Source organism: Phytohabitans flavus (assembly GCF_011764545.1).
GTDB classification, from domain to species: Bacteria; Actinomycetota; Actinomycetes; order Mycobacteriales; family Micromonosporaceae; genus Phytohabitans; species Phytohabitans flavus.
In genome coordinates, this window is record NZ_AP022870.1 from 6443582 (window position 1) to 7366327 (window position 922746).

The window sequence follows — 922746 nt, forward strand, 5'->3', positions numbered from 1 at the left end:
CCGCCGCTTCCTCAACGTGTACGGTCCGACCGAGACCACGGTCACCGCGACGTGGGCGCTGGTCCACCCGGAGCGCCCGGTGACGCTCGGTTTCCCGCTACCCACCTACACCGCCGTCATCCTCGATCCGGCGGAGGGGAAGGTACTTCCCCGCGGCGAGATGGGCGAGATCGGCATCGCCGGGATCGCACTGTCGAGCGGTTACGTAAACCGGGACGACCTGACCGAGCGGGCGTTCGTCCGGGACTTCATCGGGATTGACGGCAACCCGTCGGGCAGGATCTATCGCAGCGGTGACCTCGGCCGCGTCAACGACAGCGGCGAGATCGAGTACCACGGCCGCATCGACTCGCAGGTGAAGATCAGGGGCTACCGCATCGAGCTGACGGAGATCGAGTCAGTCCTGTTGCAGGTCCCGGGGATCGCGCAGGCTGTGGTCACCACTTTCGAGCCGGAGCCGGGTGAGGTGGAACTCGCCGCCTACTACAGCGCGCGCCGGGACTCCGGCAGCCCGGACCGGGAAGTCATCTACGATCATCTACGCGATCGGCTGCCGCGGTACATGGTTCCGGCGTACCTCGACCAGCTCGATGTCCTTCCGACGCTGCCCAGCGACAAGGTCGACCGCAAGAGGCTGCCGCCGCCAGCGAGCCGGCGCAGCCTCGCGACCCCCGACAGCCATGTCGAACCCACCACGGGCGCGGAAAAGACCCTCGCCGAAGCGCTGGCCCACGTTCTACACATCGATCAGGTATCGGCCGACGCGAACTTCTTCGACGACCTGGGCGCCAACTCGCTGTTGCTGGCGCGGTTTTGCAGCCGGGTACGGCAGCACAGCGACCTGCCGTCGGTGTCGATGCGCGACGTGTACCTGCATCCGACGGTCAGAAGCCTGGCCGCCAACCTCGCCGAGGTGGCACCCGCCCCCACCGCGCCCCCGCCCAGCGCCCCGAGTGTGCCGGCCGCGCGGGCGAGCACCGCCCAGTACGTCCTTTGTGGAGCATTGCAGTTCCTTCTGTTCGTCGCGTACGCGTGCCTCAACGCGGTGATCCTGGTGGGCGGGTACGACTGGATCGCCTCGGCCACCGGTCTGATCGAGATCTACCGGCGGTCGGTTGAGTTCGGCAGCGCGGCGTTCGCGGTCATGTGCGCCGTTCCGATTCTGGCGAAGTGGACGCTTGTCGGTCGCTGGAAACGCCAGCAGATCCGCGTCTGGAGCCTGGCCTACGTCCGCTTCTGGACCGTCAAGACGCTCATCCGGACCAACCCGCTCGTCCTGTTCATCGGTTCGCCGGTCTACTCGCTGTACCTGCGAGCGCTCGGCGCCCGGGTCGGGCGCGGCGTCGTGATCCTTTCCCCGCACATGCCCGTCTGCACGGATCTGCTCACCATCGGCGACGGCACCGTCATCCGCAAGGACGCAGCGTTCAACTGCTACCGGGCCAACGCCGGCGTGATCCAGACGGGTGCGGTGACGCTGGGCAAGGACGTGTACATCGGCCAGCAAACGGTGATCGACATCGAGACCTCGATGGGCGACGGATCGCAGCTCGGCAATAGCTCCTCCCTGCACGAATCCCAGGCCGTGCCCGCCGGCCAGCGGTGGCACGGATCCCCGGCGCAGCCGACCGAGGTGGACTACCGCGCCGTCGGCCCGGCCAGGTGCGGCAGGCTGAGAAGATTCAGCTACGGCTTCTTCCAGGTGCTGAACGCGCTCGTCCTGTACATGCCCATCGCGACCGGCGGTCTTGTCGTGCTGCTGTCCGAGGTGCCACACCTCAGCCAGCTGATCGGCCCGGGCCACGAGGCCGCGACATCCTGGGCTTTCTACCGCGACCAGTTGATCTTCTCGTCTGTGCTGTTTTTCGGCCTACTGATCACCGGACTCGTCACAGTGGTCACCGTCCCACGCCTGTTGAACCTGGCGTTGCGGCCCGACAAGGTGTATCCGCTGTACGGCTTCTACTACTGGCTCCAGCGGATGATCTCGCGCATGACCAATGCGAAGGTCTACGTCTCGCTCTTCGGCGACAGCTCGTACATCACCACCTATCTCCGCAGCATCGGCTACGACCTGTCTCGCGTCGAGCAGACAGGGTCGAACTTCGGCATGAATGTGGAGCACGACACGCCGTTCCTGAGCACGGTCGGCACCGGCACCATGGTGTCCGATGGGCTATCGATCATGAACGCCGACTTCTCGAGCACCTCCTTCCGCGTAACGCGCGTGGCGATCGGGCCGCGAAACTTCCTCGGGAACGCCCTCGTCTTTCCCTCGGGGAGCAGGACGGGCGAAAACTGCCTCCTCGGCACGAAGGTGTTAATCCCGCTCGACGGCGACGTCCGGGAGAACGTCGGGCTGCTCGGCTCGCCGAGCTTCGAGATCCCCCGGTCGGTCCAGCGCGACAGCAGTTTCGACTACTTGAAGGACGGAAAGGTGCTGCGCCGCAAGCTCGCGGCCAAGACCAGGCACAACACTGTCACCATCGCGCTGCACCTGCTCGTACGGTGGTTCCACCTCTTCTTCATCACCCTCCTCGCGCTCGTCGCCGTCGACGTCTTCCATCGGTTCGGCCTACCGGCGATCGCGGTCGCCGTCGTCGTCAGCCCCTTGATCAGCGCGGCCTTCTTCACGTTCGTGGACCGTGCCGTCACCGGGTTCGGGCCCCTGAAACCGAGATTCTGCTCGATCTACGACATCGCCTTCTGGCGGCACGAGCGCTACTGGAAGGTGCCCGCGATGCGCTATATCCAGATGCTCAACGGAACCCCGTTCAAAAACATCATCTGGCGGCTGCTCGGGGTCCGCATCGGCCGCAGGGTCTTCGACGACGGTTGCTGGATCACGGAGCGCAGCCTTGTCGCCATCGGAGACGACAGCACCCTCAACGAAGGAAGCATCATCCAGAGCCACTCCTTGGAGGACGGCACCTTCAAGTCCGACCACATCACCATCGGCGCCAACTGCACGCTTGGTGCCGGCGCGCTCGTGCACTACGGCGTGACGATGGGGGACGGCGCCGATCTCGGGCCTGACTCCTTCCTCATGAAGGGCGAGGAGATCGCACCGTACACGCAGTGGCTCGGAAACCCGGCCAGGGAAAGTCGAGACGTACGACCGGTCGAGCTTGCGGGAGTCGCATCCTCGCTCGCCGCTGCACCAATATCGCCCTTGTCGCTTCAACAGCACCAAACCGCGGCCCGCCGCATCACCCACGAGGCCCCGCGTCCGGAGAAGGATCAGCGCGAACCAGAGCCGACGTGAGGATGACGAGCTGCTGGGTCGCCCGGGTCATCGCGACGTACCTGTCGACCGCTCCTTCGACGCCTTCGCCGAACTTCTCCGGGTCGACGAGAACGACAAGGTCGAACTCGAGCCCCTTCGACAGCTCCGGCGCCAGCGACTGGACGCGGGACGTCGGCTGGAAGGTGGGGTCGCCGATGACGCAGGCGATTCCCTCGGCGTGCGCGGCGAGCCAGGCGTCGAGGATCGAATCCAATTCAGAAGCGGATCCGTGTACGACGGGGACGCCGCTGCTGCGGATGGAGGTCGGCACGTTGGCGTCCGGGAGTACGGCCCGGATGACCGGCTCGGCTTCCAGCATGACCTCTTCCGGCGTCCGGTAGTTGATGGTCAGGGTGGCCAGGGCGATCCGGTCGAGCCCGATGCGCTCGAGCCGTTCCTGCCACGACTCGGTAAACCCGTGCCTGGCCTGGGCGCGGTCCCCGACGATCGTGAAGCTCCGGGACGGGCAGCGGAGCAGCAACATCTGCCACTCCGCGTCGGTCAGCTCCTGGGCCTCGTCCACGACGATGTGTGCGAACGGTCCTGCGAGCAGGTCAGGGTCGGCGTCGGGCGGTGGGGTCTCGTCGACCAGGGCGTCCCGCATGTCCTGCCCGTAAAACATCTTCATGACGCCTTCGCCGTCGTCATAGGCTTCGGACTCGATCAGGTCGTCGACGACCGTGGCCATGTCCGCACGTTTGGCGGCGACAGCGGCGTCGTGCTTGCGCCTCCGCCGTGACGCCTCCGGGTCGCCGAGCCGCTGCCGCGCCGTGTCCAGCAGCGGCAGGTCGGACACCGTCCAGGCCTGGGCCTCCGCGCGCTGCAGCTTCCGGACCTCCTCTGGGCTGAGCCAGGGAGCGCACTTGCGCAGATAGGCGGGTACCGACCACAGGTCGCCGACGAGGTCGGCCGCTTCGAGCAGCGGCCACGCGCGGTTGAAGGTCGTGAGCAGCTCCCTGTTCTGCCGCAGCGACCTGCGCAGCGGCTCCTCCGGTTCGTCGCCGTCGTACTTGTCCATCAGGATCGTGAGCAGTTCCTCCCAGATCTGCTCGCGCGCCTCGTTGTGCGGTGTACCAGGTTCGCGTGCGTCGAACGCGTCGGCCCAGTCGTTCGCACTCAGCCGGATGTCCGACTCGTGCGTCGTAACCGTCATCCCCTTGCTGGGCGGCTCCTCGTAGAACCTGACGGCCGCCTCGATCGCCTTAACCAGACCCGCGGACGACTTCAGCAGAGCCGCCTCCGGGTCGGTCTCGACCGCTGCTCTGGCCCCTCGGGGACCAGGTCGCGCAGGGTACAGATCTGCACGTCCTCCTCTCCGAGGCTGGGCAGCACGTCGGCGACGTACGCCAGGTAGGGGTGGTGCGGACCGACGAACAGCACGCCACCCCGGCGGTGGCCGAGGCGAGGGTCGGAGTAGAGCAGGTACGCGGTGCGGTGCAGAGCGACAACGGTCTTCCCCGTGCCCGGACCGCCGTCGACGACGAGGGCGCCGCGCGATCCAGCGCGGATGATGGCGTCCTGGTCGGCCTGGATGGTGCCGAGCACGTCCCGCATCCGGGGCGACCGGCTGGTGCCCAGGCTGGCGATGAAGGCGGACTGGTCGTCGAGCGCGGCGGCGTGCCCTTCGAACCCCTCGTACGTGAACACCTCGTCCCAGTAGTCGCTGATCCGGCCCTTCGTCCAGCGGTACCTGCGGCGGCTTGCCATACCCATCGGGTTGGCGTGGGTCGCCCCGAAGAACGGCTCGGCCGCCGGCGAACGCCAGTCGAGCAACAGCTGACCGCCCGTGCTGTCGGTGAGGCCTCGCCGTCCGATGTACACGGGCTCGGGGTTGTCCGCGCTGACCATATGTCCGAGGCAGAGGTCCAAACCGAAGCGGCGCAGTGTGCGCAGGCGAGCGTTCAGACGGCGGATCTCCTGGTCCCGGTCCAACGCCCGCCGGCCTTTCCCGCCGGGCGCCTTACGCTCGGCATCGAGGCGGGCGGACAGGTCGGCGAACGACTGTTCAAGGCTCTCCGCGATGGCCACGAAATGCTGCTCATCGCGCGCGATCAGCGCCGGGTCGGCCTTGGATGAGAGGTTTTCAGGAAGGTCGAACACACTCATGGCACAACTCCGATAAAGACGATGTCCCGGGCTCGCGGGAGTGCTCGCCGCTGCTCCCGCCGGAGACCGGTCGGGCCTTGGCGGCCCTCCCTGCCAGGTCCGTGGGTGGTCGGCCGCAGGGCTGCAAACCTTCCGCGACTTCCCGTTTCCGCAGGTTCTGGCCTCGGCCGACGATTGTGCGCCACGACCCCGGTCTTGCCGCAAGCCCCCGGTGCGCTATACCTTAGAAAGGGCAGGGAGTGCGTTTCTTTTCCCGGCGCTCAAATCGTGGCGAGCTCGATCCGGATTTCCTCGCGGTTCTTCTCCACGAGGTTTACGACGTAGTCCCGTTCTCCGGGCAAGGCCTCACTGGTCGGTCGGGATCGATTCGACGCTCGCTTCGGTGAGCTGCCAACCACGCAGGAGCGCGACGATACGCAGGGCGTGCTCGATCAGCGCGGTGACAGCCCGCAAAGCGCCTTCGCGGCTGGAAGACGTCACGAGCAGACTCGCCATCGTGCCGCCCGGATGAGCGCCGACCCGCCGATCAAGCACCGTGACGACGTCGCCGGCGGGCGTCACAGCTTCGTGGGCGCGGTCCAAGAGATCGTCGAGCGCGTCCGCCGCATCGAGAGACTGCGACCGGGACAGCGGCAATGTGCTGGCAGGTGGGGCGATCGACACGACCACAAGCCATGGAAGGTTGACAGACGGCCGGGGCCCTCCGGAGTCAGTCTGGGCCAGCCGTGATGCTGGCCAAGGGGGGTCAGCCGAACCGGCCATGGACGTAGTCGCTCGTACGCGGATCCTGCGGCTCGTTGAACATCGCGTCGGTGGGGCCGTGCTCGACGATGTAGCCGGGTTTGCCCTGCTCCGCGAGGAAGAACGCGCACCGGTTGGAGACGCGGGCCGCCTGCTGCATGTTGTGGGTGACGATGACGATCGTCACCTCCGCGACGAGTTCGGCGATGGTTTCCTCGATGACCCGGGTGGAGGTCGGGTCGAGCGCCGAGCACGGTTCGTCCATGAGGAGCACCCGCGGGCGGATCGCGAGCGAGCGGGCGATGCACAGCCGCTGCTGCTGGCCGCCGGAGAGGGCGCCGCCCGGCTGCCGCAGCCGGTCCCGGACCTCACGCCACAGCCCCGCCTTGGTCAGGCACTCCTCGACAAGGTCGTCCTTGTCGTTGCGCCGAACCCTGGCACCGGTGAGCTTCAACCCGGCGACGACGTTGTCGTAAATCGACATAGCGGGAAACGGGTTCGGCTTCTGGAACACCATGCCGATCTGCCGCCGCGCCTCGGTGATCCGCCGGGAAGCGGCGTAGATGTCCTGCCCATCCAGCAAAACCTCGCCGGCCATCGCGGCGCTTGGGACAAGCTCGTGCATCCGGTTCAGGATGCGCAGGAAGGTGGACTTTCCGCATCCCGACGGGCCGATGAGGGCGGTGACCTCGCCAGCCCGCATGAAGAGGGTCACCCGGTCAAGCACCCGGTGGTCGCCGAACCAGGCGGTGATGTCGCGCGCGTCCAGCCCGGCGAGCGCTTGGTGGCGGCCGGCGGCCGGCGGCTTCCCGGAGTGCCCGCGGGACCACTCGATGGTGTCGCCGTGCCGGGGCACCAGGGGTTCCGGTTCGACCATTGTGTCGGCGGCGGAACCGCTGCTTCGTACGACGTGCATTGTGTTTGTGTCTTCGTGCTCATTCACGGTACAAACGTCCTTCTCTTACGTGCCTTACATGAGGTTGGGCAGCAGCCGGGCGATCTGATCGGCGGTGGCGACGCTGAAGAAAACCAGCACCGGAACGGAGATGGTCCACACCTGCCAGCGGCCCCAGTGCAGCCGGATCCAGGTCAGTAGCACGGACGCGGCCACCAGCGCCTGGCCCCACAGGACGAGCTGCATCCAGGCGAACTGGTCGATACCCAGCGCCAACTCCGCCGTCGAGAGGTCACGCCTCGTCAGCGGCATCGGCGGCGTGGGTAGCGCCGAAGAGGTGAGGTCGGCGTCGACGCGGAGCACGCCGGAGGGCAGCAGCGGTGAGCCGTCGGCGGTGGTCAGAGTCAGGCGGCCGCCACCAGCGGCGAGAGCCGGTGGGAACGGGTCGCCGCCGCGGCGCACGCCCAGCACCCGGAAGGTCGACACACCCTGGCCGGTGGTGACGGTGAACGTGTCACCCGGGTTCAACCTGGACAGTCCGCGGAACGGACCGCCGTACGCGGTGGCCCGGCCCATGATCACCGAAACCCCAGACTGCCCCGGCATCGGCGTGTTCCGCAGGTGACCCGGCCCCTTCTGCAGGACCGCCCCGGTCGTGCCCTCGAAGACCACCTCCCGGAGGTTGATCTGCGGGATCGAGAGCACCGCCACCGGGGTGCCCGGCGTGAGCAGCTTCTCCGCGTCATCCGGCCGGGTGGCCGCGACCGGCGCCGTACCGAGCGCCAGCTCCTTGCGGAAGTTCGCGTACTCGGTGTACTGCGCCCGGGCGTGGTGCAGGGAGGAGAACACCCCGATGTACAAGGCGAAGAACATCACCACGACCGAGAGCAGGATCAGCATGTTCGCCACCATGCGCCGGGCCGACGGCGGCGGCTCGTCGTTCGCCGGGCGGCGCGCTGGAGGGTCGTACGGCGGCTCGGTCATCGCGGCGTCGCTGGACGGGTGCGCCGCCGGCCGGCCGTCTTCGATCGTGGCGGTCATCCGCGTGCCTCACCGGATGCGGTACTGAGTACACCCAGCGCGCGCAGCCGGGCGCGGCGTCGACCCATCACCGTCAACAGGACACCGACGACGATCAGCCCCACACCGGCACCGACGAACCCGATCAGGTTGGCGCCGGTCCGCGGCAGCGAGCCACCTCCGCCACCGTCGGATCCGTCGCCACCGCCCACCGGCAAGGTGGCGACGATGGTCACCGTGAAGGCGAAGCTCGCGCTACGTTTCGACGTCTGTCCCTTGAACGTGAGCGTCTTGCGGCCCGCGCCGAGATCGGCCGGGAGCGAGAGGTCTCGCCGAGCGGTACCGTCCTGGCCGGCGGTGACAGTGCCGAGGTCACGCGACGGTCCGAGGGACATCGCGACCCGCTCGCCACCGGCGAACCCGGTGCCGGTGCAGGAGAGCTGATCACCCGGGTGCAGCGTCGGGTTCTGCCCCAGCGCGGCGCCGCCGGCGCCGGTGCACGCGAGGCTGGCCTGCCCCGGTGGCATGGTGTGCTCCGGGACGGTGACCCTGACCGACTGCCCGTCGCCGTCCTCGGCTCTGGCGCTCGGCGCCGCGCCAAGCGCGCCCAGGCCAACGGTCAGGACGGCTACCGCGGCCAACAGGGTTCCCTTGGCAGGCCTGCGGCCGAAGCGGTTCGCGTGTCGGTTCGGCATGGTCGGGCTCCTCAATCCGGGTTGGTTGCGGCGGGCGGAGCGGCCTCGCCGGCACGGTCGGCGTCTGTCTTGCCATTGCCAGCTGGGCGGCTGCCGTTGCTGGCCGCGACGGGAGCGAGCTCGGCGGGGGCCTCATCGCCCGGCGGCTCGAAGAGAGCATCGAGAGCGCCCTTCTCAGCCGGCGCGTCACCGGCGGCCGCACGGCGGCCCCGTGCCTCCGCCGCGGCGAGCTTCGCGTTGAAACGGCGGCGGCTCCAGCCCAGCCACCACCACAGGCCTACGACGAGCGCGACGAGGATCAGCAACAACACGACCTGCGGCCACGGTGTCGCCCACAGCCCAACCGTTTGCTCGACCGGCTGGAGTGGAGTGGGCACGGCGGGCGCGTCGGGCAATTGCACCGGTGTGACCTTCACGTGGGCCTTCAGCGGCCCAGCGGGCAGCACGCCGGTCATGCGGGCGGTGACCCGTACGGCGTCCCCGGGCAGCAGCTCCTCAAGGGTGGCCGGCGTCGTCTCGGCCTCGGTGCCGAATGGGCTCGTGACGGACACCGCCTGCGCGCCGGACAGGCGTACGTTGCCGGTGTTACGCACCGTGTACGCGATGGTCGCGCCACCACCGCCGAACGGATTGGCGGTCCCGTCGTAGGTGGTGGACACCGCCTCCACGCCGAGCGCCGCGGTCAATGGCCCAGCGACGCGCAGGTAGGCGGCGACCGCGATGCGGCTCTCCCGGCCGACCTGGGTGCCCGGCACCCTCTGGGTGATCGAGGCGATCACTCCGCCCACGTGGTCGCCGGGCGTGGCGTTTCTCGGGACCGTGATGGTGAACGGCTCGACCACCCGGGTCCGCGGCGGCACCCGCAGGCTGGCGTGGGGAAGGCGGGTCCAGGCGCCGACGTCGGTCGCCTTCACGTCGGCCGTGGCCACCCCGATCGCCCCTTCCGGGGTGGTGATCCCGTCCGCGGCATATACCCGGAATGTGACCGGCACGGTGCTGAGGTTGGTGATGCTGACGAAGTCGCTCACCACCGCGCCCGGCTGTAGGCCCTCGTACGAGAAGCGGGTGCGCCCATCCGGGCCCTTGGCGTTGGCCGGCGACACGGCCCACCGCGTCACCGCTTCACCGGACGGGGGTGTCGACTGTGGACCCTGGCCGGCCGGCGGCGACGGGCTCGGTGCCGGCGCAGCGACCGGCACGGGTGGCCGGGCCACCGGCGCGGCGGCCGCTGCCGATGCCGTGCTGGCCAGAAACACCGCGACGACCGGTAGCAGGTACCAGCCGCGGTATGCCCGCCGACGATTGATCATCGAAGGTTCCCCTCATATGCCGATGCCGGCCAGCGAAGTGGCCGGATCGGGTTCGCGCCTGCAAGGGCGGCGGAGTGGAAGAGGCAGGCAGTGTGACGACCTGCCCCTTCCCCCGGTCGCTACTTGCTCAACAAAGTGACGGTCAAGGTGGCTGAGTAGTCACCCGCCGGCGTTTCCGCGGGAACCTGGAGGTTCAGGGTCCCACCAAGGGTGCAGGATCCGGCGCCCTTGCCGGCGTCCGCCGTGGCGAGCGTGGCCGTCTCCTTGATGCCGGGGTTGCCCGCCGCGACCGGGTCACCCAGCTCCACGTCGTTGGCCGCGTTGGGCTCGATCACCGCCGGCTCCCAGCCCAGGTTTTCGCCGCCGAAGGAGCCGTCGTCACCGCTGAAGTCAGTGGTGAAGCCGGTCAGGTCCCAGCCGGCGAGCTGGTCACGGTCGTCGTTCACCGTGATCTCGCTCAGTTGGCCCTCGAACGCCAGCTCCTGGCCGGACACGGGCTCCAGGTCCACCGGAGCGCCGCCGACCTCCAGGGTGAGCTCTCCGTCGCCCTCGCTCGGAGGGACGGTGACGTTGAGCTGCTGGTTGCCCGACCCGCCACCGTTGCTCTCGGTGATCGTGACGGTCACCTCGCTCGAGGTGGACGGGGTGAAGTCCTCGGGGTCGGCAGGCGTGAACTTCGCGGTTAGCGAGTGCGCACCCACCGGCAAGCTGGCTACCGTCAGCGTGGCCTTCCCGCTGGCGACGTCGTCGGTGCCCAACGACGCCGTACCGTTGAGGAACTCCACGCTGCCAGCAGCACCGGTTCCGGTCACCGTCGCGGTGAGGGTGACCGGCTGCCCGGCCTGCGCGGTGCTCGGCTGGGCCTCCAGGGAGGTCGTGGTCGTGACCGGCTCGGGGTCCTCGCCGCCGCCCTCGATCACATTCCAGGTGCCGCCCTGAAGGTCGACGTGGATCCAGGTGGTCGCTGCCGCGAAGGGTACGAACTCGTCGTTGTAGCAGAGCAGGGCAACCATGTGATCGCCGGACGTCAATCCGGTGTCCCGGAAGAGTTGTGCGAGACCCCCGATGCCGAAGGCGTCCAACTGCCCGGGCGGCGGTGGGTCGTCCGTCAGGCCGAAGAGGTTCGCGGACAGCTGAGCACCGGTCGGGACGGGAGGTTCCTCCTCAAGCGCGACCTGAATGTTTGCTGCCAACCGGAAGTCGGCAGGACAGGGGTGCTCGATCGTGTACCCGCCCATCGACGGGGCGGTGGTCGACCCGCTCGTCGGATTGATGATCAGGCCACCCGGGCCGTCGCCGACGTCAGCCTGCGCGCCGGTCGGCCCGAGCAGCACCGCGCCGGCCACGACTGCGCAGGCACCGACAAGCGCCGAAGCGCGGCGTCTGCGCCGGCCCCGGTCAGTCGTAGTGCCCCCGTCAGGCGTTGCCGCGCTTTCGCGACGCCTCGGAGCTGTAGTGTTCATTGACGATAGTTCCCCACTTCCTATCTCGCGGCCCACGCCTTGTGCATGGGATGCTTGGTTTTGAAGCCGGTCATGGGTGGTGCCGGATGCACCCGGCACCACCGTTATGCCGACGCCAATCAGACGAGGACGCGCCAGGTGCCGGCCTCGACGTCGATCTTGATCGCGTTCACGTTGCCCCGGACCCACTCAAAGGCATCGTTGTAGCAAAGAACGTCGATCTCGTACCAACCAGTGGTGATGTCGTTGGTGAGGACGGTGAAGATGAGGGCGTCATCCAGGGTGCCGCTCGGCTTGGCCGTGGTCGGGACGAAGTTGCCACTCAGGAACTTCGGCTCGCCATCCTGCTGTAGCGCGACGACTCCCGAGGCACGGTAGTTAGACGGGCACGCCTTCGTCGTGGAGAAGGTGGCCACCGGGGCGGTGGTGAGCGCACCACTCTTGGGCGAAAGAGTGAGCAGGCCCGGCAACTCGAAACCCCGGTGCTTGGAGCCGTGGGCCTGAGCCGCCGTGGGGGCGGCGATTACGGCCACGGCCGTCGCCACGGCGACACCGAAGATCGCGAGGCTGCGGCGGATGTTCCGAATCTTCATTAAGGTACCCTTCTTTTCCGTAACGGGATGCACCCTCTGTGCATCCACGCAGGCCTATGTTTGGCTATCCGCGCCAGAGTGCCTGGCCAGCGTGGGAATCGCTGGCCAGGCACTCGGGGGTGAGTCAATTACGGACGTTTGTTGCGAATTACCACTGGGTGGTGTTGAACGCGCGGAGAGTCACGTCGGTCACATTGCCGCAGCGACCCGCCGGCAGCAGGCCGAAGCCCCACGAGGTGATCGTGCTGGTGCGGCGGCACAGGCTGAACGGGGTGTTGCTGGTGTCGACGAAGATCTCCCAGAGGTCGTTCAGGTAGCCGGTGCCCGCACCCGCGGTGGTGGCGGCGAACGGGATCACGTGGAAGACCTCGCGGACAAGGATGGAGTGCCAGTTCGGGTTGAGCTGGAGGCCGTTGGGGGTGAACGGCGAGATGGTCGGGCCAACAGGCTGACCGGGCGCCGGGGTAGCAGCGACGCCGAACAGCACGGCGCCGTTGCGGCGGTCGATCGGGGTGCCCGCGCGGGCCTGCTGAGCGAGGAACTGGGCGATGGAGTACGGCATGATCGCCGCGTTGTCCGCCGCGACCGCCGAACCGTCGTGCTCCTGGACGGACAACAGGCCGGGGCCGTACGTGTCCTTCACGTGCGGGGGAAGGGCGGTCGCGCTGAAGCCCATCGCACCGGCGAAGAAGGTACGCGTGCCGGAGCCGGACTGCGGAACCAGCAGGTGGACCGCCGTGGCGCCGGGCGCCGGAAGGTCAGCCGGGTTGGCGACGTCAACCGGGTCGTAGGTGATGCCGTTCGTGGCGGTCACCGGCGTGCCGGCGCTGTACATGGTCTGCAGCTGCCCCAGCGTGAAGACGCCACCGACGACCGAGGCCGGGCCCCGCGCGAAGCCAACGGCGTCCAGGCCGAACGGGACGTACTGCAGCAGACCGGTGGGGCTCTGCTGGGTGGTGGCGGAGGGCCGGCTGGAGGAACGGGCGTACTCAAAGCACCGCGTGTTGAACGGGGGGTTGCCGACCCCGCCGAAGTAGGTAGCCGCCGTGCTGGCCGGGTAGCCAGGGAGACCGCTCAGCGACCGGCGCAGAGCCGTCACACCCTCGGAGGAGCCGTTCGGCCGGGTGATGGGGGGGCAGAGCACGGTGGCCGGAGAAGCGACCGCGTTCTTGACCGTGATCGTGTTGTGGACCGGCAGCGCGTTCCACGAGCTGAACCCGATCACGCCCGCGAGCGCGTTCGTCACGTCCTGCGTGGTGTCCGAGCCGCTGCCGTCGATGTTGATGGGCGACGTGGGACCCGACGGGTCCGCGGCGGCCGGGCCGGCCATGCCGACCATGATGCCGGCGGCCAGGGCGCTTACGCCCACGGCACGGATGAAGCTCTTCAGCTTCATGTGTTCACCCCTTTCAGGGCTAAGAACCTTGCTCGATCTGTTTGATCGAGCCACGACAATCCTTACGATCGACAACGGTGGCTAGTACCCGTTTTTGGAGTCGGGTTGGCAATTCCACGGACACGCCAATATTAAGAGGAAGTAACAGGGGGTGGGCGACTCGTAGCCGGTAGCGCTGATGACTAGCTTCACTTTGCTTGCCACCCTTCCCCTCTGACCCGCCGGACGAGAATGGATGCATCGGTGCGGTGAGATGGGTCACCATTGACTACTGTCAAATGCACATGCGGCAGTAAGCGGCATGGTTCTCATGGCTCTCCTCCTCCGGACACCCGGGTACGGCGGAACGGCCGGACCAGGAAGGTCGGAGGGTGTCGCAGCACTATTCCGCCGAGGCTGACGCCAGCAGCGGAGATCAGCGCGGCGACCAATACCCAGCGGATGGCGCCCAAGGCGTCGTTGGGGGTCGACCCGGCGGCAAGAGCAGGAGGTGGCTGGCTCACGGTGCCACCGGGCGGCACCGCGCTCGGGCTGGCCGTCGCCGGTGACGCCCCGGCGCTGGGCACACCGGCCCCATCATCCGAATCGTCGTCGCCGCCCGTCGGACTCGGAGTCGGACTCGGGCTCGGCGTCGGGCTAGGCGTGGCCGCGGCGAGATCGCGGAGCGTCTGAGCCGCGGCCCGTGTCTTCGCCCTCAGGCTTTCGGTGAGTGGCAGATAGCCGGGCGGGAGCTGGCCGATTTCTACACCGGAGGTCTGGCCGGCGCCAGCGGCGTGGTCCAGCAGCGCGGCGGCATCACGCAGCGTCGCCGGGTCCCTGTTGGTGCGTACGGCGGCGTAGACGATCTGGGTGAGCGGGTAGCCGCCCGACCCCGCGGCCGCGGGGTCGACGCGCAGCAGCCCGGTGCTGTCCGCTTTCGCCGCAGCCACGGCGGCGGTCATGCTGGCCGCCGATGGGGCGACGCAGTCATCGCCTTCGGGGGAGCACAGGCCGCCGTCTGCAGCCCATAGCGGGCGCTAAGCGATGTGGAGGTAAACGCCCAGGCGAAACGATCGCCCAACGGCCATGGACCTGGCTTGTCCCACCATCCTTGAGCCCCGTCGGGTGCCTGCGTGGTCGTGTTCCAACTGCCGACGCCGTGGGTGTAGGCGCGCTGCACCTTCACCGCGGCATCTTCAAGGTTGAGGGCGTACGGGATGTACTCGACTGAGTTGACGCACAGGTCCGGCCTATCCGCCGGAGTGTCGTTGAAGCGGGTGCACATCGGGTCAGCGCGCAGATAGCCGCTGGCCGGCGGTGGATCGCCGAGCTTGAGCGATTGGTAGTTGGGGTTGACCACCATGCCGCCCTCGTCGGGCTGCCCACCCAGCCAGGCCCGGGTGCCCGGATCGGACTGGATCCAGGCCCAGACCGCTCGGTTGACGTTCGACTGGTCCGCGGTGGTCATCGGCGCCGTCGTATTCGTGAAATTAACTGAGCGAACGACGTCGGGGTTGAGCTGCAGCCACTGCGGGTCGAAGGTGACATTTCCGGGCCCGTATATGTGCTTCATCCATGACGGCGTGACGAATTTTGACGAGCTTGTCATCCCGCCGGGCAAGTCGCCCTTGTAGGACTGGGTCAGCGTCTTCGCCAGTAGCTGCGGGCTGATGCCGAGTCGCTGAATCTGGTGGGTCTCGGGGCCTGCCCTCACGTCCATCCGGAAGGCGAGGGTGGTGCTGGTGACCGCGACCGGGGCGTAGATCAGCGGCGGGCCCTGGTCGGCGAAAACGATGGGTTGGGTGGTGAAGGCGAGCCCGGCCGCGCCGGGCAGGTTGCTGGCAAGCTCGACGACGTTGGTGGCGTCCGGGGTAGCAGTGAAGTCGTAGACCGAGCCGCCGTTCTGGCACAGCGCCGGCTGCCATGACGTCATCAGCGCTCCGACCAGCTCCGTGCCCACCGTCTTCCGCTGGGCGGTGCCCTGAGGACAGATGAGGCTGGTCGGCAGGAAGCTCAGGTGGACCTGCATACGCTGCGCCCAGTTGCTCGCGCTGAGCGCGGACTCCTTAACACCCAGACCGGTTCCACCGATGCCGGCTTGGGGGGTGCCGTCGGGCGCAAACACGCCGCGGGGCACGATGACCAGCCAGCAGCCCCGCGGAGCTCCGCCGGCCGCGGGGTCCCGGTCGCCGCAGCCCAGCCCGCTTGCCTGCCGCCCGGTCTGCATTTCGAAAGAGACCTGGCCAGTGCCGTCCGAGGAGGTGGCCGCGACCGGGACCTCGTTCGTCGACTGGGCCTGGTAGTAGGTCCGCAGCGACTCCTTTTCCAAATCATTCGGATCTACATCGTCGAGGTAGATCTTCAGATCGGGATTGCCGACCGGCGTGAACGGAACGTAGTACCCCAGTGGATCGGTGACGGACTGGCGGTCCGGCTTGGAAGGCTCAGCCGGATCGCACTGGACCCCGCCTGATGGGCATTTGCTGCCCGAACGCTCGTCCTGAAAGGCCGCCGTGTTAGGGCCTGTGGGCAGGTTCTTTCCGTCGAAGCCACCCCACTGGCAGGCCTCGGGATCCGGGCCGGTGGGAGCGTCACCCCAGCACTGCATGATCTGCAGGTAGTCACCTATAAGGCTGCTTGGGCTGGTGTTCGTTGGGGGCCGCCGGTCCAGGTGATCTGGACGCTCTGGTGCGTAAGATCCTCCGTCTGGCCGACGGTCACCGCCAGATCCTTGTACTTGGCCTGCACATCCTCGTAGAAGGCGTCGACGCCGCTCTTCTCGCGCGGTGCGGCGATGGTCTTGTTGTCCGACCGGACGACGCCGTCGGCCCACTTGACGGTGACCGCCGAGTCGGTGGTGCCGAACCCGGTGATCGGGTCGATGGCGGCCTCGGCCGGCTGGGTCGGGCCGAGCGGGTCAACGATCGCCAGCGCTGTCGCCGCCACCAGGGCGGCAACGCCTGCGGCGACCCTGCCACGGATGCTTCTGCGGCTGGTCATGCCGGCCCTCCGGGCATCGTGAAGTCGTCGGAGCGGCGCTGCCGGCGCCGCGCGCCGGCCTGGGCGATCAGCGGCGGACCCAAGGCGAGGGCGAGCAGCAGCGCACCGGCCAGCACCATGAGCGCGACGCGGAACCCGGTGCCGAGGCCCGCCTCGGCGGGAACCGGCTGGCCGACCACATTGAGGTCGCCGGTGTTGGCGCCGCCACCCTGGCCGCAGTCCTGGGTGTCCGGGTCACAGGCGCCCTGTTGTGCGATGGGGCCGCTGCCCGGGTTCGGCGTCGAGCCGCTCGGGCCGGCACTAGGTCCGCCGGTGCTGTTGTTGCCACCTGGGCCACCGCCGCCCGGACCGCCGCCCCGTTGTTGTTGTTATTCGGGGTGTTCTGGTTCTTAGCGCCGCCTGTGCCGGTCGTGCACTGCAACGGACCCTTCTTGTCGCAGTCCGGTGGCCTCGGGTCCGTCCTCGCCAGCGTGTTGGTGCCGTCGGTGGAGAAGGTCGGGTTGTTACAGGACCGGATGGCGATGTTTCCCACCTTCGCCCCGGGGATCTTGCGGAGCTGGTCGAAGCCGGCCTGGACCAGGTTGATCGGCAGCGCCGAGTAGCCGAGGGAGTTGACCTGGGTCTGCCCCTGACACAGCGCGTACTTGCCGAAGTCGGCAATCGTCTCGCCCTTGGCAGTGGTCATCGGATTGTTGAGCGAGACCGGCAGGATCATGTACGAGTAGCCCGACAGCGGGTAGGTGCGCGGATCTGTGTTCGTGTAGACGTCCGACAGATCCTGCGTCAGATATACGTTCGGGTCGTTCTTGTTCAGATTGATCTTGGCTTTGAGCAGCGATACGGCGACGTGACCCGCGGTCGGCTCGGTGTAGTAGTTGCCGTTGTTGAGCATCTTCGCCACGGGGAAGTTGGCCTGGATGGCGTACGAGTACTGCACGTAGCCGATGGCCCCCAAAGCCTGCGGCTGGGCCACATAGCCGGAGACGCCGAGGTCACCGGCCTGGGCCACCATCCCCCGGCCGGGCACGATGGGATACACCGAGGTCTGGGTGCACGGGTTGCGGCCCGCCGCGGCGCAGTACGAGTTCCACAAGGAGCGCTGCGTGGCGTACATCCACTGGGTGAACTGCGCGGTGGACCCGGAGCCCTCCGACCGCACCACCGGGACGATCCGGATCGCGGGCAGTCGCAGCCCGGGGTTGTCTGCCGCGATCGCCGCGTCGTTCCACATCCGGATGCCGCCGGTGAAGATCTTGGCGATATTCGTGCCGGACAGCCGCAGGTTGGTGACCCGCTGGTTACCGATCTTGAGGTTGTACATGAAGGTGGTGCCGCCGGCGGTGACGGGCATGTAGGCGAACGGGTGGGCCTGGGTGGGTGGCACGTCCAGGTTGTTGCCGTCCTTGATCCCGTATGGAATGTCGGATGCGGCCCAGTCGACCGTGCCGGCCCGGAACTGGTTGCGGCCGTCGGATGAACCGGTGCCGGCGAAGTTCACGGTCATGCCGAACTGGTTGACGTTGCGCCGCCAGGAGTCGATCGCGTTCTGCGACCAGGTCGACCCGGCGCCGTTGATCGTCACGTACGCGGCCGCCGCTGCTGGTGGCCGCACAAATACGCCGACACCAGCGGCGAGCAGCAGCGTGCACGCCACCGCGAGCCAGCGATGCAGGCGGCCGGGGTGGGACGTGGTGATCATTGGGTTTCTCCATGCGATGTGCTCGACGGGAAGGAGGCCGGGCTAGCCGGGTAGGCGCCGGCGGTAAGTCGGGAGCGTCCGGCGAACCGCTTGAGGTCGCGGCGGGACGCGGCGGCACGGCGGCGGCGCTGGCCTGCGGTGAGATCGCCCGGAGCGCGACCACCGATGAGGCGGGTGATGGCGAACAGCAGCACGACCAGCACCATGAGCGTGAGGGCGGTGCCGAACCCGCGAGCCTTCATGTCTGGCATCGGGTTTTGCACCAGCGTGTAAGCCAGCAGCGGGAGGCTCATCATCGGCCCGTGCACGGGGTCTGTGTTTACCTGCGCGGTCGCACCGGCTGTGATCAGCACCGGGCTTGTCTCGCCGACTCCCCGGGCGGCGCCGAGGATCACCGCCGTCGCCAGCCCGGACCGCGCGGTCGGCAACGTCACGTGCCAGATCGTGCGCCACTGACCAGAGCCCAACGCGTACGACGCTTCGGTCAGGCTGCCCGGTACCAGACGGAGCACCACGTCGGTCGCCCGGATGATGATCGGCAGCATGGTGACCGAAAGAGCCAGCGCCGCGGCGAGGCCGGACTTGTCGAGCCCGAAGATCAGGATCACCGTGGCGAAGATGAACAGGCCGGCCAGCAGGTCCGGCAGCGCGGTCATCGCCTCGACCACGGTGCGCACGAACCGGGAGAACCGCCCCGGGATCTCGTGCAGGAACACCCCGCCGAGCAGGCCCAGCGGCACCGAGATGGCCAGCGCGAGGCCGAGCTCGATCAGGGTCCCGATGATGGCGTGCCTGATGCCGCCGACGGTGAGCGGGTCGAGCGGGCCGGCGTTGCGCATGTCCTGGGTGAAGAAGTTGAGGTGGGTCAGCGCCCCGAAACCGCGGTAAAGGGTGTAGAGGAGGATGAAGAGCAACGTGCCGAGCAGCACGACGGCAATGGAATGCACCACCACCGTCGAGACGCGGTCCACCATTGCCGGCCGGTCTTCGTCGAAGGAGACCAGCAGCGCATACGTGACGACGAACAGCACCCAGCTCACGACGATGTAGCCGAGCACGCCGGTGAAGGGGCCTAGCTGGATCCACAGTAGACCCGTCGTGGCGAGCGAGGCCGCCAGACCGCCGATGAGGGCGAATACGTCAGTATTGCGGACTCCGCCCAGCGGCCGAGGACTCTGGTGGGCGTGCGGACGGCGGCGGTCGGGGACCGTGGTGCGAGGCGGGGTCACCGTCGTCGTGCGCGCTTCGCGCTCGGTTTCGGTCTCGAGCAGTGTCATCGCCTCAGACCTCGCTCACCGCGCCGGACCGGGAGCGGGCCACGATGGACGCCGCGATGAAGTTGACGATCAGGGTCATCACGAACAGCGCCAGTCCGGCCGCGAACAGCGCACTCAGCGCGAACGGGCTCGACTCGCCATAGTGAGTGGCGATCAGGCTGGAGACGCTGGAGGTGCCGTTTTCCAGGATGCGCGGCTGGATGACGAACACCGGCGAAATGATCATGACTACCGCGATCGTCTCGCCCAGCGCCCGGCCGAGGCCGAGCATGGTACCGCCGATGATCGCGCCCTTGCCGAACGGCAGCACGACGCTGCCGATCATGCCCCACCGCGTGGCACCGAGGGCGTAGGCGCCCTCTCGCTCGCCGGGCGGTGCCTGGCTGAACGCCTCACGCATCACCGAACAGGCGATCGGCGCCACCATCAGAGCCACCACGAGGCCGGCGATGAACGTGCTCGACGTGTAGACGGTCTCCGTCGCCAGCGGATCGTGCCGGGTGGCGCCATGGACCCTGAAGATCGGGATCCAGCCGAACCAGTCGGAGATCCACCGGGACAGGCCGAGCACCTCCCACTGGAGGAAGAACGCTCCCCACAGCCCGAAGACCACGCTTGGCACGGCGGCCATCAAGTCCACCGAGGCGATCAGGAAGCCCCGCAGCCAACGTGGCGCGAACTCGGAGATGTAGAGAGCCACGCCCACCGCCAGCACCGTGGCCACCACGATCGCGACGAGCGCGATCAGGATCGTGCCGACGATGACCGCGGCGATGCCGAACGCGCCACTGTCCGGGTTCCACTCCTGCGTGGTGAGGAAGCTGGGCCCGGCCTTGCGCAGCGCCAGAAGTGCGCGGTATGCGAGGAACGCGCCGACCAGCGCCATGATCACCAACACGAGCGCGCCGCCGCTACGGGCCACGCCGCGGAACACCCGGTCCGAAAAGCCGAGGTTGGTCTTCAGACGCCGCGGCTTTTGCGTCGCCTGATCTTCCGGGCGAGTCGCTACAGCACTTGTCACGACTGGCCCTCGGACGTGTACCGCGAGGGCGCCGGCCCGCGCCGGTCACGCAATGCGCGGACCATGTCGGTGACCTCGGCGTCGGCCACGGCGTCGACGAAGCGCTTCGCCGCGTAGCGCGCGGTCTGCTCCTGCTCGTAGCGCTTGCCCGCGGCGACCGGCGTGTCGTCCAACTCCCCGCGCCAGCTGAAGTCGCCCGTCACCGGGTCGGGGAACGTGCTGAGCACGAGCCTGCCGGAGCCGGCCTGGACCTCGCGCACGGCGTGTCGGCACAGCTCCGGGGAGGCGTATCGGAACACGCTGCGCGCCAGCTCGCGATTGTTCGCCGTCATCAGCCGCCACGAATACCAACCGCCCACGGAGAGCCGGCCTCGACGTCTCGGCACCGCCGCGGCCTCGGCCAGCGGCTCGGCTGCGTCTACCGAAGTGGCCCACGCCGGCACAGGGGCGGCAAGCGGCCACCCCAGCCAGTTCGGGGCCGCGGACGGCGGCAGCAGGTGCACAAAAAACCGAACGGGTGCCGCCATCGCGCAACTCCAGTAAGTCAGAAAGTGGCGGTGCCACGGATCGCGCATTCGCTCCCCACCTACTGCTATTGGTGCCTCGCCTCCGGGGTTTCCGGTCAGGACGAGGGCGAGGCGTCCCTATAGTGACTGCCTCTCCGCATAGGGACGACCGTAATCGAGCGGTAGGCGGGAGCCCACGGAACGGAGTTAAGCAACAGGTGAACATCCGACGAGCAGGGGAACCGAGTCCCGCAAGCCAGGCGTCTGAGAAATCTTGGGTGATTCAACCCAATCCGCCTACGCTCGCCCTACGCGTCTCGACGACCGGTCTAGCCTGGGAGGGCACCGTCGATCACCGCCGCGAGGGTCGCCCCGGCCGTGCCGCCAAGCGCCGCTCCGAGCAGCACGAGAATCGCTATCTCCCGCACGACCAGGCCCGCCACCTGCGTACGAAGCAAGCCCTGCACCCGCAGGTCGGCCAGCTCGGCACGACGGTCGCGCACCGCCAGGAGGCCGACGTCGCCCACCACGAAGGCCGCGGCTAGCACGATCAGAGCCGTGGCCGCGGTGTCGATCCATCGGTCCTGGAGGGACACCGGTACCCCGAACAGGTCGCCGACGACCGAGCCGTGCCACACCAGCGTCAGCAGCAGTTGCAGCGTGAGCGCGCCACAGGCGATCGCGACCGCGGCTACGCAGAGTGCACTTCGGCCCGGAGTCCGCAGCAGATGGACGATCGCCGCCCGCAGCCGGCCGCGGGCATGCAGACGCCGAGGTGGTGGGCGGCGCGCCGGCTGACCCGAGTGCGCGGCCTCGCTGGCCCGCCAGACCGGAACCATAGCGGCGATGAGGCCGACAGCCACCGCGATCGGCACCGCCAGCAGGGGGTGCAGCGGCATGACCGGTACGTGCGAGGCGACGGCCACCAGCCAGACGAGGAGCGCGCTGAGCAGCCCCGCGGCGAGCGCGAGCAGGCCCACTTCCGCCATCAGGTGGCGCCGGATCTCACCCGGCAGTAGGCCCAGACGGGCCTGCTGTCGCAGCTCTGGAGCCAAGGTACCGGTGGAGGCGACGGTCGCGTTCGCCACCGCGAGCCCGCACACGAGCAGCACCGCGAGGAGCAGGATCCTGCTCTTGAGCTCCAGTGCTTGTACGTTCACCGCGGCGGCGGACTCGCGGTACCACGTCTCGGTGACGCTCAGCTGGGGCCGGCCGTGCTGACCAGCCGGAACGGTGACCGTGACCTGGGCCGGCGTCGCGCCGAGGGTGACGCTGACCTGTAGGCCCGTCGCCCTGCGGATCTCGTCGGCGACCGTACGGACCCGCTCTCGACCGAGCGCATCAGTGCCGGTGACGCCCGCGACCCGGACCCGGACAGCGCTGACCGGGGCAGCCTGGTTCACGTTGCTGAAGACCGCGGGATCCGTGAACGCGTCGATCCGGCTGAGCGGCATGAGCATCGTCGGAGCCCCAGCCGGATAGCCAGCCGGGTTGGTGTTCGGGACCAGCTTGCGTCCGCCGAGGGCTCGTCGCGTCGCGGGGTCCGCGCCGGGCAGGGACTGGGCCGAGAACGCGGTGACGCCCCGCCTCCCGGCCGACATCCCGCCCGGGTCGAATATGCCCACAGTAGACATTAGAGGGAGCGCCGTGCCCGGCAACGCCGTGTGCGCGACGAGCTGTCGCGCGGCGGTGTCGGAGGCGTCGACCGGAGGCATCCGGAGCTTGGTGCCGTGCGGCTGCCACGTCTTGGGCGGCGGAGGCGGCTGCGGCGTCACCGAGACTCGGCCGTCGGCGTGGCCGACGTAGTCCACCGAGGTGCTGGTCCAGAACGCGTCGACCAGATCCGGACGGCCCGAGGTCAGCGCCTCGGTAACCAGCTGCTGGTAGGCCTGCGCCGAGGTGACGGTCCGGGTGGACACCACCGTTTCCCGCGACTCGGCCAGCAGGCGGTCGATCTGCGTGGCGCTCGCGCCCGCTTCGATAGCAGCCGCCACCCGGTCCGGAAGCTGGGCGACGACAACCTGGTCCTGGTCGTTGTCGGCCAACGAGCCGGCGCGGATGACCGGGATCGCCGCGCTACCGTCAGCGGATGTGTCCTCGGGCAGGTACCGGCCCGTACTGATCGCGTTGTCGATGTCGTTGAGGGCCGCCTCGGCAGCCGGGTCCACGGCGGCCACCAGCGTCGGAAATGTCCACGTGTCCGCCACCGAGGGCTGTGACACGCCCTGTGCCCATGCCGACGCCGCTCCGGTCCGGGTGGACCAGCAGGTGCCAGCGCGGCGGGTCTGGACCGCGAACGGGTCGGCACCCGGCTGGAGGTCCGGGTACGGGAAGCGCACAAGGCAGTCCGGGTCCGAGGTGACGTAGGTGACGGCGACGTCCGGTTGAACGATCTTGCTCAGGCCCTGATCGGTGGTGTGTGTAATGGTCGCGGTGTACGCGGCCGGTGCCCGCAGCCGCTCCTGGGGTATCGGTACCGCGACGTGCACCGTCTGAAGGATGTAGCCGACCATGGCGATCGGCGCTGCCACCTCGACGCCGGGCGTCCGCTGGATCTGTCGAACCTGCCTGAGTGTGATGCCGCCGTAGATGTCCTGCCACTGGCGCGGGCGAAGCAGGCTGCCGCCGCCGGCCTGCTCGGTGCCACTGGCGGCCTCCGGAGGAAGGACCAAGAGGTCGTACGTGGCAGATGAGGCCGGCACCGCGGCACCGGCGATTTCCAAGCGTTCGACCTTCGTACCGCCGAGGATCGTGAACGCGGTCGTCGCGCCGGTGATCGCCAGTACCAGGGCCAGTGTTCGCCACCGTTGGGAACGCAACCGGCGCCACGTCAGCCAGAGCGCCGCAGGGCGGACACCGCTCTTCCTGACCGATCTTCGACGACCGATGCTCATCGGCAGCGAAACCTCCCGTGCAACCGCGGCCTACCGCAAATACCGTGGCGTGCGCGGACACGCGTCGGCAAGCATCGAACGGGGTGTTCGCGACTCGGTCACCTGGTCGTCACCGGAGAGCCGGGCGACTGGGAACAGACGGCATGGTAACGGTTGCACGAGTGTCCACTAAGGACTCACCCGAAAGGCCACAGTGGATCTATGGCCAGGTCAGAACACAGGTGCCGACCGCTTGATCCAATGCCGGGCCGCGTCCCGCGCGGCTGGGCCGGTATCGGCGGTGGTGTCATCGACGACCACCCCCTCGCGCAGGCGCACCACGCGCGGACAGCGGGCGGCCACCGCGTCGTCAGTGGTGGACAACAGCAACGTCATCCCATACGTCCCGGTCATCCGCTTGAGCAGATCCAGGACCTCGGTCGCCGCCCGGTGATCCAGGCCAGCGGCCGGCTCATCGGCGATGACCAGTCGTGGCCGGTTGGCCAGGGCACGCGCCAGCACCACACGCTGCCGCTCCCCGTCCGACAGGTCGGAAACCTCTGCCGCTGCCCGCTCAGCCAGGCCGACCGCGTCGAGAACGTGCAACGCACGCTCATACGGGTCGAAGCTGACCTTCTGGTACAGCAACGGGAACATGATGTTTTCGACGGCTGTGAGCGCACTCATCAGCCTCGAGTCGTGGGACACCACGCCGATACGGCGGCGGAACCGCGTGGCCTGCCGGCTGGAGAGGGCCTCGAGGCGGACACCGTCGACGACGACGCTGCCGGTGTCCGGCCGGTCCTGGGCGGAGGCGAGCCGCAGCAGTGTGCTCTTGCCGGAGCCGGAAGGCCCCGCGAAGGCGACCGCCTGACCGGGGGTAATTGACAAAGTGACGTCTTCGACGGCGGCGACGGTGCCGGCTCGGCGCCCCTGCCCATCGGCCACCCCCGCGTGACGCGATGCAGCCGCACGTTGGCACCCGATCCCGGAGATGAGGATTCGACATCGCCGCGAGGCGGCTCGCGATGGCCAAAGATCGGTATCCCCCGCAGCAGGGCCATGGGGTCAATAATGCCTCACGGGGATCAAGCTATTCGAGCCTCCCGGCGCAATTTTTACGGCCAAGATCCGCCACGGCGGTAAATCTCCTGGTCATCGAGCCTTCTGAGAAATATGGGCTTTGTGGCGACCGAGTTTCGCTCGCGCCGGCTGATCTGTTAGAGGACGCTCGCGCATTCGGTCATCGCCTCGTGCGTCGAGCCCGGGGTGCCCAGGTAGGACTCGCGCTGGTCACCGGCCCTGCCAGCCTCCCTCCAACTGCTCAGGAGCCCTAGGATGGCCAGGTGCCGTACTCGCATGCGTTGCTGGCGCTCCTAGCCGAGCGTGACGGGTACGCGTGGAGTCTGCGCAGCGGGATCGAGGCCGCCCTGGGCGACGACTGGGTCGGCGCCTCACGCAGTCACGTCTATACGATCCTCAAGCAGCTGCTCAAGAACGGGCTGGTCACCGCCGCGCCGCAGCCGAGCACCGACCATCGGCCGGACATCACCAGGCATGCCATCACCGAGGCGGGCCGAGCCGAGCTGGCCCGGTGGATGGACGAGGCGACAGTCCGCAGTGCGGGCTACCGCGACGACTTCCAGATCAAGGTCATGGCAGCGGCCCTGCACGGAGCGGCGGAGATACGCCGGGTCTGTGACACCCAGCGCCGGGCCCGGCTGGAGGAGTTGCAGGTGCTGCACGCGTTGAGAGAAGAAGAGGCCGCGGCGGACGGCCTCGGCACCTGGACTGTCGAAGTCGCGATCAACTACCTCAACGCCGACCTGCTCGCGGTCGACTCGGCCGAATCCCGAGCGGAGCAGATCGCCGAGGAGATCCCCAAGCTGCTCGCGCCGTTCCTCGGGACCGGTGGTGACTCCACATCGGCTGCCGAGAGCGTGCGCAATAGCGCCTGACTCCGCACTGACGTCAACATTAAGTGCCGCGCGCCGTTGATTTCCTGTTACACATTCTTAAACTTTGCATGGACCTGCAATTGCCATCTCGGCTCGCGAAACATGTTCTCGCCTGCCGATAGCCGGGAAGCGCCTCATGGCTCGATCAAGCGATCGGGTACAGATCTTCGGCCATGAAATCGGTGACGAATGAAGCCACCGCCGGGCCGTCAGACCAGGCTCTGCTCCCTGGCAGCGAGGAGGCCCTGGGCCGCGAGCCGGTCGGCACGTTCATTGTCGGCGTGCCCGGCGTGGCCCTTGACCCAGAGCCACTCGACCTGGTGCCGGCTGGCCGCGGCGTCGAGGCGTTGCCACAGGTCGGCGTTCTTGACCGGTTGCTTGCCGGCCGTCAGCCAGCCGTTGCGCTTCCAGCCCGGCAACCACTTGGTGATGCCGTTCCGCACGTAGGTGCTGTCCGTGTGCACGCGCACCACCGCCGGCCTGGTCAGGCTCTCCAGTGCCTGGATCGGGGCCATCAGCTCCATGCGGTTGTTGGTGGTGGCGGTCGCCTCGCCGCCGCACAGCTCCTTCTCGTGGGCGCCGTACCGCAGTAGCGCACCCCATCCACCCGGCCCTGGGTTGCCACTGCACGCGCCGTCTGTGTAAATGTCTACGACTCCCACACGGGCAACCTACCGAAGGGAGCCGCGGCTCAGGCGCCCACGAGGTCGAACTGTTCCCATGTCCCGATGGCTGTGACGGAGGCGATCAGCGGCCCGGCGCCCGCGTTGCCCGCTTGGACATAGCGGTTGTTGGCCAGGGCGCGCAGGCTCACCGACCCGTTCGAGTTGCGGATGAGCTGGAACGTCTCCCACTGGCCCACCGCCGCCCGGTTGGCGATCAGCGGCGCCGCGCCGGCGTTGTCCGCGCACACGTACAGGCCGTTGACCCGCGCGCGCAGGGCCACGTTTCCACCCGAGAGCGTCACCAGGTCGAACTGCTCCCACGGCCCGACCGAGGTGCGGTTGGCGATCAGCGGCGCCGCGCCGGCGTTGTCCGCGCACACGTACAGGCCGTTGACGCGGGCGCGCAGGCTGACCACACCGGTCGGCGGCTGCGGGTTGCCACCGCCGACCACAGGCTGGGTCGGGCGGGTGGGCGTGAGCGCGATCTGGCCCTTGAGCATCCGCCCACCGTCGGCGGTCAGACGCAGGTAGTAGTCGGAGGAGCAGGCGGTGCCGTCCTCGTCGAGCGCGCGGCGGCCGAAGTTGGTCGGCTGCATCGCGGCGCTCTCGGCGGTCTTGGCGATCTGGTTGCCCTCGTTGTACTCGTCGAACATCGAGATGTAGATGCCCTGGCACCCGACGCGAACCATGTTGTAGAAGTGCCGCCACATGAAGTCGCCGTGGCGGCGGTGGCCGGACGACAGGTCGCCGGGCATCACGCAGGGCTGGTAGTCGATGCCGAGGCGGTTGCACTCGGCCTGGTCGCCGACGTTGACGTTGTTGTAGTACGAGTCGAGGTCCGCCGGACTGCCGGCGCGGCCGACCATCCAGGGCGAGATCATGTTGAACGCGCGGTAGACGTCGCCGAAGCCGGGGCGGGAGTCGCTAACGCCGGTGCGCCACCAGGTGGGCACCCCGCCGATCACGTAGCAGCCCTGGCTCTTGAACCAGTTGATGACGTCGAGGCAGGCAGCCGGGGCAAAGGGGCGCCCGGGGTCGTTGAACCCGAAGCCCCAGATGCAGACGACCGGCTTGCCGTTCTGCATCGCGTAGGCCGGCGACGACGTGTACGCCCGCATCTTCGTGGTCCAGTCCGTCTTGATCTGGGCCTGCATGCTGGTCCAGTTCGTGACGTCGTACATGATGTAGAACTTGCGCCCGAACGCCTCCGCCGCCGTGCGGACCTTGGCCGCCATGGCGTCGCGGATCGCGCCCTCGCCGCCGAACGGGTTGAACCGCTGGAGCGCCGCCGTGTCGCACCCGTACTGCTGCATCCACCGGAAGTGGGTGTCCACGGTCTGCTGGTCGTACGACGAGAAGAGCCGGGCCGGCTGCCCGTTGCCGAGGTTGGCGTACGCGGTCTGGTAGCTGGCGGTGTACTCACGCATGTCCGGCCACGAGATGATCGCGGTGTTGCTGGGCGACGGGGCCTGTCCCCAGTTTTGGCTCCAGTGCCACCAGCCGTTGATGGGTGAACCGTCGCCCACGGCGGCGAACCAGCCCTGGTACCCAACGGTGATCTTGCCGACCACGTCGCCGGGCGGGCTGGCCGCCTCGGCTGGGGCCGGGGAAGCGACGGCCGAGGCGCCCGCGGCGGCGAGCGCGGAGCCGGCAACGGCGGAGGTCAGGACGCTGCGGCGCGAGATACCCATCGACGACTCCCAGTCTTCGACATAGTTAAACCAATGAATTTAACGATCCCGAAACTAGGCCGAAACTCGGCCGCCTGTCAAGACAGACGCCGGATGTCTTGACGTTTTGCGCGAACCGCGCGGCCGGTCAACGCAGCAGACCGGCAGCTATAGGTCCGATGTCTGGCGGCTACGCGCGCCACGCAGGCGGCGACCCTGCGCATGCCGCTCGCCGCAAAGTGTTCTGATGGTGGTGCTGACACCGGTCGGGGGACGCTTTGGGGGAATCGGATGATTATCGAAGCGCGCTTCAACGGCCCGCCCGGCTCGGGCAACGGCGGCTACAGCGCCGGTCTCTTCGCCGCCTCGCGCGAGCCCGGCAGCGCCGACCCGGAGGTAACGCTCCGCATGCCCCCGCCCCTCGACACCCCGCTCACCCCGGCAGACGGAAAGATCCAAGCCCCGGACGGCGCCATCGTGGCCGAGCTCGCCGCAGCCAGCGCCATCACCGTCACGGTCCCTCCGATCGGGTACGCCTTGGCGGAAGAGGCCGCCACTCGCTACGCCGGCTTCGCCGAGCACCCATTCCCCACCTGCTACGTCTGCGGCCCGGAGCGCCCCGACGGCCTGCGCATCTTCCCCGGCACGCTCGACGACGGCACGACCGCCGCCCCCTGGACGGTCCCTGACGGTGTCTCCCACGCGGTGGTCTGGGCCGCCCTCGACTGTCCCGGCGGCTGGACTGTCATCCACAGTGGCCGCCCGTACGTGCTGGGCCGGATCGCGGTACGCGTGGCGCGGGTGCCGGCACCGGGCGAGCGGTGCGTGGTGCGCGGCGCGCTGGCCGAGAGCGAGGGCCGAAAGGCGCTGGTGCACACGACGCTGTACGGCGCGGACGGCGACGAGGTAGCCCGGGCCCGCGCCACCTGGATCGCCATCGCCCGCTGAGTTTCGGCAGGGCCGGGCCCGGGCGGTGTTCGGCGCACCGCCCAGGCCCGGGGCTGCTCGCTGCTCTCAGCAGGTCAGGTTGCCACCAGGCGTGGTGCCGAGGATCTGCACGAACCGCTGGTAGTTGTTGACGCGGCTCTGCACCTGGGCGGGGTTGCGACCGTTGCACTCCAGCGAACCGTTGATGCTCCGGATGGTCTCACCGAAGCCAGCACCGTTGACCATCGCGTTGTGCGGGGTCATGGTGCCGGGGCCGTTCTGGGTGTTCCAGTACCAGAGGCCGGTGCGCCAGGCGACCGACGCGTCCTGCTGTACCAGCCACGGGTTGGTGAGCAGGGGCAGGCCGAGCGCGTCGCCGGCGGCCTTGTAGTTGAAGTTCCAGCTCAGCTGGATCGGGCCGCGGCCGTAGTACGCGGCCTGGCCGGCCGGGCAGCCGTACGGCTGGCTGGCGTCGCAGTAGTGCGGGTAGTTAGCGGTGTTCTGCTCCACGATGTGGACGAGGCCGCCGGTCTCGTGGCTGACGTTCGCGAGGAAGGCGGCCGCCTCCTGGCGACGGACCGTGTCGCTGCCGGTGCGGGCGAAGGCGGGGTACGCGTTCAGCGCGGCGACCAGGCCGGAGTACGTGTAGAACGAGTTCCGGCTCGGGAACATCTGGTTGAACTGCGCCTCGCTCACCACGAAGCCGTTGCCACCACCGGGCGGGGGCGTGGTGACCGGCGGCTGGCCGCTGCACGTGTACGGGTCCCAGTACCAGGTGCTGATCGTGGGGTCGTAGCCCGGGTTGTCGTGCTCGGCGATGTAGTACTGGCCGTTGGTGTACCGGACGATCGAGCCGGTCGTGTACCACTGACCGGCGACCCAGTTGGGGTAGTTGCAGGCGCCCGGGTTGGGCGGCGGGGTGGTGCCGCCGCACGTGCCCTGGTCGGCCCAGACGCCCGTGGTGCCGGGCGGCGCCTCGCCCTGGGTCCACCACTTGGCCAGCCAGTTGCGGCCGTTGTGCGAGGCCGTCATCCCTCCGGTGTAGACGGACGACGCCTGCCACGGCGCCGCACAGGCGGCCGCGGACGCGCTGGTGATCGGCACGATCGCCGCCAGCGCACCCCCGATCACCAGTGCCGCGATCGTCGCGATCGTGCGCACCTTGAACACAGGGTCACCTCCTCGATGTGTGGTCGTGACGTTCATCGATGAGGTGAGAGCGTAACACGATAAATAAACTTTCCTAACAATTACGAACGGACGGCCGTCAGCGCTGCGGATACAGCGTCCGCGGCGGGACACTCGACGTGCGGCACCACCCCGCTGCCCTCCCAACTCGCACCGGTGACGGCGTCGGTCACGTACCCGATGGGCACCTGGCCGACGACGGTGGGCGCGAGCCGGATCTCGGTGATGTGGTCGGCGGCGCCGGGCGTCCGCTCGCCCACGACGGTGACCCGACCGCGCTCCCTCAGGTGGTACGCGAGCGCCTCGCCAGAGGAGAAGGTGCGGCCACTGACCAGCACCGCAACCGGGACGTCGGCGGGCACCGCCGTGCCGTCGGGTAGGTCGGGCGTCCACCACTGGCGGGCGTGGTTGCGGTATGTCACGTCGGACAGGTGCGTCGCCCGGTCGCCGAGCAGCCGGCCGGCGATGTAGGCGACCGTCTCCGGGAAGCCGCCGCCGTTGGAGCGCAGGTCGAGCAGGATGCCCGTGGCGCCGCGGGCGAGCGCGAAGGCGCCGTCGAGGTAGGGCTGGGCGAGGCGGAGCGCGTCGAAGCCGTCGACCCGGATCAGGCAGGCATCACCGTCCACCCTGGACACTTGGCGCACCTGGGCAGCCGAGAGGCCGACCACGGCCGGGTCGGGCTCGGGCCAGCCGGGCGCGACCTCGTCGGGCGTACGCGTGCCGGCCGGGTCGAAGTGGAGCAGCAGGTGCCGGGCGTACGGCCAGGCGACCCGCTCGATCTCCGCACACGCGGCGGCGGTGATCGGGTCACGCCGCCCGCCGAACTCCTCCTCCAGCACGGTGGCCAGCCGCTCGAAGCGCTCGTGGGGCGGCGGGAGCCGGCGCAGCCAGCCGGTCAGACGGTCGATCAGGTCGGAGATCATGCGGCATACGGTAGGGCTGATCAAAACCAGCCCGGCACCAATCCCCCAGCCAGCCCGTTCCGAATCGCTTTCGTGAGCACCGGGACCGTGATCGCCGGCCGATACCGGCTGAGGGAGGCGATCGGAAGTGGCGGCATGGGCCAGGTCTGGTTGGCCGCCGACGACATGCTGGGCCGCAACGTGGCGGTCAAGGAAGTGACCGCGCCCGACTCGGGACACTTCGCGACGGTGCGGCAGAGCCTGCGCGAGGCCCGCTCGGCCGCTTCGCTCAACCATCCCAATGTGGTACAGATCCACGACATCCTGCACACGGACCGGCCGTGGATCGTGATGGAGTACGTGCCGTCCCGCTCGCTGTACGACGTGATCGTCCGCGACGGGCCGCTCAGCCCGCGCGACGCGGCGCGGGTGGGACTCGGCATGCTCGCCGGGCTGCGGGCGGCACACCGTGGCGGGATCATCCACCGCGACGTCAAGCCGCAGAACGTGCTTGTCGCCCACGACGGACGGGTGGTGCTCACCGACTTCGGCCTGGCGGTACGTGAGGGCGGGTCCGGCCAGGCGGAGGCGCTGATCGGCTCGCCGCAGTACATGGCACCGGAGCGGGTGCGCGACGGCGCCTCGACGCCGGCCACGGACATGTGGTCGCTCGGCGCGACTCTGTACGCCACTGTGGAGGGACGAGCCCCGTACCAGAGAGAAACGACGCCCGCGACGCTGCTGGCACTGGCCGGCGAACCGCCGGATCCGATGCGCCGGGCCGGTCCTCTGGCCCCGATCCTGCTCCGCCTGCTCGAACGGGACCCGGCGCGGCGCGCGGACGCCGACGAGGTGGAGCAGTGCCTGCGGCCGATCGCGGAGGGCGTGCCGGAGCCGGCCGAGCGTTCGCCGGACGAGGCCGCGCTGGCCCGGCTGACCCGCATCCAGCTCGCGGTGGCCAGCTTCGTGCTGGCCGCGACCGCCACCGTCGCCGTCCTCCTGGCGGTCGGGTGGTCATAACCCCAACCCGAGTACCCAATTGAGCTTTCTCTATCGCTCGGCACGCGCCATATCCTGCGGCTGCCGGTTGCCCCGGCGTTCCCTCGGCCCTGGGAGGTCGCGTGAGACCCTCGTCGATCCTGCGTGTGATGGCGGCCGTGCCGCTCGTGGCGGCCGCGCTGGCCGTGCCAGCGGCGCCGGCCGCCGCCGTGGCAGCCGCCCCGGACATCTCCCTCGCGAACGTCAAGGCGCACGTCCAGCAGTTCCAGTCGATCGCCACCGCGAACGGCGGCAACCGCCGCTCGACCACCGCGGGATACACCGCGTCGGTGAACTACGTGGCGAACCGGCTCACCGCCGCGGGCTTCACGGTGGTGCGGCAGAACTGCACCTCCGGCTGCACCGCTGGCGCCGGGCCGAATGTGATCGCGGACTGGCCGGGCGGCGACCCCAACAGCGTGTACATGTTCGGCGCGCACCTCGACGGTGTGGCGGCCGGCCCGGGCATCAACGACAACGCCTCCGGCTCCTCGATGCTGCTCGAGCTCGCGCTGACGCTCGCCGCGACAAACCCGAGCCTCACGAGCCACCTGCGCTTCGCCTTCTGGACCGACGAAGAGCAGGGCCTGAACGGGTCGGAGTTCTACGCCAACACGCTGCCGACCGCCGAGCGGACGCGGATCCGTGGGTACTTCAACTTCGACATGGTCGGCTCCACGAACGGCGGTTACTTCATCAACCGCATCACGTCCGGCGTCGGCCAGGTGCTGAAGGCGTACTACGACTCGATCGGCGTGCAGACCGAGGAGAACACCGAGGGGGCGGGGCGCTCCGACGACGCCTCGTTCAACGCGATCGGCGTACAGACGTCCGGTGTCGCGGCTGGCGCTTCGCGAGTCAAGACCGCCGCGCAGGTGGCCAAGTGGGGCGGTACCCAGAGCGCGTTCGACCCGTGCTACCACCGCGCCTGCGACACGTACCCGAGCAACATCTCGGACACTGTGCTCGACCGGGCCGGCGACGCCGCGGCCTACGCGCTCTGGACGCTCGCCACCGGCACCGCGCCGGCGACGATCTGGTCGGACACCTTCGAGACGGCCACCGGCTGGACCACCAACGCCTCCGGCACCGACACGGCCACCGCCGGCGCATGGGAGCGAGCCGACCCGGCCGCCACCACGTCGAGCGGCGCCAAGCAGCTCGGCACCACGGTCTCCGGCGTAAACGACCTGGTCACCGGCCCGCTGGCGGGTACCGACGCGGGGACGTACGACGTCGACGGCGGCACCACGAGCGCCCGCTCGCCGGCCATCACGCTCCCCAGCGAGACGCTCACGCTGTCGCTCTCCTGGTACCTGGCGCACGGCAGCAACTCCTCCAGCGCCGACTTCTTCCGGGTGTCGATCGTCCACAGTGGTGGCACGACCGCGCTCTTCACCCAGCCCGGTGCGGCCACCAACCGCAACGGCGCCTGGGCGACCGGCAGCTGGAACATCTCCGCCTACGCCGGTCAGCAGGTGCGGGTGCTCGTGGAGGCGGCGGACGCTTCGGGCGCGAGCCTTGTCGAGGCCGGCGTCGACGACGTGCGGATCACCAGCTCCTGACCCGCGGCTCAGGGTGACGGGTGCAGGCCCTCGTGCCGCACCCGCCACCCCTCGGCCGGAAAGCCGGGCGTCTGACGGGCGCCGTCCCAGCCGGCGGCCATCAGCGCCACCGCGGCGAGCAGGCCGCCGTTGCCGGGCAGGTAGATCGGCAGCGACGGGGTCTGGCGGTTGTGGCCGTTGGGCAGGTGGGTGTTCTTCGCGACCGGCATCAGCAGTGCGTCCAGCGCGGTCTCTGTCTCGCCGAGCCGGGCGGCGGTCATCGCGATCGCGGGGTAGTCCCAGCCCCACGTGCTCGGCCAGTCCCATGTGGACATCACCGAGCGGAGCGTGGCCCGCATGACGTCGGGGTCGATCAGCTCGGTGGGTGGGACGACGCCGAGGGCGTACAGCATCGAGGGGTGGTCGTCCACCAGCGTGTACGGGGAACGTCGATCGCCGTGTACACGCCGTCGCGCACGTGGGGCGGGCGAGGTGGTCGGCCACCTCCGTCCACAGTGGCTCGGGCGGCAGCCCGAGGCGCACGCGCCACTCCTGGGCGACGCGCAGGCCCCACGCCCAGTACGCCAGCTCGAACGTCGGGTTGGTGGCGGTGGCGCGAATCTCGCTGTACGACTCCTGGGCCGGCACGAGCGGCGGTCCGAGCTGGTAGCCGTGCTCGCCCTTGGCCGCGTACGTCGCCATGAACGCGGCCGACTCGAAGACGATCTCGGCGTACCGCTCCAGCATCTCCCGCGTGCCGGTCGCCCGGTGCACAAGCTCGGCGAGGTGGATCGGGTGCGGCTGCTGCCAGATGAGGAACGGGCCGATCGGGCTCGGGCTCTCGCGCCCGTCCGGGCCGACCTGCTTGGGCCAGCGGGCACCGGCGCAGCCCTGGCGCTGGGCGGTGGCGCGGGCGCCGGGGAGCACCGAGGTGTACCAGCCGAGGCTCCGCTCCAGCAGCTCGGGCCGGCCCCAGAGGGCGAAGTGCGCGGCGTGCCACCAGTGCATCTCGAGGTGGAAGCGGCCCCGCCAGCTATTCACCATCAGGCCGGTCTCCTGCGGCGGCAGCGAGCCGGCGCAGTGGATGCGCGTGAGGTACTGGGAAAGCACGATCCGCCGTTCGAGCTCGGCGGCCCGCGGGTCGGTGCTGCCGGACAGCTCGACCGCGCCACCGCTCTCCCAGAAGGCGGCCCACGCCTCAACCGAGGCCCGGACGCACTCCTCGAAGCCGGCCGTCGCGCCGAATCCGACGGTCATCTCCAGCAGGTCCTGGCCCGAGACGAGCAGCTCGTGCGGCCCGGTCTGGCGCACCGAGCCGCCCGCCGAGAGCGCTACGTCCACTGTGTACCGCGTGTCGTCGAGAACGCGGTCCACCCTGCACCCGAGCCCGATCGGGTACAGGGTGGACGAATGCGCGTCCGGCCGGGCCCAGTCGGCCGCGACGCTCCACGACTGCGACCCGTACGGGAACGCGATCCGCACCGCCAGCCCGGACCCGAGCAGCGCGGAGACGACCCGTACGGCGAGCACGTCGCGGTCGGGGTGGCAGGCCGTGGTGACCCGCACAGGAGTGCCTCGCAGGAGGAACCGGCTCTCGATGACGCCGGTCCACAGGTCCAGCCGCTGGCGCACCTCGGTCACGTCCCCAGGTGCCACGGGCTGTCCATCCAGGACGAGCCCGATCCGGCCGAGGTCGAGCCGGTGGGGGTTGTTGCGCAGCCACGACTCGGCGAGCGAGGCCGGAGCGTCCCCGGTACCGGTCACCGCACCGCGCATGTCCACGTAGGGCACCGGGCCGCGCGGCGTGTCGTACCACCGGTAGGTGTCGGCCAGGTCGAGACCCTCACCGCCCGGCATGCTGTGCCAGCCCCACTGGGACATGGTGGCCAGCAGCGTCCCGGGCTCCGGCCCGTCCCGGTTTTCCACCGGGTACAGGTCGGGGAAGGTTTGCAGTCCGGTGACGTCGACAGTGCAGCAGAACTCGCCGTTGCCCACCGACAGCGGTGACGCCGGCTCGAACCTGGTCACCTCCACCGCATGCCGCCCGACAAGCTCGCGCCGATCGATCGACGTCACCGGACTACCCCCCGTCTACTTGATCGCGGCTTCGACCTGCTTGGCGAACTCGTCCGCCGCCTCGGCCGGCGTCTTGCGGTTGAAGAGCACCTCGTCGTTCAACCGGGTGAGGATGTTGGGCGTGTCGGTCGAGCCCTCCGGGCCGATGACCAGCGGCTGGCCCATCGTCGGCGTCGCCGCCTCGATGAACTCGGCCTGTGCCTTCTGATCCTCGTTGAGCGCCGGGAGGATCGCCTTGAGCACGTCCCCGTTCGCCGGGATGCCCCGGTCGGTGAGGATGAGCTTGCCGGCGTCCTCGGTGTTGACCAGGAAGTCGACAAGCTTGGCGGCTTCCTTCGGGTGCTTGCTCTTCGCGTTGATCGTGTAGACCTGCGATGCCTGAAGCCACATGCCCTTCTGCTGGGCGCTGCTCTCACCGGGGTAGCGCAGCAGCTTCAGCGGGTGCCCCGATGCCTTGCGCAGCGCGCCGATCTGGTTGCTCCAGTCGACCTGCATGCCGGCGAGACCGCGGCCGATCAGCGACTGCTCGGGCGAGGGCTGCGTGGCCAGCTCGGCGGTCGTCGCGGCGGGCGGCGAGGCGCCGGCGTCCCGCAGCTTGGTGGTCAGCGTCCACCACTCGACAAGCGTCTGCTTGCTGATGCCGAGCTTGCCGTCCGGCGTGTACAGCCCTTCGCCCCGCTGGCGGGAGTAGACGTCGAGCGTGTCGCTCTTGGTCGGGTCGGCCACACCGTAGGTGCCCTTGGGTGACTTCTTCGCCACGTCCGTCGCGATGCGGACGAAGTCGTCCCAGGTCCAGGTCGCGTCGTCCGGCAGCGGCACGCCGGCCTTCTCGAAGACGACCGGGTCCGCGATGATCACCGGCGTGTTCACACCGGTAGGTACGCCGAACTGCTTGTCCTCGAACTTGCCGTTGCCCAGCGCGGCCGCGTCGATCTTGTCGGTCTTCAGCTCGCCGCTCACCCGGGACAGGTCGAGCAGCGCGCCGCGCCCGCCGTACTCCCGGGGGTAGGCGCCGCCGAGCGTGATGACGTCCGGACCCCGCCCCGAGGCGACCTCGGTGGCGAGCTTGTCGAAGTAGGCATTGAAGTCGGCGAAGTCGCCGGTCACCTTGATGCCCGGGTTCTTCGCCTCGAACGCGGCGATGACCTTCTTGGTGGTCTCCGCCCGGTCGTTGTTTCCCCACCAGGAGAAGCGGAGCTCCACCGGGCCGTCGCCGCTGCCACCACCCGAGTCGTCACCGCAGCCGGCGGCGGCGAGGAGCGTGGCACCGGCGACTAAAGCGGCGGCAAGGCGCCATCTGATTCTCATCTGAAGGTCCTTTCGTGGGTTGGTTAGAACGATTCACAAAAGGCTGGGGCGAATCACTTCAGGCCCGTCGTGGCCAGCCCCTGGGTGAGGTAGCGCTGGCCGGCGAGGAAGAACCCGAAGATGGGTGCCAGCGCCACAATGGACATCGCGAAGAGTTGCCCCCACGCGCTCTCCCCCTGACCGTCCAGGAAGGAGTTGAGCGCCACGGGTGCCGTGTACAGGTTGGGGTCGGTCAGGAAGATCAACTGGCTGAAGAAGTCGTTCCAGGTCCAGATGAAGGTGAACAGCGCGGACGTGGCCAGCGCCGGCAGGGACAGCGGCATGATGATCCGCCAGTAGATGCGGAAGTGCCCGCACCCGTCCATCCGCGCCGCCTCGTCCAGCTCGCGCGGCAGGCCCCGGATGAACTGCACCATCAGGAAGATGAAGAACGCGTCCGTGGCGAAGAACTTCGGGACGATGAGCGGCAGGTTGGTGTTGATCCAGCCCAGCTCGGAGAAGAGCACGTAGCGCGGGACGATCAGCACGTGGATCGGCAGCATGAGCGTGGAAAGCATCATCGCGAAGAAGACGGCCCGCCCGCGAAACTTCAGCCGCGCGAACGCGTACGCCGCCAGCGAGCAGGAGAGCAGGTTGCCGACCACCGAGAAGAACGCGATGACCGCCGAGTTCCACAAGTAAAAGTGGAACGGGTGGGCGAGCGCGGTCCAGCCCTCGGTGTAGTTGGCGAAGTTGGCCTCGCTGGGCCAGATGGACGGGTCGCGGAAGATCAGCTCGGTCGGCTTGAACGAGCTCGACACCATCCACAGCAGCGGGTACAGCATCGCGATGCCGAGCACGATCAGCAGCGCGTGCTTGCCCAGCCGGCGGGCCCGGCTGGTGCTTCCCGGTCCCGACGGGCGGTCCGCCTGCGCGTCCACCGCCGGCCCGGCCGGCAGCATCGTGTCAGTCGCCATAGAAGACCCACTTCTTCGCGAAGAGGAAGTTGACGCCGGTCAGCACCGCGATGATGACCAGCAGCACCCAGGCCAGCGCGGATGCGTAGCCCATCTCGAACGAGCCGAAGCCGCGGTCGTACAGGTAGAGCGTGTAGACCAGCGTGGAGTCGACCGGTCCACCGAGGCCGCCGCTGACGACGAACGCCTGGGTGAAGTTCTGGAACGCGTCGATCATCTGGAGCACGACGTTGAAGAAGATGATCGGCGTCAGCAGCGGCAGCGTGATGCGGAAGAACTGCGACACCGGGCCAGCCCCGTCGACCGAGGCCGCCTCGTAGTACGACGTGGGGATCTGCCGCAGGCCAGCCAGGAAGATCACCATCGGCGCGCCGAACGTCCAGGCGTTGAGCGCCACGAGCGTGCCGAGCGCGAAGTCCGGGTTGGCGATCCAGCTGGTGCCCTGCAACCCGACGAGGTCGAGGAGCTGGTTGATCAGGCCCTCGCTGCCGAAGATTTGCCGCCACAGGATCGCGATCGAGACGCTGCCGGCGAGCAGGGACGGCAGGTAGTACACCGAGCGGTAGAAGGCGAGGCCGCGCACGCCCCGGTTGAGCAGCATCGCGAGCGCGAGGGCCAGGCCCAGCTGGAGCGGCACGGAGACGAAGACGTACTCGAACGTGACGACCAGCGACTTGTGCAGCCGGGTGTCGTCGAGCATGCGCTGGAAGTTTTCCAGGCCGATCCACTCCGGCGGGCTGAGCAGGGTGTAGTCGGTGAAGGAGAGGTAGAGCGAGGCGAGGATCGGCCCGATGGTGAACACGGCCATGCCGATGAACCAGGGCAGCAGGAAGACGTACGCGGCACGGTCCTCCCGCCGAGTCCCTTTGATCTTCAGGCTGCGCTCGCTCATCGGAGCACCCTTCGGTCTGTGAACGAGTGGGGGTCGACGCTTCTCGCCGTGTCGCAGGCCCTCACTCCGGAGCTGAGTAACCAGTTTCTAACAGAGCCATAATCTGCTGTCAACGATCAGTTGTCACGTTTCAATGAAGGACAAACCGGGCAGCCATCGCCTCGGGTGACGGCCTGGCAACCGATTGCCAGGCCGTTCGAGTAACCGGTATCTTGACCCGGCGACAACGTTCGCGCTGGATATGGGCACCCAGGAGCGGCGGCATGAGTGAGCGAAGCGAGCGAATCAACAGGCACAGCGTCATTGGTTGCTCATGCCCGCCCGCAGCGAAGCGAGGACGGGCATGAGTCTGGATGCAGGCGACACCCACCGAAGTAAGCCGCGGGCTCGCCGCGGCGGCGTCCGGCGCGATCCGACGGCCGCCACGATCAGCCGGGTCGCGGACGCGGCGGGGGTCTCCCGCGCGACCGTCTCCCGGGTGATGAACGGCAGCACCACGGTCGCTCCCGAGCTGGCCGCCCGCGTGCGCGCGGCCGCCGAGGCGCTCAACTACGAGCCGAGCCTCCTGGCCCGCAGCCTCGCGCTGGGGCGCACGAGCACGGTCTCGCTGATCGTGCCGGACCTGGCCAACCCGATGTTCCAGGACATACTGCGCGGCCTCAGCACCGCCGCGGGGGCGCACGGCCACCGCCTGATGGTCGCCGAGTCCAATGAGAACGCCGAGGCCGAGCAGATCCTGGCGGTCGAGGCGCGGCGCCGCTCGGACGGGCTTGTGCTCGCCTCATCCCGCATACCCGAGCCGCAACTGCGGGCCTTGCACGAGCGGCTCGCGCCGCTCGTGCTGCTCAACCGGGAGATCCCGGGCACCGCGGTCCCGTCACTCTCCGTCGACTACCACGCCGGCATTCGCGCGATCGTCGCCCACCTTCTCGGGTACGGTCACCGCCGCCTCGTGTACCTCGCCGGCCCGCCCGCGAGCACCTCCAACACCGACCGGCTCGTGACGCTCCGCGCGGAGGCGGCCGGCAGCCCCGGCTTCGACCTGACCGAGCTCGACTGCGGCTCCACCTTCGAGACGGGGCACGCGGCGGCCCGGGCGGTGCTGGCGACCGGCGCGACAGCGGTGGTGGCGTTCAACGACATGGTCGCCTTCGGTGCGCTGAGCGGGCTGCACGAGCTGGGCGTCTCGGTGCCCGGACAGGTCTCCATCACCGGCTTCGACGACATCCCGTTCGCCCGCTACACGACACCGCCACTCACGACCGCCTCCATCCCGAAAAACGAGCTGGGAGGCCAGGCGTGGGAGCGGCTGTGGGCGCTGATGAGCGGCGCTTCTCCGGGCTACGACGCCCGCTTCCAGCCACGCCTTCTAGTACGCGACACGACGGGACCGGCACCAGCGTGAGTCTAGAGTGGATAGAGGTACGCGGGGACCGCCTCGTGGCCTCCTCTGGTGAGGTCGTCACGCTGGCCGGGGTCGGCCTCGGCGGCTGGCTCAACATGGAAAACTTCATCACCGGCTACCCCGGCACCGAGTCGCAGCAGCGCAAGGCGTTGCGGCGTGCGCTCGGCGAGGAGGGGTGCAGGCGGTACTTCGACCGCTTCCTCACCGACTTCTTCGACGCGGCGGACGCCCGGCACCTCGCCTCGCTCGGGCTCAACTCGGTGCGGATCCCGTTCAACTACCGGCATTTCGAAGACGACGACCGACCGTTCGCGCACAAGGCCGAGGGGTTCGCCTGGCTCGACCGCGCGATCGGGCTCTGCGCGGACGCCGGCCTGTACGCGATCCTCGACCTGCACGCGGTGCCCGGCTTCCAGAACCAGAACTGGCACAGCGACAACCCCACCCACTGGGCGTCGTTCTGGACCCACCGCCACTTCCAGGACCGGGTCGTACACCTGTGGGAGGCGCTCGCCGACCGCTACCGCGACAACCCGACCGTGGCTGGGTACAACCCGGTCAACGAGCCAGCCGACCCGTCCGGTGAGGTGATCGGCCCGTTCTACGCCCGGTTGGAGCGGGCCATCCGCGCGGTCGACCCGCGACACGTGCTGTTCCTGGACGGAAACCGGTACTCCACCGATTTTTCCGCCTTCACCGAGCCGTTTGCCAACACCGTCTACACAGCACACGACTACGCGTTGCCCGGGATGGCGGCCGGCAGCGAGTACCCGGGGATGGCCCGCGGCGAGTACTTCGACCGCCAGGTGGTGGAAGAGACGTTTCTGCGGCGCACAGAGTTCATGCGCCGCACCGGTACGCCCATCTGGATCGGCGAGTTCGGCCCGGTGTACACGGGCGACCCGGCGGTGGACCAGTCGCGGCTGCGGCTGCTGCGCGACCAGCTCGACATCTACCGGGCGCACGGTGCCAGCTGGGCACTGTGGACGTCCAAGGACATCGGGCTGCAAGGCCTGGTGTACGCCGACCCGCAGAGCCCGTACCTGCGCCGGATCGCCCCGGTGCTGGAGAAGAAGGCGCGGCTGGGCGTCGACTCGTGGGGCGGCGTCGACACCGGGATCCGCGACGTGCTGGGCCCGATCGAGGAGCTGTTCGCGCGCGAGTTCCCGGACTTCCAGCCGTACCCGTGGGGCCGCCGCGCCTGGGTCAACCTGCTCGTGCGGCACATCCTGCTGGCCGAGCCGATGGTCGGTGACTTCGAGCGCTGCTTCGCCGGAGTGACGCCGGACGAGGCGGCGGAGCTGGCCGGCTCGTTCGCCTTCGACAGGTGCGTGGTGCGCACGCCGCTCGCCGACGCCCTGCGCGACCACCTGGCCGCCAGGTCAAGGTTGGGCTTGGAACGCGGGCCCGGCAGCGAGGGTCGTGGTCGGCCGACCACGACCCAGGGGTGAGCTTGCCCAATCGCGGAGGGTGAGGCCGCGGGAGCGACGGTCTGGACCCCCGCGGACATCGCGGTAGCTCAATCTCTTTCGTTCGTACCTACGACCGAAAGACCTTAGTCCGGGCGGTTTCTTCAGCCCGGACCCGCGCGGGAGATCGTGATCCGGAGGAGCAGGCGCTTGTCGCGCTCCATCGCGGCGCGGTAGTCGTCCCAGTCCGGGTGCTCGCCGGAGATGCGCCGGTAGTAGTCGACCAGCGGCTCCATCGCCTCCGGGAGGCGAAGGACCTCGGCGGTGCCCTCGACGTAGACCCACTCGCCGTAGAAGCTGTCGGGTAGGACGCACAGCACCACCCGCGGGTCGCGTTCGGCATTGCGGACCTTGACAAGCTGGTCGCGGGCGCTGATCACCACGTGACCGTCACCGTCGACACCGGCGGTCACAGGCGTCATCTGCGCCCGCCCGTCCGCGTAGTAGGTGGTCAGGACGGCCTGATGGTTACGGCTGATGAACTCGCGCGCCTTCTCGATTTCCACGACCCCCAAGGCTACGGGGCGATGAGCTGAAAGAGCACGTGATCCTGCCAGCTGCCGGCGATGCTGAGGTACTGCGGCGCCAAGCCGTAGCGCACGAAGCCGTTTCGCTCAAGCACCTTCTGGGACGCCAGGTTGTGCACCAGCGTGCCGGCCTGGAGCCGGTGCAGCCCGATCTCCTCGAACGCGAGCCGCGCGATCAGGGCAGCCGCCGCGGTGGCCACGCCGCGCCCGTTCGCCGCCTGGGCGACCCAGTAGCCGAGGTGGCACGACTGGAACGGGCCGCGGACGATGTCGTTGAGGTTGATCCGGCCGACCATCTCGCCGTCGTCGAGGATGACGTGCGGCACGGCCGTACCCCGCTCGTACGCGGCCAGCCCGGTCTCGACGATCGCCAGCTGGGCCTCCACCGTGAAGTAGTCCTCGGCGCGCAACGGCTCCCACGGGGCGAGGAAGTCGCGGTTGGCCCGGATCAGGTCGGTGATGGCGGGTACGTCGTCGAGGCGCACGAGGCGGGTGGTCACAGTCACGGAGACACATTCTCCACGCCGGGCGGCATCATGGAAGCAATGTGGCGGTGGTGGGAGCGGTGGCGGCGCCGCCGGCGGGAGCGCGGGCGCGGCACGGGTGCACAGGCGGCCGCGCTCCCCGAGGAGCCGATGCCCCCGATCTCGCGACGCTCGCGCGGCTCTGGCGGCTGGCGGAGGCACCCACCGTCGACGTCGTCCGAGGGTTGCCCGCGCTGCTCGAACACCCCGACCCGGAGGTAGTGACGGCGGCCGAGGAGTTCGCAGGGACGGCGTCCGGTCCGGTGCTCTCCATGCTCTGGGGCCGGCACGCGTTCACCCCTCGGATACGCGAGCTCCTGCTGGACAATCCGCTGCCCCTGCCGGACGACGCGGTGAACGTGGCATGGTCGGTGTGGCTGTACACACCGGACCGGCGGGTATGGGAAAAGATCGACGGCCGCACCGCCACCCACGCGGAGCGGCGGGTGAGCCACATCGTGCTGGGATTGGCGACGCCGGCCGAGACGTGGGCCGCGGCCCTGAGCGGAGGTACGTCCGACGTCGTCGTAGCGCACGCGATGACGATCTGCCGAGACCGGGGGTACGCGCCCGACGACCCGCTGGAACGGGCGGCGCTGTTCGTGTTGACCGGGCAGGCGGCGCGATATCGCGAACTCGACCCCGAGAGCGTGCTACTGACCCACGCCTACCAGCGCGCGCCGCAGCGGTTGCGCCGCCGGCTGCGAGCCTCGATGAGCGAGCTCGAGGGTATCGACCTGGTCGGGGTGGTGTGCGGCGACGGGCGGCGGGCGATGACCGAGACCGAACGCGATTACCTGGTCCGCGGGCTGACCAGCCGGCGCGCGTGGGAGGAGCTGTGGCGGCTCGTGCTTCACCTCCCGCTGGCGCAGGCGATCCCTGTGGCCCGGATGTTCGACGGCTGGCGCCCAGCGGAGAGCCGCGACCGTGCCCTCTTCGACTGCCTGCTCTCCGTCCAAGAGCGCGATCTGCGCCGGCTGTCAACGCAGGCCCAGGCGCTCTTCGAACGGCCGCCGCACCTGCTGCGAAAAGCGATTCCGAAATACCTGGACCGGGCCGACCCGGTCATGATCGACCTGCTCCGCGCGCGGCTAGCCCATCGCAACGGCGACGCCGCTTCCTGAGGCGCCAGCGGTCGGTCAGGCCGGCGGCGAAGCCACGAAGGGGCCGGCGGTCAGGATGGCGCGGCACACCTCGCGCTCCGGCTCGGTGCTCGCCAGCAGGTACACCTCACGCAGGTTGCCCTCGTGGTAATAGGTGAAGTGGTCGATGATGCTGCCCACCATCGTGCGTACCGTCGACTCCAGCTCGCCGCCGGCCACACCCGTACCGAGCAGCGGGATCAGCACGCTGCGGACCGAGTCGACCGCGGCCAGCCGCTCCGCCTCGACGAGTACATTGCTGACGCACCGGCCGATGTCGGCGACCTGCCGATAGCCCTCGCCCGGCTCGCCCCGCACGGCGGCCACGTGGATGATGTGCCGCACACGGTTGCGCCCGGCCAGCTCGCCCGAGCCGGTGGTGACGACCGACCCGGCGGCGACCGGCACGCGGCCGGCGACCTTGCGGGACAGCTCCTCCGCGATGGTGTCCTCCACGACCCGGCCCGCGCTGTCGTGCTTCGCGCCGTCAAACCGGATGATCGCCGAGATGGCGTACTCCTCGAACCGCGACATCCTCATGTCGGTGTTTTCCGAGTTGACCCATACGTCGGCGATCTGCACCCGGCGGATGTCTCCGGTGATGAAACCGACGAACGTGTCCGCGCGGTACCGCTCCCCCACGAGGCGGTAGACGAACGTCTGGCTGAAGTGGATGAGCGCGAGCCTTCCGCCTGACTGAGCGCGCACTCGGGCCGGTGGGCGCCGCGCTGGTAGCCCGTCGGCGATCCGCTCCCAGGCGTCCAGCCACGGGCGGAGGGAAGCCACCGGGATGCCGAGCGCGCGCAGCATATCCTCGTACACATCGGCGGGTGGCAGCCGAATCCCCCGCAGGTAGGCGTCGAGCGTGCTCGGTGCCTTGTTCGTCCGCCGCCCGAGGTCACGCACGGACAGGTGCACCTGGCCCTTGCGGGCGCCACGCCGCCGCAGCTTCATGAATGCCTGCGCGAGGTCGTCCAGCGTGTGGAGGCGGCTCGGGTCGGGTGACCGCTCTGCGTGGGTCATCCGCCACTCCCGTCGTCCGGTGCCCGCGCGGGTGCCTCCCGAGCCATCGCGGACATTCGCGGACAGCCGGAATACGGCATCCGGAGGCACGTCGCGGCCGATGCTCTTTCCACGCGAAATTGTCGCACTGCCGGGAGATCGGCGTCACCAGCCGACGCTCCAGGCAGCGGCAGGAGGTGTGCGAGATGCGTCCACGTCGATGGCCGAACAACCGGCTCCAGGACAGTCACGCCCTCGATCACGGCCCGGTCGCCGCCGTGATCGTCGAAATCGTCCGTTGGTTGGTGACCATCCTGCTGACCAGTTGGGGGTACCTCGAATGAGTCCGGCGAGCACGAGCTCGAATGAAAGCGTCAGCCAGTTTCCGGCCGGCCGGGCCGACCGACAGCGACTCAACGTGCGAGGGCTCACCGAGCTCCTCGCCGAGCTGGTCGGCGCCGACGCAAGCGATGTCATCGTCCTGGCGATCGTCCCCACCGACCGGCGGCCGCCGGCCCCCGAGCGGGGCCACCGACCCGAGCCCCGGCAGCGCATCCACCGCCCGGTCGGGCTGTCCAGCGCGAAGGAACGGCAGCCCGCCGACGCCGCGTGGGCGAGCCTGACCGAGCGGGAGCGTGCGGTCGCACTGCTGGCCGGACACGCCTTGACAAACCAGCAGATCGCGCACCGCCTGAAGATCTCGCCGCACACCGTGAACTTCCACCTTCGGCAGGTCTTCAAGAAGCTCTCGATCGAGTCCCGGGTGAGCCTCGCCCGGATCGTCCAGACGCGACCGTCGGTCGTGGAAACGACGGGAGCACGATGAAGTTCTTCGTCGTCGACGCGTTCACCGGCAACGCGTTCTCGGGCAACCCGGCCAGCGTCGTCCTGGTCGACGGTGACTTTCCGGCGGACGGCTGGCTACAGGCGGTCGCCGCCGAGTTCCGCCACGCGGAGACCGCGTTCGTCCGCTCGTGCGGTGAGCGCGTGTGGGACCTGCGGTGGTTCACGCCGATCGTCGAGATCGACCTGTGCGGGCACGCCACGCTCGCGACCGCGCACGTACTCGGCGGCGACAACACCTTCCGGACCCGCGGCGGCGTACTGCGGGCACGGACGTCGGAACCCGGCTGGGTGGAGCTCGACTTCCCGGCCGACCCGACCGAAGCGGTGGAGCCGACCGCGCAGCTGCGGGCGGCGCTGGGCGGTGCCGAGGTCGTGGCGGCCGGGCGGGGCAAATACGACCTGCTCGTTCAGGTGGCTTCGGAGGAGCACGTGCGGCGGCTGCGGCCGGACACCGAGGCGCTGGGCCGCATGCCGTACCGCGGCGTCCTCGTCACGGCCGCGGACGGCACCGCGAACGGCGTGGTGAGCCGCTGTTTCTACCCCGCGGTGGGTACGCCGGAGGATCCGGCCGCCGGCTCGGCGCACTGCACGATCGGCGGCTGGTGGTTCGAGCGGCTCGGCGTCGAGGAGGTCGCCGCCCGGCAGCTCTCCAAGCGCGGCGGGGCGCTGCGGGTGGCCCGGCGCGAAGGCCGGGTCCTGCTCACCGGCCAGGCGGTCACGGTCATGCGCGGCGAGCTGGTCGGCTAGCCACACCCGTGCAGCGCGGTGACGAGATCCTGGGTGGTCGCCGTCACCGCGCACCGCCGGGCGGCGTAGTCGAGCGCCATCAGGTGGTCCTCGGCGCTGAAGTCCGCGACCGCGTCCGCGACGAGAAACGGCTGGATGTCGTGCGAGTACGCGTCGCAGGCGGTGAGCAGGCAGCCGATGTGCGCGAAGACGCCGCAGACGACGAGTTGGTCCCGGCCCATCGCGGCAAGCTGCGCGGCGAGCCCCGTGCGGTGGAACGCGCTGTACCGGTACTTGGTCACCACCAGGTCGCCCGGGCTCGGCGCGATCTCGTCGACGATGCCTCGCGCCTCGGTCGCGTCGGACATCCCCTCTCCCCAGACGTCGTAGAGCAACCCACGGTCGGCGCGGGACATCCGTCCGGGTTGGACGGTGAACACCACGGGGATGCCGAGCGCCGTCGCCACGCCGCGCAGCGTGCCGATGTTGGCGAGCAGGTGATTTGTCGGCGAGCGGTCCGGCGGGAAGAACGAGACGAAGTACCGCTGCATGTCGTGGATCAGCAGTACCGCGCGGCGCGGGTCAGCCCGCCACGCCGCTGGGCCGGGGCGCAGGTGGGCAGGGGTCGGCATCGGGTACGGCACGATCGTCGGGATCGGCATCGGAAGGCTCCCTTCGGGTTCGGGGCGGGTGCTCCCACCCGTACAACCAGTCCTGATCGGACAGTCCGGCGGCCAAGAGCCGGCGGTCCCGCTGGCGCTGTCGCAGTCCGTCGGGGAGGTGCAGGCGCTCGGCGTTCTCCCGCACCGCGGCCAGCACTTGGTCGACGCGCGGGCGGCGCAGCCGTTCGTACCGCGCCAGACCGTCCGGGCCGCCCAGGCAGGCGGCGAGCGTGGCGGCGTCTTCGAGCGCCTGCGTCGCGCCCTGCGCGAGGAACGGCAGCATCGGGTGCGCGGCGTCGCCGAGCAGCGCTACCCGGTCCCGGTACCAGCGGCGCGGGGCTGGCCGGTCGAAGAGCCCGTGGTGGACGAGGCGGTCGGCGGCGGCGATCAGTGCGCGTACGTGCCGGTGCCAGCCCCGGTACGCGTCCGCGAGCCGTCCGGCATCGCCCCGGGCGTACCCGTCCGGTGACCAGGCGGCCTCCACTGTGGCGACGAGGTTGACCGCACCGGAGCCGCCGACCGGGTAGCAGACGCAGTGCTGTCCCGGGCCGAGCCACACCGTCACGCGCGGTGGCCCGGCGAGCCACGGCAGCCGGGCGGCCGGGACCAGTGCGCGGTAGACGGCGTACCCGGTGAAGCGCGGCGCGTCCGCGACGACGCCCCGCCGCACCACCGAGTGGATCCCGTCGGCACCGACCACGATGTCCGCGTCGTACGTGCCGCCGTCGGCGAAACGCAGCCGGGCGCCGTCGGGCGACCCGTCTACGCCGACGCACTGCCGTCCGAACTGGACGGTGCCGGCGCCGCACCTGTCCACGACCGCGCGCAGCAGCATGCGGCTCAGGTCGGTGCGGCGCAGCGCGTAGTACGGGGCGCCGTACCGCTCCGCCGCCGCGGCGCCCAGCTCGGTCCGGCCGATCAGCCGGCCGTCCTGCCACCGCCGCAGTTCCAGCGCGGCCGGCGTCGCCGCGACGGCCCGCAGCGCGGGCCCGAGCCCGAGCCGGTGCAGCACCCGCGCACCGTTCGGCGAGATCTGGATCCCGGCCGCCAGCTCGGGCAGCCCGCCGGCCCGCTCGAACACCACACATCGCATGCCCGCCAAGGCGAGCGAGGCGGCGGTCGCGAGGCCGCCCACCCCCGCGCCAACCACGGCGATCCGCATCTCCGTACCCCCCCCGGATTTGGCGTGTCAGTAGTAGCGCAGGGCCTTGTCCCAGTCCTCGTCGTCGCGGAAAAGACCGCGCGGCTTCATCACGTCGGCGGAAGCGGTCAGCAGGGAAACCGGCACGAGTGCGCCGGGCGGCAGGGCCACCACCTCGGCCTCGATGCCGTAGGCGCGGTCCACCGCCGCGACGAGCGCGGCGACGGCGGGTGCGCGGTACCGGTCGGCGACCTCGATCTCGACGCGCAGGTGGGCGCTCCCGGCACGGGCCCGCCAGAACAGCACGCCAAGCTCCGCCGGCAGGGCGAAGACAAGCTCCTCCAGGCCGGTCTGGGTGAGCGGCACGTCACCGACGCGGCAGTCGAAGGCCGTACGCCCCAACACCCGGACGGTGGGCAGCCACCAGCCGCAGGCGCAGGCGTCGTACGCCACCTCGACCTCGTCCTCCATGTTGTAGCGGAGCAGCGGCATCGCCTCGCGGAAGAGCGGCGTGACCACGAGCTGGCCGCGGCCCTCCGGCGTGGTACGGCCGGTCAGGGGGTCGTGCACCTCGAATAGCGCGCGGTCGGCCCACAGGTGCAAGTGGCCCGACGGGCACTCGCCGGCGAGGCTGCCGGTCTCGGTCGCGCCGTACTCCTCCACCACCGGAGCGCCCCACAGCTCGGCGATCCGGTCCCGGCGGGCGCGGCTGAGTGGCTCGCCGCCGACGAAGAGCGCCCGCAGCGCCGGAAAGTCCCGGTCGGCCTGGTAGCCGGCGGCTGCCGCTGCCGCCGCCCACAGCAGCGTGTCGGTCGGCAGCGACCAGGTCACCGTGACGTCCAGGTCGTGCAAGACCCGGACCACCCGGGAGTACGGCATCGCGAGCGAGCGGTTGTCCGCCGGCACGACCGTCGCGCCACACATCCGGGCGGCGGCGTGCGCGAGGTGCCCAGTGATCATGAGGGCGTACGGCGTGCGGACGAGGAACATGTCGCTCGGCTCGATGGCGATCCGTTTGCGCGCGAACCGCTCGGCCAGGTCCAGCCAGTCCCCGGCGGTGTAGTACGACGACGTCGGCGCCCCGCTGCTCCCGCTCGACTCGTGGTACGTGGCGAGGTCGGCGCGGTCGACCGCGAGCAGGCCGAACGGGTACGCCCCGCGCAGGTCCGCCTTCGTGGTCAGCGCCGTCTCGTAGAGCTCGGCACGGTTCGCCGGCACGTCCCCGTCCCGCGTCCGGTAGAACGGGGACCGCGCCGCCGCCCGCAGTGCCTCCGCCAGATGTGTGTCCTGGAGCCGGGTCAGCTCCGCGTATCCGCACCAGTCTCCGATCCGCGGCCGGTCCATGTCGCCTCCTCTCCCAGCAGCCGGCGCGCGTTCGCCGACATCACCAGCTCCCGGTCCGCCGGGTTCATCGGGACGGCCGCGAGCTTCACGACCTCCACGCGCGGGTGCTGGAGCGGGTACTCGGTGCCGAACACCACCCGCTCCGCGCCGAGCCGCCGCAGCGCCAGCCCGGCGACGGCCGTGTAGCAGCCGGACGTCTCGGCGACGATGTTCGGGCAGGGCGCGATCTCGGCCAGGCCGCTCGCGTCCAGTCCCGTGTGTCCACAGTGTCCGTACACAAAGGTCACCTCCGGAAACCGCCGGGCGAGGGCCACCAGGTCCCCGGCCTGCGTGCCGGGTTGGGCGAGGCAGACCAGGTACACCGGGTGCCGGGCGGCGGCCGCGATCTCGACGAGCGCGCTCACCGCCGGGTCGTCGAGACGAAACCCGTGCACCGCGGGCGAGATCTCCAGCCCTCGGTAGCGCGGCGCGCTCGCCCGGTACGCGTCGACGTCCCGGCACGGGTCGGCGAGGAAGAACGGCAGCAGCCGGCCGCCCGTACCGCCGCAGAGCGCGAGGGTGCGCTCGTTGTCCGCCGCCACCTCGCTGCGCCCGCCGTGGGCCACCTGCGCGGAGAGGCGGTCGAGGTCCAGCAGGCCGCCGGCGGAAACAGCGGCCCACTCGATGCCGGTACCGTCCATCGCCGCCAGCAGCGCGGCCGCGGCGTCCGGACCGGGCCCCAACCTGGCGTGGAAGTCGAACATCTTCACTGCTCGTGGCAGAACTCGTCGATCGGGTAGCCGACGTGGCGTTCCCGCTGCGGCAGGTAGCCCAGGATCCGGTCGCCGGGCTGGAGCGCGGTCGAGTTCAGCACCGCCGCGCCGGGCCCGAGGATCCGGACGTGCCAGTCGTCCTGCACGATCACGTTGACCGGCTCCCCCTCGTCCGAGACCGCGTCGATGGAGAGCAGCGGGCGGGTCTCGATCTTCACGCGCCCGACGATCGCGTGCCGGGTACGCCCGTCCGCCCCGACCGCCAGCACGCTGTCGCCCGCGCTCAGCTCGCTCAGGTACCGGGTGTGCGTGGGGTCGGCGAGGGTGTACGACATGATCGCGCCGGCGTTCACCCGGAAGGGGCGCGTCGGCATGTACGGCAGCGGGTGGGTCTCGCTGACGCAGAGCACCATTCCCTTGGCCCGGGAGCCGACCAGGATGCCCTCGTCCTTCTCCAGGTAGGTACACGTGTCGACGCAGGCCCGTTCACCCATGCCGGCGTGGGTAGTCCCGGTGACCGTGAGGGTGACCAGCTTGAGCGCTTCCGGCTTCTTCGTCACGACGTCCCGGAGGCGGGCCGCCTCCCCCGGAGCGGCCGGTGCCAGCATGAGCCCGCCCGGCCCGTGTTCGAGGACGCCGAGGTGGACGGGCGCGTCGGCCACCCGGTCCATCGCGGTGATGATCAGCCCGGAGGCGTCCGCCGCGGCGGCCAGCACGATCTCCAGCGGGATGTTGGTCGGGTCCCGGAAGCGGAGCACGGTGTACTCGTCCCGCCGTACGCTCGCGCACGCCAGCTCCAGGCTTTCGGAGTCGGTGACCTCGACGTACGCGCCGAACCGCCGCTCCGGGTGCCGCTCGGCCAGCCGCTGCGGCGTCCCGTGCACGGCGGGGTCGACCACCACCAGGTCGGCTACGCCGAAGTCCGCCGGCAGGTCGGCGCCGGAGGGCAGGAGCACGCGGGTGACCGTCGGCGGCAGTGGGGCCAGGTCCGCGGGATCAGCCGCGACGATCGCGTCGAAGCCGTGGTGGAGCGCCTCCTGGCAGAGCGCCGCCGCGGAGTCGCCGGCGGACCGGATGTCGAGCCAGCACTGCTTCATCGACTGTGCTCCTCTCATCGGGCCCCTCCTGGAGCTGAGTAGGTAGCGCTCGCACCGGACGCCGCCGTGCGGTCGTGGACAAGCGCGGCGACGCGGCGGGCGGCCACCGCCGGATCCGCGGCGGTGAAGACGAGGCGCCCGGCGGCGATGCCGCCCGCGCCCGCCCGCATCGCGTCGGCGAGGTGGCGCATGACGTCGTTCGCGCCGGGTGACGGGGCGCCACCGGCGGCCAGGACCGGTACCGGGCAGCTCGCGGTGACCGCCGCGATCCCGGCCGCCGAGGCGGGCAGCGCCGACTTGACCAGGTCCGCGCCGAGGTCGGCCGCGATCGCGGCCGCGTGCGCCACGAGCTCCGGCGCGCGGCCGTCGGCGATCTGCGGTCCGCGTGGGTAAAGCATCGCCAGCAGTGGTACGCCCCAGCGGTCGCACGCCTCGGCGACCGTAGCCAGATCGGCGATCTGCTGACCCTCCGTGGTGGACCCGACATTGACGTGCACGCTCACCGCGTCCGCACCGAGCCGCAGCGCCTCCTCCACAGAGGACACGAGGTACTTGGCGTCCGGATCGGGTGCGCGGCGCGTACTCGCGCTCAGGTGGACGATCAGCGACAGCGACCGAAACCAGCCGACTTCGACGTGCCGGAGCGCGCCCTTGTGCATGACGACGGCATCCACACCGTTTCCGGCGAGCTGACCGATCAGGCGGTTGAGCTGCCCGTTCCGTGTGATCGGGCCATCCGTCACGGAATGGTCGAGTGGCACCACGAAAAGGCTCGACGAATCGTGCCGGTACAGCCGCTGTAGCCGGATACGGCAACCGACCACGTTATTGACAGTCATTTCCGCTCCCCGTAGAGCACAATTAGCGTCATGCCAAAAACCGTAGGTGCGCACCCGGTCTGCGCCCACTGCGCGAATGAGTACCGCGTGTTTGAGTAGTGGCCGGCGCGGCACGGGAAATGACACCGTCGCGCCATGACCGATTTTAGGTCCATAGTGGCGAATGGCGCGCCGGCGTTTGCGCTGCTGTCCCGCCCGCACTCCGGCCGTGAACAGCTGGAAGTCTTCGTTGGCGACCCCGTCGAGGTGGCTACCCTGGCCGACCTTCCGGCTACCGGGCCGCACCTGCTCGCCATCGTGCCGTACCGGCAGATCCGGGAGCGGGGTCTGGCCTGTGTGGACGACGGCGAGCCGCTGGTGGGCATCGAGGTGAGGGAGCACGGGAGCCTGCCAATCGAGGAGGCCCTGCGGTTGCTCCCCACCGGCGACGTACACCTCGACGGCGGCGACTTCGACGTCGACGACGCCGCGTACGAGGCGGTGACCAGGCAGGTGATCGCCGAGGACATCGGCCGGGGCGCGGGCTCCAACTTCGTGGTGCGGCGGACCTTCCACACCGCCCTGCGGGACCCGTCGACGCGGGCCCGGCTCGCCGTCTTCCGGCGCCTTCTCGCGGCGGAGACCGGCGCCTACTGGACGTTTCTCGTGCACTGGAACGGGCGCACGCTCGTCGGTGCCACACCCGAGTGCCACGCCCGCCTCGCGGATGGCGTCGCCACCATGAACCCGATCAGCGGCACCTACCGCTATCCCGAGTCCGGCCCCACGCCCGCCGGCCTGCGCCGGTTCCTGGCCGATCGGAAGGAGACCGAGGAACTCCTGATGGTGGTCGACGAGGAACTGAAGATGATGGCGCGGGTGTGCGAAGGCGGCGGGCGGCTGCGTGGCCCGTGGCTGCGGTCGATGTCACGCCTCGCGCACACCGAGTACACCATCTCCGGACCGTCCAACCTGGACCCGCGCGAGGTGCTCCGGCTCACCATGCCAGCCCCGACGGTGACCGGCAGCCCGCTCGCCAACGCCTGCCGTGTGGTCGCCGAGCACGAGCGCTCCGGCCGCGGGTACTACGGTGGCGCGCTGGCGCTGATCGACCGGCACGGCATGGACGCGGCGCTCCTCATCAGGGCCGCGGACATCGGTTTGGACGGCGCGGTCCGAGTCGCTGTAGGCGCAACACTGGTGCGGCACTCGAACCCGGCGGCGGAAGCGGCGGAGACCCGCGCCAAGGCGGAGGCACTACTGCACGCGCTCGGCGGGCGGCACCCCGGCGCGACGGGCGGCACCGGGCGCGTGGCGCCCGTCGGGTACCGGCTCCGCCGGGCGCTGGCCGAACGCAACCGGGGACTGTCGGGTTTCTGGCGCGGGCGGGACCGGCCCCGCCCGGCGCCGGCGCTGGCCGGCCGGCGGCTGTTGCTTGTCGACGCGGAAGACGACTTCACCGCGATGCTCGCCACGGTCGCGGCGTCGACCGGCCTGGACGTACGGGTGCAGCGATTTGACCGGGATCTGCCCATCGACTCGGATCTCGTGCTCGTCGGTCCCGGCCCCGGCGACCCGCTCGACCACGCGGATCCTCGGATCGCCCGGCTCCACGAGATCACCCGGGGCCTCCTCGTGGCCGGTACCCCGTTCCTCGCGGTCTGCCTCGGTCACCAGGTACTCGCGGACGAGCTCGGGCTGCCCATGCGCCGCCTCAAGACACCGCGACAGGGCCTACAGCAAACGATTTCGCTCTTTGGCCGGCCGGAGCGGGTCGGTTTCTACAACACGTACGTCGTGACCAGCGGGGCCGACCGCGCGTACTGCCCGTTCACCGGCGATCCGGTCAGCGTCCTGCGCGATCGGGCCAGCGGCGTCGTCCATTCGTTGGCCAAGCCCGCGTGCGGTCGACACAATTTCACATGGAGTCCGTACTGACAGAAAACGGACCTGCGATTCTCCGCCGAATGATGATCGAATTGGTGACCGAGGCAGGAAGAGTCACCACGGCCGCGCCGTCCAGTGCACAACGACTGTCTTCATCCGGCGGCCCCGGAGCGCCGTACGGCAAATGACCGAGCTACGGATGGCGTAAGTCGGGTCCACTGAAGGGTTGCTTAACTCGATCATTTACGTCTATAACAATCTGCGCTTAACGTTTGCCGTACAGATCCCCGGGGGGTGGATCCGCTGACGACTTTCGGTCGCGATCGACAATTGGCGATCTTGCGAAAGACGTTCGCTGACACGGCACGGGGGTTGGCGGATGTGTGGTTTTGACCGGTTCCGCCGGCATCGGCAAGTCACACCTGCTGCGCGCGGCGGTCGAGGAGGCCCGGCGGGCCGGGCTGGCGGTGGCGACGCGCGCGGCGTTCGAGCTGGACCGGGCGGCACCGTTCATCACGCTCGCGTCGGCGCTACAGCAGATCGTGCCGGCGACGTCCGCGTTCGAGTGGATCGCCGAGGCGGGTGAAAACCAGTTCCAGACGCTCGACCGGCTGTCCGGCGCGCTGGAGGACTTCGTGGCGGGGCAGCCGCTGGTGGTCGCCATCGACGACGCACAGTGGACGGACGAGTTCAGCGCGCTGGCGGTGCGCGAGCTGGTGACCGCGCTGGCGTCGTCGCCGGTACGGTGGCTGTTCGCCCGCCGGCCGCTCCAGGAGGGCACTCCGGGGCAGCAGCTGGTGGAGCGCCTGATCCGGGACGGCTCGCAGGAGCTGGTGCTGGGCCGGCTGGACGAGGAGGCGGTGGCCGAGCTCTGCTCGACGGCCGTCGAGGCCAGGGTGGACAACACGGTGCTGGCGCTGGCCGCCGGCTGTGACGGCAACCCGTTGCAGCTGGAGCAGCTCATGCGGGCACTGCTGCGGACGCGCCAGCTGCTGGTCCGGGACGGGGTCGCCACGGTTGTCGGCGACCAGCTGCCGTCGAGCTTCATCACGATCGTGGACCAGACGATGAGCGGCCTGCCGGCGCAGACGCGACGGATGCTGGGGGCCGGGAGCGTGTTGGGCAGCCGGTTCGCCGTGGACACGCTGGCGCGCCTGCTGAACACCCGGCCGGCGGAGCTGCTGCCGTCGATCCAGGAGGCCACCGCCGCGAAGGTGCTGGTGGACGAGGGCGACGACCTGGCTTTCGCGCACGACCTGGTCCGCCAGGCCATCTACGGCACGCTCGGCGGCGCGGCCAAGGCGCTATACCACCGGGAGGCGGCCGCCGTCGGCCGGGAGGAGGACCGCTCGCCGGTGGAGGTGGCTGAGCACCTGCTCAGGAGCGGCCGGTCCACCAGCGAGGCGGTCACCATGCTGCACGACGCCGCGCTGGAGGTCGCCCCGGCGGCGCCGAGCACCGCCGCCGACCTGATGGTGCGCGCCCTCGACGTGCTCGGCGACGACGATCCGGGCCGCCCCGAGCTGGTCGCCGACACGGTACGCCTGCTCGCCTTGGCCGGCCGGCTGGAGAGAGCACAGCGGCTCGGCGAGGCGGCGCTGCGCGCGGGGCTCGTGCCAGCGACCGAAGCGGCGCTGCTGCTCGGGCTGGCCGAGGCGTTCAAGCACGCGGGCCGAAACCGCGCCGCGGTGGCGTACGCCTCCGACGGGCTCAGCTACCCGGATGTACCGGAGGCGGTGCGGGCCAGGCTCTGGGCGGTCCGCGCACATGCCGTCTTCTACACCGGCGACCTGTCCGGGACCGACCGCTCCGGCTCCAGCGCGTACGCGTCCGGGATGGCCGCCGAGGAGTACGGCGCGGCCGTCTTCGGGCTCGCCGCCCGCAGCCTCGCCGCGCAGGCCGAGGGGCGGCTCGACGATGCGCTTGCGCACGCCTCCGAGGCCACGGAGATCGCCGACGGGGTGCGGGGTGAGGCGGCGCACTGGCACCCGCGGATCTGGCTCGGCGACGCCCTCGCCGCGCTTGACCGCTTCGACGAGGCGTCCGCCACCTTCCGCCGTGGGCGGGAGGAGTCCGAGCGGCTCGGCACCGCCTGGTCGACGCCGCTGTGGCACTACTACCACGCTGCCCTCCTGACCGCCGAAGGGCGGCTCGACGAAGCTGTCGCGGAGACCGACGCCGGCGTCGAGATCGCCGAAAACCTCACCGCGTACGCCCTGGCGGTGCCCCTGCTGGCCGGACTGGCCCGGCTGGCCGTCCTGCGCGACGAGACAGCACAGGCGCGCGGGTACATCGACCGGATGCGCCGCTGGATGGCCGACGGCATCACCACCGCGCCGGAGGACGCGACCTGGGCCGAGGGCATGGTCCAAGAGGCGTCCGCGGGCCCGGGCGCGGCGCTACAAACGCTCGTCACGATCTACGACGCGATGCCGGACCGGTCGCTGCTGATCATCCAGGACCCAGGCGCTGCCGCCACACTGGTGCGTATCGCGCTCCAGGCCGGCGACCCCGAGCGGGCCGAGATCGTCGTCACGGCGGCCCGGTCGCTCGCCGGACGCAACCCCGCGGTGCGCGGCCTCACCGCGGCCGCCGCCCACGCCGAGGGCATCTTCGGCCGCGATCTCGGGCTGCTCCGCGAGGCGGCCGACGGATACCGCGATACCCGTCGCGCCCTGGCCCACGCCGCCGCTTTGGAGGACGCCGCGGATGCGACCGCCGATCCGGCCGAGGCCCGCGAACTGGCCGAGGACGCGCTGACGATTGCCACCGAGTGCGGCGCGGAACGGGCCCGCCGCCGGCTGGAGCAACGCCTGGGCACGCAGCCGCCCCAGCAGCAGCATCCGGCCGCCGCGTCCGTCCTCGCCCGGCTCTCACCGGCCGAGCAGCGGGTGGCCGTGCTGGTCGCGACGGGGCGGAGTAACCGGGAAATCGCCGGAGACCTCTTCCTCTCTCGGCATACCGTCGACAGCCATCTACGAAAAGTATTCACCAAACTTGGCATCAACAGCCGCACCACCCTCGCCAGGCTGGTCGGCGAGGGAGGCACTAATAGCGCAAGCGCGTGATGCCGTAATCGGCCGCCGTCCCCAACTATTGCCTGGTGACACCGTCGTCACCGGGTCTCCGACAGGGGGTGGGCCTCTTGGCTACGCCAGCACCACGTACCGAGGTACTCGTGGTGGGAGCCGGGGCGGTCGGTGCAATTCTCGCTTTGGAATTGGCACATCATAATGTCGCTTCCATTGTGGTCGAAAGGGCGGTGACCGGGCCGTACCATCCTGGTCTGGACTTTCTGGCCGGCCGCAGCATGGAGTTGCTGCGCCGGCTGGGGCTGACCGCGCTGATCCGCGAGCACGGCGTCAGCCCCGACCTTCCGACCGGACTGGAGTGGAGCCAGGGACTCGACGACCCGCCGATACTCGTCTCCCCCGGCGAGTCGGCCACCGCCCCGCTCGACGACGGGAGCCTGCCGGTCGAGCGCCACCAGCGGGTGTCCGGCGCGAAGCTCGCCTCGAAGCTGCGCGACGCCGTACGCCGCCACCCCTTGATCGACCTGCGCGAGGGCTGGACGTTCACCGGCCTCCGCATCGAGCCTGACGGCGCGGTCGCCGAGCTCGTCGAGGGTGGCACGGGCGACCGCCACTTCGTCTCGGCGCGACATGTCGCCGGCTGCGACGGCGCCCACAGCACCGTACGGCGGTGCCTCGAGGTGCCGATGGAGCAGCTTGCCGCACCGGTACGGCACTGCTCGGTGTACTTCCGGAGTGAGGACCTCACCCGCCGCTTCGCCCGGCGCGGCCTCTCCACGGTGATCGTCGGCGGCGTGGCGCTCGTGGCTCGGGGCGACCACGACACCTGGGTCGGCCATCTCGGCCTCGCGCCAGACGAGCCGATCACCACCGACCCGGTCGCGATGCTCCGCGTGATGCTCGGGGTGCGGCTCGACCCGACCGAGGTGCTCGGCGTGACCCAATGGGACGACTCGCTAGCGGTGGCGGCCACCTATCAGCGCGGTCCCGCCTACCTGGTCGGGGAGGCCGCGCACCGCTTCCACCCCGTCACCGACAGCGCGGACATCAGCATCGGCGACGCGATCGACCTCGGCTGGAAGCTCGCCGCGGTTATCAACGGCTGGGGTGGGCCGGGCCTGCTCGCCAGCTACGAGCTCGAACGGCGCCCGCGCGCGTTGATCGACCGGGAGATGCTGGGCAGAGCCTTGGAGACAAGACGAAGATTCAGCCGGCTGGCCAAGGCCGGCGCGACCCGCGAGCTCCTCGCGGAGGTGTTGCAACAGGAGCCGGACCTGCTCGGCACCACCGGCTTCCAGATCGGTGACCGGCTCGCCTCCTCGGTCATCTGGACCGACGACCGTCCACAGTGGCCGAGGCCGGACCAGGTACCGCCCACGATCTCGCCGGGTGGGCGGGCGCCGGCCGTATGGTTCGGCGACGGCTCGCACCTCTTCGACCGGCTGGGGCGCGAGCTGACGCTCGTGGACCTTACCGACGACGGCGCCGGCCGGCACCTCGCCGCCGCCGCCCAGGAGCGCGGGATCCCGATGGCGCACCTGGTCGCGGCGGATCCCGCCGTGTGCGCGCGGTGGGACCACTGCCTCGTGCTCGTACGGCCGGACCTGCACGTCGCGTGGCGCGCGAATGCCGTGCCCGACGACTGGGACCCAATCCTCGACCTGGTCACGGGGCGCAAGACCACGTGAATACGTCATGTGTCAGACCGGACTGTCCGGACAGGCTCAGGCCAATCCGTGCGGCATCGACAGAGGGCAGGTCTGATGACCCTGGCGATCTCCACCCCCGATCTGATCCACACCGTTGTTGGTGAGTGGCACCGGCGCCTCTCCACCACCCACTCCGCGAAGCGCAGTCACTGGCGCACAAAAATCATCTATTTCCAGTCCGTCTCCTGGCTACTCGCGATGTCGCCGGGCATCCGGCTCAGCTGGCGGCGGATCGTCGAGGCGGCCAGCCCGCAGGGCAGCCGCAGCACCTTCTACGAAGTCGCCGGGGCGCATGCGCGACATCCGCTGATCGAGGATTTGATCCGGGACGGCCGGCTCGACTCCATCCAGCTCGCGCTCTGCTACCGCCGCTCGGACGCGGTGGCCCAGCTCGTCGACGAGACGAAGGTCTGGTCCTTCTGGCCGTACCGGGAGCGCCTCCTGGCCAGGTTCGCCGCCGAGCCCGCGCCGGCCGAAGCGATGGAGGCCGCGCTCGTGGAGGCGCTGGCCGCCTGGGCCAGCCGCAATCGAGGGCTGGCTGCCGCGCTGGACCACGCGCCCCCGGCCTGCGCGGCCGAGGACCTGATGATCATCAAGGGCGGCCGCGTGGCGGCGTTCCGCGCGACGAACGAGCTGAGCGACATCATCCGGCGTGCTATTTGATAAAAGAACCACGCGTTCACGTCATGCCAAAGGCGCGCCGCCTCCGGAGACTCGGCCTTCTCCCCTCGAGAAGAAGGGTCGGCATGAGAGACAAGCGATCCACGACCTGGACCAACCCCTCCACGCCCTCGATCCGGTACGGGCTTCTCGCCCGCTTCTCCGACTGGTGGTGCGGGGGCCGTGACGGCCGGAAGGGCATCCCCTCGGTGCCGCAGGACGCCCGGCCGGGCACGCCGCAGGCCGAGCTGAGCACGCCATGGATGATGTTTCTCGGCCAGCTCGGCGTGGCCCGGATCGAGAAGGAATGGGTCACCTTCCAGCTGGCGGCAGTGGGCCTCGAGGCCAAGCTGCGCGACGCCAACACCCGGCGGAGCGCGCTCGCCGGGGAGCCCGCCCTCGCCGCCCACCGGCAGGCGGTCGATGGAGAGATCGCGCACCTCGAAGAGCAGATCAAGATCGGGCTGCGCGTGACGCAGCGGCGTGCGCGGATGATCGAGGCGTACGTGCGGCGGCGGTGCGCGGCGTACCTCACCCGCCTCGTCCGCGAGCACCCGGACGGCGCGCGGCTCAACCAGCTCATGCGCCCGCGCTGGCCGGAGCAGGTCGACTGGGCCCGGGTCAGCCTGGGCCCGGAGCTGCCCACCCCGGTCGCGCGGGCGGGTGTCCTGGGCGTGCGGGGTAGCTGACGGGAGGTCACCGCGCCAGGCATCCAGAGATCTTTCGGGCTCGGGATCACATTCAAGTTCTTAAGATCGATATTTGCCCCGGTCCGCGTCAGTCGCAGACCGCATGCTCCCGCGGGCACCGCGCAGGTCGGCGGCTCGCTGGCGCTCGCCGAGACCCCCGACCTTCGCTGCCGGGTCCGCGGTCCAAGCCCAACCCCCGGGGTTCCTCTCCCGCAGCCTGTCGAGCTGGGCGCGTGGCCGCACCCACGGCAGAAACACGACCACGACCTTGGCTCCGGACGCGGCCCCCTGCCGCCAGGGTGCTGGGCGCATCGATGCACCCAGCTCGACAGGCATTCAGCCGCGACACCCCGGCAACCGCGCGAAGGGGACCGTGGACCCGGCAGCGAAGGTCGCGGTCGGCCGACCGCGGCCTGGGGGCCGAGCTTGCCAACCGCGAAGGGCGAGGCCGCGGGAGCGACGGTCCGGACCACGACGGACGCCGCGGTAGCTCAATCTCCTTGGTTTTGGATCTTTATCCAAGACACGAGGCGTCAGGCAACCCACTTGATACCCCCGGGGTATGGGTATGCTCGTGGGCATGAACACGCCAACCAGGATGGCCGGCTACGCCCTCGGGCTAGCGGCGGTCTTCGCCGCGGCCCTAGGCGCCGGCAAGGTGGTGGGCGGGCCGGATCCGGTGCCGCCGACGGCTGCCCACGACGGTGGTGGACATGGGGAGAGCCAGGGTGGCGGCCACGACAGCGGCGCGCCCGAGGTGCCGGGCGGCCTCCAGGTCGCCCAGGACGGCTACCGGCTCACCCCGGTCGACGGGGGACTGCCGGTGGGCCAGGCGGCACCGTTCCGGTTTCGGATCGTGGGGCCGGACGGCGCGGCGGTGATGGACTACACACCGACGCACGACAAGGACCTGCACCTGATCGCAGTGCGTCGCGACCTGACCGGCTTCCAGCACGTTCACCCCACGATGGCGGCGGACGGCACCTGGTCGGTCCCGCTCGCGGCGGACGCACCGGGGCAGTACCGGATTTTTACGGACTTCCGGCCGGCCGCCCGCGAGGAGGCGCTCACGCTCGGCGTGGACGTGCCGGCGCGCGGCGACTACCGGCCCGCCCCCTGCCCGCACCGACGCGCTCGGTAACCGTTGACGGCTACACGGTGACGCTCGCCGGCGACCTCGTGCCCGGCACCGCGTCGAAGCTCACACTCAGCGTCAGCGAGGGCGGCCGGTCGGTCACCGACCTCCAGCCGTACCTGGCGGCGTATGGGCACCTGGTGGCGCTGCGCGACGGCGACCTCGCCTACCTGCACGTACACCCGGACGGCGAGCCCGGCGACGGCAGGACCGCCCCGGGACCGGACATCACGTTCTACGCGGAGGTCCCGTCCGCCGGTGCGTACCGGCTGTTCCTGGACTTCCAGCATGCTGGAGAGGTGCGGACGGCGGCGTTCACCGCGGTCGCGGGTGGCGCCGAGCTGCCACCGGCGCCTCCGGCACCGGGACACGACGACGACGGGCACAGCCATGACTGAGGGAGGAGGGCGCGTGACAAACCTCATCGAGCTGGAAATAGGCGGCATGACCTGCGCGTCCTGCGCCTCCCGGATCGAAAAGAAGCTGAACCGGATGGGCGGGGTGACCGCGACGGTCAACTACGCCACCGAGAAGGCGGCCGTGACGGTCGCCGACCCAGCCGTGAGCGTCGCTGACCTGATCGCGACCGTGGAGAAGACGGGGTACACCGCCGCCGTCCCGACCCCCGAGCCCGAAGCTCCCCGGGAGACGGACCCGCTCCGCACCCGGCTGCTCGTCTCGCTGGTGCTCACGATCCCGGTGATCGCGCTCGCGATGGTGCCGGCCTGGCAGTTCGAGTACTGGCAGTGGCTCTCGCTCACGCTCGCCGCCCCGGTCGTCGTGTACGGCGGGCTGCCGTTCCACCGCGCCGCCTGGACAAACCTCCGGCACGGCGCGGCGACGATGGACACGCTTGTGTCGATGGGGACGCTGGCCGCGTTCGGCTGGTCGGTGTGGGCGCTGTTCTTCGGGACGGCCGGCGAGCCGGGGATGACCCATCCGTTCCGGTTCGCGATCGAGCGCGGCGGCGGCTCCGGCAGCATCTACCTGGAGGCCGCCGCCGGGGTGACTGTGTTCATCCTGGCCGGGCGTTACTTCGAGACCCGGGCCAAGCGCCGCGCCGGTGCCGCGCTGCGGGCGCTGCTGGAGCTGGGCGCGAAGGACGTCGGGGTGCTGCGCGGCGACACCGAGGTACGGATCCCGGTGGGCCAGCTCGCGGTCGGCGACCGGTTCGTGGTCCGCCCGGGTGAGAAGATCGCTACCGACGGCGTCGTGGAGGAGGGTTCCTCGGCCGTCGACGCGAGCATGCTGACCGGCGAGTCGGTGCCGGTCGAGGTGGGCGTTGGCGACGCGGTGGTGGGCGCGACGGTCAACGCGGGCGGCCGCCTGGTGGTGCGCGCGACGCGGATCGGTGCCGACACCCAGCTCGCCCAGATGGCCGCGCTCGTCGAGCGGGCGCAGACCGGCAAGGCGCAGGTGCAGCGGCTTGCCGACCGGATCTCCGGGGTCTTCGTGCCCATCGTGATCGCGATCGCGGTCGGCACGCTCGGCTACTGGCTGGGTACCGGCAACGGCGCGACGGCCGCGTTCACCGCCGCTGTGGCGGTGCTGATCATCGCCTGCCCGTGCGCGCTCGGCCTGGCCACGCCCACCGCGCTGCTTGTCGGTACCGGGCGCGGCGCCCAGCTCGGCGTCCTGATCAAGGGCCCGGAGGTGCTGGAGTCGACTCGTACCGTGGACACCGTCGTGCTGGACAAGACCGGCACGGTGACCACTGGCCAGATGACGCTGGTCGACGTGGTGGCCGGCGAGGGCGAAGACCGCGACGAGGTGCTGCGGCTGGCCGGTGCGGTGGAGGCCGGCTCCGAGCACCCGGTCGCCCGCGCGATCGCCAAGGCCGCCGCCGAGCAAGGCTCGCTCCCCCGGTCGAGGGGTTCCTGAGCACGCAGGGCGTCGGGGTGCGGGGCACAGTGGAGGGGCTCGGTGTAAGTGTCGGGCGACCGGGCGCTGACCAGCGCGTACCAGATGATCTCGCGGCGGTGATGGCGACGGCGGAGGCCGCCGGGCGGACGGCCGTGGTGGTGGCTTGGGACGGCCGTGCCCGTGGCGTCCTGGCCGTGGCCGACGTGGTCAAGCCCACCAGCCGGGAGGCGGTGGCCGCCCTGCGGCGGCTCGGCCTCACGCCGGTGCTGCTCACCGGCGACAACGCGACGGTCGCGAAGGCGGTCGCCGCCGAGGTTGGCATCGACGAGGTCGTCGCCGGGGTGCTGCCGGCCGGCAAGGTCGATGTGGTCAAGCGCTTGCAGGACGAGGGCAAGGTCGTCGCGATGGTCGGCGACGGCGTCAACGACGCCGCCGCGCTCGCACAGTCCGACCTCGGGCTCGCGATGGGCACCGGCACCGACGTGGCGATCGAGGCCGCGGACCTGACGCTGGTACGCGGTGACCTCACCGCCGCCGTCGACGCGATCCGGCTCTCACGGCGCACCCTGCGCACGATCAAGGGCAACCTCTTCTGGGCCTTCGCCTACAACGTCGCCGCCCTCCCCCTCGCGGCCGCCGGCCTGCTCAACCCGATGATCGCCGGCGGTGCCATGGCACTGTCGTCGGTCTTCGTGGTCAGCAACAGCCTGCGGCTGCGCGGCTTCACCGGGTACGCCGCGCGGTCCCGGCCCTAGGTTTCAGGCCGGAGGTTCTATGAGGCCGATCGTGTTTCCGTCCAGGTCGGCGAAGGCCGCGATGCGCCCCATACCGGGTACCTCGACCGGGTCGAGCCGCCGGGTCGCCCCGAGCTGCTCGGCCCGCTCGACCGCGACCGCCACGTCTTCGACCGGGAAGTAGACCGCGATCCCGGTGTACGGGCTCTCGGGGCCGGCCTGCCCGATGCCGCCGCTGGGCGCCTCGGGGACACCGACCAGGGCGTACGTGTCGTCCAACACCGTCACCGGCCAGCCGAACAGATCCTGGTAGAAGCGGCGGGCACGGGGCGCGTCCGGCGACGAGATGTCGAACCACGCGGGCTGGGTCATGAGGGGGCCTCCTGGTGACTTGAAAGATCGTTCGCAGGTGGGACCCGGTCGCTGGGGCAGAATCGTCTCTCGTGAGCGAAGTTTTTCTCGAGGACGCCGACCTCGCGTACGCCCGCTCCGGGGACTCCGGCGCCTTCACCCGCCTTGTCACGCCACTGCGGGCGGAGCTGCACGCGCACTGCTACCGGATGCTCGGCTCCGCCCATGACGCCGACGACGCGCTCCAGGATGCGCTGGTACGGGCCTGGCGCGGGCTGTCCCGCTTCGAGGGGCGTGGCTCGCTGCGCTCGTGGCTCTACACCGTGGCCACCCGCGCCTGCCTCGACCTCGTGGAGGGCCGCGGCCGCCGAGCGCTCCCGGTAGACCTCGGACCGTCCAGCGAGCGGGTCGTGCTCGGCGACACCCCGATGACCGAGGTCGCATGGCTCGGCCCGTACCCCGACACCGCCCTCGCCGACGGTCCGGCCGGACCCGGCGCGCGGTACGAGCAGCGCGAGGCGGTGGAGCTCGCGTTCGTGGCCGCGCTCCAGCACCTGGCCCCCAACCAGCGGGCCGCGCTGCTGCTCTTCGAGGTGCTCGGCTTCACAGTTGCCGAGATCGCCACCACGATGGCCACTTCCACCACCTCGATCAACTCGGCGCTCGCGCGGGCCCGCCGGGTCGTGGCGGAGAAGGTACCGGCACTCAGCCAGCAACGCGCGCTCCGGATGATCGAAGACGCTCGCCTCCGCGAGATCGTCACCGGCTACGCCACCGCCCTGGAGCGCGGCGACGCCGACGCCCTTGTCGCGCTCCTCACCGAGGACGTGACGTGGTCGATGCCGCCGCTGGAGCACTGGTACCACGGCCTGAAGGCGGTGACCGACTTCGCGGTGCGGCTGCCTCTGGCCCGCTGCGGCTCCTGGCGGCACATCCCGATCAGCGCGAACGGCCAGCCGGGGGTCGCCCTCTACCTGTGCGGCGAGGGCGCCGAGGCGTTCACGGCATGGTCGATCAACGTCCTCACCCTCCGCGGCGACCTCATCTCGGAGATCACGTCCTTCGTGGACGCTGGCGACTTCGCCCTCTTCGGCCTGCCGCTGCGCTACAGCACCGACCGTTAACCAGATGCGCGGTACGGCGGTGATCCGTACCGTTCTGGTGGAAGACAGCCCAGCGGCGCACCGGCATCGCCGACCGCGTTCCGCGCGTTGGGGTCTTCGCCAAATGGCAAAGCCGACAGGCCGAGGTTCGAATCCTCTTTCACAGGGCAGCCCCGCGCGACCCTGCCCGCGAGGGCGGCGGTGGTGCGGCCCTGCGGGCTTGCGACCACGGTCGCAGACGCCCCCGCAGCGCCACCGTAGGGTGGCGCGGGGCTCGCTCAGGCCTATGTGGACGCAGCGGAGGTGAGAAATGGCAAGGGTCACCGTCATGGATTGGGAGCGGCGGGTGCAATTCACCGACGGACGCTTCGACAAGGTGCTGGCTCCCGGGCGGCACCGCTACAACCGGCACCGTTCCAGCCTGCTCACCGTCGACATGCGACAGCGCAGCACGGTCGTGCCGGGCCAGGAGCTGCTGACCGCCGACGGCATCACCGTGAAGGTGTCCGTCCTGCTGGCCTGGCGCGTCGCGGACCCGCGGGCGTTCCTCACGGCGTCGACAAACGCGGAGTACGACCTCTACACGGCGGCCCAGCTCGCCATCCGTGACGCGGTCGCCGCCACGGCCTTCGACGACCTGCTGGCCGACCGCGGCCGGCTCTCCGCCGGCCTGGCCGAGGCGACCGCCGCGTACCTGGACGGCCTGGGCGTCGAGCTGATCTCGGCGGCGGTGAAGGACCTCATGCTCCCCGGCGAGCTCCGCCGCGCCGCGACGGAGACGCTGCTCGCCCGGGAGCGCGGCAAGGCCGAGCTCGAGCACGCCCGCGCCGAGGCAGCGTCGCTGCGTACGCTCGCGAATGCCGCACGGCTGCTGGAGGACCACCCGGCGCTGCTCCAGCTCCGCACGATCCAGGCGGCCGCGAGCCCAGGCACGACGGTCGTCCTCACGCCAGACCCGAGCTACATCCCCGTACGCCGGGATAACACGGCGCGGTGGTGGCGCCAACGACTGGCGCCACCACCGCGTTCGTTAGCTAGGAGCTGAGGTCGTCACGAGCGGCGATCGCGGCCGACATGACCGCCTGCCGCTCGTCGCCGGTGAGCCGGCCCTCCTCGGCCCAGCGGATCGAGACGCGCCGCACCTCGCCGATGAACCTGTCGTGGTTCGGGAAAGGTGCCGCTGCCCAGACCGCGTCGAGCAACGTCGTGCCGTCCGCGCCGGCGCGGTTTGGTACGCCCGAGTCGTGCGTACCGAATACCACGGTCGGCTCGTGGCGGCGGAAATAGATGTGCTGTGCCTGGGTGTCGCCGACGTACAAGGGACGGAGCGTGTGCCCGTTCGTGGTGAAGGTCCCGCCGCCCGCCGGCGTGATCGCGTGCCCAAGTCCGCCGTCGAGCTTGACGTCCTTGTATAGCGAGAACTGCCGGTACGCCGGGTCGGCACTCAGCGCGGGCAGCAGGATCGGCCCGTTGAAGATGGATTGGGTGTCCGGCCGGTCGAGCGCCTTCTCCACCCGCAGCTGGAAGGGCAGCGACACCCGGATCGTGTCGCCCGTGTGCCACAGCCGCCGCAGCCGCAGGTACGTGCCGGGCTCCATCTGGCCGCGCCGCTCGGTGCCGTTGATGTACACGCGGAAGCCGGTCGCCCACGACGGGATGCGGAGGTGGATGTCGAGCCACCCCTCGCCCGTGATGGTCAGCGTGCTTTCCTCCTGCCGGGGGAAGTCGGTCACCTGCGTGACGGTGAAACCGCGCGCTGCCCAGTGCAATGTGGACCCGACGTAGAGGTTGACGTAGAGCGCGTCGTTCTCCGCCGACCGGAAGTAGATTGACTCCTGGTACTTCGTGTGGTTTTCCAGCCCGCTGCCACCGCAGCAGGTGCCGGTATTGCCGAAGCCGCGCACACTGCCCGGAGTGAGCGGGAGGAAGTACGTGACGCTGGGGTTGGTGGTGCTGTCCACGTCCCGCCGCGAGCCGAGGATGTGGTTGAGCAGCGTCCGCTCGTAATAGTCCATGTATGTCGGGTCGGGGTCGTGGAAGAAGAGGTTGCGCGCCACTTTGAGCAGGTTGTACGAGGTGCACGTCTCGGCGCCGTTACCGGCGATGGAGTTGGCGATGTTGCCACGTGGCTGGAAGAGCTCCGCGTTCGTGTTGCCGGCGAGGTCCGGTGTGGCCGGCCAGGTGCCGCTTGTGCCGCCGTGCGCGTACATGCGGTGCGGTACGACCATCCGCCAGAAGTTCTCCGCCGCCTCGTAGTACTCCGGCTCGTCCGACTGGTCGAAGACCCGCAGGTAGCCGAGGAACTGTGGCACGTGTGTGTTCGCGTGGAGCCGGGTGAGCACGTCACGGTCCTCGACGCAGGCGCCGAAGAGCGACTGCCGGTTGTCGAAGCACTTGGCGGCTGCCAGGTAGCGCTCCTCGCCGGTGATGGCGTGCAGGTCGGCCATGACCTCGTTCATCCCGCCGTACTCGCCGGCGATGTAGATCGACCACATCCGGTTGAGCGTCTCGCGCGGCAGCACGGAGAGGCGGCTGTGCACCCAGTCGCCCATCTTGGTCACGATGTCGCGCGCCTGCTCGTTGCCGGCAAGCAGGTACGCGTCGAGGAGGCCCCGCATGATCTTGTGGCAGGTGTAGTAGGGCGCCCAGATTGTCGGGTACGTGGCGAATGACTCCAGCCGCACGAACTGCGTCTCGGGGTAGGCGGCGAGGAAGCCGGGGTGGCTGTAGAGCCCGCTCGCAGCCAGCGCGTCCTGGCATTTCCCGAGCTCGGCGACGATGTAGTCGACCTTGTCCCGGAAGACCGCCTGCCGCGTCGAGGCGTACGCCTGGGCGAAAAGCGTGATGAGGTGGCCGCTGTAGTGGCCGCGAAGGTTGCCCGTCGCGTCGTCCCAGCCGCCGGGCGGCGACGATCCCGCCGGGGTCGGCAGGCCCGCGGTCACCCGGAAGTTGTGCAGGACCCGGTCCGCGGGGTACGCGACCGCGAAGGCGAGCACGCGGTCCCGCTTCTGCGCGAAGACGGTGCCGTCCTGGAGCGTCACCTGGTCCAGGGCGAAGGGCTTGACCCGCCAGCTCGGGTTCTGGTCCAAGAAGTCCGCCTGGGTGAGTGACTGCTCCGTGGGAGCAGCATAGGAGGTACCGGTAAGGGCAGGTCCGATGACGGCACCGACGCCTACCGCGCCGGCCGCCCTGAAGAGTCCACGTCGGTCGATTGAAGCCATGGCAAGCCTCCCTAGCGCTATGTGTTAGCGCGAACATGCCCGGCTAGATCAGTAGCCTAGCGAAGGATCTCCTCGGCCGGAAGGGCTAGAGATCTCTTCGATGTTTCCTGCTCAGCGGGCAGGTAGGGCAAGATCGATGCCCATCACCGTCCCCCCCCGGCGCGAGCGGGCTTGTCAGCCGGCTACTGTCCGAATCTGGACTGCGCGGGCTGGTGCCAGAGCGTAGTTGTGAGGGGGGTACCGCAGCACCAGTTCGAGACGCTCCGGCTGGAGCGCCGTTGGGAGTCCCAGGATGAGCGACGCTTTCACCGTCTACAGTGATGCCCTCCGCGGCGTCCTCGGCCGCGCCTGGTGGTCCGTCTGGCCACTGTCGACCCGGCACGCGGCAGGCGACGTGTGCTCGGTTGTCGGCGGGCAGCTGCTGAAGGCTGGCACGCTGGGGTCACTGGGCGTTCCCACACAGACTGACAGTTCCGACTACCAAGACTCCCTGGTGTACGACAGCGAGGGCTCCGTCGCTGTGACCATGAAGGGGTCCGGCACGACCGACCCGATCTTCAAGGTACTCACCGAGGCGGACGCGGGCGGCCACCTGCGCTTCACCCGCGAGCGCAGCGTGTTCGCCACGTTCGTCGGCATGCGCGAAAGCGGCCTCCGGGATCCGTACACGCTCGCGCAGCCGCTGGTAGAGCTCTACTTCCGAAACCTGTGGCGGCCGGAGTGGGTGGCGGTCACCCATGTGCTGACGGCGACCGCCGCGACGGTTCTCCTCGCCGAGGATCGCCAGGCCGAGGCCGAGCTCCGGCTCGCGGTGGGCCTCGCAAGCGGGCCGCTACAGGTCGCGGACCTGGCCGGACAGGTGTCGTTGGCGCGCAGCGACCGGATGGGGCTGAAGTGGCTGGGGGACGCTGACGCCACCCCGTTCTGCCGGGTAGTGCGGGTTCGCGACTCCTGGTGGCGCGGCGTCGACGCCGACTTCGCGCCACGGCAGAGGCCCAAGGGGTTGGCGCCCGAGGAGATCCCGTCCGCCTCCTGGACCAGGCCAGGGAGCGGCCGGACGAGGTCGTCGAGACCCTGGAGCCGGATGTTCCGCTTGCGGGCTCGCCGGTGGGTGGCCCCGGGCCCGCCCAGTCCTGAGCCGGAGCCGCGCGTGGGCATCGTATATCTACAGGTAGGCGCCGAGCTGGACCAGGACGGCCGCCATCCGCTCCGGCTGGGCACTGTGGACCCCGGTCAGGCCGCTATGCCTGAGCTGACGGCCTGCGGCACGGTGCCGGCGGGAGCCGGAGCAGGCGCTGACGACAAGCAGCTGTACGAGCTGCTGACCTGGGACGCGGAGCCCGAAGTCGCCGGCCTGCTCGAAGGCGCCCAAGCCGTGGTCCTCGACGTGCGGGCGGAGAGCCTGCGGCAGCTTCCCTGGGAGCGGCTGACCCGACCGACGACATCGGCGCACCGCGACCTCCCCTTCCTCGATCCGTACCGCCCCTGGTCCCGCGGGCGATGGGAGACCGCCAAGGACGTCGCCGTAACGCTCGGGCCGCTGCGCCTGCTCGTGGTCGTCTGCGACCCGGCCGACGCCGGCCTCCAAGCGGACGAGGAGCTCGACGGCATCCACAGGGCCGTCGAAGACCTGACGGGCCGCGTCCACCTCGAGGTGGTCGACAGCCCGGAGAGTTGGTCGGTCCTGGGCGAGCAGATCGAGCAGCGGGCTCCGCACGTCGTCCACCTGATCGGACACACCCGCCAGATGGCGGCCGACGCGGCGATCGAGTTCGGGTACACCCGGGACGGTGAGCGCCGCACGTGGGAGCTTTGGGCCGCCATGCTGCGGCAAAGCTGGCCGGCTGGTCCACGCCTTGTGGTGCTCAGCGCCTGCCGCACACACCAGCAGCAGGAGGCCTCCAGCGGCGTACGGTCGCTGGCCGATGCCCTGCGGGCCCAGGTCCCGGCGGTGGTCGGCATGGACGGCGACATCCAGAGCGCGGCGGCTGTCCAGTTCGCCCGAGGGCTGTACGGCCACCTGGCCGCGGGGCACACGGTCGACGCCGCTGTGGCGGCCGGCCGCCTGCGCATCTACAACGCGAACAGTCATCAGCCGGACTGGAGCTACCCGGTGCTGGAGACCGGGTCGCCGGCCGGGTTGGCCGTGCCCGTAAGGCTGGGCGTGACCGAGGAGAAAGAGCGGGACCTGCGCCAGATAGGCGAGTTCAAGAAGCTCGCCCGCTTTGTCGACCGGGCGGAGCAGCGCCGCCGGACCTGGTGGGCGATCGATGCGGAGGGCCTGCCGACCATGGCGCAGGAAGGGCCCGCCGTCCTCATCACCGGCCCACACGAGTACGGCAAGACCTGGCTGGCGCACTCGTCGCTACTCACCTGGTCCCTGCGCGGCCGGCGGACCCAGTACGTCGACCTCACCGGCGCGAGCCGGGACTGGCTGGACACCTTGCGGGCCCTGCGCGACGGGATGCCCGGCTGCGAGCTGTCCCAGCCGCTGCCACGCGAGGCCTTCGGCTCGTTCACCGCCCGCCTCAACTGGCTCGTGCGGCAACCGCCCACGGTCGGCATGCCCAGCGAGTACGCGGCGCCGGAGGACGACGAGTACGCCCGATTCGACCCGGACGCCGGCCAGGCCGCAGCCCGGATCGCCACCATCTTTCGCGACTTCCAGAAGGCGCTGGAGCGCTACGCGGCCGAGCATCCGCTGGTCCTGGCCATCGACGGAGCCGAGGAGATCCGTGAAGAGTCGTGGCGGGACTACGTCCTGCCGCTGCTGATCCGCCCGTTGGCGCAAGGGCTCGCGCGGGTACGGCTACTCCTGATCTTGCCGGACCACGTCCTCGCCAGGCGGATCCAGGACGACGAGTTGCCCCGGATGCAGCGCATCGGCCTCGGCGGCTTCCCGAAGGCCGAGCTGCCCCGCATCGTCCGTGAGTACGGGATCCGCAACAAGTGGGAGGACGACGACACCAAGGCCTTCGTCGGGCTTGTCCAGCAGGTGGCCGGATCGGGCATTGCGCCCGAGGCGCTGAAGCAGATGGCCAAGACCCTCCAAATGCTCAAGGTCGGCTTTCGATGAGCGCCCCGGTGCCGGACGTCAGCGCGGTCCTCGAACGCGCCGCCAGCGGCGAGTCCTTCGCGGCTATCCGCCGGAGCCTCACTCCGCCCGGGTGGTCGACAGTGCTGGCCCGAGCCGCGGTGGCGGAGCGGTTCGACGCGGAGCTGTACACCGGGACCCTGGCCGGGGAGGCGGCGCCGGATCTCGACGTGCTGGTCGAGATCGGCCTTGTCGAGTCGGTCCCCGGTCGACCCGGCTGGTACCAGCTGGCCCCGAGGACCGCGCGATCTGGTCGGCGGAGCTGCCGGAAGACGAGCGGATCGGCCTGACGTCGCGCCTCGCCGAGGAGCATCTGCGCCGCGGCGACGACCTGGAAGCGCTGCGCCATCTGGTACTGGCCGATCCTCGCCGCGGCATCGAGCTGCTCGACCGGCTCTTCGACGCCGCCGACGAGGCGATGGACCTGCCCAGGTGCCAGGACGTCCTGCGCGCCGTGCAGCCCGAAGGGCGCTCGCTCGGCTCGGAGATCGCCGCCGTGCTGGCCGACCGCACCGCGTACCTCAACGCCCGATCGTTGTGGCTCCAGGACTACTACCAGTCCGCGCTGTTCCTGCCTCCGCCCAGCCTGCGGGAGCGCGCCGCCGGCCTGATCGACGGCAAGCCGAGCCGGGTGTGGCAGCTCGCCGGCCAGGGTGGGTTGGGCAAGACGATGCAGGTGCGGTGGCTGCTGGCCCGGCACTGGGTGCCACGGCCGGCCAGCATTCCGTGCGCCCGGGTCGACTACGACGCCGTGGACGCCGTGATGTGCGCCCGATACCCGTTCCTCACGCTGGTCCTGGTCGCCGAGCAGCTCGCGCCGCAGCTTCCACGAAACCCGTTCTCGTCGCTGCTGCGCGCATACGCGCCGTTCCTCGCACTCGCCCGGCTCGGCTCGCCGGGCCGTGACGACATCGACGCCGTCGAGGCGCGCAAGGCGAACGAAGCCGTGCCTGAGCTGTTCGTGGAAGGGTGCCGCGCGGCCGGCGACCGTACGATCGTGGTCGTCCTCGACACTCTCGAAGAGCTCTCGTTGCGGTACCCGCAGGAGACCGTGGAGCTCGTCCGGCAGCTAGCGGCAGTGGCCGAGAAGGTGAAGCGGCTACGGCTCGTGTTCGTCGGGCGCTACGCCATCCCCGCCGTCCGGCAGTCGTTCCCCAACGTCACCGACGTCCAGGTGGCCGCGTTCGACCGGGCGCGGGCCGACACATACCTGGAGAAGGTACGCGGCATCGCCGATCCCGAGCGCCGCCGCGACCTGGTGAGCCGCGCTCAAGGTGTGCCGTTCGTGCTGGCGCTCTACGCCGACCTGGTCACCCACGACCCGGATGTCGTCCTCGATGAGGTGCACGACCGCGACCCCAGCTGCTGTACCTGGTCGACCGGGTGATCGACCGGATACGGGAGCCGGTCGTCCGGTGGCTGGTGCGGTACGGCTGCGTCCCGCGCCGGCTCACCCTCGACTACGTGCGGGAGGTGCTGGCGCCGTTCGTGGTCCGTACCGCCTCGGGTGACACAAGCCTCGACGACCCGCTGCTCGACACGATCCGCGAGTGGTACGGCCGGCCGCTCTTCCGGATCGACCTCGGCGACCTGCGGGCGCGGCTGGAGCAGGGCTGGCGCGATCTCGAACGGTATGTGAGCACGTCGTCCTGGATCACCCCAGCGCCGGGCGAGCCGAGCGCGAGCACGTACGTGCTGAAGGCCGAGATCCTGGCCCCGCTGCGGGCCATCCTCGCCGACCGGCTTGTCCTGCGTGAGCTGCACAGCGAGTCCGCGCGGTTCTACCTGGCGCAGGCCGAGGGCGACAGGTCGCGACGAGCGCGCCACATGCGCGAGGCCGTTTACCACCTCGTGCAGGCCGGCGCCGAAGACCTGACGCAGCAGTGGCGTGGCATGGTCGATGTCCTCCGCGAGGAGGGCGACCACGCGGGCCTCGGAGCCCTCTGCGCGGAGTTCCTCCGTTCGGAGTACATCGACGAGCAGGGCCGCACGCGGCACCGGCACGACGGACAACCACTCGTCCCGCCTTCGCTCGCCATCGAGGCACGGTTGTGGCTCACCTACGCCGTACTGGCGAGGACGCTGCGGGAAGGACTATCCAATCAGGACTTGAGGTGGCCGGAGCTGCCCTGGGAGCCCGTCCCGCGCAGACCCGCGGCCGGCTTCATCCCCATGTTCGACGGCCTGGTGACGCCCGCCTGGGTCGTTGCGGCGCTCGACGACCCGCGGCGCCATCAGCTGATACTCGCGGCCGTTGACCTCGTCCGGGCATCGCTCGCCCTCCGCCGGGGAGAGGTCGAGCTGGCCACAGCGATCAGCCAGAGGTGGCTCCAGCGGGCGGGAGACATCGGGCTCACCTTCGGGTTCGTCGGCGTGTGGGCCGTACGCCAGGCCGGCGGGGACGAAGTGGACGTGCTCGAGCGGGTGACGAAGCTCGCCCTCGACTACCGCCGCCCGGCCGATGCCACGCTCACCTGCTCGGCGCTCGCCGACCAACTCGTCGCGACCGGCGACGTGGATGGGGCGGTGAGCTGGGTACGGCGCACGGCGACCGCAACCGGGCAGCTGTGGGACCGCTACCTTCGGCTGCTCACCGCGCGTGGCACGCCTGAGCGGGCGATCTCCAGGGAGCTGCCGGGCGAGGCAGACCAGCTTGCCCGCGCCGCCCAGCAGCGGGCGCGGGCCGAAGCACTGCTGGCCCTGCGCCGGCCGGCGGACGCTCTCGCGGCCCTGGCGTCCTCTATGGACGAACTCAACGAGCTGGTGCCGGACATCCGGGTCAGGCTGCGGGAGCAGGCGGAGTGCTTGAGCCTGATGGGGCGGGTGCACGGCAGCCTGCTCAGCCTCGACCAGGCGGCCTCGTCGTTCGAGCAGGCCACCGGCCTGTGGCGCGAGCTTGGCCATCCACACGGCGAGCTGCGCACCGTGCGACACCATGCGGAGGTGCTGCTGCACGAGGCCGGCGACGTCGCGGGGGCCCTGCGGCTGCTGGAGCAAAGCCGCGTAGACGTCGGCCGTCCCGATGAGTCGACCGGGATCCGGCTCCTGCTCGCCGAGGCACGAAGCCGCTCGGGAGATATCGGGGAGTCGCTGGCGCTCGTGGACGCGGTGCTGAACGAGGGCGACCGGGCGCGGCCGTCGTACCAGCGGCAGGCGATGGCGGCGATCGTCGGGCTCATCGCCACCGGTGACGTCGAACGCTTCGGCCCCCGCCTGATCGAGGCAATCGTCAAGATCCAGCCGCCGGCAGCCGGGCTGCGGCTCCTCGAAGAGCTGCGATGGTCGCCCGCCAGGTCTCACCAGGGGGTGGCGCGCCAACTCCTGGCGGCGGTCAGGCCCGAACCGGACGGCTCCCCGCGCGAGCACGCAGTGCACGACCTCCAGCGGGCGTACTGTCTGCGCGCGCTCGCCCAGGACCACCTCGGCGAGGTACAAGACCTGCTGGAGCGGGCCGTCCGCGAGTCGGAGTCCTCCTTCCTCGCGTGGGAGGTCGTCCGCTCCTTCGGCGGCGAGGCACCGGAGTCCGCGTACGACGCGGCGGACGTAGATGGGCTGGACGGCATGCGTGCGGCGGTATGGCGCCTGCGGAGGGCCGAACTCGCCGCCACGCCGGACACCGGCGACCTCGACGAGGCCGATCGCCTGGCCCGCCAAGCGGCCGAGGTGTTCGAGACCGTTGCGAGCCGATCCTCGTGGCCGGCGGAGGCGCTGAGCCTTCGTGCCCTGATCGCCGCGCGTCGAGGTGAACGTGATGTCGCACAGCGGCACCTCGATACGGCCATGGCGCGGTACAGCCGGCTGGGCAACGTGCGGGGCGGGGAAGCCGCCCGGCGCGCGATCGCTGACCTCGCCGCGCCCGCGAATATTGGGGCACGGCAGCGCCCCGACGACGAGCTGTTGATCAGTCCTGACCTGCTGCCGTCGGCGCTTCGGCAACGGCTGGAGGATCCCGGATCGCGCCCGTCGCGGGGCATGCTCAGGGCCGCGGTGCTCGGCGCCGACGAGTCAGTCGGCGATCCCGTCCCGATCGACCGGGCCGTCCGGGTCGAGTCCGTCAAACCCACGGTGCTCGCGCTGCCGTGGGAGAGCGTCGCAGCCAGGGTCTACCGTTCGATCCCGGCGGAAGCGTCGGTTGGAAGGGACCGTGCCTGGGTCCGGTCGTTGCTGGAGCGCCAGGGCAACACGATGCCCGAGCGCCTGCGCGCCGTGGCTGAGGCCGCGGCCATGGACGACGCCGAGCCGCTGGACCCGTTCCTGCGCCGCGACCTTGAACGCGCGATCGACGCCAGCCAGCGGCGCAAACGCCGGGTGCTCATCATCAGGGCCGACCGCGAGGTGGAGTCGTCGTGGGGGTACGGCTCTGTGGGGCAGGGCCTCGACCTGCGCGACAGCTACCGCCGGATGGGCTGGGACACGGTGCAGGTACGCACCGGGGGGATAGAAGACGCCGCCATCGCCGGCCTCGCCCCGCTGGTCATCCACATCCAAGCGCGGTTGGAGGTCACCGGCGCGTACGGGTGGTTCGACATGACGTCGGAGGACATCGCGGTACGCGAAGATGTGAAGTCGGCGGGAGGGGGTGCCGGCATCTTCGACACCGACATCATCCGGTGGCTGAATGCATTCCGGGCGTCAGCCAAACCCGGCTACCCACCACCGGTCGTGGTCCTGGACCCGCTCGTGCCGCCGTCCGGCGACATGGTTCCGCCGCTGACCGCCCGCAACCTCCTCGCCGCCGGCGTATACCTCGACGGCGCCGCGATGGCCGTACTCGCCACCGGTTTGGTTGTCCGGGGCGACCCGGTCGCGCTTCAGGCGAGCTGGTTGGAGGGAGTCCAGCAGGGGATCCCGCTGCTGGACGTGCTGGCGAGCATGCAGCGGTACACCGACGACCGGTGCCCAGCGGCGCTGTTCGCGCCGAGCGCGACGTTCACCCTGGCCAGCTGAGGTCGGGCCGGATGCGCAACCTGCGGGCCATCATCGAGAGCCTGGACGAGGACCTCTCCGCGTGGCGGGACGGCGCGGCGCAACCGCCCCTCGACAAGCACGCGAGCCAGATCGAGGGAGTCGTCGAGCAGGTGTCGACGGCACTCGCCGCACTCCGGCCGGCGCTCGACGATGCCGGGTCCGCGTCGCTGGTGACCCAGTCCGTGCTCGACTACCACCACATCTGGGACTTCTTCCGAGGCAAGCTCGCGCTCCGGTACGTTCCGATGTACCAGCCGCTGCTCGCGGCCGCGGACGACCTCGCCTGGGCAGCGTGGAGACCGGTACGCGACGCCTTCCGCGCCCATACCGGTACCGAGCTACGCGAACCGCCACTCGTCTACTTCTCCCGGTCGGCGGTGCCATTCGCCGTGCCCAGGGGCGATGACTACCGGGACCTGCTGCCCCGCGGCGGGATCTATACGGAGGAGGCCGGCAAGGTCGCCTCCGCCCTCGTCGTCCCGGTGGTCAGCCTGCCGTGGCACCGCACGAACTGGCTTCCGGTAACCCTGTCGGTCGCCCACGAGGTCGGCCACGTGGTCGTCGCCGACCTCGGCCTGGATCCCTGGCTGACCGACCGCCTCGCCGCCGCCGGCCTGGCCGAGGACCGGGCGGACGCGTGGCTGGCCTGGCGCGAGGAGGTCTACGCCGACATCTTCGCCGCCGTTGTCTGCGGCGGCGCGACGGCGCTGTCGCTGCTCGGTCAGCTCCGCGCCGAGGACGCGGAGCAGCCGCCGCAGGCGCCCTGGGGCACCTACCCGCCGGCCTCGCTGCGGGAGCGGATCATCCGCGAGGTAGCGAACCGCCGCGGCGACGCTCCACCGTCAGCGCCGGCTGTGAGCGCGGGCGATTTCGCGACCGACGTCCCGGCCGTCGTCACCGCCCTGCTCGACGAGAGCCTTCCGGGAGCGGGGCGGCTCGGCGACCTTTTCTCCACCGTGGACACCGTCGAGACGCGGGATGACGCGGACAGGTTGGCGCGCGGACGGGACATGGGAGCGAGCGAGATCCGCGCCCTGCTGGCCGCCGCCACAAGGGCGTTCGAGGCCGCGCCGGACGACGTCGACCGGCTGGTCATGCAGCGAGCGGCGTTGACGGCGGCAGCCCACGCCCGGGAGGTCGGCCGGCGCAGCCGGCCCCGCCAACTCGCGGATCGGCTCGCGGACCGCGACCGGAAAGCGGGCCAACAGCTTGCCAGCCTCCTCGCACCAGTACCGACCCCGCACCGCACCCTCAGCCGGGGCCCTGTACGGCGGTCCGCGTGAGTTGTGGCAGCAGCCACGGGGCAATCCACTGCCGTACGCCCTCGGGGGTGAAGTGAAGGCCGTCGCTGCGGATCTGCACACCGCCCGCGCGCCAGGTGAACTTTCCGTCCGGGCAGACCCTTCGGTTGAGGTCGATCACGGTGGCGTGGTGCTGCTCGGCGGCGGTACGGAGCAGGCGGTTCCAGGCGTCCACCCGTTCCGGCTGGTCCTCGGGCCAGAGCCGGCCGTCCGGGCGTTCGGCCCGCCGCGTGTACGGAGCGGTCAGGATCACGACGTGGGCTAGGCGGGCGGAGACGATCTGGATGGCCTGCTTCAGCTCGCCGGCCAGGTACGCATCGAAGTCCGGTTCGCCGACGTGCTGGTACCGGCCGTGGAGCTCGCGGTCCATCAGCTCCCAGCGGTCCAGCAGGATCACGGCCAGGTCGGGGTCGTCCGCCTGGAGGCCCTGCCGCCAGCGGCGATCCCAGTGCTCGCACCCCGGGTAGTTGGGGTGCGGCTCCCCGATGTACCGGATCCGCGGCAGCCGCGCGATACCGCAGCCGGCCACGCCGCGTACACCGATCTTGATCGCCTTCTGTGGTGGCAGGTAGGCGGCCAGGGACCAGGACACCGAGTCGCCGAAGAACGTGATCCGCGGTTCTTTGCCGGGCCGGCGGCCCGCACGGTGCATCGGGGACTGTTTCGCGGCGACGGCGGGCTCGACGTTCAGGGCGATCGGCGCCGCCGGTGGCACGGTCGGGGGGATCGTCACTACCAGGCCGATCACCGCCGCGGCGGTGATCGCGCAACCAGCGAACGCGGCGGCCGGCCGAGGGCGCAGCCGGGGCCAGCGTCCGCTGCGGACGGGCAGTTCCAGCAGCCGGTACGAGAGTGCCGCCACCGCGAGCGTGGCCACGCACCGCAGGGCGAACAGTCCCGGCCCGCTCACGCCGGTGCGTCCGGCGTCAAGCCAGGCGAACAGCGGCCAGTGCCACAGGTAGACGCCGTACGAGATCCGGCCAAGCAACACAAGCGGCGGTAACGCCAGCAACCGCGCGGTAGGTGCACCGGCGGCGACGACCGCGTGCGCGATGACCGCGGCCACGGCGATGGCGGCCACGGCCAGACCTCCCCGGTACAGCCAGGCCGCGCCGCCGTCGGCGTACACCAATAGCCAGACGATGAGCGCGGCGCCGGCCGCGGCGGCGATGCCGAGCCGGCGTTGGCCTGAACGGGTTGGGGGCACGTCCACCCGCCTTGCCAGCAGCACGGCGAGCGCGCACCCGATAAGCAGGGCGGCCGCCCGCGTATCCGTGCCGTAGTAGACGCGGTCGACACGGTCCGGCCGGTACGACAGAGCGGCGGTCAGCGCGGACGCCCCGGCGCCGCCGACACAGACGGCCAGCAGCAGGGCGCGGCGCCGGCCGCTGAGCGGGCGGGTACGTACGGCGCGAACGGTCAGCAGGCCGGCCAGCACCAGCGGCCAGAGCAGGTAGAACTGCTCCTCGATGCCCAGCGACCAGGTGTGCTGGAGCGGCGACGGGGCGCCGGTGGCGGTGAAGTAGTCGCCGCCCCGGTCGGCCATCCGCCAATTCGCCACATAGGTGAGCGCGGCCACCGTGTCCCAGCGCAACGCAGGCAGTTCCTGCGGCGGCAGCAGCCACCGAGACACGATCACGACGGTGACCACGACCAGCAACAGGGCCGGGAGCAGGCGCCGGACCCGCCGGCCCCAGAACGCGAGCAAGCCGATCGTCCCGGTGCCGGCATGTTCGTTCAGCAGCAGCGACGTGATCAGGTATCCGGAGAGGACGAAGAACACGTCGACGCCGAGGAAGCCACCGGGCATGAAGCCGATTCCGCCGTGAAACGCCAGCACGGCGGCGACCGCCAAGCCACGCACGCCGTCAAGGGCCGGCCGGTACGCAAAGCGACCACCAGATTCACCAGACACCGCGCGTGCTTGCCCGCGACCTCCGACTTCATGCCGCCCCGGAGCCGTACCCCGCGCGGCGCGGCCCGCCGCCACACGGACCTGCTCGGTGCCAATCTGGCCGAACTCTCCCCCGGAACCGCCACCGACCTGGCCGTCGCCAATTATCATCGTTTGTGCTATTAATCCGGACCTGGCTTCCCGCTTGGCGTTGAGGTACCGGACTCGCTAGGCCAGGAGGAGCTGAACGTGAGCGACCAAGTGTGGAAAGCGCTCGACGAGGTGATCGCCGATGTGGTTGCTCCGCAAGCGCAGCCGGTGGACGAGCAGGGCGCATTTCCGAGCGAAGCCGTGGAGGCGCTGGCTGAGGCGGGCGTCCTCGGCGCGACGGTCCCGACCGCCGCTGGTGGAATGGGCTTCGGCCTCGCCGACGCCGCCAGAATCGTCGACCTGTTGAGCCAGTCCTGCGGCTCGACCGCGATGGTGACCATGATGCACTTCGCCGCCGTGCCCGTTCTCGCCGCACACGGCCCGAGGGAGATCGTCGACAGCATCGCGGCGGGCCGGCATCTGAGCACCCTCGCCTTCTCCGAGGCCGGCTCCCGCAGCCACTTCTGGGCTCCGGTGAGCACGGCCGCCCCGGCGGAGGACGACCGGATCGTGCTCGACGCGCGCAAGAGCTGGGTCACCTCCGCCGGCCACGCGGACAGCTACGTATGGTCCAGCAGGCCGCTCGCGGCGGACGGACCCATGACGCTGTGGTTCGTGCCGGCCGCGACCACCGGCGTGCGGGTGGCTGGGCCCTTCGACGGGCTGGGGTTACGCGGCAACGGATCGCGGCCCGTCCATGCCACGCAGGCGACAATCCCGCGGTCCGCGATGCTGGGGGCCGACGGCACCGGCCTGGACCTGGCGATGCAGCTGACCCTGCCGTGGTTCCTGGTGCTCAACGCCGCCTTCAGCGTCGGCCTGGCGGAAGCGACAGTTCGCGAAGCCGTCAGCCACCTGACGACGGCGCGCCTGGAGCACCTCGATCAGACCCTTGCGGACCAGCCGACGGTACGCCGGGACATCGGGTTGATGCGGCTGCATACGGACACGGCGCGGGCGATGCTCAGCGACACGGTGACAGCGGTGGAAGCGGGCCGCGACGAGGCCGGCCTGCGAGTGCTGGAGGTCAAGGCAGTCGCCGCGGAGACCGCGATCGCGGTGACCGACCTCGCCATGAAGGCCTGCGGTGGCGCGGCGTTCCGGAAGGATCTCGGCATCGAGCGCAGGTTCCGCGACGCCCGCGCGGCGCGGGTGATGGCGCCGACGACCGACCAGCTGACCGACTTCGTGGCCCGGTTGAGCTGTGGCATGCCGATGCTGGCCGGTGCCTGATGGGCCCGCTCGTCATGGGCGCCGTCTGTTACGACCCGAAGGTGGTCACGATCTGGACCGGCTTCCGGCGCTGGTTCGTCGAGCGAGGCCTGCCGTTCGACTTCGTGCTGTACTCCAACTACGAACGGCAGGTGGAGGACCTGGTCGCCGGTCACATCCAGGCCGCCTGGAACTCGCCGCTGGCGTGGGTCCGGGCCCGCCGACTCGCGTCCGCCCACGGGCTCACGGCGCGGCCGCTGGTCATGCGTGACACCGATCGGGACCTCACGACGGTCATCGTGGTCCGTACCGACAGCGCGGCCGAGAAGCCCGCCGACCTCGACGGCCGCACCGTCGCCACCGGCGCGGTCGACTCACCCCAAGCCACGCTGATCCCGCTGGCCGGCCTGGCCGAGTTCGGCGCGGAAGTCACCGTGCGCCGCTACGACGTCGGCGTCGGGCTGCACGGCGACCACATCAGCGGCGAGCGGGACGCGGCACGCGCGCTCGCGGCCGGCGAGGTTGACGCCGCCTGCCTGCTCGATGCCTCGCACCTGACCTTCCTGCGCGAGGGCACGCTGCGCGCCGGCGCCACGAGGGTGATCGGCCAGATCGGACCCTATGACCACTGCAACATGACCGTCGTCGACACCGCGCCCGCCGCGCTCGTCGACAGGTTCGCTGAACTCCTGCTGGGAATGAGCTACAGCGACGCCCGGCTGCGCCCGCTGCTCGATCTGGAAGGGCTGCACTCGTGGGAAGCCGGGCGGGTGACCGGCTACGAGGTGCTGGAGGCCGCGGCGGATCGTCTCGGCTTCTACGGGCCGGAGGGGCAGATCCTCGCGGCCGACTACAGGCCGTGACAGAGCGGCGGCTCGACCTGGGTGGACTCGGGCTCGACCGCGGCGCACACCTGCTCCTGCGCCGCACGCTGGAGCCGCTGGCACCGGGAGACCGGCTTGCCGTGGACGGCCGCGCGCCGGCCCTCGCGGTCCATCTTGGCGCCTGGTGCCGGGCCGAAGGCCACCGCCTGGAGTCACCCGCTCCGGGCCTGGCCGAGCCCCCGGTCGCCGTCGTGGTCCGCGGTGACCGGGACGACGAACGCTGGATGACCGCGACGCGCGCGGGCGCGCCAGGTGACGTCGTCCGGCGCCCACCGCCCGAGTGGGGCCTGGCGGCGCGGGGCGCCCTGGTCGAGGCGGGCGGCCCGGAGCCAATGTTCGATCTCGACGATCGCGACCTGCTCTGGGCCGACGTCGCACCACGGTTGTACGCGCACGCGGCGGCGCGGCAATGGGATCCGGCGATGGCCATCCCGTGGAACGAGCCGTTCCAGGTGCCCGACGAGGTCGAAGCGGCCGTCGTCCAGGTGATGACCTACCTGACCGAGAACGAGCAGGCCGCGCTCATCGTGCCCGCCCGGTTCCTCGGCCGGATACATCCGCACTTCCGCGAGGTCGTGCAGCTTCTGGCCGTACAGGTCGCCGACGAGGCGCGGCACATGGAGATCTTCACCCGGCGGGCGCTGCTCCGACACGACGAGCTGGGCACCTCATCGGCAGGCGGCCGGGCCTCCCTGTTCGCCCTCGTCGAGGAGACGGACTTCGCGCTCGCATCGTTCCTGCTGTCGGTGCTGGGCGAGGGCAGCTTCGTCGACCTACTCGCGTTCTTGGAACGGCACGCGCCCGACCCGGTCACCCGCCGGGTGGCGTGGCTCGCGATGCAGGACGAGCGGCGTCACGTCCTGTTCGGCGTGGCCCACCTGGCACAGCACGCGAAGGCTGACCCGAAGGTGCGGGACCGGCTCCGTGCCGCGATCGAACGCCGTTACGACGCGTTGCGCGACACCGCGGGCCTCAACGCCGAGGTCTTCGACTCGCTGGTCCTGCTGGCCGCTGGCGGCTGGAGCCCGGAGCAGATCGAGACCGGCTACGCGCGGGTCCAACGGCTGGAGGCGGACATGGACCAGGGCCGACGCCGGCGCCTCGAACGGCTGGGATTTCCCGCCGACGAGGCCGAAGCGCTATCGGCGCTACACACCCGAAACTTCATGTAGCGACGCGAATCACAGTAAATCCTATTGCCCTATAGATATAGTAGAGAACATGGATGGGTTGCCGTTTCACTCAAGGCGCGGGACCGACCGCGCCAGCGTGCTGGCCGCGACGTTCGGCGACGGCATCCCATTCGACAAGGCGCCGGCCTGATGTCCGCCACAGTCCGCTACGGCGACCCCGCCGCCACCCTCGGCGTACTCAATGACGTCATCAGCTTGCAGCTGGCACACCGCTCGGTCCGAAAGTTCGGCACGCGCGACGTCACCGACGACGAACTGGCCGCGCTGGTCGCCGCCGCGCAGTCCGCGCCGACCTCCTCCAATCTCCAGTCCTGGAGCGTGGTGGCCGTCCGCGACCAGGACCGCAAGACCCGGCTAGCCGCGCTCGCCGCCAACCAGGCATTCATCGCGCAGGCGCCACTCTTCCTGGTGTGGGTCGCCGACCTCAGTCGGGCCAACCGGCTGGCCACGCGCGCGGGTGCGGAGGTCGCCGCCACGGACTACCTCGAGGCCACCCTCCTCGGCGTCATCGACGCGGCACTGGCCGCCCAGAACGCGGCAGTGGCAGCGGCCTCACTCGGCCTCGGCACCGTCTTCGTCGGCGCGATCCGCAACCACCCCGAAGAGGTCGCCGCCGAACTGCGGCTGCCGCCACACGCGATGGCCACCTTCGGCATGGCCGTCGGCCCACCGGACCCCACCGAGCACGCCGGCATCAAACCCCGCCTGCCACAGGCCGCGGTGCTGCACCAGGAGCGGTACGACGCCGACACCGCCGACGCGCACATCGCCGCGTACGACGAGCGGCTTACCGCCTACAACAGCCGGTACGGCCTGCCCGGCAACTGGAGCGACCGGGTACTCGCCCGACTCAGAGGCCCAGCATCGATGGCCGGGCGGCACCGGCTGCGGCAGACGCTCGAACGCCTGGGCCTACCCTCCCGCTGAGTCCGCAGCGTAGTCCTAACTGGATACTCGTCAGACCTATCATGCTGACTTGGTGGATCTTGTCTGTCTCGCGGAGTTCGACGTGCATCGGTGTAGGCTCGCCTGCGCGAGTGACGACGCGTCTTACGGAGGCCTTCTCGGTGGAACCTCGTAGCGAAGATCGCCCCGGGGTCGGTCTGCGAACCGACGTGGCGCACGGCGCACGGATCTACGACTACATCCTGGGCGGCAAGGACAACTTCGCCGTCGACCGGGAGGCCGGCGAGAACTCGTTGCAGCTATGGCCGGCGTTGAGGGTCCACATGCAGGCCAACCGGTCCTTCATGCACCGCGTGGCGCGTTTCCTGGCCGCCGAGTGCGGGATCCGGCAGTTCTTCGACATCGGCACCGGACTGCCGACATCACCGAATCTCCATGAGATTGCGCAGTCGGTTGACCCGACCGCACGGGTGGTCTACACCGACAACGATCCGCTGGTACTCGCGCACGCGCGTGCTCTGATGCTCGGGACAGCCGTGGGGCGCACGGCCTACGTCGATGCGGACATGCGCGACCCCCAGGCGATCATCTCCGCGCCGGAGTTCCTGGAGACCCTCGACCTGAAGCGGCCGGTCGGGCTCCTGCTGATCGCGGTCGTGCACTTCATCGAGGACGACGCGGAAGCACTGCGGGTCGTACGGCAGATCTTGGACGTGCTTCCGGCGGGCAGCTATCTGGCGATGTCCATCGCGACCGATGAATTCGACCCGATCCCGCTGGCCGAGGTCCAACGGGAGTACAACAGGCTCGGTGAGACCCTCGTCTTCCGCGACCGTCCCACGGCGCTGGCATTCTTCGACGGCTTGGACCTGGTCGAGCCAGGGCTGGTCCAGGTGCACAAGTGGCGCCCGGACGGGTCCGAGGCCCCAGGGATCGCAGACAAAGACATTGCCATGTACGGGGCGGTCGCGCGTAAGGCATAGCCCAGCACCCGGCGTCGCACCCTGCTCAGGGTGGCGGATGTCAAGCCGTTGACGTGCGGCTTGCCAGGTAGCTAAGACGATCATGGACCCGATTCATGGTGCGGTTATGATCACTTGCTGTGGCAGCCGAGATCGGTGGCATCGACAGGACTGACGCTCTCGCGAAGCTGCGGGACGAGGGTTTCGTCGTGCTGCGGGCGTTGTTGCCCGATGCACAGCTTGCTGCGGCTCGCGATCACGCGAACGACCTTCTCCGCGGGCAAGCCTGGAGCGACAACGATTTTGACGGCCGACGGACTCGACGCGTCTACTCCCTGCTGAGCCGCGTCGGTGCTCTCGAACCGCTGCTTCTCCACCCCGAGGTGCACCGCCTCGTCACCGCTCAGCTGGGTGAGGTCTACCAGTTCGGCATGCTGTTCCTATCTGCCGTCGATCCGGCACAGGGAGCCCAGCCGCTGCACTTCGACGCGGGCGTCTACCCCCTTCCCCGGGAGGTGGAGGCGGAGACCAACGTCATCTGGGCCCTCGACGATTTCACCGCCAGCAACGGCGCCACCCTGATCGTTCCGGGCAGCCACCGCTGGGCCGCTGGGCGCCGTCCGCAGCCGCAGGAGCTTGTTCCAGCGGTCATGCCTGCTGGCAGTGCGCTTGTCTATAGCGGTCGCCTGTGGCACGCCGCCGGGCGAAACAGTGCCGAGACCACCCGCCGGGCGCTGATCTGCGAGCACGTCCTGCCGTGGCTCCGTCCCGCCGACAATCACATCCTGGCCACCGGCGTCGACGTGCTGCGGAGTCTCGCCCCCGGACTTCGGCGCCTAGCCGGAGTAGCCCCGGCGACCGACTACCTGGGTTTCGTCGCCGGCCAAGACCCTGAGCAATGGCTGCGGCAAATCGCTTCTGGCTGACAGCTCATTTCGCTGGCGGCTGGGTGAAAGTCGCTCAGGCTCCGATTGCGACAACGGCCCGCGGGTGCTCGGCACAATCGCTGTGCGGCCCGTTACTCGTACCGGTACTTCAGCGCGTCCGCCTCCGCCTGCTCGATGTCAGCGATCGTCAGCTCCGGCATCCGCAGCTGGGCCAGTGTCACCTCGGCTGAGGTCGGCTGGGCGTCCGCCGGCAGCCACTGATCCGGCTTCCAAGCCGCGCCGCGCAGAAGCGCCTTGGGGCAGTGCGGGTAAACCTCCTCGATCCCCAGCACCAGCGCACTGGCCGGCGGCTTGCCCACGGCGGTCAGCTGCGACAGCAGATCTGGGCGGGTGGAGACGCAGGCCCGGCCGTTCATCCTGAGCGTCGTGGTGCGCCCCGGGATGACGAACAGCAGCCCGGCCCGTCCGGTGGCGACGACGTTCTGCAGGGTGTCCAGACGCTTGTTGCCGGTCGCGTCCGGTATCGCCACCGTCCGTGAGTCCAGGACGGCGACGAACCCGGCAGGGCCGCCGCGCGGGGAGACATCACAGTTACCCTCGGCGTCCGCGCTGGCGACCAGGACCAGCGATGCGCAGCCGATCAACCGCCGGGTCTGCTCGGTGAGTTCGGTCATCTGCTTCCGCACGGCCGCGTCGCTGGGGAGCTCGTAGACCCGGCGCAGCGCCTCCTGGTCGGGCACGGCGTCAAGGCGCAACGAGTCGAAGGCACTGGTGGCGAGGTCTTGTTTCATCCATCGACCCTAATGGGCCGACCTGGCTGACGACCCAACCAGATCACTATCTGCCAGAACCTTGACGCAGGTTGCGACGCAGCGGTGTCGAAGCCGCTGCGGCGACGGCAGCCGCAACCGCCGCAGAGTGGTGATCGGCGCATCGTGATCTGCCGCGATCCGCGCGTTAAGGAATGTGATGGTGGGTGCCGGACTCGTGAACGTGGCGGAAGTGGTGGGTCGTTCCGGGTCTCGGTGTTCGGGGAGGTCACTGCATGGCGGTGGCGGGCGGGTGGTCGAAGGAGGCCGGGCAGCGAAAGACGTACAAGGCGTAGCCCCGGCCGATCGAGACGTCGGTGGGGTTGGACGAAGTGCCCGCTGGATCCTGCAGCGGCCGCCAGCTGCCGCCTGTGCCGTGCCATTCGCTGGAGTCGGCGGTAAACAACAGCGTCATCGCGGTGCCGCACTCGGCGCAGTCCATCGGTTGCGGATCGGTCAGTGACCAGTTGGCGAAGCCGCCCACCTTCCAGCCTGGCGCCAGCGACAGGTCGAACTGGTAGCTGTGCCCGTCCTCGGCTTCGTCATCGTTGGCGTCTTGCTCCCATGCGGTGATCTGGGCGTCCAGTTCGTCGGGCAGGAGCCTGCCGTACTGATGCTCGCGAATCTGTTCCGGGTGTACCGCGCAGGGCGTCGGTAGGTAGGAGTCGCTGACGACCGGCGGTTCGGGAGGCGTGTTCAAGGTGTGGGCGACGTCGCTGCTACGGCGCCAGTACAGCCGTACCCGCGGGTTGTAGCCCTCCTCTGGGTGATCGAGCGGGCACCACAGCACCTGCAACAGGTCGGTACCGTCCGGGCCGACAAAGTCGGGAATGTCGCGGCGGTAGAGCTGCGCCACGGGGACCAACGGGATCGGCTGGTTTACCAGGTCTTGTGGCTCGGAGAAGTCGGCGTCGGGCAGTTCCGCCTGCTCATCGTCGGTCAGGTGGTAAGGGGCGCCGGTCGCCGCTGCTCGCGCCTCTGCCGCCGCGTAGATCTCCCGGCGGCGGCGGACGGTCGCCGGTGTTTCGAGCTCGAAAGTGTCGTGAGTACCGCCGTCGCCGCATACTGGCCACGCCTCATCGGCCGGCCAGAGCAGGGGACCGCCGACCGAGCTTTCAGCGGTCGTCGGCCGACCGGGTCGGGGATGCAGCCGTGTCGCTGTCGCCGAGTGCTCGCTCAACGCTGGGAAGAGGGCCGTGATGTCAACCGGTCGCGGCGGCGTGGTGCGAGTCATGGCCGATGATCTTAGCTAGAGACTGGAAACGACGAGGTCCATGCAGTCGGCCAAGCCCGGCAGGGTAGCCGGATCTGCCGCTGTCCGCTCGTGGCTCTGTTACTCGCTGTCGAAAGCCGTCCATCGTGATCACCGAGAACTGCACCCAAGCAACCGCCTGGGACGGTCGGTCCGCCGATAACTGCCCAGGCCTCCTCCATTCGTCAATGGCGGGGTTGTGGATCTCGGTCAAGGGCTCGGCCTGATGCCGATGACCCCTGCCCTGTTCGATGAGCTTCGGCGGGGTGACGAGGTAGACCCGCAGTTCACGCCTGCTCGGCTGTTTCCACCGCGCTTCGAGGTGATGCTGGCCGCCTGGTCGGTCGTCGACCCGGTGGCGTATGTCGAGGCGGAGTACTTCGGTGTGATCGGCTCACAGTTTGCAGCGGTATGGCAAGGCGGCACTCTGGTCCTGGGCCCGCTAGTGCTGACTGAGGACGAGCCCTGGCCCGCTCCGGGCTGGTCACCAATTTCGCAGTCGCTTCGCCACTTGGGCGTGTCCGCCGACGGACATTACGACGAGTTCGACGCGATCGGCCTGGGCCGGCATCGCCATGTGGAGGACTGGCTGCCGACACGCCCCCAGCCATAGGCGTACGCGAGCACATCGACAGCGATGCTGCCGTCACGGCATCGCGCGTCAGGATCCGGACGCACTCGATTCGGAGTACCGGACTAGGACGACGTTGTCGACGCACACCGCGTCTGCGCCGGTGGCGTTGCCGTGCTCGTCGACTGGAACGGCCACGACTTCCGATAACTCGTAGCGTCGATCGCCGGACGCTAGCTTGTGTCGCCGTGGACGTTCGTCGGACCGCCTCCCGACCCTTGCCCCAGAGGCGCCGGGCTGCCAGATGGACAGTGGCCGAGGCAGGGCCGGATCGGCCTCAACGGTGATGTCAACCCGCGCGTTCCTAATGTGTGTGGTCGGTCGATAAGGCGGTTCCTGCAGGTACGACAGGGTGCCCGGTCGTGCCTCATCGTCGGCCAGGATCTCGAACCGCTTCCAGGTGGCGATCAGTGCGCCGAAGCGAGTCGACGCGGCAGTGGGGGCGACGACCCATGTGAAGCTGGGAAATGTGATTGGGCGGGACTGGCCCGGCGACGGCCACTCTGATCCGCGCCACGATACTGCTCGCTGCGGTGGCGTCTTCGTTGCATCGGCGTCGGTGATCCGCAGGCGGATCTGTGCCGGTGGCGGCTGCCCGATCGCCTGCCCCAGCACACCGGCCTCAGTGAGCAGACGTTCCACCAGCGGCGCCGCGTCAGCGATGTCGGCGCGGATGCGGGCCGCCTCGGCGTCCAGGCGCTCCTGGTATCTGTTGTGCTTTCGGTCCTTGTCCGGCGGCCGTCGAAGATTTGGCTGTGGTGGTGCCTCGCCACGTTCTTCGAGGCGCATCTCCGAGGCGGATATCGCGTTCCGGAACGCGTTACCGAGGTCGATCGCAGCCGTCGTGACCTGGCCGTTGATCCGGTCCCACGCGACCTTGGCTGCCATAGGCCGGCCTAGCGCAATGGCGCACAGCATCAGATACCGTTCGGCGACCGCCGTCTCCAGCAACGAACGGGCCGCCGCGGTGGCCTCCTGGAACCGCCCACGGGCAATGGCGAACTCCTCGGCGCGGCGTTGCGGGTCGACCTCGGCAGCAGCATCCAGCAGGCTGCGCATCCCGGCGTTGAGCGCTGCTTGGTATCGCTGTCCTAGCACTTCGTCGAGGCGATCCTCGATGCCGCTCAGCCGTTGCTCCACCTGCGCGAGACGGTCACTGATCCGGTTTTCGCTCTCGGCCAAGGCCCCGAACAACTCACTGGCGAGCCGACCCAGCTCCGCCTTGCCAGTCAGCGCACCGACCAGTTCCTGCACACCGTACCGTCCCACCAACAGCACGACCGCGGTCAACGCCTCCATGCACTCATACAACACCCGCGTTGGTTCTTACCAATCAGTCTGTCGGGAAACCTGCACCTGCGGTGGCAACGCCGAGAAGCGCTGATCAAGGTCATAACTTGCGGTCAATTTCACGCCGGTCTTCCGGTTCACTCCGACGGAACCGCGCTCGGACCACCAGCGTGCGGTCGCTTGATCATCGCCGCGTGGTCCAAGGCGCGGGCCGCGTCTGCTGGCACTGATGCCGCATAGCAGCAAAAGGCTGCCGGCCAACCGCACCTCTACTAGCGGCATTGCAGTGTCGTTCAGGCAGCGGCGTAGCTGCTGCCACTGAACCTGTTCGGGTAGCGGGCCTCCGGTGCGCCGACCGGCGGCGACGGCTGTTCGACGTCGCCGGTCAGGCGTCGGCTGCGGGCCCAGGCCAGAAACGTGCAGGATCTGCGCCGGCACCGCCGCGGAGGTCACACAACGTGAGTCACTGGTGTGACCCACACGTGCCCCACACGAACCGAAGGCGCATAGCCAAACGGCTATACGCCCAGCTCACGAGTGGTGCGCCGCCAGGGACTCGAACCCCGAACCCGCGGATTAAGAGTCGGCGGTCGTCAGTGCAAGCTCCGCCCGGCGGGTGTCAACCCGTCCGTTTGATGCTAACCGGTCCGACTCGATGGCACAACATCGTGCCGTCTGGTCCGTGTGGTGCCGGCCGTTACGCGGCGTCCGAGCACACGACGAGCACACGTGGGTGCGACGGTGCGCGGGCGCCGCGGAGCATGGCCCGTGGCGGGCAGTAGGACGACCCTCGGCTCACCCCAAAGGGTGGTCTACTCAACGCTCTATCGCTATGCGGCCTTCGTGGGCGTTTCGGCGATCAGGTCGCTACGCCCGGCCTCCTGCGGCCGGCTGCTGTGGTCGCGGCGGTAGAGCGTCGAGGACGAGGCGCGCCGTAGCCTCGGCCGCGGTGTGCGCTACTTCGGGTAGGACGGCGGTGTAGGTGTCGGCGGTGAACGCGAGGCTGGCGTGGCCGAGCATCTCCTGCACGACCTTCAGGTCCACATGCGCGGCCAACGCCAGCGTGGCGGCGCCGTGGCGCAGGTCGTGGAACCGGACCGGCGGCAGCCCGGATGCGGCGACCAGGTGATGGAAACGGTGAGAGAGCCAGTCCGGCCGCACCGGCCGCCCATCAGCCAGCGTGAACACATGACCGTCCGGACGCCAGCACCGCCCCGCACCCTTGACCAACGCATGCTGGCGGCGCTGGTGTTCGCGCAGCACCGCGACCGTGGCCGCGTCGAGGGCGACGACACGTTCGCCGGCCGGGGTCTTGACCGGTCCGATGTGGACACGGCCGTTGATCTGACACACCTGCTGGTGCACAGTCAGAGTTCCGCCCTCCAGATCGAGGTCGACCCACCGCAAACCGCAGATCTCGCCACGGCGCAACCCACGCAAAGCGGCCAGCCACCACAACGCGAACAACCCATCCCCACTCACCACCGCCAGGAACACCGCCAACTGGCGCACATCCCACACGGCCACGACCGGCCGCCAGCCATCCTGCCGCCAGGCCGCGACCCGCGCCGCCGTCCACGGCTGGGGCCGGTGGCGGACCGGCCGGGGCAGGACGACCAGCCGGGCCGGGTTTACCAGCAGCAGTTGGTCGCGGACGGCGACGTTCAGGGCGCGACGTAGAGTCGCGCGAATCCGTTGCACCGTCGCCGCAGTAACCCGCCCACCGCCACCGGGGCTGTCCGCCATGATGCACGCGAACATCTGCTCAACCTGGGCCACGGTCAGCTCCGCCAACCGAAAGCCACCCAACTGTGGAATCAGGTACCGGTCCACATGCCGGCGATAACCCACAAAGGTCGACGGCCGCACCTGACCAGGCAACGTACCCAGCCAGTACTGCAGCCAGGCGGCCACCGTCCAGCCGTGCCCGGCGTCCTCAGTGGCCAGCACCGCGTCCCGAGCCTGCCGGGCGGCGTGCGCGGTGGCAAAACCGCCGCGACGCACCCGAACCCGCCGCCCACAGCGGGTGATCTGAACAGTGAAGTACCAACTGCCGTGGGCAGGGTCGGCCAACCTGCGGCAACCGCACCCCCGCCCACGCCCACCCTCGTCGACACACCCGCATCGCCGGTACACACCGACGGTCTTACTAGTGGCCATCACAACCACCTCCCTGAAAACGTCGAAACAGCTGCCACCCCCACCCTCACAAATCCTGCGAAGACTGCAAATCGGGCGAATCTACGTCTGTCTCTACCAAGCATCGAACCTGGTCCCGCCCTGGCCAGAACATCAGGTCCGACTCAGCCCCAACAGACACCGAGCAGGCGCCACATCCGCCACTTTTCCGTAAAGCAAGATCAACGCGCCGTCGCCCAGCAAGCACGCGAATCCGCCCAGACGAGCCGACCACAGCGCGTCACAACCCAGCCCACGCAAGCCCCGAATCGACTCACTCACCTGCCGAAGAGCGCTCGTGATCATGTTGGATTGGCCGACGAAGTGGGTTCGTCTCGGCCTGCCAATACGGACTCTAAGGGTCGAGCGGTTAAGGCAGTCCAAGCCGAGCAGACAAGACCTAACTCTCCTCAGAACTTCGCGTGTCGCGCGCCGTCACATCGAAGCCCAGGTCGATATTATCTGCAAGGATATTGTCGGCAACAACGGCCAAGGACTGAAGTGCGCGTTTCGGATCAGTCTGAATCTCAGGATAGCGCTCCAGCGCGCGGACTTCCATTACGGAGAGACTTCGGGCGACGATGATCGGACCTGAGACGTCTTGATATTTGATGACTAGAAGAGATCCCACGCGCAGGCAGGCTTCTGGTACGTTCGTGAGAGATACGATAAGCTGCTCTACTGCACTCGCGGTCTTCGAATCTACGTCTGCTATTTTCATTTCTAGACTGGAGAGCACTAATGCGCGCTCTACGCGTGCTAGGCGATCGCGAACTTCGCTAGAAGACGGGCGCCCCCTTAAGGTCGCCAGCGCGCGACGCCAAATCGATCCCCGGAATGTTTGCTCGTCAATTGGCCCCTCGTATCCCAACAAGTCCGCCAACTCATCCAACGCAGCCAGAACCTTTTGCCCGACCGCGTCATCGTCCGTATCGAGATAAGCATCCACAGATATGGAGATCGGAGTATCGATTGCCTCACTCTTGGATTCCCAAGCTTTGCTTATGGTTGGGTCTGTGCGAATCGCTTCTGTCAGATCCATAAGCGCAGCCGCCTCTCGATCTGTAGCGTAATAGAGACGACCACGCTCAACGAGTGCCTCAACTCGTGCCAGGGACGACAGCGGGGCATCAGTCAGAAGTTCGGTAAGGTATTCGCTACATTCCTGGCTCTGGTCGTCTACCGCTGCCAGGAGTCGCTCTCCCCATCGGACAACCTCCAGGTGGTCTGCATCGCGGCCCGCATCGCGTAGCATTTCTGCCCAGCGACGTGCTGCCGATGCGCCTGATTTGGCGGCGGCGACGGCAAGTATCAACGATTCTGGAAGAGTCTCGTCGGCCGCCAGACACAGGCGATGGTAGCTTTCTTCCGAGCGATGGTAGAACCACTCGGCGTTTAGCCATTCATTGTTGGCGCCTAACGAATTACGCCACGCTTCATGAGCTGCAGCCAACCGCGAGTGCGATTCGCGCCACCGTTTTGGCGATTGTGTGCGCTGTATGCGTATCATCGGAGACCGCACGATATCATGGTATTCGTATCGGCCCGCACGAGCCGCGACAAAGGGGAGTGCGCAAAGCCAACGAAACGGTGTTCGGGCATCGTCTACGCCTGTAAGTACGCCTAGGATGTCGGCGTCGACACGGCGAGGCAGGGCACCTAGCAAAGCTGCCTCTCGGCGCTGGGGTTACCCTCCCATTTTAGGAAGCGTTCGACTGCCGGACCACTTGGATCACCGACATCGGACGGATCCCGAGGACGACTCTCGGCAAGCAACGCCACGAGTAGTGGCAGTCGGCCAGACACTGCGATGATCGTCTTGACCACGCGTTCGTCGGTGACTCCCTTTAGCTTCAGCAGCCGACGAGCTTCCTTTTCGGTAAACGACACAAGCCGGATTGGAGCGATGATGTCCAGGTAGTCCGACCACCGGTCGGCGTCAAGGGGGTGCCGGCCGGAAATTGTCAATACCAGATTTGCTGGCAACTCCCCGAAGCGACCCTCCAAAAGTTGGATAATCCAGGTTTCGAGAAGGGGAGAAGTTCGTTCATAGGTATCGAAGAACAAAGCGATGGCACGCTTCGCCCCAGCCCGAGCAAGACACCGGACGAACGCGGGCGTCAGCTCCTCAACTGGATTCATTAGTAGGCGGACGTCCCTGCTATCGGACAACTTGCGAGTCAGGTAGATCCTGACCTGTTCGGCAGCGTCAGCCGCCTCTTCGGCATTGACCAAATCAACAATCGGTGCCGCGCCAGGAATGCCTTTCGACGCGTGCAGTGCCACCTTCACTGCTGTCCGCGTAAGACGACCCCAAGCGTCCAGCGGAGCTTGTGGGTCTCGAACCAGTTGATCTCTCTGCTTAAGGTACTCCTCGTATCGATCTCTGAAGTCGCGAAAATCACGCCCAAGCTCGGAGGCGAGGGTGGCCATCACCTCAGGCACATCGAACGAATACTCGTCGATATATGCCGAGAGTGCACCTCGTTCGGAAACCAATCCCCGTAGCTGGCGAACGAGAAAAGTCTTCCCAACGCCACCATCGCCATGGATACCGAATAGTAAATGGCGGCTTTCGTCGTCTACTGACAGATCGAAGCTGCGCTTGAATAGGTCGATCTGATCTTCGCGGCCGACGAATCCAGCCCGCTGCCGGCGTCGTACGAGGTCTTGGAAAGATACGGACTTCCTTGACAAGTCGGCCTCCTTCAAGTCTTCCGCTCTCGCGTGGACCTCGTGCCTCCAAGTTAACACCCCTGTCTAGATTGTTCCTCGCCCGCCGCCTTGCCATGCCCGTACGACGAGTTCAACAAGATTTGCTCACCTTGCGCTCCCATGCCCACTCGATCACTTGTCGGATAGAAGCAACGACGCCACGATTGAGGCGTAGGCAGCCACGAGAATACGGAGGCTCTCGTCTGTGTGCGATCTTTCTTCTGCGGTGCGCTTTGGTTCACTCTCATGCCGCGTGGTGGGCGCCGTTGTATCGGATCTACGTGTACACGCCGTGCGCGTACTCGGCCGGCCCGACGGTGAAATCGTGGGGCGCCGCTCGCGCAGCAGGGCGTAGCGGTCCGAGAACACCTCGATCGCCTGCGGCAACGAGCACGCGATGAGGTCCCGGATCGCTTGCAGGGCGGGCAGGATCTGTCGCGTAACGATCATCTCGTCGATCTCGCCCCAACCGCCCGGATCCATGGCGCACATCATCGCGGCCCAGGGGCTCAACTGTCACGCGCCAGTCGGCACACGTGTCCCACCGTAGGTCTCGACTGCCGCGATCGGTTCGCGAACGTCGATCGCGGACGTGCAGCCAAATCAGGCCATCCGCATCTGCCGCGACTCGCGCGCTGCGGAGCGTCATCCTCGCTGGAGTTGGGGGCCGCGGGCGTGCCGCCGGTGTACGGGTGCGGTTTCAGCGTGCTTGGCGGCGCCACGCGACCGTTGATCTTTGTCGATGTTGACGGCGTGTTTGTCCCTTTCTGGGGCGGGTCGGCCGGCACACGCCGTTCCAGCTGCGGGGTAAGAAGCGCTGTCGACGGCTTCGGCAATCCGCTGCTGGATCGGCTCGATCCGGCTGACGGCGAGCGTCTGCTCGCCCTGCCGGGCGAGCTGGTCTGGGCGAGCACGTGGATGGCGGCGGCGAACGAGATCGTCGCGTCGCGGCTCGGCCTCCCGGTGCTTTCGGTCGTGGACTGGCCGGATGACGACGAGGAACCGGGGCGTGGTGTGCATTGGAAGACCGTGCACCTGACGCGGTGGGCGGCCGGACGTGCGTTCGTCTGGCTCGATGATGAGACCACGGACGCCGACCGGCGCTGGGTTGCCGCGCACCACGCGCAGCCGGCGCTGCTGCGCCGCGTCGACCCGTTGCTAGGACTGACCGACGCCGACCTTGCCGCAGTACGCCAGTGGCTCGAACAGCGCGAAGAGACCGGTTGATCAGCTGCGCGATGCCGCGAGTCGTGGATCTCAGTAGTTCTGCCGTTGTGCGGGTGGGGATGCAGTGATGCCGCCGCTGATCCAGCAGAGGATGAGGGTTGCGGTGAGGCTGATCGGGGCGAGGGTTTGCCAGAAGGGGGCGTGGGCGACCTCGGCCGGTGTTTCGGCAGCGATCAGGCCGCCTGGGTCGACCAGCACGGTGACCGTCCGGCCCTTGGTCAGTTCGTCCCGGCTGCGGCAGATCCGGCCAGGTATGGCAACGGCGTTGGCGCGCTGCAAGCGGTAGCAGTGCTCCTCGTGTCTGCCGTAGTCGATGACGTCGTGTTCCACGACTTCCGCGATCACCGGCTCGCCCCGCAGGGCGAGCACCGTGAGCCGGGGCGCCTGCGTCATCGTGATCATCCAGAAAAAGGACGCTATGCCTGCGGCCACGGCCAGTGTCTTGACCGCCAGCGATGCGGCCGTCCACACGCTGGGGGTCCACACCAGCAGGCACACCGTCAATTCCGCGGCGACCAGGCCGGCGATGGCTACCCAGGACGGCCAGCCGGCGAGGTCACCGACAGCCGCGATCAGGCCGGGCACGGTCAGACCCGCGCACAACACCAGCCGTCTGTCGCGTCTGGTACGGGGGTAGGTAAGCCAGCGGGCCACAGCGTGGATTGTGCGGCGGGCTCGCAAGGGCGCGTCTGCCAAGACGCTCACATCGCGTGCCCGACCGCCTGTGTGTGCGTTCCGGCCGGCCGGAACGCACACGCATGCCGGCCGAGCGGATGCGAGGGGGTCAGTCGGCGGTTGGGCGGATTTGCGCCTGGTCGATACCGGCCGCGCGTAGCTGCTGGACGAGGATTCGGATCATGGTGGCTGCCATGAGCGGCATGACGCCGTCCTTGCAGTCACAGTAGATTCTCGGACCCGCTGGGTGGTCCTGGGGATCTGAGACGTTGTTCGGTGAGTACGTGCGCCAGCTGTCGTCGGCTTTGACCCGCTGCCAGAGCTCATCCTCGGTGGAGTACTCCCGACCGTCGGCGGTCACCAGCATGAATCGTTTGCCGGCGGCGGCCAGCGCGACCTTCGCGGTTTCCGGGTCGGTGGACACGACCTGGACCGAGAAATCCTGACCGAGCAGGACCCCACGCTCGTCGAGCGTGATGGCAAACGTCGACGGGTCAACCCCGACGCCGCCGGCGCGCAGCGGGTACTCGGCCGCGATCGCGCGATACATCCACGACCGGGCATCCTCGGCGAAACCGTGCTCACTGTGCTCCGCGCTGATCCTCCAGTGCACCTGCGCGGAACCCGCCGCCGCGGCCGCGATCTCGAACCACGCCTCCGCTAGCGCTGTGTGCACGCGGCGCGGACCGCCGCGCAGCCGTTTACGTCGAAGATGCTTGCTGGCCAGGTCGAAGGCGACCTCGGGATCGGTGACGTCGAACAACGGCCGGTACCAGTCGGGAAAGTCACCGAACCGGACCCGCGTCCCACCCTCCTCGGACATGCCGCCATCCTGACAGCCGCTAACCAGCCCTAGCGGCCCGCAAACCCACCGTGCGGTGGGCCACCGACGCCGGCGCAACCTGCGCCGCGCGACCCGGGTGGGACCTGATCCGGGCCGACGGCGGCATGGAGCTGCCGTGGTCAACCCGACCCTCATCCTCGGGCCGGCCCTCGCGGCCGCGTGCGCTCCTCGCCACGCTGATCAAGATGATGCTGCGCGGGACGGTCGTTGCCCCGCCGCGGGTTCGGCATCGCCGACCTGCGCGATGTAGCCGACCTGTACCTGCGCGCGATACCGCCTCCCGGGGGCCGCCGGGCAGCGCTTCCTGGCCGTCGTTGCCGGGCCCGCGTTGAGCTACCTGGAGGTGGCCGGGGTGCTGGGCCGCCGGCTCGGCGACCGGGTCTGGCGCGTGTCGACCGAGGGTGCGCCGGGAGCCGAGCCGCTGCGGCCGATCATCCACGACGGCCGCGCCGAGAGGCCTCGGCTGGCCGGCCCCGCGACGCCGAGACCACGGTCGTGGAGGCCGTGGGGAGCTTGTTGCAGGACTAGGAATTTTGCCCGGTACCCCCGGGCCGCGTTCGTCTGAGCATGGTCTGGACAACACATCCGACCTGCGAAGGAACGCACATGAAGCGCATCGTTCCGTCCCTGGCCGCGCTCGGCACGACGCTGCTGATGGCCGCCGGGGTCCTGCTGGGCGGCCCGGCGGCGCCGGCCGCCGCCGGCCCCTTCGACGCGGGGGAGGGCGATCTGGGCGGCCCGTCGTCCCTGTTGCTGGAGATCCGCCTGAGCTTCTCCGGCCAGCTACTCACCGTGCACGGCGACAGCACCGCCAGTGGGGCCACTGTCGACGTGCACCGCAAGGTCACCACCGCTGACGGGTTGGCGCAGCGTAACCAGTTGTGGCAGTTCCTGCCCGGCGTCGGCGGGCAGGACATCCTGTGGGGAGCTTGGGGCCGGCTGCGCAACGTCAACTCCGGCAAGTGCCTGGACATGCCCGGCGGTGACATCGACGGCGAGCGGTTCACCCAGGTGGCCTGCGAGGTGGCCACGCAATGGCAGGCGCGCGAGACCAGCCCGGGCTCCAAGCGGTTCAGCCTGCAGGCGGCCGGCACCAACCGCTACCTCGGCATCAACGAGGCGTTCTGCGTCGCCCCGGACAACACCCGGCTGCGTAGCAAGTTCGAGACCGGCAACGACTGCGCCGACTGGACGATCGTGCAGATGGGCGGCGACGCCTTCTTCCTGGGCAACAGCTACAACGCCGGCCTGCGTATCGACAGCAACGACCCGGCCAACGGGTGGAACACCCCGGCCCGCCTGAAGCCGGCCAACGACCAGAGCCCGACCCAGCGGTGGTATTTCCAGCGGGCCGGCAGCACAGCGATCACGCCGCCGCCGAACATTCAGTGGACCGGGCCGGGCTGGGCCGCGCTGTACCGGATCGTAAGCGTCCGAGGCAACGACTGGGACCACGCCACGTGCCTGGGCACCCACGGCGACCAGCCGGCCGTCGGCGCCGTCGCCGACACCTGGGCCTGCGGCATCAACGGCGTCAACCAGACCAACCAGCTGTGGATCATCGGCAACACATACACCTACCCCTACGGTCACACTATGATGAGGGACGGGGTGAGGTCGCTGAACCTTGAGCCTCGCGGCGCCGACTTCGCTATGATGAACTCCGCCATGCTGGCCCCCGACCGCAACATCGAGAGCTACCCGGTGCTCTCGGCCGCGGACACGTTCGCCCCGGTCAACGGGTCCTACCTGCGAATGCTGGAGCAGAAGGCGCCCTATGCGCTGCCGGGCTCCCAGACGTGGCGACGGGCTGGGCTGCCCACGCCGGCGCCGCCCAGCACACCCAGCGGCGACGGCGGCTCGGGCCCGCGCTGCACCGGCTTCGCCGCGCTCCTGTGCAACTGGGCGTGATATCACCGTGCCGGGGCCACGACTCAGCGGCCCCGGCATCCGGCTTCATCGACCCCCTGCTGTGACCGGCACCGTGAACCGGTCCGGCTCGCACCCGGCCAGGTCGGTCAACTGGTGGCGGCTAGTCACGCCGGCCTTGCCGTACATGTTCGACACGTAGTAGCCGACCGTCTTCTGGGTGACGAACAGCGCCTCGGCGATCTGCGCATAGCTCATCCCCCGCGCGAGCAGCACGAGCACGCCCCGCTCACGCTCGGTGAGGGCCACGCGGGGCCGGCCGGCCGGTCCGCGGGCGGCGCCTGCTCCAGCAGCGCCCGGACCCGCTGGGTCTCCCCGGCCGCCCCGAGCCGTCGGTAGATCTCTGCGGCCGAGCGCAGCGCCTGCTGGGCGGCGGCCCGGCCCCCGGGTCGCCCAGGCGTAGTCGACCAGCATGCGGCCGCGGTAGTAGGTCAGGTTGATGGCGGGATCGTGGGCGGCCCGCCACGCCATTCTGACCCGACGCGACCATAACAAGCGATCGACCCGGGTGACGCATAACGAGTTGGTCGACGGACGCTGGACCGTTACGGGCCAGCAGAAAATCGAGTTGCCTGGTCCCGTCGTCTTGCGATGCCGCCAGGCCGCGACGGCATCCTGTGGCTACGTGCCGGCGACCTCTGGCTCAACATCCAGGCATGAACACGCCACCACAGCGCCACCTCGCTGGCCAATTCCTCATCTGTCCAAGTGGTCGTTGACCTGGTCGAGCAGTCCGCTGGGGCACTCGTGCTTCGAGCCCGGTCTCGCGCTCGCCGGGGCAGTGTCCACAGTGCAGGACCCTGTCGAGGCGTGCACATGGTCGATACCTTCGTCGGGCTTGCGGACGCCGCGCTAGGCGGCTGTACGGTGGTGATCTACCTGCTGGTGCGCCGCCTCAAGTGCGTGTCCGAGGCATGTCCGGCGGTGACGTTCGTTGAGCAGGTAGAGGATCTGCCACGGCCACACGCGCGGCGAACACCGCTGCTGCAACAGATCCTGGCCAAGATTGCGGTGGCGCTCGCCGCCCGCCCGGCGGCTCGGCCTTCCAGTCGCCAAAGACACCCTGCTACGGCTCGCGCCGCCGACCTGACGGCACTCTGCCGTGCCAGCGGCCCTCCGCCGGCCCTCCACCGGCGAAGTCACCATGCACCGACGACCACCCCCTACCAGGGCTGATCGCCGCAGCTGGCCACCGCGATGGCGGGCGCCACTGCCCGGGGGATATCCCTGGAGGCGATCTCCTGACGGTCGCGACAGAGATCTTCCGAATCGCGGCGCCGCGCGCCCTCAATTGACGGCGTCAGCCTCGTGGAGCAACGCTCGCGGCGTCTTCGAAGACCAGCGGGTGCGGCCGCTCTCCAGGGTAGTACCGAACCACTGGTCGCGGGGTGCCTGGGCGCAGTGCGGGCGCCAGAACACGGAAGACTTCCTCTACCACAGGGCCGGCATAGTCTCGGTAGTCTGCTGTGGCCAGAAGCCACACTCCGCCGCCTGACAGCTCTTCGACCTCCTCAAACGCCTTCGACTGCCGCAGGCCGTCCAACCCGCCGACCTTCGACACGAGCTCCTTGGGAACGATAGTGAGCCACGAGTACCCGCGGAGAAACTTTCGGCATTCGTTGACGGTGTATTCCGGCTCCCGGTACTCGCGTTCGTACTCCTGCGGGCGAAGTCGGTCTTCGAGCGCAGTCTGCCCGCTTGTCGAATACGCGTATGCGACCTGCCCGAATCCCGGGTCGAGCCGGTCGGCATACGACCACATGACGTCGAGCCACTCCCGCTGCAGACCAGGCCCAGCCACGCGGTCATTGAAGCGGTCCTCATCCACCACCGCGTGTAGCCTCAGCCAGTTGGGTGACTGCGCCGCGCGGCGCACCGTGAGAAACAGTGACCACCCAGACCGAAACCCCGCCTCGTCAAGCTGACCGATTTCCAGGTCGACACTTGATGGAAAGTCCTGCAGCTCCTCCTTAAGCCATCGCAGCCCAGCATCGGAGCAGATACGCTCAGTCGCCTTGGCAGGAGCGTCCACCCTTTCCCGGCTAACCTCGACCGTCCCGTACAACAAGGCGGTTTCACCGAGAGAACCGTGCGGATCCGCCTTGTTGGCGGCCACCCGGGCAGGAAGGGATGCCAGCTCCTTTCGATGCTCTGCAGCCAGGCGTTGCGAAACGCCGTCGAGCCAGTCGAAGGCGACGTCTGCAAAGTTACCCGCGGGGACGTCGACATTCAGCTGCAGATCCAGCGGCAATCCGGCCACTACCACGCTTCCCTCAGGTCTGCCTTACTCCGTCAATGCGCTATTCTGCCCCGCGCAATCCTACGGAACCCCCACGCGGCCCGCGACGACCACGTCGCGAGGTTGCTGGCGAGCTCCCGCAGCCGTCTCATCCGAGCCTCCATCGTGGATGCTGGCAGCTTGATCGCGACCGCAGAAGAACGCTTATGGTGTTTCGACATCTCCGACGCGCTCCAGCCCCAATGGTGCGCGCTCACACCGAGATCCTGCTCACCCTCGCCGACGACCTGCGCGCGCTGGGTGACCTAGGCTCCTGCAAGTCCTACCTCAGCTATCAATCAAGCCGAGGAGCCCAGGGTGACATGGAAGCCAGGAGGCGACCTGAGCGTACGGCGCCACTTCGACCCGACAGCGCAAGGCAGCGTTGCCATGTCGGATTGATTAAACATCTCGATGGTAATGATCAGTCGACATCAGCATGACCGCAACCTTACGCGACTGGCCACGTGCGCTGCCCCCCAAAAAAAAGACCGAATCACTCATCACAAAATCCCTTCACTGCAATTTGCGAGCATTATCAGTTTTCGATATCAATCCGCACAAAGGCGTCTCGGATCTGCCCAGTACTGACGAGCCGGCCCAGAAGGTCCGTTGCAGTCTCAATACCCCCGCGCTCAAATATCACAAGATCAGCACATTGAAAGTACGAGCCATCGAGACATTCCCCCGTAACTTTCCACCGGTCCATAAGGCGTCGAATTTCAGCCAGTGTCAACAGAGTTGCAGACCAACGACTTCCGTCGTCGAGAGCGACCTCCACGTCCACATTTTCGACAACGGTCAGAGCCGGTGCGCAGGACAAGGACGAGATCAGCGATGATGGCGGCGCGGGCATGACTCACTTCGGGCGATCAGCATGGCGTTGAGAACCTTGATGATCTTCTGAGCCGGTCATGCCCGTCTTGCTGCCACCAACATCGGCGCTTCTACTCCAAGCCTCACAAGCCAGACACCGTCACGACTTTGCCGGGGCCCTGGGGACCACCCTGTCACCATTCCCAGTGACGCTGCGCCGAACGGCCAGTTCGACCACCAAGGCACGGCCCTCCTCGCGGTACGCCCATGCGCAGGCATGCGGCGAGCGAGGGCACGGTGACGGGGCACAGCGAGCGCTTCGCGGCTAAATGAGGATGCCTGCCCGCGGCGGCGGCTCGACCGAGGTGGCGACGTGGGTTAAGCAACCGTCGGCCGGCCCTTCAGGGCGCGAGGTCTAGCCGACGTTCATGGGTGCCGTTCCTTGGCCAGCATCCACAGGTACTTGTCGACATCTCGAGGCCGCGCGACTCGCGGCGGAAGAGCCGTTCACGCTGTCTGATGCGGTTGCTTCGCCGTGAGGCCGATCATCCAGGACTGACGCGCGGTGAGTCGCAGCCTGGCCCAGATGGTTCGTTCGATGCCCTCGTGTGGGTGACTGCTCCGCAGCGTGGGACGATGCGCGTCGGAGTCTCGTAGCGTGCCAGCATGGCCGAGCCCGAGTCCCTCAACGCGCCCGTGGCAAGCTATGTACCGGACGCCAATGACATGGAGAAGCAGGCGGCCCACGACAAGATGATGGCGCACATCCGGATAGTCGTGGACCAGGCACCACCACTATCGGACGAGCAGATCTCGCTGCTACGAGAACTGCTCTCCGGTCCGAAGCCGCATCCGTCACGGTTTCGCCGATGGCAGGTGAAGCTCTCCTGCGGACACGGACTACCCACCGAATCGCTGGACGACAACCCGCCCCAGCGTGCGCTCGACTGCACTGAATGTGGCGCGGCAGGCCGGATCGTGGTGGCATTCCAACCACTCGACCGATCAGGTGAACCTCAACCGGACCCGACGACGGCTCCGCGGCTTCCCCGCCGTCGCACCCGAGCCGAGCTAGAGGCACAGATCGCCGACCTCCAAGCGCAGCTGGCCCAACAGCGCGACACAGAACACCCGTAGCCAAACACGCCGCACCGTTCTGGCCGTCAGACGCTCACGTCATTTCTTTCGTTTGGCACGGCAGTCGTGTTCCGCAGCCGGTTACGGTTGGCCGCCAGCGTCATGCGTCTGTCGTGTCTGCGGGACGGGGTTCGGTGTCGACTGCGGATCGGCGGAGGCAAGTGCCTGACCCCGAGCACGATACCCGGTATCAGACCGACGAGGCCCGTGGTGGTGTTCTGGGGTCACCGCGCGGCCTGCTCTCGCTGATCGGTTGCGGTCACTCGGGGAACGGTGTGAGGGCGCGGGCTCGGCGCTTGCGGGGTTGGGCGTCCCTAATCGTCTTCCCCGTGGTCATGGTCGAGGTCCGTCAGGTTGAGCGTGCTGGCGTTGACGCTCAGGGGAAAAGTCGCCGGTGAGCCGGCCACGCACCTGGGCGGCGGTCGCCGACCATGTGGCGGTCAACGTGGCGCCGACGTCATGGCCGACTACGCCAGCACCGCCCCACACCCTTGACCAACGCATACTGGCGGCACCGATGTTCGCGCAGCACGGCGATCGTGGCCGCGTCGAGGGCGACGACACGTTCCCCCGCCGCCGTCTTGACCGGTCCGATGTGGACACGCCCCAGGCACCGAAACCTACGCAGCCGCAACCGATGGATAGCAGGTCAGGCTACACATCTATGAGCGCGCATACAATTAGGCCTTTCCAGGGCCTTCCATGACCTTCTCATCGGCGAGCTGTGGCGAATCAACCCATTCGTAGGACAGATCCCCGGCCACAATCCAGAGTGAGCCACCCGTCATTTGAACCTCATGGCTAAAGCCTTTCTCATGCGGCAAGATCTCATCCAGCTGGACATCACCGAGCCGTCGCGTATCAGGCCGGACATTGCTCTTTCTGGGTTCGGCCGTTATCGAGGTCGAGAATTCGACAACGTCCGCATAACGAATCGCGAGCCCTTGGTCGTGCTTGAATTGGTTTGGCGCAAACCGAATTTCCAGGCAAACGCTGTCGTTCCGATCAGTCAGCCACGCTTCAGCCAGCTTTAGATCTTTAATGCATCTCGACCCATAGAAATTGTAATGATCCTCGTCCAGAGCAAACCTTCTTGCACCTTCTGGCAAGTCGGACTGGATTGCAGGAAGTTCACTTAGGTATAGCTCTGGGTCAAGCGAGTATCCCTTGTGCCATCCATCTTCCACGATAGCTTCGACTCGAATGAATCTCATTAGCAAGCATCTCCCGGAAGCGGCCGCTTCCACTTGTCGCCAGTAACATCTTCATGGCCCTTCGGTTTGATGACCCCCATGGCCCTCATCTTAGTAATGGCGGTGTCTCTGATCGTGTTGTAAACACCCGTGGGCATACCTTCCGGCGCGCCGGTTAGTCCGTGCTTGTTGAAGAAGCCCTGGCTTCCAAAGATGCCGACTTCGCTGCCCCTGTGGTAGACGTGAATCTCAAACCCTGCGTTTCCACCTCGGGATACGAAGGTATCCATCCGCCCCGTATACCCCTGTCCGAAACTCAGCGGATCCATCGGATCGTTGTGGACCAGAACGGGTATGTTACCAGCTAGAACATAGTAGGTGTGGATGTCGGCTACTGTCAGGTTGTGCATGTGCCGGGCAGCGACGAAGTTCCTGACGGCTGTGATAGTGGCCGTCTGTCCGTCCGAGGTTCGGGCGTGTTCGCCGGGCAAGAGCTGGCTGGCGTTGACCCAGCTGTTGCGAGTGAGGCTCCAGAACGGGTGCTCCGCGGTGGTGTGTAGTACCGAGGCACCGCCCCAGGGAGCGAGATGGTGAGGTCGGTCAGGTCGTGGTCGAGGTTGAGGTGGACCGCCGTTACGGCTTTGGCCTCGGTGCGGCCAGTGATCGGGTCGGTCGCGACGACCTCTTCGCCGACTTCCACGTCCTCGATCGGTTTGGTGGAGCCGTCTGCCATGAGTACGTGGGTACCGGGTGCGAAGCTGTTGGCGCGTTTGCAAACCTTGGCGAGCTCGGCGGCTCGTTCTGTGGCGCGGGCGGCTTTTATGCCGCCGGTTGCCCAGCCGATTCCGGGGATGGTGGAGATGGCGGATAGTCCGGCGCCGCCGAGGTCTCCTTCGGCGAGGTAGATGGCGCCGTCGATGGCGTCGCATGGTTCGCCGATGAAGGGAAGGAGTCCGCAGATCGCCAGGGCCCCGTGGGTTGCGGTGGCGCCGTCTGAGGCTGGGCGGGTGACCGGGGTGGACCTTGGTGGTGTTTGGTCGTTGGCGATGTAGCAGCCGCTTCTGCCGCAGAGCTTCCGTGGTCCGGTTGTGGTGGTGGTGCATCCGCCGCGTCCGCAGTAGGTCTGCTGGGTGGGTGGGGGGTTGAGGCATTTGCCGCCGCAGCCGTCGTTGTCGCCTTTGACTTTGACGTAGTCGCCGTTGTGGTCTACGTAATCGGCCCCAGGACCGCAACGGTCGTCGGAGCAGGATTTCATCCCGGTGGGGTCGCTGAAGGTGATGGGGTTGTTTTCGCTGTAGGTGTAGCCGTTCCATTGTTGCGGGTCGGCCCGGTCCATGATCGGGTCTACGGAGATAAACCGACCTATGGCTGGGTCGTACTCGCGGGCGCCGACGTGGGTGAGCCCGGTGGCGGTGTTGATGGTTTTGTTGAGGAAGCCGCGGTTGTCGGGCCAGGCGGAGATGACGCCTCGGGTGTCGCCGTACGGGGTGTACTGGCGCCAGGTGGGTGTTTGGGCGGTGTTGTTGAGGTAGAGGGTGGGTGTTCCTTGGCGGTCGGTGATGGCGAATTTGTAGTTGGTGCCGGTTCCGGTGCGGATGGCCTGGCCGCCGCCGGGCAGGTTGTAGTAGCGGACGCCGGTGATGGCTTGGGTGGTGGTGTTGAGGGTGAGTTGCTGGCCGGGTAGGTAGAGGGTGGTGGTGCCGGGGTCTTTCTGGAGTAGCAGGTTGCCGTCGGTGTCGTAGAGGAAAGTGCTGTTGCCGGCGGTGCTGCCGTTGATGGCGGTGAGTTGGCCGGCGTCGTTCCAGGTGAGGGTTTGGTTGCCGTTGCCGGCGTTGCGGCTGGTCGTGTTTCCGGCGCTGTCGTAGCCGTAGCTGGTGGAGCCGGGTGTCGCGCCGGTGGTGGAGGTGCTGGTGAGGGTGTGCGGCTGGCCGGCGCCGTTGCCGTTGTAGGTGTAGTTGGTGGTGGTGTCGGTGCCGCCGGTGGTGGAGTAGCGGGTCTGCTTGGTCCGGTAGCCGGCGGGGTCGAATTCCCAGCCGGTCCAGTAGGCGCTGGTGCTGCCGAGGTTGCTGCCCACCATGGCGCGGCTTGTCGGTGTTGGCTCGGTGGCGCAGTTGTCGGTGGCGGTCCAGGCCTTGGTGAGCCGTTGCAGGTTGTCGTAGCGGAAGCACTGGGTCTCGGACGTGCTGGCCGAGCCGAGCCGGGTGGAGACCTGCCGCAGGGGGTTACCGACCTTGTCGTAGTCGTAATGCTGTTTGTCGACCTCGTCGGTGCCTATGCGGGTGACGAGTTGGTCGGTGAGGCGACCTGTGTGGTCGTCGTAGGTGTTGGTCACGAAGGCGCGGTTGGGTTGCGCGCCGCCGATGGTTTGTTGTTCCACCCTGCCCCAGGCGTCATAGGTGACGCCTTCGGAGTATTGGCCCAGGTTGCCGCCGAGGATGCTGGGAAGATCGAAGACGGTCGTGTAGTCGTGGTTGAGTGTCTCAGCGGGAAGCCCGCCCTTGTGGAAGTTCTGATCGTGCATCCTTCTGAGTACCGCGGCGCCGACATGTACCCGAATCCGGTACGGACCGGCCGTCCGCGACCTGGCGGGCCCCGCGGGAAAGTGTGGCCCCAACTGCTCGCCTTTCTCGTTGTGAGCGCCCTCGCCATCGGCGGCGTCGTTGTTGGCTACCGCTACATCAAGGAGGATGCCGCGCGGGCACCGGAGCCCATCGCGCCTGTCCTGGCGCCGTCGGAGGCTGAATGCGTCCAGATCAGGGACCTGTTCGCGGCCTGGCTGGACAGCGACCCACCGATCACCATCGAACTGACTGGGCGCCTTAGCGTCGAGACGATCGGCGCCGTCCTAGCCGGCGGCCAACAGTTCACGGCCGGTATGGACACCTTGCCGGCAGAACTGGCCCCGAATCTGCGCGATGCCGTCCAGCGGTACAACGAGGCAGTGGAGGCGCTGAGCAAGGAGCTTTCGGATGGCCCGGCCAACACGTCGCACGTCGAAACCGTGTCGTCCCTGGCCACGTTGATCCACGCTCAATACACATCCTTCAGCCGGAAACATTGTGGGTAGCCACTCGCCGCTGCCCTACGGATGCCCCTGATGTACGCCGTAAGCGTCGTCGCGATTCTGTCGAGCGCTGACCAACCTCTGGCCGCGAACAGCGAGGCTTGGCTGTTGAGCGAGTACACCTGGGGCTGCCACGTTGCCAGGATCCGGTATGCCCGCACCTCAATCCGTAGTGGGCGGACGACGACCCACCAGCACCGCGCGCGTCCACGCGACCGCCTCGAAGTCCGGCACGGCACAGCCCAATATCCGTCATGAAACCAGGCCCGCCAGCCGCCAGACCTGGATGCTGTGGAGGCCAGATCAGCCGTGGACCTTCGCGCTGAACACTCGGCGAGACGCAGAAGCGAGCGGCCGCTTTTCTGTCATGCCGATGTCTGTGCATCTGACCATTGCGGACACAAAGGCCACAGCCTGCGCGCAGTGTCAGCCCTCGTAGCGGATCGCCTTCGCTGCCTCCGGGCTGCCTTGAGATACGCAGGTACCCACGCCAAGGCGAGTACCCACTCTTACGACCGCACGACCGGACGGCGCGGGTGCGGGCGGGCAGCACGTTGCGGCAGTCCTGATCGACCGTTCGGCTCATTCCGCCAGCTGGCACCGCCCCAGGGCGGCGGACAACCTTTGGCACTCCTTAATATCCGCGGGCTCCACCTGAGACCCCCACGGGAGGAACCCCTCAATGCTCAGCCACTTTGCCCGGCGCTGGCTCGCCGGGTTGGGTGTCGTAGGCGCGCTCGTCGCCGCCTCCGCCGCCCCCGCCTCCGCCGCGGCCGACCCGTTCGAGGTCATCGCCCAGGACATGCTTGCCACGGCGGACAGCTTCGGTTTCGCCTACATCTCCGCCCAACCGACTGACTGGGAGCATCCGCACCAGTTCGGCCGCACGACCCTCGACATGGACTACTCCGGCATCTCTGCCTTCGCGGTCCTCGTGCAGCCAGGTGAGGGCTGGGGCTGGGCGTGTGAAACCTCGGACAAGGTCGTGCACTGCGAGACCGAGCTCGCCGAGAGCGACACTCCCTGGCTCGGAATTCAGGCAGCGGGCTTGCCCACCGCCACGCCCGGCCAGTCGGGTCAGCTGAAGTTCGCGATGACCTCCGGTGGCCACACGGTCCGGACGACCTCCACCGTCACCATTGCCGAACGCGTCGACCTCCAGACCGCCTCGGAGGTCACCGTAAGCGGTGCTCCGGGCAGCCTGGTCGGCACGCCGGCGACCGTCCGCAACGGCGGCGAGGCGACCATCCGCGGTGCCGTGCTGGTGATGGGGGGCGACTACCTCTTCCAGTACGCGGGCAACTTTTCGAACTGCCAGCTGATCGACACCGCGGGTACACGCTGCACCTTCGACGAGGAGCTGGAGCCGGGCAAAAGCTACCGCCTTTCCGCCGCGCTGCCCTTCCAACTCCACAAGGACGCCCGGACGGGCGCCAACCTGCTATCCACGAGCCGCTGGTGGACCAAGGACGACTGGGAGCTGGTCAGCCGGGACTTCCCGCAGGACGGCGAGCCGGGCACCGGCACGAGGCTGCGCCTCGTGGAGGACTCCGGGTCAGCTCGCTGGGGCGGCAGACCGATCCGGACGAGACGAACAACTTCACCCAGATCTCGGTGAAGGTGACCGGCGACCAGCTGGCCGATCTGCGCGCCGAGGGCGCGACGGCAAGTGGCGAGAAGGACGATGTCGTCCAGGTGCAGCCGTCCTTCACGAACCTCGGCCCAGCCATGCTCGAGTACTACGGCGAACCGGTGTTCCGCGTCACGATCCCGGAGGGCACCACGGCGGTCGAGGTCTCCTTCGACTGCCAGCCGTACACCTCGGACGACGAGTGGGACCAGTGGAACGCCAAGTGGGGTGAACCGGGCGCCAGGGAGTACGCCTGCCTGGCGACCGAGACCCCGAAGGGCGTCAAGAACCTGTACAACTTCGGCCTACGGATCGACGACGTCGTTGCGGACGCATCGGGTGCCGTCTCCGTCCGGCTTGCCGGCGACCCGAACAGCGAAAACGACAGCGCGAAGATCGTCATCAACCCGACCAACGCGGGCGGCGGCAACGGCGACGGCGGTACCGGCGGCGGTGACGGTGGCCCACTGCCGGTCACTGGCGCGTCCACCGGCCTGTACGCCGGCATCGGCGGCCTGCTGCTCGCCGCCGGCATCGGCGGCTACCTGCTGGCCAAGCGGCGCCGCACCCGCTTCGTCGCCTAATCCAGCCACACCAAACGGTGCCCCGCCGACCACCCGGTCGGCGGGGCACCGCCGTCTCCACCACCCAGACGCCGACGCCAGCAGGACATGCCAGCTGCGCCGCGTCACCAGGGTCTCCCAACAATCGACGCGCGATTGCGCCCGGCCGGTTCGAGCACCAAACGCCTCGCCCCCGGCTCGCCCGCGCCGTCAGGCCAGACACGAGCTGCCCGACTGGCTGGTCCCAGCGACCCAGTACCAGCGGGCCGGACCGCATCCGCTTACGCCGCGATCCCGGCAGTGCGCACCCTGGTCATTGCGACCCGCTGCAGCAGGCGAGCAAGGGCGTCCAGGTGGTATCCGCTGGGAACGGTGAAGGCGAGTGTTGGCGGCGCCTCGGCCGGTCGGGAAGGTCCGATTTCAGGCCTGGGCCGCGCCGTCCAGACTCAGTCGGATCCGTGCATGTGACAGCAGCAGCTCCGCGGTCGCGGTCACCGCTGCCTGGGCCGCCTGCCGGAACACCGTCCAGTAGGTGTCGGCAGTGGTCACACAACTGGCGTGGCCCATATCGTGCTGGATCACCTTCAACGGCACACCAGCCGCACCCGCCAGGCTCGCCGCCCCATGCCGCAGGTCATGCAACCTGACCGGCGGCAACCCCAACTCCTTAACCAAAGCCGCGAAACGGCGGGTCAACCAGTCCGGCCGCACCGGCCGCCCATTCGCGTGCAGGAACACACGGTCCCGCGGCTCCGGCGCCCGACCCCGTTGCGCCTTCTGCGCCCGCCACAACTCCCACAACACCTCCACACTGGCCTCGTCCAACGCAAGCACCCGCACCCCGGCGGCGGACTTCGGCGGCCCCAGATACTCCGTGCCGCCGACCACGACCACCTGTTCTCGGATTGTCACCCGCCTACCGGGCAGGTCCACATCGGACCAACACAGGCCGGCGAGCTCACCCCGCCGCGGACCACGTAGACCGACCAGCCACCACAACGCGAACAACCGATCACCGCGAACCGCTTCCAGGAACCGGGCCAGATGGGCTACGTCCCACACCGCCACCGCCGGCCGGATTCCCGTCCGCTGCCACGCTTCGACGCGTTCGTCGTCCCACACCACCGCATGCGGGCGGGCGCCGTTCGGCAACCGCAGCCGCCACGCCGCGTTCGTACCCACCAAGCCCTGCCGGCGGGCCTCATTCAACGCACTGCGCAACACCGCCCGGATCCGGCCAACCGTCCCCGCCGCGATCAACCGACCACCCCGCACCCGGGTCCGGCAGATCCGATCCATCGCCCGCTGCACCATCTTGGTCCGCAGCTTCGACAACCGCTCCAACCCCAGCTGCGGGATCAGATGCTGATGGACGATCGTCTGGTACGAGCGCAGCGTCGACGGCCGCAACCGGCCCGCACACTCCGACAGCCAAAACTCCAACCACCGCCGCACCGTCCACATCCGGCCGACCGCCTCCGGGCCTGGCAGCCGCAGCAGCTCCCAGCAGGCCCGCTCCGCCTCCGCCCGGGTAGCGAACCCACCCCGGCGCACCCGCACCCGACGCCCGTCCACACCATCGACCTGCACCGCGAAGTACCAGCGCCCATGCCCGACCTCCGCCAGCAGCGCGCACCGCGCCCCCAGTTGCCGGCCGGTCTCCGGGCTACGGCAGCCGCACCGCTTGAACACGCGACCGCCGCTGCCGTGTCCTGTAGTCGTCAAGGTTCTCTCTCTTCTGGTCTGAGAGCGAACTCGCAACCCACAGGCCCGAGGTACAAGACCCCGGCAGCACACCATCCGCGATCCGCCGCGCCCACGGCACGCAGGGCAAGGCCAGCACGGTCATAAAGGCACACAACGTGAGTCACCGGCGTGACCCACACGTGCCCCACACGAACCGAGGGCGCATAGCCAAACGGCTATACGCCCAGCTCACGAATGGTGCGCCGCCAGGGACTCGAACCCCGAACCCGCGGATTAAGAGTCCGCTGCTCTGCCAGTTGAGCTAGCGGCGCTCGCTGACAACGGCAGCAACCTTAACACGGCCCTCGGTGCCGGTTCCAACCGGTTCGCTCGGCACGCCGGGCCGAGTGGCCGAAGCGACACACGCCCTGATCTGGCAGGGTGCTGGACTGGCCACTGGCGGGAGCGCGGGTGGTGCACCATAAACGCTGAGCGCGGCGAGCGCTCTCCAAACCACCAAAGCTGGCACGAGGCCGAGGCCGGGGCGAGCCTTGAAACCGAACGGGGTCGACATGAGCAAGCGCATGCGGGGATGGTGAAGGCTGCCGTGCTGGCGGTGCTGGCTCCGCTGGCTCTCGCCGCCTGCGGAGGCGGCGGTAGCGGTGACACGCCCCGGTTCGTGTCGGGGACCACCGCGGGCCGGTGGCCGGTGCTTCGGCCAGCCCCAGCGCGGCGGCGGAGCAGCCAGCGGCCTTCTCGTTCTCGATCACGCCGGCGGCCAACGCGAAGGGCCTGCCGGTGAGCGCCGAGATCGGCCTCAAGCTCGACGGTGCCGAGGTCACCGCCGTCACGCTGGCCGAGGCGGGCGGTGGCAAGGTGTCTGGCACGATCCGCGACGACGGTACGTCCTGGGTGCCCAGCAGCCCGCTGAAGTACGGCAAGAAGTACACGGCGACCGTGACCGCGTCCAAGGGTGGGGCCTCGGCCACCCAGACCACGACGTTCACCACGATGGGTGAGCCGGGCAACCGGGTGGGCACTGGGCTGTACCTCTTCGACGGCAAGACCTACGGCGTGGCCATGCCCGTGGTCGTGGAGTTCCACCCGGGCGTCCCGAAGAAGGATCGGGCGAGCGTGCAGAAGCGCATGTTCGTGAGCACCGACCCGCCGCAGCCGGGGCGTGGCACTGGGTGTCCAACGGCACGCAGGCCTATTACCGCGCGCCGGAGTACTGGCAGTCGGGTACGAAAATCACCGCGCGTATCGCGCTGGGTGGGCACCCGATGGGCTCCGGGAAGTATGGGGACACGGACCGCAAGGCGACCGCGAAGATCGGTGAGCGGTTCGAGATAAAGGTCGAGAACAAGACCAAGAAGATGACGGTCCTCAAGAACGGCAAGGTCGTGAAGACGCTGCCGGTGAGCCTGGGCAAGAAGGCCACACCCTCGGCCAGCGGCACCATGGTGGTGATGGACAAGAAGGAGCAGACCGTCTTCGACACCACCGACGACCCCAACCCCGCCGACCGGTACCGGGTGGACATCGCCTTCGCGCAGCGGCTGACCTGGAGCGGGCAGTACATCCACGCGGCACCGTGGTCCGTGGCGCAGCAGGGCCGGACCAACGTGTCGCACGGCTGCGTCAACGTCTCCACCGAGAACGCCAGCTGGCTCTTCAGCCAGACCAAGATCGGTGACCCGGTGACCGTGACGGGGACCGAGGAGAAGCTGGCACCCGGCAACGGGTGGACCGCGTGGAACATGAGCTGGAAAGAGTTCATCAAGGGCAGCGCCCTGCCAGTAGCACCATAAATGTCAATAAATGGGGCGAAGTCGAGTGTTCAACACCACGGCATGAAACCAGGATTTGGCGGAGCCCGTCATTAGAGGAGGATTGACCCCTGCGCCTGGGTACTGAGCGCAGGGGCATCGACAACTTGCGAGGGAATCATGGCAGCGATGCGATCGCACCGACGTACGCCGAGCCGGAAGTCCGCGTGGCGCGCGTTGTCCGCCGCGGCGCTGGCCGGCACCCTCGCCCTGCTCACCGCCTGCGGCAGCGACTCGCCCGCCGCCTCGTGGAACGACGGCAAGAACGAGGGCGGCGGCCAGCAACAGCAGCAGCAGGAAGACAGCGGGCCTAAGCAGGGCGGCACCGTCACAAGTCCGGCCGCGGACGCGAAGGACGTGCCGGCATCCACGCCGATCGCGTTCACGCTGGAAAACGCGAGCAACCCCACGGTCGAGCTCAAGAGCGCGAGCGGCGAGAGCGTCAAGGGCGCGATGCAGGAGGACGGCAAGTCGTGGCTGCCCGAGGGGGCGCTCGACTACGGCACCAAGTACACGGCGACGGTCAACGCGACCGGTGCGGACGGTAAGCCGACGTCGAACAGCAGCTCGTTCACGACGATGGCGAAGCCCAGCAAGGTGGTGCGGGTCTCCAGCTTCCTCGGCGAAAACCAGGTCGTCGGCGTGGGCATGCCGATCATCGTGCAGTTCGGCCGCGCGGTGCCGAAGGACTACCGCGACGACGTGCAGGCGCGCCTCTCCGTGCAGTCCACGCCGGAGCAGGAGGGCATCTGGCACTGGATCAGCCCGACCGAGGTGCACTACCGGCCGAAGACGTACTGGCAGTCCGGCACCAAGATTTCATACAAGATGCAGACCGGCGGGCTGCCGATGGGCGACGGCTACTACGGGCGCGCCGACGTCAGCGTCGAGATCAAGATCGGTCCGTCGTTCATCATGACGGTCGACAACAAGACCAAGAAGATGACCGTCACCAAGGACGGCAAGGTCATCAAGACCATCCCGGTGAGCCTCGGCAAGCCGAGCACGCCGTCGTCCAGCGGCACCATGGTCGTCATCGAGAAGCAGCGCAAGACCGTCTTCGACACCATGGACGACCCCAACCCGGCCAACCGCTACCGCACCCCGATCGACTTCGCGCAGCGGCTCACCTGGAGCGGCCAGTTCATCCACGCCGCGCCCTGGTCGGAGGGGAAGCAGGGCCGGGTCAACGTCTCGCACGGCTGCGTCAACGTCTCCGAGGCGATGGGCGGCTGGCTCTTCGGCCAGACCCGCATCGGTGACGTGATCACGGTGAAGAACACCGAAGAGAAGCTTGAGAACGGCAACGGCTGGACCGACTGGAACATGAGCTGGGACCAGTACGTGAAGGGCAGTGCGATCCCCTACAACGGGTAGGGGATCGGCACCAAAGAGGGTGACTGAGGGGATTTGAACCCCCGACACCCGGGACCACAACCCGGTGCTCTGCCAACTGAGCTACAGCCACCACGTCAGCCACGCCGGACACGCCGGTGCGGTGCGCCGACCAATGATAGCCATACCCTGGCCCGATCCGTCGACAGGGTAAGCGCCGAACCTCAGAGGGTCGCGGCGATCGCCTTCGCGGACTCCACGTCCGGCCCGGGCAGCGGCACGAAGATCGTGCGGCGGTAGTACTCGAGCTCGCGGATGCTCTCCCGGATGTCCGCGAGCGCGCGGTGGGCCAGCCCCTTGGTGGGCTGGCCGAAGTACACCCGGGGGTACCAGCGCCGACACAGCTCCTTGATCGAGGAGACATCGATCATGCGGTAGTGCAGGTGGGCGTCGAGCCGGGGCATGTCGCGCGCCAGGAACCCACGGTCGGTGGCGATCGAGTTGCCGCAGAGGGGCGCGCTGCGAACGTCGGGCACCCACTGGGTGATGTACTCCATGATCATGTCCTCGGCCTCCAGGAGTGAGACCGCCGAGCGACGGACTTCCTCCGTGAGGCCGGATTTTTCATGCATGTCACGGACAACATCGGGCATCGCGGCGAGCGCCGCCTCGTCGGCGTGGATCACCACGTCGACGCCATCACCGAGCACGCGCAGGTCAGGGTCGGTGACCAGCGCGGCCACCTCGATCAGCGCGTCCTTACCAAGGTCGAGCCCGGTCATCTCACAGTCGATCCAGACCAGAAGATCAGCCACGGGGTCAGCCTACGCGCCGACGGTCCTCCATCACCCTGGCCGAAGCGCCGTTACGCTGCTGAACATGCCGAAAGCCATCCGGATCGCCACCGTCACGGCAATCGCCGCCGCGGTCGCAGCCTTCCTGGAGTGGTACGGCAACCGCCATGACTTCTTCGACCTGCGCATATACGTCAGCGCGATGCGGTGGTGGGCGGATGGCCACCCGCTCTACGACTACGTCCAGCCCGACCGGGTGCAAGGGGAGCTCTACTTCACGTACCCGCCGTTCGCCGCCGCGCTGCTCCGCCCGCTCGCCGAGATCCCGATGGGCGCCACGATCGCCATCTTCCTGATCGGGACCGCGGCGGCGATCTGCGTCACCACCTGGTGGCTGGTGCACCCCGTCGCGCTCCGCCACGGGCAGCCGCCGTGGTTCGTGGCGGGGATCGCCATCCCGCTGGTGTTCGTCATCGAGCCGACCCGCGAGACGTTCGCGTTCGGCCAGATCAACATGCTGCTGGTCGTGCTGATCCTCGGTGACCTGCTCCTTCTGATACCCAGAAACTCGCGCTGGGCCGGGGTGGGCGTGGGGCTGGCGACGGCGCTCAAGCTGTACCCGGGAATCTTCATCGTCTATCTCCTGGCCGCACGGCGCTGGCGCGCCGCGATCGCCGCGAGTGCGGCGGCGGCCGGGGCCACCCTGCTGGCGGCGGCGATGGCGCCGCGGGACTCGTGGCAGTTCTGGACGCACGAGCTGTGGGCGACCGACCGGGTGGGGCGCACCGACTACACCGCCAACCAGTCGCTGTTCGGCCTGCTCGGCCGCGCCGCGCTGCCCGCCGAGCCCAGCCGGCTCGTGTGGCTCGGGCTTGTCGCGATCATCGCGGTGTACGGCATCCGCCGCGCCGCCCAGGCCGCCCGTGCCGGCGACGAGGTCGCGGGGCTCGCGCTGGCCGGGCTGGTGGGGGCGCTGGCCAGCCCGATCGCATGGACACACCACGTGTACTGGTTCGTGCCGGCCTTCGTCGTGCTTATCGACGCTGGCCTGCGCGAACGCGACCTGAGACCGCGACTCGCGCTGCTGGGGATGGCGGCCGCCGGCTTCCTGGTACTGCTGCGTGGCGTGGTCTCGTTCGACGACTGGGGTATCGCGCCGCTGCCGACCGACACGGTGGACGAGTTTGTGCGGCGCAACGCGTATGTGCTGCTCACGCTCGTGTTGATCGCCGTCCTGCCGGTGCGAACCGGGGTGCTCGATTATCGCAGACGCGGGGCGAAATGGACAGATCTACCTAGCCATGCCCGAGTCGGCTAATCTGTCCTTAACAGACAAGCTCCTCATCCTCCCCAGAATCAACAAGCACACCGTTTCCCCCGGTGAGGGTGGCCCTCCGCAAACGGCATGTGGAGGGCCACTCACCGTGTTGCGTGCTCAGTCGCGGTTTCGGCGCGCGGTGGGCGGGAGAGCGGCGGCACCGATCTGTCCGTGGGCAGGCCGGCGGCGGTCTTGCGGCGGCGGGTGGAGCGGGACCCGGTGCCGAGTGCCCCAGCGCATTGGCCAGGTCAGCCGAGCCAGGCAGGTCCGGACCGATCGGCCCGGCCTCTTCGGCGTCAGCCGCGTCCGGTCCCGAAGGCTCGCCACCCGCGCGCTGTCCCGAAGCCCCGCGGAAAGCTCGCCGTCCCGGGAGCCCTCGGCCAGCTCGCCGCCCCGAAGCCTGGCCGCCAGAGGCCAGCGCAGGGGCAGCCACGACAGCGCCTGCGGCCGGGGCGGGCAGGACGGGGCCTGGGGCACGACAGTGGCGCCTGAGACCGCGCCAGGCGGGACGGAAGCCGAGGCGTAGGCAGGAGTCGCGGCGGGCGGGAGTGGAGCGCCAGGGGCGGGCAGCGGGGCCGGGGTGATGGACACGCTGGGCTGAGGTGGCCAGGCCAGGATCGGCTGTACCGGCATCGGGGTTGGTGCGGCCCACCCCGGACGAGCCCCTGCGGCGACCGGCGTCGGAGCCAGCGTGGGCGGGGGCAGGACGTCGGCGAGGGTCGCCGGGCGGGCGCGCGCCGGCCGGCGTACCGGCCAGGCCAGCGTCGCCACGCCGAGCACGATCAGGGCCGCCCCCGCCACCAGCAGCCCCCACGTCGCGGGGGCGAGCCAGCCGGGATGTACCTCCACGCCGAGGTCGACCGTCACGCCGGCGCTCGCGTCCCGGTGCTGCATGGCCGTCCACAGCGCACCGCCGACCAGCAGCACCGGCAGCCCGATGGTGAGCAGCAGCAGGCCCGCCGCCGTACGCACGATCCGCATTACCCGTTCCCCCTCGTCAAGCCGGGGGACAAAGCCCCCTGCTCAGGAGAACGAGCCGAAAAGCCTCACGACGCCCGGCGGCTCCGAGTAAACGCCAAGCCGCCGAGGACCAGGCCACCCAGGCCAGCGACAAGCGCCACGACGGCGAGGATCAGCGGTAGGCCGTTGTCGTCCTCCTCAGGTGCCGCCGAGGCGCCAGGAGGGGCTGACTGGGCGGCGGAGAAGCCGGAAGACGTGGAGACGAGGGTGAGCACCGGGGCGGGATCCTCCGGCTCCTCGGCACCCGGCCGCGGCTCCTCGATCCACCGGGAGACCTCGTTGTCGGAGTACGTCTGGAGGGCCTTGAAGACCATCTTGTCGACGTCGGGCAGCGGGCCCATCGACACCGGAAACTCCATGAACTCGCCGGGCTTGACGCCGCCACCAGCCGCCGCGGTCCAGGTGATCTTCGAGACCACCTCGCTGATCTGGCTGCCGTGCACGTCGACCGGCGGGTCGACCTTGCGCCGCTCCACCGCCGTCGTCCAGCCGGCCACCGGCATGACCGAGACCGAGCCGACCGGCGCGTTCTCGGGGAGGACCACCTCCAGCTTGACCGTGGCGGCGGTGTCGCTCTCGTTCGGCACCCGGAACGCCAGCCGCGCGAAGCCGCCCTTCTCCGCCTCCTGTGGATTGACGGTGACGTGCGCTGACGCCGGCGCCGCGAGCGCCAGCAGGAGCGCGGCGGCGGCGCCGAGTACGAGAGCAACGCGTTTCATCGGGAACCCTTCTCCTAGCTCACCGGCACGGTGGCGGTCACCGTGGCCTGGTCGATATCGGAAATACGTACCGTGAACTTGAGCTGCCAGTCGCCCTCGAGCGGGAGGGTGATCTCACCGGTGGCGTGGTTGTCGGTGAGCGGCAGCAGCGGGATGTCGACCGGCGCCACGTCGTTGGCGGGCAGCGCGGCGGTGCCCTTCCACTCGACCACCGGCAGCGGCTTGTTCGCCTTGTCGTAGGCGTAGAGGTGGACCGAGTTGTTGCCCTTCTTCGCCGGGTCGACGTCGACCTGGAGCTTGAAGAGGTTGCTGTCGAGCGTGGCGGAGTAGAAGCCGGGCCCGCCGAGCTCCTCGTTCGCGGAGGCGGTGCGCGCCGGGGTGGTCTGCACCAGCACCGCGGAAAGGCCCAGCACGACGGCGGTGACGGCAAGTTCGACACCGACCGTGCGACGCAGCCGCCGCGGTCCGCCGTCACCAAGCCGGTCGCGGACCAGCTTGCGGGAGTACGCGGCGACGGCCACCACGGCGCCGAACAGCACCACCTTCGCGATGATCAGTCGGCCGTACGTCGTCGACACGAGCGCGTCCGGCGTACCCACCTCGATCAGCGCCTGCACCGTTCCGGCCAGCACAAGCGCGGCCACCGCCAGGGTCGCCCAGCGCGACCAGATCGGCAGGATCGCCCCCAGCTCGCGGTCGTTGGCCTGGCGCAACAGGAACGCGAACAGCATCACCAGCCCGCCCAGCCACACCGCCATGCTCGTCAGGTGCACCGCGTCGACCACCACCGAGACCGCCGCGACCGGTGAGGCGGCCGGGTGGCCGGCGACCGGCCAGGTGATGACGGCCGCCCCGCCCAGTACCGCCAGCAGGATCTGGTCGACCCGGCCGGTCTCGCCGCGTAGCAGCGGGCGGAGCAGCAGCGCGATCGCCACCAGCAGCCCCAGCCGGATCAGGTGCGCCGTACCGAACGTGCTGGACAGCACATTTCGGAGCCCGCTGCCGTCGACGTCGAAGAGCCCGCCGCCCGTCGTGTACGGCACCTGGAGCCAGATTCCGGCGAGTGTGGCGAGTGTCACCAGCCCAACGCCAGTCCAGACCACATTCCCCGGGCCGCTGCGCGAGAGCCGGGTCGGCCACAGCAGGCTGATCACCAGGACCGGGCCGACAAGCAGGACCAGGCCGGCGTACCCGATGTAGCGCGCCACCTTCGTACCGGTGGCCACCGCCGGGTCGTCGCCCTGCTGGTCGGCAGTGTCGCTGGGCGTGGTGGAGGGGGCGCCGACCGAGTAGGTGAATCCGCCCGCCACCGGGTGGCTGTCCGCCGAGATCACCCGGTAGCTGACCAGGTACGTCCCCTGCGCACCGGTCTCCTGTATCGGGATCGTCACGACCGCACCGTCGAAGCTTGCGTCGCCCTGGTCCACTCGCTTGCCGTCCGGGCCGATCACGCGCACCCGGTCGGGCACCTTGCGCACCGACTCGCTGAAGGTCAGTACGACTTCGGTCGGCGCGGCCTGGAGCACGGAGTTGCCGATCGGGTTGCTGCTGGCGAGCACAGCGTGGGCGCTGGCGGGGGAAGCCGGAAGCGCCAGGGTGGCGAGCGCGCCGGCGAGGATGGCCAGCACATAAAGCGGGAGTCGCGAGGCTACGGACCTCGGCCCCGACGGCGGACGAGCGCCGAGCGACGGAGCGTGGAAGGCACAGCGGGGGGCGCGGCGGGTCATGCCGGCCATAATTTCTGAGCCGGGCGCGCGAACGCGAGCCGGGTCGCATAGCCGGTCATGGCTGTGTAGTCGTTGGACGGCCGGAAAAAGTTCCCGGAGGGGCACACATCCTTTTTTCAGCCATCCCGCGTACCCTGAGGTGCCGTGATTCCTGCCCAGCGTGATGGCCACGCCGCCGATGAGTGGGTGGATGCTGCCCGCCTCGGCGACCGGTTCGCGCAGGCGGAGTTCGTGCGGGTCACCCAGGTCGAGGTGTGGCGGTTCGTCGCCGCGCTTGTCGATCCGGGCAGTGCGGACGATCTGACGCAGGAGACCTACCTGCGGGCGTTCCGGGCACTTCCCTCGTTCGAGGGGCGTTCCAGCGCGCGTACGTGGCTGCTCGGCATCGCCCGCCGGGCCTGCGCCGACCACGTCCGCACCGTGGTCCGCCGCCGCAAGCTCGACGAGCGGCTAGCCGTGCAGGCGGCGACCGACGGCCCCTACCCTGACCCGGCCGGCCAGTTCGGCGCCGCCGACCTGCTGCGGCGGCTGCCAGACGAGCGGCGCGGGGCGTTCGTGCTTACCCAGGTGCTCGGCTTGTCGTATGCGGAGGCGGCGGACGTGGAGGGCGTGCCGGTGGGCACCATCCGCTCCCGCGTCGCACGCGCCCGCGCCGACCTCGTGGACGCGGTCGGCGACGCGCTCGCGAGCTAGGGCGCCACCACACCGAGACCCACGGCATACGCCGCAGAAGCAACCTCCAGAAACCGTAGGACGACTAAATGAATGTGACCGCCGCGAGCACGCCCGTTTCGCCCACATTTATGAGTAGATGGCGTACCGCGCAGCCCTGGCTCGGCACGCTGGTTCGCCTGGGCCTCGCCGCCGTCTGGCTGGCCGCCGGCGGTGCCAAGGTCGGCGACCTCGCGGGGTCCGGCCGGGCCGTCAACGCCTACGACGTGATGCCCTACGACCTGGCCAAGGTGATCGGCGCCGCGCTCCCCTTCGTCGAGCTCGCGCTCGGCGTACTCCTCGTGGTGGGCCTCGCCACGCGACTTGCCGCCGGCGTCTCGGCGGCGCTGTTGGTGGTCTTCATCGCGGGTATCACGCAGGCGTGGGCGCGCGGCCTGCAGATCGACTGCGGCTGCTTCGGCAGCGGCGGGCAGCTCGCCGCGGGCCAGAGCCCCACCTACGGCCCCGAGATCCTGCGCGACCTGGGCTTTCTCGTGCTAGCCGGGTTCCTCCTGATCTGGCCCCTCACCCGTTTGTCCATCGATAGTTGGCTGGAGAAGAAATGAGTTCCAGGGCCGGGCAAAAGCAGGCCTCGCGGGCGGTACGCGACTACATCGCCCGGGAGAAGCGGCGTACGCGCACGCTGTGGGCGACGATCGCGGCGGTGGCGGTGCTGGTGATCGCCGGGCTGATCGGCTGGGGTGTGGTGGCGAGCCAGAATTCCGGCGGGTTCACGCCGCCGCCGGGCGCGGTGGAAAACGGCACCGGCATCAAGGTCGGCAGCGGGCCGGTCCAGATCGACATCTACGAAGACTTCATCTGCCCCGTCTGCGGGCAGTTCGAGCAGCAGACCGGCGGCACGATCGACCAGCTGGTCGCCCAGGGCAAGGCCGCTGCCGTGTACCACCCGGTGGCCTTCCTCGACCGTGCGTCCAGCACCGACTACTCCACCCGGTCCTCGGCCGCTTCCGGGGCCGCGGCGGAGGGCGGTAAGTTCCGGGAGTACGCCAAGGCGCTCTTCGCGCAGCAGCCGGCCGAGGGGAGCGCCGGCCTCAGCGACGACCAGCTGATCCAGATCGGCCGGTCTGTCGGCCTCGGAGACGCCTTCGCCCAGGCGGTACGGGACGGGAAGTACAAGCCGTGGACGGCACATGTGACCGACGCAGCGAGTGGGGACCGCGTAAACGGCACACCCACCGTGCGGGTGAACGGCAAGGACGTCCAGCCCACGACACAGGCGATCCAGGCAGCGGTCGGCTGAGAACGCTCGTCTGCGCGGCGGCCGCCGGTGTCCTGCTCGCACTGGCGGCACCGGCCGCGGCGTACGCGCACGGGGGCGACGCCCCGGACGCCACCAACTACCGCACGGTGGTCACGTCCGCGCCGCCGATGGAGGGGCTGACGGTACGGGCCGTCGAGGCGGGCGCCCGGCTGGAGCTCGACAACCGCACGGGCCGCACGCTCGAGGTGCTCGGCTACGACGGCGAGCCCTACCTGGAGGTACGCCCCGACGGGGTGTACGAGAACACGCGCTCCCCCGCCACGTACCTCAACGAGACGCTGGCCGGTGACGCCGAGCCGCCGCCGACCGCCGACCCGACCCAGCCGCCGGAGTGGCGGCGCGCCTCGGACGAGCCGGTGGCCCGCTGGCACGACCACCGCACGCACTGGATGAGCGCGGAGCCGCCGCCGGCCGTGCGCGCCGACCCCCGCCAGGAGCAGCGGGTACGCGACTGGGTCGTGCCGCTGCGCGACGGCGTGTCCACGATGGAGGTACGCGGCACGCTCGACTGGGTGCCGCCGCCGAGCCCCGGCGTGTGGTGGGCGTTCGTCATCATCGTCGGCGCCGCCGTGGCCGCGCTCGGGCTGTGGTCGCGGGCCCTGCCGGTGCTGGCCGGGCTGGCCGTCGCGCTGGGCCCGCTCGCCATCGGGTACGCGGTCGCCCGCGAGGTCGACGCCGGCACCACCGGGGTCGGCCGCGTGCTGGTGGGGCTGCTGGTCGGTCAGGTGTGGCCGGTCGCCACCGCGCTGGCCGTGATCGCCGCCGGCGTGTACGCGTTCCGCCGCCGGCCGGCCGCCGACTTCGCGCTCGCCATGGCCGGCACCTGCGTGGCCGTCTTCGCCGGTGCCGCCAACGCGGCGGTGTTCGCCCGCGGTGTGGTACCCGTGCCATGGTCGCCAGGGCTCGCCCGGCTGGTGATCCTCGCGGTGATCGCGGTCGGCGGAGGCATGGCGGTGGCGGCCGCCCTGCGCATGCGCGAGGCGGCGCGTGCGGCAGCACCTGAGCCGGAGCAGGAAGAGCCGGCTACCTCGTAACCGCGAAACCGTACGGCAGCTCCAGCCGGTGCCGGGCGAGCAGCTCGGAGTCGGTCAGCAGCTCACGCGTGGGCGCGTCGGCCACGATCCGCCCCTCGTCGAGGATCACCGAGCGATCGCAGAGCTCCAGCGCGTACGGCAGGTCGTGGGTGACCATCAGCAGCGTCACCGGCAGCGACCGCAGGATCTCGGCCAGCTCGCGCCGGGCCGCCGGGTCGAGGTTGGACGACGGCTCGTCGAGCACCAGGATCTCCGGGCGCATCGAGAGCACCGTCGCCACCGCGACCCGCCGTCGCTGCCCGAACGAGAGGTGGTGCGGCGCCCGGTCGCGGTGCTCGCTCATCCCGACCGCGGCCAGCGCCTCGTCGACCCGGGCGGTCAGCTCGGCGCCGCGCAGCCCCAGGTTGGCCGGACCGAACGCGACGTCCTCGCCGACCGTGGGCAGGAAGAGCTGGTCGTCGGGGTCCTGGAAGACGATGCCGACGCGCCGGCGGATCTCCGCCAGCGTGCCGCGGTCGCGGTCGACGGTCAGTCCGCCGACCGCGACCGTTCCCCCACCAGCGGTAAGAATGCCGTTCAGGTGCAGGACCAGCGTGGTCTTGCCGGCCCCGTTGGGGCCGAGCAGCGCCACCCGCTCGCCCCGGCCTATCGAGAGGTCGACCCCGCGCAAAGCCACGTGCCCGTCGGGGTACGCATACTCGACTCCACGCACGTCCAGCGAGAGTGGTTCAGTCATCGGGGCCCCGGGGAGATCTGGAGCGCGGCGGACGATCTTCTTGAGTGATCATCCCAGGATCACCGCGGTCCCCGCGATCGCTGCTGCCGCCACCGGCAGGGTAGCGGCAGCCAGCCACTGGCCCCGGGTGGCCGCCCCGACCGCGAGCCAGGCGGCGGGCATCCGCCCCTCGTATCCGCGGGCCACCATCGCCAGGTAGACCCGCTCGCCCCGCTCGAACGCGCGCAGGAAGAGCGCGCCCACTCCGGTGGCGAAGCCGCGCAGCTGCCACAGGAAGCGCGGGTCGTCCCCCGCGAGATCCGCGCGATCCGCATCCGGCGGGCCTCGCCGCCGAGTACGGCCAGGTAGCGGAGCATGAACGTGGCGATCTGCGTGATGATCTGCGGGCAGCGCAGCCGGTCCAGGCCGACGATCAGGTCACGCGTCGTCGTGGTCGCTGCCAGGATCAGCGACAGGAGTACGCCGAGCGTGCCCTTGGCCAGGATGTTGAAGCCGCCGTACAGGCCGTCGCGGGACAGCTCCAGCCCGAGGAACGTGACCTTCTCGCCGGCCGCGATGAACGGCAGCGCGACCGCGAGCAGTACGAACGGCACCTCCACCAGCGAACGTTTGGCGAGCCAGCCGGGCGGCACCCGCCCGATCGCGGCGAGGATCGCGACAAGTACGGCGTACCCCGCGAAGGCCCAGAGAGCCTCGCGCGGGGTGATCACCACTACCACGGTCGCGGAGACCATCGCCGCGATCTTCACTTCGGGCGGGAGCCGGTGCAGCGGGGTGTCCCGGTCCAGGTGGAGGACGTGCGCGTGGCCGGCGCCCACGCCTAGCCCTTCCGCTCCCCGGCCTCGGCCGGGGAGCGGCGGCCGCGGGCCAGCCAGAAGAGGCCGCCCCCGATCGCGAAGGTCAGCAGCACGCCCGCCACGCCGGCGAGGCCGGTCGAGACGTACGCGTTGTCGATGCCGCTGATCCCGTAGTCGGCGAACGGGCTGTCCGCCGTCTCGCTGTCCTTCGCGTTCTGCGCCATGCACGAGCCGCCGGTGATCTCGTCGTTTTCGTCGACCGTGCAACCCTTGGTGGAGGCCGAGTCGAGCCCGTCCGGCGAGCCGGATGCGAAGTTGCTCACCACGCCGGCGAGCAGCAGCGCCACCAGCAGGCCGCCGAGGATGAACCAGGTCGTCTTCTTCACGCCGCCACCCCTTGCGCGGTCGCCGGCTGAACCCGCTTGAGGCCGCGCAACGCGTACACGAGATCGGGCCTTGTCTTTGCCACGGTCATGACGGTGACGGCCGCGATCAGGCCCTCACCGATGCCGATGAGGATGTGCGTGCCGGCCATGATGCCGGCGACAGAGCCGAGGCCGTAGTGCTCGAGCTCCGTGGTGCCGCCGAGCGCGTACTGGAGCACGAAGCTCTGCGACGCGGCGACGACCGCGACCACCGACGCGACGAACGCGGTGATTCCGAGCCCCGCCGGCGTACGCGGCAGCACCCGCAGGAGCAGGAAGATCAGCAGGTACGCGACCGCGGTGCCGACGAGCGCCATGTTGGTGACGTTGGCGCCGAGCGCGGTGACCCCGCCGTCGGCGAAGACCAGCGCCTGGACGATCAGCACGACCGACACGCACAGCGCGCCCACCCAGGGGCCGACCAGCAGCGCGGCCATCGCGCCGCCGAGGAGGTGGCCGCTGACGCCTGGCAGTACCGGGAAGTTGAGCATCTGCACGGCGAAGATGAACGCCGCGACAAGGCCCGCCATCGGCGCGAGCCGGTCGTCGAGGTCACGCCGGCCGCGCGAGACGCAGTACGCGAGCGCCACGAGGGCGATCACTCCGTATATGGCCGATACGGGGCCGTTGAGCACCCCGTTCGAGATGTGGAGCGCGACAGCTTCCATGGTCGGGAGCTTATTTCCGCTCCTGCTTTCTTGCCAAGACCTGGCAATAAGCCATGTTCCGGTAGTGTTCGGGACATGACCGAGACATCTCGCCTTGCCCCGGTGACATGGCACCGGACTTCGCACTAACCACCGACACCGGCGAGACGCTCTCCCTCAAGGAGCTGCGCGGTCGCAAGGTCGTGCTGTACGCGTACCCGGCCGCGATGACGCCCGGCTGCACCAAGCAGGCGTGTGACTTCCGCGACTCGCTGGCCTCACTCCAGGCCGCTGGATACGAGGTGGTCGGCATCTCGCCGGACAAGCCGGCCAAGCTGGCGCAGTTCCGCGAGCGGGACGCGTTGACCTTCCCGCTGGTGTCTGACCAGGACAAATCGGTGCTGACGGCGTACGGGGCATACGGGGAGAAGCAGCTCTACGGCAAGACCGTCACCGGCGTGATCCGGTCGACGTTCGTCCTCGACGAGGAGGGCCGCGTCGAGCGGGCGCTCTACAACGTCAAGGCCACCGGCCACGTCGCCAAGCTCCGCAAGGACCTGGGGCTGGACTGAGTAGACTCCTTCCCGTTGCGGGAGTGGCGTAATTGGCAGCCGCGTCAGGTTTAGGTCCTGGTGTCCGAGAGGACGTAGGGGTTCGAGTCCCCTCTCCCGCACTGGATCTCACCAGTAAACCGGCCGTTCGTAGATGACCGGCAGGATGAGGGTATGGCGATCCGGTTCGAGCTTGACCCTGCCCTGACGTCCGCCCTGCGGGAGGCGGTCGTGTCACTCTGGACGGACGTGACCAACGCGGGCGGTGCGGTCGGCTTCGTGGATCCGGTCGCGCGTGACGAGGTGCTCCCCACGGCCGATGCCGCCTTCGCGGCGATCGACGACGGGCTGGATCGGCTGCTCGCCGGGTACGAGGGCGAGCGGCTCGTGGCGATGCTGATCTTCGTGGACAACCGGTTCGTGCTGAAGGACCACTGGTGCACGCTCAAGCGCGTGATGGTCCACCCCGACTGCCAGGGGCGGGGTACGGTGTCGCGCTCATGCGGGAGGCCGAGCGGCTGGCGCGGCAGCTCGGGCGGGAGGCGCTGCACGTCACCGTGCGAGGCGGGCTCGGGCTGGAACGGTTCTACGCCGCCCTCGGGTACAAGGAGGTCGGCCGGCTGCCCGGAGCGCTGCGGGTAGGTCCCGGCGACGACCGCGACGAGACCCTGATGTGGCTACCACTGCGTTAGCAGCTAGCGGCAGCGCGTCCGAGCTGCTGGTCCACGACGGCGGCCGCGGGGGCGAGTGACGGCGGCGCCTCGGTCGTGGCCTTCGGTGAGGGCGAGGCCGACGGCTTGCGCGCCGGCGTCGGTGTGGGCTTGGACACGGGCTTGGCCGCGCCCGCGCCGTACAGCCGGACGTTCGTCTTCTGCACCTGCTCCGGGGCCATCTTGATGCCCGTGGCGGTGGCCTGCTGGCCGTACACGTCAGTGACCCGGATCGTGTACGGGCCGGGGCCGAGCCCGCTCTCGTAGATCCAGTAGTTGTAGTCGGCGCGTTCAGTCGCCCGCCATGCCGAGCCGGAGCGGACCTCGACCGAGCGGAGCGGGTTGCCGTGGTTGGCGACAAGCACGGCGAACCAGTACCGGGACGCGCCCTCCTTGATCCGGAAGCTGAGCGGGCCGGGCACGGTCGGGTTTGTGGCGGCCTTGTACGAGACCGACACCACCCCGTCGACCGGGTTGGCGATCTTCGCGAACGCCTCCTTGCTCAGGTCGAGGTGGCCAGGCTCGCACTCGGGACACTGGTCCATGATCAAGACACGGACCTTGCCTTTGGGGCCGGTGACGTCCAGGTAGCCGCCGCAGGCCGCCCCTGCGGAGTACTCCGACGGGCCGAGCGCGACATAAAGGTGGTCGTCCGGGGCACTCACGAGCGAACAGTTGCCGCCCGCACCCCGGAGTCGTAGAAGGTCGCCTTGCCACGGTGGACGGTGTTGCCGGTAGGCGGAGCCGCGCAGGCCGGCGACGGACCCGAGCGCAGGGTCAGCACAGCGGCTGTCACGGCCGCGAGTAGGACCGCGACCCCGACGAAGACCCAGCGGCGACCGACAAGCACCGCCAGATGCTGCCGGACCGCGGTGCCCCAGGGCAACGGCTCTAAGCGAGACCTAAGCCAAGGGCATTGCCAGTGAATGAGTTCATGCATAGAGTCAGGCTGTGAATGACACCGACGGCGTAGTCGGGCTGTTTCAAGGCGTCCGGCTCACCCCGACGCAGCGGCGCATCGCGCACAGCCTGGTGCAGCACGCGTCCTCGGCGGCATTCCTCTCGGCGGCCGAGGTGGCCGACCTTGCCCGGGTGAGCCAGCCGTCCGTAACCAGGTTCGCGATGGCCCTCGGCTATGACGGCTTCCCCGCGCTGCGCCGCCGGCTGCGCGAGCTCACCGGCAACGGCGCTGTGGCCGCACCCCCCGAGGCCGGCAGCGAGGTGCAGCAGGCCGTGCGCGGCGAGATGCGCCACCTCGACCGCTTGGCCGTCCAGCTCGCCGACCACGCAAAGCTCACCGCCGCGGGCGCGCTGCTCGCCGCGAGCCGCCCCTGCCGGTGCTCGGCCTGCGCGCCGCCGCGCCACTTGCCGCCTATTTCGCGTACTTCGCCACCAAGGTCCTGCCCGACGTGCGGGTGCTCGACTCCGGCGGCAGCCTGCTCGACGACCGGCTGGAGCAGGCGCGGTCGGCCGGCGCCACGGCACTGCTCGCGGTAGTGCTCCCCCGCTACCCGCGCGAGTCGCTCGACGCACTGCGCGACGCCCGTGCCGCCGGGTTGTCCACTGTGGTCATCACGGACTCGCCGATGAGCCCCGCGGTCGAGCACGCCGACGTGGCGCTCACCGCCGCGGTCGGTACCCAACTCGTCTTCGACCTGCACACCGCGCCGATGGCGCTCTCCATGGTCGTGCTCCAGGCGATCTGCGACGCCGCGCCGGGCGACGCGCAGCGGCGGCTGGAGGAGTTCGAGCAGTCCGTCACCCGCCGCCAGATTTTTGTGACCTGAGGGGGAACATTGCCGACCGTCAGAGCCCCACGGGGAGTCGAGCGCACCGCTCGCGGCTGGCCGCAGGAGGCCGCCATGCGGATGCTGATGAACAACCTCGACCCCGACGTGGCCGAGCGCCCCGAAGACCTCGTCGTGTACGGCGGCACCGGCAAAGCCGCGCGGGACTGGCCGTCCTACCACGCGCTGGTGCGTACGCTCGGCACGCTCGGTGACGACGAGACGATGCTGGTGCAGTCGGGGCGACCGGTGGGCGTCTTCCGCACACACGAGTGGGCGCCCCGCGTGCTGATCGCCAACTCCAACCTCGTCGGCGACTGGGCCACCTGGCCCGAGTTCCGCCGGCTGGAGCGGCTCGGCCTGACCATGTACGGGCAGATGACCGCCGGATCCTGGATCTACATCGGCACGCAGGGCATCCTCCAGGGCACGTACGAGACGTTCGCCGCGGTCGCGGCCAAGCGCTTCGGCGGCACGCTGGCCGGCACGCTCACGGTCACCGGCGGCTGCGGTGGGATGGGCGGCGCGCAGCCGCTCGCGGTGACGATGAACGGCGGCTCCTGCCTGATCGTCGACGTCGACCCGACGCGGCTGGCCCGCCGGGTGGCGACGCGGTACCTCGACACGGTCGCAACCTCTTTGGACGAAGCGGTGGCCCTAGCCACGCAGGCCAAGCGCGACCGGAAAGCACTCTCGGTCGGGGTCGTCGGCAATGCCGCGGCCGTCCTGCCCGAGCTGCTCCGCCGCGGCGTCGAGGTCGACATCGTCACCGACCAGACAAGCGCCCACGACCCGCTGAGTTACCTGCCGCTCGACGTCGACTTGGGCGACGCGCCGGACTACGCCGCCAAGAAGCCGGAGGAGTTCACCGACCGCGCCCGCGCCTCGATGGCAAAGCACGTGGAGGCGATGGTCGGCTTCCTCGACGCCGGCGTCGAGGTCTTCGACTACGGCAACTCGATCCGGGGCGAGGCGCAGCTGGGCGGCTACGGGCGCGCGTTCGCGTTCCCCGGCTTCGTACCGGCGTATATCCGGCCGCTCTTCTGCGAAGGCAAGGGACCGTTCCGGTGGGCGGCGCTCTCCGGCGATCCGGCCGACATCGCCGCCACCGACCGCGCGGTGCTGGACCTCTTTCCGGAGAACGAGTCGCTGGCCCGGTGGATCCGGCTGGCCGGCGAGCGGGTGGCGTTCCAGGGGCTGCCGGCCCGGATCTGCTGGCTGGGGTACGGCGAGCGGGACCGCGCCGGCGTCCGCTTCAACGAGATGGTGGCCGACGGCACGCTCAAGGCGCCGATCGTGATCGGGCGTGACCACCTCGACTGCGGTTCGGTCGCCTCGCCCTACCGGGAGACCGAGGGCATGGCCGACGGCTCCGACGCGATCGCCGACTGGCCGCTGCTCAACGCGCTCGTCAACACCGCCTCGGGCGCCTCGTGGGTCTCCATCCACCACGGCGGCGGTGTCGGCATCGGACGGTCGATCCACGCCGGCCAGGTCTGCGTCGCGGACGGCAGCGCGCTCGCCGGCCAGAAGATCGAGCGGGTGCTCACCAACGACCCCGGGATGGGCGTCATCCGCCATGTTGACGCCGGCTACGAGCTGGCCGCGGACGTGGCGGCGGAAAAGGGCGTGCGCGTCCCGATGGGCGAGTCGTGACGGGCTTCAGGGAGCTGTGGGACCAGCTCGCCCCGATCGGTCGCGACCCGGGCAGCGGCGGCTACCTGCGGTACGCGTGGGAGCCGGCCGAGCTGGCCTGCCGCGACTGGTTCCGGGCGCAGGCGGACGCGCGGGACATGCCCGTGGAGGAGGACGGCAACGGCAACCTCGTGGCCTGGCGCGGCGCCGGCGACGGGCCAGCCGTGCTCACCGGCAGCCACTTCGACTCGGTACCGCACGGCGGCGCCTACGACGGTCCACTGGGGATAGTCAGTGCCTTCCTGGCGCTGGACCGGCTGAGCGACAAGCCACGCAAGCGGATCGGCGTCGCCGCCTTCGCCGAGGAGGAGGGCGCCCGCTTCGGGGTGCCGTGCCTCGGCTCCCGGCTGCTGGCCGGCGTGCTCGACCCCGACCGCGCCGCCGCGCTGACCGACCGCGGCGGCAGCACCCTCGCCGAGGCCCTTGGCCGCACGCCAACGGGACGCACAGACCTGCTCGATCGAGTGGGCTGCTTCGTCGAGCTGCACGTCGAGCAGGGCCGGGCGCTGGGCGAGGCCGCCGTAGGCGTCGGGAGCGCGATCTGGCCGCACGGCCGGTGGCGGCTCGACTTCACCGGGGAGGGCAACCACGCCGGTACCACCCTGATGGCCGACCGGCACGACCCGATGCTCACGTTCGCGTACACGGTGCTGGCGGCCAACAAGGAGGCCCGGCTCAGCGGCGCGCACGCCACGATGGGGCGGGTGGCCGTGGAGCCCAACGCGACAAACGCCGTGCCCTCCCTGGTCCGCGGCTGGCTCGACGCGCGCGCCGCACAAAGCGAGACGCTCCAGGCGCTCGTCGAAGCCATCCACAAGCGGGCGGTGGAGCGGGCTACCCGGGACGGCACCGCGGTGTCGCTGACTGAGGAGTCAGTCACACCCGAGGTGGCGTTCGACGGCGGGCTTGTGGCACGGCTCGCCCGCGTGCTGGAGGCGCCAGTGCTGCCGACCGGCGCCGGACACGACGCGGGCGTGCTGTCGGGATACGTGCCCACCGCCATGCTCTTCGTCCGCAACCCGACCGGCGTCTCGCACTCGCCGGCCGAGCAGGCCACGGACGCCGACTGCGAGGCCGGCATCGACGCGCTGGCCCGTGTCCTGGACGAACTGTCATGACGACCTACCACGCGGAGCTGGCCTGGCTGCCCGACGGGCCGGCCGCCGACGTGCTCATCGAGGTGGACGGCGGCCGCTTCTCGGCGGTCGCCCCAGGCGTGTCCCCATCGGCGGGCGCCCCCGGCTGGCGGGGCTCACGCTGCCCGGCCTCGCCAACGCCCACTCGCACGCGTTCCACCGTGCGCTGCGCGGCCGTGTCCAGGGCCGCGGCACGTTCTGGAGCTGGCGGGACATGATGTACCAGGTCGCCGCCCTCCTCACCCCGGACAGCTACCGCGCGCTCGCCCGCGCGGTGTACGCGGAGATGGCCCTGGCCGGCATCACCTGCGTCGGCGAGTTCCACTACCTGCACCACAACACCGGCGGTACCCGCTACGCCGATCCCAACGAGATGTCCGCCGCGCTCGTCGAGGCGGCGGCCGAGGCGGGCATCCGGATCACGCTGCTCGACACCTGCTACCTGACCTCCACAGTGGACGGCAAGCCGCTGGCCGGCGTGCAGGAGCGCTTCGGCGACGGCGACGCGGCGCGGTGGGCGGAGCGGGTGTCCGCGTTCACGCCACCGGCCCACGCGCGAGTGGGTGCGGCAATCCACTCCGTGCGCGCGGTACCGGCCGAGCAGATCCCCACGGTGGTCGAGTGGGCGGCCGCCCGCGGGGCACCGCTGCACGTCCATCTCTCCGAGCAGCGCGCCGAAAACACCGCCTGCCTCGCCCACCACCGCCGTACGCCGACCGAGCTGCTCGCCGACGCGGGTGCGCTCGGGCCGCTCACGACGGCGGTACACGCCACCCACCTCAGCGACTCCGACCGCACCGAGCTCGGCGACACCGATACTGCCGTGTGCCTCTGCCCCACCACCGAGCGCGACCTCGCCGACGGCATCGGCCCGGGGCGGGCGCTCGCCGACACGGGCAGCCCGCTCTGCCTCGGCAGCGACAGCCACGCGGTGATCGACATCTTCGAGGAGGCCCGCGCGGTGGAGATGGACGAGCGGCTGCGCACCGAGCGACGCGGCCACTTCTCCGCCAACGAGCTCGCCCGTGCCGCCACAGTGGCCGGGCACGCCGCGCTCGGCTGGGCCGACGCGGGCGCGATCGCGGTCGGCCAGCGGGCCGATCTGGTGACCGTACGGCTGGACACCGTACGCACCGCCGGCACCGGCCCGCACGGCGCCTTCTTCGCTGCCACCGCCGCCGACGTGGCACACGTCATCGTGGACGGCCGCGAGATAGTCCACGATGGACAGCACCTGCACCTTGACGTGGCACGTGCTCTCGAGGACGCCATCGTATGAACCTCCTCATCGACAACATCGGCGAGCTCGTCACCAACGACCCGGCTCTGGGCCGCGGGCCGCTCGGCATCGTGCGGCGCGCGGCCGTCCTCATCGAGGACGGGATGGTTGCCTGGATCGGCCGTGCGGCCTACGCGCAGCCCGCGGATCGTCGCCTCGACGCCGAGGGCGCGGCCGTGCTGCCGGGCTTCGTGGACAGCCACGCCCACCTCGTCTTCGCTGGCGACCGGGCACCCGAGTTCGCCGCCCGCATGGCCGGCGAGACATACACCGGCGGCGGCATCCGCACCACCGTCGCGGCCACCCGCGCGGCCAGCGACGACGACCTCCGCGAAACCGTCGAGCGCCTGCGCCGCGAGGCGCTGCGGCAGGGCACCACCACGATCGAGATCAAGAGTGGGTACGGGCTAAGCGTCACCGACGAGGCGCGCTCCCTCCGGATCGCCCGCGAGTTCACGGAGGAGACGACGTTCCTCGGCGCCCACGTGGTGCCGAGCGAGTACGTGGACCGCCCGGACGACTACGTGGGCCTGGTGTGCGGGCCGATGCTCCGCGCCGCCGCGCCGCACGCCCGCTGGATCGACGTCTTCTGCGAGCGGGGCGCCTTCGACGCCGACCACTCCCGCGCGATCCTGACCGTCGGGCAGGCGGCCGGCCTCGGCATGCGCGTGCACGCCAACCAGCTCGGGCCCGGCCCGGGCGTGCGGCTCGCGGTCGAGCTGGGCGCGGCCAGCGCGGACCACTGCACGCACCTCAGCGGGTCCGATGTGGACGCTCTGGCCGGCTCGTCGACGGTCGCGACGCTGCTACCGGGTGCCGAGTTCGCCACCCGCTCGGCGTACCCGGACGCGCGCCGCCTCCTCGACGCGCAGGTGACCGTCGCGCTCGCCACCGACTGCAACCCCGGCTCCTCGTACACCACATCCATGCCCTTCTGCATCGCGCTCGCGGTACGCGAGATGGGCATGACCCCCGGGGAGGCGGTCTGGGCCGCCACCGCCGGTGGCGCACAGGCGTTGCGCCGCACGGACGTCGGCGTCCTGCGGCCCGGCGCGAGGGCCGACCTGATCGTGCTCGACGCGCCGTCCCACCTGCACCTGGCCTACCGGCCGGGCGTACCTCTCGTCCGCCACACCGTGCACAATGGAGTGCCTTCGCGATGACCGTCACCGTCCAGCCCACCGGCATCAGCGCGGCCGACGTCGCAGCCGTCGCCCGCGCGCAAGCCCCGGTCCGCCTCGCAGAGTCCACAGTCGACTCGATGGAGCGCAGCCGCGCAATCGTCGACGGCATCGAGCGCGAGGGGCGGCCGGTCTACGGCGTCTCGACCGGCTTCGGCGCGCTCGCCAACACGTTCGTGGCGCCGGAGCGCCGGGCCGAGCTCCAGCACGCGCTGATCCGCTCGCACGCGGCCGGCGTCGGCGAGCCGATGCCGCGCGAGGTCGTCCGGGCGATGATGCTGCTGCGGGTGCGCTCGCTCGCGCTGGGCCGCTCCGGTGTCCGGCCGCTGATCGCCGAGGCGCTCGTCGACCTGCTCAACCACGATGTCACGCCGTGGGTGCCGGAGCACGGCTCGCTCGGCGCCTCCGGCGACCTGGCACCGCTGGCCCACTGCGCGATGGTGCTCCTAGGGGAAGGGTGGGTACTGGACAAGTCGGGCGCCCGGGTCGACGGCGGTGAGGCGCTGCACCGGGCCGGGCTACGGCCGGTCACGCTCTCCTCGAAGGAAGGGCTCGCGCTGATCAACGGCACCGACGGCATGCTCGGCATGCTGCTGCTGGCGATCGAGGACGCCGGGCACCTCTTCACGATGGCCGACCTGACCGCCGCGCTCGCGATCGAGGCGATGCTCGGCACCGACCGCCCGTTCCAGCCGGAACTGCACGCGATCCGCCCGCATCCGGGCCAGGCGATGTCCGCGGCCAACATCCACCGCCTGCTCCAGGACTCCGGGATCATGGACTCGCACCGCAACGACATGGCGCACGCCGTGCAGGACGCGTACTCGATGCGGTGCGCTCCCCAGGTGGCCGGGGCGGCCCGCGACACGCTGGCGTTCGCGGTGCAGGTGGCCGAGCGCGAGCTGGCCAGCGTGGTGGACAACCCGGTGGTGCTGCCGGACGGGCGGGTCGAGTCGACCGGCAATTTCCACGGCGCGCCGCTCGGCTTCGCGGCCGACTTCATGGCGATCGCCGCGGCCGAGGTGGGCGCGATCTCGGAACGCCGGGTGGACCGGCTGCTCGACGTGTGCCGGTCGCGGGAGTTGCCCGCGTTCCTCTCGCCGGACCCGGGCGTCAACTCCGGCCTGATGATCGCCCAGTACACGGCGGCCGGCATCGTCGCGGAAAACCGCCGGCTCGCCTCGCCCGCCTCGGTCGACTCCCTCCCGACCTCGGGGATGCAGGAGGACCATGTCTCGATGGGCTGGGCGGCCACGGTCAAGCTGCGCCGGGTCCTCGACAACCTGACCAGCCTGCTCGCGGTCGAGCTGCTCTCCGCCGTACGCGGCCTCCAGCTCCGCCAGCCGCTGCGTCCGTCGCCGGCCGGCGAGGTCGCGATCGCGGCGGTGGCCGACTTCGCCGGCGAGCCAGGACCGGACATCTTCTTGGCCCCGGTGCTGGAACAGGCCCGCGCCGCGTTACGCGATCGTGCGCTCCTCCGGGCTGTCGAGGCGCGAGTTGGGCCACTTGCCTAGCACCCACAGGACATTTTAAGGTTTGGCCGGCTAGGGTTGGCCTTCGTGAATCCTCGCTGGCGCGGACGCGTCACCGCCCTTTCGCGCCACTCGCTGCCCAGGTTTCTTCTCCTGGCTGGCGTGGGCTTCGCGTTCGACCTCGGGCTGCTGACTCTCCTGCACCACTTCACGTCGCTGCCGAATGCTGCCTCGGTCACGATCGCCTTCTGGGTGACGTATGCGCTCAACTTCGCACTAAACCGGCACATCGCCTTCCGGGCGCACGAGCGCTCGGTCGGGCCGCAGCTGGCCCGTTTCGTGCCGCAGGTGCTCGGCGACTACGTGCTGACGCTCACCGCGGTGCTGGCGCTCCAGGCGATCGGCCTCAACCTGACCGTCGCCCGGATCGTGGCCGGCGGCACAAACCTGATCTTCAACTACGTGCTCTACCGGTGGTGGACGTTCCAGCGCCGAGCACGCACGGCCGCAGAGCCCGAGGCGACTATCGAGGAGTCACTGGGAGAGTCTTCGCGATCACCTTTGCCAGTGCCCGGAAGGCCTTACCACGGTGACTGATCGCGTCCTTCTGCTCGTCGCTCAGCTCCGCGTTCGTCCGGTCCTGCCCGTCTCCTAGGAAGATCGGGTCGTAGCCGAAGCCGCCCTCACCACGCGGCGTGCGGATCAGGCGGCCCGCCTGGCGCCCCTCGACAAGGTGCTCCTTGCCGCCGGGCAGCACCAGCACCGCCGCGCATACGAACGCCGCGCCGCGGTGCTTGTCGGGCACGTCGCCGATCTGGGCCAGCACCAGGTCGAGGTTGGCCTTGTCGTCGCCGTGCCGGCCGGACCAGCGGGCGCTGAAGACGCCGGGCATGCCGGAGAGCGCGTCGACCGCCAGGCCGGAGTCGTCGGCGACCGTCGGCAAGCCGGTGTACCTGACCCCCTCGCGGGCCTTGAGAAGTGCGTTCTCGCCAAAGGTGAGGCCGGTCTCGGGCGCCTCCGGGTACGACGGCACGTCGGCCAGGCCGACCAACTCGACCGCGTGCGCACCGAGCGCCTTGTCCAGGATCCGCTGAAGCTCCAGCAGCTTCTTCGCGTTGCGGGTGGCGAGCAGCAGCTTGGTGCCGGATCCCTGCGAAGCGTTCTCCTGGGGTCCGGTCATGAGAGCGCCGCCTGCTGAAGCTCGGCGAGCTTGCCGCAGCCGGCCACGCCCAGGTCGAGCAGCGCGTCCAGCTGCGCCCGGTCGAACACACCGGACTCGCCGGTCCCCTGCACCTCGACGAAGTCGCCCGCGCCGGTACAGACGATGTTCATGTCGACCTCGGCCGTCACGTCCTCGTCGTAGCAGAGGTCGAGGCGTGGCTGGCCGTTGATCACGCCCACGCTCACCGCGGCCACCGAACGGTGCACGGCGTCGCCCGGCTTGCCGGCCAGCAGCCCGCGCTTGGCCATCCAGGTGACCGCGTCGTGCAGCGCCACATACGCCCCGGTGATCGCCGCCGTACGCGTACCACCGTCGGCTTGGAGCACGTCGCAGTCGAGCACGATCGAGTTTTCACCCAGCGCCTTGAGGTCGATGCAGGCCCGGAGGCTGCGACCGATCAGGCGGGAGATCTCGTGGGTACGCCCGCCGACCCGCCCCTTGATGCTCTCCCGGTCGGAGCGGGTGGTGGTGGCGCGCGGGAGCATCGAGTACTCCGATGTGACCCAGCCGAGCCCAGAGCCCTTGCGCCAGCGCGGCACACCCTCGGTCACGCTCGCGGTGCAGAGCACCCGTGTCGCGCCGAACTCCACGAGGACCGAGCCTTCTGGATGGATGCTCCACTGGCGGGTCAGCGTCACCGGCCGCAATTCGTCGGGCGCGCGCCCGTCCGGTCGTCCCATGGTCACACCTTATGTGCCGGTGCGACCGCTCCTCCGCCGACCCAGACGCGCCTATCAGCTGGGCTTGCCGGTGGTCGCGCCGGCCTGATGCCCATCGCCGAACATCGCCAGCGCCCTCTTGATGTCGGACTGGATCGCCTCGTCCATGTCGTTGGCGATGCCGCGCAGGTCGTACCACCACTCCGCGATCGCCATGCGGGCCAGTGAGGGCACCAGATCGCGCGAGCGGCGGTACAGCCAGGCGCTGCCCTGCGTCGCCATCCAGTGGATGCGGGCGAGGCGGCTGGGCGGCGGGTTGCCCGGCTCGGGGTCTGGGCGGCGGTGGATCGGGCCGCCCTGGGCGGCGACCAGGTCGAAGAACGAGCCGGCCAGCAACCGGTGCCCCCGCTCGCCGGGGTGCAGCCGGTCGACGCTCCACATGCGAGGGTCGTACGCCTCGGGCAGCAGGTTGAGGTCGAGGTGCACGCCGGGCACCCGGGCCGCGACGGCGTGGGTGACCGCGTTGACCGCGGCGATCCGGCGGGACAGCGGCTTGGCCAGCGGTCCCGGCAGCCCGAAGACCTGGCCGGGGTCGGGGAAGCACGCGCTGAGCACGAGCGCACCGGAACGGTGCAGCGACCCGATCGTCTTGTCCATCGAGTTGCCGATGGCGGTCACGTCGAAGCCACGGCGCAGCGTGTCGTTGACCCCCACCAGCACCGCCGCGACGTCCGGCTTGTGTTCGAGGGCCGCCGGCAGCTGGTCGTTGGCCACGTCGGCGGTAAGCGCACCGCTGACCGCCAGATTGTGGAAGGCGACATGCCCGGGCGGCGCCAGACCGTCGGCCAGCAGGGCTGCCCAGCCCCGCCAGCTGCCGTCGGGCATCGGATCACCGAAGCCCGCGGTCGTGGAGTCGCCCAAGGCGACGAAAGTCAACACACCGTGCTCCCCGCTGAGACCTCCGCGCCGTGCGCGCGAAGGAAACCCTCTACCGCGGCGGGCCAGGAGAACTGCTCGGCCCGCGCTCGTGCCGCTGCGCGCCGCACGCTCTCCGGGCGGTCCAGCAGCTGAAGTACGCCTTCCGCGAAGGCCGTGCCGGTGCCTTCCGCCCCGACCCCTGCCGGGCCGACCACCTCGGGAAGGGCGCTCGCAGCGTTGACGACGACCGGGCTGCCGACGGCGAGGGACTCCAGCGCCGCGAGGCCGAACGTCTCCACCGGACCGGGCGCCACCACCACATCGGCGGAGGCGAGCAGGTTGGCCACGTCGTTTCGATCGGCCACGAAGCCGAGAAAGCGGACCGGCAGCCCGGCGGCTCGCTGCTCCAGCGCCTCGCGCCGCGGCCCGTCGCCGACCACCACGAGCACCGCAGGTATGCCAGCGGCCCGCAGCGCGGCGACGGTGTCGACCGCGATCTCCGGGTGCTTTTCACCGGAGAGGCGGCTGCAGTGCACGAGCAGCACCTCGTCGTCCGTCGCGTACTTGGCCCGCACGTCGTGCTCGCGGCGCCTCGGGTGGAACGTGTCCAGGTCGACGCCGAGCGGCACCTCGACGAGGTTTTCCACGCCCAGCCTGCGGAACTCCGCGGCCGCCCACGCGGTGGTGCAGACGATCTTGTCGTACGCCCGCGCGGTGCGCTTGTTGGCCAGGTCGGCGAAGCCCACCCGGATCTGCTCCGGCACGCCCCACACGGTCAGCAGGCCGGCGAGGCTCTCGTGCGACACCATCATCGACGGCACGCCGCGGTCGCGGGCCCACCGCCCGGTCCAGCGCAGCGTCGAGCGGTCGGAGACCTCGATGTAGTCAGGCTCCAAGCGGTCGAGCAGCTTGGTCAGCCGGCGCCGCCCGGTGATCAGCAGGCGGTACCCGCCGCTGCCCGGCACCTCCGGCCCGGGCAGCGTGATCACCCGGCCGTGCGGCGTCATCTCGTCGGACATCTCTGGGCCGGGCACGATCATCACCGGCTCGTGGCCCGCTGCCAGGTAACCCTCACCAAGGCAGCGAAGAGCCGTACGGAGGCCACCGGAACGGGGCATGACAAAGTTCGCCAGGCGAACGATCCTCACCATGCCTCCTAGTTCGCTCGCTCACGCGGCGCTGAAGGCGACGTCTTCCGCCGCCCCGAAACCCAGACTTCGTCGGCGGGGCGGCTCAGTCCAGACGCCGCCGTGCCAGCTCGCTCGCTCACGCTGCCACCCGGACGTGGCGGGTGACTCCGGGGCTCGCCAGGATCGACTCGTAGTGAGCGATCAGCTCGTCCCCGACCGCGCTCCAGGTGCGCCCCTCGACGCCCGCTCGGGCGTTGATGCCGTACTGCCGGCGCAGCTCACCGTCCGTCACCAGCTCGGCGACCGCGCCCGCGAGTGCGTCTTCGTCCTCGGGTGGCACCAGCGTGCCGTTTACCCCTGGCGTCACCAGGTCGACCGGCCCGCCCGCGGAAGGGGCGATCACCGGCAGCCCGCTGGCGAGCGCCTCCTGGATCGTCTGGCCGAACGTCTCGTGCGGTCCGGTGTGCGCGAAGATGTCGAAGCTCGCGAAGAGCCGGGCCAGCTGGGCGCCGTGCCGGGTGCCGAGGAAGACCGCCTTGGGCAGCGCCTTCTCCAGGTCGCGCCGAGCCGGGCCGTCACCCACGATCACCACGCGCACACCGGGCAGCTCGCTGGTCTTGGCGAGCAGGTCCACCCGCTTCTCCGCGGCCAGCCGGCCGACGTACCCGATCAGCACCTCGCCGTTGGGCGCCAGCACCTTACGCACCAGCTCGTTGCGCTTGGCGGGGTCGAACCGCACGACGTCGACGCCTCGCTGCCAGAGCCACACCCGCTGGATCCCGTGCGCGACAAGGTCAGCGGCGGAGCGGGTGGACGGCGCGAGCGTGCGGTCGGCGCCGTTGTGTACTGTCCGCATCCACTTCCACACGGCGGCCTCGCCCCAGCCGACATACGTGCGCGCGTAGGCGGCCACGTCGGTCTGGTACACCGCTAGGCAGGGCATCCGCCGCTGCTGAGCCAGGGCCACACCGCGCGCGCCGAGCAGGAACGGGCAGGCGAGATGGACCATGTCCGGAGCGTGCGACACCAGCGCCTCGGTGAGCTTGGGTCCAGGCAGCCCCAGCCGGAGGCTGCGGTAGCGCGGCAACGGCACGCTCGGCACCCGGATCACGGGGAACGGGTGTGCGCCAGTCAGGCCCCGCGTCGACGAGGCCGGGGCCGGAGCGATCACCAGAGGCGTGTGACCGCGCTTGACCAGGTGCTCAGCGATGCGGACGACGGAGTGCGCGACGCCGTTGACGTCCGGGGGGAACGACTCCGCGATGATCGCTATACGCATGGCCTCACCGTGGGGTTCGCGACGGTGCTTCAGGCTACACCCAACTGACGCATCGGCGAACAGTGGAGCAAACTTTCAGATCTCGTAACGAGATCCAGGTCGAACGATCTCCAGCGGGCCGGTGAAGGCCGCCGATGCGGCGTCCAACGTATCCGCCTCGCTTCCCCACGCCGAAACGAGATGCGTCAGTAATAGCTGGCCAACTCCGGCCTTCGTGGCCACCTCGCCGGCCTCGCCACCGGTCAGGTGCAGGTCTGGTGGGTTGTCCATGCCATCGAGATAGCTCGCTTCACAAAGGAACAGGTCGGCGCCGAGCGCGAGCCGAAGGAGGGCCTCACACGGTGCTGTGTCAGATGAATACGCGAGCACCCGCCCCTTAGACTCCAGCCGCACCCCGTACGTCTCCACCGGATGGTTGACCCGGTCGACGGTGACGGTGAAGGGTCCGATCGGAAACGTGCCCGGCTGAAGGCCGTAGAACGTGTACACGTCGTCCACCGGCCCTCGTCCTGGCTGTACGCCGCCGCGATCCGGTCCGGCGCTCCCGCCGGCGCGTAGACGGGGATGGGCGGCAGCGGGCCGGAGGGGTCGTAGCGCCGCACGACGACGTAGGTACACGCGTCGAGCATGTGGTCGCAGTGCAGATGTGTGAGAAGGATCGCGTCGACGGCATGCAGTCCGGCGTACCGCTGGAGGGCGGTGAGCGAACCTGAACCGAAGTCGATCAGCAGCCGGAAGTCGTCCTCTTCGACGAGGTACGCCGAGCAGGCGGCCTCGGGGCCCGGAAAACTGCCGGCGCAGCCCAGGACCGTCAGTCGCATCCTGCAGTCCCAGTGTCACGCTCGGCTATCGAGAGGCCCTCGGCGGTTGGCCCGAAGATCCTTACCGTCGAGTCTGTCACGGTGCGCAGCCTACGCCGTGACCAGGGCGCGACAGAAAGAACTGATACATCATGTCGCCAAGGTGACATTGCATGTGGGGATCATGGGATTTCTGTAATGCGTCGCGATCACCGTTACGCGGAGTGATACGGCCCCGTTGCACACGGTGAGCCCGGTCCCCAACGCGCGAGGGCTGCTGGCCATGTGGCGAGGCAGCCTGCCGCCCACGTGGTACGAACCATCGTTTATCGCCACGGGTCTGGCCGGTATCGGGCTGACGGTGGGCGCGTTCATGTCCATCCAGCGCCGCCGCCTTCCCTGGATCATGCTGACTCTCGCCACGATCCCTCTGGTTGCCTCGGTGGTGCTTACGGTACGCGCGGTCTAGCCCCCGCGGTGCCCAGGTTGTACCGCACGGACGGGCAGGAAAGCGAGGGCTAGGAGGCAGACGGCCCTTACGCCCAGAGCTGGCCTTCGAGGGCGTCTTCGGCGTCGGCCAGGGTGCCGCCGTACGCACCGGTGGACAGGTACTTCCAGCCGGCGTCGGCGACCAAGAACGCCACGTCCGCGCGGCGGCCGGCCTTGACCGCCTCGTGCGCCACCGCCAGCGCGGCGTGCAGCACCGCACCGGTGGAGAAGCCCACGAACAAGCCCTCGACCTCGACAAGCTGCCGGGTGCGGAGCACGGCGTCCCGGGTGCCGACCGAGAAGCGGCGGGTCAGCACGGTCGCGTCGTACAGCTCCGGGACGTAGCCCTCGTCGATGTTGCGCAGGCCGTAGACAAGCTCGCCGTAGCGAGGCTCGGCGGCCACGATGTCGATGCTCTCGACCTTCTCCCGCAGGTACCGCCCGGTGCCCATCAGCGTGCCGGTGGTGCCCAGCCCGGCGACGAAGTGGGTGATCGATGGCAGGTCGCGCAGCAGCTCCGGACCGGTGGTCTCGTAGTGGGCGCGGGCGTTGGCCTCGTTTCCGTACTGGAAGAGCATGACCCAGTCGGGGTGCTCGGCCGCGATCTGCTTGGCCGTGGCCACCGCCTGGTTGGAGCCCCCGCCGCCGGCGAGAAGATGATCTCAGCGCCATACATGCGGAGCAGCTGGATCCGCTCGGTGGAGACGTTTTCCGGCATCACGCAGACCAGCCGGTAGCCCCGCAGCTTGGCCACCATGGCCAGCGAGATGCCGGTGTTGCCGCTCGTGGGCTCCAGGATCGTGTCGCCCGGCCGGAGGCGGCCCGCCTCCTCGGCGGCACGCACCATGAAGAGCGCCGCACGGTCCTTGACCGAGCCGGTCGGATTGCGATCTTCGAGCTTTGCCCACAGGCGCACCGGTGGCGCCCCTTCGGGCACCACCGGCGACAGCCGGGGCAGGCCGACCAGTGGGGTACCCCCACACGCGTCCAGCAGGCTGTCGTATCGCGCCATCGCGCGCCGCCTAAAGGTTGTTGCCGAGAATCGCGGCGGCGGCCGCGAACCCGAACGCGCCACCGGCCACGGCCGGCAGGATGGTCACGGTGTCGCCGTCGGACAGCTTGGTGTCCAGCGCGCCGAGGAAGCGGACGTCCTCGTCGTTGACATACACATTCACGAACCGGTGCAGGCCACCCTCTTCGGTGACGAGCCGGCCGCGCAGGCCGGAGTGGCGCGAGTCAAGGTCGGACAGGAGATCGGTGAGCGTGTCTCCACTGCCCTCGACGACCTTCGCGCCGCCGGTGTAGCTGCGCAGGATGGTGGGGATGCGAACCTCGATGGCCATGACAGGAAACTCCTCGGAAAAGATCGACAACGGTTGACGGCGACGAGTGCTCAGCGATCGGAACACTCGTAGTCGACCGTTGCCGGGCTCTGCCCGAACATGTACGTCTGGACGGCGTGCGGATCCACGGTCGCATCAACGATCCGGACGGGCTCCTCGGTTACGGCGCCGTCCACGATGCGGAACGAGCGGATCTCCTCGACCGCCGGGTCGCGAGTGGAGACAAGCACGTAGTGCGCATTCGGCTCGCCGAGGGCCAAGGCGATCCCGCTGTCGCTGCGGGACGGGTATGCCTCGGTCGCGGTATGGGAGTGGTAGACGACCACCGGCTCCTCGTCGTGATCGTCCATCTCCCGCCACACCCGCAGCTGCTCCATCGAGTCGAGCTCGTAGAACGTCATCGAGCGGGCCGCGTTTTGCATCGGGATGTGCCGGACCGGCTTGTCGCTGCTAACCGGGCCCGCGACGACGCCGCACGCCTCGTCCGGGTGGTCCCGGCGGGCGTGGGCGAGGATCGCGTCGACGATCGCCCGGTCGATGGTCAGCACGACCACAGCCTACCTTGCGTGGCAGCCGTCAATCCGTGAGCTGAATCCCATGACTCGGCTCCGCGCTCACTCGCTGTCGCCGAGTTGTGCTTGGCGCAACAGCGCCGACGCGGGCGGGCTTGCCGGGCGGCCGGCGGGCAGTGCCACCCAGACCCGCCAGGTGTACGCCGAGGTCCCGGTCAGCGGCACGGCCCGCACCTGGGTCGGGCGCTTGTGCGCGATCGGCCGCGGCACGACGGCCACGCCCAGCCCGGCACCGACGAAGTCGAGCAGGCTGTGCACGTCGTTGACCTCCACCGCCACGCGCCGGGAAATCCGCCGCTCGGCGCACTCGTCCTCGGTCATCTCGCGGGCACCGAAGCCGCGGTGGAAGTCGACGAAGATCTCCTTCTCCAACTCGTCCCAGTCGACCGCGGGTCTGTCGGCGAACCTGTGTGCCGGGTGGCAGACCACCATCATCGGCTCGGCGGCGAGCGGGATCAGCTCGAGCTGCTCGGGTGGCTCGCCGTCGGTGGCGACGAACGCCATGTCCAGGCGGCCGGACCGCAGGTCGGCGCAGAGGTCGGCGGAGGCGCTCTGGCGCAGCATGATCTCGACATTGGGGTGCCGATCGCGGAAGTCGGCGAGCAGCCGCGCGACGTCGACCACGCCCAGGCACTGCTCGGCACCGACCGCGAGCGTGCCGCGCAGCAGCCCTTGGACCGCGGCGACCGCCTGGCGGGCGGCGTCGGCGCTGGCCAGCGTCCGCCGCGCCTCCGCCAGCAGCGCCCGGCCGGCCTCGGTCAGCTCGACCCGCCGGGTGGACCGCACGAACAGCGCCGCGCCCAGCTCCCGCTCCAGCGAGCGGATCGACGCGGAGAGCCCGGACTGGGCCACCCGCATCCGCTCCGCCGCCCGGGTGAAATGCTGCTCCTCCGCGACGGCGACGAAGTACTCCAGATGCCGCAGCTCCACGATTGAGCAGTCTATGCGCTCAATCTCAGCACTTTCTTCTGTTGGATCGCGCGCTCGGACCGGTCCAGGGTGTTGGCATGGAGTATCGCCGCATCGGAGATGTCGAGGTAAGCGCGATCGGACTCGGCGGCATGCCGATGTCCATCGAGGGCCGGCCCGACGAGGAGCGTTCCGTCCGTACGATCCACGCCGCGCTCGACGCCGGCGTGACCCTGATCGACACAGCGGACGCGTACCACATGTACGCCGACGAGGTCGGCCACAACGAGACGCTCATCGCCCGGGCGCTGGCCAGCTACGGCGGGGACACGTCGGGCGTGCTCGTCGCCACGAAGGGCGGCCACCTCCGCCCCGGCGACGGCAGCTGGACCAAGAACGGCTCGCCGGACTACCTCAAGTCGGCCTGCGAGGCGTCGCTCAAGCGGCTGGGCGTCGACGTGATCGGCCTGTACCAGTTCCACCGCCCGGACCCGAACACGCCGTACGAGGAGTCGGTCGGCGCGATCCGCGACCTGCTCGACGCCGGGAAGATCCGGATGGCCGGCATCTCGAACGCGAACCCCGAGCAGATCCGGCTGTCCCAGGAGATCCTCGGCGGTCGGCTGGTCTCGGTGCAAAACCAGTTCTCCCCCGCGTTCCGCAGCTCGGAGCCCGAGCTGGAGCTCTGCGACGAGCTCGGCATCGCGTTCCTGCCCTGGTCTCCGCTGGGCGGCATCGCCCGGGCCGGCGAGCTGGGCAGCCGGTTCGCCCCGTTCGCCCAGATAGCGGAGGCGCACGGGGTCAGCCCGCAGCGCGTGTGCCTGGCCTGGATGCTGGCGAAGTCGCCGGTCGTCATCCCGATCCCCGGCGCCAGCCGCCCGGCGAGCGTCCAGGACTCGGTGGCCGCCGTGGACCTGACGCTGACCCCGGAGGAGCTGGCGACCCTCAGTCGATGAGGGCGTTGAGTAGGGACTCCTGGAGGTAGCCCAGGTACGCATACACGGAAAGCTGGAAAACGCGGGACGAGGCCGGGTCGTGCAGCACGGCCTCGTCCAGCTCTTCACCCAGGTCGGTCTCGGCCTTTATCTCCAACCGGACGCCCATCGCGAGCCGGGCGTCGTTGAGCGCGCGCAGCCACGCCTCGGCGGTGTCCCAGTCGAGCCGGACCTCGCCGCCCCCGTCCGAGGGGAGGACGGCCAGGATCGCGCCGGCCTGGTCGATCTTGCTGGTCTTGAGATCGCCCTCGGTGTACCGGCGGAACTCGGCCGAGTTGTGCGGATCCTCCGGATAGATGTCCGGGAAGAGCCGCTCGACCACCGGGTCCTCGTGGTCGAAGCCCTCGCTGAGCAGCCCCACGACCTCCGAGGCGACCTTGCGCAGCACGCGCACCTCGTCCGGGGCGAACGAGGCCACGCAGTGTTCTCCATACCGACGGAACATGCTCACGAAACTCGATGGCCCTTCAGGCTTGGTCGACCGTGGCCCACAAGCCGTACGCGTGGAGCTGCGAGGCGTCGTGCTCCATCCGCTCCCGGGCACCGCTCGACACCACGGCCTTGCCCTTGTGGTGCACATCCAACATCAGCTTCTCGGCCTTGTCTTTGCTATAGCCGAACAGCTTCTGGAAGACCCAGGTGACATACGACATCAGGTTGACCGGATCGTCCCACACGATCGTCACCCATGCCCGGTCCGCGACCGGCACCTCGTCAATGTCCGGAGTCTCGACCGGCGCAACCTGTGGAGCCGCCATGCCCCCCATCGTGCCACCGCCATCGCGGAACCGAGGAACACCAAAGTCCTGCTTTGCGCTGAATGCGCGGATTTAGTAGCTGCAACTCGGCAGGATAGAGCCTCAGGCCAACAGGATCCCGTGGTCGACCGCCTCGCTGAGCAGGCCGCCCAGCGACCGATGTACCGCCTCGAACCGCCGCGCCACCTCGGCGAGCAGCTCCAGCTCCACGCCGCGCACCGCCTGCTGAAGCCAGGTACGGGTGTGCCCCGGTCGGCCCGGTCGGGCACGGCCCAGTACTGGTAGCAGGCGCCGGACAGGGCGACGCCGAGCGGCGGGAGGATCGCGCGATCGGCCTCGTCCCGGTACGCGGCCAGCGCGGTGACCGCACCCGTGCCGGTGATCGCGGCGACGCCACCGGTGCTGGTGACGAGCAGGACGCGGGCCAGGTCGGAGGCGCCACCCTCGCCGGCGACCTCCCTGCGGACGGCGAGCGCCACGCGCCGGCGTACCCCCTGGGGTGGGATCTCGCTGAGCACCTGGGTGAGGGCGTCGTCCAGGATGCGGTCGACGGCGGCGTCGCACTCGGCGACGGCCCGCAGCGAAACCGCGTGCATCTCGCGGTCGAGCGCGCCGGGCAGCCCGGCTGAACCGACCCCGAAGACGATCTCCTGCACCCCGCGCAGGTGGACGTTGGCCAGCTCGATCGCGAGCCGCTGCCGCACCGTGTGCGCGGCGGCCACGCAGGTCCGGTCGAGCCACTCGGCCCAGCCGGACTCGTGCGCGCTGGCGGCCACCCGGACCGTCCCGTACGCACCGGGGAGCATCGGCGGGTTGGCGCTGGCCCGGGCGAGCGCCTCGGCGCCCGCCCACTCGACCAGCGCCCGCCGCAACGGCCCGACGCCGACCATGTCGGGACCGGCGTCGAACGCGGCGGCGGGGTCGTCGGGCCCGGCGCGGAACACTGTCGCCCCGGACTCCGTCAGGCGGCCGAGCAGGTCTCGCTCGGCGGCGGTGGGCGACCCGCCGGCCGCCGGCGCGTGCACCAGCGCACCGGCCCGGCGGACAACGTCGAGCAGGATCCGGGTGCCGGCCATGTCCAGTGTGGACATATCGGGCGCACGGATCAGCGTGAGATGCCGCAGCAGCGGGTCGGGCAGCGACAGCTCCACCCGCCGAGGTGGCCGGACGAACCCACCCGACCTCGGTCCCGCCAAGTCGTACGGCTGTGGAAGGCGGGCACCTGGCAGGTACGCCCAGGCGGCCACCCGAAGCCCCGGCTGCACCACCAGGTAGGCGCTTTCGGGCAGGTCCGGCGCCGGTCCGGACGCGCCGAGCAGCGCGTCGAGAAGCGGGCCTCGGCCGCCACCGGCCACCACCACCGCCGTCGGCTCGTCCGGCACAGGCTCTACCGGGTCGACACGGAGCCGGATACCGCGCCGACCCCCGGCGCCCGGCTCGGCCCCCACCGAGTCCACCGCGCCAGCTGATGCCGTCATCTACGCCTCGCCTTCCAGAAGCGGCCGAACTTCCGAGCTTCGCAACCCATGCGGCGCGTCCGTCCACAAGCGCGCCATCCGCGCATCGGAACGGTATTGGCCCGGGGAAGCACGCGGCAGTAAGGCCACTACTCAGCGCTGACCGGTCCGCTACTCAAGTTGGCACATCTGGCGGTCGGCGGGTCCTGAAGCGGCTCTATATGCTCCGCGAGTGGGTCCGTGGCAATTCGTCGGCCGAGCCCATGAGCTGCGCCGCATCGTCGCCTCGGCCACGAGTAGTGACCACCGCGGCATCATCCTGAGCGGCACCGCCGGCATCGGCAAGACCCGCCTGCTGCGCGAGGCGGTGAGTGTCCTGCCCGCCGAGCGGTTCGCGGTCTGGACCGCCACGGCGAGCATCGCGGTGTCCGGGCTGCCCTTCGGCGGGCTGGCCCAGGTGCTCCCCGGCGACCAGCCGGTCGGCATGTCACCTTCCGGCCTGCTGCGGTGGGCCGTCGACGCGCTGCACGCCCAGGCCGCGGGCCGCTCGATGGTGCTCGCGATCGACGACGCGCACCTGCTCGACCCGTCGTCCGCCGCACTTGTCTACCTTGTCGCCCGCGACGCGCACGCGACCGTGCTTGGCACGCTGCGCACCGGCGAGCAGGTGCCGCTGCCCGTACGGGCACTGTGGACCGACGACCTTGTCGACCACGACGAGCTCACCCCGCTCTCCGCCGCCGACACCCGCGCGCTGCTCGTGGAGATGCTCGGCGGTCCGGTCGACACCACCTCGGCCGACCGCCTCTGGCGCCTCTCGACGGGCAACCCACTGCTGCTGCGCGAGCTGGTGATCGCCGCCGCGGCTGGAAACGAGCTCACCCGGCTGTACGGGGTGTGGCGCTGGACCGGCGAGTTCGACCTGGCGCCCCGCCTCACCGACCTGATCGACGCCCGCATCGGCGACCTGAGTGACGAGGTGCGCGAGGTGATCGAGCTTGTCGCGTTCGGCGAGCCGATCGGGCTGTCGCTGCTGATCGCGGCGGCCGGCGAGGCACCGGTGGAGAGCGCCGAGGAGCGCGGCCTGATCCGGGTCGCCGCGAGCGACCGCCGCCACCACGTGCGGCTGGCCCACCCGCTGTACGGGGAGGTGGTCCGCCAGCGCTGCCCGGTCACCCGGGCCATGCGGCTCAAGGCACGCCTCGCCACGCTCGTCGAAAGCGCCGGCACCCGCCGCCACGACGACCTGCTGCGGGTCGCGGAGTGGCGGCTCGACTCGGGCACCGCCACCGATCCGGTGATGCTGCTGCTGGCCGGCGCGCAGGCGTTCAGCCGGTACAACATGCATCTCGGCGCCCGCCTCGCGCGGGCCGCGCTGGACAGCGGCGGCGGCTTCGACGCGGCCGAGATGCTCGCCGTGATCCTGGTCTTCATGGACCGGTCCGAGGAGGCGCTGCCGGTCATCGAGTCGGTGCGCGACGAGATCGACTCCGAGCAGCGGCGCAGCCGGTGGCTGGTGGCGCGCGGCCTCGTGTCGTACTGGGGCTGGGTCGGGAGTCCGCTGTGGACGAGCTCGCGAAGGACGCGCCGACCGTCGACGACCCGGGCTTCCGGTCGCGCGTGCACTCGTTCGAGGCGACCATGCGGCTGCACCGCCTGGAGGTCGCCGAGGCGTGCCGGATGTCACAGTCGATCGTGGACAGTCCCGCCGCGCCGGTATCCGCCCGCAGCCTCGCCGAGTGTGTACTCGCGCACGCCCACGCCGCCCGCGGCCAGCTCGCCACCAGCGAGCGGATCACCGACCAGGTGCAGGCCGACGCGCCGCTGTGGCGGGCCGAGATGCCGTACCTCCAGCTCGCGCTCGAGCTTGCCCGCGGCACCCGCCTCGCGATCGGCGGCAATGTGGACGGCATCGACGCGATCGTGGCCGACGAGTTCGCCGACCTGGCCGACGCGGGCGACTTCCGGCTCGGCTCCGGCTACCTGTCGGTGCTCCGCGCCCAGGCGGCCCGGCTCCGAGGGCGATCCGCCGAGGCCCTTCGCGGCAGCCTCCAGGCCTGCGCGGTGCTCGCCGGCAGCCGGGTCTTCGCCGGCCTCGCCCACGCCGAGCGGGCACATGCCGCCGCGCTGCTCGGCGACGCGGATGAGGCGCAGGCGGCGATGGCCGACTCCGACCAGACCCACCGCCCCGGCATGGCCATCCTTTATCCGTGGCGGGAGCAGGCGCGGGCCTGGGTGGCGGCCTGCGGCGGCGACGTCGAGCAGGCGATCACCGCGCTTGTGGCGCTCGCCGGGCGGCTGCGCGGCGACGGCTTCGCCGGCCACGAGTCGCTGATTCTGCACGACCTGGTCCGGCTCGGCTGCGCCACCCTGCCGATCGGGTGGCCGGACGGCGAGGCGCAGACCGTCGCCGAGCGGCTGGCCGAGCTGGCGACCGTGGTGGACGGACCGCTCACCGCCCTCATGGCCCGGCACGCGGCCGCCGCCAGCGACGGCGCCGAGCTGCTGGCGGTCGCCGACGCGTTCGCCGACCGGGGCCTGCTGCTCTTCGCCGCCGACGCGGCCGCGATGGCGGTGGTCCGGCTGCGCGCCACCACCGGCGCCGAGCGCTCCGAGGCGAGCGCCGGCCTCGGCGACCTGCTCGCCCGCTGCGACGCCCTCAGCACACCCGCACTGCGGGCGGCCCGCCCGGCGCTCACCGATCGGGAGCGGCAGATCGCCCGCCTGGCGGCGGCCGGTCTGGCCAGCAAGCAGATCGCCGACCAGCTGTTCCTCTCCACCCGAACGATCGAAAACCATCTCCAGCGGGTGTACGGGAAGCTGGGCGTGACCAGCCGAAGCGAGCTTGCTCACGCCCTACGCGCTTTGCCGGAACAATAGGCTTGAGGCGTGACCGCCCTGCTGACCGACCACTACGAGCTCACAATGCTCAGCGCCGCCCTCAAGGACGGCACCGCCAGCCGCCAGTGCGTCTTCGAGGTATTCGCCCGCCGCATGCCATCCGGCCGCCGCTACGGCGTGGTCGCCGGGACCGGGCGGCTTGTCGACCTGATCCGGGACTTCCGGTTCAGCGAGGCCGAGGTAGACCACCTGCGCCGCCATGGCGTGATCGACGACGAGACCGCCGCGTGGCTGTCCGGCTACCGCTTCACCGGCGACATCGAGGGGTACGCGGAGGGCGAGCTCTTCTTCCCCGGCTCCCCGATCCTGACGGTGAGCGGCACGTTCGCCGAGTGCGTGCTGCTGGAGACGCTGACCCTCTCGGTGCTCAACCACGACAGCGCGATCGCCGCGGCCGCCGCCCGCATGGTCACCGCCGCCCGCGGTCGAGCGGTGATCGAGATGGGCGCCCGTCGCACCCACGAGGAGGCCGCGGTTGCCGCCGCGCGGGCCGCGTACCTGGCCGGGTTCGAGTTCACGTCCAACCTCGAGGCGGGCTTCCGCTACGGCATCCCCACCGCCGGTACCGCCGCGCACGCGTTCACGCTGCTGCACGACGACGAGCCGACCGCCTTCGCCTCACAGGTGGCCGCGCTGGGCAAGGACACGACGCTGCTCGTCGACACGTACGACATCACGCAGGGCATCCGCAACGCGATCGCGGTCGCCGGCCCTGAGCTGCGCGCCATCCGCCTGGACTCCGGCGACCTCTCGGTGCTCGCCCAGCAGTCCCGCGACCTGCTCAACTCGCTGGGCGCCACGGAGACGAAGATCATCGTTTCCGGTGACCTCGACGAGTACGCGATCGCCGCGCTCGCCGCCGAGCCCGTGGACATGTACGGCGCCGGCACCGCGGTCGTGGTCGGCTCGGGGGCACCCACCGCCGGCCTTGTGTACAAGCTCGTCGAGGTCGACGGCCGGCCCGTGGTCAAGCGCTCGGAAAACAAGGCCACGGTCGGCGGGCGCAAGACCGCCGTGCGCCGGCACAAGCCGACCGGCACCGCCACCGAGGAGATCGTGGTCACCAAGGGCACGCCCGACCGGCAGCTTGGCGACCGCCTGCTCCAGCGCCCGTACATCGTCGGTGGCGAGCCCGCCGACCTCCCCACGCTGGCCGAGTCGCGGGCCCACCTGCGCCAGTGCCTGATCTCGATCCCGTGGGAGGGCCTCAAGCTCTCCGGCGGTGACCCAGCCATCCCCGTCGCCGTCATTCCCGCGTCCTGAAAGGTTGTTTCCATGAGCCGTGCGCTCATCATCGTGGATGTACAGAACGACTTCTGCGAAGGTGGCTCCTTGGCCGTCGGCGGCGGTGCCGCCGTGGCGGCCGGCATCTCCGGCGCCCTGACCAACGGCCCGTGGCAGCACGTCGTGGCGACGAAGGACCACCACATCGAGCCCGACATGCACTTCGGCAACCCGCCCGACTACGTCGACAGCTGGCCAAGCCACTGCGTGGCCGGCACGGCCGGCGCCGACTTCCATCCCGCCCTGGCCACCGGCCGCATCGAGGCCGTGTTCCTCAAGGGCAAGTACGCGGCGGCGTACTCCGGCTTCGAGGGCCACGACGACGAAGGCACCGGCCTCGCCGACTGGCTCCGCGCCCGCGACGTGACCCAGGTCGACGTGGTCGGCATCGCGACCGACCACTGCGTGCGAGCCACCGCACTCGACGCGGCCCGCCAGGGCTTCGAGACCACGGTGCTCGTCGACCTGACCGCCGGCGTCGCGCCCGCGACGACCGAGGCCGCCCTGCGCGAGATGAAGGCAGCCGGCGTCAAGCTCACCCCCTAGGCAGATCAATCCCAAGAGAAAGATTCGAGCTACCGCGACGTCCGCGGTGGTCCAGACCGTCGCTCCCGCGGCCTCACCCTCCGCGCTTCACAGTCCAATTCCGGCCTTGCGGCCGCCGGCGGCCCTGCCGACTTCCTTGATCGGCCCCGTCGCACGCGTCCGTGGCGAAAACGCGCCCCTCCAGAGCCTGGCGCGTAATTGGGCACAGGCTCGATGTCAATCCCGCCGCGAGCGGCTGGAATTCGCCTGGCATCGACGCGCAGGCACCATCGGTTGCCGGGTTTGCCCCATATATTCTTTTGCGAATGTAGATCTAGAACGTCTTGTGTACTATATCGACCCTAAACGTTCTAGATCTACTTCGATCCGACCGCAACGACCAAGCTGGCGGACTTGACGAACAGCGCACCGCCAATTACGCGCCAGGCTCTCCAGGGGCAATTTCTCGCCACGGACGCCCCGCTCCCGCACCCGCCGCGCTTCACACCCTTTCGCCTCCGGCGGGGATCCCGGCCTCCGGGACGGCGCTTTACCACGGCCGGCTCCGCCTGCCGCCAGGGCGACACTTTCTGGCGATTTGTCCGCTGATCGCAAGGTCCGAGCAAGCCGTTCCAAACAGATCGAGGTACGCAGCTGTGCCTATAACAACAGCTCCGTACCACGGTCTGCTTTCGCCGCCGCGAAAGGCGGGCATTTCGGTCGTGCTGGCCGCGTGGGCGTGGCCACTAGCCGGCCGAAGGCCGCCTTTGGGGAAACCTATGGCTGCTATGGCAGCAACAAGTTTCCCCAAGCCCGACGAGGCGCTGTCCTGGCGCGGAGTTCTGGTGATCGTTCGCCCAGAATCCGCGCCATCACCGGCGGGTGGCACGCATGTTGCGATCTCGCCGGTGATCGTTCGCCCGATACCCGTACGACACGTTGTGAAGCGCGGAGGGTGAGGCCGCGGGAGCAGCGGTCCGGACCACCGCGGACATCGCGGTAGCTCATATCAATGTCTTGAAATGAATCTAGGGGAGTTGTGGCCTCTACGGCGCACGAACTCCCCTAGGGCCTGTTGGACCGGGCTAGCGGTCGATCTCGGTCGAGGTGTCTTCCTGGTAGGAGGCGCCGCCGCGGGATTCGCTCGTCAGCGGCTTCGCGCCGCCCTCGGGCGGGGCCGCCAGCTGGTGGGAGCCGGCCGCCAGGTGCGGGAACTTCGCGTCGAAGGCCGGGCGCTCCGAGCGGATGCGCGGCATGCGGTCGAAGTTGCGCAGCGGGGGCGGCGAGGAGGTGGCCCACTCCAGCGAGTTGCCGTGGCCCCACGGGTCGTCGACCTCGACCACCGGGCCGGCCTTGTACGACTTCCACACGTTGTAGAGGAACGGCAGCGTGGACGCGCCCAGCACGAAGGACCCGATCGTGGAGATCGTGTTGAGCGTGGTGAAGCCGTCGTCCGGCAGGTAGTCGGCGTAGCGGCGCGGGAAGCCCTCGTTGCCCAGCCAGTGCTGCACCAGGAACGTGGCGTGGAAGCCGATGAAGGTCAGCCAGAAGTGGACCTTGCCGAGCCGCTCGTCGAGCATGCGGCCGGTCATCTTCGGGAACCAGAAGTACACGCCGGCGTACACCGCGAAGACGATCGTGCCGAAGAGCACGTAGTGGAAGTGGGCCACCACGAAGTACGAGTCGGAGACGTGGAAATCGACCGGCGGGCTGGCCAGCAGCACGCCGGACAGGCCACCGAAGAGGAACGTCACCAGGAAGCCGATCGCGAAGAGCATCGGTGACTCGAACGTCAACTGGCCGCGCCACATGGTGCCGATCCAGTTGAAGAACTTCATGCCGGTGGGGACCGCGATCAGGAAGCTCAGGAAGCTGAAGAACGGCAGCAGCACCTGGCCGGTGGCAAACATGTGGTGCGCCCACACGCTCATCGACAGCGCGGCGATGGCGATCATCGCGCCGACCATGCCCTTGTAGCCGAAGAGCGGCTTGCGGCTGAAGACCGGCACGACCTCGCTGATGATGCCGAAGAACGGCAGCGCGACGATGTACACCTCGGGGTGCCCGAAGAACCAGAAGAGGTGCTGCCAGAGCATCGGGCCGCCGGTGGCCGCGTCGAACACGTGCGCGCCGAGGATGCGGTCGGCGGCGAGCGCGAAGAGCGCGGCGGCCAGCAGCGGGAAGACCAGGATCGCGAGCAGCGCGGTGATCAGGATCGACCACGTGAAGATCGGCATCCGGAACATCGTCATGCCGGGCGCGCGCAGCGTGAGGATCGTGGTGATCATGTTGACGCCACCGAGGATCGTGCCCAGACCGGAGATGGCCAGGCCGACGATCCACATGTTGGCGCCCACGCCGGGCGAGTTGACCGCGTCGTTGAGCGGCGCGTACGCGAACCAGCCGAAGTCGGCGGCGCCACCCGGCGTGACGAAGCCGGCCAGGGCGAGCGTGCCACCGAACGCGTACAGCCAGTAGGCGAAGGAGTTGAGCCGCGGGAACGACACGTCCGGCGCGCCGATCTGGATCGGCACGACGAAGTTGGCGAACGCGAACACGATCGGCGTCGCGAAGAACAGCAGCATGATCGTGCCGTGCATGGTGAACAGCTGGTTGTACTGCTCGGGCGAGAGGAACTGCATGCCCGGCCGGGCCAGCTCGGCGCGCATGAGCAGCGCCATCAGGCCACCGATCATGAAGAACACGAAGGACGTGACCAGGTACATGATCCCGATCTGCTTCGCGTCCGTTGTGCGGAGGATGCGGGCGAATGCGGAACCCTTGACCGGCTCTCGGACCGGCCAAGGCCGAGTCACGATCGGCTTCGGTGCGACGGTGGTCACGCAGGGCCTCCGGAGGTGTGCTGGCTCTTCATCTGGCGATCCAACGGGCAGGATAGTCCTCCGCCAGCAGCCTCCCACTACGGGGGTTAGTAGCAACGCCCCGAGACGGACTAGTGCGGCCCGACGAGCTCCTTGTAGTGGTCCGCGAAGATGGTGCTGCCGCGCCGGCGCAGCAGCGGGTCGCGCAGGGCCGGCGCCACGTCGCGCAGCCGGTCGCGGTCGTGGGTGCGCTCCAGCACCCAGCGCGTGCGCGGACGGCGCCGCCGCTCGTACTCACCAAGGGCCTCGGCCACCGTCGCCGCCCGGCGCACCGAGTCGGCGAGCACCACGGCGTCCTCCAGCGCCATGGCGGCACCCTGGGCGAGCGTCGGCGCGGTGGCGTGCGCGGCGTCCCCCACCAGCACGACCGGCCCCTGCGACCAGCGGCCGATCTCGACCTCGTCGGTGACCGCGACCTGCACCTTCTCCACCGCGTCGAGCACGGCGGGCACCGGCCCGCCGAAGCCCTCGAAGAGCTCCCGCACGCGCGCGAGCGGGTCGGACGGCGCGGCGGTGCCGGCCTCGTCGGCGTAGCAGAAGAGCCGCCCGCCACCCATCGGCATCACGACGAACGCGGCCCGCTTGCCGAGCACCGCCGTCCACTCGCTGATCTTCGGACCGCCGGTCACCACGCTGCGGTACATCACCTGGCCCACCGGGACCGCGGCACTGCCCAGCGCGGCCATCACGCGCACGGACGAGCGCCGGCCGTCGGCGCCGACCACCAGGTCGTACTCCGCGCTGGAGCCGTCACCGAACTCCACCTTAACGGTCTCGCCGGCCACCGCCTCGACGCGGGTCACCTCGGTCTCGTGCCGCACCGCGCCGCCCGCACCGCTGAGCATCACGCGGTGCAGGTCGGCCCGGGGCAGCGCGCGGCACTCGCCGACGCCGTCCCACAGCTTGACCAGGTCGACCTCGCAGAGCTCGCGCCCGCGCACATCGAGGAAGCGCTGCCGCGTCACCACTTCGCCGCAGGGCCGGACCGGCGCGTCGAGGTCGAGCACGCGCAGCGCCCGCGTCGCGTTGCCCGGCAGGTAGATACCCGCACCGGCCACAGTGGACGCCGGGAGCTTGTCCACCACCTCGGGGCGGAACCCGGCGAGACGCAGTGCGCGGGCAGCTGCCAGGCCGGCAATGCCGGCACCGACAACGAGGATCCGCAGGCTGGATCCAGGCATGTGCGAACGCCTCCGGAGATTTGCCACCCCCGCGCCGGGGGTAGGGCAACGCGTTGAAGCCAAGAGACTACTCGGAGCGACCGGCCAAAGGTAGGCCCCGATCGCGTCTAAGAGTAGTCCCCCCGCCACGCAATTGCGCTACGCAAGTCTCACGGTTTGACCCACGGCGTCCCGACAAAGACGGACACACCGTCACCTTTGGACGCGCGCGCCGCCTCCGCGCATCAGCGCCTCCACCTCTTTTAGGCTCGCCATCGAGGTATCGCCCGGCGTGGTCATGGCAAGCGCGCCGTGGGCCGCGCCGTACTCGACCGCCGTGCCGAGGTCTCCGGTCGTGATCAACCCATAGATGAGGCCGGACGCGAAGCTGTCGCCGCCGCCCACCCGGTCGAGGATCTCCAGCCCCGGCCGGTGGGTCGCCTCGGCGAAGGTCCCGTCGGCCCAGGCGATCGCGCCCCAGTCGTTGACCGTCGCGCTGCGCACCGTCCGCAGGGTGGTGGCCACGACCGCGAAGTTGCCGTACTCCTTCGTTACTTCCTCGATCATGCGACGGAAGTTGGCAACCTCCAGCGTGGACAGTGACTCGTCGGTGCCCGGCACCTCGAAGCCGAGCGAGGCGGTGAAGTCCTCCTCGTTGCCGATCATCACGTCCACGTACCGCGCGAGCCGCCGGTTGACCTCCTGCGCCCGCTCCTTGCCACCGACCGCCTTCCAGAGGCTGGGCCGGTAGTTCAGGTCGTACGAGATGACGGTCCCGTGCCGGCGCGCCGCGGACATGGCCGCCTCGATGACGTCCGGCGTGGTCTCGGAGAGCGCGGCGTAGATGCCGCCGGTGTGCAGCCAGCGGGCGCCGAGCGTACCGAAGATGTGGTCCCAGTCGACGTCGTCGGGGCGGAGCTGGCTGGCCGCGCTGTGCCCCCGGTCGGAGGTGCCGACCGCGCCCCGCACGCCGAAGCCACGCTCGGTGAAGTTGAGGCCGTTGCGCACCGCGCGGCCGATCCCGTCGTACGGCAGCCAGCGCACGAAGGACGTGTCCACGCCGCCCTGGAGCACGAGGTCTTCGAGCAGCCGTCCCACCTCGTTGTCGGCGAACGCGGTGACCACCGCCGTGCGCATGCCGAAGCAGCGGCGGAGCCCGCGAGCCACGTTGTACTCCCCGCCGCCCTCCCAGGCCCGGAAGCTACGGGCAGTGCGCACCCGCCCCTCACCCGGGTCGAGACGGAGCATGATCTCGCCGAGCGAGACGAGGTCGTAGCGGCACTCCTGCGCCGGCCGGACGCTCAGCATCACTTGCCTCCTGTCTTTGCCGTCAGTGCGACAGCCGTCGCGGTGAGCCGGGTGACCTCGTCCCACTTGCCGGCGGCGAGCAGGTCGGGCGCGACCATCCAGGTGCCGCCGACCGCGAAGACGGCGCCGAGCGCGAGGTAATCGGGCAGGTTTGCCGTATTCACCCCGCCGGTGGGGATGAACCGCACAGACCGGAAGGGGGCCGCCAGCGCTTTGATCATCTTGGCGCCGCCGAGCTGCTCAGCCGGGAAGAACTTGACGATCGAGAGCCCCGCGTCGAGCGCCATCTGGATCTCGGTGGCGGTGGCCGCGCCTGGGTACACCGGGAGGCCGGCCTCCCGGCAGTGGGCCACGACCGCCGGGCTGAACCCGGGGCTGACCACAAACTTCGCCCCCGCCTCGACCGCCGCGTCGACCTGGGTCGGGGTCAGCACCGTGCCGGCGCCGACCAGCAGCTCGGGGTTTTCCGCCATGATCCGGATGGCCTCGGCGGCCGCGTCGGTGCGGAAAGTCACCTCCACGCTGCGCAGGCCACCCGCGGTCAGTGCCGCGGCGAGCGGCTCGGCACCGCCCACGTCCTCCAGGACCACCACCGGCAACAGCCGAGCGGCGCCGATTGCTTGTTCAACATGACGAACGCTGGTCACATCCTCGACCATAATCGAAAGCATGACGCCGGGCCAGCCAGTCAAGTCAGCCGATCGCACCCTCGAGGTGTTGGAGGCGCTCGCCGCATCACCCACCCGCCGCTCGCTTGTCGAGCTCTCCCGCGCGCTCGACATCCCCAAGAGCAGCCTGCACGGCATCCTGCACACGATGGCCCGGCGCGGCTGGGTGGAGACCGACCCGACCGGCACCCGCTTCGGCCTCGGCGTGCGCGCACTGGAGGTCGGTGCGGCGTACCTCGACGCGGACGACGCCGTGGGACTTGTGTCTGGGGTGCTCGACGATCTCTCCCGGCAGTTCGGCGAGGCCACGCACCTCGGCCGGCTCGACGGCCCGGACGTGGTCTACCTGGCCAAGCGCGAGTCGGTGCACCGGCTGCGGCTGTACAGCGCGATCGGGCGCAAGCTGCCGGCCCACGCCACCGCGCTGGGCAAGGCACTGCTCGCCCGCCACCCCGACCCGGACGACCAGCTGCGCTGGCCGCTCCCCGGCTGACCGGCCACACCATCACCGACCGGGACGCACTCCACGCCGAGCTGGCGCAGACGCGGGTACGGGGGTACGCCGTCGACCGCGAGGAGAACACCGACGGCATCGTCTGCTTCGCGATCGCGGTACCCCTCGCCGACCCACCGGCCGACGCGATCAGCATCTCCGTGCCGGCCGCCCGGATCGGGCCGGAGAGCGAGGAGCGGATCGCCAGCGCACTCAGCCGAGCCATGGATCAGTTAAGGGCCGCGCGCAGCATGTTTTCATAACCATGAATATGTCCTAACCTCATGGGAGCGCTCCCGTCCGACCCCACCCGGACCCCACCCATGAGAAGGAGCACCCATGAGACGCCCGATACGCGCGTTGGCCGCGATCGGCCTGTTCATCGCGGGCACCGCCGCGGTCGTCGCTGTCGCCACGCCTGCGCAGGCCGACGTCCGCATCTGCGAGCAGTTCGGCTCGACCACGATCCAGGGCCGTTACGTCGTGCAGAACAACCGCTGGGGTTCCAGCGCTGAGCAGTGCATCAACGTGACGGACACCGGCTTCTCGATCGTGAGCCAGCAGGGCAGCGCGGCGACCAACGGGGCGCCACTGTCGTACCCGTCGGTCTTCTTCGGCTGCCACTACACCAACTGCTCGCCGGGCACCAACCTCCCGATCCAGGTCAGCCAGATCAGCAGCATCCCGACCAGCATCGGCTACACGTACGCGAGCGGTACGTACAACGCGTCGTTCGACATCTGGCTGGACCCGACACCGCGCCGGGACGGGGTCAACCAGATGGAGATCATGATCTGGTTCAACCGCCAGGGCCCCATCCAGCCGATCGGCTCCTCGATCGGCAACGGCACGGTCGCCGGCCGCACCTGGGACGTATGGCGTGGCAGCAACGGCTCCAACAACGTCATCTCGTACGTGGCGGCGTCGCCCATCAACAGCTGGAGCTTCAACGTCCTGGACTTCGTCAACGACATCCGCAACCGCGGCGCGATCACCAACTCCTGGTACCTGACCAGCATCCAGGGCGGCTTCGAGCCGTGGAACGGCGGCGTCGGGCTCGGCGTCAACTCGTTTACGACGACCGTCAACCAGGGCACCCCGCCGACGAGCCCCCCGCCCACCAGCGTGCCGCCGACCACCCGCCCGCCGACGACGCCCCCGCCGGGCGGCGGTGGCGCCTGCCGGGTCGCGTACACGGCGAACTCGTGGAACAACGGCTTCACCGGCAACGTGACCGTGACCAACACGAGCTCCAGCACGGTCAACGGCTGGACGTTGGGCTTCTCGTTCCCGAGCGGCCAGCAGATCACCAACAGCTGGAACGCGAACGTGACGCAGAGCGGCTCCTCGGTGAGCGCGCGGAACGTCAACTACAACGGCACGATCGCCCCGGGCGCCAGCGCCTCGTTCGGCTTCCAGGGCACGCACGGCGGCACCAATGGTGCGCCCACCGGCTGGACGCTGAACGGGACAGCCTGCTCCTCCTGACCTAGCTCACGCCACACTGATCGGGGCGCCCTCGGGGCGCCCCGATCGCTGCGCCGGAGTGACCCGGGTCAGGCGGCCGTCGGGTAGGCGCGGCCCATCACCTGGCGCAGCTGGGCCGCGCCGGTCACGGTGAAGCGCTGGCCGGCGGCCAGGCGTAGCTCCAGGCCCCGGCCCTGCTGGGCGGCGCGGGAGGCGGCCGCCGCGAGGGCCGTGACGATGCCGTCGTTGACGGTCGGCACGCGGACAAGGTCGATGACGATCGGAGTGGCCCGCTCGTCGACGATGTCGGCGAGCGCGTCGTGAATGCTGGCGGCAATGGTGGCGTCGAGCGGACCTTCGGCGTAGACCAGGGCGGCCTCGCCGAGACGGATGACGGTGAAGTGGGACAACGCCCTCACCCCGGGGCCAGTTGGCTGGTGTCTTCCACGGTACCCATCTCGCGCCCATGCGATACCGCCGCGACGCGGCCACAATTGCGACTATGGGCGACCGGCTGGACGAGTACCGCCGAAAGCGCGATGCCAAGCGGACGCCGGAGCCGGTGCCCGCGCGGCGCCCGACCGCGGGCGGCGACGACATGTTCGTGATCCAGCAGCACCACGCCCGCAGCCTGCACTGGGACTTGCGGCTGGAGCGCGGCGGCGTACTTGTCTCCTGGGCCGTGCCTCGTGGAGTGCCCCGCGACCCGGCCCGCAACAACCTCGCCGTGCAGACCGAAGACCATCCGATGGAATACAAGGACTTCCACGGCGAGATCCCGGCCGGTGAGTACGGCGGCGGCCGGATGACGATTTTCGACCACGGTACGTACGAGACGGAGAAGTGGCGCGACGGCGAGGTGATCGTGACGCTGCACGGCGAGCGCGTCTCCGGCCGATACGTGCTGTTCCGCACCGACGGCAAGAACTGGATGATCCACCGGATGGATCCGCCGCCGGCCGGGTTCAGCCCGATGCCCGACCATGTCGCGCCGATGCTGCCGGTGCGCGCGGCGAAGCTGCCCGCCGACGACGAGGCGTGGGCGTACGAGCTGGCCTGGGAGGGCGTGCGCGCGGTGACCTACGTGTCCGGCGGCCGCCCGCGCCTGCTCGGCGGCGACGACAAGGAGATCACCGCGTCGTACCCGGAGGTGCGGGAGATGGCCGAGGCGCTGGCCCCGACCGAGTGTGTGCTCGACGGTGTGATCGTGGCGTTCGACTCGGACGGGCGGGTGAGCGAGGCGGCGCTGCGCCCACGCGTACGAGTCACCGACGGCGCCGCCGCTCGCCGGGTGGCGTCCCGGGTGCCCGTGCAGTACCTGGTCTTCGACCTGCTCTGGGTCGAGGGCCGGGCCACCGTGGACCTGCCGTACGCCGAGCGGCGCGAACTGCTGACCGCACTCGACCTGGCCGGGCCGCACTGGCAGGTGCCGCCGCACTTCACCGGCGGCGGCGAGTTTGCCCGGCAGGCCAGTCGCGAGCAAGGCGTCGGCGGCGTGGTAGCCAAGCGCCTGGACTCGCCGTACCTGCCGGGCAAGCGCACCCGCCAGTGGCTAGAGCTCCCCTGAGAGGGTGCGCAGATATGTGGCGACGCCGCTCATGTCCCTGTCGCCCAGCGCAGCGGCGACCGCGGCGGTGGCCACGCCGAGGTTGGCCTCCGCCTGCGGCATCCGCGCGCCTACCCGCGCGGCGAGCTGCCGTACCAGGTCGAGGTCCTTCGCCACCAGGTCGAGGCTGAACGCGACAGGCACCTCGTCGGGCCGCTCGAACGCCGCCCGCTTGTACGACACGAATGCCGAGCCGATCGCGCTGTTGGCGAACACCTCGTACGTGGTCTCGCGCGGCACACCGGCACGCTCGGCGAGTACGAGCGCCTCGGCAAGCGCCTGGTTGAGCCCCAGCACGACGGTGTTGATGGACAGCTTGACGATCGCGCCCGAGCCGAGCGCACCGACGTGGAAGACCTGGCGGGCAAGCAGGTCGAGGACGGGACGCACCCGGTCGACCCCCTCGGCGGGTCCGCCGACCATGAAGGTCAGCTGCCCCTTCTCCACCAGCGCGATGCTGCCCGACACCGGCCCGTCCAGCAGCGTGGCGCCGCGCCCGGTGACGAGCGGCTCGACCCCGCGTACCGTCTCGGGGTCGATCGTGCTGCTCTCCACGACGACGACCCCCTCGCGGAGGCCCGCCGCGACGCCGTCCGGGCCGTCGTAGGCGGAGCGCACCGCCGCGTCGTCGGCGAGCGACACGAGCACGACATCGGCCGCCGCAACCGCCTCGCGGGCAGTGCCGGCTACCGCACAACCCGTCGCCGCGGCCTTGGCCGGGGTGCGGTTCCAAACCACTACCTCGGTGCCGGTCTCGCGCAGCCGGACCGCCATCCCGGCGCCCATCCGCCCGACGCCGATGATCGCAACCTTCAAAGAACTCACTTGAGAAGCCAGCCTCCGTCTACGGGCAGGTTTACGCCGTTGATCGCCCCATTGCGGAGCAGGAACACCACGGCGTCGCGGACCTCGTCCATGGCCGCCAGCCGGCCGAGCGGCGTACGCGCCACGACGTGGTCCAACGGCTTACCCTCCCAGTACGGGCTGTCGCCCACGATGCCGGGGTGAATGCCATTGACCCTGATCGGGGCGAGTTCGGAGGCGAGCGTGTGTACGAGGCCGACCACGCCGCCGTTGACGGTGGAGACCGTGGTGGATCCGGGGTACGGCCGCTGCATCGCCTGCCCGCCGAAGATCACCACCGAGCTTCCGGGATGCATCTTCGGTACCAGTGCGTGCACCACCTCGGTGTAGCCGACCAGCTTGAGCGTGACGAGCCGGATCGCCCGCTCGATCACGTACTCGGCGGCCGTGTTGTGGTCGCGCTCGATCGCGGCCAGCACGAGGTGGTCGACCCGCTCAACCCCGGCGAGCGCGTCGGCGATCGTCGCCGGCTCGGCCAGGTCGAGCGCCACACCACGGGCGCCAACCTCCTTGGCCACCCGCTCGGCCCGGCCCGAGTCACGGCTGGTCAGCACGACGTCGTCGCCGAGGTCGGCGAAGAACCGGGAGACCTCCAGGCCGATGCCCGCCGAGCCACCGACAACAACAACACTCATGAACTCTCCTCCTTGTGGAGCGCGTCCCGCAGGTACGTCCAGTCGCGGGCGAAGCGGTAGGAGTGGCGGGGCGGCGGCTGTGGCGCCTGCGTCTCCAGCCACCGCACGGGGCCGTCGCCGGCGTTCGCGAAGCCGTGCACGCAGCCGACCCCGGCGAAGGCCACGTCACCCACTTCGAGGCGATAGGTCTCGCCGTCGAAGGTCGCGTCGGTGGCGCCTTCGAGGATCAGGTACGTCTCCTCGAACGGGTGGTCGTGTGCGCCGGCCACGCCGTCCGGCTCGTACTGCACCATGAACATCGTCGACAGGTCGGCGCCGAGGTCGCTGTCGACCATCATCTTCACCGTGATGCCGCTGTAGACGAGCAGCGCGGTACGCATGCTGGCCGAGACCGCGAGCAGGTCCTGGCTCTGCTTGCCCGGGTCCATGTGCTGCGGCGAGATGTGGCCGAACGACTGGGTACGCGGGTCGCGGGTGTCCACCGGCAGCACCGGTCCGGGGGCCGCCAGTGCCACCGGCAGCGTGTCGCCGTCCAGCCGCCCGCGCGGCTGCGGCGCCTGCATCTGCGCCCACCGGGCCGGCTCGTCGCCGAGGTTGCGCCAGGCGTACGGCACGCCGGTGTTGACGAGGCCGTAGTCGCCGGGCTCCAGCCGGTACGACCCGCCCGGTGTGTCCATCACGGCCGAGCCGCTCAGCAGGAACACCGACTCCTCGTACCAGTTGACCTGGCTGGGCACCGAGGCACCCGGCGCCAGCTCGCAGACCGCGAAGCCGGTGTGCACCGCGCCCAGCACGCTCTCGTCCACGATGGACCATCGGGCGAAGCCGCCGGAGACGGCGGTGAAGGCCGCCTCCGACGCCCGGCGCACGACGTGACGAGATGTCACGCCGGTACCGCCTTCTTGTCCGCCACCGCGCCCAGCAGCCGGTCGCGGGAGTTGTCCACCAGCACGCGGGCCCGCTCGACGTCGGCCAGCAGCTTGCCGTCCCGCTTGCGGAACTGGCCGGCCACCAGCACGGCCTCCACATTGGACACATCGGCGCACAGGGTCACCGCGGTGACCGCGTCGTGCACCGGCACCATGTTGATGCCCCGCGCGTCGATCAGCACGATGTCGGCCTGCTTGCCCACGGTCAGCGAGCCGGTACGGTCCTCCAGCCCGGCCACGTGCGCGCCGTTGAGCGTGGCGATCTCCAGCATCTGCCGAGCGGTGAGGTGCCCCTCGGCCGGCTCGTTCTTCTCCCAGTAGATCGCGTTGCGCCGGGCCCGGTCGGTACCGAACGCGCTGCGGATCTGGGTGAACATGTCGCCCGGCACCGTGGTCACCACGTCGACCGAGAGGCTGGGGCGCAGGCCGTGCTCGATGGACTTGGCCACCGGCGGCCAGCCGTGCCCCATCTGCACCTCGACCTGCGGGGCCACCGAGATCGTGCCGCCGGTACGGGCGACGAGCCCCCACTCCTCTTCGCTGAAGTAACAGCAGTGGATGTACGTGGTGTCGGGGCCGAGCAGGGCCAGCTCGTCGAGCTGCTTGATCATGCCGAAACGGCCGGCCAACCGTCCCATCGCCACGTGCACGGTGATCGGGATGCCGAGGTCGCGGGCCATCTCCCACTCGGCGCGTACGACGTCGTCGACGCAGAAGCCGGGGCCGCGGGTGGCCAGACCCATCGTGAGCAGCCCGCCGGAGGAGGAGAAGTACGTGTCCCGGATGCGGCGCACGTCGTCCTGTGGGATCACGATCCGGCTCTCGAACCAGTAGTCGGCGAGCGACGTGTTCGCGCTGCCGTACGCGTACTGCGCCCGGATCCCCGCCTCCTGGAGCCCGCGGATGCCGGCGTCCGGGTGGTCCGGGGTGTTGTTGATGTGCGACCAGTCGACGAGCGTGGTGATGCCCGCGTTCAGGCACTCCAGCGCGCCGGCCAGGTTGCTCGCGTACACGTCCTCCGGCGTGTAGACCGGCGCGAACGTGTCCAGGATGTCGACGAAGTAGTCGTCCAGCGTCGCGTTCGGCGCGACGCCGCGGATCGCGGTCTCCCAGGTGTGCCGGTGGGTGTCGACGAAGCCGGGGATGACGATTCGGCCGGCGGCGTCGACCACCTCGGCGTCGGCCTCGATGCGCGGCTCGATCGCGGCGATCTTGTCGTCTTCGATCAGTACATCGCCCTGCGGCAGGTCGCCGAGCAGTGGGTCCATCGTGATGATATGGCCGCCGCGGAGCAGGATACGGTTCGGCATAAGGGGACTCCCTAGTAGGCAGACAGCCTTCTGATTGCCTCGGTGACCTTGCCGACGGTCGGGATCACCTCGGCTTCGAGTGAGTCGGCGAACGGCAGTGGCACGTTGGCGCCGGCGACCCGCTTGATCGGGGCGTCGAGCAGTTCGAAGCCCTCGTCGGCGACGACCGAGACGACGGTGCCGCCCCAGCCGCCCTGGTACGGGTTTTCCTCCACGACGACGAGCCGGGAGGTCCGCTCGATCGAACTCAGGACGGTGCGCATGTCGAGCGGGATGAGGCACCGCAGGTCGATCACCTCGACCGAGATGCCCTCGCCGGCCAGCTGGTCGGCCGCCTTCAGCGACAGCGACACAGTGGAGGCCAGCGCCACGACCGTGACGTCGGTCCCCTCGCGTACCACCGATGCCTGGCCGAGCTCGATCAGGTGGCCTTCCGGTGGGCGCGTCCCGGAGCCCGCGAGCAGCGCCTTGTGTTCGAAGAAGACGACCGGGTCGTCGCTGCGGATGGCGGCCGCCATCAGGCCGACCACGTCGGACGGCGTGGACGGCGCCACGATCTTGAGGCCGGGGATGGCGAACGCCCAGTTTTCCACCGCCTGCGAGTGCTGGGCGCCGAAGCCCAGCCCGCCGCCGTTGGCCGTGCGCACCACCAGCGGAACCGTCACCTGGCCGCCGGTCATGTACCGCGCCTTCGGGATCTCGTTGGCGAGGTAGTCCCAGCAGCAGGCCAGGAAGTCGCTGAACATGATCTCGGCGATCGGCCGCATGCCGGTCATCGCCGCGCCCATGGCGGCGCCGACGATCGCCTGCTCGGAGATGGGTGTGTCCCAGACGCGCGCCGGCCCGAACTCCTTGAAGAGCCCGACCGTCGTCTTGAACACGCCCTCCGCCGCGCCGATGTCCTCACCGAGGCAGACCACGCTCGGGTCGCGGCGCATCTCGCGGGCGATGCCCTCGGCGACCGCGTCCCGGTACGTGAACTTCTCCTTCGTCACGTCCGCCATGCCGCTCCCCCGTCCGCCCAGACGTCGGTGAAGGCCAGCGCCGGCACCGGCTCTGGCGCGTTCTTCGCCGCCGCGATCGCGGCGTCCACAGTGGCCGCCGCCCGGTGGTCGCGGTCCGCGACCGTCTCCGGTGGTACGCCGAGCGCCTCCAGCCGCGCCCGGGCCACGTCGAGCGGGTCATGCTTCATCCACCGCTCCACCTCGTCGGCGGGGCGGTACTTCGCCGGGTCGGCCCGGCTGTGCCCGAAGTGGCGGTAGGTCTGCGCCTCGATCAGCGTGGGCCCCTCGCCCTTGCGTGCCCGCTCGACGGCCCGCGCGACCGTCTCGTGCACGACCACCACGTCGTTGCCGTCGATGATGTCGGCCGGCATGTTGTACCCGGCGGCCCGATCGGCGGCCGGGTTGGGCACCGCGGTCACCGCCTCGATCGGCGTGTACTCCATGTAGAGGTTGTTCTCGCAGACGAACAGCACCGGCAGCGACCACACCGCGGCGAGGTTGAGCGCCTCGTGGAAGGCGCCGATGTTCGTCGCCCCGTCGCCGAAGAACGCCACCGCCACCTGGCCGCTGCCGCGCAGCTTCGCCGACCACGCCGCCCCGGCCGCCATCGGCAGGTGCGCGCCGACGATGGCGTACGAGCCGAGCATGCCGTTGGTCGCCTTGGTCAGGTGCATCGAGCCGCCCTTGGCCTGGCACAGCCCGGTGGCCCGGCTCATCAGCTCGGCCAGGCACTCCTCCGGCGTCGCGCCGCGGGCAAGCGCGTGGTGGTGACCCCGGTACGTGGCGAAGACGTAGTCGTCCGGGCGCATCGCGCTGCTCGCACCGACCGCCACCGCCTCGTGCCCGGCGGCCAGGTGCGTGGTGCCCTTGACCAGCCCGGACATGAAGAGGTCGTGCGCGGCCTTCTCGGTGCGCCGGATCAGCACCATCTCCTCGTACGCGTCGAGCAGCTCCTCCGGCGTCATTCGCCACTCCCGTTCAGGGTGTTGAGGTGGGACTGAGCCTCCCGGACCGAGGGCAGCGGGCCGTCCACTGTCCAGTACCGGCGGCCGGCGATCAGCAGCTTCTCGGCGGGGAATTTCGTGATCACCTCGCACCCGTCGGCGGTGACCACGACCTCCTCCTCGATCCGGGCCGCGGAGTAGCCGTCGCCGGCCGGCCAGTACGTCTCCAGCGCGAAGACCATGCCCTCTTCGAGCACCTCGGGATGGTCCAGCGAGACGAGCCGGCTGAACACCGGCTTCTCCCAGATCGCGAGCCCGACGCCGTGCCCGTACTGGAGAGCGAACGCGGCCATCTCGTCCGGGAAGCCGAACTCCTCCGCGCGCGGCCACAGCGAGACGATGTCGGCGGTCGTCGTGCCCGGCTTGACCAGCGCGATCGCCTGGTCCATGTACTCCCGGCACCGGGTGTACGCGTCGCGCATCCCCCGCGACGCGCTGCCTACCGCGAAGCAGCGGTAGTAGCAGGTGCGGTAGCCCATGTGGCTGTGCAGGATGTCGAAGAACGCCGGGTCGCCGGGGCGGATCAGGCGGTCGCTGTACACGTGGGGTGGGGCGCGCACCGCTCGCCGGAGATCGCGTTGACCCCCTCGACGTACTCGCTGCCGAGGTCGTAGAGGACCTTGCTGACCAGGCCCACGCACTCGTTCTCGCGCACGCCCGGCCGGAGGAACTCGTACAGCTCCTCGTATGCCGCGTCGACCATCGAGCACGCCTGCGCGAGCAGGCTGATCTCGTCGCGGGTCTTGATCCGGCGGGCTTCGAGGAAGACCTGCTGGCCGTCCACGACGGTCAGCCCTTCGGCCTGCAACGCCGCCAGGATCGGCATCTCGATGAGGTCGACGCCGATCGGCGCGTCGGCGACGCCGTGCTCGCGCAGCACGGTGGCGACCTTCCTGGCCACGTCGGCGGCGATACCCGCGTCCGGATGGAACGCGCCCCGCAGCGTGGAGATGCCGGCCCGCGCCCGCTCCTCGCCGTCGAGCCAGGGGTTGTAGAGCTGATGGTGCCGGGCGGCGGAGCCGAAGTCCCAGATCACCGGCTCGCCGCCGCGCGGGAGCACGGCAAACCGGATGAGCTTGTCCATCGCCCAGGTGCCGATGTGCGTTGACGTCAGATAGCGGATGTTGGCGAAGTCGAAGGTGAGCAGCGCGCCGAACTCCGACGCGTCCAGCTGCGCCTTGAGCCGGTCAAGGCGCTCACGGCGCAGCCGATCAAGGTCGACTCGCTCTTCCCAGTCGACGGCATTCGTACCGAACGTGCGGATAGCCACCGCGTCCTCCTCACTGAGGCGACACCCCAAGTGAAGGACGTGTTAAGGGCTCGTGTCAAGCGTCACTTAACGGCTGCCCGGGCCCCGGCGGAAATGTGGAGCGCAGCGGAGCATTTTCGTTGGGTGGGTGTTCAGTGGATCAGGGCTCTTCGTGCACGTACCAGACGCCAACCGCGGGCGTGACCCCGTCGTTGCGGTACCGGTGGGGGTACTCGACGCGAACGAGACCGCGTAGCCGGGGCGCAGCAGGTGCTCCTCGAAGCCCAGCGTGAGGGTCAGCTCGCCCTGGAGCAGAAACCCGTACTCGAAGCCGGAGTGACGCATGAGCTGGTCGCCGCTGGACGAGGTGCCGCCCGGCGCGTACGTCACCAGCAGGAAGTCGATCCGCGTGCCGGGCAGGTGGCCGAGGCGCTCCCAGGTCACGCCGGAGTCGAGCCGGAGCACCTCGCGCGCTTCAGGCCGGACGATCGGGCCGATGCGGTGCCCGGCCGGCTGACTGAGCCCGTGCACCGCCTGGAGCACCGCGCCGGAGAGCGGCCCGCCGACCGGCCCGCGATCCGCCGCCGGGGCCGACTCCGCCTCGGCGCCGTCGAAGACGTCCTCGACGGAGATCTCCAGCGCCTTGGTGATCGCGTACAGCGTGCTGACCGAGGGTCGACTCTTGCCCGTCTCGATCTGGGAGATCAGGCTCGCCGACACGCCCACCGCCCGCGCCAGGGCGCGCAGGCTCATGCCGTGGCGCTGCCGCGCCTCGCGGATGCGCTCGCCGACCGGTGGGAGTGCAGTGGTCACGCACCGCATCGTACAGCCCTGCTGAACAAAGTCATGCGGGCCATTGATCGCTTTGAGTCATACAATAGCTACTCACCGGATATGGAGGTGGGCGTGGCCGGCGACAAGCGGTACACCCCCGTCCCGGCGTGCGCGCACTCTTCATCGCCGCGGCGGCGCTGTCCCTCCTATTCGGATACATAGGACTTCACCAGTACATGGGGGAATCGGCCCGGTTCACCGACGTCCTCTACAACGCGCTCCAGCTCTTCGTCCTCGGGTCACCGATGACCGACGACGGAGGCCCATACCCGATACCCCTGGAGATCGCCCGCTTCGCCGCGCCCGGCGTCACGTTCTACGCACTTGTCGAGGCGCTGCGGCTTGTCTTCGCCTCGGAGGCCGAGCGGCTGCGCGCGCGGCGGGCGCGCAACCACGTGGTGATCTGCGGCCTTGGACCGGTGGCAACGACCTTGTCCCGGCAGCTCAGGGCAGCCGGCCACACGGTTGTACACATCACCGACAGCCCCAGCCAGGCCATCGGCAGGGGCCGGCGCTCCCTTCTCTGCGTGGTGGGCGACGCGCGCAACCCGGATGTACTGCGGGCGGCCGGCGTCGCGCACGCCAACGCCGTCTATGCCTGTGCGGAGGACAGCGCGACGAACACGGCCATCGCGCTCGCCGCCGGCCGCCGGCAGCGCGGCGAACGCCCGCTGGCCGTCTACGCCCAGGTGCAGGACCCTGAGCTCTGCCTCGCGCTCCAGGCGCGGCACCTGGGCACCACCGAGCCGCCGGCGATCCGGCTCGACTTCTTCAACGTCGACGACCTGGCCGCGCGCCATCTGCTGGCCAAGGAGCCGATCGTTCCCCCGCTCGACCGGCCACCACGGTTCCTCGTCGTCGGCGCCACGGCGTTCGGCCGCGCGATCATCGTGGAGCTGGCCCGGCAGTGGCGGGTGCTCGCGCCGGCCGTGATGTGGCGGGTCGAGGTGGCCGTCGTCGACGACATGGCGACCCAGGTGATCGACGAGCTGGGCTTCCGGTACCCGTTTCTCAACAAGGTCTGCGACCTGCGGCCGTACGACGGAGACCTGCTCACCGTGCTGGCCGGGCCGGACGCCCCGGAGGTGCCCGACCGGGTTTTCATCTGCGACGACGACGAGCAGGTGGCGCTGAAGACCGCGCTGATCGCCGACCGCCTGTGGCGGGGTGGGCCCGGCACGGTGATCGTCCGGCAGGACCAGCTCGCCACCCTCCAAGCCGCCTTCGACGGGGCCCGGGACGAGCGACTGTTCGACGAGGTGTCCGGCACGCTGCGCCTCTTCGGGGTCGTCGACGCGGCGTGCGATCCCGGCCTGATCCGCGACGACCTCGGTGAACGCCTCGCCCGCGTGGTCCACGAGACCTACCTGGTCGCCCGGCAGCGGCGCGGCGAGGGGCCGGACGAGACCCCGTCCATCGCGCCCTGGCAGCGGCTGCCCGACCGGTACAAGGTCGAAAACCGCGCCCAGGCCGCCGACATCGGGCGCAAGCTGCGCGCGATCGAGTGCGTCCTCGCGCCACGCGTGGCGGCCGGAGGTGAACACACATTCACCTCCCAAGATGTGACTCGACTCGCCATCATGGAGCACGAACGTTGGCTGAGCGCTCGGCTGCGCGAAGGCTGGCGGTTCGCCGAAGAGCTGGATGACGACCGTATGCTCCACCCGGGAATCCGCAGGTGGGATGACCTGCCGGACAGCATGCGGACGGTCAACTCGGACGCCATCCGCGAGCTGCCCGGGATGCTCGCCGACTACGGCTTCCGGATCGTCCGGATGAGGGAAGGTTCGTGAATGGCGCGCATTGGGATAACCGGACACGCCCGGCTGGTGGGCGAGACCACCGAGCTCGTGTACGGCGCCGTGGTTGCCGCCCTCCGTCCCTATGCGGGCTCCAAGCTGCACGGCATCACGTGCCTGTGCGACGGCGCCGATCAGATCTTCGCGCGGGCGGTGGTCGACAGCGAGGGCGCCCTTCAGGTCGTCCTGCCTGCCGCAGACTACCGGGACAACATCATCGATCGCGACGACTTCGACCACTTCCTCTCCAAAGCGATACAAGTCGCGACAATGCCCTTTCGATACTCCAATCGGCAGGCATTCCGCGCGGCGAGCGAAGAGCTGCTTCGCCGCAGCGACGTGCTCTTCGCCGTCTGGGATGGCGAGCCCTCCCGCCAGCTTGGCGACACGGCGGATGTCGTCGCGGTGGCCCGAGACCTCGGCGTGCCGGTGGTTGTGGTGTGGCCGGCCGGCGCCCAGCGCCTGTGAGCGGCTATTCGCGCAGGACCTGGCTACGCGAAAGGACCCAGGTGGTAGACACTATGGCGGTGGATTCTCCCTCGTCCTCTTCATCGCGATGCCCGGAAGCACGATGGGCGCCCAAGCCACGTGGACTGACATCGAGGAGATCAAGCACCACCTGTACATCCCGGTGGCGGGTGAGCTGGGCGAGCAGCTCGGCATCGCGGTCGACCTGCGAATCGAAAAGGACAAGACCAGCCAGGGGATGATCCATCAGTCGATGTTCAACGAGGCCCTCCTGGCGCCGGTCTACATAGCCGACCTTTCCGGAGCGAATGCCAATGTCTACCTGGAGCTGGGCGCCAGGTGGGCACTGCGTGACAACGTAACGGTGCTCACCTGCCAGGACCTGGCGCACGACATCAAGTTCAACGTCTCCGCCAACCGCGTTATCCGGTACGGTCGCGGGCCCTCCGAGATAGAGCTGGCCCGGCAGCAAATCGTCGCGGCGATCGTGGAAGGGCTGCGGGGTAAGCACATCGACAGCCCGGTCCGGCAGAACGCGGCTGTCGTGAGTGTCAGCCAGACGGAGTTGGCAGGCTTGCGGTCGGAGGTGGCGAGACTCCGCGAGGAGCGCGGTGAGGAGCTTGTCGCCGCCGCCCTGAAGGCCGACCACGAAGAGCGCATACGACTGCTGAATATGGCGCTCGACAGCAATCCGGGAAACTATCGGGCGCATTTCCAGCTCGGCGTCTCCCTGCGCATGCAAGGCGACTCCGCGGGAGCGCTGACGCACCTCCAGCGGGCGACACGGCTCAATCCGGAAGACGCGCACATCTGGCAGGAGCTGGGCGTCACCCAGAGCCAGCACGGCGACCTGGACGAGGCGATCGAGTCGTTGAAGCAGGCGCTGTCCGTTGACCCGACCTCCGCCGAGGCACACTCAAACCTCGGCGGCGTCTACCGCCGCAAGAGCAGATCAGACGACCCGGCAAAGCCACTCGACACGGCGATGCTGCGGCTGGCCCGCGATGCCTACCAAGAGTCCGCGAAAATCAACGCGAGGGACACGTACCCACTGCTGAACGTGGCCAAGCTCGATCTCCTCCTCGCTGGCCAGGACGCCGATCACCGGCACAAAGCCCTGGAGACCTACCGGACCCTCGAAGACCTGGCTCGGTATACCGCTAGGACGGAGGGTGACAACGACCCGTGGCGCTGGTTTGACCTGGCGGAAATCCTGGCGGTAAACGGAAAGCCGGGTGACGCGGTCGAGGCGCTGAGCCAGGGCTTCGCTCGCCTGGAGGAAAACTACTGGGGCACGGCGGCTCAGTCCGCGAGCGCACCGCTACGGGATTTCATCGTGACCGCGGCATTGCCCGAGGATCGCGTCTCGTCGGTTAAGGCAATTCTGGAGGAGTACGAGAGCCGCCTCGGCTGAGCGTCACTCCAGGTGATATCGCAGCCATCGCAGCTGGCGGCGCACGTGCACAGCCTCGCCGCCCTCGTGGTGGTTGAACGGGTACGCGTAGAGCACCCGGTCGTCGGCGCCGTACTGGTTGTACGCCGCGTACACCGTGCTCGGCGGGCACACCGTGTCGCGCAGCCCGGTGCCGAAATGCGCGGGCGCGTTGGCGCGACGGGCGAAGGCCACACCGTCCATGTAGGACAGCGTGCGCCGGGCCGCCTCCTCGGCCTCCCGGTGCACCGCCAGGAACGTGACGATCTCGCCGTACGGCGCGGCGTCGGTGATGTCGATCGCGCGCTGGACATGGCACATGAACGGCGCCGTGCTGAGCAGCGCGGCGAGGTCGCGCACGAGCCCGGCGACCGCGAGCGCCAGCCCGCCGCCCTGGCTGTTGCCGGCGACGGCGACCCGCGCCGAGTCGACACCGGGTAGCGCGCGGACCGCCTCCACAGCGCGTACGGCGTCGGTGATGAGCCGGCGGTAGTAGTAGTCGTGCGGGTCGAGGATGCCGCGGGTGACCGGCCCGGGCCCGCCCAGCGCGGTGCCGTACGGGTCGGGGGTGTCGCCACCGGTGCCGTACTGCCCACCCTGCCCCCGGGAGTCCATGAGCAGGTGGGCGTACCCGGCTGCCGGCCAGGTGAGCCGCTCGTGGGGCAGCCCGCGGCCGCGCCCGTACCCCAGGTACTCCACCACCGCTGGGATTGGATCGTCCACACCGGCCGGTCGCGTGTACCACGCTCGGATGGGATCACCGCCGTACCCGGCGAACGTGACGTCCCAGGTGTCCACAAGCGACAGCTCGTTCCGGTACGGCCGGCAGTCGACGAGGATCGGCTTGGCAGCCGCCGACTCCACAGTGGAGCGCCAGAAGGCGTCGAAGTCGGCCGGCTCGGGCACGTCCGGCGCGTACCGCTCCAGCTGGCTCAGGGGAAGGTCGAAGAGCGGCATCAGGCGGCCCGCCCCAAGGGTGCGGTGCTCTCCCGGACGATCAGCTCGGTGACGAGGTCGATCCGGCTGGTGGCCAGCTCCTCGCCGCGGGCCAGGTCGAGCAGCATCCGGGTGGCGGTACCGGCCATGTCGCGCAACGGCTGGTTGACCGTGGTGAGCGCCGGGCCGACCCAGGTGGCCACCGGCAGGTTGTCGTAGCCGACCACGGACAGGTCGCGCGGCACGTCGAGGCCGAGATGGCGGGCCGCCCGCATCACGCCCATCGCCTGGATGTCCGAGCCGGCGAAGATGGCCGTCGGACGGTCGGGGCGCTGGAGCAGCTCCAGGCCGTGGTCGTTGCCGCTGTGCGCGGCGAAGTTGCCGTATCGCACCAGGTCGGGGTCGACCGCCACGCCGGCCTCGTCGTGCGCCGACCGGAAGCCGGCGACGCGGGCCCGGCTGCACAGCACGTCCTCCGGACCGGAGATCACGGCGATCCGGCGGTGCCCCAGCTCCAGCAGGTGGCGGGCGGCGAGCAGGCCGCCGTTCCAGTTGTTGGAACCGACGGTGGGCACCGACGCGGACGTGGCGCTGTCGGTGTCGACGACGACGAACGGGATCCGCTGCCGCAGGAGCTGGCGCTGCTGGGCCTTGGTCAGGTGGCAGAGCACGAGGACCACACCGAGCGGCCGCCGGGCGAGCACCGTGTCCAGCCACTGCGCCGACGGGCTGTGTGCGCCGTCGAGCTGGGAGAGCACGATGTCGACCTTGGCGCCGGCGGTCACCGTCTCCACGCCCTTGATGATCTCCATCGCCCAAGCCGTGTCGAACTCGTGGAAGACCAGGTCGACCTGCTGCGAGGTGGCCTGCTGGCGGTTGGCGCGGCGGCGGTACCGGTGACGCTCCAGGCTGGCCTCGACGCGCGCGCGGGTCTCGGGCGCGACGTCCGCGCGCCCGTTGAGGACCTTGGACACGGTCGTGACGGAGACGCCGACCTCACCGGCGATGGTGGCGATCGTCGCGGATCCGGGCTTGGCGACCGGACGGGGAACGGTCATCGAAAACTCACGCAGCCTACTCGGAAAGTTTCGGCAGACTCCGCCACGGACGGCCCGACCTTGGCCAGCCTCGCCAAGGCCGGGACAGCCACGCCCAGGCATGACCCACAGGACCATACACCAAGTTGACCATTGCAATCGACCCTCTTGACATCGATCGCTACCGACGCCTAAGTTGCCGCCATATGTAACGGAGTTGTTGCGGAAATTTTCGAGCAATCAACTCCTCCGACGCGGCGATTCGCGCCCCCAGACATCGAAGGGGTGGCATGGCAGGCCAGGTACCGGTCGAGACGGAGTTCGCGCCCGCGGCAGCCCGGTGGCGCGACCCGAAGCTGCCACCGGCCGAGCGGGCCGAGGCGCTCCTGCCGTTCATGACGCTGGAGGAGAAGCTCGCCCAACTCGTGGGCGTCTGGGTGGGCGCCGATGCCGACGGCGGCGGGGTGGCTCCGCACCAGGCCGACATGGTGGACGGCGCGCCGTGGAGCGATCTGATCCAGCACGGGCTCGGGCAGCTCACCCGCCCGTTCGGCACCGCACCGGTCGACCCGGTCCTGGGCGCCCGCTCGCTGGCGGTCTCCCAGGCGGAGATCGCGGCCGCGAGCCGCTTCGGCATCCCCGCGCAGGTGCACGAGGAGTGCCTGACCGGCTTCGCCACCTGGCGCGCGACCGCGTACCCGACGCCGCTCTGCTGGGGTGCCGCCTTCGACCCGGACCTTGTCGAGGAGATGGCCGGGCAGATCGGCCGGTCGATGCGTGCTGCCGGCGTGCACCAGGGGCTGGCACCGGTGCTGGACGTGACCCGCGACTACCGCTGGGGCCGTACCGAGGAGACCATCGGCGAGGATCCGTACCTGGTCGGCACCGTCGGCTCCGCGTACGTGCGTGGGCTGGAAGGCGCCGGCATCGTCGCCACGCTCAAGCACTTCGCCGGCTACTCGGCGTCCCGCGGCGGCCGCAACCACGGGCCGGTCTCGATGGGGCGGCGAGAGCTGGCCGACGTGGTGTTGCCCCCGTTCGAGATGGCGCTGCGGCTCGGCGGTGCCCGCTCGGTGATGAACTCGTACGCCGAGGTCGACGGCGTCCCGGCCGCGGCCGACGTGGCCCTGCTGACCGGCCTGCTCCGCGAGGAGTGGGGCTTCACCGGCACGGTCGTCTCGGACTACTTCGCGGTGAAGTTCCTGCTGACCCTGCAAGCCGTCGCCGCCGACCCGGTGCACGCCGCCGCGCTCGCCCTGCGCGCCGGGATCGACGTCGAGCTGCCCACGGTGGACGCGTTCGGACCCGCACTCGTCGAGGCGGTGCGGTCCGGCGCGGTGGACGAGGGACTGATCGACCGGGCCGTGCGCCGCGTACTGGCGCAGAAGGCCGAGCTCGGCCTGCTCGACGAGGACTGGCAGCCACTGCCCGACGGTGTGGCGGAGCTGCGCTTCGACGACGAGGCGAGCCGCGACATCGCGCTGCGCCTGGCCCGCCAGTCGATCGTCCTGCTCCGCAACACCGGCGGTGTGCTCCCACTCGCGCCCGGCGCGCGGGTCGCGCTCGTCGGCCCGGTCGCCGACGACCCGCTCGCCATGCTCGGCTGCTACGCGTTTCCGACCCACGTCGGCGTGCGGCACCCGGACCACGAGGTCGGCGTGGAGATTCCGACGCTGCGGGCGGCCCTAGAAAGCCTGCTACCCGGGCTCGCGTACGTGCCGGGCTGCGCGATCACCGGCGACGACCGCACCGGCATCGACGGCGCCGCGGCGGTCGCGGCGGAAAGCGACGTCTGCGTGGTCGCCGTCGGTGACCGCGCCGGGCTATTCGGGCGGGGCACGTCGGGCGAGGGTTGCGACGCCGCCGACCTGCGCCTTCCGGGCGTCCAGACCGAGCTGGTACACGCGGTGCTGGCCACCGGCACGCCCGTGGTCCTGGTGCTGCTCTCCGGCCGGCCGTACGCGCTCGGCGCCGAGTTCGACGGCGCCGCCGGCATCGTGCAGGCGTTCTTCCCCGGGCAGCGGGGCGCGGCGGCGCTCGCCGAGGTGCTCGCCGGCAGGGTCAACCCGTCCGGGCGGCTGCCGGTCAGCATCCCTCAGGACGCGGGTGGGCTGCCGACCACGTACCTGGCGCCGCCGCTGGGCCGACGTACCCAGGTGTCCTCTGTGGACCCGACGCCGGCGTTCCCGTTCGGGCACGGCCTCAGCTACACGACGTTCGAGTGGTGCGACGCCGCCGGCGATGCCGAGTGGCCGGTCGACGGCGAGGCGAGCGTACGGCTGACGGTCCGCAACACCGGCTCGCGCGCCGGCACCGAGGTTGTCCAGCTCTACCTGCACGACCCGGTCGCCCAGGTCACCCGGCCGGTCGTCCGCCTCGTCGGGTACACCCGGGTGCCGCTTGGGCCGGGCGAGGCAGCGCGCGTGTCGTTCACCGTCCCCGCCGACGTCGCCGCCTTCACCGGCGTGCACGGCCGGCGCGTGGTCGAGCCCGGTGACGTGGAGCTCCGCTTCGCCCGGTCGGCCGGCGAGATGGTGGCCGCGGTGCCGCTGCGCCTTGTCGGAAGCGAGCGCGAGGTCGGCCATGAGCGCCGCTTCCAGGCCCTGGCGCGGGTCGATCGCACCGCGCCGGTACCGCGGCAAGCCGTTCGGGAGGGACACGGCGGGGAGGGCGCTGCATGAGTACTCCGAAGATCCTCGATCCGCCTCCGACAACCTTGGCTGAACCGCCTCCGCCGCCTCCCGTGACTCGCAAGGTCCGCAAGGGCCGGCAGAGCTGGCGGCGGGCCATCCGCCGAGACTGGCAGCTCTACTCGCTGGCGATCCTCCCGCTGCTGTTCTTCGTGATTTTCCGGTACCTGCCGATGCTCGGAAACGTCATCGCGTTCCGGCGGTTTCGCCCGGGCGGCAGCATCTTCGGCGAGCGCTGGGTCGGCCTCCGCTACGTACGGATGTTCCTCAGCGATCCGACCTTCTGGGATGTGTTCACGAACACGCTGATCCTGGGCGGTCTGACCCTCCTCGTCTGCTTCCCGCTGCCGATCGTGCTGGCGCTGCTGCTCAACGAGGTACGGACCCGCTACCTCAAGCGCTTCGTCCAGTCGGTTTCCTACCTGCCGCACTTTCTGTCCATTGTGATCATCGCCGGAATGCTCATGCAGATGCTTTCCATCGACGGCGTGGTCAACCAGATCGTGAACGCGCTCGGCGGCGAACCCACAGCGTTCCTTCAGAAGCCGGAGTGGTTCCGCACGATCTATGTCTCCTCCGAAGCGTGGCAGACCGTGGGTTGGGGCACGATCCTCTACCTCGCCGCACTCACCACCATCGACAACGACCTGTACGAGGCGGCCCGGATCGACGGTGCGGGCCGCTGGCGGCAGACCTGGCACGTGACGCTGCCCGGTATCCGGCCGACGATGATGACGCTGCTGATCCTCAACATCGGCACGTTCATGGCGGTCGGCTTCGAAAAGATCCTGCTGATCTACAACCCGCTCACGTATTCGACCGCGGACGTGATCTCCACGTACGTGTTCCGCGTCGGCATCGTCTCCGGCAACCTCAGCTACGCGGCGGCGATCGGCCTCTTCGAGGCGTTGATCGGGCTGACGCTCGTGCTGTCGGCGAACTTCATTTCCCGTCGCACAGTGGGGACGAGCCTGTGGTGACCCTCGGCGCGCTCAAGCGGCCGACCCGGCGAAAGCGAGGGATCCGGCCCACTCGCGGCTACCGCGCCTTTCAGGTGGTCAACGCGATCATCCTGACCGGCGTCGTGGTCGTGACGCTCTACCCGTTCCTGAACATCGTGGCCCGCTCGCTGAGCGACCAGGCCAGCATCATCTCCGGTGAGGTGAATCTCCTCCCGAAGGGGTTCAACCTCACCTCGTACGAGCACGTGATGTCCGACCCCATGTTCTGGAGGAACTACCGCAACACCGTCTACTACACGTTTGTCGCCACCTGCGTCGCCCTCATCCTCACCACCACCTACGCATACGTCCTGTCCAAGAAACACCTCAAGGGCCGGACGTTCCTGGTCGCCGTCGCGGTCTTCACGATGTTCTTCAACGGCGGCCTGATTCCCAACTACGTCCTGGTCACCAGCCTCGGCCTGAAGAACTCCGTCTGGGCCATCGCCCTGCCGAACGCCATCAGCGTCTTCAACCTTCTCGTCATGAAGGCGTTCTTCGAGAGCCTGCCGGTCGAGTTGGAGGAGGCGGGGGCCGTCGACGGCCTCAGCACGTACGGGATTCTGCTCCGGATCGTGCTGCCGCTGTCCAAAGCGATCGTCGCGACGATGGTGCTTTTCTATGCGGTCTCCTTCTGGAACTCCTGGTTCGCCGCGTTCCTCTACATGGACAAACAGGAGCTCTTCCCGGTCACCGTCTACCTGAGAAACCTCATCGCGGGATCGACCGGTGCCGAATTCGCCGGTGCGATCGCGGAGACGGACGAAGCGCAGGTCGGCGCCACCATCAAGGCCGTGACCATCGTGCTCACCACCCTGCCGATCCTGACGGTCTATCCCTTCATCCAGCGGTACTTCGTCTCCGGCATCATGCTCGGCGCCGTGAAGGGTTAGCCGTCCTGCCACCGAAGTATTGATTTCCTAGAAAGGACGGTGTGATGTTCGTACAATCCCGGCGTCGCGCTGCGGCCGTCGCGGCCGGCGCGCTCGCTCTCACGCTGGGGCTAGCGGCCTGCGGTGACGACAGTGATCCCAGCGAGGAGGTCTCCGCCAACCGCGCCGGCGCCATGGAGGACTACAAGGTCGGCGACCAGTTCAAGGCGACCGAGCAGGTCTCGTTCTCGATGCTCTACAACAACCACCCGAACTACCCGCTCAAGAACGACTGGCTCTTCTGGCAGGAGCTGACCAAGCGGACGAACGTGAAGCTGGAGCCGTCCGCGGTACCGCTGAGCGACTATGAGCAGAAGCGCAGCGTGCTCATCAGCGCGGGCGATGCCCCACTCATCATCCCGAAGACGTACCCCAACCAGGAGGACGCGTTCGTCTCCTCCGGCGCGATCCTCCCGGTAAGCGACTACATCGACCTGATGCCCAACTACAAGGACAAGGTCGCGAAGTGGAACCTTGGGCCGGAGATCAACACGCTCCGGCAGGCGGACGGCAAGTACTACCTGCTTCCGGGCCTGCACGAGAAGCCGTGGCAGGAGTACTCCCTCGTCGTCCGCACCGACATCCTCCAGGAGCTCGGCCTTCAGGAGCCGAAGACCTGGGACGAGGTCTACACGATGCTCAAGGCGATGAAGGCGAAGTACCCGGCCATCTACCCGTTCACCGACCGGTACAGCCAGCCCAAGCCGACCGGCAACCTGTGGAACATCCTCGGGGCGTCCTTCGGCGCGCCGGGCGGCTGGGGCTTCCAGCACGCCATCTGGGACGCCGCCGCCGGCAAGTACGTCTACACGGCGGCGAGCCCGCAGTGGAAGGCGTGGGTCGAGTTCCTCAACAAGCTCGTGTCGGAGAAGCTGCTCGACCCGGAGAGCTTCACCCAGACCGACGACCAGGCGCGGTCGAAGCTCGCCACCAGTAAGTCGTTCGTGATCACCGGCAACGCGCAGGGACTCGTCAACGACTACCGTCCGGACCTGGCGAAGAACCCGGCGGCGAAGCTCAAGAAGATCCCGCTGCCGATCGGGCCGGCCGGCGAGGTGAACCCCCAGTCGCGCATGGAAAACGGCGTCATGATTTCGTCGAAGGCCAAGGACAACAAGAACTTCGTGGCCATGATGCAGTTCATCGACTGGCTGTTCTACTCGGACGCCGGCCAGGAGTTCGCCCGGTGGGGCGTCGAGGGCACCACGTTCGTCAAGGGAGCCTCCGGCAAGCTGGAACTCGCCCCGGACGTCAACGTGATCGGCCTGCGCCCCAACGCGCCGAAGCACCTGCAGAAGGACTTCGGCTTCTACAACGGCATCTTCGCGTACGGCGGTAAGCCCGAGCTCGTGCAGTCGTTCTTCTCGCCGGAGGAGCAGGAGTACCAGGCGATCGTCGGTGCCCGCCAGCCGGCACCGTGGGTGGTGCCCCCGCCGGCGCCGTTCAACGACGAGGAGCGCGAGCAGGCGACGCTCTGGGAGACCACGCTGCGCGACTACGTCGACCAGCAGACCCTGCGGTTCATCCTCGGGCAGCGGCCGCTCGGCGAGTGGGACGCGTACGTGAACGAGCTGAAGACCAAGAACATGGACAAGTACATGGAACTCCAGCAGAAAGCGTACGACCGGTACAAGAAGGAACACGGCTGATGGGGAGGGTCCGGCCGCGCTCATCGACGAGCGCGGCCGGGCCGCACCGCGAGGAGGACGGACGATGAGTACGGCAGCCGCGCGTGAGCGCCACTTCGGCAACGGACCCCTGTCCCAGGGCGCGGCCCTGGTCTACACGCTGCTTGTCGTCGAGCTCCTGGTCCTGCTCACGTCGCTGCCCGGCCTCGTGCCGCTCGTACTGCTCAGTGCCGACAGCAGCAACATCCCGCTCGCCGCCGCGTGCGCGCTCCCGATCGGCCCGGCGCTCTCCGCCGCCCTCTACGCCCTGCGGCACCGCAGCAGCGACCTCACCGACCTCCATCCGGCGGCGGCGTTCTGGCGCGGGTACCGGCTCAACTTCCTGGGCAGCCTGAAGATCTGGCTGCCCGGCCTGGCGTGGCTGGCCATCATCGGGCTCAACCTCGCCAACTTCGGCGCCGCGGACGTACCCGGATGGTGGGCGGCGCTGCTCGTCGCGATCGCGATCGCGGTGGCCCTGTGGCTGGGCAACGCCCTGGTGATCACCTCGCTCTTCTCCTTCCGGACCGTCGACATCGCCCGTCTGGCGCTGCTCTTCCTCAGCCGCGCGCCGGGCGTGACGCTGGGCAACGCCTGCCTCGTGGTGCTGGCGGGCCTGCTGACCGCGGTCACCTCCGAGGCGGTACTGATCCTGCTGGGCTCGGTGTTCGCACTCGTCCTGCTGCTCACCTCCCGCCGGATGACCACCGCGATCGAGAAGGAGTTCACGGCATGAGCGCCCTTCCGCCGACATCCAAGGTGCCGTACGGCGGGGACTACAACCCCGAGCAGTGGCCCGAGGACGTGTGGAAGCAGGACCATCTGCTCTTCGACGCCGCCCGAATCGACACCGTCACGCTCGGCGTCTTCACCTGGGCGCAGACCCAGCCCGCCCCGGACGTTTACGACTTCACGACACTGGACCGGATCGTCGAGCGGGCGGCCGCCGAGGGGCGCCAGGTCTGCCTCGCCACCGGCACCGGCGCGCTGCCGCCCTGGCTGGCGAAGGCGCACCCGGAGGTCAACCGCACCGACTTCGAGGGGCGGCGCCACCGGTACGGCCAGCGGCACAACGCCTGCCCCAGCTCCCCGGTCTTCCGCCGCCTCTCCGCCGAGATGGCGCGCCGCATCGCACAGCGGTTCGCCGGAAACCCGGCGGTCATCGCCTGGCACGTCGGCAACGAGTACGGCGGCGCCTGCTACTGCGACCTCTGCGCGGCCGCCTTCCGCGGCTGGCTGCGCGACCGCTACTCCACTTTGGACCGGCTGAACGCGGCGTGGAACACGACGTTCTGGTCGCACACCTTCACCGACTGGGACGAGATCGAGCCACCCTCGGCGCTGACCGAGCACTGGCGCGGGCCGGACCACACCGCGTTCCAAGGCATCACCCTCGACTACCTGCGGTTCATGTCCGACGCCATGCTCACCAACTTCCAGGACGAGAAGCGGGCGATCCGCGAGTCCGACCCGGACACCCCGGTCACCACAAACTTCATGGGCATGTACCGGCCGATCGACTACCACCGCTGGGCGCCGCACCTCGACTTCGCCTCGTGGGACAACTACCCGCCGGACGACACCTCGCAGGCACGCATGGCGCTCACCCACGACCTGATGCGCGGGCTCAAGGACGGCCAGCCGTTCTGGCTGATGGAGCAGACGCCGAGCTTCACCGCGTCCCGCGACGTCAACCCGCTCAAGCGGCCCGGGCTGATGCGGCTGTGGAGCTGGCAGGCGGTGGCGCACGGGGCGGACGCGGTGCTGTTCTTCCAGATGCGCGCCTCCCGGGGCGCCTGCGAGAAGTACCACGGCGCGGTCATCGGCCACGCTGGCCGCTCGGACACCCGGGTCTTCCGGGAGGTCGCCGACCTCGGCGCCGAGCTGGAGCGGCTGGGCGGCATCACGCTCGGCGCGCGTACGCCCGCCCGGGTCGCGCTGCTCTTCGACTGGGACAGCTGGTGGGCGCTGGAGATCTCGGACGGCCCGTCCCGCCTCGTCCGGTACCAGCAGGTGCTGCTCGCGTACCACCGGGCGCTGTGGGACTCCGGTACCGACGTCGACGTGGTGCCGGTGACCGCCGACCTGTCCCGGTACGACGTGGTGATCGCCCCGGCGCTGCACATGGTCAAGGGCGACCTCGCGGAGCGGCTGGAGCAGGTGGCGTGCCGCGGCGGGTCGGTGGTGACCACGTTCCTGTCCGGGCGGGTGGACGAGGACGACAACGCGTTCCTGATGGATGTGCCCGGCCCGCTGGGCCCGCTGATGGGGATCCGGGTCGACGAGTGGGACGCACGCGGCCCGAAGTTGGTCAACCCGGTGCACTTCGACAACGGCCCGGTGGTCGACGCGCGGCTCCTCTTCGAGCTGGTGATCCCGCAGGGCGCGGACGTCGTCGGCAGCTACCGGGAGGACTTCTACGCCGGCACCGCGGCGGTGACCCGCAACGTCTTCGGCGCCGGCTACGGGTGGTACGTGGGCGCCGGGCTGGACCAGGCCGGGGTCTCCTGGGTGATCCGGCAGGTGCTCGACTGGCACAACCTGAGCGGCCCGTACCCGGACGTGCCCGACGTGGAGACCGCGGTCCGGGTCACCCGCGACGGTACCCATCTGCTCTTCCTGCTCAACCACAACGCCGAACCGGTCGAGCTGGTGGCTCGGGCGGGCGGCGTCGACCTGCTCACCGACCAACGCGTCCGCATCGGACAGATCATCCGGCTGGACGCGCGCGGGGTGATGGTGCTCCGTCAGTAGATTTGGCGGCCCTTGGCGTCTGGTTCTCCGGACTTGCGGTGGAAGTAGGTGTTGATCTGGTCGCGCCACTCCGCCGCCGACCGGACCTGCTCGTCGAGGCGCTCGCGTACCCGCGCGTCAAGCTCGGGGTCGACCTGCCCGGCGAGCCGCTCCCACAGCCGCCGCATCTCGACCGCCCGCTCGGCACCGGCGAAGTGTGTGTCGTAGATGTGCTGGATCACCGTCGAGCCGCTGTGCAGCACGTGCTCGTACGGCACGTGGTGGAAGAAGAGCAGCAGCTCGTCGGGGCAGCGCTCCAGCGACTCGTACACGTCCGACCACGGCTGCGGGTACTGGCCGGTGAAGCCGGTGCCGGTGGCGCGCGTACGGTCGACGCCCACGCCCTCCCGGTCGGCGAAGTGGTAGGTGCCCCACGGCGTGTACTCGTACCCGTCCACGTCCGGGCCATAGTGGTGGCCCGGACGCACCATGAAGCCCACGCCCAGCGGCGCGGTGTACGACTCGTACGTGCGCCACGAGTCGTCCAGGATCGCGTGCAGCGCCGCCCGGTCCACGTCCGGGCCGAGCGCCAGGTCCACCCACTCGTCCAGGATGGACAGTGGGTCGAGTGTGGGATCCCAGGCGAGGCGGCCGAAGGCGTAGAGGTTGGCCTGGGCGAGCGGGTGTCCGGTCCAGAAGGGGTCGTCGCCGACGTTGGAGACCGCGACGAGTTCCCTGGCGAGCCCGGCCACATCCGCCTCGCTTGTCAGCCGGAAGCCGAGTATCTCGCTCCACATCGGACCGAGATAGACCGCGTGCCGCTGCTGTCCGGTGTACTCCTGCGTCACCTGAAGCTCGACCGCGACGCTGGTGGCCGGCATCGCGGCGATGACCGGGGAGACCGGCTCGCGTGTCTGGAAATCGATCGGTCCGTGCTTGACCTGGAGGATCGCGTTGTCCCGAAACTTGCCGTCCAGCGGGGCGAAGTGGTCGTACGCCGCACGCGCCCGGTCGGTCGAGCGGTCCCGCCAGTCCTGTCGGTGGTTGTAGACGAACGCGCGCCAGTGCACCACGCCGCCGAAGGGCGCCAGCGCGTCGGCGAGCACGTTCGCACCGTCCGCGTGGCTGCGCCCGTACCCGAACGGGCCGGGCTGCCCCTCGGAGTCGGCCTTGACGACGTAGCCGCCGAAGTCGGGGATCGCCGCGTACACGCGCTGGGTGGTCTGCGCCCACCACCCGCGCACGCCCTCGTCGAGCGGGTCTGCGGTGGGCAGCCCGCCGAGCATCACCGGCGCGGCGAAGCTGACCGAGAGGTGCACGCGGATCCCGTACGGCCGGAACACCTCGGCGACCGCGACGACCTCGCCGAGCCGGTCGGTGAGCAGCCGCGCCTCGGTGGCGTGCACGTTGACGTTGTTGATCGCGACGGCGTTGATCCCGGTGGCCGCAAGCAGGCGGGCGTAAACCCGCACCCGGTCGAGGTCGCGCGGCACGCCGTCCCGCCAGAAGATCGAGCCGCCCGAGTACCCGCGCTCCACCTGCCCCATCACCGGGTGTACGTCGATGTTGTCCCAGTGGTCGAGCATCCGCCGCCGCATCGCGGGGACGTGCCGCTCCACCGGCCACTCGCCGGCGAACGCGGCCTCGCCCAGCCGCACGACGTGGAAGAAGCCGTAGAGCAGCCCCGCCGGCGCGTCCGCGAGCACGACCGTCACGCCGTCCCGCCGGTACAGGGCGAAGCCCTCGTCGCCCAGCCTCTCGCTGCTCAGCCTCAGGATCAACTCGGCATCTTCTGTGACAGTGGTGCCGACCTCCTCGCGCACTGTCTCCACGAGGCGCCCCGCTCCGTGCACAGCAACCCGGCGCGCCTTGATCGCCTGCAATGCCCGCGGCGGCAGCCAGGCCGAATGCGCGGCGGCCAGCTTGTCGATGCTCACGGAAACCTCCCCGATACGGTTTCCGTAAATTTACCGGAATCTCAGTCCATGCCGGAGTACCCCTTGGGCGACTCCGGCTCCGGCACGCCCTCCGGGCCTCCGTCCTCCTCCTCCGCGAAGGTGACGGAGTCGTGCTCGTCGGCGAAGTCTTCGTCCTCGGTCTCGTTAGGGTCACCGATGGGCGTGTTGTCCGTATCGGTCATCGTTCATCCATACCCGCCGCCCGGCCGGTTTGAACTGACAGCGGCCCGGCGCTGGTCAGGCGCGTTCCAGCACGACGACCGGGATCTGGCGCCCGGCCTTGCCGGCCCGCTTCTCGTAGTCCGCGTACCCCGGGTTGACGACGAGCATGCGCTCCCACATCCCGGCCCGCTCCTCGGCCGTTGCGTCCCGGGCCTGGGCGGCGAAGATCTCGGTACCGACCTGCACGGTGACCCGCGGGTCCGCGCTGAGGTTGAGGTACCAGGCGGGCTGCTCCGGCTTGCCGCCGTTGGAGCCGACCACCACGTAGCTGTCGCCATCCCGGTCGTAGATCAACGCGCTCCGGCGGAGCTTGCCCGACCGCCGGCCCCGCGTCGTCAACAGGAGGGTGGGCCAGCCGTAGTGCCGGTGTCCCTTGCGACCGCCCGAGTCGACGTACGACCGGATGTGCCGGTTGACCCACCCCACTGGGCTGTCAAAGATCTCCTCGCTGGCGTCGCTCACCGGGCCAATTTAGCCCTGCCCGTCGCCGGACCGGCTGAGGAAGGTGGCGATCTGCTCCTCCGTGGCCTCCTTGCTGATGTCGAGGCTGGCCAGCAGGCCGGTGCCGTTTTCCTGCTCCAGCAACGCGAGCAGCATGTGCTCAGTACCGACGTAGTTATGCCCGAGCCGCAGCGCCTCGCGGAAGGTCAGCTCCATGACCTTCTTGGCCTCGCCGTCGTACGGGATCAGGCCTTCGACCGGGTCGCCGCCCGCGGGCAGGGCCGCGGTCGCCGCCTCCCGGACCCGATCCAGCGGCACGCCCTGCTCGATGATCGCCTTGGCGGCCAGCCCGTCGGGCTCGGTGAGCAGGCCGAGCACGACGTGGATCGGCCCGATGTTGGCGTTTGCCGCGGCGCGGGCGGCCTCCTGCGCGGCCATGACAGCCTGGCGGGCGCGCGGGGTAAACCGGCGGAAGCCCTCCTCAGGGTCCATCGTGAGCTGATCGCCCTTGCCGACGAACCGCTTCTGGGCCGCCTGCTTGGTCACCCCCATGCTCTTGCCGATGTCGGTCCAGGAGGCACCGGACCGGCGGGCCTGGTCGACGAAGTGGCCGATGAGGTGGTCGGCGACCTCGCCCAGGTGCTCGGCGGCGAGCATCGCGTCGGTGAGCTGCTCCAGCGGCTCGCTGTGCACCGTCTTGATCGCGGCGATGAGGTCGTCGAGCTTGATGGCTGTCGTCATGCCGTCAACCCTAGGTTGACGACATGCGTGCGTCAACCTTAAGTTGACGCCTATGTGGCGGACCGGACCCATCAAGTGGTGGACAGCGATATTGAGCCAGGCGAGCCGTCAGCAGGACGATCCGCCTCAGCGGGATTCCAACTGGGCGTTGAGCCAGCTGAACATGCGCTCGTCGGTCAGTTGGCGACCGAGCGGCTGGCAGTGCAGGTTTGCCCCCTCGGCGGCGGTGAAGTCGACGAGCTCGGCGCGTTCGCCGAGCAGCTTCGCCAACTGCTCCGGCTGCCCAGGCCAGAACTGCTCGCCCTCCGGGTTTGTCACCATCACCGGCGTCTCGATCCGGGCGATCGTCTCCTCGTCCAGTGAGTAGCTGCGTACTGCGCTGAACAGATCGAACCAGTCGTTGCGCGACCCGTACGGGCGGCTGCGGTAGGTCAGCGTGCGGCGCAGGCCCGGCAGCAGTGTGGCCACCCGCATGTCCCGGTTGAACGCCTTCCGCTCGCCACCCTCAAGCAGCCCGCGCATGCTGTGGCCCAGCGCCTGCATCCAGCGGGTCGACACGTCCACGACGCCCGGGTCGGCGACCGCCGCGACGAACCGGTGCTCGTACGCCAGCGCCCGCGGCACCCAGTAGCCGGCCTGGCTGAGCCCGTACGCCATGAGGCGCTCGCCATCGACGTCGGGCCGGGCCACGAGCGTGTCGACCACCGGCGTGAGCACGGCCTCCCAGTCCGACCGGAAGGGCACGCCGCGCTGGAACAGCATCGACTGCTGCCCCGGCCCGTCGTACATGAACGCGTTCCACCCGCGGGCGAGCGCCCCCGCCGCGCCGCTGCTCCAGAGGGCGCTGATCGCGGCGTCGCTGCCGTTGGTGAGCACGAGCGTTGGCCGTGGCGCGCCGGTGGCGTCGGGCCGCAGCAGGTAGCCGGGGAGGGTCATGTCCTCGTACGGCACGTGGATGCGTACGTGCGCGCCCTCGAACGAGTCGACGAACCCGTCCCAGCACGCCCGATGCGCGAGGAACGCGTCGAGCAGCCCGTCGTCGTCGCCCTCGGCGTAGTCGTCGACCACGCAGGCCCAGTAGGTGGCCGCGCGCAGGTAGGCCCGTCCCGCGCCGCGAAGCTCGCCACGCGATCGCTGGCTGTCGGCCGACACCCGGGCACGCCGAGCGGTCGACGTCCACTCGCGCCGCCAGTCGACCCGACCTCCGACCCGGTCGATCGTGGCGAGCACCTCGCCGACCTCACTGCCGCCGTAGGGGGCGCGTCCCAGGATCACGCGGGTCTGGTAGTCCAGGTCCCGGTCGCGGAAGAACCCGCGCGAGAAGGCGTGGTTATCCGACATTTCACCAACCTAGACCCGCCGGAGTAGCCGCAGAGGCCACTTCGCCTCCTCACGCCTTGACGGCCGTATGAGCTATAGCTCTATAGTGCTAGGAGCCTAGTTAAAGTAGGGAATTGTGATCGACTTCCATCTGGACCTCCGCTCCGGGGTGTCGCCGTACCAGCAGCTGGTCCAGCAGGTCCAGCGCGCGCTCCGGCTCGGCCTGCTGTCGGTCGGCGACAAGCTGCCGACGGTCAAGGAGGTCGTGGCCAAGCTCGCGATCAACCCCAACACCGTGCTCAAGGCCTACCGCGAGCTGGAGCACCTCGGCCTTGTCACGCCCCGGCCGGGGTGGGGACGTTCGTGACCCGCTCCCTGGCCGACGAGTCGCTGGCCGCGCACGAGCCGCTCCGCGCGGAGCTGCACGCCTGGCTGGCGAAGGCCCGCCGAGCGGGTCTCGACGCGGAGAGCATCGAGGCCCTTTTCATGACCACCTTCCGAGAGGCCACAGAGGTGACCCGATGACACCGGTCTTGCGTTCCGACGGCCTGACCAAGCGATACGGCCGTCGTCCCGCCCTGACCGAGGCGACGCTGAGCATCCCCGCCGGGCGGATCGTCGGCCTGGTGGGGCCCAACGGTGCGGGCAAGTCCACCCTGCTCAACTTGACCTCGGGCATCATCGCCCCGACGGCGGGCACGATCGAGGTGCTCGGCGCCCGGCCTGCGGCGAGCGCGACGCAGTTGGCGAAGGTGGCCTTCGTCGCGCAGGACACCCCCGTGTACGCGGGCCTGTCGGTCGCCGACCACCTGCGCCTCGGCGCGCGGCTCAACCCGAAGTGGGACGCCGCGCTCGCCCGCCGGCGGGTCGAGCAGGTCGGTCTCGACCCCGCGCAGAAGGCCGGCCGCCTCTCCGGTGGGCAGCGGGCCCAGCTAGCCCTCACGCTCGCCGCCGCCAAGCGCCCACAGCTGCTGATCTTCGACGAGCCGGTTGCCGCGCTCGATCCGCTGGCCCGCCGGGCGTTTCTACAGAGCTTGATGGAGTTCGTCGCCGAGCTCGAGGTCACGGTCATCCTCTCCTCACACCTGCTGGCTGACCTGGAGCGGGTGTGCGACCACCTCGTCGTGCTGGCCGGTTCGCGGGTCCAGCTCGTCGGCGACGTCGAAGACCTGCTCGACGTGCACAAGCGGGTGATCGGGGCCCGGGGCGAGCTGGACGCCCTGCCGCCCGGCATCGAGGTCATCCAGGCCGACCACACCACCCGCCAGAGCACCCTTGTCGTCCGTGACACCACCGGCGTGCTCGCCCAGCTCGTTCCCGCTGCGGACGTGGAGCGCATCGACCTCGAGGACATGGTCCTCGCCTACCTGACCCGGGCCGCTCGCGTCACCGCCGGCGCTCCCATCCGCGGCTACGCCGAGCAGCCCTTGGAGGCACAACGATGATCTGGCTCACCTGGCGCCAGTTTCGCGGTCAAGCGCTGATCGCGCTCGCCGCCCTCGCCGCGTTGACCGTCTTCCTGGTGCTCCTCGGCCTGCGGATCCGCGACACGTACGCGGCGTACGTCACGGACTGCGCCGCCGCCTGCTCCCTGAGCAGCGCCCGCGATGCCATGGAGGATGCCCACTTCGGCCCACTGCTGCTCAGCGGCCTTCTTGTCGTGCTGGTGCCGGCGCTCATCGGCGCGTTCTGGGGTGCGCCGCTCGTCTCTCGCGAGATCGAGACCGGTACCCACCGCCTGGTGTGGAGCCAGAGCATCACCCGTACCCGCTGGCTCGCGGTCAAACTCACGTTCGTCACGCTGGCCGGCATCGCCCTGGCCGCCGCGCTGAGCCTGCTGCTGACCTGGGCCGCGAGCCCGTACGACGAGCTGCTCGCCGGCCGCTTCGACCCGCTGCTCTTCCCGACCCGCAACATCGTGCCGCTGGGGTACGCCGCGTTCGCCGTCACCGCCGGCACCGCCATCGGCCTGCTCACCCGCCGCGCCATCCCGGCGATGGCCATCACGCTCGCGGTGTTCGCCGTGCTCCAGATCCTGGTGCCCACAGCGATCCGCCCGCACCTGCGGCCAGCGGTCACCGAGTCGGTGGCATTCACGCCGGACACGAGGGTCACCGAGTTCAGCGCCGGGAATTCCGAGGGCGGGGGCGTCACCATCAACGGGTACCAGGGCACGATCCCCGGCGCCTGGATGATGTCCAACCGCGTCCCCCTCTTCGACGCGTCCGGCGAGCAGGTCACCCGCGGCGAGCTCGGGGATTGCCTGACCGGCGAGCTGGACCGGGACATGGCCTGCCTCGCCCAGATGAACCTGCATTTCACCGTGAAGTACCAGCCGGCAAACCGGTACTGGACCTTCCAGTGGCTGGAGTTCGGCGGGTACCTGCTGCTGGGTGGCGCGCTGGCGGCCTTCGCCTTCTGGCACATCCGCCGCGGCCTCAGCTAGCGGGATGCTGGACGAAAGTCGTGACCAGGCCGGTCAGGAATCGAGAAGCACAGGTCAGCCCTGCCTCGTAGCGTTCTGGCCATGGACATTTCCCTGAAGTACACGTTTCTGGAAGTCGATGACCACGAGGCCGCGCTGGCCTTCTACCGCGACGCCCTCGGGCTGGAAGTGCGCCAGGACGTCGCCATGGAGAACGCCCGCTGGCTGACCGTCGGGCCGCCCGCCCAGCCCGAGCTCGGCATCGTCCTGACGACCGTGGGCGTGGGCCGCCCGGCCGACGACGCGGAGACGCTCAAGGCCCTGCTGGCCAAAGGTTCCCTGGCCGGCCTGGTGCTGGAGGCCGACGACGTCGACGCGACGTTCGAGAGGCTGCGGGCATCTGGAGCCGAGGTCCTCCAGGAGCCGATGGACCAGCCGTACGGCACGCGGGACTGCGCGTTCCGCGACCCGGCCGGTAACCAGGTCCGGATCAACCAGCGCTCCAAGGAGTAGCAGCGTTTCGGGCGGGCGCGCGGCCGACGGGTAAGGGTGGGTGGGCCCGCCAATCCCGGCGAATCGCGGTCGCGCGCCGCCCGTGGTCGCTATGGTCGACTGGCATGACGTCGCAACGGATTGGTGTTTCCACCGTCCGGCTGGTGGTCAACGACGAGCCACACGAGCTGGAAGTCGACAACCGGATGTCCCTGCTCGACCTGCTTCGTGAACGGCTCGGTGCCACCGGTACCAAGAAGGGCTGTGATCATGGGCAGTGCGGGGCGTGCACGGTGCTGCTCGGCGGGCGGCGAGTCAACTCCTGCCTGATTCTCGCGGTGGCGGCCTCCGGCGCCTCGGTTACCACGATCGAGGGCGTCGGGGACGGTACGGAGCTGCACCCGCTCCAGCGGGCGTTTCTGGAGCACGACGGCTACCAGTGCGGCTACTGCACACCCGGCCAGATCTGCTCCGCGATCGCCATGATCGAGGAGGCCGCGGCAGGGTGGCCGAGCGCGGTCAGCGCTGACGTGGGAGCCGCCAAGGTGAGCCTCGACGGCGAAGAGATCCGCGAGCGGATGAGCGGCAACCTCTGCCGGTGCGGTGCGTACGTCAACATCGTCGCCGCGATCGCCGACGTGGCCGGGGGTCGGGCGTGAGGGAGTTCGAGTACGTGCGGGCCGGCGCGGTCGCGGAGGCGGTCCGGCTCGTCGCCGCGGACCGCGACGCCCGCTTCCTCGGCGGTGGCACCAACCTCGTCGATCTGATGAGGCTCGGCGTCGAGCGGCCGGGCCTGCTCGTCGACGTGTCCGGCCTGCCGCTCGACCAAGTGACCGAGACGCCCGACGGCGGTGTCTACATCGGAGCGATGGTGCGCAACAGCGACGTCGCCGCGCATCCGCTGATCCGCGAGCGCTATCCGGCGCTAGCCCAGGCGATCCTGGACGGCGCGTCCGGCCAGCTGCGCAACATGGCCACGACCGGCGGCAACCTGTTGCAGCGGACGCGATGCGTTTACTTCACCGACCCCACCAAGCCGTGCAACAAGCGGCAACCGGGATCCGGCTGTTCCGCCATCGAGGGCGACCACCGCAACCTCGCGATCCTCGGCGCGTCACCGCATTGCGTGGCCACCCATCCGTCGGACATGGCGGTGGCGCTCGCCGCCCTCGACGCGCGCGTCGACGTGACCGAACCGCGGGGCGGGATGCGCACGATCCCGCTCGGGGATCTCTACCGGCCGCTCGGCGACCGGCCGGATCAGGAGCTGACGGTGCCCGAGGGCACGCTGGTCACGGGCGTGGCGCTGCCGCCGTCACCGCTGGCGGCCCGCTCCCGATACCGCAAGGTACGCGAGAGGGCCTCGTACGCGTTCGCGATCGGCTCCGTGGCCGCGGCACTCGACACGGCCGACGGCACGGTACGCGACGTGCGGATCGCCCTCGGCGCGGTCGCGTCGCGTCCGTGGCGAGCCCACACCGCCGAACGGATCCTGATCGGCGGCCCGGCCACCGAGGCGGCGTACCGGTCGGCGATCGACGCCGAGCTCGCCCACGCGCAGCCGTTGCGAGACAACGCATACAAGGTGCCGCTCGTGCGCACCATCGTCGTACGGATGCTCGAGGAGCTGGCGGGATGAGCGTCGGCGAAGCCGTGGTCCGCATCGAGGGCCGCGACAAGGTGACCGGCGCCGCCCGGTACGCCGGTGACATCCCGGTGGCCGGCTTCGCCTACGGCTGGGTGGTGCAATCCACCATCGCCCGTGGCCGTGTGTCCAGTGTGGATGATGGCGAAGCGCTTGCCCGACCCGGCGTCCTGGCGGTGCTGCATCACGGCAACGCACCGCGGCTCGGCGAGGCAGACGACGCGACGTTGCTGGTGCTTCAGGACCCGCGGGTACCCCACCTGGGGTGGCCCGTGGCGCTTGTCGTGGCCACCACCGCCGAGGAGGCCCGCGAGGCCGCCGCGACACTGCGCATCGAGTACCAGGTGGAGTCGCACGACGCGGCGTTCAGGGCGGAGCACCCGCGGATGTACGTCCCGGACCACATCAACCCGACCTACGAGACCGAGACCGTCAAGGGTGACGTGGATGGCGCGCTGGCGACAGCGGAGGTGGTGGTCGACGCGACGTACACGACGCCGGCCCAGCACAACAACCCGATGGAGCCGCACGCCGCCGTCGCCGAGTGGCACGACGGGCGGCTCACGGTGCACGACTCAAGCCAGGGCGCGTACGCGGTCAAACAGGCGCTGACGAGGCTGTTCTCGCTCCAACCCGACGCGGTGCGGGTGGTCTCCGAACACGTCGGCGGAGGGTTTGGCAACAAGGGCACCGCGCGCCCACACGTGGTGCTCGCCGCGCTGGGCGCCGCCGCCGTCGACCGTCCGGTGCGGGTGGTACTCACCCGGCCGCAGCTGTACGCGCTGACCGGCTACCGGACCCCGATCGTGCAACGGGTACGCCTCGGCGCGCACCGCGACGGGCGGCTTGTCGCCTTGGACCACCTGGCCTCGTCGCAAACCTCCAAGGTGCTTGAGTTCACCGAGCAGACCGCGCTGATCTCCCGCTCGATGTACGCGTCCGGCGCGCTGCGCACCCGGCACCGCGTGGTCGCGCTCGACGTCCCGACGCCCCGCTGGATGCGCGCGCCCGGCGAGTCGCCCGGCTCGTTCGCGCTCGAATCGGCGATCGACGAGCTGGCCATCGCGTGCGGCGTCGATCCCGTGGAGTTGCGCATCGCGAACGAGCCGGAGAGCGAGCCCGCCTCGGGCCTGCCGTTCAGCAGCCGAAACCTGGTCGCCTGCCTGCGCGAGGGCGCCCGCCGCTTCGGCTGGTCCGGGCGTGACCCGCGGCCCGCCCTCCGGCGTGACGGCCGTTGGTGGCGCGGCACCGGCGTCGCCGCGGCCACCTACCCGGCCCGCTCCAACCCGTCGAGCGCATCGGTCACCGCCGAGGACGACGGCCGGTTCACCGTACGGGTCACGGCCGCCGACATCGGTACCGGCGCCCGCACGGCGCTCACGCAGGTGGCCGCCGACGCGCTCCAGGTACCGATGTCCGAGGTCACCGTCCTGATCGCGGACAGCGACTTCGGGCCCGCGTCAGTGGCCGGCGGATCCAGCGGTACCGCATCGTGGAGCTGGGCGGTCGTGGCCGCGTGCCGGGATCTGCTCGCCCAAGGCGCGGCCGCCGGCACCACGGCGCAGGCGAACACCGGTAAGGCGGTTGCCGCCCGCCCGGACCTGGCCAGACACGCGTACGGGGCGCACTTCGTCGAGGTGGCGGTGGACCCGCACACCGGCGAGGTCCGGGTGCCCCGCATGCTCGGGGCATTCGCCGTCGGCCGGATCGTCAACCCACTGACGGCACGATCGCAACTGATCGGCGGCATGACCATGGGCCTGTCCATCGCGCTGCTGGAAGAGTCGACGATGGACACCCGCTTCGGCGACTTCGTCAACCACGACCTCGCCAACTACCACGTCGCCGCCAACGCGGACATCCAGTCGATCGAAGCCGTTTTCGTGGACGACCCCGACGACCAGCTCAACCCGGTCGGCGTCAAAGGTTTGGGCGAGATCGGCATCGTCGGCGCCACCGCCGCACTGGCAAACGCCGTCTGGCACGCCACGGGCGTCCGCCATCGCGATCTGCCCATCCGCCCCGACCGGGTACTCAACGCCACCTACGCGGTGTGAGACGGTCGTGAGTCGTCTCAGCTGAGCTGCTCGGCCAGTCCGACGACGATGCCCTCGGGACCGCGGATGTAGCAGAGCCGGTAGATGTCCTCGTATTGCGCCACCTCGCCGACGAGTTCCGCACCGTGGGCGCGCAGGCGGGCAACGACGTCGTCGATGTCGTCGACGGCGAACATGACGCGACGAATGCCCAGCGTGTTCGCCGGCGCGTCCTTCGGCTCAGGGCGGATCACCTTCGGCGTGTGGAACATCGCCAGCTCGATCCGGCCGTGGCCGTCCGGGGTCCGCAGCATCGCGACGTCCTGCCGGACGTCGTCGATCCCGATGACACGCTCCACCCAACGTCCCTCGATCGGCCCCTTGCCCTCCAGCTCCATGCCAAGCTCGACGAAGAACGCGATAACAGCGTCGAGGTCTTCGACAACGATGAGGACGTTGTCCATCCGCTGGATCGTCATGCTGGGTCTCCTCGTGTGGGTACGGCCACGGATGACCGCATCTACCCCTAGACGGAGCCGCCAAGCCGTTCTCGACATCCACTGCTGCTGAACGCTGCGGGAATGCGGTAGCGCTCGATGAGCGCATACATAAGCAGAAGACGTGCCCTGACCTGGTGTTTCGTTGGTGGAGCCGAGGGGACTCGAACCCCTGACCCCCACACTGCCAGTGTGGTGCGCTACCAGCTGCGCCACGGCCCCAACGTCCCCGGTCTCCCGGGCACCCGCGCAATATTACACACCCCTACCCCGCCGGTCATCTCGCAGGTCCCAACACGCAGGGCCCCCAATGGGTGCGCTCAGTTGAGGGCGACGTCCGGCGGGAAGTGGGCGACCGCGGCCAGGATGCCGCCCTGGCGGCGAAGCACCATCGGCCACAGGTCGTCGGGGCGCTCGACGAACGCGTCGCCCGGCAGCGCGTCGAAGACGAACCACGAGCCCGACGAGATCTCCTCCTCGAGCTGCCCGCCCGACCATCCCGAGTAGCCCGCAAAGACCCGGATGCCGGCGAGGCTGTCCTGGAGCGACTCGGGGTCGACAGAGAGGTCGACCGTGCCGATGGAGCCGGACACGCGATGGAAGCCGCGGGCCCGCCGTACGCCTGGGTGGGTACGGGCCAGGCAGATCGCGGACTCAGGCTGTACCGGGCCGCCCTCGAAGAGGACGGCTGGGTCCCGCGCCATCGTGCCCCAGTTGCCGAGCACCTCGGAAACGGGCACCTCGGTGGCCCGGTTGAGTACCACGCCGAGCGCACCGCCGGGCTCGTGCGCGACCAGCAGGACCACGGTGCGGTCGAAGTTCGGATCCTTCAGGGCCGGGGTCGCGACCAGTAGCTGCCCGGTCATCGACTCCATCGACCGCCCCCGATCCGCTGCCCCTCTCCGTGCACGGACGCCCCCGCTACTCGTGAGGGCCAGGAAAACAGGACTTGTGCGCCATGCATCGCACCATAGCTTGCGCGTCTACCACTGGTTAAGGTCTCATTCGTGAGCCCGCACGCTGAGTTTGCCGTGATCGGTGGTTCTGGCCTCTACGCCCTACTCGACGGCGCGACAGAGTTCACCATCGACACGCCGTACGGTCCGCCGTCCGACCCACTCACCATCGCCGAAGTGGGTGACCGGACCGTGGCGTTCCTCCCCCGGCATGGGAAAGATCACCGCTATCCGCCACATCGCATCCCCTACCGGGCAAACCTGTGGGCGTTGCGCTCCATCGGTGTACGCCAGATCCTGGCGCCCTGCGCGGTAGGTGGCCTGCGGCCGGAGTTGGGGCCGGGTACGTTCGTGATCCCCGACCAGCTGATCGACCGCACGAGCGGGCGCACCCAGACGTACTACGACGAGGGCGCGGCGCACGTCTCGTTCGCCGACCCGTACTGCCCGGTGGGACGCGAGACTGTGCGCGGCGCGGCCGAGCGGCACGGCATCGCGGCCGAGCCGACCGGCACGATGGTGGTGGTCGAGGGGCCGCGCTTCTCGACGCGGGCCGAGTCGCGGTGGTTCACGGCGATCGGCGGCACTGTGGTCAACATGACCGGCCACCCAGAGGCGGTACTCGCCCGCGAGTTGGCCCTCTGCTACACCGCGATCGCGCTCGTCACCGACCTCGACGCGGGCGTGGAGGGCGGCCACGGGGTCACCCAGGAGGAGGTCTTCCGGGTCTTCCGGGAAAACACCGACCGCATGCGTGGCCTGCTCCTCGACACCCTCACCGCACTCCCGGCCGATCGCGGCTGCCCGTGCGGGGACGCGCTGGAGGGCATCAAGCTACCGTTCGAGCTGCCGTAGCCGCCGCGACCGTCGCAGGTGGACGGTCAGGTCTCGCCGCCGATGTCCGTCTCGTACGCCTCGTAGACCAGGTCGGCCCCACGCTGGCGATGGCGGGACAGCTCGCGCAGGAGGTCGCTGGAGCACGCCCGCAGCTCCTCCACCGACGGCCCGGGCTGGTCCACCTGCCGCTGCAACGCGGACATCGCGGTGGCCACGGCGGCGTGCTCGCGGACCAGCACATGGACGCCGTGGGCGAGGCGGGGCGCGTGGTCGAGCAGCTCCGCGTACAGCCCGTCGGGCCCCTCGGTCAGCACGATGTGCTCGGCGAACGCACCGCGCAGCCCGAGCAGCCGCGTGCTGACCCTGGGTCGCCACCCGGGATCACCGGCGGGCGCGGCGAGGGCCCGCGCGAAAGCCTGGATGCTGTGCAGCAGCGCGACGCGATGCCGCCGAGCGACGGCGAGCGAAGCGGCGCTTTCCGCCGCTGTTGAGTAGGACTGTCCTGCCAACATGACGCACCTCCCGCCACGGGCTATTAGGAGATGGTCGCTCCACGCTCACTCTGTGTCCAGAGCCCGGCGCTGGCTCATCCAACCCACGAGAAACACCCGCATCAGGTACAACATGGGCCGGCTACGGCGGGGCCCAGGAAGCGAGAAGCGGCGCCATCGCCGGGGAGCGACGCCGCAACGGACCGCACGAACCGCAACCACCGCACGTGGGGCGTCCGGGGCTCGGCCCCCGGAGCAGACATAACAAGCGCCCCTGTCCGCGTTCTCCGCGGACAGGGGGCGACCAGGTGCTTGTGGAGGTGCCGGGAATCGAACCCGGGTCCTTCGGCGCATTGTCAGGGCTTCTCCGAGCGCAGCTCGCTGTGTCTCTACTCGGCCCCTCCGATCACGCGAGCGAGTCGGTGTGACGGGCCCAGTCGCTGATTTATCTCACCGCACGAGCCCCGCGACCGGGCTCGGTTGGCCAGCCTTCTAGCTGATGCCGGTTACTGGACCGAAGGCGATTCCAGACCGACAGACTCGCTTACTCGCCTCAGGCGGCGAGAGCGAAGTCAGCGCGCTTGGTGTTGGCGCTTATTGGTTTCCGACGACCGATTCACGAGACGACGTCGGCTTCCTCGGCTCGCTTCCCCTGCCGCAACGTACGAAGTCGAAACCAGTCACCCCCTCGAAGGATCTCCAGACAGATAGCCTAACGCCTCCGGCAACCGGATACATTCCGCCCGCGCCGGAGCAGGGCCTGTCTGGCGGATCTTTGTGGGGCTGCGGCGGGTCCAGACGACGACCAGCGGCACCGGACGAAAGGCCACATACAACACCGGTATGCGACCTTCCGCCCGCCACCCCTGGACCGCCGCCTGGACCTCGCCTCGCACCCACAAGACCCACCAGACAGGCCCTAGGAGCAGGCCTTCCCATCGACCTCGCAGGACGTGGGTCCGCTGTCGCCCAACGCGGAGCTGACCTCGAACTGGAAGGTCAGCGAGGCCGCCGCGGCGAGGGAGCCGCCGGTGAAGGTCACCCTGCTGCCCTCCTGGCTGAACTGCGCGCCGCTGACGTCCGTCACCCGGGCTCCCCTGCGCAGGGTGACGATCACGGCCCACTGCTGCGCCGCCCCCTGCCCGCTGTTCTGGACGGTCACCTCGCCTTCGAACCCGGCGCGGAGGAGCCCCTGCTCGGTGGTCTCGTACGCCGCGGCGAGGACCGGCGTAGCCGGCGCCGTCGTGCCCTCCTTGGGCGGTGCGGTGGTCGGTGTCCGGGATGGGGTGGGAGTGGCCGACGGGCTCTTGGACAGGCTGGGTGACGGCGCCCCGGTACCCAACCCGGCGACAGCGCCCGGCGCGGTGGTGCCCGGCGGCGGCGCCGACGGTGGCAGGGCCGCGTCCTCGGTCTGGGTTGCGGCGGCCGGCTCCTCGTCGCCCGTCTGCGTCAGCGCGGCCACGACCACGATCCCCAGCAGCAAGAGCGCGGCGGTGGAAAGGGCCACCAGCCGGCGGCCGCGGCGCCGGCGTTTGTCCGGAGCGACGAATGGGATCACTTCGGTGACCGGCTCGGCCGGGCTGCCTGGCATCGGCGCGTTGAGGTCGACGTCCTGGAACGCCAGCCAGTCGAGGATCGCCGGCAGCCGCTCGTGCAGCACCCCGCCGTAAGCGGCGCGCACCTCGTCGCGCTCCTCGTCCTCCCACTCGCCGTAGACGCAAGACTGGCGGAGGGTCAGGGTGGCGCCGTCTGGTGTCGGCGTCAGCTCCCAGACCAGGCGGGTGCTGAGCTCGTCGTTGCCCCAGAGCATCGCCAGCCGTCGCTGCCCCTCGACGCCGGTCACCTCGGCCTCACCGACCGGCGTGAACCTCGGCAGCTCGAGCCACTGGGACAGCAGCTTCTCCTCGGTCAGCGCCCGCCAGATCCGCTCGGCCGGGTGCTCGAAATCGACATCCATCCGGATTTCGCTCACCCGGAGACCTTACAGACAGGCGCAACCCATCACGGACCCCCGCTGCCTGGTAATACGGCCCGCAGCGGCCTTACAACCCCGCGCAGTCTTCGCCATCCACCTGGCAGCTGAGTGGCTGAGCCGGTCCGAGCACATTGAGTGCCACCTCGAAGACCACTCTCGCCGATCCACCCCCGGGCACCGACGAACCGCTGAAGGTCCACGCCGTACCGCTCGGGCGCGGCTGCGGTCCCTCCACACGGTTCACGATCGCCGGCAACGGCACGGTGATGGTGAGCGTCCAGCCGTCGGACTTCGCACCACCGGTGTTCCGGACGACGACCTGGCCGCGGTAGCTCAGGAGCTGGTCGCTCGACACCGTGGAGTAGCTGGCGGACAGTGCGGCGGGCGACGGAGCGGCGGCCGTAGTCCGCTCGGCGCGTGGCGACGGGCTCGGCGGCCGGGTCGTGGGGGATCTGGTGGGGGCGCTGGGTGTCGCGGAGGGCGAGGCGCTCGGCGGGCGCTGGGTGGCGTCGATGGCCGTGGTGTAGGAGGACGCGACCGTGGTCGACGTGAACGCCGCCGGAGCGCCGCTCGTCTCGCTCGCACGGGCCTCGGCGGGCGTGCTGGTCTCTGACGGCAGGTTGGCGAAGAGCGCGGCCACCATCCCGATCAGCAGCGCGGCGGCCCCGATCGCCAGAAGCTGCTTGCGGCGGTCCGGCTTGGGCGCGACCGGCTCGGCCAGTCGCGGCGGTCGCGGCACGACCGCGTCACCCTTTCCGACGAGCCCATCGAGTACGGCCGGGAGCCGCTCGCCGAACAGCCGGTCGTACGTGGACACGAGCGCCTGGCGCCGCACGCTGCCCCGCACCCCGAGGAACCCGGACTGGCTGACCATCAGCAGGCACCCCTCGGGCCTGGGCTTGAGCTCCCAGGTGACCCGAGCGTGCAACTGCTCGCCCTTCCACCGCATCACGAGCCGGCGCTCGGCGGAGACCTCCAGCACCTGCCCCGAGATCGGACCGTCGAAGCCCGGCAGCGACTCCGGCAAGAGCTGGAACTGGCTGCCCTGGATGGGCTCGAGGTCGCCGGGGATGAACCAGCGGGTGAGCTGCCGCCGCTCGGTGAGTGCCCGCCAGACGATCGCGGGCGGATGGCCGAAGTCGAAGTCGATCCTGATTTCGGTCACCGAGGCACTATAGGGCCTGTTACTCCATGCCCTTCCCACGCCGGCCCATCGCACGGGTGATTTCCCGGTCGGCGTCCCGCTTGGCGAGGTCCTGGCGCTTGTCGTACGCCTTCTTGCCCTTGGCGAGTCCGATCTCGACCTTGGCCCAGCCATCCGAGAAGTACACCGAGAGGGGCACGAGCGTGAGACCGCTCTCCTTCAGCTTGCCGACCAGCCGGTCGATCTCGATGCGCTTGAGCAGCAGCTTCCGGGTGCGGCGGGGCTCGTGGTTGGTCCAGGTGCCCTGGACGTACTCGGGGATGTGCATGCCGTAGAGGTAAAGCTCGCCGCCCTTTTCCTGGGCGAACGCGTCCACCAGGGACGCGCGCCCGGCCCGGAGCGACTTGACCTCGGTGCCGGTGAGCGCCATGCCCGCCTCGTAGGTGTCGAGGATGGCGTAGTCGTGCCGCGCCTTGCGATTCGACGCGACGACCTTACGACCCTTTTCCCTCGGCACCGCGCAATGGTACAGCTCAGCAAAGGCAACCCGGCAGCCATTTGAGCGGCTGCACGGGGGTGCCGGCCGTACTCCTGTCACAACGGACGCAACAGTACAAAAGAAATCGCCGCTCCCCGGCAAGACGAGGAACGGCGATTACGGAGAGTGGCGGGAACTAGACCCGCAGGTAGAACCGGAGCGTGACCCATGCGGTGACCGCGCTGACCAGCGCACCGACGCCGGCCATCAGCGGGAACATCAGCAGCACGTCGGCCCAGCTCAGCGGCGTCAGTAGCTCGGTCAGGTCGCGTAGCGAGCCGTCGAGCAGGAACAACTTGCCCAGGAACAGCCCGACGAACGCGATGATCGAGCCGATGAGGCCGGCGACCACCGCCTCGAGCACGAATGGTGCCTGTATGAACCAGTTCGAGGCGCCGACCAGCTTCATGACGGCGACCTCGCGCCGTTTGCTGTACGCGGCGACCTGGATCGTATTGCCAACCAGGAGCAGTGCCGCGATCGCCATGATCGACGCGGCCAGCAGTGCCATGTTCTGCACCGACCCGAGGATGTTGAAGATCTTGTCGAGCAGCCGCTGCTGGTCGACGATCGTCTCGACGCCCTCGTTGTTCTTGTACTTGTCGTTGATCTGCTGGAACTGCTCCGGGTTCTTCAGGCGCACCCGGAAGGACTCGGGCAGCTGGCCCGGCTTGACGGCGTTGACCAGGTCCGGCGCGTCCGCGTACATGGTCTTGAACTTCTCGTGCGCCTGTTCCTTGGACTCGTAGATGACCTCGGCCACCAGCGGGTCGGACTTGAGCGCGTTGTCCAGATCGCTGCGCTGCTGGTCAGTGACGTCGTTGTTGAGGAAGATCGCCACTTCGATCTGGTCGTAGTAGAAGTCCTTCATGCTGTTGACCTGGAGGTACATCAGACCACTTGCACCCAGCATGGCCAACGAGACGGCCAGGGTGATGATCATGGCGACCGTCATGGTGACGTTGCGCCACAGCCCGACCAGGACCTCGGACAGGACGTACTTAAGGCGCTGCATTGAGGGTTCCTTCGCTGGGTAGGTCGGTGCGACTAGCCGTAGACGCCGCGCGCCTGGTCGCGGACGATCCGGCCACTCTCGATCTCAACGACCCGGCGCCGCATCTGGTTGACGATGTTGGAGTCGTGGGTGACCATCACGACCGTGGTGCCGGTCCGGTTGATCCGGTCCAGCAGTCGCATGATCTCGATCGACGTGTCAGGGTCCAGGTTTCCGGTGGGCTCGTCGGCCAGCAGGATCAGCGGCCGGTTGACGAAGGCCCGCGCCACCGCCACACGCTGCTGCTCACCACCGGAGAGCTCGTGCGGGTAGCGGTGCTCCTTGCCGCCGAGACCGACGAGCTCCAGCACCTCGGGCACCACCCGGCGGGCGACCGCCTTGGTCTTACCGATCACCTCAAGCGCGAACGCGACGTTCTCATACGCGGTCCGGTTGGGCAGCAGGCGGAAGTCCTGGAAGACGCAGCCGATCGAGCGCCGGAAGTTGGGGATCTTCCAGGAGCGCATCGACGTGACATCCCGGCCGTTGACGACGACCCGCCCCTGGTTCGGCGTGACCTCGTGCAGCAGCAGCTTGATGATCGTGGACTTGCCGGAGCCGGACGGACCGATGAAGAAGACGAACTCGCCCTTCTCGATCCCGACCGACACCTCGTCCAGAGACGGCCGGGACGCCTTCGGGTACGTCTTCGTGACGTGCTCGAGCTGAATCACGGGTCAGGAGTCTACGCGGTGTAACCAGATAGCCAAGTCCACCCTGCACCGGTTCGCGCGCAATGACGTAAAAACCACGGGAGGTTGAACCCTCGACGTGGGCCGCTAGGCCGACCCGCTCTCCCGCTCCCGCTGCTTGCGCCAGCGGACGCCAGCCTCGATGAACTCGTCGATTTCGCCGTCGAAGACCGAGGTCGGGTTGCCCGTCTCCTCCTCGGTCCGCAGATCCTTCACCATCTGGTACGGGTGCAGGACGTACGACCGCATCTGGTCACCCCACGAGCCGGCCGCGTCGGCCTTCAGGCCCTCCATCTTGGCCAGCTCTTCCTGCCTCTTCCGCTCCAGCAGGCGGGCCTGGAGGACGCGCAGGGCGGACGCCTTGTTCTGCAACTGTGACTTTTCGTTCTGGCAGGTGACCACGATGCCGGTGGGGATGTGTGTGATCCGGACCGCCGAGTCGGTGGTGTTCACGCTCTGTCCACCAGGCCCCGACGATCGGTACACGTCGACCCGCATCTCGTTTTCCGGGATGTCGATGTGGTCGGTCTGCTCGACGACCGGGAGCACCTCGACGCCGGCGAAGCTCGTCTGCCGACGGCCCTGGTTGTCGAACGGGCTGATCCGCACCAGACGGTGCGTGCCCGCCTCGACACTCAGCGTGCCGTATGCATACGGCGCCTTGACCGCGAAGGTGGCCGACTTGAGGCCCGCCTCCTCCGCGTACGACGTGTCGTAGACCTCGGTGGGGTAGCCGTGCCGCTCCGCCCACCGCAGGTACATCCGGAGCAGCATCTCGGCGAAGTCGGCCGCGTCGACCCCGCCGGCACCCGCCCGGATGGCGACGAGGGCCTCGCGAGAGTCGTACTCACCGGAGAGGAGGGTGCGCACCTCCATCTCCTCGACCGCCTTGTGCAAGCTGGCCACTTCCGTGCCGACCTCGGCGACAACGCCTGGGTCGTCTTCGGCCTCGGCCAGCTCCAGCAGCACTAGGGCGTCGTCGAGCCGGCGGCGCAACCCCTCCAGCTTTCCGATCTCCCCGTTGACATACGACAGCTTCGAAGTGACCTCCTGCGCCCGTGCCTGGTCATCCCACAGGTCGGGGGCGGACGCCTGCTGCTCAAGCTCGGCTTTGTCCCGCCGCAGCCGGTCGAGGTCGACAACGGCCTCGATATTGCGCAGGGTGGCGTCGAGGGTCTTGAGCTGGTCAGCGAAGTCGGCAGCGGTCACAACAATCAAGGATAGGCCGTCAGGCTCCGGGTGCCGTCTTCAGCCACGACAGGGCGGCCCGGTGGTAGGCCACGGCGAACTCGAGTGCCGCCGAGCCGTAGTTGTCACCCCCCTTCTTAACCTCCTTGGCCTGCTCCCGCGCGGAGGCGAGCGCCTGGGTGTGATATTCGGTCGCGCCGGAGTAAAGGTCCTTCAGCTGAGTGGCGGCGTGCTGCTCGCCGAAGGCCACGCGGAGGGCGTGCGGGTTACGCACGGCGTCGCGTCCCGGCGGCTCGGCCAGCCACCGCCCGAAGGCGCGCTTGCCGGAGGCGGTGATCGCGTACGGCTGACTCGACCGCGGTCCCGGCTTGCCGAGTCGGACGTATCCGGCGTCGGCCAGGGCGGGCAACTCGCGGTAAACCTGGCTACGCGTCATCGACCAGAACGGACCGAGCCGTCGCTCAGCCGAGGACATCAACTGGCCGCCAGTCATCGGTCCTTCGTGGAGCAGCCCGAGAAGGGCCGCCGCGGTGGGGTTGATTGCAGTTTCTGCCATGCCCTCCACGCTGCCACTTTGTCGCCGCCGCGTCCAGGATTTCGCATGATCCGCAGGGCGATATCCTCCACTGTGCACTGTCCGTGCCCGACAGTCCGGTGAGGACGAGTAGCGAGTTGATCACGAGAAGTGATCATCCTGCCCGGCGCGGGCTCGGCAAGGCATCCCCGATGTCTGGCCAGTCTTCCATCTCGGGCGGTAGGTCCATGATGGATGGGACCACTGTGGAAGGAGTCATTGTCGGTGCCGGTGTGACGGCAGCGACGGGCGGTGTGGCCGTAGCGGCGGGGCCGGCGGGTGCGGTGCCACTCGAGCCGCCGCCGGCGACGAGAAGCGTGCCCACGACGGCGATCGCCGCGACCGCCGCCGCACCGGCGCCCGCCAGCACGACCGGCACCGCCCGGCGTCGTTTGGGCGGCGCGGGCGCGGGCGCGGCCATCGGCATCGCCGGTACCGGGACCGGCATCGGCACCGGCTCGGTGTTGGCGCCCGGCCACGGGCTCTCGGTGCCGTACGCCGCGCCGAGCTCGATGGCGGTGCTCATCCCGGCCACGGGAATCGAGACCATCCGCCCCACGTACGCCGAAGCGGGCGAGACCGGGCGGCGCGCAGCGGCACCCATGTCACCTTCGCGACCGCCGCCGCGGCGCCGGCCGGGCGGGGCCACCACGTGATCTGGTCGGCCGCGAGGGCCGGCAACGGGGGTGCGCCGTCGAGCGCCGGCTCCACGCCTCGCAGCCGCGCGGCGACGAGCCGGGCGTCCGGTCGGCGCGCGGGGTCGGGTGACAGGCACTCCTCGATGACCGGCCACACGACCGGCGGGAGGCCGGGCGGCGGCACGGCCGCGCACATCCCGTGGCGGCGCAACACCTGGAGCGGACCCCCGCCCCGGAACGGACTCCGGCCGCAGAGGAGTTCAAAAAGGACGATGCCGAGCGCGTAGATGTCCGCGGTGGGCGACGGAGCGGCCCCACCGACCACCTCCGGCGCGGCGTACTCCGGAGTGGCGTGGATGGAGACCGGCGGGGTGCCGTCCATCCGGCGCGCCACGCCGAAGTCCACGACACGCACAGCCCCGCCGTCCGCGGGCACGACGAGGTTGCCCGGCTTCACGTCCGCGTGGACGATGCCTTGATCGTGCAGGTACGCGAGCGCGTCGGCCACCTGCGCCACGATGTTCGCCGCGATCGCCGGCGGCACCGGCCCGTCCCGGCGGACCCGCCTGCGCAGGTCCTCGCCGTCGACCAGGTCCATCACGATCGCGAGCGCGCCACCGGACTCGACGAGCCGGTGCGGGCGCACGACGGACGGATGCTTGATGGCGGCGAGCAGCCCGTACTCCTCCTGGAAGCCCCGGACCAGCTCGGGCTCCTCGGCCGCTTCAGGACGCAGCATCTTCACGGCCACCAGCCCCCGGTGACCATGTCCACGGCTCGCCACACGGCGCCGATCGCGCCCTGTGCGATCTCCCCCTCCAGCCGGTAGCGGCCGTCCAGTACCCCGTCCATGGATGAGACGCTATGGCGGGCAGCGGCACGCCTGGGGTGGCGCGACACGTCTTTGGCACGAACCAGGGACTGGCGACTCGCCGCCGGCTGCGAGAGGGTGAACTTCCGTGACGTCACCTCTGGTGCGATGGCTCGCCGGCCTCTCCCCGACGAGCTCGCCGCGATCCTGACCCGCCGCCCGGAGGCGTTGGACCGGCCGCAGGTGTCCAGTTTGAGCGCTCTGGCCGGCCGGCTCCAGGATCCCGACGCGGTGATGATGACCGCCGGTGCGCTGCCACTGCCCGCGCTACAGGTGGTGGAGGTACTCCAGGCTTTTGGTGGGCCGCTCGTCGGGCTCGACCAGCTCGCCGCCACGCTCGGGCGCAAGCCGGACGACCCCGAGCTGGCCGCCACGCTCACCGTGCTCGCCCAGCGCGCCCTCGTCTGGCCGGACGGCGACGAGCTGCGCATGGCCGGTCCGCTGTGGAACGCGTTCGAGCACCCGCTCCACCTCGGCCCACCGGCACGCCGCCTCTTCGAGGGCGCCCCGGTCGCCGACCTGCACGAGATCGCCGCGGCGCTCGGGCTGCCCCGCGGGCGTACCCGAGCAACCGCCCTGGCCGACGTCTGCGCCGCGCTGGCCGACGGCGAGCGGGTGCGTTCGGTGGTCGCGTCCGCCCCCGTCGCGGCGCGCGACCTGCTCGCGAAGGTCGCGTGGGACGGCCCCCTGGTGGTCATGGGCATCTACGACCGCCCGGGCAGCGGCCCGCTCGCCTGGGCGGTGCGCCACGGCCTGCTGGTCTCGGACGGGTGGCAGCACGCGCAGATGCCGGGTGAGGTCGGGATGGCGTTGCGCGGGCCGGACTGGCGAGCGCCGTTCGACCCGCTGCCGCCCACTCCTGATCTTGTCGGCGTGCCGCCGGAGGCGATGGAGCGCGAGGCCGCCGCCGCGGCCACCACCGCGGTCGAGCAGGCGTCCGCGCTGCTCGGCGCGGTCGCCGCGGCGCCCGTCGCGCTACTCAAGGCCGGCGGCGTCGGTACCCGCGAGCTGCGCCGGCTGGCCAAGTCGGTCGGCTGCGGCGAGCCGGAGGTACGGCTGTGGCTGGAGCTCGCGTACGCGGCCGGCCTGGTCGGCGTCTCCGAGATGCGGGTGCTGCCCAGTGAGGCGTACGACGAGTGGTGTGCGGCCGAGCCCGCCGGCCGCCTTGTGCCGCTGCTGCGCGCCTGGCCGCACCTGCCTGCCGCGCCACTCGCCGGCGACGGTACGGCCGCGCTGACCCGGGACGCGCTGGGTATGGCCGCGTACGACCTGCGCCCGGCCCTGCTACAGGCCGCGGCCGAGCTGCCCGGCGGTCAGGGCGCGGCGGCCGGGCTCGCGGAGGTGCTCGGCTGGCGGCTGCCAATGCTTTCCGGGGACGCCGCGTTACTCGACGGGCTGTGGCGGGAGGCGCACCTCGTCGGGGCGCTGGCGCACGGCGCGCTGACGCCGCTGGGCCGGGCGCTCCTCGCGGGTGACTCGCCGGAAGCCGCGGTCTCCGCCCTGCTGCCGCCGGCGGTCGCGGAGGCCGTGTTCCAGAACGACCTCACGGCCGTCGTGCCGGGTACGCCCGCCGCGGCACTCGCCAGCCTGCTGGACTCGGCCGCGGTCCGCGAGTCCGGCGGGGGCGCGGTCACGTGGCGCTTCTCACCCGCCTCGGTACGGGCCGCGCTCGACGCCGGCCACACGCCGGACCGCCTGCTCGCCGACCTCCGGGCCGCGGCGGTCGGCGGCGCGCTGCCCCAGGTGCTGGAGTACCTCGTCGGCGACATCGGCCGCCAGCACGGCCGGATGCGCGTACGGGCGGTCGGGTGTGTCGTACGCGCGGATGATCCCACGCTGCTGGCCGAGATAGCCGGCGCGCGGGCGCTACGCCCGCTCGGGCTCACCGTGCTGGCGCCCACGGTGCTCGCCAGCGCGCTGCCGGTGGCCGAGACGCTCTCCGCGCTGCGCGCCGCTGGGTACGCGCCGTCGGGCGAGGACGCGGACGGAGTCGCCACGGTGGAACGCGCGCCGCGCCACCGGGTGCCGGCACCGCGCCGTGCGGAGCGCAACCGCCCGCCCCGTACCCCGGCCGACCTCGCGGCGCTGGCGGAGCGACTGATTTCGTCCCATGTGGACAGCGACGAGGCGGCCGTGTCCCGTCCCACCCCGATGAGCGTCGCGCGAGCGGTGCGCGACCACGCGACGCACCTCAGCACCGCACAGCGGCTGCTGCTCATCGGGGCGGTCAGTCAGGGCACGCCGATCGAGATCTCGTACACCAACGGCGAAGGCGAGTCGACCCGCCGCGTCATCGAACCTGCGGAGCTGGACGGGCCGAAGCTAACGGCCTGGTGCCAGCTCCGCGAGGACGAGCGCGTCTTCCTCCTACCCCGCATCGAGTCGGTGTCCGCGGTCTAGCCGCCCAGGCCTAGCCCATATGGGGGTAGGTGTGGTCGGTGGGCGGGACGAACGTCTCCTTGATGGTCCGGGGCGACGTCCACCGGATCAGGTTGTGCCAGGAGCCGGCCTTGTCGTTGGTGCCGCTGGCGCGCGCGCCGCCGAACGGCTGCTGCCCGACGACCGCGCCGGTCGGCTTGTCGTTGATGTAGAAGTTGCCGGCGGCGTAGCGCAGGGCGTCGGAGGCCCACTCGATCGTCCGCCGGTCGGTGGCGAAGACCGAGCCGGTCAACGCGTACTGCGCGGCGCTCTCGGCCTGCGTCACCACGTCCTCGAAGCGGGCGTCGTCGAAGACGTACACACCGAGGATCGGACCGAAGTACTCGGTGGTGAAGACCTCGTGCCCGGGGTCGGTGCACTCGACCACCGTCGGCCGCACGAACCAGCCCTCGCTGTCGTCCGCGGTACCGCCGGCGATCACCGTGCAGGAGGCCGAGTTCTTCACCAGGTCGAGGGCGGCGGCGTGCTTGGCGAACGCCCGCGCGTCGATGACCGCCCCGCCGAAGTTGGCGAGGTCGGTGACGTCGCCGTACGTCAGCGAGTCAGCGGTGGCGGCGAGCCGGTCGCGAACGCCGCCCTCCCACAGTGACCGCGGCACGTACGCCCGCGAGGCCGCCGAGCACTTCTGCCCCTGGTACTCGAACGCGCCCCGCACCAGCGCGGTGACGAGCGCGTCCGGGTCGGCGCTGGAGTGGGCGATGACGAAGTCCTTGCCGCCGGTCTCGCCGACCAGGCGCGGGTACGACCGGTACCCGGCGAGGTTCTGCCCCACGGCCTGCCACAGCGTCTGGAACGTCCGGGTCGAGCCCGTGAAGTGGATGCCGGCCAGGTCGGGGTCGGCGAGCGCCACCTCGGACACCGGGATGCCGTCGCCGGTCACCATGTTGATGACGCCGGGCGGGAGGCCGGCCGCTTCGAAGAGCCGCATCGTGAAGTGCGCGGCGAACTGCTGCGTCGGCGAGGGCTTCCACACCACGGTGTTGCCCATCAGCGCGGGCGCGGCGGGCAGGTTGCCAGCGATGGCGGTGAAGTTGAACGGGGTAATCGCGTACACGAAGCCTTCGAGCGGCCGGTGGTCGAACCTGTTCCACACGCCCGCCGAGGAGAGCAACTGCTCGCCGAGGAGCCTCTGTCCGAAGTGGACATTGAAACGCAGGAAGTCGATGAGCTCGCACGCCGCGTCGATCTCCGCCTGATACACCGACTTGGACTGGCCGAGGACCGTAGCGCCGTTGAGCGTGTCCCGCCACGGGCCGGCGAGGAGGTCTGCGGCGCGCAGGAAGATGGCCGCCCGATCGTGGTACGACAGGGCCCGCCACATCGGCGCCGCCTTCTTCGCGGCCGTCACCGCCGCCGAGGCATCCGCGTTGGTTGCGTTGTGGGTGACACCCAGCACATGCCGGTGCCGGTGCGGCTGCACCACCTCGATCGCCGCGCCGCCGGCCATGCGCTGCTCACCGTCAACGGTCATCGTCAGCTCCGCGCGCTCGCCGGCGAGTTCGGCTATGCGGCGCTGGAGGCTCTCGCGCTCCGGGGTGCCGGGGGCGTAGGTGCGTACCGGTTCGTTATGCGGTTCGGGTACGACGAAGGCGGCGTCCATGGCGGGCTCCTGTCAGGATCTCTGCGTTGTTCCATCCTTACATGTCGTGCCGGCCGTGGCGGCGCCTCTGGGCAGGTGCCGCGGGCGCCGGCGGTTCGGGCGTGCCGCGTACGCTAATAAGCTGCCCGGGTGAAGGGGAGACGATGACCGAGAAGTCGAGTGTCACCGAGGCCGCGCCCGCCGCGTCCACCGATACTCCCGCGCCGGAGGGCCCACCGGCGTTCGGCGCCACCGTCCTCGCGGTCATCGCGCTGGCCTGGCTCGCGGCGATGATGTGGTCGTCACACGCCGAGATCACCTCCGGTGAGGGCACGCTCGCGATCACGTCGGCCGCCATGGCACTGCCCACCGTGATCTCCGCCGGCCTTGTCGCCGGGGCGGCCGCCAGCCTCGCCGTCGGCCACCTGCTGCGCCGCCTGCGCGTGCTGCTGCGCTTCGCCGCCTCGGTCGGCGCCGGCCTGGCCGTCGGCGTCATCGCGGCGATCGTCGTGATCACCAGCTACGGCGGTGGGGAGGCCAGCACGGTACTCGCCGGCACCGTGGCCGCAGCGGTCACGGCCGGTGGGGCGCTCGCCGCCGTGCGGGCCCCCGCGGTCGTCGGCGCGATCGTCACCGCCGGGCTGGTGGTCTTCGCGGTCGAGCAGGTGCTGGACAACTTCCAGCCCAACCTCATGTCGCTGTACGGCAGCACGGACGACCCCTCCTCTCGGCTCAGCGCCTCCGGCTGGTCCGCGCTCACGATCGCGGTCTGCACCGGCCTCGCCGCCGCGCTGGTCGCCTTCTTCTACCTGCGCCGGGCGGTCCGGCGGGCGGGTGCCGACGCGGTGGCGCCGAAGTGGCCGGCGTACGCGATCGCCGGCGCCGGCCCAGGCCTGCTGCTTGTCGCTGCGGAGTTCATCGTCCGCACGCTCGGCGCGGACGTGCTCGCCCTGGCCGGCTCGGTAAGCGAGGCCGACGCCACGGCACAGCAGATGATGGACAGCTCGCGGGTCAACAACGCGCTGGTGGTGCTCTTCGTAGGCGCGATCGTGGCGATCGTGTCCTTCGGCCGGACGCTGCCGAAGCGCATGGATTAGGCGATCGTCTCCAGCTCGCTCACGTCGTACCACTCCAGCTCGTGGTCTTCGGCACTATCCACGGTGAACTGGGCGTCCTCGTCGCCGGCCAGCGCCTCCTCGACCGTGTCGACCGCCGCCGCGATGTCGTCGACCGCGCCCTCACCGTCGATGTGGACTGCCGCCACCGAGGCGAGCTGGATCGGGCTCGTCAGCCGCACCTCGCTCGACCCGAGCTCGCGGTCCTCCCGGGTGATCGCGCCGGGCGGCAGGTCGGCCGAGACCACAACGCGCCGGCGCGGGGCGGCAGGATCGTGGCGGAGCAGGCGGAGAGCGCCCTGGGCGGCGCGGGTGAACGCGACGTACTCCAACTCCTCCTCGTCGCCCTCCGCGTACCACTCGCGTAGCGCGGGCGTTACGGCATGCGCCTCGGACCCGTTGATCTCACCTCGCTCGCGGAGCGACGAGAGCATTGCGAGCGTCGCCGGGAGGTACACCCGGATGAGCTGATCTGACACGCGTTGACCCCCGGGCCTCGACCCCCTTGTCGCTAGATGTCCTACACCCTCTGGTTGATCAACTGTGAACCGGGGCGGTAAGTGGGTCGGCCGGCCGCGTGACCAGGCCCTCCGCGGTCTCCACCGGAAAGCCCTCGCGGATCCAGTACTCGATCCCGCCGATCATCTCCTTGACCGCGTAACCCCGCCGGGCCAGCTCCAGCGCCGCCTTCGTGGCGCCGTCGCAGCCGGGCCCCCAGCAGTACGTCACGACGGGGCGGGCGCGGTCGAGGAGGCGGTCGCCGCGTACCGGGATCATGGCGCGGGGCAGGTGGACGGCGCCGGGTATGTGGCCCTGCCGCCAGGCGGTGAGGTCGCGGGTGTCGACGAGCGTGAAACCCGGGTCACCGCCGGCCAGCGCCGCCTGGACGTCGGAGACATCGGTCTGGAACGCCAGCCGGGCTTCGAACCAGGCGATGGCTTGCTGGTTGGTCATGGCTTTGACGGTACGGATCCGATGCGGTTGGCCACACCGCTGTCGCACGGCGTTGGGGTGCTCTGACCGTCGCCTCGCCGGTACTCTCGGCTGATGTCCGTGGAATCACCGGTTCTCGACGCCACCGACTGGCGAATCCTCGACGCACTCCAGGACGACGGGCGGACGAGCTTCGCGGACCTCGCCCGAGCGGTGGCGATGTCGCCGAGCGCGGTCGCCGAGCGGGTGCGGCGGCTGGAGGAGTCCGGCGTGATCACCGGCTACCGCGCCACGATCTCGCCGGAGCGGGTCGGCCTTTCGATCATGGCGTTCGTGCGCCTGCGCTACCCGACCGGCAACTACCGGCCCTTCCACGCGCTGCTCGACTCCACGCCCGAGATCATCGAGGCCCACCACGTGACCGGCGAGGACTGCTTCGTGCTCAAGGTCGTGGCCCGCTCGATGCGCCACCTGGAGGAGGTCGCGGGCCGGATCAGCGGCTTGGGCGCGGTCACGACGAGCGTGGTGTATTCGAGCCCACTCGCGAGTCGTACGGTGGATTCGCAGGCTGTCGATGGCAAACTGAAGCAGTGACCTCCCGGTTTCTGCTGCTCTCGGACGTGGCGGCCGAGCTGAACGTCTCGGACTCGCAGGTCTACCACATGGTCCGCAGCGGCGATCTCCCCGCGATCAAGATCGGCGGGCGCGGGCAGTGGCGGGTGGAGAGGTCGAAGCTGGAGGAGTACATCGAGCGTAAGTACGCCGAGACCGCCGAGTGGGTGCAGCAAAACCCGCTGGTCGAGTGAACCCCGCCGGGGTTATCCACAGGGCATTGAGGGTCGTTGACGCATGGTTGGTGGGTGCCGGAAACTGAGGGCCAACGGAGGCAACCGAAGGCAAACGCAAGATCGCTAACACTGATCGGAGTGTTGCATGATCGCCAAAGTTCGCCCTGCCATCCGGCTTCGCCCCGCACCGGCCCTCGACCCGCCGTTCGACGACGACGCCGCGCCGCAGCTGTGGGACCAGCTTCCCCTACAGCTCGACGGCGCCGCCCGGCACCGCCGGCACGCCCCGATCCCCGTGCCGCGCGTCCGCTCCGGCGTCCCGACCCTCCCCGCGCGGGTCACCGACGACTCGACGGCGCCACCCGCTTCCGCGCTTGCCGACGCCTCGATGGAGGCCAAGCGCGCCGCCCGCCGCTTCCTGGACGTCTGCCTAGAGATCTTCAATGGCTACCGCCCGATCGCGCACATCCGCGGCCTTACGGGATACAACGCGACAGCGATCGTCGAGCAGATGGCCGCCTGCCTGGACCGCGCCGACGGCCTCCGCCGCACCCACGACCCGGGCCGCGCCCTCTCCCGCGAGCACAGGTTCGTGATCCTGCGGCACCTGCGCGTGTGCGAGCCGAGGGCCGGCGTTGCCGAGGGAGCGGCGGCACTGGCGCTGTTCGGGCGCACGTGGGCGCTGGCGTTCCGGTTGGAGCGCAAGCGCGGCAGGTGGCACTGCGCCGCCGTCCGCCTGGTCTGACCCCCGCTCCTGGTCTCGCGCCGCGGCACGCACGCCGGCCTGGGTTCGGCTATCGCTGGCGGCGGCGCGCATCACCCCCAGGGCGCTCATCTGCGCACGCGGGCGGTGGGCGCCCCGGGGCTCCAGCCTCTCCCCGTTGCCGATCCGCGACGACCCGCTGGCCGCGCGGGCAGCGACGTAAACGGCGAAGGTCCCCGGCCACCGTGCGGCGGCTGGGGACCTTCGGTCGAGACGTGCTGTCAGGCGCCGGCGGCGGGGGCGCCGTGGCAGCGCTTGTACTTCTTGCCGGAGCCGCAGGGGCAGGGAGCGTTACGCGACGGACCGGCACCGCTAGAAGCCTGACCGGACGACGGCGACGGCCGGCGGCTGGCAGCGCGCTGCGGGGCCGGGCCGCCCAGGCCCAGTGCGGGCGCCGCATCCTGCTCCTGCTCGATGAAGACGGCGCTGTCGCCGGCCGCGCCGTCGATCGTCGGGGCGGAGTACTGGAGTGGCTGCTGCGGGCGCTGGCGGCCGAGGCCCTTGGCGCGGATCTCGACTGGGGCGTCGTCGCGCATCGGCATCGGTGCCGGGCCGGTCACGCCAGGGGCCGGTGTGGCGGGCGCCGCCTCCTCGACCTGGACATCCAGGTTGTAGAGGAAGCCGACGGTCTCCTCCTTGATGCCGTCCATCATCGTGGCGAACATCGCGTAGCCCTCGCGCTGGTACTCCACCAGCGGGTCGCGCTGCGCGTACGCCCGCAGGCCGACACCCTCCTGGAGGTAGTCCATCTCGTACAGGTGCTCGCGCCACTTGCGGTCGATCACCTGCAGCAGGACCATGCGCTCCAGCTGGCGGACCGCCTCGGTGCCCAGCTCCTCCTCGCGCCGCTCATACGCCGCGTGCGCGTCGTCCTTGAGGCGAGCGGTCAGGAAGTCGGCGTCCAGGTTGTTGCGCTCGCCGCCGGCCTCCTCCTCGAGGTCTTCGATGGTGACGCCGACCGGGTACAGCTGCTTGAGGCTGGTCCAGAGCTGGTCGAGGTCCCAGTCTTCGGCGTAACCGTCGGCGGTGGCACCCGCGACGTACGCCTCGGTGACATCGTCGATCATGTGGCGCACCTGGTCGTTCAGGTCTTCGCCGTCGAGCACGCGCTTACGCTCGGCGTAGACGACCATGCGCTGCTTGTTGAGCACCTCGTCGTACTTCAGGACGTTCTTGCGGGTCTCGGCGTTCTGGCCCTCGATCTGGCCCTGTGCACTCTTGATCTGCCGAGTGACCATCTTGGACTCGATGGGCACGTCCTCGGGGATGTTGAAGCGCTCCATGACGGCCTCGACCGCGCCGGCCCGGAAGCGGCGCATCAGCTCGTCCTGAAGCGACAGGTAGAAACGGGACTCACCCGGGTCACCCTGCCGGCCGGAACGACCGCGCAGCTGGTTGTCGATGCGGCGGGAATCGTGGCGCTCGGTGCCCAACACATACAGGCCACCGGCGGCCGCGACCTCCTCGGCCTCGTCGTCGCAGGCCTGCTTCCACCGCGGGAGGATCTCCTCCAGCGCCTTCTGGTAGTCGTCCTCGTGCTCAACCGGGTCGAGGCCGCGCTGGTGCAGCTCGTTCGCCGCGAGGTGCTCCGGGTTGCCACCGAGCAGGATGTCGGTACCGCGGCCGGCCATGTTGGTGGCCACGGTGACCCCGCCCTTGCGGCCCGCCTGCGCGATGATCTCGGCTTCCTTCGCGTGGTACTTCGCGTTGAGCACCGCGTGCGGGATGCCGCGCCGGCGCAGCATCTGGGAGAGGATCTCGGAGTTTTCCACCGAGACCGTACCGACGAGGATCGGCTGGCCGAGGGCGTGCCGCTCGGCGATGTCCTCGACGACCGCGTTGAACTTGGCCTTCTCGGTCTTGTAGATGACGTCCGGCCGGTCGATACGGACCATCGGCCGGTGGGTCGGGATGCTGACCACGCCGACGTTGTAGACCTTGTTGAACTCGGCGGCCTCGGTCTGCGCGGTACCGGTCATGCCGGAGAGCTTCTCGTACAGCCGGAAGTAGTTCTGCAGGGTGACCGTCGCGAGCGTCTGGTTTTCCTGCTTGATCTCGACGTGCTCCTTGGCCTCGATGGCCTGGTGCATGCCCTCGTTGTAGCGGCGGCCGTGCAGGATGCGGCCGGTGAACTCGTCGACGATCAGGACCTCACCGTCGTTGACGATGTAGTCCTTGTCCCGCTTGTACAGCTCCTTCGCCTTGATGGCGTTGTTGAGGTAGCCGACGAGCGGGGTGTTGACCGACTCGTACAGGTTGTCGATGCCCAGCCGGTCTTCGACCTTGGCGACGCCGCGCTCGGTGATCGCGACGGTCCGCTTGGCGTAGTCGACCTCGTAGTCGCCCTCGCCGTCCTTGCCGGACTGGAGCCGGCCAACGACCGAGGCGAACTCCGAATACCAGCGGGCGGACTGCTCAGCCGGGCCGGAGATGATCAGCGGGGTACGGGCCTCGTCGATCAGGATCGAGTCGACCTCGTCCACGATCGCGAAGTTGTGGCCCCGCTGCACGAGATCCTCGCGCGACCAGGCCATGTTGTCGCGCAGGTAGTCGAAGCCGAACTCGTTGTTCGTCCCGTACGTGATGTCGCACTCATACGCCGCGCGATGCTCGGGCGAAGGGCGGTTGGGCAGGACCACGCCGACGCTCAGGCCGAGGAACCGGTGCACTCGCCCCATCCACTCGGCGTCGCGCTGTGCCAGGTAGTCGTTGGCCGTGACCACGTGGACGCCCTTGCCGGAAAGCGCGTTGAGATACGCCGGGAGCACGCAGGTGAGCGTCTTGCCCTCACCGGTCTTCATCTCGGCGATATTGCCGAAGTGCAGCGCGGCGCCACCCATCACCTGCACGTCGTAGTGCCGCTGGCCGAGCACCCGGGAGGCCGCCTCACGGGCCGTCGCGAACGCCTCGGGGAGAAGGTCATCGAGGGTCTCGCCGTCGGCGATGCGCTGGCGGTACTGATCAGTCAGCTCCCGCAGCTCAGCGTCGGTGAGGTCGGTGTACTCATCCTCGAGCGAGTTGACAGCGTTGGCGACCGCCTTGAGCCGCCGCAGCATTCGGCCTTCGCCTGCGCTAAGGATCTTTTCCAGAATCGACACGGGTCAACGCTCCCCTTGGACAGTCTGCCGAACCATCGTAGGCGCACCTTCGGCGCAACTGTCAGCCACGTCTCCGGCGATCACGCCAAAGCGGACATTTTGCCTTAGACGCTGTGCGTATTCGGTTATGCCCGCCGCGAACGGTACGGCAACATGTCGGCGTGGGGGCACAAGCGAACGGCCAACCGGAGATTAACGATCAAGGGCTGATACTTCGGCCATGGCGGGCGGAGGATGCCGACGCGGTCCACCGGGCCTGCCAGGATCCGGCGATCCAACGCTGGACCCGGGTGCCGTCGCCCTACCTCCTCGAACACGCCCGCTACTTCGTCACCCAGCAGTCCGCCGCCGCGTGGCGGGAAGGCACTGGTGCGCCGTTCGCGGTGATCGACCCCGATACCGGCGACCTGCTCGCTTCCTGCGGCCTCGTCACGATCGACCGGGTGCTCGACTCGGCCGAGGTGGGCTACTGGACCGCACCCTGGGCCCGCCGCCGGGGCGTGGCCACACGCGCGATCCGGGCGGTGTCCCGGTGGGCCTTCGAGTCGCTCGGCCTGCGGCGAGTGGTGTGGCAGGCACGGGTCGGCAACCACGCCTCCCGGCTCGTCGCGCTCCGCGCCGGCTTCAGGGTCGAGGGCTACCTGCGGATGGCCGACGACGGCGGTGACGGCTGGGTGGGCGCGCTGCTGCCCGGCGACCCGATGGCCCCCGTGCTCGACGAGTCGGTGGTGCGCCGGGCACGCCTGTTCAACGGTCCGCAGCCGGTACTCGCGGCAAAGGGCGGGCTGCGGCTGCGCCCATTGGAGCCACGCGACCTGGACGCGTTGGTCGACGCCTGCCGCGACCCTGAGAGCGTGCGCTGGACGACCGTGCCGGACCCGTACGAGCGGGCAAATGCCGAAGACTTCGCGCTCCGCATCGCGCCCCTGAAGTGGGTGCGTGGGGCGGGCGTGGTCTACGCGATCGCCGATACGGATGGGGCGTGGGTCGGCTCGATCGACCTGAACATCTCGGCTGAAGACCCGTTCGTCGGCGAGGTCGGCTACCTGGCCGCCCCCTGGGCGCGCGGCCGCGGATACACTCCGGCGGCCCTGGCCGCCCTCTGCGACTGGGGCTTCAAGTCACTGGACCTGGCCCGGATCGTCTGGCGGGCACACGTGGGCAACGTCGCCTCGCGGCGGGTCGCGGAGAAGGTCGGGTTCGCCTTCGAGGGCACGCAGCGTGCCGCCCTCGCCCAGCGCGGCGAGCGCCGGGACGCATGGGTTGGAGGGCTCGTCCCGTGATCGTGATCCACGCCGACCACGTACGGCTCCGCCCGTTCCACGATCGGGACATCGACGACCTCGCCGCCGGGTACGCCGAGCCGAACGCCCGGACGTACACCCGGGACGACGCGGCGCACTGGATCACGCACGGCGCCCCGTCGGCGTGGGCGGCCGGCGGTGCGGCGTACGCGATCGCCGACCCGGCCACCGACCGCCTCCTCGGTGGGGTGGGCGTCAGCCGGATCGTGCCGGAGCGCAGCCAGGGCGAGATCGGTTACTGGGTCGCACAGTGGGCCCGCCGCCGCGGCGTGGCGACCTCGGCCGCGCGGGCGCTGGCCGCCTGGGCGTTCGACCGCGGCTTCAGCCGCCTGGAGCTGCTCACCGACCTGGCCAACGCGCCGAGCCAGCGGGTCGCGCTCGCCACCGGGTTCCAGCGCGAGGGGGTACGCCGCAGTGGCGGCCAAGGCTTGAACGGCCGGTACGACCTCGTGGTCTGGGCCCGCCTCGCCGGCGATGCGCCCGGCCCCACCAGGCGGCTGCTGCCCGACCTGCCCGGCGGTGCGCTCACCGACGGCGCGGTGACGCTACGGCCGGTCTGGCCGGGTGACGCCGCCTTCCTGCACGCCCTGCTGTCGCTGCCGGACGTGGCTGGCACGAGCCTGCCGCCGATCGTGCCGGACCGCGAGGAGGTGGAGCTGCGGTGCGCCCGCGCCGAGGGGTGGTGGCTGGCCGGCGAGCGGGCCGACCTGGTCATCGCCGACGCGGCAACCGGGACACCCGTGGGCACCATCGGCCTTTACTACGAGGACCCGCGTACGGCCACGGCCGGCATCGGCTACGCGATGCTTCCGGCCTGGCGGGGCCGTGGCATGCCCACCCGGGCCGTCCAGCTGCTGTCCCGCTGGGCGGTCACGCAGGCTGGCATAGGGCGGCTCACGGCGGGCACCCTGCCGGGGAACGCCGCGTCGCAGCGGGTGCTGGAGAAGGCCGGCTTCCGGCGGGAGGGCTACCTCCGCGGACGGCTGCCCGGCCTCTCCGGCACCCGCGTCGACGACGTCATCTACGGCCTTCTCGCCGCTGACGTGGCGCGGGATCAGGCGGACAGGGCGATGATCCCGTAGTCGTAGCCCTTGCGCCGGTAGACGACGCTCGGCCGACCGTTGTCCTTGTCGAGGAAGAGATAGAAGTCGTGCCCGACGAGCTCCATCTGGAAGAGCGCGTCGTCGACGGCCATCGGCTCGCCCGGGTGCTCCTTCTCCCGGACGATGCGCCACGGCTGGTCCTCGTCGTACTCCTCCAGCGGAGTCGCGACGGCCGTGGCGGCCATTGACCCATCTCGTGCGGCAGCCGGGGATTCGTTGGCCCACGAAGTGGGCAGGCCCGCCGTCGCCGCGGCGACGGAGACGGGAGTGTGGCGGCCGCGGTGCACCCGCCGCCGGTCAGCGGCGCGGCGCAATCTGGTGTCGAGCTTGGCGATCGCGCTGTCGAGTGCGCCGTAGAAGTCCTTGGCGCAGGCCTCGGCCCGGATGACCGGCCCTCGTGAGTAGACGGTGATCTCGACGCGCTGGCAGTAGTCCGACTGTCGCCGGTTTCGCTCGTGGAATAGTTCGACGTCGACCCGGATGAGCTTTTGGTCGTAGCGCTCGATCTTGGCGAGTTTGTCGCCTACGTGTACGCGGTAGTGATCGGGCACTTCGACGTTGCGCCCCTTGACGACGATGTCCACGCGTGACCTCCCCCACGATGGTTCTGTGGTGACGTCACCGGCCGGTTGCCGGATGACGATGAAGGATTTGCGCCTCCTCTCCGGCTGCGAGGGACAGGACGGTTGCGCCTGTCCATCCGGTGGTTGAACCGATGCTCATACCCCGGTTAAGAAGAAACTAACTCCTGCGGGGCGAGTAGTCACGCCCTCATTCAAGACCGTTTCGAGAAGATTCGCCCAGCGAGCACGATGTGCTGAAAGGCCCCCTACTGGCCGTAACGCAACTGGGTGGCTGCAAGTATCGCAACTCGGTCGACGTGCACGCCGGCCGATCTCAACTCCCGGCTCACCGCGGCCAGCGTGACGCCGGTCGTGACGATGTCGTCGACCACCACGACCGCCCGCCCGGCGGCATCGCGGCGCAGCGCCGGCACCCGGCCCGTCCTGATCCGAAAGGCCGACTCCGCCGCCGCGGCCCGGTCGGCTGCCCCGAGCTCCGCCGAGTCGGGGCGGGGTAGCGCGCGTATCGGCTGGGCCACCGCCGTGGGCCAGCCCGCCTGCCCCAACCGCTCCGCCGCCCGCCGGGCCAGCCGCAGCATGTGGTCACCGTGCCGGGCCCGCGCGGCCTTCGCGGTGGCCGGCACCGGCACCAGGAGTACGCCGCCACGGGCGTCGCCCACAGCGGCCGCGACGACATCCGCCAGCAGTGCGCCCAGCGGCACCGCGAGACCGTGCCGGCCGCGTTCCTTGTACCCGAGCAGCACGTCCCGCAGCACCCCGTCGTACGCCCCGAGCGCAGTGCATGGTGGCAGGCCGGGCGGCACGGGAGAGGGCGCGGTCGGACCGGGGCGGAGCCGCTCCAGCTCGTCCGAGCAGGGTGCGCAGACGCCGTACCGCAGCGGGACCCGCTCCGCGTCGCACCCCGCACACCCGGCCGGCAGTACGAGGTCGACGATCCCCGCCCAGCCGGACACGCTCAGTCCAGCAGGAAGAAGGGTGAGGTCACCTTGTCCGGATCGACCTCACCGGGGGCGCCCACCACCTCGTCGGCCTCGATCGCCGGCTTGTCGCCGGCGAGGTCGAAGGCGGCGTCCTCACGGGAGTACATCACCTTGGTGGTGCTGAACTCGGAGGCGACCGGATCGTCGGGGTACGCCACCAGGTGCGTCACGGTGCCGCCAGAGTCGCCGTACTGGCGCTGCGCGAGCGCTCCGTCGACGCTCAGCTCCCACACGGCCGGCTTGTTATCCTGCCCGGCGCCGGCGAGCGCGACCTTGGTCTCCTCACTCCAGTCGACCGCGGACACGTTCTTCAACGGGGTGGACACCCGCCGGTTCGACTTGTTTTCCACCTGGACCGTGACGCCGTCCCTGGAGATGCCGAGCACATGCACCTGCCCCCCGGCCAGGACCGCGATCTGGCGGCCATCCGGAGCGGCGCTGACGTCGGCGACGTCCTCGTCGATCCCGGCGGGCAGCGCGACCCGCTCCAACTGGCCGTCCGGCGTAAACCGCCAGAGCTTCTTGTCAGCGACCACGAGCCCGACGTTCATCGGGGCCTTGAGCCAGACCGGCCGCCCCATCGACGCGAACCCCAGCGCACTCGTCTCAGGCGGGCGGACGCTGTCGCCCACGGCCGTGACAAGCCGCAGCTTGAACTTCCCACCCTGCTGGATCACGAGCGCCGCGGCCGTCCGCAAGCCCTCGTCACTCGTCTCGCGGGCCAGGGCGGCCGAGACGACGCCCTCGTTGACACCCTTGGTGAGCAGGAGCTGCGGCAGCGGCTGGCGGCCGCCATCCGGTGAGCCCTTGAGCCGGTAGATCTTGCCCTCGAGGATCGCGAACCGCTCGGGCTGCGCCTCTTCCAGCTCCGGCCCTTCGGGCGCTCGGTTCGCGGCGTTCACGTCGTAGAACGCCGCGTCCCGGGTGAAGACCCGGGCCTTCTCGCCGTCCAGCAACAGCTGGAGGTCCACCTCCACGTACTGCCGAAGCGACCACATCAGCTGCTGGCCCAGCTGAAGAACCATGTCGATGTTGCTGGTACCGGGCGGCGGCTCGGCTGCGGCCGCGTTCAAAGCCACGTCCAGCCGATCCTTCGGGTAGGGCACGTTCTGGTTGCTCTTGGTATCGCTGCTGAGCGGGCTGACCGCCGGTTCGAGCCATGCCGACGGGCCGCTGATCAGCCAGTCGACGATCCTGGTCGGCTGCCGCCCCTTGTCCAGCTCGCTGGCCATGTAGCGGCTGTCCGGCACCAGCGTGGTGCGGTCAAGGCTCCAGAAGTAGATGGTCTGCGGGATGAAGTACGTCGACGTCAGTGCTTCCGCGTTCAGCAGCAGGTCCTTCGGGGGATCCGTGACGAACCAGGTGTTGTCGCCCTCGATGCCGCTGATGGTGAACTGGACCGTCGAGTTGGTGAGCTCAGGCGGGCCGACCGAGCCATGCCCGTCGAGCACGCCGACCTGTTCGACGTTGAGGGTGACCTTCCAGGTCTCCTGCCCCACCTCGGTGTACGTCGCCGGCTCACGGAGTCGGATGACGTTGATGCTGACGCCCCGGCCCACTTTGGAGCGGGCGCTCTCCGACACGTACCCCCTGATCCGCTCCGCCATCTTGTCCGGCTCGCCGGCGCCGGCATTCAGGAAGTTGGCGGTGAAGGTCTCCTTGGTGGTCGCGGCCTCGCGCGTGGGCGGGCTCACACCGGCGCCGCCGCTCGTCTGTTTTCCGGGCTTGGGACCGGGCCCGATGTCCCGCACCGCGGTCTCGTCGGGTATCCCGCAGCCGGTCAGGCCGACCGCGAGGGCCGCCGCGAGGGTGGCCAGGATGATCCGCCGCCTCACCCGGTCACCTCCAGTGTCGGGGGTCGTACGTCGACGGTGTGCCCGGGCACGGCGTCGGGCGGTACGAGTCGAAGGGGCGAGGAGGTCAGCCGGTCGCCCGCCCGCACCGGGAGCGTCAGCCGGAACTGGGCGCCCTGGGCCGGCGCGCCCCAGGCCTCCAGCCAGCCGCCATGCAGCCGCGCGTCCTCCAGGCTGATCGAGAGGCCGAGGCCGGTACCGCCGGTCTGCCGGGCCCGCGACGGGTCAGCCCGCCAGAACCGGTTGAACACGAGCTTTTCCTCGCCCGGACGCAGGCCGATGCCGTGATCCCGGACGGTCACCGCGACCGCGGCCTCGTCGGCGCCGAGCGCCACGGACACCGGCCGTCCCTCGCCGTGCTCGACCGCGTTGCCGACCAGGTTGCGCAGGATCCGCTCGACCCGGCGCGGATCGACCTCGGCGATCACGGGGGTCTCCGGCAGGCTCAGGTCGATCAATACGCCGGCGCGGGAGCTGAGACCATCCAGCCGCTCGACGACGCGGCGCACGACGGGCACCAGGTCGGTCGGCTCGGCGTCGAGCATCGCGAACCCGGCGTCGAAGCGGCTGATCTCCAGCAGGTCGGTGAGCAGGCCCTCGAACCGGTCGAGCTCGGCCTGGAGCAGCTCGGCCGCGCGCGCGACCGTCGGGTCGAACTCGTCCCGTTCCGCGAAGATCAGGTCAGCCGCCATCCGCACGGTGGTCAGCGGGGTACGCAGCTCGTGCGATACGTCCGAGGTGAACCGCCGTTGCAGCCGGGACATCTCCTCCAGCCGCACGATCTGTCTTTGCAGGTTTGTCGCCATCTGGTTGAACGAGGCGGCCAGCAACGCCAGATCGTCTTCGCCGTGCACGGCCATCCGCTGGTCGAGCAGGCCGGCGGAGAGGCGCTGCGCCGTGCGGGCCGCCACCCGCACGGGCCGGACCACCAGCCGCGTCACCAGCGCGGAGAGCACGCCGAGCAGGATGACCAGCGCGCCACCGGTAAACAGCACCATCGTGCGGATCTGTCCGGCGGTCTGGTCCTCGGTCGAGAGCGGAACTATGTAGTAGAGCTCCACCGGGCCGAACCCCGTGGGCACCGGGGAACCGGTCACGAGGTATTTGGTCGGGGCCGAACCGAAGTCATGGGTGCGGATCTGGTCCGAGACCCAGCCGTCGACCGCCACGCGCCGCGCGAGGTCGGGGCTGATCAGCGGGGAGACGTCGACCGACTGCGCGGGTTTCAGGTACGGGTGCCGGCTCGCGGTAAGCACCACGATCGCGCCGCCCTGCTCCGGTCCGCCCCGGGAGAGGGTGCTGACGATTTGGCGGAGGCTCGTCTGGACCTGCGGGTCATACGCCTGGTTGAAGGAACTCAACTGCTCTGCCGCGTAGTCGGTGTCGACTCGGAGCTGCTTCAGCGCGGCGTTCCTCGTACGGTCCAGGAGGATGTTGGTGCTCTGCGTGGCCACCAGGTAGGCGAATGAGCTGACCAGCACGCTCGACGCGACAAGCGTGATGGCGACGATCCGGAAGTGCAGCGACCGGCGCCAGGTGTGGTGCAGCGGCCCCGCGATCACCGCGCCCCGGCGCGCCACCCGCCGCCACAGATCGAGGGCAGCCTCCAGCGCCCGCGCAGTCAGCGCGGTTACGGAGCGTGTATCGGCAGCCACGGCGACACCAGGCTATCCGGTCCCCGCCTTGTAGCCCACGCCGCGCACGGTCAGGATGATCTCCGGCCGCTCGGGGTCCGGCTCGATCTTGGCGCGCAGTCGCTGTACGTGAACGTTGACCAAGCGGGTGTCGGCCGCGTGGCGGTAGCCCCAGACCTGCTCCAGGAGCACCTCCCGGGTGAACACCTGGCGCGGCTTGCGAGCCAGGGCGACCAGCAGGTCGAACTCCAGCGGCGTCAGCTTGACCTCGTCACCGTCGCGGCTGACCGTGTGGGCCGGCACGTCGATCGTGATCTGGTTGCCGGGCGGGCCGATGGTCAGCAACTCGGGCGCGGCGTCCTCGCCGCGGCGCAGCCGGGCCCGCATCCGGGCCACGAGCTCCTTGGGCTTGAACGGCTTGACCACGTAGTCGTCGGCGCCGGACTCCAGGCCGAGCACCACGTCAACGGTGTCGCTCTTGGCGGTGAGCATCACGATCGGAATGCCCGATTCGCCGCGAATTGACCGACATACGTCGATGCCGCTCATGCCCGGCAGCATCAGGTCGAGCAGCACGATGTCGGGCCTGTTTTCCCGGAAAGCGGCCAGTGCCCGCTCACCGTCAGCGACGAAAGACGGCAGAAAGCCCTCGCTGCGCAAGACGATGCCAAGCATCTCGGCCAGCGCGGGATCATCGTCGACAACCAGTACCCGTGCCCTCATGCGTTCAATATTCCACCTCGTGTCAGATCCATGGGACCGCCCTCACCTGGGGTTATGACAAATGGGACGATCCGTGAGCGAGCACTGGCCTCACGGGCGCCCGCGGCAGAGCAAGGACGTCCACGGTCGAAGCCGCACGGGTTAGCCGAGGTAGCGGGCCCGTGCCAGGATGGCGCAGTGCTGCTGCCGCTGCGCCCGCTCACCGTCGGCGAGCTGCTCGACGCCGCGGTGTCGCTGTTGCGTGCGCATGGACGGGCGTTGCTTCCGGTGGCCGCCGTCCTGGCCGCGATCGAGCAGGCGATGCTCGCCCCGCTGCGGCTGGCCGCCGATGCGGAGGCCCCGGCTTACCTGCCCGACTTCCCCCAGCTGCGCGAGCTCGAGCTCTACTGGGTGCTGCTCGCGGCCGGCGCGGCCACCGAGGTCACGATCATCGCGCTGCTGGGCGGGCTGACCGCCCGGGCCGCCGGTGCCGACGTGCTGGGGCAGCGGCCACGGGCCCGGGATCTCCTGCGGCCGAAGGGCGGCCGACTGGGGGCGGTGGCCGTGGTCGCCGTCGTGGCCGGGGCGGCGATGTTCCTCGCCGCACTCGCCGGTCCCGCCTGGTTCCTCGTGTACGGGCTGTTCGGGCTGGTCGCCCCGGCGGTGGTGCTCGACCGGCTCGGCCCTGGACGCGCACTGTGGCGGTCCGCGACGCTGGCCTCCCGGGCCGGCCTGCGCGCGGCTGGGATCCGCATCCTGGGGTACGTGGCGTGGCTGGCCATCCGGGTGGCCCTGGGCCTCGGGGCGTGGGCCGCCCTCGACCTGCTCAGCCTCGGCGGCGCGGAGTGGACCGCCCTGACGAGCGCGCTGGCCTGGATCCTGGTCAACACTGTGGCCTACCCCACGCTCGCCTGCCTCGACGCGGTGCTCCACCTGGAGACCCGGATGCGCACCGAGGGCCTGGACATCCTGCTCTCCCGCGCCGGCCGCCGCGGCCCGCTCACCCCGGCGCTGCTGGGAGTGGCCCGTTGAGCAGATGGTGGACCGAGGCCGTCGCGGCGTTCGGCGACGTGGTTCCGCTACCGCTGGCCGCGCTGGGCCTGCTGCTCGCCGCCGCCCTGATCGGTGCCGCCTGGTACTGGTGGCCGCACTGGGTGCCGCGCCGCTTCCCCCGCCTCCGCATGCCCCGGATACGGCTGCGCAGGCCGCGCTTCCACTGGCCCTTCCGCCGCCGCAAGCGGGACGCCCAGGAGGCGGTCCAGCCTGCGCCCGAGACCCCGGATACGGAGCTGCCCGACCTGCCGGTGGCGGCGTTCGTCTCGCTGGCCGACCGGTTCGCGGCCCAGGGCCGGTACGCCGAGGCGGTCCGCGAGCGGCACCGGGCCATGGTGCGTGAGCTGATCGAACGCCAGGTGGTCGAGCACCGCCCAGGGTGGACCGTCGCGGAGCTGGCGGGTGCGGCCGCCCGTGCCCGGCCGGTGGTCGACGCGCCGCTGCGCGCGGCCGGCGGCGTCTTCTCCGAGGTGTGGTACGGCCAGCGCCCCGCCGGCGCCCAGCATGACCAGCGGATGCGCGAGCTGGCCGACCAGATGCACCGGGCGCTGTCATGAGGAGGTGGCACCGGTTCGCGATCCCGCTGGGCGTGGTGGCGCTCGTCTTCGCCGTGACCGGTGTGGCGTACTCGGTGAACGAGCCCGACCCGAGCGACCCCGAGTTTCTCAGCCCCATCAGCGTCGACGGGATCGGTGGGCAGCGGCTGGCGCAGGCGCTCGCCGACCGGGGCGTACGCGTGGAGCGGGAGACCCGTACCCCGGACGCCCTCGTCTCGGCGAACCAGGGGGACGCGACCCTCTTCGTGCCGGTGCCGCGAGTGGTGCACCCCGACTACCTCGCCATGCTGCGCCTGTTGCCGCCGAGCACGCGCATCGTGCTCGTCGACCCCGCGCGCCAGGCGCTGGACGACGCGTCGATCCCGCTCGCGCTGGTCGGCCGGCGGTGGGCGGCCCGCGCGGTGGCCCCCGACTGCGCGGTGGACGAGGCCCGCGCGGCCGGACCGGCGGCGGCGCTGCGCCAGCGGTACAAGGGCGACGGCGTCCACTGCTACGACGCCGGGGTCGTCCGGGTGAGCTGGCAGCGGGCCGACCTCATAGTGATCGGCGCGAGCGACCCGTTCCGCAACGACAGGATCGGCGAGCACGGCAACGCGGCGCTCGCCACCGGCCTGCTCGCCACCCGGCCCCGCGTGGTCTGGCTCGACCTGCACAAGCTGGAGCCGCCGCCGGGCGTCGTCGACGAGCCCGGGTCGTCCGACGGCGTGCCACCGTCGCTCGGCGAGGACCCGCGCGACGGCGAGTACACCGAGGACGGGGGTGAGGGCACGCCCGGCGAAGAGGGCGACGGCTCGGGCTCCGACAGTCAGGCCGGCGAGGGCTCACGTGACAGCCCATCCGCATCCGATGTGGACAGTGAAAACCCATTGTGGAACGCCTTCCCCCCATGGTTCTGGGCGCTGCTGATCCAGCTCGCGCTCGCCGCGGTGCTCCTGGCGCTGTGGCGGGCCCGCCGGCTCGGTCCGCCGGTGACCGAGCCGCTGCCGGTGACGGTACGGGCGGCGGAGACCGTGCACGGGCGGGGCCGGCTCTACCGGCGAGCCAAGGCGCGTGGGCCCACCGCGGACCTCCTTCGGGCGGCGGCGCGGGACCGGCTCACGCAGCTGCTCGCCCCGACCGCCGGGGCGTCGCTTGTGGACGCCGCCGCCGCGGCGGCACGGTGGGACCCGGAGCAGATCGAGGGCCTGCTGGACGGGCCCACCCCGGAGAGCGACGATGACCTGCGGCGCCTCCAGTCCGACCTGGACGCGCTTGTCGAAGCCATAAGGAGAGCACGGTGACCCTTCCCGCGGGATCCGACGATGCCCGCGCCGCCCTGCACCGGCTGCGCGCCGAGGTGGCCAAGGCCGTGGTCGGCCAGGACGCCATCGTCACAGGCATGGTGATCGCGCTGCTGTGCCGGGGCCACGTGCTGCTGGAGGGCGTGCCTGGCGTGGCCAAGACGCTGCTGGTACGCACGATCGCCGCGGCGCTCGACCTGGACGCCAAGCGGCTCCAGTTCACCCCCGACCTGATGCCCGGCGACGTCACCGGCTCGCCGGTCTACGACCCGCGCAGCGCGGTCTTCGAGTTCCGCACCGGCCCGGTCTTCACCAACCTTCTGCTCGCCGACGAGATCAACCGCACCCCGCCGAAGACCCAGTCGGCGCTGCTGGAGGTGATGGAGGAGCGCCAGGTATCCGTCGATGGCATGCCCCGGCCGCTCCCCGAGCCGTTCATCGTGGCGGCCACCCAGAACCCGATCGAGTACGAGGGCACGTACCCGCTGCCGGAGGCGCAGCTGGACCGCTTCCTGCTCAAGCTGAGCGTGCCGCTGCCCAGCCGGGACGAGGAGATCGGCGTGCTGCGCGCGCACCACGCCGGCTTTGACCCGCGCGACCTGAAGGCGGCCGGCGTGCAGCGGGTCGCCAGCGCCGCCGACCTCGCCGCCGGGCGGGCCAGCATGCAGCGGGTCGGCGTGGCCGAGCAGGTAATGGCGTACATTGTGGACCTTTGCCGGGCGACCCGCACCTCGCCCTCGCTGGAGCTGGGCGCCTCGCCACGCGGCGGCACCGCGCTGCTCGTCACCGCGAAGGCGTGGGCCTGGCTGGCCGGGCGGGACTACGTCACGCCCGACGACATCAAGGCGGTGGCCCGCGCCACGCTCCGGCATCGGGTACGGCTGCGCCCGGAGGCCGAGCTCGAGGGCGTGACCGCGGATGCCGTACTCGACTCGGTGCTCGCGACCGTGCCGACACCGCGCTGATGGTCACTGGCCGCGCCGCCCTGCTGCTGACCCTCTCGGCCGCCACGCTCCCGCTGTGGCCGTCGCCGTGGTTGGGGCTCGCGGTGCTCACCGGTGGCGTGTTCGTACTGTCCACCGTGGACTTCGTGCTCGCCGCTCCGCTGCGGGACGTCGAGCTCACCCGGGACGGCACGCGTACGGTGCGCTCGGGCGAGACCGCGACCATCTCGCTGCGCGTGGCAAACCGTTCGCCGCGGGTGCTTCAGGCCGACATCCGCGACTCGTGGGTGCCCTCGGCCGGCGCCACCCCGGCGGTGCACCGGGTGGTGGTGGAGCCGGGCAGCGCGGTGACCGTGGAGACTTCGCTGACCCCGACCCGCCGCGGCGATCGGCCGGCGGTACGGCTGACCCTCCGCTCGCACGGGCCGCTGCGGCTCGCCTTCCGGCAGCGGGCCGGCCGCCCCGCTACACCACAGTGGACGCTACGGGTACTGCCCCGCTTCGACTCGCGGCGCTTCTTGCCGGAAAAGACCGCCCGCCTCCGTACGCTCGAAGGCTCCACGGTCACCCGAGGGCGCGGGCAGGGCACCGAGTTCGACGTGCTGCGCGAGTACGTCATCGGCGACGACGTCCGCTCCATCGACTGGCGGGCCAGCGCACGCCGCTCCGACGTGCTCGTGCGCACCTGGCGGCCGGAGCGCGACCGGCGCGTGGTGTGCGTACTCGACACCGGCCGTACCTCGGCGGTGCTCGCCGGCACCGAGCCCCGCCTGGACGCGGCCATCGACGCCGCGCTCCTGCTCTCCGCACTCGCCCTGCGCGCCGGTGACCAGGTCGACCTGCTCGCGGTCGACACCGCCGTCCGAGCCACCGTCTCCGGCGGCCGGCACGTGCTGCTCCCCCGCCTTGTCAACGCCCTCGCACCGCTCCAGCCGTCCCTGGTGGAGACCGACTTCGAGCTGGTGGTCGGCGAGGTGCTGCGGCGGGAGCGCAAGCGGGCGCTGGTGGTGCTCTTCACCGCGCTGGAGCCGGGCGCCCTCGGCGACGGCCTCCTGCCGGTGCTGCCCCGGCTGGCCACGCGGCACAAGGTGCTTGTGGCCGCCGTACACGACCCGCTGCTCGCCGAGGCGCGGGGCGACCCGTACCTGGCCGCCGCCGCCCTGCGTACGCTCGGCGAGCGCGACCGGGTGCGGTCGGCGCTGACCAGGCACGGCGTGGAGGTGCTGGACGCGCCGGTCGACACCTTCGCCTCCCGGGTGGCCGACACCTACCTCGCGCTCAAGCAGGCGGGGAAGCTTTAGCCTTTGCCGCGGCCGCGCCACCCAGGATCACGACGTAGCCGAGGAACGCCAGCCAGACCGCCGCGCCGATGCCGATGCGGAAGACCGTGGGCAGCGGCGACGGCGTCACGAACGCCTCGACCACCGCCGATACCGCGAACACGCCGACAAGCCCGACCGCCACAAGCATGCCGTCCCGCGCCGCCTCGACCACCGCCCGGCCGCGGGTACGGTGCGGGCCGGGCGCGATCCACGACCAGCCAATCCGCAGCCCGACGCCGGCCGCCACGTAGATCCCGGTCAGCTCCAGCAGCCCGTGCGGCGTGATCAGGCTGAAGAAGAGGTCGCCGCGCCCGTACGACATCATCACGCCGCCGACCACGCCGATGTTGAGCGCGTTGCTCCAAAGCAGCCAGAGGACCGGCACGATCAGCACGCCGGAGGCCAGGCACTGGGCCGCCAGCCAGGCGTTGTGCGTCCACAGGTGAAACGCGAAGGTCTGCGGGAGGAACTCCGTGTAGTACCCGGCGAACTCCGACGCGACGAGGTCTTTGGCCGCCTCCTCGCCGATGAACGCGCCCGCGCTCTCCGGGTGGCCGGCCACCCACCACATGAGAAACCCGGTGAGCGCGGTGAACGCCACCCCGACGCCGGACCACCACGCACCCGCCCGGTAGGCGGCCAGTGGGAAGCCCTCGGTGAAGAAGCGGCCCACCTCCCGCCACGAGAGGTGGCTGCCCCCGGTGATCGTGGCACGGGCGGCGAGCACAAGCCGCGACAGGCGCGCGACAAGCGCCGGATCAGGCGAGCGGCTGCGGACGACCGACAGGTGCGTGGCGGCCCGCTGGTAGAGCCACACGAGCTCGTCCACCTCGGCCGCGGTCAGCCGCCGGCCGCGGGACAGCTGCTCCAGCCGTCGCCACTCGGCGTCGTGCTCGGCCACGTACGCGTCGAGGTCCACGCCCGACATGGTGTTCACTTGTCGGGTGAGCGCGCAAGTGCACGCCGCCGGCGTCCTCGTCAGCGGGGAGGCGGTCGAGGTCGAGGTACGCGTGGCCCGGGTCGGTTCCCGGGTCCTCTCGCTGCTGATCGACATCGCGGTCCAGGTGATGCTCGCCGTCGCGCTGCTGGTCATCGTGGCGGTGGCGCTGTCCAGCACCCCGGTCGTCGACGCCGCACTCGAAGGCGCACTGTTCACCGTGGGTATTGTGCTCGTGCTTGTGGGTTACCCGACGCTCTGCGAGACGCTCACCCGCGGCCGTACCGTCGGCAAGTTCGCGCTCGGCCTGCGGGTCGTACGGGACGACGGCGGCCCGGTGCGCTTCCGCCACGCGCTCACCCGCGCCCTCGTCGGCGTCGCCCTGGAGTGGCCAGGCCTGGTGCTGCCGCTGGTCACCTGGGTCGCGAGCCTGGCCACGATGCTGGCCAACCCGCGCGGCAAGCGCCTCGGAGACCTGGCCGCCGGCACGATGGTGATCCACGAGCGCACGCCGGCCTCGTGGGGCTGGGTGCCGGGAATGCCGCGACCGCTGGCGAGCTGGGCGTCCACCCTCGACCTGACCGGGCTCGACGACGACCTGGCGCTGGCCGTACGCCACTTCCTGGCCCGCGGCCACGGCCTCTCCGAGCCGGAGCGGAGCCGGCTGGGGCAGGCGCTCGCCGGGGAGATCCTGGCCAAGACCACGCCGCCGCCTCCGCCGGGCGTGCCGGGCTGGGCGTACCTCGCTGCCGTCCTCGCCGAGCGGCACCGCCGGGCCGCCGACCGCCTGGCCCGCGCCCGCGCGGCCACCGCGGCGCTCTGGCCCGGGCTCGCGGGGCCGGCACGCCCGGCGACACTGCTCACCCGCCCGCCGGTACCGGTCCCGCCCGGCGCCCCGTACGAGTGGCCGAGCCACGCCTGGCCGAGGCCGCCGTGGCTGGGGCCCACCGTGGAGCAGCCCGACTGGACCGGTATGCGCCGACCGCCGGTGGCCAGCACGTTGCGCCAGGCCGCGCCCGACTGAGGTCGACGGTCAGCCGAAGAGTGCGCGGCCCCAGAAGTCGCCCTTCTCACGCACCCCGGGCGGGCAGGCGAAGAGGCCGCTGGAGACGTGCCGGATGTACTCGTTCATCACGTCGTTGCGGGCCAACGCCGTCTGTACGGGCACGAACTGCTTGCGCGGGTCCCGCTGGTACGCGATGAAGAACAGGCCCGCATTGAGCCGCCCGAGCCCGTCCGAGCCATCGACGAAGTTGTAGCCGCGCCGGAGCAGGCGCGCGCCGCCGTTCTGGTCCGGGTGGGCCAGCCGTACGTGCGCCACCTCGGCGATCGTCGGCTCGCCGTCCTCGCCCTTGACGGCGAAGTCGGGCTCGTCGAACTCGTCCTTACCGCCGAGCGGCGCACCGCTGCCCTTGGCCCGCCCGACGATCGCCTCCTGCTCCGCCAGCGGAGTGCGGTCCCAGGTCTCGACGAGCATCCGGATCTTGCGGGTGACCGAGTACGAGCCACCCTCCATCCAGGATGGTCCGTCGCCGGGCTGTACCCACAGGTGGTCGCGGAGCAGGCCCTCCTCCTCGGCCTTCAGGTTGGCCGTGCCGTCCTTGAAGCCGAAGAGGTTGCGTGGGGTCGCCTGCGCGGTGGACGTCGAGGAGGTACGGCCGAAGCCGAGCTGCGACCACCGCACGCTGACCGTGCCGAACCCAATCCTGGCCAGGTTGCGGATCGCGTGCACGGCGACCTGCGGGTCGTTGGCGCAGGCCTGCACGCAGAGGTCGCCGCCGGAGATCTTGGGGTCGAGCGCGTCGCCTGGGAAGCGGGGCAGGTCGGCCAGCGCGGCGGGGCGCTGGGCGGCGAGGCCGAACCGGTCCACGCCGTCCGCGTTGCGGAACAGTGACGGCCCGAAGCCGATCGTCAGCGTCAGGCCGGACGGCGGCAGCCCCAGCGCCTCACCGGTGTCGTCCGGCGGCGCCTCGGGGATGCCGTCGACCGCGCCGATGAGACCGGCATCCTTGCCCGCGGCCATCCTGGCGGCCGCCTCGGTCCACTCCCGCAGCATCTCGACAAGCCGGTCGCGACTCTTCGTGACTACGTCGAACGCCACGAAGTGCAGCCGGTCCTGGGCCAGCGTGACGATGCCGGCCTGCTGTTCGCCGTAGAACTCGACCGCGCCGGACGCCCCCGCGGTCGCCGGGTGGTCGTCCCGCAGCAGCGCGGCGGCGCTCGCCGCCGCGCCCGCGCCCACGACCCCGATGCCTGCCAGTGCGATTGCCCTGCGCCGGTTCATCGGACCAGTCACCTCATTTCGCGACGACCGCCGCGACCTTGCTGATCGGCTCGGCCAGGGCGTTGATCGAGTCGGACAGTTCCTTCAGCTCGTCCTGGTTGAGCTGGTTGTGCAGCTTCCAGCCGTCGCCCGCCCGGTGCTTGCCCAGCGTGGTCTCCACGTTGGCGAACTCCGTGTCGAGCTGTGTGACCAGCTCAGGCGCACGCTGCTCCAGCGCGGGGCGGAGCGACGCGATCGCTGCCTTCGAGCCCTCCAGGTTGGCGGCGAAGTCCCACAGGTCGGTGTGCGAGTAGCGGTCCTCCTCGCCAGTGATCTTGCCGGAGGCCACCTCGTCGAGCAGTTCCTTGGCGCCGTTGGCGAGTTGGAGCGGGGAGAGCTTCTCGGCGTTCGCCTTCGCGACGATCTCGTTGACGTCAGCCATCAGCTTGTCGGCCAGCGGGCCGTCCTTGGAGATGTCGCCGGTCGTCCACAGATCCTTCTCGATCCGGTGGAACCCGGTGAACTCCATGCCCTCCTCGATGACCTCCTCGCGCCCGTCGATCTTCGGGTCGAGGTCACCGAAGATCTCCGCGACCGGCTCGATCCGCTCCCAGTACGTACGCGCGATCGGGAACAGCTCCTTGGCCTTGGCGACATCGCCGCCCTTGACCGCCGCCACGAACTGCTGGGTCTGCTCCAGGAGCGCGCCGGTCTGGCTCTTGACGTACCGCTGGTAGCTCTCGGTGGCCGAGGCGAGCGCGGCGTCGGCGGTCAGCGGCGCGGCCGACCCGTTCACCTTGAGCGCCCCGCGGATGCCCTTGCCCACCATGCCCGGCTTGCACGCCGTTTCGTACGTACCCGCCGGCAGCTCGACGTGCAGCTCGCGGCTGAGGCCCGGCGCGATGTTCTCCACTTCGCCCATCACCCGGTCACCCTGGGCGTACACGTAGAACTCCGTGACCTTGACGCCCTTGTTGGTCACCTTGAAGGTCACCGTCCCGGCGTCGACGTCGGTCGTGGCGACCTCGCACACGCTGTCGGTCGCGTTGACCACGATCGGGCCGGCGGCGGCATCACCCTCCGAGCCGGCGTCGTCGGAGCAGGCCGCGAGGGCACCGCCGGCCAAGGCGCCGGCCGCGGCGAGGGCGAGGATTCTGTGGGTACGCATCGTGCGGTTCTCCTTGCGGTCAAGCTGCCTGTGGTGCGGCGGAGGCCGGGGCGTCGGGGGCCGGCTTGGGCGGCGTGGGCCGCTTGCGGCCGGGGATGAGGAAGAGCAGCAGCACGGGTACCGCGTACGCCAGCCAGGCGATGACCTCCAGCACTGTGGGCGCTGGGGTGATGTTGAACATGCCGGCGAGCAGCGCGGCGTACCACGTCGACGGGTCGAGGGTGCTGGAGATGTCGTACGCCAGGGAGTTGAGGCCCGGCAGGATGTCGGCCTCCTGGAAGTCGTGCACGCCGTACTTGAGGATGCCGGCCGCGACGAGTACCAGAAGTACGCCGGTCCAGGTGAAGAACCGGGTCAGGTTGATCCGTACCGCGCTCGCGTAGAGCAGCACGCCGACCACGATGCTGGTGAGGATGCCGCCCAGGATCGCGAGGAGCGGCCCGGTGTCGCTCTCCGCGCCCTGTACGGCGGCGAAGAAGAGCAGCGCCGTCTCCAGCCCTTCGCGGACCACGGCAAGCAGGGCGAAGAGCACCACCGCGATCGGCCCGACCGCGATCGCGCGGTCCAGCCCTTCACGCAGCTCGCCCGCGATGGACCGGGCGGCCCGCCGCATCCAGAAGATCATCCAGGTGACGAAGCAGACCGCGGCCACGGAGGTGATGGCCTCGAAGAGCTCACGGTCCCGGTAGTCGGCGAGCAGCGAGGTCCGTGTGTACGTGAGCAACGCCCCGAAGCCCACGGAGAGCGCGACCGCGACGGTGACGCCGAGGGCGACCCACGGCAGGCGGTTGCGGCGGTCCGACTTGACGAGGAACGCGATGAGGATGCTGACGACCAGCGTGGCCTCAAGCCCTTCGCGGAGGCCGATCAGGTACGTCGCGAACAGCGGGTTGTCGCCCATGGTGTGACTCCGGATCCTTAGGCACCCCTAACTTAGGGCAGCCACACCTTCTCTCCTCACCACGCCGCGAGTCAAGTCAACGCCCTGTGACGCACACCGCCCCACCAGGCCTTTTGGACTCAATCAAGATCATGAAGGACCATCTCGCGCCCTGTAGCGCCACTACTCTTCACCCCACCCCAACCCCTCAAAGTCAGGTGATCTTGTGAAGTCACTCCGCGTTTCCCGCGTCCCTCTTAGCTTCGTCGCAACGGCACTAGCACTCGTTGCCACGGTCGCGTTGATCGTCCTTTCGCCGCTCGCATTGCCGATCCTCGACGACAGCGACCGGGATTGGGAGCGACTAAGCCTGATCGGGCAGTCCTACGGCGCGATATCGGCCATACTTGCCGCAGCGGCGGTGGTCGGCGTCGCATTCACGCTCATCCTCCAGCAACGCCAGATGCGCGAGGCTCGCAGGCTGGCGATTCGTCAATTTCACACGAATCTACTGGCGATGGCCATAGAGAACCCGGAGCTGCTACAGGCGTGGGGCAACTTTCCGCACCCCAAGGACGCCGAGCCACGGTTGACTGTCTACACGAATCTCGTGCTCAACTATTTCGTGCTGCTACACCAGACGAGCAGTGCTGATTTGGAGGAAATCAGGCTGCATCTTAGGTTTATGGCGAACAGCGAGTGGGCTCGCCGCTACTGGAGGGACGCAGCGGAGGGCTGGACCGCCACCTATACAGGTAGGTCTCGGCAGATAATCGACATATTCGCGGAGGAACTGGGTCAGCCTAAGGCTGACGCGTAGTCGGGGATCCGAGGTGGTCCAGACCGGACCACCTCGGCCACGGAAGCGGCTACGCTGAGCGGTCGAACTCTCCGGCGCGGAGAGAGCCGACGAAGTCCCGCCACATTGCGGGACGGAACTGAAGAACGGGACCCTCAGGGTCCTTCGAGTCGCGCATCGCGATGCCCTCGGGCATCGTGGCAATCTCTACACACTGGCCGTTGCCCGCGCTGCGGGTGCTCTTGCGCCAGATAACGGGGGCGTTGATAGACGCAAACATTCGCGCCGTTCCTCTCCTTGAACCACTGAAGTCATTGCTGACTGGCGTGCGCGACCTTGTTGATGAGCTCGACAGAGAGCTTCGGGCTCAGCGCGACCGAGCGCAGCGACTCATAGCTCATCCAGTAGCTCCGCAGCTCGTCCTGCCGACTCCGGAACACCCCGCCGGTCATGCCCTCGCAGTAGACGAGTGGATGATCCGAGTTGCCGGAGAACTCGAGGATGACGAACGACCCCGCTAACGCCCGATGGGCGCCAGCCGAGAACGGGAGGATCTGAACGGTGATCATTTTCCGCTCGTTCGCCTCCGCCAGGCTGGTGAGCTGGCGACGCATGACGTCCGGACCGCCGATCTGACGGCGCAGGACCGCCTCGTCGAGGATGACCGACAGCTTGGGCGGCGGATCACGTGTCAACACGGCCTGACGCGCCATCCTTACAGCCACCCGCTGGCCGTGCACCTCGTCGTCTTCGTAGATCCCGTCCGCCTGGATGACCGCGCTCGCATACTCGGCGGTCTGCAACAGCCCAGGCACGATCTGTGCCTCGTAGTTGTAGATGCCGATCGCTTCGGCCTCGAACCCGATGTACGTCTCGTAGGCGTTTGGCAGCACGTCACCGTACGCCTCCCACCACGCTCGCTGCCGGGACTGCCCTGCGAGCGCCCGGATTCGTGCTCGGGCGTCTTCGGCGACGGCATACGCCTCGAGCAGCCGGTCCAGGTCCTTGGGCCGGACGCCCGTATTGGCGGTCTCGATGCGGCTCAGCTTGGATTCTGACCAGCCGAGCTCAGCGGCCACGTCCGCCACCGTGCGGTCGGCACGCAAGCGGCGCAACTCGGCGCCCAATTGCCGTCGCAGGGTGGTAGGGCTTGGCTTTACTGCCATCGTGCATACCGTACACGCAAGTTGAGCAGCCAGGTTGCAACAAGATGGCATCAGATGCACTTGCATCTGTGACGTACACCATGCACTCTGAGAGTACGACGACAACGGAGTCGACGCGCAGCCACCGAGTCGGGTCAAGACCGTGGGAGGCAGCCGTGCTGGACGAGCGGACTTTGGTCCCCGAGATCCCTGAGCTGCCCTGGCAGCTGCGACTCGGCCTGGTGTTCGTCGATGAGAAGCCGACTCTCTTCGCCCTCTACCGGCGCGACGAGGACGGCACGGGCGGGCGTGTGGTCGCCTGGCTGATGGTTCTCCCCGGCGACCACGCCGTGCTGATCCCGGTCGACGAGTCGCCCAGCCGCCCGATCGTCACGACGCTGCGGAGCGTGCAGCGGCGGTGGCTCCGACTGCTCGAGTCGGAACTTGTACAGGTCGTGGGGCCACAGGCCCAGCACATGCTCTGATCAAGTCACAGGGACCGGACCGGCGGGTCGGTGGCGGCAAACACCGGCCCGCCGCTCCTTGTCCAGGCCCAAGAGGGACCCGCGAGGCGCACAGCAGCCCGGCGCAAAAGAGATCACCGCAAAGCCGCCCGCAGCCAGTACCGTTTGCGGGGTGAAGGTGCTCCTGCCCTGGCTGGCCGTGCTCGCGGTGGTCCTCCTGCTCGACGCCATGCACCTCGGCGCGCTGGCCACCGCCGTCGCCGTCAGCTGGCTCGTCTACTGCGTGTGGACGTGGGTCCGCCCCAGAAACCGAAACCGGGCAAGCTGACCGCGTCCGTCCCCCAAAAGCGAAACCGGGCCGGCTGACCAACGGTCCGGCCCAGAAAAGCGAAACCGGGCCGGCTGAGCGCCGGCCCGATCAGGGTCTGTCCGGTGGGTCTTCGTGGGGCTGCGGCGGGTCCAGACGACGACCAGCGGCACCGGGCGAAAGGCCACATACAACACCGGTATGCGACCTTCCGCCCGGCACCCCTGGACCGCCGCCTGGACCTCGCCTCGCACCCACAAGACCCACCGGACAGACCCTGGAAGCGTCACTCAGTACCGGTAGTGGTCCGCCTTGTAGGGGCCCTCGACCGCCACGCCGAGGTACGCCGCCTGCTCCTTGGTGAGCTCGGTCAGCCGGGCGCCCAGCGCGTCCAGGTGCAGCCGGGCGACCTTCTCGTCCAGGTGCTTGGGCAGCGTGTACACGCCGATCGGGTACTGGTCGGCCTTCGTGAACAGCTCGATCTGGGCGATCGTCTGGTTCGAGAACGAGTTGGACATCACGAAGGACGGGTGACCCGTCGCGTTGCCCAGGTTGAGCAGCCGCCCCTCGGACAGCACGATGATCGAGTGGCCGTCGCCGAAGCGCCACTCGTCGACCTGCGGCTTGACGTTGATCCGCTCGACGTCGTCGCGCTTGGCCAGGCCGGCCATGTCGATCTCGTTGTCGAAGTGGCCGATGTTGCCCACGATCGCCTGGTGCTTCATCCGCGCCATGTGCTCGTTGGTGATGACGTCGAAGCAGCCGGTCGCGGTGATGAAGATGTCCGCGGTCGCGACAACGTCCTCAAGCGTGGCGACCTGGTAGCCGTCCATCGCCGCCTGAAGCGCGCAGATCGGGTCGACCTCGGTCACGATCACGCGGGCGCCCTGGCCACGCAGCGACTCGGCGCAGCCCTTGCCCACGTCGCCGTACCCGCAGACGACCGCGACCTTGCCGCCGATCAGCACGTCGGTGGCCCGGTTGATGCCGTCGATGAGCGAGTGGCGGCACCCGTACTTGTTGTCGAACTTGCTCTTGGTCACCGCGTCGTTGACGTTGATCGCGGGGAAGAGCAGGTTGCCCGCGGCCTGCATCTCGTACAGCCGGTGCACACCAGTGGTGGTCTCCTCGGTCACGCCCTTGATGCCGGCGGCGACCCGGGTCCAGCGGCGGTTGTCCTCGGTGAGCGAGCGCTGAAGCACGCTGAGGATCAGCGCGTACTCTTCGTTGTCCGCGGTCTCCGGCGACGGCACCGCGCCAGCCCGCTCGAACTCCGCACCCTTGTGCACCAGCAGCGTGGCGTCACCGCCGTCGTCCAGGATCATGTTGGGGCCCTGGCCGTCCGGCCACAGCAGCACCTGCTCGGTGCACCACCAGTACTCGGCGAGGGACTCGCCCTTCCACGCGTACACCGGGACGCCGGACGGGGCCTCGGGGTGCCGTTCGGCCCGACGACGATCGCGGCGGCGGCGTGGTCCTGGGTGGAGAAGATGTTGCAGGAGGCCCAGCGGACCTGCGCACCCAGCGCGGTCAGCGTCTCGATCAGCACCGCGGTCTGGATCGTCATGTGCAGCGAGCCGGTGACGCGGGCACCCGCCAAGGGCTGGGCGTCGGCGTACTCCCGCCGCAGCGCCATGAGCCCGGGCATCTCGTGCTCCGCGAGCTGGATCTCCTTACGACCGAACCCGGCCAACGACAGGTCCGCGACCTTGAAGTCGCCTTCGGCGACCGTGCGCGGGCGGGCCGAGGCCGACGCGTCCGGCGCCGGCAGAGTGCTGGTCATGAAAGCTCCTGTCGAACGCGTTTGCAAACGACCCCACACCATACGCGGGCGCTGTCGGGGGATATCCGGAAGGCTCGGACCCGGTTACCAACCAGCGCGCGGGGCGGCGGGTCATGAGCGGCCTGTCCGCTCAAATCCCACCGCCCCGCGCATCCCCCGGTTTGGTTCCCCCGCGCGTGACTCGGACCTTTCGTCGCGATAACGCTGCGTGGTTATAGCGTTACATTGCGCTACCGCAGTGTCAAGCGAATCCGGAAATTTCCTGATCTGCGTGTCTGTGCTGATGACGCAAACGCGCAGCTGAGGGCACGGCTACCCGCTCAGGGCGCACGGCCAGTAGAGGCGGATACCCGCCGAGAGTCGACCTACGCCGGTACCGAGGCGACGAACGCCTCTCCGGTGCCGACGAACGAGAGCGCACCGGGCCCATCCGGCGCGAACGCCGCCTGGCCAGCGGTCAACTCCACCGCACCGGCGCCGTCGTCCACGGTCAGCTCGCCGGCCAGGCAGAGCACCACTCTCGGCCCGGTCACCACCAACTCCACGGCGCCGGATGCGGGGCGCACCTGGTACAAGGTGAACTCGGCGGCCGGCGTGGGCCAGGTAACGATCCCGGTGCCCACGGGCACGGACCGGACGATCGGGTCGGACAGCACCTCGAAGCGGAGCACCCGAAGTAGCTCGTCCACATCGACGTACTTGGGCGTGAGGCCGCCGCGCAGCACGTTGTCACTGGCCGCCATGATCTCCACGCCGGTGCCTTCGAGGTACGCGTGCAGGTTGCCGGCCGGCATCCAGATCGCCTGACCGGGCGCAAGCGTGACGTGGTTGAGCAGCAGCGCGACAAGCACCCCGGGATCGCCTGGATAGGCGGCGGCGAGCCGGCGGACCAGCTCAGGCGCGTCGGGCGCCGCCGCGGCCTCGGTCACCACGGCAGCGGGGAGTCCCATCAGCTCGGCCATGGCGGGACGCAGGTCACCCGCGCCGAGCGCGGACAGCGCCGGCTTGAGCGCCTCCGTGTCCAGAGTGGACAGTACGGCCACGGACGCCGCCGGGTCGCGAAACCCGCACAGCACCTCGAAATCCGACACCGCCACGAGCATCTCCGGCTTGTGGTACGCGTCGACGTAGCTCGGATGCCCGGCCGCGTGCCCTTCCCGCGCCTGCTCCGCGTCCGGGTGGGCCTGGAGCGACAGCGGCGCCGCGGCGGCGAGTACCTTCATCAGGTAGGGCAGCCGAGGCCCGAAGCGCGCCACGACCTCGCCGCCGAGCACGCGCGCCGGCTCGGCGGCGATGATGTCGGCCAGGCTCACCCCGTCGACCGTGGCCGGGTCGCCCGGGTGGGCGCCCAGCCACAGCTCCGCCTCCGGCCCCTCGCTCGGGACCGGCCGCCCCTGGAGGCTCGCGATCGCTGACCGCGAGCCCCAGGCGTACGGCCGGATGCGCCCGGCGAGGTGCCGCATCAGCCCGCGGCCGGGGCCGGCGCCGGCTCGGCCGGCACCTGGTAGATGTCCGGCTCCAGGTAGATGACCCGGGCGATCGGGACCGCCTCGCGGATGCGGGCCTCGGTCGAGTTGATGTGCCGGGCGATGTCCTCGCCGGTCTCGTGGCCGAGAATCGCGATCTTCGCGGCGACGAGCAGCTCCTCCGGGCCGAGGTGCAGCGTCTTCATGTGGATGATGCGCTCGACCTCGGGGCCAGCGGTGATCGCCGCCTCGATCCTGGCCTGGTCTTCCAGGGTGGCGCTCTCGCCGAGCAGCAGGCTCTTGGTCTCCAGCGCGAGCACGATCGCGATCGTGACCAGCAGGATTCCGATCGCGGCGGTACCGACCGCGTCCCAGACGCCGTTGCCCGTGATCAGCGTCAGCACCACGCCGAAGAGCGCGAAGATCAGACCGAGCAGCGCACCGAGGTCTTCGAGCAGCACCACCGGCAGCTCGGGTGCCCGCGCCCGGCGGACAAACTGCACCCACGACGCCTTGCCCCGCACGTGGTTGGACTCGACGATCGCGGTGCGGAACGAGAAGGACTCAAGCACGATCGCGACGGAGAGCACGACCACCGGGACCCAGTGCCAGCTCTCGATCGCGTGCGGGTCCTCGAACTTGTGCCACGCCTCGTAGAGCGCGAAAAGCCCACCCACGCTGAAGAGCACGATCGACACGATGAACGCGTAGATGTAGCGCTCCCGGCCGTACCCGAAGGGGTGCTGCGGGGTGGCCCGCCGCTGCGCCCGCCGGCCGCCGAGCAGCAGCAGCGCCTGGTTGCCGGAGTCGGCCACGGAGTGGATCGACTCGGCCAGCATCGACGACGACGCGGTGAGCCCCCACGCGATGAACTTGGTGACCGCGATGCCCAGGTTGGCGAGCAGCGCCGCGACGATCGCCTTTGTGCCGCCGGAAGCACTCATGCCCGCACTCGCTTCGTCGCAGGCTCGCTCCGCTCGCTCATGGGTTGCTCAGCTCCTTCATCTCGGTGACGGCGGGCACCGCCATGGGGTCGAGTCCGTGTGCGAGCGCGAGGTAGATCGAGGCGAAGTCCGGGACGGCCACGAGCGAGGCGAGCCGCTCCAGCGGGGAGCCACCCTCGGCGGTGACCACGTCGCAGCGGACGCCGCGCCGCTCGGCGAGCGTCTGGACCGCGTCGGCCCGCCGCTCCTCGACCGCGACCGGCTCGTCGGCGTCCTCCTCGTTGCCGAGGCCGCCGTCACGGAGCAGTACGAGCCGCAGCCGGGTCGCGTCCGTGTCGTCCTCCGGGTCGGCGAAGATGTCGCGGGACGACTCCACCAGGCCGCCGAAGACGCCGTCGAGCAGGCCCACGCGGCCACGACCGGCCTCGCCGAGGGCGCCGGCGACGACGGGGTAGCGTGCATTCGCTGAGATCGTGTCGGCGAAGCGCCGAGCGGCCACGGCGGCCAGCGGCGACGAGCCCCACACGATCGGCACCGAGCCGGCCAGGCCCAGCGCGAGCGACTTGGCCGGGTTGACGAACGACTCGGCCGTCGGGCGGCAGCGGTCAGCGTCCGCGTCGAGCCGGGCCGCGGTTTCGGCGAGGTCCGCCTCATTGACCTTGACCAGGCCGAGGGTACGGGCGGCGAGCAGCACCGGCACGGTGAGTCCCCATAGGCTCGCCCGAGCCGGCGCACGCCGCGGCACCGGGATGAATGGCGCGCGGGCGCTCTCGGCGATCGACTGGAGCCGCGAGTCGGGCGCACCGACCGCCACGAGGCGCGCACCCCGCCGGGCGGCCGCCTCGGCGGCGCCGAGCGCCTCGGGGCTGCGGCCGGAGGCGCTGACCGCGATCACCACGTCGGCGGCACCGACCCAGCCGGGCACGCCGGCACTGCGGTGGGCGATCACTGGTACCGGGCACCGCGGCCCGGCGACCGTCGCCAGGATCTCGCCGGTGCGGCCGGCGGTACCGATGCCCGCGATCACGACCGCTCGCGGGCGGCCCTCGTCGGCGAGTGCGGCCAGGTTGGCCTCCGCGGCGAGCGCCCCCGACTCGCGGACCTGCGCGCCGGCCGAAGCGGTGTGGCGGAGCATGCCGCCCGGGTCGTTTTCCGCGAGGCCGGCCGGGTCGTCAAGCAGGGCCTCGTCGACAGTGCGGCGGCCGCGAACTCCTGCGCTCATTTCTCGCCCTCGCGGGTACGGGCCTCGTCCAGCAGCAGCACCGGGATGCCGTCCCGCACCTCGAAGATCCGCCCGCACTCGGTGCAGGTCAGGGTCTCCGCGGCGGCGTCGTAATCCAGCGGTGCGTGATGCGTGTCCGGGCACGCGAGGATCTCAAGCAACTGCGTGTCCAGCGACACCGGACGCTCCTTCCAAGCACTGTGCTCCCGCGCTGATTGCGGAGTCACGGACCGGCGGCCCGGCAACCAGCGCCCAACGTATCGGGTGCTGCGATGATCCTAAAGGTCGCCGGGCAGGCCAGCCGGCAGCGCGGCGAGCAGCCGCTCCACGTAGTCGGCCGTGTCCTGCCAGCGGGTTACCGCGACGCACCGGATACCCATCGCCTTGACGGGGTAGTCGTTGCCGCCCTCGTCGAGGCGGTCGCCGATGAAGAGCATGTCCTCGGTGGTCAGTCCGAGGTGCTCCATCAGCTTGCCCATCCCGTACGCCTTGTCGACGCCCTTCTTGGTCACGTCGACGGAGGTCGAGCCGCCGCTGCGCACCTCGAGGTCGGGCAGGCGGGCGGCGGCGTAGTCGCGCAGCGCACCCTTCTTGGCGCCGTCCGGGTCCCACGCGTACTTGGCGTCGACCGGCGCGCGCTGCCCCAGCGCGGAGAACGTCACCTGGCTCCCGCGGTCTTCGATGATGTCGCCCCACGGCTCGGGCTCCCAGATGCCGAGGGCCTTCGCCCCCTCGATCAGCACCGACGCGATGCGGTCCTTGGCCTCCTCGCTGAGGTCCTCGGCGTACACGAGGCCCCAGTCGCCGTCGATCCACCGGTAGTAGCGGGTGCCGCAGGTGGGCATCAGGTGCAGCCGCTCGCGTACGGCAGCGTCGAGATCCAGGTGGCGCAACACCTGCGAGTCGAACTGCTCGAACCGCCCGCCCGAAATAACGCAGACGTCCACCTGGGCCAGCAGTTCGGCCAGGAGCTTCGCCATCCGGTCGTCGATTTGGGACTTCGACACGGCGAGTGTGTCGTCGAGGTCGAATGCCACGACTCGAATGTTCCCCGCCAAAAGAAGCCTCCCGCGCGACTACGATCGAAACCGCTTCCCACAACTTTCCCCGAGAGGATACGTCGTGTCCGATACTGCCCGGCTTCACCCTCGTGCCGGTGCCGCCGCCGAATCCGGCGATCTCGTCGATGTGCCGCACCTCGTCTCGGCGTATTACACCGGCAAACCGGACGTGTCGGAAGCCGGGCAGCGGGTCGGTTTCGGTACCTCGGGACACCGGGGGTCGAGCCTCAAGCTCGCGTTCAACGAGGACCACGTGATCGCGATGAGCCAGGCCATCTGCGAGTACCGGGCCGAGCGTGGCATCGACGGACCGCTCTACCTGGCCCGCGACACCCACGCGCTCTCCGAGCCGGCGCTGCTCAGCGCGCTGGAGGTCTTCGCGGCCAACGGAGTGCGGGTGCGGCTGGACAGCCGGGACGGCTACACGCCTACGCCGGCGGTGTCGCACGCGATCCTCGCGTACAACCGGGGTCGCACGAGCGGGTTTGCCGACGGTGTGGTGGTCACGCCCTCGCACAACCCACCGTCGGACGGCGGCTTCAAGTACAACCCGCCATCGGGCGGGCCGGCCGGCACCGAGGTCACGAAGGTGATCGAGGACCGGGCGAACGCGCTGCTGGAGAGCGGGCTCAAGGAGGTCCGGCGGGTCACCGTCGCGCGGGCGCGGGCGGCTGAGACGACCGAGGGGTACGACTTCGTCGGCACGTACGTCGGTGACCTGCCGAGCGTGGTCGACATGGACGCGATCCGGGCGGCCGGTGTGCGGATCGGCGCAGACCCGCTGGGCGGCGCCAGTGTCGCGTACTGGGACGAGATCGCCAGCCGCCACGGCCTGGACCTGACCGTGGTCAACCCGCAGGTGGACCCGACGTGGCGGTTCATGACGCTGGACTGGGACGGCAAGATCCGGATGGACTGCTCGTCGCCGCACGCGATGGCCTCGCTGATCGAGCAGCGCGGCGCGTACCAGGTGGCCACCGGCAACGACGCGGACGCCGACCGCCACGGCATCGTCACGCCCGACGGTGGCCTGATGAACCCCAACCACTACCTGGCCGTCGCGATCGACTACCTCTACAGCAACCGCCCTGACTGGTCCGCGGACGCCGCGGTGGGCAAGACGCTGGTCTCCTCCTCCATGATCGACCGCGTCGCGGCCGACCTCGGGCGGCGGCTGATGGAGGTGCCGGTCGGCTTCAAGTGGTTCGTCGACGGGCTGGTGGACGGCAGCGTGGGCTTCGGCGGCGAGGAGAGCGCCGGCGCCTCGTTCCTGCGCCGGGACGGCTCGGTGTGGAGCACCGACAAGGACGGGATCATCCTCTGCCTGCTCGCCTCCGAGATCATCGCGGTGACCGGCCGGTCGCCCAGCGAGCGCTACGCGGAGCTGACCGAGCGCTTCGGCGCTCCCACGTATGCCCGGATCGACGCGCCGGCGACCCGCGAGGAAAAGGCTGTGCTGGCCAAGCTCTCCGCCGACCAGGTCACCGCGAGCGAGCTCGCCGGCGACTCGATCACCGCCGTCCTCTCCCGCGCGCCGGGCAACGACGCCCCGATCGGTGGCGTCAAGATCGTGACGGAGTCAGGCTGGCTGGCCGCTCGCCCCTCCGGCACCGAGGACGTCTACAAGCTCTACGCGGAGTCGTTCAAGGGCCCGGAGCATCTGGCCAAGCTCCAGGAGGAGGGCCAGGCGCTCGTCACCGCCGCTCTAAAGGCATAGAAACCAATTCAACGACAGGTGAGCTACCGCGACGTCCGTCGGGGTCCAGACCGCTGCTCCCGCGGCCTCACCGTCCGCGATTCACAATCCACGTGCGCCCGCGCGGCTCCGCCGCGCGGGCGCGGTGACCTTCACAACCGCGCAGGGTGAGGCCGCGGGAGCGACGGTCCGGACCACCGCGGACATCGCGGTAGCCCAAATCTGTGTCTTGGAAGGTTTTTAGAGGTCGATGCCGGTGAGGACCATGACCCTCGGCTCGGTGTAGTCGTCCATCGCGCTGCGCAGGCCCTCGCGGCCGATGCCGCTGCCCTTGAGGCCGCCGTAGGGCATCTGGTCGGCGCGGTACGACGGCACGTCCCCGATGATCACGCCGCCCACCTCCAGCGTGCGGTGTGCGGTGAACGCGGTCTGGAGGTTGTGCGTGAAGACGCCGGCCTGGAGGCCGAACGCGGAGTCGTTGACGGCCGCGAGCCCGGCGGCGTCGTCGGTGACCCGGGCCACCGCGAGGACCGGGCCGAAGATCTCCTCGGTGAGCACCTTGGCGCCGGCCGGCACGCCGGTCAGCACGGTGGGCGGGAAGGTGGCGCCGACGCGCTTGCCGCCGACCAACAGGTGGGCGCCCGCTGCCACGGCCTCGTCGACCCAGCTCTCCACCCGCTTCGCGGCGTCCTCGTTGATCATCGGGCCGACGTCGACGGTCTCGTCGGTGGGGTCGCCGGTCTTCAGCGCCTCGACGGCCGCGACAAGCCGGGGCACGAACGCGTCCTCCAGGTACTCGTGCACGAACACCCGCTGCACCGCGACGCAGCTCTGCCCGGCCTGGAAGTTGCCGAAGAGCGCGATCCGCTGCGCCGCCCAGTCCAGATCCTCGATCGACGACCAGTCGCCACAGACCAGCGCCGCCGCGTTGCCGCCCAGCTCCAGCGTCACGTGCTTCCGCGGGACCGCTTCGCGGATCGCGTACCCCACCGGGCCCGACCCGGTGAACGACACGACCGGCAGCCGCGGGTCCGCGACCAGGCCGCCAGCGCGGTCGTTTGGCACGGTCAGCACGGAGAACATGCCGGCCGGGAGATCGGTCTCGGCCATGATCGAGCCCAGCAACAGCGCGGTCAGCGGGGTGGACGGCGCCGGCTTCAGGATGATCGGCGCGCCCACCGCGAGCGCCGGTGCGACCTTGTGCGCGACGAGGTTGAGCGGGAAGTTGAACGGGCTGATGCCGAGCACCGGTCCGCGCGGGAAACGGCGGATCATCGCGATCCGCCCGGCCGACGCGGCGTCGGTGTCCAGCCGCTGGAGCTCGCCGGCGAAGCGGCGCGCCTCCTCGGCGGCCCACCGGAACGTGGAGGCGCCGCGCCCCACCTCGGCCCGCGCCCACTTCAGCGGCTTGCCGCTCTCCGCGGTGATCAGCTGGGCCACCTCGTCGGTCCGCTCGGCGAGCCGGCGGGAAATGTGGTCCAGCGCCGCGGCGCGGGCGGCGGCGGGGAGTGCGGCCGCTTCGGCGGCCACGTCGGCGGCGGCCGCCACGGCCCGCTCGACCTGTTCTGGTGTTGCATTCGCGGTACGCCCGACCGTGCGACCGTCATATGGGTGGTGAACGTCGAGGATGTCGTCGCTGGTGCTCTTCTGGCCGGCCACGTAGAAGGGCGTGATCTCCATGGTCAAACTCTAAACCCCAAACGAAAACAGTCGCATAGCACCTTGTCTGCCGCGAATTCAGTCGCAAGGATGGCGGGTGGGATGCGATAACCGCCGTTCACCGGGAGACCTCGATGACTGATAAGCAAATTCTGCGCAACTTCGTCAACGGGGAGTACGTCGATCCGGTCGACGGAGGGTACACCGACCTGGTCGATCCCTGTACGGGCGAGGTCTTCGCCCAGGCACCACTCTCCTCCGAGCGCGATGTCGACATCGCGATGGGCGCCGCCGCCACCGCCTTCGAGTCGTGGCGCGACGCTACCCCGGCGGAGCGGCAGAAGGCGCTGCTGAAGTTCGCCGACGCGGTCGAGTCACGCGCGGCCGACCTGGTCGACGCCGAGGTGCGCAACACCGGCAAGCCGCGCCAGCTCACCGCCGAGGAGGAGCTGCCGCCCTGCGTCGACGAGCTGCGCTTCTTCGCCGGTGCCGCGCGGGTGCTGGAGGGGCGCTCGGCCGGCGAGTACATGGCCGGGCACACGTCGTACGTGCGGCGCGAGCCGATCGGCGTCTGCGCCCAGGTGACCCCGTGGAACTACCCGCTGATGATGGCGATCTGGAAGATCGCACCAGCGCTCGCCGCGGGCAACGCTGTCGTGCTCAAGCCGTCGGACACCACGCCGGTCTCCACGCTGCTGCTCGCCGAGATCGCGTCGGAGTTCCTGCCCGCGGGCGTCTTCAACGTCGTCTGCGGTGACCGCGACACCGGCCGCTCGCTCGTCGCGCACCCGACCCCGCAGCTCGTGTCGATCACCGGCTCCACCCGGGCGGGCAAGGAGGTCGCCGCGGCGGCCGCGCCCGACCTCAAGCGCACCCACCTCGAGCTGGGCGGCAAGGCACCGGTCGTGGTCTTCGACGACGCCGACCTGAACGCCGCGGCGGAGGCGATCGCGGTCGGCGGGTACTTCAACGCTGGGCAGGACTGCACCGCCGCCACTCGGGTGCTCGCCGGCCCCGGCGTATACGACGATGTCGTCGCGGCGCTTGTCGAGCAGGCGCGGCAGACCAAGACCGGCCTCCCGGACGAGGAGGACGTGCTCTACGGCCCGCTCAACAACGCCAACCAGCTCGCCCGGGTGAGCGGCTTCGTGGACCGGCTGCCCGACCACGCCTCGCTCGGCATCGGCGGCTCCCGGGTCGGCGACCGCGGCTTCTTCTACTCGCCCACGGTCGTGTCAGGCGTCCAGCAGCAGGACGAGATCATCCAGGACGAGGTCTTCGGTCCGGTGATCACCGTGCAGCGCTTCACGGACGAGGACGAGGCGGTGCGCTGGGCCAACGGTGTCGAGTACGGCCTTTCCGCCTCGGTCTGGACGACGGACCACGGGCGCGCGATGCGGATGACCCGGCGGCTCGACTTCGGCTGCGTGTGGGTCAACACCCACATCCCGTTCGTCTCCGAGATGCCGCACGGCGGGTTCAAGCACTCCGGGCACGGCAAGGACCTTTCCGTGTACAGCCTGGAGGACTACACCCGGGTCAAGCACGTCATGCACAACTGGGGGTAGGCGATGCCCACTTCCGAGGAAATACACAAGCGGCGTACTGCGGCGGTGGCCCGCGGCGTCGGTAGCGTGGTCAGCTCCTATGTGGACCACGCGGGCGGCGGCACGCTGACCGATGTAGACGGTCAGGAGTGGATCGACTTCGCGTCCGGCATCGCGGTCACCTCCGTCGGCAATGCGGCGCCCCGCGTCGTGGCGGCGGTACGCGAGCAGGTGGCCCGCTTCACGCACACCTGCTTCATGGTCGCGCCGTACGAGTCCTATGTGGCCGTTGCCGAGACACTCAACGCGCTGACACCGGGCGGGTTCGAAAAGCGCTCCGCCCTCTTCAGCTCCGGCGCCGAGGCGGTGGAAAACGCCGTGAAGATCGCCCGGCACGCGACCGGGCGGCCGGCGGTCGTGGTGTTCGACCACGCGTACCACGGGCGCACCAACCTCACGATGGCGATGACGGCGAAGAGCATGCCGTACAAGCACCGCTTCGGCCCGTTCGCCGGGGAGATCTACCGGGTGCCGATGTCGTACCCGTTCCGGGACGGCGGCCTGAGCGGTGCGGAGGCCGCGGCCCGCACGCTGGACCAGGTGGAGAAGCAGGTCGGCGCGGCCAACGTGGCAGCGGTCATCGCCGAGCCGATCCAGGGTGAGGGCGGCTTCGTCGTGCCCGCGGACGGCTTCCTGCCCGCGCTGGCCGCCTGGTCGCGCGACGCTGGGGCGGTCTTCGTGGCCGACGAGATCCAGACCGGCTTCTGCCGCACGGGCACATGGTTCGCGTGCGAACGGGAGGGGGTCGAGCCGGACCTCGTCACCACCGCCAAGGGCATCGCCGGCGGGCTGCCGCTGGGCGCGGTGACCGGGCGCGCGGAGATCATGGACGCGGTACACCCGGGGGGCCTCGGCGGCACGTACGGCGGCAACCCGCTCGCCTGCGCCGCCGCCCTGGCCGCGATCGAGACGATGCGCGAGCTTGACCTGGCCGCGGCGGCGCGGCGGATCGAGTCCGTGATGGTGCCGCGGCTGCGGGCGCTGGCCGAGCGCGACCCGCGCGTCGGCGACGTACGCGGGCGCGGCGCGATGCTCGCCGTGGAGCTCGTCCAGCCCGGCACGATCACCCCGGACGCGGCCACCACCAGCGCGGTCTCGGCGGCCTGCCACCGGTCCGGCCTGCTCACGCTGACCTGCGGCACGTACGGCAACGTGCTGCGCTTCCTGCCACCTCTGGTGATCGACGACACAACCCTGGAGCGGGGTTTGGAGATCCTTGAAGGAGCTTTCGACTTGACGCGGTGACTTTGGTTAGGCAAACCTAAGTGCGTGAAACGATCCTCCTTCGCGCTTGCGGTTGCCCTGCTCCTCGCGCTGACGGCGTGCTCCTCCGCGGACGACCCCGCGCCCGGGTCGTCCGCCGCCGGTGGCGCCTGGCCGGTGAAGATGTCCCACAAATACGGTGAAACCACCATCCCGGCCGAGCCCAAGCGGATCGTCACCGTCGGCTTGATGGAGCAGGACGCGCTGATCGCGCTCGGCGTCGTGCCGATCGCCACCACAAACTGGCTCGGCGAGTACCCGGGCGCGATCGGCCCGTGGGCGCAGGACGAGCTCAAGACCCTTGGCGGCACCAACCCCGAGGTGCTGAAGGACACCGGCGGCGGCCCCGAGTTCGAGAAGATCGCGGCGCTGAAGCCGGACCTGATCCTCGCGCTCTACTCCGGCGTGACCAAGGAGCAGTACGACACGCTGAGCGGTATCGCGCCGACGGTGGCCCAGCCGAAGGAGTACGCCGACTACGGCATCCCGTGGCAGGAAATCACCACCAACGTCGGCCAGGCGATCGGCAAGGCGGACCGCGCGACGTCGCTGGTGCGGGACGTGGAGGCCAAGTTCGAGGCGGCCCGGCAGGCAAATCCGGCGTTCGCGGGGAAGAGCGCGCTGGTGGCGACGCCGTACGAGGGCACGTTCGTCTACGGCAGCCAGGACAACCGCACGCGGATCCTGACCGCGCTCGGCTTCGGCCTCCCCGCCGACCTGGACAAGGTGATCGGTGACGCCTTCGGCGCCAACATCAGCGCGGAACGCACCGACCTGCTCGACCGCGACGCGCTGGTCTGGATCGTCACCGACCCGGCGGCGGACAAGACCAAGCTCCACGCCGACCGCGTCTACGGCGGCCTGCGGGTGGCGAAGGAGGGCCGCGAGGTCTTCATCGACGAGGGCGAGCCGTACGGGCACGCCTTCTCGTTCGTGTCCGCGCTGAGCCTCCCGTACCTGCTGGAGCAGCTTGTCCCCCAGCTCGCCGCGGCCGTGGACGGAAACCCCGCCACCACCTGACTGGCACTCTCCCACCACTGTCCCTGTCGGGCATGATGTGGCGCATGGCACTCGTCGTCCTGATGGACGGGCAGGTCGCCGGCGTGGTGCGCCAGAACCGCGCCGGCGAACTCGCTCTCCACTACGACGACGAGTGGATGTCGTCCCCGGCCTCGACTCCGCTGTCGTTGTCGATGCCACTCATCGAGCGGAAGCACGACGACCCGATCCGGCCGTATCTTCTGGGCTTGCTGCCAGACAACGACAAGGTCCTGGAGCGCTGGGCCCGCACGTTCCACGCCTCCGCGCGCAACCCGTTCGCCCTTCTCAGCCACGTGGGCGAGGACTGCGCCGGCTCGGTCCAGTTCGTCCCACCAGACCGGGTCGAAGCCCACCTGGCCAGGGACGGCGGCGTCACATGGTTCAGCGAGGCGGAGGTCGCCGACCGGATCCGGCTCCTACGGCGGGATCCGGCAGCATGGCACGTCGCTACCACCGGCAGCTTCAGCCTTGGCGGCGCCCAGTCAAAGACCGCTCTGCACTACGACCCAGCCGCGCGCCGGTGGGGCGCGCCCTGGGGCGCGGTGCCGACCACGCACATCCTCAAGCCGGCCATTTCCGGCCTCGACGACCATGACCTCAATGAGCATCTGTGTCTCGCGGCCGTCCGCCACCTTGGCCTGGAGGCTGCCGCGTCGCACATGGCCTCCTTCGATGGTGAACGGGTCATCGTCATCGACCGCTACGACCGGTTTCGCCGGTCGGACGGCACGATCGCCCGCCGGCACCAGGAAGACCTGTGCCAGGCGCTCGGCATCCCTCCCGTGATCAAGTACCAGAGCGAGGGCGGACCGAGCCCCGAGCAGATCATCGGCCTGCTGCGGGCCGAGATACCCGACGAGAGCGCGGCCGGCAAAGAGGTCGGGCGGTTCTTGGACGCACTCGCGTTCAACTGGATCATCGCGGGCACCGACGCCCACGCGAAGAACTACTCCCTGCTGCTGTCCGGGCGGCAGGTCCGGCTCGCGCCGCTGTACGACCTCGCCAGCGCGCTCCCGTACGACGACATGTACGCGCCGAAGCTCCGGATGGCGATGCGCGTCGGCGGTGAGTACCGGATGGCCGCCCTGCGGGCGCGGCACTGGCGGCGCTTCGCCGAGGGCAACGGGCTCGACCCGGACGCCACCGTCGCCCGGGTCGACGAGCTGGCGGCTCGCGCGCCGGATGCCTTCAAAGCTGTCGCGATGCAGAACGGCGGCGACTTGGCGGAGCGGCTCTGCGAGCGGGTCACCGCCCACGCCGAGCGCTGCCGTGCGGCCTTGGCGGAGCCCTACGAGGCGGCCAGCGCGGTGAAGGCGGGCAGGTGGTGGTCGGCCCGGCCGGCGAAGAGGGCCATCTCGTACGCGATTACATCGACGTCCGCGTCGGACTCGAAGACCACTGCCAGGATGGCGCCGCCCGCGGTGGCGGTCACGAAGAGGAACTTTTCCCGCATCTCGATGGTGACTTGGCGGACGCCGCCGCTGTCGGTGTGGCGGCCCGCGGCGACGGCCAGCGCGTACAGCCCAGCGGCCACAGTGGACAGCTGGTCGGCGGCGATCGGGCCGGCGTGGCGGGAGGCGGCCAGCAGCAGGCCATCGGGGGATATCGCTACCGCGTGCTCCGCGCCTGGGACGCGGTCGACGACGTCGTCGAGAAGCCATGCCAGGTCACTGCTGATAACCGCCGGGTGCGCCACGTCGTCATTCCCCCTCGTCGAAACCTTCAGTCCATCGGGCGTCGCGGCCAAGGTGCCCGGCGCGACGCCGCGCTGGGCCGGTCCGCGGACATGGCCCGCAACCTGGCCAGCAGGTCGCCGCGGTTGGCGCAGCCCAGCCGCTGGCGCATGCGTGCCACGTGGTGCTCGACCGTCTTGGCCGATATGAAGAGGCGGTCGCCGATCTGCCGATACGTGAGCCCGTCGAGTACCAGCTCCGCCACCTCCTGTTCCCGCTCGCTGAGCAGGCTTTCCGCGGGCGCGGTGAACGCCTCTGTGACCTGCGCCACGGCCGGCTGCGCTGCCGGCGACGAGCCACCACCCCCGCGGGCGGAGCCCTGAAGCAGCCGGGCACAGTCCAGCAACGCGGTCATGGCCTTGCGGTCCGCTGTGCGAATCGCCGCCTGCCCCGCTAGCCGGGCCCCGTCCCACCAAAGTCCCGCACCGTGCAACCCCCTGGCGGCAGCCTCCACTTTGGCCGGATCGACCACCCCGCGCAGTGTCTCCAACCAGGCTTCCGCGGCCGCCGCTACCACCGAACCGTACCGGCTGTGCTGGGCAGTTGCCACCAACGCGGCGGCGTGTTCATCGGCAGTTGTTGGTTCCTCGGCGATGATCGCGGCGTGCAGGCCGCACCAGTGCAGCGGCGCCGTCCACAGTGGCGGGCGGCCGAGGCGATCGAGCAGTCGCCATGCCTCGGCCAGATGAGCGGCGATCCGCGCCTGCTCGCCAAGGCGGGCGGCGGCGACGGCCAGCTCGCCGATGGGCAGCAGCGAGTACAGGTCGACCGGGTGCCGCATCACCGCCTCGCGGGCCTGTGCCCACGCGCGGTGCAGGGCGGCCAGGTCGCTGTTGCGGCGGGCGATACCGGCGTCGAGTGCGGCGGCGAAAAGCAGGTCGCGCGGCTCAAGCTGGCCTGTGGCGGCGGCGCGGTGCTCGGCGGCCGCGGCGGTACGGCCTCGTACCATCTGCGTCCAGCCTTGCAAGAGGCGGTGCCGGCGGGCCATCAGCGCGGCACCCACCTCGGCCCCGACGGCCCGCTCCAGCACCGACTCGCCCGTGTCCAACTCGCCACTGTGGAGGGCCACGAGCGCGGCGAGCGCGGCCGGGCTGTCCGGCAGCAGCACGGCGCGCCCGGCCGGCTCCAGCAGTGCGGCCGCTTGGACCAATGTGGACAACGCGGCCGTGGCCGAGCCGGAAAGCGATTCCCTGATCCCGCTCGCCATCAGAGCCGCGGCGCCGGTGAGCAAGGTGGGCGGGCCGTCCGGCGGGACCAGGTCGTCAGCGCGGCCAAGCTGTCCGGTGCCGATGAAGCCGATCGCCGCGAACGATACCGAGGACGTGGTGCCCGACCACCGGTACAGCTCGGCGCTGCGGCCAAGCTGGCCGCGATGGGCGAGCGCGGAACCCGATACCGCCGCACCCACCGCGCGGTCCGGCGAGCCCTCCGCGGCGACAAGACGATCGGCCAGGCGGAGGCCGGAGTCGAGGTCGCCGGAGAGCGCCGCGGCGAGTGCGCGGCGCGCCTCGGTCGGCCGCCCGGCGGACGCCGCGACCGCGAACAGCTCCGCGGCCAGCGCCGGCTCGTCGACAAGGGCCTCTTCGGCCGCGGCTTCGAACATCGTGGCGAGGCCGGCGCCGCTCACCCCGACCTCGCGCAGGGCACGCACGAGCGGGAGTACGGCGCCGCCACGCGCGAGCACAAGCTCGGCCAGCCGCTGCCACACGGCGGTGCGCTGGGCGGCCGGGCTGAGCGACGCGACCGCGCGGCGGGCGACCGGCACAAGCCGCCCGTCCGGCGCCGCGAGGCCCGTGGCCCGGGCCGCGTCGAGCAGGTCGTCGACCGCGGCGGGCGCGCGGTCGAGCAGCGCGCCGAGCAGGTCGGTGGGAAACTCCACTCCGGTCGCGGCGGCGAGCAGCAGCGCGCGCACGTCGGCGTCGAGGTCGTCCAGGTCGGTCCGAAACTGCGCCAGCACCTGCTGTGGCACGCCGGCGTCCGGGCGCTCGGCCACCGGAGCCAGCCGGTCCACCAGTCGGGGTACCCCGCCGGTCTGGGCGTGCACGTACTTCGCGGCGGCGGTGCCGGGCTCGACGCCGAGGTGTTTGGCGGTCCGCTCGACGGTGAACGGGCTCAGCACGAGCGGCGGCCCATCCAGCCGGAGCAGCTCCAGCAGCTCGACCAGCCGCGCCGGGCGGGGCCACGGCCGGTACGCGAGCACGATCCCCGGCCGGCGTGCCTCGACGAGCGCGCGCACCTCGCGCAGCCGCTCCTGTCCCAACCTGTGGGCGTCATCCAAAATCAGTACGAACGGACCGTCCAGTGGTGACACCTCCTGCCACGCGTCGACTTGCCAGGCGTCGACCACCGGCACGTCCGCGTGCCGGTAGATCCGGGCCAGCTCGCGCAGCAGCAGGCTCTTGCCGTACCCACCAGGGCCCTGGATGGCGACCCGCAGCGGCGCGTGCGGCGCGGCCGTGGCCGCGTCGAGCAATGCCGCGGTCGGCTCGTCCAGCAGGAGGGATGGGGCCAGGACGATCCGGGAACTCAAGCTTGGCCTCCTACCAGGCCGAAAAGGCGCTGTGTCGGGCGGAGTCGCAACGGTGTGATCTCGACGGGCGGGCGCGGCGGCGGACCCGCGTCCATGCCCTCTTGCACGGGCGGCGGCGGCTCATGGTTCGACGCTTCGATGGCCCGCTGCTCCGGAATCCACATTGGATCCTGACGTCGCGTGCTGGGCGGCGACACCACCTGTACCGCCGCCAGCGCACCACCCTCGGCGGCCGTGGTCTGTGGATCCGCCGCCACGCCGACCGGACCGGGCAGTGCGGCGCGGAGCAGCTCCGCGACGAGCGGCATCCGCGCCGCGCCACCCACCAGGAGGACGCCGTCCAGCTCCCGCCGCCGCAGGCCGCAGGAATGGATCACCTGCGCCAACGTCTCGACGCTCAGCTCAAGCGCCGGCCGGACCAGCTCGTCGAGCTCGGCCCTGGTGACCGGCACCCGCACGTGCCCACGAGACGTGCTGAGCACCACGTCGGCCTCGGTAGCCGTGGTCAGCTCCTCCTTCACCCGCCGGCACTCGCGGCGTAGGCCGAAGAGCGCGATCCGGGCCTGCGGGCCGCTAGTGAACATCTCCCGCAGGTCCCGGTCGAGCCGCGACCGCACGTGGCCGACGAGGGCTTCGTCGACATCCGCGCCGCCGAACGGCTCGATCGCGCCCGCACTGCCGAGGAGTCGGAAGCCGATGCCCTCCGCCCACCGCACGACCGAAGCCTCGTAGTCGCTGCCGCCCAGGGAGTACACGCCAAATGTGCGGCCCCTCCAACCGCGTGCGGCGTGACTCTCGGCAGCGACGACGGGCTCCGGCAGCAACGTGACGTTGGCCAGGCCGATCTCCCACAGCGCCCGGTGCAGCAGCTCCCGGCGATACGTACCCCATGCGGCGGGGTGGCTGATCACCACCTGCTCGGCCGGCTCCCCCTCGTGAGCCAACACCCGCTCGACCACCCACATGGCCAGCACGGCGGTGAGCGCCTGCGGGGTGCAGGGCTCGCCACCGACAATCTGCGGCACGTCGTCGCCGATGCGCCGGACGAACCCGCGGGCCACCCGACCCGCATCCAGCTGCACCGGTTCGCCAACGGTTAGCGCACCGTCGCCCGATACGTGCAGGACCGACGGAACGGTCGTCGACCGCACCCCCAGTCGTACGACCTCTGGCGCCAGCCATCCCGCGTTACCCAGACGCGAGACAGCGGCGGTCGTGGTCGTCCCACCGATGTCGATCCCCAGCACGTATGGCATCCGAGCGCTCTCCTCCCAGCGGACCCATACGTTCGTACCAGAGATGTTCGTGCTGCTGAGCCACTAATTCTGCCGTTATGGATCCCCTAATCCCCTAACAAGGAAACCCGGCGCGGTCCCCGATGCCCGGACGATCACCGCGCTTCTACGGTCTGCGGCATGGAATCGACCCAGACACTGCACGACTTCGTGCTGAACCTCCTCACCAACCCCGAGGCGCGCTCGGCGTTCGAGCTGGACCCCGAGGGCACGCTCAACGCCGCCGGGCTCGGTGACATCACCGCCGCGGACGTGCAGGACGTGGTCCCCCTGGTCGTGGACTACGCGCCGGTACAGGGGATCACCGGCCTGGTGCCGACGAGTGACCTCGGCCTGGGCCAGGTCGGCGCGCTCGGCGGCGACGCCACCAACGTGATCGGCCAGCTCCAGACCGTCACGCAGCAGCTCTCGGTCGGCGTGCCCACCCCCACCGCCGACGCGAACCTCAACGTCGCCGCGGTCGGCGCGATCACCGTCGACACCAGCGGGTTCAGCCTCGCGACCAACGGCATCATCCCCGGCATCGGCGTCGCGGCCGGCACCTCCGGCGCGTCGGTCGACCTCTCCGGCGTGCACGACGTGGCCGGCACGCTCGACTCCGATGTGGTCGGTACGGTCGGCGCGGACGCGACCGGCACGGTCGACGCGACGCTGGGTACGGCCACCGGCCTGGTCCCGGGCGCTCCGGTGGACGGCCTCCTCGACACCACGGACGACACGCTGGACACCGTCGACTCGCAGCTCGACGGCGTGACCGGCCTGGTCGGCTCGGTGACCTCGGGCCTCGGTGTCCCGCCGGTCGAGCTTCCGGAGCTGGACGACACGCTGGGCAACGACTCGCTGCTCGGCGGCGCCACCGGCACCGTGGACAGCACGCTCAACGGCGTCGGCGTGGGCGGCCTGCTGGGCGGCGGCGCGGAGGCGCACGGCTCGGCCGGCCTGCACGGCTCGGTGGGTGCCGACACGCACACCGACGGTGGTCTCCTCGGCGTCACCGACATCCTGTTCTGATCCCGTCCAAAACCCGGCGTCACGGCCGGTTTCCTCAGCGTTACCGCGGTCCCAGGGATGGGAGATCGGACTCGGGCCCGGTCTCCCATCCCTCTTGATATTTAAGTAACCCCACTTGATATATGAGTGGAAATCAGCAGACTTGGTCCGGTGATGGCACCGATCTGGCTCGACACCCTCGACGAGACGGCTCGGGTATGCGCGGCGCACAGCCGTACCGACCTGGTCCGCTGGCTCCTGCAAAAGCGGGAGCAGCTGCTGGACCCGACCCTGCGGGTCCTTGTCGTCGGCGAGCCCAAGCAGGGCAAGAGCCAGCTCGTCAACGCACTGATCAACGCGCCCGTCTGCCCCGTGGGCGACGGCCTGACCACCGCGATCCCGACGGTCGTACGGCACGCGGAGTCGCCTACCGCGGCCCTGGTGCAGGATGGCGACGAGGACGAGCGGGTGCCGATGCCCGTCGAGGAGATCGCCGCGCGGATCAGCGCCACCACGCCCGGCCGGCGGCCGGGTGCCAGCGAGGTGCACGCCGAGATCGGTGTCCCTCGTGGACTGTTGGCGAGCGGCATCGTGCTCATCGACACGCCCGGCGCGGACGGCGACGACCCGACTACCGGCGGCGGCGCGGCGGCGCTCCCCCGGGCCGACTTCGTGGTGATGGTCACCGACGCGACCCGCGAGCTCTCGGTCTCCGAGATCAACCTGCTGCTGCACGTCGTCCAGTCGCACCCGAGGGTGCTCGTCGCGCTAACCAAGATAGACATCTCGCCGCACTGGCGCGCGGTCGCCGAGCGCAACCGGCAGCACCTGGCCAGCGCCGGTGTCCCGGCGACACTCGTGCCCGTGTCGGCGACGCTGCGCCTGCAAGCCGCCCGTACCAACGACAAGGCGGTCAACGCGGAGTCCGGTTTCCCCGACCTGATCGCGCGGCTCAAGCGCGAGCAGGGCTCCAAGGGTCAGGTGCTCGCTCCCGCTGCCGTGGGGCTGATGGCCAGCACGGTCATCGAGCAGCTCGCCGCCCCGCTGCGCGCCGAGGTGTCCAATGAGGACTCCGGGTCGCTGCACCGGCTGTACGAGGCGCAGCGCGGGCTGGACGAGCTGCGCCGCTGCTCGACCCGCTGGCAAAACACGCTGGGCGACGAGATGACGGATCTGATGTCCGACATCGAGTACGACCTGCGCGACCGCACCCGGCAGATCATGCGCAAGGTGGACGAGGCGTTCGAGACCGCCGACCCGCTGAAGACCTGGGACGAATACCAGGCGTGGATGGAGCAGAGCCTGACCGAGGCGGCCGAGGCCAACTTCGCCTGGCTCGTGCAGCGCTGCGACTGGGTCACGGGCCGGGTCGCCGACCACTTTGTCCGGTACGGCGCCGACGTCCTCCCCGAGTGGCGGGCCGGCATCCCGGACCGGCTGGCCGAGCAGTTGGAGGAGCTCGAGCGGCCGAGCGTGGAAAAGTTCACGTCGGTGCAGAAGATCTTCAGCGGCCTCCGCGGTTCGTACGGTGGCCTACTCATGTTCGGCCTCGCCACCACGCTCGCCGGCATGCCACTGATCAACCCGGTCTCACTCGGCGCTGGCGCGCTCTTTGGCGGCAAGACCATCCGCGACGAGGGCAAAACGCTGCTGCGGCGGCGGCAGGCCACGGCCAAGGCGGCCTCGCAGCGGCACGTCGACGACTTCTTCCTGCGGCTCAACAAGGAGTGCAAGGACACCGCGCGGTGGGTGCAGCGGGCACTGCGCGACCACTTCACCGGTCTGACCGAGCAGTTACAGGAGGCGATCGTCCACTCGCTGCGCAGCGCGAAGCAGGCCGCGGACGCCGACGCGCTCGAGCGCGAGCAGCGCAAGCGGGAGGTGCAGCAGCAGATGCGCCGGCTGGCCGCGCTGTACGACCGGGCCCAGGCCCTGACCGCGCTGGGCGGCGCCCCGGCGCAGCAGCAACGCCGCCTGGAGCCGGTGGGGTGACGTCGGTTCTAGAAGAGTCCGTGTGGCGCCTCATGCACGAGGCGCTCGACCTCTACCACGACAGCCCACCCGCCACCGACCAGCTCCGTCACCACCTCAGCCGCTTCGACGAGCCGCTGCGCATCGCGATCGCCGGTCCCTGGCAGGCCGGCAAGTCCACATTGGTCAACGCGATAGTCGGCGACGAGGTGGCGCCCATCGAGGTGCCAGATGCCGAGCAGGTCTTCACCTGGTACCAGGATGGGGCCGAGCCGCGCGCCACCGCGTACCCGGCAGGGATCGAGCTGCCCGTCGCCCGCACCGCGAATGGCCTGCGGGTGGACATCCGGCGCTGGCGGCCGGCACCGGTCAACGACCTGGTGGTCACGTGGCCCAGCCGGGCACTGCGCAACGCCACCATTGTGGACACTCCGGCGCTGCCGGATTCCGGCGACAAGGTGCTGCGCGACGCGGACGCCGTGCTCTACCTGACCCGCGACGGGCGCGGTACAGACCTGGAGTGGCTGGAGTCGGCGCAGGACGGCACGGTCGCGCGGGCCGCACCGGTCAACGTGATCCTCGTCCTGTCCCGGGCCGACGAGATCGGCGGCGGCCGTATCGACGCGCTGCTCGCGGCCAAGCAGCTGGCCCGCAAGCATCACCGCGACCACCACGTCGGCTCGCTCTGCCTCGCCGTGGTCGCGCTCGGCGGCTTGGTCGCGCTGGCCGGCCGGGTGCTGAGCGACCGGGACTTCTCCGCACTGTCCACACTGGCCCGCACGCCGCGGCCGGAGCTGGAGCCGTACCTGCTCACCACGGACCGATTCGTGGGCGAAGACTTCCCCGCGCTCGTCGACGTCGAGACCCGGGAGGACCTGCTCGACCGGCTCGGCATCTTCGGCGTGCGGCTCTCGACCACGCTGATCCGCACTGGCACGGGCACAGACACCCGGGCCGGACTGGCGGCCGAGCTCGTACGCCGCAGCGGCCTCAGCGAGCTGCGCGAAGCTGTCGGCCGGTGCTTCGTCGACCGGGCCGACGCGCTCAAGGCCCGCTCCGCGCTCACCGCGCTGGAGTCCGTGCTTCGCACCGAGCCACGGCCGGGCAGCGAAAAGCTTCTCGCCGACCTGGAACACACGCTGACCAACGCACATGACTTCCGCGAGCTGCGGCTTGTCGCGGCGCTACAGGGACAACGGATCAAGTTCGGCGCCGAACTGGAGGCCGAGGCGCGGCGGCTGGTCGGCGAGGGCGGCACCGCTCCGACGGCGCGGCTGGGCGTCGAGCGGCGGACCAACCCGGGCCAGCTGTGGGAGCTGGCCAGCGAGGCACTTGCCCGCTGGCAAGAGCAGACCGAAGACCCCCTGCTAAGCCTGGAGCAACGCCGCGCCGCAAGCGTCGTCGTCCGCAGCTGCGAAGGAATCCTCCACGCGTTGTCGTCCTAGAATCTGCGGTTGATCAGGGACTTGGTCGGGCGTGTCGTCGGCGCGCCGCTCCACCAACTCCCTGATCAACCCCCTCCCTCGCGGCCAGGGCGGGCCGCCCGGGCCGCGGCGGCGCGTTCGATCGCGGACTCGACGGCGCCCACGCGGTCGGCGAGTAGGCCCACGGCCCCGACCGCGCGGCTCATCGGGTCGTCCTCGGCGCCGCCGAGCGCCTTGGCCTTCAGGAAGCCGGCCTTCACCTGCGCCCAGCGGGCGGCCCGCTCGCCGGTCAGGCGCCCGCGCAGCTCGGCTAGCTTGAGCAGGTTGGCCTCGGCGTTCGCGGCCAGCGTCTGCGCCTCGCCCAGGTAGTGGTCGTCGATGACGGCTTCAAGCTCGTCGTCGTTCATCACCGGCACGATCCGCTCGGCGAGCTTGTTCATGTTTCGGTACGAGCCCTGTAGCTGGTACGGCGGCTCGACGCGGGACTCGTCCGACTGGGCCGCCGACGCGATGTACGCCTGGTTGTTGGTGAGCACCACCTGCTGTACCCGCAGCAGCTTGCGCAGCACCGCGAGGATCTGCTCCAGCTCGACCGCAGAGTACGGGTGCGCGAGCTGGTCCGGGCGCACCGACTCGTCACCCTTGGCGAGCCGGACGAGCAGCCCCAGGTCGCCACGCTCCCTTGTGGACAGCGGGGCGAGCACCTGGTTGGCGGTGAGCGAGTTTTCGACGTAGCTGAGCGCGAAGAGCTCCTCCTTGCCGGAGAGCACGTCGCCGAGGTTCCACACGTCGGCCCGGTTGGCGAGCATGTCCGGGATCCGGAAGCGCTTGCCCGACTCGGTGTACGGGTTGCCCGCCATGCACACCGCGAATCGCTTGCCCCGCAGGTCGTACGTGCGCGTACGCCCCTCCCACACACCCTCCATCCGGCGCTGGGCGTCACAGAGCGAGATAAACTTCTGCAACAGCTCCGGCGAGGTGTGCTGGATGTCGTCGAGGTAGAGCAGGACGTTGTTGCCCATCTCCAGGGCAAACGAGATCTTCTCCACCTCCTGCCGCGCGGTGGCGTTGGGCGCCTCGCCCGGGTCGACGGAAGTGACCGCGTGTCCCAGCGCCGGGCCGTTGACCTTGACGAAGACCAGGCCGAGCCGGCTCGCCACGTACTCCATCAGCGTGGTCTTGCCGTAGCCGGGTGGCGAGATGAGCAGCAGCAGGCCCATCTGGTCGGTGCGCTTGGCGTCGCCCACCGCGCCGAGCTGGCGGGCCAGGTTGTCGCCGATGAGCGGGAGGTAGACCTCGTCGAGCAACCGGTTGCGGACGAACGCGCTCATCACCTTCGGCTGGTGCTCGGCCAGGCGCAGCCGTGTGCGTTCCTGAGCGATGACGTCGTTGCGCTGCCGCTGGTACGCCCGGAAGCCCGGCACCCGCTCGTCGCGGAACCGGCGGATGCGGGTCAGCACCTCGTCGAGCCGCAGTTCGATCTGGCGGCTCGCGATCCGCGGGTGGGTGCCCAGCAGACCGTCCACAGTGGCGGAAAGGACGGCGGACGAGTCGTGGCGGGGCAGATCGGCGCCGCACAGCTCGATCGCGATCGCCTCGGGGAGGTCGGCCGCGGGCTTGTCGCCGAGGAACGCGCTCAGCCAGGCCGACACGAGCTGGTACCGAGCGGCCAGGTCGTCGCCGAGCGCCCGCAGGTCTTCCTCGAACTCCCGGTCCGACTTGGCCTTCGGCCCGCCCAGCGCCCGGTGGAAGCGGTCGAGCACGTCGCGGGCGGCGGCGCTGGTGACGAAGCCGAGGGGCGCGCTCGCCAGCTCCTCGAAGAGGTACTCACCCGCGAGGCGCGGATCGATCGGCAGCCGGCGGTCCGCAAGGAAGTCCACTATGGCCTGATCCAGCTCGCCGCGCAGCTCGCCGATCGCGGGGCTGGCGCCGAACGCCGCACGGGCGCGGGCCAGTGAACCGGCCCTTGTGGACCAACTGGCGCGGTCCGGCTCGTCAGCCCCGTACGCCCAGAAGAGCTGTGCCGCCGCGCGGGCCGAGGGCGGATAGCGAAGCAGCCCGGCACCGGCGTGCAGGCGCAGCAGTGCGTCCAGGATCGCGGCCGCGTCCTGGTCGTGCACACCCCGCTCGTACCCCTCGTCGTAGCGCGACTCGGCTGTGCGGCGCACCATGTCGCGCAGCCCGCCCTCGGCGACGGCCGCCTCGTGCAGGGCGTCCAGATCACCGTCGAGCAGGATCGACGAGGCGAGGAACTCGGCCCGGTACACCTCCGGCGTCTCCGAGACGAGCAGCTGCTCCCAGTACGGGCGGGTGGCCTCGAACGCCTCGTCGCGCACCGCCGCCCGGTAGTCGGTACCGGTGACCGCGACCGCCATCCGCCCGTCCTGGGGCACGAGCGTGAGGTCTATCGCCTGGGTGTTGACCGCGAAGCGGTGCCGGCCCAGCGCGATCGTCTCGCCGCCGTCGCTGTAGAGGTCGAGCCGGTCGCGCAGGCTGCGCCCGGCCTCCTGGCGGGCCGCCTTGATCCGGCCGTCCAGCTCCTCCGCGCGTACCGCGTCACCGAGGTCGCGCAGCTCCTGCGCCACCGAGCGGAGCTTGGCCACCATCGGGTCGCCGGCGAAGTACGTGTTGACCTCGTCGATCGACTTCAGCGTGGCGATCCGCCGGTGCACGCTCGCCAGAATGCGGTCGGCCGAGTCGACAAGCCGGTCGGAGCGTCGGGCCCGCTCGTCCAGCAGCGCCTGCTTGCGCGCGGAGAAGACCTCGTACACATCCGTGCGCTTGGCCCCGAGGTCGGCCAGGAAGTCGTCGAACTCACCGAACCGCGACTCCAGGTTTTCCAGCTGGAGCAGCAGCCGGCCGAGCTGCTCGTCGCAGCGCTCCGGGGTGTCCGCGACCGCGAGCGCGCCGGTGATGGCCTGGCTCAGCAGCGCGAACTCGGCCGCGAACTCGGCCCGCCCCTCGGTGGCGAGCAGCTCCTTGCGGCGACCCTCCAATGTGGCCCGAGCGCGGTTGACGCCGCCGAGCACCTCGCCGATCCGCTCCAGGATCGACGTGCGCACGGTCGCGTCGGCGATGTCCAGCGAGCCGACCACCTCGGTGATGACCTGCATCCCCTCGGCCTGCGCGCCCAGCCGCTCGCTGAGCGGTGCGGCCGCCGCGACCGTGGTGATGCCGTCCGCGTCGGCGACCAGCCGGTCGATCTCCGCGTGGTAGCCGGTGAACGCGTCGTCCCGCTGTAGGAACGACACCGCGCGCTGGGCGGCGGAGGCCAGCTCCTCGTCGAGTACCCCCGAGAGCTCGTCGATCCGCCCGGTGTCCACATAGCGCAGCTCGCGCAGCGTGACCAGGTGCCCCTGTGCCGAGCGGAGGTCGGCGAGCTGCGCCACCCACCCGTCCGTCGACTGTGGAGCTTCGCCGCGCGTGCGGCGGACCAGCGACTGGATCCGCCCGGCCGCCTCGTCCAGCGCACCGGCCGCCTGCGCGGTGAGCGCCTGTACCTTTTCGAACTCGTCGAGCACCTGCTCGGCTGTGGCCCGCACCTCCGACAGCGGGGTACGCAGGTCGCCCAGCTCCGGCTCGCCGAGCCAGTGGTAGTGGTCGAAGATGCGGGCGCAGGCGGCGATGAGAGCCTCGAACACGCCGGTCGACGGCCTCATCTCGTCGGCCATCCGCCCCACCGACAGGCAGTCCGAGATGCCGCGGACGAGGTCGGCGTTGCCTACGCGCTCCAGCGGCCCGGTGCCGACCGGCTGGGCGGCGGCGTACGCGTCGGACATGTACGGCGTCTGCCAGACCTGCATCGGGTGTACCCGTGTCGGCTCCTCCGACGTGGCCCGGAAGACCACGAGCGTGCCGTCGTCGAAGAACGAGTAGCCGTGGCACGGGATCGGGGTGGCGACCTCTTTGCGGATCACGTTGTACGGCAGCAGGAGCGTGCGCCCCTCCGCCCGCGCGTGGAAGACGTAGAGCACGTCCTCGCCGTTGGTGGAGCGGATGATCTGGTCGAACTCGAGGCTCGCCACGTCGGTGTCGAACGTCTTGTTGACCCCGGTCGCGAGGTAGTAGCCGCCGGGGAAGATGATGCCGTGGTCCTCGGGCAGCCGCTGGCACGCCTGGCCGATGCCGTCGAGCCGTACCACCGTCTTGGTCCGCGTGTTGAAGACCAGGTGCCGCCAGACCGTCTCCTTGTACGGCCGGATGCGCAGCAGGACCAGCGGGCCGACCCGCGCATAGTGGATGTCGGCGTCGGCGAGGCTCTGCAACGGCTCGTCGACCGGCTCCGCGTAGATGCCTTCGCCGGTCTCGGTGTTGTTTTCCACCTTGACGGTCAGGTTGCCGCCGACCGTCTCCACGAATACCTCGTCGCCGATGGAGATGTGCGGGTGGCGGCCGAGCACGTGGTTTTCCCGGGTGGTCTCCACCCACTCGAAGTCGTGCGGCGGCGGGAACGTGTGGTCGCGCTCGCCCCGGTTGTCCATATAGGACGCCGAGCCGTCCGCGGCCACCTGCCACCGCAGCACCCGGATGTCCTCGACGTTGGGCCCGGTCTGGAAGACCGCGAGCAGCCGGGCGTCGAGCCGGCGCAGCTGGAGCAGCCGGGTCTCCCGGTAGTACCGGTACAGCTCGCCGAAGTCACGCAGGAACTGCGGCTCGCGCAGCCACGGCACCTCGGCCGCCGGCTCGAAGCGAAACGCCTCGCCGTCGCGGCTGAACGCGTGGACGGCGAACACGTCGTCGACGGTGGTCTCCGGCTTCAGCCCGATGAAGACGTTGTAGCCGAAGAGCATCAGCCCGCCGAGCGACACGATGTCGCGCGGCACGCAGTTGTTCTCCGTACGGATCCGCTCGGTGCCGACCAGCCGCATCTCCGCGCTGCCGAACACCTCCAGGCGGCGCGCGTTGAGCGCCTCCGCCCGGCGGGCCAGCTCGGCAGACCGGTCGGCCAGCCGGGTCCGGAGGACCTCGTACGTCCCGACGTCGAGCTTCGGCGGAGCCTCGACGGTCGTCGTCATTTGGTGTTCAGCTCAGCCAGAGGCGCGTCGGCGAGGCCGAGGCGCTTCGCGGCCTGGAGCAACTCCGTCAGCTTTTCCGCGTCGGTGCCGCCGGCCTTGATCTGCTGGAGCAGAAACGCGGACAGCGTCAGGTTTTGCACGTCTGCTGTGCTCAGCGACCTCAGCAGCTCGGCTAGGTCCTTGGTGAAGTCGGCCGAACCGTCGAGCCACGGCTTGGCGAGCGTCTGCGCCACGTCGGAGTGCCCGACGAACCCGTCGAACGCCTTGCCCGCGGCGATCGAGCTCATCAGCCGGTCGAAGAAGACGCTGTCGCCGCCGACGATGTCGATGTTCGCCCGCTCCAGGCCCTTCGACACCACGGTCGCCTGCGACTCGGCGATCTGCCGCTGCATGTCCAGGCCGGCGAGCCGGATCTCCTTCTCCGCCTCCAGCCGCAGGCGGTACTCCTCGTGCTCGCGCGTCGCGTCGTCGAGTGCGGCCATCGCGGCCGCCTTCTCGGTGAGACCCTCGGCCTCGCCCTTCAGCTTTTCGCGCACCGCGTCGGCCAGCGCCAGCGCCTTCTCCCGCTCGACCACGGCCTCCGCCTTGCCGACCTTCTCCGCGGCCTCGGCCGCGGCGAGCGCCTTCTCCCGCTCCACGGTCGCCTCGGCGCGGCCCACCTTCTCGATCGCCACCGCGTCCCGCTCGCGCACCTGCACCTCGGCAAGCCCGGCCGCGGCTGCCTCGGCCTGCACACCCTCGGCCAGCCGGATCTTCGCCCTGGTGTCGAGCTCGGCCGCCTGCTGCCGGGCCTCGGCGAGCACGAGGGCCTCGCGCGCCTTGTGCTTGGCCGCCTGCTCCGCCGCCTCGGCCGCCTTGATGTCCTTGACCAGCGCCTCCTGCGCCTCGGCCTCGGCCGCGATGACGGTCGCCTGGCGCACCCGCTCGGCTTCCTCGACCACGCGCAGGCGCTTAATGTTCTCTTCCTGCTCGGCGACGGTCTTTTCGACCGCGATCCGCTCCCGGACCACCTCGGCGATCAACCGCTTCTCGGCCTCGACCTCCTTGTCCTTGGAGATCGTGGTCAGCTCGGTCTCCCGCTGCCGGGCGATGACCTCAAGCATGCGGTCCTTTTCGATCCGCTCAGTCTCGATCGCGATGACCCGCTCCCGGTTCTTCTCCGCGACCGCGATCTCCCGCGCCTTGTTCTCCGCCTGGACGCCCAGCTGCTCGTCGGCCCGGAGATTGGCGCCTTCGGCCTTCTGCCGCTCCTCCGCCCGTACGCGGGAGATCTCCGCCTCCTCGCGCGCCCGCATCGTCTCGACCTCGCGGCGCTGCTTGATCTCCGCCTCGGCCTGCTGACGCTCCAGCTCCAGGATCGCCTGGCGGGCGTCGACATTCTGGCGGGTGATCTCCTTCTGCTCGGTCTTCTGGAACTCGTTGGTCCGCACGTGCTCGATCGCGGTCAGCTCGGTGATCTTCCGGATGCCCTGCGCGTCAAGGATGTTGGCCGGGTCGAGCCGCGCCATCGGCGTCTGCTCCAGGAAGTCGATGGCCGCGTCCTCCAGGCTGTACCCGTTGAGGTCGGTACCGATGACCGCGATGATCTGGTCGCGGAACTCGTCGCGCTTCGTGTACAAGTCGACGAAGTCGAGCTGCTTGCCGACCGTCTTCAGCGCCTCGGAAAACTTCGCGTTGAACAGCTCCTGCAGCGTCTCCTGGTCGCTGGCCCGCGCGGTACCGATGGCCTGCGCCACCTTGATGACGTCTTCCACCGTCTTGTTCACCCGGACGAAGAACGTGATCCGGATGTCGGCCCGGATGTTGTCACGGCAGATCAGACCCTCGTTGCCGGTGCGCTCGATGTCGATCGTCTTGACCGAGATGTCCATGACTTCGGCCTTGTTGAAGACCGGCAGCACGACCGCGCCGGTGAACGTGACATCCACCTTCCGGATCTTCGAGATGATGAGCGCCTTGCCCTGCTCGACCTTGCGGAACAGCCGGCTCACCAGGAACAGCAACACGACGAGAACGAGAACGACGACGGCGACGAGCACGCCGAAGCCGGTGGTGATGACGTCCATGAGGGTCCCTCTTTTATCCGTGTGGTTCGGGCTGTGGGACGGGGGTGACCCAGAAGAACTCCCCGTCGGCGTCATAGTCGTAGATCAGCGCAGTGGTGCCGGACTTGAAGGAGTCGGCACCGGTCTGCCGCACCTGGATGATCGCGGACGAACCATCCTTGGCGGTAACCTCCGCTTGGCCAAAATCCTGGCTGACCCGCCCCGTGCGGATGACACACACCGATCCGACGAAGTCGGAGCGGGACGCCTCGGGCCCGGTGGGAAAGAGCCGCCGCAGCGGGCGGATGAGCAGCCGCGTGGCAAACCAGGCGACCGCGAGCGCGACGATCAGAGCAAGGATCGCGAGCAACAGCACACCGCCGACGAGCACCGTGCCGGCGAGGCTGACGAACCACGCGATCGCGATGAGGAGCGAGGCGGTGAGGGCCACGGGTACGCCGGCGAAGCCGAGGCCGCCCAGGGCATCTCCGTCGCCGCCGAAGTCGAGGGCCTCGATGTCGAGCGCACCGAGAAGCACGAGGATCCAGTAGCCGACGACGACCACGAGCAGGAAAGTGAACAGCACAGCCGGAAAAGCGAGCGCAGCGTCCACGAACTCACCCATCGACCCGCGCCTACCCCCGCTGCGAGAACCACCAACCGTTAGCCAGGATCATGACATGGCAGGTCAACCCATGGGTGCCCCGATTGGGGCACCCTGGACGTCAGCGGCCGTCGAGTAAGGGTTGGCGGGGTCCCACGGTAGGCCCTGCCGGCGGCGGGCGATCGCGGAAAGGGCCTCCAGGACGACCCGGTTGCCCAGATATGCCGTGATGTCCGCGTGGTCGTACGGCGGGGAGACCTCGACCACGTCGACGCCGACGATGGGCAACTCCAGGCAGCAGCGGCGGACCGCGTCGAGCAGTTGGCGTGCGGTCAGGCCGCCCGGCTCGGGGTGCCGGTGCCGGGCGCCATGCCGGGATCCACCACGTCGATGTCCACCGAAAGGAAGACGCCCTCGCACTCGTCGACCGCGATCCCGAACGCCTCGGTCAGGCACTCGTCCACGCCGCGGGCCACGATCTCGCTCATCTCGTACGAGCGCATCCGCTGCTCGGCCATCCAGTCCAGTACCGCCGGGCCGGGCCAGTAGCCGCGCAGTCCAATTTGGAGGAAGCGGTCACCGCGGATGGCGCCGGACTCGATGAGGCGGCGCATCGGGAGGCCGTGGCCGTACAGCGAGCCGAACTCGATCTCGCCCGTGTCGGCGTGCGCGTCGAAATGCACCATCGACACCCGGCCGTAGCCGTGGTGCCGGGCCACGCCCTTGGCGTCGGGCAGCGTGATCGAGTGGTCGCCACCGAGCACCACCGGGATCGCGCCGGCCGCGGCCACCGCCGCCACCGCCTCCTCCAGCGCGCCGAGCGCCCGCTCGACGTCGCCGCTGAACATCTCGACGTCGCCCGCGTCGTACACCTTCAGGTCGCGCAGGCCGTCGGTGCGTAGCGCCAGCGACGGGCGGCTGCCATCGTGCTCCAGATAGCAGGCCTGGCGGATGGCGGACGGCCCGAAACGGGTGCCGGGACGGTTTGTGGTGCCGCCGTCGAAAGGCGCGCCGACGATGACGACGTCGGCGTCCGCGTACGTCCCCGGTTCGCCGATGTCGCATCGCTCGACGCCGAGAAACGTCACGTCCGGGCCGAACATCGGGCCGTATCTCGTCACGGCGTGTACCTCGTCATCGCTCTTCCATCCCCCATGGCGAGCCGTACGCGGTCAGCAGGTCGAGGAACGGCCGGGCCGCGAAAGCCTCCGGACCCAGCACACCGGTGCCCGACCAGATACCCGTGGCGAGCAGCTCGAGCGCGACCACCGGGTTGATGGCAGTCTGCCACACGACGGCCTGGTGCCCGTACTCGCGCATCGACCACTCGTTGTCGACCACGTGGTAGAGGTAGACGGCGCGCGGCTCGCCGGACTTTCCGGTGCCGCGTACCCATGTACCGGCACACGTCTTGCCGCGCATCTTGTCGCCGAGCGTGGCCGGGTCGGGCAGGCAGGCGGCGACCACGTCGCGCGGCGCCACCGACACCCCACCGACCCGCACCGGGGCGGTGCCGTCCAGGCCGAGCTTGTGGAGGGTACGGAGCACCTCGATGAACTCGCTGCCCAGCCCGTACTTGAACGTGACCCGCTTGGCCTCGACCCAGCGCGGGATCAGCAGCACCTCTTCGTGCTCGACGTTGACGCACTCGACCGGGCCGATGCCCTCCGGGAAGTCGAAGACCTCCGGCTCGGAGAACGGCTCGGTGGTGTGCCAGCCCGTGCCCGCCTCCCAGACCACCGGCGGGTTGAGGCACTCCTCGATGGTGGTCCAAATGGAGAAGGACGGCGCGAAGTCGTACCCGTCCACGACGAGGTTGGCGCCGTCGCGCACACCGATCTCGTCGATCTCGCTGAAGAGCTCGTCGGCCGCGTACCGCGCGAAGACGTCGGAAAGCCCGGGCTCCACACCCATGCCCACCAGCGCCAGCCGCCCGCTCTGCGCCCACCTGTCGGCCTGAGCGAACTGGTCGTCGCCCAGCTTCACGCCGGTCTCCGCGTGCGGCCGCTCCGGATGCGGCTTGGACAACGACATCGCCATGTCCATGTAGCCGGCACCCGCGGCGTACGCGCCCTCGAAGATGGGCATGACGAACCGCGGGTCGACCGCGTTGAGCACGTGCGTGATGCCGTGCTCGCGGCAGAGCGCGGCCACCGCCTCGGCCGAGGAGGCGTCGACCCGGGCCGCGGTGAAGCGGTCGTCCACAGTGGAAACCGCGCGGGCGGCCCGGTCCGGGTCGTAGTCGGCGACGACGATCGCCTCGAAGAACGAGCGGCGTGCGGCGATCGGAACGACCGCGGAGCCGACCCCACCGGCCCCGATGACGAGGATCCGCATCAGGCGGCCCGCCGCCTGCGCACCGAGGTGCCGAGCACCAGCAGCAGCGCGATCAGGAACATGGCCGTGCCGATGACGTTGACCTGTGGCGGGATGCCACGCTGGGCGGCGCCCCAGACGTACATCGGGAACGTGACAGTGGTGCCGGAGTTGAAGTTCGTGATGATGAAGTCGTCGAACGACAGCGAGAAGGCGAGCAGCGCGGCCGCCACGATGCCCGGGAAGACCAGCGGCAGCGTCACCTTGCGGAAGGTGTGGAACTCGTCGGCGTACAGGTCCATCGCCGCCTCCTCCAGCCGGCTGTCGAATCCGGACAGTCGTGCCTTCACGGTGACGACGACGAACGAGACGCAGAACATCACGTGCGCGATGACCACTGTCCAGAAGCCGAGCGGCACGCCGCCAGCCACGAAGAGGGCGAGCAGCGAGGAGCCCATCACCACCTCGGGCGTCGCCATCGGCAGGAAGATGAGCAGGTTCGTCGCGGCGCGGCCACGGAAGCGGTGGCGTACCAGCGCGAAGGCCATCAGCGTGCCGAGCACGGTGGCCGCGACGGTGGCGATGAAGCCGATCTGCACGCTGCGCACGACCGCGTCGCACATGTCACCCGGACCGCAGGGGTTGGTCCAGTTGTCCAATGTGAACTTGTTGAAGTCGTACGACAGGCGGCTCGACGGCTCGTTGAACGAGAGCCCGACGACCACCGCGATGGGCAGGAAGAGGTAGGCGAGCACGAGCACGCCCACGCCCATCACCCAGTGGTCGGACAGCCAGCGCCCCAGCTTCATCAGAGCACCTCGTCCGTTCCGGAGCGCTTCACGTACACGAACACCATCGCCAGGATGATCGCCATCAGGAGGAACGACAGCGCCGCCGCCTGCGGGTAGTCGAGCCGCACGAGGAAGGCGGAGTCGATCACGTTGCCGATCATGTACTGGTTGGGCGTGCCGAGCAGCTCGGCGTTGATGTAGTCACCCGCCGCCGGGATGAACGTGAGCAGCGTGCCGGCCACCACGCCCGGCATCGACAGCGGGAGCGTCACTTTGGCGAACGCGCGGGCCGGGCTGGCGTACAGGTCGTTGGCCGCCTCCAGCAGCCGGCCGTCGAGACGGTCGAGGCTGGCGTAGAGCGGCAGCACCATGAACGGCAGGAAGTTGTACGTCAGGCCGAGCACCACCGCCGCCGACGTGGCCAGCAGCCTGCCGTCGGAGCCGAGGATCCCGATGTCGCGCAGCACGCCGACCAGCCAGCCGTTGTCCGACAGGATCGTCTTCCAGGCCAGCGTGCGCACGAGGAAGCTGGTGAAGAACGGGGCGATCACGCAGACCAGCATCAGGTTCTTGAAGCGGTTGGCCTTCTGCGCGATCGCGTACGCCAGCGGGTAGCCGAGCAGCAGGCACAGCAGCGTGGCGATGCCCGCGTAGAGCAGTGAGCGCAGGAAGTGCGGCCAGTACGCCGAGAGCGCGTCAGCGTAGTTGCCGAACTCCCACGTCATCGCGTACCCCTGCTGTAGCGACCCGCTCGGGTCGTACAGGCTTGTCGCGGCGAGCTGCACCGCTGGTACCGCGAAGAAGATCGTCAGCCACAGCCCACCGGGGAGCAGCAGCAGATACGGCAGGAGCCGCCGCCCCTTCCGCGGGGGCGGTGGAGGTGTCTCATGTGGACCGACCGCGGTGCCGATGTGCCCTACGACGCTCACGGTACGGTTTCCAGCAGGGGTTGTGTCGCGTCGCCGGCGCCGGCCTGGCGACTGAGCAGGAACGCGTGGTCGGGCCGCCAGTACGCCACGACGTGCGCGCCGCGCGGCACTTGGGCGTGCACGCCCGCGTTCGAGGAGAAGGCGGAGACCTCGGTGCCCCAAGGGGTGCGCACGAGGTACTGCGTGCTGACGCCCACATAGGACGAGTCCGAGATCACGCCGGTGACCCACTGGTGGCCGGACGGCACCGAGTCGGTGTTCGGGGCGAGGTGCAGCTTCTCCGGCCGTACCCCCAGATAGACGTTTCCGTCGACGACCCGGCACCGGCCCGCGGGCACGGAGAAGCGCGAACCGTAGGCCGAGATCAGCACCTCGTCGCCGGAACGGCCGGCCACCTCCCCGGCCAGCAGGTTTGACTGGCCGAGGAAGTTGGCGACGAACGGCGTGGACGGGAACTCGTAGATCTCGGCCGGCGCGCCCAGCTGCTCGATCCGACCCGCGTTCATCACCGCGACCGTGTCGGCCATGGTCATGGCCTCCTCCTGGTCGTGCGTGACGTGCACGAAGGTCAGCCCGACCTCGGTCTGGATGCGCTTGAGCTCGATCTGCATCTGCCGGCGCAGCTTGAGGTCGAGCGCGCCGAGCGGCTCGTCCAGCAGCAGCACCTGCGGGTGGTTGATGAGGGCACGGGCAAGGGCGACCCGCTGCTGCTGACCGCCGGAGAGCTGGGCGGGGCGGCGCTTGCCGAACCCCTCCAGCTGCACCAGCGCGAGCATCCGCTCGACCTGCGACCGGATGTCACCGATGCCGCGCCGGCGCAGGCCGAACGCGACGTTCTCGAAGACATCCAGGTGTGGGAAGAGGGCATAGCTCTGGAACACGGTGTTGACCGGCCGCTTGTACGGCCGGAGCCGGCTGATGTCCTTCCCGCCGAGCAGCACCTTGCCGCTCGTCGGCTCTTCCAGGCCGGCCACCATGCGCAGCGTGGTGGTCTTACCGCAGCCGGACGCGCCCAGCAGGGCGAAGAATCCGCCCTGCGGGATGGTCAGGCTGATGTCGTCGACGGCGGTGAAGACCCCGAAACGCTTCGTCAGGTTCACCAGCCGCAGGTCGCCTTTGCTCATGTCATGCCCCGATTGCCTGCTGGAACTTGGTCGAGTACGACCGCTCCTGTGCCTCGTCGAGCGCCATGAACACCTTGGTCTTGTTCATCGTCGCGTCGTCCGGGAAGATCAGCGGGTTCTCCGCCAGGTCCGGGTCGATCTCGGTGATCTTTTCCTGGGCGCCCTCTACCGGGCAGATGTAGTTGACGTACGCGGCGACCTCGGCGGCCACACTCGGGTCGTAGTAGTAGTCGATGAGCTTCTCGGCGTTCGCCTTCCGGGCTGCCTTGTTGGGGATCAGCATGTTGTCCGACCAGAGCATCAGCCCCGAGTCCGGCGCCACGAACTTGATCTTCTCGTTTTCGGCCGACAGCTGGATCACGTCGCCGGACCAGGCGATGCACGCGGCGATGTCGCCCTTGGCCAGGTCCGTGGAGTAGTCGTTGCCGGTGAACCTGCGGATCTGTCCTGAGGAGACGCCCCGCTTGAGCTTCTCCAGCGCGTCGTCGAACTGAGCCTCGGTGAAGTTGCTCGGGTCGTGCCCGTTCGCCAGCAACATCAGGCCCATCGTGTCGCGCATCTCGGTCAGACAGGTCACCTTGCCCTTGAGGTCGGCGCGGGTGAGCAGCTCGTCGATCGTGCGCACCTCGCCGGTCACGCTGCCGTTGTAGGCGATGCCGGTGAGGCCGGACTGCCACGGCACCGCGTACTCGTCGTTCTTGTCGAACGGGCGGGCCCGCAGCGAGCGGAGGAGGTTGGACTGGACGTTGGGCAGGTTGGCCTTGTTGAGCTTCTGGAGCCAGCCGAGGCGGATCAGGCGGCCGGCCATCCAGTCGGTGAGCACGAAGATGTCGCGGTCGGTGGGCTGGCAGCCGGCGAGCTGGTTCTGCACCTTGCCGAAGAACTCGTCGTTGTCGTTGACGTCCTCGGTGTAGGTGACCTCGATACCGGTGCTGTCCTGGAAGGAGATCAGCGAGGGGTGCTTGGACTCGTCCTTCTCATCGACGTCCATATATTGTGGCCAGTTGGAGAAGGCCAACTTCTTGTCGGTGCTGGAGGTGTCCTCGCTGACGCAGCTGTCTGCGTTCTGTGCGGTGCCCTCGGTGCCACAGGCGCTGAGGAGGCCACCCGTGGTGACCAGCGCGCCGGAGGCCATCGCACCGCGCACGAGGGTGCGCCGTGTGAACCTGCTGGCCGACAGCACAGCGCTGGCCTGGGGCGACAGGGGGCTATGTGTGAGGCGCATGAGCGGCTCCAGAGTGGTTCGCGAGAATGGTTCGTACGATCCGACGCCTGATCCTGGCATGATGTAATGCCCAGTTACAAGGATTCCGTTGCAGATGAGCTAATTCGCAACGAAATACGCACGTAACAGAGCTCTTCCAGGAGGCGACGGATGGCAAAGCCGCGGCAGGGCGTGGGTGAGGGTATAGCCCATGCCCTGCTCGATGATGTCGGTAAGCAGATCATTGAGCAACTACAGGAGGACGGGCGTCGTCCGTACGCCACGATTGGCAAGGCGGTCGGACTATCAGAGGCGGCCGTACGGCAGCGCGTGCAGCGACTACTCGACGCCGGCGTGATGCAGATCGTGGCGGTAACCGACCCGCTACAGCTCGGCTTCCCCCGCCAAGCGATGATCGGCCTGCGCACCACGGGCGATCTGGAGGCGATCGCCGACCGGCTGGCCGAGGTCGAGGAGCTCGACTATGTGGTCATCACGGCCGGCTCGTTCGACCTGCTGACCGAGGTGGTCTGCCGCAACGACGACCATCTGCTCGAGATCATCAGCCGGCTGCGCCAGGTCGAGGGCGTGATCGCGACCGAGGCGTTCGTCTACCTCAAGCTCCGCAAGCAGACATACACCTGGGGTACGGCGTAAAGCCGCCGCCCAGGCGAGCTGGGCGACGGCGGGAGACTGGGGCGACGCCGAGGGGCTAGGCGGCGGCGAGGGCCCGCGGGCGGCGAGCGTGGTAGACCAGCGCGGGCGGCACGTTGCGCCAGACCGTGCGCCCGACTACCACCTCTTCGAAGGCGTCCCGCAGCGCGAAGCGGAGCCGGCGGGCCGGGGGTGCCCAGAGCGCGTGGACGTACGCGAAGGTCGTGAAGGCGGCCGCCGGAGCCATCGCCTCCCGCACCGCGTCCAGCACGCTCCCCTGCCGCCGGGCGGAGAACGCCGCCCAGGGCAGCCCGCTCACGATCACGTCGGCCTGGCCGAGGCCACGCTCGCCGAGCAGCTCGCCGAGGTGCGCCGCGTCGGAGACCACGACGTCGAGACCCGGGTACCGGTCCGCGAGCCGGCCGGCGAAGACGGGGTTGAGCTCGACCGCGAGGTGGTGGCCGCGTCCGCCGAGCCGGCGCTGGATGACGTCGGTGAACGCGCCTGTTCCGGGTCCGAGCTCGACCACCACCGGGTCGCCCCCCTCGGGGACGGCGGCGCAGATGTGGCGGGCCAGGACGGCCGAGCTCGGGGCGATCGCACCCACGGAGAGGGGCGAGCGGGCGAACTCGCGGAAGAAACGCATCGCGTCGTCGGTCACGACATCAAGTCTCCCCAGCTCCGCGACGATCACCCTCCTACCTGCGGACGGGCCGGCGGCCAATAGGAGGAGATCGAGATCAACCGGGGGAGTACAACCGCCCAGCGGAGCCCAAATAGCCGGAGAGTCAACGAAATCCGTTGCGTCCGGTTTCTCGCGTGACGGATTCGCTTGCATGGCGCCATGGTGCTGTGCGGTAATCGTCGCATGGGCAACGCGACCGATCACCTCTGGATGCACTTCACCCGCATGGCCAGCTACCAGGAGGGCGAGGTGCCCACGATCGTCCGCGGTGAGGGTGCCTACGTCTGGGACGCCCAGGGCCGCCGGTACCTCGACGGACTCGCCGGCCTCTTCGTCGTGAACGCCGGACACGGGCGCACCGAGCTTGCCGAGGCCTCCGCCAAGCAGGCGGCCGAGCTCGCTTTCTTCCCGCTGTGGTCGTACGCGCACCCGTCCGCGATCGAGCTGGCTGAGCGGATCGCCGCGCTCGCGCCGGGTGACCTCAACCGGGTCTTCTTCACCACGGGCGGCTCCGAGGCGGTCGAGTCGGCGTGGAAGCTGGCCCGCGCCTACTACAAGCGGGTCGGCAAGCCCACGAAGCACAAGGTGGTCAGCCGGTACATCGCGTACCACGGCACCTCGATGGGCGCCCTCTCGATCACCGGGCTGCCCGGCATCAAGAGTGACTTCGAGCCGCTGGTCCCCGGTGGGATCAAGGTGCCGAACACGAACTTCTACCGGGCGCCGGAGCACGGCGACGACATCGAGGCGTTCGGGCGGTGGGCGGCTGACGAGATCGCCCGCGCGATCGAGCGGGAGGGGCCGGACACTGTCGCGGCGGTCTTCCTCGAGCCCGTGCAGAACTCCGGCGGCTGCTTCCCGCCGCCGCCCGGCTACTTCCAGCGGGTCCGGGAGATCTGCGACGAGTACGACGTACTGCTCGTGTCGGACGAGGTGATCTGCGCCTGGGGCCGCCTCGGCGAGTACTTCGGCGCGGTGCGCTACGGCTACCAGCCCGACATCATCACCACCGCCAAGGGCCTCACCTCCGGCTACTCGCCGCTCGGCGCGATGATCGCGTCCGACCGGCTGATGGAGCCATTCCTCGCCGAGACCGGCATGTTCGCCCACGGCATCACCTTCGGCGGCCACCCGGTCTCCTGCGCGGTGGCGCTGGCCAACCTCGACATCTTCGCCCGCGAAGACCTCACCGGCCACGTCCGGGCCAACGAGGCCGCCTTCCGGACCACGCTGGAGAAGCTCAACGACCTGCCGATCGTCGGCGAGGTCCGCGGCGACGGCTACTTCTACGGCATCGAGCTGGTCAAGGACAAGGAGACCAGGGCAACGTTCGACGACGACGAGTCCGAGCGCCTGCTCCGCGGCTTCCTCTCCACCGCTCTCTTCCAGGCCGGGCTCTACTGCCGGGCCGACGACCGGGGCGACCCGGTGATACAGCTGGCGCCGCCACTGATCGCCGCGCAGGAGCAGTTCGACGAGATGGAGCAGATCCTCCGCGCCGTACTGGCCGAGGCATGGCAGCGCCTCTGACCGCGGACAGCCTCTGGATGTCCACCGTGGACGACGACCTGGCGCCGCGCCCGCCGCTGGGTGGCTCGCTGGTGGCCGACGTCGCGATCGTCGGGGCCGGCTACACCGGCCTGTGGACCGCGTACTACCTGGCCGCCGCCGAGCCGTCACTGCGCATCGTGGTACTGGAGAAGGAGTTTGCCGGGTACGGCGCGTCCGGGCGCAACGGCGGCTGGTGCTCGGCCCTCTTCCCCACGCCGGTACGGCTGTTGGCCCACCGCCACGGCCGGCAGGGCGTCGTCGCGATGCAGCGTGCCATGAACTCCACAGTGGACGAGGTGGGCCGGGTCGCGGCGGCCGAGGGCATCGACTGCCACTGGAGCAAGGGCGGCACGGTCGTCGTGGCGCGTACGCCGGCACAGCTGCGGCGGGCCAAGGCGGCCGTGGAAGAGGCTCGGGAGTACGGCTTCGGCGACGACGACGTGACCCTGCTCGGCGCACGGGAAGCGGCGAAGCGGTGCGGCGCCACGAAGGTGCTGGGTGGCACGTACACCCCGCACTGCGCCGCGATCCACCCCGCTCGGCTGGTGCGCGGCCTGGCCCGTGCGGTCGAGCGGCGGGGCGTCGGCATCTACGAGGGCACGCCGGTGATCGGGCTGCGCAAAGGCGCGGCCGAGACCCCGGCCGGTACGGTGCGGGCCCCGGTGGTCGTGCGCGCGACGGAGGCGTACACGCCGGCGCTGCCCGGCGCCCGGCGCTCGATCGCTCCGGTGTACTCGCTGATGATCTCCACGCCCCCGCTGCCGGACTCCTTCTGGGCCACCGCGGGGCTGGCCGAGCGGGAGACGTTCGCGGACTTCCGGCGGCTCATCGTCTACGGGCAGCGCACCGCTGACGGGCGGCTGGCGTTCGGCGGGCGCGGCGCGCCGTACCATTTCGGGTCGAGGACGAGTGCCGCCTACGACAGCGAGCCGCGCGTCTTCGCGGCGCTGTACAAGGCGTTGGTGGAGCTATTCCCCGCACTCGCCGGCGTGCCAGTCACGCACAGCTGGGGCGGCGCCGTGGGAGTCGCGAGCGACTGGTCCGCGTCGGTGGGGCTCGACCGCGACACCGGGCTCGCCTGGGCGGGCGGCTACGTCGGCGACGGCGTCGGCACGACGAACCTCGCCGGGCGTACCCTCGCCGATCTGATCCTCGGGTGGAGAGCGACCTGACCTCGCTCCCCTGGGTGGGGCACGAGTCTCCACAGTGGCCACCGGAGCCGCTGCGCTGGATGGGCATCAACGCGGTCCGGAAGGTCGTCACGTGGGCTGACGCAGCCAGGTTGTGATCTGTTCCCGCCTGGTCTCGTCGTCGAGCGTGGGGCAGACCCGCTCGCAGTGCTCCAGCCCCGGCCGCTTGTAGGCGAGGCAGCAGGCCGAGGCGAGCGGCACCGGCCCGATCCACCGCCGCCGTACCGCCAGCGGACCGCCACCGGCGAGCAGGCGATCCGCCTCCGCCGCGGCGGCGTGCGCCGGGGCCGGTGGCAGCTCCCCGGCGAAGGCGCTCATCACGGTGTCGGCGACGAGGGCCCAGGCCGTACGCCGGCCGAGCCGCGACACGCCCCGCAGCGTGTCGATGACGGGCGTGGACAGGGCCAGTACGGAGCCGACCAGCTCGGCCTCCATCGCGGGCCTGACCACCACGCCCGGCGTACCGGCCAAGGGATCGCCGGGCAGCACGGCGAGCGCGGGCGCGTCCACCGACAGGGCGTCGAACCAGCCGTCCGGGTCCACGCGGAGCGCGGTGCCGTCCGCGGTGAGCAGCGGCAGCCGGCGCTCCTCCCGGTACGCGAAGACGAGCAGCCGGATGAACGAGCCGGTCACCCAGCCGGCCATGTGAGTGGCCGCGGTCTGCGCCGGGCAGCCCGACGAGGCCACGAACGCGCGCATCTGGGCGGCCAGCACACCGCCGTCGGAGTGCAGCTCACGGAGGGTGTACCAGCCGTCGCCGTCCCGGGTCGTGGCCGCGGGCGGGTAGCCGTCAGCGGCGTTGTAACGCTCCAGGAGGGCGTTGGCCGGCAGCATGAAACCCTCCCCATCAGATGAGGGAAGGCTAAGCTAACTTCCGCGAGATGTCGAGGTGGGCGGTCAGTGGCTGGGCGGGATCACCCGCAGGTGGCCGCGGCGGCCGGTCTGCTGGCCGGAGCGCGGCTCGTCGGGGAAGTCGTCCAGCCGGGGGGTGGGCCGGGCGGCTTCACGGACGGCCTCGGCGAGCGCGACCAGGTCGTCCGTGGAGGGGGTGGGGGTGCGAACTCACCGTCGTGGCGCACGAGCTCCCAGCCGCGGGGGCGGTCAGGCTGCGGGCGTGCGGCTCACACAGGTCGTAGGTGTGCGGCTCGGCATAGGCCGCGAGGGGTCCGACGACCGCGGTGGAGTCGTTGTAGACATAGGTCAACGTCGCGACGGCCTGACGCGGGCAGCCGTTTCGGGAGCAACGCCGTGTTGACCTCACGGCGGCACGTTATCTCCCCTACCCGCTCCACCGGTCCGGATGCGACCGCGACACGCCGAACATCGGTGATCACGATATGAAGACGCAGGTTGGACACGGGGTGAGTTACGTCCCTGCCGGGCTACTAGGCTCTCTACGTGAGCAGTCCCGAACCGCGACGGCCCAGCCCCGGCCGCCGGTCCCACCGCGACCGTCACGGCCGCGGCCTCCGCGGGCGTCTGGTGCCGGCGACGGTGCCGCTGGCCCGCACCAAGGCGGAGATCTTCGACGACCTCGTGCTGGACACGGTGGAGGCGCTCGAGCGGCGCTTCGCCAAAGAGCTGGCCGGCGTCGAGTTTGCCGTCGAGGATGTGCCCCGGACCTCAACGTCTACGACTCCGACGTGCTGGAAGACGGCGAGGTGCCGCTCGCCCGCCTACTGCCCGGGCGCCCCGGCCGGCAGGAGGTCCCGCCCCGGATCGTGCTCTACCGCCGCCCTCTTGAGTTTCGCGCCATGGATCGGGAAGACCTCGCCGACCTTGTGCACGACGTGATCATCGAGCAGGTCGCCAACCTCCTCGGCGTCGACCCCGACGAGCTCGCCTGACTCTCAGCCTGGTGGGCCAGCACTCCCCCCATGGTGCGCTGGCCCAGCCGGGCGGAGCGGGACTCAGGCGACGCGGCGCTTGAGCTTGCGGCGCTCCCGCTCGGAGAGCCCGCCCCAGATGCCGAAACGCTCATCGTGACCCAGTGCGTACTCCAAGCACTCGGCCTTGACCTCGCAACGCGAACAGATCCGCTTCGCCTCGCGGGTCGATCCGCCCTTCTCCGGAAAGAACGCCTCCGGGTCGGTCTGCGAGCACAGGGCCCGCTCCTGCCACTCCGGCGCGTCTCCGATGAGGTCGGCCACCTCCAGTGGGCCGTCCATCAGCCTGCCTCCTTCTTGCGCACCGGCCGCGTCGCCGGCGCAACCCCCCACGCGGAAGGCGTGTCTTTTGTCCGAACGGAGTAGTTTCAGTTGATCCTAGGGAACAACCAAAGATCCTATTCGAACAACCCCAGTGAAATTACACGCGTGTAATGCGTGCGTCGTCAAGCCGAACCTGATAAAAGGACTCGCTTTCTCGGCGCGCCGTGCGCGACTCGCGGGAGAAGCGCGCGAGTCACCATGGCCCCTATCGATTCAGCCCCCGCCGGGGTAACGCCCAGCGCCGCAAGTCACGCGGTGCCTCAACGTGGCGCGTACGCCGTCGTGCGCTCCCGGGCCGGGCGGCCAGCCGCAGCGGCGATCGAGCGGAGCTGCTCGACGGTACGCGCGGAGCCGTTGGCAGAGCCCGCCATCCGCGAGATCGTCTCCTCCATCAGCGTGCCGCCGAGGTCGTTGCAGCCACCCTTGAGCATCGCGACTGTACCCTCGTCGCCCAGCTTTACCCACGAGCACTGGATGTTGGCGATCCGCCCGTGGAGCAGGATCCGCGCCATCGCGTGCACGACCCGGTTTTCCCGCCAGGTGGGCCCGGGGCGGGCGACGCCGGCGAGGTAGATCGGCGCGTTTGTGTGCACGAACGGCAGTGCCACGAACTCGGTGAACCCGCCCGTACGGTCCTGTACCTCGGCCAGCACGCGGAAGTGCCCGAGCCAGTGGCGGGGGTGGTCGACATGGCCGTACATCATCGTGGAGCTGGACCGGACGCCGAGCTCGTGGGCGGTCGACACGACCTCGACCCAGGTGGCGGCCGGGAGCTTGCCCTTGGTGAGCACCCAGCGGACCTCGTCGTCGAGGATCTCGGCGGCGGTGCCGGGGATCGTGTCCAGCCCTGCCTCGCGAAGCATGGTCAGCCAGTCGCGGATGGACATACCCGCCTTGCTCGCCGCGGTGACGATCTCCATCGGCGAGAACGCGTGCACGTGCATCTGCGGCACCCGCTCCTTGACCGCGCGGACGATGTCGGCGTACGCGGTGACCGGCAGCTTGGGGTCGATGCCACCTTGCATGCACACCTCTGTCGCGCCGGCCCGCCATGCCTCCTCGGCCCGGTCGGCGACCTGGTCCACGGAGAGCCGGAACGCGTCAGCGTCCCGCTCGCGCTGGGCGAACGCGCAGAAGCGGCAGCCCACGTAGCAGACGTTGGAGAAGTTGATGTTCCGGTTGACCACGTACGTGACGTCGTCGCCAACCGCGTCCCGGCGCAGGTCGTCCGCGATCCGGCAAAGCTCGTCGAGCGCCGCCCCGTCAGCCTCGAAGAGGGCCATGGCGGCGCCCTCGTGCCGCAGCTCCAGGAGCGCGGCAGGGTCGCTGGCCGCCAGCCGCAGCGCCGCCGCGACAGGCGTGGAGGGCAGGACCGCCGGGCCGGAGACGGAGGCGGCCACCTCGGACCAGTCGCCGTACACAGAGTCGAAGTCGCCGCGGCGGTCGTCGGTGCGGCCCTCGGTGTCGATCTCCTTGTGGAGGTCGACGCGGCCGGCCGGGATCGCGTCGTCCGGCTCCTGCCAGGGGCGGCCGACCAGCTCGGCGTCCGGGTCGGCCAGGCCGGTCTCCAGGGACAGCGCGGCCACGTGCGGGAGTACGCGCGGGTCGAGCCACGGGTCGCCGCGCACCACGTACTCGGGATAGATGGCCAGGCGCTCGCGCATGGTGAAGCCCGCAGCGGCCGTGTGGCGGGTCAGCTCCTCGATCTGCGGCCAGGGGCGCTCGGGGCTGACGTGGTCGGGCGTCACCGGCGACACGCCGCCCCAGTCGTCGATGCCGGCGCGCAGCAGCAGGTCGTACTCGCCGGCGATGAGGTTGGGCGGTGCCTGGATGCGGGCCCGGGGCCGAGCAGGATGCGGGCGACGGCCACCGTGGCGGCCAGGTCGTGCAGCTCGGCGTCGGGCATGCCGCGCATCGCCGTGTCCGGCTTGGCGCGGAAGTTTTGCACGATGACTTCCTGGATGTGCCCGTACTGCCGGGCCGCCCGCCGGATCGCGAAGAGCGAGTCGGCCCGCTCGGTCAGCGTCTCGCCGATCCCGATCAGGATGCCGGTGGTGAACGGCACGCCCACCCGCCCGGCGTCCTCCAGCACCCGCAGGCGGACGGCGGGCTCCTTGTCCGGTGAGCCGTAGTGCGGGCCGCCCGGCTCGCTCCACAGCCGCGTGGCCGTGGTCTCCAGCATCATGCCCATGCTGGCCGCGACCGGCTTGAGCCGCTGGAGGTCGGCCCAGGAGAGCACGCCGGGGTTGAGGTGCGGCAGCAGCCCGGTCTCCTCCAGCACGGCGATCGCGCTGGCCCGTACGTAGTCCAGAGTGGAGTCGTAGCCCCGCTCGTGCAGCCACTCGCGGGCCGCCGGCCACCGCTCCTCCGGCCGGTCGCCGAGCGTGAAGAGCGCCTCCTTGCAGCCCTGCGCGGCGCCGTCGCGGGCGATCTGGAGCACCTCGTCGCGCTCCAGGAAAGCGGCCGGCAGCCGGTGCGGCACGGTGGCGAACGTGCAGTAGTGGCACCGGTCGCGGCAGAGCCGGGTGAGCGGGATGAAGACGTTCTTGGAGAACGTGACGACGCCTGGCCGCCCCGCGTCGCGCAGCCCGGCGTCGCGGATGTCACCGGCGACACTCAGAAGCTGGTCAAGTGGCTCGCCGCGGGCGGTCAGCAGCGCGGCCGCCTCGTCCACGTCGAGCGCCCGCCCTTCGGCGGCCCGGTGCAACGCGCGCCGGAGGCTGGCTTCGGTGGGCCGGGCTTCGGTGTGATCAGCCACCCGACGAAGCCTACGGCGATGCGGCGTGGGGAGGGCAGTTGCCCTCCCCACACACCGTTCGGGAATCTTTCGGCGACTCGGTGAGTCGCGCGGGTTATCGCTGGACGGGCCGGGTCGGGTCGTCGCCGAGGCCGCCCGGCGGGGGCGGCGGGAAGCCGGCCGAGGGCAGCTGGCTGGCCGGGTTGATCAGCTGGGTCTGCTGGCCCGGCTCGGTCGGCGGCACCTGCTCGTGACTGGGCGGGGTGCTTATCGGTGCCTGCGGCGGCACGGCCGGCATCTGCGGCACCGGTGCGGTGGGCGGACCCGCCGGGCCGGCACCGTATGGCTGGGCGGGCTGCTGGGCCGGCTGGCCATACGGGTGCGGGTAGGCGGCGGTGGGCTGCCCGTACGCCGGCGGGTAGCCCTGCTGCGGGTACCCCGGCTGCTGGCCGTAGCCCTGCGGGTAGCCAGGCTGCTGCCCGTATGCCGGCTGGCCGTACATGCCCGGCTGGGGCTTGGGCTTCGGCACGAAGTAGAGGCCGCGGGCGATCCGGACCAGCGCGTACGTCGCGATGGCGAGCACCGCCAGCATGGCGATCCGGACGAGGAACGCCTTCAGCGCGTTGAAGACGCTGTCGTCGGCGATCTTCACGACGCCGATGAAGAGGCCGAAGATCACGCCGAAGAAGGCGGCCGCGGCGTACTCGATCAGGGCCACCAGCGTGATGACCTTGGCCCGCCCCAGCGCCGGCTGGAGATGGTTGGCCAGGAGCACCGCGAGGAACGGCAGGCCGATCGTGACGAGGTTGACGAAGCCGTCGAAGCTGCCGGCGGCGTTGCCCGTGAAGGTCTCGAAGTCTCCGGTCGGGATGAGGCTGAGGATGGCCACGAAGAGCAGCACCGCCGTGGCGCCCAGGAGCACCAGGGCGGCGAGCTCGCGCAGCGGCTTGGTGAACTGGCTGGCCGACGTCCCGTCGCTCGGCTTGGCCTCGGGTTGGGTTGTCAAGGCTCCCCCTGGGGTGGCGGACAAAGCGGTCTGCGCCCGTGAGCCTAGCGGGCCGGGGGTAGTACCGCTGCGCTCCCATGGCCTGCGGGAGGATGGGGGATGCGGATCGTGGTACTGGCCGGAGGCATCGGCGGGGCTCGTTTCCTGGTCGGCGTGCGCGCGTACGCCCGCGAGGTGGGCGCCGAGGTCACCGCCGTGGTCAACGTCGGGGACGACGCATCCATGCACGGGCTCCGGATTTGTCCTGATCTGGACAGCGTGATGTACACGCTTGGTGGCGGCGCCGATCCGGAACGTGGCTGGGGTCGGGTCGGCGAGACGTGGACCGTGAAGGGCGAGCTTGCCGCGTACGGCGCCGAGCCCACCTGGTTCGGCCTCGGCGACAAGGACATCGCCACCCACCTGGTACGCAGCACGATGCTGACCGCCGGCTACCCGCTCTCCGCGGTGACCGAGGCGCTCTGCGACCGGTGGCAGCCCGGCGTGCGGATGCTGCCGGCCAGCGACGACCGGCTGGAGACCCACGCCGTGGTCGATCTCGACGGCGAGCAGAAGGCAATCCACTTCCAGGAGTGGTGGGTGCGGTACCGGGGCAACCTGCCGACCGAGCGCTTCGTCTTCGTCGGCGCGGAGTCGGCCAAGCCCGCGCCCGGGGTGCTCGACGCGCTCGCCGCGGCCGACGTGGTACTGCTGGCGCCAAGCAACCCGGTGGTGAGCATCGCGCCGATCCTGGCCGTGCCGGGGCTGCGCGAGGCGGTCGCCACGGCCGCCGCCCCGGTGGTGGGGATCTCGCCCATCATCGGCGGCTCCCCGGTGCGGGGCATGGCCGACAAGTGCCTGGCGATCGTGGGTGCGGAGTGCACCGCGGCCGGCGTCGGCTCGCTCTACGGCGCCGACCTCCTTGACGGCTGGCTGGTGGATACGACCGACGAGGGTGCGACGGTGCCGGGCGTGACGGTACGCGCCGTTCCACTGTGGATGACCGACGAACAGGCGACCACCGCGATGGTGCGCGCCGCGATGGAGCTGGCGTGAGGTTGGAAGTACTGGCGGTCACCGGGATCGGCGACGTCTCCCCCGGCGACGACCTGGCCGCCCTGATCGCGGGCGCGGCCCCCTGGCTGCGCGACGGCGACGTGCTCGTCGTCACCAGCAAGATCGTGTCCAAAGCGGAGGGTCGGCTTGTCGACGTGCCGACCGACGGTCCCGAGCGGGCCGCCGCCCGCGACGAGGTACTCGCCGCGGAGACCGCGCGCAAGGTGGCTACCCGCGGGCAGACCCGGATCGTGCAGACCCACCATGGGTTCGTCATGGCCTCCGCCGGCATCGACGCCTCCAATGTGGACCGCGAGCGGCTTGTGCTGCTGCCCAAGGACCCGGACGCCTCGGCCCGCGCGCTCCGGGCGGCGCTGCGCGAGCGGCACGGCGTCGACGTGGCCGTGGTCGTCTCCGACACGATGGGCCGCCCGTGGCGCAACGGCCTCACCGATGTCGCGCTCGGCGCCGCTGGCATCGCGCCGATTCGCGACCACCGCGGCGAGACCGACCCGTACGGCAACGAGCTGAACATCACCCAGATGGCCGTGATCGACGAGCTGGCCGCCGCGAGCGAGCTGGTCAAGGGAAAGACCGACCAGGTGCCGGTCGCGGTGGTGCGCGGCTACATGTCCAGGCCCGGCGACGACGGCCCCGGCGCGGTGCGGCTGGTGCGCGAGGCGGCGTCCGACATGTTCTCGCTCGGCACCGCCGAGGCACGCGCGGCGGGCCTGCACGCGGCCGCGCTGCTGCCCGTCGACCCGCCGCCGGCCGAGGAGCCGGCGGAGTCGGCCGCGGTGGAGCGGGCGATCGCCGCGGTGGCCGGCGTGGTCGCGCCCGGCACGCTTTTTACCCACATTCCAGACGAAGGGGTACGGGCTACGCCGCCCCGGTCCACGGACGCCGCAGCCCTGGTGCGCTTCGGCACGGACCTGCACCGGTTGCGGGCCGCTCTGGCCGCCGAGGGCGCCGAGGCGGTGCCCGTGCTCCCGGTCCTGCCGGGCTGATTCATCTCGTGCGGGCCCGGGGTGGCCCGTCTCTCGCGTAGGTGGCGTGAGTTTCGGCTACGGCTGACAGTCGTACCGGAACAGTATTGACATGTTTCGGTGTTCCGTTCGAAACTTGTCGATGTCGGCATCGGTGATCATCGATCGCGGCGCCGCGCCCACCACCCCACCCCGGAAGGAGAGCCCCGGTGAACATCAGCTCGGGCCGCTCTAGGTTCCGATCGACGGTCATCGTGCTGGCAGTAGCGGTGCTCGCGGTCACCGGAACGGTAACTGTGTTAACGAGAACCTCCACCCCCGCGTACGCGGCCACGGGCGTCGAAGACGACGGCGCCGACTGCCCGGTGGCCAACAACCCCGCCACGTCCAGCGCCAGGCTCCCGGATCCCTTCCGGAAGATTGACGGTAGTCGCATCACATCCAAGGCCGACTGGCGGTGCCGCCGCGCCGAGATCCGGGAGATGGCGGAGCGGACCGTCTACGGACAAAAGCCTCCGAAGCCGGCATCTGTCACGGGCACCGTCTCGACCAGCAGCATCACCGTGAACGTGTCGGACCAGGGGCGCAGCGCCAGCTTCTCGGCAAGCGTCCAGCTGCCGACGACCGGCTCCGCACCGTACCCGGCGGTCTTCGTCGTGGGTGGGTTCGGCGCCGACACCGCGACCATCCGCAGTTCGGGTGCCGCGGTCATCAGCTACGACCCGCTCGCCGTCGGCCGGGAGGGCACCCCGCGCAACAACAAGCAGGGCGCCTTCTACAGCATCTACGGGGCGTCCAGCAGCACCGGCATCCTGATGGCCTGGGCCTGGGGCGTAAGCCGCCTCATCGACGTGATCGAGTCCTCCGGCAGCAGCGTCTTCCGGACCGACGGACTTGGCGTCACCGGCTGCTCCCGGTACGGCAAGGGCGCCTTCACGATCGGCGTCTTCGACCAGCGCATCGCGCTGACCATGCCGATCGAGTCCGGCAGCGCCGGCGCGCCGATCTTCCGCGGCATACCCGGCGAGTCCGGCGCCCAGCCGCTGAGCAGCGCCTACGGCGAGCAGCCGTGGCTCGGCGACGCGTTCAGCTCGTACACCGGCAACCCCAACGCGCTGCCGGTGGACACCCACGAGATGGTCGGCATGGTCGCGCCGCGTGGACTGCTCCTGATGGAGAACCCGCACGTCGACTGGCTCGCCGCCCGGTCCGGCAGCAACGCGGCGCTCGCCGGTGCCGAGGTCTACAAGGCACTCGGCGTGGGCGGCAACATCACGTACTGGTCCGACGTCGCGGACGGGACGCACTGCGCGGCCCGGAGCGAGTGGCGCACTCCGATCCAGCAGTTCATCCAGAAGTTCCTGCTGAAGACGGGTAACGCCGCCGGCACCATCCGGATCTCCAGCCGCAAGCAGGGCAACCTGGCCGAGTGGCGGGACTGGACCACACCGACCCTGACCGACGGCCCGACCACACCGCCGCCTACGACCCCGCCGCCTACCACTCCTCCGCCGACCACCCCGCCACCCACGACGCCGCCGCCCACGACTCCACCGCCCACCACGCCGCCGCCGACCGGCAACGGCTGTACGGCGACGGTCTCGCTGAACCAGTGGACGGGCGGCTTCGTCGCGACGATACGGGTGACGGCCGGCTCCGCACCCATCAATGGGTGGACGGTCGCGGCGACCCTGCCGTCCGGCGCGAGCGTCACCAACCACTGGAACGCGAACCGTACCGGCACCAGCGGCGCGGTCCAGTTCACCAACGTCAACTACAACGGCTCCATCGCCGCCGGCCAGTCGACCGAGTTCGGCTTCCAGGGCACCGGTACCGGCACGGGAATCACGCCCACCTGCACCGCCAGGTAGCGCTTTTGGTACGAGCGAGCCCCAGGTCTTGTGGGACCTGGGGCTCGCTTGGTCAGTCCAGCCAGACCGCCACGCGGTGGTCCTCGTCGGTGACGTAGACCCGCTGGCCACCGTCGGCAGCCAGGCCCTCGACGTTGTGGAACGGGGCCAGGTCCGCGACGAGCTCGGCCGCGATCCGCCGGCCGCCGTCCGGGGTGGGCAGGCGGAAGCGGATGTGCCGGCTGGTCACCTCCCCGCCCTCAGGGTGGTCGTCGAGCAGCACCGAGCCCTTGCCCAGCGCGTCGATCGAGCCGACCACCGCCTCGTACGTGCCGCCGCCGACGGAGGTCAGCGCCCGGAACCCGACCAGCGCGCCCGGCGGCGTCACACCGGTGAGGGCGTACGCGCCGAGGACCTCCGGCCAGGTCTGCGCGTCGCTGTCGAACATGCCCTCCACGCCGGCCACCTCCACCAGCACCGGCTCGCCCTTCTCGGTCACCGGGAAGCGGAGCCCGAGCAGCAGCGTGCCGGACGGTGTGAAGGCGGCCGCCTCGACGTTGAGCGGGAGGTCGCCCCGGGCGAGGCGGGTGGCCCAGCTCTTCTCCCGCGCCGTACCCCGGTTGATCGTCTCCACGATGAACCTGGTCCGCACCCGGTTGCCCGGCGGCAGTGGCGTGATGTCGGCGGCCGCCAGCGCGTCGTTGACAAGCCGGTGCAGCCGAAACTGGTTGCGCACGATCTGAAGTGGCGCCGCGCCGGGGCGACCCGCGTCCGACTCCCGGAAGCGCGCGACGAACGCACGCTTCGGGCGCAGCGGGCCACCCTTCGAGCCGAAGTGCGAGCCGAGCACATAGACCCACTCACCGGAGCGGGCCAGCGCCTCCCCATCCTCGGTGCGGCCCGTCTCCACGCCCGCGTCGAACGCGGCGTGGTGCGCCGTCCAGGTGCCGTCCGGGCGTTCCAGCAGCAACGCCAGGCACTGCTCGACGGTGCCCTCGTCGAGCACCGTCCAGAACGCCCGCCGCGCGCCGTGCGCCGCCAGCACTTCCGGCGCGTGCACGGGCAGCAGGTCGCTCGCCTCGTTGGACCCGACGGCGAGCTCTACCGAGGTAAGGGTCATTGCCTACCACGCTCCAACACTCGGCGCTCGTCCGCCGTCGTGCTGACGGCCGTAGCCTCGCGATTTCCGCTCATGATCAAACGTAGCCGTCGTCGCCACGCTGCTTAAGGTCGTCGACCAGCTTCTTTACCTCCTGGGCGCGATCGCGGGGGCAGATGAGCACCGCGTCCAGGGTGTCCACGACGATCAGGTCGCGCACGCCGAGCGCGGCGACGAGCCGACCGGAGCGCGGCACGACCACGACGCCGCTCGAGTCGCGCAGCAGCACGCCCGGCTTGTCGTCGGTCGGGTCGGCGCCCACCACGACGTTGCCGGCCGGGTCTGCGGGGAGCACGTCACCGAGCGTGTGGAAGTCGCCGATGTCGTTCCACCCGAAGTCGCCCGGGACGCTGCCGACCAGCCCGGCCGCTGCCGCGCCCTCCATCACCGCGTAGTCGACGGAGATCTTCGGCAGGGTCGGCCAGACCTCGGCGAGCACCTCCTCGCGGGCTGGCGAGTCCCACGCCTCCGCGATCCGCTCCAGCCCGGCGTGCATCTCCGGCTGCTGGCGGGCCAGCTCGGCGAGGAACACCGAGACCCGCCAGACGAACATGCTGGCGTTCCAGAAGTAGCGGCCGGACTCCACATAGGAGACCGCCACGTCGTACGCCGGCTTCTCCTTGAACTCCTCGACGATGCGGATCTCGCCGTCGCCGGCGCCAGCGCCGCACTGGAGGTAGCCGTATCCGGTCTCCGGGCGGGTGGGCTTGATGCCGACGGTCATCAGCAGGCCGCGCTCGGCACCTTCCATCGCGCGGCGGACGGTCGCCGCGTACCCCTCCGGATCGGCGATCAGGTGGTCGGCCGCGAACGAGCCCATCACCGCCTCCGGGTCGCGTCGCGCGATCACCGCGGCGGCCAGGGCGATCGCCGCGCAGGAGTCCCGCGGCGAGGGCTCGACCAGGATGTTTTCCTCGGGCACCCCAGTGAGCTGCCGGGCGACGGCGGCCGCGTGGGACAGGCCGGTCACCACCAACGTCCGCTCCGGCGTGGTCAGCGGTGCCAGCCGCTGGACCGTCGCCTGGAGGAGCGAGGCGTCGGTGCCGGTGAGCGGGTGCAGAAATTTAGGATGACCGGCTCGGGACAGCGGCCACAACCGTGTGCCGCTGCCGCCCGCCGGAATGACGGCGAAAAACATCAGCCCATCATGCCCGCCGCCGATCGCACATGACGGCCGATCAGGCCGCGGCGCGGCTCCATGCCGCCACGTGCACCTCCGCGCTCGACTCCCACGTGAACTCCTTGGCCCGGTCGAAACCGGCCTTGGCCAGCGCCAACCGCCGCGCCTCGTCGTCGAGCAGCGCGCCGAGGTCGGCCCCGATCTGGGCCGGGTCCTCGCTCGTATAGGCCACCGCGTCACCGCCCACCTCGGGCAGCGAGAGGCGCGGCGTGGTCAGCACGGGCGCCGCGCAGGCCATGGCCTCCAGGATCGGGAGGCCGAAGCCCTCACCGTAGGACGGGTAGGCCGCGACCAGCGCCCCACCCAGGAAGCCGGGCAGGTCCGCGTAGCGCAGGTAGCCGGGGCGGAGCAGGCGAAGGTGGGCCGGCACCTCGGCGACCGCGCGGTCGATCTCGTCGTCGTGCCCCTGACCACCGGCGATCACCAGCGCGGGCGGGTCGCTGCGGTCGCGCACCGCCTGGGCCCAGCCGCGGATCAGGTTAGGCACGTTCTTCCGGGGCTCCTTGGCACCGAGGAACGCCACGTAGCCACTGCTGCCGAGGCCGAGCCGGGCCCGCACCCGGGCCTTTTCCTCGTCGGTCGGCGGGTGGAACGCGGCGTGGTCGACACCGTGGTAGGCCACGTCGATGCGGGTGGGATCGGCGTCGAGCAGCCGGATCAGCTCGTCGCGGGTGGCCTTGCTCGGCACGATCACTCGCTCGGCACGGCGGAGCGCGGTCTTGATCGCGCTCCGGAAGAACGTGCGGCGGGACTTGTCGTAGTGCTCCGGCTCGGTGAAGAACGTCGCGTCGTGGACGGTCACCGTCACCGGGCAGCCGGCCCGCAACGGGCAGGTGTAGAACGGCGAGTGCAGCACCTCGGCGCCGACCTGCTGGGCCAGCAGCGGCAGCCCGGTCTGCTCCCAGGCCAGGCGGGCCGGACGGTGGGCCACGGCAGCGGGCGCGGCGATCACCTCTGCGGCGGGCAGCATCCGGCCGTAGCGCTCCACATCGGTGCGGAGGGCCACGACGGCGAGCTCCACGCCGGAGCCGATGACCTTGCCGAGGGCGCCGAGCAGCCCGTCGACGTATCTGCCGACGCCGCCCCGGTCGGCGGGAACACTCGTGGCGTCGACGAGCACACGGGGCGGATTGCCGGGGGTCACTTGGGGTCTCCTCGTTGCGACTCTCGCCCGGGTGGCCCGGGCACTGTGGTTGTGTCCAACAACACTTACGTAAAGCCTACGCCGCGCGGATCGGCAGTCGTTGTCTGCGACGCGACGGTAAGACTTTTCCCAAGATGAGTGAGTCAGGAGTGAGTACTGTCCGGCATTGTGATCGAACGCTTTGCCACCGCTGCCGCGCAGGATCCGGCCCAGCCGCTGCTGACCTGGTACGACGACGGGACCGGCGACCGCACCGAGCTGTCCGGCGCCACGCTCGACAACTGGGTCTCGAAGACCGCGAACCTGCTGGTAGACGGCCTGGGGCTGGGCCACGGCGACCGGGCCGCGCTGCTCCTGCCGCCGCACTGGCAGACCGCGGCCGTACTGCTTGGGAGTTGGGCGGCCGGCGTCGAGATCGTCACACCGGGTTCTCAGATCACGAATAAGAAGATTTCCGCCGATGTCATCTTCGCGTCGGCTGACCAGGTGGCCGACGCGGAGGATTGGGACGCTGGCGAGCGGTTCGTCCTGGGCCTCGCCCCGATGGCCTTGCCGATGCGGACAGTTCCGTCCGGTTTTGCGGACTACGTTGCCGAAGTGCGAACTTTCGGGGACAACTTCGCCCCGTACCCGAATCAGACCGACGACGGCCTGGTGCGGCGCGCGGCCGCACGTGCCGCGGACCTCGGCCTGAACGCCGGCGACCGCGTCCTCGTCGACGCCGCGAAGCACCCCGACCCGCTCGACTGGCTGCTGGCCCCGCTCGCCGGGGCGCGACGCTGGTGCTCTGCGGGGTGCTCGACCCCGCCAAGCTCGACAGCCGGGCGGCCGCCGAGAAGGTCACAACTCGGCTGGTATGACCTCGCGGAGCGCTTCCTCACGGGTCCAGACGTAGAAGCCGGCCCGGTCACCCAGCCACGGCCGGGACCGGGCCTCACGCTCGGTGAGCACCTTTTCGTCCACGTCGAGGAGCACGTAGCGGGAGCCGTCCGGGTTGCCGTCGCGCCAGCCCGGGCCGTAGAGGGAGTCGACGAGGCGGTCGCGCCGCCCTGGGGCTAGCGATCCGTCGACAACCCACTCGCTCGGCACCCGGTACCAGCAGGTGCGGGTGACCTTGGCCATAGGGCTGAACGCATGGTTGCCGTCGACCCACACACCCAGCGTGTCGGTGACCGTCAGCCGCAGGTACTGACTCATGGTCGTCCGCTCGCTCATGGCAAATGAGACGCGGCAGGATAACCACATCGTTGTCGGCCGAGCAGTCAGTGCTTTCGGACGAAACGTCGGAACTCCTCCAGCGAGTCAGGGTTGACCAGCGCACCGGTCGCCACAGCCTGCTGGATGGGTGTACCGGTGAGGATCCGCTTCACCGGTACCTCCAGCTTCTTCGCGCTGAGCGTCCTGGGCACCGCCCGCACCTGGTGGATCTCGTCGGGGACGTGCCGGGGCGACAGGGCGGTACGCAGCTCGCGGGCGATCCTGGCGCGCAGCTCGTCGTCCAGCTCGCGGTCGCCGGCCAGCACCACGAAGAGCAGCAGCTCGCCCTGGTCGTCGCCGTCGATATGGACGACCACCGAGTCGACCACCTCGTCCATGCCCTCGACCACGGAGTAGAACTCGGCGGTACCGAGCCGTACACCACCTCGGTTGAGCGTGGCGTCGGAGCGGCCGGTGATCACGCAGGTGCCCCGCTCGCTGATCGTGATCCAGTCGCCGTGCCGCCACACGCCGGGGAACACGTCGAAGTACGCCTCGCGGTAGCGGCTGCCGTCCACATCGCCCCAGAAGCCCACCGGCATGCTCGGCATCGGCGCGGTGATCACCAGCTCGCCGAGCTCGCCCGCGAGCGAGTTGCCGGCGGGGTCGAAGGCCTCGACCCGGGCGCCGAGGCAGCGGCAGGAGAGTTCGCCCTCGTACACCGGGACGAGCGGGACGCCGCCGACGAAGCCGGTGCACACGTCGGTACCGCCGGAGAGGGACTGGAGCTGGACGGTCGGACTCACCGACTCGTACACCCAGGCGAAGCCCTCGGGCGGCAGCGGTGCGCCGGTGGAGCCGACGCCGCGCAGCCGTGGACCCGCTTGTGGGGTTATCCCGGCCTTGCGGCAGGCAAGGATGAACGGCGCGCTGGTCCCGAAGTAGGTGACGCCCACTTCCTCAGCCATCCGCCAAAGCGCGCCGAGGTCCGGGTGCCCCGGATTCCCGTCGAACATGACGATGGCGGCGCCCACGGCCGGGCCGGAGGCGAGGAAGTTCCACATCATCCAGCCGGTCGTGGTGAACCAGAAGAAGCGGTCGCCCGGCCCGAGGTCGTGGTGCAGCGCGAGCATCTTGAGGTGCTCGACGAGGATGCCACCGTGGCCGTGCACGATCGGCTTGGGCAGCCCGGTCGTACCGGAGGAGTACAGCACGTAGAGCGGGTGGTCGAACGGGACCGGCTCGAAGGACAGCTCTTCGTCGGTCTCCTTCGCCAGCTCGTCCCAGTCACCGCCAGCGTGCAGGTACGGCAGCGTGACCGTGTGCCGCAGCGACGGCAGCGCCTCCTGGATCGCGGCCACCTCGGCGCGCCTGTCGATCGGCTTGTCCCCGTACCGGTAGCCGTCGACGGCGACGAGTACCGAGGGCTCGATCTGCTGCCACCGGTCGACCACGCTGCGGGTACCGAACTCGGGCGCGCAGGAGGAGAACGTCGCGCCGAGGCTGGCGGCGGCCAGCATCAGCACGTACGTCTCGGGGATGTTCGGGGCATACGCGGCGACGCGGTCGCCCCGCCCCACGCCCAGCCGGCGCAGCCCGGCCCGCACCCGCCGCACCTGCTCACGCAGCTCGGCCTTGGTGATGGTCACCGGTGCGCGGGTCTGCGAGTACGCCAGCACGACCGGGTCGTCCGGGGCCAGGCCCGGCATCCGCAGCACGTGCTCGGCGTAGTTGAGCGTCGCACCGGGGAACCACTGGGCGCCGGGCATCACCGGCTGCTCCAGCACGGCGGTCGGCTTGTCGTACGCGATCACGTCGAAGTAGTCCCAGATGGACCGCCAGAAGCCGGGCAGGTCGTCAACCGACCACTGCCACAGGTCGGCGTAACCGGCGAACTCCAACCCCCGCTGCTCGCGCAGCCAGCGCAGGTAGTCCCCGATCCGGGACCGGTCCCGCACATCAGCCGGCGGCGTCCACAACACTGTCCCGTCGCTCATGGCCGTCCTCGTTTCGCTACGGGCGGGCGCGCGGCTCCATAGGAACTGCGCGTGATGATCCGCTCGCTGATGCAGTCATCTTGCCCGGATGCGACCCGAGCGGCGAAACCGGTACGGTGCGCGCATGCGACATCTATGGAGTTTGCTCGCCGGCGTGGTCGCCGCGCCGCTCGCCTGGCTGCTCGTCTCCATGGGCCAGTCCGGCTCGTCCAGCACCGTGGCCGGCTGGGCGGAGGCCCGGCGGTACGACACGGTGGACCTCATCGAGCCGGCCGTCTACCTCGCGGTCGTGGGCATCATGCTCGGGGTGATCGGCACGCTGCGCTTCTCGCCGCTCGGCCCGCTCGTCGCTGGGCTGCTGCTGATCGCGCCCTACGCCGGGCTCTTCGCAGACCCCTTGGCGGTACGGGACGCGGTGCCGGACAACTGGAGCGTCTTCGACCGCGACATTCCGCTGCTGGTACCGCTCGACAACGGCACGCTCCCGCTGCTCGGCGCGCTGCTCGTGATCGCCACGTTCAGTGTCCAGCGGTGGCGGCGGTGGCCGGTCGCGAGTGGGTACGCACCGGAGCCGCTCGTGACGAAGGACGACCCGGACACGCTCCCCGACCTGATCACGGCACCGGGGTCACTGTCCTCTTTCAACGGTTTTGGCACGCAGCCGCTGCTGCCGGACCCGGACGAGACGCCGACCGTACCCAGCCGGCCCGCCGGCACCAGACCGTGGTCGGCGCCGCCCGCCGGCGTGGCCAAGCGGACCGACAAGTAACCGCCGGCTCAGCGACGGCACGCGGCGCTAGCTGCACTTCCAGACGCTTTAGCAGTTCAGGTGCTTGCCCGCGCGGGGTACGGTGCCCCTGCGGATGGATGATGGGGAGGGCACATGCGCCACGCGGGTTCGCTCCTGCTGTCGCTGTTTCTGGCACCGCTGATCTGGATCGCCACCGGCTACGGCCTCAACGAGGTAAACCGGGCCCGGGTCCAGCTGTCGGACGGGTTCCAGGTCGAGATCGTGCTCGGCCTGCTCGCACTGCTCGTGGCCGGCGGGATGTACGCGCTGCTCACCATGGCGCGCCTGTCGCCGATCGGGCCGGCTCTCATCGGGCTGGTCTTCTTCGTGCTGGCGGCCTGGGCCGCGTTCGACCCGAGGTCGTACTTCGACACGATGCCGACCGACCTGCGCGACGGTGACCTGGCGCTGACCTACCCATCACTGGGGTACTCCGCGATGCTCGCCGTGCCGCTGCTCGCCACGCTGCTGAGCCCGCGCCGCTGGCGCCGGCACCCCCATCCGGCCGCCGCCATGCCGGCCGGCGTGCCGCCGTACCCGATGCCCGCCGCCGGTATGCCCCGGGCGCGGTCCCGCCGGGAGGTGCGTACCCCCTGCATTATGGCCAGCCCGCGACGCAGGGGTACCCGACACCGCCACCACTGCCCGGCGCGCCTTACCTGGGCGCGCCCGTGCCCGGTGCGCCGCAGCCGGCCCGCTTCGGCGCCCCCGCGCCGACCGCGCCGATCCCGGTGACCCCGCCGACGCCTATGTCCGCCCCACCCATGTCTGCCCCACCCATGTCTGCCCCACCGATGTCCGCCGCGCCGATGGCCGCGCCGGTACCGCCTACGAGCGCGCCGCCCGCGCCGGTGTCCATGCCGCCCGTTGATGCGCCGACGACCCGGATCCCGTCGCCAGTGGCGGAGCACGAGACGACGACCCGGCTCAGCCAGCCACCTGCGCCGCCGCTCGACGGCCCGACCACGCGGATCCCGACGTCGCCGACGACCGCCGTGCCCTCGGTGACTCCGCCCAGGCCGCCGGTCGAGGAGCAGACCACCCGGATCCAGAGCTCGCCGACGACCGCGCCACGGGCAGTGAGCTCGCCCGACGACCAGACCACGACCCTGATCGGCGCCGGCGACACCGAGGCGACCCAGATGCTGAAGGGCCCGCCGCCGAAGGACGCCTACCCTCGGCCGGCCTGGTCCGCGCCCACCCCACCGCCGATCACCCCGCCCGGCGCCCGCCGGCCCGACGACGACCTCGACGACCCGGAAGCCACCCAACCCGCCCGCTGACCGAGCAACCGTCGCGACGATCGCGGGCCGCCCCGGCGACAAAGGATTAGATCGTGGTACTTAGGTGCCCCAGAGGGCCACCAAGTACCACGATCTGCTTTGGCCAGAAGAAGGAGGTGGGATCGTGAGCGGCACACAGGGGTACAGCCGGGAGGAGTTCCTGGTCGAATTTTTTCCCGACCAGGATGACCGCGCGGAGGTCGAGGCTGGCGCGGAACGCCTTGTTGCTGTCAGCCGCGCGGATCGCCCCACCGAGATGCGCGGGCCGGCGCCGGTCCGCGCCCCGGCCGGTGGCCGGGGCCGGATTGTGAGGCGCGGAGGGTGAGGCCGCGGGAGCAGCGGTCCGGACCACGACGGGCGTCGCGGTAGCTCAGATCTGTGTCTTGAATTGGATGTGCCAGATCCGGAAGGTCAGCGGAAGGCCTTCAGGAGCTGGCGGGCCATCACGATGCGCTGGACCTGGTTGGTGCCCTCGTAGATCTGGGTGATCTTCGCGTCGCGCATCATGCGTTCGACCGGGAAGTCGCGGGTGTAGCCGTAGCCGCCGAGGAGCTGGACCGCGTCCGTGGTGATCTCCATCGCGGCGTCCGAGGCGTAGCACTTGGCGGCGGCGCCGAAGAACGTGAGGTCGGCGTCGCCGCGTTCGGAGCGGGCCGCCGCGGCGTACGTGAGCTGGCGGGCCGCCTCCAGCTTCATCGCCATGTCGGCGAGCATGAACTGGACGCCCTGGAAGTCGGCGACAGCCTTGCCGAACTGGGTGCGCTCGGTCACGTACTTGGCGGAGAAGTCGAGCGCCCCCTGCGCGATGCCGAGCGCCTGGGCGGCGATCGTGACGCGGGTGTGGTCGAGCGTGCGCATGGCGGTGGCGAAGCCGGTACCGGGCTCGCCGATGATGCGGTCTGCCGGGATGCGTACGCCGTCGAGGTAGACCTCGCGGGTGGGCGAGCCCTTGATGCCGAGCTTCTTCTCCGGCGCGCCGAAGCTGACCCCCGCGTCGGATTTCTCCACCACGAAGGCCGAGATGCCCTTGGCGCCCACGCCCGGCTCGGTGACCGCGAAGACCGTGTAGTAGCGGGACACGCCCGCGTTGGTGATCCAGCGCTTGACGCCGTCGAGCACCCAGTGGTCGCCGTCGCGGACCGCGCGCGTGGTCATCGAGGCGGCGTCGCTGCCGGCCTCCGGCTCGGAGAGGCAGTACGAGAACATCGCCTCGCCGCTCGCCACCGGTGGCAGGTACTTGCGCTTGAGCTCTTCGGAGCCGGACAGCAGCAGCGGCATCGTGCCGAGCTTGTTGACCGCCGGGATGAGCGAGGAGGAGGCGCAGGCGCGAGCGACCTCCTCGATCACGATCGCGGTGGCGAGGGCATCCGCGCCGGCGCCGCCGTACTCCTCGGGGATGTGCGGGGCGTGGAAGTCGGAGGAGCGGAGCGCCTCGTACGAGGCCTTGGGAAACTCGCTGGTCTCGTCGGCCTCGGCCGCGTTCGGCGCCACCTTCGCGTCACAAACTGCGCGAACCGCCTCGCGCACGGCCTCGTGCTCCTCGGGAAGCCGGTACGCTTCGAATGAATCTGTCGGCATTGCGCCTCCCCTTGGCGATCTTCCTGCGTGAATGTGAGGATACCGACCAGCGTTCAGGTGCCCTTCACGACCGCGTAGGCTCACGCACTATCGTCGGCACCACGTTCGGCAGACTGAAGACCGAGCGTTTGCCTCATAGACCCAAATAGTCCGATAATCGGTGCCGCCCATGGCGCCCCACCCGAAGCGCGCGACGCGAAGCGCCGCCCAGTGCGAGCGGAGAACACAGGCGTGACGATCCCGTACTCGAGCACCCAGCCAGTCCCTGCGATCGGCGCGGTCACCCCGCCATCCGGCGCGGCCCGGCCACGGTTGGCGTTCCTCGGCACCGGCTACCTCGGTGCGACCTACGCGATCTGCTTTGCCGAACTCGGCTACGAGGTGCTCGGCTTCGATGTCGACGAGGCCAAGATCGCCAAGCTGGCGGGTGGCGCGGTGCCGTTCCACGAGCCCGGCCTCGACGAGCTGCTGCGCCGCAACCTCGCGGCCGGCCGGCTCCGCTTCACCACGGAGTACAAGGAGACGGCCGACTTCGCGGACGTCCACTTCATCTGCGTCGGCACCCCGCAGCGGGCCGACGGGATGGGCGCCGACCTGTCGTACGTCGAGTCGGCCGTCACCGGTCTCGCCCAGCACCTGACCCGCAAGGCACTGATCGTCGGCAAGTCGACGGTGCCGGTGGGTACCGCCGAGTGGATCGAGCAGCTGGTGGGCAAGCACGCGCCGGCCGACCTCGGCATCGAGGTGGCGTGGAGCCCCGAGTTCCTCCAGGAGGGCTTCGCGGTCGAGGACGTGCTGCGGCCCAACCGGATCGTCATCGGCGTGAAGAGCGACTGGGCCAACGCGATGCTGTACGCGTCGCACAAGGGTGTGTTCGACCTCGCCGCGACCGAGGACCGCGAGGTGCCGCTGGTGGTGACCGACTTCGCCACGGCGGAGCTGGTCAAGGTCGCCGCCAACGCGTTCCTGGCCACCAAGATCTCGTTCATCAACGCGATGGCCGAGGTGTGCGAGGTGGCCGGCGGCGACGTCACCATGCTGGCCCGCTCGATCGGGTACGACCCGCGCATCGGCAACCGCTTCCTCCAGGCCGGTGTCGGTTTTGGCGGTGGCTGCCTGCCCAAGGACATCCGCGCGTTCCAGGCGCGGGCCCAGGAGCTGGGCGCCGGCGAGGCGCTGCGCTTCCTGCACGAGGTCGACCTGATCAACCTGCGCCGCCGCACCCGCGTCCTCCAGCTCGCCGCCGAGCTGCTCGGCCGCCGCTCCGGCCCGGCCGGCCCGGACCTCTCCGGCACCCGGGTCGCCGTGCTCGGCGCCACCTTCAAGCCCAACTCGGACGACGTGCGTGACGCCCCGTCGCTCGCGGTCGCCGCGCTGCTGGCCAAGGCCGGCGCCGACGTCCACGTGTACGACCCGGAGGGTATGGAGAACGCTCGCGCGGCTCAGCCCGACCTGACGTACGAGCCGTCGATGAACGACGCCGTCCGTGGCGCCGACCTCGTGTGCGTGCTGACCGAGTGGGCCGACTTCCGCAACGCCGACCCGGTCGCCCTCGGTGAGCTGGCCGCCGGTCGCCGCGTGATCGACGGCCGCAACTGCCTTGATTCGGCACTGTGGACGCACGCGGGCTGGGAGTACCGGGGCATGGGCCGCCCGTAGGGCGAGCCCGTAGACTTCGGGCGCCGACCTTAGGCATGCTTTCGGGGAGTCCACATTGTCGGGCTCCCCGGGAGAGAGGGTGCCGTGGCGACGTTCAAGTGTTCCTCATGTGGCCGGCAGATCGAGCCGGTGCCACAGTGCCCGTACTGCGGTGCCCAGCAGGGCCAGTGGGCTGAGGAGCTGGCCCGGATCGAGCGGTCGATCGCGGAGATCAAGGCCGACGACATCCGGATCGCCAAAGAGGCGAAGACAAACGCCCAGAAGCTCCAGGCGGCCCAGTTCCAGCGCGACATCCTCTCGCATGCGAACGCCCAGTCGCAGGACAAGGTGCGGCAGACCGCCCGGACGCGACGCCGCAGCTTCATCCGCCGCCCCGCGGGAGCCCCGGCGGGTGCACCCCCCGGTCCGAGCAGCCCGCCGCCACCACCCGAGTCGCAGCCGCAGCCGCAGCCGCCGCGGCAGCGGGTGCCCCGGCAGGAGGGTGCCCGCCCAGCCGCCGCACCACCACCGCCGCCACCGCCTCCTCGCCAGCCGCCGCCAGCGCCCGCTGCCGCCGAGCCCGAGCACCAGCCCGAGGCGTCCACCCGCGAGGTACAGAACATCTACCTCGGCCTGGGCGGCCTCCTGCTGGGCATCGCGGCGGTCGTGTTCGCCGCGGTGGCGTTCACCTCGTTCGACGACGTCAGCCGCGCGGCGATCCTCATTGGAGCGACCGCGGTCATGCTGGTCGCACCCCCCATCGTGGCCCGCCGGGGCCTGATCTCCACAGCGGAGACGATCGCCGCGGTCGGGCTCGGGCTGGTGCCCTGGACGGGTACGCACTGTGGACGGTCGATCAGATCCGCGGCGACATGGTACCCGGGGCGATCGTGGCGGGCATTGTCTTCGCGCTGACCGCGCTGGTGGCCGGCTGGTATTCGGTGCTGACCGGGCTGAGCGTCCCCGGTACGCCACGGTGCTGGCACTCCAGCCGATCGTGCCGCTGCTCGCGTACGAGTGGATCAGTGGGCCGGCGGGCTGGGCGCTGGTGCTGACCGTGGTGGCCGGGCAGGATCTGCTGCTCGCGCGGCTGTTCGACCAGCGGGGCCGGCTGGCCGCCCCGCCATGGCTGAGCCAGCCCCGGACCGCGCCTTCGGTGGCCCGAAGGAGCAGGCGCCACCGAAGGAGATCGAGGACGAAGACGGCGAGCCGGCGGAAGCACCGCTGGTGGAGGCCGCCGAGCGCCCGGAGAGCGCGCCGGAGGAGTCCGACGCCGTGGTCACCGACGCGGCGGACGCGATACGCAGGCCCATGCTCGACTCCACGGCCATGTGGCTGCGCCAGCTGACCTGGGCGCTGAGCGCGCTCGCCGTGATCATCGCGCTGCTCTTCGCCGCGGTCGCGACGCTCCGGGCCACCACCCCGCCGGTCGCGCTGGGCGCCGGCCTCACGCTTGTGCTCGCGGCGGCCGTCGGGGTCGTCGGCGCCATGGGACTGGGCCGGCGGGTCGTCGTCGACGTGGCCGCCGGGGCGCTCACGCTCGCGGTGATCGGTGCCGCGGCGCAGCTCGTGGCGGTCGCTGTCCCGGGACGGGCGCTGCTGCTCATCGCCGCGGTGATCGCGCTCGCCGGCCTCGGCGTGCGCGCGGTCCCCGAGCCGTTCCACCGAGGGCCGCAGCTCGCCTCGGCCGCCGCCCTGATCGTCATGGGCGTCGTGGTCGCCGGCACCGCGCTGCGCGCCGCCATCGCCCCGGTCCAAGCGGCGATGCCCGTGTGGGATGCCGACCTCGACGTGTACCACAGTCGTCTCGTCCAGGCCGCTGGCGAGGCGGGCTGGCAGCTAGCCGCGACCGCCCTGCTGCTCACGATCGCGGCCGTGCTCTCGCTGCCGCCGGAGGCGCGGCGGGAGTCGGCGGTCGCCGGCGTCGCCCTGACCGCGCTGGCCGCGCCGGCGTCGTTGGCGCTGCCCTGGTCGGCCGCGCCGTGGCTGCCCGTGCTGGCCGCGATCGGGATCGGCGTCACCGGCCTGTACGCGAAGACCGAGCGCGCCGCCCAGGCGCACGTGGCCGGCGCCGCGCTGGTCGGCCTGGTCGGCGCCGGTGCGTCGCTCGCGCGGCCGGCATCGACCGCGGCGGTACTCGCCGTCCTGACCGTGGCTGGCGTCCTGATCGCCATCGCCGGCTCGTGGCTGCCCGAGCAGGCCGCCGCGCTGCGCGACGAGCCGGCGCCGGCTCAGCTGCTGCGGGCCGGTCCGGACGCCGAGATGGTGGGCGACTGGGCGGCCGGTGGCGCGGCGTTCGCGATGCCGGGAGCGGCGGCGGCCGCTGTGGCAGCCGCCGCACCGGTACGCGCCGACGCCGCGGTGCCGATCCTCGCGGCCGCGTTCGTGGCGGTGTGCGCGACCCTCGGGTACGCGGCGCTGGCACAGGTCGCCTGGCGGCGTATCGCCTTCCCGCTGTCGCTGGGCACGGGGCTGGGCGCGCTGGCGGTGACGGCGGCCGCGTTCGGGCCCCGGGCGCCGAGGTTGCCGACGCCTGGGTGGGTGCGCTGCTGCTGGTCGGCGCGGTGCTGCTCTTCCTCGCCCCGTCGATCGACGCGGGACGCCGGCCCGACCGGCTGCTCGACGGACCCGACTTCGCGGCCGCGGCGGCGATCGCGGGGATCATCGGCACCTGCGCGCGGATCGCCAGCATCCTCTTCCCCGGTGCCGTGCTGGCGGTCGCCGCGCTGCTCGTACTCTTCGTCGCCGTCGGCGTGCGCGCGATGCCACCGGACTGGCGCCGCGGCCCGATCCTCGGCGTCGCGGCCAGCGGGGCCGTGGTCGCGGTGATCGCCGGGTACACCGCGCTCAGCGGCGGCCTGCGCGTGCTCGCCGCGCCGGGCGCGCTCTGGGAGGCCGACCTCAGTGCGTGGCCGACCAGCGCGGGCGGGGTGGGCTGGCAGGCTCCGATCGCACTCGCACTGCTGGCCGGGGCGGCTGCGATCGTGCTGCCGCGCCCGTGGGCGTACGACGTCGCCGCTGTCTGCGTGGGGCTCGCCACCATCGGCGCGCCGGTCGCGCTCGGCCTGCCGTGGTGGTCGCCACTGCTGGTCGGCGGCGCGGTCGCCGCGATCTACGGCGTCGGGGCGGTGATCGCCGACGATCCCCGCGCCGGGCTGGCCCGGGCCGCCGTGGCCGCCGGTGTCGCGCTGCATGCGGCGGGCGCCAGCCTGGTACGGCCTTGGACGACCGCCGCGGCACTGATCATGATCGTGCTGGTCGGTGCGCTCGTCGCGACGCTCGCGCGGATGCTGCCCGCGCTCGACGACGCCGAGCTCGAAGAACTACCGGGCAGCGCCCCACCCCCGAGGTCGAGATGCCGCTCCACCTCGGCCAGATCGGCGGCGCGGCGGCCGGCGGCGCCCTGCTCGCGCTGCCGGGTGCGCTCGCCTCGACGGCGGCGTCACTGGGCCAGGGCGCGCCCACCGTGCTCGCCTGGGCGCTCGCCGGCTCGGCCGCCGGCCTCGGGGTGATCGCGCTGGTACGCCGCAAGGTTGCCCGCTACCTCCCGTACGCGACTGTGGGCATCGCCGGCGGCGCCACGATCACGGCCGTCGCGACAATCCCCACCAACCTGCCGATCGGGGTGTACGCGGCGGCCGCGGCGCTCCTCGGCGTGGTCGCCGAGCTGCTGCGTGGCGCGACGCCTCCCCCGCAGTACGTCGGCCAGCCCACCCAGCGCTGGTCGGTCATGCTCGGCGGGGTCTGGCGGCGGATGCCCTCTGTCGTGGCGCCGCGCGGCCGGTGGCCGGTCAGCCCCGAGATGGGCGCGGCGCTCGTGGCCGCGCTCCCCACGCTCATCGCCCTCTCGACGATCACCCCGGCGCTGGTGGCCGCGCTCGTCGACCCGCACCAGACGGTCAACCACATCTGGCAGGGCCCGCCGGACGACCTCGTCAACCCGGACCGCTCGGTCGACCCCACCGACGTCCTCGGCACGCTGCTGCTGACCATCGCGGCGGCGCTGGCCGCGGTCGGCTTCGGCGGGCGCCTGTCCGCGCCGGACGAGAGTCGCGCCGCGCTCCCGCAGCGGAATGGTTTCGCCCAGGCGATCCCGGTCATCCTGCCCGGCGCGGCGATCACCCTGCTGATCACCCCGATCGCGCTGAGTGCCGCGTGGCCGGCCTCCACGATGGCCGCCCTCGCGGTCTTCACGCTCGCGATGCTCGGCCTGGCTCTCACGCCGCCCCCGCCCCCGCCGAACGCGCCCGCCCGCTGCGGATCACCCGCATCATGGTCTTCGCGCTGGGCCTGGCGGCGGGCGGCGCCGGGTTGGCGGGCAGCCTCGCCACCCGCTCGCTCACGCTTTTCACGCTCGGCGGTGCGGTCGCCGTAGGCGCCACCGCGGCGATCTTCGGGCAGAGCCAGCGGGCCCGCATCCTCGGCTGGCTCTTCGCGGCGGCGTCCGCGATGGGCCTGGTGCTCACTATCACGCTCGTCGTCGGGCTGCCGGCGGCCTGGTCCGCGTACGGCGTGCTCGGCGTCGGCGCGGCCCTGCTCCTGGTCGCCGCCGTCATCCCCCGCCTGCGCCGCCCGGAGGCCTACCGCGAGGCGGCCACGGTGGAGTGGAGCGGGTACGGCGCCGCGCTTGTCGCCCTCGCCCTGGCGTTCGACGCACCGGCCCACGTGGCCGGTCTGCTGGCTGCCTGGGGCGCGGTACTCGGCGTCGCCGCCGCCCGGCCCGGCCGCCGCGCGCTGGAGCGCCGCACGCTCTTCTGGGCGAGCATCACCTGCGAGATCGTGGCCTGGTGGCTCTTCATGGCGCTGAATGACGTGTCCGTGCCCGAGGCGTACACGCTGCCGTTCGCCGCGCTCGCCCTGCTCGTCGGCCTGGTCGAGCTGCGCCAGCGCCCCGACCTGAGCAGTTGGAGCGCGTACGGACCGGCGCTGATCGCCGCCTTCGTGCCCACGCTTGTCGTCGCCGTCCGCGGTGAAGCCAGCGCCACGCGCGAGGTGCTGCTGCTGCTTGGCGCGGTCGCCACGGTCATCTACGGCGCCCGTACCCGCCAGCAGGCTCCGCTGGTCATCGGCACGGCCGTGACGGTCATCGCGGCCCTGCACGCCCTGACCCTGGTCGGCCTGTCGTGGCTGATCCTGATCCCGGTCGGCGCGCTGCTGCTCTACTTCGGCGCCACGAACGAGAGCCGCCGCCGCACCCAGGAGCGGTGGCGCGCGGTCACCCGGATGCGCTGACCCGGCAGCGGCAACAGAGCGAACGTACGGCGCTAGAGGGAGGCGCGGAGGTTGGCGTCCTTCTGCGCCACCACCTCGACGAGCGCCTCCTGGAACGCGACCACCCGCTCCTGGAGCGCGTCGTCCGACGCGGCCAGGATGCGGACCGCCAGCAGGCCGGCGTTGCGGGCGCCGCCAATGGAGACCGTGGCGACCGGGATGCCAGCGGGCATCTGCACGATCGACAGCAGCGAGTCCATGCCGTCAAGGTGCTTGAGCGGTACCGGCACCCCGATCACCGGGAGCGGGGTGACCGAGGCCACCATGCCGGGCAGGTGGGCGGCACCGCCGGCGCCGGCGATGATCACCCGGAGACCGCGGGAGGCGGCGGACTGGGCGTACTCGATCATGCCGACCGGGGTGCGGTGGGCGCTCACCACGCGTACCTCGTACGGGACCTCGAACTCGGCGAGCGCGTCGGCTGCCGCCTTCATCGTCGGCCAGTCGGAGTCGCTGCCCATGATCACGCCAACGGTGGTCATCGCCCCTCCTGGAGCCAGCGGGCGGCACGGGCGGCACGGGCCCGTACCGCCTCCATGTCGTCGCCGAGCACGGTGACGTGCCCGACCTTGCGGCCCGGGCGCAGCTGCTTGCCGTACAGGTGGACCTTGGCGCCCGGGTCGGCCGCGAAGAGGTGGTGCAGTCGCTCGTCGAGGGCGATGCCACCGGGCGGGCCGCCGAGCACGTTCGCCATCGCGACGGCGGGTGCGGTCAGCGCGGTCTCGCCCATCGGGTAGTCCAGGACCGCGCGCAGGTGCTGCTCGAACTGTGACGTACGGGCACCTTCGATAGTCCAGTGACCCGAGTTGTGGGGGCGCATCGCGAGCTCGTTGACGACCAGGCCACCGTCCACCTCGAACAGCTCGACCGCGAGCATGCCCACGACGTCCAGCGCCGTGGCGATGTCGATGGCCAGCTGCTGGGCGGCCACCGCGAGGGTGGAAGGGAGGTCGGGGGCGGGCGCTAGCACCTCGACGCAGATGCCCTCCCGCTGCACTGTCTCGACCACGGGATAGGCCGCGACCTGCCCGAACGGCGAGCGGGCCACCTGTACCGCCAGCTCGCGGCGCAGCGCCACCCGCTCCTCGGCGATCAGCTCGACGCCGGACGGCAGCGGGTCACCCTGGGCGAGCATCCACACGCCGCGGCCGTCGTACCCGCCGCGCACCGCCTTGGCCACCACCGGCCAGCCGACCTCGTCGCCGAACGCGCGAAGGTCCTCGGCTGAGGAGATTGGGCGCCAGCGGGGCACCGGTGCGCCGAGGGCGGAGAGCCGCTGGCGCATGGCGCGCTTGTCCTGGGCGAACACGAGCGCGTCCGGCCCCGGGTAAACGGACACTCCGGACGAGACAAGCTCGCGTACCGCCTCGGTGGGCACGTGCTCGTGGTCGAACGTGACGACGTCGCACCCCTTGGCGAAGGTGCGCAGCGCGGCGAGGTCGCTGTGGTCGCCGTACTGCACGTCGGCCGCGACAAGCGCGGCGCCGTCGTCGGGGGAGGCGGCGAGCACGCGCAGCGACTGGCCGAGGGCGATCGCGGCCTGATGGGTCATCCGGGCCAGCTGCCCACCGCCCACCATGCCGACAACGGGAAGACCGGTTCGGGTATCCATTTCGCGGGCCAGCCTAGCTCTACCTTCGGCCCTCGCGTACGCCTCCTCGGGCAGCGCCCTACCCAGCGCGGCCAGCTCACCCGCCGAGCTGGGCCACGAGCTCGGCGGGATCGGTGACCGGGCGGTCGCAGACGAAGCCGCGACACACGTACGCGGTGGGCTGTCCGTCGATCATCGGCCGGTCCGCGAGCAGGGGCACGCCGGGCCGGTCGGGCATACCGGCGACGACGACCGCGCCGGGCGGGGCGTGCGTGTGGGCGGCCATCCGCAGCGGGTCGGCGGTCGGCTCGTCGGTGACGATCGCGATCTCGTACGGGCCGGAGAGCAGCGCCTCGCCGGTCGCCGCCGCGTACCCGGTGAAGCGCGGGTGCTTGTCGACGATCGGTGCCACCGTGGCGAGCGCCGCCTCGGCCGCCTCCCGATAGCGGGTCTCCCCGCTCAGCGCCGTGTACGCGGTCAGCGCCGCCACCATCGCCGACAGGCCGGAGGGCGTGGCGTTGTCGGTGGGGTCGGCCGGGCGGGCCACCAGGCGCTCGGCGTCGTCCGCGGTGTCGTAGAAGCCGCCGCCCGGCGCGGCGAAGTGGGCCAGGGCCGCGTCGAGCAGCTGCCCGGCCAGCTCCAGCCACCGCCCTCGCCGGTCAGCTGGTGCAGTGCGCAGAAGCCCTCGGCCACCGCGCCGTAGTCCTCCAGAACACCGGCCGGCTCACCCACCACACCGGCCCGTGACACCCGGCGCAGCCGCCCGCCGACGATGTGCCGCTCGGCGAGCACCTCGCCAATCTGCCGAGCCGCCCGACCGGTCACCTCATCGTCGGTGACCATCGCGTGCTCGGCGAGCGCCGTGACGGCCAGCCCATTCCAAGCGGCCACCACCTTGTCGTCGCGTGCCGGCTGCGGACGCCGGTCGCGCGCCTCGCGCAGCATCGCCCGCACCCCGCTCCAGCGCTCCGCCACCGCCGGGTCGGCGCCGTCGATATCGCGGGCCAGCCGCAGCACGCTCGTGCCGTGCTCGAACGTGCCCGCCTTGGTAACCGTGAACAGGTCCGCTGCCAAGGCGCCGTCCTCGTCGCCGAGGACTTCGCGCAGCTGGGCCGGGGTCCAGGCGTAGGTGGCGCCCTCCACGCCGTCGGTGTCCGCGTCGAGAGCGGAGGCGAGGCCACCCTCTGGTGTGCCGAGCCCGTCGAGGAGGAACGCCGCCGTCTCGGCTGCCACCCGGCCGGCAAGCGCGTCGCCGCTCAGCCGCCACAGGTGGGTGTACACCCGCAGGAGCAGCGCGTTGTCGTAGAGCATCTTCTCGAAGTGCGGCACGGTCCAGGTGGCGTCCACCGAGTAGCGGGCGAAGCCGCCGGCCAGCTGGTCGTAGATGCCGCCGCGGGCCATCGCCTCGGCGGTGTGCTGCACGATCTCCAGGCTCGCGGCCGAACCGGTGCGCTGGTAGTGGCGAAGCAGGAAGAGCAGGTTCATGTGCGGGGGAAACTTGGGTGCGCCGCCGAACCCGCCGTACACCTCGTCCTGCTCCTTGGCGAGCTGGAGCGCGGCGGCGTCCAGGATCTCGGCGGTGAGCGGTCTGGTGGGGCCGCCGACCGCCTGGGCGCCACCGATCGCCTGGACCACCGCGGCGCCCTGTTGCAGCACGGCCTCGCGCTGGTCGCGCCAGGCGGTCGTGACGCTCTCCAGCAGCCGGATGAAGTTGGGGCGCGGGAAGTACGTACCGCAGAAGAAGGGCTGCCCGTCCGGCGTGGCGAAGACCGTCATCGGCCACCCGCCTTGCCCGGTCATCGCCTGCGTGGCGGTCATGTAGACGGCGTCGACATCGGGCCGCTCTTCGCGATCCACTTTGATGGAGACGAAGTTGGCGTTCATGAGCCGCCCGACGCCCTCGTTTTCAAACGACTCGTGCGCCATGACGTGGCACCAGTGGCAGGCCGCGTATCCGACGGAGATCAGCACCGGCACGTCCCGCCGCCGCGCCTCCTCGAACGCCTCCTCGCTCCACGGCCACCAGTCGACCGGGTTGTCCGCGTGCTGAAGCAGGTACGGCGAGGTCGCACTCCCGAGCCGATTCACCCTTCCAGCCTCTCACGGGTCTCCGGCCCTCACACGCGTACTGCCGCGGTGGTTACGGCGAACGAGTCTGGCCTGGTAGTGCCGCGTTTGAGTCGTTGATTGGTTGATTAGCGGCCAACTGGCCATAACCGACTGCTGCCAGCCTGTGGCAATGCGCACGGTCTGGACGAGGCTACGCCCCGTCGTCACCAACCCCTGGCTCGGCTTCGCGGTGCTGGCGGCCAGCGTGGTGGTGGCAGTGTGGAGCCTCGCGAGCGTGCCCCAGGCCTCGCCGCTGCCGGTACTGCTGGGCCTGCTCCCCTGGACGATCGGCAAGTACCTGCTGTGCCCCTGCGGTGGCACTCGCTGTCGATGAGCGGCCGGAGCCGGTGGTGGCACATCCGGGTGTACGCGGAGAGCGAGCTGCTCGGCCTCGTCTCCCCGGTACACGCCGCCGCCGACCTGTGGCGCGTACACCGCCTGCACCAGGTCGGCCTCGGTCGCACCGTCGCGGTCGCCGAGGTCGCGCTCGACCGGGTGATCGGCATGGCCGGCATCGCGCTGGCCGTGGTGCTCGCCGGCGTCACCCTGCCGTGGGAGATGCTCGCCGCCTTCGGCGCCGTGGCGGCAGTCGCGGGCATTGCCGCGCTGGTGGTGCACCGCCGCCGCCCCGACCTGCTGGCCCGCCGCCCACTGCCCGGCCCGGGGGTGCTGGGCTTCGGGCTGACGATCTCCGTCCTGTACCAGGTGGGCGTCGCCGGCCTGATCCTCGGCTCGGTGATCGGTGTAGGCAGCAGCGTGAGCCTGCTGGGCCTGGTGACCGTCTTCGCCGCCAGCCAGCTGGCCAGCATCATCCCCCGCTTCGGCGGCGCCGACCCGCACAACGCCGCCCTCGCTGTCGGCCTCGCCTCCCTGGGCGTGCCGTGGACCGCGGCCGTGGGCGCGATTTCGCTGGTAGCGGTGGTCCCCTGGATCCCCGCCCTGCTCTTCGGCGGCAGCAGCTTCGCAGCCCGCCGGGTGGCCGCCCTGGCCGCGTCGCACCCACACCCGCTGAGGACAGCCCGCGAACACCTGGCGACCCGCCGCCTCATCCCCCGCCGCTGGGCCCCACCCGCTCTGGCCGCAGACCTCGAGCCCGAGCCCGCCCCGCTCCAGCCCTGAGGCTCCATTTCAAACCAAAACATTGAGCTACCGCGACGTCCGCGGTGGTCCAGACCGCTGCTCCCGCGGCCTCACCCTCCGCGGTTCACAACCCACCCCGCCTACGGCCGGCCGGCAGGCCGCGTCGGTGGGCCTCCAAAGTTGGGCGCACCAATGCGCCCGACCGCGCCCTAACCGCGGGCCATGCCGGCCAAGCGGTGCGGACGCCCAAGGTCGGTCAGGACGGGCGCATCGGTGCGGCCAGCTCCAGAGCCCCCACAAGCCGACGCGGGCCAACCGCGGCCTGGCCGGATGCGCGCAGGCAGGTGTGAGGGTTGTGAAGCGCGGAGGGTGAGGCCGCGGGAGCAGCGGTCCGGACCACGACGGAGATCGCGGTAGCTCGAAATCTCCGTCTTGGGGTGGGGTCGGATCAGGAGGCGCCGTCGGCTCGGAGCGGGAAGACCTGGGCTTGTGCGGAGTCGAGCAGCGAGCGGAGCACGGCCACGATCTTGTCGGCGGGCATCGGCTTGAAGAAGTGGTAGCCCTGGGCGGCGCTACAGCCCAGGGCGGCCAGCGCGGCTCGCTGGTCGGCCGTCTCCACGCCCTCGGCGACCACGCGGAGCCCAAGCCGGTGTCCCAGGTCGACCGTGGCGTTGACGATGGCGGCTGCCGTCGGGGCGTCGGCCATCGTGCGGACGAACGAGCGGTCGATCTTGACCTCGTGGACCGGGATGCGGGTCAGGAACGTGAACGACGAGTAGCCCGTGCCGAAGTCGTCGACGGAAAGCTGCACGCCGAGGTCGCGGAGGGCACTGAGCACCTCGTCGATGACCTCCAGCTCGCTGAGCACCACCGTCTCGGTGATCTCCAGGACCAGGCGGCGGGCGGCACGCGGTGGCGGCGCAGCAGCTCGGCGACGTCGGAGGGCAAGTGGGGATCAAGCAAACTGCGAGGTGAAAGGTTGACCGAGATCGGCACCTCAAGGCCCTCGCCGGCCCACTCGGCGGCGACGGTGAGCGCCTTGTCCACCACGTACCGCGTGAAGGGTGCCAGCAGATCGCTGCCCTCCACCACGCGCACGAAATCGACCGGGCTCAGCGAACCGCGCCGTGGGTGGCGCCAGCGGATCAGCGCCTCCACGCCGGTGGGCGCGCCGGTGTCGAGGTCGACCGCCGGCTGGAGGGCGAGCACAAGCTGGTCGTCGACGGTGAGCGCCTCGCGCACCTCCGCGAGCAGAGCCAGCCGGTCGGTGCTCGCCTCGTCCTTGGCGCTGTCGTACCAGGCGACGCTGCCGCCGCCCTCCTTGGCCTGGTACATCGCGTTTTCCGCGCGGCGCACCAGCTCGGCCACGTCAGCGGAGCCCGCGGGCGCGACGACCACACCGACCGACGCCTCGACCGACATGACCACGCCGGCCACCTCGATCGGCGCGGCCATCTGCTCGCTGACCGCCCGGGCGCGGCGCAGCGCCTGCGGCATCGGCGAGGAGCGGTCGCCGTCGGGCGCCTCAAGGTCGGTCACCAGCAGCGCGAACTCGTCGCCGTCGAACCGCGCGAGCAGCTCGCCGGGCGCGGCCAAGGCCCTCAGCCGATCCGCGATGCCGCGCAGCAGCTCGTCACCGGCGGCGTGGCCGAGGGTGTCGTTGACCTCCTTGAACCGGTCGAGGTCGAGCAGCAGCAGCGCCACCGGCACGTCGCGCACGACCTGACGCAGCGCGGCGTCGCCGTTGAGCAGGAACGCCGAGCGGTTGGCCAGCTTGGTCAGCGGGTCGTGCACCGCCTCGAACTTGGAGCGCGCGGTCAGCGCCTCGAGCGCCTGGTGGGTGGCGGCGTCGTGCAGCGCGGTCGCGAGCGCGTCCGCATACGCTGACAGGGCCATCTGCTCCCGCTGCCCCGGCTCCAGCGCGCGGGGGAACCGCACGCGCAGCATCCCCACGGGCGCGCCGGCGACCGTCAGGCGCACGAGGCCCGGCTCCTCTGGCAGCGTCTCCGGGAGCGACTCGGGCAGGTCCGCCTCGGCCAGCGTGCCGGACGCGTCGCCGCTGTACCGCCGGCGGGAGCCGTCGGGCTGGACCACGTGGACCTCGACCGCCTCGGCGCCGAAGATGCTGAGCGCGCCGTTGACGCCCGCGGTGGCGACCGCCCGCTCGTCGAGCCGGCTCAGCTCGCGCGTCGCGGCGGCGAACGTGGACCACAGCCGCCGCTCCGCCTCGGCCCGGAGGCGGTGACCATACGTCTGCTGGAGCAGCCACAGCGCGGGCGGGAGCAGCAGGAGCCAGCGCAGGTCGCGCTCGATCATGCTGACCACCACGAAGCCGACCAGTACGTTGCCGACGAACATCAGGAACTTCGCCCGGACCGCGCGCAGGAACAGCCCGCCCGCCGGACGGGCCTGCCGCACGGACAGCGTCATCGCCGCGAGCCACCCGGTGACCAGCAGGTATCCCAGAGAGCCGAGCGCCAGAGCGCCGGCCAGGGTCGGTGTGAGCCGCGCGTCGAGCGGGTCGGCGATCGCCCGGGTGGCGATGGCGCCGGCAGCCACGGCCAGCGTCAGCGAGCCGGCGACGTGGAGGAGCTCCAGCGGCGAGCGCCGGTCGCTGAAGTACGTGAGCAGCACCCAGGCCACGAACGTGCCGACGAATGTCGCGGCCGGCAGCCACTCGGCGGGCGCGAGGTAGAGCCCGACGATGAACGCGGCCTCGCCCCACGTGACGCTGACCGCGCCGGCACCCACCCGGAAGCGGAGGCGCGCCAGCTGGCCGAGCGCCATCACGCCGACGGCCACGCCCGCTCGGGCGAGCGGCGAAAGCTCACCAACGCCCGGCACATCGACAGGGATGAGCAGGCCCGCGATGGCGACTGGGAGCGCGATGGCGAGGACGACGATGTGGAGCGCGCGGATCCGCTTCGGCGCCGCCGCGGTCACACGCGAGGCTGTCACGGGTAGCCCTCGCTGATCGCCGGCCGAAATGTCCGCTTGCACCCCAAACAGGGGAAACCGTGGCGATTGTGCATCGGCGCCCCTTCAGCCCGCGGTCCGGGGACAAAGGCCCCCGGCGAGGCTAAGCCAAACCGGTTTGCGGCAACAGGGGTCGCCGGGTCGGTTTCGCCATCAAGTGGCAACACGCGCCGTTGAAGGCTGCCGATCCGGCTCGAGGGAGCGCCCTACCCCCATGAACACGCTCAGGCGCGGTCCGAGCGATCTGTCGGATCTTGGACACTTTCGGCGGGATCGGCTGACGGAGCGTCCGCCTCCTGCCCCTGGAAGCGGCCCGGGAGGCGGCGCAGCCGAGAATTCATGTTGCGAATCAGCAGCACCGTCGCGATCGCCAGCAGCACGATGATGAAGAGCCCCATCGGCCCGGCCAGGCCGCCGGAGCGGGTGTCGCCGAAATTATTCTGCGCGAGCACCTCGACAGCCGTCAGCATCACCCCACCGTACGCCTGTCCGATCACCCTGCGGCGCGCACCCCGCGAAGAGGTCGGTCTCCGGCAGGGACGACTCCACATGCGACGTGACCAGCTCGTAGTCCTCCGTCGGCCACACCCGCTGCTGGATCTCCAGCGTCGCCCGGAACCACGGTCCGTCAGGGTCGACCTGAGTGGCGTGCGCACGCAGCGCGTCGTCGCGGAGCGGGAAGAAGTCGGCGCACTCGACCCGCGTGCTGATCCGGTGCCCCTTGTCGGCGCCCTCGTCGGCCCAGCGGTCGAGCATCTCCTGGTACGGCGACTCGAGCCCGGCCAGGACCATGCCCTCGTGCAGCGCCTGGAACTTCGCCCGGGTGAACGAGTGGTGGTAGTAGAGCTTCGGCGGCTGCCACGGCTCGCCCATCTCGGGGAACTGCTCGGGGTCGCCGGCCCCTTCGAACGCCACCACGCTGATCTTGTGACACATGATGTGGTCGGGGTGCGGGTAGCCGCCCTCCTCGTCATACGTCAGCACGACGTGCGGGCGGAACTCGCGCATGAGCCGCACGAGCGGGCCGGCCGCGGCCTGCGGGTCCTCCAGCCCGAAGCAGCCGTCGGGCAGCGGGGGCAGCGGGTCGCCCTCGGGCAGGCCGGAGTCGACGAAGCCGAGCCACGCCTGGTCGACGCCGAGGATCGCGCGGGCCGCCGCCATCTCGCCGCGACGGATCTCCGCGATGTTTTCCCAGACGTCGGGGCGGTCCATCTTCGGGTTGAGCACGCTGCCGCGCTCGCCGCCGGTGCATGTCACGACCAGCACCTGCACGCCCTCGGACGCGTACTTGGCCATCGTTGCGGCGCCCTTGCTGGACTCGTCGTCCGGATGGGCGTGCACCGCCATCAGGCGCAGCTGCTCTGCCACTTGGAACTCCCCCGGTACCTGCCGGAACCCCGTCGAGCGCCGGCTGCGAAGATGGTCTTTGGACATGGACTCCGCCATTCTGGCCGATGCCTCCGACAACAAGCGCAGGAGACCGCACCCGGTGACCGAGACGCACGCCACAACGAGCACCGGCGCCCCGGTGTTCCCGCCCGGGCGGTATGGCCGCCGGCGGGAGCCAGGTCGCCGCCGCCCGAAGCTGGTCGCGCTGCTGCTCGCCCTGGTGATCGCCGCGGGCGTCGGGCTCGCCGTGCGCCTCTACCAGCAGTACGGGGATCCGACGTACGACGGCCAGGTCCTGGAGTACTCCGGCATCACCGACTCGCAGGTCGTGATCGAGTTTCGGGTGAATGTGCCGGACGGCGGCGCGGCGATGTGCGTGGTCCGGGCCCGCTCCCGGGACGGTGCCGAGGTCGGTAAGGCCGAGGTGCGCGTCGATGCCCCGCCCGGCGAGACCCGGCCGGTCACCAGGTACGTGCTCGCTACCACCGGCCGCCCGATAAATGGGGAAGTGGTCCGCTGCCGGGCGGCGTAACAACAGAAGGCCCACAGCAACAGAACACGTCACGAAGGCGCGCGGTTGAAAATCCGCGAAAAAATAGCCAATTCTGAAGGTGTCGTGCACTGGTAAGTTAGTAGTTCTACCTTGTTCGCCCATTAGCCCTACGGAGGAGATCGTCTGTGTCCAGCACCGATCGCGAGGCGCCTGCCACCTGGCTGTCTCAGGACGCGTACGACCGCCTGCAGGCCGAGCTCAATGAGTTGATCGCGGCCCGTCCGGCGATGGCTGCCGAGATCAATGCTCGGCGGGAAGAGGGCGACCTGCGCGAAAACGGGGGCTATCACGCCGCCCGTGAAGAGCAGGGCAAAGCCGAGATGCGTATCCGTCAGCTCCAGGAGCTCCTGCGCACCGCGCAGGTGGGCGAAGCGCCAAAGGCCGATAAGGTGGCGCCCGGCACCGTCGTCACGATCCACTTTGACGACGACGCGGACGACACCGAGACGTTCCTCCTCGGCTCGCGTGAGGTCGCCGCGACCACCGACCTGACCGTCTACAGTCCTGAGTCCGCGCTCGGCCAGGCGATCCTGGGTGCCGGCACCGGCCAGACGGTCACCTACACCGCGCCCAGCGGCGCGGACATCAAGGTCACGGTGGTCCGCTTCGAGCCATTCGGCGGCTAGGTCGCTGGGAAATGGACGGTGTAGCCCTGCGCCCGCAGTGCGCCGATCAGCTTGTCGGAGTGCTCTGGGCCGCGGGTCTCCACGGATAGCGCGACCTCCACTTCACCCAGCCGCAGCCGCGGGTTGTGGCGGGTGTGCAGCACGTCCACGACGTTGGCCCGCTGCTCGGCGATCTGAGCGAGCAGCGCGGCCAGCTGACCAGGCTTGTCGCCGCAGCTCACGGTGAAACGCAGGAAACGGCCGTCCGCCGCGAGCCCGTGCTCGATCAGCCGCAGGAGCAGCAGCGGATCGATGTTGCCGCCGGAGAGCACCGCGACGACCGGCGGCTCGGCCTTGACCGCGCCCGACATCAGCGCCGCCACGCTCACCGCGCCGGCCGGCTCCACCACGAGCTTGCCGCGCTCCAGCAGCATCAGCAGCGCCCGCGAGATGTCCTCCTCGGTCACCGTCACCACGCCGTCGACGAGCTTGCTGACGTGCGCGAACGTGATGTCGCCCGGGCAGCCCACCGCGATGCCGTCGGCCATCGTGGACATGTGCGGCAGCCGCACCGGGGCACCGGCCTCCAGCGAGGGCGGGTAGGCGGCGGCGCCCGCCGCCTGTACGCCGATGACCCGGATGTCCGGCTTGAGCGCTTTGGCAGCCACCGCGATGCCGGAGAGCAGCCCGCCCCCGCCCAGCCCGGTCACGATCGTGCCCACCTCCGGGCACCGCTCCAGGATCTCCAGGGCCACCGTGCCCTGCCCGGCGATCACGTCCATGTGGTCGAACGGGTGGATCAACACCGCACCGGTGCGCGCGGCGAACTCCCGAGCGGCTACAAGCGCGTCGTCAACCGTGCTGCCGGCGAACTCGATGTCCGCGCCGTACCCCTTGGTCGCCGCGACCTTCGGGATCGGCGCGCCCACCGGCATGAAGACCGTCGACTTGGCGCCGAGCAGGCCGGCGGCGAGCGCCACGCCCTGGGCGTGGTTGCCGGCGCTCGCGGCGACCACCCACGGGCCCGCTCTCGCGGTGAGAGGCGGGCGATCCGGACGTAGGCGCCGCGGACCTTGTACGAACCGGCACGCTGGAGGTTTTCGCACTTCAGCCACACCGGCCCACCCAGTGCGGCGGAGAGCGGGCGGGACGGCTCAAGCGGTGTGACCCGCACGACGTCGCCGAGCAGCTCACGCGCCGCCTGCACGTCCTCCAGTGTCAGAAGCTCACTCACGGTTCGATAGTCGCACCATCCGCCAGCTGCCCCACGCGCGGCCAGGCGGGAGCGTGCCGCCGCCACGGTGCCGCGACCTCGAACTGCCCCGCCACCGCGAGCAGCAGCAGCTCCGAACCGGGCGGTCCGACAAGCTGCACGCCCACCGGCAACCCGTCCGGGCGCACGCCCACGGGTACCACCAGGGCGGGCAGGCCGGCGATGTTCCAGGGCGCGGCGTACGGCGCGTACCGGATGTTGGCGGTCATGTTCGCCGTCCAGGAGCGGCCCGACCAGCCCTCGGCCTTCGGTGGCGTGGCCGCCAGCGCGGGCGTGAGCATGAGGTCGACACCGTGGTCCGTGAAGAAGTCGATCGAGCGCTCCCGCCAGGCCGCGCGGTCCGCCTCCCGGACGTACCCGCGGCGCAGCGCCCAGGCCCCGAGGGCGACGTGCCTGCGGGTCCGCGGCTGCATCTCGGCCCGGTCGAGGCCCGCCGCCTCGGCGTCCCGCGATACCGCGGCGAACCATGTCGCGAGCCCGCGCATGCCCAGCGACGGCGGGTACACCGGATCGGCCGAGACCGCGTCGTGCCCGGCCGCCACCAGCAGGCGGGAGGCCGTGGCGACCGCATCGCGGTTGGGCTCGTCCAGGCGTACCCCAGCACGGGCGAGCGGAGCGAGACCGCGACCTTGAGGCGCTGCGGCTCGACGAGCTTCTCCGGCCGGCGCCCGGCGAGCACCGCGAGCCCGACCGCCGCGTCGGCGACGGTGGTGGCGAGGATGCCGTGCTCAGCCAGGCCGAACCAGTCGTCGGCGCCGATGCCCGCGGGCACCACGCCTCGCCCCGGCTTGATCCCGACCAGGCCGCAGCAGGCCGCCGGGATGCGGACCGAGCCGAACCCGTCGTTGGCGTGCGCGAAAGGCACCAGGCCCGCGGCGACCGCAGCCGCCGCGCCGCCCGATGAGCCACCGGGGGTACGGTCGGTGCGCCACGGGTTGCGCGTGGTGCCCGACGGGTCGTCGGTCGTCCCCACACTCCCAGCTCCGGCATCCGGGTCACACCGAGCACCACCGCGCCGGCGCCGCGCAGCCGGCGCACCACCTCGTGGTCCTCCTCGGCGACCGGCCCACGGGCGGCGGCCGAGCCGTTCCAGTTGGGCAGGCCGGCCACGGCGGTGTTCTCCTTCACCGCGACCGGCACGCCGGCCAGCGGCAGGTTGGCCAGGTCCTCCTGCTCGTCGACTTTCTCGGCCTCGACGATCGCCTCGCCGCCGCGGACCACCCGGAACGCGGTGAGCACCGGGTCGCCCGTCGCGAGGTGGTCGAGGTGGTCGGCGACGACCTGCGTCGCCGACGTGTCACCGCGGCGTACGGCGCGGGCGATCTGCTTAGCCGTCGCACCGACCCACGTCTGTTGCACAGCCCCTCCCCTGGGTGCGCAGTGTCTCGGCTGGCCGGCGCAGCGCGTACCCGCGCCGAGCAGCCCTCGAGAAGATCAGCGAGCAAGCTCAGCCGAGCGCCTGCTCCAAGTCGGCGAGCAGATCGTCGGCGGTCTCGATGCCGACAGACAGTCGCACGAGATCCGCGGGTACTTCAAGCGGCGAGCCGGCAGCACTCGCGTGTGTCATCCGGCCGGGGTGCTCGATCAGTGACTCCACTCCGCCAAGCGACTCGGCGAGCACGAAGAGCCGGGCCCGGTTGCAGACCTCCACGGCGTGCTGCTCGCCGCCCGCGGCCAGGAACGACACCATCCCGCCGAACCTTCGCATCTGCTTCGCCGCGGTCTCGTGGCCGGCGTGCTCGGGCAGCCCTGGGTAGTACACCCGCTTGACCTTGGGGTGGCTGTGCAGGTACGCGGCGATCCGCTCGGCGTTGTCGCAGTGCCGGTCCATGCGGACGCCCAGCGTGCGCACCCGCGCAGGGTCAGCCAGGCGTCGAACGGGCCGTTGATCGCGCCCATCGCGTTCTGGTTGTACGCCAGCTCGTCGCCCAGCCCCGGGTCGGCCACGACAAGGGCGCCGCCCACCACGTCGGAGTGGCCGCCGACGTACTTGGTGGTCGAGTGCACCACCACGTCCGCGCCGAGGCTGATCGGCTGCTGGAGGTACGGCGAGGCGAACGTGTTGTCGACGACGAGCCGGGCGCCGTGCTCGCGGGCCAGGGCGGCGAGGGCCGCGATGTCGGCGATGTTGAGCAGCGGGTTGGTGGGCGTCTCCACCCAGATGACCTTGGTACGGTCGGTGATCGCGGCCCGCACCGCGTCGGCGTCCGAGATCCGGGCCGCGGTCCAGCTCAGCCCCCAGCGCTCAGCCACCTTGGCGAAGAGCCGGTACGTGCCGCCGTACGCGTCGTCGGGGATGACCACGTGGTCGCCTGGCCGGCACACGGTGCGCAGGAGCGTGTCCTCCGCCGCCAGTCCCGAGGCGAACGCCAGCCCTCGCCGGCCGCCCTCCAGCGCCGCCAGGCACTCCTGTAGCGCGTCGCGGGTGGGGTTGCCCGAGCGGGCGTACTCGTACCCCTGGCGGGGTGCCCCGACCGCGTCCTGCGCGTATGTGCTGGTCTGGAAGATCGGCGGAATCACCGCGCCCGTCCGCTCGTCCGGCTCCTGGCCGGCGTGGATGGCGAGCGTCTCAAACCCGTACGTCATTGTGCCGAGGCTAGTCGCCCGCACGCGGGTACGCGTCACGGCGCGCACGCCTAGTCACCGAGGACCACGCCCGTGGCGGCCGCGATGCCCTCCAGGTACCCCGGGCCCGCTCGGCCTTCGGGTAGCGCCCCACGAGCTCCCAGAACCGGGCGTTGTGGCTCGGCACGACAAGGTGGGCCAGCTCGTGCAGCAGCACGTAGTCGATCACCCAGTCGGGCATCTCCTGGATGCGGTGGGAGATGCGGATCGTGCGGTCGGCCGGGGTGCAGGAGCCCCACCGGCCGCTCTGGTTGGTCACCCAGCGGACGCTCGCCGGTACCGCGGTCCGTGTGTACTCACTCAGGTAGCGGCCGGTCAGCCGCTGCGCCCGGAGCAGCAGCTCGTCGTCGGAGCGGCTGACGCGCTCCTCGCGGGCGGCCAGGCGGGCGAGCATCTTGTCGACCCACTCGGTCTCTTCGGCGCGGGAGAACTGGTCGGGATGAGCACGACCACCCGCTCACCATCCCGGTAGGCGGACACCGTTCGACGCCGGCGCTGGCTGCGCCGTACCTCGACGACCGGCTTGCGCGCTCCAGCCATTACCGGACCGCGCAGCCCCGCGGAACGTTCACGATGGCACGCTAATCCGTACCAGCCAGGTTGCCGCAAGGGCCAAGCGTGAGGTAGCCGCCGGAAAGATTCCTGGTACAGCGCATTTGTCCGGAAAAATTCTTGGGAACTCGGCGGCGAGCGACCAAGGTCACTACCGTAAGTGATCTTTTGCGAGGGAGGACCAGGTCACTCTGCACCGGTTCTTCCGGCGTGTCCCGGCGAAACTGACTTATCCGGTAGATTCCGGCATGCACACTCACGTCGTCGGCTTCCTCACAACGTCGACGCGTCGTTGACATGGAACCGCCCAGACCTGGGTAGGGTCCGGCGGGACCAGCGGCTACATCGTGGCCGCGCAGTTGGGTCCAGGGCCGCGTTTTCGGGCGCAGGCTTGGGGGACGTGCCGGACGCGCAAGCCCGGCAAAAGAGTACAAGGAGGGGCACTGTGGCCACCCAGACACAGACTTACAACGGCTACTGCGTGAAGTGCAAGGAGAAGCGGGATTTCGAGGGCACCGTCGAGGTGTCCAAGACCGGCATGAACATGGCGAAGGGCAAGTGCCCCGTCTGTGGCACGACGGTCAACCGGATCCTGGGCAAGGCCAAGTAAAGATCAAACCAACGCGACACTGCGGAGAAGGGCGGCCGATCGGCCGCCCTTCTCCGTTATATAGACAAGCCGCGATGCCCCGATGTCGTGGCTGAATTACGAAAAGTCATGTCGGCGTGCTGACAGTAGCCGGCCACAAACTGTGGATAACTCGCTCGCACCTGTGGATAACCCAGTGCATGGCGATTTCCGCCTGTGGACAACGAACGACGGGCGGCGAAGACACGGTGACACGCTGTCATGCCATGACAGCCCTTCCACGCCCCACGCTCCTGCCCGGACTGCATCGACTGTGGCGGGACCGGCACACACTTCAGCTCGGCCTCGATCCAGCCCGCGCCGTCGTGCTGGAGGTGGCCAATCCCAGCGCCGTACGCCTGCTCGACCTGATCGACGGCACCCGCCCGGAGCGGGCGATCCTGGAGCACGCCGACCGGATCGGGGTGAGCCGGGATGATGCCCGCCTGTTGCTCGACACCCTGCGCGCCGCCGGCCTGGTGGTCGGCGGGCAGAGCCTCCTGCCGGCGAGCCTGCCCGAGCCTGTACGCCGCCGCCTCGCCGCCGAGGCCGCCGCGCTCGCCCTGCGCGGCACCGACGCACCCGGCACGCCGGCCCAGATCCTCCGCCGGCGGGCGGCCGCCCGCGTCGTGGTGACCGGGCGGAGCCGCCTGGCGGCGCCCCTCGCGGTCACGCTGGCCCAGTCCGGGGTCGGGCACGTCCACCCCGACCTGGCCGGCGTGGTGGACCCGATGGACGCGGTCGGCGGTCCGCTGCTCCCGAGCGACGTGCGCCGCGAGCGCACCGAGGCCGTCGCCGAGGCGATCACGCGCGCGGCACCGGGCACCGAGACCCGCCCGATCCAGCGCGGCCGCACCTCGCTGCTGGTCCAGGCCGGCGTGGACCGGCCGGCGGCCCTCCTGGCGGCCAGCTACGGCCAGCGGCGCCTCGCCCACCTCGTGGTCGGGGTACGCGACGGTGTGGCCGTCGTCGGCCCGCTCGTCCTGCCCGGCGGTGCACCCTGCCTCAACTGCCTTGAGCTGCACAGACGCGATCGTGACCCGGCCTGGCCCGCGCTCGCCGCCCAACTCGCCAGCGAGCCTCGCCCCGAGCCGTGCACCGCGCCCACGCTGCTCGCCGCGGCGGCGTACGCGGCCGGCGAGGCCCTGCTCTACCTCGACGGCGAGGCACCCGACACGGTGGGTGGGGCGATCGAGATCAGTGCCCCGGGCCGGACCCGCCGCCGCGCCTGGCCGCCACACCCCTCGTGCGGCTGCGCCCGCCGCGCCCGCCAGCGATCATTCACACCCGTCACTTTGTCCGAACGTCGGTCACAATAATCCGGTGACCGATATACCGCGCCGGGCCGTCACCCGCACAGCCAGGCTCGCCGCGCTCCCGCTCGGCTTCGCCGGCCGCACTGTCCTCGGACTCGGAAAGCGGGTCACCGGACTGGCTTCCGAGGTGATTTCTCCAGAGATCCAGCAGCGCACCGCAGAGCAGCTCTTCAGCGTGTTAGGGCAGCTCAAGGGCGGTGCGATGAAGCTTGGGCAGGCGCTGTCCGTCTTCGAGGCGGCACTGCCGGCCGAGCTCGCCGGCCCGTACCGCCAGGCCCTCACCAAGCTCCAGGAGGCCGCGCCCCCGCTGCCCGCCGCGAGCGTGCACAAGGTGCTCGCGGCCCAGCTGGGCGAGGACTGGCGCGAGCTGTTCGCGGAGTTCGACGACGTGCCAGCCGCGGCGGCGAGCATCGGCCAGGTGCACCGGGCGGTGTGGAAGGACGGCGAGCGCCAGGTCGCGGTCAAGGTCCAGTACCCGGGTGCCGGCGAGGCCCTGATCGCGGACCTCAAGCAGCTGTCCCGGCTGGCCGGCATGTTCCGGATCATCCAGCCGGGCCTCGACGTCAAGCCGCTGGTGCTGGAGCTGCGCGCCCGGGTCACCGAGGAGCTCGACTACGAGCTGGAGGCGGAGGCCCAGCGGGCGTTCGCCGCAGCCTACGAGGGCGACGACGAGATCTTCGTACCCCAGGTCGTGGCCGCCGCGCCGCGCGTGCTGGTCACCGAGTGGGTCGAGGGCACCCCCTTTCGAAGATCATCAGCGACGGTACGCCGGAGGAGCGCGACACCGCCGGGCGGCTCATGGCGACCCTGCACTTCTCCGCCCCGGAGCGGGCCCAGCTGCTGCACGCCGACCCACACCCGGGCAACTTCCGCCTGCTGCCCGACGGCCGCCTCGGCGTGATCGACTTCGGTGCGGTAGCCCGCCTCCCGGAGGGTCACCCCGAGCCCATCGGCCGCCTGGTGCGCCTGGCCCTGGCCGACGACGCCGACGCGGTACTGGAGGGCCTGCGCGACGAGGGCTTCCTCAAGCCCGACGACGACATCGACGCCCGTGCCGTGCTCGACTTCCTGCTGCCGATGCTGGCCCCGCTGGCGGCGGACGAGTTCAAGTTCACCCGCGCCTGGCTGCGCGCCGAAGCCACCCGGCTGGGCAGCCCGAAGAGCCCGGCGTACCAGCTCAGCCGCCACATCAACCTGCCACCGTCGTACCTGCTGATCCACCGCGTGACGCTCGGCTCGACTGGCGTGCTGTGCCAGCTTGAGGCAAAGGCCCCGTACCGGTCCATCGTGGAGCGCTGGCTCCCCGGCTTCGCCGCCCCCACCGACTGACCGCCGTCCAGTTGGGACGGCTCAACGCCGAAGAACGCCCATACCAACAGAAGTAGAGCTACCGCCCAAATCTCCACCTTGGACCGCGCAGGGCGAGGCTGCGGGAGCGGCGGCCTTGACCCAGCCCGTGATCAAGGCAATGACCTGGGCATTCTCCGAGGCCGCGCGGAGTGCCAGGTACAGGGTGGCCGGGGTTGGTCGTGAACCGCGGAGGGTGAGGCCGCGGGAGCAGCGGTCCGGACCACCGCGGACGTCGCGGTAGCCCAAATCTCCACCAGGCAGTGAGCCCGCGGCCAACGTCGTGGACGGACCAAATGACCCCGGCGGTGGAACGCCGCTAGGGGCCCGGCGCGTGCCGGGCCCCTGCGGCCTAGGTAGCAAGGACTAGAGGAGGCCCATCTCACGGGCCGCCTGGCGGCGGGCCTGCATCGCTACTCGACGGGCGGATCGGGTCGCCTCAGAGCTCGTGGTGGTGCCGGCCTGAGGCCGGCGCATTCGGGCTCTCGACAACGCTTCGTGGATTAGGTGATGCATCACGACTGCTCCATCTCGGGAAGGGACGCGTACGTTGATCGGGTTCATGTCAGGCCGCCAGCCGGACGGCGTTGCGCGACTCGGCGAGCCCATTGGCCGCCATCCGCGCCTCTACCTCGACCCGCAGGGCGGCGTCACGAGCGACGTCCTCCTTGCGCGGACGGCCACGGGGCCGCTTGCGCGGGACCACCGCGCCACGCTCGAAGATCTCGCCGCCCCAGACGCCCCAGGGCTCGGCCCGCTCGACCGCGCCGGCCAGGCACTCGACGCGGAGCGGGCAGTCCCCGCACAGCGACTTGGCCAGTTCCAGCTCGGTCGGGGAGTCCGCGAACCACAGGTCGGGGTCGAACTTCCGGCAAGGCAGGTTCGCCTCGAGGTCGACGCTCTCGTCGACCGGGGCCAACGCCAGACTCATCGCCCGGTCACCTCTCTCTCGCTCGTTGCTTCTCTGCTTGTGGCGGAACGCCTTTTGCTTGTGGCGAACGCTCTGTGCTTGTGGCGAAATGACTGAGGCCGCGGATCCCGGTTACGGGTTCCGCGGCCTCGAGGTGAGCCGGAGGTCTGTCTGTCAGACCGGCCTTCCTCGAGGTGGAATCCCGCGGACGTCCTGCCGCTTCTTGGCCGAAACGCCCTTAACCGTGAGCCCACTCGTCCCGTAGCCGCCGCCATTGATCCATGCCTCGGTCCGGACCGGGGAATCGATCTGGACCTGGACCTGGTCCACCTGCGTCAGCTGCGGCACGTCGGCAGCAGCCAGCCCAACCAGGTGGACACCGGCAGCGGCCGACATCGGAGCGCAGACAGCAGGCAGCGCCGACGGTCGCTCGATCGTGTAGAAGATCTTCACCGGGGCCACCTCCTGTCTTTCTCTCGTCGTCAGATCTGGTCTCGGTGATTCTCGCCCACCCCGGCGAGCAGCATGGTGACTTCGCGCGCGAGGTGTGCCATGAGGCTAAGCCTGTCGCTGGGGCGACCGCAAACGGTTTTACGGCTACTTCGCGGAACTTTTTTCCGGAGGTTCCTCCGGTACAAGATCGTCGACGCTCGCGCCTCCCACCAGGGCGAGCACGGCGTCGCCATAGAGGCTGAGCTTTCGCGGGCCGATGCCGGCGATGGCGACGAGATCCTGCGGGCCGGTCGGCCGCCGCTCGGCGAGCGCGACGAGCGTGGCATCGGTGAAAACCACATACGCGGGGACCTTTTGCGCACCGGCGACACGGACCCGCCACTCGCTCAGCCGGGCGAATAGATCCTCATCCAGTGTGGACGGACAGGTGGCGCAACGGCCCAGCTTACGGTCGGCGCCGGCGAGCAGAGTCGCGCCGCACACCCGGCAGGAGACGACCTGCGCGCGGCGTCGCTCGGGTCGTCGACTCAGCGCCGCGGTGCCGCCCCGCTCGCCGCCGCCCCGCTCGAACTGCGGCAGGAACCGGCACGGCCGCCGTGGCCGGCCGCCCGGCGCGCGGGACTGGGCATACGAGAGCCAGAGCCACTGCCGCGCCCGGGTCACCCCGACGTAGAGCAGCCGCCGCTCCTCCTCCAGCGCCTCGGGCGTCTTCGCGTACGTCGTCGGGAGCGTGCCGTCGGAGAGCCCCACCACGAATACCGCGTCCCACTCCAGGCCCTTCGCCGAGTGAAGTGAGGCGAGCGTCACACCTTCGACCGTGGGCGCGTGCTGCTGTGCGGCCCGTCGCTGGAGCTCCTCCACGAAGTCGGCGAGCGATGGCAGCCGCTCGACCGTGGCCGCCTCGCCGATCGGCAGGAGGGCCGGCGTGCCCACGTACTCCTCCGCGAGCGTGACAAGTGCGGCGAGCGCCTCCCACCGCTCGCGCGCGGCGCCACCGGGCGGGGGCTGGTCGCGCTGCCAGCCGGTGGCCGCGAGCGCCTCGACGACCGTCGCCACCAGCGGCGCCCCGAGGGTGTGGACCGAGTCGCCGCGCGCAGTGCCAGCACGGCCTGCCGCACCTCGGCCCGCTCGAAGAACCGCTCGGCGCCCTGCACCACGTACGGCACCTCGGCCTCGGCCAGCGCCTCCTCGTACGCCTCGGACTGCGCGTTGGTACGGAACAGCACGGCGATCTCCCGGGCCGGGGTGCCCGAGGCGATCAGCTGCCGGCACCGCGCCGCCACCCCGGCTGCCTCGGCCGGCTCGTCCGGGAAGATCCGCAGGTCGGGCTCGGGCCCGGGCGGGCGCTGCCCCACGAGCTCGAGCCGCAGCCGCGCCTCGGCGCCCCGGGCCTGGCGGATGACCGCGTTGGCGAGGCCGACCACCTGGGGCGTCGAACGGTAGTCGCGGACCAGCCGGACCACCACCGCGTTGCGCCGCTGGCGGGGAAAGTCGATCAGGTAGCCGGAGGTGGCGCCGGTGAACGAGTAGATGGTCTGGCTGGCGTCACCGACCACGGTCAGGTCCTCGCGGCCGCCCAGCCACGCATCGAGCAGGCGCTGCTGCAACGGGTTGACGTCCTGGTACTCGTCCACGACGAAGTGCCGGTACTGCGTCCGCACCTGCTCGGCGACGTCGGGGTGCTCCTCGATCCCCCACACCGCGGCCCGCAGCAGGTCCTCGAAATCGATCACGCCGTTGGCGCGCTTCACGTGCTCGTACGCCGCGAAGACCTCGGCCACCTTCGCCGGCTCGTACGGCGGCTCCCGGGTGGACTTGGCCGCGGCCACCGGGTACTCAGCCGGCTCGACAAGCGACGACTTGGCCCACTCGATCTCGCTGGCGAGGTCGCGCGCGGCGGTGCGGTCGGCCCGCACACCGGCCCGGCTGGCGGCGAGCGTGACAAGCCGCGCCTTGCTCTCCAGCAGCTCGGGCATCGCCCGGCCGTCGAGCAGCCGCGGCGCGAAGTAGCGCATCAGGCGCAGCGCCGCGGAGTGGAACGTGCGCGCCTGCACCCCGCTGGCGCCGAGCACCGCGAGCCGGGCCCGCATCTCGGCGGCGGCCCGCGCGGTGAACGTGACGGCCAGCACGTGCCGCCCGCTGATCTCGCCGGTCAGTGCCCGGTACGCGATCCGGTGGGTGATGGCCCGGGTCTTCCCGGTGCCCGCGCCGGCGAGGATGCACACCGGACCGGCCGGGGCGGTCACGGCGGCGCACTGCTCCGGGTCGAGCCCGGACAGCACCCGGTCCGCAGACGGTATTCCCCCCACGGCTAGGAATCATGGCACCCGCCACCGACGTTGGCTGGTGTGGAGCGTCTCCACGGCGCGCCAGCCCCCGGTGCGACCCCGTCGCATCGACCGCCCCACCCCGCGAAGCCCCCATACGGAAGGACCGACAAATGCTCACGATGTACTCGACGAGCTGGTGCGGCTACTGCTACCGACTCAAGTCCCAGCTCGATCGGGAAAGCATCGGATACGAGGTCGTCGACATCGAGCGGGATCCGGCCGCCGCAGAGTACGTGATGAGCGTAAACGGCGGCAACCAGACCGTTCCCACGGTCCGCTTTGCGGATGGATCGGCGCTGACAAATCCTTCGATCATCCAGGTGAAAGAGCGCCTCGCGGCTATCGCGGGCTAAACCAAACCTTTTGCGGAACACGCCCACGGTCGAGAACATGCTCGGGTCACAATCAGTTCATACTGTGTAGTCCCGAATGACCGAGGGGAGGTTGGGGTGCCTCCTGCGCCGAGTCCGATGGTGCGACGTCGGCGGCTGGGGGCCGAGCTACGCCGCCTGCGCGAGGCTGCCGGCCTGACCGGCGACCAAGTGATCGCGCGGGTTGGCTGGGCTTCGGCCTCTAAGCTCTCCCGGCTGGAAAACGGCCGAAGCCGGCCGGACCTCAGCGACGTTCTTGACCTGCTGGATCTGTACGAAGTCACCGGGGCCACCCGCGAGGAGCTGATCGGCGTCACCCGAGACGCTGGCAACACCCGCGGCTGGCTGCGCTCGTACCCGGTGATGACCCAGCGCCAGCGCAGCTACGCCGAGCTTGAAGCGGGTTGCGCCGAGATCTTCGAGTACGGCCCGGTGATCCTGCCGGGCCTGCTCCAGACGCCCGGATACACGCGGGTGCGGCTGCTCTCGTCGCGCGAGGTGATCGCGCCCGACGACGCCGAGGACCCGGAGACCGAGATCGCCGCGCGGGTGGCACGGCAGTCGACACTCACCCGCGTGGCCGAGCCGCCGAGGTACGAGGCCGTGCTCGAAGAGGCCGCGCTCGGTCCCAGGGGTGGGCCGGCGCCGGTGATGGCCGGCCAGCTGCGCCACCTGGCCCGCCTGGCCGGGCTGCCCAACGTGATGCTGTGGGTGCTGCCGCCGTCGGCGAAGGTCGCGGACTGGTACCTGCCGGAGACCGCGTTCTCCATCTACCGGTTCGCCGATCCCGACGACCCCGACGCGGTCGCGGTCGAGGCCCTGGCAGCCGACCTGATCTTGACCGAAGACGACATGCTCGCCCGGTATGGGCGGGTCTTCGACTGGCTCCGGCAAGCCGCGCGCCCGCCCGCCGAGTCCCTCACCTGGATCACCGAGGCAGCCGCCGCCCTCGGCCCGCTCGCCGGCGACGACGCGTACGCGCCGCCGGCCTCCCTGACGCCCCCGGTTCAGCGCAGGCGCCGCACACCGCAGCGCCCCTCGCAGCGGACGAACCCGCCGCCCGACCGATAGGAGTCGCGTCATGAGTGCAGGTCCCCGAATCAGCTGGCGGACGAGTTCGCGCAGCCAGAACACCAACTGCGTGGAGGTCGGCGAGATGGAGACGACGGTCGCCATGCGTGATAGCAAAGATCGAGAAGGGCCGGTGCTGATCTTCGCGCGGGAACAGTGGATCGACTTCGTGGCCAGCGCCAAGGCCGGCGAGTTCGATTTGAACTGAGAATCCCTTGCCCGATCGTGGGAATTCCGCCAACATGGGTGGAACTTCCACGCGTGGATTTGCATGTGAATAGGCACGGCCTGGACGACCGTCGTGACCGGCTAACGGCTCCCCCGCCGCGAACCTTGCCTCTGCCGGGCATGACGGCCTCGGTCTCGGTCCGTGGCTGTCGCGGCAACGGCGGTCACGGACCGAGATTGAACTTTGGGCTAGACCGGCCTGGTCAACCAGCGGTTGACCAGGTAAAGCGCGATCGACGAGGCCGGCGGTAGGCCGACCCGGGCGCCGTCGCCTGCGTCCAGGACCTCGCCGGCCAGCACTCCGGCTATCTCCGTGCGAGTGAACCAGCGCGCGTGCGCGATCTCGGTGGGATCGACCTGGACCGGCTGGGCCGGGTCACCGACGGCGGTGAAGCCCAGCATCAGCGAGCCGGGAAACGGCCAGGCCTGGCTCCCCTCGTACTCGATCGCCCCGACCTCGATGCCGACTTCCTCGGCGACCTCCCGGATCACCGCGGCCTCGGCCGACTCGCCCGGCTCGACATATCCGGCGAGGCAGGAGAAACGGCGCACCTCGTGCCCGCTGCCCCAGGCGGCATTGTTGCCCAGCAGGCACCGGCCGGAGGGGCCAGTAACGCCGTCGTGCACCAGCACGATCATGGCCGGATCGGTCCGTGGCCACACCTGCGCACCGGCCTCGTCGACCCGCGTCCAGCCGCCCTCGGCCGCCGTCGTGGGCAGTCCCGTGGTCGAGGAGTACGGGTGACCAGCGTGCCACTGGGCCAGAGCCGCGGCGGCTGTGAAGAGTCCGGCGTCCCGGTCGCTGAGCAGATGACCGACGTCGCGCAGGCTGACCGCGCGGGCATCGGGCTGCTCGGGCAGCGGCACGTCGACCGCGAAGACCGGCGTGCCATCCGGCTCGACGCCGAGGAACATCCGCTGGTCGACCGCGACTTCGGGCGCCTCCTTGGCGTCCAGCAGCACGAGCGCGCCATCCTCGTCGACGAGCGCCCGGCCGCCGCTCACGACGTCCACCACGAGCACGCGCGCTCGTGACCACGCCGCGGCGAGCCACTCCGGGTCACGGCGGTGGTGGGCAGCGCGGTCCAGAGTGGAGCGAGCCAGCGGCGGCAGGCTCACGCTGTCTCGACCGCCGTCAGGGCGCGCAAGGACGCCTCCACCCGCTCCGCGTCGCCCAGTACGACGACCGCCGTCTTAGCCGGTGCCAGGTACTCGGCGCCCGCGGCGGCCACCTCGTCGAGGGTGGTGGCGGCCAGCCTCGCCGCGTACTCCGGCAGGTAGTTGAGCCGCAGCCCGAAGCCGGCGTACGTGCTGGCCAGAGTCGCCAGCCCGGCCTGAGTGGACATTCCCAGCTGGAGGGTGCCGAGTGCGTACTGGCGGGCCTGCTCCAGCTCCTCCTCCTTCGGCGGGAGGGAGGCGAGGCGCCCCAACTCGTAATACGTCTCCAGCAGCGCCGGGCCGGTCACCTCGGTCGCCACCTCGGCGGCGGCCACGAAGGCGGAGCCGGCCTCGTTGTGCTCGATCACCGAGTGCGGCCCGTACGTGTACCCCTTGTCCTCGCGGATGTTTTCCACCCAGCGGGACGAGAAGTAGCCGCCGAAGAGCAGGTTGGCCAGCTGGAGCGCGGCGTGGTCCGGATGGGTACGGTCGACCGCCGGCAGCGCCACCCGCAGCGACGACTGCACCGAACCAGGCCGGTCGACAAGCGTCAGCGGCCCCGGCTCGATCGGCGGCGTGTGCGGCAGGTCGACCTGCTTGCCGCCACCGTTCCAGGTACCGAGCACCCGCTCGGCGGTGTCCAGCGCCTTTTCCGGCGTCAGGTCGCCGACCAGCACTAGCGTGGCACCGGCCGGGTGCAGCCGCTCGCCGTGCAGCGCCCGCAGCTGCGCCGGGCGCACCGCCTGCACCTGGGACACCTCGGGCGTCTGCACCGCGTACGGGTGCTTGCCGTAGATCCGCTTGAGCAACGCGACCCGAGCGAGGTGCGACGGCTGGCTCTGCGCCACCTGGATCCGGTCGGCTAGCCGGTCGCGCTCGGTGGCGACCTCGTCGACCGGGTACGCGGCGCCGCTGAGCACCTCGCCGAGCAGCTCCAGGATCCGCTCCAGCCCGCTGACCAGACCGTTGCCGGAGATCATCAGCCGGTCCGGGTCGACGCCCGCGCTCAGCCCGCCGCCAACCTTCTGTAGCTCGGCCGCGATCTCCACCGTGGACAGATCAGCGGTGCCGGAGAAGAGCGTCTGGGACAGCAGCGCGGCCCGGGACAGGTGGGTGCGGGCAAACGGCACCCGCAGCCGCACCTCGACAAGCGGTACCGCCGGCCGCCGGATCGCGATCACGGTGAGGCCGTTGGGGAGCCTGCGCTCGGATTCCTTCGGCAGCTTCAGCTTTCGGGTCGGGCCGAGGGCGGGCAGTGCCTTCACTGGGTACCTCCCGCGGCTTCGCCGGCGACGACCTCGACCGTGGCCCGGCGCTGGGGCACCAGCGCCGCGGCGGCCTCCTGGATCTGCTCCTCGGTGACCTCGCCGACCAGTCGGGGCAGGTCGTTGAGCAGCTCGGGGGTGCCGCGCTGCTGCTCGAGGACGGCCATCCGCAGCGCCCGGCCCAGTGCCGCGTCGGCGTCACGCAGCAGGTGCGTGGCCATCCTCGCCTGGGTGCGCGCCAGCTCGCCCTCGGCAAGCCCGTCGGTGGCCAGCCGGTCAAGCTCCTCGTCGACCGTGCGCAGCACCTTGTCGACGTCGCCGCCCGGCGGCAGGTGGGCCTGGAGCAGGAAGGCGGTGGGATCGCGTACCTCCCACGGCTCGCCCATGAAGCCGAGGTAGCCGCCGACCGAGGTCACCGTACGGTCGCGCAGCACCAGCCGCTCGACCAGGCGGGACGCCTCGCCGTCGGTGAGCACCTCGGCCAGCACCACGTACGGCAGGTAGGCGGCGTAGTCGGCGACCGGGTCGGGCACCCGCCAGGCGCTCGCCAGCGCGGGGAGCGGGGCCAGCGCGTCGGTGTACGACTCGCGCCGCTCGGCGGTCAGGTCGGGCTCGGCGAAGCTCGGCCGCTCCGGCGCCGGGCGGGCCGGTACGTCACCGAAGTGCCGCTGCACCATCTCCAGCGTCTCGGCGAGGTCGAGGTCACCGGCGACCGCGAGGACCGCATTGCCGCTGGCGTAGTAGCGCTCGAAGAACTCGGCGGCGTCGGCGACGGTGGCGCTTTCAAGGTCGTCGAAAGACCCGTACCCGTCGTGGGCGTTGGGGAACGTGTCGAACATGACCGGCGGCAGCTTGAGCCACGGAAAGCCGCCATACGGCCGGTTGAGCACGTTGACCCGGATCTCCTCCTTGACCACGTCGACCTGGTTGCGGAGGTTTTCCTCGGTCAGCCGCGGGCCGCGCATCCGGTCGGCCTCGAGGAAGAGCGCCCGCTCCAGCGCGTTGGCCGGGAGGGTCTCGTAGTAGTCGGTGAAGTCCAGGTGAGTCGAGCCGTTGAACGTGCCGCCCGAACCCTGCACATGCCGGAAGTGCGCGAGTTTCTCCAGGTTTTCAGAGCCCTGGAACATGAGGTGCTCGAAGAGGTGGGCGAACCCGGTGCGCCCCTCGGGCTCCGAGCGGATGCCCACGTCATACACCACGGCGACGCCGATCACCGGTGCGCTGCGGTCCGGCGCCAGCACCACCCTCAGACCATTGTCGAGCGTGTGCCGCTCCACTGGATACTTCGTCGCTGGGACTTTGGGTCTGCGCGCCACACGGCGACACTAGCGCGTCACAGCCCGGGGCGGTCGCGAAGCCTCGCGGCGTGAGACCGTTGGGTGTGCGTGTTGTCGGGATAAACCTGTACCCGGTGAAGTCGACCCGGGCACGTCCCGTGGATCGCGCGCAGGTCGAGCGGTGGGGGCTGGCCGGCGACCGGAGGTGGGCCGTGATCGCGCCGGACGGCGAGCCGATCACCGCGCGGCGCTGCCAGGCGCTCTTCATGGTCACGGCGACCACCGCACCCGACGGCGGTCTGCTGCTCACCGCACCGGGTGCGCCGGACCTCGTGGTGCCTCTGCCCGAGCCGGCGCACACAGTTTCCGTGCGGTTCTGGAATCTGGAGCGCGCGGCGGTGGGCGGCGACGCGGCCGACGAGTGGCTGACCGCGACGCTCGGGCGGCCGGCGCGCCTTGTGTGGCTGGCCGATACGGCGGCCCGTGCGGTGCCGGCAGAGGCCGGTGGGGAGCCCGGCGACGTGTTCAATCTCGGCGACACCGCGCCGATCCACCTTGTCACGCTCAAATCGCTGCGCCGCCTCGACGACTGGATCGCGGAGACCGCCGTCGAGCGCGGCGAGGAGCTGCCCGAGCCGCTGGACGTGGGTCGCTTCCGGGCAAACGTCGTGCTGGACGGCGCGCTGGCCTTCGCCGAGGACGACTGGAAGCGGCTGCGAATCGGCGCCGTCGACTTCCGGGTCGCGGGGCCGTGCGGGCGGTGCGTCATGACGACGATCGATCCGGAGACCCGCGCGGGTGGCAAGGAGCCGATCCGCACGCTGGCCCGGCATCGCAGGTCGGGCGGCTGGGCTTGGTTCGGCATGCAGCTCGTGCCGGAGACGCTTGGCGAGATCGCGCTGGGCGACCCGGCCGAGGTCCTGCCATAGAGGATCTTTTCCAAGACCGAGATTTGAGCTACCGCGATGTCCGCGGTGGTCCGGACCCAATGCCACTCACCTTAGTTTGATCTTGGTGGTGGGTGGGTTGGTGTGGCGGGTGCCGGTGTCGTGGGGTTGTTTGACTCGGTAGCTGTTGTGGCGCATGCGTTTGACGACGCGGGGGTAGCTGCGGTGGCGGTGTTGGTTGAGGTGTCGGTGGTGGGTGATGTCGGCGCCGATGGCGGCGATGAGGTGGTGGCGGTGGTCAGGGGGAAAATGCCGTCGGGTCTTGGACCCGACGGCGCAGGATACGCACGGTGCGGTGGAATTTGACCTGGTCGGGATCGATGTCGGCTTCGGTGGCGGCCTGGCAGATCAGGGCGCTGATCGCGTAGTGGGTCAGCAGGTAGCCGTAGATTTCTTGGGTCACCATGGCCGGGCTTTTCGAGCGTAGGACCCGTCCGGGGCCGCGCAGGTGGGTTTTGAGTTGGCCGTTGCTGGTTTCGTGGTCCCACCGTTGGTGGTATGCCTCGGCCAGCACGGCGGCCGGGGCGTCGGCCGGGTCCAGGATGCTGGTGAGCAGGCTGATCGGTTCGTCGTTGTCCGCGCGGTCGGTGACCTGATAGGACACGACCCGGGCGATGCGGGCGCGGTGCGGGTCGATGTCGGCCCGGGTGGCCGGGTCACGGGCCAGCGCGAGGATCCGGTCACGTTCGCTTGGACGCGTCCGGGAGGCATACACCACGGTCAGATACGAGCCGTCGGGCAGATCTTGCACGACGGGTAGGGCGATCGCGCCGCCAGCGCCACCGGCCCGCCACAACACGTCCGCGCCGGTATCGGTAGCCGCACACCAGTCGCGCCAGCCGTAGAAGTTACGATCGGCCAACAGCAGCATGCCCGGCTCCAGCAACGGATACAACCCACGGGCCAGGCTCTGCTCCCCTGCCCTTTACCCACGACCGGCCCGATCACCGCACCGATCGGCGCCCGCGAACCGGTCTCGACCAACGTGACCAACCTGGCCTTGGGAAACGCCGAACGTCTCGTAGCCCCGCCGGCATAGCCGAAGAACTCCGCGTTGGCCGGACTATCCGGCACATCAAGCTCACTTCCATCGACCGACACCAACCGCCGCCCAGCCAGCCACGCACCCCGGGTCAACACCCCACACACCGGCCGAGCCACCCGCTCGAACACCTCCCGCACCGGCTCGGCCCCAACCGCTGCCGGGCCTGCGTAATCCCCGCCGAACCCGGCATCGACCAACTCGCATCCCAACACCCCCACGCCATCAACGGCTCAGCCAGCCGCGCGAGCACCCCCTCATAGTCATCCTCAGCGAACAACGCCAACGCCATCGCGAAGTACACCATCACATGCGCCGGCAACTTCCCATCCGACCGCTTCGACTCCCGGCCATACACCGCCACCGCCGCATCGACCACATCCCGCGGCACCGACCCGGCCAACACCCCCACCGAGACCCAGTCCGTCAACCGCCCACCAGCCCCAAACACGACCAGCGATCATCACCCACACCAACACCACCAACCCACACCGACACACCCACCCACCAAGATCAAACTAAGGTGAGTGGCATTGGGTCCGGACCGCTGCTCCCGCGGCCTCACCCTCCGCGTTTCACAAACCGGAGGGGGCACTCGCGTCCGGTGGCGGGGGCGAGGCCGCGCGCCGGCGGAGGCAGCCGACGGTGATGGTGGCGGCCGCGGCGAGCTGGATGGCGGGGGCCAGGGCCAATCCCGTGATGGACAGGCCGACCGGTGCGGCGAGCATGACGGCCACGCTTTCGTGACGCTGATAGCGCATGCCCGGATCGAGGAAGACGACCAGCGGCTCGACGTGCACGCGGTCGAGCACGCCGTCGAGCATCCACAGCGCGGCCAGCCCGAGCAGCGCCAGGCCGGCCGTCGGGATCCACCGCGGCGTCCGGCCGGCGACCAGGAACGCGAGCACGGCGACCAGCAGCAGCGGCACGGCCGCGAGCACGGCCGCGAGCCCGCCGTCCCGGCCCCAGATCTCCAGGCCCACGTAGATCACGGCGATGCCGATGCCCGCCACCGCGACCGCGGCGCTGGTCCGGGTGCGCCGCTTGGGCAGGAAGAGCGCGGCGAGCGCGAGGCAGGCGTACGCGACGAGCGCCGGCATGGTGTGTCGCACCGCGTCGCTGGCTGTGTCCAACGCGCTCCGTTCGGGCACCCGGTCAGGCGTCAGGAACTGCATGCCGGTCCGGCTGCCATCCGCTGTGGAAAGCAGCGAGCTCGCCTCGATGGCGCCCAGGATCAGCACGCCGGCCGCGAGGGCGAACCGCACCCGTGTCGGGGCGCCTCGGCCGCTGACAGCCAGGTATGCGGCGAGCGAGACCCAGGCCAGAAGCTCGGCGGCCGGCAGGAGCGGGGAGCCGAAGAACTCACCGACGAGGTACGTCGCACCGAACCCGCCACATGCCAGAAGCAGCCATCCCCGTATCGACACCGGCGTATGCTGCCACACCGCGTGCCGTAGCGCGGCTGCGGGCGGAGGGCCGCGGTCAGGTCGGGCGGACAGACTTGAAGACCTCGTCGACGATGTAGTCGAACTGGCGATGGGTGCCAGGGATCGACACGTAGAGCACGGCGGCGGTCGGCTTGCCCACGTCGATCACCGCGACACCGGCGAACTCGTCCTTGGCTTGGAGGCCCGGGCGGCTGAAGTGCAGGCGGAAGACCGTCAGCCACGCCGGCCGACCGCCCAGCGTGGTCCGCTCGTTGCGGTGCAGGTCCATGGTCGTGGGCTGCGGGTAGTACTCGGCCCGCACGTCGGCGGCGACCTGCTGACCCACGCACTCCAGGTTGATCGCGACGGCGTCGTTGTCCGCCGCCGGCACGGCCGCGGACAGGATCGAGGCATGGTACGTACCGCCGGTGTACGTCTCGGTGACGAAGTGCTGGCCCATCTTGTACGGCACTTCGAGCGTGCCGGCACTCCACACCGTGCGCCACGGCTGCCAGGGCGCGCCGTACGCCGGATACGAGATGCCTGCCTCCTCGTCCACCGTGCGCGCCCCGCTCGGCGGTGGGCCCGGATCGACCGGCTCCGGCTCGGTGATGCCGGTCGGCGCCGGGCAGGCACGGGCGAGGGGCGGGCGCACGTCGGAGGGACCGGCGGGCTTGTCGCCGAACGGGTCGACGCCGCCCGACATCGTGAACGCGAGCACCAGCACCAAGCCGATTACGAGCATGCCGCCAGCCACCCCTGCGAACCACAACAGCCGGCGCCGCTCCCGGCCCTGCTCGGCCGGGGGTGCGGGCGGTGGCGGGTCGACCGGCGGTGGCAGCACGGGCGCCCCGATCCTGGTCACCGTGCCCGCACCCCATGGCCGCGGGTCAGCGTTGTCAGGCATGCCTCCCAGTGAACACCACCGGGGCTCAGCGCGCTTCTACGACTACGCCTCCGCTACCCGGGCCGGTCAGCTGCGGAGAGTGCATCTCGACCACCGCGCCGCCCCCGGCGTCGGCAGGCGGCACATACCAGGGTGCGAACGCCGCAGCCACGGCGAGTAACAAGCCGACCAGGGCGAGCGCCAGCACGACGAGAAACTCTCGCAGCGCTCCTGCTCCCGCTTCGGTCATGATCAACCCTCTTTCCCAAATGAACCCTTTCGGCCACAATCACGTGGCGTCGGCGCCCCGATTCCCCCGGTACGGGCGCGCGGCCCGCGGGGAGGCCGAAAAAGGGTCCATTTCCCCTACAAGAAAGGATCGGGCAAGTGGCGTCTCGATACAGTCGCCCATCGGACGCAAATCGGTGAACTACTGGCTCAACGGAGCGTGTCGGCGTTCGCCAGGGCCCGCGGAGCGACCCGGCTGCGCCGGCCGGCACCGAAAGTGACGAAGACCGCACCGACGAGCACGATGGCGGCGGCCAGCCAGCCGTACACGAAGCCGGCCGAGGCGGCCAGCCAGGAGATCGCGAGCGAGCCCGTGAAGCCGCCCAACTGGAGCGCGAGCGAGGCGACCGAGATGAGCGTGGCTCGCTCCCGCTCGCTCACGCGCTCGTGCAACGCCTCCGAGGCGAGCGGGCCACCAGGTCCGGATAGGACATACGCGCCGAGGTACGCCACCGCCGCCAGCGCGAAGCCGCCGATGCCTGCCGCCGTCAGGGCGATCAGACCTAGCGCCACAGTGGACAGTCCAGTAGAGACGGCCGCGACGGTGAGCGGCGCCACCGGGCCGATGCGGCACAGCACGGGCGCCGAGGCGGCCCCCGCCGCGGTGCCGAGGAACGCTCCCGCCGCCAGCAGCCCGTAGGCGGCCGCACCGCGCTCGGCGCCGCCCAGCAGCTCGGCGAACTGGAGCGGGGACAGCGTCTCCAGCGTGTTGATGGCCAGCCCGAACGCGGCCATGCGAAGGACGAGCAGTCTGATGACCGGGTCGCCCGCCGCTAGTCGTACCCCATGGGAGATCTGGGTGGGCACAGCCCGGACGGCCGCGCGGAGGTCGACCGACGCGGGCCTGGGCGGCTCTTTCATCAGCGCGGCGTGCGCGGCCAGGCTCACGGCCGCGACTCCGGCGGCAGCGAGCGCGGGTACGGAGATCGGGGTGATCAGGCCGTCGTCTGGAAGGCCGCGGAAGAACTGTGGCAGGACACCGCCGATGATCGCCGCGCCGCCCAGGCCCACGCACTCCACCGCCCACCCCATGAGATGCCGCGGCGCAGGGGACGGTGGGGTCGGCGGCGCGGACGGTGTCGACATACCAGGCTTCGACCGGGCCCGAGCCGAGCGCGCGGCCGAGCGCGGAGGTCACCGCGGCCACCGCGAAGTGCCACCACACCTGGGCGAACGCGGCGACCAGCGGCGTAGCGACGAGGAACACCGACGCGATCAGCATCGTGCGCCGCCGCCTGAGCTGGTCGGCGAGGCCACCGGTGGGCAACTCCAGCATGACGACAAGGCCGGAGTAGAGCGCCAGGAGCAGGCCGATGCTGGGCAGGTCGATACCGCGCACGGAATACAGGAGGACCTGCACAGGGACGATCAGGCCGGTCGCGGACCACCGCAGCCCGGTGAGGACGAGGTAACGGCGCTCGGCCTGGCCGACGGTGATCACAGCGGCACCTCTTCGAACGCGAGGAGCTGCTGGTAGATCGCGACGTGGCGAACCGGCTCGTCGGGCTCGGCGGGTGGCGGCGCGGTCCGGTACCCATCGAGGACGGCCATGAGGTCGCGGTCGAGCGCGGCCAGCTGCGACGGGGTGAGGCGCAGCAGGTTGTCGAAGAGCCCGCCGGTGGAGTGCCAGCGCGGGTCGAAGCGGTCCTCACCGGCGAACCAACGCTGGAAGAGCTCGATCGCCCGCAGCATCTGGCGGCGCTCCAGCGCGTCGCTGATCTGCCGCCACTCCGGGTCGTCCGACCGCTCGCTCCGCTGCCACGACGTGACCATTTCGGTGGCCCGCCAGCGCTTGTCCCGCCGATTGGGCTGGTCGGGATCCTCCTCGGCAAAGCCGTAGCGGGCGAGCTGGCGCAGGTGGTAGCTGGTCGACCCGCTCGACTCGTCGAGCCGCCGGCCGAGCTGGGAGGCGGTGGCCGGCCCCTCGTAGCGCAGCAGCGCCAGGATCCGCGAGCGGATGGGGTGCGCGACGGCACGAAGCGTCTCGGTGTCGCGGACGTTCGGCTCGTAGTACGGCTTCACCATGCCTATCAATGTACGATCGCAAAGGCTTTTTTGCAAAATTTTCTTTGCGGTCCTACGCGGTCATGGGACGAGCGGGTGGCACGATGGAAAGGTGATTCCGCTCGATCTTGCTGTCCGGCTGCGGGACGCCGGCCTGTCCTGGAAGCCTGCGGCCGGCGACCGGTTCACGATTCCGGACCGCGACCTCGATGACGACGTGTTCGTGCTCAGCAACATGACCATCGAGGTGCACGAGCTGCCCGAGGGCCAGATCATCGGCTTCAACGGCACCACCGAGTGGGCGCTCGACGACGTGGAGAAGGACGAGGCGATCTGGCTACCGCGCGAGGACCAGCTGCGGGAGCTGCTCGGCGGGACGTTCCGGCGACTGGAGCGGGACGGCGCTGGCTACCAGGTGACGATCGAGCTGCTGGGGGCGGCGCACGAGTTCGCCGGGGTCGAGGCGGCCGAGGCGTACGGCAAAGCGCTGCTCCGCCTGATCCAGGCCGCGGGCTGAGGGACCCACGCATACAAGATCAAATGTCAGGGGGTCGCCTTAGAATTAGAACATGCGTACGAACAGCGGGGACCACGACTGGAATCGGCGGCCCTCAGGCGACCAGCTCCCGCTCCAGCGGGGTGCGGAAGCGGGGCGTGACCCGCACGCTTCCGATCCACTCGGTGAGGCGGGCAGCATTCGCCTCCACCGCGACGGCCACATCGCGACCGACGTCTTCGAGCAGCCGGTAGACGACCTCACCGCTCGACCGCTGCGCCCAGCCGCCCACGATGCGGCCGTCCCACCACACAGTCGGGCCGACGTTGCCCGACCTGTCGAAGAGGGCGGGCCCGTGCCCGCCGAGATACCACGAGCGCTCCTGCCAGCCCATCGGCGTCGGATCGAGGGCCGGGAGCAGCGACACCGCCGGCTCGGGGGCGGCCACCGGCTCGGCGTCGCCGGGCAGCAGCAGTCCGGTGGTGCCGCCGAGGTCCACCTCGACCGGCTTGATCGCGGTGAGCGCCTGCTTGACCTGGCCGGCGGTCCAGCCGGTCCACCACTTGATGTCGTTAGCGGTGCCGGGGCCGTAGGCGGCGAGCCAGCGGCGCACCAGCTCGACTCGGGCTTCGTCGGCGGGCACCTCGGCCATGCCGCCGGGCAGCCACACCTCGATCGGCGACCAGCGATACTGGCTGCTGATCCAGGAGCCGCGTGGCCGGCCGCGCACGATGCGCCCCTCAGCGGCGAGGAGAAAGAGCACCCAGGTCGTGATGTTCGTCTTGGCCTCGTAAGGCTTGCCCGCCGCCATCAGCACCTGCGTGCGCAGCCGCGGCTCGTCGGTGGAAAGCTCAGCACCGGTCGCCTCGCCGCGCGCGGCGAGCGCCCGCGCGGCGCCCTCTTCCACCTCTTTCAGCCAGGGGCCGTCGCCCACTCCGGCATCGGTGATGATCTGGGTGTACTTGCGGCGTTGCACCGCCGCGATCGCGTCGGTGGTCGACGCCTGGACGATCGGCGCCAGCTCCACCGGCACGACGAAGATCGTGCGGCGCATGCCCAGCATCCGCACGAGCGACCGCTCCTCGTAGAGCGCACGCTCGATGTCGGCGACGCTCGACCCCGCCCCGGCCGCCGGCGCCGCGCTCCTCGGCCTGCCAGCTGCCAGCGCGGGGGTAGTGCGCGCATGCAGGGAGAGGAAGACCGACGCCGGGTCGGTCGAGTGCAGCGCGACCACGCCGCGGGCCGCCTCGGCCGGATCGGCCGCGGCCGACCCGGGTGCCAGGTGGTGGCGCGCCAGCAGCCGCGCCCGCCGCTCGGCGACATCGACCTTTCTCACGGTGCCTCCCCCACGGGCACGGAGTTGACCAGCGCGGCCAGCCCAGCCGCGTCGAGCAGGTCTGCTGGGCGCACCGTCACCCCCTCGCGGACATAGTGAAAGGCGGCCCGCACATGTTCGACCGGCACCCCGGCCAGCTCGGCCCACGCCAGGCGGTATGCCGCCAACTGCACCGCCGCCGCCTGAGCCTCCACACCGGACGGTTGGCGGCCGGTCTTCCAGTCCACCACGTCGTAGCGCCCGCCCGGGTCGGCGAAGATCGCGTCCATCCGCCCGCGCACGACCACGCCGGCGATAACGGTAGCGAATGGGGCTTCCACCTCGACCGGCGTGCGATCGGCCCACTCGCTCGCCAGAAATCGCTCCTGTAGCTCGGCCAGCGCCTCGTCCGGCGCCGCGTCCTCGTCCGCGGCGCCGGGCAGCTCGTCGACGTCGAGCAGGCGGCTCGCGCCGAAGCGCTGCTCCAGCCAGAGGTGGAAGGCGGTGCCCCGGCGCGAGTACGGGTCGGGGCGCGAGGGCATCGGGCGGCGCAGCTGCCGGGCCAGCCCCTGCGGGTCGCGGCGGAGCGTCACGAGCTGCGAGACCGAGAGGTGGCCGGGCAGCGCGATCTCGGTCGGCTCGTCGCGCCGGGCCAGTCGGTCGCGCTCGGCCAGCAGCATGTCGACCTCGTGCGCCCACCCCTGGGCCGGCGGATCCAGGCCGGTCTCCGAATCAGGCGCGGCGTCCTCGACGAGGTCCGACATCAGCTTCCGCACCATCGCCGCCGCCTCGGTCATCGCCGGACGACGGGGGCCGAGCGGATCCGAGGGCCACTCCGCCGTCGCGACCACCTCGGCGGTCGGGTTGGCCACGTCGGGCGCCGGCTCGGGCTCCCACGCCACCACCACCCCGCTGCCGGCCAGGCACTGGTCGCGGATCTCGGTGAGGAAGACCGACGGGCCGCGCGCCTTCTTCACCCCCTCGCCCCACCAGTACCCGGAGCAGAGCAGCAGGCGCCGGGGGCGGGTGACCGCAACATACGCCAGCCGCCGCTCCTCGCGCTCGTCGTGCCCTGCCCACTCCTCGTTGAACGCCTCGACCGCGGCGGCCACCGCGCGCTGGTCGGCCGCCTCCTCCAGCGCGAGCCGGGGCAGCCCGTCGGCGTCGCCGCGCAGCGGGAAAGGCAGCACGCCGAGCCCCTTGAGGTAGTGGTCGGAGGCGCGCACCGGCCCCGGCCACACCCCCTTGGTCAGCCCCGCGACCGCCACGACGTCCCACTCCAGCCCTTTTGCCGCGTGCGCGGTGAGGATCTGTACCGCGCCCTCGACCACGTCGACCTCACCCGGCGACAGGCCGCGCTCCTCGTCCTCGGCCGCGGCCAGGAAGGCCAGGAAGCCGCCCAGCGTGCCGCCGTCCGTGTCCCGGGCGAAGCGGGCCGCGACGTCGCCGAGCGCGTCGAGGTGGCCCCGGGCCAGGCCGGCGTCGGCTCCGGCGCGCACGGCCACCTCGACGTCGAGGCCAGCGGTGCGCTCGACGTCCGCGATCAGGTCGGGCAGCGGCTGGTCGAGCCGGTGGCGGAGAAGGGCGAGCTCGCGGCCGTACGTACGGAGGCGGGCATACCCCTCCGCGGAGTAAGACTGTGGTGGCCCGAGGTCGGCCAGCGCCTCGACGAGACTCGACTCGTCGAGGCGGTCAGGCACGATCTCCGGCTCGTCCGGCACCGGCGCCAAGCCACGGCGAGCGGCCGCGATGGCCCGCGAGCGGCGGTACACGGCGACGAGGTCGCGCGGCCCGATCCGCCAGCGCGCACCGGTCAGCAGCCGCAGCAGTGAGGCGCCGTCGGTGGGATCGGCGAGCACCCGCAGCGTGCACACCACGTCGCGCACCTCGGCGGTGTCCAGGAGCCCACCGAGGCCGACCACCTCGACCGGCACCCCGCGCGCCCGCAGCGCCGCCTCGATCGCCGGGATCTGGCTGCGCAGCCGTACGAGCACGGCGCTCGTCGGGCGCTGCTCGACCGGGATCTGCTCGGCCAGCGCCTCGGGCAGGCCCGCGGCCGAGCGCCACGCCTTGAGCATGCTGTCCGCGATCCACTCCGCCTCGGCCGCGAACGACTCCAGCAGTGCACAGTGGACGGCCGCGCCGCCGATCCGCGCGCCCACCCGGGCCGCCGCGGTCAGCTCCGCCACCCGAGCGCCCGCCGCGCGCAGTGGCGTGGAGAGCGCATTGGCCACGCCGAGCACCTCGGGCCGGTTGCGCCAGCTCGTGGTGAGCGACCGCTCCGCCCCGCCGAACTCCGTCGAGAACCGCTCCAATGTGCCCGCGCTGGCCCCGCGCCACCCGTAGATGGACTGGCACGGGTCGCCGACCGCGGCCACCGGGTGCCCCTGCCCGCTGAGCTTGTCTGCCCCGCCGCCGGCGAAAAGGCTCCGGAGCAGCACCACCTGGGCGTGGCTCGTGTCCTGGTACTCGTCGAGCAGCACCACCTTGTAGCGCTCCCGCTCGATGATGCCGACCTCGGGGTGGTCGCGGGCGACCAGCGCGGCGCGGGCCATCTGGTCGCCGAAGTCCATCGCCTCGAAGTCGTTCTTACGCGCCTCGTACGCCCGGACGAGCGGCAGCAGCTTGAGCCGCACCTGCTGGCGGGCGAGCGCGTCGCGCACCGGGGCGGCCACCTTGCCCGGCCGCGCCTGGATCTCGGCGAAGAAGCGTCCGGTCCACGCGGCCAGCTCGTCGGTCGAGACCAGGTGCTCGGACAGCTCGCTGGCGAGCTGTAACACCGCGTCGGTCACAGTGGACGGCGCGAAGGGTACGTCGGACATGTCGCCGTTGTAGTTGCGGACGAGCAGGTCGACGATCTGCCAGCGGGACGCCTCGGTGAGCAGCCGCGCGGACGGCTCGTAGCCGGCGCGCAGCCCATGCTCGACCATCACCCGGGCCGCGTACGAATGGTAGGTGGCCACCGTGGGCTCGCCGGCCAGCAGCTCCTCACGGCCGAGCCGGCGCACGAGCTGCCCCAGGCGCGTGCGCACGCGGTGGGCCAGCTCGCCGGCCGCCTTCCGGGTGAACGTGAGGCCGAGCACCTGCTCGGGGCTCGCATACCCATTTGCCACCAGCCACAGCACCCGGGCGGCCATCGTCTCCGTCTTGCCCGAGCCGGCGCCGGCGACCACGAGCAGCGGCTCCACCGGCGCCGAGATGATCGCCGCCTGCTCCGGCGTCGGCGGGTGCAGGTGCAGCATCGACGCCAGCTCGTGCGGCGTGTACCGGGGGCCGGCGGCCGCGCGCGGGGTGACCGGGAACAGCTCGATCACGGCTCCACCACCTGCCGCCCCTTGCCGGAGATCGGGCAGCTGGTGCGCACCGGACACACCCGGCACCGCGAGTTGGCCACGGCGTGGAACGTGGAGGCCGCCATCGTCTCGGCCGTACGTCGGACAAGAGCGCCGGCCCAGCCCGACTCCTCGCCCTCGCCGAGCGCGGCCTGACCCTGCTCCTTGGCCTCCTTTGTGGTGGTGCCGAGGTGCACCAGCGCGGCGCCGCCGGACTCGTCGCCGTGCTCCTCGAACGCTCCCGCCTCGACGGCCGCCTGGTATGCCGCGAGCTGCGGGTGCTCGGCCATCTCCGCCTCGGTCACGGTCGCGGTCTTGCCGGTCTTGAGGTCGATCACCACGAGCCGGCCGGACTCGTCGGTCTCCAGCCGGTCGACCCGGCCGGTGAGATCGATCGGGCGCAACGGGTCTGCCAGCCGTACCGCGAACTCCTGCTCGATCGCGAGCAGCCGCCGCGGGTTGGTGGCCAGCCAGCGCAGCAGCTTGTCCACCATGGACTCGGCGCGCGCCTGCTCGGTACCGGCCAGCCAGCGGGCGGCCAGCTCGATCGCGTCGAACCGCCCGTTGATGTACTCCACCAGCCGCTCGCGGTCGACGGTCGCGTCTTCGGCCAGCATCGCCGCGGCGTGCACGAGGTTGCCCACGCCCTGGGCCGGGCCGGGCGGCGCGCCGCCGCCGTGCCGCTCCAGCAGCCAGCGCAGGCTGCACCGCAGCGCGCTCTCCATCGTGGACGGTGTGACCTTCACCGGCTCGCCCTCGTCGACAAGCGGCCGGTCGTCGGAGAGCTCGCGCAGCCCCCACCAGTCGTGCGGGTGGGCGCCGGGCACGCCGGCGAGGGCAAGGCGGGCCAGCTCGGCGGCTGCCGCGCGCTTGCGCGCCGCAGGGGCGGCCGGGTCGATGACGGCGGTACGCAACTCGGCCACCAGCGCGGGCAGGGTGAGCGCCCGGGGTAGCCGCCCGACCGGCAGCTCGACCGGGTCCGGCGCCTCCGCGGTGTCCACTTCGGACTCGGGCAGCAGCTCGCTCAGGAAGCGGCTGGGCTGCTCCTCGTGATCCGCGCCGCCGACCGCCGCCGACGCCACCGCCGTCACCAGCAGCCGCCGCCGGGCGCGGGTAGCGGCCACGTAGAACAGCCGCCGCTCCTCGTCGAGCAGCGCGGACGTCTGCCCCACCAGTGATGCGGCGACCCCGGTGCCGTCGGCCCTCCCGGACAGCACGTCGACAAGCCGCTCGGAGCCGAGCAGGCTGCCGCGCAGGCGCAGGTCCGGCCAGATCCCCTCCTGCACGCCGGCGACGACCACGACGTCCCACTCCAGGCCCTTTGCCGCGTGCGCGGTAAGCAGCCGCACCGCCTGGCCGCGGTCGGCGCTTGGCGCGATCGTGTCGGCTGGCAGCTGCTGGCCGAACACATGGTCGAGGAAGACCTCGGTGCGCGCGCCAGGCAGCCGGTCGACGAAGCGGGCCGCGGTGTCGAAGAGCGCCACGATCGCGTCGAGGTCACGGTCGGCCGCAACCCCGCGCCACTGAAGGCCACGCTCCTCGCCCGGATCGCCGACCGGCCCGCTCCGGGCGGTCAGTCCATACCACCGCTCGGCCATGCCGCTGGCCCGCCACACCGCCCACAGCACGTCCTCGACCGTGGCGCCGGGCGCGGCGGCCGCCTTTCGGGCGGTGGCCAGCAGGCTCGCGATGGACTTGGCGGCCGCGGCCCACCGCCGCTCGATCGCGGCCAGCTCGGCAGGCTCTTGCAGGGCGTCCACAAGCAGCTCACCGGAGGGACGCGGATCACCGGCGGCCAGCGCGAGCGCCCGCAGCCCTTGCCGCAGCCGCCGCTCGCCGAGCGGGTCGATGCCGCCCAGCGGTGAGTGCAGCAGCGCGATCGCCGCCTCCTCGTCAAGCCGCTCGGGCTCCAGCGAGCACCGCAGGAGCAGCAGGAACGGCGCCACCGCCGGCTGAAGGTGCAGCGGCAGGTCTTCGGCCTGGGTCACGGTCGGGATGCCGGCGCCGTGCAGGGCGCGCTGGAGCGGCGCCAGCTGGAGGTGGGTGGAGCGGACCAGCACGGCCATCCGCGACCAGGGCACCCCGTCGAGCAGGTGGGCCTGGCGGAGGATGTGTGCCACATACCCCGACTCGCTTGTGCCGGAGCGGAAGGTCCGCACCTCGACGGCGGCCGTGACGTCGGCGGCGGGGGCCTGCCGGCGGTGGCCCGACGGGCCGCGGAGCCGACGCGCGAGGCGCCCGGTCGCCGCGAGCAGCTCACCGCCGGTGCGGTAGCTGGTCTGGAGCGTGACGGTCGGCGCCACCGCGCCGGACACGGTGCGGAAGCGATGGGTGAAAGTGCCGATGCCGGCCGGGTCGGCGCCACGGAAGGCGAACGTGGACGAGTCCGGATCGGCGAAGGCCACCAGCGGCTTGCCCCCACCGGCCACAAGGGACAGCAGGTCGACCTGGGCCGGGTCGGTGTCGGCGAGCTCGTCGACGTACACATACGCCAGCCGCGCCCGCTCCGCCTCCAGCAGCTCGGGGTCGTCGGCGAACATCCCGGCGGCGGCGCGGATCAGCTCGGCCGGGTCGAAGCCGACCGAGCCTCGGGTGGTGGCGTCCCGGAGGGCTAGCACCGCCACGTACTCCCGGAGGAAGCTCGCGGCCGCCGGCCAGTCAGGCCGCGCCAACCGCTCGCCCAGCTCGGCGAGGTGGGCCGGGGTGACACCGCGCTCGGCGGCGCGCTGCAAGAGGTCGCGCAGCTGCTGGGCGAACGCCCGCGTGGGCAATGCCGGACGCAGCCCGGGCGGCCACCTCTCCTCGGCCTCCACGAGGAGCTCGCGGATGATCAGGTCCTGCTCGGGACCGGTGAGCAGCCGGGGCGAGGGCTCACCGCGGTCGGCGGCGGCGCGGCGGAGCAGGCCGAACGCATACGCATGGAAGGTGCGCACGAGCGGCTCGTGCACGACCCGGCCGGCACCCGCCACCCGCGCCTCGATGCGCTCGCGCAGAGACGTGGCCGAGCGGCGGCCGAACGTCAGGACCAGGATCCGCTCAGGGTCGGTGCCCGCCTCGACCCGGGCCGCGACAGCCTCGACAAGCGTGCCGGTCTTGCCAGTGCCCGGCCCGCCCACCACAAGCAACGGCCCGTCGGTGTGTCCGACGACGTGCCCCTGCAACGGGTCTTGAAGCCGCTCCGGCACGGCCTCCGCCGGCCGGCGGACCAACCGGTACGCCTGCACGCCGCTCATCGAACCACGGCCGTACGACAGCGGTTATTCCAGGCGCGCCTCGATCTCCTCCAGCGCGGCGGGCACCGACTCCGCGACGATCAGCAGGTCGAGCGCGTCCGAACGGACGAACGAGGTCTCGGCCAAGCCGCGCAGCCACGCCACAAGTCCCGTGTAGAAGCCGTCCTGGTCGACGATCGCTACAGGCTTGCGGTGCAGGCCGAGCATCGCCGTGGTCCAAACCTCGAAGAGCTCGTCCAGAGTGCCGAGTCCACCTGGGAGGGTGAGGAACGCGTCCGACTTTTCGATCATCAGCGCCTTGCGGCCGAGCATGTCGTCGGTGACCAGCAGCTCGTCAGAGGCGGTGTCCGCGATCTCGCGGTCGACGAGCGCCTGCGGGATGACGCCGAGCGTGTACGCCCCGCCGGCCCGCGCGCCGTCCGCCACCGCGCCCATCATGCCGACGCAGCCGCCGCCGGACACGAGCGTGTGGCCGCGTCGCGCGATCTCCCGGCCGGTGGCGTCGGCGAGGTCCAGCCACCGCTGCTCAAGCCGTCGGGACGACGCGCAGAAGACACAGATCGCCGCCACGTCAGGCCTCCGCCGACTTGGCCTCGGCCTGTGCGACCGCGGCATCCTTCAGGGCCTCCTGCTCGGCGGCGAGCGCGGCGTCAGCGTCGATGATGTGCTGCACCGCCTCGTCGACGTCGTCGGTCACGCACATGAGCTCGAGGTCGGCCGGGCTGATCTTGCTCTCCACCGCCATCGTGCCGCGCAGCCAGTCGAGCAGCCCGCTCCAGTACGTCGATCCCATCAGTACGACCGGGAAGCGGGTCACCTTGCCGGTCTGCACCAGCGTCAGCGCCTCGAAAAGCTCGTCCATGGTGCCGAAGCCGCCCGGCAGCACGACGAACGCCTGGGCGTACTTCACGAACATCGTCTTCCGCGCGAAGAAGTACCGGAAGTCGATGCCCATGTCGACCCACTCGTTGATGCCCTGCTCGAACGGCAGCTCGATGCCAAGCCCCACCGAGAGCCCGCCCGCCTCGTTGGCTCCCCGGTTGGCCGCTTCCATCACACCCGGCCCGCCGCCGGTGATCACCGCGTATCCGGCCCGGGCCAGCGCCCCACCCAGCTGCCGGGCGAGCTCGCACTCCGGGCTGTCCGGCTTACTCCGCGCCGAGCCGAAGACACTGACCGCCGGAGGGAGGTCGGCGAGCGTGTCAAAACCCTCGACAAACTCGGACAGAATCCGCAACGCCCGCCAGGCGTCCTTCGTTTTCCACTCAGCACGCTGGCGCGAGTCGAGGAGCCGCTCATCGGCAGTACTCCCTGGAATGGCCTCACGACGTAAAGTGACGGCCCCACGGTGGCGCTCCGGGCCGGGAATGCGGCCACGGTTTATGTGGTTCATGGGATCAACCGTAGTGGTCCGAGACTCGTAGTTACTGGTGCAACCAAACGCGCGCGACCAGCGTCTTAGCTAACACATACTGGGTATCCACGGAACGGGGAGGGGACGACCGTGATGACCCGAAACGAGTTGATCCGGCTGCGTCGGCAGATGCAGCGGCGGATCCAGGACGTCGTGGCGGAGCGACGTTCGGCGGCCAACCAGCGCGCCGGCACGTCGGTCGACAAGGAGGCGTCGGCGTCGAAGGTGGGCTGAGGCCGCCTAGCTGAGCCAGCGGTGCAGCGTGGCGGCGCCGTCGCGGATCTTGCCGATCTCGACGTGCTCGTCCGGTGCGTGCGCCAGGTTGGGGTCGCCGGGGCCGAAGTTCAGCGCCGGAATCCCGAGTGCGGCGAAGCGCGCCACGTCGGTCCAGCCCAGCTTGGCCACGGGCGCCTCGCCGACCGCCGCCACAAACTCCCGCGCGGGGCCGCGGAGAGACCGGGCAGCGCACCGGGCGCCGAGTCGAGCACCTCGATCTCAAAGCCGTTGAAGACCTCACGCACGTGCGCGAGCGCGTCGGCCTCGCTCCGGTCCGGCGCGGACCGGTAGTTGATTTCGACCTCGCACAAGTCGGGTATCACGTTGCCGGCCACGCCACCGAGGATGCGTACCGCGTTGAGCCCTTCCCGGTACGTGCAGCCGTCGATCGACACGGTCCGCGGCTCGTACGCCTGGAGCCGTCTCAGCACTTCGCCAGCGGCGTGGATCGCGTTGATCCCCCGCCACGAGCGCGCCGAGTGGGCCCGCCGACCATTGGTGCGGACGATCGCCCGCATCGTGCCCTGGCAGCCCGCCTCGACCACGCCGTACGTCGGCTCGAGCAACACCGCGAAGTCGGCCGAGAGCCAGTCCGGATGTGCGTTGGCGACAAGGTTGAGGCCGTTGTACTGGGAGTCGACCTCCTCGGCCTCGTAGAAGAAGTACGTCACGTCGAACCGCGGGTCGGGCACCGTCACGGCCAGGTGCAGTGCGAACGCCACCCCCGACTTCATGTCCGAGGTCCCGCAGCCGTAGATGAGGTCGCCCTGGATCGTGGCCGGGAAGTTGCGGTTGAGCGGGACGGTGTCGAGGTGACCGGCGAGCACGACCCGCTGCGCCCGGCCGAGGTCGGTACGCGCCATCACTGTGTTGCCGTACCGCCGCACCGATAGGTGGGGCGACGACCGGAGTACCTCCTCCACGCAGTCGGCGATCTCCTTTTCGTGGAGGGAGACCGACTCGATGTCGACCAGCGCGCGGGTTAGCGCGACCGGGTCGGCCATGACGTCGGGGGTCAGGGGGTTCGCCATGTCAGGCACGGTACCTTTTCGTCATGCAGAGTTTGCCGGCCTGGGGCCTCGGACTTGCCACCGTTACGACCGATGACCAGGTGCTGGACGCTTGGTACCCCGCGGGCAAGCTCGGTCTGGGCGTCGCGCCGGCCGACGAGACACCGGTAACGGTCGTCGGTGAGCGGTCGCTCCCGCTCCTGCGCACGGTGACGATTCGCACAGAGATCGGCTCGCTGGAGGACCCGCCGAAGGACACCGCGGACGCCTACCTCCGGCTGCACCTGCTTTCCCACCGCCACGTCCAGCCGAACGACATAAACCTCGACGGCGTCTTCGGTGTGCTGCCGAATGTGGCGTGGACCTCGGCGGGGCCTTGCCCGCCGGACTGGGTCGACGAGCTACGCCTGATCGAGCGCTCGGCCGGCCGCCACCTCACGATCTACGGGATCGACAAGTTTCCCCGCATGATCGACTATGTGGTGCCTTCCGGCGTGCGGATCGCCGACGCCGACCGGGTGCGCCTCGGCGCCCACCTGGCCTCCGGCACGACGGTCATGCACGAGGGCTTCGTCAACTTCAATGCCGGCACGCTCGGCGCTTCGATGGTCGAGGGCCGGATCAGCGCGGGCGTGGTCGTCGGCGACGGCTCCGACGTGGGCGGCGGCGCCTCGATCATGGGCACGCTCTCCGGCGGCGGCAAGGAGCGGATCCGCATCGGCCTGCGCTGCCTCATCGGGGCGAACGCGGGGATCGGGATCTCGCTCGGCGACGACTGCGTCGTGGAGGCCGGCTGCTACGTGACCGCCGGATCGAAGGTGACCTTGCCCACCGGCGAGGTCGTCAAGGCGGCCGCGCTCTCCGGCCAGTCCGGCCTGCTCTTCCTGCGCAACTCGGTGACCGGTGCCCTGGAGGTGCGCCCCCGCAAGGGCACCGGCATCGAGCTCAACGCCGCGCTGCACGCTAACGACTGAGCCAGGGTCGTTTCCCCCGGACCCGAAGGCCCGGGGAAACCGTCAGCTCACTTCAGCCGGTACGCGTGGATCACCGTCTGCGTCACCGTGTTGCCGCCCGCGTCGGTCGCGCTGGCCCGCAGCGAGACGAACCCGGCCGCGTCCGGGTGCCGCACCGAGGCCACCCATCCGCCGCCGTCGCGGCTCACCTGGGCCTTCTGCCAGGTCTTGCCGTCGTCGTACGAGACGTCGACGGTCAGTGACTTGACCTTGCCGCCCGGCGCGCCGGGCTGGCCCTGCACCGTGATCGGAAGCTGGAACCGCCGGCCCGCGGGAGCCGCGTTGTCGGCGTCCAGCCGAGGCGTGAACCGCACCACGGACAGCGGCAGCCGGGCGACGACGCCCTCGCCGGGCACGTGCGCCGACTGGAACGTCCACACACCCCGTACCTCGGTGGTCAGGTCACCGACGCTGCGGGTGTCCGCGACCTCCAGCCGGTAGTCGCCCCGCTCCGGCGGCACCTCGAACACACCGAAGGCCGAGAACTCCGTCGCGCCTACGAGCTCGTCGCCGCGGTAGAGCGCGGTACGGGACGTGTCGGTGAGCGAGTACCCGGCGTGGCCGGTCCGGTCGCCGTACAGCGACACGTCCACGAAGACGGTGTCGCCCGTACGGCTGGCCCACTGCTCCGGCCACTGCGGCGTGGGCAGCACGGGACCGAACGGCCCGGTGTTCCACACGTCCTTTTCCACCTGGCCCGGCCGGTACTTCACCGGCGTCTGGAAGAGCATCGCCTGGAGATCCGGGAAGCCCTCCGGATCCTCGCTCGGCTTGACGATGTCCAGCTCATGAGCCCACCGAGCGCCTCGGGCATAGACGTACTCGGTACTGCGGCCCGGCAGGTCGACGGGGAGGATGATCGCCGACGCGCCGAGGTTCACCTCCAGCTCGGGGATGACAATCCGCTCACCGGAGAGGCCTTCGGCCGTCGCGCCGTAGTCATGCCGCACGGTCGCCAGGTCACCACGGCGTACGTGCTTGACGTACCCGCTGGGCAGCCGGCCGTCGAAGCCCTCAGCGACGGCGTACAGGTACGGGCTGTCCGAGAAGCCACCGTCGGCGCTCGGCTTGGCCCACTGGCTCGCGATGTATGAGCTGAACCCCTCGGCTGACGGTCCTATCTGGAGGGTGCTCAGCTCCTCGAACGAGTCCGCCCACAGCCCGACGCCGTACCCGAAGTCGCCCAGGTCCTGCCCGACCGAGATGTCGACAAGCGCCGGCACCGCCGTACGCTCCGGCACCGTCGTGGTGACCGGCTTGCCCTTGCGCGCGTCGAGCGTGACCGAGACGTCGGCCGTCACCTCGAAGACCGGCTGCGCCTGGAACGAGACCGCCGGCTGCCTCTCCTCGCCGCGGTCGGTGGCGAGGAACCCGTTGAGGTTGTACCGCCCCTTCGGCACCCGGATGGTCGCCGCGCCATCGTCGTCGAACACGTCGATCCACCGGAACTCGTCCAGCCCCAGCAGGTTGGCCGAGCTGAGCCCGGACGGCTTACCGTCGTGGTCCAGCAGCGTCAGGCTCACGTTGTAGCTCTCCACCTCCTTGTTGACCGCCAGCGGCGTACGCACGACAGTGGTGCCGCCGGTCGCGACCAACTGTCCGGAGTAGAGCCCGTCCGGCCCCGGCACTCGGGTGTCGGACGTGACCGTGACCTCGGCCTGCCCGCCAGCCGGCACGGTCAGCGTGGTGGCGCTCGGCGTGAAGAGCCCGGCCGCGGCCGCCTCGCCGTCCGGTCCGACCGCCGCGACGGCCAGGTCGAGCGTCACGTCAGCGCTGCCGCCGTTGTGGTACGTGACGGTCTTGGCGACCGGCTCGTCGTCGTTGTGCGGCCACAGTGGACGTCCATAGGAGACGCTGACCGGGTTAGTGCTCACGGCCTGCGTAATCGCGCGGGCCACGTCCACCCGGCCGGCACCCTGCTGGTACGCGGTCAGCGACGGGTTCGGCTTCGCCGCCGCCATGAGCGTGGCCTTGAGGCTCCCCGCCTTCCAGTCCGGGTGCTGCTGCGCCAGGATCGCGGCCGCGCCCACCACGTGCGGTGTGGCCATCGAGGTACCCGAGGCGCTCGTGTAGTGCTCACCGACCAGGTCACCCATCGCCGTACCGGCGGCCCGGGCGGCCACGATGTCGACCCCTGGCGCGGTGATGTCGGGCTTCAGGCCGTCGTCACCGATCCGCGGCCCGCGGCTGGAGAAGTCAGCCAGCTCGTCGGACTTGTCCACCGCGCCGACCGTGAGTGCCGCCTCCGCGCTGCCCGGCGACTCGATCGAGCCGTCGCCAGATCCGCTGTTGCCAGCCGCGATGACGAAGAGCGTGCCGTGCTCGGCGGTCAGCGTGTTGACCGCCTCCTCCAGCGGGTCGATCTCGGGGCCGTCGAAGCCGCCGATGCTGAGGTTGACGACCTTGGCGCCCTTTTCCGCCGCGGCCCAGTGCATGCCGGCCAGCATCGCCGACTCGGTGCAGAAGTTGCTCTCGCAGACCTTGCCGGACAGCAGCGTCGCATCCGGCGCGACGCCCTTGTATTTGCCGCCCGAGGCCGCGCCGCTACCCGCGATCGTGGAGGCGACGTGCGTGCCGTGGCCGACCGTGTCGCCCGCTTCGGGCGCCTCGCTGAAGTTGCGCGACTCGGCCACCTTGCCGGCCAGGTCGGGGTGCGCGGTGTCGACGCCGGTGTCCAGCACCGCCACGGTCACGCCCGCACCGGTGTAGCCGGCCTCCCACGCGGCCGGCGCACCGATCTGCGGCACGCTCTGGTCGAGGGAGACCTCGCGCTTGCCGTCGAGCCAGATCTTTTCGAAGCCTTGCCCCGCCGTCAGCGTGGACCAGAGCTTGGGCGCACTGTCCTTTTTGGCGGAAACCGCAGCACCATCCACAACGGACAGCTCGCGGGTCACCGCGGCGCCGGCGGCGGAGAGCGTGCCGGCCGCGGAACGGGCACTGACCGCGCCGTAGCGCACCACGAGCGGCAGTGTGTCGCGAACGGCGTCGTGGTAGCCCGCCCGCGCCAGCCCGCGCACGTCGAAGAGGCGGCGATCCAGCTTGCCGGAACGGATGAGCGGCTCGGCGTCGCTCGGTATCACGTACAGCGAGTCGCGGTCGCGCTGGACCATGAATCGCACCCCGTCACGGCCCTTGGCGGGCTGGACGCCGACACCGTTGGCAACGGCTGACGCGAGCGTGACGCGGTCGCCGGTCAGCAGAGTCACCGTGACGCCCTTTGCCGACCGCTCGGCTGGGCTTGCCGCGTCGGTGGCGCCCCGTGGCGCCGCCGACCCGGCCTGCGCCCCGCTGAGCACCAGCCCAGCGGCGAACGCGGCGGCTAGGAACTTCCTTGGGAGTTGCAACGCAACCTCCTTCGTAGGCGTCTCTGTAGACGCCTGGCCCCGTTTCGATTGGGCCCATAGTTGCATACCGGGTATGTATCGCACAGCCCCTAAATGTCATCAAATGTGTCATTCATTGTGGACGATCTCCGGCGCCCGGCCACGCACGCAGACAGGCACAGCCGGCGCCCCCAGGGGCGCCGGCTGCTTCAGGAATGGGGGGGGTTCGGAAAGGTCGCTAGCGCTTGGCGATGGCCGCGATCTCGGCACCCGCGGTGTCGTGCTCAAAGCGCAGCCAGCCCGCGACCTCGTCCGGGGCGAGCGGCTGGGAGTAGAGGTACCCCTGCCCGTACGGGCACTGGATCAGGCGAAGCAGGTCGCGGTCGGCCTCGGTCTCGATGCCTTCGGCTACCACTTCGAGGTTGAGGGTCTGCGCGAGCCGCACGATGCCGTCCACAATGGCCTGTTGCCGGGTGGAGGAGGCGACGGTGGCGGTGAAGGTCTTGTCGATCTTCAGCACGTCGATCGGCACCTGCTGGAGGTAGCTCAGCGACGAGAAGCCGGTGCCGAAGTCGTCGATCGCGATCCGCACGCCCATCTCGCGCAGGCCGGTCAGGTCGAGCCACACCTGCTCGTCGTCGCGCAGCAGCAGGCGCTCGGTGATCTCCAGCATCAGGCGCTCCGCGGGCAGGCAGGCCTCGGCGAGCGCCTTGCGGACCTTGTCGACGAAGTACGGCGCGCGGAACTGGCGGGCAGACACGTTCACACTCACGTACGGCGTACCGGGCCACGCGGTCGCCATCGTGATCGCCTGCTGGAGCACCCAGTCGCCGATCGGCTCGATCAGCCCGGTCTCCTCGGCCACGTCGATGAACTCGTCCGGCGAGACCATGCCGAGCGTGGGGTGGCGCCACCGCACCAGCGCCTCGAATCCGACCGTCTCGCCGTCGGCCACGCCCACGATCGGCTGGTACGCAACCGTGAAGTTGAGGTCGGCCACCGCCTGCTCCAGCGCCGCCCGCATCTCGATCCGCTGAAGTACCGCCGAGTGCAGGGCCGCCTGATAGCGCCGCCACCGGCCCTTGCCCGCACCCTTGGCCAGGCGGAGCGCGAGGTCGGCCTGGCGCAGCAGCTCGTCCACTGAGGACGCATCGGCGGTGGTGGCGAGGCCGACGCTGGCCGTTCCGGTGATCGTCACTTCGCCCACCCGGAACGGCTCGGCCAGCGCGGCCAGCACATCGGCGGCGATCTGCTCGGCCACGGTGGGGTCGGCGACGCAATCGATCACCGCCGCGAACTCGTCGCCGCCGACTCGTGCCACTGTCTGGTGGTCACCTAGCGTCGCCGTGATCCGCTGCCCCACCGCGGTCAACAACCCGTCGCCCGTGGCGTGCCCCGAGGTGTCGTTGACCATCGTGAAATCGTCCAGGTCGACCAGCAGCACGGCGGCACCGGCACCGCCGGCGACCGCCTCGCGCACCCGGTCGTGGAAGAGCACCCGGTTGGGCAGCCCGGTCAGCGCGTCGTGCAGCGCCCGGTGACTCAGCTCGCGCTCCAGCCGGTCTCGGGTGGTCACGTCCCGCATGGTGATCACGAGACCGCGCACCGTGCGGTCGCGGCGCAGGTCGCGGCAGCTCACCTCGACCTGCACCCGGCTGCCGCCGGGGTGCTGGAGGCTCCACTGTGTCCACTCGCTGGCCGGCGCCTGCCCCGAGCGGGCAAGCTCGAGCGTCTGCTCCACGGCCGCCCGGTCGTCCGGATGGATCACGTCCCAGAGCATCGTGGAGTCGGTCGGGTCCACGCCGAGCACGACGGAGGTGGACGGGCTGGCGTACCGGATCGAGTCGTCGTCGCCCACGATCAGGATCACGTCGGCGGTGCTCTGCACGAGCGTCCGGAAGTACGCCTCGCTCCGCCGCCGGTTGACCTCGTCGCTCAGCGCGATCCGCTCCAGCGCCAACGCCGCCTGGCCGGCCAGGACCTCCAGCGCGTCCCGGAGGCTGTCGAGGACGCTCGCTTCGGCGGAGACGATGAGCGCGCCCACGCGGGGCGCGCCACCAGCGGGTGAGTCGAGCACAAGCGGGCACATCACCGCGGACTCGAAGCCGCCCAACTGCTCGGCAAGGGCGGGGTGCAGCATCCGCACCCGCAGGACACGGGTGCGGCGGGCGGCGGCCGCGCCGCGCGCACCGTGCGGCAGCACCGGCGGCACGATCGTGGGACCCCAGATGCTCACCGCGGTGGCCGGCACGCCGTCGGCGTGGTGGACGGCGAAGACCAGCCGGTATCCGGTGTCCGGCGGGATGAGCCGGGCCACGGCGGCGCGCACGGCCCGGTTGACCTCGGCCGCGTCGGTGGCGGAGACAAGCGCGGCCATCGACTCGCGCATCCCGCGCTCGCGGCCGACCGTGTGCCGGTGCGCGAAGATCGAGTCGGTCAGCCGGACCAGCACGACGATGAAGACCACGCCGGAAGTGACCGCGATCAGCGGCGCGTCGCGGATCTCACCGCTGACCGACTGCACCAGCAGCGCGGCCGGCGGCACCAGCGTGGCCGCGCCGAGCAGCCCCAGCCAGAGCGACTTGACCTCGCCCCGCCGAGCGTCGACCGGCGCGGTCAGCCCGGTCATCGACGGGTGCAGCGCCGCTGCCCCCCAGGTCGCGTAGAAGACCCACCAGCCGATATCGATCAGGCTGCCGTTGTCGTACGCACCGTCGAGGCTCCACAGCCCGTACAGGATGTCGGAGGCGAGCACCCCGGCCGACCCGACCGCGAGCAGCACGACCGAGACGGTGCGCTGGTAGGTGGCGAACAGGCGCACGGTGATGGCGAAGATGAGCAGGTTGCCCAGCGCGTACGCGGCCAGCGCCGACTTTTCGAACGAGGTGACGGCCGGCGATCTGAGGTCGGGCCCGACCGCGAAGACCCAGAGCGCCATCCCACCGATGGCGGCGAACACGAGCAGGTCAAGCAACCTCGAACGGTCGCGAATTGTCAGGCTCGCCCTGGTAAAGCCGTAATAGCCGGCAACGACCAAAGGAAAGACGCTCAGGTAGAGAATGTCAGCGAGGAGCGGCGCCTGAGCGCCATCACGAGCAGCGATGTTGTAAACAAGATCGCCGACCGCGAAAACGCCTATCCCGCCGGCCAGAAACCACCACGGCATCCGCCGCCGCGGCTTGTACCGCAGGACGCCGACGGCGATCGCCCCGACGCTGCTGAGGCCGACGGCCCCCCAGAAGTACGTATGCAGGGAAGGAAGCGCGATCGCACCAGCCCCTAGGGCTGTCATCCACAGCCCGTAGCAGGTCATGATCCGTCGAGCCGACACGAGCCTCCCCTTCGCGTCCTCCGGCGCGCGGGACCGCCCCCCGACCGGTCCGTTGAACGTTCTACCAGTCGCTAAAGCAGTTCGCTATAGTCCGCGGACTATGCTTTTTCGTCGATCACGGGCACATTCTCCCCGAACGAGGGGACGTGTCCGTTACACGCAGAGAACGCGAAAGTGGCTCAGATTTCCAGGCGCTCCACGGCGGCCGCGACCCGCTCATCGGTAGCAGTCAATGCTACACGCACGTGGCGCTCGCCGGCCGGTCCGTAGAAGGCGCCCGGGGCGACAAGGATGCCCCGCTCGGCGAACCAGTCGACCGTGGACCAGGAGTCGTCGCCCCTGGTGGCCCAGAGGTAGAGCCCAGCGCCCGAGTGCTCGATCTCGAAGCCGGCCTTGACCAGGGCGGCGCGCAGCACGTCACGGCGGGCGGCATACGCGGCGCGCTGGGCCGCCGCGTGCTCCTCGTCGCTTAGCGCGGCGACCATCGCGGCCTGGACCGGCGCCGGGACGATCATGCCGCCGTGCTTGCGGACGGCCAGCAGCTCGGACACGACCTCCGGGTCACCCGCCACGAACCCGGCCCGGTAGCCGGCGAGGTTGGAGCGCTTGGAGAGCGAGTGCACGGCCAGCACGCCGTCGAGCACACCGCCGCTGACCTCGGGCGACAGCACGGAGACCGGCTCGTCCTCCCAGCCCAGTGTGAGGTAGCACTCGTCGCTCGCCACCACCGCGCCCCGCTCACGGGCCCACTCGACCACCTTGCGCAGGTGGCCGGCGGGATACACCTGACCGGTGGGGTTGGACGGCGAGTTGACCCAGACGAGCTTGACCCGGGCCGGGCCGAGCGACGTCAGCGAGTCGGTACGGACGGGGGTGGCGCCGGCCAGGCGCACCCCCACCTCGTACGTCGGGTAACACACCGTCGGGATGACCACCGTGTCACCTGGACCGATGCCGAGCAGGGTCGGCAGCCAGGCCACCAGCTCCTTGGAGCCGATCGTGGGCAGGACGCCGAGCCCTTCGCTCGGGGCTGTGCCGGCCGCGCTCGCTTCGCTCCTCGGACCGGATCTTGCCGACCCCGGCGCGATGCAGGTGCGGACCGTCCACTCGACAATCGCGGCCCGAAGCGCCGCCGTGCCGGCCGTCAGCGGATAGCCGGGCGAGTCCGAAGCGGCGGCCAGCGCCTCCCGCACCACCTGTGGCACCGGGTCGACCGGCGTCCCCATCGACAGGTCGACGAGGCCGCCGGTGTGCTCGGCAGCGGCCCGTTTGGCCGCTGCCAGCAGGTCCCAGGGGAAGTCGGGCAGCCGCTCGGACAGGCGCCCGTCAGCCACGCTCAGTGCTCGGTCTCACGCGGGGGCTGGGCGGCCACGAAGGCAGCGTCCTTTTCCACCTTGCCGATCTTCGAAGCACCACCCGGGGAGCCGAGGTCCTCGAAGAACTCGTAGTTGGCCGCGGTGTAGTCCTTCCACTGCTCCGGCACGTCGTCTTCGTAGAAGATGGCCTCGACCGGGCACACCGGCTCGCAGGCGCCGCAGTCGACGCACTCATCGGGGTGGATGTAGAGCATCCGGTTGCCCTCGTAGATGCAATCGACAGGGCACTCCTCGATGCACGCCTTGTCGAGCAGATCAACGCACGGCTCGGCGATGATGTAGGTCACGGGTCGTCCTCTCCGCAAGCCACGCCGCTCTTAGACCGCGGCAGTAGGAGCCTAGTATCTCGCCCTAGACCTAGTATCTCGCCATGGAGGGGGTGATTGGTGCTCCGGCGGCAGGATGTGGGACACAGAGTTGTGGTGCGACGAATTGTCGGGGTTCGCAACGATCGTCCGCTCTATACGGACGCGCTCGGCGAGTTGGTGGAAATCACCGAGACCGATCTCACGATCGCGACGTCAAAGGGCCCGCTGCGGGTACCCCTGAGCGAGGTCCACCGCGCGAAGCGAGTGCCCCCGACGCGGCGGCCGAATGCCGCGGACGTCATCGCCCTCGAGCTCGCGGCCAACGAGGCGTGGCCGCCGCCCGTGCAGGAACAGCTCGGTGGCTGGCTGCTGCGAGCGGCCGACGGCTGGACCGGCCGAGCTAACTCGGCGCTGCCCATCGGCGACCCCGACCGCCCCTTGGAGGCGGCGATCGACGCGGTCGAGCGGTGGTACGAGGCCCGGGGCGCGCAGCCGCTGATCAACACGCCGCTCCCGCTGGCCGCCCCGGTCGGCGCGTCGCTCGACACGCGCGGCTGGACGGCCCGCCCGCTGGTACTTGTGCAGACCGCGCCGGTGCGGTCGATCCTCGACGCCACGACGACCCGAGCCCGGGTCGAGCTCACCCGCACGCCGTCGGACGCCTGGCTGGCGATCACCGCCGAGCGCAAGGGCAGCCTCCCCGAGGCCGCGCGCCACATCCTCACCGCTGTGCGCCAGGTCCGCTTCGCCCACATGTACGGCGAGAGCGGCGACCTGCTCGCCGCCGGACGCGGCACGATCACCGGCGACGGCCACTGGCTCGGCCTCGCGCTCGTCGAGGTGGTGCCCGAGGCACGCCGCGGCGGGCTGGCCCAGGACGTGGTCGGCGCGCTCGCCCGCTGGGCCGCGGAGACGGGCGCGAGCCGGGCGTTTCTACAGGTCGAAGAGCGCAATGCAGCAGCCGTGGCGCTCTACGCCAAGCTGGGCTTCACCACCCACCACAGCTACCTGACCCGCGAAGCTCCCAAAGCTTAGAACCGGCGCTAGCGGCGGACGACGCGGCGGGGCTTGGCCATCTTGGCTTCGGCGTAGCGCTTGAGGCCCACCGAGCGGTAGTCGAGGCCGAGCGCGACGAGGATCAGGAAGCCGACCAGCGAGCCACCGATGGCGAAGGCGCCGTAAAGCCAGATCTGCGCGAAGAAGTCGCCGGCCCCGCCCTCGAACGGCGTATCGCCGCTGACGAACGGCCCGACGAAGATCGTCAGCAGCACCGCGATGATCGCGGCGGCGCCGATGTCGGCGATCCACCGCCCGGCCGGGTGGCGCCGCCCCCAGAGGAACGCCATGACCGCCAGGATCAGCCCGATCACCACGAACATCCCGAGCGAGACGCGGTCCTGCGCCTCGCCGTCCTCGTCGAAACCGACGCGGGCGACCACGCGCGCCACCACGTTGACCGCGAACAGCACACCCGCGAGCACACCGATCCGCAGCCAACGATCTCTCATCGCACACTCTCCCCAACGCCAGGTGAACAATCCTCGCCACAGAAGAGTAGTGCTGTGGTGTCCTCTGTCACACCCTCGGTTTGGTGGGAGGTAGCTGCGGGTTTGCTGGGTACGGCGGCTGCGCGAGCATCAGCCGGAAGCCGACCACCGCGAAGGCGATCGAGCCGGCGAGGATCATGATGACGCCGACCCAGCTGTTGCTGTCGACCACCGCGCCGCCCTGCGGACCGACCAGCAGCAGGTCACCCTCGGTGGTACGCCCGGAGGCGGTCACCATCAGCACCAGCCAGGCACCGGCCGGGAGTGCCACGGCCCACTTGCGGCCGACCGTCGTGTACGCGAACCAGCCGAGCGCGAGGTTACTGACCACGGTCACGATCACGGCGACGCCGATCAGGTAGCCGCCGACCCGCAGCGGCGCGAGGATCAGCTCGGCGATCGCGGTGACCAGCGCGGCCACCACGGCGACCACGCCCCCGGCCACCCGGACGCCGGTCTGGAAGGCGCGGGACGGCGGTCGCGGCTCCACGGGTGGCGTCTCGCTCTGCGCGCCCCCGTCGACGGGCAGGCTCGGGGTGGACACCGTCACCGGGACCTCGTGGCGGGCGGCCGGCTCATGACGGGAGGCCGGCGAAGAGGTCGCTCTCCCAGCCGTGCGGGCCGTCACCCGGTCCCCGCTCGCCGACGGCCAGCGTGTAGTACTCCACGCCCATGAACTCGCTGCCGAAGTTGCCGGCGATCGAGTACAGCCAGGAGGTGTCCGGGATCTGGGTGGCGTGCGCGCGCATCGCGGCCACCTTCGCCTCATGCCGGTCGGTGGCGTCGATACGGGCCGCGACCTCCTCGTCGGACGTACCGAACGGGAAGTCCTCGACCTTCTCGATGCCAGCGAACGGGTTGTCGGTCGACTCCGCGAAAGCGCTGACGCCCGCTTCGAGCACGCTCTTGGGCACCGTCGTCCAGTAGACCTTGGCGGGCCCGAAGCCCTCGGCGGTGGCCCGCTCGGCCGCCCGCATCGCCACCCGGTGCGCCTGGATGTGGTCGGGGTGACCGTAGAAGCCGTTTTCGTCGTAGGTGATCACCACCTGCGGACGTACCTCTCGCATGATCTCCAGCAGGTGGGCGGCTGCCTCGTCGAGGTCGGCCTGCCAGAAGCAGCGGGGGTGCTTGTTCGTCTCGAGGCCCATCATCCCCGAGTCGCGGTACCGCCCGGCGCCGCCCAAAAAGCGACGGTCGGTTACTCCAAGCGCGGCGCACGCGGCGTCCAGCTCGGCCAGCCGGTAGCCGCCCAACTGGTCCGCCTCCGTCGCGGCGAGCAGCGCCAGCTCGGGCACGTGGATCTCGCCTTCCTCACCGAGCGTGCACGTCACCAGCGTGACCTCCACGCCCTGGGCGGCGTAATGCGCGATCGTCGCGCCGGTACTCACCGTCTCGTCGTCAGGGTGTGCGTGGACCAGCATGAGTCGTCGTGCCACGCGTTGCACTCTACGCGCGACGGAAATTATGCCGCCGCTTGCCACGTCAGGGGGCGGAAACGGCGTTTACGGGCGGACACGCCGGACGTGGTCAGGCAGACCGATCACACGGATTTACGATCCCTTGGTGGAGTATCCGGAGCTGGCCGCCCGTACCCGGAGGTTTACCCGCGGAGCGCCGCGGGCCGTGACAGTCGCGAGCGACGGCTCGCGGGTGATCTTCTTGCGTTCGCCCGGTCCTGAGGACGCGGCCGACGCACTCTGGGTGCTCGACGTCGAAACATCCACCGAGCGCCTGATCGCCGAGCCTGCGGCGCTGCTCACCGACGACGACACTGGGGACCTGCCCGCCGAAGAGCGGGCGCTGCGCGAGCGGCTGCGGCTCTCCGCGAGTGGCATCGGGTCGTACGCGACGGACCCGGCCGCGCGGGTCGCCGCCTTCCCGCTGGGCGGCCGCCTCTTTCGCGCCGACCTGGTCACCGGCGACGTCACCGAGGTGGCCACGGCCGGGCCGGTCGTCGACCCGCGGCCCGACCCGACCGGCCGCCGCATCGCGTACGTGACCTCGGGCAACCTCCATGTAATCCACGCCGACGGCACCGACGCGCTGCTGGCCGGCGAGGAGGGGGATGTCACCTGGGGCCTCGCCGAGTTCATCGCGGCGGAGGAGCTGGACCGCTTCCGCGGCTACTGGTGGGCGCCGGACGGCCGTTCCATCCTGGCCGCGCGGGTGGACGAGTCCCGGGTGCCGCGCTGGCACCTGCACGACCCGGCGCGCCCAGAGGTGGCGCCGACGAGCGTGGCGTACCCGTACGCGGGCGCGGACAACGCCGAGGTCACCCTCCACCTGCTGGACCTCGAGGGTGGCTGGGTCGACGTGCACTGGGACCGGGAGACCTACCCGTACCTGGTGTCCGTGCATTGGGCCGAGGGCGGTCCGCTGATCACCGTGCTCCGCCGCCTCCAGCAGCACGGGCTCGTGCTCTCGGTCGACCCGCGCACCGGCGAGACCCAGGTGCACGCCGAGCTGGCCGACCCTCGGTGGGTCGAGCCCGTCCTCGGTACGCCCAGCCACCTGCCCGACGGCCGTGTGCTGGTCGGCGGCGAGCTGGCCCACGACGGGTACGACGCGCGCTGCCTCTTCGCCGACGGCACGCTGCTCACCCCGCCCTCGCTGTACGTGCGCCGCGTAGTCGGCCGCATGGCCGCCGGCGCCGGCGCGGGCTCGCCCGACCTGCTCGTAGAGGCCAGCGAGGGCGAGCCGAGCGAGCAGCACCTCTTCCGGGTCCGTACCGCGATCGGCGCGGGCGGCGCCGAGATCCGCCCGCTGACCACCGCCCCCGGGTGGCACGTGGGCGCGGTCGGCGGCGACGTGCTCGTGGTCGGCTCCGCCTCGCTCGACCGCGCCGGCACCCACTGGACGATCTGGCGCGTCGGCAAGCAGGTCAGCGTGATCACCTCGTACGCGGCCAAGCCGCCGTACGCCCCGCGCCCCGTGCTGGAGCGGGTCGCCGACCGCCGCCTGCCCGCCGCCGTGCTGTACCCGCGCAACCACGTGACCGGCCGCCGCCTGCCCGTGCTGCTCGACGTCTACGGCGGTCCGGGGCACCAGGAGGTGCTGGCCACGCGCGCCCGGTGGCTGGAGCGGCAGTGGTGGGCGGACGCCGGCTTCGCGGTGGTCACAGTGGACAACAGGGGTACCCCTGGCGTGGCCCCGTCGTTCGAGAAGGTGGTCCACCGCCGCGTCGCCGACGTGGTGCTCACCGATCAGGTCGACGCGCTCTCCGCGCTGGCCGGCAAGCACCCCGACCTCGACCTCGACCGGGTGTCGATCCGTGGCTGGTCGTTCGGCGGCTGGCTGGCCGGCCTGGCGGTGCTGCGCCGACCGGAGATCTTCCGCTGCGGCATCGCCGGCGCCCCGGTGACCGACTGGCGGCTGTACGACACCGCGTACACCGAGCGCTACCTGGGCCTGCCGAGCGAAAACCCCGACGTGTACGCCCACCACTCGCTCATCGAGATCGCCGCCGAGCCGGTGCACGACGCCCGCCCGCTGCTGCTGATCCACGGCCTGGTCGACGACAACGTGGTCGCCGCGCACACGCTGCGCCTCTCCGCGGCGCTGCTCGCGTCCGGCCGCCCGCACTCGGTGATCCCGCTGACCGGCGCGACCCACATGGCCGCGGGCGGCGTGGGCGAGCAACTGCTCCGCCTCGAGCTCGACTTCATCCGCCGCAACCTCTAGCGACTGACTCCTAGCGGACCGCCGCACTGCGTGGGGGTGAGACGAGGCACAGGCCGGCGCCCGCGGCGGCGCCGTCGGTGAGGTCGACACGTACCACCCGCGCGCCCACGAACGACCGCTCGGACAACGCGCCGCCCTGGCCCAGCCGTGCGTTGATCTCGGCGTTGTCGTCTTCATCCCAGTCGGTCGCCTGGAAGACCCAGACCCGCGACCGCCCGGACAACAGGCCCGACGCGGTCTCACCTGGGCAGGCGCCCGCCTCCGCCAGCCGCACGTACCCGTCGGCCGGTGGCCCGTAGTACGACTGCCCGTTCCAGGACACCGGCGTGGCCAGTACCAAGTCCCCTTCGCGCCACTGCTCGCTGAGATACCGCAACGCGCCGCGGTAGTCGGCCAGGTTTGCGCCACCACCCTGCTTGTAGGCGCGCTGTGGGTCGGCGGCCGCCCGGATGTCCGTCACGACCTGCGGCACGAGCACTACCCCGACCAGCGCCGCGCCGGCGGTGAGACGCGACCAGCCGAGCACGATCTGCCCCGTGGGTGGAGACACTGCGAATGCCGACAGCAACAGGCATGACGGCACGCAGTAAAGCGCCAGTCGCTCGGTCATCGGGTACTGTCCCAACGCCCCGGCGCCCAGCCCGATGGCGAGCGGTGTCAACAGCATCGCCACCGTCAACCAACCGGACCGTCGCCAGCACACCACCGCACCTACCACCAGCAGCACCAGGAAGAGCGCTGGCGCCCAGAGCGCGAACGGGACGACGGCGAGTGACTTGTACGTGCTGTGCAGCCAGTCGAACGTCGCGGGCAGATCGGTGAGGTCGCGGTACGGATACACCTGCTTGCGCAGCCAGTAGTCACGCAACGCGGTGTCATTGCGGGTCGGGCGCAGGTTCCAGACGTAGACCGCGGCGACGACGCCCAGCCAGAGTGGTGCGGGCACCGCGAATCGGGCCATCTCCCGCCACCGTGCCGCCCCCGCCGCGCGGTCGACGACCAGGCCGACGACGAGGATCGTGGCCAGGACGGCCGAGACGGGGATCGCCAGCGCGCTCATCGTCGCGCCGGCCGTGGCCGCGCCCCAGAAGACGAGGTACCGGAGGCGATGCGCCGAGCGGTGTACGAGGATGCCCACACCAACCAGCAGCGTCACCCAGAACGCCTCAGCGCTGTACTGCTTGACCTGATTGGAGTAGCTGATCAGGAACGGGCTCACCGCAACCAGGAGGAGCGCGGCGAGCGCGGCGACCTTCGGCAGTAGGCGATACCCCAGGTACGCGACCAGCGGCAGCAGGGCGAGACCGAAGAGCAGCGGCACCAGCCGCAGCGACTGCTCGCCCGGCCCGGAAACCGCCAGCGCGAACCGCTCCAGCCACAGCCATCCGGGCGGCGCGGACTGGCTGTACGCCAACGGGTACAACAGATCCACGAAACCGCGCTCGCGCAGGTTGTGCGCGACGTAGAGCTCATCGCCCCAGAGCCCGCGCCCGTACGCCCAGTGCCAGACGCGCAGGCCGGCACCGACCGCGACGAGCGCGCCGGCCACGGGCCAGTACGGCAATCGCCGTTGGGTACCTTCACGCACGGACGAGACCGTAACAACGGGCCGGCCCGTGGCGCGGGCCGGCCGGCTCACGGGGTGCTACTGCTTGACGAAAGCGTTCACAAAGGACGGGTAGCCGAAGACGCTGCTGACGAAGACGCCGCCGGCCTTGGATCCGTGCAGGTAGTAGGCGACCTCGACGTACACCGGGACGGCCGGGGCGAGTTCCCGCATGATGCGCTCGTCGAGCTTGGCCCACTCGGGTGCCTGGTCGGCGGGCGGCATCGCCAGCACCCGGTCGAACTCGCTGTTGATCGCGTCGTCGTTGACGTACGACGTGTTGCTGTTGCCCTCTGCCTTGATCGACCGGCCGTCGAAGAGCACCGGCAGGATGGACGCGCCGCTCGGCCAGTCCGCCGCCCAGGAGTCGAGGTAGAGGTCCCAGGGGTTGTCCTTCTTCTTGGTCTCGTCGAGCTTCGCGTCGGCCGGGATGGTCTTGAGTGTGATTTTGAAGCCGGCCTTCTCCAGGTTGGACTTGAGCTGGGTGCCTCGCTCGACCACATCGTCGCCCACGCCCAGCACCAGCGCGGGCGTCTTGCCGGCGAGCAGCTCCTTGGCCTTGTCCGGGTTGCCGTTCGCGCCGGCCGGGTACGCGTCGTACTTCTGGTAGCCGATCGTGGCGGGCGGCATCAGCGTGGTGACGGGCGCGGCAACGGTCTCGCCGCCGATGGACTTGATGAAGCCGTCCCGGTCGATGGCGTAGTTGAGCGCCTGGCGCGTGGCCAGGTCGGTGACCCGCTGGGTGTTGATCGACAGGCGCCACTCGGTGGGCGTGGGCGAGATGATCGAGCGCTCCTTGAGAGCGGCGTTGCCGGTGACCTGGGAGACCAGCGCGGACGGTACGCCGTTGAAGGCGAGCGCGGACTGGTCCGGGCCGCTGTCGGCGATCACCCGGTTGGCGCCCGCGTTCGGGTCGGGGCCGAACGTCCACACGAACTTGTCCGGGTACTGGTGGCGGACCGGGTCGGTGGCCGGGTCCCAGTGCTCGTTGCGCTCCAGCACGATCTCGACGCCGGGCGTGTGCTTCGTGATCTTGTACGGCCCGGAGGAGAACGGCTGGTTGTCCAGGTTGACGCCGGTGTCCTTGTCCGGCGGCAGCGGCGCGCTCGCCGGCAGCGACAGCGCGAACGGCAGGTCGCAGTGCGCCTTGGCGAACTCGAAGCGGATCGTCTTGTCGTCCGGCGTGGTCAGGCCGGGCGGCAGCGCGCCCTTGTTTGCCTTGAAGTCCCACTTGGTGTCGTAGTCCGCGCTGTCGGCCAGCCACTCCTGCACGTAGGTCGGGCCACCGGTGAGGTCGGGGTCGAACGAGCGGGCGATGCCGTACGCGATCTCCTTGGCCGTGATCGGGCGCCCGTCCTCGAACTTCACGCCGTCCTTGACCTTGAACTCCCACACCTTGCAGTCGTTGCTGACGTTGGTGCCTGGAGTCTGTGCGAGGTCTCCGACCAGCGTGAGGTTGCCCTTGCCGTCGTCCTTCCAGGTGGTCAGCGTGCGGGCGTAGAGCGGGGCGTTCACGAGGCCGGCGAACGAGTACACCCGCTGCGGGTCGAGGTGCGAGATCTTGACCTCGCGGATGACCGTGAACGTGCCGCCCTTGGTCGCGCCGAGCACCTCCGGCGCCGGGCCGAGCGAGTCCTTCGGGTCGGTCGCGATCACCCCGGTCGCGGTGCGCTGCTGGTCGACGGAGGGGCCGTCGTCGGTGGTCTCGCTACAGGCGCCGGCCACCAGCACCAGTGCGAAGGCGGCTGCCACTCGATTTCGCATAGTGATCCCTCCCGATGTCAGTTGAAGGAAATCTACAACGTCAACGTAACCGTTCGGTAAAATTCACCGGAGCCGGACGCGCGGGTCGATGACTGCGTAGAGCAGGTCGACCACGACGTTGGCCAGCACGACGAAGACCGCGGCGATCAGGACAGTCGCCATGATCATGGGTAGGTCGCCGCCGCGGACGGCGTACACGGCGGTGCGGCCGAGCCCTTGAATGCCGAACGTCGTCTCTGTGATCACCGTGCCGCCGAGCGCCGCGCCAACATCCAGGCCGGCGATCGTGACGAGCGGAGTGATCGCCGCGCGCAGCGCGTGCCGGCCGTACACCGCCTTGCTGGCCAACCCTTTGGCCCGCGCGGTACGCACGAAGTCCTCCGAGAGCGTCTCCAGCATCTGCGCGCGGGCCAGCCGCGCATAGATGGCCGAGAAGAGGAACGCGAGCGCGACCCAGGCCAGTACCAGGCCCTTCGCCCAGTCGAGTGGATCGTCCAATATGGACGTGTAGTGCGGGTTGGGCAGGACCTTGAGCTGGTAGACGAAGACGATCAGCAGCACCGCGCCGGTGAAGTACAGCTGTAGCGACGCCCCGGTCAGCGAAAAGCCGATCGCCAGCCGGTCGACCCAGGTGCCCCGCTTGAGCGCGGAGACCATGCCGAGTCCCACGCCCAGTAGCAGCCACAGGATCGCGGCCGGGATCACGATGCTCAGCGTCACCGGGAGCACCCGGGCCAGGGTGTCGGTGACCGCCTCGCTGTTGACGTACGAGTAGCCGAGGCAGGGCGCGTCGCACCGGCCGCCCTGCGCACTGCCGAGATCGCGGCCGACGAAAATCCCCTTCATGTACGCGGCGTACTGCTCGATCTTCGGGTCGCGCAGGCCGAGCTCCTCCCGGACCCGCTCCAGCCGCTCGGGGTTGCAGTTCTTCGGGCACATGCCGGTGACCGGGTCGCGCGGCAGCGCGAAGAACATCAGGAAGGCCAGCACGCTGACCGCGAAGAGGGTGAGCGTCGCGGAGAGCAGCCGCTTGATCAGAAAGCGTGCCACGGTCGGCTCCTATCGCGCGTCTTTGGTCGCGGCCGCGTCCACGCCACCGCCAGGTGGGGGCGCCGCGCGAGCGGACATAGCTGATCTCGGATCGAGCGCGTCGCGGAGCGCGTCGCCGAAGAGGTTGAAGGCCAGCACGAGGGCGAAGATCGTGATGCCCGGGAAGAAGACGTACGCCGGGTCGCCCTGTAGGTAGTCGATGCTCCGGAAGATCATCACGCCGAAGTCGGGCGTGGGGTCGCGGATGCCGATGTTGAGGAACGAGAGCGCCGCCTCGCCGGTCACGTACGCGGGAACGGCCAGCGAGAACGACACGAGGATCGGCGCCCACAGGTTTGGCAGCAGCTGGCGGAAGAGCATGTGCCCGAGCCCTGCGCCGCACGCCCGGGCCGCCTCGACGAACTCCCGCTCGCGCAGCGAGATCACCTGCCCGCGGACGAGGCGGGCCATGCCGGTCCAGCCGAACGTCGCGAAGATCCCGATCAGCACCGCCACCCGGAACCAGGTGGGTACCTCGTCGCGCGGGCCGTAGAAGCGCAGCTCGACGGTTGGCATCACGGCCAGCGCGAAGATCAGGAAGGGCAGCGCGAGCGCGAGGTCGGTGATCCAGCCGATCACCGCGTCGACCCAGCCGCCCAGGTAGCCGGCGAGGATGCCGAGCGTGATGCCGATCAGCGAGGTGAGCAGTGCCGCCATGACCGCGATCAGCAGCGACGTGCGGATCCCGTAGACGAGGCGGATGAAGATGTCCCGGCCGGACCCCGGCTCGAGGCCGAACCAGTGCTCGCCCGAGATCCCACCCGCGTAGCCGAGCGGCATGCCGTCGCTGCGCCGCAGCTTCTCCTGAAACTGGTCGTACGGCCCGATCCCGTACGCCAGCTCGATCAGCGGGGCGAGGATCGCGACGAGCAGGAAGAAGGCGAGCACGCCGCCGCTGATCACCGCGACCCTGTCGCGGCGCAGGCGAGCCCAGGCGAGCTGGCCCGGCGAGCGACCCGCGATGTCGATGCCGTTGGGCGGCGGTGGCGCCTCAGGGCGTGCGATCTCGGTGGACAGGCTCACTGCTGGCCCCCTTCCGGGTGATGGCAAGCCACGCCGTCGACAAGCGGAGGCGCAGTCGTGGCACAGACGTCCTGTGCCTTCCAGCAGCGGGTGCGGAAGCCGCACCCGGTCGGCGGGTCGAGCGGCGTCGGTACGTCCCCGGCCAGGCGGATCCGCCCGCTCGCCCGTGCGGGTGCGGAGACATCGGGTACGGCAGAGAGCAGCGCCCGGGTGTATGGGTGGCGCGGCCGCTCGTGGATCTGCTCCCGGTCGCCGATCTCCACGATCCGCCCGAGGTACATCACCGCGACCCGCTGGCAGAAGTGCCGTACCACCGCGAGGTCGTGGGCGATGAACACGAACGCCAGCCCGAGGTCGCGCTGCAACCCGCGGAGCAGGTTGACGACCTGGGCCTGGATCGACACGTCGAGCGCGGAGACCGGCTCGTCCGCGACGATCAGCTTGGGGCGCAGCGCGAGCGCCCGTGCGATGCCGACCCGCTGCCGCTGCCCGCCGGAAAACTCGTGCGGGTACCGGTTGTAGTGCTCCGGGTTGAGCCCGACCAGCTCCAGCAGCTCGCGTACCCGCTGCTTGACGCCGCCCGGCGGCCTGATCCCGTTGACCTCCAGGGGCATCGCGACGATCCGCCCGACCGTGTGCCGGGGATTCAGAGACGCGTACGGGTCCTGGAAGATGATCTGTAGGTCCTGCCGCAACGACCGCAGCTCGCGCCGCCCGAGGTGGCTGATGTCCCGCCCCTCGAAGACGATCCGGCCGCCGGTCGGCTCCAGCAGGCGCACGAGCATCCGCCCGGTGGTCGTCTTGCCGCAGCCCGATTCGCCTACGAGCCCGAGCGTCTCGCCGGCCGCCACCTCGAAGTCGATCCCGTCGACCGCGCGCACCACACCTCGGCCACGCACCGGGAAGTGCTTCGTCAGCCCTTCCACCTTCAGCAGCTCAGCCGGCATTGGCCACTCCCGGGCGGTGGCAGGCCACGAGGTGGCCTCCGGTCACCGCACGCAGCTTGGGCACCTCGGTGCGGGACACGTCGTCGGCGTAGGCGCAGCGGGGGTGGAACGCACACCCCGGCGGGAGGTTGATCAGGCTGGGCGGGCTGCCCGGGATCGGCACGAGGTCCGCGTCCGCGTCGCCGTGCAGGGAGGGCACGCTGGCCAACAACCCCCAGGTGTACGGGTGCTGCGGCCGCCGCAACACCTGCTCGGCACTGCCGTGCTCGACCGCGCGCCCGCCGTACATCACAAGCACGTCGTCGGCCACCTGGCTGACCACACCGAGGTCGTGGGTGATCAGCACGATCGCCGAGTTGAACTCCTTTTGCAGGCCGTCCAGCAGGTCGAGGATCTGGGCTTGCACGGTCACGTCGAGCGCGGTCGTGGGCTCGTCGGCGATGAGCAGGGCGGGGTCGTTGACGAGTGCCATCGCGATCATCGCGCGCTGGCGCATGCCGCCGGAGAACTCGTGCGGGTACTGCCCCGCGCGGCGGTCCGGCCGCGGGATGCCCACCCGGTCGAGCATCTCGACCGTACGGCGGCGGGCCTCGGCACGACCGGCTCGCGAGTGGTGGACCCTGTACGCCTCGGCGATCTGCCGGCCGACGGGATAGTACGGGTGCAGGGCGGAGAGCGGATCCTGAAAGATCATCGCCATGTCGCGGCCGCGCAGCCGGCGTACCTCCTCGTCCGGGCGGCCCACGATGTCGCGGCCGCCAACCAGGATCTCGCCGGTGACGGTCGCGCGCTTCGGGTCGTGCAGCCCGAGCACCGCGAGGCTCGTGACACTCTTGCCGGAGCCCGACTCGCCGACGATGCCGAGCGTCCGCCCGCGCTCCACCGCGAAGGACACCCCGTCGACCGCCCGTACCACTCCGTCCTCAGTGGAGAACCGGACGCGCAGGTCACGGACCTGAAGGTACGGGTCGGCGGTCGCTCCCACAGCCCCTCGCATTCGTAGAGAACTTGCAGCGCTTCGCTGAGGATGAAAATAAGCTACAAGGTGGCCTCCTGTCAGTAGCCGCTACCGTAGTGAGATGGCGGCTCGGCGCTCTGCCCTTTTTGGACGCGCCCTCACGGCCGGGCTGCTCGCGCTAGCGGGCTGCCACGGCGGGGTGCCAGCGCCGCGCGCCGAGACGCTCACCTTCCACACGCTCACGTACTCGCCGGCGGCCGACCAATCCGACCGCGCGCTCGCCAGCCTGCGGAAGATCGACGACCACCCGCTGTACGAGATGACGTACGACGGCCCGGCACCCCGGCTCGCGCCGCCCGAGGCCACGCCCAAGGTGATCGCGCTGCCGGCCGGCCGCGACGCGTTCGCGTGCACGGTCTTCCTCGCCGCCGGCCACGCCAAGCGCCCGGTGCTCGGCCGCAACTTCGACTGGGACCACAGTCCGGCCCTCGTGCTGACCTCCCGCCCGCCCGACGCGTACGACTCGATCTCGCTGGTCGACCTCTCCTACCTGGGCTTCGACCACCCCCGCCTGGCCAAGCTCGACGATCCGGCGGCTAAGCGCGATCTGCTGCTCGCGTCGACGCTCCCCTTCGACGGCATGAACGAGCACGGTCTCGCGATCGGGATGGCCCAGGTCGACGGCGCGGCCCAGGTCCGGCCGGGCGCGCGGGAGGTCGGCTCGCTCGCGGTCATCCGCCTGGCGCTCGACACCGCGCGCACCGTGGACGAGGCGATCCGCGTATTCGAGGCGTACACGCTCGACTGGAGCGGCGGCCCATCACTGCACTACCTGGTTGCCGACGCGACGGGTGACTCGGCGGTGATCGAGTTCGCCACCGGCACGATGACCGTCACCCGCGGCGACCGACGCTGGCAACTGATGACCAACTTCAACCTGAGCACGTCCGACGCCGCTGAGCGCGCGGCCGACTGGCGCTACGCGGCAGGCTTGAAGGAACTGGACGCGGTGGGCGGCAAGCTGGATCCGGGTGCGGCGATGACGCTGCTGCGCACGCTCCGCCAGGGCCACACCCAGTGGTCAGTCGTCTACGACCTCAAGGCCGGCACCGCCGCCGTAGCGACCGGTCAACGTTACGACCGCATCCACCACACCACGCTCTAGTGGCTATGACTACGTGGGAGGATTGCACCGAAGGTACGCAGGTCGAGACGCTTGGGAGGTGACAGTGACCGCGATGATCCCCACTGCCCATCACGGGCCGTGGACCGAGGAGGAGTACCTTGCGCTCGGCGAGGACAACGACCGGATCGAGCTTTTCGACGGCGACCTCCACGTGACCGCCTCCCCGAGCCCGTGGCACCAGCGGGTCTGCCGCAAGCTCGCAACCTCTCTGGAAGAAGGCGCCGAAGATCGCGGCCTGCACGTCCATTGGGCCGTCAATCTGCGCCTGAAGCCAAGCCGGATCGTGATACCAGATCTCGCGATCACGACCGTGATCGACTTTGACGAGCGGGTCGTTCCCGGAAGCAGTGCGGTGCTCGTCTGCGAGGTCACCTCTCCCAGCAACGCAGCGACGGACAAAGTGCTCAAGATGCACTACTACGCCGAGGCCGGCATTCCCTGGTACCTCATTGTCGAGCACAACACGTTCGCACTGCGCCTGTTTCGGCTTCAGGGCGGTACCTACGTCGAACGCCACACCGCTGAGCCAGGTGAGGTGCTCAGGTTGATCGAGCCGGTAACGGCCGAAATACGGCCTGAGTCGTTGCTGCCGCCGCGCTGATCGGCGCATAGGGTCGTTTGCTATGACCCACTTCGACGTGGCTACCGCCGCGGTGCAGGCCGCGCTGGACGCCGGGGCGCGTTACGCCGACGCCCGGGTGATGCACCGGCGCTATGAGGCGATGTCCGCCAGAAACGGCGACATTGAGGATCTCAACCAGAGCGAGGACGCCGGCATCGGCGTACGGGCGCTCGTCGGCAGCGGCTGGGGCTTCTACGCCGTACCCGACCTCTCCGACGCCGCCGCCCGCGCGGCCGGCAGCCGGGCCGCGAAGACCGCGGCGGCCAGCGCGCGGGTGCCGGGCCCCGCGACGGACCTGGCGCCGGTCGGTGCCGGGGCCGGCTCGTGGGCCTCGGCCTGCGAGATCGACCCGCTCACCGTGCCCCTTTCCGACAAGGGCGACCTGCTGGTACACGCGACCAAGACGATGCGCGAGCACGGCGCGGACGTGGCCGAGGGGCTGTACCAGGTCTGGGACACCGAGAAGTGGTTCGTGTCCAGCGAGGGGCACCGGATCGACCAACACATCCGGGAGTGCGGCGCGGGCATCTCGTCCACCGCGATCGGCGAGGGCGAGGTGCAGCGGCGCAGCTACCCGGCCTACCGAGGGCAGTACGGCACGCGCGGCTGGGAGCTGGTCCAGGAGCTCGACATCGCCGCCCACGCGGCCCGTATCGCCGACGAGTCGCGGGCCCTGCTCACCGCCCCGCTCTGCCCGGCCGGCGAGACCACGCTGATCCTGGGCGGCGAGCAGATGGCGCTACAGATCCACGAGTCGGTGGGGCACGCGATTGAGCTGGACCGGATCCTCGGGTGGGAGGCCGCGTTCGCCGGTACGTCCTGGCTCGACCTCGACCAGCTGGGCAGCCTCCACTACGGGTCCGAGCTGATGAACATCACCATCGATCCGACGATCCCCGGCGCGCTGGGCAGCTTCGGCTTCGACGACGAGGGCACCCCGGCCGCGCGGCGCGACGCGGTGCGCGAAGGGCGCTGGGTCGGCGTGCTGGCCGGGCGGGACTCGGCCGCGGTGGCCGGGCTCGACTACGCGGGCAGCGTACGGGCCGACGGGTGGTCCCGCCTGCCCATGGTGCGGATGACGAACGTCGGCCTCGAACCCGGCCCGCACACGCTCGAAGAGATGATCGCCGCCACCGACGACGGCGTCTTCATGGAGACCAACCGCTCCTGGTCGATCGACGACAAGCGGCTCAACTTCCAGTTCGGCACCGAGATCGCGTACGAGATCAAGAACGGGCGGCAGGGACGGATGCTGCGCAACCCCACGTACACCGGGATCGGTCCGATCTTCTGGCGCTCGATGGACATGCTCTCCTCGGAGAGCATCGCGTGGGGTACCCCAACTGCGGCAAGGGCCAGCCTGGCCAGGTCGGACACACCGGCCACCCGGCCGCGCCGGCCAGGTTCCAGAACGTGCGGGTTGGTGTTCGTGGATAAGGGAGAAGGAGCGCAGCGAGTGAACCGTTATCCACGGATTTCAGAGAGGCAGTGGGGTTGATGGAGGACATCGCGCGCCGCGTCCTTTCGATGGTGGGTCCGGGCGTCGAGGCGGAGGTCTTCGTCGGCCACACCGCGCTGGCGCTGACCCGCTTCGCCAACTCGTTCATCCATCAGAACGTCGCCGACGCCACCACCTCGGTACGCCTGCGCCTGCACGCGGACGGGCGGACCGCGAGCGGCTCGACCACCGTCACCACCGACGAGGGCCTGGCCGGTCTGGTGCGGCGGACCCGGGAGGCGGCCCGCCTGCTGCCGCCCGACCCGGCCTGGCCGGGACTCGCGCCGCCGGCGCCGCTCGCCGGCGAGGGCAACTGGGACGAGGCCACCGCGCAGGCCTCGCCCGACGCGCGGGCGGATCGGGTACACGCGTTCGTGGACGCCGCCGGCGGGCTGGAGACGGCCGGCTACTGCCGCACGATGTACGCGGCCGGTGCGTTCGCCAACTCGGCGGGCCAGTCGGTCACCGGCCGCACCGCCGAGGTGGCGATGGACGCGATCGCCCGGATCGAGGGTGCTGACGGCCTCGGCCGCCTCGCCAGCGGGCGGCTGTCCGAGGTGGACGGCGCGGTGCTCGGCGCCCGCGCCGCCGCCAAGGCCCGGGCCAGCGCTGACGCGGTGGAGCTGCCGCCCGGCCGGTACGAGGTGGTGCTGGAGGCCCCGGCGGTCGCCGACCTGCTCCAGAACCTCGCGCTGTACGGCTTCAACGGCAAGGCCTACAACGAGCGCCGGTCGTTCGCCGAGCCGGGCGCGGAGCAGTTCGACCGCGCGATCACGCTTGTCGACGACACGCTCGGTGCGGCCGGGCTGGGCCTTCCCTTCGACGCGGAGGGCACGCCGAAGCGGCGGGTGGCGTTCGTGTCGTCGGGCGTGACCGAGTCGCTGGCCCACGACCGCCGTACCGCGGCCGAGGCGGGCGCGGAGACGACCGGGCACGCGCTCCCGGGCGGCAACACGTTCGGCGCGTTCCCGGCGAGCATGCGCCTCGAGCCCGGCCCGGCGTCCGCCTCGCCGACCGAGCTGGGTGTCGTCGTGGACCCGGCGGCCGCGGCACTGGTGGCCGGCGTCGAGCGCGGGCTGCTGGTGACCGACCTCTGGTACACCCGGGTGCTCGACCCGAAGAGCCTCGTGGTTACCGGCCTGACCCGCAACGGGGTCTGGCTGATCGAAAACGGTGAGATCACCACGCCGGTGCGAAACTTCCGGTTCACCCAGTCGTACCCGCAGGCGCTGGCGCCGGGCGCGGTACTCGGGTGGGCTCGGCCGTCACGACGGTGCCCGACGGTTGGGGCGCCGCCTGGCGTACCGCGCCGGCCGTCCGCCTGGCCTCGTGGAACTTCACCGGCGGCGCTTCGGGCTGACCCGCCACCGGCGCCCGTGCGATCGAAGCTCCTCCCAGCGACTTGGGGGAGCTTCGATCATCGAGGCAGGCGTGCTTGACTTGGCGCCGTGACGGACGACGATGCCCCACGTCCACGCAACCGGCGCCGGACAAGCCGGGCGAGGCACCGGCCAAGCCGACCGCCACCGCGCGGAGCCGCCGCAGGGTCCTCGCCATCGGTGGCGGGATCCTCGCCGCGCTCGTCATCGCCGTGTGCGCCGGTGGCATCGCCGTGATCAGCGCGATCGACGGCATCATGGACCGCGCCGAGGAAAACGAGCGGAGCGTAGCCCGTACCGACGCCGCCTGCACCGATCTTGAGCGGCGGCTCAACCGGCTGCTCCCACCCGGCGCGACGGAAAACCCGCGGGCCAGGGCCACCGCCGTACGTAACGAGAACGCGGCCGTCCGCCCTCTCCTCGCCGAGCTCGACCAGCTCCCCGGCAACCACCGTGAGCACCGGCGGGACTGGCTGGACGCGTGGAGCCAGCTGGTCGAGGCGCGGTCCGCCTACGCCGGCGCGCTGGACCGCCAGGTCTCCGGCGGGGAGCCGGCCTTCTTCGTGCCGCCGCAGGGGCAGCAGGGCAAACCCGTGGTGGAGCGGCTGGTGGACGCCGGTCCGGACTCATGCGACGGATCCGTCCGCCGACTGGCCAGCCCAGACCTCTAGCGGGTAGTGAACTACTACACAAGGTCATGGACTTACGCAACCGCCCTGACACACGCAAGACTCCCATGCACGTGGCCGTCAACACGCGGCGTAACGTGTAGCACCGAAACCGCGCGGATGCGCCGTTAGGGAGACATAAAGAAATGACGACTACGGCAACGAGGCCGGGTGCACGGGCGCGCGCCGCCATCGTGGCGAGGACGTTGCGCACGGACCGGTGGTGGCTGGCACCGCTCATCACTGTCGTCGGGCTCGGCGGTTGGGTCGCGTACGCCACGGTCCGTGTGTTCATGCACGACTTCTACTGGGTCGCGGACTACCACTACCTGACCCCGTTCTACTCGCCGTGCATCACCGACCGCTGCATACCCGAGGCCGCGCACTTCGGCACCTTCCTGCCGGGCTGGTGGATCATCCCGGAGGCCGCCCTCAGCCTCCCGTTCCTGCTGCTCTTCCGGCTCACCTGCTACTACTACCGGAAGGCTTACTACCGCGCCTTCTGGCTGTCGCCGCCGGCCTGCGCCGTGCCGGACGGCCACAAGACCTACCGCGGTGAGACCCGGTTCCCGCTGATCTTCCAGAACGCCCACCGGTACGCGTTCTACGCCGCCGGCATCATCTCGCTGGTCAACACGTACGACGCGATCCTGGCGTTCCACAGCCCCGAGGGCTTCGGCTTCGGCCTGGGCAACCTGATCCTGATCGCCAACGTGGTGATGCTCTGGGCCTACACGATCTCCTGCCACTCGTGCCGGCACATCGTCGGTGGCCGGCTCAAGCACTTCTCCAAGCACCCGATGCGCTACCGCGCCTGGACGTTCGTCTCGAAGCTGAACGTCCGGCACATGCAGCTCGCGTGGATCACGCTGGGCACGCTCGCGCTGACGGACTTCTACATCATGGCCGTGTCCGCGGGCTGGTTCTCGGACCTCCGGTTCATCAACTGAGGACACCCAAGATATGACTACGCGAATCGAACGACACCACTACGACGTCGTCGTCATCGGGGCCGGTGGTGCCGGCCTGCGCGCGGCGATCGAGGCCCGGCTGGCCGGCAAGAAGACGGCGATCATCTCGAAGTCGCTCTTCGGCAAGGCGCACACGGTCATGGCCGAGGGCGGCGCCGCCGCGGCGATGGGCAATGTCAACAGCCGCGACAACTGGATGGTGCACTACCGCGACACGATGCGCGGTGGCAAGTTCCTCAACAACTTCCGGATGGCCGAGCTGCACGCCAAGGAGGCGCCGAGCCGCATCTGGGAGCTGGAGACGTACGGAGCGCTCTTCGACCGTACGAAGGACGGCAAGATCTCGCAGCGCAACTTCGGCGGCCACGAGTACCCGCGGCTGGCGCACGTCGGTGACCGCACCGGCCTGGAGCTGATCCGCACGCTCCAGCAGAAGATCGTGTCCCTCCAGCAGGAGGACAAGGCCGCGACCGGTAGCTACGACTCGCGCATCCGGGTCTTCGCCGAGACCACGATCACCGAGCTGCTGCTCGACGGCGACAAGGTAGCCGGCGCGTTCGGCTACTACCGGGAGACCGGCGAGTTCGTGCTCTTCGAGGCGCCCGCGGTCGTACTGGCCACGGGCGGCGTCGGCCGGTCGTACAAGGTGACGTCGAACTCCTGGGAGTACACAGGCGACGGACACGCGCTCGCCCTGCGGGCCGGCGCCACGCTGATCAACATGGAGTTCCTCCAGTTCCACCCGACCGGCATGGTCTGGCCCCCCTCGGTCAAGGGCATCCTGGTCACGGAGTCGGTCCGCGGCGACGGCGGTGTCCTGAAAAACTCCACGGGCAAGCGGTTCATGTTCGAGTACGTCCCCGACGTCTTCCGCAAGCAGTACGCGGAGACCGAGGAGGAGGCGGACCGCTGGTACACCGACCCGGACAACAACCGCCGCCCGCCCGAGCTGCTGCCCCGTGACGAGGTGGCCCGCGCGATCAACAACGAGGTCAAGGAGGGCCGCGGCTCCCCGTCCGGCGGCGTCTTCCTGGACGTGTCCACCCGGCTCCCGGCCGAGGAGATCAAGAAGCGGCTGCCGTCGATGCACCACCAGTTCAAGGAGCTGGCCGGTGTCGACATCACGCGGGAGCCCATGGAGGTCGGGCCGACCTGCCACTACGTCATGGGTGGCGTCGAGGTCGACCCGGACACCGCGGCCGCGTCCGGCACTGTGCAGGGGCTCTTCGCGGCCGGCGAGGTCTCCGGGGGCATGCACGGCTCCAACCGGCTCGGCGGCAACTCGCTGAGTGACCTGCTGGTCTTCGGCAAGCGCGCGGGTGAGCACGCCTCGTCGTACACGGACGTGCTGGCTACCCGGCCGAGGGTGTCGCAGGCCGACCTGGACGCCGCGGTGGCGACCGCCTTGGCGCCGCTGGAGCGAAACGATGGCGAAAACCCGTACACGCTCCAGCAGGACCTCCAGGCCGTGATGGGCGACCTGGTCGGCATCATCCGCCGTAAGGGCGAGCTGGAGGAGTCGCTGGTCCGCCTCGCCGAGCTGCGCGAGCGGGTCAGCAAGGTCAGCGCGGCCGGCGGGCGCCGGTACAACCCCGGCTGGCACCTCGCCCTCGACCTGCGCAACATGCTCGTCGTATCGGAGTGCACGGCGAAGGCGGCACTGGAGCGGGAGGAGTCGCGCGGTGGGCACACCCGCGAGGACTTCCCGGCGATGCGACCGGAGTGGCGGCAGGTCAACCTGGTCTGCTCGCTCGACGGTGACAAGGTGCGGCTGGAGCACAAGCCGCTGCCGAGGATGCGGCCCGAGCTGATCAAGCTCTTCGACCGCGCGGAGCTTGCGAAGTATCTGACCGATGAGGAGCTCGCCGAGTACGACGCGCTCGCTGAGGAGGCTGCCAAGTAATGGGCGCGAAGCGTCGTTTCAAGATCTGGCGGGGCGACCAGGCCGGCGGTGACCTGAAGGACTACGACGTCGAGGTCAACGACGGCGAGGTGGTCCTCGACGTCATCCACCGGCTCCAGGCCACGCAGACGCCGGACCTGGCCTGCCGATGGAACTGCAAGGCCGGCAAGTGCGGCTCCTGCTCGATGGAGATCAACGGTACGCCGCGGCTGGGCTGCATGACCCGGATGTCCACATTCGCCGAGGACGAGACCGTGACGGTCACTCCACTTCGGGCGTTCCCGGTGGTCCGCGACCTGGTGACGGACGTCTCCTTCAACTACGACAAGGCGCGGCAGACGCCCGCGTTCGCGCCGCCGGCCGACCTGGCCCCCGGCGAGTACCGGATGCAGCAGGTCGACGTCGAGCGCTCGCAGGAGTTCCGCAAGTGCATCGAGTGCTTCCTGTGCCAGAACACCTGCCACGTGGTGCGTGACCACGAGGAGAACAAGAAGGCGTTCGCCGGGCCGCGGTACTTCATCCGTGCCGCCGAGCTGGACATGCACCCGCTCGACGCGCAGGAGGACCGCAAGGAGTTCGCCCAGGCCTCGATGGGTATGGGGTACTGCAACATCACGAAGTGCTGCACGGAGGTCTGCCCCGAGCACATCAAGATCACTGACAATGCGATCATTCCCATGAAGGAGCGGGTGGTCGACCGCCGGTACGACCCGCTGGTGTGGCTGGGCCGAAAGATCTTCCGTCGTGACCAGCTGGACGGCGCGGGCCAGGTCCCGGCCACCGCGCTCGTGGGAGCACGCACGGAAGGGTCCGAAGTGGCGCAGCACCATGGGCTCAACTGGCACCGCGAGATTCCGCAGCCGCAGGCCGCCCCGGTTGACGAAACCGGCCGCCTGCCGATCTCCGAGATCACGGCCGACCGACCGGGCGGCCCGTCGCCGTTCGGCGACGACCAGACGTTCCCTCTCCCGCCGGAGGGTCTCAACTACGCACACCCGAGCGGGACTGAGCAAGGCTGAGCATGGCGAAGGCGCCCCGGGACACTCCCGGGGCGCCTTCTCACGTCAGGCCCTACTGCCGCTTCAGGAACGGTGGCAGGGCGGCCACGATCGGCGCGTCGGCTGGCAGCCACTGCACGGAGAGCAGCTCCTCGGTGCCGAGCCAGCGCAGCTCCTCGTGCTCCAGCGCCTGCGGCACACCACCGTCGAGCAGCTCAGCCGTGAACACGCGCAGCAGCGCACGCCCGTGTCCGAGGAGCACGTCTTCCCCTACGCGCTCGCCGACCGCGACCCGTACACCGAGCTCTTCCTCGCACTCGCGGACGAGTGCCTCCACGTCCGACTCGCCAGGTTCGACCTTCCCACCGGGAAACTCCCACATACCGGCCATTTCGGGAGGATCAGACCGAGCACACGCCAAAACCTTCCCGTCTACGATGATCGCGGCGCCGACGATGATCCTTTGGTTAATCCGTTCGGACTGCACGGCCGACCAGCCTTCCAGATCAATAAAGAATTCGGGTGCCTGAGCCGTCCCGTACGGCACCAGAAGACGGAAATGTGGGCGTGGACACACCAGCCGGTTAGCGGCAAGACTGGGGGCACCGAACGATGACGAGATGGCGACGATTTGGCCACAAGCCGGCAACGACGCCTGGGAGGTGTGACATATGCGTGCTCTGTGGGGAAGCAGGGCGGCCCGTGACTACCTCAGCGACGCCCTGACCCTGCTGCCTGGTTGGACCCGGGAGGGTCGGCAGATCAAGCGCACGCTGGTAATCGACGATTCACAACACGCAGCACTCACCGAGCGTATCAAGGTAGTCGCCGATGCGTTACACCTCCAGCCGGAGGTACGGCGCCTCGATGGCCGCACCCAGATCCGCTTGACGCCACGCGACAGCGAAGACATCACCGAGGGCGTGGTCACGCTCGCCGCCCGCATCGAAGACGCGTACCGGACCGTGACCGGCGAAGCGTGAGGCCGCATCAGGCAACGCGGCCAGGTCAGACGTTGAAGCGAAACTCGACGACGTCGCCGTCCCGCATCACGTAGTCCTTGCCCTCCATGCGCACCTTGCCGGCCGCCTTGGCCGCGGCCATGGACCCGGCCTCCATCAGGTCGTCGAACGAGACGATCTCGGCCTTGATGAAGCCGCGCTGGAAGTCGGAGTGGATCACACCCGCTGCCTCCGGCGCGGTGGCCCCGACCGGGACGGTCCAGGCCCGCGCCTCCTTCGGCCCTGCCGTCAGGTACGTCTGGAGCCCGAGCGTGCGGAACCCGACCCGGATCAGCTGGTGCAGCCCCGGCTCCGGCTGGCCGATCGACTCCAGCAGCTCGCGGGCCTCCTCCTCGGACAGGTCGATCAGCTCGGACTCCACCTTCGCGTCCATGAAGACCGCCTCGGCGGGCGCGACGAGTGCGCTCAGCTCGTCCAGGAACTCCGCGTTGGCCAGCTCGTCCTCGTCGACGTTGAAGACGTAGAGGAACGGCTTCGTGGTCAGCAGGTGCAGCTCGCGCAGCTCGGCCACGTCGATGCCGGCCGCGGTGGCGCCGGCGTAGAGGGTCGTGCCCTCGTTGAGCAGCTTCGCGGCGGCTGATGCGGCGGCGGCGATCGCCGCCCGCTCCTTGCGGAGCTTCGCCTCCTTCTCCAGCCGGGGCAGCGCCTTGTCGAGCGTCTGGATGTCGGCAAGGAGCAGCTCGGTGTTGATCGTCTCGATGTCGTCGGCGGGCGAGACCTTGCCGTCGACGTGCACGACATTCGGGTCGGAGAAGGCGCGGACGACCTGGCAGATCGCGCTCGCGTCGCGGATGTTGGCGAGGAACGCGTTGCCCCGCCCTGCCCCTTCGACGCGCCGCGGACGAGCCCGGCGATGTCAACGAACGACACCGGCGCGGGGATCACCTTCTGTGAGTCGTACAGCTCCGCGAGCTTGCCCAGCCGCGGGTCAGGCAGGCCGACGACGCCAACATTCGGCTCGATCGTGGCGAACGGATAGTTGGCGGCGAGGACGTCGTTTTTGGTCAGCGCGTTGAACAACGTGCTCTTGCCGACGTTGGGCAGGCCGACGATGCCGATCGTGAGACTCACGGGCCGCCAGTCTACGCGCCGCCCGGCACCCGCCGGCCACGCGGACTCCCTCGACGGCTCGTCACACGGTCGTGTCCGAAAACCGCGAGCTTCTGGCTCGCGGTCCGGGCACGATCGACAGCGTGGAGTTGGACTTCGAGCGGTGCTACCGGGCCGTGGACAGCCGTGACGGGCGGTTCGACGGCTGGTTCTACACCGCGGTCACCTCGACCGGCATCTACTGCCGGCCGTCCTGTCCCGCCGTCACGCCGAAGCCGGAAAACGTGCGCTTCTACCCGTCCGCGGCCGCCGCACAGCGCGCCGGCTTCCGGGCCTGCAAGCGGTGCCGCCCGGACGCGGCGCCCGGCTCGCCGGAGTGGGACGTCCGCGCCGACGTGGTCGGCCGGGCGATGCGGCTGATCTCCGACGGCGTGGTGGACCGCGCCGGCGTACCGGGGCTGGCCAGCCGCCTCGGCTACACCGAGCGGCACCTGCACCGGATGCTCACGGCCGAGCTCGGCGCGGGGCCGCTCGCCCTGGCCCGGGCACAGCGGGCGCAGACCGCGCGCATCCTGATCGAGACGACCGACCTCGGGCTGGCCGAGATCGCGTTCGCGGCCGGGTTCGGCAGCGTACGGCAGTTCAACGACACGATCCGCGAGGTCTTCGGGTCGCCGCCGTCGGCACTGCGCAAGCCGAGGCGGGGACCGGCACCCGAGCCCGGCGCGATCCACCTCCGCCTGGCGTACCGGCCGCCGCTGCACGCCGAGTCGCTGGTGGAGTTCCTGGCGCTGCGGGCGATACCGGGCGTGGAGGAGGTGGACGCGACGACGTACCGGCGGGCGCTGCGCCTGCCGCACGGCTGCGGCACGGTCGAGCTGACCCCGACCCCCGGCTACGTGGCCGCCCTCCTGCGCCTCTCCGACGTACGCGACCTATCGCCGGCCGTGGCCCGCTGCCGCCGGCTGCTCGACCTGGACGCCGACCCGGTGGCGGTGGACGCCGTGCTGGCCGAGGACGAGGCGCTCGCGGCCTCGGTCGCGAAAGAGCCGGGCGTACGGGTGCCCCGCTCGGTGGACAGCTTCGAGATGGCGGTACGGGCGATCGTCGGCCAGCAGATCTCGGTGGTCGCCGCCCGCAAGGTGCTCTCGCGGCTTGTGCCCTCCGGCGAGCAGCTCAGCCCGTTCCCCACACCGGAGGAGGTGCTGGCGCTGCCGGACGAGGCGTTCAAGATGCCGGGCGCGCGGCGGGACACGATCCGGGCGCTCGCGTCAGCGGTCGCCAGCGGCGAGCTGGACCTCGACCCGGGCGCGGACCGGGAGGAAGCCGTCCACAACCTCACCAAGCTGCCCGGCATCGGCTCCTGGACCGCCAGTTACGTCGCGATGCGCGGGATCGGCGACCCGGACTCGTTCCTCCCCACCGACCTGGGCGTGCGCCGGGGCGCGAAGGCGCTCGGGCTTCCCGACGATCCGAAGGCGCTCGACGCGCACGCCGCCCGCTGGGCGCCGTGGCGCTCGTACGCCCTGATCCGACTCTGGAGACAAGGATGAACAGCACTGTTGTGCAAACCGCCGCCGGGCCGTTCACGATCCTGGTGAGCGACGCGGGCGCGGTACGCGCGGCCGGCTTCACCACGGACGTGGGGCAGCTGCTCCCGCTGGTACACCGGAGCCTGAGGGAGGAGCCGCGGCCGCGACCGGACCTCGGACCGGTCAGCGAGGCGGTGCTGTCCTATTTGGATGGTGATTTGACCGCGATCGACGAGGTACCGGTCGAGCAGCGCACCGGCGGCCAGTACCTCGCGCACGCCTGGGAGGTGCTGCGCGAGGTGAAGCCGGGGCAGCCGGTCACGTACACCGGGTTCGCCGAGCTGTCCGGCCGGCCGGCGGCGATCCGGGCCGCGGCGACCGCCTGTGCCCGGAACGCGGTCGCGCTGTTCGTTCCGTGCCACCGCGTCCTGGGTACCGACGGCACGCTACGCGGCTACCGCTGGGGGCTAGACATCAAGAAGTGGCTTCTGGCGCACGAGCGGACAACCAACTCGTAAACGTCAGACATAACGGCTACCGTCACTGTGTGCACTACGACGGTGACCGACGGCGTCCAGTGCACAACTTGTGGCGTATCCGTCGTTATGTCCGTCCTTATCTGACTCTTATGGTGTGGCTGGTGCTCGCGGCCTTCGCGGCCACGGGCGCCAGCATTGCCGTGCCGCTGGTGGTCCAGCGCGTCGTCGACGGACCGATCGTCGACCGCGACCCGACCGGCCTGTGGTGGCTCGGCGGTCTCGTCGCCGCGTTCGGCCTCATCGAGGCGGGGCTCATCTTCATCCGGCGGTGGACCCAGGCGGCGTCCGCGCTGGGCATGGAAGCCACGATCCGTAACGACGTCTACGCCCACCTCCAGCGCCTCCAGATCGGCTTCCACGACCAGTGGCAGTCCGGGCAGCTGCTGTCGCGGGTCACCACCGACCTGTCGGTGATCCGGCGGTTCCTGTCGTTCGGGCTGGTCTTCCTGGTCGTCAACCTGGCCACGTATGTGACGGTGGTCGCGCTCCTCATCCACCTGCGGTGGCCGCTCGGGCTGCTCGTGGCGGCGAGCGCGATCCCGCTGTTCATCCTGAGCCGGCGCTTCTCGAAGGCGTACATCGCCGCCTCCCGGCGGATGCAGGACGAGCTGGGCGACGTGGCCACGCTTGTCGAGGAGTCCGCGCAGGGCTGCGCACGATCAAGGCGTTCGGGCGGCGGCCTTTCATGGCCAAGCGCTTCGGCCAGGAGGCTCGTCAGCTGCACGACACGGCGATCGGCAAGGGGCGGCTGCTCGCACTCAGCTCGGCCCGCTTCGACCTGGTGCCCAACCTGACGCTCGCGGTGGTGCTTGTCGCCGGCTCGGCGACGGTCGCCTCGGGCGGCATGACGCTGGGCGAGCTCGTCGCGTTCGTCTCGCTACAGCTGATGCTGATCTGGCCGATCGAGTCGCTCGGCTGGATCATCGCGAACGCGCAGGAGGCGATGACCGCCGCCGACCGCATCTACGAGGTGCTCGACACCCCGCCCTCCATCGTGGACAGGCCGGGTGCGGTCACGGTGGCCGAGTCCCGTGGCCACGTGCGGTTCGAGAAGGTGGGGTTCACCTACCCGGGCACGGATGCGCCTGTACTCCGCCGCATCGACCTGGACGTGCGACCAGGCGAGACGCTTGCCATCGTCGGCGCCACGGGATGCGGCAAGACAAGCCTTGTCTCGCTGCTGCCCCGCCTCTACGACGTCACCGGCGGGCGGATCACGCTCGACGGGCGGGACATCCGGGACATCCAGCTCGACTCGCTGCGGCGCCTCGTGGGCATGGCGTTCGAAGACCCGACGCTCTTCTCGATGTCGGTGCGGGAAAACCTGACGCTCGGCCGCCGGGAGACCACCGACGACGAGATCTACGAGGCGCTACGGGTGGCGCAGGCCGATTTCGTGTACGACTTGCCGTGGGGGCTCGACACCCGCATCGGCGAGCAGGGGCTCTCCCTCTCCGGCGGGCAGCGGCAGCGGCTCGCGCTGGCCCGCGCGGTTATCGGCCATCCGCGCGTGCTGGTGCTGGACGACCCACTCTCCGCACTCGACGTACACACCGAGGCGCTCGTGGAGGAGGCGCTCGCCCGGGTGCTGCACGGCACCACCGCGCTGCTCGTCGTGCACAGACCGTCCACAGTGGCCCTCGCCGACCGGGTGGCGCTCCTCGACGGCGGTGAGATCGCCGCGATCGGGACCCACTCGGAGCTGCTCGAGACCGTGCCTGCCTACCGCGCCGCCCTGTCCGCCGAAGCGTTGGGTGTCCCGGACGATGTCGTCAGCCGATAGCTGGCGCGGCCGCGCGGCGGACGGGGCCGCCGATCAGACCCTCGCGGAGACCGGATCGGTCGTCCGGCTGCGCGCCCGCAGCCGGGTGCTGCTCGGCTCGCTGATCCGCCCGCACCGCCGGGCACTCGGGCTCGCCATCGGGCTACTGCTGTTGCAGAACGCGGCCGGCATGGCCGGGCCGTACCTGGTCATGCTCGGCATCGACCGGGGCATCCCACCCCTGCGCGACAACGGCGACATGACCCCGCTGATCGCGATCGCCACCGCGTTCCTGGCCGCGGCCGCTGGAGAGTACCTGGGCAAGCGCGGCTTCCTCATCCTCTCCGCCCGGATCGGCCAGGCCGTCCTGCTCGACCTGCGCCAGCGCGTGTACGACCACTTCCAGCGCCTCTCCGTCGACTTCCACGAGCGGTACACCTCAGGCCGGGTCGTGGCCCGCCTCACCAGTGACATGGACTCCATCGCCGAGCTCGTGGACGGCGGCATCGACGACCTCGTGCTCGCCGGCCTCTCCGTACTCTCCGTCGCCGGCATCCTCCTCTGGCTCGACGCCCCACTGGCCGCCGTCACGCTGCTGGCCTTCCCGTTCCTACTGTGGCTGTCCCGCTGGTTCGCCCGCGCCTCCGCCCGCGCGTACCGCCGGACCCGCGAAGCCGTCGCCCTGGTGATCGTCCACTTCGTGGAGTCACTTGGCGGCATCCGCGCGGTGCAGGCGTTCCGGCGCGAGCCCCGCAACCAACAGATCTTCGAAGACCTCAACGACGACTACCGCCAGGCCAACCTGCACGCCTTCCGCCTCATCGCCATCTATTCGCCCGGCATCAAGGTCATCGGCAACATCGCCATCGCCGTCGTCCTCACCTACGGCGGCTGGCAGGTCATGCACGGCCACACCGAGATCGGCGTCCTCGCCGCGTTCCTGCTCTACCTACGCCGCTTCTTCGAACCCATGCAGGAGCTGAGCCAGTTCTACAACGTGCTCCAGTCCGCCACCGCCGCACTCGAAAAGCTCGCCGGCGTACTTGACGAGAAGCCCGCCGTACCCGAGCCCGCGACAGCCGCGGCGCTCCCGGCCGGCGGCGGTGGTGCCCTGACCTTCCGCTCGGTCTGCTTTCACTACCGCCCCGACCAGCCCATCCTGCCCACCCTGGACCTGGACGTCCCGGCCGGGCAGACCGTCGCCCTGGTCGGCCCCACCGGCGCCGGAAAGTCCACCATCGCCAAGCTCGTCGCCCGCTTCTACGACCCGGTCGGCGGCACCGTCACGCTCGACGGCATCGACCTGCGCGAGGTCGCCGACGCCGACCTACGCCGCGCCGTCGTCATGGTCACTCAGGAAAACCACCTCTTCTCCGGCACCGTCGCCGACAACATCCGCTTCGGCCGCCCGGGTTCCTCGGACGAGGAAGTGGCCAAGGCCGCCCGCGCCATCGGCGCTGACGCCTTCATCGAAGCCCTCCCCCACGGGTACGACACCGACGTACACCGCCGCGGCGGCCGCCTCTCCGCGGGGCAGCGGCAGCTTGTCGCCTTCGCCCGCGCCTTCCTGGCCGACCCCACGGTCCTCATCCTCGACGAGGCCACCTCGTCGCTTGACGTCCCCAGCGAACGCCTTGTCCAGCGGGCCCTGCGCACCATCCTTCGCGAACGCACCGCACTCGTCATCGCCCACCGCCTGTCCACAGTGGAGATCGCCGACCGGGTACTCGTCCTGGAAGCCGGACGCATCGTGGAGGACGGCCCGCCAGACGACCTGATCGCCGGTGGTGGCCGCTACGCCGACCTGCACCGGCAGTGGCGCGACTCGCTGGTCTGAGTCGATATCACGGTGCCTGGTCGTGCCGGCGTCCGTACGCTCTAACGCATGACTGATACGGTGCGGAACGCGCGCCCCGGTCTCCCGGACCGTCCCAGGCTGGACGGGCTGGAGGAGAAGTGGGCGCGCCGCTGGCAGGAGGAGGGCACGTACGCGTTCGACCGGTCGAAAGGCCGCTCGGACGTATACGCGATCGACACACCTCCGCCGACCGTATCGGGCGAGCTGCACATGGGGCACGTCTTCTCGTACACGCACACCGATCTCGTGGCCCGCTTCCAGCGCATGCGGGGCAAGATGGTCTTCTATCCGATGGGCTGGGACGACAACGGCCTGCCGACCGAGCGCCGCGTGCAGAATGTCTTCAAGGTGCGCTGCGACCCGTCGATCCCGTACGACCCGGAGTGGACGCCGACGGGCGAGCAGCAGCTCATTTCGCGGCGCAACTTCATCGAGCTGTGTGAGCGGCTCACAGCCGAGGACGAGCAGGCGTTCGAGGCGCTGTGGCGGCGGCTCGGGCTGTCGGTGGACTGGTCGCTGACGTACACGACGATCGGGCACCGCGCCCGGCTCGCCTCGCAGCGGGCGTTCCTGCGCAACCTGGCGCGCGGTGAGGCGTACACCGCCGAGGCGCCGACGCTCTGGGACGTGGGCTTCCGCACCGCCGTCGCGCAGGCGGAGCTGGAGGATCGCGAGCGCCCAGGCGCGTACCACAAGCTGCGCTTTCACGGCCCGGACGGCGAGCCGGTGTACATCGAGACCACCCGGCCCGAGCTGCTGCCGGCCTGCGTGGCGCTGGTGTGCCACCCGTCCGACGAGCGGTACGCGCCGCTGGTCGGCCGCACCGTGCGGACGCCTCTGTTCAACGTGGAGGTGCCGGTCCACGCCCACCCGCTCGCCGACCCGGCCAAGGGCACGGGCATCGCGATGGTGTGCACGTTCGGTGACCTGGCCGACGTGACCTGGTGGCGGGAGCTACAGCTGGGCACCCGCGTGGTGATCGGGCGGGACGGGCGACTGCTGCCCGAGCCACCCGCGGACGTGCCGGCCGGGGCGTATGGGGCGCTCGCCGGGCTCACGGTGAACGCCGCGCGCAAGGCCATCGTCGAGCTGCTGGGCGAAGACCTGGTCGGCGAGCCGCGGGCGATCACGCACCCGGTCAAGTTCTACGAAAACGGCGAGCAGCCGCTGGAGATCGTGGGCACCCGCCAGTGGTATATCCGCAACGGCGGTCGCGACCCCGGCCTGCGGGACACGCTGCTCGCGCGGGGGCGGGAGCTGCGCTGGGTGCCGGAGCACATGCGCCACCGGTACGAACACTGGGTGAGCGGGCTCAACGGCGACTGGCTGATCAGCCGGCAGCGCTTTTTCGGCGTGCCGATTCCCGTCTGGTACCGGCTCGACGGCACTGGCGAGCCGGACCACGACAACCCTCTCACACCCAGTGAGGCACTGCTACCGATCGACCCATCTTCGGACATTCCGGCTGGGTTCACGGCCGAGGAGCGGGGGCAGCCGGGCGGCTTCATCGGCGATCCGGACGTGATGGACACCTGGGCCACTTCCTCGCTTTCACCCCAGATCATCTGTGGGTGGGAGACGGACCCTGACCTGTTCGGGCGGGTGTTCCCGATGGACCTGCGCCCGCAGGGACAGGAGATCATCCGCACCTGGCTCTTCACCTCGGTGGTGCGCGCCCACCTGGAGCAGGGCGTGCTCCCGTGGCACACCACCGTGCAGTCCGGCTGGATCCTGGACCCCGACCGCAAGAAGATGTCGAAGTCCAAGGGAAACGTGGTCACGCCGATGGCACTGCTGGAGGAGCACGGCGCCGACGCGGTCCGGTACTGGGCGGCGAGCGGCCGCCCCGGCACCGACCTCGCGTACGAGCCAAGGCAGATCAAGGTGGGCCGGCGGCTGGCGACGAAGCTGCTCAACGCCTCCAAGTTCGCGCTCGGGCTGGGCGCGGCGGAGGCCTTGCGCTCGCCGGTGACCGAGCCGCTCGACGCGTCGATGCTGGCCGGCCTCGCCACTACGCTGCGCACGGCCACGGCGGCACTCGACGAGTACGACCACACCGCCGCACTCCAGGCGACCGAGGGCTTCTTCTGGACGTTCTGCGACGACTACATCGAGCTTGTCAAGGAGCGGGCGTACGGGTCGGGCGAGGGCGCAGACTCGGCCCGCGCGGCACTCGCGACCGCGCTTTCGGTGCAGCTGCGGCTGTTCGCGCCGTTCCTGCCGTACGCGACCGAGGAGGTGTGGTCGTGGTGGCGGTACGGCTCGGTGCACCGCGCGCCGTGGCCAAGCCGGTACGAGCTGACCGGCGACGGTGACCCCGAGCTGCTGAAGGTGGCCAGCGCCGCCCTGACCCAGGTGCGACGCGCCAAGTCGGACCGACGGTTGTCGATGCGAGCGGACGTCCCATTGGCCGAGGCACTCGGCCCGGCCGAGCAGCTCGACCGGCTGGCCCGCGTGGCCGGCGACTTCAAAGCCGCCGGACGGATCGAGCGGCTCGACCTGCTCCCCGACCGCACGCCCGAGCTGGTCATCGCCTGCGCGTTCTGAGATCTAAAGGGCCGGTCCGGCCAGGGACCGGCCCTTTCCAACGGCACCAGAAGACCAGTTCAAGAGTGAGCTACCGCGATGCCCGCCGTGGTCCAGACCGTCGCTCCCGCGGCCTCACCCTCCGCTGTCCACAACCCCAGCCGGCCTGCCGGCCGCCGACACCGCCCCGTCCCGGCCTGGTGGCCGGGGGGTCAGTAGCGCCCTTCCGCGCCGCGTCCGTGGCGAAAAATTACCCCGACAGAGCCTGTCGCAAAATTGCCCGACTACAGCGTGTGTCGAGAAAACACGGCTGTGTCCGCCGCTGGCCGCCGAACGGCGGCCGGCGAGGGTCAACGAGACCCTCATTTCAAGCGAATCTGGCGATTCTGCGACAGGCTCGACAGGGGCAATGAATCGCCACGGACGACCAGAGCAGCCACCGATCAAGGCCGCGCCCCCTTTCGACTGTGCCCGGCTATCCGCGACCATCGCCGTGGTTGGCCGATGGGATCGGAGCACGCAGCGATCGAGGGAAGCAACCGGTCAAGATTCGCCGGCTCCGCGCATCGCGCGGCCTGGTGGGGCGCAGCCTCACCAGGCCATGCCGGCCCGGGGTTTGGCTTGTGGAGCGCGGAGGGTGAGGCCGCGGGAGCAGCGGTCTGGACCACGACGGACGCCGCGGTAGCCCAAGATCTCGGTCTTTGAAATGTGGTCTAGAACCCGGTCGGCCAGTCGCCGCGCAGGATGCAGGCGCTAGGTGGTCTAGAACTCGGTCGGCCAGTCGCCGCGCAGGATGCGGAGGCCTAGCAGGAAGACGATCAGGGCGGGGAAGACCGCTAGCGTGACCGCCTGCAACCGGTACTGGATCCTGTGGCGGAGCAGCACCAGCCCGTTGGCCGCGACCGCCACGCCCGCGGCCATCATGTAGCCGCCCCACCAGTGGGCGTCGCCGAAGTCGACCAGGTCGGCGTTCATCAGCAGAAACAGCACGCCTAGCGAGGTGCCGCAGAGCGCCAGCGTGGCGATCGTCCGGTGGAACACGCGGGCGATCGGGTGCTGCGGGCGCCACGCGTAGGTACCGGCGATGGCGAGTGTGGGCATGATGATCATGGCTGGCCAGCCCTCGCTCATCACGCCGAACATCAGCATGGCGCCGACCGCGAAAACGATCAAGCCGACCCATGCGACAAGGTAGCCCGTGATGGCCCGGCCGCCGCCCCGGCCGAGCAACGGCGCGCTGGCCGCCGTGATGAATGCGCCGGGCACCAGCACAAATCCGGCCCACCAGTGGAAGTGCCCGGTCGCCTGCGCGATCGCCGTCACCGTCGCGGCGCTGAACGCCAACGCGGCGGCCGCGAACCACCAGGCCCGCATCGGCTGGACCGCCACCGACTGGACCCCCGCCCTCGAATGCGTCTCTACGCTCACGCTAACCGACTCTGCCCGCGCGGCCGCGCGAACACCATCCGGCTAGCCCTACCTCGTCCCGGGGGCCTACCGCCCTTTCCGGCGCGCTCGCTAGAAGTCGCCGCCGCCGAAGTCGCCGCCACCGAAGCCGGCGTCGCCGCCCCAGTCGCCGCCGCCGTAATCGCCCCATAGTCGCCGCCGTAGTCGCCCCCGTCGCCGCCCGCGGCCGCACCCTCGTCGTAGCCCTCGGCGAAGCCGGCGTCGTACCCGTACCCAGGGTCGGCGAAGGCCGGCGAGAAGAGCGCGTCAAAGATCAACAGCCCGCCGATCGCGCCGGCGGCACCGGCGAGGGCAGGCTTCCACCACTGCTGCGAGTACCAGCCCGCCGGCACCGGTCGGCCGTGCACCCGCCCGCCGGGGTAGTAGTACGGCGTGTCGTTGCCCGGCTGCGGCCCCGCCTTGTAGTGCTGGCCCTGGACATCGACCTCGCGCGCCACGGTCAGCTGCCCGGCGCCCTGCGCGGCGGCCAGCGGCGGCAGGTCAGGGCCGGGGTCGAGCCCGAGCGCCAGCCGCGCCGCCCGCGCGTACATCAGCCCCTCGATCGCCGTCTCCCGGGCCAATGCGAACTGCCGCACCGAACGCGCCTGCTCCAGCTGGCTGCCCGCGGCCGTGTACCGCTCACCCGCGTCCACCAGCGCCTGCCGGACGGCCGGGTCGTCACCGTGCAGGTTCATGACCTGGCCGCCCAGCCGCTCGTACCACCGCTGTGCCTCGGCCCGGGCGTCCGCGATGTCCCGAGCGTGCCGAGCCGCGCTCGACCGCCGCAGCCAGAACGCACCACCGGCGATCACGACGATGAACACGACCAGGAAAAACCACTCCATGTCACGACGGTACCCGGCCGGTTTCGTCGTAGTCGTTTGGCAAGCTCACGGACGTGGACATTTCGACGCTGGCCGTGGTGGTCGTCTGCCTCGGCGCGGGCGGCGCCGTGGGGTGGCTGGCCGCGCGGGCCCGGGCCGGCGCGGAGATCGCCCGCCTCGACGCCACGCTGCGCGCCACCCGCGAGGGCGAGGAGCGGCTGGAGCAGTCGATGCGCGCACTGTCCTATGAGGCCACCGCCCAGTCGCAGGAGGCGGTGGCCCGGGCGGTCGCGCCGCTGCACGAGTCGCTGCGCCGCTACGAGCAGCGGGTGGCCGAGCTGGAGCGGGAGCGCGTGGATGCGTACGCGGAGCTGCGCGAGCAGGTGCGCTCGATGTCCACCGTCTCCGGTGAGCTGCGCACCGAGACCAAGCAGCTGGTCGCCGCCCTGCGTGCCCCGCAGGTGCGCGGCCGGTGGGGTGAGCACCAGCTGCGCCGCATCGTCGAGGCGGCCGGGATGCTGGAGCACTGCGACTTCGCCGAGCAGGTGACCGCGGCCAACGACATCCAGGGCGTCCGCCCCGACCTCGTCGTCAGGCTCCATGGTGGACGATCGGTCGTGGTCGACGCCAAGGCGCCCTTCGAGGCGTACCTGGCGGCGATGGAGGCACGCGACGAGCGGGGGCGCGACACCCACCTCGACGCGCACGCCCGGCACGTGCGCGGTCACGTCGACGCGCTGGCGGCGAAGTCGTACTGGAGCGCGTTCGAGCAGACGCCCGAGTTCGTGGTGCTCTTCATGCCGGCCGACCCGTTCCTCGACGCGGCGCTCCAGCGCGACCCGACGCTGCTGGAGCACGCGTTCGCCCGCAACGTGGTGCTCGCCACCCCTGCGACGCTGATGGCACTGCTCCGCACGGTGGCGTACGTGTGGCGCCAGGAGGCGCTCGCCCGCAACGCGCTGGCGGTGCACACGCTGGCCCGCGAGCTGTACGGGCGGCTGTCCACGCTGGGCGAGCACGTGAGCCGGCTGGGTGGGGCGCTCGGTGGCGCGGTGAGCGCGTACAACAAAGCGGTCGGCTCGCTGGAGGCGCGCGTGCTTGTCAGCGCCCGCAAGCTAGCCGAGCTGGGCGTCTCCGACGACGAGCTGGCCGCGCCGGCGCAGGTCGAGATCTCGCCCCGCCAGCCCCAGTCACCCGAGCTGGTCGGCGACTAGGGCCTTCGCCTCCTGGGCCCGGGCGGTCGCGGCGGCCTTCATCTCCCGCTTGAGCTCCTGCGGCAGCGAGAACGTCAGCCGCTCGTCCGCAGTGGTGACCTCGGCCACGTCGGCGAAGCCGCGCGCGGCGAGGTGCTCAAGCACCTGCATGACAAGCTCGTCGGGCACGCTGGCGCCGGAGGTGACGCCGACCGTGGTGGCGCCCTCCAGCCACTCGTCGGCGATCTCGTGCGCGTAGTCGACCAGGTGGCCGCCCCGCGCGCCGGCGTCGAGGGCCACCTCGACAAGCCGCACGGAGTTGGAGGAGTTGCGCGAGCCTACGACGATCACCACGTCACACTGCGGCGCGATCTCCTTGACCACGTGCTGGCGGTTTTGTGTGGCGTAGCAGATGTCGTCGCTGGGCGGCGACTGGAGCAGCGGGAGCCGCTGCTTGAGCCGGGCCACGGTCTCCATCGTCTCGTCCACCGAGAGCGTCGTCTGGGATAGCCACACGACCTTGGACGGGTCACGCACCGTCACCTTGTCGGCGTCCTCGGGGCCGTCGACGAGCTGGACGTGCGCGGGCGCCTCGCCGGCTGTACCGATGACCTCCTCGTGACCCTCGTGCCCGATGAGCAGGATGTCGTAGTCGTCGGCCGCGAACCGCTTCGCCTCCTGGTGCACCTTCGTCACCAGGGGGCAGGTCGCGTCAATGGCCTTGAGCGAACGCGCCTTGGCCTGCTCGTACACCTCCGGGGCCACGCCGTGCGCCGAGAAGATCACGATGGCCCCCTCGGGGACCTCCTCGTTTTCCTCGACGAAGATGGCGCCCTTGGCCTCGAGCGTCGACACCACGTGCTTGTTGTGCACGATCTGCTTGCGCACGTAGATCGGCGGCTCGTAGAGCTTGAGCGCTTCCTCCACGGTCTGCACGGCGCGGTCGACGCCGGCGCAGTACCCACGGGGCTTGGCCAGCAGCACGCGCTTGCGGATCTCGGTCACCTCGCCATCGTACGTGCCTCTCGGGACCGACCGCCCGGCCCGAAGCCTTGATTACCCGATACGGGAACGGGCGCCGCATAGGCTGGCCTGCGTGACGCAGCCGGAAATCCCGAAGAGCACGGCGGACGAGCCCTGGCCGGTCCGGGTGGTCAGCCAGAAGATCGGTGCGTGGGTCGCCAAGCTCGGGTGGGTGTGGGTCGACGGCCAGGTGGCGCAGATCAGCCGGCGCCCGGGCGCGAGCACGGTCTTCCTCACGCTGCGTGACCCGTCCGCCGACCTCAGCCTGACGGTTACGACAAACCGCGATGTACTGGACATCGGCGCCCCGGAGCTGAACGAGGGCGCCCGGGTCGTGCTGCACGCCAAGCCGGAGTTCTACGCCGCGCGCGGCACGCTCAGCCTGCGCGCCGACGAGATCCGCCAGGTGGGGCTCGGCGAGCTGCTGGCCCGGCTGGAAAAGCTCAAGAAACTGCTCGCCGCCGAAGGGCTCTTCGCGCGCGAGCGGAAGCGGCGACCACCGTTCCTGCCGGCACGGATCGGTCTGATCACCGGCCGCTCCTCGGCCGCCGAACGGGACGTGCTGACAAACGCACGACGCCGGTGGCCGTCCGTGGAGTTTCGGGTCGTCAATGTGGCCGTACAGGGCCCGACAGCAGTACCGCAGATCATCGACGCGCTCAAGGTGCTCGACGGCGACGACACGATCGACGTCATCATCATCGCGCGAGGCGGCGGCAGCGTGGAGGACCTGCTGCCCTTCTCCGACGAGGCCCTGTGCCGCGCGGTCTTCGACTGCCGTACGCCGGTGGTCAGCGCGATCGGCCACGAGACGGACATCCCGCTGCTCGACTACGTCGCTGACGTACGCGCCTCCACACCCACCGACGCCGCCAAGCGGATCGTGCCCGACCTCGCCGAGGAGCTGCGCCTCATCGGTGTGGCCCGCCAGCGCCTGGCGCGGGCGGTGACCGGCCTGCTCGACCGCGAGCAACACCGCTTGGACGCCATCCGGTCCCGCCCGGTCCTGGCCCGCCCGCACGTCATGATCGAACAGCGCGTCACGGAAGTCGACGCGCTCCGCGACCGCGCGGCGCGCTGCCTGGATCACAAGCTCGCCGCCGCCAGCGGCGACCTCCGCCACACGCTCGCCCGCCTCCGCGCACTGTCACCCGCCGCGACGCTCGACCGCGGATACGCGATCGTCCAGCGCTCCGACGGCCACGTCGTCCGCTCACCCTCCGATGTCGCCAAGGGAGACGCGCTCCGGGTACGGCTGGCTGCCGGCGACCTGTCCGCCGAGGTGACCGACTCACCAGGGTGACGTGATCGTCCGGCCCGCGTCACGCGGGTAGGGTGACCGACCATGGGCGAGCCGCAGTTGAGCTATGAGCAGGCCCGCGCCGAGCTGGCCTCCGTTGTGGAGCGGCTGGAGGCCGGGGGCGGCTCGCTCGAGGAGTCGCTCGCGCTGTGGGAGCGCGGCGAGCAGCTCGCCGACATCTGTCAGCGGTGGCTCGACGGGGCGCGGGCCCGACTTGAGGCCGCCCGCGCCGCGCGCGAAGAGAGTTAGCCCGCTTCGCGCTCCTCGTCGATGCCGGGCTCGTAGCGCGACCGCTGCTTGGCCGGGCGCAGATCCTTCCGGCGACCACCGGCCGGCGTACGCGGGTGACCCGACGCCCGCTCCTTGGCGCTGCCTGCGACGACGGGGTCATGGCCGCTACGCCGCACTTCCGGCTGCTGCGGGTTGCTCATTTCGGTTCCCCCCGTCCACGCTCGCCCTTCGGTCCGAGACCTCGCTCGGAACGCAATTGGCCGCGCAAACCTTGATCCCGTTGCAGTACCCGGTTTGCCGCCTCGTCGGCGCGCTTGTCCGGGGTGCCCCGATTGTCGATCCTGTCGCGATACCGGGCGCGCTTGATGTCGTACTTGTGGCTCCCCGGTCGCGGGTGCCTGGACACGATTCAACCTCCGTCGTCGGGTGATGCATGTTGGCTACCCGCGCGACGGCCGGTTACACGGTCTCAGCGGTCGCGGCCCACGATCGATGCGGCCGGCTCGGAGACGTGCGCGGACACGATGCGCCAGCCGGCCGGTAGGCGTACCCAGGTCTGCGACTGCCGGCCCACGGCGGTGCCACTTGGGTACTCGAACAGCGTGTTGACCACCGCGTAGTCGGCGCCGAACGTGGTGATCCGGGTCTCCCGGAGCTGCCGCCCGGGCGGGAGCGGCGGCTGCGCCCACCGCCAGGCCCGCTGCTCATCGATGCCCATCTGCTGGTCCGCGATGCCGTAGCGGATGGTCTCCGGCGACTGCCAGAAGAAGTCCACGATGCGGTCCGGCTCGCCAGCGACGAGGGCCGCCTCGTACGCGGCGAAGGCGGCGGCGACCTCGGCCACCACCTCGGGCCGGTTGATCTCCATGCGAATGTTTCCTCCCATGGGAAGGGGCGACGGCCGTGGCCGCCGCCCCGATCGCGCTTTGTCAGGCCGCCGGTGCCGGCGCCTTCTCGAGGTCCGGGGCCGGCCGGGGTGCGGGCACCTCGGCGTCGACCTCGTCCGGTTCGGGCTCGCGGGGTGGCACCTTGGCGAGCGCGAACGCGACGCAGACCACCGCCACGAAGAGGTAGCCGAGCGCGACCTGCCCGTTCGCGTTCCACTCCACCTTTTCGCCGTGGATGAGCCCGATGAACGACAGGATCGTCCCCGAGCCGGCGGCGATCGCCGCGTGCCAGAAGCGCTTGTCGATGATGAACGCGACCATCGCGCCGAGCACAAGGCCGGCGAGGATCGCGCCCTGACCGAGCACCAGTAGGCCGTGGTAGAAGACGCCGGCCCCTTCCAGTGCCGCGTCGCCGACCTGCGCCGCTGACGTACCGGCCGCGGCGAGCGCGTTGTCCATCTGGCCGCTCGCCCACGACGCGATGTTGGGTATCAGTGCGGCAACCACCGCCGCCGCGTGCGCTCTTGGCGTGGCTTGGAAAGCCTGCGCCCCGATCAACAGCCCTATGTAGAGCAGGATGGGCACGATGGCGGGTGTTGGCAGCAGCGCGCCCAACAGTCCGAACATGCCGAGGAAGCAGAGCAGCGCGATGACCACACCGGTCGCCATGGAGTACCCGGTGCGGCCGCCCGCCGCCTTCCAGCCCGGGTGTCCGACGTAGACGGCCGGGGGAAGGGCGAGCCCAGCGCCGAGCCGATGACCGCACCTGCCCCATCGGCGAGCAGTACGCTGCGCAGGTTGTAGTTGTCCCCGGCCGTCGACGCACTCTCCACATTGGTCATCGCCTCGGTGAAGTTGTAGACGCCGAGCGGGATCGCGGTCGCCAGCAGCGGCGCCATGTCACCCAGACCGTCGAAGAGCAGCCCGACCTTGAGATCCGGTACAGCCAACGCGATGTCGCCCGCGGCCGCCTCGACGTCCGGCACCGACATCGCACCGCCGATCCAGCCGATCGCCGTACCGAGCAGGAGCGCGGCGAGGCCGATCGGGATGTTGCCGGGCAGCTTGACGTCGGTGAGCAGGCCGACGAGCAGCAGCGCGAACACCGGCAGCGCGATCCACGCCATGTCCCACATCTGCGCGGCCGGGTTCATCGAGATGAACGTGATGGAGATGCCGGCGAGCGTGCCCAGCAGCGCGGCACGCGGCGCGTACTTGCGGATGTACGGGCCGACGAACGCTCCGATGAGGACGATCACGCCGATGATGAACGCCCACGCCAGACCCGCCTGCCACGCCCGTACCGGGTCGTCGGTGCGCAGGTAGATCGGCAGCATGATCACGAAAATCACGATGAACATGTGCGGCACGCTCGGCCCGTACGGCATTGCCGTCACGTCCGTGCGGTTCTCTTTACGAGCCAGCCGCCGGGCCAGGTACGTGTAGTAGATGTTGCCGAAGACGAGGGCGACGCCGAGCGCCGGCAGGATCGTGCCGAAGACGTCGCCCGACGCCATGTGTACGACGCCGATGCAGAGCCCGGTCAGCGTGAGGACGTTGACCAGCACATTGACGCCGAATCCGAAGAAAGCGTTGGTGTCCCCGCGCACCCAGTACGGAAGTTTCATGACTCCTCCTGAAGAGCCCTGAGCACGTCGGTCGAGTCGGCGACCCAACCGAAGATCCCGCCCTGTGCGGCGATCATGTCGAGCCCCACCCGCTGGAACTCCGGGAAGTAGGACCCGACGCAGTCGGCGAGCACGAGGCACTCGTACCCGCGGTCGTTGGCCTCGCGGACCGTGGTGTGTACGCAGACCTCGGTCGTGACGCCGGTGACGACGAGGCTGGTCACCTTCCGCTCGTCGAGCAGCGCGCCGAGCTCGGTGGCGTAGAACGCGCCCTTGCCCGGCTTGTCGATGACCGGCTCGCCCGGCGCCGGCGCGAGCTCGTCGACGATGTCGTGGCCGTACTCACCGCGGACCAGGATCCGGCCGAGCGGTCCCTCGTCCCCGATCCGCATGCTCGGCGCGCCCCGGGCGAGCTTGGCCGGCGGGCAGTCGGAGAGGTCGGGCAGGTGTCCCTCGCGGGTGTGGATGACGGTCAGCCCGGCCGCTCGCCACTCGGCGAGCAGCGCGGCCAGCGGAGCGATCGTGCGCCGCAGGTGGCTCACGTCGTTGCCGAGCGTCTCGCCGAAGCCGCCCGGCAGCAGGAAGTCACGCTGCATGTCGATGACCAGCAGGGCGGTGCTGGCCGGTTCGAATGTGAACGGCGCCGGCCGCGCCTCGACCGTGGTCACGACGTCGCCTCGATGACGGCGTCGGAGGTGGCGACGCAGCCGAAGACCCCGCCCTGCATGGTCACCATGTGCAGCGCGGCGGCATGGTTGCCGGCGTCGGTGGCACCGGTGCAGTCGGAGAGGATCAGGCACTCGTACCCTCGGTCGTTGGCCTCCCGCATCGTCGTGTGTACGCAGACGTCGGTCGTGATGCCGGTGAGGATCAGGTGGGTGATGCCGCGCGTACGCAGCACGAGGTCGAGGTTGGTGGCGTAGAACGCGCCCTTGCCGGGCTTGTCGATCACCACTTCACCTGGCGCCGGCGCGACCTCGGGCACGATCTCCCAGCCCGGCTCGCCCTTGACCAGGATCCGGCCGCACGGTCCGGCCGAGCCGATCTCGGCGCCGATCTGTGCCGAGCGCCAGCGCTTGTTGGGTGGTAGGTCGGAGAGGTCGGGATCATGCCCCTCGCGGGTGTGTATGACCAGCATGCCGAGGTCGCGGACGTGCGACAGCAGCCGCTGGGTCGCGGGCAGTCCGGCCCGCGTAAGTGCGATGTCGTATCCCATGCTGTCGACGTAGCCACCAGGACCGCAGAAGTCGGTCTGCCAGTCGATGCAAAGCAGGGCGGTGCGCGCGACCGGAGCCGCGCCGTCGTACGGCCAGAGGTAGGGGTCGGCCTTGACGGGTCCGATGGTTGAGCCTGGCATACAGTCGATTGTCGACTGAACCGTTTCCCGTGAGAGTCGCCTGCGTAACGGCGGAATTACGCCAGGTAGGAGCGGGCGCCGTGGCCGGCGAGCTGGGCGATCATGGCCTCCGGGTCGCCCGCGGCGGCCGCCGCCAGCAGCCGCTCGTGCCGGTGCACGCCATCCTCCGCCTGGGCCACCTCGGCCTCGCGGCTGAGGTTGCGCGCCATGAAGAGCTGGAGTTTGACCAAAATCGACTCGTAGACCGCGGTCAGCTGGCTGTTGCCCGACAGCGCGACGACCGCGACGTGGAAGCGGCGGTGCGCCTCGGCGATCTGGAGCCGGTCACCGGCCCTGGTGGCCTCGCTCATCTGGTCGAGCGCGGCGCGCAGCCCGGCCAGGTCGGCGTCCCGGGCCAGCGGCAGCGCGGTCGTGATCGCGTGGCGCTCCAGCACGTCGCGTACGTCGTACAGCTCCTGCACGTCACGGTCGGACAGGGTGGCGACCCGGACCCCACGCCGGGGCACGTGCTCGACGAGCCCCTGCTCGGCCAGCCGGCGCAGTGCCTCGCGCAGCGGCGCCCGGCTGATCCCGAGCCGGCGGGTGAGCTGCTCCTCGACCAGCCGCTCCCCGGATCGGTGCGTCCGCTGAGGATCTCCCGCCGCAGGCGCAGGACGGCCAGCTCCACGAGGCTGAAGCTCTCCAACTCGCCGTCAATGGAAGCCGGTCCGAGGTCGGTCACGACATTCAGCGTACGGCGGCGGCCAGCTCGCGCTGCTCCTCCTCGTGGGCGCTACCCACGATCACGATCGTCCGGCCGTGCTCCGGGAGCACCAACGCCCGCTCGCCCGGACGGGCCGTGTACCGCTGCCAGGGCTGCCCGTCGACCGCGATCGTGCCCTCCGCCTTGCCGCTCTTGGTCAGCTCGGCGGGAAGCAGCTGCTTCGGCGGCACGGCGCTCTGAATCAGCTGGAGGCCGGCGCCGTCCGGCGTCACGTACCCGATGCGGAGAATCTGACCGACCTCCGCCTTCTGGAACGTGGCACTGATCGCCCGCCAGTCTTCGCCGAGGCCAGCGGGCTCGGCGACTGGGAACGCGTTGGCCGACCGGGCCTGCGCGATCGCCGGTGCGGTGTCGACCTCGACTGGCTGGTCACCACCCTGGACGACTCGGTAGATCAAGACCACCAGAAGCACCGGAACGAGCAGCACGATCAGCGACAGCACCATGTCGCGCGGCGTGCGGGAGTTGGCGACGGGCGGCTGCGACGACTGAACCACGTAACCATCTTCTCAGTCCGGCGACCGAACAGGCGTTCAGCCCCCAGGCATGAAAAGATTTGAGCAGCAGGCGCGCCATGAGCTGGGCACCGTGAGCGAGCGCCAGCAAGCAAAAACCCCGCAACGTCGCGAGGAGGAGCGCCATGCTACAGGACCGTATCCCCCAGGATCTCGACCGCAACCTTGCCCTCGAACTGGTCCGGGTCACCGAGGCGGCGGCCATGGCGGCCGGTCGCTGGGTGGGGCGCGGCGACAAGGAGGGCGGCGACGGCGCGGCCGTCGACGCCATGCGCAAGCTGATCAACTCGATTCAGATGCGCGGCATCGTGGTGATCGGCGAGGGCGAGAAGGACAACGCGCCGATGCTCTACAACGGCGAGCAGGTCGGCGACGGCACCGGGCCGGAGGTCGATGTCGCGGTCGACCCGATCGACGGTACGACGCTGATGAGCAAGGGCATGCCGAATGCGCTCGCGGTGCTGGCCGTGGCCGAGCGGGGCGCGATGTTCGACCCGAGCGCGGTCTTCTACATGGAGAAGCTGGCCGTCGGCGCCGACTGCGCGCATGTGATCGACATCAACGCCGGGGTGACGGAAAACCTCCGCCGGGTCGCCAAGGTGAAAAACTCCGGCATGTCGGACGTAACGGTCTGCATCCTCGACCGCCCGCGGCACGAGGAGCTGGTCCGCGAGGTACGGGACACCGGCGCCCGGATCCGCTTCATCTCAGACGGCGACATCGCGGGCGCGATCTCGGCGGCGAGCGAGCAGTCCGACGTCGACGTACTGGTGGGGATCGGCGGCACGCCCGAGGGCATCACGGCCGCGTGCGCGCTCAAGTGCATGGGCGGCGCGATGCAGGCCAAGCTCTGGCCCCGCGACGACGCCGAGCGAGAGAAGGCGATCGCCGCCGGCCACGACCTCGACCGCGTACTCACCACGGACGACCTCGTGACCGGCGACAACTGCTTCTTCGTGGCCACCGGCGTCACCACCGGCGACCTGCTCAAGGGCGTGCGCTATCGGGCCGGCGGCGCGTACACCCAGTCGATCGTCATGCGCTCCAAGAGCGGCACGATCCGGGTGATCGACTCGTACCACCGCCTGGAGAAGCTGGCCCTCTACTCCGCCATCGACTTCGACGGCCGCCCGCTCGCCGAGCTCGGTTAGTGGCCGCCTGGTTGATCAGGGAGTTGGTGGACCGGCGCGCCGACGACACGCCCGACCAAGTCCCTGATCAACTCGCGCGGGCTAGGCGCGGGCGGGGACGTGCGGAGGAAGGTTTCCAGGGCGGCTAGGTCGTCGGTGTTGATGTGGTCGATGTCTGCGGCGACCAGCTCGCGCCAGACCGCGTCGCGCTCCGGGCCGGGCAGGTCGGGCGTGGCCCAGAAGCGCACCCGCTGGCCGTTGGCGTGCGCGGTGGCGATGGCCTGGCGCAGGAGCGTCCGCTCGGCGGCCGGCATCGGGCCCACTCCCTGCCAGGTGAAGACGTTGTTCCAGTTTTCGCTGATCAGCGGCATGAACGAGGCCGACGCGCCGCCACCGAGGTCGGTGCCGCGGCCGTCGAAGAACGCGTACCGCACGGTCTGGCCGGCCATCAGATCGCGCGGCCGGTCACCGCTGATCACGATGGTGACCGCGTCCTGGTGCACCTTGCCGTGCGAATACGTGGTCAGCATCCGGCGGTAGTCGCGCAGCACCCGGTCCAGCTCGGTGTACGTGGCCACGCCCGTGTTCTTGATGTCGACCAGGAGCTGGAGCTGCTGCCGGCTGCCCCGGAAGACCGTGCCGTGGTTGGCCTTGATCCGGCGGGCCAGCGGGTCGAGGTAGAGGCTCTGTAGCGTGCGGCCCGGCACCAGGTCCTCCGGGTCGTGGGCGACGAGCAGCTCCCCGTCGACCAGGTAGATGTCCGCCTCCACGCTGGTGAAGCCGTGGCTGAGCGCGTCGAAGAGCGGCCGCTCGTGCTCGTAGTCGTTGTGCGCGTGGGCCCGCGGCAGCGGCCGGTCATGCCGCCCGTGGTGACCACCGGCCTGCGCCGCGGGCGCCGCCATCGCGACGAGCGCGCCAGCGGCGACCAGCACGGAAAGTGCGCGTCGGAACATCGAGATTCTCCCCAGGATCGATGGGCGCGAACAAACAGGACCCTAGGAGGCTGGGGTGAATCCGCGGTGACGATCAGCCCGCGTCGGATGAGTGTCCGGGGAAGAGGTGGGCAGCCGGGTCGATCACGACGGCGGCGTTGTTGACCGCGGTGGCCGCCTCGCCGAAGCCGGTCGCGATCAGGCGCACCTTGCCGGGGTACTCGGCGATGTCACCGGCCGCGAAGACCCGAGGACGGTTGGTCAGCATGGTGCTGTCCACCATGATGTGCCGTTTGTCCAGCTCCAGGCCCCACTCCGCGAGCGGACCGAGGTCGGCGGTGAAGCCCAGCGCGGCGACGACCGTGTCGACAGGGATCGTCTCGGCGGCGCCGCCCTTGACCGTGATGTCCGCGTGGGTCACCCGCTCGTCACCGTGGATCTTGGTGATCTCGGCGTTTACCACGATGCGCACCGGCAGGTCCTGCACCCGGGAGACGGTCGCCGCGTGCGCCCGGAACTTTTCCCGGCGGTGCACGAGCGTGATCGACTTGGCCAGCGGCTCCAGCGCGAGCGCCCAGTCGAACGCGGAGTCTCCGCCACCCACGATCAACACGTCGTGGCCGGACAGCTCGGCGAGCCGGGGCACGAAGTAGACCAGGCCGTCGCCGTCGAACGCCGCCGCGGCCGGCAACGGGCGCGGGCTGAAGCTGCCCAGCCCGCCGGTGATGATGATGGCGCCGCAGAGCAGCTTTTCGCCGCCGTCGAGGGTGAGCAGCGGGCGCTCATCCACGTAGGACAGCTCCTCGGCCCGGGCACCCAGCAGGTACTCCGGGTTGTAGGGCGCGGCCTGCTCGACCAGATTGGCCACCAGGTCCCGTCCCTTGATCACCGGGAAGCCGGCGACGTCGTAGATCGCCTTCTCCGGGTACATCGCCGTGACCTGGCCACCCGGCTCGGGTAGCGCGTCGATGACCGCTACCGAGAGCCCTCGGAACCCGGCGTAATACGCCCCATAGAGCCCCGTGGGTCCAGCTCCCACAATCGCGACATCGATCTCGCGCATGCGTCCACCGTAGCCTTTCGTCGGACCCGACCCGCCGCTAACAGTTGCATCGCCGGACCCGACGGTGGCACACGTCCGCGCCACCCGGCAAGGACTGTCCCGTGGTGTAGGGGATCTTGTAAGGCTAAGGCGGGGCTCAGGCAGCGTAGGGGGACTCGGCGGGGCGGCGGCGGAAGAGGATCGCGGCGACGAGGCCACCGAGGAAGCCAAAGAGGTGTCCCTGCCAGGAGACCTGGGGGTCGGAGGGGAGGATGCCGACGACGAGCTGCCAGCCGTAGAGCAGGCCGACGAGGAAGACCACCCCGAGGTTCCACCAGCTCCGCTCGACCAGGCCGCGCATCAGCAGCAGGCCGAGGTACCCGAAGATCACCCCGCTCGCGCCCACCACGACCGTGTTGGGGTTGCCGGTGAACCACACGCCGAGGCCGCTGGCGAAGATGATGAAGAGCGTCGAGTACAAGAAGCGCTTGCCACCCGCAGCCAGCACGAACGTGCCGAGCAGGATCAGCGGCACGCTGTTGCTGTAGAGGTGGTCGAAGCCGTGGTGCAGGAACGGCGCGAAGAAGACGCCGTCGAGCCCCTGGATCTCGTGGGGCACGATGCCGGCGGTGGCGTCGAAGGGGTTGCCCAGCCAGCCGTCCAGCGCCTCGATGATGAAGAGCACCGGGATGACCGCGCACATCGCCACGAACGCCCGCCCCAGCGAGGCGTAGAACGCATCGGTGCCGAAGCGGTTCGGATCGCCGCTGGAGCTGCCGCCGTAAGCCACGCCCCCGTTGCTATCAGGCTATGGCGGCCAGCGCCAAGTGAACGAAATGCCAGAAAGGGTACGCACCGGCGAGGTGCGCACCCTTTCCGCGATATTCAGCGGGTCAGTACCAGCCCACGTCCTGCGAGTGCCCCCACGCTCCGCAGGGATCGCCGTACCGCCCCTTGATGTAGCCCAGGCCCCACTCGATCTGGGTCGCCGGGTTTGTCTCCCAGTCCGAGCCGGCCGACGCCATCTTGCTGCCGGGCAGCGACTGCGGGATGCCGAACGCTCCTGAGGACGGGTTGCGGGCCTTGTGGTTCCAGCCGCTCTCCTTCGTCCACAGCTTGTCCAGGCAGGGGAACTGGTCGAGACCGAAGCCGCTGTTGAGCATCACCGCGCAACCGACCTTGCGGTTGCCGCTGTACTCGTTGCAGGAGGCGGGGATCGGGCCGGTGTACGGCTTTGGTTCCGCCTTGGCCTCCTCCTCTTCCTTCTTCTCCTGCTCCTCTTCGCGCTTCTTGCGGCTCGCCGCCTCGGCGGCCTTGCGCGCCCGCTCAGCCTCGGCCTTGGCGGCGGCGGCCGCCTTCTCGGCGGCGATCCGCTGGGCCTCGCGCTGGTGCGCCGTCGCGATCATGTGCTCGCGGTGCCGCTCCTTGATGTACTCGATCTCCTGCTGATCGGCATCGGCGGCCAGCTGAGCGCTGATCCCTTCCTGCTGGACTTCCTGGTCCTGACCGAGGTAGTAGCCACCGCCCACGCCCACGAGGAGCAGCGCGAGGGCTGACGCCCGGATGCTGAACCGGCTCCACGGCCGACTCACGAAGTGGTCCCTTCGTCGGGGCAAGGACACGGTGCGAACGGCCGTAAGGGGGACGGCAGTCCGCTCCGTGGACACCTGCTCCTGGACCGACCAATGCGACCGGTGTGGCGCGGGTGCCCGCAGGACACCATTGCGCACGGTGAGGCGATTGTGGAGACGCATCAGCCCTTTGTGACTTGCGCCACGCCGCTTACCAGGGCAAATATGGACAGAACCCAAGCCCTATCGCGGGATGTCCTCCAGCAGGTCGGTGACCACTTCGGCAATCGGTGACCGCTCTGAGCGATTGAGTGTGACATGCGCGAAAAGCGGGTGTCCCTTCAGGGCCTCGATCACCGCGGTGACACCGTCGTGGCGGCCGACCCGGAGGTTGTCCCGCTGGGCCACGTCGTGCGTGAGCACCACCCGCGAGCCCTGCCCGATCCGGGACAACACGGTCAGCAGCACGCCTCGTTCCAGCGACTGCGCCTCGTCGACGATCACGAACGCATCGTGGAGGCTGCGGCCGCGGATGTGGGTCAGCGGCAGGACCTCGAGCATCCCGCGGGCCAGGACCTCGTCCATCACGTTTTCGTGCACCACCGCGCCAAGCGTGTCGAACACCGCCTGGGCCCACGGCGACATCTTCTCCGCCTCGGAGCCGGGCAGGTAGCCGAGCTCCTGGCCGCCGACCGCGTACAGCGGACGGAAGACGATGACCTTCTTGTGCTTGCGCCGCTCCATCACGGCCTCCAGGCCGGCGCAGAGCGCCAGCGCGGATTTGCCGGTGCCGGCCCGGCCGCCAAGCGAGACGATGCCGATCGAGTCGTCCAGCAACAGGTCGAGCGCGATCCGCTGCTCGGCTGAACGCCCGCGCAGGCCGAACGCCTCGCGGTCACCGCGCACCAGGCGCACGGTCTTGTCCGGCACCACCCGTCCCAGCGCCGAGCCGCGCGACGAGTGCAGCACAAGGCCGGTGTGGCAGGGCAGGCCGGCGGCTTGGTCCACATCGAGCGCCTCGCCGGCGTACAGCTGGTTGACCTGCTCCTCGCTCAGCTCGAGGTCGGCCATGCCGGTCCAGGTCGGGTCGCTGGCCTGGCCGTGCCGGTACTCGTCGGCGTGCAGACCAACCGACGCGGCCTTGACCCGCAGCGGCATGTCCTTGGACACCAGCGTGACGTCGCGCCCCTCGGCGGCCAGGCCGAGGGCGACGGAGAGAATGCGGGCGTCGTTGGACTCGTTGCGGAAGCCCTGGGCAGCACGGACGGGTCGGCGTGGTTCAGCTCGACTCGTAGCGTGCCGCCGAGGTCGTTGACCGGCAGCGGCGCGTCGAGGCGGCCGTGCTTGATGCGCAGGTCGTCGAGCATCCGCAGGCACTGCCGGGCAAACCAGCCAAGCTCCGGGTGGTGCCGCTTGCCCTCCAGCTCGGAGATGACGACCAGGGGTAGGACCACCTCGTGCTCGTTGAAGCGGAAGAACGCCGCTGGGTCGGACAGCAGCACAGAGGTGTCCAGCACGTACGACTTTTCAGCAGGCTCCGCGGGTGCGGGCTCGGCCGAGGCGGCGCGGGTGGACTTCGAGCGGCGGGTGGGGGTGTGGCGGGTGGGTCCTCGTTGGTGGCCCGGGGGTTGGTACGGCGAGTCGTCACAGGCCTACTCCGGCGAGCGTGCACCCGGACCGCCCGCGAATCCGCCTCGTCCGGTGGCCGGAGTCACGGGGTCGGATGCGAGGTCCCGTGGCGTAAAACGCAAGGTCCCGGGCCGGCCGGATGGCTTGGGAGGACCCCGCGCCATGGGTAGAAGCTATCCGGCCAAGGCCGGCTTGGGCTAGTACGGACCGGGCGGCGCGCCGTGATAACAGCCGCATTCACGCTGGAACCGGGACCACCGGCCCGCCGGCGGCCCCGGTGCTCATGGTGTTTCGGGTTCGCTCGCTCACTGCGTCCAGCGCCGCTACTTCAGGCGGCTGGCGCCCGCTTTTGGCGCCGGCCCGCCCGACCCGAGGGCGGCTGCAACCCAGGGTCGGACGGGCCGGCTGGGAGGGGCCGACCAGGATGCGTGCCCCCTGCGCGCATCCCGGTCGGCGAGTCGTACGACCACCGGTCTGGCCGTACGACCCCCTGAGGGAGCCGTTCACCCCACGCGAGTGGAGTGCCTTCCGCCGTTGGACACGGCTCCCACGAATGAGGCGCTGGTGTACGTGGTTCCCTGCCGCACGACCACGGGCCGGGCCGGCGGCTTGCCGTCCGCCGACACCTTGACCGCCTGCGCCTCGCGGCGTCGCCGGTTCCATGCCCCGCGATCGCCGTCCAAATAGCCTTGTCGGTACCCGAACCGGTACCCGATGCGGTAGCTCAGCTGGCCGTGCAGCCGACCAGCGGCGTAGCTCGAGGATCCCAGCAGCACGACGAAGAACAGCGCGAAGAAGGGGCTCATGGATCAACCTCGGCATCCAGCAGCCGACTGATGTCCGTCATGCTCACCTCCTCGACGAGCTCCACGCTGATCCGGCAGCCTCCAAGCACCACCTCGGCCACCGAGGAGCGGCGGATGTCGCCTCCCGCGTCGTACACCCGCACGCTCAGTTCGGGGCAGCCAAGGTGGGTCCGCCAGGAATCCCACTCGGCCCGGTTGCCGACGTTGAGCGACACGTAACGCGAGCCACGGGCCAGGTACAGCCGCCAGGGGCACTCAACCCAGCCGCGACGCCTTCGGCGATCAGCCCAAAGGCGTCCGCTCGCGTCTCAACCTCGGTCATCCGTTCCCTCCTGTCACGTGCACGTGACACCATTGACTACGATTCGTCCCAAGCACGTGACAGAGCGTACGGCGTCTCGTCCGCGTGACAGCATCATCTTTTCGGCTGATATGTGCGAGACATACAGATGACCTACCCTAGCGGCGTGGCACCCCTCAAGAGAAGGAATTACCGGGTAAACGAAGGTGATGATGACCCGTCACGCGCGCGGGACAGCGCTGTTCCACAAGAAAGTGGACCGGCGAACTGGCCGTACCGTCACCCGGTGCCGGAGACGCCTGGGCGAAAGATCGCTTTCGCCGCGTTCGTACGAAAAGCGCTGGAAGATGCCCGCGCGACCCGCGCTTGGACCGGTTCGGAGGTGGCTCGCCGCACCGGCGTGTCCCGCCAGACCATCAATCGCTGGGTGCGTGGCGAGTGGGCCAGTGACCCCGAGGCAGAGCGGGTCGTGGCCTTCTGCGAAGGCCTCGGCATCAACCCCACGGTGGCCTTCGGCGTACTCGGATGGGCCGACACCGCCCCCACCCGGCCGGCACCCACGGCACCGCCAATGGATCCGGACGTCGAGGCGCTGCTGCGCCGGCTTGTCGACCCCAATGTCTCCGACGCCGAGAAGTTCCACATCCGGGAGACCGTCCGGTACCTCGCCTACCGGCCGCCCGTCCCCTCCGACTCCCGCAAAGGACGCAAAAGGGCTAGCTAGGCGCGCCAAGTCTCCAAATGGCGAAAGAAGGCTGTCCTGGCTGTCGCAAACTGCCGTGCGTGGCCTCGCGGCGGGTTACCGTCCACTTCGTACTGCTTGGGCTCGTCGTCGGCGGGGGACGGGACAAGGCCGAACACAGCCCTGCGGGACAAGAGGGAGGGGTCTTCCATGCCCCTGAAATGGAGCGCGGTCGTCGTTGGCACCGTAGCGGTCACCTTGACCGTAACCGCAAACATCTTGGTCGAAGTGCTGAGCACCAGACAGGTGCCGATCGTGGTGAATCTGTTCGCTGTCGCCGTCGCCTCGGTGACGACGCTCGTCGCGGTGATGGCCGAGTTCTACCAGCGCGTCAACGACCGGCTGAGCGCGATGAGCGAGTTCATGGTCGTCCGTCTGGCGGAGCTCGACGACCGGACGGGCGACCGCAACACTGGCTTCGTGGAGGGCTATCTACTGGGCCAGGGCCACGACAGCCACCCGGTCGGCCAGAGCAATGACGCCAGCGTGGTACCGCTGGGGTTCCGCTCGGGCCGGCGGGCCATGACCGGAAGTGACGACTGATCCTTACGCGACCGTCGAACGCCAGCTGGTTCATTCGGTACGCTGACGCGCGTGCGGTCGAACGATGCGGGCAACCAGCGCCCGTCCCGTCCCCTGACCGCGGACCAGGCGTGGCAGATCACCGCGTCTCGGGCCGCGGAATGCGTGCTCTTCTTCGACTTTGACGGGGTGGTGGCACCGGTTGCCGACGACCCCAGTGCCGTCCAGCCGGTGCCCGAGGTCATGGCCGCCATCGGCGGCCTGGCTGAGGTAGTCCAGCGGGTCGCGGTGGTCTCCGCGCGCCCGGTCGACTTCCTGCGCGAGCGCTTCGGTCACCTGGCTGATATCGACCTGTACGGGCTGTATGGCCTGGAGCACAGCCACGGATCGGGCGAGACGGTCACCGAGCCGGACGCTTTGCCGTGGGTGCCCGCGATGGCCGAGCTCGCCGAGCGGGCCCGGGCCGAGCTGCCCCAGGGCGCGCTCGTCGAGTACAAGCGGCTGTCGGTCGCCCTGCACTGGCGCACCAGCCCGCACCTGGCCGAGCAGGTCGAGGCGTGGGGCCGGGCGGAGGCCGAGCGGCTGGGGATGCGCGTGCAGACCGGTCGCATGGTGATCGAGATCAAGCCACCGGGCGACCGCGACAAGGGCATGGTCATCCGGGACGTGGCGTCCTCGGCCGGCTGCGCCTGGTACTTCGGGGACGACGTGTCGGACATCAAGGCGTTCAACGCGCTGCGCGAGCTGGAGGCGGCCGACGACAGCTTCTTCGGCATCTGCGTGGCGGTGGCCAACCCCGAGACCGGCCAGGAGGTGGCCCGGGCGGCCGACCTCACCATCGACTCGCCCCAGGCGTTGGGCAAGTTCCTCGCCGAGGCCCTCCAGACGCTGCGCGCCTGACCTACGGCCCGGGGCGCGCCGACTGAGTGGACAGTCAGGCGCGCCTACTGGCTGAAGCTGAGGGTCAGGCGCCGTAGCGGCGCTGGCGCTGGCCGTACGCGCGCAGGGCGCGGAGGAAGTCGATGTGGCGGAAGTCCGGCCAGTTCATGTCGCAGAAGTAGAACTCCGACTGGGCCGACTGCCACAGCAGGAAGCCGGAGAGCCGCTGCTCCCCGCTGGTCCGGATGATCAGGTCGGGGTCGGGCTGGCCACGCGTGTACAGGTGCTCGGCGATGTGCTCCACGTCGAGGACCTCGACCAGCTCCTCGATCGTGCCGCCGGCCTGGGCGTGCTCGCTCAGCAGCGACCGCACCGCGTCGGCGATCTCGCGCCGGCCACCGTAGCCGACCGCGAGGTTGACCTGGACCCCGGCGCGGCCGACGGTGCGCTCCTGGGCCGCCTTGAGCGCCGCGGCGGTCTCCGCGGGCAGTACGTCGAGCGCGCCCACCACCCGCAGCTGCCAGGGGTTGCCGTCTTCGGCGAGCTCGGTGACAAGGTCTTCGATGATCCGCAGGAGCGGCTCCAGCTCACTGGCCGGCCGGCGCAGGTTGTCCGTGGCCAAGAGGTAGAGCGTGACGTGGGCGATGCTCGCCTGGTCGCACCAGTCGAGCAGATGCTTGATCTTCACTGCACCCATGCGGTGGCCGTCGTTGGGGTCGACGAACCCCATCTCCTTGGCCCAGCGCCGGTTGCCGTCACACATCACACCGACGTGACTGGGCGCCGGCTTGCCGGCCAGCTTCCTGGTCAGCCGCCGCTCGTACACCGAGTAGACAAGGCTCCGCAGATTCACCTTATGCAGGGTAGGGCTTACCGGACCGATCCACTACCGGGTGCCGAGCCCGATCCGTACCAATGTTCGTGCGTCCAGAAGCCCTTCGCCGAGCCCCAACTCGGCAAGTGTGCTGAAGACCCGGGGGTCCCGGGCGGCCGCTCGGATCGCGGCCTCGACCATTCGTCGGTTCCCGCCCAGCCGCGCGGCTACCCGGCTGTGACGTAGATGACGCCCCAGCCGGCGGCGCAGTGCCGCGGTGTACCGCCCAGCGACGGAGCCTCCCGCCGCCGCGGCCTCGCCGGCCAGGGCGCCGGAGAGCACCGCGTAGAAGATCCCCTCGCCGGTGAACGGGTTGATCAGCGAGAGCGCGTCGCCGGCGAGCACCATCCGTCCCCGCCCGGCCGGCGGCCGCTTCGTGGAGAGTGGCAGGTGGTGCGCGCGCAGCCCGGTCACCGTGGCCGGGTCGAGGCCGGGCAGCAGCGCGGCCATCCGGTCGAGCAGGTGGGCGCGGGTCAGCGGCCGGCCGCGCAGCACCTCGCCGTACCCGATGTTGGCCTGCCCGTCCCCGATCGGGAACGACCACGCGTACGCCGGCCACCCCGCGCCCGAGGTCACGATCAGCTGCTCGACCTCGGGGCGGGCGGGCGCGTACCCCCGCATGGCGATCGCGATGTGCCCGTCGGGGTTGGCCGCGAACCCCAACGCCCGCCGCACGACCGACCCGGCACCGTCGGCCCCGATCAGGGCGCCCGCGGTGAACTCCCCGTCGACCACCACCCGGTCGCCACGCTCCTCCAGCCGGCGCACGGTGTGCCGCCGCAGCTCGGCACCGGCGCCGACCGCGGCCGCGACAAGCCGGGCGTCGAAGACCTTCCGGGGGATCGTGTACGCCGGGCGGGGCAGCGACCGGGCCACCTCCTCGCCGCCCGGCCCGATCAGGCGCAGTGCCGGCACCGGCCGGTAGCCGTCGACCGCGTCCGCCACCCCAGCCCGACCAGCACCTCGACCGCGTGCGGGGCGATCCCGTCGCCGCACGGCTTGTCGCGCGGAAAGTCCGACCGGTCGAGCAGCAGCACGCTCGCCCCGGCCCGGCGGGCGGCGAGGGCGGCGCTCGCCCCAGCCGGTCCCGCTCCAACGATCACCACGTCGTACGCCGTCATCACGCCCGTCCGATCGCGTAGTGAGTGAGTCCGGCGGCCGCGACGAGCGGCGCGCCGTCCTCGCCCAGCTTCCCTGCCTTCAGGGCGTCCCTCAAGTCGAGGGCGCTGCCTCCAGCCGGGCCTTGAGGGCGTCGAGTTCGGCCCAGAGGACGCCGGGCAGTTTGTCGCCGAACTTCTCGAACCACTCGGTGACCTGCGGGATCTCCGCCTTCCACTCGGCCGGGTCGACGTGCAGCACGGCCTCGATGTCCTCCCGGGACACGTCGAGCCCGTTCAGGTCCAGCGCGTCCGCGGCGGGTACGAGGCCGATCGGCGTCTCGACCGCGCCGCCGCGCCCCTCCAGCCGTTCGACGATCCACTTCAGCACGCGCGAGTTCTCCCCGAACCCGGGCCAGAGGAAGCGGCCGTCGTCACCACGGCGGAACCAGTTGACGTAGAAGATCTTCGGAAGTTTTGCGGGGTCACCGGCTCCGGCTCCAGAGCCCTTACCCATCTCGATCCAGTGCCGGAAGTAGTCGCCGGCGTTGTACCCGATGAAGGGCAGCATGGCCATCGGGTCGCGACGCACGACACCCACCTTGCCCGTCGCGGCGGCCGTAGTCTCGGACGAGAGCGTGGCGCCGAAGTAGACGCCGTGCACCCAGTCGCGGGCCTCGGTGACCAGCGGGATCGTGGTCTTGCGCCGCCCGCCGAAGAGGATCGCGTCGATCGGCACGCCGCGCGGGTCGTGGTACTCGGGTGCCAGGGTCGGGCACTGCGTGATCGGCGTACAGAAGCGCGAGTTGGGGTGCGACGACGGCTCGGCGGAGTCGGGGGTCCAGTCGCCGCCGCGCCAGTCGGTCAGGTGGGCGGGCGGCTCGCCCATGCCCTCCCACCAGATGTCGCCGTCGTCCGTGAGCGCGACGTTGGTGAAGACCGAGTTGCCCAGGTCGAGCGTGCGCATCGCGTTCGGGTTCGTGGTCCAGTCGGTGCCGGGCGCGACGCCGAAGAGGCCGTACTCCGGGTTGGTGGCGTAGAGCCGGCCGTCCTCGCCGAACCGCATCCAGGCGATGTCGTCGCCGACCGTCTCGACCTTCCAGCCGGGGATCGTGGGCTGGAGCATGGCCAGGTTGGTCTTGCCGCAGGCGGACGGGAAGGCGCCGGCCACGTACCGCACGGTGCCCTCGGGCGAGGTGAGCTTGAGGATCAGCATGTGCTCGGCGAGCCATCCCCCGTCGCGCGCCATGACGCTCGCGATCCGCAGGGAGTAGCACTTCTTGCCGAGCAGCGAGTTGCCGCCGTAGCCCGAGCCGTATGACCAGATCTCCCGGGTCTCCGGGAAGTGCGAGATGTACTTCGTCTCGTTGCACGGCCAGGCCACGTCCGGCTCGCCGTCGAGCAGCGGCGCACCCACCGAGTGCAGCGCCGGCACGAACCAGGCCTCGTCGCCCATCGCGTCGAGGACCTCGGTGCCCATGCGGGTCATGATGCGCATCGAGGCCACCACGTACGGGCTGTCGGTCAGCTCGACACCGAACATCGGCTCGGGTGCGTCGAGGGGGCCCATGCAGAACGGAATCACATACATCGTGCGGCCGCGCATGCACCCCCGGTACAGCTCGGTCATCGTGCGCTTCATCTCGGCCGGCGCCATCCAGTTGTTGGTGGGCCCGGCGTCGGCCTCGTCGACCGAGCAGATGAAGGTGCTCTCCTCGACCCGAGCGACGTCGGTCGGGTCGGTACGCGCCCAGAACGAGTTCGGTTTGCGGTCCCCGGCGAGCCGGACCAGCGTGCCCGCCTCGACAAGCTCGTCGGTGAGGCGGCGCCACTCCTCGGGCGAGCCGTCGCACCACACGATCTCGTCCGGCGTCGTGAGGTCGGCGACCTCGCCGACCCAGGAGAGCAGCTTCTGGTGGTTGGTGGGCGCGCTGTCGAGCCCTCGAACAGTCGCCGGTGGGGCCGTCATAACTGTCTCCTTTGGTCGCCGTTGACCGGAAATCGGGATGCGCGGAGCGGACGTGCCAGAGGGGGTCCAGCGCGCCGCGTAAGTCATCGGGATTTCAGCTCAGCGTAAGGCGCCCAGCGAGTCCGAGCAGCGCGGACGGTTGTGAAACTCTGCACAAAGTATGGCGTTTATGCGTTTACGCGACGCTTTTCGTGCTCCCGCGCGCAGTTTCACGCAAAGCTTCCTGCCGCACCTTCGCCTCCTCCAGGTACGACCGAATTGCCCTAAAGTTCAGACTAGATCTGTTACCACCAAATTTATCCCCTGTGGAGGCAGCGCGGTGCTGTGGCACGCCGAGGTCGAGGGTGAGCCGCCCGCCCAGGTCGCGCCTCGGCTGGGCCTCACCCCTAATGGGGTAGCCGCCCTGGCGTACCGGGCGCGGGAGCGGCTGCGTCAGATATATGCACGGAGGCGTCCAGTGCGGGGTGACCAAAGCCGGTACCCTCGACTCCGTGTCCGCAACCGTCACAGGTGAGCCCTCGGCGTCTTCCTCTCCCAGACCGGGGTTCCTGCGCCGGCTCTGGGTGCGTTTCGGGCATCTCGTCCACGAGCTGGGCAAATTCGGCACGGTCGGGATCATCGCGTTCGGCGTCGACCTGGTGTTGTTCAACATCGCGTTGACCGTGTTCAACGTGGAGTCCCTGACCGCCAAGATCTTCTCCACGGCCGTCGCGGCGACCGTCGCCTTCATCGGCAACCGGTTCTGGACCTGGCGCAACCGCGCGCGGTCCAACCTCGCCCGGGAGTACGTGCTCTACTTCGTGCTCAACGCGATAGGCCTGGGCTTCAGCCTGCTCACTCTGGCCATTTCCCACTACGGTCTCGGCAGCATGTGGCCGGCATTCAAGAACCCGATCGCAGATAACATTTCGGCAAACATCGTTGGGACCGCCCTGGGCACGACATTCCGTTTTTGGTCGTACCGGCGGTGGGTATTCCTCCATCCCGATACACAGCCCGTGCCGGCCGCGGTCACGGAGAGCAAGTAGCGGGAGTGATCTTCAGCAAACCTCCAGCCGGTCGCGGAGACGCGGCCGCCAGACTGCCGTAAGGTGGCCGAATGCGTCTTGTCCGCCTGCTACCCGAGCGTTGGCAGAAGTTCCTCAAGGAGGCGCTGAAGTTCGGCGCGGTCGGCGGCGTCAACACCGTCGTCAACTACGCGCTGTTCAACGCTCTGGTGCTGACCGTTCTCGCGGACGGGCAGCTGAAGGCGACCGTCATCGCGACGATTGTGGCGACCACGTCGTCCTACTTCATGAACCGGCACTGGACCTTCCGGGACCGATCGAAGTCCGCGATGCGTCGCGAGTACTCGCTCTTCTTCCTCTTCAACGCGGCCGGCCTGTTCATCGAGCTGGGCGTGCTGGCTGTCGCCAAGTACGGTCTCGACATCCACGGCCTACTGGCATTGAACCTGGTCAAAACCGTTGGCCTCGTGCTCGGCATGACCTTCCGGTTCTGGTCGTACCGCACGTTCGTCTTCAAGCCGCAGCCGGTGGGCGCCGAGCACCAGCACCACCTCGACCCCGTCGCCGAGATCGTCGACGCGCTGGAGGAGCCGGCGCTGGCGACGACCGTGCCGGCACAGCCTCGCAATGGCCAGGTGACGGAGTTCCAGGAGCTGACCGAGCCCCTGGAGGCCGAGCTGGCATCGCCGATCGACGACGTGGCGCTCGACGCCGAGCTCGCGGTCGAGCTCGACACGGCCCGGCGCTCGACCACGCACTGACCGGAGATCTCTAAGTACATACAGCCCAGACACACTGAGGGCGCCCCGAGGGGCGCCCTCCTTCTTTTCTTCCGACCGCCTACGGCTGCTGCTGCTGGGCCTCGCGCGCCTCACGGTTGGACTCCCGCATGATCTGGCGCATCTCCTCGTCGCCGAGCGAGTGCTTGTCGTGGTTGGTCTCGATCAGCTCGTAGAGCGTGGTCTGGACCTTCTCCACAGCAGGCATGTCGCGGAGCACCGACTGGCCACGCTCACCGGCGGACTCGATGGTGAGCGTGCCGCAGCCGAGCAGTCGCTCGATGAACGTCTGGCTCATCGAGTGGTCGTTGACCCGGCCGAGCGGGATGTCCCGCCGGTCGCGGGAGAACACCCCGTGTTGCAGGATCACACGCTCGTTCGTGAACACGTGGTGCGTCGTCCGCCAGACCAGGATCGGCCAGAGGGTCAGCCACAGCACGAGGACGAGCGCCACCGCGGCGACGACGTAGAGCGTGATGGTGCCGCCGCTGCCGTCGGGGAGAAAGATCCAGGCGGCAACCAGGCCGACGAGTGCCAACACCAGCACCAGTACCGGCCGGATCGCCTCCTTCCAATGCGGGTGCATGTGCAGCACGACGTGCTCGTCCTTGGTGAGCACGTCTTCCGGAAAGGCCACGCCTACCTCCTCATTCACATTCGTGACGGGCTGACGGTATCGGGTGCGGGCACCCCTCGGGAACGTGGAGTGCGCACATCACGGTGTCCGATGTCCGAAACACGCCCGCAGCGGCCTCCTGACCGTTTCGTCGGTGCGGTTTACCGCACGTGGACGACGTCTCCCGCCGCCACGGAGCGGCTCTGACCTTCGTCCGTGCGGACGACGAGCTGCCCTGCCGCGTCCACGGCGATGGCCTCGCCGGCCAGCTCCTCGCCGGTGGGCAGCAGCACCCGCACGCTCCGGCCGATCGTGCCGCAGTTGTGCCGGTACGCCTCGGCCAGGCCGGACGCCTCCGCGTCACCACCGGCGAACCGCCACCTGGCGTACCAGCCGGCGAGCCCGCGCAGCAGCGCCCGCAGCAGCGGGTCGCGGTCGGTCATCGTGGCGCCGGCGAGCTGGAGCGAGGTGGCCGGCCGGTCAGGGGGCAGCTCGGCGGCGCGAAGCGTCACGTTGAGGCCGATGCCCACCACGACCGCCGGCGGGCCGCCGTTGGGCACGCCCTCGGCGAGGATGCCGGCGCACTTGAGGTCGCCGACCATGAGGTCGTTGGGCCACTTGAGCACGGCGGGCACCTCGGCGATCCGGGTCGCTGTCTCGACCAGCGCGACACCGGCCAGCAGCGGCAGCCACCCGTACACCGCGGGCGGCGCGGCCGGCCACTCCCGCTCGGGCACGGCAAGGCCGGGGCGGAGCAGCACGCTGGCGGTGATGCCCGCGCGCGGCGGCGAAACCCACGCGCGGTCGTGGCGGCCGCGCCCGGCGGTCTGCGTTTCCGCGACGACGACAAGGCCCTCCGGCTCGCCCGCGCGGGCGGCGCTCGCCGCGTCGGCGTTCGTGGAACCGGTCTCGGTGCGCAGGTCCAGGCGGGTCCATGGCCCAGACTCGGTGACCAGCGCGGCCGTCAGCCGACGGGCGTTGAGCGGGGGCCGGTCCAGGTCGCTGTACGGCGAGCTCACCCACCGAGCCTAGGCCCATCCTCCGCCCTGCCGGGGTCGCAGGTACGGGACACGTAGATGGTGTCCCGCTCAGCACGCCAATTACAATGAACAGGGCAATTGCCGCGAAACTACCCTGGCAATCTGCCGATTCACCTGAAGTTACGATCCAGTAGTGACCCCTCAGGAGACCGCCACTCAGATCGATGTCCATACCACCGCGGGCAAGCTCGCTGACCTGGAGCGCCGGGTCGACGAGGCGGTGCACGCCGGTTCCGCGCGTGGCGTGGAGAAGCAGCACGCCCGGGGTAAGAAGACCGCTCGCGAGCGGATCGCGATGCTGCTGGACGAGGGTTCGTTCGTGGAGCTGGACGAGCTTGCCCGGCATCGCTCGACGGCGTTCGGGCTGGACAAGACCCGGCCGTACGGCGATGGCGTGGTGACCGGCTACGGCACGGTCGACGGCCGGCCGGTGTGCGTGTTCGCGCAGGACTTCACGGTCTTCGGCGGCTCGCTGGGCGAGGTCTTCGGCGAGAAGATCGTCAAGGTGATGGACCTGGCGATGAAGACCGGGTGCCCGGTGATCGGGATCAACGACTCCGGTGGCGCACGGATCCAGGAGGGCGTGGTCAGCCTCGGCCTGTACGGCGAGATCTTCTTCCGCAACGTACGGGCAAGCGGCGTGATCCCGCAGATCTCGCTGGTGATGGGTCCCTGCGCGGGCGGCGCGGTCTACTCCCCCGCGGTCACCGACTTCACCGTGATGGTCGACCAGACCTCGCACATGTTCATCACCGGGCCGGACGTCATCAAGACGGTCACCGGCGAGGACGTGGGCTTCGAGGAGCTGGGCGGGGCCCGTACCCACAACACCCGATCCGGCAACGCGCACTACCTCGGCACGGACGAGGAGGACGCGATCGACTACGTCAAGGCGCTGCTGTCGTACCTGCCCTCCAACAACATGGACGACGCGCCGGCGTTCGGGGCCTCGGCGTCGTTGGAGGTCGAGGAAGCGGATCTTGTTCTGGACACGCTGATCCCGGACTCGGCCAACCAGCCGTACGACATCCACCGGGTCATCGAGCACGTGCTTGACGACGGCGAGTTCCTCGAGGTGCACGCGCTGTTCGCGCAGAACATCGTGGTCGGCTTCGGCCGCGTCGAGGGCCGCCCGGTCGGTGTGGTGGCCAACCAGCCGATGCACTTCGCCGGCTGCCTCGACATCGCCGCCTCGGAGAAGGCGGCCCGCTTCGTGCGTACCTGCGACGCGTTCAACATCCCGGTACTGACCTTTGTGGACGTTCCCGGTTTCCTGCCGGGTACCGGGCAGGAGTGGGAAGGCATCATCCGGCGCGGCGCCAAGCTCATCTACGCGTACGCGGAAGCCACCGTGCCAAAGGTCACCGTCATCACCCGCAAGGCGTACGGCGGCGCCTACGACGTCATGGGCTCCAAGCACCTCGGCGCCGACCTCAACTTCGCCTGGCCCACGGCCCAGATCGCGGTGATGGGCGCGCAGGGCGCGGTGAACATCCTGCACCGCGCGGCACTGTCCAATGCGGAGGATCCGGCGGCACTGCGGGCGGAGCTCATCACGGCGTACGAGGACACGCTCGCCAATCCGTACATCGCGGCCGAGCGCGGCTACGTCGACGCCGTCATCCAGCCGTCACAGACCCGCGTACAGATCGTCCGCGCGCTACGGACACTGCGCACCAAGCGCGAGACCCTGCCGCCGAAGAAGCACGGCAACATCCCGCTATAGCAGGTCGTCGACGAACGGCTTCACGAGCAGGTAGCCGCCGAGCGCCAGCGCGCCCAGGTTGACCAGGCCGAAGAAGCCCACCCACACGATGCCGGGCACGTGCGTGATGCCGGCAAGCTGGTCGGCGTCCGAGTCGGGGAGGTGGCCGCGCGCTCGCAGCGTCTGGAGCTCGCCCACCGGGCGCACGCCGCCGAGGAGGAGGAACCACACGCTCGCGTACGCGAACACCGACTGCACGTCCGGCGAGGCGAACCAGGACACGACGAAAACCACGCCGCCGGTGACCACAATGGACACGATGCCGAATACGTTGCGAATCATCACGAGCATCGCGAGCAGCAGCACCACGGTCACCCACAGCAGGAGCCGGATGCGGTTGCCGGCGAGCACCCACGCGCCACCGAGCCCGATCAGCGACGGGGCTACGTAGCCGGCCAGCAGCGTGAAGACCATGCCCGGCCCGGTCGGCCGCCCCGCCGAGAGCGTGAGGCCGGACGTGTCGGAGTGCAGCCTGATGCCGCGCAGCTTGCGCCCGGTCACCAGGGCGAGCAGTGCGTGCCCTCCCTCGTGCGCGATGGTGATCGCGTTGCGGGCGATCCGCCACGCCATCCGGGTGAGCACGACAGCGAGCGCCGCCACGCCGGTGAGGATCACCAGCAGCAGCGGCGGATCGGGCTGGCCGCCGAAGAGCCAGTCCCAGGCATCCGTCAGACCGTCAACCGACATCACAGCGGGCGAGCCTAGCTCACCCGCTTATGAATGGGGCGGCGCCGGTGGCGCCGCCCCATCAACTACTACGTGTTGTTAGCGAGCGCGACCAGACGGTCACGAGTGCCATTGAAGTGGTTGCGGTCCACGTTGCCGGAGATGCCGGCGACGGCACCGGTGCTGGTGTACTGCCAGAAGGTCCAGAACGGTGCGCCCGGGGGAAGCGCGCCGACGGTGCTGGCCCAGCGGGCGACCCACAGCGGGCTGGTGCTCCACGGGCCGCTCCAGCTACCGGTGCAGGTGTTCCAGAAGCTGGTGGTGGTGTAGATGACCGCGTGCCGGCCGGTCCGGGCGCGGTACTGGTTGAGGAAGCTCTGCACCCAGTTACGCATGGCGGTCGTGCTGAGGCCGTAGCAGTACGCGCCGTAGGGGTTGGCCTCCAGGTCCAGGGCGGCCGGGAGCGTACGGCTGTCGGCGGACCAGGCGCCACCGTTGCTGGCGAGGAAGTTGGCCTGGACGGCGCCGGTGCTGCGGTCCGGCAGAGCGAAGTGGTACGCCCCGCGGATCACGCCAGCGTTGTACGCCCCGACGTAGTTGGCGCCGAAGCGGGGGTCGGTGTACGACACACCCTCGGTGGCCTTGATGAACGCGAACTGGATGCCGGCGTTGCGCACGCTCGTCCAGTTGATCGCGCCCTGGTGGTTGGAGACGTCGATGCCGGGGGTCGTGGCGGCCATGGCCGGCGTGGCGGAGACACCCACCACGGTCGCGGTCGCGGCCACCATGGCGAGCGCGGCGCTGGCGAGCCGGCGGAGGCCCGTGCGCGAGCGTCTAGCCGTGCCATAGGTGCTGGTGTTGGTCATAGTGCCCTCCCCAGGTCAAGGAACCAACAAGTACTGATATTTGTAGACATCTTTGAAGGAAACTGCCCAAGATTGCAATAGATCCCGTGCAAATTTTTCGGAACCCGTCCGTGCACGTCAGACACCTAGTTGAGCCGCCACACGCTGGCGCAACTCGGGCAGCCGGGCATAGAAGACGTCCCCCGGGCACTGGGTGGCGACGTAGTCGCGGTGGCCGACGATCGCCCCGAACGGGTCGAGCGAGTAGACGTCACAGAGCCACGCGCACGTGCGTACCAAGGAGTTGAAGAGCGCGGCCGGCGGCGTCGCGGACACGTAGATGCCCTCGTTCTCGATGCCGATGGTGTGGTCGTTGTGGTTGGCGGTCTGCGCGCCGCTGACGTGCTGACCCTCGGTGATGGCGCGGAGGCTGAGCTGCCGCCCCTCCATCACGTAGCCGCCGCGGCTGATCGTGAGCTGCTGCCCGGAGTCGATCCAGCCGTTCTGGTCCATGTGCAGGTCCTGGATCCACTTGGAGTGGCGGAAGCCCGCCGCCAGCGAGTAGTCCGTGGTGTTGGCGCCGGCGGTGTGGTGCACCACGATGTGGTCCGGCATGCGGTCGAGGTAGCGGATCGGGCCGGTGGCCGGGCGGGCGCCCCACTCCGCGCGGGTGTAGACCCGCGGCGGGCTCACCGCGGCCGCGGCCGGACTGGCGGCGAAGGCGCCGCCGAGCAGGACACCGCCGGCGAGACCGGCGGCGCCCGTGAGCAACGTTCGTCGTTCTGGCACGAGAGACCTCCTTCGATGGATGGCGAAAGTTACCGTAGCCATCCATCGACGTGGAGGAAAGTGCCAAGTCCTAAGTTTCCAGAGCGGCAACCACGGCGGCGACTCGGTCAACCGCGGCGAGATAGGTATCCGGCTTCCGCTTGTCGAGCGCGCGGACCAGCCGCAGCACGTCGCGGGCCTGCTCCAGGCCCTCCTCGGCGCGGCCGGCCGCGGACATGTGCGCGGCCCGCTCCCCTACTGTGATCGCCAGCTGCTCGCCCCACTCCGGCGACACCTGTTCCAGCAGCAGCCGGTACACCGCCACGGCCACCGCGCTCGCACTCGCCGCCGCCTCGTAGTCGGCGCGTCGCGCCTGGAGGCGGGCGAGCATGCGGGCGGTCATCGCGTAGAGGCCGGCCACATCGAGGGGCAACTCGTCGCGAGCGTCCAAATCGGCGTACCGGCGCAGCGCGTCGTCCGCCGCCGCCAGCGCCTCGTCAGGCCGGTCGTCACCCTCCAAAGAGGACGCCAGCAGGCTCATCGCCCGCGCGACGGCCCGCTCCACGCCGACCTCGGGCGGGAGCGACAGGTACGTGGTGACCGCGCGCCGCTGGCAGTCGACAGCTTCCGCGGTGCGGCCCAGCCCGGCGTACGTCGTGCCCATCCGGGACAGCGCGTCCGCGTACAGCGGCTCGTATGCGGGCGGGTCGAGTGTGGCGAGCTCCTCGTAGATCCGCGTGGACTCCTGGATCGCGGAAAGCGCGGCCGCCCGCCGCTCCATCCCGTTGAGGACCACCGCCTGGTTGTACAACAGTGCGGCCAGCACCCGCCGGTGCCGCGGATCGTCCGGATCTGCCGTGACCAGGTCCCGGCACAGGGCGAGAGCCTGCTCGCCCGTGCGCCGGGCCCGGTCCAGGTGGCCGCTTCGATAGAGCTCCAGCGCTTCCCCCATCAGCTGGGAGATCTCCTCCTCTTGTGCGGAGTAGCCGCGCTGCAACTGCGTCATCGATTGACGGCGTTGGGTTGGCGGCGCGGTCGAAGCTTCTCGACCACCACCGGATGATGCTGCCGCACAACCCACCAACCGCTGAAGCCGATAACGACCGCGGAGAGGATGAGCAGGACGACCACGATGCCCACGCTGTAGAGCAGCAACACTCCGGTCATCGCCCAGAGCGCCACACTCGGCTTAAGTACATGCTGTCGGTAGCTCACGGCGATAGCAGTACCCGCGCACGGCCCGGGTCATGCCCATCAATCGCCTGCCGGACGGAAACTCTCCAGTACCAGGGCGAGGTTCTGCTGGTTCGCCGCCCAGCTGGAATCGAGCGTCGACCAGTAGATCCCGTATGCCTGCTTCGGCGACGTGATGAAGCCGCGGTTGACGACGTGCAGGCGGTTGCCGTTACGGCTCGTGTACGTCCACTCCCAGTCGGCCGCCTTGTCGAAGTAGTCGACCGCCGCGATCTTCACCCGCTGGTAGGCGCTGTAGTTGCCGCGCCGCGCCCGCTCCTGCTGCGTCCAGTCCGCCACCGGGTCGGGCTTGGGCTGGTCGGTCTGGTCGATGCCGAGCACGCGCCCCTCGCCGCTCCGCTCGCGGAAAAACACCATCGTGCCCTCGCGGCTCATCGACCAGCCCTCGGGCACCGCGACGGAGAAGCCGGTGCGGTCCGTGTACATCCGCCAGCCCGCCGGCAGCGTGGTGTTTCCCGTGGTGGCACTGGCGCTGACACTCGGCGACGGCGGCGCGGCCGTGGTCGGCTGGGCGGCCGCCGTCGTGGGCGGCGGAGGCGCGGCGCTCGTCGCGGCGGGCGCCGGCGCCGTCGTCGACCCGGCGCCCGACGGCTCCTCACCGCCGCCGTCGTCACCGCCGTTAAGAGCAAAGGCCAAAACCAGCACTAGTACGAGGAGAAGGGCGGCCCCCGAGATCAGGGCGACCCTGCCCAGGCGCGGGGCTGACGGTGGCACCCGCTCGGGCGCGGCCTCCGGCCGGCTCACGACGGCCTCGTCCGGCTTGCCCGGCACCACCGGCGGGGCGATGTCCGCCGGCTGTCGGGGCGCCGGCACGGCGAGCTCGGCCCGCTCTTCGCCTTGTACCCGCTCCGGTGTCTCCGCCTTCGTCACCGGCTCGGCCGGCACCACCCTTGTCGGTGGCTCGGCGGCTGCCACGACCGTCGTCGGCTTCACGTCCGGGAGCGGGTCCCGGCGCTCGGTGGCGGACGGACGGCGTACTCCATCCAGGAGAGAAAGCGTGCTGCGTGGCCGGCGGCCGGCCACGCGCCGCAACATGCGCTCGGCATCCTCCGCGCTGATCCGCGCCGCGGGATCCTTGCGCAGCAAGCCGTTGAGCACGGGCTTGAGCACCCCACCGCGGCGCGGCGTCGGCACCGGCTCGGTCGCGAGCGCGGCCAGCGTGCCGATCGCGGACGGCCGTGCGAACGGCGATTGCCCTTCGACCGCCGCGTAGAGCGTCGCGCCGAGGGACCACAGGTCGGCCTCCGGCCCGGCCGTGCCGTCCCGCGCCCGCTCCGGCGCGATGTACGCCGGGGAGCCGAGCACCAGCCCGGTGCGCGTGACGTTGGGGTCACCGGGCACAGTGGCCAGCCCGAAGTCCGTGAGCACGACCCGCCCGTCGTCGGCCAGCAAGACGTTGCCCGGCTTGACATCGCGGTGCACGACGCCCGAGCGATGGGCCGCGCGCAACGCCCCCAACATCCCGATGCCGATCTCAGCCGCTCGCGTGGGGGACACCGGACCGTCGCTGGCGAGTGCGTCCTGGAGTGAACGCGACGGCACGTACTCCATCACGATCCAGGGATCGCCGTCGGTGCTCAGGACGTCGAAGATGCGGACCACATTGGCGTTGTTGAGACGGGCGATCGCGCGCGCCTCCCGCAACGACCGCTCGCGCATCTCTTGGCGCTCTTCGGTCGTCAACCCGGGCGGCGGCACCAACTCTTTGATCGCGACCTCGCGGTGCAACACCTCGTCGCTCGCCTTCCAAACCCGACCCATGCCGCCCTGACCGAGCGGCTCGAGCAGCCGGTAGCGGTCAGCGACAAGCTGGGTGGGAGTGGGAGACACCCGAAGAACTTACCCGGCGCGGATGGAAGGTACACCGGCGGTTGTGAGGGTTTGTGACCGTCTTCTCTCTTGTACGCTGACCCCATGTCGGAACCGGAGCCGTTCTTTCGGGTGACGCGCGGCGTTCCAACGGACGAGGAGTTGGCCGCCCTGGTGGGTGCGATCCTGCTCCGCCGCAGGCCGCCCACCACCAGCCAGACCCGTCGGGGTCCGCGTGGGCCCGCAGCGCAAGGCCCGGCGGTGGCCGCGACGGTTGGCGGGGGTCGCTGGCTCCCCGCTGACATTCCACCTTCCGCGATTCGCAGGCTGGGTCGTTCCGTCGCTCGCTCGTCGTCGCGCCGGTCGTCGTTCCTCCCGGATCGTTCCTCGCGGGTCGTTGCTCGCTCGTCGTTCCGTCGCTCGCCGTTCCTCGCAGGTCGTTCCTCGATCAAGGAATTCACGGGCGTCGAGATTCGTGCGCATCGACTAATCTCATCCGTTGGGGGACGCAAGCCGTTTCGACACTTCGTCGGGAGGGCCGATGGGCCGACCAGCGGATGATTTCGGACCAGCCTGGCTGGGCGGCTACGCCCAGATCGAGGCCGACATCGCGCGGATGGAAGAGTTCGCGGCAAAGCTGCGCGCCGAGGTGGTCGACAACTACGTACCCCACCTCACCTACGTCACCGACGACATGGCGGTAGACCTACCCGAGCCGCCAGAATCGTTCGACGAGCTGACCAGCTTCCTACAGACTCATCGGGCGTCGCAGTTCAACACCGCCGACCTCGTCTACTTCTACCAAGAGGCCACGTGGGGCCTGGCAACCGCAGCCGCCGAGGTAAGCACGCTGTATGGCGAAGCCGACGCGTTCGCGGTCGCCAAAGCGTCCGACGTGGAGGCAGCGCTAGACCGCACGGCCGCGGCGGCACCACCCGCCGAGGCACCTCCTTCGCCGCCACCTCCCGCTGCGCCGCCTCCTGCCGCTACGCCGCCTCCTTCGGGGCCGCCGCCTCCCGCCACGCCTCTTCCCGCTGCGGGGAGCTGATCGTGGCCTGGGAGAGGAGCGGCGTGCCGGGCGGGCAGACCCGCACGAGCTGGTTCGAGCGCGACCTGCCAGCGATGTGGCGCCTGCTGGAAAACCAGCAGAGCGACGACCACTGGCGCCTAGTGGCCGGCTGGCGTAAGGCATCCGAGCTGACCGCAACGCACTTACGCCGCCTGGAGCAATACCGCACCAACCTCGCCGAGGCCTGGCCCCCAGACCGCAACGCGGCCGCGTCCGCCTACGTCGCCCGCCTGGACTTCCTGATCGAAAACGTCCGCACCACTCACGACGTAGCCGCCGCCAACTACACCACCCTGTCGGCGACGGTGGGAGCCTTGGCCTCCGCACGCCGCGATCTGAAGCCGCTCTACGACGAGTACGTCGCCACATCAGGCACGATCGAGTACTACTCGAACCGAGCCGCCTTCAACGCAGGGGCGGAAGCTCCCACGGTGATCGGCGCCGCACCCGCCGGCCCGCAAGACCTGGAACGGCTCAACAACAGAGCACGCGCCATCATGTACACGCTCAGCCACACCCTGATCGAGGCCGAAGCCGCAATCCGCCAACCCCCCACGTACCCAGCCGGAAACTTTAGGGACCCAGGGGATGCGGACGTTTATGGGCGGCAGCAACCAATGGTTCGCAACTCTGAGGGCTTCCTGCCTGGAACGGATTCAACAGGGAGGGTGGACTCAGCGAGCGGACGCGCTGGCGGGCTGCAAGCGGGGGACAGCGACGTAGGTGCCAATGGAATGCATCCCACGCCACCGGCCTTGGATGCAAGAGAATCCGGCATTATCGCACCTGGCTCGGCCATTAAGACAAATACACCAGGTCCTCGATCCGTCGATCGCAGCGATGGCCTTGCGACTCCAGGCTTGGCGGGAGGGACGACACCAAGGGCTTTGGCTCCTGGTGGAGTTATTGGTGGCGTACCAGGGTCCGCAACACGACCCCCTCGAGATCCAATCCGAGTCAATCCTGTAGGCGGCGTAATCGCCAGCAACCCAATCGCCAGCCCGCAGTTTATGGGCCAGTCAGTATGCGCTCCTATCTCGGGCCAAGCAGGGGATGAGCGAAGCGAACGGATCAGGCACGCGAAGCCAGACACGCGATGGCAGGTGGCGCAAGGTGTTCCGGAAGTTATCGTGCCTCGCGCGGAACCTCGGTTTGATCCTGGGCCGGCAATCGGACTAGACCGGTGACTCGAAGCAGGCGGGCCAGAGCCGCTGCCCTGTTCTTCTCCGCCTCCCTCTCAATGTCCGCCACGCTGAGCCCCGACCAGATTCGAGATGACCAGTGGCATCTGAGATTCCTCAACGTACAGGAAGCTCACAAACACAGCGTGGGCGACGACATAGTGGTCGCGGTTATTGATACGGGAGTCGATCAACACCCGGACCTGGCCAGGAATCTGTTGCGTGGAACCGACACGTTGTCTGGATCCGGCGATGGTCGAATCGATACAGACTCCCATGGTACTGGCATGGCTGGCCTAATAGCTGCCCACGGAACCACCAGCGGGATGGGCGCGCTTGGGATCGCGCCTGAGGCAGCCATCTTACCGATCCGCAGTGAAGGGCCGGCCGGTCAGGCCGACAGCGATCTATTAGCAGCCGGAATCGAATGGGCCATCGAGCGTGGCGCGGCCGTGATAAACGCATCCTCGACTGGAGGCCCCTCTCCCCATTGCGACATGCTATCGACGCAGCCAACGCTGCCGATGTCGTCGTTGTTGCGGCGGCCGGGAACCGGCCTACTGATCTCGGTGTCGGCTTCCCTGCGGCGTATGACGGGGTGCTGGCTGTAGGGGCGGTTGACCGTCAGGGGAATCACGCTGAGGTATCCGTCACGGGTGAGCAGCTCGATATCGTCGCGCCGGGCGTGGATATCTACAGCACGAGCTACAAGGGCCTGTACCGCAAGGGCACTGGCACCTCGGACGCGGCCGCGATTGTTGCTGGGGCTGTTGCCCTTGTGCGGAGTAAGTATCCCGACCTGTCGGCGGAGGAGGTTGTCCATCGGCTTACCGCTACCGCCACCGATAAAGGGCCGCCTGGGCGGGATGAGCAGTACGGCTACGGCGTTCTGAATCTTGTCGCTGCTCTCACGGCCGATGTGCCGCCGCTCGGATCTGTGGCGCCTACGCCCAACAGCACCACGGCGGACGCCGCGCCGCCTGGCGAACCTGGTCGGAGCAACACCGGCGGGATATTGGCGGCGTTGCTGGCTGCCGCCGCCGTGGGGGTGGCAGCGGTGTTTTTCGGTATGCGCGGCCGCCGACGGCCCGCCGCTGACGCCCGGAGCCCGAAGCCGCCGGGGTGACAGTCTGCAACCACTCGGGCGACAGATCGCGAGCGCCTTAGGAGCCGACGCGGCCGCCGCCACCGGTGATGGGGGCCAGACCTGCGACTACATCGAGGGGTCAGATCAGAGTTTGGTGACGCTCTGGTGGTGCCGGGCGGTGACAACGACGGAGCGGCAAGTACCGTCATCACCGTGCGTACTCGTACTCAGGTCCCGCCGCGGCTTGTTCTCGCTTCGGCCAGCCCCGCCCGGCGCAAGCTGTTGCAGGCCGCTGGCATCGAGCCGGAGGTGTTGGTCAGCGGTGTCGACGAGTCCGACATCCAGGCTGCCAGCGCCGAGGAACTCTGCCTCGAGCTCGCTCACCGGAAGGCGCAGGCCGTCGCCGAGCGGGTGCTCGCGGCGATCGTCGCCGGTCACCTGCCGCCTGGGGACACGCTGGTCTTGGGGTGCGACTCGGTCCTTGAGTTCCAAGGCGAGGTCTACGGCAAGCCCGGCGACGCTAGCGAGGCGATCAAGCGGTGGCAGCGCATGCGTGGGCAGTGGGGGGTGCTGCACACCGGGCACTGCCTGATCAAGGGTGACGTCCGTGCGGCCGCGGTTGCCTCGACGGTCGTGCACTTCGCGGACGTCACCGACGACGAGATCGCTGCGTACGTGGGCACGGGCGAGCCGCTCAACGTAGCCGGCGGGTTCACGATCGACGGGATCGGCGGGGCGTTCGTGGAGCGGATCGAGGGCAATGCGGGCACGGTGATCGGCCTTTCGCTCCCACTGTTCCGCGAGTTGCTCGCCGACCTTGGGCACTCCATCACCGAGCTGTGGGGCCAGCGCCCTAGGCTCGTCCCATGACCATCAAGACGCTGCCCATGACTGACGAGCTCCACGCGTACGTCGTCGCGCACGGCTCACCGCCCGACGACGTCATGCAGGACCTCATCGAGGAGACCGAGCGTTCGCTGCCCGGCAACGCGCAGATGCAGGTGGCGCCCGAGCAGGCCGCGTTCCTGTCGCTGCTGACGAAGCTCGTCGGCGCGCGGCAGGTGGTGGAGGTGGGCACGTTCACCGGACTGTCGTCGCTGGCTATGGCGCGCGCGGTGGCTGACGGCGGCAAGGTGATCTGCTTCGACATCTCCGAGGAGTTCACGTCGGTCGCCCGGCGCTACTGGGATCGGGCTGGCGTGAGCGACCGCATCGACCTGCGCATCGGGCCGGCGGCCGAGGGGCTGCGGGAGCTGCCCGCGGAGCCGCACATCGACCTGTCTTTCATCGATGCTGACAAGACGGGCTACCCCACCTACTGGGAGGAGCTCGTGCCGCGCACGCGGGCCGGCGGGCTGATCGTGATCGACAACGTGCTGCGAGACGGCCGGGTGCTGGATCCGCGGGACGACAACGACAAGGCGATCGTGGAGTTCAACGACATCGCCGCCCGGGACGAGCGGGTCGAGGTGGTCATGCTCCCGATCGCCGACGGCCTCACGCTGGCACGCCGCCGCTAAGCGGCGGCGCGGCCGAACCAACACGCTCCCACGGCGACGCAGCCAAACCAACACGCAGGCACGCCGCCGCTAAGCCGCAGCGCGGCCGGACCAATACACCGGCGCGCCACGGGAAACGAACGACGCAGCCGAGCCAACACGCTGGCTCGTCGCCGCTAACGGCGACGCGGCCGGACCAACACCCCGCCGCCACGCGGCGGCGCGGCCGGACCAGCGCCAACGACCCACGCCGCAGCCGGGCAAGGGCGCGCTCAGGCGGGCACGCCGCCGCTCAGCATGAGAGCACGACGCAGCCGCACCGCGAGGACCGCAGCGACCGCGATGAAGAGTGGCATCAGCAGGAACGCGCGGTGCGGCCCCACCCCGTCGGCCACCCAGCCCAGGACGACCGGGGCGATGCCGAAGCCGATCGCCGACGCGTACATGGAGTAGGCCGACGCGCGGTCGCGCTGCCCGTCGGCCACGGCGAGCGCCATCGACACGCCGAGGGGTAGTGCATCGCGTTGCCGACGCCGAGCACCATCAGCCCGGCCGCCGCCACCCACGCCACCGGTGACAGCCAGAAGATCGCGAACCCGATCACGCTGATGCCCAGCGCGCCGAGCAGCAACGGCACCGCGGCGACCCGCCGGGCCAGGGCGGAGCCGACAAGGCGGCCGGCGAACATCCCACCCACGATCGCCGCTACCGTCGCCGAGGCGGCGCCCGGCGACATGCCGGCGTGGGTACGCAGCACGTCCGCGGCCCACAGCGACAGGCACACCTCCACCGAGCCGGTCGCGCTCAGCATCGCCCACGCCAGCCAGTAGGAGCGCGGCAGCGGGCGCCGGACCTGGTGCAGCGTCGGCTCGGCGACCAGAGACGGTAGGCGTACCCGAAAAAGAAAGCCGACAAGCGCGACAAGCGCGATAAGGCCGACCACGACGGCGATCCCCGGACGCCAACCGAAGCCCGCGCTTACCGACAAGCCGATCACGATGGGCGCCACCACGCCGGCGCCGGCGGCGACGGCGTTGGCCTCGCTGATCGCGGCGGTAGCGCCGGTGCCGTGATGGTCGGCGAGCGCGGCGTTGACGCCGGTGACCACCATCGTGCCGAACGTCGAGACGAGCACCGCCGCTGCGAGCGTCGCGGGCAGCACCTCGAACGCGCACAGCACCACGACCGCGCCGGCCACCCCAGCGAGTGACAGCCACAGCACGCTACCCCGGCCCAGTCGCCGGACGAGCTGCGGAAATGCGGACGCTCCGATGAGGGCGCCCGCGGCGAGACCGGTGCTGTGCAGGCTGGCTACCGCGGCGGTGGTGCCCTGCTCGTCGCGGAGGAGGGGGACGACGGGCCGAAGCCATACAAAAAGAAGCCCCACAACCCCAGCTGCGCGTAGGTCAGGAGCGTGACACGGTCATGAACAAGCTGGGGCACGGTCCTTACGCTAAGTGGCGCGGACCGTGCCCCGGACAGTGGTGAGACGCAGCTCTCAGCGGACGCTGCGGGCGAACGCCCGAGCCGACCAGAAGAGCGTCAACGCGGTGAGCGCGCCCAGGATCAGCAGCGCCTGCCACACGCTGTCGTCACCCGGGTTGCCGGCGAAGAGCGCACGGCTCGCGTCGACCGCCCACGAGAACGGGTTGAAGTCGGCAACCGTCGCCACCCACCCGGTCAGCGGCAGCAGGATGCCGGAGAGGAGCAGGAGCGGCTGGGCCACCCCGTTCATCAGCGGGGCAAGCGCGTCCTCGCTGCGCAGCTTGAGCGCGATCGCGTTGGAGGCCGCGGAGAGCATCAGGCCGATGAGCCCGAGCATCAGGTAGGCCAGGAGCACGTCGCCCACCCGCACGGTAAGTCCGAACGGGATGGCCAGCACCGTGATCAGCGCGGCCTGGACGACAAGCGTCGCCACGTCGCGCAGAGCGCGGCCGAGCATCAGCGCGAGGCGGCTGATCGGCGTGACCCGGCTGCGCTCGATGACGCCGGCGCGAAGCTCGGCGATCAGCCCGAACCCGACGAACATCGAGCCGAACATCGCGAGCATCACCAGCAGGCCTGGCACAAAGAACCGATACGCGTCGGCGGTGGTCGGTGCCTGGAGCGCGTCCTTGAGCAGCGGGCCGAACAGCAGCAGGAAGTAGAGCGGCTGGAGGATGCCGATCACGACCCAGACCGGGTTGCGCAGCACGAGAACCATCTGCCGCTGGAAGATCAGCCAGGTGTCACGAAGCAGCTTCATCGGTCAGCTCTCCCGGAGGGAACGTCCGGTCTTCTCCAGGAAGACGTCGTCAAGGCTGGGGCGGTGGAGCTCGATCGTGCCGAGGTGGAGGCCAGCGCCGTCGATCTTGCGGAGGATCAGCGGGATGGCGGTAGCGCCCTGGTCCACATACAGCCGGAGGCCGTCCTCGGTGGTCTCCAGCTTGTTGACGTAGTCCTCGCCGTCGAGCAGCTGGGCCGCCTCGGGGGTCGACCCGTTGAGCCCCACGGTGACCACGTCGCCGGCCACATCGCGCTTGAGCTCGTCGGGCGTGCCCTCGGCGACGATCTCGCCATAGTCCATGATGGCCAGCCGGTCGCAGAGCGCGTCGGCCTCCTCCAGGTAGTGCGTGGTCACGAAGACCGTCACGCCCTCACTGCGCAGGCGGCGGATCTCGTCCCACATGTGGGCGCGGCTCTGCGGGTCGAGGCCGGTGGTGGGCTCGTCGAGGAAGACCACCTTGGGCTCGTGGATCACCCCGAGCGCGATGTCGACCCGGCGGCGCTGGCCGCCTGAGTAGGTCTTGCACTTACGGTCGGCGAACTCGGTCAGCTGGAACGCCTCCAGCGCCCGCACCGCCCGCCGCTGCGCCTCGGCCTTGCTGATCCCATACATCCGGGCGTGCAGCACCAGCTCCTCGCGGGCGCTCACCTCATCCCACGTGCTGCCGCCCTGCGCCACGTAACCGATGCGGCGGCGCACCTCGCCCGGGTTGCGCCGGAGGTCAGCGCCGGCGATGGTGGCCGCACCGCCATCCGGCTCGATCAGCGTGGCGAGCATGCGCAGGGTGGTCGTCTTTCCCGCGCCGTTAGGCCCCAGGAAGCCGAAGATCTCGCCTTCACCAACGAAGAGGTCGACGCCACGCACGGCCTCGACGGTCTTGGTCTCCCGCCCCTGCCGGGAGCGGAACGATTTCCGCAAGCCTTTTGTCTCAATCATGAACGTCGCTCTCCGTCGCACACGTCTGTATGACGCCACACGCTAACGCGATATAACGCATCTAGTCAAGCTTGATTATGACGCGATCGGTCGCAAGTCAGTCGACCTGCTTGCGCCACCGCTCCCACTCCAGGCCTTCCACCGAGACCTTCTCGGGCAGGTACGACACTCCCGACTCGACCAGCCCGGCCACCCACTCGCACCAGGCAATCTCGCCCTCGTTGCGAGCCACCATCAGCTCCCACATCCACGTCACGTGTACCGGCTTCTCGCGGAGCCACCCCTTCTCGGCGGCCACCTCCACTCCGTCGTTCGCGGCACGCAGCTGGGCCGCCCGGTTGCGCAGCGCCGCCGCCGCTTCCTCGCGGGACAGCGCCGGTAGGAAGGCCAGCGCCGCGAAGAACGGGTCGCTGACCGGCTTCATCTCCCACCAGTAGCCACGCAGCAGGTTGTCGAGCTCGTCCTGGCCTTTGGGTGTGATCTCGTACGTCGTGCGGGCTGGGCGGCTCCCCACCTGCTCGGTGGTGACCTCGCTCAGCAGCCCTCCTCGGTCAGCTTGCGGAGAGCATGGTAGATCGAGCCGGGCTGGACATTCGCCCACTTATCAGCGTTCCAACTGAGCAGCTCACGCCGTACGTCATAGCCGTGGACGGGCTGCATCCAGCTGACTAGACCGAGGATCATCATGCGGGTCGTCGACACGCGACAAGCGTAATAGGCAAGTTTGACTAACCTACTAGTAACTTCCTGAGTCTCAAGGGTCGTACACTCCGGTTCATGCGCAGGGTCCTCATCGCCAATCGGGGCGAAATCGCCGTTCGGGTCATCCGCGCCTGCCGGGACGCCGGGCTTGCCAGCGTCGCCGTGTACGCGGACTCGGACCGGGACGCCCTCCACGTCAGACTCGCCGACGAGGCGTACGCGCTGGGGGTGACACCGCGCCGGAGACGTACCTGCGCATCGACAAGCTCCTTGACGTGGCCGAGAAGTCGCAGGCCGACGCCGTCCACCCCGGCTACGGCTTCCTGTCGGAAAACGCCGACTTCGCCGAGGCCGTGCTCCAAAAAGGACTGACCTGGATCGGCCCGACGCCGCAGTCGATCCGCGACCTGGGCGACAAGGTGACTGCGCGGCACATCGCGCAGCGGGCCGGCGCGCCACTCGTGCCAGGCACCCCCGACCCGGTCGCCGGGCCTGAGGAAGTCGTCGCGTTCGCCCGCGAGTACGGGCTCCCGGTCGCGATCAAGGCGGCCTTCGGCGGCGGCGGTCGCGGCCTCAAGGTCGCCCGCGACCTGGACGAGATCCCGACACTGTTCGAGTCCGCGACCCGCGAGGCGGTCGCCGCGTTCGGCCGGGGCGAGTGCTTCGTCGAGCGCTACCTCGACCAGCCCCGCCACGTCGAGGCCCAGGTGCTCGCCGACCAGCACGGCAACGTGATCGTCGTGGGCACCCGCGACTGCTCGCTACAGCGCCGCCACCAAAAGCTCGTCGAAGAGGCACCCGCACCGTTCCTCACCGACGAGCAGCGCAAGCAGATCCACGAGTCGGCCAAGGCGATCTGCCGCGAGGCCGGCTACCACGGCGCCGGCACCGTCGAATACCTCGTCGGGCAGGACGGCACCATCTCGTTCCTCGAGGTCAACACCCGCCTACAGGTCGAGCACCCGGTCACCGAGGAAACCGCCGGCATCGACCTGGTCCGGGAGCAGTTCCGCATCGCGTCCGGCCAGCAGCTACGGCTGCCGGCCGACCCGACACCGCGCGGCCACTCGATCGAGTTCCGGATCAACGGCGAGGACCCGGGCCGCAACTTCCTGCCCGCACCCGGCACCGTCACCCGCCTGCGCCTGCCCGAAGGCCCTGGGGTACGCGTCGACACCGGCATCGAGACCGGCAGCGTGATCGGCGGCAACTTCGACTCGCTGCTGGCCAAGGTGATCATCACCGGCGAGACCCGCACCGAGGCGCTCGAACGCGCCCGCCGCGCCCTCGACGAGATGGTCGTGGACGGCATGGCCACCGCGCTGCCGTTCCACCGCCTCATCGTGCGCGACCCCGCCTTCACCACCGAGCCGTTCACCGTGCACACCCGGTGGATCGAGACCGAGTGGGACAACACCGTGCCGCCCTTCACCGCTGGCGGCGGCGCCGCCAGCGAAGCCGAAGAACGCGAGACCGTCGTGGTCGAGGTGGGCGGCAAGCGGCTTGAGGTCAGCCTCCCTGCCGGCTTTTCCGCTGGTACGGCGACTGGGGCGGCTCCCTCCAGGGGCGGCGCTCCGCGCCGGTCCAGGGCGGGACCGCTGCCGCGGCTGTCGGTGGAGACGCGCTCACCTCGCCCATGCAGGGCACGATCGTCAAGATCGCCGTCGGCGAAGGGGACACCGTGGCCGAAGGCGACACGATCGTCGTCCTGGAAGCCATGAAGATGGAGCAGCCGCTCAACGCCCACAAGGCGGGAACTGTGACCGGTCTCACCGCGCAGGTCGGGGATGTCGTCACCGCGGGTGCGACCATATGCGAGCTCAAATAAGCTGCTCAGAGTGCGGTTTCTCAACGGCGCGGCGCCCGCGCACGACCTGACCTATAGCGACGTCTTCATGGCACCGGTCCGGTCGGAGGTCGGTTCGCGGCTGGCCGTCGACTTGGCGACGAGCGACGGGACCGGTACCACGATCCCGATCGTGGTCTCGAACATGACGGCCGTGGCCGGCCGCCGGATGGCCGAGACCGTGGCCCGGCGCGGTGCTATCGCGGTGATCCCGCAGGACATCCCGTTCGACGTGGTCGCCGACGTCATCTCCTGGGTCAAGCAGCGCCACCTGGTGCACGACACGGCGATCAGGCTCGGCCCCACCGACACCGTGGGCGACGCGATCCACCTGCTGCCCAAGCGGGCGCACGGCGCGGTCGTAGTGGTCGACGACGACGGCCGGCCGATCGGCGTGGTCACCGAGGCCGACTGCGAGGGCGTCGACAGGTTCGCTCAGGTGCGGCACGTGATGTCGACCGAGCTGCTGACCGTGCGCGCCGAGGCCGACCCGCGCGAGGGCTTCGACCAGCTCGCGTCCGGGCGGCGCCGCTTCGCACCGGTCGTCGACATCGACGGCCGGCTGGTCGGTGTGCTGACCCGGCAGGGCGCGCTGCGCGCGACGCTCTACCAGCCGGCGGTGGACAGCAAGGGGCGCCTGCGCATCGCGGCCGCGATAGGCATCAACGGCGACGTCCGGGGCAAGGCGGCGGCGCTGCTCGAAGCCGGCGTCGACACGCTTGTCGTGGACACCGCACACGGCCACCAGGAGCGGATGCTCGCCGCGCTCCGGGCCGTACGCAAGCTGGAGCCGGGCGTGCCGGTGGCGGCCGGCAATGTGGTGACCGCCGAGGGCGTACGCGACCTTGTCGAAGCGGGTGCCGACATCGTCAAGGTGGGTGTCGGGCCGGGCGCGATGTGCACCACCCGCATGATGACCGGCGTGGGGCGGCCGCAGTTCTCCGCTGTGCTCGACTGCGCCGCGGCCGCCCGCGAGCTGGGCCGCCACGTATGGGCCGACGGCGGCGTGCGGCACCCGCGTGACGTCGCGCTCGCCCTGGCCGCCGGCGCCTCCAACGTGATGATCGGCTCCTGGTTCGCCGGCACGTACGAGTCGCCCGGCGACCTGTACACCGACGTGGACGGCCGGCGGTACAAGGAGAACTTCGGCATGGCCTCGGCCCGAGCGGTCAGTGCCCGTACCGCCGACGACACCCCTTCGACCGGGCCCGTAAGGCGGTATTCGAGGAGGGCATCTCCACCGCCCGCATGTACCTCGACCCGGCCCGCCCCGGCGTCGAGGACGTGATCGACGAGATCGTGGCGGGCGTACGCAGCGCGTGCACGTACGCCGGCGCCTCCTCCCTGGCCGCGCTGGCCGAGCGGGCACTCGTGGGCGTGCAGAGCGCGGCCGGGTACACGGAAGGTATGCCGCTCCCGACGAGCTGGTAGCTCAGTCGAAAAGGCGGCGGATGACCGGGCGGGCGGCATCGCCGGCGTTGTCGCCGAGCGGGTCCGGAAACGCGCCAGCCAGCCACAGAGTGGCGAAGCCGTGCACGATCGACCACGCGGCCAGCTCGGTTTTCCGCGTCTCCTCGGCGGGCGGCGGCTCGTCAAGCGTGGAAACTCCCGCGCTCAGCGCCGCGCCCGCCCGCTGCCGCGCCACATCGACCTCGGGATCGTCCCGGTCGTAGAGGCTGGGCTGGAACATCACCTCGAAATGCGCCCTGTTCTCGACGGCGAAGCGGACGTAGGTCACGCCGGCCTCGAGCAGGCTGCCGGTCTCCGCGCGGCTCGCGTCGAGCGCGTCGGCCAGCCGGTTGAAGCCCTCGACGGCGAGGGCGGTGAGCAGCCCCGCCTTGTCACCGAAGTGGTGTGCCGGCGCCGCGTGCGAGACGCCCGCCCGCCGGGCCAGGTCGCGCAGGCTGAGCGCGGCCGGCCCGGACTCGGCGATCGCCTCGGCCGCCGCCGCGAGCAGCGCTCGCCGCAGGTCGCCGTGGTGGTATGAGCGCTTCTCCGCCATCTGAACACTTTAACTTGCCAGCGACTAGTTACTCTTCGCGAGATATTAGTTTGGCACCTAACGATCAGGTGGCTAACATGTTCGCCGTGGAACTCGTGAACCTGCACGACATACCGTTGGGCCGCCTGCTGGTCCTGGCCGGCCAGCGTGCGGCCAACCGGTGGAATCAGCTGCTCGCGGACCGCTTCGGGCTCACCGGCTCCGGCATGGCGGTGCTGCTCGCGCTGCACGGCCGGGGCGAGCTCACGCACGGTGAGCTCGCGCTGCTCTGCTTCGTGAGGCCACCGACGCTCACCGGGATCGTCGACACGCTGGAAAAGAGCGGGCTCGTCGAGCGGCAGCGCGACGGCGCCGACCGACGCGCGGTGCGGCTGGCGCTGACTCTCGACGGCGCGGTGGCCGCCCAGTCGTTGATCAGCCTGATGCGCAACCCGAGACCGCTCACCTCGGTCGACGCCGACCCGGCGAAGGCGCAGGTGATCCGCGAGTTCCTGCTCGAAATCATCGCCAAAATGACCGACACGGAGGCTGCCGAAGTGCCCATCCTGCACGGGGAGGAAAGTTCATGACCGCCGCGGTAGAGGTCCGCGACCTCGTCAAGCGGTACCCGAAACGCGACGTGAACGCGGTCGACGGGCTGTCGTTCACCGTCGAGCCGGGCGAGATCTTCGGCCTTCTCGGGCCGAACGGGGCCGGCAAATCCACGACGATCGGCGTGCTCACCACGCGGGTCAAGGCCACGGGCGGCGAGGCCCGGGTGGCTGGCGTCGACGTGATCCGCGACTCGGTCGCGGCGCGCAAGCTGTTCGCCGTCGTACCGCAGCAGACCAACCTGGACCGGTCGCTCACGCCACGGCAGAATCTCGCCTTCCACGGCGCGTACCACGGCCTGTCGCGTACGGACCGCTTCGCGAAGGCGGCGGCCCTGCTGGACGAGTTCGGGCTGGCCGACCAGGCCGACGTCAAGGTCGACTGGTATTCCGGCGGTATGGCCCAGCGGCTCATGATCGCGCGGGCGATGATGCACGAGCCGAAGGTGCTCTTCCTGGACGAGCCGACCACCGGCCTCGACCCGCAGTCCCGGCTGTTCATGTGGGAGCGGGTGCGTGACCTGCGGTCTCGCGGCGTGACGGTGGTGCTGACCACGCACGACATGGACGAGGCCGCGGAGATGGCCGACCGGGTGGGCATCGTCGACCACGGCAAGCTGCTCGCGCTCGACACGCCGGAAGGGCTGACCCGCAGCCTTGCCGGCCACGCGGTGCTCGACCTCTCCGTGACGCCGGGTGACGGCGACGACCCGGACAAGCTGGTCGCCGCGCTCACCGACGTGGCGGGCGTCGAGCGCGGCGAGGCGGTGGCCGGCGGACCGATCCGGCTGTACCTGAACACCGATCCCGACACCGTCCTCGCGCCGGTCATCGCTGTCCTGAGTGGACGGTCGGCGACGCTGACCAATGTCCACATGGGAGCGGCGAGCCTGGAGGACGTCTTCATCGACCTGACCGGAAGGGGCCTCCGATGACCGACCTCGACACCCGGCCATCCGCCGGCGAGGTACGCCAGCCGACCGTCGACGCACGGCCCTCCGCCGGTAAGGCGTTCCGGGCCATCCTGTGGCGGGACATCTACGTGACCGGCAAGGAGTTCTGGGTGTTCCTCGCCCAGGTGGCGCTCCAGCCGCTGTTCATGCTCTTCGTCTTCGCCAAGGTGCTGAACGCGGGTGGGTACGTCACGGACGACTACGCGCACCTGCTGCTGCCCGGCATCGTGGCGCTGACCGCGTTCCTCACCGCGCTCCAGACCGTCTCGTTCCCGCTGATCATGGAGTTCAGCTTCACCAGGGAGATCGAGGACCGGCTGCTCGCGCCGCTGCCCACGTACCTCGTGGCGGTGGAGAAGCTGCTGCTCGCCGTCATCCGGGCGCTCGCCTCGGCGGTGATCATGTTTCCGATCGGGGCGCTCGTGCTCGGCTCGGCGCCGTGGCACACCGACGGCATACCGCTGCTGATCGCCGGCCTCGTGCTGGGCAGCTGGGTCGGCGCCGGCATCGGCCTGACTCTCGGCACGATGGTCCCGCCGTCGAAGATCAGCGTCATCTTCGCGGTGATCCTCACGCCGCTGATGTTCACCGGCGCCACGCAGTACCCGTGGCAGTCGCTCGACTCGATGCGGTGGTTCCAGGTGGTGACCGCGCTGAACCCGCTCACGTACCTGTCCGAGGCGGTGCGCGCCGCCGTGGTACCCGACGTGCCGCACATCGCGCCGTGGATCTGCATCCTGGTGCTGCTGGCCTCCGGTGCGGCCTCCACGGCAGTCGGCGTCAGGGGCTTCATGCGCCGCGCCATCAACTAGGGGCGTCACGGGGGCGCCCCGCCGAACCTCATGGACGGGCCGCGGCCGCGATCAGGTCCAGTGCCTCCCCTCGGGAGCGGGCCCTGCTCGCGGCCGTCGCGCAGGCGGAGCGAGACCGCGCCGGCGGCTGCCTCCCGCGCGCCGATGACCGCCACGTATGGCACCTTGCGGCGCGCCGCGTCGCGGATCCGGGCGCCCAGGGTGCCTTCCCACGCCACCTCCGCGCGGAGGCCGGCCACGATCGCCGCCCGCGAAAACCGCTCCACCGGTACGTCACCGACCGGCAGGATCTCCAACTGGACCGGCGCGTACCAGACCGGGAACGCGCCCTCGTGCACCTCGATGAGGTACGCGAACAGCCGCTCCATGCTTCCCACGACGCTGCGGTGCACGATGGCCGGCCGCCGCCGCTCGCCACCTCGGTCTACATAGGACAGGTCAAACCGGGCCGCCTGGTGGAAGTCGAGCTGCACGGTCGACAGGGTCATCTCCCGCCCGGCCGCGTCGACCACCTGTACGTCGATTTTCGGTCCGTAGAAGGACGCCTCGCCCACCGCCTCCACATAGGACACGCCAAGCTCCTTGAGTACGCCACGGAGCACGTCCTCGGTCTGCTCCCACATCGGCGGGTTGTCCACGTACTTGTCCCCGTCGCCGCGCAGCGAGAGGCGGAAGCCGGCGGGTCGCACCCCGAGCACGGCATGCGCCCGCTGGATCATCTCCAGCACCGCGGCCACCTCCTCGCCAGCCCGGTCGCGCGGGCAGAAGTTGTGGCCGTCGTTGAGCCAGATCGAGCGCACCCGGCTCAGCCCGCCGAGCACTCCCGACCGCTCGGCCCGGTACATGCCGCCCAGCTCGGCGATCCTCAGCGGGAGGTCGCGGTAGGAGCGGCCGCGCGACCGGTACACGAGCGCGTGGTGCGGGCACAGCGCCGGCCGCAGCACGAACTCGTCGTCCGCCGACAGGCGCATGGGTGGAAACATGTCGTCCGCGAAGTGCGGCAGGTGCCCGGAGAGCTCGTACAGCTGGCGTTTGGCGACCGGCGGCGAGTACACGTGCTGGTACCCCGCGCGCCGCTCCTCCTCCCGGATGTACTCCTCGACGGCGTGCCGGGCCGCGGCGCCGGCAGGCAGCCAGATCGGCAGGCCCGCCCCGGCGAGCGGGTCGGAGTGGAAGAGCTCGAGCTCGCGGCCGAGCTTGCGATGGTCGATCATTCTCGTCTCCTTCGTGGGCGGCCCACCCTGGAGAGCGAGAAAGGCCCGGGGCGGAGTCGCCCGGGGCCTCAGTCAGGACTAGCGCATCACGAGGTAACGCCGGGACTTTGCCGGCGTCGTCGTGACTACTGCGCTTCGCATGTCCGCGACGCTACCCGCTATCGCAGCCGGGTCACAGTGACTTCTACGCCCTGCCCGCTGTTCTCCGGGCCGGAGTAGACGCCCTTGAGCGGCGGTACGTCCCCGTACTCACGGCCGCGCCCCACCACGACGTGCCGCTCGCCGACCGGGATGCCGTTGGTGGGGTCGAACGCCGTCCACCGGCCGACCCACCACTCCACCCAGGCGTGGCTCTGTCCGACGACCGCCTCGCCGATGGCCGCCGCCGGCGACGGGTGCAGGTAGCCGGAGACGTAGCGGGCGGGCGTGCCCATGGCCCGCAGCAGCCCCACGACAAGGTGGCTGATGTCCTGGCAGACGCCCTTGCGCTGGCGCCACGCCTGCACCGCGCCGGTCTGCACGCCGGTGGCTCCCGGCACGTACTCGACCTCCTCGCGGACGAGAGTGCAGGTGGCCAGCGCGGCGGCGTGCGGGGCCGGGTGCTCGCCACGGATCCGCTCGGCCACCTCGGTCAGCTCCTCGTCGAGCGCGGTACGCGGAGTGGGCAGCAACAGCTCGTGCCACCTGTCGACGGTCTCCGGCACGGCCAGCTCGGCCCAGGTCGCCCCCGCGTCGCCGGCGATCAGGTCACCGGCCGGCAGGGTCTCCACCGTCGCGCTCGCGGTGACCTGGAGCGTCTCGTGCGCCGCGTGCACGTCGAACGCGGTGACGACCGTGCCCCAGTAGTCCTCGTACCGGTAGGTGCGGGCCGGCGGCCACACCTCGACCCGCGCGTCGAGCACCGCCTGATGGGACTCGTTGCGCGGCGACATCCGGGCCTCGTTGTACGACGCGCCGACCGGCCCCGCGTACGTGAAGCCGGTCTTGTGCTGCACCCGCAGCCGCCAACTGGAAGCAGACATCAAGCCACCGCCTCGGACACCCAGAGCACCGCCGACGTCTGGCGGAAGTAGCGGCGCGACACCGCGTCGTTGACCTGCGAGCAGGTGCGCTCCAGCACGGACAGCACCGAGCCGAGGTCGGCCATCAACTCGTCGGCGCCGCGAAACTCAAGATTGGTACGGGAGCGGCCGACGATCCGCTGGGCATCGGTGGCGACACCGGCGCGGCCGTGGTCGGGCTCCAGATCGGCCAGGCACGACTCAGCGGTGGAGAGCGCGGCGAAGACCGAGCGCGGAAACAGGCGGTCGAGCAGCAGAAACTCGGCAGCGTGCCGGTCGTCCAGCGAGCCGCGGTACGTGCGCAGGTAGGTCTCCCACGCGCCGCACGAGCGGAGCAGCGTCAGCCAGGACGGGATGCTGCCGCCGGCCCGGACGTGGGTGGAGAGCAGCCGCGCGGTCATGTCGACCCGTTCCACACTCCGGCCGAGCACCAGGAAGAGCCACCCCTCGTCGCGGCTCATCGTGGCGTCGGTCAGGCCGGCGAGGACCGAGCAGCGCTCGCGTACCCATCGGAAGAACGCGTGCACGCCCTGCTGCTCCACCCGCCGCCGGGCGTCGGGCAGCCCGTGCCAGGTCGCGTTGAGCGTCTCCCACATCTCCGAGGAGACGGTCTCCCGGGCGCCGCGGGCGTTTTCCCGGGCCGCGGCGAGCGCGCCAACGACCGAGCTGGGGTTGTGCTCGTCGAGGCCGAGCAGGCCGACCACGCGGGCCGCCGAGACCGGCCCTTCGATCGCCTCCGCTCCCATGACCCCGAGCAGCGAACGGCACGCGGTCTGCTCGTCCACCCACGGGTCGGCGAGCATCCGGTGCAGGTGTACGTCGAGGATGCGGGCCGTGTCCTCGGCGCGCTCGACGTACCGGCCGATCCAGTAGAGCGACTCGGCGATGCGACTCAGCACTGAGCCTCCCCGACCCTTGTGGACTGCTGCTGTTGCTGCTGCTGGACGGCGACCGGTCCGGCGGCCGGCCCCGGGTCCGGGCTGCGTGGGCTCGGCACGACCACCACCGGCTCCTGCTCGGGCACCTCGGGCTCGACCGAGCCAGGCGTACCGGTCAGCACCCAGGTGTCCTTCGAGCCGCCGCCCTGGCTGGAGTTGACCACCAGGGCTCCCTCGGGCAGCGCCACGCGAGTCAGGCCGCCGGGGAGCACCCAGACGTTCTCACCGTCGTTGACCGCGAAGGGTCGCAGGTCGACGTGCCGGGCGCGGAGCCGGTTGCCGATCAGCGTCGGCACCATCGACAGGGCCACCTCGCGCTGCGCGATCCACCCGCGCGGGTCGAACTCGATCCGGTCGCGCACCGCGGCCAGCTGCTCGTCGGTGGCCTGCGAGCCGATCACGATGCCCGCGCCGCCGGAGCCGTCGACCGGCTTGAGCACCAGCTCGTCAAGGCGGCCGAGCACGTGCTGGAGGACGTCGGGATCCTCGTCCAGCCGGTACGTCTCCACATTGGGCAGGATCGGCTCTTCGTTGAGGTAGTAGCGGATCAGGTCGGGCACGTACGTGTACAGCAGCTTGTCGTCGGCCACCCCGTTGCCCACCGCGTTGGCGATCGTGACCCGGCCGGCGCGGGCGGCGTTGAGCAGGCCCGCGCACCCGATCACCGAGTCGGCCCGGAAGTGCACCGGGTCGAGGAACTCGTCGTCGATCCGCCGGTAGATGACGTCGACCCGCTGCTCGCCGGCCGTGGTGCGCATGGCCACCTCGTTGCCGACGCAGACCAGGTCGCGCCCCTCCACCAGCTCGACGCCCATCTCACGGGCGAGCAGCGCGTGCTCGAAATACGCCGAGTTGTGCACACCCGGGGTGAGGACCACCACCGTCGGCTCGTGGACACCGACCGGCGCCGCGGCGCGCAGGGCCCGCAAGAGCTGACCGGGGTACGAGTCGACGGGCTGGATCCGGGTCGCGGCGAACACCTCGGGCAGCACATGCGCCATCGCCCGCCGGTTTTCCATCACGTAGCTGACCCCGGACGGCACCCGCACGTTGTCTTCCAGCACGCGGAAAGTGCCCTGCTCATCGCGGATCAGGTCGACGCCGGCGACGTGGATGCGGACCCCGTTGTGCGGGTTGATGCCCGCCGCCTCGCGGTGGAAGTGGGCACTGGTGACCACGATCCGCCGGGGCACGACGCCGTCCGCGAGCACCTGACCGGCGCCATACACGTCGTCGAGAAACGCCTCCAGCGCCCGGATCCGCTGCGCCACCCCGACCTCGACGGTGCGCCACTCCTCGGCCGCGATGATCCGCGGCACGATGTCGAGTGGGAAGGGCCGCTCCACGCCCTTGAGGGCAAACGTGATGCCCTGGTCGAGGAACGCCCGCGCCAGCACCTCGGCGCGGATGCCCAGCTCCGCACTGGACAGTGGCTGAAGGGTGGCATGCAAGGCCTCGTACGTGGGGCGGGGCATGCTCGGCTCGCCGAACATCTCGTCCCACCCCGGGCCGAGGCGGTAGTCCTCGAACAAGTCCGCCATGGCCTGACGCTACGCCGATCTCGTTGCGCCCGGGTAACACGATCTTACGGCGACCCATCTGCCTGAGGCCGGTCCGGCGGCACGGGACCTGCCGCCGGACCGATGAGCGAGGCACGCCGGGAACGGGGGACCCGGCGGGGGCTCTGCGCTCATCAGCAACGGTACGCCCACCGGAGGCCAGGATCGGGTAGGCCGAGCTGAGATCTCGCTGAGAGCGAATCGGACCCGGGATGGCCGGCCCGGAAACTATCCTGACGCGAGGGGACCGTGGGGGAGGGGTGGCCGTGATAGACGTGCTCACGAGCGTTGCCTCGCCCGTGACGGCGTACCTGTTGCTGATGGCGCTGCTGGCCGTCGACGCTTTCATCCCGGTCGTGCCCACCCAGGCCCTCATGATCACGGTGGGCGCACTCACCGTCTACGGCGACCTCAGCCTCCCGGTCACGATCGCCGTCGGCGCGCTCGGCGTGTTCGGCGGCGACCTGATCTGCTACCTGCTGGGTCGCTCGGCCCGGCGGCCGGGGCGAAGCCCGAGGTCGCCGCCCACGGACGGGCGCGCAAGGCAGCGCTCCGCTTCACCCGCGGGCTGCGCCGCCCCGGTCCGGTCGTGATCCTGTTGTGCCGGTTCGTCCCCGGTGGCCGGATGGCCGCCTGCTTCCGGGCCGGCCGGGTGCGCTACCCGGTCCGGCTCTTCGTCGCCTACGAGGGGGCGGCCGCGCTCCTCTGGGCGACCTACGGCGGGCTCGTCGGCCACATCGGTGGCACGGCGGTGACCCAGTCGGCCTGGCGGCTCGTGGCGGTCGCCGCGGTGGCTGCCGGCATCTTCGCCGCCGCCGGCTGGATCCTCGCCCTCAGCGGCGCCACGCCGGCCGCCGCCGAGGACCCGCCGGCCGCCGAGCCATCGCCCTCGGCGACCGCCACGGAGGCCAGTTAGTCGATCCCGTGCAGCATGAGCTGCCGTCCCGCTTCGGCGATCGAGCCGGAGAGCGACGGGTAGATCGTGATGGTGTGTGCCAGCTGGTCCACTGTGAGGTGGTTTTCCACCGCCATCGTGATCGGCAGGATCAGCTCGCTTGCCTTCGGCGCCACCACCACACCGCCGACCACCGTGCCGGTCGCCGGGCGGCAGAAGAGCTTGACGAAGCCGTCGCGCAGATCCTGCATCTTGGCCCGGGCATTGCCGGACAGCGGCAGCATCACCGAGCGGGCCGGCACCTTGCCGGAGTCGACCTCGCCCTGGGAGACGCCGACCGAGGCCAGCTCGGGGTCGGTGAAGACGTTGGCCGAGACCGTACGCAGCCGGAGCGGCTGGACCGCCTCGCCGAGCGCGTGCCACATCGCGATCCGGCCCTGCATGGCGGCCACGCTGGCCAGCGGCAGCACACCGGTGCAGTCGCCGGCCGCGTAGATGCCCGGCACGTTGGTACGGGAGACGCGGTCGACGCCGAGGTAGCCGCCCTTGGCCACGTCCACCCGTACGCCTCCAGGCCGAGGTCGGCGGTGTTGGGCACCGACCCGACCGCCATCAGCGCGTGCGACCCGGTGACCACCCGCCCGTCGGCGAGCTCGACCCGCACGCCGTCGCCGTCGCGGCGGACCGCCGAGGCGCGGGAGTTGCCGAGCACGGCCATGCCCCGGGAGCGGAACACCTCCTCGATCACCGCGGCGGCGTCGGCGTCCTCGTGCGGCATGACCCGGTCGCGGCTGGACACGAGCGTGACCTTGACGCCCATCGCCAGGTACGCGCTGGCGAACTCGGCGCCGGTCACGCCCGAGCCGATCACGATGAGGTGGTCGGGTAGCTCAGGAAGGTCGTACACCTGGCGCCAGGTCAGGATCCGCTCGCCGTCCGGAGCAGCGTCCGGCAGCACGCGCGGGGTGGCACCGGTCGCGACAAGTACGGTCGAGGCGTCGACCGAATACTCCGAGTCACGGCCCTCCGGCATGATCCTCACCTGATGGGTGTGACCGAGCGTGTCGTCACCGAGACGCGCCCGACCGTGAACGAACGTCACACCCGCCTTGATCAGCTTTGCGTGGATGTCACCGGACTGGGCCAAAGCGAGGCGCTTGACCCTAGTGTGGACGGCATCGGCGTCGACGGTGACCGCCTCCAGACCGTCCGAGTGGACCCCGAACTCCTCGGTGTCGCGGTAGCCCGTCACAACGTCTGAGCTGGCAATAAAGGTCTTCGATGGGACGCAGTCGGAGAGCACACAGGCCCCGCCTGCCCCGTCCGCCTCGACCACGGTGACTTCGGCGTCGAGTTGGGCGGCGACGAGTGCTGCCTCGTACCCCGCCGGACCGCCACCGATGATCACGATGCGACTCATTTTCCCCCCAGAAGGATCCGACACGCTCTGTCGTATTCTCCCCCACCGGTCCGCCGGGCTATCGTCATCGCCGTGCGTCATTACGCCGCGTACGGCTCAAACCTCGATCCCGCTCGGATGCGTGCCTACTGTCCGCATTCGCCCATGGTGGGCACCGGCTGGCTGGAAGGCTGGCGCCTCACCTTCGCCGGCGAGGGGTGCTGGGTTGGGAGGGCGCCGTCACCACGATCGTCGAGTCTCCGGGTGACCGAGTCTTCGTCGCGCTCTACGACGTACATCCGTGGGACGCCTCGCAGCTCGACGAGGTCGAAGGCGTCGTGGCGGGGACGTACCGGAAGCTGACCGTCCGAGTGGTCACGTTGGACGGTGAGCTGACCGCCTGGGTCTACGTCTTCGACGGGTACGAGGGCGGCATGCCCACGGCCTGGTACCTCTCCGAGATCGCGAACGCGGCGGAGAAGGCAGCGGCGCCCGACGACTACGTGGCCCAGCTGCGCGCCCGGCCCACACGGACCGCGTCGCCTTAACCCGTCAGGTCGTGGTGCTGCCGGAGGCGGCCGGCTCGGCGCGGACCAGGTCGAGGGCGCTGTCCAGCAGGCCCACCAGCTCGACGCGCTCGGCCGACTCCAGCACGGAGAACGCGTCCGCCGTAATCCGGTCGGTGACTGCCTCCGCCCACATGCGACGGCGCACGAGCGGACCGATCGGCGGGTACGGCGGCTGCCAGCCGAACGCCACCGCGCCGGCCTCGCCGTCCGGCCCCGCGATGATCGCCTCAAGTGGAGTGAGCCCGCTCGCGCGTACCGCCAGCAGGTGACCGCCGCCCCGGTACTCCCGGAGCAGGTGGAGAAGGACGGCCGCGCGGGCCCCGGGTGCCTCCTCGGGCACGGGCATCGCGCGCCACGCCGCGAAAAGCGGCATGCCGGCCGGGTCGGCGGAGACCACGATCCGCTGCACCAGCTCGACAAGGCGCAACACCCGCGGGAAGCCCTCCAGGTGCTCGATGCCCCACCGGCAGCACTCGGCCAGCCGCTTGGTGGCCACCTCCATGGGCGGTACGACCCGGCGGGCGGCCTCCCACCCGTCGACCACAGCGTCGGGCGCGATGAAGCCGAGCGCGGCAGCCACGGTGTCGGTGCGCACGTCACCCAGCGCGCCACCGCGTCCCGCCACGTAGAACGCCCATCCGGACAGGCCCATCACGCGGGCCCGGCGCAGCGTGCGCGGATCTTCGCTGAATGCCCCGCCCAACTCCAGCACAGCCGCCTTCGCCGCGGCCGCGGCCTGTTCGGGGGTCACCCGCCAGATTGTGCCTTCCCGGTGCGGTCCCGGTCGAGAGCTTCCAGGGCGCCCTCCACCTCACCGGTATGCCGCCGGGCCGTCGCCACGGCGCGCTCGGCGGCCTTGCGGGCCACCTTTCGCCGGCTCAGCTCCTCCTCGGCCGCCGCCCGCCGGCGCTCCACCTCGGCAAGCTCCGCCTCGACCCGGGCCAGTGCGTCGGCGCCGCGCCGCTCGGCCGTCGCGGCCTTCTCCAGGTCGGTCTCCGCCTGCTTCTGCGCGGTACGCGCGGCGGTCAGCTCCCTCTTCAGTGGACCGCGCCGGTCCTCGGCCCGCGGCGCGGGGCGCTCCGGGACCGCCTCCTCGGCCGTCACCAGCCGCAACTGTGGCCGGGGCACCTCGCCGAACCCCGCGTACGCCGCCGCGCGCACCAGGCGCCCGGAGCGGACCTGGGCGGCGACGTCCTCATCGGACAGCGCGGCGGTGAGCGTGTTTTCCACCTCGCTCAGCGGCAGCTTGGCCCGGGTGAGCGAGGGGTCGGCGGCGAGCCCGAGCTTGCGGGCCTCGTCGACCAGGCCCGCGACCGCCTGCCGCCGCTGCGCCGACAGCTCGCGCAGCTGCGGGCCCTGAAGGTCGCGCTGGGCCGCCCGCAGCGCCCGGGACAGCTCGACAAGCTCACCCATCAGGTCAGGGCGCCGAATCGCGAGCAGGTTGACGAGCCAGGCGGCCACGGTCGGCTTGCGCAGCTTGGCGATCTCGCGCGCGGCGTCGACGTCGCCGGATGCCTTGGCCTCCGCCACCGCCTCGTCACGGGCGGCGATGAAGCCCTCCGGCGGCGCGCTGTACAGCCGCTCGCCGACCTCGCCGCGCATCAGTTGATCGTAGTCCCGGGCCGCAGCCAGGCGTAGTCCGTGCCGGAGAGGCGGGACATGTGGGTGTTGACGAGCCCCAGGCCGCGGTCGTTGAGGATGCCGTCGTGCAGCGCGTACGCCCGGCGGGGGCGCACCGCACGCGCGAACTCGATCGCCTCGGCCAGCTTGAGCCAGGGCGCGGAGACCGGTACGAAAAGCGTGCCCACCTCGACGCCGGACGGCGGGTCGAACGAGTCGCCCGGGTGGTAGACCTCACCCTCGACGAGGTAGCCGAGGTTGGGCACCCGAGGGATGTCCGGGTGGTTGACGGCGTGCATACCGCCCCACGCGCTCACCTCGAAGCCGGCCGCCTCGAACGTGTCGCCCGACTCCACTGTGGTCACCGCCGAGCCCAGCCGGTCCAGGGTGGACGCGGTACCGGGGTGTGCGTACACCCGCAGCGACGGGTTCTTCTCGCACGCCTCGGCCACCGCGTCCACGTCGACGTGGTCGGGGTGCTGGTGCGTGACGAGCACGGCGTCCGCCCCGTCGAGCGGCTCCCGCCCGCTGAACTCACCCGGGTCGATGACCAGGACCGCACCGTCGCGCTCTATGCGTACGCAGGAGTGGCCGTACTTCGTCAACCGCATCGTGACCTCCTCGTCCTCCAAATGTGACTGCCCGGAACGCAGTCTGCCGGAACCGCTCGACCGCCGCCGCTCGTCCCAAGAAACACGAATGACAGCGATCCGTCAGGGGCAGATAGATGTCGCACAGGAAATGGTGGAGATCCGCGCTGGCAGCCGGTGTCGTGGCGTTCGTCGCGGCCGGCTGCGGCAGCGGTGGGTCGGAGGACTCGGCCAGCGGTACCTCGCAGGCGCGGGACGACGCGGCGGTGGCCCCGGCGCCTGGTCTGGGTGAGGCCGCCCCTCCCGCGGTCGAGAAGCAGGACGCCGACGCGGGTGCGCCGAACGCGGGTGCGCCGGTGAAGTACCGCCTGGACGAGCGGGCCATCATCTACACCGGCTCGATCACGGTACGGGTCGAGGATGTGACCGACGCCGCCGCGGACGCCACGTCGATCGCCACCGCCGCGGGCGGCTTCGTCGGGGTGACAAGCGGTCGAGCACCGGCGAGCACGACGAGGCCACGATCGTCCTGCGCGTACCGGCGCCGAAGTTCAGCGGGGTGGTGGACCAGCTCGCCAAGCTCGGCGAGCAGCAGCAGCGGGACATCAGCACCGAGGATGTCACCGAGGAGGCCCTCGACCTCGACGCCCGGATCAGCAGCCAGCGTGCCCGTGTGGACAGCGGGCGGCGGCTGCTCGCCCAGGCCAAGACGCTCAGCGAGCTTGTGATGCTGGAGGGTGAGCTGGCCAAGCGGGAGGCCGACCTGGCCTCGCTGGAGGCCAAGAAGCGGCGGATGGACGACCTCACCGCGCTCTCCACGATCACCGTGACGCTGCTCGACCCGCAGGCCCCCACGCCGGTCGCGGAGGAGGAGGGCGGGATCGGCTTCCTCACCGGGCTCAAGGGCGGGTGGAAGGCGTTGGTGGGGGCGCTGGTCGTCATGCTGACGGTGCTCGGGGCACTGCTCCCGTGGCTGATCGCGCTGGGCCTGCCGGCAGCCGGCGCGCTGTGGATTGCCCGCCGCCTGCGCCGCCCCCGCCCGTTGCAGCTACCACCGCCCCCACCCGCGGCACCGCCGGCCGCACCCGCCCCGTAGACGGAGAGAGCGCCCCGCACTGGCGGGGCGCTCTCGTACGTGGTGCTTGCTACAGCATCGGGGTGGACAGCGCGGCCAGGGCGGTGTGGACCATCACCCGCACGCCGTACCCGATGCAGCGCTCGTCGACGTCGAAGCCGGACTGGTGGATGTCCAGCGGCGCGTCGGCGCCCGGGATGCCGGTGCCGAGCCGGATCATCGCGCCCGGCACCTGCTCCACGTAGAAGGCGAAGTCTTCGCCACCCATGCTGATCTCGGCCTCGACCACCCGGTCCGGGCCGAGCGCGGCGCCGGCGGCACCCGCGATGATCGCGGAGGCCATTCGATCATTGATCACAGGCGGGACACCACGAGTGTAGATCACTTCCGCGTTGGCGCCGGTGCCCGAGATGACGTCCTGCACGAGCTTCTTGATCAGCTCGGGCGCCTCGCGCCAGGCCTCCCGGTTGAGCACCCGCACGGTGCCCTTGAGGCTGCCCTCGGCGGGGATCGCGTTGTACGCCTCGCCGGCGTGCACCTTCCCCCACACCATCGAGACGCCGGCGCGCGGATCCACCCGCCGGTCGAGCAGCGACGGCACGTCGACGATCACCCGGCCGAGCGCGTGCACCAGGTCGGCGGTCAGGTGCGGCCGGGCGGTGTGCCCGCCACGCCCACTCAGCCGGACCTCGACAGTGTCGGCCGCCGCCGTGAACGGCCCGGAACGCACGCCCACGAGCCCGGTGGGGAGCTGCGGGGCGCAGTGCAGGGCGTAGATACCCCCGACGTCCTTGAGGCCGCCAGCGGCGATCACCTCGGGCGCGCCGGACGGGATCTGCTCCTCGGCCGGCTGGAACAGCAGCCGCACCCGGCCGGGCAGCTCGCCGCGCTCCGCGAGCTGGGCCAGCGCGAGGCCGACGCCCAGCAGGATCGTGGTGTGCACGTCGTGACCACACGCGTGCGCCACGTTATCCACAGTGGATCGGTACGGGACGTCCTTTGTGTCCATCATCGGAAGCGCGTCGAGATCGGCGCGGAGCGCGAGCACCCGGTCACCCTCGCCGATGTCACAGATCACGCCGTTGCCCTTGGGCAGGAAGCGCGGCGAGAGCCCAGCCACAGCAAGCTCGCGGGCCACCAGCGCGGCCGTCTCGAACTCCTGATTGGACAGCTCCGGATGGGCGTGAATGTGACGGCGTACGGCTACCAGCTCGGCGCCCCGGGAGGCGAGCCATCGGTCTAGCTGGCCTGGCAACGGGTCGGCCCCGGGTGGTGTCTCGGGCCACGACGATGCCAGCGGGCTACCACTTGTGGGTAGCGTCAACGCACTCGTCACGTCGGATTCTCGATCACTGTGAATGGGATAGGACTCGGACAGCCTAGACCCAGAACGGTGACGCTGCGCAACATCGTTCTGGTAGCGGTGGGCTCGCGGAGCGTTACGAAAGCCCTGGTAAACGCGTTCGGCAAGCTGTGGAACCCGGTTGGCGTCACTTTGGAACGCTGCCAAGTGTCCCACACCTCCTACAACGCGTGACGGTCTCGTCGGTCACGTCGGCCAATCGACAAACCAGCTAATCTACTCAAATTCGCCTGCCTGGGCGGGCGTTTTCGCGGATGGGCAACACTGGCACGCCGTACGGCCGACGCGCGCACATCCCGTCCGTCGTAACGGGTACCCATGAGGACGGTTCGCATTCGTAGATCGTTCGTCGATCTGACCAAAGAGATCAAGATCGATCCAGCGAACAGCAGAGTCCACAGTGGACGCACGTCACGGGTGGGCGGTGCGATCGCCTCAGAGAGAGGCCGCGTCGCGCCGGCGCCAAGCAGCTTGTGATACCCGGCATTCGGGGACGCGGCGGCGCCGAAAACGGCATACTGTCGCATGGCTCATGGGCGGGACGCGTGATCGTCCCGCAGGCACACCGGGTGCACGGATACTTACTCGCCGCACCCAATGTCGACGAGAGTTGATCCGGAAGATCATTCTCGTCGTATAGGTTTTTGATCGGAAAACCCGGCTCGCTCAGTACCGGGCGGTAGGTCCCCAACCGACCCGGTATAGCGCGAGGCACACCACACAACTTGTACGCTAGGCCGTCGACCGACCACACCCAGTGAACCCGGCCCCCGCAGCTTTTCTCCGGGCGAACTACCCCGCAAGATAGGGGGGTTGGTTTTTCGGCCCCTCGATCCCCCTCGGTGGCATAACCAGTGACTCAGATTCCGACGTGGAGTGGCGGACAAGTCAGCCCCACCAACGGACGCGCGGCACCAGGCACCACCATTGGCGGTCGATACGCGCTGCGTGCGGCGGTGGGGCATGGCGGCATGGGCACGGTCTGGCGTGCCGCCGACACCCTGCTGCGGCGGGACGTCGCCGTCAAGGAGGTCCTCCTTCCCCCGGGGATGGCACCCAGTGACCGCGACTCGATGTACGAGCGGACGCTGCGCGAGGCCCGCGCGGCCGCCGCGCTCCAGCACCCGGCGGTGGTGCAGGTCTATGACGTCGTCCACGAGGCTGGACGGCCGTGGATCGTGATGGAGCTGCTCGACGCCCGCAGCCTCGCCGACATGATCATCGAAGACGGCCCGGTCGCCCCCCGCGCGGTCGCCAAGATCGGTATCGCGCTACTCGGCGCGCTCGAGGTGGCACACGCGATCGGCGTGCTGCACCGCGATGTCAAGCCGGCCAATGTGCTGATCTGTACTGACGGCCGCTGCGTACTCACCGACTTCGGCGTCGCCCGGATGCCTACCGACGTCCAGCTCACCACGCCCGGCATGGTGCTCGGCTCGCCGCACTTCATCTCGCCCGAGCGGGCCATGGGCCAGGACTTCGGTCCGCCCAGCGACCTCTTCTCGCTCGGTGTGACGCTTTACACGGCGGTGGAGGGACGGCCCCCGTTCGACAAGGGTGACCCGATCGAGACCATGCACGCGGTGGTCGAGGACCCGCCCGCCCCGGCGACCCGGGCCGGCGCGCTCACCCAGGTGCTCATGGGCCTGCTGGAGAAGGACCCGTCCCAGCGCTACGACGTGATGCTCGCCCGCAACATGCTCCGCGAGCTGCTCGCCGGCCCGCTGGCCAGCAAGGCGCCGGCGCACATGATGACCGACCCGTACGCGGTGGTGCCCACCCAGCGCTCCGGCTGGCAGCCGCCGACGCCCGCACCAGCGCCGGCGCAGCCGAGCGGGCAGATCGGCGGGCGGGCCATGCTTCAGCCCGGCGAGTCGCTCACCGACCGGCTGCGCGAGCTCCAGAAGGGCGGGGCCCCCGCCCAGCAGTCGCCGGCACCAGCCGGCGCAGCACGATACGACGAGCCCACGGGCGCCTCGCCGACCGCGCCGATCCCGCCACACGCGGTGGTCCAGTCGTCGGCGCGGTACGACGCACCGACCGGCGCCCAGCCCGCGTGGGAGCAGGCCGGCTGGGGTCCGAGCGGCGCCAAGCCGGCCAGCCGGGGCGCGGCCCTGGTGGAGTCCGCCAAGCGCGCCGGACAGCAGCTGGTCACCACAGTCAAGGGCTGGCCGCGCAACGTCCAGATCGCCGCCGCGGCGGGCGTCGCCGCAGTGGTGCTGCTCGGCAGCATCGTGCTGCTCAGCGGCGGCGGTGGTGGTGACGACGGGGGCAACATCCCGGCCCAGGCCGGCAATGTGTCCTCGGAGCCGGCGGCGCCGACGTTCGAGACACAGCAGCACGCCGAGCGCGGCGTCGCCGTCGACGTGCCGAAGGGCTGGAAGAAGACCAACGGCACGCTCTTCATCGACTACACCGACCCGGCCGACAAGGGGCGCCGCGTGCGCATCCTGATCGAGACCTCCAAGGCCGAGCCCGTGCGGTTCCTCCAGAGCGCGGGCAACCGCCTCCGCGACAACGTCTCGAACAACTGCGCCCGGCCGTACGCGGAGCTCGGGTTGGCCGAGGTGGAGGTCGACGGCAAGCCGGCCGCGGAGCTGGAGTACACCTGCGGCGCCGGCGGAGAGATGCGGCACGGGGTGTGGCGCGCGGTCGTCGAGGGCGGCAAGGCGTATTCGTTCTACCTCACGACGCCGGAGACCAAGTTCGCCGAGAGCAAGCAGATCTTCGACGAGATGGTGCGGACGTTCCAGCTCACCGCCTGACGTGCCTGGGGGCTCCGCGGGCCCTCGCTCGCGCGCCGTAACGGACACGTGCTATCAAAGCGGCATGGAGGACTTGCGCGAGCGCGCACTCGCTTGGCTCGAAGACGACCCTGACCCCGCGAGCCGCGACGAGCTGCGCGCTGTGCTGGACCGACTGCCGGCCAGCTCGGCCGACCTGGCCGACCGCTTCGCGGGCACGCTGGAGTTCGGTACCGCTGGGCTGCGGGGTCCGCTGCGCGCGGGCCCCAACGGCATGAACCTCGCCGTCGTCACCCGGGCCGCGGCCGGGCTCGTCGGCTGGCTCGCCGCCCGCGGGGCGCAGGGTCCGCTCGTCATCGGGTACGACGCGCGGTACGGCTCGAAGGCGTTCGCCGAGCAGACCGCGCGGGTCGCCACCGGGGCGGGCCGCGACGCGCTGGTGCTCCCCCGCCCGCTGCCGACGCCCGTGCTGGCCTTCGCGATCCGCGAGCTGGGCGCGGCCGCCGGCGTGATGGTGACCGCCAGCCACAACCCGCCCCAGGACAACGGCTACAAGGTCTACCTGGAAGACGGCGCCCAGATCGTGCCGCCGGTCGACCGGGAGATCGAGACGGCGATCCAGGCGGTCGGACGGATCGCGGACGTGCCGCTCGGCCCGCCCGGCGAGGTGCTCGGCGATGATCTCGTGACGGCGTACGTTGACGGTGCGGTGGCGGTACTCGACCCGGACACCCCGCGCGACCTCGCGGTGGCGTACACGCCGCTGCACGGGGTCGGCGCGGCGGTGCTCGCGGAGGCGTTCGCGCGCGCCGGGTTCGCCCGACCGGCGGTGGTGCCGGAGCAGGCCGAGCCGGACCCGGCCTTCCCGACCGTGGCGTTTCCCAACCCCGAGGAGCCGGGCGCGATCGACCGGGCCATCGCACTGGCCACGGCCAACGGCGCGGACATCGCGATCGCCAACGACCCGGACGCGGACCGGTGCGCGGTCGCCATCCCCGACGGGGTGCGCGGCTGGCGGATGCTCCGCGGCGACGAGGTTGGCGTGCTGATCGCCGATCACCTCATGCGGCAGGGCAAGCGTGGGCTGTACGCCACGACGATCGTGTCGTCCTCCCTGCTCAGGGCGATGTGCGCGGCCCGTGATGTGCCGTACGCGCAGACGCTCACCGGCTTCAAGTGGATCGTGCGGGCCGGCGACGGGCTTGTCTTCGGCTACGAGGAGGCGCTCGGCTACTGCGTGGCGCCCGAGCACGTACGGGACAAGGACGGCATCACCGCCGCCCTGACCGTGGCCGAGCTCGCCGCCGGGCTGAAGGCGGAGCTGCGCACGCTCGCCGACCGGCTCGACGACCTGGCCGAGGAGTTCGGCGTCTACGCCACCGACCAGCTCTCGGTACGGGTCGACGCCCCGCACGAGATCCAGGGCATCATGGCCCACCTGCGGCAGAAGACGCCCGACGCGCTCCTGGACGAGCCGGTCACCTCGGTCGAGGACCTGCTGCCGGACGCCGACGTGGTGATCCTGCGTACCGAGACCGCCCGTGTAGTGGTCCGCCCGTCGGGAACCGAACCGAAGCTCAAGGCGTACCTGGAAGTGGTCGAGCCGGTCGTGGACGACGACGTGGCCGGTGCCCGTGAGCGTGCCACCGCGTCGGTGCGGGCCCTGCGCACGGAGACGGCGGCCGCGCTCGGCATCTGGTGAGGGGTCGCCGCCCGCTCACCCGCGATGCCGGCGCGGCATCGCGCCGGTCAGCTAGCGGCCGGGCGGGGCGCGCCGAGCGCCTGGTGGATGGCTCTCGCCAGCGCGGCGATGACCAGGGCGACCGACGGCCGGATCGTGGATTCCTCCAGGCCCACGCTGCCGGAGAAGCCAGCGCCGCCGGCGATCTTCTCCAGCTGCTTGTGCGCCTCCTGGACCTCCGCGCCGGACAGCCCCAGCGTCGGCTCCATGCGCACCGCCGACACGAGCGTGGCCAGCGCCGCCGTGCGCTCGGCGGGCACCTCCTCGCCGGTCAGCGCCTTGCTGAGCCGCTCCCGCACCTCCCTCTCCACCGACGCGTCAATGGTCGGGTAGCGGTGCAGGTGGACGTAGCCGTCCATGGCGGTCTCGTCGACGTCGCAGATCACCCCGCGGGTGCACAGGTCGGCCAGCACCCGGGCGCGCAGCCCGTGGCGCAGCCGCTGCACCCAGGACGCGGGCGTGTGCGGCGTGTCGGCGGCGATCCGGACCAGCACGTCGTCGGCGATCGGCTCACCGGTGGGCTTGGCGTCGGTGACGATGATCGTGCCGTCGGAATACGCGATCCGGCCGGCGAGCGCCAGCTCAACCAGTATGGCCGCGGCCATGCCCAGGTCGAGACCGATCCGGGAGCCGATAGCTTTGCCGGACTCGTTGTCGTACGCGAGTAGCAGCAGTTCCTCGGCCAGGGCAACGGAGCTCATGAGCCCGAACGGTATCCCCTCCACGCCACCGGCGCACTCACCCTCCCGGCGCTTTCCATGATCAGAAGCGCGGCATACCACCGAACTGGCGATCGCCGGCGTCGCCCAGGCCGGGCACGATGAATGCCTTGTCGTTGAGGCCCTCGTCGATCGAGGCGGTAACCAGGCGCAGCGGCAGCCCGGAGCGCTCCAGCCGCTCGACGCCGGCCGGCGCGGCGAGCACGCAGAGCACGGTGATGTCGGTGCAGCCGCGGTCGGCCAGCAGGCGGCAGCAGTGCTCCAGCGAGCCGCCGGTGGCGAGCATCGGGTCGAGCACGAACACCGGCTGCCCGGCGAGGTCGACCGGGAGCGACTCCATGTACGGCCGGGGCTCGAAGGTGTGCTCGTCACGGGCCAGCCCCACGAACCCCATCGACGACTCGGGTAGCAGCGCGAGCGCGGCGTCGGCCATGCCGAGCCCGGCCCGGAGCACCGGTACCAGCAGCGGCGGGTCGGCCAGGCGGGTGCCCTGGGTCGGCTCGACCGGCGTCTGGATCGGGTAGTGCTCGACGGTGAGGAGGCGGGCGGCCTCGTACACGAGCATGGTGGTGAGCTCGTGGAGCGCGGCGCGGAACGCCGCCGAGTCGGTGCGGGCATCGCGCATGGCGGTCAGGCGCGATTGGGCCAGGGGGTGATCAACGACGAGTACGTCCACGGCGGTCAACCTACCGCCTGTCTAGACTCGCGGTATGACGGCGACAGCGACGTCGGCGGCGCTGGCCGACATAGGGCGCTCTGAGGCGACATTGCGCGCCTTTCTGCATGGATTGCCCGGAGTGGACCAGGTCGGCGCCGAGCAGCGCGCCGCCATGCTCGCCACCCGCTCGATCAAGACGACCGCCAAGGCGTGGGCCATCGACCTCGCGATCCGCATGGTCGACCTGACCACCTTGGAGGGCGCGGACACGCCCGGCAAGGTGCGCGCTCTCTCCGCCAAGGCCCGCCGCCCCGACCCGGCCGACCCGTCCTGCCCGCCGTCGCCGCCCTGTGCGTGTACCCGTCGATGGTGCCGGTCGCTTCCGAGGCCCTTCGCGGCTCCGGCGTGCATCTCGCGAGCGTCGCCACGGCGTTCCCGTCCGGGCAGGCGCCGCTCGAGGTCAAGCTCGCCGACACGAGGGCCGCCGTCGCGGCCGGGGCCGACGAGATCGACATGGTGATCAACCGCGGCGCCTTCCTGGCCGGGCGCTACCAGCAGGTGTACGACGAGATCGTCGCCGTCAAGGACGCCTGCGGCGACGCGCACCTCAAGGTCATCCTGGAGACCGGCGAGCTGGCCACGTACGACAACGTGCGCCGCGCCTCCTGGCTGGCGATGCTCGCTGGCGGCGACTTCATCAAGACCTCGACGGGCAAGGTGCCGGTCGCCGCGACGCTGCCCGTGACGCTGGTGATGCTCGAGGCCGTCCGCGACTTCCGGGCCGCCTCGGGGCGCCAGGTGGGAGTCAAGCCGGCGGGCGGCATCCGCACGACGAAAGACGCGATCAAATACCTGGTGGTGGTCAACGAGACCGCTGGCGAGGACTGGCTCGACCCGGCCTGGTTCCGCTTCGGCGCCTCCACGCTCCTCAACGACCTGCTCATGCAGCGCACCAAGATGACGACCGGGCGCTACTCCGGTCCGGACTATTTCACAGTGGACTGACGATGTTCGAATACGCCCCGCGCCCGAATCACGCTCCATTGTGGACATCAAGCCGTCGTATGGCTTGTTCGTCAACGGGGAGTGGGTCGACGGCGAAGTACGCAACAAGACCGTCAACCCGGCCAACGAAGAGGTCCTCGCCGAGGTCGCCTGGGCCACCGAGTCCGAAGTGGACAGTGCGGTACGAGCGGCCCGCACGGCGTACGAGCAGGTCTGGTCGAAGATGCCGGGCCGCGACCGAGCCAAGTACCTCTTCCGGATCGCCCGCATCATCCAGGAGCGCGCCCGCGAGCTGGCCGTGCTGGAGTCGCTCGACAACGGCAAGCCGATCCGCGAGTCGCGCGACGTCGACGTACCGCTTGTCGCCGCGCACTTCTTCTACTACGCCGGGTGGGCCGACAAGCTCGGGTATGCCGGGTTCGGTCCGGACCCCCGCCCGATCGGCGTCGCCGGCCAGGTAATCCCGTGGAACTTCCCGCTGCTCATGCTGGCTTGGAAGATCGCGCCCGCGCTGGCCGCCGGCAATACGGTGGTGCTCAAGCCGGCCGAGACCACACCGCTGACCGCGCTCGTCTTCGCCGAGATCTGCCAGGAGGCCGACCTGCCGCCCGGCGTGGTCAACATCGTGACCGGCGCCGGCGAGACCGGGCACGCGCTTGTGTCGCACCCGGGCGTGGACAAGGTGGCGTTCACCGGCTCGACCGAGGTGGGGCGGGCGATCGCGCGCGCGGTGGCCGGTACCCGCAAGAAGGTCACGCTGGAGCTCGGTGGCAAGGCGGCCAACATCGTCTTCGAGGACGCCCCGATCGACCAGGCCGTCGAGGGCATCGTCAACGGCATCTTCTTCAACCAGGGGCACGTCTGCTGCGCCGGCTCGCGGCTGCTGGTCCAGGAGTCGGTGTACGACGAGGTGCTCGCCGCCCTGAAGCGGCGGATGGCGCTGCTGCGCGTCGGTGACCCGCTGGACAAGAACACCGACATCGGCGCGATCAACTCGGCCGCTCAGCTGGAGCGCATCCGTACGCTCTCGGAGATCGGCTCGGAGGAGGGCGCCGAGCGGTGGTCACCCCGTGCGAGCTGCCGGAGCGCGGTTTCTGGTTCGCCCCGACGATCTTCACGGGCGTGACGCAGGCGCACCGGATCGCCCGCGAGGAGATCTTCGGGCCGGTGCTGTCGGTGCTCACGTTCCGTACGCCGGCCGAGGCGGTCGACAAGGCCAACAACACGCCGTACGGGCTCTCCGCCGGCGTCTGGACGGACAAGGGCTCGCGCATCCTGTGGATGGCCGACCGGCTGCGCGCCGGCGTGGTGTGGGCCAACACGTTCAACAAGTTCGACCCGACGTCGCCGTTCGGCGGTTTCAAGGAGTCCGGCTACGGTCGCGAGGGCGGCCGGCACGGGTTGGAGGCCTACCTCGATGTCTAGGCTCGCCGTCAGGAAGACGTACAAGCTCTTCATCGGGGGCAAGTTTCCGCGGAGCGAGTCAGGGCGGTCGTATCTCGTGCAGGACGCCAACGTCGCACTGGCCTCTCGCAAGGACGTGCGGGACGCGGTCGTCGCCGCCCGCGCGGCCGTGAAGGGCTGGTCGGGCGCCACCGCGTACAACCGGGGCCAGATCCTCTACCGGGCGGCCGAGATGCTGGAGGGCCGGCGCGACCAGTTCGTGGCGCTGGGTGAGCCCGAGGCCGAGGTGGACGCCGCGATCGACCGCTGGGTCTGGTACGCCGGCTGGTCCGACAAGATCGCCCAGGTCTACGGCAACGCCAACCCGGTCGCCGGCCCGTACTTCAACCTCTCCTCGCCCGAGCCGACCGGCGTGGTCGGCGTGGTCGCCCCACCGGAGTCCGCGCTGCTCGGCCTGGTCAGCGTGGTGGCACCGGCGATCGTCACGGGCAACACGGTGGTGGTCCTCGCCGCCGAGGAGCACCCGCTCGCCGCAGTCACGCTCGCCGAGGTGCTGGCCACCTCCGACCTGCCCGGCGGCGTGGTCAACATCCTCACCGGCAAGGTGGCGGAGACCGGCCCGTGGCTGGCCGCCCACATGGACGTCAACGCGCTCGACCTGGCCGGCGTCCGCGAGGCGGAGCTGGCGAAGGCGCTCGAGGAGGCCGCGGCGGAAAACCTCAAGCGCGTGGTACGCCCGCCGGCTGCGCCGGTGGACTGGTCCGCCGACCCGGGCATCGGCCGGATGACCGCGTTCCTCGAAACCAAGACCGTCTGGCACCCCAAGGGCATTTAGAAGCGATTCAAAGAGATTTGGGCTACCGCGGCGTCCGTCGTGGTCCAGACCGCTGCTCCCGCGGCCTCACCCTCCGCGGCTACAAACCCACCGGCCTGTAGCCCTTCGCCTCTAGCTCGCTGAGGACGGCCTGGCCGGCGCCCTCGTAGACACCGGCGGCACCGATCTTGAAACACTCGACGACGGCATCGCGCGGGTCGGCTGGATGCCGGTCCACGATCCAGTATTCCGGAATGCCCGCGCCCGCGTAGAGACGCGCCTTCACCAGGCGGTCTTCGACCGCCGTGTCCGGCGAGACGACTTCGGCGACAAGCGCGACGTCGGCCGGATCGTGGCACGAGGCGTCTGGGTTTGGCCGCGAATAGAACGCCAGCACATCCGGACACCGGACCGTTGTCCGGGTTATCCGCAGGCCCTGACGGCCGTAGGCATGGGGACGGAGATTCGCGATCCGCACACAGATGTTGGAGTGCCACAGGCTTCGCGGCGCGGTCAAGATTAGTCGCCCGTTGTCGATCTCGAAGCGCAGCCCGTCCCGCTCGAGCGAGCTCAACGCTTCGACATCGTCTTCCGTCAGGGGATCTCGCAGGTCGACTGGCAGGATGAGCATGTCGACACCTCCGCCGGGCATCCTGCCTTCTCGGGAGTGGGTGAGTGAACCCAAGCGGTCGTTCGCGAGGGGGCGGATCCCGCGGGTGAGTCGGTAGGATCGGTGGCGTGATGCGGCTGGGTGAGTTGGAACGCGCGGTGATGGACGTGCTGTGGGATCGCGGCACGCCGTTGACCGTGCGGGAGGTCGCCGAGGCCTTGCAAAACCGTGAGCTGGCATACACCACTGTCATGACGGTGCTGGACCGGCTGGCTGGCAAGGAGATGGTGGAGCGGGAGCGGGCCGGGCGGGCGTGGAGCTACCGGCCGGCGGCCAGCCGCGAGGCGTATATCGCTCAGCTCATGCTCGACGCCCTCGACCTCTCCAGCAGCCGCGACGCGGCGCTGGTTCGCTTCGCCCGCTCGGTGAGCGGCACCGAGGCCGAGGTGCTGCGCGCGGCGCTGGCCGAGGAAGCCGCGGACGGTAGAGACGGGAAAGACTGACGGCCATGGTGTACGCCGTGCATTTCGCCGTCGCCGTGCTGGCGTGCTACCTCATCGCCCAGGTGCTCACCCGGTCCACCTGGACGTACAACTCGCCGCGGGTGGCGATCGTCTGCTGGCAGGCGGTGGGGCTCGCGCTGGGGTTGGCGGCGATCGGCCTGCCGCTGGCGGCGGGCCTCGCGCCGTACGACGACGGTGTCGGCAACGCGCTGATGCGGCTCGCCTCGGGTGAGCTGGCGCCGGGCTTCGGCCTGGCCCACGCGGCGCTGGTCATGGCCGGCTTCGGCGTCGCCGGGGTGCTGACCGGCACGACCGTCATCTGCGGACTGCGCGCGCTGAGCGCCCAGCGCCGCCACCGCGACCTGCTCACGCTCGTCGCCCGCGACGATCCGGCGGCGCCCGGTGCGCTGGTGCTCGACCACCCGAGCGCCGCGGCGTATTGCCTGCCCGGCGTGCGGCCGACCGTCGTGGTCAGCGCCGGCACGCTCAGCCTGCTCGACCGGGCCGAGCTCGCGGCGGTGCTCAGCCACGAGCGGGCACACGCCGACGAGCGGCACGACCTGGTGCTGCTGCCGTTCACGGCGCTGTGCCGGGCGCTGCCGTGGGCCGCGTGGGTGCGGGCGGCGCGCGACACCGTGGCACTGCTCGTCGAGATGCGCGCGGACGACCGGGCGCGGCGCCAGCACATGGACGGTGCGCTTGCCGCTGCTCTCCTGCGCTTCGCCTCAGCCCCGTCCCGGGTGACGCCTGCGGGCGCGCTCGGCATCGCGGAGTCCCGGTCCACCCGCCCGCTGCCGATCACGCTCAGCATCGCCGACAGCCACCTCGACGCCCGCGTGCGCCGGCTGCTCACCACCGGGCGCCCGGCTCGGGTCCGCGGTGCGATCGCGCTCGGCGTCACCGCGACCCTGGTCGTCACGACCGTCGCGCTCTTCGTCGGCTGAGCCACCATCTGAGATCGCACACAGTGTGACTTCGCCGTACTGGTGCTGGGCGACCACGACCGACTGATCGAGCGCGGTGTGGAGCACCCGGCGCCTCGGGACAACGTGATCTTCGAGCTGGGCCTCTTCATGGGCCGGATCGGGCCGTCGCGCACGTTCTTCCTCTACGACGCCGCCCGTGCCCCCAAGCGCCCGACCGACGTCATCGGCGTCACCGGCCTCAGCTACCGGCAGCGCGACCCCGGCAGCATCCACGCCGGCGACCTCGCCACCACCGCCGGAAAGATCAAACGACGGGCCCGCGAGCTCGGGCCGGTGCGACGGCCGACCGCGCGCCCCAGCGTGTACTGGTGCGCCCCACACGCCAACGTCCAGCGCAACCGCGACGCCGCCACCATCCTCAGCCAGCGCGGCATCTCGCTAATGCTCCCGCACGATCTGGTGCAGCGCTCCCTCGGACCGGAGGCCCGCGACGACCCCGCCGCCGTGCGGCAGGTCTGCCTGGACGGCATCCGGCGCTGAAACCCGGTCCAGTAGAGTTTTCTACTACATGACGTCGTAGTATTAGGTAGACGTTCTACATGTAGGCTGACTGAAGAGCCGACCCGGGAGGGCCTATGGACCCGCTTCTCCTCGCGCGCCTTCAGTTCGCGACCACCACCTCGATCCACTTCCTTTTCGTGCTCGTCACGCTCGGCCTCGTCACGCTGCTGGTGTACCTCCAGACCGCGTGGTTCCTCACCCGAAAGCCGGTGTACGAACGACTGACCCGCTTCTGGGGCACCTTCTACCTGGTCAACTACGCGCTCGGCATCACCACCGGGATCGTGATGGAGTTCCAGTTCGGGCTGAACTGGAGCGGCCTCTCGCGGTACGTCGGCAACGTCTTCGGCGCCCCGCTGGCGATCGAGACGCTGGTGGCGTTCTTCCTGGAGTCCACGCTGCTGGGCATGTGGATCTTCGGGTGGCACCGGCTGCGGCGGGGCGTACACCTTGCGCTGCTCTACGGTGTCGCGCTCACCGCGTACGCGTCGGCTTTCTGGATCCTGGTTGCCAACTCGTGGCTTCAGCACCCCGTGGGGTACGAGCAGCGGGAGGGCATCGCGCACCTCACCGACTTCGGGGCACTGCTCAGCAACCAGGCGTTCGGCATGGCGTTCGGCCACGTGGTGTCGGCCGCGCTGACCACCGGCGGCTTCCTCGTGGCCGGGATCAGCTCGTGGCAGCTCATCCGCCGTACCCCCGACTATGAGGCGTTCCGCAAGTCGCTGCGGATCGGCGTCGTCACGGCGAGCCTCGGCGTCATGCTCGTGGTTGGCTTCGGCTTCGCCCAGTTCGGCTACCTCGGCGACATCCAGCCCACTAAGTTCGGCAACGAAGGGGACAAGGCCGCGGCCGCCGCCGACTTCGCCGCCCGCTTCGGCGGCAGCCCAGCTGACTACCTGCCGCCGGGCTGGGTGGGCGCACCACTGGGCTTCATGATCCTCATCGGGTTCACGCTGATGTGGGTCTGGCTCTTCATCCCTTTCTTCTTCCGCGACTGGATCATCCGGCTGAAGCTGCCGCTCTACCTGCTCCTGATCGCGACGCCGCTGCCGTTCATCGCGGCGATCTTCGGCTGGCTGGTGCGGGAGATCGGCCGCCAGCCCTGGGTCGTGTACGGCCTGCTGCGCACCGAAGACGCGGTCACCAAGACGAGCGGCGCGGTCATGCTCACCTCCTACATCGGCTTCACCGTCCTGCTGCTCGGGCTCGCCGTCGCCGACTGGATGCTGCTCGCCCGCGTCGCGCACCGAGGCACCGCCGACCCCGCGCTCGGCCGCCGGCCGGACGAGCCGCTCCCCGAACCCGCCGACCGGCCCGAGCCGGTCCTGGCCTGACGGAGGCACACCGTGGTGACCATCTGGTACGGCCTGCTCGGCCTCTTCTTCGCCGCCTACCTCGTGCTGGGCGGATACGACTACGGGTCCGGACTGCTGCTCGCCCGGTCCCGAAACAACGCGGATCGGCGGGCGGTGCTCACCGCCGTCGGCCCGTTCTTCCTCGGCAACGAGGTGTGGCTCGTGGCGGCGGTCGGCATCCTCTTCGGGGCGTTCCCGATGCTGGAGGGTGAGCTGCTGTCCGGCCTCTACCCGGCGGTGGCGCTGGCGCTGGCCGGTGTGCTCACCGTCACCGCCGCGGTGCAGCTGCGCAGCCGGACGGACCACGCTCGGGCCGCCTGGGACCGCGTCGTCATCGCGGGCAGCGCGCTCGCCGCGCTGGGTTGGGGCGCGGTCCTCGGCGGGCTGCTCCAGGGCGTACCGCTGCACGAGGACGGCCACGTCGAGGGTGTCAGCCACGTCGTCACGCCGTTCGCGGCCGCCTCCGCCGTGACACTGCTCACGCTCGCGGCGGTACACGGGGCGGCGTTCCTCACGCTGCGGCTGCCCGAGGCGGGGCACGCTCGGATCGGTCGCCGGCTGGTGCCGTGGGCGCTCGCCGCGGTCGCCGCGACCACCGTCGTGGGCGTTCTCTCCGCTCGGGTACGCGACGCGGTGCAGCGCCCAGCCGCGGCCGTACCCCTGTTGTGCCTGCTGGTGGCGGCGTTGGTGGTCGCCGGCGGCGCGCTCGCCCGGGGAAGGCCCGGCGTGGGTTTCGCCGCGACGTCGGTGGCGCTCGTCGTGCCGGTAGCACTGGTCGGGGTGGCCACGTGGCCCTACGCGCTGGTCTCCACCGTCGATCCGGCGGCGAGCCTCACCGTGGCCGACGCGGCCGCGAGCGGTCCCACGCTGCGGCTGCTGAGCTGGCTGGCGGTACCGCTCATTCCGGTCTTATTAAGCTTCCAGATGATGTCCTGGTGGGTCTTCCGCGGACGGATCGACGGCCGAGCTCCGGTGTACTGGTGAGTCGCCGGCCCTTCGATCCGCGCCTGCTACGCCGGGTCCCCGCGACCCGGCGGCAGTTCGCCGCGCTCGGACTCCTCGGCGTGGCCGCCGCGGTGGTCGTGATCGCGCAGGCCACAACGCTGGCGGCGCTGCTCGCCGGCGCGGTCGGAGGGCAGTTGGACCGGGCGGCGCTGGCCGGGTTCGTGGCCGCGGTGGCCGCCCGAGCGGGCGTGGTGTGGGGGCAGGGTGTCGTGGCGGCCCGGGCGGCGGCCACGGTCAAGGCGGCACTCCGCGGCGAGCTGCTCGGCGCGGTCGGGCGGCGCGGGCCGGAGTGGGTGGCCGGACAGCGGGCCGGCGAGATCGCCACGCTCGCCGGGCGCGGGCTGGACGCGCTGGACGCGTATTTCACGGGCTACCTGCCGCAGCTCGTGCTCGGCGTGACCGTGCCGGTCGCGGTGCTGGGACGGATGGTCTTCGCGGACTGGAGTTCGGCGCTGATCGTGGCGGTGACGCTCCCGCTCATTCCGATCTTCGGGGCGCTGCTGGGGTGGCAGACGGAGGCGGCGACAAAGCGCCAGTGGCGCCGGCTGGCGATGCTCGGCGGCCACTTCCTCGACATGGTGGCCGGGCTGCCCACGCTGCGCGCGTTCGGGCGGGAGCGGGCGCAGGTCGACGTGGTCCATCGGATGGCCGACGAGCACCGTACGGCGACGATGCGGACGCTCCGGATCGCGTTCCTCTCCGGGATGGTGCTGGAGCTGGTCGCCACGCTCTCGGTCGCGCTTGTCGCGGTGCCGATCGGCCTGCGACTGCTGGACGGTGGCATCGGTCTGGAGACGGCCCTGCTGGTGCTGCTGCTCGCCCCGGAGGCGTACCTGCCGCTGCGCGCGGCCGGTGCCCGCTTCCACGCGAGCATGGAGGGGGTGACCGCGCTGGACGCCGCGCTGTCACTCTCCACTGTGGAGACTTCCGCGCGGGCGGATGATGTGCCGGGCGTGGTACGGGAGATCCGGCTGGAGTCGGTCACGGTCGAGTACGACCGCACTGTCGCCCTCCGCGACGTCTCGCTGACCATCCGGGCCGGCGAGCGGGTGGCGATCATCGGCCCGAGCGGGGCGGGCAAGAGCACGCTGCTCGGGCTGCTGCTCGGCTTCGTACGGCCGACGAGCGGGCGGGTGCTTGTCGACGGCGTCGACCTGGCCACGCTGGACCTGGACGCGTGGCGGGGGCGGCTCGCCTGGGTGCCGCAGCGGGCGCACCTCTTCGCCGCCTCGCTCGCCGACAACATCCGGCTCGGCGCGCCCGGCGCCACGGACGAGGCGGTACGGATAGCGGTCAGGTCGGCCGCGCTGGACGAGGTCGTCGAGGCCCTGCCGGACGGGCTTGACACCGTGCTCGGCGAGCGCGGCCATGGGCTCTCCAGCGGGCAGCGGCAGCGGGTGGCGCTGGCCCGGGCGTTCGTCCGCGACGCGCCCATCCTGCTGCTCGACGAGCCCACCGCGCGCCTCGACGGCGGCTCGGAGGCGGCGGTGCTCGACGCGACCCGGCGGCTGGTTGCCGGCCGTACCGCGCTGATGGTGGCCCACCGCCCGGCGCTGCTGGCCGAGGCCGACCGGGTGATCCGGGTGACGGACGGGCACGTGGTCTCCCTCGCGGAGGCGGCGGCATGACTCCCGTCCTGCGGCTCGCCCGCCCCTACCTCGGCCGGCTGATCGGCGCGGGTCTGCTCGCCGCCGGTACCGAGATCGCCGGCGTAGCGCTGATGGCCACCGCGACCTGGCTGCTGATGACGGCTGCGGGCCAGCCGCCGATCAGCGCACTGACGGTCGCGATCGTGTCGGTGCGGGCGCTGGCGATCGGGCGGGGTGTGCTCCGGTACACCGAGCGGCTCACCGGGCACGACGCGGTGCTGCGGATCGTCACGGACGTGCGGGCGCGGGTCTTCGGCACGCTCGCCACCCGGCGGGAGGCGGCTCGATCGGGCGACGCGCTCAGCCGCATGGTGTCCGATGTGGACGCCGTACAGGATCTGCTGCTGCGGGTACTTGTGCCTGGCGCGGCGGCGGCCATGGTGGCGGTAGTCGCCGTGGGTGGCGCGTCCCTCATCTCCCCGGCCGCGGCGACGGTGTTCGCGGTGGGGCTGCTGGTCGCCGGCATCGGCCTGCCCGCGGCGGCCACCGCGCTGACCCGGCGCACCGCCGAGCGGGTCGCCCCGCTGCGCGGCGCGCTCGCCAACGACGCGATCGACCTGACGCATGGTGCGGCCGACCTCGCCGCGTACGGCGCGACCGGCACCGCCCTCGCCGGGGCCCAGCGCCGGGCGGACGAGCTGGCCCGGCTGGAGCGGCGCCTCGCCACGTCGGGATGGGCGGTGGACGCTGCCGGGGTGCTGGTCTCCGGCGCGACGGCGGGCGCGGTGGCCGCGATCGCGCTGCGGGCCGGCGTCGACGGGGTGCTCGTCGGGGTACTGGCGGTCGGCACCCTCGCCGCGGTCGAGGCGTGCCTGGCGCTGGTCGTCGCGGCTCGGCAGTGGACGGAGCTGCGGGCCCCGCTCGCTCGGGTCGCCACGCTGCTGACGCCGGAGGCCTCCTCTCCGCCGCCAAGCTCCCTTGACCTCGCGGATATCACCGTGCGGTACCGCCCTGAAGGTCCGCCCGCGCTCGACAGCGTGTGCGTGGACCTGCCGCCCGGCCGACGGCTCGGCGTCGTCGGCCCGAGCGGCGCGGGCAAGAGCACGCTGCTGGCCGCGCTCGCCGAGTGGGGTGGGTCGCCTCGGAAGGTGGGCGGGCTGCTCGCCGAGGCGTACGTCTTCCACGCGACGGTGCGCGAAAACCTCCACCTCGGCCGCCCGGACGCCACCGACGACGACCTGGCCGCGGCCTGCGCGGCGGCTGGGCTCCTGGATTGGGTACGGGAGCAGCCGGACGGCTGGGACACAGTGGTCGGCGAGGACGGCGCGCAGCTGTCCGGCGGGCAGCGGCAGCGGCTGGCGCTGGCCCGCGCGGTACTGCTCGACCCCGACGTACTCCTGCTCGACGAGCCCACCGAGGGCCTCGACCCGGCGGCGGCCGACCAGGTGCTGGCCGGAGTGCTTGGGGCGGCCCGGGGCGGGGTGGTGCTCGTCACGCACCGGCTGCGCGGGCTGGAGGGCCTGGACGAGGTGATCGTGCTGGACGCCGGCCGGGTGGTGACGCGGGGCACGCACGCCGAGCTTGTGGAGGCACCGGGCTGGTACCGCGACCAGTGGCTGGCCCAGGAGACGGCCGAGCGCGGGTACGTCGCCGCGAGCCCTTAAGGGCGCCTCCCGGATGTAGCACGGGTGGCTCCCATGGCACGCTCGGGCCATGCACGCGCCGATCGACGAGTATGTCCGGACGCTCGACCGCGCCCTGACCGGCCCGGGTCGGCTCAAGGTCGACATGCTGCGCGAGGCGCGGGATGGGCTGGCGGACGCGGCGGAGGCGTACCAGGAGGACGGGCTGCCCCGCGCGGAGGCCGAGCGGCTCGCGGTGGCGGAGTTCGGCGAGGTCCGTGCGCTGGCCCCGGCCTACCAGGCGGAGTTGGGCCTCGGCGCGGCGCGCAGGCTGGCGATCAAGATGATGCTGGTGTACGTGCTGATCGCCGCGCTGGCCGACTTCATGTGGCGGGGCTCGCCGTGGTCGACCTCGACGACCGAGCCGTACCCGCCCGTCGGATACCTCTTCATCTCGCAGGCGCAGGACTACTTCGGCTACGTATGGATCGGCCTGGCGCTGGCGGTGTACGCGTGGCTGGCCTGGGCTGCCCGGCGCGGCCACCCGGGCGGGCGGGTCACGGTGCGCGTGATCGCGCTCGTCACGCTCTCGATCGTGGGCCTGACCTGGCTGGCCGGCACCGTCATCTACGTCTGGTCGCTCTGGCTGTGGGACGCGGCGCTCACCTGGCCGCCGATGGTGGCGGGCGGGCTGCTTGTCGTGGTGGCGTACACGTGGCTGACGCGCTCGGCGGTCGCCTGCCTTGGGGCGGCACCGAAGCGCCGCCCGGTCACGTCGTAGCCGGCGGCGGGCCCTCGGTCCCCAAAAATCGGCTCACTGTGGAGCTCAGCTCCTGCCAGCTGGCCCGCTCCCCGGCGAGTGCGCGGTGGCCCGAGCCGGTGAGCCGGTACGTACGGCGCTCGCGCCCATTGACCGTGCTCCACTCGCTCTCCACGTGCCCGGCGCGCTCAAGGCGGCGCAGCGCGGGATAGATGGTGCCGGTCGGCAGGTTGAGCGTGCCGCCGCTGCGCGACTTGAGCGCTTCGATGATCGCGTAGCCGTGCAGCGCACCGCCCTCCAGCACGGAAAGCAGCAGGGCATCCAGGTGTCCGTGCAGGGCCTGCGACTTCATAGGTAGTAAGGCTACCGATGTCCGCATGCTTCTCCAACGGGGTGCGGGCGTTCATCGCGCAGGATGGGCTACTACTGTGTCCGCAGAGTCGCCGACCCGACAGCCCTCGGGTCGGTGCCGGATCTGAGCCCACACGGAGGTCAGCGTGGCCCGCCAGTCGCCCAACCGGCCGGACGCCGACAAGCCCGAGCCCGACCTCGAGATCGACGAGGATCTCGACGAGGTCGACGCCGACGAGGAAGAAGTAGAGGACGACGAGGAGACCTCGCCGTCCGCCTCGACGCGCGGCGCGTCGTCCCTGTGGTCCGACACAAAGATCGACCCGGTCGAGATCGCGCTGCCGTCCGGCGTGGGCTACACCCTGCGGGCGTACCGGCTCTCCACCGCGCTCACGCCGACCGACATCGCCGACCGCGACGAGGAAGACCCCTTCGCGGCAAAGGCCCGGCACGGCATCCCGGAGGAGGACGACGAGACCGTCGTGATCCTCGATGACGACTTCCCGAGCGAGGAAGACGACGAGGACGACGAGACCGAGGAGATCAAGCGCCGCGGCAAGCACGCCCGCGACGAGGACTCGGACGAGCCGTCGGCCGAAGACTTCGAGGACGAGGAAGAGGAGGAGGCGGCCGAGGAGGTGCCGGTCTTCCTCAGCCACCGCGGCCGGCTGCTGCTCTTCAAGAGCCCCGAGTCGCTTGTGTCGTTCGTGCGCTCCGGTGCGCCCAACGACCTCGCTCAGGTGGACGGCTGGGCCGAGGTGGTCGAGCGGATGCAGCCGACCGACGTGGCCCCTCGGACGACGACTCGTACGAGCTGGATCTGGTCGTGGAAAACCTGCGCGGTGGACACGACACATGGGACTTCAACCTGCTGATCGAGGCCGGTGAGGCAGCCCGCGACCTGGCGTATGCGCTGCGCCTCACTCCGGTACTCACCGCCCTGTCCCCGGGTCACCTCTCGATGACCTTGACGAGGCACTTCGTTCCGCGGCAGGTGGCGGTCTTGGTGCATTTAGGGGTCGCCGCCGATTGAAGAAAATCGGGGCACAACAGGCAAGTCTGGGCTGGCGCACGATAATCGGCAAGATCTCTGCGGCTGTGGACTGGCGCGACTGACCCCTCACCAGGGACCATCAGTCGTTGGCACACGCTCAAGTCCGGGGAGGAGGACGACGCCGTGGCGCTCGTGCGCGTGTACTGCGGTCTGGCGTCGGCGGATCCGACAGCGCAAGCGGCCTCGGCCGAGTCGCGTTTGACGGTCGCCGTGGTCGACGACGCGGGGCGGCTGCTCGACGTCTGCGAGGTCAGCGACGATCCGGCGGGCTATGCCCAGCTGGGCGCGCTGCTCGTGGAGCGCTCCAGCGGGCCGACCGGGGTCGCGATCGCCGCGGACAGCGATGATCACCTGGTCACGTCGCTCCTCACCGCAGCCGGGCGCCCGCTCGCCATCGCCGACGACGACGCGGCCGACGATTACGCAGAGCGCTTTGCCGATGACGAATCGTTGGAGGAGATGGAGTCTCCGGCCGCCGAGCGGCGTGCGGTCGGGCTGGCCCGCGCCCTCCAGGCCGGTGCCCTCTCCGCGGTCGCCCTCCCCGTGCCGCGCGACCTGTTGACGTACAAGCCGGTGCTCGCCGCGCACGCCGCGCTCTGCAACGGCCGGCTCTCCGCCGCTGTCGCGCTGCGCGAGGTGCTCCGCGAGCTCTACCCGGCGGCTTTGCGGGCATACCCGGACCCGGCTGAGCCGCTGTCGCTCGCGGTGCTCGACGCGTTGCCCGAGCCCAGCCTGCTCAATGGCACCGCCAGCGGTCGGGGGCGGGAGTCCACCTCCGCCACCGACGCGGTCATCAAGCAGCTCGCGGACGAGGGCATCGCCGACGCCGATACGGTCGCCGACAAGATCACCGCGCTCCGTGTGGCGATCGCCGAGTCCCCCCGACGCGGCAGCACGAGCAAGGCGCTGGTCCCGGCCATCTCCGAGACCGTGCGGCAGGCGGTCGCCGCGGTGCGCGCCTGCGACCTGGGCTGCGACGCTCTCATCTCGACGCTCAGCGCCCGCCTGACTGCTCCGCCCACGACCGCCGGCCGGCGCAGCACGCTGCGCCAGGCCGCAGAAGTCAGCACGGCACAGTCCGCACCCACCACCCCCGGTCTGCACGCGGTCCGCCCGCCGGCCGAGGAGCCCGCGCCGACCCGGGTCGGACGCCGGGCCCGCCCCGAGCCCGCGGCCGCCAGCGCCGCTCCGGCAGTGCCGCACGCGATGACGACGCCGCCGGTCGCACCCGCACCCGTGACCCGTCCGCCGGTGGCACCTCCGCCGGTCAACCGCCCGGCCGCCGCACGGGGCACGGACACCGGCCGCCGCCACGCCGAGCCGGCCGCGCGCCCGGCGACCGCGCCGTCGTCGGCCCCGCCGATGGCGCCAGCCGCCTCGGCCTCGCCGGTCGTGCGGCCGCCCGTCGCGCCGCCCCGGCGAGCCGCCCAGCGGCTGTCCCGCCGGTGGCTCCGGCCGCGATCAGCGCACCGACGCCGCTGCCGATCCGCTCGTCGGCTCCGCCCGCCCGGCCCGGGACCTCGACGGTGTATGGCGGTGGCGGTCCCGACACGACGCAGATCGCCCTGCCGCTGTCCCGGCCCGAGCTGCCGCGCACACCTGAGCCGCCCCGGATGGAGCCACCGCGCGTCCCCGACCCGATGAGCAACCGGCCGGTCTCCGCGCCACCGCCCCCGCCGCCCGGCATCACGCCTATCGCGCCCGCCGCCGTGGTGCCGGCCCAGCGTGGTCTCGCGCCGGCCGACAGCGGCGAGCCGTTCCGCGCCACGCTCACGACAGCCGCGATGAATAGCGCACGCGCCGAGCGGCAGCGCCCCACGCCGATACCGCCGCGCCCCAACACCCGGCCGGACGTTCCGCCGGCGGCCCAGGGTGGTGCAGCTACTCCGAGTGGTTTTGGTGCTACGGATCTGAACGTGCCCTTGCCACGACACGTGCCCGAGCCCGGCTCCCGCGCCGCTTGGCCCTTGGTCAACCCGGCCGAAAACGACCGCACCCGCGCCGACGCCGCGCCGCTACCGTCTCGTTTGGACGCTCAGCCGACGGCGCGACCGCGCCTCGAGCCAGAGCCGGCACCCCGGCCGCGCCTTGAGCCGGAGCCCCGACCGCGCCTTGAGGCCGAGCCGGCGGCGCGCGGCGTGACGTACCAGCGGGCAAACGGCGATCGGCCCTACTCCGGCTTCGGCGAGTTGGACCGGCCCGCTCAGCCGGCCGCCAGCGACGGTCGCGTGACGCCACCGTGGCAGGCGGACGACCTGCCGCAGGAGCCGCCGATGCTGCGCCTGGTCGAGCCGCCGCCGCTGTCCGACCGCGCGCTCGACGACCGCCCCCTGAGCGGTACGACCGCGCTGGATGCCCCGTCCCTGCGCCTCGTCGACGCTGAGGCGAGCGACCGTGGCGCGCGTACGGCCCGGTCCCGCCGCGCGGTGGAGCGCAGTGCCGTGCCAGTGGCCGAAGAGGGCGACGGCGACCTGCTGATCTTCGCTCAGACCCGCTCGGCCTGGTTCGTCGGACACCCGGAAGACGAAAACAAGCCCGACTGGGCCTCGTCCGCCGACACCGGCTGGCAGGCCGCCTCGCAGGCCGCCACGCCGCAGGTGGGCGCCGAGACGACCTCAGGCCTGCCGCGCCGTGTCCCCCAGGCCAACCTGGTGCCCGGCTCCGCCCTGCCGCCCCGCGAGGAGCGCCCGCTGCGGATCGTCCGGGACGCGCAGAGCATCGCCGCCCACACGACCGGCTACTTCCGCGGCTGGCGCCGCGGGCAGGAGATCGGCGGTTACGCGGTCGGCGGCCGGCCGGGCCGTGAGGCTGCGGGCGGCTGGGACTTCAGCCGTGAATCGGGCCGCGAAGACGAGTACCGCTCGGCGGGCTACCGCTCCTGACCCAGGACCGTGAAAGGGGGCGCCGGGCCTGCGGGCCTAGCGCCCCTTTCGCCGCTGTGGGCCTCCAACACCGCCGTCGCGGGGGTTGGCTGACTCACGCGGGTTAGACGTCCTGTGTGGAAATGAGGGCCGCTACCTGGCCTCTCCGCGAAGAGGGCTGCCCCAACCGCGCGAGGTCCAGAGAGACTCTCTGCCGTCGAGGCTCATCGAATCTGTCCACAATGGCCCAAGCCGCTGCCTTCGCCGCCCACACTCGCCACGGCCCACGACAGTTGATCAGGGACTTCGTGGGCGAGTCGTCCCGCGTGTCCCTCCACCAACTCCCTGATCAACTCCGCCGATCAAGGCCCCGCCACCTACCACCGTCGCCCCTCGTCGGCGCGATGGGATCGGAGCACGCAGCGATCAAAGATGTGCAAGCTCTGTGCGTCGCGCGCGCCAGGTGGCCGCGGCCTCACAGACTCCTGGTCGAGGCCGGCGGCACCGAGGATGCGCGGAGAGCGAAGGCGATGGAGGCCGCCTTCGCGGGCCCGCCGGCCGTGCCGGCCGGGGTTTGGCTCGTGGGCAGCGGAGGGTGAGGCCGCGGGAGCAGCGGTCCGGACCACAGCGGACGTCGCGGTAGCTCAAATCTTCATCAGGCAATGAGCCCGAAGCCGCCATTGTGGACGGACCTAAAGGCCCCGACCCCGAAAAGATCTCTATACGTGCGCCGATGAAGGCAAACCTTCCTGCGGGCAGCGGCGCCCGACCGCGCGACCTTTGTCTCGAAGTGCCACTGTGGACAAGCGGCAGCACGCAGCCGCCGACGGGCATCTGCCCGCCGGCGGCGAGGTGTTCGCGAGCCCGTCAGGCGGGTGCGACGGCCCGAGAGCGGCGCATGCTCAGCACGTACTCCACAAGGGAGATGAGGACGTGCTTTGTGGACTCGCGGTTGCGGGCATCGCAGCTGACCACGGGGATCTCGCTGGAGATGGCGAGCGCGTCGCGCACATCCTGCGGGTCGTGGTACTGCATGCCGTCGAAGCAGTTGATGGCCACCAGGTACGGCAGCCGGCGGTGCTCGAAGAAGTCGATCGCCGCGAAGCAGTCGGCGAGTCGACGGGTGTCCACGAGCACGACCGCACCGATGGCTCCCCGCACCAGCTCGTCCCACATGAACCAGAACCGGGTCTGGCCGGGCGTGCCGAACAGGTACAGGATCAGGTCACGGTCGATCGAGATGCGGCCGAAGTCCATGGCCACGGTGGTGGTCGTCTTACCCGGCACCTGCCGGGTGTCGTCGACGCCGACACCGGCCGACGTCATGATCGCCTCGGTGGTCAGCGGTGTGATCTCCGAAACCGAGCCGACCAGCGTCGTCTTACCTACGCCGAACCCACCGGCGATGACGATCTTCGCCGACGTCACGCGCCCCGTCAGCGGCGGGCGTTGCGACATGTCAGAGCCTGCGAAGTCCACTCAGCACCCTCTCCAGCAGTTCAGTGCCCACCGCGTCATTAGTGTCATCGAGAGACGTCGGCTCGTACACCGCGAGCAGGCCGTCGGCGGCCATGTCGGCGATGAGGACCCGGGCCACCCCGAGCGGAAGCTGCATCCGCGCGGCGATTTCCGCAAGCGATTGCAGCCGGCCGTCACAGAGCGCGGCGATGTATTGATGCTCCCGGCCTTGACCGCCCTTCGTCGCGCCCGCGGACCGCCCTCGTACGGTGGTCTCGACAAGCGCTTCTAGCGCGATCTCAAGCTTGGGACGGGTCCGGCCGCGGGTAACGGCATACGGTCGGACCAGCGCGCCGGTCGGCTCATCGCGTTCCGCCATCATCGCCGTTCACCCCCTCCTGTCGACCCGAAACAAATCTCAACAAGAATCCGTGCACATACGGCCCCCTGTGTCGGACCGCTTGTGCGCTCAACCCAACATGCCCGCGGTCGTGCGCGGAGCTGGCGTCAGCGCGTCGCCCACACGGTCGACGAGCAGAGCCATCTCGTAGCCGACCTGGCCGACGTCGCAGCTGCGCGCCGCCAGCACGGCAAAGGAGGAGCCGTCCGAGATCGACATCAGGAACAGGAAGCCATTGTCCATCTCGACCACTGTCTGGAGCACCGCGCCGCCCTCGAAGCACCGTGCGGCCCCTGAGTGAGGCTCACGAGCCCGGACGCGATCGCCGCGAGCTGGTCTGCCCGGTCGCGCGGGAGATCACGCGACGCTGCGAGCAGCAGACCATCGGCGGACACCGCGACCGCGTGCGCGACGCCCGGCACTCGATCGGCGAAGTTGGCGAGTAGCCAGCCGAGATCCTGCGTTGTTGTCATCCCTCATGCTCCTTCTGGCCGCTCCCGGCCGCGGGGCCCAAACCGGTCTGCGAGGTCTCCCCCGAAATCACCGGCTGGTCGTCCTTGGGGTGTGTACGACCACGCTGCACCCCCCGGTGGTACGCGGACAGCAGACCGCGCACCGCCTCTGGTGTACGACGCTGCACGGCAGCGGCGCCCTTGTCCACCCCACCGGGCACAAGCTGAGCCATCGGCACCCGCTTGGGGAGCCCGGCCTGGGTGGTCTCGGCGGCCGGGCGCTCGGCCGCGGCGGTGGCCGCACGCCAGCCGTCGTCGGCAGCGGTCTGCCATCCGCCCAGAGGCTCCCGGCGCACCGCTCCGTTGCCGTTGCCACCGGGGGTGGCGGCACGGAGGGGCGGGTGGCCGCGGCAGGCACCGGTGTGGCGGTGACCGCGCTGGCCGTCGGGGCGCCCTGGGGGCGGGGCTGGCCGGTCGTGCGGCGTCGACGGTGACGTAGTCGCCGTTCGGCGCGGGCGTGCGCGGCTCCTCTGGCGCACCACGCCGGGTACGGAACCAGGCCGACTCCAACTCGCGGAAGATCGGCAGTTCCATGGTCTCGTCAGCGAACCGCGGCGCGGCAGCCGGTCCGGCCGTCGCGGCGGTCGTGGGCCCGGTAGCCACAGCGGGAGCGGCCTCGGGCGCCGGCGGGGCGCTCACGGGCGGCTTGGTCCCGGACTCGTTCCGGTTGTTGACCTTGGGCAGCTCGGCGGTCATGTCGAGCGCCGCGGCGAGCATCTCCGGCACCGGTGGCGTGGTCGACGGCCCCGTCTCCGGCGCGCTGACCGGCGGCCAGGCCGGTGGCGCGGTGGACGGCGGCATGACCGGCGGCACGGCCTGGGTGGGCCGGGCCGGGGTCACCGGCGGAGCCGAGACGGGCGGGGGCACCTGCGCCTGGGGCGAGACCGGCGGGGCGGAGACCGGCGGCATGGGCGGGGCGGACACCGGGGGTACCGACGGGAAGCCACCGCTGTGCGTCGGCGTCTCCGGGTTGGACGGGATCTGCCGCGGGACATTCGGCGCGGGGTCGCTGCCGGTCACCTCGCCGTCGACGGTCCAGTGGTCCGAGCCCCGCCGCTGCGGCAGCGGGTCGCTGGACTGGCCATTCGACGGCGTACGCGGGCTGAACGTGCCGCCCGAGCCGTTGCTGGCGCCATTGGCGGCCGAGGTGGCGCCGGTAAGGTCGGACCAGGCCGGCATCGACCGCTGCGGCGAGCCCGAGGGGCCGACCATGCGGCCGCCATTGAGCGGCGCGGGGTCGAACGGACGCCCGGAGGCGGGAGGTGTCGCGGTCGGGCCGCTCTCCAGTGCCCGCGGCGGTGTCGCACCCACCATCGGCGGGCGCTGCGCCGGCGGCGCGGGCGGAGCTGGGGGCGGCGTGGACGGCGCCATCATGGGCGGTGCCATCGCGGGCGGCACCATCGTGGGCTGGAACGGCGACGCGCCCGGCTCATTGCGCCCGGACAGCGCCCGGGGCACGAGGACCGACGTCGGCAGCGTCACGTCGGCGATGGTGCCACGCTCGGTGGCCGCGCGCAGCTCGACCTTTACCGCGTGCCGGGCGGCCAGCCGCGCGACCACGACCAGGCCCATCATCCGGGAGACGGCGACGTCGACCATCGGCGGCGTGGCGAGCCGCTCATTGAGGTCGTGCATCTGGTCGGGCGTGATGCCGATGCCGCGGTCCTCGACGTACAGCACGGCGCGGTCGCCGACCCGGCGCGCCTCGACCATGACATGCGAGTCGGGCGGCGAGAACGCGGTGGCGTTGTCGAACAGCTCGGCGACCAGGTGGACAAGGTCGTTGACCGCGCTGGACGCGACCTCGATGTCGCGGTCGATCATGCCGAACTCGATGCGCGTGTAGTGCTCGACCTCGGACTGGGCGGCCCGCAGCACGTCGATGAGCGCCGCCGGCTCGCGCTGCACGCGGGTGGAGTCCGCGCCGGCGAGGACCAGGAGGTTTTCGTCGTTGCGGCGCATCCGGGTGGCCAGGTGGTCGAGCTGGAAGAGCTCGGCCAGGCGGTCCGGGTCTTCCTCGCCGCGCTCGAGCCGGTCGAGGTGGCCGATCAGCCGGTCGACCAGGATCTGCGAACGGCGGGCCAGGTTGACGAACATCGTCGCGACGGAGGCACGCAGTGCGGCCTGCTCGGCGGCGGTGCGGACGGCTTCCAGGTGGACCGCGTTGAACGCCTCGGTCACCTGCCCGAACTCGTCCTTGCTCCGGACCGGCAGCGGCTCGGCGATCTGGCTTGCCACCTGTACCGGCGAGAGCTGGCCGGAGACGGCCGGGTCGCGGAGCCGGGCGACCGCCTGGGGCAGCCCGTACTGCGCGACGGAGAGAGCGCCGTGCCGCAGCTCGCGCAGCGACCTTGCCATCGAGCGGGCGACCGCCCAGGCGAAGAGGATGGCGAGCAGGAGGACGCCGAGCAGCACGCCGGCCTCGATGAGCAGCTGCTCATACTCCTGGTCACGCAGCGTGGTGGCGCGGTCGACGACCTCGGAGTCGACGGACACCTCGACCTTGCGGACCAGCTCGGCCTTGGCCAGCAGTGCGCCGTCCCAGCTAGCCGCGTCGAACGGCCGGTCACGGATGTCCGCACCGTCGCGGCTCTGAAGGTAACCCGCGTAGGCCTCGACCTTGCGCAGGTCGGAGCCGGCGACCGTCTGGTCGAACAGCTCGGCGTCGGTGCGGCCGGCGACCGCCTTGAACCCCTGCACGGCCTGGTCCTGCCCGGTCTGCGTCTCGATGTACTCCCGGCGCAGGTTGGGCGTGAACGTACCGGTGTTGATGATGTTGAGGCCGACGATCCGCTCCTGGGAGATGGACTCCTTGAAGCGAGCGAGCGCCGACGTGGCGCGCATCTGGTCGCCGAGCGTCGTGTCGCCGGCGAGCTGCGCCGCCGAGTCGCGCACCGAGATCAAGCTGGTGAGCAGCGTCGTGTAGTTGTTGCTGGTCTGGCTGAGCTGGAGCCGGCCGTTGGTCACCTGGCTACGGATCGCGGGCAGGTCGGCGAGGCGCTGGTCGATCGCGGTGAGCGTGTCGCGGAAGTTGGCCGGGAGGTCGTCGGCGTTGAGCGCGTTGCGCTCCTGCTGGTACGGCCGCTTGGTCTCGTCGACCGTGGGCTGGACCTTCGCGTACGCCTGGTTGTACCTCTGCTTCCCGACCTGGTCGCTCGGCTTCACGCCGAGCAGCATCGCCGCGGCGGCCCGCTCGTTCTGAAGGTTGTGCACCAGAGCGCCCGACGCCTCCGACAGCTGCGACAGAGTGCGCGCGCGGTCAGCGTCATTTGCCGTGCCGAGGTGCTCGATCAGGCCATTGGTACCGACCCCGATCGTCGCCAGCGTGGGCACGATCATGATCAGGCCGAGTTTCGACCAGATCGGCAGATCGCCAAGCCGGCTGAGTGGCCGGCGGAGACGCGACATGACAGAGTCCGCCGTCTTCGGCTGCTTACTCACGTCACCGCCCTCTCCAGCTCCAAGCGCCCGGCCCGTCAAACTGGGCGCCGCTCATCGACCGACCCGGTCGGGTCGAACCCCCGAGATTCCATCACGACCCGTGTCAAAGAGAAAGGCCAGGTTCGCCCTAACCGTCCCCGCATTCGGACGAAAGTAGCGATTGATAGCAATGCGTTCGCGACCGGTTACTGTATGTGAGCGCACGTGCTGTCCAACTTGTCCCGCCCGCAGATGCCGGGCCGCGATGAGCACCTCGCCAAGGATGGCGACGCCGCGGCAGTGACGACCATTGCCCGAGCGGCCAGCGACGACAAGGCTGATGTGCCGGATTACGCGCTGCGTGCATACCGCCAGGTAACCACTCGGCGAGGCCCAGCTGACCGAATCGCCACAGTTGCCGGACCAGCCGGAGGCTCGGTATTACAACAACTTCGCGTACGCGGGCTTGATGATCTCGTTGATGATCGCGAGTCGCTCGTCAAACGGGATAAAAGCGCTCTTCATCGCATTGATCGTGAACCACTGCAATTCACTCCAGCCGTACCCGAATGCCTCGACGAGCAGCGCCATCTCGCGTGACATGGATGTACCGCTCATGAGTCGGTTGTCGGTGTTGACCGTCGCCCGGAAACGCAGATCACGCAGCAGGCCGATCGGGTGTTCCGCGATCGACGGGGCGGCACCTGTCTGGACGTTGGAGGACGGGCACAGCTCCAGCGGGATCCGCTTGTCCCGCACGTACGCCGCGAGCCGCCCCAGCACGTCGCCCGTGATGTCGTCGACGATCCGGACGCCGTGCCCCAACCGGTCGGCACCGCACCACTGGATCGCCTGCCAGATCGACGGCAGCCCGAACGCCTCGCCGGCGTGAATGGTGAAGTGGAAGTTTTCCCGCTGGAGGTATTCGAATGCGTCCAGGTGTCGGGTGGGCGGGAAGCCGGCCTCGGCGCCGGCGATGTCGAAGCCGACCACGCCGACGTCGCGGAAGCGCACGGCAAGCTCGGCGATCTCCTGCGAGCGGGCCGCGTGGCGCATCGCGGTCAGCAGCGTGCCAATCCGGATCGGCCGGCCGGCAGCCGCCGCCTGCGCCGCGCCATCGGTGAAGCCGGCCAGCACCGCCTCCACCACCTGCTCCAGCGTGAGCCCGCGGGCGAGGTGCTGCTCGGGGCGAAGCGGACCTCCGCGTACACCACACCGTCGTCGGCCAGGTCGATTGCGCACTCGGCGGCCACCCGCTGGAGCGCCGCCTCGGTCTGCATGACGGCGACGGTGTGCTCGAACGTCGCGATGTACCGCTCAAGCGAGCCGGAGTCGCATGCGGAGACGAACCAGCTGGCCAGCGTGGCCGGATCGGTGGCCGGGAGGGGATGGCCGACCTCGGCCGCCAGCTCGATGATCGTCGCCGGGCGGAGCCCGCCGTCGAGGTGGTCGTGCAGGAGAGCCTTCGGGGCCTTGACGATGTCCTCGTACGCGATTGCGACCATGGGAACGATTATGGACGCTGACGTGCTCGCATACCTCCGCTGCCCGGTTTGCGGCGAGCCGCTGGACGGCGCGCCGGCCGGCGCTGGCCCGGCTCCCGCCCCTGACGCCCTGCGCTGCCCGCGCGGCCACAGCTTCGACGTCGCCCGCCAGGGGTACGTCAACCTGAGCACCGGGCGCTCCCCGCACTCCGGCGACACGGCGGAGATGGTGGCCGCGCGCGCCGAGTTCCTGGACGCCGGGCACTACGACTTCATCTCGGCCGCGCTGGCGGGCGCCGCGCGTGCCGCGTACCCAGGCGGTCTTGTCCTGGACGCCGGCGCCGGCACCGGCCGGCACCTGGCCGCGGTGCTCGACGCCCTCCCGGCCGCGCCCGGCCTTGCCCTGGACGTCTCGAAGCCGGCGCTGCGGCGCGCGGCGCGGGCCCACCCACGGGCCGGTGCCGCCATCTGTGACACGTGGGGACGGCTGCCGGTGGCGGACGGGTCGGCCGGGGTGGTGCTGGACGTGTTCGCGCCGCGCAACGGCCCGGAGTTCCGGCGGGTGCTGCGGCCCGGTGGGGTACTGCTGGTGGTGACGCCCGCCGCCGAACACCTGGCGGAACTCGTCGAGCGGCTGTCCCTGCTCCAGGTCGACCCGGACAAGGCCGAGCGGGTGGCGGCCAGCCTGGAGGGGCAGTTCGCGCTCGCCGAGGAGACGGCGCTCACCCGCACGTTGACGCTCAGCCCGCGCGAGGCGTCCACTTTGGTGGGGATGGGCCCGAGCGCCTGGCACACCACACCTGTGGCACTCCCCGGCCCGATCACCGTGGCCGCGTCGGTGCGGCTCGGCGTCTATGTGGAGAGGTCGACCTCTTCCCAGCCGGCCGGCGGGTCGTGATAAGGCCCCCGGAAGACCACCGCCCACTCCAGAGCCCACCGCCGCTGGCCGATCGCGTTGGCGTCGATCTCGCCGGGCAGCGGTGCGCCGGTCCGCTCGGCCTCGAGGTATCCCCAGTCGAGGCAGTAGTAGAAGTCGAGCACGGTGGCGGCGTCGAGCGCCGATCGGGGCGCGGCGAGGCTGCGCGAGCGCCACTCGGCGAACGTCTCCCCCGCCGGCAGATTGGGCAGCAGCTCCACCAGCCGGTCGTCCGCGGCCTGCTCGGGGTCGAGGTGCTTGGAGAGGCCGAGGAGCCAGGCCAGCGCGTACACGGCGTCGTGGTGCAGCACGAACGAGCGGTGGTCGCCCCGCCCACCCATCACGAACTGCCACTCCGGCGGGGTCACCTGCTCAACCAGGCGCGAGCCGAGCAGCCAGCTCATCGCCGCCTCGGCCGGCATGCCGAAGCAACGGGCGAGCACCACGTGGAGGATCGCCGCACGGGCCTCGATCTCCGCGGTCGGCCGCAGCTCTACCTCGTCACCGGGCTCCCAGACCAGCGGAAACTGCGGCGGTGGCTGGGGCAGCCGCAGACGGCGCATCTCTTCCACGCTGGCCACGCGCACCTGGCGCGGGTCGGGAGCCGAAACAGCCACTGATACTCGTCCTGCCATTCGTCGCTGCTGCGCCCCCTGGCCAGGGAGAATAGCCGCTCCGGCCCAGGCGCACCACGCCCTCTGTGCGGCGGAGCCCGCCGCGCCTTCCCGAGCTACGCGATACGTTCCATGACGAGGGCACGAGGCCCGGGCGCGGCCTCGCTGACCGCGACCGCGCCGACGGCCTCCGCCAGCGCCGCGGGGATCCGACTGGCATCGTCGGTACGCAGCTCGAACAGCGGCTCGCCGGCCCGCACCGGATCGCCCGGCTTCTTGTGCAGCACCACCCCGGCCGAGGCGCTGACCGGGTCCTCCTTGCGCGCCCGGCCGGAACCGAGCCGCCAGGCGGCCACCCCGATGCTGAGGGCATCCACTGTGGAGACAAAGCCGTCCCGCTCGGCCCGTACCGTCTCGGTCTCCCGCGCGACGGGCAACGGCGCCTGCGGGTCGCCGCCCTGTGCGCGGATCATCGCGCGCCACGAGTCCATCGCCTTGCCGCTCTTGAGCACCTGCGACGGGTCGACGGCGAGCCCGGCGGCGGCGACCATCTCGTCGGCCAGCGCGAGCGTCAGCTCGACCACATCGGACGGTCCGCCGCCGGCCAGCACCTCGACCGCCTCGGCCACCTCCACCGCGTTGCCCACCGCGCGCCCGAGCGGCGTGGACATGTCGGTGAGCAGCGCGACCGTCGCCACGTCGTGTGCCTTGCCGAGGTCCACCATCGTGCGGGCGAGCTCGCGGGCGTCGGCCGCCGACTTCATGAAGGCGCCGGAGCCGACCTTGACGTCCAGCACCAGCGCGCCGGTGCCCTCGGCGATCTTCTTGCTCATGATCGAGCTGGCGATGAGCGGGATCGACTCGACCGTGGCGGTGACGTCGCGGAGGGCATACAGCTTGCGGTCGGCGGGCGCCAGGCCATCGCCGGCCGCGCAGACCACCGCGCCGACGTCCCGGAGCTGGGTCACGAACTCCTCCGTGGTGAGGCTGGCCCGCCACCCCGGGATCGCTTCCAGCTTGTCCAGCGTGCCACCGGTGTGACCGAGCCCTCGCCCGGACAGCTGCGGTACCGCGGCGCCGCAGGCGGCCACCAGCGGCGTCAGCGGCAGCGTGATCTTGTCGCCCACGCCACCGGTGGAGTGCTTGTCGACGGTCGGGCGGGACACCGCGGAGAGGTCCAGCCGCTCCCCGCTGGCGATCATCGCGGCGGTCCACCGGGCGATCTCCGCGGGCGTCATGCCGCGCAGCAGGATCGCCATGGCAAGCGCGGACATCTGCTCGTCGGCGACGTCGCCCGCGGTGTACGCGTCGACCACCCAGTCGATCTGCGCGTCGGACAGCACCCTGCCGTCGCGCTTGGTCCGGATCACATCAACCGCGGCAAAACCCATGGCACCTATTCCCCATCCGAATCCGACGGCTCGCCCTCGCCGACCCAGCGCATCTTGCCCTCTTCGTCGATCAGCACGACCCGGGGTGTGCGCACCCGGCCCCAGGCAATCGCGTCGTCGACGTTCCCCAGGTGGGGGCCTCCTCAAGGATGCCGGTCTCCTTGCCGTCGGTCCCGGTGGACCGGTCCCAGTAGCCGGTCCAGACCCGCTGCCCGGCGGCCAGGTCGGGGTGCACGAACACGGTGCCGCGTCCGCGCCAGCGCAGCAGCCGGCTGGGCACCTTCGGCTCCTTCGACGCCTCGGCCGCGACAAGGTCCTCCGGACCGAACGCGAAGGGCAGCAGCTCGGACACCCGCAGCGGCCGGGGCACCGCCTCGACCAGGCAGTCGGCGCCGCCGTGCTCGTACAGCAGCTGGCGGCAGCGGCCGCACGGCATCAGCGGCTCGCCGTCACCGCCGACACAGGAGACCGCGACAAGCCGGCCCCCGCCGGTGGCGTGCAGCGACGAAACCAGGCCGCACTCGGCGCAGAGCGTCACGCCGTACGAGGCGTTCTCCACATTGCAGCCCACGATCACCCGGCCGTCGTCGACGAGCCCGGCCACGCCCACCGGAAAGTTCGAGTACGGCGCGTACGCGTTGCGCATGGCTTCCACGGCCGCCGTGCGCAGCTGTTCCCAATCGATCTCCACGGTTCCTTTTTACTCTCGCTGCTCTCTTACCCCTTTATGTACGGCTTGCCATCAGCCGCAGGGGCCCCGTACCCGGCCGACAAGACCCGCCTTCACCCCTTGATGTACGGCTTGCCGTCGGCGGCGGGGGCCCGGACCCTACCGACGAGGCCGGCCACGGCGAGGATCGTCGCGAGGTACGGCAGCATCGCCAGGAACTGGCTGGGGATGATGCTGTTGATCGCGCCGAGGTAGACGCCGAGCTGGTCGGCGAAGCCGAAGAAGAGCGCGGCGAGCAGCGCGCCCGTCGGGCTCCAGCGACCGAAGATCAGCGCGGCCAGCGCGATGAAGCCCTTGCCGCCGATCATGTTCTTGGTGAACGAGTAGAGCAGCAGCGTGTACGAAGCGCCGCCGATCCCGGCCACGACGCCGGCCAGCAGCACGTTGCGGTAACGCAGCCCCAGCACGCGTACACCGAGCGTGTCGGCCGCCGTCGGGTGCTCGCCGACCGAGCGCGTCCGCAGGCCCCACCGGGTGCGGAAGAGCGCGATGTGGATGACGAGCACGAGGATCAGCGCCAGGTACAGGAACAGGTTGCTCCGGAAGAGCGCCGGCCCCAGTACCGGGATGTCCTTGAGCAGCGGGATCTCCCAGTTGCCGAAGTGCGGCGGCTGGTTGTACTTGGCCTGGTTTGTCTGCATCAGCCGCTCGTAGAGGAAGCCGGTGAGGCCGAGCGCGAGCAGGTTGAGCACGATGCCCATCACGACCTGGTCGACCAGGTAGCGGATCGTGAAGACGGCGAGCAGCAGGGAGATGAACGCGCCACCGAGCGCCGCCGCGACAAGGCCCACCCAGACGTTGCCCGCCATCGTGCCGACAAGCGCGCCGGCGAACGCGCCCATCAGCAGCTGCCCCTCGATCGCCACGTTGACCACGCCGGAGCGCTCGCACAGCACGCCGGCGAGGGCGCCGAAGATCAGTGGTACGGCCAGGAGGAACGTGCCGCGGACGATGTTGACCAGCGGCATGAAGTTCTGCCCGGCCGGCGCGTCCGAGATCTGCCAGCACAGGAACGACAGGACGAAGCAGACGATGCCGACGCCGAGCAGCCACGGGAACCACCGGTCGGTGAACATGGCGGCGCCCGCGGCGGCGGCGATCAGGCCGAAGAGGATCGCGCCGACCGTACCGTCGATGGCCAGCGCCGCACCCTGCGCGTCCTCGCTGAGCGTGAAGCGCGCGGTCTGCGACGTGGCGAGCGCGCCGAACACGACAGCGGCGAGCACACCGGCGGCGACGAGCCCGACACCGACCTTGCGGGAGCGGGTCCAATAGCCGGTCTGGATCGGCGCGGCGACCATCTCGTTCGCGGTGATCGTGGACACCGGGGTCACCAGCCCTTCGCCAAGCTCGTGGACAGGCGCGCGGCGCGGGCGGCCCGCAGCCGGAAGATCGCCTTCACCAGGGCGGGTGCGGCGATGAAGATGACGATCAGCGCCTGGAGCACGGTCACCAGCTCCAGCGAGATGCTCGACACCGACTGCATCGTGTTGCCACCCGCCCGCAGCGCGCCGAAGAGCAGCGCGGCGAGCGCGACGCCCCAGGGTTTGACCCGGCCGAGCAGGGCGACAAGTATGCCGTCGAATCCGATCTGCGCCACGACCAGCGGCGTCAGCGCGTCGGCGGTGGAGCCGACCACCATGTTGGCGCCGCCGAGGCCGGCCAGCGCGCCGGCGATGACCATGACCGCGATGTACGTGGTGGTGACGCTGATGCCGGCCGTCCGGGAAGCGTCCGGGTTGTTGCCCACCGCGCGCAGCTCGAAGCCGAGTGTCGACCGGTTGAGCAGCCAGGCCACGCCCCAGGTGACCAGCACCGCCAGGATGATCCCGGCGTGCACGCGCAGATTGTCACCGAGCAGGCGAGGCAGCTGGGCGGACGACTCGACCGGCTTGCTGATCGCGTCGGTGCGTTCCGGGTTCTGGACGCCCTTCTGGATGATGATCCAGGTCAGGAAGTACAGCGCGACGTAGTTGAGCATGATCGTATTGATCACCTCGTGCGCACCCGTGCGTGCCTTGAGGAAGCCCGGGATGAACCCCCAGATGGCACCGCCCAGCGCGCCCGCCAGCAGCGCCACGATCAGGTGGAGCACCGGCGGCAGCGGGATCAGGAAGCCGGCCAGCGCGGCCAGGATCACGCCGACGATCGCCTGGCCCTGCGCGCCGATGTTGAAAAGGCCGCCGCGGAAGGCAAGCGCCACCGACAGGCCGGTGAAGACAAGCGGAGTCGTGTACGTCAGCGTCTCCGAGATCGGCGCGAACACCCGCTCCCAGCCGCCGTCGCCGCTGATCCAGTCGCTGACCGCGGCCGGGTCGACGATCGCGCCCTTGAAGAGGCTGGCGTACGCGTCGCGGACAACTTCCCAGCTGGACTGGAGCGCGTCGCCGGGCCGGGCGGTGAAGTAGCCGTACTGGGCCATCACGTCGGGATCGGAGACGATGATCAGAATCCCGCCGATGACCAGCGCGAGCACCACCGCCAGGATCGTCACCGTGACCGTGTTGGCAGCCCAGAGGCCCTGTAGGAACGCCTGGCCGAAGGACTCCCGCTCGGGCTCGGGCGCCTTCGCCGGCGGCGGTGCCGTCTCCTGCGCTGCCTCACTCATGCCCGACCTCGCTCATGCCTTGCTCGTTGACGACACCGGCCATCAGGAGGCCGATCTCCTCGCGCGGGGTGTCGGGCGGGACGATAGCGAGGATCCGGCCCCGGTACATGACCGCGATCCGGTCGGCGAGGCCGATCACCTCGTCGAGCTCGCTCGACACAAGTAGTACGGCGGTATTGACGTCGCGCTCGTGCACGATCCGGCTGTGGATGAACTCGATCGAGCCGACGTCGACGCCGCGCGTGGGCTGCGCGGCGATGAAGAGCTTGAGGGGGCGGGACATCTCCCGCGCCACGATGACCTTCTGCTGGTTGCCACCGGAGAGCGTGCCGACCGCCGACTCGTGTGACGAGGTGCGCACGTCGAACTGGGCGATGCGCTCCTTCGCCGACTTTGCGATCTCGTCCGGGCGGAGCACGCCGCGGGAGCCGAATGGCGGCTGGTCGTAGATGTCCAGCACCAGGTTTTCCGCGACGGTGAACTCCTTGACCAGCCCGTCGACGCTGCGGTCCTCGGGCACGTAGCCGACGCCGGCGCGGAGCACCCGCTTGGTCGTCCAGCCGTCGATCCGCTGACCGTCGAGGGTGACGGTGCCGGCCAGTGTGGGGCGCAGGCCCATGATCGCCTCGACCAGCTCGGTCTGCCCGTTGCCCTGCACACCGGCGACGCCGAGCACCTCACCCGCGCGTACCTCAAGGTCGACGCCGGCGACCGCCTGATGGCCGCGCTCGTCCTGGACGACGAGGCCCTCGACTTGAAGCACCGGCGCGCCTGGCTCCTTGGCGACCTTGGTCACGGTGAGGCTCACGCTGCGCCCCACCATCAGCGCGGCGAGCTCGTCACGGCTGGCGTCGGGCGTCGCGGTGCCGACGGTACGCCCGCGGCGGATCACCGTGATCCGGTCGGCAATGGCCTTCACCTCGCCCAGCTTGTGGGTGATGAAGACGATCGACTTGCCGGACTCCTTGAGCGAACGCATCACGGCGAGCAGCTCGTCGGTCTCCTGCGGGGTGAGCACGGCGGTCGGCTCGTCGAGGATGAGCAAATCGACCTCGCGGGTGAGCGCCTTGACGATCTCGACCCGCTGCTGGATGCCGACCGGCAGGTCCTCGACCACGGCGTCCGGGTCGACCCGCAGGCCGTACCGCGTGGAGACCTCCTCCACCTCGCGGCGCGCGCGGCGGTGGTCGAGGAAGCCGGCGATCCCGCCGCGCACCTTCTCCGCACCCAGCATCACGTTTTCCGCCACGGTGAAGACCGGCACCAGCATGAAGTGCTGGTGGACCATGCCGATGCCCACGTTGATCGCGTCGCGGGGGCTGCGGATCTGCACCGGCTTGTCGTTGACAAGGATCTCGCCCTCGTCGGGCTGGAGCAGGCCGTAGAGGACGTTCATGAGCGTCGACTTGCCGGCGCCGTTTTCGCCCAGCAGGGCGTGGATCTCACCTGGCTCCACCGTCAGGTCGATGTGGTCGTTGGCGACCAGCTCACCGAACCGCTTCGTGATGCCGCGCAGCTCGAGTTTCAGCGGAACCTCCGCTTGCTTGCTTGTGACCAGGGCGTCCCCCGCGTACGAGGGACGCCCTGGTCAACGAGGGGGTAAGTGTTTTACTTGGGCTGGGCCGCCGAGGTGACCTTGATGGTGCCCGAGATGATGTCCTGCTTCAGCTTGTCGACCTCGGCCTTGAGCTCGGCCGGGACCTTGCTGTCGAACTCGTGGTACGGCGCGAGCGAGACACCGTTGTTGGCCAGCGTGCCGAGGAAGCCCGGCGAGCTGGGCAGGGTCTCGCCCTTGGCGCCCTTCGAGACCGCGTCCTTCACGGCGTCCGGGATGTTCTTCACGACGGTCGTGAGGAACGTCGAGCAGTACTGCTGGGCACTCTCGCACCCGTCGACGTCAACCCAGATCACGCTGTACTTGCCGGCCGAGGCCTGTGCGGCCGCCGCCGTGCCGAGACCCGCGCCACCGGCCACCGGGAAGACGATGTCGGCGCCCTGGGCGACCAGGGTGTCGCTGACCTTCTTGCCCTCGTCCTGCTTGACGAAGTCGTTGGTGAAGTTGCCCTTCTGGGTGCTCTTGTCCCAGCCGAGCACCTGGACTTTCTTCCCCTTGACCTGGTTGTAGTGCGCGACGCCGTCGGCGAAGCCGTCCATGAAGATCGTCACCGGCGGGATCGGCAGACCGCCGTAGGTGCCGACCTTGCCGGACTGCGAGTAGCCGGCCGCGAGGTAGCCGGCGAGGAACGCGGCCTGCGCGGTGTCGAACTGCATCGGGTAGATGTTGGACACGCCCGGGTTGGAGTCGACGATGCCGAACTGCTGGCTCGTGTTGGCCTGGGCCACCTTCTTCGTGGCGTCGGTCATGAGGCCGCCGACCGCCAGGATGAAGTTGCACTTCTGTGTCACGAAGCCGGTCAGGTTGGGCTCGTAGTCCGCCTCGGCGCTCGACGCGACGTACTTCGGATCGATGTTGCTATTTTCGCTGGCGGCAGCCTGGACACCCTTCCAGGCGGAGGTGTTGAACGAACGGTCGTCGATGCCGCCGACGTCGGTAACCATGCAGGCGGTGTACTTCTGAGCGGTGCCCGAGTCACCGCTCTCCTCAGGCGCGTCTCCGCAAGCGGCGGCGCTCAGCGCGAGCCCGCCCACCGCGAACAACGAGACGACCCGCATCCCACGCGCAGAGCGCAAGACGGTCTCCTTCCCCAAAGCTCACCACAAAGATTGCGGTGCTTCCACGGTCGGGAGCGTACGCTGCCGTACGCTCAACAGCCGAGATTCGTACACTGTTGTTGAACCCCTGTTACCCGCCTGTGACCGGCGGGTTCAGAGATCACTTGACGAACGTGAGCCGTGTTCCGGGTAGTAGAACAGGCGCCCAGGCGACCGGTAATGGCCGTGCCGTCCAAAGGAGAGGGGCCAGCCTTCACGCCCGCTTGTAGGTTTCTCCAACCCTAACGCGCGGCGGCGGCCAGGTGACGGCGCTTCAGGAGCGCCAGAAGACGGCGACCGCCGCGTTGACCAGCGTGAGCCCGCCGATCGCCAGGAAGTGGCCCTTGTTGACCACCTCGCGCTTGCGGGAGAAGAACACCATCGCGAAGATCATCAACGCGATCACGAGCTTGACCGCGAGTTTGGCCGGGTTTGGCTCCTCGCCCTCGCCGCGCAGTGGGGCGGCCAGCCCGATGCCGGTGACGAGCTGGATGATCGAGCCCCAGAGCATCGGCGGGTTGATCCGCAGCGGGCCCGTGACGTACTGGACCACCACGCCCCCGAGCAGCAGCGCGAAGCCGATCAGGTGGACGTACAGCAGGATCAGTCGCAGAGCCTCCACGGCGGAGGAGAATACAGGTTCGCGCTGTGGTTCACGAGATCGGCGCGAGCTCTTCAAACGAGCGTTCGTTTTATACTTGCCGGCATGCCCCGAGTCTCGGACGAACACCTCGCCGCGCGGCGGCAGCAGATCCTCGACGCCGCACTCACCTGCTTCAGCCGCAACGGCTTCCACAACACCTCGATGCAGGACGTGATCGCCGAGGCCGGGCTCTCGGTCGGCGCCGTCTACCGCTACTTCAAGAGCAAGAACGACCTGATCACCGCGATCGCCGAGGGGGCGCTACAGGGCGCGCAGGAGATGTTCGCGGAGCTTGTGTCGCAGGAGCCGCCGCTGCCCCTGGCCGACGCGATGGAGCGGGCGCTCGGCTTCGCCGACTCGCAGACCGGTCCCCGGGGCGCGTTGCGGATCGCGATCCAGGTGTGGGCCGAGTCCCTGCGCGACCCGGCGCTGGCCGTCTTCGTCGCGGACAAGTACGGGCACTTCCGCGGGCTCTTCGCCGCGCTGGCCCGGCGCGCGCAGGAGACCGGCGAACTGCCGGCCGACGCCGACCCGGAGGCGATCGGCGCCGCGCTCTTCGGCATGATCCCCGGCTACGCGCTCCAGCGCATCCTCGCCCACGGCCCGGACAAGAAGACGTACGCGGACGCGCTCCGGGTCCTAATAAGGGCTTGAATCTCCAGTGGCTGGAGGTTTCACGATCGGTTTCATGCACATCGGAGAGCTCGCTCGACGCACCGGCCTGTCGGTGAAGACCATCCGGTACTACTCCGACCTCGGGCTGGTGCCCGAGGTGGCGCGGACCCGGACCGGACACCGGCGGTACGACGCGGAGAGCGCGCTCCGCCTCGACTTCGTGCGGACGCTGCGCGAGCTCGGTCTCGACCTGGCCACCATCCGGCGGCTGCTGGACCAGGAGACCGACCTGCGGAGCGTCGCTTTACGCCACGCGGACGCTCTTGGTGCCCAGATCCGAGTGCTGCGCGTGCAGCGAGCTGTGCTGCGCGCGCTGGCCAAGCATGAACCCACGCCACAGGAGGTGGACCGGATGAACCGCATCGCACGCGCCACGTCAGAGGAGCGCCGCCGCATCATCGCCGAGTTCTTTGACAGCGTCTTCGAGGGGATACCCGTCGACCCGGAGTTCGAGGGGCGGATGCGCTCGGCAGCGCCGGAGCTGCCCGACGAGCCCACGGACGAGCAGGTCGACGCCTGGCTGGAGCTGCACGAGCTGGTCAGCGACCCGGACTTCCGGGCGCTGCTGCGGCGGATGAGCGAGGGGTCGTGGGGTGATGGCGCGGCGACGCCGCCCGTCGTCGGCGCGCAGACCGCCGAGCTGATCACGGAGAAGGCGGGCGCGGCGGTCACGGCCGGCGTCGACCCGGCCTCCCCGGCCGCGGCGCCGATCATCGACGACCTTGCCGCGGCGATGGCCGCCGCGTCGGGTCGGACGGACCTGCCGGAGTACCGGCGGGAGGTGCTCGCCGCGCTCGAATCGTCGACCGACCCGCGCCCGGAGCGGTACTGGCAGCTCATGGCGATCATCAACGGGTGGCCGCCGATCCCGACTCAGACGCCGCTGTATGTCTGGGTACGGGATGCCTTGCGGGCCTCAACGACCTAGCAAGCTCTTGCACGCAGCGTAAGAAGTTGCTGCTGCGCTAGCGTATTCGCCATGGCGGCACGACTGTCCGACATCGCCCAGCAGGCCGGAGTCAGCGAGGCCACCGTGTCCCGCGTGCTCAACGACCGGCCCGGCGTGTCGACCGACACCCGCCAGGCGGTGCTGACCGCGCTGGACGTCCTCGGATACGAGCGTCCAGCGCGGTTGCGCAAGCGCAGCGCCGGCCTGGTGGGACTTGTCGTGCCCGAGCTGGACAACCCGATCTTCCCGGCGTTCGCCCAGATCATCGAGTCCAACCTGGCTCAGGGCGGATACACGCCGGTGCTGTGCACGCAGACGCCGGGCGGGGTGACCGAGGACGAGTACGTGGAGATGCTGCTCGACCGCCAGGTCTCCGGGATCGTCTTCGTCTCCGGCCTGCACGCGGACACCTCGGCGGACCCCGAGCGGTACCACAAGCTGCTCGCCCGGCCGCTGCCGATCGTGCTGCTCAACGGGTACGTCGACGGCGTCGACGCGCCGTTCGTCTCCTGCGACGACCGGGAGGCCGGCGAGCTGGGCGTGGCGCACCTTGTCGCGCTCGGCCACCGGCGGATCGGGCTGATCTCCGGCCCCAAGCGCTTCATGCCCGTCCAGCGGAAGATCGCCGGGTACCGCGCGGCGATGAAGAAGCTCGTCGGGCTCGGCGACACGGCGGTCGACGAGCTGATCTCGCTCTCGCTTTTCGGGGTCGAGGGTGGCCAGGCGGCCGCCGGCCGGCTCTTCGACCGAGGAGTGACCGGCATCGTGTGCGGCTCCGACCTGATGGCACTGGGCGCGATCCGGGCCGCCCGCCAGCGCGGACTGTCCATCCCGGACGACGTGTCCGTGGTCGGGTACGACGACTCGCCGCTGATCGCGTTCACCGACCCGCCGCTGACGACCGTACGGCAGCCGGTGACCGCGATGGCCGTGGCGGCCGTACGGGCGCTGATCGACGAGATCAACGGCCACGGCACGCACCGCTCGGAGTACGTCTTCCGCCCCGAGCTCGTGGTCCGCTCCTCGACGGGCGCGGCCCCGGTGCCGGTACCCGCATAGCAGTGGACCGGCCCGCCTCTCGGCAGGTCGGTCCACTATTGGGGAGGAAAGCGGCTCCCGGTGGCCCGTGGCGGCCCGGGAGCCGCCCATCCCAGCCGCCCGTCGGCGAGGAAGCACAACGAACGACCGGGCTTCTCCTCCTGCTACCCCGTCAACCGTGCGGCTATGCGTGACATTCCGGCCCGTACCTCTTCCGGGGACGGCGGTGGGGAGGCCTCGACCATCTGTTCCGGCTCGGCCGAGGCGGGGCCGTCCAGCGCGAACTCGTCGTAGTCGCCGAAGTCTGCGGCGTCCTCGACCTCGGCCCGGTTGTCCTCCGCCGCCATCCGGGCCGCCGCGATCTCGCCCTGGATCTCCTCCACCGTCACGTGCGGCAGCAGCGGCTCCACCACCGCCATCAGGTCCTCGTCCGCGACCACCGACTCGGCCAGCGCGAGCGCGTGCGGGCGCTCGTACGGGCCGCAGACCACGGGCTCCCACTCCTCGTCCTCGCCGAGCGGCCCGAACGTCACGATCCACGGCAGATCGCGTGCCGGCGAGTCCTCCGGCAGCTCCAGCGTCACCAGTGCCCCCATTCCAGTCATGATGAGGCGTCTGAGCGCTGTGGATCATTGTTTTCGGACAAATCGTCGGGCTGCTCGCCGTCCGCGAGGTCGGTTACCTCGCCGTAGCTGCCGGTCGCCGCCAGCGCGGCGGCGAGCAGCAGCAGCTGGTTGAGCAGGTACAGGTAGAGCAGCAGGCCCACCGCGCCGGTGACCACCGTGTACGCGGGGTTGCGGTCGACCCGGATCACGTACTCCCGGCCGGCGGTGTTGAGGACCGTGATGCCGACCGCGACCAGGAGCATGGACGGGTAGAGCCGCCGCAGCGGCATGCGCAGCCGAGGGATGACCACCAGCAGCGCGGCCGCCAGGACCATGTTGTACGCCACGGTCAGGATCCACCCGACGAACGAGAGCAGGAGCGAGCCGTCCGCGCCCACCATGCCCCGGATGAGCGCCTCGATCGCGTCGGCGGCGGCCACCGAGATCGCCAGCAGCACGAACACCACGACCAGCACGATCAGGTCGACGATCCGCCGGACCACGATGTTGCCCGGCTGCTGCTTCACCTCGTAAAGCGCGCGCTGGGAGGAGCGGATCGCCTCCACCCAGCCGATTCCGGTGATCACCAGCGTGAAGAGGCCGACGACACCGATCGTGCCGCTGCTCTCCTGGATCTGCTCGAGCCGCAGGAACGGCAGGTTCTGGTCGAGGAACCGGTCAGCCGCGTGGCGCAGCGGCGCACTCCGGTCGAGTACGAAGGCGAACGCCCAGTACGCGAGAAGGCCGAGCGCGAACACCGCGAAGAAGCCGTAGTAGGCGATCGCCGCCGCGAGCCGGCCGCCAAGCACCGCGCCGTACCTGTCGAGGGCCCGGTAGAGGTGGTCGAACGCCCGGGAACGGCGCCGGGCGGCGTCGAGCCGCCCGGTGATGCCCGCTTCCACCCGCGCGACGATGTTCACGCCGACATCCTGACGGATACGCGCCCGCCGCGCGGGTTACCCGCCCAGACGAAAATCCCGGCGTGGCTGCCAGCGGGCCTCGCCCGTGTGCGAGAAGAGGGTGAAGGCGTCCACTTGGAACAGCGCGGAGAAGCCGGCCAGGTCCTCGTACACCGCGTCGAGCGCCTCGGGTGACACGTCCTGCGCGACGGTGACGTGCGGGTGGTACGGGAAGCGCCCCTCCCGCCGCAGGTCGCCGGTCTTGCCGATCGCGGCGGCGATCAGCTCACACTCGCTGATACCGGCCGCGACCACGACGAAGACCACCTCGGTGAGCGGCCGGAACGTGCCGGTACCGCGCAGGTGCAGCGAGAACGGTGGATGTGCGGCCGCCACCGCGGCCAAGTGGTCCTCGATCGCGGACAGCCGGTCGGGCTCGATCTCGGTCGGCCCGAGGAGGGTCAGGTGCGCCGGCACGTACGCGGCCTGCGGGTCGCCCGCCTCGGCCCGCCGGTGAGTGAGGATGCTCCCCCACGGCTCGGGGATGTCGATGGCCACCCCGATCCGGGCGACCCGATCATCGGGGGTGGCCACCTTTTACGCGTTCCGCGCCGGCGGCAAGAACCCGACCCGGTCGTACACCGTGCGCAGCGTCTCGGCGGCGACCGCACGGGCCTTCTCCGCGCCGATCGCGAGCAGCTTGTCGAGCTGGCTGGGGTCTTCGAGGTACGCCCGGGTGCGCTCCTGTATCGGCTTGACGAACCCGACCACGACCTCGGCGAGATCCTTCTTCAGGTCGCCGTAGCCCTTGCCCTCGTACCCGGCGACGAGGTCCTCGATCGTGCGGCCGGTGAGGGCCGAGTAGATCGTCAGCAGGTTGGAGACGCCCGCCTTGGCCTCCGGGTCGAAGATGATCTCGCGACCGGTGTCGGTGACCGCCGACCGGATCTTCTTCGCCGAGCGCGCCGGGTCGTCCAGCAGCTCGATGATGCCAGCCGGCGACGAGGCCGACTTGGACATCTTGGCGGTCGGCTCCTGTAGGTCGGTGATCTTCGCGGTGTCCCGCACGATGAACGGCGCCGGCATCGTGAACGTCTTGCCGAACAGCCCGTTGAACCGCTGGGCCAGGTCACGGGTCAGCTCCAGGTGCTGCCGCTGGTCCTCGCCCACCGGCACCGCGTCCGCCTGGTAGAGCAGGATGTCGGCGGCCTGGAGGATCGGGTACGTGAACAGGCCGACGCTGGACCGGTCGGCGCCCTGCTTTGCCGACTTGTCCTTGAACTGGGTCATCCGGCTCGCCTCGCCGAACCCGGTGATGCAGCTCATCACCCAGGCCAGCTGCGGGTGCTCGGGCACGTGTGACTGCACGAAGAGCGTGCACCGCTCCGGGTCGAGGCCGGCCGCGAGCAGCTGGGCCGCTGACAGCCGGGTGCGCTGGCGCAGCTGGGCCGGGTCGTGACCCATCGTGATGGCGTGGAGGTCGACGACACAGTAGAAGGTGTCGTGCGTCTCCTGCATCGCGACCCAGTTACGCACCGCCCCTAAGTAGTTACCGAGATGGAATGAGTCGGCGGTCGGCTGGATGCCGGAAAGCACCCGAGGGCGGGGGGTTGCGTCAGACACCGACATGCCGGCCATTCTGACAGGAGTAGCGGGAACCGCCGACGCCGGCCGGGGCTCGTATCACAGGAACTCTGAGTGAAGGCGGTGGTCGGTGCCGGGACGCGACGCGCGGGCTTCGCCGGAGCAGGCAATCGGTGAGCTTTACCACGCCTGCTATCGGCGCCTGGTCGCGCAGGTCTACGCGTTCACCACCGATCTGACGGAGGCGCAGGACGTGGTCCAGGAGGCATTCGCCCGGGCACTGGCCCGGCCGCGCGGTCTGGCCGACGTGGACAACCCGGAGGCGTGGCTGCGGACAGTGGCGGTCAACGTGGTCCGCCGGCGGTGGCGGCGCCGCAAACTGCTCGACACGATCCTGCTCCGCGACCGCCCGGTGGCCCGTACCGTCGTGCCGGCACCGGGGCCGGAGCGCGCCGACCTGCGGGACGCGCTCGCCGGCATCCCCGCCACGTACCGCGAGGTGGTCGTGCTGCACTACTTCGCCGACCTGCCGGTCGAGGAGGTCGCGGCGGTTCTGGAGGTGCCGGTGGGCACGGTCAAGTCCCGCCTGTCCCGCGGCCGCGCCGCGCTCGCCGAGCGGCTCGGCGACTACCGCGACCAAGGCACGGCCCCCCGGCCGGGCGGCGCCGCGCCCAGAGGGTCCGCGCCACCGCCGGGCGGCGGGGCCTCCACGGAGGTGGCACGTGCCTGAGCTGGAGACGAGGCTCGCCCACGAGCGCGAGGACCTACTCGACGCGATCGAGCAGCCGCCGCTGGAGCGGATCGGGGCGCGGGCTGCCGGCATCCGCCACCGCCGCCGGGCACGGCGGGCGGGCGTGGCACTGGCGGTCGTGGCGGCCGCCGGTTTCGTGGCGGTGCGGCCGTGGAGCACCGATCCCGAGCCGCCGCCGGTGGCGGTAGCCAGCCCTTCGCCAGGCGTCGTGTACACCGACGCCGGCATCACGATCAACGGCCTGACCGGCGACGGCTACATCGACCCGCGCGGCTGGATCACCGACGTCGAGTTCACCGACCCCGACAACGGGTACGCGCTGGTCCAGTGCCGGGCCGGCGAGGATCCCTGCCCGGCGAGCCTGGCCCGCTCCACCGACGGCGGCATCACCTGGCGGCTCGCGACGATGCCGCCCTCGGCAGGCGCGCCCCTGGACATCACCGCGTTCCCGGATGGGCGGCTCGTCGTCGCCGGGTACGTCTCGACAGACAGCGGGCAGACCTGGCAGGCCACCACGCGCCCCAACGGCCCCACGACGGTGATCGGAAAGGGCCAGGTGCCGCGGCTGGGCGACGGCGGGGTCGAGGTCTGGAGCTCCATGTACGGAAACCGTGGCGAACTGGTCCGGCAGCCGCCGGGCATGACGGTCAGCTGGGTCGCCGGTGCTCCCACGGCGACCGGCGGATGGTGGGTCGGCGGCACCGGGGACAGCGGGCCGGCGGTGGCGGTGACCCGTGACGGCGGGGCCAGCTGGGAGGTGCACGCGCTCGGCGCCCCCGGCCAGACCGCGCAGGTGTCGGTGCTCGGCGATCACGTGTACGCGACTGTGCTCGGCCCCGACCGCCAGATCACCGCGATCTACATGTCGACCGACTCCGGCCAGCGGTTCACCCGTACGACGAGCGGCCCGGTCACCACCCCGGGCGGGCTGGCCGGCGAGGCGGTACCGCTGCTCGACGGGCGGCTGCTGATCACCGGGACCGACCAGAAGTGGTACCTCAGCGAGGACGACGGTCGCACGTTCACGTGGGCCGACGGCAGCCTCCCCATCGTCGGGCCGATCGTCCGCACACCCGCCGGCTACGTCGCGTACGACCTCTTCGGCTCGGACTGGGCGGCGTTCTCCGCCGACGGCTCGACGTGGCGCAAGCTCCAGGTGAACTGATCAGGCGTTCTCCCTGATCGTCACCTCGACCGCGACGCGGGTGGCCGGGACCGGCGCCGGGGGCGGTACGTGCGCGGCGATGGCCACCCGGGCCACCCGCCTGCCGTCGAGCTCCAGCACGCGCAGCCGCCACGCGGCCGGCTCGCCGTCGTCGTCCTCGGGCACCACGGCGGTCACCTCGTCGCCCACCAGCGGGAGCCGGCCCAGCCGCGCCATCACGAAGCCGCCCACCGTCTCGTAGGGGCCGGTGGGCAGCGGGAAGCCGGCACGCTCGGCGAAGTCGGCGAGGTTGAGGCGGCCGTCCACCTCGGCGCCGCTGGCGGGGGCCGGGTCGGGCGCGGCGTCGTACTCGTCGTGGATCTCGCCGACCAGCTCTTCGATCAGGTCTTCGAGCGTGACGATGCCGGCCGTCCCGCCGTACTCGTCGACGACCACCGCCAGGTGCTGCCGCTCACGGCGCATCTCGGAGAGGGCGGCGAGCACCCGCTTGCTGCCGGGCAGCCGCTTGACCTCGCGGGTCAGCTCGCGGACCGTGCCTCGGCCGTCGCCCGGTGGGCGGATCAGCAGGTCGCGCAGGTGGACGAAGCCCACGACGTCATCGTGTGTGCCGTCCATTACGGGGTATCGGGTGTGAGTCTCCGCCCGTACCATCTGGGCCGCCTCGTCAAGGGTGAGCCCGGCGTCGAGGAAGGTTACGTCGGTGCGCGGCATCATCACTTCGCGAACCAGGCTGGCGCCGGCGGTGAGCACCTCGTCGATGATCCGGCGCTCGACCGGGTCGAGGAGCGTGTTCGCCGCGATCAGGTCGCGCAGCTCGCCCTCGCTGATCCGCTCGCGCCCGGCCGTGCGGTCTGCGCCGAGCAGTCCGGCGACCGCGTCAGCCAGCCGGATCACGATCCGGGCGGCGGCACGCCTGACCGGACCGGACTCTCGTCGGGAACGCCCCGACGTCTTGGTATGTCGTCGGGGCCCGGCGTTACCGCCGCCCGTGTCCTGCATGGGGAAATGGTAGACAGGCGCGGGCGCACGTGCCTTCCCAACCAGTGTTCGAAGTTGTTTGTTCTTGGTCGAATCTGGTGGAATAGTGGAACCTCGTAGCCTAGCCACGCACCCGCACCGTTCGAGGAGAGAGGCCATCTCGTGAAACTGCTCGTCACCGGCGGCGCCGGATACGTCGGCAGCGTTGTCAGCCGGATGCTCCTCGACGCCGGCCACGAGGTTGTCGTCCTCGACGACCTGTGCACCGGCCACGCGGTCGCGATCGCGCCGGAGGCCACGTTCGTCCAGGCGTCGATCCACGACGCGGCGCAGGTCCTCACGCCGGAGGCGGGCTTCGACGGGGTGCTGCACTTCGCCGGGCTGATCGCCGCCGGCGAGTCGATGGCAAAGCCCGAGCTGTACTGGGACGCCAACGTGGTCGGCTCGCTGGCCCTGCTCGACGCCGTGCGCGCGGCGGGGGTGCGGCGGTTCGTCTTCTCCTCCACCGCGGCGGTGTATGGCAACCCGACCGAGCTGCCGATCCGGGAGACCGCGGTCAAGCACCCGACGAGCACGTACGGGTCGACCAAGCTGGCCTTCGACCTGGCGCTGACGTCGGAGGCGTTCGCGCACGAGCTGGCCGCGGTGTCGCTGCGCTACTTCAACGTCGCCGGCGCCTACCTGCGCCCGGGAGTGTCGATCGGCGAGCGGCACGACCCGGAGACCCACCTGATCCCGATCGCATTGCAGGTGGTCTCCGGCAAGCGGGACAAGCTCCAGCTCTTCGGCGACGACTACCCCACCGACGACGGCACCTGCGTGCGCGACTACATCCACGTCGAGGACCTGGCCCGGGCCCACCTGCTCGCGCTGGAAGGCGCGACGCCCGGCGAACACAAGATCTACAACCTCGGCAGCGGTACCGGCTTCTCCAACCGCCAGGTGGTCGAAGTGGTCCGCGAGGTGACCGGCCACCCGCTCCCGGTCGAGATCGCGCCCCGCCGCTCCGGCGACCCGGCGGCGCTGGTGGCCTCCTCCGAGCTGGCCCGCCAGGAGCTGGGTTGGACGCCGGTCAAGACGACGCTGCGCGACATGGTCTCCGACGCGTGGGCGTTCTACAGCGAGCACGTCTCGTGAAGCAGTTCGTCGCGGCCTACGGCACCGAGCCCGACGGTGTGTGGGCCGCGCCCGGTCGGGTCAACCTGATCGGCGAGCACACCGACTACAACGACGGCTTCGTGCTCCCGTTCGCGCTCCCGCAGCGTACGGTGGTGGCCGCGTCCAGGTCGGACACTCCGGAGTGGACAGTCTGGTCCGAGCAGGCGGACGAGCAGATCACGTTCGACCTGTCCAACCGCGTCTCAGGCTGGGGGGCGTACGTCGCCGGCGTGGTCTGGGTCCTGCGCGAGGCCGGCTTCGACGTGCCCGGCGCGCGCGTGGTGATCACGTCCGATGTCCCGCTGGGCGCCGGCCTGTCGTCGTCGGCCGCGCTGGAGTCCGCCGTGCTCACCGCGCTCGTCGACCTCGGCGGCCTCGACCTGCCGGTGGACGAGCGACCGGCGCTGGCCCAGCGCGCGGAGAACGACTACGCCGGCATGCCCTGCGGGATCATGGACCAGTCGGCGTCGATCCGGTCTCGGGAGGGGCACGCGCTGTTCCTCGACTGCCGGTCGCTGGAGGTCGAGCACATCCCGTTCGACGTGGCGGCGGCCGGGCTCGCGGTGCTGGTCATCGACACGAAGGCGCCGCACAGGCACGTCACAGGTGAGTACGCCGCGCGCCGCGCCACCTGCGAGGAGGCCGCCCGGGCCCTGGGCGTACCCGCCCTGCGCGACGCGACGCTCTCGATGGTGGCGGAGCTGGCCGACCCGGTACAGCAGCGGCGCGCGCGGCACGTGGTCACCGAGGACCAGCGCGTACTCGACACGGTGGCTCTGCTGCGCGAGGGCCGGGTACGCGAGATCGGCCCCCTGATGACCGCCTCGCACACCTCGATGCGCGACGACTTCGAGATCACGGTGCCCGAGGTCGATACCGCGGTCGAGGCGGCCCTGTCCGCCGGCGCGTACGGCGCCCGGATGACCGGCGGCGGCTTCGGCGGCTGCGTGCTCGCGCTTGTCGACTCCGACGCGACGGACAAGGTGGCCAGTGCGGTCGCCGAGGCTTTCGCCGCCCGCGGCTACATCCCGCCCGAGCCGTTTGTCGCCGTCCCCGGCCCGGGAGCGGTCCGCCTGTAGCTGCGCCCACTCAGCCTGGGTGCGCACGCGCACCCGGGCGCGATGGGTTGTGAACCGCGGAGGGTGAGGCCGCGGGAGCAGCGGTCTGGACCACCGCGGACATCGCGGTAGCTCAGATCCTCTAAGCCGTCTCGATGATCATGGCGGCGCCGACCGTGCGGTTGGTGGTCTCGTCGATGAGGATGAAGCCGCCGGTGGTGCGGTTGCGGCGGTATTCGTCGGCGAGCAGGGGCAGGGTCGTGCGGATGCGGATGCGGCCGATCTCGTTGAGGGTGAGTTGGGTGGCGCTTTCGTCGCGGTGCAGTGAGTTGACGTCGAGCCGGTACTGAAGGCCGCGGACGACGGCGCGGGCCGCGCGAGTGGTGTGCTTGACCGCGTACTTTCCGCCGACCGTCAGCGGGCGGGTCTCGTCCATCCAGCAGACCATCGCTTCGATGTCCTGACCGACGGATGGTGCGTTGTGCGGGCGGCAGATCATGTCGCCGCGGGAGATGTCGATCTCGTCTTCGAGGCGGACCGTGACGGACATCGGCGGGTACGCCTCGGTGACCGGGCCGTCCGCTGTCTCGATCGCGGCGATCCGGCTGGTAAAGCCGGACGGCAGCACCATCACCTCGTCACCGGGCTTGAGCACACCCGAGGCGACCTGCCCGGCATACCCGCGGTAGTCAGTGATCGTGGTCGACTGGGGGCGGATCACGTACTGCACCGGAAACCGCACGTCGACAAGGTTGCGGTCGGAGGCGATGTGCACATGCTCCAGGTGGTGCAGCAGCGACGGCCCCTCGTACCACGGGGTCTTCTCCGACCGGGACACGATGTTGTCGCCGTGCAGCGCGGAGATCGGGATGACCGTCAGGTCCGGCGCCTCCAGCTTCGCCGCGAACGAGGTGAACTCGTCCGCGATCCGCTCGTAGACCTCCTGCGACCAGTCGACCAGGTCCATCTTGTTCACACACAGCACCACGTGCGGGACGCGCAGCAGCGAGCACAGGAACGCGTGCCGCCGCGACTGCTCCACCAAACCCTTGCGCGCGTCGACCAGGATCAACGCCAGATCGGCGGTCGACGCCCCGGTCACCATGTTCCGCGTGTACTGAATGTGCCCCGGCGTGTCCGCGATGATGAACTTACGCCGCGGCGTCGCGAAGTAGCGGTAGGCCACATCGATCGTGATGCCCTGCTCCCGCTCCGCCCGCAGGCCGTCGGTTAGCAGCGCCAGGTTGGTGTACTCATCGCCGCGGGCCAGGCTGACCGCCTCGACCGCGGCAAGCTGGTCGGTGAACAGCGACTTGGTGTCGTACAGCAGCCGCCCGATCAGGGTGGACTTGCCGTCGTCGACCGACCCGGCGGTCGCGAACCGGAGCAGGTCCATCGTGCGCGGCTCCAACACGGGCGCGGTCATCAGAAGTAGCCCTCCCGCTTACGGTCTTCCATCGCGGCCTCACTGACCCGGTCATCGCCGCGGGTGGCGCCGCGCTCGGTGATCCGGGTGGCGGCGACCTCCTCGATCACCTTCTCCACCGTGTCCGCGACCGAGCGGACAGCGGCGGTGCAGGAGGCGTCACCGACCGTGCGGTAGCGCACTGTCTCCACGAATGGGGTCTCGTCGGCGCGGGCGGCGAAGAACTCATTCACCCCGTACAACATGCCGTCGCGCTCGACGACCTCACGCTCGTGCGCGTAGTAGATCTCCGGCAGCGCTAGGCCCTCGGCGGCGATGTAGTGCCACACGTCCAGCTCGGTCCAGTTTGACAGCGGGAAGACGCGGATCGACTCGCCCGGGTGGTGCCGCCCGTTGTAGAGGGACCACAGCTCGGGGCGCTGGTTCTTCGGATCCCACTGGCCGAAGTCGTCGCGGAAGCTGAACACCCGCTCCTTGGCCCGCGCCTTCTCCTCGTCCCGCCGAGCACCGCCGAACAGCGCATCAAACCGGTACTTCTCCACCGCCGAGAGCAGCACCGGCGTCTGGATCCGATTCCGGGTACCGTCCGCCGGCTCGCGCACCAGCCCGGCCTCGAGCGCCTCGGGCACGCTCGCGACGACAAGCTGTAGGCCCAGGTGGGCGACGCGGCGATCCCGGTACTCGAGCACCTCGGGGAAGTTGTGCCCCGTGTCGACGTGCATCACCGGGAACGGGATCCGCGCGGGCGCGAACGCCTTCTCCGCCAACCGCAGCATCACGATCGAGTCCTTGCCGCCGGAGAACAGCAACACCGGCCGCTCCAACTCGGCGACAACCTCGCGCATGATGAAGATGCTCTCGGCTTCGAGAGCGGCCAGGTGCGAGACCCGGTACCGCGACGTCTGGCTCATCGCCGTCCTCGCTTCGCTGCGGGCGGCCACGAGACTCGAACGGCGCTGTGCCTGACGGTTCGCTCGCTACGCTCGCTCACGTTTCCAGACCTTTCCGGTCGGTTAACCCAGGATCACTCTACCTTCAGTTGTCGCCGCAGCGCGGCGAGCAGCCGGGGGCGAGGTCCGTCCGGCACACCAGGAGATCCGGTAGGCGGGGATCCGGCTGATTGTATTTCAGCGCAGAGCCGTCGATTCGGGAAGCGTGCAGGCCGGTGGCCACGGCCACAGCGACAGGCGCGGCCGAGTCCCACTCGTACTGGCCGCCCGCGTGCAGGTACCCGTCGACGTCACCGCTGATGACCGCGGCGATCTTGGCGCCGGCGGAGCCCATGGGCACCAGCTCCGCGCTGACCTCCTCGGCGACCGCGCTGAGGAACGCCGGGGGCGGCTGCGACTCGCCGCCAGGCGCACCGGGCCGCCGCTGGCCGTCGAGACGGGCATCGGCGGGTACGCGGGCGGGTAGTCCGTGCCGAGCACCCGGTCCTGCGCGGGCAGGGCGATCGCGCCGGCGGCCAGCTTGAGTGGCCCGGTGGCCTGCTTCGACCAGAGCGCGACGTGGACCGCCCAGTCGGCCCGACCCTCTTCGGCGAACTCGCGGGTGCCGTCGAGCGGATCGATGATCCAGACCCGCTCGGCCTCCAGCCGTGCGGGCGGCTGGGGACCGTCACCCTCGGTCCATGCCTTCCGGGCGTGGTCGTCTTCCTCCGACAGCACCGCGTCGGCTGGGCGCCACCGCCCAAGCTCGGTGCGGATCAGGTCGTGGGCGAGCTTGTCGCCGGCCGCCTTGAGCGCGGCCGGGTCGGCGTGACCGCGCTCGGACCGCACCTCGAGCAGCAGCTCACCGGCACGCCCCGCGAGCCACCGAGCGAACGCGCCGTCGACCGCTGGGGGCGCCATCAGTACGCCCCGCGGACCGGGCCACCGCTGAAACGGTGCGCGCCATGATGACCAGGTCGAACGACAGGGACCAGTTCTCCACGTACCGCAGGTCCAAGCGGACCGCCTCCTCCCACGGCAGGTCCGACCTACCGGAAACCTGCCACAACCCGGTCATGCCGGGCTTGACCGCGAGCCGGCGCCGGACGTCGTCCGGGTAGGCCGCCACCTCCTCCGGCAGCGGCGGGCGCGGGCCCACCAGCGACATCTGGCCGCGTAGCACGTTGAACAACTGCGGCAGCTCGTCGAGCGACAGCCGGCGCAGCCACCGACCGACGGGCGTCACCCGTGGGTCGTCGCGCACCTTGAAGAGCACACCGTCGTGCTCGTTGAGGTGCCGGATCTCGGCGAGCCGCGCCTCCGCGTCGAGGTACATGCTGCGGAACTTGTACATCACGAAGGGCTGCCCATCCCGACCCACCCGAACCTGACGGAAGAATACCGGCCCGGCCGAGTCCCGACGAATACGGACGGCAAGAGTCAGTAAGACTGGGGCGAAGAACGCGAGCAGCATCGCCGCGCCCACCCGATCGACGATCTCCTTCACGACCCGGGCACCGCCCACCAGCCGTGGGTGTTCGACGTGCAGCATCGGCAAGCCGTCCACCGGGCGGATCGTCGTGCGGTCGCCCGCGACGTCGACAAGCGCGCTCGCCACGATCAGGTCCACCTCGTCGCGCTCCAGCCGCCACGCGAGCCGGCGCAGCGCGTGGCCGTCCAGCTCAGGGCAGGAGAGCACGATCACCGTGTCCGCGGCCGCCGCGTCCACGGCGTCGGCCACGTCTTCAAACGTGCCGTACATCGGAAGGCCCGCGTCGCCGTCGCCGTCCGCGGGCAGGCAAGCACCCACAACCTCCAAGCCGTGGTACCGCTCGCGGCGCAACTGGCGGGTGATGTGCACGACCGCCAGCTCGTGCCCCACCACGATCACGCGGCGCAGGCGGGAGCGGGCCACGTGGCGGCCGGGTACGCGCCGCAGCGGGCGGGACGGAGGGCGGGACGGCAGCGGCGCGGGGAAGAGGTCTAGCTCGTCGTCGACGTCCCACAGCTGCCGCACCATGCCCCCGGTAATCGCGTCTGCCGTGACCAACGCGATGACCGGTCTGGCCGTCACGCCCCATTAAAGGCGTTTTGCGCGACTTCCACACCGCGGGTGACAACCGTTTCGACGACGTCAGCCGCCCGGTCGACGAGGAACTCCAACTCCTTACGCTCCGTCGAGGAGAAGTCGGAGAGCACGAAGTCGGCCGGGTCCTGCCGCCCCGGCGGCCGCCCGATGCCGAAGCGCACCCGCACATAGTCCTTGCCACCCAAGGACTTCGACATCGAACGCAGCCCGTTGTGGCCGCCCTCACCACCGCCGAGCTTGGCGCGCACCGTGCCGTACCCGAGGTCGAGCTCGTCGTGGACGGCGACGATGTTGCCGAGCGGGATCTTGTAGAACTGGGACAGCGCCGCCACCGGGCCGCCGGACAGGTTCATGTACGTCAGCGGCTTGGCCAGCACCAGCCGCGGCCCACCCGGTGCCAGGCGCCCCTCGGCGACCTCGGCCACCGCCCGCTTGTGACGGCTGAAGCGCGCACTCATCCGCCCGGCGAGCAGGTCGGCCACCATGAAGCCCGCGTTGTGCCGGTTACCCGTGTACTCCCGGCCCGGGTTGCCCAGGCCCACCACGAGCCAACTGTCGTCCATCACGCTGCCCTCTACGCAAAAAAGGGGCCCGTCCGGGCCCCCTTTATCGCCTGTCGAATCAGGCCGACGCGGCGGCCTCAGCCGGCTGCTCCTCGGTGGCGGCCTCCTCAGCGGCCTCCTCCTCCGTCTCCTCGGCAGCCGCCGTCTCGCCTTCCAGCTCCTCGGCGCTCGGCGCCACCGTGATCAGGGCGATGACCAGCTCGGGGTCGGCGGCCAGCTCGGCGCCGCGCGGCAGCGGGACGTCGGCGGCGGTCACCCGGGAACCGGCCTCCAAGCCCTCGATCGAGGCTTCGACGTGCTCGGGCAGGTGCAGTGCCTCGGCGGTGAGCGAAAGCGTGGTGCTCTCGGTCACGACCAGCGTGCCGCGGGCAGCCTCGCCGGTCAGCTGCACCGGAACCTCGACGGTCACCTTCTCACCGCGACGCACGATCAGCAGGTCGACGTGCTCGAAGGTGTCCTTGATCGGGTCACGCTGGATCGCCTTGGGCAGGGCGAGCGTGGTGCTGCCTCCCACGATGTCGATCGCGAAGACCTGGTTTATACCGCCGTGGCGGATCGCGGCGGCGAACTCACGAGCGGGAAGCGCGATGTGCTGCGGCTTCTCGCCATGACCGTAAAGGACGGCGGGCACTTTGCCGGCCCGACGGGTGCGACGGGCACCGCCCTTGCCGAACTCGGTGCGGGGCTCGGCGCTGATCTTTACCTCGGACACGGGAGTACTCCTGATGTTTCGTCTTGCTGCATGAGGTCGGCGGTGCCGGGCGGGGGCGCGCACGGGGCAGGGCCCGGAGCACCGCGTCGATCACGGTGCGCCTAGCGGTATGCGCTGTGTCAGCAGCGGCCCGCAGGACACCCTCGCCGTGGCAACCTATCCAGTCTAGCGGAGCCCATGGCCAAGATTCGCGCCGGGGACTACCCGTCTAACTCAATCCGCCAAACAGGGTCGTAACGGAACCGTCATCAAAGACCTCACGAATCGCTCGCGCGAGCAGCGGCGCGATCGACAGGACCGTGATCTTGTCGAGGCGCTTCTCCGGCGGCAGCGGCAGCGTGTTCGTCAATACGAGCTCGCTGATCCGGCTGTTCTTGAGCTTTTCTGTAGCCGGGTCGGAGAGCAGCGCGTGCGTCGCGGCCACCACCACGTCGGCGGCGCCCGAGTCGTACAGGATGTCGGCGGCCCGGGTGATAGTGCCACCCGTATCGATCATGTCGTCGACGATCAGGCAGACCCGCCCCTCGACGTCACCCACGACCCGGTTGGCGACCACCTGGTTGGGCTTCATCGGGTCACGCGTCTTGTGGATGAACGCCAGCGGGCAGCCGCCCAGCCGGTCGGTCCACCGCTCGGCGACCCGCACCCGGCCCGAGTCCGGTGCCACCACGGACAGCGGACGGCCGGCGTACTTGCGCTCCACGTACCCGGCGAGCGTGTCCATCGCGAAGAGGTGGTCGACCGGACCGTCGAAGAAGCCCTGGATCTGCGCGGTGTGCAGGTCGACCGTCAGGATCCGGTTGGCCCCCGCGGTCTTGAGCAGGTCGGCCACAAGGCGCGCCGAGATCGGCTCCCGGCCGCGGTGCTTCTTGTCCTGCCGCGAGTACGGGTAGAACGGCAGCACCACGGTGATCCGCTTGGCCGAGCCACGCTTCAAGGCATCGATCATAAGGAGGGTCTCCATGACCCACTTATTGACGCCCTGCGAGATCGACTGAACGACGAACGCGTCCGAGCCACGCACGGACTCCTTGTAGCGCACGAAGATCTCGCCATTCGCGAAGTCGTACGCATCGGCGGGGGTGGGAGCGACTCCCAAGGCCGCCCCAATCTCGTCGGCAAGCTCCGGAAAACCGCGGCCTGAGAAGAGCATCAGGCTCTTTCGGTTTTCCGCGACGATACTGCCCATCGGCTATCGCTCCAGTGGGTCGGTTGGGGTCTAACGAGTCACTCGGTTGCAGTATCTCCCGAGGTCAACCCATCTCGCCCGGCATCGTCCCCGTCGTGCGGAGTCTCACCTCGCGCCGCTCTCGCGCGAGCCGCCGCTTCTGCGGATGGGGTGCCCGGACGCTTACTCTCCGTCCAGCCCTCGAAAATGCGCAGTGCCCCAGCGGACACCGCGAGCGCGCCGGGCGGCACGTCCTCGCGGACGACCGTGCCAGCACCCGTGTAGGCGCCGTCGCCTACCTCGACCGGTGCCACGAACATGTTGTCCGAGCCGGTACGCGCGTAGCTGCCGATCACCGTACGGTGCTTGTCCACCCCGTCGTAGTTGACGAACACGGAGGCCGCGCCGATATTCGTGTGCTCGCCGATCGTGGCGTCACCCACGTACGACAGGTGGGGTACTTTCGAACCCTCGCCGAGCTCCGAGTTCTTTGTCTCCACGAACGTGCCCACTTTGGACTTGCGGGCCAGCCTCGTGCCCGGGCGCAGGTACGCGAACGGCCCCACGCCCGCCTCCGGACCCACCTCGGCACCGACCGAGTGCGTACGCACCACGGAGGCGCCCGCGCCCACCACCGTGTCGATCAGCGTGGTGTCCGGGCCGACCGTCGCACCGGCGGCGACGGAGGTGGCCCCGCGCAGCTGCGTATTTTGGTCCAGCAGCACGTCGCGCTCCAGCGTCACGGTCACGTCGATCCACGTCGTCGCCGGGTCGAGGATCGTGACCCCCGAGCGCATCCAGGCCCGGTTGATCCGGTCGCGCAGCAAGGCCCGCAACCCGGCCAGCTCCGCGCGGTCGTTGCAGCCGAGCGTCTCGGTGGCGTCCGCGGCCACGTGCACACCCACCGGCTTGCCGTCTGTCGCGAGCAGCCCGAAGACGTCGGTCAGGTACTCCTCGCCCTGGTCGTTGTCGGTCGACAGCTTGCCGAGCGCCTCGCGCAGCAGCGCGCCGTCGAACGCGTAGATGCCCGCGTTGATCTCGCGGATCGCGCGCTGCTCCGCCGTCGCGTCGCGCTCCTCGACGATCCGCTCGAGGCGGCCGGACTCGTCGCGCACGATACGACCGAGCCCGGTCGGATCGGCCACCTCGGCGGCCAGCACGGTCGCGCCACAACCACCCGCCTCGTGGGTCTCGACGAGGTCCCGAACCGTCTCCGGGCGCAGGAGCGGCACGTCGCCGTTGAGCACGACGACGGTGTCACCGACGTCGCCCGCGGCCTCGATCGCGATCCGCACCGCGTGCCCCGTGCCGTGCTGCACCGCCTGGAGCACCGGCTCGGCGTCCGGCGCCACCTCGGCGAGGTGCGCCTTGACCTGGTCGGCACCGTGGCCGACGACGACGAGCGTGCGCTGCGCCTGAATCCCGGCGGCGGCGACGAGCACGTGGCCGGCGAGGGTGCGGCCGAGCAGCGGGTGCAGCACCTTCGGAAGCGCCGACTTCATCCGCTTGCCCTCACCGGCGGCAAGGACGACGACGGTACGGGATTGCGAGGATGTCACGAGCTAGCTCCCTCAGGGATGTCTGCGGGTTGCTGCCTCATGCTAGTCGCGCGCGAGCTGGCCGCTGCGGGTGGCCCGTTGTCGCGATCCGGACACATCCGGACATCAGCGACAGCTCGGCTGCCAGGACTCGAACCTGGAACATACGGACCAAAACCGCAGGTGTTGCCAATTACACCACAGCCGACTGCTTTCGCGCCTGACAGCGTAGCGCTCGACAGATCACAACGGGAAACTACTTCGCCGGCTTCGCTGGTACGTCTGCTGTTCGCCAAAGGGGTTGGCGGCGCAGAAACGGGGCATCAACCCCTGTCAGACTACGGTCCCGTAAGTTACGGTGACGTAGGCGTAGCTTGACGCCCCCCGGACGCCAAAAGCCACACCACCAGCTCAGCGAGGTGCCATGAACACCGCCACCCTCGACGACACTCCTGTCAACAGCCCCAAGCCGCTCACCGATGGCAAGCAGTCCAGCGGCATCCTGATCGGCCTCTGGGCCTTCGTGGTGATCCCGTTCCTCGCGGTCTTCGCTGCCGTGCCCGTCGCGTGGGGCGGCTGGCTCTCCTGGACCGACGTCGCGATCTTCCTGGTGATCTACACGGTCTCCGGCCTCGGCATCACCGTGGGCTTCCACCGCTACTTCACCCACGGGTCGTTCAAGGCCAAGCGGTGGCTGCGGGTGACGCTGGCGGTCGCCGGCTCGTTCGCTGTCGAGGGCAACATCACCCAGTGGGTGGCGGACCACCGCCGGCACCACATGTTCTCGGACGTGGAGGGTGACCCGCACTCGCCGTGGCGGTTCGGCACCAGCTTCTGGGCGCTGACCAAGGGCCTCTGGTTCGCCCACATGGGGTGGCTCTTCCACCGCGAGCTGTCCAACCGTGACCGCTTCGCGCCCGATCTGGTGGCCGACAAGGACATCAGCAAGGTCGACCGGCTGTTCCCGCTGCTGGTGACGATCTCGATGCTGGCGCCGGCGGTCATCGGCGGGCTCGTGACCTGGTCGTGGATGGGAGCGCTGACCGCGTTCTTCTGGGCCGGGCTGGTGCGCGTCGGCCTGCTGCACCATGTCACCTGGTCGATCAACTCGATCTGCCACGTCTACGGCGAGCGCCCCTTCGAGGTGCGCCAGGGTGACCGCGCGGCCAACTTCTGGCCGTTGGCGATCCTGTCGTTCGGCGAGAGCTGGCACAACCTGCACCACGCGGATCCGACCTCGGCCCGTCACGGCGTGCTGCGCGGCCAGATCGACATCTCGGCCCGCACCATCTGGATCTTCGAGAAGCTCGGCGCGGCCTCGGATGTGCGCTGGCCGAAGCCGGAGCGCATCGCGGCGAAGCTGGTAAAACCTTCCTCGTGACTGACAGTCCGAGCGCCAACGGGGCGGCGCCGGCCAAGACCGGCAGCCGGGTGCGGATGTCCGCGGCGCAGCGTCGCGAGCAGCTGATCGCGATCGGCCGCGAGCTTTTCGCGGAGCGCGGGTTCGACGCGACCTCCATCGAGGAGGTCGCGGCCCGCGCGAAGGTCTCCAAACCCGTCGTGTACGAGCACTTCGGCGGCAAGGAAGGCCTGTACGCGGTGGTGGTCGACCGCGAGGTGCGGGCGCTGCTGGACCGGATCACGAACGCGCTGACCGCCGGGCACCCCCGGGAGCTGCTGGAGCAGGCGGCGCTGGCGCTGCTCGACTACATCGAGTCGGAGACGGCCGGCTTCCGCGTGCTCGTGCGGGAGTCGCCGCTGATGTCCGCGACGGGCAACTTCAGCAGCGTGATGAACGACGTGGCGCACCAGGTGGAGCACATCCTGGGTGCCGAGTTCAAGACGCGTGGGTACGACCCGAAGCTGGCCGAGCTTTACTCGCAGGCGCTCGTAGGCATGGTGGCGCTGACCGGCCGCTGGTGGCTGGAGGTGCGCAAGCCGCGCAAGGACACGGTGGCGGCCCACCTCGTCAACCTGGCGTGGAATGGCCTGTCCCACCTGGAGGCGAAGCCGGTCCTGCTCACTCGTCGCGCGAAGTAGTGGGTACCGCCTCGATGTGGCGGCGGAAGCGCGCCTCGGCCTCGACGTCTTCAGACGAGCCGACCTTGTCGTAGAAGCCGGCGGTAAGCGCGAACAGCCCGAAGACGAACGAAACGATCACCGTGGACATCGAGAAGTTGAGGAAGTTGGCGTCGGTGCGCAAGAGCACCATCATGGTCAGCCCGACGACGATGAAGACCAGGCCGGCACCGAGGTTGAGCATGTGTTCGATGTTGCCGCCGACCACCGCGCCGATGGCCAGCACCGCACCCCAGATGATCGAGACGATGGCGAAGGCCAGGTTGGTGCGCAGGCCGAGCACCCACTTGCCGTCCTGGGCGAAAAGCGGCTCACCCGCGGTCTGAACCACGCCGAGGATCCCGAAGGCCAGGATGTACAGGCCGATCAGGCCGGCGAACGTGCGCCACAGCGGTCGCAGCGGGTGATTGATCGGGATGTGCGCCATACCTGGATTGTCATCCCCGCCGCGACCTCTCCGCAGCGCAACGGCTACTCCAGGAAGAGCCTGGCCTCGCGCGACGCCTGCGCCTGCTCCTCGGTGCCGAGCTTGCCGTACATGGCGGCCGTCAGCAGCACCAGCGCCAGCACCATCGTCACGATGACCGTGGGCATCGTGAAGCTGAGGTAGTTGGCGTCGGTGCGCATCAGGGCGAGCCCGGCCAGGCTGAGCGCGGCGAGCGCGTACCCGAACAACTTGTTGATCGCCACGTCGGCGTTACGGCCGACACCGATGCCGATCAGGATGATCAGCCCTACCGCGATCGAGATGACCGAGTAGCCGAGGTTGGTGCCCTGCCATAGGGCCTCGGCGCCGTTCTGGGCGAAGAACTCGTCGCCGCTGGTCTCGATCAGCCCGAGGACGCCGAAGATGATCAGGTAGAGGCCGGTCAGCCCGCCGAGCGCCCGGTAGGTGGGCCGCAGCGGGTGGTTGACGGGAAAGTGCGCCATGGCCGCTGATTGTGGACTATCGCCCTCGACGGGTGCCGGGCAGCCCCGCTATCCGTGATCTGGCACCTGATCGGCGAGCGCCAGCCAGGCTTCCTCGGCCTCGGCCCGCTCTGCCTGTACCGCCTTGAGCTGCGCGTCCAGCTCGGCGATCCGGGCGTAGTCCGTGGCGTTTCGGGCCATCTCGTCGTGCAGTGTCGCTTCCCGCTGCTCCAGCTTGGAAACCGCACGCTCCAGCCGGGACAGCTCCTTGCGCGCCGCCCGTACCTCGCCGGCGGAGGGCCGGTCGGCGGTTGGTGCCGGTGCGCGCGGCACTTCGGGTACGGAACCGGTGGCCGGCACCGAGGCCAGGAACTCCTCGACGCCGTTGACGAGATGGCGGAGCCGGCCGTCGCCCATCAGCGCGTACACGGTGTCGGTGACCCGCTCGACCAGGTACCGGTCGTGGCTGGCCACAACGAGGGTGCCGGGCCAGGTGTCCAGCAGGTCTTCCAGCGAGGCGAGCGTGTCGGTGTCGAGGTCGTTGGTCGGCTCGTCGAGGATCAGCACGTTGGGCTCGCCGGCGAGCAGGCGCAGCATCTGGAGCCGCCGCCGCTCACCCCCGGAGAGGTCGGACACGGGTGTCCACACGCGACGGTCGGTGAAGCCGAACACCTCGGCGAGCTGGGTCGCCGAGAGCTCCCGGTCGCCGAGCTTGACCCGCTTGGCGACCTCCTCGACGGCTTCGAGCAGGCGCAGGTGCCCAGGGAGCTCGGCGAGCTCCTGGGAGAGGAACGCGGTGCGGACGGTGGCGCCGATCCGAACCGTGCCCTCGGTCGGCTCGATCCGCTGGGCCAGCAGCCGCAGCAGCGTGGTCTTGCCGGCACCGTTGGCGCCCAGGATGGCGATGCGGTCACCCGGGCCGACCTGCCACGTGACCCGGTCCAGGATCTTCTTCGGCCCAGCGTGGAGAGTGACGTCCGCCAGGTCGTACACCTGCTTGCCCAGCCGGGCGGTGGCGAGCCTTTGCAGGGAGACGGTGTCGCGCGCCGGTGGGACGTCGGCGATGAGCGCGTTTGCCGCGTCGATCCGGAAGCGCGGCTTGGAGGTGCGGGCCGGCGGGCCGCGCCGCAGCCAGGCGATCTCCTTGCGGAGCAGGTTTTGCCGGCGGGCCTCGGTGGCCGCGGCGACCCGCTCGCGCTCGACCCGGGCGAGGGTCCAGGCCGCGAAGCCGCCTTCGTAGGCCCGCACCGTCTGGTCGCCGACCTCCCAGGTGGCGGTGCAGACGGCGTCGAGGAACCACCTGTCGTGGGTGACGACCACGAGCGCACCGCGGCGGGTGGTGAGGTGGCGGGCCAGCCAGTCGACGCCGGCCACGTCGAGGTGGTTGGTGGGCTCGTCGAGGATGAGCAGGTCGGCCGCGCGGACCAGCAGCGCGGCGAGCGCGACGCGCCGCCGCTCGCCGCCGGACATCGGCCCGACCGGCTGGTCCAGGCCGAGGTGGGGCATCCCCAGACCATCGAGGATGGAACGGACACCGGCATCGCCGGCCCACTCGTGCTCGGCGCCGAACCCCTCACCCAGCCACGCGGTACCGATCACGACGTCGTGGACGGTGGCGTCGGCGGCCAGGTCGAGCGACTGCGGCAGCGACGCCACGCGCAGGTCACGCCGGTGGGTGACCCGGCCCGCGTCCGGCTCCTCGCTCTTCGTGAGCAGCCGCAGCAGCGTGGACTTGCCGGCCCCGTTGAGCCCCACGACGCCGACCCGGTCGGCGTCGTCGAGCCCGAGGGAGACGTCGGTGAGGAGAGGGCCGGCCGCGCCGTACCCCTTGGACACCCGGTCCAGATTGACGATGTTGGCCATCAGATGACGCGGGCTCCAGGGACCGGTCCGTGCGCTGTCCGGGCGACGCGGCACGTCTCGGCCGCGGTCAGCTCTTCGGCGATGCGGGTGCCGTGCGGCCCGTCCGCCGCGAGGAAGACGCAGGTCGGGCCCGACCCGGAGACGAGGCCGGCGAGGGCGCCGGCGGCGTGGCCGGCCTTGAGCACATCGGCGAGGCCGGGCCGGAGCGAGAGCGCCGCGGCCTGGAGGTCGTTGTCGAGCGCCGCGCCGAGCACGGCCGGGTCGCGCTGCCGCAGCGCGGCGAGCAGCTGGTCGGCGGTGCCGAGCAGCGGGTTGCTGGCGTGGCCGGGGAGGCGCGGCGCCTGGCCGGACTCCCGCAGCCGGTCGAGCTCGCGGTAGACGTCCGGCGTGGACAGGCCGCCGTCGGCGATCGCGACCACCCAGTGCCACGAGTTGGGCCGGGCGAGCACCGGGCTGACCGCCTCGCCCCGGCCGGTGCCGAGGGCCGTGCCCCCATACACGAGGAAGGGCACATCGGAGCCGATGCCGGCGGCGACGGTGGCGAGCTCGTCACGGGAGAGGCCGAGCCCCCACAGCGCGTCGCAGGCGACGAGCGCGGCGGCCGCGTCCGCGCTGCCACCGGCGAGGCCGGCCGCGAGCGGGATCTGCTTGCGCAGGTGGAGGCGGGCGTGGGCGGGCACCTTCGCGTGGGCGGCGAGGGCGCGGGCCGCGCGGATCACCAGGTTGCTCTCGTCGAGGGCCAGCTCACCGGCGCCCTCACCCTCCATCGTGAGGGTGAGCGTGTCGCCGCGGCGGGCGGTCAGCTCGTCGTACAGCGAGATCGCGTGGTAGACGGTGCTGAGCTCGTGATAGCCGTCCACCCGCAGGGGCCCGACGCCGAGATGCAGATTGATCTTCGCGGGTACGCGTACCTTCACCGGCCCGGACGCCGCAAGGCGCGGCCGGTCCAGCTCCTCGTCCGGCCGCCAAGCCTCGGTCACGGAGTGATGTCCTGCACTCGCGCTCGCACGTGGTCAGCCTACTCGGCGGCCCGGCTCGGTACGGGCGCGGCAAGCGCTATGGCGGCGAACTGGTCCACGGTCAGGGACTCCCCACGCGCGCCCGGATCGACCCCGGCCGCCTCAAGCATGGCTCCCGCACGGTCGGCGCCGCCCGCCCAGCCGGCCAGCGCGGCGCGGAGGGTCTTGCGCCGCTGGGCGAACGCGGCATCGACGACCGCGAACACCCGCTCGCGCGGAGCGGCCGGCGGCTCTCGCCTGGTGAAGGCGACGAGGCCGGAATCGACGTTCGGTACGGGCCAGAAGACGCTCGGCGGTACCCGGCCGGCGGTGCGTGCGCTCGCGTACCAGGCGAGCTTGACCGACGGCACCCCGTACACCTTGGAGCCAGGGCCGGCCACCAGCCGGTCGGCGACCTCCTTCTGCACCATGACCAGCCCGTGCCGCAGCGTGGGCAGCTCGGCGAGCAGGGTGAGGACCACGGGCACGGCAACGTTGTACGGCAGGTTGGCCACCAGCGCGGTCGGCACCGGGTCGAGCTCCGCGGCGGTGACCCGCAGCGCGTCCGCCCGGTGCACAGTGAGGTTGCCGGGGTGGCCGGCGGTATCGGCGAGCGCACCGGCCAGTACCGGGTCGATCTCCACGGCGTGTACGTGACGGGAGACCGGCAGCAGTCCCAGGGTGAGCGACCCGAGCCCCGGCCCCACCTCGACCACGACGTCGTCCGGGTCGAGCGCGGCGGCCGACACGATGCGCCGCACCGTATTGGGGTCGTGCACGAAGTTCTGGCCGAGCCGCTTGGTGGGCGCGATGCCCAGCCGCGCGGCCAGCTCCCGGATCTCCGCCGGGCCGAGCAGGTCGGTCACCACGGTCCGAAGACGCGGTCGCCGGTCGCGGAGATCGCGGCGCAGAGGTCGTCGAGGTCGGCCCCGGTCGTTTCCGCCAAGGCGCGGACGGTCAGCGGAATCAGGTACGAGGCGTTGGGCCGGCCACGGAACGGCATCGGGGTCAGGTACGGCGCGTCGGTCTCCACCAGCATCTGCTTGATCGGCGTCACCCGGGCCGCGTCGCGCAGGGCCACCGCGTTGGCGAAGGTGACCGTGCCGGCGAAGCTCAGCAGGTACCCCCGACGGACGCACTCGGCCGCGAAGTCGGCGTCCCCAGAGAAGCAGTGCAGCACCACGGTTTCCGGCGCGCCCTCGTCGTCCAGGATGCGCAGGATGTCCGCATGTGCCTCCCGGTCGTGGATCACCAGCGCCTTGCCGTGCCGCTTGGCGATCGCGATGTGCGCGCGGAAGCTCGCCTCCTGCGCGGCCCGCCCCTCGTCGCCGGTGCGGAACGTGTCCATCCCCGTCTCGCCGATGCCGCGTACCCGCTCGTCGGCCGCCAGCCCCTCGATCACCCGAAGAGCCTCGTCTAGCTGGGCGCCGAGGCGGGGTGCCTCGTTGGGGTGCAGCGCCACGGTCGCGACGACGGCGGAGTGCCGGGCGGCGAGATCGACACCCAAGCGCGAGGACTCCACGTCGACGCCGACCTGCACCAGCCGGTCGACGCCCGCGGTGGCGGCGAGCCCCACGAGCTCCGCCACCCCACCGGGCGCCCCCTCCTCGGCCACGGTGATGTCCAGGTGCGTGTGGCTGTCGATCACGGGAACCGCCAGCGGCTCCGGTGCCGGCGGAAACTCCCCTTGGCGCTGGCGTCGCGTACTCCTCATCGCGCCCAGCATCCCACGCGTTCCGCCGGCTCCGTTCACTGGCGTTTACCTAGTCCTGTTGCGTCGTGCCAGGTGTCACAGGCAGGCGTAACCCAGCGTTCACCCACCAGCACAGGCTGCGCCCTATTGTCAGGCGGGTGACAGTTACCCCCTCGCCGACGCAGCCGCACATGGCTGGGGCAGGGCTGCATGTCACCTTCGAGGGGGTCGTCTACCCGGCCGAGGAGCTCGCCCACGGCGCGGCCTTCGAGCTGTTCAGCTTCGACCCGACCGACGGCTTCGAGCGCAACCCCCGGCCCGGCTCCGCGCACCCGTGGCACCGTTTCGTGCACGTGACCGAGGTGACGGCCGTGCAGGGCATGCGCCCGGCCACACCCGACGGGCCGGAGACACCGCTCATGGTGCCGCTCAACCGGGCCCTCGGGTGGCGCGACATCCACACGCTCAGCCAGTCCCCGGTCTACGCGCACGACCCGACGATCAGCGGCATCCGGCGCACCGCGACGATCCGGCGCGGCACCCGCATGTTCAAGGTGCTTTCCGCCCGCCAGCTCAACGGTTACCTGCGGGGCTGGCTGCCGCACGGGTTCTGCTACCGCGAGCACGACATCGCCCACCTGCGCACGCCGGCCGACCTCGCGCTGCTGCGCACCGATAGCGAGTCGACACGCGACGACCCGGACGTCGTCTTCGCGATCCGGTGGCGGGCCGTCGATCCGTATGACTTCGAGGTCCCGCTCGGCGACAACCACCGCGGGCTGGTCGGCATGCCCTCGCACGACCGGATGGGTGCGCCGGTGCTGGGCACAGGGTTCACCCCGAGCGGTCGGTTCGTGATCCCCGAGTTCGTCACCACCGACCTCGCCGACCTGCCGCTGCCGGCCAATGCCACCCTGCTGGCGTATACGCCGGACGGCACCGAGGTCGTGCTGTATACGTACCAGCCGGAGCAGCGAGGCTGGCTGCGCATGGTCGGCCCGCAGTGGCGCCACCTGCTCAACGGGGTGCCCGACATCGTGCCCGAGCAGGAGTACGTGCCGAGCGACGAGAAGACCAAGTCCACCCGCCTGGTGGGGCGCTACCGCGGCCAGGAGTACGAGGCGGTGGCCGACCCGCCCGGCGAGTTCCGGGTGCTGGCTATGACGCGGGCGGCGCGCTACCCGGTGGAGGCGCTGGCCCGCCGCGCGTCGTATGCGCGGTGGCGGGGCGCCGACTGCCTGGTGCTGCGCCAGGAGTCGGGCTGGACCCGGCTGCGCTTGTGCCGTCCCAACCCGGACAACGTGGCGGCCCTCGGCGCGCAGTGCTACGAGCGGGGCATCTACGAGGCGTGGGCGCCAGCGGCCGAGATCACCGACCACCGCACGGTCAACATCGAGTACGCGCTCGGCTAGCCGGGTCGCGCTGGCTCATTTGAGGCCCACGGCCCGCAGGATCTCCTCCAGCGGCATCGACCGCACCGCCGCGCGTACCAGGCTGATCGTCCAGCCGGGCAGGTCGCCGCGCTGCTCGATGTCGTCGAGCGCCTTGTTGGCCGCCGCGCGCACGGTGCGCTCCACGGTCTCCAGGTCCCACTCCACATCGGCGAAACCCGGCTGCCCGGCCAGCGCGAGCAGGAAGCGCTCGCGGGACAGGCCGAGCTCGCACGCCGCGCCGTGCAGCGCGCCGTAGGCCACGCGCTGGACCAGTGCGTCCACGCCCTCGCCCGGGTACGGGTCGGCGGGTGCCGCGCACGGGTCGGTCTCCTGATAGCGCCCGTAGTCGCGGGCACCGGCGGCCGCCTCCGCGCCGACCAGGGCGGGCCCGGCCAGGACGAGAACGGCAAGGATCGCCGTCGGGGCGGCACGCGACCGCGCGTATCCCATCGGGGTCTTGCGGACGCCGAAAGCGGCCAGGATGGTCAGGAGAGCGAGCGCGGCGGCGGCCAGGAAAGCCGGGCGGAACGCCCGGGTGAGCACGGCGCTGAGCCGCTGGTCGACCTCCTCGACCACGGCGGTGGCCGCGGCGCTGCGGTCGGTGGTGTCGACGACGGCGGCCAGGTCGGGCACGGCCCCACGCGGCGCCTCGGCGAACGTGTCGCGCACAGAGAGCGCCAGCGACAGCTTCTCCTGCACCGGCATGCGCGCGTCGAGCAGCACGCCGGTGCCGGTGACGACGGCCTGCTCCGCGCCGTCGGTGAGCGTGCCGGCCAGCAGCGGCGCGATGACGACGAGGCCCAGCACCAAGCCGGCGTGCTTGGCCGCCACCACCGAGCCGCCGGAGCGCACGAGCGGGGCCGAGGCGGGCACGGCGGCCGACGAGAGCACCCGCGTCACCACGCCGGAGCCGGCGCCGCACAGGAAGAGGGCCGCAGCCGCCCAGGTCAGGCTCGCTGCGGGCAGAAACGCCAGGCCGAGCAGCCCTGCGGAGAGCGCGAGCGTGCCGCCCACCACGCGGACCGCGGGGCCAGCGGTCGCGGTCAGGCGGCTGGCGACGATCGTGCCGGCGGGCAGCGCCATCATCACGAACGCGGCGGCCAGCGGGCTGAACCGCCAGATCTCGACCAGCAGCAGCACGCCGAGGAACAGCGCAGCGACAAGACCGGCGAAGAGCGTGACGTAGCCGGCGGTCGCCCACAGTGGATTTGTGGAGGGTCCATCGGACTCGGGCTCGAGCTCCGGCGTACGCGACGTGGCGAGCACCGCGAGCGCCAGCAGGGCCACCGGCACCTGGGCGATAAAGATCACCCGCCAGTCGAACGCCTCCGTGAGCGCCCCGCCCAGCGCCGGCCCCACGGCCAGGCCGGCGGTCGCGGCGCCGCTCCACAAGCGACGGCCCCGATCGCGGCCCACGTGTGCGCTGAGCAGCTCAAGGGCGCCGGCCAGCAGCGCGGCCGCCCCGATGCCCTGCACCACCCGGCCGGCGAAGAGGCCGGCCAGCGAGCCGGTGACGCCGCACCATGTCGAGCCGGCGGCGAAGAGCACGAGCCCGCCCAGGGTCAGGGGTCTGGTCGGCAGCCACCGGCGGACGAGGATCAAGGCCACCGCCGCGACCGTGACCGCCACCGCGTACCCGGTCAGGACCCAGGAGACGCCGACGATCGTGGTGTCGAAGCGCGCGTAGATCGCGGGTAGCGCCAAAGCGACGATCGACGCGTCGGCGAACGCCAGTGCCACGGCACCGGTCAGGGCAGCGGCCGGTGTCTTCACACCTGCCAGTCTTCCGGGTACGCGGCTCCGCACGACACCCTGAAATCTGTCGGGGTGCCGCCTACTCCCCCGGGTCTACTCCCGTGGGTCTAGGCGGGCCAGCTCCTCGTCGACGATCGACGGATCGAGCTTGCGGAAGACCGGCTTCGGCGTCGCGAGCGAGCGACCAGCCTCGATCGGTACCGACTCCCAGCGCGCACCGACGGTGTAGTCGCCGGTCAGGATCGGGTACGACGGGCCGCCGTCCAGATCCTCCACCTCGACGATCGAGGGCATCGGCGCGTGCACACCGGTACCGCCGAGCAGCTCGTGCACCCGCTGCGCGCTGTGCGGCAGGAACGGGGTGAGCAGCGTGTTGCAGTCGCTCACCGCCTGGAGCGCCACGTGCAGCACCGTGCCCATCCGCTCCGGGTCGTCCTTCATCTTCCAGGGCGCCTGGTCGGACAGGTACTTGTTCGCCTCGCCCACGACCCGCATCGCCTCGCTGATCGCCTGCTTCTGGCGGTGCTTTTCGATCAGGCCACCCACCTGCGCGAACCCCGCCTTCGCGGTCTCCAGCAGCGCGCGGTCCTCGTCGGTCAGAGGGCCAGCGGGCGGGATCGCGCCGAAGTTCTTGGCGGCCATCGAGACCGAGCGGTTGACCAGGTTGCCCCAGCCGGCCACCAGCTCGTCGTTGTTGCGCCGCAGGAACTCCGCCCACGTGAAGTCGGTGTCCTGGCTCTCCGGCCCGGCGACCGCGATGAAGTAGCGCAGGGCGTCCGCGTCGTACCTGTCGAGGAAGTCGCGCACGTAGATGACGACCTGGCGGGACGAGGAGAACTTGCGCCCCTCCATGGTCAAGAACTCGCTGGAGACGACCTCGGTCGGCAGGTTGAGCCGGCCCAGGTCGCCCGGCTCGCCGCCGCGGTCGCCCTCGCCCGAGTACCCGAGCAGCAGCGACGGCCAGATCACCGAGTGGAAGACGATGTTGTCCTTGCCCATGAAGTAGTAGCCGCGCGCGTCCTTGCCCGCGCCGTCCGCCTCCCACCAGCGGCGCCACGCCTCGGGGTCGCCGGAGCGGCGGGCCCACTCGATCGAGGCGGAGAGGTAGCCGATCACCGCGTCGAACCACACGTAGATCCGCTTGTCGCTACGATCGCGCCAGCCCTCCAGCGGGATCGGCACGCCCCACTCAAGGTCGCGGGTGATCGCGCGAGGCTGGAGGTCGTCGAGCAGGTTCTTGGAGAAGCGCAGCACGTTGGGGCGCCAGCCCTCGCGGGTGTCCAGCCACTTGCCGAGCGCCTGGGCGAACGCGGGCAGGTCGAGGAAGAAGTGCTCGGTCTCCACGAACCGCGGCGTCTCACCGTTGATCTTGGAGCGCGGGTTGACGAGGTCGATCGGGTCGAGCTGGTTGCCGCAGTTGTCGCACTGGTCGCCGCGCGCGCTGTCGTACCCGCAGATGGGGCAGGTGCCCTCGATGTACCGGTCGGGCAGCGTGCGCCCGGTCGACGGCGAGATCGCGCCCATCGTGACCTTGGGAACGATGTACCCGTTGCGGTACAGCCCTCGAACAGCTGCTGCACGACGGCGTAGTGGTTGCCGGTGGTGGTACGGGTGAAGAGGTCATACGCCAGGCCGAGCCCGTGCAGGTCTTCCACGATCACCCGGTTGTACCGGTCGGCCAGCTCGCGCGGGGTCACGCCCTCCTTGTCGGCCTGGACCTGGATGGGCGTTCCGTGCTCGTCGGTGCCGGAGACCATGAGCACGTCGTGTCCGGCCATCCGCATGTACCGGCTGAACACGTCGGAGGGCACCCCGAAGCCGGAGACGTGACCGATGTGGCGCGGGCCGTTGGCGTACGGCCAGGCGACCGCCGCGAGAACGTGACTCATAGCGCCCAAGCGTAGGCCCTTGCCCATGGCCGGTACGGGGTCCTCCCAGCCCGACCCGCAACAGAGAATCGCCCGACACGCGCAGAGCGTTACGCGGCCAGCGCCACTTGCCGTTGTCCAATGAAAGTTGTGACCGGATCAGCGCCGCAACCAGGCGAAACGCAGCCGCCCGACACACCGGCCGGGAGCAGTCCGTGGGCGTCGGACGGTCCGGATGGCGCTTGGTGGCGCGGCGACGCGGCAGCCGCGGCGGCGAGATTCGCCGCGGTGCGCCCCATCGACCCGATCCCGCCGGCCCCGACGGTCACCCTGCGCCCACCGCCCGGCGAGCCCTTGACGCCCGACGGCCCGCTGGCGCCGACCGCGCCGGCCTCGGCAGGCGTCCTGTCCGGCGGCCCGCCCGCGGACGCCGACCCGCGGCTCGACAGCGCCGAACCGCCTGCCGAGCGGCCGTTCTGGATGCCTGTCCAGGACATGTCGCTCGGCTCGCGCCGTCCGCCCATGCGTGGGCGCCCCGGACGGCCGCCCAAGCCGCCCCGCCGGCCGGCCACGGGGCTTATCGCGCTGCTGGTGTTCGCGCTGCTGGCGACGTTTTTCGCGTGGGTCAGCGCCGAGCCGCTCTGGCTGGCGGTCGGGCATGGCGACGAGGGCACCGCCACCGTGACCGAGTGCACCGGAAACGGGGTGTCGCAGCGGTGCCTTGGCGAGTTCACGGCGGAGGGTGGCGCCTTCACGGCCGAGCGGGTACGGCTGCTCGGCGTCGGCGACCGGGGCGGCGCGGGCACCATCGTGTCCGCCAAGATGGTGGGCTCGGACAGCGGCCGGGCGTACGTCGACGCGGCCAGTGACGTCCTCCTCCACCTGCGCTGGGGGCTCGGCATGGGCCTGGTCCTGCTCTGCGGCATCGGCATCGTGTGGGCCACCGGCGCCCTGCGCCTCGAAAGCGGCCGCGCCCGGCGCCGCGCCACGCTCGCCGGCCTCGCCGCCCCTCTCCTCGTCGCGGTCGCCTTCCTCGCCGCCACCTTCTGAAGCCGCGACCTTCTGAGCGGCCTGAATCCGGCAGCACGCCTAGCGGGCGGCGTGCACCACCTCGTACACCTCGCGCCGCCGCAGCCCGTACTCCTCGGCCACCGCCGTGATGGCGTCGCGCCGGGTGGTACCCGTGGCCTCCAGCCGGGCGACCGCGGCCCGGACCTCGTCCGCGGCCGGTGCTTCCCGATCGGCCGGCGCGGCTCCGCCCACGACCAGGGTGATCTCGCCGCGCGGCGGGGATGCCGCGGCCCAGGCGGCCAGCTCGCCGAGCGGGCGGCGGAGCACCTCCTCGTACGTCTTCGTCAGCTCCCGGCACACCGCCGCAGATCGCTCCGCCCCGAACGCCTCGGCCAGGTCGGCGAGGCAGGCGGCCACCCGGTGCGGCGCCTCGAAGAAGACCATCGTGCGCGGCTCGGCGGCCAGTTCGCGCAGCCGGCCGCGCCGGGCACCGCCGCCCCGGGGCAGGAAGCCCTCGAAGCAGAACCTGTCCGCGGGCAGCCCGGAGACCGCGAGCGCGGTGGTGACCGCGCTGGGGCCGGGGGCCGCGGTGACCGGCACCCCGGCGTCGAGCGCCGCCCGCACGAGCCGGTAGCCCGGGTCGGACACGCTCGGCATGCCACCGTCCGTGATCAGTGCGACGAGCGCACCCTCCCGGAGCGCGTCGACCAGATCCGGAGTACGGCGTTCCTCGTTGCCCTCAAAGTAGGAGACGATCCGGCCGGGGACGTCGATCTCCAGGTCGCGCGCCAGCCGGGTCAGCCTGCGGGTGTCCTCGGCCGCCACCACGTCGGCGGTGGTCAGGGTCGCGCGCAGTCGGGCGGACGCGTCGGCGGCATTGCCGAGCGGCGCACCAACCAGCACTAACCTCCCGGTTTCGGACGTTTCACCCACAGTCAACGGCCTTTCATCGATAATCATGGAACCAACACATGGGCAGTGCGCGCCAGATCACACTCCGGCAGCCTACGATCGCGGGGTGACCCCGGCGGCGACAGCACAGACAGCCAGCCCCACGGCACCGGAGGCCGCCCCTGAGGCGGCCGAGACCACCGGTGCCGTAGCCGATGGCGAAGACAGGCCCGCGAGCGAGCCGGAGCGTTCCGGCGTCGCCGAGATCGTGCGGCGGCGTCTGCTGCCGTTCGAGGCGCGCCTTGATCCGTATTCGTGGCTGGCGACCGGCGTCATCGTGCTCATCGCGGGCATCCTCCGGCTGGTCAACCTCGACCGGCCAAAGGGCCTGATCTTCGACGAGGTCTACTACCCCACCGACGCCTGGGACATGTTGCAGCACGGCGTGGAGTGGGACGAAAAGAACAACGGCCCGGCCTACGTCGTGCACCCGCCGCTCGGCAAGTGGATGATCGCGATCGGCGAGCAGATCTTCGGGTACAACGAGTGGGGCTGGCGGATCTCCGGCGCTGTCATCGGCACCCTCTCCATCCTGATCATGATCCGGGTCGCCCGCCGGATGTTCCACTCGACGGTCCTGGGGTGCGCGGCCGGCCTGCTGATGGCGCTCGACGGGTTTCACCTCGTGCTCTCCCGCATCGCGCTGCTCGACATCTTCCTGATGTTCTTCATCGTGGCCGCGTTCGGCACGCTGGTGATGGATCGCGACTCGCGGCGTGCCCGCTGGCTACGCGCGCTGGAGGGCGGCCTCGACCCCACCGCGCCCGGCCCCGCAGGGCGGCTGCCCATCGGTGTGCCGTGGTGGCGCATAGCCACGTTCGCACTGCTCGGCTGCGCGTGCGCGGTCAAGTGGAGCGCGATCTGGTTCGTGCCGGTGTTCGTGCTGATGATCGTGCTGTGGGAGGTGGGCGCGCGCCGCTCGGCGGGTGTGGCCCGCCCGTGGCGCGACACGTTCATCGGCGAGACCGGCTGGCTGGCGCTGGGCGGCGTGGTGATGGTGCTGACCTACACCGCGAGCTGGTCGGGGTGGTTCTTCACCGACGAGGGGTACTTCCGGCACTGGCTCGCCGACAACGGCCAGTCCGAGCCGCCGATCATCGGGCCACTGCGCAACCTGTGGCACTACCACGTCGAGGCGTACAAGTTCCACAGTGGGCTTGACGACAAGCACCAGTACCAGTCGTGGCCCTGGCAGTGGCTGCTGCTCGGCCGCCCGATCGCGTTCCACTGGACCACCGACGGTGCCTGCGGGGCATCCAGCTGCGCCTCGCACATCCTGCTGCTCGGCACCCCGCTGCTGTGGTGGTCGTTCATCCCGGCGCTGGTCGCGCTGACCTGGTTCGGCATCGCCCGCCGCGACTGGCGGGCCGGCGCGATCCTGCTGAGCGTGGCGGCCGCCCTGCTGCCGTGGTTCTACTTCGCCACCCAGCACCGCACGATGTTCGCCTTCTACGCGCTGCCGGCCGAGCCGTTCCTGGTCCTCGCCGTCGTGTACGTGCTGGGCGCGATCATGAATCCGGCCAGATCCCTGGCCACCAGTGACGGCGGCGGCTCCACCGAGTCGGGCGTCGACCGGCGGATGGTCGGCGCGGTGGTCGCCGGCGCCTATGTGCTGCTGGTCGCGGTCTGCTTCGCGTACTTCTATCCGATCTACGTCGGCCAGTTCATCCCGTACGAGGACTGGTCGGCCCGGATGTGGCTAGGCAGCCGCTGGATTTAGGGGCTGGACGTGTACGGGGAGCTCGACAAGGCCCCGGGTACGGAAGGTCGGGCGCCAGCGCAGCTCCTCCTCGGGCACGGCCAGGGTCAGGTCCGGCAGGCGGCGCAGCAGCGTACCGATGGCGACCCGCGCCTCCAGCCGGGCCAGCGGCGCGCCCAGGCAGTAGTGGATGCCGTGGCCGAGCGAGACGTGCGGGTTTTCCGCGCGGGCCAGGTCGAGCACGTCACCGCCGGCCCACCGCTCCGGGTCACGGTTGGCCGCCGCCAGCCCCAGCAACACCGTCTCGCCCTTGGGGACGGTCACCTCGCCGATCGTCACGTCCTCGGTGGGAAAGCGGCGGATTGACACCGGCGCCGGCGCCTCGTACCGAAGGATCTCCTCCACGGCGGCCGGCAGGAGCGACTCGTCGGCGCGGAGCGCTGCCGCCCACGCGGGGGCTGAGTTGGCTGCGCTCGCTCCGCTCGCTGTCGTCCCGGGCTGCCGGCTTCCGCCGCCCTCGTCGCTGCGCTCCTCGGAACGGCGGTCGCCAGCCCCCGGGCCGGCCAGCAGCGCCAGGACAGCGTTACCGATGAGGTTGACGCTGTTCTCGTACCCGGCGAAGAGCACCAGGAACGCCAGCGACGTCAGCTCGTCCTCGGAGAGCCGGTCGCCCTCGTCGCGCGCGGCGATCATCGCGGAGAGCAGGTCGGTACCGGGCGCCGCTCGGCGGTGCGCGACAAGACCGGCGAAGAAGTGGTGGATCGCCACGATCGCCGCGCCGGCCGCCTCCCGCGAGCCGGTGACCATGTCGTTGGTCCAGCCGCGCAGGCGGGCGAGGTCTTCGATCGGCACGTCGAACATCTCACCGATCACGCCGATCGGGAGCGGCTCGGCGTACGCGGCGATCAGGTCCACCGGCCCGCTCGTGGGAAACGCGTCGAGCAAACGGTCGGCGATGCCCTGCACGCCCGGCCGCATCTCCTCCACCCGGCGCGGCGTGAACGCCTGACTCACCAGCGCGCGGATCCGGGTGTGCTGGGGCGGGTCCATGTTGAGCAGGTTGGCGTCGAGCGCCGGCGGCAGCCTGAAGCCAGCCCACCCGTGCGCGTGGCGCTTGTCGAGGGAGAGCCGCGGGTCGGCGAGTGCCGCCCGGACCTCGGCGTACCGCGTCACGAGCCAGACGGGTGACCCGTCCGGCAGCGTGATCTTCCGTGCGGGTCCCACGTCATGTGTCACATTGCCACCTCGGTCTCTTCGGCGGGCAGTGCGTCGCGGCCGGCAACGGCGGCGGCCACGACCGGCGAGCCAGCGTAGGCGCGCGAGACGCGCACCAGCCGGGCCACCTCCTCGGCCAAGTCGGTGCCCTCGTCCAGGCGGGCCGGCATGGCGTCCTCTTCGACAGCCGGCTGCGGCGCCCCGTGACCGTACGCGCGCACCGCGCCGCGCAGCCGGGCCGCCTCCATCACCGCGGCCAGGTCGTCGGCCCGCATCCCCAGCCGGGTACCGATCCGTCCGGCCCGATTGGCGGCGGCCTCGTCCAGGTATGGGCGGAGCGCCAGCGAGCCGTCGTACAGCTCGATCACCCGCCGGTACAGGCGGCGGTCCAGGTTGGACAGCGGGGCGGCCACCGGCGGCTCCAGGGCGATCTGGGGCATCAGCCGGTGCAGGTCCGACCAGAGCGGCTGGAGCTGCCGGTACTGCCGCCGGCGGCGCAACCACCCGCGAAACTCGGACAGCCGCGGCCCCACGCCGGCATCGTGAGCCCGAGGATGACCAGAAGGGCGCCGAGGCTGGCCGCCGGTGGCGCGATCGGCTCCCACCGCCTGATGTCGGCACCCACCTGAGCACCGATCACGTCGGCGACCCGTACGGCCGAATAGACCAGCCCGCTCGCCGCGCCGACCGCCGTGGTTCGCAACCCGCGCCGGAGCCAGGAGCGGCCGGCGACCCGCGCGTACGGCCAGCAGAGCCCCACCACGTCGACCATGCCGAGCGCGAACGCCGACAGGTAGACCAGCAGGTACGCGGCGAAGATCGGGTGGCCGGCGTAGGTGGCCACGAAGTCCGTCGTACGCGGCTCGGTCGGCCCGGCGGCGAGGAAGAGCACCACGAGCGCGACCCCGGTCACCACGAGGAAGGCCAAACGGGTGCGGGTCCGCTTGCGGGCCGCCTCGGCCGGGTAGACCCACCACAGCACCAGCAGCTGCACGGTGCCGGAGAACGCGACAACGCTCAGGTGGGCCCAGAGGGCGGCGAGGTTGGCCACGCCCGTGATGCGGTCGAGCCAGCCCCACACCGCCGGCGTCGAGACGGTGAAGGTGGAGCCGAGCAGGGCCAATGCGGCGCACACGGCGACCCGCGACGGACTGCGCCCACGGCCCAGGTCGCGGATCTTGACGGCGAGGCCGATCCAGGCCACCGCCGCCAGTGCTGGGTACAGCACCTCGTTCACGGGCTCACCCTAGTGAGCGCTCGATCCGTGCCACCACATCCGCCGCGTCCATCGGCACGTGCCAGGTGCGCTCCGGTGCCCACGAGTGCGCCCGCTGAAGCAGGAGCTCGGCGATGATCTCGGCCTCGGCCTCCTCGCGCCGGTCGTAGCCCGCGTCCCGGGCGAGCGCCTGCCGCACCACGACGGGATCCAGTGTGGACAGGAGGGAGGGCGGGCCGGGCGCGGCGTCACCGACCTGGTCGGTCGTGTGGCCGGCGATCAGATGCCCCAGCTCGTGGGCGATGATGTGCTGCTGGTGCAGCGGGCGGGTGCCGCTGTCGTAGCAGAGGTAGTGCGCCCGCGTACCGCTGATCACCAGGCCGGAAGGGCCGTCCGCGGGCATCGGGACGGGCAGCAGGTGGATCGGCTGGCCGATCCGGTCACCCACCTCGCGGCACAGCGCCTCCGCGTCGAACGGCACGGGCACCTTGATGTCCCGCACGAGCCGGGCGCAGCGGCGGCGCATCCGCCGCCGGTCGTCATTGCCCTCATCCCGGCTCAGCCATGGGGTCATGCGGGGCCCCCGCGGGATCCTGACGCTTCCCGACCGGACTCGCCGCGCGATGCGTCCGGCTTGGCTTCGTCGCTCAGCCCCTCCAACTCGAGGCAGCGGTCGACGACCTGCTGGACGAGCTGCTGGCTGGCCTCGGAGAGCCCGGCGCTCGCAAGGACCGTGCGCAGCGCGACCCGCTTGGCGCCCAGCTGCCGCAGGCTGGAGAGCAGCTCCAGGTCGCGGTCGGTGCGACGGGTGACCGCCTCGTCGAAGAAGTAGGCCGGCGCGACCCCGAAGAACCCGGCTAGCGCCTGGAGGTGGCGCATCGTGGGGTTGGTGCGCTCACCACGGCGGAGCATCCACAGGTACGTGGCCGACATGCTCTCGCCGCCGTCGCGGATCGCCGAGGCCACCTCTTCGTTGCTGTACGGCCCGCGGCCACCCGGGTGGATCGTGCGGAAGAGCTGATTGATCTTCTCGGCGAGGGTACGCGGCTCAGCGGAACTCGTCACCGGGATCACCTCCGAGGGAGCGGTCCAACCGGTGTGGACCAGAAGCTCGTCCCGGCCCACACCGGTGACCGCCGCCGACACGCGCCCTCGGCGCCCTTGCGGAGACGAGAGCGCCCCCGTTATGGCCGACGGTCCGGGACAACTCTCGCGACCAAGGGGGCACAATGTCAACTGGTGTGAAAGAAACTCAACCGGAACGTTCATGGCAGTTGATACCGGGAATATCAGCGGGTCAGCGGACAGGCATGATCTGTGGCGGAGTTAGAAGGATCTTGTGCCCGGCTATGTCCGATATGCCCAAGCGCAAGATCCAGGCGGGCTGGCGGAGCCTGACACAAAGAGGCGCGCCCCGATCGCCTGCCACGGGGGAAGCGGGCGATAGGGGCGCGCACCGGTCAGCTTAGTCATCCCGGATCGACCGCACAACAGGTCACCGCTGGTCAGATTTCTGACGCGACGACCATGACATCGATCACAGTCCCTCTAAGGTTCGCCTTGCCTATGCGATTTGTCAGACATGTACGAACAAGACGGAGGTTTGCCGACGTGCCCAGACGGGCCCGGTCTCACGTTTTGAAGAGATCTTGAGGTTTCTCGGATCCGACCCGGGACGACATGCATTGAATCGTTATCATCCGGACAGTACCCACATTCCGGGTGGGGCATTGCGGCTGCTCACGGCGCTGCATAAACGCGCGTGGAGCGCCACACCGCAATTTTGGACAATTCTTTGCACGATTCTGGTGCCCCATTGAAAGGACAGGAAATGGGGGCCCCTTGACATCCGATCTTTACGCTCCGCTGGTGACTCGCCCGGATACGCTCCTGACGTGGAGGCGGTAGAGCGGCTGCGGGCGATATGCGGGGCGTTACCGGAGGTGACCGAGCGTCCCAGTCACGGCGCGCCGACCTGGTTCGTGCGCGGGAAGAGCACGTTCGTGACGCTGTGGCAGCACGGCCACCACGACAACGACTTCCCGCACCTCTGGTGTGCCGCGCCGCCCGGCGTGCAGGGCGAGCTGACCGCCGAGGCACCTGAGCGCTTCTTCCGCCCACCGTACGTAGGGCACCGAGGCTGGCTCGGCGTCCGACTCGACGGGCCGGTCGACTGGGCGGAGATCGCCGAGCTCTGCGAAGACGCGTACCGCACTGTGGCGCCCGCGACCCTGGTCAGGCGGCTGGACGCCTAAGCTCAGCCAGCCACCGGGCGCCCCCATATTTCCAGCCGTGCGTACGCGGGCTGCCACTCGTCCCGGTAGGACGCGAGCAGCGGCGCCGGCAGCCCGCCGAGAATCTGCTCGGTACGCGCCGGGTCAACGCTGTCCAGCATCCAGGGCAGGTAACGGGACAGGTCGGCACCGATCCGCGTACGGTGCAACTCGCCGAAACGCGCCCACTGCTCCCGGTCGAGGGTGGCCCCGATCAGCGGCAGGGCCTCCTTCTCCTCGTGGCGCAGGTGCCCGCCCAGCCCGCTGGTGAGCGCGTCGACGAGCCCGCCGAGCCGCTCCAGCCCCGAGTCGCGGTCGGCCAGTGCCGCGTCCACGCTTTCCAGGAGCGGGTCGATGGCGGCGTGCTCGGCCTCCATCGCGTCGAGCAGGGCGAGGTCTTCGGGCTTCTCGGCGAGAGCCTTCTGGAGCGGCGGCCAGAGCGCGTCGTCCTCCGAGGTGTGGTGCACCCGCAGGTAGTCCTTGAACATCTGCCAACCGACGGCGGTACGCAGCACGGCGCGGGGATCGGCATCCTGGCGCGCACTGATGCGCGCGATCCGCTCCACCTCCCGCCGCAACGCGTCGTGGAAGGCGTACATCATCGTCATATCCAGCGTGGCCATGTGAGGCTCCCCGTTCGATAACGTTAGTGGCCCTAACGTTAGTCGCCCGAACGATCCGGGACCAAGGGTGGCTCCAGTCACATCTGGACAGGCCCTCGCCGGCGGTGCCGGCGAGGGCCTGGGTGACAACGGCGGCGGTAGCGCCGACCGCGGTGTGGATCCGGGTCAGCCGCGCAGGCTGGCCATGTTCTCGTAGCTGATCGCGGCCGCGCCCAGCGAGCCACCGCCCGCGTAGCTCGGCGCGTTGTCCTGCTCGTACATCGGGTTGTGGTAGCCCTTCGCGCCCATGTTGGCGAAGAACGTGCCGTAGTCGATGTTGCCGGTGCCCAGGGGGACCATCACGTATCCGGAGCCGACTCCCGGTGCCTCAGCGGTGCGCGCACCGTCCTTGGCGTGGAAGAGCGGGAAGCGGATGGGCTGGGCCTGGACGACGGCGAGCGGGTTGAAGGTGTTCGGCACCACGGTCCCGTCAGCCGCCGTGTAGCTGATGAACCGGTGCTGGGCCACGTGCGCCCAGTAGATGTCCATCTCCAGGAAGACGTAGTCCTTGCTGGTCTGCGCCAGGAAGTACTCCAGCTTGCGGACGCCGGAGGACCGGGTGGGCCGGCCGAGCGCGTCAAGCGGGCCGCTGTCGAGCAGGAAGTTGTACGCCGCGTCGTGGTTGTGCGTGTACAGCTTCAGCCCGAATCCGGTCATCGCGCGCTCGCCGAGGATGTTCCACCGCTCGGCGGCGGCGTCCCAGTCGGCCTTGAAGTTGCTGCTGGTCGGGTCGTTGCCCGTACCGATGTGCCCGAGGCCGAGGATCGCCGCGATCTCGCAGGCGGCGTCGAACTGGGCGAGCGTGGTGTCGGTGAGCGTCGACGGGATCGAGCCGTGGTTGCCCTCGGCCTCAAGCCCGTTGTCGTCCAGCCACGTCCGCAGCAGCGCCGCGCCGGCCGGGTTGCCGAGGTTGTTTCCACCCTCCGAGTTGGCGTGCTGGGTGTACCCGGCGAACTCGACCTGCTTGTAGCCGAAGCGGGCCAGCTCCTCCAGCACCCGGCGGAAGCCGGACGGCTGCGAGGTGGTCAGCGGGTCGCGGCTGATCGCGTCGCGGACGGTGTACAGGATGATCCCGCGCTTGCCGGGCGGCACCAGCACCCCGTTGCCTCCCGCCGCGGCGGCCGAAGGCCAGCCGGTGACGCCGAGCGCCGCGGCACCGGCGGCCGCGCCGGCCGTGGCGCCTAGAAAGCGGCGCCGGCTCAACCCATGGTTGTCGTTCATGTCGATCTGCCTTCCATCGATGAGGTGGGTTCCCGTGGTTAACGTGGGGCGCCCCGGTCCCGGTGGGGCGCCCGGAAGGTGGCTAGGGGGTGACGCCGACGCCCGCGCCGGTGAACTGGACCCAGTTGAGGTTGCCGAAGCCACTGGCCGGCCCCCGCTTACGGGCTGGAACACCAGGTAGAGCTTGTGCGTGCCGCCCGGATCGGTGATCGGGACGGTGGTGCTGGTGAAGGCGTTGTTGCCGGAGGTGGCGTTGACCGTCGCGGTGGCGAGCACCGGACCGTCCACCGCGTCCAGCCGCAGCTGCACGGCAAACCTGGGCTGCCCGGCCGTGGCCGCGCTGCCGCCTGAGGTGCGCAGGGTTACCGCGGTCATGTTCTGCAAATTGACGGTGTTGTTGATGGCGATCCAGTCGCCTGGGTCGAGGCTGCCGCGCTGCTGCCCGGCGCCGGTGTCGGCGCTGTTGCCCACGGTGGTACCGGACTGGGCGCTGGCGAACTCGACCTGCTGCAACTTGTCCTGGATCACCTGCTGATCCACTGTGGTCAGTGCCGGCTGGCCGTTCGCGCCGTTGTCCGTGTAGCGGGCGCTGATAGCCCCGAAGATGTACCCGCCATGCGACGCGTCGTCGGCGAGCGTCGGTAGGACGCCGGAGCAGCCGAACTGGTTGGCTTCGCCGTGGCCGTGCTCGTCGTGGCCGAGTACGAAGGTGACCTCGACCCGGGAGCAGTCGATCGGACCGTCCTCCGGGTCGGTGACGGTCACCGACCACGGGATGTTGTCACCCCAGCTGAAGAACCCGCCCTCGACCGGCACGTTCACCGTTACCGAGGGCGCGGTGTTGCCCACGGTGATGGTGGTGTTGGCCGACGCCGTCTTGCCGCTGGAGTCGGTCACCGTCAGCCGCGCGGTGTAAACGCCGTTGGCGGTGTACGTGTACGAGGGGTTGGGGTCGATCGAGTCGGTCGTGCCGTTGCCGTCGAAGTCCCACGCGAAGGAGATCGAGTCGGCCGGGTCGGGGTCGTTCGAGCCGTCGCTGGAGAACGCCACGTTCAGCGGCGCCTGCCCATTTGTCGGCGTGGCCTTGAGCACCGCGTTCGGCGCCCGCAGGCCCTTGACGTAGCTGAACTTGAGCATTGCCGCGTCGGGGTTGATGTTGAAGAACCCGTCGCCGTACGTGAGCAGGTAGAAGTTGCCGTCCGGTCCCCACTTCATGTCCATGGGGTTGTCGCACAGGAACGGCTGCGTCGGCGTGGTCGGCGCCTGCCCGCAGTTCAACAAGCTATTGATCTTGAGGATGTCGCCCTGCGAGTCGAGCCGGATCTCCTTGAGAGTGTCCCGGGTGAACTCGCCGAAGAAGATCGCTCCGTCGTAGTACTCCGGGAACTTGGTCTCCGAGGCGAGGTTGGGGTCGTAGTCGTACTTCGCCGCGCCGTGCGGACCCACCCCGCCGGTGCCGAGCTCGGGCCAGAGCACGGGACAGGTCTGGGTCGGCGTCGACAGGTACGACTCCGGGCACGGCGTCGGCGCCTGGAACGAGTACCACAGCTCCGACTTCTTCACCGTTGGCAGCGAGGTCAGGCCGGTGTTGTGCCGGGACGTGTTGCGCGGTGCCGCGCAGTCGAAGGGCGCGACCGGCGAGATCGGGCTGGTGGTCCAGTTCATCTCGATGTACGGCAGGTTCGGCTGCACGCACATCGGCCAGCCGTAGTTTGCCGGCTCGTCCACGACCATCATCCGGCCGGTGCCGGCCGGCCCGCGCCCGACCTGCGGGGTCGAGGAGTCCGGCGAGTAGTCGGTGACGAACGCGACGTCGTTCTTGTCCACCGTGATGCGGAACGGGTTGCGGAAGCCCATCGCGTAGATCTCCGGGCGGGTCTTGTCACCCGGGTCGGCGGACTCGGCGAAGAGGTTGCCCGGCGGGATCGTGTACGACCCGTCCGGCTGGACGGTGATCCGCAGGGCCTTGCCCCGTAGGTCGTTGGTGTTGGTCGAGGACCGGCGGGCGTCCGCGAACGGCGCCTGGTACACGCCGGTGGCGCTGACCGAGTCGTTGTGCGGCGAGAACCCGCCGGAGCCGCCGGCACCGGAGGGCGTGTCGTCGCCGGTGACCAGCCACAGGTTGTTGTGCGAGTCGAACGCGATGTCGCCGGCGACGTGGCAGCAGGCACCCCGGTCGACCGGCACGCGCATGATCTGCTGCTCGGTCGCGAGGTCGAGCGAGGGCGTCTCCCCGTCCACGAACTTGAACCGGGACAGCTGGAAGTACCCCTTCCAGACCTCCCACGCGGCCGGGTCGGTGCTCGTGGTCGGCGCGGCTCCGGCCGGAGTGTTCAAGGTCGGCGCGTAGTACAGGTACACCCATTTGTTGGTCGCGAAATCCCGGTCGATGGCCGGCCCGTACATGCCGTCCTCGCTGTGCGTGTAGACCGGAATCTGGGCCAGGACCGTGGTGCTGTTGGTGGCCGGGTTGTGCAGGCGCACCCCACCGCGGCGGTCGGTCTGGATCACCCGGCCGTCGGGCAGCACATCGAAGCCGATCGGCTCGTTGACGTTCGGCTGGGCCCCGATGACGGTCATCTGGTAGTTGGCCAGCACGGTCGCGCCGCAGTCGCCGTCGGTCACGCCGGCCGCCCAGCGGATCGCGCCACCCAGGTGCGCGGCGAGGTCCTCGCTCCCGAAGCTTTCCGCCGTACCGCCCAGCCCGGTGTAGAACGAGCGGCCGCCCTGGTAGTCCTTGCACCAGGTGATGGGGTGGTCGGCGCCCATCGTGCCGCCGGTGTACGTGGTCTCGTCGACCGTGGCCAGCACGTGCGACACGCCGCGCACATTGGCGGCGAAGTTGTACCACCGGTCGGTGCGGTTCCACCGTTCGGGCAGCGTCTCCGAGGCCGGGTGCACCCGGTCGGCGACCTTGATCGTGGCCGGCGCGACCGCGGAGGCACCGCTGGCCCGCGCGCCGAGCACGTTGGTCAGGAACGACCAGCTGGGCTCGGCCTCGATCGCCGAGTGGATACCGACGAATCCGCCGCCATCGCGGTAGTACTCCTCGAACGCGGCCTGCTGGGCGTCGCTCAGCACATCGCCGGCGGTGTTCAGGAAGACCACGACGCGGTACTGCTGGAGATGTGCCCGGTCGAACTTCCGGGGATCACCGGTGACCTGCACCGCGAACCGCTGGGCGTTTCCGAGCTTCTGGATCGCGGCGACACCGGCCGCGGTGGACGAGGGCGTCGCGCCCTCGCTCTTGGTGAAGACCAGCACCTTGAACTGGTTGCCGGTGCTCCCGGGCGCGGGCTCGGCCAGAGCCGGGCTCGCGGTAGGGCCACCGACCAGCGTGGCGGCGGCCAGCGCGAGGGCACCGGCGGCAGCCAAGGCCCTTCGTCTGATTGAGGTCGTGTGCATCGGGCTCCTTCACGGGCCAGGACGCGGCCGGGCCCGTTTGGCAGGCAGCTGGAGCCGTCCGGACGCGCGGACGCGCCTCGGCGAGCTGCGAATACGGCTGGTTGGGGTCAGGACGCACGCGCCGCACGGCGACGCGGACGTCGGACACGCGGCCTCGCCGAAGATGCCGCCGGAGGTGGGAGCGAAGAGGGTGGGTTGTATCGCGGAAAGGGATGCCACACCCTCGCGCCGCCAGGCCTAGGGGTCGGTGCCAACGGAGCCCTTTGACCTTCTTGTGTCTAGGACGTTACAACACCGATTCCCAAAACTAAATACCCGTTCGCCTTGACTTCTGATCAGACTATGCAATCTTTCAGTCAATCGAACAAAAGCTATTCACGACCTGCAAAAAGCCACTCCGTCCACCCCAATAAGCGCCCACACGCCCCACGCGTTACACCCCCGCCCCAGCGCTCGCCCGAGAGGCAAATGGGCCCTACGGGCCCATACTCAAGCCCGCACCGCGAGGCGTCCGAGGGCTCGACCCAGACGCTTGTGGGGCCCCGTAGGGCCTTACTCGAACCGCAACCAGCACGCGAACCACGACCACGACACCGTGGGGGCGTCCGGGGCTCAGCCCAGACGCATGTCAGCCCGATCGGGCCTGCTCAAACCGCAACCAGCACGCGAACCACGACACCGCAACCAGCACGCGAACCACGACCACGACACCCTGGGGCGTCCGAGGGCTCGCCCCAGACACATGTCAGCCCCATCGGGCCCGCTCGAACCGCAACCGACACGCGGACCGCAACCACGGCCGTGGGGCGTCCGGGGGCTCGGCCCCCGGAGCAGATATGACAAGCGACGCCGGTCCGCGCTAACCGCGGACAGACGTCGCCCAAGCTTGTGGAGCTGAGGGGATTTGAACCCCTGACCCCCTCGATGCGAACGAGGTGCGCTACCGGTCTGCGCCACAGCCCCGCCGCTGGGCCGGAGCCCAGCAAGCCGTCCCGCTCGCCAGCAAACGTGGCAGCGGACCGGCGACAAGGCTAACAGGTCGCCCACCTTCACCGCGAATCAGATCCCGGCGTGCCGCGCTCACCGGATCTGGCCTGCGGAAAGCCATCAGGCCGAGTGCGCGGCCCCGGGGCGCCCGGCCTCGTAGGCCCGGCCGCGCAGCCCGCCCGCCCGGCGGTACGACACGGAGGGCGCCTGTACGCCGGTCTCCAGCCCCATCGCGGCCCGGCGCACCGCCTCGCGCTGTGCGGCCAGCCGGCGCTGCTGCTCGCGGCGCCACGCAGCGCGGCGGGCCTGCTCCCGCCGTACCTCCGCCTGGCGGGCCGCCAGCCACGCGGCCTCACGGGCCTCCTGGCGGCGCCGGCGGCGCTCCTGCAGCGCCCGGTTGCGCAGGTGCACCACGTACACCACCAGCAGCGTGCCGGTGACGCTGACGCTGATCCAGAAGCCGGGGCCGACCACGATGACGCCGACCAACTCGACCAGGTTGAGCAGGAAGAGCGCGGCGAGCACCCGGCGGCGCCGGTAGACCGCTGGCGTGTGGCGGCGCGTGGGCGGGCGGCGGCGTGGGCGGGCAGCCTTGGCCGGTACCGGGCGCAGGCGGCCACGGCGGCTCGTCGGGGCGGGCGAGACCGGGGCCGCCGAGACCGGGATACCGGAGACGGGCGCGGCCGGGCGGAGCGAGAGCACCACACGGGAGGCGCGGACCGGCCGGGCTCCGGGCACGGTACGGCGACGGCGGTGGCGTTGCAGCACCCGCGCCGTCGACTGCGCCCGCTCCGCCACCAGGCGCTCGGTCGCGTCGTACCGGCGTACCAGCGCCGGCGCGAGGGCGAGCAGCCCGGCGGCGGCGAGGACGGCGAGGAGCACCGAGGTCGGCACCCTCACCCCTCCCATCACCCTGACGGCGACCTGTCGCCACAGCAGCGCCGCCGAAGCCGTCACCGTTGTCCCAGTTAACTGAGGTTAAAGGGGCTGACCAGGAACAAGGGGCGCCGCGCCGCAGCACTCGGGGGCCAAAGATCAACGATGCCCCAAAGGACACGGACGGGTGGCGGGTCAGGCGGCGGTCGCGCGCAGGCGGTGCCACCGCGCCAGCAGGCCGCCGTCCGCCGCGACCTCCTCGCTCGTCAACGCGTACCCGATGTGGTCACGCCAGGCGCCGTCGATGTGCATGTACCGCGGGTGGTATGCCTCCTCGCGGAACCCGAGCTTTTCCACCACCCGCCGGGAGGGCTTGTTTTCCGGCCGGATGTTCACCTCGAGACGGTGCAGCCCGCCCGGGCCGAACGCATGGTCGACGGCGAGCGCCAGCGCGGTCGGGATCACGCCCTGCCCGGCCACGCGGGAGTCGATCCAGTAGCCCACGTACGCCGAGCAGAAGGCCCGCCGCACGATGTTGCCCAGGTTGAGGTGGCCGACCAGGTGGCCGCGCAGGCAGACCGCGAACGGCATGCTCTCGCCACGCCGGGCCGAGCGGCGCTGGTCGCGGTGCACGTACCGGAAGGCGGCCGGCGAGTTGAGCTGGTCCCAGGGGCCGGGCGGGGACGACTCCCACGGGGCCAGCCAGTCCTGGTTGGCGCGCCGCACCTCGGACCAGGTGCCCGCGTCGGAGCGCCGGTAGGGGCGCAGTGAGACGTGCCCGTCGGCAAGAACGACCGGCCACCCCGGCGTCACCGCGAAGATCATCTGCGCCGGTCCAGCAACAGCACATCCACAGTGGAGCCGGCGGTCGCGGTGGTGACCTTTTCGCCGAGCACCAGCAGCCCGTTGGCCTCGGCCAGCCCCGACATCGTGTACGGCCCGCCGGGAAGTGGCTGCACCGTGTAACCACCGCCGCGCCGCTCGGCCACGTGAGCCGGCCGGAACTCGCGCAGCCCCGCCGGCGACGGGACCGTCTCCAGCAGGTGGGCGCGCACGCTCGGCCGGAAGACCGGCTCGGCCCCGGCGAGCAACTGGATCGCGGGTCGGGCCAGCACCTCGAAGCCGATCAGCGCCGCTGCGGGTTCACCCGGTAGACACACGATCGGCACCTCCTCACCACCGACCGTACCGAATCCGAGGGTGGTTCCGGGATACAGCGCGACGTCCTGAAACGTCACCGCGCCGTCGCGCCGGGAGAGGATGCGGCGCACCATGTCGCCAGGCCCGTTGCCGGTACCGCCGGTGGTGACGATCAGGTCGGCGCGCAGCGTCTGGTCCTCGAGAAGCCCCCGCAGCCCCTCGGGGTCGTCGTCGCAGATGCCCACCCGGTACGCCATCGCGCCGGCCTCGACCGCCGCGGCGGTGAGCGCGTGCGAGTTGGCGTCGACCACCTGGCCGGGCTGGCTGGCCCGGCCCACGTCGACAAGCTCGTCGCCGGTGGCCACCACGACCACCCGCGGGCTGGAGCGGACCACCACGTGGCCGATGCCGGTGGCCGCGAACACGGCCACGAGTGCCGGGTTGACCTCCGTGCCGGCATGCGCCAGCAGCGTGCCGGCGGGCAGTTCCTCGCCGGCACGACGCAGCCCGTACCCCCGCTTGGGGGCCCGGAAGATCTCGACGGCGGCCATGCCCTGGTCGGTCCACTCCACCGGCACCACGACGTCGGCGGCGGCCGGCAGCGGCGCGCCCGCGGCGACCGAGAAACAGGTCCCCGCGGTGAGCCGCACCGGCCGCCAGCTTGCCGCACCGAGGTCACCCACGACGTTCAGCCGCACGCCGCTGGCCCGCAGCGCCCCGTCGAGCGACGCGGAGGCGCCGGCGACGTCCTCCCAGCGGGCCGCGTACCCGTCGATCGCGGCCTGGTCGAACGCCGGGTAGGCGTGCGCCGCCACCACGTCCTGGGCGAGCACGTTCCCATACGCCTGGGTGAGGTCGAGGTCGAGCGGTGGCAGCGGCCGCAACCTGCGCAGCACGCTGCCCAGGTAGTCGGCGAGCGGCGTCAGCTCGTTAGCGGCCGCCTCGGCATCGGCCGTGGATGTCATGTACGTGTCCCCACAAAGTTACGCAGCCACGAGGTGAACGCCTCGCCGAGATCCTCTCGCTGGGACGCGATCTGCACGACCGCCTGGAGGTAGCCAAGCGGCATGCCGGTGTCGTAGCGGGTGCCGCGGTAGACGATGCCGTGCACCGGCGTCCCTTGATCCAGCAGCATCGCCATCGCGTCGGTCAGCTGGATCTCACCACCGCTGCCCGGCCCGGTGCTCTTGATCGCCTGGAAGATCGCGCCCGGCAGGACGTACCGCCCGAGCACCGCAAGGTTGCTCGGCGCGTCTTCCTGCGATGGCTTTTCCACCAGGCCGGTCACCCGCACCACCTCGCCGATGTCGGCGACCTCCGGCTCCGGGTCGATGACGGAGGCGATGCCGTACCGCTTGGTCTCCTCGGGCGCTACCTCCATGAAGGACAGCACGATGCCGCCGGTGCGCGCCTGAAGGTCCAGCATCGCCGGGAGCAGCGGGTCGGCCAGGTCGACGAACTCGTCGCCGAGCAGCACCGCGAACGGCTCGTCGCCCACGTGCGCCTCGGCGCATCCCACCGCGTGCCCGAGGCCCAGCGGCTCGTGCTGGCGGCAGGTGTAGATGTCAGCGAGCTGGCTGGGCTTGCGCACGGCCGCCAGCCGCTCCTTGTCGCCCTTCTCCTCCAGCCGCGACTCCAGGTACGGCTGGCGGTCGAAGTGGTCGACCATCGATGTCTTGCCCCGCCCGGTAATGAGCAGGACGTCTGTGATCCCGGCGGCCGCGGCCTCCTCCACGATGTACTGGAGGACCGGCCGGTCGACCACCGGCAGCAGTTCCTTGGGCACCGCCTTGGTGGCGGGCAGGAAGCGGGTGGCCAGGCCAGCGGCCGGGATGACCGCCTTGATGGCTCGTCGACCAGAGGGGAGGGTGGTGGCTGCGTGCTCCGACATGCCGCGAGACTATCGGCCACGGCTCTGTCGCGGCGGGTGAGTCCCAGGTGACGCGCCGCCGGCCCGGGGCAGATTGTCATCCGGGGGTGCCGCGCCGGTCGGCACCGGTAGCTCCCGCGACTCTGGACGCGCACCGTCCGACGCGACCTGGTACGTGTCGCGACCGGCCGCTTTCGCCGCGTACAGGGCGTCGTCGGCCCCATCCAGCACCTGCGCGCCGGTCACGCCGTGGTCGGGATAGACGGCGATGCCGATCGAGACGGACACGCCGATCGATTGTTCGCCATACTCGACCGGCGTGTCGCGGATCGCCGCGCCGAGGCGCTGGGCCACGATCGCGCCGCCCCGCGCATCGGTCTCGGGCAGCAGTACCACGAACTCTTCACCCCCCTGCCGGAACGCGAGGTCCACCTCCCGCACCTCTGCTCGCACCCGCCGGGCGAACTCGGCCAGCACCGCATCACCCGCCGCGTGCCCGTACGTGTCGTTGACCTCCTTGAAGCGGTCGAGGTCGAGCGCGAGCACCGCGAGCATGCGCCCGAAGCGGCTGGCCCGTTCCACCTCACGACGTACGGATTCCTTCAGGTAGCGGTAGTTCCAGAGGCCGGTCAACGGGTCGGTGAGCGAGAGCCGCTGCGCCTCCTCGTGTACCCGCACGTTGTCGACCGCGACCGCGGCCTGCCCCGCGAACGTCCGGAGCGTGACCAGGTCCGCGTCGTCGAACTCGTCGAAGCCCAGCCGGTCGTACAAGGCGAGCACGCCCAGCGCGGGCGGATCGAGGTCCGTACCGCGGGTGGGGCTGGCGAAGGGCAGCGCAACGTACGTGAGGCAGCGCGGCTCCTGGTCCGTCATCGGCGGGCCGTCGCGGTCGACCCGCCCGCGCAGCGGCTCGCCGGTCGCGGCCACGAGACCGAGGAGGCCGCGGCCCACCGGTACCCGCAGGTCGGGTTCGTCGAGCCCTTCCGTGCACTGGGCGACGAGCGTGCCGTCAGCGGGGTCGAGAAGCAGCACCACGCCGGCCCGCGCACCTGTCGCGGCGAGCGCGGTCTGCAAGATCACCTGGAGAATGCGGTGCAGGTCGTGGGTGCTGGAGAGCGTGTCGCCGAGTACCGCCAGGTGGTTGCGGAGCTGGTCGCGGCTGGCGGTGAGCGCCCGTACGTACGACTGGGTCTCGCGGGTCATCCGGTTGAACGCGGCGGCCAGCCGCCCCACCTCGTCGCGGGCCCGTACCGGCACGCGGGCCGCCAGGTCGCCACCGGCCACCCGGTCGGCGGCGTGCCCGAGCTCGGCGAGCGGGCGGGTGGTCGAGCGGGCCAGCCACCAGGCCGCGAGCACCGCGAGCAGCCCGGCCAGCACCACCGCACCGATCAGCACCGCGTAGATCCCGTCCGGCTCGCTGCGCGGTACCGACAGGGCGAGCGGCAGCGGCTGGCCGGGCGAGGGGTCGATGCGCCGCACGTAGCGGCCGGGCGCGGACTCGGCGACGGCGTCTCCCCGTACCCCGAGGGCAGCCTGGACCACCGCCTCGCGGTAGCGGGTGGACTCGGTGGTGTAGGTCGGGCCGGCCCGCAGCGTCACCGCCGCGCCCGCGGCGTCGGCGAGCCGGCGGACGAAGGCCGTGTCGACGGTCTGCGCCACCTCGACCGAGCCGAGGACGACGCCGGCCGCGTCGCGCCGCTCGACCCGGACGGCGAGCGCCTGGAACCCGCCGGGCGTAGCGCCGGAGCAGTCGGCCCAGGGCCGCGCCGGGCCGCCGGGCGTGGTCATTCCGTCGACGTGTACCACCGTGGCGAGCCTGCGGCCGATGACCTGGTCGGCGACGGCGAGGCGCTGCTCCGGCGTCGGCGGTAGGGCGACGGCGTCGGCCACAGCGTGCAGCTGCTGGCAGAGCGCGCCTACCGAAGAATGGACGGTGGCGGCAGCGAAGGCCAGCCGGTCGACCGAGCGGTCCCGGCTCACCGCCGCCACGGTGGCACCCACGAAGAAGGCCCCGAGTAGCACGGGACCGAGCACGACCGCGAGGAAAGCGGTTGTCAATCGCCCACGGAGCGTCACAGTTGCCTCCTCAACTGGGATGCTGGCACAAGGACTAACTCAGGTGGGTTATGGCAGGAGTGTTGCGTGCCGGATTTATCGGATCTTCCGCGAAAGGCGACCCTCAGGGCCGCGCTGCTCGACCGTCGGCGGGCGCTGCCGGCTTCCACGCTGGAGGAGGCGTCCGCGCGGATCGCGGCTGAGCTTGGCACCCTGGTACGGCAGGAGGAGCCCAACTGCGTCGCCGCATATGTACCCGTCGGTCCGGAGCCGGGCGGCCCCGGCCTGCCCGAGGCGCTGGAGGGGATGCTGGGCACAGAGGGGCGCATGCTACTGCCGGTGCTGCTACCCGACCTCGACCTGGACTGGGCGCTCTACCACGGGCCGTACACGCTGACGCCCGGCCCGCACGGGCTGCGCGAGCCCAGCGGCCGCCGGCTGGGACCCGAAGGGATAACCACCGCGAATATGGTGGTGGTACCCGCCGTGGCCGTGGACCTGCGTGGCACGCGGCTTGGGCGGGGCGGCGGCTCCTACGACCGGGCACTGAGCCGGGTGTCGCCGGACACCCTGGTCATAGCGCTGTTGCACGACGGCGAGGTGGTCGAGCAGGTGCCGGACGAGCCCCACGACCGGCGGGTCAACGCGATAATCACTCCTAGCGAGGGCCTGGTGATGTTGCCCGCTTGAGGTGGACGCAACGGCCGTCGGTGGCGCATTATTAGCACTCGGATTAGTGGAGTGCCAGCCTGCGGAGGATCCGTTGCCCACCTACCAGTACGCCTGCACTGCGTGCGGCCACCAGCTCGAGGCGGTGCAGTCCTTCTCCGACGAGCCGCTGACCGAGTGCCCGGCGTGCGAGGGCCGGCTCCGCAAGCTCTTCAACTCCGTCGGCATCGTGTTCAAGGGCTCGGGCTTCTACCGCACCGACTCCCGCTCCTCGTCCGACAAGTCCGCTGACTCGTCGTCGACCTCGACGTCTTCGGACACGTCGTCTTCCTCGACCTCGTCCTCGTCGACCTCGTCTTCGAGCTCGTCGTCGGAGAAGTCGTCGTCCTCGACGTCTTCGTCCAGCTCAGCCAGCAAGCCCGCCGCGGCGGCGACCTCCTAGCAGATCCACCGGGTGCCCGGGTGTTATCCACACCCGGACCGGTTATCCACAGGCGCCTGTCCGGCGCGATCGGGCTACCCCGCCCGGGGCCTACCGTCCTGGGCCATGCGGGAGCCCACCCTCGACCCCGTACGCCGGCCTCGGCTGCCGCGCGGCCGCACGCTGCTGCGCACCGGGCTGATCGCCACGTTTCTGCTGACCGCGCTCGCCGCGCTCTTCGCCCGCGACCCGGCGCCCTCCTGCGCGCCACCGCCGACCGCCGCCGCTCCGGCACCGTCCGTCGATGCCAGCGGGCGCCTCGCGGTGCCGCCGGGCGCGGTCGGCGTGCCGGTGCGGCTTACCGAGCCCGCGGTGCTGGCGCTGGTCCACCCTGGAGATCGGGTCGACCTGCTGGCGGCGGGCAGCGCCACACCGCCGGCTTCGCCTAGCCGCGATTCCACGCTCCTGGCGCGCGACGCACTGGTGCTGGGTGTGGTGGGCGCCGACGGGGCGATACTCCTGGGGCTCGACCCGGAGCGGGCTCGCTCGATCGTCGGCCTGCCCGAGGGCACCCGCTTCGGCGTAATGGTGCGACCGAAGTGAACAGGTCAGTGATCAGTCCCAGTGGGGCGGCCGGTCCTCCAGGAGTCGGTCGTCGTTCGAATACGACAAGTCACCCCACCCGCGATCGGTGTCGTCGCGGGTCTGGTCCGGCAGCACCGGGAGGTCGTCCTCGTCAAGGTCGACCATGCGGTCTTGATCTTCGCGCAGGTCTTCCGCCCCGTTCACGGAAAGCAGCGTACCGAGGCATGGTTAACCGCGGGGGACAGGTTGGCGTTGATAGCGTCAGTGAGCGTGACGACCCGCAACGGCGGTCCGGCCGACGACGAGTTCTGGCGGCGGCCGGCAGATGGCGCCCCATCCCCGCCCGAGCCGCCTCCCGCCGAGCCGCCCGCACAGCCGTACCCCGGGCCGCCGCCGAGCGCACCGCCGCCGAGGGGATGGCGCCCGCCGGTCGTCCTTCAGCCGTCCGCGCCGCGCGAGCTCCCCGGCAGGACGATGCGGGGATCGAGGAAGAGGAGCGGAACGCACGCACGCTGACGTACGGCATCGGCATGATCGCCGCCGCCGTGCTCGTGGTGGTCATCTGCCTGCTCTGCTCGCGAGTGCTGTTCTGAGGTTCATCCAGGTTCCGTATGCCTTGCTGGTGGCCGATTCGCGTGCTGTTATTGCTAGATGCACGGCGAAGAGCTGCTGCGGTCACGCGGCCTGCGGGTGACCCGACCGCGTCTCGCCGTCCTTGATGTCCTCGCCGGTGGCGGCCACCTTGAGGTCGACGAGATCGCCCGGCGGGTGCGCACCCGCCTCGACTCCGTCTCCACCCAGGCGGTCTACGACGTGCTCGGTGCCCTCTCTCGCGCTGGCCTCGCCCGGCGGCTCGAGCCGGCCGGCAGCCCCGCCCGCTACGAGGCCCGCGCCGGTGACAACCACCACCACGTCGTCTGCCGCGGCTGCGGCGAGGTGGCCGACATCGACTGCGCCGTCGGTGAGGCCCCGTGCCTCGACCCCAACGTCTCGCACGGCTTCGAGATTGACGAGGCGGAGGTCACATTCTGGGGGCTGTGCCCGGCCTGCCAGTCCCGCAAGACCGATGACATCTGAGGATCTCGGGCTCTTCGGCCCTGACTCGGTGAGTTGGCGGGTGCACGAGGAGCCCATCCTCTTCGTCGCCGGCCTGCGCTCGCTCTACCTCCAGGCTCTGCACCCCCTGGCCGTGGCGGCCGTGGTGCAAAACTCCGACTACAAGAGCGACCCCTGGGGCCGGCTTGTCCGCACCTCGCAGTACGTCGCCACCACTATCTACGGCACCACCGCCCAGGCCGAGGCCGCCGGACGCCGGGTGCGCGCGCTGCACGCTCGGCTGCGCGGCACCGATCCGAGCACCGGTGCCGCGTTTCGGGTCGACGAGCCTGACCTGCTGCGCTGGGTGCACGTCGCCGAGATCGAGTCCTTCGTCTCCACGGCCCGCCGCGCGGGCGTGCCGCTGAGCGCGGCCGACATCGATACGTATTACGCCGAGCAGCGCCGCGCCGCCGCCCTCGTGGGCCTCGACCCCGCCACGGTGCCCGGCAACGCCGCCGAGGTGTCCGAGTACTACGCGCGCGTCCGCCCCGAGCTGGGCATGACCAAGGCTGGCGCCGAGACCTTCCTGTTCCTCAGCCACCCGCCGCTCCCGTGGCGGCTGGGCCTTACCCCGGTTCGCCTCGCGTACATGGGTGTCGCCGCCACGGCGTTTTCGCTGCTCCCGCCCTGGGCCCGCCGGATGTACGGCGCGCTCGGCCTGCCCCTTGCCGACGTCTCGGCCGACGTATCCGTGCGCGGGCTGCGGCTGCTGCTGTCCGCGCTGCCCAAGCGCTACCGCAGCGGCCCGATCCACAAAGGCGCCATGGAACGTGCCGCCCGCGCCCGGCAGGCCGCCGACCTCGTCGCCAGCTGAGCCCAAAATCGTTGGACGGCGCGGGCCGTCAGGACCATCGTGGGCCGCATGCGGCAAGAGGAGATCTGGCGGCAGGAGGACCTCTGGGACGTCGAGGCCGCCCAGAGGTACGACACGCCCGGCAGCGGCATGTTCGCGGCGCAGGTGCTGGGGCCGACCGTCGACCGCCTGGCCGAGCTCGCAGGCGACGGGCGGGCGCTGGAGTTCGCGATCGGCACGGGCCGGGTGGGCGTCCCACTCGCCGAGCGGGGAGTGCCGGTCACCGGCATCGAGCTGTCCCGCCCGATGGTCGACCGCCTACGCACAAAGGTGGACGAGACGGCACTCCCGGTCATCGTCGGCGACATGACCACCACGGTCGCCCCGGGCGAGTACACACTCGTCTATCTCGTCTTCAACACCATCTCCAACCTGCTCGACCAGGCCGCACAGGTCGCCTGCTTCCGCAATGCCGCCCGCCACCTCGCGCCCGGTGGCCGCTTCGTGATCGAGCTGTGGGTGCCCGAGCTGCGCAAGCTCCCGCCGGGCCAGGAGGCCGTCGTCTGGCAGATCGAGCCGGGGTACATCGGCCTCGACACCTACGACGTGCTGCGCCAGCACGTGGTCTCGCACCACGTCAGGTACGGCGCAGGCAAGGAGGCCCGGCTGACCCGCAGCCCGCACCGCTACATCTGGCCCGCCGAGCTCGACCTGATGGGCCAGCTGGCCGGCTTCGAGCTGGAGAGCCGGCACGCCGACTGGTCCGGCGCCGAGTTCACCGAGGACTCGCGCTCGCACGTCTCGGTCTACCGCCTCTAAAGATCTTTCGGGCTCGGGGCCATCGGGCCTGTCCACATTGGCGGTCGCAGAAACTTCACAAAAATGGAGATTTGAGCTACCGCGACGTCCGCTGTGGTCCGGACCGCTGCTCCCGCGGCCTCACCCTCCGCGGTTCACGATCCCACCCGCCGGCATGGCCGGCCCCCGCGCAATGAGCAGCACTGGCCGATCTTGAGCACGATCCGACGGATCGTGGTATTTCGCTGCGCCTATGGCAGCAGTTGAGTACCACGATCGCCGGGTTGCTCCGACCTCATCGTGCGGATCAAGGGAACCAGGTTTCTGGGTCGCCGTAGGGCCGCCAGCACCCGGCTGTGAAGCCTGCCGGGTCGGCGGTCCAAGCCCAACCCGGGTCCTCATTTCGCGAGCTGTCGAGCTGGGCGCGTGGTCGCGCCCAGCCACAGAACCACGACACAACCTTGACTTCGGACGCGGACCCCTTGCCGCCAGGGTGCTGGGCGCATCGATGCGCCCAGCTCGAGAGGCACTCGGCCGCGACACCCTGAGGACCGTGCCGGTGGCCGGGAGGCTGGCCCACCACCGGCCGCACCGCGCCGCTGTCCGTCTCCATCGCGCAGCCGCTGCCGGGCGCCAGCGGCGCGTGCTTCTCGGTCGAGACCACCACAGCGTCGGTCGACGCACCGCTGGACGCCGGCATTGGTGACGTGCGCAGCTGTCGAGCTGCCACGTCTACGCGCCCAACCGCGCAGCGAGGCCAACGTCGGGGCTTGGACCGCAGACCCGGCGGCAAGCCCTCGGATCAGCCGACCACGACCCCTGGGGGTGAGCTTGCCGATCGCGAAGGGTGAGGCTGCGGGAGCAACGGTCCGAACCACGACGAACGTCGCGGTAGCTCAATCTCCTTGGTTTTGGATCTTTATCCGAGGCACGAGCCCGGGGCCAATTTGAACCCAAAGCTCTCTAGGCGTCGTCGACCGCCGGGGTCAGCACGCGCTCGACGGCGGCCCAGGGCTCCTTGGTCGGGGCCTCGGCGCCGGCCGGGCAGCTCTTGCGGAAGTCGCACCAGGTGCAGATCGGGCCGGGCGACGTCGGGAAGGCCTCGTCGGGGTCGCCGCCCTCGGCGACCGACCGCTCAGCGGCGACGATGTCGCGGGCGGTGTCTTCCGCGCGGGCGACCTGCCGGGCCAGCGACTCCGGCGTGTGCTCGTGCGCGGCCACGGTGCCGGAGGGCAGGTGGTGCAGCTCGACCGTGCGGCACGGGCGGCGGAAGACCCGCTCGGCCGCGTACGCATACAGCGCGAGGGCCTGGGAGCCGCGGGCGTCGTCGGAGTCGAGGCCGGTGCGGCCAGTCTTGTAGTCGACGATCGCCAGCTCGGGTCCATCGGGCCCGGGGCGGGAGTCGATGCGGTCGGCACGGCCGTTGAACGCCAGCACCGACGTCTTCACGGCCACCACGCGCTCGACCCCGAGCGGCTCGGTGGCCGGGTCCAGCGTCTCCACATAGGACTCGAGCCACTCCAGCGCCCGGCGGAAGGCGAGCCGCTCCTGGGCCTCGTCGCGGTAGCCCTCGCGCACCCACGTGCCCTTCAGCAGCGTGGGCAGCGCCTCGGGGCGACGGCGGTCGACCGGCAGCGCGAACCAGTTGCGCAGGGCGGTGTGCACGCTGGCGCCGAGCGAGTTGTGCGCCCAGGGCGGACCCTTCGGCGGGGTCGGACGGTCTACATAGGAATACCGATAGCGGCGCGGGCAGTCCTCGTAGGAGCCGAGCTTGCTGGGCGTACAGACGAAAAGTCGCTCCGGCATGCCCTCGAAGCCGAGCTGCTCCGGCTCTGACCGGCCGGCACCGCCGCGCGGACGCGGGGTCGCGGAATATGCCCTACGCACCCGACGATCCTCCCACCGCTGTACGACATCGCGCCGCCCGCCACGGCGGGACATCACCCGCCGTTCGTGTACTCCTGCACGAAAGCGGCCACCGCGTCGGCGATCAGCTGTACCGCGATCGCGGCCAGCAGCAGGCCCGCGATGCGGGTCAGCACCTCGATGCCGCTCGGCCGGAGCACCTTGACGATGCCACCGGAGAAGCGCAGCACCAGCCACACCACGGCCATTGCCGCGACGATCCCGACCGCTACCGCGACGTAGTCGGCCGCGCCGTCCGACCGCTGGACGAAGAGCATCGTCGCCACGATCGCGCCCGGACCGGCGAGCAGCGGCGTACCCAGCGGTACCAGGGCGATGTTGGAGGTGACCTGCTGGTTGGGGTCGCCGGTGCGGCCGGTGAGCAGCTCCAGCGCGATCAGGATCAGCAGGAGGCCGCCGGCGCCCTGGAGCGCGGGCAGGTCGACGTGGAGGTAGTCGAGCAGGTTCTGGCCGGCCACCGCGAAGACCACGATCACCCCGAACGCGAGGGCGACGGCCTGGGTACCGGCCCGGTTGCGCTCGCGGGCGGCGAGGGTGCCGGTGAGGGCGAGAAAGATCGGCACCATGCCCGGCGGATCCATGATCACGATGAGGGTGACGAACACCTCGCCGAACAGCTTGAGATCCACATGGTCACGCTAGAGGACCGATCAAGGCCCTAGTACAGGTACGCCCGTGGCGGCCGCGATGATCGCCTCGTAGGCCGCCGTCTCCGTGGTGAACGCGCCGAGCTTGACCTGCTTGTGCGCGCCATGAAAGTCGGAGGAGCCGGTGGCCACCAGCCCGAGGTCCGCGGCGAGCCCGCGCACGTGGTCGCGCTCGGCGGGCGAGTGTGCCTCGTGGTCGGCTTCCAGGCCAAAGAGGCCGGCCGCCGCCAGCTCCACGATCATCGAGTCGGGCACCACCGCGCCGCGCTTGGTCGCCTTGGGGTGGGCGAACACGGGTACGCCGCCCGCCTCGCGCACCAGCCGTACCGCCGTGAAGACGTCCGTGTCCTCTCTGGGCACCCGGTAGCGCTGGCCCAGCCACTGGTCCTCGAAGGCCTCGTCTGTATCGGCCACAAGTCCGGCCCGGATCAGTGCCTGCGCGATGTGCGGCCGCCCGACGGTGCCGCCGCCGGCGTACTCGCGTACCTCGTCCCAGGTCACGCCGAACCCGTCCACGCGCAACCGCTCGACGATGCGCTGTGCCCGCTCCTCGCGGCTGCGCCGCACCCGGGCCATCTCGGTCACCAGGGGCGGCACGGTGGGGTCGAAGAGGTACGCGAGCAGATGCAGCGGGATCGCCGGCGACTGGCCGTTCCACTGGCAGGAAAGCTCGGCGCCACGCACCAGCGCGAGGCCGTCGGGCCGAGCCTCCGCAGCCGGCACCCAGCCGGCCGTGGTGTCGTGATCGGTGATCGCGAGTACGTCCAGCCCAGCGGCAGCACCAGCGGCGATCAACTCGGCCGGGGTGAGGGTGCCATCGCTGGCGGCGGAGTGGGCGTGCAGGTCGATGCGCATCAGACAAGCATGGGGTCCACCACAAGCAGCCTGTCGTTGGTACCCACGCCGGACACCGGGACCTCTTCGACCTTCGGCTCCCGGCCCGCCTTGACCCGCATGAGGTCGCCGTCGCGGGAGACGTGCACAAGCGTGCTGCCGCCGGCCCAGGCTGCCTGGTCGCTCAGCTCAGGACCGGCATCGGCGGCACCGGCCTTGCCCTCGAAGACCAGGCGCAGGTCGACAAGCCGCGCCCGCCCGCCGCCATCGGCCACCAGCCAGTGGCCGTCGGGCGAGACAGTGCCGAGGCCGCTTGCGTTGAGCTGGAGCGTGCAGGCCGTCTTGAGCACGTTCAGCGCGTTGACCGCGTCGAGGAGGGCGAGGCACGGACGGTCGCCCGTCTCGGCGGAGACCTGGCCGACGACGGTACGGCCGTCGGGCAGCGGCCCGTAGATCTCGGAGGTGCTCGCCTTCCACGCCGGCTTGTACGGCGTGCCGCGCCGGGGCCACCACACGTCGAAACCGGCCCGCTCGGCTCCGGAGGCACCGCGCTCCATGACCACGCCGTGCCCGACGAAGCTCACCGGAAGCCCTTCCGCCGGCGCGGAGGCCTGGGTGGCGTCCTTGAGCGTGCCCTGGTCGACGATCGCGCTGAACAGCCGCGCGCTGTCCCGCCAGGCCACCCGGCGGCCGTCGGGCGCCAGCACCACCGCGTCGACCGCGTGGAGCACCTGGACGGAGGAGCCGTCGGACGCCACATACCAGAGCGTGGAGCCGCCGGACGGTGGGACGCCGACGACGAGCCAGCCCTTGGTGGCCTGGTGCGTCTGCGTGACGGTGCCGACCTGGGGCAGCGTGATCGCGGTGCCGGTCGTCGTGCGCAACTGGCTGGCGACCACAAGGTCGACCGGCACGTCGGTGGCGGACATCTTGTCGAGACCAATGGTGCCGTTCGGGACCGGGACGGCCGTGGTCGGCTCGATCGCCGGCAGTGACTGGACGATCTCCGGGGGCGGCTCGTCGACCCAGGCGGGCCCCGCGTAGCGCTGGTTGTCGGGGTTGAGCTGGACGACGCCGGCGGTGGCGGCAGCCGTGGCGGCGACGAGCAGGGCGGCGCCCACGATCGAACGGCGCCGGTCGATGACGCGCCCCTTGCCGATCGCGCGGCCGGCCGGGTCGTACCGGCCCACCGCGTGCCCCGGGTCTGCGGCCCGCGCCAGGGTCTCCCGCAGTGCCCGCTCCAGATCGTCCGATGCCACGCCCAATGGACGCCTTGGCGGCGGGCCCAGGTTGTCCGGCTCGCGCATCATCACCCGCGCTCCATCCCGGCGGCCGGTGCGGGGATCGGCATGGCCGGCACGACCTGCGACGGCCGCGCGCGGGTGGGGGTGGGAGTGGGACCGGGCTCCGGCGCCCTGCTGGCCGGCACCCGCTTCGTCCGCGCCGGGGTCTCGGAACCCGCTTCCGCCGAACTCCCCGCGCCGGCGGCCGCCAGCCCCGAGGCGGCGCCCTCGGCGCCGAGCCGCTGCCGCAGAGTATTCAGGGCGCGGGAGGTCTGGCTCTTCACCGTGCCGGTGGAGATGTCGAGCAGGGCAGCGGTCTGCGCCTCGGTCAGGTCTTCGTAGAAGCGCAGCACGAGCACCGCGCGCTGGCGGGCCGGGAGCGCCTTGACGTGCCGCCACAGAGCGTCGCGCTCGAGCTGCTCCTCGATCTGGTCGGGGGCCGCCCGCTCGGGGAGGACCTCGGTGGGGCGCTCGCCGTGCCAGCGCCGCCGCCACCAGCTTGTCGCGGTGTTGACCAGGACACGCCGCGCGTACGGCTCCACGGCCTCGATCTCGCCCAGCCGCTTCCACGCAAGGTACGTCTTGGTGAGGGCGGTCTGGAGGAGGTCTTCGGCGGTGGCCCAGTCACCGGCGAGCAGGTAGGCCGTGCGAAGCAGGGCGGCGGAGCGTGCCGCGACGAACTCGCGGAACTCCTCCTCCATTTCCTGCCTGGCGGCCGACACTCATCGCCTCCCCGTGATAGGTGCCCTTCCGAAGGTTGTCACAGCCCCTGCACAAGGGCCATGGCACGGACGGGCAAACCACCGCCGGCTGCGGTAACGAAAGTGTGGAGGTCGGGGCGGCGTCTGTCAGGCGCCGTCTTCGGCCGGGCTTTCTTCGGCCTTGCCGAGGCGCGCCTCGACAGCCTGCGGCTCGTACATCTCCTCGACGACGCGGAGATAGAGCTCATTGGGGTTGGGCAGGTGCTTGACCTCGCGAAGCGCCTGGTCCTGGCCGGCCGACTCCAGCACGAACGTGCCGTAGTTGAGCAGGCGGCCGAGCGGGGATTGCTCGTACTTCATGTCGGTGACGCGCAGTAGCGGCATCATGCCGACCTTGCGGGTGACGATGCCGTTGACCACCATGACCCGCTTGTTGGTCAGGATGAACCGGTCGAAATACCAGTCACCGATCTGCCACGTGACCCAGCCCATCACGGCGAACCAGAGGATGACCGCGGCCGTGGTGAGGCCGTTGACATCCTGCCGGGCGAGGAAGCCGGACAGGTAGCCGAGCGCGAACGTCGCGACGGTGCCGATCAGCAGCGGCGTGGTCAGGTGGATCCAGTGCCGCTTCCACTCCCCACGGTAACGCTCCGTAGGGAAAAGGTATCGGGCGACCAGCGAGCTGGGCTCGTCCTCCAACGGCAGCACGCGCCGCGGCCCGATCGGCATACCGGCGGCATCGACCCGCAGGCCGGCCAGCTCGTCCTCGGAGAACTCGGGCGGCAGGTAGCTCCCGCGCCCACTCTCCCCGTAGTCCGCACCCTCGGAGTAGGCCGTGCCGTCCGAATAGGAGGCCCCTCGGGAATACGCCGCGTCCTCGCCGTAGCCGGGACCGTCACCCCGCGTACGCGGGATGGGCTCCGTGTCGCGCTGGCGACGCAGTCGTTCGGGCTCGTCAGGGTCGTCGGGGGGTCCGCCCGGTGCGCTGCCCATGAGTGACTATGCGATCAGGCTGGTTACGAAGTCGCCAAGGCCTTGTGCAATGTCGGCGGCCGTGCTGCCCAGAGCCTGGAACACGTCCGCCGCTGAATCAGGCCGGTACGCGATGAAAAACAGCAGGAACGCGACTCCACCCCAGAGGAAGATCTTCTTGATCATTGCAGGGCCGTCCCTCCGCACTGCAGCCGCCGAGCCGGTGTCGGCAGTACCCAGAGTATCAGTCGAGCGTCATTACGTGTTGATCCAAGTCCACTGGAAAACGCGCTCACGCTCTCCCGTGCAAGTACGGCGAAGGTGCGCCGTACACAAGCTCGGGCGGCAACCACTCGGAGATGTCGTGCAGCACGACATGCTCCGCGAGGAGGTAACCCGCGCTCGCCGGCCAGGCTATCGCATACAGCCACATCCCCCTGGCTTCCCCAGCGTAGGCGCACCGATCCGTCGGCGACTTCACAGACCAAAGTGGAGTCGGATGACCGCCCACTTTGATCTTCGCGTGAGGTCCACCGTGGTCACCCCCGGGCGAGCCCTCGTCGCCCAGCGCGTCGGCGATCAGCGCACCCGGATCCGGGCCCGGAAGGCCGCCGAACCGGTTGCCCAGCCCGACGCCCGGCTCCTCCGCCACGAACACCAGATCGGCCGGCCCGCCACGCAGTGGGGACGGCCCGCTACAGGCCACAGCTGTGGCGCGCACGCCCGTGCGGTCGTCACCGGCCCAGGCCACCCCGGTCATCGTCCAGCCCGGCGGCAGCGGCCAGGGGCACCACGCCGGGACCGGTGGCCGGCCGCTCGCCTCCTGCGCCTTTTCGACCGCGGCAAGCACGCCCGCCACGATGTCGGCGCCCACGTGCTCGGCGACGTGCAGCGGTGGCACCGGGCCGTCTTCGTCGCAGCGCCAGTCGGTGTGCATCAGGTCTGGCGGTCGCACCGGACCGCCACATCTCGGGCAACTCATCTCAATGCCCACCTCCCTACCCTGCGGGCCGCACCGCCTTCCCGTCAAGGTCTTCAGAGGCTGGCGGGGCCTCCGGCGGGGGTGGGCCGGCGTGCGCGCGGATCCAGGCGTGCATGGCGATTCCGCTGGCCACGCCCGCGTTGATCGAGCGGGTGGAGCCATACTGAGCAATCGAGAAGACCTCGTCGCAGGAGGCTCGCGCGACGTCCGAGAGCCCCGGTCCCTCCTGGCCGAAAAGCAGCACACACCGCCGCGGCAGCGTCACCGCCTCCATCGGGTGCGCACCGGGCAGGTTGTCGATACCCACCACCGGCAGTTCCTGCACATGCGCCCAGGCGACGAACTCTTCGATCGTCTCGTGGTGCCGTACATGCTGGTAACGGTCAGTCACCATTGCGCCCCGCCGGTTCCACCGGCGCCGCCCGACGATGTGGACCTCCGCGGCCAGAAACGCGTTGGCGTTGCGCACGACAGTGCCGATGTTGAGATCGTGCTGCCAGTTTTCGATCGCCACGTGGAAGTCGTGCCGCCGCTCGTCGAGATCGGCCACGACCGCCTCGCGCCGCCAGTACCGGTAGCGGTCGACCACGTTGCGCCGGTCACCCTGCGCGAGCAGCTCAGGGTCAAAGCGCGGATCGGCCGGCCACTCACCTGGCCACGGCCCGACGCCGACCTCAATCTCATCGCCACTCACGGTCATCAGAGGGTACGGCCTACGCCCGGCCGCCCAAAGCGGCGGGCGGGCCGATGCCCTCAGCGCAGGGCGAGAGCGCGCGCCAGGTCGTCGAGGAACCGCCGCTCGGCCTCGCTGACCTGCTCACCGCCGAGCCCCAGCAGATCGCCGAAGCGGGCCGCGCCGCAGACCCGCGCGGCCACCGACTGCACCCACTGGCGATATGCCGCCGAATCGGCCGGGTCGGCCCGGGCGGCCAGCACCCCGGTCGCCCGGCGGCAGGCTTCCAGCACCTCGGCGAAGCCAGCGGCCCGGTCGGTGAACTCCTCCGCCGTGGGCCGATCGTCGTCGGCCTCGGCGTAGATGGCGGAAACGACGGCCCGGACCAGATCACTGTCGAACGCCCGCCCGGCGGCGATCGCGTCGAGCCCGGCGAGGCCTTCAGCGACCGTACGGCGGGCGCCGTCCGGCTCGGCGGATGTGGCTGCCACGATCACCCGCGCGGGCAGGTGGGTCAGCAGCTCCCACTCGCCCGGTGCGAACGCCATCGCGGCGACCTGGCCGGCGGTGCCTGGAGAAGGTTGGTCTGCGGACTGGTTCGGCATAGCGACCTCCCGAGGTCAGCATATGCCCAGTTTTGCGGCGATGCGTGGCTTGCGGTGCAGGCCTGCGTGTCGGAGGTTTCAGATCTTCGCTTCGGGGAAGCTGGGCCGGTCCGGGTCGGCACCGCCGAGCACCGCGGGATGGCGGGCCCCTGGGGGCTCGGCGCCGTTTCGAAACTGACCCCGGACGCAATGAGCGGCGGGGCCCTCCCCGGCACCCGCCGCCCACGCTTTGATGAGTCGATTTTGCCGTGCAACTCGCACTGACGAAAGGTTTCAGGGGGAGACGGAGGTCACAGTTATACCTTTGTGACATTACAGTTAGTGAAGGACGAGTGACTTACCACCCAGCGTTGTCGATCTCCACCGGCTACACCAGCCAGGACGTTCGAAGGTTTTCTGTGTTACGGTCAGGTAAATCCGTGGGATCGCTCCCATCACCATCGGTGACGCTCCGATCATCGCCGTTGGTCACTGTTCGGACGGGCCCGGCAGGTCGCTGACATAACCCCTGGTGAGACCCGCCACGCCGCGCCGGGTGTCCGGTTCGACGGGAATGCAGGCCCGCCTCGCTAGGTTTCAGTACCCGTAGGCGACATCCCTGTGATCGGAGAGATCAAATGGCGACCGTTGAGCTGACCACGACGAACTTCGACGAGGTGACCAGCAAGGACGGCACCGTACTGGTCGATTTCTGGGCCAGCTGGTGTGGTCCCTGTGTCCGGTTCGCGCCGATCTACGAGCGCTCCTCGGAAAAGCACCAAGACATCGTGTTCGGCAAGGTCGACACCGAGGCGCAGCAGGAGCTCGCGGCCAAGTTCGAGATCCGGTCGATTCCGACCATCATGGCCATCCGCGACGGCGTGATCGTGTTCGCGCAGCCCGGTGCGCTGCCCGAGTCGGCGCTCGAGTCGCTGATCGAGCAGGTGCAGGGGCTCGACATGGACGACGTCCGCAAGAAGCTCGCCGCGCACAACCACTGACAAGCCTTTCCCGCACCGCAGAGGGCGCCCCGCACCGTTGAGGGGCGCCCTTGCTCATGCGGGTACGCCTCAGGCCACGTGGGCCTCGTACGCCGCGATCGTGTCCGCCAGAATCTCCGCGCCCGGGCGGGCCCACAGGTCGGCGTGGAAGACCTCCACCTCGACCGGCCCGGTGTAGCCCGCCGCGTCGACCGCCTCGCGGAAGCGCCGCAGCTCGATGCAGCCCTCCCCCGGCAGCCCTCGCCCCAGCAGCACGCCCTCGGGCAGCGGGGTGATCCAGTCGGCGGCCTGGAAGCTGGCGATCCGCCGCTCCCGGCCGGCCCGCGCGATCTGCGCCCAGACCGAGTCGTCCCACCACACGTGGTAGGTGTCGACGACCACGCCGACCGCCTCGGCCGGGTACGGCGCGGCGAGGTCGAGCGCCTGGCCGAGGGTGGAGACCACGCACCGGTCCGAGGCGAACATCGGGTGCAGTGGCTCGATCGCCAGCTGGACGCCCGCCTCCACAGTGGCCGGCACAAGGCGACCGATCGACTCGCCGATGTGACTGCGGGCCGCGTCGATATCGCGGCTACCGGGCGGCAGCCCGCCTGAGACAAGCACGAGTACCGGCGCCCCGAGCACCTGCGCCTCTTCCACGGCGCGACGATTCTCCTCGTACCACTGCGGGTTGTCGAAGAAACCCCCGCGGCACAGTGAGGTGACCTCGATCCCGGCGTCTTTCACGAGCGCCGCGGTCTTCTCCAGGCCAAACTCCGCGACCTGCCCGCGCCACAGCCCCACCCGCGTGACGCCGGCCTCGACACAGCCGGCGACGAGGTCCGGGATCGGCCACCGGTTGGCCGTCGCCTGGTTGAACGAAAAGCGCGTCACAGCTCGGGAATCTCCATGCGGCGGCCCTCTCGCGCGGACCGCAGACCGAGCTCGGCGAGCTGGACGCCGCGGGCGCCGGCCCAAAGATCCCAGGTGTACGGCGCGTCCTCGACCACGTGCCGCAGGAAGAGCTCCCACTGCGCCTTGAAGCCGTTGTCGAACTCCTCGTTGTCCGGCACGACCTGCCACTGCGAGCGGAAGTCCTCGGTGGCCGGCAGGTCAGGGTTCCACACCGGCTTGGGGGTGGTGGCGCGGTGCTGGACGCGGCAGTTGCGCAGACCGGCGACGGCACTCCCCTCGGTGCCGTCCACCTGGAACTCCACCAGCTCGTCGCGGTAGACCCGGACGGCCCACGAGGAGTTGATCTGCGCGACGATGCCGCCCTCGATCTCGAAGATCCCGTACGCCGCGTCGTCGGCCGTCGCGTCGTAGCCCACGCCGGCCTCGTCCCAGCGGCGGTCGATGTGGTTGGTGACGTGTGCGGTCACCGCCTTGACGGTGCCGAAGATCTGCTCCAGCACGTAGTGCCAGTGCGGGAACATGTCCACTGTGATGCCGCCGCCGTCCGCGGCCCGGTAGTTCCACGAGGGACGCTGGGCGGCCTGCCAGTCGCCCTCGAAGACCCAGTAGCCGAACTCGCCGCGCACCGACAGGATGCGCCCGAAGAAGCCGCCCTCGACGAGGCGGGCCAGCTTGCGCAGGCCAGGCAGGAAGAGCTTGTCCTGCACGACGCCGTGCTTGATGCCCGCGGCATCGGCGAGACGGGCCATGTCGACGGCGGTGGCCAGGTCTTCGGCGATCGGCTTCTCGGTGTAGATGTGCTTGCCCGCGTCGATCGCGGCGCGCAGTGCCTTTTCCCGCTGGGCGGTCACCTGGGAGTCGAAGTAGACCTCGACGTCCGGGCGGGCCAGCGCGGCCGTCAGGTCGGTGGTCCAGTCGGTGAGGCCGTGCCGATCGGCGATCTCGCGGAGCTTTGCCTCACTCCGGCCGACGAGCACCGGCTCCGGCCACAACCGTGTGCCGTCGCGCAGCGGCAGCCCGCCCTGCTCGCGGATCGCGAGCAGCGACCGCACCAGATGCTGCCGATATCCCATCCGGCCGGTCACGCCGTTGAGCGCGATGCCGATCGTCCTGCGGGCCATGCGGAGGTCCAATCGTAGCGAGGTAAGCGCTTTCCTCGATCACCGTACTGGCGATCCCCGTTGCGCTGCAAGGCCTTTCCTACATATGGGCAGGTCCACGGTATTCTCAATCGGCAAGTGGCCCTGGAGCCTGCCTCCTGGATCTCGGTGGAGCAAGGCGAGGTCCAGGCGGCCTTCGGGCGACCGGTGCTCGTGTGCGTGAGTCGGAGGGTTCGGATGGCGACGCTGGCCGATGTCGCGCGGCGCGCGGGCGTATCGCCGGCCACCGCGTCACGGATCATCAACGGCAGCCCCAAGCCGGTCACCGACGCGCTCCGCGAGCGGGTGCTGGCCGCCGTCGAGGAGCTCCAGTACGTGCCGAACGCGCACGCCCAGCTCCTGGCCCGCTCGCACCGTACGGCGATCGGCGTGATCGTCCACGACGTCTCCGACCCGTACTTCGCGGAGATCACCCGGGGCCTCCAGCGGGTCGCCACCGCGCACGGCCGCCTGGTGATCATCTGCAACAGCTACCGCGACCCGGTCAAGGAGCTTGAGTACGTCGAGCTGCTCCGCGCCCACCAGGTCGCCGCGATCGTGCTGGCCGGCTCCGGCTACCACGACGAGGAGTTCACGAAGGCGCTCGACGGCAAGCTCCGGGTGTACGAGAGCACGGGCGGCCGGGTCGCCGTGATCGGGCGGCACGAGCACGCCGGCGACGCGGTGGTGCCGGACAACGAGATGGGTGGCTACCTGCTCGCCAGCCACCTGTACGAGCTCGGCCACGAGCAGATCGGCGTGATCGCCGGGCCGAAGCAGCTCACCACCACCACCGACCGGCTCGCCGGCCTGCGCCGAGCGGCCCGGGAGTACGGTCGCAAGCTGCCCGCCTCCTGCGTGGCGTACGCCGACTTCGACCGCACCAGCGGCGCCGACGCGGCCGCCACACTCCTGGACGCCGAGCCCAGCCTCACCGCGCTCGCCGCGCTCAACGACTCGATGGCGATCGGCGCGCTGTCACTGCTCCGCTCCCGCGGCATCGCGGTGCCGGAGCGGGTCAGCGTCATCGGCTTCGACGACATGCCGATCGCCCGCGACGTGACGCCGGCGCTGACCACCGTACGGCTGCCGCTTGTAGACATGGGCGCCCGGGCGATGACCCTCGCCCTGGAGGAGCCGGCCGATCGCGTGGCGCCCCGGATCGAGCAGGTGGGCGCCGAGCTGGTCCGGCGGGACAGCACCGGCGCGCCGGCGTAGCTGCTTGCGTTCTGCTCGTACACATGTTCGAATAGGCTGCATGCGCTGGGACAACCTGTCGGCTCCCCCCGACGGGGAGGTCCCGGATGGGCCAGCGCCAGCGGCTCCACCCCTGCCGCTGGCGCTGCCCGGAGCGGTGGCCCGCACGTTCGACACACCGGGCTTCGCCGGCATGACGTTCTACGAGGTGCAAGCCAAGAGCATCATCAACCGGGTTCCCGCCTCGTCCCGCATGTCGTTCATGTGGACCGTCAACCCGTATCGCGGGTGCAGCCACGCGTGCAGCTACTGCCTGGCCGGCGACACGCCGATCCTGATGGCGGACGGCTCCACCCGGGCACTTCGTGACCTCAAGGTCGGCGACGCGATCTACGGCACGGTTCCGGTCGGTACGTCCCGGCGTTACACGGTCACGACCGTTCTCGCCCATTGGAGCACCACAAAGCCGGCGTATCGCGTGACGCTCGCCGACGGCACCCAGCTGATCGCGAGCGGCGACCACCGCTTCCTGAGTGAGCGCGGCTGGCGGCAGGTGGCGGAGGGCCCGCGCGGGCCGGGGCTGGCCGCCGGCGACCAGTTCATGGGCACTGGGCAGTTCGCCGAGGGTCCCAAGGACTCGGCCGACTACCGGCGCGGTTACCTGAGCGGCATGATCCGGGGCGACGCGCACCTCGCCACGTATGCGCCGGAGGCGGTCGACCGCTCGCTGGACTACCTGGCCGGTTTCGGCGCCGCGACCATCGACGCGATCCGCGACCTGATCCGCTGGCCCGATCGGGTCAGCGACGACTGGTGCAAGGGCTTCCTCGCCGGCGTCTTCGACTCCGATGGCAGCCGCGACGGCCGTGACCTGTGGATCCGCAGTAACGACACGGAGATCCTCGACCAGATCGCCGCGGCGCTGCGCCGGTTCGGGTTCGACGCGTGGCTGGAAAGCTCCCACGCCGCGGTGCGGCTGCGCGGTGGCCTGACCGAGCACATGCGCTTCTACCACCTCGCGGATCCGGCGATCAGCCGCAAGCGCTCGATCTCCGGCCGGACCGTCGGGTCGGACGCCCGGCTCCGCGTCGTCTCGATCGAGCCGCTCGGCGTCGACCTGCCGCTGTACGACATCACCACCGGCACCGCCGACTTCATCGCCAACGGCGTGGTAAGCCACAACTGCTTCGCCCGCGGCACGCACACCTACCTGGACCTCGATGCCGGGCACGACTTCGACACCAAGGTCGTCGTCAAGGTCAACGCGGGCGAGCTCGTGCGGCGCGAGCTGGCCGCGCCCAAGTGGCGGGGCGAGCACATCGCGATGGGCACCAACGTCGACCCGTACCAGCGGGCCGAGGGGCGATACCGGCTGATGCCGCGGATCCTGTCGGCGCTGCGCGACTTCGCCAACCCGTTCTCGATCCTCACAAAGGGCACGCTGATCCTGCGCGACCTGCCACTGCTCCGGCAGGCGGCCGAGGTGACGCAGGTGGGCGTGGCGATGTCGGTGGGCTTCGTCGACGAGCGGATGTGGCGGTCAGTGGAGTCCGGTACCCCCAGCCCTCGGCGGCGGCTCGACGCGGTGCGCGCGCTGACCGACGCCGGCTTCCGGGTGAGTGTGCTGATGGCGCCGATCCTGCCCGGCCTCACCGACACCGAGGAGTCGATCGAGGCCACGGTCACGGCGATAGCCGCCTCCGGGGCGGCCAGCGTCACGCCGATCCCGCTGCACCTGCGACCCGGCGCCCGAGAGTGGTACGCGTCGTGGCTGACCCGCGAGTTTCCGGCGCTGGCCCCGCACTACCGCCGGCTGTACGGGCGGGGTTCATACCTGCCGAAGGAGTACCAGCGCGAGGTGACCGCCCGGGTGCGCATGGCCGCCCGGCGGCACGGCCTCGATCGCACCGAGCCCGGCGAGGCCCGCCAAACCGAGCCGCCACCACAGCCGCCGGAGCCAGAGCAGTTAACCCTGCTGTAGCCAACCGGTGGCGGAGGGATGCTCTACTTGGCTGTGCTCCCGCCGGATGAGCTCCTCGCCGCGGTGCGGGCCCGAGTCAATCGGTATGTGAACAGCGGCGACGTAGAAGACGTGCTGGACCCGGCGGGCGTGCGCGACGCGCAGGCACTGCTGACGGTGACCGAAGAGACCCACGACGCCCGGGCGGACGGCGCACTGCCCTGGATCCACGCCTATCACGCGGCCGGACTCCTGCATCATGCCCGCGATGTCGCCCGGCCGGACGGCGCCGACCGGGAGCAGGCCGACTCGCTGCTGGGTCCGGTGTACGAGTGGGTTCCCGACCTGGCCACGCAGGTGCGCAAGCTGACCGAGGTGCCCAGGCAGCCGCTGCGGCTCAACCCCCAGCGGATCGCGGTCTTCTCGTTCTCCGGGTCACCGCTCGACGACATCGACGCGGTCATCACCGCCACCCGGCACGCGATCCGCGAGTGCCGTGACTGGTCGGAGAGCCTGGCGTTCCGGATGAACCTCGCCGAGGCCCACCACCTGCGCTTCGTCCGCACGGGTGACGTGGCGGATCTCACCGACGCGATCACGACGGCGCGGGCGGTGCTCGGAGAGACAGCGAGATACGACCCGAAGTACACCAACCGGCTCAGCACGTTCGGCGGCTTCCTCCAGGCGCGGTTCCTGTCCACCATGGACGTGACCGACGTGGACGCGGCGATCCAGTCGTACGAGAAGGCGCTGGCCGCCGCAGGTGCCGACCACGAGGACCGCCCGATGTACCTGTCCAACCTCGGGCAGACCAGGCTTCTGCGGTACGCGTACGTGTCGCAGGACCTCGCCGAGCTCGACGCCGCGGTGGCGGAGCTCCAGACAGCGGTGGACACGACCACACCGGACGACCCGGGTCGGGGCACCCGGCTCAGCGGGCTGCACCAGGCGTACCGGGCCCGGTACGAGGCCACGAACGAGTTCCCCGACCTTGCCTCGGCGATGCGTACGGCGCACGCGGCGGTGGAGGCGACGCCGCCGGACCACATGGACTATCTCGAGCGCATCTTCGACGTCGGCGTCACCCACCTCGCGCGGTACGAGCGGCTCGGCGACGAGGCGGACAACGCGGCGGCGACCGAGATCGCGCAGAGCATCCAGCGCACCGTGCCGACGGACCACCCGCTCCACGCGCTGGCCGCCGACCTCCTCGACCGGTCCCGCGGGGTGTACCGGAATGCGTGATCGAAATCGAGCTATCGTCACAAACGTGCGAAGCGCTCAGCAGATCCTGGCGGAGTCCGCGGTCATCGCGGTGGTCGGCGCGTCCCGCCACCCCGAAAAGCCGGCACACACCGTGCCGTTGCAGATGCGGCGCCACGGCTGGCGGATCATCCCCGTCAACCCGTACGCGGACGAACTGTTCGGCGAGAAGGTCTACCGGAGGCTCGCCGACATCCCAGGGAAGGTCGACCTCGTCGACGTGTTCCGCCCGGCCGAGGACGCGGTCGACGTCGTGCGCCAGGCGGTCGCGATCGGGGCGCCCGCGGTCTGGCTACAGCTCGACATCGTCTCGGCCGAGGCCCGCCGCATCGCGACCGAGGCGGGCATCGACTACGTGGAAAATCGTTGCCTCGCGGTCGAGCGCGCGCTGGGCCAGCTCACCCGCCTTCCGGCCGCCTGAGCCGTGCCGGCGTCGCACAAAACCGGACTCGCGCGGGACGAGAGGTTTTCCTACCCTGCGAAGCATGACCTCCCCGGCACAACCCTCCCCCGGTCCGGAGATCTCGTGACCCGACACGTCCGGGAGGACCTCACCACCGGCGTGAGCAACGTGCAGGCCACGGCGTTGCTGCTGGGCCTGGGCGCGTTCGCCCTGCGCGTGGTGGTGGAGTTCGGCATCGAGCCGATGTCCTGGCGACTGAGCTTCGTGCCGGCGTTCGCGGTCTACGCGGCCGGCGCGGTGACGGCGCTGGCCGTACCCCTGCTTGCTTTCAACCGCCTGTGCCCACGACCGCGACCGGCCCCGCGGACGCTGCTGATCGGCCCGGACCGCGGGCACCCGGCGTTCGTGACGCCGACGTCGCCGTGGATGGTGGGGCCGTTCGTCATCATGCTGATGTTCCTGGCCGGCAACGGGTTGGCGACCGACCGCGCGCCGGACGGCGACGTGAGCATCTCCGCGGCCGGCTGGGCGCAGACGGTGGTGACCGTCGCGTTGATCTTCGCGGTGGCGGGCTGGACCCTCTTCCGCGGTCCGCGAGTGGAGCTGCGGCCGGGCGGGCTGCTCGTGCGGACCGTGCGCACCCGCTTCGTCGAGTGGGAGGCGGTGCTCGCGAGTGGGCCGCCGGCACCGGTGGAAAAGCCCCGGCAGATCTCGATACTCGTGCGTCGGCAGCAACCGGATTACGGCGCGTACGTGGTGCGCATCCTGCACCGCTGGCTCGCCGTCGACGCCGCTTTCCTCGCCGGCGCGATCCGACACTACGTCGACAACCCGCAGCACCGGGCCGACATAGGCACCCGCAACGAGCTTGACCGACTGATCGCTTCGCTGGACTTCTGAGCATCGGCCGGATTTCCGACTGCAGAATGGCGCATCGGCTCTCATCTGTGCCGTTCGTACATGTAAAACTCTTCGGGTGACGTACCCGGCCCCAGACGAGCCGTCGCAGCAGCGGCGTGTGGTCGTCTACGGCCGGGCCAACCAGGGGTCCGTGCACTACCGGCCGCTGCGCAAGGGGCGACCGGTGTCCGACCCGGCGCCGGTACCGGGCCCGACCAGCAAGGTGGCGAAGTCGGCAAACCGGCGGCGCTTCGTGCTGTTCGTGGTGGCGCTGCTCGCGGCGATCGCGTTCGGCACCGCGTTCATCGGGGTGGTGCTCGCCAGCCCGGCGCCGATGGCGCACGTGCCGAACGCGCCCGCGCGCGAGGTGCCCGAGCCGGAGCACCATCCGCTGCCGCCGACCGGCCGCGGTGTGCCGGCCGAGCACGCGCAGCCGGCCGCGGGCAAGTCCGGCTCGCCCGCGGGCACCACGAGGCATCACCAGACCGGCACGACCAAGCACGCGGCGGGAGTAGGCGGCGAGGCGGCAAGTCCGACCGGACCGGCGCCGAGCCCGACGGTGTACTACCAGAACTGCAACAAGGCCCGCAGGGCCGGCGCCGCGCCGCTCCACCCCGGCGACCCCGGCTACTCCACGAGGCTCGACAAGGACGGCAACGGCATCGCCTGCGACGAGAAAGACAAGAAGGACAAGGGCTGACTCCCGAACGGTCACGTGTGTGAAAAGGTTCACCGGGCCTAGTACCGTGCCGGGGGGACAAGGAGGCAATAGAAATGACCGACCCGTACCAGCCGCAGCAGCCTTACGACCCCAACCAGCCGCAGCAGCCGTATTCGGACCCGTATGGCACGCCGCAGTCCGGGTCGCCGGCCGCCCCGTACGGCAGCCAGCCTGGGTCGCCCGGTCCGTCCTACGGTGGCCAGCCCGGTTCGCCCTCCGCGCCCTACAGCGGTCCGCCTTACACAGGCCAGCCGTACCAGGGCCAGGAGTACGGGAGCCAGCCCTACGGAGGCCAGCCCTATGGCGGGCAGTACAGCACGCCGCAGTACGGCGCGCAGGGCTATGGCACCTCCCAGTACCCCGCTTCCGGCTACGGCACTCCGCAGTCGAGCAGCATGAACGTGATGGCGATCCTGTCGCTTGTGTTCGCGTTCGTCTTCCCGCCGGTGGGCATCGTGCTCGGCCACATTTCCAAGAAGCAGATCAAGGAGCGCGGTGAGCAGGGCGGCGGGCTGGCCACCGCAGGCCTCGTGCTCGGCTACATCTTCACCGGGCTGTCCGTGCTCAGTTGCTGCTTCGTCATCGTCGCCGCGATGGCCAGCGGCGGCAGCAGCTCCACGTACTAGCTGAGCCGGGGCGCGGGCTCCGGGCCTACCGGAACTGCGCCTCGCGCACGCTGTTGCCTCCGTCGACGACGAGCATCTGCCCGGTGATGTACGACGCGGCCGGCGAGCAGAGGAACGTGATCGCGGCCGCCACCTCGTCCGGCGTGCCCGGCCGGCCGATCGGCGTGCCCAGGCCCTGCTTGAGTTCGGCCACAGTGGACGCCGCGGTGTAGATCGTCCCGGGCGCGACCGCGTTGACCGTCACGCCGTCGGCGACCATCTCCATGGCCAGGGCTCGGGTGAGGCCGACCACACCGGCCTTGGCCGCCGCGTACGCCGCCTCGGTGGGCAGCGCGTTGATCGGGCCGGCGGTGGCGGCGAGGTTGACGATGCGCCCCCACCCGCGCTCAGCCATGCCGCCGATGAACGCCCGGCTGCACAGGAACGCCGTGGTGAGGTTTCGGTCGATCTCGGCCCGCCACTCGTCGAACGTGAGCTGCGCGACCGGCCGCAGCACCTCCGGGCTGGTACGGCTGGCGAGGCCGGCGTTGTTGACCAGCACCTCGACGTCGCCAAGCTGCTCGGCGATCGCGTCGGCCAACGCGCCCACCTCGGACTCGTCGGTCAGGTCGGCGACGAATCCGGTGGCACCCAACTCCGACGCGCGCTCGTGGATGCGACGCGTGGTGGACACGATCGCCACCCGCGCGCCGAGGTCGACGAGCCGGCGGGCGGTCGCGTACCCGATACCGTCGGGACTGCCGGCGCCGGTGACAAGCGCCACCTTGCCGTCGAGGCGGAGCGTGCCGTAGTCGGGCGCGGGGGTCGCGTCGTCGTCCATGCCCGCGATCCTGCCCGGTCCGCGCGGTGTGGGCAACGACGGGGGTACCCATCGAGTGGCCCGGGACAGCTACCCTGACGGCCGACCCCTACCACGGAGATCGTGATGACGTACCAGCAGCCGGGCAACTGGAGCGACCCTTCCTGGCCGCAGCAGGGCAAGCAGGACGCGGGCTACCCGGGCTACCCGGTCAGCGGTGAGCCGATCCCGCAGGGCTACGCGGCACCGATGTACCCCGGCTACGGGTACCCTCCGCCCCAGCGAGCTACCAACGGCTTGGCGATCGCCTCGCTGGTCTGCTCGCTCGCCGGCCTCGCGACCTGCATCAGCGCGCCGGTTGGCGCGATCCTCGGCCACATTGCGCGGCGGCAGATCCGGGAGCGGGGCGAGGGTGGCGAGGGCTTGGCGCTGGCCGGCATCATCGTCGGCTGGATCCTGACCGGCCTGCTGGCCCTGGTCATCGCCTTCTACGTCGTGATCATCGTCATCGCGGTCAACGCCGAGACAAGCTCGACGTACTGACGCTCAACCCTCCGGCGAGAAGGTGCTCGTACGCCGCATGCCCGCGGCGCGGCCCTTGGCGGCGATGACCAGCGCCATCTTGCGTGACGCCTCGTCGATCATCTCGTCACCGAGCATCACCGCGCCTCGCCGCCCACCCGCCTCCGACGTGTAGTGCTCATACGCGTCCAGGATCAACTCGGCGTGGTCGTAGTCCTCCTGAGCCGGCGAATACACCTCGTTGGCCGCCTCGATCTGCCCCGGATGCAACACCCACTTGCCGTCGAAGCCGAGCGCCGCCGACCGCCGCGCCACCTCACGAAAACCGTCCACATCCCGGATCTGCAGGAACGGCCCGTCGATCGCCTGCTTGTCATGCATCCGAGCGGCCATCAACAGCCGCATCAAAATGTAGTGATACGGGTCACCCGGATACTCCGGGATCAGCGCACCGACCGCCAGCGACCGCATGTTGATACTCGCCATGAAATCGGCCGGACCGAAGATGATCGTCTCCACCCGCGGCGACGCGCCCGCGATCGCGTCCACATTGACCAGACCAGCCGCATTCTCGATCTGCGCCTCGATACCAATGCGGCCCACCTCCAGACCGAGCGCCTTCTCGATCTGGGTCAACGTCAGGTCCAACCACTCCACATGCGACGCCGACTGCACCTTCGGCAACATCACACAGTCAAGGCCGGCACCGGCACCCTCGACCACCTCGACCACGTCCCGATACGTCCACGGCGTCGTCAGGTCGTTGACCCGCACCACCCGGGTCTTGCCACCCCAGCCGCCCTCTTTGAGCGCCGCCACGACGTTCTTACGAGCGGCCGGCTTCGCCAGCGGGGCCACCGCGTCCTCCAGATCGAGGAACACCTGATCAGCCGGCAGACCACGGGCCTTGTCCAGCATCTTCAGGCTCGACCCGGGGACAGCCAGGCAGGAGCGGCGCGGGCGTCCGGCTGCGACCATCGGGGCTCCTTAGCGATCGATCAGGCGCTGGGATAGGCAACGGTAATGCCGGCCTCGGACCGGCGAGAACCAACCTGTGGATGATCTCACTGCCGGTCAGACCACGGGCTCCGGCGGGCGGCGGAGCGCCCGCGTGCTACCGAGCACGACCACGGCGACGCCCACGACGAGCAGGGCCAGTCCGGGGTACGCGGCGGCGGGCGGGACCTGCCCGAGCCAGAGCCAGGCGATCACCGCCGAGCCGGGCACCTCGAGCAGAATCAGCATGCTGACCGTCGTCGCGGAGATCTTGTGCAGCGCGTAGTTGAACATCGAGTGCCCCAGCAGCTGGGCGCCCGCCACGATGCCGAGGATGGCGAGCCAGGTGCTCTGCTCGTACCCGCCCAGCCGGACCCCGCCGACGAGGCAGACCACCAGCAGCACCGCGGCGCAGACCGAGTAGCAGACAAGGGTGTACGAGGTGGTGCTCAGTGCGGCGCGGGCCCGCTCGCCGAGCCCGGTGTACACGGCGGCCGCCATCCCCCGGCCAGCGCCAGCAGGTCGCCGACGATCGCCCGGCTGGAGGTGCCGAGGTCGGCGCCGGTGGCGAGTACCGCGCCGGCGACCGCGATGCCGATCCCGAGCCACATGACCGGGCGCAGCCGCCGCCCCTGGGCGAGCGCGAGCAGGCCCTGCCACACCGGCTGGGTGGCGACCAGCGCGGTCGCGGTGGCCACCGAGGTGAGCTGGGCGCTCGGCATCCAGGTGGCGAAGTGGACCGCGAGTGCGAGGCCGGCCAGCACGCTGTACCGGGCTTCGCGACGGCGGTCGCCGGTGACCATGTCCCGCAGCTCGGCACGGCGGCGTACCAGCGCGAACGGGCCAAGCACACCGGCCGCGAGGAAGGTACGCCAGAAGGCGATGGCCAGGGCGGGAGCGGCCGCGTACGCGATCAGGGGCGCCGACGACGACACGGAGGCCACCGCCAGTCCGACCGCCGCCATCGTGAGGGGATCAAGGCGGTGATGCACGGTGATTTATCCTCACACGTAACTTGTTGCAGTTGAGCGATCGCCAACAGTGGCGACATCTTCCTCTGACCTGATCCGGATAGGCTCGCCCGATCCGTGCCCCGGAATGCCAACAGGACACATTGGAGGTTGATTCACCGTGTCCGTGTATCGTGCGGTGATTTTCGACTTTTTCGGCACTTTGACCTCGTCGGTGCGGCGAGGGCCGGCGCACGCCGCTGTCGCCCGCGCACTCGGCTGCGACCCGGAGACGCTGGTCGAGGTGCTCGACCGCTCGTACTACGACCGGGCCCAGGGCGGGCACGGCACCGCCGAGGAGACGATGCGGTGGCTGGCCGGGCAGGTCGGGGTCCGGCCCTCGCAAAGCGCGCTCCACGCCGCGCTGGCCGCCCGGCTCGCGGCGGTGCGCGCGGACATCACGCTGCGCTCCGACGCGGTGGCCACGGTCCGCGCGCTGCGCCTCCGCGGGCTGCGTACGGCGGTGGTGAGCGACTGCACGCACGAGCTGCCAGAAATCATGCCCACGCTGCCGGTCGCCAGCCTGCTGGACGCGTGCGTGTACTCCGTCGAGATCGGACACTGCAAGCCGAACGAGGCGATCTACCTGGCGGCGTGCGCACGGCTGGGCGTGCCGCCGAGCGAGTGCCTGTACGTCGGCGACGGCGGCAGCCGCGAGCTGACCGGCGCGGCCGGCGTTGGTATGACCGCGGTGCGGCTCGCCGCCCCCGATCTCTCCCAGCACCTGGTCTTCAACGCCGAGCCTGACTGGGCCGGGCCGGTGGTGACCTCGCTGTCGGAGCTGGTACGCATTGTCGACCGCGCGCCGGTCTCGGTCGGCTGAGTCGGGCGCCACGGAGTCCGGTTGAGGCATGATGCCTCCATGGCGGATCCACTTGTCACGGAGGCGCTGAAGAAGGCGGCCGTCGCCTGGGTGTCGGTCGGCGGCGAGCCGGCCCGCGCGCTGTGGTGCCTGCCGATCGACGACGCGCTGTACGTGGTGAGCGGCCCCGGCGAGCAGGCCGCGCCCGGCCTCGCTGACGCGGCGGAGGCGCGGGTGAGCCTGCGCGGCGACCACGGCGGGCGGATCGTGACCTGGCCGGCCAAGGTGACGCGGGTCGAGCCGCACAGCGAGGAGTGGACCGTCGTGGCGCCCCAGCTCGCCACCAAGCGGCTGAACGCGCCCGGCCCGGCCACCGCCCTCGCCGAGCGGTGGGCCGCCGAGTGCGCGGTCAACCGGCTGGCGCCCGCAGGCGACCCGGAGCCGCCGGGGGACGAGTCGGAGGCGGCGCCGCCCCGCGAGTCGCCCGCCGCGCGGCCCGCGAAGCGCCCCTTCCGCCTCCACCGCGTCCGGGGCGCCACGCGACGCTAGGGTCGAGAGATCTTTCAGGGTCGGGGTCACATTCGATTTCTTAAGATCGGTATTCGCCCCGGTCCGCGTCAGTCACAGACCGTATGCTCCCGCGGGCACCGCGCAGGCCGGCGGCTCGCTGGCGCTCGCCGAGATCCCCGACCTCCGCTGCCACGTCCGCGTTGGCGTACGCGAGAGATCGTGGTATCCAACTGCCCCTCCAGGGGCAACTAGGTACCACGATCTGCCAGACGCCGTCCCGTCGTAGCGCCGATCAAGGGGAAACCGAGCGCCCTTCGGGCGCATGTCTGCCGTGGATGGACCCCCGCCCAACCGCCGAGCCAGGCCAAAGGTTGGGCTTGGACCTCGGACCTAGCAGCCAAGGTCGCGGTCGGCCGACCACGACCCAGGGGTGAGCTTGCCCAACCGCGGAGGGTGAGGCCGCGGGAGCGACGGTCTGGACCACCGCGGGCATCGCGGTAGCTCGACTTCCTTGATTTTGGATATTTATCCGCGACCAAGACGCCGAGGCCACCGCGACTCCAAAGCTCTCTAGTCACGGCACGTTGATCCGGCCATCCGCGACCGGCACCACCTGGCCGGTCACGGTGGCCTTCACCGCCACGCCGCCCGCCGCCGTCACCGTACAGTCCAGTATGGACGGACGGTGGATCTCGGCGCCCTGCCGGACGGAGTACGCCGACTCGCCCTCGCCGGCCAGCAGCCCGCTCGTCACCAGCCACACGCCCAAGCCGAGCGCGGCCGAGCCCGTGGCCGGATCCTCAGCGACGCCGACACCGGGGGCGAACATCCGCACGTGCGCGGTGCTCGTGGCCGCGTCCCACGCCACGATCGTCACGCTGTCGACCCTCTCCCGGGCCGCCGCGCTGTGGTTGGGCACCGCGCGGGCCACCGCGTCGGGGTGCACCGCCAGGTAGGGGAAGTCGATGCCGCACCCGGCCATCCGCGGCGGCGGGCCGACGAAGTCCGCCGCGGCCAACCCGGCGACGGCGAGCAGGGGCGCGGGGTCGATCTCAGGGCCGACCGACGGAACGCCGCCGGTGAGGGTGGCCCGGCCGTCCGCCGCCACCTCGATCGGCAGCAGGCCGGCGCCGCACTCCTGGATCACCCGGCCCGGCCCGCCGGCCTGGACGACCGCGGCGCCAACGCTGGGGTGACCGGCGAACGGCAGCTCTACCTTCGGCGTGAAGATCCGCGCGCGGTACGTGGCTGCGGCCGGGTCGGTGGGCGGCAGGACGAACACGGTTTCCGAGAGGTTGAACTCCCGTGCAATCGCCTGGAGTTGATCGGTGGAGAGCGCCTGGGCGCCGAAGACCACCGCGAGGGGGTTACCGGTGAAGGCCCGGTCGGTGAAGACGTCAACGATCTGGTAGTCCAAGGTCGACATGCCTCCGCAGCCTATGGCACTACGCTGATCTGGTGACCACGGCGACCAGGGTGTACGTCGCCCGGCTCGCCGGGCTCCCCGTGTTCGACCCAAGCGGCGACCAGGTCGGCCGGGTCCGGGACGCGGTCGTGCGGCTGCGTACGACCAACCGCCCGCCCCAGGCTGTCGGCCTGGTCGCGGAGATGCCGCTGCGCCGCCGGATCTTCCTGCCCATGGGACGCGTGACCTCGATTCACGCGGACGCAGTGGAGCTCGGTACCGGCACGCTCAACCTACGCCGCTTCGAAAAGCGCCCCAACGAGCTGCTGGTCCTCGAAGACCTCCTGGACCGCCGGGTCACGGTCGAGCCGGACGAGGTGCCGGGCGTCGTGGTCGACGTGGCGATGGAGCCGAACCGGCAGCGTGAGTGGTCGCTCGTCCGCGTCGCGGTACGCCAGCACGCAGGCCGCCTCGCCCGCCGCGGCCACCTGCGGGAGGTCGACTGGGCGCGCGCCCGGGGCCTGATCGGGGTACCGGACACGCAGGGCACCGCCAACCTGCTCGCGCTTCTGGAGGGCATGCGCCCCGCCGACCTGGCCAACGCGCTCCAGGACATGACCGACGGGCGGCGCAACGAGGTGGCCGCCGCGCTGGATGACGAGCGCCTCGCCGACGTGCTGGGTGAGCTGCCCGAACACGACCAGGTCGAGATCCTCGCCGGGCTCGACCGCGAGCGGGCGGCGGACGTGCTGGAGGAGATGGACCCGGACGACGCCGCCGACCTGCTCGCCGAGCTACCTCGCGCGGAGCAGGGAGGTGCTCTTCGAGCTGATGGAGCCGGAGGAGGCCAACCCGGTCCGCCAGCTGATGAAGTACCACAAGGGGACGGCCGGCAGCGTGATGACGTCGGAGCCGGTGATCCTGACGCCGGACAGCACGGTGGCCGAGGCACTGGCCCGCATCCGCGAGCCCCAGCTGCCGCCCGCCGTGGCCGCGCAGGTCTTCGTGACCCGGGCGCCGATGGCCACGCCCACCGGGCGGTACCTGGGCATCGTCCACTTTCAGCGGCTGCTGCGGGAGCCGCCGGCCGAGATCCTCGGCGGGGTGCTGGACAGCGGGATAGACCCGCTCCGGCCGGAGACGCCGCTGGTGGAAGTGACCCGGCGGATGGCGACGTACGATCTTGTCGCGCTGCCTGTGGTCGACGGCGCCAACCGGCTTGTCGGCGCGGTCACCGTCGACGACGTCCTCGACCACTCCCTGCCGCCGGACTGGCGCGACCGGGACACCGCTCCGGGAGGTGCCGGTGGCTGACACATCCCGCCCTGGCCGGCTGGACCAGCCCCGCGAGCCGCGCCGGTTCCGCATGCCGCGCTTCAACCCGGAGGCCTTCGGGCAGTTGTCCGAGGGCATCGCCCGGTACATGGGTACGGCGAAGTTCCTGGTCTACATGACCGTGGTGATCCTGCTGTGGCTCGGCTGGAACGCGCTGGCCCCGGCTGGTCTGCGCTTCGACCCGTACACGTTCACGTTCCTGACGCTGATGCTCTCGCTACAGGCGTCGTACGCGGCCCCGCTGATCCTGCTCGCGCAGAACCGGCAGGCCGACCGCGACCGCGTGGCCCTGGAGCAGGATCGGCGGCGAGCGGAGATGCAGAAGGCGGACACCGAGTACCTGACACGCGAGATCGCGGCGCTGCGGATCGCGCTCGGCGAGGTGGCGACGCGCGACTTCGTCCGGTCGGAGCTACAGCGGCTGACCGAGGAGATCGCGGAATCGCAGAAACGCGCTCGCAAGGCCAAGAAGAAGGTCCCGTCCGAGCCTTACGACGACGAGGTCGACAGCGACCAGCCCTGAGCGGCCGCCAGCCCTGGAAAGGGCGGCACCGCGCAGCGGTCCAGAAAGGGTGGCGCCGCGCGCCGCACTGAGAGCGCTGTGGCTGGGCGCGCGGCGTTCTACACACGGAGGCCCTGGAAAAGGGTGGCGCCGCGCGCCTCAAGGGGCTAGGCGCGCGGCGTTCTACAACGATCGTCGCACCTCAGGGGGTACGGAGTCCAGACGGAAACCGACAATATCCAAAAAGACCACACAGGACCGGCGAGTGACTTAAAATGCACGCCTCCGCCCGCCGATACATGCGATTCAGGGGTATGCACCGACGTAGCATGGCGTACATGTCCGCACCGGTAAGCACAATCGAGGAAGCGGTGCAGGCCGCTCTCGCCACCGTCGACGACCCGGAGATCCGCCGCCCGATCACCGATCTCGGCATGGTCCGCTCCGCCACAGTCGACGCGTCCGGCGCGGTGAAGGTCGAGTTGCTGCTCACGGTCGCCGGCTGCCCGCTGCGCGACAAGCTCCGGACGGACATCACCGCCGCGGTCAGCGCCGTGCCGGGCGTGACCGCAGTCGAGATCGACTTCGGTGTGATGAGCCAGGAGCAGCGGCAGGAGCTACAGAGCCGGCTGCGCGGCGGTTCTACGCCCGAGCCGGTGATCCCGTTCGCCCAGCCCGGCTCGCGCACCCGGGTGTATGCGGTGGCAAGCGGCAAGGGCGGCGTCGGCAAGTCCAGCGTGACGGTCAACCTGGCGGCCGCGCTGGCCGCCCGCGGCCTCTCGGTCGGCGTGGTCGACGCGGACATCTACGGGCACTCGGTGCCCCGCATGCTCGGCGCGGACGGCAAGCCCACCCGCGTGGAAGACATGATCATGCCGCCCCAGGCGCACGGCGTGAAGGTCATCTCGATCGGCATGTTCACCGCCGGCAACGCCGCGGTCGTGTGGCGCGGGCCGATGCTGCACCGGGCGCTTCAGCAGTTCCTCGCCGACGTGTACTGGGGCGACCTCGACGTGCTGCTGCTCGACCTCCCCCGGGCACCGGCGACGTGGCGATCTCGCTGGCTCAGCTGCTGCCCAACGCCGAGATCCTGGTGGTGACCACCCCGCAGACCGCGGCCGCCGAGGTGGCCGAGCGGGCCGGCGCGATCGCGCTACAGACCCACCAGCGCCTTGTCGGTGTGGTGGAGAATATGTCCTGGCTGGAGCTGCCCACCGGCGAGCGGATGGAGATCTTCGGCGCGGGCGGGGGGCCACGGTCGCCGAGTCGCTCACCCGCGTGGTGGGCGCCGAGGTGCCACTGCTGGGTCAGATACCGTTGGACACCCGCGTGCGGGAGGCGGGCGACGCCGGCCGGCCGATCGTGCTGGAGGCGCCGGAAGCGCCGGCCTCGGTCGCGCTGCGGGACGTGGCCGACCGCCTCGCTCTACGCCGTGAGTCGCTGGTCGGCAAGCCGCTCGGCCTGCGCCCGTCCCGCTAGGGCCTGTTTCATAACGTTTGTCGAGGCGAGCCGGAGTCCAGGCGGCTTCTGGGCCCGGCGCAGCCCGACAAGGATCTTGAAGCAGGCCCGAGGTCCGGGGTGGCCGCCTCAGGTCGCGTCGATGTCGAACCTGTGCGGCCGAGTCGCCGGCGTAGTCGCGGGCGCGGGCGCGGGGCCGGGGTGTGGATGTCGACCGACGCTGCCACGTCGTTGATCTCGTCCTTGACGCCGTTGAGGTCGGACTTGACCGTGTCGTAAATGCCCCGCAGCGGCTTGCGCAGCTTCTCTTCGTCTTCCTCGCTGAGCAGGTGCTTGCGGATGAACGCCTTCGGGTGCAGGTCTTCGAGCTGGATGTCGGTGCCCAGCTCGCGGCTCAGGTCACCAGTGGCGTTTCGGGCCATGTTGCGCAGATTGCGCACCATGCGAAGGCCGTCGGAGATCACGTTGGGCAGCTTGTCGCCGAAGATGAGCAGGGCGAGCAGCAGGAGGGCGCCGATCTCCCACCAGTTGAGGTTTTCGAACACGCCAGGACCCCTCTCGTGCGCCGGCGCAGAGAGCCCACACGCCGGCCAAGAATGACCCTACTGGCGGTCTGGCGGTGCGACCAGCGTCGTGTGGCCAATCCCTGAGCCGGCGGTTCAGCTGGCGGGCTCGCTCACTTCGCGTCCGCCGCCAAGGTGACGGACGCCGTCTGCTTGGAGTTTCCCCGGCGGTACTCGATCGTCACCACGGCGCCCGGCGCATACTTGCGGACGAGGGCGATCAGGTCGGTACCCTCCTCCACTGGCCGCCCGTCGAGCTTTGTGATCACGTCGCCGGCACGGATGCCAGCCGCAGCCGCTGGACCGCCGGGGTCGACGGCGCCGAGCCGGGCGCCGCCACCGGGGTTGCGGCCACTGCTGTCGACCTGGGCGCCGATGACCGTGCGGCGGGCTTTGCCGGTGTCGATGATGTCCTGTGCCACCCGCTTTGCCTGGTTGATCGGGATGGCGAACGCGAGCCCGATGTTGCCGGCCTGCTGCTCGTCGACCGCCAGCGACTTGATCACCGAGTTGACGCCCACGACCCGGCCGCCGCCGTCGACCAGCGGACCGCCCGAGTTGCCCTGGTTGACCGCGGCGTCGGTCTGGATGGCCGCGTAGTAGCGGACCTGACCGCCGGGCTCGCCGGACTGGATGGTGCGGTCGAGCGCGCTGACGATGCCAGCGGTGACCGTGTTGGCGAGCGCGAGCGGAGAGCCGAACGCGAGCACCGGGTCGCCGACCGCGATGGCCTCCGAGTCGCCGAACTCGACCGGCACGAGGTTGGGCCGCGACACCTTGATGACCGCGATGTCCGATTCCGCGTCGTGCCCCACGATCGAGCCGGACGCGGTCGAGCCGTCGTTGAAGACCACCGTGGCGCCGCCGGTCGCGCCCTCGACCACGTGGTCGTTCGTGATCACATATCCATCGGCGCTTGCCACGAAGCCGGAACCGATGCTGGACCCGCCTTTGGTGGCCGCCCGCACGGTCACGACGCTGGGCGCCACGCGCTCGGCCACTCCAGCGAGCGAGTCTGGCGGGCGCTGCGCGGCCGCGGGTGCCTCGCCGGGGTCACCGCCAAGCACGGTGCCACCGATGCCCCCGCGCACCGCCAAGGCATACCCGAGCGAACCGCCGAGCGCGCCGGCCAGCAGCGCCGAGAACATCGCGATGAAGAGCACCGACGTCATCCCGCGCCGCGGTACCGCGTCCGGGTCGGTGACCGGCTCGGGCGCCGCGCCCGGGCTCGGCGGCGTTGGCAGCACCACGGCGGCCGGTGCCCGCGGATCTCGCCACGGGTCGCCGAGCGCGTCGGACCACCAGGGTGAACCGGCATCGTGAGGGGTCACCGGCGGCCTCGCCGACGGCGGCGAAGTCGCCGGCGTCGCGGTGCCGTCGGGCTGGTGCCAGTGCCAGCCGTCCGTCACGTTCGCAGCCTCTCAGTCGGTACTTCGGTCCATCCAGGATGGCATGGATATCCCAGAAGCATTCAGTGGATGCGCCGGCTCCCGTTCCGATACCCGGGCCCGTAGGCTGTTACTCCGACCGGCACCCGGCATACCCCGACCGACATCCCCGCAGCAGGAGGTCCACCATCGCCACGGTCGCACGCTTCGACGGCCTTACGACCGCCCAGGCGCTCCACTTCGCCGAGGGGTACGTTGCCGAGGACATCGTCCTGCAGACCGCGCGCACGCTCGCCCGTGAGGTGGGGCTGGAGCCGGTCGCGCCCAGCTCGGGAGCGGCCTTGCGCCTGCTCGCGGCGGCCGGCGGGGCCCGCGCGGTGGTCGAGATCGGCACCGGCACGGGCGTGAGCGGCGTGTGGCTGCTGCGCGGCATGCGGTCAGACGGGGTGCTGACCACGATCGATCTGGAAAACGAGCACCAGCGCATCGCGCGGCGGATCTTCCAGGAGGCGGGCTTCGCCTCTTCGCGCACCCGGATCATCACCGGCCGGGCCCTCGACGTGCTCCCCCGGCTGGCCGACGGCGCCTACGACATGATCTTTGTGGATGCCGACCCGGCCGAGTACGGTGCCTGCGTCGATGCCGCCCTCCGCCTGCTCCGCCCGGCAGGTGTGCTGGCGCTCAACGGCGCGCTGGCCGGTGGCCGGATCGGCGACCCTGCCGCCCGCGACCTCGACACCGTGACGATCCGCGAGGTGGTGAAGGCGGTACGGGAAAGCGAGGAGTGGATCCCGGCGCTGATCCCGGCCGGCGACGGCCTACTCGCCGCCGTCAAGCACGCCTGACCCGACCTTCTCGTCCTCCGGTGCCGCGGGCAGCGCGGCGAGCCAGCGCAGCAGCGTACGCACGCCCCAGCCGGTGGCGCCTTTCGACAGCACCCCGTCAGCGCTGTCCGCCCAGGACGGCGCCGACATGTCGACGTGCACCCAGCGCTCGCGCCGGTCGCCGACGAACTCGCGCAGGAACAGCGCCGCGGTCACCGAGCCGGCCCCGCGGTCGGGCGCGCTGTAGAGGTCGGCGACGTCGCTGCCGAGGTACTCGACGTAGTCGGCCGCCAGCGGCATCCGCCAGGCCTGCTCGCCCGCCTCCGCGGCGGCACCGATCAGATCGGCGGCGAGCTCGTCGCTGTCGCTGTAGAGGGCCGCGGTCCGCTTGCCCAGCGCCACGGCATTCGCCCCGGTCAGGGTCGCCAGGTCGACGAGCAGGTCGGGCGAGAGGCGCTCGACGGCGTACGCCAGCGCGTCGGCCACCACGAGCCGGCCCTCGGCGTCGGAGTTGGTGGTCTCGCTCGTGAGCCCGCCGTAGTGCCGCACCACGTCGCCCGGACGGAACGCCGAGCCGCTGAGCAGGTTTTCCGCGAGCGGGGCGAGCGCGGTGACCCGTACCGGCAGATCCAGCGCCGCGGCACCGAGCGTGGCCGCGACGATCGACGCGGCGCCGCCCATGTCCTTGCGCATGAGTTTCATCCCGTCGACCGGCTTGATCGAAATGCCGCCGGTGTCGAACGTGATGCCCTTGCCGACCAGCACCACGTGCGTCCGCGCCCGCTCGGGACGCCAGGAGAGCTCGACGAGACGGGGTGGGCTGGCCGAGCCGCCGCCGACCGCCAGGATGCCGCCGAAGCCCTCCGCGGCGAGCTGCTCCGGCTCGCGCACGGTGACGCTGAGGCCGGGCCGCCCGTCAACGGCGGCCACCACCTGGTCGACGAACCATGCCGGGTTCTTCAGTGACGAGGGAGTGTTGGTGAGGTCGCGGGCCAGGCGGGTGGCGTCCGCGGTGGCGAGGGCGGTGGCGAGGGCCTCGGCGTACCGCGCGGGGTCGTCGACGACCACGGTCACCTCGCGCTCGGCCGCCGACTCGTCCCGCATCGAAAACCGGTACGCCGCCAGCGACAGCCCTTCCGCGAGCCCGCGAACGGCTGCCGGCGAAACATCGGCCGGCATGGCCACCGTGATCGACGACTCATCCTCGAACGCCCTGCTCACCGCGGCTCCGGCGACCCTCCAGCCGGCCTCGTCGCCGCTGCCCGCGTGGACCAGCAGGAGGCGTCCCGGCGTACGCAGCGGCCGGCGCAGCACGCATGTCGCGCCCGCCTCGGCGTCGAGGTCGCCCAGCAGCTCCATCGCCTCGGCGCGGGCATCCTCCGGCAGGTCGTAGGCGGTCGGCGGCAGCCCCACCCCGCCCTCCTGCACGAGCGCCGGCAGAGCGACGGCGGGCGCGGCGCCAGGGACGGCAGCGACGCGGATGGCCATCACGGAAACCTCCAGGTTTACGACAGAGAGACCCGCCGGAACGGCCACGACGCCGCGCCGGCGGGTCACAAAGCCCACCCGGTGGATCTTGTGAGATCCCCAGGTGGGCCCTGCAAACATCAGTTATCCGGCGGCGGCCTTCAACGCGTCACCGAGCGCGTTCGCCTCGTCGGGAGTCATCTCGACGACGAGTCGGCCACCACCCTCCAGCGGAACCCGCATCACGATGCCCCGGCCCTCCTTGGTGACCTCAAGCGGACCATCGCCCGTCCGCGGCTTCATCGCCGCCATCTTGTCTCCCCTCAGACCTCTACACCAGGGTCGGTGGGTCTCCCCACAGCCACTCCGTCAGCGTCACCGCGCTCAGGGCCCGCGGTGCCGACCAACGATTTTCCCTGATGAAACCCGCTGGGCCCAAACTGAAGCCGGATTGATGTGACAATATCTAGCTTATCCCGAAACCGGCTGTCACAATGTCCCGTCATGCAGGCACGGTCGGCGCTATTTGACCTCTACGGCGACTACCTCCGCCCCGGGGCGGGCGGGCGCCGGTCGCCGCCCTGGTCAGGCTGCTTTCCCCGCTCGGGATCGCGCCACCGGCGGTGCGTACGGCCGTGTCCCGTATGGTCCGTCAAGGGTGGCTTCATCCGCTTCGGCTTTCGACCGGACCAGGCTATCTACTCACGCCCAAGGCGGCTCGTCGCCTTGACGAGGCGGCCTCCAGGATCTATCGCACCGGCAAGATCAGCTGGGACGGCCGCTTCGATCTGATCGTCCTGGAGCCCCCGGCGTCCCGGCGCGACCGGCTGCGGCTCGCGGCCAACCTCTCGTTCCTCGGGTACGGCGCGCTGGACGAGCGCACCTGGGTGGCGCCCCGTCCGGGCGAGGACGTCGACGGGCTGCTGAGCGAGTCCGGCATCCGGTACGAGCGGTTCAGCGCCAACCACGCGATGGGCGGGCCAGGCGCGATGGGCATGGTCCGCCGGGCCTGGGACCTCGGCGAGATCGGCTCGGCGTACGAGAACTTCGTCGCCGAGCAGCGCGACGCGCTCGGCCGGATCACCAGCCGCAGCAGTGACGAGGAGGCATACGCGGCCCGATTTCGGCTCGTGCACGCCTGGCGTACCTTCTTGTTCCGGGACCCGCAGCTGCCGCCGGCCCTACTCCCGAGCGTTGGGCCGGCACCAGCGCGGCGTCCTTCTTCGACCGTCACGCCGCCCGGCTCCGGCCGGCGGCCGACCGGTACGTGGATCTCTGCTTGGACAAGAAGGGCGCACAACCGTGAACGAGCGTGTGGCGGGGAGCCCGCGCCCGACGACGGTGCGCGAGCGATCAGGGAGGCTCAGTGACCGAACCACTTCTCGTCGAGCGTGACGGCCCCGTCGTCACAGTCACGCTCAACCGGCCGGACTCGCTCAACTCCCTGGACACAGCCCTCAAAGAGGCGCTGCGGGACGCGCTCGGCGCACTGGAGCGGGACCGGACCTGCCGGGCGGTGGTGCTGGCCGGTGCCGGGCGGGCGTTCTGCGTCGGGCAGGACCTCCAGGAGCACGCGGCCACGCTGGAGACGGGTAGCAACGACCCGCTGGGCACCGTGCGCACCCACTACAACCCGATCGCCGCGCGCCTGGCCGGCCTGCCCAAGCCCGTCGTCGCGGCCGTGCGCGGTACGGCCGCCGGCGCCGGTGCGTCGCTGGCACTGCTGGCCGACTTCCGGGTCGGCGGGCCGAAGACCACGTTTCTGATGGCCTTCGCCAACGTCGGACTGGCCGGCGACACCGGCGTCTCCTGGTCGCTGCCCCGGCTGGTCGGTCACGCCAAGGCGGTCGAGCTGCTCATGCTCGCCGAGCCGGTGCGCGCCGACGAGGCGCAGCGGCTGGGGCTGCTCACCCGTCTCCTGGACGACGACGACCTTGTGCTGCCCACGGCGCAGGAGCTGGCCGCCCGGCTGGCCGCGGGTCCCACGGTGGCGTATGGCGCGATCAAGCGTCAGCTCTCCGTCGGCGACGCCGGCACGCTCGGCGACGCGCTCGCGGCCGAGGCGCAGGCCCAGACGATCTGCGGTGCCACCGCCGACCACCGCAACGCCACGGCCGCCTTCGTCGCGAAGGAGAAGCCCGCCTTCGAGGGCCGCTAGACATTGCCCAATGGGCTCGGCTGCGCGCTCTGCTCCGCTCCTCGGTCGCTAGCGCTCCCTGCGATGCTCACCCGCTGTCGCCGAGCGAGTCTTCGTCCTCTTCCTCGGGGTCGAGGTTGGCCTCCTCGCCCAACACGAACGCCTGCATCGCCAGCTCGTCGCCGGCCGGCGAGACGAACGCGGGCAGCTCGCGCGGGCCGAGCTCCATCACGTACGTCCAGAAGACGCGGACCGCCTCCGCTGGGGAGGACGCCTCGATCGGCAGGTCGAGGCTGACCATCCAGGTACTGCGGTCGACGGCCGGCCGGAGGCTGCCGATGATGGCCTGGAAGGTGTCCGGGTCTACCGGGGCCACCGGCCGGTCGAGCGCGATCCGCTCGGCCGGTACCGGCTCGTCGAAGGCCCTCCGCGTGTACGCCACGACGAGCGGCTCGTCTTCGCCGGGCGGCGGGTCGTCCGGGTCGTGTTCGGGCGCGACCATCTGGACCCGGCCGAGCGCCACCACGACGGGTGACTCGTGCCCGGCCACCACCAGCACCTCGTCACCGGGCCCGGGCGGGGCCGGCCGACGCCGGTCAGCTCCAGCGTGTCGTGGTGAAAAAGCCGCTCTGCCTCGTGCCGCTCATCCGAGATGACCACCGCCCAGTGCGCCATCTCGCCATCCCATCACGGGACCTGGACGTGGCACCCGTCGAGGTGGTCGTCGACCATGCCGGTCGCCTGCATCAGCGCATACGCCGTCGTGGGGCCCACGAAGCGGAAACCGCTCTTCTTCAGCGCCTTTGCCATCGCGGTGGACTCGGGGGTGAGCGCGGGGACCTCGGCGAACGACTTCGGGCGGCGGGCGCGCGGTGGCGGCGCGTACGACCACAGCAGTGACGCCAACCCGTCCGGCAGGTCGAGGGCGGCTCGCGCGTTGCTGATGGCGGCCTCTACCTTGGCCCGGTTGCGCACGATGCCCGGGTCGCCGAGCAGCCGGGTCACGTCGGCCTCGCCGTACTTGGCGACGGTCTCGATGTGGAAGCCGTCGAAGGCGGCCCGGAACGACTCCCGCTTACGAAGGATGATGAGCCACGACAGGCCGGACTGGAACGCCTCCAGCGTGACCTTCTCGTAGAGGCTGTCGTCGGTGCGCACCGGCCGGCCCCACTCGTCGTCGTGGTACGCGATGTACTCGGGCGTGCGGCCCCACCCGCACCGGGCCAGCCCATCGGCCCCGATCATGAGGTCGGACATTAGATTTTTCCAGCCTCCACCAGCCGGGCGAACTTCTTCAGCGCCTGGGTCAGGCCCATCTTGGAGCCCGGCCACAGCACCGGCCACGCTACGCGCCCCGCGGCTCCGCCCGGCAGATGGAACCACTCGTGCCACACCACCTGCGTACGAGCCTCGCCCATCGGGGTGCAGCGCAGGACGCCAGGACCGCGCAGGACGCCGCCGAAGTGCACGACACGCACCTCGTACGGCGGGTCGACCCGTACGACGCGCATCTCGTCGCGCAGGACCGCCGGGCCGATCGCGGTGATCGCCTCGACCAGGCTGCCCTCGCCGCCGTCCCCCTCCACCACGCGCACCTTGGTGAACGGGATCCAGTCGGACTGCCGCTCCCACGCGGTGAACGCCTTGAAGACAGAGGCGGCCGCCGCGTTGACGATCACCGTCGCGGTCACCTCGCCCGACCCCGGCTCGGCCGCCGAGCGAAGCTCTTCCTCGCTCACGCCCTCTCGTCCCGGTCGGGGAGCGTCCGGCGGGCGTCCGAGTCGGCGATGTCGTCCGGCTCGTCTTCGACCTCGTCCGCCGCCTCGGCTCCGGAGGCCTCGGCCGCCGCGGTGTCGTCGGCGTCGGCGTCGGCGGCATCGGTGTCGACCTCGTCGTCGGTGTCGTCGCCGATCACCTCGTCGGCCGTCACCGCCGCACCCGTGACCGTCAGGGCGGAGACCCCTGCGGCGGCCGCGGTCGCGACGCCCTCGGCCTCGTCACGCTCGTCGCCGTCCTTGCGCGGCCTCGAGACGTCGCCAAGGTCGACGACGCCCGGCTCCGGGCTGCCATACCCAGCGCCGCCCACGCCCACGCCGGCCGGCACCAGGGCCGCCTCGCGGGCCCGGCGCAGCGAGTCTGCCTCGCTCGCGCGTCCCTCACGCAGCGCCGTGACCTCGGCCTCCAGCACGCCGATGAGTTCGTCCTTGTATCCGATGTCGTACGCCGCCCGGCGCAACGCCTGGTCGACCTGAGCCATGCGGTAGCCGCGCACGGTCGTGTCGAACCGGACTGCCGAGACATCAGCCTCCATCAGTGGCCGGGTGCCCGGCAGCGGCACCGCGCGGCCATCCGGCTCGGCAGTGCCGAGGCCCGAGTCACCGCCGGTCACCAGCACGGTGACCCCGAAAACGACAGCGGCGACGGTCAACGCCACGACGACGAGAAGCAGTACCTGACCCATGGACCGATCGTGGCACGGCCGGCCGAACCGGGCGACCCCGCCACCCCGGTCTAAGTTTTCACGCATGGACGATCTACGCCTCGGTGAACGGGTCTTCGGGCCCGGTGAGCTGGTCGTGATGGCCATCGTCAATCGCACGCCCGACTCGTTCTTCGACCGGGGCTCGACCTTTTCCCCGGACGCGGCACTCCGCGCGGTCGCCCAGGCGGTCGAGGAGGGCGCGCAGATCGTGGACATCGGCGGGGTCAAGGCCGGGCCGGGCGCCGAGGTGGACGCGGCCGAGGAGATCCGTCGTACGGTCGACACGATCACCGCGGTTCGCGCCGAGCACCCCGACGTGGTGATCTCGATCGACACCTGGCGGGCCGAGGTGGCCCGGGAGGCGGTGGCCGCCGGCGCCCATCTGATCAACGACACCTGGGCCGGCGCGGACCCGGCGCTCGCCGAGGTGGCCGCCGCCACCGGCGCCGGGCTCGTCTGCGCGCACGCGGGTGGGCTGCGGCCGCGCACCCGCCCGCACCGGGCCGCCTTCGACGACGTGGTCGCGGACGCCGTCTCGACCGTCACGCGGCTCGCCGAGCGGGCCCGCGACCTTGGCGTACGTCCCGACGGGATCTTGATCGACCCGGCCCACGACTTCGGCAAGAACACCCGGCACTCGCTGGAGATGACCCGCCGGCTGGGCGAGCTCGTCGCCACCGGGTGGCCGGTGCTCGTCGCGCTCTCGAACAAGGACTTCGTCGGCGAGACCCTCGACCTACCAGTGGCGGAGCGGCTCTCCGGCACGCTCGCCGCGACGGCGGTCTCCGCCTGGCTCGGCGCTCGAGTCTTCCGGGCCCATCAGGTGCGACCCACCCGCCAGGTGCTCGACATGGTCGCGTCCATCAAGGGCGACCGCCCCCCGGCGGTCTCGCGCCGAGGACTCGCCTAGGCGCTCACGTCCAGCGGAGGATGCGCTTGCGCCACGCATACAGGATGCCGAGCGCCAGCACAGCGACGAAGATCGCCATCTCCACCACGGTCGTCATGCCGAAGCCGGGGCGATCGAAGACCACCGCCCACGGAAACAGGAACACGCTCTCGACCGCAAAGAGCACATATAGATAAGCATAAACGTAATAACGGATCTGGGCTTGTGCCCAGTCACCGCCGACCGGGTCGACACCGCATTCGTACGCCTCGCGCTTGCCGGCCGGCTCGGCCGGACTGGCCGGGCTCAGCAGCCGGTTGGCCGAGAACGCCCCGGCAAAGACCAAAAAGCCCGCAAGCAGCAATAAACCCAGTGTCGCGTACGACCCCAGATAGCTGTCCACCTGCCGCAGCGTACCGCGTGATCTTGCTTACTTGCCCTGTCTAGGGGTCTCATCCGGCGGACAGGGGAAGGATGACCTCAGTCGTTGGACGTACGCTCGTGGGTGAACAAAACAAGGCGGGGCCCGAACAACCGGGTGTGCCCACCCGCCGCTGCCGGCTCGCAAGGAGGTCAGGGGTCAGTGACCAAACAGGTCCGCCAGCTGGATCGGGTGGTCATCCGGTTCGCTGGCGACTCAGGCGACGGCATGCAGCTCACCGGTGACCGCTTTACCTCGGAGACCGCCCAGCTGGGCAACGACATCTCGACGTTGCCCAACTTCCCGGCCGAGATCCGCGCGCCCGCCGGCACGCTGCCCGGAGTGTCGAGCTTCCAGGTGCACTTCGCCGACTACGACATCCTTACCCCTGGCGACGCGCCCAACGTACTCGTGGCGATGAACCCGGCGGCTCTCAAGGCCAACCTGGTTGACCTGCCCCGCGGCGCGGACATCATCGTCAACACCGACGAGTTCACCAAGCGCAACCTGGCGAAGGTCGGCTACGCGGCCAACCCGCTGGAGGACGGCTCGCTCGACGGGTATGCGGTGCACCCGGTCGGCCTCACGTCGATGACGGTGGGCGCGCTGGCCGAGCACGACGTCTCGAAGAAGGACGCCGAGCGCGCCAAGAACATGTTCGCCCTGGGCCTGCTGTCCTGGATGTACTCCCGGCCGTACGAGTCGACGATCCGGTTCCTGGAGCGCAAGTTCGCCGCCCGCCCCGAGCTCGTCACGGCCAACATCGCCGCCTTCAAGGCGGGGTGGAACTTCGGCGAGACGACCGAGGACTTCAGCGTCCGGTACGAGGTGAAGCCGGCCAAGATGCCGCCGGGCACGTACCGCAACATCACCGGCAACGCCGCGCTCGCGCTGGGCATCATCGCCGCGGGCGTGCGCTCCAAGCTGCCGGTCTTCCTCGGCGCGTACCCGATCACGCCGGCCTCGGACATCCTCCACGAGCTGAGCAAGCACAAGCGCTTCGGCATCACGACCATGCAGGCCGAAGACGAGATCGCGGCGATCGGCGCCGCCCTTGGCGCGGCGTATGGCGGGTCGCTCGGCATCACCACCACCAGCGGCCCGGGCGTTGCCCTCAAGGGTGAGACGATCTCGCTGGCGGTCGCCCTCGAGCTGCCGCTCGTCGTCGTCGACGTGCAGCGGGCCGGCCCGTCGACCGGTATGCCCACGAAGACCGAGCAGGCCGACCTCAACATGGCGCTCTTCGGCCGGCACGGCGAGGCGCCGGTGGCGGTGATCGCGCCGCGCTCCCCCTCCGACTGCTTCCACGCGGCGATCGAGGCGGCCAGGATCGCGCTGACCCACCGCACGCCGGTGATCCTGCTCTCCGACAACTACGTGGCCAACGGCTCCGAGCCGTGGCTGCTGCCCGACGTCGACTCGCTGCCCGACCTGCGCGTCGAGTTCGCCACCCAGCCCAACGGCGAGGACGGCAGCACCTTCCTGCCGTACCTGCGCGACCCACGGACGCTCGCCCGGCCGTGGGCGATCCCAGGCACCCCGGGGCTGGAGCACCGGATTGGCGGCCTGGAGAAGGCGGACAAGACCGGCGACATCTCGTACGACCCGGCCAACCACGACTTCATGGTGCGCACCCGAGCGGCCCGGATCGAGGCGATCGAGGTGCCCGACCTGGAGGTCGAGGATCCCGACGGCGACGCGCGGGTACTGGTGCTCGGCTGGGGCTCGACGTACGGGCCGATCGGTGCCGCCTGCCGGGCGCTGCGCCAGCGTGGCCAGTCGGTGGCCCAGGCGCACCTGCGCCACCTCGCCCCGATGCCACGCAATGTGGGTGAGGTGCTCCGCCGGTATGACCGCGTCGTCATTCCGGAGATGAACCTGGGCCAGCTCGCCAACGTCATCCGGGCCCGCTTCCTCGTCGACGCCATCCCGTACAACCAGGTCCGCGGCCTGCCATTCACCGCCGCCGAACTGGAGACAATGCTGGAAGAAGTGGTTAAGAATGCCTGAGCCAGTCGCACTGAAGCTCACCGCGAAGGACTTCAAGTCCGACCAGGAGGTGCGCTGGTGCCCGGGCTGCGGTGACTACGCGATCCTCGCGGCCGTGCAGTCGTTCATGCCCGAGCTGAACATTCCGCGCGAGCGGATCGTCTTCGTCTCCGGTATCGGCTGCTCGTCCCGCTTCCCGTACTACATGAACACGTACGGGATGCACTCGATCCACGGCCGCGCCCCGGCGATCGCCACGGGCCTCTCCGCCACCCGGCCTGACCTGTCGGTATGGGTGGTCACCGGCGACGGCGACGCGCTCTCGATCGGCGGCAACCACCTCATCCACGCCCTCCGGCGCAACGTCAACCTCAAGATCCTGCTCTTCAACAACCGGATCTACGGGCTGACCAAGGGGCAGTACTCGCCGACGTCGGAGCTCGGCAAGATCACAAAGTCGACGCCGGCCGGGTCGGCGGACTCCCCGTTCAACCCGCTGTCGCTGGCGCTGGGCGCCGAGGCGACGTTCGTGGGCCGGACGATCGACTCCGACCGCAAGCACCTGCAATCGGTGCTGCGGGCCGCCGCCGAGCACAACGGCTCCGCGTTCGTGGAGATCTACCAAAACTGCAACATCTTCAACGACGGCGCCTTCGACGAGCTCAAAGACCCCGGCACCCGCGACGACTACCTGATCCGGCTGGAGCACGGGCAGCCGATCACCTTCGGCAAGGACGGGCAGTTCTGCGTGGTGCACCCGCCCGGCGGCTTCGGCCTGGAGGTACGGGAGACGGCCATGGTCTCGCCCGAGGAGATCGTCGTGCACGACGCCGGCGTGGCTGAGCCGGCCTACGCCTTCGCCCTCTCCCGCCTGCCCGGCCTCGACCTGCGCAACACGCCGATCGGGGTCTTCCGCAACGTCTCCCGGCCGTCCTACGACGACCTCGTGCAGAGCCAGCTCGAGGCGGCCAAGGCAAAGGTCACCGGTACGCCCGAGGACCAGCTCGCCGGCCTCCTGAGCAGCGGCGACACCTGGACAATCATCTAGCTATTCGAAGCATCGGCTCCGCTCCCGTCCAAGGAGCGGAGCCGCGTGTTGTCAGCGGTTGCGCTGGCGGTACGTGGTGGTCGCCGCCTCGATGCGGTTACGCAGGCGCTGGTCGCGGGAGATCGCCCGCTTGCCCTTCTGGTACAGGTAAACCCCGCCGCCGATCACGGCCGCGCCCACGATCAGGTACACAGCTACACCCAGCAGCGCCTTGAGTAGTGCGATCGCGATCCAACCCACTGCCACCACGGCGACGACACCCACCGCGGTCCAGGCCAAGAAACGTCCCATACACCCAGAGTGCTCCTCGCCCGCAACCGCCGCATCAGGGAAAACCCCGGCATCGCTCTTGCGCTCGACGCGGCCACTGTGAAAATTTCCTTCTACCAAGAGGTAGGAGGCGGCGAATGTTGTCGAAGAATCGACCCCTGGGGAGGGCGCTGCTAGCCGCGCTGGTCGTCGCCGGCGGGCTCGTGGCGCCGGCGGCACCCGCGAGCGCCGCGCCGGCAGCCCCCACCTGTACGACGAACCCGGCCACGCCCAAGCGGCAGTTCCGGGCGATGTGGATCGCGAGCGTCACGAACATCGACTGGCCGAGCGCGCCGGGCCAGAGCGAGGAGAAGCTCAAGGCGGAGTACCGCGCCTGGCTCGACCTGGCCCAGCGCCTCAACCACAACGCGGTGATCGTGCAGGTGCGACCCACCGCTGACGCGTTCTGGCCGTCGCCGTACGAGCCGTGGTCGGAGTGGCTCACCGGCGCGCGGGACGGGGTCTCGCCCGGCTGGGACCCACTGAAGTTCCTGGTCGCCGAGGCGCACGCGCGCAACCTTGAGTTCCACGCGTGGTTCAACCCGTACCGGATCTCGATGCCACAGGGCGCTGGGCCGGACCTCACCAAGCTCGCGCCAAACCACCCCGTGCGGCAGCACCCGGAGTGGGCGGTGCCCTACCCGATCGACGCGGCCGGGTCGCGGCTCTACTACAACCCGGGCATTCCGGCGCTACGGGACTTCGTGCAGCGGGCGATGCTCGACGCGGTGGTGAAGTACGACATCGACGGCGTGCACTTCGACGACTACTTCTACCCGTACCCGGCAGCTGGGCAGGACTTCGCGGACGACGCGACGTTCGCGCAGTACGGCGCCGGCTTCGCGAACAAGGCGGACTGGCGGCGCCACAACATCGACCTGCTGGTCCAGGAGTTCGGCGCGAAAGTGAAGGCGGCCAAGCCGTGGGTGAAGTTCGGCATCAGCCCGTTCGGCATCTGGCGCAACAAGGCGACCGACCCGCTCGGCTCGGACACGAACGGGCTCCAGTCGTACGACGCGATCTACGCGGATACCCGCAAGTGGGTCAAGCAGGAGTGGATCGACTACATCCTGCCCCAGGTGTACTGGCACATCGGGCTGGCCGTGGCCGACTACGCCAAGCTCGTGCCGTGGTGGTCGGACGTGGTCGCCGGCACGCGGGTGCACCTCTACATCGGGCAGGCCGACTACAAGATCGCTGACCCCGCGCAGCCGGCGCCGTGGCAGGACCCGGCCGAGATGTCCCGCCACCTGACCTTCAACCGCGACTATCCCGAAGTGGACGGCAACGTGCACTTCAGCGCGGTACAGGTACGGGCGAACAAGCTCGGCGCCACCGACATGTACGCGGCCGAGCACTACTCCCGCCCCGCGCTGGTACCGCAAATGCCGCACCTCGACCGGACGCCACCGCTGTTTCCGCTGGTGACCGGGGCTTCGCGGGCGGCGGACGGCGCGGTGACGCTGCGCTGGAAGCAGCCGCTGGGCCACGCGACGTCGTACGCCGTTTACCGCTTCGACGGTCTCGCGCTGCCCGGCCGCTGCGGTTTGGCCGACGCGGCGCACCTGATCGGTACCGCCCGCGGCACCTCCTACGTGGACACGACCGCGGCGCCGGGTGCGAGATACACGTACTACGTCACGGCTCTGGATCGGCTGTGGAACGAGAGCACACCGAGCCTGCCGTGGCCCCTGATGCACTAAGCGTTCTACCAGCGTCAACGACATTTAAGGATTTATGCAAGGCGATCCCCCGAGACTGTGGACACCTCGGTTGACCCACCGGTAACCGAGGCTGGTTCCCCTTCCATCCCATGGAGGAAATGTGTCCCGTCGGGTCGCAACCCTGCTCGTCGCCGTACCTGTCGCCCTGCTCACCCTGCTGGGGCTGGCGGGTCCGGCGGCGGCCGCGCCGGCCGACAAGCCCGTCGTCATGTCCAACTGGACCCAGACCAGCGTGTCCAGCTACAACGCCTGGAACTCCGCCCGCCAGAACCAGGGTGCCTGGGCGGCGTACGGCTTCGACTGGTCGACCGACTACTGCTCGTCGAGCCCGGACAACCCCCTCGGGTTCGACTTCGCCCTGTCCTGCTACCGGCACGACTTCGGCTACCGCAACTACAAGGCGATCGGCCAGTTCCCGGCCAACAAGTCCCGGCTGGACAGTGCCTTCTACGAGGACCTCAAGCGCAAGTGCAACACGTACAACGCGGTCGTCCGGCCGGCCTGCCTGGCCCTCGCCTGGACGTACTACCAGGCCGTGTCGATCTTCGGCTCCGTGAGCCGCGCGGACATCGACCGGGCCGCGCTGCTGCTGCCGGCTGGCTCGGCCCGCTAAGCAAACCTTCGGACGCCCGGCCGCGTACTCGCGGCCGGGCGTTTCGCTAGATCAGGCGGCGAACCGGCGGGAGCCGACCGCCATGTCCGGGTGGTCGACCGACAGCGCCAGCGCCGCGGCCTCCTCCACCGTGAACGCCCCACCCTCGGCGTAGGCGGCGTCGAATGCCGCGTCGCCCAGCGTGGCCCGTACGGCGGCCTGCTGCTCCGCCCAGTAGGCACCGAACCGGCCGGGCGTGCTGCGCAGCGCCGAGCGGGTGGCCTGCGCCGCGCCGAAAAGGCGGGCCGCGGTGATCGCGTCGCCGCCGAGCGCGCAGCGGACCGCGATCGCGCAGATCGTGTCGCAGGCGCGGCTGTGATAGCCGTACGTCATCCGGGAGCGCAACGCCACGACCAGGTGGTCGTGAGCGGCGACAAGGTCACGGCGGCCCAGCGCGACCATGCCGAGCAGGAAATCGACGCTGCGCCGGCCCCGCTCGGCCGGGCGGGCGGCCTCCAGCAGCCGGGCTCCGGCCAGCACGTCGGCCGCGTCGTCCAGTGCGCCACGCCGCCACAGCAGCTCAGCCAGCGTGTAAACGGCCAGCAGCGCGTCGCTGGCCACCCCGCTCGCCTCGGCCCAGGAGATCACCTCGCGGCAGAGCCGCTCGGCGTCGTTGAACTGGCCCACGTCGACAAGGGACCCGCCCCGGCCGGTGAGCACCCGGCCAGCAACCCGGCGTCGCCGGCCTGCCGCGCCGCGGCCTCGGCCCGCTGTGAGAAACGCAGCTCCTCGGCCACCTCACCGTCCGCGCCGGCGTGCAGCGAGTGCATGTGGTACGCCGCCGCGAGCTCGGCCTCGGGAATCGGCTCGCCGGTCTCGGCGATCCGCCCGTACAGCCGGAACAGCCACAACCTGCCCTCGCGAGCCAGGCCCCGCTCCCGCCACCACTGGTCCAGCCCATTGGCCAGGCGCAGGCCACCTCGCGCGCTGCCACCAGTCGCGGACCAGCGCAACGCGGCGCGCATCTCGTCGGCGAGCGAGTCCAGTGCGTACAGCGACAGCGTCACCGGCCGGTGGTCGGGGCCGAGGTGCGCCTTCTCCATCGCGTGCAGCGACCAGGCCACGTGCCGGTCGCGGGCAGTCTGCTCCTCACCGGCCTCGGCCAGCCGGCGGGCCGCGTACGCCCGGATCGGGTCGAGCATCCGGTACGTCGTCCCGGACGCGTGCGGCTCCGCCTGGATCATCGACTTGTCGACAAGCACCGAGAGCGGGTCCAGCGGGTCGTCGTCGAGCAGCCACTCCACCGTCGGCAGGTCGACCGGCCCGGCGAAGACCGACAGCCACCGCAGCAGCCGAGCCGCCCGCGGCCCCAACGTCCGGTACGACCACGTCACCGTCGCCTGGATCGTCGCGTGCCGCTGGGTCGCCGCACGGGTGGCCGCCTCGGCCCGCCGCGCCGCGCCGGCCTGGGCCAGGTCGACGGTCGCGAGCTGGCTGGCTACCCACCGGCCCTCCCCGCGTACGCCCCACCAGGGTCGTCGCGGCCGGCGTCGAGCGCGCCAAGCACGTCGTCGAGGCGCTCGGCGAGCTGGCTGGCAGACAGCACCCGCAGCCGGGCCGCGGCCAGCTCGATCGCCAGCGGCAGCCCGTCGAGCCGGGCCACCACCCGCTGAAGGTCGTCGGACTCGGTCGGCTCCGAACGCCGGCCACCACGCGCCGCCGTCGTACGGTCCAGCAGCAGCGACACAGCCTCGCTCGGCCCGCCACCCGGACCCGGCCGCACCGACAGCGGCGGGATCCGCCAGACCGTCTCGCCGGGCAGGTTGAACGGCTCGCGGCTGGTCGCCAACACCCGGATCCCGCTACCGCCGGTCAGCAGCCGCGAGACCACCTCGGCCGTCGCGCCGAGCTGAGCGTCGCAGGTGTCGAGCACCAGCAGCATCCGCCGGAACGCCGCGAAATCCGCCAGCGTGTCGACCACCGGTCGGCCCGGCTCGGGCCGCAAACCCAACACCGCCGCGATTGCGAACGCGACGAGGCCAGGGTCGGTCACCGAGGCGAGATCGACAAACCAGACGCCATCCTGGTACGTCTCGACGAGCCCGCCAGCCATCTCGACCGCCAGCCGGGTCTTGCCCGCGCCGCCGGCACCTACCAGCGTCACCAGCCGGTGGTCGGCCATCAGGCTGGACACCTCGGCCCGCTCGGCATGCCGCCCGACGAACGAGGTCACCTGGGTCGGCAGGTTGTGCGCGAGCGCGTCAGCGGTGCGTGGGCGGGGAAACTGGAGCTCCAGGCCGGGCGCGACAAGCTGGTACAGCCGCTCACGGTCATCGAAGCCACGTAGCCGGTGCAGCCCTAGGTCGAGCAGCGAAGCGTCGGGCGGCAGCGTTCCCGCGTAGCGGGCGGTCGCCGCCGAGCAGAGCACCTGCCCACCGTGGGCCGCGGCGGAGATCCGGGCCGCGCGGTGCACCTCGGGGCTCGCGTACTCGCCGTTGACCGCCTCGGCTTGGCCGGTGTGCAGGCCCATGCGGACCTTGGGGGTGGAGTCCGGCGAGGGCCACTCGTGCGCGGCCAACGCCCGCTGGGCGGTCGCGCAAGCCTCGATCGCCGCACCCGCGTCAGAGAACGCGACGAAGAAAGAGTCACCCTCGGTGAACAGCTCCGTACCGTCGCTTTCGGACAGTGTACGGCGTAGTAACCGTCTGTGCTCGCTCAAGACCGGACGGTAGCCTGCACCGAGCATCCGGGCCAACCTGGTTGACCCCTCAATGTCGGTGAACATGAAAGTAACCAGGCCACTCGGCAAGTGTTGTGCCGGCACGCGTGGAACCTCCGCCCCCCTGGAAGTCGCGGTTTATGCTCCCGTACCCCCGCAACCTGGCACATCGTAGGAACGGCCGGTACGGACCTGCCCCCACGGTCGTAGCCAGGGGTGCGATCACAACCAAGCAGCAGCCAACGAGAGGGGTGTGTCGAGGGTGTTACGGCTGACGTAACGACGACCGGCGGAACGGGTTGCGGCACGACAGGTCAAATCTGACCCACCTTCTGGCCCTACCCAGCGGGCCGCTTACCCGCAGCCGCAGCCGCCACCACAGCAGCCGCCACCACCCGATGCGACCGGACCGGGACTGGGCGTGAATCCACCGCCACGCCCGGTAATGGCGACGGTGGAGAGGAGCTTGACCGTGTCGGCGTGACCCTGCGGACAGCTCGCAGGATCGGCGGACTCGGTCATCGGGCGGTTGACCTCGAAGGTGTCACCACACGCGCGACAGCGGAACTCGTACCGAGGCATACCTGACAGGGTACGACCAGGGCACTGCGCAGCGCGATGCGCCATACTCGACGCGTGGTGGACGGGGAGGCGAGACGGGAGCGGCCGCTGCGTTCGGCTGCGCCCGAGTGGGCTGGACCGCTGGGCAGTTCTGGCGCGGCACCGGAGGAGCCGGTGGCCGGGGCGTGCCAGAAAGACTCGCGGCGACAACCGAGAAGGTGGCGCCGGAGCCGACCGTGCCCGTCGAGCCCGTGCCCGCCAAGGCCGAGACGCCCGAGCCCGAGGCCGTCGAGCCGAAGGCCGAGACCGTCGAGTCCGAGGTCGTCGAGCCCAAGGCCGAGATCGCGGAGCCCGAGACCGACAAGCCGGAGACCGCACCGGACGAGGCTGACGCGTCCGGGCCGCGCTCGGAGTGGGCACGCCCTGATTCAGGTGACGAAAAGGGTGAGGCGGCGCCCGCGGCGACGCCTCCCGCCCCCGCGGCGGACACCACAACACCAGGCACCGATCTGCCCACGGTCACCCAGGCGGCCGCCTCGGCTGCCGTACCACCGACTCCTGCTGGAGCACGACGGCGGGTGCGTTTCGCGCATGCTCTTCGGCGCGCGCCTCGGGCCCGGAAGATGGCCCGCGACGTGCGGGCCTGGTCCGGGGGCCGAGCGGCCGGGTGACGCTGCCGATGGTACTGCTGCTCGTGTTGATCGTGGGCGGCGTGACCGCGGGCGCGATCGCGCTTCCGATGACCGCTGGCTCGCGCCAGTTGGCGCCGAGCATGCCGGTCGAGGACACCACCTTGCCCGCGCCGACGTTCTCGGATGGCCTGCCGCCAGCGCCCTCGACCGGCCCCCGGTTTTCGGCGGCGCCACACCGTCGCCCGGCGCGACCGTGACCACCGGTCCGCCGGCCGGCAGCCGCCCGGCCGACGTGCTCGCCGCCTGGGCCAGCCAGACCGGCAACAAGCTGGAGGTCCCGTGGGTGGCGATGCAGGCGTATGGGTACGCCGAGCTCGTCCTCAACCAGACGCGGCCGCAGTGCCATCTCAAGTGGACGACCCTCGCGGCGATCGCCAAGATCGAGTCCAACCACGGCCGCCACAACGCCGTGCTCGGTGACGACGGCGAATCGTCGCCACGCATCCTCGGGCCGGTGCTCGACGGCACAGGTGACACCCAGCGGATCAACGACACCGACGACGGCGTGATGGACGGTGACATCACGTATGACCGCGCGGTGGGCGCGATGCAGTTCATCCCGTCGACGTGGAAGCAACACGAGGTCGACGCGGACAACGACGGCCTCAAAGACGTCAATGACATCGACGACGCCGCCCTCGCCGCCGGTAACTATCTGTGCCAGGGCGGCCGCAACCTGGATCTTGCCACCGACTGGTGGAACGCCATCCTCTCCTACAATGACGTGCGCCGTTATGCCCAAGCGGTGTTTGACGCGGCAAACGACTACGGAAACCGCAGCCGCACGTAGCGTCACCTCTCAGGCACTTTCAAGGGACAAGACCCTTCCGCTCACCTTCGGATAACGGCAAGCTGTACGGGTGATGGTGCGCGAGTGGGATCCGCGGACCGCGTCACCCGCCGAGATCGAGTCCCTGCTGGACACTCTCAACGCGGTGCTCGCGGCCGACCTCCCCGAAGATCCCCCATGGCAGGACTCGTTCCTGCGGGAGTACCAGTCGGAGACCATGCCCGGCGAGCGGCGGATCTCCTGGCTGGCCGAGGACGAGTCCGGTCGCCTTCCCGGCCATGCCAATGTGCTTTTGCTCGGTGACATCGGTGTGGTCGAGCTTTTCGTCCACCCGTCGATGCGCCGCACCGGCCTGGCCCAGACACTGCTCACCAAGGTCGTCCGCCGGGTCTACGACGAGGGCTTTTCCGCGATCGGTGTCGAGGTGGTCGGCGGCACACCGGCCGTGGCGTTCTACGAGTCGCTCGGCTTCGCCAGGGAGTATGTGGAGACCCGAAGTGTGCTCAAGCTGTCCACGGTGGATTGGCTTGCGGTAGGCGAGACGGCCGGCACCATCGGCGACGGCTACCGCGTGGAGTATTTCCCGGGCGGACCGCCTGATGAGCTGATCGAGGGCTACGCCGTGGCAAAGGCGGCTGTCCGCGACGTCGACGACGGCGATCTCGACCTGCGCCCGAGTTCGTACGATCCGGAGCGGCTCCGGGACAGCCTCGCCTGCCTGCATCGGCGCGGTATGAAGCCGTACATCGTGCTGGCGATCCACGAGCGCACCGGTGCGGTCGCCGGGCTGACCGAGGTGGTCGTGCCCGCCCAGCACCCCACCCGCGCCGATCAGTACGACACGATCGTGGTGCCCGAGCACCGCGGCTACGGCATCGACCGGGCGCTCAAGGCGCGCATGCTCGTCGAGCTCCGCTCGGCCGAGCCCCGCCTCACCGAAGTCCAGACGTGGAACGCTCCGGACAACGAGCCGATGCTCAAAGTGAACGCTGAGCTGGGATTCATGGCAGATCGCGAGTGGTATGAGTACGGAGCGGACGTTCCGGACCTGCTCCACCGTCTCGATCCGAAAACGTGACACCTAGATGACACCCAGGCGACAGACGTGGGTCGGATCAACCACTTAACGTGCGTTGATCTGCCGTCTACCTGGAGGAATGCATGCGCCGCCGCTTGTGCGCTCTGGTCGCGATCACGGTCGCCTCGGTCGGGCTCGCGCCCGCCGCAGCGTCGGCCGCGCCGACCGACTTATTCATATCTGAGTACATCGAAGGATCGTCCAACAACAAGGCGATCGAGATATTCAACGGTACTGGTGCCGCGATCGACCTCGCGGCCGCCGGATACCAGCTTCGGATGTACTTCAACGGGGCCACCACCTCGACAAACTTCGCGCTGACCGGCACGGTGGCCGACGGCGAGGTGTTCGTCTTCGCCCACTCCTCCGCCTCCGCCGCGATCCTCGCGCAGGCCGACCAGACCACCGGCTCCGGCCTCTTCAACGGCGACGACGCGGTCGTGCTGGTCAAGGGCGCCGCGGCCGAGGTTGTCGACGCCATCGGCCAGGTGGGCGCGGACCCGGGCACCGAGTGGGGCACCGGCCTCACCAGCACGGCGGACAACACGCTGCGGCGGGTTACGGCCCCGGACACCGACCCCAGTGACGCCTTCGACCCCGCCACGCAGTGGGAGGGCTTCGCGACCGACACGTTCGACGGTCTGGGCACCCACTCGACCGGTGGCGGCGGTGACGCTCCCGCCTCGCTCTCCTGCGGCAGCACGCTCACCACGTCCCTCGGTGTGGCCGCGACCCGCGAAGTCACCGCGACCGACGTGGACGACACCATCGTCGAGCTGGCGGTCACCGCGCCGCACGCCGCGATCACGCGGACCTCGTTCACCCCGGCGACCGCGACCGGTGGCACCGCCACCGCGGTGGTCACCGCCGGTGCCGACCTGCCCGCCGGTACGTACCCCGTGACGGTCACCTCGACCGACACCGACGGCACGACCGCCACCTGCGGCTTCACCGTGCAGGTCACGACCGTGCTCTCGATCGGCGAGGTGCAGGGCCAGACCGCCGACGCCGAGGACGGCAAGCTGGACCGCTCGCCGCTCGCGCCGGCCTCCGGCAACGGGACGAGCAGCACGCTCTACGACGTCCGCGGCGTGATCACCCAGCGCACGCTGGCCCGCACCTCGGCCGGCGCCAACCAGTACGGCTTCTTCCTCCAGAGCCGGGCCGGCACCGAGGACGGTGACCCGCTCACCTCCGACGGCCTCTTCGTGTTCATGAACACCTTCAGCAGCCTGATCGGCGGGTACGAGCCGGTCGTCGGCGACGAGGTCGTGCTGCGCGGCCGGGTGTCGGAGTTCTTCAACCTGACCCAGCTCTCCAGCGCCTCGCTCGTGCGGGTGCTCGCCACGGGCGTGACCGACGTGGCGGTCACCGACGCGCGGCCGCCGCTCGACCTGACCGCCGCCGACCGCTTTTGGGAGCGGCACGAGGGCGAGCAGATCCGGGTACGCGCCGGCAGCGGCGTGGTCAGCGGGCGGGACGTCTTCGCCTCGACCGCCGACTCCGAGGTGTGGCTGGTGGACAAGGACTCGGCGCTGCTCGACCGGGGCAACCAGTTCGGCCGCCGCGTCTTCCGCGACGCGCACCCGAGCGACAATGTGCCTGGCCAGACCTTCGACGACGGCAACGGCGAGCGCATCATGCTCGGCAGCATGGGCGTGAAGTGGGCCGCACAGGACAACACGACGCTGCTCCCGCCGGCGCACACGTTCGACAAGCTGACCGCCGACGCGGTCGGTGGCCTCTACTTCTCGTTCGAGAAGTTCGGCGTCCAGGCGGTCTCGGCCTCGATCGCCTCCGGCACCTCGCCGGCCAACAACGCACCGCCGTCCGCGGCCTCCCGTGACCGTGAGTTCGCGGTCGCGACGTACAACGTGGAAAACCTGTACGACTTCCGCGACGACCCGTTCGACGGCTGCGACTTCCTCGGCAACTCCGGCTGCCCTGGCGTGAGCCCGCCGTTCGACTACGTGCCGCTGTCGGAGGAGGAGTACCAGGCACAGCTCGGCAACCTCGCTGACCAGATCGTCAAGGACCTGCACTCGCCGGACCTGATCCTGGTGCAGGAGGCCGAGGACCAGGACATCTGCTCGGTCTCGGGCACCTCGCTGGTCTGCGGCACCGTGGACAACGCGGACGGCGCGCCCGACACACTCCAGGAGCTCGCGCTGCGCATCCGCTCGGCCCGTGGCCCCGCCTACGCCGCGGCGTACGACCGGGACGGCGCGGACGACCGGGGCATCACGGCCGCGTTCCTGTACCGCACCGACCGGGTGTCGCTCGCCCCGGCCGCCGCGAACGACCCGGTGCTGGGCTCGGCGCCCACCGTGTCGTACCGGGCGCCCGGGCTGGCGTACAACACGGAGGTGCAGAACCCGAAGGTGCTCAACGCCGACCTCCCCGCCGACGTGGACACCTCCACCGGCGTGGACGGCTCGGACGTCTTCACCCGGGCGCCGCAGGTGGGCAAGTTCACGGTCGCGGCCGCGCCGGGATCGTCGGACAAGTTCACGGTGTGGGCGGTCAGCAACCACTACTCGTCCACTCCGGACGGTCGCATCGGCCAGCGGCGCGAGCAGGCCGCGTACGGCGCCGCGATCGTGACCGCGATCGGTGCCGGCGCCCGCGTGGTGTACGGCGGTGACCTCAACGTCTTCCCCGCCCCGACGACCCGGTGCAGCCTGTCTCGGACCAGCTCGCCCCGCTCTACAACGCCGGGCTGCACAACCTGTGGGAGGACCTCGCCGCGGACAAGCCCGAGTCGGCGTACTCGTACGTCTTCGAGGGCCAGGCGCAGACGCTCGACCACCTCTTCGTCAGCCCCACGCTCCGCGCTGACCTCGTGCAGATGCGGGCGGCCCACGTCAACGCCGACTGGGCGGCAAACTACGACGGCGACGGCTCGCGCGGCTCCAGCGACCACGACCCGCAGGTCGCCCGCTTCCGGTCCAAGCCCACGCTGTCCATCGCCGACGTGTCGGTGGTGGAGGGCAACCGGGGTGAGACGCCGATGACCTTCACGGTGACGGCCTCCCGCCCGGTGCCCCAGCCGATCGTGCTGTGCGCCGCCACGCTGGGCGTAACCGCGATGCCCGGCTCGGACTTCGACACCCTGGTCCGCTGCACGGTGATGCCGGCTGGCGCCACTACGGCCACCTTCACCGTGTCGGTCAACGGCGACCGCAAGCGCGAGCCCGACGAGAAGCTCGCGCTGCTGGTCGGCTCGCTGCCCGGCCAGTGGTCCGGCGACCCGATCGCCTACGGCACGATCGTCAACGACGACTGAGCCAGCTTCACCCGCCTGCCCCTGTCGAGCTCACGCTCGGCAGGGGCAGCGGCGTTTTGGGGCTAGGGCCTGTTTCAAAAGGATTGTCGAGGCGAGCCGGGATCCAGGCGGCGATCCGGCAAGTCGGGCGCAAGGTCGCATACCGGGCGTGAGCGAGCTTGCGAGCGAACCATCAGGCTCAGTGATGGACACACGACGCTGGCCGGCACCATCCCACGGCCGTTGTATGCGGCCTTACGCCTGGCGCCGCCGGTCGTCGTCTGGACCCGGCGCAGCCCGGCAAGGATTTTGAAACAGGCCCTAGTAGCGGGCGCGGAGGGCGGCGGCTGCGTCGAGAGCCCAGTACGTGAGGATCATCTGGGCACCGGCCCGGCGGATCGACGTCAGCGTCTCCAGCATCGTGCGGTCGCGGTCCAGCCAGCCGTTGGCCGCGGCGGCCTCGACCATCGCGTACTCGCCGGAGATCTGGTAGGCCGCCACCGGGACGTCGAAGGTCGCGTGGACGGCCGCGATCACGTCGAGGTATGGCAGGGCCGGCTTGACCATCACGATGTCCGCGCCCTCGTCGACGTCCAGTGCGACCTCACGCAGCGCCTCGCGCAAGTTGGGTGGGTCCTGCTGGTACGTGCGGCGGTCGCCGACCAGGGAGGACTCCACCGCGTCGCGGAAGGGGCCGTAGAGCGCCGAGGCGTACTTGGCCGCGTACGCCAGGATTGTGACGTCCTGGTACCCGGCGGCGTCCAACGCCTTGCGCACCACGCCTACCTGGCCGTCCATCATGCCGGACGGGCCGACCACGGCCGCGCCGGCGGCGGCCTGGGCCACCGCCATCTCGGCGTAGATGGCCAGCGTGGCGTCATTGTCGACCGAGCCGTCCGGCGCGAGCACGCCGCAGTGGCCGTGCGACGTGAACTCGTCCAGGCACAGGTCGCTCATCACCACGGTGGCGTCGCCGACCTCGGCGACCACGTCGCGCAGCGCGGCGTTGAGGATGCCGTCGGGGTCGATGCCGGCCGAACCGGTCTCGTCCTTCGACTCCGTGGCTGGCACGCCGAAGAGCATGATGCCGCCGATACCGGCCTCGGCCGCCTCGACCGTCGCCTTGCGCAGCGAGTCGCGCGTGTGCTGGAGGACGCCCGGCATTGACGCGATCGGGCGCGGCTCGGTCAGGCCTTCCTTGACGAACATCGGGAGGATCAGCTCGGACGGGGCCAGCTTGGTCTCCTCGACCAGCCGGCGCATCGCGGGCGTGCGGCGCAGGCGCCGCAGGCGCACGTCAGGGAAGGACATCACCGGAACCTAAGGGCGGTGGGCCCCTGCACCTTCGAACCACGGCGCTGCTTGGCCGGCATGGCGGCCAGCTTCTCGCGCAGCTCCACGGCATACCCGGCGAGGGCCTCGACAAGGTCTGGGACGGACGCGTGTGGGGGCTGGACGTCGACCCGGAGGCCAAACTCCGTCGCCGTCTCGGCCGTCTTCGGGCCGATCACGGCGACCACTGTGCGGGTGTGTGGCTTACCGGCGATACCCACCAGGTTACGCACCGTGGAGGACGACGTGAAGAGAACCGCATCGAAGCCGCCCGATTTGATGGCGTCCCGGATCTCGGCGGGTGGCGGCGCGGCGCGCACCGTGCGGTACGCGGTGACGTCGTCGACCTCCCATCCGCGCTCGCTCAGGCCGGCCGCGAGCGTCTCGGTCGCGATGTCGGCGCGCGGCAGCAGCACGCGGCCGACCGGGTCGAGCACCTCGTCGTGCGGCGAGAACTCAGCCAGCAGGCCCTCGCTCGACTGCTCGCCCGCCGGGATTAGCTCGGGCTGGATGCCGAACGCACGAACCGCGTCGGCCGTCGCCTCGCCGATGCAGGCGATCTTCACGCCGCCGAAGTGGCGGGCGTCGAGGCCGTGCTCACCGAACTTCTCCCAGACCGCACGCACCGCGTTGACGGAGGTGAAGATGACCCACGCGTACCGGCCGTCGACAAGCCCCTTGACCGCCCGCTCCATCTGGGCCGGCGTCCGCGGCGGCTCGACCGCGATGGTCGGCACCTCGCACGGGATCGCCCCATACGCCCGCAGCGCCTCGCTCATCAGGCCGGCCTGCTCCTTGGTACGGGGCACGAGCACCTTCCACCCGTACAACGGGCGGTTTTCCCACCAGCTCAGCTTGTCGCGGTGGGCGACGCCCTGGCCCAGCGTGAGCACGACGCGGCCGGTGAAGCCGAGCGCGGCGGCCACGAAGCTGTCCACGGTGGACGACGTCGTGTACTGCGTCTCGCCGGTGCCGTCGCCGGTCACGCCCACGGCCGTCTCGCCATCCACCCCGACGGCGAGCAGGCCGTCACGTACGGCGGCGAGGTCGCCCGCGTCGACCGCGAGCGCGAGCGAGCCACGGGTGATCGCCGCGGCGAGTGCCTCGAAGTCCAACGCGGACACGTCGTCGACGTCGGCGGCCGTGCGCACGCCGGGCAGCGGCACGCCGGCGTAGGTGGAGACGCCCTCGGCCTGGCCGACGCCGGGCACCACCTCGAAGTGCACGGCGGTACGCGCGACCGCCTGCACCTCCTTGACCACGGAGTCGTGGCCGAACGGGTCGCCCGCGACAAGGTGTACCGCCTGGAGGCCGGAACGGGCCGCGGAGATCAGGACCTTGGCCACGTCGCCCGGTGCCCCCTCGGCCGGGCTGAACTGGGTGTCGCTCTTGGCTTCCGCACGGATCGCGTCGAGCAGCGGCTCGGAGACGCCCCGGTCGTAGACGACCTGGTCGGCCTCCGTAAGCGCGGCGTGCGCCCGGCGGGTCAGCAGGCCAGGATCGCCGGGACCGGCCCCGACGAAGGCAATCCGGCCTGCGGGCTTACGGGTGCGGCTCATTTTCTGTGCTCCCAATTAGGGTCTCGGCGCCGCTCTCGACAAGATCGGCGGCGAGAGCCCGTCCGATCTCCGCCGCGGCGGCGGGCGTACCGGTGCGGGACAGCCGGATGTCTCGGGTGCCATCCGGACTGATCACCGCACCGCGCAAGTAGATCTCCTCACCGCTGTCGCCCTCGGCGACCTCGGCGAAGGCGGCCACCGGAGCACTGCACCCGGCCTCCAGCGTGGCCAGCAACGCCCGCTCCGCGGTGACCGCGGCGCGGGTCGGTGCGTGGTCGAGCCTCCCCAGCAGCTCGACCAGGTCTTCGTCGTCGATCCGGCACTCCACCGCAAGCGCACCCTGAGCCGGGGCGGGCAGCATGAGCATCGGATCGAGAGTCTCGGTGATCTCGGCGGTGCGCCCGAGGCGGGCGATGCCGGCACGGGCCAGCACGACCGCGTCCAGCTCACCCTCGCTCACCTTGCGCAGGCGAGTGTCGACGTTGCCCCGGATCGGCACGACCTCCAACTGCAAGCCGAGCGCACGCAGCTGGGCCATCCGCCGCAGCGCGCCGGTGCCCACGCGGGCCCCGGGCGGCAGCTCCGCGAGCGTGCGGTTACCGCTGGCCACGAGCGCGTCGCGCGGGTCCTCCCGCGGCGGTATGGCGGCGATGTGCAACCCGTCGGCCGGCGCGGTGGGGAGGTCCTTGTACGAGTGGACGGCGAAGTCGATCTCCTTGGCGACAAGCGCGTCGCGCAGGGCGGACACGAAGACGCCCACGCCGAGCTGTGGCACCGGCGCACTCGACCGGTCGCCAGCCGTCACGATCTCCACAAGCTCCACGTCGCGACCGGTCGCCGCGCGCAGGCTGTCGGCGACCTGCTGGGACTGGGCGAGGGCGAGCGCGCTCCCACGCGTGCCGAGCCGCAAGCTCACGAGTGATCCTCCAGGTCGGGCACCTCGCCGGCCTGGGCGCTGCGCGGCACCTCGAGGTCGAACAGCTCGCGCAGCAGCGCGGTGTACTGGTCGCCCCCGGGCTCCGCGGCGAGCTGGCGCACCCGTACGGTCGGCGAGTGGAGCAGCCGCTGCACGACCCGGTGCACGGTGTGTGCCACGTCGGCGCGCTGCTGGTCGGTCAGGTCGGGGCGGCGCTGGGCCAGCCGGCGCAGCTCAGCGGTAACCACGTCGTCGGCGCGGGTACGCAGCGCGGCGACCGTGGGTGCGACGTCGGCGCCCCGCAGCCAGCCGAGGAACGACTCCACCTCGGCGGCCACGATCGCCTCGACCGCGGCCTCGTCGGCAGCGGCCGGGCCGGTGCGCAGGCTGGCGGCAAGGCGATCGATGTCGATCACCACGACGCCCGGCACCTCGGCGGCCGCCGGCTCGACGTCGCGCGGCACCGCCAGGTCGAGGATGATCAGCGGCCGGTCGCGCCCATCGACCGCGCGGGCCACAGCCTCGCGGGTCAGCACATGCTCGGTCGACGCGGTCGCGGTGGCCACGACGTCGACGCCGGACATCGCGGTGGCCAGGTCGGCGAAGGGTACCGCCGTCGCCCCATACGCCGCGGCGAGCCGCTCGGCCCGCTCCGCGCCGCGGTTGGTCACGCTCAGCGGGCCGGCGCCGGAACGTGCCAGCGTGGCCAGCGAGAGCGCACCCATCGCGCCCGCGCCGATCACCAGCGCCGGACGGCCGGCCAGATCCGTGGTTGGGTGCTCGCAGTCGCAGCCGAGCGGGCAGTCGTGGTCACCGGCGAGCGCGGACGCGGCCACGCCCAGCGCGGCGGTCACCACACTCTGGCCGGCCCGGTCGATGCCGGTCTCCGTGTGCGCCCGCTTGCCCACCCGCAGGGCCTGCTGCATCAGCTCGTGCAGCAGCCGGCCGGTGCTCCCGTGCTCGATCGCCGCCTGGTACGCCTCGCGGAGCTGCCCCAGGATCTGCGCCTCGCCGACGACCATCGAGTCGAGGCCGGTGGCCACCCGGAAGGCGTGCTGCACCGCGGCGGCCTCGTAGTGTACGTACAGGTGCTCGGCCAGGTCGGTCGACGTGCGCCCGGCCTGCTCGCCAAGGACCGCACAGATCTCGCCGAGGCCGCCGTGGAAGCCGTTGACCGCCGCGTACACCTCTACGCGGTTGCACGTGGAGAGCACGACGGCCTCGCTCACGTACGACTGGGCGAGGAGCCGGTCGTGGACGGCGGCGAGGTCAGTGGGGGCGACGGCGATCTGCTCAAGGGTCGATACCGGCGTCGTACGGTACGACGCGCCTACCACGATGAGGTTCACGTGCCGACCGCCTCCTCCGTGCCGGTGGCGGACAGTCCGCCCGGCAACGCCGTGAGCCCACCCGTGGGGCCGGTGGCCGGCAACGAGGTGAGCGATGCCTTGCGGTGCTCGTGGAACGAGAGGATCTGCAACTCGATCGCCAGATCGACCTTGCGAACATCGACCCCCTCCGGTACCGAGAGTACGCAAGGAGCGAAGTTGAGGATGCTCGTAACACCCGCGGCGACCAACTGATCGGCGACGCTTTGCGCGGCGGCGGCCGGAGTCGCGATCACGCCAATGGCGATCGACTCGGCGGCAGCGATCTCCGCGAGGTCTTCGATATGGCGGACGACCAGCCCGCTTATCTGCTCGCCCACGCGGGACGGATCAGCGTCGAATAGGGCGGCGATGCGGAAACCCCGGGTAGCGAAGCCCGCGTAACCGGCGAGGGCATGACCGAGGTTACCCACGCCGACCAGGGCAACCGCCCGGCGCTGGGTGAGACCCAACACATACTCGATCTGCTCGATCAGCAGGGCCACGTCGTAGCCGACGCCACGCGTCCCATACGACCCCAGGTGGGACAGGTCTTTGCGGAGCTTTGCCGAGTTGACCCCGGCGGCGGCGGCAAGGCCCTCGCTGGAGACGGTGTCGTGGCCTGTCTCGGCGAGGTTGTGCAGCGCACGGAGGTATTCCGGAAGGCGGGCCACCGTGGCCTCCGGCAGGTCCGGAAGGGCCGGAACGGCACCGGGCTGCCCGGACTGACCACCGGGGCGCTGCTGGCTCATGTGACTCCGTGCTCCGTGGGGAAACCCACCGTCGACAGCCTCCGAGGGCCGTGCTAGTGGGGCGCTACGGCTTTACAGAGTAGGCGCTTGTGAAGTCGTGCACAAATCGCGATCTTGATCAACCGCTCACGTGCGGAGGTACGCCAGCACGGCCAATACCCGTCGGTGCTGCTCCTCGTCGGGAGGGAGTTGAAGCTTGGTGAAGATGTTGCGGACGTGCTTTTCCACCGCGCCGTCGCTCACCACGAGGACGCGGGCGATCGCCGTATTCGACCGGCCCTCGGCCATCAGCGAGAGCACCTCCCGCTCACGTGGAGTCAGCTCGCGCAGCGGGTCGTCGCGGCGCCGCCGCACCAGCAGCTGGCTCACTACCTCGGGGTCGAGCACCGTACCGCCGGCGGCCACCCGGCTGACCGCGTCGAGGAACTCCGCGATCGCGGCTACCCGGTCCTTGAGCAGGTAACCCACGGCACCGGCGCGGTCGGCGAGCAGGTCGTCCGCGTACGACACCTCGACGTACTGGGAGAGCACCAGGATCGGGGTACGCGGCACCCGCTCACGGGCGGTGACCGCAGCCCGAAGTCCCTCGTCCGTGTGGGTCGGCGGCATGCGCACGTCCACGATCGAGAGGTCCGGCCGGTGCTCCTCGACCGCCTCGACAAGGCTGTCTCCGTCGCCGACTGCGGCCACCACATCGTGGCCGTTTTCCGTCAGCAACCGGACGAGGCCCTCGCGGAGGAGGACCGCGTCATCGGCTATCACGACGCGCATGGGGCTTTCTAACCGGTCGCGGTTCAGCATGGCAACTCGGCGCGTACCTCGGTCGGACCACCCACCGGGCTCAGCACGTCGAGCGTGCCGCCGTTTGCCCGCAGCCGGTCGGCGATGCCAGCGAGGCCGTGGCCCTTGGATACGTGCGCGCCGCCGTCGCCGTCGTCGATGATGTCGATCTTCAGGTGATCGCCCGCGCGGGAGACGACCACCCAGCACTCGGTGGCGTGGCTGTGCTTGGCCACGTTGGTCAGCGCTTCCGCAACCACGAAGTACGCCGTGGTCTCCACGGACGGCTCCAGCCGGCCGAGCTTGGGATCGATGGTGAGGTCGACCGGGATCACGCCGCGGGCGGCGAGTGCGGCGAGCGCGCTCGGCAGGCCGCGGTCGACCAGGATCGGCGGCGCGATGCCCCGGGAGAGCGCGCGCAGCTCGGCCAGCGTGTCGCGGGTCTGGGTGAGCGCCTCTTCGAGCGTGCGCCGGGCGGCATCGGGGTCGGTGTCCATCTGCTGCTGCGCCCGACCGAGGTCCATGGCCAGCCGCACCAGGCGCTGCTGCGGGCCGTCGTGGATGTCCCGCTCCAGGCGGCGCAGCGCGTTGGCCTCGGCGGAGACGGCCGCCGCCCGCTGCTCCTCCAGCACCGTGATCCGGTTGCGCATCTCGGCCACGCCAGTGAGCAGCGCCTTGCCGAAGCTCGCCTCCAGCAGCGCGCTCGCTCGCACCACGACCGGGAGCGTGATCAGGAAGAAGACGCCGAACGCGCTGTACATCGCGATGCGGGCGCCGATCGAGTCGCCGAGGCCGAGCAGCTCCGCCAGGTCCTGGTCGTCCGGACCGTTGGGGATCGCCCAGGCGTACGACCAGTAGAGGCAGCCGCCGATCGCGCCGGCCCACCAGATGACCGTGACGAGGAACGCGCAGACCGAGACCGGGAGCTTGATGATGCCGTGTGCCAGGTCGAGCCAGGACTGCGCGTCGACGATCGGCGTGATCACGCGGCGCCACACGCTCGCGCCCTCTTCGGCGGTGCGGTAGTGCGGTCGGACCCGGTCCTGCCGCAGCACCAGCGGCATGCGCAGCCGCTCCATGTCCGCGAAGGCGCGGGCCGCGTACAGCGCGCCGGCCAGGATCGGCAGGCCGATGACGGTGATGCCGAGTCCGACGCCGGCGGCCAGGCCCGTCATCAGCACGATGAATGACGCCACCGCGATGGGGAAGCCCAGCAGTACGTAGCCGGAGTCGGCCGCCAGTTGGCGGAGCATGGGACGGCGGGCGCTCGGCTCGGCGCTGACGCTCGCGAGTGCGGTGGTGGTCATGTCATCGACGCTAGGCATCGGGCTGGCCGGCTCCCATCCCGTCGGCTGGCCTCTTGGCGGTAGGGCTTTCCCTACTATCGCCGACCAGCGGCGGCGACGGCGCCCGCCACGGCCCCGGCCTTCGCCCGGCTAGGCGTCCGCGGCGAGGCGCACGGCCTCCACCAGCGAGTCCGCCACCGGTACCCCGACCGCCCGCAGCCGGGCCGGATCGGTGAAGCCGCCGGTGTACAGCACGCAGCGGGCACCGACCGAGGCGGCCGCGTCGGCGTCGTCGACCGAGTCGCCGATCAGCACCGTCGTCGAGCCCTCGACGCCGAGCTCGGACAGGTGTCGGGCGAGGTGCTCGGCCTTGAGGTCGCCGCCGACCGTGCCGCGCAGCCCGTCGATCCGGGCCAGCAGCTTGGTGAGTCCGCGCCGCTCGATCTCGGGCACCAGCTCGTGGTGAAACCACATGGACAGCAGCGACTGGGTGCCCGTCCAGCTGGACATGGCGGTCGTGGCGTCGATCGCCAGCGCGCAGGTCGTGAGGCCCAGCCGGTACGCGTCGTGGAAGATCTTGTCGAGCCGGCCGAACTCGCCCTCCTCCAGCGCCCGCCCCAGCACCTCGGCGTAGAAGTCCGCGACCGGCCGGCGGAACGTGCTGCGGTGCGCCTCGACGGTCAGCGCCGGCGCGGCGACGCTGGCGAACGCCATGTTCGTCGAGGAGACGACGAGAGGCAGGTCGTCGAGGAGCGTGCCATTCCAGTCCCACACAAGGTGCTTGCTCGCCACCTGAGGCACTCTACTTGGGGACCCGGATGTGCTCATTTCGATTTCGTGAGGTCCCGCAGGAGCCGCTCCTCCTCGACCCTCCAGTAACCGTGCTCCTTGCCGTCGAGCAGGGTCACCGGCACCCGGTCGCCGTACTCCGCTTCGAGCTCGCGGTCGGACTCCACGTCGACCTCGACCCACCGCTCGCCGGTGGTCGCCGCGACCCGCTCGATCGCTTCCTTGGCCACGTCGCACAGGTGGCAGCCGGTGCGCGTGATCAGGGTCAGCCGGGCGTCAGTCATGGACCGCCTCCGAGCGCAGCAGCGTCTTGCGCACCTTTCCGGTCGCCGAGTGCGGCAGCGACGGCACGAACTCGACCGCCGTCGGGCACTTGAACCGGGCCAGGTTGCGCTCGCAGTGCCGTCGCAGCTCGGCCACGGTCAGCTCGCTGCCCGGCTCGCGCACCACGTACGCCTTCACGGTCTGGCCGGTCTGCGGGTGCGGCGCACCGAGCACCGCGGCCTCCGCCACGCCCGGACAGGCTTCGATCACCAACTCCACCTCGTGAGGGTAGACGTTGAAGCCGGAGACAAGGATCAGCTCACCCAGGCGGTCGACCAGGAAGAGGTCGCCGTCGGCGTCCGCGTACGCCACGTCGCCGGTGGCCCACCAGCCGTCGGGATTCGGCCCGTCACGCCCGTCCGGCCAGTAGCCCGAGAAGAGGTTGGCACCCCGCACCACGATCTCGCCGGGGTCGGTGCCCGGCGAGTCCAGCTCGACGAACAGCTCGTCTTCGGCATCTGGATCGACAGTGCCGTCGCGCCAGATGTCACCGCCGTCGGCCGCGACGAGGCGGAGCTCCACACCGGGGATCGGCTGCCCGATCGAGCCCAGTTTGGCGGCGCTACTCAGCAGCGTGGAGGTGAGGACCGGGGCGGTCTCGGTAAGCCCGTACCCCACGAAGACCTGGCGTCCGGTCGCGTCGCCGATGCGCGTCGCGGTGGCCGGCTCCAGCGGCGCCGCGCCGCACACCGCCAGCCGCACCGAGCCGAACGCGTGGTCCAGCTCGGGCCGCCCGGCCCAGCCCACGTACATCGACGGGACGCCGACCACCGCCGACACCGAATGCCGGGCAATGGTCTCCAGCGTGGCCGCCGGGTCGAAGCGCTCCACAAGCACGCCGCACGCGCCGTGGAAGGCGACCGCGCCGAGCCCGGAGTTGAGCCCGTACGCGTGGAAGAGCGGCACCGCCAGCAGCACCACGTCGTCGGGACCGACCACCGAGGGCACGCGCGCGACCTGCACGTGGTTGGCGATCAGCGCGCGGTGGGAGAGCATCGCGCCCTTCGGACTGCCCGCGGTGCCCGAGGTGTAGAGCAGCACGGCCAGGTCATCACCGCGGGTCTCGCGGGCCGGCGGCGGACCGCCCGACTCCGGCAGATGCACCTGTACGGCCGAGAGCGCGGGCAGCTCACCCCGGATCCCGTCGACCGTGTCCCGCACCCGCTCGGAACAGATCAGCACGGTGGCCGCCGAGTCGGCGAGCACGTGCCGCAGCTCGTGGGCGGTGTACTCCGGGTTTACCGGCACCGCGGCCAGCCCTGCGCGCAGCGCGCCGAAGAAGGCCACCGCGAAGTCCGGCGTATTGCCCAGGGCGATCGCCACGCGGGCCGGGTGTCCCGCCGTTGCCAGGGCGGCCCTGGCACCCGCCTCGGCGAGCGCGCCCAGGCCGCGTGCCGCCGCGTCCACGCGCGCGTCGAGCTGGCCCCAGCTCACCGTCTCGTCCCGCCAGACCAGCGCCGGCCGATCCGCGCCCGCCCGCGCCGCCCGGCGGACGTAGTCGGCCAGGTTGCAGGCGGTCTCGTGGACGGCCGCTGGTTCGGACACCCTAAACAGGTTAGTGTGGCCCGCCTTACTTCGGTGTCGGCTGATGTTCAGTTCATGCCCACCTACGCCCGGTAAGGGATTTTGGGCGCCAATGGCGTCTACGGGCCGCCTGCGGCGTGTCGCACCTCGCGTCACCCGAACGGTGCTGCATTTACCCCTGTCGGGTGTTCCACACCGCGCACGGCGTGCGACAGATTGGCCCACGGTCGGTAAATAATTCGGCTCTGTGTAACGGACTCCGCACACGTGGGTGATGTTGCCCCTATTATCTCTGGGTCGGCTCACCCCTTTTGCCGTGAGTCGACACCCCTCACCCCGAGGAGGCCGCCGTGCCCGTTAACGCACCGCACCTGCACCTCAAGGGTGTGTGTCGCCCGATGGCGCGTCCTGTCCCGCTGGTAGGGGACCGCGCCAGACCCGGCACATGCCCGATGATGGCGCTGCGCGGGGTCACGGAGGAGGGGCAGTGACGGCCTACACGTACCAGGAGCTGTACGCGCAGATGGCGCTCGCCGACGGTCTGCGGGCACTGCGCATGGCCATGAATGACATGGGCACCCGGCACTCGCGTAACCGGACCCCCCACGTCAACGAGGCGCCGGGGCGGCACGTGCCGGGCTCCAACGCCAAGCCGGTCGGCGGCCGCGTCGTCGCGCCGGGCCGCCCGTCGATGCCGGCCCAGCCGGCCCAGGGGCACAACCCGGCCGACCCCAGCGCCCACGCGGGCGGAGATACCGACACCGCGGTATTGCCGGCGGTCGAGACTGGCGATACTGCGGTATTGCCGGCTGTCGATAGTGGCGACACCGCGGTGTTGCCGGCCGTCGAGACCGGCTCCGGCGGAGGCGGCGGCGCGCCAGCCCGATTCCCGGACCGGCCCGACCCCACGGACGCGGCGGCCGAGGTGTGGGCGCTTGTCGAGCGGGCCCAGGCCGGCGAGGCGGAGGCATTCGGCCTGATCTACGACCGCTACGTCGACACGGTCTTCCGGTTCGTCTACTTCCGGGTCGGCAACCGCCAGCTCGCCGAAGACCTGACGTCCGACACGTTCCTGCGCGCCCTCAAGCGCATCGGCAGCTTCACCTGGCAGGGCCGCGACCTCGGGGCATGGCTCGTCACGATCGCCCGCAACCTGGTCGCCGACCACTTCAAGTCCGGCCGCTACAGGCTGGAGGTCACAACGGGCGACGTTCTGGACGCCGACCGTGAGGACCGTGGACCTGAGGGAAGCCCCGAGGCCGCCGTCGTCGACCACATCACCAACGTGGCCCTGCTGAGCGCCGTCAAGCAGCTCAACCCAGAGCAGCAGGAGTGCATCGTTCTCCGCTTCCTGCAAGGCTTCTCCGTCGCCGAGACCGCCCAGGCGATGGGCAAGAACGAAGGGCCATCAAGGCCCTCCAGTACCGAGCGGTACGCGCACTCGCCCGGCTCCTGCCGGACGGGTTCCAACCGTGACCCTCCTCACTCTTCGTAATTGCGGCTCACGCCCACCCGTAACCGGTCGTGCCCATTCAGCGTTTGTATTGGTGCGACCGGCGGTGGCCCAGACATCCCCCTGGCTCATCCCGCGGTATCCGCTGCCGTCGCACCGGCCGGCGACGACGCCGACCGCGCAGCCGTGACCAGCGAAGGGAGGTGCCCGCGGTGACCACGAACATCTTCAACCGCCGGCGCGCCGAGCGCTTCGCGCAGCTCCTTGACGAGGCCCATGGCGGTCGCCGGCACCATGTGCGCGACCGTGCCGACGAGGAGCTAGCCGAGCTCATCGCGGTCAGCGACCACCTGATCGCCGCGAAGCCGCCCGTCGAGATCGACCCAGAATTCCGTACCGGCCTGCGGGCGATGCTCGTGGCCAAGGCCGAGCGGGACGGGATCGGCGCGACCGCGGCAAAGGCACCAGAGCCTGACTTCTCGCCCGAGTCGCGCACGCGGTTCGCCGGCCGCCGGATCCGCGCCCGCGGCGCCGTGATCGTCGGTGTGGCCATTGGCGCGATCGCCGTCTCGGGCATGTCCGCGGCCAGCGAAAACGCGATGCCCGGCGATGCGCTGTACGGCGTCAAGCGCTCGACCGAGCGGGCCCAGCTCGCGCTGGCCAGCTCGGACGTCACGCGGGGCCAGCTCTTCCTCGACTTCGCCCGCACCCGGGTCGCCGAGGCCGGCGAGGTGCGGGACACCCGCGAGTTCTCCGGGGTGCTCGACGACATGGACGGCGACACCCGCGAGGGCGCGAAGCTGCTGCACGGCGCGGCCGTGGAAAGGCGCGACGCGACCCCGTTGGACGCGGTCGACACGTTCGTGAGTGGGCAGCGCAAGCAGATCACCAAGATGCTCGACCGGCTGCCCCGCGCCAGCCGCGACCGCGCCGTCGAGTCGCTCACGGTGCTCGACCAGGTGAGCCAGCGCGCCAAGGGTCTGCGTAACACGCTCTCCTGCGGCGACGCGGCGACCGTCGGTGCCGACGCGCTCGGCCCGAAGCCGGGCACCTGCTGGTCGGCACCAAGGCACGACCGCGCGGGTCCGGGATCCGGTCCGGGCGCGGGTACCCCGGAGCGTGGCGGCGCCAAGCCGGCCGCGGAGCCCTCCGGGGGTGCCTCGCCCGAGCCGACCAGCAGCGCCAAGGCGACGGCGACGGCGGGTACGCCCACGCCGGCCGCCTCAGCGTCTGTGGAGCAGCCCGCGCCGACTCCGTCCAGTACCGACGACGGTGGACTCCTCGATGGCCTGGGACGAATCCTCGGTGACCTGCTGGGTTAGGGCCGACGCCCCGAGCAGCCCCCGCTTTAAGGGTGATTCAGGGTCTCGTTGGCTACCCTCCCTAGGAAAAGAGCCAGAGGGAGGTCCACGCGTGGCGCGCACCCGCAGGGTCGTCGGCGGAAAGTCCAAGAAGGTGACCGTCAGCACTGACGCCTACGGCCACACCGCCGGCTGGGCCGCCACCGACCTGGAGGCGGCCCTGGCTGTTCCGCCGGACAGCGAGGCAGCGGCGTTCTTCGACGTCGACAACACGATGATGCAGGGCGCCTCGATCTACTGGTTCGCCCGCGGGCTGGCCGCCCGCAAGTACCTGACGACCGGCGACCTCGCCCGTTTCGCCTGGCAGCAGGCCCGCTTCCGGCTGCTCGCGCGCGAGCACGCCGGCGACATGTCCCGGGCCAAGGCCACCGCACTCGCGTTCGTCGAGGGCTGGCGGGTCGACGACATGGAGCGGCTCAGCGAGGAGATCTTCGACGAGCTGATGGCCGAGCGGATCTGGGACGGCACCCGCGCGCTCGCCCAGCTCCACCTCGACGCCGGCCAGCGGGTGTGGCTGGTGAGCGCGGCGCCGGTCGAGCTCGGCCGCGTGATCGCCGGGCGGCTCGGCCTCACCGGCGCGGTCGGCACGGTCGCCGAGGTCAAGGACGGTGCGTACACCGGGCGCCTGGTTGGCGATCTCATGCACGGACCGGCCAAGGCGGACGCGATCCTCCAGCTCTCCGAGGTCGAGGGGCTCGACCTGTCCCGCTGTACGGCCTACAGCGACTCGTCCAACGACATCCCGATGCTGTCGATCGTGGGCAATGCGTGCGCCGTCAACCCGGACAGCGCGCTCCTCGCCGAGGCCCGCGAGCGGGGCTGGGACGTGCGCGACTTCCGCACCGGACGCAAGGCCGCCAAGATCGCGGTACCCACGACCGCCGCCACGGCGGTGCTCGTCGGCGCGGTCGCCGCTGGCGTGGCACTACGCCGCCGCAGGTCCCGCCGGTGAAGCGCCCGGCGTGAGCTTAGGCGGCCGTGGTACCAGCGGCAGTGGCCCCGCACGCGAGGCCCGCGGCCGCGAATGAAAGGCAGGCAGATGACCCCGACCGCCGGGCGACCGGTGGTGCCGGCGCCGCGATCGGGCCGGCGGGTGGTTGGGCTGGCTGGCCTCGGCGTCGCGGTGGCCGCCGCCGGTACCCTGCTCGCGCTCTCGCCCGACCACAAGCAGCCCGCGGGACCCCAGCAGCCACGCACCGTCGCCGAGGTGTGGCCGGACGCCGAGCGCGCCGACCTCGCTGGCGGGCTGCCGGACGGGCCGCAGTACAGCCCGGTCTACTTCCTGGACGCCAAGACCTCGCTGGGTACGGCGCCCGAGCCCGGCGGCACCGACCAGCGGCTGGTCCTGCGGACGGCAGACGGCTCGGTACGGGAGCTGCGCCGCCTGCCCGTCGACGGCACCCCGCAGTTCGGCGGGTTCGTCCGCGCCGGTGACGAGGTGGCCTGGGCGGAGTCGGTAAGCGACGCCGACGGTTCCGCCCGCACCCGCATGTGGATCGCCAACGTGGCGAGCGGTGGGCCCGCCCGCATGCTCACCGAGGACACCGGCGACGTGGTGCTCTTCAACTCGGAGTACGACATGGTGATCGCCGGCGGCCGCCTGCACTGGGTGTCGGTCTCCCCCCAGAGCGAGACGGCCACCGAGGTCCGGTCGGTACCGCTCGGCGGGGGCACGGTGTCGGTACGCGACGAGCCGGGCGCCTGGGCACTGTCGGCCTGGCCGTGGCTGGTCAGCGCCGGCAGCGGACAGACCGGCCCGGTCCAGCTCCGCAACCTGGACACCCAGCAGGTGACGACGGTGGACGCGACGGCCACCGAGCTCGCCACCTGCGGCCCGGCCTGGTGCCGCGTGCTGGTGCTGGCCGGCGAGGGACCGTCCCGCATCGACCTGATGCGCCCGGACGGCGGCGACCGGCGCCGGGTAGCGGGCGGCGCGGCCACCGCCTCGGTGATCGACGTCGCGCTCCTCGACCGGTTCGAGGTGCTCTCCCAGAGCGGCGGCGATGGCAGCGCACCGATCAGCTCCCAGCAGCTGTTGCTCTACGACCTGAAGGAGCAGCGCGTCGTGGTGGTGGCCGACGGCGTCGGGATCGTCCAGAGCCGCGGTGGCCTGCTCTGGTGGTCGACCGGCGACAACGAAACGACCGCCTGGCACACGATCGACCTACGCACCCTGAAGTAGAGGATCAATTTCATCAGAGATTGAGCTACCGCGATGCCCGTTGTGGTCCAGACCGCTGCTCCCGCAGCCTCACCCTCCGCGCTTCACGACCATCACCCCGGCCAGCGCGATGATCGCCACGGACGACCGCAGCGCCCGCCGATCAAGGGCGGGGTTCGCCCTGCGGGCGATGGCGTCGGAGGGACGAGACCACCTCAACCGCCGTGCGGCGAAGTCTGGTTGTGAAACCGCGGTGGGTGAGGCCGCGGGAGCGACGGTCTGGACCACAACGGACGTCGCGGTAGCTCAAGATCTCTGTCTTTGGGGTTAGCGGCCGAAGGGGTCGGGGCGCTTTTCCAGGAGCTGGTGGAGGGTCTGCTGGATCGTCTCGCGCACCTGGTCGGCGAGGTTGAAGATGACCATCGGGTCGTCGGCGTAGTCGACCAGGTCGGCGGTGGAGATCGGCGGGCAGAACTCGATCAGCCACTTGCTCGGCAGCGGCAGCAGCCCGAGCGGCCCCAGCCAGGGGAATGTGGGGGTGACCGGGAAGTACGGCAGCTTGAGCAGGCGGGCCAGCGGCTTGAGGTCGGCCAGGATCGGGTAGATCTCCTCGGCGCCGACGATCGCCACCGGCACGATCGGGGTACCGGTGCGGAGCGCCGCCGAGACGAAGCCGCCGCGGCCGAAGCGCTGGAGCTTGTACCGGTCGCGGTAGTGCTTGCCGACGCCCTTGAAGCCCTCCGGGAAGACGCCGACCAGCTCACCAGCACGCAGCAGCCGCTCGGCGTCCGGGTTGCAGGCCACGGTGCCGCCCGACTTGCGGGTCAGCTCGGAGAGCACCGGCACCCGGAAGACCAGGTCGGCGCCGAGCAGCCGCAGGTAGCGGGCCTTGGGATGCCCGTCGTGCACGGCGATCGAGAGCATCAGCGCGTCCATCGCGATGGTGCCGGAGTGGTTGCCGACGACCAGGCCCGCGCCGTCGTCGGGCAGGTGCTCCAGGCCGAAGACCTCGGTGCGGAACCAGTCGCGGTGCAGCCGGCGCAGGATCGGATAGAAGACGTGGCCGGTCAGCTCGGGGTCGAAGCCGAACTCGTCCACCTCGTACTGCCCGGAGACGCGACGACGCAGGAAGGAGAGGGCCGACGCGACCCGCTGGTCCCACGGGTCGCCCGGCCAGTCCTCGATCTCCCGATCCCGATCGCTCATGAGCTTTCTTTCGCAGCGACGGCGCGGACCCGCCGGATCCCGTCCAGGATGGCCCGCTCGGCCACCGCCAGCTGGTCGGCGGTCACCAGTGCGCCGTCGGCGTGCCCGCGGATGAAGTCGTCGAACGCCGCCGCGGTGGTGCGCGGCTCGAAGCCGTACTCCTCGACGAGGCGGGTGGTGTCCACCACGCGGCCGTGCACGAAGAGGTCGAGCTGGTCGAGGCCATAGCGGCCGAAACGGAGCCCGCCAGCGAGCGTCGCGGCGGCGGATAGGCCGGGCTCGAAGACCGGCACGGCGAGCCGCCCCGCCCGCCGGATTGCCTGGGAGAGCGCGAGGACCCCGGCGCCCGCCACGTTGTACGTACCGGGGTGGTCCTCCACCACCGAACGGTGCAGCACCTCGAGCGCGTCGTCCACGTGCAGGAACTGCAACCGCGGATCGCGACCGAACACGGTGGGCACGATCGGCTGGGCGAAGTACCGGGTCAGCGAGGTGTCCGCCCTCGAACCGATGAAGGGCGCGAAGCGGAGCACTGTCGCGCTGACGTCGGGCCGCCGGCGGCGGAAGCCGCGCAGGTAGCCCTCGACGTCGAGGATGTCCCGCGCGAACCCGCCCCGCGGCACCTGGCGCGGCTCGGTGTCCTCGGTGAAGACGGCGGGGTCGCGGAACGATGCGCCATAGGCCGCCGTGGACGAACGCATCACCAGCTTGCGCAGGTGGGGTGCCTGCTGGCAGGCAGCGAGGAGCTGCATTGTGCCGATGACGTTTTGCTCTTTCATCGCCGCCCGACCGCCCGGCTCGGGCGATGTGAGCAGCGCGAGATGCACCACGACCTCGGCGTCAAGCTCGGCCACGACTGTCGGGGCCGATGCGGCGTCGGCGCGCACGTGCTCAACGCCGCCGAGCAGCTCCTGAATCTCGGCGGCGGGCTCGTTTGGGTCGAGACCGACCACGCGGCCGACGCGATCATCGGCGGCGAGGCGAGCGGCGACGTGCGCGCCAAGGTACCGGCAGATGCCGGTTACCACGACGACGCTAACGGCGGCAGTCACCGCCACCTCACGTTTCGATGCTCGTCCGGCGCGGAAAGCCGGACGTGGCTACTTGCCGAGACGACGACGCTGGACGCGGGTCTTGCGCAGCAGCTTGCGGTGCTTCTTCTTAGCCATGCGCTTGCGGCGCTTTTTGACGACCGAGCCCATACGAAAGCCTTCCCGTTGCGATTCCTCGGCTACAGCCGGTCGCCAACCGGCGACCAATCTGGACAGCGGACCGGAGCTGCCTGGTGGGCGCCGACGCCCGTCGGACTCACGGTCGCCCACCAGGGTAGCCCCTGCTACGCCGACTCTTGGAACGCCCCCCGAAGGTATTCGTGCACCGCGTGCTCCGGGACCCGGAAGGACCGGCCGACCCGGACCGCCGTCAACTCGCCCGAATGCACCAGCCGGTAAACGGTCATCTTCGAGACCCGCATCAGCGTCGCCACCTCGGCGACGGTCAGGAACTTGACCTCCGACAGTCTGCTCTCGGACTGTGGTGATCCTGCCATGGCTCACCAACCCATCCCATCCCCGGCGCGCGCCGACGGGCGGGATGCGCCGCGGCGGGCAACGCGCGTGTAACTAGTACGGTACCGGGACGGCTGTGACCCACGCGATCCCTTCAGCCAGATGATCATGATCAGTCAGGTCACCACTCCGGGCGATCGCCCCAATTCGCCCCAATAGCGCATACCGTACCTATGCCTAAAGCCTCGCCTCATGCAATTCCAACGACTCGGGCGTAACTCTGATCACACGGAGAGGGCTACTCCGTACGGAGCGCGATCACCGGGTCGAGGCGCCCGGCGCGCTGGGCGGGTACCACGCCGAAGATGATGCCCACCGCCGCCGAGACCCCGAACGCCAGCGCCAGCGACCACCACGTGATCGCCGCCGGTACCGGCGAGAGCTCACCCACCAGCAGCGCCGCACCCACGCCGAGCGCCATGCCGGTGACCCCGCCGATGGTCGTCAGCAGCACCGCCTCCAGCAGGAACTGCACGCCGATGTCCCGTGGCCGGGCGCCGACCGCCTTCCGCAGCCCGATCTCCCGAGTCCGCTCGCGCACCGAGACCAGCATGATGTTGGACACCCCCACCCCGCCCACGAGCAGCGAGATGCCCGCGATGGCGGCCAGCACGCCGGTCAGTACGCCCAGGATGTCGCCGAGTACCCCGAGGATCTGCTCCTGCGTCACAGCGCTGAACTCGGTGTCCGGATGGCGCTTACTCAGCTCGGCCACGATCCGCTCGCCCAGCGCGTCGATCCGCTCCCGATCCGGCGCCTTGACCGCGATGCCGTCGATGCGGTTGGTGCCGTACAGCCGGTGTGCCGTGGTCACCGGTATGTGCACCTCGTCGTCCCGGTCCACGCCAAGGCTCTGGCCGAGCGGGGCGAAGACGCCGATCACCCGGAACCGTACGCCCGCCACCGACACCTGCTGTCCGATCGGGTCACGGTCGCCGAAGAGGGTGCGGGCCACCGTCGCGCCGAGCACCGCCACCCGCCGCGCGGTGTCCACGTCGGACGAGGTGAGGTAGCTGCCGCGCGCGACGTTCCGGACGAAGACCTGCGGCGTCGTCTCCAGCACTCCCTGCACGGTGGTGAACGTGGAGCGGGTGCCGGCCCGTACCGTCTCGCCCGAGGTCACCGTGACCGCCACCCGCGACGGGTCGCCGACCACCCGGCTCACCGCGTCGACGTCAGACAGCGAGAGTCGGGAGACGGAGGGCGCGGAGTTGAACTCCAGCCGCCCCGGCACGACGATCAACAGGTTGCTGCCGAGCCCCTCGACCTGCTGCTCCACCTCGCGCTTCGCACCGGTACCGATCGCGACGAGCACCACCACCGCGGCGACGCCGATCACCACCCCGAGCATGGTCAGGCCGCTGCGCAGCCGATTGGCGCGCAGGGCGTCGAGTGCGACCCGCCAGGCCTCGGCGATCCTCACGACTCGTCCTCGGTGGGCCTGCGTGGTGCGGGAATGGACGGTCCCGCGGGCGCTGACACGATCGCGCCATCGCGCATGACGATCTGGCGGTGAGCCCGCGCCGCGACATCGCGATCGTGGGTGACCAGCACGAGGGCCACGCCAGAGGTCGTGTTCAGGTCTTCCAGGAGGGCCAGCACGGCGGCGCCGGTCGCGGTGTCCAGGTTTCCGGTGGGCTCGTCGGCGAGCAGCACGGCCGGGTCGGTGACCAGCGCCCGCGCGATGGCCACGCGCTGCTGCTCGCCGCCGGAGAGCTGGTTGGGCCGGTGGTGCAGGCGGTGGCCGAGGCCGACCCGCTCCAGCATCTCGGCCGCCTTCGCCCGCCGCTCCCGGGCGCCCACACCGCGGTACACCAGCGGCAGCGCGACGTTGTCCACCGCGGAGGTCCGGGGCAGCAGGTGGAACGCCTGGAAGACAAAGCCGATCGTCTCGTTGCGCAGCCGCGCCATCTCCGGTGGGGAGAGCGTCGACACGTCCCGCCCGCCGATGACCAGCCGGCCGCCGGTCGGCCGGTCCAACCCGCCGAGCAGGTGCATAAGCGTGGACTTGCCGGAGCCGGACGGCCCGACGATCGCCACGTAGTCGCCCGGCTCGATGACCAGCGAGACACCGCGCAGCGCGGGCACGGATACGCCGTCCAGCTCGTACGTGCGGCTCACATCGGTGGCCTCAACGGCCTGCGCCGCCCTGGTCACGGCACCTCTTGGCCGGCGGTGACCTGGTCGGTGCCGCGGACGACCACGCTGTCGCCGGGCGACACCCCGGTGACGATCTGCACGACGTCCTGCCCCTGCACACCCACTGTCACGTCGACCCGCTCGGCGCGCCCGTCGCGTACGACCCAGACCGCCTCCCGCCCCTCGGCCGAGAAGACCGCCGCCGCGGGCACGGTGACCGCGTCGGCCGCTTCGCGTACCTGGAGGTGGACGACCGCGCTCATCCCCGGGCGGGGCAGTGGCGCGTCCCGGCCGTCGGCGTACTCGCCGGGGCCGAGGGCGAGCCGCACCCGGTACGACACGCCGCCACGTGCCGAGGCGGTCGGCAGCACGTCAACCGAGCGGACCTCACCCTCGTACGTGGCGCCGGTCGCCGCGTCCAGCTCCACCGTCGCTTTGAGCCCGGGGCGGACCAGCAGCACGTCGGTCTCGTCCACCTCGGCCACAAGCCCGAGCGCGGAGACATCCACCACGGTGAGGATCGCGACGCCTGCCGTGACCACCCCGCCGACCGGTACGGCGACATCGACGCCGGCGGCCGGGCCGGACGCCGCCGAGCCTGGCGGCAGCACACCGGCCGGCAGCTGCGCGCCGGATCCGCCGAGCAGCCCGGCCAGCGCCTCGGCCGAGGCACCGCCGGCTGGTGAGGCCGCGCCGCCGAGCTGTACCACGCCGGGTATCGGCGCCCGCAGCGTCAAAGCGTCCACGGTGGACTTCGCCAGGTCGTACGCCTGCTGCGCCTGCAACCGCTGGGCGGCGGAGAGCGCGCTGACCGCGGAGCTCAGCCCGGCTACGCCCCGCTGCACCGCGCGGACCGCCTGCCCAGCGGCGCGGGCGGCGGCCTCGTACTGCTTCTCGGCGGCGTCGACGTGGGCGAGCAGCGCGCCGCGTACCTGCTTATCCGCGATCTTGCCGGCGGCGGCCCGGGCGGCGTCGAACGCGGCCGCCGCGGCCTCGTCGGTATTGCGCTGCACGGTCGTAAGATTGACGCCGCCGCCGAAGCCACCGCCCGCCCGCTTCGCCGCGTCGAGTGCCGCCTTGGCCTGGGTGAGCCGCTGCTTCGCACCGGGCGAGTCGATGATCGCGAGCACCTGCCCGCGCCGCACGGTGTCACCCGGCCGTACGCGCATCGCGGCGAGCGTGCCGTCGGCCGGCGAGGTGAGCGTGGCGGCCGCCTTGGCGGTGATGGCAGCCGGGGCATCGACCACCTCGGACACCGCGCCTCGGGACGCGCTGCCGAGGGCGACGGCGGACTCGTCGCCGTCGCAGGACGCGGCTGTCCCGCCGAGCGCGAGGAGGGTCGCGCCGGCGAGCAGGATCAGTCTTCGTGGCGGGGGACGCCAGACACGCGGGTAATGCTACGAGGCGGCGCTCCGGACGTACGACACGCAGTCGTCCTGCAAGGACTGCCAGGACTCGCCGAAGACAGCGGTGGACGCCTCGTCCGGCGACTTCCGCTCGTGCACGACCGCCTTGAAGAAGTCCAACATCGTCTGCTCACCGAAGCGGTCGACAAGGTGCCGCACAGCCAGATAGCCGACCCCGTACGCGGCGCTGACCTGCCAGTCCGTGGCCCGCTCGCCCGGCTCGGCGGCGCTCAGCGGTCCCTTCCACCCGCCGGAGACGAGCCGCCGCACGTCGCCCAGGCTCTCGTACCGGCTGACCGGCCGCCCGCCCGCCGCGGCGAGGTCGGCCACACCCTCGACAAGCCACCAGTTGTCGCCGGTGCGGTAGCCGCCACTCGGCAGCGAGGCGGCATGCGTCATCTCGTGCCGGAGCAGGTCGTCGAGCACGCTGCTGTGCAGGTCCTTGCCGTTGAGCACGACGTCGAAGTGGCCACCCCCGACCGGTACCGCGTATCCGGCGGTCCACTCCGGCCGGTCACCGCCATACCAGCGGCCCCACTCCGCCTCTCCGGCGTAGAAGATCTGGTAGTGCCGGGGCGGCGTGCCGTCCACCGCGTACCGGTCGGCGACCTCGGCCGCCCGCTCGGCCTCGCGCAGCACCTCGGCCAGGCGCCCCTTCTGCTTCGCCGTCGTGGCGACCACCGCCCGCCGGCCCACCGCCACGACGAGGTCGCTGGCCTCCCATGGCCGCGGGCCGTCCTGCGCGGAGGGTGATGGCGCCAACGCCACCATGCGCGGCACGCCGGCGCGCTCCACCCAGGTCGTCTCGATCGACACGGGACCCGTAATGCAGCCGGGGTCGACGAAGCAGTGCTGGTACGTCACCGCGACCCGCCACCGCGCCCCGACACGTTCCGGGATGTCGGTGATCCGTACCTGCCACGCCCTGACCTTCAGTGCGCGGAGCGACCGGAACTGCCGGCGCAGCGCGCCCAGCGCCGCCGACTTCGGCTCAGCCACCGCGAGGAAGCCCCGCTCGTCGCCGCGAAGCAGCGCCCCGCCTGCTGGGTCAGCACCTCGGCGATCCGCTCGCGCAGCCAGAGCTGGCTCACCTGCTCCGGGTCACCCGGCTTGGGGCTGTGGATCGGGATCGGGCTGGCGTTGGCCGCCGCGCCCGGACCGGAATCGCGGAAGGTCACGATCACGACGGCCGGCACGCCACAGGAAAGCAACGCTGCGAGCACACCCAGGAACACCCAGAGTGGCCAGCGGCGCGATCTAGGTGCCTCCGTCACGAGCGGAGACTAACTGAGGGCCGTCTGGCGGTGCGGCCAGCGTCGTGTGTTTATCCCTGAGCCCAATGGTTCGCTCGCAAGCTCGCTCACGCACCCTTTGCGCGCAGCGCCCTGAGGAAGAAGGCCATGTTCGCGGGCCGTTCGGCCAGGCGGCGCATGAGGTACGGGTACCACTGCGTGCCGTAGGGGACATAGACACGCACCGTGTACCCCTCGGCCGCCAAGCGAGCCTGCTCCTCCGGGCGTACGCCATACAGCAGCTGGAACTCGAACTCGTCCGGCGAGCGGTCGAACCACCGGGCCCGGTCCTCGCCGATCGCGATCAGGCGCGGGTCGTGGGTGGCCAGCATCGGGTACCCGTCGCCGGACATAAGGATGTTGAGGCAGCGCACGTACGACTTGTCGACGTCCAGAGTGGACTGGTACGCCACCGACTCGGGCTCCTTGTACGCCCCCTTGCACAGCCGCACCCGTGAGCCCGCGGTCGCCAGCTCCCGGCAGTCCGCCTCGGTCCGCCGCAGGTACGCCTGGAGCACCGCGCCCGTGGTCGGGAAGTCGGTCCGCAGCTTGGTCAGGATGTCCAGGGTCGAGTCGGTGGTGGTGTGGTCCTCGGCGTCCAACGTGACAGTGGTGCCCGCCTCGGAGGCGGCCACGCAGATCGCCCGCGCCCCGTCGTACGCCAACTGCTCGTCGAACTTCTGCCCCAGCGCGGAGAGCTTGACGCTCACCTCGGCGGCCGGGGTCATCCCGGCACCCCGGAGGCTGGCCAGCAACGACACGTACGCATCCCGGGTGGCGACCGCCTGCTCAGCTGTCTCGGTGTCCTCACCCAGCACGTCGAGGCTCACCGCGAGGCCGTTGGCGACCAGCTCACCGGTCGCCCGTAGCGCGTCGTCCGGGGACGTACCGGCGACGAACCGCCGCACCACACCACGCGTGAGCGGGGCGGTTTCGACGAGCCGCTCCATCCGGGTTGACCGGGAGGCGGCGAGGATGACCGATCGCAGCATGAGGCGAGCGTAACGCCCGCCTCCCGGAGTGGAACGGTTACCGTCCGCACCGTCGCGACGCGCCATTGAGGCCCCCCGTCGTCTACGGTTGTCGGGTGAACTTCGACGCGTATGCCAGGACCGCCGTTGACCTTGTCAACGCGTCGCTGGACGACCTCGACGGCCTCCGGGGCCTCTTCGGCGAAGAGAATTCCTGGATGGGCGGCGAGGTTGTCGAGCGCGACCTGGCCATCTTCCGCCGGGCGCAGAAGCGCCTGCGAGATGTCTTCGAGTTCGGCACCACCTGCCGCGACACCGAGGCTGTCGCCGAGCTCAACGCGCTGCTGGAGGCCTTCCCCGTCCAGCCGCGGATCTCCGGTCACGACGCCAGTGACTGGCACATGCACGTGACCAGCCGGGGCGCCTCAGTCAGCGCCGAGTTCCTCGCGGGCGCCGTCTGGGGCCTGGCCGTCTGGCTGTGTGAGTACGGCAGCGCCCGCTTCGGCGTCTGCGCCGACGAGCGCTGCGGCAACGTCTACCTGGACACCTCGTCCAACAACTGCCGGCGGTTCTGCTCGGAGCGGTGCGCCACCCGCTCCCACGTGGCCGCCCACCGCGCCCGTAAGAAGGAGAAGCTGCTTACCGCGGTGTGACAGGCGTCGGTGTGGCGAGGTGCTGCCGCGCGAACGCCAAGGACTCACGCAGGTCGGCCTCGCGGACCGCGCGGCTGCTCGCCTTGCGCGTGGCCACCTCGATCGCCACCGAGCCGGTAAACCCGCGCCCTGCCAGCGACGCCAGCAGCTCGCCGCAGGGCTGATTGCCACGCCCGGGCACCAGGTGCTCGTCGCGCCCCTCGCCTGTGCCGTCGCCCAGGTGCACGTGGGCGAGGTGGGAGCCCATCGTGTCGGCCATGGCCAGCGGATCTGAGCGCGAGGCCGCGCAGTGCGAAAGATCCAGCGTATACGCGTCGTAGCCGGTCGCGGTGGGATCCCAACCCGGGACATACGGCACGAACTCCCGGCCAGCCATCCGCACCGGGTACATGTTTTCGACCGCGAACGTCACATCCGGGTGCTTTTCGGCCAATCGGGTCAATCCTTCACCGAAGGTACGAGCGTAGTCACGCTGCCACGTGAACGGCGGGTGGATGACCACGGTCGGCGCCCCCAGGGACTCGGCGAGCACCGCCGCGCGGCGCAACCGCTCCCACGGATCAGAGCTCCACACCCGCTGGGTGACCAGGAGGCACGGCGCGTGCACGGAGAGCACCGGCACGCCATAGTGCGTGGCCAGGCCACGCAGCGCACCGGCGTCCTGGCTGACAGCGTCGGTCCAGACCATGACCTCGATGCCGTCGTAGCCCAGGGTGGCGGCCATCTCGAAGGCCGCCGCCGTCGGCTCAGGGAAGACGGAGGAACTGGACAGGAGCACTGGGACGCTGGAACTCACGCTTGCCAGAGTATCGCCACGGTGGTAAATGCGCTTTGGCGCTACGCCGGCTCCAATTGGTCTAGGCGGCGAAGAATGACCCCTTCGCGCAGCGCCCAGGGGCAGACATCGACCGCGTCGATGTTGAGCCGGCGCATCGTCGCCTCGGCCACTATCGCGCCCGCGAGCAGCTGGTGGGCCCTGCGCGCGCTCACACCCTCCAAGCCGGACAGCTCGCGGGGCGAGATGTGCCGGATGAATCCAATCACCTGCCGGAGCCCATCGCGGTGCAGCTGACGGGGTACCCACAGCCCGGAGGTCGAGGGGGCGGCGCCGGCGAGGCGGGCAAGCGTGCGGAACGTCTTCGACGTGGCGACCGGCCGGTCCCAGCCGACCTCGGAGAGCTTCTCCACGGCTGGGTCGAGCATGTCCTCCACGTACTCGAGCAGCTCGTCGACCCGGTGCGCGGACGGCGGCGTGGCGGTGTTGCCGTCGATGTGCAGCCGGTCGCGGGTCAGCCGGCCGGCGCCGAGCGGCAGCGACATCGCCAGGTCCGGGTCCTCGTCGATACCGGCCGCGAGCTCCAGCGAGCCGCCGCCGATGTCCATCACCAGCAGGCGCCCGGCGGACCAGCCGAACCACCGCCGTACCGCCAAGAAGGTGGCCCGAGCCTCGTCGGCGCCGGTGAGCACCTGAAGCCGTACCCCCGTCTCCTCCCGGACCCGGGCGAGCACCGCGGCGGAGTTGGTGGCGTCCCGGACCGCGGAGGTCGCGAATGCCAGCAGGTCGTCCGTGACCAGCCGGGCCGCGGCGGTCATCGCGTCGGCAGCGGCCTTGACCAGCGCGTCAGCGCCCGTCTTGGTGAGCGCGCCGTCCTTGCCGATCTGCTCGGCCAGGCGGAGCACGGCCTTCTCGGAGTGGGCCGGCCAGGGGTGTGCGCCGTGGTGGGCATCCACGACGAGGAGGTGCACGGTGTTGGAACCGACGTCAAGGACACCGAGACGCATACGCAAACCTTAGGTCGAGGACTGGACAGAGGGCCGCTATGTATCGCTTGCGCGACACGGCGACCAGCGACGGGAACGCATGAGGCGCGCGTAAGCTGACCAGGTGGCAAGCCTGCACGTCCTCGTCGATGATCCCCAGGACCCGCGGAGCAAGGAAGTCGCGCTCGACTTCCCCCGGGAGTGGATCGAGTTCGTCGACCCGGAGGACCCCAAGCACGTCGTACGTGCCGATCTCACCTGGCTGCTGTCCCGCTGGACCTGCGTCTTCGGTAAGGCGTGTCACGGGATCATCGCCGGCCGCGCGGCCGATGGGTGCTGCTCGCACGGCGCTTTCTTCACCGACTCGGACGATGAAAACCGGGTCAAGGCGGCGGTCAAGCGGCTGAAGCCGGAGACCTGGCAGCACTACCGCCGCGGGTTCAAGAACTACACGGAGATGGACACCATCGACGGCAACAACCCGGCCCGCCGCACGGCCACGCAGGGCGAGGAGGGACCGTGCGTGTTCCTCAACGACGCCGACTTCCCCGGTGGTGGCGGCTGCGCCCTGCACGCCCAGGCGCTCCGCGACGGGGTGCACCCGCTGGAGTACAAGCCGGATGTGTGCTGGCAGCTCCCGGTGCGCCGCGAGCAGGAGTGGTCGAAGCGGCCGGACGGCACGAAGGTGCTGGTCACGACGCTGACCGAGTTTGACCGGCGGGGCTGGGGCGCGGGCGGGCACGACCTCGACTGGTGGTGCACATCTTCGCCCGAGGCACACGTCGGCACCGAGGCGATGTACCTGTCTTACGAGCCGGAGCTGACCGCGCTGGTGGGCAAGGCGGCGTATTCGAAGCTGGCCGAGCTGTGCGCGGCGCGGCTCAAGGCCGGAATGGTCGCGCCGCACCCGGCCACGACGGCAGCGACCCCGGTCCCGATCCCACTCAAGCCCACGAGGCGGCAACGCCAGGCCTCGATTTAGGGCTCGAACTTGTAGCCCAGGCCGCGGACGGTGACGATGTAGCGCGGCGTGCTCGGCTCGGGCTCGACCTTCGACCGGAGGCGCTTGACGTGCACGTCGAGCGTCTTCGTGTCGCCGACGTAGTCGGCGCCCCACACCCGGTCGATCAGCTGTCCCCGCGTGAGCACCCGACCGGCGTTGCGCAGCAGCAGCTCCAGCAGCTCGAACTCCTTGAGCGGCAGCTGGACGGCGGCGCCGGCCACGGTCACCACGTGGCGCTCGACGTCCATGCGCACCGGGCCAGCGGCAAGCGTGGGCGCGGAAAGCTCGACCGCGTCGACGCTCTGGCGACGCAGGACCGCCCGGATGCGGGCGACAAGCTCGCGAGGCGAGTACGGCTTCGTCACGTAGTCGTCGGCACCGATTTCCAGCCCGACGACCTTGTCGATCTCGCTGTCTCGCGCGGTCACCATGATGATCGGAACGTGGGAGCGCTGGCGTAGCTGGCGGCACACCTCGGTGCCAGACATCTCGGGCAGCATCAGGTCGAGCAGAACAATGTCCGCACCGGTCCGGTCAAACTCGGTGAGGGCGGAGGTGCCGGTCGCGGCGACCGAGACCTCGAATCCCTCCTTGCGGAGCATGTAGGACAAGGCGTCAGAGAACGACTCCTCATCCTCGACCACGAGCACGCGGGCCAACAGACTTTCCTTCCTATTGCTCGTCAGGCCTGTCGAAGCTCGGCCGGACCGGCCTCGATCTCAACCGACGGTGGTAGCGGCAGAACGGCGTCCGGCGGACGCGCGGGCAGCCGGATGGTGAACGTAGACCCTCCGCCAAGCCTGCTCGTCACCTCCACCCGACCACCGTGATTCGTCGCTATGTGTTTGACAATTGCCAGGCCAAGGCCGGTGCCACCGGTCGCGCGGGACCGGGCCTGGTCGGCTCGGTAGAACCGCTCGAAGATCCGGTCGAGGTCGCTCGGCCCGATCCCGATGCCCTGGTCGGTCACCGCGATCTCAACGTACTCGTCGTCACCGCGCGTGACCACATCGACCTTTGTGTGCTCCGCCGAGTAGGCGATCGCGTTTTCCACCAGATTGGCGACGGCGGTGGCGATCTGGCTGTCGCTGCCGTACACCGTCAGGCCGCGGGCGCCGCTGACGTAGACCTCGATGTCCCGGGCGGACGCGGCGGTACGGGTGCGGTCGATAACCTCGGCCACCACCCAGTCGACCGCGACCGGCTCGGGTGCGGGCAGCGGCTCGGCGCCCTGGAGGCGGGTCAGCTCCAGCAGCTCGTTGACGAGGCGGCCGAGGCGGGTGGACTCCGACTGGATCCGCTCGGCGAACCGCCGGGCGGCCGCCACGTCCTCGGCGGGGTCGGTGGTGACGCTGTCCGGATCGGTCGCGTCGAGCAGCGCTTCGGCCAGCAGCTGCAACGCACCGATCGGGGTCTTCAGCTCATGGCTCACATTTGCCACGAAGTCTCGCCGCACCCGGTCGACCCGGTGCGACTCGGTCACGTCGGCGGCCTCGACCGACACGAAGCTGCCGCCCAACGCGACGGCCCGCAGGTGGACGCCGAGCGGCGACTGCGGCCCGCCCTCGCGGCCCCGCGGCAGGTCGAGCTCTACCTCCCGGCGCACGCCGGTGCGGCGGACCTGGCCGGCAAGCGTACGCACGATCGGGTGCGCGGCGATCGTGCCCGGCTGGGGTCCGGCGCGCAGAAGGCCCATCGCCCGCGCCGCCGGGTTGACAAGCACCGGGACGTCGTCCTGATCGAGCACCACCACCCCGACCCGCAGCGCGTCGAGACTCTTGCGGCCCAGCCCAGAGACCTGGCCCTGCTGCTCCTTGGCGATAGCCGGCCTCCCGTTTTCGCGGGTGGCTTCTCCGAAGCCCCCGGCAACCGCGCCCTCTCCCCCGGCTCTTGATCGCCAGCCGGGACGAGCGGACCACGGACCCCCACACGGCCGCGCACGGCCAGCAGCGCAGCACCCCCGGCCACCAGGCCAAGGACACTGCCGACCACGCCGGCTCCGACCGCCCACTCCACGTCGTGATCGTAGGGTCATTGTTAACCAAGCTGATTCGCAGAACGGTACAAACTTGGCCCGCTTTTGATAGAGTTCACCGCTCGGCCGAGCGTCGTTTACCCCCGTACGGCGGAGATCGCGAGCCATCGCCTACCATCAACGCGATGCGTGACGAGCTGCGAGCAGACCTGCTGGAGGTGGGCCGCCTCCTCGTGTCTATGGCCGAGGCGGCGCGCACCGCGATGGGCCACGCCACCGAGGCCCTCCTCACCGCCGACCGCGAGATCTGCGAGACGGTGATCGCACGCGATGTCGAGATCAACGATCTTCAGCGCCAGGTCGACCAGCTGGTGTACGACACGCTGGCTCGCCAGGCGCCGGTCGCCACGGATCTCCGGCTGGTGATCACGGGCATCCAGATCAGCCTCGACATCGAGCGGATGGGCGACCTCGCCATGCACGTGGCCAAGACCGCGCTCCGGCGCTACCCGGCGCCGGCGGTGCCACCCGAGCTGCGCGGTGTGATCACTTCCATGGGCGAGGTGGCCGACCGCATGGCGGGCAAGGTCGGCTTGGTGCTCACCACGCAGAATGCGACGCTCGGCGCCGAGCTCGAGAGCGACGACGACGCGATGGACGACTTGCAGCGGCAGCTCTTCAACGTCCTGCTGCACAGGGAGTGGCCACACGGCGCCGAGGCCGCGATCGACGGCGCGCTGCTCGGCCGCTTCTACGAGCGGTACGCGGACCACGCGGTCAACGCCGGGCGACAGGTCGTCTACCTCGTCACGGGTGAGACGAGCGAGCCGCCCGGCGTGGCCTAAGCGCTAGCGCCCCTGGTTGGCGACCGCGGCGGCGGCTTCCTCGGCCGCGGTCGGGTCCAGGTAGGTACCGCCGGCGGTAACCGGGCGCAGCGCGGCGTCCAGGTCGTAGCGCAGCGGGATCCCGGTGGGGATGTTGAGCTTGGCGATCGCCTCGTCGGAGACGTTGTCGAGGTGCTTGACGAAGGCGCGCAGCGAGTTGCCGTGCGCGGCGACCAGCACCGTCCGGCCGGCGAGCAGGTCCGGCACGATCCCGTCGTACCAGTACGGCAGCGCCCGGTCGAGCACGTCCTTGAGGCACTCTGTGCGCGGCATCAGCTCCGGCGGAAGCGTGCCGTAGCGCGGGTCGCCGGCCTGCGACCACTCGTCGTTGTCGTCGATCGGCGGGGGCGGCGTGTCATACGACCGGCGCCAGAGCATGAACTGCTCCTCGCCGTACTGCTCCAGGGTCTGCTTCTTGTTCTTGCCCTGAAGCGCGCCGTAGTGCCGCTCGTTGAGCCGCCACGACCGCCGCACGGCGATCCAGTGCCGGTCGGCCGCGTTGAGCGCCAGCTCGGCGGTGCGGATCGCGCGCCGCAGCACGGAAGTGTGCACCACGTCGGGAAGCAGTCCGTGCTCGCGAAGCAGGTCGCCACTGTGCCGCGCCTCAGCCTCGCCCTTGGCGGTCAGGTCGACGTCGACCCACCCGGTGAAGAGATTCTTCGCATTCCACTCGCTCTCACCGTGCCGTAGCAGCACCAGTGTCCCCAGACTCATGGCCTCATCCTGCCACCGTGACAGCCGCCACACGGAAATCGGGCTGCGTGGCTCCCATTCACCGGACTAGCTTGTAAGGAACGCCGAGGAGTGCGGCCGTTACGGGGGAGGTACCGGACGTGCGGAGCTGGCTGCGGGAGACCGCGGGTGGTCTACCCACCACCTTCTGGTACCTCTGGACCGGCACGCTGGTAAACCGCCTCGGCTCGTTCGTCATCATCTTCATGGCGATCTACCTCACCAGCGAGCGGCACTTCACCCAGACGCAGGCCGGCCTGGTGATCGGTCTCTTCGGCCTGGGTAGCGCGGCGGGGGTGACGGTCGGCGGCGTGCTGGCCGACCGCTGGGGGCGCCGCCCCACGCTCCTCACCGCGCACCTCGGCGCGGCGACCATGCTGCTGGCGATGGGGTTTGCCCGCGACCTCTGGACAATCACGCTCTGCGCGCTGGTGCTCGGCTTCTTCATGGACGCCACGCGCCCCGCGTTCCAGGCGATGATGGTCGACGTCGTGCCGGAGCGCGACAGGCTGCGCGCCTTCTCACTCAACTACTGGGCGATCAACCTCGGCTTCGCCTTCGCCGCGGTGCTCGCCGGCCTCGCCGCGCAGGCCGACTTCCTGCTGCTCTTCGTGGTCGACGCGACCACCACGGTCGCCACGGCCGCCATCATCTTCGCCAAGGTGCGGGAGACCCGGCGCCCGCAGGGCTTCGGTCGCCGCCGCGACACAAGTACACCAGCGGTCGGCCTGCACACCGTCTTCGCCGACCGGGTGTTCGTCGGCTTCCTGCTGCTCAACCTGCTCAGCGCCGTGATCTTCCTACAGCACATCTCGATGCTCCCGATCGCGATGGGGCAGGATGGCCTCTCGCCGTCGACGTTCGGCTGGGTGATCGCACTCAACGGCGTGCTCATCGTCGCGGGCCAGCTCTTCGTGCCCCGCCTGATCCGCGGTCGTGATCGCTCCCGCACGCTCGCCGTCGCCTCGCTTGTCACGGGGCTCGGCTTCGGCCTGACCGCCGCGGCCGACGCGCCCTGGCTGTACGCGGTCACGGTGCTCATCTGGACCATGGGCGAGATGCTCACGTCACCCTCCAACGCCACGCTTATCGCCGAGCTGTCGCCGTCCGCCATCCGCGGGCGCTATCAGGGTGTTTTCTCCCTCTCCTGGTCGGGGGCCGCGTTCCTGGCGCCGACGCTGGGCGGCTTCGTCATGCAGCACGGCGGCAACACCGCGCTGTGGCTGGGCACGGCGGGCATCGGCGCCGCCGTCGCGGTCGGCCATATCCTCTCCGGTCCCTCCCGCGAGCGCCGCGTGGCCACACTCGCCGCGGCGTCGGCGTCTCCGGCCCCCGCACCGCCCGCCCCCGCCCCGACCGCCGCCCTTGGCGCGGCTGTCGCGGACGAGGCCGTGCCAGCCACCGACGATCTCAGCAGGGTCTCCTGAGACGCCTCAATCCTGGCGAGCGGCCTGGTGAGCCACGCCGGCGGCGAGCAGGGCCTCGGCGTCGGGGACGGACCACTCCTCCAGTACCGCGCGGGTGTGCTCGCCCGGCAGCGGTGGGGGCAGGGACGGTGGAGCGGCGGGCGTTGCCGAGAAACGCGGGGCCGCTGCGGGCTGCCGGACGCCGTGCGCCTCGACGAAGACGCCACGCGCGCTCAGATGCGGATCGGCCGGTGCCTCGCCGAGCGACAGCACCGGTGCCACGCAGGCGTCGCTGTCCGCGAAGACCTCTGTCCACTCGTCACGGGTACGGGTGGCGACCCGGGCGGCGATGAGGGTGCGGAGGCGGGGCCAGGACAGGAGATCGAGTTGATCGGGCGTCCCAGCCGAGTCCAAGCCCAGCCGGTCAGCGAACTCGGCGTAGAACTTCGGCTCCAGCGGCCCCACCGCCAGGTGGCGACCGTCAGCCGTCTCGTACACGCCGTAGAAGGGCGCGCCCCCGTCGAGGAGGTTGGCGCCGCGCCGGTCCTGCCATGCTCCACTGTAGAGCAGGCCGTAGAGCTGGGTGGCCAGAAGCGTTGCGCCGTCTACGATCGCGGCGTCGACCACCTGGCCCGAGCCGGTGCGCTGGGCCTGCCACAGCGCGGCGAGCACACCAGCTACGAGCAGCATCCCGCCGCCGCCGTAGTCGCCGAGCAGGTTGAGCGGTGGCACCGGCGGGCCGTCCGCTGGGCCGATCGCGTGCAGGACACCGGTGCGCGCCAGGTAGGTGATGTCGTGGCCGGCGGTGGTGGCGAGCGGGCCGTCCTGACCCCAGCCGGTAACCCGGCCGTACACGAGGCGTGGGTTGACCGCGTGACACTCGGCCGGTCCGATGCCCAACCGTTCGGCGACGCCCGGCCGGAAGCCCTCGATGAGCACGTCTGCGGAGGCCGCGAGGGTACGGACCAAAGCCGCGCCTTCGGGTCGCTTGAGGTCGACCGCGATGGAGCGCTTGCCCCGGCCTTGCAGGTCTTCGCGGGGTGGCAGCGGTACGGCAGGTACGCCCACGCGATCGACGCGCACGACGGCGGCACCGAGATCGGCGAGCACCATACCGGCGAAGGGAGCGGGCCCGAGCCCGGCAATTTCGATAACCGTCAACCCGCGAGCGGTCCAACCATGCACCGACTCTAAGCGGGGCGGGATCTTCGGCCCGGCGGCGGCGGACGACACTCACCCCCGTAAGCGTCGCCCGCAGTCGCCGCCGGTCTTTAGGTGGCGCCGTCCCCCAACGGCGTTTGGTTGCCACCCATCCCCCAGCACCTGTCCTGACGCGGTCCCGACGACGGACCAGAGTTCCCCCGAACTGTTTTGCCAGGTGCGGCGCGTGTAGATCACGCTACGGCGCAACACTTTCTTGACACAAGGCGATTACGTTGTCTCGCCCGTCACACGTTTGGCTGCTGCCCAGCGGGGAACATGTGGGCGAAAGCCTGGAGGTTAGCCAGTGACTCACCGCGCTTGACCCGCCACTCCCATTCGCGCCGGATCGCCGTACCAAAGCCGATTTCGAGCATCGTGTCGAACGATTCGTCCGCGTACGTCAGCACGGATCCGAGCAGCCGATCAAGCTCGTCCTCGTCGAGTCCGGACAGTCCCACTCGGCCAGTCAGATAAACGTCACCAACGTTATCGATGGAAAAGGCCACACCGTACATCCGGGCGTTGCGCCGCAGTAACCACGCCCAGAGCTCCTCGCGCCGCTCGTCCGGCTGCCGCATCACGAACGCCTCGACGCGCAGCGCGTGCTCGCCCACGATGAGGTTGCATACGGTCTTGAGCTTGTGGGTGCCGGGCAGCGTCACCGCGTACGACAGCTCGCCGGTCGCCTCGCACGGCAGCTCCCGCTCCGCGCAGACCGCCTCGATGAGCGCGCCGACCTCGGCCCGGCTCATCAGGCCAGGGCCCTCAACGCCGCGGCGTCCAGCGACGAGGCCAGCCGCTCGCGATGCTCGGTCACCGCCTCACGGTAGACCGCGAGCAGTCCGGACACCGTACGGGTCCAGGAGAAGTTGCGGGCGTGTCCGACCGCGCCGGCGGCCAACTCGTCGCGCCGCCTCGGGCAGGCCAGCAGCTTGCCGAGCACGATCGCCCAGTCGGCCGGGTCGTGCCCGTCGACGAGCACGCCGCTGACGCCGTCGTGTACCGCCGTAACCAGACCGCCGACCGCGGCCGCCACCACCGGCGTACCGCATGCCTGCGCCTCCAGCGCGACGAGCCCGAACGACTCGTTGTACGACGGCACCGCCACGAGGTCGGCCGCGCGGTAGAGGGCCGGCAGGTCCTCACCTGTCTGCGGCGGCAGGAAGCGGACCGAGTCGGCGACGCCAAGCGAGTCAGCGAGATCGATGAGCGCGGTGGGCCGCTCGAGACCGCTCCCGCTTGGCCCGCCGCAGACCACGACGGTCACCTGCTCGGCCATCTCGGGCTCCCGGTCGCGCAGGGCGGCCAGCGTGCGCAGCAGCACGTCGGGCGCCTTGAGCGGCTGGATGCGACCGACGAACGCGACGATGTACCCCCGCTCGGGCAGCCCCAGTCGGCGCCGCGCGGCGGCCCGGCCACCGGCGCCGGGGCGGAAGCGATCGAGGTCGACGCCCGGCTCCACCACTGAGACGCGGGCCGGGTCGGCCTCGTACCGCGTGATGAGGTCGCGGGCCTCGGCCTGGGTGTTGGCGACAAGCCGGTCCGCGACGGCGACCACCTGCTCTTCGCCCACGACGCGAGCCAGCGGCTCGGGCCGGTCACCCGCGGCCAGCTGCGTGTTCTTGACCTTGGCGAGCGTGTGCGCGGTGTGCACCAGCGGTACGCCCCACCGCTCCTTGGCCAGCCAGCCGACCTGCCCGGAGAGCCAGTAGTGCGAGTGGATCAGGTCGTAGTAGCCCGGCGGGTGCGCGGCCTCGGCGCGCAGCACCCCGTTGGTGAACGCGCACATCTGGCCCGGCAGGTCTTCCTTCGCGAGCCCTTCGAGCGGCCCGGAGATGATGTGCCGGACGGTCACCCCTGGTGCCATCTCCACGCACCCGGGCCGTTCGCGCGATGTGGCCCGGGTGAAGATCTCCACCTCGACCCCGGCCTCGGCGAGGCGGCGGGCGACCTCGACCACGTAAACGTTCAGGCCACCGGCGTCACCGGTGCCTGGCTGGTCGAGCGGTGAGGTGTGTACCGACAGGGTGGCGATGCGCCGTGGCGTCGGCCAGTGCGACACGCGTACTCCTTCCACGACGGCAGTCTCTGCCCCCGGCATTGCAACCCCCGTGGCGGGATTCATCTTCCCGATCACCAGTTGAGCGCGCATCTAACGTGGTGCCAGACGTGATCCAGCTCTCTTCCGGCGGCGGGTCGGACCGCCCGGTAAGGAAGAATCGCCCCATGACTCCCTCGATCGCGATCGTGACCGGCGCCTCCAGCGGGATCGGCGCCGCCACCGCCCGCCGGCTGGCCGCCGAAGGCTTCCACGTCGTCGCCGCCGCTCGGCGTGCCGACCGGTTGGACGAGCTGGTCAAGGAGATCGCCGCGGCCGGTGGCGAGGCCACGGCCCTGACCTGCGACGTCACCTCCGACGAGTCGGTGTCCGCGCTGGCCGCCGCCGTGGCCGAGCTCGGCCGGCCGGTCACCGTCCTGGTCAACAACGCCGGCGGCGCGCGCGGCCTCGACCCGGTGGAGACCGGGTCGGTCTCCGACTGGCAGTGGATGTTCGACGTGAACGTCCTGGGCACCGTCCGCGTCACGCAGGCGTTCCTGCCCGCTCTCGACGCGTCAGGCGCCGGCACCATCGTGGTACTCAGCTCCACGGCCGGACTCATCGTGTACGAGGGTGGGGGCGGCTACGCGGCCGCCAAGCACGCCCAGACCGCGGTCGCCGAGACGTTGCGGCTGGAGCTGAGCGGCAGGCCGATCCGGGTCATCGAGATCGACCCGGGCATGGTGCGCACCGAGGAGTTCGGGCTGACCCGCTTCGGCGGTGACACGCAGAGGGCCGAGGCCGTGTACGCGGGCGTGGCCGAGCCGCTCGTCGCGGACGACATCGCCGACTGCATCGCGTGGACGGTGACCCGCCCGCACTACGTCAACATCGACCGCATCGTCGTACGCCCGCTCGCCCAGGCCGCCCAGCACAAGGTGCACCGGGTGCTCTGATGCCCGCCCGGCCGCAGGGTGAGATCACCCGCGGGACCACCAACCCCAACCGCCTGCGGCGGGTGGATCGCTGGATCGCGGCCAGGCTGGGCGGCACGCTGCGGGACGTGCCCGATCCGCTCGTGGTCGACCTCGGGTACGGCGAGAGCCCGGTGACCACTGTCGAGCTGCACAGCCGCTTGACGGCGGTACGCCCCGACGTGCGCGTGGTGGGGCTGGAGATCGACCCCGCGCGGGTGGCCGCCGCCGCGCCGGTAGCCGAGCCCCGGGTCTCACGTTCGCGCGCGGCGGCTTCGAGCTGGCCGGCCTGCGCCCAGTGGTCGTACGCGCCTTCAACGTGCTGCGCCAGTACGAGGAGGCGGCCGTGGAGGTGGCCTGGCGAACGATGACCGCGGCGCTCGCTCCGGGTGGCGCGGTCGTCGAGGGTACCTGCGACGAGCTGGGCCGCCTCGCCTCCTGGGTACTGCTCGACGCGGCCGGCCCGCAGACGCTCACGCTCGCCGCCAAGCTCTCCACCTTGGACACACCCGCCACGCTCGCCGAGCGGCTGCCCAAGGCGCTCATCCACCGAAACGTGCCGGGCGAGCCGATCCACGCGTTAGTCTCCGCATTGGACGACGCCTGGCGGGATGCGGCACCATACGCCACCTTCGGGCCTCGTCAGCGGTGGTTACGCACAGTATCCACCGTACGCGCCGCAGGTTGGCCGATCGAGGACCGGCCAGCACGTTGGCGCCTGGGCGAGATAACGGTCAGATGGCAGACCGTCGCACCGAGTTACCTAACCAGCAGGTGAATCGTTGAGAAAGCGGCCAATACTTTTCGTAGACGATCAAACCTGGAGTAATCGGTGCGTACAAAGCTGCGGATGGCGGCTGCAGCCGCTCTCGTTACCATCCCGTTGACCGTGCTCGGCGCCAGCGCGATGCTCTCCTCCGCGCAGGCGGCCACGGCACCGGGTGACTGCACAGGCTACGAATGCCACACCACAGAGCCAACGACCAGGCCGACGAGCCACCGGCCGACCCACCGGCCGACCCACCGGCCCCCAACCCACAAGCCGACCACGAAGCCACCCACGACGCCGCCCACCACGCCTCCGACGACGCCACCGACCACGCCACCCACGACGCCGCCGACCACGCCTCCGACAACCGCGCCGACGACCGCCCCGCCCACCGTGGCTCCCACCACGCCACCGGCGCTGCCGACGACCGGTGACTCGACGGGGAACATCGCGCTGGCCGGCGCCGTGCTCGTGGGTTCCGGAGCGGCGTTGGGCCTCGGCGCCTACGCGTTCTCCCGCCGGCGCCGCTTCGAGGGCTGAGCCGCGTCACAGCTCACAGTTGACCAGGACCGGTTCGGGGTGGAGCGTCACCCCGAACCGGTTTTTCACACCGTCCCGGATCTCCCGGGCCAGGCCGAGCAGCTCGGCCGTGGAGCCGTCCCCGCGATGCGTGAGGGCGAGCGTGTGCTTCGTGGAGATGCCGACCGGGCCGGAGCCGTACCCCTTCGTGAAACCCGCCTTGTCGATCAGCCAGGCCGCGCTGACCTTGACGACGCCGTCAGGTCCCGGCCACGACGGCGGCTCGCCCACGCCGTTCGCGCGATCGAGGAGCGCCGTGTACGCCGCAGCCTCCAGCACCGGGTTGGTGAAGAACGAGCCGACCGAGCGGGTGTCCGGATCGGACGGGTCGAGCACCATGCCCTTGCCGGCCCTCAGCGCCAGCACCGCCGCCCGCGCGTCGGCCAGAGGCACCCGCTGACCGATCTCCACGCCCAGCGCGCGGGCCAGCTCGGCGTACCGTACCGGCGCCGACTCGGGCGAGCGGGCCAGGCGGAAGTCGACCGAGAGCACCACCCAGCGGTCACTGTGCTTGAAAACGCTGGCCCGGTACGCGAAGCCGCACTCCTCGGGCGTCATCACCCGGCGCTCGCCCGTGGTCCGGTCGAGGGCCTGTACCGCCGTGATGGTCTCGGCGACCTCCTGGCCATACGCCCCCACGTTTTGGATCGGGGTGGCGCCGGCCGACCCGGGGATGCCGGAGAGGCATTCGATGCCGGACCACCCAGCGTCCACGGCCTGGGCCACCACGCTGTCCCACGACTCGCCGGCTTGGACCGTCACGGTCACCGTCTCGGGCTCGGCCTCGCGGACTGTCACGCCAGTGGAGCGGACCAGGACCACGATGCCGGGGTAGTCGTCGTCGCCGACGACGACGTTGCTACCGCCCGCCAGAATGAACGAGTTCGCGGGGCTTTGCGCCAGCTCATCCGCGTTGGTAGCGACCAATATCCGCTGCGCTTGGCCACCGAGACGCAGGGTGGTGTAGGCCGAGAGCGAATCGGGCACGGACGGTTGGGCGGCAGTCGGCAGTTCGGCGCTAACGTCGGGCACGCCATTCACCCTAGGCTGGACTCCGCGAGGGCAACCCAAGGGCCGCCCAGCCGCGTCAGGAGGGTGTTATGACCAGCAGACTGCACGGGTCGAAGGACTTCTGGATCGCGGGGCTGCGGGCCGAGGGTCCGCCTTTCCACGACGCGGTCACCCAGGCCCCTCCCGACACGCCGGTGCCCTCCTGCCCCGAGTGGACCGTCACGGACCTCGTCCACCACCTCGGTTCGCTGTACCAGTGGGTGCGCGGGCACGCCGCCCGAGGCGTCACGTCGCCCCCGGAGCCCCGCCGTGCGACCGTCCCCGAGGGCGCCCCGACCGGACCCGCCGCCGTCGAGTGGTGGCAGGGTGAGTACAAGGCGCTGATCGACACGCTCGAGGCGCTCGACCCCGAGCTCCCGGCGTGGAACTGGGCGCCTCAGGCCAAGAAGGCCGGCTTCTGGCATCGCCGGATGGCGCACGAGACCGCCGTACACAGGTGGGACGCGCAGATGGCGATCGGAGCCGGCGAGCCCGTGGAGGCCAAGCTCGCGGTCGACGGCGTGAGCGAGGTGCTGGACACCTGGCTGCCCGCCGGCCGCCGTCACAACCCCAGCTCGCGGCAGGGTGTGGTGCACCTTGTGGCGACCGACGCGGCGCAGGAGTGGTTCCTCCGGCTGCGCGGTGAGGGGGTGGCGCTGCTCGACACCGGCACGCTGCTGGACACCGACGAGCACCCCGCTCGGGCCTATGCGGCGGGCACGGCGAGCGACCTGTTGCTGGCCCTCTACGGCCGGGTGGGCTTCGACGTGCTCGACGTCACGGGCGACGTTACGCTGCTCGATTGCCTCCGTACGGGCTGACGCGGACCCCGTCCACCGCGCTCCGTGGCACATAATCGTAAGGACCGTGCCAGGGCGTGGTGAGGGGATGACGGTGGGCCTGCAGTTTCCAGACGGGTTCGTATGGGGTGCGGCCACTGCGGCGTACCAGATCGAGGGCGCGGCCCGCGACGAAGGGCGGGGGCCCTCCATCTGGGACACGTTCTCGCGTACGCCGGGCAAGGTCTACGCCGGCCACACCGGCGATGTGGCCTGCGACCACTACCACCGGTACCCGGACGACGTGCGGCTCATGGCCGACCTGGGCCTGCGTGCGTACCGGTTCTCGATCTCGTGGCCGCGGGTGCAGCCCGACGGCAGCGGCCCGGTCAACCCGCGCGGCCTCGACTTCTACGACCGCCTCGTCGACGAGCTGATCGGCCGGGGCATCGACCCCATCGTCACGCTCTACCACTGGGACCTGCCCCAGACGCTGGAAGACCGGGGTGGCTGGACCAGCCGTGACACCGCCTCCTGGTTCGCGGAGTACGCGGCGGCGGCGTACGCGCGGCTCGGCGACCGGGTCTCCACCTGGACCACGCTCAACGAGCCCTGGTGCTCGGCGTACCTCGGCTATGCCTCGGGCATCCACGCGCCGGGCCGGCAGGACCCCGCGGCTGCGTTCGCCTCGGTACACCACCTGCTCCTCGGGCATGGCCTGGCCGCGCGGGCCCTGCGCGCCGCGGGCGCGGAAACCGTAGGGATCACGCTCAACCCGGCGGCGGTGCTGCCCGCCGACCCGGAGAGCGCGGCCGACGCCGAGGCCGTGCGGGTCGTCGACGGCCTGTCCAACCGCATCTTCCTCGAGCCGATCCTGGCCAGTGGCTACCCGTCGGACGTGCTGGAGCACATGCGCCGCTTCACCGACCTGGCGTTCATCCAGGACGGCGATGAGAAGGCCATCGCGGCGGCGATCGACCTGCTCGGCGTCAACTACTACTCCCCGACCTATGTGGCGGGACGCCCGGGCGCGCCCGGTGGCGGCCCCGCCCACCCCGGCACCGAGGGCATCCTCTTCCTGCCGCCGGCCGGCCCGCTCACCGAGATGGGCTGGCAGATCGAGCCCGCCGGCCTCACCGCGCTGCTGGAGCGGCTCGGCCGCGACTACCCGACCACCCCGCTCTACATCACGGAGAACGGCGCGGCCTTCGACGACAAGCCTGGGGCGGACGGTCAGGTGGCCGACGCCAACCGGATCGCGTACCTCGACGGCCACCTCCGCGCCGTGCACACCGCGATCGAGCGCGGCGTCGACGTGCGCGGCTACCTCGTGTGGTCCCTGATGGACAACTTCGAGTGGGCGGAGGGCTACCGCAAGCGGTTCGGCATCATCCACGTCGACTACCAGACCCAGCGGCGTACGCCGAAGGACAGCGCGCTCTGGTACCGGGACGTCATCGCTCGCAACGGGCTGCCGTCATGACCATCGCGCGGGAACGCCCCACTCTGGAAGCGGTCGCGCGCCGTGCCGGGGTTTCCCGCGCCACAGTGTCGCGCGTGGTAAACGGCTCGACGACGGTGGCCGAGCCGATCCAGGAGGCGGTGCGGCAGGCGGTGCGCGAGCTCGGGTACGTGCCGAATCTCGCCGCCCGCAGCCTGGTCACCCAGCGCACCGACTCGATCGCGCTGATCCTGCCCGAGTCGGCGACCCGCGTCTTCTCCGACGACCAGTTCTTCCCGGGCATCGTGCGGGGGGTCAGCCAGGAGCTGGAGGCGGCCGACAAGCAGCTCGTGCTCATCATGGCCGGCTCGGCGGCCAGCTACGACCGGGTCGAGCGGTACACGACCGGCCGCCACGTCGACGGCGTCATGTTCGCGTCGATGCACGGCGTCGACCCGCTGCCCGGCACGCTCGCCCGCATCGGCATCCCGGTCGTGTGCAGCGGCCGCCCCATGGGCCGGGGTACGCCCCCGGTGCCGTACGTGGACGTGGACTCCGTGGGCGGGGTCGCGCACGCCGTGCGGTATCTGCTCGACGCCGGGCGCCAGCGGATCGCCACGATCGCCGGCCCGCAGGACATGGTGGCCGGCATCGACCGGCTGGCCGGCTACCGCAACGAGCTGAAGGGCTCGCGCCGCCGCTCGATCGTGGCCAACGGCGACTTCACCCGCGAGTCCGGCGCGATCGCGATGCGCCAGCTCCTTGAGGACGACCCGTCACTCGACGCGGTCTTCGTGGCGTCCGACCTGATGGCGCACGGCGCACTCCGTACGCTGCGCGAGGCCGGCCGGCGCGTCCCTGACGACGTGGCGGTGGTCGGCTTCGACGACGTGGAGATCGCCCGCTACACCGATCCGCCGCTCACCACGGTGCGCCAGCCGATCATCGAGATCGGCCGCGAGATGGTGCGCCAGCTGTTGCGGATCGCCCAGGGCGAGGAGGTCGAGGAGGCACTGATCCTCCAGACCGAGCTTGTCGTACGGGAGAGCGCCTAGGCTAGCGGTTGTCGATCGCGGCTCGTGGCGGCGCCGCGGCCGGGACTGGCGCGTCGATGGGCAGGCCGAGCACCTTACGGGCCAGCAGCGTGCCACCCGCCACCGCGGCCGGCATGATGAGCACGGCGCCGAGCGGGATCAGGAAGCAGCAGAAGACGCTCACCCCGAAGCCCAGCGCCAGCGGGCGGTTGGCGCCGAGGATGCGGCGCCGGTCGGGCAGGCGCAGCCCACGCCGGGAGAACGCGACGCCCACAAGCTCCAGCGCGAGGAACCACCCGCCGATCAGCGCACCGATCACCGGGATCACGGTCTGGCCGATGAACGGCAGCAGGCCGAGAAAGAAAAGCGGGATGCCGATCGCCAGCGAGAGGGCGATCAGCCGGATCGAGTCCCACAGGCTGCGCCGCAGCGAACGCCACCACGGCACCTCGACCTCGCCCGGCACACCGCCGAACCGCTCCTCGATCCGCCCGGAGATCTTCTCGTAGAACGGGTCGCCGATGAGCAGCGTGACCGCCGTGAAGGTCAGCACGCCGACGAGCCCGCCGAGGCCCAGGATCGCGATCGCGGCCAGAAACTGCACCGCGTCCCGCAACCCGTCGGACCAGCCATCGGCGAACCAGGTGAACAGCTCGGCGAGGTCGGCCACGAAGTAGATCAGCGTCGCGAACGCCGCGATGAACAGCACCCCGAGATGAGCGCCGGGATGATGCCGAGGATGACCAGGCGAGGGCTGCGCGCGTACAGGCCGATGCCGCGACCGAGCAGAGCGACGCCCGCGAAGAACTCAGCAACCACGCCGGGAGCGTAGAACACCGCGCCCAGAACCGCCCGGCGACGACCCCAAAGCGGCGGTGCTACGCGCTCGGGGAGAGCTCCGTCTTGTCCACACCTTTCACCGCACAAACGGCAAAAGGTTATGGAACCAGGCGGATCCGTACCCGGCGGTTGGCCTTGCCCTTGCTCTCGACCTTGACGACCTGGACCTTGCCGATCTGGGCCGTCGCCGCCACGTGGGTACCGCCATCGGCCTGGACGTCCAGGCCGGTGATGTCGACGATGCGGACCTCTTCCTCGTCCGGCGGGATCAGGTTGGTCTGGGTGCGCACGATGTCCGGGATCACGAGCGCCTCCGCGCGGGGCAGCACCCGCACCGCGATCGCGCGGTCGGCCGTGACCTCCGCGTTGACGAGGTCTTCCAGCGAGGTCTTGAAGTCGGGCGGTACCTGCGGGAGGTTGAAGTCCATCCGGGCCTCGCCGGGCTCCATGTTGCCGCCAGTGACCAGCGCCCCGAAGTCGCGGAACACCACGCCGCACAGCACGTGCAAGCCGCTATGGGTGCGCATCAGCAGGCTGCGCCGCTCGTCCTCGAGCGCGCCGCTGACCGCCGTACCGGGCGGTGGCAGCGGGTCGCCCTCGGCGGGCAGGAGGTAGAGGTCGTCGCCTTTACGGGTACCGACGATCCGGGTCTGCACGCCCTGCCACAGCAGGACGCCGTGGTCCGGCGGCTGCCCGCCACCGCCGGGGTAGAAGGCCGAACAGTCCAGCACGATGCCCTGCTCGGGATCGGCGGCGAGCACCGTGCACTCCCACTCGCGCAGGGTCGGGTCGGCCAGGTCGAGCCGCTCGGTGCGGCCGTGTCGCGTGACGCCCATGACGTGGTCCTACTCGTTCAAGAACGTTGATATCCGATCGCGAAGGTCGGCCCGCTCGCTCCAGAGGATGCCGGGCCGGTCGTACAGGTGCAGCTCGGCCCTTGGCAGCGCGGCGGCCAACTGCTCCGCGACCGAGGCCGGGTGGAGGTCGTCGCCGGCGCTGCTGATGACGAGCGCGCGGGCGGTGACCGCGGCGAGGTCGGCGGGAGCGGCGACGGCGGCCTGGTCGGCGAGGCTGGTCAGCTCGGACGCCAGTCCGTCGCGCATCAGCTGGTCGATGCGCTGCCGGAGGTATGCCCAGCCGGCCGGGGTGTTGCGCACGGCGGCCGGGGTGTCCGCCGAGACGGCGTCCGCCACCGCCGACACATCACCCGACTGCACGGCCTCCACAAGAGCCGTCAGCCGGTCGCGCGCCGCCGCGGCCCGTGGCTTGTCGAGTACCGCCGGGAGGAAGAAAACCACCCGCTCGAAGCGCTCCGGGCTCTCCGCCAGCAGGTGGCACAGCGCCCCGGCGCCAAGGCTGACGCCCAGCGCCCGGGTCGCGCCGGACAGGTCGGCGATCGCCCGGAGGTCACGAGCCAGGTCGCGATAGGTCAGCGGGCCGCCCGGCGGGTCCGACCGCCCGTGCCCCCGAAACTGGAAGAAGACCTTGCGGCCATCGACCGCGCTGCCGAGGGGCCGGGTCGCCGCGATGCCGGTGGCGAACCCGTGCGCGAAGACCGTCACCGGATCGCCCGAGCCCGTGACGAGGCGCTCCAGGCGGATGCCGTGCGGGGTGGTGACCAGTTCGGTCGCCGGCTCAGGCAGTGCCGGCCGGCCGGTCCGCGGCGCCGAGGGCCCCGGTCCATACGTCCGCGGGCCGCCGTCTGGCGGCGGTGGCCAGCGGAAGTCTCTCACCAGAAGCCCTTACCGTCCGTCAGGTCACGCAGGCCGACACGTACGTCGAGCAGGTATACGGACGCCGCGGCGATACCGATCAAGCCGAAGATGTTGACCGCGCTGAAGAAGAAGAGCGTCAGCAGGAGGGAAACGCCGAGGATGGCCAGCCAGGCACCCTTGGGAATCGTGCCGATAGCCGGAAACGCGTCGGACCGCTGGGTGAGACAGTGCACGAGCGCCACGCCCTCGATCACCAGGGCGAAGATGAGCAGCGCCATGTCGATGACGTACCGGACGTCGAGGTAGAACAGCGGCGCGGTGATGGCCATGTCTGAAAGCTTAGCTGCGGGCGCCGACCTGGCCATGCCCTGTCGGCGCCCGCAGCGGTGCGGAGAGTTACTCGGCTGCGGGCGGGGTGGCCTTAGTGGCCTTGGGCGCCTTGGCAGCCTTGGCGACCTTGGCCGCCTTCGCCGCGGGCTGCTCCTCGGCCGACGCCTCAGTGGACTCGACGGCCGGAGCGGCGGACTGCCCCTGCGCCTCAGTGGACTCGGGGGCCGGAGCGGCGGTCACCTCGGCCGGCGGCGGAGTGGCCTCGATGTCCGAGTTGACCGCGTCGGCGGTACGGACCACATTGGTGCCGACGACCCGCTCGCCGTGTGCGACGAGCTCGCCGTAGAACGCGAGGGCCCGCTCCTGCGCGGCGTGGGCGCTTGCCAGGAGCGCGGCGGCGTTGCGCCGGGCGACCCCGCGCAGGCGCTCGGCGTCGAAGTCGGTGGACGAGGCCCGGTCACGCAGGCTGGTCGCGGTCGTGTTGGCGGCCCGCAGCGTGGCGACCGCCCGGGCGCGCAGGTCGACGGCGCCGCCGGCGGCCTTGCCGCTCAGACCGTTGACCACGGCCGGCAGCTTGCGCAGCTGCTGGTACGCCATGTCACCGGCGCCAGCGGCGGCGTAGAGCGGGCCGGGAATTCGGGTCGGCTTGCTCTGCTCGGTCATTGGTTCTCCTCCTCGGCCGCGGGTGCGACCGTCTTCTTGACCGCCTTCTTGACGGTTTTCTTCGCGGGCTCAGGGGTGGCGGTCTGGGTGTCGGCCGACTCCGGCGCCACGTCCGGGTCGGTGGAGCCGGCCGTGTCCGACTCGGTCGAGCGGGCCACATCCGGCCCGGCGGATTCGGCCGCGTCCGAGCTGGCCGCTTCGGCGGCGGCTACGTCGGCGGCGGCGCGGGCGTTCTCCCGGCGGAAGGTGTCGTAGATCTGGCTCAGCGACTGCTTCTGCGAAAGCGTCAGGTCCGGGTCCGCCGCGATCGCGGCGAGCACGCCCTGCCCCTCCTTGGCATCCAGCGCGTCGAGCAGCCCGGCCCGCAGGTACATGACGGGGGTCGAGACGCGCAGCGCGCTGGCCAGCTGCTGGAGCACCTCGGCGCTCGGCTTACGCAGCCCGCGCTCGACCTGGCTCAGATACGGGTTGCTGACCCCGGCCTGATCGGCGAGCTGCCGTAGCGAAATCTTGGCATTGCGCCGCAGATCACGGATGAACCCGCCGATGTCGCGGGGCAGATCCTTCGGGGTGGCCATGGCCTCACCGTACGTCGGTCGCGCTTGCTCCTGCAAGCAAACTGCTAACTGTGGGCTAACTCACCAGACGGCGCGGACCACGCCGACCGGCTCGCCCCCGCCTAACACGGGGACCTCGGCCAGGTGGGCGGGAGCCTCCACGCCGAGCCGGCGGAGGGCGGAGAGCAGCACAGGCATGCGTGGGCGCATTCCGCCGTCCTCGATCTTCAAGGCCACCGCGCCGACGTCCGGGATCGCGACGGCCATCACGCCCTCGGCGCCGCCCTTGGCCAGAAGCCCGGGCATGGCCTGCATAATCTGGGTGTCCTCGGCGCCCGTGCCGGCGACAACGTCGGGGTTGGCCCGCATCGCGTCGGCGACGCTGCGCTCGATCGATCCGGGTGCGCCCGACACGAGCCGCAGGTACGCCGATGCCAGCCCGGCCAGCGACGCCGCGAGCACCGGCGCACCGCAGCCGTCGACGCCCATCGCCGCGTCCGGCTCCCCGGTGAACTCCTCGACCGCTGACCGCACCCGCTCCTGGAGCGGATGTTCCGGCAGCCAGTACTCCTCCAGCGACCACCCGGACGCCCGGCAGGTCAGGAGCATGCCGGTGTGCTTGCCGGAGCAGTTCATCTGCACGCGCGAGCGGCCACCGCCGGAGCGCAGCACCGCCTCGGCGGTCGGCTGGTGCAGTGGTAGGTCTGGCGGACAGCGCAGCGCGCTCTCGTCCAGGGCGGCGCTACGCAGCAGGGCGCGTACCCGGGCCACGTGGTAGTCCTCGCCGAAGTGGCTGGCGCAGACGAGCGCGAGGTCGGCCGGATCGACGAGGCGCAGCCCGGAGCGGAGCATGCCAATGGCCTGGAGCGGCTTGTTGGAGGAGCGCGGGAAGATCGGGGACTTCACGTCTCCGGCCGACTCGATCACTGCTCCACTCGGGTCGAGCACCACAACCGAGCCCCGGTGCAGGCCCTCCACGAAACCCGATCGGACAACCTCGGCGAGCGGCACGCCGCCGGTCATGCCAGCACGCCCCGCACCGGTACACCGAGGAGGGTACGGGCCTGCGCGGCGGTCAGCGGCGGGCGCTGGGCAAGCTGGGCGAAGCCGACCGCGCGAGCCACGAGCTGCATGTTGGACTCGACGGGACGGCCCTTCGCGTACGTGACCGTGTCTTCCATCCCGACTCGCAGGTGCCCACCCGTCGAGAGCGACGCGAGCATGACCGGGATCGTCGAGCGCCCGATGCCGGTGGCGGAGAAGGTGGTGCCCTCGGGCAGGTCACGCATCGCCTGCCGGCACGCGACAAGCGCCTCCGTCGTGCCGGGCATCCCGCCGGGCACGCCCATCACGAGGTCGACGTGCACGTGCCCGCCCGCCGGGAGGCCGTACTTGTCGAGCAGCCGCTGGAGCGCGGCGAGCTGGCCGAGGTCGAAGATCTCGTACTCCGGCACGATGCCCCGGTCGCGCATGCGGGTGTGCAGCTCGACGACGAACTCCCAGCGGTTCATGAAGACGTCGTCGCCGAAGTTGACGGTGCCCATCGTGCACGAGGCCATGTCGGGGCCGGCGTCGAGCACGGCCAGCCGGTCAGCCTCCGGGTCGGTCACCGCGCCGCCCGAGGAGAGCTGCACGATCAGGTCGGTGCTGTCGCGCAGTGCCGCCACGGTCGCCCGCAGCCGGCCCAGGTCGAGCGTCGGCCGCGCCGCGTCGTCCCGGATGTGTACGTGCACCACGCTCGCGCCGAGCGCCTCGCACTCCTTGGCGGTGGTCACCAGCTCGTCCAGGGTCACTGGCAGCGCCGGCACATCCGCCTTCGACGACTCCGCGCCGGTGGGCGCGACCGTGATCAGAGTTCCCGTCATCCGCTCACTCTAGGTCGATCGCGGCAGCCGATTCGCCGATCCGGAGGACCGCGTCGTCGGCGACATTCCGCTTCAACACCGCGAGGGCGACCATGCCGAGCTCGAAGTGGCGTAGCGCGGTGCCGACGAAGCCCACCGCGCGCCCGTCCTCGCTGGTCACGGCCGTGCCCGGCGCCGGCGGCTGATCGGTGGCCACGCCGTCGAGATGCAGGAGTACGAGCCGGCGCGGCGGCCGCCCCAGGTTGTGCACCCGGGCCACGGTCTCCTGCCCGCGGTAGCAGCCCTTGTCGAGGTGGACCGCGGGCGCGAGCAGGTCGATCTCCGCGGGGATCGTGCGGTGGTCGGTCTCCAGACTCAGCCGGGGTACACGGGCGGCGACGCGCATCGCCTCGTACGCCCACAGGCCGGCGAGGGGTACGCCGAGCCGCTGGACCACGCCGTCGACGGACTCACGCGGTACCACCAGGTCAATGCCCAAATGACCGCGGCGGGCGAACCCACCCTCGGGGAGGACGCGCACGTCGTACAACGTGGTGGGTGTGGCCGGCACGGAGCCGGCGGCGAACTTCGGGCCCGGCACCGCGCGGACCTCCGGCTCCTTCAGGTCGGGGACGACCTCGGCGGCCCGCGGCCCGACGAGCGTCAGCACGGCGAGCTCGGCCGTCGCGTCGCGCGGCTCGACCCGGGTCAGGAAGCGCATCTTCTCCAGGAAGGTGAGCAGGTCGCCCGCGGCGCCCGGCTCGGTGTCGAGCCAGGTGGTGGCGCCGTCCTCGGCGACCTGGGCGTGGTGCTCGACGTGCCCGTTCGGGGAGAGGACGAGCAGCTCGGTGCCCTGGCCAGCGCGCAGGTCGGCGAGGTGCTGGGTGGTGATGCTGTGCAGCCAGCTGGCCCGCTCCGGGCCGGGCACGGCGACGACGCCGCGGTGCGAGCGGTCCACAAGGCCAACGTCGGTGGCGAGCGTGCGCTGCTCGCGCATCGGGTCGCCGTAGTGTGCCGCCACCCCTGCGTCCCGCGACTCCGGCTCCAACGCCTCGACCGCGACTGCCCCGGCTGTGTCGATCATTTCGCTTCCCCACAATCCCCGCAGGTGCCGAACAATGCCACGTGACCGATGTCCAGCTGGAACCCGCGCTCCTTGGCCAGGTCAGTGGCCAGCGGCGCGAGCACCTCGTGCTCGATCTCGATCACCGCACCGCAGTCCCGGCACACCAGGTGGGCATGCTGGTCCTCACCCACCGGGTGGTACGTCGGAGACCCGTGCGACAGGTGCGTATGGGTAACCAGCCCGAGGTCCTCGAGTAATTCCAAGGTGCGGTAGATCGTGGTGATGTTCACGCCGGCGGCCACCTCGCGGACGGCCGTGTGCAGCTGCTCGGGCGTGGCGTGGCCGAGCTGGTGCACGGCCTCCAGCACAAGCTGCCGCTGGGCGGTCAGCCGCAGTCCGCGGCTCCGCAAGATGTCCGGTAGGGACGTTTCCGACACTGCCTGATAATAGTGCGGTGCAAGCTTCGGTCGTCGCCGTGCTTGGCCGCGGCGTGGTCCCCTCCGGTACACCGGTCATGCGCGCGGACGACCCGGGGATCCTCGGCGACGGGCTCTTCGAGACCATGCTCGTCCGCGACGGGCGGCCCTGGCTGCTCGACGAGCACCTGGACCGCCTCAGCGCCTCCGCCCCCACGCTCGGGCTGGCCGTGCCCGCGAGCCTGCACGACTTCGTGCTGTCGGCGTGCGCCGAGTGGCCGGTCGACATCGACGGCGCGCTGCGGCTCGTGTGCACGCCGATGACCGCGTTCTGCACGATCAACGCGGTGCCACCCCGCGTGCTCTCGCTCCGGGTGCGCACGCTGCCGGCGGCGTCCGGGCTGCCGGTCAAGTCGCTGTCGTACGGGCCGAGCATCGCCGCCCGCCGCTGGGTCGCCGCAAACGGCGTGGACGACGCGTTGTGGGTCTCCCCCGAGGGGTACGCGCTGGAAGGGCCGACCGCGAGCCTTGTCTGGCTGGACGGCGAGACCCTCTGCACGGTGCCGCCCTCGGCCGGGGTGCTGCCCGGCGTGACCGCGGCCTGGCTACTGGCTCAGGCGCCGTCCCAAGGCTGGCGCGCCGAGCATCGCATGATCAAGCCCGCCGATCTGCACTCGACGGGCGGTGTGTGGCTGGCGTCGTCGGTGCGCGGGCTGGCCGAGGTACGGGTACTGGACGGCGTCGAGCTGCTCCAGTCCCTGCACACCGAGCGCCTCCGAGCACTGCTCGGCTACTGACTCTCCTCCAGCTCGAAGAGGGTGATGGTCCGCACGATGGAATAAGCCGCACCGGTAGCAGTGCGGGTCAGCTGGTGCTGCTTGATCACCGCGTCCGCAGGGAGGTCGGGATGCTCTTCCACGAGCCAGAACTCGGGAATGCCGGCGTCGGCATACATCAAGGGCTTGATCACCCGGTCCCGATTAATAGAGTTGGGCGAGACGACCTCCACAACGCACTGGACGTCTGTGGCGGGAAACTGCGACCAGCGCAAGTCGGTGACGGGCTTACGGAAGACCGTCACATCCGGCGCGGGGACGCTGCGCCGCCCGACAACCACGCCGACCTCCCGCTCCGCATCCAGGCCCTTGGCGCGGAACCACGCCTCGATCCGCCTGGCGGTCATGGTGTGCCACTTCATCTGGGCCGCTGCCATCACGATGAGATTGCCTTCCTCAAGCTCGATCCGGGCACCCTCGATGACTGGCACAGCGACGAATTCTTCGGCGGTCAGCGGGAGCGCACCCGGAAGGTCTATTTTCAATTCCATCGATGCCCTCCTCGATGCTCGCTCCACGCTATGAACGCTCAGTGTGTTGGTGCTAGCCGCCCACACGGATAAGGCGGGCGGACAGGTGCGGCGAGAGGCCTTGGCCTACCGCGGCCATGTCCTGGGCGTAGAGCAGCGCGCCCTCGACAATGCCGTACAGCCGGTGGCCGGCGGTGACCTCCTTGGCCGTGGCGGTGCGCAGGACCGCGTCGGTGGCCATCTCCAGCTGCGTACCCTTCACCCGGCCCAGGTACAGCTCCATGATCCCGGTGGGATTGGTGAGCAGCGCCTCGACCTCGTCGGTCGCGCGGCCGTCCTCCATCACCGGGCGCAGCCAGCCGACCTCGCGCATGGCCGGGCGCACCGGCTGGCTCTGCTCGTCGAGGATCCACGCCCGCGACTCGTAGTGCAGGAACGGCCGGCCGTCGTGGCTGATCCGGAGCTCCTGCGCGTAGTCGAAGTCTTCGATCGTCGGGAAGCCGCCCCTACCGCGCCCCCGCCACTGCCCGACGTACGGCAGCAGCGCCAGCAGCGCGGGGTGCAGATCCGGGCCGGTGCGCAGGTCGTGGGTGTCCTCGAACGGGTACGGGTCGACCGGCGGCGCGTTGAGCCAGGGCGGGGGTCCGAGCGGGTTGTCAGTCACCAGCGTCCTCTTGAGATGCGCACGGCCAGATAGACGAGGCCACCGGCGAGCACGCCGAAGCCCGCGACAAGCAGGCTGACGAACCCGATCTCGGTAACCATGACTGCCATAGCTTATGACGAACACAGGCTATGAGCGGCGCGGCCTATGCTGGCCGGCATGGCTCGTTCGCTCGTCGTCAAGGTAACCGCGGGAACAGATTCGCCTGAGCGGTGTGCCCAGGCATTCACGGTGGCCGCGACGGCCGTCGCCTCCGGGGTCGACGTTTCACTGTGGCTGACCGGCGAGTCGGCCTGGTTCGCGTTGCCCGGGCGCGCCGCGGAGTTCTCGCTGCCGCACTCGGCGCCCCTGCCGGACCTGCTCGACGCCGTGCTCGCCGGCGGTCGGGTGACCCTCTGTACCCAGTGCGCCGCCCGCCGGGAGATCACCGAGGCGGATGTGCTGAAGGGCGTACGGATCGCCGGGGCGGCGGTGTTCGTGGAGGAAGCGTTGGCCGACGGCGCGCAGGCGCTGGTCTACTGACGCTCGCTCAGCAGAGCGTGGTGACCGAAGCGCCGAGCGTGCCGTCCTCTTCGGCGTCGACCGCGACCATGGCCTCGTCGCTGCGGTAGGCGTACAGGTCGACGGTGTCGATCAGGGCGGGGCCGCCTTGTGCGCTACCGAACAGCGGCACCAGCACCTCGCGGAGCGGCTTGCCCGAGCCGGACCTGGAGCCGGTCGCGGAGACGGTGCGGACCGTACCGCCGGTCGGGCAGGGCGCCTCGGCCACCGTGACGTCGTCGAGCGTGCCGCCCAGCGCTACGAGCATCCGGTCACCGATACGCCGGTCCTCGCCACTGGGAGTTGGGACCTCCACGCCGAGCGGGGCGGGCGGGCGGCAGCCGGTGCCGACGGTGATGATCACGATGCCGGGTGCGGTGACCCCGCCGCGCACCGAGACGAACTCTCCCGCGTCCGCGCGCAGTGTGTCGTGCTGCTGGCCGTGGCGGACGCTTGCCTCGTACGACGGCGGAAGCCGGTCCACGATCCGGTCGAGCAGGGCCGGCCCGTCGGTCTGACCCGTGTAGACGATGACGTCGCGCTCCAGCGTCTCCCCGGAACGGATCGGGGTGATGCGGCAACCGCTCGTCACCTCGTACCTGGAGATGGAGAGCACCGCGTCGGAGCCGGCGGCGACGGCCAGCTCGCCCACCGCGCGGTCGACAAGTGGCCTGGCCTCACCGATGCTGCGCTGGTCGCGGACGGTGGGTGGATCGCTCCGCATCGACACGTACCCCAGGACGCCGAGCACCACCGCCCAGGCCACGGCGACCACCGTCAGCCACCGCCCACGGCGACTCGGTGGCGTGCGCGGGGGCGCGGCGACGGGACCGGTCACTGTGCCTCCTGGTGCGCTCGCTCGTGCGGCGCTGAAGGCGACGTCTTCCTCCGCCACCCCGAAACCCCGACTTCGTCGGCGGGGCGGCTCCGTCCAGACGCCGCCGCGCCAACTCGCTCGCTCACCCGGCCATGGTGCCAGGCGGTGCCCAACGAGTGCCTGCCGGGCCGAGCGCGGGCGGGATTCAGACGGCGGCCAGCCGATAGCCCACCCCGCGGACCGTCTCGACCGACGGGCCCTCCGGAGCGGCGCGCAGCTTGCGGCGCAGCCGCTTGATCGCGGAGTGGAGGATCGATGTGTCGCCCAGGTAGGCGCCACCCCACACCGTGTCGAACAGCCGCTCGTACGTCCAGACCCCAGCGGCGGACTGGCCAGCCGGGCCAGCAGCTCGCGCTCCAGCCGAGTCAACGCCAGCGGCTTTTCCCGCCAGGTGACCAGGTGGCCGACGGTGTCGACGACGAGTTCGCCGAAGCGCACCGGTCCGCTGGCCGGTACGGCGACCGGCACGGCAACCGCCGACGGGAACAGCATCGCCCGCAGCTCGGACAGGTCGGCACAGAGCACCACCGCCCCACAGTCATCAAGCCGCCGCACCACCCGCTCCCGGACCGCCACGTCTGACGAAACGCAGACGACGAACGGCACCTCTCCGCTGACCACCGCATCCCCTCCCCAGGCGCACAGCGTCGCGTGAAGCAAAGCCAACGCCCCGGGATTGACGAAGTCAACTGGATGTCGCCGAAACGTCGTAATCCGCAGAGCTTATGGTCCGTCCGACCGCGTTCTGCCCGACAGCTGCCACACGGACGAGCCCCCTGCCCGGCGACCGGCCCGAACCGTGCCCACCCCGCGCAGCGGCAACTGATCGAGAAATGCGGGGACTCCGGATCAAAGGTCCGGCGGCAACTTCGACAAAGATCGGAAAATCACCTGGCGACCATTGCCAGCAAATGAATGTGGACCAATGCGGTCAGCACCGAAGATAAGGTGGCGAATCCGTTTCGGATCATCACCAGGGCCTTGGGCGCCACTAGCCAACATCGGACATTCACGTCCGCTGCTCAGCCTATGACGGGTCGAACGCGTGAGGCATCATCTAGTTATAGCCCACGACGGAGGCCGTCGGGTCGAGGAAGGTACGGATGTGAGAAGAGACGAAAGTCCCGTGATCCTTCGCCGCCGACTCCGTATCGCGCTTCGCAACGCACGTATCAGCCTGGGCGAGTCGCAGAAAGACGTAGCGGAGGCGCTCGACTGGTCGCCGTCCAAGCTCCTGCGCATAGAGGCAGGCTCCTCCAACATCTCGACCGTCGATCTCCGGTCGCTCTTGGCGCACTACAACATCACGTCGTCGGAGCGCGTGGAGGAGTTGGTGACCATGGCCCGATTCGCGCGGAGACAACTCTTCAACAGCTACAGCGACGTCCTGAAGACGCAGTACTTCACCTACCTTCAGTACGAGACCGCCGCTACGGTCATCCGCTCGTTCCAGCCATTGCTGATTCCAGGCCCACTACAGACTCGCGAGTACGCTGAGTCGATCTTGAAGCTGGCGCACCGGCCATTCGATACCGAAGAGGTAATCGATCGGCGGCTTCAGGCCCGGATGGAGCGCCAAGAGGTGCTCCTCAAGGACGATGGGCCGGAGCTGTTCTTCATCCTCGACGAGGCGGCGCTCAGCCGGCATATCGGCGGCAAGGATGTCATGCTGCGGCAGCTCGAGCACCTGCTGATCTTCGACGGGAAGCCCGAAGTGCACATCCAGGTGCTGCCCTTCGGGCGCGGCGAGCACTCCGGGTTGTTCGGCAGTTTCATAGTCTTGGAGTTTCCCGCGCCCGAAGACGAGCCTATCGCGTTCTTGGAGGGCCACCTCGATGACGTGATCCTCCGCGAGGATCCCGAGGACGTCGCGCTCTACATGGAAAAATTCTGGAGCCTCGAGGGGCTCGCGTCACCGGCCGGCGAAACCTCGACCGCCGTCCTCGCCACGATGGATCGCATCCGGCGCTCTTAGCGCAGATACGAAGGAGCGCCAAGCGTCGTTCAAGAACTGTAGCCGCGGACCGCCCGCGTCCTTCGAATCACGAATGAGTACCAGATCGCCTACCGCAGCGAACTCCAGACACTCGCTGTCCCCGCTTTTGGTGCTCTTTCGCCAAATAATGCCGGCGTCCTCAAGACGCATCGAATGACCTTCCTAATGTGAGACCCGAACGCGCTGGCTCCACAACGGTTCGGCAGAGCCAGCGCCAGGGTCGTCACAAGGCAGGCTGCGAAGATCCCTGTCGGGTGAAGAGTGCGTTGACGAGTGCGATCGTAGCGGTCAACACGGTGAGGGTCTCGACGGTGTCGACCCCATACCGGTGTGCCGCTGGCAGTAACACGACTATGACGATTGTCGCGAGCACTACCTGGAACGGGCCAGGCGATGACTCAGAGGGAAACGTTCCGCGGACGAGCGTCGGGACAGAGTGGGCGTCCGGGTGCAGCCGGGCGCCCCTTCTTAATTCCCCGGGGACAAGGTAGTCGCCCGACAAAAAAGTCGCCGCCCGGTCGCGGCTGCGACCGGGCGGCGAGTGTGACAAGAAGTTGACTAAGCGACGGTAACGCCCACCTGGTTGATGCCCTGGCTGGCGGTAACCGTGGCGTCGCCGTTGCCGTGGCGGGAGAGGGCGCGCAGCGTCCACGTGCCGGGCGCGGCGAAGAAGCGGAACAGGCCCTCCGGCGAGGTGACGACCTCGGCGGTGAACTCGCCGGTCGAGTCGAGCAGCCGCACGTACGCACCGGCCACCGCCTCGCCCGAGTCGGCCACGACGGTACCCGTGATCACGGTCTCCTTCTCCAGGTCGACACTGGCCGGGAGGGGAGCCGCCTGGTCTGGCGCCGCGCAGCCCGCGGCGGTGTTGGCGGAGGTAACGGCAGTCATCGTCACGCCTTCCCCGGCTCGTCGCCGAGCGCCACCGGCACCCCGACCAGCGAGCCGTACTCGGTCCACGAACCGTCGTAGTTCTTCACGTCCTGGTGACCGAGCAGCTCCGCCAGCACGAACCAGGTGTGCGAGGAGCGCTCGCCGATGCGGCAGTACGCGATCGTGGCCTTGCTGTCGTCGAGCCCGGCCTCGCCGTAGATCTGGCGCAGGTCGTCGTCGGACTTGAACGTGCCGTCCTCGTTGGCCGCCTTGCTCCACGGCACGCTGACCGCGGTGGGGATGTGGCCGGCCCGCTGCGCCTGCTCCTGGGGCAGGTGGGCGGGGGCGAGGAGGCGGCCGGCGAACTCGTCGGGCGAGCGAACGTCGACAAGGTTCTTCGTGCCGATCGCGGCGACCACCTCGTCGCGGAACGCGCGGATGGAGAGGTCGGGCTCCTGCGCCGTGTACTGCGTGGCGGGGCGGCTCACCGGGTCCTTGGTGAGCGTACGGGCGTCGAGCTCCCACTTCTTGCGGCCACCGTCGAGCAGCTTGACGTCGCCGTGGCCGTACAGCTTGAAGTACCAGTACGCGTACGCGGCGAACCAGTTGTTGTTGCCGCCGTACAGGATCACGGTGTCGTCGTTGCCGATGCCGCGCTCGGAGAGCAGCGCCTCGAACTGCTGCTTGTTGACGAAGTCCCGGCGCACCGGGTCCTGAAGGTCATTCCTCCAGTCCAGCTTGATGGCACCCGGGATGTGGCCCGTGTCGTACGCGGAGGTGTCCTCGTCGACCTCGACGAAGACGACGCCCGAGGCATCCAGGTTCTTCTCGGCCCAGTCGGCTGATACGAGTGCAGTGTCGCGACTCATCGAATGAACTCCTTGTGAGGATTGATTCGAGGTCGGCGCGCGGGCGCTCAAAACTTCGCCGTAGCGCGCGACCCATGGGTTAGGACGGATCACGGGTACGTGCGACGGCGCCACTGCCGGGCGTAATGGATCAGAGGGTACGCAGAACCGGCCCCGCCGTCAGATGACGGGGCGACACAGGCACGTGGCCACGCGGCACAGGTCGACCGCGCGCCGTTTGGTGAGGAGCGTCCCCATGGGCAGGGAGCTTACCAGCCGTTCTTCTGCTGGTGACAGAACCGACTCACCATCCGGGACGGCACGGCTACCACTGGTTGAGCGCCACGTTGGCGGCCTGCGCTTCCACGGCGAGCCCGTCCGGCTGCGGCCGGACGCTGCCGACGTCGAGTTTGAACGGGAGCTCAGGCAGCGTCAGGCTGATCGAGAACTGGCGGGCGAGCTGGTTGAGAAACGCCTCCACGCCGGGAAGCTGTGTCGGCGCCCCTTCGGCATCCAGCTCGTCGAAGCGGATCCGCACCCGCCCGTCCTCGTAGCGCAGGTCGGAGGCGGTGCCGCTGACGGTGATGCGCTGGCCGGCGAACTCGATCGGCCCGTTTACGACGAGCTTGCCGTCCCGCTCGGACAGCCGCAGGTCGGGCGCGTTCATGAGGTCCACCACGCTGGCGTACGAGATGGTGGCCGTGCCGTTGAGGGTCTGCGCCACGACGTCGCCCTGGCCGCTGCGGATCGCCTCCAGCGGCGCGGAGACGTTGCGGGCGTCGACGTCGAGCCGGGGCACGCGCACACCGTTGCCCTCGACGTTGCCCTCCAGGTCGCGGAGGCTGATCTTGATCGACTTGTACTCGCCGGAGAGCACCTGGGTCAGGAACGGAAAGCCGCCCACGCCGACATCGGGCGGGGAGGACGTGATGTTTTGGGCGACAAGCTCCTTGGCGATCTCGTCGCTGATCGTCCGCTCGGCCACGCTCGCGGCCACCCGGTCCACGACGACGAGCAGCCCGCCGATGATCACCAGCAGGACGAGGAAGACGATCAGCAGCCGCCGTCCCCAGCGGCGCCGGCGGCGCGGGGGTGCCTCTTCATATCCGTATCCATGCCCGTACGTCGTCACGGCGGCCGTTATACCCCGCTCTCCAGGATGCGAGTCGTCGGTCAGTTCAGGAACAGGACGCACATGGTGTACGCGGCCGGCGCGGCCAGCGCGAACCCGCCGAGCGGGCCCTGCATGTGCCGGGCGATCCACATCGTCGGCGGCTCGCCGGCCATCTGGCGCCCGGCCTCGGCGTACCCGACCGCGAGGTCGGCGAGGGCGCCCAGGCCGGCCGCGACAAGGCCGGCGATCGCGGCGCTGGTGGGAGTGAAGCCGACAAGGAAGCTGCCGATGACCGCCGCGGTGAGCGTGCCGGCCATCGCGCCGAAGACCACGCCCGCGGCACCGCGGGGCACCTGGGGCGCGAGCCGCGGCCAGGCGAGCACCGCGTCCGTCAGCCGCGCCACGATCAGCGATATGCCGGTCGCGGCCAGGCACACGAAGATCGTTTGAGTGCCGAGCGGCTCGCGGCCGAGCACGATCAGCGACGCGAACGACACCACACCGACCACGATGAGCAAAGTGGAGCTGAGCGAGTCCTTGGCCCGCACGCGGTCGACGTCGCGAATGAACTGGCTCAGCACCGCGACCGCGAAGCCACCGATCGACACGTACAGCAGGGGGACGATCGTCGCGCTCTGCGGGCGGACCGCGGCCACATCGGCGAGCAGCGCCGCGACCGCGCAGACTCCGGCGACGGCGGGCAGTGCGGGCGGCCGGATGGCCATCGTCCAGGCGAGGACGAAGAGGAGCTGCACCCCGAAGATCACGATGGCGTACGGAACCCGCGCGCTCCCCGGCCCGGCGGTCTGCGCCCCGAACACCAGACCGACGGCCAGCAGCGCGGCGAAGCCGGCGATGGCGACCGAGAGGATCGGGCGGACCGGGACGACCTCGACCTCTTCGAATTCGTCCTCGTCTTCGGCCACGCCACGCGGGGCGGTATCGGAGGCTGAGGGAAACACGTCATCGATACTAGGCCGCCCCGCCACCCCGGCCCGATCACCGGAATGCCGATCGACATCGTCGATTTTATGGTCGATCACACAGATGAACGCTTGGGCACGGGAGCGTTTACGGCTGACCATCGGTTAAGCTCTTCCGAAGTCAACAGCACCCGCCCGTCAGCGACGCCGGGACCGACGCAGAGTCACACGGTAAGCCGGTAATCCGGATTACCGCCGGTCACCGCGCGGCCGAGCGCCGCGAGGACGGAGTTCATGTGGAAATCCTGTTGCTGGTGACAGCCCGCGCCGGTGAGCCGTCTGCCGTGCTCCCCGCCCTCGACCTGCTCCCTCACTCGGTGCGCACCGCTCCGCGCGATGTCCGCACCCTCGTTTCCGGCCCGAGCCCGGACGCCGTCATGGTGGATGCCCGCTCCGAGCTGGCCGAGGCCCGCGCCACCTGCCGCATGCTCCACGCCACCGGGCTGGGCGTGCCGCTGGTCGCCGTGGTCACCGAGGCCGGCCTGATCGCGCTCAACGCCGACTGGGGTGTCGACGACGTGATCCTGGCCAGCGCCGGTCCCGCCGAGGTCGAGGCCCGCCTCCGCCTCGCGGTCGGCCGCCTCACCAACGCCACCTCCGGCGCCGGTGGCCTGATCCGGGCCGGCGAGCTGACCATCGACCCGGACACCTACGCGGCCAAGCTCAAGGGCCGCCCGCTCGACCTGACGTACAAGGAGTTCGAGCTGCTGAAGTTCCTGGCCCAGCACCCGGGCCGGGTGTTCACCCGCGACCAGCTGCTGCGCGAGGTGTGGGGCTACGACTACTTCGGCGGTACGCGCACGGTCGACGTGCACGTCCGGCGGCTGCGGGCCAAGCTCGGCTCGGAGTACGAGTCGATGATCGGCACCGTCCGCCAGGTTGGCTACAAGTTCGTGGTGCCGCCGAGCCGCCCGCTCCCCGACAGCGAGCCCGCCGCGCTGCACGTCTGACACCCCTCCACAAGACCACCCGGAAGCGCCATCCAGCTCAGGCTGGGTGGCGCTTCGTCGTATGCGAGGTACTTGTGCGATTTTGGCCTTACGAGCCTTAAGAGAGTTTTATCCTCAAGGCCGTGCCTGTTAACCAGGAGGCCCCAGAGGCCGGTGAGACCCACGCGCGCACCGGTGCCATCCAGTCCAACGTTCGTATGGTGGTGATCGTCGCGGGTGTGATCGCCGCGATCGTCGCGAGTGCGTATCTGGTCGGGAACCAACTCGGTACCGACACCGCCCAACTGCGCGCGGCGTCGAGTGCCGCGCCGAGCGCCGCGCCAGCCACCGGTACGCCGCGGAAGGTGGCGGCCGCGGCCCGACCGCCGGCCGCACCGCCCCGCAGCTGGGCGTGCAGCCCGTCAGCGGTCCCGGCCGCCCGCCGCTGCCCTTGGAGCACGGTGGACCGTTCGGCAGCCGCCGCACCACGGGCACGCCGCAGGTGGCGCTCACCTTCGACGACGGGCCCGACCCCGCGCAGACCCCACAGGCGCTCGCGCTGCTGCGGCAGTACGGCGTGAAGGCGACGTTCTGCCTGGTCGGGATCAACGTGAAGGCGTTCCCGGGGCTGGTACGGCAGATCGCCCGGGACGGGCACACGTTCTGCAACCACTCGTGGAGGCATGACATACGGCTGGGCGCCCGCCCCAAGGCCGCCATCCGGGCCGACCTCCTGCGCACCAACGAGGCGATCCGCGCCGCCGTGCCCGGCGCCCGCGTGTCGTACTACCGCCAGCCCGGCGGCGCCTGGACCGCGCCGGTCGTGGCGGTCGCCCGCGAGATCGGCATGACCTCGCTGCACTGGACGGTCGACCCGCAGGACTGGCGCCGGCCGAGCGCGGGGAGCATCGCCAGCACGGTGAACTCCAGCACTACCAGCGGCGCGATAATCCTGCTGCACGACGCCGGCGGCGACCGCCGCAGCACGATCGCGGCACTCCGGTCGATCCTGCCCAACCTGGGCCGTCGCTTCCAGCTCGGCGCACTCCCGCCCGGCATCGACCCGCCGCGGATGCATGGCCACGAGTGGCCACTCAAGGTGGGCCAGACCTGATCGCGCTATACGGTGACCGGGTGACCTCCGTTCAACCCGTCGCCGCCCGTGCGGACCAGCTGAGCCTGGAGGAGGTACGGGAGGTGCTCACCCTCGCGCAGGCGGCGGGCGACACCGACGGGGCGTACCCCCTCTCCGAGCACGTCGTGCTCCACCTTCGACACGGCGGCGACGCCCCGGCCGTACACCTGCTGGCGAGGGACCAGGACGGCGTCCTCGCCGGATATGCCCACCTGGACACCACCGACGAGGTCGAGGGTGCGTCCGCGGAGGTCGTGGTGCACCCGCTGCGCCGCCGGCGCGGGCTCGGGCGGGCCCTTGTGCGGACGGCGATGGACGTCGCCGACAAGACCGACCCCCGCGGCCGCCTGCGCCTGTGGGCGCACGGGGATCACCCGTCGGCCGGGGCGCTCGCGCTCGGCCTCGGGTTCGTACGCGACCGCGTGCTCCTACAGATGCGCCGCTCGCTCTTCGCCCCGCTGCCCGAGTCGCGGCTGCCCGACGGGGTGGCGCTGCGGCCGTTCCAGCCCGGCGCGGACGACGAGGCGTGGGTGGCACTCAACGCCCGGGCCTTCGCCGACCACCCGGACCAGGGCCGCTGGACGCTACACGACCTGCGGCTGCGGATGGCGGAGCCGTGGTTCGACCCGGCTGGCTTCCTCCTTGCGGTGGACGAGGCGAGCGGGCGGCTGCTCGGCTTCCACTGGACCAAGGTGCATGGCGATCGAGGTCACCACCACGAGCATCAGCACGAGCCGATCGGCGAGGTGTACGTGCTCGGCATCGACCCGGATGCGCACGGCACCGGCCTTGGCTCCGCGCTTACCGCGGCCGGGCTGCGGCATCTGCGCGGCCGAGGGCTCGATCAGGCGATGCTCTACGTCGACGAGTCGAACGTTCGGGCGGTGGCGCTCTACACCCGACTCGGGTTCGCCCGTTGGTCCACGGACGTTAGTTACCGACGAGTTGTTCACCCGGTCACGGCTGCATCAAGGTGACATCGCGTAGTGGTAACGACGCGCCAGAAATTTCGTAAATTTCCGGCACGGGCCCCCTGGTTCACGGAACAGACAACTCTCCCTCAGCATCGCGCAAACTTGGCTGACAAACGTATTCACGAGTCGTTCATCCACGCCGTGGAAGCCGGCTACCTGGCGCTCTTAGCGTCGCCTTTGTTCGGCCCGTTCATGGTCGGACGCATCCCAACAGAGAGGTCTACCTGAGGTGAACCGCAACGTGCTCTCGCGGCGCGCCCTCGTCGGCGTCGCGGTCGCCGCGCTCGCACTTGCCGGCTGCGGTGGCGGAGATGACGACAGCGACACCGGCACGGGCACCGGGACTGACGCCAGCGCCGGCGCCAGCGACTACGCCAACCTTTCCGGCGAGCTGAAGGCATCCGGGGCTAGCTTCCCGGACGCGTTCTACCAAGAGGTCATCACCGAGTTCAAGACCGTGGCCTCGGGCCTCACGGTCAACTACAACGCGGTCGGCTCGGGCCAGGGCAAGAAGGACTTCGGTGCCAACCTGAACGACTTCGCCGGCACCGACAGCACGGTCAAGGACACCGACGGCCCGGCGGCCGGTTCGTACCTGTACGTGCCGACCGTCGCCGCTCCGATCACCGTCTCGTACAACCTTTCCGGCGTGGACAAGCTCCAGCTGAGCCCTGACACGCTGGCGAAGATCTTCCAGACGGACATCAAGAAGTGGAACGACCCGCTGATCGGCGCTGACAACCCGGGCGTCACGCTGCCGGACAAGAACATCACGGTGGCGCACCGCTCGGACGGCTCCGGCACCACGAACAACTTCAGCAAGTTCCTGGTTGCCGCGGCTCCCGCCTGGAAGCTGAAGAGCGGTGACACCCTCGACTGGCCGGCCAGCACCCAGGGCGCTGAGAAGAACTCGGGTGTCGCGCAGCTGATCAAGTCGGCTGACGGCGGCATCGGCTACGTCGACTTCAGCGACGCCAAGGCCAGTGGCCTGTCGTTCGCCGCGATCAAGAACAAGGACGGCCAGTTCGTCGCCGCCAGCCTTGAGGGTGCGACCGCCGCGCTGAACGGCGCGACGATCAAGGATGACCTGACGTACGACCCGCTGAACGCCGCGGGTCCGACGACCTACGCGATCACCGCTCCGACGTACATCCTGGTCCGCACCACGTACTCGGATGCGGCGAAGAAGGACGCGGTCAAGGGCTTCGTCACCTACATCCTGAACGAGGGCCAGACGCTGGCTCCGGAGGTGGACTTCGCTCCGCTGCCGGAGGCGCTCAAGACCAAGGCGCTTGCCCAGCTCGACAAGATCCAGTGACCAGCTGAGAACAAGGAACGGGCGTTTCCTACGGGGGCGGGATCGAGTCGATCCCGCCCCTATGGGCGCCCTAGCCCACCGGAGTTGAGACCTTGACGACTCAGACGCAGACCGGGCCCGACCCGAAGACAGAGCTGTCCAGCCGGGGCGGCGGCCCGCGCGCCGACCGCTCCTTCCAGGTGTTGACCCTCGCCGCGGGCCTCCTCGTGCTCGCCGTGCTAGCGCTCATCCTCATCACCACGACGAGGGAAGCGTGGCCGGCGTTCCGCGAAATGGGACTGCGCTTCATTACCCAAAACCGGTGGGACCCGCCAAGCGAGATCTTCGGCGGGCTCGCGTTCATCTACGGCACCGCGATCGTCTCGCTGATTGCCCTCATCTTCGCCGTGCCCGTCTCCATCGGCATCGCGCTCTTCCTCACCGAGCTGGCTCCGCGGCGCCTGCGCGCGCCGGCCGTGACCGTGATCGACCTGCTCGCCGCGGTGCCATCCGTTGTCTTCGGCCTCTGGGGCGTCCTCGTCGTGGCGCCCAAGCTGGTCCCGATTTACCAGTGGATCCACGACGTCCTCGGCGGCATCCCCGTGATCGGTGCGATCTTCGGCCAACCGGTCGGCAGTGGACGTAACTTCATGACGGCCGGCCTCATCCTCGCCATCATGATCACGCCGATCATCACCTCGATCGCCCGCGAGGTGTTCGACACGGTGCCCCGGGCGGACAAGGACGCGGCGCTGGCCCTCGGCGCCACGCGCTGGGAAATGATCACCGGCGCGGTCTTCCCGCACAGCTTCGGCGGCCTGGTCGGCGCCGTGATCCTCGGCCTCGGCCGCGCGATGGGCGAGACGATCGCGATCGCACTGATCATCGGTAGTTCGACCCAGATCACCGCCAATGTCTTCGCCAGCGGCAACGCGATGCCCGCGGTCATCGTGTCCCAGATCGGCGAGTCGACCGGCACCTTCACCGCGGCTCTCATCGGCCTCGGCGTGGTCCTCTTCATCATGACGGTGATCATCAACACGGCCGCCCAGGCCATCGTCCGCCGGGCGGAGATCCGGATGAGGGGAACGGCATCATGACGACCACTGCCCCTCCGGTCACCCGGCCCTCCGCCGGCGCGCCCGATCTGAGCCGTGGCGCGCTCTCGCTGCGCCGCCGGCTCGCCAACCAGATCTTCCTCGGCCTGTTCGTTGTCGCCGTGCTCGTCGCGGTCATACCGCTCGGTCTGGTGGTCTGGGCGGTGATCAGCCGCGGCGGCAGCGTGATCAGCTGGGAGTTCCTCACCGCCGACATCCCTAACTCGTTCCGCCGCTCCGGTGGCGGCGTGGGCCCGGCCATTGTCGGCACCCTGCTCATCACAGGCATGGCCGCACTGATGGCGATCCCGCTCGGCGTGCTCGGCGCGGTCTACCTGAACGAGTACGGCAAGCAGAGGCCGCTCGCCCGGCTGATCCGGATGATGGCCGACATCATGACCGGCGTTCCGTCGATCGTGATGGGCCTCTTCATCTACTCCACGTGGGTGCTGCTCTTCGAAACGCGCACCGGCTTCGCGGGCTCTCTCGCGCTCGCCTGCCTGATGCTTCCGGTGATCATCCGAAGCACCGAGGAGATGCTCCGGCTGGTGCCCGACGAGCTCCGGCAGGCCAGCCTCGCGCTGGGCGCCCGGAAGTGGCGGACCACCGTGACGGTGGTGCTTCCCGCGGCGATCTCCGGCATCACCAGCGGCATCCTGCTGGCGATCGCGCGGGCGGCCGGCGAGACCGCACCGATCGTCTTCGTCGTGGGCATCACGTCCTCGACGAACTTGAGCCTCTTCGACGGGGAGAACACCGCGCTGCCGGCACAGATCTTCCGGAACGCGAGCCAGGTGTTCGAGCCCGCGCAGGAGCGGGCCTGGGGCTCGGCCCTGACCCTCATCGTGATCGTGCTGTTGTTCACGATCGTTGCCCGCATTATCGCCAACCGCTTCGCCATTAAGGAGCGCTGACATGACCACGCCAGATCCCCGGGTGGATACAGTGCAGGACCGCCCATCCGTCAGCATCGGCGCCCCCAGCAGCGGGTGGGGTGCCGTCGGTGTGGACACTCCGCAGGCAGCCGGCGCTCCCGTCATGGACCTGCGTGACGTCAGCGTCTTCTACGGCAACTACGAGGCCGTCCGCGGTACCTCGATGCCGATCCGGCAAAACCAGATCACCGCCATGATCGGCCCGTCCGGCTGCGGCAAGTCGACGATCCTGCGGTCGCTCAACCGCATGAACGACCTCGTGCCCGGCGCCCGTGTGGCTGGCAAGGTGACGTACCACGGCCAGGACCTCTACGCCAAGGACGTCGACCCGATCCAGGTGCGCCGCCGCATCGGCATGGTCTTCCAGAAGCCCAACCCGTTCCCGAAGTCCATCTTCGACAACGTGGCGTACGGCCTGAAGATCAACGGCATCAAGGGCAACGTCCACGACCAGGTCGAGGAGGCGCTGACCGGCGCCGCCCTGTGGGACGAGGTGAAGGACAAGCTCAAGCAGAGCGGCCTGTCCCTCTCCGGCGGCCAGCAGCAGCGGCTGTGCATCGCCCGCACGATCGCGGTCCGCCCGGACGTGATCCTGATGGACGAGCCCTGCTCCGCCCTCGACCCGATCGCGACCGGCAAGATCGAAGACCTGATGCACGAGCTGGCGAAGTCGTACACGATCGTCATCGTCACGCACAACATGCAGCAGGCTGCTCGGGTGAGCCACTTCACGGCGTTCTTCACGGCTGAGGTCGACGAGAAGCAGGTGCGGCACGGGCGGCTGGTCGAGTTCAGCGAGACCGGCAAGCTCTTCACCAACCCCACCGACAAGCGCACCGAGGACTACATCACGGGCCGCTTCGGCTGAGGCACTTCCTGGACGGCCCGGCAGCTTCGCGCTGCCGGGCCGTTTTCGTTCGGTCAGCGGAGCCTGATCCGCAGGGTGCCGTCGGAGGCGATCTCCGGGCGCGGGATCACGGCCGTCGCCGCGTCCCGGTCCGGCACCGCTGCCAGCACGCCGGCGATATCGGGGTACTCGGCCAGCTCGCGCAGCAACACGACGGTGGGCGGCAGCATGGCGATCCGGCCCGCCTCGAACCCGGCGATGGCGTCGGCGGGCCGCACCCACATCGTGAGGTCCGCCTCGCCCGACACGTCCCGGGGCAGCTGGTTGTCGGGGAGGGCGGCCACGAAGAAGTACGTGTCGAAGCGCCGTGCCTCGAACTCCGGCGTAATCCAGCGCGCCCACGCACCGAGCAGGTCCGAGCGGAGCACCAGCCCGCGCCGCGCGAGCACCTCGGCGAGGTGCACATCCCGGCGTACCAGCCGCTGGCGGTCACCTTCGAGCTCGTCGCTCTCGGGCAGCGTGGCTCCCTCGGCGAGCAGCACACCGGCCTCTTCGAAGACCTCGCGCACGGCCGCGCACACCACCGCTTGCGCCTCGGCCGGCGGCCGTCCGAGGCGCCGCGCCCACTCCTCCGGCGACGGCCCTGCCCAGCCCAGGTCGGCACCGGCGTCGGCCGGGTCGACCCCGCCGCCCGGAAACGCGTACATCCCCGCGGCGAACGCCATCGAGGCCGCCCGCCGCAGCACATACGCCTCGAAGCCGGCGTCCGCCGGCCGCAACAGCACCACGGTCGCCGCCACCCGCGGCACCACCGGCTCTCCGGCCTCACCCGCCAAAAACCGCCGCGCGTGCGCCTCGAACTGTTCCGGCAGCTCCCAGCCGTCCACCTCGGTCATTGGCAACAGTATGCCCGTACGATCCGATGTCATGAGTGAGCGCACGCGTTGGGGCATCCTGGCCACCGGTAGCATCGCCACGGCCTTCGTGCAGGACCTGAAGCTGCTGCCCGACGCCGAGGTGGTGGCCGTTGGCTCACGGTCGCCGGAGGCGGCGCAGGCATTCGCCGGCAAGCACGAGATCCCCCGGGCGTACGGGTCCTGGCGCGAGTTCGCCGACGACAGCGACATCGACGTCGTCTACGTGGCCACGCCGCACTCGGCCCACTACGCCGCCACCCGCATCCTGCTGGAGGCGGGGCGGGCGGTGCTCTGCGAAAAGCCGTTCACGCTGGACCTCACCACCACGGTCGAGCTGATCGACCTGGCCCGCGACCGCGGCCTCTTCCTCATGGAGGCAATGTGGATGCGGTGCAACCCGAATGTGCTGCGCATCGTCAACCTGATCCGCGACGGCGCGATCGGCGAGGTGACCAGCGTCCACGCCGACTTCGGGGTAGCCGGGCCCTTCGAGCCGACCCACCGCATGCGGGCGCCGGAGCTGGGCGGCGGCGCGCTGCTCGACCTGGGTGTGTACCCGGTGAGCTTCGCCCACCTGATCCTCGGCATGCCTGAGCACGTACGCGCCTGGGCCAAGATCGGGCCCGAGGGCACGGACGAGAACACCGGGATCATCTTCGGGTACGACTCGGGTGCCATCGCGGCGCTCACCAGCGGCATGCTCGGGGAGACCGCGCTCGGCGCCACGGTGAGCGGTACCAAGGGTCGGCTCGTCCTGGACCCACCGTTCTTCCGGCCGGACCGGTTCACGCTGCACCGAGAGGGCGCTGAGCCCGAGGTCGTGGAGAATTCCCGGGACGGGCTCGGATACCTCTACGAGGCCGCCGAGGTGCAGCGCTGCCTCCGCGAAGGGCTGACCGAGAGCCCGCTCGTGCCGCACGCGGTGACGATCCAGGTGATGGAGCTGCTCGACCAGATCCGCGACCAGATCGGTGTGTCGTACGCCTGACGCGCCAGCGGGGTTCAGAAAAGCGGGCGCACGGCCAGGTACGCCAGACTGGCGATCAGTCCGGCGGCGGGAAACGTCAGCACCCAGCCGCCGACGATCGTGCCCGCCACCTCCCAGCGGACGGCGGAGAGGCGTTTCGTCGCGCCCACACCCATGATCGCGGACGTGATGGTGTGGGTCGTGGAGATCGGGACGCCCAGCACGAGTGCGTTGAAGTACAGCACCGAGCTGGCCACCGTCTCCGCCGCGAAGCCCTCCGGCGGGCGCAGGTCGACGATCTTCCGGCCGAGCGTACGGATGATCCGCCAGCCGCCCGCGTACGTGCCGAGCGCCAGCACCGTCGCCGACGCCCAGAACGTCCACTCCGGAATGTGCTCGACGCTCTCCTGGTATCCGCCCACGTAAAGCGCGAGCACCACGATGCCGATGGTCTTCGCCGCGTCCTGCATGCCGTGCCCGATCGACATGGCAGCCGCGGAGAAGCTCTGCGCGATGCGGAAGCCGCGGTTGAGCCTGGCCGGGTGGGCCCGCCGGAAGGTCCAGAGGACGGCGATCATGAACAGGTAGCCGAGCGTGAAGCCGACCACCGGCGACAGGATCATCGGCAGGATGACGTCTATGACGATCCCGCGCCACAACACGTCGCCGGCCGCGGCGATCGTGGCGCCCACGAGACCGCCGATCAGCGCGTGCGACGAGGATGAAGGCAGGCCGAAGTACCAGGTGACGAGGTTCCACGCGATCGCGCCGAGCACCCCCGCGAATACGATGCTCAGGCTGTCCCGCCCGGTCGGCAGCGCCACAAGCCCGCTGCCCACGGTCCTGGCGACCTCGGCGCCGAAGTGCGCGCCCACGAAGTTGCCGATCGCCGCCATCAGCAGGGCCACGCGTGGCGTGAGGGCGCGGGTGGAGACGCTCGTCGCGATCGCGTTGGCCGCGTCGTGAAAGCCGTTCGTGTACTCGAAGGCAAGCGCGATGACGATCACCGCAAGGACGGCGACGAGCTCCCCGCTCAAGGACTAAGACTCCTTGACCGCGATTGTCTCGACGATGTTGGCCACGTGCTCGAACGCGTCACAGGCCGCCTCCAGCTCGTCGGCGACCTCCTTCATCTTCAGCACCGTCAGCGCGTCGTACTCGCCGGAGAAGAGCCGCACGAGCAGCATGCGGTAGGCGCGGTCGCCGTTGTTCTCCAGGCGGTTGCACTCGATCCAGTAGTCCTCGAGCGCCTTCATCGTCTTCAGCCGGGGCATGGCGTCAGCGGTCAGCTTGGCCTGCTCGTCGAGCACCGCGATCAGCTCGTGCATCTCCCGGGGTAGCGCGGGCAGCTTGGTGAGGCCGTACAGGTAGAGCAGGCTCCCGACCGCCTCCAGATGGTCCATCACGTCGTCGAGCTGTGAGCCCAGCCGATAGATGTCCTCCCGGTCGAAGGGCGTGATGAAGGACGAGTTGATCTTTTGGTACAGCTCGTGCGTCAGCTGGTCGCTGTCGTGCTCCACCTCGGTGAGTCGCTCGCTGACCGACTGCACGTCAACGCCGGGCAGCGCCAGCTCGTTGAGCAGGTCGGTACCGCGGACCAGGTTCTGCGCCGCCCTGGTGAAAAGCTCGAAGAAGGCACCCTCGGAGGGCCGGAAGGAAAACCTCACGGGGCCATCGCCGGCGCGCGGTCCGCCTCCAGCCGCCGACGCTCCGCGTCGAGATCGAAATCAGCCTCTGGGTACGACAGGCGCATCTCGTCGAATGCCTCCAGCACGAGGTTGGCCACTGCCCAGTCGCGGTACCACTTTCGGTTGGCCGGCACCACGTACCACGGGGCATGGTCGGTCGAACACTGGCTCAGCGCGTCGCTGTAGGCCCCTGGTAGTCCGCCCACCTGGCCCGGGCGTCCACATCGGCCGGATCGTACTTCCAGTGCTTGGTCGGGTCGGTCAACCGTTCCAGCAGGCGCTCGCGCTGCTCGTCGTACGAAATATGGAGCATGACCTTGACGAGGGCAAATCCGTTGTCGGCAAGCTCGCGCTCGAAGCCGTTGATCTGTCCGTACCGCGCCCGCCACGCGGTCTCCGGCACCAGCGACTCGACCCGCGCGATGAGCACGTCCTCGTACTGCGACCGGTTGAAAACACCAACGAGTCCGGTGGGCGGCAGCGCGCGCCGGATCCGCCACAGGAAGTCGTGCTCGCGCTCCTCCTCGGTGGGCGGACCGAAGCTCACGATGTGCAGCCCGAGTGGGTTCATGGCGCCGGCCACCTTCTTGACGGTGCCGTCCTTGCCGCCACAGTCCATCGCCTGAAGCACCAGCAACAGCCGCCGGTTGTCGCCGGCCTTCGCGCCCGCGTACAGCATTTCCTGCTTCACCGTGAGCTGACCGCCGATCAACGCGAGCTGCTCCCGGGCCCAGGACTTGCTGTCCTTGCCCGTGATCTTGCGGCCGGGCAGGCCGGGCGTCGAGCTCGGGTCGATGTCCTTGAGATCCACAGCCGGACCGACCCGAAGCAGCTCGCGTACAGACGTCATCAACCGATCATCGCTTACCCAGGGCGTCTGTGCCGCTCAGGGTAGGTAACACTGGACGGGTGCGGGATCTCGCCACGGAGTTCGAGGCCGAGCGGAGCCACTTGGGCGCGGTCGCCTACCGGATGCTCGGCAGCCGCGCCGAGGCCGAAGACGCGGTGCAGGAGACCTGGCTGCGCTATGCTGACGCGCTCGCCGACCCGGCCGCCCGCGCCAAGGTTCGCGACCTGCGCGGCTGGCTCACCACCACGGTCAGCCGCATCTGCCTCGACGTGCTGCGGTCGGCGCGGGTGCGTCGCGAGGCGTACCCCGGCCAGTGGCTCCCGGAGCCGCTCGTCAACCGCCTGCCCGACGGCGGCCCGGATCCCTCGGAGGTCGTGGCCCGCTCTGACGAGGTCAGCATGGCGCTCCTCGTCGTGCTCGAGCGCCTCACGCCGGAGCAGCGGGTCTCGTTCGTGCTGCACGATGTGTTCGCGGTGCCGTTCGACGAGATCGCGACGGCCCTGGGCACGACGGTGGAGGCCGCCCGGCAGTTGGCCTCGCGGGCCCGCCGGGCGGTCGCCGAGGGCCCGCCGAAGCACACGGCCGACCTGCCCGAGCAGCGCCGCCTGGCGGCGGCGTTCTTCAGCGCGGTGCGATCAGGCGACATCGACGAGCTCCTCGCCGTGCTGGCACCCGACGCGGTGATGCTCGGCGACGGCGGCGGCGTCTTCCCGGCCGCCGGGCGCCCGCTGGCCGGCGCCGCCGAGGTGGCCCGCTTCGTGCTCGGCCTCTTCGGCCGGACCGGCAAGGACATGCGCGACATCCGCGCCGCCGCGGTCGAGGTCAACGGTGGGTTCGGCATCCAGGTCGACGCGGAGTACAAGGACGGCCGGCCGATGCGCGTCGTGGTGTCGTTCGCGGCGGCGGATGGCCGGATCACCGGCGTCTTCAATCAGCTGAGCCCCGAGAAGGTGGCATCAGTGCCGCCTCTGCCGCCGGACTCGAGCGCTTGGCCGCTGGAGCTTTAGACGACCAGGGCAAGCCATTTACGGTACGCGGACGCGAACGGCTCGGTGCCGTCGTCGAGCGCGCCGAGGAGCCACTCCGCGGCCGCGTGCGCGTTTTCGGCGAGGTCGTCGGGGTAGCCGAACCGCTCCCGGTGCTCGGCGAACTCGTCCTCGTCGCGCAGCTCCACCGCGCCGGTCGCCCGCCGCCGCACGACGTCGAGATCGAGGTCGATGATGTGGACGGTGTCGCCCTCCCACTCGGCCGGCGTGGCGATGTCGCAATACACCTCGCTGGTACGCGGCGGCGGGTTGAACATGCCGGTCCACCACGCGTCGTGCGGTACCAGCAACACGAACGGGATCTGCTCCACCGATGGACGCCCGTGGTACACCGAGCGGGTGCCGGCGGTCACGCCCAGCCAGATGCCCAGGTCGTCTTCGGCCAGCCGGCGCGCGGGGTAGTCACGGTGTGCCGTGCCGTCGTACTTGCGGTAGACGACCCGGACCATGTCGCTCGGCATGCCCGCACCCTAGCCGATGTCCGTTCGGTGGATGCCACATCCGTTGCCCATCACTCCGCGCACCCGAGCGAATAGAGATCGAGAATTGTCGCTACAGTATTTGCACCCGCACCACAGTCCATAAAACGATGTCGATTCTTGGGTGAGCCGCCATATGTCCGAAGACGACAGTGCCCGACTTCTCGCCGATCTGGAAGAGCTGCGCGCGCAAGCGGATGCCTTGTCCACACGCCTGTCCGCAAACCATGACCCTCGATCGCGCTTCGCCGGGGAGGACCGAGACGGGTTGGCGCGGGTGACTGTCGACGGTCACGGCCGCACCACCGATGTGGTGGTGGTACGCCACTGGCGGCAGGTCACCGACCCTGCTGGCCTGGCCCGCGCCCTCCTCGACGCGACCGGCGAAGCGCAGGCCCGGCGCCTGGAGTCCTGGGCCATGGGCGGCGCACCGGCGACCACCGCTCTGCTCGACCGCGCTCTGGCGCCTGGGCTGGCCGATGCGTCCGGCCCGGATCTGATTCGGGATCTCCTGCCGTTGGTGGATCAGTCTGAGCGGCAGCTCGACGAAGCGAGCCGGCGACTGGCGGACCATTTTGCCGAGAAAGCACAGCTGTCTACCCCGGACGGCGAATTGACCATTACGAGCCGGGGCGGCCAGGTGGCCGAGATCGAATTCCACGATCGCTGGATCGCGTCGGCGAGTGCGGAAGATGTCGCGTACCACGTATGTCGGCTCATGCAGGACGCGCATGACCGCGCCTGGGTTGGAATTGGCGACCTTCTACCACGCGAGTTGGGCGACCTGATGTCATTTGCCGCGGATCCCGCGCGGATGCTGCGACAGCTCGGCTTCCGCACCTGACCGCGGCGCCACCTGGTGACCGGGCCGACGCGCCGAGCTGCGAGGTTGTGGATAACGCGCGCGGGTTGTGGATAAGCACGGATGCGTCGGCGGGTACGGGTACCGTCGCACGGTGACCACCGCGACCAACGCACCACCGTCACGCCCTAAGGCGCCAAAGCCTCGGTCTCGCGGGCACGAGCCGACGGCGACGGACCTGCTGGCGGCGGCGGTGGGCGCGGTGCCGGGCGGTGCGGCGCGGCCGGGGCAGCAGGAGATGGCGCTGGCCATCGAGCGGTCGATCGAGACCGGCGAGCACCTGCTGGTCCAGGCGGGCACCGGCACCGGCAAGTCGCTGGCCTACCTCACGCCCGCTCTCCTCGTGGACGGGCCCGTCGTGGTCTCCACCGCGACGCTCGCGCTCCAGTCCCAGCTGGTCGACCACGACCTGCCACGCCTGGCCGACGCGGTCGAGCCGGTGCTGGGGCGCCGACCCACGTTCGCGGTGTTGAAAGGGCGGCACCACTACCTGTGCCTGGCCCGCCTCGACAGCTCCGCGGAGGACGAGCCCGACGACGGTCTCTTCGACGCGCCCGCCCCCGGTACCACGAAGTGGCTGGGCGAGGCGGGGCGGCTGGGCAAGCAGGTCCAGCGGCTGCGCGAGTGGGCGATGAAGACCAAGACCGGCGACCGCGACGAGCTTGACCCGGGCGTCGACGACACCGCCTGGCGGCAGGTGTCGATGCCGGCGCGGGAGTGCGTGGGTGCCGGCCGCTGTCCGTTCGGCGGGGAGTGCTTCGCCGAGGCCTCCCGCGCGCGGGCTCGCGAGGCCGACATCGTGGTCACCAACCACAGCCTGCTCGCGGTCGACATGCTGGCCGGGCGCCACATCGTCCCGCCGCACAAGCTGCTCGTGGTCGACGAGGCGCACGAGCTCTCCGACCGGGTCTCGTCCGCGGCGCAGGCCGAGCTGACGCCGGACATGGTCGACCGGGCGGCGCGGCGGGCCCGCACGTTCATCTCCCCAGAGGCGTATGAGGCGCTGGCCGAGGCGGGCGACGCGCTCACGGTCGGGCTGGCCGAGGCGCCGGCCGGGCGGATCACCACCGGGCTCCCGCTCGCGCTGAGCGGGGCGTGCACGCTCCTCGACGCCGCCACCCGCACGGGCCTCGAGGCGATCGGCGACATCAAGTCCGACGACCCCGACCCGGTGCGTAAGCAGCAGGCCAAGGCGGTGCTCGACGACATGTCCAAGACCGCCCAGCGGCTGCTGGAGGAGGCCGCGCACGACGTGGCCTGGGTGGAGAAGCCGGACGTCGGAGGGCGCCGAGCCCTCGTGGTCGCGCCGCTCTCCGTCGCGGGCACGCTCGCCACCCACCTGTACGACGAGCGCACCGTCGTCGCCACCTCGGCGACACTGACGCTGGGCGGCCAGTTCGAGACCGTCGCGAAGGCGCTGGGGCTGGCGGCACCCGACGGCAAGGACGGCGACGACGGTGACTGGCACTCGCTCGACGTCGGTTCGCCGTTCGACTACCCGCGGCAGGGCATTCTGTACGTGGCTTCGCACCTGCCCCGCCCCGCCGCCTCCGGCTTGCCCAGCGCCGCGGGCGATGAGCTGCTCGCACTCGTCGACGCGCTCGGCGGCCGCACGCTCGGGCTCTTCTCCTCGCGCCGGGCCGCCCAGCAGGCGGCCGAGCTGCTGCGGTCGAAGGTCGACCTGCCCGTGCTCCTCCAGGGCGAGGAGGCGCTGCCCCTGCTCGTCCGCCGCTTCCGCGAGGAGCGGGCCAGCTGCCTTTTCGGCGTCATGTCGCTGTGGCAGGGGGTCGACGTGCCCGGCGACTCGTGCCAGCTCGTGGTCATCGACCGGCTGCCCTTCCCGCGTCCCGACGAGCCCCTCGCCGCGGCCCGCGCGGCGGCTGTCGACGCCAAGGGCGGTTCCGGCTTCGCCTCGGTGAGCGTGCCGATCGCGGCGATCCGGCTGGCCCAGGGCGTGGGGCGGCTGATCCGCTCGACCGGCGACAAGGGCGTGGTGGCGGTGCTCGACTCGCGGCTGGAGACCGCCCGCGGCTACGGGCCGTTCCTGCGCAAGTCGCTGCCCCCGTTCTGGTACACGACAAAGCGCGAGGTCGCGCTCGGCGCGCTCAAGCGCCTCCGCGACGCTGGCTAGGGCGGGGTCGCCCGCACCACCACCGCATCGGGAGGCACCTCCGGGCGGCGCGGGTTGCTGAGCCGGCGGATGGCCGTGTTGAGCACCGCGACGAGCGGCACCGCCACAAGCGCGCCCACGATGCCGGCCAGCACCACGCCGGCGGCGATCGACACGATCACGGCGAGCGGATGGATCGCCACCGCACGGCCCATGATCAGCGGCTGGAGCACGTGACCTTCGACCTGCTGCACCGCGATCACCGCGCCGAGCAGGATCAGCGCGCTCACCCAGCCGCTGTCGACAAGCGCGATGAGCACCGCGACCGCGCCGGAGAGCGTGGCACCGACGATCGGGATGAACGCGCCGAGGAACACAAGCGCGGCCAGCGGCAGCGGGAACGGCACGCCGAGGATCCACACCGCCACGCCGATGCCGACCGCGTCGATGAACGCCACAAGCACGGTCGCCCGCACGTACGCCACGAGGGTCAGCCAGCCCGCCCGGCCCGCGTCGTCGACCTGCCACCGCGCCCGCAGCGGCAGCAGCCGCACCATGAAGCGCCAGATGCGGCCGCCGTCGCGGAGGAAGAAGAACGTCGCGAAGAGCACCAGGAACATGCCCGTGAGCACTTCGAAGAGCGTGGTCGCGGTGGAGACCGCCCCGCTGGTGAGCGACTGGGTATTGTCGTCCAGCCACTTTTCCGCCGTGTCGACGTAGCTGTCGATCTGCCGGTCGGAGAGATGGAGGGGCCCGGTCTGCAGCCAATTCTGGATCTGCCGGATGCCCTGCGTGGCGCTGTCGGTGAGCTGCGGCAGGCCGTCGATGAACTCGGTGATGACAAGTGTCAGCGTGCCCGCGACCGCGGCGAGGCCGGCGATGAGCACGACCGCGGTGGCCAGCGAGCGGGGCAGCCCGAGCCGCAGCAGCCACCGCACGGCCGGCGCGAGCAGCGCGGAGAGCAGCATCGCGATCACCAGCGGGATGATCACGATGTGGACCCGGCTGATGATCTGGAGCAGCGCCCAGCCGAGGACGCCCAGCACGATCAGGCGCCACGCCCACGCCGACCCGATCCGCAGCGAGCGCGGCACCTCGATGTCGTCGCGGCTGGTGGTCGACGGGTGCACGTCCTGCGGCGTCGTGGGCGGCGGATCGTCCAGGTCACGGAACGAACTGCCGTTACCCGACTCGGCGGCGCGGCGTGCTTCCTCGCGGCGGGCGCGCACGGTCTCGCGACCGGCCTCGTACGCCCGGCGCAGATTGGCCCGCACCCGCTCGAACCGACTCACGAATCCCCCTCGCCGCTGCCACGACGTTCCTTACCGTATCGGGCAGCAACCTCCAACCCCGACCTATTAGTCCCTGAGTTCTCCCCACATTGGCGTCATGCCCAGTAATGGGACACGGCGCTTGCCGGGCCATTAGACGCTCGTTGTAGCGTTTCACAGGTGACCGCCGATCCCGACCTCGACCACGGCCTGCCCATCCGGCTGCTGCACGACCGTGTCCTCGTCCGCCTCGATGGCAACGAGGGCGAGCGCCGGTCGAGCGCCGGCATCGTGATCCCGGCCACTGCCGCCGTCGGGCGGCGGCTGTCGTGGGCTACCGCAGTCGGCGTCGGGCCGCACGTGCGTTCGATAGTGGCCGGGATCGGGTGCTCTTCGACCCGGACGACCGCTCGGAGGTCGAGCTGCACGGCCGGGGGTATGTGCTGCTGCGCGAGCGCGACGTGCACGCCGTGGCGGCCGAGCGGGTCGAGCCGGACGCGACCGGCCTCTACCTGTAGGGCTGGTAGTACCCGTAGTACGCCGGCGGGGGCGGTGGCGGCGGTGGCGGAGCCAGCACCACCGGGATCGGCACCACCGGCTGGTCAGGCGCCTCGATCGTCCGGGCCACGCCGTCCGGGAAGGTCACCTGATAGCGGGCGCCATCCCACCGCGCGACCGGCGCCTGCGGGTCGCGACCGGCGAACACCTGGCGGTACCCGGCGATCGCCTCCAGTAGCTGCCGCTCCTCGGCGAGCGCCCGGCCGACCTCCTTCGGGTCGGTGTAGAGGCCGCGCCGCATCCCGTCCCGGAGCAACGCGAGCCGGGTCGCGGCGAACTGGTACCCCCGCATCGCCTTGAGCCCGGCGTCGCCAGCCACCCGGCGGGCCCACCGCCGGGCCGAGTGCCGCCGCGCCAGGTTGGCGAGTGCGGCGACCTCGGGCGGGGAGAGCCAGCCCGCCCGGACGTACTCCGGGAGCGTGCGCTCGGTGAGCCGCCCCTCCCAGCTGCGCAGCCACACCGCTAGGCCGACCATGCCGAAGAAGACCGGGACCATCACGCCGATGAACCCGTACAGCAGGATGAGGTTTTCGCCGGTGGCCTGGGCCAGCGTGGGGATGGCGTTCCACGAGCCGTGCAGGATCATCGCGAGCAGCAGGCCGGCGAGCGGGGCGATCCACCGGATATTGCGGTCGCCCGTGCGGGCCGAGATGCCCAGCCCCACGCCGGTCATCGAGGTGAAGAGCGGGTGGGCGAAGCCGAAGAGCAGGATGCGGCCGATGAAGAGGGCGAAGACCATCTGGGCGCCGGTGGCCGGACCGTACTGGTCGGCGCCGGCCGCGTAGCCGTGGCCGCCGAGATAGAGGATGTTTTCCACCATCGCGAAGCCGATCGCGGATAGGCCACAGTAGACAATGCCGTCGGTGATGCCGGACCACTCGCGCCGCCGCCGCCACAGCAGCAGGAACGGGCCGAGCGCCTTGGTCAGCTCCTCGATGAACGGGGCGACCAGCACCGCCACCAGCGCGTCCGGGATCCCCCAACGGCCGAAGAGCACGGCCGCCCCCGAGTTGACGACCAAGGCCGCGGTCGTCGACACGAACGCGCCCCAGACGAAGCAGAAGACGAGGTACTTGGCGGGCTCCGGCTCATACCTGTCCAGCCACAGGAAGCAGGCGACCAGCACGGGCACCGGCAGGATCGCCGCGACGAGCCCGATGACCAGCGCGGTGACACCGATGCTGTAGCCGAGGTACCCCAGTATCCCGATCGCGCATGCGGCGATGAACAGGATGACCGCGCCGACCTGGAGTCCGCGCCGGACCGCCGGCCGACGCGGGGGCGGCGGCGCCAGCGCGAACTCGCTCATGCCGCCCAGCCTAGCTTTTGAAGGCAGGTGTCAGCGGCCGTCGGGCGGGACGTGCCGGCCCACCGCGCGGCGGACCAGCCGGTGGGTCTCCTTCCCGTCCAGGCCGGAAGCGCGGACCAGGTCCACCGCGGCCGAGCGGACCTGGGCGACGATCACGCTGCCAGAGAAGTCGACGCCCTCCGCGTACGCGATGCCGACCTCGCTCGCCGCCCGGAGCGCGCGCTCCCGTGCGGCGACCGGCTCGACGCCGTCGGCGAGCTCCCGCCGTAGCCAGCTCACCGCCTCGCCGAGCGCACCCACCGCCTCGATCAGCGGGGGCGGCAGCGTCTCGCCATCCCGCAAGAGCGTCAGCGCCCGCCGTACCAGGACACGGCTGTTGCGCAGCGCCCGGGCGACGTGCTCGGCTGCGTCGATGTACTGGTTGAGCGCGCTTCGCGTCCGCCACCGCACGGGCGCCAGCGCGGCGGTCTCAGTCGCCGCGTCGATCGCTTCCTGGAGCGTACGAAGGTCGCCCTCCGCCGCCCGCATCCGCGCCAGCGCCGCCTCCACCCGCTCGGTGTCGTGCGCCACAAGCGCCTCGGCGGTCTCGGCCAGACCGTCGGCCAGCGCGTCCAGCGCCGGCGCGGCCGCCCGGCCCACCACGGTCAGCGGGTTGATCGGGAGCAGCAGCGCCATCACGCCGAGCCCCACGAGACCGCCGACGAGCGCGTCCACGAAGCGGTCGTACGAGACACCGTTCGTGGTCGGCGGCGTGAGCGTGGCGACCAGCACGGCCGACGAGGCGGCCTGGGTGACCAGCGAGGACCCGCCGCCGAGGAAGATGGCGGTGACGATCGCGAGCGTGACCACGAGCCCGATCTGCCACGGTCCGGTGCCGATCAGGTAGATCAGCACGTCACCGACCGCGATGCCGATGGCCACGCCGAAGACCAGCTCGAACGCGCGCCGCAGCCGCTGCCCCACCGACACGGCGAGCGTGATCACCGCTGCGATCGGGGCGAAGAACGGCGCGCGGTGGCCGATCGCCTCGTGCGCGATCAGCCAGGCAAGCCCGGCGGCGATGCCGGTCTGGAGTGCGAGCAGCACGTTCAGCCGGACGCGGCGGAAGCGGTCCCGCAACTGGGCGCCGGTACGCCGGGCCAGGTCGTCGGTCGCGAGCACCATGCCGGGGAGACTACCGGCATGATCGACCCATGACGCTTGTCGAAGGCTGGGTCTCGGCGGCCTGCGGTGCCGGCGCGACCGCCGGCCAGGAGGCCGTTGTCGCGGCGGGCGAGGCTCTGCTCGTCCGCTGGGCGGAGCCGCAGCGGCACTACCACACGGTCGACCATCTCGCCGCCATGCTGTCTATTGTGGACACCGAGGGCGGCAGCGACCCAGTACGCCTCGCGACCTGGTTCCACGATGCGATCTACGACCCGCGCTCGCCCGGCGACGCCAACGAGCGGGAGAGTGCCGCGCTGGCCCGCACCGAGCTGGCTGACCTGGGCGTGCCCGAGCCGGTCGGGGCCGAGGTGGAGCGGCTTGTGCTGATCACCGCCGGACACGTGGTAGCACCCGGCGACGGCGACGGCGAGCTGCTCTGTGACGCCGACCTGGCGGTACTCGCCCGCCCACCGGCCGAGTACGACGCCTACGCCGCCGCGGTCCGCCGGGAGTACGCGCACGTGCCGGACGAGCTCTTCCGGATCGGGCGGGCGGCCGTGCTCCAGAGCCTGCTGGACCTGCCCGCGCTCTACCGCCGCCCGGCACTGGCCGAGCGCTGGGAGAGCCCGGCGCGGGCAAACCTGCGGCGGGAGCTGAATGCCCTAACGGCGTGAGGCCAGGTGCTTGGGGCGGCGCAGGCCGGCCTCCCGAAGCAGGCGGACGATCTCCCGGCTCGACACAAACCGGGCACCCAGCCACACCGCCACCGGCACCCGCTCGGCCGGCACGTCGTAGTGATCGCGGTCAAAGCCGCGGCGGGGCACACCAAGCATCTCGGCGAAGGCGTGCAACTCCTCGTACGACACGTCGCTGACCATGTGGGACCACAGCCGCCCACGGGACGGCCAGGCGGGCGGGTCGACGTACAGCATGGCGTCACCGTAGCCCGGCGGATAGCCTCCGACACATGGTCGACCTGCTCGATGCACTGCGTGCCGCCCTCCCCGCCGAAGCCGTCCTGACCGATCCCGACCTGCTCAGCGGGCATTCGCGCGACGAGGCCGACCTGTGCGCGGCAGGTCTGCCGGCGGTGGTGGTTCGCCCGCGGACGACCGAGCAGGTGGCCGCCGTCGTGAAGATCGCGGCCGAGCACCGGGTGCCGCTCGTGCCGCAGGGTGCCCGCACCGGCCTGGCCGGCGCCGCGAACGCCGTGGACGGTGCGGTCGTCCTCTCCACCGTCGCCATGGACCGCATCCTTGAGGTCGACCCGGTCAACCGCATCGCCGTGCTCCAGCCTGGCGTGGTCAACGCCGCCCTCGCGGCCGAGGTGGCCAAGCACGGCCTGCGCTACCCGCCCGACCCCGGCTCGTGGGAGTCGTCCATGATCGGCGGCAACGTCGCCACCAACGCGGGCGGCATGTGCTGCGTCAAGTACGGCGTCACCACCGAGTACGTGTTCGGGCTGGAGGTCGTGCTCGCCTCCGGCGAGGTGCTGCGCACCGGGCGGCGTACCGCGAAGGGTGTGGCCGGGTACGACCTGACCCGGCTCTTCGTCGGCTCGGAGGGCACGCTCGGCGTGATCACCGAGATCACCGTGGGCCTACGGCCGGCCGCCGGGGAGTCGCTCACGCTCGTGGCACTCTTCCCGTCTACAGCCGCCGCAGGCGACGCGGTCGCCGCCATCTCCGCGCAGGGCCTCTCGCCCAGCCTGCTGGAGCTGCTCGACCAGACCCACTTGATCGCGCTGGAGGCGTACCAGCCGATGGGGCTGCGCACCGAGGCGAAGGCGCTACTGCTGGCCGCCTCCGACACCGGCAGCCAGGCCGCAGCCGACCTGGAGCGGATCGCCGCGCTCTGCGAGGAGGCGGGCGCCGACGAGGTGTACGCGGCCACCGACTCGATCGAGGCGGCCCAGCTGCTCCAGGCTCGGCGGCTGGCGCACCCGGCGATGGAGAAGTACGCGGCCGAGATGTTCCCGCAGGGCAACGGCGGCCTGATCATCGACGATGTGGCGGTGCCGCGCTCGGCGCTGGCCGCCCTGCTCGACGGCGTCGAGAAGATCGCCGCGGAAAACGGCGTCGCGATCGGCGTCGTCGGCCACGCCGGCGACGGCAACATGCACCCCAACATCGTGGTCGACCGCGCCGACCCGGCGAGCGTGGCCGACAGCCAGCGGGCGTTCGACGACATCGTGGAGCTGGCGCTCGCGCTCGGCGGCACGTGCACCGGCGAGCACGGCGTCGGGCTACTCAAGCGGAGGTGGCTGGCCCGCGAGATCGGCCCGGTCAGCCTCCGCGTGCAGCAGGCCATCAAGGCCGCCCTCGACCCCGAGGGCCTGCTCAACCCGGGCAAGGTCCTTTAGACCCATTGAGCTACCGCGACGCCCGTCGTGGTCCGGACCGCTGCTCCCGCGGCCTCACCCTTCGCGCTTCACAAGCAAACCCCTAGAAGGGCGTGCTGGTCGAGACCAGCTCGACCACGCGCTTGGCCGTCGCCGGAGCTTCTGTGCCGCAGTCGGCCCACTGCACCTTGGTCGGGCCGGTCACCAGCGTGTATTCGTAGCCGTCTTCGCACCCGGATGGATCGCCTGCCTCGGTGCCCAGCCTCGGGTCGGCGAGGAGCGCCCGCAGGTCGGCGAGCTGTACTTCGTTGAGCTTGCCGCGCACCGGTGTGCCGCCACCTGGTCCGGGGCGGTTTCGGTAGTAGGTCCACCGCCCGTCCGCCTCCACCGTGATGGTCTGGCTGATCCCCACGAAGCCGCCCTCCCGGTCGATCGTGAGGCCAGCGGCCAGCGTGGGCACGGCCGTGGCCCTGGTCGGCACCACACTCTCGGGAGGGGACGCCGGCCCGACGGTGGCGGTGATCCCCACTGTGGAAGGGGCCGCCGCATCCGGTGCGGACGGCGACGAGGTGCAGGCCGAGGCCGCGAGCACCACTAGAACGCATAGACGTCCGTACGCCATCTTCATGCGACGGACGCTACGCCTAACCGGTTCCCCCTACGAGGCGAGCGGACTCGCCCCCCGCACGTCCGGCGCGCCGAGCCGGGCCGCGTCCGCCGTCGCGTCGTCGGGCATCTTCTGCGACTGCCGCTCGGCCTCGACGCGGGCGAGGTAGTGCTCCACCTCGCGGGCCCGCATCTCGGCGTCCCAGCCCAGCACCGAGCCCATGATCTCGGCCGCGTGGTGCGCCGACTCGGTACCCCGGTGCGGCGTCTCGAACGAGATCCGCGTGCGCCGGGTCAGCACGTCGTCCAGGTGCAGCGCGCCCTCGACCCGGGCCGCGTACGCCACCTCCGCCGCCAGGTACTCCGGGGCACCGGCGAGCGGCGCGGCCAGCCCCGGCTCGGCGTGGATCATCGCGATCAGCTGGGGTGCCAGCGTGCCGTACCGCTCCAGCAGGTGTTCCAGCACCCCGGCCTGCACCCCGTGCCGCCGAGCCAGGTCGAGCCGGTCCCGCCACATCGCCGCGAACCCGTCCGCGCCGAGCAGCGGCAGGTCGGCGGTGCGCGACGGGACGTCCGCGCCCAGCCGCCGCGCCGCACGGTCGACCACGTCGGCGGCCATCACCCGGTACGTCGTGTACTTGCCACCGGCCACGAGCATCAGACCGAGCATGGGCTCGACGACGGCGTGCTCACGGGAGAGCTTGGACGTCGGCTCCGCCTCGCCGGACAGAAGCGGGCGGAGCCCGGCGTAGACGCCCTCGATGTCCGATGTGGACACCGGGCGGTCGAGCACGGTGTTGACCTGTTCGAGCAGGTACTCGATGTCCCGCGCGGACGCGGCCGGGTGGTCGCGGTCGAGCTGCCAGTCGGTGTCGGTGGTACCGATGATCCAGTGCCCGCCCCACGGCAGCACGAAGAGCACGGAAGTGGGCGTGCGCAAGATCAGCCCAGCGTCGCCGGTGATCGCCGAGCGGGGCACCACCACGTGGACGCCCTTCGAGGCGCGCACGCGCAGCCCCGGGCGCACGCCGACGTCGCCGAGCATCGCGGAGATGTCGTCGCTCCACACCCCGGTCGCCGCGATCACCGTGCGCGCCCGCACCTCGAACTCACCGGTCGGCGACTCCAGGTCACGTACCCGTACCCCGGTCACCTCCCGTGCCTGGCGCACCATGCCGACGGCGCGCACGCTGGTCACGACCGCCGCGCCAAGGCTGGCTGCGGTGCGCGCGAGGGTGACCACCAGGCGGGCGTCGTCGACCTGCCCGTCGTAGTAGCGGATCGCCCCGGTGACCACGTCCGGACGAAGGCTCGGGAATAGATGCCGGGCGCCGTCCCGGGACAGGTGGCGGTGGACGGGCATCCCCCGCCCGCCGCCGAAGAACCCGGCGAACGCGTCGTACGCCGCGACACCCGCTCCGTAGTACGCCCGGCGCCACGCACGGGCGGGGAGCTCCCGCGGCGAGTGGCCACCCGGCAGCGGCACGAGGATCGGCACCGGCCGCACCAGGTGCGGGGCGAGGCGGGTCGCGAGCAGGCCCCGCTCGGTGAGCGCCTCGTGCACCAGGTGCAGCTCGAACTGCTCGAGGTAGCGCAGGCCGCCGTGGATCAGCTTGCTCGACCGGCTCGACGTGCCCGACGCCAGGTCACGGGACTCGACCAGCGCGACGCTCAGCCCTCGGGAGGCGGCATCCAGCGCGGCGCCCGCGCCGGTGACACCGCCACCGATGACGAGGACGTCGAAGCGCTCGGTCCGCAGCCGGTGCAGGTCGGCGGCGCGCCGCTCGGGGAGAGCTCGCTGGCGGCATACCGCGATACGGCAGGGTCTCGCACCTGTCCACCGTAACTGGCGCTCCGCCGTAGTGTTTCGCGCATGGCGTATCCCTTCCCCGCCCCGGAACGGCAGACCAACCCGTGGGTGGTGGTTGCGGCCGCATCGATTGGCGTCTGGGCGGTACTGATCACCGTCCTGAGCCAGGCGGTCGGGTGGCTGGCCGACCAGGTGCTGCTGGTGACCGGGCTGGCGACCCCGATCTGGACCTGGCCGGTCGTCGCGGTCATCAACGCGGCGCTGGCCGGCGCACCCGCGGCCGTCCTCGCCTTCGTACCCCGCTCCCCGGCCGTGCGCACCGCCGGCCGCGTCTGGCTGGCCGGCGCCGCCGCACTCGCCGGCCTCGGCCTGCTGCGCGCGATACCAGAGCCGCACAACGAGCTCTACCTCGCGCTTCTCGCCCTGCTCGCCGCGGGTGCGGCGGTCGCCCTGCGCGGCCGCCCGTCGCTCCCGGCGCTCGGCTTCGCCGGCGGCCTCGCCGTGCTCCTGCCCTGGCTGTGGATCGGCGCGCTGGGCGGGCTGGCGGAGACGGTGCTCGCCGTATTCGCGTCCGCGGCGGTCGGCTGGCTCGCCGCCGCCATCCTGAACGCCGCTTTCTGGGCCCGGTACGGGGTCGCGCTCGGCGGCCTCGTCGGCGGCGTCGCGCTGCTCCTGCTCGCCGCCGGTGTGGGCCAGTCCGGGGCGCAGCTTGCCGCGATGCTGGTGCTGCCGCCGCTCTCGTTCGCGGCCGCCGCGCTACGCAGCGCCGGACCGCTTGTCGCGGTCGCGGCGCTGGGCCCGCTGGCCTTCGCCGATCCCGAGGAGATCACGCTGCTGCTCAGCAGCGGGCGGGACCTGCCCGTCTGGGCCAGCATCGCCACCGCCGTCTCACTCACCGTCGCGGTCCTTGTCGGCATCGGGTACGGGCTGGCGCGCACCCGCCTGGCCGCGCGGTGGGTCGGTGCCGTGGCGGTCGTGATCCTGCTGATTGCCGGCGGCGCGATATACCTGGGACCCGGCCAGCCCGGCCTGTTCGGTGAGCGCCTATTCGTGATCCTCAAGTCGCAGGCCGACCTGACCGGGGTGACCACGGCCAGCCGCGAGGCCCGGGTCGCCGACGTGTACCGCCGGCTCGTCGAGCACGCCCAGAGCAGCCAGGCCGACCTGCGCGCGACCCTCGACCGCTGGCACCTCGACTACACGCCGTACTACCTGGTCAACGCCGTGGAGGTGGACGGCGGGCCGGCGATCCGCGCGTGGCTGTCCCGGCGCGGTGACGTCGACCGGGTGCTGCTCAGTCAGCGGCTGCGCCCGCTGCCCGCCGAGCCCGGCGTGACGCACGGACACGTACCCGCGCCCACCGCACCGCCGTGGAACATCTCGCTGATCGGCGCCGACCGCGCCGCCAGCCAGCTCGGCGTCAACGGCTCGGGGATCGTGGTGGGCACCTCCGATTCCGGCGTGGACGGTACGCATCCGGCGCTCTCCGGCAACTTCCGGGGCGGCGACGACTCCTGGTTCGACCCCTGGAACCACACCCGCACGCCGACCGACCGGGGTGGCCACGGCACGCACACGCTCGGCTCGGCGGTGGGCCGTACCGTCGGCGTGGCCCCCGGAGCGGAGTGGGTCGGCTGCGTCAACCTCGACCGCAACCTCGGTAACCCGGCCCACTACCTGGACTGTATGCAGTTCATGCTGGCCCCGTTCCCGTTCGGCGGTGACCCCTTCAGGGACGGCCAGCCGGGGCGGGCCCCGCATGTACTCACGAACTCGTGGGGTTGCCCGCGGATCGAGGGCTGCGACGAAAACTCGCTGCGCGCGGCCACCGCGGCGTTCGCGGCCGCCGGCATCTTCTTCGTGGTCGCGGCGGGCAACACTGGCCCGTTCTGCGGCTCGGTGGACGATCCGCCCTCCCAGTACCCGGACGTGGAGACCATCGGCGCGGTCGACCGGCGCAAGGAGGTCACGCAGTTCTCCAGCCGTGGCCCGACCAACGCCGACCTCGCCAAGCCCGACCTCGTGGCGCCCGGCGAGGACGTGCTGTCGACGATGCCCGGCGGTGGGTACGCGGAGCTGAGCGGCACGTCCATGGCCACACCGCAGGTGGCCGGCGTGGTGGCGCTGATGTGGTCGGCCAACCCCCGGCTGGTCGGCGACATCACCCGTACCCGCGAGATCCTGCGCGACACGGCGGTACCCGCGACTCCTGGCGAGAGTTCCGGCGAGTGCTCACCGGCCGACGTGACCGGCGCCGGGATGGTCGACGCGTACGCGGCGGTGCAGGCCGCCCGCACCGCGTCCTGACTGCCGGTTAGTGTCGGCGACCGTGGAGTTTTCGATCGCCGCGCTGACCGACGCCGACGTACCCGCCATGGTCGACCTGTGCCGCGAGGCGCTGGACCTGCCCGACGACGCCGCGGAGGCGGACCAGATCGTGGCCCGGCTGCGTGCGCAGCCGGGCATCGGCTTCGCCGCCACCGCGGACGGCGAGCTGGCCGGCGTGGTGCTGGGGTCGCTCTCGCACCGCGACGACTCGATCGGGCACGTCGACCTGATCGCGGTACGGCGGGACGTGCGCCGCCAGGGCATCGGGCGGGCGCTGCTGGCCCGGGCCGAAGGGGCGCTGGCCGGCCGGGGCGCGGTCGAGGTGCTGCTGGCCGGAAACCCGCCGTACTACGCCTGGCCGGGCATCGACGTCCGCTACACGCCAGCGGTCTGCGCGGCGAATGCCCTGGGGTACGAGCAGGACCGCACCGCCTGGAACATGACCGCCGACCTCACCACCATCGAGTCCACTGTGGAGGCCGAGGAGCGGCTGGCGGCGGGCGGCGTAACCGTCCGGCGAGCGGAGGCGGGGGACGTACCCGCGCTTGTCGAGTTCGCCCGCGCCAACTTCAGCGACGGCTGGGCCGGTGAGGTCTCCGACTCGGTCGGGCGGCCCGGCGCCGGCTGCCACGTCGCGCTCCGGGACGGTGAGGTGCTCGGCTTCGCCGCGTACGGCTCGTCCCGGCCGAGCTGGTTCGGCCCGATGGGCACCGCGCCCGCCGCCCAAGGGCTGGGCATCGGTGGCGTGCTGCTCCGCCGGTGCCTGCGCGACCAGCGGGACGCCGGCTTTCGGCAGGCCCAGATCGGCTGGGTCGGGCCGGTGCCGTTCTACGCCTCGGCCGTGGGCGCCCGGATCGAACGTGTCTTCTTCCTGTACCGGAAGGAGCTCTGAGTCACTCGGCCGGCAGGTGCGCCCGAGCGTCCTCGTAGCCGCCCTGAGGCGCCTCGGGGGCCGGGCCGTAGACGCGGCGAGCAGCTGGCGCACGACCGAGACCGACCCGCTCATGCCGATGGTGCTCTCGCCACGGTAAGACGGGCCGGACCTGCTCAACCCATAGATAGCGAAAGGGGCGAGCCGGAGAACCGGCTCGCCCCTCCCTTAAGGACTTGGATCAGAAGTCCATGTCGCCGCCGCCGGGCGCACCCGCCGGGCCTTCTCCTTCTCCGGCTTGTCCGCCACCACAGCCTCGGTGGTGAGGAACAGAGCCGCGATCGACGCCGCGTTCTGCAGCGCCGAGCGGGTCACCTTGGCCGGGTCGATGATGCCCGCCGCCAGCAGGTCGACGTACTCACCGGTGGCCGCGTTGAGGCCGTGGTTGGTCTCCAGGTTGCGCACCCGCTCCACCACGACGCCGCCCTCGAGGCCGGCGTTGACAGCGATCTGGCGCAGCGGGGCGTCCAGCGCGATCTTCACGATCGTCGCGCCGGTGGCCTCGTCGCCAGCCAGGTCGAGCTTGTCGAAGGCGGTCTTGCCGGCCTGCACCAGCGCGACGCCACCACCCGGGACGATGCCCTCCTCGACCGCGGCCTTGGCGTTGCGGACCGCGTCCTCGATGCGGTGCTTGCGCTCCTTGAGCTCGACCTCGGTGGCCGCGCCGACCTTGATGACCGCAACACCGCCGGCGAGCTTCGCCAGGCGCTCCTGGAGCTTCTCGCGGTCGTAGTCGGAGTCGCTCTTCTCGATCTCAGCGCGGATCTGGTTGACCCGGCCCTGGATCTGGTCGGCGTCGCCGGAACCGTCGACGATCGTGGTCTCGTCCTTGGTCACCACGACCTTGCGGGCGCGGCCCAGCAGGTCGAGCGTGGCGGCGTCGAGCTTGAGGCCGACCTCCTCGCTGATGACCTGGCCGCCAGTGAGGATGCCGATGTCGGTCAGCATCGCCTTGCGGCGGTCACCGAAGCCGGGCGCCTTCACCGCGACGGACTTGAACGTGCCACGCACCTTGTTGACGACCAGGGTGGCCAGCGCCTCGCCCTCGACGTCCTCGGCGATGATCGCGAGCGGCTTGCCCGACTGCATGACCTTCTCAAGGATCGGCAGCAGGTCCTTCACCGACGATATCTTGCTGTTGACGATCAGGATGTAGGGGTCGTCGAGGACCGCCTCCATCCGCTCTGCGTCGGTCCAGAAGTACGGCGAGATGTAGCCCTTGTCGAAGCGCATGCCCTCGGTGAGCTCAAGCTCGAGGCCGAAGGTGTTGCTCTCCTCGACGGTGATGACGCCTTCCTTGCCGACCTTGTCCATCGCCTCGGCGATGATCTCGCCGACGGTGGCGTCACCGGCCGAGATCGACGCGGTGGAAGCGATCTGCTCCTTGGTCTCGACGTCCTTGGCGATCTTCGCCAGCTCCTCCGCGACGTTGGCGACAGCCGCCTCGATGCCCCGCTTCAGGGCCATCGGGTTGGCGCCGGCCGCAACGTTGCGCAGGCCCTCGCGGACCAGTGCCTGGGCCAGGACGGTCGCCGTCGTCGTGCCGTCGCCGGCCACGTCGTCGGTCTTCTTCGCGACCTCCTTGACCAGCTCCGCGCCGATCTTCTCGTAGGGGTCCTCGAGCTCGATCTCCTTGGCGATGCTCACACCATCGTTGGTGATGGTGGGCGCGCCCCACTTCTTCTCGAGCACGACGTTGCGGCCCTTCGGGCCCAGCGTCACCTTTACGGCGTCGGCGAGGGTGTTCATGCCCCGCTCAAGGCCGCGGCGCGCCTCCTCGTCGAACGCGATAATCTTGGCCATACGGCGTTGTCCTCCAGCTGGACATCCACAGCACCCCGAGCGGTCAGCTCGAAGCGCGCAGCGACCTTCCGTCCGGCCGGGCCGGATAGCCCGCGACGACCGGCCCCGTGCCGCGCCACCCTTGAGGTGACACGACCGTGGGCCCCACCGCCCCGACCACTGGCACTCGCATGCCGCGAGTGCCAATCACCTGTTTAGCACTCTGCCCTAGGGAGTGCAAGCGCGTCGGGTGAACGGGCGGTGGCCAGTGGGCACCTGTAGCCCGGAGGAGGTGAGGGACGTAAATGGCTGGAGAAAGCTCGGAGGCGGGGCCGGATACCGGTGCCCCGCCTCAGGTGTTACTGCGGCTCAGGCGATGAGCCGAACCTTCTCGGCCTGCGGCCCCTTCTGGCCCTGAGCGATCTCGAACTCCACACGCTGGCCGTCGTCCAACGCCTTGTAGCCGTCCATCTCGATCGCCGAGAAGTGGACGAAGACGTCCTGCCCGCCGTCGACCGCGATGAAGCCGTAGCCCTTTTCGCTGTTGAACCACTTGACGGTGCCCTGTGCCACGGTGCACTTCCCTCACTTCGATGGTGCTGGGTTCGACAACCCCCGGCCACGCTGTTTGCTGGCCGGGGCCGCCGATCCGTGGTCCGGGGTGGTCCGTCGAACACAGCGGCCGAAATCGCACGCTACACGAGGACCCCCGCCCGCGCACTACCCCAAACCGGACACCCGGGTCGTCACCCGGCATCCCGTCGCCCCTACCTGCACTCCTGCCCCGTTAGACGAACGTTGTTTCGCACAGACCGAACGGACGAGGCAGACATCGGGCGAGAATCGGCCACGGACGGTTCGTTACGGCGTACGTGATAGCCGCCTTGACGGCCGTGGCTCGCATAGACCACGTTGGCTTCCTCGTGGGCGATGCTCGACCGCAGCACCGGTGCTCGGGTGCTGCTGCGCTACTCGGGCGAGCGCGGCTTCGAGTACGGCTCGGCGCTGTGCCAAGAGGTTGGTAGGCGGGTGGCCGCCCCGGTTTAGGGTGGCCTGGTGACGACGCGAGCGACCGTACGCCGGGTGCGGCACCAGGATGCGGCCCGGATGCGGGCACTGCGCCTGGAGATGCTCGCCGACACCCCGCTCGCCTTCCTGGAGACGCTGGCCGAGGCGGCGGCGGTCCCGCACAGCGAGTTCGCTGACCGGCTTGCCCGCAGCGCGTCCGGCCACTTCTGCGCGCAGTTCATCGCGGAGGTGGACGGGCGCTTCGTGGGGCACGCCGGCGGCATCATGTCGCCCGACGACCCCAAGATCACGATCATCTTCGCCGTATACATCACGCCCGCCCACCGCGGCAGCGGGATGCTGAAGCAGCTTGTCGACGACGTGGCCGCCTGGTCGCTGCGCACCGGCCGCCCGGAGCTGATGCTGGAGGTGGTGGTCGGCAACGACCGGGCGCGGAAGGCGTACGAGCGGCTCGGCTTCGTCGACACCGGCGTACGCGTGCCGCACCCGGTCATCCCGGTGCTCCGGGAGATCCAGATGCGCCGTCCGGCCTAGCTGGTGGTGTGCCGCCGCGACTGGACGATCCGGAAGCGGCTGGCCACGTACGCGCCGTCGGTCAGGGCCGCGTTCGCCGCCGGGTTGGCGCCGCTCGCGTGGAAGTCGGAGAAGGCCGCCGACTGGTTGACGAAGACGCCGCCGGTCAGGTTGCAGGAAAGGTGCACGCCCACGTCGAGCGCGGCCGCCTCGGCGTCGTCCAGCACCTTGTCGTCGGTCGAGTACACCGACGCGGTGATCGCGCCCCGCGTGCCCGCGGTGGACCGGAAGATCTCAAGGCTCTCCGCCGTCGAGTCGGTGGCGATCACGAACGAGATGGGTCCGAACCACTCCTTGCCGTAGGTCGCCTCGGCGTCCGCGGGCAGCTTCACGATCGCGGGGGTGCGGACGATCGCGCCCTCGTACGCCGGGTGCTCGACGACCCGCGAGTCCAGCACCGGCTCACCGATCGACTTGACCTCGTCGAGCCGGTCGAGCACACCGTCGTTGACGATCGCGCCGGTCAGCTCCACCGCGCGGGCCGGGTCGCCGGTCAGCTTGCCCACCGAGGCCGCGATGCCGGCCGCCACCTCGTCGAACGACTTGTGCCCCTGATCGGTACCGATGCCGCCGGCCGGCACCAGCACGTTCTGCGGAGTGGTGCACATCTGTCCGCTGTAGAGGGTCAGCGAGAAGCCGATGTTGCGGCACATGCCGGCGAAGTCGTCGGTCGAGTCGACCACGATCGTGTTGACGCCGGCCTTCTCCGTGTAGACGACGGCCTGGCGGGCGTTCTCCTCCAGCCACTCGCCGAACGCGGTCGACCCGGTGTAGTCGATGATCTTCACTTCCGGGCGCACCGCCAGCGTGGAGGCGAGCGCCTCGCCGGGCGCCTCGGGCGCCAGCAGCACCAGGTTGGGGTCGAAGCCGGCCTCGGCGAGCACCTCACGGGCGTACCGCACGGTGATGGCGAGCGGGAGCACCGCCCGCGGGTGCGGCTTCACGATCACCGGGTTGCCGGTGACGAGAGAGGCGAAGAGCCCCGGGTACGAGTTCCAGGTCGGGAACGTGTTGCAGCCGACGACCAGGCCGATCCCGCGCGGCACCACGTGGAACCGCTTGAGCAACCGGAGCGGCTCGGCTGAGGCTTTGGAGCCGGCCGGCTTCTCCCACTCGGCCTCGCCGGGGTGGCGGGTCATTTCCGCGTACGCATACGCCAGCGCCTCCAGCGCGCGGTCGAGCGCGTGCGCCCCGCCCGCCTGGAACGCCATCACGAACGCCTGCCCGCTCGTGAACTGCACCGCGTTGGCGAGCTCGAACACATGCGCGTGCAGCCGCGCCAGGATCTCCAGGCACACGCCGGCACGGACCTGCGGGCCCGCGTCGCGCCATGCCGGCATCGCCGCCGTCGCCGCGGCGACAAGCGCGCCGGCCTCGGCATGCGGGTACGTCACCGCGAGCTCGACGCCGAACGGGCTCGCCTCGGTCGCGATCCAGCCGTCGGTACCGGGCTGGTCGAGCGGGAAGCGGTTGTCGAGGTACGCCTGGAAGGCCGTCGCGCCCTCGGCGGCGGCCTTCTCTCCATAGATACGAGGGCTGGGCGACTCAGGGTAGGCCGACCAGTAGCCGCGCTCGGAGATCGCGGCCAAGGCACGCACGAGGGTATCGGCGTGCTTGTCGTACAGATGGCGGTCCGTCATTCCGCCATCATGCCCCAGCGCTGACGTGCTCCCGCTGGTCCGCGGGCCCACCTCTCTTACACGTCGGCCTGCCAGTTCTGCCAGCCGTCGACGGCGCGGAAGCCCATCGCCTCGTTGATCGAGATCATGTGGTCGTTGACTCCGGCGTTCCAGGTGTCGATCGCCCGCACCCCCGGCTCGTACGTCCGGGTATAGCTGAGGTTTTCCAGCTTGACGACCGTGCCGAGGCGGTGGCCGCGGTGGGTCGGCTCGACGATCGTGATCTGCTGGAAGGCGTGCCAGTCGACGGTACCGGGGAAGTCGATCGTGGTGAACGCGACGACCTTGCCGCTCTCGTCGTGACGCACCGCCGTGTGGTACCGGCGGCGGCCGCGGGCGGCGACCACGGCATCGACCGCGCGGATGCGGTCGGCGTCGATCTTTTCCGCCTCCCAGTCCAGCTCGCCCATCGGCGCGTCGGTGAGCAGCCGCCCGTCGAGGTACGCGATGTCGTCGATGATCTCCTCGGGCGTGGCACCCCGCCACTGGATCAGGGAGTACCCGGCGGCGCGCTCCCACGCGTCGGCCAGCTGCCGCTCCAGGTCGGCGTCGTCCACCTTCGTGACGTCGAGGCGCCGGCGCACGTCGGTCAGCGCATTCTTCGCGCCCATCGCGGTGGCGAACCTGGCGGCCGCCTCGTCGCGCGCCACGCCGCCGGGCAGCGTCTTGGGGGACATACCCATCACCCGCTTGCGACCCGCACCGCGGAGCACGCCCTGGACGTGCTCGTACAGCGCCCGCCCCACGCCGCGGCGGCGGTGCTCGGGGTGCACGGTGATCTCGGCGTCGGCGTTTTCGAGGTTGTCCAGCTGCGGCAGCTCGATCGTCACGTAGCCGGCGGCGGCGCCGTCGATCGTGGCGAGGGCTCGCTCATGCGTGGCGCTGGGCCACGGGTGACGCAGCTCGGCGAGGAAACGCTGCCGGCCCACGGGTGGGAAGTCCGGCACATCCACGGCAAGCGCGGCTTCAACAATCTGGTACGCCTGCTCGACGGCTTTCTCGTCGGCCGGATCCAGGGGCTTGACGGCGATGTCCATGCCACCGAGGTTGCCCTGCCGCAACGCTCACCGCGACCGATTTTACTGAAGAGATTTTGGTCGGGAGGGAAGGCCGCACAGCGCCTCCGGCGCTGGGACGTTAGAACAAAGCCTACGGCGGCCGCCCTCCCGCACGGAGCATCCTGCGTCGTCCAGATGGCGCCGTCAAGTCCCCGGGGCGGTGTTTTCTCGACGGACGGCAAATTCACGACTACGGAATGCAACTCCCATCCCGGACCAGCGCCCCTTACCTGGGCTTCCCTCCGTGGTCAGGCTCCCGCTCCCCGTAACCGGGAGTTGCAGCATCGGCGTGTCGCGAAGGCGTCAGCCGCCGAGGAGACCGGCGTCCCGGGCGCCCCGCAGCGAGGGCTTGATCCGGTACGTCGGGCCCACCTGCTCGGCGACCGCGTCGATCGTCTTGAGCCCTTCACCGGTGTTGAACACGACCGTCTCGGCGTCCGGGTCGAGCTTGCCCGACTCGACGAGCTTCTTGAGCACGGCCACGGTCACCCCGCCGGCGGTCTCGGCGAACACGCCGGTCGTCCGGGCCAGCAGCTGGATCGCGTCGCGGATCTCGTCGTCGCTCGCGTAGTCCATCCAGCCGCCGGAACGGCGCACGGCCTCCAGCGCGTACAGGCCGGCGGCCGGGTCGCCGATGTTGAGCGACTTCGCGATGCCGACCGGCTTGACCGGGGTGATCTCGCTGACGCCGTTGTGCAGGGCGACCGCGATCGGGTTGCAACCGGCGGACTGGGCGCCGAAGACCCGCCACCCGTTGGCCGGGGCCTCGACGAGGCCGATCTCGACAAGCTCGCTGAACGCCTTGTCCACCTTGGTCAGCAGCTCGCCGCTCGCCATCGGGATGACCACCTGCTCGGGCAGGCGCCAGCCGAGCTGCTCAGCCACCTCGTAGCCGAGGGTCTTGGAACCCTCGGCGTAGTACGGCCGCACGTTCACGTTGACGAATGCGGTGTCCTCGAACTCGTCGGTCTCGACAAGCTCGCTGCAGAGCCGGTTGACGTCGTCGTACGACCCCTCGATCGCGACCAGGTCACCGCCATACACAGCCGTCGTGACGACCTTGCCGGGCTCGAGGTCACCGGGGATGAAGACGATCGACGGGACGCCGGCGCGGGCCGCGTGCGCGGCCACCGAGTTGGCCAGGTTGCCGGTGGAGGCGCAGGCGAAGCGGCTGAAGCCCAGCCCCCGTGCCGCGGTGAGGGCCACCGAGACCACCCGGTCCTTGAAGGAGTGGGTCGGGTTGGCGCTGTCGTCTTTGACCCACAGCGGCCCGCGCAGGCCCAGCTCCTCGGCCAGTCGCGGGGCGGAGACAAGCGGCGTGAGGCCGGGGTCGAGGGTCACGCGGCTCGCCGGGTCCTGCCCCGCGGGCAGCAGCGCCGCGTAGCGCCAGATGCTGTGCGGACCCGCCTCGATCTGGGCCCGGGTCACCCGCGCGAGGGCGGCTTGGTCGTAGGCCACCTCGAGCGGGCCGAAACACTCGTAACAGGCGTGCTGGGCGGCGAGCGGGTACTCCTTGCCGCAGCCGCGGCAGACGAGCGCGCGAGCGGGGCTGGCCTGGGCCGGGGCGTCGGAGGTGGTGGCGGAAGTAGCGTCGAGGGTCGACGGCATCGAGGCGTCCTCTCATCTTTCCCCTGCGCCGCGCCGTGCGGCAGGGACGGAATTGGCACCTGTCCCGCCATATGCGGGGTGGTTGCCGGGGCGTCGTCGGGCCGTATCCCTCAGCCCCTCTGGATGAGGTATTCAGTTGTGTGTACTCGCCACAGTGTACGGGGCGAAAGGCCTACCACGCCTTTCTGGTGATCTGCCTCACGCTCCGCAGTCAGGAGACCACATCTTTGCGGGTGAACCGCCAGAACGCGAGGGACCAGAAGAGCGTTGCGTAGGCGACCGCCGAGATGCACCCCTTGACGATGTCGTCGGACTGCACCGGCGTCGACAGCAGCCCTAGCCACGCGTCGGTGTAGTGCGTGGGCAGGAAGGAACGGATGCTGCCCAGCGCGGTGATCTGGTCCAGGATGCTGGAGAGGATGAAGAGCAGCACCGCGCCGCCGACCGCGCCGAGCGGGGCGTCCGTGAGCACCGAGAGCAGAAACGCGAGCCCGGCCACGACGAGTAGCCCCACCGCGAGGTAGCCGAGGATGCCGAGCAGCCGCAGCAGCCCCTCGCCGGCCGGGATCTCGGCGGCCACGGTGCTGCGCAGCGGCGACCAGCCGTACCGGAGTGTGCCGAGGAGCAGGGCGGTACTGGCGAGCAGGATCAGGGCGACCGCCGAGTACCCGAGCGCGACGACAAGCTTCACCGCCAGCAGCCGCGCCCGCGGCACCGGTACGGCCAGCAGGTAACGCAGGCTGCCCCAGCTCGCCTCGCTGGCCACGGTGTCGCCGCAGAAGAGGGCCACCACGACGGTCAGCAGGAAGCCGGCCGAGACGAAGAGCGTGAACAGCGTGAAGTTGAGCCCGCCCGACGTGGCGAGGTCGATCAGGCTGGCGAACTCGCCGCCGCCGTTGTCGTCGTCGCCACCGGTGTCGAACTGGAAGGCGACCAGCACGATCAGCGGGAGCAGGATCATGAAGCCCAGGGCGAACTGGGTACGCCGCCGGGTCGCCTGCCGCCGCCACTCCTGCCAGACGGTGAGGGTGCGGCCGGGACGGTAGCCCGCGGTCGCGCCGATCGTCCCGGTGCTCATCGGTCGCCACTCCCCCGCGAGTTGTCGCCTACCAGGGACAGGAAGGCGTCTTCGAGCCGCCGCCGGGGCACCACGCGGTCGACCCCGACACCGGCGCGGACGAGCTCGGCCACCACCTCGCTGCGCGCGGTGCCGTTGATGTCCACCACAAGCCCGTTGGCGCCGTCGCCGATGACCGACCGGACGCCGTCCAGCCGCTGAAGCACCGCCTCGGCGGCGCCCACGTCGGAGACGTCAAGCCGTACCGATGGCGAGTCGCCGACGATCTCCTCGACCGGGCCGGACGCCACGATCTCCCCCTTGTTGACGACCACCGCGTGGGTACATGTCTGCTCCACCTCGGCAAGCAGGTGGCTGGAGACGAGCACCGCCCGCCCGTCGGTGGCGTACCGCTTGAGCACCCGGCGCATCTCGGCGATCTGCGGCGGGTCCAGCCCGTCGGTCGGCTCGTCGAGCACCAGCAGCTCGGGCTGGCCCAGCATGGCTTGGGCGATCGCGAGGCGCTGCTTCATGCCGTGGCTGTACTTGCGGACCTTGCGGTGGATCGAGTCGCCCAGCCCGGCGATCTCCACCGCCTCGTCGAGCCGCGCGTCCGCCTCCGGACGCCCGGTGGCCCGCCAGTACGCCTTGAGGTTGTCGAGCCCGCTCAGGTGCGGCAGGAAGCCCGGCCCCTCGACCAGCGCGCCGAGGCGGGAGAGCACCGGCGAGCCGGGCACGAGGCGGTGGCCGAAGACGTATATCTCGCCGCCGCTGGGCTGGGTCAATCCCATCAGTACCCGCAGCGTCGTGGTCTTGCCCGCGCCGTTCGGACCGAGCAGCCCCACGACCTGACCGCGCTCCACTGTGAAGTCCACGTTGGACACCGCGACGAAGCCGTCCGCGTACTCCTTGCGCAGCCGGCTGACCACGAGCGGCGTCTGCGCGTACTCCTCCCTGATGGTGGAGTCGGCGCGGCGCTGCCGGCGCCGCACGACCAGGAGGACCACCACGAGCCCCAGCAGCACCGCGGCGATGAGCCCGGCGAGCACCCAGCGCCACAGCACCGCGGTCGTGGGGATGGGCTCGCCGGCGACCGTCGGCACCGTGATCCCGTCGCCGCCCAGGGCGACTGTGTAGAGGGTGGGCTCCGCCGGCGTGGCGTACCCCTGGTCGGACGTTGCTACGACGACCCGCAGCCGGTGATCGGCCTCGATCCGCCGCACGATGGCCGGCAGCGTAACGGTGACCGTCCGCGCCTGGGCCGGCTCGGCGGGCAGGCCGGTCAGTCGCACCGGGGCGACAATGCCGCCGGGGAGCGTGGCGGCGCCGCTCTCGTCGACGTCGTAGAGCTTGACGAAGAGCACCGCCTCACCGGTCGGCGACGCGGCCCGGATGGAGACTGTGGGCGCGCCGACGATGTCGACCGCCTGCGCGAGCGGCTCGGACTGGAAGATGGCGTGCTGGCCGGGCAGGTCGCCGATCAGCCCGCCCACCTCGGAGGCGGCGCTGGCCAGGTCGCCCCCGCCGGGGAGGGCGGAGATCGCGGCCGGGTTGCCGCCGGCCGGGTTCGCGATCGGCTGCGGCGGGCCGGCGAGCGGCACCCGCTCGGTGGCGGTACCGGAGAGGCCGGGGTAGTCGTCGACCGAGTAGCCGTTGGTGACCAGGCCACGGTCCATCGCGTCGAAGCCGGCAACGCGCGACCAGGTGAAGCTGTTGGCCGGCGCCTCACCCTCACCCTTGACGTAGTGGTCGAGCCACTGCCCGGTCAGAAACCTCACCCGGTCACGGTCGGAGCGCGGGCCCTGACCGCCGTCGTGGCCACCGGTGAACCAGGCCACACGCACCGGTGTGCCGTTGGCGGCGATGCCCCGCGCGTTGGCGTCCGCCTCGCTGAGCGGGAAGAGCGTGTCCGACTCGCCCTGGATAAGCAGGGTGGGCGCCTTGATCCGGTCGAGGACGGTCGCCGGGCTGGAGCGGCGCAGCAGGTCGACGGCCTCGGGGGTGGCGCGCCCGGTGGTGGCGGTGCGCTGGTACATCTCACAGACGTCCCGCGCGAAGCGCCCGCAGATCGGGTCCGTGCCGATGCCGGCGCTCCCGCCGAAGAAGAGTCCCGCCCAGCCCTTCTTGAACACCCCGTCGACCGTGTTGGCGCCGGCGGACTCGGGGAGGAAGGAGCGGGCCAGGTCGTTCCAGGTGATCATGGGGACGATCGCGTCCACCCGCTGGTCCTGTGCGGCGAGCATGAGCGCCAGGCCGCCGCCGTACGACCCGCCGACCACGCCCACCTTCGGGTCCCCGTCAGCGTCCTCGCTGACCTCGGGGCGGGTGGCGAGCCAGTCGAGGAGGCGCTGCGCGTCCCGTACCTCGTAGTCGGGGCTGTCCAGGTGGATTTCGCCGCCGCTGCGCCCGAAGCCGCGAGCCGTGTACGCCAGCACCGCGTAGCCGAGCCCGGCGAGGTCTTGGGCGTCGGCGCGCACGCTCTCCTTCGTACCGCCGAAGCCGTGCGCCAGCAGCACCGCCGGCACCGGCCCGCTCCGGTCGGTGGGCAGGTAAAGCGTCGTGTCCAGGTCGACCGGCTCGTCGCCACCCGGCCCGGAGCGGACGGTGATCACCTGCTCCTCGGTCGTATACGCCTGCGACTCGGGCCAGGCAGCCCACACCGCGGCAGCGACGAGCAGGGCGGACGCGACCACAACCGCGGGCAGGGCACGGCGCACGCGCGCGGAGCGGATCGCTGGCATGACGCAAACGGTACGGCGCGGGGCACGCTTCATCCTGAGAACCCTCTCAGGATGAAGCGCCGGGCTACTCTCGGCGAGTGGCCGAACGCGATCTCACCCTGACCGCAAGCATGCGTCCGGCGGCGCTGGACGCCCGTCGCGGCGTGGTGCGACTGCATCCCGAGGTGCTGACCGCGCTCGACCTCAATCCCGGCGACCCGGTGCGGCTGACCGGCAGGCGCGCGACGGCCGGCATCGCGGCCCGCGCCGAGCCGGGTGCGAGCCGCGCGCTGCTCTACGCCGACGACCTCATTCTCGGCAACCTCGGCGTTCGCGACGGCGGCCAGATCACCGTCGCCCCCGCGCCGGTCGTAGCTGCCCGCAGCGTCACGCTTGCCGGTCCGGTCGAGATCATCGCCGCGGTCTCTCCCGAGATGCTTCGCCTCGCGCTGCTCGGCAAGGTGGTCACCGCCGGCGACAACGTCTCGCTCCTACCCCAGGACGTGGTGACCCAGTCCGGCGTCCGCGCGCTCATCCACGCCGCGCGGCGCAGCCTCGCCAACACTGTCGGGTACGCATGGACGAGCACCCTCCTCACGGTCGGCGCCGTCGAGCCGGCCGATGCCGCACTGGTCACAATGGACACCGTGGTCGCCTGGGAGGGCGGGCAGGCCACACACGAGCCCGGTTCGGTGGGCGTGCAGCCGCCTGCCGCCGCTGCTGCTGCCACCGGCGCCGCCGAGGCTGAAGCTGAGGCCGCTCCTTCCGTCGACGACCTGCCTGGGCTGCGCATGCAGGCGCAGGAGCTAACCGAGCTGCTCGACCTCGGCTTCCACCACAGCGAGGTGCTCACCAAGCTCGGCACCTCCGTCGCGCTCGGCGTGCTCATCACCGGCCCGGCCGGCTCGGGGAAGTCCGCGCTCGTACGTGCGGTGGCGGCCGCCGTCGGGGCGACCGTCACCACCGTGTGGGCCCCCGAGGTCGCCGCGCTCACCAACAACGACGCGGCGGCGCGGCTCCGCACGGCCGCGGCGGGGGTACGCGGCCGTGGCCCGGCGGTGCTCCTTGTGTCGGACGTGGAGGCGCTAGCCCCACGCGACCAGCCCGGTCCACTGTCGACGGTCTTCCGCCAGCTGATCGCCGAGCTGGTCCGCGCCGGCGCCGCGGTCATCTGCACCACCAGCCGCCCCGAGTCCGTCGACCTCGCGCTCCGCGGACCGGACCTGCTTTCCGTACAGCTCGCGGTGGCCCTGCCCGACGCCGCGATGCGACGCGAGCAGCTGGCCGTGCTCACGAGGGGGATGCCGCTCGCCGAGGACGTGCGCCTGGACGACGTGGCCGGCCGCACACCGGGCTTCGTCGCCGCCGACCTGGCCGCGCTGGCCCGCGAGGCGGGCGTGCGGGCAGCGCTGCGGATCCGCTCCTCCGGCGCGTCGGCCGACTCCACGCCCACGATCTCGATGGCCGACTTCGAGGCGGCGCTGGAGGTCGTCCGCCCCACCTCGATGGCACAGTCCACACTGGAGGTCGCCGCCGTCACGCTCGACGACGTGGGCGACATGGTCGAGGTCAAGCAGGTGCTGACCGAGTCGGTGCTGTGGCCACTGACGTATCCCGACACCTTCGCCCGGCTGGGCGTGCAGCCACCGCGCGGCGTCCTGCTGTACGGACCGCCTGGCTGCGGCAAGACCTATCTGGTCAAGGCGATCGCGGGCACGGGCAAGGCCAACGTGCTCTCGGTGAAGGGCGCCGAGCTGCTCTCCAAGTGGGTGGGCGACAGTGAGCGTGCGGTACGCGAGCTCTTCCGCCGAGCCCGCGAAGCCGCCCCGACGCTCGTCTTCCTGGACGAGGTGGACGCGCTCGCCCCGATACGCGGACAGGCAACGGACGGCGGTACGACCGACCGCGTGGTCGCCGCGCTGCTCACCGAACTGGACGGCGTGGAGGACCTGCGCAACGTGGTCGTGATTGGCGCCACAAACCGCCCCGACCTCGTCGACGCGGCACTACTGCGCCCCGGCCGCCTGGAACGCCTGGTGTACGTCCCCCCACCAGACGCGGAAGCCCGCGGCGAAATCCTGCGCGCGGCCGCCCGCACGGTCCCCTTGGCCGGCGACGTGGACCTACAGGCGTTGGCATCGTCGCTGGAGCGCTTCTCCGCCGCCGACTGCGCTGCCCTGATCCGCGAGGCCGCACTGGCCGCGATGCGCGAGTCGCTGGAGGCCTCCTCGGTGACGGCGGCACACGTCACCACCGCGAGGGCGCGGGTGCGCCCGTCTTTGGACCCTGGCCAGGTCGCCTGGCTCGAGACGTACGCCGAAAAGCAAGCCGCCCGCTGACCCGCCGTCACGCGGGGGTAGCGACTGGGAGGCCCTCGCTCGCGGCGGCATCGGCTTGGCGTTTGTCGTACGTAACGAAGGCGTGCAGGCTCTCCGCGATCACCTTGGCCGTCGCGAGGTGCAAGGCGTCGAGGGTGCGGATCAGCGGGCCGCCGATCGTGGCAGCGCTCGTGACGATGTCGCTGGCGAGCGGCACCGTCATGACCCTCTGGGTGAGGGCAATGGCCCGGCCGACGTGGTCCGGCTCGTGCCGGGCGGCGGCTCGGACCAGCTCGGGGTAGAGCAGCGCGGACGAGACCAGCGGCAGGGCGATGCGCTCCGCGAGGAATGTCGTCAGCGCCACCGACTCGGGCTCGACACGGATGAGCTTCGCCGCCGCCGAGGTGTCGAGGTAGATCACCGCTCGGTGTCCCGCTCGGCGATGACCGTGTCGGCGAGGCTGCCGCCGGCACTCTCGGGCAGCGGAAGCAGATCCAGCACCGTGCCCGGGACGGCCTGCGGGACCAGCCGGCCCTCGGCGATCCAGCGGTCGATCGTCGGGTTGCCGGTCACGGTGGGTGGGGGTGGCGTGAGGAAGGCGATGACCTTGCCCCGCTCGGTGATGGGAAGCACCTGTCCCTCCTTGACTCGTCGCAGCACAGAGGTGGTCTGCTGGTTGAGCTCGGTGACGGTCACGGCGTCACCGGCCGGCGATGGCGATGGTGATGCGGCCACAGGAGCAGTGTAGTAAAAATCTAGTAGATCTGGGAGCGAACTCGTCACCGTCATCGCGACCTCCACTGTCGTAGGCGCGCAGAAAGTACGCCACGAAGCACGCCGGAAGCCAGGGGTTGCAGCCAAATTGGGGTTATAAAAGCTCGGTACGATTCGATCGTGCGGAGCTGGCTGCTTGGGCTGGCGGTCGCGGCCGGCTGTCTCGTCGCGAGTTGGGCTTTGCTGGTGCTGCTGGCCCGACGGCTGCCGCCTGGGATTTTGCGTGACATGGCCGCCTTCATCCCGGACTGTGTCACTACCGTCCGGCGGCTGCGCAAGGACCCGCGCGTGCCGCGGCGGGCGAAGGTGGCGATCGTGGTCGCGGGCCTGTGGGTGGCCAGCCCGATCGACTTGATCCCGGAGTTTCTCCCCGTCATCGGGCCACTCGACGACATCGTCGTGGTCGCGCTCGCCCTGCGGTACGCCGGACGTCAGGTCCCCCGGGAGGTACTCCTCGGTGCCTGGCCCGGTGACCCGCGGCTGCTGGAGCGCCTGCTCGGCGGCAAGACAGAGCGACGCGACGCCGGCAACGCGGACGGACGCGAGGAGAGCAGGACTGACGAGGGCGAGGCGGGCAACGCCGAGGGGCGCGGATCGGATTGACCCGCGCCCCTGTGACCCCGAATACTTCACAGCTCTTGATCTTCAGGGCTGCGGAGGGTGAACCGCCTGACTACGATCCCGTGCATGTCGCAAGACCCGTGGCGCAACAGGGCGCGGCGCGCAGTGGTTTCCCGCCTGCGTGATGGGCTTCGAGTCAACGGCGACGCGCCGCACTACGTCATCTGTGGCAGCGATCCCCTCGCCTATCGCGTGGTGATGGAGCTGACGCAGTCGTACGAGGCGCGGATCACCGTCATCGTGCCGAACCGCCGCCGCCCCGAAGGGCCCGACATCGCCGACATCAAGGGCATCCAGCTGATCCGGGCCGACCGGCTCGACGAGGAGACCTTCCGGCGGGCGGGCCTGGCCGGAGCCGACGGGCTCGCGCTGCTCCACCAGAACGACGTGGGCAACATCCACGCCGCCCTCTGCGCCCAGGACGTCGAGCCCAGCGTGCGCCTGGTGATCCGCATGTTCACGCCACGGCTGGCCGAGGGCGTCAAGCGCCTCTTCGCCGACTGCGAGGTGATGTCCGACTCGGCGATGGCGGCGCCCGCCTTCGTTGCCGCCGCGCTGGGCGAGCCGGCGCCGACGGACTTTCGGCACGCTGGGCGTAATTTCTACGTGGCTCGGCGATCTGAAGTGCGGCCGGACAGCATCGTCTGCGGGCTGGCCGACACCCGCGAGCGCAACAACCCGCGTGTGCTGCCGGCCGACCAGAGCCGCGCCGACCTTGTGCTCGCCGAGGTCAGAGGGCAGCAGGCCGGCACTGTCCTCGCGGCCCGCCGGATCGTGCAGCAGCGGCGACGGCGTACACCGTTCGCAGTGATCTTCCGTGGTTTGCGATGGTTTGTCAGCCGCAAGCTGGGCATCGCGACCATCGCGGTCCTGCTTGTGTCGGCGATCTTCGGGGCGCTGCTGGCCCGCTCGCAAGGGCTGTCACCGTGGCAGGCGGTCTACTCCACGCTGCTCACCACGGTCACCGGGTCCGATGTGGACCTCGAAGAGTCGCTGGGCGTGCAGCTGATCCAGATCGTGCTGACGCTTGCCGGGCTCGCGCTCGTACCGCTGATCACAGCGGTCGTGGTCGACGCGATCGTGAACGCCCGCCTGGCGCTCAATGCCGGCCGCCTGCGGATGCCCCGAGAAGACCACGTGGTCGTGGTCGGCGTCGGCAACGTCGGTACCCGGATCATCCGCCACCTGCACGAGCTGGGCATCGAGGTCGTGGCGATCGACAAGGACCCGTCCGCCCGGGGCGCGCCGATCGCCCGGCAGCTCGGCGTCCCTCTGATCATCGGGGACGCGTCGCTGGAGGTGGTGCTCCGGGCCGCCTCGGTCGGCACCTGCCAGGCACTTGTCGTGGTCTCGACCGACGACGTGAGCAACCTCCAGGCCGCGCTCAACGGCCGCGCGATCCGCCCCGACGTACGGGTGGTCATGCGCCTGTTCGACGGCGACCTGGCGTACCGGATCCAGAAGGCGTTCAACATCGGCACCTCGCGCAGCGTCTCCTACCTCGCCGCGCCCGCCTTCGTCGGCGCGCTGATGAACCGCGACGTGATCGCCACCATCCCGGTCGACCGCCACGTGCTGCTCGTCTCCGAAGTGGTGGTCGCACGCGGCTCGATCCTCGACGGCGGCTCGATCGGCGACGCCAGCCGTCCCGGCGAGGTACGGGTCATCGCGCTCGCCAAGTTTGCCGAGCCGCGCCCGATCTGGACACCGTCCGAAGCATTCCGGGTACACGGCGGGGACCGCCTCACCGTCGTCGCCCGCCGCTCCGGCCTCGGCTGGCTGCTCAAACGCGCGGCGGAGCAGCCGGAGCCCACTGCGGAAACCACCCCCTGAATCAGAGGGACGCGGTCAGCTCCACACCCAGCACGGCCTGCTCGTCCGGGCGGTGCACCAGCACGTCGGCGAGGAACGACTGCACCGCGGGCGCCAGGCCCACGTCACGGCCGGCCTCCTCGGAGAGCCGCCACCGGTGCTCGATGATCTGCACGAACAGCTCCGCCGGCTCCAGCTTGCGCCGCAGGTGCCCTGGCACCGCGCGGACCACCGGCTCGAACACCTCGGTCAGCCAGCGGTGCGCCGCCTGCTGCTCGTCGGCGAGGTCGCTCTCCGCGCGGTACGTGTCGAGGTCGTTGAGCAGCCGGCGGGCCTGGTTTTCCTCGGCGTCCAGTCCGGTCAGGCGCAGCAGCCGGCGGGTGTGGTACCCGGCGTCGACGACCTTGGGGCGCACGCGGTAGCCGCCGTCACCGTCCACGAGGGACATCGCCACCTCGGCCACGTCGAAGCCGAGCTCGTTGAGGCGGCGGATGCGCCCCTCGATGTCGTGGCGGTCCTCCCGCTTGATCTCCTGCTCGTACGTGATCTCGTGCCACAGCCGGTCGTACCGCTCGACGACCTCCTCGGCGACGATCTCCGGGTCGATCGACTCGTGCAGCAGCCCCGCGGCCTGAAGGTCGAGCGCCTCGCCGAAGATGTTGACCCGAGCGATCTCCAGGTCCTCACCGCGCTGCCCCTTCGAGAGCGAGGGGTACAGCGCACCTGTCTCGGCGTCCACCAGGTACGCGGCGAACGCACCCGCGTCACGCCGGAACAGCGTGTTGGACAGCGAGCAGTCGCCCCAGAAGAAGCCGGTCAGGTGCATCCGCACGATCAGCGCCGCGAGCGCGTCGAGGAGCCGGTTCATCGTCTCCGGGCGGAGCGTGTGCGAGAAGAGCGCCCGGTACGGCAGCGAGAACTGGAGGTGCCGCGTGATCAGCACCGGGTCGAGCGGCTCACCGTCCAGGGCCGCCCGGTCGGCCACGATCGCTACCGCCTGTACAGCCGGGAAGTCGATGCGCTCCAGCGCGCGCAGCAGGTCGTACTCCCGCTCGGCCACCCGCTCGCCGGTCTCCTTCACCGCGTACACAGTGCCAGCGAGCTTCACGAATCGCACCACGTGCCGCGAGATGCCCTGGGGCAGCGCCACCAGGTGGTCGGCAGGCCACTCCTCCAGCGGAGTCGACCATGGGAGGTCGAGCAACGCCGGGTCTACGAGGGCCGATGTGATGCGCACGCACACAAGCATGCCGGGTCAAGGTCCGCGTCGCCGCTAACCGTGGCTCGTTACACACAGTCGAAACGGATTGTCACGGTATGTGTTGGTGAGGAAGTGGAACGATCTACAACAAGATCAAGTCGCGACTGTAGCTTGGGGTTTGTGCAGGAGACTCGCGCCCAGCGCACCAGGTCGGCGGCGCGCCGGCTCGAGCGGGTGTGGCCCGAGGGTTGGTGGTTCGACGCCCTGCTGCTTGTCGCGTTCGTCATCCTGACCGCCGCGCTCGCCACCGGCTGGCTCCTCCACCTGGACCAGGCCGTCGCCGACTGGGTCGACGGCCACCAGTGGGACCCGGCCTACCGGGCGAGCCGCGCGCTCAACTTCCTGGGCAACGGCGGCCCGCTCACCGTGCTCTGCGCCGTGATCGCGATCTGGCTCGGCGTCCGGAGGCGCTCGGCGTGGCCTTTTGGCCTGGTGGTGGCCGCGTTCCTGGTCACGGGCTTCGCCATCATGCCGCTCAAGCTCTGGACCGACCGCGCCGCACCCCGCTCGCCCCTCCCGGACGCGGTCGAGCTGTTCAACCACCTGCCGCCGGGCGAGTACAGCCTCTCCTATCCCTCCGGCCACCTGGTCAACACCGTGGTCTGGTACGGCGTGCTGGCCCTGCTGCTAGCCCCGTGGCTCGGCCGCACCGCCCGCCGCTGGCTCCGCATCGCGCCCCCGGCGATCGTCTTCTGCACGACCGTCTACCTCAACTACCACTGGGTCACCGACTCCGTGGCCGGCCTGCTGACAGGGCTGCTGTTGGGCCGCCTGCTCACCCGCGTCCCCTGGCCGTCTCTCCCCGGCCCCGCGACCCTGCTCGGCAGTCGCCCGCGTAGCCGCCTTCAGAGCCAGGAGCCGGCGCGCATCACCCGTTCCACCCGCAGGGCTTCGTCGAGCACCACCAAGTCGGCGCGGAGGCCCGGGGCCAGCGCGCCCACCTCGCCGGCCATGCCGATCGCCCTGGCCGGGGTGGTGGTCAGCATGCGTACCGCGTCCTCCATGGACATCCCGACGTCTACCGCCCGGCGCAGGCCCACGTCCATCGTCAGCGTGCTGCCGGCGATCGCGCCGTCCCGGGCCAGCCGGGCCGCGCGGTCGGCCACGACGACCGCCTGGCCACCCAGCTCGTACTCGCCGTCGGGCATCCCGGCCGCCGCCATCGCGTCGGTGATCAGGGCGGTGCGGTCGGGGCCGGCGACCTTGGCCGCGAACGCCAGCGTCCCGTCGTGCAGGTGTATACCGTCCGGGACCAGCTCGCACACCACCGACTCGGCGCCGAGCAGCGCAAGGATCGGACCGGGCTCGCGGTGGTGGACCGGGCGCATGCCGTTGAAGACGTGGGTACCGACCGTGGCACCTGCCGCGACGCCGGCGAGCGTCTGGTCATAAGTGGCGTCGGTGTGCCCGATCGCGGCCACCACGCCGCGCGATACGAGCAGCTTGATGGCCTCCAGCGCGCCCGGCCGCTCGGGGGCGATCGTGACCATCCGCACCGCGCCGCCGCCCAGCTCGACCAGCGCCTCCAGCTCGGCCAGAGACGGGTCGCGCAGGTACTGCGGGTTCTGCGCGCCACACCGGGCCTGCGACAGGTACGGCCCCTCGTAGTGGATGCCGGCGAGCACACCCTCGGCCACCAGCGGGGCGAAAGCGGCGGTGGCTTGGCGCATCAGCTCGGGCGGCGCACTGACCAGGCTGGCAAGCAGCGTGGTCGTACCGTGCCGCAGGTGGAAAGCGGCCGCCTCGCGGGCAGCCGCGGCGTCACCCGTCGTAAACGTGTGCCCGCCCCCGCCGTGCGTGTGGATGTCGACGAACCCGGGCACGACCCAGCTCCCGGTCGCTGGAGTGCCGGTGCCGACCGTGACGATGGTCTGGCCGGTCACCTCGACGTATCCGTCGACGACGCCGCTCGGCGTCACCACCCGTCCCTCGACCCTCATGCGCGCGCGTCCAGGGCGAGCAGGGCGGCGCCGACGCACCCGGCCTCGTCACCGAGGGCAGCGCGGACGAGGACAGGCTCGATCTGGAAGCGCAGCCGTTCGCGGATCGCCACACGCAGCGGGTCGAGCAGAGTGTCGCCCGCCTCGGCCAGGCCACCGCCAAGCACCATCGCCTCCGTGTCGTAGAGGGTCTGCGCGGTGACCAGCCCGTCGGCCAGTACCTCGATCGTCTCGGTCCAGACCCGCGTGGCGACGGCGTCGCCATCGGCCGCGCGGGCGACGACCTCGGCGGCCGTCGCCGGGCTGCCGGCAAGCGAGGCATACCGCCGGCTCACCCCGGCCGCGGACGCTTCGGCCTCCAGGCACCCGCGGGCGCCGCAGCCGCAGGGGGTACCTCCGGGGCGTACCACGATGTGCCCGAGCTCGCCCGCGGCCCCGTGCGCGCCCGCGAAGCCCTGCCCGTCGACCACGTGCGCGGCCGCGATACCGGTGCCAATCGCGACAAAAAGGACGTGCCGGAAGCCCTGCCCGGACCCCAGCCTGGCCTCGGCCAGGCCACCCGCGCGCACGTCGTGGCCGAGCGCCGCGGTCAGTCCGAGCCGCTCCACGACAAGATCACGCAGTGGTACGTCGCGGAAGCCCACATTCGCCGACCAGGCCGCCACGCCGGCGACCTCGTCGACAACCCCGGGCACGGTCACCCCGACCGCGACCGGGGTGAGGCCCTCAGCCCGCGCCTTGGCGGCGAGGCTCGCGGCTAGGTCGAGGATCGTCTCCACCACCGCGGCCGGGCCACGGTCGGCACCGGTGGCGTGGCGCTCGGTGTGCAGCACGTCGCCGGCCTCGGACACCAGCGCGCACTTGATGCCCGTACCGCCGACGTCGAGCGCGACGACGCACTGGGTCATGCAAGCACGACCGATCGCGTCAGGTGCCGGGGCGCGTCCGGGTTGAGGCCACGGCTGGCGGCAAGCGCGACCGCGAACCGCTGGGCGAGGATGAGGTCTGCCATCGGGTCCAGCGGCTTGCGGCCGCCGCCCCACCGGCCCAGCGCCGAGTAGCCTCGACCGAGGCTGCCGTGCACGAAGGCCGCACCGGTCGCCGCCACGTCCTCGGCAAGCCCGTCCGGCACCTCGCCGAAGGCCCACACCAGCCGGCCGACCGCCGCGATGGAGATCGGGCCGTGGCGGTAGTCCATCGCCGGGTACGCCTCGGCCCAGAACGTGGCCGCCTCACGACACTTCAGCGCCGCCTCGTGGGCCAGCCCCACGGTCCAGCCGCGCCCCAGGAAGGTGGCCTGCTCGATCATGGTCAGGTCGACCGGCAGCGGCGCCCGCACGGCCACCTCGGCGTCGACCGCGATCGGCCCGAGGTCCTCGCCCAGGTGGGCACGGAGCAGGGCGAGCACGGTCGTGGCGAAGCGGGTCTGCACCACCGACCGCTCGTCCGCGAAGGACAGCAGCACCGCGTCGCTCGCCAGATGGACCGCGGGCGCGGACGGGTCGCCCACGATCGCGGTCGTCGGCACGTCAACAGCGCCGAGCAGGTCGACGACCTCGGTGGTGGTACCCGAGCGAGTGATCGCCACGATCCGGTCGTAGCGCCGGGTGGTGAGGAACTCCGAGGCCTGGAACGCGTCGGTCTCGCCGTGGCCGGCGCGCTCGCGGAGCGCCGCGTACGCCATCGCCATGAACCACGACGTGCCGCAACCGACGACGGCGACCCGCTCACCCGGGCGTGGCAGCCCTTCCGAACGGCCGGCGAGGTCCGCCGCTTCGCGCCAGCAGTCGGGCTGGCTGGCTATCTCACCGTCTACGTAAGCCATGATTCTCCTGCGCGTAACGGTTCAGAGCGGCCGGTTTTCAAGCGTCATTGTGCGCGTTCCAGCCGGGTGCTGGCAACCGTGCGCAGCTTTGCGCAGCGCCCTGTTTTGCGTACCGATGTTTTGCGCACTATTGTGCACGCATTCACGCACCGTCCGTACCGCGGAGGCTACGGTGGACCGCTACGCACGCTGGAACGCCCTGCTCGAGCTCTTGACCGACAGCGGGCGGGTCAGCGTGGAAGAGGCCGCTAGCCGCCTGGACGTTTCGCAGGCCACGATCCGCCGCGACTTCGACCAGCTCGCCCAGCAGCAGATGATTACGCGCACGCGCGGTGGCGCTGTGGCCAATGGTGTGTCGTACGACCTGCCACTGCGGTACAAGACGGCGAAGCACTCGGCCGAGAAGCAGCGGATCGGCGCATCGGCCGCGGCGCTGGTGTCGCCGGGCATGGTGGTGGGCCTCAATGGCGGCACCACGATGACCGAGGTGGCCCGCGCGCTGGCCGTACGTCCCGACCTCAACACCGGCAACGACGGCGCCCAGCTAACCGTCGTGACGAACGCGCTGAACATCGCGAACGAGCTGCTCGTCCGCTCCCGGATGAAGATCGTGGTGGCCGGCGGCGTGGTGCGACCACAGTCGTACGAGCTGGTGGGGCCGCTCGGCGGGGCGCTGCTGCGCGAGGTGACGCTCGACGTGGCGCTGCTGGGCGTGGACGCGATCGACGTACAGCTCGGCGCCGCGGCACACCACGAGGGCGAGGCGTCGATGAACAACCTGATGGTCGCCCGCGCGAAGCGGGTGGTCATCATCGCGGACTCGTCCAAGCTGGGCGGGCACGCGTTCGCCCGGATCTGCCCGATCGAGCGGATCGAGATGCTGGTGACCGACTCGGGGGCGCCGCCGGAGATTGTGGCCGCTTTCGAGGCGGCCGGCGTACGGGTCATCTGCGCCTAACTCGGCACAAGGCCGACGGGGCAGCGGCGCTTGTGCATACCGAGTATGTTGTCCGGCGTGACAGCGGTGCTGGAGATCGAAGGTCTGCGAAAGACCTATCGCAGCCGTTTCAGGGGAGCCCGCCAGGCGCTCGACGGCTTCGACATGGTGGTGGAGGCCGGCCAGGTGCACGGCTTCCTTGGCCCGAACGGGTCTGGCAAGACCACGACGTTGCGTACCCTGCTGGGCCTCATCCGCCCCAACGGCGGCCGGATGGCGATCCTCGGCGAGGAGGTGCCGGTCCGCCTGCCCGCGGTCGCCGGCCGGGTGGGCGCCATTGTGGAGAGTCCACAGTTCTTCCCGCACTTCTCGGCCCAGGACACGCTCTCGCTGCTAGCCGACGCCGGCGAGGTGCCACAGGCGCGGGTGCCCGAGGTCCTGGAGCTGGTCGGCCTGCGCGACCGGGCGAAGGAGCGGGTCAAGACCTACTCGCTGGGCATGAAGCAGCGGCTCGCGGTGGCTTCGGCACTGCTCAAGAGCCCGGAGCTGCTGATCCTCGACGAGCCGGCCAACGGCCTCGACCCGGGCGGCATCCGCGAGATGCGCGACCTGATGCGGCAGCTCTCCGCGTCCGGCATGACGGTGGTGCTCTCCAGCCACATCCTCGGCGAGGTGCAGCAGATCTGCGACTCCGTCACGATCATCTCGCTGGGCCGGCGGGTTGCCTCCGGCCCGGTCGCCGAGGTGCTGGCCCAGCACTCCGGCGGCGGGGTCGTCGTGCGGCTCGAGTCCGCCACCGACCTCCCGCAGGCCGCCCAGGTGCTTGTCGCGGCCGGCGCGCGGGTCGACCTCAAGCCCGACCACCTGCTGGTCACCGGCATCGAAAAGCCCGCGTGGGTCACTCGCACCCTAGCCGGCCACGACCTCTATGTGAACGAGCTGGCCCCGGTCACGGTCGACCTCGAAAGCGTCTTCCTGGAGCTGACCGGCACCGCGCCGGTGGCCGGACAGCACCGCCAGGTCGACCAGTCCGTGGAGGTGCCGGCATGAAGGGTCTGATCCGCGCCGAGGTGCGCCGCCTCGCGAAGCGCCGCGTCACCCGGCTGATGGTGGTCCTGCTGGTGCTCGGGCTGGGCGCGATCGCGGTCGCGTTCACGGCCGCCAGCACGAAGGTCGGACCGGCCCAGGTGGCCGCCGCCGAGGCGGAGACGCAGCGGCAGTACGAGGAGTCCCTGCGCATGCACCAGCAGAACCTCGCCGAGTGCGAGGCGGCGCGGACGCGCGGCGAAAACGTCAGCCTGTACTGGCCGCCCGACTGCAGCACGGATCCGGGGTTCGCGCCGCAGCGGGACCAGTTCGACACGTCGTGGAACCTGCCGTACGAGTTCCACTTCCGCGACCAGTTCGGCACCTTCATCTCGGTGTTCGCCGGCATCCTCGCGCTCTTCGGCTTCATCGTCGGCGCGTCGTATGTGGGCGCCGAGTGGCACACCGGCGCCATGATGAACCTCCTGCTGTGGCGCCCGCGCCGGCTCTCGGTGCTCTTCACGAAGCTTGGTGTGCTGCTCGGCGGCGTACTCGGGATCACGGTCGTGCTGGGTGCACTGTGGACCGCCGCGTTCTGGCTGATCGGCAGGTACGACGGCCAGACCGGCAAGATGACCCAGGGCGCCTGGGAGTCGTTCGCGCTGACCGGCGCGCGGGGTGCCGGCCTGGTGCTGGCGGTCACCGCGGTCGCGTTCGGCCTCGCGTCGATCGGCCGCCACACGGCGATGGCACTGGGCGCGGCGGTCGGTGTGGGCGTGCTGAGCGAGATCGGCATACGGATCGCGCTGACCGTCGCACAGGTGCGGTTCGCCGACCGGTGGGTGCTGTCGACGTACGTGCTGGCCTGGTTCCAAAAGCGGTGGGAGCTCCAGGAGTGGCGGGCCTGCAACCTCAGCGCCAGCGGCCAGTGTGAGCCTGACATCTTCATCGTCACCTGGCAGCAGTCTGCCCTGGTCTTCGGCCTGGGCACGGCGGTGGTACTGGCTGCGGCGATCTGGCTGATGCGCAGCCGTGACATCACGTGAGATAGTCTCTTAGCACTTCCGTGCTAATCGATATCTCGCGAGGAGCCTCATGAAGCCCCCGCCAGTGACGCTCGCGCGCTCGACGCCGAGGCATCCCCCACCGTGGAGCATGACCTCGACGTCGAGCCCGACGAGGACCTCGACTCCGACGCCGTCGACGCCTCATTCGCGACTGATCTCGCTATAGCGGAGGAGCAGCCGCCGCTATCCGAGCGCGAGCGGATGATCCTGGCCTTCGAGAGCAAGTGGTGGAAGCACGCAGGGGCCAAGGAGCAGGCCATCCGCGACGAGTTCGACCTGTCCGCGACCCGCTACTACCAGCTCCTCAACGGGCTGCTGGACAACCCGGCGGCGCTGGCCCACGACCCGGTCCTCGTCGGACGGCTCCGCCGCATCCGCTCGACGCGCGCCCGCACCCGCCGCCGCTGAATACAGGTGTTACTGGAGCCCCCGGTCGGATTCGAACCGACGACCACTCGCTTACAAGGCGAGTGCTCTGGCCAGCTGAGCTACAGGGGCGTGTTGACGCCAGCATAACGACCGACGGGCATGCCTGGTGATCCGCGTTTGGGCAGCGTACACGGCGTGTTGAAAGGCCCTCGCTGGGTAAGCATGCGAGCCGGACGCCGTTCGTGCCCGTGTGACCGAATGATCCGCTTGAGCGAGGGCTGTCAACCCCTCCTACCTTGGCAGACACACCGAAACCGTTTACCGTTGCGTGACACGGGCGACACCTGGTGCCCCCGTTGGCCGGCACGAGGGTGCCGGTCGCTCCTTCACTCGGATCGTCCGGCACGTTCCTGCCGGTGAAAGGAAGCGCTTCACCATGGCTACGGTCACGTACTCCAAGGCCACCCGGGTCTACCCGGGCACCGAGCGTCCCGCGGTCGACCACCTGGACCTGGAGATCGGCGACGGGGAGTTCCTCGTCCTGGTCGGCCCGTCCGGCTGCGGAAAGTCCACCAGCCTGCGGATGCTCGCCGGCCTTGAGGACGTCGACGAGGGCTCGATCTACATCGACAGCCGCGACGTCACCCACCTGCCGCCCAAGGCCCGCGACATCGCGATGGTCTTCCAGAACTACGCGCTGTACCCGCACATGACGGTGTACGAGAACATGGCGTTCGCCCTCAAACTCCGCAAGACCTCGAAGTCGGAGATCGACCGTCGGGTCAAGGAGGCGGCCGCGCTGCTTCAGCTGGAGGAGTACCTCAGCCGTAAGCCGAAGGCGCTCTCCGGTGGTCAGCGCCAGCGTGTCGCGATGGGCCGCGCGATCGTGCGCGAGCCCCAGGTCTTCCTCATGGACGAGCCGCTGTCCAACCTGGACGCCAAGCTCCGCGTGCAGACGCGTACCCAGATCGCGACCCTCCAGGCCAAGCTCGGCATCACCACCGTCTACGTGACCCACGACCAGGTCGAGGCCATGACGATGGGCCACCGTGTGGCGGTCCTCCTCGACGGCGTGCTCCAGCAGGTGGACACCCCGCGGGCCCTGTACGACAGCCCGGGCAACGTGTTCGTGGCCGGCTTCATCGGCTCCCCCGCCATGAACATCAAGACCGTCCCGCTCACCGAGCAGGGCGCCATGTTCGCCCAGATGATCGTGCCGCTGAGCCGCGAGCAGGTCGCGGCCGCCCAGGCCAACGGCGGCAACAGCAAGATCACGGTCGGCTTCCGCCCCGAGGACTGCGACCTGGTCAGCCCGACCGAGGGCGGCCTGCCCGTCGTCGTCGAGCTTGTCGAGGACCTCGGCTCCGACGCGAATGTGTACGGTCACGCGGCCCTCGACGGTGGCTCGGAGCGCTTCGTCGTCCGCACTGACCGCCGCCGCATGCCCAACATGGGCGACACCGTCTTCGTCAAGCCGCGCACCGGCCAGAACCACGCGTTCCACGCGGTGACCGGCCAGCGCCTCTGAACGTAAGCAGGCAGGCGAACGAGGGGGCGGGCCCGATGGGCCGGCCCCCTCTGTCTCACTTCGGCGTCTCCACGATCTCGGACCGCAACTCGGCTGCGACTATGTCCGTGGGCGGGACCTCGTGCAGGCTCAGAATCAGATCGAACACCGCCTCGAAGTACGCCTCCGGGCGCCGGAAGTCGCAATACACGCGGCCGTGCAGCAGGGGCGGTAGGGATTGCTCCTCCGAGCCCTCCAGGATGATCGGGAGCACCGTCTCCTTGCTCCGCTTCGTGCCGATCATCCGTTTGCCGATCAGGTCGCCCTCGGCCGCGAGGACGAAGCCGCGCATCGGATCGTTGTTGTCGTACTTGTAGCGGTAGCGCGGCGTCCCGACGACCACCACCCGGTCAGCGCTCTCGACGCGCTCGACAAAGCGCGGGACGCTGGCGCCGATCCGGGCGTTGTCCCATTGGTCCAGGATCACGGTGATACCCGCCTTGACGAGGTCGGTCGCCAGCTCACGGGCGACCCACCGCTCCTGCTCCGGGTCGCCCCAGGCGTAGCTGATGAAGCAGGTCGGCTGGGTCGCGTCGTCCTGGATGACGTACGTCTTGAGCTTGAAGACGGCCTCCTCGAACCGGGACCGCTGGCTCGCGGCGCGGCGCCGGGCCCGTACGTCCTCGGCTTGGCCGCGAGCGAGCTGGATCGGCTCGTCGGCCTGGGGAAGGGCGAGCCGCTCGCCGCAACCGGTGCAGAAGACATCGTCGGCGCCGGCGGTGAGCCGCTCGCGGACGACCGCCCGGTGGACCCGGTGCCCCTCGCCGCACACGATCGGCTCGTAGCGGCGCACGGTCAGGTCCGGGCGGGCGAGGAAGCTCTCGAACAGGCTCTGGAAGAGCCGCCGGATCGCCTCTCCGACGTTGGCTCCGAAGTGGAGGACGAGGTCCAGCTCGCCCTCCCGCTCGGCCTCCATCCGGAAGCCACACACCAGCCCGTCTCCGAACGTGTACTCGGCCTGGCTGCGCCACTGGTTCGTGCGGGCGAACACTCCGGTGTAGCCGAGCAGCACGACGAGCGAGGCGTAGACGTTCTCGACCGCGCCCGTCGCGGTGTACGCCGCGCCCTCCTCGACCGGCTGCGTGTCGTCGACCACGGGCCGCTTGAGGTTGATCAGCTCGGGAAATACGAGGTACACGCGCGAGGTGAGCGGGTCGGTCTCGCGGAAGCAGACGTTGTGCTTGAGGAAGAGCGCCACGGCCGAGTCGAGCAGCGCGTCCCGTTCGGCGCCGGACAGGCCCTGAAGCTCCGGAAAGGCGTAAGCGCCGGCCAGCACGCGGCGCTCCTCCAGCGAGCCGAGGCCCTTAGGGTTGCGGCGCGCCTCCAGGACAATCGACGCCGCGATGTTGTTGAGCAGCTCGGGCGCGAGCAGGATGCGGGTCTTGTTGGTGGAGGTGCGCAGCCACGCCACATAGCCGTGGTTGGCGAGATGGCCGACCGCGCTCCGCATTTCGCGGTCGGTGAAGCGGCGCGTGGGGTCGTCTCGCTCCAGGCGCTCGCGCAGCTTTCCGGGCGAGAGGATGACCGGCTCCCGCCTTTGCGCCTCCTTCAGCGTCAGCACCGTGTCTTTGATCCACTTGAACGTCGCCGTCGTGACCGTGGTCGGCCGCTCGTCCCACCGGACGGCAGCACGCATGAGCTTCATCAGCTCTTCGATGCCCGTGCCGTCGAACGCGCTCGTCGTCACGTACGACGCGACGCCGCGCTCCGCGCAGAACTCGGCGATCTCGCTCTCGGCCAGGCGCGCGCTGCCCCGGTCGGCGCGTGCGGCCACCAGGACAACCTCACGGCGCTCCGTGCCGAGCTGGCGGAGCCAGTAGTCGACCGCCCGGAGCGGGTCGTCGTCGCGGGTCGGGTCGAAGAGCACGAGAGCGATGTCGGCGTCGTCGAGGAAGAGCGCATGGATGAGCCGGTAGTCCGGCTGACCGGCGAGGTCCCAGAGAATCGCTTCGCACTGCGCCCCGTCGGCGCGGGTGCCGCCGAGGTCGTCGAGTACCCAGAACTGCTGCCCGTGGGTGGACGGGTGGTTTTTGAACCTCCCGTTGGCGAGCCGGTAGCCAAGTCCGGTCTTACCCACCCCCGAGTCCCCGACCAGCACGATCTTGGCCGACGTGTATGTGACAGAGGCTGGACGGGACCGGCCGATGATGAGATCCGGATCGAGGCGCCAGAGGTGGACGACGTTCTTCGACCCTTCTCTACCCGTCGTGGCGAGGATGGGGAGGGTCGGGTGGAAAGCGACACTCTGCCAGGTGGCACGGTCCGGCTCCCGGATGAGACCAACCTCGGCCCAGGTCGCGCAGTCCCAGAGCCGCACGGTGCCGTCGGTGCCCTTTGACGCCATCAGGCGCCCGCCCGCGGCGAACGACAGCGAGCTTACGTCGTCGGTGTGACTTTCAAGTGTGGTCAGTAGCCGGCCTGCCCGGTGATCCCACACCTTGATCGTGTTGTCGCGAGCGCAGCTGACCAGCAGCCGGCCGTCCGGCGTGAACGCGACGTCGTAGACGTCCGCCTTGTGCCCCTTGAGCGTCACAAGCCTGCGCCCGTCCGAGGCCGTCCGCACCTTCACGAGGCGGTCGTCGCCACCGGAGGCGAGGAGGTCTCCGGCCGGATCGAACGCAACCGCGTCGACATACCGGTAGCTGTCCTGCTTGTGAGCCTGGTAGCGGACCCTGCCGGTGTGGATGTCGTAGACCTGCGCACGCTGCATCCCACCGATGGCAAGCAGATCGTCGCGTGGGCTGAACGCGAGCGCGTCGCTTCCCGAGATCTTCAGGGACGTCCGCAGCGTCCAGGCATCCACTCGCCACAACTTGACGACGTCGTCGTCGCCGGCGGTGGCGAGGATCTTGCCGGTGCGGTCGAACGCCACCACGTCGACATCGTCTTTGTGAGCGCTGATGGTGTGCAGATGCTCGCCCGTCGAGCCGTCCCAGATACGGACGGTGTCGTCTTCGGACGGTGTCGCGAGCAGGCGGCCGTCAGGAGACCACGCCATCCGTCCAATGTTTCCGGTATGGCCGCGGAGCGTCGCGACAAGGGCAACGCCATCCGGCAGATCGACCTTTCGGCCCGGCTTTTCTGTAGCCACAAGCTCTCACCGACCTGGCTGGGGCCCCATCATCGCAATGAAACGCCGCCAGGGCGCGGTCAAATCCGCGACACCCGGCGGCGCTCTGTGGGAACTGTCGGTCCGAGGTCAGACGCTGATACGGCCCGCGCCGGCTCCGCCCGTCACGATCGACTTCACGTTGTTCGGGTTGTCGACCGAGTACGAGTACGGGATGCCCGCCACGCTGCCGCCACCGCTCTCCGGCGTGCCGGAGCCGACGAAGACGTTGTTGCGCTGAACGATCGCGCCGTCGTCCGAGTCGGCGTACCCGACCAGCGTGGGCTCGTCGCACTGCTCGAAGTAGTTGCCCTCGACCAGCACGCCCGCGCCCATCGTGGACGCCACGCCGTACTCGTTGTTGAAGTAGTAGTTGTTGTACACGTGGACCGGGTTGCCGAAGCGCACCCGCGGGTGCCGCGTGCCCGAGCCGTCGAACCAGTTGTGGTGGTACGTGACGCGCAGGTGCCCCACGTCCTGGCTGGCGTTGTCGTCACTGTGACCCAGCAGCATCGACTTGTCGTGGCCGTAGATCCGGTTCCACGAGACGGTGACGAAGTCGGAGCCGCGCTTGATGTCGACCGCGCCGTCGTACCCGTTGGTGAAGCTGTTGTGGTCGACCCAGACGTTGAGCGACGAGGTCTCCACGTTGATCGCGTCGTCATCCCAGTCGCGGAAGCTGATGTTGCGGATGATGACGTTCCGGCTGCCGCTGAGCGTGAGCCCGCAGCCCGCGATCGTGGCGCCGGAGTTGCCGACGATGGTCTTGTTGGAGCCCACCCGCAGCATGCCGGAGCAGGAGATCGTGCCGGAGATCCGGACGACCGCCGCGTTGGTGCCGGAGATCGCGCTGGTCAGGGCCGACGCGCTGGTTACCGTCGTGGCGCCCGCGTTGCCGCCACCGTTCGTACCGCCGTTCTGGGTGGCCCAGCCGACGAGGCCGTTGGCGTTGCCGGGCGGCGGGCCGGTGGTCGGTGGCGCGCCGGTCGTGGGCGGGGCACCCGTGGTGGGCGGCGCGGTCGTCGGCGGGGTGGTACCGGAGTCGCTCACCACGACGTCGTCGAAGCGGGCGCTGGCGAATTCGGTGACCAGCCCGATCCGCCCCGAGCTGTTCAGCGTGTTCGTCCCGGAGGCGATCTGCGAGCCGTTGACGAAGCCGCGGATCGTGCTGCCGCTCGCCTCGATGCGCAGGGTGTACCAGGTGCCGGTGGCGACGCTCAGCCCCACGCCGCCGATCACGGTGACGCTGCTGCCGTTGACGGCCTGAAGCTCGGCCCGGCCGCTGTTCAGCAGCGCCAGGCGGTACATCTTGGTGGCGCTGGTCGAGCGCGTGGCGAGGGCGACGACCCGGCCGGAGCCGTTGTACGACAGCGGCTTGACCCGCGCCTGGACCTGGTAGTTGGTCCACCCGGTGTCGCCGGCGAACTGGCGGGCGCGCTCGCTGCCGTTGTCGGTCTGCTCGAGCGTCCCGGACCCGTCGGTGACGACCGACCAGGTACCGCCGGACTTGGACCAGCCGCTGGAGTTGCCGTCGTTGAAGTCGTCGGAGAGGAGGGTCGCGGCGTACGCGGCCCCGGTCAGGCCGGCGACGAGGGCCACCGCTGTGGCGCCCGCCCCGGCGGCCAGGAGGAGCTTGTTTCTGACGCGCATGGGGGTCCCTTTCACGTGGGGCGGCGACCGCACGGCCGCCGCCCCCAAGGTGTGATGGTGGCTAGATGCGGCCCGCGCCCGCGTTCGCCGTCACGTTCGCCTTGACGTCGCACTGCGGGGTGAGCGTGTACGAGTACGTCGGGTTGGACACGCTGCCGCCGGTCTGGCCGGCGCCGGAGTTGACGAGGCAGTTGTTCCGCGCGACCAATCGACCGTCGCCGGAGCTGGCCTCACCGAGGTGGAACGGGTCGTCGACGCCTTCGAAGTAGTTGCCCTCGACGATCACGCCGGCGTTCTCGGTGGACGCGACACCGTAGTTTCCGGTGTTCAGGTAGTAGTTGTTGTAGACGTGCACCTGGTCGCCGAAGCGGATCCGCGGGTTGCGCTGGTTGGTGTTGTCGAAGAAGTTGTGGTGGTACGACACCTTCAGCCGGCCCACGTCCTGCGCCGCGTTGCCGTCGTCGTGGCCGAGCAGCATGTTCTTGTCGGTGCCGTCGGCGTGGTTGTATGAGACCGTCACGTAGGACGAGCCCCGCTTGATGTCCACGCCACCGTCGACACCGGTCGTCCAGGTGTTGTGGTCGACCCAGACGTGGTGGGAGAACATCTGCACGTTGATCGCGTCGTCATCCCAGCTGCGGAAGTTCAGGTTGCGGATGATGACGTTGTGCACGGCGTTCGCCGGCGGCGACGTGATGTCGTCGTCGATCGGCAGGCCGACGTTGAGACCACCGCCAGTGAAGCCGGAGTTGCCCCCGACGCCGACGATCGTCTTGTCCGAGGTCACGTCGTGCATCGGCCCGGGCAGGTCGATCATGCCCTGGACCTGGATGATGCGGGGGCCGGCCGTGGCCACCTCGGCGAGGAACTCGGCGGCGGTGTCCACAGTGACCGTCGGGCCGCCGGTGCCGCCGGTCGTGCCGCTCTGGCCCCAGGCGTCGACCGAGGCCCAGCCGTCGGCCTGGTTCGGGCCGGGGTTGGTGGGCGGTCCGGTGGTCGGCGGCGTGCTGGTCGGGGGCGTACTTGTGGGCGGCGTGCTCGTCGGCGGCGTGGTCGGCGTGGAGCCGATCGTGCTCACCACGACGTCGTCGAAGTTGGCCGAGCCGTAGAAGGTGGCCACGCCGATCCGGCCGGAGGAGTACTGGCTGTCGGTCGCCTCGGTCAGCAGGTTGCCGTTGACGTACCCGCGCAGCGAGGTGCCGGAGACTTCCAGCCGCACGGTGTACCAGGTGTTGGTGCTCACCGTGAGGCTCGCGGTGTCCAATGTGGTGGACGAGCCGTTCGCGAGCTTCTTGAGCTCGACCGTGTTGTTGCTACGCAGGGCGAGGTAGTAGTAGCTGGTGTTGCTCTGCACCCGGGCGAGCACCGCGACGAAGCGGTTGCTGCCGTTGAACGCGGTCGGCTTGACCCGCGCCTGCACCGAGTACGCGGTCCAGCTCTGGGTGCCCGCGGTGAAGCGGGCGTCGCTGCTGGTGCCGCCCTGGCGGAGTACGCGCGAGCCGTCGGTCGCCACCGACCAGCTGCCGCCGGAGCCGCTCCAGCCACTTGAGTTGCCGTCCTCGAAGTCGTCCGAGAACACGGTGTCGGCGTACGCGACAGCGCTGTAGCCGAGCGCGATGACCACGGCGGCGAGTGCCGCCGCGACCGGTGCGAGGATCCGCACGCGGGCGTGTTTGAGCTGCACAGGGCCTCCTAGCGAGGTGGGATGGGAGGACCGGCCGGGTGGGACGCGGGAGACCCGGGCTGTGCCGCCCGTGCCCCGACCCGGCCGGGTGTGGTGCCCGCGGGCGGTGTCTGCCCACCGCCCGCGGTCACATCTGCGTCACAGTCGCCCGGTACCCGCGCCGGCCATCACGACCGACTTGATGGTGTTCGGGTCCGCGACCGTGTAGCGGTAGTACGCCGACGGCTCCTGCACGCTCCCACTGCATTCCGGCTGGCCGGACTCGCCGGCGAACACGTTGTTGCGGGCCACGCAGCGGCCGGCCGGCCCGGCGTAGGTGTTGGTCACCGGCTCCTCGACGTCCTCGAAGTAGTTGCCCTCGACCACGCAGCCGGCGTTCGCCTGGCAGGCCACGCCCGTGTCGGTGTTGTAGACGAAGTAGTTGTTGAACACGTGGATCGGCTCGCCGAACCGGGCGCGTGGGTTCCGCTGCGGCGTCCGGTCGAACCAGTTGTTGTGGTAGGTCACCTTCAGGTAGCCGGTGTCCTGCGCGGCGTTGCCGTCGTCGTGGCCGAGCAGCATGTTCTTGGTGTGGTGGTGGGTGTGGTTCCACGACACGGTCACGTACGACGCGCCGCGCTTGATGTCGATCAGACCGTCGTACCCCTCGGCGAGGTCGTTGTGGTCGATCCACACGTGGTGCGAGTACATCTGCACGTTGACCGAGTCGTCGGCCGCGTCCCGGAAGTTGAGGTTCCGGATGATCACGTTGTGCACCGCGTTGGCGGGCGGCGACGTGATGTCGCTGGTCGGCAGGCCGATGTTGAAGCCGGCGCCGGTAATGCCCGAGCTGGCGCCGACACCGATGATCGTCTTGTCCGAGGTGACGTCGTGCATCGGGCCGGGCAGCGCGATCATGCCCTGTACCCGGATGTTGAGCGGACCGGACTGAGCGATCGCGGTGAGCAGCTCGGCCGCCGTGTCCACCGTGACGGTCGGTCCGCCGGAGCCGCCCGTGGTGCCGTTCTGGCCCAGAGCGTTGACGGAGGCGAAGCCGATCGGCGGTGCGCTCGGGTCGAGCGGCGGCTCGGTCGGCGGGAGCGTCGGGCCGCCCGTCGTGGGGCCGGGCGTCGGGGTACCGCTCACGGTGCTGACTACCACGTCGTCAACGGTGACGCTGGCGTAGTTGGCCGCGACGCCGGCCCGGCCCGCGCTGAACGCACTGTCCGTGGCGCTGACGGCCAGGTTGCCGTTGACGTAGCCGTACAGCTGGCTGCCGGAGGCCGCGAGCATGAGCGTGGTCCAGGTGCCGGTGCCGCCGGCGCCCGAGCCGCTACCGAGCACGACCGGCTCGCCGCCGGCCCGCTTGATCAGCTGTACGCCGCCGGAGCTCGTGAGCACCAGGGCGTAGTAGTTGCTGCTGCTCTGCGCTCGGGCGATCAGGCCGGCGTAGCGGTTGCCCGCCGCGAACCCGGTCGGCTTGACCCGCGCCTGCACCGAGTAGTCGGTCCAGGTCGTGGCGCCGACGAGGCTGCGGGCGTCGCTGCTCGTGCCGGACTGCCGGTAGGCGAGCGAGCCGTCCGTGACCACCGACCACGTACCGCCGGACTTCGACCAGCCGTTGGAGTTGCCGTCCTGGAAGTCGTCGGAGAGGAGCGTGTCCGCGAACGCGCTGGTGGTGCCGGCGGCGATAAGGGCGGCGGCGAGTGCTCCCGCCAGCCCCGAGGCCGCGAGGCGCTTGTGCGTCATTGGTGGGGACCTCCCGGTCACAGACGCGCGCCGGCGAGCGCCAGCGCGGCGAGGGGAACGAGCGGGGCGGGGAGCACCGGGCCGTGGCGCAGGGCCGGCGTCCAGCCGGAGTCCGCGCCGAGGTCCGGGTCGTGGGCGGCGTTGTAGGCGTCGAGCAGGCTCACCTGCCGCGGCCGGTCGGAGCCGGCGCGCACCCAGTTGCCTTTCTCGGTGACGACCGTGCCGCCCCAGTCGAAGAGGATGTCCTCGGCGGCGATGCCGTCGGCCAGCGAGAAGTAGTTGTTCTCCGCGTAGATCGACGACTGGACCCCGACGCCCAGGGCGTACGAGAAGCCGTCGCCGGCCAGCCGGTAGTAGTTGTTGTAGATGTCGACCTGGCCGAAGCGCACCCGCGGCAGCCGCTGCATGGTGCCGTCGAAGACGTTGTGGTGCAGTGTCACGTTGAGCCGCCCGACGTCCGGGCCGACCGTGTTGGACGAGCCGATCAGCATCACTTTGTCGCGGCTGACGAAGCGGTTGTACGACGCGGTGACAAGGCTGGCGGTGTGCGTGATGTCGAGCGAGCCGTCGTGCACCTGGTACGGCCGTCCGAAGTGGATCGGCTGGCCGCTGTCCGGGTTGTCGCCGTCGGTGAACGTGTTGTGGTCGACCCACACGTTCACGCTCCGGCGGACCGACATGAGGTCGAACTGGCTGTTCCAGTTGCCCGCGTCGCCGTCAGTTGGCGACCAGGCCGGGAAGCAGTCGAATGCGTCGACGAAATTGATGTTGCGGACGATCACGTTGTTGGCCGAGTCGACCATCAGCGTGAGGTTTTGCAGTTTTGCCCCGCGCATCCCGACGATCGTCGTGTTCGGGCCGACGTTGATCTGGGTGTAGCGGGTCTGGTTGGCCACCGACCGCACCCGCGCTTCCTCCAGCGGGCCGCTCGGGTTGACCCGCCCCCACACCGCGGGGTCGTACGCGGCGAGGTAGGCGTCCAGCGAGTACGCCGGGTCGGCGAGGTCGGCGCAGCGGCCGGTGAGGCCCTCGAACCCGTTGATCGTGCCCCGGATGACGATGATCTTCGGGGTGGCGTTCGTGCGGTTGGTGGCGTTGTCGCCGCCGAGTGCCTCGATCAGCTCGGCACGGGTGTCGACGATGTGCACGTCGCCGCTTGCGGCGGCCGAGCCGCCGGTAGTGCCGGGCCCGGAGGCGGCCCAACCGTCGTTGGCCGGCAGCACCTGCCGGCCCAGCTTGATGATCTGTCCACTATGGCGGTCGCCGCCCGCGGTTGCCGCGCCCGACGGGCCAAGCGCTGCGACGAGGCCGACTCCGACAACCACGGCGGTCAATACCTTTAGTTGCATCGCACTCTCCGCGTATGCCCAGTACTCGTTGCAGATCTCGTAACGAAGCCGAAATCTTCTTAACGAGAAAGTAGGTATTTACGCTTAAGAGTGTCAATGCCCTGTGCTTGCAGGTATTTTGCAATAAAAGGAGGCAAGGGCGATTTACCCGGCGTCGAATTGCCGAGAAAGCGGGTACCCCGTCCGATTTTTACCGAACGGGTTCCTCCGTGATTTGCAGTCCGCTTTCCGGAGTTGCCGTGAGGCGCACGCGATGCGGGCCCACCGCCCACGGAACCGGCAGTTCCGACAGCAGCGCCAGCCTCTCCGCCGCCTGCCGGAGCGCCGCGTTGACGCCCTTGATCGTGACTATGCGTGCCGGCTTCTCGCCTTGCTCGGCGACCAGGTCGCCGCCGAGGAACGCCGGCTCGGGAGCTGAGTTGAGTACGTCCAGCACCGCCGTGAACGGCTCCGTGCGCGCCAGCGGCGCGATCAGCGCGGTGCCGTCCGCCCGGTGCTGTATCAGGTTTTCCAGCAGGTCCACGCGGCCCGGTAGCGCGCGGAAGTCGTCGTCTCCCGGCAGCCGCAGCCGGTCGGTCGGATATTCGAGCACGGCGCGACCACCCGTGCCGTACACGATGACCTCGCCCTCGATCTTCTCCTCGCCGCACAGGGTCACCGCGACGAGGATGGGCCGTCCGGAGGCGAGCGTGATGCGCATGCAGGCGGTGTCGTCCACCTCGATGTCGCGGCAGCGGTAGCGCTCCAGCTCGACGCCGACCGGCCGGTCACCGTCCATGATGGCCAGACACTGCATCCAGGCGTGCGCGAGTGGGTTGGCGAGTGCGCCGTCCAGCGCCGGCCGACCGTCCACACTGCGCTTGCCGGCCCACGGGGAGCGCTTGTAGTACGCGTCGTCCCGCTGCCACGAGGCGACGGTGGCGACCCCGGTGACCGTGCCGACCACGCCGTACGCGATGGAGCGCCGCATCTCGTTCAGCGCCGTCGAGCCGAGCGCCTGGAAGCCAACCTGGCAGACACGGCCGGTCTCGCCGAGCACCTCGATCAGCGCGCGGTGCTCGGCGAGGGAGAGGACTGGCGGCTTCTCCAGCAGTACGTCCGCGCCCGCCCGGAGCGCGTCTGTCGCGATCGGACGGTGGGTGTGCGGCGGCGTACAGATGATCACCACGTCCGGCGCCGTCTCGCGCAGCATCTCGTGATGGTCGGTGAAGTGCGGCGCCGTGTCGGGGCCGGGCTCGATCGGGCGGACGTCGACGAGCGCGGCGAGCTCGACGGTACCGGCCTCCTGAAGCTCGGCGATCCGCCGCCGATGCCACCGGCCGTGCCCGTTGGCCCCGATCAGCGCAACACGTGGAGTCATCGCAGCTCCCGCAGTACCTGCTCTACCCCGTGGCGTTCCAGCGCGCGCAGCCAGCCGGCGACGAGCTCGCGCACGATGCTGTCAGCCGCCAGCTCGGCGGGGAAGACCTCGGTCAGGCCGAAGAGCGCGTCGACCACGCCCTCGGAGGTGGGTTTGCCGTCGGCCAGCGCCTTGCGAATCCGCTCGGCCAGCGGGTCGTCCAGCGGGAGCGGCTGGCCGGCGTCGCTCTCCCCCTGTACGAAGCGCATCCAGGCCGCCAGCACGAGCGCGCCCCACCGCGGCGAGGCACCGGCCGCGCGGCGGTCGACCAGCGTGTGCAGTACCCGCTGGGGCAGCTTCTGCGAGCCGTCCATCGCCACCTGGATCGTGCGGTGCCGGATCGCCGCGTTGGCGAAGCGCTCCAGCACCGAGTCGCCGTACTCCACCACTGAGACGCCGTCCGGCGGGGTGAAACTGCCGGCGACGTCCTCGGCCACGAAGCGGCGCAGCATCGCGGACATGCCGGGGATCTCCAGCGCCTCGGCGATCATCTCCCGGCCGGCGAGCGCGCCCAGGTAAGCGATGGCGGAGTGCACGCCGTTGAGCGAGCGCAGCTTGAGCCGCTCCCACGGGCTGGCGTCGCCGGTGAGCACCGCGCCGGCCCGCTCCCAGGCCGGGCGGCCGGCGGGGAAGTCGTCCTCGATCACCCACTGCTGGTAGGGCTCGGCGGCCACCGCCGCCTGGTCGGAGACGCCAAGGACGCGCTCCACCGTAGCCAGTGTCTCGGCCGTGGTGGCCGGGACGATCCGGTCGACCATCGTGCCGGGGAACGCCACGTTGTCGTTTACCCACGCCACGAGCGCCTCCGCGGTGCCGCCGTACGCGAGCGCCTGCGTGACCAGGCCGTGCAGGCGCTTTCCGTTGGACGGCAGGTTGTCGCAGCTGACCAGCGCGATCGGCCCGGCGCCGGCCCGTGCCCGGGCGATCAGGCCGCGCACCAGCAGCCCGGGCACGGTCGCCGGCGGGCCGTCGCCCACCAGGTCGGCCGCCACGGCCGGGTCGGGTCGCAGCCGGCCGGTCGCGGGGTCCATCTGGTACGCCTTCTCGGTGACCGTGAGCGTCACCACCCGGATCGCCGGGTCGGCCAGCAGCGCGACCACCGCCATCGGGTCGCTGGCCGCGTGGCAGACACCGGCGAGGGAGCCGACCACGTGGGTACGCGCCGCGTCGTTGGAGAGCGACGTGACGCTGAAGAGGTTGTCCTGCTCGGCGAGGCGGCCGATGACCTCGGTGCTGCGCGGTGCCACGCCGACGATGCCCCAGTCACCGCCGGCCTCCGCGACCGCCGCCTCGGTGTACACCGCCTGGTGCGCCCGGTGGAAGGCACCGAGTCCGAGGTGGACGATGCCGGCTGGCACGGTGCCGGGCCGTATCCGCGGCCGGCACTCGACGGGGACCTGGCGCAGGGTGCCGAGGCCCAACCTCATCGCCATGCCGGCCCCTCCGGGAAGCTGAACTCCGCGATGGAGTCGGGTTTCATGGTGGCGCTGTAGCCCGCCTGGGAGGGCAGCAGGTAGCGGCCGTCGCGGGTGCGCACCGGGTCGGTGAAGTGCTCGTGCAGGTGGTCGACGTACTCGACCATCCGGCCCTCGAGCGATGTGCCGACCCGCAGGTAGTCGAAGACAGCGAGGTGCTGTACGAGCTCACAAAGCCCGACACCACCCGCGTGCGGGCAGATCGGCACGCCAAACTTGGCCGCCATCAGGATCTCGGCGAGCACCTCGTTCACTCCGCCCACGCGGCAGGCGTCGATCTGCATCACGCCGATCGCCTCGGCCTGGAGCAGCTGCTTGAAGATGACCCGGTTTGCGGCGACCTCGCCGGTGGCGACTCTGCATCTTCCGCCGGTGATCTGTGCGACCGCTCGTGCGATTCTCGCGTGCCCGAGCACGTCGTCGGCGTGCGTCGGCTCCTCGATCCAGTACGGGTCGAACTCGGCCAGCCGGGCCATGTTGGCGATCGCCTCGTCGACGTCCCACACCTGGTTGGCGTCCATCATGAGCAGCGCGTCCGGCCCGATCTCCGCCCGGATGATGCGGGCGCGGCGCACGTCGTCCTCGATCGGCCCGCCGACCTTCATCTTCATCGCGCGCCAGCCCTCGGCGTACGCCTGCCGGGTCAGCGCCCGCACCTTGTCGTCCGGGTAGCCCAGCCAGCCCACCGACGTCGTGTACGAAGGAAAGCCGTCCCGCTCCAGATCCGCGCGGCGATCGTCCATACCGGACAGTCCCTTGTCGAGGATCGCGGCCGCCTCGTCCGGCATGATGGCGTCGGTGATGTGATGGAAGTCGATGTTGCGGACAAGCTCCTCGGTCGGCATCTCGGCGAGCAGCTTCCAGAGCGGCTTGCCCTCGAGCTTGGCCCGCAGGTCCCACACCGCGTTCACGATCGCGCCGGTGGCCATGTGGATGACGCCCTTTTCCGGGCCCAGCCACCGCAGCTGCGAGTCCGCGGCGAGCGACCGCGAGAACGCGACGGGCTCGGCGAAGATGTCCGCCACGGACCGCCCCACCGCGTGGTGGGCGAGCGCCCGCACCGCGGCGCAGGTGATCTCGTTGCCCCGCCCGTTGGTGAACGTGAAGCCGGCCCCCTCCACCCCGGTGTCGGTGGTCAGGCGGACGTAGGTCGCCGAGTAGTCGCCCCGGTTGATGGCGTCCGATCCGTCTCCCGCGTCCGCGGTCGGAAACCGGACGTCGTGGACGTCGAGGCCAGTGATCACAGCATTCACAGTCGGAAGATCCCCTTGGGCAGTCGGTAGGCCAGGTCGACTATCGTCTCGGCCGCCTCGTCCAGCGGCAGGCGGTGCTCGGCCACCAGCCGGGCGAGGAAGCCGGCGTCGATCCGGCGGGCGACGTCGTGCCGCACGGGGATCGAGCAGAACGCCCGGGTGTCGTCGACGAAGCCGGCGGTGTTGTAGAAGCCGGCGCTCTCGGTGACGGACTCGCGGAAGCGGCGCAGCACCTCGGGCGAGTCGAGGAACCACCAGGGCGCGCCGAGGTACATGGCCGCGTAGCCGCCGGCCAGCGGGGCCAGCTCCCGGGTGAACGTGTCCTCGTCCAGCGTGTACACGACAAGGCGCAGCCGCGGGTCGTTCCCGTACGCGGACAGCAGCGGCTCGAGGCCGTGCACGTAGTCGGTGGCCTGCGGGACGTCGCCACCCACGTCGCGCCCGTGCTTGCCGTACAGCCAGCGGTTGTGGTTGCGCACCGCGCCCGGGTGCAGCTGCATCACCAGACCGTCCTCGATGGACATCCGGGCCAGCTCGACGAGCATGTGCGCCCGGAACGCCTCGGCCTTGTCCGGGTCGCCGTCGCCGCGCAGGTGCGCCTCGAAGAGCGCGGTCGCCTCGCTCTCGTCCAGCACGAGCGTGCGGGCGGTCAGGTGACCGTGGTCGGAGGAGGTGGCGCCGGCGGCGATGAACGCCTCCCGCCGCTTGCGCAGCGCGGCGAGATAGCCGCGGTACGTGGCGGTGTCCTCACCGGTCATCTCGGCGAGCTTGGCGACATTGCCGGCCCAGTTTTCGAACTCGGGGTCGACCACGTTGTCCGGGCGGAATGTCGTGATGACCCGGCCGCCCGGACCGCCCCAGCCGTCGGCGGCGAGCTTGGCGTGCCGGCCCAGATCGTCCAGCGGCGACTCGGTGGTGGCCAGCACCTCGATGTTGAACCGCTCGAAGAGCGCCCGCGGGCGGAACTCCGGCTCGGCCAGCCTCGCGGCGATCGCGTCGTACACCTCGTCGGCCGTGTCCGGCCCGAACGCGGTGGTCACGCCAAAGACCTCGCGGAACGTCTCCTCCAGCCACAGCCGCGAGGGAGTGCCCCGGAAGAGGCGCCAGTGCTCGGCGAATCGCCGCCAGATCGCCCGCCCGTCCGTCTCGTACGGCTCGCCGTCCAGCGTGGGTACGCCCAGCGAGGCCGGCGAGACGCCCTGGCTCAGCAGCATCCGCGTGACGTAGTGGTCGGGGCAGATGATCAGCTGGGCGGGGTCGGGGAACGGCGCGTCGTCGGCGAGGATGGCGGGGTCGACGTGCCCGTGCGGCGAGATGATCGGCTGGTCCTTCGCCTGGGCGTACAGCTCGCGGGCGATGGCTCGCTGCGTGGGCTCGGACGGGAAGAGCAGGTCGGCTCGGGTCACGTCGGGCTCCTATCCCAGGGTGAGCAGGTCGGCGACCTGGACCGGCTGTCCAGTCTCGAAAGAACGGTTGGCGGCCAGGCCGGTGAGCAGCGCCAACGCGCCGTCGCGGGCACTGGCCTCCCGGCCCATAGGGTCATTTTCACCGCCGAACAGCACCGCGGTCATGCGGGCGTCCGCACCTCCGTGGCCTTCGCGCGTGTGTCCAGGTACGGGCACCTCGCGCGGCCGCTCCCAGAACGGGTGCACGGTGATCCGGGCCGAGCCCTCCTCGACCGCCGCCTCGACCCCGTGCACAGCGCCCTTGACGCCCTTCGCCCCGGCCGGACTGACAAAGTCGTTTTCCACCACGTGCAGCTCAAGCCGGCCGCGGCTGCCGTTGAACATGACCCGGTAGCCCTCCCACGGCGAATACGCCGTCAGGTGGTAGGTCATCGTGGCGCCGTTTGTGTAGCGGGCCAGCACCGCCATGTCGTCCTCGATGGTCACGCCGGGGGCGAAGACGTTCTGGTCTCGGTGGTACCCGTCCTCGGCCTCGGCGTCCAGGTAGAGCGCGCGCAGGTGCGGGTTGGCGGCGAGGTCGATCGCGAACGGGTCGCTCTCGGCCTCGGCCGCGCCGTGTGCGCGGGCATAGTCGCGGGCGTACCCGTGGCGTTGCCCCGCCTCGCCGTAGAAGAAGAGCCGCCCGTACGCCATGACCTCGACCGGCGCCGACCCGAGCCACCAGTTGACGAGGTCGAAGTGGTGGCTCGCCTTGTGCACCATCAGGCCGCCGGAGTTGGCCTTGTCGCGGTGCCAGCGCCGGAAGTAGTCCGCGCCGTGCCGCACGTCGAGCAGCCACTCGAAGTGCACCGAGCCGATCTCACCGATCTCGCCGGAGGCGAGCACCTCACGCACCTTTTCGTGCAACGGGTTGTATCGGTAGTTGAAGGCGACGGTCACCTGGTGCCCGGTCTCCGCCACGGCCTCGAGGATCCGCTCGCATCGGGGCACGTCAGTGGTCATCGGCTTTTCCGTCACCACATCACACCCGGCCCGGAGCGCGGCCACGATGTACTCGTCGTGGGTGCGGTCGACGCTGGTCACCAGCGCGACGTCCACCCGCTCCTTGTCGAGCATCGTCACGAAGTCGCCGGCCGGGTACGTCGGCACCGTGGCCGCGCCGGCGCCGGCCAGCCACGCGTTGTGCGCGTCCATCCGGGCCTGGTTGACGTCGGCGAACGCGACGAGCTCGGCGTGGTCCGGATGGGCCAGCAGCGACCGGACGAACATCTCGGCGCGGGAGCCGGTGCCGACGAGGGCGTAGCGACGCCGCCGTGGCGCTTGATCCGGCATCGAGCATCCTCTCTGGATATGCAAAGGTTTGCAGACGCAAGGTGCCATGCGAGGCCCTGAGCAGTCAACGCTGACCACCAAATGTCCATGTATGTCACGTTCAACGCTTGAAGCAAGCGCTTTCCAACGGGCTCGTCGTAACGAACCCGCAATCAAAGCCCGTTGACACCTGAGCAACCGTTTGCATTAATTGGCCCACCTGAGTGACGGGCGACACACGGAGAGGAGTGCACGTGCCAGCCACGATCCGCGACGTCGCGCGTGCGTCGGGAGTGCACATCTCCACCGTGTCGCGCACGTTCTCGGCGCCGCACCTGGTCAATCCGGAGACCCGCAGCCGCGTGCTCGCCTGCGCGGAGCATCTGGGCTACCGCCCCAACCGGGCCGCCCGGGCGCTCATCACCGGCCGCACCCACAACATCGGCCTGATCGTCGCCGACATCGCCAACCCGTTCTTCCCGCCCCTGATCAAGGCGGCGGAGAGCGCCGCACGCCACCGCGACTACCACATCTTCGTCACCGATACGAACGAAGATCCGGCGGTCGAGGAGGAGCTCGTCCACGCCCTCGCCAAGCAGGTCGACGGGGTGCTGCTCTGTAGCCCACGCATGAGCAACAGCCTCATCGAGCAGCTCAGCCGCGAGGTGCCGCTCGTCGTCATCAACCGGCAGGTCACCGGCCTGCCGTCCGTGGTGATGGACGTCGGCCAGGGCGCCCGCCTCGCGGTGGAGCACCTGACCGGTCTCGGGCACCGCCACATCGCCCTGCTGGGCGGGCCGCGGGGCTCGTGGACCAGCCGCGAGATCCGCCGCGCCGCCACGGCCGCGGCCCGCACCGCCGACGCCGAGCTCACCGTGCTCGGCCCCAACCAGCCCACCGAGCACGGCGGCATCGGCCAGGCGGAGCACGTGCACCGCCTCGGCGCCACCGCCGTGCTCGCCTACAACGACTTGATGGCGATCGGCCTCATCGAGGGGCTCGACTCGCTGGGGTACGGGTGCCCGAGGAGATCAGCATCGTCGGCATCGACGACATCTCGCTGAGCCGTCTCACCCGACCCAAGCTGACGACGGTGGCCAATCCCACCGGGGCCGCCGGGCGGGCGGCCGTCGACATGCTGCTCCAGCACGGCGACGACCGCCGTACCACCGCACAGGTAACGCTCCAGACCGAACTGGTGATCCGCGACTCGACAGGCCCAGCACCAACGGGCAAACCGCACACTGTCAAGGAGTGACCCGAGAATGCACCCCGGCACGCGTACGCACAGACGCCGCCTGCTCCGCGGACTCGCCGCGGCAGCCATTGCAGTCCCCTTGGTCCTCGGTGCCGCCGCATGTGGCGACGACGAGGGCGGTGGCAGCACCTCCGACCCGAACGCCCCGGTCCGCCTCTCCGTCTTCTACTGGGGCAGCGAGGCCCGCGCCAAGCTGACCGAGGACGCGCTCAACGCCTACAAGGCCAAGCACCCGAACGTCGATTTCGAGGTGACCTGGCAGGCCAACCAGGGCTACGCCGACAAGCTGGCCACGCTCGCCGCCGGCGGTGACGTGCCCGACCTGTTCGCGCTCGACGACAACATGCTCGCCGACTTCGCCACCCGCAACGTGACCGCGGACCTGACGGAGTACAAGGGCGGCAAGATCGACGTGTCCAAGTTCCCGCCCAGCCTCGTCGAGTACGGCATGGTGGACGGCAAGCTGGTCGGCATCTCGGCCGGTGAGAACACGCAGGGCCTGGTGTACAACAAGACCCTGCTGACCAAGAACGGCCTGCCCGAGCCGACCACCGGACAGACCTGGGAGCAGCACATCGACTGGGCCGCCCAGGTCGCTACGAAGACCAAGGTCCCCGGTACGCAGGACCCGAGCGCCGACTACAAGGCGTTCTGGGTGTGGATCCGCCAGCAGGGCAAGGACCTGTACAGCGGCAAGGAGCTCGGCTTCTCCGCCGACGACCTGGCCAAGTGGTTCACGCTCTGGAAGGGCGCGCGCGACAAGGGCGCCACCCCGACGCCCGACATCATCCACGAGGGCAACGTCACCGACATCAGCAAGCAGCTCGTCGTCACCGGCAAGGCGGCCACCTCCTGGGTGTGGGCCAACCAGATGCCGGAGCTGAAGAAGAACACCAAGGACGAGCTGGGCGTCGTGGCGTACCCGGGTGACCCGAGCGGCCAGTGGGCGCGTTCCTCCATGTACTGGAGCGTGGCCCGCAGCAGCGACAAGAAGGACACCGCCGTCGACGTCATCAACTTCCTGGTGAACGACCAGCAGGCGGTCAACATCCTCGGCACCGACCGCGGCCTTCCGTCCAACATGGACCTGCGGACCGCGTTCGCCGGCACGGTCACCGACGCCAACATGAAGCTGTCGATCCAGGTGGAGAACGACCTCGCGGCGAAGTTCGGCAAGGCTCCGCAGGTGCCGCCGAAGGGACACAGCACGTTCCGCTCCGAGCTTGTGAAGGCCGCGGAGAACGTCCAGTTCGGACGCGCGACGCCGGAGAAGGCCGCCGCCGATCTGATCGCCCTCGTCCAGCCGAAGCTCGGTTAGCCCCGCGCAGGTACGGAGAGGAGTTCGCTCGTGGCGTTGACCACGGCGGAACAGCCGTCGGTGCGTGCGAGCCGAGCCACCGGGACCCCTGCCAAGCGGCGGGGGTCCCGGCGAGGCCGGCGTAGCGAGGCAGTGGCGGGTTACGTCTTCCTGTCGCCGTGGCTGCTCGGTCTGATGGCCGTCACCGCGGTGCCGATGCTTCTGTCGCTCTACATCAGCTTCACCAACTACGACATCCTCAGCCCACTGAGCGAGGTCGAGTGGGTGGGGCTGGACAACTACGAGCGCATGTTCACCGCCGACCCGTCGTACTGGCGGTCGGTGACGGTGACCGTCTCCTTCGCGCTGATCGCGGTGCCGCTCAAGCTCGCGGTCGCGCTCGGCGTCGCGCTGCTGCTCAACCGGGCGTGGCGGGGGGTCGGTCTCTTCCGGGGACTGTTCTACCTGCCGTCGCTCATCGGTGGCAGCGTCGCGCTGGCCATCGTCTGGGTGAGCATGTTCAACCGCGAGGGTGCCTTCAACGGTTTCCTCGGCCTCTTCGGCATCGAGGGCAAGCCCTGGGTCAACGACCCTACCTGGGCGCTGGAGACCCTGATGGTGCTCGCCATCTGGCAGTTCGGCGCGCCGATGGTGATCTTCCTGGCCGGGCTCAAGCAGGTGCCCACCGAGCTGTACGAGGCTGCCTCGGTCGACGGCGCCGGTCGGTTCCGCCAGTTCCGCAGCGTCACGCTGCCGATGCTGTCCCCGGTCATCTTCTTCAACCTGGTGCTGGAGACCATCAACGGCTTCCAGGGATTCACCGCCGCCTTCGTGCTGAGCAACGGCACGGGCGGTCCCATCGACTCCACCCTGATGTACACGCTGAACCTCTACATCAAGGGCTTCACCGACTACGAGATGGGTTACGCGTCGGCGATGGCGTGGGTGTTCCTGCTGGCGATCGGCATCATCACCGCCGTGTTCTTTTCGACCGGGCGCTTCTGGGTGCACTACTCGGACGGAGATGACCGCTGATGGGCACACACACGCTCGCGGTGTCCCGCCGCCCCTCCGGACTCGCGCGCGGGATCGTCCGCATGCTCGTCCTCATCGCGATCCTCGGCATCGTGCTCTATCCGCTCGCCTGGATGGTCGGTACGTCGTTCAAGTCGCAGCCGGAGATCGCGAGCAACACCGGCCTCTTCCCGCAGGAGTTCACGCCGAGCAACTACCCGGACGGGTGGAACCACTTCGACGTCAGCTTCGCGCGGTTCTTCCTCAACAGCACGATGGTGGCGCTGCTGACCGTGATCGGAAACGCGGCCTCGTGCCTCGTCGCGGCGTACGCCTTCGCGCGGCTGCGGTTTCCGCTGCGCGGGTTCTGGTTCGCCATCATGATCGGCACACTTCTGCTGCCGCAGCACGTGCTGACCGTGCCGCAGTACATCCTGTTCAAGCAGTTCGGCTGGGTGGGCGGGGACTGGCCGTACGTACCTCTGCTGGTGCCGCAGTTTCTCGCCACCGAGGCGTTCTTCGTCTTCCTCATGGTGCAGTTCATGCGAGGCATCCCGCGCGAGCTGGACGAGGCCGCCAAGATCGACGGCGCGAACGCGTTCGGCATCTTCCGGTACGTGATCCTGCCGCTCAGCCGCCCGGCGCTGGTGACCACCGCGATCTTCTCGTTCATCTGGACCTGGAACGAGTTCTTCCGGCAGCTTGTCTACCTCTCCGACCTGAAGGACTACACGCTGCCGGTGGCGATGACGCTCTTCATCGACTCCAGCGGGCAGAGCTCGATCGGGCCGATGTTCGCGATGTCGGTGTTGTCGCTGCTCCCGGTGTTCCTGTTCTTCGTCGCCTTCCAGCGGATGCTCGTCGAGGGCATCAACACGAGCGGAATCAAGGGATGACCACCGAATTGACCACCGAGGACCCGCCGCGGATGGTGCATGGCGGGTGGCGGGACACCGTCCGCAACGCCAGCGACCTGGCCCTGCTCGGCATCCTCGTCATGGTCGGCTCGCTCGGCGTCGTCACGGCTGGCGCGGCGGTGGCGGCCGCCAGCGCCGCCGTGCACGACTGGTCCGCGGATGAGCGGTGGCCGGGGTACGGGTCACGCTCGGCCGCTTCGCCCGCGGGCTGCTGCCGGGCGTCCTGCCCACGCTCGCGGCCGCGCTCGGCGGGGCGCTGCTCGTGCTCAACCTGGCCGCGATCACCCGCGGCGTGGTGCCCGGCGGGGTCGTCGTCGCGGTACCCACGCTGCTCATCCTGATCGCGGCCGCGGGCCTTGCCGGCCTGACGGTGGTCGAGGTGGGCCGGTCCGGTGGCCTGGGTTGGCGTGCCGCCGCCCGGGCCGCGCTCGCCGCCGGGCAGCGCCGGCCGGTCGCGGTGCTGGCGTGCGCCGGCGTGGTCGCGCTTGTCGCGGCGCTGGGCATGATGATCATTCCGGTACTCGTACCGGTGCTCGCCGGCTACGCCATCTTCGCCATGCACGCGGTTGCCCGGCGCCTGCCGGCACAGTGAGTGATCAGGGCGTTTCCGCTGGTAAACACCCTGCTCGCGGGTCGTCCGTACGGCCCTCCCACTAGGAGGTATCGCACCCTAAGGTCGATATCCGTGCGGATGACTATCGGGATGCGCGCGATCGGGTGCCTGGCCGCGGCGGCGTTGCTCGCCACGACGGGGTGCAGCGGCGACTCGGACGACACCCAGGTCCGGGACCAGAAGGTCGAGATCAATATCTACTGGTGGGGCGGCGAGAAGCGGGCCGAGATGACCGAGCAGGCGCTCGCCCTCTACACCGCCCGGCATCCCAACGTCGCGTTCAAGACGCACTGGCAGGGCAACCAGGGCTATTACGACAACCTGGCCACCCAGGCCGCCGGGGCGGACGGGCCCGACCTCTTCCAGATCGACGACAACTACCTGACCGAGTACGCCGAGCGGAACGTCACCCTCGACCTCACGCCGTACGTGGCGAGCGGGGCGCTCAACCTCAGCAAGCTCCCGGACAGCCTCGCCAAGTACGGGCAGGTCGGCGGGCGCCAGGTGGGCGTCGCGGGTGCCGAGAACACGCCGGCGATGGTGTACAACCGCACCCTGGTCCGCGAGCTCGACCTACCCGAGCCCACGGTCGGGATGACGTACGAGCAGCTCTTCGAGTGGGCCACGGAGATCACGCAGGCCACCAACGGCCGGGTGGCGGGCACGATGGACCCGTCGGCCGACTACAAGGCGCTCTGGCTGTGGCTGCGCGCCCAGGGCAAGGAGCTGTACGCGGGCCGCCAGATGGGCTTCACCGCGGCCGACCTGACCAAGTGGTTCCAGATGTGGCAGACCGCGCGGGACACCGGCGCCGCACCCGCCCCTGACGTGGTCAAGGAGGCCAACGGCGGCGACGTGACCAAGCAGCTCGTCGCCACCGGGCGAGCGGCGACGAGCTTCATGTGGTCCAACCAGCTGCCCGAGCTTCAAGGCAACACAAAGGACGAGCTGGCCCTTGTCTCGTACCCGGGCGACCCGAAGGGCAGTGGGCGCGCGCCTCGATGTACTGGTCGGCGTTTCGCGGCACGCGCCACCCCGAGGTGGTCGTCGACATCATGAACTTCCTGGTCAACGACCCCGAAGCCGGCAAGATCCTGGGCACCGAGCGCGGACTCAGCCCCAACACCGACGTGCGGAAGGTCGTCAGTGAGTCGCTCACCGACCCGACGGCCCGCGCCACGATCAACTTCGAGAACGCGATCACACCGCGCTTCGGTGCCGCGCCCGCGCCGCCGCCGAAGGGACACTCGAAGATCCGTTCGCTGCTGACAGCGGCCGCGGAGAGCGTGCAGCTGGGTCAGAAGCCGCCCAGGCTGGCGGCACAGGAGTTTCTGAACCAGGCGAACGGCACGCTGGCCACGTAGCGCGGCCCGCCTAATCCCGGGCGAAGCGGGCGACTAGGAAGTCCTCGCTGCCGCCACAGACGATGTACGCCTGGTTCCAGGAGCAGGTCTCGCTCTTCACGTCCTTCAGCTGACCCATCTCGATGACTTCCGCGGAGCCGGCGTGCGTGCCGGCCACGCTGTAGTTGTCGGCAGCGGGGGAGATCTCGTCGAAGAGGAGCAGGTTGCTTGAGTCGACCCGGCCGACCGCCCCCTCCCGCTTGAGGATCTCGTTGCCGTCCGGGTCGAAGATCCGGAACTGGTTGTCCCCGCTCGTGGCCCGGGCGACTACCTGCTCGCCGAAGTGGCCGATCAGGTCGGCGTCCGGCGCCGGCTTGCGCCACAGCTCGCCGCCCTTCTCCATGTCGATGGCGACGACCGAGGTCGACTTGCTGTCGGAGCCGACCGAATCGAGCAGGCACGCCCTCGTCTCGCCGCACATCGTGAGGACTTCGAGGCGGTGGTCGGGGTTTGGCGCGGTGTAGAGGTTGGCCGGCTCACCCATGGTGTCGAGGTCGTACCCGGAAAGCCGGTACCCCGACTCGGCCGTGGCCACCAGCAGCCGCCCGTTGTACGCCACGACCTCGTCGGTCGGGTTGGCCACGTTCGTGCGCTTCTTCAGCTCCTTGCCGTCGCGCGCGTCGATCACGGTCGCCGACCGGTCGGCGCCGATCTGCACGAACCGCTGGTCGTCGTCGGTCACCGGCGCGAACGGGCGGCCGGCCGCGTTCGCCGGGCCGGAGACGTCCGCGACGGTCTGCACCGGGTACACCGCCGTGCCGGTCAGCCCCTGCTCCTTGCCCGGGTTCTGATGCTCCCAACGGGTCTTTCCGGTCTTCAGATCGAGCCCGATGAGGCGCTGCTCACTCGCCTCGACCAGCACGAGCACATCCTCGAACGGGTACACAGTGTCGCCGGCGGCGATCAGCCTGTGCCACATCTGCTTCCCGTTCGCCGGGTCGTGTACAGCCATGTCGCGGGTCTGCGTGCTGGGGATGCTGCTGCTCTGGAACGCCACCACGGCGTTGGGCAGGGCGGCGATCCCGTCCCACCGGTCGGCGGTGCTCAACGTCTTCTCCCGCCAGAGCACCTTCGCCGTGGCGGGCTCGACGGCCAGGATCTCCAGCTGCTTGCTGTTGCTCTCGAACGCCAGGTACGCCCGGTCGCCGACCATGTCCGTGTACACCCAGTACGGCGCCGGGTCGGGGAACTCGATCCGGTCCACCTCGGCCACCGGCTGGAAGTCGACCTCGTCGTTGCCGAGCAACACGAGCGCCGCGGCGGCGACGACTCCGGCGAGCGCGACCACCGCGGCGGCGACCCACAGGACCGGCCGCCGATAGATCGGACGCCGCGGCGCCCGGGGCGCGATCGGTGGCGCCGGCGAGTAGGGCATCCCAGGCACGCCGGAGACCGGCGCCCCGGACGGCGACACCGGGACGGACGACACCGGCAGTCCGGGACCGCTGGTCGGTGCGACGGCTGTCTCGGGCCCGAACGGCGGCGCGGTCACCTGCGCTGTCGCGGCGACTGCCGGCACGCTCGCGACTGCACGGGACCGCGGGGCCAGCTCGGCGAGCGCGCCCTCGGCAACGGGCAGCTCGGGCTGCTCCAGCACGGTCGGCGCGATGCCGAGGTCGGCGTGGAGCAGGCGGGCCACGAGCGGTACCCGGGACGAGCCGCCGACCAGGAAGAGCCCGGCGAGCTGGCTTGGGGTGAGGCCGCAGGCCCCGATCACGGCGGCGGCCTCGTAGACACCGCGGCGCAGCAGCGGGGTGACCAGCTGCTCCAGCTCCTCGCGGGTGAGGTGCACAGCCTGGTCGATGCCGGGGACCGGCACGGGCGCCGCGGCGGTCCGGGAAAGCATCTCCTTGGCGCCGCGTACGTCCTCCCAGAACTGCCGGCGGCTACGCCACTGGCCGGCGGTGGCCGGCTGGGCGAGCACCTGCCACGCCTGCGGATAGGCGGGGGCGAGCATGCGGCCGAGGTGCTCAGCGAGGGCGGCGTCGATGTCGAGCCCGCCGAGCTCCGCGACCCCGCCCGAGCCGATGACCGTGAACCCGCTGCCCTCGTTGCGCACCACGGCGATGTCGAGCGTGCCACCGCCGAAGTCGAAGACGGCGAGCGAGGCGCCTACGGGTACGGGCCGGCGCAGCACCTCGGCGAAATAACGCGCGGCGGCGACCGGCTCGGGCAGCAGCTTGGTGCCGTGGTCACCCACCGGCGGCCAGCCGGCGCGGGCGATCGCCGCGATGAGCACGTCGCGGCGGCGGGCACCCCAGGCCGCCGGGTGGGTCACGGCGGCCGGCGGCAGGAAGCCGACCGCCTCCACCGCGGTCCGGGCGACCGTGCCCAGCACGGCGGCGAGCAGGTCGGCGGTGGGCACCTCGCGACCGCCGAGCAGGACGTTGGGCTCGTCGACCCGGCGCTTCGGGTTCGGCTCGTACCGGGATGGGTCGCCCTGGGCCAGCCGCTGGGCGTCCCGCCCGGTATGCAGGCCGGCGTCGTCGAGAAAGACGGCCGACGGCATGATCGGCTGGCCGTCGAAGAGGAGGGGGCGGGTGCGGCCGTCTGGCCAGCGTAGGACGGCAACGGTGTTGGACGTACCGACGTCGACGCCGAGCGCGTAACCGCCCTCCGGGCCTGCCATCTCTGCCGCTCCTCACGGGGGGTGAGGGGATCCCCGGCCAGCATGTTACGGGGGGCGTGCAGCCACCCCGCGCGTGCTGGCCGTGGGGTCTCAGCCCGCCGTACGGCGGCGGGTGATCTCGGCGAGTGCCACGGCGGCCGCGACGCTCGCGTTGAGCGACTCGACCGAAGATGCCATCGGGATGCCCACCCGGAGATCACAGGTCTCGCCGACGAGCCGGGACAGGCCCCGCCCCTCGGAGCCAACCACGACCACCACTGGACCGACGGCGGCCTCCAGGTGGTACAGGTCAGTCTCACCATCGGCGTCGAGGCCGATCACGACGAATCCGGCCTTCTGGCAGGTCTTGATCGCCCTGGTCAGGTTGGTCACCTGCGACACCGGCAGGCGCGCGGCGGCACCCGCGCTCGTACGCCACGCCGTCGCGGTCATGCTGGCGGCTCGCCGCTCGGGCATGAAGACACCCTGCGCGCCGAACGCGGCCGCCGAGCGGATGACCGCGCCGAGGTTGCGCGGGTCGGTGACGCCGTCGAGGGCGACCAGCAGCGGGAACGCGGCCTCGGTGGACGCGGCCAGCATGTCCTCGAACAGCTCGTACGCGTACGGCGGGACCTGGAGCCCCACGCCCTGGTGCAGCACGCCACCGGTCATCCGGTCGAGCTCGGCGCGGCTGATCTCCAGGATCGGGAGGCCACGGTCGGCGGCGGTACGGACCAGTTCGTTGATCCGGTCGTCGACGTCGATGCCGAGCGCCACGTACAGCGCGGTGGCCGGCACCTGCGCGCGCAGGGCCTCGACGACGGGGTTGCGCCCGACGAGCAGCTCGGCTGCGCCCTTGGTCGGGGTGGACTTGCGGCCCGGGGTGACCTTGGGACGGCCCGGGACGCCACCGCCTCCCCTCCGCCGCGCTTGGTCGGTTTCATGCCCTGGGTGCCCCGACCCCACGTGGTGTCCTTGGTGCCCGGGGCGCCGATCTTGGGGGCGCGCCCCTCCTCGGCCGCCGCGCGGCGCTCCTTGTCCTGCTTCCACGCGGTCCGCTGGGGGAGCTTCTCCGTCCCCGAATACGCCTTGTGCCATGGCCGCTCGTCGGCTGGGAGCGTGCGCCCCTTGCCGGACAGCCCGGCCCTGTTCTTACCGCCGGAGCCGCCGGTCGCGCCCTTCTTCGGCGTGACCCGCCGGCCCCGCCGCTGCGAGTTACCGGCCATCGTCGACCGTCCACCGCGGCCCAGCGGGAGTGTCCTCCACCATAATTCCTGCCTGTTTGAGCTGGTCGCGCACCGCGTCCGCGGCGGTCCAGTCCTTGCGCGCCCGGGCTTGGGTGCGCTGGTCGAGCGCGAGCGCGACGAGGGAGTCGACCACCTCCTTGAGGTGATCGCTCCCGCCATCACCCCACGCGGGGTCGAGCGGGTCGATGCCGAGCACGTCGAGCATCGCGCGTACCGCCGCGAGCGCGTCGCGGATCGCCGCGTCGTCGCTGGTGTCGAGCGCGGTGTTGCCGTGGTGGACCACCTCGCGCAGGCTGGCGAGCGCCGCGGATGTGTTGAGGTCGTCGTCCATCGCTGCCACGAACGCGGCGGGCAGGTCGTCGACCGGTACGGGGCCGACCCGCTCGACGGCGCGCTGGACGAAGCCCTCGATCCGCCGGAGGGCGACCGCCTTTTCCCGCAGGCTCTCGTCGGTGTAGTCGATCCGCGAGCGGTAGTGCGACTCGAGCAGGTAGTAGCGGAGCTCGATCGGGCGGATGCCCATCGCGGTCACGTGGTCGAGGTCGATGACGTTGCCCAGCGACTTGCTCATCTTGGCCTCGCCGAGGTTGAGCAACGCGTGGTGCACCCAGTACCGGGCGAACGGCAGGCCGGCCGCGCGGGACTGGGCGATCTCGTTTTCGTGGTGCGGGAAGGTCAGGTCGAGCCCGCCGCCGTGGATGTCGAACTCCGGGCCGAGGTACCGCCAGCACATCGCCGAGCACTCGATGTGCCAGCCAGGGCGGCCGCGACCCCATGGCGAGGGCCAGGTGGCGTCAACCGGCTCGCCAGCCTTCTGCCCCTTCCACAGCGCGAAGTCGTTGGGGTTGCGCTTGGCCCGCTCCGGGCCGTCGTCGGGGTGCTGCATGGCGTCGGGGTGCTGGCCGGAGAGCGCGCCGTACTCCGGGTAGGAGCGCACGTCGAAGTAGACGTCGCCGGAGTCGTCGGCCGCCACATACGCATGACCAGTGGCGATCAGATTTTCGATCAACAGGTGCATGTCCGGGACGTGTCCGGTGGCCCGCGGCTCATATGTCGGCGGGAGCACATTGAGCGAGCGGTAGGCGGCGGCGAGGACGACCTCGTTCGCATACGCGATGGACCAGAACGGCCGCCCGTACTCGATCGACTTGGCGAGCACCTTGTCATCGATGTCGGTGATGTTGCGAATGAACGTCACCTCGCTGCCACCGCGCAGCAGCCACCGGCGCAACACGTCGTAGTTGACACCGGAGCGAAGGTGGCCGATGTGCGGCTCGGACTGCACGGTGAGGCCACACAGGTAGATCCCCACCCGGCCGGCCTCACGCGGGACAAAGTCCCGCACCGATCTGGTGGCGGTGTCATACAGGCGTAGCGTCACCGTACAAGGGTACCGGTCCCGCGACGCCGGTAACCGTAGGCTCACACCCGTGAGCGAAGCGAGGACGGCCGCGAGCGAGCGGGGTGAGGGTGAGCGCGTGGCGGAGACCGCGCAGACCCTCGACCGAGGGCTGCGCCTGCTCTTCCTCGTCGCCGAGGCGCCCGGCGGGCTGACCGTGACCGAGGCGGCGGCCCGGCTCGGGGTTGGCCGCGCGGTCGTGTACCGGCTGGTGGGCGCGCTTGTCGAGCACGGGATGGTACGCCGCGACGGGCGGGGGCGGCTGCGGCTCGGCGCCGGCCTGCTGCACCTGGCCAACCGCGCCCAACCACTGCTCGCCGACGCCGCGCGGCCGCCACTACGGAGGCTGGCCGAGGCCGTGGGGGCGACAGCTCACCTGACGATCGCGGAGGGCGGGGAGGCGGTCGCGCTGGCGGTCGTGGAGCCGAGCTGGACCGCGTTCCACGTGGCGTACCGGGCGGGCTCCCGGCACCCGCTCGACCGGGGCGCGGCCGGCCGGGCCATCCTCGCCGGGCGGCAGGGCGACACGGGCGTGGTGACGACGGCCGGCGAGCTACAGCCGGGCGCGCACGGGGTGGCGGTGCCGGTGCTGGGCCTGGAGGGGCTGGAGGCGAGCGTCGGGGTGGTGGCGCTGGGCCCGCTCGACCCCGAGGTGGTCGGGCCGCAGGTGGTCGGGGCCGCGGCGGCGGTGGCCGAGGCGCTCAGCTGAGGCGGCGCATCGTACCGGCTTTCCCAAGGACCGTGGAGTTGTCCACAGGCCCCTGTGGATCAACAGGCCACCGCTGTCCACAGGGGGTACTGGTCAGGCGTACGGGTCGCGAGGCTGGCCCGCATGGCACGCACATCCCAGCGGCCGTCACCGCTCCAGTGGCAGGTGTTCCGGGGCAGTGACGCGGTCCGGCGCGACCTTGTCTCCATCAATCAGTTGCGAAGCACCGCATGGGTGCGGGTGCGCCACGATGTGTATGCCGACTCCCGGATCAGGCTCGACCACACCCTCGCCTGCCGGGCGACCGCGCTGCGGCTGCCGGTGAGCGCGGTGTTCGCCGGCCCGTCCGCGGCGTACCTGCACGGTGTCGAGCACGCCGCCAGCTACAACGACGACGTCCACGTGATCCTCCCGCCCGACGTGCGCCTCCGGTCCCACCAAGGGCTCCGGATCCACGCCACAGAGGTCGAGATGGACGAGGTGGAGGCGCGCGACGGGCTGCGCCGCACCACACCGGCCCGCACGATGTGGGACGTCGCCTGCTGGGCGGAGCTGACCCACGCCGTGTCGGTCCTCGACCGGCTGCTGCGGCGCGGCCAGGTCAGCCGGGCCGACCTGGCCGATCTAGTGGAGCGGCACGCCACCCACCTCAGCCGGAGCCGGGCGCTGCGGGTCTTCGACCTGGCCGATCCACGGGCCCGGTCCGCCGCCGAGTCCAGCCTGCGCGTCCGGCTCGTCACCGCCGGCCTTCCCCGCCCGATCCCCCGCCACCCGGTCGAGCTGGCCACCGGCCGCGTGACGCACCCGGGGCTGGCGTGGCCGGAGTTTCAGGTGGCAGTCGAGATCGAGGGCACGTGCCCGGGCGGGCGCACCCGCTGCCTCGACGACATCGACCCCGACCTGATGCGGAGCAACGGCCGCCAGCAGCTGGTCACTGCTGGCTGGACGGTGCTGCCGCTGACGCCGCACCAGATGCGCCGCGACTTCACCGACTTCGTCACCTCGCTGCGACTGGCCCTCCTTGATCGGGGCTGGCAGCCCTGATCGGGCCGGCGGCCAGGCGCACGAGCAGGTCGGGGAGCTCGGCGAGCGACCGCACCTCGCCGTCGGGCGGTGGCCCGGCCGGGCGCCGAACACCGGTGCGGTTGAGCCACACCGCCCGCATCCCGGCCGCCTGTGCCGCCCGCACGTCGTGCTCCCACGAGTCACCCACGTGCACCACCGCCGCCGGCAGGCAGCCCGCAGCCCGCACCACCGCCGCGAAAAACTCACCGGCCGGCTTCTTGGGCAGGCCACCCTCATGGGCGTAGATCTCAAAGGCAAACTCGCCGGCCAGCCCGCACCGCTCGGCCCGGCTGTTGCCATTCGTGGCAAAGCCGACTGTGTAGACCGCGCGCAGTGCGGCCAGGGCCGGCAGCACGTCGACAAAGGGGCGGCTGAGCGCAAACCGCCGGGCGAAGAAGACCTCGGCCATGCGGTCCAGCTCCGTCTGGAGGCCGACGCGGGCGAGCGATCTGGCGAGCGCGGCCCGCCGGATGTCCGGCGTCGGCGCGGCGCGCATCGCGGCGAAGACCGGCGGCCAGTCCGCGGCCAGGTCGGCCACGGTCAGTGCGGCAGCGGCCGGGGCCAGCCGCTGCATCTCCACCAGCACAGCGCCGAGGGCCCCGGTCACCGCGGGCGAGAGGTCGACCACGGTCTCGTCCGCGTCGAAGACGACAGCGGTGATCGGGACGGCGGTCATGGACGGGTCATCCGGAGTACGTCGAGCACCTGCTCCAGCTCTTCGTCGGTGATCCGGCCCGCCTCCACGTGACCCCGGTCGCGTACGACGGCGCGGATCGACTGGCCGGAGGCGAGCGCCTGCTTGGCGATCGAGGCGGCCTCCTCGTAGCCCAGGAAGCGGTTGAGCGGGGTGACGATCGACGGCGACGACTCGGCGTATTCGCGGCAGATCTCCGCGTTGGCCACCAGCCCGATGACGCAGCGGTCGGCGAGGAGGCGGCTCGCGGCGGCCAGCAGCCGGATCGACTCCAGCAGGTTGCGGGCCATGACCGGGAGCATGACGTTGAGCTCGAAGTCGCCTTGCGAGCCGGCGAAGGCGACGGTGGCGTCGTTGCCGATGACCTGCGCGCACACCTGGCGCACCGACTCGCAGACCACTGGGTTCACCTTGCCCGGCATGATCGACGAGCCGGGCTGAAGGTCCGGGATCTGAAGCTCACGCAGGCCGGCCCGGGGACCCGAGCCCATCCACCGGATGTCGTTTGCGATCTTGTAAAGCCCGACGGCGATCGTCCGCAGCTGGCCGGACGCCTCCACGAGCGCGTCCCGCGCGCCCTGCGCCTCGAAGTGGTTGCGCGCCTCGGCGACCGGGAGCCCGGTCATCTCGCGTAGCTTCGCGATGACCTCCGGGGCGAAGCCGGGCGGCGTATTGATCCCGGTGCCGACCGCCGTGCCGCCAAGGGGCAGCTCGGCGAGGCGGGGCAGGATCGACTCCAGCCGCTCGATGCCGTACTGGACCTGCGTCGCGTACCCGGAAAACTCCTGGCCGAGCGTGACCGGGGTGGCATCCATGAGGTGGGTGCGCCCAGCCTTCACCACCTCGGCGAACTCGTCGACCTTCCCCTCGAGCGCGAAGTTGAGATGCCGCAGCGCGGGCACCAGGTCGTGTACGACAGCGTGGGTCGCGGCCAAATGGATCGAGGAGGGAAAGACGTCGTTGCTCGACTGCGAGGCATTCACCTCGTCGTTCGGGTGCACCTGCCGGCCCAGCTCGCGGCTGGCGAGGGTGGCGATCACCTCGTTCGCGTTCATGTTCGAACTGGTGCCGGATCCGGTCTGGAAGACGTCGACCGGAAACTCGCCGTCGTACCCACCGTCGGCCACGTGGGCGGCCGCCGTGGCGATCGCCTCCCCCACGTCCGCCCCCAGCACGCCCAGGCGCACGTTCACCTGTGCGGCCGCCCCTTGATCAGCGCGAGGGCCTTGATGTGCGCCGGCTCGAGCCCGCGACCGGAGATCGGGAAGTTTTCCACCGCCCGCTGGGTCTGCGCCAGCCAAAGGGCGTCGGCCGGTACCTGGACCTCGCCCATCGTGTCTCGTTCAACTCGCCAAGCCTGCTCAGTCACACACCCATCCTGACCCAACGGCCCTCCGCGCGTCCCCTCTCTCGGCAGTCGCGCTTACCACCCCGCGGCCGCGCCGAAGTGGTCAGCGGTGCGCCCCGGCGGCCTGCTCGGCATCCATTTCGGCCAGGCGGGCCGCGACCGCGGCCGCCTCCGGGATGCCCATGTCGCGGCGGATGGTCAGGCAGCGCTCCCAGTGGCTGCGTGCCTGGGAGGGATCGGTGCCACGCATTCCGCTGGCCAGGGCGTCCAGGGCGCGGGCCTCCTCGTACCGGTGCTTGATCCGCCGGGCGATGGCCAGCGCCTGCGTATGCTGCTCGCCCGCCTCGACGGACCGACCGCCAGCCGCGAGCGTGGTCCCCAGGTCGTTGCGGACCAGCGCCTCGCCCCGCCGGTCGCCGATCTCCCGCATGATCCTGAGCGCGTCCCGGTGGTAGCGCTCCGCCGTGGCCCGGTCGCCGCAGAGCCGGTACGCCACGCCGAGGTCGTTGAGCACCTCTCCCTCGCCGTACCGGTTGCCGGTGCGCCGCTTGAGGTGGCGGGCGCTGCGCAAGAGCCGGATCGCCACCGGGAGCTGGCCGAGCCGCACCCGCACCTGGGCGATGTGGCCGAGCGCCACGCCCACCTGGAAGTCCAGCCCGTGCTCGACCGCCAGCAGCAGGTGCCGGCGGTGCATGGTCAGGGCTTCGTCGTACCGGCCCAGCAGCATGTACGCCGTGCCCAGGTCGGCCAGAGCGGATGAGATGCCCTGGTCGTTGGCGAGTCGGCGCCATGTCGCGAGCGCCTGGGACGAGCACTCGACACCCTCGGCGAGGCGGCCGAGCTGGATCATCACCACGCCGAGGTTGCCGCGGCAGACGGCCGCCTCCCACTCGTGGCCGAGCCGCTCACGCAGCCGCAGGGCCGCCTCGACGTGCTCGATCGCTTCGAGGTACTCGCCCGCCCGGAAGTACACGGACGCGAGGTAGTTGTGCATCGTCGCCACCGCGGCGTCGTCGCCCGAGCGCTGCGCCGCCGCCAGGCCGTCGAGCTGGGTGGCGAGCAGGTCGTCGCCGTAGCAGCGGATGAACAGGAACCGCCACATGGCGCGGGCGAGCTTCCACGCGTACTCGTGGTGGCCGGTCTCGGCCGCGCACCGTACGAGCGCCGGCAGGTTGAGCCGCTGCTCCTCCAGCCACGCCGAGCCGTTGTCGGCGAACGGCACCACCAGGTCGGGGCGCATCGGCCGGCGCAGGCTGAGCGAGCCGTGCAGCAGGCCCCGCTCCAGCTCGGCCGTGGCGCCCGCGACGGCGTGCAGCGCCCAGTCGAGCGCCCGCCCGACGGCGGCCTGGCGGGCGGCCTCCGGCTCGGTGGCGCCGACAAGCTCCCGGGCGTACTCGCGCATGAGGTCGTGCAGCCGGAACCGCCCCGCGCCCGGCTCCTCCACCAGGTGCCGGTCGACAAGCTCGTCGAGATGGTCCTGGGCCTCGGCCAGCGGAAGGTCGGCGAGCGCGGCCGCGCCAAGCGCGTCGAACCACGCGCCCGGGTAGAGCCCGAGCAGCCGGAACATGCGCTGGGCCGGCTCGGGCAGCTGCCGGTACGACAGCGCGAACGCACTCGCCACCGTGCGGTCCTCGGCGGCGAGCTCGGGCAGCACCGGACGCTCCCGGCGCAGCCGGGCGGCCAGGTCGGCCACTCGCCAGCTACGCCGGTGGGCCAGCCGGGCCCCGGCGAGGCGGATGGCCAGCGGCAGGTACCCACAACGGCGCACCACCTCGACCGCGGCCGCCGGCTCGGCCGCGATCCGCTGCGGCCCGGCCACCCGGGCGAGCAGCTCGACCGCTTCCGGCTCGGCGAACACCGGCAGTGGCTCCGGGTGTACGCCGTCCAGCCCCACGAGCCGGCGCCGGCTCGTCACCAGCGCCAGGCAGCCGGGGGCGGCGGGCAGCAGTGGCCCGACCTGGGCGGTACTGCCGGCGTTGTCGAGCACCACGAGCACCCGACGGGCGGCCAGCTCGGTGCGCCACAGCGCCACCCGCTCGTCCGGCGACGGCGGTATCCGCTCGCTCGGCACGCCCAGCTGCCGCAGCAGCGTGACGAGCGCGGCGCTCGGCTCCAGCGGCCGCCGCTCGCTGTGCCCGTGCAGGTCGACGAAGAGCTGGGCGTCCGGGTAGCGCCCGGAGAGCAGCGTCGCCACGTGTACGGCCAGCGTCGTCTTGCCGCTGCCGGCCATGCCGTCGATGAGCTGGATCACCGGCCCGCTCGGGTCGGCCCGCTCGACCGCCTCCACGAGCCGGGCCACGACATCGTTGCGGCCGGTGAAGTCGGCGGCGGTACGGGGCAGGCAGCGCGCGGGCGGGTGCGAGCGGCGCTCGTCGCCGGGCACGCCCACATCGCCGACCAGGATCCGCTGGTGCATCTCGCGCAGCGCCGGGCCGGGCTCGATGCCCAGGTCCTCGGCGAGCACCGTGCGGGCCTCCCGGTACACCGCCAGCGCGTCGGCCTGCCGGCCGGCCCTGTAGAGGGCGAGCATGAGCTGGGTGCGCAGGCGCTCCCGCAGCGGGTACCGCTCGACGAGGTCGGTGAGCTCGCCGAGCAGCTCACGCTCGCGACCCAGCCTGAGCTCGACCTCGACGCACTCCTCGATCGCGACGGCCTGCTGCTCGTCCAGGGCCGCGGCTCCGCGTTGCACAGCCCGGCTGGCGATGCCGGAGAGCGCCGGCCCGCGCCACAGCTTCAGCGCCGCCCGGTACGCGTCCCGCGCCGCCTCCAGCCGGTCACCGTCGGCGGCGGCCCGGGCCTGCGCGGTCAGCGTGCTGAAGACGGCCGCGTCCAGGTCGTCCGGGGCGATGCGGGCGGAGTACCCGGCGGGGTCGGTGACGATCACCTCGTCGCCAACGGTCACGGCGAGCGAACGGCGCAGGCGAGAGACGCAGGTCTGGAGCTGACCCCGGGCGGTGTTGGGCGGGGCGCCGTCCCACATCGCGGCCATCAGGCGGTCGACCGACACCACCCGGCCGGCATTCAACAGGAGCATGGCGAGGACCACCCGGTCCCGCCCCGCGGTGACCGTGCCGTCCTCGGTGCCGCCCACCCGCAGCGGCCCCAGGATCCCGAACCGCATGCCCGCTCCTGGTCGATCGGCCTCTATGAAATCTATCGCTGTTTCACACCAGTGAAAGCGGCGTCCCACAGCGGGGAACGGGCACTGGCTGCGCCGGGAGGATCGTCAAGGGTCCTGCGCGATAGCGAGATGGCAGCGGAACGAGAGTCGGGACAACCAGGATGGACGCGCGGGAACCAGGTGACAAGGTCCGTGCCGCTCATAACGGGGGGTCGTCTTTCCGCAAAACGGGCAGGCGACTATATGGGCGGGCGAGGAAAACCTCAGCGCCGACCGACGGTCAGCACGGGCTTTGTCACCTCAGCGAAGAAGTCGTTGCCCTTGTCGTCCACGACGATGAAGGCGGGGAAGTCTTCGACTTCGATCTTCCAGACCGCTTCCATGCCGAGCTCGGGGTACTCCAGCACCTCGACGTGCTTGATGCAGTCCTGGGCGAGCCGCGCAGCCGGCCCACCGATGGAGCCGAGATAGAAGCCGCCGTGCTGGTGGCAGGACTCGGTCACCCCACGCGAGCGGTTGCCCTTGGCGAGCATCACGTGCGACCCGCCCGCGGCCTGAAACTTCGCCACGTACGCGTCCATCCGCCCCGCGGTGGTGGGGCCGAACGAGCCAGACGCGTACCCCTCGGGGTCTTCGCCGGGCCGGCGTAGTAGACCGCGTGGTCGCGCAGGTACGCCGGCATCGGCTCACCCGCGTCGAGCCGCTCGGCGATCTTCGCGTGCGCGATGTCCCGAGCCACCACGAGCGGCCCGCTCAGCGACAGCCGGGTCTTCACCGGGTACTTGGCCAGCTCGGCTCGGATCTCGTCCATCGGCCGGTTGAGGTCGATGCGCACGACCTCCTCGGTCTCCAGGTGCGCGTCGGTCACGTCGGGCAGGTAGCGCGCCGGGTCGGTCTCCAGCCGCTCCAGCCAGACGCCGGACGGGGTGACCTTGGCCACCGCCTGGCGGTCGGCCGAGCAGGAGACCGCGATCGCCACCGGGCAGGAGGCACCGTGCCGCGGCAGCCGGATCACGCGGACGTCGTGACAGAAGTACCGCCCGCCGAACTGGGCGCCGATGCCGAACTGCCGGGTCAGCTCCAGGACCTCGGCCTCCAGGTCGAGGTCGCGGAAGCCGTGCGCCAGCATCGAACCCTCGGTGGGCATGCCGTCCAGGTACTTGGCCGAGGCGAGCTTCGCGGTCTTCAACGCGTACTCGCCCGAGGTGCCGCCGATCACGACCGCCAGGTGGTACGGCGGGCAGGCCGAGGTGCCGATCAGCCGCAGCTTCTCGTCCAGGAAGCGCATCATCCGCTCGGGATTCAGCAGCGCCTTGGTCTCCTGGTACAGGTACGACTTGTTGGCCGAGCCGCCGCCCTTGGCCATGAAGAGAAACTTGTAGGCGTCGGGCTGCCCACCCGGGTCCTCGGCGTAGATCTCGATCTGCGCCGGCAGGTTGGAGCCGGTGTTGCGCTCCTCCCACATCGTCAGCGGCGCGAGCTGCGAGTAGCGGAGGTTGAGCCGGGTGTACGCCTCGTACACCCCGCGCGCGATCGCCTCCTCGTCGGTGCCGTCGGTCAGCACGTGCCGGCCCCGCTTGCCCATCACGATCGCGGTACCGGTGTCCTGGCACATCGGCAGCACCCCGCCGGCCGCGATGTTGGCGTTGCGGAGCAGGTCGAGCGCCACGAAGCGGTCGTTGGGCGAGGCTTCCGGGTCATCGATGATCGACCGGAGCTGGGCCAGGTGGGCCGGGCGCAGGAAGTGCGCGATGTCGTGCATGGCCTCGGCGGTGAGCTGCGTCAACACCGCCGGCTCGACGGTCAGGAAGCGGCGCCCGCCCGGGCCGTTGACGACATCCACACCCTCGTCGCTGACCAGGCGGTATTCGGTCAGGTCAGAACCGGTGGGAAGCAAGGGGGCGAAGGAGAAGGCGGCGGCGGCACTCATGCCTGTCCTCGCTTCGCTGCGGGCGGGCACGAGGCTCCAAGCACGCTGAGTTCAATGATTCGCTCGCTCCGCTCGCTCATGAGCGGCAAGCCTAGGCCAGCGGCCGCGCGGCGTCCCACCCGCCGGGCACTCAACCGGTCTGAGCACTGTGCTCACCCTCGATCGCTCGCTCACTTGTCCTGGCCGCAGAGCGGCTCCTTCGGGCCGTCACAGAGCGAAGTGTCGGCGGGTGCGGGAGTCGAGCCCGGCGGGCCTGGTGAGCCCGGCGGAGACGCTCCGGCGAAGGGGACGAACCCGATCTCGCGCTGCTCCCCAATGATCATGCCGGTCGGGCCCACGGCCAGGACTTTCGCCGAGGACCGTACGTCCGCGAGCGGGCGCCCGCTGGACGGCGAGAGCGCCACGATGCGGTCCGGCTCCTCGGGCGCGACGATCGCCGCGAACCGGGTGATCGACGCCTCAGCCTTCGGGTCGGCGGTCGTGTAGCTCCACCGCGCCTTCGGCACGCCGAACTCGTACGAGGTGACCGCCTTACCACCGGACGGCCGCACGAGCGCGTACTGGTCGTCGACCGCGAGCAGCTTGTCCCCGTGCCCGCCCAGCCACAGCACCCGCCCGTCGTAGGCGTCGAGCACCGCCTCCCGCCCGTCCGCGGTCACGCCCACGACGACGTTCTGGCCGCCGGACGGGTCCTCCCGCTGCGCGCACCCGGCCCCGTCTGCGGTACGCAGGTTGACCGCCTCGTGCCGCCACACCTCCCGCTGGAGCGCCGGGTCGGTGGCGAAGACCGTGAAGTAGCAGGTGCCGTCCGCGGAGCGGGCCTCCACCCGGATCACCCGCCCGCCCACGACCACGTGCCGGTCGTGGCGGTCCGGCTCGAAGTCCTGCACGACCCGGCCCGCCGCCGTGTCCACGACGCGCACCTTGCCGTCGACTGGGAAGCCGAGCAGCGAGGGCATGAGCACCGGGCCGCCGGCACCGCCCTCGACACGGCGCGTGGTGAGCGGCTTGGCGTCGAGCAGGTCCGGGTTGTCGGCGAACAGGACGAACCCGACGCCCGGCAGGTCGACCGTCCACATCGGACTGGTGCCGCGCGGCTCCCAGGCCGAGAGCTGGCACTCCTTGGCGTCGTCGCAGCGCACGTCTAGCAGCGCGTTGCGGTACGTCCAGACCGCCACCGCCCGGTCGTCGGTGCGCCGCGGGATCCCGGTGAGGGGTCCAGCACCTCGTACCCCTTCCGCAGCAGCTCACCCACGACGACGACCGAGTCGAGCCCTTCACCGGCGACCGCCGCCCAGTCGAAGTCCTTCTCCCACAGCTGGGCGCCCGAGCTGATGCCGCGCACCTCGACGGACGTACGGTGCTCGACCACGACCGCGTTGCCGGCGATCGTGACGCTCTGCGGGCCGCTGCCGAGCCGCTGCTGCCAGGCGACGTTCGGCGAGGAGAGTGGCTGGCTGGCGCTGACCCAGGACCAAATGCCCGGAAAAGGGTTCCAGGTATTAGTACTAACGAGGATGACCAGCACAATTAGGGCAGCGACGATCCACCCCGTCCTGCCATTGGCCGTCCCTTAGCCACGTCGCCACGGTAACGACACGCGGGATCTAATCCCGAGAGCGCGATCCGTCCGTGTCGATGCGATTTGAGGTGATCTTCCCATACTCGATCTTGCCGGAGATCGGGGCGCTGAGCGCTCGCGAAAACCTGTAACACTGTCCGCGTGACGCAACCGCCCACCCCTCCCTACGCGCCACAGCCAGCGGGCTGGCAGCTGCCTCCGCCACCCTGGGCGACCCCGCCGCTGCGGCCACCACCGCCACCGCTCGCGACGAGCCCGGCCGGGCAGCCGCTGGCCAGCTTCACCGACCGCCTCCTGGCGTACCTGGTCGACTACGTCGTGTTCTTCTGCGTCGCACTCCTGCTCGCCGTGCCCGCGTTCATCATCTTGTTCGTCGCCGTCATCCCCGACCTCCTCGAGGTGCAGCCCGACGGCACGCCAGTCGACCCGAGCTTCGCGGAGTTCTTCGTGCCACTGCTGCTGATCGAGGTCGGCCTCATCGTGGCGCTCCTTTTGTTGTCGTACGTCTACTATGTGGAGTTTCTTATCCGCAAAGGGCAGACGCTCGGCCACCGCACAATGAAGATCAAGATTGTGCCGCTGGCCCCGGGCGCGAAGCTGACCCGTGGCTCAGCAGCCAGGCGCTGGCTGGCCGGGTACGCCGCGGCGAGCTTCCTGCCGGGCTACTTCTACGTCGACGGACTGTGGCAGCTGTGGGACAAGCCGTACCAGCAGTGCCTCCACGACAAATTCGCCGGCACCGTGGTCGTTAAGGTTCCTGCGTGAGTGTCGCACCTGGCTGGTACAAGGATCCGGCTGAACCGAGCACCCAGCGCTACTGGGACGGTGAGGGCTGGATAGGCGATTCGCTGCCCGCTGACGCAACGCCGCCGCCGGGACCGCCCCAGGTCTCCGCGCCGGCCCCACCACCGCCGGAAGCCGCACCCACCACACCGGCGGCCCCGCCAGCGGCGCAGTCACCGGCCGGTCCCGGTGCGCCCACCGTGCCAGCCACGCCGCCGCACAACGGCGCGTTCCCGCCGACCGGTCCGCCGGGCCCCCAGCCGTGGCCGCCGATGGCCCCGCCGCCCGGCATGCCGGCGCCGGGTTACCCCTACCCGCCGTACGCCTACCGGCTGCCGGCGCCGGCACCCCGCCCGCACGGCCTGCGGATCGCCTCGCTGGGCCCCCGGGTCGTCGCCCGGCTGATCGACATCGGCATGGTGCTGCTGCTCAACGTGCTGGTCAACGGGTGGTTCATCTACCGCCTGGTCCAGGAGTACGAGCCGATAATCCAGGAGTGGAACCGCCGGGTGGAGGCCCGCGAGCCACTGCTGCAAAACCTGCCCCAGCCGGGCGGTCAGGCGGACGCGCTACAGGTCGCCATCTTCATCATCGGCGTCGCCCTCTGGTTCGCATACGAGGTGCCGAGCACGGCCAACAGCGGCCAGACCCTCGGCAAGCGCATCATGCGGATCAAGGTGATGGCGGTGGAGAGCCCCAACCCGCTCGGCTTCGGCCGCTCGCTCCGCCGGTGGAACCTCATGGGCCTGCCCACGTTCCTGTGGTCCTGCTTCTGCATCGGCTTCATCTTGCAGCTCGTCGACTGCATCTTCCCGTTCTTCGACCGGCCGCTGTACCAGGCGCTGCACGACAAGTCCGCGCAGACCGTCGTCGTCGAGGTGCCGCGGACCGCGACCGCGGACGTATCCGGAGGTACCGAATGACCAGGTTGACCCGCGCTGACCTCGAGGCGCTGCCCAGCTACGTGCCCGGCCGCAGCCCCGCCGACCTCGCCCGAGAGCTGGGCCTGCCCGAGGCGATCAAGCTGGCCAGCAACGAGGTGCCGTACGGCCCGCTGCCGGGCGTGGTCGAGGCGGTCACCGAGGCGGCCAGCGGCGTGCACCGCTATCCGGACATGGGCGTTGTCGCGCTGCGGGCGGCGCTCGCCGAGCGGTACGAGGTGGCGCCGGAGCGGATCGCCACCGGCTGCGGCTCGGTCGCGCTCTGCGAGCACCTGGCCCGGGCCACCTGCCTGCCCGGCGACGAAATCCTCTACTCCTGGCGCTCCTTCGAGGCGTACCCGATCATCGCGGCCACGACCGGCGCGGCGAGCGTGCGCGTGCCCAACGACGCCGGCCACGGCCACGACCTGCGCGCGATGGCGGCCGCGGTCACCGATCGCACCCGGATGATCCTGGTCTGCAACCCCAACAACCCCACGGGTACCTCGATCCGCCGCGCCGACCTCGACCGCTTCCTCGACGCCGTGCCGGACGACGTGCTGGTGGTGCTCGACGAGGCGTACCGCGAGTTCGTCACCGACCCCGAGGTGCCGGACGGGCTGCGGGTGTACGGCGACCGCCCCAACGTCGTCGTGCTGCGCACGCTCTCCAAGGCCTGGGGCCTCGCCGGCCTCCGGGTGGGCTTCCTCGTCGCGCAGCCTGAGGTGGCCGCCGCCGTGCGCAAGGTCGTCACCCCCTTCTCCACCAGCGCGGTGGCCCAGGCGGCGGCGCTGGCGGCGCTACAGCAGCAGGACGAGGTACAGCGCCGCTGCACGCTCGTGATCGCGGAACGGGACCGGCTCGGTGAGGCGGTGCGCAAGCTCGGCATCGACGTGCCGGACAGCCAGGCCAACTTCATCTGGCTCCCGCTCGGCGACAGGTCGGCCGGATTCGGGGCGGCGTGCGAGTCGCGCGGCGTGATCGTGCGCCCGTTCGTCGGCGACGGGGTCCGCGTCACGGTCGGCACCCCGGCCGAAAACGACGCCTTCCTGGCCGCGGCCGAGGCGGCGCTCTAGGGGCCTTGGCGCTCCGCCGGGATGTAGGGCTCGCGCCACATCGGCCAGAAGGGGGCACCGTCCGGCACGGCGAACATCTCGCCGGCGCGGTAGCCGTGCCGCGAGTACAGATCGCGGCTGGGTGAGCTGCTCGCCTCCAGGTACGACCCGATGCCGGCCGCGTCCAGGCGGGCGTGGTGGTGGCGCAGGAGCAGCGAGCCCATGCCCTCGCCCCGGCGGCTGGGATGGACCGCCAGGTACGCCAGGTGGTGGTGTGCCCGCCGGGGGTGATGGGCGGCGAAGAGCCGGTCGACCGTGCGGAAGCGGTCGACCCAGTGGCCACACGCCTTCACGAGCCGCTCGTCGTAGTCGGCCGGTGGCGGGAGCCGCCTGTCGTGCGGAAGCCACACCGCCACCCCGTGGCGGTCGGCGGTCACGTGCACATGCCCGTACCGCATCGCGTACTCGATGTAGATGCGGATCTGACCGTGCAGCACCGCCCACCGCTCGTGCCGGCGTGGCACAAGCCATACCGACACAGCCAAATGCTGGAACGAATCTGTGATCAGGTCGATGATGGCGTCCACATCGCCGTGGTCGGCTCGCACGATCGACAGGTGCCTCAACGGCGTTCTCCCCCGATTTGGGCTTAATTATTGAGAACGGAACGCAGCGACTCGTGCACCAGGCGTGACACGGTTGACATATGCCAATCGACCCGGTAGCCACACCAGAATGCACCCGACACACATGCAATGCAACTCCCGTTTTGATTCGCGGGTGACCTTGGTGGCGCGCCGTGGATAGAGGTGCAAAACTCGCTGCCGTGTCTGGAAGCCCTACAGTTCGCCGTCGCCGTATAGCCCGTGAGCTTCGCCATCTACGCGAGCGGGCAGGGATGAACCTCGAGCAGGCCGCGCGCCAGCTCGACATGTCCAAGAGCAATCTGTCCCGTATTGAAAATGCGCAGATCGGGATAAAACCGCGCGATGTACGTGCGGCGCTGGCGCTGTATCAAGTGACCGGCACGGACGCCGAGGCGCTCATCGACATCGCCCGTGGTGCCCAGCAGCGCGGGTGGTGGCAGAACTACAGCGATGTACTGCCGGTCTGGTTCGAGTTCTACGTCGGACTGGAGGCGGAGGCCTCCGCCGTTTGGACTTATGAGGCCGAAACCATACCGGGCCTCATGCAGACCGAGGATTACGCGCGGGCGGTTTACCGCCTGACCGCAGGCGAGAACGACCTCGACCGCAAGGTCGCCGCCCGGATCCGCCGACAAGAGGTGCTGCACCGCGAAAAACCCGTCGAGTTGTCAGCAGTACTCAACGAAGCGGTCCTCTTGCGCTCAGTGGGCGGTCCAGAGGTGATGAGCCGCCAACTCGACCATCTGGCGGATCTCTCAGAGCTACCTAACGTGACTATTCAGGTACTGCCGTTTTCCGTTGGTGGCCATCCGGCAATGACAACACCCTACGTGATCATAAGCTTTCCCGATGCAGCGGACGAGCCAGTGGTCTATCTAGAGAATTTGACAAACGGTCAAGCCTTGGAAGAGCAGGATCACGTGCGCGGGTATACACTCGTGCACGAGAGGCTGCGCAAAATGGCGCTCGCTCCCGATGAATCGACCGCCTGGATTCGCAAGGCTTCTCGCAACCGTCCGTAATCAATCTAGGGACAAGGGGTGCGGAATGGCCGCCCTGGACCTGACCCGTGCCGCGTGGTTCAAGAGCACGCGCAGTAGCGGGAACGGCAACTGCGTTGAGGTCGCCATCCTCGACCGCGGGGTCGCGGTGCGCGACACGAAAGACCGGAGCGGAGGGGTGCTGCTCTTCACGCCGGCCGAGTGGGACAGCTTCGTCGCTGGCACGAAGAACGGGGAGTTTGATCTTCACCGCTGACGACTGAACGGCGCAACCGCAACGGCTCTCCAACGAACTTCTTCAACCTCCTCCTTCAGGCCCGTCTCGACACGAGGTGAGGGTCGAGACGCAGGCCCCGCGAGTTTCAGGTTGAAGAAAGTTCGATCCCTAGGGGGCCGTAGTTTGCTTTTCGGGGGCACCTTACCGGGTGCCCCCGTTTGCTTGCTCTCGGTAAGATTTTCTAGGTGCGGGCGAGGATTACCGGCAACGCACCAAAATACTCATCCGCCCCATCGGCCTCATCGGCCTCGCCGTTCTCCGGCTTCACCAGCCGCTCGACCGCGACGAAGCCATCGCCGGCCCGAACCAACCCGGGTTCCCAGTCGATGCCTTCCCGTAGGTACGCGAGCAAGAACCGCGACTTCTCCCTTCCAGTAGCTGGATCGAGAGTTACCAGATCGCAATTCTCAGTTAGCACATGCACGGATCCGGACTGCGCTCCGAGCAATTGCGAACTGCCGTCGCCGCGCCAGCGCCACACCTCGGCACCGTCGCGAAGCTTGCGCGCCACCATGTCGCCGCCGACATAGGTCACCCCGACTTCGCCGGCGAGCACCGAGCCCGGCGGATCGAGCGCCCGGGCAGCCGTCACAGGCGTCTTGCCGTCGCCGTCCGGCTCGCCCAGGAGCCAGCCGCGCGAGCCGGTCTCGTCGACTGTGCGCAGGGCCGTACAGGCGGACTGGGCGGGCGCGCAGGCGAGCGGCTCGACCTTCAGCGTCACCACGGCCGCAGACGGCGCCCAGCGGCCACGCAGCTGCCCGGTCGCCACGTCGTAGAACTCCACCGCCGGCGCCCCTCCGCAGGCGTCGGTGGTGACGAACTGGCCGCCGGCTGTGGTGAACCCGCCCTCGCGGCAGTCCGCCATCGGGATCTGCCACAGCTCGCGCCCGGTCGCGATTTCGAGGGCCCGCAGCTGGGCGGCGTCGCGCACGAGCACGGTGCCGCCCGAGGTGTACAAACCCTCCGGCTCGTACACCGTCTCCGCCCCGGTGCTGCCCCCTTGTAGCCCGATTTCTCCGGCGGCTTGCCGGCGGCCCGCCAGGTGACCTTGCCGGTGCGCGCGTCGAGCGCGACGACGTCACCGTCGGACCAGCGCCCCACGACCGTCGTACCGGCCGCCACGACGCCGAGGACCTCCTGCGGCCACCGGCGGTACGACCAGTACGGGGTGCGCTGCGTCCGGGCGTCTACGGGCCCGTCCGCGCGCACCTGACGGGTGGAGGCGTAGATGCGCAGCCGGCCGTCGACGATGAGCGGCGCGGCGGGCAGCGACCCGATCACGCCGGGCTGGGCGGCGGGAGCTGCCGGGTAGGCCGTGGTGGCGACCGTGACGGTCTCGGCGGGAGCTAGAACGCGATACGCGATCACGCCGCCGACGGCCATCACGCCGGTAGCGGCCACGGCGACCGCGCCGATGCGGAACCAGGTCGAAGGTCGGATGCCCACGTCGGGCAGGTTACCGAACCTACGCCGCCGCCGGCCGAACGGCGGCGGAGGCCAGGTCGGTGAGGTCCCGCCGCAGAGCGCCCTCGACGGTGCGCGCGGCGAGCCCGCCGAAGACGAGAACGAGCAGGCGGCCGCGTGGCGCGGAGGGCGCTCCCTCCTGCACGACCGTGACGGCCGTGCCGCCGCGGTGCCGGCCGACCTCGACAGGCGTCAACGTGTAGGTCATCCGGTAGTCGACGCCGATGCCGGGCGAGGCGACCACGAAACGGGTCGGCTCTTCGCACCGCTGCACGGTGAACTCCTCGGTCACTTGCACGTCGCCGGGCATCGTGCGGGTCTCCCGCCAGACAGTGCCGGTACCGAAGAGGCCGGGTGTCATCACCTCGATCGCATCCACAGTGGAGAGCCAGGTCGCCCGTGCCGGCAGGTCGGTGAACACCCGCCACACGCGCATCACCGGAGCTTCGATCAACCGCGTAACCGCCACCGTGGACATAGCGCCTCCCCGGGAATCACGGTACGCCCGTCACGCGCTGTATCCCAGCCAATTACCCGACACAGCAGCTCAGGAGAAGCCGCCGTTGACAAGGCCCAACCGGATCAGGTCGGTGAGCGGCTCGACGACGCTGCACGAGCCGAAGCCGATCCAGAGTGGACGCGGGCTCTCGCGCAGCGCGCGGGCCGGCTCGATCAGCGGCACCGGGTCGGTCGCGGCGAGCAGCTCGGCCACGTCGGCCACCTCGGCGCCGGCGCCGGCAGCGGCGGCGCCGACGAGCACGTTGAGAAACCCGTGGTGTACGAACCCTGTCTCCGGGTCCGTGTGGCGGATCGCGTTGTGCAGCCCAGCGGTGAGCTTGAACGGCAGCTCGCGGTCGCGGCAGGCGCAGATGACCGCGGCCAGCTCGACCGGCGTGGGGAAGAGCTCGGCGGCCAGCCCGCCGGTGCGGAACTTGGCGGCCACCGCCACGCCGGCGGCACGCGCCTCGGCGACCACGTCCAGGGCCGCCAGCAGGCCCCAGGTGAGCGGGATCTCCGCGTACCCGGTGAGGGCAGGCCGGTCGGCCAGGACCGCGAGCAGCCGGCGCAGGCCCGGCTCCGGATCCTCGCCGCGCTTGGCGACCGCGACCTCGACCTGGCCGATGACAAGGCGCGGATCGACGGCGTCGAGGGCGGCCGGCAGGGCGTCGACCCCGGCGTCGCCGATCAGGCCCACCTCGACCCGCTCCTGCGGATCCAGGAGGCTGGCCGCGTCGGGCAGCCTCGACGAGGGCAGCAGGAGGACGCCGACGAGTTCGGCGTACCACGCCGCGCGGTGCTCGCGATGCCCGATGATCGCCTCAGGCAACGGCGCGCTCCCAGGTGGGAACACGGCGGCGTCATCCACGAGGCGAGTGAAGAGCGCCGGAATCAGTCCGGTTGACACGAACAGAGAACCTAATGGACGCTACAAGGAGCGGACAACACCGTCCGATAATCGGACGCTATCGGCCGGTGAACAGGACATAACGGAGGGTAGGAAATGCCCTACTACCGGAGCGTGGGGGAGGTCCCGCGCAAGCGACACACGCAGTTCCGGCAGCCCGACGGCAGCCTGTACGCCGAGGAGCTGATGGGTCAGGAGGGCTTCTCCTCCGACTCGTCGCTCCTCTACCACCGTCACCTGCCAACCGCGATCGTGGCGGCGGAGGAGCACGATCCGCCGGCCTGGACGCGCTCGGCCAACCGCCCCCTCAAGCCCCGCCACCTGCGCACCCACAAGCTGGACGCGGGCGGCGCCGACCCGGTGCTGGGGCGGCAGCCGCTGCTGGCCAACGACGACGTGCGCATCTCGTACGTCGTGGCCGACCGCCCGTCCCCGCTATACCGCAACGCGATCGGCGACGAGTGCCTGTACGTGGAGTCGGGCACCGCGCGGGTGGAGTCCACGTTCGGGACGCTCGAGGTGGCCAGCGGCGACTACGTGCTGATCCCGACCTCGGTGATCCACCGCATCGTGCCGACCAGCGACCTGCTGCGGCTGCTCACCATCGAGGCGACCGGCCACATCGGACCGCCGAAGCGGTACCTCTCGGTGCGCGGCCAGTTCCTGGAGCACTCGCCGTACTGCGAGCGGGACGTCCGCGGCCCCGGCGCCCCGCTGCTCGTCGAGGACTCCGATGTGGAGGTTTACGTCCAGCATCGGCGGGGCTGGACGCGGTACGTGTACGCGCACCACCCCTTCGACGTCGTCGGCTGGGACGGCCACCTGTACCCCTGGGTGTTCTCCATCCACGACTTCGAGCCGATCACCGGCCGGGTGCACCAGCCGCCACCGGTACACCAGACGTTCCAGGGGCCGAACTTCGTGATCTGCTCCTTCGTGCCGCGAAAGGTCGACTACCACCCGCTCGCGATCCCGGTGCCGTACAACCACCACAACGTCGACTCCGACGAGATGCTCTTCTACACCGGCGGCAACTATGAGGCGCGGCGCGGCTCCGGCATCGAGCAGGGCTCGATCTCGCTGCACCCGGCCGGCTTCACGCACGGACCGCAGCCGGGCGCGCCGGAGCGGGCGATCGGTGCCGACTACTTCGACGAGCTGGCGGTGATGGTCGACACGTTCCGGCCGCTGGACCTCTGCGAGCCCGCACTGTCCTGTGAGGACACCGGGTATGCCTGGACGTGGGCGGGGCGCAGCACGGGCTAGCGCCCGGTCACCCCATGCGGGTGAGGAGGGTGAGACCGGCGACGGCGGAGACGATCGCGAGCACCAGCGGCCAGGGCGTGCCGACAAACGCGTACAGCATGATCAGGCACGGCCCGGCCGACACCGCGAACGTGGCCAGCCGTCCAGGCCGCCCGCCGAACCGGTCGCCGCTCGGCAGCCGGCCGATCAGCACGCCGAGCGCGAGCAGGCCGACACCGCCGATCACGCCGGCCAGCAGCTGCGAGCTCGCGCCGCCGGCCGCCGCCACGAACGCCACCAGGATCGCCGTCACCAGGCTGTGTGCCGCGCCGAACACCACCAGCGGCCGGATGCGCTCCACGGGCCGCTTGGCGGCCGGCTCGGGTGCGGGCTGGAACGTCGGTATCGGCTGGAACACCGCGTTTTCGGAGACCCGATCCAGCGCCTCCGCGTACCGCCGGCGATCCAGCCGCACGATGCCCGGCTCGTCAGCCGCGTTGGATAGCGTTGGGTCGAGCTCAAGCGCCTCGTGGTACGCCCGCTCGGCCAGCTCGAAGCGGCCCAGGCGGCCGGCCACCAGCGCGAGCACGAGGTGGGCCAGCGGGTCGCGCGGCGCCAGCTGAGCCGCCCGCCAGGCCGCGTCGATGGCGGTCTGGCCGTTGCGCGAGTCGGCCAGCACGGCGGCGGCGCTGCGCTGCGCGTACGGATCGGCGGGACCGAGCCGCAGGACCTCCTCGGCCACGGCGGCGGCCTCCCCGAAGCGGCGCAGGTCGGTCAGGGCCATCGCGCGGCTCACAAGTGCCGGTACGTCACTGGGAGCGGTGGCGAGGGCCGCATCGGCAGCCTGGAGTGCTTCGTCGGGCCGCTGGGCGGCGAGGTGGACGCTGGCCAGCGTCGCGTGCGCCGCGGAGTGGTGCGGATCGAGGGCGAGGGCGTCGGCCAGCTCCCCGGCCGCCTCGTCGTAGCGGCCCAGATCCGCCAGCAGTGCGGCGCGCTGCACGTAGCTGTCCGGAGTGGCGTCCCGGTCCGATGGCGCATCGCTGGGCACGAGGCCGAGCCTACGTCAGCGGGTGTACACAACCGCCACCGCGAGACCCGCCAAGCCCTCGCCTCGCCCAGTAAGGCCTAGTCCGTCAGTAGTGGTGCCGGAGACCGTGACAGTGGCCCCCACGGCGGTCGAGAGCGCTGCCTCGGCCTCGGCCCGGCGCGGCCCGATTTTCGGGCGGACGCCGACCACCTGGATCGAGACGTTTCCGATCTCGAAACCGGCCGCGCGTACCCGGCGGGCGGTCTCGGTGAGCAGCGCGACCCCGGAGGCACCGGCCCACTCGGGTCGGTCGGTGCCGTAGTTGGCGCCGAGGTCGCCGAGGCCGGCGGCGGACAGGAGCGCGTCGCAGGCGGCGTGCGCGGCGACATCGCCGTCGGAGTGCCCGGCCAGGCCGTCGACGCCCGGCCACTCCAGCCCGGCCACCCAGCAGGGCCGCCCGGCGGCGAAGGCGTGCACGTCGGTGCCGATACCCACCCGAGGAATGATCACGGCTGCTGGGCCAGGAGCAGCTCGGCGATCAACAGGTCGAACGGCCGGGTGATCTTCAGTGCGTGCTCGTGTCCGGGGACGCAGGTCACCGGTACCCCTGCTTCTCGACCAGGCCCGCGTCGTCGGTTAGGGAATCGGCGGCGCTGGCGTGCGCGGCGGCGAGGACCGATCGCCGGAAACCCTGCGGGGTCTGTACCGCGCGCAGCGCGGACCGGTCGACCGTGCCGAGCACGACCTCGTCGGCGCCGACCTCCTTGACGGTGTCGACCACCGGGAGCACCGGGATGACGGCGGCGCTGCCGGCGCGCACGGCGGCCGCCACGGACTCGACGAGCGACGGCGGCGCGAGCGCCCGGGCCGCATCGTGCACGAGGATGATGTCTGGCCCTTCGGGGACCGCGGCGAGCGCGGCGGCCACGGACTCCTGCCGCTCGGCCCCACCCGCCACAACGATCACCGGTGCCAACGGCGCGAGCAGCGAGCGCACGGCGTCGACCTCGGACGGCGGCGCGGCCACGACGATCGCGCTCACGGACGGCGCGGCGGCCACGCGCCGGACAGCGTGCACCAGCATCGGCTCGCCGCCGAGATGGCGGAGAGCCTTTGGACCGCCGCCGCCCAGCCGCACCCCGGCCCCGGCCGCAGGAACGAGGACCGCGACGTCACCGCGCGGATTGAGCTGCGCGGTCACGTCGCGGTCCCCGTGGATAAGTTGTAAACGGGTCAGCCGGAGAATCAGGCCTCGGTGAGCACTTTGTCGAGGAGGATCTCCGCCTCGTCCTTCGTGCTCTTCTCCGCCAGGGCGACCTCGCCGACGAGAATGTCGCGAGCCTTGGCCAGCATGCGCTTCTCGCCAGCCGACAGGCCCCGCTCGCGCTCCCGCCGCCACAGGTCCCGGACAACCTCGGCCACCTTGAGCGGGTTGCCGGAGGCAAGCTTCTCCAGATTCGCCTTGTAACGCCGCGACCAGTTGGTGGGCTCCTCGGTGTGCGGAGCACGGAGGACGTCGAAGACCTTACCCAGGCCTTCCTCGCCGACCACCTCACGCACGCCAACGATCTCGGCATTCTCGGCGGGCACCCGCACCGTCAGGTCACCCTGAGCGACCCTGAGGACGAGGTACTGCTTTTCCTCGCCCTTGACGACCCGAGTCTCGATTGCCTCGATGAGTGCGGCCCCGTGGTGGGGGTAAACAACGGTCTCGCCGACACTGAAAACCATAGGTTCGAAACCCCTTTCGCTGTGTCTAGGGTAACACGCTCAGGCACCGATGTCCCGTCCCGGTCCTGACCGTTCGCGCAGCTCAGGGGCCCTGTGAGAGGCCTTTCTCCAGCTTGACAGGAGGTTTCCATCGACCATCCGCCACGCAGAGTAATCCTCAAATCAGCACTGCGCGACGCCAGCGGTGGCTCCGGGAGCCACCGTAAGGACCGATGCCCCCTAGCGGTCCCACCCCTCGGTGAGAGACCCTAAAGGTTGACCCCGATCGACTTCGCGACGCGCGGACTGGGGGACATGGGCAGCATGGGCAACGGCAATGGGGCACCCCGCCCGACGGCGGCGGACGCTCTGAGGGTGTGCCCGACCTGCCCCCAGAGTGGGGCGTTGTGGTCATCCCCGACGACTTGAGCGATCTCGCCGAGGAGTCGGCCGTGGTGCGCAAAGATCTGCGCCGCCAGGCTCGCCGCGACACGTGGCGCCGGCGGCTCGGGTGGCCGGTCCGCGGCGGCGCGACCCCGTCCTCTCTGCGCATCCCTTTACTGATCATGTCGGTGGCCGTCCTAGCGACGCTGACGAGCCTCTTCGCGGTCGCCTGGCCAGGCCGGCAGCAGCCCCTTCCACCGCCGGTCGCCCGCCAGTCCGGCAGCCCTCCGGCACCGAGCCGCACCGTGCCGGCCCTCGACCTCATCGATGTCGACGGATCACCGGTATCGCTGCGCGGCCTGCTCCCGGCTGCCGTGATGCTCACCGACGGTTGCGACTGTACGAGGCTTGTCGCCGACACTGCGGCCGCCGCCAAACCGGGCGTAACGGTAGTCACGGTCACAAAAACCTCCCCGCCGCCACCGCGTGCCAGCACGCCGCGCGCGCCCGACTTGGGAGCGCCGAGCGTCCGCACACTCGCGGACCCGACCGGCGAGCTGCGCGGCAGCCTCCAGCTCGGCACTCAGGGCACCGGCCAAGTGGCCACCGTGCTGCTCGTGGCCCGGACCGGCGAGATCATCTCCACGGTGCCGGCCGCGCAGACCATCGAGCAGTTCCGCAGTGACCTCGTCAAGCTCTCCTGAGACCGTCACTTTACGGCGATGACCTGGACGCCTATGTCCGCCGGCTCGGGACCCGGCCGGTGCACCTCCACCACGACGATGGTGTCCGCCGCGATGTACTGGAACGTGTTGAGGTTGCCCTCGCAGTCGAGCTGGTAGAGGATCTCGCCGTCGGTCGTACCCCGGACCCGCACGGACAGGTCGCCGGGGCCGAGGCAGACGTACTGGAGCCGGTACTCGCTGCCTTTTTCTGACGGGACCTCCATCACGGAGGACTCGTTGGGGTCGAGGCGACCGACCGAGCGCTGGACGGTGTTGGCGAATTCGGGCAGGTAGCTGTCTGAACCGTTGTCCACCTGCTCAGGTGCCACAGGCTCGGGCAGCGCCACCGGTGGGGCGGTCGGGATGGGCTCGGCCTCGACCGTCGGGTCGGCGGCCATCCACCAGGCGGTACCGGCGGCGAGCACCAAGGCCGCGCCGGCCACCAGCACAGCGAGGCTCAGCCGCCCGTCGGTCCGGTCCACGCTCGCACTGTAGCGGCTACGTGTGCTGTAGGAGAGCGGCGTAAAGCGTGAGTCCGGGGCCGAACGCGAGAGTCACCACCCATCTGGGCGGATCGGGCCGCTGCCGCATCGTCTCCAGGATCAGCAGCACGGTGGGCGAAGAGCAGTTGCCGTACGCGGACAGGGTGGCCCGTGAATCGGCGAGCGCGTCCGGGGGCAGGGCCAGCTCGCGTTCCACCACGTTGAGGATGCGCGGCCCGCCCGGGTGTACCGCCCAGCCGTCCACATCAGACAGCGTGAGGCCGTGCCGGGAGAGCATGCCGTCGACGAACCGGCGTACGTGCAGCGACAGCACCTGCGGCACGCGTGGCGAGAGCCCCATCCGGAAGCCCATGTCGGTGACGTCCCAGGTCATGTGGTCGACCGCGGACGTATCCGTGACCGAGGCGACCTCGCGGACCGCGTACCCCCCGGTGGTGTCGCCGGGAACGAGCACCGCGGCGGCCGCCGCGTCCGAGAAGAGCGCGTGGGCGACGATCTGCTGGGTGTCCACCCGGGCCGAGGCCGGCTGAAGGTGCAGGCTGGTCAGCTCGTTGCAGAGGATAAGCGCGGGCCGCCCGCGGGCGATCACGAAGTCGGACGCGGCGCCGATGGTGGGCATCGCCGCATAACAACCCATGTGCCCCACGAAGAGCCGTTGTGTGTCGTTTGCCATGCCCATGTCCCGGGCGAGCAGGATGTCCAGTCCGGGCGTGACGTAACCGGTGCAGGAGCAGACCGCGAAGAGCCCGATCTCCGAGGCGGAGACGCCCGCGTCGACCAGCGCCCGGTCGACCGCCTCCTTGCCAAGGGCAGGGCCTCGATGAGGTACCGGTTCATGCGGCGCTCGGTCGGCCAGCCGGAGACGTCCTCGATGAGCGGGTTGGCGACCGCGTGGCGGGTGAGTACGCCGGCGTTCGCGAAGATCCGCTCGGCGAGCGCCCTGGTGGCCCCTGAGTAGTGGCCGGCGAAGAAGCCCCGCCACAGCTCGTCCTGGTGCGCCTGGGCCGGCGTCGCAATGCCCAGCCCGGCGATCGTTGCCTGACTCACTGTGGCCGCCTTTCGTTCGCGCCCAGGAAGCTCCTCTTCACGCTCACCACCGCGGGGTGGTCCCCTCGCGGTCCGGGTCGCCGCCGATCGCGGCCACGCCCAGCCAGTCCGCGCACACGTCGGAGGTGGCCGGGTGCAATGAGCCGCAGCGGGCGTCGCGGTAGAGCCGTTCGAGCGGATGGCCGCGGCGCGTGGCCGAGGTGCCGGCCGCCTCCAGCATCGACGCCGCCACCTCGGCCGCGGTCGTACCGGCCAGCAGCTTCGCGCGCCACACCCAGCGGTTGGTCTCCTCGGCGCCGGGCTCCTCGTCGACCCGGCGGGCGGCCTCGGCCACGACCAGGCGGGTGGCCGCCACAGCCGCGTCTGCGCGCCCGATCCGGGAGCGCACCGACGGAAGCTCGGACACCCCGCGCTTGACCACGTGCTCGACCGCCGCGTCCACGGCGGCCTGGGCGACTCCTATGTACACGGCCGCGTAGCTCGCGATCAGCCAGTGCGGCATGAGCTGTGCGACGACCAGGGCCAGCCCCTCGACGCCGCCGAGCAGCGTGTCGTCCGATACGACCGAGTCGATGTGCAGGTCGTGCGAGGCGGTGGCGCGCATGCCGAGCGCATCCCAGGTGGGCTCGACCTTGAGCCCGTCCACGGTCGCGGGCACCAGGAACTGCGACACCACCGACTGGTCCGACGCGCTGCGGGCGGCCACCAGGTACGCGTCGGCCTGGCCCGCGCCGGAGCAGAACGTCTTGGCGCCCTTGATGTGGTAGCCGCCGTCGACCGGCTCGTAGACGGTGGCGAGTTGGGACAGTCGGGAGCCGGCGCCGCGCTCGCTCATCGCCACGCCGTACCACGAGCCAGCGGCCGCCTCGGCCAGCATCCGGTCGCGCGCGGCCAGCGCCTCGTCGGGTACGCCCAGCGACTCGGCCACCTCCTCGGTGACCGCGCTCAGTGCGCCGGTCACGGAGGCGTGCATGTTGAAGACCAGGGCGGTCGCCCCGTTGCCGCGGGCCAGCTCGTACGCGACGGCCGCGTACTCGGCGAAGGTGGCCTCGCGGCCGCCCAGCCGGCCCGGGACCATCAATCCGAACAGTCCCGCGGCCCGCAGGTCGGCGAAGTCTTCGACCGGAAACGTGCCGTCCCGATCGTGCTCCGCCGCCCGTGCTGCCAGTCGCGGCGCCAACCGCCGCGCAGCCGCTATCGCGTCACCCGCCATGACCCTGCCCCTCTCGTGGCCGCTAGCCTCCGTCGCCTTGGCCGTTCTTGATGCCCCGTCCCTGGTAGAGGATGGCCGCCGACCAGGTCGGAACGATCCGGCCGCGGCCTCGACCCGCACCGGCCAGCCAGCCGGCCAGTGCAGACACGGTCGGGCGCACGCCGCGAACGGCGAGTGCCACACCATGCCGAGCGCACTCGCGCTGTAATACCCGCGGATCCACGAAGAGTGCGGGGTCGTGCAGGCCGCGTGGTACGCCGTGGACGCGCTCGGCGAGCGTCACGGCGACAAGCCGGGCCAGTGCGGTGGAGTTGATGGTGTCGAGCACGAGCAGGCCGCCGGGACGCAGCACGCGGCAGGCCTCGGCGACGACTCGGGGCATGTCGGGGACGTGTTCGAGGATCTCGCCCGCGGCGACGACGTCGGCACAGCCGTCCGCCAGCGGTCCGGCCCCGGCGTCGGCTTGGACCGGCGTTAGGCCGTGCGCGGCGGCCTGCTCCAGGGCGGACCTGGTCAGGTCCACTCCGATGTGGCGGTAACCCTTTCCGAGCAGGTGCGGGGTGAGGAGCCCGCCGCCGCAGCCCAGATCGACAAGGATTGCTCCGGGCCGGGACGCCGGCGGCACGAGTCGCGCCCGGGCGGCGGCCAGCCAGTGGAGCATCGCGAAGGCGCCATCAGGCCGCCACCATTCCCCGGCAAGATCGTCGTACTGCCGGGGATCGTTGCGCGGCAGGATGCGCATGGCTTTGAGCGTGGCACGACTCTCCGGTAACGGCCAGACTTCCCGATATGCGTACACCGTGGGGTCTCCTCCGCGCGAGCCACCCGGAGCCCGGCGCGGCCGTGACCGCGGCCGCGATCCTCCTCGCCATCGGCGCCGGACACGACGCCGCCGGCGCCGCGCTTGTCGGCCTCACCGTGCTCGCCACCCAGCTCGCGGTGGGCTGGACCAACGACTGGCTGGACGCCGATCGGGACAAGCTGGTCGCGCGGAGCGACAAGCCCGTGGCGACCGGCGCGGTGAGCCGGCGGGCGGTGGGCATCGCCGGGCTGATCGCCGCCGTCGCCACCCCGGTCGTCGGGCTCACGCTGGGCCTGCCGGCCGCGACCGCCATCACCGCCGCGCTGGTCAGTGCGCTGCTCTACAACTGGCCGCTCAAGTTCACGCCGGCTTCGGTGCTGCCGTACGCGTTCTCGTTCGGCACACTGCCCGCGTTCGTCATCCTGGCCCTGCCGGACGCGCCAAGGCCGCCGCTGTGGATCGTCGCGGCCGGTGGGCTGCTCGGCGCCGGAGCGCACTTCGCCAACGTGTTGCCGGACCTCGACGACGACGCCCGCACCGGCGTGCGCGGGCTGCCGCACATGATCGGGCCGGCGTGGTCCCGGGCGGCCGCCGCCGGGCTGCTCTTCGGGGCGACGCTCACGCTTGTCTTCGGGCCGCCCGGACGCCCCAGCTGGTACGGCGTCGCCGCGATCGCCGCCGCCGTCCTGGTCCTGACCGCCGGTTGGTACGCGGGCCGCCTGGCCTCGTCGCGCGGCGCCCGCCCGGTGGCTGTCTTCCGCGCCGTGCTGGTGGTGGCCCTGATCGACGTCGTCCTACTCATCACCAGCGGCCGCGTGGTCTGAGCCGGGCCGTCTGACTCCCGGTGCGAGCCGGAGGCCACAACTGGCGGGCCTGGCGCGAATGGACGATCGCGGGCAACTACGCTGACCCCGGTCAGACACCGACAGGGAGGACCGACGTGAGGCGCTCGATGACGCTGCTGGCCTGCGCGGCCATGGCGACCGCCCTGCTGGCATCGGGGTGCAGCGCAGGACAGGACGCCGAGACCGCCGAGATGGTGCCGGCGGTGCCGGGTGCCAACGACGACGTCCCGTCGTCCGGCGGGGCCCTGTCGGTCCGCAACGCGATGGTGGTCTACCACGCCGGGGGTTACGAGGCGGGCGCCGACGCCCCGCTCGACCTGTCGATCTTCAACGGCATGGACCAGCCGGTCACGGTGACCGTGACGAGCCCGGACGCCAGGTCGGTCACCCTGGTCACCGGGGCGAAGGGCACGCCGTCGCCGTCGGCCTCGCCGTCGCCTACCGCGACCGCCACCCCTCGGCCACCCCGTCCGCGACAGCCACCCCTTCGGGCACGGCGACCGCGACGCCCACCGGTGCGCCGACGCCGTCCGCGGAGCCGACCCCGACCGCCGCGCCGCCCGCCCCGCCGGCGACCGTCCGGATCGACGCTGGCAGCTTTGCGGCGCTCACGCCGTCCGGCGCGCAGTTCCTCCAGCTTCTCGGCCTCAACGAAGAGCTGAAGTCGGGCAAGACGATCACGCTGGTCTTCGACTTCGGCGATGACAGGAACCTTGAGTTGGAGGTGCCGGTGGGCGTACCGCTCACGCCGGTGCCGCGGGGCTCGGCCGAGACGGACGAAGGCGGGCACTGATCACGGTTTCGTCGCACCTGCCGGCTACCGTGCCCGCGTGACGACGTCGAGATCGATCCCTCGGGGCCGGCCAAGACCCGCGCCGCCGCCCGTGAGCCGCGCCCGGCGTATGAGTGCGACGCCTGCGGGCACCAGCCGCCCAAGTGGGTCGGCCGCTGCCCCGAGTGCGGCGAGTGGGGCTCGATCGTCGAGTCCACGGTGACCGGCCCGATGGCGGCCGGCCGCGTGGTGAGTTCGCGCATGCCGGCCGAGCCCGCGCGGCCGATCGCGGAGATCAGCGCGACCCCGGCCCGAGCCCGCCCGACCGGGGTGACCGAGCTCGACCGGGTGCTCGGCGGCGGCCTGGTGCCCGGCGCGGTGGTGCTGCTGGCCGGCGAGCCCGGCGTCGGCAAGTCGACGTTGCTGCTCGACGTCGCCCAGCAGTGGGCGGCCGGCGCGGGCAGCCCGTCGCTGGTGGTCAGCGGCGAGGAGTCGGTGAGCCAGGTGCGCCTGCGGGCGGAGCGGATGGGGACGCTCCACGAGCGGCTGTACCTCGCCGCCGAGAGCGACCTGAGCGCCGTCCTGGGCCATCTCGACGCGGTCAAGCCGGGCCTGCTGGTGCTCGACTCCGTACAGACCATCGCCACACCCGGCACCGAGGGCGTGCCCGGCGGGGTCACCCAGGTCCGGGCGGTCACCGCCGCGCTCGTCGCGGTCGCCAAGGAGCGTGGCATCGCCACGATCCTGGTCGGGCACGTCACAAAGGACGGTCAGGTGGCCGGCCCGCGGGTCCTGGAGCACCTGGTCGACGTCGTGCTGCACTTCGAGGGCGACAAGCACTCCTCGCTCCGGCTGGTCCGCGGGGTGAAGAACCGGTTCGGCGCAGCAGACGAGGTAGGCTGCTTCGAGATGCACGAAAGCGGCATCTCCAGCCTGCCCGACCCGTCCGGCCTCTTCCTGACCCGCTCCACCGAGGCCGTGCCGGGCACCTGCGTGACGGTGGCGATGGAGGGGCGACGGGCCCTGGTCACCGAGGTACAGGCGCTCATCGGGGCGGCGGTGCCCGGCTCACCCCGCCGCACGGTGTCCGGGCTGGACAGTGCCCGCCTCGCCATGGTGCTGGCGGTCCTACAGCGCCGCACCGACAGCCTCAAGCTGCACGACCGGGAGGTTTTCGCCGCCACAGTCGGCGGCATCCGCGTGGTCGAGCCGGCCGCCGACCTGGCCGTCGCGCTCGCCGTCGCCTCCGGCGGGCTGGACCTCGCCGTGGCCCCGCACCTGGTGGCGATCGGCGAGGTGGGGCTCACCGGAGAGGTCCGCCGGGTGGGTGCCGTACCCCGCCGGTTGGCCGAGGCGGCCCGACTGGGCTTCACGTTCGCGCTGGTGCCGACGGGTTGCGGGCCGGATGCGACGGGCGTACGCACAAAGGGCATACGGGTCGTCGAGGTGGCGAATGTGCGGGCGGCGCTAAAGTGGGCGGCACGCGCCTCAGCCGAATAAAGTAGCGCACGTCTATATGACCACCGGTTAGTCGACGTCACGCTACGGATCTGCCGCCGAACCGCAACAGCACAGGTCGGATGACGGTCCGTAGACTATGCCCGTGCCGATCGACCGCGATGCGAACAGAACCGCCGCCAGCCTGGCCGGCCGCGCGGGCGTGGTCGGCTCGCCCGCGCGCACAGTGAGCGCTGGAGCGGCCCCGCGCCCGGCTCGGCCAACGGCGCAGCCCCGGGAGGTGATCCACTGCGCGCCAATCTGGCGTTGATGGCGCCAGGCACCGCCCTGCGCGACGGGTTGGAGCGGATCCTCCGGGGCCGCACCGGCGCGCTGATCGTCCTCGGCCACGACAAGGTGGTCGAGTCGCTGTGCACCGGCGGCTTCCCTCTCGATGTCGAGTTCTCCGCCACCCGCCTCCGCGAGCTGTGCAAGATGGACGGTGCGGTCGTGCTCTCCAGCGACGGCACCCGCATCGTGCGCGCGGCGGTGCACCTCATGCCCGATCCGTCCATTCCCTCGGAGGAGTCGGGCACCCGGCACCGTACGGCGGAGCGGGTCGCCAAGCAGACCGGCTTTCCGGTCATCTCAGTCAGCCAGTCCATGCGGATCATCGGGCTGTATGTGAATGGGCAGCGCCACGTCCTCGACGACTCGGCCGGGATCCTGTCCCGGGCCAACCAGGCGCTCCAGACGCTGGAGCGCTACAAGCTGCGGCTCGACGAGGTCTCCGGCACGCTCTCCGCGCTGGAGATCGAAGACCTGGTGACCGTGCGCGACGCGGTGGCCGTGGTGCAGCGGCTCGAGATGGTCCGCCGGATCGCCGACGAGATCGCCGGATACGTCGTGGAGCTCGGCACCGACGGCCGGCTGCTCGCCCTCCAGCTCGACGAGCTGATGGCCGGCGTCGACGCCGACCGCACGCTGGTCATCCGCGACTACCTGCCGGCCGGGCGCAAGGCCCGCACGCTCGACGAGGCACTTGTCGAGCTGGATCTGCTCTCCGCCACCGAGATGATCGACCTGGTAGCGGTCGCCAAGGCGATTGGCTACCCGGGCGCCTCCGACTCGCTCGACGCGGCGGTCAGCCCGCGCGGCTTCCGGCTGCTGGCCAAGGTGCCGCGCCTGCCGGTCGCGGTGGTCGACCGGCTCGTGGGGCACTTCGGGAGCCTTCAGCGGCTGCTCGGCGCCACGGTCGAGGACCTACAGGCCGTGGACGGCGTGGGCGACGCACGGGCCCGCGGGGTGCGCGAGGGCCTGTCCCGCCTGGCCGAGGCCTCGATCCTGGAGCGGTACGTCTAGGAGCTTTTTAGCTCAGGGTGAGCCGGACCGGGGCGCTCAGGTCGGTGCCGAGGCGGCCGAAGAGCTGGTAGTCGCCAGGACTTGGCGCGCTGCCGTTGGCCGCGCCGTTCTGGCAGCCTGTGCTCTGCCGGCCATTCCAGGTGACCTGAAACTCCATCTCCAGGTTGCGCGGGAACGGCTTCGGGTCGGAGCCGCGGTAAGTGCTGCACCGGTCGGACGACCAGATGACCTGCGCGCCCTTCTTGATGTAGATCTCCTGCTCGTCCGGGCCGACGTCACGGGTGCACTCGCGGCTGGACTCGTTCTTGATCCGTAGCTTGATGACGATCGTCTGACCAGCGGGCGCGTCGGTCAGGCTCGGCACCGGCGTGACCTTGATCTCGTCGTCGGTGCAGCCGCCCGGCGGTGGCGCGGCGGGCGCGCCGGTCGTGGCCGGGGGCGGCGCGACCGGAACCCCGGTGGTCGGCGCCTGCGTCGGTGACAAGGTCGGAGACTGCTCGGCGTCCGGCGTGGACGGGGCCTCACTGGTGCTCGGGGTCGGGGTGCTGGTGGCGCCCGTCTTGCTCGCCCCGGAGCCGCCACCGCCACGACACGTCGTGAAGAGCACTAGGAGGACGATGAAGAGGGCACCGAGCACAATGGCGCGACGCCGCCAATAGACGGCGGAAGGAAGCGGACCAACCGTCAGTCTCATGATGTCCTCACGGTATCGGGGTGGACCGCGAGGATCCTGCCGACGCGCCGCCTCAGGGCGTGTTTCAGAGGATTGCCGGCGCGGGCCGGGGTGGGGGCCGACCTAGAGGTACGTCTTGCGTTGGTGGATCGCGTGGGCGCCGGCGACGCGGTCGAGGAAGAGCAGGCCGGCACAGTGGTCGATCTCGTGCTGGAGGGCGCGGGCCTCGAACGCGTCGGTGGCGAGCCGTACCGGCTCCCCGGTGCCCGGCAGGGCGGCCTCCACCACCACCCGCGCGGCTCGCTTCACGTCGCCGGTGAGGTCCGGCACGGACATGCAGCCCTCGCGGCCGGGCCGCCACCGGCTGGCCTCGACCACCTTCGCGTTGCACAGGGCGAACGCGCCGTGCACCGTGGCCGCCTTCGGATGCCCGCTGACGTTGACGACGAAGACCTGGGCGGAGACGCCTACCTGCGGCGCCGCCAGACCCACGCAACCGGGCGAGACGCGCATCGTGGCCAGCAGGTCGGCGGCGAGGCGCACGACCTTGGGGTCGCTCGGGTCGACCTCGGGGCCGGGCCGGCTCAGCACGGGGTCCGGCGCGGTGACCACCGGTAGTACCTCCCCCGCGTCCCCGAGCGCATCCGGAGTCCAGCCGTGGAACGGGTCGCTCACGCTGCTGTCGCTCACAACACGTCCGTTTCGGTGGGCCGGAACGTGACCTCGACGTCCAGCCCGGCGGCGACCTCGGCGAGCCGCTTGGCCACCGCGTCGGCCGTACCCGGCGGGAGGTCCACCTCGGCGACAAGCACGTAGAGCGGCCCGGTCAGCCGGGTCGTGAGGTCCGTGATGTTGCCGCTGGCCTCGGCGAGCACGCGGGTCACCGCGGCCACGATGCCGAGGCGGTCGGCGCCGTGGACGCTCATCAGGTACGGCTCGCCGGCCCACGCCGCTTCGCCCCCGGCGCGGACCTCCCGTACCGTCGCGAGAAGCCGGCCGCCGGCGGCGAGCGGGTCCAGCGCGGCCTCGACCTCCGCGGCGCCGGGGCCGTTGCAGACAAGTGTCCAGGTGAAGTGGCCGCGCAGGCGGGTCATCGTGGAGTCGGTCAGGTTCGCACCGAGCCCGGCGAGAGCCTCGGAGACGCTGGCGACAATGCCCGGACGGTCGTGGCCGATCACCGTTATCGCAAGATCGCCGCGGGACCGTGGGGCGTCTTCTTGGGGTGCTGTCACGGGTGGAGTCTGCCCGACGCTCGGAGGCGTGGCAGGATCGACCCGCTGCGTTTGCTGGCGGTGCTCCTCGCGTCCGGGGCCTGCGACGCGACGAGCGCTCCCGAGGAGTGGAATGCCTGAGACCGACCTGGCCGACGCGGCCATCGAGTGGTTCGACGCGAACGCCCGCGACCTGCCCTGGCGGGCACCGGGCACGAGCGCGTGGGCCGTGCTGGTCAGCGAGATCATGCTCCAGCAGACGCCGGTGGCTCGGGTGCTGCCGTCGTACCAGGCGTGGCTGGCTCGCTGGCCGGAGCCGGCGGCCCTCGCGGCGGACACGCCCGCGGAGGCGATCCGGATGTGGGGGCGGCTCGGCTACCCGCGCCGGGCGATGCGGCTGCACGAGTGCGCTGTGGCGATCGTGGCGCGGCACGGCGGCGACGTGCCCACCGACCTCGACGCGCTGCTGGCACTGCCGGGCGTGGGTGCGTACACGGCGCGCGCTGTGGCGGCCTTCGCGTACGGGCAGCGGCAGCCGGTGGTGGACACGAACGTACGGCGGTTCGTGGCCCGGGCGAGCCGCGGCAAGGCGGACGCCGGTCCCACGACCACCCCCGCCGACCTGGCCGACACCGAGGCGCTGCTGCCGATCGAGCCGGGCCGGGCGGCGCGGGCGAGCGCGGCGTTCATGGAGCTGGGTGCGGTGGTGTGCACCGCGCGGGCGCCACGCTGTACGGACTGCCCTGTGGTGGAGGTGTGCGGCTGGCGGGCGGAGGGCCGACCGACGCCCACCGGGCCGACCCGCCGCCCACAGCAATACGCGGGCACGGACCGTCAGGTTCGCGGCTTGTTGCTGGCCGTTCTGCGGGAGGCGGACGGCCCTGTACAGGCTGGGCAGCTGGACCTTGTGTGGGCCGACGCCGTGCAGCGTGACAGGGCACTGCGCAGCCTGCTGGACGACGGCCTCGTGTCGCCGGCGGGCGATGGCCGGTACGCGCTGGCCGGCGAGGCATAGCGAAAGGGGCGGCCCCCGATCTGGGAGCCGCCCCTTCTAGCTGTCGCTGCCGTTACTCGGCGGCCTCAGCGGCGCTGCCAAGGTCGGCCGGCACCGCGTCGGGCACCGCGACCGGCTTGTCCGCACCGCGGAACACCAGCTTGGACTTGTCCACGTCGGCCGGGTCGCCCTCGCAGTCGATGACGACGATCTGGCCGGGCTTGAGCTCGTTGAACAGGATCCGCTCGGACAGGTTGTCCTCGATGTCCCGCTGGATCGTCCGGCGCAGCGGCCGAGCACCCAGGACCGGGTCGAAGCCCTTCTTCGCCAGGTACTTCTTGGCGTTGTCGGTGAGCTCCATGCTCATGTCCTTGTTCCGCAGCTGGGTCTCGATCCGAGCGATCATGATGTCCACGATCTCCAGGATCTCCAGCTCCTTCAGCTGGTGGAACACGATGGTGTCATCGATCCGGTTCAGGAACTCAGGCCGGAAGTGCTGCTTGAGCTCGTCGTTGACCTTCTGCTTCATCCGCTCGTAGTTCGACTCCGAGTCCTCGGATGCCTGGAAGCCGAGCGAGACGGCCTTGGCCACATCCCGCGTGCCCAGGTTGGTGGTCAGGATGATGACCGTGTTCTTGAAGTCCACGATCCGGCCCTGACCATCGGTGAGCCGACCGTCCTCCAGGATCTGGAGCAGGGTGTTGAACACGTCCGGGTGTGCCTTTTCGATCTCGTCGAACAGCACCACCGAGAACGGGCGACGGCGGACCTTCTCGGTCAGCTGACCACCCTCGTCATATCCGACGTACCCGGGGGGTGCACCGACGAGACGAGAAACCGTGTACCGGTCGTGGAACTCGGACATGTCCAGCTGGATCAGCGCGTCCTCGGAACCGAAGAGGAACTCCGCGAGCGCCTTCGACAGTTCCGTCTTACCGACGCCGGACGGGCCAGCGAAGATGAACGAGCCGGAGGGCCGCTTCGGGTCCTTCAGCCCGGCCCGCGTACGCCGGATGGCCTTGGAAACCGCCTTGACCGCGTCTTCCTGGCCGACGACCCGCTTGTGCAGCTCGTCTTCCATCCGCAGCAGTCGCGACGTCTCTTCCTCGGTCAGCTTGTACACCGGGATACCGGTCCAGTTGGCCAGAACCTCGGCGATCTGCTCGTCGTCGACCTCACTGACGACGTCGAGGTCCCCGGCCTTCCACTCCTTCTCCCGCTGCGCCTTCTGACCCAGCAGCTGCTTTTCCTTGTCCCGCAGCTGGGCGGCCCGCTCGAAGTCCTGCGCGTCGATCGCGGACTCCTTGTCCCGCCGCACCTGCGCGATCCGCTCATCGAAGTCACGCAGGTCTGGCGGCGCGGTCATCCGCCGGATCCGCATCCGGGCACCGGCCTCGTCGATAAGGTCGATCGCCTTGTCCGGCAGGTACCGGTCCGAGATGTACCGGTCGGCGAGGGTGGCCGCCGCGACGAGCGCGGCGTCGGTGATCGAGACCCGGTGGTGGGCCTCGTAGCGATCACGCAACCCCTTCAGGATCTCGATGGTGTGGGCCAGGGAAGGCTCACCCACCTGGATCGGCTGGAAGCGCCGCTCCAGCGCCGCGTCCTTCTCCAGGTGCTTGCGGTACTCATCCAGCGTGGTCGCGCCGATGGTCTGTAGCTCACCCCGCGCCAGCATCGGCTTCAGGATGCTCGCGGCGTCGATCGCGCCTTCGGCGGCACCGGCACCGACCAGGGTGTGGATCTCGTCGATGAACAGGATGATGTCGCCGCGGGTGCGGATCTCCTTGAGGACCTTCTTCAGCCGCTCTTCGAAGTCACCGCGGTACCGGGACCCGGCGACAAGTGCGCCCAGGTCCAGGGTGTAGAGCTGCTTGTCCTTCAGCGTCTCCGGGACCTCGCCCTTGACGATCCGCTGCGACAGGCCCTCGACAACGGCGGTCTTACCCACACCGGGCTCACCGATCAGGACCGGGTTGTTCTTGGTACGACGGGACAGCACCTGCATGACCCGCTCGATTTCCTTCTCCCGCCCGATCACCGGGTCGAGCTTGCCCTCTCGGGCAGCCTGGGTCAGGTTTCGACCGAACTGGTCCAGCACCAGCGACGTGGACGGCGCCGCCTCACCCGCGGCCGCACCGGCGGCGGCGGGCTCCTTGCCCTGGTAGCCGGACAGGAGCTGAATCACCTGCTGGCGCACCCGGTTGAGGTCGGCGCCAAGCTTCACCAGCACCTGGGCGGCGACGCCCTCACCCTCGCGGATCAGGCCGAGCAGGATGTGCTCCGTACCGATGTAGTTGTGACCAAGCTGCAACGCCTCACGAAGCGAGAGCTCCAAGACCTTCTTGGCCCGCGGCGTGAACGGGATGTGCCCGCTCGGCGCCTGCTGACCTTGGCCGATGATCTCCTCCACCTGCTGGCGGACGCCCTCCAGGGAGATGCCGAGGCTCTCCAGAGCCTTGGCAGCGACGCCCTCACCCTCATGGATGAGACCCAACAGGATGTGCTCCGTGCCGATGTAGTTGTGGTTGAGCATCCGGGCTTCTTCTTGAGCCAGGACGACAACCCGCCGCGCTCGGTCGGTGAACCGCTCGAACATGCCCTCGTGCTCCTCACGTGCCGTGCGCCATGATCTTGGCGGGGCCAGCGCCGGGGACGCCCCGTCGGGGCGACCGTGTCAATACTCTATCGCCGCGGACCGACTGTGCTTGTGCCGTGCGTGCCGGAGTGGCCCACGTCCGCGACCTTTTCCCCAACTGTGCGCGCTGGGGCGCTGTTCCCCCCGCCTTGACCGCTACGCGGAGAGCGAAATCCACAGCTCACCTACGCGGCCATCCACAGCCTGTGGACAACGTCGTCCACTCCTGTGGACAACGCGGCGGGGGATCGCGGGTCACGGGCGGATGGCCGCCTCGACCCACTTCGAGGAGCCAACGCCGAGGGCCTCCCGCGAATTCCGGCCGAACTCGCTGGAGGCCCTTGATCTGTTTCGACGTGACCCACGCAACCCGGCCGGTCGCACGGCGCCGCCGGCCGAGAAGCCCGCCGCCCGGATGCGGGCGGGCCCGCGGCGCACAACGCCACGGGCCCGTTGCCGGGTCAGGTCGCGACGGCGAGGCTCAGCGGCCAGCCTTCGCGTGGTACTCGTCGACGATCTCCTGCGGGATCCGGCCTCGGTCGGAGATCTCCTTGCCTTCCTTCTTCGCCCAAGCACGGATCGCCTTGTTCTGCTCGCGATCAGCTGCCGCTCCACCGCGCCCCCGAGCGGCACGACCACCGACCACGACCCCGCCGCGCCCGATCTTTGAACCGGCCGCAGCGTATGGGCCGATTGCCTCCCGCAATTTGTCGGCGTTCTTCTTGGACAGGTCGATCTCGTACTGAACGCCGTCGAGCGAGAACTTGACGGTCTCGTCCGCGTCGCCGCCGTCCAGGTCGTCGACCAACTTGTGAATGATCTGCTTGGCCACGGGCCGCTATCCTTCCGAGCAGGGTTCCTCCCGCAAACAAGAGAACAATAGCTTGGAAGGCGCTCCACCCGTCAATAGGATCGAAGAAATCTACTCGGGGCGGACCAGCGGGTACAGGATGGTTTCCCGAATACCTAGCCCGGTGAGCGCCATGAGGAGCCTGTCGATTCCCATTCCCATGCCGCCCGAGGGGGCATGCCGTATTCCATGGCGCGGAGGAAGTCTTCGTCCAACCGCATCGCCTCGTCGTCACCCTTCGCTGCCAACTGGGCCTGCCGGACCAGCCGCTCCCGCTGCTCGACAGGATCGACAAGCTCCGAGTAGGCCGTGGCCAGCTCGAAGCCGAACCCGTACAGGTCCCACTTCTCGGCGAGGCCGGGCTGGTCACGGTGGGCCCGGGTCAGCGGGGACGTCTCCTCGGGGTAGTCCCGCACGAAGGTGGGGAGCACGAGGTTTGGTACGACGAGCTCCTCGAAGAGTTCCTCGGCGAGTTTGCCCGGTCCCCACTTGGGCGACACGGCCAGATTGTGCTTCTCTGCGTACTGAACGAGCCGCGCCATGTCCGTACGGACCGTTACCTCCTCCCCGAGCGCCTCGGAAAGGACCCCGTAGAGGGTCACGGAGCGCCACTGGCCGCCAAGGTCGTACTCAGCGCCGTCGACATGCCTAACAACATAGGACCCAAAGGTCGCACGCGCGGCTTCCTGTACCAACTCGCGGGTCAGCGTGGCCATCGTGTTGTAGTCGGCGTACGCCTGGTACGCCTCGAGCATCGCGAACTCGGGAGAGTGGGATGAGTCAACTCCCTCATTCCGGAAGTTGCGGTTGATCTCGAAGACTCGTTCGATCCCACCAACCACACAGCGCTTCAGGAATAGCTCTGGTGCGATTCGCAGATACAGATCGGTATCCAACGCATTGCTGTGAGTTACGAATGGCCGGGCCGCCGCGCCGCCGTGCAGCAACTGAAGCATCGGCGTCTCGACCTCCAGGTAGTCACGGGAGTGAAGCGAGTCACGCAGGCTGCGCATCACCGAGGCCCGCGTCCGGACCGTCTCCCGCGCCTGCGGGCGCACGATCAAATCGACGTACCGCTGCCTCACCCGCGCTTCCTCGCTCAGCGGGCGGTGTGCCACCGGAAGTGGGCGAAGCGCCTTCGCGGTCATCGACCACGAGTCGGCGAGCACGGAGAGTTCACCCCGGCGGCTCGTGATGACCTCTCCGGTGACGCCCACGTGGTCACCGAGGTCGACGAGGCGCTTCCATTCCTCGAGCCGCTCGCTGCCGATCCGGTCGAGCGAGAGCATCGCCTGAAGTTCGGTACCGTCGCCTTCCCGGAGCGTGGCGAAGCAGAGCTTGCCGCTGTTGCGGATGAAGATCACCCGGCCGGTCACGGACACGGTGTCGCCGGTGGCGGTGTCGGTGGGGAGTTCGGCGTACCGCTCCCGGAGCTGCGCGAGCGTGGCAGTGCGGGGGTAGCTCAGCGGGTACGGCTCCACCCCGTCGGCGAGCATGCGGTCCCGCTTCGACCGGCGCACCCGCATCTGCTCGGGAAGGTCCTCGGCGGGGTCAGCGGCAGCAGGAGTCGACTCAGTCACGGCACAGCTTTCTCAATTAAGGAGACGGATTCGCCACGAGGGTACTCGTACCCAGGGTGCGGGTACGGTCATTAACCGATGGCTGATCAAACTCAGGCCCTGTCCTTCGGGGCCGCCGCCGCCGAGTACGACCAGTTCCGGCCCAGCTACCCCGTCGAGGCGGTGCGGTGGGCGGTGGGCACGCCGCCACCGGCCGATGTCGTCGACCTTGGCGCCGGCACCGGCAAGCTGACCCGGGTGCTCCTCTCGGCCGGATACCAGGTCATGCCGGTCGAGCCGGACGAGGGCATGCGCGCCCAGCTCGCCGCGTCGACAGAGGGCGTGGCCGCGCTGGCCGGCTTCGCCGAGTCCGTCCCGCTGCCGGACGCGGCCGCCGATTCCGTGGTCGCCGCGCAGGCGTACCACTGGTTCGACCGGGAGCGCGCCCACCCCGAGATCGCGCGGCTGCTCCGCGCCGGCGGCCATTTCGGCGCGATCTGGAATCATCGCGACGACCGCGAGCCGTGGGTCGCCGAGCTTTCCCGCATCACCCACGACATCGCGGAACACCGGGGCCAATTCGACCCCGAACCGACCGTGACGCTGGAGCTGAGCGACGCGTTCGGGCCGGTCGAGCGCAAGGAGTTCACCTATCGCGAGCCGCGTACCCCGGAGGGCCTCGTCGCGATGATCTCGACTCGCTCCTACTTCATTACCGCCGCGCCGGAGAAGCAGGCCGAAATCGTGGCAGGCGTACGCGAGCTCACCGCGACCCACCCCGACCTGGCCGGGCGGGAGAGCTTCGACGTGCCATACCGCGTGATCGTCTTCCGGGCTCAGGTGTTGCGCTCGTAAACCATCCGCAGGCCGATGAGCGTGATCATCGGCTCGTGGTGGGTGATCGTGCGGCACTCGTCGATCACGACCGGCGCCAGCCCGCCGGTGGCGATCACCGCCCGCAGCGGCCCCAGCTCCTCGGACATCCGGTCGATGATGTGGTCGATCAGGCCGGCATACCCGAAATACATGCCCGCCTGGAGGCACTCCACCGTGTTTTTGCCGATCACGGAACGCGGCTTTGCGGGCTCGACCTTGCGCAGCTGGGCCGCCCGCGCGGCGAGCGCGTCGAAGGAGATCTCGATGCCGGGCGTGAACGCACCGCCGAGGAACTCGCCCCGGGCGCTGATCACGTCGAAGGTGTTCGTCGTACCGATGTCGACCACGATCGAGGGCCCGCCGTAGATCGTGTAGGCCGCGAGCGTGTTGACCACGCGGTCCGGGCCGACCTCTTTCGGGTTGTCGATCGCCAGCTGCACACCTGTCTTCACGCCCGGCTCGACGATGACGGTGGGTACGTCGCCGTAGTAGCGAGTCAGCATCATGCGCAGCGAGCGCAGCGCCGCGGGCACCGTCGAGCAGGCCGCGACCCCCGTGATCTCCACGGCGTCGCCGGCGAGCAGCCCCCGGTAGATCAGCCCCATCTCGTCGGCGGTCGAGCGGGCGTCGGTCTTGATCCGCCAGGAGTGGACCAGCTTGTCCCCGTCGAAGGTGGCGAGCACCGTGTTGGTGTTTCCGATATCTATACAGAGCAGCACGCGCTACCTCTTACGGACGCAGGTCCACAGCGATATCCAAGATAGGCGAGGAATGGGTGAGGGCTCCCACCGAGAGGTAGTCGACGCCGGTCGCCGCGTACTCCGCCGCCACCGCCAGGGTGAGCCCGCCCGTGGCCTCCAGCTCGGCCCGGTCGCCGACCGCCGCGACCACCTCGCGCAGCAGGTCGGGTGACATGTTGTCGCAGAGCAGGAAGTTGGCGCCGGCTTCGACGGACTCGACCGCCTCGGCCACGGTGGTCACCTCGACCTGCACGGGCACGTCGGGAAAGAGCTCACGCACCCGCCGGTACGCGGCGGTCAGCCCGCCGGCGGCCAGCTTGTGGTTGTCCTTGATCATGGCGACGTCGTACAGGCCCATCCGCTTGTTGGTGCCGCCGCCGGCCCGCACCGCGTACTTCTCCAGCGCCCGCAGGCCCGGCGTGGTCTTGCGGGTGTCGAGCACGGTCGCCTTGCTCCCGGCGAGCTGGTCCGCCCAGGCCCGGGTATGTGTCGCCACCCCGGACATCCGGCAGAGCAGGTTGAGCGCGGTCCGCTCGGCGGTGAGCAGGGATCGGGTGGGGCCGGTCACCGTGGCCAGCACCGCGCCGCGGGCCACCCGCTCGCCATCCTGGGTCCGGCTTTCCCATCGGGTACGGGCGTCCGTCTCCTCGAACACCGCCGCGGCAACCGCCAAGCCGGCGACCACACCGTCTGCCCGAGCCACAATGTCGGCCGTGTCCACCTGCTCGTCCGGGATGGTGGCGACGCTCGTCACGTCGAGGCGAACGGGGCCGAGATCCTCGTCGAGCGCGGTGCGCACGACGCGCGCGACATCGACGGGGTCGAGCCCGGCCGCGCGCAGGGCCACGATCGTGTGCTCTTTCACAGCGCCTTCCTCCCGGCTCCGTCGCGACCGCCACCGTGGACGGCCTCGGCGGGACGCTCGCCCGCCGCGCCATCTTCCCAGCTCTCGCTGACCTCGCCGTCCGGGCCGATCGCCCCGAGCAGGTGACCTCGCCACTCGTCACTTGCCGAGGGGAAGTCTTCGCGCCAGTGGCAGCCGCGCGTCTCCTCCCGGCGGTCCGCGGCCGCGACGAGAGCGGATGCCACCGTGAGCAGGTTTGTCGCCTCCCACGAGGCGGTGCGCGGGGTGCCACGGGTACCACCCAGCCGGGTCAGCTCCTTGGCGGCGACGGCGAGCGAGTTGGCCGAGCGCAGCACGCCGGCGCCCCGGGTCATCGCGTCCTGGAGCGGGACCCGAGCCTCCTCACCCACCACCCAGCCGGGCGTACTCTCCACCGGCGCGGGCTCCGCCTGCGGTGGGAGGTCATGCGCGATGTCCTCGGCGATCCGGCGGGCAAACACAAGCCCTTCCAGCAGCGAGTTGCTGGCCAGCCGGTTTGCGCCGTGCACGCCGGTGCAGGCCACCTCGCCGCACGCGTACAGGCCGGGGATCGAGGTACGGCCGCGCAGGTCGGTGCGCACGCCGCCGGACGCGTAGTGGGCGGCTGGCGCGACCGGGATGAGGTCGACGGTCGGGTCGATGTTGGCGGCCAGGCAGGCCGCGGTGATCGTCGGGAAGCGGTGCGGTACGTCGGGCAGGTGACGGGCGTCGAGGTACACGTGGTCGGCGCCGGTAGCGAGCATGACGCGGTGGATCGCTTTCGCGACCACGTCGCGCGGAGCCAGCTCGGCCAGCTCGTGCTGCCCGACCATGAACCGCTCGCCGTCGCCGTCGACAAGGTACGCACCCTCCCCGCGCAGCGCCTCCGAGATCAACGGGCGCTGCGTCTCGTGGATGTCCCCACCGACGAAAGAGGTCGGATGGAACTGCACGAACTCCACGTCGGTGACCACCGCGCCGGCCCGCAGCGCGAGCGCCACGCCGTCGCCTGTGGAGACCGAGGGGTTGGTGGTCGCGGCGAACATCTGGCCCATGCCGCCGGTGGCGAGCACGACCGCCCGGCTCAGGATCGCGCCGACGCCATCCTCGCTGCCCTCGCCCAGCACGTGGAGCGTGATGCCGCAGGCCCGGCCGTCCGCCGCGCGGAGCAGGTCGAGCACCAGCGCGTGCTCGACGAGGCGGATCCAGGGGTCGCGGCCGACGGCGGCGTGCAGGGCCCGCTGTACCTCGGCGCCTGTCGCGTCACCGCCGGCGTGCACGATCCGGTTGGCCCGGTGGCCACCCTCGCGGGTGAGCATCAGCGAGCCGTCCGCGTTGCGGTCGAACTCGGCGCCGAGGCGGATCAGCTCGCGTACCCGCAGCGGCCCTTCCTCGACCAGGACGTCGACCGCCGCCGGGTCGCATAGACCGACGCCCGCGACGAGCGTGTCGGCGGCGTGTGCGGCTGGCGTGTCGAGCGGGTCGAGCACCGCAGCGATACCGCCCTGCGCCCAGCGTGTGGAGCCGTCATCGATATTGACCTTGGTAACGACGGTGACGTGCAGGCCGGCCTCGCGCAGGTGCAGGGCCGCGGTCAACCCCGCGATACCGGAGCCGACCACCACGACGTCGGTCGTCTCGTACCAGCCCGGGTCCGGCGCACCCAGCCGGTGGGGCAGCACGGGCAGTGCAACATCCATCCGACCAGTCAACCACCGCGTGCCCGCGCACGGCGCGGACTGTGATCAGGGACTAGTTCGGGGCTAAGGTCTGTTTCAAAATCCTTGCCGGGCTGCGCCGGGTCCAGACGACGACCGGCGGCGCCGGGCGTAAGGCCGCATACAACACCGGTATGCGACCTTGCGCCCGTCTTGCCGGATCGCCGCCTGGACCTCGGCTCGCCTCGACAAATCTTTTGAAACAGGCCTTAGTTCTCGTACTGGATCGGGAGGCCGTTGATGCCCGCGCCCTTCAGCGAGCGGTTGACCTTCCGGTCACTCAGCCAGAGGTAACAGCGGACGCCCCGGTTGCCGCCATTCCACTCTTCCTCGTTGCCCGGCAGCGAGACCACGCCGGTGCGGTACTTGAGGTTGCCGTCGTTGGGCACGGCCGCGTACTTGGCGATCACCTTGCGGCACTCGTTGTGCAGCTTGTCCCAGTCGGCGCTCTTGCTCGGGTAGTTTCCCGCGGGAGCGCCGTAGACACCGGCGAACTCGCTGTTGTGGTCCTTGGTGCACTGGACCGCCGGCATCGTGTCGATGCTGCTGTCACGGGCCAGCTTCACCTGGTAGCAGCCGAGCGAGAGGGGCGAGCCCGGCTTGAGCGCGCCCTTGAGGCTGCCGCTGCGGCTTGTGGCGTCGCCGTTGTCCTCGACGTTGGTCACCTCGGTCACGTCACACCGGAACCACCGCGAGCCGCCGCTCCACGCCTGCGGCGACGGCAGCACCACGCCCAGCCACAGCCGGCCGCCGCGCCAGTCGCTGCCCACGTACTCCTTTGTCTTGGCGTCGCACTCCGCGTAGGCAGCGCGGATCTCGGGCGACCCCTTCGCCGGTGGCGCGGACCCGCTCGCCGCACTCCCGGTGAACTCGCCGACGTGGACGGTCTCGAGCCGGTGCGCGGACCCGCAGTCGACGGGGGCGAACGAGGTCAGATAGCCAATGTCGGCGTAGTCGCCGCTGTGGCAGACCTCGGCCGGCGGCACGAAGGGCGTGGGCTCGGAAGGCGCTGCCCAGTCGTCGGCCAGATCGCCGTCGACGCCCGCGGGATTGCCGCACCCGGAAAGCATCAGTGCGGTCGCACCGCCTAACGCGATCGCGGCGATCCACCGTCGCATCGTGCGTCCTCCCCAAGGGCACAGCTTTCCGGACGGCCGAGCATACGTCACCCTGACCAAATCCGACTTCCCGCAATACAACCGGCGAGTGACGTCCCTCAAACTTACGCCGCGGCCACGACCTCGACAGCCGCATTGTCGATGAGCCGGGTGCTGCCCACCCACGCAGCGACGAGCAGCCGCCCCGGACCCTCCGCCGGTGCCGGCCCGAGATCGGGGTCGGTGAGCAGGAGATAGTCGAGCTTGGCGGTATCCGAATCGAAGGTGGCGCGGGCGACCGCCTCGGCGTCCCGCCCCTGGGCCGCGGCCTCGACGCCGGCGCGCAGCGCGGCCGAGAGGGTCTGCGCGGCCTGCCGCTCGGCCGGGGCCAGGTACCGGTTGCGGCTGGACAGCGCCAGGCCGTCGGGCTCGCGCACGGTCGGCACACCCACGATCCGCACCGGCACGTCGAGGTCGCGCACCATCCGCCGCACGAGCGTGAGCTGCTGGTAGTCCTTTTCGCCAAAGAACGCCAGGTGGGGGCGGGTGACCTGGAGGAGCTTGAGCACCACGGTGAGTACCCCGTGGAAGAACCCGGGCCGGCTCGCTCCCTCCAGCCGCTCGCCCAGCGGGCCCGGGTTGACCCGGACCATCGGCTCGCCGGACGGGTACATCTCGGCGCGGTCGGGGGCGAAGACCAGGTCGACGCCGGCCTCCGCACAGATGGCGAGGTCCGCGTCAAGGGTGCGGGGGTACCGGTCGAAGTCCTCGTTGGGCCCGAACTGGAGTGGGTTCACGAAGATCGTCGCGATTACGTGGTCGGACTGCTCACGGGCGGCCCGCAGCAGCGCGCGGTGCCCCTCGTGCAGGGCGCCCATCGTCATCACTACACCCACGGTGCCGGTCATCGCGGCGCGCGCCCCAGCCAGGTCGTCCCGGCTGTGTACGAGTGCGGTCACGCCTGAACCTCCTGCCGGGGCGTGGCGAGCACGTCGAGAAGGCGCTCGGCGTCGATCGGTCGTAGCCGGCCGGCGGCGATCGCCCGGTCGGCGGTGCGGCGAGCCATCGCGACGTACGCGGGTACGGAGTCGGGCGCGACGGCGGTGAGCCGCTCGAGGTGTCGCGCGACGGTGCCGGCGTCACCCCGCGAGACAGGGCCGGTCAGCGCCGCGTCGCCGTACCGCAGGGCGTTGTCGAGGGCGGCTCGCAGCAGGGGCCGAGCACGTTCTCCGGACGTACCACCCCGGCGTCGCGCAGCCGGTCGGCCGCCTCGTTGACGAGCGTGACCAGGTGGTTCGCTCCCTGCGCGAGCGCGGCGTGGTACAGCGGCCGGTCGGCCTCGGTGACCCACTCAGGGGTGCCCCCAGATCGGCGACGAGCCGGGTGGCGAGCGGGCGCAGCCCGAGCGGGGCGGTCACGCCGTACGCGGTACCGGGCAGCCGGGACAGGTCGTCACCGGTACCGGCGAAGGTCATCGCGGGGTGCAGCGCGAGCGTGCGGGCGCCCTGCGCGGCGGCCGGTGCCAGCACGGCGAGCCCCTGCGCGCCCGAGGTGTGCGCCACGACCTGCCCCGATTGGAACGGCAGGTCGGCCACCAACGGGCCGATCGCATCGTCGGGGACGGCGATGAGCAGCAGGTCAGTGGCGGCGCGGGCGACCTCAGCGGGCGACACGCGCGCGGTATCCGGCAGGAGGCGGGCGATGCGCGCGGCAGATGCCGGCGACGAGCCGGAAGCCGCGACGACCGTGTGGCCCGCGCGGGCCAGGGCCGCGCCCAGCACAGCGCCGACGCGCCCGGCCCCGATGACACCGACGATCATGACCTTGATCCAGTCCTCGTGAGGTTAGGTACCGGTCAACGTCAGTATGCGTCCGTGTTAACTCACCCTCACAGCGCCTGTGAAGGTTTTCACGAGCGCCCCTGCCTGGGTTTACGCGCGGGATCGTAGGGTTTGGTCGTGCCGGCGGCTGACGTGCCCGTGACCTGGCGGGAAGCGATGGAGGAGGCCCTCTACGGGCCGGGCGGCTTCTTCGTGACCCGCGCGCCGGCCGCGCACTTCCGGACCAGCGTGCACGCCTCCCCGCTCTTCGCCTCGGCGATCCTTAGCCTTGTGTCCTATGTGGACGAAGCGCTGGGCCGCCCGGGGCGGCTGGACGTGGTCGACATGGGCGCGGGCCGGGGCGAGCTGCTGGCCGCGCTCCTGCACGCCGCACCACCCGAGCTGGCCGGGCGGCTCGCGCTGACGGGTGTCGAGCGTGCACCCCGGCCACCGTCCCTGCCTACGCCCGTGGCCTGGGAGTCTGCACCCCCGTCGGGCATCGTCGGGGTCCTGCTGGCCACCGAATGGCTCGACAACGTGCCGCTCGATGTCGTAGAGGACGGCCGGTACGTGGTTGTCGACCGGTCCGGGGTGGAGTCACGCGGCGCCCCGGTCGCCGCACCGGACCTCGAGTGGCTCTCCCGCTGGTGGCCGGACGCGCCGCGCGCCGAGGTGGGTGCGTCGAGGGACCGGGCCTGGGCCGGCGCGGTCGCCGCGGTGGAACGCGGGCTGGCGCTGGCGGTCGACTACGGCCACGTGCTCGGGGAGCGGCCGCTGGGCGGGACGCTGACCGGATACCGAGCCGGCCGGCAGGTGCCCCCGGTACCGGACGGGACCTGCGACATCACCGCGCACGTGGCGATGGATTCCGTGGCCGAGGCCAGCGGGCGGCCGTACACCCTGGTCTCCCAGCGCAAGGCACTGCGTGCGCTCGGCGTGGACGGCGCCCGGCCCCCGCTGGCGTTGGCCTCGACTGACCCCGCGGGTTACGTGCGGGCCCTGGCCTCGGCGTCGGCGGCCGCGGAGCTGACCGACCGAGCCGGCCTGGGCGGCCATTGGTGGCTGACGCACCCGATCGGCGTGGACCAATCCTTCGTTACCGGCCTGGCGTGGGACGATGACGGGCATGACTGACCTGCGTGAGGTCACTGTCGGCACCGGGAGCGGGCTGGATACCGCGGACATGGTGCTCAACATCGGGCCGCAGCACCCGTCCACCCATGGCGTGCTGCGGTTGAAGCTCGTGCTCGACGGCGAGCGGGTGGTCTCCTGCGAGCCGATCGTCGGGTACATGCACCGGGGCGCGGAGAAGCTCTTCGAGGTACGCGACTACCGGCAGATCATCGTGCTGGCCAACCGGCACGACTGGCTGTCCGCGTTCTCGAATGAGCTCGGTGTGGTGCTGGCCGTCGAGCGGCTGATGGGGCTCGAAGTACCCGAGCGGGCAGTGTGGCTGCGCACCGCGCTCGCCGAGCTCAACCGGGCGCTCAACCACCTCATGTTCCTGGGGTCGTACCCGCTGGAGATCGGCGCGATCACGCCGGTGTTCTACGCGTTCCGCGAGCGCGAGACGCTCCAGGCGGTCATGGAGGAGGTCTCCGGTGGCCGGATGCACTACATGTTCAACCGGGTGGGCGGCCTGAAGGAAGAGGTGCCGGCCGGCTGGACGCGGCGGGCCCGGGAGGCGATCGGGCAGGTGCGGCGCCGGCTGCCCGACCTCGACAACCTGATCCGCCGCAACGAGATCTTCCTCGCCCGCACGGTGGGCGTGGGCGTGCTGCCGGCCGCCGACGCCGCCGCGTACGGTGCGTCCGGTCCGGTCGCGCGGGCGTCCGGGCTCGACTTCGACCTGCGGCGGGACGAGCCGTACCTGGCGTACGGCGAGCTGGACGTGCCGGTGGTGACCCGCACGACCGGCGACTGCCACGCGCGGTTCGAGGTGCTGCTCGACCAGGTGTTCGTGTCGCTGGACCTCGCCGAGCGGTGCCTCGAGCGGGTGGACCAGATCACCGGCCCGGTCAACGTGCGGCTGCCGAAGGTGGTCAAGGCGCCGGAGGGGCACACGTACGCGTGGACGGAAAACCCGCTCGGCGTCAACGGGTACTACCTCGTGTCGCGCGGTGAGAAGACGCCGTGGCGGATGAAGCTGCGCACCGCTTCGTACGCCAACGTGCAGGCACTCAGCACGCTCATCCCGGGCTGCCTAGTGCCCGACCTCATCGCCATCCTGGGCTCGATGTTCTTCGTGGTCGGCGATATCGACAAGTAGGGACTCAGCGGTAGGGGTCGTCCTCGTCGCGGTATCGGCGGCGGCGCCCGGCCGGCTCGCGCTCCGGCGTGCCCCACTGCTGGCCCCACGACGTAGTCGGCTCGATCCCGCCGGCCGGCAGCGCGGCCGGCGCACTGGGCCGCTCCCAGCGGTCCTGCGTCCACGGGGCATCCTGCCCGCCACCGTCGCCGTAGCCTCCGCCACCCCACTCCGGGTCGGCACGGTACTCGTCGCGGCGAGGCTCCTCGCGGCGCACCGAGGCCCAGCGGTCCTCGATCCGCATCTCGCTGCCGCTCTCGTCCTGGTGCATCGCGGCCCGCCGCTCGCCCATGCGTAGCTCGCGGCCGCGGTCGTCACTGCGTACCGACGCCCACCTGTCGCCCGCGCGCATCCCGGTCCAGCGACCGTCGTCGCCGCCCGCGTCGGCGTCGCCCCGCTCGTACGGCCGTGGACGGCGACCATCGCCGCCGCGCAGCCGCTGCTCGGACCAGGACTCCTCCTCCGGCTCGGCGGCGCGCCGGCCGCGGGCCGGTGACCGTGGCGCGGGCGGGGCGGACGCGGGCCAGTCGCCGTACGACCCGTTGCCCCCGTAGGACTCGGCGGAGCCGTACCCGTTCGACCCGTACGACGTCGCGCCGTAGCTCTGTCCGCTCGGGTCCGGGTCGTCGCCTTGGTCGACGATCGTCTGCCGGGTCGTGACCTGCACGGTCTCGGTGTGCCGTACGACGCCCGGGACCCGCGCACGGCCGCCAGCGTGGCCGGCCGCAGGCGGCTGCGGGATCGCGGCGTGACCGGCGACGGCTGGTGCCTCCTGCTGCGGGTACCCGGCCCGGCCGTACCCCACCTGCGGCGGCTCCGCGGCACCTCGGGTCGCCGGCGGAGGCGGCGCGGCCTGTCCACGAGCGGCGTCCAGCTGCATCTGCATGCGCAGCGCCTGCACGGTCTCGTTGAGTGTCTGGAGCTTCTCGCCGAAGGCCTTGTGCGTGGCCCGCGCGGCGGTCTCGATGTCGTTGCGGACGTCGCCTCGCAAGGTGTCGATCTCTTCGAGCAGGGTTTCTTCCAGGTCGATACGCACAGTCTCGGCGTCGCGCCGCAGTGTTATCGATACCCCGATGAGCACGATGGCGAACACGGCGAGGACGGCGGCCACCCGGAGCACTCCAGCGCTCTGGCCCACCAGCAGCAACAACGCCGCCAGCGGTGCCAGGCCCACCCCGACCCAGAACGCAACCGTGAGCAGCTGCCGCCCCGGCCGCTCAGACTGCGGTGCGGAGGCCGGCATGGCTGAGGAGCCTACCGATACTTCCGGGTAATCGGAACGGCCAGCCCTGGAATCCGAGGGCGGGCTCTCCGCGGACGGAACGGTCACATGAGCACAACGAGGAAGCGGACCAAATCACCCTGAGCCAGGGCGAAACTCCACGATTGGTACCACGCCGGAGGGCCTATACGGCGGAACGGTGCGGGAGCCATTTCCCGCACCGTTCCGGTAAACGCACTGCTGAGCGGTGGATCAGCCGACAGCCAGGGCACCGTCCGAAGAGAACACCAGGCCGACGCTGATCGTGCCGGTGGTGAGCGCCGCCTTCGTCTGCGGCCCACCGGCGTCCAGCGAGCTGAACGAGCCGGCCTTGAAGGCGTAGACCTCCTCAAGACCCTTCTGGCACTTCGGCCGCTGCGGGCACTCCGGCGGCCCGCCCATGACCGTCGCCGTACCGGAGCACTTGGCGGCCAGGTCGGAGATCGTCTTCAGCCCGTTCTTGTTGGCGAACTCCACGGTGACCGCGAACGCGTTCTGGTCCTGTGCCGCCGACGGCGTACCGAAAACGAGACCGGCCTTTTCGCCGACCGCCTTCAGCCCGTCCATCGTCTTGTCCAGGTCGGGCGACGAGATCGCCGCCGCACTGGCGCCGTTGACCTTGCCGTTCAGGAAGTCGGCGAGCGTCGCCGCGTACTCCGGCACGACCTGGATCTCGCCCTTCTCCAGGGCCGGCTCGTAGAGCTCACGGTTACCGATCTGCTGCACCTTGGGCTGGTATCCCGCCGCGGTCAGCACGATCCGGTAGAGCTCGCCGAGCGTCTGGTTTTCGCTGAAGTTTGCCGCGCCGATGGTGATCGGGCCGCCCTGGCCCTTGGTGATCCCCGTCGTGAGCGAATTGGCCGCCGCGAACTCCTCGGCCGCCACCTTGGGCGTCTTGCGGTCGACGTCGACCGCCTTGTTGAGCTCGATGAGCTTGGTGGTGTCGAGGGCTGCCGAAACCTTGTCGAGTGCGGCGATCAGCTCCGGCTTGGACGCCTTGGCATTGATGGCCGGCACGATGTTGTCGGTGTTCTGTAGCTTCTTGTCGTCTTCGAGGACCACGAGCTGGCTGCCCGCCACTGGCGCACAACCGGCGCCGGCGCCAGCACCGGCGGTGGCCGGTGCCTCGGTGCCCGATGACCCCTCATCCCCGCAGCCCGCGAGGATCATGCCTCCGGCGAGGGCGCATACCGCACCCAGCACCAGACGTGTACGTGCGCGCAAAAATCTGCCCGCCTTCCGTGTCCCGGCGCGACCCTATGCGGGCCGGCCGCGTGTCTGGCGGACGACGGTCTGGTGCCGCCCGCGTATTCAGCCAACATGGTGGCAGGAGGGACCGACAACAAACCGCGACGGTTGTCACCGGATCGTCATGGTCCTATGTGTCGCCGCTCACGCCGATCCGGTCGCCGCCGCCGCCCGGCGCGCGGCCCGTCCCCGGGCCTTGCGCAGGGGCTTCGGGGTGACCGCCCGCTCCACGACCGCCAGGACCGCCTCGACAAGAATCGCGAGCAGCGCGACAAGGATGCCACCGGCGAGGATCTGGCCGCCGGCCACCGCCGTGCCGAGGCCGAACCCCGCGCTGATGATCTGGCCGAGCCCGCCGCCGTTGACGAAGGAAGCCAGCGCGGCGGTCGCCACCACCTGCACCGAGGCCGTACGGAAGCCGGCGGCCAGGTACGGCACCGCGAGCGGCAGCTCGACCCGACCGAGCACCTGCCACCCGGAGAGCCCCATACCCCGCGCCGCGTCTCGTGCCTCGGGATCGATGGACCGCACACCGGTGTACGCGTTGGCGAGCAGCGGCGGCACCGCGAAAACCGCCAGCGCCACGATCACCGGTGGCTTGCCGAAGCCCAGAAATGTGAGCGGCAGGATCGTGAGCAGCGCGACCGTGGGGATGGCGAGCGTCAGGTTGGAGATGAGGACGACAGCGCCGCCACCCCGGCCGGCGTGGCCTAGCCACATGCCGATCGGCCACGCCACCAGGCAGCCGAGCACGACGGCCGCCCCGGAAATCCACAGGTGCTCGCCGAGCCGGTCCAGGACCCCGCCCGGGTTTGTCCAGTTGAGCGGGTCGTTGAGCCAGATCACTGCCTGCCCGATGGGGTTGTCCGCCATCATCGCGCTATCCTCCGGCTCCACGGGGTGAGCAACCGGCCGGCGGTGGCCAGCAGCAGATCCAGCACGAGCGCGAGCCCGACGCACAGCACCGCGCCGGTCATGATCTCCGCCTTGTAGAAGTTGTTGCGGAAGCCACCGAGGATCAGGTCACCCAGCCCGCCCTGCCCGATCAGCGAGCCCACCGTCACAAGCGCGACCGTCGACACCGTCGCCAGCCGCAGGCCCGTGACGATGCCCGGGAGCGCCAGCGGCAGGTCGATCCGGAAAAGCCGACCCCACCGCCCGTACCCCATACCCTGCGCGGCGTCCCGCGCCTCCGGCGGCACCTGGTTGAGCCCCGCCAACGAGTTGCGCACGATCAGGAGCAGCGCGTAGAGCACGAGACCGATAAGTACCGTGCGCGGCTTGGTCGTGCCCGTGTACGGCGCGACGAAGGCGAGCAGTGCCAGCGACGGGATGGTGTACAGGACGCCGGACAGTGCAAGAATCGGCCCGGTGAGGGGGCGGTACCAGTACGCGATGACGGCGAGCGGCACTGCCACCAGCGTCGCGACCAGCATGGCCTCCGCCGTCAGCGTCGCGTGCTCGCGCAGCGCCGCGAGGATCGTGTCGGAGTTGTCCCGCACGTACTGCCAGGAGATCCAGGGGTTGCCTGGGCTTTCCTGAAGAGCCAGCCGGAAGGACATACGTGGACGTTACCGCGACGGCCGACACGTCGGCAGATAAGAAGGCCGCGCCGATAGAACTTGTCGGGATTCGGAAGCAGTATCCCGACGGTACGGTCGCCGTGGGTGACCTCAGCCTGGAGGTGCGCGCCGGCGAGCTTGTCGTCCTCATCGGACCGTCCGGCTGCGGGAAGTCCACCGTGCTCCGCATGATCAACAGGCTGATCGAGCCCACGGCCGGCCGGATCATGCTCGACGGCGAAGATGTCACGCGGGTCGACCCGGTCCAGCTGCGCCGCCGCATCGGGTACGTCATCCAGAACGTCGGGCTGTTCCCCCACCAGACGATCCGGACCAACGTCGGCACCGTGCCACGGCTGCTCGGCTGGCCACGGGCCCGGATCCGGCAGCGGTCGGACGAGCTGCTCGACCTCGTCGGGCTGGACCCGGCGAAGTATGGCAAGCGGTACCCGCAGGAGCTCTCCGGCGGCCAGCGGCAGCGCGTCGGCGTGGCCCGAGCGCTTGCGGCCGACCCGGTCGTGCTGCTGATGGACGAGCCGTTCTCGGCCGTCGACCCGATCGCGCGGGGGCGGCTCCAGGAGGAGTTCCTGCGCTTACAGGCCGACGTGCGCAAGACGATCGTGCTGGTCACGCATGACCTCGACGAGGCGGTACGGCTTGGCGACCGGATCGCGGTGCTGTCGCAGGGCGGCAAGCTGGAGCAGCACGACTCCCCTGGGGATCTGCTGGGGCGGCCGGCATCCCCGTTCGTCCGGGAGTTCGTGGGTGCCGACCGCGGCATCCGCCGGCTCGCGGTCACGCCGGTGACCCGCGACATACTCGACCCGCTGACCGGCGAGGACGGCGGCTTTCCCTCGGCCGAGCTGGGCACCTCGCTCTACGACTCGCTGGCCCAGATGCTGGTGACCAATTCGGACTATCTACGCGTCACTGACGGCGGCGAGCCAATCGGCCTGCTGACCCGCCACCGTGTGTTGAGCATCGACTACCCAGCGGAGCAGTGACGCCAAGGGACCCCCGCATCGCCACCTGCGAGGGTCCCTTGACCAGGGAGGGAAGAGCAAGCGTCAGGTCGCTCGGCCGCGCCAGCCGCCGAGGCAGGCGATGCCGATGATCCAGCCGACGAACAGCCCGTACGTCGCGCCGTTACCTGCCGCTTGGAAGGCCTTGAGCAGCGTCGGGTCGGACTGGATCAGCGCCGGGATCACCGAGGCGAAGGCGCCGGCGAAGATGTATGCGGACCACCCGGCGAAGAACTGGCTGAGTGTGCCCCGAGCCCGGGCCAGCTGTGAGCCGGGCAGTGCGTAGAGGAATAGCGCTGTGAGGACGACCACCAGGATCGCCCGGAGGTTGGTGGCGAGGAGGTCCTGCACCGGCTCATCGGAGTCGAACCGCCACGCCGGCCAGGCGAGCAGTCGCAGGAACCAGCCGCCCGCCGTGTTCGCATTTGTGTTGCTCTCGGCCCAGTCCCCGTACCAGGGGCTGCCGAAGACGAGGACCAGCACGAGCGCCGCGAGGGTACCCGCGCCCGTAGTGGTCTTGTTACGGGTGGTGGTGACAGCCATGACGCCATGAATGCCCAGCGCGCCATGGCACTCAAACCTGCCGTTATTTCATTACTTCGCTGCTTCGCCCGGGTGCTTCAGCAGGTAGTCGATGAACGCCGCGCGGAGCAGCGGCTCGGACTCCGGGTCGTACCCGTGCCCGGTGAACTCCCGCCACAGGGCCACGGCCTCGTCGATCGTCGGCCCCACGGAGTTGGGCGCGCCGTCGAGCGCACTCGCCTCGTCGGCGTCCGGCAGGTGCCTCAGCACGGACCAGAAGAAACCCACGTCCACGCGGTGCCGGGCCTGGGCGAAGGCCCGCTCCCGCAGCTCCTCAGTGGACAGGCTATCCAGCTCAGCGAACGTGGCTTCGGACATACCCCGAGCTTAACGGCCGCCGGTCCCCCACCGATCGGTGTCCCAGGGGTCCGGGCGGCCGGCGGACGGCTGGGTGGGTAGGGGCGTGGGCCAGGAGTCGGTGCGGCGCCCGCTGTCCCAGCTCGTCGACGGCGGGTCGGGCTCGGTCCACTCCTCCTCGTCCGAGTCGTTGTCCCGCGTCCGGGGTCGGCCGTAGGTCTCCACGATCCGGGTCACGACCACGCCCGCGAGCAGTACACCGCCGGCGATCGCGAGGTGGGAGATGTCCCAGCCCATCGCGTCCTCGTACCGGATGAAGAGGGTGATCAGCACGACGGCGAGGATCGTGCCGAAGACGCCGCCGCGCCGCCCGAAGGCGCTGGCGCCGCCGAGCAGGGCGGCGCCGACCGCCAACGCGGTCCAGTCCAGGCCGGGCGACGGCACCACCGGCACGTCCTGACCGGCCACGAGGAGGATGCCGCCGACCGCGGCGAGCGAGCTGGAGACCACCAGGGCTCCGCCGGTCAGCACCGCGGCCAGGCCGCCGCGGCGGTGCGCCGGGTCGGCGACGGGCCGGAAGCGGCCGACCGAGCGACGCACGGGCTTGATCATGCCGACCAGCCCGCCGAGTACCGAGACCGCCGCGACCCCGCCGAAGAGGTACAGCGCCTGGTCGGTCGGGCTGTAGTCGCCCTGGAGGTTGACCGGGCCGCTGCGCTGCTGGATGAAGACCATCGCGGCCAGCGCCCCGGCGAGGCTCACCGCCCAGCCGGGCACGTGGAACGCGGTGATGACGATCGCCATCAGCAGGCCGAGGAGGCCGGCGGCGACCACGGCCTCCGCCGAGGCGACGAGCACCCCCGATCGCCCTGCTCGGCGAAGTGCAGCGCGGCGCCGACCGCGATCGGACCGAGAGCGAGGTTGGGCGCGCCGGCGCGGAGGGTCAAACTCGCACCGATGGCGAGCAGGCCCAGGCCGGCGGCGAGCACGAGCAACTGGTCAAGGGACGCGCCGCGGACGGCAGCCGAGTCTTCGCGGTAGAGCAGGAAGCCGACCGCGCCGGCCGCGAGCAGGAGCAGGACCTCCCAGATCACGTGTACGGCCACCCGGTCGCGGCCGGGATCGCCGTGGGACGGGTCGTCGAAGACGTCGTCGAGCTCGGCCTGGGAGATGGCGCGGCGCTGGGTCAGCTCCGTCGCGTCCGGCTCGCGGAACTCGCTGGCCACTGGAAAGCTGCCGGTCTGGTACGTCGGGGTGGTGCCGAAGCCGTTGTCGGAGCCGAAGCGCGAGTCCTCGCGCAGGCCGCCGTTACCCGTACCGCCGGTGTCACGCCGCCGGTAGGCCGGCTCGTCGTACGCCATCTCGCGCGCCTCCTGTGGTCGTTCAGCCTGGCTCCACGCCGCCTAGCTGTACGGATCGGGACGCACGGCGGATTGAAGCCAGTCAGCCGCACCGTACTCGCGTATAGCCGGGGGCGTCACCCCCAGTGTCCAACCACTCGGATCGAGGGAGCCCTAGTTGTCTGACGTATCGGAATCGCGGTCGTCTTCCGGGCGCTTCGGCACGCGGCACGAACGCTCCAGCCACAGTGCCGCGCCGACCAGCGCCAGCGAGGCCGCCAGCCCAGCGGACGCAGCCGGTATGTCGTTGCCGGCCGCACGCGTGCGCTCGATAAGCAGCCAGCCCACCAGCCCCGCGTAGAAGCCGGCAAAGATCGCACCGGCCAGCGAGGAGGCCTTGGCGAGCACGACATATCGGGCCACGGCGAGCGGGTCGACCGGCTCCCGGCCGGGACGCCGCTCGATCCGCTGCCGCGTGTTGATCGCGACGTAGCCCTCCAGCACAGCGAGCGCCGCCAGCGTCACTGTGGGCAACCACGGGAGGCTGGGGATGTCACCGTAGAAGCTGCTGATCATCCACCACGCCACGGCCGCCGCGGCCAGACCGGCCACCACGAGCGTGGCGGGCCGGGTCGGACCCATACGCGGCCCCTGCGGGGTGGAGCCGCCGCGCGGTGGAGACTGCGGTTCCATTAGTCCGACTCTAACCGGAGGTCGGGCCGAGGGCCGATTGCCAGGGCGTCCGACGCGAGCGGCTCGGCGTTGAGCAGGTCGGTGAGCCAGCCATGGCCGGGCAGCTGGGCGTACGGCTGGATGTCGATCCAGGGCCGCAGGACGAACGCCCGCAGGTGCGCACGGGGTGCGGCAGTGTCAGTTCGGGATCGTCGCTTGTCACCGGCTCGCCCTCGTCTGACCAGACCGCGATCACATCGACGTCCAGCGTGCGGGGCCCGAACTGGCGGTCCGGATCGCGGACCCGGCCGGCCTTCTCCTCCAGCGCCCGCGCCCGGTCCAGCCAGTCGCGCGGCGTGGCGGCCGCGTCCTGCACCAGCAGGGCGGCATTCAGGTACGGCGGCTGGTCGTCGTCGCCCCACGGTGGCGTTTCGTACACCCCGGAGGCGACCAGCAGCACGCCGTCGAGGTCCCGGACGGCCGCCTTTAGGTGCCCGATCCGGTCGCCGAGGTTGCTGCCCAGCGAGAGCAGCGCCCGGGTCACGGCCGCCGCCGCGTGATCGTGACGGCCACGTCGGCGAACTCGTGCGGGATCGGGGCCTGCGGTTTGTGCACGGTGACGGTGGCCGCCCGTACCCGGGAGTCGGCGAGGCAGACCTCGGCCAGCCGCGTGGCGAGCGTCTCGATGAGGTTGACCGGCTCTCCGCCCACTACTGCCACCAGGCGCTCGGCGAGCTCGCCGTAGTGGATGGTGTCGGCCACGTCGTCCGAGGTGGCGGCCGGGGCGAGGTCGACCTCCAGCACAGCGTCGACGACGAAGTCCTGGCCACGTTCGCGCTCGAAGTCGTACACGCCGTGGTGCCCCTCAGCCCGCAGTCCCGAGAGCGTGATCCGGTCGCTCATGACCCGGCCAGCCGCGGTGCGCCGGACGCGGCCCAGACCTTGAGCGCGTCGACGGTGCCGCGCACGTCGTGCACCCGTACGCCCCAGGCGCCGGCGGCCACAGCCAGCACGCTGGTGGCGATAGTGGCGGCCTCGCGCTGGTCGGCGGGGCGTGGGCTCCCGTCCGGGCCGGCCAGCAGGGCACCCAGGTACGACTTGCGGCTCGCCGCGAAGAGCACCGGGTAGCCGAGCGTGAGGAGTTCACCGAGGCGCTGGGTGAGCTGCCAGTTGTGCTCGGCCTTCTTGGCGAAGCCCAGCCCCGGGTCGATTACCAGCCGGTCGGGGCGGACCCCCGCGGCGAGGGCCTGGTCGACCCGTTGGGCCAACTCGGCACGGACCTCTGCCACCACATCGTGGTAGGTGGCCAGATCCTGCATCTGCCGCGAATGGCCACGCCAGTGCATCAGGATCCAGGGGCAGCCGGCGTCGGCGACCACCTTCGCCATGGCGGGATCGGCGAGTCCGCCCGACACGTCGTTTACAACCGCGGCCCCGGCCTCGATGGCCGCTGCGGCGACGCTCGCCCGGGTCGTGTCGATGCTCAGGGGTACGCCGGCCGCGGCCAGCTCCCGAATGACCGGCAAAACGCGGCTGACCTCGGTATCCGCGTCGACCCGCTCGGCGCCGGGACGGGTCGATTCGCCACCGATGTCCACGAGATCGGCGCCCTGCTCGCGCATCTCGATCCCGTGCTGGACGGCGTCGGAACGGCGCACATAGCGTCCGCCATCGGAGAACGAGTCGGGCGTTACGTTCAGAACCCCGATCACGACGGGACGCGCCGACCGCAGGAGATCAACTGCTCCCGCGGCTGGGCGTGATTCTGTCACGAACAGACGGTACCGACCGGCGCTCCAGCGCCCGCTCGGTGCCCCGAGTTAGCACACATGTTCTAGAGACGTTAACATCAGCCACGGCGGCACCAAGGGCCACGAGCTTCGTAGCTTGGCAGAAAGGGGGGTGCCCCGTACGCTTTGCAATTGCGCATCATTCAGACGTCATAGCTTGAGGAGATGGGCTAAACCAGGACAAAACGCCCGGGAAAGTTCACCCGATCGTGGTGAACACGCAGACACAGAGTGATGGGGCGATCCGCCTACTCCCACCGTCGACGGACGCGCATCGGGGAGGTCTCTTCCAATGAACACCACAGAGCTCGTCGCAGCGGCGTGGACCACCGCCACGCACGCCGCTGACGTGCTCGCTCTCATAACCGCGGCGGAGCCGGAGCCTACGGGCATCGACACCGACGGCGTCGTCACCTTCTTCGCCACGAACATCGCGCCGATCCTGCTCGCCGTACTGGGCGTGATCTTCATCGGCCGGGCAAGCAAGGGCGAAATATCGAAGGTGCTGACGAGCTCGGCGATCGCGATCGTCGGTCTCGCATTCATCGCCGGTGCGGCAACCCTGTTCTTCGTCGGTGACTACATCATCAACCTGATCTTCGAGTAGGTCGCGGGTTCACTTATGCGGCTGCGTACCGACGACGACATCTACCGGGCTCGCCTGGTCTATCTGGGCCCGCCCGGATACACCTTGCCCGTCCACCTTCCGTACGCCCAGTACGGCGTCTTCATGCTGCTCGTACCACTCTTCATGTTCATTCATTACCTGTTCACGTTCGACGTGGAACTGTTCCCGGCATGGGAGATCGCGCTCGCCGTTGTGACGACGTCCTTCATCTTCAGGTACGTCGATCCCGACCGGCCCGCGCGAATGGTCGTCCGCACCGCACTCACCGACTGGCGACGCACCCGCGAGCCCGCCAGCGAGCAGCGCGACCCTCGGCTCGTCGCAACCCGAATCCGGGTCCGGGAGGAGCTGGTATGAGTGGTTTCCACGGCCTTATGTGCGGAGCGATGGCATGACCCCACCCTCCACGCCGGGCCCCCCTCGTCCGGTCGGCATGCCGGCCGACACGCGCAGTAACGGTGCGCGACCATCCGACTACCCCGTGTCGGACCCAGACGAGGACGAGGACGACCTCATTCCCAGCCCCGACCACGGTGCGGTCGCGGTGTTCCAGGCTCCCCAGGCGCCGCGCCGACCGGCTGGCGGGCCCAGCCCGCATGGCCGCGGTGAAGGCGAGCACGCCGACATCGACTCGCCCTTCCTCGACCTCTTCTCCAGCTCCGCCGGCCGCCCCGCGCCGCCCCGCTCGGCCGCCCGCGCGCCAGCCGCCCGCGTCGCCGAGCCGCTGCGCCGCCCGGTGGAGGCCACGCCCGCCGAGCCTGTGCGCCGCCCGGTCGAACCACCGCCATCCGAGCCCGTGCGCCGCCCGGTCGAGCCACCGTCCGCTGAGCCTGTGCGCCGCCCCGTCGAGCCCTCGCCCACCGAGCCTGTGCGCCGCCCGGTCGAGGCCGCGCCCGCCGAGCCGTTCACCAACGGCGTGGGTGGCCACGGGATCGGCACGGAGTCGATCGGGTCGCCGGACCGTGGCGGGGAGTCGCCGGCCGTACCGGAAAAGGAAGCTGGACCACCGATCGCGACGAGGTCGCCGGCGCGCGCCGATCGGACCCCACGTCATGCGGCTTTTGAGCCGGAGCTCGAGCCGGTCAACCTGCCCGCGGTGCGCGAGCCGGGCGCGGACCCCTTGGTCCGTCGCCCGCCGGCCGAGCCCGCCACCAGGCGGCGGCCCGAGGAGCGGCGGCCGCGCGAGGAGCCGGCGCCGCGGCCCCGCAAGGAGGTCAGCCGTCGGCAGGAGGTGGCGCCGCGCAGCAAGCCGGTCCGCCCACCGAAGATCAAGTTCGCCGACCGTGACCCGGCTGTCAACCTGGCGATCACCGAGATCGCCGGCCACCTGACCTTCACGCCGAACACGGTCACCGCCTGGTACTGGCTACCCGAGGTGCGCTGGGCGTTCCGGCCGGACGCCGAGCGCGAGGCGCTGCTGTCGGCGATCTCGGAGCAGTACGCGGGCCTCGCCGGCTTCCGCCTCCACCTGCGCCGCACCACCCGCCCCTTCCCGGCGGACGAGTGGGCCCGCACGCTCGACATGAACACGCCACAGCCGCTCAGCGGCGTGCCCGGCGCGACATCCTGGTCCGACCACCTTGTGAATGCCCAGCGCCACCTGCTCTCGGTCAACCACGCGGAGGGGCAGACGTACCTTGGCGTGACGTTCGCCCGTCGCTCGCTCGGCGACTCGTTTGTGGAGCGGCTGCTGCGTGCGTTCGGCCGGGGCGTCGCCGAGGGCGAGCGGCGCAAGCTGGGCCGTACGGTCGAGCAGTTCGACGAGGTGCTCGGCGCCTTCGGCATGCGCGGCCGCCAGGTCACGACGCACGAGCTGGAGTGGCTGCTGTACCGCTCGGTCGCGCTCTGCATGGCGCCGCCGACCACGCTGTCGCCGGTGACCGGCGGCCAGTGGGAGCGCGGCGACCTGCTCGCGCTGACCGAGCAGATCGAGCGGTATCGCACGCCGTACGGGTCGACGGTCAAGCTTGTCAACCGCATGACGGCCGAGGAGCGGCATGTCGCCGTCCTCGCGGTCGGGCGCATGGAGCCGCTGGAGATTCCCGAGCGGCACGAGCCGTGGCTGCACTTCCACGAGCGGCTGCCGTGGCCGATGGAGCTTTCGTCCAGAGTGGACGTGCTGGGCTCGGGCGACTCGTTCCGAAACCTCGAGCATCGACTGCGGATGATCCGTTCGCAGCAGCTCGACTACGCCGAGCACGGCATCGACGCGCCGCCTGAGCTGGAGCGGCTGGCCAAGCGCGCGCTTGTCATCGGCGACGAGATGACCACCGGCCTGCCGGTCGAGTCGGCACGCGCGCACGGCTGGCACCGCATCGCCGTGGGTGGCCGCACCCGCGAGGAGTGCCTGGAGCGGGCCCGGCGGATCATCCAGCTGTACTCCCGTGAGCTGCGCATCTCGCTCCAGCACCCGAAAAACCAGGACTGGCTGGCCCGCGAGTTCATCCCCGGCGAGCCGGTCGCCAACACCGGCTACATCCGCCGGATGCCGGTAAAGCTGCTCGCCGCCGCCCTGCCCCAGGCGGCGTCCACAGTGGGCGACCGCCGCGGCGACCTCATCGGCCGCACCGCAGGCACCTGCCGCCGGCCGGTCTTCCTCGACCTGCACTTCCCGATGGAGGTACGCGAGCGCTCCGGCCTCGCGGTCTTCGTCGCCGAGCCGGGCGGTGGCAAGTCCACATTGCTCGGTGCGCTGGGCTACCTCGCCGCCCGCCGCGGCGTACAGGTCACGCTCCTCGACCCGTCGGGCCCGCTCGCCCGGCTGTGCTCGATGCCGGAGCTGCGCCCGTACTCCCGTGTGCTCAACCTGACCGGTTCGGAGCACGGGACGCTCGCGCCGTACTCCCTGATTCCTACGCCGCTGCGGTCGGAGTTTGCGAGCGGCGCCACCGGCGACCGTGAGTACGAGATCGCGGTGTCGAACGCCCGGGCCGAGCGGCGGATGCTCGTGCAGGACATCTGCTCGATGCTCGTACCGCCACAGGTCGCCCGCGAGGCCTCCACCGCGACCCTGCTGCGCCACGCCGTGCGCCAGGTACCGGCCGAGGAAACGTCCACACTGGACGATGTCGTCGCCTGCCTCGCCGGGCTCGACGACGACAACGGCAAGGAGCTCGCCAACCTCCTGCTCGACACCGCCGAGATGCCGCTCGCGCTGCTCTTCTTCGGCCGCCCGCCGGAGGGCCTGCTCGGTGCCGACGCCGCGCTCACCGTCATCACGATGGCCGGCCTCCGCCTGCCCGACCTGAAGATCGAACGCGAGTACTGGTCAGCCGAGGAGGCGCTCGCCCTGCCAATGCTGCACACCGCACACCGGCTGGCCGTACGCCGCTGCTACGGCGGCTCGATGTCGTCCCGAAAGATGGTCGGCCTGGACGAGGCGCACTTCATGGAGGGCTGGCGGTCGGGCCGGTCGTTCCTGGTCCGCCTCGCCCGCGACTCCCGAAAGTGGAACCTTTCCGCGCTCGTGGCCTCGCAGAACCCTCGCGACATCCTCGGGCTCGATGTACAGAACCTCGTCTCCACAGTGTTCGTCGGCCGGATCGCCGAGGACGTGGAGATCGCCTCCGAGGCCCTGCGGCTGCTGCGGGTGCCAGTCAATGACGGGTACGAGGCGACACTGGCATCGCTGTCCAACGTGGACACGGCGTCGGCGTCGCGACTGGGCTTCCGGGAGTTCGTCATGCGAGACGTGGATGGGCGCGTGCAGAAGGTGCGAGTCGACGTGTCGTACGTGGAAGGGCTGCTCGACCATTTGGACACAACACCGACAGGCGCGGCGGCGCCCCAGTCCAACCTCCCCTCCGCCACGCCCGACGCGGAGGTGTGAAGTGGTACGGCGGGCGGCCGCACTGCTTCTCACCTTATTGGTAACAGCGGCCACATCTCTGGTCTGGCCGACGCCCGCGGGGGCTGCTCCGGCACCGGTAACCCAGGCCCCGGCGACCTGTGCACCACACAGGAATGGCAGGCCGACTTCCGCGCCTGCGTCGACAAGCTTGCCGATGTCGGTGGAGATCGCCTCGACTGCTTGAAAGCGCCCACGGCAGGTGCTCCCGACTCTGGACTGGCCGGTTGGTTCGCCAGCCGGCCAGAGGCGTCCAAAATGGATGGACCGAAGGGCCTCTACACCGACTACGGCTATGCCGGCTATAGCTATACGACGTACGACATCGAATGCCTCTCCACGCTCAGCCATCCCGAGTATCGCTTCACTACGACAATCGCCAATGGCGAGTTGATGATCGCAACAGCGATCATCGGTGCCTCGAACGCTCTGCGCGAACGGGCCTGGAACCCGGAGTCGATGTGGGGCTGGGCTGACCCGCTTGTCGAGCAGGCCACCAGGGCTGTCTACGAGAAGGTCTTCAGCGTCTTCGGCATCATCACGCTCAGCGTGGTCGGGCTCTACCTGCTGTGGCGCTCCCGCCAAGCGGACATGAGCAACGCGATGACCACCGCCGGGTGGGCGGTACTTGTCATGGTGGCGGTGACCGCACTAGCGGCGTGGCCGGTGAAGTCGGCGAACGTGGCGGACGCGACGCTCGTGGGCACGCTGGGCGTTGTACATGACGCGGTGGGGCCGCGGGCGAAGGACCGGCCACCGGGCCAGTGCAGGCTGGGCAACCCGGAGGCGTGCACTGACCACCGCCCGCCGGCGGTGCGGGCCAGCGACACGGCGACCGAGACGATGCTCTATCGAAACTGGTTGCGCGGCGTGCTCGGCTCGGCGGACAGCGAAACCGCGAAGAAGTACGGTGCCGCCCTATACGACGCAAAATCGCTGAGCTGGGATGAGGCTGAAAAGATCCGCGCAAACCCTGCAACGCGGCAGGCGACCCTTGATGCGAAAAGCAGACAGTGGATGAAAGTCGCCGAGCAGATTAGGACCGAGGACCCTGAGGCGTACGAATATCTGCAGGGCACCAAGGACATGGAGCGGATCGGCGCGGGTTTTATCGCGGTCCTCGCCGCAGTCCTGTTCGCCATGTTCGATCTGACCGCTTCGCTGCTGGTCCTCCTCGGGTTCCTGATCTTCAGGTGGGCAGTCATCGCCGCGCCGATCCTGGGCACAGTCGGTCTGATGCGCCCCGCCAGCGGCGGTCTGCGCCGCCTCGCGAACGCTGTCGTGGCCGCCGTCTTCAACATCGCCATTTTCGGCACTGGTGCGGCGATATACCTGTTCGCCGTGGACCTGATCATGAGTACTCCGACCCTGCCCGGCTGGCTCCAGGTGGTGCTGGTCTGGCTCTGTGGCGTCGTAGGGTGGCTTCTGCTCCGGCCCTACCGACGGATCACTCAGCTCGGCGGCAAGGACAGCAGCGCGGCGATCACGTCGGCCGGCTCGTGGCACCGCCGGTTCTTCCAGGACATCCGGGAGGCGGCCAAGCTCAATGTCGCCGAGCCTGGCGGGACCGCGGAGCCCCAGATCGGCAAGCGGAGGCAGGTCGTGGTCGAGCAGACCACACTGCGGCCGGAGGCACGCGACGAGGACCCCTCGCACGCCAACCCGCCACGTCCGGATGGCCACGAACGTGCGGACGAGGCGATCGGAGCGGAGCCCTCCCGAACGCCACGGCCGGCTCCGTCGCGGAGCCGCCGTACGACGGAGTGGGTGGAGCCGGACCTGCCCGAGCGGCCGCCGTCCTACACGATCTACCGTCCGGGCGGGGAGCCGAGCACCGAGCCGGCGCCGCCATCCCGGATCCGCGCCGAGGCGAGGTGACGGACGGTGCGCCGGGTCGGCCAACTCATCGCGCACGGGCTCCTGCGCTCCCGCGTCGGCGTGGCGCTGCTGCTGGCGGCCGTCGTGCTCGGCGTGGTGGGCGTCGCAAAGATCTTCTCGGACTCGGCGGGGGCCCAGCCAGGGCTGGACGGAGCGCCGGACCAGCCGATCCTCACCGTTTCCGCCACAGTCGCCAACGACGGGCTCGCCTCGCCGGAGCCGACGCCCTCCCCGAAGGTCAGCCCTGGGACCGCCGTCCCGGCGAGCGTTGCCGAGGCGTTCGGACAGGCCTGGGTGAACCACCAGGACGTGACGGCGGAGGACTGGTACGCCGGTCTCCTCCCGCACTGCACGGAGACGCTGGCCAAAAAGCTTGCCGGTGTCGACCCAGCGGGCGTGCCGGCGGACAGCCTCACCGGCGACCCGGTGCTGATCCCCTACGCCGACCAGATCGTGGACGCGACGATCCGGGTGGACTCCGGCATGCTGCGCCTGCGCCTCATGGCGATTGACGGTCGGTGGTTGGTCGACGGCATCGACTGGGAACGCGGATGAGCGACCCGTTGCTCGGGGGCAGCGGTGGAGTACGACAACCCGCGCGCCGGGTCGGGCTCGCCGTGGCCATCCTCGCCGCGCTCGCGTTGCTCTGTTGCGGCGGCGGTGTGGGGTCGTACCTGCTCACGGACGACGGCGGAGCGAACGACAACCTCTTCAACAGTGCCTTCGGCTGCGGCGAGGGCGGGGTCGTCGACGCGTCGAAACGGATGCCGAGCGTCGGTGCCTACGGCGAGGCCCAGATCCGCAACGCGGCGATCATTGTGAACGTCGGCTCCGACCTGCGGGTACCGTTTCGCGGCTGGGTCATCGCAGTGGCGACGGCGATGCAGGAGTCGGCACTGTCGAACCTGGCCCACCTCGGTGCGAACAATGACCACGACTCGGTCGGCCTGTTCCAGCAGCGTCCCAGCCAGGGCTGGGGCTCGGCCAAGCAGTTGCAGGATCCCGAGTACGCCTCCCGGAAGTTCTACGAGAAGCTGGTTGCGATCGAGGGCTGGCAGCAGCTGGCCCTGACGGATGCCGCGCAGCGCGTGCAGATCAGCGCGTACCCGGACGCCTACGCGAAGCACGAGCCGATCGCAACCCAGATCGTCAACCTGCTGACCGGCGGCGCCGCACGCGCGGCGGGCAACAGCACCACGGCGCGCTGCGCCACCGACGGTGAGATAGCCGCCTCCGGCTGGACGGTGCCGGTACGGGCCCTCGTCGTCTCGGGCTTCCGCACGGCAGAGCGCCCCGGCCACGACGGCGTCGACCTGGGCGCCGGCCGGCACACCCCGATCCGCGCTGCCGCCGCGGGCCAGGTGATCACCTCTCGTTGCGACGTCGACCCATCGGGTCAGCTGTGCAACCACGATGGTTCACCCTCCACGCCAGGATGTGGTTGGTACGTCAAGATCCGTCACGCGGGCAACTTCGTGACGATGTATTGCCACATGATCAGGCGCCCAAAGGTCCGAGTCGGGCAGATGGTCAACGCTGGCCAGGAGCTCGGATCCGTTGGGACGAGCGGCCACTCGTCCGGCCCACACCTACACTTCGAGGTCTATGATCCAGGCAAAGGCGATAAGATCGACCCCGTTGCGTTCATGCGAGACAAGGGTGTCCCCTTGGGGGGCAATCCGTGACTAGAGAACCGCGTCCAGACCCCATCAGACGAGAGCCAGACCGGGCGATGCATTCACCACGCCCAATTGTTCCCGTGCCAGCCCTAAGCCATGACGACTTGCGCGGACGGCGGGTTATTGCCGGGCTCCCAGGCCTTGGTTGGCGCCACAATCTGCGAGCAGACGAAAAAGTTGTCCGCGGAAGCCGGACATACGTGCCCGTCTTATCCGAACACGAGTGGTACAAAGCGGAACTTGAGCAGATCGAGGTCTTCGCACCTCTTGTTCCGGCCGACCGCGTGTGGGTTGAGACTCTGGGTCGCCATGAGGATTTGGGTAACCTTCACGGCGATGGATCCGGACTGGTTTCTCTTGACGGGCCGCCAACTCGGTATCCCATTGCGGTCGGGTTGGCGGTCCGCATCACCGGTCAACGACTGGTCCACTTAATCGACGGCGTAGAGCGCCGCGACATGCGGGGAGTAACCGAGAGGTACATCAGCGACGCTGGTGCAGCCTGCGTTCACGTCGCGACGGAGGTCGAGTGGTACCGCTGGACTTGGACCGGCAAGCCACCAAAAACACTTGAACTACAGGTTGATGCGATCTGGCTGGAGTAGATTTCTCAAACCCTGTACGCACCGCATACGCGCCAACCGTTTTCATCAACAACATCAAAGCGATATGTTTGGCGGTCACTTTCGCTGCCATCCGCAATAGCCCGACGAACCTCGACTGTCACGTCGCTCCGACCAGCCCGTTCGTCCACTGTTAGGCTTCCCCACGAAACCATGATCTTAATGGAGTGCTCTGCTTCTCTCGCCTCGATGTCCCGGCGGAGAGCGTCCATCACCGTAAGCTGAGCCGAGGTCCGACAGGCGTAGAGTTGAGCTCGCGTGTCGTTTCTGTCTACTAGGAAGGCGCGCAGATAGTTGTCGACGGCGACGTCGGGGGAGCTTCGGTCTGGTTCGGTGGCGTCGCGGTATGCGACGAGGGCTACGCCGGCGCCGCCTGCACACAGCAACACCAGCGCGCCCGCGATCAACATCAGGACCAAGCGGCCCGTGCGGACCTGGGTGTTGCTCCCGCCCAGCGCGGTCATCGACGGAGACGGGCGAGAAGCGTCCACGCACCGAGATTAGCCGGCCGCTCACACCGCCGCCCGAAGGCTAGGGTCTGTCCTGTCGATCTTGTCGAACCGAGACGAGATCGACAGGACGGACCGCAGGCCGGGCCGGGCCGGGCGTTCTGGGTCACCAGTGGTAAGAGCGGACCATTCGGGCATTGAAATCTGTCCGGGCAGGGCGCGGGCGGCAACAGGCCCCAACCGCGTCCGCTATGAAGGGCGTTGGCTGGGATACCGTCTCTGTCCGAGGGAGGTGAGCGGCTTGCCGGACGCTAAAGCACGGATGAGCCACGCCGCCGCCTTGCATCGGCAGGCTGCCGCTACCGTGGCGGCCGCGGCTGGGTCCCTGGAACGGTTTCAGCCGCCCCCACCTGACCTGCGCGAGCAGCACGAGCTGGCCGAGCGGCTGCGCGCGGCGGCCGCCGCGCTTGTGCCGGGGTGGTTGGGGGCGCCGCTGGACGCGCAGTCGGAGGACACCCCGCTCGGTGGGCCGCGCCTGCCCCAGTTCGTGCGGGTGGGGATGGCGCAACCGCTTGACGACGCACGCTTTCCGGCTGTCGTTCCGCTGCTGGGCACCGGTCACCTGACCGTCGACGCCGATGCCCGGGATCCTCGGGTGGCAGGGCTTCTCCGCGCGTTGCTGCTCCGGCTGCTCGCGTCCTCGCCGGCCGGGTCGTTGCTCGTGCGCGCGGTCGACGCGGCGGGCGCGGGGCTGGTCTTCGGGCCGTTCGCGGCGCTCGCGGACGCCGGCCTGATGCCGCCGCCCGTCACCGACCGCAGCGGGCTGCGGGCCGTCCTGGCCGAGGCGGAGCAGTGGGTACGGCCAGCACGGCCGGCCACCGCCCGCCACTCGCGCCGGGATCGCACGCTCCTGCTCGCGATCGCCTCGCTGCCTGAGCTGACCGAGGGGGCCGACCTGGCGCGGATCGCCGCGCTGGCGCAGCACGGGCCGGAGGCGGGCCTGCACCTGATCGTCGCGGGTTGGCCACCGCCACCGCTGACCGAGGACACCACGCAGCCGCCGTTGCCGCGGACCACGATGATCACCTTGCGCAACCCGTACGCGATCATCGGGGATCCGCCAGCCGCGCGATACGGAAACAGCGTCGAGAGCAAAGGGCTCAACGCGCCGGTCTTCCTTGACGAGGACCCGCCGGCGCACCTGTTCGAGCGGGTCTGCCAGGAGTTGGCCGACAAGTCGGCGACGCAGTCCCGGCTCACGCTCGCCGACGTGCTGCCCGAGGGTGAGTTGTGGTCGGAGGACTCCGCCGAGGGGGTCGCGACCACCGTGGGGCACGACGGCGACACCGCCGTCACGCTCCAGTTCAACGACCTCACTCCACATTGGATGATCGGCGGACGGTCGGGTGCGGGCAAGACCGCCTTCCTGATCAACGTGCTCTACGGCCTCGGCTGCCGCTACGCACCCGGTGAGCTGACCCTCTACCTGCTCGATTTCAAGGAGGGCGTGTCGTTCGCCGAGTTCGTGCCGAGCGCCCGGGACAAGACCTGGCTGCCGCACGCGCGGGCGGTCGGTGTCGAGTCCGACCGGGAGTACGGCGTGGCCGTGCTGCGCGAGCTGGACGCTGAGATGACCCGGCGCTCGGTGGCGTACAAACGAGCCGGCGTAACGCGGTTCAGCGACCTCCGCCAGCAGCGGGCCATGCCCCGGATCATCTGCGTGATCGACGAGTTCCAGGTGCTGGTGACCGGCAGCGGCGCGCTGACCACCGAGGCGGTGAGCCTGCTGGAGTCGCTGGCCCGCAAGGGTCGGTCGTACGGCATACACCTCGTGCTCGCCAGCCAGACCGCGCTGGGCGTCGAGGCGCTGTACGACAAGCGCGACTCGATCTTCGGCCAGTTTCCGGTTCGAGTGGCGTTGCCTGGTGGCGGCGACGTGCTCGAGCCGACCAACGACGCGGCCGCCGGCCTGCCACTCGGCAGCGCGGTGGTGAACACGGCTGGCGGGCTCGGTGGACCGCGCGGCGCGACGCGCGGGCACGAACGCACGATCCGCTTCCCCGACCCGCACTCGGACCGCGCGACGCTCGACGGGGTTCGGCGGCGGCTCTGGGAAGCGCGTCCGGAGACCTCGAAGGCGCCGTCGGTGTTCGAGGGCTACGCACACCAGTACCTCGAAGAGGACCCGACCTACCGTGCCGCGCTCGCCATGACGCCGGCCCGGCCATCCGCGCTGGTGGGGCGGGTGATCGACGTACCGCTCTCCACCGCGGCCTTCCCGCTGGACGCCTCGCCCGGGCGGCACCTGGCCATCCTCGGGCCGAGCACGTACGGCGCGGATGTGCTGGATGCCGCCGCGCGCAGCTTGGCCGCCCACCATCCTGCCGGCACGGTGCGGTTCATGGTGTCCTCGCTGGTCGCCGACGGTGACGCGACGGCCCGCGCGCTCACCGAGCATCTCGCCGAGACGCAGATCGCCGAGCATCTGCACGCCGCCCAGCTGAGCGGCGCATTCGAGGTGACCGAGCCGGCCTACATCGTCGTCTTCGGCATGGACGCGGTCGGCCGCGGCGTACTGCCACGAGACTTCCTGCGCGAGGGGCCCGGTCGGGGCGTACACCTGCTGTCGTGGTGGCGCGGGCTGCGCCGCTTCACCGAGGAGGTGGGCGGGAGCGCGGCCCGCGAGGAGGTGGCGGGGATGATCTTCCTCAACGTGCCCGGGTCCGAGGTATCGCTGCTGCTCGGCCAGCAGCTCGACTGGCAGCCGCGCCCAAACCGCGCGCTGCTGCACGACCGCCACGCCGACCGCACCACCGTGATCGTCCCCTTCGTCCGGCCGGAGCGCGACGAATGAGGACCGCCACAAAAAATCTTGCCGGAGCGCGACGAATGAGGACAGCCCGGCGGGAGCGCGACGGATGAGGACCAACGACGAAGCCTGGAACGAGTATGTGACCGCCGCGCAGCGCCTCGATGCGGTCCGGCGAGGCGTGGCGGCCACCGTGGGCGAGCAGACGCAGGCAGCGCGGGCCGCGCAAGAGGAGCTGGCCGGGGTACGGGCGCGGCTCGCACCGCAGCGCGCCAAGCTGCTGGCGCAAGGCGTACCAGACGAGGTCCTGAAGCCATCGCCGGCGGAGGTGGCCGGTGCGGCGCAGGCCATGGCGGGCGGGCCACCGGCGGTGCTGGCAGCGCTCCGCCATGCCCGCGCCGTCGCGGACGCCGCGGACGAGACCGAGATCGGGCGGCGGCCGGTCGGCCCACGTGGGGAGACGCCGGCCTGGTTGCGCAACCTGATCGTGTACGGGCCGTTCGCGGTCGTGGTGCTCGTCGTGCAACTGGCCCTCTACCTGACCGCCGACACCGACCTGCTGCTCTCCGCTGTCCTCTGTGGACTGACGATGCCGGCCGCCGCGTTCGGGCTGGGCTGGCTCACGATCGGCCTCGCCTTCGTCCCGCCGCCGGGGACAAAGATCGACCGAACGCCTGTCTTCGGCCTCGCCATGTGCTTCGCGCCGATCGTCGCCACCTGCATGGGCTTCGGCCTGCTGAGCCTGGTGAGATAGGCGCCATGCCGAGTGTCGAAGAGGTCAAGGCGCAGGTGTCGGCGTCGGTCGACCAGACCAGCCGGGCGATGGCCAGCCTGCGCGGGGTGACGGACCAGCTCGACGAGGCGCTGGCGCGGCTGCGGCTCACCGCCGTGGGCGCGGTGCACCCGACGGTGCTGGACGCGATCTCCCGGCTCGAGCAGGCGAAGCAGCGGCTGGACGAGGCGCATACCCTGGCCCGAGGCGCCATCGACTCCGCCGACCGCTTCCGCGCGATCATCTAGAGACTTTCGGGAGTCGGCGTCACTGGGTCCGTCCACAATGGTGGCTGCGGGCTCAATGCCTGACGAAGACTCAAATCTTTCTCGGGTTTGGAAACAGGCGGGGCTCAGCCCGCGATGATGAGGGTCATCGCCTCGGAGCGGGACTTGGCATCGCGCTGGAAGAGGCCGCGCACGGCCGAGGTGATGGTCTTCGCGCCGGCCTTTTGGATGCCCCGCATCGCCATGCACATGTGCTCGCACTCCAGCACCGCGATCACGCCGCGCGGCTGGAGCTTTTCCATCAGCAGGTCGGCGATCTGCGAGGTCAGCCGCTCCTGCACCTGCGGGCGTCGGGCGTACACCTCGACGAGCCGGGCGAGCTTGGATAGGCCGGTGATCCGGCCGTCTTCGCCGGGGATGTAGCCGATGTGCGCGACGCCCCAGAAGGGCAGTAGGTGGTGCTCGCACAGCGACATCACCCCGATGTCGCGGACCAGCACCAGCTCCTCGTGGTTGGCCTCGAACGTGGTGGTGAGCACCTGCGCGGGATCGACCCGGAGGCCGGCGAAAAGCTCTGCGTAGGCCCGCGCGACCCGGGCCGGCGTACGCTGCAGGCCGTCCCGGTCGGGATCTTCACCGACGGCGATCAGGATCTCGCGTACGGCCTTTTCGATCCTGCCGAGGTCGACCGCTTCCTCGACGGGCCGGCCGGTCAGCTTGCCGTCGACCAGCCGGGCCGCCAAATAGTCCAGGGCGTCGTCGCCGTCGCCATCAGGCTCGGTCGACGACGCCCCGGAATCAGACCTGCCGTTCAGTGGGCGCCGTCCGAGGAGTTGGGCGACGCCCCGCCCCCGACCGTCGCCTGCGCGCCGTCGGCCTGGGCCTGGGCCTTCAGCGCATCCTTCTCGCCCGGCGTGAGCACCGGCGGCTCGTTGGAGGGCTGGCGCTTGCCGAAGCCGTTGTACGGTGCCATCGGCGGGCGCTTGACCACGCGGGCGCAGATGCGGGACATGTCGCTCTGGGAGATGGTCTCCTTCTCCATCAGCTCCAGCACGAGGTTGTCCAGCACGTCGCGGTACTCGACCAGGATCTCCCACGCCTCGTCGTGTGCCAGCTCGATCAGCGCCCGCACCTCGGCGTCGATCTCGGCGGCCACCGCGTCGGAGTAGTCCTTCTCGTGGCCCATCGTCCGGCCGAGGAACGGCTCGTCGCCGCTCGTGCCGTACTTGACCGCGCCGAGCTTGGAGCTCATGCCGTACTGCGTGATCATCGCCCGGGCCAGCGCGGTGGCCTTTTCGATGTCGTTGCCGGCGCCGGTGGTCGGCTCGTGGAAGACAAGCTCCTCAGCCGCCCGGCCACCCAGCGCGTACGCCAGCGTGTCGATCATCTCGGCGCGGGTCTGGGTGTACTTGTCCTCGGTCGGGAGGACCAGCGTGTGACCCAGCGAGCGACCACGGGACAGGATCGTCACCTTGTGCACCGGAGCGGAGTGCGGCAGCGCGTACGCGACAAGCGCGTGCCCGCCCTCGTGGTACGCGGTGATCTTCTTTTCGTTGTCGCTCATCACCCGGGTGCGGCGCTGCGGGCCGGCCACCACGCGGTCGATCGACTCCTCAAGGTTGTCGTTGGTGATCGCGCGCTTGTCGTGGCGGGCGGTCAGCAGCGCGGCCTCGTTGATCACGTTGGCCAGGTCGGCACCGGTGAAGCCCGGCGTACGGCGGGCCACCGCGTCGAGGTCGACGTCCGGCGTGAACGGCTTGCCCTTGGCGTGCACCCGCAGGATCGCCTTGCGGCCCTCCATGTCCGGGGTGTCGACGGCGATCTGGCGGTCGAAGCGGCCGGGGCGCAGCAGGGCCGGGTCGAGGATGTCGGGCCGGTTGGTGGCGGCGATCAGGATGACGCCGCCCTTGGTGTCGAAGCCGTCCATCTCGACCAGGAGCTGGTTGAGCGTCTGCTCGCGCTCGTCGTGACCGCCGCCCATGCCGGCGCCGCGGTGGCGGCCGACGGCGTCGATCTCGTCGACGAAGACGATCGCGGGGGCGTTGGACTTGGCCTGCTCGAACAGGTCACGGACCCGGGAGGCGCCGACACCGACGAACATCTCGACGAAGTCGGAACCGGAGATCGAGTAGAACGGCACGCCCGCCTCGCCGGCGACCGCGCGGGCCAGCAGGGTCTTGCCGGTACCGGGCGGGCCGAAGAGCAGCACGCCCTTCGGGATCTTGGCGCCGAGCGCCTGGTACTTGGCCGGGTTCTGCAGGAAGTCCTTGATCTCGTGCAGCTCCTCGACGGCCTCCTCGGCGCCGGCCACGTCGGCGAACGTGGTCTTCGGCGTGTCCTTGGTGATCATCTTCGCCTTGGACTTGCCGAAGTTGAGCACCCGGGAGCCGCCGCCCTGCATCTGCGACATGAAGAGCAGGAGCAGGATCACGAGGACGGCGATCGGCAGCAGGTTGACCAGCAGAGTAAGGAAGACGCTGTCTTCAGACACCTCGGTGTTGACCGGACCCTGGATCCGACCCGCGCTCTGCGCCTCGAGGACGTCGTTCCAGATGTCGTCGCCGACCTCGTACGGGAACTGCGCCTGGATCTTGTCGGTCTCGGTGTCACCGAACTTCGCCCGGTTTTGCAGGTCGAGCTGGAGCGTCTGCTCCTTGTCCTTGAAGACAGCCTTCTTTATGCCGCCCGTCTGGTTGAGCTGCTGGAGCGCCACCGAGGTGTCGACCTTGTGGTAGCTCGGGCCGCTGGTGAAGAACGAGCTGAGCGCAATCGCACCGATGATCACCAGGATGATCCAGACCACCGGGCGGCGGAAGAAACGCGTACGTTCCATACTGTTGTCGAGCGCCGTGGCGCCCGGACCCTCCTGATCGACGTCCTGACCGTCTGATTACGTGTGCCGCAAGATCGCGACCGCCGCGACCGCCCCGTCGGCGATCGCGACACTCACTCATGGTGTTCGCCTCAGCGCCGACGAGCCATGCCATCGGTCATTCGAAGGTACACCCCGCAGGGCACGCTGCGGCTCCCGGATCAGGCGCCGCCCTAGCAAACTGCGCAAACGAGGCGCAACGTCGCCACCCCCGCGAGCATTTTCCCAGGTAGGGACGTTCCCTGAGAGTAGGCTGTGCGTTCATGTCCAGGTGGACATCTGGCCAGCGACGGGACTAAGGGCGGGCGTACACCTCGGGCTTGAGGACGCCCACATAGGGCAGTTCGCGGTAGCGCTCGGCAAAGTCGAGGCCATAGCCGACCACGAACTCGTTCGGGATGTCGAAGCCGACGTACTTGACCGGGATCGACACCTTCACCGCCTCCGGCTTCCGCAGCAGCGTCACGACCTCGACACTTGTCGCCTTGCGGGAGGCCAGGTACCGGAGCAGCCAGGAGAGGGTCAGGCCGGAGTCGACGATGTCCTCCACCACGATCACGTGCCGCCCGGCGATGTCGCGGTCGAGGTCCTTGAGGATGCGTACGACACCCGACGACGTGGTGCCCTGGCCGTAGGAGGAGACGGCCATGAACTCAAGCTCGGCGGCGGGACCGTGCCGGCCCAGCGCGCGGGCGAAGTCAGCCATGAACATCACGGCGCCCTTGAGCACGCAGACAAGCAGGAGTCCGTCTTCGACCGATGCGTAGTCGGCGGACACCTGCTTGGCCAGCTCTGCGGTTTTTTCTCGGATCTGCGCCTCGGTGATGATCACTCGATCGATGTCGGCGTCGTACCAGCAGCCGTCGGTCATGGCCTAAGACTGCCGTATGCGGCTCATGATCCGTCGCCGGGGTCAGGGCCACGTTTCCGCGGGTTAGAGCAGCCGGAGCCGACTGCGGCGGCGCCCGCTTTCGGAGGGCTTCCAGTCCGCGGAGTCGCGGCTGTCACTGGTCCAGCCGAAGATCGATGCGATCGCGAGGACGACGAAGAACAGAAGGAGTACGAAGAGTTCCATGGCGGCTCAACCTTCCCGAAGGATTTGGCGCTTTTGAGGTTTGCCGCCGGTGCGCACCGGACGTCTATAAGTAGTTTCCGCCGTACGCACCTAGGGGCCCAGTGGCAGCGATGCCATTGACCCTTAAAATCCTGCCAAGTCAGGAGTAGGCTGTCCGCATGCTTCGCAACGTCGCCGTCATCGTGTCCGATGGGGTCGCCGCCTTCGAGCTGGGCGTGCTCTGCGAGGTCTTCGGCACCGACCGGACCGACGACGGTTTCCCCAGCTACCGCTTTGACGTGTGCAGTTCGGACGGCAAGCCGGTGAGCACCAGGTCGGGCTTCCAGATCTCGCCGGCCGCCGACCTGACCCCGGTGGAGACCGCCGACCTTGTCGCGGTGCCCGCGCACCGCGAAGGCTTCCTCATCCCGCCGGACGTGCTCGACGTGCTGCGCCGGGCGGACGCGCGCGGGGCGTACGTGATGAGTGTCTGCTCCGGCTCCTTCGTGCTGGGCGAGGCCGGGCTGCTCGACGGGCGGGAGTGCACCACGCACTGGCGGCACGTCGACCAGCTACAGGAGCGCTTCCCGAAGGCGCGGGTGCACTGCGACTCGCTGTACGTGCAGGACGGCAACCTGCTCACCAGCGCCGGTACCGCCGCGGGAATCGACGCGGCCCTGCACCTTGTGCGCCAGGAGCACGGCTCGGCGCTGGCCACCAAGCTGGCCCGCCGCATGGTGGTGCCGCCGCACCGCGACGGCGGCCAGCGGCAGTATGTCGAGGCACCGATGCCCAAGACACCGGAGGCGCCCACCCTGGAGCCCGTGCTGACCTGGCTGATGACCCACCTCGACCGGTCGGTCACGGTCGACGAGCTGGCCACGCGGGCGCACATGGCACCGCGCACGTTCGCCCGCCGCTTCCGGGCCGAGACCGGCACCACCCCGCACGACTGGCTGACCAACCAGCGGGTGCTACTGGCCCGCCGGCTGCTGGAGGACACCGACCTGGGCGTCGAGGCGATCGCCACCCGCGCCGGCTTCGGCGACACGGCCACGATGCGCCACCACTTCACCCGCCGCGTGGGCGCGACCCCGCAGGCCTATCGGACGACGTTCCGCGAGCGCGAGCCGGCGAGCTGAGGGCGGCTCAGGGGCGCCAGCCGCTGGAGGGCAGCACCACCTTGATGTCCGTCGCGGCCACGGAAGTGCTGGGCACCGTGGAGGCGGTCAGCCGGGTGGCGATCCGGCCGGAGCCGGTCAGCGCGCCGGTCACCTGCACCGAGTACGACGCGGTGGCGGGCAGCGTGCTGGCGACCCGCAGGTCTCCGGTCGGGAGCTTGCCGGCCAGCTGACCGGCGCTCCCGTCGGCGTTCTCCGCCCCGACGAGCACGGGCCGGCCGGAAGGCGCCTGGGGCAGCGCGGCCGGGTCGTACGCGAAGACGACGTCCTCCACCCGGTTGGTGCCGAGCCACACCTGGAAATGGCGGTTGTCGTCGGTACCGACCGCATCCACCTGCCACTCGACCACGACCCAGGTGGAGACGCCGTCGGTCAGCTGGGCCACGCGGATGCCCTCGTCGCGGCTGCCGTCGAGGTCGGTCCAGAACGGCGCGAGCACGTTGTTGGGTCCGGCCGGGTCGGGCAGCCGTCCGGGCAGGGCACCGGCGGCACCGGCCGCGTCGCCCACGACCAGGTAGCCGTTGACGTCCACGCCGATCGACCGGTACGCCGTACCGCCGTAGACGAACTCCGGCACGTCGTACGTCACCAGGTCCCGGTCGCCGACCTTGGTGGGCACCACGCCGTACTGGGCGAGCGGGCGGTAGCCGGAACTTGTGGCGGGCTTGAGCGTGGGGGTACCCGGGCGGGCGCCGGGCACGACGAGGCCGCGCCGCACGACCGAGCGGGCCCCGGTCTTCGTCGCGCCGGCCACCCCGCTGACGGTGAGGTGCTGGTCGACCACCGTCTCCAGGTCGACCGTGGCGTCGGCGAGCGAGGTGTTCCGGGCGGTGATCGTGCAGGACGTGTACGACTGCCACCGCACCCCGGTGGAGAGGCAGTCGCTGGCCAGCGTCACGTTGCCCGCCTTCGGGGTGAACCCGACCGGCAGGCGCAACGTGGGCAGCCCGGGCGGGTGGGGTCGAGGCGGATCTCGCCGGCGAGCGGGCGCTCGGGCGCGCTGGACGTGATCGTGATCCGCAGGTCGATCGACTTGCCGGGCGCGACAGTGAACGCGCTCGGCGTGACCGTGATGCGGCTCTTCGCCGGCGCGCTCACCGACACCCGGTACGCCTGGGCCAGCTTGGTCACGTTCTTGGCGGTACGGACGGTGGTGAGCTGGCCGGACATCGCCGGCGCGGACACGGACGGGAGGTTGAGGTGCACCGCGCCCGCCGGGTCTGCGCCCAGCGCGAGCATCCGGCCGGCCGACTCGTCGAACGTCAGCCCCGGCTCCCCGGCCACCGCCAGGTCGACCCGGCCACTGCCCCGGTCGTACGGGCCGGCCCAGGTCTTGCCGTCCTCCATGCGCACGGCCGTACGCGCGGTGGTCATCAGGGCCGACTTGACCTGGCCGGGCGTCCAGTCGCGGTGCAGGGACTTCAGCAGTACCGCCGAGCCGGCGACGTGCGGCGCGGCCATCGAGGTACCGCCGATGGCTTGAAAGAGCTCGCCCGGCGGACCGCCCTCGGCCGCGCCCGGCTTGGCCGTGTGGCCGGCAAGGACCGCGACGCCCGGCGCGGTGAGGTCGGGCTTGAGGGCCGACCCGGCCGGCCCGCGCGCGGAGAACGGAGCGAGCACGTCCGCGGTGCCACGCTCCGACCGCCCGCCGCTGAACGTCGCGGTCGCCGTCGGGTTCGCCGCCATGAACGCGCTGAACCGGCTGCCGTCCGCGAGGTGGACAGTGGGGAGCCAGTGGCTGTCGGTCTCCACGTCGGCGAGCGACGGGTTGTAGAGGATCATGCCGACCGCGCCACCCTGCACGACGTTGTAGCCCTTGGCCGCGCGGGCGTTGCCGCCACGCTGGCAGGCCACGATCTTGCCGGTGAAGGCACCCCGCTGCGCAGGGGTCTCGCAGAGCGCGCCGCCGCTGTACCCAGGGACGGAGCCGGCCAGCACGACCGGCGTGTCCTCGTCCACTCCCGTGGTGACCGAGGCGCCCTTGAGCGTGAGCTGCTGGGTGCCGGCGCGCAACTGGAGCGTGGCGTTGTAGTCGCGGGTGCCGGTGGAGGCGCCGACCGTGGTGACCCAGGGCGAGGTGTGGTTGACCGTGGCCGCGCCCGGGCCAGAGTTGCCAGCCGAGGCCGCGACGAAGACGCCCGCCGCGTACGCGTCGAGGAAGGCGAGCTCGACCGGGTCGGTGTACGGGTCGGTGCCGCCGGACACCGAGTAGTTGAGCACGTCGACACCGTCGAAGACGGCCTGGCCGACCGCGCGGGTGATATCCGAGCCGTAGCCGCCCGCCTCGCCGAGCGCCTTGTACACCGAGATCCACGCGCCGGGCGCCACGCCCCGCACCGGGCCCCGCTCGATGCCGAAGAGCTTGGCCGAGGTCAGCACATTGCCGGCCGCGGTCGAGGCGGTGTGGGTGCCGTGGCCGCTGCTGTCCCGGGCCGCCGTGTAGTCCTCGCCGTCGTGCCGCGACAGGTACGTCTCCAGGAACGTCGCGCCGCCGATCAGCTTCTTGCCGCACTGGAACGGATCGGGGGCGGGCGTCAGCGGGTTGTCGCCGAAATCACAAGGGCGCACCGAGCCGTCGGCACGCGATGGCGGAGCGCCGAGGTTGCCCTGGTCCTCGAAGGACGGGTGCTCCGGCCAGGCGCCCGTGTCGATCACGCCGACGAGCGCGCCGCGACCGGCGTTGCGGTCGCCGCCGACCTTCGGGTACACGCTGCCGGCGCCGATGAGTGTGGTGCTCGCGTCGGTGAGCGGCTGCCGCAGGTCGTCGTCGCGCTGCACGGCCACCACGCCGTCGATCGCGAGCACGTCGGCGATCTTGTTGGCCGGCACGGTGGCGGACACGCCGCCGTACACCACGCGGAGCCGCTGCCGCACCTCGGCGCCGGGCACCCGCTCGGCCAGGTCGGCGATGAACCGCTCCTCGCGGGCGGCCAGATAGTCCTCGTAGGACCGCTCGGCGGCACCGCGGGCCAGCTTGGCACCGGTGCGGGACGGGCTGGTGGCGGTGAAGCCGGCGACCCCGCCCGCATACGTGGCGAGGGGGTCGTGGTCGAGCTTGACGACCACCGGCACCCGCTCGGAGCCCTCGCGCCCGAGCAGGGTGGAATCGGTCTTGGCGAGGCGGCTTGTCGGTGCGATGTCCGCGGTGACCCGGCCGCTCGGCTGGATCGCGGTCGCGGTGAGTGGACCCGGCGCGGCGTAGGCGGGAGCGGCCCCGGCGAGCGGCGGCACGAGGGCCACCGCGACGACTGCCCGGAACCATTTACGTCGACGCATCCCCCGCTGCCCCTCCCGCCCCTTTCGCTGACAAAGGGTTACGGCATCGTTTCACGAGCCTCGGGAAACAGGAAAGACGCCAACGGCTTAATACCCGACAGCGCTGCCGTCCGCCCGCGGCTCCGAGCCGGCCACGTACCCGCCGTCGGGCAAGCGCCAGATCGCCTGGCCGTACCCGAACGCGGAGGGCTCGCGGCCGACGGTGAGCTGGTGCCCGCGGCGCTCCAGGTCGGACAGTGCGGCGGCGTCCGCGAGCCCGTCCTCGATGAGCACCGCTCGTCCCGTCTGCCAGTACCAGCGAGGTGCCCCGAGTGCCGCCTGCGGGTCCAGCCCGTCCACCGTGGACGCGATCACCTGGAGGTGGCCCTGCGGCTGCATGTGCCCGCCCATCACGCCGAACGGTCCGACCGGCACGCCGTCCCGGGTCAGGAAGCCCGGGATGATCGTGTGGAACGGCCGCCGGCTCGGCCCGATCCCGTTCGGATGGTCTGGCTCGGGGCGGAAGCCGAGGCCGCGGTTCTGGAGGCCGAAGCCGTAGCCGGGTACCGCGACGAACGACCCGAATCCCATGTAGTTGGACTGGATGAGGCTGACCATCAGCCCGCCCGCGTCGGCTGTGCAGAGGTACACGGTGCCGCCGCGGGCCGGGTCGCCGGGCGCCGGTACCGCTGCCTTCTCGCCGATCTCGGACCGGCGGGTGGCCAGGTACCTCGGCGTGAGCAGCGCGGCCGGCGGCACCAAGACGCGATCGGGGTCGGCCACATACTCGAACGCGTCCGCGAAGCCGAGCTTCATCGCCTCGATCTGCCAGTGCAGGCGCTCGGCGGGTGGCAGCGCGGCCAGGTCGACGCCGTCCAGGATGCCGAGCGCGATGAGCGCGGCCACGCCCTGCCCATTCGGCGGCAGCTCCCACACCTCGTGGCCCCGGTAGCCGACAGAGATCGGCTCGACCCAGGTGGACGTGTGTGCGGCCAAGTCGTCCACAGTGACCAGCCCACCGGTCCGCGCGGCATGCTCGGCCAGGGCGGACGCGACCTCGCCGGTGTAGAACGCGCTGGCGCCGGTCTCCGCGATCAGCCGCAGCGTGCGTGCCGCTCCCGGGTTGGCCCAGCGCTCCCCAGCCCGCGGCGCACGCCCACCGTCGACGGTGAAGATCCGACCCCACTCGGCGTACTCCTCGCCGTGCAGGCACGCGTACTGGGCCACCGAGCGATCCCAGGCGCGGGCGACCTCGGGCGAGACAGGGTAGCCACGCTCGGCGTACGCGATCGCGTCGGTGAAGAGGTCGGCGAAGGGCAGCGCGCCGAAGCGGGCGTGCAGATCGCGCCAGCCGGCCGGGGCGCCTGGCACGGTCACCGGCAGCCATCCCCGCTCGGGCATGCCGCCCGGCACGCGGTCCGGTGTGAGGGTGGCGGGCGAGCGGCCGGAGGCGTTGAGACCGTGCGGGCGGGAGCCGTCCCACACGATCGCGAAGAGGTCGCCGCCGATGTCGTTGGAGCCCGGCTGGACGACGGTCAGCGCGACAGCGGCGGCGATCGCGGCGTCGACCGCGTTGCCGCCGCGGCGGAGCACGTCGAGGCCGGCCGACGCGGCGAGCGGCTGGCTGGTGGCGACGGCGCCGCGCGGGGCGTACAGCGGCTTGTGGCGGTGAAGGGTCACTGCGGCTCCTGGGTTCGTTCGCTCGCCGTCGTCGTGGGCAGGCACCCGCTGCCCACGCGCACTCACCTGAGTAGGGTGCCCCGCCTGGCTACCGGGAGGCCACCGGGCAGGTGGACCGGACCCTGGCCGCGCCAGGCGGTGACGAGCGCGTCAAGCGCCGCGACGTGCCGGTGGGAGAGCGCCGCGGGCCGGGCGCCGCGCTCGCGGGCCCAGGCGTGCAGCACACGGGTACGCACGGCGTCGGGCAGCCGCTCCAGCGCGGTCACGTCGAGCGCGCCGTCCGGGCGCCGGGCCCCTTCCAGCGCGGCCGTGGCGATCTCGTCCAGCGCGGCGGCGTCGGTGGCGAGCAGGTGGGCGGTACGGGCCAGGTTGTCGACAACGCCCGCGCCGAGCGCCTCGGTCAGCACGGGGAGCACGGTGGACCGGACCCGGGCCCGCGCATACGCGGGGTCGGCGTTGTGCGGGTCGTCCCACGGGCTGAGGCCCAGCGCGGCGCAGGCCTTGCGGGTCTCCTCCCGGGACACGTCGAGCAGCGGGCGCAGCAGCGCCACCCCGTCCACGTCCCGCCGGCGTGGCATGCCGGCCATCCCGCGGGGACCGGACCCCCGCGCCAGCGCGAGCAGCACCGTCTCGGCTTGGTCGTCGCGGGTGTGCCCGAGCAGTACCGCGCTCGCCCCCAGCCGGGTAGCCGCGGCCACCAGCGCCTCGTACCGCGCGTCGCGGGCGGCCGCCTCCGGGCTGCCCTCGCCGGACACGACGACGGTCGCGACCTCCACCGGCGTCAGGCCGGCCGAAACCGCCCACGACGCCACGGCCGTGGCCCGCTCGGCCGAGCCCGCCTGAAGCCCGTGGTCGACGGTCACAAGGCCGGCCACCAGCCCCGCGCGGGGGGCGACGAACGCCACCGCCGCCGCGAGGGCCAGGGAGTCAGCGCCGCCGGAGCAGGCGACCAGCACGGTCCCGTCGAGGCCGCGCAACGCGTGCCGGACAGCCGTACGGACGGCGGCGACCGGAGGCGCGAGCGCGGCCATGTACCTGTGTCAGCCGGCCTGCGGGTGGACCCGCGCCACCCAGGCGTCCGGGTCGCCCAGCTCCTCGACGCGGGGCAGGGTGAGCGGCGAGCTGAAGACCTTGTTGAACCCGGCCATGCCGACCCGCTCGACAACGCCGTGCACGAACTTGCGCCCCTCCGCGTACTGCCGCATCTTCACGTCGACGCCGAGGAGCTTGCGGATCGCCTTCTCCAGGGGAGAGCCCGCCTCGCGACGGCGGTTGAACCTGGCTCGGATCTGGTCGACGCTCGGGATCACCTCGGGGCCCACGCCGTCCATCACGAACTCGGCGTGTCCCTCCAGCAGCGTCATCATGGCGGTCAGCCGGTCGAGCACCGCACGCTGACCGGGCGTCTGCACGATGTCGAGCACGCTGACCCGGCTGTCCGGGTTGCGCACGGCGTCCGAGAGGGTGGCCACGCTGCGCCGGATCCGCTCCAGGAAGTGCTCGCTGCCGGCCTGCGAGGCATCGACGAACGCCTGCACCTCGCCGAAGAAGTGGCCGCGCATCCACGGCACGGCGGTGAACTGAGTGCGGTGCGTGACCTCGTGCAGGCAGACCCACAGCCGGAAGTCGCGCGAGTCCGCCTGGAGCTTCTGCTCCACCTCGACGATGTTGGGCGCGACCAGGAGCAGCTGGCCTGGGTCGGAGGAAAAGACCTCGTACTGCCCGAGGACCCGGCCGGAAAGGTAGGCGAGCACTGTGCCGGCCTGGACACCGGTGAGGCGCGAGCCGATCGCGTCGGTGAACGCGCCGGGCTGCTTGTCGCCGGCGAGCCGGCTCACCAGCGGGGTGACCACCTCACGGAGCCCGGCAATGTTGATCGCCGCCCAGTCTTTGCGGTCGACGACCTGCACCGGAGGGTGGGAGACCTGGGATCGCAGTCCCGTGTAGGAGGCGACGATCTCGGCCGCCTCGTCGGTGAGCCGCCGTAGATCCGCCACCACGTCGGTGGCCTCGTCATACGAGACTCTTGGGCCCGCTTTGCCCAGCGCGCCCGCGGTGGCGGCGGCCAGGTCCCAGTCCACGAACTGCGCCATCATCCCAAGGTACCCGGGCTAGGCGCACCCGCATCCGGCCAGCGTTGCGGTGATCTTGTCGAGGCCGGTCTCGGCGCGGTCCGCGCCGGCCGTCACCTTGTCGGCCAGCACGGCGAAGGCCAGTAGGCGGCCGTCGGCGGTGGTCACCACACCGGAGATGGCGTTGATCCCGGTGAGCGTGCCGGTCTTGGCCCGAACCACGCCGGCGCCCGCCACGTTCTTGGCGGCCGGGCTGCGGTAGCGCTCGCGGAGCGTGCCCGACCAGGCGGCGACCGGCAGGCCGGCCATCAGGCCGGCGAGCTCCGGGTGCTGGTCGCCGGCCGCGAGCCGTAGCACGTCGGTGAGGACGGAGGGGGTGAGGCGGTTCTTCCGGGACAGGCCGCTGCCGTCCGAAAGGGTGATCTCCGCGGCGGGCAGGCCGAGATCCGCGAGTACCGCCTTCGTGGCGGCCGCCCCGCCCGCGAACGACGCCGGCTGGTCCTTGGCGAGCGCGACCTGGCGGGCGAGCGACTCGGCCACCACGTTGTCGCTGTCGACCAGCATGATCTCGACAAGCCGGAGGACCGGGGGCGACTCGACCTTGCCCAGCTCGGTGCCGGGTGCTGGGGCGCTGCCGGCCGCTGCGCTTGGCGGCGCGCTGGCACCGGCCGCCGCGTCGGTCGGGGCCTTGCCGCGGGCCACCGCCGACGCCTTCAGCCCCAGTGCGCGAGCGAACGCCTGGCCAGCGACGAGGTCGGGCTGCGGGTAACGCTCGGCGTACCCGTGGGTGATCTTGGGGTTGACCCGCGCACCGTTGATCATCAGCGCGGTCATCGCCGCGCCGAAGCCGCCGGTCGGCACGTCCGGGTCCCAGCTCGGCTCGAACGCCGGACCGGGGAACAACGTCGAGTCGACCACGACCCGGGTCGGCGCGGCGCCGCCGAGCGCGGCCTTGACCTGCTTGGCGAGCTGGTCGAGCCGGGCCGCGCCGGGGTAGGTGCCGCTGGCGCCGGCCGCGAGCGTGGCGTCGCCGCCGCCGATGATGACCACCTCGCCGGGCTTGGCGCCGGCGACCACCCGCGTCGGGATCCGGTAGGCCGGCCCGCGCGCGGAGAGCACGGCCGCGGCGGTGGCCAGCTTCGTGGTCGAGGCGGGCACGGTGGCTACGTCGGGACCGCGCGAGTACAGCTGGTCACCGGTCGCCGCGTCGACCACCGAGATGTTGACGCTGCTGCCCAGCCCGGCGGCGGCCACGACCGGGTCGAGCGCTGCCTTCACCCCCGCGGCGGTCGGCGCCGGCTGGTCGGTGGCCGAGGCGACAAGCACCGGGGACGGGGGCGGCTCGGGCGGCTCGGCGGCGGCCAGCGAGGGCGTCGGCTCGCCGCCGGTGCCACCCATCCAGCCGTCGACCGGTCCGGGACGGACGATCGCCGCGCCGGCCACGAGCCCGGCGAGCAGCAGCACGACGACGATGAACGCGGCCAGCCCGCGCCTGCGCTTGGGAGCCGGTGGCTGCGGGGGCTGCCCGGCCGGTGGCCGCGGGCCCTGCCCGGTGGCGGCGCGGACGGCGCCTGCTGCGGCTTGGGCGGCACGGGTGGTGGGAAGAACGAGGGAAGCCGGATGGTCTGGGTCTGCTCGGGCGGCGTCACCGGCAGCCGGACGGTCTCGTCTCCAGGCCCGTGCTGTGAATCTTGCCTCCGCACCAGGCCCCTCCTCGTTCGTGTAATCCGGTCTAGGCGACGATACTTGCGTCCGAACACTATGCGGCGTCTGCCAGCCCTATCTCCGATGGGCAACATCACGACACTTGGGCGGCGAGATTGGGGAGCGTGAGATGGATTTCGACGTAACGGTTGAGATCCCTAAAGGTCACCGAAACAAGTACGAGGTGGACCACACCACCGGCCGTATCAGGCTGGATCGCACGCTTTTCACCGCGACGCAGTACCCAGCCGACTACGGCTTCATCGAGGGCACCCTCGGCGCGGACGGCGACCCGCTTGACGCGCTGGTACTGGTGCAGGAGCCGACTTTCCCAGGATGCCTCATCCGGTGCCGGACCATCGGCATGTTCCGGATGAAGGACGAGAAAGGCGGCGACGACAAGGTGCTGTGTGTCCCGTTCGAGGACCCGCGGCAGGAGCACCTGCGGGACATCCACCATTTGGGTGAATTCGACCGGCTGGAGATCCAGCACTTCTTCGAGGTCTACAAGGACCTCGAGCCTGGCAAGTCGGTCGAGGGTGCCACCTGGGTCGGGCGCACGGAGGCCGAGGCGGAGATCCGTAACTCGTACCGGCGGGCGGAAGAGGCCACGGCCGAGGGTGAGACGTTCCACTGACGGATATCCGACTGCCGTCCTCTCAGAGGTCGCGGACGGCGGTGTAGAGGTCGAGCACCGCACAGGCGACGGGTACCACACAGACCAGTAGCGCGGTGTCAAGCACGTCGGCCGCCCGGCCCAGATAGGGCGAGGGCGGCCGGCGCGCGTACGCCACACCGGCGGCGACGACGGTGAGCGCGGCGAACGTGCCACCAGCGGCGAAGGCGAGGAGCACCCGCGGTCCGGTGGTCACCAGCAGGGCGACGCCGAGGGCCGCCGTGCCGCCCAGCCCGGCGGCGAGCAGGGGCACGCGGTGGTGCACCGCGGCGAAGAGCCGGGACCGCAGCAGCAGGCCGGCCGCCACGACCCCGACCAGCAGCCGTCCGGCCAGGCCACCGGTGGCGACCAGGATCGCGGAGGCCGCGACGGCGAGCGTGGCGTGGCCGATCAGCAGTCCGGTGAGCGCGTCCTCGGTACGCCCCACGGCTGCGTCCACCCCCGCCGGCTGGGGACGCGGCGCCGGGCCGTCGTCGCCGGGCAGCGGGGTGATTGGCGGCAACGGCAGCCGGCCGAGGCGGATCGCGACCAGCGGTAGGGCGCCGACACCACAGGCGAGCAGGGCCAGCAGGACGGCGGCCGCGCCGTGCGGCGTCAACCCGCCGACCGCGGCCAGCGCTGTCAGCCCGCCGAGCAGCCCGACCATGCCGCCGGCGACAAACACGCGCAGGTGTGCGGCGACGCCTACAGCACCGATGAAGGACACCACGAGCAGCGCCGTCGAGCCGGCCAGCGCCTGCGCCGGCCGCTCGGGCCCGGCCAGGAGCGAGCCGGCCGCGAAGGCGTAGGGCAGGGCGTACCCGGCGAGGGCCGCGCCGGCCACGCTGTCCTGCCGTGAACGCGCTACCACCACGCCCGCGACCAGCAGCAGCGCGGCGACGACGGGCGGCACGGTATTCCACTGCGGGGCAGCGCGGACCGCGGCGGCGAGTCCCAGGGCCAGCGGCACCGCGGCCGCCGCGAGGCCGGCGACCCGGGTGGCGTCCGCCGACCAGGACGCCCCACGGCGCCGGGCACCGTCGGCGATCGCCTCCACCACGTCGTCGTACTCCGGCTCGGCCCACCCGACCCGCGCGGGCAGCAGGAAGAGGAGCTCGCCGTCCCGTACCCCCTGCGGGAGAAGGGCCTGACCGGCCGACAAGGCCGCACCGTCCGCGCGGCGCAGGATCCACCCGCCGTGCCGCTCGCCGTCGTCGGCGAGCCCGTCGCCGGCATGCCGGAGCACCTCCGGCAGCAGCTCGGCCACCGGCACCTGCTCGGGTAGGGCGACGTCCAGCCGCCGGAGCGGCGTACTGATCGTGACCCGGGCGAGTCCTGCGGTCATCAGTCCTCCCGCAATGGGGCACATGGACGGTCGCACTCTACCTACTATGTGCGGTTGGGAGGTGACCCATCGTGGCCACGATCCTTTTGCGACGGTCCGCCCGGCGGCCGGCGCCCGAGATCCCTTCCGGCGAGCTGCACGTGGGGGCGCCGCCGGAGATCCCGCAGGTGGTGGGTGCCCGCTGGCAGCAGCTCATGGTGGTGCTGCCGATGCTCGGCGGCGGTGTCGCGATGGCGATGCTGATGGGGCGGGGCGGCGGGCCGTATTCGTACGTGGTGGGCGCGCTCTTCGGCGTGTCATCCCTCGCGATGCTGGCCTCGTGGGGCGGCTCGGGCGCGCCGAAGAAGGCCGAGATGCTGGCTGCCCGCCGCGACTACCTACGCCACCTGGCCGGACTCCGCCGCCGCGCCCGCGACACGATCGTCCGCCAGCGGGCCGGGCTCGACTACCGCCACCCCGAGCCGGGCCAGCTCTGGTCCACAGCGGCCAGTCATCGGCTGTGGGAGCGGCGGGTCACCGACCCGGACTTCGGGGTGGTACGCGTCGGATCCGGACCGCAGGCGCTGGCCACTCCCCTCGTGCCGCCGATCACGGGTACACCCGCCGACCTCGAACCGATGACGGCCGGCGCGCTGCGGCGTTTTCTCGACACGTACTCGGTGGTGCCCGACCTGCCGGTAGCGCTGTCGCTGCGCGGCTTCGCCCGCATTTATCTGCGCGGTGACGCACCCGCACTGGCCCGCGCGATGCTGGTCCAGCTGTCTGTCTTCCACGCCCCCGATGACCTGCGGATCGCCGTCTGCGCTGGGCCGGAGCGGCGGACCGCGTGGGAGTGGGTCAAGTGGCTGCCGCATGCCCAGCACCCGGTCCGCACCGACGCGCTCGGCCCGGTACGGCTGGTGGCCGGCTCCGGTGCCGAGCTGGAGCGGCTCCTCGGCGACGTGGTGGGGAGCCGGTCGCGGTTCGGCGGTGGCTCCGCGCGCGAGGGGCCGCAGATAGTGGTCGTGCTCGACGGCGCGACCTGGAGCCAGGACGGTGGCATCGACGGAGTGTCCTTTCTAGACCTCGAGGGCACCCCGCCACGCCTGCTCGACCAGTCGACGCTGGTGCTCGCGGTGGGCGAGCCGGGGCACCTGCTGGTCGACTCCGGCGACGGCCCGGCCGAGGTGGGGCGCGCCGACGGGCTCAGCGTGGTCGAGGCGGAGGCGGTGGCCCGGCGACTCGCGCCGTACCGCCTCGCGGCACCCGCCGACACCGACGAGCCACCGGCCACGGCCGAGCCGGCGCTGGCCGAGCTGCTCGGCCTCGGCGACCCTGCCGAGGGCGGCTGGTCGCATCCGCCGCCGCGAGCCGCCCGCGACCGCCTGCGCGTGCCGATCGGCATGACTCCCGCGGGCCGGCCCGTGGAGCTCGACCTGAAGGAGTCGGCGCAGGACGGCATGGGCCCGCACGGGCTGCTCATCGGCGCCACCGGCTCGGGCAAGTCCGAGCTGCTACGGACCCTCGTGCTCGGGCTGGCCGCGACGCATTCCTCGCAAGACCTCAACTTCGTGCTGGTCGACTACAAGGGCGGGGCGACGTTCGCGGCGCTGGACCGGCTGCCGCACACCGCGGCGGTGATCACCAACCTCGCGGACGAGCTGCCGCTTGTCGACCGCATGACCGACGCGCTGAATGGCGAGATCGTGCGCCGCCAGGAGTTGCTGCGCCGGGCGGGCTGTTCCAGCCTGCGGGAGTACGAGATGGCCCGCGCGGGCGGTGCACGGCTGCCGTCGTTGCTTGTCGTGTGCGACGAGTTCGCCGAGCTGCTCGCCGCCAAGCCCGACTTCATCGAGCTGTTCCTCCAGATCGGACGGCTGGGCCGCTCGCTGGGCGTACATCTGCTGCTCGCCTCGCAACGGCTGGAGGAGGGGCGGCTGCGCGGGCTCGACACCCACCTGTCGTACCGGATCGGGCTGCGCACGTTCTCGGCGCTCGAATCGCGCTCGGTGCTGGGCGTGCCGGACGCGTACGAGCTGCCCCGCTCACCCGGGCACGGTTTCCTCAAGGCGGCCACCGAGCCACTGGTGCGGTTCAAGGCGGCGTACGTTTCCGGCCCGTTCCGCCGCCCCGGCGATCGGCTGCCCGTGGCGCGGGCCGGGCGGCCGAGCGTGCTGCCGTACAGCACCCAGTACATTCCCGCGCCCAACCCGGTCGCCCCACCCGTGCAGACCGGACCGAGCCTGCTGGAGCTGCTGGTCGAGCGGCTGGCTGGGCAGGGGCCGCCGGCCCACCGGGTGTGGCTGCCGCCGCTGTCCCGCCCGCCCGCGCTGGACGAGCTGCTCGGCTCGGTCGCCAGTGACCCGGCCCGCGGGCTCACCGTCGCCAACCCCGACCTGCGCGGCGCGCTCCAGGTGCCGGTCGCCGTGATCGACAACCCGTTCGAGCAGCGCCGCGACGTGCTGTGGCTGTCCCTCGACGGGGCCGCCGGGCACGTGGCCGTCGCCGGCGGACCGCAGAGCGGCAAGTCGACGGTCCTCCGCACGGTGATCTGCGGCCTCGCCTTAACCCATTCACCCGCCGAGGTACGGGTCTACTGCCTCGACTTCGGCGGCGGCTCGCTCGCCACACTCCGCGACCTGCCACATGTCGGCGGCGTGGCCGGGCGGCTGGACACCGAGGCGGTACGCCGTACGGTCGGCGACGTCGCCGCCCTCCTGGCCGAGCGGGAGGCGGGCGCGCCGGTCGACGGGCACGTCTTCCTCGTCGTGGACGGGTGGACCACGCTCCGCGGCGACTACGACGACCTGGAGCCGCTCGTCACCGACATCGCCACCCGCGGCCTCTCGTACGGTGTACACGTCGTGGCGGCGGCCGGCCGCTGGCTCGACTTCCGCCCGGCGATCCGCGACCTCTTCGGCTCCCGCGTCGAGCTGCGGCTCGGCGACCCGACCGACTCGCTGGTATCCCGCCGGGCCGCGCAGACCGTGCCGGAGAAAATGCCCGGGCGCGGCATCACGGCCGAGGGGCGCCACCTGCTCACCGCGCTGCCCGCGCTCTCCGCGCTCGACGGCGACCCGGCCGCGCTTGTCCGGGCCGTCGCGGACGGCTGGACCGGGCCGCCCGCGCCGCGCGTACGGCTGCTGCCGCCGGTCCTGCCGTACACCGATCTCGACCTAGGTGGGGACACCGGGCTCCGGCTGCCCATCGGGATCGCCGAGGCTGATCTGCGGCCGGTAGAGGTGGACTTCGGCAGCGACCCGCACCTGCTGCTCTTCGGCGACGCGGAGTGCGGCAAGTCGTCGTTCCTGCGGGCGCTGGCCACGTCGGTCACCCGCCGCTTCACGCCCGAGGAGGCCCGGCTGATCCTGGTCGACTACCGGCGCAGCCTGCTCGGCGCGATCGACTCGGAGCACCTGATCGGGTACGGCACCACCGCTGCCACCACCGCCCAGCTTGTCGATTCCGTCGACGGGTACATGCGGCGCCGCCTGCCCGGCCCGGACGTCACGCCGCAGCAGCTGCGCGACCGGTCGTGGTGGACCGGGCCGGAGCTGTTCGTCCTTGTCGACGACTACGACCTCGTCGCCGCGGCGCCGGTCAACCCGCTGCTCCCGCTCGTCGAGCACCTCGCCCAGGCACGCGACGTCGGCCTGCACCTGATCCTGACCCGCCGCTCAGGAGGCGCCTCGCGCGCGCTATACGAGCCGGTGATCCAGCGGCTGCGCGAGCTGGCGTCTCCCGGGCTGGTGATGTCCGGTGACCAGGAGGAGGGTGCGCTGGTGGGTAGCGTGCGACCGGGCCCGCTACCGCCGGGCCGTGGCCGGCTGGTGACCCGGAAGGAAGGGGTACGGCTGGTGCAGCTCGCATACCTCGCGGGGATCAGGTGAAACCCCCGAAAGGCGTCCCTTGAACTTTTCACGATGGTCCCAGTAGACACATCGACGCGGTAACCTGCGTCGTACGAACGCGCCCGGAAGAGGGACAGCGACCCGGCAGTGGTTGGCTCGTTGTCCACAACTGGAGGCCACACTGCCATGAGCTCGCGCCATCAGCGAGGCGCCGCTCCGAGGTTCGCCGGGGCGGCGCTGGCGACTGTCGCGGCACTGATCGGCGCGACAGCGGTAGTGCCGGCATCCGTTCCGGCCCCGGCTGCCGGCGACGGTGGCGGTGCCCCGGCGAGCTTGGTGCGGCGCGATCAGGTCCGTGAGGAGCAGTGGCAGCTCAACGAGCTACGGGCCACCCACGCCTGGCGACACTCGACTGGCGACGGCGTGACCGTCGCCGTAATCGACTCCGGTGTGGACGCCGGCCATCCTGACCTCGCCGGGCAGGTGCTACCCGGCGTCGACATGGTCGCCCAGGGCGGCGACGGCCGCGCCGATCCGGTCGGTCACGGCACCACGGTGGCTGGGCTGATCGCCGGGCGCAATGACGACGACAACGGCGTGATGGGCCTCGCCCCGCACGCCAAGATCCTGCCGGTGCGGGTGCTGGACGCGGAAAACCGGTACGACGACGCGCTGATCGTGGCCAAGGGCGTGCGCTGGGCGGTCGACAACGGCGCCGAGGTGATCAACCTGTCGCTCGGCGGTAGCGGCACCAGCCCGGCCCTGGCGGCCGCGCTCGACTACGCATTCGCCCGGGACGTCGTGGTGGTCGCCTGTACGGGCAACTACTCCACCGACCCGGCACCCGCCTCCGGCCGCCCGGCCACCGAGGTGTGGTACCCGGCGCGCGAGCCCGGGGTCCTCGCCGTCACCGGCCTTGATCGTGATTCCGAGGGCCTCTGGTCCGGTGCGATCACCGGCTCCGCCACCGTGCTCTCCGCCCCGGCGACCGGCCTTGTCGGCGCCCGACCGGGTGGCACGTGGAAGGTGCAGGGCACAAGCTTCGCCGCCCCGCTGGTGAGCGCGACGGCTGCGCTCGTGCGGGCGAAGTGGCCCGAGATGCCCGCCGCCGCGGTCGTCAACCGGCTGATCACCACGGCCAGCGACCTGGGTGCGGTCGGCCGCGACGACCGCTACGGGTACGGGCTTGTCGACCCGGTCGCCGCCCTCACTGTCGGCGTGTCCAATGTGGCGCGCAACCCGCTCGACACGAACGCACCGCACGGTGTCGCCGGCTTCGGCCCGGCCCCTGGGGTGGCGGCGGCGACCTCCGGCCCGGCGAGCGCCCACGAGCCCGTCGGCGGTCGCGCACAGGGCATCCACACCGACTGGGATGCGGAGCCGCGCCGGTCTTCGCGCTCAGAGCGCGACTGGGCGATCGGCCTGGGCCTGATGGTGATGCTTGTAGCGGGCGCCACCGCGATCCTCGTCCGCCGCCGCACCCGCGCCTGAGACCTAGGTACAGTCGCCGGTCGTGGTCGCGCGGGTGCGGCTCTGGCCGGCGGTCGCGACCGGGGCGGCTTCCTGGGCGGTGACCGCAAAGCCGGTGTTCCGGTCGTCTGCCGCCGCGGCGAAGATCACGCCGAGCACCTGGCCGTTGGTCGCGACCAGCGGTCCACCGGAGTTGCCGCTGCGCACCAGCGCCCGGATCGTGTAGATCTCCCGGGTCACGTCACCCGAGTTGTAGATGTCCGGGCCGGTGATGTCGCCGACATCGCGCACTCGGGCGGACTGGGCGTTGTACGGCCCGTCCAGCGGGAAGCCCAGCACGATCGCGTCCGCGTTGGTCGGCGCCTTGCGCGGCGCGAACGGCATCACCGGCGCCTCCAGGCCGGGCACGTAGATGACGGCGAGGTCGCGGTCAGGGTCGTACACGGTGACCCGGCCCTCCAGCCGCTCGTCGCCGACCTCCACCTCCACCGATTCCGTGCCGGCGACCACGTGGGCATTCGTCATGATGCGCTCAGGCGAGTACACGAAACCGGAGCCCTCGATACGCCGTGAGCAGCTCCGCGCGGAGCCGAGCACCTTGACCACCGACTGGCGCGAGTTGACGACGACGCGCGAGTTGGCCAGCCGCGGGTCGGGCGCGGCCACCTCGCGGGCGCGGGTGGGTGCCAGGTTGCCGAAGACCTCTGGGAAGCCACGGGTGTCCACCGTGTTTCGCAGGGCGTCGGAGAGGGCTTGGGCCTGCTGGGGCATGACCCGGTTGACGCCGTCCAGCAGCGCGCTGTTACGCACCGAGCTGGCCAGCCAAGGCAGCGACGACGAGCCGAGCGGCACCGCCACGAGCCAGGCCACCACCAGCACCGCGAGTACCGATACGAGCGCGCCACCCGCGTCGTCCAGCTTGCGTCCAGTAGGGCTGGTTATGGCGTGCCGCAGGTGGGTGCCAAGCCAGCCAGCCAGCGCCTGTCCCAACACCGCGAGCCCGAAGATGGCGATCAACGACACGACGACGCGCACGGCGTCGTCCGCGAACTGCCGGGCCACCAGTGGGCCGAGCTGGAGACCGATCAGCGCGCCGCCAAAGAAGCCGGCGAAGGACAGTGCCCCAATCACGAAGCCCTGTCGGTATCCACTGATCGCGAACAACACCATAAGCAGGACAAGAGCGACATCGATGGCGGACACCCGTCAAGGGTACGGGGGCCCGGCCACCACCGAGTGCGACTCGCCTCGTCAGCTGATCTCGTCACCCGCGGACGGTGCGGGCACCGGTGCGGGCCTTGGCAGATCGGCGATCCGGTCGCGCGGCCAGGGGCGGGCCCAGCCACCCATCTCCAGCAATACCGAGAGCACGCCGGCGGTGAAGCCCCAGACCAGCATGTCGCGGACCTGGAACGCCGGCCCCAACCAGCCGCTCGGGTGCCGCACCATCAGCCGGTTGTCCGGGTCGACAAGCTCGGCCACCGGCAGGCGGGCGACCCGGGCCACCTCCTCGGGCGCGCGGGGGTGCACATCGTGCGGCGCGTGCCACCAGGCGAGCACCGGCGTCACCACGAAGTCGCTGACCGGGATCCACAGCTGCGGGAGCTGGGTGAGCACGGTGACGCTCTCCGGCTGGAGCCCCACCTCCTCGTCCGCCTCGCGCAGCGCGGTCGCGGCGACGTCGGCATCCTCTGGATCGCACGCCCCGCCCGGGAAGGCTGGCTGGCCGGCATGGTTGCGGAGCGTCTCGGCCCGCTGGAGCATGAGCACGTCGGGCTCGCCGTCCTGCTCGCCCAGGAGGACGAGCACCGCGCTGGCCCGGCCGCCTTCCGCCGGGGTGGCCACCCGTGTGAAGTCTTCGACCCGGGCGGTGCCGAGCCGGTCGAGCAGCGGCAACAGCCAGGGCGGCTGATGATTCTCGCCCCGCTCGCTCACGGCAGGGTCACCCCGAGATGCTTAGCGGCCAGCGCCGCGAGGGTGGCGTCGTCGAGGGCGGTCGAGTTGTAGAGATGCCGCACCCGCCCCTCTTGGTCGACGAAGAGGGTAACCGGGAGGCCGGCTACCCCGAGCTTTGCGCGGAGCTGCTCGGACGGGTCGAAGAGGTTGGGGTACCGCAAGCCCAGGTCGACAGCGAGGCCGCTCGCCACCTGCCGGCTGTCGCGGGTGTCGACCCCGATCACCGTGACCTTGCCGGCGGCCCGGTCGGCGAAGCGCTGGAACGCGGGCAGCTCCTCCCGGCAGGGCGGGCACCAGGACGCCCAAAGGTTGACGACCGCGGGCCCGCGGATCGCGCTGAGGGTCACATCCGGCCCGCCCGCGAAACAGGCCAGCGTCAGCTCAGGCAGCCGCTCGCCCTCGCCCGCCAGCGCGACCGGCACGGCGGACGGCGGGGGCGCGGCTAGCGCGGCGCAGTCGGCGAACGGCGCTGGCGGCTCAGGGCTCGGCGACTCGTCCGCCCCGCTACATCCCGCGACGGCCAGCACGAGCACGGCGGCCATCGCTTGCAATATCCGGCTCACGGGGCGTCCGCGGCCACCATCGCCTTGGCCGGCGCCAGGTCCGGGTCGACCCCCGCCGCGACCGCCAGCTCTTGGGCGCGCGGGCCCTTGAGCAGCTTGGCCGCGGCGGCCGCCTCGGTGGGTCCCGTCCCATACGACGGGCAGAGCTTGGCCAGCGTGCAGGCGCCGCAGGCCGGCTTGCGGGCGTGGCAGACCCGCCGGCCGTGGAAGATCACGCGGTGGGAGAGCATCGTCCAGTCGCGCTTGTCGAAGAGCGCGCCGATGGCAAACTCGATCTTGACGGGGTCGCTCTCCTCGGTCCACTCCCACCGCCGCACGAGCCGCTGGAAATGCGTGTCGACCGTGATGCCCGGGACGTCGAAGGCGTTGCCCAGGATGACATTCGCTGTCTTTCGCCCGATGCCGGGGAGCTTGACCAGCTCGTCGAGCGAGCCAGGCACCTCGCCACCGTGCCGCTCGACAAGCGCCTGACCCAGCTTCATCAGTGAGTCGGTCTTGTTGCGGAAGAAGCCGGTCGGCTTGAGCAGCTCCTCCAGCTCGGCCCGGTTGGCAGCCGCGTAGTCAGCGGCACGTGTGTAGCGGGCGAACAGCTTTGGCGTTACCTCGTTGACCCGCTGGTCGGTGGTCTGCGCGGAAAGGATCGTCGCCACGGCCAGCTGGAGCGGGGTCTCGTGGTCGAGCTCGCAGTGCGCGTCGGGGTGGGTCTCCTCCAGAATCCGCCCCATCTTGCGCGCGCGACGCTTGCGCGACAGATCACTCTCAACACGGGCCACGCGCGAAGCCTACGCCCGCCCACCGACAGCTCAGGCGGCCCTCGGCGGAGTGATCTTCCCGGTCGCGTCAAGGGTGGCCCCAGTGGTTGGGAAGTCCGATTTGCTGAGGCGGCTCACCGCGGCGGCACCACGGTGGTCCTCGTCGACCGCCGGCTTGCCACCGGAGTCCAGGTACGTCGAGATGAGCTGCCCGCCGCCCCAACTGCCGTCCGCCGCGAGCGAGACCTTGAGCACGCCGCCAAGCCCCAGCACGCCGGACTTGTTGAGCGTCCCGGCGCCGCCGGCGAAGTTGCCCAGGCTGTACGCCACCAGCCGGCCCTTGTAGAACTCCATCGCGCGCAGCACGTGCGGCCCGTGGCCCACGATCAGGTCGGCGCCCGCGTCGATCATCGCGTGCCCGAACTTGATCGGATCGCCCCTATTCTCCCCCAGGTAGATCTCGGTGCCCGGCTTCACGTGGGTCATCGCCGCGCCCTCGGCGCCCATGTGCACCTGCACGACCACGATGTCCGCGAGCTCGGCCGCCTTTTCCACCACCTTGGCCGCCTCGTCCACGTCGACCAAGGGATTGGACCAGGGGTACGAGGAGAAGCCAGCCACCGCCACCCGAACGCCCTCGACGTCCATCACGGTGATCTGGTCCGGCGCGCCGGTGTGCTTCAGCCCGTACTCCTCCAGCGCCCGCTGCGTATTGCGGTAGCCGGCCGGCCCGTAGTCGTGCCCGTGGTTGTTGGCCTGGTTGAGCAGCTCGAACCCGGCGTCCCGCAGATGCCCCGCGTACGACGGCGGCACCCGGTACTGGAAGCAGTTCTTCGACGAAGGCCCGCACTTGCCGGTGCCGGTGTCCTCCGTGATCGGCTCTTCGAGGTTGCCCATCACGAGGTCGGCCTTGAGCACGTCGCGGACGGCGGCGAAGAAGCCCTTTCCGCCGTTGGGCGGGAGCTTGCCCGGCACGTTGCCCATGATGATGTCGCCGGTCGCGGACATCGAGATGGTACGGCGGGCAGGCTCGGCGGAGGGTGATGCGGCCGCCTGGCCGGAGGGCTCGCTGGGCGCGCTGCCCTGCCACTGCGGCGCGGGCGGCGACTCGCCAGTCACGGCGAGCGCGAGCACGCCGCCGCCGAGCAGCACGGCCCCGACCGCGATCACGACGGCGAGCGACCGCGCGGCTCTGTTTCGCCGCCGCTGGCCGGCACCGGAAGACTGCTGTCGAGGAGGCATCGCCCCGCGACAATACATTCCCGGCGCCAGCCCGGACGACTTATAGAAGCCGGTCTGACCAGGGCATTCCGGACCCTTGACCGGTGCCGCCACCCGTTCGGACGGCAACGTGGACCGCTCGGGCGAGCGGTGCGCCCCACTCCGAGCGCGGCCCGCCGTACGCCGACTCCGGCCCGTCCGCGGCGCAGAGGATCGAGACCGCGTCGGTCGAGGTACCGGTCGCGGCCAGCCCGATCTCCCGCAGCGCCTGCGCCTTGGCCTCGGTGGCCGTGGCGACCGCGTTGACCAGCGCGGCGGGCGAGAGGCGGGCGGGCACGCGCACCACGATGTTCACGGTGCCCGGCCCTGTCGCCGCCGCGGCGGGTGGGGCGGCCGCCCAGATCGGGTCGCCGAGCCCCACCGTGGCCCACACCCGCACACCGCTGTCTTCCGCGGCGACGACCTCGGCGACGTCCACGCCGGTGAGCAGCCCGATGCCCGGACCGGTGAGGCGCTCCCGAGCGGCGAGCTCGGCGAGGTGGACGTCCGGATCGTCGCGGCGGTACGACATCGGCACCGTCGCGTTGACCACCCAGTGGCGTACGCCGATCCCACCGCCCAGCGGTGCGGACGAGATCGCCAGCAGCGGCTCGGCCAGCCGCCAGACCAGCAGGGGAATGTCCCGCCCGTCCTCACGGCGGGTAGTCAGCGTCGGCTCGGTGGACATCCATCGGACTCTACGGACGCAGATCAAGTTCCGGGGGTGCTCCCCCGGTCGCCGCGCTGGTGGGCCTAGACTTACTGCACGCGTCGACACGCTGGCGAGTGCGCCGGTGAGTGAGAGTATGCGCAGGCGGAGGTGCGGCGATGGATGAGGTGTTGGCCCGTAGCGGGATCTTCCAGGGCGTCGACCCCGAGGCGGCGGAAGCGCTCGCCAAGGAGATGGAGACGATCGAGGCCCGCAAGGGCGAGGTCGTGTTCAACGAGGGCGAGCCCGGCGACAGCCTTTACATCGTGCTGTCCGGCAAGATCAAGCTAGGGCGGCGTGCCGCCGACGGCCGGCAAAACCTCGTCTCGATCATGGGCCCGTCCGACATGCTGGGCGAGCTCTCCCTCTTCGACCCCGGACCGCGCACGGCCACGGCGACCGCGGTCACCGACACCCGCCTGGCCCGGCTGCGCAAGCAGGCCCTCCGCCCCTGGCTCAACAATCGGCCCGAGATCGCCGAGCAGCTGCTGCGGGTGCTGGCCCGTAGGCTGCGCCGGACCAACGACGCGCTGGCCGACCTGATCTTCACGGACGTGCCCGGCCGCGTGGCGAAAAACCTCCTCCAGATGGCCGGCCGCTTCGGCACCCGCGACGGCGGTGTACTGCGGGTGACGCACGACCTGACCCAGGAGGAGCTGGCCCAGCTTGTCGGCGCTTCCCGCGAGACGGTCAACAAGGCGCTCGCCGACTTCGCCTCCCGCGGCTGGCTGCGGCTCGACGGCAAGAGCGTGATCATCCTCGACCCCGAGCGCCTGGCCCGCCGCGCCCGCGTGTAAAACCGCCCGCGCTCGGCCCGCTCGTGTCTGAGTGGTCGCAAAACAAGCAGGCTTGACTGTTTGTTTGGCAAGGGGCAGGCTGAGGCTGTGCCGGTACGCATGCCGCAGCAGGAGCGCAGTCGCGCCACCCAGGCCCGCCTTCTGGAAGCCACTGTGGAGTGTCTCGTCGAGCGGGGCTGGTCCGGCACGACCACCACGGTCGTGGCCGCCATGGCGGGTGTCTCGCGGGGCGCGCAGCTGCATCACTACCCGACCAAGGCGTCCCTCGTCATGGCCGCGGTCGAGCACTTGGCCGAGCGCCGCGCCGAGGAGATCCGCACCGAGGCGGCGGCCCTCCCGCCAGGACCGGAGCGGCTCGACGGAGTGGTCGACATGCTGGCGTCCGCGTTCACCGGGCCGCTCTACGTGGCCGCGCTGGAGGTGTGGATCGCCGCCCGCACTGATCCCGACCTGCGCGCGGCGCTGGTCCCGCTGGAGGCGCGGGTCGGCCGGGAGATGCACCGGCTGACCGTCGAGCTGCTCGGCGCCGACGAGCGCGCCCTGGGCGTGCGCGAGGCCGTGCAGGCCACCCTTGACCTGCTCCGCGGCCTCGGCGTGGCCAACCTGCTCTCCGACGACACCGCGCGGCGCACCGCGCTGCTCGCCGCCTGGAAGCGGCAGTTGGCCACCCTTCTGTGACGCGGAGGCACGCATGCCCGACCTCGCCGGACTCCTCGCCGACCTCGCCGCCGAGTCGGCCGACCTGGACGCCCGCGTCGGCCCGCTGCCGGAAACGCACTGGGCCCGTCTGACGCCCGCGGACGGCTGGACGATCGCACACCAGATCGCACACCTGGCCTGGACCGACCGCATGGCGCTGCTGGCGGCCACAGATCCGGACGCCTTCCACGCCTCGCTGGCCGGCGCGGCGGGCGATCCGTTCCACTTCGTCGACCTGGGCACCGAGAGCTTCCTCGGCCCGCCCGCCGAGCTGCTCGGCCGGTGGCGGGATGGCCGCGCCGCCCTCGCCAGCGCGTTGGCCGCCGCACCGCGCGGAGTCAAGCTGCCCTGGTACGGCACGGCGATGTCGCCCGCCTCGATGATCACCGCACGGATCATGGAGACGTGGGCGCACGGCCAGGACGTCGCGGACACCCTCGGCCACCGCCGCACGCCGACCCACCGGCTGCGGCACGTCGCGTACCTCGGCGTCCGTACCCTCGGGCACAGCTTCATGGCCCACGGCCGCGACATCCCGGCGGTACCGGTCCGGGTCGAGCTGGTCGGTCCTTCCGGCATCTGGGAGTACGGGCCGAGCGATGCCACCGACCGCGTCGTCGGACCCGCGCTCGACTTCTGCCTGCTTGTCACCCAGCGGCGGCACCGCGCGGACCTGGCGCTGGTGGCGACCGGGCCGGTGGCCGACGAGTGGCTGGACATCGCCCAGGCCTTCGCCGGGCCGCCCGGCGCTGGCCGCGAGCCGACCGGCAGCCGGTCATGATCCGCATCGGCAACGCCTCCGGCTTCTACGGCGACCGCTCGGCGGCCTGGCGGGAGATGCTCGAGGGCGGCCCGCTCGACGTGCTCACCGGTGACTACCTGGCCGAGCTGACCATGCTGATCCTCGGCCGCGACCGGCTCAAGGACCCTTCGCTGGGCTACGCCCGCACGTTCCTGCGGCAGATGGAGGAGTGCCTCGGCCTGGCCGCCGAGCGCGGGGTCCGCATCGTGACCAACGCCGGCGGCCTCAACCCGGCCGGGCTGGCCACCGCGCTCCGGTCCCTCGCCGCGCGGCTCGGCCTCTCGACCTCCATCGGGTACGTGGAAGGGGACGCCCTCGACCGCCCTGGTGCGCTCGCCGCCAACGCGTACCTCGGGGCGTTCGGCATCGCCTCCTGTCTCACCGCCGGTGCCGATGTCGTGGTGACCGGCCGGGTCACCGACGCATCGCTGGTGGTGGGCCCGGCGATCGCCCACTACGGCTGGACCCGCGACGACCTCGACGCGCTGGCCGGCGCGACGGTCGCCGGCCACGTACTGGAGTGCGGCGCGCAGGCCACCGGCGGCAACTTCAGCTTCTTCACCGAGCTGCCGGACGGCGGGCGGCGGCCAGGGTTTCCGATCGCCGAGGTACACGCCGACGGTTCCGCCGTGATCACCAAGCACCCCGGCACCGGCGGCGCGGTGACGGTGGAGACGGTGACCGCCCAGCTCGTGTACGAGATCGCCGCGTCCGCGTACCCCGGCCCGGACGTGGTGACACACCTCGACACCGTGCGGCTGGCCCAGGAGGCCCCGGATCGGGTACGGGTCACCGGTACCCGTGGCACGCCCCACCGCCCACTCTCAAGGTCGGCGTCGCCGGCATCGACGGCCACCGCAACGCGATGACGTTCGTGCTCACCGGGCTCGACCTCGACGCCAAGGCCGCCCTGGTGCGCACTCAGCTGGAGGACGCGGTCGGCAAAGAGGGCCTGACATTCACGGTCACCGAGACCGCGGGCGGCGCCCTCCTGAACGCCGCGATCCACGACCCCGACCCGAAACGCGCCGGCCGCGCTTTCTCCTCCGCCGCCGTGGAGCTGGCCTTAGCCTCCTACCCCGGCTGCACCCTAACTACTCCACCCACTGACGCCACCCCCACACGATCTTCACGACGGAGGAGCTCCCTCAACCCCCCACTGGGCCGTCCCGCCGAACGGCACCCGCATCGAAATCCCCCGCCGGCGCGCACCGAGCCGTTGATCAGGGAGTTGGTGGACGAACACGCCGCCCGACACGCCCACCAACTCCCTGATCAACCGCAGGGGTGGCGGGGCGGGTCGGGACTCGGTCGGGGGATAAGGGGGTGGACGCGAACGTTGGTGTTTGGGTGCGACGTGCCGAGGACTATGCGGCGCTCGCTGGCTGGTTGACCGGCGAGAGGTTCGTGGAGTTGCTGCCGGAGGCGGCCGGGCACCCGGTCGAGCGCTACGAGCTGCCCAACCTCGGGGCGCTCAACTTCGTGGTTCGCGGCCTGCTCGCACGGCGCGATTGGCTTGATCCACAAGGGAAAGCGCTCGGTGAGCGGTTGCGGGCCCGGATCGAGGAGGGACCGTGAACGCCATCCGTGTCGCAGCGGGTAAGCCGCTCGTTACGACGAAGGGCAGTTCCGAGGTCGCGAACCAGATGGGGGTATGAGCCATGGCCGTCCTGGACACCGCCATCGACCCGCGCCACCCTTCGTACCCGCAAAATCGCGGCGCGATGCTGGAGCGGCTCGCGGAGCTGGACACGGCACTTGGCGCGGCCCGGGGCGGCGGCGGTGAGAAGTACGTGACCCGCCACCACGCGCGCGGCAAGCTGCTCCCGCGCGAGCGGATCGAGCTGCTGCTCGACCAGGACGCGCCATTTCTGGAGCTGTCCCCGGTCGCCGCGTGGGGTACCGACTTTCCAGTCGGCGCGAGCGTGGTCACCGGTATCGGCGTGGTCGAGGGCGTCGAGTGCGTGATCATCGCGAACGACCCGACGGTCCGCGGCGGCGCGGTCAACCCGTACACGTTGAAGAAGACCCGCCGGGCCGGCGAGATCGCGCTGACCAACCGCCTCCCGCTGATCAACCTGGTCGAGTCGGGCGGCGCCGACCTGCCCAGCCAGGCGGAGATCTTCATCCCGGGCGGGCAGGTGTTCCGCGACCTGACCCGGCTCTCCGCGGCGCGCATCCCGACGCTGAGCGTGGTGTTCGGCAACGCGACCGCCGGCGGGGCGTACGTGCCGGGCATGTCCGACTACACGATCATGGTGCGCAACCAGGCCAAGGTCTTCCTCGCCGGCCCGCCGCTGGTCCGCATGGCCACCGGCGAGATCACCGACGACGAGTCGCTGGGCGGCGCGGCGATGCACGCGGCCCGATCCGGACTCGCCGACTACGTGGCCGAGGACGAGCGCGACGGCATCCGGCTGGCCCGTCAGTGTGTTCGGCGGTTGAACTGGCGCAAAGCCGGACCCGCCCCGCGGATCACAACGCCACCCAAGCACGACCTCGAAGACCTCCTCGCGGTGGCCAGCGCCGACCTCAAGGTGCCGTTCGACCCGCGCGAGGTGCTGGCCCGGGTGCTGGACGGTAGCGAGTTCGACGAGTTCAAGCCGGCGTACGGCACCGCGCTCGTCACCGGCTGGGGCGAACTGCACGGCTACCCGGTCGGCGTGCTGGCCAATGCGCGCGGCGTGCTCTTCTCCGACGAGGCGCAGAAGGCGGCGCAGTTCATCCAGCTCGCCAACGCCTCCGACACCCCGCTGCTCTTCCTCCAGAACACGACCGGCTACATGGTCGGCACCGAGTACGAGCAGCGCGGCATCATCAAGCACGGCGCCCTGATGATCAACGCGGTGGCCAACTCGACCGTCCCGCACCTGACCGTCAACCTCGGCGCCTCGTACGGTGCCGGCAACTACGGCATGTGCGGCCGGGCGTACGACCCGCGCTTCCTCTTTAGCTGGCCGAACGCGAAGTCCGCCGTGATGGGTCCGGCCCAGCTCGCCGGAGTGTTGTCGATCGTGGCGCGGCAGGCCGCCGAGGCCAAGGGCCAGCCGTACGACGAGGACTCCGACAAGGCCATGCGCGCGATGGCCGAGCGGCAGATCGAGTCGGAGTCGGCCGCGCTCTTCCTGTCCGGCCGCCTGTACGACGACGGCGTGATCGACCCGCGTGACACCCGGACCGTACTGGGGCTCTGCCTCTCCGCGATCCACAGTGGACCGATCAAGGGCGCCGAGGGCTTCGGCGTCTTCCGGATGTGAGGCAGGCACAGTGATTCGACGACTGTTGGTCGCCAACCGCGGTGAGATCGCGCGACGCGTCTTCGCCACCTGCCGGCTGATCGGGATCGAGACGGTTGCCGTCTACTCGGACGGCGACGCCGACTCGCCACACGTCGCCGAGGCGGACTACGCGGTGCACCTGCCGGGCAACGCGCCCACGGCCACGTACCTGCGCGGGGATCTGCTCGTCGCCGCGGCGCGCAAGACCGGCGCGGACGCCGTACACCCGGGGTATGGGTTTCTCGCGGAGAACGCGGATTTCGCGGCGGCCGTCGCCGACGCGGGCCTTACCTGGGTCGGACCACCCGCCAAGGTCGTCAAGATGATGGGCTCGAAGATCGAGGCCAAGACGCTGCTCGCCGACGCCGGCGTCCCGATGCTACCTACCTACCTCGACCCGGACGAGGTAACCGAGTTTCCGGTACTGGTCAAGGCATCCGCGGGCGGCGGCGGCCGGGGTATGCGGATCGTGCGCGACGCCGAGTCGCTGAGCGAGGCGGTCGCCTCGGCGCGGCGGGAGGCGGCCAGCGCGTTCGGCGACGGGACGGTCTTCCTCGAGCGGTACGTGGACCGCTCACGCCACGTCGAAGTGCAGATCTTCGCCGACTCGCACGGCAACGTCATCCCGTTCGGCGAGCGGGAGTGCTCGATCCAGCGGCGGCACCAGAAGATCATCGAGGAGACGCCCTCGCCCGCGGTCACGCCCGCGATGCGCGAAGAGCTGTGCGCGGCCGCGGTGTCGGCCGCCCGCGCGGTCGGCTACGTGGGTGCCGGCACCGTGGAGTTCCTGCTCGCGCCGAGCGGCGAGTTCTACTTCCTGGAGATGAACACCCGCCTCCAGGTCGAGCACGCCATCACCGAGTGCGTCTCCGGCTTCGACCTGGTACAGCTCCAGCTGCTCGTCGCGGAAGGCCTGCCGCTGCCGATGGCCGGCGCCGCACCGATCCGCGGGCACGCGATCGAGGTACGGCTCTGCGCCGAGGACCCCGCCTACGCCTGGCTCCCCTCCACCGGGACCCTGCACCGGCTGCGCGTGCCCGAGGTGGCGGCCGAGTTCCGCCCGCTGATACAGCCCGGGTTGCGGCTCGACTCCGGGGTACGGGACGGCTCGGTCGTCGGCGTCCACTACGACTCGATGCTGGCCAAGCTCATCGCCTGGGCGCCCACCCGGCACGAGGCGGCCCGGCTGCTCGCCTCCGCGCTGACCCGCTCCCGCATCCACGGCGTGGTGACAAACCGCGACCTGCTGGTCCGCGTGCTGCGCCACCCGACGTTCCAGTCCGGCGACATCGACACCGGCTTTCTCGACCGGCACCAGGAGGTCTTCGCCCCGCTGCTGTCCTCAGTGGACGCAGTCCGGGTCTCCTGCCTGGCTGCCGCGCTCGCCGAGTCGGCGGCCCGGCGCGAGTCCGCGGCCGTGCTGCGCTCGCTCCCATCAGGGTGGCGCAACGTTCCGTCCGGCTCACAGACCACTGTGTACGACGGCCCGGCCGGTCCGGTCGAGGTCGGCTACCGCCTGGATCGGGCCGGCGAGCTGGCCAACTGGTGGGTACGCGCGGTCGACCCGGAAGACCTCGACCTCGCCGGCCTTGGCCACCCGCCGGTCACCGACGACCACCCGCCGGTCGCGCTGGTCTCGGCCGCGCCGGACCGGGTCATCCTCGACGTCAACGGCATCCGCCTCGCGCTGGACGTCGACCGCGTCGGCAACGTCTCCTATGTGGACGGCCCGGAGGGGTCGGTTGCCCTGACCGAGCTGCCCCGCTTCCCCCAGCCGGAGCCGGAGCTGATCGAGGGCTCGCTTGTCGCCCCGCTGCCCGGCGCGGTCAGCCGGGTCCTGGTCACCCCTGGCCAGCGCGTGGGCGCCGGCGAGCTGCTGATGACGCTCGAGGCGATGAAGCTGGAACACCCCGTACACGCCCCGGCCGCCGGCGTGGTCGCCTCGCTGCCGGTGGCCGCTGGCGCGCAGGTCGACACCGGAGCGGTACTGGCGGTCCTCACCCCGGAGTGATGCTCATATGTTCGAACCAAACCCTCAACAGGCCGACCTCCGCGACGCCGTGGCCGCGCTCGGAAGCCGCTACGGCCACGGGTACTACGTGGCCAAAGCCAAGTCCGGCGAGCACACCACGGAGCTGTGGTCGGAGGCCGGCAAGCTCGGCTACCTGGGCGTCAACGTCCCAGAGGAGTACGGCGGTGGGGGCGGCGGCATCACCGAGCTAGCCATCGTCTGCGAGGAGCTGGCCGCCGCGGGCTGCCCGCTGCTACTGCTCGTGGTCTCGCCGGCCATCGCGGCCACGGTGATCGCCAAGCACGGCACCCCCGCCCAGCGGTCGACGTACCTGCCCGGGTTCGCGGACGGCTCGCTCAAGGTCGCCTTCGCGATCACCGAGCCGGAGGCCGGCTCCAACGCGCACCGCCTCGGCACGACCGCCCGCCGCGACGGCGACGACTGGCTCATCTCCGGCCGCAAGTGCTTCATCTCCGGGGTGGACGAGGCGTCGTACGTACTGGTGGTCGCCCGCGTCTCGACCGGCGACCGGTTGCAGCCGGCACTCTTCCTCGTGCCCGTCGACGCGCCCGGCCTGCTGGCCACCAAGCTGGACATGGAGATCGTGTCGCCGGAAAACCAGTGGCTGCTCTACCTCGACGACGTGCGCGTACCGGCCGACGCTTTGATCGGCGGCGTCGATGCCGGCCTGCCCGCGCTCTTCTCCGGCCTCAACCCCGAGCGCATCACCGTTGCCGCGATGGCCGCCGGTACCGCCAGGTATGCGCTCGCCCGCGCCTCCACCTACACCGCCACACGCGCGGTGTGGGGCCGGCCGATCGGCGCCCACCAGGGCGTCGCACACCCGCTCGCGCACGCGGCGGTGCAGGTGGAGCTCGCCCGCCTGATGATCGCCAAGGCGGCCGCGCTCTACGACGCTGGGCGCGACGTGGAAGCCGGTGTCGCCGCCAACATGGCCAAGTACGCGGCCGCCGACGCCGCCGCGCTCGCCGTAGACACGGCGATCCAGGTGCACGGCGGCAACGGGATGACCACCGAGTACGGCGTGGCCACACTGCTGGGCGCCGTCCGCGCCGGCCGGATCGCCCCGGTCAGCCGCGAGATGATCCTCAACTTCGTCGCCCAGCACGTGCTGGACCAGCCCAAGTCGTACTAGGGCGTACAGGCGGTTCCGTTGACGTCGCAGGTCAGCGGGGTCGTCACCGAGGTCTTGCGGTCGAACTGGAAGCGGAACGCGACCGAGGCTCCCGGCTCTACCGGCGCGCTGCCGGTAAAGGCGAACACGTCGCCCTCCTGCTTGAGGGTCGCCTGCGGCGCGCTCTCCACCCAGAAGGTGCGCATCGGGCCAATCGTCGACGGGAAGTGCAGCCGCACCGTCCACGTACGGCGGGTGGCGGACGAGTTGGTCACCAGCACCTCGCCGAAGAAGCCGCCCTCGAAGGTCTGCACGGTCCGGTACCGGCCGGTGAGATCGGCCGCGGGTGGCCGCCGAGCGGGAGGCTCGACCGTTCGGGAGCGGGACGGCGTCGCGGCTGGGGATGGCGATGGGGATAGCGGTAGAGGCAGAGACGGAGATGGGCGCCGCGGCGAGTTGAGCGTCGCCCTCGGGGTCGCGGCGGTGGTCGTGGGGCTGGGCGCGTCCGGCGCGCCCGGGCCGGCCAGGAACGGCGGCGTCGCGATCGGGCCCGGCGGCAACGCCCGGTCCGACACGTCCGGCCGCAGGCTCACGAGCGCGAAGACCAGCAGACCGGCCAGTGCGCCCACGCCGGCGACCGTCGGCAGCCAGGGCAGCATCTCGAACGCACGCGGGCGCCACAGTCGACCCATCAAAAGGTCCCCGCTACTTCGCCAGCGTCGGGCCCCGCAGGGCGTCCCGGCCCTTGCCGGCCAGGCAGCGGAAAGTGCGGTCGCCTTCGGAGCCCAGGACCTCGAACTCCCAGCCCGCGGTCGAGAGGAGCAGCGTAGTCCGCATGAACGTGCTGTCGGTGCACAGCGACTTGACCGCCGGCTCGTCGGCGATGTCGCCGGGCTCTGCGCCTTCCGGCAGGTCGCCGACCGCGTACGCCTCCCAGGTGTGCCGACCGCCGCAGTCGACGCGGGGCGCGCGGATGCCTGGGCCGCTCGCGTCGGCCGCGCCGTAGCACTCCAGCTCGGCGGGGCAGCGGCCGCCCTGGACCGGCAGCAGGCAGCCAGGAAGCGCGCCTCCCCCGAGCGACGGGAGCGGGGCGCCGGTGGTGGGCAGGAGGACGCTGGGGCTCGGCGTGGGGTCGGGGCGGCTGGCCACGTACCAGGAGGTCGCGCTCACCACCACGAGTAGGGCGAGCGCGGCGACGCCGGCGAGGATCCCGCGCATGGGGCTTCGCCGGCGTCCGGTGCCGACCGTCGGCGTGTTGTCGTGCGGCGGGACAAAGCTGGTCGCGCGCATGTGCTGGGGCGGCGGAGGGCTGGCGAACCCCGACGGACCGCCCGGTGTGAAGCCGGGGCCGGGCGAGAGCGGGTATGCGGGCCGGGTGAGGCCGGCGCGGCCGGCATTGGAGACGGGGTGGGCGTCGGCGGGGCGTACGTAGACACGTAGACGCCGCGTGGCGTCGATGGGGCGTCGGCCCGGCCAGCGGCACCGAGGCCAGCATCTCGCGAAGCTGCACGGCCGACGGGCGGGATTCCGGCTCGTTGGCCATCCCGTGCCGCAGCACGTCCATCAGTGCGCCGGGCACGCCGGGCAGATCCGGGATGGGCTGGTTGAACATCTCCATGAGCGTGATCAGGCTCGGGTTGCGATCTTCGCGCCAGCGTGGTGGCTTGCCGCGCATCACGGCGTACAGGGTGGCGCAGAGCGCGTACACGTCTACGGCCGGCGAGGGGGCGCTGTGCCGGAACATCTCCGGCGGCGCGTACGCCGGGGTGAGCACTTCGAGCGTGACCGAGGAGTCGCGCGCCTCGGCGAGGATCGCGAGGCCGAAGTCGGCCAGCGCCGGCTCGCCGAAGCGGGAACGGAGGATGTTGGCCGGCTTGACGTCGCGGTGCAGCACGCCGAGCTGGTGGGCGTCGGCCAGCGCATCGGCGATCTTCATGCCCACCTCGCGGGCCTCGGCCGGTTGAAGCGGCGCGTCGCGCATGCGATCGGCGTACGAGCCCTCGCACAGCTCCATGATCAGGTACGGATGCTGGTCGGCCGTCACACCGGCGTCGAAGAGGTCGACAACGTGCGGGTGCGACGACATCCGGCCCGCCGCCCGCGCCTCACGCAGGAATCGCCGCTGGTCACGCTCGTTGTCGAGCGTACGGTTTTCCACCTTGACGGCGACCTCGCGGGCGACCGACTCCTGGATCGCGCGGTAGACGGTGGCGTACCCACCACGGGCAAGTACCGACAATCCGGACAGCCCCGGCACCACCGGCAACGGCAGCGCGGTCGAGGCCCCTTCGGTCACGGGTTAGAAGGTACCGAAGACACGCGGCCTAGCCGTTCCCGCACCGCGTCTGCTCCCGCGCGTTCGACAACCCGCTGCGTCTCGTACGCGTACCGCACGGCGTCATCGGCCGCCGCCAGTGCCTCCTCGTGCTGGCCTCCGGCGGCCAGCGACTCGGCGAGCACCTCGGCGGCGACCACGCAGCTGCGCACGTCCTCGGCCGGTACGGCCACCGCCCGCCGAGCCCAGTCGAGCGCCTGCATCTGCTGCCCCTCGGCGAGCAGCGCCGCCGCGTACGCCGCGAGCGCCTGCCGCCGCGAGAAGAGCAGCCCGGGCCCCTTCGCATTGCTGGCGATCGGCGCGAGCAGCCCGATGGCGGTGGGCGCGTCACCCTCGGCCAGCCGGGCGCGGGCCAGCAGCACCCGCGGGCCGACCTGTGCCGGCGAGAGCGGGTTGTTGGGCTCGACCTTGGTCATCACGGTCTGCGCGTCGCGTGCGGCACCCTCGACGTCGCCGCTGTCCAGCGCCACGAACCCGCGCGTGGTGCCAGCCATGCCGGTCAGCAGCGGATGCCCGGTGCGCTCCGCATACCCCAAAGCGTCGGTCAGCAGGTCGGTCGCGTGCTCGAACTGGCCCAGCCCGCGGGCGATCGCCCCGCGCACCACGAGCGCGAAGCCACGCCCCCAGTCGTCGGCGACGGCGTCGAAGTCCCGGTACGCCCGGCGCGCCTCGCGGTCGGCCTCGGTGAGGTCGCCCAGCTCGGCCGCGGCGAACGCCTCGACCGCGCGCAACGTGCCCACCGCCCACGCCTCGCCGACCCGCTCGCCGAACGGCAGGAAGATCCGTGCCAGCCGCCGCGCCTCCGCCAGCCGCCCGGCCAGCAGCCGGGCGAACGCCGTCGTGCCGCGCAGCCAGGCCCGCCCGGTCGGGTCGCCCAGCTCGGCGAAGAGCCGCGCGGCCCGCCCGAGCACGGCGTCCGTACCGGCGAAGTCACCCCGCGTCGTGGTCACCCAGGCCAGGTCCTGAAGCGACCACGCCTGCCCGAGGCGGTCGCCCGAGGCGAGATCCACCTGGTACGCCCCCGCGAAGCGGCTGCTCGCCTGCCCGAGCCGCCCGCGCAGGTAGTCGGCCATGCCCAACCGCCGCATCGCCTCGGCGCGGGGGCCGGGCAGACCCGCCTCGGTGGCCACCTGCATGGCCTCCTGCCAGGCGTGCAGCGCGCGGTCAGGCTCGCCGAGCACCCGTTGGGCCCGGCCCATGACCAGGAGAGCACCGGCCCGCACGGCCGCGTCGTCGCCGGCGTTGGCGGAGAGCTTTTCCGCGTACGCCAGCGCGTCGCCGGCCCGGCCGGTCTGGAGCAGTGCCCGCGCCAGCACGAGGCGGTCGGCGTTGGGCAGTCCGTCGCCGGCGAGCTTGACGGCCCGCTCGGCGTACTCGGCGGCCAGCGTCGGCTCGCCCATCGCGAGTGAGCGGCGGGCGGCCCGGCCCAGCGCGGCGACGCCCAGCGGCACCACCGTACGGGCGACCGCGTCCGGCCGGAGGCTCACCGCGTCGGCGAGCGCCGCGGCCCGCTCGACGTGCCCGGCGATGAACGCGTCACGGTCGGCCGGCGTCATCCCGCCGAAGCCACCCACGCGGGCGACCCGCCCAGGCGGAAGCGCGGAAGGGGCAGGCGCGGCCCACTGCGCCAGCGTGGCGTGCCGCTCGGCCAGGTCGGTCTTGCCGATCCCCGCATACGCCGCCTCGCGCATCAGCGGCGTCGGGAAAGCGAACCCATCCCGCGTACGCCTCAGCATCCGCCGCTGGAGCAGCTCGTCGACGGCCCGCTCCAGCTCGACGGCGGCGACCGCGGTCGGGCGACCGTCGCGGCCGGCCCGCCGCTCGCGCAGCGCCTCCAGCGTGCCCTCCGGAACGGAGTCGCCGATCACGGCGGCGTCCCGGAGCACGGCCCGGGCGTCGGCGGGCAGCGCGTCGATGCGGGCGGCCAGCACGGCGGCGAGGTCGCGGGAGAGCAGCCGGCTGCCGAGCGAGCCTGGCGCCAGCCGCCACGTGCCGCTGACACCGGCCACCGGCGTAAGCGCGCCCCGCTCCATGAGCAGCGTGACCAGCTCGGCCAGGTAGAAGGGATTGCCCTGCGCGGTGGAGAGCAGCCGGTCGGTGTCGGCCTGGGGCAACCGTCCACCACGCAGGTACGAAGTGAGCAGCCGGGCCGCGTCGGCACCGCGTAGCGGGGGCAGCGGGTACACCTCGGCGTCGGCGACCCGGGTCAGCGCGCCAGCCGTACGGACCAGCTCGGGACGGCCCAGCAGCAGCACCAGCACCGGACCCGTGAGGTGCGACAGCGTAACGCCCAGCGCCTCGATCGTCTCCGGCGTCGCGTCGTGCAGGTCGTCCACGATCACGAGCAGCGGCACCTCGCCGGCCAGGCCGCTGAGCAGCTGGGCGACCGCGATCGGCGTGGCCTCGACGTCCGGGGCGGGGGTGTCTGGGGTCCACTCCGCCACCCCGGCCGGCACGCCGTGGGCGGTCGGCGTCTCTCCGTACCCCATCAGAGCCAGCAGGAGCTCGACGGCGACCGGCGGCGGATCGGACCGGAAGCGGCCGAGGCGCTGGCCGAGTCTCTTGAGCCGCTCCTCGACGACCGCGCGGGTGACCGCGGTGGCCGAGTCGCGCGGGAGGCCGATCGCGGTGCGCACCAGGTCGGCAAGGGGAGCCAGCCGGCGGCGCTCGCCGAAGGCGGCGCAGCGCACGGAGAGCACCCGCGCGCCAGTCGTCGCGGTGTACCGCCCGGCGCTCACGTCGTACCCAGCGGCGAGCCGCTCCACTTCGGACGCGAACCGGCTCTTGCCGATGCCGGCCTCGGCGGTCAGCACGAGCACCCTCGGCTCGGCGCTCTCGATCACCTCGGCGAGGCGGCCGGCGACTCGCCCCAGCTCAGTCTCACGCCCCACGAACGGCGCCTCGTCGCCGACGCCCGAGCGGGTGCCCGGGGCGTCGTGGAGGCCCAACAGCTCGTACGCCTCGACCGGCTCGCGCTTGCCCTTGAGTCGCAGCGGCCGCAGCTCACGCCACGACGCCACATGCCGGGTCGCCGACGAGGTACGGGCGCCGGCGTAGACCGCCCCCACCGCGGCGGCGTCGGCGAGGCGGGCGGCGGTATTGACCGTGTCGCCGATGACCGTGTACTCGATCGCGGCCTGGATGCCGGCGACCACCATGCCGGTGTTGAGCCCGACCCGGAGCCCTAGCGGGGCGCCGCCGCCGCGCTCATCGTCGAGCACCCGGCGGACCGCCCGCTGCATGCTCAGCGCGGCCCGGACCGCCCGCTCGGCGTCGTCTTCGTGGGCCACGGGCGCGCCGAAGACCGCCATGATCCCGTCACCGGTGAGCTTGTCGACGTGCCCGCCGAACGTCTTCACCGCGCCGGCCAGCGCGGCCAGCACCCGGTCCGTGACAGCACCGACCCGCTCCGGGTCGAGGTCTTCGGACCACGAGGTGAAGTCGGACAAGTCGCCGAAGAGAACCGTGACAACCCGCCGCTCGGCAGCCGGTAGCGAGGCAGCAGCCGGCAACGCGGCGCCACAGTTGTGGCAGAAACGCGCGCCAGGCACCGCGACGGTGCCGCACACGGGGCAAGTCACGGTGAGTCCAACCACACCGACCCGGAAGTCGATTCCCCACCGTCGTGCCCGAGGTACGCGAGTTGGGCGCGCACGGACCATTCGGCGGCGGGCCACAGCGACGGGTCCACATCCGCGTAGACCTTCGCCACGACCTCTTGCGCGCTCTGCGCGCCCTCTGATATTGCCTGTCTGACCTGGTCAAGGCGGGCGCGGCGGTGGGCAAGGTAGAACCGGGCGGCGGCGGCGCAGTCGGCCAGCGCCGGGCCGTGGCCGGGCAGGGCCGGGACTCCCTCGTACCCGGTAAGCGCCTGGAGGCTCGTCAGGTAGTCACCAAGATTGCCGTCCGGCCACGCCACGACCGTGGTACCGCGCCCCAGGATCGTGTCGCCCGTGAAGATCACCCGCTCCCCGTCCGCCTCCACGAGGAAGCAGACCGAGTCGGCGGTGTGCCCGGGCGCCGGCACCGAAATGATCGCCAGCCCGCTTGTGTCGTCGCTGGCGCCGGTCAGCTCGACGAACCGCTCCAGCCCCTCGACGTGATCGGGGTGGCCGTGGGTGGCCAGCACCGCACCGACCGGGCCGGTCGCGGCCACCGCGCGCAGGTGCCCCTCGTCGAGCGGGCCCGGATCGATCACGACCGAGCGCTCGTAGCCGGGCACGCGCAGCACCCAGGTATTGGTGCCATCCAGAGTCATCGGCCCCGGGTTGGGGGCGCGCACAAGCGTGACCCAGTCCGGCAACCGGTCGGCCAGCGCCGCCGCGGGCGCAGTGACGTGCCCCACCATGCCAGCGATCCTACGGCGCCCGGGTGACACGGCGGGCTTTCACTCAGGTAGCACTCAGCCTCTGCGGCTTACACCTGTGCCGCAACTCAGCCCGCGCGGGTGGTGCTCAGGCGACCTCGACGATGACCTCGACCTCGACGGGCGCGCCCAGCGGCAGCTCGGCCACGCCCACCGCGCTGCGCGCGTGCTGGCCCGCCTCGCCGAAGACCGCGCCGAAGAACTCGGAAGCGCCATTGATCACGCCAGGCTGGCCGGTGAAGCCCTCGGCCGAGGCGACGAAGCCGGTCACCTTGACGACCTTCACCACGTTTTCCAGGCCGACGAGCGAGTCGATCGCCGCGATCGCGTTGAGCGCACACCGCTCGGCCAGGTCCTTGGCCTGCTCCGGGGAGACGCCCGCACCGACCTTGCCGGTCGCGAGCAGCTTGCCCTCGGCGATCGGCAACTGGCCGGAGACGTACACCTGCTTGCCCGACTGCACGGCGGGCACATAGGCGGCCACCGGCGGGACGACCTCGGGCAGTGTGAGGCCCAGCTCGGCCAGCTTCGCGTACGGGTCGTTCACGCGGCGCCCTTCGGGCGCTTGAGGTACGCGACGAGCTGCTCCGGGTTGGGGCCCGGAATGACGGCCACAAGCTCCCAGCCGTCCTCACCCCAGTTGTCCAGGATCTGCTTGGTCGCGTGGACCAGCAGCGGGACGGTGGCGTACTCCCACTTCTGCATGCCGGCACCCTAACCGGCGCGCTGGTAGGGCTCGCCGTTGGGCGGGGAGCGTGGGGCGCGTGTGGCCAGCGGGGCTTCGGCCGTTCGCCACCGGGCGCTACCCTGACGGGCACATTGTGACCGTGGGCCTGGGGGATATCAATGACGCAACCGCCGAACGGTGGCGCCGGAGAGCAGCAGGAAGGTCCGGCGCCCGGTTATCCGGCACCGGTCGACCCGTTCGCCGCCGCGCCCGCCGATCCGCCGGCGCAGCCAGCTGTACCACCACCGCCGGCGCAGCCGATCGTGCCGCCGCCGCCACCGGCGCAGCCGGGGATTCCGCAGCAACAGCCGGGATACCCGCCGGCGTACACCCAGCCCGGCGCCGCACCTGGCTATCCGCCGGCGCCCGGTTACGCCCCGCCGCCAGCCCAGCCGGGCTACCCCGTGCCCGACCCCGGCTATGCCGCGCAGCCCGGCTACCCGCCGCCGCCCCAACCCGGCTACCCGGCGCCTCAGCCGGGCGTCGCCGGGCCGCCGCCCGTTCCCGGTTACGCGCCGCCGGCACCCGGCCAGCCCATCCCTGGCCAGCCCGTGTCCGGGCTGCCCGGCTATCCCCAGCCTGGCCAGCCGGTGTACGCGCCGCCGCCCGAGCAGCCCGGCTATCCGCAACAGGTGCCCGGCCAGCCCTACCCGGCTCCGGTCTCCGGCGGGCCGTACGTGCAGCCGACCTCGGGTCAGCCTCTGCCAGGTCAGCCGACGTCGGGCATGCCCAGCTCCGGCCAGCCGTACGCGCCGGTCGGGTATCCGCAGGGCGCGCCGGGCTACCCGCCGACCGATCCGAATCTTGCCCAGCCCGGCTACCCGGGCTACCCCGGAGCGCCGGCACCTAAGAAGTCCCGTACGCCGATGATCCTCGCGATCGTGGCGGTGGTCGCCGTGCTGCTGTGCGGCGGCGGTGTTACCGCGGCGGTGCTGCTCATGCAGCGGACCGAGCCCAACGACGGCGCCGCCGAGCCGGTGGCCGCTGTGCAGGACTTCCTCAAGGCGGTCTACAACGACCAGGACGCGGTCAAGGCCAACAACCTCGTGTGCGCCGAGTCCCGCGACGAGGCAGCGCTGACCACGAAGGTCGACGAGGTCAAGGCCAACGCCACGAAGTACAGGAACCCCCGGTACAAGTGGGAAGAGCCGAAGGTGGATAACCAGGACGCGGAGAGCGCGAGCGTCTCGGTCAAGATCACCATGACCACCAGCGACGAGAAGGTCGCCGAGCAGCAGCTCAAGTTCACCGTCGTGCAGAAGACCGGCTGGTTCGTCTGCGAGATCGGCGGCTGATCACCCGCTCGGCGAACGGACTACGCTCGAATTGTGCGGGCGAACGAGCAGGTCCCCGGCCAGGTCAATCCGGCCTGGCCGGCGCGTCTCCATGTTGTGACAGGCAAGGGCGGCACCGGTAAGACCACGGTCGCCGCCGCCTTGGCGCTGGCGCTGGCCGCTGGAGGGCACCGCACGCTGCTGGCCGAGGTCGAGGGGCGGCAGGGCATCGCCGAGCTGTTCGGGCTCGGCCCGCTGCCGTACGAGGAGCGCAAGGTCGCCGGAACCGCGGACGGCGGCGAGGTGCGGGCGCTCGCGGTCGACCCCGAGCTGGCCCTGCTCGAGTACCTCGACATGTTCTACAGACTCGGTGCGGCAGGTCGGGCGCTGCGCAAGTTCGGCGCGATCGACTTCGCCACCACGATCGCCCCCGGCCTGCGGGACGTGCTGCTGACCGGCAAGGTCAAGGAGGCCACGACCCGCACCGCCGAGCGGCGCCGGGTGTACCACGCGGTCGTGCTCGACGCCCCACCCACCGGGCGGATCGGCCGCTTCCTCAACGTGACCGCCGAGACGGCCCGGCTGGCGAAGGTCGGCCCGATCAAGACGCAGAGCGAAAACGTGGCCGCCTTCCTCCGCTCCCCGATGACCTCCGTGCACGTGGTGACGCTGCTGGAGGAGATGCCGGTACAGGAGACGGTCGACGCGATCGCCGACCTGGACGGCCTCGGCATCCCGGTCGGCAAGGTCATCGTCAACGGCACCCGCCCACCGCTCCTCGCCGATGCCAAGGTCAACCAGGCCGAGCTGCGCCGCGGGCTGGCCGCGGCCGGACTGCCTACCGATCGAGCCACGGTCGCCGGCCTGTACGACGAGGCGAAGGCCCACCTCACCCGCCGCGAGTTGGAGGAGTCGCTCCGCGTGGAGCTGGCGGAGCTGGATCGCCCGATCGTGGAGCTGCCCACACTGACCAGTGGGGTCGACCGTGCCGGCCTGGACACCCTGGCGGCTGATTTGTTGGGCACCCATTGAGCGCGCCCGGATACGCTCAGTCGGTGTCTTCGGATCACGCGGACCGGCGGCTGGATGTGGATCGCATACTGGCCGACCGTGGCGTGCGGATCATCGTCTGCTGCGGCTCAGGCGGGGTTGGCAAGACCACCACTGCCGCCGCGATCGCGCTGCGCGCCGCTGAGCGCCACGGGCGGCGCACGGTCGTGCTCACGATCGACCCGGCCCGCCGCCTCGCCCAGTCGCTCGGGCTGACCGAGCTCGACAACACACCGCGGCAGGTCAAGGGCATCGACGCGGAGGAGAGCGGCGGCGAGCTGCACGCCATGATGCTCGACATGAAGCGGACCTTCGACGAGGTCGTGCTCGCCCACACCGACCCGGCCCGCGCCACCGAGATCTTCGCCAACCCCTTCTACCAGGCCATGAGCTCGACGTTCTCCGGCACGCAGGAGTACATGGCGATGGAGAAGCTGGGCCAGCTGCACGCCCGTGGCGAGTGGGATCTGATCGTGGTGGACACACCACCGTCCCGCTCCGCCCTCGACTTCCTCGACGCGCCCGCGCGGCTCTCCCGCTTCCTCGACGGTCGCATGCTGCGCCTGCTGCTGGCGCCCGCGCGCGCTGGCGGACGCAGCATGTTCAGCCTGGTCACGGCCTCGCTCGGGATGTTCTCCCGGGTGGTGCAGAAGGTGCTCGGCGCGCAGCTGTTGACTGACCTGGGCGGATTCGTCGCCGCACTCGACTCGATGTTCGGCGGCTTCCGGCAGCGCGCCGAGCAGACGTACCGCATCCTCCAGGCCCGCGAGACGGCGTTCCTGCTGGTCGCGGCGCCGGAGCCGGATGCGGTCCGGGAGGCCGCCTACTTCGCCAAGCGGCTCGGCGAGGAGCGCATGCCGCTTGCTGGGCTGGTCCTCAATCGGGTACACCGCACGACCGTCGAGGGACTGTCCGCGGAGCAGAGCCTGGCCGCGGCGGACGAGCTGGACCGCGCCGGCGGCAACGAAGCCACCGCTGACGCGCTGCGGATCCACGCGGCGCTGGCCGAGCAGGCGGTACGCGAGCAGCGCGTGGCCGCGGTCTTCACCGACGCCCACCCCTCGGTGCCGACCGTCGAGGTAGCGGCGCAGCCCGCCGACGTACACGACGTCGACGGGCTGCGTACGGTTGGTGACGCGCTCAGCCGGCCGTGACCAGCACCTTTTCCTTGTCGCGCAGCGCCGCCTCGAACATCTTCCGCCAGCTGTCCACCTGCGGGTGGCGCCGCAGCAGTGCGCGGCGCTCGCGTTCGGTCATGCCACCCCACACACCGAACTCGATGCGGTTGTCGAGTGCGTCGGCGAGGCACTCGTAGCGCACCGGACAACTGCGGCAGATCCGCTTGGCTACATTCTGCTCGGCACCCTGTACGAAGAGTGCATCTGGGTCACCACTCTGGCACGCTGCCATGCTCGGCCAGTCTGTGATCATCCCCATCTGTCCACGTCCCCCCTTGCAGTCCGCTTCCCCGACCCGTGCCCGGCCGGATTCCCCCCGGCCACTCGCTGGGCACTCCCCCGAGCCCCAACGAGTGACGTGCAGTACTCGCCGGACCATCATGCTCTGTAGTCATCCGATTACGCAACGTTGTCTAGCAAATTAGATCAAAACAGCGATGGTCCGTCGTTCCGGGCGGACCGGACCTTGGTTTACCCGGCGGCGATCTGCGAAAACGCGAGCTAAGTGTCCCGCACGTGGGTCAGACTCAACATCGGCAGAAGCATCCGCACGCAGGGGGTCATGCGTCTAGCACAACGAGGCCAGTGCCCGCAGGACATGCCCGAAAGTCCGAGAAGTTTCGGCGTCGGGCGGGTACTAGCACGCGGGACGGCCGATCGTTGCGAGGTCCCGTACCCTGACGAGGTGACCTGGATGCGGAAGCGTGATCACAACATTTTTGCGAACGCCGCATCGCTGCTGATCTGCGGGCTCCTGGCGGGCGTGGTTGTGGCCGCCGCAGCCTTCCCCGCGGTTGCGATGTCGGGCCTGGCGGCCAAGGCTGGTGCGGAGACCTTCGACCGGCTGCCCAGCGAGCTGACCGTAAAGCGGTCGCCGCAAATGACCTATGTCTACGCCTCCGACGGCAAGACGCTGATCGCCACGATGTATGACGAGAACCGGCGCGATGTCCCGCTCAAGGACGTCTCGCCGATCATGCAGGAAGCGATCATCGCGGCCGAGGACCACACGTTCCGCACGCACAACGGCGTCGACGCCAAGGGCATCGCCCGCGCGTTCGTCGCCAACAACTCGGCCGGCAGCACCACGCAGGGCGCGTCCACGTTGACCATGCAGCTCGTCCGCATGCTGATCGCGTATTCGGCGACCCACCCGCAGGACGTGGTCGCCGCGACCGAAGACACCAACGCGCGCAAGCTGCGCGAGATGAAGTACGCGCTCCAGCTCGACAAGGAGATGACCAAGGACGAGATCCTGGAGCGCTACCTCAACATCGCTCCGTTCGGCCGCGGGGCGTATGGGATCTTCGCCGCCAGCCAGGTCTACTTCGGCAAGCACCCCCGCGATCTGAAGATCGAAGAGGCTGCGCTGCTCGCCGGCATGGTCAAGGCGCCCTCGGCGTTCGACCCGACCACTCCGGCCGGCAAGCCGCAGGCGCTCGACCGGCGTAACTACGTGATCGACAACATGGTCGAGACCCAGGCGATCACGCCCGAGCAGGCCACCGCAGCCAAGGCCGTGCAGCTCAAGGTCAAGGACAAGCGCACGCCGAATGGCTGCGTCGCCACCAGCAAGAACCACTGGGGCTTCTTCTGCGACTTCTTCTACCGCTGGTGGATGGAGCAGGAGACGTTCGGCGCGACGTCGTATGACCGGGAGCGGCGGCTCAAGAGCGGCGGCTACCGCATCGTCACCACGATGGACGTCAAGACCCAGCAGGTGGCCAAGGCCAACATCGACAAGCACCTCAAGTCCAACAACAAGAACGCGCTGATGCTGGCCGGCATCGAGCCGGGCAGCGGACGGGTGCGTGCGCTCGCGGTCAACCGGGTGTTCAAGCTCGACGACCCCGCCAATCCGCAGAACAAGATCTCGTCCAACCCCGCCAAGGCGAAGAAGAAGATCCGCGGCACGTACCCGAACACGACCAACCCGCTGCTCACCGGCGGTGGTGACATCAACGGGTACCAGTTCGGGTCGACGTTCAAGATGTTCACGATGGTGGCGGCACTGGAGCGGGGCTACCCGCTGGAGACCACCATCAACACGGTCTCGCCGTACCCGTCGAAGTACATCGTCGACTCAAACTCGCCAGCGGCCTGTAAAGGCACCAACAAGTACTGCCCGGAAAACGCCGGTCGCAAGGGCTACGGCCCGATGAACATGTGGTCCGCGTTCGGCCAGTCGATCAACACGTACTTCGTTCCGCTGGAGGAGCGTGCCGGCGCGGCCAACGTGGTCGACACCGCCAAGAAGCTGGGCATCCAGTTCCGGGCCAGCACCGACGCCGCGATCGCCAACAACCGGGCCGCAGCCGACCAGTGGGGCGCCTTCACCCTGGGCGTCTCCTCGGCCACTCCGCTCGAGATGGCCAACGCGTACGCCACGCTGGCGGCCGACGGGAAGTACTGCGAGCCGATCCCGGTGCAGGAGATCGTCGACCAGGACGGCAACAAGCTCGACATCGCCAACCCGCGCTGCGAGCAGCGGATCAAGACCGAGGCAGCGCGCGCCGCGGTCGACGCCGCCCGGTGCCCGGTTGGCGACCGCTCCACGACGTCGAAGTGTGCCGGTGCGACCGCCCGCCAGGCGAAAACCGAGATCGGCAAGCCGATCATGGGCAAGAGCGGCACCACCGACAGCGCCAAGACCGCCTCGCTGATCGTCGGTACCAAGCAGCTCATGGTGGCCGGCATCATCGCCGACCCGGACTGGGCGCAGACCAGCACGAGCTTCACGCACGACGAGGTCAATGACGCGGTCTGGAGCACCGTGCGTGACGCGATGAAGGGCAAGCCGGCGCAGCAGTTCACGGCGCCAAACGGCAAGATCGTCGAGGGCGACCAGCGCTCGATCCCCGACGTCAGGTGCAAGACGATCGACGATGCGCGCGGCCGCCTCCGCGGGGCCGGCTTCGAGGTCTTCGTCAACCCGACGCCGGTCGACTCCAACTGCCCGGCCGGCACCGCCGCTGGCACCAGCCCCGACGGCCGCACCATCAAGGGCGGCATCGTGAGCATCGAGGTAAGCAACGGCAAGGGCGTGCAGCAGCCTGGCAACCCGGGCAATCCGCCGGGTCGAGGTCCAGGCGGACGGCCAGGCCCTCCGCCGCCGAGAGACTAGCCCTGTGAGCGGGCGCTGTGAGGGTCCAGGCCCTCGCGGCGCCCGTTTTCTTTGTCGCCCCCGCGCGCCCCCGCGCTGCCGCTCAGCTGGCCAGCTGGCGGCGTACCTCGGCGGCCACCCGACCACCCTCGGCCTGGCCTGCCACCGCGGCCTGGGCCGCCTTCATGGCCGGGCCCATCTGACCCATCCCGCTGAACCCGCCCGTGGCGAGCGCCCCCGCGACGAGCTCGGCCAGCTCCTCATCGCTGAGCTGCTTCGGCAGGTAGCGCGCCAGCACGTCGCCCTCGGCGGTCTCCTTCGCGGCCTGGTCGGCGCGGCCCGCATCGGCGAACGCGACGGCAGCTTCGCGGCGCTTCTTCGCCTCCTTGACGAGCACCGCGAGCACCTCCTCGTCGGACAGCTCGCGCTTGCTCTGGCCCGCGACCTCGGCGTTGCCGACGGCGGCCAGCGCCATCCGCAGGGTGGACGTGGTGACCTCGTCACGCGCCTTCAGCGCCGTGCGCATATCGGCCGTGAGGGTGTCCTTGAGCGTGCCCATGGTGGCCCAAACTACCCTGGGCGGCATGCGGAAGCGCACATTGCTCGGACTCGCCGCGGGGACGGCCGCCGCCGGCGCCGCCACGCTGGCATACGCCTCGCTCATCGAGCGCAACATGTTCACCCTCCGGCGGTACGACGTGCCGGTGCTCGGCCTCGACGCCGAGCCGCTACGTGTCCTCCACATCTCCGACCTGCACATGATGCCCGACCAGCGGCGCAAGCAGGATTGGGTGGCTTCTCTGGCCGGCACCGACCCCGATCTGGTGGTGGTCACCGGCGACAACATGGCCCACCCCGACGCCGTGCCGGGTGTGCTCCGCGCGCTACAGCCGCTGCTCGACCGCCCCGGCGCCTTCGTGTTCGGGTCGAACGACTACACCGGCCCAGTGCTTAAGAACCCGTTCGGCTACTTCCGCCGGCACGAACGCACCGCCGGCCGCCGCCACGGCGTCGAGCTCCCCTCGGAAGACCTGCGCGAGCTGCTGGTCAGCTGCGGCTGGGCCGATCTCAACAACGCCCGTACGACCCTCAAGGCCGGTGGCCGCCTCATCGAGCTTGTCGGCGTCGACGACCCCCACATCGAACGCGACGACTACTCCTCGGTCGCCGGCGGCGCCTCGGCCGACGTCGACGTCCGGCTGGGCCTGACCCACTCGCCCGAGCCGTTCGTCCTGGACGCGATGGCCGCCGACGGCTTCGACCTCCTCCTGGCCGGCCACACCCACGGCGGCCAGGTCCGCGTCCCGTTCGTGGGCGCGCTGGTCACCAACTGCGACCTCCCCCGCTCGATGGCGAGGGGCCTCTTCCGCTGGCCCGGCTCCGACGCCTGGCTCCACGTCTCCGCGGGCCTCGGCACCCACCCGACGGCCCCGGTCCGCTTCGCCTGCCCACCCGAGGCTTCGCTGCTCACGCTGATCCCGCGCTGAGCCGATACCGAGTTTGTCCCGCTGAGGGCGTGGGCTACTATTACGCGGGCACTGCCTCGGGGTGTGGCGCAGTTTGGTAGCGCGCTTCGTTCGGGACGAAGAGGTCGTCGGTTCAAATCCGGCCACCCCGACCATGCCGAAAGGCCAGGCGAGATTACCTCTCACCTGGCCTTTCTTCGTGTCACGGGCGATCAGGCTCCGGGGTTCGAACCGTCGCTTTCTCCCTCCTCTGCCGCGGACGCGTGGGCGTAGCGATTGAGCGTGGTCGAGACCTGCCTATGGCCCATGACGGCGGTCCGGAAAGTCCTCGGTCACCTCGTTGCCGTCGGTGTTCTGACAGGGCCGCGCGTATCAGTCGGCATGGCCCGGCGCCCTTATTCGACGCCGTGCCCGGCGGGCGTCTCGCCGCGCTGGGTGGGGGGCACCCGCGGACCGACCTGGTCCGCGCGTCGGCTATCAGAGGGGAACGTCAACAATGACCGAACAGCTAGCTCGCGAGAAGGTGGGCGTGCGGCGCTGCCCGGCGCCGCCGAAGGGCTTCGACCCGTTCACCGCGAGCCAGAATGACCTGATCCACTACGGGCTGCCGCTGCGGCCCGACCCGCGGACCCAGCCGGGCATGGCGGCGCTGTGGGAGCGCCAGGCCAACCTCGTCCGCGACTTCGAGCACCTGGAGGCGGAGTTCGACGCGACGACGGCGGACAAGCAGCCGGTGGCCGCGAGCGCTCTGGCCCCGGCGCCCATCGAGTCGTGTGGATACAACCTGACGAGCCTCTCGGCACCCTTCTCCGCCCTGTTCGTCAACTTCACGGTGCCGAACCTGCGCTTCGCCGCCAGCCCGCTGGGTATCAACCGCTTCCACACCTTCGCCGGCCTGGGCTTCCTCGACGTGCACGTCGAGATGACCGTCGACTCCGCGCAGAACGTGACCGCCCAGCTCTGGGCGCTGGGCGTCGGCAACGTCAACCTGCCGGTCGCGCCGGGTGAGGTCATCGCCGCCTCGCTCTGTCTGGACACCAATGGGGCCGGCACCGCGACCTACTTCCTGACCAACCAGACCCGCGGCCAGACGATGAGCTTCTCGGTCAACACCGGCTTCCCGCCGGCGGTCACCATCAACGCGGGCGTCACCCGCGGCGACCTCAACCAGCCGGTCCACCCGCTGGCCCGCTTCGGCACGGTCTACTTCGACGAGATCAGCGCCTTCACCACCAGCGGCACCCGCTCGCTGACGGCGGGCGACGCCATCACCATGACCGAGACCACCGGCGCCACGCTGGCCCGGCCGATCCGGATCAACGAGTTCGCCTTCAAGGCCGTCTTCGCCGCCTCCTGAGCCGGGAAGACACCCGCCGGTATCGGGGCCGCCGAAGAAAATCTTGGACGGTCCCGGTACCCGGGCCAACCTTCTTGTCGATGGGCCCTACCGTGGCGCCCATGGGAGCGCTGGACGTCGTCATCACGGTCGGCGCCGGCGTTGCTGCCGCGCTCAACGGCACCATCGCGATCGCGATCCTGTGGCGCAGCCGCCATCAGCCCGATGCGATCATCTGGCGGAGGCAGCGGGTGGCCGCACCACGGTGGGCGGCCGCCACTTACCTGTTCGCCGGGTTGACCTTCGGCACCGGGGCTGTCAGCGACATCTTGTTCGAAACGGGAAGCATCGAAGAGGGTCTCATGGTCCTCGCAGTCCTGGTGTGGGTCGCCTGCGCCATCATCGCGGGCATCATGTGGTCCGTCCGAGGCAGACAGACGACGCCACACTGACGCGGGCGCCCCGCCCGCCGGCTCAGCCGAGGGTGAACTTCTCCCACGGACCAATGGCCACGCGGTTGGCGATCAGCGACTTCGACCCGGCGCTTTCGGCGACCACGTACCGCCTGTTGATGGCGGACCGGAAGCTCACAGAACCGTCGCTGTTACGGACCAACCTGAACCGCTCCCACGGACCCACCGCCGCCCGGTTGGCGATCAGCGGCTTCGCGCCCGCGCTCTCCGCGACCACGAAATGGTTGTTTGCCCGGGAGAAGAGAGCGACCTGCTCGTTGCCCAGGTCGATGATGTCGAACCGCTCCCACGGACCCACGGCCGCCCGGTTGGCGATCAGCGGCTTGGCACCCGCGCTCTCCGCGGCTACGTATTTGCCGTTGACGTTGGCCTTCAGACTGCGGGCGGCGTCGGTCACCTTGACCTGGTAGAACTTTTCCCACGGTCCGATCGCGGTCCGGTTCGCGACCAGGTACGGCGCGGCGTGCGTCAGGATGCTGATGTAGCGGCCGCTGGCGCCGGACTGGAGGCTGATGCTCCCGTCGGCGTTGCGCACGAGGGTGAAGCGTTCCGCGTCGCCGGCAAAGATGCGGTACATCTCAAGCCGGCCGGAGCCAGCGGTGTAGTCAGAGACATACTTTCCGGTCGCGCGGGAGAAGAGGGCGACCCGCCCCGATCCCGCGTCCACGACGTCGAACTGCCCGGCCGCGGTCAGCCCCGAGTCCTCCGGGATGAGGTCGGTGTTACCGGGGCGGACGTAGACGTACCGCAGGTTGTAGATGGAGAGCAGCCCGAACGTGCCAGTCGGCCGCAAGACGCTGACCTGCTGCGATGTGCGGCTATACCGCCCGTCGGCACCGGTGGCCCTAGTGTCGACGGTGAAGTCGCCCCACTGCGTGTAGCGGTGCGACGCGATCGGTGATGTCTGGGTGATACGCGTGCCGTCGCCGAAGTCGAAGGTGTAGGAGGCGATGGCGACGGTGCCGGGCACCGACTTACTGGCGTCGATCTTTACCGTGCTCGCCACAGCATCCAGCGTCACGGTCGCCTGAACCAGCGGACCCCGGAGCGTCTCAGTTATGCCCCGGTCGGCGAATGGCACCAGACCGGCGCCGGTATTCGGCACGCCGAGATCATCGATCCGGGCATTGCCGGCAAAATCCGTGCTCGGGTAGCCGGGCGCCGCCGAGTTGGCCGAGTCGATAACGTCCTTGCTGGACCAGGCGTCCCGGTCGTGCTGGCCCTGACCTGACGTGGTCCGGAAGGCGGCCAACCCCATCGGGGTGCCACCCCAGGCGTACGCCTGATCCGGCACGAACGGGTGGTAGGTGTTGTTGTAGTCGACCACGGTGTCCCGGACAGCAGCGTCCTGCACGGCGATCTCGGCGCCGCCCCTATTGCCCGAGCCGCAACTTGTGTCGGACGAGGACCCGTTGGAGTCGAGCACATTGTTCTGCACCGACACCCGGACCGACGCGCCGTCGACCCGGATACCGTCACGGCAGCGCTGAAGGATCGTGTTGTTGGTGATCGCGGTATGGGCGGCACCGCGATTGTGGACTCCGTGACCGCCTCCGGCGTTGATGCGGTTGTTGACGACCACGGTGTCGGTCGCACCCGACTCGACCGCGATCGCACCGCCCATGAAGCCATCGAAGGTGTTGCGTAGCACTCTGTTGCCCGCCCCGTCGACCTGGATGGCCACGCCCACTTCACCGGCCGAGGGCAGGTTGAGCGACATTCTCAGCCCGCTGATAGTGACGCCGCTCGTGGCGCCGTCCATGGTCACGCCGGTGAGGCGCCCCTGACCACTTACACCAAAGCCCGTCAAGGTCGATGCGGTGACACCGGCAAGACGGACCGCTGGCGCGGTCGCGTTCGTCGCCATTCCAATGTGACCGACGTCGATGGTGATGCCAGAGGCGTTGTGGAGGTCGATGGCCGGCACGTTTTCGGAGTACAGCACCCGGATGCCCTGAATTGTGATGTCGTGCTGGCCGTCGATCACGAAGCCCGCGGTCGGCCCATGGAGAACAGGGCCGCTGCCCGCCGCCGCGCGGAAGGTGATCGGCTGACCCGGTACACCGGACCTGGCGATGGTGACCCGCTCTCGGTAGAGATTGGGGCCTACATCTACTGTCTGCCCAGCCGTTACCACCGCGGCGGCCGCGCCAATCGTGCAGAACGGCTGCTCCAGCGCGCCTGTACCACTGTCCAAACAGTTCGGATCCATCTGTCTGACGTAGAGGATCGCGGGTTCGGCAGCCTGTGCTGGGCCGGAGAAGCCCACCAAGGCGCCGCTGGTCAAGGCGATCGCGGTCAAGGCGGCACGGAAGCGTGTACGCATGGTGGTCCCCGTGAGCAAAGGAAGGAAGGCGAAGTCGCGTCGATCAAAACATGCGCACAGAGCTGTAAGTCACTGGCCGAACGGTTCGTACCGCGAACGCTGACATTTCCAAAAGACCGTAGGGTCGAGCCATGACCAAAAAGGACTGGGTCCAGTGGCATGAAGCGTACGAGGACACGTCGTCATCGCTGTCCAGGCGGCTCGCGATGGTCCAGCACCAGATCCGGATCGTGCTCGATCGCCGCCCGCCCGGACCGATTCGCGTCGTGAGCCTCTGCGCTGGGCAGGGGCGTGACATCCTCGGTGTGCTGGCCGACCACCCGCGCCGCCACGACGTCACCGGGCGCCTTGTCGAGCTCGACCCGGACAACGCCCGGGCGGCACTCGCATCGGCTCGGGAGAGCGGGCTCGGCGGTATCGAGGTTGTGACCGGCGACGCCGCCGACACGACCAACTACGCCGGCGCGGTACCGGCCGATCTGGTGCTGGCCTGCGGCATCTTCGGCAACATCAGTGACGACGACATCCGCCGTACGGTCGCCAGCCTGCCCGGCTTCTGCGCCACCGGCGGTACCGTCATCTGGACCCGGCACCACGAGCCACCCGACCTCGTGCCGACCATCTGCGAGTGGTTCGAGGCGGCCGGCTTCCAGCGGATCTGGGTCACCGACGGCAGCGCTGGCTATGGCGCCGGCGTGCACGAATACCTCGGACCCGTCACGGAGCTGCCGATGGGCGAGCGGCTCTTCTCGTTTCAGAAATGACGCTGCCGGAAGGGCTGGTCAGCGGCTGGCCAGCTCGGCGGCAAGCAGCTCGGCGATCTGCGCGGTGTTGAGCGCGGCGCCCTTGCGCAGGTTGTCGCCGGTGACGAAGAGGTCGAGCGAGCGCGGGTCGTCCATCGAGCGGCGCAGCCGCCCCACCCAGGACGGGTCGGTGCCCACCGCGTCGATCGGCATCGGAAACTCGCCGGTTGCGGGGTCGTCGACCAGGATCACGCCCGGCGCATTGCGCAGCGCCTCGCGCGCGCCCTCGGCGTCGACCTCGCTGCCGAAGACCGCGTGTACGGCCACGGAGTGTCCCGTCACCACCGGCACCCGCACGCAGGTGGCGGAGACCTTGAGGTCCGGCAGGCCGAGGATCTTGCGGGACTCGTTGCGAATCTTCAGCTCCTCGGAGGACCAGCCGGCCTCCTTGAGCGAGCCGGCCCACGGCACCACGTTGAGCGCGAGCGGTGCCGGGAACGGGCCGAGGTCGTCGCCGACCGCCTGCCGTACGTTGCCCGGACGCGAGCCGAGCACGCGGTCACCCGCGACCTTCGCCAGCTGGTCGTGCAGCGTGTCGACGCCGACCTGCCCGGCGCCGGAAACCGCCTGGTACGAGGCGAGCACAAGCTCGCGCAGGCCGTACTCACGGTGAAGCGGCGCGATGGCCACGATCATCGCGAGCGTGGTGCAGTTGGCGTTGGCGACGATCCCCTTCTTTCGGTTTCGCAACTGCTCCGGGTTGATCTCGGGGACGACCAGCGGCACGTCCTTGTCCATCCGGAAGGCGCCGGAATTGTCCACCGCGACCGCGCCGCGCGACACCGCGATCGGCGCCCACTCGGCCGAGACCTCGTCGGGCACGTCGAACATCGCCACGTCGACGCCGTCGAACACTTCCGGCGTCAGGGCCTGGACGGTCAACTCCTCGCCGCGGCACTGCACCTTGCGACCGGCCGAACGGGACGAGGCGACGACGCGGATCTCGCCCCACACGTTGCGCCGGGAGGAGAGCAGGTCGCACATGACGGTACCGACCGCACCGGTGGCACCGACGACCGCGAGCGTGGGCATCGCCATGCCTACCTCCCCGTCCCGGCGTACACGACTGCCTCTTCCGCACCACCCAGGTCGAACGCGGCATGCACAGCGCGCACGGCGGCGTCCAGATCGGTGTCGCGACAGACGACGGAAACCCGGATCTCCGACGTGGAGATCATCTCGATGTTGACGCCGGCCTCGCCGAGCGACGCGAAGAACTTGGCCGCCACACCCGGGTGGGATCGCATCCCGGCTCCCACCAGCGACACCTTGCCGACGTGGTCGTCATACAGCAGGCCCTTGAACTTGACCGTCTCCTGGATCTTGCTCAGCGCGGCCATCGCGGTGGGTCCGTCCGCCTTCGGCAGCGTGAACGAGATGTCCGTGCGGCCGGTGCCCTCTGTGGAGACGTTCTGCACGATCATGTCGAGATTGGTCTCGGCATCGGCCACAGTCTGGAAGATTCGGGCGGCCGCGCCGGGCTCATCCGGAACGGCGACGATCGTGATCTTCGCCTCGCTCCGGTCGTGAGCGACCCCGGTGATCAGTGCTTGCTCCACAGGAAGGTCCTCCATCGATCCGGTGACCATGGTGCCGGTGTTCTGGGAGTACGACGAGCGGACATGGATCGGGAGCCCCGCCCTCCGCGCGTACTCCACGCTGCGCAAGTGCAACACCTTTGCGCCACACGCGGCCAGTTCCAGCATCTCTTCGTACGTGATCTGCTTGATGTGACGGGCGTTGGCAACAATTCTGGGGTCTGCGGTGAATATGCCGTCGACGTCTGTGTAGATCTCGCAGACGTCCGCCCGCAGCGCGGCGGCCAGCGCCACCGCGGTCGTGTCGGAGCCGCCCCGCCCCAGCGTGGTGATGTCCTTGGTGTCCTGCGAGACGCCCTGGAAGCCGGCGACGATCGCGATCGCGCCCTCGTCGAGCGCGCTACGCAGGCGGCCCGGCGTCACGTCGATGATCCGCGCCTTGCCGTGGACCGATGTGGTGATCACACCAGCCTGTGAGCCCGTATACGACCGGGCCTCGAAGCCGAGGTTGTGGATCGCCATCGCGAGCAGTGCCATCGAGATGCGCTCACCGGAGGTCAGCAGCATGTCCAGCTCGCGTCCAGCCGGCACCGGGCTCACCTGGTGGGCCAGGTCAAGCAGCTCGTCGGTCGTGTCACCCATCGCTGAAACGACCACGACGACATCGTCGCCCGCCTTGCGGTTGGCCACGATCCGCTCCGCGACCCGCTTGATCCGTTCCGCGTCCGAGACCGATGAACCGCCGTACTTCTGCACGACGAGTGCCACGACAGTCTCGCTCCTTCCACATCGCCCGCTACGTGCCAACGCCGCCGGTCCGAGGCCGGCGGCGCCGCGTAAGACGACACCAGGTTACCGGCGGCCTGTGACGGCACGAACACGCGATCCCAGCATCCGGCCGACATGCGGCGGGAGGGGGACGCCCGCGCCCGGCGTGTCACCCGCTCCACTCGCGCCAGAACAAGAGAATGTGAATGTGTATACGCGCGGAATCGCCGGCACCGCAGCGCTCCTCGGGCTCGTCGCACTGACCGCCTGCGGCGCAGGCGAGCCGGCGCCCGAGCCGGAGACGCCGAAGACCACCGTGCCCACCGGCGCGCCCGACGCCCGGGTCCAGCTCGCGGGCCTCGCGGCGGCGGCACAGGATCGCAAGGTCACCGCGCTGTACACCTGGTCCGCGCCGGGCCGCTCGGATCGCACGGTGGTGTTGACCACCGCCGCCGACGGCAGCTGGCGGGTCGACGTGCCGCTCGGCGCGCTCGGCGGTACCGCGGACGTCTCGATGGCACAGAACGCCGAGGGCCTCTTCCAGTGCGTGCTCCCCTCGGCCGAGCACCCTGTATCGCCGGCCTGCGTGCGGGTCGCCGACCCGGGCGGCACGATCGAGCGCGGCGTCGACCCGCAGGTGCAGCACCCGTTCACCGACTGGCGGAAGGTCCTCACCGACCGGACCGCGCCGCTGTCCGTCTCCGTCGCACAGCCGCTGCCGGGCGCCAGCGGCGCGTGCTTCTCGGTCGAGACCACCACGGCGTCGGTCGACGCACCGCTGGACGCCGGCATCTACTGCTATGCCCCGGATGGCACGTTCACCGGGGTGAAGGTGAGCTTCGGCACGCTCCTGCTCGCCGGCGCACCCTCCGGCGCGCCGCCCACGATCACGTTGCCCGGGCCCGTGGTGGCCCAGGAGCCGCTGGGTATGACCACCCCGCCGCCCTCCACCGCGATCCCGTCGGTGACCCCGACCGCATGAACTCTGGGTGGATCAACAGACACGCCGGGTGACCCCCGAGTGGTGACGCAGCGTCCGATACGGCACACTCGGCGCCATGTCCGAGCTACACCCCTTGCTCGCGACCCGGTGGAGCCCACTGGCTTTCGACCCGGTCGCCGAGCTATCCGACGACGTTGTCGGTTCGCTGCTCGAGGCTGCCCGTTGGGCACCATCGACCGCCAACAGCCAGCCATGGCGCTTCGCGGTCGGCCGGCGTGACGACGAGATGTACAAGCGGACCTTGGAAAACCTCTCCGCCGAGTGCCAGCGTTGGGCCGGCAACGCTTCGGCGCTGATCGTCGCCGCTCGCCTCGATCGGGTGATGCTGCCGCGCGCCGCGTACGACCTGGGCCAGGCCGTGGCGCATCTCACGGTCCAGGCGACGGCGCTCCGGCTGCACGTGCACCAGATCGTGGACTTCGATTTCGATGGCCTCCGCGCCGACCTCGACATCGCCGATGACCTGCACCCGACGGTCGTCGTGGCGGTGGGGCGGCTGGGCGATCCGGCCATCCTTCCCCCGATCTCCGGGCCTGGGAGACCGCCTTGCGCACGCGTGTCCCCGTCACCGAGCTATTGGTAAACCGGGTTTCGATCACCTAGAGTGGCGCTTGTCATGTGGCAGGCGCTCCTTCTTCGCCGCCGCGACGAGGCCCTCTAGGCCGGCACCTCGTCGCGGTGTCTGGCGTGTGCGCCGGCTTTCCTGCCCGGATCCCACCCAGCCCATGACTCCAGGAGCGATTTTCGATGTCTGCCGGCAGCGTCAATGATCAAGATGCCATCGCGCGGCAGCGGCCCAGCCGCATGCCCTACCAGCGTTACCAGCCCTACCACCAGCAGTTCTCCGTAGAGCTGCCGGACCGCCAGTGGCCCACCCGCCGCGTCGAGGTCGCGCCCCGCTGGTGCGCCGTCGACCTCCGTGACGGTAACCAGGCCCTGATCGACCCGATGTCCCCGGAGCGCAAGCGGCGGATGTTCCAGCTGCTGGTGCAGATGGGGTACAAGGAGATCGAAGTCGGGTTTCCGTCCGCCAGCCAGACCGACTTCGACTTCGTACGGCAGCTGATCGAGCAGGACCTGATCCCCGACGACGTCACGATCCAGGTGCTGACCCAGTGCCGCGAGCACCTGATCGACCGCACCTTCGAGTCGCTGCGCGGGGCGAAGCGGGCGATCGTCCACTTCTACAACTCGACCTCCACGCTCCAGCGCCGCGTGGTATTCGGCCTGGACCGGGCGGGCATCACCGCGATGGCCGTCGACGGGGCGCGGATGTGCCAGAAGTACGCGGAGATCCACACCCCGGACACCGCGATCTTCTACGAGTACTCGCCCGAGTCGTACACCGGCACCGAGCTCGACTACGCGCTGGAGATCTGCGGTGCCGTCATCGACGCCGTCGACCCGACGCCAGACCGCCCGCTGATCGTCAACCTGCCGGCCACGGTCGAGATGGCCACCCCCAACGTGTACGCCGACTCGATCGAGTGGATGCACCGCCACCTGCCCCGGCGCAGCAGCGTCGTGCTGAGCCTCCACCCGCACAACGACCGCGGTACCGGTGTGGCCGCCGCTGAGCTGGGCCTGCTGGCCGGCGCCGACCGCATCGAGGGGTGCCTGTTCGGCAACGGTGAGCGCACCGGCAACGTCGACCTGGTGACGCTGGGCCTCAACCTCTTCTCCCAGGGCATCGACCCGCAGATCGACTTCGCCGAGATCGACGAGATCAAGCGGACCGTCGAGTACTGCAACCAGCTGCCCGTGCACGAGCGCCACCCGTACGCCGGCGATCTCGTGTACACCGCGTTCTCCGGCTCGCACCAGGACGCGATCAAGAAGGGCTTCGACGCGCTGGCCGTCGACGCGGCGGCTGCGGGCGTGACCATCGACAGGCACCAGTGGGCGGTGCCCTACCTGCCGATCGACCCCAAGGACCTGGGCCGCAGCTACGAGGCGGTGATCCGGGTCAACTCGCAGTCCGGCAAGGGCGGCGTGGCGTACATCATGAAGGAGGAGCACAACCTCGACCTGCCGCGACGGTTGCAGATCGAGTTCTCCGGCGTGGTGCAGCAGTTCACCGATGCCGAGGGTGGCGAGGTCGAGCCCGGCCGCATGTGGGACATTTTCGCTGGCGAGTACCTCGTCGACCACCAGGCGCAGCCGGCGCTGGGGTTGCACACGTACGCGACCTCCACTGTGGAGGGCAAAGTCGAGATCGAGGCGGACGTGACGTTCGGCGGCGAGCGGCAGACGCTGGTCGCGGTCGGCAACGGTCCGATCAACGCGTACGTGAACGCACTCCAGACCGTCGAGGTCCAGGTACGGGTGCTCGACTACGCCGAGCACGCGATGTCGGCGGGCGGCGACGCCCAGGCCGCCGCGTACGTGGAGTGCGAGGTGGACAGCCGCACGGTGTGGGGTGTCGGCCTCGACGCCAACATCGTCACCGCCTCGATGAAGGCCGTGACCAGCGCCGTCAACCGGGCCCGCTAGGCGTTGTCACCCCCGCTCGGGCGCCCGCGATCCGGGCGCCTGGGCGAGGGGTGCACCAGCACCAGGGCGAGCACCGCACCGGCCGCCAGCAGCCCGGCGCACCACGCCATCGCGCCCCGGAAGCCGGCCGCCAGCTGGTCGGGGTGCTCGTACCCCGTACCCGAAAGGCCCACGAGGAGCGGAAGGGCCGCGACGGCGAGCAACCCGCCGGCACGCGCGGCGGCGTTGTTCACCCCGCTCGCGATACCGGAGTGCTCGTCACTGACGGCGCCCAGGACGGCGGCGGTCAATGGCGCCACCAGCAGCGTCAGCCCGGCGCCGAAGACGACAGTGCCCGGCAGCACGTCGGTCCAGAAGTTGGCGTCGGCCCCGATCCGGCGCAGCAGCAGGAGCCCGACTGCGGCGACCAACGGCCCGACCGTCAACTGCGGGCGCGGGCCAATCCGGCTCGCCAGAGCGCCCGACCATGACGAGCCGGCGAGCATCAGCAGCGTGGTCGGCAGGATCGACGCGCCGGCGCCGACGGCCGAGAAGCCGGCGACGTTCTGGAGGAAGACAACGAGAAAGAAGGACAGGCCGCCGAGTGCGGCGTAGATGGAGACCGTATAGATGTTCAGTGCGCTGAACATCCGGGACGCGAAGAGCGACGGCGGCAGCATGGCCGCGGGCCCGCGGCGCCGCTCCAGCAGGACGAATGCGACCGCCGCCCCGACCCCGACGGCGACCGAGAGCGCCACCGGCAACGAGCGCAGGCCGTGTCCGGCGCTCTGGATCAGGGCGTACGTGATGCCGGCCAGTCCCGTGGCGGCCAGCAGCGCGCCGGCCACGTCGAACCGTTGGACGCGCGGCGCGCGGCTCTCCGGCACCCAGCGCGCGGCGGCGAACACCGCCACCAGCGCCAGCGGCACGTTGAGGAAGAAGATCGCGCGCCAGGAGATCGCGTCGATCAACCACCCGCCGATGAACGGGCCAGCCGCCGTGGCCACCCCGGACAGCCCGGTCCACGCGCCGATCGCCTTGCCCCGCTCGTCGGGGTGGAAGCTGGACTGGATCAGCGCGAGCGAGCCGGGCACGAGCAGCGCCGCGCCGAGGCCTTGCAGTACGCGGGCCCCGATCAGCCACTCCACGTTCAGGGCGAAGCCGCACAGGACGGAGGTGGCGCTGAACCAGAACACGCCGACCACGAAGACGCGGCGCCGGCCGTACCGGTCGCCGAGCGAACCGCCGAGCAGCACGAACGCGGCGAGCGTGAGCATGTACCCGTTGACCGTCCACTGGAGACCGGCCAGCGACGCGCCCAGGCTGACGCCGAGGTGGGGAAGGGCGACGTTGACGATCGTGGCGTCGAGGAAGGCCATTCCGGAGGCGAGAGTCGCCGCCAGCAGCGCACCGCGTCCGGGTCCGGAACCGAGCCGGAGGCTGCCACTCACGATGTACACCTTGCCCAGCGAGATGCGGCCTAAGCCGCGAAACGCCGAAACCAGGCCGGGTTACCGTGCGGATCGCCACACAACCCCCAAGCTGAAGGGGTGCGCCTCATCCCCACCCTCTTCGCCGCCGTCCTCGTCCTGTCGGGCTGTGTTCCGGTCGAGGACAGCACCGGCACGACCGGCGCGCCACCCGATTCCGGCGACTCGGCCCGGCTGCTCGGCCAGCTCACGGTGGCCAAGGCTGGCTCGATGCGGGGGTACAGCCGCGACCGATTCCCGCACTGGCGCGACGCCGGCCGCAACTGCGACGTACGCGACACGGTGCTCGAGCGGGACGGCAAGGACGTCGAGCTCAGCGGCTGCAACGTGGTCAGCGGGCGGTGGGTGAGCGTGTACGACGGGCGCACCCTCACCAAGCCGTCCGACGTGGACATCGACCACATGGTGCCGCTCGCGAACGCGTGGCGGTCCGGCGCCGACAAGTGGAACGACGACCGCCGCGCCGACTTCGCCAACGACCTCACCCGGCCGCAGCTGCGCGCGGTCTCGGCCTCGTCCAACCGGTCCAAGGGCGACCAGGACCCGTCACAGTGGAAACCGGCGAACCGTGACTTCTGGTGCGAGTACGCGGTGGACTGGATCGAGGTGAAGCACTTCTGGCAGCTCAGGATCACCGCGGACGAGAAAGCGGCTTTGTCGGACATGCTGGACACTTGCCCGGCTGGGCGGGAGTAGCGTCCTTACACTGCGGTGATGGCCGAGCAGACCACCGACATCACCGCTGGTCCCGGCGGCGTCATGACCGACGAGGTCGGCGTCGTCACCGGTGACCTGACGCTGCGCAGCGAGCTCTCCGGCAAGGACGTCACCCTCCGTGTCCAGTACAAGGACGCCGACGAGTGGTACACGGTGACCGGCGGCCGGGCCACGCTGAGTGACCCGGCCGACCTCGCCGCAGTGCACGCGATCGCGGTCGCGCTGCTCAACCGTCCCGAGGGCTAGCGCCGCTCGGGTCGTGAAACGCGGAGGGTGAGGCCGCGGGAGCGACGGTCCGGACCACAGCGGACGTCGCGGTAGCTCAAATCTCTTGAATTGATCCTCTATACGTAGGAGCCGGGCTCGCTCGGCGCGGACACCACTGAGGGTGCCTCGCCCTCGTCGCCGGGGCGGACGAGTTGCACCTTCACCTCGTGTGCCCGCAGGGCGCCCGAGGCGATCTGCTCCGCCCAGTGGCAGGCCACCTTGGTGCCGCCCACGTCGCGCAGCTCCGGCCGCTCGTCTGAGCAGCGGGTCGGCTGCGCCCACGGGCAGCGGGTGTGGAAGCGGCAGCCGGCGGGCGGGTTGGCCGGCGAGGGCAGGTCGCCAGCGAGCAGGATCCGCTCGCGCCGGTCTTCGATCTCAGGGTCGGGCACCGGTACGGCCGACATGAGGGCCCGCGTGTACGGGTGCAGCGGCTCGCGGTACAGCCGGTCACTCGGCGCCTCCTCGACCAGCGCACCCAGGTACATCACGCCGACCACGTCCGAAATGTGGCGCACCACCGCGAGGTCGTGGGCGATCACCAGGTACGTCAGGCCGAGTTCCTCTTGCAGCTCGTCGAGCAGGTTGATGACCTGGGCCTGGATCGAGACGTCGAGTGCGGAGACCGGCTCGTCGGCGACGATCAGCTCGGGCCCGAGCACCAGCGCCCGGGCGATGCCGATCCGCTGCCGCTGCCCGCCGGAGAACTCGTGCGGGTAGCGGGAGAGCGCCCAGTGCGGCAGGCCGACCGCGTCCAGCGTCTTGTTGATGATCCCGCGCCGTTCGGACCGGCTGGCGCCGATCCCGTGCGCGGCCAAGCCCTCGGTGAGGATGGACTCGACGTTCTGCCGGGGGTCGAGGCTGGACATCGGGTCCTGGAAGATCATCTGCATCCGCCGCCGCATGGCCCGCATCTTGCCCGTGGGCAGCCTGGTCAGCTCGACGCCGTCAAACCGCACCTCGCCCGACGTCGGCCGGGTGAGCTGGAGGATCGCCCGGCCGAGCGTGGACTTGCCGCAGCCCGACTCGCCCACGAGACCGTAGGTCTGGCCGCGCGGCACGGTCAGGTCCACGCCGTCGACCGCCTTCACGTGGCCGACCACACGGTCGAAAAGCACGCCTGTCGTGATCGGGAAGTGGACCTTGAGGTCGCGCACCTCCACCAGCGACTCGGGCGCCTGAGGCGCCAATACCGGTGCTTCCTCAGCTTGCTCTGTCATACCCGAGCCTCCTCTGGCTGGGAGAGAGGGAACGGGTTGACGCACCGGAACTCGTGCCCCGTGTGAGTCGGCGTCATCGCCGGCGGCTCACCGACGCATGCCTCGGTCCGCCGGTCGCAGCGCGGGGCGAAGGCGCAGCCCTCGGTCCACGGCAGCACGTCGCGTACCGAGCCGCGGATCGGCGTGAGCTTTTCGCCGCGCCCCGCGTCGAGACGCGGAATCGAGGCCAGCAGGCCCACCGTGTACGGGTGGCGCCGGCCGGCGAACAGCTCCTTGCGCCGCGCGGTCTCGACCACCCGACCCGCGTAGAGCACGTTGATGGTGTCGCACATGCCCGCCACCACGCCGAGGTCGTGCGTGATCATGATGAGTGCGGTGCCCGAGTCGCGTACCAACTCCTTGAGCAGCTCCAGGATCTGGGCCTGGATGGTCACGTCGAGCGCCGTGGTGGGCTCGTCCGCGATGAGCAGCCGCGGCCGGCAGGCCACGGCCATCGCGATCAGCGCGCGCTGCCGCATGCCGCCGGAGAGCTGGTGCGGGTACTCCTTCAGCCGCCGCGTCGGGTCGGGGATGCCGACCCGGTCGAGCAGCTCGGCGGCCTCTTTGCGGGCGGCGTCGCCGCTCATGCCGCGGTGGCGGACCAGCACCTCGGTGACCTGGATGCCGATCGGCACCACCGGGTTGAGCGAGGAGAGCGGGTCCTGGAAGATCATCGCGATGTCCCGGCCTCGCACGTCCCGCATCGACCGCGGGTCGAGCTTGAGCAGGTCGGTGCCGTCGAAGTCAGCCGACCCGCCGACCCGAACGCCGCGCTGCCGGGGCAGCAGCCCCATCAGCGCGAGCGAGGTCACGCTCTTGCCGCAGCCCGACTCGCCGACCAGGCCGACCACCTCGCCGGCGTCCACACTGAACGAGACGCCGTCGACCGCGTGCACAGTGCGCTGTCCCCGCCGCGCGAACGTGACCGACAGGTCCCGCACATCCAGCAATGGCATGCCGGTCACCTCCGCAGCTTCGGGTCGAGGGCCTCACGCATCGCCTCGCCGAGGAGCGTGAAGCCCAGCGCGGTGATGATGATGCCCACCGCCGGATAGATCGCCAGTTCGGGCCGGATGCCCAGGTACGGCTGCGCGTCCGCCAGCATCAGGCCCCACTCCGGTACGGCGGAGTCGGGGTTGCCGAGGCCGAGGAAGGACAGCGCCGCCACCTCGATGATGGCCGTGGCCAGCGTCAGCGTGGCCTGGACGATGACCGGGGCGAGCGAGTTGGGCAGGATGTGGCTGATCGCGATCTTCGACTCCCGTACGCCGAGCGAGCTGGCCGCCACCACGTAATCGCGGTTGGCCTGCGCGATCATCGAACCGCGCAGCAGGCGAGCGAAGATCGGCACGGACACCACGCCGACCGCGATCATCACGGTGGTGAGGCCCGGCCCGAGGAGGGCCGCCACGCTTACGGCGAGCAGCAGGCTCGGCAGCGAGAGCATCATGTCGACGATCCGCATGAGCACGCTGTCGACAAGCCGGCCCCACCGGCCACCAAGCCCCGCGGCGGCGCCGGCGACCCCGCCGATCAGCACACCGATCGTGAGGCCGATGAGCGTGGCGACGATGCCCACGAGCAGCGTCTGCCGGGCGCCGACGACCATCCGGCTGAACTCGTCCCGACCTTGGTGGTCGTAGCCCAGCCAGTGGTCGGCCGACGGCCCGGGGATGAGCCCCTGGCCGGACTTGACCACGCCCTCGCGGATGCCCATCGTGTCGGTCGGCTCATGCGGGACCAGGAACGGCCCGATCACCGCGACAAGCACGAACACGGTGAGGATGACCGCGCCGACGATGGCCGCCGGGTTACGACGAAGCCGCCGCAGCGCCTCCTGCCAGAGGCTGACACCCCGCTCGTCGTCATGGACAGCGGACAGCTCGGCGAGCCGGTCCAGCTTTTCTTTCTTGCGACCGGGAGCGAGGGTCATGCGACACCCCGAAGGCGGGCCGGGCCAATGTGGCAGGCCGGGTCAAAGGCCCAGGAGCAGGCTTCATCGGACCCTCACCCTCGGGTCGATCAGGCTGTACGAGACGTCGACCAGCAGGTTTACCAGCGCGAAGACCACCGCGATGATCATGATGAAGCCCATCAGCACCGGGTAGTCGAGGTTGCTGATCGCGTCCTTGATAAACGCGCCGATCCCGCTGAACGCGAAGACCGTCTCCGTGAGTACCGCGCCGGAGAGCAGCAGACCGGTCAGCAGACCGATCGAGGTGGCGACCGGCAGCATCGCGTTGCGGAGCACGTGCCGGCGGCGCACGGTGCGCTCGGTCAGACCCTTGGCCTCGGCGGTGCGCACGAAGTCTTCGCCCAGTACCTCCAGCACGCTCGCCCGCGTGATCCGCACGATGATCGCGAGCGGGATGCTCGCCAGTGCGATGCCGGGCAGGACGAGATGCCATATCGCGTCCGCGGCCGCATCCCACTCCCGGGTTAACAGGCCGTCGAGCACAAAGAAGTTGGTGATGTGGGTGGCGTTGATCGAGGCATCCTGCCGGCCGATCGTGGGAAACCAGCCGAGGTTTTCCGCGAAGATCGCCTTCAGCACGTACGCCAGGAAGAAGATCGGTATGCAGGTGCCCAACAGCGAACCGCCGACCGAGGCCTGGTCGAGGATCGAGCCCCGGCGGCGGGCGGCAAGGTAACCGAGTGGGATACCCACGCCGATCGCGATGATCATGGCCGTGATGGTCAGCTCGACCGTGCCGGGGAAGCGCTGTAGGAACTCGGTGGTCACCTCGCGCTTGGTGGAGATCGACGTACCAAGGTCGAGCTGGACCAGGCGCTTGACGAAGCGGCCGTACTGGATCGGGAGCGGCTCGTCCAGACCCAGGCTTTCCCGGATCTGCGCGCGCGACTCAGGTGTGCCGCGCTCGCCGAGGAGCGCGGTCTCCGGACCGCCCGGCAGGCGGTGCAGCCAGATGAAGAGAAGGATCGACAGGCCGAACAGCGTGGGAACCAGCTGGAGCAGCCGTCTGACGATGAATCGGAACACGGGCGCCTCGGCGGTTGTAGAGGGCCGCGCGGGCGGGCACCTGGTGAGTGCCCGCCCACGCGTTCCTACCTATCTATATGTTTCAGGACTTGAACTCGGCGGTGGCGAACCGCTCATCCGTGAGCGGGCTGGCCTTGACGCCGGTCACGTCCTTACCGAGGACAAGAGCGGGAGGCGAGTGGGAGATCGGCACGCCGGGCAGGAACTCCATGATGTCGGCGTTGAGTTCCTTGTAGAGCGCGTAGCGGGCAGCCGCGTCGGCGGTGCTGTCAGCCTTCGCGAACTTCTCGAAGAGGGCGGGGTTGTTGAAGCCCCACTCGTCCTTCTGCCGGGCGAAGAACGTACCGATGAAGTTGTAGCCGTCGCCGTAGTCGCCGGTCCACCCGAGCATGTGCAGGTCGTGGGCGCTGCCGGAGGTGGTGGCGTTGAGGTAGTCCGGCGTCCACTTCAGCGGGATGGCCTCGACGTTGATGCCGACTGCCTTCAGGTCGGCCATCATCAGCTCGGCGAGATCCTTCGGGCCCGGCATGTACGGCCGGGTGACCTCGGTCGGGTAGTGGAAGCGCAGCGTCAGGTTGGAGGCGCCGGCCTGAGCCAGCAGGTCCTTGGCCTTCTGCACGTTGTAGTCGTACTTGGTGACCTGGTCGTTCCAACCCTCGACAGTGGACGGCAGGAACTGCGTCGCCACCTCGGCGCCCGGCGGCAGCTTCGAGTCGACCAGGGCCTGGCGGTTCAGCGCGTACGCGATCGCCTGGCGCACCCGGACGTCCGCGAGCTTCGGGTTGCCCTTCTGGTTGATCGCCAGGTAGAGGATGTTGAACGCCGGCCGGGTCAGGACGTTGAAGCCCTCGCTCTTGAGCGGCTCGACGTCGGGCGGACCCACCAGGTCGTACCCCTGGATGTCACCGGAGCGGAGTGCCTGCTTGCGCGCGTTCTCGTCGGAGATCGTACGGAAGACGAGGGTCTTCAGCTTGGCCTTGTTGCCCCAGTAGTCCTCGTTGCGCTCGATGGTCAGCGTCTTGTCCGCCACGTTCCACGCCTTGAACTTGAACGGGCCCGTGCCGGTCGGGTGCTCCATCGCATACGACGGGTACTTGATGTCGTCGGCGGTGCCGGAGACGTTGCTCGCGTCGAACTCCTGCAGCGCCTTCGGGCTGTGGATCGAGAACGAGGGCAGCATCAGGGCGGCCGGGATCTTGCTGGACACCGCCGTGAAGGCGAGGTCGACCGTCGTCGTGTCCTTGACTGTGCACGACTTGAAGAGGCTCGGCGGGAGCTCGGCGTCCTCGTTCTTCGCGAAGCCGCCCATGACGTCCTGCCAGTACGCCGTCACGTCCGCGCTCTGCATGAGGCCGGTCGCGTTGTACCACCGGTTGAAGTTGACGCAGACCGCCTCGGCGTTGAACTCCGTACCATCGTGGAACTTCACGCCAGAACGCAGCTTGAAGGTCCAGACCGTGCCGGTGGAGTCCGGCGTCCAACTCTCGGCCAGACCCGGGGTGACCTTCGTGCCGCCCTCCTCGGGCCGGACCAGGGTCTCGAAGATCTGGCGGGCAACACGCAGCGACTCACCGTCGCTGGCGAGGCTGGGGTCGAGCACCTTGGGATCTCCGGCGGTGCCGAAGACCAGGGTGTCTTTGGTGCTCTGGCCGGAGCCTTCATTGTCGCGCTCGCTCTCGGCACAGCCGGCTACCGCGAGGGCCGCGACCGCAACGACCGCGATGGCGGCCTTGGGCCTTGCTGCACGCATGGTGCTTCACCTCGTCCTTGGGGTACGGACATACGCGGTGACGGGGGTCACCGATGGGCGCGACATTAGCGGGCACCCTCAGGCGCCGGTAACCAGCCGATAAGGGGTTGGTATCGGATCGTGTCCTTACGACCACGGTCCCCACTCAGAAGATCGACAAGGCGTCGGGAAACGAGTGGTTTGTCCTAAATTAGTCGATGCAGAGTTGTTACATCACGAGGATGTTTCACGGGCACGGTGTCAGATAGCCCGGCGCCCCTCGAATGCCCTACCCAACGTGATCTCGTCGGCGTACTCGAGATCGCCACCGACCGGAAGGCCACTGGCGAGGCGGGTGACCGAGATGCCCATCGGCTTGACCAGCAACGCGAGATAGGTGGCTGTCGCTTCGCCCTCGGTGTTGGGGTCGGTGGCCAGGATGAGCTCCTTGATCTCGCCCCCGCTCAGCCGCGCCATGAGCTCGCGGATACGCAGGTTGTCCGGGCCGATGCCCTCCAGCGGGTTGATCGCCCCGCCGAGCACGTGGTAGCGCCCGCGAAACTCCCCGGTCCGCTCGATCGCCACCACGTCCTTTGGCTCCTCGACCACGCACAGCACCTCGTCGGTACGGCGTGGGTCGCGGCAGATCCGGCACTGCTCCGACTCGGCCACGTTGTAGCAGGTCGTGCAGAACCGCACGAGCTCCTTGACCTTGCGCAACGCGGTGGCCAGCCGGGTGACGTCCGCCGGGTCGGCGGAGAGAATGTGGAACGCGATCCGCTGAGCACTCTTCGGACCCACACCGGGGAGCCGGCCCAACTCGTCGATCAGGTCCTGGATAGCGCCTTCGTACATGTGCTGTGCTGTCTGCGCTTAGAAGCCGGGCAGGCCGAGGCCGCCCATCCCGCCCGTCACCGGGCCCATCTTCTGCTCGGTCAGCTTGCGCACAGCGTCGTTGGCGCTGTGCAGGGCGGCGAGCACGAGGTCTTCGAGCGTCTCGACGTCGTCGGGATCGACCGCCTTGGGATCGATCTTCACCGACTTCACCTCGCCGGAGCCGGCGATCGTGACCGTCACCAGACCGCCGCCGGCCGCGCCGGTCACCTCGGTCTCGGCCAGCTCGGCCTGAGCTTCGGCCAGCTGCTGCTGCATCTTCTGCGCCTGCTTCATCAGCTGCTGCAGGTTGGGCTGTCCACCGGGGCGCATCGCCGTCTCCTCGTTCGTCGATTCCGTGTCAGCCTAGACCTCGCCGATCTTCTCGGCGCCGAAGGTCTGCTGCAACAACTGCATTGCCTGCTGCTCGCTACTCTGCCGTGCGGTGCGCTCGTCGACCACATCGTCGGTCGGCTCGTCGCCCGGGTCGAAACCCTCATACGCGGCCGCCGCTGTGGGCGGGCTCGCGACGGCCGCATTCGGCCGCGGGCCGTCAAATTCCGGGTCGTAGGGAGGCTCACCCGCCCAGGTGGTGTCGGCCGTGGGAGCGACGGGGGTACGGGCGCCACGTCCAGCCGCGGCGGCGCGGGCCGCCGCCAGTCCGTTGGACTCGACGCGCGCGACGGGTGGCGGCGCCTCCGGCGCGCTGCCGCCAGGAGTGGCTTTCGTCTCCGGCTTGGCCACCCCGCCTGGACGGGCGGGCTCGGGCCAGTCGTCGGTCGCTGCTCTATCCGCTCTTTGCGGCGCTCTGTCCTGGGCCGGTGCGCCTCTGTCCTGGGCCGGCGCTCGCGCGGGGCCGGTGGTCTTTCCGGGGCCGGCGCTCTTTCCGACGCGGGCCGCGCGGCCGCTGGGCGCTGGTCTCCGGCGACCTCGCAGCGCAGCTCCCAGCGGGCGCCGAGCACCTCGTATATGGCGTCGCTGAGCACGCCGGCTTCCTTGGACATCATCGACGCGAGCACCGTCGACTGGAAGGTCAGCACAAGCGCGTTGCCATCGAGGTCGCGGACTGTCGCGTTGCGGGCGAGAGCGGCGATCCGCTTATTGCGGCTGTTGACCATGCCGAGGATCTCGTCCCACGACCGGCGCACACCGGCGACATCGAGTTGCGGCGGCAAGCTGCTACCCGGACGCTCCGGCTCGGGCGTGGCCGGGTCGTCCATGACCGCCTGCGGTGCAGCTTTCTTCTCTGTGGGTCTTTCCTCGGGCTCTGGCTCTCTCGCCGCCGGCTGCGTCGCTTGCGGCTCGCTTGCCCGTGGCGCTTGCGGCTCGCTTGTCCGTGGCCTGGTCGGCTCGCTTGCTCTTGGCTGCGCGCTGGCTGCGTCGCTTGCTCTTGGCTGCGGCCTTGCTGGCTCGCTTGTTGTCGGCTGCGGCCTTGCCGGTTCGCTTGCTCTTGCCGGCTCGTGCGCTTCTTGCGCGACGCTGCCCGCGATCGCGAACCGCCGCTCCACCCGCTCCAACCGCTGTAGCAGGTCCTCGGTCGCCTCGGCGCCCGGCAGGAGCATGCGCGCGGTGATCAGCTCCAGCAGCAGCCGTGGCGCGGTGGTGCCGCGCATCTCGACCAGCCCGTTATGCACGATGTCGGCGCATCGCGAGAGCGTGGCCGGCCCGAGCCGCGCCGACTGCGCCACCATCCGCTCGATCTGGTCGCTCGGCCCGTCGATCAGCCCTTTTGTCGCGGCGTCGGGCACCTGCTGCAACACGATCAGGTCACGCAGCCGCTCCAGCAGATCGGACGCGAACCGCCGCGGGTCATGCCCCGCGTCCGCGACCCGGTCGATCGTCCCGTACGCCGCGGCGCCGTCCCCCGCCGCCAGCGCGTCGCACATCTCGTCGATCAGGGCAACGTCCGTCACACCGAGCAGCGCGACCGCCCGCGCGTATGTCACGCCCTCCGACCCGGCGCCGGAGATCAGCTGGTCGAGCACCGAGAGCGTGTCCCGGGCGCTGCCACCGCCGGCCCGCACCACCAGCGGGAACACCGCCGACTCGACCTTGACACTCTCGGTCGCGCAGAGCTGCTCCAGGTAGGGGCGGAGCACGGCCGGCGGGATCAGCCGGAAGGGGTAGTGATGCGTACGCGACTTGATCGTGCCAAGAACCTTTTCCGGCTCGGTCGTCGCGAAGATGAACTTGACGTAGTCCGGCGGCTCCTCGACAAGCTTGAGCAGCGCGTTGAAACCCGCCGACGAGACCATGTGCGCCTCGTCGATCACGTAGATCTTGTATCGGCTCGTCGCCGGCGCGAAGAAGGCCCGCTCCCGCAGCTCACGCGCGTCGTCGACACCACCGTGGCTGGCCGCGTCGATCTCGATGACGTCGATCGATCCGGCCCCGTCATTGGCCAGCGACTTGCACGAGTCACACTGGCCACACGGCTCCGGGGTCGGCCCCTGCGCGCAGTTGAGCGAGCGGGCGAGGATCCGGGCACTCGACGTCTTGCCACACCCGCGGGGGCCGGAGAAGAGGTAAGCGTGGTGCAGGCGCCCGCTCCGCAGGGCCTGCGACAGCGGCTCGGTGACGTGCTCCTGCCCGATGACCTCTGCAAACGTGCGGGGCCGGTACTTGCGGTAGAGCGCCAGTGCCACTCTCGCCGCCTCCTCTCGACCGCGCCATTCTCCCCGCCCGCCCGGCAGCTTGCCAGCGGGGTACGACACTCGCCCAGGTCCTTCTCGGCCTGCATTGCGGTGATCTCCCGCCGGCCTTGCGGTTGTCCCCCCGCCGCTGGCTTCGTGGGGTGGTCGCGCCAGCTTGGCGGGCGGTCCCCCGCCGGTTTTGCGGTGGTCCCTGCCAGCTTGGTGGTCCCCCGCCGGCTTCGGGATGGTCTTTCGCCGCATGAAAAGGCCCCCCGTGCACCCGTCAGAGCCCGCTTATCCTTGCTGCCTTCCGGCCCTGGGGAGGTTCACAGGGTGTACGCCGCACGAGGGGCACCACCAAGTCTAGCGGGCACTCTCCGCAACCGCAGGAGGCGGGGCCGCGCGAGGCGCCGTGTGCCTGCTTCGTCCCGACCGCCGGGTGCCTGTACTCTGTCCGGCGGAGGATTCGCCTAGAGGCCTAGGGCGCACGCTTGGAAAGCGTGTTGGGGGCAACCCCTCACGAGTTCGAATCTCGTATCCTCCGCTCCCTGAGCAGCACAAAGGCCCGGAGGGTTGCCCCTAGACCCCCCGGGCATTGAGCTTGCGGTCTCAGTTTCGGTCTCAATTGGGCCTGACGAGCGCTCCTGCGGCGCCGTCATCCGGGTCGGACGGCTCCTCTGTGACGCCGGCCGCACCACCATCGACTGGTCCGTTGCCATGCATCTCCCGTAGTGGGTGCCCAGGGATGTGAGGGGTGCAGTTCGCCCTGTGACGTTGGTCCTGAGTGCCCATCGGATGCGATGGCCTCAAACCGTGGGGGCCGGGGAGGGATGGCGCACGGAGCCGCAGAACGGCCGCTGAGAGCCACGCCGAACCAAGATTTGCTACGTCCTGATGTCTTGTCTTGGATCCGCTCTGAGAGGGTTGGCGAGCGAGGTGATCGCGGCCGGCGCTGCGAGGTTTCGCGTCTTGTAGACAGGAACGGAACATCTCGGGGTCTTCAGCATCTCGGTAAAGGTGCATCTGACCAGGTCAGATGTCTGTCGAGATGAACCCCTGCCGACCCGAACCCATCTCGACAAACGGACTTCATCTCGACAAAAGGGGTACCGAGACGCCAAGATTGACGATTCTCTATGGATCTCACCTCGGCAGGGTGTTTCCCAGGTAGGTGGCTTGTCTTGCCGAGATGCCGAAGACCCGAGATGTTCCAACCCCTGTCTTTAGTCGTCCCGGCGTTCGACCCAATAGACGGCCCGGTTGCCGCGCTCACCGACACCCGCACCCCGAGCAGATCGCCCATCAACCCAGCCACCCGCCCATACGGCAGGAACTGCACGGCCCGGGCATAGACGGGGGCGGCCTCGACGTTCACGCCGTACTGCACCCGCCCGGACGCGCCCTGCGGGACAGTGACCCGCCCACACCCGGCACACTCGACCGCGATCAGCTGATGCTGGGTGACCACCGGCCGCGCACGGGCAACTCAACCACCTGCCGCCGCTGCCGCCCATACTCACGACCCTCGGACAGGTCAGCGCCACCGGCAGGGCCGGCACACTGATCCGGCCGATGCTCCACCACCTGATCGGGGTCCGCGACCAACTCCAGCGTCGACCCCGACGCCCCCGCCTGCTTACCCCGCCGCCGGCCGCTGCGAGTTCAACCCCAGCCGATGCCGCAGTTCGGCATTCTCGGCCCGCAGCCGCGAGTTGTCCACCCGCAGCCGCTCAACCTCAGCCCGCAGCTCAGCCACCACCGCCACAAGCTGCTCAACCGAGTCAAGCTGCGGGACCGAGTGAAGAGCCAAGATCATGCCAGCCACAACCGCCACAGTGGACGGCGCCCCTTACTCAGCCCATCCTCTCAAGCTGAAGACGTACTGGCTCGTGATACTTTCCGCGCCACGCCGACGCGGTGCTCGACGACCCTCCGTTTTCTCGATATGAATGGTCCCGTAGGCCTACTGACCTGCGCGAATGCCGGTTCTGTCGGTCCTCACCGCTAACGTCCAGCCTCGCGAAGACTACGACGTACGACGAAGGGAAGCGCCTCCCTATGAGCCGACCCGCCAAGCGTGCCGCCGAAGTGCGGCAAGCAGATTCGGAGCCTGCCGCAGCTCGCGCCAAGCTCGGTACTGTCACCGTCAGCCAGCTCTCGGATTGGGAGCAGGATCTGCTGGAGCCGAGCCTCACGTTCACGCCTGGCGATGCCCGCAAGACAGGCCTGGAGGACGACTCCGTCGACCTGATCGTGACCTCGCCCCCGTACTGGAACAAGCGCGACTACGGCCACTCCGATCAGATCGGCCTGGAGCCGACACCGGACGCCTACGTTGCGTCCATCATGGAGTGCCTGGACGAGTGGAAGCGTGTCCTCCGTCCGCACGGCTCCGTCTTCCTCAACGTCGGCGACACCTACTTCAACAAGTCCCTCCTCGGCATCCCCGGCCAGATCGAGTGGCAGGCCGCGAAGGGCGACTGGCTCATCCGCAACCGGATCATCTGGGCCAAGGATTCGGGCATGCCCGACCCCGTGAAGAACCGGCTGGCCAACCGCCACGAGTACGTCATCCACCTGACCTATAAGCCCACGTACTACTACGACCTGGTGGGCTACTCCGAGGCGTTCGGTAACGGCGCGAACCCGGGCGACGTTTGGACGATCAACCCGGAGCGGAACATGGGTGCTCACCTCGCGCCCTACCCGCGCGAGCTCGTCAAGCGCGCTATCACCCTCGCTGCCCCACCCCAGGTCTGCACGACCTGCGCGGTGCCCCGTCGCCGCGTGATCGAGCGGACCGCTGAGCTCGACCCGTCACGCCCCCAGGCGAAGCGCGCGATGGAGCTGGCCAAGGAGAAGGGCCTGACTCCCGAGCACATCCGAGCCATCCAGGCATTCGGTGTTTCCGACGTCGGCAAGGCCACCAAGTTCCAGAACGGCACCGGTCGCAACAGCCTGGAAGTGCAGCGTCTGGCTGCCGAGGCAAAGGTGGCGCTCGGCGGCTACTTCCGTGAGTTCACCTTCGCCAAGAAGCGCACCGTCGGCTGGACTGACTGCGGCCACGGCACGCCCGCTCGTGGCGTCGTGCTCGACCCCTTCGCCGGCACCGGGACCACTCTCAAGACAGCCATCGAGGAGGGTCGGGACGCGATCGGCGTCGACCTCGTCAACTGGATGGATCAGCCGGAGGTCGGCGCCTGAGTTACGTCGAGACCTGCAAGGCCAGCTACGACACTCGCCATGTCGGCGAGGGCGGCATCGACCCCGGCGTCTGACGACAGATCGAGTCGGTAGTCGTAGACATCGACCGAACGCACGCGGCCCACATAGACGAGACCCTTCGTTCCCTTGATCCACGGGTGGATCAGAAGGGTGAATGGCAGGTCGTAGCGAAGCGCGTACGTGACGGCCTGCTCCACCTCACCCCGCTCGGGCAGCGTGTCCGTGTCGGCGTTCATGCCATGGATCGTGTTCTTGACCTCGGCGATCAGCGGGAACGAGCTGTCGAGCGTCTTGAGAACCACGTCAGGCTGCGCCTTGCCCGGATCCCGGCTTGCGAGCGCGGCCATCGGCGTGCCGAACGGCGCCGGAAGCGGATTGGGCACGTCGTACAGGTCGATCCGTCCGGCATCCGTGTTTCCGTCGACAACCTCGGCAGGCCAGCCGTTCGTCGCGGCGTGCTTCGCCAAGCTCACCCGTACGAAGTTCTCGAACAACTTGTTGGTGTCGATCAGGAGCGATCGGAGCCGCACGTCGCTGCCGCCCAGTTCCAGCGCGATCCCGACGCCTTGCAGGATCACGATCGAGAGATCGAGCACCGGCCGGTAGTAGGAGCGCGGATCCGGGAGTGGGATCAGGCCGAGTACCTGCGGATCGTCCAGGAAGCGGTAGTCGGGGTCCTCGGCCACTTCCTCGAAGGCATGGAAGTGTCCAGCGAGCCGCGCCAGTTTCGCGCGGTCGCCCTTGCGAGGCTTCGACCTCGTCTTCGACAGGTGCCCGTGAATGACATCCATCGCGGCCTTCACGCAGCGGTTCGCCGGTGTGTCGACCGTGCGCTCAAACCAGGAGTAGGCCGCCTTGTTCGGGACGCCCCGAGCCGCGAACCGCTGCATGGTGCGCGTGACGTCGATACGTCCATGCGGGAAGTGCCCTTCTCCCTCACGTCGCTCATAGGCACGGAGCAGGCCGGCGTCGAGCAGCTCATCAACGTAGTCGAGGAGCGCGTCAGTGTAGATGTCCATCGCCCAGTCATCGGCGGTCCCGCGACCTGAGTACTCCCGGTCCAGCGTCGCGAGCGCCAGGACGTTGTGGCCGGTGTCGCGCACCATGCGCGTGAGGTTGGCGATGGGGACTCGTGGCTTCACTCGGACGACGACGCGATCGTTGATCGGGATCACGCCCACATACGACGTGGCCTGCAACCGCAGGACGCCCTTCTTGAAGTTGGCGCGGAGGATGTCGCGGCCGTCGATCTCCGAGTTGAACTGTGTCTCGTGACCCTCGCTCAGCCACAGGCTCGCGTCGACGTCGATGTGGTCGTACTCGACACAGTCGATCACCAGGACGCGGTCGCGAACTTCGGTCATGTCGTGGCCCCAGGCTCAGGGGGTGGTGTCTCGCTCGACTCCGGGGTCTGAGGCTCGGGCAAGACAAAGATGTGGTTCCAGGCGGTCTCAAGATCGGCACGGGTGTTCTGGTCGCGCCGGAACGCTCGCTGCACCACGTACCTGAGCTGGTAGTCCCAGATGTCCTTGAGGCTGGCTTCGTCGCTGGCCGTCGAGAAGTAGGCGTGCCCGACTGCTGCCGCCGCGTTCCTGTTGGCCAGCCCATTGATCCGACTGAACCACCCCAGGACCCTGTTCTTGAGGGCGTCGTCCATGCCGTTGTCAGTCAGGATCTCATCCAGCAGATCCTTGTCCGGATCCATCGTGACCTTGGCGAAGCGGCGCTCAAAGGCGGCGTCGACTTCGTCCACGCCACGGTCGAAGGGGTTCATGGTTGCCAGAATGACGAAGTTGGACGGGACCTTGATCTCGTTGCCGTTGGCGATGGTGAAGGGAAGCTCACGCTTCGTTCGCTCGACATAGGTCAGCGCCTCACCGAATACCCTGCCCACGTCGGCTCGCGACAGTTCGTCGATGACCAGGACGTAGGTGTTGTCCGGGTCGGTGTCCGCGTCGAGGACGAGCTTGAGAAACGGCCCCTCCTTGTAGGCGAACCCACCCTCGTCCTTCGGGCGAAACCCGAGCATGAAGTCTTCGTACTGGTAGCTCGCATGGAACTGGACGAACCGGTAGCGCCGCTTGTCACCACCGGTCATGACCTGGGCTGCTGCGGCCGCGAAGAAGGACTTCGAGGTACCCGGGGCCCGGAGAGGATGACGCCACCGGAGATCTTCGCCAGCCGGGTGATCTCCTGGATCATCGGGTGATCGGCAGGGATGTCCGGCGTGTCCGGCGACGAGGAAGCATGACTGGCCGCAGCCGCCGCCTGCACCCCGACATCGAGGTCATCTGCCGTCAGAGTTCTGACGCCAGGTACCAGCTGCTCAAGCATCGGCCGGCTCCCCATCAGCGTGCCGGACGACACCGGCTCGAACCAGTCAAACGACACCTCGGGCACGCCGGGGAGAAGAGGCGCGCGAACTCGTCGTCGGTCTCCGGCGGGTAGTCGAACTTGGAGCGGAAGCCGCTGATGACGTCCTCGGCGGTCGGCTCGCCGGTCAACACGAAGCCATCGTTGCGAAGGAAGTACGCGCCAAGCGCCAGAGCTGAGACCGGCTTGTTGTACAACATCTGTTGCAACGCGAGGTCGACGTGGTTATCAGGCATCACGTATTGTCGGTCTTCCGTCAGCCACGGAGCCCCTCGCCGGATCGAGGTCGGTGACCAGCTCCCCGGAATATTCGTCGCACGCCAGAAGGTCGATAGCGGCTTGCCCGTACGCCTTCCCCGGTCGATGAGTGGGAAGTAATAGGGCTTCGTCGGGTGGCCAGGCATCCTGATGAGGCCAAGGAGTTCGTCCGACGATGCCGAGGCCTCGGCCAACGCCCCAGCCAGATGCTGCTTACGCAGGTACAGGTACATGACGAACGTTGGGTGGAGGCGTTGCGCCCCGAGTGTGTCGATACTCCAGCGCACGGCATCCTTCGTCAGGACGTGCGTCGGCACAAGCGCATCTTCAGGCACAGCGGTCAGCGTAGTAGTCACGACTGACATCTACCGGGAGAACCTCCTCCCGCGGCTCGCGGGCGAGGTATTGGAGCCAGATGAGAAGCGATCAACGATCGTCAGGACCTCGTCCGCGGACCACCGGAAGGACGGCCTCACCGCCTCCTCGACAGGCGGCGAGATCCAGTTCTGGCGGGTCCGGAGGATGTCTGGATGCGACGCGGCGTGCGCAAGCACGTTGAGGGCAGCGAGAAGCTCCGGCCCTTCCATCGAGGGCAACACGTGGCGCAGGAGGATCGGCGGCCGGGGGTCGTGCCGACCGAGCGTCCAGCAGTTCCCGACGCCTCGGCACCGGATATGGCATCCTCGGGATCGACCAGGAGAAGGTAGGCGGCGTCTGCTGTTGCGTCGAGATACCTGGCCGCGTAGTCGATGAACGCACTAAACGAGTCATCGTCCAGCACGGCAGTGACCGACACCTCGGTCTGATGGTCCGACTGCAAGCCAGGATCGAAACTCTCATCGCCCGCGATAACGCGTGCCCTGGCGAGCCGGCTCAAGTTGCACCAGCGAATGACATCCTCGGCTGGGTCGTAGACTACGCCGATGATCGGGACCGTGGAGGAGCGCCAGTACTGCCAATCAACGGGAGTCACGGGAACGATCCACCTCCCCTGCCGACGATAAGTAGGTCCGCTCTTCACCTGCACGCCGATGCCACCGTGATCTGACCGCCGAGGGCGATGTCGACGTTGAGATCACGGCCGTAGTCCGATCGCCCGTCCACCTAGTCGACCACAAGGCCATGACGCTCCAGCAACGCGCGAACCGCGTTGACTCCAGCCCGCTCCGAGCCGTGGCCGACGTAGACGCTTGCGTACCGGTGCGTCGTCGGAGGTGGTCATGGCGAGACGGTACGCCGTACCACCGACGCGACCGCTCAATCCTTCCGACGAGCTCGGCTCAACCGCAGGGACACCCTGCCGAGTGATCCCAAGTCGGCATCCGATTTCGGTGTTACTCAAGCCCTCGGTGTGTAGCCGGTGCAGCTCGGCCACCTGCTCAGCGGAGAGCTGTCCACGCGACCGGATCTCTACGCCTGCGCCCCTCAAGTGGTCGAGGACGGTGTTGTCGGCGACTCCTTACTTGCGGCGACGAGAATGCATTCCATGCCGGCCTGATAGTCCGCCACGATCCTCTCGATCTCATCGGCCATGGGCGGTGAACCAGTGTCACGCCGTCAACTTCGGCGTTTCCCATCGCTCCGCACGGCGACTTCGCTCGGCCGACGCCCAGCCTTGGCGATGCTGACCTCTGTTGCGGAGGGGGTCGAGTGCCGTCCCAGCACCTCCGCTCTCTCGAAGGCCCAGTCGCCGCTGGCTGCCGGGCCTCTCTCTTGCCTACCCCGTCGTACACATGTGCTATCCACACCCTGTGGACAGCCCCTGGGGACACAGCGAGCCAGGACCGGACACAGAGACGCCCGGCGACCATGCGATCAGCCGGGCGTCAGCGATTGAGAGCGGTGGCGGCGGGATTTGAACCCGCGGAGGGCTTGCACCCTCACACGCTTTCGAGGCGTGCTCCTTAGGCCACTCGGACACACCACCGCCGAGAAGGGTACCCGACCGGTGGGGGCACCTCGGGGCGGCATGCCGCCTGGCAAGATCGGCGTCATGAGTACGCACATCGGCGCCAAGCCGGGCGAGATCGCGGAGCGGGTCCTGATGCCGGGCGACCCGCTGCGGGCCAAGTGGATCGCGGAGCACTACCTCGAGGACGCCAAGTGCTACTCGACGGTCCGCAACATGTTCGGCTTCACCGGGGCGTACAAGGGCGTCCGCCTATCGGTGCAAGGCTCGGGCATGGGCATGCCGTCCGCGTCGATCTACGCCCACGAGCTGCTCAACGAGTACGGCGTGAACACCCTCATCCGGGTCGGGTCGTGCGGCGCGCTCACCGAGTCGCTGAAGGTGCGTGACGTGGTCGCGGCCATCGGTTCGGCCACCGACTCGAACATGAACCGTGCCCGCTTCGACGGCCTCATCGACTACGCGCCCGTGGCCGACTTCGGGCTCCTGCGCACCGCCGTCGAGATCGCCGAGCGCCGCGGCGTCCAGATGCGGGTCGGCTCGGTCCTGGCCGCCGACGCCTTCTACACCGACCGCCCCGACCTCTACGACCGCCTGGCCGACTACGGCGTGCTCGCGGTGGAGATGGAGTCCGCCGCGCTGTACACGATCGCCGCCAAATTCAAGGCGCGGGCCCTGACCGTCCTCACGGTCAGCGACCACCTCAAGACCGGCGAACGTACGTCCGCCGAGGAGCGCGAGCGCACGTTCGCCGAAATGGTCGAGATCGCCCTGGAAACCGCGATCGCCGCCTGACACGCCGGGCGGGCGTTGGCTACGGGGTGGAGAGGGCTTCCGTGGGGGCTAGGTGGCTGGCTCTCACCGCGGGGTAGAGGCCGGCTAGGGCGCCGATCAGCAGGGTGGCGGCCAGTCCGCCTCCCATTGCCCATACCGGGACCACCGTGGGCCAGGACTGGGTCGCGGCGTAGACCGTCGTGACCGCCACGCCCAGCAGCACGCCGGCCAGGCCGCCCAGTGCCGAGAGCAGCAGCGACTCGGCCAGGAACTGGATGCGGATCTGGCCACGCGTGGCGCCCAGGGAGCGACGGAGGCCGATCTCGGCGCGGCGTTCCAGCACCGAGATGACCATCGTGTTCGCCACGCCCACGCCGCCCACTAGCAGGGCCACCGCGCCCAGGCCGAGCAGCAGGCCGTTCAGCGCCTCGTCGGTGGCCTGCTTGGCGGCTAGCGCGTCGGAGGGCCTGGAGACCTTGACCTCGTTCGGGTTTTCCGGGTTGGCGGTGGCCGCGAGTACTCCCTGCACCGCCTCCACGGACGACTCCGCCGTGCGGGTGTAGACCGTTGTGGCGTACCCGTCGAAGCCCAGCTCCGACGCAGCGACCGGCCAGCCGACCAGGGCTGCCGTGTCCAGCTCCTCGGCGAGCGGTACCGGCTGGAGCACGCCGACAACCGTGAACCACTGCCCGCCCAGCCACACCTGCACCGACGGGCCGGCCAGGGCCACGCCCAGACGGTCGGCTGCGGCGGAGCCGAGCACGACGGCGGGATACCGGGCGGTCGCGTCGTTGAGCCACGCGCCGCTGGCCACCGTGGCACCGACCGTGTCAGGCAGGTCGGTACGGGCGGCCCGTACCGCGATGCCGCCGGACTGCGTGGTCGGGATCTGGTCGGTGCGGTACACCTGCGCGTCGATGTTGCCGGTCGCGCTCACCGACTCCACCGGCTCGATCCGGTCGATCATCTCGATCGCCTCGTCGGGCAGGTGGGATTCCTCCCCGAAGAGGCTCTGGCCAGGGCCGACGGTGAGCAGGTTGGTGCCAAGGCGGTCCAGCGTGCGGTCCAGCTCGGCGCGGGACGACGTGGAGATGCCGACGACCGCGAGCATGGCCGCGATGCCGATCGCGATGCCGAGTGCGGACAGGAACACCCGCATCGGCCGGGCTTGCAGGCCTGCCGCGCCCACCCGCAGGACGTCGGTGAAGGCCAGGCGCGCGGGCTTCACGACCGCACCTGCCCGTCACGCATGGCCACCTGCCGCGGCAGCGACGCGGCGATGTCCCGGTCGTGGGTGATGACCACGACGGTGGTACCGGTGGAGTGCAGGTCGTGCAGCAGCGCCATCACCGCCGCGCCCGAAACGGAGTCGAGGTTGCCGGTGGGCTCGTCGGCCAGCAGTACCGCCGGCTCACCCACCACCGCCCGCGCGATCGCCACCCGCTGGCGCTCGCCGCCGGAAAGCTCGTGCGGGTCGTGGCCCATGCGGTGCCCCAACCCCACCCGCTCCAGCGCGGCCGTGGCCCGGCGGCGGCGCTCGGCGATGCGAACGCCGCCGTAGAGCAGGCCGTTCGCGACGTTGTCCACTGCGGACACCCCGGCGGCCAGGTGGAACTGCTGGAACACGAAGCCGATCCGGGTGGCCCGCAGCGCGGACAGTTCACGGTCGGAGAGCGCGGATACCTCGTACCCGTCGATGCTGACCGTGCCTGAGGACGGGCGGTCGAGGGTGCCGATCAGGTTGAGCATGGTGGATTTCCCGGACCCGGAGGGTCCGACGATCGCGACAAGCTCGCCTGCGGCGATCGAGAGCGACACGTCGCGCAGCGCGGCCACGCCGCCGGGATAGACCTTGGACACCGAGGAGAGCTGAATCACGTGGGAACCCCACGACCATCCCTTCGGCCAGGCCGTCGCCGGAGACCTCGACCTTCCCGCCGGCGAACATCCCGGTCTCCACCGCTACGTACCGGGTGGTGCCGCCCTCGACGACCTGGAGGCCGTACCCGCCCTCGGCGAGCGCAACGAGCGCGTTGAGCGGCACCGTGAGCACGTTCTCGCGCTTGTCGGACTCGAGGATCACGTCCACCGGCGCCTGGTCGAGCGTGCCGAGCGCCTTCTGGTCGGCCACCGTGACCGTCACCTCGACGGTGGTCTTGTCCTCCTTGGCGACCGCGACGGTACCGACCTCGGCGACAGTGCCGGCGGTCCGCACACCCCGGGCAGCTCGACCGTCGCCGCCAGCCCTTTCTTGACCAGCTGCTGCTTGTCGACTTCGAGGGCGACGGTGACGATGCGGGTGGTGCCCGTGTACGTCAATACCGGCCCGCTGGCGGCGTCGCCCTGGGCCAACTTCAGCTCGGCCACCCGGATCTCCCCCGGCGCCACCACGACCTCGCCGGGCGCCACGGTGCCGGTCTCCTCGCGGCCGAGGTCCTCCTGCCACCGCTCGACCGCGTCCGACGTCGCCGATGTGTACTCGTCGTCAACCGTGAACCCGTCGTAGCCGAGCGCGGCGAGGTTCTTCTCGAACTCCGCCACGTCCGCGCCGGTCACGTCCGTCGTGAGCGGGCGGTAGAGCGGGGTCGAGCCAAAGAGGAGTACGACCGGGTCGTCGTCCACTTCGTACACCGGCTTGCCGCGGGTGAGGGTCGCGCCCTCGGCTGGGAGCCAGGTGAGCGTGCCGCCCGTGCCCTTCGCCTTGATCGCGACCGGGTCGCCGTAGCCGAGCGTGCCGTCCACCGTCTCGGTCTGGATGAGCGTGCCGCGCGCGACCTTCGCGGTCGCCGGCGGGAGCGCGCCGCGTGGTGGCGTGGAGGCGTCCGCGCCGCCGAAACCCACTGCCGCCGCGGCGCCCGAGGCCACCACGAGGACCACCCCACCGGCAAGCAGCGCGGTCCGGCCCCTCACTGGCTACCGCCCTTGCCCCGGAAAGTGAACTTGTCCTCGCACGCCTCCATGGCCGCCTGGAACTTCGGATCGTCCAGGTCGAATGGCAGCTTGCCGCCGTTGAGCCCCAGGAACCCGCCGTCGTTGGGGTTGGGGTCGGGCATGTCGATGCCGTTGGCCCGCATGCACTCGGCCCACTCGCGCAACTGCTCCTGCTGGGCCGGGTCCAGCTCGGTCCGCTCGCCGCCGTTCGGCGCAAGCTCGCGGCACGCCTGGTACGCCTTGACGCCCGCGTCAGAGGCGAGCTTCTTGCGGTCGAAGTCCTGCCCCAGGATCCGGCCGTCGGGGCCAGGATCGGGAAAGTCGGGTATGCCATTGTCCCGCATGCATTGGGCGAACTTCCGTCCCTGATCCGGGTCGGCGCTCGCCGACGGGCTCGCGGCCGCGCCGCCACCGGCGGTGGCCACCCCGCCCGCGTCCGCTCCACCACCACACGCGGATACGAAGGCCAGCGCCACGGCCGCGAGCGGCAGCCAGATACGCAATCTCATCGATGGTCTCCCTCGTCGAAGGCAACACCAGGAGTGAACCGAGAAGGGAGTAACCCGGGCATAACCCGACGAGTTAACGCCGGCGTTATCCACGGCTGAGTGACCATGGGATGGTGCGGATCCTGGTGGTCGAAGACGAGAAGATGCTGGCCGACGCGGTCGCCGAGTGGCTGCGGCGAGAAGCGTTCGCGGTGGACGTGGTCTACGACGGTGCCGCCGCCCTGGAGCGCATTCCGGTGAACGAGTACGACGTCGTGGTCCTCGATCGGGATCTGCCGCTCGTGCACGGCGACGACGTCTGCCGCGCGATCAGCGCGAGTGAGGCGGCGGCCCGCGTGCTCATGCTGACCGCCGCCACCGGTGTCCGTGACCGGGTCGCGGGCCTCGGCATCGGTGCCGACGACTACCTGACCAAGCCGTTCGCGTTCGCCGAGCTCTCGGCGCGGGTGCACGCGCTGGGCCGCCGGGCCCGACCGGCCACGCCGCCCGTGCTGGAGCGGGCCGGCATCCGGCTCGACCCGGCCCGCCGCGAGGTATACCGGGACGGGCGCTTCGTGCCGCTGGCCAACAAGGAGTTCGCGGTGTTGACCGAGCTGATGCGGGCCAGCGGCGGGGTGGTCTCGGCGGAGCAACTGCTGGAGAAGGCCTGGGACGAAAATATCGACCCGTTCACCAACGTCGTCCGCGTGACCGTGATGAAGCTGCGCCGCAAGCTGGGCGAGCCGCAGGTGGTGGAGACCGTACCGGGAGTGGGGTACCGAGTGCCATGAACCGATGGACGATCCGGGTACGGCTGACCGTGCTCTACGGCGGGCTGTTCTTCCTGGCCGGGGCGCTGCTGCTGGGCGTGACGTACCTGCTGATGGCGCAGCGCCTCGACCGCAACCTGGGTGCCTTCGGCGACATCGGCGTCCGCAAGGAACAGGTGGCGGAACTGTTCCCCAACAACCCTGGGATGGCGCAGGCCATCGAGGACGCACTGACCTCGCGCCAGAACGTGCGCGACGACGCGCTCAACTCCCTGCTCACCCAGGGCGGCACCGCGCTGCTGGGCGTGGGCCTTGTCGCCGGCGCCTTCGGCTGGGTGGTGGCCGGGCGAGCGCTCCAGCCGCTACAGCGGATCACCGACACCGCCCGTCGTATCGCCGGCTCGGACGGCGGGCGCATCGGGCTGCACGAGCGGATCGCGCTGGGCGGACCGCGCGACGAGGTCGCAGAGCTGGCCCAAACGTTCAACGTCATGCTGGAGCGGCTGGACCGCTCGTTCGACGGCCAGCGGCGCTTCGTGGCCAACGCGTCGCACGAGCTGCGCACCCCGCTCGCCCTCAACCGGGCGCTCGTCGAGCTGGCCGTCACCCGGCCCGGCGCCGCGACCGAGACCAGGCAGCTCGGGGAGTCGCTACTGACCGTCAACGAGCGCCACGAGCGGCTGATCGACGGCCTGCTCACGCTCGCCGACGCGGAGAACGAGGTGGCCGAGCGCTCCCCGGTGGACCTGTACGAGGTGGCGGGGCACGTGCTCGACCAGACCAAGGCACCCGACCTGGAGGTACTACGGCAGCTGAGCCCGGCGCCCACCGCCGGCGACCCGATCCTGCTGGAGCGGCTCGTGCAAAACCTGGTGGAGAACGCCGTACGGCACAACGCCCCGGGCGGCTGGCTGGCCGTCACGACCTACACGGTGAACGGGTGGGCGGTGCTCACTGTCACCAACACCGGCCCGGTCGTGCCCGCGTACGAGGTCGAGACGCTCTTCCAGCCGTTCCGCCGGCTCAACCGGGAGCGGATCGACGGCGGCCGGGGCTTCGGCCTGGGCCTGTCGATCGTCCGCGCGGTGGCGACCGCCCACGCCGGCAAGATCCAGGCGGTACCGCGGGAGGGCGGCGGCCTGGTGTTCACCGTCGCCCTCCCACATCGTGCCTGATCAGGGCGCCGCCAGCGCCTCGGTCGGCGAGAGGCGAGCCGCCCGGACCGCCGGGTACAGGCCGGCGGCCGCGCCGATCAGCAGCGTGGCCACCACCCCGCCCACGGTGGCCAGCGGCGGTACCACCGTGGGCCAGCCCTGCGTCGCGGCGTAGATCGCGGTGACCCCCACGCCCAGCGCCACGCCGCCCAGCCCGCCGAGCGCGGAGAGCAGCAGCGACTCGGCCAGGAACTGGAGCCGGATCTGCCCCCGGGTGGCGCCCAGCGACCGCCGCAGCCCGATCTCGGCCCGGCGTTCCAGCACCGAGATCACCATCGTGTTGGCCACACCCACGCCGCCGACCAGCAATGCCACCGCGCCGAGGCCGAGCAGCAGCGCGTTGAGCGTGGCGTCGGTGGCCCGCTGGGCCTCGAGCGCGTCGGAGGGTCGAGAGACCTGTACCTCGTTCGGCTGCTCGGGATTGGCCGTCGCGGCCAGTACCGATCGCACGTCCTCGACCGCCGACTCCCGCGACCGCGTGTAGATCATCGTGGGGTGTCCGTCGAAGGCCAGGTACCTCTCCGCGGCCGGCCACCCGACCATCGCCGCCTGATCCAGCTCGGGCGCGAGCTGCCCGGGCCGCAGGATGCCGACCACGCTGAACCACTTGCCGCCCAGCCACACCCGTATCCCCGGCACGCGGATGTCCAGCCGGCGGGCGGCCGTCGCACCGAGCACGACACCCGGGTACTCGTTGGTCGCCGAGGTCAGCCAGCTGCCGCTCGCCACCTCGGTGGCGACCGTGTCCAGCAGGTCGAGCCGGGCGGCGACGACCGCGATGCTCCCGGTCTGGCCGCGTGGGATGTGCTCGTTGCGGTACACCGCCGTGTCGCGCACCCGGCCCACCGCGCTCACCGACTCGACCGGCCCGATCCGGGCGACCATCGACAGGGACTCCTTGGGCAGGCGGGAGTCATCGCCGAAGAGCGTCTGGCCGGGACCGACGGTGAGCAGGTTGGTGCCGAGCCGGTCGAGCGTACGGTCCAGCTCGGCCCGGGACGACGACGAGACACCAACCACGGAGATCATCGCGGCGATGCCGATCGCGATGCCCAGCGCGGAGAGGAACACCCGCAGCGGCCGGGTCCGCAGCCCTGCCCCACCGACGCGCAGCACGTCGGCCAGGCTCAACCGCGCCGGCCTCACGGCACGATCCTTCCGTCCCGCATGTACACCTGCCGGGGCAGCGCGGCCGCGATATCGCGGTCGTGCGTGATCACCACGACGGTGGTACCCGTGCCGTGCAGATCGCGCAGCACCGCCATCACCGCCGCACCCGAGGCCGAGTCCAGGTTGCCGGTCGGCTCGTCGGCGAGCAGCAGCGCCGGCTCGCCCACAACCGCCCGCGCGATGGCGACCCGCTGCTTCTCGCCGCCGGACAGCTCGTGCGGTCGGTGGTCGAGCCGGTGGGCCAGGCCCACCCGCTCCAGCGCCGACCGGGCGTGCCGCCGCCGCTTGCGCAGCGGCACCCCGGCGTAGAGCAGGCCGTCGGCCACGTTGTCCACCGCGGGCACGCCGGCCGCGAGGTGGAACTGCTGGAAGACGAACCCGATCCGGTACGTACGCAGGGCGGACACCTGCCGGTCGGACAGCCGGGCGACGTCGTGCCCGTCGATCTGTACGCGTCCCGCCGTAGGACGGTCGAGCGTGCCGATCACGTGCAGCATGGTCGACTTGCCCGAGCCGGACGGCCCGACGATGGCCACCATCTCACCAGCCACGATCTCCAGCGAGACGCCGTCCAGCGCGGTCACGCCACCCGGGTAGACCTTGGAAACCTCCGCCAACTCGATCATTTCGGCAGGCCCACCGTCATGCCCTCGGCGATCCCGCCGCCGCTGACCTCGACCCGCCCGTCCGCGAAGAGTCCCGTGTCCACGGCGATGTACCGGCTGGCGCCGCCCTCGACGACCTCCAAGCCGTACCCGCCCTCGGCGAGCGCGAGCAGCGCGGCGACCGGCACGGTCAGCACGTCCGTGCGCTCCTCGGCCACGTACGCCACGTCGACCGGCGTCTGCTGCAACGAGCCAAGCGCCCGCTGGTCGGCGACCGCTACCGTCACCTCGATCTGGGCACCGTCCGTGCTGGTCGAGCCGGGCGGCCCGTCCTGGCTGTCATCGCTGGCCGCCACGGTGCCCACCGCGGTGACCTTGCCGGCGACCTCCTTGCCGTCCGGCAGTGTGACCGTGACCGGGGCGTTCTTGACCGCCCAGCCAGCCTCACCCGCGTCCACTGGAACGGTGACGATGCGGGTTGTGCCGGTGAACGTGTACAGCTCGCCGCCGGCCGGCGCGCCGACCCGCCCGGTCAGCTCGGCCACCCGTACCGCCCCGGAGGCGACCACGACCAATGAACCGTCGACCGTGCCGGTCTCCGTGACGCCGAGGTCGTCCTGCCAGCGCTTTACCGCGTTCGCCGTCGAGCTCGTGTACTCGTCGTCGATCGTGAACCCGGTGTAGCCAAGCTCCCGCAGGTTCTGCTCGAACTGCTGGACGTCCGCGCCCTCCACGCCGGAAGCGAGCGGCCGGTAGATCGGCAGCGCGCCGTAGAGCAGTACGACCGGCCGCTCGTCCGCGCGCAGGAGCGCTTGGCCACGCGAGATCGTGGCGCCGACCGCAGGCAGCCAGGTCACCGTCCCCTGTGCCTGCGACGCGAGCGGTACCGGGTCACCGTGGCTCAGCTCGCCCTCGACCGTGGTCGCCTGTACGAGTGTCTGCCGCGTGACCTGGATGGTCGAGGCGGGCTGAGTGCTCTGCTCCTCTGTGCCGTCAGCTCGGTCGCCCCCGAGTCCGACGGCCGCCACGCCCGCCGCCGCGACCGCCACCAGCGCCACGCCGGAGAAGATCACTCCGCGCTTCACTTACTGCCACCCTTCTCCACCCTCGGGAGCTTGTCCCGGCACTTCTCGTCGACCTCGGCCACCTTGTCTTTCTTGACCCCGGCCTCCCGCAGGCTGTCGCCCGAGAACTGCCCGGTCTCCGGATCAGGATCGGGGAAAGCGGGCAGGCCGTTCTCGCGCATGCACTGGGCGTACACGCGCATCTGCTCGATGTCCGCCGGCGAGAGCCGCGGCGGTTCGCCGCCGTTCGGCAAGTACTGCCTGCACTTCTGCGTCGCCTGTCGCACTTTCTCCTTGTTGTCCCGGAATTCCATCCCGCCGTTAGGACCGTTTTCGACGACGTCGATACCTTCGTCGCGCATGCACTGATTGAACTGATTCTTGCGCTCCGCGTCGTCGGCTGCCGGCGCGCTCGGATCGGCACTCGCCGACGCTGCGGCACCGTTGCCGACGGTCGCCACGTCCGGCCCCTCCGCATCGCTGCCGCCGCATGCGGCGGTGAGCCCAGCAAGCAGCAGCAGAGGTACGGCGATGAGCATCCTTCTCATCTCGGCACACTCCTCTCTCGTTGCTCGGATCCCACCGCGCGGGCCGTAAGACCGTCATCAGCGCGAATGCTTATGGCGTCCTTATCCGGGTGCCATGCACCATTGGCGCGTGCGGATACTCGTCGCGGAGGACGAGGAGCTCCTGGCCGACGCGATCGCCGAAGGGCTCCGGCGCGAGACGCTGGCCGTCGACGTGGTGTACGACGGCGATGCCGCGCTGGAAAAGCTCGGCGTCAACGACTACGACGTCGTGGTCCTCGACCGCGACCTGCCGCTGGTGCACGGCGACGAGGTGTGCCGGGCGGTGGTGGCGGCCGGGGGCGAGACCCGGGTGCTGATGCTCACCGCGGCCGCCGAGGTGCCCGACCGGGTGGCCGGCCTCGCGCTCGGCGCCGACGACTATCTGCCCAAGCCGTTCGCCTTCGTCGAGCTGGTGGCCCGCGTACGCGCACTCGGGCGGCGGGCCCGCCCGGCCACACCGCCCCGGCTGGAGCGCGCCGGCATCGCCCTCGACCCGGCCCGCCGCGAGGTGTTCCGCGACGGCCGCTTCGTATCGGTGTCCCGCAAGGAGTTCGCCGTGCTCGAGGAGCTCCTGCGGGCCGAGGGCGCGGTGGTCAGCACCGAGCAGCTTCTGGAGCGGGCCTGGGACGAAAACATCGACCCGTTCACGAACGTCGTGCGGGTCACGGTCATGACGCTGCGTCGCAAGCTCGGCTCGCCGCCGGTGGTCGCGACCGTTCCGGGAGTGGGGTACCAGATTCCATGAAGAAACCGGATTTCTCGAAAATCAGTCGCGGCTGGACATTCCGGGTACGCCTCACCGCCCTCTACGGCGCCTCCTTCCTGCTCGCCGGCGCGATCCTGCTCGGCCTGACCTACCTGTTGCTGGCGGCCGCCCTCGAAAAACAGGAGGTCAAGCCAGGCATCGTGTACGCGAACGTGGACGGCCGAGCGACCAAGCCGCAACTCGACGACAAGGCCGCCGAGGCACTCAAGAAACAAATGTCGGCGGCGGAGCAGGCGGAGGTCGACCACAAGCTGGACCTGGCCAAGCAGGTCCAAATTGACCTCCGCGCACAAACGCTGCGTTCGCTGTTGCAGTGGGGCGCGCTCGCCTTGGTCGGCGTGGCATTGGCCGGTGTGTGGCTGGGCTGGCTCGCCGCTGGCCGTACCCTCCGGCCGCTCAAACAGATCACCGCGACCGCGCGCCGGGTCGCCGACCGCAGCCTGCACGAGCGGATCGCGCTCGGCGGCCCGCGCGACGAGCTGCGCGAGCTGGCCGACACGTTCGACGACATGCTGGAACGGCTGGACCGCTCGTTCGACGGGCAGCGGCGCTTCGTGGCGAACGCTTCGCACGAGCTGCGTACCCCACTCGCGATCAACCGCACCCTGCTCGAGGTGGCGCTGGGCCAGCCGGACGCGCCACAGCAGCTGCGGCAGCTCGGCACCACGCTCCTGGAAGTGAACGCCCGCCACGAGCGCCTGATCGACGGCCTGCTCACGATGGCCCGCTCGGAGCAGGCCGTGGTCGACCCGGTACCGGTCGACCTCGCCGACGTGGCCGGCAGTGTGCTCGACCAGACCCGGGCGCCCGGCGTCGAGGTACGCCACCAGCTCCAGCCGGCTTGTACCTCCGGCGACCCCGTGCTGCTGGAACGCCTGACGCAGAACCTCGTCGACAACGCGGTGCGCTACAACGCGACCGGCGGCTGGGTGCAGGTGACCTGCACCAGCGAGGGACGAGCACGCGGCTGAGCGTGGCCAACACCGGCCCGGTCGTGCGCGCGTACGAGGTGCCGGGGCTCTTCGAGCCGTTCCGGCGGCTCACCGACCGGGTCGGCTCCGCCCGCGGTACAGGTCTCGGCCTGTCCATCGTGCGGTCGGTGGCGCGGGCGCACGGCGGCGAGGTGCACGCGACCCCGCGCGACGGCGGCGGGCTGGTGGTTCAGGTCACTCTGCCGGCAAAATAGATTTACGACCGGTCGGTCTTATTCCTATGCTGACCGGGTGATGGTCGACGGCCGGGTGGCCCGAGGGGAGCGGACGCGCACGGCGGTGCTGGACACCGCGGTCGCGCTCGTGACGAAGGACGGCCTCGACGGCCTCTCCCTCGGCCAGCTCGCCGAGGCGCTCGGCGTCAGCAAGTCCGGGCTATTCGCGCACTGGCGGTCCAAGCAGGACCTCCAGCTCGCCACCGTCGAGCGAGCCCGCGAGCAGTGGGCCGAGCGGGTGATCGGGCCGGCCCGGCAGGTGCCGCGAGGTGTGCGCCGGCTGTGGGCGCTGCACGTCGCGCGGCTCGACTTCTACGCGTCCAGCACGCTGCCCGGCGGCTGCTTCTTCGCCACCGTCAAGTTTGAGTACAACGCCCGCTCCGGCCCTCTGTACGAACGGATCGCGCAGACCCATGCCGAGTGGATGGAGTACATGGAGAAGCTGGCCCGCCAGGCCGTCGAGCTGGGTGAGCTGCGGCCGGATACCGACGTGGCCATGCTGGCGTACGAGATCGAGGCGGCCGGCGTCGCCGCCGTCATGCAGTTTCGCCTGCTCTCGCCGCAGGTCGTCTACCCGTTGGCCCGCCGTGCCGTGTTGGGGCGGCTGCGCGGGCTGTGCACCGACCCGACCCTGCTTCCGGAGGAATGATGACGCACAGCGCACTCGCAATCGTCGAGCCCAAGGTCGACTACGGCCACGTCGAGCCGATCGCAATCTACTTCGACGACTTCGACGCGATGGGCATCGTCCACAACGCGCGCTACGCGGTGCTCCTGGAGCGGGCCGTCACGCCGTACTGGACCGCCCGTGGCCACTACTACGACCACAACGGACCGTCCACGCCGGACCTCTTCCACGCGGTACGGGAGTTCACGATCACGTACCACCGGCCGATCAAGGGCGCGGGTGACGTATTCGTGCACTTCTGGCTCGACAAGATGGGCGAGACAAGCGCGCAGTACGGCTTCCGCTTCCTCTCCCGCGACGGCAGCACCTGCTACGCCGAAGGCAAGCGGGTGATCGTGCGACTCGATCCGGCGACGCTGCGCCCGACCCGGTGGTCGGAGTCGGCCCGCGAGGTGGCCATATCGCTACTGAAGCCGGAAGAAGTCGCGTAGCAAGGCCGCGCACTCGGCTTCCAGCACCCCGGAGTAGACCTCCGGCCGGTGGTTGAGCCGGCGGTCGCGCACCACGTCCCACAGCGAGCCGACCGCGCCGGTCTTGGGCTCCCAGGCGCCGAAGACCAGCGTGGACACCCGGGCCAGCACAAGTGCGCCGGCGCACATCGTGCAGGGTTCCAGCGTGACGACGAGCGTGCAGCCGTCGAGCCGCCACGACCCGGCGGCCTCGGCGGCCCGGCGCAGCGCGACAACCTCGGCATGCGCGGTCGGGTCGCCGGTCAGCTCTCGCTCGTTCGCAGCAGCGCCCAGCTCGGCGCCATCCGGCCCGTATACCACCGCACCGACCGGAACGTCCGGACCAGACGATCCGGCGACGGCCAGCGCCCGCCGCATCCACTCCTCGTGGCGGGCGTAGCGATCACTCACGTAATTCTTCGACGCCGTCAGCGCAGCCGAGCACCTGGCAGATCTCCGCGGTGACGTCGGCCGGCAGCAGGCCGTCGTGGGCGCAGAGGCTGAGCAGCTGGTGTGCGGAGACGCCCAGGTCAGCGAGGAGTTCGGGGTCGCCGACCGGGTCGACGTCGGGCCCTGCGGCCGGTGGTGGGGCGGCCTCGTCGCCAGTGGCCGCCGGCGGGTTGGTCACCTCGTCGATCTCCAGCGCCGGCGCCTTCACGTCGCCGAGCAGCAGCGCGCCTATCCGGGACTCCTCGGCGAACACCGAGTCGGAACCGAAGACGCGCAGGTCCTCGCCCTGGTCGAGGCGGAGGATGGCAAGGTACGAGTCGTCCGACTCGACGAACAGCAGCGCCACGTCGGCATCCGGGTCGACATCGCGCAGCTGGTCGACGACCTCGTCGATGTCGGCGGCACCGGTCAGATCCAGCTCGGACGCGACCCAACCGGTGGAGCCGCGCGCGACGGCAGCAGCGAAGTACGACACGGTCCCCCAAGTTTTCCGCTACGCCGTGACGGTAGTCGCTCGGGTCGGCGGCTGGTCGCACAACGCCCCGAGAATCGCGCTTCTCAGGGCTTATCTGATGGCTCGAGGAGGCTCCGCTCAGCTCGCCAGGCGCCGGCGCATGGCGATCAGCTCGCGCAACCGATCTCCGCGCAGTCGCCGAGGGCGCTCACGATCACGCACCGACTTCGCGCTGGCGAGCTCCGCGAGGAGCTGGAGCCGGCGGCGGCTTCGGTCGGGGTCGAGCCGCTCCACAGTCCAGGCCATGTCGCGAGGGTGCCGAACATGGGCGCCCTTAGTCAAGCCCGGGTGCGTCGCGCAACGACGTGTTAACAGAACGCCTACCAGAGTGGCCAGTCGCCACTGGTCCCCCAGCGGACGGCGAGCGCGATGGCGGCCGCTGACCAAGCCACCCCAAGGCTGATCGCGACCCCCGCGGCGACGCCCCGGTCACCCTGACGGATGAGGATCAAGGTCGCCGCCCAGGCGATCGCACCGGCCAGCACCGACCACAAGACATAGGTGCGCAGACTGTCGGCGAGCAGCCCGAAGAAGAGCATCCAGGCGGCGCCCGCGCCCAACCCGGCGCTCAGCGCGCCACCCCGCACCCGGTTGGGCTCGCGGTAGGTGGGGCGCGGCGGCCGGGACGGGAACAACCCCGAGGGGGTACGCGGAAAGTGGTCCGCCATGAGGGCAGCCTACCCGGCGGGTCTGCGGAGATTTGGCTCGTCTGCGAGTATGGCCGGGTGCTTCGGGGACGACGGACACGTGGGTCGGTGATCGTAGTGCTGGCTGGCGCCTTGGCGGCGGGCTGCGCACAGAATGCGTCAGAGGCGGGAGAGCCGGTCGCGTGGGAGGAGCCAGCAGCGGCCACCACGGCGGCGGCCGATCCGACGACCGGCGCACCGGAGCCGACGCCAACCCCCACTCTCACGCCGAGCGCGACGCCCTCACCCCGCGCCAGGCCGACGCCGTTGAAGACCGGCGGCGCCCCCAAGGCCACCATCGGCAAGTGGAAGTATGTCTTTCCGGTGCAGGCGAGCAATGTCTCCTACCACCCCACCCACTCCGGCTACCCGGCGACCGACATCTTCGCCGACTGTGGAGAGCCGGTCGTGGCGGTCACCGACGGCAAGGTGCTCGAGGTCAGCCGGGTCGACAGGTACAGCAAGACCGGCACGCAAGGCCCCGACAACGGCGGCCTGTCCGTGTCGCTGCTCGGCGACGACGGCGTCCGCTACTACGGCTCGCACCTGACCGTGGTGCAGTCCGGAATCGAGGCGGGCGTCCGGGTGCGGGCCGGCCAGCGGCTCGGCACGGTCGGCAAGACCGGTAACGCCAACAACGTGTGTCACCTTCACTTCGGCATCTCGCCGGTGTGCGAGCGCACGGGCGACTGGTGGATCCGCCGCGGCGTGATCTGGCCCGCGCCGTACCTCAACGACTGGCGCAAACAGAAGAGCACGTCGCCGGTGAGCAAAGTCTCGTCGTACAAGGCGAGCAACGGCTGCCCCCGCGAGCCGTAGCGGGCAACCGAGCACAATCTCGGTAACCGTTCCGCAGCGGCGTGTGCTTAAGTTCCGGCGTGGACATCGCGGTGATCGGGCTGGGGCTCATCGGCGGATCGACGCTGCGGGCGCTCGCCCGGGCCGGGCACCAGGTGTTGGGCTACGACGCTGATCCGGCCACCCGGGCCACCGCGCGCACCGCCGCCGCGAAGGCCCCAGCCGGCGCTCGGTGGCAGGTCGCGCCGACGGTACGGGACGCGGTGGCCAGCGCTGAGCTCGTGGTTGTCGCGGTGCCGCTGCCGGCGTTCGAGGCGGTGCTGCACGAGCTGGGCAACTCCGGCTACTCAGGGCTCGTCACCGACGTCACCTCGGTCAAGGGCCCGGTCCGCGACCTCGTGGAGCGGCGGCTGCACCGGCTCGCCGGGTTCGTCGGGGGCACCCGATGGCCGGGCGGGAGACCTCCGGCTTCACCTCCGCCGACCCCGACCTCTTCACCGGCTGCGCCTGGGTGCTCTGCCTGGAGCCGCAGGAGACCCCGCTCCCGGACTGGCTGGAGCTGGCGGCGCTGATCACCGGACTCGGCGCCCGCGTCGTACCAGCGACCGCCGACGAGCACGACCGGGCGGTTGCGGTCATCAGCCACGTACCGCATCTGCTGGCCGCGGCGCTCGCCGCCAGCGCGACCGACCCACTCGCGGCGGCGCTGGCCGCCGGTTCGTTCCGCGACGGCACCCGGGTGGCCGCCGCCCGACCGGAGCTCGTGGCTGCCATGTCCGGTGGAAACGCCGCAGCGGTGGGGCCCGCCCTCGACGTCGTGCTCGACGCGCTCCGCCAGGCCCGCGCCGCCCTCGACAGCGCCGACCCGATCGCCGAGCTGGCCACGTGGCTCAAGCCTGGCGCGGCCGCCCGCGGCGCCTGGCCGCCCAAGCCCGGCCCGACGCTGGACCTCCCAGCCCGCTCCGACGCGCTGCTCCGCCTCGGCCGTGCCGGCGGCTGGGTGACGGCCGTGGCGCCAGACCGCCGCTCGGTAACGGCCGTCCGCCCCGAGGGCTAGGCAGTCGCCTGCCTCAGCGCCCCGGTCAGCACGTCGCGGCTGTTCTTGGCGATCAGCTCGCTGATCCACCCCTCGCGCACGGCGACCTTCTGCCCACCGTGCAGCGTGAGGTCGGCGCGCAGCGGCACGTTCTTGGTGATGGCAACCGAGGTGATCTCCTCGTACGCCAGGTAGCGGTGCTGCTTGGCGATCTCGTTGGCCGAGGTCGAGCCGACAAGCGCCCGCAGCCGGGCCTTCCCCTTGCCAGGCTTGCCCGGGTTGCTGATGAACACCAGCCCTTTGTCCAGCACCACGAGGTCATGCTCGACGCCGTCGACCTTCACGTTGGCGATCCCCGCGATCACGCCCGCCACGCTCGCGCGGCCCCGCAGCTCGACCGGCGCCGCGCCACGCGGGTCGATTCCGAGATGGGCCAGCCACGCGCGGGCCTCTCCCACGGTCTGCGGCGATACCGCCCGCGCGGCGATCTCGGCGCTGGGCAGCGGCTGGCCGTCGCGCCCCAGCAGGCGGGCCGGGCCGCTCCACGAGAGCTGCCAATAGGCCACATTGGACCGGATGGCGGCGAGCGCGACAAGCATGGCCATCGTGTCGGTGAACCGCTGCGGCACCTCGTGCCGCGGGGCGCCCGGAAAGAGGCTCTCCGCCGCGGCGCCAAGCCGCTTGGCCTCGACGATGTCCAGCAACACGGCCAGGCTGAGCCGGTTGGCCCCGGTCGCGCGGCCGATCGCGTGGAAGGCCTCGTCGGCGTCCCGCTGCATCGTAGTCGTGGCGGTTGCGGCCGTGAAGTACTCCCACGGCAGCACCTGCCGCTCCCCCACGTCTAACATCCGATCCTGTACCGCCCGCCCAGCGCCGCGCAGGTCGGGCAGCAGCACACCGGCTTGGCGTCCATCCGGTGGGCGTGGCACCTCAGCGGCTGCGCCGATCTCCCGGATCCGCTCGGCGACCGGCGGGTGCGTGTCCCACGGTGAGCCCTCGCCCGGCGGCTCCTGCCCGCGCATGCCCGCCAGCTCGTGCTTGCGGGCGGCGAGCAGCTCGGCGAACCCGCCGAAGATGTCGTCCGGCGCGAAGCCCGACTTCCAGCCCGGTTCGACGTATTGCTTGTAGTAGAAACCCCACGCCGCGTCCAGGACCGGCAGGTCGCCCAGCGCAATCGCCGCGGCGGCCCGGCCGGCGGCGCGTACCGCGGCCCGGTCGGCCTCCAGCTCCTGCCGCCGCGAAGCGGCGTTGTCGACCAGCAGGTACAGCCGGGCGTAGCCCTTGAGGACCCGGCCCGCCACGTTGTACCGCCAGGCGCGGCCGATCGTGCCGCGGGTCGTGCGCCGTCCCCTGTACGCGATCATGGCAAGCGGGGTGCTCGACCGCGAGTAGTGGGCCAACTCGTGCGTGAGCACCGCGCGCAGCTGGTCCACCGTGAACGCGTGGAGCAGCGGAAGTCCAATGTAGAGGATTCGTCGCCCGCCGACGAGGCCAAGCAGGCGGGCTTCCTCGAAGGCGGCGGCCTTCACCTGCGGTACGAGGCGGATCTCCTTGGGCGCACGGCTGTCGGCGACGTGGGCCAGCTCGTGCACGGTGCGCCACAGCTCGGGCGCCTGGTCCGGTCCGATGCTCAGCCCCTTGGGTGCCCCGGGCCCGGTACGTAGCGCCTTCAACGCCCCAACGACCACTATCCCGACGAGCACCGGAAAGACGGATATCACGCCGGCGCCCACGGGCACGAACGTGCTGAGCCACGCGCTGAACACAATGCCGGCGGCGACCTGGACGAGCGCGACGATATAGAAGCCGGCGAGCATGAGCACTGACATGCCGGCACGAAGAGCAGCCATGCGCTTCCTCCCAGCGGAAACGTGCCGACAGACTACCTGGACGTGTGGCAGCGGGCGGTAGGTTCGGGGCGTGACCACCCGAGACCCCGTCGCCGACCTTCGGCGCATCGCGTTCCTGCTGGAGCGGGCCAACGAGGCGACCTACCGGGTGCGGGCGTTCCGCTCGGCCGCCAAGACGCTCGCCGCGCTGCCCGCCGAGGATGTGGCGAGCCGCGCCGCGGCCGGCACGCTCACCAAGCTCTCCGGCGTCGGCGACGTCACCGCGCGCTGCGTGATCGAGTCGCTGGCCGGCGAGGAGCCGGTGTACCTGCGGCGGCTGCTGGCCACCGAGGGCATCGACCTCGACGATGCGGCCGCTGAGCTGCGGCAGGCGCTGCGCGGCGACTGCCACACCCACTCGGACTGGTCCGACGGCGGTTCGCCGATCGAGGAGATGGCGCTCGCCGCGGTCGAGCTCGGCCACGAGTACATGGTGCTGACCGACCACTCACCAAGCCTGACCGTCGCCCGTGGTCTCACCGCCGACCGCCTGCGCAAGCAGCTCGAGTACGTGGCCACGGTCAACGAGGCGCTCCCCCGGGCTTCCGCATCCTCACCGGCATCGAGGTCGACATCCTCGCCGACGGCTCGCTCGACCAGGACGAGGAGCTGCTCGCCCAGCTCGACGTGGTGGTCGGCTCGGTGCACAGCAACCTGCGCGACGAGAGCACCAAGATGACCAAGCGGATGCTCACCGCGATCGCCAACCCACACCTGGACATCCTCGGTCACTGCACCGGCCGCATGGTGACGAAGCGGCCGCAGGGTGCCGAGGGCGAGGGCGATCGCGGCCACCGCCGGGCGAGCAAATCTGGCCGGCCGGAGAGCCAGTTCGATGCCGACGCGGTGTTCGCCGCCTGCGCGGAGTACGGCAAGGCCGTCGAGATCAACTCACGGCCGGAGCGCCAGGACCCGCCGAAGCGACTGATGCGCAAGGCGCTGGAGGCCGGCTGCTCGTTCGTCGTCAGCACCGACGCGCACGCGCCGGGTCAGCTCGACTGGCAGCGTTTCGGCTGCGAGCGGGCCTCGCTCTGCGGTGTGCTCCCCGAGCACGTGATCAATAGCTGGCCTGCTGAGCAGGTTGTCGAATGGGCTCGTTCGCATGGGTGACCGGCCTCTTGCGCCGGCGCAATAGGCCCTGCGAGACCGCCACCCCAGCGAGCACGACGACCGCGCCCACCGGCTGGTACCACGACAGGCGCTCGTCGAGCACCAGGACGCCGATGACCGTGGCCGCGATCGGGATCAGGTAGGTCACGGTCGACGCGGTACTGGCGCCGGCGACCCGGATGTTGCCCATGTTGATCACGAAGGCCAGGCCGGTGCCGAGCGCGCCCAGCGCGAGCACGCTGCCGATCACCTCGATCGAAAGGGCGGTCGGGGCCGGTGGCGCGCCCACCAGCAGGGGTGTCACGATCGCCAGCTGCACGGTCGCGGCGAGCAGCTGCGCCGCCGACAGCGCGATGCCCGACTCCGGCCGCCCGGCGACAAACCGCTTCGTGTACGGGATACCGATGCCGTAGCAGGCCGCCGCGCCGAAGCACATCAACTGGCCGGTGAGGTGCGAGCCACCGATGCCCTGCCAGACGCCGAGCACGGTCAGCACACCGGCGAAGCCGATCCCGATACCCACCGCGCCCCGGGTCGTCAGCCGCTCGGTGCGGAACGCGAACACCGCCATCGGCAGCGCGATCAGCGGCGTGGTCGCATTCCAGATACCGGCGAGCACCGAAGAGACCCGCTCCTCGCCGAAGCCGAAGAGGGTGAACGGCAGCGCCACGCCGATCGCGCCGACCACGCTGAGGTGTGCCCAGAGCTTCGGGTCGCGGGGCAGCGGCACGCGCATCACCGCGAGCACGATGAGCAGCGTCAAGGCACCCGTGCCGACCCGGAAGAGGCTGAGGTAGAGCGGGTGCAGCTCGCGCACGCCGATCTTGATGAAAAGGAAGCTCGCGCCCCAGATCACCGCCAGGGCGAGGTAACCCGGCAGGAAGGCGCGCAGGTTGAGCCTGTCAGGAGCGGTAGCGCTGGACACTCCTGACACTCTGCCGGAGGCGTACGACGAAAGTCCCGCGCTTTTCGGACCTGGTGATTGCCGTCACGCTGTGCGACACGGGCGGCGACCAATGAAGAGGCGGGTGATCGAGGTCTCACGTAAGGTTCCAGCGTGGGACGAATCGATGACCTCGCGGACCGCTACGTAGACGAGTGGGCCGCCCTCAATCCGACCGGCGCCACCTATGCCGGCATCAAGGGCCACGACGACCAGCTGGACGACCTCTCGCCAGACGGGTTCGTGACCCGAGCAGACCTGACCCGCCGCACTCTGGCCGCGATCACCGCGACCGAGTCGTCGACCGAGCCCGAGCGGGTCGCCAAAGAGGCGATGGTCGAGCGGCTCGGCCTGGAGCTGGAGCGGTACGACGCGGGCGAGGTGACCAGCGAGCTCAACGTGATCTCAAGCGCGTTGCACGGGCTACGCATGGTCTTCGATCTGATGCCCACCGAGGGCGAGGCCGCGATCACCAACATCGCCGCCCGCCTCGGCCAGTTCCCCGCCGCCCTGGAGCAGTACAAGGTGACGCTGCGGGAGGCCGCCGAGGCCGGGCACGTCAGCTCGCGCGCCCAGATGATCGAGGTCGCCAAGCAGTGCGACAGCTGGACCGACCCGGACGTGGACAACTTCTTCCACGGGTTGGTCGACAGGCTCGACGCCGAGGGGACCCTCGCCGCCGAGCTGAAGCGCGGCGCAGCCGCGGCCACCGCCGCGACCGCCGCGTTCGGTGAGTTCCTGCGCAAGACCATGGCGCCGCTCGGGCGGGAAAAGCAGGCGGCCGGTCGCGAGCGGTACCAGCTCGCCTCCCGTTACTTCCTTGGCGCG

At 70.5% G+C, this 922746-nt stretch carries 778 protein-coding genes, 10 tRNA genes, 2 other RNA genes, 96 pseudogenes and 1 riboswitch (2 of these 887 only partly in view); of the genes and pseudogenes, 362 read left to right on the plus strand and 524 right to left on the minus strand.

Translation table 11 applies throughout. From position 1 onward, the window contains the following. A protein-coding gene (locus tag Pflav_RS28140) for a Pls/PosA family non-ribosomal peptide synthetase (protein WP_197938772.1) crosses the window boundary here: on the plus strand, positions 1–3265 show its 3' portion. It extends 956 nt beyond the left edge of the window; 3265 of the gene's 4221 nt are visible here — the last part of the coding sequence; its start codon lies beyond the left edge, outside the window; it ends in the stop codon at positions 3263–3265. Here Pflav_RS28140 and helR read toward each other — a convergent pair. The 18 genes and pseudogenes from helR to Pflav_RS28230 all read right to left on the minus strand — a co-directional run bounded on the left by helR (position 3210) and on the right by Pflav_RS28230 (position 24751). Continuing rightward, positions 3210–5392: pseudogene (helR, locus tag Pflav_RS49020) on the minus strand (RNA polymerase recycling motor ATPase HelR). The gene Pflav_RS28140 and the pseudogene helR overlap by 56 nt on opposite strands. A gap of 345 nt (positions 5393–5737) precedes the next feature. Then, positions 5738–6055, minus strand: coding sequence for a hypothetical protein (locus Pflav_RS28150; protein ID WP_173039514.1), 318 nt, complete (start codon positions 6053–6055; stop codon positions 5738–5740). A gap of 82 nt (positions 6056–6137) precedes the next feature. Continuing rightward, entirely contained in the window at positions 6138–7010 is an 873-nt protein-coding gene (locus Pflav_RS28155; protein WP_173042678.1) for a phosphate ABC transporter ATP-binding protein, read from the minus strand. 93 nt (positions 7011–7103) lie between these two features. Continuing rightward, positions 7104–8069 (minus strand): sortase, encoded by a 966-nt coding sequence (locus Pflav_RS28160; RefSeq protein WP_173039516.1) that lies wholly within the window; start codon positions 8067–8069, stop codon positions 7104–7106. Then, the gene (locus Pflav_RS28165) at positions 8066–8743 is read right to left on the minus strand and encodes a hypothetical protein (RefSeq protein WP_173039518.1); all 678 of its coding nucleotides are present in this window, start codon (positions 8741–8743) and stop codon (positions 8066–8068) included. Before Pflav_RS28165 ends, Pflav_RS28160 begins: the two co-directional genes overlap by 4 nt. 11 nt (positions 8744–8754) lie before the next feature. Next, positions 8755–10053: a COG1470 family protein gene (locus Pflav_RS28170; protein WP_173039520.1), complete on the minus strand. Its 1299-nt coding sequence runs from the start codon at positions 10051–10053 to the stop codon at positions 8755–8757. 119 nt (positions 10054–10172) lie between these two features. After that, the gene (locus tag Pflav_RS28175; RefSeq protein WP_173039522.1) at positions 10173–11399 is read right to left on the minus strand and encodes an Ig-like domain-containing protein; all 1227 of its coding nucleotides are present in this window, start codon (positions 11397–11399) and stop codon (positions 10173–10175) included. 236 nt (positions 11400–11635) lie between these two features. Next, positions 11636–12157, minus strand: coding sequence for a hypothetical protein (locus Pflav_RS28180; RefSeq protein WP_173039524.1), 522 nt, complete (start codon positions 12155–12157; stop codon positions 11636–11638). A gap of 100 nt (positions 12158–12257) precedes the next feature. Further along, positions 12258–13505, minus strand: a complete 1248-nt coding sequence (locus Pflav_RS28185) for a hypothetical protein (RefSeq protein WP_173039526.1) — start codon at positions 13503–13505, stop codon at positions 12258–12260. A gap of 308 nt (positions 13506–13813) precedes the next feature. Beyond that, entirely contained in the window at positions 13814–14446 is a 633-nt protein-coding gene (locus Pflav_RS28190; protein ID WP_232071999.1) for a hypothetical protein, read from the minus strand. Further along, complete coding sequence (locus tag Pflav_RS28195; RefSeq protein ID WP_173039530.1) at positions 14443–16092, minus strand: hypothetical protein; 1650 nt, start codon at positions 16090–16092, stop codon at positions 14443–14445. Before Pflav_RS28195 ends, Pflav_RS28190 begins: the two co-directional genes overlap by 4 nt. Positions 16093–16109: 17 nt before the next feature. Further along, positions 16110–16484 (minus strand): hypothetical protein, encoded by a 375-nt coding sequence (locus tag Pflav_RS28200; RefSeq protein WP_173039532.1) that lies wholly within the window; start codon positions 16482–16484, stop codon positions 16110–16112. 67 nt (positions 16485–16551) lie between these two features. Then, positions 16552–18183: a phosphate ABC transporter substrate-binding protein PstS gene (locus tag Pflav_RS28205; protein ID WP_197938773.1), complete on the minus strand. Its 1632-nt coding sequence runs from the start codon at positions 18181–18183 to the stop codon at positions 16552–16554. Further along, complete coding sequence (gene pstA / locus Pflav_RS28210) at positions 18180–19460, minus strand: phosphate ABC transporter permease PstA (protein WP_173039534.1); 1281 nt, start codon at positions 19458–19460, stop codon at positions 18180–18182. The genes Pflav_RS28205 and pstA (Pflav_RS28210) overlap by 4 nt, the downstream gene beginning before the upstream one ends. A 4-nt stretch (positions 19461–19464) precedes the next feature. Beyond that, positions 19465–20481: a phosphate ABC transporter permease subunit PstC gene (gene pstC, locus Pflav_RS28215; RefSeq protein WP_269474549.1), complete on the minus strand. Its 1017-nt coding sequence runs from the start codon at positions 20479–20481 to the stop codon at positions 19465–19467. After that, entirely contained in the window at positions 20478–21008 is a 531-nt protein-coding gene (locus tag Pflav_RS28220; RefSeq protein WP_173039536.1) for a hypothetical protein, read from the minus strand. The genes pstC (Pflav_RS28215) and Pflav_RS28220 overlap by 4 nt, the downstream gene beginning before the upstream one ends. A gap of 308 nt (positions 21009–21316) precedes the next feature. Beyond that, positions 21317–23806: a hypothetical protein gene (locus Pflav_RS28225; protein WP_173039538.1), complete on the minus strand. Its 2490-nt coding sequence runs from the start codon at positions 23804–23806 to the stop codon at positions 21317–21319. A gap of 285 nt (positions 23807–24091) precedes the next feature. Further along, positions 24092–24751 (minus strand): ABC transporter ATP-binding protein, encoded by a 660-nt coding sequence (locus Pflav_RS28230; RefSeq protein WP_232072003.1) that lies wholly within the window; start codon positions 24749–24751, stop codon positions 24092–24094. Positions 24752–25206: 455 nt separating this feature from the next. Between Pflav_RS28230 and Pflav_RS28235 the strand changes: the two genes are divergently transcribed. After that, positions 25207–25818 (plus strand): PadR family transcriptional regulator, encoded by a 612-nt coding sequence (locus Pflav_RS28235; RefSeq protein WP_173039542.1) that lies wholly within the window; start codon positions 25207–25209, stop codon positions 25816–25818. A gap of 209 nt (positions 25819–26027) precedes the next feature. On the opposite strand, the gene rnhA is transcribed toward Pflav_RS28235, so the two are convergent. Next, positions 26028–26480, minus strand: a complete 453-nt coding sequence (rnhA, locus tag Pflav_RS28240) for a ribonuclease HI (RefSeq protein WP_173039544.1) — start codon at positions 26478–26480, stop codon at positions 26028–26030. A gap of 29 nt (positions 26481–26509) precedes the next feature. Then, entirely contained in the window at positions 26510–28174 is a 1665-nt protein-coding gene (locus Pflav_RS28245) for a DUF7910 domain-containing protein (RefSeq protein WP_173039546.1), read from the minus strand. A gap of 270 nt (positions 28175–28444) precedes the next feature. On the opposite strand from Pflav_RS28245, the gene Pflav_RS28250 reads away from it, so the two are divergent. Then, on the plus strand, positions 28445–29101 hold the full coding sequence (locus Pflav_RS28250; RefSeq protein WP_173039548.1) for a hypothetical protein: 657 nt from the start codon (positions 28445–28447) through the stop codon (positions 29099–29101). 66 nt (positions 29102–29167) lie between these two features. Here Pflav_RS28250 and Pflav_RS28255 read toward each other — a convergent pair whose 3' ends face one another. Together Pflav_RS28255 and Pflav_RS28260 are read right to left on the minus strand one after the other, a co-directional pair. Next, positions 29168–30250, minus strand: coding sequence for a glycoside hydrolase family 19 protein (locus Pflav_RS28255; RefSeq protein WP_173039550.1), 1083 nt, complete (start codon positions 30248–30250; stop codon positions 29168–29170). Positions 30251–30330: 80 nt separating this feature from the next. Then, on the minus strand, positions 30331–31191 hold the full coding sequence (locus Pflav_RS28260; protein WP_173039552.1) for a S41 family peptidase: 861 nt from the start codon (positions 31189–31191) through the stop codon (positions 30331–30333). A 72-nt stretch (positions 31192–31263) separates the two neighbouring features. On the opposite strand from Pflav_RS28260, the gene Pflav_RS28265 reads away from it, so the two are divergent. Together Pflav_RS28265 and Pflav_RS28270 are read left to right on the plus strand one after the other, a co-directional pair. After that, positions 31264–32190, plus strand: coding sequence for a serine/threonine-protein kinase (locus Pflav_RS28265; RefSeq protein ID WP_232072005.1), 927 nt, complete (start codon positions 31264–31266; stop codon positions 32188–32190). Between the two features lie 128 nt (positions 32191–32318). Continuing rightward, the gene (locus tag Pflav_RS28270) at positions 32319–33773 is read left to right on the plus strand and encodes a M20/M25/M40 family metallo-hydrolase (protein WP_173042681.1); all 1455 of its coding nucleotides are present in this window, start codon (positions 32319–32321) and stop codon (positions 33771–33773) included. An 8-nt stretch (positions 33774–33781) separates the two neighbouring features. Here Pflav_RS28270 and Pflav_RS44165 read toward each other — a convergent pair whose 3' ends face one another. Further along, complete coding sequence (locus tag Pflav_RS44165; protein ID WP_232072007.1) at positions 33782–34165, minus strand: hypothetical protein; 384 nt, start codon at positions 34163–34165, stop codon at positions 33782–33784. Between the two features lie 269 nt (positions 34166–34434). Here Pflav_RS44165 and Pflav_RS44170 point away from each other — a divergent pair, with 269 nt between their 5' ends. After that, positions 34435–35538: a hypothetical protein gene (locus Pflav_RS44170; protein WP_197938775.1), complete on the plus strand. Its 1104-nt coding sequence runs from the start codon at positions 34435–34437 to the stop codon at positions 35536–35538. Positions 35539–35843: 305 nt separating this feature from the next. Here the strand turns inward: Pflav_RS44170 and Pflav_RS28280 are convergent, their stop codons facing one another. The 3 genes from Pflav_RS28280 to Pflav_RS28290 are packed head-to-tail and all read right to left on the minus strand — an operon-like array spanning position 35844 to position 38984. Then, on the minus strand, positions 35844–37136 hold the full coding sequence (locus Pflav_RS28280) for an ABC transporter substrate-binding protein (protein WP_173039554.1): 1293 nt from the start codon (positions 37134–37136) through the stop codon (positions 35844–35846). A gap of 53 nt (positions 37137–37189) precedes the next feature. After that, positions 37190–38092, minus strand: a complete 903-nt coding sequence (locus tag Pflav_RS28285; RefSeq protein ID WP_173039556.1) for a carbohydrate ABC transporter permease — start codon at positions 38090–38092, stop codon at positions 37190–37192. Then, complete coding sequence (locus tag Pflav_RS28290; RefSeq protein ID WP_173039558.1) at positions 38082–38984, minus strand: carbohydrate ABC transporter permease; 903 nt, start codon at positions 38982–38984, stop codon at positions 38082–38084. The genes Pflav_RS28285 and Pflav_RS28290 overlap by 11 nt, the downstream gene beginning before the upstream one ends. A gap of 343 nt (positions 38985–39327) precedes the next feature. Here Pflav_RS28290 and Pflav_RS28295 point away from each other — a divergent pair, with 343 nt between their 5' ends. Both Pflav_RS28295 and Pflav_RS28300 read left to right on the plus strand, forming a co-directional pair. Beyond that, positions 39328–40389, plus strand: a complete 1062-nt coding sequence (locus Pflav_RS28295; protein ID WP_173039560.1) for a LacI family DNA-binding transcriptional regulator — start codon at positions 39328–39330, stop codon at positions 40387–40389. After that, positions 40386–41840 (plus strand): glycoside hydrolase family 5 protein, encoded by a 1455-nt coding sequence (locus tag Pflav_RS28300; RefSeq protein ID WP_197938776.1) that lies wholly within the window; start codon positions 40386–40388, stop codon positions 41838–41840. The genes Pflav_RS28295 and Pflav_RS28300 overlap by 4 nt, the downstream gene beginning before the upstream one ends. A gap of 122 nt (positions 41841–41962) precedes the next feature. On the opposite strand, the gene Pflav_RS28305 is transcribed toward Pflav_RS28300, so the two are convergent. Together Pflav_RS28305 and Pflav_RS28310 are read right to left on the minus strand one after the other, a co-directional pair. Beyond that, the gene (locus Pflav_RS28305; protein WP_173039562.1) at positions 41963–42364 is read right to left on the minus strand and encodes a PPOX class F420-dependent oxidoreductase; all 402 of its coding nucleotides are present in this window, start codon (positions 42362–42364) and stop codon (positions 41963–41965) included. Positions 42365–42375: 11 nt separating this feature from the next. Continuing rightward, positions 42376–42891: a GNAT family N-acetyltransferase gene (locus Pflav_RS28310; protein ID WP_173039564.1), complete on the minus strand. Its 516-nt coding sequence runs from the start codon at positions 42889–42891 to the stop codon at positions 42376–42378. Positions 42892–42932: 41 nt separating this feature from the next. On the opposite strand from Pflav_RS28310, the gene Pflav_RS28315 reads away from it, so the two are divergent. Further along, entirely contained in the window at positions 42933–44033 is a 1101-nt protein-coding gene (locus Pflav_RS28315; RefSeq protein ID WP_173039566.1) for a hypothetical protein, read from the plus strand. 15 nt (positions 44034–44048) lie between these two features. On the opposite strand, the gene Pflav_RS28320 is transcribed toward Pflav_RS28315, so the two are convergent. Next, positions 44049–45074 (minus strand): macro domain-containing protein, encoded by a 1026-nt coding sequence (locus Pflav_RS28320; RefSeq protein WP_232072009.1) that lies wholly within the window; start codon positions 45072–45074, stop codon positions 44049–44051. 185 nt (positions 45075–45259) lie between these two features. Here Pflav_RS28320 and Pflav_RS46355 point away from each other — a divergent pair, with 185 nt between their 5' ends. From Pflav_RS46355 to Pflav_RS28330, 3 genes are read left to right on the plus strand one after another with little or no spacing between them, the layout of a single operon-like run. Beyond that, positions 45260–45397, plus strand: a complete 138-nt coding sequence (locus tag Pflav_RS46355; RefSeq protein ID WP_232072010.1) for a hypothetical protein — start codon at positions 45260–45262, stop codon at positions 45395–45397. Further along, a complete protein-coding gene (locus tag Pflav_RS49025; RefSeq protein ID WP_415624336.1) occupies positions 45394–45879 on the plus strand; it encodes a helix-turn-helix transcriptional regulator in 486 nt (161 codons plus the stop codon). Before Pflav_RS46355 ends, Pflav_RS49025 begins: the two co-directional genes overlap by 4 nt. Next, the gene (locus Pflav_RS28330; RefSeq protein WP_173039571.1) at positions 45876–46646 is read left to right on the plus strand and encodes a PhzF family phenazine biosynthesis protein; all 771 of its coding nucleotides are present in this window, start codon (positions 45876–45878) and stop codon (positions 46644–46646) included. The genes Pflav_RS49025 and Pflav_RS28330 overlap by 4 nt, the downstream gene beginning before the upstream one ends. Here the strand turns inward: Pflav_RS28330 and Pflav_RS28335 are convergent. The 6 genes from Pflav_RS28335 to Pflav_RS28360 are packed head-to-tail and all read right to left on the minus strand — an operon-like array spanning position 46643 to position 52460. Next, complete coding sequence (locus tag Pflav_RS28335; RefSeq protein ID WP_173039572.1) at positions 46643–47287, minus strand: isochorismatase family protein; 645 nt, start codon at positions 47285–47287, stop codon at positions 46643–46645. The two genes, Pflav_RS28330 and Pflav_RS28335, sit on opposite strands and share 4 nt — an antisense overlap. After that, a complete protein-coding gene (locus tag Pflav_RS28340) occupies positions 47208–48449 on the minus strand; it encodes an FAD-dependent monooxygenase (protein ID WP_173039573.1) in 1242 nt (413 codons plus the stop codon). The genes Pflav_RS28335 and Pflav_RS28340 overlap by 80 nt, the downstream gene beginning before the upstream one ends. Positions 48450–48476: 27 nt before the next feature. Beyond that, a complete protein-coding gene (locus tag Pflav_RS28345; RefSeq protein ID WP_173039574.1) occupies positions 48477–49772 on the minus strand; it encodes a phenylacetate--CoA ligase family protein in 1296 nt (431 codons plus the stop codon). Further along, positions 49727–50515 (minus strand): amidohydrolase family protein, encoded by a 789-nt coding sequence (locus Pflav_RS28350; protein ID WP_173039575.1) that lies wholly within the window; start codon positions 50513–50515, stop codon positions 49727–49729. The genes Pflav_RS28345 and Pflav_RS28350 overlap by 46 nt, the downstream gene beginning before the upstream one ends. A 2-nt stretch (positions 50516–50517) precedes the next feature. Beyond that, on the minus strand, positions 50518–51639 hold the full coding sequence (locus tag Pflav_RS28355) for a 3-dehydroquinate synthase II family protein (protein WP_197938778.1): 1122 nt from the start codon (positions 51637–51639) through the stop codon (positions 50518–50520). Beyond that, on the minus strand, positions 51636–52460 hold the full coding sequence (locus tag Pflav_RS28360) for a 2-amino-3,7-dideoxy-D-threo-hept-6-ulosonate synthase (RefSeq protein ID WP_173039577.1): 825 nt from the start codon (positions 52458–52460) through the stop codon (positions 51636–51638). The genes Pflav_RS28355 and Pflav_RS28360 overlap by 4 nt, the downstream gene beginning before the upstream one ends. Positions 52461–52595: 135 nt before the next feature. Between Pflav_RS28360 and Pflav_RS28365 the strand changes: the two genes are divergently transcribed. The 8 genes and pseudogenes from Pflav_RS28365 (at position 52596) to Pflav_RS28395 (ending at position 64169) form a co-directional block, all read left to right on the plus strand. Beyond that, entirely contained in the window at positions 52596–54377 is a 1782-nt protein-coding gene (locus Pflav_RS28365) for an anthranilate synthase family protein (RefSeq protein WP_332107796.1), read from the plus strand. 338 nt (positions 54378–54715) lie between these two features. Next, positions 54716–57394 (plus strand): helix-turn-helix transcriptional regulator, encoded by a 2679-nt coding sequence (locus Pflav_RS28370; RefSeq protein ID WP_232072012.1) that lies wholly within the window; start codon positions 54716–54718, stop codon positions 57392–57394. 113 nt (positions 57395–57507) lie between these two features. Beyond that, the gene (locus Pflav_RS28375; RefSeq protein WP_232072014.1) at positions 57508–59046 is read left to right on the plus strand and encodes an FAD-dependent monooxygenase; all 1539 of its coding nucleotides are present in this window, start codon (positions 57508–57510) and stop codon (positions 59044–59046) included. Positions 59047–59121: 75 nt separating this feature from the next. Further along, positions 59122–59730 carry a hypothetical protein gene (locus Pflav_RS28380; RefSeq protein WP_232072016.1) on the plus strand — a complete coding sequence of 203 codons (609 nt, stop codon included), beginning with the start codon at positions 59122–59124 and terminating at the stop codon, positions 59728–59730. An 83-nt stretch (positions 59731–59813) separates the two neighbouring features. Continuing rightward, on the plus strand, positions 59814–60416 hold the full coding sequence (locus Pflav_RS28385) for a hypothetical protein (protein ID WP_173039580.1): 603 nt from the start codon (positions 59814–59816) through the stop codon (positions 60414–60416). Positions 60417–60996: 580 nt separating this feature from the next. After that, entirely contained in the window at positions 60997–61557 is a 561-nt protein-coding gene (locus Pflav_RS46365; RefSeq protein ID WP_232072018.1) for a hypothetical protein, read from the plus strand. A gap of 17 nt (positions 61558–61574) precedes the next feature. Then, positions 61575–61949, plus strand: a complete 375-nt coding sequence (locus Pflav_RS46370) for a hypothetical protein (RefSeq protein ID WP_232072020.1) — start codon at positions 61575–61577, stop codon at positions 61947–61949. After that, positions 61942–64169: pseudogene (locus tag Pflav_RS28395) on the plus strand (heavy metal translocating P-type ATPase). Before Pflav_RS46370 ends, Pflav_RS28395 begins: the two are co-directional and overlap by 8 nt. 3 nt (positions 64170–64172) lie before the next feature. Here the strand turns inward: Pflav_RS28395 and Pflav_RS28400 are convergent. Continuing rightward, positions 64173–64520, minus strand: coding sequence for a VOC family protein (locus Pflav_RS28400; protein ID WP_173039582.1), 348 nt, complete (start codon positions 64518–64520; stop codon positions 64173–64175). 71 nt (positions 64521–64591) lie between these two features. On the opposite strand from Pflav_RS28400, the gene Pflav_RS28405 reads away from it, so the two are divergent. Both Pflav_RS28405 and Pflav_RS28410 read left to right on the plus strand, forming a co-directional pair. Then, on the plus strand, positions 64592–65623 hold the full coding sequence (locus Pflav_RS28405; RefSeq protein WP_173039584.1) for a sigma-70 family RNA polymerase sigma factor: 1032 nt from the start codon (positions 64592–64594) through the stop codon (positions 65621–65623). Between the two features lie 289 nt (positions 65624–65912). Beyond that, positions 65913–66647: a slipin family protein gene (locus Pflav_RS28410; protein ID WP_197938779.1), complete on the plus strand. Its 735-nt coding sequence runs from the start codon at positions 65913–65915 to the stop codon at positions 66645–66647. On the opposite strand, the gene Pflav_RS28415 is transcribed toward Pflav_RS28410, so the two are convergent. After that, positions 66637–68823 (minus strand): glycoside hydrolase family 127 protein, encoded by a 2187-nt coding sequence (locus Pflav_RS28415; RefSeq protein WP_197938780.1) that lies wholly within the window; start codon positions 68821–68823, stop codon positions 66637–66639. The two genes, Pflav_RS28410 and Pflav_RS28415, sit on opposite strands and share 11 nt — an antisense overlap. A gap of 292 nt (positions 68824–69115) precedes the next feature. On the opposite strand from Pflav_RS28415, the gene Pflav_RS28420 reads away from it, so the two are divergent. From Pflav_RS28420 to Pflav_RS28440, 5 genes are all read left to right on the plus strand, one after another. Beyond that, entirely contained in the window at positions 69116–71899 is a 2784-nt protein-coding gene (locus Pflav_RS28420) for a CHAT domain-containing protein (protein ID WP_173039586.1), read from the plus strand. Beyond that, positions 71896–72207: a hypothetical protein gene (locus Pflav_RS28425; protein ID WP_173039588.1), complete on the plus strand. Its 312-nt coding sequence runs from the start codon at positions 71896–71898 to the stop codon at positions 72205–72207. Before Pflav_RS28420 ends, Pflav_RS28425 begins: the two co-directional genes overlap by 4 nt. A 128-nt stretch (positions 72208–72335) precedes the next feature. After that, positions 72336–73304, plus strand: a complete 969-nt coding sequence (locus Pflav_RS28430; protein ID WP_173039590.1) for a hypothetical protein — start codon at positions 72336–72338, stop codon at positions 73302–73304. After that, positions 73301–76864 carry a hypothetical protein gene (locus Pflav_RS28435; RefSeq protein WP_173039592.1) on the plus strand — a complete coding sequence of 1188 codons (3564 nt, stop codon included), beginning with the start codon at positions 73301–73303 and terminating at the stop codon, positions 76862–76864. The genes Pflav_RS28430 and Pflav_RS28435 overlap by 4 nt, the downstream gene beginning before the upstream one ends. 11 nt (positions 76865–76875) lie before the next feature. Then, positions 76876–78168, plus strand: coding sequence for a hypothetical protein (locus Pflav_RS28440; protein WP_173039594.1), 1293 nt, complete (start codon positions 76876–76878; stop codon positions 78166–78168). On the opposite strand, the gene Pflav_RS28445 is transcribed toward Pflav_RS28440, so the two are convergent. Next, entirely contained in the window at positions 78137–80101 is a 1965-nt protein-coding gene (locus tag Pflav_RS28445) for a DUF459 domain-containing protein (protein ID WP_415624337.1), read from the minus strand. The genes Pflav_RS28440 and Pflav_RS28445 overlap by 32 nt on opposite strands. Positions 80102–80329: 228 nt before the next feature. On the opposite strand from Pflav_RS28445, the gene Pflav_RS28450 reads away from it, so the two are divergent. The 6 genes from Pflav_RS28450 to Pflav_RS28475 all read left to right on the plus strand — a co-directional run bounded on the left by Pflav_RS28450 (position 80330) and on the right by Pflav_RS28475 (position 86313). Beyond that, a complete protein-coding gene (locus tag Pflav_RS28450; protein ID WP_232072022.1) occupies positions 80330–81463 on the plus strand; it encodes an acyl-CoA dehydrogenase family protein in 1134 nt (377 codons plus the stop codon). After that, positions 81463–82305 (plus strand): phosphate/phosphite/phosphonate ABC transporter substrate-binding protein, encoded by an 843-nt coding sequence (locus tag Pflav_RS28455; RefSeq protein ID WP_232072024.1) that lies wholly within the window; start codon positions 81463–81465, stop codon positions 82303–82305. Before Pflav_RS28450 ends, Pflav_RS28455 begins: the two co-directional genes overlap by 1 nt. Further along, positions 82302–83498, plus strand: coding sequence for a ferritin-like domain-containing protein (locus Pflav_RS28460; protein WP_173039598.1), 1197 nt, complete (start codon positions 82302–82304; stop codon positions 83496–83498). The genes Pflav_RS28455 and Pflav_RS28460 overlap by 4 nt, the downstream gene beginning before the upstream one ends. A 150-nt stretch (positions 83499–83648) precedes the next feature. Continuing rightward, entirely contained in the window at positions 83649–84446 is a 798-nt protein-coding gene (locus tag Pflav_RS28465) for an NADPH-dependent oxidoreductase (protein ID WP_173039600.1), read from the plus strand. A 41-nt stretch (positions 84447–84487) separates the two neighbouring features. Continuing rightward, entirely contained in the window at positions 84488–85408 is a 921-nt protein-coding gene (locus tag Pflav_RS28470) for an SAM-dependent methyltransferase (protein ID WP_173039602.1), read from the plus strand. A gap of 119 nt (positions 85409–85527) precedes the next feature. Further along, positions 85528–86313, plus strand: a complete 786-nt coding sequence (locus Pflav_RS28475) for a phytanoyl-CoA dioxygenase family protein (RefSeq protein WP_173039604.1) — start codon at positions 85528–85530, stop codon at positions 86311–86313. Between the two features lie 92 nt (positions 86314–86405). Here Pflav_RS28475 and Pflav_RS28480 read toward each other — a convergent pair whose 3' ends face one another. Next, positions 86406–87065 carry an MSMEG_1061 family FMN-dependent PPOX-type flavoprotein gene (locus tag Pflav_RS28480; RefSeq protein ID WP_173039606.1) on the minus strand — a complete coding sequence of 220 codons (660 nt, stop codon included), beginning with the start codon at positions 87063–87065 and terminating at the stop codon, positions 86406–86408. A 247-nt stretch (positions 87066–87312) separates the two neighbouring features. After that, the gene (locus Pflav_RS28485; RefSeq protein WP_232072026.1) at positions 87313–88263 is read right to left on the minus strand and encodes a hypothetical protein; all 951 of its coding nucleotides are present in this window, start codon (positions 88261–88263) and stop codon (positions 87313–87315) included. A 304-nt stretch (positions 88264–88567) separates the two neighbouring features. Here Pflav_RS28485 and Pflav_RS28490 point away from each other — a divergent pair, with 304 nt between their 5' ends. Next, positions 88568–88948 carry a hypothetical protein gene (locus tag Pflav_RS28490; RefSeq protein ID WP_173039609.1) on the plus strand — a complete coding sequence of 127 codons (381 nt, stop codon included), beginning with the start codon at positions 88568–88570 and terminating at the stop codon, positions 88946–88948. Positions 88949–88996: 48 nt separating this feature from the next. On the opposite strand, the gene Pflav_RS28495 is transcribed toward Pflav_RS28490, so the two are convergent. The 5 genes from Pflav_RS28495 to Pflav_RS28515 all read right to left on the minus strand — a co-directional run bounded on the left by Pflav_RS28495 (position 88997) and on the right by Pflav_RS28515 (position 95632). Beyond that, entirely contained in the window at positions 88997–90265 is a 1269-nt protein-coding gene (locus Pflav_RS28495) for a hypothetical protein (protein ID WP_173039611.1), read from the minus strand. 858 nt (positions 90266–91123) lie between these two features. After that, on the minus strand, positions 91124–92416 hold the full coding sequence (locus Pflav_RS28500; protein ID WP_173039613.1) for a tyrosine-type recombinase/integrase: 1293 nt from the start codon (positions 92414–92416) through the stop codon (positions 91124–91126). Positions 92417–92834: 418 nt separating this feature from the next. After that, complete coding sequence (locus Pflav_RS28505) at positions 92835–93956, minus strand: hypothetical protein (protein WP_173039615.1); 1122 nt, start codon at positions 93954–93956, stop codon at positions 92835–92837. 137 nt (positions 93957–94093) lie between these two features. Continuing rightward, positions 94094–95131 (minus strand): ATP-binding protein, encoded by a 1038-nt coding sequence (locus tag Pflav_RS28510; RefSeq protein WP_173039617.1) that lies wholly within the window; start codon positions 95129–95131, stop codon positions 94094–94096. 150 nt (positions 95132–95281) lie between these two features. Further along, a complete protein-coding gene (locus tag Pflav_RS28515; RefSeq protein WP_173039619.1) occupies positions 95282–95632 on the minus strand; it encodes a hypothetical protein in 351 nt (116 codons plus the stop codon). Between the two features lie 222 nt (positions 95633–95854). Here Pflav_RS28515 and Pflav_RS28520 point away from each other — a divergent pair, with 222 nt between their 5' ends. Continuing rightward, a complete protein-coding gene (locus Pflav_RS28520) occupies positions 95855–96376 on the plus strand; it encodes an HAD domain-containing protein (RefSeq protein WP_173039621.1) in 522 nt (173 codons plus the stop codon). A gap of 30 nt (positions 96377–96406) precedes the next feature. Here the strand turns inward: Pflav_RS28520 and Pflav_RS28525 are convergent, their stop codons facing one another. Both Pflav_RS28525 and Pflav_RS28530 read right to left on the minus strand, forming a co-directional pair. Further along, positions 96407–96961, minus strand: coding sequence for a hypothetical protein (locus Pflav_RS28525; protein ID WP_173039623.1), 555 nt, complete (start codon positions 96959–96961; stop codon positions 96407–96409). A gap of 199 nt (positions 96962–97160) precedes the next feature. Beyond that, positions 97161–97874, minus strand: a complete 714-nt coding sequence (locus Pflav_RS28530; RefSeq protein ID WP_173039625.1) for a hypothetical protein — start codon at positions 97872–97874, stop codon at positions 97161–97163. A gap of 627 nt (positions 97875–98501) precedes the next feature. Here Pflav_RS28530 and Pflav_RS28535 point away from each other — a divergent pair. Continuing rightward, positions 98502–99806 (plus strand): RICIN domain-containing protein, encoded by a 1305-nt coding sequence (locus Pflav_RS28535; protein ID WP_173039627.1) that lies wholly within the window; start codon positions 98502–98504, stop codon positions 99804–99806. 45 nt (positions 99807–99851) lie between these two features. Here the strand turns inward: Pflav_RS28535 and Pflav_RS28540 are convergent, their stop codons facing one another. Beyond that, complete coding sequence (locus Pflav_RS28540; RefSeq protein ID WP_173039629.1) at positions 99852–100295, minus strand: helix-turn-helix transcriptional regulator; 444 nt, start codon at positions 100293–100295, stop codon at positions 99852–99854. A gap of 829 nt (positions 100296–101124) precedes the next feature. Then, positions 101125–102084 (minus strand): type VI immunity family protein, encoded by a 960-nt coding sequence (locus tag Pflav_RS28545; protein ID WP_173039631.1) that lies wholly within the window; start codon positions 102082–102084, stop codon positions 101125–101127. A gap of 1500 nt (positions 102085–103584) precedes the next feature. Here Pflav_RS28545 and Pflav_RS28550 point away from each other — a divergent pair. After that, the gene (locus Pflav_RS28550) at positions 103585–104055 is read left to right on the plus strand and encodes a hypothetical protein (RefSeq protein WP_173039633.1); all 471 of its coding nucleotides are present in this window, start codon (positions 103585–103587) and stop codon (positions 104053–104055) included. Between the two features lie 680 nt (positions 104056–104735). Here the strand turns inward: Pflav_RS28550 and Pflav_RS28555 are convergent. The 3 genes and pseudogenes from Pflav_RS28555 to Pflav_RS48100 form a co-directional block, all read right to left on the minus strand. After that, entirely contained in the window at positions 104736–105242 is a 507-nt protein-coding gene (locus tag Pflav_RS28555) for a hypothetical protein (protein WP_232072028.1), read from the minus strand. A 26-nt stretch (positions 105243–105268) separates the two neighbouring features. Further along, positions 105269–106561 (minus strand): polymorphic toxin-type HINT domain-containing protein, encoded by a 1293-nt coding sequence (locus Pflav_RS28560; protein WP_180201316.1) that lies wholly within the window; start codon positions 106559–106561, stop codon positions 105269–105271. Next, positions 106513–107769 (minus strand): annotated as a pseudogene (locus Pflav_RS48100) (RHS repeat-associated core domain-containing protein); the annotation flags it as partial. The pseudogene Pflav_RS48100 and the gene Pflav_RS28560, both read right to left, overlap by 49 nt. Before the next feature lie 111 nt (positions 107770–107880). Between Pflav_RS48100 and Pflav_RS28570 the strand changes: the two are divergent. From Pflav_RS28570 to Pflav_RS28580, 3 genes are all read left to right on the plus strand, one after another. After that, on the plus strand, positions 107881–108315 hold the full coding sequence (locus Pflav_RS28570; RefSeq protein ID WP_173039637.1) for a hypothetical protein: 435 nt from the start codon (positions 107881–107883) through the stop codon (positions 108313–108315). A gap of 679 nt (positions 108316–108994) precedes the next feature. Beyond that, a complete protein-coding gene (locus Pflav_RS28575) occupies positions 108995–109930 on the plus strand; it encodes a hypothetical protein (protein ID WP_173039639.1) in 936 nt (311 codons plus the stop codon). Further along, a complete protein-coding gene (locus Pflav_RS28580) occupies positions 109927–110526 on the plus strand; it encodes an LPXTG cell wall anchor domain-containing protein (protein ID WP_173039641.1) in 600 nt (199 codons plus the stop codon). Before Pflav_RS28575 ends, Pflav_RS28580 begins: the two co-directional genes overlap by 4 nt. Positions 110527–110925: 399 nt before the next feature. On the opposite strand, the gene Pflav_RS28585 is transcribed toward Pflav_RS28580, so the two are convergent. Both Pflav_RS28585 and Pflav_RS28590 read right to left on the minus strand, forming a co-directional pair. Then, the gene (locus Pflav_RS28585; protein WP_232072030.1) at positions 110926–112230 is read right to left on the minus strand and encodes a tyrosine-type recombinase/integrase; all 1305 of its coding nucleotides are present in this window, start codon (positions 112228–112230) and stop codon (positions 110926–110928) included. Positions 112231–112447: 217 nt separating this feature from the next. Then, positions 112448–112523, minus strand: a tRNA-Lys gene (locus Pflav_RS28590). Between the two features lie 466 nt (positions 112524–112989). Here Pflav_RS28590 and Pflav_RS49030 point away from each other — a divergent pair. The 3 genes and pseudogenes from Pflav_RS49030 to Pflav_RS28600 all read left to right on the plus strand — a co-directional run. Continuing rightward, positions 112990–113408: pseudogene (locus Pflav_RS49030) on the plus strand (Ig-like domain-containing protein); the annotation flags it as partial. Between the two features lie 66 nt (positions 113409–113474). Beyond that, positions 113475–114002 (plus strand): L,D-transpeptidase, encoded by a 528-nt coding sequence (locus Pflav_RS49035; protein WP_415624400.1) that lies wholly within the window; start codon positions 113475–113477, stop codon positions 114000–114002. Between the two features lie 147 nt (positions 114003–114149). Then, positions 114150–115397 (plus strand): L,D-transpeptidase, encoded by a 1248-nt coding sequence (locus Pflav_RS28600; protein WP_173039643.1) that lies wholly within the window; start codon positions 114150–114152, stop codon positions 115395–115397. An 18-nt stretch (positions 115398–115415) separates the two neighbouring features. Here the strand turns inward: Pflav_RS28600 and Pflav_RS28605 are convergent. Both Pflav_RS28605 and orn read right to left on the minus strand, forming a co-directional pair. After that, positions 115416–115488, minus strand: a tRNA-His gene (locus tag Pflav_RS28605). A 91-nt stretch (positions 115489–115579) separates the two neighbouring features. Further along, positions 115580–116170: an oligoribonuclease gene (gene orn / locus Pflav_RS28610; RefSeq protein WP_173039645.1), complete on the minus strand. Its 591-nt coding sequence runs from the start codon at positions 116168–116170 to the stop codon at positions 115580–115582. Positions 116171–116234: 64 nt separating this feature from the next. Between orn and Pflav_RS28615 the strand changes: the two genes are divergently transcribed. Then, the gene (locus Pflav_RS28615) at positions 116235–117467 is read left to right on the plus strand and encodes a glycosyltransferase 87 family protein (protein ID WP_173039647.1); all 1233 of its coding nucleotides are present in this window, start codon (positions 116235–116237) and stop codon (positions 117465–117467) included. 117 nt (positions 117468–117584) lie between these two features. Here Pflav_RS28615 and Pflav_RS28620 read toward each other — a convergent pair whose 3' ends face one another. From Pflav_RS28620 to Pflav_RS28630, 3 genes are all read right to left on the minus strand, one after another. Next, entirely contained in the window at positions 117585–118448 is an 864-nt protein-coding gene (locus Pflav_RS28620) for a hypothetical protein (RefSeq protein ID WP_173039649.1), read from the minus strand. 65 nt (positions 118449–118513) lie between these two features. Beyond that, positions 118514–119206, minus strand: a complete 693-nt coding sequence (locus Pflav_RS28625) for a YcnI family protein (RefSeq protein WP_173039651.1) — start codon at positions 119204–119206, stop codon at positions 118514–118516. 14 nt (positions 119207–119220) lie between these two features. Further along, complete coding sequence (locus Pflav_RS28630; protein WP_173039653.1) at positions 119221–120933, minus strand: copper resistance CopC/CopD family protein; 1713 nt, start codon at positions 120931–120933, stop codon at positions 119221–119223. 144 nt (positions 120934–121077) lie between these two features. On the opposite strand from Pflav_RS28630, the gene Pflav_RS28635 reads away from it, so the two are divergent. The 4 genes from Pflav_RS28635 to Pflav_RS28650 all read left to right on the plus strand — a co-directional run bounded on the left by Pflav_RS28635 (position 121078) and on the right by Pflav_RS28650 (position 123960). Then, positions 121078–121626 (plus strand): sigma-70 family RNA polymerase sigma factor, encoded by a 549-nt coding sequence (locus Pflav_RS28635; RefSeq protein WP_232072034.1) that lies wholly within the window; start codon positions 121078–121080, stop codon positions 121624–121626. A gap of 68 nt (positions 121627–121694) precedes the next feature. Next, on the plus strand, positions 121695–122210 hold the full coding sequence (locus tag Pflav_RS28640; RefSeq protein ID WP_173039655.1) for a MauE/DoxX family redox-associated membrane protein: 516 nt from the start codon (positions 121695–121697) through the stop codon (positions 122208–122210). Then, positions 122207–122905 carry a DsbA family protein gene (locus Pflav_RS28645; protein ID WP_173039657.1) on the plus strand — a complete coding sequence of 233 codons (699 nt, stop codon included), beginning with the start codon at positions 122207–122209 and terminating at the stop codon, positions 122903–122905. Before Pflav_RS28640 ends, Pflav_RS28645 begins: the two co-directional genes overlap by 4 nt. Before the next feature lie 107 nt (positions 122906–123012). Beyond that, positions 123013–123960, plus strand: coding sequence for a hypothetical protein (locus Pflav_RS28650; protein ID WP_232072036.1), 948 nt, complete (start codon positions 123013–123015; stop codon positions 123958–123960). Here Pflav_RS28650 and Pflav_RS28655 read toward each other — a convergent pair. The 4 genes and pseudogenes from Pflav_RS28655 to Pflav_RS28670 form a co-directional block, all read right to left on the minus strand. Continuing rightward, positions 123950–124696, minus strand: coding sequence for an energy-coupling factor ABC transporter ATP-binding protein (locus Pflav_RS28655; protein ID WP_173039659.1), 747 nt, complete (start codon positions 124694–124696; stop codon positions 123950–123952). The genes Pflav_RS28650 and Pflav_RS28655 overlap by 11 nt on opposite strands. Positions 124697–124744: 48 nt before the next feature. After that, positions 124745–125514: pseudogene (gene cbiQ / locus Pflav_RS28660) on the minus strand (cobalt ECF transporter T component CbiQ). A gap of 2 nt (positions 125515–125516) precedes the next feature. Beyond that, positions 125517–125879 (minus strand): PDGLE domain-containing protein, encoded by a 363-nt coding sequence (locus Pflav_RS28665; RefSeq protein WP_173039661.1) that lies wholly within the window; start codon positions 125877–125879, stop codon positions 125517–125519. Then, a complete protein-coding gene (locus tag Pflav_RS28670; protein ID WP_173039663.1) occupies positions 125876–126586 on the minus strand; it encodes an energy-coupling factor ABC transporter permease in 711 nt (236 codons plus the stop codon). Before Pflav_RS28670 ends, Pflav_RS28665 begins: the two co-directional genes overlap by 4 nt. A gap of 107 nt (positions 126587–126693) precedes the next feature. On the opposite strand from Pflav_RS28670, the gene bcp reads away from it, so the two are divergent. From bcp to Pflav_RS28685, 3 genes and pseudogenes are all read left to right on the plus strand, one after another. Next, positions 126694–127137, plus strand: coding sequence for a thioredoxin-dependent thiol peroxidase (gene bcp, locus Pflav_RS28675; protein WP_173039665.1), 444 nt, complete (start codon positions 126694–126696; stop codon positions 127135–127137). A gap of 17 nt (positions 127138–127154) precedes the next feature. Then, positions 127155–127238 (plus strand) — tRNA-Leu (locus tag Pflav_RS28680). A gap of 52 nt (positions 127239–127290) precedes the next feature. Then, positions 127291–127808 (plus strand): annotated as a pseudogene (locus Pflav_RS28685) (N-acetyltransferase family protein). On the opposite strand, the gene Pflav_RS28690 reads toward Pflav_RS28685, so the two are convergent. Continuing rightward, positions 127805–128491: an expansin EXLX1 family cellulose-binding protein gene (locus Pflav_RS28690; protein ID WP_232072038.1), complete on the minus strand. Its 687-nt coding sequence runs from the start codon at positions 128489–128491 to the stop codon at positions 127805–127807. The pseudogene Pflav_RS28685 and the gene Pflav_RS28690 overlap by 4 nt on opposite strands. Next, positions 128488–128712 carry a hypothetical protein gene (locus Pflav_RS46380; protein ID WP_232072040.1) on the minus strand — a complete coding sequence of 75 codons (225 nt, stop codon included), beginning with the start codon at positions 128710–128712 and terminating at the stop codon, positions 128488–128490. The genes Pflav_RS28690 and Pflav_RS46380 overlap by 4 nt, the downstream gene beginning before the upstream one ends. A gap of 65 nt (positions 128713–128777) precedes the next feature. Between Pflav_RS46380 and Pflav_RS28695 the strand changes: the two are divergent. The 7 genes and pseudogenes from Pflav_RS28695 (at position 128778) to Pflav_RS28725 (ending at position 136973) form a co-directional block, all read left to right on the plus strand. Further along, positions 128778–129613 (plus strand): annotated as a pseudogene (locus tag Pflav_RS28695) (MurR/RpiR family transcriptional regulator). 9 nt (positions 129614–129622) lie between these two features. Next, the gene (gene hutU / locus Pflav_RS28700) at positions 129623–131269 is read left to right on the plus strand and encodes a urocanate hydratase (protein ID WP_173039667.1); all 1647 of its coding nucleotides are present in this window, start codon (positions 129623–129625) and stop codon (positions 131267–131269) included. Continuing rightward, positions 131266–132426 (plus strand): allantoate amidohydrolase, encoded by a 1161-nt coding sequence (locus tag Pflav_RS28705; protein WP_173039669.1) that lies wholly within the window; start codon positions 131266–131268, stop codon positions 132424–132426. The genes hutU and Pflav_RS28705 overlap by 4 nt, the downstream gene beginning before the upstream one ends. Then, positions 132423–133723 (plus strand): annotated as a pseudogene (locus Pflav_RS28710) (formimidoylglutamate deiminase). Before Pflav_RS28705 ends, Pflav_RS28710 begins: the two are co-directional and overlap by 4 nt. Further along, positions 133720–134886, plus strand: a complete 1167-nt coding sequence (gene hutI, locus Pflav_RS28715; RefSeq protein WP_173039670.1) for an imidazolonepropionase — start codon at positions 133720–133722, stop codon at positions 134884–134886. Before Pflav_RS28710 ends, hutI begins: the two are co-directional and overlap by 4 nt. Next, the gene (gene hutH, locus Pflav_RS28720) at positions 134883–136418 is read left to right on the plus strand and encodes a histidine ammonia-lyase (protein WP_173039672.1); all 1536 of its coding nucleotides are present in this window, start codon (positions 134883–134885) and stop codon (positions 136416–136418) included. The genes hutI and hutH overlap by 4 nt, the downstream gene beginning before the upstream one ends. A 45-nt stretch (positions 136419–136463) precedes the next feature. After that, a complete protein-coding gene (locus Pflav_RS28725) occupies positions 136464–136973 on the plus strand; it encodes a GtrA family protein (protein ID WP_269474552.1) in 510 nt (169 codons plus the stop codon). Here the strand turns inward: Pflav_RS28725 and rdgB are convergent. The 6 genes and pseudogenes from rdgB to Pflav_RS28755 all read right to left on the minus strand — a co-directional run bounded on the left by rdgB (position 136900) and on the right by Pflav_RS28755 (position 142405). Further along, entirely contained in the window at positions 136900–137556 is a 657-nt protein-coding gene (rdgB, locus tag Pflav_RS28730) for an RdgB/HAM1 family non-canonical purine NTP pyrophosphatase (RefSeq protein WP_173039675.1), read from the minus strand. The genes Pflav_RS28725 and rdgB overlap by 74 nt on opposite strands. After that, positions 137553–138278 (minus strand): ribonuclease PH, encoded by a 726-nt coding sequence (gene rph, locus Pflav_RS28735; RefSeq protein WP_173039676.1) that lies wholly within the window; start codon positions 138276–138278, stop codon positions 137553–137555. Before rph ends, rdgB begins: the two co-directional genes overlap by 4 nt. Before the next feature lie 54 nt (positions 138279–138332). Next, positions 138333–139196, minus strand: coding sequence for an SGNH/GDSL hydrolase family protein (locus tag Pflav_RS28740; RefSeq protein WP_173039677.1), 864 nt, complete (start codon positions 139194–139196; stop codon positions 138333–138335). Then, complete coding sequence (locus Pflav_RS28745; protein ID WP_197938781.1) at positions 139190–140323, minus strand: glycosyltransferase; 1134 nt, start codon at positions 140321–140323, stop codon at positions 139190–139192. Before Pflav_RS28745 ends, Pflav_RS28740 begins: the two co-directional genes overlap by 7 nt. Before the next feature lie 118 nt (positions 140324–140441). After that, positions 140442–141584: a glycosyltransferase family 4 protein gene (locus tag Pflav_RS28750; protein ID WP_173039679.1), complete on the minus strand. Its 1143-nt coding sequence runs from the start codon at positions 141582–141584 to the stop codon at positions 140442–140444. A gap of 75 nt (positions 141585–141659) precedes the next feature. Further along, a pseudogene (locus Pflav_RS28755) lies at positions 141660–142405 on the minus strand (MBL fold metallo-hydrolase). A 226-nt stretch (positions 142406–142631) separates the two neighbouring features. Here Pflav_RS28755 and Pflav_RS28760 point away from each other — a divergent pair. Beyond that, on the plus strand, positions 142632–142853 hold the full coding sequence (locus Pflav_RS28760) for a hypothetical protein (protein ID WP_173039681.1): 222 nt from the start codon (positions 142632–142634) through the stop codon (positions 142851–142853). A 67-nt stretch (positions 142854–142920) separates the two neighbouring features. On the opposite strand, the pseudogene Pflav_RS28765 reads toward Pflav_RS28760, so the two are convergent. From Pflav_RS28765 to Pflav_RS28780, 4 genes and pseudogenes are all read right to left on the minus strand, one after another. Further along, a pseudogene (locus Pflav_RS28765) lies at positions 142921–143885 on the minus strand (PLP-dependent cysteine synthase family protein). A 10-nt stretch (positions 143886–143895) separates the two neighbouring features. Next, a complete protein-coding gene (locus Pflav_RS28770; protein WP_173039682.1) occupies positions 143896–144216 on the minus strand; it encodes a MoaD family protein in 321 nt (106 codons plus the stop codon). A 50-nt stretch (positions 144217–144266) separates the two neighbouring features. Further along, positions 144267–144764, minus strand: a complete 498-nt coding sequence (locus Pflav_RS28775) for a M67 family metallopeptidase (protein ID WP_173039683.1) — start codon at positions 144762–144764, stop codon at positions 144267–144269. Positions 144765–144830: 66 nt separating this feature from the next. Further along, positions 144831–145718 (minus strand): LysR family transcriptional regulator, encoded by an 888-nt coding sequence (locus tag Pflav_RS28780; protein WP_173039684.1) that lies wholly within the window; start codon positions 145716–145718, stop codon positions 144831–144833. 77 nt (positions 145719–145795) lie between these two features. On the opposite strand from Pflav_RS28780, the gene Pflav_RS28785 reads away from it, so the two are divergent. After that, positions 145796–146653: an aldo/keto reductase gene (locus tag Pflav_RS28785; RefSeq protein ID WP_173039685.1), complete on the plus strand. Its 858-nt coding sequence runs from the start codon at positions 145796–145798 to the stop codon at positions 146651–146653. Here the strand turns inward: Pflav_RS28785 and Pflav_RS28790 are convergent. From Pflav_RS28790 to Pflav_RS28800, 3 genes are read right to left on the minus strand one after another with little or no spacing between them, the layout of a single operon-like run. Further along, the gene (locus Pflav_RS28790) at positions 146643–147137 is read right to left on the minus strand and encodes a DUF2017 domain-containing protein (protein WP_173042694.1); all 495 of its coding nucleotides are present in this window, start codon (positions 147135–147137) and stop codon (positions 146643–146645) included. The genes Pflav_RS28785 and Pflav_RS28790 overlap by 11 nt on opposite strands. 22 nt (positions 147138–147159) lie before the next feature. After that, positions 147160–147450 carry an ATP-dependent Clp protease adapter ClpS gene (gene clpS / locus Pflav_RS28795; RefSeq protein WP_173039686.1) on the minus strand — a complete coding sequence of 97 codons (291 nt, stop codon included), beginning with the start codon at positions 147448–147450 and terminating at the stop codon, positions 147160–147162. Continuing rightward, complete coding sequence (locus Pflav_RS28800) at positions 147375–148928, minus strand: hypothetical protein (protein WP_173039687.1); 1554 nt, start codon at positions 148926–148928, stop codon at positions 147375–147377. Before Pflav_RS28800 ends, clpS begins: the two co-directional genes overlap by 76 nt. A 211-nt stretch (positions 148929–149139) precedes the next feature. Here Pflav_RS28800 and Pflav_RS48105 point away from each other — a divergent pair. Next, positions 149140–149472, plus strand: a pseudogene (locus Pflav_RS48105) (ATP-binding protein); the annotation flags it as partial. Here Pflav_RS48105 and Pflav_RS46385 read toward each other — a convergent pair. Further along, entirely contained in the window at positions 149395–150255 is an 861-nt protein-coding gene (locus Pflav_RS46385; protein WP_232072042.1) for a hypothetical protein, read from the minus strand. The pseudogene Pflav_RS48105 and the gene Pflav_RS46385 overlap by 78 nt on opposite strands. 215 nt (positions 150256–150470) lie before the next feature. On the opposite strand from Pflav_RS46385, the gene Pflav_RS46390 reads away from it, so the two are divergent. The 3 genes from Pflav_RS46390 to Pflav_RS28815 are packed head-to-tail and all read left to right on the plus strand — an operon-like array spanning position 150471 to position 153638. Further along, complete coding sequence (locus Pflav_RS46390; RefSeq protein ID WP_232072044.1) at positions 150471–151787, plus strand: helix-turn-helix transcriptional regulator; 1317 nt, start codon at positions 150471–150473, stop codon at positions 151785–151787. A 9-nt stretch (positions 151788–151796) separates the two neighbouring features. Continuing rightward, a complete protein-coding gene (locus Pflav_RS28810; RefSeq protein WP_269474553.1) occupies positions 151797–153071 on the plus strand; it encodes a nicotinate phosphoribosyltransferase in 1275 nt (424 codons plus the stop codon). 12 nt (positions 153072–153083) lie between these two features. Beyond that, entirely contained in the window at positions 153084–153638 is a 555-nt protein-coding gene (locus Pflav_RS28815) for an isochorismatase family protein (protein ID WP_173039689.1), read from the plus strand. A 1064-nt stretch (positions 153639–154702) separates the two neighbouring features. Here the strand turns inward: Pflav_RS28815 and ctaD are convergent. The 4 genes from ctaD to eda all read right to left on the minus strand — a co-directional run bounded on the left by ctaD (position 154703) and on the right by eda (position 159638). Beyond that, on the minus strand, positions 154703–156460 hold the full coding sequence (gene ctaD / locus Pflav_RS28820) for an aa3-type cytochrome oxidase subunit I (RefSeq protein ID WP_173039691.1): 1758 nt from the start codon (positions 156458–156460) through the stop codon (positions 154703–154705). Between the two features lie 110 nt (positions 156461–156570). After that, positions 156571–157680: an FAD-dependent monooxygenase gene (locus tag Pflav_RS28825; RefSeq protein WP_173039693.1), complete on the minus strand. Its 1110-nt coding sequence runs from the start codon at positions 157678–157680 to the stop codon at positions 156571–156573. A 192-nt stretch (positions 157681–157872) separates the two neighbouring features. Beyond that, positions 157873–158967: a sugar kinase gene (locus tag Pflav_RS28830; protein WP_173039695.1), complete on the minus strand. Its 1095-nt coding sequence runs from the start codon at positions 158965–158967 to the stop codon at positions 157873–157875. Then, positions 158967–159638: a bifunctional 4-hydroxy-2-oxoglutarate aldolase/2-dehydro-3-deoxy-phosphogluconate aldolase gene (gene eda / locus Pflav_RS28835; protein ID WP_415624338.1), complete on the minus strand. Its 672-nt coding sequence runs from the start codon at positions 159636–159638 to the stop codon at positions 158967–158969. The genes Pflav_RS28830 and eda overlap by 1 nt, the downstream gene beginning before the upstream one ends. Here eda and Pflav_RS28840 point away from each other — a divergent pair. From Pflav_RS28840 to Pflav_RS28845, 3 genes are all read left to right on the plus strand, one after another. Next, entirely contained in the window at positions 159637–160128 is a 492-nt protein-coding gene (locus Pflav_RS28840; protein ID WP_232072048.1) for an IclR family transcriptional regulator, read from the plus strand. The genes eda and Pflav_RS28840 overlap by 2 nt on opposite strands. A gap of 41 nt (positions 160129–160169) precedes the next feature. Further along, entirely contained in the window at positions 160170–160391 is a 222-nt protein-coding gene (locus tag Pflav_RS49040; RefSeq protein ID WP_415624401.1) for an IclR family transcriptional regulator domain-containing protein, read from the plus strand. Between the two features lie 76 nt (positions 160392–160467). Further along, positions 160468–161616 (plus strand): GH12 family glycosyl hydrolase domain-containing protein, encoded by a 1149-nt coding sequence (locus Pflav_RS28845; RefSeq protein ID WP_173039699.1) that lies wholly within the window; start codon positions 160468–160470, stop codon positions 161614–161616. Positions 161617–161684: 68 nt separating this feature from the next. Here the strand turns inward: Pflav_RS28845 and Pflav_RS28850 are convergent, their stop codons facing one another. Beyond that, positions 161685–162005 carry an STAS domain-containing protein gene (locus Pflav_RS28850; RefSeq protein WP_173039701.1) on the minus strand — a complete coding sequence of 107 codons (321 nt, stop codon included), beginning with the start codon at positions 162003–162005 and terminating at the stop codon, positions 161685–161687. 92 nt (positions 162006–162097) lie between these two features. Here Pflav_RS28850 and Pflav_RS28855 point away from each other — a divergent pair, with 92 nt between their 5' ends. Further along, positions 162098–163162 carry a DNA polymerase ligase N-terminal domain-containing protein gene (locus Pflav_RS28855; protein ID WP_173039703.1) on the plus strand — a complete coding sequence of 355 codons (1065 nt, stop codon included), beginning with the start codon at positions 162098–162100 and terminating at the stop codon, positions 163160–163162. Here the strand turns inward: Pflav_RS28855 and Pflav_RS28860 are convergent. From Pflav_RS28860 to Pflav_RS28895, 9 genes are all read right to left on the minus strand, one after another. Next, complete coding sequence (locus Pflav_RS28860; RefSeq protein ID WP_173039705.1) at positions 163148–164017, minus strand: NAD(P)-dependent oxidoreductase; 870 nt, start codon at positions 164015–164017, stop codon at positions 163148–163150. The genes Pflav_RS28855 and Pflav_RS28860 overlap by 15 nt on opposite strands. Positions 164018–164022: 5 nt before the next feature. Further along, positions 164023–164700: an SDR family NAD(P)-dependent oxidoreductase gene (locus Pflav_RS28865; protein WP_173039707.1), complete on the minus strand. Its 678-nt coding sequence runs from the start codon at positions 164698–164700 to the stop codon at positions 164023–164025. Beyond that, entirely contained in the window at positions 164697–165587 is an 891-nt protein-coding gene (locus tag Pflav_RS28870) for a cupin domain-containing protein (RefSeq protein WP_173039709.1), read from the minus strand. The genes Pflav_RS28865 and Pflav_RS28870 overlap by 4 nt, the downstream gene beginning before the upstream one ends. Next, positions 165584–166939 carry an amidohydrolase family protein gene (locus tag Pflav_RS28875; RefSeq protein ID WP_173039710.1) on the minus strand — a complete coding sequence of 452 codons (1356 nt, stop codon included), beginning with the start codon at positions 166937–166939 and terminating at the stop codon, positions 165584–165586. The genes Pflav_RS28870 and Pflav_RS28875 overlap by 4 nt, the downstream gene beginning before the upstream one ends. A gap of 11 nt (positions 166940–166950) precedes the next feature. Then, the gene (locus Pflav_RS28880; RefSeq protein ID WP_173039711.1) at positions 166951–167943 is read right to left on the minus strand and encodes an alpha-ketoacid dehydrogenase subunit beta; all 993 of its coding nucleotides are present in this window, start codon (positions 167941–167943) and stop codon (positions 166951–166953) included. Further along, complete coding sequence (locus Pflav_RS28885) at positions 167931–168908, minus strand: thiamine pyrophosphate-dependent dehydrogenase E1 component subunit alpha (protein WP_173039712.1); 978 nt, start codon at positions 168906–168908, stop codon at positions 167931–167933. The genes Pflav_RS28880 and Pflav_RS28885 overlap by 13 nt, the downstream gene beginning before the upstream one ends. Next, the gene (locus Pflav_RS46395; protein WP_232072050.1) at positions 168905–169489 is read right to left on the minus strand and encodes a M24 family metallopeptidase; all 585 of its coding nucleotides are present in this window, start codon (positions 169487–169489) and stop codon (positions 168905–168907) included. The genes Pflav_RS28885 and Pflav_RS46395 overlap by 4 nt, the downstream gene beginning before the upstream one ends. Further along, complete coding sequence (locus Pflav_RS46400; protein ID WP_232072052.1) at positions 169471–170217, minus strand: hypothetical protein; 747 nt, start codon at positions 170215–170217, stop codon at positions 169471–169473. The genes Pflav_RS46395 and Pflav_RS46400 overlap by 19 nt, the downstream gene beginning before the upstream one ends. 66 nt (positions 170218–170283) lie before the next feature. Next, positions 170284–171009, minus strand: a complete 726-nt coding sequence (locus Pflav_RS28895) for a helix-turn-helix domain-containing protein (RefSeq protein WP_197938782.1) — start codon at positions 171007–171009, stop codon at positions 170284–170286. A 128-nt stretch (positions 171010–171137) separates the two neighbouring features. On the opposite strand from Pflav_RS28895, the gene Pflav_RS28900 reads away from it, so the two are divergent. The 3 genes from Pflav_RS28900 to Pflav_RS28910 all read left to right on the plus strand — a co-directional run bounded on the left by Pflav_RS28900 (position 171138) and on the right by Pflav_RS28910 (position 174711). Further along, entirely contained in the window at positions 171138–172823 is a 1686-nt protein-coding gene (locus Pflav_RS28900; RefSeq protein WP_173039713.1) for an NAD-binding protein, read from the plus strand. Positions 172824–172859: 36 nt separating this feature from the next. After that, positions 172860–173297 carry a vWA domain-containing protein gene (locus Pflav_RS28905; protein WP_197938783.1) on the plus strand — a complete coding sequence of 146 codons (438 nt, stop codon included), beginning with the start codon at positions 172860–172862 and terminating at the stop codon, positions 173295–173297. An 88-nt stretch (positions 173298–173385) separates the two neighbouring features. Then, the gene (locus tag Pflav_RS28910; RefSeq protein ID WP_173039715.1) at positions 173386–174711 is read left to right on the plus strand and encodes a tetratricopeptide repeat protein; all 1326 of its coding nucleotides are present in this window, start codon (positions 173386–173388) and stop codon (positions 174709–174711) included. A gap of 3 nt (positions 174712–174714) precedes the next feature. Here the strand turns inward: Pflav_RS28910 and Pflav_RS28915 are convergent, their stop codons facing one another. Both Pflav_RS28915 and Pflav_RS28920 read right to left on the minus strand, forming a co-directional pair. Further along, positions 174715–175686: an acetylxylan esterase gene (locus Pflav_RS28915; RefSeq protein ID WP_173039717.1), complete on the minus strand. Its 972-nt coding sequence runs from the start codon at positions 175684–175686 to the stop codon at positions 174715–174717. Continuing rightward, the gene (locus tag Pflav_RS28920; RefSeq protein WP_173039719.1) at positions 175686–176723 is read right to left on the minus strand and encodes a LacI family DNA-binding transcriptional regulator; all 1038 of its coding nucleotides are present in this window, start codon (positions 176721–176723) and stop codon (positions 175686–175688) included. The genes Pflav_RS28915 and Pflav_RS28920 overlap by 1 nt, the downstream gene beginning before the upstream one ends. A gap of 269 nt (positions 176724–176992) precedes the next feature. On the opposite strand from Pflav_RS28920, the gene Pflav_RS28925 reads away from it, so the two are divergent. From Pflav_RS28925 to Pflav_RS28950, 6 genes are all read left to right on the plus strand, one after another. Then, a complete protein-coding gene (locus tag Pflav_RS28925; protein WP_173039721.1) occupies positions 176993–179383 on the plus strand; it encodes a beta-xylosidase/alpha-l-arabinosidase in 2391 nt (796 codons plus the stop codon). Between the two features lie 62 nt (positions 179384–179445). Beyond that, the gene (locus Pflav_RS28930) at positions 179446–180372 is read left to right on the plus strand and encodes an ABC transporter permease (protein WP_232072054.1); all 927 of its coding nucleotides are present in this window, start codon (positions 179446–179448) and stop codon (positions 180370–180372) included. Continuing rightward, a complete protein-coding gene (locus tag Pflav_RS28935) occupies positions 180369–181286 on the plus strand; it encodes a carbohydrate ABC transporter permease (protein WP_232072056.1) in 918 nt (305 codons plus the stop codon). The genes Pflav_RS28930 and Pflav_RS28935 overlap by 4 nt, the downstream gene beginning before the upstream one ends. Positions 181287–181330: 44 nt before the next feature. Beyond that, the gene (locus tag Pflav_RS28940; protein ID WP_173039725.1) at positions 181331–182974 is read left to right on the plus strand and encodes an ABC transporter substrate-binding protein; all 1644 of its coding nucleotides are present in this window, start codon (positions 181331–181333) and stop codon (positions 182972–182974) included. Positions 182975–183038: 64 nt separating this feature from the next. After that, complete coding sequence (locus Pflav_RS28945) at positions 183039–183728, plus strand: DUF624 domain-containing protein (protein WP_173039727.1); 690 nt, start codon at positions 183039–183041, stop codon at positions 183726–183728. Next, positions 183725–185746, plus strand: coding sequence for a beta-galactosidase (locus Pflav_RS28950; RefSeq protein WP_173039729.1), 2022 nt, complete (start codon positions 183725–183727; stop codon positions 185744–185746). Before Pflav_RS28945 ends, Pflav_RS28950 begins: the two co-directional genes overlap by 4 nt. Here the strand turns inward: Pflav_RS28950 and Pflav_RS28955 are convergent. From Pflav_RS28955 to Pflav_RS28975, 5 genes are all read right to left on the minus strand, one after another. Further along, positions 185740–187662: an alpha-glucuronidase gene (locus tag Pflav_RS28955; RefSeq protein ID WP_232072057.1), complete on the minus strand. Its 1923-nt coding sequence runs from the start codon at positions 187660–187662 to the stop codon at positions 185740–185742. The two genes, Pflav_RS28950 and Pflav_RS28955, sit on opposite strands and share 7 nt — an antisense overlap. 41 nt (positions 187663–187703) lie before the next feature. Continuing rightward, complete coding sequence (locus tag Pflav_RS28960; RefSeq protein WP_173039731.1) at positions 187704–187865, minus strand: hypothetical protein; 162 nt, start codon at positions 187863–187865, stop codon at positions 187704–187706. Between the two features lie 55 nt (positions 187866–187920). Next, positions 187921–188376 (minus strand): nitroreductase family deazaflavin-dependent oxidoreductase, encoded by a 456-nt coding sequence (locus tag Pflav_RS28965; protein ID WP_173042698.1) that lies wholly within the window; start codon positions 188374–188376, stop codon positions 187921–187923. Further along, complete coding sequence (locus Pflav_RS28970) at positions 188377–189087, minus strand: Clp protease N-terminal domain-containing protein (protein ID WP_173039732.1); 711 nt, start codon at positions 189085–189087, stop codon at positions 188377–188379. Between the two features lie 126 nt (positions 189088–189213). Beyond that, entirely contained in the window at positions 189214–190428 is a 1215-nt protein-coding gene (locus tag Pflav_RS28975) for an alpha/beta hydrolase family protein (protein ID WP_173039733.1), read from the minus strand. Positions 190429–190543: 115 nt separating this feature from the next. On the opposite strand from Pflav_RS28975, the pseudogene Pflav_RS28980 reads away from it, so the two are divergent. The 7 genes and pseudogenes from Pflav_RS28980 (at position 190544) to Pflav_RS29010 (ending at position 197026) form a co-directional block, all read left to right on the plus strand. Next, positions 190544–190932, plus strand: a pseudogene (locus tag Pflav_RS28980) (GntR family transcriptional regulator). Beyond that, positions 190929–191852, plus strand: a complete 924-nt coding sequence (locus Pflav_RS28985) for an ABC transporter ATP-binding protein (RefSeq protein WP_173039734.1) — start codon at positions 190929–190931, stop codon at positions 191850–191852. Before Pflav_RS28980 ends, Pflav_RS28985 begins: the two are co-directional and overlap by 4 nt. After that, positions 191849–192853: an ABC transporter permease subunit gene (locus tag Pflav_RS28990; protein WP_173039735.1), complete on the plus strand. Its 1005-nt coding sequence runs from the start codon at positions 191849–191851 to the stop codon at positions 192851–192853. Before Pflav_RS28985 ends, Pflav_RS28990 begins: the two co-directional genes overlap by 4 nt. 81 nt (positions 192854–192934) lie before the next feature. Then, positions 192935–193345: a VOC family protein gene (locus Pflav_RS28995; protein ID WP_173039736.1), complete on the plus strand. Its 411-nt coding sequence runs from the start codon at positions 192935–192937 to the stop codon at positions 193343–193345. A 104-nt stretch (positions 193346–193449) separates the two neighbouring features. Beyond that, positions 193450–193983 (plus strand): 2Fe-2S iron-sulfur cluster-binding protein, encoded by a 534-nt coding sequence (locus tag Pflav_RS29000; RefSeq protein WP_173039737.1) that lies wholly within the window; start codon positions 193450–193452, stop codon positions 193981–193983. Then, a complete protein-coding gene (locus tag Pflav_RS29005) occupies positions 193980–194963 on the plus strand; it encodes an FAD binding domain-containing protein (protein WP_173039739.1) in 984 nt (327 codons plus the stop codon). The genes Pflav_RS29000 and Pflav_RS29005 overlap by 4 nt, the downstream gene beginning before the upstream one ends. Then, positions 194960–197026 (plus strand): xanthine dehydrogenase family protein molybdopterin-binding subunit, encoded by a 2067-nt coding sequence (locus tag Pflav_RS29010; RefSeq protein ID WP_173039741.1) that lies wholly within the window; start codon positions 194960–194962, stop codon positions 197024–197026. Before Pflav_RS29005 ends, Pflav_RS29010 begins: the two co-directional genes overlap by 4 nt. Before the next feature lie 17 nt (positions 197027–197043). Here Pflav_RS29010 and Pflav_RS29015 read toward each other — a convergent pair whose 3' ends face one another. The 3 genes from Pflav_RS29015 to Pflav_RS29025 form a co-directional block, all read right to left on the minus strand. After that, positions 197044–197484, minus strand: coding sequence for a VOC family protein (locus tag Pflav_RS29015; RefSeq protein ID WP_173039743.1), 441 nt, complete (start codon positions 197482–197484; stop codon positions 197044–197046). Positions 197485–197648: 164 nt separating this feature from the next. Next, positions 197649–197724 (minus strand) — tRNA-Ala (locus Pflav_RS29020). Between the two features lie 98 nt (positions 197725–197822). Next, the gene (locus Pflav_RS29025) at positions 197823–198377 is read right to left on the minus strand and encodes a YqgE/AlgH family protein (RefSeq protein ID WP_173039745.1); all 555 of its coding nucleotides are present in this window, start codon (positions 198375–198377) and stop codon (positions 197823–197825) included. 132 nt (positions 198378–198509) lie between these two features. On the opposite strand from Pflav_RS29025, the gene Pflav_RS29030 reads away from it, so the two are divergent. Then, complete coding sequence (locus Pflav_RS29030; RefSeq protein ID WP_173039747.1) at positions 198510–199313, plus strand: S-methyl-5'-thioadenosine phosphorylase; 804 nt, start codon at positions 198510–198512, stop codon at positions 199311–199313. A 26-nt stretch (positions 199314–199339) separates the two neighbouring features. Here Pflav_RS29030 and Pflav_RS29035 read toward each other — a convergent pair whose 3' ends face one another. From Pflav_RS29035 to Pflav_RS29085, 11 genes are all read right to left on the minus strand, one after another. Beyond that, positions 199340–199807 (minus strand): hypothetical protein, encoded by a 468-nt coding sequence (locus Pflav_RS29035; RefSeq protein ID WP_232072059.1) that lies wholly within the window; start codon positions 199805–199807, stop codon positions 199340–199342. A gap of 291 nt (positions 199808–200098) precedes the next feature. Continuing rightward, positions 200099–200474, minus strand: a transfer-messenger RNA (tmRNA) gene (ssrA, locus tag Pflav_RS29040). A gap of 231 nt (positions 200475–200705) precedes the next feature. Then, complete coding sequence (locus Pflav_RS29045) at positions 200706–201758, minus strand: cellulose binding domain-containing protein (RefSeq protein ID WP_173039749.1); 1053 nt, start codon at positions 201756–201758, stop codon at positions 200706–200708. A gap of 70 nt (positions 201759–201828) precedes the next feature. Next, entirely contained in the window at positions 201829–202926 is a 1098-nt protein-coding gene (locus tag Pflav_RS29050; RefSeq protein ID WP_173039751.1) for an SRPBCC domain-containing protein, read from the minus strand. A 19-nt stretch (positions 202927–202945) separates the two neighbouring features. Next, the gene (gene smpB, locus Pflav_RS29055) at positions 202946–203422 is read right to left on the minus strand and encodes an SsrA-binding protein SmpB (RefSeq protein ID WP_173039753.1); all 477 of its coding nucleotides are present in this window, start codon (positions 203420–203422) and stop codon (positions 202946–202948) included. Between the two features lie 157 nt (positions 203423–203579). Continuing rightward, positions 203580–204458: a permease-like cell division protein FtsX gene (ftsX, locus tag Pflav_RS29060; RefSeq protein ID WP_173039755.1), complete on the minus strand. Its 879-nt coding sequence runs from the start codon at positions 204456–204458 to the stop codon at positions 203580–203582. 32 nt (positions 204459–204490) lie between these two features. Beyond that, positions 204491–205171 carry a cell division ATP-binding protein FtsE gene (gene ftsE / locus Pflav_RS29065; RefSeq protein WP_173039757.1) on the minus strand — a complete coding sequence of 227 codons (681 nt, stop codon included), beginning with the start codon at positions 205169–205171 and terminating at the stop codon, positions 204491–204493. Positions 205172–205276: 105 nt separating this feature from the next. Continuing rightward, positions 205277–206398 carry a peptide chain release factor 2 gene (prfB, locus tag Pflav_RS29070; RefSeq protein WP_173039759.1) on the minus strand — a complete coding sequence of 374 codons (1122 nt, stop codon included), beginning with the start codon at positions 206396–206398 and terminating at the stop codon, positions 205277–205279. A 19-nt stretch (positions 206399–206417) separates the two neighbouring features. Then, positions 206418–206933, minus strand: coding sequence for a PadR family transcriptional regulator (locus tag Pflav_RS29075; RefSeq protein ID WP_173039761.1), 516 nt, complete (start codon positions 206931–206933; stop codon positions 206418–206420). A 133-nt stretch (positions 206934–207066) separates the two neighbouring features. Further along, positions 207067–207477: a hypothetical protein gene (locus Pflav_RS29080; protein ID WP_173039763.1), complete on the minus strand. Its 411-nt coding sequence runs from the start codon at positions 207475–207477 to the stop codon at positions 207067–207069. Continuing rightward, positions 207474–208328, minus strand: coding sequence for a serine/threonine-protein kinase (locus Pflav_RS29085; RefSeq protein WP_232072754.1), 855 nt, complete (start codon positions 208326–208328; stop codon positions 207474–207476). The genes Pflav_RS29080 and Pflav_RS29085 overlap by 4 nt, the downstream gene beginning before the upstream one ends. 240 nt (positions 208329–208568) lie before the next feature. Here Pflav_RS29085 and Pflav_RS29090 point away from each other — a divergent pair, with 240 nt between their 5' ends. Further along, complete coding sequence (locus Pflav_RS29090) at positions 208569–210860, plus strand: helicase-associated domain-containing protein (RefSeq protein WP_173039767.1); 2292 nt, start codon at positions 208569–208571, stop codon at positions 210858–210860. 10 nt (positions 210861–210870) lie between these two features. Here the strand turns inward: Pflav_RS29090 and pruA are convergent, their stop codons facing one another. After that, positions 210871–212499: an L-glutamate gamma-semialdehyde dehydrogenase gene (gene pruA, locus Pflav_RS29095; protein WP_173039769.1), complete on the minus strand. Its 1629-nt coding sequence runs from the start codon at positions 212497–212499 to the stop codon at positions 210871–210873. 143 nt (positions 212500–212642) lie between these two features. On the opposite strand from pruA, the gene Pflav_RS29100 reads away from it, so the two are divergent. After that, complete coding sequence (locus tag Pflav_RS29100) at positions 212643–213575, plus strand: hypothetical protein (protein WP_173039771.1); 933 nt, start codon at positions 212643–212645, stop codon at positions 213573–213575. Here the strand turns inward: Pflav_RS29100 and Pflav_RS29105 are convergent. Together Pflav_RS29105 and Pflav_RS29110 are read right to left on the minus strand one after the other, a co-directional pair. Further along, positions 213572–214072, minus strand: coding sequence for a DUF6912 family protein (locus Pflav_RS29105; protein ID WP_173039773.1), 501 nt, complete (start codon positions 214070–214072; stop codon positions 213572–213574). The genes Pflav_RS29100 and Pflav_RS29105 overlap by 4 nt on opposite strands. 58 nt (positions 214073–214130) lie before the next feature. After that, positions 214131–214547, minus strand: coding sequence for a rhodanese-like domain-containing protein (locus Pflav_RS29110; protein ID WP_173039775.1), 417 nt, complete (start codon positions 214545–214547; stop codon positions 214131–214133). 93 nt (positions 214548–214640) lie between these two features. Between Pflav_RS29110 and Pflav_RS29115 the strand changes: the two genes are divergently transcribed. The 3 genes from Pflav_RS29115 (at position 214641) to Pflav_RS29125 (ending at position 216059) form a co-directional block, all read left to right on the plus strand. After that, complete coding sequence (locus Pflav_RS29115; RefSeq protein WP_173039777.1) at positions 214641–215120, plus strand: Lrp/AsnC family transcriptional regulator; 480 nt, start codon at positions 214641–214643, stop codon at positions 215118–215120. Beyond that, the gene (locus Pflav_RS29120) at positions 215117–215332 is read left to right on the plus strand and encodes a helix-turn-helix transcriptional regulator (RefSeq protein ID WP_173039779.1); all 216 of its coding nucleotides are present in this window, start codon (positions 215117–215119) and stop codon (positions 215330–215332) included. The genes Pflav_RS29115 and Pflav_RS29120 overlap by 4 nt, the downstream gene beginning before the upstream one ends. A 127-nt stretch (positions 215333–215459) precedes the next feature. Continuing rightward, on the plus strand, positions 215460–216059 hold the full coding sequence (locus tag Pflav_RS29125; RefSeq protein ID WP_173039781.1) for an Rv3235 family protein: 600 nt from the start codon (positions 215460–215462) through the stop codon (positions 216057–216059). Positions 216060–216298: 239 nt separating this feature from the next. Here Pflav_RS29125 and secA read toward each other — a convergent pair whose 3' ends face one another. After that, positions 216299–219175 (minus strand): preprotein translocase subunit SecA, encoded by a 2877-nt coding sequence (gene secA, locus Pflav_RS29130; protein WP_173039783.1) that lies wholly within the window; start codon positions 219173–219175, stop codon positions 216299–216301. Between the two features lie 161 nt (positions 219176–219336). Between secA and Pflav_RS29135 the strand changes: the two genes are divergently transcribed. Both Pflav_RS29135 and Pflav_RS29140 read left to right on the plus strand, forming a co-directional pair. Beyond that, positions 219337–220458, plus strand: coding sequence for a GNAT family N-acetyltransferase (locus Pflav_RS29135; protein ID WP_173039785.1), 1122 nt, complete (start codon positions 219337–219339; stop codon positions 220456–220458). Further along, positions 220434–221561 (plus strand): GNAT family N-acetyltransferase, encoded by a 1128-nt coding sequence (locus Pflav_RS29140; RefSeq protein WP_173039787.1) that lies wholly within the window; start codon positions 220434–220436, stop codon positions 221559–221561. The genes Pflav_RS29135 and Pflav_RS29140 overlap by 25 nt, the downstream gene beginning before the upstream one ends. Here the strand turns inward: Pflav_RS29140 and hpf are convergent. The 5 genes from hpf to mtrA form a co-directional block, all read right to left on the minus strand. Further along, positions 221534–222166, minus strand: a complete 633-nt coding sequence (hpf, locus tag Pflav_RS29145; protein WP_173039789.1) for a ribosome hibernation-promoting factor, HPF/YfiA family — start codon at positions 222164–222166, stop codon at positions 221534–221536. The genes Pflav_RS29140 and hpf overlap by 28 nt on opposite strands. A gap of 245 nt (positions 222167–222411) precedes the next feature. After that, positions 222412–223119: a ComF family protein gene (locus Pflav_RS29150; RefSeq protein WP_173039791.1), complete on the minus strand. Its 708-nt coding sequence runs from the start codon at positions 223117–223119 to the stop codon at positions 222412–222414. A 2-nt stretch (positions 223120–223121) separates the two neighbouring features. Further along, positions 223122–224981: an LpqB family beta-propeller domain-containing protein gene (locus Pflav_RS29155; protein WP_173039793.1), complete on the minus strand. Its 1860-nt coding sequence runs from the start codon at positions 224979–224981 to the stop codon at positions 223122–223124. Then, complete coding sequence (gene mtrB / locus Pflav_RS29160; protein WP_173039795.1) at positions 224978–226654, minus strand: MtrAB system histidine kinase MtrB; 1677 nt, start codon at positions 226652–226654, stop codon at positions 224978–224980. The genes Pflav_RS29155 and mtrB overlap by 4 nt, the downstream gene beginning before the upstream one ends. 12 nt (positions 226655–226666) lie before the next feature. Next, complete coding sequence (gene mtrA / locus Pflav_RS29165) at positions 226667–227356, minus strand: MtrAB system response regulator MtrA (protein WP_173039797.1); 690 nt, start codon at positions 227354–227356, stop codon at positions 226667–226669. A 177-nt stretch (positions 227357–227533) separates the two neighbouring features. Between mtrA and Pflav_RS29170 the strand changes: the two genes are divergently transcribed. Genes Pflav_RS29170 through Pflav_RS29190 form a run of 5 tightly spaced genes read left to right on the plus strand, consistent with a single transcriptional unit; the run spans position 227534 to position 232470 of the window. Further along, positions 227534–228367 (plus strand): serine/threonine-protein kinase, encoded by an 834-nt coding sequence (locus tag Pflav_RS29170; RefSeq protein ID WP_173039799.1) that lies wholly within the window; start codon positions 227534–227536, stop codon positions 228365–228367. Then, positions 228364–228945 (plus strand): DUF4129 domain-containing protein, encoded by a 582-nt coding sequence (locus Pflav_RS29175; RefSeq protein ID WP_173039801.1) that lies wholly within the window; start codon positions 228364–228366, stop codon positions 228943–228945. The genes Pflav_RS29170 and Pflav_RS29175 overlap by 4 nt, the downstream gene beginning before the upstream one ends. Beyond that, positions 228942–230225 carry a DUF4350 domain-containing protein gene (locus Pflav_RS29180; protein WP_173039803.1) on the plus strand — a complete coding sequence of 428 codons (1284 nt, stop codon included), beginning with the start codon at positions 228942–228944 and terminating at the stop codon, positions 230223–230225. The genes Pflav_RS29175 and Pflav_RS29180 overlap by 4 nt, the downstream gene beginning before the upstream one ends. Then, positions 230222–231190 (plus strand): AAA family ATPase, encoded by a 969-nt coding sequence (locus Pflav_RS29185; RefSeq protein WP_173039805.1) that lies wholly within the window; start codon positions 230222–230224, stop codon positions 231188–231190. Before Pflav_RS29180 ends, Pflav_RS29185 begins: the two co-directional genes overlap by 4 nt. Further along, entirely contained in the window at positions 231190–232470 is a 1281-nt protein-coding gene (locus Pflav_RS29190) for a DUF58 domain-containing protein (protein ID WP_173039807.1), read from the plus strand. Before Pflav_RS29185 ends, Pflav_RS29190 begins: the two co-directional genes overlap by 1 nt. Here Pflav_RS29190 and Pflav_RS29195 read toward each other — a convergent pair. Further along, positions 232448–233410 (minus strand): stage II sporulation protein M, encoded by a 963-nt coding sequence (locus Pflav_RS29195; protein ID WP_173039809.1) that lies wholly within the window; start codon positions 233408–233410, stop codon positions 232448–232450. The two genes, Pflav_RS29190 and Pflav_RS29195, sit on opposite strands and share 23 nt — an antisense overlap. Positions 233411–233435: 25 nt before the next feature. Here Pflav_RS29195 and Pflav_RS29200 point away from each other — a divergent pair, with 25 nt between their 5' ends. Beyond that, positions 233436–234452, plus strand: a complete 1017-nt coding sequence (locus tag Pflav_RS29200; protein WP_232072060.1) for an RDD family protein — start codon at positions 233436–233438, stop codon at positions 234450–234452. Between the two features lie 9 nt (positions 234453–234461). Here Pflav_RS29200 and efeB read toward each other — a convergent pair whose 3' ends face one another. From efeB to efeU, 3 genes are read right to left on the minus strand one after another with little or no spacing between them, the layout of a single operon-like run. Beyond that, on the minus strand, positions 234462–235712 hold the full coding sequence (gene efeB / locus Pflav_RS29205) for an iron uptake transporter deferrochelatase/peroxidase subunit (protein ID WP_173039813.1): 1251 nt from the start codon (positions 235710–235712) through the stop codon (positions 234462–234464). A 13-nt stretch (positions 235713–235725) separates the two neighbouring features. Further along, positions 235726–236859, minus strand: coding sequence for an iron uptake system protein EfeO (gene efeO, locus Pflav_RS29210; protein WP_173039815.1), 1134 nt, complete (start codon positions 236857–236859; stop codon positions 235726–235728). A 19-nt stretch (positions 236860–236878) separates the two neighbouring features. Then, positions 236879–237760, minus strand: a complete 882-nt coding sequence (gene efeU / locus Pflav_RS29215; protein WP_377307839.1) for an iron uptake transporter permease EfeU — start codon at positions 237758–237760, stop codon at positions 236879–236881. Positions 237761–237965: 205 nt separating this feature from the next. Here efeU and Pflav_RS29220 point away from each other — a divergent pair, with 205 nt between their 5' ends. Continuing rightward, the gene (locus Pflav_RS29220) at positions 237966–238559 is read left to right on the plus strand and encodes a DUF6082 family protein (protein WP_173039817.1); all 594 of its coding nucleotides are present in this window, start codon (positions 237966–237968) and stop codon (positions 238557–238559) included. A gap of 49 nt (positions 238560–238608) precedes the next feature. Here Pflav_RS29220 and Pflav_RS29225 read toward each other — a convergent pair whose 3' ends face one another. Further along, entirely contained in the window at positions 238609–238818 is a 210-nt protein-coding gene (locus tag Pflav_RS29225) for a DUF397 domain-containing protein (RefSeq protein ID WP_173039819.1), read from the minus strand. Positions 238819–238849: 31 nt separating this feature from the next. Then, on the minus strand, positions 238850–239770 hold the full coding sequence (locus Pflav_RS29230) for a helix-turn-helix domain-containing protein (RefSeq protein WP_232072062.1): 921 nt from the start codon (positions 239768–239770) through the stop codon (positions 238850–238852). Positions 239771–239859: 89 nt separating this feature from the next. On the opposite strand from Pflav_RS29230, the gene Pflav_RS29235 reads away from it, so the two are divergent. Continuing rightward, entirely contained in the window at positions 239860–240168 is a 309-nt protein-coding gene (locus tag Pflav_RS29235) for a hypothetical protein (protein WP_173039821.1), read from the plus strand. A 151-nt stretch (positions 240169–240319) separates the two neighbouring features. Next, positions 240320–240475 carry a hypothetical protein gene (locus Pflav_RS29240; RefSeq protein ID WP_173039823.1) on the plus strand — a complete coding sequence of 52 codons (156 nt, stop codon included), beginning with the start codon at positions 240320–240322 and terminating at the stop codon, positions 240473–240475. 269 nt (positions 240476–240744) lie between these two features. Here the strand turns inward: Pflav_RS29240 and ahcY are convergent. The 6 genes and pseudogenes from ahcY to Pflav_RS29270 form a co-directional block, all read right to left on the minus strand. Beyond that, positions 240745–242237: pseudogene (gene ahcY, locus Pflav_RS29245) on the minus strand (adenosylhomocysteinase). Between the two features lie 365 nt (positions 242238–242602). Beyond that, a complete protein-coding gene (gene manA / locus Pflav_RS29250; protein WP_173039825.1) occupies positions 242603–243700 on the minus strand; it encodes a mannose-6-phosphate isomerase, class I in 1098 nt (365 codons plus the stop codon). Then, entirely contained in the window at positions 243700–244647 is a 948-nt protein-coding gene (locus Pflav_RS29255; RefSeq protein WP_173039827.1) for a cation diffusion facilitator family transporter, read from the minus strand. The genes manA and Pflav_RS29255 overlap by 1 nt, the downstream gene beginning before the upstream one ends. 37 nt (positions 244648–244684) lie before the next feature. After that, positions 244685–245869: an SIS domain-containing protein gene (locus Pflav_RS29260; protein WP_173039829.1), complete on the minus strand. Its 1185-nt coding sequence runs from the start codon at positions 245867–245869 to the stop codon at positions 244685–244687. Continuing rightward, positions 245866–246048 carry a Trm112 family protein gene (locus tag Pflav_RS29265; RefSeq protein ID WP_173039831.1) on the minus strand — a complete coding sequence of 61 codons (183 nt, stop codon included), beginning with the start codon at positions 246046–246048 and terminating at the stop codon, positions 245866–245868. The genes Pflav_RS29260 and Pflav_RS29265 overlap by 4 nt, the downstream gene beginning before the upstream one ends. A 99-nt stretch (positions 246049–246147) precedes the next feature. Further along, positions 246148–246906, minus strand: coding sequence for an HAD-IIB family hydrolase (locus tag Pflav_RS29270; RefSeq protein WP_232072064.1), 759 nt, complete (start codon positions 246904–246906; stop codon positions 246148–246150). An 85-nt stretch (positions 246907–246991) separates the two neighbouring features. Between Pflav_RS29270 and pgm the strand changes: the two genes are divergently transcribed. Beyond that, a complete protein-coding gene (gene pgm, locus Pflav_RS29275; RefSeq protein WP_232072066.1) occupies positions 246992–248647 on the plus strand; it encodes a phosphoglucomutase (alpha-D-glucose-1,6-bisphosphate-dependent) in 1656 nt (551 codons plus the stop codon). 219 nt (positions 248648–248866) lie between these two features. On the opposite strand, the gene Pflav_RS29280 is transcribed toward pgm, so the two are convergent. Further along, a complete protein-coding gene (locus tag Pflav_RS29280) occupies positions 248867–250306 on the minus strand; it encodes an aldehyde dehydrogenase family protein (RefSeq protein ID WP_173039837.1) in 1440 nt (479 codons plus the stop codon). Between the two features lie 113 nt (positions 250307–250419). On the opposite strand from Pflav_RS29280, the gene Pflav_RS29285 reads away from it, so the two are divergent. The 4 genes and pseudogenes from Pflav_RS29285 to Pflav_RS46405 form a co-directional block, all read left to right on the plus strand. Continuing rightward, positions 250420–251853, plus strand: coding sequence for a gamma-aminobutyraldehyde dehydrogenase (locus tag Pflav_RS29285; protein ID WP_173039839.1), 1434 nt, complete (start codon positions 250420–250422; stop codon positions 251851–251853). 3 nt (positions 251854–251856) lie between these two features. Further along, positions 251857–253137, plus strand: coding sequence for a 4-aminobutyrate--2-oxoglutarate transaminase (gene gabT, locus Pflav_RS29290; RefSeq protein WP_173039841.1), 1281 nt, complete (start codon positions 251857–251859; stop codon positions 253135–253137). Between the two features lie 24 nt (positions 253138–253161). Next, positions 253162–254175, plus strand: a complete 1014-nt coding sequence (locus Pflav_RS29295; RefSeq protein ID WP_173039843.1) for an iron-siderophore ABC transporter substrate-binding protein — start codon at positions 253162–253164, stop codon at positions 254173–254175. Positions 254176–254237: 62 nt separating this feature from the next. Continuing rightward, positions 254238–255371 (plus strand): annotated as a pseudogene (locus Pflav_RS46405) (type II toxin-antitoxin system HipA family toxin); the annotation flags it as partial. A 113-nt stretch (positions 255372–255484) separates the two neighbouring features. On the opposite strand, the gene Pflav_RS49045 reads toward Pflav_RS46405, so the two are convergent. The 3 genes from Pflav_RS49045 to Pflav_RS29315 are packed head-to-tail and all read right to left on the minus strand — an operon-like array spanning position 255485 to position 259715. Next, the gene (locus Pflav_RS49045; RefSeq protein WP_173042702.1) at positions 255485–255892 is read right to left on the minus strand and encodes a roadblock/LC7 domain-containing protein; all 408 of its coding nucleotides are present in this window, start codon (positions 255890–255892) and stop codon (positions 255485–255487) included. A 26-nt stretch (positions 255893–255918) separates the two neighbouring features. Next, positions 255919–258459 (minus strand): helix-turn-helix transcriptional regulator, encoded by a 2541-nt coding sequence (locus Pflav_RS46410; protein ID WP_173039845.1) that lies wholly within the window; start codon positions 258457–258459, stop codon positions 255919–255921. Next, positions 258456–259715: an Hsp70 family protein gene (locus tag Pflav_RS29315; protein WP_173039847.1), complete on the minus strand. Its 1260-nt coding sequence runs from the start codon at positions 259713–259715 to the stop codon at positions 258456–258458. Before Pflav_RS29315 ends, Pflav_RS46410 begins: the two co-directional genes overlap by 4 nt. Before the next feature lie 159 nt (positions 259716–259874). Between Pflav_RS29315 and Pflav_RS29320 the strand changes: the two genes are divergently transcribed. From Pflav_RS29320 to Pflav_RS29330, 3 genes are all read left to right on the plus strand, one after another. Continuing rightward, positions 259875–260765 (plus strand): IniB N-terminal domain-containing protein, encoded by an 891-nt coding sequence (locus tag Pflav_RS29320; RefSeq protein WP_173039848.1) that lies wholly within the window; start codon positions 259875–259877, stop codon positions 260763–260765. Positions 260766–260918: 153 nt separating this feature from the next. Beyond that, positions 260919–262736 carry a dynamin family protein gene (locus Pflav_RS29325; RefSeq protein WP_173042703.1) on the plus strand — a complete coding sequence of 606 codons (1818 nt, stop codon included), beginning with the start codon at positions 260919–260921 and terminating at the stop codon, positions 262734–262736. Then, complete coding sequence (locus Pflav_RS29330) at positions 262733–264160, plus strand: P-loop NTPase family protein (RefSeq protein ID WP_197938786.1); 1428 nt, start codon at positions 262733–262735, stop codon at positions 264158–264160. The genes Pflav_RS29325 and Pflav_RS29330 overlap by 4 nt, the downstream gene beginning before the upstream one ends. 65 nt (positions 264161–264225) lie before the next feature. Here Pflav_RS29330 and Pflav_RS29335 read toward each other — a convergent pair whose 3' ends face one another. The 9 genes and pseudogenes from Pflav_RS29335 to Pflav_RS29375 all read right to left on the minus strand — a co-directional run bounded on the left by Pflav_RS29335 (position 264226) and on the right by Pflav_RS29375 (position 278188). Next, the gene (locus Pflav_RS29335; protein ID WP_173039849.1) at positions 264226–269154 is read right to left on the minus strand and encodes a DNA repair ATPase; all 4929 of its coding nucleotides are present in this window, start codon (positions 269152–269154) and stop codon (positions 264226–264228) included. Next, positions 269151–271220, minus strand: coding sequence for a flotillin family protein (locus Pflav_RS29340; protein ID WP_173039850.1), 2070 nt, complete (start codon positions 271218–271220; stop codon positions 269151–269153). The genes Pflav_RS29335 and Pflav_RS29340 overlap by 4 nt, the downstream gene beginning before the upstream one ends. 13 nt (positions 271221–271233) lie before the next feature. After that, entirely contained in the window at positions 271234–271824 is a 591-nt protein-coding gene (locus Pflav_RS29345; protein WP_173039851.1) for a hypothetical protein, read from the minus strand. Between the two features lie 63 nt (positions 271825–271887). Next, positions 271888–272906: pseudogene (gene speB, locus Pflav_RS29350) on the minus strand (agmatinase). A gap of 31 nt (positions 272907–272937) precedes the next feature. After that, positions 272938–274140: a saccharopine dehydrogenase family protein gene (locus Pflav_RS29355; RefSeq protein WP_173039852.1), complete on the minus strand. Its 1203-nt coding sequence runs from the start codon at positions 274138–274140 to the stop codon at positions 272938–272940. Further along, positions 274140–274928: an ABC transporter permease gene (locus tag Pflav_RS29360; protein ID WP_173039853.1), complete on the minus strand. Its 789-nt coding sequence runs from the start codon at positions 274926–274928 to the stop codon at positions 274140–274142. The genes Pflav_RS29355 and Pflav_RS29360 overlap by 1 nt, the downstream gene beginning before the upstream one ends. Continuing rightward, entirely contained in the window at positions 274928–275839 is a 912-nt protein-coding gene (locus tag Pflav_RS29365) for an ABC transporter permease (protein ID WP_173039855.1), read from the minus strand. The genes Pflav_RS29360 and Pflav_RS29365 overlap by 1 nt, the downstream gene beginning before the upstream one ends. Continuing rightward, a complete protein-coding gene (locus Pflav_RS29370) occupies positions 275836–276963 on the minus strand; it encodes an ABC transporter ATP-binding protein (RefSeq protein WP_173039857.1) in 1128 nt (375 codons plus the stop codon). The genes Pflav_RS29365 and Pflav_RS29370 overlap by 4 nt, the downstream gene beginning before the upstream one ends. Before the next feature lies 1 nt (position 276964). Continuing rightward, positions 276965–278188 carry a polyamine ABC transporter substrate-binding protein gene (locus tag Pflav_RS29375; protein ID WP_173039859.1) on the minus strand — a complete coding sequence of 408 codons (1224 nt, stop codon included), beginning with the start codon at positions 278186–278188 and terminating at the stop codon, positions 276965–276967. 150 nt (positions 278189–278338) lie between these two features. Here Pflav_RS29375 and Pflav_RS29380 point away from each other — a divergent pair, with 150 nt between their 5' ends. Beyond that, positions 278339–278824, plus strand: coding sequence for an Lrp/AsnC family transcriptional regulator (locus Pflav_RS29380; protein WP_173039861.1), 486 nt, complete (start codon positions 278339–278341; stop codon positions 278822–278824). 55 nt (positions 278825–278879) lie between these two features. On the opposite strand, the gene Pflav_RS29385 is transcribed toward Pflav_RS29380, so the two are convergent. Then, a complete protein-coding gene (locus Pflav_RS29385; RefSeq protein ID WP_232072072.1) occupies positions 278880–279482 on the minus strand; it encodes a class I SAM-dependent methyltransferase in 603 nt (200 codons plus the stop codon). A 207-nt stretch (positions 279483–279689) separates the two neighbouring features. Between Pflav_RS29385 and Pflav_RS29390 the strand changes: the two genes are divergently transcribed. Next, positions 279690–281036: an aspartate aminotransferase family protein gene (locus Pflav_RS29390; protein WP_173039863.1), complete on the plus strand. Its 1347-nt coding sequence runs from the start codon at positions 279690–279692 to the stop codon at positions 281034–281036. Beyond that, positions 281021–282229 carry an NAD(P)/FAD-dependent oxidoreductase gene (locus Pflav_RS29395; RefSeq protein ID WP_332107799.1) on the plus strand — a complete coding sequence of 403 codons (1209 nt, stop codon included), beginning with the start codon at positions 281021–281023 and terminating at the stop codon, positions 282227–282229. The genes Pflav_RS29390 and Pflav_RS29395 overlap by 16 nt, the downstream gene beginning before the upstream one ends. Positions 282230–282316: 87 nt before the next feature. Here Pflav_RS29395 and Pflav_RS29400 read toward each other — a convergent pair whose 3' ends face one another. Both Pflav_RS29400 and Pflav_RS29405 read right to left on the minus strand, forming a co-directional pair. After that, complete coding sequence (locus tag Pflav_RS29400; RefSeq protein WP_173039865.1) at positions 282317–283081, minus strand: hypothetical protein; 765 nt, start codon at positions 283079–283081, stop codon at positions 282317–282319. 63 nt (positions 283082–283144) lie between these two features. Next, positions 283145–283508 (minus strand): annotated as a pseudogene (locus Pflav_RS29405) (DUF3499 domain-containing protein). A gap of 137 nt (positions 283509–283645) precedes the next feature. On the opposite strand from Pflav_RS29405, the pseudogene Pflav_RS29410 reads away from it, so the two are divergent. Then, positions 283646–284094: pseudogene (locus Pflav_RS29410) on the plus strand (metallopeptidase family protein). Between the two features lie 63 nt (positions 284095–284157). Here Pflav_RS29410 and Pflav_RS29415 read toward each other — a convergent pair. From Pflav_RS29415 to Pflav_RS29425, 3 genes and pseudogenes are all read right to left on the minus strand, one after another. Next, on the minus strand, positions 284158–284415 hold the full coding sequence (locus tag Pflav_RS29415) for a WhiB family transcriptional regulator (protein WP_173039867.1): 258 nt from the start codon (positions 284413–284415) through the stop codon (positions 284158–284160). Positions 284416–284717: 302 nt separating this feature from the next. Continuing rightward, positions 284718–287215 (minus strand): annotated as a pseudogene (locus tag Pflav_RS29420) (bifunctional FO biosynthesis protein CofGH). Positions 287216–287309: 94 nt separating this feature from the next. Beyond that, positions 287310–288200, minus strand: a complete 891-nt coding sequence (locus tag Pflav_RS29425) for a hypothetical protein (RefSeq protein ID WP_173032650.1) — start codon at positions 288198–288200, stop codon at positions 287310–287312. A gap of 99 nt (positions 288201–288299) precedes the next feature. Between Pflav_RS29425 and cofD the strand changes: the two genes are divergently transcribed. The 3 genes from cofD (at position 288300) to Pflav_RS29440 (ending at position 292092) form a co-directional block, all read left to right on the plus strand. Then, on the plus strand, positions 288300–289235 hold the full coding sequence (gene cofD / locus Pflav_RS29430) for a 2-phospho-L-lactate transferase (protein WP_173039869.1): 936 nt from the start codon (positions 288300–288302) through the stop codon (positions 289233–289235). Then, positions 289232–290242 carry a coenzyme F420-0:L-glutamate ligase gene (locus tag Pflav_RS29435; RefSeq protein ID WP_173039872.1) on the plus strand — a complete coding sequence of 337 codons (1011 nt, stop codon included), beginning with the start codon at positions 289232–289234 and terminating at the stop codon, positions 290240–290242. The genes cofD and Pflav_RS29435 overlap by 4 nt, the downstream gene beginning before the upstream one ends. Before the next feature lie 188 nt (positions 290243–290430). Then, positions 290431–292092 (plus strand): glucuronyl esterase domain-containing protein, encoded by a 1662-nt coding sequence (locus tag Pflav_RS29440; RefSeq protein ID WP_232072074.1) that lies wholly within the window; start codon positions 290431–290433, stop codon positions 292090–292092. A gap of 52 nt (positions 292093–292144) precedes the next feature. Here Pflav_RS29440 and Pflav_RS29445 read toward each other — a convergent pair whose 3' ends face one another. The 3 genes from Pflav_RS29445 to Pflav_RS29455 form a co-directional block, all read right to left on the minus strand. After that, a complete protein-coding gene (locus Pflav_RS29445) occupies positions 292145–293191 on the minus strand; it encodes a hypothetical protein (RefSeq protein ID WP_173039873.1) in 1047 nt (348 codons plus the stop codon). Positions 293192–293267: 76 nt separating this feature from the next. Then, entirely contained in the window at positions 293268–294368 is a 1101-nt protein-coding gene (locus Pflav_RS29450; protein ID WP_173039875.1) for a mannose-1-phosphate guanylyltransferase, read from the minus strand. A gap of 40 nt (positions 294369–294408) precedes the next feature. Continuing rightward, the gene (locus tag Pflav_RS29455; RefSeq protein ID WP_173039877.1) at positions 294409–295554 is read right to left on the minus strand and encodes a glycosyltransferase family 4 protein; all 1146 of its coding nucleotides are present in this window, start codon (positions 295552–295554) and stop codon (positions 294409–294411) included. 156 nt (positions 295555–295710) lie between these two features. On the opposite strand from Pflav_RS29455, the pseudogene Pflav_RS29460 reads away from it, so the two are divergent. Further along, positions 295711–296414, plus strand: a pseudogene (locus tag Pflav_RS29460) (TIGR03089 family protein). Here Pflav_RS29460 and Pflav_RS29465 read toward each other — a convergent pair. Further along, positions 296395–296751, minus strand: coding sequence for a hypothetical protein (locus Pflav_RS29465; RefSeq protein ID WP_173039879.1), 357 nt, complete (start codon positions 296749–296751; stop codon positions 296395–296397). The pseudogene Pflav_RS29460 and the gene Pflav_RS29465 sit on opposite strands and share 20 nt — an antisense overlap. Before the next feature lie 65 nt (positions 296752–296816). Then, complete coding sequence (locus tag Pflav_RS29470; RefSeq protein ID WP_173039881.1) at positions 296817–298748, minus strand: acetoacetate--CoA ligase; 1932 nt, start codon at positions 298746–298748, stop codon at positions 296817–296819. 124 nt (positions 298749–298872) lie between these two features. Here Pflav_RS29470 and Pflav_RS29475 point away from each other — a divergent pair, with 124 nt between their 5' ends. From Pflav_RS29475 to Pflav_RS29485, 3 genes are all read left to right on the plus strand, one after another. Continuing rightward, positions 298873–299517 (plus strand): hypothetical protein, encoded by a 645-nt coding sequence (locus tag Pflav_RS29475; RefSeq protein WP_173039883.1) that lies wholly within the window; start codon positions 298873–298875, stop codon positions 299515–299517. Between the two features lie 114 nt (positions 299518–299631). After that, positions 299632–300273, plus strand: coding sequence for a hypothetical protein (locus Pflav_RS29480; protein WP_173039885.1), 642 nt, complete (start codon positions 299632–299634; stop codon positions 300271–300273). 44 nt (positions 300274–300317) lie between these two features. Continuing rightward, on the plus strand, positions 300318–300821 hold the full coding sequence (locus tag Pflav_RS29485) for a hypothetical protein (protein WP_173039887.1): 504 nt from the start codon (positions 300318–300320) through the stop codon (positions 300819–300821). A gap of 411 nt (positions 300822–301232) precedes the next feature. Here Pflav_RS29485 and Pflav_RS29490 read toward each other — a convergent pair whose 3' ends face one another. After that, positions 301233–302399, minus strand: coding sequence for an acyl-CoA dehydrogenase family protein (locus Pflav_RS29490; protein ID WP_173039889.1), 1167 nt, complete (start codon positions 302397–302399; stop codon positions 301233–301235). A 231-nt stretch (positions 302400–302630) separates the two neighbouring features. On the opposite strand from Pflav_RS29490, the gene Pflav_RS29495 reads away from it, so the two are divergent. The 5 genes from Pflav_RS29495 (at position 302631) to Pflav_RS49065 (ending at position 309269) form a co-directional block, all read left to right on the plus strand. Then, complete coding sequence (locus tag Pflav_RS29495) at positions 302631–304058, plus strand: UDP-glucose dehydrogenase family protein (protein ID WP_173039891.1); 1428 nt, start codon at positions 302631–302633, stop codon at positions 304056–304058. 84 nt (positions 304059–304142) lie between these two features. Continuing rightward, a complete protein-coding gene (locus Pflav_RS49050; protein ID WP_415624339.1) occupies positions 304143–304952 on the plus strand; it encodes a toprim domain-containing protein in 810 nt (269 codons plus the stop codon). A 210-nt stretch (positions 304953–305162) separates the two neighbouring features. Then, positions 305163–306866, plus strand: a complete 1704-nt coding sequence (locus Pflav_RS49055; RefSeq protein ID WP_415624340.1) for a hypothetical protein — start codon at positions 305163–305165, stop codon at positions 306864–306866. A 526-nt stretch (positions 306867–307392) separates the two neighbouring features. Continuing rightward, positions 307393–308412, plus strand: coding sequence for a hypothetical protein (locus Pflav_RS49060; RefSeq protein ID WP_415624341.1), 1020 nt, complete (start codon positions 307393–307395; stop codon positions 308410–308412). Further along, entirely contained in the window at positions 308310–309269 is a 960-nt protein-coding gene (locus Pflav_RS49065) for an SCO7613 C-terminal domain-containing membrane protein (RefSeq protein WP_415624342.1), read from the plus strand. The genes Pflav_RS49060 and Pflav_RS49065 overlap by 103 nt, the downstream gene beginning before the upstream one ends. Before the next feature lie 32 nt (positions 309270–309301). Here the strand turns inward: Pflav_RS49065 and purE are convergent, their stop codons facing one another. From purE to Pflav_RS29515, 3 genes and pseudogenes are all read right to left on the minus strand, one after another. After that, entirely contained in the window at positions 309302–309790 is a 489-nt protein-coding gene (gene purE / locus Pflav_RS29505; protein WP_173039893.1) for a 5-(carboxyamino)imidazole ribonucleotide mutase, read from the minus strand. Further along, the gene (locus Pflav_RS29510) at positions 309787–310920 is read right to left on the minus strand and encodes a 5-(carboxyamino)imidazole ribonucleotide synthase (RefSeq protein WP_173039895.1); all 1134 of its coding nucleotides are present in this window, start codon (positions 310918–310920) and stop codon (positions 309787–309789) included. The genes purE and Pflav_RS29510 overlap by 4 nt, the downstream gene beginning before the upstream one ends. A 76-nt stretch (positions 310921–310996) precedes the next feature. Beyond that, a pseudogene (locus Pflav_RS29515) lies at positions 310997–312987 on the minus strand (thioredoxin domain-containing protein). A gap of 151 nt (positions 312988–313138) precedes the next feature. Here Pflav_RS29515 and Pflav_RS29520 point away from each other — a divergent pair. Both Pflav_RS29520 and Pflav_RS29525 read left to right on the plus strand, forming a co-directional pair. Next, positions 313139–313342, plus strand: coding sequence for a hypothetical protein (locus Pflav_RS29520; RefSeq protein ID WP_173039897.1), 204 nt, complete (start codon positions 313139–313141; stop codon positions 313340–313342). Next, positions 313339–314127: a lysylphosphatidylglycerol synthase transmembrane domain-containing protein gene (locus Pflav_RS29525; RefSeq protein WP_173039899.1), complete on the plus strand. Its 789-nt coding sequence runs from the start codon at positions 313339–313341 to the stop codon at positions 314125–314127. Before Pflav_RS29520 ends, Pflav_RS29525 begins: the two co-directional genes overlap by 4 nt. Before the next feature lie 409 nt (positions 314128–314536). Here Pflav_RS29525 and Pflav_RS29530 read toward each other — a convergent pair. From Pflav_RS29530 to mca, 3 genes and pseudogenes are all read right to left on the minus strand, one after another. Beyond that, positions 314537–316875: pseudogene (locus Pflav_RS29530) on the minus strand (putative bifunctional diguanylate cyclase/phosphodiesterase). A gap of 413 nt (positions 316876–317288) precedes the next feature. Then, positions 317289–317534 (minus strand): hypothetical protein, encoded by a 246-nt coding sequence (locus Pflav_RS29535; RefSeq protein ID WP_173039901.1) that lies wholly within the window; start codon positions 317532–317534, stop codon positions 317289–317291. Continuing rightward, entirely contained in the window at positions 317500–318432 is a 933-nt protein-coding gene (mca, locus tag Pflav_RS29540) for a mycothiol conjugate amidase Mca (RefSeq protein WP_173039903.1), read from the minus strand. The genes Pflav_RS29535 and mca overlap by 35 nt, the downstream gene beginning before the upstream one ends. A 121-nt stretch (positions 318433–318553) precedes the next feature. Here mca and Pflav_RS29545 point away from each other — a divergent pair, with 121 nt between their 5' ends. Together Pflav_RS29545 and greA are read left to right on the plus strand one after the other, a co-directional pair. Further along, positions 318554–318985: a DUF4307 domain-containing protein gene (locus Pflav_RS29545; protein WP_173042707.1), complete on the plus strand. Its 432-nt coding sequence runs from the start codon at positions 318554–318556 to the stop codon at positions 318983–318985. Between the two features lie 146 nt (positions 318986–319131). After that, positions 319132–319632, plus strand: coding sequence for a transcription elongation factor GreA (greA, locus tag Pflav_RS29550; RefSeq protein ID WP_173039905.1), 501 nt, complete (start codon positions 319132–319134; stop codon positions 319630–319632). Here greA and ilvA read toward each other — a convergent pair. From ilvA to Pflav_RS29570, 4 pseudogenes are all read right to left on the minus strand, one after another. After that, positions 319629–320845: pseudogene (gene ilvA / locus Pflav_RS29555) on the minus strand (threonine ammonia-lyase). The gene greA and the pseudogene ilvA sit on opposite strands and share 4 nt — an antisense overlap. Further along, positions 320842–322243: pseudogene (locus tag Pflav_RS29560) on the minus strand (amidase). The pseudogenes ilvA and Pflav_RS29560 overlap by 4 nt, the downstream one beginning before the upstream one ends. 88 nt (positions 322244–322331) lie before the next feature. Beyond that, positions 322332–323470, minus strand: a pseudogene (locus Pflav_RS29565) (cystathionine gamma-synthase). 50 nt (positions 323471–323520) lie between these two features. Next, positions 323521–324049 (minus strand): annotated as a pseudogene (locus Pflav_RS29570) (M48 metallopeptidase family protein). A 457-nt stretch (positions 324050–324506) separates the two neighbouring features. On the opposite strand from Pflav_RS29570, the gene Pflav_RS29575 reads away from it, so the two are divergent. From Pflav_RS29575 to Pflav_RS29585, 3 genes and pseudogenes are all read left to right on the plus strand, one after another. Beyond that, entirely contained in the window at positions 324507–324671 is a 165-nt protein-coding gene (locus Pflav_RS29575) for a DUF5679 domain-containing protein (protein ID WP_173039908.1), read from the plus strand. A 245-nt stretch (positions 324672–324916) separates the two neighbouring features. Beyond that, complete coding sequence (locus Pflav_RS29580) at positions 324917–326008, plus strand: TOMM precursor leader peptide-binding protein (RefSeq protein WP_173039909.1); 1092 nt, start codon at positions 324917–324919, stop codon at positions 326006–326008. A gap of 4 nt (positions 326009–326012) precedes the next feature. Continuing rightward, positions 326013–327334, plus strand: a pseudogene (locus tag Pflav_RS29585) (ABC1 kinase family protein). A 583-nt stretch (positions 327335–327917) separates the two neighbouring features. Here Pflav_RS29585 and Pflav_RS29590 read toward each other — a convergent pair. The 3 genes and pseudogenes from Pflav_RS29590 to Pflav_RS29600 form a co-directional block, all read right to left on the minus strand. Then, complete coding sequence (locus tag Pflav_RS29590) at positions 327918–328283, minus strand: WhiB family transcriptional regulator (RefSeq protein ID WP_173039910.1); 366 nt, start codon at positions 328281–328283, stop codon at positions 327918–327920. A 153-nt stretch (positions 328284–328436) separates the two neighbouring features. Next, positions 328437–328715 carry a hypothetical protein gene (locus tag Pflav_RS29595; protein WP_173039911.1) on the minus strand — a complete coding sequence of 93 codons (279 nt, stop codon included), beginning with the start codon at positions 328713–328715 and terminating at the stop codon, positions 328437–328439. A 144-nt stretch (positions 328716–328859) separates the two neighbouring features. Further along, positions 328860–331024 (minus strand): annotated as a pseudogene (locus Pflav_RS29600) (ATP-dependent DNA helicase UvrD2). Positions 331025–331155: 131 nt separating this feature from the next. Here Pflav_RS29600 and Pflav_RS29605 point away from each other — a divergent pair. The 3 genes from Pflav_RS29605 (at position 331156) to Pflav_RS29615 (ending at position 332695) form a co-directional block, all read left to right on the plus strand. After that, a complete protein-coding gene (locus Pflav_RS29605; RefSeq protein ID WP_173039912.1) occupies positions 331156–331398 on the plus strand; it encodes a mycoredoxin in 243 nt (80 codons plus the stop codon). Between the two features lie 117 nt (positions 331399–331515). Beyond that, positions 331516–332487: a helix-turn-helix domain-containing protein gene (locus Pflav_RS29610; protein WP_377307823.1), complete on the plus strand. Its 972-nt coding sequence runs from the start codon at positions 331516–331518 to the stop codon at positions 332485–332487. A gap of 10 nt (positions 332488–332497) precedes the next feature. Continuing rightward, a complete protein-coding gene (locus tag Pflav_RS29615; protein WP_173039914.1) occupies positions 332498–332695 on the plus strand; it encodes a DUF397 domain-containing protein in 198 nt (65 codons plus the stop codon). A gap of 209 nt (positions 332696–332904) precedes the next feature. Here the strand turns inward: Pflav_RS29615 and nudC are convergent, their stop codons facing one another. From nudC to Pflav_RS29630, 3 genes are read right to left on the minus strand one after another with little or no spacing between them, the layout of a single operon-like run. Then, positions 332905–333834: an NAD(+) diphosphatase gene (gene nudC / locus Pflav_RS29620; protein ID WP_173039915.1), complete on the minus strand. Its 930-nt coding sequence runs from the start codon at positions 333832–333834 to the stop codon at positions 332905–332907. Beyond that, a complete protein-coding gene (locus tag Pflav_RS29625; protein ID WP_173039916.1) occupies positions 333831–335138 on the minus strand; it encodes a M16 family metallopeptidase in 1308 nt (435 codons plus the stop codon). The genes nudC and Pflav_RS29625 overlap by 4 nt, the downstream gene beginning before the upstream one ends. Continuing rightward, entirely contained in the window at positions 335135–336454 is a 1320-nt protein-coding gene (locus Pflav_RS29630) for a M16 family metallopeptidase (RefSeq protein WP_173039917.1), read from the minus strand. The genes Pflav_RS29625 and Pflav_RS29630 overlap by 4 nt, the downstream gene beginning before the upstream one ends. Positions 336455–336504: 50 nt before the next feature. On the opposite strand from Pflav_RS29630, the gene Pflav_RS29635 reads away from it, so the two are divergent. Then, positions 336505–337344, plus strand: a complete 840-nt coding sequence (locus Pflav_RS29635; RefSeq protein ID WP_232072076.1) for an MOSC domain-containing protein — start codon at positions 336505–336507, stop codon at positions 337342–337344. Between the two features lie 256 nt (positions 337345–337600). Here Pflav_RS29635 and Pflav_RS29640 read toward each other — a convergent pair. The 7 genes and pseudogenes from Pflav_RS29640 to Pflav_RS29670 all read right to left on the minus strand — a co-directional run bounded on the left by Pflav_RS29640 (position 337601) and on the right by Pflav_RS29670 (position 343030). Beyond that, positions 337601–338861 (minus strand): annotated as a pseudogene (locus Pflav_RS29640) (IS4 family transposase). Between the two features lie 118 nt (positions 338862–338979). After that, entirely contained in the window at positions 338980–339831 is an 852-nt protein-coding gene (locus tag Pflav_RS29645; protein WP_173039918.1) for a hypothetical protein, read from the minus strand. A gap of 55 nt (positions 339832–339886) precedes the next feature. Continuing rightward, positions 339887–340738 carry a hypothetical protein gene (locus Pflav_RS29650; RefSeq protein ID WP_173039919.1) on the minus strand — a complete coding sequence of 284 codons (852 nt, stop codon included), beginning with the start codon at positions 340736–340738 and terminating at the stop codon, positions 339887–339889. A gap of 25 nt (positions 340739–340763) precedes the next feature. Next, entirely contained in the window at positions 340764–340967 is a 204-nt protein-coding gene (locus Pflav_RS29655; RefSeq protein WP_173039921.1) for a hypothetical protein, read from the minus strand. A gap of 188 nt (positions 340968–341155) precedes the next feature. Continuing rightward, positions 341156–342025, minus strand: a complete 870-nt coding sequence (locus Pflav_RS29660; RefSeq protein ID WP_173039923.1) for an MFS transporter — start codon at positions 342023–342025, stop codon at positions 341156–341158. 118 nt (positions 342026–342143) lie between these two features. Further along, positions 342144–342446: pseudogene (locus Pflav_RS49070) on the minus strand (MFS transporter); the annotation flags it as partial. After that, the gene (locus tag Pflav_RS29670) at positions 342443–343030 is read right to left on the minus strand and encodes a winged helix-turn-helix domain-containing protein (protein ID WP_173039926.1); all 588 of its coding nucleotides are present in this window, start codon (positions 343028–343030) and stop codon (positions 342443–342445) included. The gene Pflav_RS29670 and the pseudogene Pflav_RS49070, both read right to left, overlap by 4 nt. Positions 343031–343121: 91 nt before the next feature. Between Pflav_RS29670 and Pflav_RS29675 the strand changes: the two genes are divergently transcribed. After that, positions 343122–343526 carry a pilus assembly protein CpaE gene (locus Pflav_RS29675; protein WP_173039929.1) on the plus strand — a complete coding sequence of 135 codons (405 nt, stop codon included), beginning with the start codon at positions 343122–343124 and terminating at the stop codon, positions 343524–343526. A 94-nt stretch (positions 343527–343620) separates the two neighbouring features. On the opposite strand, the gene Pflav_RS29680 is transcribed toward Pflav_RS29675, so the two are convergent. Genes Pflav_RS29680 through Pflav_RS29700 form a run of 5 tightly spaced genes read right to left on the minus strand, consistent with a single transcriptional unit; the run spans position 343621 to position 352778 of the window. Beyond that, complete coding sequence (locus Pflav_RS29680) at positions 343621–344841, minus strand: winged helix DNA-binding domain-containing protein (protein ID WP_173039931.1); 1221 nt, start codon at positions 344839–344841, stop codon at positions 343621–343623. Then, complete coding sequence (locus Pflav_RS29685) at positions 344838–348134, minus strand: ATP-dependent helicase (protein WP_232072078.1); 3297 nt, start codon at positions 348132–348134, stop codon at positions 344838–344840. Before Pflav_RS29685 ends, Pflav_RS29680 begins: the two co-directional genes overlap by 4 nt. Next, complete coding sequence (locus tag Pflav_RS29690) at positions 348131–351376, minus strand: ATP-dependent helicase (protein ID WP_415624402.1); 3246 nt, start codon at positions 351374–351376, stop codon at positions 348131–348133. Before Pflav_RS29690 ends, Pflav_RS29685 begins: the two co-directional genes overlap by 4 nt. 33 nt (positions 351377–351409) lie before the next feature. Beyond that, positions 351410–351955 carry an LOG family protein gene (locus tag Pflav_RS29695; protein WP_173039935.1) on the minus strand — a complete coding sequence of 182 codons (546 nt, stop codon included), beginning with the start codon at positions 351953–351955 and terminating at the stop codon, positions 351410–351412. 1 nt (position 351956) lies between these two features. Beyond that, positions 351957–352778: an LOG family protein gene (locus tag Pflav_RS29700; RefSeq protein ID WP_173039937.1), complete on the minus strand. Its 822-nt coding sequence runs from the start codon at positions 352776–352778 to the stop codon at positions 351957–351959. A gap of 114 nt (positions 352779–352892) precedes the next feature. Here Pflav_RS29700 and Pflav_RS29705 point away from each other — a divergent pair, with 114 nt between their 5' ends. Beyond that, a complete protein-coding gene (locus tag Pflav_RS29705) occupies positions 352893–353033 on the plus strand; it encodes a hypothetical protein (protein ID WP_173032652.1) in 141 nt (46 codons plus the stop codon). A 6-nt stretch (positions 353034–353039) separates the two neighbouring features. On the opposite strand, the pseudogene dapE reads toward Pflav_RS29705, so the two are convergent. Then, positions 353040–354106: pseudogene (gene dapE, locus Pflav_RS29710) on the minus strand (succinyl-diaminopimelate desuccinylase). Between the two features lie 23 nt (positions 354107–354129). Between dapE and dapD the strand changes: the two are divergent. Further along, positions 354130–355059 carry a 2,3,4,5-tetrahydropyridine-2,6-dicarboxylate N-succinyltransferase gene (dapD, locus tag Pflav_RS29715; protein ID WP_173039939.1) on the plus strand — a complete coding sequence of 310 codons (930 nt, stop codon included), beginning with the start codon at positions 354130–354132 and terminating at the stop codon, positions 355057–355059. 47 nt (positions 355060–355106) lie between these two features. Here dapD and Pflav_RS29720 read toward each other — a convergent pair whose 3' ends face one another. The 4 genes from Pflav_RS29720 to fdxA all read right to left on the minus strand — a co-directional run bounded on the left by Pflav_RS29720 (position 355107) and on the right by fdxA (position 363415). Further along, positions 355107–358442 carry a S8 family serine peptidase gene (locus Pflav_RS29720; RefSeq protein ID WP_232072080.1) on the minus strand — a complete coding sequence of 1112 codons (3336 nt, stop codon included), beginning with the start codon at positions 358440–358442 and terminating at the stop codon, positions 355107–355109. 217 nt (positions 358443–358659) lie between these two features. Continuing rightward, positions 358660–361752 carry a putative bifunctional diguanylate cyclase/phosphodiesterase gene (locus tag Pflav_RS29725; RefSeq protein WP_173039941.1) on the minus strand — a complete coding sequence of 1031 codons (3093 nt, stop codon included), beginning with the start codon at positions 361750–361752 and terminating at the stop codon, positions 358660–358662. 179 nt (positions 361753–361931) lie between these two features. Then, positions 361932–363086, minus strand: coding sequence for a succinyldiaminopimelate transaminase (gene dapC / locus Pflav_RS29730; RefSeq protein ID WP_173039943.1), 1155 nt, complete (start codon positions 363084–363086; stop codon positions 361932–361934). Between the two features lie 2 nt (positions 363087–363088). Further along, positions 363089–363415 carry a ferredoxin gene (gene fdxA, locus Pflav_RS29735; RefSeq protein WP_173039946.1) on the minus strand — a complete coding sequence of 109 codons (327 nt, stop codon included), beginning with the start codon at positions 363413–363415 and terminating at the stop codon, positions 363089–363091. A 99-nt stretch (positions 363416–363514) separates the two neighbouring features. On the opposite strand from fdxA, the gene Pflav_RS29740 reads away from it, so the two are divergent. After that, entirely contained in the window at positions 363515–364471 is a 957-nt protein-coding gene (locus Pflav_RS29740; protein ID WP_173039948.1) for a GNAT family N-acetyltransferase, read from the plus strand. 8 nt (positions 364472–364479) lie between these two features. Here Pflav_RS29740 and Pflav_RS29745 read toward each other — a convergent pair whose 3' ends face one another. The 3 genes from Pflav_RS29745 to mshB form a co-directional block, all read right to left on the minus strand. Then, the gene (locus Pflav_RS29745; protein WP_173039950.1) at positions 364480–364944 is read right to left on the minus strand and encodes a hypothetical protein; all 465 of its coding nucleotides are present in this window, start codon (positions 364942–364944) and stop codon (positions 364480–364482) included. Between the two features lie 67 nt (positions 364945–365011). After that, entirely contained in the window at positions 365012–365527 is a 516-nt protein-coding gene (locus Pflav_RS29750; RefSeq protein ID WP_173042711.1) for a hypothetical protein, read from the minus strand. Between the two features lie 31 nt (positions 365528–365558). Further along, positions 365559–366404, minus strand: a complete 846-nt coding sequence (gene mshB, locus Pflav_RS29755) for an N-acetyl-1-D-myo-inositol-2-amino-2-deoxy-alpha-D-glucopyranoside deacetylase (RefSeq protein ID WP_173042712.1) — start codon at positions 366402–366404, stop codon at positions 365559–365561. A 142-nt stretch (positions 366405–366546) separates the two neighbouring features. On the opposite strand from mshB, the gene Pflav_RS29760 reads away from it, so the two are divergent. Next, a complete protein-coding gene (locus Pflav_RS29760; protein ID WP_173039952.1) occupies positions 366547–368664 on the plus strand; it encodes a S9 family peptidase in 2118 nt (705 codons plus the stop codon). Positions 368665–368674: 10 nt separating this feature from the next. On the opposite strand, the gene Pflav_RS29765 is transcribed toward Pflav_RS29760, so the two are convergent. From Pflav_RS29765 to Pflav_RS29790, 6 genes are all read right to left on the minus strand, one after another. Beyond that, complete coding sequence (locus Pflav_RS29765; protein ID WP_173039954.1) at positions 368675–370252, minus strand: glycosyltransferase family 39 protein; 1578 nt, start codon at positions 370250–370252, stop codon at positions 368675–368677. Between the two features lie 57 nt (positions 370253–370309). Then, complete coding sequence (locus Pflav_RS29770; protein ID WP_232072084.1) at positions 370310–372022, minus strand: ABC transporter substrate-binding protein; 1713 nt, start codon at positions 372020–372022, stop codon at positions 370310–370312. A gap of 75 nt (positions 372023–372097) precedes the next feature. Then, positions 372098–373084 (minus strand): ABC transporter permease, encoded by a 987-nt coding sequence (locus Pflav_RS29775; RefSeq protein WP_173039958.1) that lies wholly within the window; start codon positions 373082–373084, stop codon positions 372098–372100. Positions 373085–373093: 9 nt separating this feature from the next. After that, on the minus strand, positions 373094–374140 hold the full coding sequence (locus Pflav_RS29780; RefSeq protein WP_415624403.1) for an ABC transporter permease: 1047 nt from the start codon (positions 374138–374140) through the stop codon (positions 373094–373096). A gap of 2 nt (positions 374141–374142) precedes the next feature. Further along, positions 374143–375093, minus strand: a complete 951-nt coding sequence (locus Pflav_RS29785; RefSeq protein ID WP_173039962.1) for an ABC transporter ATP-binding protein — start codon at positions 375091–375093, stop codon at positions 374143–374145. Then, entirely contained in the window at positions 375083–376090 is a 1008-nt protein-coding gene (locus Pflav_RS29790; protein WP_173039964.1) for an ABC transporter ATP-binding protein, read from the minus strand. Before Pflav_RS29790 ends, Pflav_RS29785 begins: the two co-directional genes overlap by 11 nt. An 82-nt stretch (positions 376091–376172) precedes the next feature. On the opposite strand from Pflav_RS29790, the gene Pflav_RS29795 reads away from it, so the two are divergent. The 9 genes and pseudogenes from Pflav_RS29795 to Pflav_RS49075 all read left to right on the plus strand — a co-directional run. Then, entirely contained in the window at positions 376173–377216 is a 1044-nt protein-coding gene (locus Pflav_RS29795; protein WP_173039966.1) for a carcinine hydrolase/isopenicillin-N N-acyltransferase family protein, read from the plus strand. Between the two features lie 73 nt (positions 377217–377289). Beyond that, complete coding sequence (locus Pflav_RS29800) at positions 377290–377838, plus strand: Uma2 family endonuclease (RefSeq protein ID WP_332107887.1); 549 nt, start codon at positions 377290–377292, stop codon at positions 377836–377838. Between the two features lie 22 nt (positions 377839–377860). Next, a pseudogene (locus Pflav_RS29805) lies at positions 377861–379296 on the plus strand (TldD/PmbA family protein). 60 nt (positions 379297–379356) lie between these two features. Beyond that, a pseudogene (locus tag Pflav_RS29810) lies at positions 379357–380717 on the plus strand (TldD/PmbA family protein). A gap of 75 nt (positions 380718–380792) precedes the next feature. Beyond that, positions 380793–381407, plus strand: a complete 615-nt coding sequence (locus Pflav_RS29815; RefSeq protein WP_173039970.1) for a hypothetical protein — start codon at positions 380793–380795, stop codon at positions 381405–381407. A 143-nt stretch (positions 381408–381550) separates the two neighbouring features. Then, the gene (locus Pflav_RS29820; RefSeq protein ID WP_173039972.1) at positions 381551–382354 is read left to right on the plus strand and encodes a hypothetical protein; all 804 of its coding nucleotides are present in this window, start codon (positions 381551–381553) and stop codon (positions 382352–382354) included. A gap of 13 nt (positions 382355–382367) precedes the next feature. After that, positions 382368–384278 carry a fumarate reductase/succinate dehydrogenase flavoprotein subunit gene (locus Pflav_RS29825; RefSeq protein ID WP_173039974.1) on the plus strand — a complete coding sequence of 637 codons (1911 nt, stop codon included), beginning with the start codon at positions 382368–382370 and terminating at the stop codon, positions 384276–384278. After that, positions 384278–385063: pseudogene (locus Pflav_RS29830) on the plus strand (succinate dehydrogenase/fumarate reductase iron-sulfur subunit); the annotation flags it as partial. The gene Pflav_RS29825 and the pseudogene Pflav_RS29830, both read left to right, overlap by 1 nt. Positions 385064–385108: 45 nt before the next feature. Next, positions 385109–385297 (plus strand): annotated as a pseudogene (locus tag Pflav_RS49075) (succinate dehydrogenase/fumarate reductase iron-sulfur subunit); the annotation flags it as partial. A 52-nt stretch (positions 385298–385349) separates the two neighbouring features. Here Pflav_RS49075 and Pflav_RS29835 read toward each other — a convergent pair. Next, complete coding sequence (locus tag Pflav_RS29835) at positions 385350–385787, minus strand: (deoxy)nucleoside triphosphate pyrophosphohydrolase (protein ID WP_269474641.1); 438 nt, start codon at positions 385785–385787, stop codon at positions 385350–385352. A 160-nt stretch (positions 385788–385947) separates the two neighbouring features. On the opposite strand from Pflav_RS29835, the gene Pflav_RS29840 reads away from it, so the two are divergent. After that, the gene (locus Pflav_RS29840) at positions 385948–386259 is read left to right on the plus strand and encodes a 4a-hydroxytetrahydrobiopterin dehydratase (protein WP_173039978.1); all 312 of its coding nucleotides are present in this window, start codon (positions 385948–385950) and stop codon (positions 386257–386259) included. A gap of 25 nt (positions 386260–386284) precedes the next feature. Here the strand turns inward: Pflav_RS29840 and ychF are convergent. Next, positions 386285–387369, minus strand: a pseudogene (gene ychF / locus Pflav_RS29845) (redox-regulated ATPase YchF). Between the two features lie 122 nt (positions 387370–387491). Between ychF and Pflav_RS29850 the strand changes: the two are divergent. The 5 genes and pseudogenes from Pflav_RS29850 (at position 387492) to valS (ending at position 395586) form a co-directional block, all read left to right on the plus strand. After that, positions 387492–388901: a DNA-3-methyladenine glycosylase 2 family protein gene (locus Pflav_RS29850; RefSeq protein ID WP_173039980.1), complete on the plus strand. Its 1410-nt coding sequence runs from the start codon at positions 387492–387494 to the stop codon at positions 388899–388901. Beyond that, complete coding sequence (locus tag Pflav_RS29855) at positions 388898–389398, plus strand: methylated-DNA--[protein]-cysteine S-methyltransferase (protein WP_173039982.1); 501 nt, start codon at positions 388898–388900, stop codon at positions 389396–389398. Before Pflav_RS29850 ends, Pflav_RS29855 begins: the two co-directional genes overlap by 4 nt. A gap of 110 nt (positions 389399–389508) precedes the next feature. Further along, positions 389509–391202, plus strand: a pseudogene (locus Pflav_RS29860) (ABC transporter ATP-binding protein). Further along, a complete protein-coding gene (locus Pflav_RS29865) occupies positions 391186–393018 on the plus strand; it encodes an ABC transporter ATP-binding protein (RefSeq protein WP_173039984.1) in 1833 nt (610 codons plus the stop codon). Before Pflav_RS29860 ends, Pflav_RS29865 begins: the two are co-directional and overlap by 17 nt. A 48-nt stretch (positions 393019–393066) precedes the next feature. Then, positions 393067–395586 carry a valine--tRNA ligase gene (valS, locus tag Pflav_RS29870; protein WP_173039986.1) on the plus strand — a complete coding sequence of 840 codons (2520 nt, stop codon included), beginning with the start codon at positions 393067–393069 and terminating at the stop codon, positions 395584–395586. A 741-nt stretch (positions 395587–396327) separates the two neighbouring features. On the opposite strand, the gene Pflav_RS29875 is transcribed toward valS, so the two are convergent. Together Pflav_RS29875 and Pflav_RS29880 are read right to left on the minus strand one after the other, a co-directional pair. Beyond that, a complete protein-coding gene (locus Pflav_RS29875) occupies positions 396328–396993 on the minus strand; it encodes a hypothetical protein (protein WP_173039988.1) in 666 nt (221 codons plus the stop codon). 90 nt (positions 396994–397083) lie between these two features. Continuing rightward, positions 397084–397856 (minus strand): annotated as a pseudogene (locus Pflav_RS29880) (hypothetical protein). A gap of 53 nt (positions 397857–397909) precedes the next feature. On the opposite strand from Pflav_RS29880, the gene rmuC reads away from it, so the two are divergent. Further along, positions 397910–399049: a DNA recombination protein RmuC gene (gene rmuC / locus Pflav_RS29885; protein WP_173039990.1), complete on the plus strand. Its 1140-nt coding sequence runs from the start codon at positions 397910–397912 to the stop codon at positions 399047–399049. Here the strand turns inward: rmuC and Pflav_RS29890 are convergent. Further along, positions 399026–400033 carry a 4-hydroxy-3-methylbut-2-enyl diphosphate reductase gene (locus tag Pflav_RS29890; RefSeq protein ID WP_173039992.1) on the minus strand — a complete coding sequence of 336 codons (1008 nt, stop codon included), beginning with the start codon at positions 400031–400033 and terminating at the stop codon, positions 399026–399028. The genes rmuC and Pflav_RS29890 overlap by 24 nt on opposite strands. 91 nt (positions 400034–400124) lie before the next feature. Between Pflav_RS29890 and xseA the strand changes: the two genes are divergently transcribed. Together xseA and Pflav_RS29900 are read left to right on the plus strand one after the other, a co-directional pair. Then, entirely contained in the window at positions 400125–401354 is a 1230-nt protein-coding gene (gene xseA, locus Pflav_RS29895; protein ID WP_173039994.1) for an exodeoxyribonuclease VII large subunit, read from the plus strand. 42 nt (positions 401355–401396) lie between these two features. Then, positions 401397–401600, plus strand: coding sequence for an exodeoxyribonuclease VII small subunit (locus tag Pflav_RS29900; RefSeq protein ID WP_173039996.1), 204 nt, complete (start codon positions 401397–401399; stop codon positions 401598–401600). On the opposite strand, the gene Pflav_RS29905 is transcribed toward Pflav_RS29900, so the two are convergent. From Pflav_RS29905 to Pflav_RS29935, 9 genes and pseudogenes are all read right to left on the minus strand, one after another. Beyond that, complete coding sequence (locus Pflav_RS29905; RefSeq protein ID WP_173039998.1) at positions 401597–401782, minus strand: hypothetical protein; 186 nt, start codon at positions 401780–401782, stop codon at positions 401597–401599. The two genes, Pflav_RS29900 and Pflav_RS29905, sit on opposite strands and share 4 nt — an antisense overlap. A 269-nt stretch (positions 401783–402051) precedes the next feature. After that, positions 402052–402450, minus strand: coding sequence for an oxalurate catabolism protein HpxZ (gene hpxZ / locus Pflav_RS29910; RefSeq protein ID WP_173039999.1), 399 nt, complete (start codon positions 402448–402450; stop codon positions 402052–402054). A gap of 61 nt (positions 402451–402511) precedes the next feature. Next, positions 402512–403138: a hypothetical protein gene (locus Pflav_RS46420; protein ID WP_232072088.1), complete on the minus strand. Its 627-nt coding sequence runs from the start codon at positions 403136–403138 to the stop codon at positions 402512–402514. After that, on the minus strand, positions 403033–404097 hold the full coding sequence (locus tag Pflav_RS29915; protein WP_232072090.1) for a hypothetical protein: 1065 nt from the start codon (positions 404095–404097) through the stop codon (positions 403033–403035). Before Pflav_RS29915 ends, Pflav_RS46420 begins: the two co-directional genes overlap by 106 nt. Beyond that, positions 404094–404765 (minus strand): cysteine hydrolase family protein, encoded by a 672-nt coding sequence (locus tag Pflav_RS29920; RefSeq protein WP_173040000.1) that lies wholly within the window; start codon positions 404763–404765, stop codon positions 404094–404096. Before Pflav_RS29920 ends, Pflav_RS29915 begins: the two co-directional genes overlap by 4 nt. Continuing rightward, entirely contained in the window at positions 404762–405454 is a 693-nt protein-coding gene (gene biuH, locus Pflav_RS29925; RefSeq protein ID WP_173040001.1) for a biuret amidohydrolase, read from the minus strand. Before biuH ends, Pflav_RS29920 begins: the two co-directional genes overlap by 4 nt. Before the next feature lie 56 nt (positions 405455–405510). After that, positions 405511–405960: a GntR family transcriptional regulator gene (locus Pflav_RS29930; protein ID WP_232072092.1), complete on the minus strand. Its 450-nt coding sequence runs from the start codon at positions 405958–405960 to the stop codon at positions 405511–405513. Positions 405961–405996: 36 nt separating this feature from the next. Next, positions 405997–406056 (minus strand): annotated as a pseudogene (locus tag Pflav_RS48110) (hypothetical protein); the annotation flags it as partial. 124 nt (positions 406057–406180) lie between these two features. Then, on the minus strand, positions 406181–406714 hold the full coding sequence (locus Pflav_RS29935) for a DUF4245 domain-containing protein (RefSeq protein ID WP_173040002.1): 534 nt from the start codon (positions 406712–406714) through the stop codon (positions 406181–406183). Positions 406715–406857: 143 nt separating this feature from the next. On the opposite strand from Pflav_RS29935, the gene glpX reads away from it, so the two are divergent. After that, the gene (gene glpX / locus Pflav_RS29940) at positions 406858–407883 is read left to right on the plus strand and encodes a class II fructose-bisphosphatase (RefSeq protein ID WP_173040003.1); all 1026 of its coding nucleotides are present in this window, start codon (positions 406858–406860) and stop codon (positions 407881–407883) included. Here glpX and Pflav_RS29945 read toward each other — a convergent pair. The 7 genes and pseudogenes from Pflav_RS29945 to Pflav_RS29975 all read right to left on the minus strand — a co-directional run bounded on the left by Pflav_RS29945 (position 407880) and on the right by Pflav_RS29975 (position 414164). Then, positions 407880–408815: a phosphatidylinositol-specific phospholipase C/glycerophosphodiester phosphodiesterase family protein gene (locus Pflav_RS29945; protein ID WP_173040004.1), complete on the minus strand. Its 936-nt coding sequence runs from the start codon at positions 408813–408815 to the stop codon at positions 407880–407882. The genes glpX and Pflav_RS29945 overlap by 4 nt on opposite strands. 73 nt (positions 408816–408888) lie before the next feature. Continuing rightward, complete coding sequence (locus tag Pflav_RS29950) at positions 408889–409857, minus strand: NAD(P)/FAD-dependent oxidoreductase (RefSeq protein WP_173040006.1); 969 nt, start codon at positions 409855–409857, stop codon at positions 408889–408891. A 136-nt stretch (positions 409858–409993) separates the two neighbouring features. Then, the gene (locus tag Pflav_RS29955; protein WP_232072094.1) at positions 409994–410626 is read right to left on the minus strand and encodes a rhomboid family intramembrane serine protease; all 633 of its coding nucleotides are present in this window, start codon (positions 410624–410626) and stop codon (positions 409994–409996) included. A gap of 103 nt (positions 410627–410729) precedes the next feature. Next, positions 410730–411428 carry an aggregation-promoting factor C-terminal-like domain-containing protein gene (locus Pflav_RS29960; protein WP_173040008.1) on the minus strand — a complete coding sequence of 233 codons (699 nt, stop codon included), beginning with the start codon at positions 411426–411428 and terminating at the stop codon, positions 410730–410732. A 222-nt stretch (positions 411429–411650) separates the two neighbouring features. Then, positions 411651–413055: pseudogene (locus Pflav_RS29965) on the minus strand (PhoH family protein). Positions 413056–413539: 484 nt separating this feature from the next. Continuing rightward, positions 413540–413842, minus strand: a complete 303-nt coding sequence (locus tag Pflav_RS29970) for a hypothetical protein (protein WP_173040010.1) — start codon at positions 413840–413842, stop codon at positions 413540–413542. Further along, positions 413839–414164, minus strand: a pseudogene (locus tag Pflav_RS29975) (hypothetical protein). The gene Pflav_RS29970 and the pseudogene Pflav_RS29975 overlap by 4 nt, the downstream one beginning before the upstream one ends. A gap of 265 nt (positions 414165–414429) precedes the next feature. Between Pflav_RS29975 and Pflav_RS29980 the strand changes: the two are divergent. From Pflav_RS29980 to otsB, 3 genes are all read left to right on the plus strand, one after another. Continuing rightward, a complete protein-coding gene (locus Pflav_RS29980; protein WP_232072095.1) occupies positions 414430–414867 on the plus strand; it encodes a helix-turn-helix domain-containing protein in 438 nt (145 codons plus the stop codon). 168 nt (positions 414868–415035) lie between these two features. Then, positions 415036–415428, plus strand: coding sequence for a hypothetical protein (locus Pflav_RS29985; RefSeq protein ID WP_173040014.1), 393 nt, complete (start codon positions 415036–415038; stop codon positions 415426–415428). A 51-nt stretch (positions 415429–415479) separates the two neighbouring features. After that, entirely contained in the window at positions 415480–416307 is an 828-nt protein-coding gene (otsB, locus tag Pflav_RS29990) for a trehalose-phosphatase (RefSeq protein ID WP_173040016.1), read from the plus strand. 64 nt (positions 416308–416371) lie between these two features. Here the strand turns inward: otsB and Pflav_RS29995 are convergent, their stop codons facing one another. From Pflav_RS29995 to Pflav_RS30005, 3 genes and pseudogenes are all read right to left on the minus strand, one after another. Next, a complete protein-coding gene (locus tag Pflav_RS29995; RefSeq protein ID WP_173040018.1) occupies positions 416372–417139 on the minus strand; it encodes an isoprenyl transferase in 768 nt (255 codons plus the stop codon). 33 nt (positions 417140–417172) lie between these two features. Beyond that, a pseudogene (locus tag Pflav_RS30000) lies at positions 417173–418281 on the minus strand (geranylgeranyl reductase family protein). 91 nt (positions 418282–418372) lie between these two features. Next, on the minus strand, positions 418373–420226 hold the full coding sequence (locus tag Pflav_RS30005; protein WP_173040020.1) for a phosphoenolpyruvate carboxykinase (GTP): 1854 nt from the start codon (positions 420224–420226) through the stop codon (positions 418373–418375). A gap of 440 nt (positions 420227–420666) precedes the next feature. Here Pflav_RS30005 and Pflav_RS30010 point away from each other — a divergent pair, with 440 nt between their 5' ends. Beyond that, positions 420667–421254 (plus strand): GtrA family protein, encoded by a 588-nt coding sequence (locus tag Pflav_RS30010; RefSeq protein WP_173040022.1) that lies wholly within the window; start codon positions 420667–420669, stop codon positions 421252–421254. 71 nt (positions 421255–421325) lie between these two features. Further along, the gene (locus tag Pflav_RS30015; RefSeq protein WP_173040024.1) at positions 421326–421994 is read left to right on the plus strand and encodes a GtrA family protein; all 669 of its coding nucleotides are present in this window, start codon (positions 421326–421328) and stop codon (positions 421992–421994) included. Between the two features lie 79 nt (positions 421995–422073). Here the strand turns inward: Pflav_RS30015 and Pflav_RS30020 are convergent, their stop codons facing one another. Together Pflav_RS30020 and Pflav_RS30025 are read right to left on the minus strand one after the other, a co-directional pair. Further along, positions 422074–422649, minus strand: a complete 576-nt coding sequence (locus Pflav_RS30020; RefSeq protein WP_173040026.1) for a PH domain-containing protein — start codon at positions 422647–422649, stop codon at positions 422074–422076. Positions 422650–422789: 140 nt separating this feature from the next. Further along, positions 422790–423647, minus strand: coding sequence for a biotin--[acetyl-CoA-carboxylase] ligase (locus Pflav_RS30025; protein WP_173040028.1), 858 nt, complete (start codon positions 423645–423647; stop codon positions 422790–422792). A gap of 154 nt (positions 423648–423801) precedes the next feature. Here Pflav_RS30025 and Pflav_RS30030 point away from each other — a divergent pair, with 154 nt between their 5' ends. Continuing rightward, on the plus strand, positions 423802–425394 hold the full coding sequence (locus Pflav_RS30030) for an acyl-CoA carboxylase subunit beta (RefSeq protein WP_232072097.1): 1593 nt from the start codon (positions 423802–423804) through the stop codon (positions 425392–425394). Here the strand turns inward: Pflav_RS30030 and Pflav_RS30035 are convergent. The 6 genes from Pflav_RS30035 to Pflav_RS30060 all read right to left on the minus strand — a co-directional run bounded on the left by Pflav_RS30035 (position 425389) and on the right by Pflav_RS30060 (position 430796). Further along, positions 425389–426123 (minus strand): M50 family metallopeptidase, encoded by a 735-nt coding sequence (locus Pflav_RS30035; protein WP_173040030.1) that lies wholly within the window; start codon positions 426121–426123, stop codon positions 425389–425391. The genes Pflav_RS30030 and Pflav_RS30035 overlap by 6 nt on opposite strands. Before the next feature lie 65 nt (positions 426124–426188). Continuing rightward, positions 426189–426965, minus strand: a complete 777-nt coding sequence (locus Pflav_RS30040) for a GH25 family lysozyme (RefSeq protein WP_173040032.1) — start codon at positions 426963–426965, stop codon at positions 426189–426191. A 117-nt stretch (positions 426966–427082) separates the two neighbouring features. After that, the gene (locus tag Pflav_RS30045) at positions 427083–427733 is read right to left on the minus strand and encodes a peptidoglycan recognition protein family protein (RefSeq protein ID WP_197938787.1); all 651 of its coding nucleotides are present in this window, start codon (positions 427731–427733) and stop codon (positions 427083–427085) included. 70 nt (positions 427734–427803) lie between these two features. Next, positions 427804–428718, minus strand: a complete 915-nt coding sequence (locus Pflav_RS30050) for a tetratricopeptide repeat protein (protein WP_173040037.1) — start codon at positions 428716–428718, stop codon at positions 427804–427806. Continuing rightward, positions 428715–428927: a hypothetical protein gene (locus tag Pflav_RS30055; RefSeq protein WP_173040039.1), complete on the minus strand. Its 213-nt coding sequence runs from the start codon at positions 428925–428927 to the stop codon at positions 428715–428717. The genes Pflav_RS30050 and Pflav_RS30055 overlap by 4 nt, the downstream gene beginning before the upstream one ends. Positions 428928–428966: 39 nt before the next feature. Further along, positions 428967–430796, minus strand: a complete 1830-nt coding sequence (locus Pflav_RS30060) for a serine/threonine-protein kinase (protein WP_173040041.1) — start codon at positions 430794–430796, stop codon at positions 428967–428969. An 84-nt stretch (positions 430797–430880) separates the two neighbouring features. Here Pflav_RS30060 and Pflav_RS49080 point away from each other — a divergent pair, with 84 nt between their 5' ends. The 6 genes from Pflav_RS49080 (at position 430881) to Pflav_RS30085 (ending at position 435632) form a co-directional block, all read left to right on the plus strand. After that, on the plus strand, positions 430881–431336 hold the full coding sequence (locus tag Pflav_RS49080; RefSeq protein WP_415624343.1) for an acyl-CoA carboxylase subunit epsilon: 456 nt from the start codon (positions 430881–430883) through the stop codon (positions 431334–431336). Then, positions 431317–431823: a hypothetical protein gene (locus tag Pflav_RS30070; protein ID WP_173032654.1), complete on the plus strand. Its 507-nt coding sequence runs from the start codon at positions 431317–431319 to the stop codon at positions 431821–431823. Before Pflav_RS49080 ends, Pflav_RS30070 begins: the two co-directional genes overlap by 20 nt. A 1261-nt stretch (positions 431824–433084) precedes the next feature. Beyond that, entirely contained in the window at positions 433085–433636 is a 552-nt protein-coding gene (locus Pflav_RS49085; RefSeq protein ID WP_415624344.1) for a S8 family serine peptidase, read from the plus strand. Continuing rightward, on the plus strand, positions 433528–434151 hold the full coding sequence (locus Pflav_RS49090; protein ID WP_415624404.1) for a S8 family serine peptidase: 624 nt from the start codon (positions 433528–433530) through the stop codon (positions 434149–434151). Before Pflav_RS49085 ends, Pflav_RS49090 begins: the two co-directional genes overlap by 109 nt. Positions 434152–434325: 174 nt before the next feature. Then, on the plus strand, positions 434326–434982 hold the full coding sequence (locus tag Pflav_RS30080; RefSeq protein ID WP_173040044.1) for a Maf family protein: 657 nt from the start codon (positions 434326–434328) through the stop codon (positions 434980–434982). Continuing rightward, complete coding sequence (locus Pflav_RS30085; protein ID WP_173040046.1) at positions 434979–435632, plus strand: O-methyltransferase; 654 nt, start codon at positions 434979–434981, stop codon at positions 435630–435632. Before Pflav_RS30080 ends, Pflav_RS30085 begins: the two co-directional genes overlap by 4 nt. A gap of 334 nt (positions 435633–435966) precedes the next feature. On the opposite strand, the gene Pflav_RS30090 is transcribed toward Pflav_RS30085, so the two are convergent. The 5 genes from Pflav_RS30090 to Pflav_RS46435 all read right to left on the minus strand — a co-directional run bounded on the left by Pflav_RS30090 (position 435967) and on the right by Pflav_RS46435 (position 439515). Continuing rightward, a complete protein-coding gene (locus tag Pflav_RS30090; RefSeq protein WP_232072099.1) occupies positions 435967–436998 on the minus strand; it encodes an MFS transporter in 1032 nt (343 codons plus the stop codon). Between the two features lie 111 nt (positions 436999–437109). Beyond that, positions 437110–437856 carry an ABC transporter permease gene (locus Pflav_RS30095; RefSeq protein ID WP_173040048.1) on the minus strand — a complete coding sequence of 249 codons (747 nt, stop codon included), beginning with the start codon at positions 437854–437856 and terminating at the stop codon, positions 437110–437112. Between the two features lie 3 nt (positions 437857–437859). Next, positions 437860–438813, minus strand: a complete 954-nt coding sequence (locus Pflav_RS30100; protein WP_173040050.1) for an ATP-binding cassette domain-containing protein — start codon at positions 438811–438813, stop codon at positions 437860–437862. Between the two features lie 97 nt (positions 438814–438910). Continuing rightward, positions 438911–439327 (minus strand): hypothetical protein, encoded by a 417-nt coding sequence (locus Pflav_RS30105; RefSeq protein ID WP_232072100.1) that lies wholly within the window; start codon positions 439325–439327, stop codon positions 438911–438913. 20 nt (positions 439328–439347) lie between these two features. Beyond that, positions 439348–439515, minus strand: coding sequence for a PadR family transcriptional regulator (locus Pflav_RS46435; RefSeq protein WP_232072102.1), 168 nt, complete (start codon positions 439513–439515; stop codon positions 439348–439350). Between the two features lie 75 nt (positions 439516–439590). On the opposite strand from Pflav_RS46435, the pseudogene Pflav_RS30110 reads away from it, so the two are divergent. Together Pflav_RS30110 and Pflav_RS30115 are read left to right on the plus strand one after the other, a co-directional pair. Further along, a pseudogene (locus Pflav_RS30110) lies at positions 439591–441343 on the plus strand (acetyl/propionyl/methylcrotonyl-CoA carboxylase subunit alpha). Positions 441344–441353: 10 nt separating this feature from the next. Next, positions 441354–442792, plus strand: a pseudogene (locus tag Pflav_RS30115) (GuaB1 family IMP dehydrogenase-related protein). 1 nt (position 442793) lies between these two features. Here the strand turns inward: Pflav_RS30115 and Pflav_RS30120 are convergent. Beyond that, on the minus strand, positions 442794–443363 hold the full coding sequence (locus Pflav_RS30120; protein ID WP_173040052.1) for a TetR/AcrR family transcriptional regulator: 570 nt from the start codon (positions 443361–443363) through the stop codon (positions 442794–442796). 86 nt (positions 443364–443449) lie between these two features. Here Pflav_RS30120 and Pflav_RS30125 point away from each other — a divergent pair, with 86 nt between their 5' ends. From Pflav_RS30125 to Pflav_RS30135, 3 genes are read left to right on the plus strand one after another with little or no spacing between them, the layout of a single operon-like run. After that, positions 443450–443932: a MarR family winged helix-turn-helix transcriptional regulator gene (locus Pflav_RS30125; RefSeq protein WP_173040055.1), complete on the plus strand. Its 483-nt coding sequence runs from the start codon at positions 443450–443452 to the stop codon at positions 443930–443932. Beyond that, positions 443929–444888, plus strand: coding sequence for an ABC transporter ATP-binding protein (locus Pflav_RS30130; protein WP_173040057.1), 960 nt, complete (start codon positions 443929–443931; stop codon positions 444886–444888). The genes Pflav_RS30125 and Pflav_RS30130 overlap by 4 nt, the downstream gene beginning before the upstream one ends. Continuing rightward, on the plus strand, positions 444885–445718 hold the full coding sequence (locus Pflav_RS30135; RefSeq protein WP_173040059.1) for an ABC transporter permease: 834 nt from the start codon (positions 444885–444887) through the stop codon (positions 445716–445718). The genes Pflav_RS30130 and Pflav_RS30135 overlap by 4 nt, the downstream gene beginning before the upstream one ends. Before the next feature lie 5 nt (positions 445719–445723). On the opposite strand, the gene thrS is transcribed toward Pflav_RS30135, so the two are convergent. The 4 genes from thrS to Pflav_RS30155 form a co-directional block, all read right to left on the minus strand. After that, the gene (gene thrS, locus Pflav_RS30140) at positions 445724–446932 is read right to left on the minus strand and encodes a threonine--tRNA ligase (protein ID WP_173040061.1); all 1209 of its coding nucleotides are present in this window, start codon (positions 446930–446932) and stop codon (positions 445724–445726) included. A gap of 158 nt (positions 446933–447090) precedes the next feature. Next, the gene (locus tag Pflav_RS30145) at positions 447091–447954 is read right to left on the minus strand and encodes a transglutaminase family protein (protein ID WP_173040063.1); all 864 of its coding nucleotides are present in this window, start codon (positions 447952–447954) and stop codon (positions 447091–447093) included. Further along, complete coding sequence (locus Pflav_RS30150) at positions 447954–448892, minus strand: alpha-E domain-containing protein (RefSeq protein ID WP_173040065.1); 939 nt, start codon at positions 448890–448892, stop codon at positions 447954–447956. Before Pflav_RS30150 ends, Pflav_RS30145 begins: the two co-directional genes overlap by 1 nt. Continuing rightward, positions 448886–450472, minus strand: coding sequence for a circularly permuted type 2 ATP-grasp protein (locus Pflav_RS30155; protein ID WP_173040067.1), 1587 nt, complete (start codon positions 450470–450472; stop codon positions 448886–448888). Before Pflav_RS30155 ends, Pflav_RS30150 begins: the two co-directional genes overlap by 7 nt. Positions 450473–450756: 284 nt before the next feature. On the opposite strand from Pflav_RS30155, the gene Pflav_RS48115 reads away from it, so the two are divergent. Both Pflav_RS48115 and Pflav_RS48120 read left to right on the plus strand, forming a co-directional pair. Continuing rightward, positions 450757–451083 carry a DedA family protein gene (locus Pflav_RS48115; RefSeq protein WP_332107800.1) on the plus strand — a complete coding sequence of 109 codons (327 nt, stop codon included), beginning with the start codon at positions 450757–450759 and terminating at the stop codon, positions 451081–451083. Further along, the gene (locus Pflav_RS48120; RefSeq protein ID WP_332107801.1) at positions 451080–451406 is read left to right on the plus strand and encodes an SNARE-associated domain-containing protein; all 327 of its coding nucleotides are present in this window, start codon (positions 451080–451082) and stop codon (positions 451404–451406) included. Before Pflav_RS48115 ends, Pflav_RS48120 begins: the two co-directional genes overlap by 4 nt. Here Pflav_RS48120 and Pflav_RS30165 read toward each other — a convergent pair. Then, a pseudogene (locus tag Pflav_RS30165) lies at positions 451403–452805 on the minus strand (NAD(P)H-quinone dehydrogenase). The gene Pflav_RS48120 and the pseudogene Pflav_RS30165 overlap by 4 nt on opposite strands. Positions 452806–452877: 72 nt before the next feature. On the opposite strand from Pflav_RS30165, the pseudogene Pflav_RS30170 reads away from it, so the two are divergent. Next, positions 452878–453332, plus strand: a pseudogene (locus Pflav_RS30170) (gamma-glutamylcyclotransferase family protein). Positions 453333–453336: 4 nt separating this feature from the next. Here the strand turns inward: Pflav_RS30170 and Pflav_RS30175 are convergent. From Pflav_RS30175 to Pflav_RS30185, 3 genes are read right to left on the minus strand one after another with little or no spacing between them, the layout of a single operon-like run. Continuing rightward, complete coding sequence (locus tag Pflav_RS30175; RefSeq protein ID WP_173040069.1) at positions 453337–454104, minus strand: SCO6745 family protein; 768 nt, start codon at positions 454102–454104, stop codon at positions 453337–453339. Further along, positions 454101–454955: a hypothetical protein gene (locus Pflav_RS30180; RefSeq protein WP_173040071.1), complete on the minus strand. Its 855-nt coding sequence runs from the start codon at positions 454953–454955 to the stop codon at positions 454101–454103. The genes Pflav_RS30175 and Pflav_RS30180 overlap by 4 nt, the downstream gene beginning before the upstream one ends. After that, positions 454955–455584: an MBL fold metallo-hydrolase gene (locus tag Pflav_RS30185; protein WP_173040073.1), complete on the minus strand. Its 630-nt coding sequence runs from the start codon at positions 455582–455584 to the stop codon at positions 454955–454957. The genes Pflav_RS30180 and Pflav_RS30185 overlap by 1 nt, the downstream gene beginning before the upstream one ends. 116 nt (positions 455585–455700) lie before the next feature. Here Pflav_RS30185 and Pflav_RS30190 point away from each other — a divergent pair. Continuing rightward, positions 455701–456659, plus strand: a pseudogene (locus tag Pflav_RS30190) (DUF4349 domain-containing protein). A 49-nt stretch (positions 456660–456708) separates the two neighbouring features. Here the strand turns inward: Pflav_RS30190 and Pflav_RS30195 are convergent. Next, positions 456709–457974: an amidohydrolase gene (locus tag Pflav_RS30195; RefSeq protein WP_173040075.1), complete on the minus strand. Its 1266-nt coding sequence runs from the start codon at positions 457972–457974 to the stop codon at positions 456709–456711. Between the two features lie 57 nt (positions 457975–458031). On the opposite strand from Pflav_RS30195, the gene Pflav_RS30200 reads away from it, so the two are divergent. The 3 genes from Pflav_RS30200 to Pflav_RS30210 all read left to right on the plus strand — a co-directional run bounded on the left by Pflav_RS30200 (position 458032) and on the right by Pflav_RS30210 (position 462447). Continuing rightward, positions 458032–458175: a hypothetical protein gene (locus Pflav_RS30200; protein WP_173040077.1), complete on the plus strand. Its 144-nt coding sequence runs from the start codon at positions 458032–458034 to the stop codon at positions 458173–458175. Between the two features lie 680 nt (positions 458176–458855). Then, positions 458856–460766, plus strand: coding sequence for a serine/threonine-protein kinase (locus tag Pflav_RS30205; RefSeq protein WP_173040079.1), 1911 nt, complete (start codon positions 458856–458858; stop codon positions 460764–460766). Between the two features lie 64 nt (positions 460767–460830). Further along, positions 460831–462447, plus strand: coding sequence for a phospho-sugar mutase (locus tag Pflav_RS30210; protein WP_173040081.1), 1617 nt, complete (start codon positions 460831–460833; stop codon positions 462445–462447). A 47-nt stretch (positions 462448–462494) separates the two neighbouring features. Here the strand turns inward: Pflav_RS30210 and Pflav_RS30215 are convergent, their stop codons facing one another. Together Pflav_RS30215 and upp are read right to left on the minus strand one after the other, a co-directional pair. Next, positions 462495–463187, minus strand: coding sequence for a GOLPH3/VPS74 family protein (locus tag Pflav_RS30215; protein ID WP_173040083.1), 693 nt, complete (start codon positions 463185–463187; stop codon positions 462495–462497). Positions 463188–463248: 61 nt separating this feature from the next. Next, on the minus strand, positions 463249–463881 hold the full coding sequence (gene upp / locus Pflav_RS30220) for a uracil phosphoribosyltransferase (RefSeq protein WP_173040085.1): 633 nt from the start codon (positions 463879–463881) through the stop codon (positions 463249–463251). Positions 463882–463915: 34 nt separating this feature from the next. Here upp and deoC point away from each other — a divergent pair. The 3 genes and pseudogenes from deoC (at position 463916) to Pflav_RS30235 (ending at position 467107) form a co-directional block, all read left to right on the plus strand. Next, positions 463916–464868 (plus strand): annotated as a pseudogene (gene deoC, locus Pflav_RS30225) (deoxyribose-phosphate aldolase). 2 nt (positions 464869–464870) lie between these two features. Next, a pseudogene (locus tag Pflav_RS30230) lies at positions 464871–466293 on the plus strand (aldehyde dehydrogenase family protein). Further along, complete coding sequence (locus Pflav_RS30235; RefSeq protein ID WP_173040087.1) at positions 466286–467107, plus strand: aldehyde dehydrogenase family protein; 822 nt, start codon at positions 466286–466288, stop codon at positions 467105–467107. The pseudogene Pflav_RS30230 and the gene Pflav_RS30235 overlap by 8 nt, the downstream one beginning before the upstream one ends. Before the next feature lie 79 nt (positions 467108–467186). Here the strand turns inward: Pflav_RS30235 and Pflav_RS30240 are convergent, their stop codons facing one another. Next, positions 467187–467717: a Uma2 family endonuclease gene (locus Pflav_RS30240; RefSeq protein WP_173040088.1), complete on the minus strand. Its 531-nt coding sequence runs from the start codon at positions 467715–467717 to the stop codon at positions 467187–467189. Positions 467718–467824: 107 nt separating this feature from the next. Here Pflav_RS30240 and Pflav_RS30245 point away from each other — a divergent pair. From Pflav_RS30245 to Pflav_RS30280, 8 genes and pseudogenes are all read left to right on the plus strand, one after another. After that, positions 467825–468163: pseudogene (locus Pflav_RS30245) on the plus strand (BlaI/MecI/CopY family transcriptional regulator); the annotation flags it as partial. A gap of 41 nt (positions 468164–468204) precedes the next feature. Next, positions 468205–469143: a M56 family metallopeptidase gene (locus Pflav_RS30250; RefSeq protein WP_173040090.1), complete on the plus strand. Its 939-nt coding sequence runs from the start codon at positions 468205–468207 to the stop codon at positions 469141–469143. 30 nt (positions 469144–469173) lie between these two features. Continuing rightward, positions 469174–469665, plus strand: a pseudogene (locus Pflav_RS30255) (TIR domain-containing protein); the annotation flags it as partial. 95 nt (positions 469666–469760) lie between these two features. Next, positions 469761–471023 carry a cytochrome ubiquinol oxidase subunit I gene (locus tag Pflav_RS30260; RefSeq protein WP_173040092.1) on the plus strand — a complete coding sequence of 421 codons (1263 nt, stop codon included), beginning with the start codon at positions 469761–469763 and terminating at the stop codon, positions 471021–471023. Positions 471024–471035: 12 nt separating this feature from the next. Continuing rightward, positions 471036–472028: a cytochrome d ubiquinol oxidase subunit II gene (locus Pflav_RS30265; protein ID WP_173040093.1), complete on the plus strand. Its 993-nt coding sequence runs from the start codon at positions 471036–471038 to the stop codon at positions 472026–472028. Further along, the gene (cydD, locus tag Pflav_RS30270) at positions 472025–473677 is read left to right on the plus strand and encodes a thiol reductant ABC exporter subunit CydD (protein WP_173040095.1); all 1653 of its coding nucleotides are present in this window, start codon (positions 472025–472027) and stop codon (positions 473675–473677) included. The genes Pflav_RS30265 and cydD overlap by 4 nt, the downstream gene beginning before the upstream one ends. Further along, positions 473614–475302 (plus strand): annotated as a pseudogene (gene cydC / locus Pflav_RS30275) (thiol reductant ABC exporter subunit CydC); the annotation flags it as partial. The gene cydD and the pseudogene cydC, both read left to right, overlap by 64 nt. Before the next feature lie 49 nt (positions 475303–475351). Further along, the gene (locus tag Pflav_RS30280) at positions 475352–476041 is read left to right on the plus strand and encodes a permease prefix domain 1-containing protein (RefSeq protein ID WP_173040099.1); all 690 of its coding nucleotides are present in this window, start codon (positions 475352–475354) and stop codon (positions 476039–476041) included. Here the strand turns inward: Pflav_RS30280 and Pflav_RS30285 are convergent. Continuing rightward, positions 476031–476372: a PadR family transcriptional regulator gene (locus tag Pflav_RS30285; protein ID WP_173040101.1), complete on the minus strand. Its 342-nt coding sequence runs from the start codon at positions 476370–476372 to the stop codon at positions 476031–476033. The genes Pflav_RS30280 and Pflav_RS30285 overlap by 11 nt on opposite strands. A 145-nt stretch (positions 476373–476517) precedes the next feature. Here Pflav_RS30285 and Pflav_RS30290 point away from each other — a divergent pair. Together Pflav_RS30290 and Pflav_RS49365 are read left to right on the plus strand one after the other, a co-directional pair. After that, positions 476518–477487 (plus strand): annotated as a pseudogene (locus Pflav_RS30290) (DNA primase). A 61-nt stretch (positions 477488–477548) separates the two neighbouring features. Beyond that, positions 477549–480307: pseudogene (locus Pflav_RS49365) on the plus strand (transposase). Positions 480308–481153: 846 nt separating this feature from the next. Here Pflav_RS49365 and Pflav_RS30305 read toward each other — a convergent pair. The 5 genes and pseudogenes from Pflav_RS30305 to Pflav_RS30325 form a co-directional block, all read right to left on the minus strand. Then, positions 481154–481744 (minus strand): GTP-binding protein, encoded by a 591-nt coding sequence (locus tag Pflav_RS30305; protein WP_173040105.1) that lies wholly within the window; start codon positions 481742–481744, stop codon positions 481154–481156. 1 nt (position 481745) lies between these two features. After that, positions 481746–482123, minus strand: coding sequence for a DUF742 domain-containing protein (locus Pflav_RS30310; RefSeq protein ID WP_173042716.1), 378 nt, complete (start codon positions 482121–482123; stop codon positions 481746–481748). A 90-nt stretch (positions 482124–482213) separates the two neighbouring features. Continuing rightward, positions 482214–482617 (minus strand): annotated as a pseudogene (locus Pflav_RS30315) (roadblock/LC7 domain-containing protein). Continuing rightward, a pseudogene (locus tag Pflav_RS30320) lies at positions 482614–486097 on the minus strand (sensor histidine kinase). Before Pflav_RS30320 ends, Pflav_RS30315 begins: the two co-directional pseudogenes overlap by 4 nt. Positions 486098–486517: 420 nt before the next feature. Beyond that, positions 486518–487581 (minus strand): annotated as a pseudogene (locus Pflav_RS30325) (adenosine deaminase). Positions 487582–487591: 10 nt separating this feature from the next. On the opposite strand from Pflav_RS30325, the gene Pflav_RS30330 reads away from it, so the two are divergent. Further along, positions 487592–488458, plus strand: coding sequence for a putative RNA methyltransferase (locus Pflav_RS30330; RefSeq protein ID WP_173042717.1), 867 nt, complete (start codon positions 487592–487594; stop codon positions 488456–488458). Here Pflav_RS30330 and Pflav_RS30335 read toward each other — a convergent pair. The 8 genes and pseudogenes from Pflav_RS30335 to Pflav_RS30370 all read right to left on the minus strand — a co-directional run bounded on the left by Pflav_RS30335 (position 488413) and on the right by Pflav_RS30370 (position 497153). Beyond that, positions 488413–489111, minus strand: a complete 699-nt coding sequence (locus tag Pflav_RS30335; protein WP_173040107.1) for a DUF4272 domain-containing protein — start codon at positions 489109–489111, stop codon at positions 488413–488415. The two genes, Pflav_RS30330 and Pflav_RS30335, sit on opposite strands and share 46 nt — an antisense overlap. Before the next feature lie 95 nt (positions 489112–489206). Then, positions 489207–490481, minus strand: a complete 1275-nt coding sequence (locus Pflav_RS30340) for a thymidine phosphorylase (protein ID WP_173040109.1) — start codon at positions 490479–490481, stop codon at positions 489207–489209. 5 nt (positions 490482–490486) lie between these two features. Then, positions 490487–491172, minus strand: a pseudogene (locus Pflav_RS30345) (cytidine deaminase). Positions 491173–491264: 92 nt separating this feature from the next. Continuing rightward, complete coding sequence (locus Pflav_RS30350; protein ID WP_377310496.1) at positions 491265–492512, minus strand: ABC transporter permease; 1248 nt, start codon at positions 492510–492512, stop codon at positions 491265–491267. Positions 492513–492541: 29 nt separating this feature from the next. Further along, entirely contained in the window at positions 492542–493819 is a 1278-nt protein-coding gene (locus Pflav_RS30355) for an ABC transporter permease (protein WP_173040113.1), read from the minus strand. Then, complete coding sequence (locus Pflav_RS30360; protein ID WP_173042718.1) at positions 493812–495377, minus strand: ABC transporter ATP-binding protein; 1566 nt, start codon at positions 495375–495377, stop codon at positions 493812–493814. The genes Pflav_RS30355 and Pflav_RS30360 overlap by 8 nt, the downstream gene beginning before the upstream one ends. Before the next feature lie 50 nt (positions 495378–495427). After that, positions 495428–496492, minus strand: coding sequence for a BMP family lipoprotein (locus tag Pflav_RS30365; RefSeq protein ID WP_173042719.1), 1065 nt, complete (start codon positions 496490–496492; stop codon positions 495428–495430). 313 nt (positions 496493–496805) lie between these two features. Next, the gene (locus tag Pflav_RS30370; RefSeq protein WP_173040115.1) at positions 496806–497153 is read right to left on the minus strand and encodes a hypothetical protein; all 348 of its coding nucleotides are present in this window, start codon (positions 497151–497153) and stop codon (positions 496806–496808) included. A gap of 84 nt (positions 497154–497237) precedes the next feature. Here Pflav_RS30370 and Pflav_RS30375 point away from each other — a divergent pair, with 84 nt between their 5' ends. From Pflav_RS30375 to Pflav_RS30385, 3 genes are read left to right on the plus strand one after another with little or no spacing between them, the layout of a single operon-like run. Continuing rightward, entirely contained in the window at positions 497238–497828 is a 591-nt protein-coding gene (locus Pflav_RS30375) for a TetR/AcrR family transcriptional regulator (RefSeq protein WP_173040117.1), read from the plus strand. Positions 497829–497862: 34 nt separating this feature from the next. Next, the gene (locus Pflav_RS30380) at positions 497863–498777 is read left to right on the plus strand and encodes a helix-turn-helix domain-containing protein (RefSeq protein WP_173040119.1); all 915 of its coding nucleotides are present in this window, start codon (positions 497863–497865) and stop codon (positions 498775–498777) included. A gap of 51 nt (positions 498778–498828) precedes the next feature. Next, positions 498829–499857 (plus strand): LacI family DNA-binding transcriptional regulator, encoded by a 1029-nt coding sequence (locus Pflav_RS30385; RefSeq protein ID WP_173040121.1) that lies wholly within the window; start codon positions 498829–498831, stop codon positions 499855–499857. 143 nt (positions 499858–500000) lie between these two features. On the opposite strand, the gene Pflav_RS30390 is transcribed toward Pflav_RS30385, so the two are convergent. Genes Pflav_RS30390 through trpS form a run of 4 tightly spaced genes read right to left on the minus strand, consistent with a single transcriptional unit; the run spans position 500001 to position 502969 of the window. After that, positions 500001–500432, minus strand: a complete 432-nt coding sequence (locus Pflav_RS30390) for a hypothetical protein (protein WP_173040122.1) — start codon at positions 500430–500432, stop codon at positions 500001–500003. A gap of 5 nt (positions 500433–500437) precedes the next feature. Beyond that, a complete protein-coding gene (locus Pflav_RS30395) occupies positions 500438–501361 on the minus strand; it encodes a YihY/virulence factor BrkB family protein (RefSeq protein WP_173040124.1) in 924 nt (307 codons plus the stop codon). A gap of 36 nt (positions 501362–501397) precedes the next feature. After that, positions 501398–501934, minus strand: coding sequence for a 2'-5' RNA ligase family protein (locus Pflav_RS30400; protein WP_173040126.1), 537 nt, complete (start codon positions 501932–501934; stop codon positions 501398–501400). Positions 501935–501937: 3 nt separating this feature from the next. Beyond that, entirely contained in the window at positions 501938–502969 is a 1032-nt protein-coding gene (trpS, locus tag Pflav_RS30405) for a tryptophan--tRNA ligase (protein WP_173040128.1), read from the minus strand. Between the two features lie 85 nt (positions 502970–503054). On the opposite strand from trpS, the gene Pflav_RS30410 reads away from it, so the two are divergent. Together Pflav_RS30410 and Pflav_RS30415 are read left to right on the plus strand one after the other, a co-directional pair. Next, positions 503055–503654, plus strand: a complete 600-nt coding sequence (locus Pflav_RS30410; RefSeq protein WP_173040130.1) for an RNA polymerase sigma factor — start codon at positions 503055–503057, stop codon at positions 503652–503654. Further along, a complete protein-coding gene (locus Pflav_RS30415) occupies positions 503647–504840 on the plus strand; it encodes a beta propeller repeat protein (RefSeq protein ID WP_173040131.1) in 1194 nt (397 codons plus the stop codon). Before Pflav_RS30410 ends, Pflav_RS30415 begins: the two co-directional genes overlap by 8 nt. Here Pflav_RS30415 and Pflav_RS30420 read toward each other — a convergent pair whose 3' ends face one another. Then, positions 504841–505839, minus strand: a complete 999-nt coding sequence (locus Pflav_RS30420) for a hemolysin family protein (protein ID WP_173040133.1) — start codon at positions 505837–505839, stop codon at positions 504841–504843. It lies immediately after the preceding gene. Positions 505840–505980: 141 nt separating this feature from the next. On the opposite strand from Pflav_RS30420, the gene galE reads away from it, so the two are divergent. Both galE and galK read left to right on the plus strand, forming a co-directional pair. Continuing rightward, on the plus strand, positions 505981–506955 hold the full coding sequence (galE, locus tag Pflav_RS30425) for a UDP-glucose 4-epimerase GalE (RefSeq protein ID WP_173040135.1): 975 nt from the start codon (positions 505981–505983) through the stop codon (positions 506953–506955). Beyond that, positions 506952–508055 carry a galactokinase gene (gene galK / locus Pflav_RS30430; protein ID WP_173040137.1) on the plus strand — a complete coding sequence of 368 codons (1104 nt, stop codon included), beginning with the start codon at positions 506952–506954 and terminating at the stop codon, positions 508053–508055. Before galE ends, galK begins: the two co-directional genes overlap by 4 nt. A 121-nt stretch (positions 508056–508176) precedes the next feature. Here galK and Pflav_RS30435 read toward each other — a convergent pair whose 3' ends face one another. From Pflav_RS30435 to Pflav_RS30475, 9 genes and pseudogenes are all read right to left on the minus strand, one after another. Further along, positions 508177–509460: a sulfate adenylyltransferase subunit 1 gene (locus Pflav_RS30435; RefSeq protein WP_173040139.1), complete on the minus strand. Its 1284-nt coding sequence runs from the start codon at positions 509458–509460 to the stop codon at positions 508177–508179. Beyond that, positions 509460–510371: a sulfate adenylyltransferase subunit CysD gene (gene cysD / locus Pflav_RS30440; RefSeq protein ID WP_173040141.1), complete on the minus strand. Its 912-nt coding sequence runs from the start codon at positions 510369–510371 to the stop codon at positions 509460–509462. Before cysD ends, Pflav_RS30435 begins: the two co-directional genes overlap by 1 nt. Positions 510372–510484: 113 nt before the next feature. Then, positions 510485–511310, minus strand: a pseudogene (locus tag Pflav_RS30445) (inositol monophosphatase family protein). Further along, complete coding sequence (locus tag Pflav_RS30450; RefSeq protein WP_332107802.1) at positions 511252–512463, minus strand: sugar transferase; 1212 nt, start codon at positions 512461–512463, stop codon at positions 511252–511254. The pseudogene Pflav_RS30445 and the gene Pflav_RS30450 overlap by 59 nt, the downstream one beginning before the upstream one ends. Then, a complete protein-coding gene (gene pth / locus Pflav_RS30455) occupies positions 512460–513041 on the minus strand; it encodes an aminoacyl-tRNA hydrolase (RefSeq protein ID WP_415624345.1) in 582 nt (193 codons plus the stop codon). Before pth ends, Pflav_RS30450 begins: the two co-directional genes overlap by 4 nt. Positions 513042–513099: 58 nt before the next feature. Further along, on the minus strand, positions 513100–513753 hold the full coding sequence (locus tag Pflav_RS30460) for a 50S ribosomal protein L25/general stress protein Ctc (protein WP_173040145.1): 654 nt from the start codon (positions 513751–513753) through the stop codon (positions 513100–513102). A 208-nt stretch (positions 513754–513961) separates the two neighbouring features. Then, entirely contained in the window at positions 513962–514942 is a 981-nt protein-coding gene (locus Pflav_RS30465) for a ribose-phosphate diphosphokinase (protein WP_173040147.1), read from the minus strand. A 38-nt stretch (positions 514943–514980) separates the two neighbouring features. Next, on the minus strand, positions 514981–516423 hold the full coding sequence (glmU, locus tag Pflav_RS30470; protein WP_232072759.1) for a bifunctional UDP-N-acetylglucosamine diphosphorylase/glucosamine-1-phosphate N-acetyltransferase GlmU: 1443 nt from the start codon (positions 516421–516423) through the stop codon (positions 514981–514983). Positions 516424–516595: 172 nt separating this feature from the next. Beyond that, positions 516596–516667 (minus strand) — tRNA-Gln (locus Pflav_RS30475). Between the two features lie 216 nt (positions 516668–516883). On the opposite strand from Pflav_RS30475, the gene Pflav_RS30480 reads away from it, so the two are divergent. Beyond that, positions 516884–517840 carry an acyl-CoA desaturase gene (locus Pflav_RS30480; RefSeq protein WP_173040151.1) on the plus strand — a complete coding sequence of 319 codons (957 nt, stop codon included), beginning with the start codon at positions 516884–516886 and terminating at the stop codon, positions 517838–517840. Between the two features lie 56 nt (positions 517841–517896). Further along, complete coding sequence (locus tag Pflav_RS30485) at positions 517897–518499, plus strand: TetR/AcrR family transcriptional regulator (protein ID WP_173042720.1); 603 nt, start codon at positions 517897–517899, stop codon at positions 518497–518499. Here the strand turns inward: Pflav_RS30485 and Pflav_RS30490 are convergent. Genes Pflav_RS30490 through Pflav_RS30515 form a run of 6 tightly spaced genes read right to left on the minus strand, consistent with a single transcriptional unit; the run spans position 518480 to position 524034 of the window. Further along, the gene (locus tag Pflav_RS30490; RefSeq protein WP_173040153.1) at positions 518480–518965 is read right to left on the minus strand and encodes a DUF4383 domain-containing protein; all 486 of its coding nucleotides are present in this window, start codon (positions 518963–518965) and stop codon (positions 518480–518482) included. The genes Pflav_RS30485 and Pflav_RS30490 overlap by 20 nt on opposite strands. Positions 518966–519009: 44 nt before the next feature. Next, positions 519010–519468, minus strand: coding sequence for a DUF4383 domain-containing protein (locus Pflav_RS30495; RefSeq protein WP_173040155.1), 459 nt, complete (start codon positions 519466–519468; stop codon positions 519010–519012). Between the two features lie 48 nt (positions 519469–519516). Continuing rightward, positions 519517–521310 (minus strand): ABC-F family ATP-binding cassette domain-containing protein, encoded by a 1794-nt coding sequence (locus Pflav_RS30500; RefSeq protein ID WP_173040157.1) that lies wholly within the window; start codon positions 521308–521310, stop codon positions 519517–519519. Next, positions 521310–522290, minus strand: a complete 981-nt coding sequence (locus Pflav_RS30505; RefSeq protein ID WP_173040159.1) for a 4-(cytidine 5'-diphospho)-2-C-methyl-D-erythritol kinase — start codon at positions 522288–522290, stop codon at positions 521310–521312. The genes Pflav_RS30500 and Pflav_RS30505 overlap by 1 nt, the downstream gene beginning before the upstream one ends. Before the next feature lie 38 nt (positions 522291–522328). Next, complete coding sequence (rsmA, locus tag Pflav_RS30510; RefSeq protein ID WP_173042721.1) at positions 522329–523174, minus strand: 16S rRNA (adenine(1518)-N(6)/adenine(1519)-N(6))-dimethyltransferase RsmA; 846 nt, start codon at positions 523172–523174, stop codon at positions 522329–522331. Then, positions 523171–524034 (minus strand): TatD family hydrolase, encoded by an 864-nt coding sequence (locus Pflav_RS30515; protein WP_173040161.1) that lies wholly within the window; start codon positions 524032–524034, stop codon positions 523171–523173. Before Pflav_RS30515 ends, rsmA begins: the two co-directional genes overlap by 4 nt. A gap of 125 nt (positions 524035–524159) precedes the next feature. Between Pflav_RS30515 and Pflav_RS30520 the strand changes: the two genes are divergently transcribed. Then, the gene (locus tag Pflav_RS30520) at positions 524160–525413 is read left to right on the plus strand and encodes a hypothetical protein (protein WP_415624346.1); all 1254 of its coding nucleotides are present in this window, start codon (positions 524160–524162) and stop codon (positions 525411–525413) included. Between the two features lie 15 nt (positions 525414–525428). Here the strand turns inward: Pflav_RS30520 and Pflav_RS30525 are convergent, their stop codons facing one another. Both Pflav_RS30525 and metG read right to left on the minus strand, forming a co-directional pair. Continuing rightward, a complete protein-coding gene (locus Pflav_RS30525; RefSeq protein ID WP_173040163.1) occupies positions 525429–527207 on the minus strand; it encodes an MFS transporter in 1779 nt (592 codons plus the stop codon). 75 nt (positions 527208–527282) lie between these two features. Further along, positions 527283–529105: pseudogene (metG, locus tag Pflav_RS30530) on the minus strand (methionine--tRNA ligase). A 240-nt stretch (positions 529106–529345) separates the two neighbouring features. Between metG and Pflav_RS30535 the strand changes: the two are divergent. Beyond that, on the plus strand, positions 529346–530107 hold the full coding sequence (locus Pflav_RS30535) for a hypothetical protein (protein WP_180201284.1): 762 nt from the start codon (positions 529346–529348) through the stop codon (positions 530105–530107). 39 nt (positions 530108–530146) lie between these two features. Here Pflav_RS30535 and rsmI read toward each other — a convergent pair whose 3' ends face one another. Beyond that, positions 530147–531028, minus strand: a complete 882-nt coding sequence (gene rsmI, locus Pflav_RS30540; RefSeq protein WP_377307784.1) for a 16S rRNA (cytidine(1402)-2'-O)-methyltransferase — start codon at positions 531026–531028, stop codon at positions 530147–530149. Between rsmI and Pflav_RS30545 the strand changes: the two genes are divergently transcribed. After that, complete coding sequence (locus tag Pflav_RS30545) at positions 531027–532739, plus strand: dolichyl-phosphate-mannose--protein mannosyltransferase (RefSeq protein WP_173040169.1); 1713 nt, start codon at positions 531027–531029, stop codon at positions 532737–532739. The genes rsmI and Pflav_RS30545 overlap by 2 nt on opposite strands. On the opposite strand, the gene Pflav_RS30550 is transcribed toward Pflav_RS30545, so the two are convergent. From Pflav_RS30550 to Pflav_RS30570, 4 genes and pseudogenes are all read right to left on the minus strand, one after another. After that, positions 532719–533954, minus strand: coding sequence for a cytochrome P450 family protein (locus Pflav_RS30550; RefSeq protein WP_173040171.1), 1236 nt, complete (start codon positions 533952–533954; stop codon positions 532719–532721). The two genes, Pflav_RS30545 and Pflav_RS30550, sit on opposite strands and share 21 nt — an antisense overlap. Next, a pseudogene (locus Pflav_RS30560) lies at positions 533951–535170 on the minus strand (MAB_1171c family putative transporter). Before Pflav_RS30560 ends, Pflav_RS30550 begins: the two are co-directional and overlap by 4 nt. 4 nt (positions 535171–535174) lie before the next feature. Further along, positions 535175–535723: an ImmA/IrrE family metallo-endopeptidase gene (locus tag Pflav_RS30565; RefSeq protein WP_173040178.1), complete on the minus strand. Its 549-nt coding sequence runs from the start codon at positions 535721–535723 to the stop codon at positions 535175–535177. Beyond that, positions 535720–536214, minus strand: coding sequence for an XRE family transcriptional regulator (locus Pflav_RS30570; RefSeq protein WP_173040180.1), 495 nt, complete (start codon positions 536212–536214; stop codon positions 535720–535722). Before Pflav_RS30570 ends, Pflav_RS30565 begins: the two co-directional genes overlap by 4 nt. 830 nt (positions 536215–537044) lie before the next feature. Between Pflav_RS30570 and Pflav_RS30575 the strand changes: the two genes are divergently transcribed. Further along, positions 537045–537404, plus strand: a complete 360-nt coding sequence (locus Pflav_RS30575) for an MmcQ/YjbR family DNA-binding protein (RefSeq protein ID WP_173040182.1) — start codon at positions 537045–537047, stop codon at positions 537402–537404. Between the two features lie 2 nt (positions 537405–537406). On the opposite strand, the gene Pflav_RS30580 is transcribed toward Pflav_RS30575, so the two are convergent. From Pflav_RS30580 to Pflav_RS30615, 8 genes are all read right to left on the minus strand, one after another. Further along, complete coding sequence (locus tag Pflav_RS30580) at positions 537407–538045, minus strand: hemerythrin domain-containing protein (RefSeq protein ID WP_173040183.1); 639 nt, start codon at positions 538043–538045, stop codon at positions 537407–537409. Between the two features lie 165 nt (positions 538046–538210). Then, positions 538211–542710 carry a ThuA domain-containing protein gene (locus Pflav_RS30585; protein ID WP_173040185.1) on the minus strand — a complete coding sequence of 1500 codons (4500 nt, stop codon included), beginning with the start codon at positions 542708–542710 and terminating at the stop codon, positions 538211–538213. An 889-nt stretch (positions 542711–543599) separates the two neighbouring features. Then, a tRNA-Ala gene (locus Pflav_RS30590) sits at positions 543600–543673 on the minus strand. A 144-nt stretch (positions 543674–543817) separates the two neighbouring features. Continuing rightward, on the minus strand, positions 543818–544591 hold the full coding sequence (gene sepX / locus Pflav_RS30595; RefSeq protein WP_173042723.1) for a divisome protein SepX/GlpR: 774 nt from the start codon (positions 544589–544591) through the stop codon (positions 543818–543820). Between the two features lie 177 nt (positions 544592–544768). Continuing rightward, positions 544769–545398 (minus strand): GNAT family N-acetyltransferase, encoded by a 630-nt coding sequence (locus Pflav_RS30600; RefSeq protein WP_173040187.1) that lies wholly within the window; start codon positions 545396–545398, stop codon positions 544769–544771. Beyond that, positions 545395–546678, minus strand: a complete 1284-nt coding sequence (locus tag Pflav_RS30605; RefSeq protein ID WP_173040189.1) for a molybdopterin molybdotransferase MoeA — start codon at positions 546676–546678, stop codon at positions 545395–545397. The genes Pflav_RS30600 and Pflav_RS30605 overlap by 4 nt, the downstream gene beginning before the upstream one ends. Beyond that, positions 546675–547604 carry a UTP--glucose-1-phosphate uridylyltransferase gene (locus Pflav_RS30610; protein ID WP_173040191.1) on the minus strand — a complete coding sequence of 310 codons (930 nt, stop codon included), beginning with the start codon at positions 547602–547604 and terminating at the stop codon, positions 546675–546677. Before Pflav_RS30610 ends, Pflav_RS30605 begins: the two co-directional genes overlap by 4 nt. Before the next feature lie 9 nt (positions 547605–547613). Next, the gene (locus tag Pflav_RS30615; RefSeq protein WP_173040193.1) at positions 547614–549659 is read right to left on the minus strand and encodes a GGDEF domain-containing protein; all 2046 of its coding nucleotides are present in this window, start codon (positions 549657–549659) and stop codon (positions 547614–547616) included. Positions 549660–549725: 66 nt separating this feature from the next. Between Pflav_RS30615 and Pflav_RS30620 the strand changes: the two genes are divergently transcribed. Further along, positions 549726–550328: a 5-formyltetrahydrofolate cyclo-ligase gene (locus Pflav_RS30620; protein ID WP_173040195.1), complete on the plus strand. Its 603-nt coding sequence runs from the start codon at positions 549726–549728 to the stop codon at positions 550326–550328. Positions 550329–550556: 228 nt separating this feature from the next. On the opposite strand, the gene Pflav_RS46450 is transcribed toward Pflav_RS30620, so the two are convergent. Next, positions 550557–550724, minus strand: a complete 168-nt coding sequence (locus tag Pflav_RS46450) for a hypothetical protein (protein WP_232072833.1) — start codon at positions 550722–550724, stop codon at positions 550557–550559. A gap of 130 nt (positions 550725–550854) precedes the next feature. Here Pflav_RS46450 and Pflav_RS30630 point away from each other — a divergent pair, with 130 nt between their 5' ends. Then, positions 550855–551331 carry a flagellar biosynthesis protein FlgA gene (locus Pflav_RS30630; protein WP_173040199.1) on the plus strand — a complete coding sequence of 159 codons (477 nt, stop codon included), beginning with the start codon at positions 550855–550857 and terminating at the stop codon, positions 551329–551331. A 12-nt stretch (positions 551332–551343) separates the two neighbouring features. Here Pflav_RS30630 and Pflav_RS30635 read toward each other — a convergent pair whose 3' ends face one another. After that, a complete protein-coding gene (locus Pflav_RS30635) occupies positions 551344–551517 on the minus strand; it encodes a hypothetical protein (protein ID WP_173032656.1) in 174 nt (57 codons plus the stop codon). A 20-nt stretch (positions 551518–551537) separates the two neighbouring features. Between Pflav_RS30635 and Pflav_RS30640 the strand changes: the two genes are divergently transcribed. From Pflav_RS30640 to Pflav_RS30655, 4 genes are read left to right on the plus strand one after another with little or no spacing between them, the layout of a single operon-like run. Beyond that, positions 551538–551906, plus strand: a complete 369-nt coding sequence (locus Pflav_RS30640) for a hypothetical protein (protein ID WP_232072104.1) — start codon at positions 551538–551540, stop codon at positions 551904–551906. Positions 551907–551964: 58 nt separating this feature from the next. Next, on the plus strand, positions 551965–552390 hold the full coding sequence (locus tag Pflav_RS30645) for a Fur family transcriptional regulator (RefSeq protein ID WP_173040201.1): 426 nt from the start codon (positions 551965–551967) through the stop codon (positions 552388–552390). Beyond that, positions 552380–553225, plus strand: a complete 846-nt coding sequence (locus Pflav_RS30650) for an oxygenase MpaB family protein (protein ID WP_173040203.1) — start codon at positions 552380–552382, stop codon at positions 553223–553225. The genes Pflav_RS30645 and Pflav_RS30650 overlap by 11 nt, the downstream gene beginning before the upstream one ends. A 48-nt stretch (positions 553226–553273) precedes the next feature. Next, positions 553274–554023, plus strand: a complete 750-nt coding sequence (locus tag Pflav_RS30655) for a class I SAM-dependent DNA methyltransferase (RefSeq protein ID WP_173040205.1) — start codon at positions 553274–553276, stop codon at positions 554021–554023. Between the two features lie 942 nt (positions 554024–554965). Here the strand turns inward: Pflav_RS30655 and Pflav_RS30660 are convergent. From Pflav_RS30660 to Pflav_RS30705, 10 genes are all read right to left on the minus strand, one after another. Next, positions 554966–555808 carry a RecB family exonuclease gene (locus Pflav_RS30660; protein ID WP_232072760.1) on the minus strand — a complete coding sequence of 281 codons (843 nt, stop codon included), beginning with the start codon at positions 555806–555808 and terminating at the stop codon, positions 554966–554968. 134 nt (positions 555809–555942) lie between these two features. Continuing rightward, positions 555943–556557 carry a MarC family protein gene (locus Pflav_RS30665; RefSeq protein WP_173040207.1) on the minus strand — a complete coding sequence of 205 codons (615 nt, stop codon included), beginning with the start codon at positions 556555–556557 and terminating at the stop codon, positions 555943–555945. A 21-nt stretch (positions 556558–556578) separates the two neighbouring features. Then, complete coding sequence (locus Pflav_RS30670; protein WP_173040209.1) at positions 556579–557430, minus strand: PHP domain-containing protein; 852 nt, start codon at positions 557428–557430, stop codon at positions 556579–556581. Further along, positions 557430–558668, minus strand: a complete 1239-nt coding sequence (locus tag Pflav_RS30675; protein WP_232072106.1) for a hypothetical protein — start codon at positions 558666–558668, stop codon at positions 557430–557432. Before Pflav_RS30675 ends, Pflav_RS30670 begins: the two co-directional genes overlap by 1 nt. A 50-nt stretch (positions 558669–558718) precedes the next feature. Next, on the minus strand, positions 558719–559414 hold the full coding sequence (locus Pflav_RS30680; protein ID WP_232072108.1) for a SigE family RNA polymerase sigma factor: 696 nt from the start codon (positions 559412–559414) through the stop codon (positions 558719–558721). 126 nt (positions 559415–559540) lie between these two features. Further along, positions 559541–560389, minus strand: coding sequence for a PH domain-containing protein (locus Pflav_RS30685; protein ID WP_173040213.1), 849 nt, complete (start codon positions 560387–560389; stop codon positions 559541–559543). 6 nt (positions 560390–560395) lie between these two features. Further along, complete coding sequence (locus Pflav_RS30690) at positions 560396–560554, minus strand: hypothetical protein (protein WP_173040216.1); 159 nt, start codon at positions 560552–560554, stop codon at positions 560396–560398. Between the two features lie 106 nt (positions 560555–560660). After that, positions 560661–561350, minus strand: coding sequence for a DUF6758 family protein (locus tag Pflav_RS30695; protein WP_332107804.1), 690 nt, complete (start codon positions 561348–561350; stop codon positions 560661–560663). A gap of 16 nt (positions 561351–561366) precedes the next feature. Next, entirely contained in the window at positions 561367–562050 is a 684-nt protein-coding gene (locus Pflav_RS30700; RefSeq protein WP_415624347.1) for a TrmH family RNA methyltransferase, read from the minus strand. Between the two features lie 53 nt (positions 562051–562103). After that, positions 562104–562628, minus strand: coding sequence for a hypothetical protein (locus Pflav_RS30705; protein WP_173040220.1), 525 nt, complete (start codon positions 562626–562628; stop codon positions 562104–562106). Positions 562629–563245: 617 nt separating this feature from the next. Between Pflav_RS30705 and trxA the strand changes: the two genes are divergently transcribed. Beyond that, complete coding sequence (gene trxA, locus Pflav_RS30710) at positions 563246–563608, plus strand: thioredoxin (RefSeq protein WP_173040222.1); 363 nt, start codon at positions 563246–563248, stop codon at positions 563606–563608. A gap of 69 nt (positions 563609–563677) precedes the next feature. On the opposite strand, the gene Pflav_RS30715 is transcribed toward trxA, so the two are convergent. Next, on the minus strand, positions 563678–564481 hold the full coding sequence (locus tag Pflav_RS30715) for a sugar phosphate isomerase/epimerase family protein (protein WP_173040224.1): 804 nt from the start codon (positions 564479–564481) through the stop codon (positions 563678–563680). Next, positions 564478–565623, minus strand: a complete 1146-nt coding sequence (locus tag Pflav_RS30720; RefSeq protein WP_173040226.1) for a Gfo/Idh/MocA family protein — start codon at positions 565621–565623, stop codon at positions 564478–564480. Before Pflav_RS30720 ends, Pflav_RS30715 begins: the two co-directional genes overlap by 4 nt. Before the next feature lie 216 nt (positions 565624–565839). Between Pflav_RS30720 and Pflav_RS30725 the strand changes: the two genes are divergently transcribed. The 7 genes from Pflav_RS30725 (at position 565840) to Pflav_RS30755 (ending at position 572711) form a co-directional block, all read left to right on the plus strand. Continuing rightward, positions 565840–566859, plus strand: coding sequence for a LacI family DNA-binding transcriptional regulator (locus Pflav_RS30725; RefSeq protein ID WP_173040228.1), 1020 nt, complete (start codon positions 565840–565842; stop codon positions 566857–566859). 40 nt (positions 566860–566899) lie between these two features. Continuing rightward, complete coding sequence (locus tag Pflav_RS30730; RefSeq protein ID WP_173040229.1) at positions 566900–568819, plus strand: intein-containing Rv2578c family radical SAM protein; 1920 nt, start codon at positions 566900–566902, stop codon at positions 568817–568819. Between the two features lie 18 nt (positions 568820–568837). Continuing rightward, positions 568838–570043 (plus strand): hypothetical protein, encoded by a 1206-nt coding sequence (locus Pflav_RS30735; RefSeq protein WP_173040231.1) that lies wholly within the window; start codon positions 568838–568840, stop codon positions 570041–570043. A 25-nt stretch (positions 570044–570068) separates the two neighbouring features. Beyond that, a complete protein-coding gene (locus tag Pflav_RS30740; protein WP_173040233.1) occupies positions 570069–570482 on the plus strand; it encodes a CoA-binding protein in 414 nt (137 codons plus the stop codon). Positions 570483–570587: 105 nt separating this feature from the next. After that, a complete protein-coding gene (locus Pflav_RS30745; protein WP_173040235.1) occupies positions 570588–571364 on the plus strand; it encodes a hypothetical protein in 777 nt (258 codons plus the stop codon). Positions 571365–571440: 76 nt separating this feature from the next. Further along, entirely contained in the window at positions 571441–572064 is a 624-nt protein-coding gene (locus tag Pflav_RS44180) for an excalibur calcium-binding domain-containing protein (protein ID WP_197938789.1), read from the plus strand. Between the two features lie 74 nt (positions 572065–572138). Next, on the plus strand, positions 572139–572711 hold the full coding sequence (locus tag Pflav_RS30755) for a DUF4190 domain-containing protein (protein WP_173040237.1): 573 nt from the start codon (positions 572139–572141) through the stop codon (positions 572709–572711). A gap of 25 nt (positions 572712–572736) precedes the next feature. Here the strand turns inward: Pflav_RS30755 and Pflav_RS30760 are convergent, their stop codons facing one another. After that, on the minus strand, positions 572737–573531 hold the full coding sequence (locus Pflav_RS30760) for an SDR family NAD(P)-dependent oxidoreductase (protein WP_173040239.1): 795 nt from the start codon (positions 573529–573531) through the stop codon (positions 572737–572739). A gap of 105 nt (positions 573532–573636) precedes the next feature. Between Pflav_RS30760 and Pflav_RS30765 the strand changes: the two genes are divergently transcribed. Beyond that, positions 573637–574053 (plus strand): DUF4190 domain-containing protein, encoded by a 417-nt coding sequence (locus tag Pflav_RS30765; protein ID WP_173040241.1) that lies wholly within the window; start codon positions 573637–573639, stop codon positions 574051–574053. Positions 574054–574056: 3 nt separating this feature from the next. Here the strand turns inward: Pflav_RS30765 and Pflav_RS30770 are convergent, their stop codons facing one another. Further along, positions 574057–575010 (minus strand): HpcH/HpaI aldolase/citrate lyase family protein, encoded by a 954-nt coding sequence (locus tag Pflav_RS30770; RefSeq protein WP_173040243.1) that lies wholly within the window; start codon positions 575008–575010, stop codon positions 574057–574059. Positions 575011–575106: 96 nt separating this feature from the next. Beyond that, positions 575107–575993, minus strand: a pseudogene (locus Pflav_RS30775) (DMT family transporter). A 166-nt stretch (positions 575994–576159) separates the two neighbouring features. Between Pflav_RS30775 and Pflav_RS30780 the strand changes: the two are divergent. Continuing rightward, positions 576160–576861 carry an HAD family hydrolase gene (locus Pflav_RS30780; protein WP_173040245.1) on the plus strand — a complete coding sequence of 234 codons (702 nt, stop codon included), beginning with the start codon at positions 576160–576162 and terminating at the stop codon, positions 576859–576861. Positions 576862–576900: 39 nt separating this feature from the next. After that, a complete protein-coding gene (locus Pflav_RS30785) occupies positions 576901–577389 on the plus strand; it encodes a hypothetical protein (RefSeq protein WP_173040247.1) in 489 nt (162 codons plus the stop codon). Positions 577390–577924: 535 nt separating this feature from the next. On the opposite strand, the gene Pflav_RS30790 is transcribed toward Pflav_RS30785, so the two are convergent. After that, positions 577925–578776, minus strand: coding sequence for a PhzF family phenazine biosynthesis protein (locus Pflav_RS30790; protein WP_173040249.1), 852 nt, complete (start codon positions 578774–578776; stop codon positions 577925–577927). A gap of 32 nt (positions 578777–578808) precedes the next feature. On the opposite strand from Pflav_RS30790, the pseudogene Pflav_RS30795 reads away from it, so the two are divergent. The 3 genes and pseudogenes from Pflav_RS30795 (at position 578809) to Pflav_RS30805 (ending at position 582071) form a co-directional block, all read left to right on the plus strand. After that, positions 578809–580069 (plus strand): annotated as a pseudogene (locus tag Pflav_RS30795) (magnesium transporter MgtE N-terminal domain-containing protein). A 52-nt stretch (positions 580070–580121) separates the two neighbouring features. Continuing rightward, positions 580122–580613 (plus strand): DUF1003 domain-containing protein, encoded by a 492-nt coding sequence (locus Pflav_RS30800; RefSeq protein WP_377310487.1) that lies wholly within the window; start codon positions 580122–580124, stop codon positions 580611–580613. Between the two features lie 317 nt (positions 580614–580930). Then, positions 580931–582071 (plus strand): annotated as a pseudogene (locus Pflav_RS30805) (Mrp/NBP35 family ATP-binding protein). Between the two features lie 164 nt (positions 582072–582235). Here Pflav_RS30805 and Pflav_RS30810 read toward each other — a convergent pair. Then, positions 582236–582595: pseudogene (locus Pflav_RS30810) on the minus strand (Sec-independent protein translocase family protein); the annotation flags it as partial. Between the two features lie 131 nt (positions 582596–582726). Next, the gene (locus tag Pflav_RS30815; protein ID WP_173040253.1) at positions 582727–584022 is read right to left on the minus strand and encodes a S1C family serine protease; all 1296 of its coding nucleotides are present in this window, start codon (positions 584020–584022) and stop codon (positions 582727–582729) included. 245 nt (positions 584023–584267) lie between these two features. On the opposite strand from Pflav_RS30815, the gene Pflav_RS30820 reads away from it, so the two are divergent. Beyond that, positions 584268–584846, plus strand: a complete 579-nt coding sequence (locus tag Pflav_RS30820; RefSeq protein WP_173042727.1) for an O-methyltransferase — start codon at positions 584268–584270, stop codon at positions 584844–584846. On the opposite strand, the gene Pflav_RS30825 is transcribed toward Pflav_RS30820, so the two are convergent. Further along, entirely contained in the window at positions 584820–586316 is a 1497-nt protein-coding gene (locus tag Pflav_RS30825; protein ID WP_232072110.1) for a leucyl aminopeptidase family protein, read from the minus strand. The genes Pflav_RS30820 and Pflav_RS30825 overlap by 27 nt on opposite strands. 120 nt (positions 586317–586436) lie before the next feature. Next, the gene (locus Pflav_RS30830) at positions 586437–586604 is read right to left on the minus strand and encodes a DUF3117 domain-containing protein (RefSeq protein ID WP_007455245.1); all 168 of its coding nucleotides are present in this window, start codon (positions 586602–586604) and stop codon (positions 586437–586439) included. Between the two features lie 192 nt (positions 586605–586796). On the opposite strand from Pflav_RS30830, the pseudogene Pflav_RS30835 reads away from it, so the two are divergent. Together Pflav_RS30835 and Pflav_RS30840 are read left to right on the plus strand one after the other, a co-directional pair. Continuing rightward, positions 586797–587598, plus strand: a pseudogene (locus tag Pflav_RS30835) (PaaX family transcriptional regulator). A gap of 60 nt (positions 587599–587658) precedes the next feature. Further along, positions 587659–588450, plus strand: coding sequence for an enoyl-CoA hydratase-related protein (locus tag Pflav_RS30840; protein ID WP_173040256.1), 792 nt, complete (start codon positions 587659–587661; stop codon positions 588448–588450). A 67-nt stretch (positions 588451–588517) separates the two neighbouring features. Here Pflav_RS30840 and Pflav_RS30845 read toward each other — a convergent pair. The 4 genes and pseudogenes from Pflav_RS30845 to Pflav_RS30860 form a co-directional block, all read right to left on the minus strand. Continuing rightward, positions 588518–589104 (minus strand): annotated as a pseudogene (locus Pflav_RS30845) (hypothetical protein). 12 nt (positions 589105–589116) lie between these two features. Beyond that, positions 589117–589686 carry a DNA-3-methyladenine glycosylase I gene (locus tag Pflav_RS30850; RefSeq protein WP_173040257.1) on the minus strand — a complete coding sequence of 190 codons (570 nt, stop codon included), beginning with the start codon at positions 589684–589686 and terminating at the stop codon, positions 589117–589119. Continuing rightward, a complete protein-coding gene (locus tag Pflav_RS30855) occupies positions 589686–590168 on the minus strand; it encodes an SRPBCC family protein (protein WP_173040258.1) in 483 nt (160 codons plus the stop codon). The genes Pflav_RS30850 and Pflav_RS30855 overlap by 1 nt, the downstream gene beginning before the upstream one ends. After that, positions 590165–590890, minus strand: coding sequence for a DivIVA domain-containing protein (locus tag Pflav_RS30860; protein WP_173040259.1), 726 nt, complete (start codon positions 590888–590890; stop codon positions 590165–590167). The genes Pflav_RS30855 and Pflav_RS30860 overlap by 4 nt, the downstream gene beginning before the upstream one ends. 64 nt (positions 590891–590954) lie before the next feature. On the opposite strand from Pflav_RS30860, the gene folP (Pflav_RS30865) reads away from it, so the two are divergent. Next, complete coding sequence (gene folP / locus Pflav_RS30865) at positions 590955–591821, plus strand: dihydropteroate synthase (protein WP_173040260.1); 867 nt, start codon at positions 590955–590957, stop codon at positions 591819–591821. Between the two features lie 4 nt (positions 591822–591825). On the opposite strand, the gene ndhC is transcribed toward folP (Pflav_RS30865), so the two are convergent. Beyond that, complete coding sequence (ndhC, locus tag Pflav_RS30870) at positions 591826–592203, minus strand: NADH-quinone oxidoreductase subunit A (RefSeq protein WP_173040261.1); 378 nt, start codon at positions 592201–592203, stop codon at positions 591826–591828. A 180-nt stretch (positions 592204–592383) separates the two neighbouring features. On the opposite strand from ndhC, the gene Pflav_RS30875 reads away from it, so the two are divergent. Both Pflav_RS30875 and Pflav_RS30880 read left to right on the plus strand, forming a co-directional pair. After that, complete coding sequence (locus tag Pflav_RS30875) at positions 592384–594231, plus strand: 2-oxoacid:acceptor oxidoreductase subunit alpha (protein WP_173040263.1); 1848 nt, start codon at positions 592384–592386, stop codon at positions 594229–594231. Further along, positions 594224–595258, plus strand: a complete 1035-nt coding sequence (locus Pflav_RS30880) for a 2-oxoacid:ferredoxin oxidoreductase subunit beta (RefSeq protein ID WP_173040265.1) — start codon at positions 594224–594226, stop codon at positions 595256–595258. Before Pflav_RS30875 ends, Pflav_RS30880 begins: the two co-directional genes overlap by 8 nt. Positions 595259–595309: 51 nt before the next feature. Here Pflav_RS30880 and Pflav_RS30885 read toward each other — a convergent pair whose 3' ends face one another. Next, positions 595310–595549, minus strand: coding sequence for a hypothetical protein (locus tag Pflav_RS30885; protein ID WP_173040267.1), 240 nt, complete (start codon positions 595547–595549; stop codon positions 595310–595312). A 116-nt stretch (positions 595550–595665) separates the two neighbouring features. On the opposite strand from Pflav_RS30885, the gene Pflav_RS30890 reads away from it, so the two are divergent. Both Pflav_RS30890 and Pflav_RS30895 read left to right on the plus strand, forming a co-directional pair. Further along, the gene (locus Pflav_RS30890) at positions 595666–597270 is read left to right on the plus strand and encodes a glycoside hydrolase family 10 protein (protein WP_173040269.1); all 1605 of its coding nucleotides are present in this window, start codon (positions 595666–595668) and stop codon (positions 597268–597270) included. Between the two features lie 121 nt (positions 597271–597391). Beyond that, on the plus strand, positions 597392–597904 hold the full coding sequence (locus Pflav_RS30895; RefSeq protein WP_173040271.1) for a phospholipase: 513 nt from the start codon (positions 597392–597394) through the stop codon (positions 597902–597904). 51 nt (positions 597905–597955) lie between these two features. Here the strand turns inward: Pflav_RS30895 and Pflav_RS46455 are convergent. Together Pflav_RS46455 and Pflav_RS30910 are read right to left on the minus strand one after the other, a co-directional pair. Next, positions 597956–600704, minus strand: a pseudogene (locus Pflav_RS46455) (ATP-binding protein); the annotation flags it as partial. A gap of 252 nt (positions 600705–600956) precedes the next feature. Then, positions 600957–601184 (minus strand): FmdB family zinc ribbon protein, encoded by a 228-nt coding sequence (locus Pflav_RS30910; RefSeq protein WP_173040275.1) that lies wholly within the window; start codon positions 601182–601184, stop codon positions 600957–600959. A gap of 164 nt (positions 601185–601348) precedes the next feature. Between Pflav_RS30910 and Pflav_RS46460 the strand changes: the two genes are divergently transcribed. The 5 genes and pseudogenes from Pflav_RS46460 (at position 601349) to Pflav_RS30925 (ending at position 607009) form a co-directional block, all read left to right on the plus strand. After that, positions 601349–601834 (plus strand): hypothetical protein, encoded by a 486-nt coding sequence (locus tag Pflav_RS46460; protein WP_232072114.1) that lies wholly within the window; start codon positions 601349–601351, stop codon positions 601832–601834. Then, on the plus strand, positions 601831–602052 hold the full coding sequence (locus tag Pflav_RS46465) for a hypothetical protein (RefSeq protein WP_232072116.1): 222 nt from the start codon (positions 601831–601833) through the stop codon (positions 602050–602052). Before Pflav_RS46460 ends, Pflav_RS46465 begins: the two co-directional genes overlap by 4 nt. Next, complete coding sequence (locus Pflav_RS46470; RefSeq protein WP_232072118.1) at positions 602049–602645, plus strand: lytic transglycosylase domain-containing protein; 597 nt, start codon at positions 602049–602051, stop codon at positions 602643–602645. The genes Pflav_RS46465 and Pflav_RS46470 overlap by 4 nt, the downstream gene beginning before the upstream one ends. A 73-nt stretch (positions 602646–602718) precedes the next feature. After that, complete coding sequence (locus tag Pflav_RS30920) at positions 602719–603723, plus strand: GNAT family N-acetyltransferase (protein ID WP_173042728.1); 1005 nt, start codon at positions 602719–602721, stop codon at positions 603721–603723. 83 nt (positions 603724–603806) lie between these two features. Then, positions 603807–607009: pseudogene (locus Pflav_RS30925) on the plus strand (lamin tail domain-containing protein). Between the two features lie 300 nt (positions 607010–607309). Here Pflav_RS30925 and hemB read toward each other — a convergent pair. From hemB to Pflav_RS30975, 10 genes are all read right to left on the minus strand, one after another. Further along, a complete protein-coding gene (hemB, locus tag Pflav_RS30930; protein ID WP_173040279.1) occupies positions 607310–608299 on the minus strand; it encodes a porphobilinogen synthase in 990 nt (329 codons plus the stop codon). After that, complete coding sequence (locus tag Pflav_RS30935; RefSeq protein ID WP_173040281.1) at positions 608299–609879, minus strand: bifunctional uroporphyrinogen-III C-methyltransferase/uroporphyrinogen-III synthase; 1581 nt, start codon at positions 609877–609879, stop codon at positions 608299–608301. Before Pflav_RS30935 ends, hemB begins: the two co-directional genes overlap by 1 nt. Further along, complete coding sequence (hemC, locus tag Pflav_RS30940) at positions 609863–610795, minus strand: hydroxymethylbilane synthase (protein ID WP_173040282.1); 933 nt, start codon at positions 610793–610795, stop codon at positions 609863–609865. The genes Pflav_RS30935 and hemC overlap by 17 nt, the downstream gene beginning before the upstream one ends. Continuing rightward, positions 610792–612144, minus strand: coding sequence for a glutamyl-tRNA reductase (locus Pflav_RS30945; RefSeq protein WP_173040284.1), 1353 nt, complete (start codon positions 612142–612144; stop codon positions 610792–610794). The genes hemC and Pflav_RS30945 overlap by 4 nt, the downstream gene beginning before the upstream one ends. Beyond that, complete coding sequence (locus tag Pflav_RS30950; RefSeq protein ID WP_173040286.1) at positions 612141–612914, minus strand: redox-sensing transcriptional repressor Rex; 774 nt, start codon at positions 612912–612914, stop codon at positions 612141–612143. The genes Pflav_RS30945 and Pflav_RS30950 overlap by 4 nt, the downstream gene beginning before the upstream one ends. A 126-nt stretch (positions 612915–613040) precedes the next feature. Then, entirely contained in the window at positions 613041–613685 is a 645-nt protein-coding gene (locus Pflav_RS30955; protein WP_173040288.1) for a response regulator transcription factor, read from the minus strand. Positions 613686–613708: 23 nt separating this feature from the next. After that, positions 613709–615001 (minus strand): sensor histidine kinase, encoded by a 1293-nt coding sequence (locus tag Pflav_RS30960; RefSeq protein WP_173040290.1) that lies wholly within the window; start codon positions 614999–615001, stop codon positions 613709–613711. 129 nt (positions 615002–615130) lie between these two features. Further along, on the minus strand, positions 615131–615772 hold the full coding sequence (locus Pflav_RS30965) for an HAD family hydrolase (RefSeq protein WP_232072120.1): 642 nt from the start codon (positions 615770–615772) through the stop codon (positions 615131–615133). A gap of 32 nt (positions 615773–615804) precedes the next feature. Further along, positions 615805–616053 carry a glutaredoxin family protein gene (locus tag Pflav_RS30970; RefSeq protein ID WP_173040294.1) on the minus strand — a complete coding sequence of 83 codons (249 nt, stop codon included), beginning with the start codon at positions 616051–616053 and terminating at the stop codon, positions 615805–615807. Next, positions 616046–617638 carry an AMP-binding protein gene (locus tag Pflav_RS30975; RefSeq protein ID WP_173040296.1) on the minus strand — a complete coding sequence of 531 codons (1593 nt, stop codon included), beginning with the start codon at positions 617636–617638 and terminating at the stop codon, positions 616046–616048. The genes Pflav_RS30970 and Pflav_RS30975 overlap by 8 nt, the downstream gene beginning before the upstream one ends. 535 nt (positions 617639–618173) lie before the next feature. On the opposite strand from Pflav_RS30975, the pseudogene Pflav_RS30980 reads away from it, so the two are divergent. The 4 genes and pseudogenes from Pflav_RS30980 to Pflav_RS30995 all read left to right on the plus strand — a co-directional run bounded on the left by Pflav_RS30980 (position 618174) and on the right by Pflav_RS30995 (position 622613). After that, a pseudogene (locus Pflav_RS30980) lies at positions 618174–619093 on the plus strand (sigma-70 family RNA polymerase sigma factor). A 180-nt stretch (positions 619094–619273) separates the two neighbouring features. After that, a pseudogene (locus tag Pflav_RS30985) lies at positions 619274–620125 on the plus strand (DUF5667 domain-containing protein); the annotation flags it as partial. 358 nt (positions 620126–620483) lie between these two features. Continuing rightward, positions 620484–621383: an HAD family hydrolase gene (locus Pflav_RS30990; RefSeq protein WP_232072121.1), complete on the plus strand. Its 900-nt coding sequence runs from the start codon at positions 620484–620486 to the stop codon at positions 621381–621383. A gap of 87 nt (positions 621384–621470) precedes the next feature. Next, positions 621471–622613 carry a hypothetical protein gene (locus tag Pflav_RS30995; RefSeq protein WP_173040302.1) on the plus strand — a complete coding sequence of 381 codons (1143 nt, stop codon included), beginning with the start codon at positions 621471–621473 and terminating at the stop codon, positions 622611–622613. 306 nt (positions 622614–622919) lie between these two features. Here Pflav_RS30995 and Pflav_RS31000 read toward each other — a convergent pair whose 3' ends face one another. The 10 genes from Pflav_RS31000 to Pflav_RS31045 all read right to left on the minus strand — a co-directional run bounded on the left by Pflav_RS31000 (position 622920) and on the right by Pflav_RS31045 (position 631195). Beyond that, positions 622920–623798 (minus strand): lysophospholipid acyltransferase family protein, encoded by an 879-nt coding sequence (locus Pflav_RS31000; RefSeq protein WP_173040304.1) that lies wholly within the window; start codon positions 623796–623798, stop codon positions 622920–622922. Next, positions 623795–624850, minus strand: coding sequence for an NAD-dependent epimerase/dehydratase family protein (locus Pflav_RS31005; protein WP_232072123.1), 1056 nt, complete (start codon positions 624848–624850; stop codon positions 623795–623797). The genes Pflav_RS31000 and Pflav_RS31005 overlap by 4 nt, the downstream gene beginning before the upstream one ends. A gap of 48 nt (positions 624851–624898) precedes the next feature. Beyond that, entirely contained in the window at positions 624899–625000 is a 102-nt protein-coding gene (locus Pflav_RS31010) for a 30S ribosomal protein bS22 (RefSeq protein WP_007465623.1), read from the minus strand. A 134-nt stretch (positions 625001–625134) separates the two neighbouring features. After that, positions 625135–625347 carry a helix-turn-helix domain-containing protein gene (locus tag Pflav_RS31015; protein ID WP_173040309.1) on the minus strand — a complete coding sequence of 71 codons (213 nt, stop codon included), beginning with the start codon at positions 625345–625347 and terminating at the stop codon, positions 625135–625137. Between the two features lie 257 nt (positions 625348–625604). After that, a complete protein-coding gene (locus Pflav_RS31020; protein WP_173040311.1) occupies positions 625605–626789 on the minus strand; it encodes an ABC transporter permease in 1185 nt (394 codons plus the stop codon). After that, complete coding sequence (locus Pflav_RS31025; RefSeq protein ID WP_173040313.1) at positions 626786–627523, minus strand: ABC transporter ATP-binding protein; 738 nt, start codon at positions 627521–627523, stop codon at positions 626786–626788. The genes Pflav_RS31020 and Pflav_RS31025 overlap by 4 nt, the downstream gene beginning before the upstream one ends. Beyond that, positions 627520–628866 (minus strand): efflux RND transporter periplasmic adaptor subunit, encoded by a 1347-nt coding sequence (locus Pflav_RS31030; protein ID WP_173042729.1) that lies wholly within the window; start codon positions 628864–628866, stop codon positions 627520–627522. The genes Pflav_RS31025 and Pflav_RS31030 overlap by 4 nt, the downstream gene beginning before the upstream one ends. Positions 628867–628902: 36 nt before the next feature. Then, positions 628903–629910: a hypothetical protein gene (locus tag Pflav_RS31035; RefSeq protein ID WP_173040315.1), complete on the minus strand. Its 1008-nt coding sequence runs from the start codon at positions 629908–629910 to the stop codon at positions 628903–628905. Further along, positions 629844–630185, minus strand: coding sequence for a hypothetical protein (locus tag Pflav_RS31040; protein ID WP_173040317.1), 342 nt, complete (start codon positions 630183–630185; stop codon positions 629844–629846). Before Pflav_RS31040 ends, Pflav_RS31035 begins: the two co-directional genes overlap by 67 nt. A gap of 86 nt (positions 630186–630271) precedes the next feature. Beyond that, positions 630272–631195, minus strand: a complete 924-nt coding sequence (locus tag Pflav_RS31045; protein WP_173040319.1) for a proline dehydrogenase family protein — start codon at positions 631193–631195, stop codon at positions 630272–630274. Between the two features lie 95 nt (positions 631196–631290). On the opposite strand from Pflav_RS31045, the gene Pflav_RS31050 reads away from it, so the two are divergent. Beyond that, positions 631291–631827: a CGNR zinc finger domain-containing protein gene (locus Pflav_RS31050; RefSeq protein WP_173040321.1), complete on the plus strand. Its 537-nt coding sequence runs from the start codon at positions 631291–631293 to the stop codon at positions 631825–631827. Here the strand turns inward: Pflav_RS31050 and Pflav_RS31055 are convergent. After that, on the minus strand, positions 631814–632623 hold the full coding sequence (locus Pflav_RS31055) for a sugar phosphate isomerase/epimerase family protein (protein ID WP_173040323.1): 810 nt from the start codon (positions 632621–632623) through the stop codon (positions 631814–631816). The genes Pflav_RS31050 and Pflav_RS31055 overlap by 14 nt on opposite strands. Before the next feature lie 41 nt (positions 632624–632664). Then, positions 632665–633609: a Ppx/GppA phosphatase family protein gene (locus Pflav_RS31060; RefSeq protein WP_173040325.1), complete on the minus strand. Its 945-nt coding sequence runs from the start codon at positions 633607–633609 to the stop codon at positions 632665–632667. 103 nt (positions 633610–633712) lie between these two features. Here Pflav_RS31060 and Pflav_RS31065 point away from each other — a divergent pair, with 103 nt between their 5' ends. Then, complete coding sequence (locus tag Pflav_RS31065; RefSeq protein WP_173040327.1) at positions 633713–634570, plus strand: hypothetical protein; 858 nt, start codon at positions 633713–633715, stop codon at positions 634568–634570. Here the strand turns inward: Pflav_RS31065 and Pflav_RS31070 are convergent. Both Pflav_RS31070 and Pflav_RS31075 read right to left on the minus strand, forming a co-directional pair. Continuing rightward, positions 634567–635250, minus strand: a complete 684-nt coding sequence (locus Pflav_RS31070) for a response regulator transcription factor (RefSeq protein ID WP_173040329.1) — start codon at positions 635248–635250, stop codon at positions 634567–634569. The genes Pflav_RS31065 and Pflav_RS31070 overlap by 4 nt on opposite strands. A gap of 23 nt (positions 635251–635273) precedes the next feature. After that, positions 635274–636607: pseudogene (locus Pflav_RS31075) on the minus strand (sensor histidine kinase). A gap of 144 nt (positions 636608–636751) precedes the next feature. On the opposite strand from Pflav_RS31075, the gene phoU reads away from it, so the two are divergent. Further along, positions 636752–637411, plus strand: coding sequence for a phosphate signaling complex protein PhoU (gene phoU / locus Pflav_RS31080; RefSeq protein ID WP_173040333.1), 660 nt, complete (start codon positions 636752–636754; stop codon positions 637409–637411). Between the two features lie 3 nt (positions 637412–637414). Here the strand turns inward: phoU and Pflav_RS31085 are convergent, their stop codons facing one another. Further along, positions 637415–638164 carry a phosphoglyceromutase gene (locus tag Pflav_RS31085; protein WP_173040335.1) on the minus strand — a complete coding sequence of 250 codons (750 nt, stop codon included), beginning with the start codon at positions 638162–638164 and terminating at the stop codon, positions 637415–637417. Between the two features lie 119 nt (positions 638165–638283). Here Pflav_RS31085 and Pflav_RS31090 point away from each other — a divergent pair, with 119 nt between their 5' ends. Then, on the plus strand, positions 638284–639609 hold the full coding sequence (locus tag Pflav_RS31090) for an MDR family MFS transporter (RefSeq protein ID WP_173040337.1): 1326 nt from the start codon (positions 638284–638286) through the stop codon (positions 639607–639609). 6 nt (positions 639610–639615) lie between these two features. On the opposite strand, the gene Pflav_RS31095 is transcribed toward Pflav_RS31090, so the two are convergent. The 3 genes from Pflav_RS31095 to mshA form a co-directional block, all read right to left on the minus strand. Beyond that, the gene (locus Pflav_RS31095) at positions 639616–640701 is read right to left on the minus strand and encodes a CaiB/BaiF CoA transferase family protein (protein ID WP_232072125.1); all 1086 of its coding nucleotides are present in this window, start codon (positions 640699–640701) and stop codon (positions 639616–639618) included. Between the two features lie 335 nt (positions 640702–641036). After that, entirely contained in the window at positions 641037–641543 is a 507-nt protein-coding gene (locus tag Pflav_RS31100) for a type III secretion system chaperone family protein (RefSeq protein WP_415624348.1), read from the minus strand. After that, complete coding sequence (gene mshA / locus Pflav_RS31105; protein ID WP_377307762.1) at positions 641543–642892, minus strand: D-inositol-3-phosphate glycosyltransferase; 1350 nt, start codon at positions 642890–642892, stop codon at positions 641543–641545. The genes Pflav_RS31100 and mshA overlap by 1 nt, the downstream gene beginning before the upstream one ends. Positions 642893–643017: 125 nt before the next feature. Between mshA and Pflav_RS31110 the strand changes: the two genes are divergently transcribed. The 3 genes and pseudogenes from Pflav_RS31110 (at position 643018) to Pflav_RS31120 (ending at position 645006) form a co-directional block, all read left to right on the plus strand. After that, positions 643018–643785: an SDR family oxidoreductase gene (locus Pflav_RS31110; RefSeq protein ID WP_173040343.1), complete on the plus strand. Its 768-nt coding sequence runs from the start codon at positions 643018–643020 to the stop codon at positions 643783–643785. Beyond that, positions 643785–644581 (plus strand): annotated as a pseudogene (locus Pflav_RS31115) (class I SAM-dependent methyltransferase). Before Pflav_RS31110 ends, Pflav_RS31115 begins: the two are co-directional and overlap by 1 nt. Positions 644582–644763: 182 nt before the next feature. Continuing rightward, positions 644764–645006 (plus strand): hypothetical protein, encoded by a 243-nt coding sequence (locus Pflav_RS31120; protein WP_180201285.1) that lies wholly within the window; start codon positions 644764–644766, stop codon positions 645004–645006. A 112-nt stretch (positions 645007–645118) separates the two neighbouring features. On the opposite strand, the gene Pflav_RS31125 is transcribed toward Pflav_RS31120, so the two are convergent. After that, positions 645119–646183 carry a UDP-N-acetylmuramate dehydrogenase gene (locus tag Pflav_RS31125; RefSeq protein WP_173040345.1) on the minus strand — a complete coding sequence of 355 codons (1065 nt, stop codon included), beginning with the start codon at positions 646181–646183 and terminating at the stop codon, positions 645119–645121. Between the two features lie 68 nt (positions 646184–646251). Here Pflav_RS31125 and Pflav_RS31130 point away from each other — a divergent pair, with 68 nt between their 5' ends. The 3 genes from Pflav_RS31130 to Pflav_RS31140 all read left to right on the plus strand — a co-directional run bounded on the left by Pflav_RS31130 (position 646252) and on the right by Pflav_RS31140 (position 649476). Then, positions 646252–647022 (plus strand): maleylpyruvate isomerase N-terminal domain-containing protein, encoded by a 771-nt coding sequence (locus tag Pflav_RS31130; RefSeq protein WP_173040347.1) that lies wholly within the window; start codon positions 646252–646254, stop codon positions 647020–647022. A gap of 67 nt (positions 647023–647089) precedes the next feature. Then, positions 647090–648463 (plus strand): GH1 family beta-glucosidase, encoded by a 1374-nt coding sequence (locus Pflav_RS31135; protein WP_173040349.1) that lies wholly within the window; start codon positions 647090–647092, stop codon positions 648461–648463. After that, positions 648460–649476 carry a LacI family DNA-binding transcriptional regulator gene (locus Pflav_RS31140; RefSeq protein WP_173040351.1) on the plus strand — a complete coding sequence of 339 codons (1017 nt, stop codon included), beginning with the start codon at positions 648460–648462 and terminating at the stop codon, positions 649474–649476. Before Pflav_RS31135 ends, Pflav_RS31140 begins: the two co-directional genes overlap by 4 nt. Position 649477: 1 nt before the next feature. Here the strand turns inward: Pflav_RS31140 and Pflav_RS31145 are convergent. From Pflav_RS31145 to Pflav_RS31190, 10 genes and pseudogenes are all read right to left on the minus strand, one after another. Then, positions 649478–650301 (minus strand): annotated as a pseudogene (locus Pflav_RS31145) (EI24 domain-containing protein). A 92-nt stretch (positions 650302–650393) separates the two neighbouring features. Next, the gene (locus Pflav_RS31150; RefSeq protein ID WP_173040353.1) at positions 650394–651131 is read right to left on the minus strand and encodes an alanyl-tRNA editing protein; all 738 of its coding nucleotides are present in this window, start codon (positions 651129–651131) and stop codon (positions 650394–650396) included. 9 nt (positions 651132–651140) lie between these two features. Continuing rightward, positions 651141–652028 carry an alpha/beta fold hydrolase gene (locus tag Pflav_RS31155; RefSeq protein WP_173040355.1) on the minus strand — a complete coding sequence of 296 codons (888 nt, stop codon included), beginning with the start codon at positions 652026–652028 and terminating at the stop codon, positions 651141–651143. Beyond that, positions 652025–652339, minus strand: coding sequence for a DUF2516 family protein (locus tag Pflav_RS31160; protein WP_173040357.1), 315 nt, complete (start codon positions 652337–652339; stop codon positions 652025–652027). Before Pflav_RS31160 ends, Pflav_RS31155 begins: the two co-directional genes overlap by 4 nt. Positions 652340–652406: 67 nt before the next feature. Beyond that, positions 652407–653003 (minus strand): hypothetical protein, encoded by a 597-nt coding sequence (locus Pflav_RS31165; RefSeq protein WP_173040359.1) that lies wholly within the window; start codon positions 653001–653003, stop codon positions 652407–652409. After that, the gene (locus Pflav_RS31170; RefSeq protein ID WP_173040361.1) at positions 653000–653581 is read right to left on the minus strand and encodes a helix-turn-helix domain-containing protein; all 582 of its coding nucleotides are present in this window, start codon (positions 653579–653581) and stop codon (positions 653000–653002) included. Before Pflav_RS31170 ends, Pflav_RS31165 begins: the two co-directional genes overlap by 4 nt. A gap of 60 nt (positions 653582–653641) precedes the next feature. Continuing rightward, on the minus strand, positions 653642–654583 hold the full coding sequence (locus Pflav_RS31175) for an asparaginase (protein WP_173040363.1): 942 nt from the start codon (positions 654581–654583) through the stop codon (positions 653642–653644). Continuing rightward, positions 654580–655425 carry a beta-keto acid cleavage family enzyme gene (locus Pflav_RS31180; protein ID WP_173040365.1) on the minus strand — a complete coding sequence of 282 codons (846 nt, stop codon included), beginning with the start codon at positions 655423–655425 and terminating at the stop codon, positions 654580–654582. Before Pflav_RS31180 ends, Pflav_RS31175 begins: the two co-directional genes overlap by 4 nt. Positions 655426–655429: 4 nt before the next feature. Beyond that, entirely contained in the window at positions 655430–656488 is a 1059-nt protein-coding gene (gene ygfZ, locus Pflav_RS31185) for a CAF17-like 4Fe-4S cluster assembly/insertion protein YgfZ (RefSeq protein ID WP_173040367.1), read from the minus strand. Then, on the minus strand, positions 656485–656907 hold the full coding sequence (locus tag Pflav_RS31190; RefSeq protein WP_173040369.1) for a Fur family transcriptional regulator: 423 nt from the start codon (positions 656905–656907) through the stop codon (positions 656485–656487). The genes ygfZ and Pflav_RS31190 overlap by 4 nt, the downstream gene beginning before the upstream one ends. A 17-nt stretch (positions 656908–656924) precedes the next feature. Here Pflav_RS31190 and Pflav_RS31195 point away from each other — a divergent pair, with 17 nt between their 5' ends. Further along, on the plus strand, positions 656925–657683 hold the full coding sequence (locus Pflav_RS31195; RefSeq protein ID WP_232072127.1) for an aminotransferase class IV: 759 nt from the start codon (positions 656925–656927) through the stop codon (positions 657681–657683). Here the strand turns inward: Pflav_RS31195 and Pflav_RS31200 are convergent. From Pflav_RS31200 to mtfM, 3 genes are read right to left on the minus strand one after another with little or no spacing between them, the layout of a single operon-like run. After that, a complete protein-coding gene (locus Pflav_RS31200; RefSeq protein WP_173040371.1) occupies positions 657677–658213 on the minus strand; it encodes a Uma2 family endonuclease in 537 nt (178 codons plus the stop codon). The genes Pflav_RS31195 and Pflav_RS31200 overlap by 7 nt on opposite strands. A gap of 52 nt (positions 658214–658265) precedes the next feature. Then, positions 658266–658859: a heme-binding beta-barrel domain-containing protein gene (locus Pflav_RS31205; protein ID WP_173042732.1), complete on the minus strand. Its 594-nt coding sequence runs from the start codon at positions 658857–658859 to the stop codon at positions 658266–658268. After that, complete coding sequence (gene mtfM, locus Pflav_RS47640) at positions 658853–658957, minus strand: small membrane protein MtfM (protein WP_269474643.1); 105 nt, start codon at positions 658955–658957, stop codon at positions 658853–658855. Before mtfM ends, Pflav_RS31205 begins: the two co-directional genes overlap by 7 nt. 46 nt (positions 658958–659003) lie before the next feature. Here mtfM and Pflav_RS31210 point away from each other — a divergent pair, with 46 nt between their 5' ends. Beyond that, positions 659004–659378 (plus strand): DsrE family protein, encoded by a 375-nt coding sequence (locus tag Pflav_RS31210; protein WP_197938791.1) that lies wholly within the window; start codon positions 659004–659006, stop codon positions 659376–659378. A gap of 7 nt (positions 659379–659385) precedes the next feature. On the opposite strand, the gene Pflav_RS31215 is transcribed toward Pflav_RS31210, so the two are convergent. Together Pflav_RS31215 and Pflav_RS31220 are read right to left on the minus strand one after the other, a co-directional pair. Next, entirely contained in the window at positions 659386–660234 is an 849-nt protein-coding gene (locus Pflav_RS31215; protein WP_173040375.1) for a hypothetical protein, read from the minus strand. Positions 660235–660418: 184 nt separating this feature from the next. Further along, a pseudogene (locus Pflav_RS31220) lies at positions 660419–660849 on the minus strand (winged helix-turn-helix domain-containing protein). 550 nt (positions 660850–661399) lie between these two features. Here Pflav_RS31220 and Pflav_RS31225 point away from each other — a divergent pair. Then, a complete protein-coding gene (locus Pflav_RS31225) occupies positions 661400–662248 on the plus strand; it encodes a helix-turn-helix domain-containing protein (protein ID WP_173040377.1) in 849 nt (282 codons plus the stop codon). Here Pflav_RS31225 and Pflav_RS31230 read toward each other — a convergent pair. The 6 genes from Pflav_RS31230 to Pflav_RS31250 form a co-directional block, all read right to left on the minus strand. Beyond that, positions 662186–662419 (minus strand): DUF397 domain-containing protein, encoded by a 234-nt coding sequence (locus Pflav_RS31230; RefSeq protein ID WP_173040379.1) that lies wholly within the window; start codon positions 662417–662419, stop codon positions 662186–662188. The two genes, Pflav_RS31225 and Pflav_RS31230, sit on opposite strands and share 63 nt — an antisense overlap. Positions 662420–662827: 408 nt before the next feature. Next, complete coding sequence (locus Pflav_RS31235; RefSeq protein ID WP_173040381.1) at positions 662828–663160, minus strand: DUF1416 domain-containing protein; 333 nt, start codon at positions 663158–663160, stop codon at positions 662828–662830. Between the two features lie 2 nt (positions 663161–663162). Further along, positions 663163–664011 carry a sulfurtransferase gene (locus tag Pflav_RS31240; RefSeq protein ID WP_173040383.1) on the minus strand — a complete coding sequence of 283 codons (849 nt, stop codon included), beginning with the start codon at positions 664009–664011 and terminating at the stop codon, positions 663163–663165. 159 nt (positions 664012–664170) lie between these two features. After that, positions 664171–664248: an Ms5788A family Cys-rich leader peptide gene (locus Pflav_RS48125; RefSeq protein WP_311202345.1), complete on the minus strand. Its 78-nt coding sequence runs from the start codon at positions 664246–664248 to the stop codon at positions 664171–664173. A gap of 67 nt (positions 664249–664315) precedes the next feature. Beyond that, on the minus strand, positions 664316–665122 hold the full coding sequence (locus tag Pflav_RS31245) for an LmeA family phospholipid-binding protein (RefSeq protein ID WP_232072129.1): 807 nt from the start codon (positions 665120–665122) through the stop codon (positions 664316–664318). Between the two features lie 41 nt (positions 665123–665163). Next, positions 665164–666066, minus strand: a complete 903-nt coding sequence (locus Pflav_RS31250; RefSeq protein WP_377307758.1) for a hypothetical protein — start codon at positions 666064–666066, stop codon at positions 665164–665166. 257 nt (positions 666067–666323) lie between these two features. Between Pflav_RS31250 and Pflav_RS31255 the strand changes: the two genes are divergently transcribed. From Pflav_RS31255 to pstB, 7 genes are all read left to right on the plus strand, one after another. After that, complete coding sequence (locus Pflav_RS31255) at positions 666324–667037, plus strand: winged helix-turn-helix transcriptional regulator (protein ID WP_173040385.1); 714 nt, start codon at positions 666324–666326, stop codon at positions 667035–667037. Between the two features lie 391 nt (positions 667038–667428). Then, positions 667429–668130 (plus strand): polysaccharide deacetylase family protein, encoded by a 702-nt coding sequence (locus Pflav_RS31260; protein WP_232072131.1) that lies wholly within the window; start codon positions 667429–667431, stop codon positions 668128–668130. A gap of 20 nt (positions 668131–668150) precedes the next feature. Further along, on the plus strand, positions 668151–669128 hold the full coding sequence (mshD, locus tag Pflav_RS31265; protein WP_173040387.1) for a mycothiol synthase: 978 nt from the start codon (positions 668151–668153) through the stop codon (positions 669126–669128). A 226-nt stretch (positions 669129–669354) separates the two neighbouring features. After that, positions 669355–670443, plus strand: a complete 1089-nt coding sequence (gene pstS / locus Pflav_RS31270) for a phosphate ABC transporter substrate-binding protein PstS (RefSeq protein ID WP_173040389.1) — start codon at positions 669355–669357, stop codon at positions 670441–670443. Between the two features lie 92 nt (positions 670444–670535). Further along, on the plus strand, positions 670536–671522 hold the full coding sequence (pstC, locus tag Pflav_RS31275) for a phosphate ABC transporter permease subunit PstC (RefSeq protein WP_197938792.1): 987 nt from the start codon (positions 670536–670538) through the stop codon (positions 671520–671522). Continuing rightward, positions 671519–672433: a phosphate ABC transporter permease PstA gene (pstA, locus tag Pflav_RS31280; protein WP_173040391.1), complete on the plus strand. Its 915-nt coding sequence runs from the start codon at positions 671519–671521 to the stop codon at positions 672431–672433. The genes pstC (Pflav_RS31275) and pstA (Pflav_RS31280) overlap by 4 nt, the downstream gene beginning before the upstream one ends. A 1-nt stretch (position 672434) precedes the next feature. Next, positions 672435–673322: a phosphate ABC transporter ATP-binding protein PstB gene (gene pstB / locus Pflav_RS31285; protein WP_173040393.1), complete on the plus strand. Its 888-nt coding sequence runs from the start codon at positions 672435–672437 to the stop codon at positions 673320–673322. A 53-nt stretch (positions 673323–673375) separates the two neighbouring features. On the opposite strand, the gene Pflav_RS31290 is transcribed toward pstB, so the two are convergent. Then, complete coding sequence (locus Pflav_RS31290; protein WP_173040395.1) at positions 673376–674197, minus strand: NUDIX hydrolase; 822 nt, start codon at positions 674195–674197, stop codon at positions 673376–673378. A 31-nt stretch (positions 674198–674228) separates the two neighbouring features. On the opposite strand from Pflav_RS31290, the gene Pflav_RS31295 reads away from it, so the two are divergent. Beyond that, positions 674229–675206 carry a Gfo/Idh/MocA family protein gene (locus tag Pflav_RS31295; protein ID WP_173040397.1) on the plus strand — a complete coding sequence of 326 codons (978 nt, stop codon included), beginning with the start codon at positions 674229–674231 and terminating at the stop codon, positions 675204–675206. Between the two features lie 14 nt (positions 675207–675220). Here the strand turns inward: Pflav_RS31295 and Pflav_RS31300 are convergent, their stop codons facing one another. The 3 genes and pseudogenes from Pflav_RS31300 to Pflav_RS31310 all read right to left on the minus strand — a co-directional run bounded on the left by Pflav_RS31300 (position 675221) and on the right by Pflav_RS31310 (position 677723). After that, positions 675221–676222 (minus strand): inorganic phosphate transporter, encoded by a 1002-nt coding sequence (locus Pflav_RS31300; RefSeq protein ID WP_173040398.1) that lies wholly within the window; start codon positions 676220–676222, stop codon positions 675221–675223. A 3-nt stretch (positions 676223–676225) separates the two neighbouring features. Further along, complete coding sequence (locus Pflav_RS31305; protein ID WP_173040400.1) at positions 676226–676852, minus strand: DUF47 domain-containing protein; 627 nt, start codon at positions 676850–676852, stop codon at positions 676226–676228. Beyond that, positions 676849–677723, minus strand: a pseudogene (locus Pflav_RS31310) (PPK2 family polyphosphate kinase). The gene Pflav_RS31305 and the pseudogene Pflav_RS31310 overlap by 4 nt, the downstream one beginning before the upstream one ends. Positions 677724–677782: 59 nt before the next feature. Between Pflav_RS31310 and sigJ the strand changes: the two are divergent. Continuing rightward, on the plus strand, positions 677783–678730 hold the full coding sequence (gene sigJ, locus Pflav_RS31315) for an RNA polymerase sigma factor SigJ (protein ID WP_173040402.1): 948 nt from the start codon (positions 677783–677785) through the stop codon (positions 678728–678730). On the opposite strand, the gene Pflav_RS31320 is transcribed toward sigJ, so the two are convergent. Beyond that, positions 678727–679230: a DUF402 domain-containing protein gene (locus Pflav_RS31320; RefSeq protein WP_173040404.1), complete on the minus strand. Its 504-nt coding sequence runs from the start codon at positions 679228–679230 to the stop codon at positions 678727–678729. The two genes, sigJ and Pflav_RS31320, sit on opposite strands and share 4 nt — an antisense overlap. Positions 679231–679384: 154 nt before the next feature. Between Pflav_RS31320 and Pflav_RS31325 the strand changes: the two genes are divergently transcribed. Beyond that, positions 679385–680092 (plus strand): hypothetical protein, encoded by a 708-nt coding sequence (locus tag Pflav_RS31325; protein WP_173040406.1) that lies wholly within the window; start codon positions 679385–679387, stop codon positions 680090–680092. 112 nt (positions 680093–680204) lie between these two features. After that, positions 680205–682241: an ATP-dependent DNA helicase gene (locus tag Pflav_RS31330; RefSeq protein WP_173040408.1), complete on the plus strand. Its 2037-nt coding sequence runs from the start codon at positions 680205–680207 to the stop codon at positions 682239–682241. Here the strand turns inward: Pflav_RS31330 and Pflav_RS31335 are convergent. Beyond that, positions 682238–683512 carry an AI-2E family transporter gene (locus Pflav_RS31335; protein WP_173040410.1) on the minus strand — a complete coding sequence of 425 codons (1275 nt, stop codon included), beginning with the start codon at positions 683510–683512 and terminating at the stop codon, positions 682238–682240. The two genes, Pflav_RS31330 and Pflav_RS31335, sit on opposite strands and share 4 nt — an antisense overlap. 159 nt (positions 683513–683671) lie before the next feature. Between Pflav_RS31335 and Pflav_RS31340 the strand changes: the two are divergent. Next, positions 683672–684009, plus strand: a pseudogene (locus Pflav_RS31340) (GroES family chaperonin). Here Pflav_RS31340 and Pflav_RS31345 read toward each other — a convergent pair. Continuing rightward, the gene (locus tag Pflav_RS31345) at positions 684000–685358 is read right to left on the minus strand and encodes a PrsW family intramembrane metalloprotease (RefSeq protein ID WP_173040412.1); all 1359 of its coding nucleotides are present in this window, start codon (positions 685356–685358) and stop codon (positions 684000–684002) included. The pseudogene Pflav_RS31340 and the gene Pflav_RS31345 sit on opposite strands and share 10 nt — an antisense overlap. Before the next feature lie 30 nt (positions 685359–685388). Continuing rightward, complete coding sequence (locus Pflav_RS31350) at positions 685389–686522, minus strand: FUSC family protein (RefSeq protein WP_173040414.1); 1134 nt, start codon at positions 686520–686522, stop codon at positions 685389–685391. A gap of 29 nt (positions 686523–686551) precedes the next feature. On the opposite strand from Pflav_RS31350, the gene Pflav_RS31355 reads away from it, so the two are divergent. Continuing rightward, a complete protein-coding gene (locus Pflav_RS31355; protein ID WP_173040416.1) occupies positions 686552–687178 on the plus strand; it encodes an HD domain-containing protein in 627 nt (208 codons plus the stop codon). Here the strand turns inward: Pflav_RS31355 and Pflav_RS31360 are convergent. Next, positions 687167–687436, minus strand: coding sequence for a DUF4031 domain-containing protein (locus tag Pflav_RS31360; protein ID WP_173040418.1), 270 nt, complete (start codon positions 687434–687436; stop codon positions 687167–687169). The genes Pflav_RS31355 and Pflav_RS31360 overlap by 12 nt on opposite strands. 35 nt (positions 687437–687471) lie before the next feature. On the opposite strand from Pflav_RS31360, the gene Pflav_RS31365 reads away from it, so the two are divergent. Next, positions 687472–688866 (plus strand): FAD-binding oxidoreductase, encoded by a 1395-nt coding sequence (locus Pflav_RS31365; RefSeq protein WP_173040420.1) that lies wholly within the window; start codon positions 687472–687474, stop codon positions 688864–688866. A gap of 82 nt (positions 688867–688948) precedes the next feature. On the opposite strand, the gene Pflav_RS31370 is transcribed toward Pflav_RS31365, so the two are convergent. Both Pflav_RS31370 and Pflav_RS31375 read right to left on the minus strand, forming a co-directional pair. After that, entirely contained in the window at positions 688949–689473 is a 525-nt protein-coding gene (locus Pflav_RS31370; protein ID WP_173040422.1) for a hypothetical protein, read from the minus strand. A 30-nt stretch (positions 689474–689503) separates the two neighbouring features. After that, positions 689504–691326 (minus strand): annotated as a pseudogene (locus tag Pflav_RS31375) (glycerol-3-phosphate dehydrogenase/oxidase). Here Pflav_RS31375 and Pflav_RS31380 point away from each other — a divergent pair. Both Pflav_RS31380 and Pflav_RS31385 read left to right on the plus strand, forming a co-directional pair. Continuing rightward, on the plus strand, positions 691325–693568 hold the full coding sequence (locus Pflav_RS31380) for a S8 family serine peptidase (RefSeq protein ID WP_173040424.1): 2244 nt from the start codon (positions 691325–691327) through the stop codon (positions 693566–693568). The pseudogene Pflav_RS31375 and the gene Pflav_RS31380 overlap by 2 nt on opposite strands. Before the next feature lie 22 nt (positions 693569–693590). After that, the gene (locus tag Pflav_RS31385; protein ID WP_377307752.1) at positions 693591–694481 is read left to right on the plus strand and encodes a GNAT family N-acetyltransferase; all 891 of its coding nucleotides are present in this window, start codon (positions 693591–693593) and stop codon (positions 694479–694481) included. A gap of 207 nt (positions 694482–694688) precedes the next feature. On the opposite strand, the gene groL is transcribed toward Pflav_RS31385, so the two are convergent. After that, complete coding sequence (groL, locus tag Pflav_RS31390) at positions 694689–696323, minus strand: chaperonin GroEL (RefSeq protein WP_173040426.1); 1635 nt, start codon at positions 696321–696323, stop codon at positions 694689–694691. Positions 696324–696671: 348 nt separating this feature from the next. Beyond that, positions 696672–696875 (minus strand): cold-shock protein, encoded by a 204-nt coding sequence (locus tag Pflav_RS31395; RefSeq protein WP_173040429.1) that lies wholly within the window; start codon positions 696873–696875, stop codon positions 696672–696674. 339 nt (positions 696876–697214) lie between these two features. Between Pflav_RS31395 and Pflav_RS47645 the strand changes: the two genes are divergently transcribed. Continuing rightward, positions 697215–697349 carry a hypothetical protein gene (locus Pflav_RS47645; RefSeq protein WP_269474558.1) on the plus strand — a complete coding sequence of 45 codons (135 nt, stop codon included), beginning with the start codon at positions 697215–697217 and terminating at the stop codon, positions 697347–697349. Between the two features lie 6 nt (positions 697350–697355). After that, complete coding sequence (locus tag Pflav_RS31400) at positions 697356–697865, plus strand: GNAT family N-acetyltransferase (protein WP_173042738.1); 510 nt, start codon at positions 697356–697358, stop codon at positions 697863–697865. On the opposite strand, the gene paaN is transcribed toward Pflav_RS31400, so the two are convergent. From paaN to Pflav_RS31425, 5 genes are all read right to left on the minus strand, one after another. Then, on the minus strand, positions 697862–699544 hold the full coding sequence (paaN, locus tag Pflav_RS31405; protein WP_173040431.1) for a phenylacetic acid degradation protein PaaN: 1683 nt from the start codon (positions 699542–699544) through the stop codon (positions 697862–697864). The two genes, Pflav_RS31400 and paaN, sit on opposite strands and share 4 nt — an antisense overlap. 56 nt (positions 699545–699600) lie before the next feature. Next, on the minus strand, positions 699601–700620 hold the full coding sequence (locus Pflav_RS31410; RefSeq protein ID WP_173040433.1) for a GNAT family N-acetyltransferase: 1020 nt from the start codon (positions 700618–700620) through the stop codon (positions 699601–699603). 324 nt (positions 700621–700944) lie between these two features. Then, the gene (gene thrC, locus Pflav_RS31415) at positions 700945–702249 is read right to left on the minus strand and encodes a threonine synthase (RefSeq protein WP_173040435.1); all 1305 of its coding nucleotides are present in this window, start codon (positions 702247–702249) and stop codon (positions 700945–700947) included. 9 nt (positions 702250–702258) lie between these two features. Further along, a riboswitch (SAM riboswitch) is annotated at positions 702259–702379 on the minus strand. An 81-nt stretch (positions 702380–702460) separates the two neighbouring features. Next, complete coding sequence (locus Pflav_RS31420; RefSeq protein WP_173040437.1) at positions 702461–703327, minus strand: ABC transporter permease; 867 nt, start codon at positions 703325–703327, stop codon at positions 702461–702463. Continuing rightward, entirely contained in the window at positions 703324–706047 is a 2724-nt protein-coding gene (locus Pflav_RS31425; RefSeq protein ID WP_180201286.1) for an alpha/beta fold hydrolase, read from the minus strand. Before Pflav_RS31425 ends, Pflav_RS31420 begins: the two co-directional genes overlap by 4 nt. 110 nt (positions 706048–706157) lie before the next feature. Between Pflav_RS31425 and Pflav_RS31430 the strand changes: the two genes are divergently transcribed. After that, a complete protein-coding gene (locus tag Pflav_RS31430) occupies positions 706158–708365 on the plus strand; it encodes an AAA family ATPase (protein ID WP_415624405.1) in 2208 nt (735 codons plus the stop codon). A 7-nt stretch (positions 708366–708372) separates the two neighbouring features. Here the strand turns inward: Pflav_RS31430 and Pflav_RS31435 are convergent, their stop codons facing one another. Continuing rightward, positions 708373–708765, minus strand: coding sequence for a type II toxin-antitoxin system VapC family toxin (locus tag Pflav_RS31435; protein WP_173040443.1), 393 nt, complete (start codon positions 708763–708765; stop codon positions 708373–708375). Continuing rightward, positions 708762–709079, minus strand: a complete 318-nt coding sequence (locus tag Pflav_RS31440; RefSeq protein ID WP_197938793.1) for a type II toxin-antitoxin system Phd/YefM family antitoxin — start codon at positions 709077–709079, stop codon at positions 708762–708764. Before Pflav_RS31440 ends, Pflav_RS31435 begins: the two co-directional genes overlap by 4 nt. Positions 709080–709238: 159 nt before the next feature. Here Pflav_RS31440 and Pflav_RS31445 point away from each other — a divergent pair, with 159 nt between their 5' ends. Beyond that, positions 709239–709721 (plus strand): YkvA family protein, encoded by a 483-nt coding sequence (locus tag Pflav_RS31445; protein WP_232072133.1) that lies wholly within the window; start codon positions 709239–709241, stop codon positions 709719–709721. 84 nt (positions 709722–709805) lie between these two features. Next, the gene (locus Pflav_RS31450; protein ID WP_173040445.1) at positions 709806–711572 is read left to right on the plus strand and encodes a potassium channel protein; all 1767 of its coding nucleotides are present in this window, start codon (positions 709806–709808) and stop codon (positions 711570–711572) included. 1 nt (position 711573) lies between these two features. On the opposite strand, the gene Pflav_RS31455 is transcribed toward Pflav_RS31450, so the two are convergent. Beyond that, positions 711574–712800: a DUF4032 domain-containing protein gene (locus Pflav_RS31455; RefSeq protein ID WP_173040447.1), complete on the minus strand. Its 1227-nt coding sequence runs from the start codon at positions 712798–712800 to the stop codon at positions 711574–711576. 447 nt (positions 712801–713247) lie between these two features. On the opposite strand from Pflav_RS31455, the pseudogene Pflav_RS48135 reads away from it, so the two are divergent. Beyond that, positions 713248–713592: pseudogene (locus tag Pflav_RS48135) on the plus strand (phosphatase PAP2 family protein); the annotation flags it as partial. Positions 713593–713657: 65 nt separating this feature from the next. Here Pflav_RS48135 and nagA read toward each other — a convergent pair. From nagA to Pflav_RS31475, 3 genes are read right to left on the minus strand one after another with little or no spacing between them, the layout of a single operon-like run. Then, the gene (gene nagA, locus Pflav_RS31465; protein WP_173040450.1) at positions 713658–714752 is read right to left on the minus strand and encodes an N-acetylglucosamine-6-phosphate deacetylase; all 1095 of its coding nucleotides are present in this window, start codon (positions 714750–714752) and stop codon (positions 713658–713660) included. Then, positions 714749–715660, minus strand: coding sequence for an ROK family protein (locus tag Pflav_RS31470; RefSeq protein WP_173040452.1), 912 nt, complete (start codon positions 715658–715660; stop codon positions 714749–714751). The genes nagA and Pflav_RS31470 overlap by 4 nt, the downstream gene beginning before the upstream one ends. Next, positions 715657–716577, minus strand: a complete 921-nt coding sequence (locus Pflav_RS31475; protein WP_173040454.1) for an SIS domain-containing protein — start codon at positions 716575–716577, stop codon at positions 715657–715659. Before Pflav_RS31475 ends, Pflav_RS31470 begins: the two co-directional genes overlap by 4 nt. Before the next feature lie 172 nt (positions 716578–716749). Between Pflav_RS31475 and Pflav_RS31480 the strand changes: the two genes are divergently transcribed. From Pflav_RS31480 to Pflav_RS31495, 4 genes are read left to right on the plus strand one after another with little or no spacing between them, the layout of a single operon-like run. Beyond that, positions 716750–717535 carry a DeoR/GlpR family DNA-binding transcription regulator gene (locus Pflav_RS31480; protein WP_173040456.1) on the plus strand — a complete coding sequence of 262 codons (786 nt, stop codon included), beginning with the start codon at positions 716750–716752 and terminating at the stop codon, positions 717533–717535. A 57-nt stretch (positions 717536–717592) separates the two neighbouring features. Continuing rightward, on the plus strand, positions 717593–718564 hold the full coding sequence (locus tag Pflav_RS31485) for an ATP-binding cassette domain-containing protein (RefSeq protein ID WP_173040458.1): 972 nt from the start codon (positions 717593–717595) through the stop codon (positions 718562–718564). Further along, positions 718561–719586 carry an ABC transporter permease subunit gene (locus Pflav_RS31490; protein WP_173040460.1) on the plus strand — a complete coding sequence of 342 codons (1026 nt, stop codon included), beginning with the start codon at positions 718561–718563 and terminating at the stop codon, positions 719584–719586. The genes Pflav_RS31485 and Pflav_RS31490 overlap by 4 nt, the downstream gene beginning before the upstream one ends. Before the next feature lie 30 nt (positions 719587–719616). Next, on the plus strand, positions 719617–720015 hold the full coding sequence (locus Pflav_RS31495; RefSeq protein ID WP_173042740.1) for a DUF3263 domain-containing protein: 399 nt from the start codon (positions 719617–719619) through the stop codon (positions 720013–720015). 13 nt (positions 720016–720028) lie between these two features. Here the strand turns inward: Pflav_RS31495 and Pflav_RS31500 are convergent. After that, a tRNA-Thr gene (locus tag Pflav_RS31500) sits at positions 720029–720105 on the minus strand. 307 nt (positions 720106–720412) lie between these two features. Here Pflav_RS31500 and Pflav_RS31505 point away from each other — a divergent pair. After that, a complete protein-coding gene (locus Pflav_RS31505; RefSeq protein ID WP_173040461.1) occupies positions 720413–721504 on the plus strand; it encodes an ABC transporter ATP-binding protein in 1092 nt (363 codons plus the stop codon). 55 nt (positions 721505–721559) lie between these two features. On the opposite strand, the gene Pflav_RS31510 is transcribed toward Pflav_RS31505, so the two are convergent. The 10 genes from Pflav_RS31510 to Pflav_RS31555 all read right to left on the minus strand — a co-directional run bounded on the left by Pflav_RS31510 (position 721560) and on the right by Pflav_RS31555 (position 737928). After that, entirely contained in the window at positions 721560–724634 is a 3075-nt protein-coding gene (locus tag Pflav_RS31510) for a WD40 domain-containing protein (protein ID WP_269474559.1), read from the minus strand. A gap of 108 nt (positions 724635–724742) precedes the next feature. Then, positions 724743–726302, minus strand: a complete 1560-nt coding sequence (locus Pflav_RS31515; RefSeq protein WP_173040463.1) for a pectate lyase family protein — start codon at positions 726300–726302, stop codon at positions 724743–724745. A 61-nt stretch (positions 726303–726363) separates the two neighbouring features. After that, complete coding sequence (locus Pflav_RS31520; RefSeq protein ID WP_173040464.1) at positions 726364–727986, minus strand: pectate lyase family protein; 1623 nt, start codon at positions 727984–727986, stop codon at positions 726364–726366. 138 nt (positions 727987–728124) lie between these two features. Continuing rightward, positions 728125–729714 (minus strand): pectate lyase family protein, encoded by a 1590-nt coding sequence (locus Pflav_RS31525; protein ID WP_173040465.1) that lies wholly within the window; start codon positions 729712–729714, stop codon positions 728125–728127. Positions 729715–729731: 17 nt separating this feature from the next. Beyond that, the gene (locus Pflav_RS31530; RefSeq protein ID WP_173040466.1) at positions 729732–731063 is read right to left on the minus strand and encodes a pectate lyase family protein; all 1332 of its coding nucleotides are present in this window, start codon (positions 731061–731063) and stop codon (positions 729732–729734) included. Positions 731064–731253: 190 nt separating this feature from the next. After that, a complete protein-coding gene (locus tag Pflav_RS31535; protein WP_173040467.1) occupies positions 731254–732423 on the minus strand; it encodes a Gfo/Idh/MocA family protein in 1170 nt (389 codons plus the stop codon). Continuing rightward, positions 732420–733895 carry a mannitol dehydrogenase family protein gene (locus Pflav_RS31540; RefSeq protein ID WP_173040468.1) on the minus strand — a complete coding sequence of 492 codons (1476 nt, stop codon included), beginning with the start codon at positions 733893–733895 and terminating at the stop codon, positions 732420–732422. The genes Pflav_RS31535 and Pflav_RS31540 overlap by 4 nt, the downstream gene beginning before the upstream one ends. After that, entirely contained in the window at positions 733886–735181 is a 1296-nt protein-coding gene (locus tag Pflav_RS31545) for an enolase C-terminal domain-like protein (protein WP_415624349.1), read from the minus strand. The genes Pflav_RS31540 and Pflav_RS31545 overlap by 10 nt, the downstream gene beginning before the upstream one ends. Before the next feature lie 5 nt (positions 735182–735186). After that, entirely contained in the window at positions 735187–736596 is a 1410-nt protein-coding gene (gene uxaC, locus Pflav_RS31550; protein WP_173040470.1) for a glucuronate isomerase, read from the minus strand. Between the two features lie 9 nt (positions 736597–736605). Further along, positions 736606–737928, minus strand: coding sequence for a Gfo/Idh/MocA family protein (locus Pflav_RS31555; protein ID WP_173040471.1), 1323 nt, complete (start codon positions 737926–737928; stop codon positions 736606–736608). A 233-nt stretch (positions 737929–738161) separates the two neighbouring features. Between Pflav_RS31555 and Pflav_RS31560 the strand changes: the two are divergent. The 7 genes and pseudogenes from Pflav_RS31560 (at position 738162) to Pflav_RS46475 (ending at position 744370) form a co-directional block, all read left to right on the plus strand. After that, positions 738162–739165: pseudogene (locus Pflav_RS31560) on the plus strand (LacI family DNA-binding transcriptional regulator). Between the two features lie 79 nt (positions 739166–739244). Next, positions 739245–740483, plus strand: a complete 1239-nt coding sequence (locus Pflav_RS31565) for an ABC transporter substrate-binding protein (RefSeq protein WP_332107807.1) — start codon at positions 739245–739247, stop codon at positions 740481–740483. A gap of 30 nt (positions 740484–740513) precedes the next feature. After that, positions 740514–741497, plus strand: a complete 984-nt coding sequence (locus Pflav_RS31570; protein ID WP_415624350.1) for a carbohydrate ABC transporter permease — start codon at positions 740514–740516, stop codon at positions 741495–741497. Further along, positions 741497–742372 carry a carbohydrate ABC transporter permease gene (locus Pflav_RS31575; RefSeq protein ID WP_173040473.1) on the plus strand — a complete coding sequence of 292 codons (876 nt, stop codon included), beginning with the start codon at positions 741497–741499 and terminating at the stop codon, positions 742370–742372. Before Pflav_RS31570 ends, Pflav_RS31575 begins: the two co-directional genes overlap by 1 nt. A gap of 187 nt (positions 742373–742559) precedes the next feature. After that, on the plus strand, positions 742560–742985 hold the full coding sequence (locus Pflav_RS31580; RefSeq protein ID WP_173040474.1) for a hypothetical protein: 426 nt from the start codon (positions 742560–742562) through the stop codon (positions 742983–742985). Positions 742986–743084: 99 nt separating this feature from the next. Continuing rightward, positions 743085–744065 (plus strand): ABC transporter substrate-binding protein, encoded by a 981-nt coding sequence (locus Pflav_RS31585; RefSeq protein WP_232072764.1) that lies wholly within the window; start codon positions 743085–743087, stop codon positions 744063–744065. Further along, the gene (locus tag Pflav_RS46475) at positions 744047–744370 is read left to right on the plus strand and encodes a hypothetical protein (protein ID WP_232072137.1); all 324 of its coding nucleotides are present in this window, start codon (positions 744047–744049) and stop codon (positions 744368–744370) included. Before Pflav_RS31585 ends, Pflav_RS46475 begins: the two co-directional genes overlap by 19 nt. 10 nt (positions 744371–744380) lie before the next feature. Here the strand turns inward: Pflav_RS46475 and Pflav_RS31590 are convergent, their stop codons facing one another. The 3 genes and pseudogenes from Pflav_RS31590 to cysS all read right to left on the minus strand — a co-directional run bounded on the left by Pflav_RS31590 (position 744381) and on the right by cysS (position 749645). Beyond that, positions 744381–747038 (minus strand): Hsp70 family protein, encoded by a 2658-nt coding sequence (locus Pflav_RS31590; RefSeq protein WP_173040475.1) that lies wholly within the window; start codon positions 747036–747038, stop codon positions 744381–744383. 90 nt (positions 747039–747128) lie between these two features. Further along, positions 747129–748243, minus strand: a pseudogene (gene rlmB / locus Pflav_RS31595) (23S rRNA (guanosine(2251)-2'-O)-methyltransferase RlmB). After that, a complete protein-coding gene (gene cysS / locus Pflav_RS31600; protein ID WP_173040476.1) occupies positions 748233–749645 on the minus strand; it encodes a cysteine--tRNA ligase in 1413 nt (470 codons plus the stop codon). The pseudogene rlmB and the gene cysS overlap by 11 nt, the downstream one beginning before the upstream one ends. A 49-nt stretch (positions 749646–749694) precedes the next feature. Here cysS and Pflav_RS31605 point away from each other — a divergent pair, with 49 nt between their 5' ends. Beyond that, positions 749695–750372, plus strand: a complete 678-nt coding sequence (locus tag Pflav_RS31605; protein ID WP_173040477.1) for an IclR family transcriptional regulator — start codon at positions 749695–749697, stop codon at positions 750370–750372. A 123-nt stretch (positions 750373–750495) separates the two neighbouring features. Beyond that, on the plus strand, positions 750496–751416 hold the full coding sequence (locus tag Pflav_RS31610; RefSeq protein ID WP_173040478.1) for a hypothetical protein: 921 nt from the start codon (positions 750496–750498) through the stop codon (positions 751414–751416). Here Pflav_RS31610 and Pflav_RS31615 read toward each other — a convergent pair. The 5 genes and pseudogenes from Pflav_RS31615 to Pflav_RS31635 all read right to left on the minus strand — a co-directional run bounded on the left by Pflav_RS31615 (position 751370) and on the right by Pflav_RS31635 (position 760061). Further along, positions 751370–752113 (minus strand): HAD family hydrolase, encoded by a 744-nt coding sequence (locus Pflav_RS31615; protein ID WP_173040479.1) that lies wholly within the window; start codon positions 752111–752113, stop codon positions 751370–751372. The two genes, Pflav_RS31610 and Pflav_RS31615, sit on opposite strands and share 47 nt — an antisense overlap. Next, positions 752110–753464 (minus strand): annotated as a pseudogene (locus tag Pflav_RS31620) (class II fumarate hydratase). Before Pflav_RS31620 ends, Pflav_RS31615 begins: the two are co-directional and overlap by 4 nt. A gap of 118 nt (positions 753465–753582) precedes the next feature. Further along, positions 753583–756600, minus strand: coding sequence for an AfsR/SARP family transcriptional regulator (locus Pflav_RS31625; protein WP_173040480.1), 3018 nt, complete (start codon positions 756598–756600; stop codon positions 753583–753585). A 263-nt stretch (positions 756601–756863) separates the two neighbouring features. Beyond that, positions 756864–758530: pseudogene (locus tag Pflav_RS31630) on the minus strand (fumarate hydratase). Positions 758531–758700: 170 nt separating this feature from the next. After that, positions 758701–760061, minus strand: a pseudogene (locus Pflav_RS31635) (PQQ-binding-like beta-propeller repeat protein). 192 nt (positions 760062–760253) lie between these two features. Here Pflav_RS31635 and Pflav_RS31640 point away from each other — a divergent pair. The 3 genes from Pflav_RS31640 to hisC are packed head-to-tail and all read left to right on the plus strand — an operon-like array spanning position 760254 to position 762891. Next, the gene (locus tag Pflav_RS31640; RefSeq protein ID WP_232072139.1) at positions 760254–760877 is read left to right on the plus strand and encodes an RDD family protein; all 624 of its coding nucleotides are present in this window, start codon (positions 760254–760256) and stop codon (positions 760875–760877) included. After that, the gene (locus Pflav_RS31645) at positions 760874–761818 is read left to right on the plus strand and encodes an RDD family protein (protein WP_173040481.1); all 945 of its coding nucleotides are present in this window, start codon (positions 760874–760876) and stop codon (positions 761816–761818) included. The genes Pflav_RS31640 and Pflav_RS31645 overlap by 4 nt, the downstream gene beginning before the upstream one ends. Continuing rightward, complete coding sequence (gene hisC, locus Pflav_RS31650) at positions 761815–762891, plus strand: histidinol-phosphate transaminase (protein WP_173040482.1); 1077 nt, start codon at positions 761815–761817, stop codon at positions 762889–762891. Before Pflav_RS31645 ends, hisC begins: the two co-directional genes overlap by 4 nt. Here hisC and Pflav_RS47650 read toward each other — a convergent pair. Next, on the minus strand, positions 762888–763496 hold the full coding sequence (locus tag Pflav_RS47650) for a GNAT family N-acetyltransferase (protein ID WP_269474560.1): 609 nt from the start codon (positions 763494–763496) through the stop codon (positions 762888–762890). The genes hisC and Pflav_RS47650 overlap by 4 nt on opposite strands. Before the next feature lie 200 nt (positions 763497–763696). Here Pflav_RS47650 and Pflav_RS31660 point away from each other — a divergent pair, with 200 nt between their 5' ends. Next, the gene (locus Pflav_RS31660) at positions 763697–764539 is read left to right on the plus strand and encodes a helix-turn-helix domain-containing protein (protein WP_173042744.1); all 843 of its coding nucleotides are present in this window, start codon (positions 763697–763699) and stop codon (positions 764537–764539) included. A gap of 25 nt (positions 764540–764564) precedes the next feature. Continuing rightward, positions 764565–764774, plus strand: a complete 210-nt coding sequence (locus Pflav_RS31665; protein WP_173040483.1) for a DUF397 domain-containing protein — start codon at positions 764565–764567, stop codon at positions 764772–764774. Positions 764775–764976: 202 nt separating this feature from the next. Here the strand turns inward: Pflav_RS31665 and Pflav_RS31670 are convergent, their stop codons facing one another. The 3 genes from Pflav_RS31670 to Pflav_RS31680 form a co-directional block, all read right to left on the minus strand. Next, positions 764977–765771 (minus strand): PQQ-binding-like beta-propeller repeat protein, encoded by a 795-nt coding sequence (locus Pflav_RS31670; RefSeq protein WP_173040484.1) that lies wholly within the window; start codon positions 765769–765771, stop codon positions 764977–764979. 489 nt (positions 765772–766260) lie between these two features. Continuing rightward, positions 766261–766737 carry an SRPBCC family protein gene (locus Pflav_RS31675; protein ID WP_173040485.1) on the minus strand — a complete coding sequence of 159 codons (477 nt, stop codon included), beginning with the start codon at positions 766735–766737 and terminating at the stop codon, positions 766261–766263. A 69-nt stretch (positions 766738–766806) separates the two neighbouring features. Further along, positions 766807–767664 carry a hypothetical protein gene (locus tag Pflav_RS31680; RefSeq protein ID WP_173040486.1) on the minus strand — a complete coding sequence of 286 codons (858 nt, stop codon included), beginning with the start codon at positions 767662–767664 and terminating at the stop codon, positions 766807–766809. Between the two features lie 96 nt (positions 767665–767760). Between Pflav_RS31680 and Pflav_RS31685 the strand changes: the two genes are divergently transcribed. Continuing rightward, the gene (locus tag Pflav_RS31685; RefSeq protein ID WP_173040487.1) at positions 767761–768930 is read left to right on the plus strand and encodes a homogentisate 1,2-dioxygenase; all 1170 of its coding nucleotides are present in this window, start codon (positions 767761–767763) and stop codon (positions 768928–768930) included. A gap of 7 nt (positions 768931–768937) precedes the next feature. Here the strand turns inward: Pflav_RS31685 and Pflav_RS31690 are convergent, their stop codons facing one another. From Pflav_RS31690 to Pflav_RS31705, 4 genes and pseudogenes are all read right to left on the minus strand, one after another. Next, positions 768938–769957 (minus strand): tetratricopeptide repeat protein, encoded by a 1020-nt coding sequence (locus tag Pflav_RS31690; protein ID WP_173040488.1) that lies wholly within the window; start codon positions 769955–769957, stop codon positions 768938–768940. 15 nt (positions 769958–769972) lie between these two features. Continuing rightward, positions 769973–770446 carry a 2-C-methyl-D-erythritol 2,4-cyclodiphosphate synthase gene (gene ispF / locus Pflav_RS31695; protein ID WP_173040489.1) on the minus strand — a complete coding sequence of 158 codons (474 nt, stop codon included), beginning with the start codon at positions 770444–770446 and terminating at the stop codon, positions 769973–769975. Beyond that, positions 770443–771137: pseudogene (ispD, locus tag Pflav_RS31700) on the minus strand (2-C-methyl-D-erythritol 4-phosphate cytidylyltransferase). Before ispD ends, ispF begins: the two are co-directional and overlap by 4 nt. 44 nt (positions 771138–771181) lie before the next feature. Further along, on the minus strand, positions 771182–771667 hold the full coding sequence (locus tag Pflav_RS31705) for a CarD family transcriptional regulator (RefSeq protein WP_091551228.1): 486 nt from the start codon (positions 771665–771667) through the stop codon (positions 771182–771184). A gap of 356 nt (positions 771668–772023) precedes the next feature. Here Pflav_RS31705 and Pflav_RS31710 point away from each other — a divergent pair, with 356 nt between their 5' ends. Further along, the gene (locus tag Pflav_RS31710) at positions 772024–772734 is read left to right on the plus strand and encodes a hypothetical protein (RefSeq protein ID WP_173040490.1); all 711 of its coding nucleotides are present in this window, start codon (positions 772024–772026) and stop codon (positions 772732–772734) included. Between the two features lie 5 nt (positions 772735–772739). Here the strand turns inward: Pflav_RS31710 and Pflav_RS31715 are convergent, their stop codons facing one another. The 4 genes and pseudogenes from Pflav_RS31715 to Pflav_RS31730 all read right to left on the minus strand — a co-directional run bounded on the left by Pflav_RS31715 (position 772740) and on the right by Pflav_RS31730 (position 776260). Beyond that, positions 772740–773237, minus strand: a complete 498-nt coding sequence (locus Pflav_RS31715; RefSeq protein ID WP_173040491.1) for a DUF6023 family protein — start codon at positions 773235–773237, stop codon at positions 772740–772742. A gap of 16 nt (positions 773238–773253) precedes the next feature. Further along, a pseudogene (locus tag Pflav_RS31720) lies at positions 773254–774305 on the minus strand (type III polyketide synthase). A gap of 43 nt (positions 774306–774348) precedes the next feature. Further along, complete coding sequence (locus Pflav_RS31725) at positions 774349–775518, minus strand: acyl-CoA dehydrogenase family protein (RefSeq protein ID WP_173040492.1); 1170 nt, start codon at positions 775516–775518, stop codon at positions 774349–774351. Between the two features lie 22 nt (positions 775519–775540). Beyond that, positions 775541–776260: a methyltransferase domain-containing protein gene (locus tag Pflav_RS31730; protein ID WP_173040493.1), complete on the minus strand. Its 720-nt coding sequence runs from the start codon at positions 776258–776260 to the stop codon at positions 775541–775543. Between the two features lie 47 nt (positions 776261–776307). On the opposite strand from Pflav_RS31730, the gene Pflav_RS31735 reads away from it, so the two are divergent. Continuing rightward, the gene (locus Pflav_RS31735; protein WP_173040494.1) at positions 776308–777144 is read left to right on the plus strand and encodes a UbiA family prenyltransferase; all 837 of its coding nucleotides are present in this window, start codon (positions 776308–776310) and stop codon (positions 777142–777144) included. A gap of 91 nt (positions 777145–777235) precedes the next feature. Here Pflav_RS31735 and Pflav_RS31740 read toward each other — a convergent pair whose 3' ends face one another. The 3 genes from Pflav_RS31740 to Pflav_RS31750 are packed head-to-tail and all read right to left on the minus strand — an operon-like array spanning position 777236 to position 777975. Next, complete coding sequence (locus Pflav_RS31740; RefSeq protein ID WP_173040495.1) at positions 777236–777424, minus strand: hypothetical protein; 189 nt, start codon at positions 777422–777424, stop codon at positions 777236–777238. Between the two features lie 27 nt (positions 777425–777451). Beyond that, complete coding sequence (locus tag Pflav_RS31745) at positions 777452–777619, minus strand: hypothetical protein (RefSeq protein WP_173040496.1); 168 nt, start codon at positions 777617–777619, stop codon at positions 777452–777454. Beyond that, positions 777604–777975 (minus strand): hypothetical protein, encoded by a 372-nt coding sequence (locus tag Pflav_RS31750; protein ID WP_173040497.1) that lies wholly within the window; start codon positions 777973–777975, stop codon positions 777604–777606. Before Pflav_RS31750 ends, Pflav_RS31745 begins: the two co-directional genes overlap by 16 nt. A 34-nt stretch (positions 777976–778009) precedes the next feature. Between Pflav_RS31750 and radA the strand changes: the two genes are divergently transcribed. After that, the gene (radA, locus tag Pflav_RS31755) at positions 778010–779437 is read left to right on the plus strand and encodes a DNA repair protein RadA (protein ID WP_173042745.1); all 1428 of its coding nucleotides are present in this window, start codon (positions 778010–778012) and stop codon (positions 779435–779437) included. 103 nt (positions 779438–779540) lie between these two features. Beyond that, positions 779541–780736, plus strand: a pseudogene (gene disA, locus Pflav_RS31760) (DNA integrity scanning diadenylate cyclase DisA). 7 nt (positions 780737–780743) lie between these two features. On the opposite strand, the gene Pflav_RS31765 reads toward disA, so the two are convergent. The 3 genes from Pflav_RS31765 to Pflav_RS31775 all read right to left on the minus strand — a co-directional run bounded on the left by Pflav_RS31765 (position 780744) and on the right by Pflav_RS31775 (position 782641). Beyond that, positions 780744–781430 (minus strand): hypothetical protein, encoded by a 687-nt coding sequence (locus Pflav_RS31765; protein ID WP_173040498.1) that lies wholly within the window; start codon positions 781428–781430, stop codon positions 780744–780746. Between the two features lie 102 nt (positions 781431–781532). After that, positions 781533–782084, minus strand: a complete 552-nt coding sequence (locus Pflav_RS31770; RefSeq protein ID WP_173042747.1) for a peptide deformylase — start codon at positions 782082–782084, stop codon at positions 781533–781535. Between the two features lie 11 nt (positions 782085–782095). Beyond that, entirely contained in the window at positions 782096–782641 is a 546-nt protein-coding gene (locus Pflav_RS31775; protein WP_232072141.1) for a glycine cleavage system transcriptional repressor, read from the minus strand. Positions 782642–782753: 112 nt separating this feature from the next. On the opposite strand from Pflav_RS31775, the gene Pflav_RS31780 reads away from it, so the two are divergent. Beyond that, positions 782754–783635, plus strand: coding sequence for an A/G-specific adenine glycosylase (locus Pflav_RS31780; protein WP_173040500.1), 882 nt, complete (start codon positions 782754–782756; stop codon positions 783633–783635). Between the two features lie 52 nt (positions 783636–783687). On the opposite strand, the gene Pflav_RS31785 is transcribed toward Pflav_RS31780, so the two are convergent. From Pflav_RS31785 to lysS, 3 genes and pseudogenes are all read right to left on the minus strand, one after another. Then, positions 783688–786213: an ATP-dependent Clp protease ATP-binding subunit gene (locus tag Pflav_RS31785; protein WP_173040501.1), complete on the minus strand. Its 2526-nt coding sequence runs from the start codon at positions 786211–786213 to the stop codon at positions 783688–783690. Between the two features lie 520 nt (positions 786214–786733). Beyond that, positions 786734–787084, minus strand: coding sequence for a histone-like nucleoid-structuring protein Lsr2 (locus Pflav_RS31790; RefSeq protein ID WP_173040502.1), 351 nt, complete (start codon positions 787082–787084; stop codon positions 786734–786736). A 90-nt stretch (positions 787085–787174) separates the two neighbouring features. After that, a pseudogene (gene lysS, locus Pflav_RS31795) lies at positions 787175–788628 on the minus strand (lysine--tRNA ligase). Between the two features lie 132 nt (positions 788629–788760). Between lysS and Pflav_RS31800 the strand changes: the two are divergent. Then, the gene (locus Pflav_RS31800; RefSeq protein WP_173040503.1) at positions 788761–789516 is read left to right on the plus strand and encodes a class I SAM-dependent methyltransferase; all 756 of its coding nucleotides are present in this window, start codon (positions 788761–788763) and stop codon (positions 789514–789516) included. On the opposite strand, the gene Pflav_RS31805 is transcribed toward Pflav_RS31800, so the two are convergent. The 6 genes and pseudogenes from Pflav_RS31805 to Pflav_RS31830 form a co-directional block, all read right to left on the minus strand. After that, the gene (locus Pflav_RS31805; protein ID WP_173040504.1) at positions 789498–790256 is read right to left on the minus strand and encodes a type III pantothenate kinase; all 759 of its coding nucleotides are present in this window, start codon (positions 790254–790256) and stop codon (positions 789498–789500) included. The genes Pflav_RS31800 and Pflav_RS31805 overlap by 19 nt on opposite strands. A 10-nt stretch (positions 790257–790266) precedes the next feature. Beyond that, positions 790267–791142, minus strand: coding sequence for a carboxylating nicotinate-nucleotide diphosphorylase (gene nadC / locus Pflav_RS31810; protein ID WP_173040505.1), 876 nt, complete (start codon positions 791140–791142; stop codon positions 790267–790269). Continuing rightward, a complete protein-coding gene (locus Pflav_RS31815; RefSeq protein ID WP_173040506.1) occupies positions 791139–792839 on the minus strand; it encodes an L-aspartate oxidase in 1701 nt (566 codons plus the stop codon). Before Pflav_RS31815 ends, nadC begins: the two co-directional genes overlap by 4 nt. A gap of 227 nt (positions 792840–793066) precedes the next feature. Continuing rightward, positions 793067–793975 carry a septum formation family protein gene (locus Pflav_RS31820; RefSeq protein ID WP_173040507.1) on the minus strand — a complete coding sequence of 303 codons (909 nt, stop codon included), beginning with the start codon at positions 793973–793975 and terminating at the stop codon, positions 793067–793069. A 104-nt stretch (positions 793976–794079) separates the two neighbouring features. Beyond that, positions 794080–794913 (minus strand): pantoate--beta-alanine ligase, encoded by an 834-nt coding sequence (panC, locus tag Pflav_RS31825; protein ID WP_173040508.1) that lies wholly within the window; start codon positions 794911–794913, stop codon positions 794080–794082. After that, a pseudogene (locus Pflav_RS31830) lies at positions 794910–795774 on the minus strand (Rossmann-like and DUF2520 domain-containing protein). Before Pflav_RS31830 ends, panC begins: the two are co-directional and overlap by 4 nt. A gap of 153 nt (positions 795775–795927) precedes the next feature. Between Pflav_RS31830 and Pflav_RS31835 the strand changes: the two are divergent. Further along, positions 795928–796908, plus strand: coding sequence for an SAM-dependent methyltransferase (locus tag Pflav_RS31835; protein ID WP_173042748.1), 981 nt, complete (start codon positions 795928–795930; stop codon positions 796906–796908). Further along, a complete protein-coding gene (locus Pflav_RS31840) occupies positions 796892–798043 on the plus strand; it encodes an NADH-quinone oxidoreductase subunit D (RefSeq protein ID WP_173040509.1) in 1152 nt (383 codons plus the stop codon). The genes Pflav_RS31835 and Pflav_RS31840 overlap by 17 nt, the downstream gene beginning before the upstream one ends. 4 nt (positions 798044–798047) lie before the next feature. Here Pflav_RS31840 and Pflav_RS31845 read toward each other — a convergent pair whose 3' ends face one another. The 4 genes from Pflav_RS31845 to Pflav_RS31860 form a co-directional block, all read right to left on the minus strand. Beyond that, on the minus strand, positions 798048–799325 hold the full coding sequence (locus Pflav_RS31845) for a hypothetical protein (protein WP_173040510.1): 1278 nt from the start codon (positions 799323–799325) through the stop codon (positions 798048–798050). A 231-nt stretch (positions 799326–799556) separates the two neighbouring features. Then, positions 799557–800546 (minus strand): glycine betaine ABC transporter substrate-binding protein, encoded by a 990-nt coding sequence (locus Pflav_RS31850; protein ID WP_232072143.1) that lies wholly within the window; start codon positions 800544–800546, stop codon positions 799557–799559. A gap of 189 nt (positions 800547–800735) precedes the next feature. Further along, on the minus strand, positions 800736–801467 hold the full coding sequence (locus Pflav_RS31855; RefSeq protein WP_173040512.1) for an ABC transporter permease: 732 nt from the start codon (positions 801465–801467) through the stop codon (positions 800736–800738). Then, on the minus strand, positions 801464–802153 hold the full coding sequence (locus tag Pflav_RS31860) for an ABC transporter permease (protein WP_173040513.1): 690 nt from the start codon (positions 802151–802153) through the stop codon (positions 801464–801466). The genes Pflav_RS31855 and Pflav_RS31860 overlap by 4 nt, the downstream gene beginning before the upstream one ends. Before the next feature lie 2 nt (positions 802154–802155). Between Pflav_RS31860 and Pflav_RS31865 the strand changes: the two genes are divergently transcribed. After that, complete coding sequence (locus Pflav_RS31865) at positions 802156–803157, plus strand: ABC transporter ATP-binding protein (protein ID WP_173040514.1); 1002 nt, start codon at positions 802156–802158, stop codon at positions 803155–803157. Positions 803158–803220: 63 nt separating this feature from the next. Here the strand turns inward: Pflav_RS31865 and Pflav_RS31870 are convergent, their stop codons facing one another. The 8 genes and pseudogenes from Pflav_RS31870 to folP (Pflav_RS31905) all read right to left on the minus strand — a co-directional run bounded on the left by Pflav_RS31870 (position 803221) and on the right by folP (Pflav_RS31905) (position 807838). Further along, positions 803221–803718 carry a hypothetical protein gene (locus tag Pflav_RS31870; protein WP_173040515.1) on the minus strand — a complete coding sequence of 166 codons (498 nt, stop codon included), beginning with the start codon at positions 803716–803718 and terminating at the stop codon, positions 803221–803223. Between the two features lie 51 nt (positions 803719–803769). Further along, positions 803770–804075 carry a hypothetical protein gene (locus tag Pflav_RS31875; RefSeq protein WP_173040516.1) on the minus strand — a complete coding sequence of 102 codons (306 nt, stop codon included), beginning with the start codon at positions 804073–804075 and terminating at the stop codon, positions 803770–803772. Positions 804076–804084: 9 nt separating this feature from the next. Continuing rightward, entirely contained in the window at positions 804085–804912 is an 828-nt protein-coding gene (locus Pflav_RS31880; RefSeq protein ID WP_173040517.1) for an ABC transporter permease, read from the minus strand. Then, positions 804858–805415, minus strand: coding sequence for a hypothetical protein (locus Pflav_RS31885; protein WP_173040518.1), 558 nt, complete (start codon positions 805413–805415; stop codon positions 804858–804860). Before Pflav_RS31885 ends, Pflav_RS31880 begins: the two co-directional genes overlap by 55 nt. A 153-nt stretch (positions 805416–805568) precedes the next feature. Then, the gene (locus Pflav_RS31890) at positions 805569–806036 is read right to left on the minus strand and encodes a DUF3180 domain-containing protein (RefSeq protein WP_173042749.1); all 468 of its coding nucleotides are present in this window, start codon (positions 806034–806036) and stop codon (positions 805569–805571) included. 50 nt (positions 806037–806086) lie between these two features. Next, a pseudogene (folK, locus tag Pflav_RS31895) lies at positions 806087–806610 on the minus strand (2-amino-4-hydroxy-6-hydroxymethyldihydropteridine diphosphokinase). Next, on the minus strand, positions 806607–806969 hold the full coding sequence (gene folB, locus Pflav_RS31900; protein ID WP_173040519.1) for a dihydroneopterin aldolase: 363 nt from the start codon (positions 806967–806969) through the stop codon (positions 806607–806609). Before folB ends, folK begins: the two are co-directional and overlap by 4 nt. Beyond that, entirely contained in the window at positions 806966–807838 is an 873-nt protein-coding gene (gene folP, locus Pflav_RS31905) for a dihydropteroate synthase (RefSeq protein WP_173040520.1), read from the minus strand. Before folP (Pflav_RS31905) ends, folB begins: the two co-directional genes overlap by 4 nt. Positions 807839–808148: 310 nt before the next feature. Here folP (Pflav_RS31905) and Pflav_RS31910 point away from each other — a divergent pair, with 310 nt between their 5' ends. The 7 genes and pseudogenes from Pflav_RS31910 to Pflav_RS46485 all read left to right on the plus strand — a co-directional run bounded on the left by Pflav_RS31910 (position 808149) and on the right by Pflav_RS46485 (position 816493). After that, a complete protein-coding gene (locus tag Pflav_RS31910) occupies positions 808149–808463 on the plus strand; it encodes a hypothetical protein (RefSeq protein WP_173040521.1) in 315 nt (104 codons plus the stop codon). Positions 808464–808478: 15 nt separating this feature from the next. Beyond that, entirely contained in the window at positions 808479–808841 is a 363-nt protein-coding gene (locus Pflav_RS31915) for a hypothetical protein (protein WP_173040522.1), read from the plus strand. A 76-nt stretch (positions 808842–808917) separates the two neighbouring features. Next, the gene (locus Pflav_RS31920) at positions 808918–812313 is read left to right on the plus strand and encodes an ATP-binding protein (RefSeq protein WP_415624351.1); all 3396 of its coding nucleotides are present in this window, start codon (positions 808918–808920) and stop codon (positions 812311–812313) included. 1 nt (position 812314) lies between these two features. Continuing rightward, positions 812315–814209: pseudogene (locus Pflav_RS31925) on the plus strand (MFS transporter). A gap of 6 nt (positions 814210–814215) precedes the next feature. Then, complete coding sequence (locus Pflav_RS31930; protein ID WP_173040524.1) at positions 814216–814764, plus strand: hypothetical protein; 549 nt, start codon at positions 814216–814218, stop codon at positions 814762–814764. Then, on the plus strand, positions 814761–815894 hold the full coding sequence (locus Pflav_RS31935) for a M23 family metallopeptidase (RefSeq protein ID WP_173040525.1): 1134 nt from the start codon (positions 814761–814763) through the stop codon (positions 815892–815894). The genes Pflav_RS31930 and Pflav_RS31935 overlap by 4 nt, the downstream gene beginning before the upstream one ends. Positions 815895–815941: 47 nt before the next feature. Next, positions 815942–816493: a hypothetical protein gene (locus Pflav_RS46485; RefSeq protein WP_232072145.1), complete on the plus strand. Its 552-nt coding sequence runs from the start codon at positions 815942–815944 to the stop codon at positions 816491–816493. Between the two features lie 5 nt (positions 816494–816498). On the opposite strand, the gene Pflav_RS31940 is transcribed toward Pflav_RS46485, so the two are convergent. After that, positions 816499–816975: an Rv0361 family membrane protein gene (locus Pflav_RS31940; protein ID WP_232072147.1), complete on the minus strand. Its 477-nt coding sequence runs from the start codon at positions 816973–816975 to the stop codon at positions 816499–816501. Positions 816976–817282: 307 nt separating this feature from the next. Between Pflav_RS31940 and Pflav_RS31945 the strand changes: the two genes are divergently transcribed. The 3 genes from Pflav_RS31945 to Pflav_RS31955 all read left to right on the plus strand — a co-directional run bounded on the left by Pflav_RS31945 (position 817283) and on the right by Pflav_RS31955 (position 820789). Next, positions 817283–819814 (plus strand): FtsK/SpoIIIE domain-containing protein, encoded by a 2532-nt coding sequence (locus tag Pflav_RS31945; protein WP_173042751.1) that lies wholly within the window; start codon positions 817283–817285, stop codon positions 819812–819814. 64 nt (positions 819815–819878) lie between these two features. Then, entirely contained in the window at positions 819879–820523 is a 645-nt protein-coding gene (locus tag Pflav_RS31950; RefSeq protein WP_173040526.1) for a hypothetical protein, read from the plus strand. A 5-nt stretch (positions 820524–820528) separates the two neighbouring features. Further along, on the plus strand, positions 820529–820789 hold the full coding sequence (locus Pflav_RS31955) for a hypothetical protein (protein WP_173040527.1): 261 nt from the start codon (positions 820529–820531) through the stop codon (positions 820787–820789). Between the two features lie 104 nt (positions 820790–820893). Here the strand turns inward: Pflav_RS31955 and folE are convergent, their stop codons facing one another. From folE to Pflav_RS31975, 4 genes are all read right to left on the minus strand, one after another. Then, on the minus strand, positions 820894–821511 hold the full coding sequence (folE, locus tag Pflav_RS31960) for a GTP cyclohydrolase I FolE (RefSeq protein ID WP_173040528.1): 618 nt from the start codon (positions 821509–821511) through the stop codon (positions 820894–820896). A 68-nt stretch (positions 821512–821579) separates the two neighbouring features. Then, positions 821580–823601: an ATP-dependent zinc metalloprotease FtsH gene (gene ftsH, locus Pflav_RS31965; protein WP_173040529.1), complete on the minus strand. Its 2022-nt coding sequence runs from the start codon at positions 823599–823601 to the stop codon at positions 821580–821582. 334 nt (positions 823602–823935) lie between these two features. Continuing rightward, positions 823936–824511, minus strand: coding sequence for a hypoxanthine phosphoribosyltransferase (hpt, locus tag Pflav_RS31970; RefSeq protein ID WP_173040530.1), 576 nt, complete (start codon positions 824509–824511; stop codon positions 823936–823938). 63 nt (positions 824512–824574) lie between these two features. Beyond that, a complete protein-coding gene (locus Pflav_RS31975) occupies positions 824575–824715 on the minus strand; it encodes a hypothetical protein (RefSeq protein ID WP_173040531.1) in 141 nt (46 codons plus the stop codon). Positions 824716–824873: 158 nt separating this feature from the next. On the opposite strand from Pflav_RS31975, the gene Pflav_RS31980 reads away from it, so the two are divergent. Then, on the plus strand, positions 824874–825836 hold the full coding sequence (locus Pflav_RS31980) for a GlxA family transcriptional regulator (protein WP_173040532.1): 963 nt from the start codon (positions 824874–824876) through the stop codon (positions 825834–825836). Between the two features lie 7 nt (positions 825837–825843). On the opposite strand, the gene Pflav_RS44185 is transcribed toward Pflav_RS31980, so the two are convergent. From Pflav_RS44185 to dacB, 6 genes are all read right to left on the minus strand, one after another. Next, positions 825844–826812 carry a hypothetical protein gene (locus tag Pflav_RS44185; RefSeq protein WP_197938794.1) on the minus strand — a complete coding sequence of 323 codons (969 nt, stop codon included), beginning with the start codon at positions 826810–826812 and terminating at the stop codon, positions 825844–825846. Then, positions 826770–829151 carry a S8 family serine peptidase gene (locus tag Pflav_RS31985; RefSeq protein ID WP_197938795.1) on the minus strand — a complete coding sequence of 794 codons (2382 nt, stop codon included), beginning with the start codon at positions 829149–829151 and terminating at the stop codon, positions 826770–826772. The genes Pflav_RS44185 and Pflav_RS31985 overlap by 43 nt, the downstream gene beginning before the upstream one ends. A gap of 87 nt (positions 829152–829238) precedes the next feature. Beyond that, positions 829239–830810 (minus strand): gamma-glutamyltransferase family protein, encoded by a 1572-nt coding sequence (locus Pflav_RS31990; protein ID WP_197938796.1) that lies wholly within the window; start codon positions 830808–830810, stop codon positions 829239–829241. A 62-nt stretch (positions 830811–830872) separates the two neighbouring features. After that, positions 830873–831841, minus strand: coding sequence for a tRNA lysidine(34) synthetase TilS (gene tilS / locus Pflav_RS31995; RefSeq protein ID WP_173040533.1), 969 nt, complete (start codon positions 831839–831841; stop codon positions 830873–830875). A gap of 9 nt (positions 831842–831850) precedes the next feature. After that, positions 831851–832903: a zinc-dependent metalloprotease gene (locus Pflav_RS32000; RefSeq protein WP_173040534.1), complete on the minus strand. Its 1053-nt coding sequence runs from the start codon at positions 832901–832903 to the stop codon at positions 831851–831853. An 18-nt stretch (positions 832904–832921) separates the two neighbouring features. Further along, positions 832922–834346 carry a D-alanyl-D-alanine carboxypeptidase/D-alanyl-D-alanine endopeptidase gene (dacB, locus tag Pflav_RS32005; protein ID WP_415624352.1) on the minus strand — a complete coding sequence of 475 codons (1425 nt, stop codon included), beginning with the start codon at positions 834344–834346 and terminating at the stop codon, positions 832922–832924. Between the two features lie 370 nt (positions 834347–834716). Between dacB and Pflav_RS32010 the strand changes: the two genes are divergently transcribed. Next, positions 834717–835223, plus strand: coding sequence for an inorganic diphosphatase (locus tag Pflav_RS32010; protein WP_173040535.1), 507 nt, complete (start codon positions 834717–834719; stop codon positions 835221–835223). Positions 835224–835245: 22 nt separating this feature from the next. Here Pflav_RS32010 and eccD read toward each other — a convergent pair whose 3' ends face one another. After that, on the minus strand, positions 835246–836586 hold the full coding sequence (gene eccD, locus Pflav_RS32015; protein ID WP_173040536.1) for a type VII secretion integral membrane protein EccD: 1341 nt from the start codon (positions 836584–836586) through the stop codon (positions 835246–835248). Positions 836587–836657: 71 nt separating this feature from the next. Here eccD and eccCa point away from each other — a divergent pair, with 71 nt between their 5' ends. Together eccCa and mycP are read left to right on the plus strand one after the other, a co-directional pair. Beyond that, a complete protein-coding gene (gene eccCa, locus Pflav_RS32020) occupies positions 836658–840455 on the plus strand; it encodes a type VII secretion protein EccCa (protein WP_173040537.1) in 3798 nt (1265 codons plus the stop codon). 147 nt (positions 840456–840602) lie between these two features. After that, entirely contained in the window at positions 840603–841907 is a 1305-nt protein-coding gene (mycP, locus tag Pflav_RS32025) for a type VII secretion-associated serine protease mycosin (protein ID WP_173040538.1), read from the plus strand. A gap of 3 nt (positions 841908–841910) precedes the next feature. On the opposite strand, the gene Pflav_RS32030 is transcribed toward mycP, so the two are convergent. The 6 genes from Pflav_RS32030 to Pflav_RS32055 are packed head-to-tail and all read right to left on the minus strand — an operon-like array spanning position 841911 to position 847105. Next, the gene (locus Pflav_RS32030; RefSeq protein WP_173040539.1) at positions 841911–843089 is read right to left on the minus strand and encodes a MarP family serine protease; all 1179 of its coding nucleotides are present in this window, start codon (positions 843087–843089) and stop codon (positions 841911–841913) included. 48 nt (positions 843090–843137) lie between these two features. Then, the gene (locus Pflav_RS32035) at positions 843138–843821 is read right to left on the minus strand and encodes an NUDIX hydrolase (RefSeq protein ID WP_173040540.1); all 684 of its coding nucleotides are present in this window, start codon (positions 843819–843821) and stop codon (positions 843138–843140) included. Then, the gene (locus tag Pflav_RS32040; RefSeq protein WP_415624353.1) at positions 843818–844405 is read right to left on the minus strand and encodes a TlpA family protein disulfide reductase; all 588 of its coding nucleotides are present in this window, start codon (positions 844403–844405) and stop codon (positions 843818–843820) included. Before Pflav_RS32040 ends, Pflav_RS32035 begins: the two co-directional genes overlap by 4 nt. After that, positions 844402–845178: an endonuclease III gene (gene nth, locus Pflav_RS32045; protein ID WP_269474561.1), complete on the minus strand. Its 777-nt coding sequence runs from the start codon at positions 845176–845178 to the stop codon at positions 844402–844404. Before nth ends, Pflav_RS32040 begins: the two co-directional genes overlap by 4 nt. A gap of 30 nt (positions 845179–845208) precedes the next feature. Continuing rightward, entirely contained in the window at positions 845209–846399 is a 1191-nt protein-coding gene (locus tag Pflav_RS32050; protein ID WP_173040542.1) for a CapA family protein, read from the minus strand. A gap of 40 nt (positions 846400–846439) precedes the next feature. Beyond that, positions 846440–847105 carry an adenosylcobinamide amidohydrolase gene (locus Pflav_RS32055; RefSeq protein WP_173040543.1) on the minus strand — a complete coding sequence of 222 codons (666 nt, stop codon included), beginning with the start codon at positions 847103–847105 and terminating at the stop codon, positions 846440–846442. Between the two features lie 140 nt (positions 847106–847245). On the opposite strand from Pflav_RS32055, the gene Pflav_RS32060 reads away from it, so the two are divergent. The 7 genes and pseudogenes from Pflav_RS32060 (at position 847246) to Pflav_RS32090 (ending at position 855869) form a co-directional block, all read left to right on the plus strand. Next, positions 847246–847923 (plus strand): Crp/Fnr family transcriptional regulator, encoded by a 678-nt coding sequence (locus Pflav_RS32060; protein ID WP_173040544.1) that lies wholly within the window; start codon positions 847246–847248, stop codon positions 847921–847923. Positions 847924–848022: 99 nt separating this feature from the next. Further along, entirely contained in the window at positions 848023–848601 is a 579-nt protein-coding gene (locus Pflav_RS32065) for a TetR/AcrR family transcriptional regulator (protein WP_173042755.1), read from the plus strand. A 13-nt stretch (positions 848602–848614) separates the two neighbouring features. After that, entirely contained in the window at positions 848615–849403 is a 789-nt protein-coding gene (locus Pflav_RS32070) for a TIGR03084 family metal-binding protein (RefSeq protein WP_173040545.1), read from the plus strand. Continuing rightward, positions 849400–851002: pseudogene (locus tag Pflav_RS32075) on the plus strand (acyclic terpene utilization AtuA family protein). Before Pflav_RS32070 ends, Pflav_RS32075 begins: the two are co-directional and overlap by 4 nt. 83 nt (positions 851003–851085) lie before the next feature. Then, a complete protein-coding gene (locus tag Pflav_RS32080) occupies positions 851086–852681 on the plus strand; it encodes an acyl-CoA carboxylase subunit beta (protein WP_173040546.1) in 1596 nt (531 codons plus the stop codon). 10 nt (positions 852682–852691) lie between these two features. After that, positions 852692–854713, plus strand: coding sequence for an ATP-binding protein (locus Pflav_RS32085; RefSeq protein WP_173040547.1), 2022 nt, complete (start codon positions 852692–852694; stop codon positions 854711–854713). 7 nt (positions 854714–854720) lie between these two features. Next, positions 854721–855869 (plus strand): acyl-CoA dehydrogenase family protein, encoded by a 1149-nt coding sequence (locus tag Pflav_RS32090; RefSeq protein WP_173040548.1) that lies wholly within the window; start codon positions 854721–854723, stop codon positions 855867–855869. Here Pflav_RS32090 and Pflav_RS32095 read toward each other — a convergent pair. The 7 genes and pseudogenes from Pflav_RS32095 to Pflav_RS32120 form a co-directional block, all read right to left on the minus strand. Then, on the minus strand, positions 855866–856540 hold the full coding sequence (locus Pflav_RS32095; protein WP_173040549.1) for a cellulose binding domain-containing protein: 675 nt from the start codon (positions 856538–856540) through the stop codon (positions 855866–855868). The two genes, Pflav_RS32090 and Pflav_RS32095, sit on opposite strands and share 4 nt — an antisense overlap. Positions 856541–856553: 13 nt before the next feature. Then, the gene (locus Pflav_RS48145) at positions 856554–857138 is read right to left on the minus strand and encodes a hypothetical protein (protein ID WP_332107896.1); all 585 of its coding nucleotides are present in this window, start codon (positions 857136–857138) and stop codon (positions 856554–856556) included. Positions 857139–857221: 83 nt separating this feature from the next. Next, a pseudogene (locus tag Pflav_RS48150) lies at positions 857222–858144 on the minus strand (serine/threonine-protein kinase); the annotation flags it as partial. Continuing rightward, a complete protein-coding gene (locus Pflav_RS32105) occupies positions 858141–861845 on the minus strand; it encodes an adenylate/guanylate cyclase domain-containing protein (protein ID WP_415624354.1) in 3705 nt (1234 codons plus the stop codon). The pseudogene Pflav_RS48150 and the gene Pflav_RS32105, both read right to left, overlap by 4 nt. Then, positions 861761–862531: an MBL fold metallo-hydrolase gene (locus Pflav_RS32110; protein WP_173040552.1), complete on the minus strand. Its 771-nt coding sequence runs from the start codon at positions 862529–862531 to the stop codon at positions 861761–861763. The genes Pflav_RS32105 and Pflav_RS32110 overlap by 85 nt, the downstream gene beginning before the upstream one ends. Positions 862532–862637: 106 nt before the next feature. Beyond that, positions 862638–863096: a RidA family protein gene (locus Pflav_RS32115; RefSeq protein WP_173040553.1), complete on the minus strand. Its 459-nt coding sequence runs from the start codon at positions 863094–863096 to the stop codon at positions 862638–862640. After that, positions 863093–863254 (minus strand): DUF4177 domain-containing protein, encoded by a 162-nt coding sequence (locus Pflav_RS32120; protein WP_173040554.1) that lies wholly within the window; start codon positions 863252–863254, stop codon positions 863093–863095. Before Pflav_RS32120 ends, Pflav_RS32115 begins: the two co-directional genes overlap by 4 nt. A gap of 141 nt (positions 863255–863395) precedes the next feature. On the opposite strand from Pflav_RS32120, the gene Pflav_RS47655 reads away from it, so the two are divergent. Genes Pflav_RS47655 through Pflav_RS32135 form a run of 3 tightly spaced genes read left to right on the plus strand, consistent with a single transcriptional unit; the run spans position 863396 to position 866754 of the window. Next, complete coding sequence (locus tag Pflav_RS47655; protein WP_173040555.1) at positions 863396–864571, plus strand: Rv0361 family membrane protein; 1176 nt, start codon at positions 863396–863398, stop codon at positions 864569–864571. 33 nt (positions 864572–864604) lie between these two features. Beyond that, the gene (locus Pflav_RS32130; protein ID WP_173040556.1) at positions 864605–865582 is read left to right on the plus strand and encodes an ArsA-related P-loop ATPase; all 978 of its coding nucleotides are present in this window, start codon (positions 864605–864607) and stop codon (positions 865580–865582) included. 23 nt (positions 865583–865605) lie between these two features. Further along, a complete protein-coding gene (locus tag Pflav_RS32135) occupies positions 865606–866754 on the plus strand; it encodes an ArsA family ATPase (RefSeq protein WP_173040557.1) in 1149 nt (382 codons plus the stop codon). Here the strand turns inward: Pflav_RS32135 and Pflav_RS32140 are convergent. Next, positions 866741–867037, minus strand: coding sequence for a WhiB family transcriptional regulator (locus Pflav_RS32140; protein ID WP_173040558.1), 297 nt, complete (start codon positions 867035–867037; stop codon positions 866741–866743). The genes Pflav_RS32135 and Pflav_RS32140 overlap by 14 nt on opposite strands. Positions 867038–867472: 435 nt before the next feature. On the opposite strand from Pflav_RS32140, the gene Pflav_RS32145 reads away from it, so the two are divergent. Then, positions 867473–869902 carry a penicillin-binding protein gene (locus tag Pflav_RS32145; RefSeq protein WP_173040559.1) on the plus strand — a complete coding sequence of 810 codons (2430 nt, stop codon included), beginning with the start codon at positions 867473–867475 and terminating at the stop codon, positions 869900–869902. Positions 869903–869984: 82 nt separating this feature from the next. Here Pflav_RS32145 and Pflav_RS32150 read toward each other — a convergent pair whose 3' ends face one another. Next, positions 869985–870440: a GatB/YqeY domain-containing protein gene (locus tag Pflav_RS32150; protein WP_173040560.1), complete on the minus strand. Its 456-nt coding sequence runs from the start codon at positions 870438–870440 to the stop codon at positions 869985–869987. 25 nt (positions 870441–870465) lie between these two features. Here Pflav_RS32150 and Pflav_RS32155 point away from each other — a divergent pair, with 25 nt between their 5' ends. The 4 genes from Pflav_RS32155 to Pflav_RS32170 all read left to right on the plus strand — a co-directional run bounded on the left by Pflav_RS32155 (position 870466) and on the right by Pflav_RS32170 (position 873135). Continuing rightward, positions 870466–871368, plus strand: coding sequence for a metallophosphoesterase (locus Pflav_RS32155; RefSeq protein WP_173040561.1), 903 nt, complete (start codon positions 870466–870468; stop codon positions 871366–871368). A gap of 57 nt (positions 871369–871425) precedes the next feature. After that, positions 871426–871502, plus strand: a tRNA-Pro gene (locus Pflav_RS32160). A 341-nt stretch (positions 871503–871843) separates the two neighbouring features. Beyond that, complete coding sequence (locus Pflav_RS32165) at positions 871844–872704, plus strand: G1 family glutamic endopeptidase (RefSeq protein ID WP_173040562.1); 861 nt, start codon at positions 871844–871846, stop codon at positions 872702–872704. Between the two features lie 101 nt (positions 872705–872805). Further along, entirely contained in the window at positions 872806–873135 is a 330-nt protein-coding gene (locus Pflav_RS32170) for a hypothetical protein (protein WP_173040563.1), read from the plus strand. Between the two features lie 22 nt (positions 873136–873157). Here Pflav_RS32170 and Pflav_RS32175 read toward each other — a convergent pair whose 3' ends face one another. Continuing rightward, the gene (locus Pflav_RS32175) at positions 873158–875482 is read right to left on the minus strand and encodes a right-handed parallel beta-helix repeat-containing protein (RefSeq protein WP_173040564.1); all 2325 of its coding nucleotides are present in this window, start codon (positions 875480–875482) and stop codon (positions 873158–873160) included. Positions 875483–875613: 131 nt separating this feature from the next. Here Pflav_RS32175 and Pflav_RS32180 point away from each other — a divergent pair, with 131 nt between their 5' ends. Beyond that, a complete protein-coding gene (locus Pflav_RS32180; RefSeq protein ID WP_173040565.1) occupies positions 875614–876246 on the plus strand; it encodes a class I SAM-dependent methyltransferase family protein in 633 nt (210 codons plus the stop codon). Between the two features lie 18 nt (positions 876247–876264). Here Pflav_RS32180 and Pflav_RS32185 read toward each other — a convergent pair whose 3' ends face one another. Together Pflav_RS32185 and Pflav_RS32190 are read right to left on the minus strand one after the other, a co-directional pair. Beyond that, a complete protein-coding gene (locus Pflav_RS32185; RefSeq protein ID WP_173040566.1) occupies positions 876265–877323 on the minus strand; it encodes an aspartate-semialdehyde dehydrogenase in 1059 nt (352 codons plus the stop codon). A 2-nt stretch (positions 877324–877325) separates the two neighbouring features. Then, positions 877326–878591, minus strand: a complete 1266-nt coding sequence (locus tag Pflav_RS32190) for an aspartate kinase (RefSeq protein ID WP_173040567.1) — start codon at positions 878589–878591, stop codon at positions 877326–877328. Positions 878592–878799: 208 nt separating this feature from the next. On the opposite strand from Pflav_RS32190, the gene Pflav_RS32195 reads away from it, so the two are divergent. The 3 genes and pseudogenes from Pflav_RS32195 to leuA all read left to right on the plus strand — a co-directional run bounded on the left by Pflav_RS32195 (position 878800) and on the right by leuA (position 882087). Then, positions 878800–879573, plus strand: coding sequence for a hypothetical protein (locus tag Pflav_RS32195; protein WP_173040568.1), 774 nt, complete (start codon positions 878800–878802; stop codon positions 879571–879573). A gap of 76 nt (positions 879574–879649) precedes the next feature. Further along, a pseudogene (locus Pflav_RS32200) lies at positions 879650–880197 on the plus strand (nitroreductase family protein). A 144-nt stretch (positions 880198–880341) separates the two neighbouring features. Then, entirely contained in the window at positions 880342–882087 is a 1746-nt protein-coding gene (gene leuA / locus Pflav_RS32205; RefSeq protein WP_173040569.1) for a 2-isopropylmalate synthase, read from the plus strand. Here leuA and Pflav_RS32210 read toward each other — a convergent pair. Beyond that, positions 882084–883520, minus strand: coding sequence for an MFS transporter (locus tag Pflav_RS32210; RefSeq protein WP_173042756.1), 1437 nt, complete (start codon positions 883518–883520; stop codon positions 882084–882086). The two genes, leuA and Pflav_RS32210, sit on opposite strands and share 4 nt — an antisense overlap. A 96-nt stretch (positions 883521–883616) precedes the next feature. Here Pflav_RS32210 and Pflav_RS32215 point away from each other — a divergent pair, with 96 nt between their 5' ends. Together Pflav_RS32215 and Pflav_RS32220 are read left to right on the plus strand one after the other, a co-directional pair. Next, the gene (locus tag Pflav_RS32215) at positions 883617–884252 is read left to right on the plus strand and encodes an HNH endonuclease family protein (RefSeq protein ID WP_232072153.1); all 636 of its coding nucleotides are present in this window, start codon (positions 883617–883619) and stop codon (positions 884250–884252) included. Positions 884253–884282: 30 nt separating this feature from the next. Further along, positions 884283–884519 (plus strand): annotated as a pseudogene (locus Pflav_RS32220) (hypothetical protein); the annotation flags it as partial. A gap of 98 nt (positions 884520–884617) precedes the next feature. Here Pflav_RS32220 and Pflav_RS32225 read toward each other — a convergent pair. The 9 genes from Pflav_RS32225 to ffs all read right to left on the minus strand — a co-directional run bounded on the left by Pflav_RS32225 (position 884618) and on the right by ffs (position 894388). After that, positions 884618–885757, minus strand: a complete 1140-nt coding sequence (locus Pflav_RS32225; protein ID WP_173040571.1) for an ABC transporter ATP-binding protein — start codon at positions 885755–885757, stop codon at positions 884618–884620. Beyond that, positions 885754–886752: an ABC transporter ATP-binding protein gene (locus Pflav_RS32230; RefSeq protein WP_173040572.1), complete on the minus strand. Its 999-nt coding sequence runs from the start codon at positions 886750–886752 to the stop codon at positions 885754–885756. The genes Pflav_RS32225 and Pflav_RS32230 overlap by 4 nt, the downstream gene beginning before the upstream one ends. Before the next feature lie 5 nt (positions 886753–886757). Beyond that, positions 886758–887729, minus strand: coding sequence for an ABC transporter permease (locus Pflav_RS32235; RefSeq protein WP_173040573.1), 972 nt, complete (start codon positions 887727–887729; stop codon positions 886758–886760). A gap of 63 nt (positions 887730–887792) precedes the next feature. Beyond that, positions 887793–888797 (minus strand): ABC transporter permease, encoded by a 1005-nt coding sequence (locus Pflav_RS32240; RefSeq protein ID WP_173040574.1) that lies wholly within the window; start codon positions 888795–888797, stop codon positions 887793–887795. An 82-nt stretch (positions 888798–888879) separates the two neighbouring features. After that, positions 888880–890547 carry an ABC transporter substrate-binding protein gene (locus Pflav_RS32245; protein ID WP_173040575.1) on the minus strand — a complete coding sequence of 556 codons (1668 nt, stop codon included), beginning with the start codon at positions 890545–890547 and terminating at the stop codon, positions 888880–888882. A 240-nt stretch (positions 890548–890787) separates the two neighbouring features. Then, positions 890788–891381: a recombination mediator RecR gene (gene recR, locus Pflav_RS32250; RefSeq protein ID WP_173040576.1), complete on the minus strand. Its 594-nt coding sequence runs from the start codon at positions 891379–891381 to the stop codon at positions 890788–890790. A gap of 18 nt (positions 891382–891399) precedes the next feature. Continuing rightward, on the minus strand, positions 891400–891732 hold the full coding sequence (locus tag Pflav_RS32255; RefSeq protein WP_173040577.1) for a YbaB/EbfC family nucleoid-associated protein: 333 nt from the start codon (positions 891730–891732) through the stop codon (positions 891400–891402). Further along, positions 891696–894044 (minus strand): DNA polymerase III subunit gamma and tau, encoded by a 2349-nt coding sequence (locus Pflav_RS32260; protein WP_415624355.1) that lies wholly within the window; start codon positions 894042–894044, stop codon positions 891696–891698. Before Pflav_RS32260 ends, Pflav_RS32255 begins: the two co-directional genes overlap by 37 nt. Positions 894045–894293: 249 nt before the next feature. Further along, positions 894294–894388: signal recognition particle sRNA small type (gene ffs, locus Pflav_RS32265), an RNA gene on the minus strand. 103 nt (positions 894389–894491) lie between these two features. On the opposite strand from ffs, the gene Pflav_RS32270 reads away from it, so the two are divergent. Next, positions 894492–894576, plus strand: a tRNA-Ser gene (locus tag Pflav_RS32270). Between the two features lie 1092 nt (positions 894577–895668). Here Pflav_RS32270 and Pflav_RS32275 read toward each other — a convergent pair. Continuing rightward, positions 895669–895848 carry a coiled-coil domain-containing protein gene (locus Pflav_RS32275; RefSeq protein WP_173040578.1) on the minus strand — a complete coding sequence of 60 codons (180 nt, stop codon included), beginning with the start codon at positions 895846–895848 and terminating at the stop codon, positions 895669–895671. Positions 895849–896090: 242 nt separating this feature from the next. Here Pflav_RS32275 and Pflav_RS32280 point away from each other — a divergent pair, with 242 nt between their 5' ends. After that, positions 896091–897236, plus strand: coding sequence for a DNA-methyltransferase (locus Pflav_RS32280; protein ID WP_173040579.1), 1146 nt, complete (start codon positions 896091–896093; stop codon positions 897234–897236). Here Pflav_RS32280 and Pflav_RS32285 read toward each other — a convergent pair. From Pflav_RS32285 to Pflav_RS32305, 6 genes are all read right to left on the minus strand, one after another. Next, on the minus strand, positions 897215–898621 hold the full coding sequence (locus Pflav_RS32285; RefSeq protein ID WP_173040580.1) for a 5-methylcytosine restriction system specificity protein McrC: 1407 nt from the start codon (positions 898619–898621) through the stop codon (positions 897215–897217). The two genes, Pflav_RS32280 and Pflav_RS32285, sit on opposite strands and share 22 nt — an antisense overlap. Beyond that, positions 898618–899355: an McrB family protein gene (locus Pflav_RS32290; protein ID WP_197939023.1), complete on the minus strand. Its 738-nt coding sequence runs from the start codon at positions 899353–899355 to the stop codon at positions 898618–898620. The genes Pflav_RS32285 and Pflav_RS32290 overlap by 4 nt, the downstream gene beginning before the upstream one ends. Beyond that, entirely contained in the window at positions 899352–899591 is a 240-nt protein-coding gene (locus tag Pflav_RS44190) for a hypothetical protein (protein WP_197938797.1), read from the minus strand. Before Pflav_RS44190 ends, Pflav_RS32290 begins: the two co-directional genes overlap by 4 nt. Positions 899592–899605: 14 nt before the next feature. Next, positions 899606–900223 carry a hypothetical protein gene (locus Pflav_RS32295; protein ID WP_173040581.1) on the minus strand — a complete coding sequence of 206 codons (618 nt, stop codon included), beginning with the start codon at positions 900221–900223 and terminating at the stop codon, positions 899606–899608. Positions 900224–900360: 137 nt separating this feature from the next. Then, a complete protein-coding gene (locus tag Pflav_RS49105) occupies positions 900361–900915 on the minus strand; it encodes a DUF4365 domain-containing protein (protein WP_173040582.1) in 555 nt (184 codons plus the stop codon). 813 nt (positions 900916–901728) lie between these two features. After that, a tRNA-Ser gene (locus Pflav_RS32305) sits at positions 901729–901815 on the minus strand. Between the two features lie 66 nt (positions 901816–901881). Between Pflav_RS32305 and deoD the strand changes: the two genes are divergently transcribed. After that, the gene (gene deoD / locus Pflav_RS32310; RefSeq protein WP_173040583.1) at positions 901882–902592 is read left to right on the plus strand and encodes a purine-nucleoside phosphorylase; all 711 of its coding nucleotides are present in this window, start codon (positions 901882–901884) and stop codon (positions 902590–902592) included. Between the two features lie 19 nt (positions 902593–902611). Here deoD and Pflav_RS32315 read toward each other — a convergent pair whose 3' ends face one another. The 4 genes from Pflav_RS32315 to Pflav_RS32330 all read right to left on the minus strand — a co-directional run bounded on the left by Pflav_RS32315 (position 902612) and on the right by Pflav_RS32330 (position 906011). After that, positions 902612–903799: an ABC transporter permease gene (locus tag Pflav_RS32315; RefSeq protein WP_232072155.1), complete on the minus strand. Its 1188-nt coding sequence runs from the start codon at positions 903797–903799 to the stop codon at positions 902612–902614. Next, positions 903796–904449, minus strand: a complete 654-nt coding sequence (locus tag Pflav_RS32320) for an ABC transporter ATP-binding protein (protein WP_173040584.1) — start codon at positions 904447–904449, stop codon at positions 903796–903798. The genes Pflav_RS32315 and Pflav_RS32320 overlap by 4 nt, the downstream gene beginning before the upstream one ends. 261 nt (positions 904450–904710) lie before the next feature. Further along, the gene (locus tag Pflav_RS32325) at positions 904711–905481 is read right to left on the minus strand and encodes a peptidoglycan-binding domain-containing protein (RefSeq protein WP_232072157.1); all 771 of its coding nucleotides are present in this window, start codon (positions 905479–905481) and stop codon (positions 904711–904713) included. Then, positions 905478–906011, minus strand: coding sequence for a hypothetical protein (locus Pflav_RS32330; RefSeq protein ID WP_173040585.1), 534 nt, complete (start codon positions 906009–906011; stop codon positions 905478–905480). The genes Pflav_RS32325 and Pflav_RS32330 overlap by 4 nt, the downstream gene beginning before the upstream one ends. A gap of 113 nt (positions 906012–906124) precedes the next feature. On the opposite strand from Pflav_RS32330, the gene Pflav_RS32335 reads away from it, so the two are divergent. Together Pflav_RS32335 and Pflav_RS32340 are read left to right on the plus strand one after the other, a co-directional pair. Then, complete coding sequence (locus tag Pflav_RS32335) at positions 906125–906781, plus strand: response regulator transcription factor (RefSeq protein WP_173040586.1); 657 nt, start codon at positions 906125–906127, stop codon at positions 906779–906781. Next, on the plus strand, positions 906778–907935 hold the full coding sequence (locus Pflav_RS32340) for a sensor histidine kinase (RefSeq protein WP_173040587.1): 1158 nt from the start codon (positions 906778–906780) through the stop codon (positions 907933–907935). Before Pflav_RS32335 ends, Pflav_RS32340 begins: the two co-directional genes overlap by 4 nt. Here Pflav_RS32340 and Pflav_RS32345 read toward each other — a convergent pair whose 3' ends face one another. Genes Pflav_RS32345 through Pflav_RS32360 form a run of 4 tightly spaced genes read right to left on the minus strand, consistent with a single transcriptional unit; the run spans position 907936 to position 911352 of the window. After that, entirely contained in the window at positions 907936–909120 is a 1185-nt protein-coding gene (locus tag Pflav_RS32345; RefSeq protein WP_232072159.1) for an ABC transporter permease, read from the minus strand. Next, a complete protein-coding gene (locus Pflav_RS32350; protein ID WP_173040588.1) occupies positions 909117–909770 on the minus strand; it encodes an ABC transporter ATP-binding protein in 654 nt (217 codons plus the stop codon). The genes Pflav_RS32345 and Pflav_RS32350 overlap by 4 nt, the downstream gene beginning before the upstream one ends. Then, the gene (locus Pflav_RS32355) at positions 909767–910834 is read right to left on the minus strand and encodes a peptidoglycan-binding protein (protein WP_197938798.1); all 1068 of its coding nucleotides are present in this window, start codon (positions 910832–910834) and stop codon (positions 909767–909769) included. Before Pflav_RS32355 ends, Pflav_RS32350 begins: the two co-directional genes overlap by 4 nt. Further along, positions 910831–911352 (minus strand): hypothetical protein, encoded by a 522-nt coding sequence (locus Pflav_RS32360; RefSeq protein WP_173040589.1) that lies wholly within the window; start codon positions 911350–911352, stop codon positions 910831–910833. The genes Pflav_RS32355 and Pflav_RS32360 overlap by 4 nt, the downstream gene beginning before the upstream one ends. 118 nt (positions 911353–911470) lie before the next feature. On the opposite strand from Pflav_RS32360, the gene Pflav_RS32365 reads away from it, so the two are divergent. From Pflav_RS32365 to Pflav_RS32380, 5 genes are read left to right on the plus strand one after another with little or no spacing between them, the layout of a single operon-like run. Beyond that, positions 911471–912127, plus strand: a complete 657-nt coding sequence (locus tag Pflav_RS32365) for a response regulator transcription factor (RefSeq protein WP_173040590.1) — start codon at positions 911471–911473, stop codon at positions 912125–912127. Further along, on the plus strand, positions 912124–913119 hold the full coding sequence (locus tag Pflav_RS32370) for a sensor histidine kinase (protein ID WP_232072161.1): 996 nt from the start codon (positions 912124–912126) through the stop codon (positions 913117–913119). Before Pflav_RS32365 ends, Pflav_RS32370 begins: the two co-directional genes overlap by 4 nt. Before the next feature lie 2 nt (positions 913120–913121). Continuing rightward, entirely contained in the window at positions 913122–913334 is a 213-nt protein-coding gene (locus tag Pflav_RS46495; RefSeq protein WP_232072163.1) for a sensor histidine kinase, read from the plus strand. A 40-nt stretch (positions 913335–913374) separates the two neighbouring features. Further along, positions 913375–914004 (plus strand): TetR/AcrR family transcriptional regulator, encoded by a 630-nt coding sequence (locus tag Pflav_RS32375; protein WP_232072768.1) that lies wholly within the window; start codon positions 913375–913377, stop codon positions 914002–914004. Further along, a complete protein-coding gene (locus Pflav_RS32380) occupies positions 914004–914474 on the plus strand; it encodes an acyl-CoA thioesterase (protein WP_173040592.1) in 471 nt (156 codons plus the stop codon). The genes Pflav_RS32375 and Pflav_RS32380 overlap by 1 nt, the downstream gene beginning before the upstream one ends. Here Pflav_RS32380 and Pflav_RS32385 read toward each other — a convergent pair. The 4 genes from Pflav_RS32385 to Pflav_RS32400 form a co-directional block, all read right to left on the minus strand. Beyond that, a complete protein-coding gene (locus Pflav_RS32385) occupies positions 914448–914870 on the minus strand; it encodes a nucleoside deaminase (RefSeq protein WP_173042761.1) in 423 nt (140 codons plus the stop codon). The two genes, Pflav_RS32380 and Pflav_RS32385, sit on opposite strands and share 27 nt — an antisense overlap. 25 nt (positions 914871–914895) lie before the next feature. Continuing rightward, complete coding sequence (locus tag Pflav_RS32390) at positions 914896–915417, minus strand: tRNA adenosine deaminase-associated protein (protein ID WP_173040593.1); 522 nt, start codon at positions 915415–915417, stop codon at positions 914896–914898. A gap of 117 nt (positions 915418–915534) precedes the next feature. After that, complete coding sequence (locus tag Pflav_RS32395) at positions 915535–915702, minus strand: hypothetical protein (RefSeq protein ID WP_173040594.1); 168 nt, start codon at positions 915700–915702, stop codon at positions 915535–915537. Between the two features lie 74 nt (positions 915703–915776). Beyond that, on the minus strand, positions 915777–916124 hold the full coding sequence (locus tag Pflav_RS32400; protein ID WP_173040595.1) for a hypothetical protein: 348 nt from the start codon (positions 916122–916124) through the stop codon (positions 915777–915779). Positions 916125–916211: 87 nt separating this feature from the next. On the opposite strand from Pflav_RS32400, the gene Pflav_RS32405 reads away from it, so the two are divergent. From Pflav_RS32405 to Pflav_RS48160, 3 genes are read left to right on the plus strand one after another with little or no spacing between them, the layout of a single operon-like run. Beyond that, positions 916212–916961: a M23 family metallopeptidase gene (locus Pflav_RS32405; protein WP_232072165.1), complete on the plus strand. Its 750-nt coding sequence runs from the start codon at positions 916212–916214 to the stop codon at positions 916959–916961. Between the two features lie 59 nt (positions 916962–917020). Continuing rightward, entirely contained in the window at positions 917021–917512 is a 492-nt protein-coding gene (locus Pflav_RS48155) for a prephenate dehydrogenase/arogenate dehydrogenase family protein (RefSeq protein ID WP_332107811.1), read from the plus strand. Continuing rightward, the gene (locus Pflav_RS48160; RefSeq protein WP_332107890.1) at positions 917452–917997 is read left to right on the plus strand and encodes a prephenate dehydrogenase dimerization domain-containing protein; all 546 of its coding nucleotides are present in this window, start codon (positions 917452–917454) and stop codon (positions 917995–917997) included. The genes Pflav_RS48155 and Pflav_RS48160 overlap by 61 nt, the downstream gene beginning before the upstream one ends. On the opposite strand, the gene Pflav_RS32415 is transcribed toward Pflav_RS48160, so the two are convergent. Further along, on the minus strand, positions 917994–919826 hold the full coding sequence (locus Pflav_RS32415; RefSeq protein ID WP_173040597.1) for a M48 family metallopeptidase: 1833 nt from the start codon (positions 919824–919826) through the stop codon (positions 917994–917996). The two genes, Pflav_RS48160 and Pflav_RS32415, sit on opposite strands and share 4 nt — an antisense overlap. A gap of 70 nt (positions 919827–919896) precedes the next feature. Between Pflav_RS32415 and Pflav_RS32420 the strand changes: the two are divergent. Further along, positions 919897–920975 (plus strand): annotated as a pseudogene (locus tag Pflav_RS32420) (PHP domain-containing protein). Here the strand turns inward: Pflav_RS32420 and Pflav_RS32425 are convergent. Next, entirely contained in the window at positions 920923–921900 is a 978-nt protein-coding gene (locus Pflav_RS32425; RefSeq protein ID WP_173040598.1) for a DMT family transporter, read from the minus strand. The pseudogene Pflav_RS32420 and the gene Pflav_RS32425 sit on opposite strands and share 53 nt — an antisense overlap. A gap of 132 nt (positions 921901–922032) precedes the next feature. On the opposite strand from Pflav_RS32425, the pseudogene Pflav_RS32430 reads away from it, so the two are divergent. Further along, positions 922033–922746: pseudogene (locus tag Pflav_RS32430) on the plus strand (DUF885 domain-containing protein); it runs 956 nt beyond the window's last position.

Excerpts from the sequence above, each read along its gene's own strand:
- Pflav_RS28155 (WP_173042678.1), bottom strand. The coding sequence starts at position 7,010 with ATGGTCGAACCGGAACCCCTGGTGCCCCGGCACGGCGACACCATCGAG.
- Pflav_RS28160 (WP_173039516.1), bottom strand. The coding sequence starts at position 8,069 with ATGACCGCCACGATCGAAGACGGCCGGCCGGCGGCGCACCCGTCCAGC.
- Pflav_RS28165 (WP_173039518.1), bottom strand. The coding sequence starts at position 8,743 with ATGCCGAACCGACACGCGAACCGCTTCGGCCGCAGGCCTGCCAAGGGA.
- Pflav_RS28170 (WP_173039520.1), bottom strand. The coding sequence starts at position 10,053 with ATGATCAATCGTCGGCGGGCATACCGCGGCTGGTACCTGCTACCGGTC.
- Pflav_RS28185 (WP_173039526.1), bottom strand. The coding sequence starts at position 13,505 with ATGAAGCTGAAGAGCTTCATCCGTGCCGTGGGCGTAAGCGCCCTGGCC.
- Pflav_RS28190 (WP_232071999.1), bottom strand. The coding sequence starts at position 14,446 with ATGACCGCCGCCGTGGCTGCGGCGAAAGCGGACAGCACCGGGCTGCTG.
- Pflav_RS28195 (WP_173039530.1), bottom strand. The coding sequence starts at position 16,092 with ATGCAGTGCTGGGGTGACGCTCCCACCGGCCCGGATCCCGAGGCCTGC.
- Pflav_RS28200 (WP_173039532.1), bottom strand. The coding sequence starts at position 16,484 with ATGACCAGCCGCAGAAGCATCCGTGGCAGGGTCGCCGCAGGCGTTGCC.
- Pflav_RS28205 (WP_197938773.1), bottom strand. The coding sequence starts at position 18,183 with ATGATCACCACGTCCCACCCCGGCCGCCTGCATCGCTGGCTCGCGGTG.
- pstA (WP_173039534.1), bottom strand. The coding sequence starts at position 19,460 with ATGACACTGCTCGAGACCGAAACCGAGCGCGAAGCGCGCACGACGACG.
- Pflav_RS28220 (WP_173039536.1), bottom strand. The coding sequence starts at position 21,008 with ATGGCGGCACCCGTTCGGTTTTTTGTGCACCTGCTGCCGCCGTCCGCG.
- Pflav_RS28245 (WP_173039546.1), bottom strand. The coding sequence starts at position 28,174 with ATGGGTATCTCGCGCCGCAGCGTCCTGACCTCCGCCGTTGCCGGCTCC.
- Pflav_RS28250 (WP_173039548.1), top strand. The coding sequence starts at position 28,445 with ATGATTATCGAAGCGCGCTTCAACGGCCCGCCCGGCTCGGGCAACGGC.
- Pflav_RS28260 (WP_173039552.1), bottom strand. The coding sequence starts at position 31,191 with ATGATCTCCGACCTGATCGACCGTCTGACCGGCTGGCTGCGCCGGCTC.
- Pflav_RS28270 (WP_173042681.1), top strand. The coding sequence starts at position 32,319 with ATGGCGGCCGTGCCGCTCGTGGCGGCCGCGCTGGCCGTGCCAGCGGCG.
- Pflav_RS44165 (WP_232072007.1), bottom strand. The coding sequence starts at position 34,165 with ATGCTGTACGCCCTCGGCGTCGTCCCACCCACCGAGCTGATCGACCCC.
- Pflav_RS28280 (WP_173039554.1), bottom strand. The coding sequence starts at position 37,136 with ATGAGAATCAGATGGCGCCTTGCCGCCGCTTTAGTCGCCGGTGCCACG.
- Pflav_RS28285 (WP_173039556.1), bottom strand. The coding sequence starts at position 38,092 with ATGGCGACTGACACGATGCTGCCGGCCGGGCCGGCGGTGGACGCGCAG.
- Pflav_RS28290 (WP_173039558.1), bottom strand. The coding sequence starts at position 38,984 with ATGAGCGAGCGCAGCCTGAAGATCAAAGGGACTCGGCGGGAGGACCGT.
- Pflav_RS28295 (WP_173039560.1), top strand. The coding sequence starts at position 39,328 with ATGAGTCTGGATGCAGGCGACACCCACCGAAGTAAGCCGCGGGCTCGC.
- Pflav_RS28320 (WP_232072009.1), bottom strand. The coding sequence starts at position 45,074 with ATGACCCACGCAGAGCGGTCACCCGACCCGAGCCGCCTCCACACGCTG.
- Pflav_RS46355 (WP_232072010.1), top strand. The coding sequence starts at position 45,260 with ATGCGTCCACGTCGATGGCCGAACAACCGGCTCCAGGACAGTCACGCC.
- Pflav_RS49025 (WP_415624336.1), top strand. The coding sequence starts at position 45,394 with ATGAGTCCGGCGAGCACGAGCTCGAATGAAAGCGTCAGCCAGTTTCCG.
- Pflav_RS28330 (WP_173039571.1), top strand. The coding sequence starts at position 45,876 with ATGAAGTTCTTCGTCGTCGACGCGTTCACCGGCAACGCGTTCTCGGGC.
- Pflav_RS28335 (WP_173039572.1), bottom strand. The coding sequence starts at position 47,287 with ATGCCGATCCCGACGATCGTGCCGTACCCGATGCCGACCCCTGCCCAC.
- Pflav_RS28340 (WP_173039573.1), bottom strand. The coding sequence starts at position 48,449 with ATGCGGATCGCCGTGGTTGGCGCGGGGGTGGGCGGCCTCGCGACCGCC.
- Pflav_RS28345 (WP_173039574.1), bottom strand. The coding sequence starts at position 49,772 with ATGGACCGGCCGCGGATCGGAGACTGGTGCGGATACGCGGAGCTGACC.
- Pflav_RS28350 (WP_173039575.1), bottom strand. The coding sequence starts at position 50,515 with ATGTTCGACTTCCACGCCAGGTTGGGGCCCGGTCCGGACGCCGCGGCC.
- Pflav_RS28355 (WP_197938778.1), bottom strand. The coding sequence starts at position 51,639 with ATGAGAGGAGCACAGTCGATGAAGCAGTGCTGGCTCGACATCCGGTCC.
- Pflav_RS28360 (WP_173039577.1), bottom strand. The coding sequence starts at position 52,460 with ATGACTGTCAATAACGTGGTCGGTTGCCGTATCCGGCTACAGCGGCTG.
- Pflav_RS28365 (WP_332107796.1), top strand. The coding sequence starts at position 52,596 with ATGACCGATTTTAGGTCCATAGTGGCGAATGGCGCGCCGGCGTTTGCG.
- Pflav_RS28380 (WP_232072016.1), top strand. The coding sequence starts at position 59,122 with ATGACCCTGGCGATCTCCACCCCCGATCTGATCCACACCGTTGTTGGT.
- Pflav_RS28385 (WP_173039580.1), top strand. The coding sequence starts at position 59,814 with ATGAGAGACAAGCGATCCACGACCTGGACCAACCCCTCCACGCCCTCG.
- Pflav_RS46365 (WP_232072018.1), top strand. The coding sequence starts at position 60,997 with ATGAACACGCCAACCAGGATGGCCGGCTACGCCCTCGGGCTAGCGGCG.
- Pflav_RS28400 (WP_173039582.1), bottom strand. The coding sequence starts at position 64,520 with ATGACCCAGCCCGCGTGGTTCGACATCTCGTCGCCGGACGCGCCCCGT.
- Pflav_RS28410 (WP_197938779.1), top strand. The coding sequence starts at position 65,913 with ATGGCAAGGGTCACCGTCATGGATTGGGAGCGGCGGGTGCAATTCACC.
- Pflav_RS28415 (WP_197938780.1), bottom strand. The coding sequence starts at position 68,823 with ATGGCTTCAATCGACCGACGTGGACTCTTCAGGGCGGCCGGCGCGGTA.
- Pflav_RS28420 (WP_173039586.1), top strand. The coding sequence starts at position 69,116 with ATGAGCGACGCTTTCACCGTCTACAGTGATGCCCTCCGCGGCGTCCTC.
- Pflav_RS28425 (WP_173039588.1), top strand. The coding sequence starts at position 71,896 with ATGAGCGCCCCGGTGCCGGACGTCAGCGCGGTCCTCGAACGCGCCGCC.
- Pflav_RS28430 (WP_173039590.1), top strand. The coding sequence starts at position 72,336 with ATGGACCTGCCCAGGTGCCAGGACGTCCTGCGCGCCGTGCAGCCCGAA.
- Pflav_RS28440 (WP_173039594.1), top strand. The coding sequence starts at position 76,876 with ATGCGCAACCTGCGGGCCATCATCGAGAGCCTGGACGAGGACCTCTCC.
- Pflav_RS28455 (WP_232072024.1), top strand. The coding sequence starts at position 81,463 with ATGGGCCCGCTCGTCATGGGCGCCGTCTGTTACGACCCGAAGGTGGTC.
- Pflav_RS28465 (WP_173039600.1), top strand. The coding sequence starts at position 83,649 with ATGTCCGCCACAGTCCGCTACGGCGACCCCGCCGCCACCCTCGGCGTA.
- Pflav_RS28470 (WP_173039602.1), top strand. The coding sequence starts at position 84,488 with ATGCTGACTTGGTGGATCTTGTCTGTCTCGCGGAGTTCGACGTGCATC.
- Pflav_RS28480 (WP_173039606.1), bottom strand. The coding sequence starts at position 87,065 with ATGAAACAAGACCTCGCCACCAGTGCCTTCGACTCGTTGCGCCTTGAC.
- Pflav_RS28490 (WP_173039609.1), top strand. The coding sequence starts at position 88,568 with ATGACCCCTGCCCTGTTCGATGAGCTTCGGCGGGGTGACGAGGTAGAC.
- Pflav_RS28495 (WP_173039611.1), bottom strand. The coding sequence starts at position 90,265 with ATGGAGGCGTTGACCGCGGTCGTGCTGTTGGTGGGACGGTACGGTGTG.
- Pflav_RS28500 (WP_173039613.1), bottom strand. The coding sequence starts at position 92,416 with ATGGCCACTAGTAAGACCGTCGGTGTGTACCGGCGATGCGGGTGTGTC.
- Pflav_RS28515 (WP_173039619.1), bottom strand. The coding sequence starts at position 95,632 with ATGGATCCGGGCGGTTGGGGCGAGATCGACGAGATGATCGTTACGCGA.
- Pflav_RS28530 (WP_173039625.1), bottom strand. The coding sequence starts at position 97,874 with ATGTCCGAGGAGGGTGGGACGCGGGTCCGGTTCGGTGACTTTCCCGAC.
- Pflav_RS28535 (WP_173039627.1), top strand. The coding sequence starts at position 98,502 with ATGAAGCGCATCGTTCCGTCCCTGGCCGCGCTCGGCACGACGCTGCTG.
- Pflav_RS28540 (WP_173039629.1), bottom strand. The coding sequence starts at position 100,295 with ATGGCGTGGCGGGCCGCCCACGATCCCGCCATCAACCTGACCTACTAC.
- Pflav_RS28550 (WP_173039633.1), top strand. The coding sequence starts at position 103,585 with ATGGCCGAGCCCGAGTCCCTCAACGCGCCCGTGGCAAGCTATGTACCG.
- Pflav_RS28560 (WP_180201316.1), bottom strand. The coding sequence starts at position 106,561 with ATGGAACGGCTACACCTACAGCGAAAACAACCCCATCACCTTCAGCGA.
- Pflav_RS28575 (WP_173039639.1), top strand. The coding sequence starts at position 108,995 with ATGCTCAGCCACTTTGCCCGGCGCTGGCTCGCCGGGTTGGGTGTCGTA.
- Pflav_RS49035 (WP_415624400.1), top strand. The coding sequence starts at position 113,475 with ATGGGCTCCGGGAAGTATGGGGACACGGACCGCAAGGCGACCGCGAAG.
- Pflav_RS28600 (WP_173039643.1), top strand. The coding sequence starts at position 114,150 with ATGCGATCGCACCGACGTACGCCGAGCCGGAAGTCCGCGTGGCGCGCG.
- Pflav_RS28615 (WP_173039647.1), top strand. The coding sequence starts at position 116,235 with ATGCCGAAAGCCATCCGGATCGCCACCGTCACGGCAATCGCCGCCGCG.
- Pflav_RS28620 (WP_173039649.1), bottom strand. The coding sequence starts at position 118,448 with ATGCGGATCGTGCGTACGGCGGCGGGCCTGCTGCTGCTCACCATCGGG.
- Pflav_RS28625 (WP_173039651.1), bottom strand. The coding sequence starts at position 119,206 with ATGAAACGCGTTGCTCTCGTACTCGGCGCCGCCGCCGCGCTCCTGCTG.
- Pflav_RS28630 (WP_173039653.1), bottom strand. The coding sequence starts at position 120,933 with ATGACCCGCCGCGCCCCCCGCTGTGCCTTCCACGCTCCGTCGCTCGGC.
- Pflav_RS28640 (WP_173039655.1), top strand. The coding sequence starts at position 121,695 with ATGAATGTGACCGCCGCGAGCACGCCCGTTTCGCCCACATTTATGAGT.
- Pflav_RS28645 (WP_173039657.1), top strand. The coding sequence starts at position 122,207 with ATGAGTTCCAGGGCCGGGCAAAAGCAGGCCTCGCGGGCGGTACGCGAC.
- Pflav_RS28655 (WP_173039659.1), bottom strand. The coding sequence starts at position 124,696 with ATGACTGAACCACTCTCGCTGGACGTGCGTGGAGTCGAGTATGCGTAC.
- Pflav_RS28670 (WP_173039663.1), bottom strand. The coding sequence starts at position 126,586 with ATGGAAGCTGTCGCGCTCCACATCTCGAACGGGGTGCTCAACGGCCCC.
- bcp (WP_173039665.1), top strand. The coding sequence starts at position 126,694 with ATGGCACCGGACTTCGCACTAACCACCGACACCGGCGAGACGCTCTCC.
- hutI (WP_173039670.1), top strand. The coding sequence starts at position 133,720 with ATGAACCTCCTCATCGACAACATCGGCGAGCTCGTCACCAACGACCCG.
- hutH (WP_173039672.1), top strand. The coding sequence starts at position 134,883 with ATGACCGTCACCGTCCAGCCCACCGGCATCAGCGCGGCCGACGTCGCA.
- rdgB (WP_173039675.1), bottom strand. The coding sequence starts at position 137,556 with ATGACCGGACCCCAGGAGAACGCTTCGCAGGGATCCGGCACCAAGCTG.
- rph (WP_173039676.1), bottom strand. The coding sequence starts at position 138,278 with ATGGGACGACCGGACGGGCGCGCGCCCGACGAATTGCGGCCGGTGACG.
- Pflav_RS28750 (WP_173039679.1), bottom strand. The coding sequence starts at position 141,584 with ATGCGTATAGCGATCATCGCGGAGTCGTTCCCCCCGGACGTCAACGGC.
- Pflav_RS28770 (WP_173039682.1), bottom strand. The coding sequence starts at position 144,216 with ATGGCCATCGAGGTTCGCATCCCCACCATCCTGCGCAGCTACACCGGC.
- Pflav_RS28785 (WP_173039685.1), top strand. The coding sequence starts at position 145,796 with ATGGAGTATCGCCGCATCGGAGATGTCGAGGTAAGCGCGATCGGACTC.
- Pflav_RS28790 (WP_173042694.1), bottom strand. The coding sequence starts at position 147,137 with ATGTTCCGTCGGTATGGAGAACACTGCGTGGCCTCGTTCGCCCCGGAC.
- clpS (WP_173039686.1), bottom strand. The coding sequence starts at position 147,450 with ATGGCGGCTCCACAGGTTGCGCCGGTCGAGACTCCGGACATTGACGAG.
- Pflav_RS28800 (WP_173039687.1), bottom strand. The coding sequence starts at position 148,928 with ATGACGGCATCAGCTGGCGCGGTGGACTCGGTGGGGGCCGAGCCGGGC.
- Pflav_RS46385 (WP_232072042.1), bottom strand. The coding sequence starts at position 150,255 with ATGCATGTTGTACCGGCTGAACGCCTGCGCGCCGGCCAGCAGCAGCAT.
- Pflav_RS28815 (WP_173039689.1), top strand. The coding sequence starts at position 153,084 with ATGAGCCGTGCGCTCATCATCGTGGATGTACAGAACGACTTCTGCGAA.
- Pflav_RS28825 (WP_173039693.1), bottom strand. The coding sequence starts at position 157,680 with ATGCCTGGATCCAGCCTGCGGATCCTCGTTGTCGGTGCCGGCATTGCC.
- Pflav_RS28830 (WP_173039695.1), bottom strand. The coding sequence starts at position 158,967 with ATGCTGAGCGTCCGGCCGGCGCAGGAGTGCCGCTACGACCTCGTCTCG.
- Pflav_RS28840 (WP_232072048.1), top strand. The coding sequence starts at position 159,637 with ATGACGCCGGGCCAGCCAGTCAAGTCAGCCGATCGCACCCTCGAGGTG.
- eda (WP_415624338.1), bottom strand. The coding sequence starts at position 159,638 with ATGCTTTCGATTATGGTCGAGGATGTGACCAGCGTTCGTCATGTTGAA.
- Pflav_RS28845 (WP_173039699.1), top strand. The coding sequence starts at position 160,468 with ATGAGACGCCCGATACGCGCGTTGGCCGCGATCGGCCTGTTCATCGCG.
- Pflav_RS28855 (WP_173039703.1), top strand. The coding sequence starts at position 162,098 with ATGGGCGACCGGCTGGACGAGTACCGCCGAAAGCGCGATGCCAAGCGG.
- Pflav_RS28865 (WP_173039707.1), bottom strand. The coding sequence starts at position 164,700 with ATGAGTGTTGTTGTTGTCGGTGGCTCGGCGGGCATCGGCCTGGAGGTC.
- Pflav_RS28875 (WP_173039710.1), bottom strand. The coding sequence starts at position 166,939 with ATGCCGAACCGTATCCTGCTCCGCGGCGGCCATATCATCACGATGGAC.
- Pflav_RS28880 (WP_173039711.1), bottom strand. The coding sequence starts at position 167,943 with ATGGCGGACGTGACGAAGGAGAAGTTCACGTACCGGGACGCGGTCGCC.
- Pflav_RS28885 (WP_173039712.1), bottom strand. The coding sequence starts at position 168,908 with ATGACGCCGGAGGAGCTGCTCGACGCGTACGAGGAGATGGTGCTGATC.
- Pflav_RS28910 (WP_173039715.1), top strand. The coding sequence starts at position 173,386 with ATGCCCGGAAGCACGATGGGCGCCCAAGCCACGTGGACTGACATCGAG.
- Pflav_RS28915 (WP_173039717.1), bottom strand. The coding sequence starts at position 175,686 with ATGCCGCTCTTCGACCTTCCCCTGAGCCAGCTGGAGCGGTACGCGCCG.
- Pflav_RS28920 (WP_173039719.1), bottom strand. The coding sequence starts at position 176,723 with ATGACCGTTCCCCGTCCGGTCGCCAAGCCCGGATCCGCGACGATCGCC.
- Pflav_RS28925 (WP_173039721.1), top strand. The coding sequence starts at position 176,993 with ATGGCAGGCCAGGTACCGGTCGAGACGGAGTTCGCGCCCGCGGCAGCC.
- Pflav_RS28940 (WP_173039725.1), top strand. The coding sequence starts at position 181,331 with ATGTTCGTACAATCCCGGCGTCGCGCTGCGGCCGTCGCGGCCGGCGCG.
- Pflav_RS28945 (WP_173039727.1), top strand. The coding sequence starts at position 183,039 with ATGAGTACGGCAGCCGCGCGTGAGCGCCACTTCGGCAACGGACCCCTG.
- Pflav_RS28950 (WP_173039729.1), top strand. The coding sequence starts at position 183,725 with ATGAGCGCCCTTCCGCCGACATCCAAGGTGCCGTACGGCGGGGACTAC.
- Pflav_RS28960 (WP_173039731.1), bottom strand. The coding sequence starts at position 187,865 with ATGACCGATACGGACAACACGCCCATCGGTGACCCTAACGAGACCGAG.
- Pflav_RS28970 (WP_173039732.1), bottom strand. The coding sequence starts at position 189,087 with ATGACGACAGCCATCAAGCTCGACGACCTCATCGCCGCGATCAAGACG.
- Pflav_RS28975 (WP_173039733.1), bottom strand. The coding sequence starts at position 190,428 with ATGTCGGATAACCACGCCTTCTCGCGCGGGTTCTTCCGCGACCGGGAC.
- Pflav_RS28985 (WP_173039734.1), top strand. The coding sequence starts at position 190,929 with ATGACACCGGTCTTGCGTTCCGACGGCCTGACCAAGCGATACGGCCGT.
- Pflav_RS28990 (WP_173039735.1), top strand. The coding sequence starts at position 191,849 with ATGATCTGGCTCACCTGGCGCCAGTTTCGCGGTCAAGCGCTGATCGCG.
- Pflav_RS28995 (WP_173039736.1), top strand. The coding sequence starts at position 192,935 with ATGGACATTTCCCTGAAGTACACGTTTCTGGAAGTCGATGACCACGAG.
- Pflav_RS29000 (WP_173039737.1), top strand. The coding sequence starts at position 193,450 with ATGACGTCGCAACGGATTGGTGTTTCCACCGTCCGGCTGGTGGTCAAC.
- Pflav_RS29010 (WP_173039741.1), top strand. The coding sequence starts at position 194,960 with ATGAGCGTCGGCGAAGCCGTGGTCCGCATCGAGGGCCGCGACAAGGTG.
- Pflav_RS29015 (WP_173039743.1), bottom strand. The coding sequence starts at position 197,484 with ATGACGATCCAGCGGATGGACAACGTCCTCATCGTTGTCGAAGACCTC.
- Pflav_RS29025 (WP_173039745.1), bottom strand. The coding sequence starts at position 198,377 with ATGGAGTCGATGACCGGGCAGCTACTGGTCGCGACCCCGGCCCTGAAG.
- Pflav_RS29035 (WP_232072059.1), bottom strand. The coding sequence starts at position 199,807 with ATGTTGGCAGGACAGTCCTACTCAACAGCGGCGGAAAGCGCCGCTTCG.
- ftsX (WP_173039755.1), bottom strand. The coding sequence starts at position 204,458 with ATGCAGCGCCTTAAGTACGTCCTGTCCGAGGTCCTGGTCGGGCTGTGG.
- Pflav_RS29075 (WP_173039761.1), bottom strand. The coding sequence starts at position 206,933 with ATGGCAGAAACTGCAATCAACCCCACCGCGGCGGCCCTTCTCGGGCTG.
- Pflav_RS29080 (WP_173039763.1), bottom strand. The coding sequence starts at position 207,477 with ATGAGCACCGCCATCGAGCTCGGCGCGGCGTACGGCACCGAGAGCCCG.
- Pflav_RS29085 (WP_232072754.1), bottom strand. The coding sequence starts at position 208,328 with ATGCTGCGTCCTGAAGCGGCCGAGGAGCCCGAGCTGGTCCGGGGCTTC.
- Pflav_RS29090 (WP_173039767.1), top strand. The coding sequence starts at position 208,569 with ATGGCTCGCCGGCCTCTCCCCGACGAGCTCGCCGCGATCCTGACCCGC.
- pruA (WP_173039769.1), bottom strand. The coding sequence starts at position 212,499 with ATGGACGCCGCCTTCGTCGTACCCGAACCGCATAACGAACCGGTACGC.
- Pflav_RS29100 (WP_173039771.1), top strand. The coding sequence starts at position 212,643 with ATGACCGAGAAGTCGAGTGTCACCGAGGCCGCGCCCGCCGCGTCCACC.
- Pflav_RS29110 (WP_173039775.1), bottom strand. The coding sequence starts at position 214,547 with ATGACCAACCAGCAAGCCATCGCCTGGTTCGAAGCCCGGCTGGCGTTC.
- Pflav_RS29115 (WP_173039777.1), top strand. The coding sequence starts at position 214,641 with ATGTCCGTGGAATCACCGGTTCTCGACGCCACCGACTGGCGAATCCTC.
- Pflav_RS29125 (WP_173039781.1), top strand. The coding sequence starts at position 215,460 with ATGATCGCCAAAGTTCGCCCTGCCATCCGGCTTCGCCCCGCACCGGCC.
- Pflav_RS29140 (WP_173039787.1), top strand. The coding sequence starts at position 220,434 with ATGGGTTGGAGGGCTCGTCCCGTGATCGTGATCCACGCCGACCACGTA.
- mtrA (WP_173039797.1), bottom strand. The coding sequence starts at position 227,356 with ATGAGGGCACGGGTACTGGTTGTCGACGATGATCCCGCGCTGGCCGAG.
- Pflav_RS29180 (WP_173039803.1), top strand. The coding sequence starts at position 228,942 with ATGAGGAGGTGGCACCGGTTCGCGATCCCGCTGGGCGTGGTGGCGCTC.
- Pflav_RS29190 (WP_173039807.1), top strand. The coding sequence starts at position 231,190 with ATGGTCACTGGCCGCGCCGCCCTGCTGCTGACCCTCTCGGCCGCCACG.
- efeB (WP_173039813.1), bottom strand. The coding sequence starts at position 235,712 with ATGAACCGGCGCAGGGCAATCGCACTGGCAGGCATCGGGGTCGTGGGC.
- efeO (WP_173039815.1), bottom strand. The coding sequence starts at position 236,859 with ATGCGTACCCACAGAATCCTCGCCCTCGCCGCGGCCGGCGCCTTGGCC.
- efeU (WP_377307839.1), bottom strand. The coding sequence starts at position 237,760 with ATGGGCGACAACCCGCTGTTCGCGACGTACCTGATCGGCCTCCGCGAA.
- Pflav_RS29225 (WP_173039819.1), bottom strand. The coding sequence starts at position 238,818 with ATGTTTGCGTCTATCAACGCCCCCGTTATCTGGCGCAAGAGCACCCGC.
- Pflav_RS29230 (WP_232072062.1), bottom strand. The coding sequence starts at position 239,770 with ATGCAAGTGCATCTGATGCCATCTTGTTGCAACCTGGCTGCTCAACTT.
- manA (WP_173039825.1), bottom strand. The coding sequence starts at position 243,700 with ATGCGGCACCTCGCCGGGCGCATCCGGCCGTACGCCTGGGGCTCGCGG.
- Pflav_RS29255 (WP_173039827.1), bottom strand. The coding sequence starts at position 244,647 with ATGAGTGCTTCCGGCGGCACAAAGGCGATCGTCGCGGCGCTGCTCGCC.
- Pflav_RS29260 (WP_173039829.1), bottom strand. The coding sequence starts at position 245,869 with ATGAGCGCAGGAGTTCGCGGCCGCCGCACTGTCGACGAGGCCCTGCTT.
- Pflav_RS29280 (WP_173039837.1), bottom strand. The coding sequence starts at position 250,306 with ATGGAGATCACGCCCTTCTACGTGGCCGGCCAGAAGAGCACCAGCGAC.
- Pflav_RS29285 (WP_173039839.1), top strand. The coding sequence starts at position 250,420 with ATGACTGATAAGCAAATTCTGCGCAACTTCGTCAACGGGGAGTACGTC.
- gabT (WP_173039841.1), top strand. The coding sequence starts at position 251,857 with ATGCCCACTTCCGAGGAAATACACAAGCGGCGTACTGCGGCGGTGGCC.
- Pflav_RS29315 (WP_173039847.1), bottom strand. The coding sequence starts at position 259,715 with ATGCCATACGTGCTGGGGATCGACATCGGTGGGACGACCACGACCGCC.
- Pflav_RS29320 (WP_173039848.1), top strand. The coding sequence starts at position 259,875 with ATGGAATCGACCCAGACACTGCACGACTTCGTGCTGAACCTCCTCACC.
- Pflav_RS29325 (WP_173042703.1), top strand. The coding sequence starts at position 260,919 with ATGGCACCGATCTGGCTCGACACCCTCGACGAGACGGCTCGGGTATGC.
- Pflav_RS29335 (WP_173039849.1), bottom strand. The coding sequence starts at position 269,154 with ATGACGACGACCGTCGAGGCTCCGCCGAAGCTCGACGTCGGGACGTAC.
- Pflav_RS29340 (WP_173039850.1), bottom strand. The coding sequence starts at position 271,220 with ATGGACGTCATCACCACCGGCTTCGGCGTGCTCGTCGCCGTCGTCGTT.
- Pflav_RS29345 (WP_173039851.1), bottom strand. The coding sequence starts at position 271,824 with ATGGGTGAGTTCGTGGACGCTGCGCTCGCTTTTCCGGCTGTGCTGTTC.
- Pflav_RS29355 (WP_173039852.1), bottom strand. The coding sequence starts at position 274,140 with ATGCGGATCCTCGTCATCGGGGCCGGTGGGGTCGGCTCCGCGGTCGTT.
- Pflav_RS29360 (WP_173039853.1), bottom strand. The coding sequence starts at position 274,928 with ATGAAGCTGGGGCGCTGGCTGTCCGACCACTGGGTGATGGGCGTGGGC.
- Pflav_RS29370 (WP_173039857.1), bottom strand. The coding sequence starts at position 276,963 with ATGAGCAAAGGCGACCTGCGGCTGGTGAACCTGACGAAGCGTTTCGGG.
- Pflav_RS29375 (WP_173039859.1), bottom strand. The coding sequence starts at position 278,188 with ATGCGCCTCACACATAGCCCCCTGTCGCCCCAGGCCAGCGCTGTGCTG.
- Pflav_RS29380 (WP_173039861.1), top strand. The coding sequence starts at position 278,339 with ATGGCAAAGCCGCGGCAGGGCGTGGGTGAGGGTATAGCCCATGCCCTG.
- Pflav_RS29390 (WP_173039863.1), top strand. The coding sequence starts at position 279,690 with ATGGGCAACGCGACCGATCACCTCTGGATGCACTTCACCCGCATGGCC.
- Pflav_RS29395 (WP_332107799.1), top strand. The coding sequence starts at position 281,021 with ATGGCAGCGCCTCTGACCGCGGACAGCCTCTGGATGTCCACCGTGGAC.
- Pflav_RS29400 (WP_173039865.1), bottom strand. The coding sequence starts at position 283,081 with ATGCTGCCGGCCAACGCCCTCCTGGAGCGTTACAACGCCGCTGACGGC.
- Pflav_RS29415 (WP_173039867.1), bottom strand. The coding sequence starts at position 284,415 with ATGGACGGCCCACTGGAGGTGGCCGACCTCATCGGAGACGCGCCGGAG.
- cofD (WP_173039869.1), top strand. The coding sequence starts at position 288,300 with ATGCGGATCGTGGTACTGGCCGGAGGCATCGGCGGGGCTCGTTTCCTG.
- Pflav_RS29445 (WP_173039873.1), bottom strand. The coding sequence starts at position 293,191 with ATGACCCTTACCTCGGTAGAGCTCGCCGTCGGGTCCAACGAGGCGAGC.
- Pflav_RS29450 (WP_173039875.1), bottom strand. The coding sequence starts at position 294,368 with ATGTTTTTCGCCGTCATTCCGGCGGGCGGCAGCGGCACACGGTTGTGG.
- Pflav_RS29465 (WP_173039879.1), bottom strand. The coding sequence starts at position 296,751 with ATGAGTCAGTACCTGCGGCTGACGGTCACCGACACGCTGGGTGTGTGG.
- Pflav_RS29470 (WP_173039881.1), bottom strand. The coding sequence starts at position 298,748 with ATGAGCGACGGGACAGTGTTGTGGACGCCGCCGGCTGATGTGCGGGAC.
- Pflav_RS29475 (WP_173039883.1), top strand. The coding sequence starts at position 298,873 with ATGCGACATCTATGGAGTTTGCTCGCCGGCGTGGTCGCCGCGCCGCTC.
- Pflav_RS29480 (WP_173039885.1), top strand. The coding sequence starts at position 299,632 with ATGCGCCACGCGGGTTCGCTCCTGCTGTCGCTGTTTCTGGCACCGCTG.
- Pflav_RS29485 (WP_173039887.1), top strand. The coding sequence starts at position 300,318 with ATGTCTGCCCCACCGATGTCCGCCGCGCCGATGGCCGCGCCGGTACCG.
- Pflav_RS29490 (WP_173039889.1), bottom strand. The coding sequence starts at position 302,399 with ATGCCGACAGATTCATTCGAAGCGTACCGGCTTCCCGAGGAGCACGAG.
- Pflav_RS49055 (WP_415624340.1), top strand. The coding sequence starts at position 305,163 with ATGGCTGAGCCAGCCCCGGACCGCGCCTTCGGTGGCCCGAAGGAGCAG.
- Pflav_RS49060 (WP_415624341.1), top strand. The coding sequence starts at position 307,393 with ATGCCGCTCCACCTCGGCCAGATCGGCGGCGCGGCGGCCGGCGGCGCC.
- Pflav_RS49065 (WP_415624342.1), top strand. The coding sequence starts at position 308,310 with ATGGTCTTCGCGCTGGGCCTGGCGGCGGGCGGCGCCGGGTTGGCGGGC.
- purE (WP_173039893.1), bottom strand. The coding sequence starts at position 309,790 with ATGACCACCGTTGGCGTGATCATGGGCAGCGACTCCGACTGGCCGACG.
- Pflav_RS29510 (WP_173039895.1), bottom strand. The coding sequence starts at position 310,920 with ATGGATACCCGAACCGGTCTTCCCGTTGTCGGCATGGTGGGCGGTGGG.
- Pflav_RS29520 (WP_173039897.1), top strand. The coding sequence starts at position 313,139 with ATGCGCACGGTCTGGACGAGGCTACGCCCCGTCGTCACCAACCCCTGG.
- Pflav_RS29525 (WP_173039899.1), top strand. The coding sequence starts at position 313,339 with ATGAGCGGCCGGAGCCGGTGGTGGCACATCCGGGTGTACGCGGAGAGC.
- Pflav_RS29535 (WP_173039901.1), bottom strand. The coding sequence starts at position 317,534 with ATGCTGACGGCTGTCGAGGTGCTCGCGCAGAATAATTTCGGCGACACC.
- Pflav_RS29580 (WP_173039909.1), top strand. The coding sequence starts at position 324,917 with ATGACAGCCCTTCCACGCCCCACGCTCCTGCCCGGACTGCATCGACTG.
- Pflav_RS29590 (WP_173039910.1), bottom strand. The coding sequence starts at position 328,283 with ATGAGTCTGGCGTTGGCCCCGGTCGACGAGAGCGTCGACCTCGAGGCG.
- Pflav_RS29605 (WP_173039912.1), top strand. The coding sequence starts at position 331,156 with ATGCTCACGATGTACTCGACGAGCTGGTGCGGCTACTGCTACCGACTC.
- Pflav_RS29610 (WP_377307823.1), top strand. The coding sequence starts at position 331,516 with ATGGTGCGACGTCGGCGGCTGGGGGCCGAGCTACGCCGCCTGCGCGAG.
- Pflav_RS29615 (WP_173039914.1), top strand. The coding sequence starts at position 332,498 with ATGAGTGCAGGTCCCCGAATCAGCTGGCGGACGAGTTCGCGCAGCCAG.
- Pflav_RS29650 (WP_173039919.1), bottom strand. The coding sequence starts at position 340,738 with ATGCCTGACAACGCTGACCCGCGGCCATGGGGTGCGGGCACGGTGACC.
- Pflav_RS29655 (WP_173039921.1), bottom strand. The coding sequence starts at position 340,967 with ATGACCGAAGCGGGAGCAGGAGCGCTGCGAGAGTTTCTCGTCGTGCTG.
- Pflav_RS29670 (WP_173039926.1), bottom strand. The coding sequence starts at position 343,030 with ATGGTGAAGCCGTACTACGAGCCGAACGTCCGCGACACCGAGACGCTT.
- Pflav_RS29700 (WP_173039937.1), bottom strand. The coding sequence starts at position 352,778 with ATGAACCACATAAACCGTGGCCGCATTCCCGGCCCGGAGCGCCACCGT.
- Pflav_RS29705 (WP_173032652.1), top strand. The coding sequence starts at position 352,893 with ATGACCCGAAACGAGTTGATCCGGCTGCGTCGGCAGATGCAGCGGCGG.
- dapD (WP_173039939.1), top strand. The coding sequence starts at position 354,130 with ATGCAGAGTTTGCCGGCCTGGGGCCTCGGACTTGCCACCGTTACGACC.
- Pflav_RS29745 (WP_173039950.1), bottom strand. The coding sequence starts at position 364,944 with ATGAGAGATCGTTGGCTGCGGATCGGTGTGCTCGCGGGTGTGCTGTTC.
- mshB (WP_173042712.1), bottom strand. The coding sequence starts at position 366,404 with ATGCTGGTCCACGCACACCCTGACGACGAGACGGTGAGTACCGGCGCG.
- Pflav_RS29785 (WP_173039962.1), bottom strand. The coding sequence starts at position 375,093 with ATGCCGGCTGAGCTGCTGAAGGTGGAAGGGCTGACGAAGCACTTCCCG.
- Pflav_RS29790 (WP_173039964.1), bottom strand. The coding sequence starts at position 376,090 with ATGCGAGGGGCTGTGGGAGCGACCGCCGACCCGTACCTTCAGGTCCGT.
- Pflav_RS29795 (WP_173039966.1), top strand. The coding sequence starts at position 376,173 with ATGGCGGCTCGGCGCTCTGCCCTTTTTGGACGCGCCCTCACGGCCGGG.
- Pflav_RS29800 (WP_332107887.1), top strand. The coding sequence starts at position 377,290 with ATGATCCCCACTGCCCATCACGGGCCGTGGACCGAGGAGGAGTACCTT.
- Pflav_RS29820 (WP_173039972.1), top strand. The coding sequence starts at position 381,551 with ATGACGACTACGGCAACGAGGCCGGGTGCACGGGCGCGCGCCGCCATC.
- Pflav_RS29825 (WP_173039974.1), top strand. The coding sequence starts at position 382,368 with ATGACTACGCGAATCGAACGACACCACTACGACGTCGTCGTCATCGGG.
- Pflav_RS29840 (WP_173039978.1), top strand. The coding sequence starts at position 385,948 with ATGCGTGCTCTGTGGGGAAGCAGGGCGGCCCGTGACTACCTCAGCGAC.
- Pflav_RS29855 (WP_173039982.1), top strand. The coding sequence starts at position 388,898 with ATGAACAGCACTGTTGTGCAAACCGCCGCCGGGCCGTTCACGATCCTG.
- Pflav_RS29865 (WP_173039984.1), top strand. The coding sequence starts at position 391,186 with ATGTCGTCAGCCGATAGCTGGCGCGGCCGCGCGGCGGACGGGGCCGCC.
- valS (WP_173039986.1), top strand. The coding sequence starts at position 393,067 with ATGACTGATACGGTGCGGAACGCGCGCCCCGGTCTCCCGGACCGTCCC.
- Pflav_RS29900 (WP_173039996.1), top strand. The coding sequence starts at position 401,397 with ATGGGCGAGCCGCAGTTGAGCTATGAGCAGGCCCGCGCCGAGCTGGCC.
- Pflav_RS29905 (WP_173039998.1), bottom strand. The coding sequence starts at position 401,782 with ATGAGCAACCCGCAGCAGCCGGAAGTGCGGCGTAGCGGCCATGACCCC.
- hpxZ (WP_173039999.1), bottom strand. The coding sequence starts at position 402,450 with ATGGAGATCAACCGGCCCGAGGTGGTGGCCGAGGTCGCCGCCGCCTTC.
- Pflav_RS46420 (WP_232072088.1), bottom strand. The coding sequence starts at position 403,138 with ATGGCGACCGGTGTGGTCATCGCGCTGCTCTGCTTCCTCGGCATGTTC.
- Pflav_RS29915 (WP_232072090.1), bottom strand. The coding sequence starts at position 404,097 with ATGAAACTTCCGTACTGGGTGCGCGGGGACACCAACGCTTTCTTCGGA.
- biuH (WP_173040001.1), bottom strand. The coding sequence starts at position 405,454 with ATGCCAGGCTCAACCATCGGACCCGTCAAGGCCGACCCCTACCTCTGG.
- glpX (WP_173040003.1), top strand. The coding sequence starts at position 406,858 with ATGCTACAGGACCGTATCCCCCAGGATCTCGACCGCAACCTTGCCCTC.
- Pflav_RS29945 (WP_173040004.1), bottom strand. The coding sequence starts at position 408,815 with ATGTTCCGACGCGCACTTTCCGTGCTGGTCGCCGCTGGCGCGCTCGTC.
- Pflav_RS29950 (WP_173040006.1), bottom strand. The coding sequence starts at position 409,857 with ATGCGCGAGATCGATGTCGCGATTGTGGGAGCTGGACCCACGGGGCTC.
- Pflav_RS29970 (WP_173040010.1), bottom strand. The coding sequence starts at position 413,842 with ATGAGCCCCTTCTTCGCGCTGTTCTTCGTCGTGCTGCTGGGATCCTCG.
- Pflav_RS29985 (WP_173040014.1), top strand. The coding sequence starts at position 415,036 with ATGCCCCTGAAATGGAGCGCGGTCGTCGTTGGCACCGTAGCGGTCACC.
- Pflav_RS30005 (WP_173040020.1), bottom strand. The coding sequence starts at position 420,226 with ATGACGGCCCCACCGGCGACTGTTCGAGGGCTCGACAGCGCGCCCACC.
- Pflav_RS30010 (WP_173040022.1), top strand. The coding sequence starts at position 420,667 with ATGCACGGAGGCGTCCAGTGCGGGGTGACCAAAGCCGGTACCCTCGAC.
- Pflav_RS30015 (WP_173040024.1), top strand. The coding sequence starts at position 421,326 with ATGCGTCTTGTCCGCCTGCTACCCGAGCGTTGGCAGAAGTTCCTCAAG.
- Pflav_RS30040 (WP_173040032.1), bottom strand. The coding sequence starts at position 426,965 with ATGACCAACACCAGCACCTATGGCACGGCTAGACGCTCGCGCACGGGC.
- Pflav_RS30050 (WP_173040037.1), bottom strand. The coding sequence starts at position 428,718 with ATGACGCAGTTGCAGCGCGGCTACTCCGCACAAGAGGAGGAGATCTCC.
- Pflav_RS49080 (WP_415624343.1), top strand. The coding sequence starts at position 430,881 with ATGTCGGAACCGGAGCCGTTCTTTCGGGTGACGCGCGGCGTTCCAACG.
- Pflav_RS30070 (WP_173032654.1), top strand. The coding sequence starts at position 431,317 with ATGGGCCGACCAGCGGATGATTTCGGACCAGCCTGGCTGGGCGGCTAC.
- Pflav_RS49085 (WP_415624344.1), top strand. The coding sequence starts at position 433,085 with ATGTCCGCCACGCTGAGCCCCGACCAGATTCGAGATGACCAGTGGCAT.
- Pflav_RS30085 (WP_173040046.1), top strand. The coding sequence starts at position 434,979 with ATGACCATCAAGACGCTGCCCATGACTGACGAGCTCCACGCGTACGTC.
- Pflav_RS30095 (WP_173040048.1), bottom strand. The coding sequence starts at position 437,856 with ATGAAGCTGCTTCGTGACACCTGGCTGATCTTCCAGCGGCAGATGGTT.
- Pflav_RS30100 (WP_173040050.1), bottom strand. The coding sequence starts at position 438,813 with ATGATTGAGACAAAAGGCTTGCGGAAATCGTTCCGCTCCCGGCAGGGG.
- Pflav_RS30120 (WP_173040052.1), bottom strand. The coding sequence starts at position 443,363 with ATGGCGGAGAAGCGCTCATACCACCACGGCGACCTGCGGCGAGCGCTG.
- Pflav_RS30130 (WP_173040057.1), top strand. The coding sequence starts at position 443,929 with ATGACCGCCGCGGTAGAGGTCCGCGACCTCGTCAAGCGGTACCCGAAA.
- Pflav_RS30135 (WP_173040059.1), top strand. The coding sequence starts at position 444,885 with ATGACCGACCTCGACACCCGGCCATCCGCCGGCGAGGTACGCCAGCCG.
- thrS (WP_173040061.1), bottom strand. The coding sequence starts at position 446,932 with ATGATCGACCATCGCAAGCTCGGCCGCGAGCTCGAGCTCTTCCACTCC.
- Pflav_RS30145 (WP_173040063.1), bottom strand. The coding sequence starts at position 447,954 with ATGTCTGCTTCCAGTTGGCGGCTGCGGGTGCAGCACAAGACCGGCTTC.
- Pflav_RS30155 (WP_173040067.1), bottom strand. The coding sequence starts at position 450,472 with ATGGCGGACTTGTTCGAGGACTACCGCCTCGGCCCGGGGTGGGACGAG.
- Pflav_RS30180 (WP_173040071.1), bottom strand. The coding sequence starts at position 454,955 with ATGCGCGGCGAGGTCGGCGAGCGGCTGTACAGCGCGCCGCCGGAGGGC.
- Pflav_RS30185 (WP_173040073.1), bottom strand. The coding sequence starts at position 455,584 with ATGCGGTTGACGAAGTACGGCCACTCCTGCGTACGCATAGAGCGCGAC.
- Pflav_RS30210 (WP_173040081.1), top strand. The coding sequence starts at position 460,831 with ATGGAGGACTTGCGCGAGCGCGCACTCGCTTGGCTCGAAGACGACCCT.
- Pflav_RS30215 (WP_173040083.1), bottom strand. The coding sequence starts at position 463,187 with ATGAGCTCCGTTGCCCTGGCCGAGGAACTGCTGCTACTCGCGTACGAC.
- Pflav_RS30235 (WP_173040087.1), top strand. The coding sequence starts at position 466,286 with ATGTCTAGGCTCGCCGTCAGGAAGACGTACAAGCTCTTCATCGGGGGC.
- Pflav_RS30240 (WP_173040088.1), bottom strand. The coding sequence starts at position 467,717 with ATGCTCATCCTGCCAGTCGACCTGCGAGATCCCCTGACGGAAGACGAT.
- Pflav_RS30250 (WP_173040090.1), top strand. The coding sequence starts at position 468,205 with ATGGTGTACGCCGTGCATTTCGCCGTCGCCGTGCTGGCGTGCTACCTC.
- Pflav_RS30260 (WP_173040092.1), top strand. The coding sequence starts at position 469,761 with ATGGACCCGCTTCTCCTCGCGCGCCTTCAGTTCGCGACCACCACCTCG.
- Pflav_RS30280 (WP_173040099.1), top strand. The coding sequence starts at position 475,352 with ATGCACGCGCCGATCGACGAGTATGTCCGGACGCTCGACCGCGCCCTG.
- Pflav_RS30285 (WP_173040101.1), bottom strand. The coding sequence starts at position 476,372 with ATGAAGTCGCAGGCCCTGCACGGACACCTGGATGCCCTGCTGCTTTCC.
- Pflav_RS30305 (WP_173040105.1), bottom strand. The coding sequence starts at position 481,744 with ATGTCGCAACGCCCGCCGCTGACGGGGCGCGTGACGTCGGCGAAGATC.
- Pflav_RS30310 (WP_173042716.1), bottom strand. The coding sequence starts at position 482,123 with ATGGCGGAACGCGATGAGCCGACCGGCGCGCTGGTCCGACCGTATGCC.
- Pflav_RS30330 (WP_173042717.1), top strand. The coding sequence starts at position 487,592 with ATGGACGCTGACGTGCTCGCATACCTCCGCTGCCCGGTTTGCGGCGAG.
- Pflav_RS30335 (WP_173040107.1), bottom strand. The coding sequence starts at position 489,111 with ATGGCAGGACGAGTATCAGTGGCTGTTTCGGCTCCCGACCCGCGCCAG.
- Pflav_RS30340 (WP_173040109.1), bottom strand. The coding sequence starts at position 490,481 with ATGGGTTTTGCCGCGGTTGATGTGATCCGGACCAAGCGCGACGGCAGG.
- Pflav_RS30350 (WP_377310496.1), bottom strand. The coding sequence starts at position 492,512 with ATGGTCGCCGCGCCGATCCAGACCGGCTATTGGACCCGCTCCCGCAAG.
- Pflav_RS30355 (WP_173040113.1), bottom strand. The coding sequence starts at position 493,819 with ATGAGTGAGGCAGCGCAGGAGACGGCACCGCCGCCGGCGAAGGCGCCC.
- Pflav_RS30365 (WP_173042719.1), bottom strand. The coding sequence starts at position 496,492 with ATGCGGGTCGTCTCGTTGTTCGCGGTGGGCGGGCTCGCGCTGAGCGCC.
- Pflav_RS30375 (WP_173040117.1), top strand. The coding sequence starts at position 497,238 with ATGCCCCGAGTCTCGGACGAACACCTCGCCGCGCGGCGGCAGCAGATC.
- Pflav_RS30380 (WP_173040119.1), top strand. The coding sequence starts at position 497,863 with ATGCACATCGGAGAGCTCGCTCGACGCACCGGCCTGTCGGTGAAGACC.
- Pflav_RS30385 (WP_173040121.1), top strand. The coding sequence starts at position 498,829 with ATGGCGGCACGACTGTCCGACATCGCCCAGCAGGCCGGAGTCAGCGAG.
- Pflav_RS30390 (WP_173040122.1), bottom strand. The coding sequence starts at position 500,432 with ATGGGGGCACTGGTGACGCTGGAGCTGCCGGAGGACTCGCCGGCACGC.
- trpS (WP_173040128.1), bottom strand. The coding sequence starts at position 502,969 with ATGTCGGTGTCTGACGCAACCCCCCGCCCTCGGGTGCTTTCCGGCATC.
- Pflav_RS30420 (WP_173040133.1), bottom strand. The coding sequence starts at position 505,839 with ATGCAGGACACGGGCGGCGGTAACGCCGGGCCCCGACGACATACCAAG.
- Pflav_RS30435 (WP_173040139.1), bottom strand. The coding sequence starts at position 509,460 with ATGACCGCGCCCGTGTTGGAGCCGCGCACGATGGACCTGCTCCGGTTC.
- cysD (WP_173040141.1), bottom strand. The coding sequence starts at position 510,371 with ATGAGCCAGACGTCGCGGTACCGGGTCTCGCACCTGGCCGCTCTCGAA.
- pth (WP_415624345.1), bottom strand. The coding sequence starts at position 513,041 with ATGGACGACAGTTGGCTCGTGGTGGGCCTGGGCAACCCGGGCCGGGAG.
- Pflav_RS30465 (WP_173040147.1), bottom strand. The coding sequence starts at position 514,942 with ATGGGCAGTATCGTCGCGGAAAACCGAAAGAGCCTGATGCTCTTCTCA.
- glmU (WP_232072759.1), bottom strand. The coding sequence starts at position 516,423 with ATGAAGTCGGCGCTTCCGAAGGTGCTGCACCCGCTGCTCGGCCGCACC.
- Pflav_RS30480 (WP_173040151.1), top strand. The coding sequence starts at position 516,884 with ATGAACACCGCCACCCTCGACGACACTCCTGTCAACAGCCCCAAGCCG.
- Pflav_RS30485 (WP_173042720.1), top strand. The coding sequence starts at position 517,897 with ATGTCCGCGGCGCAGCGTCGCGAGCAGCTGATCGCGATCGGCCGCGAG.
- Pflav_RS30490 (WP_173040153.1), bottom strand. The coding sequence starts at position 518,965 with ATGGCGCACATCCCGATCAATCACCCGCTGCGACCGCTGTGGCGCACG.
- Pflav_RS30495 (WP_173040155.1), bottom strand. The coding sequence starts at position 519,468 with ATGGCGCACTTTCCCGTCAACCACCCGCTGCGGCCCACCTACCGGGCG.
- Pflav_RS30500 (WP_173040157.1), bottom strand. The coding sequence starts at position 521,310 with ATGGCCAACATCGTCAATCTGGACCGGGTGTCCAAGGGGTACGGCGCG.
- Pflav_RS30515 (WP_173040161.1), bottom strand. The coding sequence starts at position 524,034 with ATGCTGGGCGCGATGAGGAGTACGCGACGCCAGCGCCAAGGGGAGTTT.
- Pflav_RS30545 (WP_173040169.1), top strand. The coding sequence starts at position 531,027 with ATGGAACCAACACATGGGCAGTGCGCGCCAGATCACACTCCGGCAGCC.
- rsmI (WP_377307784.1), bottom strand. The coding sequence starts at position 531,028 with ATGATTATCGATGAAAGGCCGTTGACTGTGGGTGAAACGTCCGAAACC.
- Pflav_RS30565 (WP_173040178.1), bottom strand. The coding sequence starts at position 535,723 with ATGACCCCATGGCTGAGCCGGGATGAGGGCAATGACGACCGGCGGCGG.
- Pflav_RS30580 (WP_173040183.1), bottom strand. The coding sequence starts at position 538,045 with ATGGCCACGCTGGATATGACGATGATGTACGCCTTCCACGACGCGTTG.
- Pflav_RS30585 (WP_173040185.1), bottom strand. The coding sequence starts at position 542,710 with ATGCACACGACCTCAATCAGACGAAGGGCCTTGGCTGCCGCCGGTGCC.
- Pflav_RS30600 (WP_173040187.1), bottom strand. The coding sequence starts at position 545,398 with ATGATCTTCGCGGTGACGCCGGGGTGGCCGGTCGTTCTTGCCGACGGG.
- Pflav_RS30605 (WP_173040189.1), bottom strand. The coding sequence starts at position 546,678 with ATGACATCCACGGCCGATGCCGAGGCGGCCGCTAACGAGCTGACGCCG.
- Pflav_RS30610 (WP_173040191.1), bottom strand. The coding sequence starts at position 547,604 with ATGTCGGAGCACGCAGCCACCACCCTCCCCTCTGGTCGACGAGCCATC.
- Pflav_RS30630 (WP_173040199.1), top strand. The coding sequence starts at position 550,855 with ATGCGGGAGCCCACCCTCGACCCCGTACGCCGGCCTCGGCTGCCGCGC.
- Pflav_RS30640 (WP_232072104.1), top strand. The coding sequence starts at position 551,538 with ATGGTTAACCGCGGGGGACAGGTTGGCGTTGATAGCGTCAGTGAGCGT.
- Pflav_RS30645 (WP_173040201.1), top strand. The coding sequence starts at position 551,965 with ATGCACGGCGAAGAGCTGCTGCGGTCACGCGGCCTGCGGGTGACCCGA.
- Pflav_RS30650 (WP_173040203.1), top strand. The coding sequence starts at position 552,380 with ATGACATCTGAGGATCTCGGGCTCTTCGGCCCTGACTCGGTGAGTTGG.
- Pflav_RS30655 (WP_173040205.1), top strand. The coding sequence starts at position 553,274 with ATGCGGCAAGAGGAGATCTGGCGGCAGGAGGACCTCTGGGACGTCGAG.
- Pflav_RS30660 (WP_232072760.1), bottom strand. The coding sequence starts at position 555,808 with ATGCCGGAGCGACTTTTCGTCTGTACGCCCAGCAAGCTCGGCTCCTAC.
- Pflav_RS30670 (WP_173040209.1), bottom strand. The coding sequence starts at position 557,430 with ATGCGCATCGACCTGCACGCCCACTCCGCCGCCAGCGATGGCACCCTC.
- Pflav_RS30685 (WP_173040213.1), bottom strand. The coding sequence starts at position 560,389 with ATGGGCAGCGCACCGGGCGGACCCCCCGACGACCCTGACGAGCCCGAA.
- Pflav_RS30690 (WP_173040216.1), bottom strand. The coding sequence starts at position 560,554 with ATGATCAAGAAGATCTTCCTCTGGGGTGGAGTCGCGTTCCTGCTGTTT.
- Pflav_RS30695 (WP_332107804.1), bottom strand. The coding sequence starts at position 561,350 with ATGAGTTGCCCGAGATGTGGCGGTCCGGTGCGACCGCCAGACCTGATG.
- Pflav_RS30700 (WP_415624347.1), bottom strand. The coding sequence starts at position 562,050 with ATGACCGTGAGTGGCGATGAGATTGAGGTCGGCGTCGGGCCGTGGCCA.
- Pflav_RS30705 (WP_173040220.1), bottom strand. The coding sequence starts at position 562,628 with ATGCCGAACCAGTCCGCAGACCAACCTTCTCCAGGCACCGCCGGCCAG.
- trxA (WP_173040222.1), top strand. The coding sequence starts at position 563,246 with ATGGCGACCGTTGAGCTGACCACGACGAACTTCGACGAGGTGACCAGC.
- Pflav_RS30720 (WP_173040226.1), bottom strand. The coding sequence starts at position 565,623 with ATGGCCCGCAGGACGATCGGCATCGCGCTCAACGGCGTGACCGGCCGG.
- Pflav_RS30725 (WP_173040228.1), top strand. The coding sequence starts at position 565,840 with ATGGCGACGCTGGCCGATGTCGCGCGGCGCGCGGGCGTATCGCCGGCC.
- Pflav_RS30730 (WP_173040229.1), top strand. The coding sequence starts at position 566,900 with ATGCGCTGGGACAACCTGTCGGCTCCCCCCGACGGGGAGGTCCCGGAT.
- Pflav_RS30735 (WP_173040231.1), top strand. The coding sequence starts at position 568,838 with ATGCTCTACTTGGCTGTGCTCCCGCCGGATGAGCTCCTCGCCGCGGTG.
- Pflav_RS30755 (WP_173040237.1), top strand. The coding sequence starts at position 572,139 with ATGACCGACCCGTACCAGCCGCAGCAGCCTTACGACCCCAACCAGCCG.
- Pflav_RS30760 (WP_173040239.1), bottom strand. The coding sequence starts at position 573,531 with ATGGACGACGACGCGACCCCCGCGCCCGACTACGGCACGCTCCGCCTC.
- Pflav_RS30765 (WP_173040241.1), top strand. The coding sequence starts at position 573,637 with ATGACGTACCAGCAGCCGGGCAACTGGAGCGACCCTTCCTGGCCGCAG.
- Pflav_RS30770 (WP_173040243.1), bottom strand. The coding sequence starts at position 575,010 with ATGGTCGCAGCCGGACGCCCGCGCCGCTCCTGCCTGGCTGTCCCCGGG.
- Pflav_RS30785 (WP_173040247.1), top strand. The coding sequence starts at position 576,901 with ATGGCGGATCCACTTGTCACGGAGGCGCTGAAGAAGGCGGCCGTCGCC.
- Pflav_RS30790 (WP_173040249.1), bottom strand. The coding sequence starts at position 578,776 with ATGTCGACCTTGGACTACCAGATCGTTGACGTCTTCACCGACCGGGCC.
- Pflav_RS30800 (WP_377310487.1), top strand. The coding sequence starts at position 580,122 with ATGCCGCGCTTCAACCCGGAGGCCTTCGGGCAGTTGTCCGAGGGCATC.
- Pflav_RS30830 (WP_007455245.1), bottom strand. The coding sequence starts at position 586,604 with ATGGCGGCGATGAAGCCGCGGACGGGCGATGGTCCGCTTGAGGTCACC.
- Pflav_RS30850 (WP_173040257.1), bottom strand. The coding sequence starts at position 589,686 with ATGTCCGACCTCATGATCGGGGCCGATGGGCTGGCCCGGTGCGGGTGG.
- Pflav_RS30860 (WP_173040259.1), bottom strand. The coding sequence starts at position 590,890 with ATGGGTCAGGTACTGCTTCTCGTCGTCGTGGCGTTGACCGTCGCCGCT.
- folP (WP_173040260.1), top strand. The coding sequence starts at position 590,955 with ATGGACGATCTACGCCTCGGTGAACGGGTCTTCGGGCCCGGTGAGCTG.
- Pflav_RS30880 (WP_173040265.1), top strand. The coding sequence starts at position 594,224 with ATGCCTGAGCCAGTCGCACTGAAGCTCACCGCGAAGGACTTCAAGTCC.
- Pflav_RS30885 (WP_173040267.1), bottom strand. The coding sequence starts at position 595,549 with ATGGGACGTTTCTTGGCCTGGACCGCGGTGGGTGTCGTCGCCGTGGTG.
- Pflav_RS30890 (WP_173040269.1), top strand. The coding sequence starts at position 595,666 with ATGTTGTCGAAGAATCGACCCCTGGGGAGGGCGCTGCTAGCCGCGCTG.
- Pflav_RS30910 (WP_173040275.1), bottom strand. The coding sequence starts at position 601,184 with ATGCCTCGGTACGAGTTCCGCTGTCGCGCGTGTGGTGACACCTTCGAG.
- Pflav_RS30920 (WP_173042728.1), top strand. The coding sequence starts at position 602,719 with ATGGTGCGCGAGTGGGATCCGCGGACCGCGTCACCCGCCGAGATCGAG.
- hemB (WP_173040279.1), bottom strand. The coding sequence starts at position 608,299 with ATGTCCTTCCCTGACGTGCGCCTGCGGCGCCTGCGCCGCACGCCCGCG.
- Pflav_RS30935 (WP_173040281.1), bottom strand. The coding sequence starts at position 609,879 with ATGAGCCGCACCCGTAAGCCCGCAGGCCGGATTGCCTTCGTCGGGGCC.
- Pflav_RS30950 (WP_173040286.1), bottom strand. The coding sequence starts at position 612,914 with ATGAGCCAGCAGCGCCCCGGTGGTCAGTCCGGGCAGCCCGGTGCCGTT.
- Pflav_RS30955 (WP_173040288.1), bottom strand. The coding sequence starts at position 613,685 with ATGCGCGTCGTGATAGCCGATGACGCGGTCCTCCTCCGCGAGGGCCTC.
- Pflav_RS30960 (WP_173040290.1), bottom strand. The coding sequence starts at position 615,001 with ATGACCACCACCGCACTCGCGAGCGTCAGCGCCGAGCCGAGCGCCCGC.
- Pflav_RS30970 (WP_173040294.1), bottom strand. The coding sequence starts at position 616,053 with ATGACTGACGCCCGGCTGACCCTGATCACGCGCACCGGCTGCCACCTG.
- Pflav_RS30995 (WP_173040302.1), top strand. The coding sequence starts at position 621,471 with ATGACCCCGACCGCCGGGCGACCGGTGGTGCCGGCGCCGCGATCGGGC.
- Pflav_RS31000 (WP_173040304.1), bottom strand. The coding sequence starts at position 623,798 with ATGAGCGATCGGGATCGGGAGATCGAGGACTGGCCGGGCGACCCGTGG.
- Pflav_RS31010 (WP_007465623.1), bottom strand. The coding sequence starts at position 625,000 with ATGGGCTCGGTCGTCAAAAAGCGCCGCAAGCGCATGGCTAAGAAGAAG.
- Pflav_RS31015 (WP_173040309.1), bottom strand. The coding sequence starts at position 625,347 with ATGGCAGGATCACCACAGTCCGAGAGCAGACTGTCGGAGGTCAAGTTC.
- Pflav_RS31045 (WP_173040319.1), bottom strand. The coding sequence starts at position 631,195 with ATGCTGCGATCGGTCATCCTCGCCGCCTCCCGGTCAACCCGGATGGAG.
- Pflav_RS31060 (WP_173040325.1), bottom strand. The coding sequence starts at position 633,609 with ATGCGTCTCGGTGTCCTTGACGTCGGTTCCAACACCGTGCACCTCCTC.
- phoU (WP_173040333.1), top strand. The coding sequence starts at position 636,752 with ATGCGTGACGAGCTGCGAGCAGACCTGCTGGAGGTGGGCCGCCTCCTC.
- Pflav_RS31085 (WP_173040335.1), bottom strand. The coding sequence starts at position 638,164 with ATGAGTCTGGGGACACTGGTGCTGCTACGGCACGGTGAGAGCGAGTGG.
- Pflav_RS31095 (WP_232072125.1), bottom strand. The coding sequence starts at position 640,701 with ATGGTGCTCGCCGATCTCGGTGCCGCCGTCGTGCGCGTCGATCGCGTG.
- Pflav_RS31100 (WP_415624348.1), bottom strand. The coding sequence starts at position 641,543 with ATGAGCCGGGCCGAGGTCGGCGCGCTCATCGAGGCGGTCTGCGCGGAG.
- mshA (WP_377307762.1), bottom strand. The coding sequence starts at position 642,892 with ATGCCGGGGGCAGAGACTGCCGTCGTGGAAGGAGTACGCGTGTCGCAC.
- Pflav_RS31110 (WP_173040343.1), top strand. The coding sequence starts at position 643,018 with ATGACTCCCTCGATCGCGATCGTGACCGGCGCCTCCAGCGGGATCGGC.
- Pflav_RS31120 (WP_180201285.1), top strand. The coding sequence starts at position 644,764 with ATGCCACACCACAGAGCCAACGACCAGGCCGACGAGCCACCGGCCGAC.
- Pflav_RS31130 (WP_173040347.1), top strand. The coding sequence starts at position 646,252 with ATGACCAGCAGACTGCACGGGTCGAAGGACTTCTGGATCGCGGGGCTG.
- Pflav_RS31135 (WP_173040349.1), top strand. The coding sequence starts at position 647,090 with ATGACGGTGGGCCTGCAGTTTCCAGACGGGTTCGTATGGGGTGCGGCC.
- Pflav_RS31140 (WP_173040351.1), top strand. The coding sequence starts at position 648,460 with ATGACCATCGCGCGGGAACGCCCCACTCTGGAAGCGGTCGCGCGCCGT.
- Pflav_RS31150 (WP_173040353.1), bottom strand. The coding sequence starts at position 651,131 with ATGGGCGTCACGCGACACGGCCGCACCGAGCGGCTCGACCTGGCCGAC.
- Pflav_RS31160 (WP_173040357.1), bottom strand. The coding sequence starts at position 652,339 with ATGGCCATCACCGCGCCGCTGTTCTACCTCGACGTCCGGTACGTCATC.
- Pflav_RS31165 (WP_173040359.1), bottom strand. The coding sequence starts at position 653,003 with ATGACCGAGCAGAGCAAGCCGACCCGAATTCCCGGCCCGCTCTACGCC.
- Pflav_RS31170 (WP_173040361.1), bottom strand. The coding sequence starts at position 653,581 with ATGGCCACCCCGAAGGATCTGCCCCGCGACATCGGCGGGTTCATCCGT.
- Pflav_RS31175 (WP_173040363.1), bottom strand. The coding sequence starts at position 654,583 with ATGACCGGCGGCGTGCCGCTCGCCGAGGTTGTCCGATCGGGTTTCGTG.
- Pflav_RS31180 (WP_173040365.1), bottom strand. The coding sequence starts at position 655,425 with ATGACGGGAACTCTGATCACGGTCGCGCCCACCGGCGCGGAGTCGTCG.
- ygfZ (WP_173040367.1), bottom strand. The coding sequence starts at position 656,488 with ATGATCGACACAGCCGGGGCAGTCGCGGTCGAGGCGTTGGAGCCGGAG.
- Pflav_RS31200 (WP_173040371.1), bottom strand. The coding sequence starts at position 658,213 with ATGGAATTGAAAATAGACCTTCCGGGTGCGCTCCCGCTGACCGCCGAA.
- mtfM (WP_269474643.1), bottom strand. The coding sequence starts at position 658,957 with ATGGTTACCGAGATCGGGTTCGTCAGCCTGCTTGTCGCGGGCTTCGGC.
- Pflav_RS31210 (WP_197938791.1), top strand. The coding sequence starts at position 659,004 with ATGCTGGCCGGCATGGCTCGTTCGCTCGTCGTCAAGGTAACCGCGGGA.
- Pflav_RS31230 (WP_173040379.1), bottom strand. The coding sequence starts at position 662,419 with ATGCGTCTTGAGGACGCCGGCATTATTTGGCGAAAGAGCACCAAAAGC.
- Pflav_RS31235 (WP_173040381.1), bottom strand. The coding sequence starts at position 663,160 with ATGACTGCCGTTACCTCCGCCAACACCGCCGCGGGCTGCGCGGCGCCA.
- Pflav_RS31240 (WP_173040383.1), bottom strand. The coding sequence starts at position 664,011 with ATGAGTCGCGACACTGCACTCGTATCAGCCGACTGGGCCGAGAAGAAC.
- Pflav_RS48125 (WP_311202345.1), bottom strand. The coding sequence starts at position 664,248 with ATGGGGACGCTCCTCACCAAACGGCGCGCGGTCGACCTGTGCCGCGTG.
- pstA (WP_173040391.1), top strand. The coding sequence starts at position 671,519 with ATGACGACCACTGCCCCTCCGGTCACCCGGCCCTCCGCCGGCGCGCCC.
- pstB (WP_173040393.1), top strand. The coding sequence starts at position 672,435 with ATGACCACGCCAGATCCCCGGGTGGATACAGTGCAGGACCGCCCATCC.
- Pflav_RS31290 (WP_173040395.1), bottom strand. The coding sequence starts at position 674,197 with ATGACCGAGGTGGACGGCTGGGAGCTGCCGGAACAGTTCGAGGCGCAC.
- Pflav_RS31295 (WP_173040397.1), top strand. The coding sequence starts at position 674,229 with ATGAGTGAGCGCACGCGTTGGGGCATCCTGGCCACCGGTAGCATCGCC.
- Pflav_RS31320 (WP_173040404.1), bottom strand. The coding sequence starts at position 679,230 with ATGCCGAGCGACATGGTCCGGGTCGTCTACCGCAAGTACGACGGCACG.
- Pflav_RS31325 (WP_173040406.1), top strand. The coding sequence starts at position 679,385 with ATGTCCGAAGACGACAGTGCCCGACTTCTCGCCGATCTGGAAGAGCTG.
- Pflav_RS31345 (WP_173040412.1), bottom strand. The coding sequence starts at position 685,358 with ATGAGCGAGTTCGCGCTGGCGCCGCCGCCCCCGCGTCGGCCGGCGGTC.
- Pflav_RS31350 (WP_173040414.1), bottom strand. The coding sequence starts at position 686,522 with ATGGTGCTCGCGACCGACGACCTGGCCCGGCGTACCGGCGCCCAGTTG.
- Pflav_RS31355 (WP_173040416.1), top strand. The coding sequence starts at position 686,552 with ATGACGCTTGTCGAAGGCTGGGTCTCGGCGGCCTGCGGTGCCGGCGCG.
- Pflav_RS31360 (WP_173040418.1), bottom strand. The coding sequence starts at position 687,436 with ATGCTGTACGTCGACCCGCCCGCCTGGCCGTCCCGTGGGCGGCTGTGG.
- Pflav_RS31365 (WP_173040420.1), top strand. The coding sequence starts at position 687,472 with ATGGTCGACCTGCTCGATGCACTGCGTGCCGCCCTCCCCGCCGAAGCC.
- Pflav_RS31370 (WP_173040422.1), bottom strand. The coding sequence starts at position 689,473 with ATGAAGATGGCGTACGGACGTCTATGCGTTCTAGTGGTGCTCGCGGCC.
- Pflav_RS31380 (WP_173040424.1), top strand. The coding sequence starts at position 691,325 with ATGGCGTATCCCTTCCCCGCCCCGGAACGGCAGACCAACCCGTGGGTG.
- groL (WP_173040426.1), bottom strand. The coding sequence starts at position 696,323 with ATGGCCAAGATTATCGCGTTCGACGAGGAGGCGCGCCGCGGCCTTGAG.
- paaN (WP_173040431.1), bottom strand. The coding sequence starts at position 699,544 with ATGACGGACCGCCATCTGTACGACAAGCACGCCGATACCCTCGTGCGT.
- Pflav_RS31410 (WP_173040433.1), bottom strand. The coding sequence starts at position 700,620 with ATGGACATCGCCGTCAAGCCCCTGGATCCGGCCGACGAGAAAGCCGTC.
- thrC (WP_173040435.1), bottom strand. The coding sequence starts at position 702,249 with ATGCCGTCGACCCTCGACGCTACTTCCGCCACCACCTCCGACGCCCCG.
- Pflav_RS31420 (WP_173040437.1), bottom strand. The coding sequence starts at position 703,327 with ATGAGCACCGGGACGATCGGCGCGACCGCGGGCTACCGTCCCGGCCGC.
- Pflav_RS31425 (WP_180201286.1), bottom strand. The coding sequence starts at position 706,047 with ATGCCAGCGATCCGCTCCGCGCGCGTGCGCCGTGCCCTGCCCGCGGTT.
- Pflav_RS31430 (WP_415624405.1), top strand. The coding sequence starts at position 706,158 with ATGCGTCCGGCGGCGCTGGACGCCCGTCGCGGCGTGGTGCGACTGCAT.
- Pflav_RS31450 (WP_173040445.1), top strand. The coding sequence starts at position 709,806 with ATGTCGCAAGACCCGTGGCGCAACAGGGCGCGGCGCGCAGTGGTTTCC.
- Pflav_RS31455 (WP_173040447.1), bottom strand. The coding sequence starts at position 712,800 with ATGCTTGTGTGCGTGCGCATCACATCGGCCCTCGTAGACCCGGCGTTG.
- nagA (WP_173040450.1), bottom strand. The coding sequence starts at position 714,752 with ATGAGGGTCGAGGGACGGGTGGTGACGCCGAGCGGCGTCGTCGACGGA.
- Pflav_RS31470 (WP_173040452.1), bottom strand. The coding sequence starts at position 715,660 with ATGACCCAGTGCGTCGTCGCGCTCGACGTCGGCGGTACGGGCATCAAG.
- Pflav_RS31475 (WP_173040454.1), bottom strand. The coding sequence starts at position 716,577 with ATGGCTTACGTAGACGGTGAGATAGCCAGCCAGCCCGACTGCTGGCGC.
- Pflav_RS31490 (WP_173040460.1), top strand. The coding sequence starts at position 718,561 with ATGAAGGGTCTGATCCGCGCCGAGGTGCGCCGCCTCGCGAAGCGCCGC.
- Pflav_RS31505 (WP_173040461.1), top strand. The coding sequence starts at position 720,413 with ATGGCTACGGTCACGTACTCCAAGGCCACCCGGGTCTACCCGGGCACC.
- Pflav_RS31515 (WP_173040463.1), bottom strand. The coding sequence starts at position 726,302 with ATGCGCGTCAGAAACAAGCTCCTCCTGGCCGCCGGGGCGGGCGCCACA.
- Pflav_RS31525 (WP_173040465.1), bottom strand. The coding sequence starts at position 729,714 with ATGACGCACAAGCGCCTCGCGGCCTCGGGGCTGGCGGGAGCACTCGCC.
- Pflav_RS31530 (WP_173040466.1), bottom strand. The coding sequence starts at position 731,063 with ATGCAACTAAAGGTATTGACCGCCGTGGTTGTCGGAGTCGGCCTCGTC.
- Pflav_RS31535 (WP_173040467.1), bottom strand. The coding sequence starts at position 732,423 with ATGACTCCACGTGTTGCGCTGATCGGGGCCAACGGGCACGGCCGGTGG.
- Pflav_RS31540 (WP_173040468.1), bottom strand. The coding sequence starts at position 733,895 with ATGGCGATGAGGTTGGGCCTCGGCACCCTGCGCCAGGTCCCCGTCGAG.
- Pflav_RS31555 (WP_173040471.1), bottom strand. The coding sequence starts at position 737,928 with ATGCCGGATCAAGCGCCACGGCGGCGTCGCTACGCCCTCGTCGGCACC.
- Pflav_RS31575 (WP_173040473.1), top strand. The coding sequence starts at position 741,497 with ATGGGCACACACACGCTCGCGGTGTCCCGCCGCCCCTCCGGACTCGCG.
- Pflav_RS31585 (WP_232072764.1), top strand. The coding sequence starts at position 743,085 with ATGACTATCGGGATGCGCGCGATCGGGTGCCTGGCCGCGGCGGCGTTG.
- Pflav_RS31590 (WP_173040475.1), bottom strand. The coding sequence starts at position 747,038 with ATGGCAGGCCCGGAGGGCGGTTACGCGCTCGGCGTCGACGTCGGTACG.
- Pflav_RS31610 (WP_173040478.1), top strand. The coding sequence starts at position 750,496 with ATGGCACGCACATCCCAGCGGCCGTCACCGCTCCAGTGGCAGGTGTTC.
- Pflav_RS31615 (WP_173040479.1), bottom strand. The coding sequence starts at position 752,113 with ATGACCGCCGTCCCGATCACCGCTGTCGTCTTCGACGCGGACGAGACC.
- Pflav_RS31625 (WP_173040480.1), bottom strand. The coding sequence starts at position 756,600 with ATGCGGTTCGGGATCCTGGGGCCGCTGCGGGTGGGCGGCACCGAGGAC.
- hisC (WP_173040482.1), top strand. The coding sequence starts at position 761,815 with ATGACCAGGTTGACCCGCGCTGACCTCGAGGCGCTGCCCAGCTACGTG.
- Pflav_RS31665 (WP_173040483.1), top strand. The coding sequence starts at position 764,565 with ATGGCCGCCCTGGACCTGACCCGTGCCGCGTGGTTCAAGAGCACGCGC.
- Pflav_RS31675 (WP_173040485.1), bottom strand. The coding sequence starts at position 766,737 with ATGTCCACGGTGGCGGTTACGCGGTTGATCGAAGCTCCGGTGATGCGC.
- Pflav_RS31685 (WP_173040487.1), top strand. The coding sequence starts at position 767,761 with ATGCCCTACTACCGGAGCGTGGGGGAGGTCCCGCGCAAGCGACACACG.
- Pflav_RS31705 (WP_091551228.1), bottom strand. The coding sequence starts at position 771,667 with ATGGTTTTCAGTGTCGGCGAGACCGTTGTTTACCCCCACCACGGGGCC.
- Pflav_RS31725 (WP_173040492.1), bottom strand. The coding sequence starts at position 775,518 with ATGGCGGGTGACGCGATAGCGGCTGCGCGGCGGTTGGCGCCGCGACTG.
- Pflav_RS31730 (WP_173040493.1), bottom strand. The coding sequence starts at position 776,260 with ATGCGCATCCTGCCGCGCAACGATCCCCGGCAGTACGACGATCTTGCC.
- Pflav_RS31735 (WP_173040494.1), top strand. The coding sequence starts at position 776,308 with ATGCGTACACCGTGGGGTCTCCTCCGCGCGAGCCACCCGGAGCCCGGC.
- Pflav_RS31765 (WP_173040498.1), bottom strand. The coding sequence starts at position 781,430 with ATGAGACTGACGGTTGGTCCGCTTCCTTCCGCCGTCTATTGGCGGCGT.
- Pflav_RS31780 (WP_173040500.1), top strand. The coding sequence starts at position 782,754 with ATGCCTGAGACCGACCTGGCCGACGCGGCCATCGAGTGGTTCGACGCG.
- Pflav_RS31785 (WP_173040501.1), bottom strand. The coding sequence starts at position 786,213 with ATGTTCGAGCGGTTCACCGACCGAGCGCGGCGGGTTGTCGTCCTGGCT.
- Pflav_RS31800 (WP_173040503.1), top strand. The coding sequence starts at position 788,761 with ATGGCTGATCAAACTCAGGCCCTGTCCTTCGGGGCCGCCGCCGCCGAG.
- Pflav_RS31815 (WP_173040506.1), bottom strand. The coding sequence starts at position 792,839 with ATGGATGTTGCACTGCCCGTGCTGCCCCACCGGCTGGGTGCGCCGGAC.
- Pflav_RS31820 (WP_173040507.1), bottom strand. The coding sequence starts at position 793,975 with ATGCGACGGTGGATCGCCGCGATCGCGTTAGGCGGTGCGACCGCACTG.
- Pflav_RS31840 (WP_173040509.1), top strand. The coding sequence starts at position 796,892 with ATGACGGGCATGACTGACCTGCGTGAGGTCACTGTCGGCACCGGGAGC.
- Pflav_RS31845 (WP_173040510.1), bottom strand. The coding sequence starts at position 799,325 with ATGCCGGCCTCCGCACCGCAGTCTGAGCGGCCGGGGCGGCAGCTGCTC.
- Pflav_RS31855 (WP_173040512.1), bottom strand. The coding sequence starts at position 801,467 with ATGATGGCGGACAACCCCATCGGGCAGGCAGTGATCTGGCTCAACGAC.
- Pflav_RS31860 (WP_173040513.1), bottom strand. The coding sequence starts at position 802,153 with ATGTCCTTCCGGCTGGCTCTTCAGGAAAGCCCAGGCAACCCCTGGATC.
- Pflav_RS31870 (WP_173040515.1), bottom strand. The coding sequence starts at position 803,718 with ATGGCTGTCACCACCACCCGTAACAAGACCACTACGGGCGCGGGTACC.
- Pflav_RS31875 (WP_173040516.1), bottom strand. The coding sequence starts at position 804,075 with ATGTCCGAAGCCACGTTCGCTGAGCTGGATAGCCTGTCCACTGAGGAG.
- Pflav_RS31885 (WP_173040518.1), bottom strand. The coding sequence starts at position 805,415 with ATGGCGTACGACGAGCCGGCCTACCGGCGGCGTGACACCGGCGGTACG.
- Pflav_RS31890 (WP_173042749.1), bottom strand. The coding sequence starts at position 806,036 with ATGGGTCCGACCCGGCCCGCCACGCTCGTGGTGGCCGGTCTGGCCGCG.
- folB (WP_173040519.1), bottom strand. The coding sequence starts at position 806,969 with ATGAGCGACCGGATCACGCTCTCGGGACTGCGGGCTGAGGGGCACCAC.
- Pflav_RS31910 (WP_173040521.1), top strand. The coding sequence starts at position 808,149 with ATGAACACCACAGAGCTCGTCGCAGCGGCGTGGACCACCGCCACGCAC.
- Pflav_RS31915 (WP_173040522.1), top strand. The coding sequence starts at position 808,479 with ATGCGGCTGCGTACCGACGACGACATCTACCGGGCTCGCCTGGTCTAT.
- Pflav_RS31920 (WP_415624351.1), top strand. The coding sequence starts at position 808,918 with ATGCCGGCCGACACGCGCAGTAACGGTGCGCGACCATCCGACTACCCC.
- Pflav_RS31935 (WP_173040525.1), top strand. The coding sequence starts at position 814,761 with ATGAGCGACCCGTTGCTCGGGGGCAGCGGTGGAGTACGACAACCCGCG.
- Pflav_RS46485 (WP_232072145.1), top strand. The coding sequence starts at position 815,942 with ATGCATTCACCACGCCCAATTGTTCCCGTGCCAGCCCTAAGCCATGAC.
- Pflav_RS31940 (WP_232072147.1), bottom strand. The coding sequence starts at position 816,975 with ATGACCGCGCTGGGCGGGAGCAACACCCAGGTCCGCACGGGCCGCTTG.
- Pflav_RS31945 (WP_173042751.1), top strand. The coding sequence starts at position 817,283 with ATGAGCCACGCCGCCGCCTTGCATCGGCAGGCTGCCGCTACCGTGGCG.
- Pflav_RS31950 (WP_173040526.1), top strand. The coding sequence starts at position 819,879 with ATGAGGACCAACGACGAAGCCTGGAACGAGTATGTGACCGCCGCGCAG.
- Pflav_RS31955 (WP_173040527.1), top strand. The coding sequence starts at position 820,529 with ATGCCGAGTGTCGAAGAGGTCAAGGCGCAGGTGTCGGCGTCGGTCGAC.
- ftsH (WP_173040529.1), bottom strand. The coding sequence starts at position 823,601 with ATGGAACGTACGCGTTTCTTCCGCCGCCCGGTGGTCTGGATCATCCTG.
- hpt (WP_173040530.1), bottom strand. The coding sequence starts at position 824,511 with ATGACCGACGGCTGCTGGTACGACGCCGACATCGATCGAGTGATCATC.
- Pflav_RS31975 (WP_173040531.1), bottom strand. The coding sequence starts at position 824,715 with ATGGAACTCTTCGTACTCCTTCTGTTCTTCGTCGTCCTCGCGATCGCA.
- Pflav_RS31980 (WP_173040532.1), top strand. The coding sequence starts at position 824,874 with ATGCTTCGCAACGTCGCCGTCATCGTGTCCGATGGGGTCGCCGCCTTC.
- Pflav_RS31985 (WP_197938795.1), bottom strand. The coding sequence starts at position 829,151 with ATGCGTCGACGTAAATGGTTCCGGGCAGTCGTCGCGGTGGCCCTCGTG.
- tilS (WP_173040533.1), bottom strand. The coding sequence starts at position 831,841 with ATGGCCGCGCTCGCGCCTCCGGTCGCCGCCGTCCGTACGGCTGTCCGG.
- Pflav_RS32000 (WP_173040534.1), bottom strand. The coding sequence starts at position 832,903 with ATGGCGCAGTTCGTGGACTGGGACCTGGCCGCCGCCACCGCGGGCGCG.
- Pflav_RS32010 (WP_173040535.1), top strand. The coding sequence starts at position 834,717 with ATGGATTTCGACGTAACGGTTGAGATCCCTAAAGGTCACCGAAACAAG.
- eccD (WP_173040536.1), bottom strand. The coding sequence starts at position 836,586 with ATGACCGCAGGACTCGCCCGGGTCACGATCAGTACGCCGCTCCGGCGG.
- mycP (WP_173040538.1), top strand. The coding sequence starts at position 840,603 with ATGAGCTCGCGCCATCAGCGAGGCGCCGCTCCGAGGTTCGCCGGGGCG.
- Pflav_RS32050 (WP_173040542.1), bottom strand. The coding sequence starts at position 846,399 with ATGCCTCCTCGACAGCAGTCTTCCGGTGCCGGCCAGCGGCGGCGAAAC.
- Pflav_RS32055 (WP_173040543.1), bottom strand. The coding sequence starts at position 847,105 with ATGTCCACCGAGCCGACGCTGACTACCCGCCGTGAGGACGGGCGGGAC.
- Pflav_RS32060 (WP_173040544.1), top strand. The coding sequence starts at position 847,246 with ATGGATGAGGTGTTGGCCCGTAGCGGGATCTTCCAGGGCGTCGACCCC.
- Pflav_RS32065 (WP_173042755.1), top strand. The coding sequence starts at position 848,023 with ATGCCGCAGCAGGAGCGCAGTCGCGCCACCCAGGCCCGCCTTCTGGAA.
- Pflav_RS32070 (WP_173040545.1), top strand. The coding sequence starts at position 848,615 with ATGCCCGACCTCGCCGGACTCCTCGCCGACCTCGCCGCCGAGTCGGCC.
- Pflav_RS32080 (WP_173040546.1), top strand. The coding sequence starts at position 851,086 with ATGGCCGTCCTGGACACCGCCATCGACCCGCGCCACCCTTCGTACCCG.
- Pflav_RS32090 (WP_173040548.1), top strand. The coding sequence starts at position 854,721 with ATGTTCGAACCAAACCCTCAACAGGCCGACCTCCGCGACGCCGTGGCC.
- Pflav_RS32095 (WP_173040549.1), bottom strand. The coding sequence starts at position 856,540 with ATGGGTCGACTGTGGCGCCCGCGTGCGTTCGAGATGCTGCCCTGGCTG.
- Pflav_RS48145 (WP_332107896.1), bottom strand. The coding sequence starts at position 857,138 with ATGCGCGCGACCAGCTTTGTCCCGCCGCACGACAACACGCCGACGGTC.
- Pflav_RS32105 (WP_415624354.1), bottom strand. The coding sequence starts at position 861,845 with ATGGTCCGTGCGCGCCCAACTCGCGTACCTCGGGCACGACGGTGGGGA.
- Pflav_RS32110 (WP_173040552.1), bottom strand. The coding sequence starts at position 862,531 with ATGGTGGGGCACGTCACTGCGCCCGCGGCGGCGCTGGCCGACCGGTTG.
- Pflav_RS32120 (WP_173040554.1), bottom strand. The coding sequence starts at position 863,254 with ATGCAGAAGTGGGAGTACGCCACCGTCCCGCTGCTGGTCCACGCGACC.
- Pflav_RS47655 (WP_173040555.1), top strand. The coding sequence starts at position 863,396 with ATGACGCAACCGCCGAACGGTGGCGCCGGAGAGCAGCAGGAAGGTCCG.
- Pflav_RS32140 (WP_173040558.1), bottom strand. The coding sequence starts at position 867,037 with ATGGGGATGATCACAGACTGGCCGAGCATGGCAGCGTGCCAGAGTGGT.
- Pflav_RS32145 (WP_173040559.1), top strand. The coding sequence starts at position 867,473 with ATGCGGAAGCGTGATCACAACATTTTTGCGAACGCCGCATCGCTGCTG.
- Pflav_RS32150 (WP_173040560.1), bottom strand. The coding sequence starts at position 870,440 with ATGGGCACGCTCAAGGACACCCTCACGGCCGATATGCGCACGGCGCTG.
- Pflav_RS32155 (WP_173040561.1), top strand. The coding sequence starts at position 870,466 with ATGCGGAAGCGCACATTGCTCGGACTCGCCGCGGGGACGGCCGCCGCC.
- Pflav_RS32165 (WP_173040562.1), top strand. The coding sequence starts at position 871,844 with ATGACCGAACAGCTAGCTCGCGAGAAGGTGGGCGTGCGGCGCTGCCCG.
- Pflav_RS32170 (WP_173040563.1), top strand. The coding sequence starts at position 872,806 with ATGGGAGCGCTGGACGTCGTCATCACGGTCGGCGCCGGCGTTGCTGCC.
- Pflav_RS32175 (WP_173040564.1), bottom strand. The coding sequence starts at position 875,482 with ATGCGTACACGCTTCCGTGCCGCCTTGACCGCGATCGCCTTGACCAGC.
- Pflav_RS32180 (WP_173040565.1), top strand. The coding sequence starts at position 875,614 with ATGACCAAAAAGGACTGGGTCCAGTGGCATGAAGCGTACGAGGACACG.
- Pflav_RS32185 (WP_173040566.1), bottom strand. The coding sequence starts at position 877,323 with ATGGCGATGCCCACGCTCGCGGTCGTCGGTGCCACCGGTGCGGTCGGT.
- leuA (WP_173040569.1), top strand. The coding sequence starts at position 880,342 with ATGTCTGCCGGCAGCGTCAATGATCAAGATGCCATCGCGCGGCAGCGG.
- Pflav_RS32225 (WP_173040571.1), bottom strand. The coding sequence starts at position 885,757 with ATGACAGAGCAAGCTGAGGAAGCACCGGTATTGGCGCCTCAGGCGCCC.
- Pflav_RS32230 (WP_173040572.1), bottom strand. The coding sequence starts at position 886,752 with ATGCCATTGCTGGATGTGCGGGACCTGTCGGTCACGTTCGCGCGGCGG.
- Pflav_RS32235 (WP_173040573.1), bottom strand. The coding sequence starts at position 887,729 with ATGACCCTCGCTCCCGGTCGCAAGAAAGAAAAGCTGGACCGGCTCGCC.
- Pflav_RS32245 (WP_173040575.1), bottom strand. The coding sequence starts at position 890,547 with ATGCGTGCAGCAAGGCCCAAGGCCGCCATCGCGGTCGTTGCGGTCGCG.
- recR (WP_173040576.1), bottom strand. The coding sequence starts at position 891,381 with ATGTACGAAGGCGCTATCCAGGACCTGATCGACGAGTTGGGCCGGCTC.
- Pflav_RS32255 (WP_173040577.1), bottom strand. The coding sequence starts at position 891,732 with ATGCGCCCCGGTGGACAGCCCAACCTGCAGCAGCTGATGAAGCAGGCG.
- Pflav_RS32275 (WP_173040578.1), bottom strand. The coding sequence starts at position 895,848 with ATGATCTTGGCTCTTCACTCGGTCCCGCAGCTTGACTCGGTTGAGCAG.
- Pflav_RS32280 (WP_173040579.1), top strand. The coding sequence starts at position 896,091 with ATGAGCCGACCCGCCAAGCGTGCCGCCGAAGTGCGGCAAGCAGATTCG.
- Pflav_RS32285 (WP_173040580.1), bottom strand. The coding sequence starts at position 898,621 with ATGACCGAAGTTCGCGACCGCGTCCTGGTGATCGACTGTGTCGAGTAC.
- Pflav_RS32290 (WP_197939023.1), bottom strand. The coding sequence starts at position 899,355 with ATGACCGGTGGTGACAAGCGGCGCTACCGGTTCGTCCAGTTCCATGCG.
- Pflav_RS44190 (WP_197938797.1), bottom strand. The coding sequence starts at position 899,591 with ATGCTTGAGCAGCTGGTACCTGGCGTCAGAACTCTGACGGCAGATGAC.
- deoD (WP_173040583.1), top strand. The coding sequence starts at position 901,882 with ATGAGTACGCACATCGGCGCCAAGCCGGGCGAGATCGCGGAGCGGGTC.
- Pflav_RS32330 (WP_173040585.1), bottom strand. The coding sequence starts at position 906,011 with ATGAGATTGCGTATCTGGCTGCCGCTCGCGGCCGTGGCGCTGGCCTTC.
- Pflav_RS32340 (WP_173040587.1), top strand. The coding sequence starts at position 906,778 with ATGAACCGATGGACGATCCGGGTACGGCTGACCGTGCTCTACGGCGGG.
- Pflav_RS32350 (WP_173040588.1), bottom strand. The coding sequence starts at position 909,770 with ATGATCGAGTTGGCGGAGGTTTCCAAGGTCTACCCGGGTGGCGTGACC.
- Pflav_RS32360 (WP_173040589.1), bottom strand. The coding sequence starts at position 911,352 with ATGCTCATCGCCGTACCTCTGCTGCTGCTTGCTGGGCTCACCGCCGCA.
- Pflav_RS32370 (WP_232072161.1), top strand. The coding sequence starts at position 912,124 with ATGAAGAAACCGGATTTCTCGAAAATCAGTCGCGGCTGGACATTCCGG.
- Pflav_RS32375 (WP_232072768.1), top strand. The coding sequence starts at position 913,375 with ATGGTCGACGGCCGGGTGGCCCGAGGGGAGCGGACGCGCACGGCGGTG.
- Pflav_RS32380 (WP_173040592.1), top strand. The coding sequence starts at position 914,004 with ATGACGCACAGCGCACTCGCAATCGTCGAGCCCAAGGTCGACTACGGC.
- Pflav_RS32385 (WP_173042761.1), bottom strand. The coding sequence starts at position 914,870 with ATGCGGCGGGCGCTGGCCGTCGCCGGATCGTCTGGTCCGGACGTTCCG.
- Pflav_RS32395 (WP_173040594.1), bottom strand. The coding sequence starts at position 915,702 with ATGGCCTGGACTGTGGAGCGGCTCGACCCCGACCGAAGCCGCCGCCGG.
- Pflav_RS32400 (WP_173040595.1), bottom strand. The coding sequence starts at position 916,124 with ATGGCGGACCACTTTCCGCGTACCCCCTCGGGGTTGTTCCCGTCCCGG.
- Pflav_RS32415 (WP_173040597.1), bottom strand. The coding sequence starts at position 919,826 with ATGGCTGCTCTTCGTGCCGGCATGTCAGTGCTCATGCTCGCCGGCTTC.